Here is a 922,746-nt window from a genome sequence, read left to right as displayed (position 1 = left end):
GGCCTTGATAAGGGCAATGATGGGGTCGATATTGGCAAGGGCAACCGCCAGCGCTTCCAGAATGTGGGCGCGGTCGCGGGCCTTACGCAGTTCATACACGGTGCGGCGGGTAACCACTTCACGGCGGTGCAGAATAAAGGCTTCCAGCATCTCCTTGAGGTTAAACAGCTTTGGCTGACCATTGGCCAGTGCCACCATGTTGATACCGAAGGAAGACTGCATCTGGGTTTGGGCGTAGAGGTTGTTCAGAACCACTTCGCCTACTTCACCGCGCTTGATTTCCACCACGATACGCATGCCGTCCTTGTCGGACTCATCACGCAGACCGCTGATGCCTTCAATCTTCTTGTCTTTTACCAGCTCGGCGATTTTTTCAATCAAACGGGCCTTGTTCACCTGATACGGGATCTCGGTGACAATAATGCGCTCACGGCCGTTGTCTTCGGTTTCGACTTCGGCGCGGGCACGCATGATGGCCTTGCCGCGACCGGTACGATAGGCTTCTTCAATGCCTTTTTTGCCATTGATAATGGCGGCCGTCGGGAAGTCAGGGCCCGGGATGTACTCCATCAACTGCTCGATGGATAGTTCAGGCTCTTCAATCAGCGCCAAACAACCTTTAACCACTTCGGTCAGGTTGTGGGGCGGAATATTGGTGGCCATACCCACGGCGATACCGGATGAACCGTTCACCAGCAGGTTAGGAATCTTGGTAGGCAGAACGGCAGGAATTTGTTCGGTACCGTCGTAGTTGGGCACGAAATCTACCGTTTCTTTATCCAGATCAGCCAGCAGCTCGTGAGCCAGCTTTTCCATGCGGATTTCGGTGTAACGCATTGCTGCTGCGGCGTCGCCGTCGATAGAACCGAAGTTACCCTGACCGTCTACCAGGGTGTAACGCAACGAGAACGGCTGGGCCATACGCACTATGGTGTCGTACACAGCGCTATCGCCATGAGGGTGGTATTTACCGATAACGTCACCGACCACACGTGCCGACTTCTTATAAGGCTTGTTCCAGTCGTTTTTAAGTTCGTTCATCGCGAACAGCACACGGCGATGCACAGGCTTAAGGCCGTCACGCACATCCGGCAGTGCCCGTCCCACGATCACGCTCATGGCGTAATCCAGGTACGAATTCTTGAGTTCGTCTTCGATGTTAATTGGCGAAATAGATGAAGCCAAATCAGTCATAAACTGCTCGATCCCCTGAAAATTAGCTGACAAGTCGTTTTCCGTGTCATTGTCGAGCCTTCAAACGTGATTTGGCATTCTAACACAGTAATTTAATGTCGAAACCCCCTCGTCCAAATCTCCTTAAGACTGTGATCAATGCAGTTCTGCCGCCGAGACATTTCATCCGTATATTTCGCTATTTTTCATTGAGATAGAGGGTTTATACCTTCAAACTGATTGGTCAGTAGTTAGACAAGATCAGCACACGGCCTTTGGCCCTATTCCATGATTGGCTAATTTTTGGACCAAATGCAGCAACAAGGGTGCGAAAACTCAAAAATTTGCACGAAAAGCCTGCTCGATATTGCTTGCTACTTCGTTTACCGCCCGGAATAGATATAATGGCGCTACCTAATTGATTTATTCCGCCCAAACGCCTTTTGGTGGGTTGAGCTAAGGTTACCGGGGACGCTATGTCAGAAGCCTTGAACGTCGATATTCAGGAAATCGCCAAATTTGAGAAGATGGCCGCCAGTTGGTGGGATCCCGATGGCGAATTTAAACCCCTTCATCAACTTAACCCGCTGCGACTGAATTACATCGATCAAACTTCAGGCGGACTCTTCGGCAAAAAAGTGCTGGATGTAGGCTGCGGCGGAGGCATTCTCTCTGAAAGCATGGCCCGCCTCGGTGCAACGGTTACCGGCATCGATATGGGCAATGAACCGCTGGAAGTGGCAAGATTACATGCCCTCGAGACTGGTGTATCCCTCAATTATGAGCGCTGCACTGCAGAAGAGCACAGAGAGTCCAATAAGGAAGCCTATGATGTGGTCACTTGTATGGAAATGCTCGAGCACGTTCCGGATCCCCTGTCGGTGATAGCCGCCTGCTGTGACATGGTCAAACCGGGTGGGTATGTGTTCTTCTCCACCATTAACCGCAACCTGCGCTCTTATGTGGAAACCATTCTCGGCGCCGAATACCTGCTGAAAATGCTACCTGTGGGAACACACGATCACGGCAAGTTCATTCGCCCTTCTGAGCTTATCGCCATGGTCGACCAAACCGAACTTCTCTGTAAAGACGCCACCGGTGTGACCTACAACCCGATCACCGGCACTTTCCGCTATACCAACAGTGTTGAAGTCAATTACATGATTGCAACGGTAAAACCCCTTGAGTGAGCGTGTATCAGTGGGCGGAGTGTTGTTTGACCTTGATGGCACTCTGGTAGATACAGCGCCGGATTTGGTGGCGGCACTCAACCTTGCTCTGGATGACTTTGGGTTTTCCAAAGCGGAGCAGGACCGAATGCGCCCCATAGCATCCCACGGCAGCCTTGCCTTGGTAAAAGCCGCGCAGCCTGGTCTCGAAGATGCTGTAGCCACACAGGTACAGCAGGCGCTTTTAGCGCACTACGCTAAGGTGAGCGGCACTGAAGCCAAGCTGTTTCCCGGAATGACGCTGTTGCTTGACCATTTAAACAGTCGGCAAATTCCCTGGGGCATTGTCACCAATAAAGCCGCCCGATATGCAAGACCCTTATTGGACAGACTCGGTCTTGCTCAGCAATGCGCCACGCTTATCAGCGGCGATACTGTCACCCGGGGGAAACCCGATGCAGCCCCCATGTTACTTGGCGCATCACATCTGGGACGAAAAGCCGGACACCTCTTATATCTTGGGGATGCAAAACGCGACATGGAAGCGGCGCGCAATGCCGGCATGGTTTCAGTACTGGCTTCCTGGGGTTATCTGTCATCACTCGATGAAGCCGATGATTGGCCAATCGATATACATTTGAAGCAACCTCAGGATTTGATTGCTCACCTTTAAGGCGAGTTTGAAGCTCGTTACGCCGGCAGTGTGACTGTCAAGGGATCATGAATCGATCGCTTGCAAGATAAGCGATCGATTCGTTTCACTGACAGGGTCAAAAAAGTGTCATATTAACGACATGGCACACGGAAATTGAGCTGGGAAGTTAGTCGACACTAACGTTGGTTTTTTTCCTCAAGATATCCACAAGTTCTTCATCGAATTCTTACTTGCAAATGCCCTCTTACCTCACTATCTTGTATCTTAACTTTTAATAAGCACCATATCTTGTGTATTGGTAGCAATCAGACACACTAGAAGTGTCCACCCCGAAACGCTTGTTGTGCCAGTATAAAGCGCTGGTTCGGGGCGCATGGCACGATTGTTTACATGGATATGTAGGGCAATACCAATCTATAAAGGCCTATCTTCAATGAATAGCAACATGACAGTCACAAAACGCAGTGGCGAACGCGAGCAGATCGATCTCGACAAAATCCACCGCGTGGTTACCTGGGCAGCCAAGGGCTTAAAAAATGTTTCCGTTTCTGAAGTAGAACTGCGTTCACACCTGCAGTTTTTTGAAGGCATCCCTACCGAAGCCATCCACGAAACCATTATTAAAGCCGCTGCGGATCTGATCTCTCCCGAGTCTCCGGACTATCAGTTCCTGGCCGCCCGCTTGGCTGTGTTCCATCTTCGCAAAAAAGCATTCGGCCAGTTCGAGCCGCCAAAGCTGTATGACCATGTGGTCAAGCTGGTTGAGATGGGCAAGTACGACCGCCACATCCTCGAAGACTACACCAAAGAAGAGCTGGACGTTTTAGACAGCTACATCGACCACTGGCGTGATATGAACTTCTCATACGCCGCCGTGAAGCAGCTGGAAGGCAAATACCTGGTTCAAAACCGCGTCACCCACGAAGTGTACGAGAGCGCCCAGTTTCTCTACATCCTGGTTGCGGCCTGCCTGTTTGCCGGTTATCCAAAAGAGACCCGTCTGAAGTATGTAAAAGACTTCTATGATGCGGTATCTACCTTCAAGATTTCCCTGCCTACGCCGATTATGTCCGGCGTGCGCACCCCTACCCGTCAGTTCAGCTCTTGCGTACTGATTGAGTGCGGTGACAGCCTGGATTCTATCAACGCCACCGCGTCCTCCATCGTGAAGTACGTGAGCCAGCGCGCCGGTATCGGCGTGAATGCAGGCCGTATCCGTGCCCTGGGTAGCCCAATTCGTGGCGGTGAGGCCTTCCATACCGGCTGTCTGCCCTTCTACAAGTATTTCCAGACTGCGGTGAAGTCCTGCTCCCAGGGCGGTGTTCGCGGCGGCGCGGCGACGCTGTTCTACCCAATCTGGCACCTGGAAGTGGAGTCGCTGCTGGTACTGAAGAACAACCGCGGCGTGGAAGACAACCGTATCCGTCATCTGGACTATGGTGTGCAGCTGAACAAACTCATGTATCAGCGCCTGATCAAGGGTGAGAACATCACGCTGTTCAGTCCATCAGACGTGCCTGGTATGTACGATGCATTCTTTGAAGATCAGGACGAATTCGAGCGCCTGTATACCAAGTACGAGCAAGACACGAGTATCCGTAAGAAGTCGCTCAAGGCCGTTGAACTGTTTTCACTGATGATGCAGGAGCGTGCGTCTACCGGTCGTATCTATGTGCAGAACGTGGATCACTGCAACACCCACAGCCCATTTGACTCAAGCGTTGCGCCTATCCGCCAGTCAAACCTGTGTCTGGAAATTGCGCTGCCAACCAAACCACTGGACAGCGTCGATGATACCAATGGTGAAATTGCACTCTGTACGCTGTCGGCACTGAACCTGGGCGCCATCGATAACCTTGAAGAGCTGGAAGGTTTGTCAGACTTGGCGGTACGTGCCCTCGATAGCCTGCTGGACTATCAGGACTACCCCATCAAGGCAGCCAAGCTCGGTTCCATGAACCGTCGTACCCTGGGTATCGGTGTGATTAACTTTGCCAACTACCTGGCCAAGAACGGCAAAAAATACTCAGATGGCAGTGCCAACAACCTGACCCACAAGACCTTTGAAGCCATTCAGTTCAACCTGCTGAAAGCCTCGATGAATCTGGCCAAGGAAAAAGGTGCCTGCCCGGCGTTCCATGAGACCACTTACTCTCAGGGTATTCTGCCAATCGACACCTATAAGCGCGATCTGGACAAGATCTGCAATGAACCGCTGCATCTGGATTGGGAAGGACTGCGCGCCGATATCAAGCACTACGGCCTGCGTAACTCTACCCTGTCAGCGCTGATGCCATCAGAGACTTCGTCGCAGATCTCCAACGCCACCAATGGTATCGAGCCACCCCGTGGTCTGATTTCGGTGAAAGCCAGTAAAGACGGTCAGCTTAAGCAGGTTGTGCCTGACTTTGATGAACTGCGCAACGAATACGAGTTGCTGTGGCAAATGCCGTCCAACGACGGTTATCTGCAACTGGTTGGCATTATGCAGAAGTTTGTGGATCAGGCCATTTCTGCCAACACCAACTATGACCCCGCCAAGTTCGAGGGGCGTAAGGTGCCAATGCAACTGCTGCTGAAAGATCTGCTGACCGCCTACAAACTGGGCCTCAAGACCCTTTACTACCATAACACCCGTGATGGTGCGACCGATCAGCATGACGACATTGCTGTGGTTGAAAAAGAGGACGACGGCTGCGCCGGTGGTGCCTGTAAGATTTAACACAGGCAAATACAAGGAAATTAGGTGTTAACAGGGGGCTTTGCCCCCTTTTACCGGAATAAAGAAATCATGGCTTACACTACTTTTTGTCAAACTCCCAACGATGCAACCCGCGAACCTATGTTTTTCGGCCAGTCCGTTAACGTTGCCCGTTACGATCAACAGCGCTATGAAGTATTTGAAAAGCTGATTGAAAAGCAGCTGTCGTTCTTCTGGCGACCGGAGGAAGTAGACGTAAGCCGTGACAAAATTGATTTTGGAAAGCTGCCGGATCACGAAAGGCACATCTTTATTTCCAACTTAAAGTACCAAACCTTGCTAGACTCTATTCAGGGCCGCAGTCCAAACGTTGCCTTCCTGCCTTTGGTGTCGCTGCCAGAGCTGGAAACCTGGATTGAAACCTGGTCTTTCTCTGAAACCATCCACTCACGCTCATACACCCACATCATTCGCAACATTGTGAACGACCCTTCTGCGGTGTTTGACGACATTGTGGTAAATGAAGAGATCCTCAAGCGCGCAGGCGATATTTCGGCCTACTACGATGAGCTCATCAAGCTGACTCAGATTTACCATCTGCACGGTGAAGGCACCCACACTGTGGATGGCCATATAGTCGATGTGACTGTACGCACACTGAAAAAGGCTCTGTATCTGTGCATGATGTCGGTGAACGCCCTGGAAGCCATTCGCTTCTACGTCAGCTTTGCCTGTTCGTTCGCCTTCGCTGAGCGCAAGCTCATGGAGGGCAACGCCAAAATCATCCGCCTTATCGCCCGAGATGAAGCGCTGCACCTTAACTCGACCCAGCACATCCTCAATATCATGCAGGGTGGCAAGGACGATCCGGAAATGGCAGAAATCGCCATCGAGTGTCAGCAGGAAGCCTACGATCTCTTCCTGCGGGCTGCCGAGCAGGAAAAAGAATGGGCCAAATACCTCTTTAAAGATGGCTCCATGATTGGCCTGAACGAGCAGATTCTGTGTCAGTACGTTGAATACATCACCAACCAGCGCATGAAGTCAGTCAACCTGGCTCTGCCCTACCCAGAGTCTACCAACCCGCTGCCGTGGATGAAAAACTGGCTGGAGAGCGATGCCGTTCAGGTTGCACCACAGGAAGTGGAAGTCTCCTCTTATCTGGTCGGACAGATTGATGCCTCGGTCGATGAAAATGAGTTCTCCGACTTTGATCTTTAAAAAGGCGCCTATCGTCAGCCTTCAGGGACAACCCGTGCTGCTGTTCAATGGACAGCAGCAGTCTCTGCTGGAGGCTCTCGAAATCAAAAAAGTCCGCGTATTCTCTGAATGTCGAAGCGGATTTTGTGGTGCCTGTAAGACCAAGGTGCTCAGCGGATCTGTAACCTATTTTACCGAGCCACTGGCAGCGCTTTCTGCAGACGAATGCCTGCCCTGCTGCTGCGTACCTGAGTCTGATTTAAATTTGGCGCTCAGTCCCAAGGGCGCCGATACAGTGGTGCATTCCCAGGCACTCAATGCCAGAGCCAAGGCGGTTTTGGTAGACTGACTCAGATCGGTTTTTTGGCAAACTTCTCATGTAATTCAGGCAGCTGAGTAATGGCGGCCGAACCATACCAAGGCACCAGCTCCATCACCAGGCTACCCGCTTTTATGGCCGGATCGCTTTCTGTAAGCGCCCTGGCCTCTTCCACAGTCTTCACATCAAAAAGATAGATACCGCGCAGCTCACCATCGTTTAAAAATGGGCCGGCCAGCACCAGCTTTCCTTCTTTGGCCAAGCGGCCGATATTATCAAGATGTGCCCGTTGCAGCCTTGCCCGCTCTTCGTCGGTGCCGCTGCGGTTCGGACCTTTCTTTAAAAACGCCATCACATAAGATTTCATGCCGTATTCATCGGCGCCCACTTTAGCCGCGAGTGCTTCATCGTATTCCGCCAGCGAAGCTAGCGGTGTCGCCAGATTCATCGCAATAGCTACTGCCGCAGCAGATAAAAGGTATACGCTCGATTTTACAAGGCGTGTCTTTTGCAATCCCATGGGAAACTTCCTGTTTTGGTTGGATGATATGTACGTATCTTGGTAAAGCTAGCACCGACCGAAAAAGGCGCCACATTTTGCACCGCATCAGATCACATGGCTCGCCTAGTTCACTTAATTCGCCTAGTTCATAAAAGGAAAGCCCGCGTAATGCGGGCTTTCATGACTTAAACATCAAGTGTAGGCATATTGATGATCGGAGATTAAAAATTAACCCACCTTAATAAGGCGTTCGGGTCAATTCTCAATGCCGATGAGTTTACATTCGCATCGCAAGCTCTGCGCCCTGGCGAATGGCCCGTTTGGCATCGAGCTCTGCCGCGACATCCACGCCACCAATCAAATGCACAGGCTTACCTGTGGCTTCCATTTCGGCCACCAGACACCGATTGGACTCCTGACCAGCGCAGAGTACGACTGTATCCACATCGAGCACCTTGGCCTCGTCATTCACACGGATATGCAAGCCCTGCTCATCGAAGGACTCATAGCTTACGCCGTTCATCTGAATAACCCCGTGCATCTTGGCCACGGTGCGGTGGATCCAGCCCGTGGTTTTGCCAAGCCCCTTGCCCATGGGCGTAGTCTTGCGCTGAAGCAGGTAGATGGTACGCTCGGCGTGCTCTTTGACCGGCGCCTTAAGGCCACCGCGGGCTGCGTAGGCATCATCTATGCCCCATTGATCACGCCAACGTTTGGGATCGAGCGTACTGGAGTCCTTCTCACCAAGGTAATGGGCCATATCAAAGCCAATACCGCCGGCGCCAATCAAGGCCACCTTTTGCCCCACGCTTACTTCACCATTCAGCACCTGCTGATAGTTGACCACCCGGGGTGAATCAAACCCTGGCAGTTTCACTGCGCGGGGAACAACCCCTGATGCTATCACCACTTCATCGAAGTCTTCATCATTGAACACTGAGGCATCGAGGCGGGTGTTAAGCCTGAGTTCAACACCGGTTTGCTGCATCTGGTTATTAAAATAGCGGATGGTTTCGTCGAACTCTTCCTTACCGGGAATTTTACGGGCTAGGTTGAATTGACCACCCACTTCCCCTTTGGCTTCAAACAACACCACATTGTGTCCACGACTGGCCGCATAAATCGAAAATGCCATTCCCGCAGGCCCGGCACCCATCACGGCTATCTTTTTGGGCTGCGAAGATTTGGGGAAATTAATCTCGGTTTCGTAACAGGCCCTTGGGTTAACCAAACAGGTTGCACGCTTCATCTTGAAAGTATGATCGAGGCAGGCCTGATTACAGCCGATGCAGGTATTAATTAGCTCACTATGCCCTGCAGCCGCTTTATTGACAAAGTCAGGGTCCGCCAGGAAAGGTCTTGCCATAGACACCATATCAGCCTGGCCGGATGCCAGAATGTGCTCGGCAATTTCCGGGGTGTTAATCCTGTTGGTCGCAATAAGCGGAATTCGCACTTCTTGCTTCAAACGCTCAGTCACCCAGGCAAAGGCGCCTCTGGGGACACTGGTTGCAATGGTTGGGATCCGGGCTTCATGCCAGCCGATACCGGTATTGATAATGGAGACTCCCGCTTCTTCCAGCCCTTTGGCAAGCGCCACTACTTCATCCCAGCTGGAGCCTTCTTCCACCAAATCCAACATCGACAGTCTGAAAATAATAATAAAATCATTTCCTACTGCAGCGCGAATGGCACGCACTATCTCCAACGGGAAACGGCTGCGGTTTTCAAAACTGCCACCCCATTCGTCCTGACGCTTGTTGGTGCGTGAACAAATAAACTGATTGATGAGGTACCCTTCAGAGCCCATGACTTCCACACCATCGTAGCCGGCCTTACGTGCCAGTTTGGCACTGGTGGCGTAATCCTTGATGGTGCCGCGAACTTGCCGGGCCGACATGGCGCTGGGCTTAAAAGGCGTAATGGGGGCTTTGAGGGCACTGGGTGCCAGGGAAAACGGATGATAACCGTAGCGGCCCGCGTGCAAAATTTGCATACAGATTTTGCCACCCGCGCCATGTACGGCGTCTGTAACGATACGGTGGCGTTTCACCTGCCAGGGAAAACTGAGCGAAGAGGCATGGGGCGCTAATCTGCCACGTAAATTCGGGGAAATTCCCCCGGTCACTATCAGACCTACGCCACCGGCAGCACGCTCCCGATAAAATGCAGCCAGCTTTTCAAAGCCGCCCTTTTCTTCTTCGAGCCCCGTGTGCATAGAGCCCATGAGTACGCGGTTTTTAAGCTGGGTAAAGCCTAAATCCAATGGCTTCAACAAATGCGGAAACGACATTCAAACACCCTTTTAAAACATGTGATCTAAGTCAGCATATCCTGTGTCGAGTATAAGCTCAACCGTCCAGCCACCTGAATGTTAAAAACCTTTACAATTGCATTTCGCCGCAATGAGTTATTTGCGGTAGCATATGTCCAGCGTCAACTATTGGAGTGCTGAATGGCCAAAAAACCCCTGACAACAAAAAACACCCTGCTTCTTATCTGGAATACGATAAATTTCATCCGTAAGCTGATAATTAATATCGTATTTTTCCCAATACTTATTCTGGTGTTGATTGTTGCTATCGTCGCTTTAAGCACGGAAGATGAGCTGCGTATTGAATCCGGCAGCGCCCTGGTGTTGGACTTATCCGGCAATCTGGTCGATCAGGCTAGACGTGTCGATCCCTTTACCCAACTTATGCGTCAGGGCAATCAAAACAGTGAAGATACTGAAGTCCTGCTTTCAGACGTGCTTTATGTTATCGAAAACGCGACCCACGACGAGCGCATCGGCGCTATCGTGCTCGACCTTGGCAACATGCGCGCAGGGATAAGTAAGCTCACCGCCGTCGGCGAGGCCCTGAAAGGTTTTCGTGAGTCAGGTAAAAAGGTGGTGGCTATCGGCGATTGGTACGGCCGCAGTCAGTATTTCCTCGCAAGTTATGCCGATGAGATTTACCTCAATCCCCGTGGTGAAGTCTTTATCGACGGTTACGCCGCCTATAACCTCTATTTCAAATCGGCTTTGGAAAAACTCAAGGTTAACACCCACGTTTTCCGTGTAGGTACCTACAAGTCGGCGGTTGAACCTTATATTCGCGACGATATGTCACCGGCGGCCAGAGAAGCTACCCAACTCTTGATTGACGATCTCTGGGGTAGCTATGCCGACACGGTTGCGAAAAACCGCGGTATCGAAACCAGTGAGCTGGTGCTGGATGCAGACACTTATCTTGCGCGACTGGATGCCAACGACGGTGACAGTGCCGCACTTGCGGTAAAGCAGCGTTGGGTAGATGCCCTGATGAGTGACGAGGCTTTTCGCTCCGCCATGGTTGAACTCGTGGGGGAAGACAAGGAAGAGCACAGCTTCCGTCAGGTGGGTTTCCACGAATACCATAAGCTGGTGAAACCTCAGCCACAGTTTATGCCGGTAGACAGCGTGGGCGTTATCGTTGCCAAGGGCACCATTCTCAACGGTTTCCAGGCGCCCGGCGATATCGGCGGCAAGAGTACATCCCAGTTAATTCGTGATGCCCGTTTTGATGATTCCATCAAGGCCCTGGTTTTGCGTGTAGACAGCCCAGGCGGCAGTGCTTTTGCCTCAGAAGAAATTCGCCAGGAGCTTCTGGCACTCAAGGCTGCCGGTAAACCTGTGGTCGTGAGCATGGGCAGTATGGCGGCCTCCGGAGGTTACTGGATTTCAGCCAGTGCCGATTACATTTACGCGACGCCCACGACACTCACAGGCTCCATTGGCATCTTTGGCCTGATGACCACTTTTGAAGACTCATTGGCAGCCATTGGTGTGCATGCCGACGGCGTCGCCACCAGTGAATGGGCCGCACACTCACCCTTCCGCCCCTTGTCACCCAAGCTCGAATCTGCCATTCAGCGCAATATCGAGCGTGGTTACAAGGAGTTTATCACTCTGGTCGCCAATGAACGCGACATGACCCTGGAGCAGGTCGATGCCATCGCTCAGGGTCGCGTATGGAGCGGAAAGAAGGCATTGGAACTGGGCCTGGTAGACGAAATTGGTGATATGCCACAGGCACTGGCCAAAGCCGCCGAACTTGCCGGCATGGCGACCTTTGACATTCAGTTGATTGAGCAGCAGATGTCCCCTGAAGAGCTGTTTATACAGGAGATGTTTGCCTCTGCCTCGGCCTGGCTGCCACAGCAGACACAACAGAGTGATGTGGTGCAATCCCTGCTGCGTGTTTGGACCAGGACCTTGCAGGAAATCGCCCGCTTTGACGACCCCAAAGGTGTCTACCTCTACTGCGAATATTGCCAACTCCAATAAGTCAGCGCTGAACAGTAAAAACCCGGCCCATGCCGGGTTTTTCTTTGGTCGTCTTGTGTTACCACTGAATTTGTCACTGAATCTCTCACTGAATGTGCCCGTGAGGTTTCGTTTAGGCGCCGGGATCCTTATAATTCGGTCAAAATCAAACAGCAGTCACCTCACCCATGAAAAAGCCCTCCATCTATGTCGCCTATACCGGCGGTACCATCGGCATGCAGAAAACCGCCAATGGCTTTGCGCCAGTAGCCGGCTTTCTCACCCAGTGTGTTCAATCCATGCCGGAGTTTTATCACGAAGAAATGCCGGAGTTCGTGATCCACGAGTATGACCCGCTGATTGATTCATCCAACATGTCGCCGGCCCACTGGCAGATGATTGCCGATGATATCCGCGATAACTATGACAAGTACGATGGCTTTGTCATCCTCCATGGCACAGACACCATGGCCTACACGGCGTCGGCGCTGTCCTTTATGCTGCAGGGACTGAGTAAGCCAGTGATAGTGACAGGCTCGCAAATCCCCCTCGCCCAGCTTCGCTCCGACGGGCAAACCAATCTGCTGAATGCCCTGTATATTGCCGCCCGTTACCCGGTGGCCGAAGTATGTTTATTTTTCAATAACAAGCTGTTTCGCGGCAATCGCACCACCAAGGCACACGCCGATGGTTTTGATGCCTTTGCCTCGCCAAACTTCCCCTTGCTGCTTGAAGCCGGAATAACCATTAACCTGAAGGCTGGTAAAATCACCCGTGAAACCACAGGAAAATTGGAAGTAGCCTGTATTTCTCCGCAGCCTGTGGGTGTGGTTACTCTGTACCCCGGCATCTCCACCGATATTTTCATCAACGTACTGCAGCAGCCGGTAAAGGCGCTGATTTTACTGACCTTTGGCGTAGGCAACGCGCCTCAGGACCCGGCACTGCTTAATACACTCAAAGAAGCGGACGAACGGGGTGTGGTACTGGTGAACCTGACACAGTGTTTCCAGGGCAAAGTGAATATGGGCGGCTATGCAACCGGTAACGCCCTCGCCCGCGCAGGTGTTATCAGTGGCGCCGACATGACCATCGAGGCCTGCCTCGCCAAATTGCATTTCCTGCTGTCTAAAAATCTGCCTCCGGCAGACATAAAAGCCGCCATGCAAACCAATCTTGTGGGTGAACTCACCAGCGATTGAACAAAATAAAAGCCGGTCTGAGACCGGCTTTCTTATCTTTACTGCATACTGAGCAGATCAGATTTCATCGTTACTGAAGGTGGCGATGGTCTCACCACCGAAGTCCGAGGCCATACGACGTTTCAGCTCGCTTTTGGACAGCTCATTGATGCTGCCACCGCGGGCTATGGTGAAATGTTCGTCCTGGTCCAGCATGCGGGCCTGATACAGCATCACGACCTGCATGGCATTTTCGCGCTGGGCTTCGGTCAGCACGCTGCCGTCTTCCCACTTACCAAGCTCTACGGCCGAACGCATGCGCTCGTACACTTCCAATGGCATCTCATCAATCAGCTGATTCAAGTCTTTCATACGCTTTTCCGCTTATTTATTACCATCTGGACCCGGGTAACCAGATAACCCACAAACCCCAGGGTCAGGAGCACTGCACCGGCAGTCAGCCGCACACCCTCAGGCTCTTCGCCGCCCCAAAACAGCACCACAACACCACCGATAAACAGGGTCATGGTGATGAAACTCTGATTCATGAGGCGCTGTGACTTTTTAATCTGCGCAATTCTCAGCGCCGAGTCATTATCGCCTGCTGATGAGGTGTTGCAGTGTGGACACTGGGGCGCCTTACTGGAAATCCGCTTGTTGCAGATGGGACATTGCACTAACGCCATAGTGATTATCTCAGCTTGTCTACAACGGCCAACATGGCAATGAGTGACGCCTCACCCAATTGCTGGCTGCGCTCTGGCGACCAGCCCACAAAGGGGTCTTGCAGATTGGCGTTATCTTTAAACGGCATTTCCAGGGTGTTGGACAGACAATTAAATGTCTGGGCGACCCAGTTGGACGCCACCGTCAGGTTGGCTTTGCCCGGCTCGTCTTTGGCATAACCAAATTCAGTTTGGAAATCGGCACTGGCAAGGCACAGCACATCGGTGAATTGCTTTTGCAAATCGGCGAGGCGGGCATCCCAGCAAGGTACGCCTTCGGCGCCAGCCACAAAGACATAGGGCAGCCCTTCATCACCGTGGACGTCATAGAAAAGATCAACACCGGTTTCTTTCATGCGATTAACGACATAAAAGACTTCAGGGCTGCGCTCAAGGGATGGGGTCTGCCATTCACGGTTGAGGTTGACCCCTTTGGCATTGGTACGCAGATGGCCACGTACGCTGCCGTCCGGGTTCATGTTGGGCACAATGTAGAAATTGGCTTTGTCCAGCAGCGCCTTGGCGGTGGCATTTTCACGGTCGAGCAAGCGGTTGAGCAAGCCTTCCACCAACCACTCCGCCATGGTTTCGCCGGGGTGCTGACGGGCTGTTATCCAGATATTGCGCTTGTTGCTATCGCCGTCACCCACTTTGACCAGGGTCATGTCACGGCCATCCAGGGTGAGCCCCAGATGTTCAAGGTCGACCAAAGGATGCATTTGCACTGCGGCGAGCAAATCTAAATGACGCTCGTAGCTGTATGGGGCGAAATAGGCTATTTGGATACTGCTGCAATCCAGGGTGACATCGATGGAGAGCTTGCCGTCCTGAAACTGGGTGGGTAAACGAAACCAATTCTGGCGATCGTAGCTGCCCACTGCCTGATACTCGTCCCAACCTTTCGGGTAGGACGCCGCAGCGGCGTTAATGATATTCAGGCGAAAATGGTTTCCAACTTCCCCTTCCATACGAAAGTTAAACCACTGAAAGAACTCGCCACCTTCGTCTGGTCGAATCGCCAGTTGAATGTCGTTGTGATCGTCAAGGCTGACAACCTGAATGTTGCCGCCGTCAAAATTGGCGCTGATCCGCATCTGCTGTTCCTGCTCTGTGTGTAGGATACATGCCCGGCGATACCGGGCCTGAAAGATGCCCTAGAATACCCTAAAAGCAGTCGTTCTTGAATGCGTTGCGGCCAATTCTTATTAACAACAGGCGAAGCTGTAACCCTGACCGCGAACCGTATTTATCATGCTCCGTGGCAGCTTGGTTTGCGCAAGCTTACGGCGGGTATTGCTGATATGCATATCGAGGTTACGGTCAAAACGGCCAAACTCTTTTTGCAACACACTGCGTTGCAGCTCGGCCTTGGTCACGACCTGTCCCTTTCGCTCGAACAAGTAACGAAACAATTTGAACTCGGTTTGGGTAAGCATAACTTGCCTGTCGCCAATACCAATTGTGTAGCGTGTTTCATCAAAATGAATTTGTGTGTCTGCTTCATCGTGTGCCGGTACATCCTGGCGTTTGAGCCTTCTGGCCAGCGCCTGGATACGTACCAGCAGCTCTTTTACGCTGAATGGTTTGGTCAGAAAATCATCGGCGCCCAGCTGATAGCCACGAATACGCTCCTCTTCACTGTCGAGTGCGGAAATCACAATCACGGGTAACTGGTTTTTACGTTGCATCAACATGGAAAAACCGTCCATTCCCGGCATCATCAGGTCCAGGAGGATAAGTTCCGGCACATCCTTTTCCATCAGAGTGAGGGCTTCAAAGCCATCGGTGGCAGCAGATACACACAAACCTTCCCGCTCGAGAGCCTCGGTAAGCAGCTCCCGAAATCCATTATCGTCTTCGACCAAGAGTATTTTCTTCACGACTCATATCTAAATGCGAACGGTTGTTATTTACATTAGCATGATATAAAGGGCCAGCCAAGTAGATTTGGTTCTGTTATGTGACATTGGTTCGTTAAGTTAATAGTTTGTTATCTATTGATTTTTCTTTATAACAAAAAGGACCGCAATGCGGCCCTTCACCATGAAAAAGATGTTGATTAGTTCACCATTAGCTCTCGGATATATTTGACCGGAGCACTGCCAAAGCTCAGGAACCGCTCATGGAATGCCTTCAAATCAAAGCTCTCGGGGGCTTTGGCTTTGAGCTCTTCACGGAAATCGTAGATTTCCCGATAGCCAGCATAATAGCTGGTCAGCTGCACCTGGCTTAATGTCGCGCGGCGCCATTTGCCGGCCGCTTCTGCCTCTTGCTGGAAAGCCTCTTCCGTCATCAACTGCATGGCCTCTTCCTGTGTCATACCCTTGACCTGAATGCTGTAATCCAAAATGGTGTTGGCAATCACCCGCAGGTTCCACTTGTAGTACATCAGCCACATTTCCGGCTCAAAGCTGCCATAGCCTTCTTCCAGCATCATCCGCTCGGTGTAAACCGCCCAGCCTTCTACCATGGCGCCATTGCCAAACAGGCTCTTAATCAGACTTGGCGACTCGTTCGAGTACACCAATTGGGTGTAGTGGCCGGGAATGGCCTCGTGGATATTCAGTACCTGCAAAATCCAGTGGTTATATTCACGCAGATAAGATTCGGCCGATTCATCGGACATGCCGTCCAGTGGGGTCACGTTGTAGTAAGTGTTGCCGCCTTTATCGTAAGGGCCTGGGGCACTGATGGAGGCGCCTGCATAGCCGCGCATGTATTCCGGCGTCTCGCGCACCACCAGGGGTTTATTGGGATCGAGCGTAATAAGCTGTTTATCATTAACGAATTTAACCAGCTCTGGGATCTGCGCCCTCACCTCATCCACAAAGTCTTCACGCTTCACGTGCTTGGCCGACAGCTTATCAATCAGCATTCGCGTTGCGACCTTGGAGTCGTCAGGCATGGCTTCGGTGAAATACTTACCCCAAATCTCTTCGGTGATCCGGGCCATTTCTGCATGAACCCGTATCATGTCGGCGCTGGCTTTATCGTAAAGCGCCTTGGCAGTCATACCCGACTGTATATCCAGTGCAAATTTTTCTTCGTAGAGCGCTTCGCCAATACGAAAATCACGGGCGCCATTGGCCTTAAGGCGATTGCTCAGTGTTTCGAGCCAGGTGATATGCTCATTAATTGCGGCAATTGCGGCATCAAAACGCTGTTTGAACAGAGTTTTTTCGGCATCTGTCAGGCCGGAGCCCTCCACCTTGGCGACAAGTTCATCGTTAAAGACAGAGAACGCCCCCTGATTCTGCAGCAATGCAAGCTCGGTGTGCTCCAGCGTTGGATTGTCGATATTTTTTCTCGCCGCTTCATAGTAGGCAGGGACATTCTCAAGGCGAGACACCACAGAGCGCAAACGTTCATCCAGCGGCGCAAACTCTTCATTAATGATTTGAGCAAAACCGCCGGCCACATTGTAACCGGAAGGATCCCACTGCCAGGCACGAAAGCGGGTTTGTTCCCACTCGACGCTATTGAGAAGATTGTCAATCAGCCGGTAGTCAATCAACTCACTGGTTGAGAGTTTTTTTGTATCGAAGGCCTGTAGCATCTCACGCTGGGTATTTACAAACGCCAGGGTTTTGGCGCGCTGCGCCTCATCGGCAACTTCTAAAATACCATCGTATTTGTGATAACCGCTGTAGAGTGCCCAGGTTGGGGCCACTTCCCAGAGGGCATCAATAAAGGCGCCACTGAAGGATGCAAAAGATTGAGTTTGTTGGCTTGCAACAGCGTTGGCACTGGCATGTTGTTCAGGACCACCTGTGGTGGTGCCATCGGTGCAGGCGCCGAGGGACAGTGCAGCAATGGAAATGGCGAGGGCTAAGGTAGTTTTTTTCACAGCGCATTCCTTTCAGTCCTTCTAAGGGACTCTGATAAATAAAGTCCCTAAGTAAACCATTAAATTGCCGTGAATTTAAGTCAGTACATTTCTTGTTACGAATTTTGCGCTGGTATGATTGGATTACCAAATTCAGGATGAATACAAGCAGCCTAAAACCGTTGGTTTGATCCAAAAATGCCCCATAGCAAAACGGGGTTCGCAATTGCGAACCCCGTTTCAGAATGTGGCGGTGAGGGAGGGAGTCGAACCCTCGATACGTTTCCGTATACACACTTTCCAGGCGTGCTCCTTCGGCCACTCGGACACCTCACCAAATTGTTATCGTCAGTCAGCGCTTCGCTTTCCCCTGTCGACGGAGCGGTACTTTACGCAAATGCCCTTAAAGGGTCAAGCAAAAAGCCAATAAATTTTATCGTTTGCATACTTGCTGAGCAAAGCGGTGAGATAACGATCATTTTGGTTATTTATCAAAGTATCAAAGGCTTTTTACGGGCGATAAAATCTGTTTGGTTCTGTATGCCATATCCCCTTTCTTTGGTCCATTTCGGGGGAGCGGCTTATCATCAAATACACTCGCACCAGCAGTCGTAAACTCAAGACAACAAAAAAGCGGGCTGAAGCCCGCTTTTTACCAATTGAAACAAAGCAATTTTCTTTTACGCCACGCGAATCTATCAGCCGCGACTTAAGGAAAATTTGCTGACTTCCTTACCCATGGCATCCACTGCACTCAGCAAATCATCATTGATGCGGCCAAGCTCGTCGGCGACCTGGTGGGTATTCTGATAAATTTCACTGATCCTGAGCGCATTCCGATTCACTTCTTCAGCGACCGCGCTTTGCTCGTGGGTCGCCGCTGCGATCTGCTCATTCATGCTGTCAATCACACTCACATAATCCACGATGCGTCTTAGCTCTTCACCGGCATGATTGACTTCCTGGACACTGGCCTGCGCCTGGGTCTGGCCACGTGACATAGCGTCCACTGCTACCCTGGCACCTTCTTTTAGCCGCTCTGTCATGGTGCGAATATCCGTGGTGGAAGATTGAGCTCGCTGTGCAAGCGATCGCACTTCATCGGCTACCACAGCGAAACCGCGGCCCATTTCCCCTGCCCTTGCCGCTTCAATAGCAGCGTTAAGTGCCAGCAGATTGGTTTGCTCGGCGATCCCGCTTATCACCTCGAGCACACTCACAATACCCTGAATATCGGTATCAAGCTTGGTAATGGCGACCGCCGCGGCATCAATTTCCGATGCGAGTGCACTGATGGTTTTACCGGTGTTACCAACTTCTTTATTGCCGGTACGGGCTTCCTGACTGGCTTGGCCGGACGCGGATGCGGCTTCCACTGCGTTGGATGCAATCTGGCTCACAGTGGCGCTCATTTCGGTCATGGCCGATGCCACCTGCTCTGCTTCGGAATGTCCCTGAGCCACATCATGGCGCATCTGATTGGAGTGGGTTTCCATGCGTTTGACGGCATCGGTTACTTTCAGGCTGTTGGTTTTAACCTGATGTATAACAGCCTCAAAATCGGTCATCATGCCGTTAAATGCATCGCCAAGGCGGCCTAATTCATCGGCGCTGTCTACCTTGATGCGGGTTGCCAAATCAAATTCTTCACGGGCACGGCGCATCTGACTTTCAATATGCACCACCGCGCGATTGAGATATCCCATTACTGACAGTCCGGTCAGGGCGACCAAAGCGAGTACAGCTACCAACAAAATCATCATCAGCGTCATTTGCCAATTGGCGGCTTGTAAACGGGCATCTGTCAGGTCATCCAGACTCTTTGCCAGGACGTTTTCAAAACTGTAAAGCAAGTTAATCCGCGCGGTGGATGCCTTAAACCAGTCCTCGGGAGACGTTTTGGCGATGGCCTGATTATCCTGGCTTAAGGCCAGCTCCCGGTAACGGCTTACTTCTGCAATTTCAGGGCTTTGTAACGTGCGCTGCCAATCGCGGCGCCAATCGTCGGTTGCGAGCGCATCGAAACGCTCCGCATAGGTATCCTGCTCTGACATCAACCTTACTGCCCGGGTATATACACCGGGCTTAAAACCGTCATTGCCGAACGTGGAGGAAAGCACGGCTCTCTCTATGCCGGCGCGCTCCTTCATTTGCAGATAAGCACTGAAGGCAGCAGAAGCCACGGCGATTCTCTTATCACCGCCTTCATGAACTATGTCGTCGACTATGCCAAGCAGGCGTTTGTTAAGGCCTGTGTAATAAGCGACCTCGTCTGCAACTGAAATGCTCAGGCCGTCCACCTGACCACGAATGCTTGCCAGTCTGCCAAGTTCAGCCGCGGCCCCCTGCACTTCTTCCTGCACATGGCTGGCAAACTGCTTTCCCTTCACGTATTGGGTGAATGTACGCAGTTTTTCATCGGTCAAACTGCGTTGTGAAGGCAATTGAGCTTTGAAATTCTGGCCCCTGGAGCCCAAAAAACCTGCGCTCATGCCGCGCTCTTTTTGCAGCTCGTGCACCAAAGCACTATTGATGACAGCAAGCTCTGTTAATTGCTGTACTTTTTGGAGAGAGTTGGATTCGTCAATTTTATCGTTGAGAAGAATGCCACCAAAAATGACAAAGCCCAACAAAGGTGGCATGAACACCAACATAAGTTTAAGTTTCATACTGAGATTGGCAATCCATGGCATGTTCATATAGGTTCCCTTTAAACTAATAAAGACGCACCTGAAATAGGGGCTTTATGGATTCTAGAAGGCTAAGTGTAGTCGGCATATACCCAATTGGTCTTGGTTTGCTTATAAAAAAACCGCCGAAGCGGTTTTTGTGGAGTAGATCATATTTCAGGCTGACGCTGCGAGTATCAGGCGTTGCCCTTCACCTGCATATTGAGGGTTTTGGCAAAGTCCAGCATACGATCAAGCGGCAGTTTCGCCCTTTCGCGCAGTGCGTCATCAACAAAAATCTCGTGGGCACTGGCATCCTTGGCGCTGAGCGCTGCCTCAATAGCTTTAAGCCCATTCATCGCCATCCAGGGGCAGTGGGCACAGCTCTTACAGGTGGCGCCATTGCCGCCGGTTGGGGCTTCAATCAATGTCTTACCGGGCGCGGCCTGCTGCATCTTGTAGAAGATGCCCTTGTCGGTGGCCACGATAAAGGTGTCGTTTGGCAAGGTTTGCGCCGCTTTAATCAGCTGGCTGGTTGAGCCCACCGCATCGGCCATCTCCACCACACTGGCGGGTGACTCAGGGTGCACCAGTACGGCAGCATCCGGGTACTGGATTTTAAGCTCTCGCAGCGCCTTGGCTTTGAACTCATCGTGAACAATACACTCGCCCTGCCACAGGAGCATCTCGGCGCCGGTTTGTTTGGCGATGTAGCTGCCAAGGTGTCTGTCCGGGCCCCAGATGATTTTCTTGCCTTCGCTGTCCAGGTGCTCAACGATTTCGAGGGCAATGCTTGAGGTTACTACCCAGTCTGCACGGGCTTTTACCGCCGCCGAGGTGTTGGCGTACACCACCACAGTGTGGTCGGGGTGCGCATCACAGAACGCACTGAAGGTCTCGATGGGGCAACCCACATCCAACGAACAGGTGGCTTCCAGCGTCGGCATCAGCACGGTTTTTTCCGGGCTTAAGATTTTGGCGGTTTCACCCATGAACTTCACACCGGCGACGATAAGCGTCTTGGCGGCGTGATCGCGACCAAAGCGTGCCATTTCCAGAGAATCCGATACACAGCCGCCGGTTTCTTCTGCGAGAGCCTGGATTTCGGGATCTGTGTAATAGTGCGCAACAAGCACGGCATCCCGAGCTTTCAAAAGCGCCTTGATTTTTTCTTTGTATTCCAGCTTTTGCACATCCGAAAGCGGAATCGGCTTGGCTGGAAATGGATACTGAATGGGTTCCAGAATAGGGGCTTGCTGACTCATGGTAATTCCAACATCACACAACTTGGGCGCATTATACGAAAACCCGACCAAAAGATTAAGGTGTTTTCTCCGGGGGAGTTGAGTACGGGCCCATCAACCATACGAAAAAACAAAGGACGCCGCAGGCGTCCTTTGATGAAGCATAAGCAATTATCAGCGCATGGCCAACAGCATGTCTTCCGGTTGCTCCAGATACTGCTTCCACAGGTTGCAGAAACGGGCAATGGTGCCACCATCGATAACCCGGTGATCGCCGCTCCAGCTCACCTGCATTATCTTGCGGGCCTGCACGCTGCCATCGGCGGCAAAGCGCGGCAGTGTCTGCAACTTACCCAGCGCCACAATGGCCACCTCAGGCTTATTGATTATAGGCGTCGCCACAGTGCCGCCCAGGGCGCCAATGTTGGAGATGGAGATGGTGCCACCTTTAAGGTCCGCCGGACTCACACGACCACTGCGGGCAGCGTCAGTGAGACGGGTTATTTCGCGTGCCACATCCAGAATCGACTTGCTCTGCACGTCTTTCACGTTGGGCACCAACAGGCCAACTTTGGAGTCCACCGCCATGCCTATGTTGTGGCTTGCCTTGAAGGTCAGCTCAGTGCAATCGGCATTCACCTGACTGTTCACCACCGGAAACTCTGTGAGTGCCAGTGACAACGACTTCATGAAGAATGGCATCATGGTCAGCTTCACATCGTCACTGCTGTACTTGGCCTTCATGCGCTCGCGCAGAGCAACGAGTTCAGTAAGGTCAATTTCTTCACAGTAGGTAAAGTGCGGGATGCTGGACACTGAGTCCATCATCTGACGTGCCATCGCGGCTTTTACGCCGCGAATTGGTTCAACCCTGTCACCTGCCGCAGGCTGTACAGGGGCCGCCACTGCGGCTGCCTGAGGAGCAGCTGCTTGAACTGCCGGCGCTGCGCCGCCCTTCAGATACTGCTCAATATCTTCTTTATAGACTCGGCCATGCTTACCACTGCCGGGCACCTGCGACAAATCCACATCCAGGCTGCGGGCCATTCGGCGCACCGCAGGGCTTGCCAGCGCCTTGCCATTGCCGTTAACAGCAGCGGTGGCCGGAGCAGCACGCTCGACGTGGCTGGTTCCAGCAGCGGCAGCTGACACGGCAGGCGCTGCGGCAGCTGTAGCTACCGGATGCTCAGCTTCCACCTCGATGGCGTAAAGCGGCGCATGCACCTTGGCAAGCTGTCCCTTGCGATAATGCAGGGTGACAATTTTGCCGGCCTTAAGGGCGGGAATTTGTACCAGAGCTTTATCGGTCATCACGTCGGCAATGGGCTGATCTTCTTCAACCATATCGCCTTCGTTTACCAGCCACTCGACCAGCTCACATTCCACAATCCCCTCACCGATATCGGGCAGCAGGAAATCTTCCACCTGCTTGCCTGCGCTCACTGCTACGGGAGCGGCAGCAGGTGCAGCTTCAGGAGTCGCTTCAGCCGGAGCCGCTGCCGCATCGGCGCCCTCGCCTTCGATTTCAACCGCATACAAGGGAGCATGTACCTTGGCGATTTCACCCTTGGCGTAATAAAGCTTGCTGACCACACCGGCAAACGGCGCCGGAATTTGCACCAGGGCTTTATCGGTCATCACGTCGCAAATGGGCTGATCTTCGGCAATGAGGTCGCCTTCTTTCACCAGCCATTCAACCAGCTCACATTCTACGACGCCTTCACCGATGTCCGGCAAAATAAAATCTTTAATCATACCGGGCTCCTAGAAGTTGACGCTCGCCTTGATGGCTTCAAAGGTCTTGAGCGCATCCGGCATGTATTCTTTTTCGTGGATAAGTGGATACGGGGTATCCAAACCACACACCCGGGCAATGGGCGACTCCAGATACAGGAAGCACTCTTCCTGAATGGTCGCAGCGATTTCGCCGGCAAAGCCACCGGTGAGCGGCGCTTCGTGGTTAATCAGCAAACGGCCGGTCTTTTTTACCGACGCGGCTACTGTGTCCACATCCCAGGGGGACAGGGTGCGAAGGTCGATGATTTCACAGGAAATGCCTTCTTTTTCCGCCATTTCGGCGGCTTTTTCAACGATTTCCATCTGCGCGCCCCAGGCGAGCAGCGTGACGTCTTTACCTTCTTTCACCACTTCGGCCTTGCCCAGTGGCAGCTCATAATCACCTTCAGGCACTTCACCAACGCTGGCACGGTACAGGCGCTTGGGCTCGAAGAAGACCACAGGGTTTTTGTCTCGGATTGACGCCAACAGCAAACCCTTGGCCTGATGGGCGTTACGGGGCACAACCACCTTCAGACCCGGGGTCTGGGTGAAATAGGCCTCAGGCGACTGAGAGTGATAATGACCACCGGCAATACCGCCACCGTAAGGCGTGCGATACACCAGGCCGCCCACATTGAACTCGTTACCTGAGCGATAACGGAACTTGGCGCTCTCGTTTACAATCTGGTCGAACGCCGGGAAGATGTAATCGGCGAACTGAATTTCGGCCACGGCGGTGGTGCCATTGGAGGCCAAACCGTTGGCAAAACCGGCAATACCCTGCTCGGTCAGCGGGGTGTTAAAGCAACGGCCTCTGCCAAAGGTATCCTGCAGGCCGGAGGTCGCGCGAAACACGCCGCCAAAGTGGCCCACGTCTTCCCCGAATACCAACATGGTCGGGTCTTTTTCCATCGCAATGCGCAGGGCACTGTTGATGGCTTGCAACATATTCATTTCAGCCACGGCTTAGAGTCTCCCTGCAGTTTTTGGATAAGCTTGCGGATACTTCTTCACGTGAGCCTTCAGTGACTCCAGCTGCTTTTTCAGCAGTGGCGTGGGCTCATCGTAAACATCCTCAATGATCTCATCGATGCGGGGCGCCGGGATCTTCTCGGCCACTTTCACTGCAGCAAGGACTTCTTCGCGGTAACGCTCGTACATGGCTTCATCATCGGCTTCGGCGAGCCAACCTTTGTTAATCATCCACAGCTTGAAGCGTTTAACCGGATCGTGCTCACGCCACTTGGCTTCTTCTTCCTTGGAGCGATAACCGGAAGGGTCATCCGAAGTTGAGTGAGCGCCAAGACGGTAAGTCATGGCTTCAATCAGCACAGGGGCATTGTGCTCGAGCGCATAAGCTCTCGCCTGCTGGGTGGCGGCAAGCACCGCCAGCATGTCGTTGCCGTCTACGCGGATGGTATGCATGCCGTAGCCCACACCGCGGCTGGCAATGCCGTTACCGGCAAATTGCTCTTCTGTGGGGGTGGAAATGGCATAGCCGTTGTTGCGGCAGAAGAAAATCACCGGAGACTTGAGCACGGCAGCCATGTTCATGCCTGCGTGGAAATCGCCTTCAGACGCCGCGCCTTCACCAAAGTAGCAAATAGCCACATTGCGTTCGCCTTTCATCTTCAGGCTGTAACCCACACCAGTCGCCTGTGGGATTTGGGTACCCAGTGGCGATGAAATGGTTTGATAATGCAGCGCGGCCGTGCCGTAGTGGATGGGCATCTGGCGGCCTTTACCGAGGTCTTTTTCGTTGCTGAACATCTGGTTCATAAACTGCTCGGTGGTAAAACCGCGATAACGCAGGGCGGCGTGCTCACGGTATTGGGCCAGGATAACGTCTTTGTCATCCAGGGCCGCGGCGCTGCCGAGAATGGCCGCTTCTTCACCGGTACAGGTCATGTAAAAACTGATACGGCCCTGGCGCTGCGCACCCAGCATGCGCTCATCCAGCACACGGGTAAACACGCAGGCGTCGTAAATGCGCTTGGCGAGGGCTTCATCGATTTGCGGCAGAACGGCTTCCTCGTAGGGAGTACCGTCCGCCTGAAGGATCTTGAGAATGGGGATGTGCAGCGACTCCCTGTCGAGGAAGGAGACTTTGTGCACTGTCTCTTGGTTTGTTGATGCGTTGCTCATATTCTGCTCTTGTTATCATTGAGGCCCACCCACGGCAGACCTGTATGTAAAACGCGGGATGAACATTACGTTAACGTAAACTACCTGACAATCATTACACTATGACGGGGGACAAGTTTCCCCCGTTTGAATGTATTAATTGCTTTACAGCCTTATTCCACGCGAGGGTTCACCGCGGGAACCAGCATGATCACGGTGCGCTGGCCAACGGGCACCTTGGCGTTGGGGAACACCACCGCCTCGGCTTCCTGCTCGACAAAAATATCCTTGCCACCCTGACGTGCTATTACGTGCCCGCGTGGGAAAGAAGTAAAGTTCTCCACATCGGTGCTGAAGGTAAATTCAAAGTCATCGGCTTCCTTATTAATGACCCGGCAGACCTGATAGAGGTTCACCTGAGTTTCATCAAAAGGTGCAAGCTCCAGCGGCTCACCACAGATAAGGCGCTTAAACATTTCCCGGGTATTGGCGAACTTGCTCATGTCGTTCTGTCCCATGGGATATACCTTGCCCAGTTCAATGGTAAAGGCATCGGCGCGGAACAACTCAGATGAGAAATAACTGAAGGTGGTGGTCGGTTCGTGGTGGAAGAGCACGGTATCCACACCACTCGCCGCCAGGAACATGATTTGCTCTCCGCTGAAGGCACGGCCAGGGCGGTAGGGGTAGATGGCAAACTTTTCATGCCTGGAGCCACGGATGGCGGTGTGCAGATCGTAATGAATGCGCTGCCTGCCCTCTCCCTTTTCTGCACCTTCTTTAAAGAAACGGGTGACATAGGCTTCAAGCTTTTTAGCACGTATCCGCTCGGGGTTACTGAGTCCAGGTCCACGGCTGTGTTCACCGCTAAAAAGCCGGTTCATGTTTTCATCTACGATACGGGTGCCATTGTTGATGGCAGCGGGGTTACCAATAAGGAACAATACCCGCTCTTTTACCTGCAGCCGCCCTTCCAGCAGATCCTGAATAAGGCCGTTGCAAAGCTCTATGGGCGCCGTTTCATTGCCGTGCACCCCACTTGAAAGCACGATATCTTTTTGACTGTTGCCATCGGCAGGCTCAAACACCAGCGCACCTGTATCCCAGAGACTCACCTGGGTATGTCCGTACATCAGCTGTGGGGGAATGGGGTCTAAGTGTTCAGGATTGGACAGGGTAAGATGCAAAAAGTCTTTGCAGCCTTGCAGTAGGTTAAGCACTTGGGTCTCCTTTCTCTGAGGCTTTCTTGCGTTGGGCTATTGCGATGAACTGCCTGTGGGCCTGAGCCACGCCTTTGGCAGGCATTCCTTTAGCCTCGCAGCGTTTTGTGCCAATACTATCACAGCTATTTGCGCTCATTCTCAACCATTTACTCATGGAGTTGCCGATGGAGCAGACAAAGGTGTGAGGCCCTATTGCTTTTCTGAACCAATTTCATCACAATTTAGCCGTCCAGACATCCATAGAGGTTTCCATGTCACAATCCAGTTCATCATTTGCCACCTTTGGCGCCGGCTGCTTTTGGGGTGTAGAGTATTTTTTCCGGCAGATCCCGGGCGTGATCAACGCCACCTGCGGTTACATGGGCGGTAACGACAAATATTCCCGCTATGAAGAGGTAAAAAAAGGCATCACAGGCCATGCCGAAGTCGTGCAGGTGGAATTTGACCCAGGCCAGGTAAGCTTTGACGATTTGCTGCAGGTGTTTTGGAAAAACCATAACCCTACTAGTCTTAACCAACAGGGTGGCGACATAGGGACCCAGTACCGCAGTACCATCTTTTTCCACGACAAGGTGCAAAAAGAACAGGCCGAAGCCTCCAAACTCGCCCTCGCCCGCTCAGGCCGCTGGGGTACCCGCCATATAGTGACCGAGATAGTACCACTGCAAACCTTCCATGTAGCCGAAGAGTATCACCAGAATTATCTGGATAAAAACAACCTGCCAAGCTGCCATATCGAATATTGATACAGCAAACGACAAAATACTTATCCAACAAAAAACGCGCCCAAAGGCGCGTTTTTTAATATGGCTTAGCGGTGGTCTTTTACAGCTTGATGGCCTTGAGTGCCGTTCCCAGCAAATTCTGGGCGTCAGTAATTAGCTCGCCAAGATGCGCGTCGCTGACAAAGCTTTCGGCATAGAGCTTAAACAAGGGCTCAGTACCGGATGGACGCGCGGCGAACCAGCCTTTATCTGTGCACACCTTGATGCCACCAATGGCGGCCCCATTGCCGGGTGCCTTGGTCAACACGGCGGTAATGGTATCGCCTGCGACAGAGATGGCGCCCAGGGTTTCAGCATTCAGAGCCCCAAACTTGGCTTTCATTTTGGGGTTAAGTGGGCTGTCGATACGCTTATAGAAGCTGCGACCATGTTCGGCGACCAGCTCTTCATAGCGCTCTGCCGGAGTTTTACCGGTAACAGCCAGGATCTCAGCCGCCAGCAGGGCCAAAATAAAGCCGTCTTTGTCGGTACACCAGGTGCTGCCATCCAGTTTAAGGAACGCCGCCCCGGCACTTTCTTCACCGCCAAAACACACACTGCCATCGGCAAGGCCATCAACAAACCACTTAAAGCCCACGGGCACTTCCATCAGAGGCACCCCATGAGCCGTGCAGACCTTGTCTATCAAGGCGCTGGACACCAGGGTTTTACCCACCGACAGGGTCTTGGCCCAGAGTGGCCTGTGGCCCAGCAGATAATCGATAGCCACCGCCAGATAATGGTTCGGATCCATCAGGCCAGAGCCCGGGCAGACAATACCGTGGCGGTCATAATCCGGGTCGTTACCCACACAGATATCAAACTTATCCTTGTGCACCAGAAGCCCGGCCATGGCATAGGGTGATGAGCAGTCCATGCGGATTTTGCCGTCTTTATCCAATGGCATAAAACCGAAGGTTGGATCTATTGCGTCATTTACCAACTTGATATCAAGACCATAGTGCTCTGCGATAGGGCGCCAGTAATGGATGCCGCTGCCACCCAGAGGGTCAACACCTATACGTACACCGGCTTTGGCAATTGCGGCCATGTCAATCACCTCAGCAAGGCTTTCAACATAGGGCGAAATCAGGTCGACGTGGCTAAGCAGCGAAAGACCCGAGGCGATACCGTAATTGACCCGGCGAACACCATCCAGGCCGTGTGCCAGATAGTGGTTGGCACGTGTTTCAATCCAGGAAGTGATATCCCCTTCCGCCGGTCCACCGTGGGGTGGGTTGTACTTGATGCCGCCGTCCTGGGGTGGGTTGTGTGACGGTGTGATAATGATGCCGTCACTGAGCACTGCACCTTCACCCGTTTGATGGCGATTGGCGGCCACAATGGCCTGACTGACCACAGGGGTTGGCGTGTATGCATCATCACGCTGCGCCAACACCTGAACCTTGTTGGCAATCAGCACTTCTATAACAGACAAATAAGCCGCCTGAGACAGCGCATGGGTGTCGATGCCGAGATACAGGGGGCCGGTGATGTCAGCCTGGGCACGCCAGTCGACCACCGCCTGGGCAATGGCAAGAATATGCTGCTCGTTAAAACTTCGATGAAAAGCACAGCCGCGATGGCCGGAAGTACCGAAACTCACCTTCTGAGCGGGATCGCTCGCATCCGGCAAGAGTCGATAATAGTGGCTCATGAGTTTGGGAATATTAACCAAATCCCCTTGCTGTGCTTGCTTGCCTGCGCGGTCATGGATGGCCAAGGCTGAATTCCTTATCGTAGATGGCTAATGGTGTCGTTTCAGGCGAGCGCCAGCTCACCCAGGGATTTGGCACGAACCGGATCGCAACCCAACTGCACCAGGGCTTCTTCAAGTATGGTGCGTTTTTTAGCGGTATTGTTGTTTGTGGTTACCCAAAAACCGCTTGTACCGATTTCTTTAGGGTTGGCCGATTGGCTTGCCTTGAGCAGGGCTTCTTTGGATGTGGCAAAGTAGAGACGATCGCGTCCCTGAATTTGCAACACCTGTTCAAAACGTGAAGGTGCGGCCTGGTGCAAACATTCCAGCGCATAAAGAAAACGGCCTACGGCGCCTTTTTGCGCTGACAGACCCGCTTCACTGAGCAAGTCTGAAAAATCAATCTCGGTCTGGGCGGCAACGTCCGGCTCAGGCTCGACCTCGGGCACATGCACCGGCTCTTGTTCCATGCCAGGTTCACTGATATCGACAGGTGCCACTTCTGAGACTTCGGCGACAGAGAGTCCCAGCAAACGCCGTAAAATATCCGACGCACTCTCACCGATACGTTCAGTCTTGCCGGCTATGTAACGATAGAGCTCTTCGTCCACTTCGATATATTTCATCACCAATGCTTTCCTTTTGTCTTATCAGGCATGCAAGGCATGCCGCTTCGCCGAAGAAAGCCCAGTGTAAGCCAGTCCAACAGATTGATAAAGCGCTCTAAAATGAAAACCGTGGCCGAGATGATGATTACCAAGCCAGGGAGCGAACAAGCGGGCATTTTTTAATCGCACATCAATGGTGCAGGCCACTTTTCTTGCCTGCGCCCGTGCTTGAGGGCAAAATTGCCGCCTTTAAGTGTTAATCCCAATCAACAGGCAGGATTTACATGTCAGCGCAGCTTAACTATCAGACACAAGGCTCCGGGGAAGATGTCATTCTGGTTCATGGCCTTTTCGGTGATCTGGATAACCTCAAGACACTGGCGCAGACCCTGGAAACCGACTATCGCGTTACTCGCATAGATGTGCCCAATCACGGCCAAAGCCCCCACTGGAATAAGATGGACTACCAAAGTCTGGCCCAGAGTCTGGTGTCATTGCTGGATGAACTGGGCGCTACCAAAGCGCATCTGATTGGTCATTCCATGGGCGGTAAAATCGTGTTGGCAACGGCGCTTCTATATCCTGAACGAGTCGCTTCCGTGGTTGCCGCCGATATCGCCCCCGTGCCCTATGCCCCCCGCCATCAACGAGTGTTTGCGGCGCTTACCTCTTTGCCCCTGGATGGCAGCGTCGACAGGAAGGAGGCCTTGAATCACCTGCTGGCAAGGAGTGTGGATGACGCGACAGCACAGTTTTTGCTGAAAAGCTTTCGCCGGGCGGAGTCTGGTTTCAGTTGGCGGATGAATCTCGACGGGCTGATAGCCTCCTATGACGGCATTATCGGTTGGCCGTTCAGTAATGACTCTTACAATGGTCCGACACTCTTTATCCGCGGTGATGAGTCAGACTATGTTACCGCTGAACATAAAGACGCCATCCTCACCCAGTTTCCCAAGGTGCAACTTAAGTCCATTGGGGGAGCCGGCCACTGGTTACACGCACAGAAGCCCAGCATCTTTAACCGACTGGTGAAAAATTTTCTGGACAGCCAACGCCCTGAGTTACACGGGTAAAGGCTATAGCAGACGCTAATATGATGTGATATATTCGCGCCTCTTTTTCAAGGCCGGGTTTTACCCCTACGCCAAGCAACGCCGGAGTCAGCGCTGATGTTAGCCGAGTATATGCAGCAAATAGAAACCCTGGGATTAAACCTGTTTTTCGCTGCCATATTCTTCTTCATTGGCATGGCAATCCATGATGTGCTGAAACAGGGCAATGTGCCCAAGTTTGGCCGTTATATTGTGTGGTTGGTGCTGTTTTTAGGGTGTGCAGGCTTTATCGCCAAGGGCATTATTCAAATGACTTGGGAAGGCGCCGGTATAGGCTAATGACAAAATGGCAAAAGAAGCAGCAGACAGAACAACAATCGATCTCTTTGCCGATGAAAAACGCCGTGGACGTCCCAGAAGCAATCCCCTTCCCCGGGAAACGCAACTGAGGGTTAACAAGCGTAACCAGATCCAACGGGATAAGGCAAAGGGCCTCAAGCGAATAGAGTTAAAGGTGTCACAAGATTTGTACGACGCCTTGAACGAAAAGGCGCTGGCCAGTAACATCAGCCGCAGCCAATTAATCGAATGCATACTTAAGCAATCGTTTGACGACTGAGTCAAACTTTTGTGGATGCCGCGTAAACGCAACTGATATTTAAAGGAAAGACAATGGCTACTGTAGGTCTTTTTTTCGGCAGTGACACAGGCAACACCGAAGCTGTCGCCAAGATGATCCAGAAAAAACTGGGTAAGCAGATGGTGGATGTCAAAGACATCGCCAAGAGCACCAAGGAGCAGATCGCCGAATTCGACCTGCTGCTGTTCGGGATCCCAACCTGGTACTACGGTGAAGCGCAGTGCGATTGGGACGACTTTTTCCCTGAGCTTGAGCAAATCGACTTTACCGACAAGCTGGTAGCCATTTTCGGTTGCGGCGATCAGGAAGATTATGCCGAGTACTTCCTCGATGCCATGGGCATGGTACGCGACATCGTCGAAACCCGTGGTGGCATTATCGTCGGTCACTGGCCTACTGCCGGTTATAACTTCGAAGCCTCCAAGGCGCTGGTGGATGACGATCACTTCGTGGGTCTGGGTATCGATGAAGACCGTCAGCCAGAACTCACCGAAGAGCGCGTTGATCAGTGGGTAAAACAGATTTACGAAGAAATGTGCCTGGCCGAGTTGGCCGACTGATTTCTTTAACTTTGCAAAAGGCGGCGTTTACGCCGCTTTTTCATTTCAGCGCCAATTGAATTCGGGTCTCTCGCTTCTATGACCAGTCCTCATTCCAACCACTGGGACATCTTTTGTGCCGTCGTCGATAACTACGGCGATATTGGCGTTACCTGGCGTCTGTCAAAACAACTGGCATTGGAATATCAGCTTGCCATTGTGCTTTGGGTGGATGACCTCAAAAGCTTTGCCCATATATTGCCAACGCTTGACCCAACGCTGAGCTCGCAGACTCTGGAAGGCGTCACTATTAATCAGTGGAATACGCCGCTGAATGTCGATTACACGCCCGGCGCCGTGCTGATTGAAGCCTTTGCCTGTGAATTGCCTGAACCGGTCAAGGCCACTGCTAAATCTGCGCCTACACCCCCGCTTTGGCTCAATCTTGAATACCTGAGCGCAGAAGACTGGGTTGACGGTTGCCATGGATTGCCTTCCTTTCAGGGCGGCGGCATCAACAAGTACTTTTATATGCCCGGGTTTTCTGCCGCCAGTGGTGGCCTTATCTGCGAACGGACACTCTTTGATGAAAGGGATGCCTGGCAAGCCGACAGTGCCAACAAGCTCAATCTTTTTAAAAGCCTGGGGCTGAGTGGCATCGAAAAGGATGATAAGGTCGTCAGCCTCTTCAGCTATGAAACCCTGGCACTTGAGGGCCTCTGTGCCCTTTGGTCAGCTTCATCCAGTCCTGTGCATCTGTTGGTGCCAAAGGGACGCAGCCTCAGCAGTTTGGCGTCTTATCTGCCCAAGTCCCCGGCCGATGTCACACCAGGCGAGCGGTTTTGTCACGGCGCTCTTAGCATCCATATACTGCCAATGACCGATCAGGCCGGCTACGATCGCCTGCTTTGGAGCGCCGATTTTAATATCGTACGGGGCGAAGACTCCTTTTTACGGGCACAATGGGCAGGCCGACCTTTTATTTGGCACATTTACCAGCAGGAAGAAGACTACCACCTGGTAAAATTAGAAGCTTTTATGCGCCTTTACTGCGATAATCTGGCTCCTGAGATTGCAGATTGCTGGAAAAACTTGAACCTTGCGTTCAATCAGCAACAGGCGGATGCCGTGCAGCAGCACTGGCAAAATATCGAATCTTTCGCTTCGCCTTTGTTGGCACACGCCAAACAATGGCCAATCGATGCACTTAAGACGACAGATCTGGCAACCAGGCTAGTGCAATTCGTCAAAAAATCGTTAAGATAGCGCCTTAAAGTTAAACGTCCAAGATATAGGAAATTTAGTAATGAAAACTGCTCATGAAATCCGTCCCGGTAACGTGATCATGTTTAACGACAGCCCATGGGTTGTTCAGAAGACTGAAACCACCCGTTCAGGCCGTAACGCTGCCATCGTTAAGATGAAGCTGAAAAACCTGCTGATCGACTCTTCTACCGAGACCACCTTCAAGGGTGAAGACAAGATGGACGTTATCGTTCTGGAGCGTCTGGATTGCACCTACTCTTACTTCGCTGACCCAATGTACGTATTCATGGATGCCGAGTACAACCAGTACGACGTTGAAGCCGAGAACGTAGGCGACGCTGCCAAGTACATCGTTGATGGCATGGAAGAAACCTGTCAGGTAACCTTCTACGAAGGCAAGGCCATTTCTGTTGAAATGCCAACCACCATCATCCGTGAAGTTGGCTACACCGAGCCAGCTGCCCGTGGTGACACCTCCGGTAAAGTAATGAAGCCTGCCAAACTGGTTGGCAGCGATATCGAGCTGATGGTTGCTGACTTCGTTAAAGAAGGCGACAAAATCGAAATCGACACCCGTACCGGTGAATTCAAGAAGCGCGTAAACTAATCGCCCTTCAATGAGTTAAAAGCCAGCCCAGTGCTGGCTTTTTTGTTTGACATCCACATCCTCGATGAACCCAGGGTCTTCACCTGACCACCTATGCATCAACGCGCCTGCACAGCAGTCGCCGAGGTGAAGCGGATACCTCTCCCATTTACTCATGTGTACTCCCCTTAAGCGACCTTATCCTGCAAAGCTGACTGGTAAAGCCGAAGAACAGATGAATAGCGCCTACTGCAGTACATCAAGACACTCGACTGACAACGCATCCAATGTACGGTGGCAGCAGTCCGCGAGCCGGATATCAAGTCAGATAGTCAGGCATAAAAAAACACCCGGCAAGCCGGGTGTTTTTATGTGGATAGCAGCAGCAATCAGGCCAGCAGGATAAAGCCCACAAAGGCCAAGGCAGCAGCAATCAGCGCATAGGGAAGCTGAGTAACCGCGTGGCTGACCAGATTACAGCCTGAGCCCTGAGCGGCCAGTACGGTGGAATCTGAGTAGAAGCACGCCTGGCTACCGAATGAAGACGCTGACAGGAGCGCACCAATCACCAGCGCGGTATCGGCACCAACGGCATTGGCCAGTGGCATCACAATCGGAATGGTCACCGCAAAGATACCCCAGCTCGAGCCGGTGGCAAACGCCAGCACCGCCATTGCCAGGAACACAATCGCCGGCAGCATCTTGGCTGTCATATAAGGGCTCAAGGTATCAATCACGTACTGAGGCAGCAGCAACTGATCGCACACATCCTTAAAGATAAAGGCGGCAACCACGGTACCAATGGCAGGCAACATGCTCTTAAAGCCGTCAATCATCTGATCCATCATCTCAGACATTGGCATCAGCTTTTGTACGGCATAGTAAGGCAGAGTCACGGCCAGAGTGGCAAGCAAACCCTTCCAGACATCGATATCGAAATACACGGTAAAGGCAACCAGAAGACCCAGCGGCACCAAAAAGTTATGCAGCTTACCGTGCTGGTCGGCGTGCTCAAACTCGTCTTCGATAGCTTTTACGGCGTATTCGTCGGAGGTGTGCACTTCTTCCCAGTCTACCTGCGCTTTGGCAGGCTCACCCTGAGCAGCAGCCAGCTCGGCCTTTTTCATTGGGCCGATGGCAGGCACCACACCTACCACAACCAAAAGCACCATGATGACCGCAAGCCAGGCATACAGCATATAGGGAATGGCCGACATATAGACGCTGATGGCTTCACCGTCAGCAGCCACACCGTTGTCTACCAGAAGACCACCGAAGAACACTGCCCAGGTCGACAGCGGCACCAGCACACACACAGGGGCGGCGGTGGAGTCAACAACGTAAGCCAGCATCTCGCGGGATACTTTAAATTTGTCGGTCACACGCTTCATGGTTTCACCCACGGTAAGCGCATTCAGGTAATCGTCGATAAAGATCACCAGACCCAGCACAAAGGTCATAAACAGCGAAGATTTTCGGCCCTTGGCCATCAAAATCGCTTTACGACCAAATGCGAGAGCACCGCCGGTGCGAACCAGAAGCGCAATCAGGGCGCCGAAGCTGCCACACACCAGAATAAGCCAGCCAATGGTTTCATCCTGCATCACCTTCAAAGATGCATCGGCAAAGTTACCAAGCACGGAAGAAGGGTCCAGCAGGAGCAAACCGGCAACGGCGCCGATGATCAGGGCAAGGATTGGACGACGCAGCCAAATGGCCAACGCCAGCACCACAAAGGGTGGGATCAGACTTATCGCTGTCGGCTCAGACATGCAAACAGGTCCTCTATCAGGGCCCAACGAGGGCAAAAGTTTCTGGGTGCCGGCACCCTGAGGACCTCATTCTCTCCAGGGCACCGATTTTTCTGCTTTATTATGGGCATACCGCCAGTCGGTCAGGTTACAGCTGCCGCTATTGTTCGTGCCTGGGTAAAAACATCGGGCAGAAAATAATGTGCATCGTCCGACCAGTCAACCAGAAATTCCATTCAAAGCGGTTCTTTTTTGACCACACACTTTTTATTGGATTTTATTAATTAATTATCAGTAAGTTAAATTGGATCAGATCCACGCATGTTCGCCCTGAATTATCGAATAGACATGCGTATTTTTTGCAGGCTTTTTTGATTTCTGCGTAAGACTTTATCAATCAGCCGCCGAGTCCTGCCAAATGGCCACACGCTGGCAGTGTCTGCGCTGCGATACCTATACTCAGGTATGCAACACTTACAAACACGATCGGCGCAGCATGTTATGCTTTTCACGCTAATTTAAAGATGGCTTTTTCAGTGTTTATTACTGAATTTATTTTATATTTTTGATGTTTGTTCTCTTTTATGTTGTCTTGAACTTGGTTATTGTGAGCCTCTGGCGAGCACGCCATATTTTTCCAACAGACCAGGGCCCAGAGGTACAGGATGCGTCCCATCATTAAGTCCAATAAATTAGACACCGTTTGCTACGACATTCGTGGTCCGGTGCACAAGGAGGCCCGTCGTCTGGAAGACGAAGGCCACAGGATCCTCAAACTGAATATTGGCAACCCGGCCCCCTTTGGTTTTGAAGCACCGGAAGAAATCGTCCGTGATGTCATTTTGAATCTCCCCAGCGCCCAGGGCTATTGTGAATCCAAGGGTCTGTTTTCTGCCCGAAAAGCCATAGTGCAGCATTATCAATCCCAAGGCATTTTTGGCGTTGATATTGAAGACGTTTATATAGGAAACGGGGTTTCAGAGTTGATTGTGATGGCGCTGCAGGGGCTTCTGAACAGTGACGATGAAGTACTTATCCCCTCCCCCGATTACCCACTTTGGACAGCGGCAGCCAATCTGGCCGGTGGCAAGGCAGTACATTATCGCTGTGATGAAGAATCAGACTGGTTTCCGGACCTTGAAGATATCAAAGCAAAAATCAGCCCGCGCACCCGTGCGATTGTGATAATCAATCCCAACAATCCAACCGGCGCCGTATACAGCCGTGAGCTGCTACTGGAGATTATTGAGCTTTGTCGCCAGCATGCCCTTATCCTTTTTGCCGATGAGATTTACGATAAAATCCTCTATGACGACGCTGTGCACATACCCGCCGCCGGTTTGTCCGATGACATTCTTACCGTGACCTTTAATGGCCTGTCAAAAGCCTATCGCGCAGCTGGATTCCGAGTCGGTTGGATGATGCTTTCTGGCAATCTCAAGGCCGCGAAGAGTTACATCGAAGGCCTGGATATGCTTGCCTCTATGCGTCTGTGTGCCAACGTACCCAATCAGCATGCGGTGCAAACTGCGCTCGGTGGCTACCAGAGTATTAATGAGCTTATTCTGCCCACCGGCCGGTTAAGCGTGCAGCGCGACACCTGCTATGAGTACCTGAATGCCATCCCCGGGGTGAGCTGTAAAAAGCCCAAGGGTGCCCTGTATGCCTTCCCCAAATTAGATCCCAAGCGATTTAATCTGCGTGACGACGAGCGATTGGTGCTGGATTTGTTAAAGGAAAAGAAAATTCTGCTGGTCCAGGGCAGTGCCTTTAACTGGCCGGAACCTGATCATCTGCGGGTGGTATTTTTGCCCCATAAGGAAGATCTGGAAAAGGCGCTCAGCGCCTTTGGAGAGTTTTTGGAAAACTATCGCCAGTAACCCAGACAATCTATATTCCCCGGAAAGAAAACAGACGCCGACAGCAATGTCGGCGTCTGTGTTTATGCGGTTCGCTTGTTCATGTGACATTCTTCATTAAGTTGCTGTAAAGTGAGCTTATCCCAGTTCATTTCGCGCATCCTCCGCGCCACCTTTTGCACAGCAGGGAAACTAGTATGAGTCATCTTTTTGCCCATCTTGCTCGCCTCAAGCTTATTCAGCGCTGGCCACTCATGTTTAATGTTCGCTCCGAAAATGTGCAGGAGCACTCGTTGCAGGTGGCCATGGTGGCCCATGGCCTGGCTGTCATTGCCAATCGCCAGTTTGGTATGCAGGTGGATGCTTACAAGGCCGCCACGCTGGCGATATTTCACGATGCCTCAGAAGTGCTGACGGGCGATTTGCCCACACCGGTGAAGTACTTCAATAAAGACATCGAGTTTGAGTACAAAAAAATCGAGGCCATTGCCGAGGAAAGGCTGCTCGAGATGGTTCCGGAAGAGTTTAAAGACGACTATCGCCCTCTGCTGATAGCCGATGATGCGGATGATGAGATAAAACAGCTGGTGAAATCCGCCGACACCCTGTGTGCTTATCTTAAGTGTCTGGAGGAGCTCAAAGCCGGTAACCGCGAGTTCAACACAGCCCGCAGCCGATTGGAAGCCATGCTCCAGGCCAATCCCAATCCGGCGGTGAAGTATTTTATCGATTGTTATGTGCCCAGCTTCAAACTGGATCTGGACGAGATAAACCGTATGCTCTGAGGAGCCAAGATGTACAATCCATGGCATGAACGCCGCCACGGCGAAGAAAAACACAGACGCAACGACCACAGAAGTCCATTTCAGCGTGACCGCGCCCGCGTGCTGCACAGCGCCGCCTTCAGGCGCTTGCAGGCCAAAACCCAGGTGCTTGGCGTGGGAATGAACGACTTTTACCGCACCCGCCTCACCCACTCGTTGGAAGTGTCGCAAATCGGCACCGGCATTGCAGCCCAGCTAAAGCGAAAACATCCTGATAAGGAGTCCCTGATTGACTCCATGAGCCTGATTGAATCCCTGTGCCTCGCCCACGATATCGGCCATCCACCCTTCGGCCACGGCGGTGAGGTCGCGCTCAATTACATGATGCGCGACCATGGGGGCTTTGAAGGCAACGGTCAGACTTTTCGCATCCTTACCAAGCTTGAACCCTATACCCCCGGCTTTGGCATGAACCTGTGCCGCCGCACTCTGCTTGGCATTTTAAAGTATCCGCAACTTGCCGCCGAACTTAAATCCAGCGCGCCCCATGTGGAAGTCGCCCATTATCGCCAGCTACGCCCCGCCGACTGGCCGCCGGTAAAAGCGGTATTTGGCGAAGACGCCGATATGCTCAATTGGGTGCTTTCGCCCCTGTCGCAATCAGACAGGGCGCTGTTCTGCCAGTTTACTCCGCCAGAAGGACGTCGACACGGCCGCACACTTTTCAAATCTCTCGACGCCACCATTATGGAGCTCGCAGACGATATCGCCTATGCGGTACACGATCTGGAAGATGCCATAGTAATGGGTATTGTCAGCCGGGAGCAGTGGCTCGATGGCGTTGCGCCGCTGCTTAAAGAGAGCGGTGACAGCTGGATAAAGAGTGAACTCGGCGCCATCGATGAGCACCTTTTCTCCCCTGAGCACCATCTTCGTAAAGATGCCATTGGCACCCTGGTTAATGGCTTCGTCACCTCCATCACCATAGTGGAAGATGCGCGTTTTGATGAGCCGCTGCTTCGACATAACGCGGTGCTGGAAGAGGAGTTCGCCCTGGCCCTCAACGCACTTAAGCGGTTTGTCTGGCGTTATGTGGTAAGAAAACCCGAAGTACAAATGCTGGAATACAAGGGGCAGCAAATGGTGATGCAACTGTTTGAAGCCTTTGCGTCGGATCCAGAGCGGCTGCTGCCACTCAATACTCAGGGGCGCTGGCGCGAAACGTCCGACAAGGGTGAAAATGCCATGCGGGTGATTGCCGACTATATCTCAGGGATGACAGACGAATTCGCCATTCGCATGCACCATCAACTTTTCAGTCCCCGCCTTGGCGGCCTGAGCGATCTGGGTCAGGATTTCTAATCATCCAGATATCGCCAGGTTAAACCCAAAGCACAAAAAAGCCCCGCACGTGATGCGGGGCTTTTCACTACCGAATTTTCAAGCATTTTAATTTTGGTGATCGGGTTATTTATTAACCTAATAAGTTGGGAAACAATCCCTTGAAGCCTGCCGCCATCACCTCGATACCGATAGAAAGCATCAAAAGCCCCATTAGACGGGTGATAACGTTAATGCCGGTTTTACCCAATACCCGGTAGATGGCAGATGCCATGCGAAACAGGCCAAAGCTGAGCGCGCCAAAAATCAACACTGTGACAAACATACCAGCCAAATCAATCAGGCTATTGTGCTCAGCGGCAAACACTATCACCGAGCTGATAGCGCCCGGGCCTGCCATCAAGGGCAATGCCAGTGGTACCACGGCTACCGATTCCATCGCGGATGACTCTCTGTCTTCCTCCTGGTTACGCTTCACCTCACCCAGCTTACCCTGGAGCATCGACAAGGCGATGATGGCAATCAGGGTGCCACCGGCAATGCGAAACGCTGACAGCGAGATAGAAAACATATTGAGGATGTGCTGCCCCGCGACTATGGTCACCAGCAGAATAATCACAACCGCCAGGTTGGCGATTTTACCCGTGTGGTTACGCTCGGCCTCGGTCTGATGGCTTGTGAGGCTCACAAACACAGGCAGCAGACCTATGGGGTTGATGATGGCCACCAATCCCAGAAAAAATTTTATATAAACCGTTACGTCCACCCAGGGTTCTCCGCGGCCGGTGAGGCCATTTGCTGATAATTAACGCCATATTGAAGCAGTTGATTACTCTACCCTAACCCGCAAATACCGAAAAATGAGATTTTCTGCGTATTGTCACAAGTTCGCATAAAAATGGCTTATGAATATCCCTTAATTTCAATTCGTGCAATTTGTCATCAAAGTGTAGCCATTTCTGTTGTTTTATTTCAGATTAGCCCGGCTTTGTGTAACAGATCACGGTGGCTATACCTATATAGGTGTAATTTTCAGTCACAGGCAAGAGTCTTTAGCTAAATTCAGTTTTTGCTAAACATTCTTTTTACGGGAACTTCATCATGACAGTCACCAATACTCAGGAACTCAACGCGCTGGTAGAGCGCGTCGCCAAGGCCCAGGCCCAGTTTGCCTGTTACAGTCAGGAGCAAGTGGACAAGATTTTTCGCGCCGCCGCCCTCGCCGCTGCCGATGCGCGCATTCGTCTTGCCAAAATGGCCGCCGAAGAAACCCGCATGGGGGTTATTGAAGACAAGGTCATCAAAAACCATTTCGCCTCCGAGTACATTTACAACAAGTACAAAGACGAAAAGACCTGCGGCATTCTCGCCGAAGATGCCACCTTCGGCACCATTACCATTGCCGAGCCCGTTGGTATCATCTGCGGCATTGTGCCCACCACCAACCCAACCTCCACCGCTATCTTTAAAGCACTGATAAGCTTAAAGACCCGTAACGGCATCATCTTCTCACCTCACCCAAGGGCCAAGGTTTCTACCACTACCGCCGCCCGCATCGTTCTGGATGCCGCCATCGCTGCCGGTGCCCCGAAAGACATTATCGGCTGGATTGACCAGCCTTCGGTGGCGCTTTCCAACCAGCTGATGACCCACGAAAAGATTAACCTTATTCTCGCCACCGGCGGCCCCGGCATGGTGAAAGCCGCCTACTCCTCCGGTAAACCAGCCATTGGCGTTGGCGCGGGCAACACCCCAATCGTGATAGACGAAACCGCCGACATCAAACGCGCCGTGAGCTCGATTTTGATGTCCAAGACCTTCGATAACGGTGTGGTATGTGCCTCAGAGCAGGCGGTTGTTGTGGTAGACGCGGTATACGATGCGGTGAAGGAGCGCTTCGCCAGCCACGGCGGCTACCTGCTTAGCAAAAAAGAAAACGCCGCGCTGCAGAAAGTTATTCTCAAAGACGGTGGCCTTAATGCCGACATCGTCGGCCAAAGCGCCGCCACCATTGCGGCCATGGCCAATATCAAGGTGCCAACCCACACCAAGGTGCTGATTGGTGAAGTCAGTGACATCGATGAGAAAGAGGCTTTTGCCCACGAGAAACTGTCACCGCTGCTTGGCATGTACCGCGCTGCCAACTTTGAAGAGGCGCTGGACAAGGCCGAAGCTTTGGTTGCCCTCGGCGGCATTGGCCACACCTCCGGGCTCTATACCGATCAGGACACCCTGGATGAGCGGGTGAAAACCTTCGGTTACCGGATGAAGACTGCCCGTATTTTGATTAACACCCCAGCCTCACAGGGCGGCATCGGTGACTTGTATAACTTCAAGCTCGCGCCTTCGTTAACCCTGGGCTGCGGCTCCTGGGGCGGTAACTCCATTTCCGAAAACGTAGGTCCAAGCCATCTTATCAACAAGAAAACCGTCGCCAAGAGGGCCGAGAACATGCTGTGGCACAAGCTTCCATCGTCCATTTACTTCCGCCGTGGCAGCCTGCCGATTGCCCTGGAAGAACTGAGCGGCAAGAAGCGTGCGCTGATAGTCACCGACAAGTTTCTGTTCAATAACGGTTATTGCGACGAAACCATCCGCATTCTCAAGTCTCAGGGACTGGAAACCGAAGTCTTTTACGAAGTCGAAGCCGACCCAACCCTGGCCGTGGTGCGCGCCGGTGCCAAAGTGGCGACCAGCTTCCAACCCGATGTGATAGTGGCTCTGGGCGGTGGTTCTCCTATGGATGCGGCCAAAATCATTTGGGTGATGTACGAGCATCCCGACGTGGACTTTGCCGATCTCGCGCTGCGCTTTATGGATATCCGTAAGCGTATCTACAAGTTCCCCAAACTCGGCGCCAAGACGATGATGGTGGCGATTCCAACCACCTCAGGTACCGGCTCCGAAGTCACACCTTTTGCGGTGGTGACCGACGAGCAAACCGGCGCCAAATACCCTATTGCCGACTATGAGCTGACCCCCAACATGGCCATTGTCGATCCCAATCTGGTGATGGACATGCCCAAGTCGCTCACCGCTTTTGGCGGTATCGATGCCATTACCCACGCACTGGAAGCCTATGTCAGCGTGATGGCCAACGAATACAGTGACGGCCAGGCACTGCAGGCGCTGGATTTGCTCTTCAAGTACCTGCCGGACAGCTACGCCAGAGGCGCTCAGGCACCGCTGGCGCGTGAGAAAGTGCACAATGGCGCCACCATTGCCGGTATCGCCTTTGCCAATGCCTTCCTGGGGATTTGTCACTCTATGGCCCACAAACTGGGCGCCGAGTTCCACCTGCCCCATGGCCTTGCCAATGCGCTGCTTATCAGCAACGTGATTCGCTTCAATGCCACTGACCTGCCTACCAAGCAGGCGGCATTCAGCCAGTACGACAGACCCAAAGCCCTGTGCCGTTATGCCGCCATAGCAAGCCACTTGGGTCTTGCCGGCAAAAATGATGAAGCCAAGGTTGAGGCGCTTATCGCCAAGATTGAGGAGCTTAAAGCCACTATCGGCATTCCGGCGTCCATCAAGGATGCCGGGGTAAATGAAGCCGACTTCATGGCCAAACTCGATGAACTGGCCGAAGATGCCTTTGACGATCAGTGCACCGGCGCCAATCCGCGCTACCCACTGATTAGCGAGCTGAAACAGTTATTTATTGACAGCTTCCACGGACGTGCCTATCAGGACCGCAGCTGATGGGTAAGGAGTAAAACCTCCCCGTTAACAGCAACAAAAAAGCCCGGCAATCGCCGGGCTTTTTCATTTGGCCATTCACTTCTCAGCAGATAGTCACCAGATCGTCATCGGCATAGGCTTCAGGCAACTGTTGCATGTGTTTCATCAGCAAAGGATTACCCAGCACATAGCCAAGTTCCTGACGGCTTAAGAGCGCCAGCAGACTCGTTTGACACTGGGCTTCGTGCACCTTAACCCGGGCAATAGCCTCTAGAGGCTCGATGGGGCTGCCGGGCACATGGGTCGGCAACTTATCCATAATGCTCATGTGCAGCGCCATCATGTCGGCATTAGCCAGCAGCATGGGCACGTTCCAGCTCTCACCCAGGGCCTCGGCATAGTATTCACGCCTTGCCGATGCCGCCGCCACTATGGCCGGTTCATTCACCTCTTCCGGCGTGGCCAGAATTTTTCTGTCCTTAAACCATTGCCCGATGGGGCCGGACGCCGTGATGGCAGATAAGGGTACGGCAAGCCAAAGGCCAACCAGGGCCGGTGACATCCATGCCAGCAGGGTCAGGGAATCCAGAATGGCTGCATAACCCAGGAGCAAACCTGCAATCATGTGCCAGCGGTGGCGGTAGATCAGATCTTTCCACGGCAGGCTACCATCGTCACGACGCTGTGGCGACCAGCCACTGTCGCGGCCAAAGAGGATAGAGAGCACGGCGCCACAATGAATAAACATCATAATGGGCGCGATCATGGCCGAGAGTATCACTTCGGTGATGGTGCTCAGCGCTATTCTCAGTCTGCCGCCCAATGCCTTACAGGTTTTGTTGTCAAACACCAACAGCAACAACCCAAAGATCTTGGGACCAAACAGTACCCCCATGGTGATGTAGAAAAGGCGCAATGCCCTGTCGGAGTCCATCACGGGCCAGGTGGGATAAAGTGAGAACTGATCCGAGAAGTACTCAGGGCGTATGTAGTGCGCCTGCAGCGCCAGCAGCAAACCCGAGAGGATGAGCATCAGCCAGAAAGGCGATGACAGATAAGACATGATCCCCGTGACCAGATGCATACGGCTAACCCAGTGCAGGCCTTTGGCGGGCAGAACACGGGTATGTTGCAGGTTACCCTGACACCAGCGACGATCGCGTACCGCCATATCGATAATCGATGGCGGGCATTCCTCGTACGAACCATAGAGATCGGCAGCAATTTTCACGCTCCAACCGGCGCGGCGGATAAGCGCCGCTTCCACAAAATCATGGCTGAGGATGTGACCGCCAAAGGGAGGTTTACCGGACAAATGGGGCAAACCTGCCGCCTTCATAAAGGCTTCGGTGCGGATAATGGCATTGTGACCCCAGAAGTTACCTTCTTTTTGCACCCACCACGCCAGACCCGTACCAATCACAGGGCCATAGAAACGTGCCGCAAACTGCTGCACCCGCGCCATCAGGGTCGTGCCCTTGATAAGGGCGGGAATAGTCTGGATCAGGCCTGCGTCGGGATCGGCCTGCATCCGTCTTGCCAGCGACACTATGGTGGAAGTTTCCATCACACTGTCGGCATCCAGCACCAACAGATGGTCGTAACTGCTGCCCCAGCGCCGACAAAAATCTGCCACGTTACCGGCTTTTCGGGCAACGTTTTTGCGGCGGCGACGATAATACACCCGCGCCTTGCCTGCGGTGGCTTCACGAAGCAGCCAAAAGGCGTGTTCTTCGGCGAGTGCCACTTCAGGATCTGTGGTATCACTCAAGATAAACCAATCAAAGGCATGACCATCCGGCGTATCGGCAAGTGCCAGCGCCATTGTTTCCACCGCGGCGAACACCCTGTCTGGGGACTCGTTGTAGGTGGGCATCAGGATGGCGGTGCGGGTAGTGAGCTCCACCTCATCCACCGCGGATTTTTTACCGCGAATGATAGAAATCATCCCGGCGATACCGGCACAAAATGCCAGGGCAATCCAACAGAAGTTGATGGCAAAGAGTACCAACACCAGGTATTCCAATGGGGTCAGGCCACCGAGTAAAAACACCCCGCGCATTTCATAAATGGCAAATGCAGACAACAGGAGTGAAGAGCCCACTACTGACCAACGCTTCAGCGCACTGGACTTAACACCGGCGGGTGATACAGGTGTGCGGGGAAAGCCTTCGCTCAGGGACTTGAGCGACTGGGTGGGCATGTCCGCCGGACGCTCCGGCGGCATGGCTGTGTCTCCGGCCAGCGCCGGAGACGGAGTTTCAAGCAACTTGTGTGTCATACCTGTCTCAGAGCGTCCAACGGTACAGCCAGGTTTCTACGCTGCGGGGTTCGTCAAACTTAAGCTCGGCACGGAACTCGGCCAGTCTGGTTTCACCCGGGTCAAACTCAAAGGACAAACGATAGCCATTGGATTTGGGATTTTCGCGGATAACGACATTGCTGACAACACCCGCAGAGGTCTCCACCTTTGGCGTGGGCAACTTGCCGGGCTTTTCGCCTTTCACCTCGTAGTCCACCACGAACAAACGTTTTGGCGTTGGCTTGGCGATGTCGGCACGGCCACTGGCACTGCGGCTTACGATAATGCTGTTATCCACCGGCACAGGGTTGGCACCCCAGGACAGGTGATAGGAAAAGCGGTATTCACTGCCGGCAGCGAGTGGCTGACGAGGTTTCCAGAAGGCCACAATGTTGTCGTGAATTTCAGACTGAGTTGGGATTTCAGTCAGTACCACGGCACCTGCGCCCCAGTTACCCACGGGTTCAACCCAGAGGCTTGGACGACGCTCATAGTTGGCTTCCAAATCCTGATAGTTCACGTAGTTGCGCTCGCGCTGCAGCAAACCAAAGCCCTGTGGGGAGTTGTCCATAAAGGCACTCACCTGCAGATCTTTTGGATTTGCCAGCGGACGCCACAGGCGCTCACCACGGCCATTGATCATCAAAAGACCGTCGGAGTCATGCACTGCAGGACGAAAATCGTCTGTCAGATGGCGACCATTGGGAGAATGCATGTACATGCTGGTGCTGGGCGCAAGACCCACCTTGGCAAGCTCTACCCGCGGGAAGAGCACGGCTTCCACATCCATACGGGTGTTGTCACCGGGACGGATGGAGAAACGGTAAGCACCGGCCACGCTGGGGCTGTCCAGCAGTGCATGGACCACAATGAGATTGGTCTCGTTATTGGGCTTTTCTATCCAGAACGCGCGAAAGACCGGGAATTCTTCACCGGCCGGATCCGCAGTTTTTATGGCAAGGCCCCGGGCAGACAGGCCATAGGCGTTGCCTTTACCGAGGGCGCGGAAGTAACTGGCGCCCTGGAACACAAAGAGCTCGTCAAAATATTCACTGCTGTTCAGCGGATAATGTACCCGCAAACCGCTGTAACCAATGTCTTCATTGGGCAGCTTTTCACGAATAACTTCACCGGCACTGAACAGTGAGGGGTCGTAAGACAGGTGAGTCGACTTTTTGCCTTCAACAATGGCAATTTCAATCAAATCCTGGAAATAAAAGCCGCGGTGGAACAGTTGCATCTGATACGGCAACCCGTCCTGCTTCCAGATGGCCTGCTCTGGCTTGAAGCGAATATCGCGATATTCATCGTAGCTGATGTTAGCCAGACCCGGCGGGAGCGGATCGCTCAAAGCGACATAGGGTTTGGCTGCAAGCTGTCTTGCGATGCGCACAACGGTGTCCGCATCAAAATTACCGGTTTTGGCAAAACGCACCTGAGTTGGCTTGGTTGGCTTTGGCGGCATTTCCGCTTTAACGGCAGGTTTTACCGTTTGCAGCTGCTCTGGCTCAGCGCCAAAAAGATGCAAGGGGGAAAGAGCAGACATGCCAAGCAGCAAGGCTGCCACGGCCTTGGGTTTTATACTGGCGGTGCGAGGAGAACGAACCATAGGGAGAATGACCCGAAAAGTGTTGAAAACAAGAGTGTTTATAGCTTAGGCGACGATGTGTTTTATGCCAAAATTAATGGCAAAAATATCGTGGCCCGCTAAGCGCGAAAGATATCAGAACGGCAAAAAAAAGCACAAACAATGTTGAGCTTACCCTATTACCGCGAAGACTTTGTAATTATATGTTTATAACTTTTTGAAATAAACGATTCGGCGCAGGATTTCATGGCTAATCCTGCGCCCCTGTTCGGCTAAAGCCTTGTCAGCTAAGCGCAGTTCCACTCAGAAGGACAACTGCTGTTAAAGCGGGAAATCTCGGGCTCGCCTTCCCCTTTGAGCAGATAATAGTTGTCGCTATAAATTCGCCAGCGGCACAAATCAATGGGTGTCACTTCGCTGGCATTTACGCTACCGGAAAGCCCCGCCTCTTCGAATGCCGCAGCTACCAATTCTGAGCAAAAGAAACGACTGTAGTCACGCTCGTTGTAGCCAGGCCCCTTAATGCTGTCAAACATGTCGAAAGCCGACATCAGTGCCTGCGACAAATCGAACTGCTTGCGGGCCTTCGCCTGATTAAACAGAAAGTCGTAAAAGCGGGTTTGATTGAACCGGGATGCTCTTAGCTCGGGACACAATGGCAGCCACCAAATATCCCCTTCGTAACTCAAACGGTCGCTGAACCGGTTGATTTGCACCCCGGTAAATCCGTTCAGTTCGGTGGATTCGATAATTTGATTGAAGAAACGCCCGGAATCATCCTCTACCACCCGGGTTTGCAAAATGACCCCAACGTGGGACACGCTGGAGCGGGTCATAAACTTGGTCAACGTAGAAAAAGGCGCCCGGCCGCCAAAAGCAATGACGTCTCCGGGTTGCATCAGGGCTCTGGCGTCCTGATAGTTGATTGTCTTCATGGCCATAATGGCGCTCCTGACTAAATCCATTTAAAAGAAGAGAAGCGACACTATACTGAAGTTTTCTCAAAATAAAAGCCGGGCGATTGCCCGGCTTCTTCTTTGTATTACAAGGAGTTTGGATTACTTAGCGGTCCAACGGTCCATCCAGCCCAGCACCTTGGCATACCACTGCTGAAGGTTGTCAGGGTTCAGGATCCAGTGATTCTCCTCAGGGAAAATCAGCAGCTCCGATGGAATATCGTTACGCTGCATATAGCTGAACGCTGCCAGGCCCTGATCGTAGGGTACGCGGAAGTCTTTTTCACCGTGGATAACCAGCATGGGTGTTTTCCAGTTTTCAACATAGTTGACCGGGTTGAACTTCTCGTACAGCTCACGGTTCTTCTGGTAAGTGCCACCAAACTCGTACTCTGGGAACCACAGCTCTTCGGTCACATGGTACATGGAGCGCATGTCGAACAAACCTGCGTGGTTCACCAGACACTTGAAGCCGTCGTTCCAGTTACCCTGGATCCAGTTCATCATGTAGCCGCCATAGGAGCCGCCAAGGGCACAGGCGTTGTTTACATCAAGCCACTTCTGCTGACTGCCAACGGCTGCGAGACCTTTTTGCAGATCTTCCAGCGGCTTGCCGCCCCAATCCTGGGAAATGGAATCGGTAAAGGCCTGGCCATAACCGGTAGAGCCATGGAAGTCCACCATCACCACACCGTAACCGGCGCCGGCCCACAGCTGGGCATTCCAGCGGTGGCTGAAGCTGTTACCAAAGGAGCCCTGAGGACCGCCGTGCACCAGATAGGCCACAGGGTACTTTTTGCCTTCTTTGTAGTTAGCAGGCTTAATCCAGTAACCATGAACGGTTTCGTTGTTCCAGCCCTTGAAGGAGAACTGCTGGAACTCACCGAATTTGATTTTGGCCAGCTTGTCTTTGTTTACTTCGGTCAGACGGGTCAGACGATCGCCATCTTTGCCGATGGTGTAGAGATCGCCGGGCTCAACCAAACTGCGGTGATTAAGCACCAGTTTGTCACCGGCAATACCAACGAGGCTGTTGCTGCCATCGTTATAGATGGAACGCACATCGCCAAACTGGGTGTTCACTTCGAAAACCGACACCTGACCCACGTCCTGCGCGGTTACATACAGGGTGCGATTATCATCGGCAAACTGAATGGAAGATGGGCTTCTGTCCCACAGAGGGGCCACTTCTTTTTCCTGACCGGTTTTCAGATCACGCAGCATGATGGCGTAGCGATCGGCTTCAAAACCGGGACGCTTCATGGCGAGATAAGCCATGTAGGCACCGTCACTGCTGAACACAGGCTGGGCATCCCAGGCGATGTTGCTCTCGGTCAGGTTTTCTGCCTTGCCACCCTTCACGCTCACTTTCCACAAGTCGTAGTTGGTGGTCCAGGCCTGATCTTTGGAAGGCGCCTTGGCGCTGTATACCAGATGCTGGCTGTCAGCGGTGAAGGCGACTTCTTCCATGCCGGAAAATGGCTTGGGCGGCACTTCGGTATCCAGGCCCTGGGTCACATTCACCGGCGTACCCAGTGTCTTGCCATTGATATCGGCCACGAACAGGTGGTTGCGGGCATGGTCATGCCAGGTATCCCAGTGACGCACCATCAGCTGGCTGTACTCGCGGCCATTACTCTTGCGCTTGGCTTCGGCGTCAAACTTGTCTTTTGAACACTCCAGGGTGTCGCACTCAGGGAACACCCTTAAGGTCATGGCCAGCTTATTGCCGTCTGGCGACAGCTTGATGCCATTAATATCCAGTGGCAAATCAGATACTTTTACCGCTTCGCCGCCGTTTAACGGCAGACGGTAAAGCTGACTGGTGCCATCACGGCTTGCCAGAAACAGGATTGACTTGCCATCGGCGGCAAATACCACGTCATGCTCAGTGCCCTTGGCGCTGGTCAGCTGCAGTGGTGCCGCTTCGGGGTTGGTCAAATCCAGCAGGAACAGGTTGGACTCGCTGCTGCCATCCTCATTGATTTCTTTGAGGCCATACACCAGTTTGCTGCCATCGGGGGACAGGGTTTCTGAATGCATTTTATTGAGTTTCACCAGATGCTGAACCGAAAACGGCTCGGCGCCCGAGGCGAACGCGGCACCGGATACACCGGCCAGTGCCAGCGACAGGGCGATAGCGCTTAATTTCTTCATGGATGTTGTCCGAAATACTGTTTGTTATTGTTAGTGGCCATGGGCCAGATATGCCATCCCGGCAAAAAAGACACCTTAATCCAAAGACAAGGGCCCGGACAAGTGTGTCTGGGCCCTTTTCAATTATGGATTTGTATCAAAATAGTAGGGGCTGTTGACGTTACACGTTTAATTTTGCAGCAATTTGGCTAATGTTTACGCAAGGCAAAGTCCGTGCAGTGTAGTGACGCTACATTAACGGACGCTAACGCGGCAGAAACGTCAGCCAAATGCTGCCCAACGGGTTCGTTTGGAAAGCCCGTGCTTTTTGTCACTCGTCATTTGAGTAGAATAACTACACATCATTCCTCGTTTCGCGAGCACGGGCTTGCCAGAACGAACAAAATTTAATCTCGAAACGTCAACAGCCCCTAGGCTATTACGCCTTGGCGTTCTGGATGTTCACTTTCCAGATGGCCGGGCCTGTCTCGTGGGCGTTTACACCCTGAGTGTCCACCGCCACGGTCACTGGCATATCCTGCACATCGAACTCGTAGATGGCTTCCATACCCAGATCTTCAAAGGCCACCACACGGGCGTGTTTGATGGCTTTGGATACCAGATACGCGGCGCCGCCAACGGCCATCAGGTAGACGGCTTTGTGCTGCTTGATAGACTCAACGGTGGCAGGACCACGTTCGGCCTTACCAATCATGCCCATCAGGCCGGTCTTATCCAGCATCAGATCGGTAAACTTATCCATGCGGGTGGCTGTGGTTGGGCCGGCAGGACCCACGACTTCGTCACCAACCGGATCAACCGGGCCCACGTAGTAGATAAACTTGCCGGTGAAATCCACGCCTTCCGGCAGACCTTCACCCGACTCAATCAGGGTTTGGATGCGCTTGTGGGCCGCGTCCCGGCCGGTGAGCATCTTACCGGACAGCAGCAGGGTGTCGCCGCTCTTCCAGGTTTCGATGTCGGCCTGAGTTACTGTGTCCAAATTCACGCGGCGCACGCTCTCGCCCACTTCCCAGGTGATTTCAGGCCAGTCACTGAGGCTTGGCGGCGCCAGATCGGCAGGACCTGTGCCATCCAGATGGAAGTGCACGTGACGGGTAGCTGCGCAGTTGGGGATCATCACCACGGGCTTGGAGGCGGCGTGAGTTGGCGCAGATTTGATTTTTACATCCAGCACTGTGGTCAAACCGCCGAGGCCCTGGGCACCAATACCCAGACCGTTGGCGCGCTCGAAAATATCCAGACGCAGTTTTTCTTCTGCGGTTTCAGCGCCTTTGGCCATCAGCTCATGGATATCGATGCTTTCCATCAGGGCTTCTTTAGCCATCACTGCGGCTTTCTCGGCTGTGCCGCCGATACCTATGCCCAGCATGCCGGGAGGACACCAGCCAGCGCCCATGGTTGGCAGGGTCTTTTCAACCCAGGCGGCGATATCGTCGGATGGGTTAAGCATCACCATCTTTGATTTGTTCTCGCTGCCGCCGCCCTTGGCGGCAATGGCCACTTCCACATGGTTACCTGGCACCATGTCGATATGCACCACCGACGGCGTGTTGTCTTTGGTATTTTTACGGCCACCGGCAGGGTCGGCCACGATGGATGCGCGCAGTGGGTTATCCGGGTTGGTGTAAGCGTGGCGAACGCCTTCATCCACCATCTGCTGCACTGTCATGTCGGTTTTATCCCACTGCACACCCATGCCCACTTTCACAAAGCAGGTCACGATGCCGGTGTCCTGGCACAGAGGACGCTTGCCCTCGGCCGACATGCGGGAGTTAATCAGAATTTGAGCGATGGCGTCTTTGGCGGCGGCGCTCTGTTCGCGCTCGTAGGCCTCAGCCATGGCATCGATAAAATCTTTAGGGTGGTAGTAGGAGATGTATTGCAGTGCATCCGCAACACTTTCAATAAAATCGGCCTGCTTGATCACGACCGGCGAGTGATTCTCTGACACGTTATGCTCCGACTCTCTCAGCTTTGTTGACAGCTCTATTTATAGGGAAGACCACAGACCCTGTGGGACCAGGCCTTTTGTTTTGGTTAATCCTTTTTCGGCCAATATGATACTCTGTTGCAAATCTTTGGGCTACATCACAAGTTGAATAAGGTTAATCGATGTTTCCACCCCTGCCCACTCGTATAAATCATGCACAGCTCGCCATTAAAACCCTCGATTGGACCGCATCCAGCAACGACGTTTTTGCCCCATTGTCCAATCTACCCTGGTCCATGCTGCTTGACTCGGCCGATGCGCCGCACATGGACGCCCACTGTGATATTTTGGTGGCAGCCCCTGTTGCTACGTTGAAAGTGTACGAGAGCCACTCCGAACTCACCTATGGGGGCAATACACAGAGACTCGACACCTCTGAGTGCCCTTTTTCGCAGCTGCAGGCGGTGCAGCATGCGCTTTTCAGCGTTCAAAAAAATGCATCGCTACCTTTTGCCGGTGGTGCATTAGGCAGTTTTAGCTACAATTTAGGCAGGCGTATTGAGCGGCTACCTAACACGGCTCAGGACGACATCAAACTGCCATTGGCCTGTGTTGGCTTTTATGACTGGGCGCTTATTCGAAGCTATCAATCCAATTCATGGCAATTGGTGCATTATCTGGGGGAGGACGCATTAAACGACACACTGGCATGGCTTGAACAGCAGCGTATCTCTGCCCAAACCGTGGCGGAGTCCAACGCCAGTTTCTCGCTGCTGACCAAATTTACCCCTCAAATCACCCGCGACCAATACCAGCAGAAATTCAATCGGGTACAGTCGTATTTAGCGAGTGGTGACTGCTACCAGATAAACCTGACCCAAAGGTTCAGCGCCGATTATCGGGGCAGCGAGTGGCAGGCCTACCTTAAATTGCGCTCGGCCAATGGGGCGCCCTTCTCTGCCTTTATCCGGCTTGAAGAAGGCGCTATTTTGTCCATTTCGCCGGAGCGGTTTATCAAACTCGACGGCAGACAGGTGGAAACCAAGCCTATCAAGGGCACCTTGCCACGACTGGCCGACCCAGACGCTGATAAAGCCAATGCCATCGCGCTGAAAGCCTCGCCCAAAGACAGGGCTGAAAACCTGATGATTGTGGATTTGCTGAGAAACGATATCGGCCGGGTAGCAAGCCCGGGCAGCGTGCGGGTGCCCAAGCTCTTTGATGTGGAAAGTTTCCCGGCGGTGCACCACCTGGTCAGCACAGTGACCGCTGAGCTTGCCACAAACAAAGATGCCTTTGATTTATTGAGAGCAGCCTTCCCCGGCGGCTCTATTACAGGCGCCCCAAAAATCCGCGCCATGGAAATTATTGAAGAGCTTGAGCCCTCCCGGCGCTGCATTTACTGTGGCTCCATCGGTTATATCAGCCAGCACGGTAATATGGATACCAGCATTACCATTCGCACCCTGGCGGCTGTCGATGGCAAACTTCACTGCTGGGCCGGTGGCGGCGTGGTGGCCGACTCGAATGTCGACAGTGAGTATCAGGAAACCTTCGACAAGGTCAGCCGTATTTTGCCGATACTGGAACAGGAATAATTGTTTATGCGTTTTACAGGTGCGGACGCCATGACTGTTGACGAACTGAGGTTGCACTTTTCGTTGCAGCCACTTCGTCATGCCATAGTGTCGGCCCCCCTGAAAAACAGAGTAAGGGAAGCGGCCGTACTGATGGCGCTTGAGGAGTTGAACGGTGAGCTTCAGCTCATACTCACCACCCGCCCCACCCACCTTAAGGCCCACCCCGGCCAGGTGAGTTTTCCCGGTGGTAAGGTCGAGCCGAGCGATCTTAGCCCAACCCACACCGCGTTCAGGGAAGCCGAAGAAGAAATCGGCCTGCGAAGTGAGAATTTAGAGCTCCTGGGCCAGTTTCCCACCCACAGAACCTTCACCGGCTTTGAAATCACCCCTGTGCTGGCACTGGTGAAAAATCCATTTGAGACAAGAATCGATCCAGGTGAGGTGGCTGAGTGTTTTCGGGTGCCACTGCACTTTTTTATGCAGGACAAACACAGGCATATCCGGCAATTCCAGCGCCAGGGACATAGTTATCATGTGGTATTTATTCCCTGGGAAGGACGCCTGATCTGGGGCGCCACTGCAGCCATGATAGATTTGCTGTGCCGCCACCTTAAGGACGGCGGCGCTATCTAACATCGTTATCGTGTAATTAGGGGGAAGACGGCGATTGGCGTAAATCAGCTTGATAGCGAAATTAATCAGTGCCGGGCATGAAAAAGCCCTACACCCAAAAGCTCATATAGAGGCCGGCGGCCAAAGAAGAGAGCAATAACAAGGGAATGTTAAACCAGTACCCCATACGGCTGTGCTGCGCCACATAGACGTTAAACAGCAGACTCACCAGACTCACACCGCACACTATCCAGATGACCTGCTCCAATCGCAGGGTAAGAGAAGGCTCCCAGAATAACCTTACGGTTGCACCTTTTGACAGGAAATAACCCACCGCTCGATCGGGCCTCGCTTCGTGAAACAGCATCAAAGCCCATATCGCCAGCGCCCATCCCAAAATGGACAAACCTGCCAGCAGTAACTGGAAAATACGCAGTTTACTCATGGCTCACCTCCATTTGTGCAACCCGGCTCCACAAGATTGTGAATATATTCCGCAGCATACCTTTTTCAGCTTGAGAAAAGCCACCGGAAAGGTAATATAAACCTCCTTTTTGATTTTATATTACATGTTTCGTTGGAGATAAGCGCAGCAATGAGCATTGCATCTATCGCATCCGTATTTAAGGGTGATTTCGCCCCCGGTACCGAGATCACGGTACGCGGTTGGGTTCGTACCCGTCGGGATTCCAAGGCAGGGATCTCCTTCCTCGCCGTCTATGACGGCTCCTGTTTCGATGCCATTCAGGGCGTAGTGCCCAATGCTCTGTCTAATTACAATGACGAAGTGCTGAAGCTGACCGCTGGCTGCTCTGTGGAAATGACCGGTAATCTGGTGGAGTCTCCAGGCTCAGGCCAGGCGTTCGAACTGCAGGCGACTGCAGTGAAAGTTACCGGCTGGGTAGACGATCCGGACACTTACCCTATGGCTGCCAAGCGCCACTCTATCGAGCACCTGCGTGAAGTGGCTCACCTGCGTCCCCGTACTAACATCATAGGTGCCGTGGCCCGTGTACGTAACTGTCTGTCTCAGGCTATCCACCGTTTCTACCACGAGAACGGCTTTATTTGGGTTTCTACCCCCATCATCACCGCCTCCGACTGTGAAGGCGCCGGGGAAATGTTCCGCGTCTCCACTCTGGATATGGAAAACCTGCCTCGTACCGACGCTGGCAAGGTAGATTACGACCAGGACTTTTTCGGCAAAGAAGCTTTCCTGACCGTTTCGGGTCAGCTGAACGGCGAAACCTACGCCTGTGCCCTGTCGAAAATCTACACCTTCGGCCCGACCTTCCGCGCCGAAAACTCCAACACCAGCCGTCACCTGGCGGAATTCTGGATGGTTGAGCCGGAAGTGGCCTTTGCCGATCTGAACGATATTGCCGGTCTGGCCGAATCCATGCTCAAGTACTGCTTCAATGCCGTACTCGAAGAGCGTATGGATGACATGAAGTTTTTCGCCGAGCGCGTAGACAGCAGTGTTATCGATCGTCTGCAAAACTTTGTGAGCAGCGACTTTGCCCAGGTGGATTACACCGACGCCGTTGAGATTCTGCAAAACTGTGGCAAGACCTTCGAATACCCTGTTGAGTGGGGTATCGATCTGCAGTCTGAGCACGAGCGTTATCTGGCCGAAGAGCACTTCAAAGCCCCTGTGGTAGTGAAGAACTATCCGAAAGATATCAAAGCCTTCTACATGCGCCTCAACGAAGACGGCAAGACTGTAGCGGCCATGGACGTACTGGCGCCCGGCATCGGTGAAATCATCGGTGGATCTCAGCGTGAAGAGCGTCTGGACGTACTGGATGCCCGTCTCGAAGAGATGAACCTGTCTAAAGAAGACTACTGGTGGTACCGCGACCTGCGCCGTTATGGCACTGTGCCACACGCCGGTTTCGGTTTGGGCTTCGAGCGTCTGGTCTCTTACGTGACCGGTGTGGGCAACATCCGTGATGTGATCCCATTCCCACGTGCACCACGCAGCGCGAACTTCTAATCGAGAGAAGCGCCAAGGTCTAATCGCGTAAAAGCTATCACGCGATAACGAAAAAGCCGCCTTATGGGCGGCTTTTCTATTTGTGATGTCTTTTTGATTTCAGTGCGATTTACGCAATGCTCAGCGCTGCACCAAATGCACCAACCCTTCACCGCTAAGAAAGGCCTCCGCGCCCTCGCCCTTTAGCATGGCCATGGTCGACAGCATTCCCGCTGCAGAGGCGCTGGGGGCAAGTACTGTAACTGAGCGCGGCGCATCCGGCACCGGATAACCGGTTTTGGGTGACAGGATATGGCCGACGCGCTTACCGTCCACCAGCACAAAGCGTTTGGTATCACCGCTGGTTGCAAGACCGCCGCCGGGAAATTCAACAAGACCCGAGGCTTCCGCCTGCAACATCTCAGAGTCACTTTCAGCATGGACACCTTCAACCCCAATCCTCCAGGGATAGCGACTCGCGGCTATGTCACCGCCAAGGTTTACCAGCACAGCAACATCAAGCCCAAGGGCCCTGGCCTGCCGCTCTATCAAAACGAGCGCCCGGTCGGCGGCATATTCTTTGGCTATGCCACCAAAATCCAGACTCATACCTGCGGGTAAAAAGAGTCGCCAACAGCCTTGGTCTTTGTAAAAGCGCAGCCTGTCAAAGCCGATGTGTTCAAGGGTAGCTTGAACGTCAGTATTTGTGGGGAGCCACATTTCATTCAGGCCAAAGCCCCACAGGCGTTGTAGCGGCGCCACAGTAATGTCAAAAAGCCCACCTGATAGCCGGTAACAGTCGGCAGCAAACTGAAGCAGCCCCGCGGTTTCGGCATCGATACTGAGGTCATCGCCAGCACTGGCATTGATGCGGCTAAGCTCACTCTCTGGCAAAAAGCGGCTGAACTTGGCTTCAATACGCCTCACCTCGCTGATGGCGAGCTTCGCAAGAGTGTTAGCCTGCGGGTGACTAGCACCGATAAACAGCAGTTCACAGTCACTCGCCATGGCGCTGAAGCGTATCCGCCCTGCACTCAGCTTGGAGCCTGTCATCGGACTTAATTCCACGAGTAGTTGACCTGCAACATGGCGGCATTAAGCTCTGGGTACAGCTCCAGCCCCTTAAGGCCGTCGAGACTGGAAGCCTCCCCCCGAGGTTGCTGACGGTAATACTCGAGCCGCAGCGCAATCTCATCGCCATCTTTAAGGCGCCAGCCGGTTTTAAGGCCTATCGTCCAGGTGTCCATATCACCGATGCGGTAATCGGCGCTGATATGCTCAGCGACGGGCTCGCCACTGAGCAAATAGGGGGTGAAAAAATCCACGCCGTACTGCCGATACGCCCGCAGATGGAACTGGAGATAGGGCCCCGTCCTGGTGCTGAAATAATGGCGATAGCGGCCTTCCAGGGTATGGGATTCAAGGCCCCAGTCATCAATGGTAAAGCGATAAGAGTACTCGGCCACACCACGCTTGAATGCCGTTTTTCCGAGCACAAATGCGCTTTGCTTTAATCGGCTGTCAGGCCGGGATTCATAGAGGTAATGGCTGGCAGTGCCGCTGGTATCCAACACAGACACCAGCTTATAGGGGTCATTCAAATAGCCGCTGGAATAGCCAAGGCCGTAGTTGAACTGTACCAGGGTGGATTTGCTGAGGATTTGGGTCACGCCCAACATCAGCTCGCCTATGCGTTTATCACCGACACCGCGCTCACGGCTTGAATCAAATGCCTGCCAGAAAGCCTCTTCGTTGGCAAAGTCTTTACGGATGGCCATGGTGCTTAAGGGTACGGGTCTGCCACCCACGGCATCAATCAAATCGTAACCCAGGGCGCCGGATAAACTTAAGGTAGTGTTGTCTTTAAAAAAGCCCCACTCTATGCCGCCATTCACCCCGAGAGAGAGATAATCAAACTCTTTTGAACCATAAACACCGGCGTTGACCCTGGTGTCGGTATCCAGCGTTTTCTGCCAGCCACCGGTCAGCGACAGCCGGGTATCCTGAAAGGTGTCATCCAGCGGAGTTTCGCCTGCTGCAACCTGATATTCGCCCTTGCCTGAAGGGCGGGTAAAGGTCTGAGCGCGCTCCTGCGCTGCAGCGCCTGAGGCCGATGCGCCGGACAGGCTGTCGAGTACAATTTTGGCGTTAATGGATTCGCTGTCGGATAAGGCTTTTACGCCAGACAGCACACCTTCGATGGCCTGCACCCGTGAATCTTCACGGTACCACAAGAGTGCTGCATCGATTTCCCAGCCGTCGATTAACCGGGTAAGCAAGCTGTCATCTTCGCTTTTCGGCAGCTGTTTTACCGTATCAGCCGTGTCAACCGCCGGTGTTTCCGTCGCTGCCGCATCAAAGCCTATCATGGCAAGGCTAGAGAGGCAGACGGCGGCCGCAATGCCGGGTTGGCGAAGGCGCGTCTGTCCCGTTGGCTCAGTCTCTGAGCCATCAACTGGCGACGCCGACATTAATTGCATCCGCAGCCGCCTCCGCCAAAGCTTCTGCCACCACTGGCACCTTCTTTACTGAAATACACATGGTCATCCAAAGACAAATCCAGTGCCTCGGCGCCCAGCTGCATATCCTCGCGGGCAAATTCGCCCTTATCCCAGGGCTGCAGTGTGGTGCAGCCGCCTAGTACCATTAAAGGAAGCATCAAAGGCAGCGCAGCCGCGAAAGAGATTCTTGTTTTGAACTTCATTTTGGCTGCTCCAGTAAGTTCACGAGTTCGGCTTCATATTCAGCCGACTTCTCGGTGAAAAAGCCCACGTGGGTCGCGACGAGTTTACCCGACCGGTCAAAGACAAAACTTGAAGGCATCCCCAGTAAGTCAAACTGTCTGGCGACCTCGCCTTGGCTGTCATAGCCGATGATGAACTGAGGCTTAAGGTCATTCAGAAAAGGTTTGGCATCACCACTGTCGGTGTCCAGATTGATGGCTATCACGGCGAGCCCCTTATCCTGGTAGCGACTGTGCATCTCATTCATCCAGGGGAAAGACTTGCGGCATGGCCCGCACCAAGACGCCCAAAAATCCACGTACACGACCTTGCCGCGATAATCACTCAGGCTAAATGCCTTGCCACTCCCATCCACAATGCTGTGATCAAGAGTTGGTGTGGCATAGCTGCTTAACGGCAGGCCAAGAAACAAGACAGCGGCGCAGAGAAATGGACTCAGCTTGGTTGGCAATCGGTTGGCAGACTTTACAAAGTTCATAAACGGCTCGGATGTAGACGGCGGTGGGTAGGTAATTGTGTTTTCATTAGCTTAAGGATTTCGTAAGCATCCGGGAAGTCCCAGATGCTCACGAAATCCCGAGATATGGCGCGGCAAAATTCAGCCAAAGTGAGACATTTTGTCTCACAGAAAAATCAAAAGCATGACGCACCTCATGTTACCAAGATGTCAAAGCCCTGTGTCAGCACACGTTACGTAAAAGCTTGACGTGTATCAATATGATGACCAAGCCCCCTTCCTACACTTTTCCTGAAATGTCGTGCATGCGAAAAGCATGTTTACAACTTAAAAACAAAAAAAGGTCGTCACCATGGATACACATGCAGCCCTCTACGAGCAAGGAAAGCAGCGACTTGAAACGCTGCGCTCCCTGCCAAGGCGCCATGAAGAGACCATCTTTGACAAGATGGCTCAACATGGCATTACCCGTCGTGATTTTATGAAGTGGAGCGCCTCGGTTACCGCCATGCTGGCGCTGCCGTTGCCCTTCTCTACATTGGTGGCCGAAGCGGCCGAACTGGCTGACCGCGTGCCACTGATTTGGTTGCACATGGCCGAATGTACCGGCTGCTCTGAGTCGCTGGTACGGGCCGACACGCCAAATCTCGACTCCCTTATCTTCGACCATATCAGCCTCGAATACCACGAGACTCTGATGGCCGCTGCCGGTTGGCAAGCGGAGGAAAACCTCGAACACGCCCTGGAAACCTATAAAGGCAACTACCTGCTTGCAGTGGAAGGTGCTGTACCCACCGCCAATAACGGTGCGTTCCTGACCGTGGGTTGTAAAGGTCACACCGGCCTTGAAATCATCAAGCATGCGGCCGAAGGCGCGGCAGCCATTGTATCTGTGGGCACCTGCGCCTCCTTTGGTGGTGTTCAGGCCGCCTACCCCAACCCCACCGGGGCCAAAGGGGTACACGAAGTGGTCAGCAAGCCTGTGATTAACCTGGGCGGCTGCCCACCGAGTGAGAAAAATATCGTTGGTACCCTGATGTATTTCATCATGTTCGGCAAGCTGCCTGCGCTGGATATGTTCAATCGTCCCAAATGGGCCTATGGCGCCCGGGTACACGATAACTGTGAACGTCGCGGCCGCTTCGATGCCGGCGAGTTTGTTGAAGAGTTTGGTGATCATGGCGCCAAAGAAGGCTACTGCCTCTACAAGGTTGGCTGTAAAGGCCCTTACACCTACAACAACTGCCCCACAGAACGCTTCAATCATCATACCAGCTGGCCGGTGCTCGCTGGCCACGGCTGTATGGGCTGCTCTGAACCAAACTTCTGGGACGACATGGCCGACTTTGAGAAGCCACTTGGCCGGCAACTGCTGCATGGGCTTGATGCCACGGCCGACACCATAGGCGCCGTTATTCTCGGTGCCACCGTTGTCGGTATCGGCGCCCATGCCGTTGCCAGTGTATTTGCACAAGCCAAAGAGGACTAAATCATGAGCCAACGTGTTGTTATCGATCCCATCACCCGCATCGAGGGCCATTTGCGCGTCGAGGTCGAGGTAGATGAGAACAATGTGATTCAGAACGCCTGGTCCTCTTCCACCCTGTGGCGCGGCATTGAGGTTATCCTCAAGGGCCGTACTCCCATGGACGTGGGCCTGATTGTGCAGCGTATTTGCGGTGTGTGTACCTATTCCCACTACCGCTGTGGTACTGAAGCGGTGGAAAACGCCCTCGGGGTAAAAATTCCACTTAACGCCAAGTACCTGCGTTCACTGATGCAAACTTCGCTCTATATGCATGACCATATAGTGCACTTCTATCACCTCCATGGTCTCGATTGGGTGGATGTCGTGTCTGCACTCAGTGCCGACCCAGCCAAGGCCGCTCAGGTGGCGCTTAAGTATACCGACAAGCCTATCGCGGCCGGAGAAGGTGAACTTCGCGCTGTTCAAGAGCGGGTAAAAGGCTTTGTGGAAAAAGGTCAGCTCGGCCCCTTTGCCAATGCCTACTGGGGCAATGGCACTTATAAGTTTACCCCCGAGCAAAACCTGATTGCCCTGTCCCACTACCTCAAAGCGCTGGAAGTGCAGCGGGTGGCTGCCGAAATGCTGGCCATCTTTGGTGGTAAGCAGCCTCACCCTCAATCTCTGGTGGTGGGCGGTGTGACCTCGGTACGTGACATGTTAAGCCCTGCCCGTCTGCAGGAATGGAAACAGAAACATGCCTATGTAACCGACTTTATCAAACGTGCCTATCAGGCCGATATTGTTATGGCTGCTGAAGCCTTCGGTACTGAGCCTTCAGTGCTTGGCGGCGTGAACGTGAAAAATTTCCTGGCCACAGACGACTTTGTACTGGCCGATGGCGAGTACATGTTCAACGGCGGCGTGATCATGAACGGCGATCTGGCCGGTGTCAGCGACATCAATCCAGATTTGATTGCCGAAGACGTGACCCACGCCTGGTACAGTGCCGACAACGCCCAGCACCCCTATGATGGCACCACAGTGCCTAACTATACGGGCTTTGTAGAGCGCGACACTGTGTACGGCAAACTGCCTACCCTCGATGGTGACGGCAAGTACTCCTGGGTGAAATCGCCACGCTATAACGGTGAGCCTGTGGAAGTGGGACCGCTCTCCAGCCTGCTGGTCAGTTACGCCCGTGGCAACAAGGTGGTCGTGGATGCCGTTAATGCTCTGCTCGCCCGCACCGGTCTGCCGGTGGAGGCGCTCTTTACCACCCTGGGCCGCACCGCTGCACGCATGTTGCAAACCGTGATAGTGGCCGACGAAGGTCTGCGTACCTTCGATGCCCTGCTGACCAACATTCAGTCAGATGAAGCCACCTATGTGAAGCCTGAAATCGATGCCAACAAAGAGTACGTTGGTCACGCCATGATTGAAGCGCCTCGCGGTATGCTGAGTCACTGGATCCGCATCAAGGGCGGTAAAGTCGAAAACTATCAGGCTGTGGTGCCCACCACCTGGAACGCGGGTCCAAAGGATGCCAACGGCAAGATTGGTCCTTACGAGGCTTCACTGATTGGATTAAAGCTTGAGGATCCTACCAAACCGCTGGAGGTCATCCGTATCATCCACTCCTTCGACCCCTGCATGGCTTGCTCGGTACACGTAATGGACTTCAAGGGCGCGAGCCTGTCTGAGTTCAAGGTGTCACCAAACGGGCTCTAAGGAGGCAGTATGAACACCCAAGTTAATACGCCGCCTGCGGGCGGCAAGCATGACGCAAAGCACGAGGGGCATACCGGAGGGTACCAGCGGGAGTTTATCTTCACTGCCGCTATCCGACTCTTCCACTGGCTGAGGGCACTGGCGATTCTGGTCCTGGTTATCACAGGTTTCTATCTCGCCTGGCCATTTTTGGTTGCGCCCGACTCCAGCGATGTGTTGGTTCAGGGCTGGGTGCGGTTCGGTCATCTGGTGTTCGGCTTTGTGCTGTGCGCCGTGACGCTCGCCCGTGCGTATCTGTTCTTTTTCAGTAAGCACGATATCGAGCGGCGATCCATCCGCGACGTCCTCAGCATCAACAGCTGGATTACCCAACTTAAGTCCTACCTCTGGATGGGTAAGCTGAACAAAGCAGGTGTGTATGGACCACTGCAATTTGTGACCTACTTTGCGATTTCGGTGATTGCCGGCGCAATCTGTGTCACAGGGCTGATACTGTATGCCAATGTTTATCATGAAGGCATGGGTGGCATGCTCTGGGGCATGGCGAGCACCCTGACCGCCTGGATGGGTGGCCTTGCCGAAGTGCGGCTGTGGCATCATTACTTTACCTGGGTATTTATTGTATTCGTGGTAATCCACGTTTACATGGCTGTGTGGACTGGCATTCGCTTTAAGCACAACTCGGTAGACTCCATCGTCTCCGGCTATGACTACCACAAGCATTAATCCGCGTAATGATGACAGTGCGCCATACCACAAGGGAAACCGGTGGTATGGCGCAACTTACACCCCGCAGGCATTGCTATCCTGACTATTACCCAGCGCCTTGGTAACGATTTCGGCGCTGCCCTCGTTGCGAGGCAATTGGAGGACAAAGGATGAAAGTCCTGCTACTCGGCATTGGCAATATACTCTTCGCCGACGAAGGCGTAGGCGTACACTTTGTCAATTATATATCTGAAAATTATCGCTTTACCCATCCGCTACACTCCCTTGATATGCTCGATGGCGGCACTCTGGCCCAGGGCCTGACTCCCATCATTGCCAAATACGACCATCTGATTGTGTGTGATACGGTCAACGCCCCCGGGGTACTGCCCGGCGAAGTGTATTTCTTTGATTTTGATGCAGCGCCCGCTGAAATTGACTGGCAAGGCAGCGCCCACGAAGTCGAAATGCTGCAAACCCTCACCATGATGGAGATGCTGGGTGACAGGCCAAAAACCTTTGTGCTGGGTGTCACCCCTACCGTACTGGAGCCCATGCACCTGGGGCTTACTGAGGCACTTGGCAGCGCCATTCCTGTGATGGAGCAGGCGCTGTTAAACCACCTGAAGCAATTGGGGTTTCAGTCTGACCGTATTGCCGATAAACCCATTACCAGTTTTTACCAGGACGGGATCACCCGCGAGGTACCAGTGGATGAAAACCATTAGTTTTGAATTTGTCACATCCCGGGCCGTGCCCTTCTATCATCAAACTCTGGTTGCTCTGGTAAACCAGGGGGCGCCCCATGTTGAGCTTCGCGCACAGATCAGGGAGCCAGAGTCAACGCCCGGCCAACATGAGGCTAACCACTGGTGTTATCAGTTGTTGGCAAGCGGCCAGCAAGCCCACCTCGAAGCCTTTGCCGATGAACTTGCCGCCAAGTTTCCCCTGTCATGCTTTTTGCTGGACGCAAAAGTGAAGGCCTTAACACAAGAAGACATTGACTCGCTGTCTGAGTCCGATTCAGTGGGGAATGAAGCGCATTTTGACAACGCTGACTACGAATACAGTCTGCCATTTTGTGGCCACTGTTTTCCAAGACTCGGCGACAACCAAAGCCCGGAGTTTGGCTTGGTTTCGTTAAGCTGTCCCCATTGCCACGGAGAGCAGCAACTGCCAGCGGGTGCACCAACGCTGGATGAACTCAAACAGCTTGCCGCCAGCCTGATAGCCGATGGCAGCCTGGCCCTTGATGGCAAGACCTATCAGCTGTCGGGCTATACCGCCACCAGCAGTTTGTTATTCACCAATCCCAATACCCTGAGCAGCCATTTGGCGGTTTCCGATGCCGACGTTCTGGCACTGTCCAGCATCGAAAAGCCCCGATTACGGCTACTGCCCACCAGCGAGCATCCACGCCTTAAAGCCCCAAGTTACAGAGTCAGGTTTGCACAGAGTCGAGTGGAACTGGTGCTGTGCGAGCTTTTGCGGGTAAAAGGCATAGAGTGGCTCTATGTGAATAAAGACAACTCCACGGATATCTGCGCCGTGGATGGGCGCTGGCAGGTTATCAGCGAGTCTGGGGCCCGAACCCTGCGACTGTCCAATTCGCCGTTGCACCATCCGCCGTTGCACAATCAGGCCAGCGCTGCCGGTTATCAGGCCCATACCCACAAGGGCACAATTCGCCTGACTCCCACGGGTTTTGCCAGTGTGAAGTCACCTGCTCTACTCGCCTTGCGAGGTCAGCTGCAAGCCACTGACAAGCGACTCGCCCATCACGCCAGTTTGTATCTGGGGGGTAAAGGCGCGCTGGAAATTGCCACTGTTGACGGTAACGGAAAAGAGGAAATCTTCTTTACCCAAACGCCACTGCCGGAAAATGGCTACGAGATTTACCGCCTGCTGATGGAAAGCCCACAGCGCCAGGTGCTGGAAAAATTCAAGAGCCTCTTTCCACAGGAATGCCTGTGCATGCTTGACCTTATCCTGTCCCCCACCGCCGAGCGCGGTAACTTGCAGGGGATCTGGGCATTGGGCGCCTGCATACTGGGTCTGGGGCTCAATAAAGAAAAGCCCTCGGTGGAATACCTTGCCGATGCCCTGGTGGCCGAAGCACAAAAGTTTCGTGGTCAAAGCGCGCCCCGCATCGATTATCCGCTGATCCGGGGTGAGGCCGTTCGCTCCTTCAATTGGTGCAAAACCCTGGGAACCCTGATGAGCTTCCGCCTCGCCGGCGATACCGATGCACCCAAGCTGGCGTTTGCCATGATGGACTCCCTTGCCGACTATCTGGCCAATTGGATTGAACATCTGGACTTGAATGTGGGAGTAAAGCAGGTTTATCTCAGTGGCAGTGAGCTTGCCAATCCCGTGCTCGCCAAACGTATCTGGTTAAGGCTTGGGAAAAACTTCCCCCTGCTTACTGCACCGGAGCTGGATTTGGATGGCAGCCTTTTTGCCCTTGGCAGCCTCTATACTGAAACCCCAAGGCGTTTTGGCGCCCTTGGCCGGGAAGCACATTCGGTTAAAGACTGACATAGAAAAACAAGGCAATACAGTAACCCATGAGTGTAAAGATAAGCCTTCACATCACAGGTATCGTTCAGGGGGTTGGATTTCGGCCCCATGTGTTTCGCCTGGCCCATGAGCTCGGGCTTGGCGGCAGTATCCGCAACAATGCTGAAGGCGTCTTTATCCGATTGACTGGCCCGCAGTACAAGGTCGATGACTTTATTGAAACGCTACGAAGTGACCCGCCGCCACTGGCGCGGATAGACGGTTTCACCCTGATAGCCGATGACGGTCCCGACCTTGACGAATCCCGCTTTGTCATTGAAGAAAGCCAGGCAGGCGGTGAAGCTCAGGTCGTGGTATCCCCGGATAAAAGCATGTGTCCGGACTGCCTGGCGGATATCCGCAACCCCAACGACAGGCACTATCGCTATCCCTTTACCAACTGCACCAACTGCGGCCCCCGCTATACCCTGATAAAAGCCTTGCCCTACGACAGAAAGCACACCTCCATGGCGCACTTTGCCATGTGCCCGGAGTGCGAGGCCGAATATAAAAACCCGCTGGACAGACGCTATCACGCCCAGCCGGTCAGTTGCCCAAATTGCGGGCCACAACTCAGCCTCACCGGGCCGGACGGCAGCCATATCAGCAGCAATGCTGAATTCTGTCTGGATGAGTGTGCGCGATTGTTAAAACAGGGCGCCATCTTCGCCATCAAGGGTCTTGGCGGCTTTCATCTGGTGTGTGATGCCACCAACGAGGAGGCCGTGAGCAGCCTGCGGGCACGTAAGGTGCGTCCGGCAAAGCCCCTCGCCGTGATGGTCAAAGACCTTAATGTGGCCAAACACCTTGCCGATGGCGCAGAAGAAGAATGGCAATTGCTGTGCTCCCGGGAACGCCCCATCGTCATCTTAAAAAAAACCTCAGCCCGGCCCGGCAGCTCCCAAGCTCCTGTTCCGTGCAGTGAGCTTGCCGCTTCCGTGGCGCCCGGCATCGACCGCATAGGGCTTTTTTTACCCTACACGCCGCTGCATGCCTTGCTGCTGGACAGCGTTGACCGCCCGCTGGTTGCCACCAGCGCCAATCGCAGTGGTGAGCCCATCATCATAGATGCTGCGGATATTCACCAAAAACTCGCAGGGGTGGTGGACTATATTCTCGACCACGATCGCCCCATAGTATCCGGCTGTGACGACAGCGTGGTCCAATGGTGTGCCGGACAGCTGCAGGTTATCCGTCTCGCCAGGGGATATGCGCCGCTGGCAATGCTCAGCCCCAAACCCAGCCAATCCCATCTGATGGCCGTTGGGCCTCAGCAAAAAAACACCCTGGGCTTTGGCCTTGGCCATAACCTCTTTTTAAGCCCCCATATAGGCGATCTCTTCAGTATTGAGGCCGAAGATTACTTTATTCGAACACTGGAGAGTTTTAAGCGACTCTATCAGGTAGATCCCGGCTGCGTGGTAGCTGATCATCACCCGGATTATGCCCCAAGTCGTTTTGCCCGACGTTATGCACAAAACAGTGAACGCAACATCGAACTCCTCACAGTTCAGCACCACTTTGCCCACATATTGTCGGTCATGGCGGCCAACTCCCGCAGCGAGCCTGTGCTGGGATTCAGCTTTGATGGCACCGGCCTCGGTGATGATATGAGCCTGTGGGGCGGCGAAGTGCTGCTGTGCAGCGCAACCCATTTCGAGCGCCTCGGTGGACTCAGGCCCTTTGCCCTACCCGGCGGCGACAAAGCCAGCAGCGAACCCTGGCGGGTGCTCTTGAGTCTGCTCGCAGGTCATCTGCCTGTGTCACAGCTTCAGGGACTGCCTTGCTTTGCCCATTTGAGTCAGCCCATGCTGAACAATCACCTCAAAGTCATCAGTCTTCCCGGCACCTTGCAGAGCTCATCCATGGGACGCCTCTTTGATGCGGCGGCAGCCTTGCTGGGTATTTGCCAACGAGTCGAGTTTGAAGGCCAGGCTGGCATGTTACTGGAAGCCTTTGCAGCCCGGGCAACCGGCCCCATCCCCACCCTGGTGCTGGAAGAAAAAGGCGGCCAATGGGACGGCGCAGCGCTGCTGGTGTCCATGTTGGAGCAAATGGACACACTCGATACCTCACCTGAATGCCTGGCTAAGGCCTTTATCAATGCCATCGCCGATGCCATCGCCGAGAAAGCCCGTCATTATCCCAATCTACCCGTGGCACTGAGTGGCGGCGTATTCCAAAGCCGCACTCTCGCCAATGCAACTGCCAAGAAGCTTTCACAGCAAGGGCTTAAGCTTCTGCCTTGGGGTCAGGTCCCGGTAAACGATGGTGGTATCGCCCTTGGCCAACTTTGGTACGCAGTTCACAGTTTTGGCCAATAAGTGCGCCAGATTGTCCCGTCATTCCCAAATGCTGACCCATATCAAATCTTTCGTTAATCAGCTGTATCAGAATTGTGCCAAATAGCCCAAGGAGACTCCCTACATGTGCCAGGACTGTGGCTGCTCATTACCGCGATTCGGGATGCAAGACACCCATCAGCACGCTCATGAACACCATGAGCTCACCACCAATCCCCAACTGAACGACGCCAGAACACTGTCGGTTATCCATAAGATTCTGGATAAGAATGATGTGGAAGCGACCCACAACCGCAGCCACTTCGAAGCCCGTCAGATAAGTGCCTATAACCTGATGAGCAGTCCCGGCAGTGGTAAAACCACCTTGCTGGAATGCTTGCATGAATATCTGGGACTCACCTACGGCGTGATTGAGGGGGATCTGGAAACCTCAAAAGATGCCGATCGCCTGCTGGCGAAAGGTATCCAGGCAGTGCAAATTCAAACCGGCAGCGCCTGCCATCTGGATGCCTTTATGGTCCATGGTGCCCTGCACCGCCTTACCCTGGATGAAGGCAGCATTGCCTTTATCGAAAACGTGGGCAATCTGGTGTGCCCTGCGAGCTATGATGTGGGAACCCATCGCAATATCGTGCTCTTATCCGTGCCGGAGGGTGACGATAAAATTGCCAAATACCCGGTGATGTTCCGCCGGGCGGATCTGGTGCTCATTACCAAGTCCGATCTCACCCTTTACTTTGATTTCAGTATGGAGAGTGCCAAAGAGAGCCTGAGGGCGCTCAATCCCCAGTGCGAAGTGATTGAATTGTCCATCAAGGATGGTCGTGGCATGGACAGGCTCGCAGCTTGGCTCAAGCAGGATCACAGCGCCCGTTATCATGCCGATGTCGGGGGAAACTGAGCTATGTGCCTTTCTGTCCCTTCTGAAGTAGTGGCCTTGCATGACGATGAGCAGGCCATTACCGTCGATACCCTGGGGGTTCGGCGAAAAGTCAGTCGCCATTTACTCAGCGACGAAATCCAAATCGGTGACTACGTGTTGATCCACATCGGCTTTGCAATGAATAAAATTGACAAAGAAGATGCACTGGAAAGCCTTAAGCTATATAGGGAAATCGCAGAAAAGCTGGAGGCAGAAAGCCATGCCCAATCAAGCTATCAATGAACCTGATTCATCGCTGAAGTTAAAGTCCCTTTACGAAGGCTTTCGTGATGCAGGGACCATTCGGGCACTGGCCGACCGGATAAGCAGTGCGGCCATAAATCTCTCTGAGCCGCTGTACATCATGGAGGTGTGTGGTGGCCATACCCACACCATCATGAAGTACGGTCTGCTGGGGCTCATACCGGACAATGTGAAATTTATCCATGGTCCCGGCTGCCCCGTGTGTGTGATGCCCAAAGAACGTATCGATCAGGCCATTGCCCTGGCAAAGATGGATGACGTGATACTGCTGACGCTCGGCGACATGATTAGAGTTCCCGGCTCAAAAGGCAGCCTGGCACAGGCCAGGGCCAGTGGCGCCGATGTTCGCCCCCTGTACGATCCCCTGGATGCGCTTGCCATCGCCAGAGACAATCCCGACAAGACAGTGGTGTTTTTTGCCATTGGCTTTGAAACCTCCACTCCCATGACCGCAGTGCTGCTGCAGCAAGCCGAGCACGCCGCCCTGCCCAACCTGCTGTTTCATATCAATCATGTGCTTGTGCCGCCCGCCATCGATGCGGTGATGGCCGAGCCGGCCACCAAGGTGAATGCCTTTATCGGCCCTGCCCATGTGAGCGTGATAAGTGGCGCCAAAATCTATCGCCGAGCGGCAGAAGTGCACCATACCCCGGTAGTGGTCAGCGGTTTTGAACCCGTGGATGTAATGGAGTCCATTTTGCGATTGGTGGAGCTTAAAAATCACGCCGAATCCGTGGTTGAGGTGCAGTACAGCCGCGCAGTGACTGAAGAAGGTAACCTGACAGCCCAGGCGCTGGTGGATGAATACTTTGAAGTGCGTGACAGCTTCCGCTGGCGTGGATTGGGGCCCATTCCTCAGTCCGCCCTGAAACTCAAAGACAAGTACGCCCACAGGGATGCCGAAATCCATTTTGGCGGTCGTTTACCCGTAGCGGAAATCGACGATCACAAGGCCTGCCAGTGTGGAGACATTCTGCGTGGTCTTGCCAACCCCATGGACTGCAAAGTCTTTGGCCGTGGCTGCACACCCCAAACGCCCCTTGGCAGTTGCATGGTCAGCTCCGAAGGCGCCTGCAATGCCTATTACCGCTACCATGGAGTCCAGCATGTCGACTAACAGTATTCAGCTCGCCCACGGTGGCGGCGGCCTGGAAATGAATAAGCTCATTCGTAACCTGTTTTTCAAGGCCTTTGATAATTGCATCCTCAGAAATGAAGAAGATGCCGCGCTGCTGAACCTGCAGGGCCCCACCGCCTTTACCACAGACTCCTTTACCGTATCACCACTGTTTTTTGCCGGGGGCGACATAGGCAAGCTGGCCATTGCCGGTACGGTCAATGACTTGGCCATGATGGGCGCCGAGCCCCAGTATTTAAGCCTTGGGGTCATCATCGAAGAAGGCTTCCCCATGGCCTCCCTCGAAACCATAGTGGCTTCCATGGCCAGCGAGCTGAAAAAGTGCGGCGCCAAAATCGTCTGCGGCGACACCAAGGTGGTTCCCAAAGGCTGTGCCGATGGACTGTTTTTAAACACCACAGGGGTTGGCCGTATTGTGAAACCGGGATTGTCAGCCAAACACCTGGTACCCGGTGATGCGATTCTGGTGTCCGGTGACATAGGACGCCACGGCGCGGCCATCCTGATGGCCCGGGAAGGACTGGAGCTGGAATCCGGCCTTGTGAGCGACTGCGCCACCCTGTGGGGCGCGGTTGAGCAACTTTTGGTGCATCCTTTCGATATCCATGCCATGCGCGATGCCACCCGGGGCGGTCTTTCCGCCGTACTTAATGAGTGGGCCGCGGCCTCAGATGTGATGATAGAAGTCGATGAGGCTGCCGTCCCTGTGAGCGATGAGGTGAAGGGCCTGTGTGAACTCTACGGCTTTGAGGCCACAGATCTCGCCAATGAAGGCACCTTTGTCATGGCGTTGCCAGCCGGGCAGGCTGAAGGCGCACTGGAAGTCCTCAAGCGTTTTGGCCATTGTGAGAATGCAGCCATCATAGGCCGCGTGGGTGAGAGCCCTGCCGGGCGTGTGATACTTCACACCCCATGGGGCAGTAACAGATACCTCGACCTGCCCGCCGGTGAATTACTGCCAAGGATTTGCTGATGCATGAATTTTCCATTGTCCAGGCGCTGCTCGACAGCTGCGAGCAACATGCCCGCAGCGTCGGAGCAAGTGGTATCAGTCGGGTCAGCATTCGCATTGGAGCCTTGAGTGGTGTCGAGCCGGCCCTGCTGGCCACGGCTTTTGATACCTTTAAGTTGGATGGACCCTGCGCCAACGCCACTCTGGACATGGAAATTGAGCCCCTGAGGCTCGATTGCAATGAATGCGGTTATCAGGGCGAGGCCGATGGCCACAGGGTGCTGTGTCCAGAGTGTCAGAGTCCCTTCACCCGGGTAACCGGCGGTGAGGATATGTTGCTGTTGCAGCTTGAGCTCACAGACACAGCCAGTACAAATACCGACAGCCCAGAATCCAATGGCTCCGCCATCCAATAATGTGTGCGGGTAAATGTATCTGCTCCATGGGGCGACATTCGATGCGTTGCGCCGCCAGGTTGCGCTACTCTTTCCGCCCCCTTTCGCATCAAAGCACAGAGAGTTTCGCTGCATAGCAGAAACTCGTCAGCACAATACACTGCCGAACCAGGAAATCAGAAGCAATTTAGGTAGCGCTTTTGTATAGTATCCCGAATCAAGACGTCATTCGGGTAACTTAAGGTGCAACTGGTCTGGCAGGTTCCCAAACGTGCAGCGCTGCTGTTTCATCTCGTGGCCATGGCGACCCTGGTGCTTTACTGCGCCTACCGCCTATCCCTTGGTCACTGGCCCATGGTGTTTATTTACAGCCTGTCACTCATCCCGCTCACCCTGTCATTTGTTAAAGAACTCCGTGGTCAGTCAAGCCCGGTGAATCGCATGATCACCCTGCTGCTGGTGTCCATTGGTATCGCAGCCACCTGCCTTGAAATTGGCTACGCCGGGATGATTTTTATCTTCCCTGCCATCTTCATTTATTTTTTTCTGTTTAATATCCGCGCTGCGCTGATGCTCTCGAGTCTATTTACCGCCCTTTGCCTCATCTGCGGCGCGCAGGTGGAGGCCAGCGATGTGATAGCCCGCTTCGGGGTGGCGTCGGTGAATTGCATCATTTTTGGTGCGGTATTCGCCTTTATCCTTGCAAAGCAGCACGACTCTTTGGTGCAAATTGCCCAGCGCGATCCCCTTACGGGGTTGTTTAATCGAAGCAAGCTGGAGTTGGATCTGGCGGCCATCGCGCCGGCAACACCCGCCGTACTCATGCTGCTGGATGTAGACCACTTTAAAAGGATCAATGACGTACATGGTCATCAAACGGGCGATAAGGTGCTGACGTCGTTGGGAAAGCTATTGGATGCCCTTATGCCGGATGTGGCGACCGCTTACCGTTTTGGTGGGGAAGAGTTTCTGGTGCTGTTTAACCCGGCCGAACCCTCTGCTCAAAATGAGGCTGCGCTCAATCTTGCCAAGACAACCGCGGCCCGGTTTCAGGCGGCGCTGCGCTGTGTCGATGCGGTGCCCGGCAGCACCATTACCTGCTCCATCGGTATTGCCCAGCGGCACACGGGCGAACATCAGCAGCCCTGGTTTGCCCGGGCAGATGCTGCCCTCTATCGCGCCAAGCGTTCAGGAAGAGACCGGGTGTGTATATTCGAAGAGGCTTTTGACGGCGAACACATATCCATAAAAGACACAGGTGCCAGCACAGATACAGCGATAGAAGACATGGATACGGGTATGGGAAACAGATAATGCATAAGCGGTAGTCCTGCTGCGCCACGAAGCCTTTCGCAAGGTGGATTAAGGAAGTGTCTCTCCAATACCATCAGTCGCATCTTCCGTTCGCCATGTCACCCACAGAACCTCACTCACCATTTCTTTCCTGCCAAGCCAGCTCAGCCAATCCTTTTGATGATCGGCAAGGCGATCGCCGGGTCCTTTCACTTCGACAAAGGCAAGCTGCCCATCCCGAATCAACACCAAATCCGGAAAGCCGCTGCGTCTGGCACGAAGATCCGGCAATAATCTCTCCACCAGCGACGCCACAAAAGTGCCTGTGAGATAAGGCAGCAAAGAGGCAAAAAGGGTTTCGCTCCATAGCGTCCAATTCACCCAGTCATTGGCAATGCCGTGCTTACTGTGAAAATGACGGCTAAGCATGGAGATATCCCCCTGATTAAGCGCAAGCAAGCGCTCATCAAGCATGGCCTGACGCCGCGTACTGAACTCGGGCTGATACATGTCCGATGGCGCAGTTTGAAACGGATGATCAAAAGCCCCTTTTACCGGCGCAAACAGAATATCCCACAGTGCCAGCCCAAAGAGGCCACAGCTGAAGCTGTTTTCCAGGTGCCAACCCGCTATCCCCTGAGCCTCAAAGTGTTTGATAACGGCATACTCAGGCCCAACCTCCTCGGCCAACTCCAGTTTGAGTTCACACAGCTTCAAGGGGGCAGGGTTGCGCCATGATAAACCTGCTTTTTTGGCGAGTCTTGGCAACATACGCAGGCTGGCATGGTACTCCTCATCGGCCAGCGGCGATTCAAAGAGTGTCATCGCACAGTCAAAGGCTTCTTGGTATCGGCCAAGGGCTTCCAGACAGCGCACTCGCCGCTCACGGGCAGGCACGAGTTCCAGGCCTTGATACAGTCCCAAAGCCTGCTCCGTTAAGCCCCTGCGTTCATATTCTCTGGCGATCCGGCTTAGCAGATGACGTAGTTTGCGCCCTTGCCTGCCGGTATCGCTGACAAACTCAGCCTTTGGTTCAGGTGAAAATCCATGGCTTAAAGATGAAGAAAGCTGGGTTTTGAGCAGCTCAACCATGTCTTCCAGTACAGCCAGGGGAAGATGTCTTGTGTCTTCCAACGCTCTGGCAACATCAGCACACAGCAAGGCGAGTTCGACTTCAGGGCGGCTATCAAATCGTCGGTTGGCCTCATCCAGCCCATAGTTTTCGTAGCGGCGATAACCGAGTTCGGTGACAACAAACTCGTCCGATTGCTGCCAGGCATTGCCAAAATACAAAAGCCTTAAGGTGTCATGGGCAGAAGCAGCGTCTAGCCTGAGTACATCCTCTGTAAATTGCGCCGCTATACCTGGCCAAAGCCCCGTTCCATCCCCGTGGACGGCATCATCAGCAAAGGCAATAAGCTGCTGTTTGGTTGAAGTTTTTTGAGGTCGTGAGCCACGAGATTGTTCAGCGTTCGCCCTTGAATCCGCCCCCTTTTCTATACCGACACTCAGGAGCTTCGAAATGGCCGCAGCAAGCTCATCACGGGTAATAAGGGATGTAAGAATATCCTGCCCGGGTAAGGCCCCAAGGGTGACGAATCCGTGCTGCTTAAGCTCATGACAGGCCTGGGCCAAGTCAGGAATGTCTGCGTAACTCAGCTTACTGATACGAAAATAATCACCGCGTCGACTCAGTAGCCGCACCAGGAGCCTGAGCGCACCTTCTGACAGGGTGTCAGCGCAATTCAGGAGTTTAAGCTCGTCTTCGGACAAAAGATCCCGATAGCGTCCGAGGCCACTCAGCAAAAGTCTGAAGTGCCTGAGGTAATAATCGGGATCCTCGAGGGTGTTAGCCAAGTTCAGTTGCGGTAGATGGTTTGGATAAGATGGAAACCAAAACGGGTTTTAACCGGGCCATGGACTTCCAGTATCGGCTTTTTAAACACCACATCGTCAAAGGCTTTAACCATCTGCCCCGGACCAAACTCACCCAGATCGCCGCTGCGGCGCTTGGAGGGGCAAAGGGAATACTGCTTGGCCAGTTTGCCAAAGTCTTCTCCCTTGTCGATACGGGCTTTCAGTTTTTCTGCTTCTTCGCGGGTTTTGACCAAAATATGTCTGGCACAGGCTCTGGCCATGGGACTCTCCTCAATCTTGCAATGTGTCTATTCTACCCCAAAGCGCTTCCCAAGGCAGCGCTTGCATGACTAAGAGGGCTTTCATACACTGCGGGTTCAAAAATGGGAGATGCCTAATGTGGTTTCAAAAAAGCTTCAGCCTTGGTCCAAAGCGCCGCGGGTTTCATTTGGTCACAGAGGAAATAATCGCTCAATTGCCAGAGCTTGCCGATGTAACCGTGGGATTACTGCATTTGCAGCTGCTGCATACCTCTGCCTCGCTCAGCCTGAACGAAAATGCCGACCCCACGGTAAGGCAGGATTTTGAAAGCTTCTTCAATCGGACAGTAAGGGAAAATGAGCCCTGGTATTGCCACGACTACGAAGGCCCTGACGATATGCCGGCACACCTGAAATCCAGTTTGCTGGGGACCAGTCTTATCCTGCCCATCAGCAAAGGACGACTGGCACTTGGCACCTGGCAGGGTATTTACCTTGGCGAGCACCGTAACAGTGGCGCAGAGCGGCGTATTATCGCCACCTTGCAGGGGGAATAACGGCGCAGGGAGAATAGCAGCGCCGGGGGAATAGTCTTGGCTTAGTTTTGGGCGCGGAGCAGCGCCATCAGCGCCGCTTCATCCATGGGGCGATGCAGTAAAAAGCCCTGAGCCTTTAACACCTGATGGCGGCACAAAAATTCAAGCTGCTGAGGGTGTTCCACCCCTTCTGCCACCACACACAGCTCCATGGCGTGGCTCATTTTGATAATGGCCTCGGTGAGTGCCTCGCCTTTGCCGGGCTGGCCCACGGTCGCCATAAATGACTTATCAAGTTTGATGCAATCCATCGGAAAACTCATCAGATACGCCAGCGACGAATAGCCTGTGCCAAAGTCATCGATAGCAATCCAAATCCCCTGTTGCCGAAGCTGTTCGAGGGTCTTGATAAGACCCGAATTGGTTTCAAGCAGCAGCGACTCGGTAATTTCAAGGATAAGCCAGGAGAGATGCGTTGACTCTATGCTGTGCTTAAGCAGTGAGTCCAGAAAGCAGGCTTGCTGAGCATCTGACCAGAGCTCAAAACTCGATACATTCACCGACAGTTTAATCGGTGTATTGGCCCGGCAAAGCGTATCTATGAGCTTCAGGGCTCGGTGACGAACCAGCTCGCCAATGGCCGGAATTAGCCCGGCGCTCTCGGCCAAGGGAATAAATTCGACGGGCGAGATATCTTCCCCTTCATACCGCCAGCGCAGCAAAGCTTCGGCCGCAATAATTCGCTGGCTGTTAATGTCCACTATGGGCTGATATACCAGGGTCAGCTCGTCAGCGGCTATGGCTTCCTTCAGCGCCGATGTTAAGGTCGCCGTTCTTGCGGCGCTTTCCCGCATCTGGGGGGCGAAGTGACGCCAGGTACTGCGACCTGCGCTCTTGGCACAGTACATCGCCTGATCCGCCGCCTGAAACAAGTTATCGGGAGTGAGACCATCGTCAGGATATCGTGCAATTCCCAGACTGATGCCACTGTGCAGGCGCCTGCCTTCAATATCAAAGGGGTGCGACATGGATATCACCAACTGCTTGGCCAGCGCCTCAGGTTCAGCTCCATCGGCAGTCAAAAACAGGGCAAACTCATCTCCTCCAACCCGGGATAACAGGGCCGATAACCGGGCATTATCAGGCAATAACGACTGCAGCCGATTGGCAGCCATGCGTAAAAGTTCATCCCCCACATGGTGACCAAAGCTGTCGTTGATATATTTGAAGCGGTCTAAATCCATGACAAACAACCAAAATGGCTGGCTTTGAGCACAGGCACTGGCCATGGAGGACGATAGCAAAAAACGGTTGGCAAGACCGGTAAGCGAATCATAATTTGCTTGATACTCAATCAGTTTGGCCGCCTTTTGTCGTTCAGTGATGTCACTCATCAACCAACCGTACATGGCGCCATCACCCTGGGGATCGGCAATTGGCGTCACCAGGACTTCCACGCGCCTTTCCTGAACGTCATTCCCCCCAAGAGTGAACTCCCCACTGAAACTGCTGCCATTTTGCAATTGCAGCTCTAACTGACAAAGCATCTCAGCCGAGCATGCATCAAACATTTTTTCAGGCTCTAAAGCCTGTAACGTGGGATTAAACCAGTTTTTAAACGGAGGATTTTTATACAGCAGCTGCCACTTATCATCGGTAATGGCGAGTGCCATAGGCATTTTATTGAAGATCCGCGCCACCAATTGCTGATATCGCTGATCGCGGCTGCGTTCAATGGCAAGGGCTGCCAGCTTACCGCCCTCGGCGATAAACGTCAGCTCGCCGGTGGTGGGCGACTTGATAGTGTCATGATACAGCGCGAAGGTGCCAATCACCTTGCCGTGGCTGTCTTTGATTGGTTCTGACCAGCAGGATTTAAGCCCGGCCGCCAAAGGTAAGCTGTTATAAGGCTGCCAATATTCGTGGGTGGCGATATCACTTACCACCACCCTTTCACCCAAAAAGGCGGCACTGCCACAAGAGCCGACGCCGAGGCCGATTTCAGCGCCATGGACAATCCGATTGAATTCTTCCGGCAGCCCGGGAGCGGCGCCGGTGAGCAACCGACTGCCGTCTTCACTGAGTAGCAGGACAGAGGCCACAGTACCGCTGGTCTGAGATTCTATCAGCGCGGTCAGGGCGTGGAGGATCTCAGACAGGGGCCTATGTTCAAGCACCATAGCCAAAATGCCGCCATATCCGCGCACACCAAATTCTTGTGATTGTACATCCCTGCCCATGAAGGCCCCCGTCGGTAACCTCTTACATCTTGTATATTATTGGCCAAAGGCAAACACAAGGAGACTTTTGTCTTAACACTATGCCAGTACAGACTGGTAAATTGTGTTATTCGGCTATCCGCTCCAATTTTGCGAGGTAAAAACCATCGAAGCCCGATGTGGCCGGGGTAATATTTTCATCTTCCAGCAAACGGAAGTTGGGATTGGCCGCCAAAAACGCATCAACCTGGCCACGGTTTTCACAGGGCATGATTGAGCAGGTTGCATACACCAGAATGCCTCCTACCTTGACCATGCGGCTGTAGCTGCCAAGAATATGGGCCTGCAGCTCCATCAGCACCGGCAAACGCTCTTCGGTATCGCGCCACTTGGCATCGGGATTACGCTTTAGCACCCCAAGACCGGAGCAAGGCACGTCCAGCAGCAATCTGTCGGCGGACAGTTTCAAACGTTTAATGGTTTTACTGCCGGCAATAATGCGGGTCTCCACGTTGTGGGCACCTGCGCGGCGCGCCCGCTCTTTGAGGTTATCCAGCTTCCACTGCTCAACATCCATGGCAAGCAGCCTGCCCTTACCCGCCATGGCAGCGGCCAGATGCAGTGTTTTACCGCCGGCACCGGCACAGGCATCAATCACACGCATCCCGGGTTTCACATCCAGCGCTGCGGCAACCAACTGTGAACCGGCATCCTGCTGCTCAAACCAACCATCGGCAAAGGCCTTGGTACGAAAGAGTGCGGCATTGGAGGTCACTTCCAGTGCTGAATCGACGTTATCGACAGGGATTGTCTGCACCCCTTCAGCGGCCAGGCGCTGCGCCAGTTCATCCCGGGTACACTTAAGGCCATTGGTGCGCAAATAGCGCTTGGGAGCCAAAGACAGGGCCGCACGTTCTGCCGCCCAGCTATCACCCAGCTCGGCCTGTCCGAGTTTATCCAGCCAGTCAGGACATCCGTCCCACAACAGCGGCGCGGCCTTGGCACGCTCGAGGCGCTCTGCAAAAACCGCATCTTCAATATCCAGGGTGTATCTGAGACGCGGAATGGCCAAACCATGGAACCTGTGCCAGGCATTCAGTACCCTGCTGCCTTCACGCTCGATGCGCTCCGGGGTGGTGTCGGCGAGGAAACAGAAAAGATTCAAACGCCGGATAAGCTCCCCGGTTACCGTGGCAATTCTGGCCTGCTCTTCACTTTCCAGCTTAAGGCCCGAAAAATGGCGTGAGTAGGCCCTGTCCAGGGGCGAGCCTTCTATCAAAACCTGATTGAGGATCCCAAGGACCAATTCGGCAGAAGAAGGCGATAAAGGCGATGCGAGCATGGTGTCTATCCGGCATTGAAAAAACTGCGGGATCATAGGAGGTATTGAGTCCCTTCGCAAGGAAGAACACAAAGGCAATCGCGGTTTATGCAGGCTGGCTTTGACGTTGGCCATGGTATCGACAGTCTGTTGTGCCCTTTTCGTGTCCTTTTCATGTCCTCGGCGGGCTCTTTCACTCCCTCTTTAAAACCCAGTCAGTGACATCTTTATCGCGTCTGCTTACGCCTTCAGCTTATTCAAACAGAAAACTTGCGTTTACCCCTCTGGCTCCAGCCAATAAAAAAGCGCCTTTACGGCGCCTTTTTATCGAGTCCTCTGCCCAGGACCTTTTATTGACATCCTGGCAATGGCTCAGGCCTTTGCTGCCACAGGCTTACAGCCCTTCAGACCATAGAAAAGGATGTAGCCGTAGCACAGTACCGGCAGAATAAAGGAGGCTGACAGGCCAACAGAATCGGCCAGAAGCCCCTGCAGCAAAGGAACCAAAGCGCCACCTACAATCGCCAGGCATAGAATACCTGAGCCCTGAGCTGTCGCCGGACCCAGATTTTTCAGTGCCAGACTGAAGATGGTCGGGAACATGATGGAGTTAAACAGCCCCACTGCCAGAATCGCCCACATGGCAAGGGCGCCGCTGCTGTTCATGGCTACCAGTACCAAGAGCGCTGCCAGGGTGGCATTGAAGCCCAGCACCTTGCCGGCATCCACTTTTTGCATCACGGCCGCACCGATAAAGCGGCCCACCATGGCGCCGCCCCAGTAAAAGGCGATGTAGTGGGCCGCATCGGCCTCGGCCATGCCCGCCACATGGGATTCACCCAAAAAGTTCACCAAGAAGCTGCCAATGGCCACTTCACCGCCCACGTAAACGAATATCCCGATGGCGCCGAGCACCAGATGGCGATGGCTCAGGGCACTGTGACCGCTGCTTGTGACGTCATCTTCCTGGTCATGGATGTGGGGTAACTTCAGCAGCGCAAACACCACTGCCAGCACTATCAGCATGCCGCACAACAAAAGATAGGGCAGCTTGACCGCATCGGCTTCCGCTTCAGCAGAGGCGCCGACGGCCACCGACAGGATAAGCACAGAGCCAAAGGCCGGGGCTATGGTGGTGCCAAGGGAGTTAAATGCCTGGGTCAGGGTCAAACGACTCGAAGCGGTTTGCACAGGTCCCAGCGCCGTAACATAGGGATTGGCCGCCACCTGCAGCACGGTAATACCGCTGGCAAGCACAAACAAGGCGCCAAGAAAGAGTCCGTAGGTGGCGTAAGCGGCTGCAGGATAAAACAGGGCGCAGCCCAGCGCCGCGGTTAACAAGCCAACCACTATGCCCTTTTGATAACCGAGCCGCTTGACCAGCACCCCGGCCGGTACCGACACCAGGAAATAGGCGCCGAAGAAGCAAAACTGGATCAACATCGCCTGGGCATAGTTCAGGCTGAATACCGCTTTCAAATGCGGAATAAGGATGTCGTTAAGGCAGGTGATAAAGCCCCACATAAAAAACAGTGTGGTGAGTGAGGTCAGCGCAAAACCGTAACGCCCTCCCTCGGATGCGCCTTCATGCCGGGCGGTAACAGGTACGCCAGAAGCCATAGTCTTCTCCTTGATTATTATCGTTATTTCAATCTTTTTTGGTCGAGGTCTACAGCAAAGCTTACCCCATGTATTTCATGTCGGGCCAATTTGAAAAGCGCGGCTGGCCTTTACCTTTGGTATCCGCCGCACTTACCTGGCCCTGGGAGCGGAGACACAGCTTATCAGCTATTCCCTGCCCCAATGTACTGAAATCGGTTTGACTTAAAGCGACGTTGAACTCACTCAAATGAGACCGAATCCCAGGCTTTGCAGGCCAAATCCGCTCCCCGGGATTTAATTACCCAATAGCAGAGCCCCGTGGGGCGCAAGCTGAATACTGTCGGCGCCATCCAGGCTGCCGCCTTCAAGGCCATGGCCTTCAAGCAGCTCCCAGGACTCGATTCCAGGAATAGCCATTGCCTGCGGCTTATCAGATAAATTGAACACACAAAGCACTTTTTTATCGACACTCACGCGTTCAAACGCCAGAACGGGCTCTTTGCTATCAATAAATTTAATCTCACCACTCACCAAGGCGGGTTGAGTGCGACGCCACGCCATAAAGCGGCTGAACTGATTCAATATGGAATCCGGGTCGGCACTCTGGGCGGCGACGTTCAGCACCCGGTGTTCTTCCGGCAGTGGTAACCAGGGCTTGGTGCCGGAGGTCATCTCACCAAATCCCATAAAGTCGCCTTCTGCTTGCCAGGGCATGGGGGTGCGACAACCATCGCGGCCTTTAAAGTTGGGCCAGAACGCGATCCCGAAGGGGTCTTGCAGCGCATCAAAGGGAATGTCGGCTTCGGTAAGCCCCAGCTCTTCACCCTGGTACACGCACAGACTGCCACGCAGACATCCCAGCATGGCCGACAGCATCTTGGCCATTCGAGGGGTGCCCTTGCCCTGTCCCCAGCGACTGATAACCCGTTCCACATCGTGGTTGCCTATGGCCCAGCACGGCCAGCCATCACCGATGGCGCCTTCGAGAGCTTCCACTGTGCTGCGGATATAATCGGCGCTGTAGTCTTTGGTGAGAAGCTCAAAGCTGTAGGCCATATGCAGGCGTTTATCACCCTTGGTGTATTCGGCCATGGTGGCAAGAGAGTCTTCGCTTGAGACTTCGCCCAGGGTCACAGCCCCCGGATAGCGGTCAATCAGAGCACGCAAATCTTCAATGAAACCAATGGTTTCAGGACGCTCATTGTTGTACCAGTGATACTGATAGGCGTAAGGATTGTCTTCAGAGAAACCACGGCCCTGACGCTTATCCGCCGGTTTCGCCGGGTTATCACGAAGCGCCTTATCGTGGAAACAAAAGGTAATGGCATCGAGGCGGAAACCATCCACGCCCTTCTTCAGCCAGAACTCAACGTTATCGAGCACGGCGCGGCGTACGGCTTCACAATGGAAATTCAGATCCGGCTGACTCTTCAGGAAATTGTGCAGGTAATACTGCTGGCGTCTTGGCTCCCATTCCCAGGCGCATCCCCCGAATATGGCCAGCCAGTTGTTGGGGGGCGTACCGTCTTCACGGGGATCGGCCCATACATACCAATCGGCCTTGGGATTGTCACGGCTCTGGCGGCTCTCGGCAAACCAGGCATGTTCGTCTGAGGTGTGGCTGAGTACCTGATCGATAACCACCTTCAGTCCCAGTGCATGGGCTTTGGCAATAAGCTCGTCAAAGTCATCCATGGTGCCAAACATGGGATCCACATCCAGGTAGTCACTGATATCGTAACCAAAATCCTTCATCGGCGAACGGAAAAACGGCGAGATCCAAATCGCATCCACATTGAGGCTGGCAATATAGTCCAGACGCTCGATGATCCCTTGCAGATCGCCAATACCATCGCCGTTACTGTCTTTAAGACTGCGCGGGTAAATCTGGTAAATGGCAGCGCCGCGCCACCAGGGATGAATGCTCATTGTTGTCCCTCAATTCAGATCATTTAGGCCGGGTTTTCCGGCTTTATAACGCCCCTGGCTGTTGGCGTTTTGTTGCCAATGCGTAAGCGCAGCCAAGAAGCTGGATGTTGCATGGAGGATACGTGACAAGCAAAAGGGCCTTCAATAGAGCTGCATACGTATGCACAAAATGAGACACCGCCGCTTGCGCGCGCGTCATCCATATACTTATATTCTTTCATACACTTAAGCATCAAAAATTGGTCAACAATAGCCGCAACCCCCTCCTCATCGGAGGTCATTTTCGTCTCTGACACGGCTTTGAATACGTATGCACTTGGTTGAGCAGGAAGAAAGGGCGGGAGTAGTATCGTCACCGTTGTGCAACATGTTGGTCATAAAAGCAGCCTTATGCAGTAATTTAAGTGCATGAATGCCCAATAACATTAATAAGCAATGACTGTTGTCCCAACATCCAAGCAAGCTCGCGGGCATGACATGGGCCGCGACCAAAGGGGAAAGATGAATGATGCAATTTAAACCAAACCTGCTGACCGTGGCGTTACTCGCTGCCGGTTTCAGTATGCAGGTACTGGCAGCCGAGCCTTCTGAAGAAAAAGATGTAAACAAAGAAGAAGCTGCCAATATCGAAGTGATCACCGTAAAGGGTTTTCGCACCAGCGTGATCAAGTCGCTCAACGAAAAACGTTTTGGCGACACCGTCTCTGAATCCATCTCTGCAGACGATTTGGGCGCCCTGCCCGATCAGTCCATCGCCGACGCCCTCACCCGCTTGCCCGGCATCACTGCCGTGCGTACCGGCGGCCAGGCCAGCGGCCTGAACATCCGTGGCTTGGATGGCGACTTTGTGTTTGCCACCTTGAATGGCCGCGAGCAGGTCACCACCGGCAGCAAGCGTGCCATCGAGTTTGACCAGTATCCTTCCGAGCTCATCAGCCAGGCCGCAGTCTACAAGTCACCCAAAGCCTCTTTGATTGAAGGTGGCGTGGCCGGTACCGTTGAGCTGAAAACCGCTGACCCACTGCGCGCGGCAAAAGAGCAAAACTTCACCTTTAACGCCCGCGGTGCCTTTAACGATCGCGCCGATGAAGTTGCCGATGCCAACGAGTACGGCAATCGCTTGAGCTTCTCATATCAGGGCAAGTTCCTCGAAGAAACCCTGGGTGTTGCCCTGGGTTACGCGCACCTGTACCAGCCTTTTGTTGCCAGCCAATTTATTGGCCTGCGTTTCAACGATGCCAAGAAAGATGTCAACGGTGATGGCGTAGTTGAGTCCATCAGCGAAGGCTTTGAAATGCAACAAAAAGGTGGCGAAGACACTCGTGACGGTTACATGGCTGCCATTCACTGGCGCCCCAATGATAACTGGTCTTTCAAGGGTGATTTGTTCCACTCACAGTTCGATTCAGAAAACTTTGCCCGTGGTTTCCGGGTGAAATCGCTGCAAAACGGCACCATCACCAACGCCAACATTAAGAATGGCTCCATGATTGGCGGCACCGTGAGCACAGATGGCACAGACAACTTTGCCCTGTTTGTGGTAAACGATAACGACTCCAAGTATTCAGAGCTGACCTCAGGCTCTTTCAACGTAGAGTGGAACAACGGCGATGCCCTGACCGTTTCAGCCGACATCAGCTACTCCAAGGCCGATGGCGAGTTTGTGAACGGTGGTACCCGTGCAGTGGTATATCAGCATATCGACAACGAAATCCGCGCTGCCGAGTCCATCAGCTATCAGCTGAACGACCTGAACCCGGCCTCCATCTCGGTCACCAATGACTACACAGATCTGAGTACTCTGGGTCTGAAAGAAGTGGGCATGTGGCCCTACAACCAGCAAAACGACCTGATTGCGTACAAACTGGACTTCAACTATCAGCTGGATACCGCTTTTGTCTCGTCAGTCGAGTTTGGCGTACGTTACTCTGAGCGCGAATTCAACGCCCAGCGTTCTCAGGCAGGTTACGGTTTCGAGTTTGGCCACAATCCGGACAACCAACCCGTACTGCGTCTGACCGAAGACATGACCAGTGTGGTTAACTTTGGCGGCGAGCTCGCCGGTTACCCAAGCTTCCTTGCCATCGACTTCGACAAGGCCGTTGATCTGGTGAATGCCCAGCTCGCTGCCACAGGTCAGGATCCTTTCGCCCCTACCGCCAACTGGTCCAATAACTGGACCATGATCCAAAGCGGTGCGGTAAACGAAGATGTGTTGGCCGGTTATGTGCAGGCCAACCTGGAGTTTGATCTTGCCGACGTGAAGGTAACAGGTAACCTGGGTCTGCGCGTGGTGCATACCGATCAGTCCAGTACCGGTCTGCAGCAGGTTGGCTTTGGTCTGGGTGAAGCCATCACCGACGAAAAAGGCGTGGTAAGCACAGATTATATTCGCAACGAAGTGGGTAAAACTTACACCGATTACCTGCCCTCGCTGAACCTGAACTTCCACCTGACAGATAACGATCAGCTGCGTTTTGCTGCCGCCTCCGTGATGGCGCGTCCGCCCATCGACAAGCTGAAGTCAGGCATGGGCAGCTGGTATGACGATGCCTCCACTCCCGGCTATAAGAAGTACAACGCATGGGGCAACACCAGCCCGCTGCTGGATCCCTTCTACGCAGATCAGTTTGACCTGTCTTACGAGCACTACTTCGAAGACAGCGAAGGCGCCGTGGTCGTCGCTCTGTTCTACAAAGACATCAAGTCTTTCATCAACAACTTCACCATCCAGCCATTCGATTTCGAAGCAGCCGGTTTCCTGGTGCCCGATACCATTATCGACAACGGTGTTGAGTTCCCGGTGGTGAAAGACGAAGGTCAATACCAAACCGCCATCAACAACGACAAGGGTGGCTACATCCGCGGCGTTGAGCTGGCCTACACCCAGGTGTTTGACTTCCTGCCTGAACCTTTGAGTGGCCTTGGCTTCACCGGCAGCTACTCTTACTCCGACAGTGAAGTACAGTTCACCACTGACCTCAGCGGCTCTTCTCTGGATATTCCGCTGCCTGGATTGTCTGAGCACGTGGTTAACACCACCCTGTTCTACACCCTGGACGGTTTCGATACCCGTTTGAGCATGCGTTATCGCAGTGGTTATGTGTCTGAGCAAGTTGCGGTTGAAACTCAACTGGCCTTCTTCGATGCCGAAACCATCTTCGACTATCAGGCGTCTTACGCGCTGGATAACGGTCTTAAGTTCCTGTTCCAGATCAATAACCTGACAGACGAGCCCAACAAGACCTACTTCGGTGAGGAGTATCAGACAGGGACCATCCAGTCCTTCGGTCGCCAGTACTTCCTGGGTCTGAGCTACTCAATGTAAGCGGCTTTTTGAAAGCGGCACCCTGAAAAGACCTGCCCCAGGGCAGGTCTTTTTATTTGTTTACCAGTCAACAGGAGGTTGCAATGGGGCAACTCACATTAAGCGCGCAGTGCGCTGCCATCCACAATCGCGTCGCCCGGCGCCTGTGCCTGACGGTGTTTTTCGGCTTAAGTGCGGCCACATCCACTGCCACCCTCTGCGCGCCCATGCAGGGGCACGAAAGCGCCTTAAAAAGCAATACACTCAATCCCATCAGCCTCAGTCAGGTGCAGCATCCCGGCCATACGGTTACAGCGAAGTCAGTGAAAGTCGAGCCCCTGAATTGGTGGATTGGGATGCAAAACCCCCGGCTTGAATTGATGCTCACCGGCAAGAACATAGCCCGCGGGCAACTGCGTCTGGAAAATGCCCTTGGCGCAAAACTGCTGGAAACCATCCCCGGTGACAGCCCCAATTACCTGTTTGCGACACTCGACCTCTCGAGCGCCAGGTCCGGCACTCTCACCCTGGTACTTGGCCTCCCCAAAAGCGCACAAAATCCGACAACTGAGCTGACACTCCCGTACGAGCTTAAAGAAAGAGCACCCGGCAGCAGCGAGCGTCAGGGTTACAGCAACAGGGACGTGATGTACCTCATCACCCCCGACCGTTTTGCCAATGGCGATACGGCAAACGATGACCTGCCCGGTTTTGACGACGAGCCCAATAATCCGGTTTACAGCGAGCCTGGCAACAGCCATGACAACGCCCGCCACGGCGGCGATCTGGCCGGCATAGAGCACAGGCTCGATTATCTTAACGACCTTGGGGTCACCCAGCTTTGGATTAACCCGCTGCTTGAAAATCGTCAGCCGGCCTATTCCTATCATGGCTACGCCATCACAGATTTCTACCAAATCGATGCCCGCTTTGGCAGCAACAGCCAATATCAGGCACTGGTCAGCAAAGCGGCCAATAAGGGCCTTGGGGTCATCATGGACGTGGTGCTTAACCATATGGGGTCAGGCCACCCCTGGATGCAGGATTTACCCTTTAACGACTGGGTCAATCCTAAAGGGCAGCACACCAGCCACAGGCGTACGGCGGTTCAGGACCCTTATGCTGCGCCCAAAGATGCCGCCGCCTTTGCCGACGGCTGGTTTGTGGACAGCATGCCAGACCTCAATCAGCGTAATCCCCATCTCGCCACCTACCTGACTCAAAATAACCTCTGGTGGATTGAATACGCCGGGCTGTCGGGCCTGAGAATCGACACCTGGTCTTACTCAGACAAGGCCTTTCTCAAGACGTTTTCCGAGGCCATCATGGCGGAATACCCCCATTTCAACATGGTGGGCGAAGAATGGAGCGGCAATCCTGCGGTAGTGTCTTACTGGCAAAGCGGTAAACAAAACCCCGATGGCTATCAAACCTCGCTGCCGGGACTTATGGACTTTCCCCTCTATGACGTGCTGCTGCAAGCCGTCAATGAAGAGGAGCGCTGGGGCACAGGCTTTATCCGTCTCTATGAGGCGCTGGCCAACGACCTCCTCTATCCCAACGCCCAAAAGCTGGTGCTTTTTGAAGGCAACCACGATACCAATCGCCTCTACAGCCTGCTTGGGCGCGATATGAATAAATTCAAGCTGGCCCTCGCCTATGTGCTGCTGTCCAATCGGATACCACAGATTTTCTATGGCACCGAGTTTGCCATGGAAAGTCCGGTAGAGGGTCGCAACGACGGCGCCGTGCGTGCGGATATGCCGGGCTTTGGCAAGGTTGCATTTGGTCAATCAGACATAGACGCCATGGCGGCCGACTCAAAAGAAGCCTTTGAGTTCATCCGTACCCTGCTGCATTTTCGTAAAACCAGTGATGCGGTGCACCGGGGTAAACTGGTGCATTTTGTACCGCAATTCGAACAACAACCGGGCGTCTATGCGCAGCTGCGTTTGGCGCCAGTTGATAATCCTGCCGCCAAAAACCTGATGATTATCTTTAATAAAAATACGGATCCTGTGATTCTGGATATGGGGCGCTTCACCGATTTCCTTCCCCTGAACACGAATGTAAAGAGTGTGCTCGATAACAGGCGTTTTTCATTGCCGGGCACACTCAATCTGTCTTCCCCCGTTACCTTGCTGGAGTTTTAATCCCGATGGCATTTGTTTCTTTTCGCCGCGCTCCCCTGCTGGCCCTGACCAGCCTGACCGCCCTGCTCGGCTGCAGCCCGGTGCAAAACACTAAAACCAATACAGAGGCACTGCAGCTTAAATCCGCAGACGCAGTAACGCTCAATCAAAAGGTAGCCGAGCCGTCGCCTCTGGTGTATCAGCTCTTGCCCCGTGTCTTTGGTAATCAAAACCTCACCAACACCCCCTGGGGCAGTATCGAAGAAAACGGCAGCGGTAAATTTGCCGATATCGATGAGGTGGTACTGGCCGACCTTAAACACCTGGGGGTAAGTCATGTGTGGTACACGGGCGTGTTGCATCATGCCTCTGTTACCGACTACAGCGCCTATGGTATCGGCCGGGACGATGCCGATGTGGTCAAGGGGCTTGCGGGCTCCCCCTACGCCATCCGCGATTATTACAATGTAAATCCCGACTTGGCGCTCGCCCCGGAAAACCGACTGGCGGAATTCAAAGAACTGATAGCGCGCACCCACAAAGCCGGGCTTAAGGTCATTATCGATATAGTGCCAAACCATGTGGCGCGCCATTACCAATCCCTGTCTGCGCCAGAGGGCGTACAAAGCCTGGGTGCAGGGGACGATACCCGCCAGGCCTACGCCAGAAACAACAACTTTTACTATGTGCCCGGCGCCGACTTTGAGGTGCCCGACGAGACTAACCGGCCTCCTGCCGCGAGTCTTAATAAGCTGAACACGACACAGGACGGCCATTTTCACGAATCCCCGGCCAAATGGACCGGCAATGGTGCCACCAGCCCCAAACCCGATGCCTCTGACTGGTATGAAACCGTGAAGCTTAACTACGGGGTCACACCCGATGGCAAACATGATTTCCCCGAGGTGCCGGCGGCGCTGGCCTTTGCCCCAATAGAGCAGCATCAGGGCTTTTGGTCCACCCAGAAAAACCTGCCCGATACCTGGTACAAACTGCGGGATATCAGCCGTTTTTGGTTAAGCCTTGGCGTCGACGGCTTTCGCTTTGATATGGTCGAGATGGTACCCGTATCCTTTTGGAGTTTTCTTGCCAGCGATATCAAGGCCATCAATCCGGAAGCGTTGCTGATTGCCGAGGTCTACGAGCCCGCACGTTACCGGGACTTTATCGGCCGTGGCAAACTGGACTTGCTCTACGACAAGGTGGGGCTTTACGACACGCTGAAAGCCATCAGCCAGCAAGGCATAGCCAATCCAGATGCTGTGGATACGGCCCAAATCGGAAAGCGGTTAACCGAAATCCGCGACATCGCCCCTCAGATGCTGCACTTTTTGGAAAACCACGACGAGCAGCGTATCGCCAGCCCCGAGTTTTTGGGCAGTGCCAAGCGTGCCTTGCCGTCACTGGCGGTATCCCTCTATGCCACCGAAGGGCCTTTCCTGCTCTACTTCGGCCAGAGCCTCGGTGAGGATGGCAGCGAAACCGGCGGCTTTGGCAAACCCAGCCGCACCAGCATATTCGACTATGTAGCCGCACCTGCCATGGCCCGCTATCTGAAAAGGGCGGACACGAAAGAAGCCAGTAAAGGGGCAGCCAGCAACAAAGTAGCCGGACAGGGGCAACCACTGGGCGTTGCCAGTTTGCCCGAAGAGCTTGAACTCAGGCAGGCCTACAGTGACATGTTGGCACTTGCCGGCACCATCAAGTCGGCCGGAGAACTTAAGGTTTTGCCATCCACAGGGCCTGTGTTCGCTTTTCGCCGGGGGCCGTATCTGGTCACGGTAAACTTCTCCGATAAAGCCGCTGCCATTGAGACATTTAACGGAAAAGCGCCGAAGCCCATCCTCAGTATTCCCGCAAGTCAGCAAACTGAACTCGCCCCCTGGGGCGTGCGCGTCAGTCTTGTCCCATAACCGGGCAATCTGATACTGCTGTGGCAAAGACGCATCACAAACATCGGGGCCCGGGAGCTGACTGCCCCCGGGCCCCGACTTGAGCATATTGGGCAGACAATTCAAGGTTCAGTTGGCATCACCGTTCTGCTCCGGGCTTACTGGTCGGGCGCAGTGTCCGGCTCGATACCAAGCCCCAGTCCCATTCGCAGCATTTCACGGTACAAAGCCATGTCACCAAGCCGTTCGGAGGACTTGAGCGCCGCTGAAACGCCCTCTTGATCTCCCATCTTACGATGCTGACCCAGTTTGGCCTTGGCCTCAATGCGTTCTACCACAATCTCAAAGGCGACTATGGCCTTGCTCAATTTGCCGACATAATCTTTTGGCATCAGGGTCTCGTCCTGCCATAACTCGGGTTCAAATCGGGCTATGGTGTGCTTGAGCACTGCCTCAACACTTCCGTCATCTTCTTTATCATCAAGCAACTTAAAAGTGCCATACACATGGGCCGCACTGTAGTTCCAGGTAGGTACAGCGGGTTTCGCCTGATACCAACGGGGGCTGATGTAGGCATGGGGGCCTGAAAACACCGCCAGCACCGCCTGGCCATCCAGGGCTCGCCACTGGCCATTGGCCCTCGCCATATGCCCAATAATCCTGTGCCTGTCACTGTCAAACAGCAGCGGCAAATGACTTGCCACCAGGCCATCCTGGTTGGAGATAAGTAAGGCAAAGGGATGGTTATCAATTAAACTCACAGCCTCAGCATCGGTGAGACTCATGGCGGCGGGAATGTACAATGTTGGCTCCTTCAATCAACGCTAACAGCAGCTTAACACCCAGAGGTTTACACACAAGCCCAATAACAAAAATGGCAACTATTTCAGTCAGTAATGCATATTCGCCAAGGCAATAGCATGTTGCGCGCAGGTTATTCAACGGGGATGAATACGTATGTAAGTAGTTGTCACTTATCCTGTACGCCGTTTAGGATGAATGCGCTGATTATGAGCCCCTTCGGGGGCTGGGTCGTTACGGAAGAATGGACCTTCCGGCTTTGGAGTACCTCGCCCGACTTCGCTTCCACGAAGTGGGAACAGGTCTTGGGCGGCGAGCGTCTGAGGGAGGCTCTCGCCGCTGATTTTTTGTATCCGATAATAAAAGGGCTGCCGTGACTTCACTGCGGTAAAAGCACCCACAACAGGACACCTATGACTTCCCACACATCCCCACTCAGAGACAAGCCGCCACTGTCATTCTGGCAAATTTTCAACATGTGTTTCGGCTTCCTCGGTATCCAGTTTGGCTTTGCACTGCAAAACGCCAACGTCAGCCGTATTTTCCAGACCCTGGGTGCCAGCATCGATGATATCCCCATTCTGTGGATAGCGGGCCCCCTAACCGGCCTCCTGGTTCAGCCCATAGTGGGTTATCTGTCCGACAACACCTGGAACCGCTTTGGGCGTCGTCGTCCCTACTTCCTGATTGGCGCTGTGCTGACCACACTGGCGCTGTTCATCATGCCCCACTCGCCCTATCTGTGGGTAGCTGCTGGCATGCTGTGGATAATGGATGCCTCTATCAATATCGCCATGGAGCCATTTCGCGCCTTCGTGGGAGATAAGTTGCCGGAATCACAGCGGGCCAAGGGTTTTGCCATGCAAAGCTTTTTTATCGGCGTAGGCGCCGTAGTGGCATCCGCGCTTCCTTATTTGCTGTCTAACTTTGCCGGCGTATCCAATATCGCGCCCGAAGGACAGATTGCCGACACTGTGCGTTACTCCTTTTATCTTGGCGGTGTTGTGCTGCTCGCGGCCGTTGGCTGGACCATTGTCAGCAGCCGCGAATACAGCCCGGAAGAACTCAGCCGCTTTAAGGGACACGAGCAAACCGGATTTGAACGCGAACATGGCCGTACGCCTGAGGCGTATCGAAAAGGCGCCCTGGTATGGAGCACCCTGGGCCTTGCTATCACAGCCGCCACCTTTGTCGCCAATCTCGATAAGCAGCTGTATCTGCTTGGGCTTGGCGTGTTCGCCTTTGGCCCGCTGCAATGGTACTGCGCCCAGCGTTTAACCGCGGCAGGCAAGCGCAGCGGCAAGCTTGGAATGGTATTTGAAGTGGTAGATGACCTCTTCCACATGCCCCATGCCATGAAGCGTCTGGCGCTGGTGCAGTTTTTCTCCTGGTTTGCCCTGTTTGCCATGTGGATCTACACCACGGCAGCGGTGACCTCCTACCACTATCACAGCAGCGACGTACTCTCCAAAGCCTACAACGACGGCGCGGACTGGGTAGGAGTGCTCTTTGCCTCTTACAACGGTTTTGCGGCACTGGCCGCCATGGTGATCCCGCTGCAGTGCATGCTGCTGGGTCTTAAGGGCGCTCACATCATGAATTTGTGCCTCGGCGGCCTTGGGCTGATGAGCTTTTACCTGATTGCCGACCCGGCCATGTTGTGGATACCCATGATAGGCGTCGGCTTTGCATGGGCCTCTATTCTGTCTGTGCCCTATGCCATGCTTTCCACCAGCCTGCCGGGCAACAAGCTTGGTGTATACATGGGGATCTTCAACTTTTTCATCGTCATCCCCCAACTGGTGGCCGCCACTGTGCTTGGTTTTATTCTCAAGAGCCTGTTTGGCAATGAACCCATCTACGCTCTTATCCTCGGTGGCAGCGCCATGGTGCTGGCCGCCCTGTCAGTGCTTTTTGTCCCTGCCAGAGAGCAGGAACCCGGGCGCAGCAATGCCGATGCCCAGGTCTAATTATCAGGGAGACGCTTTCGTGCCAGTGACCAATTCTTCTTCGCTTCGAGCCCTCAGCCTTGCCATTGCGGCAGCACTGGGTGTTTCTGCCTGCCAACAGGCCCCCGCCCCCCAGGAAACCATTCAGGATAAGGCGGTTGTGAAAGTTGCCCCGGGCGCCCCCGGCACTACGCCCTTGTGGGCCTTCGCGGGTAAAACCGGGATCGGTACCAGTTATGAGCCCTATGTGGACGGCGCTTATGTGAGTACCGCCGAAAACCCGGTGAGCCGGGTGTGGTTTTCGGTGGCCAATGGCGTGCTGACCGAAACCATGTATGGCCTTATTCACAATGCCCAGTTGCGTGAACTGTCCTTTATTATTAAGGGCAAGGATTTTGTCGATTTTGAAGCCAAGGATGCCAACCACCAGCAGGACTATCTGCACCTGGATGAAAAAGGGCTTCCCGAGTCCCTCGCAATGCGGCTAACCAGTACGGATAAAGAGCAAAAATACCGTATCGAGAAGAAAATAGTCACAGATCCCCATCGGGATTCTCTTGTCATGCGGGTCACCATTGAGGCGCTTGAAGACGGTATCACCCCCTTCCTGTATGCCGATCCTCACATCGACAATGGTGGCGCCGACGACATGGCATACCTGTCTCACACGGGGTTTGTGATAACCGACAAGGCGCAGGACTCCAGCGCCTTGAGCCTGGAAATCAGCACGGATTTCGTGCGCCGACAGGTGGGTTTTGAAGGGGTATCCAGTGGCGTTGAGGCCATCATGGCGGGCGCTCCCCTGACCGGTTACAGCCAGACCTTTACCGATGCCGCCGCTCCCCAGGTGGGTAACGTGGCCCTCACCGGTGAGCTGAAAACCCTCGCCAGGGGCGAAACCCTCACCTTTGATGTGGTACTGGGCTTTGGTCTGGGCGCTGATGCGGCCACAGCCAACGCAAAGGCGTCGCTCACAGCAGGCTTTGATGCGCTGGCACAGGACTTCAGAGGTAACGACACAACACCTGGATGGCGGCAGTATTTGGCGTCCCTGCCTGCCCTCAGTGCCATGGGCAGTGCCACGGCAGACAATGGCCGCCTCCTTAACCTGAGTGCCATGGTGCTCAAGGCGCAGGAAGACAAAACCCATGCGGGTGCGCTGATTGCGTCCCTCTCCAACCCCTGGGGCGATACCATTCCAGCGGTTACGCCAAGCACGGGTTACAAGGCCGTTTGGCCAAGGGATTTCTATCAGTGCGCCATGGCGTTTTTGGCCATGGGTGATACCCAAACCCCCAAGGTCGCTTTTGAATACCTTAAACAGATTCAGGCAGGCCCTGCCCTCAAAGGCTACGAAGGGGCGCCCGGTTGGTTCCTGCAAAAGACCCATGTGGATGGGCAAATCGAATGGGTTGCCGTGCAGCTGGACCAAACCGCCATGCCCATCATGCTCGGCTGGAAGCTGTGGCAAGCCGGTGAGCTCAGCGATGATGAGGCGCGTCATTGGTATCAGGATATGCTCAGAAGCGCAGCCGACTTTTTGGTGAGCGGCGGTGACATCAAGCTCGACTGGAATGAGCGCACTATCACTCCACCGAGCACCCAACAGGAACGCTGGGAAGAGCAAGCAGGCTTTTCACCCTCCACCATGGCGGCAGTGATAACAGGATTACAGGCAGCCAGTGCCCTAGCCGAGCATGCAGGCGACAGCGAAGGGGCGCAGAAATACCTCGCAGCCGCTTCGCGCTACAGTGAGCAGCTCGAAGCGCGTACAGTAACAAACAAAGGGCTGCTGTCGGATAAACCCTATATTCTGCGGATTTCACCGGAAGGTGCGCCCGATACCGACGCCAAGCTCGCCGACAATAACGGTCGTCCCGGGCTGGATCAGCGTCAAATTCTCGATGGCGGCTTCCTGGAGTTGGTACGTTATGGTGTACGCGGCGCCGACAACCCACTGGTTGTGAATACCCTGGCTCTAGTGGATGACAAGACCCTGGAAGACAATCTGCGCATCCGCTACGACTTCACCACGGCGCAGGGACAGGCATTCCCGGGCTTCAGACGTTATGGTAACGACGGCTACGGCGAAGATACCGTTACCGGCGCCAACTATGCCGAAAATGGCAGCAACAGCGCCAATCAGCGTGGACGGGTGTGGCCCTTCTTTACCGGTGAGCGCGGTCATTACGAGCTGGCCAAGGCCACGCTGGGAGGCAAGCCCCTCAGTGATGCCGATAAGCAGCGGTTAATCGGCACCTACGTTGCGGGGATGGAAAGCCTTGCGAACAGCGGTGGAATGTTGCCGGAACAGGTGTGGGACGGTGTGGGCGATGCCACCCGCTTTGGCTATCGTCTGGGTGACGGTACCAACTCGGCTACGCCCCTCGCCTGGACCCACGCCGAATACGTGAAACTGGTACGCTCTGTCCATGATGCCAAAGTGTGGGATAACTACCCCTTCGGCAAGCAGACAGCCCCTGAGACAAAGTAAGTCCTGAGGCAAAGCAGCACCTGCTGCACTTGCCGCTGAGAATACAAAAGGAGCCATCGGGCTCCTTTTTTATTGCTCAAGTTTATTGCTGCGATCTATCGCTGTAATTTTTTGCCTTGCATCAGGCGGCAACTGTGACCGGGTTCATCTGCCCCGATAGTTGAGCGCCGTTAACTGTTAAGGTCAATGCCGCAGGATTTCCTCACCACCAGACTGGTTGGGATTAACCTTGGGGGCACGGTCTCGCCGTGAATGAGCTTCAGAAGGCTTTCCACCAGCATTTCGCCTGCCAGTTGGGTGTTTTGCTTAATGGTGGTCAGTGGTGGATTGGCAAAGCTTGCCACCGGAATATCATCGTAGCCCACCACAGCCACGTCTTCGGGTACCCGCAGTCCGGCCTCTTTCAGCGCTCTGATAGCCCCGATGGCAATCAAATCGCTGGCGGCAAAGATGGCGTCAAACTGGGCACCCTTGCGAATAAGCTTGTTGGCAGCATCAAAGCCGGCACTTTCAGTGCTGATGGCATCCACCTGGCAGCGCTTATCGACCACAAGACCTGCATCTTTGAGTGCCCGTACATGGCCAAGGTAGCGGTCGCGAAATTCTGGGCTGTGGCTTGAAGCATCCCCCAAAAATGCCACCGACTTGCGGCCAAGGGACAACAAGTGCTCGGTGGCTATCAAACCGCCCTGCTGATTGTCACAGCCGACGGAAGCGACCGTCGACTTGTTGTGCTCAGCACCCCAAATCACAAAGTGGGTATTTTGCGCCAGCAAGCGTTCCAGCTTGTGCTCGTAGTCAACAAAGTCACCGTAGCCCAGCAGAATAATGCCATCGGCCTTGTTACTGTCTTCATAGTCGGCGTGCCAGTCGCTGGAAAGCTGCTGGAAAGACACCAACAAATCATAGCCCTGCTTGGCAGTAGCCCGGGTAATCGAGCCCAGCATCGACAAAAAGAACGGATTAATCAACGAGTCGTCGTTGGTGGGGTCTTCGCAAAGGAGCAGTGCCAGGGTATGGCTGTTTTGGGTGCGCAGGTTACTGGCGTTTTTATCGACCTTGTAGTTGAGCTCGCGGGCAATGGCACGGATTTTTTCCTTGGTTTCCGGACTCACCAAGGGGCTGTCCCTCAGGGCACGGGACACCGTGGACTGGGACACACCCGCCCGATAGGCAATATCAATAGAGGTCGCTTTACTCGCCATAACAGGACTCTTGTTATATTTGCTCGGGCCACAGGCCACCGCCCCGACACAGAACGGTAAGCCCATGGTAAATCAAGTGCAATTCCTTGTATAGCAAGCGACTTTAGATCCCCAGCTCATCGAGCAAATCATCAGCATCATCGGCCACTATGCCCTTGCCGGCCATCTGAGACCAGGGGGACTTGGCATTGCCGTGTTGCTCAATCAGGAAATCCGGATCGAACTCTTCGTCCAACTCGAACTCCCGGGTTTTGACAAACTCTGTCTTGTCCATGGCAAATTCAAGATAAAAGATGTGATTGCTTTCGGTCATAAAAGACACGCGGCGGATCACAGGTTCATCCAGATTGGCATCGATAGAGATGGTAATTTCCTTGTTGATGGTCAGCATTTTCGGCTGACTTTGACTTATGGAGGTTTGCAGCTCCTTGGACACCTTACCGATAAAGTCTCCCAGGATCTGGTTCATCAGCTCCCCCATCACGTTACCCACTTCATCGGAGTTGTGGGAAAACGCCAGCTCGCTTTCAGGCATGCCCATGTTGAGCATGTAACGGCGATAGATTTCCACGGCGGAAGCGGCCGAGAAGTTAATCACCACCAATCCCGAAAACCCACCATCAAAAATGGAAAAACAGCCCAGATCCGGCTTTAAACGGGTGCTGGAGATATTCTGCACCATGGCCGCATGGGTGACCCTGCTGCCACTGGTGTGGGACAGCACATGGGATACCGAATGACAGAGTTTCAGTAATATGTCTTCTGAGGTAACTATCTGAGTAACACTCATCTTTATCCGCCTTTTGATTGAATTAGTTAATCTTGCGCATAAAATCACTTGAAATCAAAGTCAAAACAAACGATTAACCTGATAAGCGTCTATTTTATCGGCAACGGGTGCGTGCGCTGTTTATCTCCCACTATACACCTTCGTCCCGCGATGATGCCCGGTCTCTTTGAAACAGGGCAGCAACAGAGTCGGGCAAGGATCACGGATTTACACTTTTACCCTGGGATTTACACCAAGGTCGCACAGAATGACCATAGCTATCTGATAGACTCTTGCCTGCCCTACAGCTTACGGAGACGGCCATGATTGCCTTCCTCAGAAAATTCACCATCTTACAGCGTCTGATCATGATGTTGGCGCTGGCAGCCCTTGGCACCTTCTGCTTCGCGGCCTTTAATATCCAGGAACAGTACAACAACCTTGAGCAGCAAAAATGGCTTCAAAATGATGGCCAGCTGGATACCGTACTGTCTCTGATAGAGGTGCACAAACAGCAGGTGCAGCAGGGGCAAATCAGCGAAGCAGATGCCAAGGCTGAAGTGGCGAGTCTTATCAATGCCGCCCACTATGGCAATGGTGGCTACTTTATCGTAGTGGATGCTGAGGGTCAGATCCTCGCCGCCGGTGGTCAGTCGCAGAAAATTGGCACCCGGGTGAACGACAAATCCATCCAAAGCCTGGTCAGCGATGCCCGCAGCAAGGGAAAGGCCATTGCCGAAATAGAAACCCTGAATCCGGACACGGGTAAAACCGGCACCCAGCTAGCCGAGGCCCGTCAATTTGCCCCCTGGCAGTGGACTGTTATCACCGGGGCCTTTGTGTCCGATGTTAATGCCGCCATGGAAACCGCCATCTGGAATACGCTCATCATTATGATGCTGATTTCCACGCCGCTGTTTGCCCTCTTTATGGCACTCAATCATTCCATCACCTCTCCCCTCACCCGCGCCATTGAAGCGCTGGAAGACATCGCCGACGGCGAAGGGGATCTGGGCGCCAGGCTGAACACCGAGGGCAAAGATGAGGTGGCTCACCTCGCCAAGGCCTTTAATCGCTTTGCCGAAAAAATCGGTAAGTTAATTAAAGACATCAAGCCAATGGGCGATGAACTCACTGAAGATGCCCAGGCCCTGAGCCAGGCGGTGGAAACCGCCAATCGCAGCAGTGAACAAATCCATCGTGAGACCGAGAGCGTCGCCGCCGCCATTCATCAGATGCTGGCCACCAGCCAGGAAATGGCTCACAACACCCAGCAGGCAGCCGATTCAGCGGCACAGGTGAAGGGACAGGCCCAGGAAAGCCAGTCGCTGATGACCAGCACATTAAAACAGACAGAATCTCTGGTGGAAAAACTGAAGGCCGCAGAGCTGACCACGGCGCGACTTGGCGCCGCCTCCGGCCAGATTGGCAGCATTCTCGATGTTATCCGCGCCATTGCCGAGCAAACCAACCTGCTGGCGCTCAACGCCGCGATCGAAGCCGCCCGTGCCGGCGCCCATGGTCGAGGGTTTGCGGTTGTGGCCGATGAGGTGCGTGCCCTTGCGAACCGCACCCAGCAGTCCACCAATGAAATTCAGAAAATCATCAGTGAAATTCAGGCCGGTATCGGCGATGTCACCGCCTCCAACAGTGCCAACCAGACACTGTCCGAATCGCTGCAGGGTCAGGCCCGTCAGGCAGGAGCCTCCATGGATGCCATCCTGTCGCTGGTGGCCCACATTAACGACATCAATACCCAGCTTGCCAGTGCGACTGAAGAGCAGTCACTGGTCACCGAAGAAATCAATCGCAATATCAGCAATATTTCAGAGCAAATGCAGCTGGCGGTCGAGTCTAACGAAGGCAATCGACATGCCGCAGGTTCGCTGCAATCCATCAGCCGGGCACTGGCCAAGGCCCTCGGGCACTTCAAGGTTTGATGGTATTGAGTCCATGAAAAAGTAAAAAGGGGGGCCACAGTGTCCCCCCTTTTTATGCGTCCGAATTGTGCTAGGCTAGGCGTTAACCCATGCACAAAAGCTTGCACAAATTCTGCCGTTTCAGGCTCCTTCAGGAGGACCATTAGTGCGTTTAACCCTTGCTTTGCACGCCAGACTATACAGCATTCACAGCTTCAGCCCGGAGACTCCGGTGCCTGCCGAGGTGTTCGCGCAGGAGATGTTCTTCATCGGTAAAACCCGTGAAGAGCTCTCTGTGGTGGTGCCCTCAGAGCTGGAGCTGGACAGCCTGGAAGCCGAAACCAATTGGATATGCCTCGAAGTGCTCGGGCCACTGGGGTTTTCCATGACAGGGATTTTATCGCGCATCTCGGCCATTCTGGCCGAAAACCACATCAGCATTTTTGCCATTTCAACCTTTGACACCGACTACATTCTGGTCAAAAAGGAGAAACGGGAGCTGGCGGTGGCGGCACTGAAGAAAAACGGGTATCAGATCATCGACCATCCCCAAACTGCCGACTGAGTGCCTTGCTCCTTTCGCCACCTTGTTGGACAATAGCGCCATTCTTTGGAAGACAATTGAAGCCATGTACGAAAAAACTGTCACCATCACTGCGCCCCATGGGATCCACACCCGCCCTGCCGCCCTCTTGGTCAAAGAGGCCAAATCCTTTGAATGTGACGTGATAGTCGAATGTAATGGCAAGCAAGCCAGCGCCAAGAGCCTGTTTAAGTTACAGACCCTGGGCCTTTATCAGGGGGTTAATGTCCGGGTCTTTGCCCAGGGTCCCCAGGCCGAAGACGCCGTTGAAAGAGTCTCGGCGCTGCTGGTCACTTTAAGCTGAAAGCCGGAGGCATGATGCAGGTTAACGGAATAGCCATCAAACCCGGTGTCACCTTCGGTGAAGCCCTTCACTTCAATACCGGGCACAAGCCGCTTGACTACCGCATCCTGCCCATCAAGCGTATTCCCCAGCAGCTGAGCCGCCTCGACGGTGGCTTGGCCAGACTCAAGCAGCAGTTGACTGCCAGCCTGCAGGCGCTGGAAAGCCAAAGCGATGCCTATGCACTGGTGGAAGCAGACCTCCTGTATCTCGACGACCCGGATCTTCGCACGCACATTGCCGACACCATCACTCAACTGCAATTTTCGGCCTGTGTATCCATCGAACGTGTCTTTGCCCACCAGGCGAGCGAACTGGAAGCACTGGATGACCCTTACCTGGCCCAGCGCGCCGAAGATGTACGAAGCCTGGGCAAGCGCCTTATCCAGGCCGTTTTCGGTCAGCCGGGGCAAGAGCCCGGCAAGCTCAAGGTGCCTACCATACTGCTGGCGGACGATATCAGCCCGGCGGAGTTTGCCGTGTTGCCGCTGGACAACGTTGCCGGTATCGTGCTCAAGTCCGGTGGCTTAACCAGCCACACAGCCATTCTGGCCCGGGCGGCGGGCATTCCGGCACTCCTTAGCTGCCCTTACAGCGAGCTGGGAATTAACAACGGTGACAAACTTGCCATCGACGGTGATGCCGGTGCCCTCTATCGCAACCCTGAGGGTGAAGAGCTCGAATTGCTGCGCCAGCACGAAGCATCGGCACGCGTAGCAAGGGAGCAGCTCGACCAGTATCGCGACAAACCCGCCATGACGCTGGATGGTCATGAGATAAGTCTGCTCGCCAACGTCGGGAACCTGAACGACGTGCTCAAGGTGTCTGGCCTTGGCGCCGACGGCATAGGGCTGCTGCGTACCGAATTTATGTTGATGCACTCGGCCACCCTCCCCGACGAGCGCGCCCAGTACCAGCTATACTCCGACGCCATTCATGCACTTGAAGGACGGGTACTGACCATACGTACCCTGGATATAGGTGCCGACAAAGAGTTGCCCTGCCTGTGTCAGGTCAAAGAAGAAAATCCCGCGCTGGGCCTCAGAGGCATTCGCTATACACTCGCCAATCCGCAACTCCTCAAAACCCAGTTAAGAGCCGTGCTCAGAGCCGCGAATCACGGCCATGTGCGCCTGATGTTCCCCATGGTCAATCAGGTGGAAGAGCTGGATGCGGTGCTGGCGCTGCTGGAAACCTGTCGCCGAGAGCTGGACGATGAAGAAAAAGGTTTTGGCGATATCAGCCTTGGCATAGTGGTGGAAACGCCCGCCGCCGTGCTCAACCTGCCAGCCATGTTACCCGTGCTGGACTTTGTCAGCATAGGCACCAACGACCTTACCCAATACGCCATGGCGGCTGACAGGGGCAACCCTTGTCTTGCCAGGGATTATCCTGCGCTCTCGCCCGCCGTGCTGAGGCTTATCAGCATGACGCTGCAGAGTGCCCGCAGTCAGGATGTGAAGGTGTCGCTGTGCGGAGAAATGGGCAGCGATCCGCGCCTTGTTCCGCTGTTAATCGGCCTTGGCTTCGATGAGCTCAGTGTTAACGTGGGCGCCATGCTCGAAGTCAAAGCCGCCATTTGCCGTCAGGAGTTCATCCGCTGTACCCAGCTTGCCGGGCGCGCCCTGATGGCAGACAGATTATCCGAGCTCGATGCCTGTATAAGTAGCTATAAATAAGCTAAATGTTTCAGTATGATGTCTTTTTCGCTGACGCCAAGATCAGCCTATAAACCAAGGGGTACGCAGTCATGGGATTTTTCAGCCGAATTCGGCGACTGATTTCCGGGGCGCCAACCATTGAAGGTGGCATTGCCATACTCGCGCCGGTTTCCGGCGAGATTTATCCCATAGAGAAGGTGCCCGACGTGGTGTTTGCCGAGAAAATCGTCGGTGACGGCATAGCCATCGCCCCCGAGGGTGACACCATATATGCCCCCATTGATGGCACCATAGGCAAAATTTTCGAGACCAACCATGCCTTCAGTATCGAGTCTCCACAGGGGCTGGAACTGTTTGTGCACTTTGGTGTCGGCACCGTTGAACTCAGGGGCAACGGCTTTAAACGCCTCGCCGAAGAAGGCCAACAAGTGAAAGCCGGCGATCCCATACTGGCGTTTGATCTGGCATACCTTCGCGAACACGCCGATAGCCTGCTTACCCCAGTGGTACTGGCAAACATGGAAGACATCAAGTACCTGGAAAAATCCCAGGGCCGGGTCGAAGCCGGCAAAGACGTGATATTTACCGTCGAAATCTGAAATTCATTCACAGGGGGCGCGAGGCACTTGAGGGGCGTAATCCCCCATGCCACAATGCGGCCCTTTCCTTTTGCAGATGGAGCGCCCCAGTGACACTCTTTGGCATTAAAAACTGCGATACCGTGAAAAAGGCCCGTAAATGGCTCGAAGCCAATGGCCATAACGTCCCTTTCCATGATTTTCGTGTCGATGGTCTGGCTGCCGAGCAGTTGAATGACTGGGTTGCGCGCATCGGATTTGAGCCGCTGCTCAATAAAAAATCCACCAGTTTTCGCGCGCTTACCGACGAGCAAAAGCAAGATATAGACACCGATAAGGCCATCGCGCTGATGCTGGAATACCCCACGCTCATCAAAAGGCCGGTACTGGTAAAAGGCGACGCCGTTTACACCGGTTTTAACGACAAGCTGTATAGCGAGGTATTTGGCCAATGAGCAGCCCAGACACCCACAGTGATGTGATTGAACTGACCCGCGAGCTCATTTCACGCCCGTCTGTCACCCCACTCGATGAAGGCTGTCAGGACCTGATGGCCAGACGCCTTGCCCCCATCGGCTTTACCATAGAGCCCATGGTATTTGAAGACACCACTAACCTGTGGGCCCGCCGTGGCACCGAGGGGCCTGTGTTCTGCTTTGCCGGCCATACCGATGTGGTGCCGGTGGGCGATCTGAATCGCTGGCACACGCCCCCGTTTGATCCTGTGGTGATTGACGGTTATATCCATGGCCGCGGCGCCGCCGACATGAAAGGCTCCCTCGCCGCCATGGTGGTGGCCGCCGAGCGATTTGTGGCCGAGCACCCCAATCATCAGGGCTCCATCGCCTTTCTGATTACCTCCGATGAAGAAGGTCCTTTTATCAACGGCACTGTGCGGGTGGTAGAAACCCTCGAAGCACGCAATGAGAAAATAACCTGGGCACTGGTGGGCGAGCCATCCAGCACCCACTTGCTTGGGGACGTGGTGAAAAACGGCCGCAGGGGCAGCCTCACGGGTAACCTCATCGTCAAAGGCATTCAGGGCCATGTGGCCTACCCCCATTTGGCCGATAACCCCATCCACAAAGCGGCACCGGCCCTGGCTGAGCTGTCCCGTATCGAGTGGGACAAGGGTAATGAGTTCTTCCCGCCCACCAGTTTTCAGATTGCCAACATCAACGGCGGCACGGGCGCATCCAATGTCATCCCCGGTGAACTCAAGGTGATGTTCAACTTCCGTTACTCCACCGAAGTGACCGCCGAGACCCTGATTGCCCGCGTACTGGGTATTCTCGATGCCCATGGGCTCGATTACGACATCGACTGGGTGTTCAACGGTCTGCCCTTCCTCACCGGCGAAGGCCCGCTGCTGGATGCCACCCGTGAAGCCATTTTCGAAGTCACCGGCACCCACACCGACCCGCAAACCACCGGCGGCACCTCCGATGGCCGTTTTATCGCGCCCACCGGAGCGCAGGTCATTGAGCTTGGCCCGGTCAACGCCACCATCCACAAGGTGAATGAGTGCGTGAAGGCAAGCGATCTTGAGCTGCTCACCGGCTGCTACCAGCGCATTCTGGAAAAGCTGCTGTGCAACTGAGCTGGATTTACGGCGCCGCCGAGCCAAGGCTGGTAAGCCATGACGGGGTGATGATGCACCCCGCCGCGGCAGCGGCCTTTGCCGCCATGCAGCAGCAAGCCGCCAAGGCAGGCATTCAGCTTGCCGTGACCTCGGGTTATCGCAGCTTCGAACGCCAACTGGCTATCTGGAATGCCAAGGCAAGCGGTAAGCGCCCCTTACTGGATATCAATGGTCAGCCCGTTGATGCAACCGGGCTGGATGCAGACACCCTGATAGACACCATCTTGCTCTGGTCAGCGCTGCCGGGCTGCTCACGCCATCACTGGGGTAGCGATTTGGATGTATTTGATGCCACCCGGATAGCCAGGGATGCGCTCAAACTCGAAGCCTGGGAATATGCCCAGGATGGCCCCTGCCACGCAATGGCAAACTGGCTGGGGGATCACTGTCAGGAGTTTGGATTTTTCCTGCCCTATCAGGCAGGTAAGAGTGGTGTCAGCCCCGAACCCTGGCACATCAGCTTCGCCCCGGCGGCCCAATTTGCTATCAATCAGTTTGATGTTACTCAGCTTAGGGCTGTGATTACCGCCAGTGACATGGCGCTCAAAGACACAGTACTGCTGCGACTGGACGCCCTGGTATCTCGCTATGTAAAGCACTTTGCCCCACCTTCTTTTCCCTTTGACGAGCTGGATTTACGTCATGAATGAATTTGAACAATATCGCAAAACCTTCACCTTGCCGGACACGGTTTTAAGTTATCTCGACATGGGCACAGGCCCCGTGCTGCTGCTCGGTCACAGCTATCTGTGGGACAGCATGATGTGGCAGGAGCAACTGGCGCTGCTGGCCAAACATTTCAGGGTTATCGCGGTAGACCTGCATGGCCACGGTCAATCGGGCCCTGTGCCATCAAGACTGAACAGCCTCACCGGCGTTGCCGAAGATATGCTGGCGCTGATGGACAGCCTCAATGTGGACACCTTCTCCATTGTCGGCCTCAGTGTAGGCGCCATGTGGGGGGCCGAATTGGTGCTGATTGCCCCGGCGCGGGTTCAGGCATTTGTCATGATGGACAGCTTTATCGGCTTTGAACCGGAAGTCACCCGTGCCAAGTACTTTGGCATGTTGGATGTCATCAAGGCGGCCGGTAGCGTTCCTGCGCCCATGATAGCGGCCATAGTGCCGCTGTTTTTCTCACACAATCCGGATCCGCGCCTCACGGCCACTTTTGCCGCCCACCTTGCAACACTCAAAGGCGAGCGTATCGCCGACATCGAACGTATGGGCCGTCTGGTGTTCGGGCGCCGCGATACCATGGATGATGTTGAACAGCTGACTCTGCCCGTGCTGGTGATGGTGGGCGTGGAAGACAAGGCCCGCAGTGTGCTTGAAAGCTACCTGATGCACGAAGCCATAGATGGCAGCACCCTGGTACACATTCCAGCTGCCGGGCACATCTCCTGCCTCGAAAACCCACAGTTTGTGAACGAAAAACTGTTGAGTTTTTTAACGACTCAACTGAAGTGATTTTTTCGTTGAATTGATCTTCAGCAAACTTGCTGACAAATCAGGGCCTTCGGGGCCCTTTTTTGTTACAAATTCGTGAATTCTCATACTTATCTACTAGCTTTAATACTGTCTTTCCCTCATAAGGATCCTAAGTCATGAGAATAAGTACAGTCGCAGCGACCATTGCTGCCCTGATGGCAACTCCGGCCGCATGGGCAGAGATTCAAATCAATGGATTTGCCTCCATCGTTGCCGGCAGCAGCCTGGACGATGACGAATCCCTCTACGGGTATGACAGCGAAATCGACTTCAACCAAAATACCAAGTTCGCCGTTCAGGTGGCCGCCGATCTGGGTGGCGGCCTGCGGGCTACAGCACAACTGTTGTCCCGTGGCCGGGATGATTATGATGTCGAATTTGAATGGGCCTACCTGTCCTACGACCTCACAGATAACCTGATGTTGATGGCCGGCAGACAGCGCTTCAACCTCTACAAGTATTCGGACTACATCGATGTGGGCTTCGCCTATCACTGGATAATGCCGCCACAGGGGGTGTACTCACTGCCCTTCAGCAGCGGTGAAGGCGTGGGGCTGGTGTACTCTACCCTCTGGGGTGATACCGACGTGGGGGTTACCTACAAATACATCACCTCTTCCAAAGATGATTATGTGCCTTCGGGAACCGACATCACTCCTGCCCCCTTTTCTGCCAAAGGGCACATACTTAACCTCAATTTCACCACCGGAGACTTCGAATACGGCCTGAATCTGGGGTATGTGTCTGAACTCAGTTATGAGTACCCCGACCTGATAGTTCTGGCCGCGGCGGTGGATGCGACAGGTCTGTTTCCGGCACAGGCAGTGGACGACATACTCCCCTTAGACGATTCCGCTTCAATCATTGGTGTCCACGGCAAATACGATCCCGGAAACTGGTTTATTCTCGCCGAGTACACCAGCATTGACCTAGACCCCAGCGCCTTTGCCCTGCAGGATTCCGCCTTCGTATCCGGTGGCATTCGCTTTGGTGCTTTCACGCTGCACGCCACCTACGGCTGGGATGAAAACAAACCCCAGTACGAAGCGCTTGACGCCATGCTGCCTGTGTATAACGCGCTGCCCCCAGCGGCACAGGCACAGGTGGCGCCCCTCATCGGTCTTACACAAATGGCGCTCGAAACCCAACAGCAGGACAGCTACTACTACACCCTCGGTATGCGATGGGATTTTCACAGCTCAGCTGCCTTTAAGGTGGAATACACTGACTTTACCAACGATAAAGGCCCGGCCACCGATGGGCAGGTACTGTTAATGGGCGTAGACCTGGTCTTTTAAGGAGGCTCTATCATGAAAATACTCTCTGCATTATGCGCCTGTGCCAGCCTGATGTTGTCTGTTGGCGCCATGGCCGAGGTGGTGGTTGTGGTGCATCCCAGTAATGGCGTCACCATGGACTCCGGCGATATCTCACGGATTTACCTCGGTAAACTCAAGTCCTTCCCCGGCGGCGGCCCCGTAGTTCCCCTGGATTTGAAAGAAGGCAGCAGCACCAGAACAGCCTTTGTGGACAAGGTGCTCGGCAAATCTGAAAGCCAGCTCAAAGCCTATTGGTCCAAACTGGTATTTTCCGGTCAGGGCCAGCCACCAAAGTCCGTTGACGATGCCGAAATGCTGAGTCTGGTGGCGTCCAATCCCAACATGATTGGCTTCGTGGATGCCGCCAACGTCAACGACACAGTTAAGGTAATCGCCCGTTTCTGAGGTAAACGCGTGTCTAAAAAGCAGGCTCCGGATGGGGCCTGTTTTTTATCGGATGATCAGTATTTTCGTTTGGATCACAGCTTTTTAAGATGGATTGACCAGCCACGGGAAATTTTCCTGATACACTAGCGCCGAATTTCGCCAAATTACGACGACAAGATGAAACTACTCAAACCCTTGTTCGACAATAACCGTCGATGGGCACAACGCATCCAGCAGGAAAATCCGGGCTTTTTCGAAACCCTGGCCAAGCAGCAAAACCCCGAATACCTGTGGATTGGTTGCTCCGATAGCCGGGTCCCCTCCAATCAAATCATTGACTTGCTGCCGGGCGAAGTATTTGTTCACCGTAATATCGCCAATATGGTGATCCACACCGACCTCAACTGCCTGTCGGTGCTTCAATACGCTGTGGACGTGCTGCAGGTGAAACACATTATGGTGGTGGGCCATTACGGCTGCGGCGGCGTGCGTGCCGCCATGGGCAGCGCACGCCTTGGCCTTATCGATAACTGGCTTGGTCACCTTCGCGATATTCATCGCCTGCATAACGACGAGCTGGCAAATCTTGATGATCAGGCTCGCTTTGACCGCCTGTGCGAACTCAATGTGATTGAGCAGGTAGCCAATGTCAGCGAGTCCAACATAGTTCAGGAAGCCTGGGCCCGGGGGCAGGAAGTCGCCATCCACGGTTGGATATACGGCATCACCAACGGCCTGCTCACCGACCTGGATGTCACCGTCGACCGAGAGACATTTCTTGGCCTGAAAGGCTAAGTAAATCCACAGGCAGCCAGCGCGCTGCCTTTTTTGATTTTTTTCGCCCTCCCCATCGCTATCACCTTGCCAACACAGGTATAATCTTCGGGTTTTTTCATTGCGCCAAAGGCGCCATGTGTAGAATTTAGGAGAATCACTTCCATGCCCGGTTTTGAAATTTTTGGTCCTGAAGAAAAGCAGGAAGTCGCAGATGTTATGGAGCACGGCTTTACCTTCCGTTACAACTTCGATGGCATGCGCAATGACCGTTGGAAAAGCCGCGACTTCGAAGCGCTCTTATGTGAGAAGCTGAATGTCAAACACGCTCACCTGCTCTCCAGCGGTACCTGTGCCCTCACCACCGCGCTGATGGCGGCTGGCATTGGTGCCGGTGATGAAGTGATTGTGCCTCCCTTTACCTTCGTGGCCTCAGTTGAAGCCATCATGATGGCGGGCGCCGTACCAGTATTTGCCGAAATCGACGAGACCCTGTGTCTGTCACCCGAAGGCATCCGCGCCGCCATTACCCCTCGCACCAAGGCCGTTAACTTTGTGCACATGTGTGGTTCTATGGGCCACATGGCTGAAATCAAGGCCATCTGTGACGAACACGGCATTGTGCTGCTGGAAGATGCCTGTCAGGCCATCGGCGGCAGCTATCATGGCCAGGCACTGGGTACCATCGGTCAGGTAGGTTGTTATTCTTTCGACTCAGTGAAAACCATTTCCTGTGGTGAAGGCGGCGCCGTGGTAACCAACGACGAAACCATCTACAACCACAGCCACATGTTCTCTGATCACGGCCACGACCATATCGGTAACGACAGAGGCGCAGAGAAGCACCCAATCATGGGCCTGAACTTCCGCATCAGCGAAATGAACGCCGCCCTGGGCCTGGCGCAGCTGCGTAAACTCGACACCATCCTCGACATTCAGCGTAAAAACAAAAAGCTGATTAAAGATGCCATGGCCGAGATTGCCGACGTCAGCTTCCGCGTTATTCCTGACCCAGAGGGCGACAACGCGGGCTTCCTGTCGTTTATGCTGCCCACTGAAGCGCGCGCGCAGGAAATCAGCAAGGCCCTGGCGGCCAACGGCGTTGATGGCTGCTTCTACTGGTATGTGAACAACTGGCACTACCTGAAGAACTGGGACCACATTCAAAACCTGAGTGCCCCGGCTGCCCTGCCCATCACCCTGGTGGCCGACAAGCCTGACTACACCCAGATTTCGGTACCTAAATCTGACGCTATCATGAGCCGCACCATTTCCATGCTCATCAAGCTCAGCTGGACTGAAGAACAGATCCAGGAACGTATTGCCAACATCAAGAAGGCCTTTGCCCAATAATAGACGGGAGTCTTTTGCAATGAAGTTCAGAAATTTCAAAGCTGTACCTAAGATGATCTTCGGTCGCGGTGCATTTAACCAGCTCGACGAAGTACTGGCCGCCGAGCGTAAGAACGATGACGATTTCGTGGTGTTTCTGGTGGACGACGTGCACCAGGGCAAACCACTGGAAAGCCGTATCCCGGTCAAGCCACAAGACAAGCTGATTTGGGTAAACGTTGATGACGAGCCTTCTACCGAGCAGGTAGATGCCCTCACCGAAGAAGTGCAGGCCTTCAACAGCAAGCTGCCTGTGAGCGTCGTGGGCCTGGGCGGCGGTTCTACCATGGATTTGGCCAAGGCCGTATCCCTGATGCTGACCAACCCAGGTGGCTCTGCCATGTATCAGGGTTGGGATCTGATTAAGGTGGCTGCCGTACATCATATCGGTATTCCAACCATTTCCGGTACTGGCGCCGAGGCCTCCCGCACCGCCGTGCTGTGTGGCCCTGAGCGTAAGCTGGGTCTGAACTCAGACTTCACCGTATTCGACCAGATCATTATGGATCCTGAGCTTATCGCCGGTGTGCCTGTTGACCAGTGGTTCTACACTGGTATGGATTGCTATATCCACTGCATCGAGTCGCTGGAAGGCACTTACCTGAACGAATACTCCAAGGCCTTCGGTGAGAAATCACTGGAGCTGTGCCGTCAGGTGTACCTGGACGACCATCCGGAAAAAGACGACAAGCTGATGATGGCCTCTTACATGGGCGGCATGTCCATCGCTTACAGCCAGGTGGGTGCCTGTCACGCCCTGTCTTATGGCCTCGGTTACGTGCTGGGCTACCATCACGGTATCGGCAACTGTATCGCCTTTAACGTGCTGGAAGAGTTCTATCCAGAGGGCGTTGCCGAGTTCCGCACCATGATGGAAAAGCACAACATCACCCTGCCAAAAGACATCTGCAAAGATTTGCCAGATGAAACCATTGCTCGTATGGTTAAAGTGGCCAAGAGCCTCGGCCCACTGTGGCACAACGTGTACGGCGACGGTTGGGAAGAAAAAGTGACCGACGAGATGCTGACCAAGCTGTACCGTCGCATCTAGTCTTGTTTCCGGGCTCCTTCGGGAGCCCGCTTTGTTAGAGTCCAGGAATTTTTCGATGAACGTGACCCTGCTGATCCCTGCCCGCTACGGCTCCAGCCGTTTTCCCGGCAAGCCATTGGCTCCCATCAATGGTAAACCCATGATCCAGCACGTCTATGAGCGTGCGGCACTGGCGAAGGGATTGAATGCCATCTACGTGGCCACGGACGATGAACGTATTAAAGCTGCCGTTGAATCCTTTGGCGGCAAAGTGGTAATGACGGGTGCCGATGCTGCATCGGGTACCGACCGTATCGAAGACGCCATCACCCAGCTGGGTTTGGCCGACGATGATTTGGTGATTAACCTCCAGGGCGATCAGCCCCTGATTGACCCTATCTCCATCGAGCAGATTGTTGAGCTGTTCCGCCGTCATCCCGGCGAGTTTGAAATGGCCACCCTGGGTTACCAGATAAGCGACAAGGCCGAGCTCGACGATCCCAAGCACGTGAAGATGGTGTTCGACAACGACATGTATGCGCTCTACTTCTCCCGTGCCCGCATTCCTTTCGGCCGTGACGTAAGCGAATACCCTGTGTACAAGCATTTGGGTGTGTATGCCTACACCCGCCGTTTTGTACACACCTTCAACAGCCTGCCCCTGGGACGCCTGGAAGATCTTGAAAAGCTCGAGCAGCTGCGTGCCCTCGAGTACGGTCACCGGATTAAAGTCGCCATCAGCGCCTTCGACTCACCGGAAGTGGATACCCCAGAGGACATCCGCCGCTGTGAAAATCGTCTGAAGGTAGACTGATGAACGCGTCCGGCATGTCAAATCTGGAAGTCTGGCTCATCATCCTGTTGGTGATTGGGGTGATTTTTTCAAACATCGCCGTACTCAAATACAGCGCCAAGTTTAAAATGCCCCAGTTTGGCGCCCCCAAAAAACCAGCGGAAAACAAATCCAGGGTTACTGCAGATAGCACGGGTGATGATTCATCCGCATCTGGGGCTGATACCAAATCCGCCAAAGCTGCGACCAATGCTGCGGCCAATGCTGCGGCCAATGTTGCGACCAAAAGTACACCAAATGCCGACCGCCAAACGCCACCAGAGAGCAAACCCGATTAAGCTGGGTTTGCTGTGTGCCGTGCCAATATAAGGCCAATAAAAAGCCAATAAAAAACGCCCCGTTCATGGGGCGTTTTTGTTCTCTCTTACTCCAACCAATCCCACGTACAGCGCTGCTTGTTGCACCGGGTGATAACTGCACGGTAGAACAAGTGCGCAGCCAGATAAGCTTATAAAACCAAACATGGATAACGGGGCAAACGCTCATCACATAGGAACACCCCATCCCCAAGATAAGGCTGGCATATAAGTCCAAACACAGCGGCTATAACAGGATGAAGTGCCACAGCAATCATGAGGAAGTCTTTAGCGTGAGAATGATGCAACTCGAAGGTTACAAGACGTATTAGTCATGGGTGTACTTATATTCACAGGATACAACTGCAGCACACAACCCACTAATAACCAGAAGTAAGATGGTAACTGCCAGTGTGCCAAAGCTATAAAACAAAGAGGTTTGCCTGATGCCGGACTCAACAACAAAAATAGCGCCCCAAAGCAGAACGGTAAATAGAGAAAAAATGTAAGAAAGAATACCCAGTGCCCTAGCCGCAAATAAAAGAGTCGGTAAGTTAACAGTCTGAATTGTTTGATAAGGGTAAAACTTCATATAAATCCTCATAAATAAAAAATGTGCATATCACGACAGGTTAAAAAGCAGTGGCATACAGGTAAAGTGGACAAGCAATTTTGCGTTACTGACCCAGTGACCAAAGAAAACCTATCAAAACGCTTGGCCGTATATTAGGCCTCAGCAGCTATCGCGAACTGAGTAAAGACCACTTTCACAGATATTGCCAACGATAGAGGCCAAATACTGCGCTAAGGTCGAAGGCATTATTATTAGCACAACGAAAGCAGCAAATAGAAAACGAGTTAATTGTTTGTACATAACTCAAAAGAACAGTCACCCCAGGACGGGATTTTTTAAGCACAGCACACAATATTGGCACTACCGGGAGTTTTAGCTACCCCAATCTCCGTCCAAAATATCCTTTCTTTTGGCCAAATATTCTTCCCTTGACAACAACCCATCGTTATAAAGTTGTTCAACTTTTACGAGTCTGTCCGCATGGTCATTTTTTGGTCTACTGAGCGCAGATCCCGCTTCTCCTTTCAAAACCAAATTATGATCTGTCACTTTTTGATGAAGACTATTGTTTGAAAAAATAGAATTACGATATGCCTGATAACCCTGTGCTGCTACAACAAAGATCCATAAAATCATGAATACCTTGCCAAATGCAGGCATAGTAGAGAAATCAATTGCCATAAAAACAACAAGAAGCATACCGATGCTGACTATAAAGCCAATTGTCGCGTTGTATTTTGAGTCTTTTGTTTGAGATTTCCCTTCAATTTTCATTTCTTTATCCTTTATATGAAAACATTAGCAAACGCCGAGAGTATCGGCCGAGTGAAGCGAGGTTCTGCGGTCGCGGGGAGCGGCTCGGGGTGACCTGGTTAGGTGAAGAATACCCATTTCATATAAAATATCATCGGGTTACTTAGTAAAAAGGTCGTTCTGTAATCTTTCTCGAAACTGGTAAATTGCGTCATTTACGTCAACATGACTATGCAGTTCATATCTATTACCTCTTTCATAATAGAAAACTAGATAAATATTACCTTCTTGCAGAATACAATGACCTTCGCCAATAGGAGTTTTACCCACTGAATAAGTGCCTCTCCTATAACCTTTGCTGGCTAACTCTTTACGAAGTTCGGTCAAAGCTGGATTCATTGAAATCACCTAACGCTTTGCTAAGGGGCTGGCGCAACGCGCCAGTCCCACGGAGCCAGCCTTGGCTGGCGAAGTAAACTTGAGCAACTGGTTAGGCATTTGCGCGGAGCTTACTACGTAAGCGATTTTGCGTGATTTCATTACCGCCTTCCCATACTTCAAAAAGACCAAACCAATACAGACGTTCGTTTAATGTTAAGCCGCCAATATTGTCTATTGCGGCACTTTTAAAATTTTGAAATTCAGAGTGGAAGTTGTTTGATGAATCCGTATCTTGAAACCAAACATTTCCATGCCATTTTCCAATTAGATAAGCGAGCGCCTCAATATCTTTATCGTCTTGCTTCCACTCTCTGACCCAGTGCGAGAGATTTTCTCTCAGTTCGATTTCAGGCACAGAATTTACTAGTTCATCAAGGTTCATTGAGATGCCTAACGCCGCCAGCAGCGGCCGAGTGAAACGAGGTCCAGCGACCGCAGGGAGCGGTGCTGGCTGGCTTGGTTATACGACAAACTTGACCTCATAGTATTTTATGTCTGCAACAATATCCTCTAGCAATTCTCTATCTTCCTCTAAGCTAGATTCCTTTAATTGCATTACCCAACTCTCATACAGCCTTAACACAGATTCTCTTTCTCTCTGAGGCCACGTAGTCCAACGACCATACTCGAGCTTTGAGAGAAACAATCCAAAATCATATGGCGCGTTCCAATAATCCGTGATGTATAGCTCAAAGATGCGGGGTAAAAAGTGTTTGAAATCGTCTACGTCACCAAATGTTGTCATGGTCTTAGCAATGAAGAGCTGAAGATCATCCCATGCTAGCTGGGTCAAATCATTTTTGTGCAATAAATCTTCTGCACTTTGCAGCTCACAATGGGGACACTCTTCAATTTTTGATTTAAGAGGGTAACCACTGAATGCGCTGTATAAATCGCTGAATTGGATTTGAGTGTTCATCAAGTCGTATAACGCTTTACTAAGGGACTGGCGCCAACCTTGGCTGGCGAAATAAACTTGAGCAACTGGTTAAGTGTTGCGGTACCAAGCATCACTATTAAATTCCACTGGAATTTCTTGTTCGGAAGGTTCATCAAAACCAAGTTTTTCAAGTTCCTCGAACCATTCATCGCGTTTTGACTCTGGTAGCTTTTTACCGCACCAAGGGCAGTAGTTTATTTCAGTCGATGCACTACCGCCGTCATGAATAATCAAACCATATTCGTCGAACTTTGGAATGTAACTAACAAGTACATCCGGGCATGAATATATGTCTTTGTGTTGGGTGCAATCCAAAGTGATTGCTCTCTGCATATCTTGGCAACAACGCTTATTCATTTTGGACACTTAACGTTTGCCCGCAACGGCGAGCGTATGCGAGTCCAAAGCCCACTTTTGCGAAGCAAAAGGTCGTTGGGCTTGATGTTGCCGGGTCTTGTTAAGTGTTGGTGGCAATGCAGAATAATAGACTTACATTACTTACCTCCGGCTTTTCTTGCCACTCAGTGTGGGCTTGCATGATAGTGCTTTTTATTAGTGCTATTGCCGATGTATTTGGCATGGCTGATAGATCAGCTGTTCCCTGATATTTTTGGGAATGCCCAAACTTACCGTTTTCGTATTTGAGCCAACCTTCCCATCCAAGTACTTGAGTATTACTTTGCTCAAAGAGGGATAATAGCTCCATGGCATCGGTGTAACCGACAACAAACTCATCTTTTGACTCAGATCGACCCTTTATATCTTCGAGGCTATACATACTTGTGACACTTAACGCCTTTGTAAGGGGCGCGCGTTGTTTGCGCGTTCCAGCCCAACTTGTTGGGCGAACTTCACAAACTTGTTAGCAGTACTCACTAACAAGGCCGTACTGCTTAAGAAATATTTCCACTAGAAAATTTAGCTCTGCATTTCTGGGTTCAGGATTCATTAGCTCAATGCTTTGTAACTTGGCTTCGTCCATATATCGCAGAGTTAAACTGTAGTCGCCGTTACACCAAAGTGAGCTGTCAGAAGTGAAATTGTGATAATCCCAAGAACCGCCTACATCAGTAACTTTTAGAGTGTTCCAGATCAGCCTTTCTATTTCCTTGGTATCTTTAAAATCTGACCAATGGCATTTAGGGAATACGGAAATCTTCAAGTGCCCGCCTTGTCCTGCTAACGCTTCAATATGGGGCGCACGCTGTTTGCGCGTCCCAGCCCAACGTGTTGGGCGAACATAATTGACTTGTTATACATCGCTCTCAAACATAACAGATTTATCAATTGGTAACTCAGTGCAATTCAATTTTGCAGTGACATATGGCCAGTGAACTCTTTTTGCATGAATTACAAACCCTTGCTTCATTGTGTAGTTTGAAAGCTCCAATGAGCCTGGACAGATTTCAGCGGCTCTTCTTAATAATTTAAACCGTAACTCTGCGTAAGACTCATTGTCTCGGCCATCTACACGCAGCAAAAATGAGCCATCATCTAAAGATTGTTCGGAATATCCACTGGCTCCATTTTCAGGGTAACCATTAATGGCTTTGTATGAACTACAGCCAAACAGGGCTAAACATAATGTAGTTATAGCTATCCTGCTCAAATGAACTCCCAAGATGTATAACGATTAAGCTAAGGGGCGGCGGAACGCCGTTCCAGCGAACGAAGTGAGCGCGTTGAGCGACATGTTAGAGGTCACAGCTCGTAATTCGGATTGTAAACAACGAAGTGTGGTGAATTTTCAAAGCTCTTGTCTTGGTCTGATAAGTGCTCATGAGTCCAAGACTTTCCGCGTTCTTCGATTCCGGTTGCACAGTTCTCAAGAAATTTGGCAATGCGCCGCAGTTCATTGGGAGAGGCAACTAACGTGATTTCTGCTAATTCGGCCGGAATTAGACCCTCTGCGTCTTGCTCTTCCTTGGAGTATCCGTGAATTTCCACTGCGACCTCTAACGCCGAAAGCAGCGGCCGAGTGAAACGAGGTCCAGCGACCGCAGGGAGCTGTGCTGGCTGGCTTTGTTAGTTGGTTTCATCTTCTTCATCTACGGGATAGCTAGACATACTAATCGAAACCCCACATTTAACCGCTAACTCAAGGAACGGTAATGGCAAATCATATGTAGCGACGAACTGCTTTTCTTCTCCAACACCTAAGCCAATATCTATTTCAGCAGTCACACCATAATCTCTAAAATCAATTTCCTTAGCTGATAGCTCCAATAGTAGAGATGACAATATTTCTATCATGTCCTTTGGCGAGTTACCATCGGGAATCGATACCTTAAAACCCGATTCAGAGAACGTTTTAGTCTTAGATATAGGGTCACCCTTTTTCCACTGGCTATACACTTCGAACGTGTAGTCTTCCCTTAATCTTTCCAAATCCTCTAACTTTCCACAGACCCTAAGTATCGCGATATTCAATGACCAAAACTCCAATTTGCCAACTAACGCCCGCGTAATGGGCGCGAGCTTGCGAGCGTCCAAATTGATGCGCTTGTTAAGCGCATCAGAATAGACCGAACCTCTTCTTTGCGACATTTTTTCGATCTGTAACAATAATGTCACTAATCCCATGCTTATCAAATTTATCAAGTAGTAAGTCGGAGCCTTTATTGAGTTTCAACTTCATTTCCTCATCATATAGTGGAACAATGCTGTAGAACTCGATAACTTTATCATTATCTATTTCAAGGCTACTAAACCCTTCTGGTACATTAACAGAGGGAAGAATTATTGCTCCAGATAGTTTCGTATTATCAGCATAGGCTTCAGCTGGATCACCATTTGGTATTGTGTGCCCCCAAGCCAACCATGTATCAAACTTATGAGGAAAGCGCGCTAAAAACTTCAATTGCCTTACAGGCCAATACCACCGTTCATCCTTAAATGATTCGTCATCAATTTGCCAATACTCTGGTAGCGTTACCATCAATTCCATATAGTGCGTCGAATCAACATTCTCTGGAACGCTCATTTTAAGATCACTCATACCCGATGTTACTAAGGTATGGAACGGTCTTTCGGGCGTAGGCTTTACATGATGAACATCAATATGGACGGTATCTGAAATTAGCTCATGGAATACCATGCTAACCTCACCAATATATTGTTCTATATGGTTTGATATCTCTTCAATGCACTCTTCACCGGTTGGAGCCTCCCATTCTTTCTCTCCATCGGTATACCGAAATATCGGAGCTCCTGACATCGATACTAGGTTTTCTTCCTTACTCATTTATATCTCCGATGCTTATTTCGCTTAACGCCCACCTTTGGCGCAGGCAAAATAAGTGCAGCGTTTTTAGCTGTCCCAGCCCCGCAGGGGCGACAACAGGCGCTTGTTATGCGGGACTACAATAACCACATTGCTCCCCACCATAAAACCAATACAAGTGGAGGCAATCCAATTGATATTTGCGCATTCACAAGCTCAAATACTCTTTTGAATGCTGCAAAAGAAACCACGATCACCCAAACACTCGCTATCGAAAAGAATACCATGCCCGCAAAGCTGTTATATCGCTGCCACTCCGCAAGATTGCCGACACCCGACTTATCCATTGCTTGATCAGCTTGCCAACCTAGCAGCAAAAAACAAAAGATCAATGCTAGCTGAATTACCAAAGCTAAATTGAAGAAGTGCCTCATTTGCTCATTACCGCATAACGCCCCGCTAAGGGACAAATTGAGTGGGATATACTTGCGCGAAGCTCCAGCCCGCGAAAATTTGTCCCGCCCGCGCAGCGGGCTAACTCGAGGGGCTTGTTAGGTGCTGCGTTCATTAAAAGGAGACCTGCAACATTCTACAAATAGTCCTCTTTCAGCTATTTTATTCACGTCTCTTTCATCGACGAATGGAACGCCAATGTAAGAGTAAAAGTCGTAACCAAAGTGAACATAAGCTTCTTCAGATTCAAATATGCACCAGTATTCGGAACGAAGTACTGATTTGAAAGCTTCAGCAAATTTCTCGAAATCAATTAACTGACCTTCTTGAAATGGGCACTTTCCAAGATAGTTTTCTAATCTGACAATTTTAAAAGTGCCAATTTTGCTTGAACGAAGAAGCAATATCAGCGACTGGATATAGCTTGACTCAACTTCCTCATACTCTTCCAAAGTAACAAGTTCGCCAACATCTTGATACTCAGTCCATTCATCAAGTGTGTATGCACCCCTACTATCTCTATGAATGGGATTGTACTTTGTAATTCGAAATTGCCTCATAGACACCTAACGCTTTAAGCAGCGGAAAACTTGAGCGAAGCGAGTGATCTTCCGCTGCCTTAACTTGTTAATTTCACTTCAGCTCACGTTTAGCTTGTTGTTTGATCCTTGGCATTTGTGTTTTCATCCAAATATATACTGGTGCCAGCGGAATAAATGCTAACCAAGATTGCATTTGAAAAGCCCAAAAGTAGACAAACCAACCTTGAGCAGTAACCAAGCCCAATAGCTTTAACCAACGCGCAGAAGGCATTAAATCGCCCATTGCTGCTAAAGGTAGCCCAAAACAAAGCACACCCAATCCATACAGCCAGAGATTGAAGTTTACAGATGACTCAATCAGGCCAACATCAATGGCGATGCCAAAAAACAATGGAAGTAATACCAGGATCATGACAGTTGTAAGAAAGTTATCACTATGCCTGTGCTTTTCTTGGACTTTATTTTTCTCCGCTAGTTTCTCTAATGTATCCATGGTAATTAACGCCCGCCTATGGGAAAAATATTCTTAGCTTATACTTTGGAACTAAGTGACAAAAAGGAAAGCGTGTTTTTTCCAACGAGTTTACGAGCGACATGAGGCGTTTGCTAGGCATACTTAGCCACTCACAAAAATTAAATAGCAAACGACAATAAAGCTAAGCACCGACATGACAGAACTTAGCCAATATAAATATTTACCTAAAGTGACTGCTTTTTCACCCTTACACACTTCCCATGTGCTTAAAACATAAGTCCCGGGAGCCGGATACTGCTTAGTTGCGATTGATTTTTTACCGTTAATAGCACTCCAAGTACAGAAAATAAAAATCACTAACCAAAGAATTTTTGTCATCGCTGTCCAGAAGGCTTTTTGTTCTGGCATAAACAACATGGCCAATAGATATAGAATTCCAATGATACTCAAAGTTAAAAAGTATGCTTTTAATCCTATGACTTTGTACTCAGGAGGAGAAACTTTCATCGTGTACCTAACGCCGAAAGCAGCGGCGCGGGTTAGCGCGTCCAGCCCTCGGGGCGATGCTGCCTTTGCTTGTTATTGCGTTTTGCCACATGGTGGTTCAGCTCGTATTTGTTCCAAAGCGACTTTCGCATGCTCGTCAAATTGCGCGCCTCTTGCGAAGAACTGCTCTGTGATTTGACAGTCTTTATACAGTTCGTAATAAAGAACACCTGCATTATAGTGAGCGTATTTATGGCCAAGCATTGATGCTTCAGTAAACAACTTCAATGCTTTCTTTACATCTTTTTTTACATGCTTACCGGAGTAAAATTGATGTGCGAGATAATACTTGCCTTCTGAAGCGCCCAATGAAGCAACTTCTTTAAGCAAAGCAATGCCTTCCACAGGGGACTTATCGAAATAAGAACCCTCAATTTTAAAATTACCCAGAACTACTTTCGCTCTTAGATTGCCAGAGTTTGCTGCAGCTACTATGTACCTTTTCGCAAGCTCGATATGTTCCGAGCCACCGAATTTAAGTAGTCCAACACCCAAAAATGCACAAGCTTCATTTTCGGTTGAGCACTCATCGATACTGACAACTTCTATGGCTGATAAGATTTTTCCGGACTCGAGCAAAGCAGTTACTTCAACCGCTCTGTTATCAGCGGAACAAGCATTGATAGCGACGACACAAAGAAAAAGAGTTAGTTGTTTACGCATAACCTTAAAGAACAAAAACACCGCCAGCATGCACGGCTACGAAATGGAGGCAAAGCCGCAATGTAGTAGGCGTCGCCGTGCTTGGCATTGTTAGCCCACATCATCAACAGTGACACAAAAATAGGTCAAGGCACTAGTTGTAACAGCAAGACTAAATAACACCCATGGAACGAGGTAGTCAGGAGCTTCCTCTTTACAAAATAAAACGCAACGAAGCGGGCGGTTTTTAAATCGATCCAGCTGTGCCATATACAACAGCTCCATTCTTGAAGTCGTTACCTGGAACGCGAGAGCCACCATATTGAAGAAGACCACGCAGATTTATACCCATGTTCTGGGCCAGCATTATGCTGGGACTGTGAGTCCGTTGGACAGATTAAGCTGATGATGAAATAGGGTGGCCCGGACTCAGGAAGGCGCCAACCATATAGCGGTTCAGCACCTAATTGGCATGGCTACCGCAGGGGCGAAGTGAGTACATCGTCCATAATTACCCTCTGAGACATCCTGTTAAACCGCATCTTCTCAGAATCGACTCATGTTATGCAAGTGTTATAAATCAAGTCGTTAACCGTCCATCTATGCTCAAACTGCCTAGACACTCAGATGCTGTTTGGTGTTATCCGATGTTTTACGTTCAGTGCAGGCCCAATAAAAAACGCCCCGCAGGGCGTTTTTTATTCGATATGAGCGTGAGCTTGCCTGATAACCACTCAGCGCTCACTGTCGCGTGTGTGCTGCCGCCTCAACCAAGCTTAAAACTCAAGCCCATTGATGATGTCGTCATCGACGCGATTGGCCAGGGTCACCTTAAGCTTGGGCGTGCGGGCCATTTCCCGTTTGATGGCGAAGTTGGCTTCTTCGTTGCGGGCCCAGCTGCGACGGGCAATGCCGTTATTCACATCGAACAGCAGCATCGATTTTAAGCGGCGCTCGGCGGCCTCGCTGCCATCGAGCAGCATGCCGAAGCCACCGTTAATCACTTCGCCCCAACCTACCCCGCCGCCGTTGTGGATGGACACCCAGGTAGCGCCGCGGAAGCTGTCGCCAATCACGTTATGAATCGCCATATCGGCGGTAAAGCGACTGCCATCATAGATGTTGGAAGTTTCGCGGAACGGTGAATCGGTGCCGCTCACGTCGTGGTGGTCACGGCCAAGCACCACAGGGCCAATTTCGCCGCGGCTAATGGCATCGTTAAAGGCCTTGGCGATTTCCATCCGGCCTTCGGCGTCGGCATAGAGAATGCGCGCCTGTGAACCCACCACCAGCTTGTTTTCTTTGGCGTCTTTAATCCAGGTGATGTTGTCCTGCATCTGCTGCTGAATTTCTTCAGGTGACTGGGCCATCAGGCGTTCCAACACCTCGGCGGCAATGGCGTCGGTACGGTCGAGATCGGCACTGTTGCCCGAAGTACACACCCAGCGGAACGGGCCAAAGCCATAGTCGAAACACATGGGGCCCAGAATGTCCTGCACGTAGGATGGATACTTAAAGTCGATGCCATTGGCTGCCATCACATCGCCACCGGCGCGGGAGGCCTCCAGCAGGAAGGCGTTACCGTAATCGAAGAAGTAAGTGCCCTTGGCGGTATGGCGGTTAATGGCCTCGGCGTGGCGCTTGAGAGTGGCCTGCACCTTGGCTTTAAACAGCTCAGGCTCTTCCCGGATGAGGCGGTTGGACTCATCGAAGCTTACATCCACCGGGTAGTAGCCGCCGGACCAGGGATTGTGCAGCGAGGTTTGATCTGAGCCAAGGTGAACAAAAATATCATGCTCGTCAAAGGCTTCCCATACGTTTACCACGTTGCCGATAAAGGCAATGGATACCACTTCTTCATTGGCCTGAGCCTGCTTTACCCGCTCAACCAGCGCTGGCATGTTGTCGATAAGCTCATCCACCCAGCCTTGCTCGTGGCGCTTGGTGGCGGCCTTGGGATTCACCTCGGCGCACACTGTGATACAGCCGGCGATGTTCCCCGCCTTGGGCTGAGCACCGCTCATGCCGCCAAGACCGGCGGTAAGGAAAATCTTGCCCTTGGGGCTATCGCCCTTTTCCAGCACCTTACGGAAACCGTTCATTACCGTGATGGTGGTGCCGTGCACAATGCCCTGGGGGCCGATGTACATAAAGGAACCTGCGGTCATCTGGCCGTATTGGGTCACACCCAGCGCGTTGAAGCGCTCCCAGTCGTCGGGCTTGGAGTAGTTGGGGATCATCATACCGTTGGTTACCACCACCCGCGGCGCATCCACTGAGGAGGGGAACAGCCCCATGGGGTGACCCGAGTACAGGTGCAGGGTCTGATCCGCTTCCATCTCGCTTAAGTACTTCATGGTCAGGCGATACTGAGCCCAGTTCTGGAACACGGCGCCATTACCACCGTAGGTGATCAGCTCTTCAGGATGCTGGGCCACTGCCGGGTCTAGGTTGTTATCGACCATCAGCATGATGGCGGCAGCCTGTTCACATTTGGCCGGATAGTCGGAAATGGCGCGGGCCTTCATGGCGTATTCAGGCTTGAAGCGGTACATGTAGATACGGCCAAAGTCATTGAGTTCTTTGGCAAACTCTACCGCCAGTTCCTGATGCCACTCGGCAGGGAAATAGCGCAGCGCGTTTCGCACCGCCAGCTGTTTTTCGGCCGGGGTGAGAATGTCTTTGCGCTTGGGCGCACGGTTGGCCCCCGCAGGATAAGGCTTTGGCGCAGGCAGTTCGCTTGGGATCCCCTGCTGGATTTGTGCTTGAAAAGTCATCTGAGTATCCATTCTGTATTGCCTCCCTCAGTTCACGATAAAGGCCTGGGCTTTCACCAGGGCAATGATGGCGTCAATATCGGGCTTGAGCAGTCTGTCTTCTTCAAGCTTGGCCACTTTCTCGCGAATAAGGGCATGGTTTTGCTCAATAATGTCAGAGCAGCGGTTGGGGCGGCGGAAATCAATGGCCTGTGCGGCATACATCAGTTCGATGGCGAAGATTTTCTCAAGGTTACCCAAAATCTGGTTGAGCTTACGACCGGAGATGCTGCCCATGGACACATGGTCTTCCTGGCCCATGGAGGTAGGCACGCTGTCGGCCGATGGCGGGAAGCACAGGGATTTGTTTTCGGTAACCAGCGCTGCGGTTACGTACTGGGGGATCATCATTCCGGAGTTAAGGCCGCCGGAGGTGGTTAAAAGGCGCGGCAGACCGTGCAGACCTTCCAGCAGCAAGTAGCAGCGGCGATCGGCAATGTTACCGAGCTCAGCCGCAGCAATGGAGGTGTAATCCAGCACCATGGCCAGAGGCTGGCCGTGGAAACCGCCACCGGAAATGGCTTCTTCGCTGCTGATTACAATCGGGTTGTCGGTGACCGAGTTCATCTCGATTTCGGCCAGCTCCTTCAAATGATTGAAGGCATTGCGTGAGGCGCCGTGTACCTGGGGGATACAGCGCAGCGAGTATGGATCCTGCACCCGGTCGCAATCTTCGTGGGAAGCCATGTTCTCAGAGCCGGCAAAGAACTTGCGCATACGGGCGGCTACTTCGATATTGCCGGCAAAGGGGCGTATTTCATGCAGTTCGGCGCGAAACGGCGACTGACTGCCCTGCATGCCTTCAATGCTCATGGCGCCGGCCATATCCGCCAAATCAAGCAGATACGCCATCTTGGTCAGCGCGGTAATGGCATGGGACAAAATAAACTGGGTGCCGTTAATCAGCGCCAGGCCTTCTTTGGCGTGCAGCTCAAGTGGTGCAAGGCCATTGGCCTTCAGCGCTTCGGCGGCAGAAACTATGCTATCGCCCTGCCAGAACTCACCTTCGCCAATCAGCGGCAAAAAGAGGTGCGACAGCGGCGCGAGATCGCCCGAGGCGCCCACAGAGCCCTGCTCTGGCACCACAGGAATAAGATCAAGGGCGATAAAGGCCAGCATGCGCTCAACCACTTCCAGGCGAATGCCGGAGAAGCCCTGGCTCAGTGCGTGTACCTTGGTGATCAGCATCAGCTTGGAGATAGACTTGGCAATCGGCTCGCCCACGCCCACCGCATGGGTGATCAGCAGGTTTTTCTGCAAGAGGTGTGTTTCGGCGGGGGAGATTTGGGTGTCGCACAGGGGGCCAAAGCCGGTGTTGATGCCGTAAATGGCCTTGTCGGATGCGGCCATCACATCCACGTTATGGCGGCTGGCGTTGATCTTGTCGATGGCTTGCTGACACAGCTCGGCTTGAATACTGCCGTTGGCAATGCCGTTTACGGTTTCGAGAGTGAGATGGTCAACACCATATCTAAAACGCATCTTTGGCTCCTAACAATTTGTTTTATCGTTTTTATTTGTGGGTAAAGCCCATGGTTTACCCCTATTGCCATCATGCTAGCTTGCCGCTGAAGTTTTATAAATGCACAATAACCGTAATTCATTCCGGATTTATCGAACTATTGTCAGACATGTTTATTCGCAGCTGAGCAGCATTCGATAGACAGTCACCACAGGAAGGCATAAGTGCAGGTTCATGACGTCGATTTAAAGCTGCTGAGGATATTCGTGGCCATTGTGGAGTGCGGCGGCCTGTCGGCGGCAGAATCCCGGCTCAATATTGGCCGCTCCACCATCAGCGCACACCTGTCGGATTTGGAAGTGCGCCTCGGCATAAAACTGTGTAAGCGTGGCCGCAGCGGCTTTGAACTGACAGAGTCTGGCCGGGTAACCTATCAGGCATCGTTGGAGCTGCTGCAGCACTGCGACGCCTTTGCATCCACCGTGGCCAGTGCCAAGCAGGAACTTGCCGGCCGGGTCAGCATTGCGGTAATTGATACTTTGGTGAGCGACCCGCGTTGTGACATTGCCGGGGTGATTGCGGCGCTCAAAGCCAAAAGCAACCATATCCAGTTTGATATCAACGTGTGTGAAGCGCGGGAGGTGGAAACCTCTGTGGTCAACGGCCGCTCTTTGGTGGGAATTGGCGTAAGCCGTCATCATTTGCGCGGGCTGGATTACCACCCACTGCACAACGAAACCAACTACTTGTATTGCGGTGTCGGTCATCCACTGTTTGACTGCCAACCAGACAAGGTGCCTGCGCTGCTCCAAAACGCCGAGGTTATTACCAGTAACTATATGCGCGACAAAGAGATGCGTAACGACGACCTTAACTATCAAAACACCGCCACCGCCTACCACGATGAAGGCATTGCCCATCTTATCCTGTCGGGCAAATTTATCGGTTACCTGCCGGAGCACTACGCCAGCCACTGGGTCGATAAGGGGCTGTTTAAAGCGATTTTGCCGGAAAAATACTGCTACCAAATTCCTGTGGTGCTTATCACCTCAAAAAGCATCGCTACGACTCCGCTGGCAACGGCGCTGATTGATGAGATAAAGCGCCGCCATTAACCAAGCACGCCAAAGCTTAAACTGCTCGGTTTTTTCAGCTCAGTCATCAAGCTTCAGTCATCAAGCTATAGCCGCGCCATCAGCGCTTGAACTTGGTTTCCAGAATCACCGACGAAGTGGTGCGCTCTACCCCATCAAGGTTGCCAATATCATCCAGCAGGTGACTGAGCTGCTCCGTGGTTTGCGCCTGCACCACGGCAATCAGGTCGTACTCGCCGCTGATGGCGTACAACTCGCTGATCATGTGCATCTTCTTTAATTCCACATTGGTTTTGGTGGTGAATTTCTGCTTCACCTTAATTGCCACATGGGCCGATACCAGGTGGCTGGTGTAGGACTCGCCAAGCTCCACCCCATAACCTTTTATCACGCCGGTTTGCTCAAGCCGGGCAATGCGGGTCTGTACGGTCGAGCGGGATAAATCCAGTGCGCGGGCCAGATCCGATACGCTAATGCGGGCATTATTTTTAAGCAGTGCCAGTAACCGCTCGTCCTCTTTGCTTATCATTTTGATAAATCATTCCGTTATTTTGTAATTTACACCGAACATATTGTTAATAACGCTGCTGCAAATTGCAACTTCTGCTCAATATAATACAGGGATAACTAAAGAATGGGCCTTGAGCCCGACGATAAAACAATACAAAAACAGAGGCTTTGCATGCATATCAACAGAAGTTTATTCGATGAAGTGATGGTTCCCAACTACGCGCCATCCCCTATCATTCCGGTAAAGGGCCTGGGGTCACGCCTGTGGGATCAGCAAGGCCGCGAGTTTATCGATTTCGCCGGTGGTATTGCTGTGAACTGCCTGGGCCATTGCCACCCTGCACTGGTGTCGGCCCTCACTGAACAGGCACAAAAGCTGTGGCACCTGTCCAACACCATGACCAACGAGCCTGCGCTGATGCTGGCCAAGCAATTGGTGGATAACACCTTCGCCGAGAAGGTGTATTTTGCCAACTCTGGCGCCGAAGCCAACGAAGCGGCCCTCAAACTGGTACGCCGCGTGGCGCTGAACAAGTTTGGCGCTGATAAATCGCAGATCATCGCCTTCAAACAAGGCTTCCATGGCCGTACCCTGTTTACCGTATCCGTGGGCGGTCAGCCAGCCTACTCCGATGGCTTTGGCCCCAAGCCCGCCGATATCGACCATGCCGAATACAATAACCTTGAAAGCGTGAAGGCACTGATTTCCGATCGGACCTGCGCCGTGGTACTTGAGCCGCTGCAGGGTGAAGGCGGCATCATTAATCCAACCCCAGAATTCATCAAGGGCGTGCGCGAGCTGTGTGACCAGCACAATGCGCTGCTGGTATTCGATGAAGTACAAACCGGCGTTGGCCGCACCGGCGAGCTCTACGCCTATATGGGCCTGGGTGTTACCCCGGATGTACTGACCACAGCCAAAGCCCTTGGCGGCGGTTTCCCCATCGGCGCCATGCTGACCACCACTGAACTTGCCAAGCATCTGGTGGTGGGCACCCACGGCAGCACTTATGGCGGCAACCCACTGGCCTGTGCCGTGGGTCTGGCGGCCTTTAACACAGTGAACACCCCGGAAGTGCTGGATGGCGTAAAAGCCCGCGAGCAGCTGTTCCGCGATGGTCTCACTGCCATCAACGACAAGTATCAGGTCTTCACCGAAGTGCGTGGCAAGGGTCTGCTCTTGGGCGCGGCGCTCAATGCCGACTACGCCGGCAAGGCCCGCGACTTTATGCTGGCCGCCGCCGAAGAAGGTGTGCTCTTGCTGATGGCCGGTCAAAACGTGGTGCGTTTCGCCCCTTCTCTTATCATTCCTGAGGCAGATGTTCGGGAAGGCCTGGCGCGTTTCGACGCCGCCATCGCCAAATTGGTTGCCAGGCTTAACGCCGGTTAAGCCCCCAGGCACTTGTGCGAACAGGCGATTGGGCACTGAGCCCTTTCGCCTTCCACACAAACCAAGAGAACCGAATTATGTTACTTATCCGTCCTATACAGGGTTCGGACTTCCAGGCGCTGATGACCATGGCGCGGGAATCCGGAGCAGGTTTTACGTCCCTGCCCCTTTGCGAGCGAAAACTGACCCAGAAAATCGCCCATTCTGAAGCAAGCTTTGGCGCCGATATCGATGCGCCCGGCGAACAGGGCTATCTGTTTGTGCTCGAAGACACAGACACCGGCGAAATCCTTGGTGCTTCAGGTATCGAGGCCTCGGTTGGCCTTGGCAGCCCGCTGTATCATTTCCACAAAAGCACTGTGGTGCATCAGTGCAAAGAGCTGGATATTTTCAATCCGGTGGAAGTGCTGACGCTGGGCAACGATTACACCGGCGTGACCGAAATCTGCACCCTGTTTTTGCGCGAGCCTTACCGGGTGGGCCTCAATGGCCGCTTCCTGTCCAAGGTGCGCTTTATGTTTATGGCCGAGCACCCCAAGCGCTTCGCCAAGCTGGTGATTGCCGAGATGCGCGGCGCCGCCGATGCCGACGGCCAGCCTCCCTTCTGGGGCTGGCTGCGGGAAACCTTCTTCAATATGGAATTTTCCAAGGCCGATTACCTGATTGGCGTGGGCAACAAGGGCTTTATTGCGGACCTGATGCCCCGCTACCCCATCTATGTGGATCTGTTGCCAAAAGCCGCCCGGGATACCATAGGCCAGGTGCACGAAAACACAGTTCCTGCCCTTAAGCTGTTGGAAAATGAAGGCTTTATGCATCGTGGCTATGTAGACCTGTTCGATGCAGGCCCCACGGTGGAAGCCCAGCTTAAGCAAATCAAGTCGGTGCGCCAGAGTCACAGGGTCAAGGTGGTGATAAGCCACAATCCGGCCGAGTTAAAAGGTGAATTCCACCTCGCGGTGTGCAACTGCGACAGTAAGGAATTTCGCGCCACCGTCAGCGATGAATGTCGCCTCGATACCGAAACCCACAGCATTGTGATGAGCCCGGCCATGGCCGATGTGCTCAATGTCGCCGAGGGCGATTTGGTGCGCTACTTAAATCTCGACAAGGGGGCTAAATGAGCTCTTTAATCAATAACCCATCAAGCTGCCAATCAATTAATGGGCAGTTCATTGAAGGAAAGTGGCAGCCCGGCCACGGTAAGGGCTTCGAGTCCATCAATCCGGCCAATGGCGAGGTTATCTGGTGTGGCAATGGCGCAAGTGCCGAGCAGGTTGATGCCGCCGTTAAAGCCGCCCGTCAGGCATTTTATAATTGGTCAGCCGTGCCACTGGCCGAGCGTTTGGCCATAGTTGAAGCCTTTGGCGCGCAGCTCGTTGAAAACACCGAAGCTATGGCGCGCCTCATTGCCGAAGAAACCGGCAAGGCCCTGTGGGAGAGCCGCACCGAAGTGGCGGCCATGACAGGCAAAATTGCCATTTCCATTAAGGCCCACAGCGAGCGCACCGGTACAGTGGAAAACCCCATGCCGGGTGCCCGCGCCTTTATCCGCCATAAGCCACACGGCGTAGTGGCGGTATTTGGCCCCTATAACTTCCCGGGGCACCTGCCCAACGGCCATATAGTACCGGCGTTGATTGCCGGGAACACTGTGCTGTTCAAGCCGTCGGAGCTGACGCCCAAAGTGGCCCAATTTACGGTAGCGCTGTGGCAAAAAGCAGGCTTACCCGCAGGAGTGATTAACCTGCTGCAGGGCGAAGTGGAAACCGGTAAGGCGCTGGCGGGCCACCCCGGCATCGACGGCCTCTTCTTTACCGGCAGCTCAAACACCGGCCATTTGCTGCATCAGCAATACGCCGGTCAGCCGGGTAAAATTCTGGCGCTGGAAATGGGCGGCAATAACCCGCTTATCGTCAAAGACGTGGCCGATGTGAATGCTGCAGTACATGACATCATCCAATCGGCCTTTATCTCCAGTGGTCAGCGCTGCACCTGCGCCAGACGTCTTTTCATCAAGAAAGACGCCAACGGCGACGCCATCCTGGACAAGCTGATTGAGGCCAGTCGCCAAATTCGCGTGGATGAACCCTTTGCCGACAACCAACCCTTTTATGGCGCCATGATCAGCGCCAAAGCCGCTGCGGCCATGGTGAAGGCACAAACCGAAATCCAGTCTCTGGGCGGCATTTCGCTGCTTGAGCTCAAGCAACCTGACCTGAGCCTTGGTTTCGTCACGCCAGGTATTATTGATGTCACCCACGCCAAAGCCCTGCCGGATGAGGAACACTTTGGTCCGCTGCTCAAGGTCTACCGTTACGATGACTTTGATGCTGCCATTGACGAAGCCAACAACACTGCCTTTGGCCTGTCGGCCGGGCTGCTGGCCGACAACGAAGCGGATTATGAGCATTTCTACCACCGTATCCGCGCCGGCATAGTGAACTGGAATAAACCCATCACAGGTGCCTCCAGTGCCGCGCCCTTTGGCGGCATTGGCGCCAGCGGTAACCACAGAGCCAGCGCTTTCTACGCGGCCGATTACTGCGCCTACCCCGTCTCCTCGGTGGAAGCCAGCAGTGTCAGCCTGCCAGCCAGCCTGAGCCCGGGCCTCAGTATTTAACACACCCTACTTTGTATCAGGATTAGTAATATGCACACCCAGATTAATGAACTCTTCTCCAACCTTTGGCAGGACTATGTGTCGGTAACGCCTTCTGCACAGAAAATTCATGCCCTGCTTGGCTCGACCCAGCAGGATGATGTGCAAAACGACCACATCGCGCTGCGTACCTTCAATATCGAGAAGATTAACCTGGAAAAACTCGCTGCTCACTTTCTGGCCCTGGGCTATGTGGAGTGCGGCGAGTATCACTTCGAAACCAAAAAGCTTTATGCCAAACACTTCGAGCATCCCGACGCCACTCAGCCCAAGGTGTTTATCTCTGAGCTGCTGTTGGAAAAATGCTCTCCTGAGCTGCAGGCCACAGTGCACAAGCTGGTTGAGCAAATCGATGTGGCCGCCGTGACTGCCGATAACTTCCTGTATTCAGGTCGTCACTGGAGCATCGACCAGGCCACCTACGAAACCCTGCTCAAAGAAAGCGAATACGCCGCCTGGGTTTCTGTGTGGGGTTTCCGTGCCAACCATTTTACCGTATCGGTCAATGCGCTGAAAAACTACGAAACCCTGGCGTCTGTAAACGATGCCCTCAAGGCCGCCGGTTTTGCGCTGAACACATCCGGTGGTGAGATTAAAGGCAGCGAAGAGGTGAAGCTCAAGCAATCTTCAACGCTGGCTGACGAAGCCGTGGTGGAATTCACCGATGGCAAGCGCATGGTGCCAAGCTGTTTTTATGAGTTTGCCCGCCGCTTCCCCCTGGAAGATGGCCGCCTGTATCCAGGCTTTGTGGCGGCCTCCGCTGACAAGATTTTTGAGAGCACCAACGCCCGTTAAGTAAGACGCTTAATGACAAAAGCCCGGCCAATTGGCCGGGCTTTTTACTGTTCAGGCTGTCGATGGTGCGTTCAAAAGGGATAAAAAAACCGTGGCAAGCCACGGTTTTTTGGTTTACTGAGAGACTGTTACCAGCCTTTGACTCCGGACATGTCGGGCAGGTGGTGCGCAATCCCTTTGTGACAGTCGATACAGGTCTTTTCACCGCTCGCCAGTGAGGTGGAGTGCATTTGCGCTGCCCTCGGCGACTGGCGGGTAAAGTCCATGTAGTCGAAGTTGTGGCAGTTACGGCACTCCAGCGAATCGTTCGCCTTCAAACGTGCCCACTCGTGCTCTGCCAGCTCACGGCGCTTGGCCTCGAACTTCTCACGGGTGTTGATGGTCCCAAACACCTTACCCCACACCTCTTTCGAAGCCTGCATCTTACGGGCAATCTTATCGGTCCAGTTGTGGGGCACGTGGCAATCCGGACAGGTTGCACGCACACCGCTTCGGTTGGTGAAGTGGATGGTCGTCTTGAGCTCTTCATAGACGTTGTTTTCCATCTCGTGACAACCGATACAGAAGGCTTCCTGGTTGGTGGCTTCCAGGGCGGTGTTAAAGCCACCCCAGAAGATAATACCGGCCACAAAGCCCCCGAGGGTCAGGAAACCAAGGCTGTAATGCACACTGGGCTTCCTGAGGGTTCGCCATACTTTTTTAAGCTTTTCCCACATAGTGACTCCTAGTGTTTAGCCTTGACCTGATCCGCCTTGAGCAGGTGATCAATGTCAATAAACTCGTTGTCAACCAGTGGCTTGGCATCCAGCTGAGGCACATGGCACTGCACGCAGAAGTAACGGCGTGGTGACAGATCCGCCAGGAAGTTATTGTCCCTGTCCATGTAGTGAGTCACGCTGACCATGGGCGCCTGAGACTCACCGGTACGGGTACGGGCGTGGCACGACATACACTTGTTCACTTTCAGATCCAGCTGGTAGCCATCAATCTTGTGGGGAATGACGGGGGGCTGCATCGGATAGTTACGGGCCTGCTTTACGTCTTTGTTCATCACCTGCTGCATGGCTGGCGGTGTCACTTCCACATCCAGCGGCGCCTGACGCAGAGTGGCGATTTTCTCATCCGTGACTGTGCTGGCGTTGGCCAGACAGGCGAAGGCGACCAGAGCAAGCGCAGAGAGTGTTTTCATTGTTTTCATGGTTTGTCTCCTCAAGCCTTCAACACTTTGACAGCACACTTCTTGAAGTCGGTCTGTTTGGACAGGGGATCTGTCGCATCCAGGGTGACCTTGTTGATGAGCTGACTGGCATCGAACCAGGGAACAAACACCAGGCCTTTTGGCGGCTTGTTACGGCCACGGGTCTCAACCCGGGTGAGAATTTCACCGCGACGGGACACGACCTTGACCTCATCACCGCGGCGCAAGCCACGGGCCTTGGCATCGTCGGGGTGCATAAAGCACACCGCATCCGGGAAGGCTCGATAGAGCTCGGGTACACGCTGGGTCATGGAGCCTGAGTGCCAGTGTTCAAGCACACGGCCGGTTGAGAGCCACATGTCGTATTCGGCATCGGGGGACTCTGCAGGCGGCTCGTATGGCAGCGCAAAAATCACCGCTTTGCCATCTGGCTTACCGTAGAACTCAAAGCCCTTGCCTGGTTTGACATAAGGATCTGAGCCTTCGCGGTAGCGCCACAGGGTTTCTTTGCCGTCCACCACAGGCCAGCGCAGACCATGGGCTTCGTGGTACATATCAAAGGGCGCCAAATCGTGTCCGTGACCACGGCCAAACTCGGCATACTCTTCAAACAGGCCCTTCTGCACGTAGAAACCAAAGTACTCGGCTTCATCGTTGGCGTACTTGGCATCGCGATCCGCCAGCGGGAACTTGTCTACGTTTCCGTTTTTGTACAGCACGTCATACAGGGTCTTGCCCTTGTAGGCGGGGTTGGCATCCAGCACCTCTTTTGGCCAGACTTCGTCTGTGGTAAAGCGCTTGGAGAACTCCATCAGTTGCCACAAATCTGAACGTGATTCGCCCGGTGCTTTCACCAACTGATGCCAGAACTGGGTACGACGCTCGGCGTTACCGTAGGCACCCTCTTTCTCCACCCACATGGCAGTAGGCAGAATAAGGTCAGCCGCCTGGGTGGTCACAGTTGGGTAGGCATCCGACACCACGATGAAGTTGGTAGGGTTACGGTAACCGGGCAAGGTCTCTTCCATCATGTTGGGCGCAGCCTGCATGTTGTTGTTTACCTGTACCCAATAGACGTTGATGTCACCATCTTTGAGGCGGCGGTTTTGCTCAACCGCGTGGTAGCCGGGCTTGGGTGGAATAATGCCCGCGGGGATTTTCCAGATGCCCTCGGCAATGGCGCGGTGCTTGGGATTGGCAACCACCATGTCGGCAGGCAGGCGGTGGGCAAAGGTACCCACTTCACGGGCTGTACCACAGGCTGAGGGCTGGCCGGTCAGCGAGAATGGGCTGTTACCGGGAGTAGAGATCTTGCCCGTGAGCAGGTGGATGTTGTAAATCAGGTTGTTACACCACACGCCGCGGGTATGCTGGTTGACACCCATGGTCCAGAAGGAGGTGACCTTGGTGTTGGGATCGGCATACAACTTGGCAAGTTCCACCAGTTTGTCTTCGGCAACGCCGGACATCTGGGCCGTTTTCTCCAGTGTGTACTCAGACACAAAGGCCTTGAAGGCATCGAAATCGATGGGGGTCGAATCCCCTGCCGTGGCAACGTTTTTCGCCTTTTGCTGCAATGGGTGGGTCGGACGCAGACCGTAACCAATGTCAGTCACCCCCTGACGGAAGTTCACATGCTTCTTGATGAAGTCATGGTTCACCATGTCGTTTTGGATGATGTAGTTGGCGATAAAGTTGAGAATTGCCAGATCGGTTTGTGGTGTGAAGACCACAGGCAAGTCGGCAAGTTCAAAGGAGCGGTGCTCAAAGGTAGACAGCACGGCAACTTTAACGTGGGGCGCACTCAGGCGACGGTCGGTCACGCGGCTCCACAGAATGGGGTGCATTTCGGCCATGTTGGAGCCCCACAGCACGAAGGCGTCGGCGGCTTCCATATCGTTGTAACAGCCCATGGGCTCATCCATGCCGAAGGTGCGCATAAAGCCCACTACGGCAGAGGCCATACAGTGACGGGCATTGGGGTCGATGTTGTTGGAGCCGAAACCGGCTTTCATCAGCTTGGAGGCGGCATAGCCTTCCCATACTGTCCACTGGCCCGAACCGAACATACCAATGGCAGTTGGGCCCTTGGCCTTGATGGTGGCTTTCCACTTTTCGGCCATCACATCGAAGGCTTTATCCCAGCTGATGGGCGTGAATTCGCCATGCTTGTCGTATTGGCCATTGGTCATGCGCAGCATCGGCGTTTGCAGGCGGTCTTTACCGTACATGATTTTGGACAGGAAGTAGCCCTTGATGCAGTTGAGGCCACGGTTTACTTCGCTGTTGGCATCGCCGTGGGTTGCCACTACCCGACCGTCACGGGTAGCTACCATCACTGAGCAGCCGGTACCGCAGAAGCGGCAAGGCGCCTTATTCCAGTCCAGCTTGGTTTGCTCTGAGCTGGTGATGAGATTACTTGCCGAAGTCGGCAAGGCCAGCCCGGCCACACCGGCCGCTGCCAGCGCGGCATTGGCCTTCATAAATTCACGTCTGTTCATTTTCATTGCTCATCCTCTTCCAGCACTTCGCTCTGGTGATAAACCATGGTGGCCGACATCACACCCGGGAGGGCGTTAATGGCTTCAATTCCGGCCAGCAATTCTTTCTGGGAGTTGCCCTCCAGCACCACCACCAACTTGACCTCGTTATTCACCGACAACTCGGCACCGGGCATTTGCAGAATTTGCCCGCGGACTTCGGCCATTTTTTCCGGTAGCACCTGAACAATCAGGCTCGAAACGTGGAGTTCATTGCTCATAGGACATTCCAGTAATATTGAAAAATTCTGTTTGGACCCGGGTTCAACCCGCCCCCGGTGGGCCGGTGAATATCTGGCTTAACCAAATGGCGAACCCCAGAGCAGACACCAGGCCTACTGCCAGGAGCGGCGCCAAAAATACGGTCAGAAAGACAAAGATCTTCAGCTCCAGACGCTTTTCATCTTGTTTGGGATCGGAACTCATGTTTCCTCCATCGGCCTCGGGCATTGCCCAATGTTGGCTGCATCGTTAATTCAACTTCAGTCAGTTAGCGCAGCTTCTCTTTCGTTTTTGATCATACGCGTTCAATGTTAACGAGCTGTATACCCCGAAATCGGTAAACAGAATGCCACTTGATCCAGATCATCTATTTCCGTGTATTTTTAGGGGTGTCATGGTTTTCAAGCGCTTAGTTCGATTGTTTTTCATCTGATAAGCAGGATAACGCTATTCAGCCTTTGCTAAACCTAGGTCAAAAAAGCGCCAGATGACCACCGTGAAATGGCTGATTTTTGAAAAATATTTACAAAGAGGTAGACAGATAAAAAAACAGGCCGTGATAAAGATCACAGCCTGTTATTACTATGGGGGAAGTATAGCAACGGACACTGACTTTGACCGCCGACGGCGGTGCAGCCAAAACCTGTGCGTCAATGGCTATTGCTGAATGTGCAGCAGCACCCGTTTTTCTGAAATTGGCACCGAGGTACCCAGCACCTGAGCGAACAAAGACACCCTGAGCTCTTCAATCAGCCAGCGTGCCTCCAACAGATGTTCAGGTACGGGTTGGCTTTTAGGCACCTTGGCAAGCTGAGCCTCCAGCGCCTGCTCCACCTTGTGGATTGAAAGCAGCTGCAGTTTGTCACGCACCGGATCGACCGGCAGCTTCTCCAATCGATGCTCGATGGCCTTTAAAAAGCGGATAATGTCGCTCAGCCTGACATGACCACAGTCGGCAACAAAACCCTTGTATACCAATCGGTCGAGCTGGGTTTGGATGTCGCTCATGGCAAAGGCAATATCGAGGCTTATCTTGCCCTTGAGGCGCTTTTTGATTTGATTGTGCAGGGTGAGAATTTGCTCCACCTTGAGGGAGATTTGCTCTGCCACACTGTTTAAGTCGGCGCGCACCGCATCCCTTGCACTGTCAAACCCGGCCCTGGTGCGTACTTCAAGCTGCTGCTCATCGAGAATTTGCGCCACCGCGGCATCTATAATGTCGTCAATCAACAGTTGCACCTGCCCAAAGGGGTTAAAGTACATGGCCAGTTTGGCCTTGTTGGGCAGTGCCTGCTGGAGATGCTTAACCGGCGAAGGGATATTGATAAGCAACAAACGACGCACGCCCCGGGCATGGGCCTTTTTCGCCTGGTGCTCATCATCAAACAGTTTAACGGCCACTGAGTCTTTTTCATCCACCAGCGCGGGGAAGGCTTTGACTTCATAATTGCCCTTTTTGCGCTGAAACTGCGCGGGTAAATCTTCGATGCTCCACTCTGTCAGCCCGGCTTGCTCAATGCCTGACTTGGCCACCTGACGGATGGCCTTGGCCACAACGCCCTGCAAACTCGCCTTGAGGGCATCGAGATCCCGCCCCTCACCCACCAACTTGCCGTGGTCATCTTCAATTTTAAAGTGCATCAACAGGTGTTTGGGCAGCTCGGTCAACACGAAGTCTTCAGCGCTTACACGGGTGCCGGTCATACGCAGCAACTGTTTGGCAAGGGATTCCAGGAGCGGCAAATCCAGTGACATAGTCTGGACTGCCGCACGGGCGTAATCCGGCGCCGGCACAAAGTTACGCCTCAGTGACTTGGGCAGTGACTTAATCAGTGCGATGCATTTTTCTTCCCGAAGGCCGGGTACCAAAAAATCAAAACCGCTGTCTTCGACCTGATTGAGCAGCGCCACCGGAATGTGGACACTGACACCATCATCCTCTGCGCCCGGTTCAAAATGGTAACTCAGGGCAAAGCTTAAGTTGCCCTGATGCCACACATCGGGAAAGTCCAGTTTGGAGACGTGCCCTGTTTGACGGGCATAGAGCATCTCTTCATCGAAGTTCAAAAGCTCTGGTTGCTTACGTCTGGCTTCTTTCCACCAGCTGAATAGCTTGGGCGCGTTGTAAATGCCTTCCGGCAGTCGCTCATTGTAAAAGTCGAACAGCACCTGTTCGTCCACCAGAATATCGCGGCGACGGGACTTATGTTCGAGCGACTCCACTTCTTCCAGAAGCTTCTGGTTATGGAGGAAAAAGGCTTCGCGGGTTTTCAGCTGGCCTTCTGCCAGGGCGCTGCGGATGAAGATTTCCCGCGCTTCGATGGCATTGATGGGACCGTACTGCACCTTACGGCGATTCACCACGGTGAGGCCGTAGAGCACCTGGTTCTCAAACGCCACCACGGCGCCCTGATTGGCCTCGAAATGTGGCTCGTTGTGCTGCTTCTTGATGAGGTGCGATGCAAGTTCTTCCAGCCACTCGGGCTCGATTTTGGCACAGCCACGGGCAAAGAGCCGGCTGGTTTCGGTAAGCTCCGCCGCCACAATCCATTTGGGGCCCTTTTTTGCCAGGGGCGAGCCCGGGAACACGTAAAAACGGCGATTGCGGGCGCCCAGATACTCGTTATTATTGTCTTTAAAGCCAATATGGCTCAAAAGACCCGACAAGAGGGCCCGGTGCAGGCTATCGTAATCCGCCGGTACGCTGTTTAATTTGAGTTTGAGTTCATGGACGCTCTGGCGCACCTGGGTGTAGAGATCTTGCCATTCCCGCACCCTCAGATACGCGAGGTATTCCTGCTTGCACAATTTACGGAACTGACTGGCGGAGAGCGCCTTTTGCTGCTCCTTGATGTAGTTCCACAAATTCAGCAAAGAAACAAAGTCAGAGTCTTTGTCCGCAAAGCGGCTATGGGCCTCATCGGCGGCCTGCTTTTTCTCCAGTGGGCGCTCCCGTGGGTCCTGAATGGACAGCGCCGAGGTAACCACAAGGGCTTCGTGCAGGGCGCCCCGGTCAGCCGCCTCAATCACCATGCGGGCAAGACGGGGGTCCAGGGGCACATGGGCAAGCTTGCGCCCAAGGGGCGTCATCTGCGGCAAGCCCTTCTTGAGCTTGATGGCCTGCAACTCTTCCAGCAGCAAAAAGCCGTCTTTGATATGGCGCTCATCGGGGGGCTGAATAAAGGGGAAGCCCTTGATGTCACCCAGGCCGATAGCAAGCATCTGCAGGATAACGGACGCCAGATTGGTGCGCAGAATTTCCGGATCGGTAAATTCCGGCCGTGACAGAAAATCTGTCTCTTCATACAGACGGATACAGATACCCGGCCCTACCCGGCCACAGCGGCCCTGACGCTGGTTGGCACTGGCCTGACTGATGGGTTCAATGGGCAGGCGCTGCACCTTGGTGCGATAGCTGTAACGGCTGATGCGGGCCGTACCCGGGTCAATCACATAACGAATACCGGGCACGGTAAGCGAGGTTTCGGCCACGTTGGTGGCCAGCACGATTCGCCTGCCGGTGTGGGACTTGAACACCTTGGATTGCTCGCCATAGGACAGACGCGCGTATAGCGGCAACACCTCAGTGTCGCGGTACTGCCGGCGGGAGAGCTGCTCGGCGGTGTCACGGATTTCCCGCTCACCGTTCATAAAAATCAGGATATCGCCCGGGCCTTCAGCCATCAGCTCATCGACGGCCTCGAAAATCCCGTCCATCAAATCCAGATCCGGCTCATCATCCTTCACCAATGGCCGGTAACGGGTTTCCACCGGGTAGGTGCGCCCCGAGACTTCAATCACAGGAGCATTGTCAAAATGGCTTGAAAACCTGTCCACATCGATGGTGGCAGAGGTGATGATAACCTTGAGATCCGGGCGCCTCGGCAGCAGCTGCTTTAAGTAACCCAGGATAAAGTCGATGTTGAGACTGCGCTCGTGGGCCTCGTCGATGATAAGGGTATCGTATTGATTCAGATATTTATCTGACGACAGCTCCGCCAGCAGGATACCGTCGGTCATCAGCTTGATATAGCTGTTTTCATTGATGGCATCGGCAAAGCGCACCTTAAAGCCCACCGCTTCTCCCAACGGGCTTTGCAGCTCTTCCGCAACCCGGGTCGCCACACTGCGGGCGGCCAGACGACGGGGCTGGGTATGGCCAATCAGACCACGGCTGCCGCGGCCAAGCTCGAGGCAGATTTTCGGCAGCTGAGTTGTTTTACCCGAGCCGGTTTCACCGGCAACGATCACCACCTGATAGTTGGCGATGGCATCGGCGATGTCATCGCGCTTTTGCGAGACCGGCAGATTATCGGGATAGTGAATGCGTGGACGCGCGCTTAGCCTGGCGTCCACCTTGGCTTTGGCCGCCTCGGCACGCTCGGCCAGGCGTTCGAATGCGGCGGCCTTGGCGGCTTCGTCTTCGAGACGTTCTATGTCTCTGAGTTCACGGCGAATACGGGCCACATCCGATTGATAACATTGTTGTAAATATGCACGGGAGAGAGAGTGTCTTGCAGCGCTCAAAACCGGTTTCCATTGCCTGAAACAAAGACCAGGGATCCTAACAAGAAGCGCGGCATTTGGGTATGAAAAAAGCCCTGGCAGGCAGGGCTTTTTGCGCGGATGACATCCAACTGTCAGGCCGGTGCCAGGTAGCACTGCTGCATATAGACGTTCATGGCAGCCAGCACGTGGGTCCGGTTGATAATACCAATCACCTTGCCGTTATCCACCACGGGATAGATTTTGGGTTTGGCACCTGTCATTTGCTCGGCCAGTCGCAGCACACTGTCATCGGGCGATACCTGCAGCACATCGGTGCGCATTACATCCGCCACGATTGCCGTTAAATCACAGTGATAGCTGCTTTTGAGCATAGTGGCCAAACAATCCTGCTGCGATAAAAAACCCACCAGATGCTTGTCACTGTCGACCACGGGTGCGCCATTTTTTTTGTTTTCCAACAACAGCTCAACGGCCGTGGCAAGCGTCATCTCAGGTTTGAGCAATACGGCTTGCCTGTCCATATGCTCCCTGACTTTAATTGAATCCATTGCATTCCCCTGTCAGTTGTTACACTCCCAAGTGTAGGAAAAAACTGCGGTGATTGCCTGCCGATGGTTTCGATTGCATCAATCTGTTATTTATCACGCCAAATCATGATTAATGGCGCGTCTTTATTGACCCTGCTGGCACGGTACATACCTTCAGTATTGAAAGGAGTGGCCACATTACCCTGGGCATCGATGGCGATAATGCCGCCACTGCCACCGGCCTCCACCAGACGCTGGTTAATCACCTCATCAGATGCCTGGATGACATTCTTTTGCTGATACTTCATCCGCGCACAAATGTCGGCGGCCACATGGTAGCGAATGAAGTATTCGCCATGCCCGGTGGCAGACACTGCGCACACGCCATTCTCGGCATAGGTACCAGCCCCAATAACCGGCGAGTCACCAATACGGCCAAACCGCTTCGCGGTCATGCCGCCTGTCGAGGTCCCTGCTGCCAGGTTGCCGTTTTTATCCAGGGCGACGGCGCCGACGGTGCCAAATTTGTAATCCAGATCGAGACTCGTGGCAGAGGCATGAAAATCTTTGGCGGCGCTTTCGGCGGCATTGATTTTGGCTTTGGCGTCCAGGAGCTGCTGGTAGCGGCTGTCGGTATCGAAGGTGTTGGCCGGCACCAATGGCATTCCCTGGGTCAGGGCAAATTCTTCGGCGCCGACACCGGACAGCATTACGTGATCAGATTTATTCATCACCATTAATGCCAAATCGATAGGATTTTTAATGTGCTTAACACCGGCCACGGCACCGGCATTCATGGTGTTGCCATCCATGATGGAGGCATCCAGTTCATGGGTGCCGTCGAAGGTGTACACGGCGCCCATGCCCGCATTAAACAGGGGGCTGTCTTCAAGAATATTGATGGCTGCCTTGACCGCGTCCAGACTGTCGCCCCCCTTGGCCAGAATTTTGTGACCGGCGTTTACGGCTTCTTCCAGTTTGTCGCGATACGCCTGCTCCTGCTCATCGGTCAGCTTGGCCTTGGAAATGGTACCGGCTCCGCCATGAATGGCGATGCCAAAGGGATTCTCTTGTGCTGACGCCGGGGACATGGCTACTCCAAGACTAAAAAGGGCTGTGAATATCGCGGGATACTTGTTCATCTTATTCTGCTTTAGTGTGACAACTGTGTGTTCTTTTTAACGATTTCGCGCGCCAAACACAATCCCGCCTTGCCGGGCATGCAGGATACAGCGACAATAAAACCCAATGGAGCAACAACTGCAATCCGGGACTTTTGCGCCTTTGAAAGTGAAATTTTTATATCCACTGACAGCCGCCACCCTGTTCGGCGCCCTGCCTGTCAGCGCAGCCAGCGATCCTTTACTGCGGATTAACGTCAGCGGCGTGGATGAAGCGCTCGAAAAAAATATCCGTGCTCACCTGGGTTCCTTACCGGAATCAGAGGTACAAAGGCGCGCCTTTCTGTTTAATGTGCAGGACAGCGTCGAGGCTGCACTGCAATCGGTGGGCTATTACCACGGTGAACTCAACCAAAACCTCATTCGCCATGATAAAGGTCCGTGGGAACTCTCGCTGACTGTCGCGCCCGGCGAGCCTACCCGTATCGATTGGGTGGACATCCGCTTTGCCGGTGACATGCTTAATGATGCCGCCTTTGACACCTGGCTGGATGACGTCAGCCTGAAGCCGGGTCAGGTGCTCAATCACGGCAGCTATGAAAATCTTAAAGCCGAGCTTGGCGCCATCGCCCTGTCCCGTGGCTATTTTGATGGCAAGTACACCAAAGCTGAAATTCGGGTAAACCGCGATGAAAACCGCGCCACCATCAGCCTGCACTTTGATTCCAGCGCCCGTTACCGCCTGGGAGATGTCAGCTTTGAGGGCGACACCCTGGATGAGGGCTTTCTTGATAGACTCATTCCCTTTGAGCACCAGAGCCCCTATGCAACCCGGCGACTGTCAGCACTGAACAGCCGCCTGCAGGAGACCGGCTATTTCCGCTCAACCAAAGTATTGCCTCAGCTGGATAAGGCCGAGAATGGGGAAATTCCCATTAAAGTCGAACTGGACAATCGTCCGGATCATTCCATCGAGCTGGGTTTGGGTGGGGATATTGGCTCAAGCAGTGACAGCACCTTTGAGCCCAGAGTCAGGGTGACCTGGCGCACGCCACAAATCAACAGCCATGGCCATTCTCAGGAAACCAGTATCGAGTGGTCGCCAGACAGGCCCAAGTTTTTAACCACCTATACCATTCCCCTCACCCATCCGTTGGACGATCAGTTAAAACTGCGACTTGGTCTGCTGCGGGATAAGTACGGCGTGACCCAGGTATACGAACCCGAGGATCTGGATTTCAGAAACACAGGTCAGTTGGAGTCCAGCAAGCAATTACTGGGGGTGCTCAGGCAGCAGTCTCTTGGTGATGGCTGGTTGATGGGGTACTCGCTGGATTTTATCCGCGAGAGCTACACCCAGTTTGATACCGATTATTCACCATCTTTCCTGCTGGCAGGATTTAGTCTGTCCAATACCGTCAGGGGGGATGCGACTCTCGACCCCAAGTGGGGTTACCGTCAGTCTTACAGTGTGGATTATGCCGATCCCAGTCTGGGCTCCGCCACACGTCTGACCCGCTTTCAAGCCAAATTTAAATGGATAGACACTTTCTTTACCAAACATCGCCTGGTTGCCAGAGCCGATTTTGGCCTCAACCTGGTGAGCGATGGTGACCTGGCACTGGTGCCTCCGTCGCTGAGGTATTTCACCGGTGGCGATCAGAGTATTCGCGGCTATGCATTCCAGGAAATTGGCCCCTATATCGAATTCACCAATGATGATGGCCAAATCGCCCGGGAAGTCATAGGCGGTCGTTACCTCGCAGTCGGCAGCCTTGAATATCAATATTATCTGACGCCATCCTGGCGTTTGGGCTCTTTTGTCGATGCCGGTAACGCGTTTGATAAGGACCAGTTTGAACCCGTGGTATCCGTTGGCGGGGGCGTACACTGGATTTCCCCCATAGGCCCAATCAAACTCGATTTGGGCGTAGGTCTTACTGAGACAGATACCCTGGAGCGCTCGTGGCGTATTCACCTGACTATGGGAAGTGAACTATGAGCCAGGAGATGAATCAAACCACGCCGCCAATGGGCTCTGACTCCCCAAATACCCCCAAACAGGCAACAACGGCAATGCCCTGGTATCACCCCTGGCGGCTCTTCAAGCTTATTACCCGACTGGTCGTTTATGTCCCGCTGCTACTCCTTGTGCTGCTGGCCTTGTTGCTGGGCACACCATTTGGTGCCCGTATCGCGGTAGGTATTGCCACAAGTGTGGTGCCCAATTTCAGCGCCAGCTATGCAAGTGGCAGTATCAACCGTGATCTGGCTCTGAGCGATATCCATTGGTCCATGGATGGGATTTCCGTTGAAGGCAAATCGCTGCTGCTGGAATGGCAGCCTTCCTGCCTGCTTGCCAAAGGCCTGTGTGTGCAAAACCTGTCGCTCGAAGGCCTGGCTCTGGTAATAGAAACAGACAAACTCCCTAAAAGCGACAGCGAGCCCACACCCGCGCCTGAAAAGCTGGTATTGCCCTTCACTATCTCCCTGGATAAGGCGCAATTAACCGCTGTCGATGTGCGCGTCGATACTATGGAATTTGGGGCCGATTACCTGATGGCGGCCGCAAGCTGGCAGGCAGATGGGTTAAAAGTCAACGAGTTACAAAGCCGTGGCTTACAGGTGCTCATACCCAAACCGGACGAAGCCGATTCCGGGATTAAAGGCAGTCCCACCTCATCCGATAACACAGCCACAGACAGCGCAGCGCCAACAGACAAAAACTGGCCCCTTGCCAGCTTGCCGACCATCGCCCTGCCCATGAACCTGCAATTATTGAAAGCCGAGCTGACCGATACTCACCTTGCCATTCTTGGTGAGGAAGAAGTAATAAGTCGCCTGCAGCTGGGAGCGGATTTCGAAGGCAGTGCTCTTACGGTGCAAGAGCTTAAGCTCGAACACCCCGAAGCCGAATTGGAATTGAAAGGCACAGTGGATTTGTCTGCGGACTATCCCATGGCACTGAAACTCAATGCCAACACCCACTCGCCGTCTCGTTTTCCTGATATCGGCGAGCAACAATTACAACTCGACCTCAACGGCAGCCTGTCACAGCTGGTCCTGAAGATACAGGCTAACGGTACCCTCGGTTTTGAGCTGGATGCCGAGGCCGCCCTGTCAAACCCCGAGATACCCTTTACGCTGACCCTGAGTAAGGCAAATGTGGGATGGCCGCTGCAGACGCCCGATTACCAGACTCAGGAACTTACAGTAGCGGCAAGGGGTAACCTGAAGGCCCAACAGGCGAGTATCAATGGCAATATCATTACCCCGTTTCACAATCCGCTTTTGCTCAACGCCGAACTCAGTCATCAGGGGCAGTCCCTTGAAATAACTGAAGCCGCAGTGTCTGGTGAGCCGGGGAATATTCATCTCAGTGGTACGCTGAATTATGCCGACGGCCTTGTCTGGCAGGCGGGTGTCAGCTTTGACAAGCTCACGCCCTCTGCTCTTACGCTGCCGGAAGGCGTGACCTTACCCCAGGGCAGCCTTGATGGCGCCTTTGAAACAAGCGGTACCGTTAATAACCAGTGGCAAATCAGCCTGTCACAAGCCGATATTCACGGCGAGCTGGAGGGGTTCCCAGTCACCCTGACGGGCGATGTGACAGTTAACGACAAACTGCACCTCAGTGCACAAGACTTTTTATTGACCGCTATGGGCGCCAAGCTGACCCTTAACGGCAATGTTGAAGATGACTGGGATCTGCAAGGCCTTATCCAGGCTCCCGATTTATCGCTTCTGGCTGAAGGCCTGAGCGGCAAGTTGATGGCCAATCTTGATGTGAGCGGCAGCAACAAAGATCCTTTGGTCAACCTTCACGCCCAGGGCGAAGAGATAAAGTTTGGTACAACCCAATTGGCGTCGTTATCGATAAAGGGTTTGTACCAGCCATTCGCCAAACATGAATTTGCCCTGTCGGTAAAAGGGAATGCCTTACACCTGGGCAGTCGCAAACTCGAGTCGGTTACACTGGGCGCCAAGGGCGATATCAACAAACAAAAACTGCGGGCGGAAAGCTTTGGCGACATCCGCCTCGATGCCGTGGTGGAAAGCCTGTTCGATGAAAAAGCGCAGCAGGTCGCAGCGAGCATCACCCGCTTTGATCTCGGCAGCGAATTTGGTGACTGGGGCTTATCCCAGGATTTGCAGCTGAACTGGAAACTCGCCAGTAGCAGCGGGACCCTGAGCGAGGCCTGTTTTACCCAGGGTGACAACGCGCTTTGCCTACCGCGACCTGCCACACTGGGGAGTAGCGGTGATGTGGCCATCAGTTTCCGGGGAGAGCCCGGCGCCATCATAGACAAGCTGCTGCCAACAAACATGGACTGGAAAGGCAAAGCCAGCCTCGACGCCGCGGTAGACTGGAGCCCCAAACGCAAGCCGGCAGGCGAGTTGAGCCTGGTGTTCGAACCCGGCTCAGTCACACTGTTAAGACCCAAGGGCAAAATAGTCGAAGTGGGCTTTGAAGCGCTGTCAGCCAAAGCCAGTCTCAGCCCCGACACATTGACCGCAGATTTGAACCTGCGCTCCACCCGACTCGCAACGCTGGATAGCCGCGTCGAAATTGCGGTGACACCCGACCGGACGCTCGGCGGATATATTCATCTCGACCGGATACAGCTCGAAGCGCTGAGAGAGTTTTTACCCCAGCTGGATACCCTGGAAGGTGAGATAAGCAGCGAACTCACCCTTGCCGGTACCTTGATGTCGCCAGAAGTCAGTGGCAACCTTGCGCTGGCCAAGGGGGCATTTTCCGCCAGTGCCAACCCCACTCTGATAAGCGATGTTGAGATGCTGCTGGCTTTTGCGGGCCAACAGGCCAGGCTTAATGGCAGCTGGGTGATGGGTGAAGGTAAAGGGGGCATCGAGGGTACCCTCGCCTGGCCCGATGGCCAATTTAGCGGTGAATTGGCCGTGAAAGGCGACAAACTGGCGGTCATAGTGCCGCCCATGGCATTACTGGACGTATCCCCCGATGTGACTCTTACCTTTAATGCGGCCATGTTGGATCTTAAGGGCAGCGTCAATATTCCCACCGGCAACATCAAGATAGTGCAGCTTGCCGAAGGCGGGGTCGCCGTATCCTCTGATGTGGTATTTGATGACTCCATTGCCGAAGCCGAACAAAAGACCAGTCCTTATGGTGTGACGGCCGATCTCAATATTCGGGTGGGCGATCAGGTGAAAATCGAAGGCATGGGCCTTCAAGGCCGACTTGACGGGACCCTGCGATTGCAGCAACAAGCCTTCAAGCCGCCTTTACTGTTTGGTGACGTAAAGGTGCTCAGTGGCAGCTACAAATTTATGGGACAAACCCTGAAGATCCCCAAGGGCGAAGTGCAGTTTGTCGGCCCGCCGCAGCTGCCTAACCTCAACATTGAGGCCATCCGTGAAATAAAAGACGAAGACTTGATTGCCGGTGTCAGGATCACGGGAACCGGTATGGCGCCCGAAGTGACCCTGTTCTCCAATCCATCAAAAGAACAGGCAGAGATCCTGTCTTACATTCTCAAAGGCAAAGGCTTCGCCAGCAATGGCAGCGGCGACAACAACGCCTTGATGATGGGCGCGGCACTGTCACTGAGTTCATCGCTGTCGGGGGGCGCTATTGGCAGCATTGGCAGCACGGCGACCTCCCTGGTCGAAAAATTTGGCTTCTCCAACGTACAACTGGATACCAATGATGAAGGCCGGGTTGCCATCAGTGGCTACATAGGAGAAAACCTGATGGTGAAGTATGGCGTGGGTGTGTTTAACCCGGGCTACGAGATGACGGTCAGATACTACCTGCTGTCGCAGCTGTACCTGGAAACTGTGTCTGGTACCGTTGGCCAGTCGCTGGATATCTACTACAGCTTCGACCTCTAGCATTAGCCTGCGTGCCTTTGGCAAAAGGTGGCAACCGGAATGTTGCCGCCTGGACTTCTCTGTTGCCAACACAGAGGTTTTCGCTCCCCTCGACGGATAACTATCACTCAGTGCGATACCGACTGATAGCCTAACGCATCAGCTGCGGGCACAAAAAAAGCGCCCAATGGGCGCTTTTTCCGGCAAAGCTTAATGATTAAGCGTAAACGAAGTCTACGTGGTCAATCATTGGCTTGAATACGTGGCGCTGCATAGCCTGAGCGCGTACGTTTACTTCTTTGCCGTCCAGAACGATGGTCAGAACGCTGGTGTAAAAATCATCGTTGGCCTGGATGTTGATGATGTCCTTGTGTTCAAAAACGATGGATACTGGCTCTTTGCCAACACCGTAGATAACAGCAGGAACTTTACCCTCACGACGCAGGCGGCGGCTCGAACCTTTCCCGATCTCAGTGCGGGTTTGTGCAGGAATAGTGTAAGACATGTTTTTATCACTCATATCAGAAAGTTACAGCGTAAATTGATTTTCGACCAACCAAATCACACTGGCTCCGTCAAACACGAAGCGCGCGCATACTAACACAGCCACCCACACCGGGCAAGGCAAGACTGTACTTTGGCGCCACAGCAGACAAATTGCTAAACAAAGTTTGCAATTGTAACTGCATGGAAAATCTTATGGTTACCAAGAGTTGGGCTGTGATCTTGCTCACATTTCATCCATGGCACCGCTGTTACGCTGCAACGGATTGGCTTCTGGAGACTCACCATGGTCACAAATAATACTGGCGTCAACGAGTTAATGCGTCAGTGGCAAGGCAGCTTTTATTTGTTGGATGCCTTAATGAATCGATTGGAGTGCAAGTTCGATACTCTGGTGATAACCAATGACACCATGGACCTGCTGTTGGCAGAAGCCATCGCCTGCACAAGTGAATTGGACAGCCTGACCCGCCGTTTAGCGGGCAGAAACAGGCCCTCTTCGCTGCGCCAATTTTACTGCAGATTGGCGGCTACCTTATCCGACTGGCAAATGAACAGAGAGCAATCAGGCCTCAGGACCGGATGTTGCTCTCTCTTATCTGACTATGGCGTACTGCTGACTGAATTGGATGCCTGGTGTAAAACCGTTACCAACTGCGTACACGCCCCACATCCACATGCACAAACCCCGACTGTGGATAGTAACCAACCCCACCCAGCTTAAGCTCTTTGGCGGCGTCTCTCAGCCTGTCCAGGCGGATCCCGGGTATGGCGATGTCGATAGCCTTGCCTTCCATGTGCAGGCTTTTCTTGGCAACCCCACCACTTTTCTTCGCCAGCATGGCATTGGTTTGCGGTGAACGATAACCGGAAATAATGTGGATTGTATCCTTGGTTTTTAGGTTTTCCTGCAGATGAAACAGCAGGTCATACAATCGCTTATCCATTGGTGCTGCAATATTTGCTCGATGATCACGCAAAAGATGATCAAAGTCGGTCAAAATCTCTTTTTGATATTTACCATCAACCCAGTAAGCTCCCTTACCTTCTTCCTGGGTGTGGCGGTTAAACATACTCAGCATCCTGCTGCCTTGGGTAGAACGACTGGCCATCGCCGGCGATGAAATTACAGAAAACATTGCCATGCTTCCCAGCCCAAGCATTAACTGCCTGCGAGCAGGAGAGAATTTTGTCACTCAGTCACCTTTGTATTATTTTTGGTCAAAACAGCCAAAAAATATAACGAAAGGCTTATATGATCAAGCTTTCTGACGCATAAACCATGACCGGGATCAAAATCCAATCCAATTGAAAACGGCAGCTGTTTATTGGGGGGTTGAGGCTATTTGGCGGCAAGAATTTGATTATTTTGCGCAAATCCGTAGATGTCTTCCCTGAATTGGGCCTTTCCTTCTGCATCGACCCAACTGGTCCAGTAGACAAAATGAACCGGTAGCCGTTCTTTGAGGGTAAACCAGCGGGTGGTCTGTGGTGTTTGTAGGGTTTGTTGCCAGCGACGTGGGTCAGCAAGGCGTCCATTGGCAAGCCATGCCGACAATTCATTGATTTTTTCAACCCTGACACAACCCGACGACAATGCCCGCATCGGTTCATCAAACAAGTGCTTATCCGGGGTGTCGTGCAAATAGACATTATCGTCGTTGGCAAAGTGGAGCTTAAACCGTCCCAACGCGTTGTCCGGACCAGGACGTTGTTCCAACAAGTACGGGAACTTTCCCGCTGCCGCACTTTGGAAAAAGTCGTCCGTTTCCTTCACTTCTTCACCTTCCCTGCTCCAGACGATAAAGCCCTTACGGGAAAGATAACTGCCATCTTTACGTACCTTTGGCAGCACATCCAACCGCATCAACCGGCGGGGAACCCGCCAGGAGGGATTCACCACCACTGCGCTTATTTCACTCTGAATAAAGGGCGTTTTACGGCTGGGTTTACCAACTATTACCCGCGAGTGCATCAGTGCCTCACCATCATCGACCAGCTCCAAATCAAAGGCGGGAATATTGACCAACACATAGGTTGACGGCAGCGTTTGCCGCTCGCGGCTTTGAACCAGATAGTCCTTGGCTAACCGTGCCGCTCGCGTCTCGGGTGCAAGGTTCAACCAATAGAGGGTTTTGGGGCCAATCACCGCATCCTGTTTGAGCCCATGACGATGCTGAAATGCCTTCACCCCCTGTGCCAATTCATCATCATAGCGGGAAAGAGCATAACCAGACTCAACCTCCATATCCCCAAGCAACCATAGCCGCTTTGCAATTGCCGCGACCTCAGTATGCGAATCACCGGGCCTGAGCAAACCATTCAGCACTATGGGTGGCCAGGGCTGTTCGGCCAACCAGAGCAAGTGCCGCAATCGATTCATGGTATTGAGGAATCTGTCGTTTGGCTCGAGAGCAATCAATCTTGAGTTGAGATCCGGTGCAGCGGCTTGATGATGAGCCCATTCGGCGGTCTCACTGCTGTTGTCAATCGTATTGCCACTCCGGTCCAGATACCCCGGGTTTGACTGCATACCTAGCTGGCGCCAGGCATTTTTCAGCTTAAGATAATCCAGCTCCAGAGACTTGGTGTCCGTGTCGAAATTGCGAAGCAACGGGCTTAGCTCAACCTCCAGTGAGGGCTCAGCCAAAATAAGCAAGCTGGCCTGGTCACGCATTAACTGACGGCTATAAGCGTCCTCCGCGCCCAGTGCGGCCAAGTTGACCAGACACAGTAAACAAATCCAATAGACTCTTGCCATGATGACTCCTGCAGGCGTATTCCTTCATGCCTTGCCTTAATGATGGCATCTGGATTAGCCCCTGTCATACCACTGCTGACTGACTTCTCGCGCAGAAAGCCAGCAACCGGCCAAGGATCAAGGATTTGCACTTGAAGATCATTTTCAAGCTGTTATAACTGGCCGCTTTTTTACAGGCCATTCTTTGAGGTCCATGGAGCGCTCATGAACAAAGCCACACTGACCAAGTTCATCGCCAACACCACAGGCATCAGCCAACCCGAAGCCAAACGCCAGCTTGAGCAAATTCTGGCATCGATTCGTCAGGCACTGGAAGAAGGAGAAACTCTCTATCTGCCGCAATTTGGTACCTTCGAGCTGCGTTATCACCTGCCACGTCAGGTACGCAACCCCAAGACAGGGGAATTGATGGAAGTGTCCGGATTTAACCAACCCAGTTTTAAACCTGCGCCAGCCCTTAAGCAGCTAATCGCGGGCTGACTGGCCCATTTGCGATTTGTTACTGTCCAACGGCGCCCCATACACTGAGCGAACATAATCAATATGAGCACGCTGAGCGGCTTCGCCGGAGCTCAGCATAAGTTCTTCAGCAACGACAAGACAGCGTGCAACATCAGCCTGCGCAAGCGATGCTGGCTGCGCATCCAACATATCCAGGTATGCCAACATGCCCGGTAGCAAGATAACCCCGTGCGGCAAGGACGTTTTGAAGCTGGCATCTGCCCCAAACACCACCAGGGAGTGAACCCTATCAAGCTGCATTACCTTTTTCAGTGCTTCACAGTGACCGAAATTTTGATGTATTGGATTTGGAAATGAATAGTGCTTGCCATGCAATACCTGTCGCCAGCTGCGCGCCCGGCTACTGCCAAATATCCAACCACGATAGTGTTTACTTTCTATTGCCAAAACATGAGTTTGGGTGATTAACAGTAAATCCACTTCAGTGGAGCCTCCGTCAGCTAATGGCACTAACAGATTGGTAAACAGGCCATAACGCTCCCCGCGGTAATGTGACTTGATAAGCGCAGCGATGGCCTGTTCGCCTGCAGATCCCCTTACCCTGGCACTGTCTTTGGGAAAACGTGACAAGACATGTGCTATCAGCAGCATTGGCAATACCAGTAACAGCCACAAATATACCTGCGTCCCTGACGCCTGGTAGGCTTCCCTGAGCTGCGTTCCCAAGGTTTGATGGGCTACCAGCGACGACTGAGGTTTATCAGGAACGCGGGGCTGGATGAGCGTCATGGCATCCCGCACCTGCCTGGAAGAATGCACCGATGTATCGTTTGTACCGAGCGCTTGAATACCGCTGCCGGGAGGAACAGGCGGGTGCTTTGGCGGGATTGAACTAAGGTGTGACGGCTGCACTGATGCGCTGGGTAATCCTTGCTTTCTGGGCAGTTCAACAGGTAACTGACAGTGCCGACGGAAACTATCGTCAAGCTCAAGATATCTTTGACTTCCGGGTGCGAGACTATCCCGTTCACTGACAATCAGGATACAGGTTTCCTGCGTATATTGTGCGGCCGAAAACTCAGAAGGAGAAGCTAAAGTGAGCTCAAGGCTCCATCCTGGCCGCGTGAGCAACAGGCAAACACCCACCAAGCGCCAATGAAATATCCGCATCCGGTTAAAATTCCTTTTACACTCTGAATTGCCAAACTAAAACACGCGTCTGCCGCTTACAGCTTGCTCCCATGTAGGGAAGCGGTATTACTATACTTCCATTTCATGGTGCTATGCGGAATATACCTTATGAAGTTGAGATAGAGGCAGGATAAAACAAGAGAGTATGGATGCCAGTCAGCACAAAACCAGTCAACCAACCAGTGCGCTATAACAGAAGAGTGAAAGAAGTGCCGGTGGTTGTGGTTGGCGGCGACAATAACTGAATAATGATGCAGATCCACACAAAATAACTCAGGAGAAGATATTAGGCTAAGAGGATTTGCGTAATAAGCTGGGAGTGTAACTTCTTGATTTGAATGGTACCCGAGGACGGACTTGAACCGTCACGACGTTACCGTCGAGGGATTTTAAATCCCTTGTGTCTACCGATTCCACCACTCGGGCAAAGTGTCGATGCTTCGTTGGATGAAGTTATCGAAAAGTGGAGGCGCGACCCGGAGTCGAACCGAGATCGACGGATTTGCAATCCGCAGCATAGCCATTCTGCCATCGCGCCATCTTGTACCAAGCTTCCGGGGAGGAAGTTTGGAGCGACATATCGGGTTCGAACCGATGACCTATACCTTGGCAAGGTATCGCTCTACCAACTGAGCTAATGTCGCATTGTTGCTTTTAAGTTTCCGTGCGTCGCACCGAAGCTTTAAGCATCTGCACTCAAAGTTTCCCCTGACTGCGGATTGGCATTCTACCGATTTCACCCTCACTGTCAAATGCTTATTTTCAGTGAAGATATCGTATGCGCACTAAATAAACGACCTGTATTAAACACGCACAATCATGGCCGATTCTTTACTCAGAAGTCAGATCTTTCCAGGCTGCCAGGATATAACTCATCATTGACCAGAAGGTCAAAATGGCGGCGAGGTAGAAAAGTCCAAAGGCCAAATCCACCAAAAATTCATTGGGTTTCCATATAAGGCCAATGATTGCCACCATTTGCGCTGCCGTTTTGTACTTACCAATCCAGGAGACAGCAACAGCACCACGCTTGCCAATTTCGGCCATCCATTCACGCAGCGCTGAAATAACGATTTCCCGACCAATCATGAAAAGCGCCGGCAAGGTCATCCAGGGGCTATTGTAGTCGGCGACGAGGAGCACCAGTGCTGTCACCACCATTACCTTGTCAGCAACAGGGTCCAGGAAGGCGCCAAAACGCGTCAATTGTCCCAGTTTGCGGGCCGCATAACCATCAAGGGCATCAGTAATGGCCGCGAGCCAAAAGACGAAGGCTGCCGCAAAGGGTGTCCAGGAATAAGGAAGGTAAAAAATCACCACAAAGACCGGTAGCAAAAACAGTCGGAATAAGGTCAAGGCAATGGGTAGATTAAACGGCATGGGTAACCCTGGGAGTTCGAAAGCAGCGCCAATCTTGCCTGATTTTTGTCACCCCCGCAATGCGTCGTGGATAGTTTGCGCCATTTCTGCGCTGATCCCGGGCACCTTGGCAAGCTCGGCGACACTGGCATTTTTAACTTGCTGTAATCCGCCGAGATATTGCAGCAGTGCCTTGCGACGTTTAGGACCAATCCCGGGAATTGACTCGAGGGACGAGGTATTTCTGGTTTGCTGCCTTTTCGCCCTGTGGCCAGTAATGGCAAAACGGTGGGACTCATCTCGAATATGCTGAATGAGGTGCAGCGCCGGATTATCGGACTCCAGAGAAAATTCGGCTTCGCTGCCACCAAAAATGAGGGTCTCGAGCCCGGGTTTGCGGCTTTCCCCTTTGGCTACCCCAACAAGCAGCGGCTGCCGGTCAAGCTCGGCAAACTTGTCGTTGACTATCGCCATGGCTGCTCGCAGTTGCCCCAGGCCACCGTCGATAAAGAGCACGTCAGGCACCTTCCCGGTTCGTTCAATCTTATCAAACCGACGGGAAAGCGCCTGAGCCATGGCCGCGTAGTCGTCACCACCAGTGATGCCGCTGATGTTGTAGCGACGGTATTCACCCTTATTGGGGCCTTCACGGTTAAAGACCACGCAGGAAGCAACGGTGCTTTCTCCCATGGTGTGGCTGATATCAAAACACTCCATGCGTTGTATGGGCGCGCCAAGACCCAGCACTTCCTCCAGGAGCTCCATACGTTGCTCAACCGTGCTCTTGTGGGCCAGCTTGGTCACAACGGCATTGGCAGCATTGGTATTGGCCAGGCGCAAAAACGCAGCCCGCTCCGCCCTCACCTTGGTTTTGATTTCAAGCCGGTGACCCAGTGAATCCTGCATGGCGGCTTCGAGCTCATGCAAGTCTTCAAAGTCCTCCCCAAGCAAGACTTCCTTTGGAATGCTGCGGTGCGCCTCATTGCCCAAATAGAATTGCAGCATAAAGGCACGCAACACTTCTCCAAGCTCAGTGGCATCTGGCACCGCAGGAAAATAACTGCGGCTGCCAAAAATCTTGCCTTCACGGATAAACAGGATATGGAAACAGGCAATACCCGAGGCGTAATTCACCCCGATAACATCCATATCACCCTGCTGTCCTGAGACATTTTGCTGCTCGGCAACCTTGCGCAGCGCCTGAATTTGGTCGCGATAGCGCGCTGCTGCCTCGTATTCCATGGCCAGTGCAGCAGCTTCCATTTTGCTGACCAAACTGGCGATAACCTGTTGGTCTTTGCCTCTGAGGAACAGGGTTGCCAGCCTTACCTGCTCGTCGTAGTCCTCATCGGAAATTTTGCCGACACATGGCGCCGAGCAGCGGCCAATCTGATACTGCAGGCAGGGACGAGAGCGGGCGCGGTAGTAAGCATCTTCACACTGGCGGATGGGAAACAGCTTTTGCATCAGATTGAGGCTTTCACGCACCGCGCCGCCATTGGGGTACGGCCCAAAGTACTCGCCTTTCTCCCGCTGGGCACCTCTGTGGTAGGCCAGTCTGGGGTGCTTATGGCCACTGAGCAAAATATAGGGGTAGGATTTATCGTCGCGAAGCAGCACATTGTATTTGGGCATGTACTGCTTGATGTAATCATTTTCCAGGATTAGCGCTTCGGTCTCACTGTGGGTAACGGTGACATCGATGTTGGCGATGTTGGACACCAAAGCCTGGGTCTTAATATTGGGCAGATTCGTCCTGAAATAGGACGACAGCCGCTTTTTCAGATCTTTTGCCTTTCCTACATAGATAACCTCTGCCGAGGCGTCATACATGCGGTAGACGCCACTGGCACTGGAAACCGTTTTTAAAAAGGCTTTATGGTCAAACACGCTTAAAACTTGCCGGGATCGATAATCTTGTGTCGGATAGCCAGACGGGTCAGTTCAACGTCACTGCTGATACCTAATTTGGCAAATAAACGATAGCGGTAGCTGTTCACCGTCTTGGGGCTCAAATTCAATTGCTCTGCGATATCGTTCACCTTCATGCTGTTGATAATCATCATGGCGATTTGAAGTTCGCGCTCCGAAACCTGCTTGAATGGATTTTCGTCCGTCTGAGTCAGTTGGCTCAGGGCCATCTGCTGAGCAATTTCCGGCGAGAGATAACGCTGCCCGCAGGCGACCTGACGAATAGCTTGCAGCACTTCCGGCGGCTTGGCTCCCTTGGTGAGATAACCAAATGCGCCTGCCTGCATAACCTTGGTCGGGAAAGGGTCTTCGGTGTGCATGGATAACACAATAATGCGTGCATGGGGCTGATAACGCAGAATTTTGCGGGTCGCTTCGATACCGCCGATGCCGGGCATATTCATGTCCATCAGTACGACGTCAGCTTCATTCTGTTTGGACCAGCTGACAGCGGTTTCGCCATCCGGGGCCTCACCCACAACCTTGATACCCCGCTCATCTTCCAGGATCCTGCGGATCCCGGTACGAACCAACTCGTGATCGTCGACCAAATATACAGAAATCAAGTTGCACCACCCTGTTTATTTTTGTTTTTACGTAGCTGGCCACGCTCCTTGCGCCCAGCAGCGTTAATTTATCCCAAAGTATAGGTGGCTGGCAAAGCATTCCGGTGCATTTAATACAGGGAAATGACAGGATTATTGTGCAATAAATCAGATGCTTTGCCATAAGACTCAACAAACTGATAACGACATTGAAATCCAGTTGTTTATAACGCTGCTGCAGACAGGATTGCAGCTGGGCATTAGGGCCCCGGATCGCCAAAAGCAAAAAGGCGCTGTCCTGAGACAGCGCCTTTTCTTAATATGGCGGAGGAGCAGGGATTTGAACCCTGGGTGGGCTATAAACCCACGCCGGTTTTCAAGACCGGTGCATTAAACCACTCTGCCACCCCTCCGAACGAGACGCATAATATCCATGAGTCCCTAGGCTGTAAACCCCAATTTTGCAAATTTGTGTCGATTGCTCATTTCAGCAGCAAGAACAAGCGATTATGGTAAAGATTTCGCCAATAAGTTCATAAAGATACACATTTGGCAGAAAAGCTTGTAAGGCAATGCAGGCTGAATATTCCCCGATAACAAGCGAACCCTGCCAGGTCATCAATGAGCAAGTCCTAAAAGTCGCGAACGCCACACTTTTACGACAAGGCGAGCTCATGGACGATAGGGCGAGCTCATGGAGATAGGGCGAACTCATGGAGATAGGGCGAACTCATGGAGATAGGGCGAACTCATGGAGATAGGGCGAACTCATTGACGGTGAGGCGAACAAGCAGCATGTACAGGGTCAATGCTTGAGGTGCGACCACTAACGCGACCACTAAGTGGGAACTGTAAAAGCGAAAAGGCGCTGTCCAGAGACAGCGCCTTTTCTTAATATGGCGGAGGAGCAGGGATTTGAACCCTGGGTGGGCTATAAACCCACGCCGGTTTTCAAGACCGGTGCATTAAACCACTCTGCCACCCCTCCGAACGAGACGCATAATAGCCCTGAGACCGCGAGCTGTAAACCTCTTTTATCAAAAAAACAATCGATTGCTTAGGCTTTATCCAAATGGATCTGTTTTTGTACAGCAAAGCAGAAATAACCCACGTTTCGGGCTCACAAGAGACTGATAACAAGGAGCAAGGATATGCTAAAATCCGCCCAACGATGATTTTTCAATGACTTTGTATGCACCCATCCTTAATTGCCGCTGAGCGGCTGAGCCCTGCCTTTCATCTTCCAAGTGGTCTGTCAGACAATCCCGGTATCGGACAGTTGCTGCTGTGTCAGGACAGACTCCTCGATGCTTTTACCCTGGCAAGTCAAATTCCAGCGCAGCACTTATTTTTGGCTGATTTCCCCGGCGTGCACCGGGAGTCATTGTTCAGAGCGTTGGCACAATCCGCACCTGTCCCGCCAAGAGAGCTGGTTGTGCGTCGTAATGACACCGGCACTCAACTGGTTTGGGAGACGGCCCGCCAAGGAGAGCATGGCTCACTTGCCCGCGAGCTAGGACTTTTCGCTGTGCTGGGGCACCAGATAAAGCGCACTGATTTGTTGGGAGCCATGGTTGAAGACAGCAACGGCAAGGCGCAATACCGCCCCGGTGCCCTCGCCAGTTATCCCTATATTTTTATCTGCGTAGAAGCTCTCTATCGCCGGGAAGGCCTGTGGCAAGTCTTGTTGGACGTGCTCGACAAAGGCAGCTACCGCGTCGGCAAAGAGATGAACATTCCGCTGCAATCGACCATCATCCTGGTTGGCAGTGCCTTGCAGTATTCCGAATTGCGCGCCCATGACAGCAGCTTCAGCCGCCATTTTCCGCTTCTGGGAGAAATGGCCCACGAGCTCAATCTGACAGTGAAGTCCGAACAGGAGTATGGTCTTTGGTTAAAAGCCCTCGCACACGAAGGTGGCTACCAGCTTGACGACTCAGCCATGGCTCCCCTCTTCAACTTCGCAGCAAGAGAATGTGAACATCAACAGCGTTTGTCACTGTCTGGCCAGGACCTGGTACAGCTGTTCGCCCAGGCCGCAGTATATGGTCGCTCTGACAGACTGGATGCCAATGCCATCGACAAGGCCATTAAACAACTTACCCGGCGCCACAACAGCTCTGAACGCTTCTCTGCCCAGAGTTTCGATGACAGTTTTATCAACCTGCCCACCAGCGGGGAAATGATTGGCCAGATTAATGGCCTCACTGTTATCGACAGCGTAGATTATGCCTACGGTGAACCTGCCCGAATTACCGCAACAGTGCACTATGGTGATGGTGAAGTCGCCGATATTGAACGTAAATCTGAACTGGGTGGCAATATCCATGCGAAAGGCATGATGATCCTCTCAGCTTGCCTATATCGCATTTTTGGCCGCGATGCACCGCTTCATCTCAATGCCAACATAGTGTTCGAGCAGTCCTATCAGGAGATTGATGGCGATAGCGCCTCACTTGCCGAGTATTGCTGCTTGATGTCTGCAATTGCAGAGCAGCCAATAAAACAATCACTTGCCATAACAGGTGCGCTGGATCAGTTTGGCAATGTGCAGGCAATTGGTGGCGTTAACGAAAAAATCGAAGGCTTTTTCAATCTGTGTGAACGTCGCGGTCTGACGGGCGAGCAAGGGGTCATCATCCCAAAAGCCAACATGCTGCAGCTGAACCTAGATAGAAAAGTGATAGATGCCGCCTCCAAGGGACTGTTCCACATCTATCAGGTCGCACACATGGACGAAGCTGTGGAACTGCTGATGGCGCTGCCAGCTGGCAAGGCAGATGAAGAACATAACTTCCCTGAGAATACGCTCTATGGCCTGGTACAGGCCAGACTGGATAAACTGGCAGGAGATGAGCCACTGGATGAGCCCCAGGGGATCTTTGGATCTCTGCTCGCAAAATGGCCATTTTCCAGAGCTTAAAGCGGTGGTTGGACTTGTTTGGCGTACAGGTGTTCGCTAATCTTTGGCACTCTTAATGATGGAGTGGTAACTATTACAATGACTAAAGCAAACAGCTACACCAAAGAAGAACTGATCGCCTGTGGCCATGGCGAGCTTCTTGGCAAAAATTCTCCCCGTCTGCCCGTAGACAACATGCTGATGATCGATCGTGTCGTAACCATTAACGACAATGGCGGCGCCTTCGGCAAAGGGGAAATCGTAGCAGAGCTGGATATCAATCCGGATCTCTGGTTCTTTGGTTGCCATTTCGTTGAAGATCCCGTGATGCCAGGTTGCCTTGGCCTCGATGCCATGTGGCAGCTGGTTGGCTTCTTCCTTGCGTGGGAAGGTGCTCAGGGCAAAGGTCGTGCACTGGGTGTAGGTGAAGTAAAATTTACCGGTCAGGTACTGCCAGATGCCAAGAAAGTCACCTACAAGCTCAACATCAAGCGCACCATTCACCGCAAGCTGGTGATGGGTATTGCCGATGCAACCCTGGAAGTGGACGGCCGTGAAATTTATTCCGCCACCGATCTGAAAGTGGGTGTGTTTACCGACACCTCTACCTTCTGATAAACCCCATAATCAAAAACACCGGCTAAGGCCGGTGTTTTTGTTTATATCTGCACGGTATCCGCGTTAATCGGTTAAACACGTCTCTTGCTTAATAAACAGTACTGCAAACCGCCTGAAGCACTCAGCCCCCGCCTGATGGACACAAAAATGCCCTCTTTTCAGGGAGGGCAAGTAGCTGCATTAGGTGATTACTTGGTAAAGAGTCCGGTTATTCGGCCATCTACCCCCTCGCGCCAGCCTCCCAGCCATTGTGAGCGCGAATCAAGATTGGAATAGGGGCACATTTCCTTTGAACGACCACCCACTCCGGCCTGAAAGCCCTTAGCAAAAGCTCTGTCCAAGCGATCTCTTTTTTGTCTCTTCATGCAAGCGTCCTCTGTTCTACATAAACAAGAAGCAACAGCTTCACCTGTAGAAATAGAACTTTTCAGAGACGAGATCAATCAAAAAAACACTCGATTTTACCGAGTAAATATTAAGCTATTGAGACAGTGAAGAAAAAAAAGGGGCCTGGCGGCCCCTGATTTTTGATTAGTGGTTTTAGCGTACCCGGCGACGGAGCCAAACCAATGGCAGCAACAGCAAAGCGAACAGACTGGCCGCTCCCTGACGCTCATATTTCTCGCCACCGGTGTTTTCATCTACTTCCGTACAAGCTACGGCACCAGTCCCTGCTGGCTCAAGCACCACTGCACGGGGCAAGTAAGACGTCACGGGATTACCGTTACCGTCGAGTTCAAATACAAACTTGCCATTTTCAACCACGGGCAGACCGTTTTCGTCGACCTTATAAACCGGCTTGCGCACAAAGGCAGTGCCGACAATCACACCGGCTTCATTGATGCTGTTGGCTTCAACAACCTGAATATCCGCATTGTAGGTCAGGGTTTTGCCGCTGCCATCAACCACTTCAACCTGATGACGTTGCCAGTTGCCATCCGAGCCCTGTTCAAAGCCTTTGGACTCACAGGTCAGCAGGTTGTTGAGATTGGAGAACTCCCCGCCCTCTTTAGCATTCATATCAAACAGGAAACCGGCCTTGGGACGTGGCTTTTCTTTCTCGTGGGTGGTTTCTATGTAACCAACCACCTGGCCCTTGTTGTTGATGCTCTTGGCGCGGCTGGAAAGATCCGACAAGGTGCTGTAAAAATCGTTCGGCACAACCGGCTTGGCATCTGTCGCCTTGGTATCGAGATAGAAGAACTTGTCACGCAGATAACCCTGAATGTAACTGCGATATGAGCCCACCAAAAGACCGTTATCGTTGATATCGTAGGCCAGTGAGCTGTGCACGTCGTCTACGTTGATTACGGGTACCCAGTGGTAGTCATAAGTACCGTCCTGGTTACGAGTCCAGTAGGCGGCGTCCATGCGGAAATAATCTTCATCGCCGTTACGGTTCACATGGGAGCGACCCACCACAGTTCCCTCGGCGTTGATGCCAAGGCCCTGTGCTGTGTAAGTAAAGGTTGAGTCAGCAGCGGGAGTTAGCCCCAGTGGCAAGGCAGTACCTGTCACAGTGTCATTATCCAGCTGCCACACATAGGCGCGGGTCTGATACTGGACATTACGGGTACCGGTGGAGTTGGGGTACTGCTCAATCTGAACACATACGTCAACTGGCAGTGCGCCTTCTGTGCTGGCATTGTCCAGACAGGCCTGAACACGCTCACCGCCATAGCGACTGATATCGGTACTGGCATAGCCGGCAATCAGATTTCCCGATATAGCTGTGGCAGCAGACGATCCACCCACGTATACCTTTTTGTCAGACTCGCCTTCTTTGGTACTGGTGTATTCCACATAAGGCGGCGGCAGAGCCACATCGCCACTGGTCGTTTTGGCAACACCACGCAGCTCGAAGTCACGGTAGTACCAAAACTCCTGATCTTCGATGCTGCCGGAATATTCGAGGGTCTTCTGAGGAGCTGTGGTGGCACCCACTTTCACGCCTTCATCTGAAATACCGTAGTAGAAGGTGTCAATGGAGTTGATGGTTTCAGGAACACTGGTGTCAGTATCTTTGGGGTCTGTGGTGCCATTGATGCTTTCAAAGGTTGGCACCCAGGCGCCGGCGGCACCATTTGCCGCTGCGCTGAAGGTAAAGTTGTTGGCAACGATGGGCAGCAGTACTGAATAGGTGATCTGCTCTTCATCGGCAATCCCATCGTCACTGTCGATGATGCCACCTTCCACGTCGTCGGTGGACAGCTTTTTACGGCCCTTGGAGATCCCCACCAATTCGTTATTTTCGTTGACTCCCATGGCGTAACCGTTGCGGGTTCCTTCCAGGGTGCCTCGAAGATCGTAGCTTTCGAGGTTTTTAATTTCGTAAACCGGCGCGGCCTGAGCACTTCCAAGTACCCCGAGCACACCAACAGCCACCAGGGACAATGCCTTTTCCAACTGTAACTTCATTAATAACTTCCCATAATTATCATTGGTTTACTTCATTGACTCGAGTTCTTCCCAACGCTCGAAGTAAACGTCCAATTGCTGTTCTTTTTCGCCCAGCAATGCCAGCCGCGCGTTAACCGTATCCTGTGCCTGAGCATAAAACTCCGGCTGATTCACTTCCTGTTGCAGTGCCGCGATCTCGACCTCAAGGGCTTCCATCAGTTCTGGCAGGCTGTCCAGCTCCCGCTGCAACTTATAAGAGAGTTTCTTTTGTGCTTTTACATCAGCTTGCTGTTTTACCACAGGCGCCTGAGCTTGGACACTCTTTTGCCCTTCAGGTTCCGCCGCCCCTGTATAGAATCGTGCGCCCTGGTCGACCGCATCCTGATAACCGCCCACATATTCAGCCCAGCGGCCATTGCCGGTAAACCACCAGCTGCTGGTGACGGTATTGTCGATAAACGCCCTGTCGTGGCTGACGATAAGCAGAGTGCCATCGTATTCGGTCAACATGGACTCAAGCAGTTCCAGGGTTTCGATGTCCAGGTCGTTGGTGGGCTCATCGAGAATGATGAGGTTAGCAGGACGCAGCAGCAGCCTGGCCAGCAGCAGGCGGTTTTTCTCGCCACCGGAGAGGGCTTTCACCGGGGTGCGGGCCCGAGCGGGTGAAAACAAAAAGTCCTGCAGGTAGCTCAGTATATGGCGATCGCGGCCATTGACGGTTACCGTCTGCTTGCCATCCCCCACGTTTTCCTCAACGGTTTTCTCTTCGTCGAGGTTCTCGCGGTATTGGTCAAAATACGCAACTTCCAGTTTGGTACCGGTTTTGATGTTACCGGACTGAGGCTCGAGTTGGCCTATCAGCAGCTTGATGAGAGTCGACTTACCACAGCCGTTCGGACCAATCAGTGCAATACGGTCGCCGCGCATCACGCTCACCGAAAAATTCCGCACCAGATCTTTATCCGCCAGGTTGTAATTCAGCTCGCTGACATCAAACACCAGCTTGCCGCTGCGCTCGCCCTCGGCCACGTTCATGCGCACGTTCCCCTGGCGATTGAGTCGCTCAGAGCGCTCCATACGCAGCGCCTTGAGTGCCCTCACCCTGCCTTCGTTACGGGTGCGCCGCGCCTTAACACCCTGACGTATCCATACTTCTTCCTCTGCCAGTTTCTTATCAAACTGGGCATTGGCTTCGGCTTCGTGTCTAAGCCATTCGGCCTTGCCTTCAAGATACGCCTGATAAGTGCCGGGCCAGGAAGTCACGACGCCACGATCCAAATCCAGTATTCGGGTAGCCATGCGATTGATAAAGCCACGGTCGTGACTGATAAAGACGATAGCGCCCTTGTAGCTCAGCAAGAACTGCTCGAGCCACTCGATGGTGTCGATATCCAAATGGTTAGTTGGCTCATCGAGCAGCAAGAGTTCCGGCTCACTCACCAGGGCTCTGGCCAGGGCAACTTTGCGCTGCCAGCCGCCGGAAAGTTCACTGAGCGGCTTATCAGGGTCCAGGCCAAGGCGTACACAGTGAGCCTGAATTCGGGTATCCAGCTGCCAGCCATTCAAATGGTCAAGCTTCGCCTGCAAGGTTTCCATTTCCTTGAGCATTCGCGCTTGCATTGTGGCATCGGCGGTGGCGAGGTCGTGGGACAACTGATGGTAGCGCTCAAGCACTTCGCCGGCTTCTTTCAAGCCCTGGGAGATGTAGCTGTAGACACTGCCCGACTCCGCCTTTGGCGGGTCTTGCTGCAAACGGCTGATACGCACATCTGTTGCCAGGTTCAGCTCGCCATCGTCAAGATGCACTTCACCGTCGAGGATCTTAAGCAAGCTGGACTTACCGGCGCCATTACGGCCCACAATACACACACGCTCGCCGGCTTCGATGCTGAGATCGGCGTTTTTCAATAATGGAACATAGCCATAGGCCAAAGAGCCATTGGTGATACGAACAAGACTCACATCAGACTCCTGTAAAAGAGATTACATCGACAAGTTCAAACGGCCAGCCGAGCTCGGCGCCATCCCGCTTACGTAACAGTACGGGGATACGCACCCCATAACGCTCAGCAAGCGACTCATCATCACAAATATCCACCATCACGCAGGTCACGCCGGCCTCTTGCAGCAGCGCCTCGGCCAAATGGCAAAGATGACAACCATCGGTGTGGTACAACACAAACTCAGCCATGGGTCACAACCCAGCAGTTATGGATTTGCGGATTACGGGCGTAGTCCATTGGCAACACCTTATCGTCAATGTTTACCGCTTTAAGGCCAGCCGCCGCGAGGGCTTCCATATCCATTTTGAATTTGCGTTTATTGTTGGAGAACACAATCTCGCCGCCAGGACGCAACAGCTTTTTCAGGGATGCCAACAAATCCACGTGGTCACGCTGGACATCAAAAGAGTCTTCCATCCGTTTTGAGTTTGAGAAGGTGGGCGGGTCGATAAAAATCAGGTCAAATTGCCTTTCGCAATCGCGGATCCACTGCAGGCAGTCGGCCTGTTCAAACTGATACTGACGTCCAATCAGGCCGTTCAACATAAAGTTGTCTTTGGCCCAGTTGAGATAGGTATTTGACATATCCACCGTGGTGACAGACTTGGCACCGCCTTTTCCGGCGTGCACAGAGGCGCTGCCCGTATAGGCAAAGAGGTTGAGCACGTCTCTGTTTTTGGCCTTTTCGCCCACCAATTTACGGGTCAGTCGGTGGTCGAGGAACAGCCCGGTGTCCAGATAGTCTGTGAGGTTCAGCTTGAAGCTGCAGCCATACTCTGTGGTCACCAGCTCAAGCTTTTCACCATCCAGCTTTTGGTACTGATTGGTGCCCTTCTGACGTTCACGGGTTTTAAGTACTATCTTGTCCGGGTCTATACCAAGGGCACGTGGCAAGGCGAGCAGCACATCGGTGAGGCGTCTTTTGGTTACGGCTTCAGGAATGGCTGAAGGCGCCGCATATTCCTGCACCACCACATAATCCAGGTATCGGTCGACAGCGACGTTGTATTCGGGGATATCGGCGTCGTACAAACGGTAGCTGTCGATGCCTTCGCGCTTGGCCCATTTCTCCAACTGCTTGAGATTTTTCTTCAAGCGGTTGGCAAAAGGCGCGGCTATCTCGCCGCCCTGCCCCGTGGTATCCACAGGAATATCACGACGGGTACTGGTGGCATGCAGGGTATACAGATTAAAGGCGCATTCCAGAGCCCCGTTGTACATCTTCATCTGTTTGTCGGCTTTGAGTTTGAGCGAGGATACCAACTCCATATCGCTGCAAAGCAAACCGAGCTTCCAGCCGCCGTAGCTCTGCTTGAACTTTTCACCAAGCTGGAAGTAGAGCTGCAGCAAGCTGGTGACATTACCCAGACGCTCACCATAAGGGGGGTTGGTCAGTACCATACCCTCTGCCACCGGCGGCTCCATGTTAAGGGCATTGGCCACTTTAAAGTCGATAAAATCGAACACACCGGCGCTGTTGGCATTGCGTTTGGCAAGTGCAACGACCCGCGAGTCGATATCCGAGCCATAAAACTTAAGCTGACAACGGGTTTTACCGAGAGAAGCACGGGCCTTGGCTTCGTCCAGCACCTGTTGCCAAACGGCTTGGTCGTGTCTGCGCCAGTGTTCAAAGCCAAATCGTTCACGCATCAGACCCGGCGCTATATCACAGGCCATCAACGCAGCCTCGATAAGCACAGTGCCACTGCCACAGAAAGGGTCCAGCAGGGTCACGGGATTGTCGGCCCAACCACTGCGATACAGCATGTTGGCGGCGAGGTTTTCTTTCAACGGTGCTTCACCGGTATTGCCGCGATAGCCACGCTGGTGCAGCGCAGCGCCGGAAAAGTTAATCCCTATGGTGATCTTGCCACGGCCATAATGTGCATCGATACGCATGTCCGGATGGCCTTTTACCACATCCGGGCGACTCAATTCGTCATCACGGAATCTGTCGACTACGGCATCTTTGATTTTCAGTGCACCAAACTGGCTGTTATTGATAAAGCCGCCGGTACCGTGAAAATCGATACTGAAGGTACTGCGATTGCTGAAGTGCGATGGCCAATCAATGGTGTAGGCCGCATTGTAGAGTTGCTCAGCACTCTGGCACTCTCCGGTAAAAAGGATCAGTACGATACGGCTGGCCAAACGTGTCCACAGGGTAATCTGGTAGCCTTGCGCCAACGAGGCACTGAAATACACGCCGGCGACGCTTTCGCGCACGTTCTCTGCGCCAAGGGTTTCCAATTCTTTGGCAAGTGCATATTCAAAGCCCTTTGGGGCGGCTGCAAAAAAGTTAAACATGGGGAGTTACGCCTGCAGAAAAATCAAAGGGCATATTATACCCGCTCGATACTTTAAAAGATAAGCAATCTTGGGTTTGCGCCGCCTTTTTGACCATACGGCAACCGTTATTCCTCTTCAGAGCAAACATTGGGTCAATTTAACCCCACATCGCAGGATATTTGGGCAGTCAAACACAAAACCGGGAATTTCCCTTGTAATTGGATTACAGGATAGTTATAGTTCGCCCCGCTTCGACGCAGAGGGCTGAAACAGCCTTTCAATTGAAGTGAAAAATCGGACGCGGGATGGAGCAGCATGGTAGCTCGTCGGGCTCATAACCCGAAGGTCGTCGGTTCAAATCCGGCTCCCGCAACCAACTTTCTGGCTGGCAGAAAGACTCAAAACAAACAGCATACAAATCGGACGCGGGATGGAGCAGCATGGTAGCTCGTCGGGCTCACTCTTAATAATAAAAGAGTCGAAGGTCGTCGGTTCAAATATGGCCTAGCAACCAACTTTCTGGCTGACAAAAAGACTCAAAACAAACAGCATACAAATCGGACGCGGGATGGAGCAGCATGGTAGCTCGTCGGGCTCATAACCCGAAGGTCGTCGGTTCAAATCCGGCTCCCGCAACCAATTCCTCAATTACGAATTAAAACTGATTGCATCAAATCGGACGCGGGATGGAGCAGCATGGTAGCTCGTCGGGCTCATAACCCGAAGGTCGTCGGTTCAAATCCGGCTCCCGCAACCAATTTCTCAGTTAATACTCAATTCCAATTTCCCTTCGCTTAGTACGCCAGACAAACCAGCATGACAGCTCGTCAGGCTCACACTTAATAAAAGCATCGAAGGTCGTCGGCGGATGCCGCTAAGTACTGATCCGGCTCCCGCAACCAATTTCCTCAACGACAAATCAAAACTGATTGCACCGAATCGGATGCAAGATGTTAGCTCGTCAGGCTCACTCTCTAAAAAGAGTCGAAGGTCGTCGGCGGATGCGCCCAGTACTAATCTGGCGCCCACAATCAATGTTTATATACCTTCTTTTTCTCCCATTAAACTCAATCGACTAATCTGCCCTCCAACGATTAACCTCATTGAAAACGCCTAAAATTCAGTGCTGTTTCCTATTGTTACCCGCTAACAAAGCGTTGCTATTCCTTTTTTGATGCCTTAGACGATCCCGTATAAGCCGTTTTTATCATTGCGACAAAATAAAACACCGGCAAAAGCCGGTGTTTTATTTTGGTCAATCCTCAGAATGGATTCTGACTATACCCCTGCTGCGCGAGTATTGCATGGGCCGACATGGCAGACAGGGACATTTCAACCCCTGGGAGCAGCATGTTGTTGTCTACGCCCAAATAGGCAGCGGTTTGCCCACAAACCATAACCCGAACACCGTTATCCATAAGCGCCTTGAGCAGCTTTGCCTGGGCATTGCCCCGGGCAAGCTTTTTGAAATGTGCATCGTCAGAGAGGACGTCGAAAACCGCCTTGCCATGGACCACAAGAGCGAGCTGAATATTGTTGGGATCAACCCCTGCTGCAGCATGCATGTTGATAAAACGTGCCAGGCTATCAATGGTACGGTTTATCTTGCCCTCTTCACTTTGAGCCGCCAGGTCAAAGACCACTTTAAAATGTTGATCCTTGGGTATAGGGTAGGTTTGCTTAACCCGGTTGGCCACCTCGCCGTAGCCTTGAATAACCGGGCCACTGCGAAATTCATTGGCATTGGCACTGGCACTGGCACTCGGCAAAGCGATCCCCAATACTGCGGCGAGCGTAAGTGATGTTATCCATGATGATCCCGTCATCACCTTAGACACAGGCGTCATGTTGCCTCCCTATTCATGTTATGCATTTGTGAATCAAACTTGAGTCTGACACAGGCGAAGGGAGGACTCAAGTTTAGAACATGATTAACATCAATGAGATGGACTGATTACCACGGAATAATGTTTCCCTGATAATCAAAAAATCCACCGCTTTGGGCAGAGGTCAACCCTTCAATCACCCTGTATAAGCCCGCCGCAGAGGTGTGGGTATCAATCAGGGCATTTGGCCCACCCATGGCGGTTTTGACCCATCCAGGGTGCAAGGCCACCGCTTTTACACCGTAAGGCGCCAAATCAATGGCAAGTGACTTGGTGACGGCGTTTTGGGCGGCTTTGACCGAGCGATACAGATAAGCGCCGCCACTGCTGTTGTCTGCCATACTGCCCATTTTTGAACTCAGATTGGCGATAATACCCTGCCCTTGGCATAACCCCTCGGTTAAGGATTCAACCAACTTGAGCGGTCCGATGCAGTTTATGGAATACATCGCCTGCCATTCATCCTCCGGTGTATTACCGAGGCTGACTCCTCTTGGGCCATAATAACCGGCATTATTGATTAATCGGTGGATGGGACGACCTGCCAGCGCCTCGCCGAAGGATACAATCGCATCAATAGAAGCGATGTCGAGCTCAAACAGCTCCAATCCTTCATAGGTTGCCAGCAAGGTATGAAGCGCCGCGGCTTCATCCGGGTGTCGACAGCATGCCGCCACATCACAGCCTGCATCCAAATAGAGTTGGGTCAGCGCAAGCCCAATGCCGCGATTTGCCCCTGTGATGACGACCTGAGTCATTGTTCCTGCTCTCCGTGGTTATCTGAACTCTGGGGCCTTATCCTGCGCCAACGTTCCAGAAGTTCACGTACAAACTGCCTATCCTTTCTGGCCTCCTTGGCCGCAAACAGCAAAAAGTGACTGCCGTCATCCCGGTATACTGTGATGGTAGTCGTTAATTCATCACCTTTGGCGAAACTCACTTCGATATTTTTTACCGCGTCAAATGGCGCTGTTTCCTGATAAAACACGCCGTCTTCAAGCCAGTAAGAGAATATCCGGGCATCGGTAAAGCCATTACCATCACTCTGGTTACTGAGCCAGTCATCTGAATAGAAGAGAACCGGGTTTTCGTTGGCGGCGATGATGGCTTTGCGCTTCATAAATTTGATATCGCGCTGCCATAAATCGCTGCCTGCAATAACCCTGTCAGAGGCGGTAAACCCTGCATCCTGTGCCAACACGAACAGCAAAACGGGCAGAGTTGCCACCATTAGCAGCCAATGGCGCCAGCGCCAGCGACTATTGTAAACATAGGCCTCGTTATGGCCGTTGAGCCGATTGATATAAGTTACCAGCGGTAAAATGACCAGTGCCGGAACCAGCAGTGCCAGCACTGTCATGCCATGAAGCTTTTTGGTCGCAGAAACACCAATATAAAGCACCATCAAAAGCGCCGCTAACCAGCCAGGAATGAGCCAGCGTCGTTTATCTTCATCACCGTTATTCGCCAACGACAGGTACAGGTGGTAATACCAAAGTGGCGCAAAGATAGCCCTTGCCATGGGCCAGATCCCCGGCTCAAGCTGTTTCTGCACATATTCCCAGTTTTTGTAGGCCCAATAGCAGGGATACAGGCCAAAGGTAAGCAGCGACAGCAGCAGGGCTTTGAGTGGCGATACCGGATAGTAACGACTGCTTTCTTTATGGCCATCGTCAATCAGCCAACTCGCCATGGCAAAACCGATGGCACAGAGCACCACAAAGCCCGCACCCAGGAAAATCGCCGCCATATTCACATCGGCATCGGTTGCATCAGTTTCCTGAGTCGCCGAATCATTTGCTTCGCTGTTATAATCGATGATGCCGTAACTGTCGGTATCGGCGACTTTTTTCAGGGCAGCAATATACTCATCAACTTTGTCGGCAGGTACCCGGTCTGTTTTGCTTTGATAGCGATAGCCCAGGGTCAGAAGGTTGGCATTTTTATCAAAGGCCACACTGTAGTGGTAGTCAAAGAAGGGATTCGTCTCTTCCCTCACCGCAGCATCAAACTGCCATTCATTGGCCCGAAACTTTAGCCGGATTGTCCCTTCAATTTGCAGCGGATGTTTCAGGGCCAACGCCCGGTCTCCATGTCCCTGAGGTAAGGTCAGATAGGGTGAGATTTGCGATTCATACACATAGGCCGTATAGCCGCCATCGTCATCGGCCTGCCAGGGTGCAGGCAAATGGTAGGCCTCCTCAAGACGCACCTCGCCGGTGGTCTTGTCGTCCACCACCTCTAGGGGCTTTGCCGCTTCGAGTCCCTTAAATTGCTTGCCATAGTACCCCGCATATTGTTCAGTCAGTGCCTTTAATCCGTCTGAAGCAATGCGACCACGCATCCGCCGCGCTTCGTCCCCCTGATACAAGGTACTGATGTTGGCCTTCCCCACCCCGCTTATGCCTTCAGAAAAATCGTACTCCTCAGTAAAACGGATGCGGCTGCCACTGGCGGCAGACGCCATGGAAACCAGCTCCTGGCTGTCTTCGCTCAGCACCAGAGCAAAACCATAATCCGGCTGATATAAATGTTCCAGCGCATCGCCCTGATCCATCAATGTCGGATCCAGCCAATAGGTATTGCCATTGAGATTGGCACGCACTATGGCGTGGTTAAAGCGGTCTGCTGATGGCAACATGGCAGGCAACATTTTGCCTGTGTCGGTATTCACCAGCGCAGGAGATGCCTCAACACCGAGCTCTCCAAGCAGAGTGACCAGCAGCACTGCCTTATCTTTACAATCGCCATAACGGCGGCTGAGGGTGTCACCGGCGGCCGAAGGGAAGTGGCTGTTGCTACCCATCTCCAGTCCCAGATAGCGCACATTTTCTTGCACCAGGGACAGCGCAGCGACCAGTTGCTCTGCTTTCGAGTCGTGCTTGGCCGCTATCTCCCCGGCCAGATGCACTATGTCTTCATTTACTCGCTGCTGACGACTAAAAAGAGGCAAGGCCCAGTCAACCACCTGTTCCCAGGAATCCGTTTCAGAAAAATAGGCTTTGGCGAAGGGGTTATACCAGGGGGCGGCATCACTCGACCTTGTGATGGTCGGCATGTGCTCCACTTGTAAGCGGTAGTCTGTCTGAGTGCCAAGCCGCGTACTTGAAAACTGCAGTTCGCTGTTTTCTACCTTAATGTTCAGCGGCTTAGGTTTGCCCCACAATATGCGCAGTTGCTGGCGGGCAACAGGTACACTCCATTGTAAATTGCGGGCACCAAAAAAGCGCCCTTCAAACACGGGGTTGCTACCGTGCCGACTGTAGCTGTATTCCAGTATGTCGCCGACCCGAATGTCTTTAAGAACCCAGGTCGCAACCATACTGCCGTCGTACATCAGATCGTCTGCATTTTGACTTTGGGCAAGCTGAAAGTCGGCATCCAGAGTCTTATCGATAAGCTCACCAGCCCTGTGTACCCAGATAGAGTGCAGTTGTAGCTGCTGATAGTTGGGGTCAAATTCAATCTGAATTTGCGATACTGACTCGAGTCCCTTGGGCGCAGTCACCATGTCGGCATAATGGCTGAACTGCACTTTCTTACCGGCGGCATCCACCTTGTATTGGTTATCGACCACCAGATTATAGAGGCCGTCACGGATTTGGTCGTCAGGCAGGGCCGCAGGAACCATCAGCTCCAGGGGATCAACCCAGGATGCGGCGGGCGCATAATCCACGCCCTGGCTTTGATAGGCGCCGCTGCGCCATTCGCTGTCGAGACTTATCCGCGCCAGTGACGGACGGATTTCCTCTGCCTGTATGGCGCCGGCAAAACAACTTTGCAGCGCAATCAGGCAAAGGATGCCTGGCAATAAAATGATGTTGAGCTGACGCTTCACTGATGCCAACTGTGGGCATAGCGTCATGAAAATGGGGAGTGACATTAGCGCAATCCTTTGTCTTTTATTATTTTTGAGAAAACCTTGCCACTATCGGCGGTGGCTTGGCTTATCACAGCGCACTTTAACACGGCTTTGATAATGGCTGTCAAAGTCCTTTTCAGAGGGCTTTATATAACCCTCATCTTAGCGCGGTTCAGAGGAGCTTTTTGGCAAGGGCCCGGCCCAGCGGCCGGAAGTAGCCCGCCATCGCCTTCATAATAGCTTGCCTGTGTATTGGCGTGGGAAAAGCTCCCTGCGGCATAGCGCCCCAGGTGCCAAATTTGGTGGAAAATGCCCTCTTACTTTCGGTGTGAATGTCCTCAAGGGTTCCGGTGACCAGATAAGGATTAATCAGGGGCAGAAGATGAATTTCACCGCTGTCGGTATCTACCTGCTCAAAGTAGCCCTCAGACTCGATGGTCCCCTCAAAGGCACGCGCCATTAATTCTGACGGATGGGCAAAATAGAGGCGGCCATAGTTTTTATCCAATTGAATGGCCTGGCGTACATAGTCGCTCGGCCGCTCACCATCGCCACTGAGGAGGACACACTGGAACAGGGTCTCCAATCTGTCATTCAGCGGGTGGCAAAGGAGCGGTACATCCTTAAGCCAAAGCTCACTGGCAAAACGTGCCTTTTGATTGCGACCAACGTCCATGGCCGTGTCGGATAAATGATGGTCAAAGGCATGCCAGAATTCGTGGGCAACAGCGCCGGCACCTGCGTGTTTGGCAAGTGCCAGAGTGCGCTCCGAGGGCGAATAATGGGCCATTACCCCCTGCTGACCACCATGACCAAACGCAAGATTCAACCTCTCCCTGAGTCCCATGGCTGCCGGGGGCAATCCCAGCACCTGCGCCAGATCGGCCAGGGCATCAAACACCATATTGGCAGCAATCAGTGACTCTTCCGACGAAACCCAACTGCCGACCCTAACATGACCCAAGCCGAAAAACTGCTTAACATCAAGGAAAGTGACTTGCTCACCGTCGCGGTGGTCCGGCCCCTGACGAGTTTTCGTCTGGGCATGCCCCATTCGCTTAAGCTGCATTAGCGGTCCTGGATACTGAGTTGAATACTATTTGCCTTTCATACGGTTAATTTCGCGGCCAAGATCAAACCCCTCATCTGTTACCAACTGCTCCAGCACTTCAATCCGGCTTTTAAGCTGATTGATTTCACCGTGAAGTATGGCAAGTTCGGCCTTGTGTTCGCTGCCCAAGAGCTGCTGCCTTTCCCGCAACCGCATAAATTGCAGAACAAATCCGCAGGTAATGGCCAATATCGGGATAAATAACGCCAGCATAGGAATAGACATAGGATTCTCCTTGATGCATTTGCCCTATTATGGCGATAGCAACTTAAGGATACCAGTGACAAAGGTCATGTGATTTAAATATGGAATAAGCTGACATGAAAAAGGACGCCCATGGCGTCCTTTATCGATTTGGATGTGTCGATACAGATTTGCGCGGCTGGCTTTTAACCGCACTATTACGCCGCGACGGTTTGCCGATTAATTCTTGGTTCATGCAAGCGATTGTGCATCACTTTTATGGTGTCGAATTGGCCAAGACGTTTACCATCCCCCAAATCGCACTCTTTACCCAGCAGCATCACCAATGCGGCCTGCAGGCCATTTTCAACCACCATCACTAAATGGCGTTCACCGGCACATCTTAATTCAAAGATCTTACCCATGTCCGCGTATACGCATACATCACTGGCTTCAAAAAACCAGGATTTGGGCATTTGCGGCTTGAGCATAAAATGTGCGGCAGTGGCATTGAGCGTTATTTGCACTGCAGCAGCATCAGTTATTTTCAGGCGCTTTTGCACACGGTCGAGCAGGTCAATATAGAACTTGGCGTGTTCAACGCTAAATTCCATATTTCCCAATGCGTCCGGAATAAGGAGCTTGGCTTTGTAAGGAGTCAGAAATTCCATTTCCGAACCTAACGAAACGCTTAAAACACCGTAAGCATCGTTATATCTCCATTGCCAATCCGTATGTGGCATTAATAACATAACGTATACCTGTAAATAAGTTTATCAAGCGCATCATAGATGATTATTTACGCAATATCAAAAACTTTTTTTATTGATATGACTTACTTAACAACACGTTAGTTAGATCACTCAGATCAATTATCGATCGCTTTAGATCTATTAAAAGAAAAAAGGATCGCTTTCACGATCCTTTTGTTGTTATTTTGCGCTATAAGAAGCCACTATGTCTTTTATTAACTTTGGCCCCTGATAGATAAAGCCTGAATATATTTGAACAAGTGTGGCACCTGCATCAAATTTAGCCAGTGCATCCTGGGATGAATTGATCCCGCCCACACCAATAATTGGGATCTCACCTTTTAATTCAGTGGCTAATTTTTTGATCACCTTGGTCGATAATTCGGTTAATGGCTTACCGGATAGGCCGCCGGTTTCATTTGCATTGGCCAATCCAGAAACACCATCACGGCTCAAGGTTGTATTGGTGGCAATTGCCGCATCAAATTTGTTTTTAATTAAGGACTCCGCAATGCTGGCAATTTCTTCATCGGTCAGATCCGGGGCAATTTTAAGTGCAATGGGCACATATTTGCCATGCAACTGAGCCAGCTCAGTTTGCTTGGCTTTCAGTGACGACAGGAGATCATCCAATAGATCGCCATACTGCAGTGTACGCAAACCCGGCGTGTTGGGAGAGGATATATTCACGGCAATATAGGCCGCATGGGGATACACCTTATCCATACAGATAAGATAATCGTTTTTACCTTCTTCCACCGGCGTATCTTTGTTTTTCCCAATATTCACACCCACCAGAATATCGGTTTTCTTGGCTTTAAGGTTCGCGACCAGATTGTCCACGCCCTTATTGTTAAAGCCCATGCGGTTGATGATGCCCTTGGCCGGTTTTAACCGGAACAAACGCGGCAGATCGTTGCCAGGCTGTGGACGAGGTGTCACTGTCCCTACTTCCACATGTCCAAAACCCATGGCGTGGAAGGCATCAATGGCCTCACCATCTTTATCCAGACCTGCAGCAAGCCCAACAGGATTTGGAAAGGTGATCCCCATGCAAGTCACAGGTTTATGTGCAATGCACTGGGCATAAAACGCCGTCATAGGTGTGTTAGCGGTTCGCTTGAGGCTGCCAATGGCCAGGTTGTGGGCTCGCTCAGGATCCATTTGGAACATGATAGACTGCGCGATTTTGTAAAACATTGGATCTCCTTGGATTTTAATGTTTGATTGTTCTAAGGCCAGGCTGCCTGCAGGGTAAGGCGCACAGTGTACAGCAGCACCGTGTTTTTGGCCAAAAAAAGCCCCGGCGTTTGCCAGGGCTTGATGAGGCGTTCAGCGTTTAGCTGTGACCTTCGCAATGGAGGATCAACAGGTTCAGCTCACGCAGTGCCACCGAGAACTTGGCAAATTCATGGCTTTGCGTTGTCTTGAAGTCCGCCAGCATGTGGAACCAACGCTCCAGCAATACTCGGTTCGCTTCAATCCAGCCTTCGATAATGGCATCGGCGCTGCAAGTGTCAGTGCATGTGCGCAGTACAGCCGAGCTCAGGGCACGTTGCTGCCAATCCAGTTCTTCACGGAAGGCGGCCCGGGCCAGAGCCTGCCAGTGGTTGGCCACAGGCTGCGCGCTGATCTGCTCGAGGAACCAGTGCAGTTCTACCTTGGCACCCAACTTGAAGTAAGTCTCTGCCACAAGTGCTACCGGCTTATTCTCGTTCTGGGCAATCTGGGCAATATCCAGTGCCGAGAACAGCGTGCTCATGTTGGCAATAACGTTGGCCACTTCGCTGGATACCTGCTCTTTTTCAAGGGCATGGATTTCAGCATTGATGGCTTCAACCTCTTCGGCAACCATGTATTGGTTCACATTGGCCTTGAGCTCTTCGAATACCGGTTTGTAGAAGGCAACGGTTTGCTCGATGCCTACGGTACGGTTGCGATGACGCAGGAACCAACGACAGGCACGGCGAACGTTACGACGCAGCTGATGCAGCATTTCCATTTGCACTACCGCAGGCACTACCACGTTTTGAGAGGTAATGGCCTTGGTAAGCTCTGCCAAACCAAAGACTTCGCGGGCCATAGTGTAGCAAATGGCAACTTCGGCCACTGTGGCACCAGTCTCATCCTGCATACGCTGCACGAAGTTAAGACCCATGTCGTTCACCAGCTCGTTGGCCAGTGACGTCGCGATGATTTCACCACGCAGCGGGTGAGTATTCATCTTGTCTGCATACAGTTCCTGCAGTTTCTGCGGGAAGTAGCTCACCAGCAGTTTGGACAGGAAGCTGTCTTCGGTGATTTCCGGTTTGAGCAGCTGCTCCTTGAGCACCATCTTGGCATAGGCAACCAGGACTGACAGCTCTGGGCGGGTCAGTGGCTTGCCCGCGGCCAAACGCTCAGCCAGTTCATCGTCGGTTGGCAGGAATTCCAGCGCGCGATCGAGCTTGCCTTCTTTCTCAAGATAATGGATGAAGCGAATTTGCTCTTTGAGCTGCTCGGCACCACGAACCTGAGTCACAGAAATGGTACGGGTTTGGTCTTTACAGTCCTGCAGAACGATTTCGCTCACTTCGTCAGTCATCTCCTCCAGCAAACGGTTACGCTGCTTGAGGGTCATTTCGCCTTCCGCCACCATGGCATTGAGCAAAATCTTGATGTTGACTTCGTTGTCAGAACAGTCCACGCCGCCTACGTTATCCACGAAGTCGGTGTTCATGCGGCCACCGTTCATGGCGTATTCGATACGACCAAGCTGGGTACAACCCAGGTTACCGCCTTCACCGATGATTTTGGCGCGTACATCACGACCGTTTACACGCAGACCGTCGTTGGCGCGATCGCCCACTTCAGCATTAGTCTCGCGGGAAGACTTGACGTAGGTACCGATACCGCCGTTCCAAATCAGGTCCACTTCCATCTTGAGCAGCTCTTTAAGCAGCTCAGTTGGGTTCATGGAGGCCTTGTCTGTCCCCAGCATCTGCTTCATTTCAGGGCTCAGAGTGATGGACTTGGCGCTGCGCAGGAAGATACCGCCACCCTTGGAGATGAGCTCACGGTTATAGTCTTCCCAGCTGGAACGCGGCAGGTTGAACAGGCGCTCACGCTCTTTGAAAGAGGCAGCAGCGTCCGGAGTCGGGTCGATAAAGATGTGCATGTGGTTAAATGCAGCCACCAGACAGGTGTGCTCAGACAACAGCATGCCGTTACCGAATACGTCACCGGCCATGTCACCAATACCCAAACAGGTAAAGTCGGTGGTCTGGCAATCAATACCGATTTCACGGAAGTGACGCTTAACAGATTCCCAGCCACCCTTGGCGGTGATACCCATCTTCTTGTGGTCGTAACCGTTTGAACCGCCTGAGGCAAAGGCATCACCCAACCAGTGGTTGTACTCGATGGAGATGGCGTTGGCGATGTCAGAGAAGGTGGCAGTACCCTTGTCGGCAGCCACTACCAGGTAGGCATCGTCTTCATCGTGGCGTACCACATCAGCCGGCGGAACAATTTCACCGTTGATGATATTGTCAGTCACATCCAGCAGACCGCGGATAAAGATGCGGTAACATTCCTGACCTTCGGTGAAGATGGCTTCACGGCCACCGTCAACCGGCGACTGTTTACAAACGAAACCACCCTTCGCACCCACAGGTACGATTACCGTGTTTTTCACGTTTTGAGCTTTTACCAGACCCAATACTTCAGTACGGAAGTCTTCACGTCTGTCTGACCAGCGAAGACCACCACGGGCAACTTTGCCGCCACGCAGGTGAACACCTTCCACCCGTGGGCTGTACACGAAGATTTCAAACGCCGGCAGCGGCTTTGGCATCTCGGGGATCATCTTGGGGATGAACTTGAAGGACACATAGTCCTTATTCTCACCATCGGCCTTGGTCTGATAGAAGTTGGTCCGCACTGTGGCGTTAATCAGATCCAGGTAACGGCGGATAATACGGTCATCGTCCAGGCTTGCCACATCTTCCAGACGCAGGTTCAGTTGTTCCTTGAACTTGGTCAGGGTGCGGGTCTTGAGTTTTGGATTGAACTTGCGGATGAACATCTTCACCAGCAAATCGGCAATCTCTGGATAACGGGCAAAGGTTTGCTCGATATAGGCCTGACTGAAGGTGGCGTCAATCTGGCGCATGTACTTGGCATAGGCACGCAGGATAGACACTTCACGGCCAGCCAGACCGGTGGACAGCACCAGGCGGTTAAAGCCATCGTCTTCCAGTTTCTTGTTCCACACCTGAGACAGAGCCGTCTGGAATCGGTCCTGACTGTCGGCGAGGTTTTCGGTATTGCCACCGGTGACCATCATCAGGAAGTCGAGGATCCAGAAAGTGGCACCGTCCGGGGTCTTCACTTCGTATGGGCGTTCATTAATCACGCGCAGGCCGAAGTTTTCCAGCATTGGCAGCACATCAGACAGGTGGATGGGCTCATCCTTGTGGAACAGCTTCAGGCGCACCTTGTTGCTGTTTAGCGCAGCTTCCTGTGGTTGATAGAACAGCATGCCAAGCTTGTGCTCTTCATCCAGGGCTTCGAGCTGCTGGATATCCACCACGGCGGCGTTTGGCAGCACGTCTTCTTTATATGAGCGTGAGAACGCAGTCAGGTAACGCTTGGACAGACGGTTACCCTGCTCTTCACCCATGGCATGGTTCAGTGAGTTGTACAGCTTGTCTTCCCAGCTGCGGGCGGCTTCAATCAGGTTGTTTTCAATGGCGGCCACATCTACATCCATATTATTGTTATCGACTTTTACTATGTAGTGGGTTCTGGCGAGCGTTGACTCAGAGAAGTAGGTGGTAAATTCCACCTCTTCTTTACTTTGGAAGTGTTGCGCCAGAATACGCTGCGTGTCCTGACGCAGCTTGGTGTTGTATCTGTCTTTTGATACATACACCAGACAAGACAGGAAGCGACCGAAACCGTCTTTACGGACAAAGAGTTTCAGCTTATCGCGATCCTGCATCTCAAGCACACCATGGGCCACCTGAGACAGCTCCTGCTCGTTGGCCTGAATAATCTCGTCACGGGGCAGGTTTTCGAGGATGTTCACCAGCGCCTTGTAGTCGTGTGAGCGAGGCACCAGACCTGAATTATCCAGCACGCGCTGTACCTTTTGGGCCAGCAGTGGGATTTCACGTGGGCTGCGGTTATACAGGTTCGATGCGTACAGACCGATGAATCTGTCTTCGCCAACCACGTTGCCTTTTTTGTCGAAACGCTTGATACCAATGTAATCAACATAGGCCGGACGGTGTACACGGCTCTTGGTGCTGCTCTTGGTCAGGATGAGCAGGGACTCATCCAGCGCTTCTTTACGGGCTGAGTTTGACAGAGTGGACAGCATCAGCGCATCGGGCTTGTGCTTACCTGGCTTATTCATCAGGCCCAGACCTGACTCCAGGTTTGGCACCAGCTCCATATCACCTTCTACACGCTTAAGGTCGTACTGGCGGTAACCCAGCAGGGTGAAATGGTGGTTATTCAGGTAAGTGAGGAAGGCAACCGCTTCGTCCAGTTCTTCCTTGGTACCGGGGAAAGGTTGCTTTGGCAGCTCAGCAATGGTGGCGGTCAGCTTGTCTGACATGGCCTGCCAATCTTTCACGGCTGCGTGTACGTCAGTCAGCACCGACTGAACTTCACCCAGCAGGTTTTTCAAGTCGGCCTCTGAGCTCTGACGGTCAATTTCAATCAGGAATACGGCAACCTTGTCGGCACTCTCCGGGCTGTCTTTCACAAAACCCACACTGTCGATGCCCTTATCGCTGCGGCCAATGGCCAGCGGTGTATGCAGCATCATATGGGTAGTCACACCCAGACGGTTCAACGCCATACCGAGTGAATCGGTCAAAAATGGCATATCGGGCTGGATCACTTCGATGATGGTGTGAGAAGACTGCCAACCGTGCTTGGACTGGGTTGGATTGAATACGCGAACGTGGGTCTCACCGACCGGGGTCTTGCCAAGGGCGTTCCAGAGGCTTAATACGGCACCGTAGAGGTCGCTGTCGGTGCGGGCCTGCAGATCGTCCTTCGACATATGGGCGTAGAGGCAGGTAGCGAACTGTTCAACTTGCTTTGCTTGTGAATTGGGGACTTTGGAATGGATCAAACTGACTACGTTTTCGAGCAGTACTGAAGGCATTGCATCTTTCAAGGCCATGTTGCTGTTTCCTTAAGCGTCTATGGCAGCGCTTTATTCATTTTATGGATGCTTCCGACGTATGACCCCGGGCGGAATTTTGTGACCAAGGTCATGGCGCGCAGTTTATTACTAAAGCGGGCGATTTTCGAGGAAAATTTTAGTGGTAGATCCTGTGGAAATCCAGTAACGGCGGGACTTTAACGGAATGTTAAGAACAAGGATTCAGATAACCAGAGTAAGTATGCAGTTCAGTGTTTAAAACAATCGGGGAGCCAGGCTCCCCGAATTCAATGCTCATCGACGATTGGGCCAGAACACAGCCGTCAGCGCCGGTAAAATAATTATGGCGCCAAGCATATTTACCAGGAACATAAAGGTCAGCAAAATTCCCATGTCCATCTGGAACTTAAGTGCGGAGAAAAACCAGGTGCTCACCCCAATGGCCAGGGTCAGACCGGTAAAGATGACCGCACTGCCCCGCTCCTGTAATGCTTCAAGGTAAGCCTGCTGTACCGCCATGCCATCACGCAGTTTTACCGCCATGGTCGACAGAATATAAATGCCATAATCCACACCTATACCCACACCGAGCGCAATCACAGGCAGGGTACTGACCGCAAGGCCTATCTCCAGCTTGGTCATCAGAGCCTGTGCGAGAGTCGATACCACATACAGTGGCAAAATCACCGCGATAGTTGCCCTCAACGAGCGGAAACTCGCGAGACACAGCACAAATACGGCGCCGTAGACATACAGCATCATGGGCGTTTGTGCCTCGGCAACGGCCTCGTTGGTGGCTGCCATCACCCCCACCGGACCCGATGCCAGTTTAAACTGGATTTTATCGGTATTCAGCTCGCCCGAGACCGCCTTTACCTTGGCGACAACGGCTTCAATAGTTTCGGCTTTGTGGTCTTTTAAGAACAGATACACGGGCATCACAGAACAGTCGCCATTGAGCAAGCCGGAGGTCGTTGGGATTTGCCCCACCGCCTGTACAAGGCTTGAAGTGTTACGGGGCAACACTTCCCACTTGGGGTTACCCTCGTTGAAACCGGCATTCACCTTACGGGCGATGGAGGCAAGACTGGCAGTGGACTCCACCCCCGGCGTATTGCCCACCTGCCACTCAAACTCGCCGATGCGCTCCAGGGCATCGTGGTAGGTACAGGCCTCTGGATAGGCCTCGGTGATAATGGTCATCACGTCGGTGGTAATACTGAAATGGTCGGTAATGAAAAAGGTGTCCTGGTTGTAGCGGCTATCGGCATGGAGCGCCGGCGCCCCGCCCTGCAAATCACCTATTTTCATCTCACTGGCACCCTTCAGTCCCAGTGCATAAACACCAGCAGTGACCAGCAGGACCACTGCGGCTACCCGAATGTCGGCAAAACGTGAGAATGGCTGCCAGAAAGCCTTGCTGCGCTCAGCTCGACCGTTATCTTCTTTGGTTTTGATATCAAAGAAGGAAATGACTATTGGCAGCAAAATCAGGTTGGTGAAAATGATCACGGCAACACCAAGCGACGCCGAGATGGCCAGCTCACGGATAATGCCGATATCGATGGCAAGCAGGGTAATAAAGCCGACAGTGTCAGAGAGCAGCGCCACACCGCCCGGTACCAGCAGGCTGCGAAATGCCGATGCGGCGGCGGCCTTGGTTTGCTGGCCGTCCAGCACCCGCTGACGCACGGCGTTAATGATTTGCACTCCGTGGCTGACACCGATGGCAAACACCAAAAACGGCACCAGAATCGACATGGGATCCAGCCCAAAGCCCACAACGGTTAACAGTCCCAGCTGCCACACCACGGCTATCAAGCTGCAACTTAAGGGCAGCAGCGTGAGTACCAGAGAGCGGCTAAACAGGAATACCATCACCGCAGTAATGGCGATGGCTATCAAAAAGAACAGCAGTACACCCTTGGCACCGTCGGCCACATCACCTGCCATTTTGGCAAAACCGATAATGTGCACCTTGATGGTGTCGGTTTCATATTTACCACGGAGTTCATTTTCCAGCTTGGCTGCAAGGGCAATGGTATCCAGCGGCTCACCGGTTTGCGGGTCAAAGTCCATCAACTGGGCCGACACCATGGCCGCGCTGTAATCCTCGGCGATAAGACGGCCAACAATACCCGCCTTCTCAATGTTATCGCGCACCACCGCGAGACCCATGTCGTCGTTGACATAATCCGCCGGGATCACGGGACCACCGGCAAAACCGTCTTCCACTACTTCGGTAAAACGGGTTGACGGAGAAAACAGCGATTTCACCTGGGAGCGTTCGATACCGGGGATAAAAAAAAGCTGATCGTGCACATTTTTCAGTGCATCAAAAAAGACCGGATTGAAGATATTCCCACTGGTATCCTCAACGGCCACCATAATCGAGTTGGCACCGCCAAAATCCTTTTGGTGCTTGAGATAGGTTTGCATGTAACTGTGGTTGAGGGGAATGTTTTTGACAAAGGCCGCATCCATCTTCAGCTGGCTTGCCTGATAGCCCAAAAAGGCTGTCAGTAATACAAAGATACTGATTACCCATCCACGATGGCGAAAGAGGAAACTTTCAAACCCATTGACCAGTTTTTCCAACATCACTTAGGTCCTGTTGTTATCGTTATAGACACATTGATTAATGTTTCTGGGCATCTTCGAGCGCAAATACGCCCTTGGCCCCAACAAGCCACACTTTACCGCGGCTGTCTTTGGCCGCTGCCACGAGGTTCTCCCCCTGACGACGTGCCACCAGAGAGACCTCTTCACCTTCCGGCTTACTGAGTATGACACCTGCGTTACCGACAAAGTAAATCGTGCCTTTGTCATCCGCAAGGGCGCCATTGATACTGGACTCGACAGGTAATTCGAGCTGCTGCCAGTCATCCAATGCCAATCCGGCCTCAAACACATGGCCTCTGAGGCCCATTACATAAACACGTTCTCCCTGCTGAATGGCAGAGAACATTGAACCTTCATAGTCAAATGGCAGGCGGGTAAAGCTGTCGCCGTTATTGTCTGATACAGCGACCAGCCCCAGCTCACCCACCATCAGCAAGCGGCCGTCGTCGAGACGCAGCAAACGGTTAAAATGCGGCAGCAGAGAAGCCCGTTCAATGGCATAGGCCTCGGGATCTGTGTCCTTAAGTTCGTTCAAATAAGCCAGATCTTCTTCAAACAGAAGCTCCTGGTGGAAAACTTCCTGCCACTGCTTTCCGCCATCGTAGGTGGTAAAGAAAAGGCCGTAAGCGCCTACCGCGAAGCCGCGCTTGTCATCCACGAACAACACATCCATAAAGGGGCGTTCGCGCTCGGGGGCAGAGAATTGTTTGCTCCAGCTCTTTCCGCCATCCTGGGTATGAATAATAGTAGCATCGTGCCCTACTGCCCAACCCAACTGATTGTTAAGGAAAAAAGCCTTGGTGAGCTGCGCATCCGTGGGAGTTTCAACCTGCTGCCAGCTACCGTTTCCCAGCAAAACATGGCCTCGCTCACCCACAGCGACCAAATATTCACCGGCATTCACAACGTCCAGTAACAGACTCTTGACCGCATTGGGTTGAAGCTGGTGCCCCGGACTGTCTGCCGCCTGGGCAGACATCACGGCGAGGGAGAGTAAAGAGAGTGGCAACAAGGCTCGCAGCAACATAAAAACATCCTAATGCTGAAAATTAGGGGCGCAGAACGCGCCCCGGTTTACTGGCTGATAAAAATTAACGCACGCCTTCACGACGCAGTGCGTCTGGTGTGAAGTCTGAAGCAGACAACTTGGCATCGAAGTCGTACATGCTACCTTCATTATCCAAACCAATGGCCAGATAACGGCGTGATTGCAGGTCGTGGAACACTTCCAGCGTACTCCAGTGCGCGGGCACTTCGTAATAGTTCAAGCCATGGGCAAAGGCCACACGGTAGAGCTCATCACGGTTGTCGTACATGTCGGTGGCTGACACCTGCCAGGAATCTTCATCCAGGAAGAACACGCGGGTTTTGTATATGTGGCGCATGCCGTCTTTCAGGGTCGCTTTCACTTCCCACACGCGGTGCTTCTCCCAACGCACCAGATCAGGGTTGATGTGACCCGGAGTCAGGATGTCGTCGTACTTAACCTTATCTGAGTGCAACTTGTAGTCGTTGTACGGGATCAGGATTTCCTTCTTGCCGACCAGTTCCCAGTTATAGCGGCTTGGAGAGCCGTTAAACATATCGTAGTCGTCAGTGGTACGTAGACCGTCGGATACTGTACCCGGGGTATCAAAGGCCACGTTGGGCGCCTTGCGCACCCGGCGCTGCCCGGTGTTATAGGTCCATGCCTGACGAGGCAGAGCTTCCTGATCCAGAGTTTCTTTTACCAAAAGCGCGGTACCGGCCAAACGGGCTGGCTGGGTCACAACCTGCTTAAAGAGCGCAAGCGTGTTGTTTTCTTTAAGCTTTTCAGGTGTCATATCTGGCTGTGAATATTCAAAGCGCAGCTGCTCAGACAATTCAACCAGGGTATAGCCGCCGCCCTTGGCAGGTGCAGCCTGGTTACGCTGGGTTTCAATGTCAACGCCACGGAAACGCAGGATATGGTTCCAGATAGCCTCGAGACCATTTTGTGGAATGGGGAATGGAATACCGACAGCGGCACCCAAAACACCGTTACCACCCTGAACCAGTTCGGCGCGGGATGCGTTAGCCTTGGTGGCATCGTAAACCCACTGAGGAGCTGAAGCACTGCGCTGGGTTTTGTAGACGTTCATTTTGAAGGTATCGGGATACAGCTCAAACAGCTTGATTTGACCGGGGGTCAGCAAACTCTTGTACTGCTCCAGATTAGCCTTGGTCACAGTGTATTCAATCTTGTCGGCTGAATAAGGATCTGGATGGTGGTCGCCCTTTTTATAACCGGCAGGTGCGGCTGTGATGCCACCATTCCACGCTGGGATAGAGCCATCGGCATTGGCAGCCATTTCACCGCCCATGGGAGTCAGGCTGGTGCCCAACTTGGCCGCGTCGGCCTCGGAGACTTTCGCCACTGCAGCGCCGCCACTCAAGGCAAACATTACCGCTGCAGACAATATCGCAAGTTTCTTCATTGTTATTGTCCTTTAGATAGAATACTTGATATTGAACGACACATAATCGCGATCGCTCATGGCGTTGGTGGTACCTACACCACCGAAGAAGCTGTTGTAAGACAAATCCGCGCCCCAACGGCTCTGGTAGTCGAAGTTGATACCCACAGCCACTGACTTGCGTCCCTCGGTGAACAGGAACAATGGGTCTGGCGTGATACCGTCAACATCGTGTGACCAGATAACCCGTGGCGACACGTTGATACCGGCGAACAGGTTGTTATAGTCGGCCTTGGCCACAATACGGTAACCCCAGGCAAAATCGGTTGGGAAGGGGTTGGTTTCAGGGCCATTGTGCAGCACCTGAATAATGGCTTCGTACCCTTCTTTACCGCCGCTGCGGGCAGTGCCTGGACCATTGAGACGCAGCTCGTCAGGTGATGGCATGTCGTGGATCCAGATGCCGCCCACTTCCGCAAGCATGGTCAGGTTGTCAGTACCCAGAGTTGGGCCAAAGAGGTGTGTCAGGGTGAACTGAGCCTGAGTGGTATCCACTCGGATAAAGCCTTCGGCATAATCACCTGGATTCACGTCTTTATTGAAGTAAGAGGTGTACTGAGACAGACCATCAAGGTAGCTGTAATCACCACCGACCACGTTGGAGTTCGCCAGCTGCTGCGGCATGGCGGCAAACAGGAGTTCCACGTCATCGATTTGCAGTGGCTCGTCCTGACGGTGAGCAATTTCACCGGCAACCGAGGTATCGCCAATCAGGGTGTTAAAGCTGAACCCGTAGAGCTGGATGTCTTCTGGATACACAATCTGAGCCTTGGAGAAACTTTCGAGTCCGAGGATGAGGTTGCGATCGATATTACCGGCATTCATGCCCACAGTGGTCATGTCGGTGAGCAGAGGGACCAGGTCAAAGTTAGCCGCGGTACCACTGATAAGCGGACGACGACTGTGGTAGTTCATGTAGTAAAGACCAAACTCGGTCTCACCCAGCTCAGGGGCGTAGTACCCAAGCTTAAGACCATATTGACCATCATCGCTCGCCTCAGCTTCGTCCTGAATCAGGGTCACCTTGGTGGGATAGGCCAGCGCCGCACGGATGAGGCTTTGTGTGCCTTCAGGAGATGAAAACGCGCCGGCGACAATCATCTGTGCCAGCTTTTCATACTCGGCCTGAATAAAGTCCAGGTTGATATCCGGGTTGGCGTTAAAGCCAAGCTGGGCGTTTTGCTGATACCCGCCATAGCCTGCAAAGTCGTTGGTGGCAAAAATTGAACCCGGTGTTGGGACCCAAATTGGCTGCCAGTCATACTGATAAAAGGCTTCCAGACTGAGGTTTTCTGTTACCCCCAGAGACGCCCACACCATACCCTGTGGACGGAAAGCTTCTTTGAGCTCCGCACCGGGGGCGTTAAGGATGTTCAGGTCAACCGGGTTAATTACACCTATACCATGGGCAATCAGCGTACTTTCGCCCCATGAGACCACCTGATTACCGACCCGAACGGTCAGCGGATTTTGGCCATCATTAAAGTCAAAGTTGGCATAGACGAAGGCATCCAGCAGACGGATGTCCTTACACTGCAATTCCTTGGCGCGTTTGTCTGCACAGGGATCAAACTCTTGACCTGTGATGGGATCGGAAAAACCGAAGTCACCGTCGTTAAGCTTGCGGTCATAGAAATACATGCCACGGGCGAAGAGACCGAAGTTTTCGTATTTCAGCGACAGCTCATGCAAACCTTTGAAAATTTCAGAAGTGGTGTCGCCCTGGGAATAGAGTAAGTTGCTCAAGTCGTTGTTACTTGAGTATGAACCTGGTTGAGCCCAGATTTCTGCCGAGGTGTACTTGGTGTTGCCAAATGCAGAATAGTTGGACCAATCGAATCTGGGGTGATTTACCTTACCGATTTGGCCGTCCCAGTCGCGTTTTTCCACGCGCCAGCTGGCACCCAGGGTGAAGGTCGAGTCGAAAGACCCTTGCACTTCGCCCCAATCGAACGATACGGCCTGAGCAGGAATACTTCCCAGACTCAGGGCTGACGCAACCCCCAAAGAAAGCGCCGTCTTGTTAAAACCCTTTTTAACACTTTTCATGTTAGCTTCTCTCCGTAACCTGCTGGATTCTTTTTTATAGGTATTGCAACCAACATGTGGTTAGCCTACAGGTAACACCATTGTTACAGCAATTGCCCGTTCACGGCAAGGCGAGTATGGAGAAAATTTTCTAAAGAATTGAGCACTTAGGTGCTATTGGCAGCCAAACTGAAAGGTGTGAATTTGAATTTTTTTTAGTTGTCTGAAATGTATGCCACAACTGGTAGGATTAGTCAGTTTTTTTCAATAGCTTAGGCGCTTGCGGACGAGCTAATTCGCTAAAGACGAATAAATCAAACGTTTTAAGTTATTACTCTAATTTTTGTAACAACTGTAATTCACCCTGTTTATCGAGCTCCATGCGGAAAAGTCCCTGTATCCCGTCGCGGGTAACGTAGGGACGAAAATGCCTGGCGTTGATCCAAAGTACCCTGCCCTCAATGTCTTTAACTTCAACCATGGTTGCATCACCTTGATAGTATTTTAAAAAATCATTAAAGCCGACACTAAGCCGAAAAAAGAGTTCCAATTTCGCACTCCGAAAATGAAGGGGCGGCACCACGTCGGCACCACGCCCCAATCAACGCCAATGCCTTTATCCGGCGCACCTGTGCATCACATCCAAAAGAGGCAATAACACAGGCTCTGACCGTAGAAAGGTTAACAATTACTGCGACAATGCCCGCGATACCTTTTCGTACAAGTCACGGGACAACTCGGGCAAAGCGATCAGCTGCTCAAGACAGGCTTTCATGTTCTGCTTGCGGACCTCATCAAATTTGCCGAACTGAATGAGCGGTGTAATGATCCGCGCCGCCACCTGTGGGTTTACACCGTTAAGCTGCTTCAAGTAACGGGTCAAAAGACGATATCCCTCGCCGTCTTCGCGGTGGAATTGCACCGGATTGTTGGCGGCGAAGCAGCCAATCAACGAACGCACACGGTTGGGGTTATTGAGACTGAATGCCTTATGGCTAACCAGTGCATCGATACGGCCAAGAACAGCATCATCCTGGCGACTGGCTTGTAGCATAAACCACTTATCCATCACCAGAGGTGTATCGACCCAGCGCTGCTCGAACCGCTCTAGCAGGGTATCCAGGCAGTCGTGCTCACCGGCCATGGCTGCGCCAAGGGCTGCGAGTGAATCTGTCATGTTGCTGCTTTCATTAAACTGCTTTTCGACCAACTCTTCCGGGCACAAACCGCCCCGGGCAAGCATTGCAAGACATGCATTCTTGAGGGCCCGCGCTGGCGCTGTGTCGACGTTATAAAGTTCTCTGTAGCGGACCAACAGCTCGTCTTCCAGATTGGCCGACAACTCTTCCAGCACAAAGGCCCGGGCCGAGACCAGCGCATCGAAGTTGACACTGTCGACCTGCTCAATCAAGGCGTTGATAGACGGAAGATTGAGAATTTCGGCGGCAAGTTGAGTGTCGAGTTCCTCATCCAGCAGTACGGCGCGGAAGGCATCGGCCACACGGGTATCCAGCGCCATATCACCGCCGGCGATGAGAGTGTTCACGTTACCCCAAATGGCTCGGCTGATTAGGCTCACCGAGGCTTCCCAGCGGGCCACTTCCGAGCTTGCATGACGCATCAAACTGATAAGTTGCGCTGTGGTAAAGTCGTACTCCAACTTCACCGGCGCCGAAAAGTTTTGCAGCAGTGACGGCACCGGCCTGGCGCTGAGCCCCTCGAACACAAACTCGTTATGGGCTTCTTTAACGTCAAGCACCTTGTTTACAAGAGACTTGCCATCTTCACCGATAAGCTCCAAATCAAAAGGAATGTGCATGGGCTTGGCATCGTCACCCGCCTGTGGCGGCAACTGCTGCAGAACGACCAGGCGGTATTCTCCACTGTTAACATCAAAGCTGTCAGAGACCTTGAGCGTTGGCGTACCGGCCTGGTTATACCACAGACGGAACTGACTCAAATCCACGCCGCTTGCATCTTCCATGGCCGCGACAAAATCATCACAGGTTACCGCCTGACCATCGTGGCGCTGGAAATACAGCTTCATCCCGGCCTGAAAGCCAGCCTCCCCCAGCAGGGTATGCATCATACGAATGACTTCGGCGCCCTTGTTGTAGACGGTCACCGTGTAGAAGTTATTCATCTCAATCACACTTTTCGGGCGAATAGGATGCGCCATTGGGCCAGAGTCCTCAGCAAACTGCTGATTTTTAATAACCTTAATTGCCTGAATACGGTTTACCGCCCGGGAGCCAACATCGGAGCTGAACTCCTGATCGCGAAACACCGTCAACCCTTCTTTCAGGCTCAACTGAAACCAGTCACGGCAGGTCACCCGGTTACCGGTCCAGTTGTGAAAGTATTCATGCCCCACCACAGACTCAATACCGTGGAAGTCATCGTCGGTGGCGCTTTCGGTGTCGGCCAGAACATATTTGGTATTAAATATGTTGAGGCCCTTGTTTTCCATGGCACCCATGTTGAAAAAGTCAACAGCAACAATCATGTAGATATCGAGATCGTACTCAAGACCGAAGCGGCTTTCATCCCAGGCCATGGATTTTTTAAGGCTTTCCATCGCATGATGGGCCTTATGCAAGTTACCTTTATCGACGAAAACTTCGAGTGCCACATCACGGCCACTCTGGGTAACGAAGCTGTCTTGCAGCAAGTCAAAGTCACCGGCAACCAGGGCAAACAAATAGCTTGGTTTCGGGAATGGGTCTTCCCACACCACATAGTGGCGGTCGCCATCGAGCTCTCCTGCTTCGACCTTGTTACCGTTACTCAACAGGTAAGGGAACCCCTTCCTGGGTGCTTCAATTCGCACCCGGTATTTGGCAAGCACATCGGGGCGGTCGAGGAAATAGGTAACACGACGAAAACCTTCGGCCTCGCACTGGGTGCAGTAAGCCCCATCTGACATGTACAGCCCCTCGAGGCTGGTATTGCCCACAGGGTCTAGCTGGGTTTCAATCTCAAGCTCGAAGGTTGCTGGCAGCCCTTCCAGACGTAACTGACCCGCGACAATCTGATATGGATGTGCGTCGTTGTTTACCTTGACTGATTTGAGTTCCAGCCCTTCTCCATCAAGCAACAGGGCTTCATTTTCGCGGCAGCGGATCACTTGGCTCCGGGCTATAACCCGTGTCTCGGATGGGTACAAATCCACCAACATATCCAATTCAGATATGGTGAAAGCGGGAGACTGATAATCTTTTAAATGCTTGGCCTGTAATTCTGACATGTCAGGTCCTTTAAGAGTGTGTTCGACGAATTCTATGGGTAAGAGGATACGGCTTATCCTGAAAAAAAACGCGCCGGAGCGCGTTTTTTATATCAAAGCCTGAAATCAGTGCTTACTGGTTGCTGCAAGTTTGCCCGCATCGACCAGATCCAGCGTGATATAGGCAGTTTCATCCAGCAGTGGATCCGGTGCTTCGATATCTTTCTCGATATCATCCAGGCTCGCGACCTTATCCAGGCCAGCGCGGGTACGACGCTCATTGGTGCGATCTAGCTGTTTCTTATCATCAGCTTCACGCTCAGCGATGCGTTCACTTTCCACCAGGGAGACAGACTTTTCATCGTGGTGCTTTTTATATTCAGCAATGTCCTGATAAATATAGCCAAATTCCACATCTGACTTGATGCGTCCCTGATGCCTGGCATCCAGTTCAGCGATGAGGGGGGCACTGATAGCATCCACCGTGCTGTACTGGGCCACAGGTACCTTATCCCACGGCAGTGCGTTATCTTCTTCAGCCTCACCGTATTCCCCGGGCTCGAGGGCACTTGGGAATGGGATATCCGGTGTCACCCCCTTAAGCTGGGTGCTGCCACCGTTAATACGGTAAAACTTCTGAATGGTGTATTGCACGTGGCCAACGGGTTTTTCGTACAGATCGTATATGCGTGCCAGGCCCTTGTGCTGCTGAACTGTGCCCTTACCGAAGGTTGACTCACCGACAATCAGCGCACGTTGGTAGTCTTGCAAGGCGGCGGCAAAAATTTCAGACGCAGACGCACTGTAACGGTCCACCATCACTGTCAGAGGACCTGAATAAGTGACCTTGCCATCATTGTCTCTATGCTGGGAAACACGGCCGTTGGCATCCCGTACCTGCACCACTGGCCCCATATCGATAAAGAGTCCGGTCAGCAATACTGCTTCGGTCAAGGCACCACCACCATTGCCCCGCAGGTCAATAATCACCCCTTCGACTTTCGCCTCTTTCAGGGTTTGCAGCTCTTTAGCCACATCCTGAGACAGGTTCATGTAGAAGCCCGGGATCTGAATGACGCCTACTTTACGGTTGGCATACTGACCTTCGCTGGGCTCAACCACTTTGGAGGTGGCAGCGCGATCTTCAAGGCGTATCTTATCCCGGACCAGGGTCACTTCGACCGGTTTGGCGTTGGAACCACCTTTCTTGGGTAGAATTTGCAGTGTGACCTTGCTGCCTTTGGGGCCCTTGATAAGGTCGACCACATCATCGAGACGCCAGCCAATCACGTCCACCACGGCACCACCTTCCTGACCCACACCTATGATGCGGTCATCCGGCGACAGTTTTTCACTGCTGGCGGCAGGACCACCGGCGACCATGCTCTTGATAACGGTGTAATCGTCATCCATTTGCAACACAGCACCAATGCCTTCGAGGCTGAGGTTCATTTCCATTTGGAAACGCTCGGCATTGCGTGGGGAAAGATAGCTGGTGTGAGGCTCGATGCTGCGTGAAAACGCGTTCATCACGGTCTGGAAGACATCTTCGCTCTGGGTCTGGCCCAGGCGTTTGATGGCGTTGTTGTAGCGCTTTTGCAGCACATCAACGATTTCAGTCCAGTTTTTACCGGTAAGCTTGAGGTTCAGCGCATCATACTTAACGCGCTGACGCCATAACTCCTGAATTTCGGCTTCGTCCTTGGCCCATGGAGCGTCTTCACGATCGTACTGGTATTTATCACCCGCCTGGGAAAAATCCATTTCTTTATCAAGCAGACTCAGTGCATAGACAAAACCTTCATACCGGCGCTTTTGCGCCAGGTCGAACATGTCGTAGGCGCCTGTCATATCGCCATTTTTCAGCATGTCATCAAACTGATGGCGATACTTTTCGAAGTTCTGCACATCGGCTTGAGTCAGCACATTACGACGGTAATCCAACTGCTTAAGATAACGGTCGAAAATCTGCTCGGAGAAGGCATCATCCAGGCTGAACCTGTGGTAGTGCGAGCGGGTAAAAAGATCCGCTACCCGCTTAGAGGCCACCTTGTGCTGAGGCTCCTGCACCAGTTGGGGCAGCTCATCGATTTGAATGGCAGGCGCTATGGCCCACGCAGAAGATCCTACCAGGATCCCGGCAATGGATACCGCCAGAGATAATTTTCGCATCAACAAGCTACTCCTTAAACTTCAATGAATTACAGCAGTATATACTCGGCGCGGACTTTCACTGTCAAGCCTGAATCCAGCTGTACATGCACATCGCCCTTATTGATGTCCACGATTGAACCTGCCACGGGTGACATGCCCAGTTTCACGTTAACACGCTGGGCCACCTTGAGCTCTTCAAGCTTGGCAGGCACCAGATTGACGGGTGCCGCTGGCGCTTTAGGCGCAGCTTTGGGCTTGTCTTTGGCAGCGGGCTTGGCGTCACGACGTGCTTGAGGCTGGGGCTTACGCTTAGGCTTACGAGGCGCTTTATCGGCGGCGTCACCCTCATCCTTGCTGCGCTCGGCACGTTTGGCCTTTGCCTTGTCCTGACTTTCTTTCAGTGTAGCCTGTGCGTGGTCAATGTGTTCCTGCTCCAGCTCACCGCATGGGTTGCCGTCCAAATCAACGCGGACCGCACCGGCTTTGATGCACTTCAGATAGCGCCAGCTGCTGGTGTAGCGGCGCAGGGCAACACGCAATTGTGTTTTACTGACCTTAGAATCATCAGCCAACCTTTCAGCCAAATCTTGAAACAATCCAATTTTCAGTGGCTTGGTTTCACCCTCGGCCACAAAGCACAAAGGAAAGGTTTCATATAAATACGCGAGAATCGCATTGGTGTCGGTCAACTTTTCTGTTGATTCCATCTTTACTTCCACAGTTACTAGGTATGTATGCCCGGTTTATTGCAAGCGATTGCGGGACATAGGTTATTCTCTATACGTTAGCCCGAGGGCCAACACACAAATTAGCATCTTCCGGGCGCTTGCCAAAGCGTTAATAACTATTGCTAACAATTTTTACTATTCGCCGGGAAATGATCCCGAGGCAGACGCACAAGCAGCCTATTATAGTGACCGCTTGGGCGAATGCGACTGGGATTTGACGAAAACTGGCGACTTATTGACCGAACAAGGCCTTTTCCAGGGTTCTCACCAAGGTCTCGAGCCCTGCCTGATCTGTCTCATCGAAGCGGGAAAAACTGGGACTGTCGATATCGAGCACGGCAATTACCCTGCCCTGATGCCTTACCGGCACCACAATTTCGGAGTTAGACGCGGAGTCGCAGGCGATGTGACCATCAAACTGATGCACATCGGCGACTCGCTGTGTTGTGTCCGTTGCAGCGGCCGTACCACAGACGCCCTTGCCCCATGGAATACGGGTACAGGCAACCTTGCCCTGGAAGGGACCCAGCACCAAAGTGTCTTCACGGCGAATATAGAAACCGACCCAATTCAGGTCGTCCATATGTTCATTCAATAGCGCCGAGAAATTGGCCATGGCGGCGACCATGTCGTCTTCGCCTGAGAGCAATGCCTCAGCCTGGCGGTTTAAGGTGTCGTAAAACGCGTGTTTCATGCAATGTCCTGCCGATATTCAGTCATTCTCTGCAGCCTTACGGGCTGCTTTTTTTACCGGTGCCGTCGCCACGTTGGGAGACGCGCCCTTCAGCAGGGATGATAAATCATCTTTGTGGGTGGCAAAATAGAAGGCCAACTTTTCAGTTGTCGCCTCATCGAGTCCACATTCTGCATTGTCGATAAATGGGATCAGGCTGTCAGCGATATCCAGCATCTTGTCGTAGGCATCCGCCTCCTTTTTCGATGTAAATGTCATCTTCTCAACCCCATCTCTGACCACCACAAATTGAGTGATTACCGCCATGATAGCCCTCACACTGTTTATTTATACAGTGACAGAGTGTCACAGTTTTTTTCAGGGGATGCAAGTGTTTAACATGATCTGATACACTCGTACGCTGAAACCGCCTCCAGAGGAGGCAAAATCAGGCATCACCCCGGCTGGGGAACCTGTGTCATCCATGGATCTGCTATACGCTTCTATGCATCATGACGATATCGACAATTCGGTGATCCTCTGCCGTGCCTGTGATTTGGCCGTGCGACGCCGCGCCTTGCCCAGTGGCGTCAGGGCGCTATGCCCCCGTTGCCATACGGCGCTGTATGACACCCCCTTCTGCTCTATCAACGGGATGTTGGCGCTTTGCGTATCTGCACTGGCACTTTTTTTACCTGCCAATCTGTTTCCCGTTCTCGAATTGCATTTTTTAGGCTCGGTGCGCACCGCAACCGTTATCCAGGGTGCCATGGCTGTCATGGACCTCGGCTACTGGGTGGTGGGCATTGCCGTGCTTGTTGCCGCTGTCATAGGCCCGGGGTTATTGCTGCTGTCAATCTTGTCACAAGTCCTGCTGGTCAAAATGGGTCTTAATTACGGTTGGCAACGGGACCTGTATAAATGGTTATTGCGTCGCCATGGATTATTCAGCCAGCTCACCATGCTGGAAATTTATGTGATTAGTTTTTTGGTTTCAGCATTTCAATTATCCGACTTCTCGGATATTTACTTTGGTGTGGGTACGTTTTCCTTCACCATGCTGTTCCTGGTGACTCTGTTTTTGCAGCGGGAATACAATATCGAGCACATGTGGGGCCGCCTGAATGACTGACAATGTCCAGACCACCGGCAAACAAATGGGCCTGTGTCTTTGCCCGGTATGTAAGAAAACCAATCCGCAAAATGCACAGACTTGCAGCCGCTGTGGAGCAAATAACCAGGCCAGGGATTACGCCAGTGTGCAAAAAAGCTGGGCACTGCTTATCACAGCCGCCATTTTGCTTATTCCTGCCAACGTGTATCCCATTACTACCCTGGTGAATCAGGGCAAGGTGACCCACGACACCATATTCAGCGGTATCAAGCATTTGGTGCATTCAGACATGTTGCCTATCGCCATCATTGTCTTTACCGCGAGTATTCTGGTGCCCTGGCTGAAAATCATAGGGCTTGCCATCTACCTCACTGCCATCAGTTTTTCCTTGCCGGTGTCCAAACGCAGACTAATGGCGGGCTTTCACATTATTGAGTGGATCGGACGCTGGTCCATGCTGGACTTATTTGTAATTTCATTAACGGTTGCCCTGGTGAACATGGGGCAATTGCTGGATGCCAAACCCGCACCGGCAGCAACGGCATTTGCCCTGGTGATTCTGCTGACACAGCTTGCGGCCAAGGTATTGGATACGCGTTTACTCTGGGATCGACTGGACTTAGAAGATGACAAATATTGAAGCACCCAAGGTAGTCAAGAAGAAACTGTTCTCGCCGGTGTGGCTGCTGCCTCTGGTCGCACTTGCCCTTGCAGCCTGGCTTGGTATCAAGAGTATTCGCGAGTCCGGCGTCGAAATTTTTATTCATTTCCCCAGCGCTTCCGGAATCGATGTAGGCAAAACCCTGGTCAAATATCAGGGACTGACTGTCGGTAAGGTGACCGATATAGCCATGGACGAAGACCTTAAAGGCGTCAACGTCACCGTGATGATGGACTATCGCTCAACACCGTATCTTAAAGAAAACACCCAATTCTGGCTGGTATCACCCAAGGCCTCCATTACCGGGGTGTCCGGCCTCGATGCCCTCTTCTCCGGAAACTATATCGCGGTGCAGCCGGGGGATGGCGATAGCGTTACCCGTTTCGACGCCCTGAGAGAGGCACCGCCATTGGCCCCCGGCAACGAAGGCATATTGGTGGAACTCAGTACCGACAGACTCGGTTCACTGGATGTGGGCTCGGGTGTCTATTTTCGGCAAATTCCTGTGGGCAACGTGGTGAGTTATCGCCTCGAAGGCAATCAGAGAATCATCATAGGGGCCTTCATTCAGGACCAATACGCACATCTGGTGAAAAAAGACAGCCGTTTCTGGAACGTCTCCGGCATGAGCATCGATGCGTCGTTAAAAGGTATCAAGGTTGAAAGCGAAAGCCTCGCGACGCTGCTTGCAGGGGGGATCAGTTTCAGCAGCTCCGATGCCGGAATGAGCGCCAGCCACGGTGACAGCTTTGTGCTGCACAGCACAGAGGCTGATGCGCTTGGCGGACACTCACTGGAACTGACAACAACCAATGCCGATGGCCTCAATGTGGGCAGCGTGGTCGTGTATCGCGGCCTTGAAGTCGGCAAGGTTACCGACACCAGGCTAACTGATACAGGCGTCACTCTGACCGTTTTTATCAATAACGCCCACGGCGATTTAATAGGTCAGGACAGCCGCTTCTGGCGCGAAGGCGCTGAGGTGTCTCTTGGCGGAATAAAGCACGCGGCCAGGCTGATTACCGGCGATGTGATTGCCCTAATGCCCGGTGAAGGCAACATGCAGGGTAGCTATGTCCTCGAGGACAAGGCACCCGACTTTATGTATGCCGACAAGGCCCATCTCCTTATTCGCAGTGACAAAGGCCAGGGAGCGCAGGTTGGCGCCGAAATACGCTACCGCAATCTACCCATTGGTGAGGTAACCCAGGTAAAACTCGCTGAGGATTTGGGTTCTGTGGAGTATCAGGCCGAAATACAGCCTGAATTCAAACGTTTGCTGACCCGTGGCAGTTACCTGGTCACAGAGTCCCGGGTAAGCCTCGATGCATCCCTCAAAGGGGTGAAGTTTGCCGTGGGAGATACCTCCACCTTACTCAATGGCGCACTCAGACTGGTAAGTGGCAGCGGTGGTACCCTCTCAGATAAGGATGAACTGCGCCTCTACGCATCAGATGACGAAGCGCTGGCCGCCAAGGCGCCAACACAGCGAATCAAGGTAAAGCTGCAAAGTATTGAAGGCGCCGGTATTGAGGTCGCAAGCCCGGTTTATTACAAGAAGATGCACATAGGGGAAGTGACCCAGGTTAAGTGGCAGCCCGATGCGGATGTATTCAATATTGAGCTTGCCATCGACAGTACCTTTAACCGTCTGATTGGCCCCAATACGCTTTACTGGAAACACAGTGCCATTTCTGTGGATGCCAGTCTCAAGGGCCTGAAAGTAGACGTGGCTACCCTGCCCGGTCTTATCAGTGGCGGCATCGCCATTGGCCTGCTGCAACAGGGTGAGGCAAAAAATCCAGGCCATCTTTATGAGTCTGAGACGCTTGCACTGGCGCAGGCGAACCCGGTCGAACTGGTGATGAGCGCTGACTCCCGCCTGGCGGCCGGCGCACCTATCCGTTTTCAGGGGCATCAGATAGGCGAAGTCACCGAAGTTAAGCTGTCGTCGGATTTACGTGAGCTCATTGCACACGCCTACCTCTACGGCGAATACGCCGATAACTTTAGCCGTGAAGACAGCCGTTATCTGCTGGAAGATGTGCAGATTTCATTGCAGGGCATCAAGGCTCCGGAAGCCATACTCACCGGGCCCTTTATCTCCGTTTTGCCCGGTAACGCTGCGACCCGCCTGCAGCGCTTTAAGGTCACCACCCGAGCACCCCACTACGCCAATGTGGCAGAAGATGCGCTCAAGCTAACACTCGAGCGGCCATCCCTGGGTTCACTGAAAGCAGGCAGTCAAATCTTCTATCGCGGTGTTGCCATCGGCGCTATCGACGGCTATGCCCTCAACAGCAGTGGCAGCCAGGTTGAGCTTTTTGCCCACATCGACGCCGAGTACCGACATCTGGTCAACGCCAGCAGCGTGTTTTTTGATCTCTCAGGGGTGAGCGTCGAATTTGGCCTCTTCTCCGGCGCCAAGGTGCAAACCGGATCACTCGAAACCATTCTGGCCGGTGGAATTGGTGTCGCCACCCGCGCTGCGACTGCCGGCAATAACCAGCTTGGTAATGGCAGCCGCTTTGTGCTTTATCCCGAGGCCCACGAAGATTGGCTGTCATGGGCGCCTCAATAAGCCAGAGGTCAAATGAAATAGTATCCTCATTAGTAAAAAGGTCGCCAATGGCGACCTTTTTACTACTGCTACCTACTAACTGACACCGCTGCTATCTGTGCTCAAAGCCACCACATAGCAGCGATAATGATTCAGGACGTTTTATGGAAACGCCAGCTTAAGGCGCTACCGGAGCCAAGGCTGGCACCACCTTGGAGCCATGTTTGGCCACGATTTCCATAATGCCCAGATTCAGCTCGTGTGCCACCTGTTGGTAGGTGGGCAAACTCGTGGTGCCCACATAGGCAAACACATTGATTTCAAGACCGTGCAAGCCAAAACCGCTGAAGGTGACCCGCAGGGGCTTTTCGTTAACCTTATCGGTAGTCTCAAGCAAGGCTTTGATATCTTCCGTGATTTTTTTGATTTGCTCGGCACTGGTGTTGTAATCCAGGCGGATATCGGTTTTAAACCGGATTTTTTCCCGCTCTGAGATGTTTTCGATTTCCATTTCCGCGAGCTTGGCATTGGGAATATGGATCACAGACCGGTCGAGGGTGCGAATACGGGTACAGCGAAGGCCAATTTCTTCCACTGTGCCCCGCAAATTGCCAAGTTTACACAGGTTACCTACTTTGAGCGGTGCAGAGGAATACAGGGTCACAGTGCCGATAAAGTTTTCGATGGACTGTTTGGATGCCAATGCCAACGCGATACCGCCAATGCCCATACCCGCCAGAATTGCCCCCACATTGAACCCCAGGTGTTGCAACCAAATCAGCGACACCATTGCCAACATAAAAATGCGGAAAAAATTGGTCAATGGCCGCAGCAGGGAGGCAGCCTGCTTGCTGCCCTTTTCCGTCCAGCGTGCCTTGAGTACACTTTGCATGAGCCCCATCAGCGACCAGAGCAGCCACACCAATGTCAGCACTAAAAACACCCCGGTGTCGATAAGCTCTTTGGTCATTACCGGCAAGGTCGTTTGCAGAATTGCTGCCTTATTCAGTACCACTGCCACAAAAAAGCACAGTGGCCCAGTGACTATCCGGGCCGTTTCCTCACGGTGCTGCCATTGGGTCCTTAGCAGCAGCCATTTCACTATCCAGGCAACCGGGATCACCAACAGCAATGATGCCGCCAGGAATGTCAGCATAAAAGCCCATTCCCAAAGGTTAAGCCTGAATAGTCGCCCCTCTGGCACGTGAGCAATAAACCATTCAACCCAGGGGCCATAGCCCAGCTTTTCGTAGAGTGTTGGCACCTGAGCTATGGTGGCATTGGAGATCTTCCAGATACTGCCGATGTCGGCATCAGGCACTCTCTGCAGAAAAAACACCGCATCCTTGTTACCCACCTGAATACGGGCAAATACATCGCGATAGGCAGGCAGATTATCCTGCTCATTGCCCTGCGGGGTGTCATTCACTGTATCCAGGTCAATCCAGATGTTACGGTCCAGGATGGCTTGCAGATCCCGGGCATACTTTTCCCCTTGGGCCGGGCTCATTCGCCCCGGTAAAAATCGCAAGTCCAAATACTCCGAAGCCCGGGCGTAATCCTGATCCCAGGCAGCCTTCAAGAACCCCTGTAATGCACCTCTGGGGGTATCCCGCCACAAAAGGTCACGGTATGGGTATTGCTCGGGCGTCGGGGCTTGCACCTCCTCTATCTCATTGGACTTATCCAATGCCTGCATCAAGGTCAGGGATGAATTGGCCGCGCTCAAACTGGTGAACAATCCAAAACAAAACAGGATAAAAACCTGATAAATCCGTTTCATAGTACGATTCCATCACTCGGGTAACCTCTGGATATTATCACCGGCACAATATTTTCACAGTGTTGTAACCACAGGTTTTACGTCGGCAATTGCAGCCACAGGCACCCGAAGTGGCGGCTGGTGGCAATTCTGTGGATTAAGTTTCTTGTCATTGTCATCCCAGCGTCATCTGACTCTGCTCAAATGCACTGAATCGCCCCAAGCCAGGCGTTGTCGATTAACGTCATCGGGGCGGCTAACTTGCAAACCTGGCATCAATACGCTAGTCTCGGTGGTCCTCACAACCGTCTTTTGCATATTTTTGCTAAGGATATTTTATAGTTAGATTAATTTCGCCCTTAAATGGCGACAAAGAAACAAGGAGTGTGGCTTATGTCATACAAATTAGATGGCCATGAAATCAGCGTGGCATTTCCGGTAGATTCCATCTCCCTCAATAAAAGCTCAATCGCCTTTACCGACAAGCACGGTAAAAACAGGCGGACCTTCTCGAAGCGCACCGAAGCGCTGAGATTCATGAAGTGGCTGCTGAGCAGCAATAAGTAATCAATAGCCGTTCGCTGGGAATTTCCCTATTCCTCTCACTTTCCCAAGCGATACCCAACGCCTGCGCAGAGAGCACGATTTCACAGGTGCTTTCCGCTCAGGCGACATCTTATTCGAATAGCTGTGCAAACTTGCGCCGGTAGCGGGGCAACATGGACACATTCCCCCTGAGCCCTCCCTGGTGCAGGTACAGCCAGTTTCCCTCAGCATTGGCATCCAGCAATGACTTCAATACCAGCAGCCCGCAAGGGTCGTACAAAAGCTCAAATTCCAGCCCCTGGCGACGCATCGTCATCCATATCTCCAGCTCTTCACGCTTGAGTTTGGCGTAATGATGGGCGTCTCCAACCACCTCGGGGTAAACGTGATTGTCGGTACTTAATTCAGCGAACTGGGCAATAAGATAATTGCCATCCCCCACTACAGGACAAGTCACCACCCTGATATCGCTGTGCTGCTGATAAAAATACTCGCTCAGGTAAAGTGCCGTGGTGCCAGTGCCGGACGGTAGAAACACCTTGAGGTCAGCCGTGCCCCGGGCGGCGGCCCAATCGGCAATTTCTCGACCCAGAGCATGTACACCCGCGCGTGCGAGGGCACATCGGCCACCTTCCGGCACATAAAGACAAGCGTCAGCGTCCACCTGCTTTAAGCGAATTGACTCAATGTATTCACGGGGGGACATGTTTTGCTCTGGCACTGTAACTATCTGGGCGCCCAGGGCCAGTGCACCGCCGTAGTTGCCCTCTTCACCCTGATAGATGCTGGCGGCAATGTGATCGACGTAGAACTCCAGTTGCCAAGCACGCCTGCTTGCCAATGCCGCCAGCGAATAAAGCGAATTGGACTGCGCCGAACCATAACCAATCAGGGTTTGCACACCATCAAAGCGGTCGGTCAGCAAGCTGGCAAATTTACGTCCCTTATTGCCGCTGAAGGGTTCTGGCAACACATCGTCCCGCTTGAGCCACAAATTGTGGCCAAAAAACGAAAATGGCTCGACTGGGCTTGGGCTGGGCATGGGTAAGCGCTTCTCAGACAGGAATATGGTGACAAACAGGCGCCAAGTCTAACGCGACTTGCGCCGACTTTCAGCTTACAGCTGGTAATTTATGCCAACCGGATGGTGAAACACACCAACTCCCCAGCAAGTAAAAACCATATATCTTTGATATTATTACAATTAAACAGATGGCCTTGATTTTGCTTAGCATCTATCAATCGAAGATAGACGCATATTTTAGAGGAGAACCTATGGCCCTGCTCAGGCTTATATTTAATATCGCGTGGTTTGTACTTGGTGGCTTTGTTATGGGGCTGGCTTGGTGGCTTGCGGGTCTGCTGTGCTTTATCAGCATTATCGGTATTCCCTTTGGACGGGCCTGTTTCGTGATTGGCGAAATGGCATTCTGGCCCTTTGGACAGGACCATGTGTCCCGCCGCGAGCTTACCGGGCTGGAAGATTTGGGGACAGGCCCCCTTGGCATGGTGGGCAACGTTATTTGGTTTTTGCTGTTTGGGATCTGGCTTGCCATTGGTCACATCGGTCACGCACTGGCCTGTTTTATCACCATTATTGGTATTCCATTCGGCATCCAGCACCTTAAACTGGCGCTGCTCAGCCTGACCCCGATTGGGCGCACTGTCGTTGCTCGCGCGTGATGTGTTTCTTATTCAGGCAAGTGCTCTGCCATCACTTCTGCCGCATCAATTCGCTGCAGGCCTTCATTGAAAATGGCCTGCCAGCGAAGTCCTTCCGGCGTATTCTTAAAGGCTATATATAGGTTCTTGTTTGCCAATAATTGGCTGTTAATTTGCACTTTATCGGCCACGCCCTGCAGCCTGCTCTGTTTGAGCAAATAGCGCATGACGTAAACATCTATCACGGCCGCATCGATACGACCCGCTGCGACCTTTTTGATGTTGAACTCATCTGATGTCACCTGCTCAGCCGGCTGAAGATCGTCGGCAATGGCCCTGTCGAGCTCTTCAGTATTCACATAATCCTGTACAACCCCCAACCGGTAGTTGCGAAGATCCTTTACCGACACCCAACTGATAGGATGACTCTTGTGCTCAAGCAGTCCCAACGGACTCATGCCCATGGGGTGGGAAAACACAAATTGCACTGTGTCGAAATAGTACTCGGGAAAATAGCCCACATAGGGAGTATTACTTTGGTGGGCCAGTTTCACGGCACGGCTCCAGGGATAAAAGTCCACCTCGAGTTGATAACCCATGGCGGCAAAAGCGGCCTTTGCCACAGCCACAGCGGCGCCTTCGGATGGCAAACCTTGTCCCGAATAGGGTGGCCAGTGCAGTGATGTGAGCCTGACTACGGTGGCGTTTACTCTGTTGGCAACGCAAAATCCGACAAGTAACAGGATCAACACCAGCCACATTGGCCTGAAGAAGTGCATTGGACTCGATAGCAGTCGTCTTGGCAGCATAACCTTAGTCTTGGCGATATGGCCGGCCTCTGAATAAACTCAGAATAAAGTATAGCAATCTCGCCAGCCGGAGCTTCAGACTGATAGCCGAGGCGTGGGAAAGCTTGCCCACTTTGTATTCGGGGAGTTGCTGCCGCCCTTTGCAGCGCGCCCGGTAGGCCTTACACTGGCAACACTTGCAAATAAAAGTGGAAATGCAATGAACTACTGGTTGATGAAATCGGAACCTGATGAATTCAGCATCCGAGATCTGGCCGCCAGGCCACAGCAAACCGAAGGCTGGCATGGGATCCGCAATTATCAGGCCCGCAACTTTATGCGGGATGCGATGAAAGTTGGTGATAAGGTATTTTTCTACCATTCCAGCTGCAAGGTTCCCGCCGTTGTCGGCGTCGCCGAAGTAGCCAGTGAAGTCTACCCTGATAGCAGTGCCTGGGATCCTGAGTCGGATTATTTCGATCCCAAATCCAGTCCTGATGCGCCCCGCTGGCTCCAGCTGGATATACGGTTTGTGAAAGAATTTGCAAAACCTGTGACCCTGACAGCCATCAAGAGTCACCCTGGTCTGGCCGATATGTTTCTGGTACAAAAAGGCTCAAGGTTAAGCATACAACCAGTGGATGAAATCCATTGGCAACTCATCCACCAGATGGCTGGTGAATCCCTTTAAAGCGTACCTCAAATGAGGTTCAGGAGAGTCCGATGAAAAACAAATGGATGTTTTTGATGCTGGCGACAGCACTCAGTACAGGTGCGATGGCCAAAAACGACAAGGACCATAAAGAGCACAAGGACCATAAAGATAAGTCCTACAATGAGTACCGCTCAGATGGAAAAGACTTGCCTCCCGGTCTGCAAAAGAAGGTTGCCAAGGGCGAGCCACTGCCTCCCGGATGGCAGAAAAAGTATAATCGCGGCGATATTCTGGATCTGGACATCTACGACCGTGGCGTGCGGGTGGGCCCAATCGGTATCGATGGCGCCGTGACTATCCGCATCGACGATTCGCTTTTTAAGATCCACGACAAAACCCGCAAAATTATTGATATTATCAACGAGTAATATCGATAATCTGCCTGTCACGCCAACGTAAAAAGGGAGCCATCCGGCTCCCTTTTTATTTCTGCGCTCCAGCGTATCAATCCCCATCCAGCATGCGGCCAAGGCCGCCAAGCACCGAACCTTCACCCCTACTGGAACCACCCGCCGAAGGCGCATGGGCAATAATACGGTCGGCCATGCGCGAGAACGGCAGGCTTTGCAGCCATACAGTGCCATGACCTTGCAGCGTGGCCAGAAACAGGCCTTCACCGCCAAAGACCATGGATTTAAGCGAGCCTGCGCGCTGAATGTCGTAATCGATGCCGGGGGTAAAGCCCACTAAACAGCCGGTATCCACCCGCAGTGTCTCGCCTCTGAGTTCCTTCTTGATAAGGGTGCCACCGGCGTGCACAAAGGCCATGCCATCGCCCTTGAGCTTTTGCATGATAAAGCCTTCACCGCCAAAGAAGCCGGTACCCAGGCGCTTGTTAAAGGTCATGGTGATTTGGGTGCCAAGGGCAGCTGCCAGAAAGCTGTCTTTTTGCAGAATAAGCTCACCGCCGAGCTCAGCCATATCCAGCGCCAGCAAGGTACCCGGGTATGGCGCTGAAAACGCCACCCGACGCTTGCCGTGCCCCTGGTTGGTAAAGTGGGTCATAAACAGGCTCTCGCCGGTGAGCATACGCTTGCCCGCGCCCATCAGGGCACCGAAAAAGCCGGACTCAGGCTGCGAGCCATCGCCCATGCGTGCCTCAAACTGAATGCCCTCTTCCATGTAGGTCATAGCGCCTGCTTCGGCAATCACGGTTTCACCGGGATCCAGCTCCACTTCCACCAGCTGCATGCTTTCGCCGCGAATTTCATAGTCCACTTCGTGACAACGTCTCATCATCCTTTTCCCCATCTGACGTTTAACGGATGTGGCTCAACATACGACATAATATGTCACTTGTCAGAGCCGAAATGTAAACAACTGTGTCAACAGCTTAAGTAAGGTATTAACCCAGACCCTCAGGGATCCCCATGGGCTCCTTGGCAAATTCTTCCAAAATCAGTTCGGTAAAGAGCCTGCCGGCGCGGCCCAGGGGGCGCTCGAGGGTCGACACCAACTGCGGCACGAAGGTGTAACGGCTGCCGCCAACAAAATCAATTTCAGTAAGCAGTCCCGCTTTAAGCTCATCACGCACCAAAAAGTCCGGCATCCAACCAAAGCCCAGGCCTTTTAACAGCGCGTTCTTTTTCATAATAAAACCAGAGAGATAAAAGACTTTATCGCCACCAAACTGCAGCTCGTCACGGTAGGTTTTCACTGGCGATGAGTCTTCGATCGTCAGCTCTACGTGTTGCTGAAGCTCGGTGAGGGTGAGCGCTTTACGCCCCGCCAGCGGGTGATGGGGCGCCGCCAGCAACACGCTGGTGATGGCCGGCAGGGGTTTGGCGTAATAATAGGGGCCGGTGCGGTAGTCTTTTACCAGCATCAAATCGGCATTGTCGCGCTCGAATCTGTGCTGCACCCCGCCAAGGAACTCCATATTGAGCTGAATTTTGGTGGGAATTTGATGCTCGGCCATACGTTTGAGTGCCGTCATAATCGGCTCCATCGGCAAGGCGCCGTCAATCACAAGCTCAAGCTTGGGCTCCCAGCCTTCACTGAAACGGCTGGCCAGATGCTCGATATTGGCAAGGTGGGACAAAAGCCGCTGGCCTTCGGCCAAAATCACCCGCCCTTCCGCGGTCAGCTCGGCGCGGTACTGTTCCCTCGAGAGCAGACTCACGCCCAGGTGCTGCTCGAGTTTTTTAATCTGGTAGCTCACCGCCGACTGGGCCTTGTGCAGCCGCTCTGCCGCCTTGGCAAAGCTGCCCTCTTCCACCAGTACTTCCAATACCTTAAAGGCATCCACATCGATGCGCATCGGCCCTCTCCCGGCTCAGACAATGAACAAAAGCGTAACGCGACCTTTACCATCTATTTTTTAGATGGTGATTACCGATTAATTATTCTTTTTTTTGTACAAGTCGGCAACTAAATTGATACCCAGATCACATATAGCGCCAATTCGGCGGGTAAATGGGCCACAGGAGCCCAATAGAGGATAAAAACAAATGCCATTTTATGTGAAGCAAGGTCAGATCCCGCACAAGCGCCATATTGCGTTTGCCAAGGAAAATGGAGAGCTTTACCGCGAAGAGTTGTTCTCTACCCACGGGTTTTCGAACATCTATTCCAACAAGTACCACCACAATATGCCCACCAAGGCGCTGGAAGTGGCCCCCATGTCACTGACTCACGGCGACACCTGGGTCGATTCACTGGTACAAAACTATAAGCTGGACTCACGTCTGGCCGATGGTGAAGGCAATTTCTTCTCTGCCCGCAACAAGATTTTCTTTAACGCTGACGTCGCGCTCTATACCGCCAAGGTAACTGCTGATACGGATGAGTTTTACCGTAACGCCTATGCCGATGAAGTGGTGTTTGTCCATGAAGGCGACGGTGTCCTGCTGTCGGAATATGGCGAGCTTGAAGTGAAAAAGTGGGACTATCTGGTTATCCCGCGCGGCACTACTTATCAGCTCAAGTTCAACGATTACAGCAATGTACGCCTGTTCGTGATTGAATCTTTTACCATGGTGGAGATCCCCAAGCATTTCCGTAACGAATACGGTCAGTTGCTGGAATCTGCGCCATATTGCGAGCGCGATATCCGCGTGCCCGAGCTTAAGGACGTCGTGGTTGAGCGCGGAAACTTCCCGTTGGTGTGCAAGTTTGGCGATAAGTATCAGCTGACGCAGTTGGAGTGGCATCCCTTTGATCTGGTGGGCTGGGACGGTTTTGTGTATCCCTGGGCCTTCAACATCACCGAATACGCGCCCAAGGTGGGCAAAATCCACCTGCCGCCGTCGGATCACCTGCTGTTTGTGGCCAGAAACTTCGTTATCTGCAACTTTGTGCCGCGCCCCTACGATTTCCACCCGCAGGCAATTCCGGCCCCTTACTACCATAACAACATCGACAGCGACGAAGTGCTCTACTACGTCGACGGTGATTTTATGAGCCGCACCGGCATTGAAGCCGGTTACATCACCCTGCACCAGAAAGGCGTGGCCCACGGTCCGCAGCCTGGCCGCACCGAGGCGTCCATCGGTAAGAAGGACACCTACGAGTACGCCGTGATGGTAGACACCTTTGCGCCACTGCAGCTGACCGAACACGTGAAAAACTGCATGGCACCCGATTACAACCGCTCCTGGCTCGAAGACTAATCAGAACAATTCCAGGCAGCAATCCATTGAAAGAGGACAAAACAATGGCAAGCGAAACCAATCCACTGGGCCTGCTCGGCATCGAATTTACCGAGTTTGCAACGCCCGATAACGATTTCATGCACAAGGTGTTTCTGGACTTTGGTTTTTCCATGCTGAAAAAGCACAAGGAAAAAGACATCTACTACTACCAGCAAAACGACATCAACTTTTTGATGAACCGTGACCGCGCTGGTTTCTCTGCCGGTTTTGCCAAGTCACACGGCCCGGCCATCACCTCTATGGGCTGGCGTGTGGAAGATGCCGAGTACGCCTACAAGCACGCGGTTGAGCGTGGCGCCAAGGCCGCCCCGGATGAAGTGAAAGACCTGCCCTACCCAGCCATTTACGGCATCGGTGACAGCCTGATTTACTTCATCGACCGTTTCGGCGATGACAACATCTACGCCACCGACTTTGTCGATTTGGATGAGCCTGTGATTGTTCAGGAAAAAGGCTTTATGGAAGTCGACCACCTGACCAACAACGTCTACAAGGGCACCATGGAGCAGTGGTCAAACTTCTACAAAGACGTGTTTGGCTTTACCGAAGTGCGCTACTTCGACATCAAGGGCTCGCAGACTGCACTGATTTCTTACGCCCTGCGCTCACCTGATGGCAGCTTCTGTATCCCCATCAACGAAGGTAAAGGCGACGATCGTAACCAGATTGACGAATACCTGCGTGAATACAATGGCCCCGGCGTACAGCACCTGGCGTTCCGAAGCCGCGATATCGTGGCGTCGCTGGATGCGATGGAAGGCTCGTCCATTGCAACACTGGACATCATCCCTGAATACTACGACACCATCTTTGAAAAGCTGCCCCAGGTAACCGAAGACCGTGAGCGCATCAAGCATCACCAGATTCTGGTGGATGGCGATGAAAACGGCTACCTGCTGCAGATTTTCACCAAGAACCTGTTTGGCCCTATCTTTATCGAAATCATCCAGCGTAAGAACAACCTGGGCTTCGGTGAAGGTAACTTCAAGGCGCTGTTCGAGTCTATTGAGCGCGATCAGGTCCGCCGCGGCGTGCTCTAAGCCGCTTAAGCGCGAATTTGTGACAGGAAAAACGCCGCATATTGCGGCGTTTTTTTTATATCTTTCAAACCCGAGTGACCACCACACTTAACTGACTTTGCAGCGACTGAGTACGGTAGGCTGCTTTTGCATGTTCTTGTTTTATTGCGACGCAAATTCAACCTGATTTAGTGCTCTATTTCAGCACTATCTCACTGATAAAATTGGACTATGATTTAAATTGGCTAAATTATGGCTTGCATTACGACATGAGACACAGGACACCGCTTGCCACCCACTTTCGCGATAAGCATATCTGGCTGGATATGGGCCTGCTGGCGCTCTTGTGTGTGGTAGCCAGCTATATCCCGGTTTTAAAAATCGTGCCTCTGGTGGCTGGGCTGGAACTCTTCAGCTTCTTTTGTTTTCATCTGGTGCCGGTTCGCGGCCGTTTCCAACTGCAGGGCTTTTTAGGGGGCTTTATTTCCAGCACGGCGGTGTACTTACAGGTGCTGAATGACAAAAAATTTGCCGCCACCCGGGAGCGGGATTTACAACTGACGCTGCTGTTTGCGCTCTGTGCCATGCTGATTGAATGCCTGATGATTGTCTGGTTTCTGTCGGGCACTCTGGCCTGGACATACTACCTGCCTTTTTTGATTCAGCTGCTGCTGATTATCTGTGTCATTGTCTTTCTCTCTGGCCAAAAAGAGCAGAGTCCGCAGATTGAGGAACATGGCAACACCGGGATGGCGGAAATTGAACTGCTGAACGACCATCCGATACTGTGGAAAAATGTCATCAAGCTGTCGATGCTGATTTTCATCCTGGTGTATGGCATGCATGTTATTGGCAGCGAACTGCCCCTGTCCCGCAATGCCAGCATCTTGCTGATTTCCCTGTTTGAAGCCCACGCGGTGCTGGCCTCGGTAATGACGGAGCAGTCGCTGTATGTTAAGCAAACAGATCTGCTGACGCAGTTTTACCTGATCCTCTTTGGCAATGCCCTGAGCAAATCTTTTCTGATGTGTAAGGGTCGCAATCTCCGGAACAAAGCCTGGCTGATAGCCGTGCTGCTGATGAGTTTCGTGCTGAGTCTCGCAGCCAGTTTCGCCATCGGCGCCGCAGTGGGAAGCTGGTAGTTTGTCCAAGCGTGCTCTAAGCCATGCTTCCATTCTGAAATCGCGGCCAATGGCCATTTTGATGACCTGAGAATTGAAGTCCATGCCTTACAAGCCCCGGCCCTTATTGCGACTTGTGTCTTACACTTGGCTTCAATTACACTGCTTAGCCCGGTCATTTTTGCCTGAAACCAGAATCCGAATCCATGCCAGACTTCACCCTGTTAGCCGTATTTATTCCCACCTTTTTATTTGTTTCCATCACCCCCGGCATGTGTATGACCCTGGCCATGACTCTGGGCATGAGCATTGGCGTGCGCAAAAGCCTGTGGATGATGGCCGGGGAGCTGGTCGGAGTGGGCCTGGTGGCACTGGCGGCCGTCCTCGGGGTTGCCGCCATCATGCTCAACTACCCGTCGCTGTTTGCCGCACTCAAATACGTTGGCGGCGCTTATCTGGTCTACCTCGGTATTAACCTGTGGCGCTCTCGCGGCAAATTTGCCCTAACGAGTGAACCCGGCCCCAGTCCACATCCGATGGCGCTTATCAGTCAGGGGTTTTTGACCGCCGTGGCCAACCCAAAAGGCTGGGCCTTTATGGTATCGCTGCTGCCCCCCTTTATCAGTGTAGAGCGCCCAATGGCACCGCAGTTAATGGCGCTGCTGTCTATTATTCTTGTCACCGAATTTGCCTGTTTAATGCTGTATGCCAGCGGAGGCAAGAGTCTTAAAGCCCTACTGAGTCGCGGCGACAACTTAACACTGCTTAACCGAATTGCCGGCAGTCTGATGGCGTTTGTTGGTATTTGGCTTGCCTTTGGCGACTGATTGGACCGCATGCGCCACGGGAAAGGTGCCAAAACCGTTGCAAAGCCAAACCGCAGCAGGCACAGTGACAACTTCATAAAATGTAAAAAATACAACACAAAGAACACGTTTTTGGGGGAACCAACATGAAACCACGGCCCGGTGCCTTTACCTTAAAGGGGCTGACTCTCGCCCTTGCCATCGCCCTGCCCTTTGCGGCCACATTTACTGCGCAAGCCAAACTGCCCACCAAGCCGGCACTGGATGACAGTGCCATCTTCAGTGAAATGGCCACTGCCCAGCCTATTTTCGGTAAGTACGGCATGGTCTCAAGCCAGGAAGCGCTGGCCACCCGCATCGGCGTGGATATCCTTAAAAAAGGCGGTAACGCCGTGGATGCGGCCGTTGCCGTCGGTTTTGCCCTGGCGGTTACCCTGCCCCGCGCCGGAAACCTCGGCGGAGGCGGTTTTATGTTGGTGCATCTTGCCAAAGACAATAAAACCATCGCCATCGACTATCGCGAGACAGCCCCTAAAGCATCCAGGCGCGATATGTTCCTGGATGAAGCCGGCAATGCCGTGGATGAACTGAGCCGCAGCCATGGGCTCGCCGTGGGCGTACCCGGCACAGTAATGGGGATGGAACTGGCGCTGGAAAAATACGGCACCATGAGCCTCTCAGAGGTCATTGCCCCGGCGATAGAGCTCGCCGAAGACGGTGTGGAAGTGACCGCCGAGCTGGCAAGCTCCCTCGCCGGGCTGCATAACTGGATTGCCAGGTGGCCCACTTCTGCCGAGATTTTTTACCCCAACGAGGGGCAAAACCTCACCGTGGGCCAGCGTATGGTGCAAAAGGATCTGGCCGAGAGCCTAAAGCGCATCAGCAAGGCCGGCAGCAAGGGCTTTTATGAAGGCGAAACCGCCGAGAAATTGGTGGCTGCGGTACAGGAAGCCGGCGGCATCATGACCCTGGCCGACCTAAAAGCATACAAGGTAATGGAGCGTGAGCCGGTACGCGGCAATTATCGAGGGCTGGAGGTCGTTTCCATGCCGCCGCCAAGCTCAGGTGGCATTCACATCATTCAAATGCTCAATGTGCTTGAGCACTTCCCCATGGGCGAACTTGGCCACAACAGTGCCCAAAGCATTCACTTTATGGCCGAAACCATGAAGCGCGCCTATGCCGATCGCAGTGAGTATCTGGGCGACCCTGATTTTGTGACAGTGCCAGTCAAGGCACTGACCAGCAAGGCCTATGGCGATGCGATTGCCAAGACCATAGCGGCCAATAAGGCGACTCCCTCCGATGACATCAAACCCGGTAAACTGGCGCCCTACGAGAGCGACCAGACCACCCACTATTCGGTGGTCGATAAATGGGGCAATGCGGTGTCCAACACCTATACCCTGAACTTCAGTTACGGCTCGGGCATGGTGGCCAAGGGCACCGGTATCCTGCTCAATAACGAGATGGACGACTTCGCCGCCAAACCCGGCAGCCCCAACGGTTACGGTTTGCTCGGCGGTGATGCCAATGCAGTTGAGCCGCAAAAGCGGCCGCTGTCGTCCATGAGCCCCACCATAGTGATGAAGGACGGCAAGCCCTTTATTGTTACCGGCAGCCCCGGTGGTTCGCGCATCATCAATACTGTGCTGCAAATCATCATGAATGTGGTGGATCACGACTTGAACATTGCCGAGGCCAGTATTGCGCCGCGCATTCATCATCAGTGGTATCCCGATGAAATCCGCACCGAACGCAGCCTGAATGTGGATACCCGCCGTTTGCTGGAGTCCATGGGCCACAAGGTCAACGTCAAGCATGCCATGGGCTCGACCCAATCCATTGTGGTGACTGAAGAAGGCATCTACGGCGCATCCGATCCACGCCAAAGCGCCAGCGAAACCCTGGGTTACTGAAGGACGTTAAAACACGCAGAGGCGCGTTGATTCGCACCTATCGTAAAAAAGCGCCTCAAAGGCGCTTTTTTGTTTCCTCAAAACCCTGGCTGCATTACTCGCGCATCGCCAGTTCCACCAGCGCGGCTGTGTACATTTCCAGATTCAGCTTAAGCTGGTCTCTGGTGATAAATTCATATTCGCTGTGGCCTGTGTACTCCACCCCGGGCATGGCCGGGCCAAAGCTTAAGGCGTTGGGGAAGAGTTTGGCATTGGTTGAGCCACCAATGGCGATGGGCTTGGGGTCCGCTGTGTTGGTGTAGTGGCCAAACACCCCAAGCAGCGTCTCCAGATGGGGCGCATCGTCAATCAACATGGGCGTGCCCCAGTAAGTCTCTATATCAGCCACCTGGGTGCCCCTGGCTTGCTGCCAGCCTTGAATGGCATCCAAGGCAAGCTTATCCAGCGCTTCAGGAGTACGCCCCACCGGTCGGCGCAGATTGAGGGTCACGTCTGCGCCCTCCTTACCCTCGGTAATAAGGGTCGGCGCCAATGTCATTGGCCCCATAAACTCGTCGCTGTAGCCAAGCTTGCCAAAGCGCTCACCATAAAGCCCTGTGCCCACCAGCGTATGTAAAAAGTCCGCAGTGACGGCTGCCGTGGTCATGGGCCAGTCAGGAATGCTGCCATCGGCTGTGGGCGAGAGCAGATCAGCCAGATAGGCCAGCGCATTTATACCATCTTCCGGTGTGGACGAATGGGCCGCCTTGCCTGTGACATGGATTGTGAGCCCCAGCGGCTCATCAATGAAGTCAGTCTTGACTGGCAAGGCCTCTGCACGGGCTTTCAGAGCGGCTACCAATTCAGGGTTGGCGTTTTGAATCACAGCCCTCGCCTGCTGTGGTATTTGACTGGCAAAACTGCCACCGGTGAAATGTGTTAACACCGGCGTATCTGCGCCCACTTTCACCATGACGCGGGGCAGACTGAGCTTGATTTGGCTCCAGCCCTTCTCGCCGGTCACCACGGGATATTCAGCATCCAGAGTGATATTGATATCGGCGCTCTGGTAAGTTTTCAAAAACTCCTTCAAGGGCTCCCAGTCCGACTCTTCAGCCATATAAACCAGAAGCTCGATGCGCCTCTTAAGCACAATGCCGCTGTCTTTGATGGCTTTCATGGCATAAAGCGCAGTGGCGATGGGCCCCTTGTCATCCTCGGCGCCTCGGCCTACCAGCTTGCCATCGGCCGTTTCGGTCAATTCATAGGGGCTTTGGGGCCACAGGCTGGGGTCGGCAGGCTGCACGTCGCCGTGGGTGATCACCCCAACCTTTTTCACATCTGTCCCGGCCCCTTCGGGGGACAGGCTTATCAGCATCACGTAGCCGTTGTCCTCCACATCGAGCCCCAGCATCCGGGCTTTAACCCCGAGAGCCCGTTTGAAATCGGCAAACACAGGGTCGGTGTCCGGGGTCAGGCCCTCCCGGGCGCGGGTATCGTAGCCGACCAGGGTTTTCAGGGTCTCGATTTGAGCCTGCTGGAAATTCGACGCCGCATAGGAGGCCACCTTTTGGGCATCCGGTGAAGGCGCTGCGGCCAAGCCAGGCATAGCAAGCATCAAGGGGATAAGGGCGGACAGGCGGCTCAGGGTAAAGGGGTTCGCAGGTTTCTTTGTCATGTTCTTTGTCATGTTCTTTGTCATGTTCTTTGTCATGTTCTTTGTCATGTTCTTTGTCGGCATTGGTGGTTTTTGGTTTTTGTTTTTGGTTTGGGGTTTTACAAAAGCAACCTCGCGGGCGGCTTGTTCCGTCAACGGTGTTGATAGTTCAGTGTGCCACACCCAAGGCACAGGAATTAACCACTTACTCATGGTTTGTTACAACAAAATTTCCGAGGGTCTTGGCGACCAGTGGCTGACATGTTACACAAGGGGCTGACGCCCGATGGCGGCCGCCTGGGAAGGTAATTTGGTACTGCTTGGGCGCAAAATTCAAACATACATCACGCCGCCATCTCACACACACACTCGATACAGGAAACGAACCATGAAGGGACAAACCCTCAAGCCGCTTGTTGTGGCCATGACACTGTCACTGGGCCTCACGGCCTGCGGCAACGACGAAAACAAACAGACCAAGGTCGCCAACACGCCAGCTACCGCCGTTGAAACAGCTTCCGCCGGGATTTCTGAACAGGCCGCCGTTACCGCTGTAAACCCCTTCTTCGAACCCTACAATACGTATCAGGACATCCCGGCCTTCGACAAAATCGAAGAAGCCCACTATCTGCCTGCCTATAAAGAGGGCATCACGCGTCAACAGGCTGAAATTCAGGCAATTATCGACAATGCCGACGCGCCCTCTTTCGCCAACACCATCGAAGCCATGGAGCAGAGCGGCAAGCTCATCAAGCGCGTATCTGCGGTGTTTTATAACCTGACCTCCGCCGACACCACCCCTGGCCTGCAGGCGATTTCCAAGGAAGTCTCGCCCATGCTATCGACCGCCAGGGACGATATCTTCCTCAATGACAAGCTGTTTGCCCGGGTAAAGGCTGTGTATGAGCAGCGCGACAGCCTGGGGCTGAATACAGCCCAAAGCCGCCTTTTGGAAGACACCTACAAAGCCTTCAGCCGCGGCGGTGCCAACCTGGATGAGGCCGGCAAAGCCAAGCTGCGTGAGCTAAACGAAAAAATTGGCAAGTTGAGCCTGGAGTTTGGTGACAATGTGCTCGCCGAAACCAATGGTTTCGAACTGGTGGTGGAAAACAAAGACGATTTGTCCGGTCTGCCCCAAAGCGTGATTGATGTGGCCGCCGCTACCGCCAAGAGCCGCGGCAAAGAAGGCAAATGGGTGTTCACCACCTCCCGCCCGTCCATTACCCCATTTTTGACCTACGCCGACAACCGTGAACTGCGCCAGCAGCTGTACACCGCCTATGTTGAGCGCGCCAATCACAACGATGCCCGCGATAACAAGAAGGCGCTGGCCGAAATCGCCGCCCTGCGCGCCGAGCGCGCACAGCTTCTGGGCTATAAAACCCACGCCCACTATGTGCTGGAAGAAAACACGGCGAAAAACCCTGACAACGTATACGCCCTGCTGGACAAGGTATGGCCTGCTGCCATTAATCAAGCCAAGTCTGAAGTGGCCGAGATGCAGAAGCTGATTGATGCCGAAGGTGGCAACTTCAAGCTGGCGCCATGGGACTGGGATTACTACGCCGACAAAATTCGTGTCGCCAAGTACAGCTTTAACGAACAGGACACCCGTCCCTACTTCTCGCTGGATGCCACCATCGAAGGCGTGTTTTACACCGCCAACCGCTTGTTTGGCCTGACCTTTAAAGAACGTAATGACCTGCCCAAGTACCATGAAGATGTGCGTACCTGGGAAGTGTTCGATAAAGACGGCAAGCTGCTGGCCATCTTTTTAGGCGACTACTACGTCCGCGACTCAAAGCGTGGCGGCGCCTGGATGAACGCCTACCGCTCACAGAGCGGCCTGGGTGATGAGCGTGTCGTGCCCATTATCGTCAATGTGCTCAACTATCCGCGCCCAACCGCGACTGAGCCTTCGCTGCTGACCTTCGATGAAGCCAGTACCCTGTTCCACGAGTTTGGTCATGCCCTGCACGGTATGCTGTCGAACGTTGAGTACGAGGCCCAGTCAGGCACCTCAGTACCACGGGACTACGTTGAGTTCCCATCCCAGGTCACCGAAAACTGGATGACTCAGCCAGAAGTGCTGTCGCAGTTTGCCAAGCACTACAAAACCGGTGAAGTCATTCCAGAAGAGCTGGTCAAGAAAATCCAGGCCGCCAGCAAGTTCAATCAGGGCTTTGCCACGGTTGAATACCTTGCCGCCACCAAGCTGGATCTCGACTGGCACACCCTTGAGACCAGCGAAGTGCAGGATGCCGCTGCCTTTGAGGCCGCCAGCCTCAAGAAAATGGGCCTGATTGACGAGATTGCGCCGCGTTACCGCTCAACCTATTTCAGCCATATCTTCTCCGGTGGTTACTCAGCCGGTTACTATGGCTACATCTGGGCCGATATCCTCGGCGCCGATGCCTTTGAAGCCTTCCGCGAAAGAGGCATCTTCAACCAGGATACCGCCAAGGCGTTTCGTGCCACCGTGCTGTCTCAGGGTGGCAGCGAAGATCCGATGAAACTGTACCGCGAGTTCCGTGGTAAAGAAGCCAGCATCGAGCCACTGCTCAAGAGCCGCGGTCTGCTGTAATGAAGGTTGTTTGAATTGCATCCTAAAGGCGCCCTCCGGGGCGCTTTTTTATTAGCCGCTGATAACGCCAACCCCCATCGTTACATGTTCAGAAAACCAGCACCCGTGAGACAAGACACAATTTGATACGCCCTTTCTACGCTTCGGTCACATTTTTGCAAGCTCTGGAGCTGATACTCTTCCCGACCCCAACGCCGTCGCGCTGGGTTGGATGATGGAGCGTGCCCACAGAGGCGCGCCCGGGGTTAACATTTCAAGAGATATGGATATGAATCAAAAACATCTGTTAGCGGTAACCATTGCCGCTGCACTGGGCGTCAGCGCCTGCGGCTCTGATAATAACGACGTGGAAAAAGAGGTTCTGGTGGATCTGCGGGTGATGGAGACCACGGATCTTCACACCAACATCATGGACTTCAACTACTACAGCGGCAAAGAAGATCCAACCATAGGTCTGGCCCGCACCGCCAGCCTTATCAAGGCTGCCGCCAATGAAGCCCCCAACCATGTACTGGTGGATAACGGCGACCTGCTGCAGGGCAGCCCCATGGGCGACTATATGGCTAAAATCGGCATCGCCGATGGCGCCGTACACCCCGCCTACAAGGCCATGAATTTGCTGGGTTACAGTGTAGGCAACATAGGTAACCACGAATTCAACTATGGCCTTGAGTTCCTCGAAAAATCCCTGGCCGGTGCCGAGTTTCCTTACATCAACGCCAACGTCTACTGCGCCGACGATAACGGCTGCTGGAAAGGCATCAAAAAGGGCGAGCATTTGTTCACGCCTTACGTGATTGAGGACAAAGAGGTTATCGACCAAAACGGCGATAAGCATGTCCTCAAAATTGGCTATATCGGCTTTGTACCACCGCAAATTATGCTGTGGGACAAACAAAACCTGACCGGCAAGGTTGAGCCAGCAGACATCCTCGAAACCGCCCAAAAGTACGTGCCTGAAATGAAAGCCAAGGGCGCCGATATCATTATCGCCATTCCACACTCTGGCATTGGCTCGGTGGAAAACCCAGGCGATGCCATGGCTGAAAACGCTACCTATGCCCTCACCCGGGTTGAAGGCATCGATGCCATCATGTTTGGCCACAGCCATTCCATCTTCCCGGACGCGCGCTACAGCGACCTGCCAAATACCGATGTGGAAAAAGGCCTGTTGAACGGCGTTGCAGCCGTGATGCCCGGCCGCTGGGGTGACAACCTGGGCGTGGTTGACTTTGCGCTGGCCCGCAAGGACGGAAAGTGGACAGTGCTCGATGTTAAAACCGAAGCACGCCCCATCTACGATGGCGCCAACAAAGCGCCACTGGTGGAAGCCGACAAAGACATTCACGATGCCGTGGAGCTTGAACATCAGGGCACCCTCGCCTTTGTGGACGAACCCATAGGTGTGGCCGCAGCCGACATGTACAGCTTCCTCACCCTGGTGCAGGACGACCCAACGGTGCAAATCGTTTCTGACGCGCAAATCGCCAATGTCCGGGCCAAGCTGCCGCCATCACTCGCACACCTGCCGGTGATATCGGCTTCCGCTCCCTTCAAGGCCGGTGGCCGCCACGGCACCACCTCAGATGCGGATCAGTACGTGCAGGTAGACGCAGGCGAGCTGACCTTTAAAAACGCCGCCGACCTTTACCTCTACCCCAACACCATGGTGGCGGTAAAAGCCACGGGCGCCGAGCTTAAAGACTGGCTGGAATGCTCAGCCAATCAGTTCAACCAGATTGACCCCGCCAAGAGCGAGCCGCAGTTCCTCATCAACTGGGCTGGCCATCCAACCTATAACTTCGATGTGCTCGACGGCATGACCTACAAGATTGACGTAACCCAGCCAAGCAAGTTCGACCGTGACTGTAAGGTTGTGAATGAAAACGCCAACCGCATCGTGGATCTGGCCTTTAAAGACAGCGACGGCAAGGTTTACAGCGGCGAAGAGCTGCTGACCAAAGAGTTTATTGTCGCCTCCAACAACTACCGCGCCTTCGGCGGCAAGTTTGCCGGTACCGGCAGCGACCATGTGGTGCTGGAGCTACCGGACACCAACCGCGAAGCGCTGGCGGCTTACATCACCGCCGAGTCGAAGTACAACGACACCACAGGCCAGTACGAGGGCATGGTAAACCCCACCGCCGACTACAACTGGGACTTTGTGACCATTAACAGTGCCGTGGCGCTGGATGTGCGATTCGAGACCCAGGACAGCGCCAAGGCCGATGCCTTTATCGAGCAAAACAAGCAGCGCGCCATGACCAAGGTCGGCAAAGACGAGTTGGGTTATGCCGTGTATCGCATCGATTTGACCAAGTAATCACTTTCTGCAATTTCAGTGACCCGTTAAAAATGGCGCCCCCGGGCGCCTTTTTTATTACCCTTCAGCGGTTGGGCTGCAGATAAGCCTGCGTTTTACCAAAGAGTCCAATCCCCTGATGCAAAGCGGGTTTGCTTCTGTCATCCCACTTCCACTTAATGGGTTGAGTAAGCTGCATTTTCAGGAAACACGCCAAATCCATAGGCCGCATCAAAGTGATTATTTTTTGAGAAACTTTCAGTAAAAAACGCTGTAGTCAGGTACTCTGGCTCCGCACCTTATTTCCCCGCTGAGCCAAACCCGGCCCAGAACTCTGGCATGACACAGTACTCTTCCCCAGTGCCGGTACAGGTGCCCTGGCGGGAACCGAACCAAGACGATGAAAGCCAGCGTAACCCAATCAGAATCAGTCATACTAGGTCACAATCGATTCTCAGCCGGTTTTTATAGGGTGATTATCTTTATCCAATCAGGTAGTTAACATGACAATAGCGTTTGAGACTCAAAGACTGAGCGTGGTCGAAATAGTGGATGGCGTTGCTTTGTCTGAACGCTCTGACTTACTTGAGCGTGTGCCCGCGATGTTAACCCCGGCAGTAGTTGAACATCTTCCCCCCTACTTTCACGGCGTTAACTCCCGCGGTGCGGCAGACATCTGGCTTGAACGCATGTTGCGAGAAAGCCGGTTACTTCAGGTCAAATCAAAAACACACGAAATCATGGGTTTCCTGTTTATCTACGTAGAAAACGAGCACCATGCCCACATTGGCTATTTGCTTGCACAGGCGTATTGGGGCAAGGGCCTGGCCACTGAATTACTGCAGGGATTCATTGGCGCAGCTGCCAACACTGAGTCATGGTTAACCCTTGTTGGCGGCGTTGACCAGGCCAATACAGCATCAACTAAACTGCTTGAAAAGCTGGGCTTTACAGCCCAAAAACAGGATGGAAACAGCCCGGTGTTTTATGAGTATCGGCTCTCTCGAGCGATACCGGAACAAGTCAGTCAGAAGGGGGCTGTGCCTTAGCCCAGCGTTTAATGCATAGTAAAGGTGTCAAACCAGTGGAGAGCAGATTATGAGTAAAAAGCATTCTGGTTCTTGCCTTTGCGGCGAAGTGCGTTATGAGATTGATGGCGACTTTGAGCGTTTTTTTCTGTGTCACTGCCATTATTGTCAGAAAGATACCGGCTCTGCCCACGGGGCGAATCTTTTCAGCACCTCAGCGACGCTGAACTGGGTCTCAGGCGTTGATAAGGTAACCCTGTTCAACTTGCCTTCAACGCGCCACAGCAAAGCATTTTGTGCCGTTTGCGGCTCACCGGTGCCACAGCAATCGACCGATAATTTACTGGTCGTCCCGGCTGGCAGCCTCGACAGCGACCTCATCATTCCCCCCAACGCGCACCTGTATATGGCGAGCCGCGCCGCCTGGGAGCATGATTTGGAGAGTTTGCCGCGTTTTGATGGACTGCCGACATAGCTGGGCCGCCAGTCCACCAAATAGGCCTTTCGAGCGAGAGACAGACTGAGACACTTAAACCGAGCCAGCAATTGCCCACCAAATCATCATTTTGGTGAAAGCCAGCGCCCGGAACGGTGCAACTAATTGATACAGCTTCGACAATGTGGAAATAGCATGAGCCAGAGTATAGATACCGATATAGCCCCCGTGACCAAAGCGGATTTGGAGGCTGTTATGCAGCTGGTGCTGGAGGTTGCACAGCAAGATGTGTTACCTCTGTTTAGTCAGGAGGGGCAAGAGACCTTTTTAAATCGGGTACTGCCAGATGTTGAAACAACCTTCGACAGCAGTAAATTCATCGCCTTAAAAGCATGTCAGGGCAGTAAACTTGTCGGCTTTGCTGCACTTCGGGACGGCAACTTCCTTACTCACCTATTTGTCGATAAAAGCGTGCAAGGAAGTGGGCTTGGAAAGACGCTGCTGAGCACCCTGCTTGGCCGCACTGAGGCCAATGAGGTGAATCTGTGCTCCTCTGTCAATGCCGTGGGCTTTTACCAGCACCTGGGCTTTTCCCCCACTGGCCCGCAAGCGCAAAAGAATGGTGTTCGTTTTGTGCCCATGAGTATTAAACGCTGAAAAAAGCATTCACCAGAAACAAAAACACCGCAACTCATCTGCGGCGTTTTTTGTTGGACGCGCCATGACTTGCCAGCGCGGCAATTGGCTTACTGCTTGCTTGCCTTCGTGGCCGCTTTTGTGGCCAAAACCTCTTTCATGGGAGGCACCAGCGTAGCAGGGTCGAGGCGCATCTGATACCAGTTAAGGCGCCAATCCAGATGCGGCCCGTTGGCGCGGCCGGTGGCACCGACTTCGGCTATCTTGTCGCCCTGCTTTACCCTGTCACCCACCTTTAAATAGAGCTTGGATAAGTGCAGAAAGCTTGAGCTGACACCGTAGCCATGGTCAATAATCAGGGTGCCTCCGGAGTAGAACATATCCGGCACCGCCAGCGTTACCACACCATCGGCGGGCGCCACCACCACGGTGCCGGTTTTGGCCGCCACGTCCACACCAAAGTGCGGATTGCCGGGCACCCCGTTGTACACACGCTGACTGCCATACACCCCAGAGATACGGCCTGTTAAGGGCCAGACAAAAGGCTTGGCAAAGGCGGTAATATCCGAATCGGTTGCCCTTGCAGCCTTGGTCATAGCGCTGTCTTTGGCGGCACGCTCCTGCGCCGCCGGATCGGGCTTCATGATTTTTTGTGCGATACCATTGACCTCAGAAATCCGGTATTCCCGCTTGGCGAAGGTCAGGGGTTTGATTTCGGTGAGCCCATCGGCGTAGATCACTTCAAGAGTCTGCTCAAGCTCACCTTCTCGCTCCACCCCAAAGGCAAAGTTACCTTCCGGGGTGACCCTCAGTGGCTCGCCATTGAGGCTGACACTGCTGCCTGCAGGCACCTTGCCACGAATAAGCGAGCCCTGCTCCATCTTGCCACTGAGTTCAATCTGCGCCATCGCACCATGGGCGAATGTCAGTAACAGGGCGGCAATCCAGGGCTTTAACATTGGTGGTCTTCCTTAAGCAGCGTGATAGGTTCAGTCGGCAGCGATTTCGGCTGCCGCAATGGCGCCTTTGCCAATGCCTTCGTAGGCAATCACTTTAAAGTGGCTGCCGGGCACCTTTTCGGCGAGGGTCTTGGCCATAAAGTCCGCCAGCAGCTCTACCGTGGTGTCGTGGGGGATGATGTCGCAAATGGCCCTGGGCATGGCGAGCTGGAAATCCCCCTGGGGTGCCTGATAACGAAAGCCTATGTGGGAATTGTCATCGATGCGGCATTGGGCCGACAGCTCAAGCTCGGCTACGGGTACCACGTCTTCCTCGGTACCCAGGTAGATATCTTTCCAGCGCTTGGCCCAGTAGGCATCCCAGTCTGGCGCACTCTCCCCATTTTCGAATATCTGCACCGGGCTGCGATGGCCATGGGCGATACGCTGGCAGTTGCCATCGTGTTTTTTAAGCCCGTGACTGTAATGGTAAAAGGGGCCACTGAGAGACTCGGTTCTCAACGTCAAATGAATGCCATCGACATTGTCTGGCAGCGCTTCACGCAGGGCCTTACGCAGGAATGCGTTCACGGCTTCAAAATCGACTTGCTCGGCGGGAATAAGGGCAAACGCCTGACTTGGACAAGCCAGATGTATGTTGCCTACGTCACTTTGAAAGTCCATCCACACTCTGTCGCCCTGCTGCTGCCAGCGCACATTGGATGAGGCCGTTGGGATAAGCAGCCTGTGGTCGGCCACTCTGTCGATGGTGTCTTTAATGGTGCGCTTGACCTTGGCAAAGTCCAGCACCATGTTTTGACTGTCCAGTCCCCCTTCGAGGACCACATCCACTATCCAGCTCTCTCCCACCATGCCACGCTTGGCGCAAAGGTAGGAAAAATCGAGCACGGTTAAATCTTTAACAAAAAGTTGCATAACACTCCCGGGCAGAGAAACAGTCTGCCGTGATTAGCGGCCGGGCCGCAACACCGTCTGACGGGCAATAGCCGAAAGGCGGTCACTCAGATGTCAATTCTAAACAATTCACTCGCCCCCGGCGAGTCTCAATGGCGTGAACAGGGCTAAATTTACGCCCCTCACCAACGGCTTGTGCCTCTGCTGCACACTAAGGCTGCAGCTCGCACTATTCACCTATGCCACTTCTGCAAGGGTCGGCGTACAATTCCGATTGCTATCCCAGGCAGTCAAAGGAGATGACATGAAAAGTTTCGGCGCCAACATCTTTGTATTTGATGGTCCAGCGGTGTCCTTTTATGGCATGCCCTATACCACCCGCATGACCATAGTACAGCTTAAAAATGACAAACTCTGGGTGCACTCCCCCATTGAACTCAATGATGAGTTGATACGTCAGGTGAATGCTCTTGGTGAAGTCGCTTATCTGATTTCCCCCAACAAACTGCATCACCTCTACATTGCCGCCTGGCAGACACGCTGGCCAGAGGCCACGGCCTTTGCCGCCCCCGGTGTAGCCAATAAATGCCAACACCTGCACTTTGATGCGGACCTTACCGACAAGGCACCGGCAGAGTGGCGAAGCGAAATCGAGCAATGCATTTTTAAAGGATCGCCGGTGATGGAAGAAGCCGTGTTTTATCACAAAGGCTCGCGCACCCTCATTCTCACTGATTTGATTGAAAACTTCAGCCCGGGGCATTTCAATGCCTGGCAGCGACCACTTGCCCGGATAACAGGCATTCTGGCTCCCAACGGTAAAACGCCGCTGGATTGGCGCTTATCTTTTATGAATGGGCGGCACAAGGCAAAAGAGGCGGTGGCGCAGTTTCGTCGCTGGCAGCCTGAGCAGCTGATACTCGCCCACGGAGAATGCGTACATGAAAACGCCATGGACTTTGTGGAACGCTCGTTCAGCTGGGTCGGCCTTAAGCAAACAGAATCAGCACCTGCATAGGACCCAAAGGATACTTTCTACCGAAGCAAACCTGCATGGGCAGTACACAGACTTGCTGCCAAAGTGCAGGTATCGTGAGTTGAACTGAGCCTAAAGTGCCGGTAATACGCAGCTATTGAGACAAACTGTGAACCGGGTGAGATAAGAAAGGCGACCACCTGGGTCGCCTTTCTTTATGCTTTCCTTTATGTCTTTTGGAGCTTATTCGCCCTTTAAGCGGCGATGGAGCTGATCTTTCAGGTTGGCCGGTACGCCTTTAATCAGCAGGGTGTCGGAGATGGGGTCGTAAATCACCCGCTCGCCCAGATGATGACCATCGAAACTGATAGTGACACCGCCGCCGGTACCTGAGAATTTTTTCAGCTGCCTCAAAGTAGACTTGTCCACTGGGAACTCTTCTTCCAGATCGTAGTTGCCTGTCGTGGCAAAATCGTAGAAGGAGTCCATGCCCGAGTCCGCCAACTCATCGGCGAGATCTTTAATGTCTACTTCGGCACCTGCATCGAAACGCTCAGAGCAATATTCAAACACCTTGTCGCGACAGGCCTGACGTTCATCCTTGGTCAGCTCACTGCCAGCCACAAAGTCTTCCACCGCAATCATCAGACTCTTGTTTTGCGCCTTGGGGTTAATGCCCTCAACACAGCCCATAAAGTCGAGGAAGAAATCCGCTACCTTGCGGCCGGCGCGGCCACGGATAAAGGAGATGTACTTGCGGCTTTCTTTATCGGCCTGCCATTCGGTCAAATCGATACGGGCGGCAAGCTGGATGTTGTTCAGGTCCAGATGATTCACCTGGGTCAGCTCCATGTCATCCAACACCGTCATGGAAGACTTGGCACTGAGCAGTGCCACGAACAAGTAGTCACTGGCCATATGGCTGTAACAGGCCAGCAGTAAAAAGCCGCCCTGGCTGAAATCGTATTTGCCGAGTTCATCCTGCAGCAACTTACTGGCTTGGCCCGTAAATTCCACGAAGCCAAGGCCACCATCGAGGTAGTCCTTCAGGCCGTTTGCAAAGGCCGGATTGGCTTCGCCGTCATTGCCATGGGTGCCAAAAAAGCCGAATCCCTTGCCGGATTTGCTGGTGTAAGACTGATGCAGTTCTTCCAGCATCAGCTCAACCGCCTGACTGTTCAGCAGTGGCTGCGGGCGAAGACGGCAGCTGAGCTGGCCCTCATGGGTTTGGGCGATTTCATGGATGATTGCCTGTTCTACTTTAATCGTCATACGCCTTGATAGTGATAGCCGTGGAAATCCGGTATTATATGCCGCTAACCCAATCCTTTGTGAAACATTTTTTGACTATGGCTATTCAATCCAAATACACCAATACCCAAGTGGAAACCCTAATTGCAGAAGTACTGGCCGTGCTGGAAAAACACCAGGCCCCCACCGACCTTGGTCTGATGGTACTGGGCAACTGCGTCAGCCACCTGCTGGAAACCAAGGTGCCTGCTGCCAGCCGCGCCGCTGTGGCCGAGCAGTTTGCCAAAGCGCTTAATCAGTCGGTGACAAAAGCCTGATAAAGCTGGCACCCACACGGGAAAAGTGCTTAAGATACCAAGGTGTTAACCTGTCCCAAGGATAAGAGCGAGCGGAATGGTTGAGAGGAAACAACAACTGGAGCGTGACAAGGTGTCACGACTGGTTAACTGGGGCCACTGGTTTGCCCTGTTCAACGGCTTTCTGGCACTGATTGTTGGCAGCCGTTATCTGGAAACCGTTGGTCTTCCCGAGACCCTCACCGGCTGGGGCTATCTCGCATTGGCGAGCATTGGCCAGTTTTCCTTTCTCGCCTTCTTACTGTATCTGCTGCTGATTTTCCCCGTCACCCTGCTGCTGCCCTACTCAAAAATATTGAGGGGGCTGGCGGCAACGGTGGCCACCCTGGGCCTGTGTATTCTGCTCTACGACACCATAGTGTACGACGACTACGGCGTGCACCTGTCGCCCTTTGCCTTCGATGTGGCCTGGGCCGATTTACCTTCACTCCTGAGCGGCACCTCTTACATAGTAACGCCCATAGGGATTTTGGCACTGGAGCTGACGGCGGCCAATTTCCTGTGGAAACGCATTGTTAAAATTGAAAAATGGCGCATCGGTGGCAAGGTGGCGGCCGTGGTGGGCAGCTGTTTTATTGCCAGTCATCTGGTGCACATTTGGGCCGATGCCGCCAAGGTGAAGGACATCACCCGCTACGATGATGCTTATCCACTGTTTTATCCGGCCACGGCAAAAAGCTTTATGGAGTCACACGGGCTGGACTCCGCCGGAGGGCTTTCCAAACTCGGCGAGCAGCAGCAACTAGGCTACTCCCTTGACGCCTTAAGCTGCAAACCTCAAAGCAAGCCCAATGTACTGATTGTGGCCGTTGACGCCCTGCGGGCAGATATGCTTAATCCGCAAACCATGCCGTTTTTGAGCAGCTACGGCAGTGATAATCAATTCTTTGATAAACATTTAAGCGGTGGCAATCAGTTCCAAAGCGGCATGTTCTCCCTGTTTTATGGTCTGCAGGGCAGTTACATGGCAGCGGCCGACTTCCAAACCATATCGCCACTGTTAACCCAGGGATTTGCCGCTTCGGGCTATGCCCTCAAGCGCTTTGGTCCTGCGTCCAACGAAATCAATCCCCGTCCACTGGCGCTCTTTAATGACTTTGACGCCGCCCTGATGGATGACAGTGAATCCAGAGCACTGGCCGATATTCAAAGCCGCGAAGCCTTTGAAGACTGGCGCAGGCAACAAATATCGCCCTGGTTTGCTCTGGTGAATCTGGGCGCACCGGACACCTACGACACCCCGGTGGGCTTTGCCGGTATTGAAACTATCAAGGCTCCTCAGGGTATGGCACCGGCTCAGCGGGTGCTCTTCAGTCAATACCGTCAATCGCTGCATTTTATAGATAGCGAACTGAAAAGCCTTATCAGTCATCTCCCTGCCGATACACTGGTAATTATCACCGGAACCAGTGGCAAGGCCTTCACCAGCAATGAGACAGAAGCCAGGCGGGATTTGTCCCCCCAAAGCGTTCGCGTGCCCTTGATTATTCACTGGCCCGGCGGTGAGCAGGCACAGATTAACTACACCACCAGCCATCATGGTCTGGCCCCTACCCTGATGACACGGGTGCTGGGCTGCACCAATCCCATTACAGACTACAGCGCAGGACGCCAACTGTTGATGCCAAGCGAGCAGCCATGGGTGTATGTGGGTGATAACCGGTTCTTTGCCATTTATCAGGATGATGAAATCACAGTTATCGACCGCCATGGCAAATACGATATCTACAGCAGTGATTTTAAAACCCGATTAAACAAGAAATTAAGCGCCCCGGATCTTATCCAGGTCATGCGTGAAGGCAGGCGACTTTATCACCAGTGAAACCGCCGTGCGCTCGGCAATTGGTGACAAAACGACAGCTTAGGACACAAACTAAGCAATCAAACCAAATAGTTGTCATCAAGGCTTGCACTGCTTAGCGGCTCTTGATAAAGTTCGCCTCGTTGAGACGGCACTGAACTGCGCAAGCCGCTCAAAGTATTCGGTATGTAGCGCAGCCCGGTAGCGCACTGTCATGGGGTGTCAGGGGTCGGAGGTTCGAATCCTCTCATACCGACCAAATTCAACAAAAAAGCTCAGCAGCAATGCTGGGCTTTTTTGTTTTATTGATGTTCTCGACGTTACATTGAAACCAAAGCGGATGGGGTGTCAGGGGCCATCGGCCGAGTGTCGGACCATCGCCTCCTCTCATGCCGACCAAATTCAACAAAAAAGCTCAGCAGCAATGCTGGACCTTTTTAATTTTCGCTTTATCTCCCATCTAACCAGCATCCTATCTCACACTGATTTTCACATCACTTTCATCAGTTTACGCTGCCGAATATTGTGAACAACGCGTTAACGCTCTACAGTGAATAGCAGAAACCGGGTTGATCTTTTAGGGGAGCATTCTTGCGGTCTTTTTTTGCTGCATCGCCGCCACGCACTGCCATCATACTGGCGATTTTTGGCTTTTTACTGAACCTGTATCCGCTGCCACTGTTTGCCAACGTGCAGTTGATTTTGGGTAATGCTGCCTATGTGATTGCCGCCGTTATATTGGGTCCCCGCTACGCCGTTGCCGTGGCTCTGGTTTGCGCTGCCGGCCTCTTTTTGACTTGGGATACCAAGCATGTATTTGTCCTTTTCCCACTCGAGGCCCTGGTGTTGGCGCTTGCCAGGAGACGCGGCATTTACTCCCTCTATGCCGGTGTGGGGTTCTGGCTGCTGATTGGAACTCCCCTGTTCTACCTTTACGGCCTGACCTTAACTTCCCTGCCCGTAAGTCACCTGCCCTTTATCGCCTTTAAACAAGCTATTAATGGTCTGTTTTACATAGGTCTGGGGGCCGTCCTGCTTCTGATGATGCCTAAACTGGCACAAATCAATCCCGGTTACAGGAACGCGCCGGAACGCTTCAGTGATAAGCTGACCTACAGCTTTACGCTGTTTATCTCGCTGGCACTGCTGATTGCGGCCTTACTGTTCAACCAGTTTTTTATTGACCGCCAGCAGCTGCTTATTAAAAAGAATCTGCAGGACAATGCCGTACATTTGTCGCAATTAACCTTTGATTACCTGCGCGAACATCAAAGGGCCATCATTCAGGGTGCTGAATGGCTGTCGATGATGGGAGATGACTTTGAGAGGCAGGATTGGCTCACTCAGTTCAACCATGGCTACCCCGCCTTTTTAACCATGTTGATTGCCAATGACCGAGGCAACATAGTGGCCGCGAGCCCTGCGGCGCGCATGATGGATGATGCGATTAAAAACGGGGCTTACAGCGTTATCGACCGCCACTACTTTAAAGAAGCCTTTTATAATCAGACGCCCTTTATCTCGCCGGTATTCCTGGGAAGAGGTTTTGGCAGTGACCCCATAGTCGCTGTCAGCGCCCCGATATACAGCCCAGGCCGTTCGAGTCATCCCGCCGGTATCCTGGAAGGCTCGCTGGATTTAAAGCGTTTTGTGCTAATCGACAGGCAAAATCGGCATCATTCCGAGCAATATTTGCTGCTGACCGATGACAACAATCGGGTGATTTACGCCTCGGCGCCGCTGAATATCGCCTCACTCAGCGAGTTCGCATCAGCAGAGAGTGGCCTTGAGTATCGCACCAGTTTGCAGCTGATTAACCTGCACGATTTACACAATCCCAACCCCGAGTATATATACGCTGAAGAGCCACTGGCGAATGGTTGGCGTCTCATGGTCTTAACGCCCTTCGCACCACTGATGCAACTGGCCGAAACGCAGTTTTTACGCACCTGTATACTGCTGATTCTCAGCATGGGGTTCTGCTTCTATCTGGCCCGTTTGATAAGCCGGATGATGACAGGCTCACTCGAAACCATCGCCCATGAATTCAAGAGTCCCGGTGAGCAACCCAAGCCCCTGCCCGCCGATGCACCGGCCGAAGTACAGGCGCTCTATCAGAGCCTGAAAGCGAGTCAGCGGCAATTGCTGAGCTATCAGTTGGAGCTTGAAGAAAAGGTTGCCATCCGCACCCTCGAGCTTGAAACAGCCAATCAGAAGCTGCAGGCGCTGGCACAGCGCGACCCCCTCACGGGTTTATATAACAGGCGCCATGCAACCGCAGAATTTGCGCCTTTGCAGGCCATGTGTGAACGCAGCGGTGAAGCCATCGCTGTGGTTATCCTGGATCTCGACTTTTTTAAAGCCATCAACGATACCCACGGGCATTTGGCCGGGGATGAGTGTCTGCGTCAGGTGGCTATTCTGCTCACACAACACTTCAAGCGGGATTCTGATCTGGTTGCCCGTTATGGCGGGGAAGAATTTTTACTTATCCTGCCGATGACCAATGCACTGAAAATTGAGCATCACCTCAACCAGCTTCGCGAGGATCTGGCAAGGCATCCTGTGAATCATCCCTCCGGCGATGAGCCGATTAACCTGTCTGTTTCAATCGGTGCCATGGTGGCCAATGCCAACTTCTCTGACTCTCTGGAAGCCTGGCTCAAGGTCGCCGATGACAATCTCTATCAGGCCAAAGCCGAGGGCCGCAATCGGGTGGTCTGCACCTTAATCAGTGACGGCGTTCCCACACCATAGGTCATGTTCTGCAGGAGATAATCCTTGGTTCTGCTGATAACCCACAGCTCACAACGCATCACGCCGAGGCCTTTTTATACGCCATCGTTCACGTATTACCCCAGTGACGGCGTCTTTTGTCAGCAGTCAAAGCTACGGCGTCGGCTCTACTTCCTTTGCGTGCTGTGTATCAAATAAGTCCTTGATTACCGAGAGCTGAAATTCATAAAACGGGTTCCACTTCTGGCGCAGCATCTCATCGGCACTGACAGCAAAGATACCGCGCTCCCCCCGTGATGCTGCCGCACCAATCTGGATCCTGTCCTTGTGCGGTGCGACACCCTGACCATAAAGGCTGTCGGATTGTGAAAATGGCAGCGCCACATGGGATAGGGAATAGACATTCATCGGCCAACTCTGCGCCAAGATTATCGCCTCCCCTCGGGGCGCCACAGGGGTAAACTCGACTGCATGCGGGTGACTGCCATCGTCCAGCGTTCGGTTTTGAACCACACCGACTCTGGCCTTCATTTGGGGTGAGCGGTATAGCGGCTCAAGCTCAAGTCTCGGGTCCCTCTGAGTAAGCCGTTGATTAATTGGGCTACGGTTAACATCATATAGCACCAACTGATGCCTGGACTCATTCAAATTCAGATATAAGGACTCGACTACCGCGCGACTGGACACCGTATCATCAGCCATGGATTGGAAGGTCAGTAACGTTGGCAGCAACGCCTTTTGACCTGGGGTTAAGGATTGCAATTGCCGCTGATTCTCCTCCGCCAACTGATACACCATATCCCCTGCATTTACCGCAAACGACACGTACTTAAAGGGGTCGTATTCGCTTCCCAGGGCATTCCAGGCAAGCTTCTCCAGCCCAAGCCACTCACCCAGACGCGCCTGCCAATATGCGCCGCGCGCAACCGGCGCAAGCCCGATGGCAGGCGACAAAAAGACCATGGCCTGACTATCTGGTGTCTCGCCAGCCCCAATACGCTCAAGCTCATGGTGCAACGCCAACGCTGCGCCGGTTGAAAAACCCACGATATACAGTGGTCGTTCACCGAGTCCGGATTTAAGGTGGCGTATCGCCAGTGCAACCGCCGCACTCATGTCCTGCCACTGGAGTCGTACCAGCCCTGAAGGCAAGGTCCCATGCCCCGGCAATCGCAGGCCCAATACATGGGCGTTCCCCTTAAGATCCTTTGCCAGATTTGATAAGGCATAGGGCGAGTCAGACATGCCATGGAGCAATAACACCCCATAATCGGCGGCGGCATTGGGCCACTCGTAGCTCCAGTTCCAATCCTGCGACCAATGGCTGGGCGCCGATAAACTCCCCTTTACATAACGGTTCACCGGCGAGTCCAGACCTGCGGTTTTGGCATAGATACGCGTCTGGATTTCCTGCTTGAGCGCTTCCTCCAGAGCCAGATACCCGGCAAAATCCCTTACCTCAGACTGACGGATAAAACGATGCTGCAAGTCTGTGGTATGCCAAATATCCAAGTCAGGACGGCTATTCAGAAACCACACGCCAAATCCCAATGCCGTAATACACACGCCCAAGGTGCCGTACACCACGGCAATTAACAGGTGTTTTGACGTACTCAGCAGCAGGGTTTTCATGGGTGGATGTCCTTATGCCAGATAAAAAAAGCCGGCAAAAGCCGGCTTTTTTTCAATCGTAGATAGTAGGTATGGGCTGACGCTTGTGCTGGGTCGCTTTGTAAATACCCACCAGCTTGTCTTCAACCGACTTGGGCACCTCTTTACCTTCGAGAAAGTCATCAATCTGGTCGTAGGTCAGTCCCAGTGCTACTTCGTCTTCCAGACCCGGGCGATGGCATTCAAGATCAGCCGTTGGGGCCTTGATCACCAGCACTTCCGGGGCTCCCAGATGACTCGCTATCTGCCTTACCTGGCGCTTGTTGAGGCCAAAAAGTGGTGCCAGATCGCAGGCTCCATCGCCCCACTTGGTATAAAAACCGGTAATATTTTCGGCACTGTGGTCGGTTCCCACCACCAACCCACCGGTGAGACCGGCGATTTCGTACTGGGCAATCATGCGCATTCTGGCTTTCACGTTGCCTTTGACAAAATCCACCTTGCTGGTTTCAGGCAGTTCAAGACCTGCAGCTTTAAACCCGGTCAGGGTTTCAGTGTGTATGCCATCGCTGCCACTGCCCACGTTTACAGTCACCAGCTTGCTTGGCTGAATAAATTCACAGGCCATTTGCGCTTCGTGCTCGTCTTTTTGCACCAGATACGGCAAACGGACCGCGATAAAACGGTATTGTTGGCTGTCGGTTTCCTGGTTGAGCTCATTGACTGCCAGTTGGCACAAGCGTCCGGCTACTGAAGAGTCCACCCCGCCGCTAATCCCCAGTACCAGGGTTTTGCTGTGGGCTTCACGCAGCTTGGCCTTGATAAACGCTACCCGGCGCTGCACTTCAAAGTCTGGCGTAATGGCTTTGAGTACCCGCATTTCACGCAAAATTTGTCCTTTCACACTTCACTCCGCTGTCGCAAACAAAGCCCGAACCCGCTGCAATATTTTTCTAGCGCGCGGCCGGGACCGCCCCGTAAACTGGGGTAAATTGTTTCATATCAGGTGGCAGATGCAACAGGAAATTATTGATTTCAGGCAAAGTCAGTCGCTGGCAGGCGCAGAGCTCAGCCGCGCCTGTTATCAACATTTTGACTTTGGTCGCCATGTCCACGAAGACCTGCACTTTGGCGCCGTTGTCCGTGGGGCTCAGGCGTTCAATCATAAGGGGACCGGACATACCCTCAGCCGGGGCGATGTATCAACCTTAAGCCCCGATGAGTGCCACGATGGGGTTGCCGCTTCTGACGCGGGCTATGAGGTGCTGGTATTGTCGCTGCCTCAGTGGCATTTGGACAGGATAGCTGTAGAGCTGGGTGTTACCTTTGGGGGATTTTGCCAGCCTAAACGCGAGGATATGGCGCTTTACCAAGCCTTTGTGTCTCTGCACCGGCTGCTTTATCACGGCGAAAATCCCTTGCTTGAAGAAACCGCGCTGCTGGATTTCTTTCAGCGCCTGCTGGGTCACTCTACTGCATCTGAAAAAGTCAGTAACACAGGCACAACCAATGCCGGATTAAGCCGTGAAATTCGCCTGGCCAAAGCGCTGATGGCCGACAGCCCAGATCCCGTGACTCTTGAGCTTCTTGGCGAAATAACAGGGCTCGGTCGCTACCGGTTGCTGCGCCATTTCAGGGCACAAACGGGGCTCAGCCCCCACCAGTGGCAACTAAGGCTAAGGCTTGAACGGGCCAAAAAAAGCCTGATGCAAAATAATGGCACTTCGCTGACTGACATCGCCCATCAGCACGGTTTCAGCGATCTGAGCCACTTTAATCGCCACTTTCGGATGGCCTTTTTAACTTCACCCAGCGCTTATCGCCGCGCTATCAGGAATTAATAGATGTTGGACTTCACCCTCCTTGGCAGCATCGCCGTCATTCATGCCATAGCGCTGGCAAGTCCGGGGCCGGACTTTGCCATCATGCTGAAGGTATCTCGCTATCAAACCCGCGCTGTTGCCATGATGACTGCGTTGGGCATTGCTGCGGCCATTTTGGCCCATACCCTTGCCAGTCTCACAGGCCTTAGCCTGCTTATCCACACTACCCCCTGGCTGTTTGGGGCGGTGCAGGCGCTGGGCGCCGCTTATCTGGGGTATATGGGGATAGGCGCGTTGATATCGGTGCGAAAACAGTTTTTATTGCGAAGGGAGCTGCCATTGTCATCGCAGTCAACACCAACGGATGCGCCGCCAAACCCAGACTCCATGCTGAGCACAGCAAAGGGCTTTCGTTTGGGCCTCTACACCAACTTACTGAATCCCAAGGCTTTGGTGTTTTTCCTGACCTTGTTTTCTGCCATGGTGGGCCCCGAGGTAAATAGCGCTACCCGGATGGCGTTGCTGTTGCTGATGTTTACCCTGTCCTTCGCTTGGTTTGGACTGCTCGCCGTGCTGCTCACCAAAGGCAGCAGTCAGCGCGCGCTGGTGCGCATGGGGCCCATTATTGATCTGGTGACGGGTGTGCTCTTTTTGATGGTGAGTGTGGCCATACTTTTCGGGTTGGCCACCGAGTATGTGGGATAAGAAAGCTAAGCAACTGATCCTTTTCCAACGCTGGAAATAAAGCATCTTGAACAGGAAGCTAGGGGAGGTGCGCATAAGTCATGAGCTTGCTCTGCGTGAGGACTTGTTCGCACCTTCCTTAGCCCTGTGATACGCGAGACGGGTATAAACGATCCCGACTCGCGCATTCTCATCGGGAACTACACCAGACGGTGCTTTTCCAGGCGGTACAAAAACGCTTTATAACTCATGCCCAGCCATTTGGCCGCCTTGGTGCGGTTTCCATCGAAGCGGGCCATGGCCTGAGACAAACAGCGGGCCTCAAAGGCTTCCCACTCGATACCTTCATCTGGCAGCTGCAGGCCCTGCTCTTTGGACGAATGCTCGCTTTCCTGCATCAACTCGTCTTCATCGCCGAGCAGCACAAAGCGCTCGATACGATTGGACAGCTCACGCACATTCCCCGGCCAGCGATAGTCCAGCAAAAACCGCATGGCGGTGGAGCTGATTTTAGGTTGGTCAAATCCGTACTGACTGGCATGCAGTTTCAGGAAATGCTCCACCAGACGGCCTATGTCTTCCCGGCGCTCCCGAAGCGGCGGCATCAGCACAGGCACCACGTTCAAACGGTAAAATAAATCCTCCCGAAAACGACCCTCGGCCACTTCAAGACGCAAGTCCCTGTGGGTGGCGGCAATCACCCTCACATCGAGCTGCAACTCTTTTTGGGCCCCCACCCGGGTGATGGTACCTTCCTGTAAAAAACGCAGCAGCTTGGTTTGCTGCAGCAGCGGCAGCTCACCTATTTCATCCAGAAACACCGTGCCGCCATGGGCCGCCTCCAGCTTGCCAAGCTTCAGTGCCGTGGCGCCGGTAAAGGCCCCCTTCTCCGCTCCAAACAACTCGGCTTCGGCAATGTTTTCGGGGATAGCACCACAGTTGATGGCGATAAACGGCATGTGAGCGCGACGGGACAGTTGATGCAAGGCCCGGGCTGCCAGCTCCTTGCCGGTGCCACTCTCGCCGCCAATAAGCACAGTGGCATCTGTGCCGCTGATGCGGCTGATGCGGTCAAACACCCCTTGCATGCAGGGCGCCTTTCCCACCAGACCCACCAGGGATTGCTGCTCCGATAAGGCCATGCTCAGCGCTTTATTTTCTTTTCTCAGCGCCTGAGACCGCGCCACCTTGGAGATGGCCAGCAGCAGAGCCTGGCGCTGATAGGGCTTGGTGAGATAATCGTCCGCCCCGGCCTGAATGGCATCCACCGCATGGGTGATGGTGCCGTAAGCGGTGGCCATAATAAAGCCGACGTCGGGAAACTCGCGTTTGACGTAGTTGAGTAAATCCATACCGCTGAGCTGCCCCAGCTTCCAGTCTGAAAACACCAGATCCGGGGTATCCGCTTTAATGGATACGATGGCCGCCTCAACACAGTCGGCCTCACGCAGTCGATAGCCTTCCGTCCTGAGCATACCCACGATAAGCTCACGCTGGCCGGGCTCATCTTCCACTACCAAAATACTGAGCGCCATCAAGCCTCCTGCTGTTTAAAATGCACTACAACCCGGCTGCCGCCTTCGTCGAGACGGGTAAATGTCAGGCTGCCGCCATAATGGCTCGCCAGCAACCGGCTGGCGATGTAAAGCCCCATCCCCGTGCCCTCGGGTTTGGTGGTGACATGGGGCTGGCCGAGCCGTTCAATCAAGTGCTCGTCCATGCCGACCCCCTTGTCTGTTACGGTGACGAGTAACTCCCCCTGTACTGCCTCCACATCAATACCGAGCCAGGGCGTATTGCTGTCAGCCTGGGCTTCTACTGCATTGATGATAACCGCATGCAGGATACTGCGAATTTCCGACTCCATCCCGGGCAGCCAGTGCTCCCGGTCAAATCCGGTCAAGTTGAGTTGCGGCTTGAGTCCGGCCACCGACAGCTCAAGCAGTATATCCTGCACCACCGCATTGACCGGAATGGCACGGCTGCGGTCCACTTCGCTGGATGAGAGGGTCAGCAAGGATTGTATGTGCTTGTCCATCATCGCAATTTTTTGCTGTATTTGCCCGAGCTGCGCGGCTCTTGCCGCCGCATCGTCGGTGTGACTCTGGTTTTCGGCAAGCAGTCCCAGCGTATGCAGCGGATTACGCAGACTGTGGGCGATGCCGCGGGTGATTTCGCCAAGCTCCACCAGGTGCTGCTGACTGGCCATTTGCTGCTCACGGGCACTGAGCTGCGCGAGTTTTTCGCTCATGGCATTAAAACCTTCGAGCATGGTTTTGATTTCATCCACCCCCCGGGGGGTCACCTGATAGCCAAGCTGCCCCTCACCGAGCTTACGATGGCCCGTGGCGAGCTCGCTCAGCGGGCCGCTGACACGGCGACTCAGCCAATACACAAACACCAACCCAAACAAACTGCTGGTGAGGATAAGAGCGAACATCCACTCTCTGAAACGTGTCAGAGCCTCAGAGACATTACTTTGATTAAACTCGATATTTTTGCGCTCTACCCGGCCGCCATCCAGCTGACGTATGATGGTGACCTTGCCGTTATTTTGCACTGCCGGGCGAATTTCTATGGTGCTCAGAGACTTGTGCAGTGCCTGCTGATATTCCTTGGCGAGGCTTTCACGGGTGCGGGCCAGTTTCTCAAGCTCCCGACTCAATGACGCCAGTATTTGCTGGCGGTGCTGCTCGGCAGCCTCATTTTTTTCCTGCTCTGCCATCATGGCCTCAACCTCGGCCATGGCCCGTTCAAGCTCATGCTGGTGCATTTCAATGAGCTGTGCCTCGGAGGGCACGTGTCGGCGAATGTCTTCGATGGTCAACGCAAGCTCGGCTTCCTCAGGAATGGCGGCCACTTCAGCAATGGCGGCCACTTCAGGCGCTTTGGTGACGAACCGCAGGTTTTCGTCCAGATCCTCAACGACTATGTCCACCAACTGACGGGACAGCGCCACCGAGTCCTCACTCAAGTCCGACTCCAGTTGCCGTTTCAGGGCCTCACCAATCAGTAACTGGCTCAGTCCAAGCAGCAATATCAGGCCGCCGAACAGTAAAAATAAATAATGTCGAATCGACATTGACTAACCCCCGGGCAAATACGCCCCTTGTGATGACAGGAATCCAGGTTCCCAATTTATCAAACACAATTAAATTCAAATTCAATGCCAGCTTTTCCCGACTCTACCGCTCAACTGAGAAGAAATATTTTTCTATAGAAATCATGAGATAAGTTAATACAGCACGCCGGTAACGTCCAGCTATCGGCTCCGGGTCGATGGGATTTCCCGATATGGGTAAACCCAGCTCCCGATATCGGGGAACTGAAACAGCGATGAGTGAAGGCGCATCAGCAAAAACCCTTGATTTTAAGAGTTTTATCCAGGTTGGCACAACTTTCGCCGTAGTGAGGGAAGAATGGGCCACAACCGGAACGGGAACCTGCACAGCCATACCGTTCGAGCCCCTTTGGCAATCTCGTCTTGATAGCATCATAAGGAAATTTGCAATGAACAAACCTGTACTCCGCCCCCTGAGCCTGGCCGCTGCTGTCACTGCTGCCCTGTGTTTTACTGCCATTGCCGCACCGAGCAGCATTCCCGACGTACCGGAAACGGCCGCGCTGGCCAAAGCGCCTGAGGTAGTGCACCACAGAGTCGAAATCAAAAAGTCCCATCCGGATCAGGTTTTTGTCAGTGTCATGAAAGACGGCGATGAAACCAGCTTTACCCTCAAGGGCGATGAACTCAAGGATGAAGCCCTGATAGACAACAAGCTTGCCGCTCTGGATGACGATACCCGCGCTGACATCATCAAAACGCTGAAATCCCTGAACGATGGCAAAATCCGGGTGATAGACAATGAAGGGCGTGAGCGACTCAAAACACTCACGCTGGCACTCAAAAGCCGCGAGCATGAAATGACAGCACGCAGCCACGCATTGACAGAAATGGGTGACGATATCGCCAAAATGGGGGAAGAAATCGAGGCGTTGGTCATGTCCAGCGTGCAGCAGATTGAGCTTGATGGCGACGGTCACCGTACCATAGTGCTGCATCAGGCCGCTGGAGATGAGAACGCAGTGGAGCTGCGCCATTTCTCTGTGGACGAAGGCGCAATGCGCTTCAAGATGCTCAAAGACTTGCTGGAAGATGCCGAGCTGAGTCAGCCCCAAAAAGACGAGCTTAAGGCACTGCTCACAAACTAGCGGTAAACCAGCAGCAGTTTAAATCATGGATATGTGATGCAGCTTAAAGACGCCTTCCGGGGATGGGATTAAGCTTGCCTCACAATCCATACTGATTTGTTAAGGTGTCCCCATGTGGTGGCGTATCATACTGATTGTGCTGGCCTGTTTATTAACCGGGGCCCACTTTTTACGCTTTGGAAATCATTTGGCTGCAGTAGCTTTTGCCCTGGCACCACTACTTTGCTTTGGTCGGGTAATGGCGTTGAGGGCATTGCAACTGTTGCTGGCAGCGGCGCTGGTGTTGGTGTGGGGTGTGGCAACCTTTGATTATGTCAGTTTGCGTATCGCGGCAGACGCCCCCTGGCTGCGCCTCCTGGCCATTATGTCAACGGTTATGCTGTTTGTGGGTGTGGCATCTTGGAGCGTTGAGGGACTGATTGCCAAAAAACGACAGCGCACCTTGTATCGTTAGCCGTTTACGGCGGAATGACCGTCAGACTCTACCCAATTACGCAGGGACAAAGGTTCACCAGCAGGGTAAGTATCAATTCGGTAACGGGAATGACGATTTTCATTTCGCGTCATTCCCTTTACTTAATCCCAATCCCTTAATCCCTTAATCCCTTAGTCCCTTAATCCCTTATTCCCTTATGCCCTTAATCACTTCATCCCATATCCCTTTGCCAGCCTCAGCATCGCTCGGTTTTATGCATCCCCTGTCCCAGCGCCCGGCGGGCAGCGGCGTCCACAAACACATTCACCATGGCGGTTATTCCCATCAGCACCAAGGCACCGGCAAAACGAATTTCGGAAAAGTTACTGTCTATATAAAAACCAAGGGTCGCCACCCCTAACATGCCGAGAATGGCTGTTTCCCGCAGGATAACTTCAAAGCGATAAAACAGCAGGGCCATCATCCCGGGGTAAATGGCTGGCAATACGCGATAACCAAAGCCATCGAGTCCACCCTTATCTTCGTCGCGCACTGGCACGCGGTTTGCGCTTCTCGCAGTCAAAAATAAAATCAGCCCCGCATTGTGCAGCGCCAACGCCAGCATCGCAGGCAACATCGAAGGGCCAAGCAGCAGCATAAAGACAAAGGCGAGGATGTATTCCGGGATAGAGCGCATCAACAGCAGTGAAAGCGTACTGGTGCCAGACAAAAGTCGGCCGGACAGGGGCTTATATGCCAGTGGCAATAAAAAACACACCAGCAAGTGCGTCATCCCAAGCGCGCCCAATGCCAGCACCAGCGTCGCCATAATACCGGGCAGAGCCTGAGACAGGACTAAACCTTGAAGCCAGCCCAGGGTGTCGGCAAGTGCAGCCCCTAACCCCAGGTCACCCAGTTGCCACTGCCGCAAACCGTGGGGCCAGATATCTTCGCTGATAAAACGCCAGATGAGGCTGCCATCAAGCCCAGCGACCGGGGGTAAAAAATACACCGCGGCAACCACATAAAACGGCAGCAGCCATCGCTTACACCAATATGACAGTGTGCCTATCAGCAAAATAAACAACAGCAAAAGCGCGGCGCCTTCGGAGTAGTTCCCCTGTTTAAAGGCACTTTCCAGATGAAAGCCCAGGGTTGGCATACCCACGAATCCGAGCACCGCACTGCTTCTCAAGGCACACTCGAATCGATAGCGGGTATAAGCCAGAAGCTCTGGCAAAACATGGGCAACCTTGCCATAGAGCCACCGGCTCAGAACGTCGGTTCCACCGGGCAGGGTATCGGCCGTGTCTTTAGGGGCGCGGCAGAGAATATCGTGGAAGACCCGGGCAAAGGTGGTGCCGTAAGGCAGCGCCAACGCCAACACGCCCGTAACGGGCGACAGGCCAAACAGTTGCAGAAACAGCAGCGCCCAGAATATCTCGTGAATGGCGCGGATAAAGGCGCAGCCTGCGGCGACCAGAGGGTGGTGATACACCAGCGACAATGGCACCCCGATAACCAGACCAAGACTTATCCCCAGAAGCGCAAAGCTCACCGTTTGCCAAAGCGCATCAATCAAGTGCTCAGTGACAAAAAAATCCGGCGTCATAAAACCTGCAAGCATACGCCCCAGCTCATTCCAGGGTTCGAGGGCAATAACTTCGGTGTCTGCCAGCAAAAAGGCGCAAAAACACACCAGCCACAACCCCAGGGTCAACCGCTGCCAACGGCCGATAAATGCCAGGTTCAGCATTGTGCCTCTTCGTTTTTCATCCCCTCGCCATAGAAGGCATCGAGGTCGGCCAGGGTCAACGCCGAAGCCTGGGAATCCAACACCAGTTGACCATCTTTCAGCCCCAGAATACGGTCAAAATGGGTTAATGCCTGATGGCGATTGTGAAGCACCATCACAACAGCATCGTGACTGCCTATGATGTACTGGATGATTCGGTCAGCCATGGCGGGGTCGAGTGCCGATACCGGCTCATCGCCCAAAAATATTGGCTGGCGCTGGTAGAGTGCACGACCAATGGCAACCCGCTGCCGCTGCCCACCCGATAAGCGGCTCACCAGTGTCGATGGTGCCATGTCCAATTCGAGGGTATGGCACAGCGCGCTCACCTCAGCCAAAGGGGTCTTGAACGGGCTAAGCAGATTGGCAAGGTTATAGAGCCCGTTGTGGCGGGCCAAAGCGCCCATGTAGATGTTGTGATACAGGCTCAGGCTATCCACTAATCCCTGAGACTGGGCACAGAGGGCTGCCCTGTTTTTCAGCTGACGGTGAATGTGTGCCAGCAGCGTGGATTTACCGGCGCCGGAGGCACCGATAATGGCAACCTTTTGCCCGGAATGTAAAACGACCGAGAGGTCTTTAATGACCTCCCGGCCGCCGTAGTCCAGCGAAAGCCGGTCAATAACCAGCATGATCAGTCAATCAGACCAATGGCTTTGGCTACGTCTTCCACAGGTTGGAAGTCTTCATTATCGGCTGGGACGAATGACTGACGGGGGAAAGACGCCAGCAAATCGGGATCTTTCATCTCCAGCAGCGCCTGGGTTACCTTGGCCTTAAAACCTTCGCCAAAACGCGTGTCCAGGTCGCCACGTACGGTCCATTGATAGTCTGGGTAAACCGGGCTTTCCCAAACCACCTTCACCTTACTGGTGTCCACCTTGCCGGCTTCCACCATGGAATCCCACACCTTGTAGTTGACTGCGCCCACCTGATATACGCCAGCCTCGACCTGAGCCACGGTGCGGCTGTGATCGCCCGAGAAGCCAACACGCTTGAACAGGTCTTCCGGACGCTTGCCCAAATTACGCTCAAGGAAGAATTGCGGCATCAAACGGCCAGAGGTTGAGTCTTTGGAGCCGAAGGTAAAGGTGTAACCGCCGATGGCCGGAAAGTTTGCACTGCGCTCAAGGCCGGTGCTGTGGTGGGCAATAAAGTAGCTTTTGAAGAACTGGTCTTCATACCCCTGTGCGATAGCCTCAGAGCCCGGTACCAAACGGCGGGCCTGTACACCGGACAAGCCACCAAACCAGGCCAGTTGAACCTGATTATTTCGAAACGCCGTAACCGCTGCTGAGTAGGATTTTACCGGCACGTATTTCACCTCAACACCCAGCTGGGTTTCGAGATAATTGGCCACCTTTTCAAATCGGGTACGCAGCTGGCTTTCATCCTCATCTGGGATAGCAGTAAAGGTAAAGGTTTCTGCCATAGCGGCAGGGGCAAGGACAATAAGCAGCGGCGCTAAATATTTTCTCAGGAGTTTCATTTTCGTCTATCCGGGCAGTCAAAGTGCGCTGATTGTAACGTATCTGCAGGCACAGACAAAACAGTTGCGGTTACCGGTCAGCGTTCATTAAGAATATTCGTCATAGAATCGGGTAAAATTTTTACAGTCAATTCGTTAGCGCGTACACTGACCCAAATTTCTTCGGGAGTTATTCATGAGAATTCTGGTTGTCGAAGACGATCCTTTATTGTCGCATCACCTTAAGGTTCAACTGAGTGAACTGGGCAATCAGGTGCAGGTTGCCAACACTGCACAGGAAGGCTTTTATCAAGCCACCAATTACCCGATTGATGTTGCCATCATAGACTTGGGTTTACCGGATCAAGACGGCATTGCACTCATCACCCGTTTGCGGGATGCCGAACTCAAGGCACCCATCCTGATCCTGACCGCACGGGTGAACTGGCAAGACAAGGTCGAGGGCCTCAACGCCGGGGCCGATGACTATTTGGTCAAACCCTTCCAGAAAGAAGAGCTGGTCGCCCGTCTCGATGCCCTGGTACGCCGCAGTGCGGGCTTTGTTAAGCCACGCATTACTTCAGGCTCGCTGGAACTGGACCTGGCCGCCAAACAGGTGACACTCGACTCAGAAGTGCTTGAAATTACTGCATTTGAATATCTTATCCTGGAATATCTCATGCGACACAGTCATGAAGTCGTGGCCAAGCAAAGACTACTTGATGTGATATACGGTGACAAAGAAGGCGATCCGAACACCATCGAAGTCATGGTCAGCCGGCTGCGTAAAAAGCTGACTCGGGATGGCATGGATAATCCCATAGTCACCATTCGTGGCCAGGGTTATAAATTCAACCTGCCCTGTAGCTGATGATGCGCTTTAAGTTAAAACCCAAACGCCGCCTGCTGACAAGGATGTATCTGACATCCTTGTCAATTATTACCCTCGTGGGTTTTGGCCTGGCATGGATGGTGAACATTCTGCATGCCCAAAACTCGTATAACGAAGAAACGGCGCAGCTGATTGCCGAAATCCCTCAGGTGGCGGCAGAGCTTCGGGAGCATGATCTCATCCCTGACACCAGCGCCTGGCTTGAAGAGAACCGCAAAGGCGAACGCTATGTGATGGCAAGCTGTGACGACAGATTCAAGCAGGTGTGGACCTCGGCCATGGCCGTGGACAGAGGCCTGTTTGACACCTGCGAACGCTTTGCCGACATCAAAAACGACTCCCCTCCCTATTACCTGACCCTATCCGACAATCGTGGCTACTACATCTACATGCTGTCGGTGGAAATCGCCAAAATTCATTACAACCTGCTGGTGATGAAGGATGCCGAAAAACTGGAGCAGGAGTACGATAAATTCAGCCGCCGTACCTATATCCGCTTGGCCCTGGTGCTGGTGCTGGCCCTGATTTTGTTGGTCAGTGCGGCCTACTGGGGAATGCGCCCGCTGGTGCGAATGCGCGAAGAGCTCAAGTCCATTGCCGATGGCAAGGCCAAATCGCTATCTGAGGGTTATCCGGTAGAGCTCGAAGGGGTAACTCAGGCACTGAACCAATTGCTGCAGCAATCCTCCGCCCAGCAGGAGCGTTACCAGAATGCGATGAACGACCTGGCGCACAGCCTGAAAACCCGCCTCGCAGCGGTGCATGCCATTTTGGATGACAGGACATTGCATCAGCAGGAGGTGAGCGAGAAAGTGATGGAACAGGTAAGCCAGATGGATCATCTGGTGAAATATCAATTGAAACGGGCCATGCTGGGCCGTAAAGGCCTGAAACAGGAACAAACCCAGCTGCTGCCGCTGGTCAATCAACTGTCGCAGATGCTGTTCAAAATCTATCGCGATAAAGACGTCCAGTTTTCGACCCGGATCCTGCCGCTATTGCAATTCCCGGGAGATAAAGGGGATCTGATGGAGCTGTGTGGCAACCTGATGGAAAACGCCTTCCGCCTCTGTATTTCGACTGTACGTGTGAGCGCTGAAATTAACGACAAGGGCGAATTTGAACTCAGGGTTGAAGATGACGGCCCGGGCGTCGCGGAAAGCCTGCGACAAAAAATCCTTGAGCGGGGTGTGCGCGCCGATACCCATAGCCCTGGTCAGGGTATCGGACTTGCGGTATGTCACGAGATAGTACAAAGCTACAACGGCACCCTGACCATTGAAGAGTCTAACCTCGAAGGCGCCATGTTCAGGATCCGCATCCCACTTTAAACCGTGGTTTTGAATCCTGAGCCTGTTATCCCACGGCGTAGAGCTGCTCGGCGCGGTTGAACATGACCCACGAGGTGGCGATATATTTATCGCCACTGACGGGGACATTGCCTCTGTGGGTGTGCGTAAATCCGGCCGGCGCTATCACCATGGTGCCTTTCTGTGGCTTGAGCTTGCGCCCCTGATAGAAAAACTCTGTCTCGCCGCCCTCTTCCACATCATTGAGGTAAAACATGTAAAGCACCACCCTGTGCAGCGCTTCGTTATGTCCAGCCTGGGGGAATTGCTCCGAGTGCCAATGGGGATAGCCCCCTTTCCCTTTTGGGTATTTTTGCACATTGATGGTGCCACTGCGGTACAGGTACTTCACCAGCGCATCCGCCCTTGGGTGTCCAAGCTCGGCGTAATTATCAGGATTGAGCGTAACAGGCTGCCCCTGATTGTCTGCGACTTTGACCGCCACCGCCCCCATCAATGCCATGGAATACTTATCAAAATAATCGACTGTGCCCTTCAGGGCATGACTCAGCAGTTCATTGCGAAGGGGAATAAGGTCAGCAAAGGAGTCCAGGGTCAGATCCCGGCTCAGCTTTTTCTCAATATCCACACCATTGCCCGTACGACCATCCACCACGCCGGGATGTTGCTCCAAGGTGGAGATTAAACGGTCACACAGTTCGCCGGGTATCGCATTGGGGTAGACTTCAATAAAATCCATGTCACACTCAGAGTAATTTCTTGTGGTTTGCTATGCTGACATGCCAGTTAAGTAATTGTAAAGTATTACCATTGGGCTAGACTAACCCCACCCGGACTCTCACAGACCCACTATGAGTAAAAGTTGTAAGGTTCACGTCAACCAACTTCAGGTTGGAAATTTTGTTCGCCTGCCTGTTGCGTGGAAGGATCACCCTTTTTTATTCAACAGTTTCCGTGTCAAACAAGAAGCACAAATTCAATTGATCCGCAGCCTGGGCATAGAGCATGTCTTTGTCGATTTAGACCGTAGCGACGTGATGCCGCTGCAGGAGCAATCTGTCTCCGTGAGTGCGCCGTCAAAGGATCTTGCCCCGCTGATTGACGAGCTGGACAAGAAAAAACAGGAACAGATTGAACAACTGAAGAAAATGCGCCGGGAACTTGGTAAAACCGAACAGGAATTTGACCGCTCCCTGGCTAAAATGCGCAACCTCATCAATAAGCTCAGAAGCCGTCCGCTGAATGCCATCCAGGAAGCCGAAGAACTCATCCAGGACATCACCCGCCAGCTGCTCGCCAATGAGAACCTGGTGTTACATTTGATGGGCGATGCGAAAAAAGATGATGGCTTTTACTATCACTCTCTTAACGTGGCTGTACTTTGCATGTTGCTGGCCAAGGAGCTTGGCTGGGACAGAGCGGATATCGAGGCCATAGGGATGGGGGCGCTGTTTCATGATGTGGGTAAACTCAAGGTGCCCGCGCAAATCCTGAAAAAACATACGGGTTTGACCACCCCTGAAATTAACTTTATCAAACAGCATCCAAACTTCGGGGTGGAGTTTGTCAAATTGACCGACACCTTTCCCGAGGCGGCTCTTCCCGTTATTACCAATCATCACGAGTTTCTCGATGGCAGTGGCTACCCCAAAGGCCTTAAGGCCAACGATCTCTGCCCTCTGTCGCAGTTAGTCGCGGTGGTAAATGAATACGATACCCTGTGCCATCCTGACAATATCAGCAAGGCAAAAACCCCCTATTCAGCGCTGGGGTATTTATTTAAGAACTACAAGGGCAAACTCAACAATGATTTTGTTGGCCAGCTTATTCGTATGCTTGGGATCTACCCGCCAGGCTCTGTGGTGGAGCTGACAAGCGGCCAGTTTGGTATGGTGATGGCGGTAAACATCAGCAAGCTGCTGTTCCCGCGCATCATGGTTTACGATGCCCTGGTGCCCAAAGATCAAGCCCCCATCATCGATCTGGAAGCAGAAGGACTCAGCATAGTGCGCTGCCTACCACCGGCGGCCCTGCCCGAAAAAATCTTTAACTATTTGAATCCAAGGGAGCGCGTGACGTACTTCTTTGGTCATGAGAGTAAACGTTGATTGGCTTATAACCTGCGAGAGCCAAGGCTTTCGCATTTATACGCAAGTTGTCTTGCCCCTGCCCGCCCCTTTGTCTAGTGTGAAAGTGTATTCCTTTGCCGCAAATGCAAAAGGGGGGCACCATGACACCCTTACCCGATTTCGATACCTTGAGATGGATGGCGGACAACGAGCCGCAGGCCCTCGACGAGTTACGGGATAAGCTCAACCGGGAAGTCATAGACGGCTCTGAAACCAATAAAGCACAGCTTGAATGCCTTATCTACGACCTCGACCGTCAACTCTCCCGCTGCACCAACCCCTACCACAGATGTGTTATTGCCACGGGCATGATGCGAAATAAACTTCACACCCTGCAATGCGTCATCAATGAACCGGACTTTCTCGAACGCTCCTGCGCCGAGATTATTCCCCTGTTCAAGGCCTGAGGCTTACAACCAACGTTTGCGCTTAAAGAAGAAATAGGTGCCGGCGGCACTCGCCAGCATCATGGCGATGGCCATGGGATAACCATACTGCCACTCGAGTTCGGGCATGGTGGTAAAGTTCATACCGTAGCTGGATGCAATTAGCGTGGGAGGCAGAAACACCACAGCGGCAACCGAGAAGATCTTGATGATTTTGTTCTGCTGCAAACTGGTAAAGCCCATGGCCGCATCCAGCAGAAAGTTCAGCTTGTCGAAGATAAATTGGCTGTGGGGCATCAAAGACTCGATATCTGAGAGCATCTCCCGCAAGTCTTTCATATCGTCATCTGAGAGTTGTCCCCGGTAATAACGCTGCATATACCTCAGCGAACGCTGGGTATCGAGCAAACTCAAGCGGATTTTACCGTTGGCGTCTTCCTGAATCGTGATGAGCTTAAAGACATCATCCAGCTCCTGGCTCTCAAATACTTCTTCACCCACGTTTTCGAGCACTGTGTAAACGTCTTCAATCAAGTCGGAGAGGTAATCCACCTTGAGATTGAAAAGCTCGATAAACAATTCCTGAGGTGTACCTACTTCAAGGCGCCCAAGGCGCAGATAGTTTCGCAGGAGCCGAATAAGACCAACATCTTCTTCACGGATGGTCAGCAGGAATTTGGTGCGTAAGTTGAAGGAAACGTTCACCGCGCGAACGTCTTGCCCAACCCGCTGAGGGAACAGGGAGTTGATGTGCAAACCGTCGCTGTTTTGATAGAAACGGGCGGATGCCTCGATTTCGTTAATGTCTTCTTCGTCCGGTAATTCTTCTACCGAAAACCGGGCGAGCCACTCGCGCTCTTCATCTTCCGGCTTATAAAGGTCAAGCCACAGCGTCGATGGAGGAAGGCTGTCCTCAATGCCAAGTTCAAGAACAGTCAATTGACGATTTTCATAAACATAAGCAGTGATCATCGAGCCTTCCTTACCCGTTCACACGGGGAGTAACGTTAAACCGCGGCTAGTTTACCTGATAACCTTCGAATGAAAAGCATTATGGTCTGCTTTAAGGCATTGATTCAGTTCTGGTCGGAGCTGGAGATCATTATTCGCTCCTGAGAAGATAGCCTGATTTTAAGGCCATCCAGGGTTTCAAGTTCCGACTGGCCCAGGTTGCGCTTGCGAACCTTAAAGATACGTTCTTCACCCCGCTCAGGCGAAATGATAGTTACAGACAGCACGCGATTGCCATCATACCAGCGCCAACCGAGCCACATAGAGCTCAGAAGGACCGTGGTAAACAGAATGCCAAGGGCGAGATAGCGGACCAACAAACTATTGGCACTGACCGAGGGCATGACAGGCTTACGCTTATGAAACTTCATATAAGCCGCAACGATGACGGCCAGAGTCAGCAGTATTTTCAGCAACATGGCAAATTCCTCTCGGCAATGGCCATAGTCTACCCCAAGCATTCGGTCAGTTCTGTTAAGAAACTCTTATAAAGTCGGGGCGAAATCAAAAATCAGCCAGATACTGAAAAACACTTGTAAAGCAAAAAGGCCACCCTATTGGGTGGCCTTTTCGACTTATTAGGCGCTTGGCAATGACCTACTCTCACATGGGGAGACCCCACACTACCATCGGCGCTGCTCCGTTTCACTACTGAGTTCGGAATGGGATCAGGTGGGACCAGAGCGCTATTGTCACCAAGCAAATTCGTTATGTCCCCGCTTCTCAGCAAGAACATGCAATTTAGAAAGCTGTTTGAGTTATCACTTCAATCAAGTCTGGTCTCTTCAAGACTATCTACACCATCTGAAACCCATCTGGGTTGTATGGTTAAGCCGCACGAGTCATTAGTACAGGTTAGCTCAACGCCTCACAACGCTTACACACCCTGCCTATCAACGTCCTGGTCTCGGACGGCTCTTCAGTGGACTCAAGGTCCAAGGGAAGACTCATCTTGGGGCTCGCTTCCCGCTTAGATGCTTTCAGCGGTTATCGATTCCGAACGTAGCTACCGGGCAATGCCATTGGCATGACAACCCGAACACCAGCGGTTCGTTCACTCCGGTCCTCTCGTACTAGGAGCAACCCCCCTCAATCTTCCAACGCCCACGGCAGATAGGGACCGAACTGTCTCACGACGTTCTGAACCCAGCTCGCGTACCACTTTAAATGGCGAACAGCCATACCCTTGGGACCGACTTCAGCCCCAGGATGTGATGAGCCGACATCGAGGTGCCAAACACCGCCGTCGATATGAACTCTTGGGCGGTATCAGCCTGTTATCCCCGGAGTACCTTTTATCCGTTGAGCGATGGCCCTTCCATGCAGAACCACCGGATCACTATGACCTACTTTCGTACCTGCTCGACGTGTCTGTCTCGCAGTTAAGCTGGCTTGTGCCATTACACTAACCACACGATGTCCGACCGTGTTTAGCCAACCTTCGTGCTCCTCCGTTACTCTTTGGGAGGAGACCGCCCCAGTCAAACTACCCACCAGGCACTGTCCCTAGTCCAGATTCATGGACCGAGGTTAGAACACCAACACTACAAGGGTGGTATTTCAAGGTTGACTCCACGAGAACTGGCGTTCCCGCTTCAAAGTCTCCCACCTATCCTACACATGTAGGGTCAATGTTCAGTGCCAAGCTATAGTAAAGGTTCACGGGGTCTTTCCGTCTAGCCGCGGGTATACGGCATCTTCACCGCAATTTCAACTTCACTGAGTCTCGGCTGGAGACAGCGTGGCCATCATTACGCCATTCGTGCAGGTCGGAACTTACCCGACAAGGAATTTCGCTACCTTAGGACCGTTATAGTTACGGCCGCCGTTTACCGGGGCTTCGATCATGAGCTTCTCTTGCGATAACCCAATCAATTAACCTTCCGGCACCGGGCAGGCGTCACACCGTATACTTCCTCTTGCGAGTTTGCACAGTGCTGTGTTTTTGATAAACAGTTGCAGCCACCTGGTATCTGCGACTGCCGTCAGCTCGGGGAGCAAGTCCCGTCACCAACAGCAGCGTACCTTCTCCCGAAGTTACGGTACCATTTTGCCTAGTTCCTTCAGCCGAGTTCTCTCAAGCGCCTTGGTATTCTCTACCCGACCACCTGTGTCGGTTTGGGGTACGATTCCTGCTAACCTGAAGCTTAGAAGATTTTCCTGGAAGCATGGCATCAACCACTTCGTCACCGTAGTGACTCGTCATCAGCTCTCGGTATATATGTGCCCGGATTTGCCTAAGCACACTACCTACCACCTTAAACACGGACAACCAACGCCGTGCTGGCCTAGCCTTCTCCGTCTCTCCATCGCAGTTAGCAGAAGTACGGGAATATTAACCCGTTTCCCATCGACTACGCCTTTCGGCCTCGCCTTAGGGGTCGACTCACCCTGCCCCGATTAACGTTGGACAGGAACCCTTGGTCTTTCGGCGAGGGGGTTTTTCACCCCCTTTATCGTTACTCATGTCAGCATTCGCACTTCTGATACCTCCAGTGTGGGTTACCCCTTCACCTTCAACGGCTTACAGAACGCTCCTCTACCGCGTACACGTTATCGTGCACACCCGTAGCTTCGGTGAATTGCTTAGCCCCGTTACATCTTCCGCGCAGGCCGACTCGACTAGTGAGCTATTACGCTTTCTTTAAATGATGGCTGCTTCTAAGCCAACATCCTAGCTGTCTAAGCCTTCCCACATCGTTTCCCACTTAGCAATTACTTTGGGACCTTAGCTGACGGTCTGGGTTGTTTCCCTTTTGACGACGGACGTTAGCACCCGCCGTCTGTCTCCCGGATAGCACTCTTTGGTATTCGGAGTTTGCAAAGGGTTGGTAAGTCGGGATGACCCCCTAGCCTTAACAGTGCTCTACCCCCAAAGGTGTTCGTCCGAGGCGCTACCTAAATAGCTTTCGAGGAGAACCAGATATCTCCCGGTTTGATTGGCCTTTCACCCCCAGCCACAAGTCATCCGCTAATTTTTCAACATTAGTCGGTTCGGTCCTCCAGTTGATGTTACTCAACCTTCAACCTGCCCATGGCTAGATCACCGGGTTTCGGGTCTACGCCTTGCAACTAAACGCGCAGTTAACACTCGGTTTCCCTACGGCTCCGCTATTCGCTTAACCTCGCTACAAAACGTAAGTCGCTGACCCATTATACAAAAGGTACGCAGTCACGGTCTCAAGAACCGCTCCCACTGCTTGTACGTATACGGTTTCAGGTTCTATTTCACTCCCCTCACAGGGGTTCTTTTCGCCTTTCCCTCACGGTACTGGTTCACTATCGGTCAGTCAGGAGTATTTAGCCTTGGAGGATGGTCCCCCCATATTCAGACAACATATCACGTGTGCCGCCTTACTCGATTTCATCTTTGGTTAGTTGTCGTGTACGGGACTATCACCCTGTACCGTTGGACTTTCCAGACCATTCCACTAACACCCCGAAGACTTAAGGGCTAATCCCCGTTCGCTCGCCGCTACTGAGGGAATCTCGGTTGATTTCTTTTCCTGAGGGTACTTAGATGTTTCAGTTCCCCTCGTTCGCCTCACTAAGCTATGTATTCACTTAGTGATGACACCTTATGGTGCCGGGTTTCCCCATTCGGACATCGCTGGCTATAACGGTTGTTACTACCTCACCAACGCTTTTCGCAAGTTACTACGTCCTTCATCGCCTCTGACTGCCAAGGCATCCACCGTATACGCTTAGTCGCTTAACCATACAACCCGGATGAGTTTCCTCATCGTGCTGTATTGCAACCAGCTGGTTTTCGATAGTTCATTTTACTGAACTCGCCTTGAAGAATTTCCAAAACACTTGATTGAAGTGTTTGAGAACTCAATTTTTGTATTAACTGAACCGAAGTTCAGTTTCTACTATCAGCTTTCCAAATTGTTAAAGAGCGGGCTTAAAAAAGCCAAAGATAAATTCATCACTTATCTTTGGCGTCTCTATCCTTGGGACTTACGTCCTGAGACTCACATATTTACAGTGGTGGAGCTATGCGGGATCGAACCGCAGACCTCCTGCGTGCAAAGCAGGCGCTCTCCCAGCTGAGCTATAGCCCCGTTTCTGCAATATGCAGTCTGACACAAATGCGTTGATTAAAAATCTCATTCAGGCGAGGCGGAAGCGGAGGACGTTTACTGGTGTAAACGACGACGTTTCCAACGACGCATCAATGAGATTTGGTGGGTCTGAGTAGACTCGAACTACCGACCTTACGCTTATCAGGCGTACGCTCTAACCACCTGAGCTACAGACCCATCGCATTTGTCTCTATCGTCTATCAAGTAATCTGTGTGAACACTCAGCAGGATAATGTGTCGCTTAGGTAAGGAGGTGATCCAGCCCCAGGTTCCCCTAGGGCTACCTTGTTACGACTTCACCCCAGTCATGAACCACACCGTGGTAAACGCCCTCCCGAAGGTTAAGCTATCTACTTCTGGTGCAGCCCACTCCCATGGTGTGACGGGCGGTGTGTACAAGGCCCGGGAACGTATTCACCGTGGCATTCTGATCCACGATTACTAGCGATTCCGACTTCATGGAGTCGAGTTGCAGACTCCAATCCGGACTACGACCGGCTTTTTGGGATTAGCTTCACCTCGCGGCTTCGCAACCCTCTGTACCGACCATTGTAGCACGTGTGTAGCCCTACTCGTAAGGGCCATGATGACTTGACGTCGTCCCCACCTTCCTCCGGTTTATCACCGGCAGTCTCCCTAAAGTTCCCGGCATTACCCGCTGGCAAGTAAGGATAAGGGTTGCGCTCGTTGCGGGACTTAACCCAACATTTCACAACACGAGCTGACGACAGCCATGCAGCACCTGTCTCAGAGTTCCCGAAGGCACCAATCCATCTCTGGAAAGTTCTCTGGATGTCAAGAGTAGGTAAGGTTCTTCGCGTTGCATCGAATTAAACCACATGCTCCACCGCTTGTGCGGGCCCCCGTCAATTCATTTGAGTTTTAACCTTGCGGCCGTACTCCCCAGGCGGTCTACTTAATGCGTTAGCTTGAGAGCCCAGTGTTCAAGACACCAAACTCCGAGTAGACATCGTTTACGGCGTGGACTACCAGGGTATCTAATCCTGTTTGCTCCCCACGCTTTCGTGCCTGAGCGTCAGTCTTTGTCCAGGGGGCCGCCTTCGCCACCGGTATTCCTCCAGATCTCTACGCATTTCACCGCTACACCTGGAATTCTACCCCCCTCTACAAGACTCTAGTCTGCCAGTTCGAAATGCAGTTCCCAGGTTGAGCCCGGGGCTTTCACATCTCGCTTAACAGACCGCCTGCGCACGCTTTACGCCCAGTAATTCCGATTAACGCTTGCACCCTCCGTATTACCGCGGCTGCTGGCACGGAGTTAGCCGGTGCTTCTTCTGTGGGTAACGTCACAGCTAATGGGTATTAACCATCAACCTTTCCTCCCCACTGAAAGTGCTTTACAACCCGAAGGCCTTCTTCACACACGCGGCATGGCTGGATCAGGGTTTCCCCCATTGTCCAATATTCCCCACTGCTGCCTCCCGTAGGAGTCTGGGCCGTGTCTCAGTCCCAGTGTGGCTGTCCATCCTCTCAGAACAGCTAGGGATCGTCGCCTAGGTGAGCCATTACCTCACCTACTAGCTAATCCCGCCTGGGTTCATCCAATCGCGGAAGGTCCGAAGAGCCCCTCCTTTCCCCCGTAGGGCGTATGCGGTATTAGCAGTCGTTTCCAACTGTTATCCCCCTCGATTGGGCAGATCCCCAGGTATTACTCACCCGTCCGCCGCTCGCCGGCAAAGATAGCAAGCTATCTTCCCGCTGCCGCTCGACTTGCATGTGTTAGGCCTGCCGCCAGCGTTCAATCTGAGCCATGATCAAACTCTTCAATTAAAGTTTTGGTCTCAATGAATTTCTGCTGTCATGCTTCTGCATGAAAACTCTTTCATTGATAAAATCGTTTTGTCGACTTCATCAACCTGCGAGTATCCACACAGATTACTTGATAAATTTTTAAAGAGCGGAACCGTGTTCGGCATTTGCCGTCGGTCGATGGGGGCGCATTATAGGGGCTTGGTCAGCGAGCGCAAGCCCTTTTATTGAATCAATGCATCGAGTGGATATATTTTAGCCATCCGTGTATTTCTTGCCACTTTAATGCTCAACTTCACGCAAGCTTCGAAAACCATAGGTTCCATATAGAATGGAGCTCTATTGATGAGGACGCGTCGCTTCAGTGCCTCTCTCAGGGTTAAGGATTGGTTGAGGCTAACGACTAAGGTTAATGGGCAAGGCAAATCGCCAGTGACTTTTAGCTGAGCGACTTAAGATAAACCGGTACGTCAGCAATACTGTCCAATACTACGGTTGCCAACGTCTCGCCTTCGCTGTCGACCCGCTTACCGCTTCTCACCAGGATTTTCGTTTGAATCCCTGCGGCCTCGGCGGCGCGCATATCGTCAGCCTTATCGCCCACCATGACCGAATTGGCCAGATCCAATTTCAGGAATTTGGCTGCGGACTCCAGCATGCCGGGCTTGGGTTTGCGGCAGTCACAATCCTGCTTGTATTCACCGATACCTTTTTCCGGGTGATGTGGGCAGTAATAAATACCGTCGAGATCCACGCCCTTATCGGCAAAATTCCAGTCCATCCATTCGGTCAGGCTGTGGAAGTCGTCTTCTGTATACATGCCACGGGCAATGCCTGACTGATTGGTCACCACCACCAATTTAAACCCCATGTTTTTCAATGCGAGACAGGCTTCGAATACCCCTTCAATGTACTCAAAGTCATCCACGGTATGAACATAACCATGGTCTTTATTGATGACGCCATCCCTATCCAGAAACACTGCTCGTTTCACTTCTTTCACTCCGGTTTTGCAAGTGGCGCTATTATTTCATTCCTGTTTTGGAATTGCACCGCGAACTTGGCAACTGCACGCAAGTTTTTCACTTGTTTTGGATATTGCATACAAATATCCTGTTATCCATGTTTTCCCACTTCCCCCTAAGATCTGAAGAATATGGCCGACCCAACAGATAGCGGGCTTTATGCCGCCCGTCGCAGTGCACTTCTGGACCGCGTACCACCTGCAAGCCTGATAGTGCTGGCCGGATACCAGCAAAAAGTACGCAGTAAAAACATTAAGTACCATTTCCGTCAGGATAACGACTTTTTGTATTTAACCGGCTTTTCGGAACCTGACTCCCTGGCCCTCCTTTACCGGGCAGGCAATCGTGATTGCCTTACGCTTTTTTGTCGCCCCCGTGACCAGGCTGCCGAAGTCAGTTTTGGCCAGCGTGCAGGCCCAGAAGGCGCCGTTGTCGAATATGGAGCCGACCACGCTTTTGTTATCGACGAGTTTGAGACAAGGTTACTTGAGGCGCTCAAAGGCAAGACCCAGGTTTATGTCGGCGATGAGCTAAACCGCCTACCGACCCTTTGGCAGCTCATTAATCGAGAAAGATTTCACACTCCGTTTGACGTACCCAAGGCCTATCGGCAACTGTCGGCCTTGGGCGCTGTGCTGCATCCCATGCGGGTGATTAAGTCTGATCCGGAAATCGCACTTATCCGTCATGCGGTCAATGCCTCAATCGAAGGGCACAAGGCACTGATGCGAACCGTTGCCCCGGGCATTAATGAAGGGCTGCTCGCTGCCACCTTTATGCTGGAGATTGCCAAACATGGCAGTGTGGATGTGGGCTACCCCAACATAGTGGCCTCCGGCAACAACGCCTGCTGCCTGCATTACGAAGAAAATTGCTGTGAGGTTAAGGTGGGCGAACTGGTGCTGGTTGATGCCGGCGCCGAGTATGGCCACTACAGTGCTGACATTACCCGCACGTTCCCGGCAACTGGCCGCTTCAGCCCTGCACAGCGGCAGATCCACAACCTGGTATTGGCGGCGCTCGATGCCGCCATTGCCAGGGTGCGCCCCGGCACCCGCTGGAATCAGCTGTACGAGACCTGCATGGAGGTGATGGCCAAGGGACTGATTGAGCTTGGCTTACTTGAAGGCCCCTTTGATGAGGTGATGAAAAGCGAAAGCTACAAACGCTTTACGGTGCACAAAACCGGCCACTGGCTGGGGATGGACGTACACGATGTAGGGCCCTATCAGGATGAACGCGGTGATTGGCGAGTATTTGAACCCGGCATGGTGTTTACCATAGAGCCCGGCATTTATATTCCGGCCGACGCCATGGATGTGCCAAGCCAATATCGGGGTATGGGCGTTCGCATTGAGGACGATATTCTGGTTACCCATCAGGGCTGCGAAAATCTCTCTGCGGCCTGCCCCCGCGCCAGCGACGAAATAGAAGCCTTTATGGCCGCTGGCAGATAGCGCTGCCGGAGAGGGAATGGTGAAAAAGGCGGCCCATTGGCCGCCTTTTTTATGCCCTTGAACAGCTTAATCTGCAGGCTCAGTCAAACCGCTTTACACTGTAGGGGCTGATGTCGATGGCCGGCGTCTCACCACTTATCAATTGTCCCATCAGTTCTGCGGTGCTTGCGGCCCAGGTCAGTCCCAGATGCTGATGTCCGAAAGCAAAATAGACACCCGGACTTTGGCTTTCGCCCAAAACAGGCAGACTGTCCGGAAGTGATGGCCGGAATCCCATCCAGCGCTCGCCATCAGAGACCTTAACCCCATCAAACACTCTGGGCAAGAGCGCCCTGGCGTGGGGCAACAGGCAGTCGGCCCGGGCATTGGACATGGGGGCATCAAGCCCACCAAACTCAACGGTACCGGCAAGGCGGGTGCCGCCTTCCATAGGGGTGATGATGAATTTTCGCTCATAGGATGCGACAGGCCTTTTAAGGCCACTCTGTTGGGGCATCATCAGGTGATAACCCCGCTCTGTTTCCAGCGGCACCCTGTGACCGAGCTTCAAGGCCAATGGCCGTGACCAGGCGCCAGCGCATAGAAGTAACTTATCGGCTTTTGTGACCTTTCCACCCACAGTCATTACTGACGGCGTGTTTCCCCCCTGTAAAGAACTCACCGAGTTAATTTCAATCCGTCCACCCAAGGACTTCAGGGTATCAGCCAAGGCTTCGCAAATAGCTCGGGGATTGGGCGTATGCCCAACCTGAGTAAACCACAGAGCCCCGGTTATCGCATCCGATAAGCTGGGCTCGAGTGCCCTTGCTTCTTCGCCGCTCAGCAAGGTAACAGCAACCCCAGCGCCGCAGTAGAGTGCAAGCTCCCGCTCCATGACTCGGGTATCCCGGGTTTCAAATACCAGCAAGGAGCCATTTTCCACCAGCAAATCCGCCCTACCACAAAAGGTCAGCAGTTCTCTGGTAGAGGCCATCGACCGGGCATTGAGCGCTTTAATGGCATTGCCGTTGCGTTGACGCCTGGCCGGCAGCATATTGGCGACAAAACGCAAAAACCAGGGCAAGGCCCGATGAAAATACGCCGGCCGAATACGAAAAGGCCCCAGCGGGTCAAGCAGCATTTTGGGTAGCTTGGGCAGCAAAGCAGGATCGGCCAGGGGAAAAACCTGCTCTGTGGCAAAATGCCCGGCGTTACCAAAGGAGGCACCGGCGGCAACGCCCTCTTTATCCATTACCGTCACCTTAAAGCCCCGTCGGGCCAGCGTAACGGCATTGGCGAGCCCCACGACCCCCGCCCCTATCACGATCACCCGCTCGCTGACTGCATCTGGGCCATCCGGCGCACCAGCCCTTACTTTCATAGGATGAGTTTCCATACGCTTGCCCTCAACGCAGTAAAAAGCCGGTTGGAAAAATATCGTCCGGGTGAAGTAAAAACCTGTGCTCTCCGGTAATAAAGGCGCGGCCTGACACCCTTGGAATCAGCGCATCCTTGCCATGAAAATCCACCAGTTCAATGGCTTCTACGGTCATTTGCCCGCCCACGATACTCTCGATGGTCAGAGGCTCTGCCAGCCCCACTTCCCCCTTGGCACGCAGCAGAGCGATGCGTCCGGCCACACCTGTGCCCGTGGGGGAGCGATCCACTTCACCATCGGCAAAAACACACACATGGCGCGAATGCGCCCCCGGCACGGAGGTATGCCTGGAGGTAAAGATGGTGCCGTATAAAAAGCTCAGATCCTCATCAAGGGGGTGCGTTAGAGGAAACCATGCCATCACCGCCTGCTTGATTCGCCTTCCCCAGTGAATCAGCTGGCTTACATTGTCTGCGCTGCACTCCAGCCCCAGGGCATCAGCGTCCACGTACGCATAATAAGCGCCACCAAAGCCAATATCGCACGCCACTTTACCTATGCCCGGCACGTCGATGGATAAATCCAATGCTTCAGCCCAAGATGGTACGTTTAAAAAGCTCGCCTGAATGCAGCCATTTTGGTCTTTTTCAGCAAAGGCACGGATAAATCCTGCCGGCGCGTCTATCCCTATTTCGGCCCGGTTTCCGTCAAAGGCGATAGCGCCGGTTTGGCACAACACGGTGGCCAGCGCCAGCACAGCATGGCCACACATGCTGGAATACCCTTCGTTGTGCAAAAACAGTACGCCGAAATCGGCGCGTTCTGACACCGGCTCAGTGAGGAGCGCACCGTACATGTCTGCATGACCCCGGGGTTCAAACATCAACAGCTGGCGATACTCATCGAGGTGCGCGGCTAAAAACTGACGTTTTTCCAATATGGTGTTCCCGGGCACAGCGGGGTAACCCGAGGTAATGATCCTCAGAGGTTCTCCTTCCGTGTGGGCATCCAGGGTGGTTATTTGCCGAAATTGGCCAAGTAATTCAGGGCTTAACTGAACGGGTCCCATCTGGCGACTTCCTATTGTAATAATGTATGCAATATATAGTGACGAGCGACACAGATTCAAATAATCTGAAATCTGAGATTTTCTCGATTGCATTATTGTATACAATATACTATAACTTTACGCAATGCCGAGCGCATAGCCCTGTGTCCGAATTGACAAGGCGGACAGCGTTAGACAAAAACAAGACTATTTTGAGGTTTAAAAATGAAAGTTAACTGGCAAGGCGTATATCCAGCGATTTCTACCCAATTCAATGAAGATGGCTCTATCAACTTCGCCTCCAACACCCGTATGTTGGAACAACTTATCCAGGATGGCATCAACGGCATCATCGCCCTGGGAACCATAGGTGAAAACGCGTCTTTGAGCGCCGAAGAAAAACGTGCCTTTCTGAAACACACAGTCGAAACCGTTGCCGGACGTATTCCAGTAATTGCCGGTTGTACCGAAAACACTGCCCAGTTAGCCATCCAGTATGTCCAGGATGTGGAAGCCATAGGGGTTGACGGGGTCATGCTGCTGCCAGCCGTGGTTTACCGTGGCACCGACCGTGAAGTGCTGACCCACTACCAGATGGTTGCCCGTGCCACCAGTCTGCCTATCATGATCTATAACAACCCTGTGAGTTATGGCGTTGATATTAATTTGGAAATGACCGCAACTCTCGCCAACGAGCCCAACATAGTGGCGATCAAGGAGTCCACCACGGACACCCGCCGCCTCACCGAGTTGCAAAGCCGCTTTGGCGAACGTTTCACCCTGTTCTGCGGCGTTGACGATATCGCGCTGGAATCTCTGCTACTGGGTGCCACCGGTTGGATTTCCGGCCTGACCAACGTGTTCCCCCGTGAGTCGGTCACCCTTTATAAGCTCGCCCGCGCCGGTCGCATTGAAGAAGCCCGCGAAATCTATCGCTGGTTTATGCCGCTGCTGCGCCTCGATACCATTCCCACACTCGTGCAGTGCATCAAGTTCGCCGAGCAACTGGCCGGTCGTGGCAACGAGCAGGTGCGCATGCCCCGCATGACACTCATCGGCGATGAGCGGGCCTACGTTGAGAAAGTCGTGGGTGAAGCCATGGCCAATCGCATCGATTTGTCCAAATACAATCTGGACTGATAGCCAAGAGCGATAAAAACAAGACTACCGGAGCTCTACGACTATGATGAAAGGTACATTTTTCTGCGTTGACGCTCATACCTGCGGTAACCCAGTGCGGTTGGTCACCAGTGGCCATCCGCACCTTCAGGGCCGCACCATGAGTGAAAAACGCCAGGACTTCCTCGCCAACCACGACTGGATCCGTAAGGCATTGATGTTTGAGCCCCGTGGCCACGACATGATGTCGGGTTCGTTCCTGTACCCACCCTGCTCAGAGAATGCAGATGCCGCCATCCTGTTTATCGAAACCAGCGGCTGTTTGCCCATGTGCGGACACGGCACCATAGGCACCATCACGGCCGCCATCGAAACCGGGCTGCTGAAACCAAAAACACCCGGCAAGCTGGTGCTGGATGTGCCCGCAGGGCAAATCGAAATTGATTATCAGCAAACCGGTGCCAAAGTGGATTGGGTGCGCATCTATAATGTGCCTGCCTATCTGGCCCACAAAGACGCCATTCTCGATATCCCGGGCCTTGGCACCCTCAAGGTTGATGTGTCCTACGGCGGCAATTACTACGTGATTGTCGACCCACAGGAGAACTTTCCCGGCCTGCGTCATTGGAGCGCCGCAGACATTTTGCGCTGGAGCCCGATTGTGCGCCAGGTGGCCCACGACACCCTCAGCTGTATTCACCCCAACGACCCTACTGTGCGCGGTGTGTCCCACGTGCTGTGGACTGGCGACACCATCAGTGACGGATCCGACGGTGCCAATGCGGTGTTTTATGGCGATAAAGCCATCGACCGTTCTCCATGCGGCACAGGCACCAGCGCCCGCCTCGCTCAGCTTTACGCCCGCGGCAAGCTCAAGGTTGGTGACAGCTATACCCATGAGAGCATCATCGGCAGCCAATTTATCGGCCGCATCGAGTCTGCCACCAAGGTCGGCGACTATGATGCCATCCGCCCCAGTATCCAGGGCTGGGCCCGGGTATTTGGCCAAAACGCCATCACAGTGGATGACTCAGACCCCTATGCATTTGGGTTCCAGGTCGTGTAACCCGGTTATCCATTTAAGATATTTAAAGGAGTCATTATGACCACCGTTCTCTGTGGCCGGCATTTCATTGCCCATGAATGGCAACAAAGTGAATCGACCTTTACCCGTTTCAACCCCAAAACCAACGAGGTGTTGCCCGGCGAGTTCTCCCAGGGCACAGCTTCTGAGGTTGAAGCTGCGGCCATTGCGGCGGATGCCGCCTTCTGGGAATTCCAGCAAACGTCCGCCGACCAAAAGGCAAATCTGCTGGAAACCATGGCAAGCGAAATTGAGCGGGATGGCGACGCCATTGTTACCTGCGCTATGATGGAATCGGGCCTGCCCGAAGCGCGTCTGAAGGGCGAACTTGGCCGCACCACGGGCCAGCTGCGGCTCTTTGCCAGTGTTCTTCGTGAGCCCTATGCCCCGCTTTTGATGGACAAGGCCAACCCCGAGCGCCAGCCGCTGCCCAAGCCGGAGTTAAAATTGGGCCAACTGCCCCTTGGGGTGGTGGCCGTATTCGGCGCATCCAACTTTCCGCTGGCGTTCTCCACCGCCGGTGGCGATACCGCGTCTGCACTGGCGGCCGGCTGCGCTGTCATCGTCAAGGGCCATCCGTCCCATCCTGGCACCAGCGAGTTGGTAGCCCGGGCAATGGCAAGAGCCATCGAGCAATCCGGTATGCCGAAGGGGCTATTTTCACTTATCCAGGGCAATGAACCGTCGCTTTCAGTGGCGCTCGTTGAACATCCGCTGGTGAAAGCCGTTGGCTTTACCGGGTCTCTTAAGGTCGGACGCCTTCTTGCTGACCGCTGTGCTCAGCGCCCCGAACCCATTCCCTTTTACGGTGAGCTGGGTTCAGTGAATCCTCAGCTTCTGCTGCCCGGCAGACTCGCGAGAGATGCAGTAACCCTCGCCGAGGCGCAGGTCAATTCCATGATGATGGGCCATGGGCAGTTTTGCACAAGCCCGGGACTGGTTATTGCCATCAAAGGCCCGGGGCTTGAGAGCTATCTTGCGGCCTTATCGGACATTGCCAGCCGCCAAAGTGCCTCTGCCATGTTAAGCGCCGGGATCTGCCACGCTTTTAATCAGGCTGTCAGTGCCGTGGTGCCAAAAGTGAATGTGATTGCTCAGGGGCAAGCGGCCGAAGCGGCGCACCACAGCCGGCCGCTGGTTGCCAGCATCGGGGCAAGCGCCTTAATTCGGCAACCCGAACTGCTGGAAGAAATCTTTGGCCCCTTCGCCCTGGTGGCGCTATGTGAGTCAAAGGAGGAGATGTTTGAGCTGGTGAAACGCCTCCCCGGACAGCTGACCGGAAGCATCCACGGGCTGGAAACAGAAGTCACAGACTTCAGTGACATCATTGACCGACTGGCCTTTAAAGTGGGCCGCATCATGTTCAATCAAATGCCAACCGGAGTTGAAGTAGCCCGAGCCATGAACCACGGGGGCCCCTACCCCGCCAGTACCGACAGCCGCTCCACATCGGTGGGCGCCGAAGCCATGAAGCGCTTTATGCGACCCATTTGCTACCAAAATATGCCTGACGTGCTGTTGCCCAACGAGCTTAAAGCCTCGTCGAGGCGGTTGATGATGTTCTAAACTACCGAAAAATTGAACGAATTGATAAAGGGAAACCCATGGTTTCCCTTTATTTATGGCTGAGTTGGCGTTAATCTTAGGCGATCAAAAAGTCTTGGTATAAAGAATAAAAAATGAGTCGACACACGCCTATTGTCCATAAAACTCGTACTCAGGTCGTGGTAGAAGTACTCAGAGAGAAAATTCTCTCCGGGGAAATTGCTGCCGGAGAGCCCTTGCGTCAGAGCGCATTGGCCGAAGCGCTTAATGTAAGCCGTATTCCTGTCCGTGAAGCCCTGTTGCAACTTGAAGCCGAAGGTCTGGTGAAGTTTGAGGCCCACAAAGGTGCCACCGCCACCGAGCTGTCTGTCGCACAGGTAACCGAATTGTTTGAACTCAGGGCGCTGATTGAAACAGATCTGCTTGCAAAAGCCATCCCGAATCTGCAAGATGAAGACCTGATCCAGGCCGAGAAAGTGCTGGAACAACTGGAATCTGCTTTTAAACAAGAAGATGCAGTTGGAAGCTGGGCCGAGCTCAACACCAAATTCCATACTACGCTGTATCAGGCTGCCAACCGTCCACACACATTGGAAGTGGTTCACGGTTTAAATACCAATTGTGACCGTTATATTCGGCTGCAGTTGTTGCTGACCGGCGGTATCCCGCGGGCCGAGCAAGACCACAGAGATCTGCTGACTTATTGCAAGCAGAAACAAACCGACAAGGCTGTCGTCCTGCTGCGCGAGCACATACTGCACGCGGCAGAATCCATTCGCGATCTGGTTGCCGAACAGGTCAAATGATAAAAGACAACAGGCTGTTTTCCAAAGCCCTGTTGTCGGATATTCAAGGCAGTCCCAAGGCACTGCCTTTTTTGTTTGAGAGAATTATCAATGCAGTACGCCACCATTACCGGTTGGGGCAAATGTGTTCCCCCTGCCGTTCTGACCAACCATGATCTCGCCACCTTCATCGACACGTCCGATGAATGGATTAAGCCCAGAACCGGGATCAGTCAGCGCCATGTCAGCCATGTCAATACCTCAGAGCTGGCCAGCGTGGCCGCCCAGCGCGCCCTGGCAGCTGCCGGTATCGACGGCAGTGAACTGGACATGATTATTCTGGCCACCGCAAGCCCGGATACCCTGATCCCCAACATCGCCTCTACTGTACAGGCCAATGTGGGCGCGCGCTGCGCAGCCTTTGACATCAACGCCGCCTGCTCGGGTTTCCTGTATGGCCTCGGTCTTGCCAGCTCGCAAATCAAGAGCGGCCAGTGCAAAAAGGTGTTGGTGATTGGTGCCGAGCGTCTGACCTTCTATTTGGACTGGTCTCGCCGTGAAACGGCCGTGCTCTTTGGTGACGGCGCCGGTGCCGTGGTGGTGGAAGCCAGCGACGTTCCCGGCGGCGTATTGGGCTATGAGCTCAATAACGACCCCGATGGCCGCGATATCCTCAAGGCCGGTTTCGGCACTGCCATGGACAGATTCAGCGCAGAATCGCTGGACTTTTACATCCAGTTTGATGGCCAGGAAATCTTTAAGCGCGCCATTAATGGCATGGGTAAGTTGAGTGCCCAGGTGCTGGAAAAATGTGGCGTGGACAAGGATGCGGTGGATTTGGTGATCCCCCATCAGGCCAACGAGCGCATTATCGATACTCTGGTCAGCAAAATGCGCATTCCGAAAGAAAAAGCCTTCGTCAACATTGCCAACTACGGCAATACGTCGGCCGCGACTATCCCAATCGCCATTTGTGACGCGTTGGAAAAAGGCCTGATCAAGCCCAATGACACCATTCTGTCCTGTGCGTTTGGTGCCGGCCTGACGTCAGCAGCATTGCTGCTGAAATGGGGTGAGCGGGTAACACCTGTGAGTATCAGCGATGCCGAATTGCCGCCCTGCGATCAAACAGGCATTGAGCTGGTTAGCCGCGCCGTGAATTACTTCTGCAAGTAATATCGGTTTTAAAAAAGCCACCTTCGGGTGGCTTTTTTGCTTTCAGGGTACTGCATCGAGTGCAAATGAGCCTCATCCCCACAGTGGATGAAGCCATAGATAATTCAGCACGAGTTCACCCATCCTGGGCCTCGGCTGGATTGCGACCCGTCAATCTCAGACAACTCATTCCCGCGGATATGCCAGCCTGGCCTCGTCCCAATAGATGGCTTTGCCATAAAAAGCCGCCACCAATTCATTGAGCTCACCAAAGCCCTTGATTTCCCTGTCATCGCCACTGATGCAATGCCACACAAATCGATGACAGTTATTTTCCAATAAGTCGTAATCACGATACTGAAACAGTGCCATGGCCGCTCTTTCTGTGGCCATTTCGTGTGCCAGTGCCTGATGGTTGGCGTCTGCCGCCACAAAAATGCGGCTGCCGGTACGGCCATGGAGGAAGCGCTGCGCCGACACGGCGCGGATAAGACCACTGCCGTGCAGCTCAGCAATCAGACCATCACCAAGGTAAATACCAGTATGTTCAATCACACCAAACACATGACAACACATCAAAGCCCCTGGCAGCGGCGTACTTTGTTTGCCTCCGGTTTGCCAGGTGCTGGGCGACAGCACCACAGGTTTGTCAGCGTGCTCAACAGCCGTTTGGCCGCGGGCACGCTGATACTGCAAGCGGCGACGTGACTCCCGGGCATCCGCCATGGCCAGCGCGCCGAGTGCGGCGCCACCAATCCAGAGAAGGGGTAAAGGCATACGCGCTCCCAAAGGAATGAACATTCACTGAAGAGTAGAACCAAAGCGCCTGAAAACAGAATGAAAATCTGTAAATGAATATGACTAGTCGCAGAGGGTGACGAGCTCGTCAATACGGGTACGGACACCGCCGATAGCGGCAAGCTGTGCCAACAAGAGTTCAGCGCAGGACAGTGCGTCTGTCAGTGCATTGTGGGCATCGTAAACCGGCAAACCATATCTTTGCCGACTGGCGCCAAGTCTCAGACTCCCCTCTTGGATCACTTCATGTACCCGAAGCAGTCGCTGCCGCTCCAGCGCCAGGGTATCTATGGCCAGTATTGGCATGCTTATCCCGAGGCAGCGGCTCATGTTGGCGCGGATAAAGGCCAAATCCAGAGGTGCATGGTGAGCCACCAGGATTCTGCCGCGCATTTTTTGCATCAGCCAGTTCATGGCATCGGCCAAGGGCAGCGCATTGTGAAGCTCTCTATCAGTGATCCCATGAATAACCGCGCTCTGCCCCACACTGCCCTGAATTTCCACCAATACCGACTCGGCGCCCTGCAGCTGGATAACACCGCCGTCGATGGGCACTACGCCGATGGCCAGGATCTGATCTCGTCCGGGGTCCAGTCCTGTCATTTCAAGGTCCAGCGCCAGCATGGGCGCCATTTCTGCCGTCGCACTGAGCAGGACTCTTTGGCTATCGACGAAATTGCGCGCAAGACCATCGTCCAGTGCACGGCTGCGCCACCACAGGCGCGGGCGTAAAAATGCGCGGGAGACCATTAAAAGCTCCGCATAAATTTAAGCCTAAGCCCCGACTGGGCATCATGCACCACTTTGAAGGCGTCCCGTAATTGGTGACGAACCAGAGAAGACAACTGCTGCGGCTTGAGATAGTTACTGATTTCCTGTCCTTGCCGGTGTTGTACGCCCTGATTGGCGAGACGCATATGGGCGATAAATTCGTGGGCATCAGCGAGATTAAGCGCATCTTTGCGGCCAATCACGCCAAGTTCCATCAGGGCGCGAATACGCTTGGCGGTATTCACCTCCTTGATGCCCGCTGACAGGGCATATACACGGGCAATGTCATTAATCAGGGCGTTGCCTTTGTGTTTTAAATCAATACCTTTTACCTCGGAGCCATCCCGCTCGAGCACAAACTTGCGAAAGAACCCCAGGGGCGGCGCCTCGGTAAGGCTGTTGCCCGCCATGCCGGCGAGAAAAATGTCATTGTCCCTGGTTCCGGCAAGCACCTTGTCCTGCAGCGCATCGAACAGGCTTTGAGGACCAAACACGGGACGCATATCGAAAAATATCGAGGCGTGCATCAAGGCCTTGGGCTCGGGCGCCCTGACCCAGTTGTCGAAGACCTGTTGCCAGCGCTCCAGTGACATGCGCCATTTGGGGTTTTGCGCCATGATATCACCCGGACAAAAGCGGTATCCGCACTCATCAAGCCCACTGCAAACGGCGCGGCTCAGTGCCTCAAAATAGCCGGCGGCATGCTCGTCAGGCTCACCGGCAAGCAACAACCCATTATCCTGATCTGAGCAGGCGGCCTGATCCTGGCGCCCCTGGGAGCCAAAGGCGAGCCAGCAAAACGCCATGGGCGCCTGCCCCAAAATCTGCTGATTGAGCAGTATCAGCCTCCTGGTCAGGGCGTCTGTCACCGACGTCAACACCCGGCCAATTTCTTCGGCTCTGGCATCGGCACTGATAAGGCTTTGAAGTAGTTCGGGGATTTTTTTGCTGACTGAAATCAAACTGGCCACATCCTTTTGCCGCTCGATTTCACCAATCAGCATTAAAGGTTGCGAGCCCTGGCTTCGCAGAATATCAGTGCTGGATATCACCCCCACCGGGGTATCGCCGTCCAGCACCGGCAAATGATGGATATTGCGCTCGCTCATGGCGAGCATGGCCTCGAATACCAGGGCCCCAGCCCCAATAGTCACCGGATTTCGGGTCATGGCCTGATGTACCGGCAGTGCGCCGTCAAAACCTTCGGCGAGCACCCGGTTACGCAAGTCTCTATCGGTAAGAATGCCGCAGAGTTTGTGATGGTCTGTCACCAGCAATGATGACACCCGGGCATCGCGCATCATCACCGCCGCCTGGCGTATGCTGTGGTTGCAATCTATGGTGAGCGGCGAGCCCGTCATCAGTGAGCTTATACGGTTCGTAGTGGTCAGCTCCTTGGCCTTGAATCTACCCTGATGGCGCAACCTTTTGGCAAAGGCTCGGTTAAAAAAGCGGTCAAATTCACGGCTTTCCTGGCGTAAGCTGTTGAACATATCCGGGCTCAGTTGATACACCAGCCCATCTTCCAGAATCGCCACCTTATTGGAAATCGCCTCACCACTGAGCAACGACGGGAAGCCAAAGAAGTCCCCTTCCCCCAGGCGGTCAACCAGCTCTCCCTCTTCATCACGCACCTCAAAGGCGCCGCTGCGGACGATATAGAGCCTTGGATGGGATTCATCCAGGGGAACATGCCCCATGGACTTACTGTAGTAAGCCACACTCAGATGCCGTACACAGGCCAGCAAAGACGCATCCGACAGAGAGTCAAAAGGGACCAATTGCCTGAGAAACTGGGTTAGGGGCTGAATTTCGCTGGCATCCATACAAATCATCCGCTTAGTGCAAATATACGCCTTGTGCATCCACTATAAGGCAGCCGCATTCAATGTCACCATACGACCTAAGTAAAATCCTGCATCCATAAAGAAAAACGGCGCCGATGCGCCGTTTTTTATTAACCCTTATGGGCAGTATCAGTGATCCTGTGCGCCACCGGCACCTTTAGGGAAACGGATACCTTCAACCATTTCTTCCACATGGGCAGGTACGGCAGAAGTCAGCTTGGCTACAATAACCGCCACAGCAAAGTTAATCAGCATACCAATCATACCGATACCTTCAGGGGAGATGCCGAACAGCCAGTTGGCGGGTACGTTAGCCGCGGGGTTTACAAACTTGAAGTAAACGATGTAAGCCGCTGTAAAGCCCAGACCAACCACCATACCGGCGATAGCGCCTTCTTTGTTCATCTTCTTGGAGAAGATGCCCATTACAATGGCTGGGAACAGTGAAGATGCTGCCAGACCGAAGGCGAACGCCACTACTGCTGCCACAAATCCGGGTGGGTGGATACCAAAGTAACCGGCAATCACGATGCCCACGGCCGCAGCAATCCGGGCGTACAACAGCTCCTGTTTATCAGAGATATTGGGTGCAAAGCCTTTCTTCATTAGGTCGTGTGACACTGACGTTGAAATCACCAACAAGAGACCTGCAGAAGTCGACAAGGCCGCAGCCAGACCACCGGCAGCCACCAGAGCGATTACCCAGGCTGGCAGATTGGCAATTTCAGGGGTCGCCAACACCATGATGTCACGGTCGATGTTCATCTCATTGGCATCGCCCTTGGTGTAGTACATCTTGCCGTCACCGTTCTTGTCGTCCCACTTGATAAGACCGGTCTTTTCCCAGTTTTTGATCCAACCTGGTGCTGTCTCATAGGCCACACCAGTGGCATCTGGACCATTAATGGTTTCAATCATGTTTACACGGGAGAAGGCTGCAAGTGCTGGCACTGTGGTGTACATGATAGCGATGAACACCAGCGCCCAACCGGCACTGGAACGGGCATCTTTTACGCGAGGTACGGTGAAGAAGCGTACGATAACGTGTGGCAGACCGGCAGTACCCACCATCAGGGCTGCAGTGATTGCAAACACATCAATCATGCTCTTGGAACCTTCGGTGTACTGGGAGAAACCCAGCTCCGTAGACAGACCGTCGAGCTTATCCAACAGATACACACCTGTGCCGTTACCGGCAGCATCAATCAGCTCAGCACCGAAACCCAGCTGAGGAATGATGTGACCCGTCATCATCACGGAGATGAAAATGGCAGGCACCATAAAGGCGAAGATAAGTACGCAGTACTGGGCAACCTGGGTGTAGGTGATACCCTTCATACCGCCGAGTACGGCGTAGAAGAACACCACGGCCATACCAATGTATACGCCGGTATCCACGTCTACTTCAAGGAAGCGGGAGAACACCACGCCCACACCGCGCATCTGACCTGCAATATAGGTAAAGCAGATAAAGATGGCACAGACAACGGCAACAGTACGCGCCGCCTGAGAGTAGTAACGCTCACCGATAAAGTCAGGTACGGTAAACTTACCAAACTTACGAAGGTACGGTGCCATACACAGCGCCAGCAGCACATAACCGCCGGTCCAGCCCATCAGGTATACAGAGCCGTCATAGCCCACGAAGGACACGATACCGGCCAGAGAGATAAAAGACGCCGCGGACATCCAGTCGGCCGCAGTGGCCATACCGTTCATCACAGGGGGAACGCCGCCACCGGCTACGTAGAATTCTTTGGTCGAACCGGCACGGGACCAGATAGCGATACCTATATAGAGGGCAAACGAGAGCCCCACAATCAGGTATGTCAGAGTTTTCACATCCATTGCAATGCTCCTCAGTCTTCGTGAACGTTATATTTTTTATCGAGTGCATTCGCCTTGGACGCGTAGATAAAAATCAACGCCACGAACACGTACATGGAACCCTGCTGAGCAAACCAGAATCCCAGTTTGAAGCCCATAAAGGTAATTTGATTGAGCACATCCACCAACAGAATGCCAAAGCCGTAAGATACGACAAACCACACTGCCAGCAGGCTGATAACCAGGCGAAGATTCTCGCGCCAGTAACCTTGAGCCTTTTCGTTGCTTTCGAATGCCATTGTTGTGACTCCCCTGTGTTTGTAATAATTAAGTTAAGTCACGGTTAATCTAACAAGGCAGAGTGTGACCTCAATCACGACCTTAGTCTAAGTGATGATTGCTTATCGCATCTAAATTGTATATTTCTCTTTAATAACATCATCTTGAGCCATTCATGACGAATAGCCTTAATTCAAATTTATTACGCCCATTCCGACCTAGGTCTAACAAAGTAAAACGCCCGGCATAGCCGGGCGTTTTGTCTGAAGCCTATAGTCACTGCTTGATTAGGTATTGCACCAACTCGGCTATCTCACCACTGCTGCGGCCCTGAATGTGCAGCATATACTTGCCATTCACCAGCAGGCTTGGCACGCCACGTATGCCTGAGAGCTGCGCCTCGGTATCAAAGGTCATCATGGCCAGTTTACGGTCGGATGACGCAATTGCCTTATCCAGCTCGTCAGCCTTGAGCCCCTGGGACACGAAAAACTGCCGCACGTCTGCTTCTGACTGAAAAGGAGCGACTTCTTGTACCTGCTTGAAAATGGCACCGTGGGTCTGCTCGGTCACCTTGAACTTTTGCGCGAGATAATACGCTAGCTGGCTCATTTGCCAGGGTTTGCGGCCTGCGCCAACCGGCGTTCTTTCAAAACGCACCTCTTTGGCGACCAAACCCGCTGCTTCTTCGATGGTGTGATCCATGCGAAAACAATGTGGACAGTTATAAGAGAAAAACTCCCGCAGCACGGGGGTATGGCTCTCGCTGAAACCTTCCACCCTGACGTAGTCCTTACCTTCCACAAAAGTCGCTGCCATGGCAGACAAGGACATCAGCAGGCCCCCAAAGGCACCCAAGAGCTTTAACGATGTTTTCACGGACAAACTTCCTTTTATCAATGATTTTATGCTTTAAAACGCATCCGCAGCATTCAGCATCGCCACAGGATCGGGGTAAGAATACTTAAAGCCGTGCAGACGACAAATCAGGCTGCCGTCGACAAGCTTACCGTCGGTGTCGTCGCCGGCTAAAAACTCTGGTAACTCATAGCCGGCGGCCTGTGCAGCCGTGGTGTAAAACTCGGCCTTTGTGGGGTGCTGCGGCGCACACAGGTTGTAACAGGGGGCCAGGGTATCGGCGAAAATAAGCGCCACAACACCCTCAATGCAATCGGTGAGGTGCACCAGATTAACCGGCACGGCGCCACCCGCGATGTCTTTTTTACCGGCAAAAAAGCGCCCGGGGTGTCGCTCGGGCCCCACCAGTCCGGCAAAACGAACCACAGTGGTATTAAACGGGGCAAACAGGGCTTCAGCACCCAGCAAGATTGCCGCCGTGGGGGAATGAGCACTGCTGTCTTTTTCATCCACCAGTTTGGGAAGATCGGGATAAACTCCGGTGGAGCTGATAAAAATCAATCGTTTGGGAGGTGTTTTTATGGCATCACGCAATGTCGCGAGGCGCTCAAGATAGCTTGTGTCGCCGCGGCGAAGACCTGGAGGGAGATTGATTACCAACACATCGGCATCGAGCAGTCCTTCGGGCAGGGCTGCATCCTGGTCCAAATCCACACAATAGCCTTCAATGCCTGCTTGTGTGAGTACTTCCACGCCTGCAGGCGTACGTTTGCACCCTTTAACCCTGAGGCCCTTGCTTTTCAGCAGCCTGGCAAGGGGCAACCCGAACCAGCCACAGCCGACAATAGAAATGGTTTTAAAATCAGACATGAAGTAACAGCTTAATCCCAGTATGGATACAGGAGGGATTCAGAATACGCACCTGAGCAGAAAACTCAAGCTTCGAGCGCGGCAAAGTAATAGCTGATAGGCGCATCCGCCTGGAGCACCCGAATCGCGGCTTCGGAGAGTTCTTCAATTTTGATGACCCTGTCGATACTGACGTCTTCATTCATCAATATTCTGAGCCCGGGATCGCCTCCGGCAGCGCTGCAGGCCCACACCTGGGGCTGCTTGACTTCCCGGGTTGTCATCATCACCTTACCCAAAGAACCGTCGGTGAGATGCACCAGAGTGCCGGGTGGATAAATGCCCAATACCTTCACCAGGGTCGCAATCAGGGCTTCGTCGTGCTTACCTACCCTGTGTTTGAATAAATAACCCAGGGCGACCTGGGGTGAGACAATGCTGTGGCTGGTCATTTGATCTTCAAAATCATTGGCCAATGCGACGATTTGCGTGGTTCTGGGAATTTTTTTCCCGGTAAGGCCATCCGGAAAACCTGTGCCATCAATAAATTCGTGATGATGACGAATAATGTGCAGCACCTCTTCAGGAAACAAACCGCTGCGACTGAGCATCTCATGACCATAGTTGGGATGCTGGTTCATGAAGTTGATTTCCTGGGTGGTGAGCGGCCCGCGCTTTCGACGGATATTATCCGGCACCCTGAGCTTACCTATGTCATGCAGCAGCGCACCCAGCGCGATATCCCGCATGTCTTTTTTGGGCATATCCATGCTCTTGGCAATCATCAGCGACAACACGGCCACGCTGATCCCATGCTGGGTAACCGAGGTACCCTGCTCTCCTGCGCTCACCAGTGCAAGATAAGCGGCCTCCTGCTCAAACAAGTGTTCCAGCATCTGCTCAACCAAAGTGGCAGACAAACGGTAAGCCCCTTCGGGATCGCTGCCAAGTTTCCCCACCAGGCTGCGGCTGTCATTTACACAGTCCAAAAAACGCTTCTGGCTTTTGCGTATCGCGACTCTGGCCTCACGCTTTACATCCCGCTCAGGCATGTCCTCGTCAAAGCCATCATCTTCGATTGGCACCTCTTCCTTGGGCACGTCCTCATCCAGCAGCTCAGCGCCGGCGAGCACCAACACATGTTGCACCTTCAGGCCCCGGATCATTTCTATCTGCGCCTGTTCTTTGAGTTCAATACGATTGATAAGAAACGGGTGCTCCGTCCAGGACAGCGGCAGCTTTACTGTGAGTCCCAATCTGAGTTCTGAGACCGGAATGGAAATGGGGTTGCTTTTGGCCAATCAAAGCCTCCGAAGAGGGGTGTAAAAACCTCGATGACGGAATAGCGGTTGATAACACGCCAATCCTATGAATTAAAAGCGTAAATCCATATTCAGCATAAGGCAAATATTTATCTGACAAGTTTGGGGCCAGTGACGCATTTTTGACACGGCAGACCTGGGTTGAATTGTTTTCAGCTTAACACAATTGTATACATTATCCAGATTATGCATAATAGCTTTGTCACTGCGGCGCTTCGCACCCCGGGCCCGTGGTGGATTGTGTTGCTGTCAATTGTCCCGGGTAACAGGCTCACGCCTGTGACTCAGGTTACATTCCTTTTGTTGGTCAAGGGGCGAAGGTAAGTTTTTGGCTTATCAGCCCTCAGATGTTGGCGCTGCCCCGGCAGCGCTTTTTTTGCCCGGCACTTTATCCCAGCACATCAACAGTAAACAAAGTCCGAAACCTGAAAACACCAATCAGTCCTCCCATAACAGCGACGAACTCAGCAGGCGTTTGAGCAGGCGCTGCGCTACTTATTGATGGATAACAGGACGCTTCCAGTCCGCGAGGTAAAGCCGTAAATGGCTGGATTTCAGCAGATAAATGGCAAACCAGAAAATCAGCACCGCATCGGCGGCTGCGGTCCATGAAAACAAAAAGCCGCTGGAGAGCAAACGCGCTACAAGCATCACAGCATCCAGCACCAACAAGGGCCACAGCAGCCATTTCAAATGGCTGAAGAGACTCATCGCCCAATCCGGCCGCGCCTTACGCTCTAGGATAATCAGCCCATAACACAGCAAGGCGCCAAATCCCGTAGCAAGCGCCAGCAAAAAGCTTTCTTTATGGGGATAAAACAGCCTTACCAAGCCTGCCCTGTCGCTGAATTGGGTTAGCGAGGCCACAAATACTACCCAGCCGCGGGCAAGAAATGTCAGCAGTAAATAGAGCCCCAGCGGCGGTTTGATATGGCCCTTGTCATCGACCCAGCGAATGTGTTCAAACTTGAGCAAAGTGTGCTCCACGTCATGTCTTTCCCTTGAGTTGGGGGCAAGGTGGCCGGGATTCAAGGCCTGAGAAACACAAAGACCCGCTTCTGTGGGCCTTTATCATGAAGATTGGTCGTCCCAGGTGAAGGGACTATCGCCAGGGACTAGCGCTGCTTGCGCGCCTGGTGCTCGGCATGACGCAGCAGCATCTGCTCACGCTTGCTGTCCAGCGTCGTTGCCTTTTGCGGTGCAAGGCCATTCAGCCACTCGGCAAACTCGGCCTGATAGTTTGTCGCAAAGTTGCCAAGCGCCGCATCATAACTGGCGAACTGGTTATGTTTCAGATGCTCTGTCATGGCCAGCACTTCGGCTTCGTGGCGCTCAAACAGGAAGCGGATTGCCAGATAGCTCCAGCGGTAGACCCTGTCGGTGCCGTCCCGGTAACTGGTTGAAAAAATGGTCGCCAGTGTCGGACGACGATTGGCGCGGGTGTTGATTGCGAGGTTCACTGCCGTAGCGTTGTCGGTGCCAAGGGAGAGGTACTCTGCCAGGCCTTCTGCCCACCACACCATCTTGTCCGGGTAGAAATTAAAGCCGCCATAGCTGACAAAGCGCCCTTCCAGGTAATGGATATATTCGTGGCGCAGGTTCCAAATTTCAAACTCAGGGCGCAGCCAATCGGCTTCGTGGGCATAGAAACTCGCCTGGTTGTTCACATCCGCCGGATTGCCCTCAATATAGATGCCACCATTGTTGGTGTTGATATTGAAAAGCTCATAGCCGTATTTGTCGTACTGGTTGTAGTCATCGAATACCACCACCCGCAGGCTGTCGTTGTAATCGTTTGCCACCGGCTCACCAAAGGTTTGCATTCTCTGGTGGAAATCACTTTCCTGACTTGAGAGCTGCGCACAGGTATCGGCGATTTGCGGGTCTGTCATGTCCTGGGCCCACAAATTGATGGTGGCGCTGCAATCCACACGGATAGGCAAGACCACATTGGGGTCGGCAGGCTCGGTGGGGTTGGTACCTGGCCGACCCTTGGCGTGGGAAACCGCACTGATGAGTGCCAGCAGCAAACCGGCGGCGATAAGGGACTTGGGTGAGTGCATGTGTTATCTCCAGTTGTTATATTTTATGTTGCGGGATATTGTATATTTTATTTATCAAATGCAGGCAACAAAAAAACGCCAACCTGAAGTTGACGTTTTTTCAACTGGATAAGTTTTTAAATAATATCAGAGACCTACAAGCTCAATCAGACCAGCTTCATCCAAAACCGGGATACCCAGTTCCTGGGCCTTGGCAAGCTTGGAGCCCGCTGCTTCACCGGCAACCACGCAGTGGGTGTTCTTGGAGACACTGCCCGCCACCTTGGCGCCAAGGGCCTCAAGCTTGGCCTTGGCCTCGGTGCGGCCAAGACTGGTGAGGGTACCCGTGAGCACCCAGGTTTGGCCAAGCAGCGGCTGTGCATCGGCCGATGGCTTTTCGATGGCAGGCCAGTTCACGCCAGCATTGATCAGCGCATCTATTACCTCAAGGTTATGGGGCTGGGCAAAAAAGTGCGCCACGTGCTGAGCAACCACTGTGCCCACATCCTCCACCTGCATCAGGGCGTCCACATCGGCCACCCTTATAGCATCCAGGCTCAGGAAATGTTTCGCCAGGTTAGCGGCTGTGGCCTCCCCTACTTCCCGAATACCCAGTGCATACAAAAACTTGGGCAAGGTGGTGGTTTTGGCCTCTTCAATGGCCGCCATCAGATTGGTGGCCGACTTGGTGCCCATACGCTCAAGCATGGTCAGCTTGGACACATTGAGCTTGAACAGATCCGCCGGGCTTTCCACCAGCTCTTTATCGATAAGTTGCTCAACCACCTTGTCACCCATGCCATCGATATACATGGCCTTGCGGGAGGCAAAGTGCTTGATGGCCTCACGGCGCTGGGCTTCACAGAAAAGCCCGCCACTGCAGCGTGCCACAGCCTCGCCTTCAATCCGCTCCACCAAAGAGCCACACACGGGGCAAGTATCGGGGAACAGGATATCCTGCGCATTCTCGGGGCGGCGCTCCGCCACCACGGCCACAATTTGCGGGATCACATCTCCGGCGCGGCGAATAATCACGGTATCGCCAATCTTCACCCCAAGACGGGCAATTTCATCGCCATTGTGCAAAGTCGCGTTGGATACGGTCACGCCGCCCACAAAGACAGGTTTTAAGCGGGCGACAGGAGTGACGGCGCCAGTGCGGCCCACCTGAAAATCAACGCCTTCCAGCAAGGTCATTTCTTCCTGTGCCGGAAACTTAAAGGCAATGGCCCAACGCGGCGCTCGGGCCACAAACCCGAGCTGCTGCTGGGCTTCGATGTTGTTAACCTTGATAACCACGCCATCGATTTCAAAGGCAAGCTCGTCACGTCGCTTGAGGATGTCGGCGTAGTAGGCCATCACCTCGGCAAGGCCTTCACAGAGTTTCACTTCCTTGCTCACCGGCAAACCGAAGGCTGTAAGGCGCTCCAGCTGGCCTTTGTGGGTGGGCGCCAGCACCAAATCGGTACCGTTGTCGTCCTGCACTACGCCCAGGGCGTAGGCATAAAAGGCCAGTGAGCGCTCGGCGGTTATCTTGCTGTCCAGCTGACGCAGGCTGCCGGCGGCGGCATTGCGGGGATTGACGAACAGCTTGTCACCTCTTGCCCGGGCGCGGTCGTTCAGCGCTTCAAAGGCAGCCCTTGGCATAAAGACCTCGCCACGCACTTCAACCAATGCCGGTATATCATCGCCCTGCAGTCTCAAGGGCACCGACTTGATGGTGCGCATATTCACGCTGATATCTTCCCCGACGGCGCCATCGCCACGGGTAGCGGCACGCTCAAGCACGCCATGACGATAAATCAGGCTCACTGCGAGGCCATCGAGTTTGGGCTCGGCGCAGTACACCTGGGGACCCACCTTGTCGGTCAGGCGCTTATCAAAGGCAACAAAGTCTTCTTCATTGAAGGCGTTATCCAGGCTCAGCATGGGTTTGAGGTGGCTGACCTGCTCAAATTTATTCAGTGCCGCGCCGCCCACACGCTGGGTGGGCGAGTCTGGCTCGGCAAACTCCGGGTGCTCGGCTTCCAGCGCTTTGAGCTGGTTCATCAGCCGGTCGTATTCCGCATCGGGAATACTTGGCGCATCCTGCACATAGTAGGCAATGTTGTGACGATTGATTTCAGCGGTAAGACGTTGAATTTCGGCTTTAACTTGCATGATGGTACCTTGGAAATGCGCGGGGCCGCTCATGCGGCCCCACTTTGTAAATCAATAACTTGTTATGCGCTGGCGCGGATGCGGGCGAGATACTGCGCCTTGGTGGCATCGCTCCAGAGTTGGCGCTGACCGTCAAGCACCAGTGCATCGAGGTCGTCCGCCAGCTGACAGGCAGAGTTCAGCATCAGTGAGAAGTTCATCACCGCTTCACCGTGGCATGGCAGTGTCATAAAGAGCACTATGCCGTGGGTGTTGAACTGCTCCATGGTGTCGGGATCGAAGGTGCCAGGCTTAAGCATATTGGCGAGCGAAAACAGTACCTTGCCGTTACCGGCGTTATCTTCATGGCGATGGAATATTTCCATGTCACCGTATTTGAAATTCAGTTCAAGCAGACAGGGCAGCAGCTCGGCACCGGCCAGTACCTGGCCTTCCCGGGCCACCACGTGCAACACCAGCACATCGCGGGGATCCGGCAGCGGCTCTTCAGCCTTCACTTGGGGCTCAGTCTGCGTCGCCTGTGCATGAGTCGCTTGCCCCTGGGCAGTCTCTTGAGGATTTACGGACGCAGGCTGGTTTTCATAGGCGTCATACTCATCTTCGTAGTCGGCGCCCGAGGCGTTTACATCTTCATACAAGTCGCCTTGAGAAGGCTCCGGATCCAGGTCATCCAGAAGTCCCAGCTGTACCTGTCTGGCACTGGGTGAAGGCTCTTCATGGCGGCGAAGCTCATGACCTGTATGGCTTGGTGCCGTTTCAGGGCGCGACTCCAACACGGGTTCCTGACGCTCTTTAACACGGCGAACCTTGGGCTCGTCAGACAGGGAAAAGGCATCGTCCTGAGTCGCTTGCACAGGCTCTGGCTTTTTATCGTCAGGGGCCAGTTTACGCACCCTCACTTCACCGATGCCATCGGCATCAAAGCCTTCGGCGTCACGACGCCCGGGAGACATGGCGTAAGGGGTTCTGGGTTGTTCTTTAATGGTTCGGGGCTGCTGCTTTCTGATAGACCAAAACCCATGCACAAGCACCGCCACAATCGCGATGGCACCGAGCACAAACAAAACCAGTTGTAAATCTTCCATTGGATACCCTGTCTTTCCTGAATTCATTCCGTGTGTGCCATGGCCACGGCTTCTTCGATGTCCACCGCAACGATGCGGGATACGCCGGGCTCATGCATGGTCACACCTACCAACTGATCAGCCATTTCCATGGTTATCTTATTGTGGCTGATGTATATAAACTGCACGCTGGCCGACATTTCCTGCAGCAGTCTGCAGAATCGGTCAACGTTGGCATCATCCAGCGGTGCATCGACCTCGTCGAGCATACAAAAAGGGGCTGGATTCAACCTGAAAATTGCGAACACCAATGATAAAGCGGTCAGCGCCTTTTCACCACCCGAGAGCAGGTGAATTGTGGAGTTCTTTTTCCCGGGCGGCCTCGCCATGATGGTCACACCGGTTTCCAGTAAATCATTGTCTGTGAGCGCAAGATAAGCACTGCCGCCACCAAACACCTTGGGGAACAAGGTCCCCAGATCGGCATTGACCTGTTCAAAGGTCGCTTTGAAGCGGCTGCGGGTTTCCCTGTCTATCTTGCGGATAGCCTCTTCAAGGCTTTCCAGCGCCTGCTCGAGATCCCTGTCCTGCTCATCCAGATAATCTTTGCGCGCCTTGGCTTCATCGTACTCTTCAATCGCCGCCAAATTTATGGCGCCCAAGCGACTGATTTTACTTCGAAGCTTCTCCAATCTTTGCTGCCACTCCTCAACTGATGCGTGGGGAGGTACGCTTGGCAACACCTCATTGAGTCGAATATTAGCCTCGGCCAACTGCCCAAGTTGAGTGTCACCCTGACCCTTTAAACCTTCCCGTCGTAGCTTTAACGATTCGAGGGTATGAGTCAAGTGGTCTATCTTGCCAACTTCTTGTTTTTGCTTCAATAGTAAAGCATCAATCTGTTCCTGAACCTGAGCCTGCCGACTGCGGTTTTCCGCCAGTGCCGTTTGCCTTGTTTGCTGGGTGGCAAGCTGCTCACGCAATTTCATGGATAAGGCTTCGCGGTCGGCGTCACCACTGTGCTCAGACTGGGCTTTAAGTTCGGCATCCAGGGTCGCTTTTTGCGTCAATAATTTTGACAGTTGCTCCTTTCCCGACGCCATTTGCTGGCTGATCAGGGCCAGAGACGTGGCCATTTCGGCACGTGTCGCCTTAGCCGCTTCGACCGATTTATCAATATTTGCGACCGAGGCTCGCCGCTCTTCCGCCATGCGTCTGGCCGGAATGAGCTCCTCCCGTGCCTGTGCCAAGGCCTCTGCCGCCTGCTCCAATGCGTCTTCCTGCTGCATCAGGGCTTCGTCTGCCACTTCCAGCTCCAGCACCGACTGCTCGTACTGCTGGGTCAAACGCTGGATTTGTTCATCGATGAACGCTCGCTGTTTGGCGCGCTGGGCCTGGTGAGCGACGCTCGCCTCCCACAGGGTTTGCTGCCGATCCTGAAGTTGTTTGGCTTCAAACAGCTCTGCTTCAACGGCTTCCCGATGAATACGGGCCAGATTCAGCCCATCACGCTGCTCTGCCACTGCCCGCTCAAGTTGCGCAAGCTCAGCCTGTATCTGACCAATGCGGGCACCCAGTGCTTCAGCCTCTGCTTTAAGTGCCACCTTATCGGTGCCGGTACCCTGGTGTTGCAGCACCAATCCATGGCCGACCAGATAGCCGTCCCTGGTGGCGATGAGTGTGTTTTGTGCTGTACCAACCAGGCGCTCCTGTGCCACATTCAAGCTTTCGGCAAAGCCAACGTTATCCAGCCAGGGCGCAAGATTAACCGGCGCCTGCATAATGCCCCAGTCGCGCTTTTCCTGATAACTGAATCCCTGACCATCAAACGCGTCCTGACCAAAGGCGGTGTCTTCAAACAGGGGCTGCTCCAACAGATGCCCAAGCAGTAGCTCTGCGGTCTTCTCCCAGCCCGCTGCCACATCAAGACGCTGCCAGAGTTTGGTACGCGCAGGTCCGGCTGCATTGCCTGCATTGTCTTCAAGCAATCTGGACAGCACCGAATAGCGCCCCTGAGCTTCGCTCTGTTCGCCACGGCACTTTGCCAGTGCCTGTTCACACTCGGCGAGTGCCGTCTTTGCCTGGGCCTGTGCCGCTTTGGCGTTATCCAACCTTTCCATCAGCGGCGCCAGACTTTGCTGCGATGGCGGCGTAACAGAGTCAACGTCCTCATCCACATGGGACGCTTGCTGCTCCCGGTATCCCGACAGCGACTGCGCTTTTTCCTGGCTCACCTGTTTAAGATGGACGAGTCGCTGGGAAGTCAGCTCGCATCTTGCTTTCGTCTCAGCATGGCGGCGCTCTGCCTGGGTCACGGTATCCTTGAGCTGCTCCAACGCGTCTTCGGCGTCTTCCGCACTCTGACTCCAGGCGTCCTGAGTTTCTTCCAATCCCAGTAAGACTTCTTCCTGCCCGGCGAGCTTGTCGGCCGCGTCTTGCTGAGCTGCCTCGAGCGACTCCTGCCTTGCCATGAGCCCGGAAATCTCCTCTGCGAGGCTATCTCCCCGGCTTCGCAGACTGTGACTGCGCTCTTCCAAATGTGACAGTTGCTGCTCAAGGCGCGCCACTTCGGTGCCGGCCAGATAGTAGGCTTCGAGGGTGTCTTGCTCTTCATCCACCAAAGCCGCGAGCACGAGTTTTTGCTCATCGAGCCTGGCGGCGGTGGTATCAAGGGAGGTTTTGGCGCTCTGGTATAAAAATTCCTGCTGCGCGATTTCGCGGCCAAGGGCATCGGCCTGTTGACAGATTTCCTGATAGCGCATCACCAGCAGCTCGGCGTGGGTGGTACGCTCGGCCTGTTTGTATTCGCGGTAACGTTTAGCGGCCTCGGCCTGCACGGCGAGTTTGTCGAGCTGTTTACCCAGCTCGAGTCGAATATCCCCCAGGCGTTCCAGGTTTTCGCGGGTATGGCGGATACGGTTTTCGGTGTCGCGGCGACGCTCTTTATAGCGGGAAATACCGGCAGCTTCTTCGATAAAAACCCTGAGTTCCTGGGGTCGGGATTCAATCAGGCGCGAAATCATGCCCTGTTCGATAATGGCGTAGCTTCGCGGCCCAAGGCCGGTGCCCATAAAGAGATCTGTGATGTCCTTGCGGCGACATTTCTGGCCGTTGAGAAAATACAGCGACTCGCCATCGCGACTGACCTGACGCTTTACTGCAATTTCTTCATAGCTGGCGTACTGGCCGCCAAGACGCCCTTCTCTGTTATCAAATACCAGCTCTACCCCGGCAACAGACACTGGCCTGCGGGCACTGGAGCCATTGAAGATAACGTCGGTCATGGAATCGCCGCGAAGGTGCTTGGCGGAGCTTTCGCCCAGCACCCAGCGCACGGCATCAATCACGTTGGATTTACCACAGCCATTGGGGCCTATGATGGCCGTTAGGGGATTGGGGAATGGGATCCTGGTGGGATCGACAAACGACTTGAAGCCAGCAAGTTTTATTTGTTTCAGTCTCATAATGCCAGTCAAATCGCTTCAGTGGCCGCCAACGCAGCCGTCGCGCCGATGAAAAAATTGCCCCGCCGGTTGGCGAGAGCCTTCATTCCTGTTGTTTGCTGCCAACTTTACCAAAGCCCATTTGAATTTGTAACGTTTTTATCACCCTAAAAGAGGCCCCGGCCACACAAACAGGCGTCAAGGTGAATACGGCAAAGAGTGCCGGACGTATTTCGCCACAATTTCAACCTTGCAACCTTGGCGGACCTTGGCCGACAATGCCTGCAAACACAAACGTTTGGAGCAAAGCCCCTTATGTCACGACCGTCGCTTTCATCTACCCGGGAATCCGCCCGCCAGGCCAAGAGTGGTTTTAACTACTTTATGGAAGGCTTTCATCTTATTCGCCGCCCCGGCCTGCGTACTTTCGTCTTTATTCCACTGATGATTAACCTGCTGCTGTTTGCCGGTGCCTTTTACGTGGCGTTTGGCCAGCTTGAGCAGCTTTTTGCCTACATCAGCGGCCAGCTGCCCGAATACCTGTCCTGGCTTAACTTTTTGTTGTGGCCGCTGGCGGTCTTGACCATGTTGGTGGTGATGGCCTTTATTTTCAGCTCAGTAATGAATTGGCTCGCCGCCCCCTTCAATGGTTTGCTCGCGGAAAAGGTAGAGCAGCTGCTCACCGGCAAGCCTCTGTATACAGGAACGACTTCGGACTTAATCAAAGACTTGCCGCGGATCCTTGGCCGTGAATGGCTCAAGCTCAAGTACTACCTGCCCCGCGCAATCCTGTTTTTACTGCTGTTTTGGGTGCCGCTTGTTGGGCAAACCGCCGCCCCTGTGCTGTGGTTTTTGTTCAGCAGTTGGATGATGGCGATTCAGTACTGTGATTATCCCTTCGATAATCACAAGGTCCCGTTTAACGACATGCGTTTCGCCCTGCGGCAAACCAAGGGCACCAGCATGAGTTTTGGTGCCGCCGTCACCTTGTTTTCGATGATCCCTGTGGTGAATTTTATTGTGATGCCAGTGGCCATTTGCGGCGCCACCGCCATGTGGGTTGACCGTTATCGCGAAGCCTACCGCCACCCCAACATAGCGCCGGAATAATCGGCCTCAACTTTGCAATCAGCACCACAAAACGCCCGCTTCTATGCGGGCGTTTTATTTCCATTCAGAATTTGTAACAAATCCACCTACATAGCGACCTTCGGCTGGGTTACACTCGCCCACAAAATAATGACAAGAACACACTTAATGAAACCCTTTCGTTTCCCTTTAGCCCCCGCTGCGGCGCTGCTGTTTGCCTTAACCCCAGAGCTCAGCCTTGCCGGCAGTGCCAGCCAATTTGATATTCGCATTCCCTCACTTGCCACAGAGGCACAGATTGACGGCGATCTCAGCGACCCTGTTTGGCAGCAGGCATCCAGCACTTTTCTGACATTCGAAACCCGTCCGGCCGAAAATGCCCCCGCAACAGTGCAAACCCAGGCATGGGTATATGCCACAGACTCCACCCTGTATGTGGCATTCAAGGCTAACGATCCCAACCCGGGCGACGTCCGGGCCCACTTACGCCCCAGAGACGATATCTGGGGCGATGACATGGTCGGTATCAAGTTGGATACCTTTAACAATGCCCGTCTTGCCTATCAGTTTTTTATCAATCCACTGGGGGTTCAACTCGACTCCATCGAAAATGAGCTTAATAAGACTGAAAGTGCCGCCTGGGATGGCATCTGGCAGAGCGCGGGGAAAATCACAGACACAGGTTATCAGGTTGAAGTGGCTATCCCACTGTCGCAATTGAGTTTTGATGATAGCCCCGGTGACAAAACCTGGGGATTTGAGCTCATCCGCTTTCATCCCAGAGACGCCGAGCGCAGGCTATCGACCCACGCCATTTCCCGGCAAAACAGCTGCCAGTTGTGCCAGCTCGGTGTGGCGAGCGGTTTGGCCACGGTCAATCTTGGCAACGGGCTTCAGGTGACGCCCTCCCTCGTCGCCAAGGGCCACAGAGTTCGAGGACAAGCCCCCGGCAGTGAATGGCAGGATGAGCAGGATGTGGATGCGGGCGTGGACCTTCGCTGGGCGCTGAGCCCATCTTCCTTGCTCAATGCCACCCTGAATCCCGATTTTTCGCAGGTGGAAGCCGATGCAGGCCAGCTGGACGTCAACTCGAGTTTCGCTCTGTTTTTCGATGAAAAGCGCAGTTTTTTCCTTGATAACAAAGAGTATTTCGACTCTCAGGTCTCACTGCTGCATACCCGCAATCTGGTTGACCCGGACTATGGGGTAAAATTTACCCACAAGTCAGAGGCACACACCTTTGCATTTTTGGGTGCCAACGACAGCGCCAGCCACTTTCTGGTGCCCGGTAACCTGGGCTCTTCGGTTGCCACTATCGACAGCGAGAGCCACAACCTTGCCGGCCGCTATCTCTACACCAGCAGTGAGCGGCTTGCCGTAGGTGCAGTCATCACCGGCAAGCGCAGCAACGATTACCACAATCTGGTGTTGTCGGCGGATATCAAATACCAGCCAACGGCCCAGGACACCTTTATCGGCCAGTTTGCCAGTTCAGACACCCTGTATCCCGTCGATTTGTATCGGGACTTTTGTGGTTCTGATGATGACTGCCTGCCGGCAGACAGCTGCGTTCTCAACGATTGCCAACTCAATGAACAGGTACTCAGAACCCATAAAGACCGTGCGTTTCGGGGCGAGATGTACCGGCTTGGCTATAAGCACGCCACCAGAGACTACTACCTCAAAGCCGATTACGAGTCGGTGGGTGAGGATTTTCGCGCCGATCTGGGCTTTATCGAGAAAGTCGACCAACGTAAAGCCGTGCTGGGCGGCGGTTATATCTGGTACCCCACCGACAGTTGGTTCAACGAAGTGGAGCTTGGCGGCGACTGGGACATTACCCAAAACCAGAATGGCGAGAAAATCGAGCAGGAGCTGGAAGGCTGGCTCTCGGCTGAAGGTGGCTGGCAAAGCTGGGTAGGCGGTGGCTGGTTAACCCGCGAAAAGGTGGGGCGTCGACTCGATGCAAGCTCACTCGCCATTGACGGCAACACAACCCTGTTTGATGAAACCCGTTTCTGGGCTGAAGCCAGCGCGCATCCGCTGTCGTGGGTTGGCGGGGGTCTGGCCGCATCCTGGGGAGACGAAGTTGACTTGCAAAATAACCGCCTGGGAACCAGCCTGCGGGCCAGCGGCGAGCTTGAGCTCAAGCTGACCGACGGCCTGATGATTGAGGCAAGCCACGCTTACTATGCCCTCGATGTGGACGAAGGACGACTTATCACCGCCAATCTCACGGATGTGCGCATCAACTGGCAGCTGAATGTAGAAAGTTTCATTAGATTTTCAGGTATTTATACCCACATTCGCCGTGACCCCGGGCTTTACCTTTACCACAGGCCGGATAACCTCAGCAAAGATTTGGGCACAGAGCTGCTGTATGGCTATAAGCTCAACCCGCTCAGTGTGTTTTATCTGGGTTATGCCGATGGCATGCAGGCGGACGACCATTGGCCGGGCTTGACCCGTACCGAACAATCGCTGTTTATGAAGATGAGTTACGCGTTTATTTTGTAACTGACTGAAAGGTATTAAAAAGCGCAGCATGGTTCATCTGCTGCGCTTTCAGTACTCCTGCGACGCTTTCAAAACGAACTTACTCTGCCAACACGCAGCGATTACGCCCGCTTGTTTTGGCTTGGTAGAGTGCCACATCGGCACGTTTTATCAGGCTATCCAGAGTATCCCCGCTGCCTTGCCCAAGCTCAGCAATGCCTATGCTTGCGGTCAATCTCAGTTCCAGCTCACCAAACACAAATGGCTCCATCGCCAGGCGTTCACGAAAGCCTTCCATCAGTGCCAGCACACGCTTGCCGTCCAGCCCTTTCAAAGCCACTACAAATTCCTCGCCGCCAAAACGGGCCACGGTAAAATGCTGCCCGAGCGACTGCTTCAAGCGGGAAGCAAACTCAGTGAGTACAAAATCGCCGACATCATGGCCATGGTTATCATTGACGTCTTTAAAAAAATCGATATCCAGCACAGCGAGCGAAAAACTCGCGCCCTGCTGCCCCAGCACTGGCACCTGCTGACTGAAGCGATTGAAGAAAAAACGGCGGTTATATACTGAAGTCAGGTAATCCAGATTGGCCTGCTCCCAGAGCTGCCTGACCATCTCAAGGGGTTCCAGGGTGTTACTGACGCGACAGTGAAACTCTTCGTGTACAAAGGGCTTTTGCAAAAAATCATTGGCACCGTTTTTAATAAATCGCGCCGTGAGGGTTTCGTCTGTGTCGTTTGAAAGACCGATAATCGCCATTTCCTCACGGCTGAATTTTTCCCGGGCCTTCAAGATAAGTTCAAAACCATCGATACCCGGCATATTGTAATCGGCAATAAGCAGGCGAATGCCGGGCACGGCGTCAAGCAGCTCCAGGGCCCTGCTGCCGTTTTCGGCTTCAATCACTTCAAAAAGATGCAGCTCCAGCAGGTTACGGACAAACTTGCGGCTGAGGGCCGAGTCGTCGGCCACCAGCACCTTGGTGTGGCGGTTGCGGGCAAGGGTGGCGATGAGTTTGACGACGTACTCGTAACTGTAACGGTTTTCCTTGTAGACATAATCCACTATGCCCATTTGCAACAAGCGCCGTCGCTGCTGCGCATCCAGGCTGCCGGTCAGCACGATACAGGGCGTCTGACTGCCAAGCACCAGCTCGACACTCTCCCCGCCCGGTGCATCGGGCAGGTTGAGATCGCAGATGGCCACAAAATAGTCATGCTCGGCGAGCAGGGCCGCGGCGCTGGCTAAATCCGGCGCAACGTCAATGCTGCACTCGAGCTGATGAGTCAGCATATGCTTGAGGACGCGTGCTGCCACGCTGCTGTCTTCGACGACCAGAATCCGCACCCTGAGACTCCTTACACTGCCCGCAAAATAAAGCTGCCAATGGAATAACCCGCGCCGAAGGAGCACAGAAGTCCCAGGTCGCCACTGCCAAGCCCTGCTCTGTGCTGATGCAGCGCAATGACAGAGCCGGCCGATGCCGTGTTGGCATAACGGTCGAGCACCACCGGCGCCTTATCTGCACTCACATCATCCCCCAGCAGCTTCTTCACCACAAACTGGTTCATATTGATGTTGGCCTGATGCAGCCACAGCCGCTTCATGGCCTCAGGCGTGAGGCCTGCCTCAGCAAACTGACTGTCGAGATGACTGTAGATCATAGGCAAGAGTTCTTTGAACACTTTTCGGCCCTGCTGATGGAACAGCTTGTCGGCGTCGTAGGCGGTAGCCGGATCGCAGCGATTGAGAAAGCCAAAATTGCTGCGAATGTTGTTGGAATACTGGGTCACACAGCGATGCCCGAGGATTTCGAAGCTCTGGTGGCTGCGACTGCCGACCAAAGGCTCAACCACCATGGCTGTGGCCACATCACCAAAAATAAAATGGCTGTCGCGGTCTCGGTAGTTGACCTGCGCCGAGCAAATTTCGGGGCAAATTACCAGGGCGCGTCTGGCACTGCCCTGGGCAATCAACCCCTTGGCGGCAGCCAAACCAAAGGTCGCCGAGCTGCAGGCCACCTGCATATCAAACCCGAAGCCCGATGTACCCAGGGCCTGCTGAATCTCGATCGCCATGGCGGGATACGCCCTTTGGGTATAGGCGCAGGCGACTATGACCAGGTCGATATCTGATGGTTGCAGCCCGGCATTGGCCAGAGCCTCCTGAGCGGCCAACACCCCCATTTCACCCTGCAGTGACAGGGCATCCGCTGGCCGCTCCGGGATCAGCGGCATCATGATTTCAGGGTCGAGGATCCCGTCTTTCACCATCACATAGCGATGCTTAATCCCCGAGGCCTTTTCAATAAATTCGCTGGATGAGTAGGCAAGTGGCTCAATGTGGCCAAGGTCGATTTGGCCTTCATGCTCCCGGTTAAAGAGATCGACATAGGCATTAAAGCTGGCGACAAGGGCATCATTGTCTATCCCCTCCGGCGGCGTAAAAACGCCGGTGCCGGTAATGGCAATTGACTGAGTCATGTTTTGTTTCCTTCTGGATCTGGGGTCTGCCGTGGTTTGGTTAAATCAATCACCACGGTGGACGATATCTTGTCCTGAATGGCCTGGCGGTTTGCGTCCCAATACACCTGCAAAAAACCCAATAGTCCGGTCGCGAACCCGGCGCCATAGCCACCATAGCGGCCAAAAGCAGCCCAGAGTCCCAACTTGGAGCCGTCCAATGAAATCACCCGGATCCCAAGGAGTTTTTTGCCCAGTGTCTGACCATCAAACCAGGCGGTAAACACAGTAAAGTAGAAAGCGGCCCAGCCGAAACCGAGGCCAAGGTCGTTCAAAATGCCTTTTACCCACTGAATGAGGCTGTAGTTGCCGATGGGGGCGGCCTCAAAATCTTTAAACCCACTGCCAGACTGGATGTCTCTGTCATCATCCCCAGGGGACATCTTCACGGTTGTGGGCGTATTATCCTGAGACTGTGCAGCGTCCGGAGCCGAACCGGTCTGCAACACGGCTGAAGTGGCTTTATCTCCAGTCACGGCCGCACTGCCGCGTTCTGGCAACCCGGCCAAATGCACCTTTAGCCGCTCTTTCAGCGCCATACGCTCCGCATCCGTCAGCGAGACCTCATCCAGGGTGCCAAAAAGCAACGCCTCGGCTTCTTCCCGGGACAGTGATGAGGTCGACAGCTTTTGGGCAAGGGCATCTGCCTGTTCCTCGGCGCAGCGCTGGTTTTCGCAAAGCGCAAGTGCGGTTGTGTTTGGCGCCAATGCGATTAACTGGGTCACCGATATGCCATCGGACTGTTGCGCGCCGGCATTTTCTGCGCCGTCGCCACGCTGCGCCAGCGACTCAGATAACACATAGAGCATAATCAGGGTCATCAAGAGGTAGATAGCCAGCTTGGCATAGCGGCCAACACTGGTGAGGCGTTTATTCAGATAAGAGGCGAGCAATACCAGCAGCACAAACACCACACCTGCTTCCTCTGCGAGCACAGCAATCACCAAACCATCGATGGTGATGGCAAGGGCACGTTTCAGGGGGGATGCCAGCGGCGTGTAAAGCAGGCCTTCATTCACACTGAAGGCGTGGGGCGTAATGATGGTGCGGGGGTCCTTGCCACCGGGCAAGGCGCCTGTGTGATTGGCTTGAGGCTCTGTCATGCTTGTGTCCGGCGGTTGTACACCCGTGGATGACAACTCTCTTGTTATTGATTTGAGGTTATCACATTCAATTGCCGAACAAATCAGACATTATGAATAAAAGAGAATGCTTTAATAACTAAAAGAAATAACGAAGAACAAAGAATCACTTCTCAACGGCGTAACAGCGATTATGCTTAAATGCGATAAAGTCACAGGAGCTGCATTCCCATGAGCAAAATCTTTGAAGATAATTCATACACGATTGGCAATACCCCCCTGGTGCGTTTGAACCGCGTCAGCAACGGCAAGGTGCTGGCCAAGGTTGAAGCACGCAACCCCAGCTTCTCTGTAAAGTGCCGCATCGGCGCCAACATGATTTGGGATGCCGAAAAGCGTGGTGTGCTGACCAAAGACAAGGAACTCATCGAACCAACGTCCGGTAACACAGGTATTGCGCTGGCCTACGTGGCAGCGGCCCGTGGTTACAAACTGACCCTGACCATGCCCAACACCATGAGCCTGGAGCGCCGTAAGCTGCTCAAGGCACTGGGTGCCAACCTGGTGCTGACCGAAGGCGCCAAAGGCATGAAAGGAGCTATCGAAAAGGCCGAAGAAATCCGTCAATCTGCACCGGAAAAATACGTTCTGCTGCAGCAGTTTGACAACCCTGCCAACCCGGAAATCCACGAAAAAACCACAGGCCCCGAGATCTGGAATGATACCGACGGTGCCGTTGACGTGGTGGTGGCCGGCGTGGGTACCGGTGGTACCATCACAGGTGTGAGCCGCTACATCAAGAAGGCGCAGGGCAAGGCCATAGTGTCTGTGGCTGTTGAGCCTGTAGACTCACCGGTGATCAGCCAAACACTGGCCGGTCAGCCAGTACAGCCTGGTCCACACAAAATTCAGGGTATCGGTGCCGGTTTTATTCCTGGCAACCTTGACCTTGAGCTGATTGACCGTGTTGAAACCGTCAGCAACGAAGACGCCATCGAAATGGCCCACCGCCTGATGAAAGAAGAAGGCATTCTGGTGGGTATTTCTTCCGGCGCTGCCGTGGTTGCCGCCAACCGCATCGCTGCCCTGCCCGAGTTTGCCGACAAAAACATCGTGGTAGTGCTGCCGTCAGCTGCCGAGCGGTACCTGTCTTCTGTACTGTTCCAGGGTCAGTTTGGCGATCAGGAAAACGTGCAGTAACAAGCACCGGTAAATGTCTTACGATGGGTTGTTCATTTGGCAACCCACACAAAAAAGCCCGCCCCCAATAATTTGGGGGCGGGCTTTTCACATAAAGTCGTTATGCAGAAATCGCCGCAAATTGGGATTCGAGCAGGGACGTCACGGCGCTCTTGCACTCTTCTTCGTCCCATGGCCGAACTGTATAGCGATACTCCAGCAGCCTGATAAGTCCCAGCATCTGACACGCCAGCGCCCGCGGCGCACTGGCACCGATTTGACTGAAAAAGCCCATCATGGGGCCGAAAATGGCATCATCGAGTGCGACTATGGCCTGGGCCAGCGCTGGGTTACGCAGCGCCTCTTCATGGAAAGCCAACTCAAGTAACCGCCCTTCCCTGTCTTTGGCATGGCCCTTGATGTGTTCGCAAACAAAGCCGCCCAGCATGGCCACCAATTGCACCCGGCGACTGCGGTCTTTAAGCGAGGCCGCGTTAAACTCTCCCAGCGCCGCAAAACTCCGCTTTTCCAGGGCCAGATTGGCCGCCATGGTTTTTTCCACATGAAATGTCAGGGCATCGTGGATCAATTCTTTGATATCACTGAAGTAATACGTAGTTGAAGCCAGCGGAACCTGGGCCATTGAGGCCACCGCCCGGTGGCGTACTCCGCGGATCCCTTCGGCCACTATCAGCTTAAGGGTAGCCTCGAGAATGGCAACTCTGCGGGCCTGGCCATCACTGCGACTCGCTTGCCGGCCGATATAAAGTAAGGGTTGTAACATTCGCGCTTCCTGACGTTGGGCCTCACCGCCTTTGTTTTTAAAAGCTATCACCTTTACTGCCTGCATTAAATTCCTGTTTTGAATAATAAAGGGTGATTGCATCCCGGTGTGTATGGCTATTTCCGCGCAGTTCGGCTGCCACAATGGCCCACTGCCGAGGCTTATACCAATTTCCACAAGCCATCTTGTCGTTACACTAAAAACTGCTAATATAATCCATCAGAATTTCATATAACCAATAATTATAACAATTCAACACGAGCACAGAAAAAGCCATGAGCCAGTCAAAGCCGTTGATCTATCTCGACGCCAACGCCACCACTCCCGTATTACCCGCCGCTGCCAAAGCCGCCATGGATGCCATGGAGCATATCTACGGGAATCCCTCCAGCAGCCATATTACCGGTCTGCAGGCCAAAGCCCTGATGGAACAAACCCGCGCCGCCGCCCGCAAACAACTGGGTTCCGGCGCAGGTAAACTGGTGTTCACCAGCGGTGCAACCGAAGGCATCCAAACCGCGATTTTGTCGGCTCTGGTGGCAGCCAGGAACAAGGGCGTCACGGCAGGGGCCTGCTTATTGTATGGCGCCACCGAGCACAAGGCCGTTCCTGAATCCCTCAAACACTGGAACAAGGTCCTTGGCATCAATGCCGAGGTGCTGGCAATTCCGGTGGATACCCAAGGTCGTCTGGATATGGCGTTTATCCGCGACAAAGCCCCCAGCGCACTGCTTATCTGTACCATGGCGGTGAATAACGAAACCGGCGTGTATCAGGATCTGAATGCCCTTTCACACTGCATCAGACAGGCCAACCCCACGGTCTTCTGGATGGTCGACTGCGTGCAGGCACTGGGAAAACTCGCTATCGATTTGGCCAGCAGCGGCATTGACTACGCGCCCTTCAGTGGCCATAAACTCTATGCCCCCAAAGGCATTGGCATGCTCTATATCCGCGATGGCGCTCCCTTTACACCCTTTATCGCCGGTGGTGGTCAGGAAGGCGGATTGCGTTCAGGCACCGAAAACCTGCCGGCCATGGCGGCGCTTAAAGTAGTGCTGGATATGCTCAATGGTGATGCCCAGGAGCGCTTTGAGTCCAAGGAAACCCTCAAGGGCTATCGTCTCAAGTTACTTGCGGCACTTGAGCAAGCCTTCGGCGAAGTGACGCTGAACCACAGCCTGGATAACACAGTACCTACTACCCTGAACTTTGCTATCCCGGGCTTTTCCAGCAAGGAAATCATGGATCTCTTTGATGCCGCCGGGATCCGTGTCAGCTCAGGCTCTGCCTGCAGCTCTAAAGTCACCCGCAGCTTTGTGCTGGATGCCATGGGATTGCCCCGCTGGCAGAGTGAATCGGCTATTCGCCTGTCATTTGGCCCGGCCATGACAGCTGCCGAACTGGATGCCGCCTGCGAGCGTATCGTGACCGCCGCATCCTCCCTGACCCATTCCTGTTTGCTCACCCGCGACTCCCGCAGCAGCGAAGCAGACCGCGAGCCGCTGCAGGGCCTGGTGCAATTTAAAGACGATGGTGCCTGCTGCTGGGTGTACACCGATAAAGACAGCCGTGAGACCCTGATAGTTGACCCGCTGCCAGCCCTGAAACACCGTTTGCTCAATCTGGTTCGTTGTCAGGAACTCAAAGTGGTGGCCGTGCTGGATACCCATGGCCATGGCGACCATCAGAGCATACGTACCGAGCTGATCGGCGAGCTTGGTCTCACAGAAACGTGCGATCACCTGGGTTGGCCTTTGAGCAGTAAAGGCCAGATGTGGCGTGACGAACAGGTAAAGCGTCTGGTGCTTGGAAACCAGACCCTGATATCACTGCCAAGCCCCGGTCACACAGACGACAGCCACAGCTTTATCATGCTGGACGATGCTGACACACCTCAGTTTGCCTTTGTGGGCGATACCGTGTTGCCGGGCAGTATTGGCCGCAGCAACTTCCCATCCTCTTCCAGCGAGGCACTGTTCCATACCCTCAAGCGTCTGTACCGGGTGTTGGGAGACCAGAGCCTGCTGCTGTCTTCCCATGATTACCACAATGATTTCTTCACTAATTTTGGCGTCGAACTTAAACAGTCAGCGCTGCTAAAGGACGTTCTGACCGGCGCAATGGATGAAGCAACCTTTGTTGCCCGTAAAGACGCCATGGATGCAACTCTTCAGGATGTGCAGGGTGAAACCATCATGTGCGGTGCCTATGGTCAGTGCCAACAGGCTAAAGGGGTCGAAGAATACAGTGCCGATACCCTGGAGCAGTTGCTTCACAGCAATCCAGAGGCTTTGGTATTGGATATCCGTGAACCTCATGAGTACCAGCTATCCCATCGTGAGAGCCGCTGCGTTAATGTCCCCCTCACCCGCCTGGCCGGGTTTGTGGCGCGGGAGACTGATGCCCGCAGTCTCCCCCTGGTGTTGATTTGCCGCAGTGGCAGCCGCTCACTGGTGGCAGCAAGGGCTCTCGAGCGTTTTGGTTTCAGCGCAGTTGCCCACGTGGCAGGGGGTTATGCCTTAAGTCAGCGCTGATTGGGCTGATGGCATGAAAACAGCAAAAAAGCGCCTGTGGGCGCTTTTTTTAATTCTGGGACATGAGCTGCCGCCCACTGTTGTAATCAAGGACACCAAGGCCAGGGCTTTTTTACCCAAGCCTTGGCATAGATCATAAGCCAGGCCAGCAAAGCCTGATACAAATGGCCTTTTTGAATTCAGGGCCGAGCTATGCCTTTCTATTCCAAGCCAAAAGCGCTGCATGCATTCGATGCCAAATGTGAAGCGCAGAAAATCGCCTTTGCTCCTATCAGTTTCCAGGCCGCGCGCTGTCTGCTGCGCTTTGGTGTCCTTGATGCCATAGACCAGACCGGGGGCGCGAGCGTTGCGGAAATACACCAGAAGCTCCAGTTTGCCGGCGAGCCATTATCCCCGTATGCACTCGGTGTCTTGCTGGACATGGGACTCAGTATGGGTTTGTTGTGGCACGAAGACGGCAAATATCAACTGGACAAAACCGGCCATTTTTTACTCCACGATGGCATGAGCCGGACCAACCTCGAGTTTGTGCATCATATTTGTTATCAGGGCATGTTTAAGCTGGAAGAGTCATTACTGAGCGGCACCCCGGCCGGACTGAGTCAGTTTGGCGATTGGGACACCCTGTATCCTGCACTGTCATCCCTGCCCTTGGCGGCAAAAGAAAGCTGGTTCGCCTTCGACCACTTCTATTCAGACCATGCCTTCGACAGCCTGTTGCCTCTGGTATTGGCAGATAAGCCCGCGCATCTGGTCGATATCGGCGGTAACACCGGCAAGTGGGCCAGGGCCTGCTGTGGTTATCAGGCAGACCTCAAAGTCACCATCATGGACTTACCTCAGCAACTTGCGCTGGCTAGCGTGGCCTGTGCGGAGGCGGGCTTTGCCGAGCGCATCCATTATCACCCAGTGGACTTACTTACCGAGGCTCCGAGTTTTGTCCAAGGCGCAGATGTGTACTGGATGAGTCAGTTTCTCGATTGCTTCAGCGAGGCGCAAATCCGCGCCGTGCTCAGCCACACCCGCGAGGCCATGGGCAGGGACAGCCGTCTCTATATTCTGGAAACCTTCTGGGATAAGCAGCCCAATGAAGCATCCGCCTACTGTGTGAATGCCACCAGTCTCTACTTTACCGCCATCGCCAATGGCAACAGCCGTATGTACCACTCCAGTGTGTTTGAGCGCCTTATCGCTGAGACCGGGCTCGCTATCAGCTGGCAAAAGCACAATATTGGCCTGGGCCATACCCTGCTCTGCTGCGAGATTAAATAATACTTACCTTACGATTAACAACATTCAAATATGATTACCATAGCACCCACCTTAAACTGTTTTCACCCAGGGACCGATTCAGGTTCAGGAACTGACTGTTTATGAGGAGCGCTATATGAACCGGCAATCCATGCAAACCAACCCGACACAGGGCGTCTTTGAGACGGGGCTGCATAAACGCCTCCACGCAAGCGCGGCCAAATTGCCCAGTCCACTGGGGGGGCTGGCACTGGCCATTGCCAGCCTGGGCTGGACGCTGGAGAATGTCCTTCCCGCAGCAAACGGAATGGCCCAGCTTGCGGGCAGCCTGCTCGGTGCCATTTTGCTGATGGCCCTGACCATCAAGTTTATCCTTCACCCCAAAATCCTGGCCGAGGAGCTGGCCCATCCGGTGTTGGGCAGTGTTATCCCCACCTATGCTATGGGATGGATGGTGGTGTCCCGCTGCCTTGGCAATTATGTTGCCGGCGCAGGTGAGGTGCTGTGGTTATTGGCTGTGGCCGCACATCTGGGCTTTCTGACCGTCTTTTGTGTTCATCGCTGCCGTAGTTTTTCTCTGGATAGCATGGTACCCAGCTGGTTCGTGCCCCCCATTGGCATCATAGTGGCGGCGGTGGCCTTTCCTCCCCATGGCCCAAGAGTGCTGGCAGAGGCTCTGCTGTGGTTTGGAATGCTGGCCTACCTTGTGATGCTGCCAGTGATGCTGTACCGGCTTATTTTTCGCGCCGCAGTGCCCCAGGCCGCTCAGCCAACCCTGGCCATTCTCGCCGCCCCGGCAAGCCTGTCATTGGCGGGTTATCTGAGCCTTATCCCCGAACCTTCGGTGGTAATAATAGGTTTATTGCTGACCCTGGCAGTGCTGATGACCAGTATCATCTATCTTGCCTTCTTCCATTTGCTGCGGTTGCCCTTCAGCCCCGGGTTTGCCGCCTTTACGTTCCCCATGGTCATTGGCGCCACGGCTCTGTACAAAACCCACGATTGGCTGGCTGGCCAAGGGTATGTCAGCAAGCTGACTCAGGGGCTGTCACATCTGGCAAATCTTGAGCTGACTGTCGCTGCGGCAGTGGTACTTTTTGTGAGCGCAAAATATCTGGCTTTCTACTTCAAACAGCACAAAAGTTAATATTCGAGCAGATTAATTCAATCAAATTTATTAACAACTCCCCAAATGATATTTGTTAACAAATAGGAGTATTTAAAATATTCCGAGGTGGAGCCGACAAAATATACAGAATAGCGACCCTTATATACTTGAAAAAATCTCTCTTTTTGCAGATTTTTTGCTCTTACACATTTTTTTAATTATGACAATTTGTTACTTTTCATTGCGATTTAAAGGAATTTATATCTTCGCAAACACACCAAAAATACGATAATGAAACCTTTATTAAATAATAAAAAACCTTTTATTAACACCTGAAACCATTTAAACCAAAGCCAACGCTCACAAAACGTCACATTGTTTTATTTGTGTTATTTTTTGGTTTTATTTTTGGTTTATATTCATAAACTTCTAATACTTTAGCTCTGTGTTGCACATGTAAATTCGGTGTGGTTATATCTCCAGCCAGACGAATTTCGATCACGGATTTAATTAATTTGTATCGGGATATCGTCCTATAAAAAGCAAAACACATTTAAGTGTCAGGGAGATTATCATGCTCGTTAACAACACTCTGGCCAAAGCGGTACGCTTTGCGCTGATCGGTGGTGCTGCTTCTGTAGCTATCACCAGCGCTACCGCCTTTGCCGAAGAAGCCGATGGTGCAAAAGTAGAACGCATCGAAGTAACAGGTTCACGTATTAAGCGTACCGATCTGGAATCAGCAACGCCTGTTACCGTTCTTAGCTCTGAAGAAATGGCCAAGCAAGGTTTCACCACTATTCAGGACGCTCTGGAAAGCCTGACTTCTACCACAGGCGCCATGACCACTCAGTCTGTGCACGGCTTTACTCCAGCCGCTTCTTCTATCAGCCTGCGTGGCGCCGGTGCCAGCCGTACTCTGACGCTGATCAACGGTAAGCGTCTGAACCAGTATCCAAAGCCAGCCGGCGGTACTGACAACTTCGTTGACACGGCCAACCTGCCAATGGAAGCCGTAGCCCGTATCGAAGTACTGCAATCCGGTGCTTCTGCCGTATACGGTGCTGACGCCGTAGGTGGTGTGGTTAACATCATCCTGAAAGACGATTTCGAAGGCGTTGCCCTGAAATACCGTCACGGTGACACCACTGAAGGTGGTGGCGGTTCAGATCGTATCGCCCTGTCTCTGGGTGCCTCTTCTGACCGTGGTAACGTGTCTACCTTTATCGAATTCACCGATAACGAGCGTCTGAGAGCCTCTGACCGTGAAGTATTCGGTCTGCACACTGATAAAGTACCTTACAGCGAATACTCTGCCTACAGCTCTTACGGTGCCCGTATCGCCGGTGGTCCAAAAGGCAACACCTTTGCCGGCAGCATCCCAATGGAGCGCTGTATTGCTGAAGGTTACCTGTGGGTAGCCGAGAAGAACCTCTGTGGTTTCGACCGCTCTGCGTGGCGCGATCTGGCACCGGAAAGCAGCCGTTTCATCAGCTCAACCAACTTCACCTATGAGCTGTCTGACGACCTGTCTTTCGTTGGCCGTATGGATTATGCCAAGGCACAGTCCACTACCCGCATCGAACCAATGGGTATCGACAACTACACAGTGACTGTAGCCGGTGACCAAATCACTCTGGGTGTTGACCTGGATCCAAGCCTGACCAAGAGCTTCAACAAGACCACTGGTCTGGGCGGTGACTTTGCCGATGCTCCCGATGGCGAATACTACTATGTTCGTCGTCTGCACGAGTTCAGCAACCGCAGCGGTGAAACCAACACCCAAAACTTCTTCTTTACCGCTGGTCTGGAAGGTGTGATTGCCGACAGCTACAACTGGGATGCGTCTGTTAACTATGGTCGCACTGAACTGGATATCTTCAGCTCAGGTTACGCCAGTGTAGGCAGCATGTTCAGCTACCTGTCTCAGGGTGAGAACGGCGTTTCTGCCCTCAAGCCTATGACTGCCGCTGAAGTAGCCAGCGTGGCTTACTCTCCATTCGAGCGCGCTCAGTCTACCCAGAAAAACGTACAGGCCAACATCTCCGGTACTGCGTTTGAACTGCCAGCCGGTGACGCTGACTTCGCTTTCGGTGCTGAATACACCAAGCAAGACTACGAAACTGACACAGATTCTGAGTCCAAGAAAGGTAACATCCTGAGCCGCGGCGGTTCATCAGGTGCCGGTGAGCGTTCTTACTGGGCAACTTACCTGGAAATGCGTCTGCCAGTTCTGGAAGATCTGGTTGTTGATGCCGCTGTACGTTATGACCGTTACTCAGACTTTGGCGGCAACCTGACTCCACAGGTAGCTATCGAGTACCGTCCAATGGACGAGCTGCTGGTACGTGGTACCATCGGTAAGGTATTCCGCGCCCCAGACATGCACCGTGTATACGGTGATGCCACCAAGGGCTTCGCCACTGTAATCGACTTCAAGAAGTGTCAGGAACTGGGCGGTTCTCCAGGTAAGACACATCCTGATGCCACCATCAACACAGTGTGTAACGAACTGCACATCGACTCTACCACCGGTGCCAACAAGGACCTGAAGGCTGAAGAAGGCTACACTGCCAACATCGGCGCGGTATGGGGCGGTGAGAGCCTGAACGCCTCTATCGACGTGTGGGAATGGAAACTGGATGACATGGTGAGCGATATCAGCGCCAGCAAAGCTGCCCGCGAATACGAAACCTATGCCAACATGATCACCCGTGATGAGACCGGTACCATCACTCACATCAACGCCGTTGCCCAGAACCTGGCTTTCCAGAAAGTTCGCGGTATCGACGTGACTGCCGGTTACGGTTGGGATATCAACGAGTTCGGTGAACTGAAACTGAACTTCAACGGTTCTTACCTGCTGAAGTCTGAAGGCCAGACCGATCCTACCGCTGCGGTAGATGACGATCTGGACGATGGCGGCCTGCCACAGTACCGCGCCAACATGGTGCTGAGCTGGTTCATCGAAGACTTCGAAGCCACTGTGGGTGCCTACCACACTGCACGCATGCACGGTTCTTCTTACAAGTCATTCAAGTCTGACAGCCCTGAGTTCAACGAAAGCGATTATGAAGTTGCTTCTCAGACCAAGTGGAACCTGACTGCCGGTTATAACATCACCGACGGTATCAAGGTTAAGGCCGGTGTTGTGAACCTGTTCAACGTAGGTCCTAACTTCGACCCAACTGACACCTCTTGGCCACACTACCCACGTTCCGTGTACAACGCACGTGGTCGTGAGTGGTTCGTAGAAGGCGAAGTGAAGTTCTAATCGACGCTGAGTCCTGAATAAAAACGGCACCCGAGGGTGCCGTTTTTTTATGTGCTTTGATAGGTTCAATGCCTGAAAGCGCGCTATTCATGTTGCCTGGTCGTTAGCCATAGGCTTACAGGACTTCAGGAACAAGACCTGTAATCAGACGGCTGGCATTAGATAGCCAGCCGCGCTTAGACTGCAAACTGCGGCGCTTAAATCACCAGTCACCAGAGCGAAGCGGCATTTTTCCGTCAGTTGAAGCCGAGGTAATGTGCCCCAATTACCATCACACTGGCGGCAATCAGCAGTAACAGCATAAAACGCCAGATAAATTTCACCCAGGCGCTGAATTCAACCCGGCACACCCCCAGGGTTGCCATCAAAGAGGCCGATGTAGGCACCAACACATTGGTAAAACCATCACCCAATTGAAATGCCAGCACGGCCACCTGACGGCTCACGCCAACGATATCGGCGAGCGGCGCCATCAAGGGCATGGTCAGCGCCGCCTGACCAGAGCCTGAGGTCACAAAGAAGTTGAATACCGACTGAAACAGCAGCATAAACCAGGCCGACAGCGCATCGGGTAAATGCCCGATAAAGCCGCCTGCAGCCGAGAGAATGCTGTTGAGCACCGAAGGCTCTGTGGGGCCGCCCTTGCCGAGTAAAATCAAAATACCCGCGGCACTGCCCACCAACAAACAGGGCTCCAGCATGGTGGCTGCACCATCTTTAAAGGCCCTGGCCATGCCATTGAGGGTGAGGCCGTTTAAGTTAAAGATCACTGCAATCAAACCGGCAACCAGCCCCATGGTGAAAAATTGGCTGGCAATCTCAGGGATAAACCAGTGTTTGGCTACCACGCCCCAAATCACCCACACCATGGTGGCGATTATGGTGGCGAGCACCAAATAATCACCCAGATTAAATCGGCTGTTGCCAGCGTGGTTTTGGTCGTTACTGCCCTGCTGGGCCTGTCTGAAGTGGGCGTCGGTGGCATAGCTGTAGGACAACGCCGGCGCTGCCTTGATTTTACGGGCATAAATCATGGTAAAAGCGATGCCAAGCAGGGTAAAACCTATCCACATGGGAATACGCACCGCTGCGCCCGAGAGCACGGGAATACCGGCAATCCCCTGGGCAATGGCCACACTGAAAGGATTCATCCAACTGGCACCGAAGCCCACCTGGGTAGCCACATAGGTCACCATCACTGTGGTAATGCCATCATAGCCAAGACGTATCATCAACGGGCAGATGATGATGGCAAAAGCAATGGCCTCTTCCCCCATGCCGAACACGGCGCCGCCGAGGGAAAACAGGCTAAAGAGCACGGGAATAAACAAAAACTCCCGCCCCTGGGTGTGGTGAATAAGCCGCAATATGCCGTTATCTATGGTGCCTGTGGCCATCACAACCCCGAAGGAGCCGCCAATCACCAGCATAAACATGATTACGCCAACGGCACTGCCCCATTTGTCGCCTGATACCAGGCCTTCAAACATGTAGTTGAAGAAGCCTTTACCCTGAGGGTCAAAGGCAGGGACCGGTGCCAATTTCGGCTCACCCTGTTCATCGAGGTCGTAACGGAACGAATCCGGGTCGACCACCTGACGGGTTTTCTCCACCCCGTCCTGCACAAAGGTCACTGTCTGGGTATCAAAAGACCCCACTGGCACCAAATAGGTCATGAGTGCGGCAAAAAGCGCCACAAAAAATATGATCACCAGGGTGTCCGGCATCACCCAGGTACCCGTCCGGGGCGGCGGCGCAATGGCAGTGGCACTCGGTGAAGGGTCAGGTCTGGTCGTCATCGTCTGTACTTATCCAGTTAATCATCCACGAATACATTACATATCCATGAACACATTGAAACGAAAGGCGCTGACTATACCTCAAAAGCCTTTAACTGTCCTTAACACCGCCCACACCATCAAGGCTCAATAATTTTTTATGCGGTTGAATAAAAAGTAAAAATATAAATCCACATCACGATTTCCAGGCAGTAGATATCGGCGCCACAGTCTCTGGGCAGAAAGCCCACACCCAAAGTGTGCGCCGGGCAACAGAATTCAAAAACTCTGCGATGGGCCATTTAAGGCAAGGCCGCGCGCCTTATAGAATGACAGGCAACCATCAATTCCTCTGATAGCTGCTGTCATGAAATACACCCTCAAACAAATGTCGGTATTTGATGCTGTCGCCAGTCTCGAAAGTGTGTCCGGCGCAGCCCGTAAGCTGTCCATGACCCAGTCCGCCGTCAGCATGTCGCTGCAACAACTGGAAAGCTTGCTCGGCAGGCCGCTCTTTATCCGTCAGGGAAACCGGCTGATGTTGAGCCATTGGGGACACTGGCTCAGACCCCGAGCACGCAAGCTGTTGGCCGATGCTCAACAAATTGCCATGGGACTGCACGACCAGCACCTGCTATCCGGCAGTTTGTCCATGGGGGCCAGCCAAACGGCGGCTGAACACCTGCTTGGGGATCTCATCAGCCGTCTTGATAGCGACTTTCCACAAATCCATATTGAGCTGATGGTCGAAAACACCGAAAACGTTATCACGGCCGTGCAGGAGTATGAGGTGGACTTTGGCATCATCGAAGGGCGCAGCGACGATGCCCATTTGGTGTTGGAGCCCTGGCTTGACGATCATCTGGTGGTGATTGCCGCGCCCCACCATCCCTACGGCAAGTACGGAAATGTCAGCCTGTCACAGCTGGAGCAGGCCAAATGGGTACTGCGGGAGCAAGGCGCCGGAACCCGGCGAATTTTCGATGCTGCTATCCATGGCAATCTCGACAGATTAAACGTATGGCGGGAGTACGAGCAGGTACCTGTGCTGAAGGCGCTGGTAAAAAATGGCCCCTACCTCAGTGCACTGCCCTATTTGGATGTGGAGCGGGATGTGGCGGCCGGGCAACTCATTATCCTGTCAACGCCCAAACTGAACATGAAGCGCCAGTTGTCTTTCGTATGGCGCGCCGATGCCACCGAAAACCCGCTGCGTGACTGTGTAATATCCGAAGCAAAAAGGCTCGCGCGCCACAGGCACACGAGCCAGGAGAAAGTCTGAAGGAGTTATGCGGGGACTTTTTCTCTGACACTTTGCAGCAATCGCAGCAAGGCATCACGGTGAATGACGCCCTTTAGCACCCCGGCGTCCACCACCGGCAAGGTTGCGGGACTGGCTGCCACAGCGCCCCTCAGACGCTCTTCATAGGCCTGATATCCCGTTCCCAGCCAATGCCCTTCGCCGGTCACAGGAAAGAGCCGCTGCCTGTCGACCACCCAGTATTCCAGCACGGTCAAAAGCGGCTCATCGGCAGCGACTGTATGCAGCACTTTTTGCATCATGTCCCCTACCCGGTAACTGCCATCGGCGGCAAACTCCTCCGCCCACAGGCCCCGCATCGCGTCCTGGGGTGCGAGCATTCCCACAAGGCGGCCACCGTCGGCCACCACAGGACAGGACACGCCACCCGCACTTTCCATCAGTGCCAACGACTGCCACAGGTTCATATCCGGCGTTAAGGTGACAGCTGGCTCCAACAAGGCGGAAACGGTAAGGGTATTCAGGTGTTTATTCATCATGGTTTGCTCCAACGATAAGGGTGACGCTGCCGCAGGATGAAGCCCATCGGGCAGTGGTGTCAGACAAGGTGAACTGGGTGTGGGTTTAAAATGCGTGTTAGTGAACTGGCTTGGCTGCCCGGAATGGCGGAGGCCTGCCGGAGCACCATCGGCAACAGATACGCAGGCTTCGGTGGTAACCAAACTAAGCCCGGCCCCAATATTGGCAGGGGTAGCAGAGACAGAGTGCGCCGAGCGCTCTCCCAACCTGTGCACGCCCAGGAGCCCCATCCCCACCAGCACAGCGCCGCCAACGATGTTGCCGAGGGTGACGGGCAGCAGATTGAGTTGCAGCATGTTGGCGGGTGTCAGCTCAGCAAGCCGCGCCGGCTCAATACCATGGGTAAGCAATAACGTATCCGGGATGTGCTGAGCCAGCATGCCGGCAAGAGGCAGCAAAAACAGGTTGGCGATGCTGTGCTCAAAGCCGCTGCTCACAAAAAGCGCCACCGGCAGCATCAGGAGCAGCGCCCGGGTGCCCGGATTAGCACTGAGAAAACTAAGCCAAACCCCAAGGCAAACCAAAAAGTTACAAAGTACCCCCAGGAAAAACGCCTCCCACCAGCCGTGGTGCAGTTTGTGAAGTGCCGTGGATACCAGATTAACCCCCCACAGCCCTCCATCGAGTTGCCACACACCCGCAAGCAGCACCAATACGGCCAGACTCAGCGCCCCCAAGGCGTTGCCACAATAAACGCAAAGCCAGCTTTTTAGCAGGGTCGATAACCGGGCCGAGCCCTGAACCCAGGGGATGGCGGTCAGCACTGTGCCCGTAAAAAGCTCCATCCCCAGCAGTACCACCAACATCAGCCCCAAACTGAAGGCGAGCGCACCGGCGAGACGCACCATGCCCCATGGCGCGCCGGCGCTACCTGTGGTCACCGTCAGGTAAAAGACAAACCCCAGACCGATGAAAATCCCTGCATACACGGCCTCGGCAAACCGTTGCCGCTGTCCCTTTGCAAGCTTCTTTCGGCTTGCATAACAGATATCGGCCATCAGGCCGCCTTCGCGTGTCCCGGGCAGTGTCGTGCCCTTGGTTGAGCGCGGCGGCGCCAACGGCGTTTTACGCTGGTGGAGATGAGTTGGCATATCTGGCACCCATATCAATAAAAAGTTTCTGTACCAACAGCTTGGCTGCTGCATTGCGCCAAATGTAGCAAGCAGCAACCATTAGCAATATCGAATACTTTTGATGCTAGATATCAGTTTGTTTGATAGAAAAAGATTGAAAGCGACCTTTTGAACAAGACTGAGTGTCAGTCAGAACACTCGGTAGTCGCCACTGTCACAAAATTCACAGAAATAAAGCCAAGAATTTGAAAATAAATGAAAAGTGCGGAGTTTGGGCTTCCAATTACATCCGTGGCCTGCACGGGCTCGTGAGTGAACCCAGACATGTGAAGCACCTGGCAGTGAAACAAGCCGGTCATGCCGGGATGGCACCTCCGGAATAATCACTCCCAAACCAGTGAGCTGAGCCTTGAAGCAGGGTGCAGAGCTTTTAAGGTAAATAGGTGGCAATAAGCCAGACTAGCTGACGCGGGATAATTGATACTCAGGTAAAAAGCCGGTGTTCTTCCCTACGTCGGCCCTGCGCCGGCCCTGCGGCTGCGTCTGGTTGCGGGTGTTGCCCCCTAAAACCCCCTCCCCTACGCAATTATTGTGCCCCTGTGCAATAGACTGCATGGCCCAACATCCAGCTATGTTAGCTGTGTCGCAAATCCGTCATCAGGGTGCTTCAGAAAGATTGATAGTTGATGAGAGGCTATAACGGCTGTGGTAACATTTTTAACAGGTAAATTGGTATGACCAATTTGAGCAGATTTTAGGACCCCGGGTTTGGGATGGTAAAACAGACGCGTTTTCACCATCTAAACCGTTTCTGACAGGCTTTTTACGACAGTAACAGGCCAGAGCAACAAGGATGCTTTCAAAGCTGGTCAAACAGGCTCAACACGCTGTTGTTTTGGGGATTAACATGTCAGAAACAGCATATCAACCTGAGGCCATCGGCCTCACCGAGACCGACACGGCGACAAGTGATAACGCGGAAAAAAGCTACCGCGAGCTCCATCGTCCTGCGTCGGAGTTTTCATCCCGTGAAGCCTATCTGGATCATGAACTGAAAATCATGAATCCCAGACGCTGGGGCCTCAACCTGCCCGGTCGTGACTTTAACTTTGAATGGGAAGATTTGGTTCCCGCCATTGCCGGCACCATTGGCATTACCGTGATGTATTCTGCCGTGATGGCGGCCTGGGCCTCGGGTCTTACCGAGCGCTGGGATCACATTAACCTTGGTGCCGACTTTATCATCTCTGTGGTGCGGGTCGAAATGCTCATTCCCGCCCTGCTCTTCTGTATCATCAGCTCCGGCTTTATCAATCCCCGCGCCAACCTTGGCGGTAACCATGGCCCCATGATCCCGCTGATTGGTGCCATCGCGCTGGCCGGTGCTCACCCACTGGCACTGGCAATTCTGTTGGGGGTATTTGGTCTCTTGCTGTCCTTCTTTAAAGGGGGGTCGCGGCTGGTGAATCTTACCAGCAGCGGGGTCGCCGGGGGCCTATTGGTGTTCCTCGGCTTTATGGGGGCAAAGAGCCAGATTGAATCCTTGTTCAGCTGGGCTGGCGGCCTCGAAGCCAAGCACGCGCTGGATTACTCCTTAGGCTATGTCGCCTTCTTTATTCTGCTCGCCAACGTAGTGATTTACGCCCTGCTTGCCAAGTTCGGAAAGCGCTGGCTCGCCATTCCACTGTGCTCCATTGCCGCCATTGTGATGGCCTTTGCCCTGGGCGCCGGACTGGATCTTAAATTCACCACTGCCCCCGGTTTACCCAACCTGAACCCTGTGTACTGGTGGGGCTCAACCGAAACCGGCTGGCAGCTTGGCCTGCCCAATATGCAGCACTTTATCGCATCTCTGCCCTTTGCCATTCTGGCGGTTGCCATGTGGTCACCCGACTTCCTCGGCCACCGTATTTTCCAGGAGCTGAACTATCCCAAGGGCGCGGAAAAAGTACTGATGGACGTGGATGACACCATGACCACCTGCTCACTGCGTCAAATGGTGGGTACCGCCGTGGGCGGCGGTAACATCACATCGAGCTGGGGTACATATATGATCCCAGCCGCCATCGCCAAGCGTCCGATTCCTGCCGGTGCCATTTTGCTGGGCAGCCTGTGTATTATCGTGGCGATTGTAGGTTATCCGATGGATCTGACCACCTGGCGTCCAGTGATGTCCATCGCCCTGCTGGTAGGTGTATTCCTGCCGCTGCTGGAAGCCGGTCTGCAGATGGTGAAAGACAACCAGAGCAGCCAGGCCGCCGGGATCTGTATCTTCGGTTCGTTCGTGGCCAACCCTGTGCTGGCCTGGGCACTGACCATGCTTTTGGACAACAATGGCCTGATTGGTGACAAAGAGCGTGCCGCCAACCTGTCATTCGTTGACCGGGTCGTTATTCCCGGACTCGCCTTCGTTATCTGTCTCGCCGCCATGCTGGCTGTGGGCATGATTGAAGGCATTCCAGCGCTGCTGTAACACTCATGCATAAGATAAAAAAGGGGCAAATGTGCCCCTTTTTCTTATTGTGCTTTCATGGTCTTGAGCGCTATCTAATATGCTGGACAGGGTGAATTTCAGCGTTATCTGATGCCAACTTGTCATTGCCGGTTAAAAACTGCTAACTCGGTAACAATTTTCGCATTAATCGCCTTAATCTCGAACGCTTTTGGATGCGACCCTATGGGGCTTATGTTAATATGCATATGGACAATTGGTCTTACCAATTAAATTAGAGATTGGTAAGGCGTTCACGGAATCCACCGGAAAGTCTTCCGGGGTCCTGGCTTCATCAGGGGATGTTTCGCCGGGATGTAACAAGACTCACAAGGGGAAACATCCCCAACCCTTTTCTCAAATAGAAGGTGAAGTACGATGACCGATAAAACTGAGCTGTTCCAAACCGCGTGGGAAGGATTCGTTCCCGGTGATTGGAAGTCCGATGTCAATGTACGTGACTTTATTCAGACCAACTACACCCCCTATGAAGGTGACGACAGCTTCCTGGCCGGTCCCACCGCCGCTACCAACGCCCTGTGGGCCAAGGTAATGGAAGGTATCAAGGAAGAAAACCGCACCCACGCGCCGCTGGATTTTGATACCGACAAGGTATCTACCATCACCTCCCACGATGCCGGTTATATCGAAAAAGCACTGGAAACCATTGTTGGTCTGCAAACCGATGCGCCACTCAAGCGCGCCATGCTGCCAAACGGCGGTATCCGTATGGTGGAAAGCTCCTGCGCCGCCTACAACCGTGAACTGAATGCCGACATCAAGTATGTCTATTCTGAGCTGCGCAAGACCCACAACCAGGGCGTATTCGACATCTATACCCCGGAAATCCTTGCCTGCCGTAAATCCGGCGTACTGACCGGCCTGCCCGATGCCTATGGCCGTGGCCGTATCATCGGTGACTACCGCCGCGTGGCCCTGTACGGTATCGATTACCTGATGGCCGACAAACTGAAGCAATTCACTTCGCTGCAATCCCGTTTTGAAGAAGGTGAAGATCTGCAGGCCACCATGCAGCTGCGCGAAGAAATCGCCGAGCAGCACCGCGCCCTGGCTCAGATGAAGGAAATGGCCGCCAAATACGGCTACGACATCTCTGGCCCTGCCAAAAACGCCCAGGAAGCCATCCAGTGGACCTACTTCGGCTACCTCGCCGCGGTGAAGAGCCAAAACGGTGCCGCCATGTCACTTGGCCGTACTTCCAGCTTTATCGACATCTACATTGAGCGCGATCTGAAAAACGGTACTCTGACCGAAGAGCAGGCGCAGGAGATGATTGACCACTTCGTGATGAAGCTGCGTATGGTGCGCTTCCTGCGTACCCCTGAGTACGATGAGCTGTTCTCGGGCGACCCAATCTGGGCCACTGAATCAATCGGCGGCATGGGTCTCGATGGCCGTACTCTGGTCACCAAGTCCAGCTTCCGCTTCCTGCACACCCTGTACAACATGGGCCCAAGCCCTGAGCCAAACATCACTGTGCTCTGGTCTGAAAAGCTGCCAGAAAACTTCAAAACTTTCTGTGCCAAGGTGTCCATCGACACCAGCTCCATCCAGTACGAAAACGATGACCTTATGCGTCCGGACTTCGAGTCTGACGACTATGCCATCGCCTGCTGCGTGAGCCCCATGGTGGTGGGTAAGCACATGCAGTTCTTCGGTGCACGTGCCAACCTCGCCAAGACCATGCTGTATGCCATCAACGGCGGTGTGGACGAAAAGCTGAAAGTGCAGATAGGTCCTAAATCTGAGCCTATCACCAGCGAATATCTGGACTATGACGATGTAATGGGTCGTCTGGACAACCTGATGGAATGGCTGGCGACCCAGTATGTCTCCGCACTCAACGCCATTCACTTTATGCACGACAAGTATTCTTACGAAGCCGCGCTGATGGCACTGCACGACCGCGACGTGCGCCGCACCATGGCCTGTGGTATCGCCGGTCTGTCGATTGCAGCCGACTCCCTGTCTGCTATCAAGTACGCCAAGGTGAAGCCGGTACGCGACGAGCAAGGCATCGCCGTTGACTTCGAAATTGAGGGTGACTATCCCAAGTTCGGTAACAACGATGCCCGCGTGGATGATATCGCCTGTATGCTGGTTGAAGGCTTTATGGCCAAAATTCGCAACAAGAAGATGTACCGCAACGCCATCCCAACCCAGTCTATCCTGACCATCACCTCCAACGTGGTGTACGGCAAGAAGACAGGTAACACCCCCGATGGCCGCCGCGCCGGTGCACCTTTTGCCCCGGGTGCCAACCCAATGCACGGCCGTGATGAGAAAGGCGCCATCGCCTCACTCACTTCTGTTGCCAAGCTGCCCTTTGCCCACGCACAGGATGGTATTTCTTACACCTTCTCTATCGTACCCAATGCCCTGGGTAAAGATGAAAAGGCCCGTGAACGCAACCTGGCAGCCCTGATGGACGGTTATTTCCGCCACAGCGAAAGCCGTGAAGGTGGCCAGCACCTGAACGTGAACGTGATGAACCGTGAAATGCTTGAGGATGCCATTGCAAACCCTGACAAGTATCCACAGCTCACCATCCGTGTATCTGGTTATGCAGTGCGCTTTAACTCACTGACACCAGAGCAGCAGCAGGATGTGATCACCCGCACCTTTACTCAAGGTTTGTAATTCAGGCGCTGGTAATTCACCGGTCGCTAAAGGACAATTGTGGCTCGCCACAATTGTCCTCAGTTTCAGCCAATCCCAGGAGTTTCAATGACAGTCACAGGCAGGGTTCATTCAGTGGAATCCTTCGGCACAGTGGACGGTCCCGGCATCAGGTTTATCACCTTTATGCAGGGTTGTCTGATGCGCTGCCAATACTGCCATAACCGTGATACCTGGGATTTGGATGGTGGCAAGGAAATGCAGGTCGATGAGCTGATGAGTCAAATCCTCAGCTATCGACCTTTTTTGGATGCCAGTGGTGGCGGTGTCACAGCCAGTGGCGGTGAGGCCATACTGCAGGCCGGGTTTGTGGCCGAGCTCTTCAAGGCCTGCCGCGCCGAGGGCATTCATACCTGTCTGGATACCAATGGTTTCGTGCGCAAGTACACGCCCGCCATTGATGTACTCTTGGACAACACCGATCTGGTGCTCTTGGATATCAAACACATAGATGATGCCAAACATCAGGATTTAACCAAGGTCAGTAATCATCGCACCCTGCAGTTTGCCGAATACCTCGCCAAACGCGGCCAGAAAACCTGGATCCGTTACGTGGTCGTCGCCGGGTTCACCGAAGATGTTGAAAGTGCTGAAAAACTGGCCGATTTTATCGCCCCCATGGGCAATGTGGAAAAGGTGGAACTGCTGCCCTACCACGAGCTGGGCAAGCACAAGTGGGAGGCCATGGGTGAGGAGTATCCGCTCAAGGGTGTTCATCCGCCCACCGCCGATACCATGGAAGCCATCAAGGCCGTGTTTACCCGCCGCGGACTGACCGCGACTTATTAAGACTGTTACAGCGGAATACCCGCAGTTACCGAGGTGCTCGTTGAGCCTTAGCGAGGCTCAAAGCTCGTCCCAGTAACTTGCATCGAGTCGGTCGAAGGCTATCTTCAAGAGATTGGCCATATCGAGGTAGCAGGCCTTGGCGCCAAGGGGAATATAAGCCACGCCTATGGCTTGAAGTCGTTCCTGCACTTGGTTGCCAAAGCTTAGCAGAGACAATGGCAAAGGATGACGGGCACGCTGCCCAAGCCACAGCATGCCCTGGAGTGGCAGACTGAAGAAAAACAGGCCAATGGCAATCGCCTGAGGCAAAAATGCCCAGCCATGGAGATAAATTTGGCTGGCTGCCGCCAAGAGTGCGAAAGGCGGCATAAAACGTATGGCGAGGGACGTTGCCTTAACGACGCGATATTCCGGGAAAAAATACCCCAGAGGTTTCGCCATCGGCCAGGCCTTCATATAACGATGGCCATCGCGCAGGGTGGAAAACAGCTGAAATTTCATCAACCCGGGAACCTATGGACAACACAGACTGCTTTAACCTTAGCACAAAGGCAGTCGGCTTCCCAAGCGTGGCTCAGGGAAGCAGATGAGAAGTTTTAATGGCCTGCCCGCCAGGCAAAGTCGCCGGAACAAGACCCGGCCAACTATTTCATGACGCAAGAAGGTTTTATCATGTCCAATACTTTGGTTCTGGTACTCAACTGTGGCAGCTCTTCACTGAAGTTTGCCATTCTGGACGCCACCAATGGCGACGAAAAAATTTCAGGTCTCGCCGAGTGCTTCGGTCTGGAAAATGCCCGTATCAAATGGAAATTACGTGGCGAGAAACACGATGCCAGTTTGGGCGCCTTCAGCGCTCACCGCGAAGCGGTGGAATACATAGTCAACAAAATCCTGGTGAATGAGCCTGAACTGAAAGGCCAACTCATCGCCATTGGTCACCGTATCGTGCACGGCGGCGAAAAGTTTACCCACTCGGTCATTATCGATGATGCGGTACTCAAGGGCATTGAAGACTGTGCCTCGCTGGCGCCACTGCATAACCCGGCGCACCTTATCGGTATTCGTGCCGCTCAGGCCTCGTTCCCGGCGCTGCCTCAGGTGGCCGTGTTCGATACCGCTTTCCATCAGAGTATGCCGGACCGCGCCTATATCTACGCCCTGCCCTACAAGCTCTATCGTGAACACGGCATCCGCCGCTACGGTATGCACGGCACCAGCCACTTGTTTGTCAGCCGCGAGGCTGCCAAGGCCCTTGGCAAAGACGTGAGCGACACCAATGTAATTTGTGCCCACTTGGGCAACGGTGCCTCTGTAACGGCGGTGAAAGGCGGCAAGAGTGTAGACACCTCCATGGGTCTGACTCCGCTGGAAGGCCTGGTAATGGGGACGCGCTGTGGCGATCTGGACCCCTCCATCATCTACCACCTGGTGCATCAGCTGGGTTACACCCTGGATGAAGTGAACAACCTGATGAACAAGCAAAGTGGTTTGCTCGGTATTTCTGAGCTTACCAACGATTGCCGTGGTATCGAAGAAGGCTACGCAGAAGGCCACAAGGGTGCGACCCTGGCACTGGAAATTTTCTGCTATCGCCTCGCCAAGTACATCGCCTCCTACACAGTGCCACTTGGCCGTTTGGATGCTGTCGTCTTTACCGGCGGCATCGGCGAAAACTCCGATCTTATTCGTGAGAAAGTACTGAACCTGCTAGAAATCTTTAAGTTTGAAGTCGACAGCGAGCGCAACAAAGCCGCCCGGTTCGGCAACCAGGGCGTGATTACCAAAGATGGCAGCCCCATTGCCATGGTGATCCCCACCAACGAAGAGTGGGTCATTGCCGAAGACTCGCTGCGCCTGGTTAACAAATAAGGCGCCTGCCGCCCCGGGGACACCCGCGGGCGGTTTTGCATTAAAAGCATCTGATGGCCCGACCATCAAAGCAACACCACAAGAGGTACTTTATGTCCCGCAACATCATGTTGGTTCCCATAGGCACAGGCGTTGGCCTCACCTCTCTGAGCCTGGGTATGGTGCGCGCACTGGAACGCCACGGCGTGAAGGTGCAGTTCTTTAAGCCCATCAGCCAGCAGCGCCCTGCCGACTCAGGCCCGGAGCGCTCAACCACGATTCTGTCCAAGTCGCCCACGGTGAACCCGCTTGAGCCCTTCGACATGCAGCACGCCGAGTCGCTTATCCGTACCGACCAGACCGATGTGCTGATGGAGCAAATCATTGCCCGCGCCAGCGAAATTGCTGCCAACACCGAAACTCTTATCATCGAAGGTTTGGTGCCAACCCGCAGCCATTCTTTCTCCGATGACGTGAACTACGCCATCGCCAAAGCGTTGGATGCGGACGTGATTTTCATCGCCACCCCGGGTAACGACACCCCGAACGCGCTGATGAACCGTTTGGAAATCGCCTACAACAGCTGGGGCGGCGCCAAGAACAAACGTCTGATTGGCGCTGTGATCAACAAGATTGGGGCACCGGTGGACGATGAAGGCCGCACCCGCCCTGACCTGTCTGAAGTGTTCGACCATCAGGACATCCAGAAAGGTGATGCCACGGCCATGTTCCAGCTACCCGGCAAGAGCAAGCTGCGTATTCTCGGCAGCGTGCCTTACAACCTGGATCTGGTGTCACCCCGCGCTTCAGACCTTGCCAAGCACTTGCATGCCCGCATCCTGAACGCCGGTGAAATGAACACCCGTCGCCTGCGTAAAGTGACCTTCTGTGCCCGCTCCATTCCCAACATGCTGAGTCACTTCCGTACCGACTCGCTGCTGGTAACTTCAGGCGATCGCTCAGATGTGATTGTGGCGGCCTGCCTTGCAGCCATGAACGGCGTGAAGATTGGTGCCCTGCTGCTGACCGGCTCCTACGAGCCTGAGCCGGAAGTACTGAAGCTGTGTGAACAGGCATTCGAGACCGGCCTGCCGGTGTTTATGATAGACACCAACACCTGGCAAACCTCGCTCAATATTCAGCGCTTTAACCACGAAGTACCCGTGGACGATGCAGTACGAATTGAGCTGGTACAGGAATATGTGGCAAGCCACATCGACCAGAGCTGGATTGAAAGCGTGACCGAAAACTCGCCACGCGAACACCGCCTGTCTCCACCGGCCTTCCGCTACAAGCTGACTGAACTGGCCCGCGCCGCCAAAAAGTGCATTGTATTGCCGGAAGGCGACGAGCCGCGCACCATCAAGGCCGCCAGCATCTGCGCCGAGCGTGGTATCGCCCGCTGCGTACTGCTGGGTAAAAAAGACGATATTTTACGTATTGCCGCAGCACAGGATGTGGTGCTGGGTGAAGGCGTTGAGATCCTCGACCCTGAAGATATTCGCGAGCAGTATGTCGAGCCTATGCTGAACCTGCGCCGCCACAAGGGGCTTACCGAAGTGGTCGCCCGTGAGCAACTGGAAGACAACATGGTACTGGCCACCATGATGCTGGCCGAAGATGAAGTGGACGGCATAGTGTCAGGTGCGGTAAACACCACAGCCAATACCATTCGTCCACCGCTGCAGCTGATTAAAACTGCCCCCGGCTCAAGCCTGGTATCGTCAATCTTCTTTATGCTGATGCCGGATCAGGTACTGGTATACGGTGACTGCGCCATTAACCCGGATCCGAACGCCGAACAGCTGGCCGATATCGCCATTCAGTCCGCTGAGTCTGCCAAGGCCTTCGGCATCGAGCCCCGCGTCGCCATGATAAGCTACTCCACCGGTAACTCGGGCACTGGCTCCGATGTGGACAAGGTTCGCGAAGCCACCCGCATTGCCAAAGAGAAACGCCCCGATCTGGTTATCGATGGCCCGCTGCAGTATGACGCTGCCGTGATGCCAAACGTGGCACGCTCCAAAGCACCCGACAGTCCTGTTGCCGGTAAGGCTACCGTGTTTGTATTCCCCGACCTCAATACGGGTAACACCACATACAAGGCCGTACAGCGAAGCGCTGAGCTTATCAGCATTGGCCCTATGCTGCAGGGCATGAGAAAGCCAGTGAACGACCTGTCCCGCGGCGCCTTGGTAGACGATATCGTCTACACTATCGCCCTGACCGCCATTCAGGCGACGCAGCAGTAAGCCTGCAACCCATAATGAAAACGCCGTCAACTGACGGCGTTTTTTATGGCTCGCTCATTGACGGCTTTTACGATCCACCGGCGTTAAAGGGATCAGGCAAGGGATCTTCGGCGTGGGAAATCGGGAAATGAAGGCGTAGAAAAGTCGACCAAAAAACGTCGAACAAACAAGCGACAATTTTTTAGCCAACCGTCAAAATACTGCGGTAGCAACCACTTAAGATAAATATCCTCATTCTTCAACATACTTGTCCACAGATTCTGTGGATAAGATGCCAAGCACAGCTTTACAGATATGACAGTTTTCGTTGCAGATCGCAAGAGATCAAATCCATCCCTTGTACTGAAAGCTGAAATTTCTGATACTTAGGGTGTTAATCATCAGTCAGCAGGTACCCATGCGCGCATTTTTGTTGATAGTGTTTTTCATGCTTGCAGGTTGCAACGAGTCCGTTGAAAGCGCCACAAGCCCAAACCTGACGCCCGAGCAGGTTAGCCTCGGCTTTTTCAGTGCCATCTATGTCAACCGCGATGTGGCAGAGGCCAAACGCTTTGTGGATGCCCCGATGCAAGAAGTGCTCGGTCACTACCATATTGCCGCCTCGGTGCAGCGGCACATGTTGAATCTGTCAATGACGGATGTGGAGTTGGAAATCGAAGAAATCGATATCGACTTCTTTCGCAAATTCACCGACGACGTCACCGTAAAGGTGAAGCTCAAGGGTCTTAAAGGCGGCCAGCCCTGGCTGGATGACAGAACGGTAAGACTGAACAAGCGCGGAAAAAACTGGGTAATTGTTGAGATAATGACCGAAAAACGCGCCGCGAATGGCTGATACGCCACTGACCATGAAAAAGGCCACCCGAGGGTGGCCTTTTTGCTGATTATTATTTTTTTAGGTCTGCATGTCCCGGGACATGGAGGATTCTCAATCCAAAAACGCTTCTTCGTCCTTTTCCAGAGGCAAAGACTCAATCACTTCATCCTGCACCTGATAATACGCGTTTTCGTACTCATGAATTTCCATAACGGACTCCAGCTTTGGTTTGGGTCGGGTACTGAGGTTCTGTCTATTCTTCGCAGACATGAACTCGGTGTAATCCTTGTCTGAGGGCTGACAGCGCCAACTCTGTGCACATCCCGATGACGTTCCTTACAGTTGAAGGCATCTTGTCCAAGGGTATCGCGAGTGGCTCGATTACGGGGCGCAGTATACCAACTCAAAACCAAAAATTACAGTTTACTTTCACTTTTGTTTCCATTTTTTGGCTAAATGCCACAAAAAAGCGCTCAAAAAGTCACCAACCAGTAGCCTTGCATGAAAGTCTTTCAGAATTACGGGTATTTAAGCGCTCTTATCCTCCTTGCCAACAACAGCTGAATTTATTTGGTAGGGATTGATTTTTACAACGAAACAGTCTAGGCGCTGAGCCTACTGCAGTGCTATTAGTTAAAAGTCAACTGTTGGAGGCTGTCATATGAATGCGCTGATAGACTTTCAAGCCGGTAGGCTTGCGGCCCTTATAGGACGTGGGGACATGTTGGGGATGAGGATGTTTATGGAAAACATGCATATCCCGCTGGATGTACAAGACAGGTTATGTAATGAGATGCACAGTTTGAACGACCCAATGCGCGTCGCATCCTGGCTCGAAAATAACGGACAATCTCTGATCCCGGAACGTTTAACTTACTGACTCAACAGTCAAAAGGGCCAATCATGGCCCTTTTGTTTGCTACTGATTCGACTGCTGTAACCACACAAAACCACCCACACTGATAGCCTCGCCCTGCAAACATCAGGTATCAATAGCAGGTTTCAACAGCCAGCATCAGGCTTCAATGTCGGATGTGCGCTTTTGATAGTGCAACACCTTCAAAGACTTCTCCTCATCCACGTCGGCATACACGGCTGGATTGGCGATACGTGTTACAAACGCCAGAGATGGTGCCGTCTCTGCGACCTGCGCCATTAAAAAATCACTCCCAAGCTCAGGGGCGTTAAGGCAAAGCAAGAGGTCGCCACCTTCTTTTACCAGCTCAGGTAAGCGCCGCAGTAAACGCACGTAGTCCTTGGTGGCGATAAAACTGCCCTTTTGGTTGCTGGGAGGATCGGCAATCACCAGGTCGTAGGGGCCGTAGCGGGTCAGCTTGCCCCAGCTACTGAAAATATCGTGGCCCAGAAAGCGTGCGCCCCCCACCAGGCCATTGAGATCATGGTTTTGTTTGCCAATGGAAAGCGCGCCCTTTGCCATGTCGATATTCACCACCTCGGTTGCGCCGCCGGCAAGGGCTGCCACCGAAAAGGCGCAGGTGTAGCTGAAAAGATTAAGGACCTTCTTTCCCCTGGCATGCTCATGTACAAAACGGCGACCTTCACGCATATCGAGAAACAGCCCGTGATTCTGGCCACGCATCAAGTGCACCCGAAACTTAAGTCCCTGCTCTTCTATAACGTGATCGTTCGGCAATTCACCGCAGAGGCATTCAGTGCGGGTACCGGCGCCACTGCGATACTGATACACCAGCGTCAGGGGAGCGGCTTCTCCCACCCGCTGCCAAAACGTTTCCAAGGCAGCTTTTGCCGTCGCCAGCTCATCTGCGCTGAGTTCACAAAACGAGGTCAGCAGCAGCGCCGGTGCATACCAGTCAAGGCACAGGTGCTCTGCGCCGGGATAACGGCCACCGCGGCCGTGAAACATACGTCGGCAGTCATCCGGTAATTCGGCCGTCGCTAAAAAGTCGATAAAAGCCTGCATGAAAACCCGGTTCCTCTAAAAAATAGGCTTCTGAAAATACAATGGGCGGCCAGGCCGCCCATTACTGAAATAGGTTTGGCGTTCAGCCCTTGTCGACAGGTGCGTCATTGGCCGGTTTAAGCTCTGAGTCCACATCATCGGCGAGCAATATCGCCAGCCAGCGGCCACTGCTGCTACGCTCCAGGGCGATTTTTACAATCATGGTCAGGGGCACCGACAGGAGCATGCCCACAGAGCCAAGGAGCCATCCCCAGAATATCAAACTGAGGAACACCACCAGGGTCGACAATCCCAGTCCGCGCCCCATGAATTTGGGCTCTATCACGTTGCCCATCACCATGTTGGTGCCAAGGTAGAGCAGCGCTGTGCCCCCGGCAGCGGCGGGACCAAGCTGAATAAAGGCCAGCAGAATAGCGGGAATGGCAGCGATAATCGAGCCGATATTGGGGATATAGTTAAACAAAAAGGCAATCACGGCCCAAAGCAGTGCATAGTCAACGCCAATGGCCGCCAGGCCAATCCCCACCACGACACCGGTAGCCAGGCTCACCAGCGTCTTAATCACCATATATTGGTTAACCGAGTGCAGAAACTTATCGATTTGCTGCAAGCGCATCTCTGGGTCATCCAGCGCCAGGTGCACTTTTTTCGGCAGGGACTGGGCTTCGAACAACATAAAGACAATGGTGAGGATAATCAGGAACAGGTTCGCCATTACGTTCCCCACCCCCGACAGCATGTTGGTCGTCATCGACAGAGCCATGCCCGGGTCAAAATAAGCCAGCACCTGCTCTTTGGAAATGCGGATATTTAACGTCTGCAGCTTTTCCAATATCCAACCGAATTGCTGGATCAGCTGATCCCGATAGTGGGGCAACTGTTTGGAAAACTCGTTGACGGAACTGCCCACCAGGGTGGCGAGCCAAAGCCCCAACATCACAATAAAAAACATCAGCAGCATCACCGCGAGCCATTTGGGCACCCGAAAACGCATCATCCAACTGATAACCGGGTTACAGATCACCGCAATAAAGGCCGACAACACAAAAGGAACCACGATGGGACTGGCCGCTTTAATGCCGGCCAGGATGACCACCACGAAGGCCATGATGGCAAAACCACGGAAGGCTACCGAGGTCTGTTCAAAGGGGTTTGGCAAAATAAAATCCTTCTATTTCAAACAAAACTTGCTAACCTTGCCCTCAATTTCCATTGAAGACAGACAAGTGGACAGGGTTATGAAATCAGAGATCGCCACGATTCGCATCAAAAATCTGCGCCTGCGTACCCATATAGGTATCAAAGAGGACGAGATCCAGAATAAACAGGACGTTATCATCAATGTGGTCATCGCCTATCACGCCGGACGCGCTCAAATGAGCGACAACATGGACGATGCACTGAACTATCGCACCATCACCAAACGCATCATCTCCCTGGTGGAAGAAAACCGCTTTTCATTGCTTGAACACCTGACCACACGGGTACTGGATATCGCCTCTGAGCACGAAAGCGTTATCGACGCGCGGGTGGAAGTCGATAAGCCACACGCACTGCGTTTTGCCGATTCAGTTTCCATGGAGCTCAGTTACCACAAAGACGCCTGATCTCATTATGCCTTTGCAGAGTATATGCTTGTAAGAAGCGGTTTTTTCGGAGCAGCGTATGAACATATTACTGACAGGCGGCACAGGTTTTATTGGTCGGGCACTGGTCAGTGCCCTGTCTGATCACCAACTCACCATCCTCACCCGGGACACCGGCGCCGCAGCTGAGTTATTGGGCGAGCAGCACCATTACCTGCGCTCCCTCGACAAACTGGAAAACCTCAATGGTTTCGATGCCGTGATCAACCTCGCCGGAGAGCCCATTGTCGGCAAACGCTGGAGCGACGCCCAGAAAAAACAGCTCTGCCACAGTCGCTGGGACATGACCGCTTTGCTCACGGGCCTTATCCAGCAAAGCAGCGAGCCGCCAGCGGTGTTTATCAGTGGTTCGGCTATCGGCTATTACGGTGCCCAGGGTAGCCAACCACTCACCGAATCCTCAAGTCCTCACAGCGAATTTACCCACATGCTCTGCGAAAAATGGGAGCAATTGGCACTGGATGCCGCAAGTGACACCACCCGGGTGTGTATTCTGCGCACCGGTATTGTGCTTGGAAAACACGGCGGCGCCCTGGCCAAGATGTTGCCCCCCTTCAAACTCGGTTTGGGTGGCCCCATCGGCAGCGGTCAACAGGGTATGAGCTGGATCCATATGGCCGATATGATTGGCCTGATACGTTTCCTGCTAAATAACCCCAAATGCAGTGGCATCTTTAACGCAACTGCGCCGAATCCCGTGAGTAACCGAGTCTTTTCGCAAACATTGGGTGAAGTGCTTCACCGCCCAGCTCTGCTCCCGGCGCCCGCCTTTGCACTCCATGCCCTTTTGGGGGAAGCCGCCATCATGGTGCTCACCGGTCAGTACGTGCTCCCACAGAGGGCAATGGAGGCGGGGTTCGGCTTTCGTTTTCCCTATTTACGTCAGGCGCTGGAAGATCTGCTTTAACGCTCAGGTCTCGGTGCGAAGCAGCGACAGGCAGCTCTGGGACAACAGCTCTCTGCAGCGCCAGTAACCGAGCACAGCAACCAGTGCGGCCCCCAGCAGCGGGGCCTGCAGCCACCACTGCAGATGCCAGTTCACGCCAAGCTCGAACACCCAGGTTTTGAGCAGATAAAGCACGGCTTCTGTGACTACCACGGCCACAATCCCTGCCACGGCGCCAAGCACTGCAAACTCAAGCGTGGTTGCCAGCCGCAACAAGCGACCACCGGCGCCAAAGGTGCGCAGTACCGCAAGCTCACGTCTTCGCACCGACATGCCTGCTTCGGTCTGCGCCCACAGCACCAGGCTGCTGGATGCAATTACCAGCGCCAGCACAACCCCGAGTGCCAGCGACACCTGGGACACTATGCTTCTGAGCTGGGCCACCATGGCGCCTACGTCTATCACGGATACGGTGGGGAATTGCTTAATCAGCGACACGACCAGGGGCCGCTTGGCCTCTTCGAGGTGAAAACTCAGCATCGAGGTGTAGGCAAAGGGTGCCAGGGCTTCTTTTGAAAAAATCATAAAGAAATTGGGCTGCATGGTCTCCCAGCGTACTTCCCGCAAGCTGGTCACCCGCACATCCAGGGTCTGGTTATCGATAACAAAACTGAGACGATCCCCAAGCTTCAGCCCCAGCCGCTCGGCAACCTTGGTCTCCACCGACACCCCATCAGCGGCATTATCAAACTCGCCTGCAATCAGCCGGTTATTGGGTGGCAGACTGTCCCGCCAGGTCATGTTGAGCTCGCGGCCAATCCCTACCCGCCCGGAAGCACCTTCTTCGGCCTGGCGTTCACTGATGAGCGCCTCACCGTTGATGGCCGAAAGCCTGCCACGGATAACCGGATAAATATCAGTGCGTTCGATATGATTTTCAGCCAGGAAATCGGCCATGGGCGCTTCATCTTCCGGGCTGATGTTCACCAAAAAGAAGTTGGGCGCCCCCTCAGGGAGTTGCTGCTGCCAGTCTTCCAGGAGGTCCTGGCGCAACGCAAATATGGTCAGCAGCAACACCAACGCGGTGGAAAAGCCCACCAGCTGCACCGAATTTTGCGCCGCGCGGCGCCTCAGCCCCGCCAACGCCAATTGCAGCGGATTGGTGGTTTTAAGCCCGGCGCCATGGCCAAGGCGGATCATAACAAACCCCAACGCAAACAAAATCAATCCCAGCAGCAAAGCCCCAAGTACCACAGCGCCGGTAAGCTGCCATGAGCGGGAATAGGCATATCCCAGCAGCGCCATGGCACTGAGGCTCAGCGCCGCATGCAGCCAGACACCGGCACTTCGCCCGGTGAGTTCACGCTGAAGCACCCGAAGGGGCGGAATGGCGAGGAGGCGCAGCAGCGGATAGGCTGAAAACATCAGTGCACTGATGCTGCCTGTCAGTACGCCAAGCAGCACGGGTCTGAGCAGCGGCGCCTCATAGACCGTCAGCTCGTGCGGAAGGAAGCGGGCTATCACCGCATCCAGCCCAAGCCCCCCAAGAATACCCACCAATACGCCAAAAGCAGTCACCAAAGACAAATGCAGCGCAAACAGGGTGCGGATTTCCTTTGCCGAAGCGCCAAAGGTTTTGAACATGGCCACCACGTCGTAGTGACGCTGGCAGTATCGCTGCGCGGCGATACCTATGGCCGCGCAGGCAAGCGCAATGCCCAGCAAACTTGCCAATAACAGGAAGCGTTCGGCGCGGGCAACGGCGCTGGCGATGGGGGAATCACCGGACTTTACATCCCGAAGGCGCTGAGAGCTGGTGAGTTCGGCCTTGAGCAGCTCATCCAGTTCAGCCAAGCGCGCGCTGTCGCCGCTGAACTGATACAAATAGGTGACCCGGCTGCCGGGGCCAACAATGCCGGTGGAGGCCACATCATCCAAGCCCATCAACACCACGGGTGACGAAGCGAAGGGATTAAAGCCTGCATCGGGTAAACGTTTGATTTCTTTGGTTAGCTTAAACTGCCTGTCACCCAGCTCCAGCGACTCTGACTGGCCAATCAGGCCCGCCAGTCGTCCTTCGTACCAGAGGGTGCCGGCCTCAGGCAGCGTCTGCGTTGGACCATCCGCCAGCTCAATTTCGCCTTTGAGCGGGTAGCTGTTGCCCACGGCGCGCACCGTCACCAATTGAAAGGCATCCCCCGACCAGGCCATGGAGTTGAATAGCACGCTGTTCGCACGCTCAAGGCCGATAGCGTCTATCCTGGTCAGCAGCTCGGTACTGAGGGGTTGGGGTGAGTCCACTACCCTGTCGGCGGCGGTAAATTTGGCCGCTTCGCCGCTGATGGCAACCTGCAGCCTTTCACTCACCCGGGCAAGGCCTGTAACAGCCAGCACGGCCAGGGAAATGGCAAACAGGATAAGCAACAACTGCCCTTGTCTGAGCTCGCGCCAGAAGAGTCGCAATGCCAGAGACTTCAGCATGCGGCCTCCTTCATTTTGGTGTCGCCCTGTGCCACTGCATCCGGTCCAGAAGCTTCCTGCCCTGCGGTTGTCTCAGCAAGCTCGCCTTCGGTCATGGTGAACTGCCGCTGGCAGCGCAGCGCCAGTTGATTGTCGTGGGTTACCAGCACCAGAGTAGTACCAAGCTCAGCGTTGAGGGCAAACAGCATATCGGCCACCTTGTGGGCATTGCCGCCATCGAGATTGCCAGTGGGTTCGTCGGCAAAGAGGACCTTGGGTTCACAAATAAAGGCCCGTGCAATAGCCACCCGCTGCTGCTCGCCGCCGGACAGCTGTTTGGGCAAATGATTTACCCGGTGGGAAAGCCCTACCCGCTCGAGCATGGCTTCGGCCTTGGCTTTGGCATCTTTCATCCCGGCAAGCTCGGCCGGCAGCATCACGTTTTCCAGGGCGGTTAAGGTATCAACCAACATAAACGACTGGAAAATAAAGCTGATTTTTTTCTTTCGCAGGGCCGCTTTGGCTTCTTCACCAAGATTGGACAAGGCGCTGCCGTCCAGCCAGATCTCTCCTTCCGAGGGTGTATCCAGGGCCGCCAGCAGCCCCAGCAGCGTGGACTTGCCCGAGCCGGATGGCCCGATAATGGCCACACTTTCTCCCGGCTTGACTTCCATATCCACGCCTTTCAGGATAGTGAGCTCCCCTTCCTGGGTTTGAACCTTTTTCTTGAGGTGGACGACTTTGATGGCATGCATGTGTGACATATTTTCCTGTTTCCGTAAATCCCGTGGTGTGGCCGCTTTTCTGGCCTGCCTTGTCCTGGCGTTCCCCCTGAAGGCCGAAACTATATTAATCCTCGGTGACAGCCTGAGTGCAAGTTACGGTATGGAAGAAAACCAGGGCTGGATCAATTTGATGCGCCCTGAATTGCCATCCCATACCCTGATTAATGCCGCCGTAAGCGGCGAAACCAGCGCCGGTGGTCTGCGCCGATTGCCCGCCCTGCTTGAGTCTGCCAAACCCGAGCTGGTGTTTGTGATGCTGGGGGGTAATGACGGCCTGCGGGGTTTTTCACCCGCAGAGCTGAAAAAGAATCTTACAAAAATCATTGACCTGAGCATAGCGTCCGGCGCCAGGGTGCTCTTAAGCGAAGTCATGGTACCCACCAATTACGGTGGGCGCTACGCCAAAGCCTTTGCCGACGTCTATCAAGAGTTGGGGAGTCGTGAAGGGGTTACCCTGATGCCATTTTTCATGACAGACATTATTGTCGACCCGGCGCTGATGCAAAGGGATGGCATACATCCCAACGAAGCGGCTCAGCCAAAGATAGCCAAGATTATGCTGCCCTATTTCAGCGGCGCACTTACAGCCAAATGAGGGATTGACTTGAGGAGAGTGCCCGGCTCCTCTATAAGCTGTTAGGTAACAGTATTGAGTGATTGTTGAAGGACGCAATCCCGGTCGGATGACATTGCAAGGAGCATCAAAGTGAAATCATCCCCAATCGGCATCAGCACGGCCACGCAGGCCGCCAGTGTGCCCAAGGCCATCGCCAATCCCAATTTGGCCTGTCTGCTCGCCATTGCCACAATTTTTACGCTGCAAACGCCGCTGGCTCAGGCGGCGCCTCCGCCCTTTGAGGTTTCGGTCGACAGCCAATACGATTGGCTGCTTTTGTCTTCCAATGAATTGCTCAAAGGGGAAATCAAGCACCTCTACGACGACAGACTGGAGTTTGAAAGCGATAAACTCGACACCCTGATGATCGATTGGGAAGACATCAAGGCCCTGAAAAGTGCCGGTACCCTGTCGGTGGGCCTGGTGGACTTAAGCACACTCACCGGTCAGCTTGAAATCCGCAATCAATCGGCCTGGCTGGATGGAAAGCCCTTTGACCGCAGTCAAATCCTGACTATCATTCCCGGCGTACAGCGGGAAGCAAACTATTGGTCTGCCAAAGTATCCCTCGGAGCCAATCTGCGTTCGGGTAACACCAGTCAGGTGGATTACAGCGCCAGCGCCTCCATTAAGCGGCGCACAACCGAATCGCGTCTGAACAGCGACTACATTGGCAAATATTCGAAAAGCGAAGGCGAAAACACAGTAAACAACCACAGGCTGGCCGGTAACTTCGACTGGTTTATCTCAAAGCGTTTCTACCTGCGCCCGGTATTTGTGGAGTATTACCGCGACCCGTTTCTCAATATCGACACCAAACTGACCCTGGGTGCCGGTGCGGGGTACGATCTTATCGACACATCCAAAACCGAGTGGACCATAGGCGGCGGTCCGGCCTACAGCTATACCCGCTTCGTTGAAGTGGGTGCCGGTGAGCCTGAAGATGAAAGCTCAGCGGCACTGGTATTGGATACCCGCTTCGAGCACGAGCTGACCGACGATATCGACTTCAATGCCCGCTACCAGATGCTCTATGGCAGCGAGGCCTCAGGGGGATATTCCCACCATGCACTCACCGGTTTTTCCATCGATTTAACCGATATCTTTGATTTGGATGTGTCCCTTGTCTGGGACAGAACCAACAAACCCAAGGCGGATAACGACGGCGCAGTCCCCAAGAGTAACGACTATCAGCTGATTATTGGGTTTGGCATCGATTTTTGAGAATCAGCTCACACATATGCCAAACAGCAACGAAATCCCGCTCACAACCGAGCTTGAGCACCCGCTTTTTAAGCGAAAACTCATGCACCGGGAATAAAGTGAACGAAAGTGTGTGCCGGAACAACATTTCTGCAGCAATTCCCCGGTAGGATCCGCTGCAAAGAAACCAGTCAATGGTTATTGTACCCAAGGAGTGACTATGTCTTTTAACCATCAGCAAAAAGTCTATCTGCCCACGGACGCCCGTACTAACCAGTACATTACGGCAGAAATCAAACTCACGGACGCCCTGCTGAACCAATATCCTGATGTCATGAGCTGCTATCAGGCGCTGGCAAAACAGTTCTTCGAACTGGCCGAACGCCATGACTTGCGAAACGTTCATGTTATCGCCAACGATAAACTGCCTGTTGTTCGATTTCACACCGAGGCCTACTGTCTGGAAACTGATCAGCAGGTCATTTTCTTCTACAACCCCCGCTACCACGAAGCACAAAACCTGTTTGCCCGCGCCGATTACCGCACCCGCAAAATTCGTTTCCTGTTCCTGGCCGTGGGTGACGAGCTGCGCGCCAACTCCGCCAGTTTCCATACCCAGGTACAGGAGCTGCTCAAAGAGCTCGCGCCCCAGCTGGCTCTGGAGCAGCCCATTAAAATCCGCGACCACCAGCACCTGACCTACGATTTGTTCGCCCGCGCCAAGGGCAACAAGAAAACCTACGGTTACAAGCTGCGTGGGATCCCTCAGCGCTACAAGGCCCGCAAGTGCGAGCTGCCCGCGGATGTGAGCGCGCTGAGCTACGCCACTGTGACTCTGCCGCTGGGCCGTCGTCTCAAGCAGCGCCTGGGTGGTGAACATCCCAGCAACTACGGCGATATCTACGCAAAATTGCAGGACAGCTTCCAGAAGGCCGTACTGGATCATGGCTTTAAACGCGCTGCCATGGTCGCCAACGGTCTGCTGCCCCTGGTCAGAAACAGTAAGTTTGATCGCCTGGAATCCAATAAAGGCGTGCAGATGCTGGGCTTTGATCCCAACGCCAGCGAGCCCCAGTTTTTGGCCCACTGGCAGCCGGACAACCTGGTAGAAACCGCCTACTTTGTGATTGCAGCCGGCAGTGAAGATCACACAGATGCAGGGTTTGGCCGCTTTATGAATGAAGTGGAAGATGCACTGCGCCAGTTTGCCCGGGACATAGATCTCGATGGCGAACGTCAGGACCTGGTTATCCGCTTCCACCAACACATCAGCTACAAGCGTTGATGACATGTGTCACTGCCACATAATCATCTGCTTAAGATGATTAAAAGGAGCCTCCGGGCTCCTTTTTTGTTTCCTGTCAGTGTTGTTCTCCCATTCAGAATAAGCCAACGCCTTGGTGCTAACGTGCGCCATCACGCGGGGGCTATTGCCAAGCCCCTCTGGCAATGATAATAATCAACACCGCGTTCAATAAAACAAACAACAAGGAGCCATCACATGACCGCGAGCGGGATCAGTTCACATGCCGTAGAGACGTTTATGAGCCATGAGCGAGGCCACTTCATCGAGCGAAACCCCAAGTCCCGCAGTTTGGCCGAACGTGCACAAAAATCTCTCTATGGCGGCGTGCCCATGCACTGGATGGCCGACTGGTCAACGCCCTTTCCGCTGTTTGTTGAAAGCGCCAGCGGCGCACGTTTCCGGGATGTGGATGGCCACGAATATGTGGATTTTTGCCTCGGTGACACCGGCAGCATGTTCGGCCACTCGCCAGCACCTGTGGCCTCTGCGCTGGCACGCCAGTCGACCAAGGGCCTCACCACCATGCTGCCCGGCGAGGATGCCATTGTGTGCGGCGAGATTTTAAGCGAGCGCTTTGGTCTGCCTTACTGGCAGGTGACCGCCACCGCCACCGACGCCAACCGCTATGTGGTGCGCTGGGCCCGGGCCATTACCCAAAAGCCGGTTTTGCTGGTGTTTGACGGCTGTTACCACGGCACAGTTGATGATGTCATGGTGCGCACACAGGGTGACCAAACCGTGCATCGCCCGGGTCTGGTCGGCCAGGTGTATGACTTAAGTCAGTACAGCCGCGCTATTCCGTTCAATGACCTTGATGCGCTCGAGCAGGCACTGAAGCAAGGGGATGTGTGCGCCCTCCTGTGCGAACCGGCCATGACCAACATAGGGATGGTGATGCCGGATGAAGGCTTTATGCAAAAGTGCCGTGAATTGACCCGTCAATACGGCGCCCTGTTTGTGGTTGATGAAACCCACACCATTTCCACCGACATAGGTGGCTGTACGCGTCTGTGGCAACTCGACCCTGACTTCTTCGTCATGGGCAAACCCGTCGCCGGCGGCGTGCCCTGCGGCGTATTCGGTTGCAGCGAGGCCATGAGTCAGGCCATGCAGGCAGCCAAAGCCAGAATCAATCAGCAGTCCCACGGCCATGGTCACAGCGGCATGGGCACCACACTGTCGGCCAATGCGCTCGCCATGCACTGCATGCGTGCCAATCTGGAAGAGGTGATGAATCAAAGCGCATACGACCATATGCTGCCATTGGCAAAACGCCTCGCTGCAGGCTTTCGCGATGTTATCGCGAAGCACAGGCTGCACTGGTCTGTGACCGAGCTTGGCGCCCGCTGCGAATTTCAGTTCTGCCAGACACCGCCGCGCACCGGCGCCGAGGCCGAAGCCGCATTCCACGATGAGCTGCAAATGGCATTGCATTTGTACTTTATCAACCGCGGCATTCTGATAACCCCGTTCCACAACATGACGCTGTGCTGCCCCCACACCAGCGTTGCCGATGTCGACAAGCTGGTCAGCACACTCGATGAAGCCCTGACCAGCCTCCTTGCCATCGAGGGGGCCAGGTTGTAAGCCTCTGGAGAACTGTGGCAGCCAAACTGTCACAGTTCTCCCACGTTTGTGTTTTTACGGCTCAGTCTTTAGGCTGTAGCTACCGGGGCCCATCATGCTAAACTCGCGCCATAGATGGATTTTATGGTAACGGGACTTTGGCAAAACGCGCTGTTCGCCTGCTTGGGATCTTGCTCCTGTGCTTGCTGCTGCTCATCACGGGCACAGCGACGCTGCTGTGGTATCAGGGCAAAGACTGGCTGACCTCCCTTGCCCGGCAGGAGCTGGCCAAGTCTGGCGTCACCCTCAACAGCCTCGCCTGGCGACTCGAGCCCCAGGGCATCACGCTGGAAAACCTCAATCTGGACATCGAAGACAGCCGCTTGCAGCTCGCCGGACTGCGCATTACCTTCGACATGCCCCTCACCGAGCTCACCCAGAAACTCATCAACGACTATTTTAATGGCGAACTGAGCCTTCCCCTGCCCCAAAGTATCGCGCTCGAGCACAGCTACGTGTTTCTGGGAAGCCGCTCACTGATGGCCGCCGGCACCCATCAGGCCGACGACAGGCCCGCCATGGCCCTGAATTTGAACAAGCTGCCCCATATTGCACTGGGCCCTGTGGAGATAGACACCCAACAAGGTAAGCTGCTGCGACTGGACTACCTGTCACTCAGTGAAGACAGAAAGCTGTTCAGCCGCATCGCCAACCCGGATGGCCATAAAATACTGGATTTACAAGCAACATTGGGGAAAGACGCCTGGCAAACGGAGCTGGGGCTATCGCTGCCTGCCGCCCATGGGTTACTCAAACGACTGGCCGATACGGCCCTGCCCATCACACCGGACAACCCGCTGTTTGGTTTTTTGCAGCAGGTGCGTGTGCTTGAGACCCAACTTGGGCCCTCCCTCACAGGTGAGCTCGCAATCCAAAGCAGCCTCATTCTGAAAACGGCGGCGCTCAGGAGTGAGCTTACTCTTAAAGAGGCTGGCCTGACGCTGAATGCACTGGAGCAAGTCTATTTCAGCCTGAGCGACACCCAACTGACGGCAAATGTCGATGCGGGAATGGCCCGAGCCCAGTTAAGCCCGCTGCGGATTAACACCACATTGAGCCATTCCCAGCGCCAGGCGCTGCTGGCAGCGTTTGGCCCGGAGCCTGACGCTGACTCGGCAAGGCTTCCGATAGACCCGGACCCAGCGACAAACCCGGACCCAGCGACAATCCCGGGCCCAGCGACCAATGCCGCAGACACTAAAGCCCCCCAAGCCTGGCTGGCACGGCTCGACTCGGCGCTGCTTGAGGCAAATCCACTTGGCCTGAGCCTCGCTTTGCCAAAGGGCATTTCCGTCACAAGCGGTGAGCCCCTGACCGCCGATATCATTGCCGATGGCAGCGCGGGCCCATGGCAGCTGGCAGTGGCCGCAACCCCCACAATCAATGGCGATTTACAGCAGCCGCTTAATGACCTGCAAAGCCCCGTTGAAATAAAACTTGCCCATAACGGCGAGCTGATTCTCAGCGACCTGTTCTCCAGGCTCGGCCTGACACTGGTGTCAGATACAGCTCAGGCGACAGATACAGGCCATACGGTAAGCGTCAGCCTCGACAAGCCTCAATTAGCCCTGACGGCTCAATTAGCTTCACAGCTGGCTTCAAAACAAGCATCCCAGCCGATATCACAGAAAAGCGCTGGGGAGGCCACAGACGATAACGCAGGCAATTCGGGCAGCTCAAGCACGTCAACCCTCATTGGGCTTGAGCTTGATGCATTCAGGCTGGGCTTTGACAGCGGCGCACTGACTGCCACACACGCAGAAAATCAGTACCAGTTAAATCTGGGTGAAAGCCTGTTTCATCTGAATAAAGGCCCTGCAAGCCACATCAGTGCGAGCTACCGTCCTGCCACAGCATCCCATCCGGGGTCCCTTGATGTAGCGCTGGGCGTGAAAGGCGCAGAGCCGCAAAGGACAGCGCTTGAATTGAGATTGCGCGGCGTGTCCATCAGCCAACAACCCGCAACGCAGGCGGCTTTGGCGCAAGCACCAGCGCAAGCTCAGGCTCCAGCGCAAGCTCAGGCCCTGACCAAACTCGACGTGGGTGACATCACCTTAAGCTCCTCCGTACAAAAGCCCTGGGCATTCTCACTGCCACTGGACTCAGCGCCCACAAAGCGTGCACTGCTCGAACCGCTCTTGTCAGCCATGCCGGAACTCGCCTCAACTCTGCGCCTCAGTGACATCAGGGCGCAGCGACAGGTGCCGCGCAGTGCCGGCAGCAAGCGCCTTAAAACCACCCGCGTCGATGTGGACTGGGTAGAACTTACGCAGCGGCTCACCGCTAAGCCGGGACAGGTACAAACCCGCGAGCAGTGGCAATTTGGTCAGCATCAGCCGATACGGCTACGGAGCCAACACCGACTTGGCTTAACAGCAGGTGCCGTGCAAACGCTTAACGCCAGTTGGCAGGGCGATAACAGCCTTGGTAATTGGCGTGAGGCCCTCGCCGGCAGCCTGAATTTTTCAAGTGACGTCCCCCTCTCCGGCGATACCCACCTTAGCGCCGAGATTGCCTTGGATTTGGCAAAACACACCACAGATATTCGGCTGAAAACCGACTTATCAGAGCTTGAAGGCAGCGTGGGCAGCTATCCATTTCGGGGCGGCAACCTCAGTGCCACCTGCGGCCTGTTTCAGGACAAACGCCGTGACAGTGATTTTCGCCTGGGCTGCGACAACCTGAGCTGGTCCCTTGCCCATTTTCAGCCGGGTATCATTCTCAGCGATATCCGTGGTCAGGGTACACTTGCGCTGCAAAGTGCCGAGGATGGCACCTTATCCGAGTTTGATATCGACCTGACCAGCCGCGGCAAATTGCTGGAGGGCGAGTTTTTACTCCCCCTGTTCAAACTCAACCTCAAACACCCCTCCCACGCCTATCTGGTACTCACAGGCCTTAGCCTCAAGGAACTGCTGGCGCTGCAGCCGGTAGAAGGCATCCGCGCCGATGGTATTTTTGATGGTGTACTGCCGGTGGATGTGCGAGAACGCAAAGTCAGCGTCAGCGGGGGCCGCATTGCCGCCCGCGCTCCGGGTGGATTGATAGAAGTCTCCAACAACCCGGCGGTGGATGAACTGGTGGCGTCACAGCCCCATCTGGCGCTGGTATTTGATGCCCTTAAGCATCTTGATTATTCGAGCCTTGCCGGCAGCTTCGACATGGTAGAGAGCGGCGATGCCCTCATCAGTGTCGAAGTAAAGGGTAAGAGTGAGGGCATTGAACGCCCTATACACTTGAATTACTCTCATGAAGAGAACTTACTGCAGCTTATCCGAAGCCTGACTATAAGCGAAAAGCTGCAAAGTCATATTGAACAGAGTGTTAACTGAGGGACTCGCCCGTGAAATTAGTCGCACCCGGCCTTATCGCCATGATGGCGCTACTGATAACAGCCTGCTCGCCGACGGTCAAAATTGAGCCGCCCGACAAGCCAATTGTTATTAATCTAAACGTGAAAATTGAACACGAAATCCGCATCAAGGTGGACAAGGAGCTTGATGCCCTGCTCGCCGACGACCAGCTGTTCTGACCGGAGAATGCGATGAAAAGATGGATACTGATGACAGCCGCCGCCCTGCTTTCTTTCAATGTGTTTGCCATGGATCTGCAGCAGGCCAAATCGGAAGGTTTTTTGGGTGAGCAGCAAAATGGCTACCTGGGCCTGGTAAAAGACAACCCTGACGCCCGTGCGCTGATGGACGAAGTGAACACCAAGCGCCGCGCCCACTACGAAAAAATTGCAGCCAAAAACAAGATTGCCACCTCAGATGTGGCGAAACTCGCCGCCGAAAAGGCCATCAAAGCAGCCGACAAGGGACACTTTATTCAGGACCCTTCGGGGAAGTGGATAAAGAAATAGTTTTTCGCCATTAGCACAAACAGCGTTTCACGACCTGGCGGAGTACCCAAATCCCGGGTACTCCGCCATTGATTACTATCCTTGGGGTATTGGTCACTGGATCTAAGGCTCGGAGTGATTCAGCGTTAGCGCCATAGGCGTCAGGACGCACTCATAGACTTGGCGTAATGCCGCTTGAAGCGAAGGGCCAGGTTAACCAGCAGGATAAGCACAGGTACCTCCACCAGCGGACCTATCACACCGGCAAACGCCTGATCTGAACTCAAACCGAATACCGCAATCGAAACGGCAATGGCCAACTCAAAGTTATTTCCCGTGGCGGTAAAGGCTATGGAGGCGTTTTTATCGTAGGGAAGCCCAAGCTTTTTACCAATAAAGAAGCTGGAGAAAAACATCAGCACAAAGTAGAGCACCAGAGGAAGGGCCACCCGCAGCACATCCATGGGCAGCTGCACTATCATTTCCCCCTTGAGACTGAACATCAGCACTATGGTTGCCAGGAGCGCTATCAGCGTGATGGGTGAAATAGCCGGGATAAAGCGTTCTGTGTACCACTGCTCGCCCTTCGCCCTAATCAGGTATTTACGGCTCAGGAAACCAGCAATAAAGGGAATACCCAGATAAATCAGCACGCTCTTGGCAATATCCAGCATGGTGATATCCACGGCAAACCCCTGCAGCCCAAACAGTGGGGGCAGGACTGTAATAAACAGCCACGCCATAAAGCTGTAGGTCAGAATTTGAAACGCACTGTTTAAGGCCACCAGTCCTGCACCATATTCCTTGCTGCCGCCGGCAAGGTCATTCCATACCAGCACCATGGCGATACAGCGGGCAAGGCCAATCAAAATCAGGCCGACCATATAACCCGGGTAGTCCCGTAAAAACAGCAGCGCTATGGCAAACATCAATATCGGACCAATCAACCAGTTCATCAGCAGCGACAGGGTGATGGCACGGCGATCCCTTGCCATGGTGCCCATGGTGGCATAGTTCACCTTGGCAAGTGGTGGATACATCATCAGGATGAGGCCAATCGCCAGCGGCACGTTGGTAGAGCCAACGGACATTGCCTCATTAAGCTGCGCAATACCGGGAAACAGATAGCCCAGTGCCACCCCCAAGGCCATGGCGACAAAGATCCACAGGGTCAGATTGCGGTCGAGAAAACTCATCTTTTGGCTGATTGGCAAATCAGTACAACTATTGGTCGTCATCGAAAGACTCCACAAAATTCAGATAATTCATAATATCAATGACATGGTAAACCAATCGACATCAGGGCCACCATCAAGAATGCATACCTTCATAAGGCCAATGTACGCCCCAATACCCCGAAGAAAGCACGATTAAGTCGCAGATTTTCGTTTTTGTTCGACTCGCAAAACCATGAACAAAGCGCAGGATGAACCATCCCAGACCATCATACCGCCATGAATACCCAGCTCCCTTGGGCGGAGGTGTCAGTGGGGTGAGGGGCGAACTCAAATAAAAAACCGGCGCATGGCGCCGGCTTTTTCTGCCCTTACTTTTCAAAGGGCCAAGCGGTCAGCATCTCCTGAACAGCCAGTCAGCCAGAGTGCAGACCGTTTGCTGTGTGCTTAAAAGCTTAAGCTGGTGCTGTCGGTAGCCCCATCGTTGTCAGTCACTGTGAGGTTGACCTCAGTGGCACGGCCAGCGCGGCGCAGCACCACGGAGCTTGCGAAACGGACGCCGTCGTTAAACTGCCACAGCTGCTTGCGGATGCGACCATCGGTATCGTAGCTTGCTGAAACGAACACATGGAACAGACCAAAATCCAGATGTTCGATGGCAGCCACAGGCGCCTGATTGTCGGCGTTTACGCCAACCCCTACCTGCTGTGTCACCGTGGTGCTGCCACCCAGATTATCGGTCACGGTCAGGCTCACCTGATACACACCGCGCTTGGCAAACTTGTGCTCAACCGCATCCCCCATGGCCTCAGTACCATCACCAAAGTTCCAGTGAATGGCGACTATGTCACCATCGGCATCGGTGGCATTGGCCACGAACGCCGCCTTGCGACCACGCACCTCATAGCTGAAGTTGGCAACAGGCAGTTCATTGGCGCGTTCCAGCTGCAGTGAAATCACCACGGGGTCGTGATCCGATGAACGATAGGCATCCATGCTGTAGAGGGACTCCACCTGCCCTGCACTCTTGAACTCGACGTTGTAGTCAAGAATGCGTGGCTCGTCGGTGTTGATGTGCCATTCGGTCACATCCACCACCTTGTCCAGCAAGGCGGCGCTCGCCAGTGCATGGTCGAGCTGACCAGACTCACCGGAGAACACATAAGAGTAGGCCGCTTCTTTACCCAGATGAGCAAAGAGCTCGGTCAGCCCGGCCTCATTCAATGCCGTCAGTGGGTTTTCCATGGCGTAGGAGTTAAGGTCGCCAATCACCAGCACAGGGGCGTCAGCAAACTCAGTGTTCAGGAACTCTCCCACGGCTTTGGCGGCGCGGGTACGGGTCAGGTTGCAGTTGCCCTGGCCATCACCCAGATCCGGGTCATTTTCGGCCACACAGTCACTGCCCTTGGACTTGAAGTGGTTTACCGCAACCACCACAGACTCGTCAGTTTCCAGATGACGGAAGGCCTGAGCCAGCATGGGGCGGTTTTTCTGGTCGTTGAACAGTACCTTGCCTTCTTCATCCACAGCCGAGTTGCTGCTGTCGAGAATGGCGGCAGCGCCTTCTGGCGTCACCCGGTCAGCGCGATAGATGATACCCACGCTGATGGCATCTGTGCCTATGGCTGCCACACCCGGATTGATATAGCTGTAGCGACCCGCTTCGGTGGCGGCATTCAAACCGTTGACCAGATCGGCAATGGCCGACTCGCTGCCGAAGCCATCATTTTCGATTTCCATCAGGCCCAGTACATCGGCATCGATGGCCTTCATGGCACTGATGATTTTCGCGCGCTGGCGCTCAAATTCCACGGCGGTATTGGCACCGCGCGCGGTGGGGAAACCGCCGCCCAGGCCATCACCATTGAAGTAATTCAGCACGTTGAAGCTGGCGACCTTGAGGTTACCCGCATCCAGCGCCGGTGCATCGGCACGCGGATTGCTGGCAACAAAGTTGACTGTATCCACTGGCATCAGGCGGTACACACCAAAACCATAGTGCATGACGGCAGTCAGGTTGGTCACGGTATCACCTACACGCACAGTGTTGGTGGCACTGAGGCCGGGCGCAGGGTAAATCACGGGATCAGGATTCTGGCTGGTGCGGCCATCGTCCAGCAAAATGCTGTCACGCTGGTTGGCGGCGGTGACGGCAACGGCATCGGCGCCGGGGGCAGCAACCTGAGTACCGATAAAGTGACGACTGCCACCCAACATGATTTCGCCGTAGCGGCCCAGGTTATAAACCTCATTCACCACCAGATTCTGGCTGAAATTAACCAGCATGCCTTCAAAGGCTTCAAGCTCGGTCACATCGGTTACCGGCAGGCTAAGGGCGGCAGCAGTTGGCAGCGGCTGAGCCGTGGCGCAAAGCGTCTTGTCGGTGAGGTTAGTCAGCTCGGTCAGGCCCTGATATTCCACCACCTTGGCTTTGACGCGAACCCGGTCGCCCACCTGATAGCCAGTAGGTGCGTTGCCGGTATACAGGAACACACCTTCGGAGGTTTGTGCATCGCTATCCTGCTCGGCGTCCGCCATTTGCAGGAACACGCCCTTGAGGCCTGCCTCCTGATTACTGACGACCAGGGCTTCCACTTCTACAATTTGGCCAACCAGAGGGCTGGCTGCATCTGCGCCCTGAATGCTGTGGATGGCAGTGGCGGACGTACCGCACACCAGGCCCTCTGCCGGTGGGTCAGTTGGGTCAGTGGGGTCAGTTGGACCGCTGGAAAACTGGCCCAGGTTGGAGAAATCGTCCTGCTCAAACCCAATCCAGGTGCTTAAGGTCACAGCATCGAAGGGATCTGTGTCAGCAATCAGGTTGGCGGCATCACGGCGCAGGGTGTTGTCGGCAGTGGACAACAAACCGCTGCCCCACTGGCTGCCGGGGTCCACACCAATCTGGCCCAGGCTGTCGATAACACTGCCAAGGTGTTCAAGCACTATGGCATCATCACCGTTAAAGAAGCTGGCATTACTGGCAAGTTGGGTACGGCTTAAAATGTCAGCGCTGGCATCGTTGTCGGCAACCACAAAGGTGGCGCCGGGGGCCAGGATCCCGCTGAGAGCAATGTTGCTGCCTGCGGTGGTGTTGCCGTTAAAGTAGAACTTAAGCTGATATTGGCTCAGGTCTACCGCAGCCGCGGTTGGATTGTAGAGTTCAATGGCTTTGTTGTTACTGGAACCTTCGACATATTCGGAAATGACGAGGTTGTCGGCGGCAAAGACATTGGCAGAGACACCCGCCAACGCCAGAGCGACCAGGGACGCTTTGGTTTTCATGTGTTAACCCCTAAAAATTGTGGATGTGCTTTTTATATAATTATCCGCACAACATACTTTATCGTATTGATTTACCCAGACATTCTGTGAAAATCGGAACCGATTCTACATCAGAAATGTTACAGATGGGTGTCATATGTAAAGCAATTACCACTTTTGTATGGTTAACCTCAGAAAGTATCAAACCCGGCTAAGGACGGTGCGTTCCAGTAGCCTTCCAGACCCTGCTCCCATTACACAACCTGGCTAATTTTTATAGCTATAACACATTGAATTGCTCGTCCAGCAGGGCGCTGAGCAGCACTGTGCCATCATCGCCCAAGCGGAACTCACCGTACCTGGCGATATCGAAGCGCGCAGCACTGCCTTCTTCAAAAAACCAGGCGTTGCTGGCCAGCTTTATTTGTCCGTCCCGCAGCCGGAATTGTACGCGCTGCACATCGGCAGGCTTTGGCTCCCCTCGGTCAATGGCGACAAAGTGCGCCTGGGCATGCTCATCCAGGGTCACCCACACATAAGCATTCAGGCTGCCGGCACGCTCTTCCTCGGTCAGGGCGCCCAATATGGGCGTTTCGAGTGCATATGCGAGCGCCATATAGTCGCCCTGCATTAAAGATCTTGGGTCGACGGGAGCCAACGCAAACCGCACCACTGTGCCCTCGGCAAGCTGCCGCTCCTTTGAGGCAATGTCGACATTAATTACCGCCAACAACCCGAAAGTGGCGATGAGGGTTAACCAGAATGCGTGATGTCCTTTCATGATGCCTCCCTGCGAGAAAGAATAAATCCCACCGACAGTAACAGGATACCCAGCCCCATCAGCACGATGGATTTGTACAGGAGAGTCAGCGACAACTCATAGTAGTAAGCACTGAAATAGAGGAGCGCCCCCATAGAGGCCAGTAGCACATAGAGCCGCTCCCGGCGAAGCCAACCAAAGAGCCACAGTACCATGGCAAGGGCCAGCCCGGAAAACTGGCTGAAAAGCAGCGTTAAACCCAGTGTGCCCAATATCATGCCCAACACCGGCACCTTGAGCCGCCGGAGTATGGCGGCACAAAAGATGATGAACATCAGGTAACTGGCGGCCTTGGCGATGCTGAGCGCCCAACCGTCCTGCCCCGCGAGTGCCCAGCCAGTCCCCAGATACAGCAGCTGCTCATCCAGCACCAGGGGTAATGTCAGCACCAGCAGCACCATCCCATGGGATAATCGCCGCGCGAACGGGTGCAAACCCCAAAGGCGCAGGCGTATCCAGGGCTGCCAAAGGCCATTGACCAACCCCAGCCCCAGTATCAATACCGGTAACACCCACTGCGCGCACTTCACACTGTCGAAAGCCTGGGTCAGCAGCACCAGAGCACCAAATACCGACAGCTGCCCATCAGCGCCATAACGGCAAAACCAGCCGTTCAGCGCCAGCAGGCAAGCACCGGACAACCAATACACAACACCTGGATCGTCAAAGTAATGGGCAAGCCCCCACAGGGTCGCGAGCATGGCGGCAAGGTTAATGGCAAAACCAAGCTGAATGAGAAACTCCACTCCCTTGCTCTGGCTGTAAATGCCCCTGGCGATAACGGCGTAAATCAGCCCCACCACCAAGGCCATCTTGTCTTCAAACCGGGAAAACTCTTCCACCAGGACCACAGAAAACCCCAGAAAAAAGAAGGCGGCGACCCAACCGGACAAGCCGGTAAGCAGGGTTAACCACAGAGGTCCATGATGATGCTCGGGCAAGGTGTCCCGGGTTGTCAGGCCTTGCTCAACAAGCCCCTGCCAAAGCTTCGATTTATTCACCATGTTGCATCTCCTGCAGCTTGCCATCCCGAACCAGGCCCTTGAGATAAATAGCAAGGCCGCTGCTGCAACCAATCACATAGCAGCCCACCAGCAAAAAACTGCCCGCTGGCTCGCCTCCCTCAAACAGCAGCCTCGCCAGCAGCATGCTTGACTCGGCAATGATGGCAAAGCCCCAAATGCCCAGCGCCGTCACCCGCAGGCACCATCGCCGATACACAAGATACAGCAGTGGCACCAGGGCCAGCAGCGCGAAAAAGAGTGCCCCATGTTGCCAGCCAAGTCGGCTATCCAGGGTGTGATAGGCACCAAACCAGGCTAAACCTGCCACGCCCGTCGTCAGCGCCAGGTTATTGGCAAAGGGCTGGGTAAATAGGCGCAACCTGCGTCTTTGCCCGACTTCAAGGAGCCCATGCAGGCCCAGGTTACAGACAGCAATAATGAGTATCGCCCAACCGAAGTCAGCCACTATGCCCCAGAGGCTGCCAAGATCGGCAAAATGGAGCCACAGCGCCAGATTGCTCTGAGCCCAAAAGGCGCTCCAGAGCATATCGCTGCGATATGCGAGTGCGGGCAGCAAGGTAAATGCCGCCCAAATGGCAAAGAGCTGCCAGGGATCGGCGCCGGTTTGATAGACCTGTCCCACCAGCGCCAACAAGGCGCCCACCAGCAGGTCCAGCAGCAGTAACAGGGCACCCGTAAGCCAATAAGAGACCTGTCTTCCCGGCGCTAACCGACTCACGGTATACAGGCCCAGCACAGCGAATGCTATGGCCGCTTCCACCAGGGCGAATTTGGCAAAATGGTGCAGGCTCGCCCAGTTATAGGCAAAAAAGAAAATAATCCCGGCCCCCAGGGACAAGGCACCCAGGTACAGCATCATGGTGTAAAGGGGCTTTAACCAGTGTTGTGGATACCGGGACTCACAGGTTTCCACCAGCGCGGGCAATTGAGATAGGGCGCCCTTGCGTAAATATCCACCATCGAGCCAATGTGTCAACTGAGCACGAACAGAGGGAGACGCCGGCAAGAGTGGCGGCTCCATAGGACTGGGTTTATCGGGTGGCGCTGCGTTTCCCTGCATACTTGCTCCTGGTTGATTTTCTTCATAAGGCTCATCCCTGCCTGCTACCCATCCGTGCCTAATGCAGAGCGCTTAAAGGGACCTGCCTCGATGAATTTTACCGTCAATCATGCGTCAAAGGTCTATTTTAAACTTGAGTGTGCTCGGGTTATGCTTGCCCGTAGCTGAACCATTGTCTCAGGGCCTGTGAATTCATGACTCTCTTTCGCCGCTGCGTGACCCTATTGCTGCTGACACTCAGCTGTGCCATCACCGTCAGTGCCTGGGCCACGCCTAAAACCGTCACCGTTGGCGGCTACTCGTTTCCACCCTATGTGGTTGAAAACCATGGCGACTACTCTGGATTGGTGCCAGAGCTTATCGACACCCTGAACAGACTTCAGGGGGACTATGAATTCGTTTTTGTCCCCACCAGCATTGAGCGGCGATATGAAGCGTTTGAGCGCCGCCGCTTCGACGTCATTCTGTTTGAAAGCCCTGAATGGGGCTGGCAACAGATCCCAAAGGCGGTACTGCCTCTGGGGATCCTGGACAGTGAGGTGTTTGTGGGCCGAAGCCCCGAGGCCAACAGCGAGGGCTTCTTTACCGATTTAGCCCAGCGGCGGCTGCTTCTGGTGCGCGGGTATCATTACCGCTTTGCCGGATTCAACTCCGACGAACACTTTTTAAGGACTCAATTTCTGGCAGAGCTGGTGCCCGACACGCGCGCTGCCGTCGAGGGTTTGCTGCTGGGGCGGGCCGATGTAGCTCCCATCAGCCAGGCCTATATCAGCTACTTTCAGCGCAGCTTCCCGGACAAGGCGCAAAAACTGGTGGTGTCGACCATAGTGGACCAGCAGTACAAACATACCGCCCTGATACACCCACAGAGCCCGCTGGATTTAAACAATCTGCAGGCCTTGTTTGGGCTGCTGGAGAGTTCCGGTGAACTCGCCCGGCTATTGAGCGAGTATCACCTGTCCCGCGAGGCCCTCGTCAGTCACGCTGGAGTGCCACAATAGGGTCGAGCCTGGCGGCCTTTTTGGCCGGATACAGGCCAAAGCCTATCCCCACAGCCATACACACCAAGAGTGACAGGAGGATGGCGAACACCGACCAGGCCACAGGCCAACCGGCCGCCGCCGAAATCACCAGCGCCAGCAATAATCCCACGCCAATACCAATCAGGCCTCCGGTGGCCGAAATCACCATGCTCTCTATCAAAAACTGTCTGGCGATGTCCTTTTGAGTGGCGCCAAGCGCCCGCAGCAAACCGATTTCGGAGGTGCGCTCCAGTATGGTGGCCAGCATGATATTCATGATCCCTATACCGCCCACCAGCAGCGAAATTCCCGCCACACAGGCCATTACAATATTGAAAATTTGCTGGGTCCGCTGATGCTGAGCGAGCAGATCGGCGGGCACCACTATGTCGTAGTCCTGCTCATTGCCATGACGACGGGATAACAGATGATCCACGCTTTGCGCAGCAAGTGAGGGGTCTATTCCCTCTTTCAGGGCAAATTTGATGGTATCCAGCTCGTCTTCAAGGGGCTTGAACTGCATTTTTTTCAGCGCAGTCGCCAGCGGAATGAACACCTGATTACGCTCGCCGCCTACCTTGACACCTTCGATGGCCGACTTGCCCTTTTCACCTTCATCGAGCACCCCAACCACGGTAAACCATTGATGGTTGATTTTGATGCGCTGACCAACGGCGTCCCCCCGGGGGAACAGGCTGCGTGCCGCTTCAGGCCCCAGTACCGCCAACTGCCTGAAGTGCTGTTCATCTTCTGCGCTGAGGAGTCGGCCCTCGGCAAGCTTCAGGGCGCTCAAATCAAAATAGCTGGGGGTGACGCCCTGCACCAGCGCGTCACTGCGGCCCTGCACACTGAAAAGCCCAAACACCTTGACCTGCTTACCGGCGCTGTATGCCTCGATAAAAGGCAGGGTTTCCATGGCACTCTCGATGTCACGCACACTCAGGCCGATGCTGTGTTCGCGGACAGTTTTCAGGGCTTCCCCTTCCGATTGGCGTGCATTGACCACCAGGTTTTTAATCCCCATGGACTCAATCATTTTCAGGGCTTCGCGCTCGGCGCCTTCGCCCACGCTGAGCATGGCAATCACCGCCCCTACCCCAAAAATCATCCCCAGCAGCGTCAGTGCCGTGCGTAATTTGTGGTGCAGCATCTCACCCAGGGCTTGCACCACGCCCGCCCGATATTGACGAAAAGTATCCTGCATCATGCCTGTGTTCTCCTGCGCGGTACTGTCAGGGCGACCACATCCCCTTCTTTCAGGCCTTCAAGGATCACAGTTCGGTTCAGGCTGCGACTGCCGGGCGTAACCGTTTGTTCGATAAATCCGTCCGCTGATTTGACATACACCCAGTAGCGGCCTTCACGCTGAAAAATGGCCTGATTGGGTACGGCCAGCACCTGGTCTTCACTCAGCGCCGACACCCTTGCCTGCACCTGACGGCCGGGCAACATGATTTGGGTGTCGGTGTTATCCAGGGTGACCGTAAACTCAAAGTAATTAACCGGGCTGTCCCTGTCTTTGGGCTTGGCGAGGGCATCCACCTGGGTCACCTTGCCGGTAAAGGGCTTATCGGGGTACGCATCCAGTGTCAGCACCACGGGCTTGTCTACGGCAAGTCCCACCGCCTCGGACTCGAGCACCCAGAGCTTTGCCTGCATCACAGAGGTGTCCGGCAAGGTGCCCAGCGGGATCCCCGACCACACCATGTCACCGGCCATGGGCAAGGCGCCGCTCCAGCCGGGCTGCATGACAAACAGGCCGTCGTGGGGCGCCGTAATTTCCATCTGGGACAGGTTGTTTTGGTAGGTGGCGATTTTTGCCTGAATTCCTTTTTGCTTCAATCGGATAAGGTCGAGCTCGGCGGTTGCCTGGGCATCATGACTACCCTTACCCCAATCGAAATAGCCCAAACGCGCCTGCAGATAATCCTTGTTGCGCATCTGATCTATGATGTCGATTTTGGTGTAAACCCGCTCATCGTCGGTGAAAAAGCGCTCCGACAGGCTGAGCTCTTCTTCGGTTACATCCCTGCCTATCACCAGTTCCTGGGCCGTGGTGAGATTTTTTTCGGCCTGAATGTCACCATCCAGTGCCAGCTTGTTGAAATCGTATTTTTCAAGCTCAAGCTCCAGCGTCTCGCGGCGGCCATCGAGCCTGGCCACCACATCCCCGGCCTTCACCTCAGAAAAATTGTCCAGGATCCAGGCAAGTGACTGGGGACCTCTAAGCCCACCCGGCACAGACACTGGCGTGGCGCTTTTGGCCTCAAGCTCGCCACGGGCAGGTATTTCTACCTTGAAATCGCTGCGGCTTACTTTCATGGTGAGAACCGCTGTTTCCGTGGATTCCTGACAGCCCAGCAGCAGCGCCATTGGCAGCAGTGGTAATAACAGTAGCCGTTTCATTTCAGTATCACCTCATCCCCCGCAGCCAAGCCGGAAAGCACTACCACCCGGTCGCGCCCTGAGTCGCCCAGGGCCACATATTGGCGACTGTCACCAAAGAGTCCCGATTGCCACACAAAGGGACGTCCTTCTTCGTAATGCACCGCCTCCAGAGGCAACAGCAGTGCAGGCTTTTCCTGTACCACATCGATATTGATTTTGGCGGTCATCCCCGGGCGCATCAGCTCCTTGTCCACCTCATCAAAGCGGGCCACGGCGTCAAACACCACCAGCGGGATATCGTCATTTTTACTGCGAAACACGGCGCCGGTTTCCGACAAGGTGCCGTGAAACACCCGCTCCGGGTTGGCATCCAATCGAATCTTGACCCTGAGGCCTGCGCGGACCCGGTTGGCCTCTACTTCGGGTATGGCCATGGCTACCTGCATCCGGTCCAGATCCGGCATGGAAAACACCGCGTCCCCGGCAAACACCGATTGGCCTTCCTTGATTTTGTTGCCCTGGGGGTCAGTGCCATACACCACCATGCCATCGCGGGGCGCTTTGAGGCTCATGGCGGCGATGCCCTGCTTGAGGGCCTCCACTTCGGCCGCAAACTTTTGCCTGTCGCCATCGAGCATGGCCATGCGGCCCTTGATGCTCTCCTGCTCCAGAGTGAATTTACGCTCGATAAGGGCCACTTTCTCGGTGGCGATAATGGCATCGCGCTGGTACTTTTCTTTGTCGATGGCCGCCACTGTTTCGTCTGACAGTTCAAACTTGCGCAGCGCCTTTTCTTCTTCCATCCTGGCTTCGGCAAGCTCGAGTTTAAGCTCCTCAAGCTTTTTGGCGTTTCTCAGGCGCGAGGTTTCTATGTCCTGCACAGTCGCCTCAAGCTCGGCACTTTTTACCTGCAGCCGTTGATTCAGCTCCGAGGTATCAAGCCTTGCCACCACAGAGCCCTGTTTCACTTCCTTGCCCTCGGGGGCGAGGCTCTTGACCTGATACTGCCACACCCGGCGCATGGCCGGCGGCATCATCGACAGGGTGTCGGCAGAGGTTAATACCCCTGTCACCTCAACCTGCTGCACCAGTTGCCCTTCGGCGACGGCGACAGTCGCACTGTCGCCGCAGCCCCCCAGAAGCGCAGCACCAATGCACAGTGACACCGCCTTCAATCCGGTTTGCATCCGCTTGCTCATGGCTGCACCTCCACCATCACGCTCATTCCAGGCGACAGCTCAAGCCCTGCGGCATCACTCAAGGCCACTTCGACTCGGAACCATTTGCTTTGCCCCCAGGCGCTCTTGGTCACCGCCTGACGTCCAATACTGGCCACCTTGCCCTGCACCTGCAGGCCGGGCTTGGCATCCAGCGACAGGCATACCGGCTGACCCAGGCGAATTTTATCCACATCAACTTCGTTGGCCCATGCCGAGGCCTCAAGACCATCCAGCGCGGGAATGCTGGCAATCTGGCGACCAAACTGCACCGTGTCACCGGCCTGGTATTTCTTTTCGTTCCAGTCGCGGCCAATGATCACAGGCCCCGCGATGTCGGCCTTAAGCTCAAGCGCATCCAGCGCCGAGAGTGCGGCGCCGAGCTCGACTTCGGCCTTGCGCTTTTCTATCGCCAATTGTTCAAGGCTGGACTTGCGCTTTTCAACGGCTTCTTTCAGCGCCTGATTGGCCTTTTCAAGCTCGGTATTGGCCTGCATCAGTTTGAACTGGTTATCGGCATATTCCTTGGCAGCAATATATTCGGCGGGAATAGAGGCATCGAGACGGGCCTTTTCCACCGCCAGGGTGGCACGGCGCACCTCAAACTGGGCAGAGAGCAAGGCCGATTCAAGATCTATGCCCTGGCTTTGTTCCTGGGCTTTTACCCGAAGCAGACTGGCTTCGAGCTGCTCTATCTGATTGGCAATCTGGCTCTTGTCGAAAATCACTATGGTGTCCCCCACGCTGGCAAGTTTGCCTTCGGGAAACAGCCACTGAATTTGATGGCGCCAGGAGTCGCCGGCTTTGGGCACGGCAAAGGGCTGTGACTTGGCTGAACTGATACTGCCGGTGAGCAGCAGGCTTTGATCACCGCCGCCGCACTGGGCCTGTGCCCCGGCGACAGGGCTGAAAAAGGGTAACAAGGCCAGGGCAAAAACGAATGGCTTGGGATTAACCATTGCTCACCTCCCGGTTTTTTTGCTTGTCCTGTTGCACCACACCATCGCGCATGCGGATGATCCGCCCGGCGCACTCGGCCACTTCTTCTTCGTGGGTCACCAGTACTATGGTTTGGCCGCTTTGATGCAGCTCATCGAACAGCGCCATGATTTCCACCGAGGTTTTGGAGTCCAGCGCCCCCGTAGGTTCATCGGCAAGCAGCAAGGTGGGGCGATTGACCAGCGCCCTTGCAATGGCCACCCGTTGACGTTGACCGCCGGAGAGCTGATTGGGGCGATGGTCTAGCCGCTGCCCCAAACCCACCCGCTCCAGGAGTTCGATGGCGTGTTGCCTGTCGCCCCGGGGCGTTTCGGAAAACCGCAGCGGCAAGAGCACATTGTCCAGGGCAGATAGGCGGGGAAGCAGATGAAAACTTTGAAAAACAAAGCCAATTTCACGATTTCGCACCGCCGAAAGCGCATCGTCCGACAAGCCGCCCACGGCACTGCCATTAAGCAGATAATTGCCTGACGTGGGTCTGTCGAGACAGCCGATGATGTTCATGAGTGTGGATTTGCCAGAGCCTGAGGGGCCCATGATGGCAACAAATTCGTTTTGGCGGATATGAATGTCGACGCCCCGGAGAGCCTGAACTTCGGCGTCCCCCATCCTGAAGGACTTGGTCAATGCCTGTAGCGATATCATGACGGTTTGCTCTTACGTCCTATCCTGGACGTTTAAGTGATGGTATTCGATTTAGTGCCCCTGTTTTCTAATAAATTCCCCTGCTTTGCAATAGAGATTTACGTTTCATTACAAAGAGATTGAATCGAAGAAGCCGCAGGCGAGCAAACTGGCAAGGCAAAGCCCAGCGCTACCCAGCCACAGCCAACGACTCCCCATGGATTGGGGTAACTCCTCCAGCCAAGCGAGTCCGGCCAGCCACACCGCTTGCACACCGTAAAAGAGGGCAAACACGCAGCAGAGCACCATCGCCTGAGTTGGTGAAAAAAGATTCAGCGAGGCGCCAAACAGCATGAGATTCACGCAGGTCAGCAGCAGGACAAGGGCACTGGCGAGCCCCGAGTGTAACGAGCCCTGAGGCAAGGCGTGAGACTCCCGCCTGACACAGCGCCACAGCCAGGTAACATAGCCCATGGCAAGCACTACCACCCCAAGTAATCCCATGTTCATCCCTAACCTCCATTAACACCAAGGGTATTTTCCGGTCTTAAAGATATAGACAGTCCCGGCGCATTAAGGCTTTCGCTTAGCCATAAAAAAACGCCCTTACGGGCGTTTTGGAAAATGGATGATGGCCTTACATGGTCGCCATTTGCCAGTATTCAAGCCTGGCGTTGGGGTTTGCCAGCAAGGTCTTGCAACTTTCCTTGTACTTGGCCATCAGGTTACCAAGACTGGATGAACCGGCCATGGAGGCTATCTGCCGGTCGCGGGTATCTTTGAGCGCCGCATCCAGGTCGCCTTCACCATAGTATTTGCCTGCCAGAGCCAGACTTTCATCGGCAGAGGCCTTAAGACGCTCACCCACTGCCTGCATTTGCGGCGCATTCATGGCGGCAATGGCCTCTGAGCTGATTTGATAATAGGCCGCACATTCCAGCAGTTCACCTGCCAGGGCTTTTTCGGCTTCGCCTGCCAGCGCTGGCAAACTGATGGCCGCAGTCAGGCCCAGGGAGACTAAAAGATGGGAGAATGTAACGCGCATTGAAGCCATAACTGTGATTTCCTTCAAGGTTTTTGGCAAAACTACACGAAGCGGTGGACGACAATCAAGTATTGATTGCCCTAAGCCTTTGCCTGAGACCGCCTTTTGCCAGCGCTTTATCACGCACTGGCATGACGCGCCAGACGGAAGCGCAAGTGCGTGCGGGCCGCTGGCCACTCAGTGTTCAACAGCGAAAACACCACTGTGTCTCTCAAAGTGCCGTCTTTCATAATTTGGTGATTTCTCAGCACACCATCCTGTCTTGCCCCCAAACGGGCAATGGCCTCGCGGGACGCCTGATTGTGCCAGTGGGTTCGAAACTCTACGGCAATGCAATCGAGTTCATTAAAGCAGTAGTCGAGCAGCAGCAACTTGGTCTCTGTGTTGATGCCACTGCGCTGCGTACTCTTGCCATACCAGGTGTAGCCAATCTCTGCCCGTCTGTGCTCAAGCACCCGATTGCAAATGCGGGTACAGCCCACCACTTCACCGCTGTGACGCGCCCTGACGGCAAAGGGAATGGCACTGCCCTGCGCTTGCTGTGCCAACGCTTTTTCGACATAGGCCTTTACGCCATCGGGCTCAGGCACACTGGTATACCACAGCTCCCACAGTTTGCCGTCAGTCACGGCCAGTTGCAGCGCCGGAACATGATTCAGACTGAGGGGTTCGAGAACAACGAGTTCTCCAGACAATTGTGGCGCAGTGAGGTTAAACATCAGACTTCCCGGGAGTGTGAATGGCTTCCCCTGTTTTATCAGAAAAAATCGATAAAACCATAGCGACAGCGAAAGAAATACCCCTTACCTATCATACTTTATACCCTTGTAAATCATCCTTTCGCACGAGTCCAAAGCAGCAAAAAGCCGCCTACTCTTTTTTGAGTACCTCAAACCAGCCAAGCGACTGAATCGAGGCAAATTTCCATCAGCACTCGTTCAGCCACGCGGTTTTATTCCATTGACCGGAATGTAACGACAAGGATCCGCCATGAACGCACCTCGCATCACCCGTGTAGCCCACGCACTTAGTCCACTTTTTGTCGCCTTGCCCACCCTGGCACTCTTATCGGCCTGCGCCGCGTCGGCGCCCGAGGCAGAAAGTGCCGCGCCTGCAGAAAAGGCCATGGTCGCCAGCACGCGCACCCTGGCGTCTTTCAAGCTCCCCCCCGAGGAGCAGGCTTGTTACGATCGCGAGAAAGAGCCCTATACCTCGGTGGTGGATGCCCACTTTCACCCAAGGCCCTTTGGCGGCGCGGCCATCCCACCCGAGGAGCTGTTCGGTCTCTTTGATAAAACCAGCGTGCGTTTTGTGAACTATTTCGGTATTGGCCAGGTGCTTGACCTCAAGTCAGGCTGTACCTACTACCTCGACTGTCAGGGCGTACCCGCCTCGCCCAGTATCAAGAATGACTTTGTCAACGGTATGGAAGTGGTGGCGTATCCCCACGACAATCTGCATATCACGCTGTCGATGACCTTTATGGATCTTGCCCATCCGGAGAATATTGTCCAAATCATCGAGTTGTATGACAAAGAATACCCCGGCATGTTCAGCTGGAGCGGTGAGCTTAACGTGATGAAACAGGCTCTGGTCGGCAACCTGCATGAACCTGCCACCTTCGAGAGCATCGATGGCTGGGCACCTTTTATGGCGGTACTGCGTGAGCGCAATATTCCGGTGACCCTGCACTCGGATCTCGGAAAGGATGAAGACCCCACCAAGTATCTGCCGTTGATGGAATACCTGCTGGATAAGTATCCCGACAATAAAATTGTCTGGGCCCACATGGGACTGTCGAAAGAACTCACCACCATTCCGCCCAACCTGCACGTGTCCATCATGAAGGACTTGCTGGATAAGTATCCCAACCTGATGCTGGATATCTCCTGGGACGTGCTCTACAACGCCTACCACCAGTGGGGGCCGATATTTATCGACTTCTTCAACGCCTACCCCACCCGCATCTTGCCGGGCTCTGACTTTGTGGCCGCCAATACCAAGGCCAGAGACCAATACGCCAAGGAGCTTGATGTCACCGGCAGAGCCCATAAGTTCATGGATGACAACGCGTTTCGTCATATTGCCCTGGGGGAAAACTACTTCCGCCTCATGAACCTCGATTACCACGCCCCTCAAGTCTGCAAGAAGACCGGCAACTAAGGACGGACTATGGCCACGAAATCATTATGGCTCGTGGCCTGTGTGCTGACCCCGGCGGTGACTATGCCTGTCACTGCCCTGGCTCAGCAGCAGGTATCAGACGAGCGCGACCATGAACCGAACCAGCAAAGCGATGTAAACCCCATAGAAACCCCGGACACGGATAAGGCCGCCTTTTGGGAGGACACCAGCCTTATTCTCAAACCCCGAACCTATTATCTCGACAGAGACAGGGATACCAAGGCTGACAGCGTTGGCTGGGCATTGGGGGGGGCTCTGGAGTACAAATCGGGCTGGCTGGGAGACTGGCTCAGAGTCAATGCCACCCTGTACACCTCACAAAAGCTCTATGGGCCGGACGACAAGGACGGCACGGGTCTTTTCAAGCCGGGGCAGGAGAGTTTTACCGTGCTCGGCGAAGCCAACCTGACGGTGCGCTTTGCCGAAAACCACGGTATGCGCATAGGCCGTCAGCGCTTCGAGCTGCCCTATCTTGGCAGCCACGATATCCGTATGGTGCCCAACACCTTTGAGGGCATTGCCATCGGCAACACCTCCAAAAGTGGCTTTGGCTACATGGCAGGCTATGTGGACAAGATAAAGGGCAAAAGCGACGATGATTTTATCTCCATGTCGGAGGCCGCGGGCGCTGAAGACAGCGATGAGGGCACAGGTTTCGCCGGTGCCAGATACATAGCAGCGGGTGGCACGACTGTGGGCGCCATATATCAGCGCACCTTCGACACCTTCGACACCTTCTTTGCCAAGGTCGAACACCCCTTCGAAATCGTCAAGGGCAGTACCATCAGTGCCAACCTGCAGTACACAGCCCAACAGAGCAGCGGTGATGAACTCATTGGCGACTTTGACACCCAGATGTTGGCCGCCAAGGTCGAGCTGAAACATGGGCCATTCAGCTGGCGCTTTGGCGCCAGCACCACGGATGAAGACCACGGCATCATCAAGCCCTTTGGCAACCCGGCCAACTACCTGTCAGTGATTGTGGATGACTTTGACCGGGCCGGCGAAGATGCCTATATGTTGGGCTTTTCGCTGGATTTGGGCCGGGTGGGCCCGGGGGACATGAGCCTTTTCACCAATATCGTTCATGGCGATACCCCTGAGACGGGCCCGGCCGCCAGCGCCGATGAAACCGAATACGACCTGACTCTGGATTGGCGGCTCAAAGAGAGTTGGAGTGACCGCATTTGGCTGAGGATGCGTGCAGCCTATGTGGATCAGGACGACGACTTTGCCGGCGCTGACGATTTCCTCGACTTCAGAATCATCGTCAATTACGACTTCAACCTATTGTGATCCAACGAACGACAAGGAAAGCCACATGAAACCATCCTTAACAGGCATCCTGGTGACCGCAGCGCTGCTGGCCCCCGGGATGTCATTGGCAGAAATCAGCGACAAGCGCGCCGAGGAGATAGCTAAAGAGCTGGCAGCCCTCAAGGCCATGAAAGCTGAACTCGATGCCCAAAGCCGCGAGTTTGAACGCCGTATCGCATCACTTGAGTCTGAAGTGACTGAAGCCTCGCCGGAGTCGGCGGCCATCCTGAGTGCCGAGGCCAAGGGTGTTGACAGTCAGACTCCGGAAAAACGCCCGCCGCCAAAACCCCGGGTAGAACCCAAACGGGAAAGTGGTATTTTTGAGCCCGGCAAGGGCTTTGTTCTCGCCCGTGATGAGTGGGGCGAATTGGATATCAGCGCCTTTACCTATGCCCGCTATCTCAATCAAAAGGGGCTCGATGATAGCTACACAGACAGCTTTGGCCGTACCAGCAATCTGGATATCCGCAACGATCTGCAGTTTCAGAAAATCACCCTGAACTTTAAAGGCTGGTTGTTTGACCCCAGATTCCGCTACCTGCTGTATGCCTGGACCTCGAACACCAGTCAGGGCGATCCGGCGCAGGTGGTACTCGGCGGCAATATGGGTTTCCAATTTGATGAAGCCTTTAATCTTTACGCCGGCATCGGTGCCTTGCCATCCACCCGCTCCACCAACTACACCTTCCCCAATTGGCTCAAGAATGACCATCGCACCATAGCCGATGAGTTTTTCCGCGGCTCTTACACCACGGGGCTCTGGGCCAACGGTAAACTGGCCGAAGGGCTTGAATACCGCGCCATGATAGGGAACAACTTAAGCCAGCTCGGGGTGAATGCTGCCCAGCTCGACGGCGAGTTCAATACGATGTCCGGCGCGCTCTGGTGGATGCCCACCACGGGTGAATATGGCCCGGGACAGGGCCTCGGTGATTATGAATACCATGACGAATTTGCCACCCTCTTTGGGGTTCACTTCACCCACAGCCGCGAAGATGCCCAGGGCCAGCCCGGTACCGAAGGCTTTGAAAACAGCCAGTTGAGATTATCAGATGGGACGCTTATTTTCAGAACCGATCCCTTTATGACGGGTGGCGACATCCGTAAAGCGACCTATCAGATGGCGGCGGTGAACGGGGGCTTCAAGTACAAGGGATGGTCGCTGGAAGCCGAGGTGTACCAGCGCTGGCTGGACGACTTTGTGACCACGGGTCCCATTCCGGTGGACTCGGTGGACGATTCGGGCTTCCAAATCCAGGGCAGTGCCATGGTGATCCCCAATAAGCTGCAAGCCTATGCAGGCTATTCGCAAATATTTGGTGATTATGGCGATCCGTACGATATCACCGTAGGGGTGAATTATTTCCCGCTGGGAAGGCGTGAGCTGAGGTTAAACTTCCAGGGTCTGTACCTGAACGACTCACCCGTGGGTTACTCCAGCGTGCCATTCCAGGTGGGCGCCAATGGCTGGGTGTTCTCGAGCGACCTGATATTGGCGTTCTAATGCACTGCCATGCAAAAAAAGGATGCCGTTGGCATCCTTTTTTATTGGGGCAAACTCAGCCTCGTGTCAGTCAGCACTTAAAAGCCGTGCTGGCTGCCCGCGACCCTGAACCAACCCGCGATACTGGCTCTGTCGACTTTTGTGGGCATCACTTCGTGGGGAAAGCGCTCCGACAGGAAAATGACCAAGCGCCCCATCAAGGGCGCCAGCTCTTCAATCAGACTGTCGTCTTCTTCGTAGAGCTTGAGCACGCCGCCGTGCTCTGGCTGCCAATCCGGATTCATAAAAAAGACCGTCGTTAAAATACGATTCTGGCTGCCTTTTAAGGCATCAACGTGTTTTTTATAGAAAGCACCGGGACGGTAGAGCGCATAGTGGCTTTCGTAGTCGAACAGCCCCATAAACAGGCGGCGGTTAAGGCCATTTTTAAGCGACTCCATCAGCGACAAATAGCTATTGTCCACCGCGCAATGGGGCTCGAGCCAACGAATGCTGTCGCGGCGAATGTCGGTATTGCGGTGCTGTTCATGGCCCCTGCCAATACTGGCGGGTTTAAAGGTTTCGTCAGCCTCGGCAAAGACCTTATCTCTTAATCTGGCAACTACCCCGGGTTCGAACAAATCATCGATACAAATATAACCGCGATCGACAAGCGCATCTGCGATGCCATCGAGCACAGACTCACTGAACTCACAAACCATGATTGCAAGACTCAAACAAAAGCCACGCTTTCGCTGTACTCAAGGGTCCGGGCGGGAAAATGGACCATTATTTCGAGGTAGGGCGTCAATACGGCCTTCGCAAATCAGTCGCTGCAAAGGCCCCGGAAAACGCGCAAATTTTAGTGGAGAAACGACTCAGTGACAATCAAAATAGATTGTTATAAATCAGTCAGATAGAAGCTTGTAAAGTCGTACGTCCACAGCAGGTTCGCCAAAAGGGATGTGACCCGAGAACTGCAGACCCAATTTTTCCAACAACCGTTGGGACGGCAGGTTATCTTTCGCCACGATGGCGATCACCTGCGCCAAACCAAAATCCCGCCGCATTGCCATACAGGCTCTGGCAGCTTCGATGGCAAACCCCTGTCCGTAAAACTCGGGTAGCAGCGCATAACCTATGTCCACTGCCGGCAGAGTATCGCGCCGGATAAGGCCGCATGTACCGATAAAGCGGTCGTCCCCGGCAAGCCCAATGCGCCAAAGCCCAAAACCATGCTCGCGATAACTCTGCAGCGGGCCGTCTTTGAGGTAGCTGTGGGCACTTTCAAGGTCCTTGACTCCCCTGTCGCCAATATTGCGAATAAAGTCTGGTGTGGTGAGCAGCGCAAGAATGTCATCGGCATCTGCCAGAGTGAATTCGCGCAAAATTAAGCGCTCAGTGAAGATGGGCTCCAAGGTAACTCCTTCAGCAAGGCCGCAGGATTTTTCTTCGCGGCGCAAATTTATTAACCCTGACTATACTTTAGCTGTCATCGGGAAGGAAATTCATCATGCAGAATATTTCTCAGGGACGACGGCCCTATTATGTGACTGCGGCCATGGTCGCCGCAGAGCTTAACCACACACTCGCCAGCTGCAAGGAAATTAATCTCACCGCCAGCAATGCCCAGGCCGCCTCAAGCCGGATTGGCAGTGCCGCCCTTGGATTCAAGGCGCTAACTCACTATATCGATGAGCTGGCCGGTTACACCAAGCGTGCGGCCAACGAAATCAATCAGCTGGCAAAGGAAGCCAGCAAGCTGGCCACCCGCACCGCTCGCACCGCCACGGCCCTGCATTATTTTCACGCCGCCCGCGATAAAGCCAGCACAGCCATCTACGCCTACAGCATGGCTGGCGCCATCGAAACCACAGAAGAGCATTACGCCAAACTGGAGAGTGATTTCAATCAGGTGCTCAGCAAGATGCAGGTACAGTTGTTGGATTTAAAACAAAACCTGCGCAGCGCCAACGCCCTCGCCTCCATCTGCCGGGTAGAGGCTTGCCGGGTCGATGGACGATTTCAGACCATCTTCGTGGACGTGGCCAACAAGGTCGATACGGTTGCCGCTCAGATCCGCGAGCGGGTTGACACCGCCATACGCCTGTTCGATTCCCATTGACGTTAAGGATTAACCAATGAAGACACAATTACTGGTCGAGACCCCGACTCACAAGTGGCTGTATTTCGGCAGGGACCCCGAGAAGAACGACAAAATCATCGACACCAACCAATATCTGGTTCAAAGCGGTAATCAGTCGCTGTTAATGGACCCAGGCGGCATTGAACTCTTTGCCCCCATGCTGGCCAGTCTGGTTCGCCACATCCCCCTTGAACAGCTGACCTATCTTTTTGCCTCCCACCAGGATCCGGATATCATCTCATCCCTTGGCCTGTGGGATCAGACTCTGCCCAAGGCCAAGCTTTATGCTCCCTGGTTATGGGAGGGATTCATCCGTCATTTCGGTATGAATAACATCAGCTACGAACCCATTAAGGACAAGGGCGGCAAGTTACAGGTGGGCGACGTTGAGCTGCAGTTCATCCCTGCCCATTACCTGCATGCGTCCGGCAATTTTCACGTCTACGACCCGGTAGCTAAAGTACTGATGTCAGGGGATGTGGGCGCGGCCCTTGAGCCCGCCGAGGCCGACATCTTTGTGGATGATTTTGCGAGCCACATCGGCAAGATGGAATATTTCCACCGCCGCTGGATGCCCTCCAATCGCGCCAAGAGTAATTGGGTGGCGCGGATGCGGGATTTGGATATTCAGTATATGTGTCCCCAACACGGGCGTATCTTTAAAGGACCACAGGTCAAATCCTTTCTGGATTGGTTCGACAGCCTGGATGTGGGTATCGGTCTGGATTAACGCAAAAAGGCCCCAGTGGGGCCTTTTTGATTTACTGCACTCGTTCAGAGGTAGCGAGCGTACTGCATACCATCTCTGCCGGGCTTCGCCGGCGCATCAACGGCGGGCGTCCCCAGGTACAGAAATCCGACTATCTGGTCCATATCAGTCAAGCCAAGCGCCTGATGCACCGCCGGGTCAAAGGCGAAATCGCCAGTGCGCCAAATCCCCCCCAGGCCCAAGGCAAACGCCGCCTGCTGCATGGCCATGGCCGCACAGCCGGCCGCAATTTGCTGCTCCAGCACTGGTACCTTGGGGTGCGCCTGGCACTTGGCCACTATGGTAATGACCATGGGCGCACGTTTTGGCATAGACGCGGCTTTGGCAATAAAGGCCTCGTCCGCCCCCTGATTTCTGGCGGCGGACTCAAAAATGCCACCCAGTCGGTCCAGACCGTCGCCGGTGGCGATAATGAATTCGAAGGGACTCAGGGCGCCATGGTCCGGCACCCGCAGAGCGGCATCGAGTATGGTCTTCAGCTCGGCGTCATTTGGCGCTGGGTCGACCAAACGGGGACAGGATTGACGGGTAAGTAATAAGGTTAAAGCATCCAATGAGTTATCCTCTTATTCATTTATCCTGTGCAGGATAGCAAATCGTCGGGGCAATGAAAGCAGATTTACCCCGCTGCCCTGCCCTTTACAACTGAATCCGGATAACCCGCTGTGCCTAGTCCTTGTGCAGGCCGAAGCGTTTTGCCAGCCACCAATCCAGACTGGTCAACCGGCCGCCCCCCATGGCAAACAGCGCCAGCAACATCACAAAATAGGTGATGGCAAATTCAATACCGTTGTTGAGCACCACAAAATTGCCGCTGCCGGTGAGCCAGTCGTAATTACCGTGCTCCTGCAGCAAACTTTTGGCTTTGGCGAGCCGCTCGGCCGACGCAATAACCTGTTCGTTGGCAAGCCAGCTGGAAGGGTCTGCAATGGCAAGCCAACCATTTTGCCAGTGCACCGTGAAGGCGGCCACCAGCATGGTAATCATCAGCGGAATGGAGATAAGTCGGGTAAAGAGTCCCAATATCAGCAGGATGGCACCAAAAAACTCAGTGCCTGCCGCAAGTGCCGTCATCAGCTCAGGAAAGGGCAAGCCAAGACCCCAGTCCGGATTGCCAAACCAGGCAGCAGTGTCGTCAAAGTGGCTGAGTTTGTTATAGCCTGCCTGCATCAGCACGGGGGCCAGATACACCCTCAACGCCAGGGGGGCCACTGCCTCACCAAGATGCCGGGCTTGAAGGTTAAGAGAATGAATAAAGTGCGCCATAGGTCCTCGCCAAAATCAGATGCTGTGTGATTAAGACCTGTGACAACCCATCTTTATTGCAGGAGCCTGTTTATTGCTGAAGCCTGTTTAATAAAAAGGCCGCAGAACACCTTATCTGCGGCCAGCCACCTGTTGCCAGTTTAGTCGGGCTCGTTGGCAAGCTCTGCCAGGTCTTTTGTCAGAGCATCGTATTCATGCCAGAGCTTTTTGCTTTGCTTATCGGACAGGTCCCGATAGATGCTCATGACCAAACGACCAAAATTCTCGCTGTTTTCGCGCACCGCCTGCTGATGTTTCTCTGACTTCAGGGTTTGCGGGGCTGTCATCAGGAGTTGCAGCCTGCTGCGCAGCAAAGGGGTATCGGCTCTTTGATTGAGGGCGGTTTCAAACTGTCTGAGCCATTCGTGACGGTATTCAAGCCACATATCCAGAGTCGACAGCCTTGATGTGTTGGATGCATGGATCATGGCTTTTTGCTTGTCCGATAACTTGCCTATCCACTTTTCGGCCCGTTCGGTGAGCCGTTCATCTGAGTCGGCAATCAACTCTTCCTGTGTTTTACCGGCATATTCGGCCACCAGTTTGGCCTCTTCCTTACGAAGCTGTTCGATAATGCCGGATACCTGCTCGTCTGACAGACTCTGCACAATGGGCAAGATGCCTTCAAACACATGTTCAAACAGCCGAAACCAGTGAGACTGGGCATAGTTGACCTCTTCGGCCCAGGCGGCGGGTGTTAAGGTACCGGAAAGCATCTGTTGCTTGATGCTTTCCAGCTGAGCCACATAGCGGGGCAGCTCCTCACGGCGATGCCAGTCGATAAACTCGTCCAGCACCGCATCAAATTGCTTCTGCTGGTCGCGGTTTAAATCCACATAGTCATCCAACTCCCACTCAATGGCCCAATCGAGGAAGTAGTAACTCATCTTGGTCGAGCAACCCGCGAGTAAAAAAAGCGCCAGACCCATTACTGCCAGAGCACGTTTCATAGATGTCCTTTTCTGTTATGGCTTAGGGAAGGGTAACAAGGGCCAGCGGAAATGGACAAGGCGTCAACTCTTGGCCAATTGTAAGTATCTGTGAAACCAGCAAAGATAGTCTTCATCCCCCGACTCCCCTGCCATCAGCAGCGCCCAGATAGCGCCAAAATACCAATGCAGTGCCACCGCATCCACCACCCTCGCAGACATGGAGGACTCCAGCTGTGGATGGGCATAAAGGTAGGCGTTCATCAGTGCAGTACGCTCTGGCGCCGACAAATTGTGGCTTGCCAGCACGGCGGCAAGATCCCACAAGGGGTGTGAGGCGCAGGCATATTCAAAATCGATGCAAAACAATTTGCCCTGATGACGAAGCAAATTATGGGGCGTGAGATCCCGATGACTGTACTGGTAAGCAAGCCCCATGGCTTCGAGGCGCGCCATGGCAGCCTCAACATTGGCAAATTCTGCAGCCAGTGCCTCATAGGCCATACACCAGCGGGGATCCCGGGCCCATTGCGATTTGCTCGCTTCCAGCGCCAACTCATAATCCTGCCACTGGGTGGCAAAACCTTTTACATTGGTCGGCACCGGCAAGGCCTGCAGTCCCAGCAGCAAGTCGAGCAGCAGCCGGGCCGCGTCTGAAGGGCCTGTGCATTCCTGTGCAATTTTAGAGGCCGTGGTTGTATTTGGATGGCAAGTATCCGTTTGAGACGCTAAACCGGGGCGAAATTGACTCAGGGGGACTTCCTGATAGCGCTGCTGCCAGCCACCATCGTCCAGCAAGGGAGAGAGATAACAGCGGCCATCGGCGCTTTGGGCCATCAAGGTCGGCGCGAGTCCCGCTGTCGCCGCAAGGCGCCAGTTGTCTGCTTCAAAGGCCCGCTGACAAAAGGCGCTGCTCTCATCGCGGTTCACCCGCAGCACATAGGCACCTTCGCGGGCAAAGAGCGCCAGGTTATGGTTACTCAGCCCCCGGGTCAGCGGCTCGAGGCGATACCCATCGGCGAAAAAACCGGTATCGGCAATAAATGCGAGCACCTCGTCGGTAATACCCGGAAGCGATTGCGTCCGGGATTCCTCGCTTGGCTTGGTCGCCAGAGGCATTGTCATGACTTAAGCGCCAGCTCGGGGGGGCGCTGCTCGGCCGCCGCCGCACGCCACACGAAGTAACCGGCCACCGCCAGCCCCACGTAGAACACAAACAGCAGGGACGTCATCATCAATCCCTTACTGAGGTAGAGGTAGATGGACACCACATCTATCACCACCCAATAAAGCCAGTTCTCCAACACCTTTTTCGCCACCAGGAAGGTGGTCATCACCGCAAAGCAGGTGGTTGCCGCATCGAGATACGGGAATGAGGCCTCGGTAAAGGTGGCCATCAAATGCCCCACTGCAAGGGATGCGATAGAGGTCAGCGCTATGATGCCCAGATGCTGTTTAAGCGGCCAACGCTGGACTTTGAGTTCATCCTGGCCATCCTGACGCCACAGCCAATAGCCGTAAATGGCCATGCCCATGTAGTACACATTCAGCGCCGACTCCATCAGCAGCGCGACTTCATAAAAGAGCACCGTGTAAATGGCTGTGCTGGCAAAGGCCGCTGCCCAGCACCAGCGGCTGCGTTTCATCGCCAGCAGCAAGTAGGCCATGGCCAGTATCACGGCAACCCCTTCCCAGGCCGACAGCACCTGCATTTCACCAAAGGCGCTGTGAAAGGCTCCGCCAAGCCAGCCCCAAAAATCCGCCTGCATGGGTTACTCCGAGTGGGACAGGTCGAGTTCGCCGCCAATAAACTTGCAGACAAACACAGCCTTGCCGAATTTTTCGTGTGCCGCCTGCATTTCGCTGGCCAGCATAGCCATCACCTCGGCATAGTCGCCCTGCACCTGAGTTGCCATGGCGTTGGTGCGACGGACAATTTGCGGGTAACTGTCGAGCCTGCCGATAAACCAGCGGATGGGCTCGAGGTAATTATCATGCAGTGGATACATGCTGATTTCAGCGGTGAGTTTCATCATTAGGTTCCTCATCAAGCTTCGCGGGCGCGCTTACATGCGCGCCCGGATTCAATCATTTCAATTACAGAAAACGCACATCCAGGGTCACGCCAAAAGCGCGGGGATCGCCAAAGCGGATATATTGCTTGTCCGCCCAGCCATTATCCGGCTCATTGCCAAAATAGAATCCCCGGACACCATATTCTTCATCCAGCAGATTGCGTCCCCATACATAGACAGACCAGATATCGCCTTCATAGCCTGCGCGGGCATTGAGCACTGCATAGTCTTTGGAAACTGAGTCGTTGGAGTCTGAATAGTAGAACTTGCTCTTGCCATTGGCATTGAGGTTGGCAAAAAAGCCTGAGTCGGCACGCCAGGTGGTGCCCAGTGACCAGGTCCAATTGGGTGCATGTGCCAACTCGCGGCCAGAGAGGTCGACCAGGCTGCCATATTTGTCCTGATAGCTGTAGTCACCGTACTCAGCTTTGAGATAGCCCAGGCTGCCGTAGAAGTGCAGGTTATCGGTGGCATACCAGTTCAGGTCAAGCTCGGCCCCGTAATTGGTTGAGCTGCCGGCATTTTCGGTAAAGAGAACGAAACGCTGGGGTTTGGCAGGGTCCTGTTGGGATGCCGATACCTGCTGATCTTGTCTGTCCATAAAGAACAGTGCCAGATTGGTGTCGAAGTTGCCTTCTAGGAAGCTCGACTTAAGACCAATTTCGTAGTTGTAGAGGACTTCGGTATCGAACTCCTTCTTATCGGCAAACTCAGCAGGCAGCGACATGTTAAAGCCGCCCGCCTTGTAACCGCGGGCAATGCGGCCATAGAGATTATGCTGCTCATTCAGCTGCTTGCCGATGGCAATATGGCCTCCCCACATGGTCTCAGATGGGTCAAAGGCATCCCCTGCATCATCGCTGTAATCGGCATCACGACGCTCAAGACGCAGCCCCACGGACAGGTTTATCTCCTGCCCCAGGTCGCTGTCGAGCTGACCGAAGATGGCCAGGTTGGTCGCTTCATAGCTGGAGCGCAGGGCTTCATCTGGCCAACCGTTGTAAAAAGAAGCGAGGTCGTTGTCTTCTTTAAGCTGCATACCATACAGGCCAACGAGCCAGGCAGTGCTGTCACCCCAAATCTTGCCGGCCTCGTTACTGGCCAAACGGAACTCCTGGGACACAGTGCTGCGATCGCCGCGCTTATCCCAGGTGTAATCGTATTCGCATGGCAGGAGCTCAGCATAGTCACCATTACCGTTGACATCGTAATCATCGGTGCACTGGCGTGCGGCCCAATATTCGGGGTTCGCCCAGTCGCCATCGTAACCGTGATGATGGTCAGTTCCGGCAAAGCTGGTCAGCGAGGTTAACTCGGCCTTATCAAAGCCATCGTACAGCACCTTCAAGCCCACACCCGTGGTGCGCTGGGCATCTGTGCCCGGCATGTCGGTCAGGGTATCAAAGCCATTGTTATCCAGCGTCCAGGCATCGTAACCATTGTCAAAGTCGGCGTGCATCAGGGTGAAGTCTACCTGAGTATGGTCGTTGGCATACCAGCGCACCTTGGTTCTGAAACTCAGTTCATCACGCTCGTTGGTGTCTGAACGGCCAAGGTACAGGTTGTCACGAAAACCGTCCTGGCGGTGCTGTTCAATGGCAACACGGTACAGCAGTTCCCCAGAGTCCATCATGGGGCCGGAGCTGAAACCGGCGAAGGTTCTGAGATTGTCATTGCCGATGCTCAGCTGGGCGCCGTGTTCAAACTGCTCTGTGGGGTCGTTGCTCTTAAGGTAAATCAGCCCAGCCAGCGCATTGGCGCCATAGCGGGTACCCTGAGGACCACGAAGTACTTCGACTTGCTGCAGATCGTACATGCTGGACACCATGCCCAGGCCTGACAGGTCGATATCGTCAATCAAATAGCCAACGGATGAGTTGGGCGCGCCCTTGTAGTCTTCCTGCTCGCCTACACCGCGGATCTGAAAATAACGGGGCCTGGAGGTGCCACCGGACCAGTTGAAATTGGCCACCGAACCCAAAATATCTTCAAAGTGCTGAGCCCCTTCATCTTCTATCTTCTGGGCATCAATCACGGTCACGCTGGAGGGAATTTTTTCAACCGAGAGTCCCCGAAAATCGGCCGTCACCAGCATCACTTCCATGGGATTTTCTTCAGCGGTAGCCTTGCTGTCGGCGGCAAAGGCCAGCGACGAACATACGGCCAAAGACACGGGTGCCAGGGCAAACAGGGGAATACGGGATTTAGTAAACATTTGGACCTCAACAAAATTTGTATGAGATCCGGCAAGCTCGGAGTGGCAATCAATTTGCAGTATCAGCCCATTCCTACGCCGGTATCAGCCGGATCAGGTTCTAAGGGTTTGTCCGAAGACATCTCAGTCTGCATACAGCAGACACCCCTTGGCGCGGCCAATTATACGCCCATATTCCACCGGGATGATACTTTTGTTGCAAACCTCGGGTGGAAATTTTCACTCCCGTGACAGCAGCTCTGGGTAAGTCACCGGTGTGAGAAACAGCACACAAAGGTAAAGTACACACAATAAGCCCGCAGCAACAAAAACACCGGCAATGCCGGTGTTTAATCATGACCATCGAGCGCCAGCGCAGCTTAGTTGGAAAATGCCTTGCGCACATAGACCTCATAACGGCTGGCGGATGGATTGGGCGCCGCCGAGCTGACTTGCATCTGCTGCATGCCGTGGAGTTTAAGCGACTGCCAGCTCTGCCCTTCTCCGTCAATCACCAGTCCCTGGGTATCGTACCAGGTAAAGCGATACTGCAGCCTGAGATCGGTAGCCACCCGACTCTGAATGAGCGCATGGGCCGTGAGCAAGTCTCCGCTGCTGCTCATTTTAAGTTCCCCCACAGACACCTCTCGACCAAAGGTGCTGTTATCGACCCGGGTCTCCCCCGACGACGACGCCGAAATCCCTGCCGTATGCTTGGCGCAGCCACCGGCAAGCACCACAAGGGCCACCAGTAAAACCAGCTTTGCAATCTTCATAGAACCTCCTGTTTTGGAAACCATACGCAGCGCCTGTGCCGTCAGGCTTCAGACCAAATTAAGCATAAAAAACCTGTGTCATCCTCGCCAGCGTACCTGCGTCAGTGTAGTCGCACTTTGCTGAATACCCGCTGATTAGAGTGAAGCCTACAGTATTAACCAGACAGCTTAATCAATCAGGAAGTGCGCCCTGGCCGTGGCTATCAGCTGTTTGCGGTTGGTTTGCCAGCAACTGATGTTTACATTGGCAACCCGCCGCCCCTGCCGGGTAATAATACACTCGGCAAAGGTATCCTTATGCAGACCAGCCCTCAGATAATCAATTGAAAAGTCGACTACTTTTGGCACTCTCGAGGTTTGCATAAATACCATTAACTGCACAATTGCCGACATTTCCATAAAACCGGCAATCACACCGCCATGAATGGCGGGCAGCACGGGATTGCCAATATTGGCGTCCCGTGAGGGCAAGCGGCACACCAGCTCATCGCCAAATCGCTCCACTTCCATACCGATGAAACGGGCATAGGGCACTTGCTCCAGCAGATGACCAAAGTCATTGAGCTCGGCCACCCGGCGCACAATTTCCTTCACATCCATGGGTTTGGGACTTTTGCCCTCATCGGGACAATGGGCAAGTTCAGTCACCACAGGGCCAAGGATCACGTTGTCTTCCAAGAGCGCATTGCGGAAGGTTTCCCCCACCATCTCAGGGCTGATACGCATAAAGGAGCCAACCGCATGGGCAATGGGCTCATCTATGCTGTCCTGATAGGCGATGGCACGGGTAAAGGCGATGTTGGATGATAAGCGGTAGCATTCGGCAAAGGCATACACACTCTTGCCGGGTTCGGCCGGACGCATATAGTCGACCCGCAAATCCAGGGTGGGCGAAATTTCCAGGGTTTGGAATTTCTCCTGAATGGCGCAGACCACGGCCGTGCCGCTGGCTGTGTCTATCAGGGTGGTGATAACCCCGCCGTGGATAACCCCGGTATCAGGGTAGCCAATCAGCGCCTGACTATAGGGCAGCTCCAAAAGTACATGATGCTCACTGCCTTCATGCACCTTGATACCCAGACGCCGACACTGGGCCAGCTGGCTGACAAAGCGTTGTGCCAGCGGCGTGAGCTCAAAAAAATCCGGATTAACTTTCATAACACCGCCAATCAGCGCTGGGCAAGCATGGGGCCCAAAGGCTCGCCGCCCACCAGGTGCATGTGAATATGGTAAACCTCCTGGCCACCATGACTGTTACAGTTCATGATGAGTCGATAACCATCTTTGGCAATACCCGCTTCGTCCGCGAGCTTGGCGGCCACGGTAAACATACGGCCGAGTGCCAGCTCATCCGATGCCTTCACGTCATTGGCAGTGGGAATAAGATGATTGGGCACTATCAACACATGGGTCGGCGCCTTGGGGGCAATATCGCGAAACGCGGTCACCAGTTCATCCTGATACAGGATATCGGCAGGGATTTCGCGGCGGATAATTTTGCTGAAAATGGTTTCTTCGGCCATGGTGAACTCCATATGCTGTCAGGGTTGGCTATCCATTCCTGAGGAAAAAGTGGCTGTTTTCTGCCTTGAATTCAATGGGCTTATCATAGCAAGACCCAGCACATTTGGGTAAGAGAAAAGCCAACTCCCTTTGCCAACAGAGCTGGAATTTGGCAGCATGCCTGCATCATTGATTTCGGGAACCATTATGATCCGCTACCGCATTATTCCAAGTGATCCCAAGGCTCATCTGTTTGAGGTCAATCTGGAGATCCCAACCCCCGGTGTTCACCAAGTGCTTTCGTTGCCAGCCTGGATCCCGGGCTCGTATATGGTGCGTGACTTTGCCCGCAATCTGATTGGCATCAAAGCCTGGCAAGGGAATAATCCCGTCGCTCTCACTCAACTCGATAAACAACGTTGGCAAGTGGAAAACCGCTCTACAGAGCCGCTGGTACTGTCATATCAGGTGTACGCATTCGACCTGTCAGTGCGCAGTGCTCATCTGGATATGACCCATGGATTTTTCAACGGCTCCAGTGTGTTCCTGGCGGTAGAAGGTCAAACCGACAGGCCGCTGCGGGTTGAAATTCAGGCGCCGACCGAGATTGCCCTCAACCATTGGCGAGTGGCGACTACACTGCAAAGGCGCAGCGGTGATGCCTGGCGATTTGGCGCCTTTGAAGCCGAAAACTATGACGCCCTTATCGACCATCCGGTGGAAATGGGTGACTTTACCCAGGCAAGCTTTGAGGCCTGTGGTGTGCCCCACCACGTCGTGCTGACCGGCCGCCATCGCTGCGATATGGAGCGACTGTGCCAGGATTTAAAAGCCATCTGCGAAACCCAGATACAACTGTTTGGTACGCCTGCCCCCTTCGATGAATACCTGTTTATGACCATGGTATTGGACAACGGCTTTGGCGGATTGGAGCACCGCAGGTCCACGGCGCTGGTGTGCTCACGCAAAGATTTGCCGCTGTCCATGGATGACAAAGTCAACAAGGACTATCGCACCTATTTATCCCTGTGCAGCCATGAGTATTTCCACAGCTGGAACGTCAAACGGATCAAACCCGCCACCTTTATTCCCTATGCGCTGGACAGTGAAAGCTACACCCGGCAACTGTGGGCCTACGAAGGACTCACGTCCTACTATGACGACCTGCTGACGCTGAAAGCAGGCAAAGTTGATACCCAAACCTATTTGGACATGCTCAGTGAAACCATGACCCGGGTATACCGTGGGGTTGGCCGTTTCAAGCAAAGCCTCAGGGATTCGAGCTTCAATGCCTGGACCAAGTTCTACAAGCAGGATGAGAATGCCCAAAACGCCATCGTGAGTTACTACACCAAGGGGGCGCTCTTTGGCCTGTACCTGGACCTCGTTATCCGAAAGGAAACCGCAGGTAAAGAGAGCCTGGACTCCCTGATGCGCCTGTTATGGACGCGCTTCGGCCTGACCGGTAAAGGCACGGAGGAAGAGAGCCATCAGGCACTGGTGGCAGAGCTTCTTGGCCGGGATGTGAGCGATATTTTTGCCTACCTGGACAACACAGACGACTTACCCCTTGCTCCGCTTCTTGCCGAGTTTGGTGTTCGTATGGAGCTTAGGGCCGCCAGCGGTCAAAACGACACCGGAGGCGGTAAACCTTCACCACTGACACTGTCCCTTGGTGCCAAATTCAAGGCCGAGGCATTGGGGGTGAGAATTCAAACGGTGGCAGAGTCCGGCAGCGCGCATCTGGCCGGTTTATCGGCCGGTGACTTACTGATTGCCGTGGATGGGCTTCAGGCCACTGCCAATCTTGAAAACGTGCTTAACAGTTACAACGAAGGTGATGAGCTGGCACTGCATTTCTTCCGCCGCGACGAATTGATGACCTCAACCCTGACACTTAAGCCGGCACCGCTGGATACAGTGTCACTGCATCTGGAAGATGCCGGGGCTATCACCGCCTGGCTTGGTTAACGGCGTTTTTGCCAACAAAAAAGGCGTCCTGGACGCCTTTTTTACTGCTTATCTGCATTGCTCATCGCAGAATAACGTTACCGTCATACGTGGACTTCGTGCAAATGGGTTTGGGCCCAGGCGATGGCCTGACCACGGCTGGATACGCCAATCTTGCGAAATGCACGGTAAAGATGGGTTTTGATGGTACTTTCGCTGACGAAAAGTCGGTTGGCAATGTCGAGATTTGTGCTACCCGACAAGAGTGCCTGCAGCACTTCACGCTCACGAATGGTCAGTTTCTCACTGTCTTCTTCGTACTCTTCACCATTGCTGCTGCGCAGTAACTGTGCCGGAATTTGGCTGCGACCTTTCAGGATTTCACCAAGACCTTCACCAATATCTGCCAGACTGGCGTCAAAGAAAAATACGCCTGCAGTAACGGATTGATTAACGAGGAAACGCGCATCGGTTTGACGGGGAAAGTGGATAAACACCACCTTGATGGACGAATATTCCCTTTCGATATGCTTCTGCAGCTGATAGGCCTTTTGCAAGTCTACCGACGCCAGGTCAATCACCACCAGAGAAACCTGACTGAGGTGCAACTTGTTACACATCTCTTCTGGCGCCGCTTTGGTCAGCTTGACCAAAAACTCCTGTGGCCAACGGCAGTCCAGTAAATCACCCAACAAGTGTGAACGAGATACCACCATCCAATGTATTATCTTGAACATAACGCTCAACCTCCGTGTTAATTCTGGGTAAACCTGCTCTGCGCTAATCTCCAAGCAGAACACGCACAAGTTACACCAATTAAAAGGCAGTATCTACCCCTTACTTAGTAACATACCGTCAATTATTCTGCTGTCGTCCCCATGCTGCTGCCAAAGCTCTGCCCGAAGCAATCGTCTTATCGCTAAATAATATTAGTGTTAGCTGAAGTTGTTTTCCATAACGCTTGAGCCCATTAATGAAAGCAATCAACCGCCCAAAGGACAAGCCACGCCACTGACAGGAGCCACATCGCAATATTCTATGATCCTGAATTTTTTGCCGATTTTACTGATGTCGACTTGGCGTGATTGCCGCCATGGGCTATTCGAATAACGAGAGTTTAGCCTGATACCGACGCACGTCTTCGCTGCGTGACGAAAGTGCCAGCGCCTTTTCTAGTGCTTGTTTTGCTATATCAAACTTGCCCTGAACCGCCTGTGCTTTAGCAAGCTCAAACCATCCCGGATGAAAATAAGGCGCGTTTTTCAAAAGTTTGGAAAAGTACATTTCCGCTTCGTTGTAGTTACCCTGGCGAAGGGCTTCATGACCCAGTACATAAAAATCAAAGCCACGATAATCTTCAATTGAGCATCAAGGCGTCTGAGGCACTCAGGCTTTGGCCTTCATAGTGAAACTCCGTCAGGGTATCAAGTAAATAATGCCTCGCCTGAATAAAAGGCGCTAATGGGGCAATATGAGGCCGATGGATAAAGCGTTCGATGTCATCGTATTGGGATGGTGTTAGCGTAAACAGACTCGAGTAACTGATGACGTTTGCAGCCAATGAATCGGAGTAAAGTGACTTATTTATTGGGATTGGGATAGCGTCGGCACTGTGCAAATCCCTTGTTTGACTGCAACCGCTTAGCATGACAATCAGTGTCAGTACGACTGCACCTAATCCATTCTGTACCATGGCTACATCCCTGAAATATCCCGTCAGGTAAAACTACCCTATCCTGCAGCAGTCGCCAAGCACAAAAAAGCCGGCGATTGCCGGCTCCTTAAGGTCAAAAAGCTTACTTTTTCAGTACGCTGTCCGCGGTGCGGCCATCGTCATGGCAGGACTCACAGGTAGGCTTCTGGCCCACGTTATTGTCGTGTGGGGCGTGGCAGTCAGCACACACCAGATTGCCATCGTGTGGCTTGTGCACGTCGTCCATTTCAGCCAGAGTGCCGTGGCAGCTTTGGCATTGTTCGAACTCATAAGCACCGTCAGCCGAAGGAGACTCATCCTTGTGGCAAGAATCACAACCACCGTTTTCAACGTGGAACTCAGCCAGGGTCTGATCACCGGCAAAGGCCGCAGGAGACAGAGCCAGGGCTGCAAAGGCTGCGCCGAAAAGGGCGCTCAAGAGTGTTTTACTCACAATGGTATCCTCCATTAGGGACAGCGTTGTGGAAGTTCTTGTTTAAATCGACTTCCATCGTTCCGTCCAGGTCTTAGCACGACGTTCTCAATTTTGATGCCAAGGCCTGCACGGCCCAGCATCCACGTTGGCTCAGTGTAACAACTCAGGGGGCGACAAAATGTGCGCTGAATCATGTAACTGACTGCGAGAAATGGATTTTTACACGATAACAACATGCCATCCCGCTTTACTAACATAACGTAAAAAGCGTTTTCGTCAAATGCGACCTACCACTGATAATAAAAAAGAGGTCCGAAGACCTCTTTTTTATTTACTGCGCTTTGAGCGCCTGAATGCGTTTTTCCAGTGGCGGGTGGCTCATCAGCAACTCGCCGATTGAGCGTTTGCCATTGATACCGAATGCTGCCATTTGAGCTGGCATGGCGCCGGTTTCCGGACCGGTACGCAACCGCTCGAGTGCGGCAACCATCTTGTGACGACCCGCCAGCTTGGCACCGCCTTCATCGGCACGATACTCACGGATACGTGAGAAGTAAGCAACCACGATAGACGCCAGGATACCAAACAGCATTTCCAGTACAAACACCACCGCGATATAGGCAAAAGTACCCAGACCTTCACCCTCTTCATCGCTGGAGAGGAAGTTATTGATAAATCCAGCTACCACACGGGCGGCAAAGATAACAAAGGTGTTCACCACGCCCTGAATAAGGGTCAGGGTCACCATGTCGCCATTGGCCACGTGGCTGACTTCGTGTGCCAGTACGCCTTCTACTTCATCCTGAGTCATGCCGTAGAGCAGACCGGTACTCACGGCCACCAGCGAGTTGTTTTTGCTGGGGCCTGTGGCAAAGGCGTTCATTTCAGGTGAATTATAGATAGCCACTTCAGGCATCTTGATACCGGCTTGCTGCGCCTGGCGGGCAACCGTATCAATCAGCCATTTTTCGGTGGCATCCCGTGGGGTGGTGATAACTTCACAACCCATGGATTTTTTCGCCATCCACTTGGAAATGGCCAGCGAGAAAAAGGCGCCACCGAAACCAAAGATGGCCGCAAACACCAACAGACCACTCATAGAGCGGGTATCAACGCCCAGAATAGACATCACTATCGACGCAACCAGCAGCACTGCCAGGTTGGTCAACAGGAAAAGAAATACACGTTTCATTTCAGCTCCTTTATCGGGCAAATCGCCCATTCACACTCACAAGGGACATAATATGTCTTAAAATTCGATTTTCAAGGGTACACTGGTGAAAAAGCCCAAATCCCCTGTCGGAACATATGGCGGCAGTCTATGCGGGATTTCTTAAGCAAATCTTAAGATTAACAGTGTGCGCAAGCCCCCCTGACAATGGCTTGCCTTTTAGATGTTTATCACGATGAATCTTTGTTAACATTGGTCCACCCAAGCCCATTACGTCTTATTTTTACACGGGCATACAGATCTAATAACGACCTCTGAAAATCAGGAATTCCCATGACCATCCGCGCCCTGCTGCTCAGCGCTTCCCGCGTTGGCGATACCCCATATCTTGAACACACTCTGCCCTTTATCGCCCCTTTGACGGAGAATGCCCGCAATTGGGTGTTTATTCCCTATGCCGGGATCAGCCTGGGTTATGATGTGTACCTCGAGAAGGTTCGCCAGGGCCTGCGCAACCTGAATATCAACATCAGTGGCATCCACGAGCATGCCGATCCCCGTCAGGCGATTCGCGATGCCGACGGCATTTTTGTTGGCGGCGGCAACACCTTCCATCTACTGCACGAGCTGTACCGCTACGACTTGCTGTTTGTCATTCGCGAGCAGGTTGAAGCCGGTAAGCCCTATGTTGGCTGGTCCGCAGGTTCCAACATCGCTGGCTTGTCAATCCGTACCACCAACGACATGCCAATCATAGAGCCGCCGTCCTTCACCGCCCTGGGTTTGCTGCCGTTTCAGCTTAACCCCCATTACACCGATTATCAGGCCCCCGGCCATAACGGTGAGACCCGTGCCCAGCGCCTGCTGGAGTTCACCATGGTTGACCCTCTAACCCCGGTCGTGGGTATTCAGGAAGGCAGTGCCCTCTATCGCCAGGGCGACAAGCTAACCTTATTGGGCGATAAAGAAGCTTACTTCTTTAAGGGCAGCGTTCAAAAGTCCCCTATCGCAGCAGGCGCCGATCTCAGTGAGCTGCTGTAATCGACCGTAAATAATAAAGGTCGCCAATCGGCGACCTTTTTATTTCTGGCATACCTGTGTGATAAGGCTTGGCTTATCAAACACACCTTGGCGTCTGTCAGCGCTGTTCTGACAACAAGGGGCCTGGCTTAATAAAGGCAGCCGCATCGACCGGCCTCGCCGAAGGAATATAAGGCACAGCCCCCAAAAAGGGAGCGTCCATTACAGACATCAGCGTCGCCAGATTCTCTTCATAGCAGGCCATTTCGGGGTCAATCCGATTGGCGACCCAGCCGGCAATACGCAGGCCATCGGCCTTGATGGCCTCCTGGGTCAGCATGGCGTGGTTCAGACAGCCAAGCTTCATCCCCACCACCAGGACAACAGGTAACTGGAGTGCCTGCACCATTTCCGGCATAAACCGCCCATTGCCAAGCGGCAATCGCCAGCCACCGGCACCTTCGACCAAACAGAAATCGGCGGCTTTCATCCGGGCCAGGTCGAGTTTGGCCATAATGGCCTCAGGGCATATATCCACCCCCACATTCGCGGCAGCAATATGTGGAGCGATGGCGGGCTCAAAGGCGATGGGGTTAACGCTGTGATAATCCAGCTTGTGACTACTGTGGGCCATGAGCAGTTCAGCATCCGGGTTTCTAAGACCAGACTCGGTAACCCGGCAGCCCGACGCCACAGGTTTAATGCCCAGCGTGCCTGCATGGGGATTGTGTTTGGTCACCGCAGACAGCAAGGCAGCGGAGATAAAGGACTTTCCGCAGTCCGTATCGGTACCTGTCACAAAATACATCATGTGTTTGCTCCTCGCTTCTGCGCACTGACGTACAAAATCTGATAGCTCAGCGGCAAGCCCTTAGGCGTTCTCGTGCGTTCGGCGTTATCCACCCGCGCCAGCCAGTCCGCGCGACCACGAAGGGCCTTTGCCTGCCCCGCGCCATGTCGGGCACTGGCACCCACCCCTTTAATGGAATAAAGCAGTGTCCGCAAATCGTCGAAATGGAGGGTCTCTGTCGCCACCTCGGTGGATAACTCGCACCAGTCATGGTCGCTGAAGGCCGATGCCATTTGAGGGGCCGGGGCAAAATGATTCACACAAAACCCCAATATCTCAAGCTCAGGTAACGCGCCGTCACACACCATGGCAAAGTAACCACGGCCCCCGGGTTTAAGCACCCGATACGCCTCAGCAACTGCCACGGTAAAGTCGGAGCACCACTGCAGCGCGAGATTGGAATAGAGGCAGTCGAAGCGCCCGTCTGCAAACGGCAAGGCGGAAGCATCCGCGCAGACAGCCTCGTAGGATGGATGAAGACAGCGAAGCCGCTGGCACATGGCAAACGCAATATCCACCGTGGTCACCCGATTGACAGGGAACAGCGAAAAATCGGTGCCCGGACCTGCGCCAATATCCAGTAAATGCCCCCGAAGTCCTGCTTTGGTTTGCAGCTTATTTGCGGTCAGTCGTTGCAGCAGATTGTGGCAGTCGTACTGATGGGCACGGGAGAAGTGCCCAGCCACGTCGGATTGGCTTGTCATCATGGCGCGTCACAGCCTTTAACTGTGCCTTCGTTAACACCCTCGCCAAAGCCATTTTCGATGTCCGCCAGGGCGTGTACCAACGCCTCTATGCTTTGCATGCTTTGGGCAGCACTCAGGGTTATTCTGAGCCTTGGGACAGGTACCGTGGGAGGGCGAATTGCCCCAACCAAAAAGCCTCTGGCCTTGAGGGCATTCGCAGCCATCAGACAAACCTCTACATCAGGGACGGGTAGCAGTTGAATTGGGCTTTGAGAAGGCAGCAACTTAAGACCAGCTTCCTTGGCGCTGTTCAGGAAATGGCAGATATTCGCGGCCAGTGTTGCGTTTTGTTCGCCCTGCTGCACCAGTGAGAGCGAGAAGCGCGCCGCATAAGCCTGCGCCGGAGATAAGGCCGTAGAATAAATATAGTGCCTGGCACTCGCCACCAGACTCTCAATAAGCGCCTGGCTGCCGAGCAGTGCCGCGCCCTGACACCCCAGCGCCTTACCAAAGGTCACCAGCTGCAGCGAGATATTAACCCCTTCCAGGCGGCTGGCCCCCATCGCTTGTTCGCCGATCACACCAAAACCATGGGCGTCATCGACAATAAACAAACTGTTATGGGATTCACACAGATTTGAGAGCGCAGACAGGGGCGCCAAGTCCCCATCCATACTGAAAATACTCTCGGTGAGGAGCGCTGTGCCCGGGAACTTCGCTATCAGGCGCGCCGCGCCACTGAGATCGCAATGGGGGTAACGCTTGAGGCTGGCGCCACTGCCAAGAATACCGTCAATCATGGAGGCATGGATGAGCTTATCGGCCACCAGGGTATCAGTGCTGTCAAACAGGGCATGGCACAACGCCAGGTTGGCGGCAAAACCCGAGCAAAAAAGCAGCGCAGCTTCATGGCCGGTTGCGGCGCAGAGTGCCGCTTCCAGTTCGGCGTGGGCCTCGGAATAACCACTCACCAGTGGCGAAGCACCGCTGCCGACGCCATAGCGGCGTGCGCCTTCCGCCAGCGCCTCAACCAAACGCCTATCCCGGGCGAGCCCCAGATAATCGTTGGCAGAAAAGTCCATCAGGGCCGGGCTGTGGCGCTGACGTCGACGCCAAAGCCCCGCTGATTCGGCTTTCACTCTGGCGTCAGCCAGGCGATGCAGCAACCGATTCGTCACTGTTAAATCCGGCTCACTTGGCCGCGTCGTAGAAAAGCGGTTTGGTCTTGGCGACGCCGTCAGCCTTTTGCTCCCTGGCAGCGCGCGCCACCACGGCAGCGTCTTCTTCGACGATGGCTGCCTTGCCTTGTTCTGGCTTCAGGCCCAAACGGCGGAACAGGCTCATATCATCGTTTTCTTCGGGATTTGGTGTGGTCAGCAACTTGCAGCCGTAAAAAATCGAGTTGGCACCGGCAAAGAAACACATGGCCTGCAGCTCATCGCTCATGTTCTCGCGACCGGCCGACAGACGCACCCTTGAGAGCGGCATCAAAATTCGGGCCACGGCAATGGTGCGCACAAATTCCAGCGGATCCAAGTCATCCACGCTGTCCAGCGGCGTGCCCGTCACCTTCACCAACATATTGATTGGCACAGAGTCGGGATGCTGCTCAAGGTTTGCCAGTTGCTGCAGCAAACCGGCACGGTCGGTGGCCTGCTCACCCATGCCGACGATACCACCAGAGCACACCTTCATGCCGGCAGCACGCACGTTGGAGAGGGTATCAAGCCTGTCCTGATAGGTGCGGGTGGTGATGATATCGCCGTAAAACTCAGGAGAAGTATCCAGGTTGTGGTTGTAATAATCCAGTCCGGCTTCGGCAAGCTGATTGGCCTGATGGGCGGAGAGCATGCCCAGGGTCATGCAGGTTTCCAGCCCCATGGATTTTACTTCTTTCACCATATCAGTCAGATACGGCATATCGCGCTCATGGGGATTACGCCAGGCGGCGCCCATGCAAAATCGGGTGGCACCGGCATCTTTGGCGGCGCGGGCTTCGGTCAGCACCTTTTCAATTTCAAGCAGGCGCTCTTTTTCCAGACCGGTATCGTAACGGGCGCTCTGAGGGCAGTATTTGCAGTCCTCTGGGCAGGCGCCGGTTTTAATCGACAACAAGCGGCTTATCTGTACCTCATTGGGATCGAACACTTCGCGGTGTATGCTGTGGGCACGAAACAGCAGATCGTTCATTGGCAGTGCAAACAGCGCCTCGACTTCCTGACGGCTCCAGTCGTGGCGAACGGCAAAGGATGACATGGTAATACCCCAATTAATGTTTTCTGTTGGCTAGGATAACCTTGGCCCTTACACTGTCAACGCCAACCAGTTGGCAGGGTTTACTGATGATTAAATTTTGAGCGCACCAAATGAGCATAGATTTTGAGTTTGACCGTAACCACCTTTGGCACCCTTATACCTCAATGGCAGCACCTTTACCGGTACTGGGTGTGCAAAGTGCCGAAGGCTGCTGCCTGACGCTGGAGGACGGTCGCGAGCTGGTTGACGGCACCTCTTCCTGGTGGTCGGCGATTCATGGCTATGGCCACCCTGCACTGGTTGGCGCGGTGCAAGCTCAGGCCGCCAGACTCAGCCACGTGATGTTTGGCGGCCTCACCCATGAGCCTGCCACTGACCTCGGCAAGGCACTGCTTAAGCTGGTGCACCCAAAGCTGACCAAGGTGTTTTATGCCGACTCCGGTTCAGTGGCGGTGGAAGTGGCCCTTAAGATGGCCATGCAGTACTGGCAAGGCAGAAGTGAGCCGCAAAAGCACAAACTACTGACAGTACTTGGCGGCTATCATGGTGATACCTTTGCGGCCATGAGCGTCTGCGATCCCAACTCAGGCATGCACGGCATGTTCGGCCATCTGGTACCCAAACAGATTTTCGCCAAGGCACCGCCCGCAGGTTTTGGCCACTCGGTTGAAGAGTCAGACCTGGCCGAACTGCGCACTTTACTGCAAACCCATCACCATGAAATCGCCGCCCTGATTATTGAGCCCATCATGCAGGGCGCAGGTGGCCTCAGGTTTCACAGCCCGGATTATCTGAAGTCCATTCGCACCCTGTGCGATGAGTATAAGGTGCTGCTGATTTTGGATGAGATTGCCACCGGCTTTGGCCGCACCGGCAAGGCGTTTGCCTACGAGCATGCGGGTATAGCCCCGGATTTACTTTGCCTTGGCAAGGCGCTCACCGGCGGCATGCTGAGTCTTGCGGCAACCCTGTGCACTGATGAAGTCGCCGCAGGCATATCGAACTCACCCGCCGGCGTGTTTATGCACGGCCCCACCTTTATGGCTAATCCACTCGCCTGCGCCGCCGCGCTGGCAAGCCTTGCGCTTTTTGCTGAAAACCGCTGGCCATCGCAAGTCGCCAATATTGAAGCCAAGCTGAGTCAATCACTGGAAACCGCCAGAATGCTGCCGCAGGTAGCCGACGTACGAGTGCTTGGCGCGGTGGGTGTGATTGAAATGGTCCAAACCGTGGATACCGCCTTTGCACTTAAGGCCTTTGCCGAGCGCGGTGTGTGGGTTCGCCCCTTTGGCAGACTGATTTACGTGATGCCGCCCTACTGCATCAGTGATGACGAGCTTGGTATGCTGACCCATGCCATGGTGGAGGTCGCCGCTCTGGTCGGCATTTGCAAAACGGCCCACAATCCGGCCCACGGATAACGCGATATCAGGGCTGAAAAGTCCTGGCCATACGCCTGATGGCTGCAAGTGGCACGCCGTGGCTATTTCGCTCGGCGCAAAGCGCCTGATGGCGCCTGTCGCCCGGGGTGCCTATGAGCACCTTTTCCACCTCATATCCCAGGGCTTTGGCTGCAGTCTCGTAAGCCAAATATTCCCAGTGTGCCAGATTGGTGTTGTCGCAAATCACCACAGGAGTACCCTCTGCCAGCGCCTCGATAAATTCACAGAGGTTTCGCTGATGGTATTCGGGCAACTTTTTGGCATCGAAGCAATACACCCCCTCTTTGGTAAAAAACGCATCGGTGGAAAACACCCGGGCATTGGGTTTGCCCAAGTGAGCCCCTTCGGGCAACGAAGCCAGAAATGCTTTCACCCAATACGACTTTCCACTGCCGGGCAGCCCTCTGAGGATAATGGCTTTTTTCATTATTCAGTCGGTCTCTTGCAACACATCGGCCAGGCTACACAAGCTTTTCCCTTGAAGCACAGCGCGCACCAGTCGCGGCACAATGTCACCGGCTTTGCCGGTGAGGTGCCACTGGAACTGGCTATGCCTGTCGGGAGCAGCCAGATTCACTTCCACAGTCTGGGCACCATGATGATTGGCAATATCCACAAACCCGGCAGCCGGATAGACAGTGCCCGAGGTGCCTATGGCAATAAAGAGGTCGCAACGTTCCAATGCATCGTGGATACGGTCCATGCCAAAGGGCATTTCACCAAACCAGACGATATGGGGCCGCAGGCGCTGAGCAGGGATACAGCAGGTACAAACATTGTCCGGACCAAAGGGTTCGCGCAGTAAAAAGGTTTGACGTGAGCGGGGGCAACGGCCTTTATTAAGCTCGCCATGCATATGAATAAGCCGCTGGCTACCACCGCGCTCGTGCAAGTCGTCCACGTTCTGGGTTACCAGCAAAAACTCACCGTCAAATTCGGTTTCGAGCTGGGCAAGGGCCTCATGGGCCGGGTTAGCGCTAACCTCGGTCGACTTTAACTGCTCCCAGCGCAGATTGTAAAAACGCTCCACCAGCTGCGGATCACGCTCATAACCTTCTGGGGTCGCCACATCTTCTATATGGTGCTCTTCCCACAGGCCGTCCTGATCGCGAAAGGTACGGATCCCCGACTCTGCAGAAATGCCCGCGCCTGTGAGTACTACTATATGCCGGTACATGCTGATGCCTTCCTTATTATTTTGTTTCCAGCCTGCCATTTCCCGCAGGTCGCTGACAATTGTGCCTTGGTATAACCCTTGTCTGAATGTGCCTTTTTGACCCAATCATGGACGATTGTCTGATACACCAGCAAATATTGCCATATGAGTTCATTTAAGGGCTATCAAAGGTTTAAGTTTTGAATCCAGACACATATAATGAATTCCATTGTCCACAAAGAGCCCAATGGTTCTGCAATCAAGAGATTAACCATGACAGATGGAAATCAGGCGCTGAAAAAAGCGGGATTGAAAGTTACCCTGCCACGAGTAAAAATCCTGGAGCTGATGCAAGAACCAGACAATCAACACATCAGTGCCGAAGACCTGTATAAGAAGTTGCTTGAGATTGGTGAAGAGATTGGCCTGGCCACCGTGTACCGGGTACTGAACCAGTTTGACGATGCGGGCATTGTCTCCCGTCACCACTTCGAAAGCGGCAAGGCCGTGTTCGAGCTGTCCACTCAACATCACCACGATCACCTGGTCTGTTTGAGCTGTGGCAAAGTGATTGAGTTTTCTGATGACCTGATTGAACGTCGTCAGAATGAAATCGCCATGCGCCACAATATCAAGCTCACCAACCACAGCCTGTATCTGTACGGCGTGTGCACCAACGATACCTGTGATCACGGCGACGAGTAATCGCAATTTTCCTTAAAAAAACCAGCGCATTAGCGCTGGTTTTTTATTGTATTATCCTGAAACGCTGCTCAACAAGCGACCCGTTCAGCGGTGAAAGTCACCACTGCGTTCGGGCTGATAGGTCACTTCTTCGATTCTGACCCGGGTGGTACCGCCACCGGGACGGGGCCAGTCCATCTCATCCCCCTGGGCCAGTCCCAGCAAAGCACTGCCGACCGGCGCGAGAATGGAGACTGTGTCCCCCTTGGCCGACACATCTTTTGGGTATACCAGCCTGAGGCAAAACTCTTCCGATGACGATGACACTGTAAAGCGCACCTCGGAATTCATGGTTACCACATTGGCTGGCATTTCCTTCGACGGTCTGACCTCAGCGCGGCTGAGCTCAGCTTCCAGTGCCGCCTTGCCGACATCATTCCCCGGCAGGCTTTCCAATAATCGTTCAAGACGCTCCATATCAATTTCGGAGATCACAATCTTGGGTTGTTCAGTCACAGCAGTCCTCTACTTTCTTAAACAAGGCCACCCCATTGGACGGCGCCCAACAATCGCGTTATCCCTTCCCCCACGGAGGGTTTAGCGCACCAAATAGTCCAAACCCGCACCTTAAAAGATGCGGGTCAGAAATAATCCAATAAAAATGTCAGGATCAGGCGAAAGAGCGGTGAGCCTGAAGGCTCTTGGTGAGGTAACCCGAAGAAAAATCGAACCCTTGCTTTGGAGTCTGACCAAGGTTACCAAGGGAGACTCTACCCCGCCTTATCGCCAAATGCCAGCAATGAAGGCGGAATTTGTGGGAAATGCAGCGAGCTTAAAGCCACTTATGGAACACGGTCACGTCATGCTCCATAAATTTATCACGCTGCAGCGGCTCCATGCCGATGTGTCGGGCAACGCCCATGGAGCCCAAATTGCCATCAAGAATGAGCGCTATGGCTTCGTCTATGCCAAGTCTTGGCTTGAATTCGGCAATCGCGGCTGATGCAGCCTCACTGCCAATGCCCTGGCCCCAATATTCAGGCAGATAGCGGTAACCCAGCTCCACCTTGTCGTACTCTGGAATAAACTTGGGGCCACAAAAACCTATCACCTTGCCGCTGGCCTTGTGCTCTACTGCCCAGCGACCGAAACCGCGGCTGCGATAGTCTTCAAAAATCACCTTGTGCAGCAGCTTTTCAGCCTGGGCTACATCAGTGAGTGGCGCCATCGGAATATAAGTCAGTACCTCAGGAATACTGTTCATCAAAAACAGGGCTTCGATATCCCCTTCGTTGAAGTGCCTTAAAATCAGTCTGTCTGTTGTTGTAATTATCATAAAATGCGCTCCTGCACTGCCCTTCCCAGAGCTCCCCCAAAAGAGTCTTCAGCCAAAGACAAAGACAAAGAAGAGTCCTCAACGCAAAAAGAGTCTTCAACCCAAAAAGAGGCCTCACGTTAACACAGTTAACCAGAAGATCACAGTCAGGATACAAAGCATGGATGACAACACCACGGCGCCGGCGATGATGTCGCTATCTCGCTTAAGCTGAGCCGCAATCAGGTAGGCATTCACCCCAAGAGGCGATGCACCAAGCAGCACTGTTACCGCAAGCTCGAGCGACGTAAGCCCCAGCAGTTTACCCGCAATCAGAATAAGCAGCGGTAGTAGCAGAAGCTTAATTGCACTTAATACCGCCGTCAGGGCAAACGCGCTGGACAGGCGATATTGATTCAAATTGGCACCCAGCACAAAGAGTGCGCAGGCGATGGCAGGTTTGGCTAGCATCTCAAGACTGTTGCCAAGGGCTGTGGGCAGGCTCAGCCCGGCGACATTTCCGATAAGCCCAAGGCCAATACTCGCCACCACAGGGTTAAACAGCAGCCCTTTGATAAGCTGTGCACCCCTGCTGCCACCCTCAGCACCCGAATTACCAGACAGCGCAAAAGTGAGCCCAAACAGCACTGCGCTGTGAAAGGGAATAATTAAAAACACGCTTGCCATCTGCGCAGGGCCGAAGGCCGCCATGATCACCGGCAAGCCCACCAGCAAGGTATTGGAATAGCTGCCGCCGAGGGCCAGCACCGCACAGTCGCGGTATGAACGCTTAAGGGCCTGGCGCGAAAGCTGCAAGGTTAATGCAAAACTCAGTATCACAGGCACATAAAAGGCCACCAGCACCGGCAGGCGGATGCTGTCCTTAAGCGGCACCTTGAGCATGGCAGAAAACAGCAGCGCGGGGATGCACACATAAAAGGCGAACTTGCTGATGCCGGCGATGTGCTCGCGGCTAAACCAGCCACTGCGGCTGGCACCATAGCCAAGAGCAGCGATAAACAGCAGCGGGAAGACGATTTCGATTACGGACATGCCACGCCTTTCAATGGGTTAATACACATCTATACCTACTTCTATACATCTATACACACAAAAAAGGCGCCCGAAGGCGCCCTTTTTCTACCGGGTGGGATTACCAACCAGTCTTTTCACGCAGCGCCTTGCCGATATCGGCCAGAGAGCGAACGGTGGTTACACCGGCAGCTTCCAGGGCAGCGAATTTGTCTTCGGCAGTACCTTTACCACCGGCGATGATAGCACCGGCGTGGCCCATGCGCTTACCGGCAGGTGCAGTAACACCGGCGATGTAAGACACAACTGGCTTGGTCACGTTAGCCTTGATGTAAGCAGCAGCTTCTTCCTCGGCAGTACCACCGATTTCACCGATCATCACGATGGCTTCGGTCTGAGGATCGTTCTGGAACATTTCCAGTACGTCGATGAAGTTGGTACCTGGGATTGGGTCACCACCAATACCTACGCAAGTAGACTGGCCGAAACCTTCGTCAGTGGTCTGCTTAACGGCTTCGTAAGTCAGAGTGCCTGAACGGGAAACGATACCCACTTTGCCTGGCTTGTGGATGTGACCTGGCATGATACCAATCTTACATTCGCCTGGAGTGATAACGCCTGGGCAGTTAGGACCAATCATGCGAACGCCGGTTTCTTCCAGCTTCACTTTCACCTGCAGCATATCCAGAGTTGGGATACCTTCGGTGATACATACGATCAGCTGAATGCCACCGTCGATGGCTTCCAGGATGGCGTCTTTACAGAAAGGCGCAGGTACGTAGATAACAGAAGCAGTGGCGCCGGTGGCAGCAACGGCATCTTTCACAGTGTTGAACACTGGCAGACCCAGGTGAGTAGTACCGCCTTTACCAGGAGACACACCACCAACCATCTGAGTACCGTAAGCGATAGCCTGCTCAGAGTGGAAAGTGCCCTGACCACCGGTAAAACCTTGGCAGATTACCTTGGTATCTTTGTTGATCAATACAGACATTACTTGCCCTCCGCAGCTTTAACAACTTGCTGAGCAGCGTCGGTCAGGCTCTTGGCAGCAATGATGTCCAGACCAGATTCAGCCAGCACCTTGGCACCCAGTTCAGCGTTGGTACCTTCCAGACGCACAACTACAGGCACCTTCACGCCTACTTCTTTCACCGCACCGATGATACCTTCGGCGATCATGTCACAACGCACGATACCACCGAAGATGTTAACCAGAACGGCTTTCACATTGCTGTCAGACAGAATGATCTTGAAAGCTTCAGAAACGCGCTCTTTGGTCGCGCCGCCGCCTACGTCGAGGAAGTTGGCTGGCTTACCGCCGTGCAGGTTTACGATGTCCATGGTACCCATGGCCAGACCAGCACCATTCACCATGCAGCCTACGTTACCGTCCAGAGCTACGTAGTTCAGTTCGAACTTGGCAGCGTGGGCTTCACGGGCATCATCCTGAGAAGGATCGTGCATGTCTTTGATTTTTGGCTGACGGAACAGAGCGTTACCATCTACACCAATCTTGCCGTCCAGGCAGTGCAGGTTACCCTCGGTAGTGATTACCAGTGGGTTGATTTCCAGCAGAGCGAAATCGTGATCCAGGAACATCTGGGCCAGGCCCATGAAGATCTTGGTGAACTGCTTCATTTGAGTTGGGTTCAGACCCAGCTTGAAGCCAAGGTCACGAGCCTGGAAAGGCTGTGGACCGGCGATAGGATCGATGATGGCTTTGTGAATGAGCTCTGGAGTCTCTTCAGCCACTTTCTCGATTTCCACACCACCTTCGGTAGAAGCCATGAACACTACGCGACGGGTCGCGCGGTCAACTACGGCACCCAGGTACAGTTCGTTGGCGATGTCGGTGCAGCTTTCAACCAGGATCTTGGCAACTGGCTGACCGTTTTCGTCAGTCTGGTAAGTCACCAGGTTCTTGCCCAGCCACTTTTCAGCGAAGGCGCGGATTTCTTCTTTGTCGCCAGTCACTTTAACGCCACCAGCCTTACCGCGGCCGCCAGCGTGTACCTGACACTTGACTACCCACATATTTCCGCCAATACGACCAGCCGCTTCTACCGCTTCTTGAGGGGTATCGCAGGCATAGCCTTCTGACACTGGTAAACCATATTCGGCAAAGAGGGCTTTTGCCTGATACTCATGCAAGTTCATGATGATCTATCCGTATACTACGTTTTAAATCCAACTGGCCCCGAGGGGCCAGTCACGAGGTTTTTTGTCTGTACTGATTAGATGTCCAGCAGCAGACGGGTTGGGTCTTCCAGGAATTCCTTGATGGTTACCAGGAAGCCAACAGACTCACGGCCATCGATGATACGGTGGTCGTAAGAAAGAGCCAGGTACATCATGGGCAGGATTTCAACCTGACCATTGACTGCCATTGGGCGGTCCTTGATGGCGTGCATGCCGAGGATAGCGCTCTGTGGCAGGTTCAGAATTGGGGTAGACATCAGAGAGCCGAATACACCACCGTTGGTCACGGTGAAGTTACCGCCGGTCATGTCTTCCACAGTCAGCTTGCCGTCACGGCCCTTGATGGCCAGATCGCGTACTGCTTTCTCGATGTCAGCCAGGCTCATGGTGTCGGTGTCACGCAGAACTGGGGTAACCAGACCACGGGGAGTAGACACAGCGATGCTCACGTCGAAGTAGTTGTGGTAAACGATGTCATCGCCATCGATAGCCGCGTTCACTTCCGGGAAGCGCTTCAGGGCTTCGGTTACGGCTTTCACGTAGAAAGACATAAAGCCAAGACGGATACCGTGCTTCTTCTCGAAGATATCCTGATATTGCTTGCGGATATCCATGATGGGCTTCATGTTGACTTCGTTAAAGGTAGTCAGCATGGCGGTAGAGTTTTTGGCTTCCAGCAGACGGCTGGCAATGGTCTTGCGCAGACGGGTCATAGGGACGCGCTTGTCTGAGCGGTCACCAGACAGAGCCACCGGAGCAGCCGCTTTGGCCGCAGGGGCAGCAGCTTTACCGGCACCACTCTTCACGAAGGCGTCAACGTCTTCTTTGGTGATACGACCACCTACACCGGTGCCTTTGATTTTGCTGGCATCCAGGTTGTGTTCGGCAATCAGACGACGTACTGATGGGCTCAGGGCGTCGTTGCTCTCATCGCCAGCGGCCTCAGCAGCAGGGGCAGCAGCTTCGGCTTGCGCCTTGGTCACTTCCTGACCGGCAACGGCGCCGGCCACGAACTTGGCAATCACCTGCTCGGCCAGAACGGTGTCACCTTCCTGGAACAGGAGTTCACTGATGTGGCCATCTTCTGGCGCAACCACTTCCAATACAACCTTGTCGGTCTCGATATCAACCAGGTTCTGGTCACGAGATACAGCCTCACCAGGCTTAACGTGCCAGGTGGCGATAGTGGCATCAGCCACGGATTCTGGCAGAACGGGTACCTTAATTTCGATACTCATTGAAAGCTATCCTTTTTATAAATGTCTGTTACTTCAAGTTCAAAGCGTCTACCACCAGAGATTCCTGCTGGTGAGCGTGCAATTCTGGGTAGCCACAGGCCGGTGCAGCAGCAGCTTCACGGCCAGCGTAGGTCAGAGTGGCACCCTTGGGAATTGCGGCCCAGAAGTGGTGCTGACTGCAGTACCAGGCACCCTGGTTCTGCGGCTCTTCCTGACACCATACGAAGTCAGTCACGTGCTGATATTCGGCAAGTGCCGCTGCCATCTCTTCGGCAGGGAACGGATACAGCTGCTCGACACGAATAATAGCAACGTTGGTGAGGTTTTCCTTACGACGACGCTCCAGCAGCTCGAAGTACACCTTACCGCTACAGAAAACAACGCGGTTAACGGCTTTCGGATCCAGACTGTCGATTTCACCAATCACGTTCTGGAAGGTACCGTTTGCCAGTTCTTCCAGAGAAGACACTGCCAGAGGGTGACGCAGCAATGACTTGGGCGACATAACCACCAGAGGACGACGCAGTGGGCGAACCACCTGACGGCGCAGCATATGATAAACCTGAGCCGGGGTTGAAGGCACACACACTTGCATGTTGTGGTTGGCACACAGCTGCAGGAAACGCTCCAGACGGGCTGAAGAGTGCTCTGGACCCTGACCTTCGTAGCCATGGGGCAACAGCATGGTCAGACCGCACAGACGGCCCCACTTTTGCTCACCGGACGACAGGAACTGGTCAATCACTACCTGGGCACAGTTAACGAAGTCACCGAACTGAGCTTCCCAAATGGTCAGGCCGCCAGGCTCGGCAGTGGCGTAACCGTATTCGAAAGCCAGTACCGAGGCTTCAGACAGCACAGAGTCAGTGATATCAACCGGGCCCTGCTCCTCGGCGAGGTTACGCAGCGGCATATAGGTGGTGGCATCGTTCTGGTTGTGCAGCACAGCGTGACGATGGAAGAAGGTACCACGGCCAGAATCCTGACCTGTGATGCGCACGCGGTTGTTGTCTTCCAGGATGGTGGCATAAGCCAGTGTCTCGGCAAAACCCCAGTCCAGCAGCTTCTCGCCCTTGGCCATGGCCACGCGGTCGGCGTAAATCTTGGCTACGCGAGACTGCAGCGGGTGAGTTTCTGGCACATAAGCCAGTTTCTCAGCCAGTCGTTGCAGACGAGCCAGCGCAACGGTTGGCTCATAAGACACATCCCAGTCCTGACCAATAAACGGAGACCAGTCAACGGTACGCAGTGACATGGGACGCCATTCTTTCACGACACAGTCACCCTGATCCAAGGCATCGCGGTAGCCATTAATCATGGCAGTCACTTCGTCGGCGCTGACAGCGTTTTCGGCAATCAGACGGTCGGCGTAGATCTTACGTGGGGTTGGGTGCTTTTTAATCTTCTGGTACATCAGCGGCTGAGTAGCACTTGGCTCGTCAGCTTCGTTGTGACCATGACGACGGTAACACACCAGATCGATCACCACGTCACGCTTGAAGGCGTTACGGTAATCAACGGCAACCTGAGCCACAAAGGCCACGGCTTCAGGATCGTCGGCGTTCACATGGAAAATCGGTGCCTGAACCATCTTGGCGATGTCGGTACAGTACTCGGTAGAACGCACGTCTTGATGGTTAGAGGTGGTAAAGCCTACTTGGTTGTTCACCACGATACGGATAGAACCACCTACGCGGAAACCACGGGTCTGAGACATGTTGAATGTCTCCTGCACAATGCCCTGCCCTGCAATCGCCGAATCACCGTGAATGGTGATAGGCATAACAGACAGGCCATCTTTGCAGCCACGGCGGTCCTGACGGGCGCGGACTGAACCCATGACAACAGGGTTAACGATTTCCAGGTGCGACGGGTTAAATGCCAGCGCCAGGTGCACGTTGCCACCGGGGGTTTCGAAATCAGAGGAGAAGCCCTGGTGATACTTCACGTCACCGGAGCCTGAACTGTCGGCATGCTTACCGGCAAATTCGTCAAAGAGCTCTGCAGGACGCTTACCCAGCACGTTAACCAGAACGTTCAGACGGCCACGGTGGGCCATACCAACGACGATTTCCTTGGTGCCGGCTTCGCCTGCGCGGTAGATGATTTCGCGCATCATGGGCACCAGTGCATCGCCACCTTCCAAAGAGAAGCGCTTGGCACCGGGGAACTTGGCACCCAGGTACTTTTCCATACCTTCGGCGGCGTTCAGGCCTTCCAGAATACGGTTTTTCACACCTTTATCGAATGCGGCGCGACCCAGGGTTGGCTCGAGGCGTTGCTGGATCCAGCGTTTTTCGTCGGTGTCGGTAATGTGCATGTATTCGGCACCGATAGAACCACAGTAAGTGGCCTTCAATGCTTTTACCAGCTCACCCAGTTTCAGGGTCTCGCCGCCATAGGCGAACGAGCCGGTGTTGAATTCACGCTGCATATCATCGGCGGTCAGGCCGTGGAATGCCGGGTCGAGTTCAACTACTGCGTCACGCTTCCACAGCTCCAGCGGGTCCAGATTGGCGTTCTGGTGACCACGGAAACGGTAAGCGTTGATGAGCTGCAGTACCTTAACCTGTTTGGCATCCACTTCGGGGTCGGTTACACGACCGGCGCCTTTACGTTGGCCTTCCTGGGCCAGTGAGCGGAAATAATCACGGATCTTGGAGTGGGAAGCTTCAGGTACATCAGCAGAGGCACCGTTCACGGGAGGGAGATTGTCAAACACCGCACGCCAGTCATCGGACACTGAAGTGGGGTCTTCTTGATAGGCTTCGTACATCTCCTCCACATAGGTCGCGTTCGATCCGTACAGGTGAGATGACTCCAGCCAGGCTTTCATGCTGCCTTGGTGCATTTCTTATCCTTTCAAACTTTATACACGTGCTTAGCCATGGTTTGGCATACAAGGTATGCCGACAGCCGCCCCGAGGGTTCCAATATTACGGCTTCAAGTAGTTCCTTCACACAAAAGAGCCACCATCCCCCGAAAGGGACAGTGACTCTCGCTGAGCTATATCATTATTATCGTTAGCTCATTGTCTTGCATTTACACGGCCCGCTTCAGCAGCATGGACTTGATGTGTCCAATCGCCTTGGTCGGGTTCAGTCCTTTCGGACACACGTCTACGCAGTTCATGATGCCGTGGCAACGGAACACGCTGTAGGCGTCGTCAAGCTCGGCCAGACGCTCTTCAGTCGCAGTATCGCGGCTGTCGATAAGGAAGCGATAGGCATGCAGCAGACCACTTGGCCCCACGAACTTGTCAGGGTTCCACCAGAAAGATGGACAGGCAGTGGAGCAGCAGGCACACATGATACACTCATACAGGCCGTCGAGGTGCGCGCGCTCCTCTGGGCTCTGCAGGTGTTCACGGGCAGGCTTCTTCTCATCGTTGATGAGGTATGGCTTGATCTTCTCGTACTGCTTGTAGAACTGGGAAAGATCGACCACCAGGTCACGTACCACGGGCATACCGGGCAGTGGGCGGATTTCAATCTTCTTGCCCTTGAAGGTAGAGATAGGCGTGATACAAGCCAGGCCATTCTTACCGTTCATGTTCATACCGTCCGAACCACACACACCTTCACGGCATGAACGGCGGAACGACAGCGTCGGATCGATTTCTTTCAGCTTCAACAGCGCGTCAAGCACCATCATGTCTGAGCCATCAGGCACTTCGAAGCTGTAATCCTGCATACGTGGCTTGGTATCTACGTCAGGATTGTAACGATAAACTGAAAACTCCAACTTCATCTTCGCAACTCCTTAGTAGGTACGCTTCTTCGGTGGGAAGGCTTCACGGTGCTTGGGTGACATGTTCACTTCGCGCTTGGACATAGCCTCGGTCACGGGGTCGAACAGGCTGTGGCACAGCCAGTTGTCATCATCACGCTCGGTGAAGTCTTCACGGCTGTGAGCACCACGGCTCTCAGTACGGAAGTTTGCGGCGTAAGCAGTCGCGATGGCGGTGGCCATCAGGTTATCCAGCTCCAGACACTCAATACGCTGAGTGTTGAACTCTTTGGAGTTGTCAGACAGCTTGGCATTTTCCAGACGCTTGCGGATGGCTTGCAGCTGCTCGAGGCCTTCGGCCATGGCTTCACCGGTACGGAACACAGAGAAGTTAAGCTGCATACACATTTGCAGGTCTTTGCGGATTTGCGCTGGATCTTCGCCGTCTTTATTGCTTTCCCAACGGTTCAGACGAGCCAGTGACTGCTCAATATCTGCGTCGGTAGCAGCTTTAGGATCGGCTGTCTCGTCCAGGGCTTTACCCAGATGCTGACCAGCCGCACGGCCAAATACTACCAGATCGAGCAGCGAGTTACCGCCCAGACGGTTGGCACCGTGAACAGACACACAGGCGATTTCGCCCACAGCGAACAGACCAACGATATCGGTTTCACTGCCGTCTTCGTTCTTACGTATCACCTGACCGGATACCTTGGTAGGCAAACCACCCATCATATAGTGACAGGTTGGGATCACAGGGATTGGGCCATCGGCCGGATCGATGTGAGCAAAGGTACGGGACAGTTCACACACGCCTGGCAGGCGGGCTTCCAGGGTTTCTTTACCCAAGTGATCAAGCTTGAGCTTGATGTGTGGACCCATAGGACCATCACAGCCACGACCTTCACGGATTTCGGTCATCATAGAACGGGCCACTACGTCACGGGACGCGAGGTCCTTGGCGTTTGGCGCGTAACGCTCCATAAAGCGCTCACCGTCTTTGTTCAGCAGGTAACCACCTTCACCGCGGCAACCTTCGGTTACCAGTACACCGGCACCGGCAATACCGGTTGGGTGGAACTGCCACATTTCCATGTCCTGCAGCTGAACGCCGGCACGGTAAGCCATACCAACACCGTCACCAGTGTTGATGTGAGCGTTGGTGGTAGATGCGTAGATACGGCCAGCACCACCAGTAGCCAGAACAGTGGCCTTGGCTTTGAAGTAAACGATTTCACCGGATTCGATGTCGATGGCAGTACAGCCTACGATGGCGCCATCTTCGTTCTTCACCAGGTCAAGAGCGTACCACTCAGAGAAAACCTGAGTCTTGTTCTTCACGTTCTGCTGATACAGACAGTGCAGCAGGGCGTGACCGGTACGGTCGGCAGCGGCGGCAGTACGAGCAGCCTGCTCACCACCGAAGTTTTTGGACTGACCACCAAAAGGACGCTGGTAAATCTTGCCGTTTTCGAAACGGGAGAATGGCAGACCCATATGCTCCAGCTCGATAATGGCTTCAGGACCGGTTTGACACATGTATTCGATAGCGTCCTGGTCACCGATAAAGTCGGAACCTTTTACGGTATCGTACATGTGGTATTCCCAGTTATCTTCGTGAGCGTTGCCCAGCGCTACTGTAATACCACCCTGGGCAGATACAGTGTGAGAACGGGTTGGGAATACTTTAGACAGGAGCGCACAGCTCTTGCCTTCTTTGGAAATCTGCAGTGCAGCGCGCATACCGGCACCGCCGGCACCAATCACGACTGCATCAAACTCGCGAACTGGAATACTCACCTTAAACCCCCCACACAATCACAATGCCGGCGGCCAGATAAGCGAAGGCAGTCACGACAAAAGTAAACTGTAATACACCACGCAGCGCTGTTTGCTTGACGTAGTCAGTCAGCACTTGCCATATACCGATCCAGGCATGGATCAGCAGGGCAATCAGAGCCAGCAGGGTGAACACTTTCATCGGCAGGGTGCTGAACAGCCCGTGCCAGATTTCGAAAGTGAGAGGCGCACTCAGTGCAATAAAGCTCACCAAGAAGATGGTGTAGCAGGCCAGAATGACCGCACTGGCACGAAGAAGGATAAAGTCATGGACACCACTGCGTCCGAAACTTGCTGCATTGGTTACCATACCCAGATCCCCGCAATGATAGAAAAGGTAATCGCCAGCACGAATACAGCCTTGGCTGATGCGTTACCAGAGCCCAATTCTTCCCAGCGGCCGGTGTCCATCACCAGATGACGGATACCGCCAAGCAGGTGATAACCCAGTGCTGTCAGAATGCCCCAAATAACAAACTTCACCAGGAAGTTGTCAAACAGAGCCTGAACGCCTTGGAAGCTCTCGGCGGATGCCAGAGACGCATGGAGCAACCAAATCAGGATACCCATGGCGAACAGCATGATCACACCAGAGACGCGATGAAGAATGGACACTTTCGCTGTTGCAGGAAAGTGGATGGTTTGCAGATCTAAATGGACAGGTCTTTGCTTTTTCACGTTCTGCTCACTCAGCTCCATTGAGCATTTTATTGTTATGCGAACCGCTTCTGGTCAAACTTTGAACCATGATTTCGGTCACGGCGACAGTCGTCACAAAAGAAAAAGGTGTTATCTCCAGAGGGCTGTTTTGGCTGCCGTTTTTTCATGCAGAGAAAAGGTGCCTAAAGCCTTCTGTAATCAGCCCTTTCGAGCCGCAGCAAGTATACTCGCCGCAAAAGTCAAATACAAACGTCACATTATGCATATTTAGTTTTTTTGGCCTTTTTCTGGGATAAGTACTAGTCTTGACAGGGAAATTGGTCAGACCTATACCATGGTCTAAGGAATTTAAACGCTTATTTAAATTGAAATGTGATCTCGATTGCTTGTAAAGTAGTGGCCGTTTTGACATGCCGCACTCACCACAAGAATGAAGTAAGGAGAACGGGGTATGGCTGATTTGAAAGCCAAATTGGAATTACCGGGGAACGATTCAATTGAACTGCCGGTTAAACAGGGCACCGAAGGTTTCGATGTTATCGATATCAGCAAGCTGGGCAGCAAAGGTTATTTCACCTTTGATCCAGGGTTTCTGGCCACAGCTTCCTGTGAATCAGCAATTACCTATATCGACGGCGACAAGGGTATTTTGCTGCACCGTGGCTACCCCATCGAGCAGCTGGCAGTAGAATCCAACTATCTGGAACTCTGCTACGCCCTCCTGTACGGCGAACTGCCGTCTAAAGCGCAATACGAACAATTCGCTCACACTGTGAAGAGCCACACCATGGTTCACGAACAGTTGGCATTTTTCTTCCGCGGCTTCCGTCGCGATGCACACCCCATGGCCATGCTTTGCGGTGTGACCGGTGCCCTGTCTGCCTTCTACCAGGACTCTCTGGATGTGAACGACGCCCGTCACCGTGAAATTGCCGCCTATCGTCTGGTATCCAAGATGCCGACCCTGGCCGCCATGTGCTACAAGTATTCCATCGGCCAGCCATTCGTGTACCCACGTAATGACTTAAGTTATGCCGGTAACTTCCTGTCGATGATGTTTGCCGTACCTTGCGAAGAGTACAAGGTAAACCCAATCATCGAGCGCGCCATGGACCGCATCTTCATCCTGCACGCTGACCACGAACAGAATGCCTCTACTTCTACTGTGCGTCTGGCAGGTTCCTCCGGTGCCAACCCATTCGCCTGTATCGCAGCCGGTATCGCGTCTCTGTGGGGTCCTGCCCACGGTGGTGCCAACGAAGCCTGTCTGCGTATGCTGGAAGAAATCGGTACTGTTGACCGTATTCCTGAGTTTATCGAACGTGCCAAAGACAAGAATGATCCATTCCGTCTGATGGGCTTCGGTCACCGCGTGTACAAGAACTTTGATCCACGTGCCAAGGTAATGCGTGAAACCTGCCACGAGGTGCTGAGCGAGCTTAAAGTGAACGACCCTCTGCTGGACGTTGCCATGGAGCTTGAGCGTATCGCCCTGAATGATGAGTACTTTATCTCCAAGAAGCTCTACCCGAACGTAGACTTCTACTCTGGTATCATCATGAAGGCCATCGGCATTCCTACCAGCATGTTCACCGTGATCTTCGCTCTGGCCCGTACCGTTGGCTGGATCTCTCATTGGAAAGAAATGCTGGATCAGCCTGGTCACAAGATCAGCCGTCCACGTCAGCTGTACACCGGCGAACACAGCCGCGACTTTGTCAGCGTCGACAAGCGATAACGTCTGTTCCTGTTCAAAAAGGCGCCTTTGGCGCCTTTTTTGTTTCTGTATCGCCCTTCCCGCTTCATCTTTTGTTGCAATTACTGCCTTGAAGTTCACTTGTTAACAGTCTTTAGTATTTCTCACCAACGGATAAACAATTTCACCACTTTTTTACAGTTTGCATGGCGATAAACGCAGCCAATTTACCGCTATCTTATTGTAATAAATGAATTATCCAATTATGGCACGGAAGCTGCTTTTAAAGCGCAACACAGTTAACAGTACAGGTATAACAATGGAAGCCCGCAAATCATTCAAACTCGCCCTCCCCTTACTGCTTGTTGGTGTACTTGCCGCGTGTGGACAGGAAGAAGCCAAGAAGGAAGAAGAAAAATACGCCATACCTGTTGAAACCCAGTTAGTGGTTCAGGGCAACGTTTCCTCATTCTATTCCACTACCGCCACCCTCGAAGCGCCCGTTGAAGCCCATGTGGTCACCCGTATCGCCGGCCTGATAGAAGCCCTGCATGTGGAAGAGGGTGACAGGGTCAAGCAAGGACAATTACTGGCTGTTATCGACGCCAAGCGTCAACAGTATGAGCTCGACCGCTCCGAAGCCGAAGTACTCATTATCGAGCAGGAGCTTGCACGGGTAAAAAAGATGAAGAGCAAAGACTATGTCAGTGCAGACTCCATCGCCAAACTCGAATACAACCTGCAGGCCGCCAAGGCGCGCCTGGACCTGGCAAAGCTGCAGGTTAAAGAAAGCCAAATCGTGTCCCCCGTGGATGGCATCATCGCCAAGCGCTTCGTTAAAGCCGGCAACATGGCCAAAGAATTCGAAGAGATCTTCTATGTGGTCAATCAGGACGAGCTTCACGGGATAGTGCATCTGCCGGAGCAGCAGCTCTCCAGCCTGCGTCTTGGACAGCATGCCGATATCTACGCCAGCGGTCAGAAAAACCAGGCCGTGAATGCCGAAGTACTGCGCATCAGCCCGGTTGTCGATGCCCAAAGCGGCACCTTTAAGGTCACGCTCAAGGTGCCCAATCAAAATGGCGTCCTCAAATCGGGCATGTTTACCCGGGTTGAGCTCAAGTACGACACCCATGAAAACGTCATCACAGTGCCTTATAACGCCATCATCAACCAGGATAACAAGCAGACCCTGTATGTTATCCAGGACACCACGGCCGAGCGTCGCGAAGTAGAGCTGGGTTATCGTGAAGGCAACATGGTTGAAGTAGTCGCGGGTATTGCTCCCGGAGAGCATCTGGTGATCCGTGGGCAGCAAAACCTCAAAGACCAATCGCTGGTTGAAATCATCACCCCACTGGATGTGGCTTCGGTTAAAAAGTAAGGAGCACATCCCATGTCAATAATCACGACTTCCGTTAAACGGCCGGTCACCGTGTGGATGTTTATGCTCGCGGTGATCCTCTTCGGTATGGTGGGTTTCTCCCGTCTCGCAGTCATGCTGCTGCCGGACTTGAGCTACCCCACCGTCACCATACGTACTCTTTATGATGGCGCAGCCCCCGTTGAAGTGGAGCAACTGGTCTCCAAACCCATCGAAGAGTCAGTGGGTACTGTTAAAGGCCTGCGTAAAATCAGTTCAGTGTCCCGCTCTGGTATGTCCGATGTCATCCTCGAATTCGAATGGGGCACAGACATGGACATGGCAAACCTGGATGTCAGGGAAAAACTCGACATCATTGCCCTGCCGCTTGACGTGCAAAAGCCATTGCTGCTGCGCTTTAATCCCAACCTCGACCCCATCATGCGTGTTGCTCTCTCGCGGGAGGACGCCAGCGGCGATGAGCTGAAGCAACTGCGTACCTATGCCGACGAAGAGCTCAAACGCCAGCTCGAAGGCTTACCGGGCGTGGCCGCAGTGCGCCTGTCGGGAGGTCTGGAGCAGGAAGTGCAAATCCTGCTGAATCAGGAGCGTCTGGCACAGCTTGATTTGGATGCTGAGCAAATTCGCAGCCGTATCGCGGCCGAAAACCTCAACGTGTCTGCCGGTAAAGTGGTTCAAGGCGATAAAGAATATCTTGTACGCACCCTTAACCAGTTCAACTCCCTCGAGGAACTGGGCCAGGTGGTGGTGTACCGCAATGGTCAAAGCCTGGTGCGTTTGTTTGAAGTGGCCACCATCATCGACGGCCACAAAGAGCGCAGCGATATCACCCGCATAGGTCAGCGCGAGTCCATTGAGCTTGCCATCTATAAAGAAGGCGATGCCAATACTGTGACTGTGGCGAAAAAGCTGAAACAGGATATTGAACGCATCAACGGGAAAGATCCCCTCGCCAGGATGGAAATCATCTACGATCAGTCCGAGTTTATCGAAAGTGCCGTCAGCGAAGTGACCTCCTCGGCGTTGATTGGCTCTGTTCTGGCCATGCTGGTGATTTACCTGTTCCTGCGGGACATCATCCCCACCCTGATTATCTCCATCTCTATCCCCTTTTCGGTGATAGCCACCTTCAACATGATGTATTTCGCTGACATCAGCCTCAACATCATGTCCCTTGGCGGTATTGCACTGGCGGTGGGCCTGTTGGTGGATAATGCCATTGTGGTGCTGGAGAACATCGACAGATACAAGCAGCAGGGGCTCTCGCGCATGGACGCCGCCATCAAGGGAACCCGGGAAGTGAGCGGCGCCATATTTGCCTCGACCCTCACCACGCTTGCGGTATTTGTACCTCTGGTGTTCGTGGACGGTATTGCCGGTGCGCTCTTCTCCGATCAGGCGCTTACCGTGACCTTTGCCCTGCTCGCCTCTCTGCTGGTTGCCCTGACCTCTATTCCCATGCTGGCTTCACGGGAAGGCTTTAAGGCCCTTCCGCCTCTGCTGGAAAAAGAGTCCAAGGCCAAACCTGAAGGTAAAATGGGCAAGCTCAAGCATTACAGCGCTACTGTGTTCAGCTTCCCCTTTGTAGTGCTTTTCAAATGGTTACCTGCCGCGATATTGACGATGGCGCTGTCATTGAGCCGTCTGCTCTCCTGGCTGATGGGCATGTTGCTCAGGCCCTTCACCTGGTTGTTTAACCTGGGCTACCGCGCGCTGGAAGCCAGTTACCGTCCGCTGCTGGCCGCTGCCCTGAAGGCCAGAGTACTGACTGTCGTGGTTGCCCTTGGCATTACAGCCAGTGCAGGGCTTTTGCTGCCACGGCTCGGTATGGAGCTCATCCCCAACATGGATCAGGGTGAATTTTATGTGGAAATCCTGCTGCCGCCCGGCACCGAAGTTGGTGAAACCGATAGGGTTCTTCAACAGTTGGCTTTCGCCATCAAAGACATGCCAGCGGTTAAACACGCCTACAGCCAGGCCGGCAGCGGCGGCTTGATGACCTCGGATGTCAGCCGTGGCGGTGAAAACTGGGGCCGTTTGCAGGTGGTACTCGCCGATCATGACGCCTTTGACCAGGTCAGCGATGTGCTGCGCCATGAAATCCGCCGTATTCCTGAGCTCGAGGCCAAGGTCAAATATCCCGAACTCTTCAGCTTCCGTACCCCACTCGAAATCGAGCTGCGCGGCTATGAGTTGGATTTGCTCAAGCAAAGCGCCGACAGTCTGGTGCGTGCACTGGGCGAGTCAGAGCGTTTCGCCGATATCAATACCAGCCTGCGGGATGGACAGCCTGAGCTGGCCATTCACTTCGACAGTAACCGTTTGGCGGCGCTGGGCATGGAAGCCCCCACAGTGGCCAACCGTATCGCACAGCGTATCGGTGGCACTGTCGCCAGTAAGTACAGCCTGCGTGACCGCAAAATTGATATCCTGGTGCGCGCCGAAGAAACCGAGCGCGACCAAATCAGCGATATCGGCAACATGATAATTAACCCGGACGCGGCGACCCCAATCCCGCTGTCGGCAGTGGCCGATGTCAAACTCGAGCTGGGTCCATCTGCCATCAACCGTATCAGCCAACAGCGTGTTGCTTTGGTATCGGCTAACCTCGCCTATGGGGATCTGGCCGAGGCGGTCACGGAAGCCCGCAGTATTTTGGCCAAACAGCAGCTGCCAGCTTCCATTCAGGCCAGTTTTGGTGGTCAGAATGAAGAAATGGAGCACTCGTTCCAGTCGCTGCAAATCGCGCTGGTGCTGGCGGTATTCCTGGTCTATCTGGTGATGGCCAGCCAGTTCGAGTCTTTCCTGCATCCGCTGCTTATCCTCTTTGCCGTGCCCATGGCCGTCAGTGGCAGCGTGTTTGGCCTGTATCTCACCGGCACCCATGTGTCAGTGGTGGTGTTTATCGGCCTTATCATGTTGGCGGGGATTGTGGTGAACAATGCCATCGTCCTGATTGACCGTATCAATCAGCTGCGCAGCGAAGGCGTTGAAAAACTCGAGGCCATCAGCGAGGCCGCCAAGTCCCGTTTACGCCCGATTATGATGACCACACTGACCACTGTACTGGGCCTGTTGCCCATGGCACTTGGCCTGGGCGATGGCGCCGAGGTGCGTGCCCCCATGGCCATCACAGTGATTTTTGGTCTGGCGCTGTCTACCTTGCTGACGCTGGTGCTCATTCCTGTGCTCTACGCCCTGTTTGACCGCAAAGACTTTGCCACCAAAGCCCCTGAGACCGTGGAGGCTGGCGTATGAATATCACCAAACTTGCGGTCCGCCGCCCGGTCACCACCGTAATGTGTTTTGTCGCCATACTGCTGTTTGGTATGGCCTCTACCAGGTTGTTGCCACTGGAACTCTTTCCCGGAATCGACATTCCTCAGGTGATGGTGCAGGTCCCCTATAAGGGGTCCACACCCGCCGAGGTTGAGCGCGATATCACCCGGGTGCTGGAAGAGTCCCTCGCCACCATGAGTGGCATTGAGAGAATGACCTCAGAATCCAGCCAGGATGGCGCCTTTATCGAACTCAGTATGAAGTGGGGCGAAAACACCGCCACCAAAAGCCTGGAGGCCCGTGAAAAGGTCGATGCGGTAAGACACTTGCTGCCAAAAGATGTAGAGCGGGTATTCATCCAGCAGTTCTCCACATCAGACATGCCCATCTTTAACCTGCGTATTTCCAGTGAAAGGGAGCTTTCCGGCGCCTACGACTTGCTGGAAAAGCAGCTGCGTCAGCCCCTTGAGCGCGTGGAAGGAGTCTCTCAGGTTACCCTCTACGGGGTGGAGCAAAAACAAATCAGCATCCGGGTGGATGCCGACTTGCTGGCCGCTTCCGGGATATCTTCCGCCGAGCTTAACCGCCGTCTGCAGGCCGAAAACTTCGTGATAGCCGGTGGTACGCTGCGTCAGGACAAATCCGTCTATCAGGTTTCCCCCAAGGGTGAGTTTCGCTCCCTCAAGGAGATTGAAGACATAGTCCTCACGCAGGGCGTGCGTCTTGGCGACATCGCCAAGATTAACTATGAGCTGCCTGAGCGCATCGAAGGTCGTCATCTGGATCAGCGTTATGCCGTGGGTCTGGATGTATTTAAAGAGTCAGGTGCCAACCTGGTGGAAGTCTCCGCCCGGGTTATGCGGGTCATTGAAGAGGTAAAAGCCGATAAACAGTTCAACGGTATCAAGCTCTTTATCATGGAAGATCAGGCAGAAGGAGTAAAATCCTCCCTGTGGGATCTGATGATGGCCGGCCTTATAGGTGCCGCCCTCTCCTTTGCCGTGCTCTACCTGTTTTTGCGCAACATGGGAATGACGCTGATAGTGGTGTCTTCGGTGCCCATTTCAATCTGTATGACTCTGGCCGCCATGTATCTGCTTGGCTACAGCCTGAACATACTGTCGATGATGGGCTTGCTGCTCGCCGTGGGCATGCTCATTGATAACGCGGTGGTGGTCACCGAAAGCGTACTGCAGGAAAAACAGAAAGAGCCCCACGAGAGCAAGGACAAGGCCGTGCTGGCAGGGGTGGATAAGGTTGCGCTGGCAGTACTCGCCGGTACCCTGACCACGGCCATTGTATTTTTCCCCAATATTTTTGGCGCCAAGGTGCAGCTCACCATCTTCCTCGAGCACGTGGCCATTGCCATCTGTATTTCTCTGGGGGCCTCGCTGCTGGTTGCCAAGACACTTATTCCACTGATGCTGACCCGCATTCACATCCATCATGAGGACAAAACCCATAAATCCCGGGTGCAGCGTTTTTATGAAGTAAGCCTGAACTGGGTGCTGACCCACCCCAGATGGAGCACGCTGATAGCAGTGCTGATGCTGGCATCAACCGCGCTGCCCCTTGCGAATGTGAAGCAGGACCAGGAAGATGGCGCCAGCAAGCAGCGACTCTTTATCAATTATCAGATTGAAGGTCGCCATGCCCTTGCCGTTACCGAAGCCGTAGTCGCCGAGATGGAAAGCTACCTCTACGCCCACAAAGAGGAGTTTTTTATTGACTCGGTTTACAGCTACTACAACCCAGAGCGCGCCTCTTCAACCGTGCTGTTCACAAAAGGCGCTGAGTTTGACCTCGAAGCCCTGAAGAAAAACATGCGGGAAGGTTTTCCCAAGTTCTCCATCGCCAAGCCACAGTTCGGCTGGAGCAATGACCGTCAGGGCGTACGCGTCACACTGACAGGTCGCTCCACCAGCGAGCTGATGCGCTTAAGCGAGGAAGCCTTGCCTATGCTGAGCGCCATTGAGGGGCTTGAAGACGTCAATTCCGAGGTCAGTGGTGCACAGCAGGAAGTGCTTATCCGGGTTAACCGCGACATGGCAGCGCGCCTTGGCACCCAGGCCAGCGACGTTGCCCGCGCTATCGCTACGGCGCTGCGTGGCCAAATGCTCAGAAGTTTTCGTCATGACCCCAACGGTGAAATCCGCATCGAACTTGCCTACGAGAAAAGCTGGCAACAGTCCCTGGAAAAGCTCAAGCAGTTGCCGGTGCTGAAAATAGACGAGCGGGTGTACAGCCTGTCGTCACTGGCGGAGGTGGACATTGCGCCCCGCTTTGACACCATACGCCACTTTAATCGTAAGACGGCACTCTCCATCGGCGCCAACGTGGAAGGCATTACCACCGAAGAAGCCCAGGAGAAGATCAAGCAGGCCATGAGTCATCTTAATCTGCCCCATGGCTATGAATACTCGCTCAGGGGCGGTTTTGAGCGTCAGGATGAAGATCAGCAAATCATGGTGGTGAACATGCTGCTGGCCGTGGCAATGATTTATATCGTCATGGCAGCCCTGTTTGAATCCTTGCTGCTGCCGTCGGCCATTATTACCTCCATCCTGTTTTCCATCACAGGGGTATTCTGGGCACTGTGGCTTACCGGCACGCCCAACGGCGTGATGGCCATGATTGGCATACTCATTCTGATGGGGATTGTGGTGAACAACGGCATAGTACTGGTTGACCAAATCAACCAGATGACACCTTCTTTGGAAGAACTGTCTGCCACCATACATGCGGTGTGTATCACCCGTCTGCGGCCGGTGTTGATGACGGTGGGCACCACAGTGCTGGGTCTTGTGCCCCTTGCCATGGGCGACACGCAAATCGGCGGTGGCGGTCCCCCATACTACCCTATGGCCATTGCCATTATCGGTGGACTCAGCTTCTCCACTGTCACCAGTTTGTTTCTGGTTCCCTTGTGCTATCAAGCGCTTTATCGCTTAAGACACAGGGCCGCCCAGGGATTGTGGATGGCAAATAAACGTACAGACAAGATGCTGCCCTGGCTGGCAGGTAAAACAGACTGATCTGACAAGCATCAAGGGCCGCATTCTGCGGCCCTTTTTGTTGACAACTCTGGCCAAAAACATCACTCCGGATTCCTTGAGAGACCGCCAATTCTTGCATACACTCAGGATCCGGCGTTGTGATGGAAATGCAACCGACATGAACAAAGTGGTGCAAAAGGAAACCCGCGCTGCTGGCACAATGCCCCGCCATCTGTTGCTCCTGTCTAAATCCCAGGAAGCAACAGATGTAAGTCGTCGCCTCGCGGCATACGGCTGGCATTGTCTGACTGCCGCCAGCGGTCATGAAGCAATTTTAAAACTGAGCGGACAGCAGTTGGGTGTCGCCGTCGCCATGCTGTGCCCCCGTGCCGATACCCTGTCTTCAGACATCGCCCTCATTCAAAGCCACTTCCCTCACTTGCTCTGGATAGCCCTCACCGACGGAAAACTGGATAAAGCCTGCCAGTGGCTGCTCAGCGCCCGCTTTATCGACTATCACCATTCTCCCCTTGACTGGGACAGCGTCAACAAAGCCTTGGGCCACGCCGACGGCATGGCCAAATTACTGCCGGTAAAAACCCCAGGGGTTAAAATTACCGATATTTTGGGAACACATCCCTGTATCCTCCGGCTGAAACAGGATCTGAAAAAACTGGCCAGTACCGACGAAACAGTGCTGCTCAGTGGTGAAACCGGCACCGGCAAAGGTCTGTGCGCCAAATGGCTGCACCGCATGTCTGCCCGGTCCGATGGTCCTTTTATTGCCCTTAACTGCGGCGCCTTACCCAATGGCCTTATCCAATCCACCCTGTTTGGCCACGAGAAGGGAGCCTTTACCGGCGCCGACAGACAGTATCAGGGTCACATAGAACAAGCCAAAGACGGGGTCTTGTTTTTGGATGAAATTGCCGATCTGCCGCTGGAGCTGCAAGTTAACCTGCTCCATTTCCTGGATGACAGACAAATCACCCGTATCGGTGGCAAGAGCCCACTGAAGATAAACTGCCGCATCATTTTTGCGACGCATCAAAACCTTGAAAAAGCGGTCGATGAAGGTACTTTCCGGGAAGACCTCTACCACAGGATTAATGTGCTCCGATTGCATGTTCCCAGCCTGAGAGAGTACAGCACAGAAGTAAAGTTGATGGCCGAAGCCTTTCTTGCCCAGCTTTCCCCTCCAAACCGTTCCTTGAGTTTCAGTGACAGTGCCATTGCGACCATGCGCCATTACGACTGGCCGGGTAATGTCAGAGAGCTGCAAAACCGCATACGGCGAGCGGTGATTATGGCGGAAACACCGCTTATTACACCGGACGATTTAGGCCTAAGCGTTGCCATTCACGCCAAACACCGCGACCTGGTCAGTCAGCGCGATGAGCTGGACGTTGAAGCGGTTCTCAAAGCAATCAGCGACCATAAACATAATATTTCAGCCGCCGCGAGGGCGTTGAATATTTCCCGCTCCACCCTCTATCGCTTGCTGAAAAAAGAACCCAGTTAGGTGTGTCAGTGTCGCAGGTAAACGCGACAACCTGCTTCATATATGCAACAGTTCTACCCACCATAAAATAAATTTCCTCATATAAACATATAGATAACTTCAGGCTCAAGTCTTGCTAAGACTAAGCGTGACCACGCCCATTACGCCCCCTGTCCGCATAAGAAGACGTAACGGGTTACGCATGCATAGAAGGAGCTAAAAATGAAACTACTCTGTAAAGGAAAGATACTTCGTAGGTTCAGCGCACTGGCGCTGGGTTTCACGATGGGTATGGCCGCAACGCCAGCGTTTGCGGTTCATGATGACATATTCGAATTGGAGGGCAATGCCGTACAGGATGCCGTTGCACCACCCTATGACTGGGCAACCCTGTACAACAATGGCAGTAATAATGGTGGTGACCCACTGAGATTTACAGGCATAGTCGACGATACGCCAGATGCATCTGGAATCGACAGCAGTATTTTCACAGGTGGCCGTAAAGACATTCAGGACGTTAGCGACTGGGCTCACAAAATGGGTAGCTCACCGGATAAAGATGAAATTACCCACGCTTATGCGGCAGCCTATAACATCAATGATGACCTGGTGGTGTACTTTGGCGCTGACAGGATCTCCAACAAGGGTGATGCCTTCCTGGGATTCTGGTTCTTTAAACAGCATGTAGCAGCCTTGCCAAACGGCAGCTTCGAGGGCATGCACACAAACGGTGATGTACTGGTTCTGGCAAACTTCCCGCAATCAGTAAACGCGAGCCCCGAAATCCGTGTGGATGTGTGGGATTCAAGCTGTACCAAGGCCGCCAACAACAATCCCGCTGCCGGTGAGTGTGATGCCGCCAATCTGCGTCTGCTTTACAAAGGGGCAGCCATTTGCGGCTCTGGCCTGGGTAACGATTTGGTATGCGCCATTACCAATGATGAGAACGGGTCATACGACCCTACCCCGTCACCATGGCCATATCAGTCTAAAAACAGCAACAACGCCAATGAGTTCCCATATGAAACCTTCTTTGAAGGTGGTATTAACCTGACTCAGTTGGTGGGTGGTGACAGTTGCTTCAGCAGTTTTATGGCAGAAACCCGTTCTTCCAGCGAGTTTACCGCCACGCTGAAAGACTTTGTCATCCATGACTTTGAACTCTGCAGTGTTGATATTACCAAGACCTGTAGTCAGGCCCGGGTCAACGCAACAGAAACCGGCTATGAGTATGACTTTACTTATAAAGTCATCAACGACGGCGCAGGCACCCTGTACAACATAGTGGTAACCGATAACGTGGCCAATCAAACCTTTAATGTTGGCACCCTGGCAAAAGGTGCAATGGCTGAAGGTGGTGGCACCTTTGAAAGTAACCTCAACGGCCTGCAAAATACGGTTACAGTAACAGCAGCCGGCACACCAAGTGGGGATTCCACCATCTCCGATACCGGTGGTGCCGATTGTCAATCACTGAGCATTTCGCCCATGATTAATGTGACCAAAGACTGTAATTCCAACTTTGTCGAAACTGAAAATGGTGTGATTGCCAAGGTCAGCTTCTCTGGACAGGTTTGTAATACCACAGCCAATAACCTCACACTGATCAACGTAACAGTCACCGATGACTCAGGTACTCCATCCGATCCATCCGATGACGTGGATGTGCTTTCAGGTGTGACTTTGGGCGGCGGCGTATGTATGCCTTACTCAGGCGATTACGTACCTAAAGCCTTTACCTCTGCAGTAGACAAGACCTTCAGTGACACCGTCTTTGCAGTGGGACAACTGAAGATTGATGGTTCAAGTGCCTTCAGTGAAAACTCTGCCACCTGTCCTATTTGTCCAAGTAGCGACTAGCGGCTAATCAGGCAGTGGCTTGATCATGAGCCACAAGACCTGGTTCCAGAAAGTGCACAAACAAAAAGCCCGGTATCAATACCGGGCTTTTTTTATCGGGGCACTGTTAACGGTTCTTACCTTTGCCGCCGGTGCTGCCACCAGTGCTGGTGTCACCTGTGTCTGTGGTGGATGAGCTCAGCGTCACAGTCACGGTAGCGCTGGAGCTGCTGATGCCATCAAACAGGGTGTAGCTGAAGCTGTCACTGGTTTTGAACGCCTTGGCAGGAGTGTAACGTACGCTGCCATCACTCAGTACTTCCACGCTGCCTTTGGCGGCGGCAGAAACCTGCACAGTCACGTTGGCACCCTGGGCTATCACGTCATTGGCCTTCACTTCGATGGTAACCGCTTGCTTGCTGCTGATATTCACCTGGTCATTGTTGGCAACCAGCTCACTGGCAGCAGGGGCTGCGATTACCTGATAAGTCAGGTTGGTGCTGCCTTTCACGCTGGAGTCAGCCAGTGAAGTGGCTGTCACAGGCACGTTGTAGTTACCGTCGGCACTGTTGCCGGCAGAAGTAACGGCCAGAGTCACCTGCTGGCTGGCACCGGGAGCCAGAGTCACAGTGGCAGTGTTGGCCTGCCAACCACTCAACACGTTGGCTGCAACACGGTAATCGCTAGCTGCACAATCTGCAGAGTCACGGTTTTCAATTCTCACACTGTACTGCACAGTATCACCGGCATTCCCGGAGGCAACACTTTGGACCGCAGAAACAGTTGGTGAGGCTTTCAGACACTGGCCAGCGGCGCTGCCCAGCTGGACACTGATGTCAGCGGTGTTGCCGTTGGCAGACAAGAGGCTGAACGTCACACCTGAATCCGGATCGGTAAAGCTGTCACCTATGGCCATGGCAGGATCTTTCCAGTCGTTCATGCCATATCTTTGCTTGAAGTAAGCATCAGGCTTCATGTGCAGTACGCGGCTGCGTGGCTCACCTTCGGTCACCATACGAACCAATACCCCTTCTGTGACATCGCCGCGGTACATGGTGTAAGAACGGGCAGCCAGGAAGCTGTCATGGGCCAGAGACTGGCGATATTCGATGTAAAACCAACGCTGTTTGCCAGTGACTGGATCGGCGCCGCGTGGGATTTTCACCGCGATGGGTTGACCATTGCTCTGCTCATAGGCGCCCAGGGTGTAAACACCATCCTCTGCAGCCACAGCTACCGCACCAGACGCTGCGCTAACCCAACCCAGTTGTTCTTTTTGCTCTGCACCGAAATAACCCATATCTGAGTTGCCCATGGTGCTGTAGCTGTCACCGTATTCAATTACGCGACAGTTACCCGCCAGAGTACCGGCATCACAATCCCAGGCACCGGCGTGTTCCAGACCCAGATTGTGGCCAAATTCGTGTGCAACGACGCGGGCAGGTTGAGGACCATTAATTACGGCCCGTGATGGCAGACCGGTCAGGGTTGCAGAGCCTTCAGACTGACAGGCGTCCTTGGTGGTCAGATACACATAGCGGTCATACTGGTTCAGGGGCACACCGGCGGCAATCGCCTGCTCATTGATGGACTGCGCCAGGGTATTGGCGTTGTTGCAAACCTGATTGGACATGGGCGCAGTGAACACACCAGCCACAGTACCGGTCAACCACAGTTGGTTATCTGAGGCCGCACGGTAGAAATCATTGACAGTACCGAACACCATGGCATCGGCTTCGCTGACGCTCATGGGCAGATCGTTGGGGTTTTCCTGAAAGTTGACCAAAAACACCAGGGTTTTCTGCGCCCCGGTCACGGCGGCGTTTGCAGCCACAGGCGCCATGGCGGCCAATCCCAGTGCGGACATCACCATCATTGACGCGGCTGTCTTGCCAAACCCCTTTGATGAAAGGCGCTGAGACTGACGGATGTGGGTGGTGCTTGCAGTAACTTGGGTCAACTTTGTCATTTTGCTACTCTTTTGGGCTATTCAAATTCGGTGTTTTTCAGGTTCCAGATAACTGATAAAACTAGAATTTGTATGTGAATAACGATGGAAGCTTTTGCGTTTCAGGACATCCTTTTTACGATTTGAAACGCTTTCCTTCACTTTTTCACCCAAACCTCTATGGATCTGTTCGGCGGGGTCATTCTATAGAGAAATTCGTCGGCTTGTATATAGGCTAAAACCCAGTAAATTAGCGGGTTTCAGCCATTTTCTTTTAAAAACAACACATAAGATTGATTAAATTTTAATCTGGTCATACCAGACGAATTTTTGACTAATTTCCATCAAGTTAGCAATCTTAAAAATTTGATAATTGCATTTTTTACGAGAAACATGGCTTTAATCATCCAGTGTCAATAAAAAGTCAAATGTCTGAATTTTGACACCATAAAATGACGCTTTTCATTGCGCGCAATGAAAGCAACAACGCTCAGTCAATTCATCCGGAATTTCGGATTCAGGCGGGATAAATCACCATTAATAGGGGCAGCGATTTTTTTGACGCATCGATGGCGCGCCTAAGGACAAGGTTCGCGGGGATCTCTACTTGCGTTTAAGGTGAATTCTTGTAGCTTTAAACAGGTTTATAACAACAGGGATATACAGATGAACAAACTGCCACTGATTCTGCTGCTGTGCTGTAGCGCAGCCATGTCCGCCGACGATAAATTTGCTGCCGTGGAAATCAAAAGTACTCACCTCAATGGCAGTGCCTGGTTGTTTGAAGGCGCCGGTGGCAACATAGGCGTCAGTAGCGGCGAGGACGGCCTGCTGATCATTGATGACCAGTTCGCGCCCCTGGCAGACAAGATAACTGAGGCCCTCGCGCAAACTCCGGGTGCCAAAAAAGCCGCGATGCCCAGATACATCATCAACACCCATTATCATGGCGATCACACTGGAGGAAATGCACACTTCGCCGAACATGGCACTGTGATGGCCCATGATAACGTCCTGCAGAGACTGCAAAAGGACGACAAATTCCCCGGCGCAGGTTTGCCGGTGATTACCTACGACAAGGGCATCAATATTCGATTCAACGGTGACAACCTGAAAGTCACCCATCTGGGTCCAGGCCACACAGACGGCGACAGTGTCGTGCTTTGGCAAGCTGCCAACGTGATTCACATGGGCGACCTCTTTTTTAAAGACAGATTTCCCTACATTGACCTTAAGGGTGGTGGCGACGTGATAGGCTATCGCGACAATGTAGCGGCAGTGCTGCAGATGATCGGAGACGACACCAAAGTCATCCCGGGGCACGGCGGGCTTGCCACCAAGGCCGATCTGTTAACGTTCAAACATATGCTCGATCACAGTATCAATTGGGCCAAGGAAGCCCACCGCGAGGGCAAGAGTCTCGAACAGATGACATCCGAAGGCCTGGGCGAAAAATATCAGAGCTGGAGTTGGTCGTTTATCAACGAAGAAAAATGGATTGCCACGCTTTATGAAGGGCTGAAGTCCTCTTAAGATCATTGCGGCAGAATCTTGATGTCCTGCTGCTAAATCACCCGAGTACAAGGAACTGAGTACCATGAAAACCACTGTGCAAACCCTGATTGACGCCCCTATTGCCGTTGTGTGGCAAGCCTGGACAACCCCCAGCCATATTTGCCAATGGAATTTTGCCGACGACAGCTGGTGCTGCCCCGCCGCAGAAATCGATTTACGTGAAGGAGGCAGCTTCAGTTATCGGATGCAGGCGCGCGACGGCTCCATGGGCTTTGATTTTGGCGGCACCTTCACCCATCTTATTCCCGGCAGCGCTTTGGGTTATGTGATGGAGGATGGCCGCGAAGTCCAGGTGACCCTGCGCCAAACACCTGAAGGGGTGTTGCTGGAAGAAACCTTCGACAATGAAGATCAGCATACCGCTGAGCAGCAGCGTCAGGGCTGGCAGGCCATCCTCAACAACTTCAGGCATCATGTGGACTCCCTGGTAAGTTAATATGCATTACCGGCATCAACCCATGCCCTTAAAACCGGCGGGGCGAAATGGATAACTGCCAAGAAGCGCAGCGACACTTGCTGGCCGTGCTCGATTCACAGGAAGCCGCGAGTACGCAGGCCTTGATAAATCTGACAACGGCCTTTTCTACCTGTGCCTGCTGGCCAACGCTATTGCTGAACAGTGCAAACGATTCAGCAAACCACACCTCAGTGACCTGGTTATTAAAGGCCTGGCTTGAACAGGGCAACCGACTCGATGACCAGCAATCGGCAACCTGGCTGGCACTAACCCCGGCGTTAACGCAATGGCAGGCAAGACTTCATATACTGCAATGTCTGCCGGGGTTTAGTATCCCCGAGTCATTACGGTCGCTGACCGAACACATGGTTCGGGAGGCATTGGCTGACAGCAATAAATTTGTCCGGGCCTGGGCATACACGGGTTTGGATACTCTGGCCCGGCAATTTCCTCAGTACCGGGATGAGCGCAACACCTTGTTTCAGATGTCGCTGCAGGACGAAGCCCCTTCGGTAAAGGCGAGAATACGCCAGCTGATAAAGGCCCAGAAAGGAGAGCAAGTATGACAACAAAAGGTGGTTGCCACTGCGGCAACATTCGCTATCAACTCAGTGCTGACCCATTTGATGCGGACTATTGCCATTGTCTGGATTGCCAAAAGACCTCAGGCGCTCCGTTTGGCGCCTGGATGGACTTTAAAGCAGAGCAGGTCACCTGGCTTGCTGGTGAAGTAAAAGAATATGCGTCATCGGATAACATCCGTCGTGGCTTTTGCCCTGAGTGTGGCTGCACTCTGACTTACCGCAGCACCCAATACCCCGACTATCTGACCCTGAGCATCTGCTCACTGGACGATGCATCGCAGATCTCCCCCAAGTACCATATCCATACCCAAAGCCGGCAGCCCTGGCTGACGATTCAGGACAGTTTGCCGCGCTTTCTCAGGTCGCGCCCACAAGGCTAGAGAATTAGTCGCGTATTCAGAATAGAAACTACCAGGACAGAGGAATGGTCCTGCGGACATCGCCGCAGGGCCGGCGTAGGGGTTAAATGACGTTGCGATTAGCCGCTCAGGACTTTGACAAACCGGCAGTCAGGTTAAAACGCATGGCTTCTTCAAAGCTCCAGTCGACCTTGATAAGGTCTTCACGCTTAACCAGGGTAGTGACACCGGCCATTTGATAGGAAAGCTGAAACAGCACCGGCACCCAGTCGCCCTCCCCCAGCGCCTGCGATACAGGCTCAGGCGCCTTATCCGTCATGATAAAACCCACCACATATCCGCCGTTGGCCTGCTTGACCAGTACCACCTGCTGATCCTTGGGCTTGCCATCGCGATTCATCAAAGAGGCTATGTCTCTGATACTGCCGTACACAGACTTAAACAACGGGAAGCGCATCAGCGCGCGCTCAATCTTACCCCATATCCATTGGATGGGGCTCACGGAAAACAGCAAGCCGGCAGAGAATACCAGGGCTATCACCAGCAAGAAGCCCTCACCCACAAACAGTTTGGGTAAGCCCACCAGCTCCAGCAGCAAGACACCCAACTCGTCCAGCGACACGAACAGCGACCAGAAAAGCCAAAGGCTCAGTGCCATGGGCAATACATTCATCAGTCCACGGGTCAGGGTGGTTTTCATTGATTCCTCGATTAACGCAGCGGCTTTAGAGGGGCAAGTTGCCCCGGAAATTGTCCGCTATGGTATCACAGCCGTTTACTCTGGCTATCTGCGCCTCAAGCCTTTTCATTGCCTGTGGTAATACCAGGGGGGTTGCGGCGATAAGGGGTATCCCCAATCGGCCGTCAGTCAGGGATGCGGATGCAAACCACAGGTACAAAAAAGCCGGGAGAACCCGGCTTTTAATGTTGGCTACAGCTGAGACATCAGAGGTTAATATCCTTTTCCATGTCCTCATAGGAGGTATGGCGCACGTCTTTGCCCTTAACGTAGTAGATGATGTACTCGCAGATGTTCTTGCAGCGATCCCCTACTCTTTCCACCGCACGGGCAGCCCAAAGCACGTCCAGTACACCCGGGATAGAACGGGGGTCTTCCATCATGTAGGTCATCAACTGACGAATGATACCCTCGTATTCCTTGTCCAGACGCGCATCCTCGCGGTGCAGCTCCAGGGCCGACTCCACATCCATCCGCGCCAGCGCATCCAGCGTGGAATGCAGCATGCGGGTGGCATGGCGCCCCATAGACTCGATGCTCACCAGCAGAGGTTGCTGGTTGTTGTTACGCTTCTCCAGTGCCGCCTTGGCAATGCGCACCGACGCGTCGCCGATACGTTCTAGGTCGGCAATGGTCTTGGAGATGGCAATGATAAGGCGCAGATCGCTTGCCGCCGGCTGACGCTTGGCGATGATGCGGGTGCACTCTTCGTCGATGGACACTTCCATGCCGTTGACCTTGTGGTCACCATCAATCACGCGCTTGGCGAGCTCAGCGTCCAAACCGCCAAGGGCATCCAGGGCCTGCTCCAGCTGACGCTCTACCAGACCACCCATGGCCAGAACCCGGTTACGGATGTCGTCCAGCTCGGCATTGAACTGACCGGAAATGTGCTTATTGGTACTCAGTTTATCCATGTGAATTCAAACGCCTCTTGCTGTTAACCGTAACGGCCTGTGATGTAGTCTTCTGTCTTGCGCTGGGATGGCGTGGTGAAAATGGTGTTGGTATCCGCATATTCCACCAGCTCGCCCATGTACATAAAGGCCGTTTGATCCGATACCCGCGCCGCCTGCTGCATATTGTGGGTAACGATAACCACAGTGTACTTGGCCTTAAGCTCGGTGATGAGCTCCTCAATGGTCAGGGTCGAAATGGGGTCGAGGGCCGAGGTTGGCTCATCGAGCAGCAACACTTCGGGCTCAATGGCAATGGCACGGGCAATCACCAGACGCTGCTGCTGACCACCCGAAAGACCAAAGGCATTGTCATGCAGACGGTCTTTCACTTCATCCCAAATAGCAGCGCCGCGCAGCGAGCGCTCACAGGCTTCATCCAGCTCACGACGGTTGTTAATACCCTGCAGGCGCAGGCCATAGACCACGTTTTCGTAGATGGACTTGGGGAACGGATTGGGGCGCTGGAACACCATGCCCACGTTACGGCGCAGCGCCGCCACATCCACCGCCTTGTCGTAGATATTCTGCTCATGCAGGCGAATTTCACCCGTGATATTGCAGTTATCCACCAGGTCATTCATACGGTTGATGCAGCGCAGCAGTGTCGATTTACCGCAGCCACTGGGGCCGATAAAGGCAGTAACGCGCTTTTTCGGGATCTTCATCGACACATCAAACAGTGCCTGCTTGGTGCCATAGTGCAAATTAAGGTTTTGGATCTCCAGAGCCGTCTCCGACGCAGGCAGATTGGCCAAATCCAGGGTTTCGGTCTTCATTACAGTGCTGTCTATCGAAATCATATTCTGTACCAATTCTCAGGATAATCGTCGGATTATCAATGCTCAAGGGAGCGATATTTTTCACGCAGGTGGTTACGTACACTGATGGCGGTCAAATTGAGCGCCACAATCACGGACACCAGCAGGAAGGAGGTGGCATATACCAGCGGGCGGGCCGCCTCCACGTTGGGGCTCTGGAAGCCCACGTCGTAAATATGGAACCCGAGGTGCATGAACTTACGGTCAAGGTGCACAAAGGGGAAGTTCATGTCGATGGGCAGAGTTGGCGCAAGCTTCACCACACCCACCAGCATCAGCGGCGCCACTTCACCGGCGGCGCGGGCTACCGCCAAAATCAGCCCCGTCATAATCGCCGGGCTCGCCATGGGGATAACAATCCGCCACAGGGTCTCGGCCTTGGTGGCGCCCAGAGCCAAACTGCCCTGACGCACAGCACTTGGTATACGAGACAAGCCTTCCTCGGTGGACACAATCACCACCGGCAGGGTCAGAATGGCGAGCGTCAGCGCCGACCAAATCACGCCGGGAGAGCCAAAGGTGGGCGATGGCAGTGCTTCGGGGTAAAACAGCTGGTCGATGGAACCACCCAGCATGTATACGAAGAAGCCCAGACCGAACACGCCATACACAATCGACGGCACACCTGCGAGGTTAATTACGGCGATGCGGATAATCTTGGTGAGCGGGCCCTTTTTGGCATACTCGTGCAGGTAAATGGCGGCAATCACCCCAAATGGCGTCACGATAACAGCCATCAAAAGCACCATAAACACGGTACCGAAAATGGCCGGGAATACGCCGCCCTCGGTGTTGGCTTCGCGGGGGTCGGCGCTGACAAAGTTCGCCACACCGGCAAACCAGTGGCCAATTTTACCCACAAAGCCCAGACGGTTTGCGTAGGCTACATCCAGCACGCTATCGAGCTTGAGCACCACTTCCTCACCACGCATATCGCGGACAATCACGCTGTCGCGGGCCGCTTCGTCACGTAGGGCAAAGAGCTCTTTTTCCAGTACCAGATAGTCGGTTTCCAGCTTTTGACGGGCCGCTTCAAACTCCTGCTTTTTGCTGTCGTTGAGCTCACCATCGAGTTCGGCGCGGCGCTCCTTCAGACGCAGGCGTTCCAGCTCGTAGTTGATGGCGCCGATATCACGCTTTTGCAGCGTCATGGCCTTGTCGGCAATATCCACTGCCCGGGCAATGTGCTCTTCCAGTGAGTGCTGCACGTCGGTGAGGTCCAGGCGCTTGCCATCTTCAATCACCGCCAGCGGATAACCGTAGAAGTTACCGTTTTTGGTGCGCTCGATTTTGGCAATCCCCTCGGGGGTGCTGCGCGAGACGATGTCGGTCTCCAAAATCCAGCGGAAATCCAGCCCCACAAATTCACGGTTACCGGTTTTCACCAGATAACGGGTCACGAACTCGCCGGGATGCTCAGCAAACTCTACACCGGCGGTGATAAGACGCTCGGTGGGCACGGCTTCACTGTCGTAAATCTCACCAATCAGGGTGGACTCCACCCCTTTGGCATCACGCAGTTTCCACTCGTAGATATCGGCCGGCCAGAAGTACGACAGACCACGCCAGGCAATTAGGAGCAAGAGGCCCAGCACAGCAATAAGGCTGATGCTGACCGCGCCGCCGGTCATCCAAATCCAGGGGGAACCCGATTTAAACCACTTACCCATTGTGCTTTCCCCAATTCATTTCAATGCATTTCATCAGAACAATTCCTGCTTGCAACAGCGCCATTACAGCGAGCTGTAACGCTCGCGGAGGCGTTGACGAACAACCTCGGCAATCGTGTTGAAAATAAAGGTGAAGATAAAGAGCACAAAGGCCGCGAGGAACAGCACCCGATAGTGGCTGCTGCCAATGGCCGACTCCGGCATTTCCACGGCGATGTTGGCCGCGAGGGTTCGCATACCTTCAAATACACTCCACTCCATGATGGCGGTATTACCGGTTGCCATCAGCACAATCATGGTTTCACCCACGGCACGGCCAAGGCCCATCATGATGGCAGAGAAAATACCTGGGCTTGCGGTAAGCAAAACCACCCGGGTCAGGGTTTGCCAGGTAGTAGCCCCCAGCGCCAGACTGCCATTGGACAGATGACGAGGCACAGAGAAGATGGCGTCTTCAGCAATGGAGAAGATGGTTGGAATAACCGCAAAGCCCATGGCAATCCCCACCACCAGAGCGTTGCGCTGGTCGAAGGTGATACCAAGCTCGTTGGTGATGAACTGACGGGTATCCCCGTGGAAGAACATCACTTCGATGCTGGGGCTGATGGCGAAGGACAGATAGCCCACCGCACAGATAACGGGTACCAGCATCAGTTCCTGATAGGTTTCAGGCAGGCGCTGCTTCCAGCGGCCGGGCAACTTGCTCCAGCCATAGGCACTGGCCAGAATCGATACAGGTAACAGTATCAGCAGGGCCAGAATACCGGGCAAATGCTCTTCCACCAGGGGGGCCAGCCACAGACCAGCCAGGAAGCCCAGAATAACCGTAGGCAAAGCTTCCATGATTTCAATGGTGGGCTTGACGATACCGCGCACCTTGGGGGACATGAAATAGGCGGTGTAGATGGCACCGGCAATGGCAATGGGCACGGCAAACAGCATGGCGTAGAGTGCCGCCTTCATGGTGCCAAACGCCAGTGGCATCAGGCTCAGCTTGGCCTCAAAATCATCAGAACCCGAGGTAGACTGCCACACAAATTTGGGCTCTGGATAACCTTCGTACCACACCTTGTTCCACAGGGCACTCCAGCTCACCTCAGGATGCGAATTGCTCACATCAAACAGATGCAGCTTGTTGCCGGCATCCACCACCAAACCATTAGCACGGGGGCTGAAGCCCAGCGCCTGTGGCTTGGCGATATCAAAGGTCTCACTCAAAAGCTCGCGCTCACTGGTGGTATAAAGCAGTGCCAAACGGCCTTCGGCGGTGATGGTGGCAAAGCTCTTGCGATAAAACTCGCTGCCAATGGCCTGCACGTTGCCAAGGCCCTTGAAGTCGCGGATTTCACGGTAGAGGCGCCCCTTGTCGCTGCTGACCTGGAAATACTGCACCACATCGCCACTGTCGTAGGACAGCAGCAGCGAGCTGGCACCGGCAAGTAAAGACACGCTGGTAAGCTGCTGTTTGGCACGGCCTGCATCTATCACCTGCAGCAGTGACGGCGACTCGGCATCACGGATGTCGTACACAAAAATTTTGTTGCCGCCGCGCAGCATCAACTGACGCTGATCCGGGGTCATCAACTGTTGCTCAACCTTGGAAGGGGCATCCACAAGGGGCGCACTCACGCGGCTCCACTCCACCTCTTCGGTCATCATGTTCACTTCGCCTTCGAGGCGAGTGAGCTGCCAGCGGCCCTGGGCATCCTTATACGCCACACTCACCTGCTCGCTGCTGCGGGCATAGGCAAACTGGGCAATGGCATCACCGGACTCACTCACCAGGATTTCACCATCCTGGCTTAACTGACGCAGTTTAGGCGTAATAAGGCGGCGGTTGTCCGGATAGGTGACGCCAAACTCCACACGGTAAAGGCGAAGCTCACCGTTGGAGAGGCCAAGACCGAAGCTTTGTTCATAGGGCATGCCGGCATAAGCACCGCTGACACTGACACCTTCCGGGAGAGAAGGCGCAAAGGAATCGGCCAGCTCACCGCTTACACGATAAAAAGCGACACTGCCATCGGTTGCCACGCGGTAGAGAATTTCATTTTGCTCATCGCTGCCCACCATCAGGGCGGGAGCACTTTGCGCATCGTACGCGACAGAGACACGCTCAGTCACTTCGGCGCTGTCGAAAATGGGCTTCACCACATAAAGCAGATAAAAGAAGATCAGCAAAAGGGCGACAAACACCATCACGCCGCCTACGCTGACGCCGATGGCTGTCGCCTTGTCCTTGAGGGCGCGTCGCCCCGTGCCCCTGCCTGCCAGTATACTGCTGGCAGCCATTTCAGGCTTAGTGACCTGAATTTCCATTCATAACCTCTGATTGATTGGCCTGAGCTCTTTTCGCTGGGCAGCGCCGATTTGCTGTGCTAACAATTAATCATCGGAGCGACCCAACCTGGAATGGCCGCCATTATATGACGTCAATATGACAGTTGTGTTACGACCATAGACCCAAGCCGCCAAAAGATCATCTGCAACTCTGTCTTTATTTTGTAGCAAACACAAGGAGTAAGCGCGCAATGCTGAGATACCTCATCACACTGCAGGCCCCGGACAGAACCGGATTGGTTGAGCAGATTGCCCATGCCGTGAGCCGCCATGGCGGCAACTGGCTGGATTCAGAGCTGCGCCATATCGACGGTATTTTTGCCGCCATCATAATGCTGGAGATCCCGTCCGATAATTGGGACCCGCTGATAGAAAATCTCGAATGCATCGATGGCCTGACCCTGACCCACGCCAGTACCCGGGCGGGCAAACCACCAGCCTTTAAACGAAGCTACAGCCTAGTGGCCTACGACAGACCCGGACTGGTGCTGGATATTTCAAATAAAATCAATGCCCTTGGTATTAATATCGAGCAGTTTTCCAGTCAATTTGAGAGTGCCAGCCACACGGGTGTCGCCCTGTTTCGCGCGACCTTTGTGCTGGGGATGGATGACATCGCCAAACAGGAGCTGCTGACCGAATCCCTCTACCGCATCGGCGATGATGTGGTACTGGACCCTGTCAGCAACTGAGCAGGCCTAGGGCACCTTTTGGTGCCTTGATTTAACCAGATACCTTAAGGGTATCTGGCTGACCAGCATTCCAAAGAGCATCAGCCCGCAGCCAAACAGTGCTCGCGCTCCCAGGGTTTCATCGAGAAACAGCATCCCGCCGATGGCCGCAAACACGGTTTCGAGGCTCAAAATAATTGCCGCGTGGGCAGGATGGGCGTGTTTCTGCGCCAGCACCTGCAGGGTGTACGCCACGCCTACAGAGATAAGGCCTGCGTATGCCAGAGAGCCCCAGGCCGCCTGCACACCTTCCAGCGTGGTGGTTTCCATCATTAAGGACACCACAAAGCTCGCCAGCGCACACACCAGGAATTGGCCACAGGCCAGCACCACAGGCGCTATGCGGGTGGCGTAGTGATCCACTGCCAATATATGCATTGCCCAAAAGAGTGCGCCAACAAGCTGCAGGGCATCACCAAAGGAGATGGTAAAGTCATCACCCACGCTTAAAAAATACAACCCCACCACAGCAATGGCGCAGCCAAGCCAGGTATTGAGTCCCGTGCTGTGCTTAAGCATGATCCCCAGCACAGGCACCAGCACTATATATAGGCCGGTGATAAATCCGGCGTTGGCTGCGGTGGTGTGCAGCAGCCCCACCTGCTGAAATGATGCCGCGATAAATAAAATGCCACCACAGCCAAGGGAGCCCACCAGTGCCCGGCGCCAAAAACCAGTCTCCCCCGAGCCCTTTACCCGGCCTCGTGCCTTTAAAAACCAAATCAGCGGCAACAGACTTATCGCACCGATAATAAAACGCAACCCATTGAATGCAAAAGGCTCAAGGCTTTCCATTCCCAGTCGCTGCGCCACAAAGCCAAAGCCCCAAATGGCCGCCGCCAACAATAACATCAGATTGGCCAATTTTTCCCCCAAGGCACTCAATATCCAAAACCAACGAACAGATTCAGTAACATACAACCAATACTTAAGGCCAAATCGACTTGGCAGCAAGCGCGCTATTCTGACCGCATGCCAGCCGTTTTACAACGCCAACCAGGCATTTTCAAAAACACCCTGTGCAAAATAAAAAACGGCGCCCATGTCGGTCGTTACGACCGGGGCGCCCAACGGCATAAGCACATAAAAGCCCTCATCCATGAGGGATAAGCAACAAACCTCTTTCATTTGGCAGCACGAACACTGTCCACTTGTTCGGCGTGACCAGCCCCCTTATTTGCGTTCCAGCAAGCCCGGCAAGGCCGCCTGTTCACCGGGTGCCCACAACCAGGCCGCACCGCGTACCCCTGAGGAGGCACCGTGATGATTTTTGACCACTTTGGTGGCACACTCGCCGCCCAGCACGTACTTGGGCAGCAGGGCTGGCAGATACTCGTAAATCTCATCGATATTGGACACGCCGCCGCCAAGGACAATCACGTCCGGGTCAAGCAGGTTGATAACGTGGGCCAGCGCCCGTGCCAGACGGTCGATAAAGCGGCCGAACGCCGCTTCGGCGAGGGGGTCGCCCTTGCCCATCAGCGCCACGATTTCAATGCCGCTTGCGGCCTCTCCCCCGTGGGCGCGAAAATCACGCACAAAGCCTGTGCCGGAAACAAAGGTCTCGATGCAATCGGCATTGCCGCAGAAACAGCGGGTGGAGTTGAACTCATCTGCCGTCATCCACGGCAGCGGATTATGACCCCATTCACCGCCAATGCCGTTACCACCACCATGTACCTTGTGATTAATCGCAATACCTGCGCCGCAGCCGGTGCCAAGAATGGCACCAAATACCAACGTTTTACCGGCGCCGCCACCGTCCACTGACTCCGACACCGCAAAGCAATTGGCGTCGTTGGCAATACGCACTTCCCGGCCCAGCATGGCACCGAGGTCCTTATCCATCGGCTGTCCGTTCAGCCATACGGCATTGGAGTTCTTTACCCTGCCGGTAACTGCAGACACCACACCGGGAATGCCAATCCCCACACTGGAGACCTGTCCGGTTTCCATTTCAGAGTCATGCACCAAGCCAGCAACCGCTTCAAGGGTCGCTCGGTAGTCCTTGGGCGTAGGTACACGCTTGCGAAATACCTCCTCCCCCTTCCCATTCAAGGTCACCAATTCAATCTTGGTGCCGCCCAAATCAATCCCAGAGCGATACATCTCTTTCTCCATGTCGATGGTGTTTTTCATCTCAGCGCAGCTTGTCATGCCCCTGCCCCTGCCAATTCTCAGTGCTCATGCTCATGCTCAGTGCGGTCATTTGTCGCTGACCAGCGGCAGTCCACATTCCAGCGCCTTGGCAGGCTCATCCTGTTGGACAATCCCTTCGAGGCTGATATTCGCCAACGTCAGGGTACCGCCCTGGGGAAGCGAGAGGGTCATGGGGCTGAAAGTGCGTGCCAGCTCGTCGGCCGTTACCCCGAAACATGACAGAGGTACTTCCACTCGCTGCCACTGGCCATCGGTTTTTAACTGCCCGGACAAGTCCACGGCCTGACGACAGCCACCTTCACAAACCATCGACAGCTGCAATTTGCCGGGCAAGGCAGCCAAAGCAATATCGAAGGAAAGCATCGATGAGTCGGGCGCAAAGCGGCGCAAATCCAGGGTGAAATCATCACGGAAACTGAGGGTACCGGCGGCGCCGAACTCAAACCGGCGGGCATCTTCCTGCACAATGCGATTCACACTGCGCACGGCCCAGGGGCCCTGCTGCCAAAGACCGGCGCCGACGCGATGTAGCCCCTTATCGTCCCCCACGGCCAAATGCCAGGGCGCCTTGATGGCTTTATCGAAAATCGCCAGTCGGTTATCCGCCTCAGAGCTGCCGTTGTCCTCGCTGAGTCTGGCAAGTGTCCCATGAGTCTGATAATCAAAACCCTGCCAGAGGCTGAGCAGGGGCTTGGGCTGAATTTGCCCTGCACTACCGGCGTCAGACACGAAGCCATCGGCGGCCGGGGTGGCGGGCCATGGGAAGGGCATGCGCCCCTTGAAGTCGGTTCGCGGCTTTGCGTTTTTATCGCCAATCAGTACATCTGCCACACCCGCACCTTCGCTGCCGGGCAGCCAGGCGGCCACAAAGGCATCGGATACGTTGATTTCAGGGTTCATCCACAGCGGTCTGCCGGACAAGACCACGGACACCAGAGGTAATCCTGTTTCCTTCAGAGCATTAAGCATGGCCAATGAACGCTTGTCAGCGCGCTGATACTCGAGGTTATCCAAATCGCCGTTGCCTTCGGCGTAGGGTTGCTCACCATAAACGGCGATGACCACATCGGGCTTAAATCCCACGGGGATACTGCCATCTGAACTCAGGAGGGCATCACCGCCAGCGGCGTTCAGCGCCGCCTTGATACCGGCAAAAATGCTGGTGGCGCCGGGGAAATCGGCGTTGGTCACTTCAGTTCCCTGCCAGGTCATGCTCCAGCCACCTGACTGCTGGGGAATACTGTCAGCGCCCTCGCCCACCACCAATACTCTGGCATTGGCAGCAATGGGCAGCACAGGGCGCACCCCATTGGCTGGGCGATTGTTTTTCAGCAGCACCAGGGACTCGGCAACGGCCTGACGGGCAATGGCACGGTGCTCTGGATGCCCTATCCATTCCTGTTTACCGGCATAGGGGTTAGCTGACGGCGCTTTGTTGTCAAACAGACCAGCGCGCAGTTTTACCCGCAACACGCGCTTCACCGCATCATCAAGACGGGAAAGCGGCAAGACCCCGGATTTCACATCCTCGATGGTATTGGCATAGAGCGCTTTCCAGCTGTCCCCCGGCGCCATCAGTATGTCCACACCGGCATTCACGGCTTCAGCACAGCGCTCGTAACTGCAGCCCGGCACAAAGCCATGACCCAGCCAATCGCCAACCACTATCCCATCAAATCCCATGCGCTCTTTAAGCACATCGGTAAGCAGGTATTTACTGCCGTGGAGCTTTTCGCCGTTCCAGCTGTTAAAGGAGGCCATCACGGTTTGCACCCCATGACCCAGCGCACCCACGTAGCCCTGACCATGACGGGCAATCAGGGTGTTTTCATCTACCCTGGTATCACCGCGATCGTCACCATTCTCAGTGCCGCCATCGCCGATAAAGTGTTTGGCGGTGGCCAGGGTGTAATCTTCGCCAAGCCAGCTTTTACCCTCGCCCTGCATGCCATCCACAAAGGCTTCCGCGTAGCGTTCAATCAGCTCTGGATCCCGGGCGTAACCTTCATAAGTGCGACCCCAACGCAGGTTATCCACCAGGGCCACGGTGGGCGCGAACACCCAATCAATACCGGTTGCGCGCACTTCTTTGGCCGTGGCCGCGGCGATGGCCTTAATCAGCTGGGGGTTTTGCGTTGCACCCAGGCCAATGTTGTGGGGGAATAAGGTGGCGCCAAACACATTGCCATGACCGTGAACAGCATCTGTGCCCCACATGGGCGGGATGGCGATGCCATCGATACTGTCATCCATGGCAGCATGGTACATCTGGTCGGCCAGCGCCACCCAGTCGGCGGCCTTTGCCCTGTTGTTATTACCGGGGAATGAGCCGCCACCATTGAGAAAGGAGCCAAAGCCATAGCGGCGCATGTCCTCGACGCCAAAGTCGCGAATTTCCGGCTGGATAATTTGCGCTACTTTTTGCTCCAGTGTCATTGCAGCCAGCAACTTATTGACCTCTGCCTCTACATCCGCCTGTTTTGGGGCCTGATACACGGCCTTTGGCCAGCGATTAACGTCCCGCTCGGTCAGTGACGTCGGCTCTGCTGCGCTCACCTTGCCTGACATGACGCCGCCAAGAACACAGGCAAGGGCTACCGTGGTTTTGGATAATGCAAACTTCATTGACCCGCCTCCCTGGGTACAGAGCCCTTCAGACCATAGAAAAGGATGTAGCCGTAGCACAGCACCGGCAGGATAAAGGAGGCTGACAGGCCAACAGAATCCGCCAGAAGCCCCTGCAGCAAAGGCACCAAAGCGCCGCCTACAATCGCCAGACACAGAATGCCGGAACCCTGAGCGGTCGCCGGACCCAGATTTTTCAGTGCCAGACTGAAGATGGTCGGGAACATGATGGAGTTAAACAGCCCCACTGCCAGAATCGCCCACATGGCAAGGGCGCCGCTGCTGTTCATGGCAACCAGCACCAAGAGCGCCGCCATAGTGGCATTGAAGCCCAGCACCTTGCCGGCATCCACTTTTTGCATCACGGCCGCACCGATAAAGCGCCCTAACATGGCGCCGCCCCAGTAAAAGGCGATGTAATGGGCCGCATCGGCCTCGGCCATGCCCGCCACATGGGATTCACCCAAAAAGTTCACCAAAAAGCTGCCAATGGCCACTTCACCGCCCACGTAAACGAATATCCCGATGGCGCCGAGCACCAGATGGCGATGGCTCAGGGCACTGTGACCGCTGCTTGTGACTTCATCTTCCTGGTCATGAATATGGGGCAGTTTCAGCAGTGCAAACACCACTGCCAGCACTATCAGCATGCCGCACAGCAAAAGATAAGGCAGCTTGACCGCATCGGCTTCTGCCTCGGCAGAGGCGCCAACGGCAACCGACAGGATAAGCACAGAGCCAAAGGCCGGGGCTATGGTGGTGCCAAGGGAGTTAAAGGCCTGGGTCAAGGTCAAACGACTCGAAGCAGTTTGCACCGGTCCCAGCGCCGTAACATAGGGATTGGCCGCCACCTGCAGCACGGTAATACCGCTGGCAAGCACAAACAGCGCCCCCAGGAATACGCCGTAAGTGGCCGATACCGCCGCCGGATAAAACAGACCGCAGCCCAGCGCCGCGGTTAACAAGCCAACTACTATGCCCTTTTGATAACCGAGGCGTTTTACCAGGGCTCCGGCCGGCACCGACACCAGAAAATAGGCGCCGAAGAAGCAAAACTGGATCAACATCGCCTGGGCATAGTTCAGGCTGAATACCGCTTTCAAATGCGGAATAAGGATGTCGTTAAGACAGGTGATAAAGCCCCACATAAAAAACAATGTGGTGAGTGATCCGAGCGCAAAACGATAGTTCTCTGCGCCGGCCGCGTTTGCCTGATTGGTGTTGGCAATAGGTACAGTTGCCATGAGTTCTCCCCTTGTATTTTCGGGTTTGCTTCTTTCGGATTTACAGTGTCCACCGCTTTGGCGATTGACCTTTGGCTATTCTGCCACTAGATTAATGTAAGCGCTTTCATTTTTAACATTGCGGTAACCCTTGTCAACTTGTTTTACCGGTAAAACCCTGCGCTGAAACGCCGTCACAGGGAGCCAGGGTCAAGGGCGCAAGGCTGAGATCTGGAAAAAGGATAACGATGACAACACTCTCGCATTTCACCCTGCCGGGTGATTCAGCAATGATGCAAAAAGATTTTTTATTTGGCGTTGCCACCGCCTCGTTTCAAATTGAAGGCGACGCCGAACATCGTCAGCGCTGTATCTGGGACACCTTTTGCGACACCCCGGGCAAAATCGCCGATGGCTCGGATGGCCAGGTTGCCTGCGATCATGTCAAGCTCTGGCGTGATGATGTGAACCTGATTGCCTCCCTTGGGGTGGATGCCTACCGCCTGTCCATCAGTTGGGGAAGGGTGTTACATCCGGATGGCAGTGTGAACCAGCACGGCATGGACTTTTACATTAATCTCCTCGATGAGCTCGGCCGCCTGGGCATTAAAGTGTTCGTTACCCTCTACCACTGGGACTTACCTCAACATCTTGAGGATAAAGGTGGCTGGCTGAATCGGGACACCGCCGTGGCCTTTGCCAAGTATGCTGCCATTGTGGCCAAAGCCCTTGGCAATAGGGTGTATGCCTATTCAACCCTGAATGAGCCATTTTGCAGCGCTTTTCTGGGCTATGAGGCAGGTATTCACGCCCCCGGCCACAAGAGCCGTCAGCAGGGCCGCACTGCCGCCCACAATCTGCTGCTGGCCCACGGTATGGCAATGGCTGAGCTTCGCCGGGAAGCACCACAGGCCAAAGCGGGCATAGTGCTTAATTTCAGCCCAGCCTACCCATATACCTCCAGTACCGAAGATGCCAACGCCGCCAGGCTGGCCCATGAATATCACAACACCTGGTATTTGATGCCACTGATTCAGGGCCGCTATCCGGACATCATCAACCAGCTGGAGCCCCATGAGCGCCCGGTTGTGGCGCCCGGTGACATGGATATCATCAGTACACCAATCGACTACCTGGGTATCAACTACTATACCCGTAACGTCTACCGCGCAGGCGGCCCGCTCGGCTTTGAAGAAGTGCGCCTCGATAATGTGCCCCGTACTGCCATGGATTGGGAGATTTGTCCCCAGGCCTTTACCGACTTGCTGACAGGTCTGGCGCAGGAATTTAACCTGCCGCCCATTTACATCACCGAAAATGGCGCCGCCGAAGACGATGCGCCCCTTAACGGCACAGTGCACGACCCCATGCGACTGGACTATTTGCAGTCTCATCTGCTTGCCGTTCATCAGGCTATCGAACGGGGGGTGGATATCAAAGGCTACTTCGCCTGGAGCCTGATGGATAACTTTGAGTGGGCGGAAGGCTACCGCAAGCGCTTTGGCCTGGTTTATGTAGACTATGGGACCCAGCAGCGCATACTCAAATCCAGCGCCAAAGCCTATCAGGGAATGCTTGCCATACGCCAAGAGGCCAGCCAACAATAATAATAACGGAGGTCGCCATGCTGAGCGTCAGAGAAAAAATTGCTTATGGGCTGGGAGATACTGCCAGCAACATCGTTTTTCAAACCGTCATGCTGTTCCTGACGTTCTTCTACACCGATATCTTTGGTATATCGGCGGCCTATGTGGGCACCATGTTTTTGGCCGTACGCATCATGGATGCGGTCACGGATCCCCTGATGGGCTATCTGGCTGACCGCACCAACACCCGCTGGGGCCGCTACCGCCCGTACTTGCTGTGGTTTGCCTTTCCTTTTGCCGCCATCAGTGTGCTCGCCTTTACCACCCCGGATTTGAGTGAAAGTGGCAAGGAGTGGTATGCCTTTGCGACTTATGCACTCTTGATGCTGGCCTACACGGCTATCAATATTCCTTACTGTGCCCTTGGCGCTGCCTTGACCACCAACCCCGCCGAAAGGGTGTCGGTTCAATCTTATCGCTTCGTATTTGCCATGCTCGGCGGCGTGATGGTCAGTGCCCTTACCCTGCCCCTGGTGGATTTTTTTGGTCAGGGCGATAAAGCCAAAGGTTATCAGCTCACCATACTGGCGATGAGTATTGTCGGTGCTGTGATGTTTTTACTGTGCTTTATCGGTACCAAAGAGCGCGATTTCAGCACAGATGACAGCAGCGGCAACTTCAAGGCGGCCGCTGCCGCCCTGTGGGCCAATGACCAATGGCGGGTATTGTCGGCGGCAGCCATCTTTTTGCTGACCGGATTGGTGCTTAAATCCACCCTTGCCATCTACTACGTCAAATACTTCCTCGGGCGTGAAGACATGATAAGTGTGTTTGTCACCAGCGGTGTGGTTGGCAATATCTTTGGGGTAGCACTCGCCAAGAAACTCGCCGATAAAATGTGCAAGGTGAAAGCCTATATCCGGCTGCAACTGATTGCCGCCGCGCTCTGTATGGCAGCCTGGTTTGTACCGGCCGACCAGTACGTGCTGGCGCTGGTGTTTTACATCGCCTGGAACTTTACCATTAACATGGGCACCCCACTCCTGTGGGCGAAAATGGCCGATACCGTGGACTACGGCCAGTTTAAAACCGGCGTTCGCACCACAGGATTGGTCTACTCGTCGGTGATTTTCTTTATCAAGCTTGGGCTTGCCATTGGTGGCGCCCTGGGCGGCTGGTTGCTTGCCGCTTACGGCTATCGCCCCGATGTCGTGCAAACCGAAGAAACCCGGGCGGGCATTTTATTGTGCTTTACCCTCTACCCTGCTCTGGCATCAATCGCAGTTGCCTTTGTGATGCGACACTATAAACTGAACAGCCAACGCGTTGCCGAGATCAGTGTATCTTTGCAACAAAAGCATTCAGGCACATAGATGTAGTACAAGGAAAGCCCGCGCATATGGCCACTATTTATGATGTTTCCTTTCTGGCAGGCGTGTCACTGGCGACCGTTTCCAGGGTGGTGAACAACACCGGCAAGGTCAGTGACAAGACCCGTCAAAAGGTCCACGATGCCATGGCAAAGCTGGACTATCGCCCCAATACCATCGCCCAATCACTGGCCTCCAACCGCTCAAACAGCGTGGGAGTACTGGTGTCGCAGCTGGATGGTCCCTTCTACGGCCCCATGATGCGGGAGGTGGAATCGGCGCTGCGGGCTGCCAATAAGCACGTTATCATCGCAGCCGGTCACAGCGATGCGGCGCAGGAAAAAGACGGTGTGGAGTTTCTGCTCTCCCGGGGCTGTGACGCCCTGATTGTGGATGCCGAAATCCTCTCCAACGGCTATTTGGTTGAGCTGTGTCAGGGGAAAACCCCGGTGGTACTGATAAACCGGCATGTGGATGGCATCGATGAGCGCTGCGTGCACCTGAATAACCTTCAGGGTGGTCTGCTCGCCAGCCGCCATGTACTGGAAAAGGGCCACAAACAGATAGCCTATATCTCAGGGCCGCTGTTTAAGCTCGATGCCAGAGAACGTCTCGAAGGTCATCGCCAGGCATTGGCCGAGCAAGGCATTGCCTTTGATGAAAACCTCTTTTATGAAGGGGACTTTCGTGAAGAAGGTGGCTATGAGGCCATGGCTGAGTTGCTCTCCCGGGGACGGGACTTTACCGCTGTGGTGTGCGCAAACGATCAGATGGCATCGGGCGCCATCGCCCAGTGTTTGGAGCGGGGTCTGCGGGTGCCGGAAGATATCTCCTTTGTGGGATTCGATAATATCCCCTTCCCCCGTTATATCTCGCCCAAACTGACCACCGTGTGTAACCCCATTCAGGACATGGGACGCATGGCGGCCCATTGGGTACTGCGCGAGGTGTATGACCAAACCGACGTGACTTTTTGCCACCGCTTTGAGCCTGAGTTGGTGGTTCGCGATTCTGTTATCACACGTTAAGCATTTTTATCATAAAAAGGGTGAGCCAGCGTGCTCACCCTTTTTTCTGGCCGAATAAAATTCCTTTAAAAACAAAAGCAAAACACCAACTCCTGCATTCAAACAAAACATTTATTCAACATCCACCATCAGAGTGGTTGACATAAAACCTTACTCAACCTAACTTATGTAAGCGCTTACATTTGTGCTGACAAGGGAGAGTTGTATGCCAGCAAGTAAGCTTTACAACAATAATGTCCCGAACCCCTGATGCGGTTCCGGGTATAAAGGAGAGGAACTTGATGCGACCCTTACAATTCAAAAAATCCATGTTGGCTACCCAGGTTTCACTGATGATGGGCCTGTTGACTGCCGTGCCTGTTATGGCCGAAGAAGCCCCCATTGCCGAAGGCAATATCGAAGTCATTCAGGTGAAAGGTATCCGCGGCTCACAGGCCAAGTCGATGGAACTGAAACGTCAGTCTGCCGGTGTGGTAGACGCCATTTCTGCCGAAGATATCGGTAAATTCCCCGACACCAACCTCGCCGAATCACTGCAGCGTATTACCGGTGTGTCTATCGACCGTATTAACGGCGAAGGTAGTAAGGTGACTGTGCGCGGCCTTGGCCCGGATTTTAACCTGGTGCTGCTGAACAATCGCACCATGCCCACCGCCCAGGTGGCCGGTGAGTCCACCCGCTCTTTCGAATTCGCCAACCTGTCATCCGATGCAGTCAGTGGTGTCGAAGTTTACAAGACCAGCAAGTCGGACATCAGCTCAGGTGGTATGGGTTCTACCATCAATATCCGCACTGCCCGCCCCTTCGATACCCGTGGTTTGGTGGCCAGTTTCGGCGTTAAGGGTCATCACGACACCAATGTGGAAGATGGCAGCTCCATCACCCCCGAAATCTCCGGTATTTTCAGCAACACCTTCCTGGACGACACCCTGGGCTTCGGGCTGAATGCCTCTTATCAGGAACGTGACAGCAACCTCAAGAAAGCCACCATCGATGGCTGGCGCCAGAACATTCACGGCGAACTGAACCCCAATGCGGTTGTGGTAAACGAGAACAAAAACCCCTACGGCAACACCTTCTATGCCCGTAACATCGGCTATGCCAGTCAGGATACCGAGCGTGAGCGTACCAACGCCCAGCTGGTGTTCCAGTATGCGCCATCCGATACCATTGAAATGACCCTGGATTACACCTATTCCAAGCTGTCTGATGTATCAAATACAGATACCTGGGGTCTATGGTTCTCGGGTCCGGGCAACGCCACCTACGCCCATATCAATGAAAACGGCACTTTTGACTATGTGACCGAAGTGGGTGGTGATTACTCGGGCACCATGAATCAGAACGCCTCTGACAATATCAACAAGTCGCTGGGTTTCAATATCGAATGGCAGGCCACGGATAACCTGCTGCTGAGCTTCGATGCCCACGACTCCAACGCCACCGCCGAAGGGAAGTTGGGCAATTACGCCGACAATATCTTCTTTATCCTTGGTGCATTGAACGTGGCCGATAAAACCTACGATGCCACAGGTACCGAAATCCCATTACTTGGCGCCAACTATGGCACCCTGAACCCCAACGGCGAACCACATCTGCTGCCCGAGCATTACGCCTCTCTGTTTGCCGGTGTGCGCGCAGGCCGTAACGAGACCGATGTAAACCAGTATCAATTTGACGGTCGCTGGCTGAACGAAAACAGTGACGCCCTGTCCTCCATCGACTTTGGTGTGTCTTTCACCTCCATGGAAACCCACGCCCAGGGCTCTTACACAGGCCCTATCAGCGCCGGTTGGTATGGCAATATGGGGCTGTGGAAGGATGATGTGAGCTACGTTGGCCTGGGCAGTGACTTCCTGTCCGATTTCAGCGGCGGCGGCAGCGATCTGCTGATCCCTTACTACTATACCTACAATCAGCAAGCGGCCATGGACAAAGCCCAGGCCCTGTACGATGTGGAATACGTGTCCGCGCCATGGCAGGACGACCACCGGATCAAAGAAGACACCACAGCAGCCTATATACAGGTAAATATCGACAGCGAGTTCAATAACATGCCATTGAACATCGTTGCCGGCCTGCGCTATGAGCAAACCGATGTCATTGCCAGCTCCATGCAGCAGGAGGCCGAAAAACTGGTGTGGCTCAACCCCACCGAGTGGCAAACCGTCTTTGCCGACGATTTCACGTTCAGTGACGAAAGCCACGACTACAAAGAGTTCCTGCCGAATCTGGATATCAATCTGGAGCTGATGGAAAACGTGATGGCGCGTTTCTCCTACAGTCGCACCATGGCCCGTCCAAATCTGGGCGCTATGCGCGCTACCACCTCGCTGACGCCTATCCCCAAAGTGGGTTCGCGCACCGGCTTTGCGGGTAACCCCGGACTCAAGCCATACAGCTCCAACAACATCGATCTGTCGCTGGAGTACTACTACGACGACGCCAGCTATGTGTCTGTTGGTTACTTCAATAAAGAAGTCGATAACTTCCTCGCCGACGTCATCGAAGAAGTGAAGTACGACTGGCTGCGTGACCCATACCTGGGCGCTGCCGCCGAGCAGGCCCGTGCTGAGCTGATTGCCAATAACGAAACCCCAAGTGATGAAGCCGTGTTCCAGTGGCTGCTCGACAATGGTTACGGTAACGCTGACAACCGTGTTGAACAGGACGGCAGCGATCCGGTCGCCAGCTGGAACATCAAAAAGCCCAACAACGTGAACCAGATGAACATCAACGGCGTTGAGCTGGCCTGGCAACATTGGCTGTGGGATTCAGGCTTCGGCTTTGCCGTTAACTACACCCTGGTGAATGGTGACATTGATTACGACGTTGAGCGTGTGGATGAGCAGTTTGCCCTGCCCGGCATGTCAGACACCGCCAACTTCTCCGTGTTCTATGAGAAAGATGGCCTGCAGGGTCGTCTGGCCTACAACTGGCGTGACACCTTCCTGTCAGGCATGGGTCAGGCAGAAGCCGGTGGTCCTGCACCGCAGTTTACCGAAGCCTTTGGTCAGCTGGACATCAGCGTGAGCTATCAGCTCACCGATAACCTGTCCATCTTCGCAGAAGGCATCAACATTCTGGAACAGGAAAAACGCGTTTACGGCCGTTATGAGGAGCAGATGCTGCTGGCTCAGCAAAACTCCGCCCGTTACTCCATAGGCGCACGTTACAACTTCTGACACCTTTGCTTGTGTACTTAAGTGGGAAAGCCCGGGGCCAACACCGCCAGGTAGCGGCCCAAGGGTGAGGTCTTTGCCGCGGCATCTGCCGCGGCTTTTTTTATCTTCCAGGCCAAGACTGGTACACTCTGGGCAAATTCAAAAAGAGCCAGCGCCACCGCAGACGGCTCCAACGCAATTGAGAGTGTTATGCAAGGAACATTAAGAAAAATGCGCACCGGGCTCGATGAGCAGGGTCAGGCCAGTTATCGCCTGCCCATTGGTGAGCACGAAATCGCACTGAATCCGCTGATTGGAAAGCCAGTGAAGCTCATCTTCTCGGGCAATATCTATTGCTGTAATTGCGGCAAGAAGACCAAGAAAAGCTACTCCGAAGGCCACTGCTATGTGTGCATGCAAAAACTCGCCAGCTGCGACATGTGCATCCTGAAACCCGAAACCTGCCATTACGACCAGGGTACCTGCCGCGAGCCTGAGTGGGGCGACAGCCACTGCTTTGTGCCCCACTTTGTGTACCTGTCGAACACATCCGGGCTTAAGGTGGGCATTACCCGTCACACCCAGATCCCTACCCGCTGGATAGATCAGGGCGCAACACAGGGTCTGCCTATTCTCAAAGTGGCTTCCCGTAAAATATCGGGGCTGATTGAAGTGGAAATCGCCAAGCTCGTGGCCGATAAAACCCACTGGCAGGCCATGCTCAAGGGTAACAATGCCAATATGGATTTGGCCGCCGAAGCCGCGCGTTTACTCAGTGAAGTGGCGCCTGTGATTGCAGAGGTTCGCAATCAATATGGCGAGGATGCGGTGCAGGAACTGGTGAGCCAACCACAGCCCATTGCGTTCCCGGTGTCAGCGTTTCCCACCAAGGTGAAGTCATTCAACCTGGACAAGGAACCGCTTATCGATGCGGTGCTGACCGGCATCAAGGGCCAGTACCTGATTTTTGATACCGGTGTAATCAATATTCGCAAATACACGGGCTACGAAATCAGTTTTGAATGCTGAGTGATGAGTGCGGAGCCTGACTCACATTCCACCAGCCACATAAAAACGCCGGGCAATGCCCGGCGTTTTTCATCTATGCCTGTTTTACAGGAATAAGCTTAGAAGCGCACCCGGGCGCCGAGGGAGTAACGGCTGCCGTACTGCCGGGCAAACAGGAACTGCTCCTCGAATCGGCCATACCCTTCTTCGGTTTCGTTATTGAGGTTAATGCCCTCAAAAAACACCGTCAGATGCTCGTTCACATCGTAGTTGATGCTGGCATCGAGCTGGCCGAAGGTCTTGGCAAACTGTGGGGGTGCATCGGCAGAGCCCTGGGACTGACCCACACCAATCAGGTAGCTGTCTCGCCAGGCGTAAGTCAACTTCACCGACAAGCCATCTTTCTCATAAAAGGCCTGGAAGTTAGCCGAATCACCGATACCACTGAGCGGATTTTGCGGTGCCAGGCTATAGGGATCGTAGGTCACATCCCCTTCGACGAAGGTACCGTTAACACCCACACCAAAGCCGGTTTCGCCAAACACATGCTGCAGCGCCAGCTCTATCCCCTGGACTGTCTTGCTGTCACTGTTAAAGGGACTGGTGATATCCCATACAATCAGCGGGTCGCTGGCAAGGGGCACTATCTGGCCATCGGCATTGCCATGTCCATTGGCAATCATCTGGGCAAAGATGCTGTTTTCGCTGACCGGCGTACCTGCCGCTTCAAGCTGGCTGATAGCCTCCTGATAACGGGGGCTGTTATAGACGTCGTGTAACCCTTCGATGGTCAGCTGAGTGGTTTTTTGAGACACATAGTTATCGGCGTACTTTTTAAACAAGCCAACCGAGGCGTAGCTCGCATCGCCATAGTAGTACTCAAATGACAAATCCAGATTGACCGATTCCAGCGGCAACAGCCCGGGGTTACCAAGGCTGCCACGGCGGGCACCAATCTTGGGGCTGCCGCTCAGGTTTCTGCCGGCCACCATATCACCAAGCAAAGGCCTTGCGATGGTTTTACCGGCGGAGAAGCGCACGACGACATCTTCCAGCGGCTCGGCGCTGATATCCAGCATCGGCAGCCAGACATCGTAATCACCGCCCTGGGTGAAGTAGTTATCATCGCCACCGGGAGCATACTGCATGATCCACTCGGTGGGACTTGCCCACACCACCTGACTCTCCACCCGCTGTTTCACGGTGCTCGATGCATCGGTTTGCTCGTATCTGAGCCCCAGATTCACATTCACCGGCACATTGCCAATGTCAAAACCCCATTGGGTGGTGAGATAAAGCGCCAGAGTCTTTTCTTCCACCAGGGTGGCGCTGTCGATGCCATCAAAGTAAGGATCGATGGAGTAATAGTTGTCACCGGCTATCTCGGGGGTGATAAAGGCCAGCTGGCGGGCGACGGCCTCATCGAAATTGTAGGCGTAGTAGTAATCGGGCATGAGTGCACTGCCGCCACCGCCAAGGGCATCAAGCAAGCCGGAGGCATCCTGCAACACAAACATGGCATCGGGGAAAATTTCCGCATAGGACGGATTAAATCCGGGGCCGCCACGCAGGCCGCTCCAGGCACTGGTGCCCGACATGGTCTGCTTGGTGTAAGCCGCGCCAAAGTCCACCTTCACCAGATGCTCGCTGAACTCGGGGTACCAGTTGGTGTTGAATTGCACCTGCTCAATCTCACTCTCACCCGGTGAGTGGATGAACTGACTGAAGTTGGAGTCAATATCGCCGGCATCCAGCACATGGGTGCCATTGTTCCAGTTGATCAGAAAATGGGGCACCTCACCGGTACGATAGTCGTAGACCTTGGAAATCAGTTTATCCGAACCCAGGATCACCTGCCCGTCACTGCCCAGGCCTTTATCGGCACCATTGTCGATTTCGTTGGAGGAGTTGTGATAGTCCAGGGTAAAGCGCCAGGCTTCGTTGGGGCTCCAATCGATATTCAGGCCAACGGACTCGGCATTCACCTCTGTGGTATTGCGATTGGCGGTAAAGGAGCCATCACCACCACGGATGTCGGAATATAGCGCTGTGCCGTTGGCATCGAGTTCATAGCCAATCACCGGAGAACCATCTGTAGAGGAGTTCCAGATCCCCCAACCAAAACCGTTGGATGCGGTCAGCGCCCGGGTTGCCACATAGTCGGCAGTCAGTATCAAATTATCCGCTGCCACAAACTGCAGGGTGACCATGCCGTTGGTGCGTTCACGTTCCACATCATTGATACTGAAGTTCATATCACGGGGGAAGAAAAACGGGGCCACCGCATTGCCTTCGGCATCGCGAAAGCGGGCAATCGGATTGCCATCGGCATCGGTTTCGCGCCCGTCTATGCCTTTATCGCCAGCCAGTGTTGGCAAGCGGCCATTGTCAGTCTGGGCAATCCAGCCCTGACTGTTGGCAGTTTGCTGCTGGAAGTCCCGCTCCTGATGAGAAATAGATACCAGTACGCCAAAACGGTCATCAAACAGAGTGTTGCTGTAAATGGCCGCCAGCGCTGGTGTTACATCATCACCGTGCACATTGGACTCATCGTAAATACCCTTGCCAGAGAAGGTAAATGCCTGGCCGGGGTTATCCAGCGGCTTGTGGGTAACTATATTAACCGTTCCGCCGAGTCCACCGGTGGGCACATCGGCCCTGGCGGTTTTAACCACCTCAAGGGTCTTCACCCCCTCAGAGGAGAGGTTCTCCAGATTATAGGAACGGGTATAACCCGTGCCCGGCATCTGCCTGCCATTGAGCGTGATAAGGTTGAACTCGGGACCAAAACCCCGCACCGTGATCTGGCTGCCTTCGCCGTTGGCACGGCTGACGGTTACCCCGGTGATCCGCTGTAAGGATTCAGCGAGGTTGGTATCGGGAAATTTACCGAGCTCCTCGGCTGAAATCGCATCCACAACACCGTTGGCGCCGCGCTTTAAGTCCATGGAGCGGTACAAACTGCCCCGGATCCCACGAATTTCGATCACTTCGATGGTTTCTTCCAATTCGTTCTGGGCCGCCACAACGCCATCGGCTGCGGGGGTCGCGTCATCAGCAGCCCATGCCAGCGGGATGGCGCCAACGCCGAGGATAGCTGCCAGCGTGGCAGACAACCGGTTACGCTTAAATGCCTTATCTAACATAATTGCCTCTTATTCTTTCGCTGCGGCCACACCGGACAAATCACAAGCTCCGGCGGGCCATTCCCATTCATGCCAAAGGGTTAGGTGTATCAGGGCGTGCCTATCAGTGCGTTATCCAAACGGAACACCGCCCCCTCACCGGTCCCCCACGCAGGGAACACCATCACCACATCAATGGCACTGGCATCCAGCCCCATATCGGCCAGGGTCTTAAGCGGGAAAGTGTAGGTCTGCCACTGGCCTACAACAGGTGCACTGCCTTCGACACTGTCGGTCAGGTTCAGCTCAGCAGCGGTACTGGCATCACCGGATTCAATCTTGAATTTCCACACCGAGCCTGGGTCATTCGGTGCCGAAACCAGCTTCATCTCAAACCGCACCACACCAGTCTCCACAGCAGCGGACGCATCGTAATAGACTCCGTCATCGGCGAAGAAGCCCACTACAGTCGGCTGCGCGCCAATCACATACTCAGCGACGGCACCATGGGCTGCATCATCGGCCTCAACTGTGGGGGTTGAGCCGCCGCAGCAATCCCAGATTGACCAGGCATCGGCCACAGTGTCGGCAAACAGACTCAGGGCATTCATGGCGCCGCCGGAGCCGGGTTGATGGATTTTAACGTTATCAATGCGATAGACAGCGCCTTCACCCTGTCCCCAGGCGGGGAATACCATCAACACATCGATGGCGCTTAAATCCAATCCCGCATCGGCCAGAGTCGACAGGCGGAAGCTGAAGGTTTGCCACTGTGCAGATGGCGCCATGCCTTCAACGCTGCTGGTTAACGGCAGCTCCACCGCAGAGGCCGCATTGTTGGATTCAACCTTGAACAGCCAGGGCGCATCGGCGGTATTGGGCGCGGTGACGACCTTAAGATCAAATTGCACTACGCCATTGTCATACAGGGATGAGGCATCGAAGGGATTGCCACCGCCACCCAGCTCGGTGCGATTGATATACCCCATTACGGTAGGGCTGGCACCAATGGTGAACTCGGACACTATGCCGTGCTCTGCATCATCGGATACCACCTGCGGGGTCGAGCCACCACAGCAGTCCCACATGGGCCAATCGGGGTTCTCGTTGTCGGTAAAGATGGTCAGTGACGGCAGGCTGGTGTCGGGACGGGCAATCTTAACTTCATCCAACAGATACTCGGCGCCGCTGCCGGTGCCCCACGCAGGGAACACCATCACCACATCAATGGCAGACAAATCCAGGCCCTTGGCTGCAAGTTCAGACAGCGGGAAACTGAAGGTTTGCCACTGGCCCACTGCCGGTGCCACACCTTCACTGCTTGCGGTAAGCGGCAGTTCAACGGCGGTCGCACCTTCGTTGCTTTCAACCTTCATCATCCAGGTCGAGTCGGCATTTGACGGGGCACTCACCACCTTCATGGCAAAGCTTAATACGCCGCTTGTCTCAATGGGCGCGGCATCAAAAGGACTGGGCACACCAGCCGGATCGGTAATGAAGGCCGCGCGGCTGATAAAGCCGTTGACTGTGGGGCTGTCACCTACCACAAAGCGATACACGGCGCCCTTGTCGGCATCCTCCACCAAGCCTGGAGTAGAACCACCGCAGCAATCCCATGCAGCCCAGTTGGGGTTGGGGGTGCTGTCAAAAATCAGCAGATCTTTTGGCGTGCCATCAGAAGGCGGTACAGGCACAGGTGCCTTGCCTTCCACCAACGCATCGTCTGGCTTGTCATAGCCCGGACGCACAGTCTCACAGCCCTTGCCGGTATCAGGGTTGGCAGAACACTCATAAACCCTGACAAAGTCAATTTGATATCTGTTGTTCTCGTTAAAGGCGGTATCGTCGATACCGGTTTCGTTTACCGAGGCTGGCCAGTTGCCACCCACGGCGAAGTTAACGATGAGATGGAATTTTTCATCAAATGGCGCATCGGTCCAGCTGAGCTGCAGGTCGCCGCTGGACTGATCGTAATATTCCGTAAACCAGCCTTTGTGAGCCAGACCAACCGCCTGCCCCTTGGAGTTGTACCTCAGTTCAGAGCGCCGCTGGGTGGCAAAAAGATAGTCGTCCACGTACCAGCGGATTTCCCCCTGCTGCCACTCAATGGCATAGGTATGAAAATCATCGGCTGGATTGACGCCATTGGGCAGCAGATAGGCTTTGCCGGATTGCTCGTTCTTGGGCCACTCACGACCGTAGTGAAGGGTGCCGTGGACATAGGCTTCAGGAGTGCCCTCAGCAGTGGCGGCTTTAAGATTCACCGCTTCCACAATATCGATTTCGCCGCTTCTGGGCCAGATGCCGTAAACATTGTCCGTAGGCAGCATCCAGAAGGCAGGCCAGCTGCCCTGCCCCGACGGCAATTTCGCCCGCATTTCAATGCGGCCAAAGGTGAAATCCGCCTTGCCTTTGGTTGTCAGTCGTGCAGAGGTATAAGGCTTATCAGCACCTTCGGGCGCCTTCAGTGCCACTATGTTCAACATGCCATCGGCAACGAAGGAGTTAGCCTCATCTGCGGTATAGCATTGAGACTCCTGATTGCCGCCTCCGGCACAATCCACTTCATGCGCCCATTTGGCCGCGTCTATGCTGCTGCCGTCAAACTCGTCGCTCCACACCAGCTCCCAACCGGTTGACGGACCTTCAAGGTTGACCGAGCCCAAATCGGTGCCGGTATTGGTGTCTCCCCCGCACCCCTGCAGCGCCGCCGCAAGCAGTCCAAAGGAAAGATACTTGCTCGTTCCAGAATTCTTCATCATCATTGCAGCCCAACCCACTGTTTTTATGGATAAATTTAGCCATGCCAGCGCTAACTACTGCCGATGTTTCCTTCTGAAACCAAATGTAAGCGCTTACATTTGTATAAAATAAGTAAAGATAATGTAAAGATCAACCGGATTTTTAATTGGCTTCAGAAGAAAAGCATCGACAAGGGCCGCCGGGAGGGAGTCAGGAAAAATAGCGAGGGCAGCGGCATGCAAGGAAATCCAGCACAGTACAGGCAGAAACGCTCTACTTGCTAGACAGCAAAAACGTCCTGAGCACCAGGGTAAAGAAACATGAAGAAATGTGAAAATATCAATAATTACAGTTTTTTATAACGAGACCGAACAGGGTGTTCTGAAAAGCTGTATGCACTGCAACCCAACCGGGGCGTGAGAATGGATAGGTGTACTTGTGCCCCAGACAATGCACTCAAACACACGTTGGATTAAAGCCTCAGCCCACCAGGTGATGGGCTGAGAGTCGCAAGGCGATATTACAAGCGTAAACGCAGCATCCACAATTGGGCTTTAGTTTATTCCGATTTATCTTTGTCGTCATCCTTGCCCATCACATCCACATGGGCTTTTTTCGTCAGTCCAAGCAGTGCCATTTCCTTGCTGCCCACAGAGTCGTATTTAAGGGAGATTTTTTTCAGCGTGGCGTCCCCCTTGGGCACACTGATCACCCGGCTGGACATGCCATCGGTGAGCACGCCGAGGTTATCCACCTCTTTATCGGAACCATCACTCATGTGCAGCACTATTTTATGCAAATTAACCGTTCCCTGAGTGCAAACCAGCCTGATATGGGTAACGTTTTTCTTGTCAAATTTCGGGGTGACCTCGTCTGTTTCCGACTTATAGTCCACCACCTTATCGGCAATTTTAAACCAGTCATCGGCCAGCACAGCATTGGCAAATAGCGCAGCAGAAATCGCCAGTGTAGCAGCCAGTATTGACGAAACTTTAAAGTTCATGACCTATTTCCTCCTGAAATAACCAATCAAGACAGCCTGATGATGACATAAGCCTAAGCGCCGGTGCCCCAGAGGTTGCCTACAAAAGCTTATATTCCCCTCCGGGGATTACCAGTCTGCAAAAGTTTACTTTACCGGCGCCATTCTCGCCGCCATGGCGCAACAAAATTACAACATATGTAAATAATCTGAATTTGTTATTGATAGTAATTATCATTCCCAAAAAATAAAGTATCACCAAGGAATGAAAATGAAGCTATCCCCTATTGCCATTGCGCTCTCTCCCTTGATGGCCCTCACTGCTGCACCCGCCTTTGCCGAGGTGACAGAAGCCTTGTCCCCTGACACTATCGCCATTGAACGCATGATAGTGACCGGCAGCCGGGTGCCGGAGCGCCTCGATGAGGTGCCTTCCTCTGTCACCCTTATTGACAGCAAGACCCTGGCCACCGAAATGAGCATCAGCTCTGAACTGCAGAATATGCTGGCAACCCGGGTGCCGGGCATGTCGCCCGCCACCGGCACCTCCAGCAACGCAGGTCAAACCCTCCGCGGCCGTAAAGCTTTGATTTTGATTGACGGTGTGCCTCAATCCACTCCCCTGCGAAACGGCTCGCTGGACATTCGCTCCATCGACATGAACGCTATAGAGCGGGTGGAGGTCATCAAAGGTGCCACCTCCATTTATGGCAACGGCGCGGCCGGTGGCATTATCAATTACATCACCAAAAAGCCGGGGGCCGATGGCGCTATTGGCGGCACTTTGGGCGTTTCCACCCGTTTCAGTGCCGTGAAATTTGAAGACAGTGTTGGCAGCCGGGTTGAAGGTGCACTCAATGGCAGCGTGGGAGAGCTGGGCTACCTCATCAGCGCCAGCCGTGATGATTATGGACTGCAGCGGGATGCCGAAGGCGATGTCCCTGGCCTGGTATACGGACTGTCAGAGACCACCACGGACAACCTCTTTACCAAATTCCATTTCAATTTCGACGATGAAAAATCGCTGCAATTGACTTACAACTACTTCAGCTCCGCCCAGGATGCCCGCATGGTGGATGTCACCGGCAGCGTCAACACCGGTGAGAAAACCTACGCCATCGAAGCAGGACCCGACACCCTTATCCTCGGGGAGCCACAGGGTGTCGATGGAAACCACAACCTGATGGTGAAGTACGAAGACCTGGCGCTGTTCGACAATACCCGATTTGCCATCGATGCCTACGGTCAGAAAATCGAAAACGTGTTCTTTTACAGCCTGACCCTCGCCAATCCCGAGCAGGGCTTTGATGGCGGTCAGTCCATCATTCGCTCTGAAAAACGTGGTCTTCGGGCCAACTTTAACTCGGATTTCACCCTGGGCGATACCGAGCTGGATTTAATCTATGGCATTGATTACCTGCAGGATATTTCAAGCCAACCCTTGGTGGATGGTCGTATGTGGGTGCCTGAAATGGACATGCAGAATCTCGCCTTCTACCTGCAGGCCAAATGGCTGTTTGCCGAAGACTGGGTTCTCAAGGCCGGTGTGCGCCGGGATCAGATGGCCATCGAAGTGGACGACTACCAGACCCTGCGCCTTTGCCGCACAGCAACACAATGCTCTACACCCGTTGCGGTAAAAGGCGGTGAACTTGAGTTTGATGCCAACACTTACAATATCGGCCTGAGGTATAAGGGTTCATCCGTATTCAGTCCTTTTATCAGTTTTTCACAGGGCGCGGATGTATCGGATCTGGGCTTGCTGCTGCGTACCGCCACGGTGGACGACCTGGCAAAAATTCAGTCACAGGCGGCACTCATTGATAATTACGAAGCCGGTTTCGACGGCCATTGGGAGGCCTTCAGCTACTCTGCCGCGGTTTTCCTGAGTAAGTCAGAGCTCGGTACCCGTACCGTACTGAACCCCGCCAGCGGTATTTATGAACCTGTGCGTGCGCCTCAGGAAATCAAAGGGGTAGAGCTTGCGGCCAGCTATGACGTGAATGATGAGCTTACCCTCGGCGCGAATTACAGCTGGATGGAAGGCAAGGATACCGATCAGGATATTTATCTGGATGGCCAGGCCATCACCCCGCCCAAGTTTGCCGCCTATCTTGACTGGGCCACCACAGACAACAGCAGTGTGTCACTGACCTGGCTGCATGTGGGCGACCGCAAACGCTTCGAGCCGGTCAATGGTCAGTACACCGGCAGCCAGGGCCCCGTAGACAGCTATTCGCTGCTGAATCTGGCCGGTAATTATCGTATAGACCAGCTGCTCTTTACCCTCGGGGTAGAGAACCTGCTGAACGAAGACTACTACTCGGCGCGTTCTCAGGCCTTTACCTTCCCCGGTTATAACACCAAGGGGCTGGGTACCACGGTTAATCTTGGCATGAAGTGGACCTTCTGATCCTGGTCGGAGCCAAATGAAAAAAGCAGCCTCCGGGCTGCTTTTTTATTGCGTGTTGGCAACAGGGTTTCTACCATGTGCGACCAACGAGCAAAAGCGAGCCACCAAGAGGCCACCCGATATGTCCGAACAGCAGGAAATTCAGGCCATCACCGATGAGACCCGCGCCTGGGTCACCAAGGTGATCATGAAATACAATATTTGCCCTTTCGCCCGCCGCGAAGTGGAGCGAAACAGTATCCGCTATCAGGTGTGCAACGAAACCCGCATGGAATTGGTGCTGCAAGCCTTGCTGGATGAGTGTCAGTTTCTCGATACACACCCCGAGGTGGAAACCAGCCTCTTTATCCTGCCAAGGGGCTTTGAGGGCTTTTACCTCTATCTTGACCTACTCGGTATCGCCGAAGACTTACTGGTTGAAGAAGGCTATGAGGGCACTTATCAGCTGGCAAGCTTTCATCCTGACTATTGTTTTGACGGCGAGCCTCAGGATGATCCGGCCAATTTCACCAACCGCGCGCCCTATCCCACGCTGCATATCATCCGCGAAGAAGGCATGGCGGCGGCGCTGGCGAGCTACAACGAACCCGAAAGCATCCCCGAGCGCAATATCGCTTTTGCCCGTCGCAAGGGCAGCGAGTTCTTCGCGCGCCTCCTGCAAGAATGCAAAAAGCCGGACTGAGTCCGGCATTTTTGTGTTAAGGCCTGCTCATCAAAAGCCCAACCCAGATCACTCCTTTACTGCTTGAGGGCGCATGCTCTCCTCCTGTGAGGCCAGCTCCTTGTCATAGCCCTTGGGCGGCGGTGTCCAGCCGCTCAAACTGCGGCTGTGGCCATCCATCCTATCCTTGCCCATGTCTTCCTTGAGCGCCGCCTCCAGCTTGATAAAGAGCTTCAAATAGCGCTCGCGTCGGTCGAGATTATCCCGCACCTCGAGCCAGGCCTCATAGAGCTCGCTTGCATGGGCTTTTTCCCGCTCCACCATAGCCGTTTTACGCTGCTCGGCAGCAAAGGGATGCATACCAAGACGTATCAGCGCCTCTCCCCCCATGTTAAGCGCCGAGTAGAAGCTTTCACTCACCACCCAGTCGGCCCCGGCTTCAGTCAGTGCATAGAAGTGCCCCCTGTCAAAGGCCCGGGCCAGAATCGCCACCTGCGGATAGTGTTGGCGCACGTGGCGCACAAGCGCTGTGGCCCCTTCCACATCATCGATGGCCACCACCAGCATCTTGGCCGATTCAATGCCCGCAGTGTGTAAAAGCTCGGGGTTACTCACATCCCCGAAAAAGCTCTTCATCTCGATTTCACGCAGTCGTTCCACCTGGGCGTATTCCCGGTCGAGTACCACGGTCTTCACCCCGTTGGCCCTGAGCAGGCGGTTAACTATCTGCCCAAAGCGGCCTATGCCGGCAATGATCACCGGCCCCTGCTCGTCTATGGTATCGGCTTCACGTTCATTGGTACTGCGGGTCACCCTCGGCAGGATAACCCGCTCATACAGGATAAAGAGCCCCGGGGTTAAAAACATACTGAGCGCCACCACCATAGAGAGAAGCCCGCCAAGCTCGCTGCCAAAGATACCCTGTTGCTGGCTGTAGCCGAGCAGCACAAAGCCAAACTCCCCGGCCTGTGCCAGCGACAGCGCAAACAGCCACTTGTCAGAACCGGACAAACGGAAAATTTTTGCCAGCAGCAGGAGCACCAGCGCCTTTATCACCATCACACCGAGTGCCAGCCCCAGCACCAGCGCAAACTGAGACAGCAACATCTCAAAGTCGATACCCGCGCCTACAGTGATAAAAAAGAGCCCCAACAATAAGCCCTTGAAGGGCTCGATGGTGGACTCGAGTTCATGTCTGAATTCACTGCTGGCCAGCACTACACCGGCCAAAAAGGTCCCCAGTGCGGGCGACAGGCCCACCAGACTCATGAGCGCGGCGATGCCAATCACCATCATCAGCGCCGCCGCAGTAAACACTTCCCGAAGACCCGAACGCGCCACATAGCCAAAGAGTGGCCTTGTTAAAAAGCGCCCACCAAACACCACGGCGGCAATGGCGCCAAGCACCACCAGCGCATTTGCCCAGCCGGGCAAACCGGCCACCAGCGACATATCCTCATGGCCGGCGTCGACCTGGGGGGCGCCAAGGGCCAACAGCGGCAATATCGCCAGAATCGGGATCACAGCAATATCCTGAAACAAGAGCACCGAGAAGCCACCGCGACCACCTTCGGTTTTGGCCAGGCCCTTCTCGTTGAAGGATTGCAGCACTATGGCGGTGGATGACATGGCAAAGATCATCCCGAGGGCCAGCGCTACCTGCCATGGCTGGTTCAATATCAGCGCCAGGCCCGCCACCGCGCCTGTGGTCAGCAGCACCTGCAAACCGCCCAGCCCCAGTAGTCGCTGGCGCATCTGCCACAGCTGTTTTGCATCGAGCTCCAACCCCACCAGAAACAGCATCAGCACCACGCCGAATTCGGCAAAGTGCTGAATACTTTGCGTTTCCTGGCCAACCAGTCCCAACAAAGGCCCAATGGCAACGCCGGCGACCAGGTAGCCAAGCACCGAGCCAAGTCCCAAACGCTTGGCAAGGGGCACCGCGAGCACAGCGGCAAGCAGGTAAACAAAGGCCTGCAGAAAAATCCCGGTCATGACAAGGTCTCCCTCTTTTTCGGTGCCCCTTCCCCACAGCCGGTATCCGGTATTTCACCTGCCACCAGTGCTTCCAGCACCGCTTGCCAGCGTTTGAGGTGGGGTTCGAGCCGTCCCTCCTCCACCGCCGAACGGGCACCGAAAAGCGCAAAAGGTGGCAGGTAGTCCATGCCAATAAGGGAGGCGGTTTGCTCGATGGGTGACAACAGTTGCCTCAGGCCAAAATGATTGTAACCCTCTGCGCAATATGAACTTTCGCTGCCACCCGCGCTCAGGGCGCAAAGCAGGGATTTCCCGTGCAGTGCAGTACCGCCCTGCCCATAGGCAAAACCATACTCAAGCACCAGATCCTGCCATTCCTTGAGGATGGCAGGCGTGGAATACCAATAAAGAGGAAAAAGCCAGATAATTCGTTGATGGGCACTGAGGCGCTGCTGCTCTGTGGCGATATCGATGTTAAAGGTGGGGTAATCGGCATAGAGATCCACGCAGGTCACTCCGGGCACCGACTGGGCAACCCGGTACATGGGCATGCACACTTCCGATTTATGTTGCGATGGATGGGCAAACAGCAGCAGAACAGATGACATAGGTTCACAGCTCCCTGATGAACTCTCACACCCTGGGGTTATTGAGGATTAGGCAAAGACGGGTCTGAAGGAGCCTGGCAAACCATTTTGTATTTATGACGAAGTAACACAGCCCCCAGAAAGAACATAAACGACACCCCGGCCAGACTCAAGGACTGACCGGGGGTATTTCAGGGTAACTCAAACAGCAAGGCTCTCACCGGCTCTTTTCCGGCGTTGGTGACCTTGGGACTGTTGACCCGTTCCAGTTTGGCGCCATCGCCGGGGGACATCTCCATAGCCTCCAGAGATAAAGCCCCCTCAACCAGATGCAGATACCCTTTACGGGCGGCGCTCAGCGGCAGGACGATGGATTGCCCCGGCGCCAGCAGCAACTGATAGACACGGGCATCCTGGCGCACAGTAAAACTCCCGTCGCGCCCATCGGGGCTGGCAATCAGGGTGAGCCCCTCACGACTGCCAAAGTGCTTTTGCTGATAGCCCGGCTCACCGCCAAGGGTCGCCGGAATAATCCAAATCTGTAAAAACCTCAGCGCCTCGGTCCGGGAGCCGTTGTACTCGCTGTGACGTATGCCCTTACCCGCCGACATCAGCTGAAACTCGCCCGCCGGCAGGGTGGCAATGTTGCCCTCGCTGTCCTGATGACGGATGCTCCCTGACAGCACGTAGCTTAAAATCTCCATATCCCGGTGGCCGTGGGGCGCAAACCCAGCGCCCGGTGCCACTGTATCGTCGTTGATAACCCGCAGCGTCGAGAACCCCATGTGGTTGGGATCATAGTATTCGGCGAACGAGAAACTGTGAAAGCTGTCGAGCCAGCCGTGGCTGGCATGACCCCGTTCATTGGCAGGACGAAGCGTTATCATGCCCACTCCTCAGCCTCTTTGTTGCAGTAGTCTGTCGATACCGAAGCGGCCCGAACCGGACAACACCAGGGAGACGCTCATGGCCAGCAGCGCCAGGCCAAATTCGTAGCCATTGTTGGCCATAAAAAGACCATTACCCAGGTGCACTGTGACGATAGCCACCACCATGGTCACGGCAAGCACCAGCGCGGCTGGACGTGTCAGCAGACCAAGCAGAATAGCCAGACCACCGAAGAACTCGGCGCCGCCCGCCATGGCCGCCATCAGCCAGCCCGGCTCCAGTCCAATGGATGCCATCCACTGTCCGGTCCCTTCGATACCATAACCACCAAACCAGCCAAAGAGCTTCTGGGCGCCGTGGGCCATAAAGATAATGCCGGCGGGTACCCGCAGCGCCAGCGGGGCGATGCTGTCCTGGGTTTGTACAAGTTTTTTGATTGTGCTGTTCATAGTCTGTGCCTCATGTTTCAAATCGCTGTTATTGGTCTCAAGCTTTCGCTCAGCCTTGATTGAATTTTAGTTTATGGCGATAAAAGCACAGAAAAAATCGGAATGTTTCGATATAATTATTCAAAATTATTGAACAGTGAAAAATCATGGCGAACTCACTGGATTTGGACGGACTGAGAGCACTGGATGCGATTGATAAAAAGGGAAGTTTTGCAGCCGCTGCCGAATCGCTCCATAAGGTGCCATCGGCCCTCACTTACACAATTCAAAAGCTGGAGCAGGAATTTGGCACGCCTTTATTCGACAGGTCAAAACAAAGGGCCAGATTAACGGCCGCCGGCAGACTGGTGCTTGAGCAAGGGCGGGAAATTTTGCAGTCTACCCAGCGCCTGGCCGATGCGGTGGCCGCTTTAGAGTCAGGCTGGGAGCGAGAGCTGCGCATAGCAAGGGACACGGCCATGCCGCCGGGGCCGCTTCTGGATGCGCTCACCGCGTTTCTGGCCCTGTCGGTGCCAGTGGACATCAGCCTGGCGGAAGAGTCGCTGGGTGGCGGCTGGGACGCGCTGCACAGCCGCCGCGCCGATTTGGTGATTGGTGCCAACGGTGACCTGCCCCGGGGACTCTTTGAAACCCATTGTATTGGTCAGCTCGAGTTTGTGTTTGCCCTCGCCCCCTTTCACCCACTGGCAGCGGCTGAGGGTGTATTGCAGCTTGAACAGCTTATGCCCTTCCCTTCGGTGGTGGTGTCTGACAGCTCGCAGCTGTTACCCGCCCGAAGCAGCGGCCTATTCAGCAGTCGCCAGACCCTGAGAGTCGCGTCCATGGAAGCAAAAATTGAGTTGCAATGCCGCGGATTGGGCACTGGCTTTATTCCGCGCCATCTGGCGGCGCCGCTAATAGCCAGCGGCGCACTGGTGGAAAAAGCCTGCGCCCTGCCGCGGCCAAGCCAGCCGGTGTTTCTGGCCTGGCATAAGGGGCATCAGGGCAAGGCGCTAGCCTGGTTTGTGGAGCATTTATGCAAGGCCGATTGGGGCATATAAGCCCACTATCGGCCTTAAATACACATGGCTGGCGCCATTCGCAGCCTCAGTGAAGTGAGCCAGACCTGTCCCTGTCTGGGAAGCACGCCTTATTTCATGGAGTGCAGGCCAAGCATATTGCCTTCGGTGTCTATGGCCAGCGAGATATAGCCATACTGACCTATGGACATCTTTTCCCGCTGCACTGTGCCACCAGCGGCAGCAACGCGAGACTCTTCCAGCGCGCAGTCGTCACAGGCAAAGTACACAAGCGTACTGTTGCCGCCCGCTTCGAACCCCGGCATGTGCACCAGAGCACCACTGGCACCGTAGTTTTCCATATCCGCAGGAAAGGACCACATGGAGAAGCCCGGCTCTTCCGGCACCTGCAGCGCTTCGAGCTTGATATCCAGCACCGCCTCATAAAAGGCCTTGGCCCTGTCCATGTTGTTCACGTAGATTTCAAACCAGGCAATGGGGTTTTTGGCCATCAGCTTTCTCCTTGAGGATGGGGATAACAGTACAATTCCGGTGCCCTACTGCGATTGGACACAGGGTTCCAGTTAAGGCCAAAAATGTTAAAGAAACAAGCAACTTTTACGCAGGCAACTTTGCTTAAGGCACAAAAAAGCCGGCAAAGTGCCGGCTTTTAGCGCTGAAGCGTCTGTTAGTTTTCAATGCCTTTACTGCGCAGGAACTCGTCGTAAGTGCCCTTGAAGTCGGTCACGCCATTGGCGGTGATTTCGATGATGCGGTTGGCCAGGGAGCTTACAAAGGCGCGGTCGTGGGACACGAAGAACAGGGTGCCTTCGTACATTTCCAGCGCGTTGTTGAGTGACTCGATGGATTCCATGTCCAGGTGGTTGGTGGGTTCGTCCATCACCAGGATGTTGGGCTTTTGCATGATCATCTTGCCAAACAGCATGCGACCCTGCTCACCACCCGAAAGTACCTTAACCGATTTTCTGATATCGTCGGCGCCAAACAGCATACGGCCCAGAATACCGCGTACGGCCTGCTCATCGTCGCCTTCTTTCTTCCACTGGCTCATCCAGTCGAATACGGTCAGATCGTTTTCAAAATCACTGGCGTGATCCTGCGCGTAGTAACCGATAGAGGCATTTTCAGACCAGTGGATAGTGCCTTCATCCTGTGGCAATTCATGGATGAGGGTGCGCACCAGAGTGGTTTTACCGGCACCGTTCTCACCGAGGATGGCGATACGCTCACCCACTTCGGCAATCATATTGAAGTTCTGGAACAGCGGCTTGCCATCGAAGCCCTTGCTCAGGTTCTCTACCACCAGCGCGTTACGGAACAGTTTCTTTTCCTGCTCGAAACGGATGTAGGGGTTCACACGGCTGGAGGCCTTCACTTCGTCCAGCTTGATCTTGTCAATCTGGCGGGCACGTGAGGTGGCCTGTTTGGCCTTGGATGCGTTGGCAGAGAAGCGCGCCACGAAGGTTTGCAGCTCGGCAATCTGAGCCTTCTTCTTGGCGTTGTCCGCCAGGAGGCGCTCGCGGGCCTGGCTTGCGGCCATCATGTATTCATCGTAGTTACCCGGATACACGCGCAGCTCACCGTAGTCCAGATCCGCCATGTGGGTACACACAGAGTTCAGGAAGTAACGGTCGTGCGAGATGATAATCATGGTGCTGTTACGCTGGTTCAACATGTCCTGCAACCAACGGATGGTGTCGATGTCCAGGTTGTTGGTTGGTTCGTCGAGCAGCAGCACGTCCGGATCGGAAAACAGTGCCTGGGCCAGCAGCACACGCAGTTTCCAGCCGGGCGCGACTTCGCTCATGGGGCCGAAGTGTTGCTCAAGTGGAATACCCACGCCCAACAGCAGTTCACCGGCGCGGCTTTCGGCGGTGTAACCGTCCATTTCCGCGAACTCCATCTCAAGCTCGGCCACCTTGATGCCGTCTTCTTCACTCATTTCAGGCAAAGAATAGATACGATCACGTTCCTGCTTCACGGCCCACAGTTCTTTGTGGCCCATGATAACGGTATCGATTACGCTGAACTCTTCGTAGGCGAACTGATCCTGATTCAGCTTACCCAGACGCTCGTTGGGATCCAGATGAACGTTACCGCCGGACGGCTCAAGCTCACCGGCGAGGATCTTCATAAAGGTGGATTTACCGCAACCATTGGCACCGATAAGGCCGTAGCGGTTGCCGTCACCGAACTTGACGGAGATGTTTTCAAACAGCGGCTTGGCGCCGAACTGCATGGTGATATTGGCGGTTGTGATCACGGGCTGGTTTCCGTTTGTCTGTAGGCCGAGGCAGACGCCTGCGGCGAAAATCCCAAGGGCGAAGCTTAAGCCTACCCTCTGATAAAGCGCGGTACTATAACACCCCTGCGTGAATTATCAACCGACTTGCGGCCCCACGCCAAATGCCGCCAATATAGTCGGGTAAAAATAAAAAGCGACGCGTAGATAAGGAGAAGCGAATGATCCGGCTGGAAAAGATGACTGAATCCAATCGTACGCTCGCCGAAGCGTTGGAAGTCGCCCCTGAGCAATTACGCTTTGTGGGTACCATGGAGGAAATTCTCGCCACCGCTGGCGGCGCCATAGTGCCTGTATTGGTGTGGCATCAAACTGACATTGCCGACACGGATAGCGCCGAGGCCAATCACAGCGAAAACCTGGTGGGCTTTTTTCTGCTGGATAAGGCATACAGCCTGGAGCATGACTTCGCCGAGGCCACCGATTTAGGTTTCAGGGCATTTCTGATTGATGTGCGCCACCAGGGTAAAGGCCTTGCCAGAGGCGTGATGCAGGCACTGCCACAGTTTATTCAGACGCGCTATCCGCAGTTCCACCGCCTGGTGTTAACCGTCAATCTTAAAAATATCCCGGCGCGGGATCTCTATCTTAAAAACGGCTTTATCGACAGCGAAAGCCAATATTTGGGCGGCAGCGCCGGGCCCCAGCACATCCTTTATTTGCCGCTGGGTTAACCAAGGCGAGCACAAGGCACTTAGCACAAGGCACGTAGCACAAGGAATGTTTATGACAACAACTTCTTCCGAGCCGCAAACCGCGGTAACACAGGGCCATGGCCCCAGCCCCGATAACCCGTTTCCGATGGAAGGCTTTCCGCAGGTGTGCTTTATCAAAAACACCATCAGCAATCCCAATATTCAGGTGGGCGAATACAGCTATTATGACGACCCCGAGGACAGCGCCAATTTTGAGCGCAATGTGCTGTATCACTTCCCCTTTATTGGCGACAAACTCATTATCGGTAAATTCTGCGCCATCGCCCGTGGGGTCAAGTTCATTATGAATGGCGCCAATCACCCCATGGCTGGCGTGAGTACCTACCCGTTTTTCATTTTCGGCAACGGCTGGGAGCAAGCGGCACCTGAGCCGGGGGAATTGCCCTATAAAGGCGATACCGAAATCGGCAACGATGTGTGGATTGGTTATGACGCCCTGATTATGCCCGGGGTGAAAGTGGGCAATGGCGCCATTATCGCAAGCCGCGCTGTGGTGACATCAGACGTGCCCGCCTACGCCATTGTAGGCGGCAACCCGGCCAAAATCGTGAAGATGCGCTTTGATGACCGGGACATTGCCCGGCTTGAAGCCATCGCCTGGTGGCACTGGCCGGTTGAGAAAATCAGCGCCTATCTGCTGGATATTAAAAACGGTGACATAGCTGCACTCGAAGAAGCTACCCTCGAGAAAGCTGCCGGGCAATAAGGCTCCGCCATGCGTCTGCATGATGCATAAAAAAGCCGCCCAAGGGTGGCTTTATGTCAGCGAAGGACTGGCTCGGACCTTCCTTAGTCCTTCAGCGGCTTTCTTTTAAGCCGGTTGGCATTGGTCACCACTGTGAGCGAAGAGGCCGCCATCGCCGCCCCGGCCAGTACCGGGCTTAACAGCACCCCAAACGCCGGGTAAAGCACGCCCGCCGCCACCGGAATACCCAACACATTGTAAATAAAGGCGCCAAAGAGGTTCTGGCGAATATTGCCAAGGGTGGCGCGCGACAGGGCAAAGGCATCGGCAAGGGCTTCGAGCCTGGGTGACAGCAAGGTCAGAGACGCGCTCTCAATGGCGACATCCGTTCCCGTGCCCATAGCAATCCCCACATCGGCCTCGGCCAGCGCCGGGGCATCATTAATGCCATCCCCCACCATGGCCACCACTTCGCCAGCCGCCTTAAGACGGGCAATATGCTGATGCTTTTCATCTGGCATCACCCCGGCTATGACCTCATCGATACCCACTGCGCGGCCAACCGCTTCGGCGGTGTGCCGGTTATCCCCTGACAGCAGCACCAAGCGCTTGCCCTGGGCTTTAAGGCGCGCCATCGCGATTTTGGCATCGTCTCTGAGCGGGTCGCCCACACCGAGTATGGCAATAAGCTTGCGACTTTTAGCCACCAGCACAGGGGTGAGCGCCTCTTTGGCCAGGGCATCAAGCTCGCTCTCAAGCGCTTCAAGTTCTGATGCCAGGCCAAGGCGTGCCATCAAACGTGGATTGCCGATATGCCACTCATGGCGACCATCTGTGGCGGTGACCTTACCCATAAGGCCTTCGCCGGGCAGGTTTTGAAATTCGCTCACAGTAAGCGAAGGCGCATCCGACAGGGCCGCAAGCGCCTCCGACAGCGGGTGGCTGCTCTGGCGCTCAAGGCTGGCAATGGCATGCCGGGCCTCCGCTTCATCACCTTGAGGCCACAGCGTTTTTCGCACTGCAGGTTTACCCAGCGTCAGGGTGCCTGTTTTATCCAGCACCACTGTAGTGACCTTGCTGGCCCGCTCAAGTGCTTCACCGTTTTTAACCAAAATCCCCATGGAGGCGGCGCGCCCTACCCCGACCATAATCGACATGGGCGTGGCAAGCCCAAGGGCACAGGGGCAGGCAATAATCAGCACAGTGGTGAGCACCACCATGGCATGTGACAATGCGGGCGCCGGGCCAACAAAGTACCAGATCAGCGCAGCAATAATGGCAATGGCCACCACCACGGGCACAAATACCGCCGAAATCGCATCGGTCAGACGGCCTATGGGCAATTTGGAGGTTTGCGCCTCTTCCACCAGCGCGATGATTTTCGACAATCGACTGTCATCGGCCTCTGCGGTCACTTCAATGACCAGGCTTCCGTTGCCGTTTACCGTCCCGGCAAACACGCTCTCGCCAGCGGTTTTGGCCACCGGCAGCGGCTCACCGGATAGCATGGACTCATCAATCAGCGACTCACCTTCGATAACCTTGCCATCGAGGGCAATCCTGTCACCCGGCCGTACCCGAATCAGGTCGTTGCGGGCAATATCTTCCACCCTGACCCAGCGCTCAGTGCCGTTTTCCAGCCGCAGCGCCTCATCGGTTTTAAGCCCAAGGAGTTTATCCAGCGCCTCGCTGGTTTTACCCCTCGCCCGCGCCTCCAGCGCATGACCAAGGTTAATCAGACCCAAAATCATCACGCTCGCCTCGAAATACACATGGCGACTGCCTTCGGGAAACGCCTGTGGCAACAGCACCAACGCCATGGAATAGAGCCAGGCTGTGCCAGTCCCCAAGGCTATGAGGGTATCCATGGTGGCGCTTTTGGCCTTTAATGAGCGCCAAAGCCCTTGGTAGAAGTGCCCGCCGGTAAAGAGCATAACAATACCTGTTATCACCCCCACCAGTCCCCAACCAAGGCGGGTGGCATGGTTCACCATCATCTCGCCGCCCAAAAGCCCCCAGAGCATTAGGGGCACACCCAGCCCCAACCCCACGGCCGCCTGCCACAGTCTGGTTCGAAAATGCGGTCCTTCATCGCTGGCAGTCCTTGGCTGTGAGGTTAGGAGCTCTCCGGGGTAACCCACACCACTGAGCGCCGCCAACGCCGCATCGGCGGATAAGCCTTTTACCCGTACCACTTTACGGGACAAATCGACCCGGCCTTCACCTCCGGCTGAGCGCAGCGCCCCTTCAATCTTGGCCACACAACTGGCGCAGCTCATGGCAGGCACACTGAAACGCAATGTCGCCTGGGATGCATCCGCATCAGACGTTGGCTTACCTGATGCCGCGATCGCGTCCCCAAGCGGATTTTTACCGTCAGTAATCAGCTTGTGGTCACTGCCTGGGGGCAAAGCTGCCAAGACATTTCCTTCTGCAGCAGTTTCATCCATCAGGCTTGCGGGATACCCTCCGGCCTCGAGCCGCGCAAGCACGTCCGTCACATCGATTGCACAACTTGCGCTGATATCGAGGCGTTTAGTGGCGGGATCTGTGTGTATATCCCAGCCTTCGGTGGCGAGCAATGAGGTGATTTTTTTGCCGCAGCCACCACACTTCATAGCGGGGACTGTGAGATGGACGTTGTACATATGGACTCCTTGACTCTCTATTGAGTTTAGCCCATCGTAAAGTCTCCAGTAACTGGAGAGTCAAGCCGAAAAAACAGCCTGTGTTCTGCCTCGAAGCAGGAGAGAAATGGAATGAAAATTGGGGACGTGGCCCGCATCACAGGGCTCAGTATAAAAAGTATCCGCTACTACCACGATATCAAGCTGGTCAGTGCCAAACGTGGTGACAATGGTTACCGTGAATACGACGACAGGGCGCTGGAAAATCTGCACTTTGTCCATCAGTGCAGAGAGATGGGGTTCTCGGTGGAGGAGTGCAGAAGCCTGTTGTCTTTAAAACAAAACCCCAGCCGCGCTGCGGGAGAAGTCAAGGCCCTTGCAAAGGCACATCTGGACCTTATTGCTGCCAAAATCGTCCGGATGCAGGCATTGCAAAAACAGCTCGGCGCCTTGGTGGAACAATGCCAGGGAGGCAATCAACCCGATTGCCCCATCCTCAATTCCCTCAGTCAGCCTTGAGCGTACTGGACTGAGATACTTCGACGGGCGCCCGCAGATGGAGGTTCAGGGAAGGCACCTCATCCGCAACCTTAAAGCCGAACACCTGCCCATAGAAACCCAACTCATATTCCAGCGCCTTGACCAGGTTGGCATTTTTCCAATGGTTGTGGTTCTCATCGGCAAAGGTGAGCAAGGCAGCAGGGATCTGATTTTTCTCCAGCGCCTCGTAGATGGTCAGGGCCTGGTTGGGTAACACCACGGTATCCTGCAGTCCCTGCAGCAGCAGTAAAGGCTCTTTAAGTCGCTCCAGTTGATAAACCGGAGAACGTTCACGATAGAGCGCCCTGTGGCTAGCCAATGGACCAATCAACTGATCCAGATAGGTTTTTTCAAACTTATGGGTCTCACCTGCCAGCTGCTCTATATCGCTTATCCCGGCACGACTGACGGCGGCCTTAAAAGTATCATCATAGGCGAGTGCCGACAGCGCCGTTAAGCCACCGGCGCTGGCACCTGTGATAGCCATTTCATCGCCATTCACCCAGCCTTTTTTCACCAGAAAACGAGCCGCATTCACCGCATCCTCTACATCGGCCTTGCCCCAATTGCCATAAAGGGATTGACGGTAGGCACGGCCAAAACCACTGCTGCCGCGGAAATTCAAATCCAGCACCGCGAAGCCGCGGCTGGTCCAATATTGGATATCACCACGGTAAGCCAGGTTGGCCTTGGCAGTGGGGCCGCCATGCAACTTCACCAAAAGCGGTGGGCGTGTGTCAGACAAGCCTTTAAACGCCGGGTTGCGTGGCCAATAAAAATAACCCCAGGCGCGCATATTGTCGGCGGTGGCAAAACTGATGCTTTGGGCTCTGGAGATAAAGCGCGGGTCCAGCACCATGAGTCTGGGCGCATAGACCAGCTCCACGCCCCGGCCACTGACCCGGTAAATGCCTTTCTCTGTGGTTACCTTGCTGCCGATAAAATAGACGGCATCTTTGCCACCGGTGAGCTGCTTGATTTCACCAAAGTCCACGGCGATATCTTCGGCGTGACCGGTTTGTAAATCGAGGCGGATAAGCCCGGCTTCACCATTATGCACGTAGCTTGCGATAAGGCTGTTTTCACTTTCAAAAGCATAGGTGCGTTCACCAAGACGCCAGGCGGGGCCTGCAAAATCCGCATTCTTCTGATAAAGCCGTTCCGGTTTGCCATCGTCACCGAGGCGATACAGATTCCACCAATCGTCATAGTCGGCAATAAAGTACAGCCTGCCATCGGGGCCAAAACTGGGCTGGGTAACGGCCACATTGCCTCCCTCGCCTGCAACCACCCGTGACGAATGAAGCCGCCCCTTGCGGTCAAGCTCCCCGAGCCACAGACGAGTGTTGTCCCAGGGCATAGCCGGATGCTCCCAGGTGAGCCAGGCCAGCTGAGTATTGTCGCCGTTAATACTGGGCGAGCTGATGAAATCGTGCCCGGCGACGAAGGTGTCACCTTCACCGGCAAAATTCAGGTTAATGGTGACCAAACTGGCTGCCGGACTGCCCTGCTGCCGGTGATCTTCCCGCACACAAATAATGCGGGATCCCTTGGGGTAGGAAATGCAATCCCCATGGCGGGTGCCATTGGGCGTGAGCGCCAGTGGCGCTTGATTGGGGGCAAAACGGTAAAACAGCTGATCGCTCTTGCCGGTGGCAAACAGGCTTTGACCAATACCAAGAAAGTCGCCGCCGCCGTATTCATGCACCCGGCTGCCCACATTAAATTCGGCTGGTACTACCTGAGATACACTGCCATCGGCCTCGAGACGCTTAATGCCGGTGTTGCCGCTTTTGCCGTCAAACTCAGAAAAATACATCAGGTCGCCAACGGCCCTGAGTTCAATCAGTTCATCGGAACTGGCATAGACATCTTCGGCTGTGAGGGGGGAAATCCAGGTGCCATAGCGGGCGGCCATGGGTTCGCTGTCGCTCTCTTGGGGCAGCACAGATTCCTGCCTGGGCTCACACCCCAGCAGTGCCAGTGTCATTAAGCAAATCGCCGCAACGCGGTGCCCAATGCCAAGCCTCATGTCCTTGATTCCCCAAAACGCTTCGTATGCGAAGTTCTGTATACAAAAGGCAGGTTAACGTCTGAATTTATTGATAAACCAGCCGACTACCGCATGTTGCTGTGCAGAGGGCAAGCCAAAAAACACACAAACCCAGGGCGATAACAGGATATACCAAGGGAGTGCCCGGGTGTCCTGTCCGCTCAGCAACAGAAACAAAAATCCGCCGTAAATCACTACAACGCCCGCATAGCCTGTCCAGAGCATGAGCTTTTTTAAAACAAATTCCAGGCGTAGCATCTCGGGTCCTGCTAGGGCAAACGACTGACCGAGAGGCGGCTTTCGTGTTGCTTTTAAAGAGAATTTAACGGCAGTTTTCACTGCCGCATTGTTCAATCTGCGTCAGTTTCTGTCAACTTGATACGCAAAATAAAGGGTGACAAAAGTTAACAGCCCCAGCCAGACAAGGTTAGCCGGGGCTGGCGACTCAGAGTCTGATACCGCCGTCGATTTCAAACACACGGCCATTCACATAATCATTTTCCATGATAAAGCGAACGGTGGAAGCAATCTCTTCGGCTTGGCCCAGTCGACCTACGGGTACCATTTTTTCGAGACGCTCAAGGGCTTCCGGCTTCATGGCCGCAGTCATCTCGGTGGCAATCACACCGGGCGCCACTGCCGCAGCGCGGATGTTAAAGCGGGCCAGCTCTTTGGCCCAGCCCACCGCCATGGTGGCTACGCCAGCCTTGGACGCCGCGTAGTTGGTCTGGCCCATGTTACCGGCTCGTGCCAGGCTGGAAATATTGACAATCACCCCGCCCTGACCCGATTCAATCATGGCAGCAGCGGCTTCGCGACCACACAGGAAGGTGCCTGTCAGGTTTACATTTATAACTGACTGGAACTGATCCAGTGACATACGGTCAGTCACTACCCCGTCTTTGGACTTGACCAAAAGACCGTCGCGCAGAATACCGGCGTTGTTTACCAGACCGTGGATAACGCCGAAATCTTCGAGGATATAGCGAAATCCGGCTACCACATCTTCTTCGTCAGTAATATCCAGGGCATAACCCTGTACTTCGGTGGCGTCACCGATATCGGCACAGGCACGCTCGAGACGCTCCTGATCCACATCAATCAGCGCCAGTTTGGCGCCATGGGCGGCGAGGTCCTTGGCCATGGCCAGACCCAGACCACCGGCGCCGCCGGTAATGACAATTACCTTATCCTTCAATTCCATTGTGATTCCTTAGGCCTTATCGCCTTTGGCAAAATGTTCAAAAATACTGGAGAAGTCCCTCGGACCATTCCCGGCGCGGGCATGGGACACATACAGGCTGCGAGCCAGCGCGCCCATGGGGGTGCTCGACTGACTGCTCAGGGCCGCTTCCTGGGACAATCCCAAATCTTTCACCATCAGGTCGACCATAAAGCCACCCTGGTAGCCTTTGGAGGATGGAACATTCTCCATCACACCCGGGCAGGGATTGTACTTTTCCAGGGTCCAGTTACCGCCACTGGACACCTTCATGATGTCTGACAGCACCTTGGGGTCGAGCCCATGGTCAATCCCAAGCGACAACGCCTCGCTGGTACCCACCATGAGTACCGACAGCAGCATGTTATTGCAAATTTTGGCGACCTGACCGGCTCCCGGACCACCGGCATGGAAAATGTTCACGCCCATATTGGCCAGCACGGTACGCGCCTTCTCAAAGGCCGCGTCTGTGCCACCACAGATAAAGGTCAGGGTTCCGGCTGCGGCGCCGGCTGTGCCACCGGACACGGGCGAATCAATAAATTCCAGACCCTTTGCCGCAGCGGCTTCGGCCACAGCGCGGGCGCTGTCGGCATCTATGGTGGAGCAGTCTATCAAGAGACAACCTGCTTTCACCACCTCAATCAGTCCCTTGGCGGTATCAGTGCCTAAATAGAGACCGCGTACATGCTTACTGGCCGGCAGCATGCTCACCACAAAGTCCGCATCGGCGGCGATGGCCTGCGCCGTATCGCCACTGCCTGCTCCCTGGGCCTTGAGTGACTCAACCGCAGCCGGGTTGAGATCGAATACCGATACACTGTGCCCCGCCTTCAGCAGGTTGGCCGCCATTGGGCCACCCATGTTGCCAAGGCCAATAAACGCTATCTTCGCCATGATGTCGCTCCTTGCCAAGCCCGGCAAGCCGGGCCATAAATCGGATAAGCCCGGTAAGTGCCGGGCTGTGAATAGGGTATCCCTCAGAGGTCCTGCAGCGGATGCTGCTCGCCCTGCCAGGGTGAACTCAAAAGGCGGCCAATCACCTCGGCGGGTACCGAGGCCACATCGGCATACTGCCAGTTTGGATTTCTGTCTTTATCGATAAGCAGTGCCCGCACCCCTTCGACAAAATCGCCGTGGGCGCAGCAATTGATGCTGACGCCAAGCTCCCAGCGGAAGCAATCGTTCAGGGACAGCTCTTCCCCTATGATGGCCTGGTGCCATACCAGATGAGCACTGAGCGGACTGCCGGCCAGCAGGGTGTCGCGGGCTCTGAGCAGGGACTTGTGGCTGTCATCCGGCAGCGCTTTGAAACGCTCAATCACTGTCTCCAGAGAGCCGCTGCACAGCGCACTGATAAGCTCAGCATTGTCCTTAAGGAAGCTCGCCTGCTCAGGCACGGCTCTGGTGCCGAGCACGTCACTCAAACGCTGATGATTGGCTTCGCTGTTGTCATCCCAGGCCACCTCGGCCAGGGCATCGAGCAGCGGCTCCTTGTCATCACTTTCCAATAAGAAGTTGGCCGTGCCTGCGTACAGCGCGTCGGCACCGTTCATTTGAAACGCGGTTAACCCCAGGAATACGCCTGTTTTTTCCGGCATATGGGCCAAAAAGAAGGTACCACCCACGTCCGGGTACAAACCAATGGTGATTTCCGGCATGGCAATGCGGGAACGCTCGGTGGCAATGCGGTGGCTGGCACCGGCCATCAGCCCCAAACCGCCGCCCATCACAATGCCATCTCCCCACACCATAAAGGGTTTGCCGAATTCGTGGATAAAGTAATCGAGGCGATATTCTTCCTCGAAGAAGATCTTCGCCAGGGTCTCTGTACTGCCGGGGGCCTCTTTGCTGGCCTGATACAGGGCGCGCACATCGCCACCGGCGCAAAAGGCTTTGTCACCGGCGCCATCCAGCAGCACCATAGCGATATTGCTATCGGCCTGCCAGGCTTTCAGCTGGGCAGTTAAGGCCCGCACCATGTCCAGATCCAGGGCGTTAAGCGCGGCTTCCACATTGAGGGTGGCTACACCTATCTGTTTGCCCGAGGCGGTACCCAGGGTTTGAAATACAACTTTCTGTGTCATGCTCGCTCCTTGCTTGCTGTCTTGTCCAAGGCAAGGCCTCAGCGGTTTTTCCACTGGGCGGCACGCTTCTCGAGGAAGGCATTCACCCCTTCAGCCTGATCTTCGGTATCAAAAAGACCAACAAAGAGCTCACGCTCCAAAGGCAGTGCCTGGGTGCGCGGCATGGTGCGGCCACTCTGAATGAGCTGTTTGCACACGGCCACGGCAGAGGGGCTCTGCTTGGCGACCTTGGCGGCCAGGGCGATGGCGGCACTCAGGGACTCGCCCTTCTCCACCACTTCTTCCACCAGCCCAAGATTCAGCGCCTTGGTGGCATCAATACGCTCACCGCAGAGGATCATCCGCTTGGCCCAGCCCTCGCCCACCAGGGCGGTGAGGTTCTGAGTACCACCGGCGCAGGGCAGAAGGCCCACTGTGGCTTCCGGCAGTGCCATCACCGCCTGAATTTCGGCGATGCGGATATCACAGGCCAGCGCCACTTCGAGGCCGCCGCCCATGGCATAGCCATTGATGGCCGCGATGGACACGCCACGGAAGGCGCTTAAGGTTTCAAAGGCTTCACCGAAGGCCTTGGCCATGGTGGCGGCATTGCCTTTATCGCCGTCTGCAAAGAGTTTCAGGTCAGCGCCCGCAGAAAAGAACTTGTCCCCTTCCCCGGTCAGCACCAGCGCGTAAATCTCTTTGTTGTCATTCAGCTCAAGTACCTTTTCCTTCAGCTCATTCAGGCTCTCACGGGTCCAGGTATTGGCCGGAGGGTTGCTGATGGTGAGAATGGCGGTATTGCCTTCAATACGTTCAATCAAAAATGCCATGGCAGTTATTCCTTTTCTGTCGAAGTCTTTATTCAGTCGACGTTACTATTCAGTCAAAGTCACTGGCAAATCAGAGGATGTCGTTGGCGTTTTCGTCCAGCAGACGACGGGAAATGATGAGACGCATGATCTCATTGGTGCCTTCCAAAATCTGGTGTACCCGCACGTCACGGAAATGGCGCTCAAGCGGATATTCACGGATATAACCATAACCGCCGTGGATTTGCAGTGCTGCGTCGCACACGGCAAAGCCGATGTCGGTGGCAAAGCGTTTGGCCATGGCGCAGTAGGCGGTGGCTTCCGGGTCCTGGCTATCCAGTTTAAAGGCTGCAAGGCGCACCATCTGACGGGCAGCCACCAGCTCGGTAGCCATATCGGCGAGCTTGAATTGCAGCGCCTGGAAGGCCGCCAGCGGCTTGCCAAACTGCTTGCGCTCGTTCATGTAAGCGATTGAACGTTCAAGGGCCGCCTGGGCGGTACCCACGGAGCAGGTGGCGATATTGATACGGCCGCCATCGAGCCCCTTCATGGCGAAGGTAAAGCCCTGGCCTTCTTCACCCAGCAGGTTTTGCACAGGTACGCGCACGTTTTCAAAGGTGATAAGTCGGGTCGGCTGGGCGTTCCAGCCCATCTTGTCTTCGGCCTTGCCGTAAATGACACCGTCGGCATCGGCGGGGATGGCAATGGCCGAAATGCCCTTGGGACCGGCTTCACCGGTGCGGCACATCACCACCAAAAGTTCGGTGGCACCAGCGCCTGAAATAAACATCTTGCTGCCATTAATCACATACTCATCGCCTTCACGCACCGCCTTGGTGGTGAGAGATGCGGCATCACTGCCTGCACCGGGCTCGGTCAGGCAGTATGAGGCCAGCTTGGCACCCGTGGTCAGGGCCTCAGACCATTCGGCGCGAAACGCCTCTGTGCCCCAGGTGGTCACCATCCAGGTGGCCATGTTGTGAATGGTCAGCATGGCGGTGGTAGCGGTACAGCCCTTGGAAAGCTCTTCAAAAATAATCGAGGCATCCAGGCGCGACAGGCCCATGCCGCCTTCGGACTCAGGGGAATAGAGTGAACAGAAACCCAGCTCACCGGCCTTTTGAATGACATCTTTGGGGAAGTGGTGCTCTTCGTCCCACTTGGCGGCAAAGGGGGTCAGTTCATCTGCGGCAAACTGGCGTGCCAGTTCGGCAAACTGACGTTGATCTTCGTTGAAATTGAAATCCATCTTGACTGCTCCCGTGACTCTGGGGTCACTTCATGTGATGGCCGGCATAACGCCGGCCTTGAAGGTGGTTTTGGTTTACGGCCTCGCCAGATTAAGCACCCGAGAGTGATTAACGCAGGGCGATGGTCATGTTGGGACCATGGGGGATATCGTCTTCAAACCAGCGACAGGTGATGGTCTTGGTTTCGGTGAAGAAACGGATAGCCTGCTTGCCGTAGGCGTGCTGGTCGCCGTAGAAACTGCCCTTCCAACCGGTAAAGGAGAAGAATGGCAGAGGTACCGGGATAGGTACGTTAATACCCACCTGACCCACTTCAATTTCGTGCTGATATTTACGGGCAGCTGCGCCGCTGGCGGTGAAGATGGAGGTGCCGTTACCGTAGGGCGACTTGTTCACCAGCTCAATGGCGTCTTCCAGCTCATCCACTTCCATACAGCACAGCACTGGGCCAAAGATTTCTTCCTTGTAGATGCTCATGTCGGTGGTGACCTTGTCAAACATGGTCGGGCCAACCCAGTTGCCTGACTCGTAGCCGGGCACGGTAAAGTCGGAGCCATCCAGCAGACAGTCGGCGCCTTCGGCCTTACCCTGCTCAATCAGCTTGAGCACACGGGCCTTGGCGGCTGGGCTGATAAGCGGGCCGTAACCGGCGTCTTTATCGTCCCACAGGCCTGGGCGAACCTTGGCCAGCGCCTCTTTAAGCTCAGGGATCCACTCTTTGGCGGCGCCCACAAACACGGCCACCGAAATCGCCATACAACGCTGACCGGCCGCGCCCACAGAGGCTCCCACCAGGTTGTTGATCACCTGCTGCTTGTTGGCATCTGGCATGATCACACAGTGGTTTTTGGCGCCGGCAAACGCCTGCACCCGCTTGAGGTTGTCAGTGCCGGTCTTGTACACGTACTGGCCCACACCCACAGAGCCCACAAAAGAAATGGCCTTGATATCGGGATGGGTCAGCAGAATATCCACGGCGCTCTTGTCGCCGTGCACCAGCTGCAGCACGCCCTTGGGGGCTCCGGCCTGTTCAAACAGTTCGGCCAGACGCAGCGGTGTCATGGGGTCCTGCTCGGAAGGTTTGAGCACAAAGGTGTTACCACAGGCCACAGCCAGGGGGAACATCCACAGCGGGATCATCGCCGGGAAGTTGAAGGGGGTAATACCGGCGCACACGCCCAGGGGCTGGGTGTAAGAATAGGTATCGATTTTACGGGCCACGTTTTCAACGGTTTCGCCCATCAGCAGGGACGCGATATTACAGGCGTGCTCGGCCACTTCAATGCCGCGCCACACATCACCCTTGGCATCTTCGAAGGTTTTACCGGTTTCCTTGGCCAGAATGGTCGCCAGCTCGTCGTGGTGTTCTTTGAGCAGCGCCTGATAACGCAGCATTACGCGGGCGCGCTCGGATACAGGCACTTCTTTCCAGCTTTGGAACGCGGCCTTGGCACTGGCGATGGCGCCGTGCACTTCCTCGTCACTGGCACAGCGCACTTCGGCGATGGGCTGGTTGTTGGCCGGGTTGGTCACGGTAATGATGCGCTCACCCTGTCCTGTGGTGAACTCACCGTCGATGTAGTGCTTAACTTGTGTGATCATATCGCTTCCTTTTGAGGGTCAGAGGTAGCGGCGCAGCCTTGTAGGTATTGTGTATGGCCGCGCCCGCGTCTCCTGTCGAGTGTCTTGTTGATTGCAGCTTGCCGTGTCCTGGCAATTAAACTTCGATGGCCATGGCAGTGGCTTCACCGCCGCCGATGCACAGTGAGGCCACACCGCGCTTGAGGCCACGGGCCTTGAGCGCATGGATGAGAGTCACCAGCACACGGGCGCCTGAGCAGCCGATGGGGTGACCCAGGGCGCAGGCGCCGCCGTTCACGTTAACCTTGGCCGCATCCAGCTTAAGCTCACTGATGGCAAGCATGGTCACCATCGCAAAAGCTTCATTGATTTCAAAGAGATCGACCTCGTCCTTGCTCCAGCCCACGTTGGAGAGCAGCTTCTGCATGGCACCCACAGGGGCTGTGGTGAACATGGCGGGCTCCTGAGCATGGGTAGTGTGGCCCTTGATGGTGGCAAGCACCTTAAGACCCAGAGCATCAGCCTGCTCACGGCTCATCAGCATCAGCGCAGCAGCACCGTCGGAGATGGAGGATGAGTTGGCAGCAGTGATGGTGCCGTCTTTGGCAAAGGCCGGGCGCAGTGTCGGAATTTTTTCGGGACGGGCGTTTCCAGGCTGCTCGTCAATTTTCACTTCCACATCGCCTTTGCGGCTGGACACAGTCACTGGCACGATTTCGGCTTCGAAGGCGCCGGAGTTGATGGCGGCATTGGCTTTTTCCAGTGAGCTTAGGGCGAAAGCATCCATGGACTCGCGGGTCAGGCCGTAATCATCGGCGGTTTTCTGGGCGAAGGTACCCATGGCGCCGCCGGTATAAGCATCTTCAAGACCATCGAGGAACATATGGTCGAGCACCTTGCCGTGGCCCATGCGCATGCCGCCACGGGCTTTGTCCAGCAGGTATGGGGCCTGGCTCATGCTTTCCATGCCGCCGGCAATCACCACATTGGCGCTGCCTGCTTTGATGAGGTCATGGGCCAGCATCACGGTTTTCATACCTGAGCCACACACCTTGTTCACTGTGGTAGCTCCCACAGACAGTGGTAAACCGGCACCCAGTGCGGCCTGACGGGCAGGCGCCTGGCCAAGGCCTGCAGGCAGCACGCAGCCCATCAGGAGTTCGTCAACCTTGGCGCCATCCAGGCCGGTGTCATCCAGCAGAGCCTTGACTGCGGTCGCGGCCAGCTTGGGTGACGGCACCTCAGACAGGCTGCCCTGAAAACCACCCATGGCGGTGCGTTTTGCCGCAACAATGACGATATCCGATACGCTCATTTCTCACTCCAATTGCTTGTGATGCCCGGGCGCAAAACCCGGTGCAAATGTGATTGCAGTCGCAGTTTGCGACCCGATGCATTGAATGTGACGTTTACGCGAACGTAAAGCAAGTAGAAATTGGTCTAACAAGCCGCATTTTCTGGCCAAGGCTTGTCACTCTGGATTTACAGCGGCGGGAACTGAGATTGACACGGGCACCAACGCAGATTGTCAGCGCCTGCACACAAAATAAAAAGGCCGCATAAGCGCGGCCTTTTCACATTGATTTTCAAGATTTTGCACTATCTTCCCAGGGGGTGATGGCACTCATATCCGACAGATCGTAAGGGGTCAACTGGTACACATAATAGTTAAGCCAGTTACTGACCAGGAGGCTGCCATGGCTGTGCCAGCGCGCCACCGGCGCCTGGGCCGGATCATCGTTTCTGAAGTAATTTTTGGGGATGTCTGGGTCAATACCGGCTGCCAAATCCCGATGATATTCGTCACTCAGGGTGGATTTTTGATACTCGGGATGACCAATGACAAACAGGTTTCGGCTGTTTCGGCTCAGCACCAGATAGGCCCCTGCCTCGTCAGACTCCGCCAGTACCTGCAAAGCCGGGTGGGCATGAATTTGCGCCACCGGGATTTCGGCATAACGTGAATGAGGCGCGAAAAACTCCTCATCGAAACCCCGCAGCAGCGGATGATGGTCGCAGCTGCGACTGTGCACGAATACCCCGGAGCGTTTGGTCTTCAGCAGTTCACGCTTGAGGCCGTAGAGATGGTACAGACCGGCATGGGCAGCCCAGCACAAAAACAGTACCGAGGTCACATGGCTTTGCGACCAGTCGATGATTTCGCGGATATGGTCCCAATAGGTCACCTCTTCAAAATCAAGCTGCCCCAGTGGCGCTCCGGTGATAATCAGGCCGTCATAATTTTTATGACGCACATCCTCAAAGTCCCGGTAAAAGGCATTCATGTGGTCGAGCGAGGTGTGACGGGACTCCTTGTCGTGGATGCGCAGCAAATCCACATCCACCTGCAAGGGCGTATTGCCAAGGAGCCTCAGCAGCTGGGTCTCTGTTTCTATCTTGTTGGGCATCAGATTAAGGATAAGCACCTTCATCGGACGTATGTCCTGATGGGCCGCCCGGGTTTCTGACATCACAAAGATATTTTCTGCCGACAGTATCTCTGCCGCTGGCAGATTGTCGGGGATTTTTACCGGCATACTGCGCCTCTCCCTTGATTAACTCCGGGGCGATGCCGGTAAGTGTAAAACTTACCCCGGCTCAGCGCCCCACACTGTCCAGCCTTACCGACATGCCGGTAGGCTGTGTGAAATCCACTCTGTAGCTTTGGGTGTTGATAAACAGCAGTTTATCGCCCTGGGTGATACGTGCGCCCACCGCGTAGGTGTGGCCCTGCTTAAACGTGTCCGGCTTAAAACGCAGCGCAAAGTCCTTGGGCACGGCGGTGACAGGCACCTTCAACTCACCCAGCACCTCTGCCGCCACATCCATACGGGAAACGTCCTGCACCTGAACCGTCAACACTGCATCAACAGGCAAAGCGATGCGCTCCCGGAACCAGACGCTGCCGCTTATCTCCACATCGTCGGCACTGCTGGCACATCCACCCAGTCCAACCGCCCCCACCAATGCCGCCATCGGCAGGGCAACACTCAATAGCCATTTCTTCATGGTGATATTCTCCTAAATCATACATAAAGACTTCTGGATGTCTATACATCCAAGTTTGAATCTTGTTCAGCATGGGCTTTCACCCTATCATGGTAGCCCTGTACTTTTGCTGAATATCCTTATGACTCAAGCAACTGCAATAATTGTGGGCGCCAGCTCACACCTTGGCCGCGAATTAGTGACCCAGCTCACACAGGAAGGCACCCGAGTGGGCGTCCTGGTGCCCGATCCAGAACAGATGACGGAATTTATCCAGTCCCTCGGTGGCACTGTTGAGGTGGAAGCCTTACCCATCACAGACCCCGACGGCGCCATGGCAGCCTTTGAAAACCTGTGGCAGCGTATGGGCGGCGCGCATCTGGTGTTGGTCAATACCGGCCTCAATACCTACCACCCTGACCTGCCCTGGCAGATAGAAGCCGACATTATCAAGGTTAACGTGCAGGGCTTTGCGCTGATTTGCAACACGGCATTCAGATTACTGCGCCAGCAAGGGTACGGACAACTGGCTGCCATCAATTCCATCGCCGGTCAGCGCGGTGGCCCTGCCGTGGCCTACCACGCATCCAAAGCCTTTGCACAAAACTACCTCGAAGGTTTATCCATGCATGCCCAGCGGCTGAAGTTACCCATCACCATTACCGATCTGCAGCTGGGCTTGCTGGACAAGGCCGCCATGCAGCAGAGCCGCTTTTGGTTACAGCCGCTGCCAAAAGTCGCCGGGCAAATTTTACGGGCACTGAAAAAAGGTAAACGCCGCGCCTATATCACCCGCCGCTGGGCCTTGGTGGCCTGGCTGATACGTTTGCTGCCGGAATACATCTACAACACCCGCCACTGGAAGAAAAAAGGCAAGCATTAATACTGCTACCCCTTGAGTAATCCGCATAAAAAAGGCGCCCGGTGGGCGCCTTTTTTCATCCAAGGTTTGGCAGGGAAGGGACAACCTTAGAACTTGTAACCCACACTCACCATGTATACCCATGGGTCGATATCGGTTTCAACCACAACAGGGGCATCACCCAGGTTAAATTTCACGTCTGTGCTGATGTCGGCGTACCACACAGAGGCGTTCAGCATCCAGTTTTTGTTGAAGCTGTAGTCAAAGCCTACCTGTGCGGCCCAACCCACTGAAGTGGACAGACTCAGATCGGTCAGGGCACCGTCCAAATCGTTGGTGAATTCGGTGTCAAAAAAGTTGGTGTAGTTCACACCCACACCCACGTAAGGGCGGAAGGCAGAATTGGCGTTGCCAAAGTAGTATTGGGCAACCAGAGTCGGTGGCAGGTGCTTGGTTTCGGCAATCTTGCCCAGCACGCCCAGAGACACATCGTGGGTGAATGGAGTAGCAGCCAGCAGCTCGATAGCCCAGTTGTCAGTCAGCATGTAACCGAAGTTCAGGCCCAGCTGAGTATTGTTGCTCACGCCAAATTCCGCTACGTCGGCTACGACAGGGCTGGACTCATTGGGGGCAACAACAACAGCACCGGCGCGTACGATAATATCGCCGGCCTGGTGAGCAAGGGCAGAGGCAGAAACAACAGACAGCAGGGAGGCAGCGATCAGACCGGAAAGATAGGATTTCTTCATCATTTACTCCATTAACCACGTGGGCTTTGTTATTTTCTGTTACGTCCGTAACAATTGAGGCCTAGCCTGCCAGAGCAGGTCGTTAACTTTCTTGATCCAAATCAACACCGCCGTGTGATACCCACTTCGGGGTAACAAGAGCGCGATCGCGCTCACGCTTTTAGTGCATTTTGTCTTGTTGCTCAGCAAGATTGTGTTGTCATCGTCACAGGACCTTCAGCAAGATAAGCCTGATCACGCCCAATCGGGTTCACTAGGTTAGAGGTCTAAGCATTCACGGCTCGGCGAAGACAAAATGCCTGAAAGCCTGGTTTTGGGTTGAGAGCGAGCCTGATAGCTGTCCGGTTCAAACCCAGAGTTTGCCATCCGGTTTTGCGGGCAATTCATCGATTGAGCTGAGGGAGCGAGGTAAATCGCCAGGATGAGAACAGGGTATGGATCAGGAGTGCGTGTGCACGCCTGCTATAGCGCCAGCGGGAGAACATCACAGGGGCCGGCGCTATGTTTCCTGAGTGGAGAATGCCGGGCCGGTTTATGGTTTAACGAGTTGCAACCTTGGGTAATGCTCAAGCCAGCCTTTTGAGCGGACCCGTTGCCAGAACACATCAATCGGCCGCCGCGGGGATGGTGTGAGTTTAAGGGCATAGAGGGACTCGAGCCCCCAGGCTGATTCGATGTGAAATGTATCCTCATGGGTCAGCCTGACGCCAACGGCGGTTTCCTGCTCAGGCCAGGCGGCCATGGCGTCCACCAAATTACGGTAGGGAGCATCGCCGTGGCGCAAGTGCATACGGCGCTGATCTTTCACTTCCCAGGGGATTGCGGCAAGTCTGGCACCGAGTGCCTCAGTAAGCCGCTGCTCCAGCGCTCTCTCCCCTGCCCCCCAGTAAATCAGGTCAACGTCGGCAAGCTGACGGGTCTCCATACCATGGAGGCTATCCCACACCCGCTGGCGCACAAAACCGGCCGCCAGCAGATACTCCCCGATACCGGCCTCGGTCATCACCTCTCGGGCCGCTTTCAGGCAGGCCATTGCCGAATCATCGTCACGCAGCAGGCTGGCAAGCGCAGTGGACAGCCTCATGGCACAGGGATCCATGTCAGGGCAAGCAGCCTCTGATGACACCGATGATTACCTGCCAACAGGCTTCATCACCACTTCGGTGGTGAACTTGTTGTTATGGATCACCGGGAAGCGGTCGTAGGTCTGAAAAATCACCTGGTTATTGTGTTTGATAAGTGCCACCACGCCGTAGTTGACATTGCTGCTGATAGACTCGGCCGGCAATATAAACTTAAAGGGCACTGGCGCCCGCACCACATTAAAGGTTTTCTGGGCGATGATAATGCCGGGGGTGTCCAGATCTATCACAGCTATGGTGATAGAACTGTTTGGCGGCAGCACCACAGACTCCAGATAACCCGCCGCACCATTGATGATAATGGGTTTAGGTTCTTCCACCGTCACACAGGCACTCAGAGCGCCGAGCATACTCAGGGCGACCATGGCCCGGGCCGCTTTGGCAAATTTGTTCCACATCAGTTGCTGTCCTTCTTCATGCGCATCAATCCTTCCTGGGTTGCAGACGCCACCAGCTCACCCCGGCGATTGAAAAAATGTCCTTTTACAAAACCGCGGCCACCGCTGGCATTGGGGCTATCGATACTGTATAGCAGCCAATCATTCATATCCAAGTGGCGATGGAACCACATGGCATGGTCGATGGTGGCCATACGCATGCCCGGGGTCAAAAAGGATACCCCGTGTGGCTGAGCGGCCGTCACCAAAAAGTTGAAATCAGAGGCATAGGCGAGAAGCGCATCGTGCACATGGCTGTCGCCTTCCACCTTACCATTGGCACGCAGCCAAACGTGGCGCACCGGCTCCCGGGAGCGCGGCGCCACCGGACTGACAGGGTCAACGATGCGCATCTCGATGGGCGCATCGGCCATAAACTTCTCCAGCATTTTTTCGGGAATTTTGTCCCTTAGGGTCACTGCCAATTCCTGTTGGTTGAGCAGTCCCTCAGGCCCCGGTACATCCGGCATACTTATCTGATGGGAAAACCCGTCTTCTTCGCCCTGAAAGGAGCAGGTCATGTAAAAAATCGGCCGGCCTTTTTGCACGGCTTTTACCCGACGGGCACTGAAAGAACCACCGTCGCGCATGATTTCCACGTCATACACTATGGGGAGAGACTCATCGCCTGCGCGCAAAAAATAGCTGTGAAGTGAATGGACCTTGCGTGTTGGCTCAACGGTTTCCCTGGCGGCACTCAGGGCCTGCCCCATCACCTGGCCGCCGAAGACATGACCAAAGCCCAGATCCTGGCTCTGACCACGATAAAGTCCAATCTCCAGGGTTTCGAGGGTCAGCAGTGACAATAGATCGTTCAATACCTGACTCATGTTATCTCTCTGATTTAAGGTCAATTGCCAAGAGAGTAACAAAAAGCGCCATACTCTGGCGAGTCTCAGTCGAGTCGAATGCCCTGCTCGTGGGCGGCACGTCGGGCAAAGGCGAGGATCTGGTCTTCACCGTTGGCGTGTTTTTGAATGGGCCAGGCATTGTCGATATCCGGCCAGTGGGCAGCGAGCACTTCGGGGGTACGCAGCTCAGATTCGAAATAACGATACCTGTGTTCGGCAATACAAAGCTCACTGATACTGCCGCCACCGGCAAGCAGATGTCGGCCGCTGGGCGCCTGCCCGCTCAGTAAAAATAACATGGCAGCCGTCACTATTTCCTTGGAGAACAGCGGTTTGACCTGAGGCGCCAGATGAGCATCTGTCATGGCGGTATGGGCAAGGGGGCAGAGGCTGTTGACCATGATATTGCGGGGAAGCCCTTCGGCGGCCAAGCCATTAACCAGGCCGATGAGCGCCATTTTGCCACAGGCAAAGGCGCTTTGATGCAGATCACCATAGAGCCCACTGACCCCGGTGGACATCACAATACGGCCATACCCTCTGTTCATCATGCCCGGCCACAACACATGGGTCAGGGCAATGCTGCCCAGTAAATCCACCTGCAACTGGCGGCGAATATCTGCGATGGACTGATGCTCGAAGCTGCCATGGGTGTGCATACCGGCATTATTGATAAGCAAGTCCACATTGGCCCCGGTGGCGTCAAATTCCGCCCCCCAGGCCTCGATAGCATCGGGACTCCCCACATCAACGGACCAATAGCGGCAGGTCGCCCCCGTGGTGTCCAACGTTTGAAGCAGGCTTTGTACTTCTGCGGCCTCCTCTGGCAAGCAATCAATCAGCATGACACTGGCACCACGCTCGGCCAGCGCCAGCGCATAAGCGCGGCCCAAACCGGATGCGGCACCGGAGATCAGGGCAGACTGGTTATCGAATCGCATCTCGCTTTCCTTAGGCGCAAAAATCAAACAGCCGATTAAATAAAGCACAGCGTTAACGGTAAAACTTTGACCTTGACGGCAAATTTACCCGAAGGCGCCGATGCCGATGTGCGCCTTGTCCCAGTCTGCTAAATGCGTGTTTTCGATTGTGCTAACTTTCAACGAAATTCTTGTTATCCTATGGGCTGCAATCGTTTTTATCTTTTAAAGGCCCCCATGAATCCCTGGATCCTTGCCATCAGACCCCGCACGCTGCCAGCGGCCATCGGCCCACTCCTGGTGGGAAATACCCTCGCCCTTGGCCTGGAAAGCTTCAGCGTGACCATTGCCATCGCATCGATGATCTGTGCCCTGTTGCTGCAAATTGCCGTGAACCTGGCCAATGACTATTTTGATTTTAAGAGCGGCGTGGATACCGAAGAGCGCCTGGGCCCTGTGCGGGTAACCCAAAGCGGCCTGATAGCCCCGGCCAGAGTCAAGGCGGCCATGATAGGCTCCCTGCTTGCAGCACTGGCGGTCGGCTCCTATCTGATTTGGCACGGTGGTGCCCCCATTGCCGTGCTCGCCGCCGCCTCCATTTTGGGCGCACTCTGTTACAGCGGCGGCCCCTATCCCCTCGCCTCACACGGCCTCGGCGAAGTGGCAGCCTTCGTGTTTTTCGGCCTGGTGGCCGTTGTGGGCAGCTTTTATCTGCAGGCGGGCTACACCTCGATGGATGCCTGGATACTGGGTGCGGCAATCGGTCTTTTCAACGCCGCCATTATGTTGGTAAACAACACCCGTGACATACGCACCGACACCCGCGCCGGCAAGCGCACCCTGGCAGTACGTATTGGCGAAGCCCAGTCGCGGGTGCTGTATCAGGCATTGGTGTATTTGCCCTTTGGCTTAATCATCGGCAGTTTTCTGATGGGCATACTGCCGGGCTGGCCGGTACTGCTCTCAGGCGTGTCTCTGGTGATTGCCAGACGCCTGTCGCGGGAGTTCAGCGAGACCAGCGGCGGCGCCTTAAACCCTTTACTGGGCCGCACCGCAAGACTGACGCTGGTCTTCAGCGTACTCTTTTCCGTCGGGCTGCTCATTCCGGCTCAGGCCTGATGGCGGCATCGTAAGTCAAAGATGAAAAAGGCTTCCCGAGGGAAGCCTTTTCGTTTAATGGTGTGACGCGCGGCGCGTCAGCTGCTCAGAGCTTTTGCAGATTAGAGCTTTTGCAGATCACGGGCCGTGCTGCTCCAGTTGAGGTGATATTTTTCACCCGCTGGGGTGTCGATACGCTCAAAGCTGTGGGCTCCGAAGTAATCACGCTGCCCCTGCAGCAGGTTGGCGGGCAGGGTTTCACGGCGATAACCGTCGTAATACGCCAGGGCCGAGGTGATACAAGGGGCAGGTACACCCGCCAGTACAGCCTTGGACACCAGGTGGCGCCAGGACTGCTGGGCCTCGCTCAGCGCCTCGGCAAAACTTTTCGCCATCAGCAGATTGGCAAGCTTGGGCTCGGCCTCAAAGGCCTCTGTGATGGACTGCAGGAAGGTGGCACGAATGATACAACCGGCGCGCCAAATGCGGGCGATGGCGGCAAAGTCGAGCTCCCATCCCTGCTCGGCGGCGTTCATGGCCATCAGCTGGAAGCCTTGGGCATAACAGCAAATTTTGGCGCAAAAGAGCGCCTGCTCCAGCTCGTCGATAAAACCAGCCGCATCTATGTCCTGCAGTGGCAAAGCGCCGGCGAGACGGTCTGCCAGCTCAGTACGAAGCGCCTTTTGATTCGACAGTGCCCGGGCGTATACCGCTTCGGCGATAGTCGGTGCCGGCGTACCGATTTGCAGGCTGCTGACCGCAGTCCACAAACCCGTGCCCTTCTGACCGGCCTTGTCCAGAATCATTTCCACCAGCGGCTTGCCGGTGAGCGGATCTGTCTGGCGCAGCACTTCGGCGCTTATTCCCATCAGGTAGCTGTTGAGTTTGCCGCTGTTCCAGCGCTCAAAAATGGCGGCAATCTCCACCGCAGACAGCCCCAGCACATCAGAAAGTAACTGATACGCTTCACAAATCAGCTGCATATCGGCGTATTCGATGCCGTTGTGCACCATCTTCACGTAGTGACCACTGCCCGCAGGGCCTATGTAAGCGGTGCAGGGCTCGCCTTCCAGCACCGGATTACCCGGCTCGAAGCGCTCAATGGGCAAACCCGTGGTGTTATCTACCTTGGCAGCAATGGCGCGCCAGATGGGGGCGACACTGTCCCAGGCGTCTTTTTTGCCTGACGGCATCAGGGAAGGCCCAAAACGGGCGCCCACTTCGCCGCCGGAAACGGCAGAGGAGAAGAACACAAACTTGCCGGCGTATTCCTGCTCGCGCTTGACGGTATCGGTCCACAGACTGTTGCCGGTGTCGATAACTATGTCATCCGGCTTGATACCGGCATCAATAAGTGCCGAGCAAACGCCGTCTACAGGAGCACCGGCGGGTACTGACAACAACAGGAGTCTGGGCGAAGTCAAGGCGCACAACATGGACTTGAGACTGTCCACACCGGTCAGCTCTGTGGCCTTGCTGTGTGCAGGCTTGGCGGCAACTTCGGCCTGGGATTGACTGACGGCGGCGCGCACCTTGGCAACGTCCAGGTCAAAGGCGGCCACACGATAGCCATTATCTGCGATATTGAGGGCAAGGTTTTTGCCCATGACACCCAGGCCGATAACCCCGATGTCGTGTAATTGGGTGTGGTTTTGCATGCTTTTTATTCCACGGGTACAGGAAGAGCCAAATTTCGCGGCGGATTATAGCGATTTTGGTAACTGAATTACAGTAAGGCAAGATAATGCATAGGAATGCAGTGTAAAACTGTTGCTAAATGACGAGCTTAGGGATGAAAAAAGCCTCCGGTGAAATCGGAGGCTTATCGGCGCACTATGGGTCAGACCCGGGCGTCACCATAACCCATGCGGGTCAGGGTGTTACGTACCAGTTCCAGCGTCGCCGGATCTTCAATGGTGGCAGGTACGCTGTATTCCTGATTGTCGGCAATCTTGCGCATTGTGGCCCGCAGGATTTTGCCGGAGCGGGTCTTGGGCAATTTGGGAATGGCACTCACCAGCTTGAAGGCCGCCACCGGGCCAATTTCACTGCGAACCAGGGCCACCAGCTCTTTATTGAGCTGTTCATCGGTGATGTTCACTCCGTTCTTGAGTACCACCAAGCCAAGGGGCACCTGGCCTTTCAGCTTATCTTCCACCCCAATCACAGCCGCTTCGGCAACGGCCGGATGCTGACAGAGCACCTCTTCAAACCGGCCCGTGGACAGGCGATGACCGGCCACATTAATTACGTCGTCGATGCGGCTCATGATGTACAGGTAGCCGTCTTCATCCATGTAACCGGCATCGCCGGTAAGATAGCAATCCGGGTACATGGAGAGGTAACTGTCGATGTAGCGTTTGTCGTTTTGCCACAGAGTCGGCAGTGTACCCGGAGGCAATGGCAGGCGGATCACCACGTTGCCGTATTCACCGGCGCCCACGCTGTTACCGGCTTCATCCACCACATCCACCTGATAACCGGGCACGGGTCGGGCGGGAGAGCCCGGCTTAATGGGCATTTGTGCAATTCCCATCAAGTTGGAGGCCACAGGCCAACCGGTCTCGGTTTGCCACCAGTGGTCAATCACTGGCTTCCCAAGCATTTCCTGGGCCCACAGCAGGGTATCGGGATCGCAGCGCTCTCCGGCCAGGAACATCTGTTTCAGGCAATCGAGGTTGGTGTTGCGGCAGAAGAAGCCTTCGGGATCTTCCCGTTTGATAGCACGAATGGCGGTAGGCGCGGTAAAGAAGCTCTTCACGCCATACTTTTTAATGGTGCGCCAAAACGCTCCGGCATCCGGGGTGCCCACGGGCTTTCCTTCGTAAAGCACAGAGGTGGCACCGGCAATCAGAGGTCCGTACACAATGTACGAGTGACCTACCACCCAACCCACGTCAGAAGCGGCCCAGAAGGTATCACCGGGTTCGACATCGTAGAGGTAGCGCATGGACCAGGCCAGCGCCACCGCGTGGCCACCGTTGTCCCGCACCACCCCCTTGGGTTGGCCGGTTGTGCCTGAGGTATAGAGTACATAAAGCGGATCGGTTGCTTTAACCGGTACCCAATCGGCATCCGGCGCAGTTGCCACAGACTGCTGCCAGTCAAGGTCACGCCCGGATGTCATCTCGGCCTCAAATTGCGGGCGCTGTAGAATCAAACACTTGCTGACTTTATGGGTCGCCTGAGCCAGAGCGGCATCCAGCAGCGGCTTATAGGCCACCACACCCGACGGCTCTACCCCACAGGATGCTGAAAGTACCATCACAGGTTTGGCATCATTGATGCGACTGGCAAGCTCATTGGCCGCAAAGCCACCAAACACCACAGAATGAATCGCTCCGATGCGGGCACAGGCGAGCATGGCGTAGGCAGTTTCGGGCACCATGGGCATATAAATCACCACCCTGTCACCCTTGTTTACGCCCTGCGCCTGGAGCAGGCCCGCCAAGCGTTTCACCTGGGCCAGACACTCGCTGTAACTGATGGAATATTCAGTCTCAGTCACCGGGCTCACGTAATGAAACGCCGTCTGCTGGCCACGCCCGGCAGCCACCTGACGGTCGAGGGCGTTATAGCAGGTATTGATTTCGCCGTCTGTGTACCAGCGATATAAAGGCGCCTGTGACGAATCCAGAATAGTCTCCGGCGCCTTGTGCCAGTCCACCATGGTGGCGGCCTTTTGCCAGTATTGCTCGGGGTTGTCCCTGGCTTCCTGGCGCAGCGCCTCAGCAGGATCCGCTGGCATCATTGTGCTTGTGCTTATTGTTGTCATTGTAATGGTCCTCCGGGGTGGAGTGGCGACATCTGCGCCGGTAAGGTCCCTTCCTTATCTCCGGCATTATTGCGCGGAGTCGCCGCGCCCCCCATTAGACAAAAGCCTAGGAGGGTTTGTGTGTAACCGAAAGAAGCGCGGCCATCACGGCAGGAGCCACGGGTAAGTCATGAAATTGAATGATTGAGATAAGCAGATGCCCCGGCCCTGGATAGCACGCGAGCCCCTTGGAAACACCACCCGGCAGGGCTGTAAGCTAAGCCTGACACTGGTCACCATGAAAATGCCTTAGCCACGCGCACTCCAACTTTACCTTTACGTAAACTTCATATATCTTGCATCCAATTGAAACAAGAAAAATCCGGTGTCGAGATGAGTTCAACCAACAGTGCGCAAACCAGCTATTCAATCAGTGACTTGTCGAAAGAATTCGACATTACCACCCGCTCTATCCGCTTCTATGAGGATCAGGGGCTGCTCAAGCCCAAGCGTCGTGGCCAAACCCGTATCTACAGCCTGAAAGACAGGGTTCGCCTCAAGCTGATTTTGCGTGGTAAGCGCCTCGGGTTTTCGCTGGCCGAAACCCGCCGTTTGTTTGAGCTTTACGATGCCGACAAAACCAGCGTCACCCAGCTCAATACCATGCTGGCGCTGATTGAAGAGAAAAAAGCCGCACTGCAGCAACAGATGGACGACATCAAGGTGGTATTGATGGAACTCACCAGCGCCGAGGCCCAGTGCCGTGGTGCCCTGGATGGACAATCCAAGAGTTCCTGAGCTTGCGCCGGCGCCCAGACTGAATAAAGACCGACACAATAACAAAGATAACAAGACAACAAGCAGATTTAAGGACACAAGCACATGAGCCACCTGTACTCTACTCTCAACTTCGGACTCGGTGAAGACGTGGATATGCTGCGGGACGCGGTATACGAATTTGCCAAGGGTGAAATTGCGCCGCTGGCCGAAAAGGTTGACCGCGACAACGCCTTCCCCAACGAGCTGTGGGCAAAATTCGGTGACATGGGCCTGCTGGGCGTCACTGTGGCCGAAGAATACGGCGGCGTGAACATGGGTTACCTCGCCCACGTGGTGGCCATGGAAGAAATCAGCCGCGCCTCGGCCTCCATTGGCCTGTCTTACGGCGCCCATTCCAACCTGTGCGTCAACCAAATCTATCGCAACGGCAACGAGGCTCAGCGCGCCAAATACCTGCCCAAGCTCATCAGCGGTGAGCACATCGGCGCCTTGGCCATGAGCGAGCCAAATGCCGGCTCCGACGTGGTGTCCATGAAGCTGCACGCCCGCAAGGAAGGCGATCGCTATATCCTCAATGGCAACAAGATGTGGATCACCAATGGTCCCGACGCCCACACCTATGTGATTTACGCCAAGACCGACCTCGACAAGGGCCCACACGGCATCACCGCCTTTATCGTTGAGCGCGGCTTCAAGGGCTTCTCCCAGGCGCAAAAGCTCGACAAGCTGGGTATGCGCGGCTCCAACACCTGTGAGCTGGTATTTGAAGACTGCGAAGTACCGGAAGAAAACATCCTCGGCGGCCTCAACAACGGCGTCAAAGTGCTGATGAGTGGCCTGGATTACGAGCGCGTGGTGCTCTCCGGTGGCCCGCTGGGCATTATGACCGCCTGTATGGATATCGTGGTGCCTTACGTACACGAGCGGGTGCAGTTCGGTAAATCCATTGGTGAGTTCCAGCTGGTACAGGGCAAGCTTGCCGACATGTACACCGGCATGAACGCGGCCAAATCCTACGTGTACAACGTGGCCCGCGCCTGTGACCGCGGTGAAACCACCCGTAAAGATGCCGCCGGTGTGATTCTCTATGCCGCCGAATTGGCCACCAAGATGGCGCTGGATGCGATTCAGCTGCTCGGCGGTAACGGCTACGTGAATGAGTACGCCACCGGCCGCCTGTTGCGGGATGCCAAACTGTATGAAATCGGCGCCGGCACCTCGGAAATCCGCCGCATGCTGATTGGCCGTGAGCTGTTTAACGAGACTAAATAACTCTGTCTTATAAATCAGCCCGCTAAACCAAGCTGATAAGCCAATAAGCCAACTCTTCACATCCACTCCCCGGCAAAGCGCCGGGGTTTAAGGACACTGCGGCAGGCAACAGGCCTGCCCCTTGGAGGACACAAGACGTGACTCAACTTACCTCCCGCGTGAACCCACGCAGCGACGAATTCAAACAAAAACACGACGCCATGGCGGCCCTGGTGGCTGATCTCAAAGACAAGCTCGCCCATATCGAACAGGGCGGCGGCCCGGTGGCCATGGAGCGCCACTTGTCCCGTGGCAAACTCGCCCCCCGCGCCCGGGTGGAAAAACTCTTGGACCCCGGTTCGCCCTTTTTGGAGCTGAGCCAGTTTGCCGCCTTCGAGGTGTACGATGAAGACGTACCGGCGGCGGGCATCATCGCCGGTATCGGCCGGGTCAGCGGCGTCGAGTGCATGATTATTGCCAACGATGCCACCGTAAAGGGCGGCACCTATTACCCCATCACGGTGAAAAAACACCTGCGTGCCCAGGCCATTGCCGAGCGCTGCCACCTGCCCTGCATCTATCTGGTGGACTCGGGCGGCGCCAACCTGCCCCGTCAGGACGAAGTCTTCCCCGACCGTGACCACTTTGGCCGCATCTTCTTCAATCAGGCACGCATGTCCGCCAAAGGCATTCCGCAAATCGCAGTGGTGATGGGTCTGTGTACCGCGGGCGGCGCCTATGTGCCAGCCATGGCGGATGAATCCATTATCGTGCGTGAGCAGGGCACCATCTTTTTGGCAGGCCCGCCGCTGGTGAAAGCTGCCACCGGCGAAGAAGTGAGCGCCGAGGAGCTTGGCGGCGGCGACGTGCACACCAAAATCAGCGGCGTGGCCGACCATCTGGCGCAAAACGATGAGCATGCGCTGGAGCTCGCCCGCAAGGCGGTATCGCGCCTCAACCATCAAAAGCAGGTTGAGCTGCAACTCGCAAAAGTGAAACCGCCCAAGTACGACATCAACGAGCTTTACGGCATCGTTGGTACCGACCTTAAAAAGCCCTTCGATGTGAAAGAAGTGATTGCCCGCATCGTGGATGACTCCGACTTTGACGAGTTCAAGGCCAACTACGGCGCCACCCTGGTGTGCGGCTTTGCCCGCATCCACGGTTATCCGGTGGGTATAGTGGCCAACAACGGCATCCTGTTCTCTGAGTCGGCCCAGAAAGGCGCGCACTTTATTGAGCTGTGCTGCCAGCGCAAAATTCCACTGGTGTTTTTGCAAAACATCACCGGCTTTATGGTGGGTAAAAAATACGAGCACGAGGGCATTGCCAAGCACGGCGCCAAGATGGTGACCGCGGTTTCCTGCGCCACTGTGCCCAAGTTCACCGTGCTGATTGGCGGCAGCTACGGCGCCGGTAACTATGGCATGTGCGGCCGCGCCTTTGAGCCAACCCTGATGTGGATGTGGCCCAATGCCCGCATCTCAGTGATGGGCGGCGAGCAGGCCGCAGGCGTGCTGGCCACAGTGCGTAAAGATGGTCTGGCCCGCAAAGGCGAAACCATGAGCGCCGAAGAAGAAGCCAAATTCAAGGCCCCCATCATTGCCCAGTACGATAAAGAGGGGCATCCCTACCATGCCAGCGCCCGCCTGTGGGACGACGGCATTATCGACCCGGCACAAACCCGTGATGTACTGGGGCTGGCCATTTCCGCCGCCCTCAACGCCCCCATCGAAGAGACCCGCTTCGGCGTGTTCCGCATGTAAGGAGAAGCAGATGACAACCATGACTTCCATTGCCGAGCTGTCTGCCTCCTTCAGTGCCGTGCGCTGCGAGCTTAAGGGCAAGGTGGGTTATCTCATCTTGAATCGCCCCGAGGTGCACAACGCCTTCGATGAGGTGATGATAAGCGAAATGACCCAGGCCATTAATGCCTTCGCCCACGAGGGCGACTGCGCTGTGATGGTGCTTAAAAGCGACGGCAAGCACTTCTCCGCCGGCGCCGACTTGAACTGGATGCGCAAGCAGGCCGCCATGGACTTTGATGCCAATCTCAAAGATGCCCGCGAGCTTGCCAACCTGATGGATACCCTTGACCGCTTCCCCAAGCCGTCCATCGCCCTTGTTAACGGCGCGGCTTACGGCGGCGCCCTGGGGCTGATTTGCTGCTGCGATATTGCGATTTCGAGCCACAAAGCCAGTTTCTGCCTGTCTGAGGTCAAACTGGGACTTATTCCTGCGGTAATCAGCCCTTACGTGGTGCGCGCCATGGGGCCGCGTCAGAGCCGCCGCTATATGCTCACGGCTGAGCGCTTCGATGCCAGCATGGCACTGGCCTTAGGCGTAGTGCATGAAATTGCTGAAGATTTGGACGCAGCAGCAGCCCCCATTATCCAAAACCTGCTCAGCGGCAGCCCCCAGGCCCTCGGTTGGTGCAAGTCGCTTATCGCCCGGCTGCAAAGCGGCGTGATTGATGAGCACACCCGCGACTACACCAGCGAGCGTATCGCCCGTATTCGGGTGTCGGCCGAAGGACAGGAAGGCCTCAACGCCTTTTTTGATAAGCGCAGCCCAGCTTGGGTCAATGATACCGGCAGCAAGGACTAAGGGATTTTCCATGTTTAACAAACTCTTAATTGCTAACCGCGGTGAAATCGCCTGCCGCGTTATCCGCACCGCCCGTGATATGGGCATTAAAACCGTGGCCGTGTATTCCGACGCCGACCGCGACGCCCGCCATGTGGCGCTGGCGGATGAATCCTTTTATCTGGGCGAAAGCGCCCCGGCAAGCTCGTACCTGCGTGGTGAGCTGATTATCGACATCGCCAAAAAGTGCGGCGCCGAGGCTATTCATCCCGGCTACGGCTTTTTGTCGGAAAACGCCGAATTTGCCCGCGCCTGTGAGGCAAACGGCATCGCCTTTGTGGGCCCAGGCTCCGATGCCATCGACGCCATGGGCAGCAAAAGCGCCGCCAAGCTCATCATGGAAAAGGCCGGGGTGCCCTTGGTGCCCGGCTACCACGGCGACGATCAGAGCGATGCCACCCTGCTTGCCGAGGCAAAAAAGATTGGTTATCCGCTCCTTATCAAGGCCGCCTACGGTGGCGGCGGTAAGGGCATGCGTATTGTCGAGGGCGAGAGCGAGCTTAAAGCCGCCATCGACTCGGCCCGCCGCGAGGCAGCATCCAGCTTCGGTAACGACAAGCTCTTGATGGAGCGCTATCTGCGCCAGCCGCGTCACGTGGAAGTACAGGTATTTGCCGACTCTCACGGCAACTGCGTGTATCTGTCTGACCGCGACTGCTCCATTCAGCGCCGCCACCAAAAGGTGGTGGAAGAGGCCCCAGCCCCGGGTCTGCCGGACAGCCTGCGCAGGCAAATGGGCGAGGCCGCCGTGGCTGCGGCCAAGGCCATCGATTACCGCGGTGCCGGTACTGTGGAGTTCCTGCTCGATGCCCCTCAGCCAGGGAAAGAGCGCAGCTTCTTCTTTATGGAGATGAACACCCGTTTGCAGGTGGAGCACCCGGTAACCGAAATGGTCACGGGCCAGGATCTGGTGAAATGGCAGCTGTTGGTGGCATCGGGTTCGGTACTGCCCCTTGAGCAACACGAAATCCAAATCCACGGTCACTCCTTTGAGGTGCGGATTTACGCCGAAGACCCCAATAACGAGTTTCTGCCCGCCAGTGGCAAGCTCACCTTTTTGCGAGAGCCAGAGCCAAGCCGCCATGTGCGTATCGACTCAGGCGTGCGTGAAAACGATGTGATTTCAAACTACTACGACCCCATGATTGCCAAGCTGATTGTGTGGGACGAGTCGCGCCCCCGTGCACTGGCGCGTCTTAACCGCGCCCTTGGCGATTACCGTGTCGGTGGCCTTAAGCACAATATCGAGTTTCTCTCCAACATCGCCGAGCATCCGGCGTTTGCCGATGCCAACTTCTCCACCGACTTTATCGGCCGCTACGGCGATGCCCTGATTGGCGACAGTCGCGATGAGGCCGACACCGCCTTTGTGCTGGCGGTACTGACCCAGCTTAAGCTGCGGGAAGCCACCACTCAGGACGCTCCCGGCCACGATCCTTTCAGCCCCTGGTCGAGCCTGAAAGGCTTTCGCTTAAGCAGCCCAATGCGCCACAGCGTGACCCTTCTGGATGATGCTCACCAAAGCCGCAGCGCCGAACTCACTGAGGCTAATGGCCGCTATCAGTTCAGCCTTAACGACAAACTGATTGAGATCGGTGGCAGCATTGATGCCTCTGAGCTTAAGTGCGAAATCAACGGCCACAAGATGAAGGTGACGGTATCGCTGGAAGAAGGCGGTCTTACCGTGTTCCTATCAAGCGGCAGCTACCACTTCCGCGAAGTGCTCGGCCAGGTGTTGGAAGAGACAGCCAGCTCGGAAGATAAACTCAAGGCACCGATGAACGGCACCGTGGTGACCCATCTGGTCGCCGTTGGCGACAAGGTAGCCGCCGGTCAGGGTTTGCTTGTTATGGAAGCCATGAAGATGGAATACACCATAGAAGCCCCCTTCGATGGGGTGGTGAGCGAGTTCTTCTTCGCCCCCGGGGAGCTGGTGTCCGACGGCACCCTGCTGCTGGCGCTGGAGCCAGGCGACGGCGCTTGCGAAACCAGCGGCAAGGAGGCCTGAGATGGCACTGCCCTCATACATCAGCCTGTTTGAAGTCGGCCCCCGTGACGGCCTGCAAAATGAAAAGCAGGTCAGCACCGCCGATAAAATTCTGCTGGTCGAAAACCTTGCCACCGCTGGGGTTAAGCGCATCGAGGCGGCAAGTTTCGTCTCCCCCAAGTGGGTGCCACAAATGGCCGACTCGGGCGAGGTACTCAAGGGGATTTCCCGTGTAGCAGGTGTACGGTACAGCGCCCTCACCCCAAACTTGAAGGGGCTGGAACTCGCCCTTGACGCCGGGGCCTCTGAGGTAGCGGTATTTGCCGCCGCCTCCGAGGGCTTTAGTCAAAAGAACATCAACTGCTCGATTGAAGAGTCGATTGAGCGGTTTATCCCATTGATGGAAAAAGCAAAAGAGCACAATTTGCCGGTGCGCGGTTATGTGTCCTGCGTGCTCGGTTGCCCCTACGATGGCGAGATAGCCGTAAGCGAAGTGGCAAGGGTGTCTGAAATTCTGTACAAACTCGGCTGCTATGAAATTTCTTTGGGTGACACCATAGGCGTTGGCACGCCCGTAAAGGCCCGTAAAATGGTGGAAGCCGTGGCGGCCAGAGTACCGGCAGATAAGCTCGCGCTGCACTTTCACGACACCTACGGCCAGGCACTTGCCAATATCCTCGCCTGCCTTGAGACAGGCATCCGCACAGTGGATACCTCGGTGGCAGGCCTCGGCGGCTGCCCCTATGCCAAGGGTGCATCGGGCAATCTTGCCAGCGAAGATCTGGTGTATATGCTCCACGGTATGGGCATAGACACGGGTATCGACCTTGGCAAACTGATTGAGGCGGGCAACCGTATCAGCGCCGCCCTTGGCAGACAAAATGGCTCAAAAGTGGCGCGGGCGCTGAGCTAGCCACTGCAAGAAGATGGCACGGGCAGCCTGGCCACAGCAAGATAACTATAACTATCTCCTGCCCCGCTAGGGGCAGGAGAAAAAGCACAGCACACGACCTGACGTCACAGCAGGTTAAGAACAAAAGGAAGACAAGATGGCTGGACTCTACAAGGTCGTCGAGAGTTACGACCAGGCCCTGGCGGGCCTTAACGACAATATGACCATCATGGTGGGTGGTTTTGGCCTGTGCGGTATTCCGGAAGGCCTGATTAATCAGATGGTAAAACTTGGCACCAAGGGCCTGACTGCCATCTCCAACAACGCAGGCGTTGATGACTTTGGTCTGGGGCTTTTGCTGCAAAACAAGCAGATAAGCACCATGATCGCCTCCTACGTGGGTGAAAACGCCACCTTCGAGCGCCAGATGCTGAGCGGCGAGCTGAACGTTATCCTCACCCCACAGGGCACCCTGGCCGAAAAAATCCGTGCCGGTGGCGCAGGTATTCCTGCGTTCTTCACCGCCACTGGCTACGGCACCCCGGTAGCCGAGGGCAAAGAGACCCGCGAAATCAAGGGCCGCCATTATGTGCTGGAAGAGTCTCTGACCGCCGATTTCGCCCTTATCCGCGCCTGGAAGGCCGATACCATGGGTAACCTGGTGTTCCGCAAGACCGCCGCCAACTTCAACCCCATGATGGCTACCGCCGGTAAAATCACCGTGGTGGAAGTGGAAGAAATTGTTGAGCCGGGCGAACTTGACCCGGACCACATCCATACACCGGGGATTTATGTGGATCGCATCATCAAAGGCAACTTTGAGAAGCGCATCGAACAGCGCACCGTGAAGCAGGCATAAGGAGACACGCCATGGCACTTTCAAGAGAACAACTGGCCCAGCGCGTCGCCAAAGAGCTGAAAGACGGCTACTACGTTAACCTGGGTATTGGCATTCCAACCCTGGTAGCAAACTACATCCCCGAAGGCATGCAGGTAATGCTGCAGTCTGAAAACGGCCTGCTCGGCATGGGCGAGTTCCCCACCGAAGAGACCATTGACCCGGATCTGATCAACGCCGGTAAGCAAACCGTAACTGCGGTAAAAGGCGCGTCGTTTTTCTCCAGCGCCGAGAGCTTTGCCATGATCCGTGGCGGCCATGTGGATTTGACCGTACTGGGCGCCTTCGAAGTGGACGTTGAAGGCTCTATCGCCTCCTGGATGATCCCGGGCAAGCTGGTAAAAGGCATGGGCGGCGCCATGGATTTGGTGGCCGGTGCCGACAATATTATCGTCACCATGATGCACGCCGATAAGTACGGTAACTCCAAACTGCTGCCCAAGTGCGAGCTGCCACTCACCGGCTTTGGTTGCATCAAGCGCGTTCTCACCGATCTGGCCTTTATCGAAATCAAAGACGGCGCCTTCCATCTGTTGGAGCGCGCCCCGGGCGTGAGCGTTGAAGAAATCGTCGAGAAAACCGCAGGCAAGCTTATCGTGCCCGAGCACGTGCCTGAGATGCAGTTTTAACAGGCCCTGCTCTTTCAGGCCAGCCTACAAAAACACCCGCAGCTGCGGGTGTTTTTATTGGAATCAAGTCATTCAGATAGCAAGGTTTTTTTACTCTGCTGATAACGGGCATAACAGGCTTGTTAAGCCCCGGCGATTTGGGTATCTTCGACACTGTGCAAACAGTATTGCGGGTGAGCAACAGCTTGATGCAATCGACATTCAACCAATGGGCGATGCGTTTCAACACTCACCAGCACCATACCAGCAGGGAAGCGCGAAAAAGCACAGCGCAAAGGTCATCCTTACACTTCCCCCACTGTTATTTACTCTGCTTGCCGCCAGCACCCACAGCATTAGATGCGATTGAACTCCAATGGCGTCCTGCGGTAGCTATGACTTTCACAGCCACATCGATATCAAGCAGACCGCTTATGTCAGTCTATCCAGTGGGCTTACAGTCCCGGCATAGTGTTGACCCAGTACATGGGTATAAATTTGCGTCGTTTTCACATCGTTGTGACCAAGCAACTCCTGCACTGTGCGGATATCGTAGCCTGCCTGCAAAAGATGAGTGGCACAAATTCAGCGGGACTGAATTTGAACAGCTCCGCTGGCCCGAAGGGGAAAATACAGGGAAGTATTTTATAAATGAGTGACGAAAGGTATGGCAAGTCACCCGCTTGTTGACCCCAGATTTAGCAACGGCGACCGCCAGCGCTTTACGCACAACACTCTGATGCAGATGATGCCGACATAACACCCCGGTAATGGGATGATGGCAGATTGCATGTGATGGGATGACAAACATCCAGATAGATTTTCTGAACGCGTTGGGATATTTGCGCCCAAGTGCATAGGGCAGCGATGGCCCCAGGCCTTGTAGGTTATCTTTCTGCTGAAGGGCTATGGCGCTGGTTATGTATGATTGCAATGCCGTCGCACAATGTTGGCTGAGCATTGTTTTGCGATCTTTGCGGCCTTTACCGTCCCGCACTGTTAAAGACAGATGCTCAAGATCGACATCCTGGATCCTGAGTCTGAGGCATTCAGAGATCCGCAGGCCACTACCGTAAAGCATTTCGACAATCAGGCGGCTACGTCCTTCCAGACAATTCAGAATGCGCTTTACTTCATCAACGGTCAGTACCACAGGCAGGAATCGCTGTTTGCTGGCGTAATGAAAACCAAGGCTGCCAAGTTCCTGATGCAAGTGCTTATGATAAAGGTAGACCAGCGCATTTAACGCCGTCTTTTGGGTGTTTATTGCCACATTGCGTTGATTGGCGATAAAGGTCAGAAACTGTGCGGCCTCCGGTTGTCCCATCTCTGCCGGGTGCCTTTTATGGTGAAAACGGATAAAGGCCTTTATCCAATACAGATATGTCTTTTCTGTTCGAATGCTGTAACCACGCATCCGCATCTCTTCGCGAATGCCCTGCAGAAACGGACTTTGATAGGCCATGTCGAAAGCCCCGAAAACTGTACGTACATACAGCATTATTTTAAAATGGATGATTTTGCCAGCTCAAACGACAAAAAATGTGCGCACTATTTCTGAAACACTTTTTATAGCTTTAGAAAATTCATAGACTTAAAAATGGTGCGCGAAACAAAGCGAGCGCAAATCATGCGCATGCGCACTTTCCACCCAGGATGATTTTTGCTAAGTTAAAAATCGAATTTAAAAACAGCGTGTTGCGTGAGATTTCACCAAGTGGTCAGATGTGAGATTATGCGCATGCGCACTATACAAATGTTAGTTCACTTAGGTAACGAGTAATCTTCGAATGTCGGAAAGTAAAAAATTAACAACGGATGTTAAAAAGCAGCACACTGTACCAAGGTTTTTGCTTGATAACTTTAGTTTTGATAATGGTGGGAAAGCCAATAACCTATTCACATTTGATAAACTATCACAGCGCGTTTATCAGCAATCTGTTTATGATGCTTCAACTCGAAACACCTTTTACAATATTGAAGGGCATCCAGAACAACACAGCTTAGAACCAATACTTGGTGAAATAGAGGCTGAAGCTTCTACAGTAATTAGAAAAATAGTTGAAGAAGAAAGCTTAGCTACTTTAACAGATGAAGAAAAAGCTAAATTAGCTATTTTCGTTATTATACAAAAATCACGGACATTCCATGGATTACAATCAATAAAAGGAATGATAAATAGCCTAGGAGAAAAACTATTAGCTATAGGGGCAACGCAAGAGCAACTTCCAGAGCTAATAGGGAGTCAAGATGAGTCTGACTTAAAGAATTTCTTTCTTGAAACTGTGTTGAAGCATGTAAACCATGCTGAGCATATTCTAAATAAAAGTTGGCTGCTCTACAGAAACAATAGCGAAACTCCTTATTATATTTCAGACAATCCCGTAACGTTGCACAATGACATTGATATGGGGTTTTACGGTAATTTAGGACTTGCTGTAAAAGGAATTCAAATCCACCTACCTATATCTGACAAATTAACAGTTGCGTTTGTCTGCCCTTCACATGAAGAAAAAGCTTTATTAGCGAGAAAGCAATTGCAATTCATTGTTGATACTGTTCCAAGCCAACTAATTCATGTGAAAAGTCCTAAAATGATTTGTGATTATGCTAATGCATACACTAAAGGAACCCCTTTAGATTGTTCAGAAGAAAACACAAAGTTTCTTAATAGTCTTCAAGTTATATTTGCAGAACAATATGTTTATTGTGGTGAGAAAAAATTCGAGTTAATAGAAGAGATGTTAAGTAATGATAAAAGTCTGAAATCGGGTATTCGGCCAACCGTGAACTAACAAGTTACTCAAAAGGACGCAAAATGCTTGGCTTGTGCTCCTTCGTCGCTAATTTTAGCCAAGCATTTATGCGCCCATTAGTAAGGCGTTAAATGTACATCATGAATAAACTACTCCTGCAATTCGACAATTTAAAATTTTGGCATGTACTGCTTATTTTAGTTTTTAGTGTATTCACAACGTGGTTGGCCACGATTTACGCATTAACTCAGTATATTAGTAGTCAAGGAAAGGAGATTTCTGAGCTAGGAGGTATTTCTCAAATTGCATTAATCACATTTGACTTTAAGGTAATAACCTTTGGTGTTTTCGTATTCGTAGTGTCTGGTTTGGGTTGTCTAATTATACTGTCACTATTTCAAAGTCTCAGAAAACTACCAATTCCACAAATATTATGGATTTCATTGATTCTTTCAGGGGTTAGTCTTGCCAAATTATTTAGCTAAGACATTTAACAAGGCCAGCCAGCACTGCTCCCTTTGGTCGCTGGACCTCGTTTCACTCGGCCGCTGCTGGCGGCGTTAGGCAATTCAATGAACCTTGATGAACTAGTAAATTCTGTGCCTGAAATCAAACTGAGAGAAAATCTCTCGCGCTGGGTCAGAGAGTGGAAGCAAGACGATAAAGATATTGAGACGCTCGCTTATCTAATTGGAAAATGGCATGGAAATGTTTGGTTTCAAGATACGGATTCATCAAACAAGTTCCACTCTGAATTTCAAAATTTTAAAAGTGCCGCAATAGACAATATTGGCGGCTTAACATTAAACGAACGTCTGTATTGGTTTGGTCTTTTTGAAGTATGGGAAGGCGGTAATGAAATCACGCAAAATCGCTTACGTAGTAAGCTCCGCGCAAATGCCTAACCAGTTGCTCAAGTTTACTTCGCCAGCCAAGGCTGGCTCCGTGGGACTGGCGCGTGGCGCCAGCCCCTTAGCAAAGCGTTAGCTTTCAGAGTTAATTAAGTTCTTGTGTGTAAATAATAAAAATTTAAAGTCCTTTAATAGAAAAGAGCAATTTCACCTTGTTGGTCAATTACTGGCTTATTACACCTGGATACACCCACATCCTACTTTTCTGCTATGAACTATCACTTGGATTGGCTATACGCAAGTTTAGAACTGGCTCATAGTCATGAAAATAAACCCAGAATAATAGATCCTTCTTGCATTAAAGCAACCCAGGAAGATGTCGACTTTTTGTTGGCTTTCGTGGATGGTTCTGAAAACACGCACATTATTATGTTCGAAGCCAAAGGAGATACATCCTTTACTAACAAGCAGTGTTAGAGGGACTTAGTACGCGGAGCATTTTTATACGTTGATTTGGGTTTTGAAGTGCTGTGCCGCGGTTTAGTCATTGCCTTCTTCACCACTAAACCTGGCGTTATCTACTCATTCAACCAAGGAAATTTCAAATGGAATTAAACGCAACCATCTGGGGACTGGTCTTCTTTGTTTTGGCTGTTGTCGTCATCTTTTTCACCATCAGGTTCGCGCGCGGCAAGGCGAACAACATGCCCTTGGTCGGCTTTTATGCACTCTTACTCAACTTCTTGTTTCCGCCGGGTGGCTGGATTTACTGCGGCTATTGGTACCTTAAGAAGGGATAGTCACCCATCGCACCTTTAAGTTAACGCTTTCAGCACGAGAACGTCCCCAAACGAACGTGAAAAGTTGCTGGAACACACTCTGCCAGCCAGTATGTTGAGGGCCCAACCCAGGAAGAAGACCTCTACATACTCGTGGTCTGATTTGCCAAAGGTGCGGTATCGGTTGTCGAAAGTAAGGCCAAGCCCATTGTCTGCGCGAGGGAGATAAGCAGTTGATGAATTGCAATTGGTATTCAACATTGGAGCACGGCACATGCTGACTGATGAGCTGCCATCCGGCACAGTACACCCGCTTGCGGATGATATGGCCGCCCATATCGCCACATCGGGCGATGCCACCCAAAAGTGGCTTGCCATCACTCCGCTCGCCCGAAACGAATGGATTTGTTGGGTGAATGATGCGAAAAAAGAAGCGACCCGACTTAAACGCATTACCCGCGCAGTAGCGGATCTCTCCTCGGGCAAGTCCAGGCCCTGCTGCTGGCCAGGCTGTTCGCACCGGGCTAGAAATGGCCACGACTGAGCCCCTCTCCAGCCATAACCATAAGCCCCTCTTTATCAATTGAAAACTCATGCCGGTAAGCACTGATGATAAGAAACGCCATTCCAAACGATGCCGGGGCGATTGCCGACATCTACAACCATTACATCGAAAATACCTCCATCACCTTTGAAGAAACGCCGCTGCAAGGCGTTGAGATTGCAGGACGAATAACACTTGTGCACGACGCCGGGTTACCCTGGCTGGTTGCCATGGAGGGCGATGCCCTGATTGGCTATGCCTATGCGACCAGGTGGAAAGAGCGAAGTGCTTACCGATTTGCAGTCGAAACCACGGTTTATGTTGCTCCCGGCGCCCATGGGAAAGGGATAGGAACGGCTTTGTATGAGGCGCTTATCGACCGCCTGAAAGCCCTGAAGGTAAACAGCGTGATTGGCGGTATCACACTGCCAAACCCAGCCAGTATTGCCCTGCACGAAAAAATGGGCATGAAAAAAGTCGCTCATTTTCAGGCAATCGGTTTCAAATTTGATCAGTGGCAAGATGTGGGCTATTGGCAGCTGAATTTACTGACAGTGCCCAAACCGGACTGATTGCTCTCACAACCCCCACGCCGGGTTAGCGCGGTCGTTCAAACCTGGCTTTCGCGCCTTATGACTTAAGTATCCACGGCGTTATCTCATCGGGGCAGGTTGCACGCCCCTGCTTAACTCCTGACTGCAGCTCTGTGTTTCAGGTTCGTGTTGCAGTTCCGTGTTTCGACTCCGAGTTTCAACCTCCGTGTACCCCCTTGCGGTATCACGCCGTCTATGTCCCGCCGTCTATGCCCCGCCGTGTAAGACTCGCGGTCTAGGCCCCGCCGTGTAAGTCCCGCCGTGTAAGGCTCGCCGCCTAAGCTCCGCTTCAGTCCGCGGACTGGTATCCAAGCCTGTGCCCTCAGGCATCAACCGGAGCCCGTCTCTCCCCTTGTTGATACCCGCTAAACGCCAATGTTTGGCCCATGTCGAATTCGTACAATGTCGCCAGAGGATATAAGGCTATCTTGGCGGCATTAACAACGAAGGAGAAAGCACCATGGCATTACGCGCAAATTACTTTGGATTGGCCGCAAAGGGCATGCAGATACTCATGACGCAGGAAAGCTATTTACAGCAACAGTTCAGCACGTCAGCACGGCTGTCGCTGCCACTGTGGGAATTGGTCAAACTCAGGGTATCGCAAATCAATCAATGTGCTTTTTGTGTGGATATGCACAGCAAGGCCACGCTGCAACAGGGAGAAAGCCAGGAGCGTGTCATCGGCTTAAGCGCCTGGCGCGATATGCCTTTTTACAGCGACACTGAAATGATGGCCCTTGACTGGGCCGAACACCTGACTCAGGGGCTGCCGGTGAACGATGACAAGTACGCTCAGGTGGTGGAGGCCTTTGGCGAACAAGGCCTGGTGGATTTAACCATCGCCGTTAACGCCATCAACAGTTGGAACCGTATCGCCAAGACCTTTAAACCTGAGGTGGGCAGCTTCAAACCCGCTGCCCATGATTGATCACCCCTGGTTGTGAAAATGCCACATCACCCAGTACATGGGCTTAAGGTCCCTTCCACCGATACTGCGGAAGGGTTTCAGTAAGGGACGAAGCCACTGCCAGGGCGCGAGCTTTCGTCTTGCGGCCTGCCAGGTGGGTTCTCCCCCGGCCTCTCGGTAGGCCTGCATGGCACGGGTGATGGGCTCGTGCGCTGGCCCCAGGTAGCGATAGAGGCTGTGCAGATATACCAGCAAATCGCGTCGCTGCTGGGATGCCATGTCCTTTTGGCGTTGATTGGCTTCAAAGTCGATAAACTTTACCGCTCCGCCCTGCCAGCCGATGTCTCTGAGCGCCGGGCGGCCATGGGCAAGCTCAAGGGAATGCAGCTCAGCCAGCGCCGCCGCACTGTCAGTCAAAATTTTATCAAAGGGAACACTGCCGTCCTGATGAGATAAGTGCCACCAATCGCTGACCGTTTTACCGGCATCCTCAATCACAAAATAGCCCTCACCCGCCAGCACCACATTGGGTACAGGGGCGTGTTTTTCATTGAGGGTTTGCAGCGCCCGAATTTCGGTTTGCAGCGCCTGGTCGGGGCTGTGTTTGAGCAGTTTCATGGCGCCTTCCAGGCGCTCGGGCTGTTTCAGCCAGTAGCGGCGTCCTTCAAAGTCGAAGGGAACCACTCTGTGGCCCTGATGTGTAGCCAAAACCTCTGCAACCAAGGCCTTGAACGCCAAAGAAGAGGTTGCAGGCGTACTGATATCGTGTTCCATTCGTATCCCATCTCACAGATTGCGGCGGCATTATCCCCGCGCCCTACGGTAATTTCAATGAAACCTGAGTATGTTATAGCCGTCGGTTCAGCATTCAGACAGCAAAGCTACAAAGTTGTAACTGGCCCCATTCAACGGATCACAAAACGGCAAAATCAGCCCACTTGAACCTATCATCGAGAAATGACACTCGGGCACAGGAAGCAGCCACAATCGCCATAAAAAAAGCCTCCAGATGGGAGGCTTTTTTTTATGGCATTGAAACTCAGTCGGCAGTTTGCTCCTGCCAGGGCGTGGCACGGTTTTCCAGCAGAACCGGGATGCCCTCTGTGATGGGATAGGCCAAACGGTCGAACTTACAGATCAGCTGATCTGCTGCTTTGTCGTATTCCAGCTTGCCCTTGCACACGGGGCAAGCAACGATTTCCAGGAGTTTTTTATCAAAGGCCATGGGTGTTTCCTTGCTTGGCTGTGGCCGCCCGGTTCAGGGCATCGAGCAGCCTGGTTGAAAATGTTGGCGGTAGATTGGCATCAACAGCGAGATACCACCAGTGTTGTTTGGCGAATTCGCGACATTTAACCGAATCTTTTTCGGTCATCAGCAGTGGGCGACCATCATCGACCGCAGCGATATCCGCAGCGCTGAAGGCCATGTGGTCGGTAAATTCATGTGCCTTACCAAGCACAAAGCCCTGGGCCCTCAGGGTTGAGAAAAAACGCTCTGGGTTACCTATCCCCGCCATGGCGTTTACCGTATCCCCGGGGCGCGGCGCAGTATTATCCTGCTCATTGGTGTTGTTGTCTTTGGCCTTGCCACAGATTGCAGCGACGGGAGCCAGGCCAGCTGGCTCAAGGGTCATGGCGTATTCATCCGCTTCTGCGTTGGCGCCATTACAGAGCACAAAGTTCACCAAACTTTTGCGCCACTTACCTTCACGCAGTGGCCCCGCTGGCAACAGCCAACCATTACCAAAGCGGCGCTCACCATCGATCACCAATATTTCGACATCCCGCTCCAGGGCGTAATGCTGCAGGCCGTCATCACACAGAATGACGTTAACGTCGTGGCTTTGCAGCAGCTTATGGGCAGCCTTGATACGGTTTCGCCCCACCACCATAGGAACGCCGGTACGCATGGCTATCATGGCTGGCTCATCACCCACCTGGGCGGGAGACATGCCGGCCACTACGTCCAGCTCACCGTCAAAGGCGGCGCCATAGCCACGGCTTATGACGCCGGGGCGCCAGCCTTCCCGGCGCAGCAGCTCGATTAAATAGAGCACTGTGGGGGTTTTGCCGCTGCCACCGGCGGTGATGTTACCCACCACCACTACGGGCACAGGTATGCGCTCGCTGCGCTTAAGCCCCAGCCTGAAGGCCGCACGGCGCAAGCTGCTGATAAGCCAAAACAGCAGCGACAGGGGCAACAGCAGCCAAGCTGCCGGGTGCCCCTGATACCAGATTTTGTGCACAAAACTTTGCATAATCAGCCAGTAAACTGCATCTGATAGAGTTTGGCGTACATCCCATCCTGCGCCAACAGTGACTTGTGGTTGCCGCGCTCCACAATACGGCCCTGCTCTATTACCAAAATCTCATCGGCGCTTTCGATGGTCGACAGGCGGTGAGCAATCACGATAGAGGTGCGGTTCTGACGCAGGTTTTCAAGCCCTTCCTGGATGGCCTTCTCGGACTCTGTGTCCAGTGCCGAGGTGGCCTCATCGAGGATGAGCACGGGTGCGTTACGCAGCATGGCACGGGCGATGGCGATACGCTGGCGCTGACCGCCGGAGAGCAGCACGCCGTTTTCTCCCACCTGGGTATCCAGGCCGCTGGGCAGCTTACTGATAAATTCCATGGCATGGGCCAGGGTGGCCGCCTGCTCTATTTGCTCGCGGGTAACCTCCCAGGGGCAGGCATAGGCGATATTATTGGCGATGGTGTCGTTAAACAGGGTCACCTGCTGACTGACCAGTGCCACCTGGCTGCGCAGGTTTTTAAGGCGGTAGTCCTCAACATTGACGCCATCGAGTTCGATAGCCCCCTGCTCAAGCCCGCCATAAAAGCGATTGATAAGGCTGGCAATAGTTGATTTGCCCGAGCCGGAACGCCCCACCAGCGCCAGGGTTTTACCCGGCGGCACATCAAAGCTGATACCGTCGAGGGCTCTGCTCTCCTGGCCTTCGTAGCGAAACGCCACCTCGTCAAAACGTACATGCCCCTTGACCCTGTCGGTTTCAAATGTGCCCTTGTCATGTTCGGCGGGTGTATCGAGCAGCTCAAATACCGTGGTACAGGCAGCAATACCGCGCTGGAATTCGGCGTTGACGCGGGTCAGGTTTTTGATTGGCTGCAAGGTTGCCATCATGGCGGCAAGCACAGTGGCAAAGGTGCCCGCAGTCAACTCACTCTTTAAGGCATCAAAGCTTGCGGCATAAAGTACAAAGGCCAGCGCAAAAGAGCCGATGATCATGATGGTGGGCTGGCTGATGGCCTGGGCCACGGCAAGCTTCATGTTCTGGTGGCGATTGTGGTCGTTAACCTGGGCAAAGCGCTTGGCCTCGGTGTCCTGGCCGCCAAAGGCCAGCACGTTTTTATGGCCCTTAATCATCTGCTCGGTCACGGCGGTGACACCGCCCATGGCACTTTGAATTTGACGTGAAATCTTGCGGAAACGGCGGCTGACGGTGGCGATAACCAACCCTATGATGGGACCCACAATCAGGATGCAGAGTGACAGCTTCCAGGAGTTGTAAAACATCAGGCCCAGCATGCCGATGACGGTTACGCCATCACGGACAATGGAAATAAGCGCGCTACCGGATGCCCGGGCGATTTGTTCGGTATCGAAGGTGACACGGGAAATGAGGTTGCCCGAGTTTTCCTTGTCGATGTAGCTCACCGGCAGGGTGAGATAATGCTCAAATACCTGCTGGCGCATGTCCATGATGAGCTTGGCACTCATGTAGGAAATACCATAGGTAGACACAAAGTTGGCCAGGCCCCTGAGGGTAAAAAGCCCCACTACAACGAAGGGCGCCCAAAAGAGTACGCTGTTGTTGGAATCAAAGCCGGATGACGTGCCCATGTCGACACTTCCCGACATGCCAACGCCAGAAAAGCCTTTATCAATAAAGGGTTGGATAAAAGCGATAAAGGTTGCGTCTACTGCACCATAGACCAAAAGTGCAATAACCGAGACGATAAAGATGGACTTCATGGGTTTGAGGTATCCCATGAGGCGTTTGAACACCGTCCAAACTTCCTGATTATGAGCTGTAGTCATTGATTCATCTGAGAGTATGACAAAGTCCGCATTCTACTCTGTAATCGGCCTGCCACCAACTCCAAAGACCCGGTTATACCAAAAAGGGGCCAGAGAGCCCCGATAGGTTTTCACTGTGATTTCATCACCAAGGTGCAGACTTATCTGGCCGGTATCCGCCACAGTAAACGTCTCACTGCCCTGGGACAGGTATCTTTGCAGCACCGCATCTTTGGGAAATCCATATCTGTTGTTGGCACCGGCGGCAAAGAGGGTGATAGCCGGCGCGACGCCCGCGATAAAAGCCGGCGTGGATGATGTCAGGCTGCCATGGTGGGGTGCCACCAGCACCCTGGCCTTCAGCGCCGCACCGCTGCCAAGGAGTCGCGCCTCTCCTTCGGCTTCAATGTCCCCGGGCAACAACAACCGCGAATGACCATCGCCAAGTGCAACCACACAGGAAGCGTTGTTGCCCACTCTGCCAACGGGTGAGTCTCCGGGCGACAGGACCTCAACCCACAAACTGCCAAGGGCAAACGCCTGAGGTCGGCAAGGCGCATGCTCCATCGCCTTGGTATCCCGGGCTGCCCGGGTATCGCTTATGAGTAAATCGATTGGCATCGCCCTGGCCAGTGCAGCGGCGCCACCGGCATGATCCTTATCTTCATGGCTTATAACCAACACATCGATGTGATGACGTCCCTTGGCGCGCAAAAATGGCACCAGGGTTCGCTCACCGTGGGAGAAGGTCTCACCAAAGGCCAATCCTGTGTCGTACACCAGTGTTTTATCCCGGCTAAACACCACGACGGCCAGCCCCTGCCCTACATCAAGTAAATGCACCTGCCATTGGGGAGCGCCTTTTACAGTGAGGGTCAGCAGTAGCGGCACCAGTAAGGAGGCGCTCACCCACTTAACACCCCGCGCCAACGGCAGAAACAACAAGGTAGCCCCTGTAATGGCAAAACACAGGGGCGCAATCAGCTGTACAGGCACGCTTATCCAGGCGCCGGGTAAGTGGTCACTGAGCTTAAGAAGCCCATCCAGCGGTATCAATGCCATGAGTGCGGGAGTAAAGGCCCAGTCGGCCACTATTCCAAAAGGCAGCAGGAGAATAAAAAGCACAAGTCCTGCCAACGCCAGCGGAATGGTCACCAGCGAAAACCAGGGCACCATCAGCAAATTAATCCAAAGGCTATGGACACTGACACCGCCAAAGAGCACCAGCTGCAATACCCCCAATCCGATACTGAGTGCCAGCTGCAGTGTCACCAGTGATATCAGATAGTGTTTTAACCGACCAGGGACACCCTCAAGGTGAACGGACTGCCGGGTCAATAGCGTCAAGATAATCATGATGGCGCCAAAAGACAGCCAAAACCCCGCTGACAGAGGTGACAGGGGGTCCAGAAACAGCACTGCAGCGAGGGCGTACAACAAGCGCTCCCAGGGCGAGGCAAAACGGCGACTCAGAGTAAGCAGCACCACCAATGCCAGCATGATAAAGGCCCGGCGGGTAGGAATGCCCATGCCCGCCAGCAGACCATAGAGCAGACACCCCAGGGTGGCTACTATCATGGCAATGACCAGATTACGTCTGTCCTGGCGCGGCGCAAACGAGGTCAACAGCTCCCGGCACAGCAGCAACAACCAGGCACCGAGCACCGACATATGCAGTCCCGAAATGGCCATCAGGTGCCCAGTGCCGGTATGCCTGAGTTGCTGCCAGGTCTGGGTATCTATGCCCTGCTGCTCCCCCGTCAGCAGTGGATACAGAAGCGCCTGCCGGGGTTTATCCGATATAGCCTGGCCAATGTGTTCAAGTAATAACCCGCGAAGCCCTGACGCCGCCGACACCTTTCTTGCTTCCAGCACTCTGGCCTTGATGCCCACATGGCGTGACAACAGGTAGCGCTGACCGTTGAATGCGCCTTCGTTGAGGGGGGAGGTGATAGAACGGGGGGCGAGACGAAATTCCCACTGCTCCCCGGGGCGAATTTGTTCAGTTGTTCGCCAGTTGAGCCGGATTTTGCCCTCAACAGGCCAGATTAATTTTGGTTTAACAAGGCGTATATCTATACTCTGCCAGTCGCCGCTGTCAGACACAGGTGCTATTATCTCGCCACGCACCCAGGAATCACCGGCTTGATACAGGTGGCTGTAATCGAACAGCATATGGGTGTACACAGCAACCCACGCCACGGCAGTCAGGGCTCCACTGAGCACAGGCAACTTGCGGTAACACCCCAATGCCACAAGCAAAAGCAGGCAGGCGGGCCAGGGCGGCAGCACTGGCCAGAGCAGCGATGAGATGACAAGGGCACAAAAGCCCAGCAGAAATGGGTTCTTCACAGCAGTAAGTTAAGACAGCATTATCCGCCTATGCCAAAAAAGCTCATCAAAAGGTTTATGCCGCACCCGGATGCACTGAAAGATCACAAGCATCTGAAGATGTTTGGCACCCTGTTGCATAAACCCAATCTATGGCACCTGAATCGCCGGTCGGCGCCAGGTGCGTTTGCCGTTGGGCTTTTTATGGCCTGGATGCCCATGCCATTTCAGATGGTTGCCGCCGCGGCCATGGCGATTTTCTTCAATGTGAATCTGCCGGTGTCTGTAGCCCTGGTGTGGATAACCAACCCGGTGACCATGCCGTTTCTGTTTTATATCGCCTATCAGGTTGGGGCCAGACTACTTGGCCACACACCCCAGCCCTTTGCCTTTGAAGCGAGCTGGCAATGGCTGGAGTCATCTCTGGCTACCATAGGCCCACCATTTCTGCTCGGTTGTCTGGTGCTTGGGGTGATCAGCGCCATTGTGGGCTTCTTTGTGATAAGCAACCTGTGGAAGTATTCGGTGCTCTTTAAGTGGAAAAATCGCGCTACACGCTAGAGGGTTATGACCCTCTTCAATGGCAGCAGGTCCTGAGCCACAAACAATAAACAGCTACTACCCCGGCAATCAGGCATGGTGACATTCGGCAATGAATGCTCCGGAGAGAATTGCGATTTCCCAGTTTCCGAATATAAAAAAACGCGCCCTGAAGGCGCGTTTTTTTATGGGTACTGACTCTGGTTGCTTCCTCGGGTTGCTTCCTCGGGTTGCGTCAGCGCCCCGCCAGGGCCGGTGCAGGCTCGGTAAGGCTCGCCTTGTAAGCTGGATAGAGGGTCGCCAACAGACTCATCAGCAGTGCCATTACAGCAACCACGGCAACATCCTGGCCATGAAGCTCTGAGGGCAGAAAGTCGATAAAGTAAACGTCGGATGACAACAGCTGCACACCAAAGGCGCTTTCAGCCGCCTTGGCGAGCCCGGACAGGTTCAGCGCCACCAGCACACCGGCGCTGACGCCAAGCAGAGTGCCAAGGAGTCCACTGATGGCGCCATGCACCATAAATACCAGCACTATGGCGCTGCGTCTTAGCCCCATGGTCATCAGGATGGCAATTTCCGAGGTTTTGTCCCGTACCGCCATCACCAGGGTGGAAACAATGTTGAAGCAGGCCACGGCTATTACCAGCGCCAGTACCAGATACATCAGGGTGCGCACCAGCTGAATGTCCTGATAGAGGTGCCCCTGAGTACGGGTCCAGTCACTCATGTACAGATATTGACTCTGGGTAAAGCCCAGCTCACGGATAAGCTTGGGGGCCTTGAACACATCGTCCACGGCGATGCGCACTCCGCTGACATCCTCCCCCATTTCCAGCACCCGCGCCAAATGGGTCATGGAAGCATAGGCTGTGACCAGCTCAAGCTCGCCGCCCAGATGATAACTGCCACGCACCACAAATCGGTGGCTGCGGGTAGCACCAAGCTTCCCGCTTTGGCGACCACTTAAATCCGGCACGAACAGTACCAGTGCGTCGCCTTCATTCAAGCCAAGCTTTTCCATCAGTGACTGACCGAGCACGATGGCATTTTCATCCTGAGCAATGGCTTGCCAGGCATATGCGGGCATATAATGCTCGATTCCCGAGACCTGCCCTTCCAGTGACGTGTCTATGCCCACCAGGCTCAGTCCCTGAAAACCGCCCTGGCGCTGTGCCAATCCCTGTAAGCGAATAAAAGGGGCTGCCCCGCGAATACCCGGGATTTTCGATGCATCGGCCACCATGGCCTGCCAGCTGTGTACCGGCTCGTTCACACCCACCAGCTCGGCGTGGGGTACCACGTCCAAAAAGCGCTCCCTGAGTTCACGCTCAAAGCCGTTCATGGCAGACAGGACAATAATCAGTACTGCCACCCCGAGGGCGATGCCTGCGGTGGAGGCAAAGGAGATGAAGCTGATAAAGCTGTTGGACTGGCGGGCACGGTAAAACCGAAAACCCAGCCACAGTGACAATGCAGCACCTGCCCTTGAACTCATTGGCGGGCTCCGGCGGTTAATTTGCCACTTTTCATCGACAGTTGTCTGTCCATTCGCGCGGCCAGCGCGTTGTCATGGGTCACCACCACAAAAGCGGTGCCAAGCTGAGCTGCCAGTTCACGAATAAGGGCATACACGGCTTCGCCGCTGGCGGCATCCAGGTTACCTGTGGGTTCGTCTGCCAATACCAATTTGGGTTGATTGATCAGCGCCCTGGCGATGGCGACCCGCTGACGCTCGCCGCCGGACAATTCAGATGGCGCATGGGACAACCTGTGACTCAGACCGACCCGCTCCAACAGGGCTTCTGCGCGGCCAAAGGCAGCCTTTTTATCCACCCCGGCAATGCGAGCCGGCATGGCCACATTCTCGAGTGCGCTGAATTCGGGCAACAAATGATGAAACTGATAGATAAAGCCGAGGCTGGCGTTGCGGATTTGCGCCTGGCGAGCCGCGCTCAAGCTATACAAATCTTCGCCTTCCAGCAGCACCTTGCCACTGGTGGGTTTATCCAGAGAACCCATGATGTGCAAGAGCGTACTTTTACCCGAGCCTGAGCCGCCCACAATCGCCAATTGCTCGCCGCGGTATACCGAAAGATCCACCCCGCACAGCACCTGGGTTTCCAGTTTGCCTTCCCGATAGGTTTTGCTGACGTTTTCGACCTTAAGCAGTATGTCTTGCATCTGTATTCTCTCTCACCGGCGCCACGCGCCTGAATGCCTTGGGCATAAATTATTCGTATCTGAGCGCCGAAGCGGGTTCCACCCGGGACGCCCTGAGTGCCGGGTACAGGGTCGCCAGCAGGGTAATGACCACGGTTCCTGTGACTATCAGCCACAGCTGCTCGGCAGCGATTATCACTGGCAGAGGCTGCCCAGCCCCCAGCACGGCAATGCCCAGGCTGCTTAGCAGGGGATTAAGATTAAGTGCCAACAACAGCCCTGCAATCAGACCAAGCACCAGCCCCAGTAAGGCATTCAGGGAACCCTGGGTCACAAAAATCCCCATCACGGCGCTGCGGGTCAGCCCCTGGGTCATCAGCACAGCCACATCGGTGGTTTTATCCACCACCATCATCACCAGCGCCGATACTATGTTAAAAGCTGCCACAGCCACTATCAGACTGAGCATCAGCGACGTCATATTCTTTTCCATTTTGACTGCGCCGAACAGGTGGCCGTAGCTGTCGCGCCAGTCATGGACCTTGAGCGCCTCGCCTGCCAATACCTGCGGCACAGCCTTCCCTATGGCTTCGGCCTTGAAGGGGTCGTCCAGATACAACCTCAGGGCATCCACCTTGTCCGGGGCTTTTCGCATCAAACGGCGGGCATCGTCGTAGTGGATAAAGGCCAGCTGGGCATCCACCTGAGATCCCATTTGAAACAGACCTGAGACGACAAACTTACGCTGGCTGGGTACTGGCCCCAGCGGTGAAAACACCACGCCTTCGCCGCTCAGCACCCGGATGGTGTCGCCCACCGCCACATCCAGCTCAGATGCCAGCTGCACGCCAAGGATTATCCGGTATTCACCGCTGATAAGGCTGTCGAAGGCGGGGGAATAGACGGTGGTGGTTCGGCTCGCAAGAGTGGATTCCACCTCCGGCAGGATACCGGAGAGCTGCACGGCACTGATGTTGCTGCTCGATTGCAGCATGGCCTGGGTCCCTGTTGATGGGCTTACGCCCACAATGCCCGGCAAGTGCGCTTGCAGCTCATCGGCGGTTTGACGCCAGTCGGCAAAGCCATCGTTTTTTTCGACAACGACCTGGGGTACGGCGCCTAGAATGCGCGTTTTGAGTTGCCCTTCGAGGCCATTCATCACCGAGCTGACCACAATCAGGGCGGCGACACCGAGGAAAATGCCACTCACGGCAAACAGAGTGATAAAGGAGGCGAAGGCATTGGCCTTGCGGGCCCGCCAGTAGCGATATCCGATAAGAAAGGCAGAGGAAGAAAACATGTGCGCTGCTGATGCCTTGGCTGTGCTTGCGTATTTATTTGAGTGGGCACGATAATAGGGGTATCTCACCTATAAATAAAGAGGCATGTCCTTGTTAGCCGATCCCAACGCCTATTTCAGTGTGACGCACGATTTCAATGCCTATTTGCTGCCGTTTGACGGCCCCATGCCGAGTGATGCCGAGCTGCTGGCCATGCGAAGCGTCGGCCTGCAACTGCTCAGTGACGTTAAAACCCTCGAAGCCGGGTGCTTATTGCATTTAAGGCAGCTCGATAACGAAGCCAAAGCCGTGGTGGACTTTTTGAAATTGCAGTCCCGTAAGGTAGACATGGTGCTGCACTACGTGTTGGAAAACGAGCAGCGCGATGGCAAACGCTACCGGGGCGTGAGCTTTGGCGGCAGTAATATTCGGGTTGAATCCCAGGGGGCTTTGCGCCCCGGCGAACTCTACAAGACCACGGTATACATTCGTGACGAGCTGATTGCCCTGGTCTGTATCGCCCGTGTTAGCTCAGTTAGCCACGAAGAGGGGCGTGAGCTTGCCGAGCTCGTTTATGAAGGCATACTCGAAGCCGACGTGGAACATCTGGTTAAAGCCAGCCTCAGCGTACAACAAAAGCAGTTAAAAGCGCGCAAACAGCAAGCACCACATCCCCTGGAAAGGTGACAAGCCTTAGTGCTTGCCTCTACAATGAGCGCCTGATTTTTAGTAAAAAAACCGGCAATCCAATCCGAATGAGCTCATTTACGGTAGACCGTCTTCCCAAGACTCCGGCCAAAGGCCGGGTGTCTGCTGTCAGGCTGCCTGGCGGCGTTGCCCGCGCCCTGACACTGGCCGAAATGACCTGCAGTTACGCGGGTACCACCCTGATAGTGACCAGCGACACGCCCACAGCCCTGGTGCTGGAGGCTGAGCTTGGTTACTTGCTCAAGTCCCGTGGTATCGATATTTGCCTGTTTCCCGACCGGGAAACCCTGCCCTACGACAGCTTTTCGCCCCATCAGGATCTGATTTCCCAGCGCCTCGAAACCCTGTCCAATCTGGAGCGTGGCAAGGGGCGGCTGGTTATCGTGCCACTCACGACCCTGATGGTGCGCTTGCCCCCCAAGGCGTTTTTGGCCGCCAATGTGCTTATCCTTAAAAAAGGTGACCGCTATCAGCTGCAGCAGATGCGACAGCATCTGGTCGACACAGGCTATCACCTGGTTGAGCAAGTATATGAGCACGGTGAATTTGCCATCCGTGGATCGATTCTGGATATTTTTCCCAGCGGCGCCAGTGAGCCACTGAGGATTGAGCTATTCGACGATGAAGTGGAGTCGATTCGCCATTTCGACCCTGAGACTCAGCGCTCCAGCGGCGAAGTAGATAGTATTCGCATGTTGCCTGCACGGGAGTTTCCCACCGACAGCCAGGCCATCGAAGGCTTTCGTCAGCGCTACCGCCGCACCTTTGAGACAGTCAACAACGCGGCCGAGTCGGTATACCAGTTGGTCAGCCGCAATCTGATGCCAGCCGGCATCGAAAACTACCTGCCGCTGTTTTTTGATGACACCGCCACCCTGTTCGATTATCTGCCTGAAGAGCTGCAAATCATCACCACAGGGGCACTGCATCAGGCGGCGGAACATCACCTGACTGAAATCCACAGCCGCTACGAAGACCGCCGGGTTGACCCGCTGCGGCCCTTGCTGCCGCCCAAGGCACTGTACCAGACAACAGAAGAGCTGTTTGCCCGTTTTAAGCTGTATCCCAGGATAGATTTGTCCGGTGATGAAGGAGATAAAGCCCTCGAAGCCACTCCCCTGCCCGATATACGTGCCAATCACAAACTCAAGCAACCGCTCGAGTCGTTGGCCAACTGGGCCCAGGCAGGTCAGCGCATCGCCTTTGTGGCCGAATCGGAAGGCCGCAGGGAAGCGCTGCTGGAACTCCTTGGCAAGGCAGGCCTAAAGCCCAAACTCTATGGTCATTTGGATGAGTTTCTGGCCTCAGACAGCCGTCACGGCCTGGTCGTGGCGCCGCTGGCTATGGGCTGTCAGCTCAAAATTGGCAAATCCCAGGTGGCTGTGGTCTGTGAAACCGAGCTTTTTGGTGAGCGGGTTTCCCAGGAGAGGCGCCGGGACAAACAGCGTCAGCTGAGTCAGGATGTGCTCATCAAAAACCTGGCCGAACTCAAGGTGGGTCAGCCAGTGGTACACCTTGAGCACGGTGTGGGCCTGTATCAGGGATTGGAAACCCTCGACACCGGTGGCCTGGTGGCCGAGTACCTCAAGCTCGAATACGCCGGTGGCGACAAGCTCTATGTGCCTGTATCAGCGCTGCACCTTATCAGCCGTTTTGCGGTGGGTAACGATGAGTCGGCGCCGCTCAATCGCCTCGGTAACGAAAGCTGGAGCAAGGCCAAGCGCAAGGCCATTGAAAAAATCCGCGACGTGGCGGCGGAGCTGTTGGACGTTTATGCCCGCCGCGAGGCTCGCCCCGGTGAACCCTGTACCCTGGATGAAGCCGAGTACGCGCAGTTTGCCCAGGGCTTCCCCTTTGAGGAAACCGTGGATCAGGAAACTGCCATCAAGGCGGTTATCGACGATATGTGCCAGCCCAAGGCCATGGACCGACTGGTGTGTGGTGATGTGGGCTTTGGTAAAACCGAAGTGGCCATGCGCGCCGCCTTCCTTGCGGTATCCAGCGGAAAACAGGTGGTGGTATTGGTACCCACCACGCTGCTGGCACAGCAGCATTTTGAAAACTTTAAAGACCGCTTCGCCGATTGGCCGGTACGTATCGAAGTGATGTCGCGCTTCAGAACCGCCAAAGAGCAGCAGGCAGTGCTGTCGGCCATGGGCGAAGGCAAGGTCGATATCGTGATTGGCACCCATAAGCTTTTGAATACCGAGCTTAACTTTGAGTCGCTCGGTCTGCTTATCATCGACGAAGAGCACAGATTTGGGGTACGCCAGAAAGAGCGTATCAAGGCCATGCGCGCCAATGTGGATATCCTGACCCTGACCGCCACCCCCATTCCCCGCACCCTGAACATGGCCATGTCAGGCATGCGTGACCTGTCTATTATCGCCACGCCACCGGCCAAGCGTCTGGCGGTTAAAACCTTTGTGCGTGAATACGACAAGGCCACAGTGCGCGAGGCGATCCTGCGGGAAATCCTCCGTGGTGGTCAGGTGTATTATCTGCACAATCAGGTTGAAACCATCGAAAAGACCGCGCAGGACATTCGAGAGCTGCTGCCCGAGGCGAGGGTCGTGACTGCCCACGGACAGATGCGTGAACGCGATCTGGAGCGGGTGATGTCGGACTTCTACCACCAACGCTTTAACGTGTTGGTGTGTACCACCATCATAGAAACGGGTATCGATGTCCCCAGTGCCAACACCATATTGATAGACAGGGCCGACCATTTCGGTTTGGCGCAGCTGCACCAGTTGAGGGGCCGCGTTGGGCGCTCCCATCACCAGGCTTATGCCTACTTGATGACCCCCCATCCCAAATTGATGACGGTAGATGCCCGCAAACGGCTCGAGGCCATTGATGCGTTGGAGGATTTGGGTGCGGGCTTTATGCTCGCGACTCAGGATCTGGAGATCCGCGGCGCCGGTGAACTGCTTGGCGATGAGCAAAGTGGCCATATTTCCAGGATTGGCTTCAGCCTCTATATGGAAATGCTGGAGGGCGCCGTAAAGGCACTCAAGCAGGGTAAAGAGCCATCGCTCAGGCAAATGCTGGGCGCTCAGTGTGAAATCGACTTACGGATCCCGGCGCTGCTGCCCGACGATTACGTAAACGATGTGAATATGCGACTGTCGCTCTACAAGCGGATTGCGGGCTGTGACACCGAAAAAGCCGTGGACGAAATGAAGGTCGAACTTATCGACCGTTTCGGCCTCTTGCCCGATGCCACCCGTAACCTGTTAACCATGACAGTACAGAAGCACAGGGCCACCCGACTGGGTGCCAGTAAAATCGAGATGCACGCCCGTGGCGGCAGTATTGAGTTTGGTGAAGAGCACAGGGTAGACCCCGGCTTTATCATCGGCTTGCTTTCGTCTCAGCCCCAAGTCTATCGTATGGACGGCCCCAATAAACTCAGGTTCACCATGCCTTGCGAAACCGCCAAGGAACGATTGGAACTCCTGGAACTGCTGCTGGAGCAGCTCGAACAACACAGCGTTGGAGAAGGAAAATAATGATCCGCAAACTTGCGATGAGCGCAGCTTTTTGTTTGCTGCCCCTGAGTCAGGCCATGGCAGAGTCCTGGTTTGAGGTCGAAGTGTTCCTGTTTGAGCGCAATCAGCCCAGTGCCGAGGAGTGGCCAGAGCAAACCCGCTTGCCGGCTTTTGCCAAGGGACGGGATTTAATCAGCCCTGTGTTGGTACCAAGGGATGCTTCATTGGTTCCCTGCTCCGAGGAAGAACGCCTTGTTGATAGCCTGCGTTGCGATGCCATGGATATTCAAATAGCGAGCTTTGTCCCCAGTTACCCAACTCCCATGCCTGTTAAGGTGGTCGCGCCATCCCAGATGGTGGCAGAACCCGGTGCCGGCGCCCTTTTGATGGATAGCACCAAACTGCAATTCAATGAGGCAGTGCAACAGCTTTCCCGGGAGTCCGGCGTCACTCCCTTGCTTCACATGAGTTGGCAGCAGGCAATGCAACCCAGACACGCCTCAACACCGGTTCGCTTATTCGGTGGAGAGAACTTTGCGGACCGATTCACGGCAATGGGCACTTTGCGGCCGCCACAGGACCCGGTAATGGAAGTCGGAGCCAACACCAATGCCTTTGGTCTGACGATTACCTCGGACAGCGCGCAATCAGTTACCCAGGAGATGTCCGGCTCAAACAGCACCGATCCTCAGGTACTGATTGCATCTGACGATACTGGGGTATCAGGCCAACTGCTGCCAGAGAATGGTCTGAACGGCACCAGTATGCTCAGAAACCGTGCCCCGGAGCCGGTATGGCAACTCGACGGCCTGCTTAACATTTATCTGAGTCACTATCTCTACATTGAAACCGATCTGGTGTTAAGAACCCCGGGTACCCGTAAAGTAGCGGTTGAAGATGAAGCATTGCAGAGCCAGAGCGACAGCCAGGCAGCAGGCGCATCTGCGGCCAAAACTGACCGGCAAATTGCATTTGAAGAGCAGCCGTTCCTGTTTGCCATTCCACTGATGCAAAACCGTCGGGTACGCAGTGGACAGGTGCATTACTTCGATCACCCCAAACTCGGCATGGTGATCCAAATTCGCAAGATGGCGCAGCCCACTGGCGCCGTGGATGTGGAAGAACCCGCCACCGAACCCGAGGGTGATGACACCCCCGAGGCAGACGTGATAAATCAGCAGCAGAATCAGGATTGAGTGATTGAGAAGTCGAGGTAGATTTCATCTGCCTCGTCTTCATTGACTTCGACCGCATTGACACTGGCGGCGGGTGACCCCTCCCAGCACCAATCGATGAGTTTTTCCACCAAGGGCGCACTTCCCTGGGCCAGAATTTGCACTGAGCCATCATCCATATTGGTCACATAACCCGTAACCCCCAGCTCCCTCGCCCGCTCCAGGGCAAACCGCCTGAAACACACGCCCTGTACCTTGCCCTTCACCCGAATCAGCACACGCCTCATGTGGTTCTCCACCTAAGTGATTGTGTAATGAGCATACGACATCAACCGGAACAAGGAAAATTGAAGCGGAATTTTATGAGGGGCAAAAAAAACAGCTAACAAAACTGCTGTTAGCTGCATCGGGCGACATACGCAATCGGTAGGTCCGTTAAGACCAAAATGCTTTCATTGATACGATTTGTTACAAACCCTATCAGGAAAGGCCGACACTCTACCGCCTGACTGTGAATTTTCAATGCCGGGATTTAGCCCAAAGATAAAAATGCTTTCATTTGTGATCTGCATCACAAATGAAAGCGCTTTTATCAAGACCGCGTACTGTATTTAAATGGCGCGATATGGTACGGAAGTTCTATTTATCTCATGCGCTCCAGGCTTAGGTTCTACGCACCTGAAAGCGACCACTACACCGCCAGAGATCTGACTGTCACGAAAACGGGTTGAAGAGCAAACCCGAGCTCAAGAAGCCGTCATAAAGGCCTTTATGGTTGCCAGGTGGCTGCCAAGCTCAGGGAATTTATGGGGCTGCTCATCATCCCAAACGATGGAATAAAAAGGTGAAAGCGTGGCTGCCGCCACCTTGCTGTCGAGCACTTCATCATGGCGAGAGAGAATACTCAGACAGCGCCCCTGATTCTTCTTTCGAAACTCGGTAACACACTTGGCGGCGATATCGGCGTATTCCTCCGGCCTGTCGATGCGTCCTACCATATTGTGCTCCGGCGTGAGATTGGGATTGATAAGCACCGCACGAATGCCGTTCAAGAAACCAATTCGCTCAGCCCAAAACGCCCCCAAGCCGACACCAAGGGCAATGACCTGCTGCTTATCTACCTCAGCCAATTCACGGGCAACATCATTCAGCATCTGCTGCATGTCGTATCTGGGATGCTCGGTGGAATAGCTAATCAGGCGCACGTCAGCATCGATAAATCGCAACTGGCGCATTTTTTCGTGATTGCCGGGACTGGTAGAGTCAAAACCGTGGAAATAGAGGATCATCAGAGAAGCCCACTGTGCTGTGATAGCTAAACCCTAACAGGGCAAGGGGCAGAAAAGTTTGCGCATCATCAAATAATGCGCAAACTTTGCGAACTTGGACGGACAGAGTTAAGGCTGATAACCAATGGACAGAGCAAGCTCACGGGCTTTTTCCCAACGTTCGTGGTTATCCAATGCCTTAATGGCTTTGATGGGATCAGGCCTGAGTGTGGCGACATTACGGCGCGCCCTGCCATCAATCTCACTCAGTGACGCGTGAGCGGCCAATACCGCCAAGGCGCCTTCGCGGTTATTACAGACTAAAATCATGTCACACCCCGCCGCCAGGGCCGCATGGGCTCGGGATGGATAATCGCCTGCAAAGGCGGCACCTTCCATCCCCAGGTCATCGGAAAATATCACGCCCTCAAACCCGAGCTCACCTCTGAGCTTTTCCTGTAACCAGAAAGACGAAAATCCAGCAGGATTGGAACACAGCTTGTTGTACACCACGTGGGCAGGCATGACACCATCTAGGCGCTGGGCACCAATCAGCTGTTTGAACGGCTGCATGTCAAAGTTGAGGATCTCACTTGCCTCGCGGCTATCCACAGGCATGGCCACGTGGGAGTCAGCCTTAACGCTGCCGTGCCCGGGGAAGTGCTTACCCACCGCCTTCATGCCGGCGCTTTCCATCCCGCGGATAAAGGCATCAGCAAGCTCGGTAATCTCATCTGGATTGCTGCTGAATGCGCGCCTGCCAATCACGTCACTGACGCCATTCACATCCAGTACGGGGGCAAAGCTTAAATCGATGTCACTGGCAAGGAGCTCCACCGCCATCAGAAAGCCCAGCTCCGTGGCCCAACGCTTTGCCACCGCTATATCCTGGCCAGCGGCCGGCAATATGTCACCCATAGCAGGGATTTGGGTGAATCCCTCACGAAACCGCTGAACCCGGCCACCTTCATGGTCGACGGCAATAAGGAGGTCGGGGCGAACCTGTCTGACGGACGCAATAAGGGCATTTAGCTGGGCGCGATTTTCAAAGTTGCGGCTGAACAGAATAAGACCGCCGGTCATGGGGGAAGCCAATAAGGCTTCTTCTTCACGCTCAAGTTGGGTGCCTGCAATATCAAGCATCAAAAAGCCCATAGATTCTCCCTATAAAAATTCATCACATGTCAGGCCAGTTGAACAAAGCCAATACATGCTCAATAAAAATCCGTACTGCAATAACGCTGTCTTAACGGTAATCCCGGCTCAAACATCAGAGGTTAGTCAGACTAATCCGAACCTGACTGCATAAAAATAACTAATGAAACTATCTCAAAGGATTGTGGGATACTTATCGGCTGCGGAGACTCATATCCCGAATTCTGCTGCCCTCACTACAGAGGAGACCAGCCGAGGTTACCGCAAAGCACTCCGGTGAGCGAGCAAGCATCGGACAGACGACTAAAATAACAACTACATCCAAACAGGGCCCAAGTTATGATCAGTGTATTTGACATATTTAAAATTGGAATAGGTCCTTCCAGTTCTCACACCGTCGGCCCCATGAAGGCTGGCAAAGAATTCGTTGCCCGTGTGGAAAGGATGGGCATGCTGGCACAGGTTGATGAACTGCGTGCCGAGCTGTTTGGCTCATTAGGCCAAACCGGTAAGGGCCACGGTACCGGCAAGGCCGTGATACTGGGCCTCATGGGTGAAGATCCTGAAACCGTTGATACCGACGCTATCGATGGCATTCTGGCCCAGGTGTCGAGTCAGGAAACCCTGACTCTGGCACAGGGTAAAACCGTCAAGTTTACCCGTGAAGACGGCATCATCTACCACAGACGCAAGACGCTGCCCGCCCATGCCAACGCCATGACTCTCTATGCCTTTGCCGGTGGTGAGTGTCTGTACCAGCGTACCTATTACTCGGTAGGCGGTGGCTTTGTGCTGGATGAAGATCAAATCGAAAGTAAGAACCCTTCACCCGCCACGCCCATCAAGGCAGCACCTTACGACTTCAACAGTGCCCAGCAGTTGCTGGAAATGTGCACGGATAATGGCTTGTCGATTTCATCCCTGATGATGCAAAACGAACTGACATTGGCCAGCGAAGAAGACGTTAAAGCGCGGCTGTGGCATATCTGGCAGACCATGAAAACCTGTATCGAGAAAGGCTACAAGAAGGAAGGTATGCTTCCGGGCGGGCTCAAGCTGCGTCGTCGAGCCCCTGGCCTTTATCGTCGCCTGCAAGCCGAAGGCCGTAACAACGTGGACCCACTGAATGCAATGGATTGGGTGGACCTGTTTGCGCTGTCGGTGAATGAGCAAAATGCGGCGGGCGACCGTGTGGTCACAGCCCCTACCAATGGTGCTGCGGGTATTATCCCGGCGGTGCTCTGCTATTTCGATACCTTTGTGCAGCAAGTCGACGTGGATATTTGCGCACGTTATCTTCTGACTGCCGCTGCCATTGGCATTCTTTACAAGAAAAACGCCTCTATTTCCGGCGCTGAAGTGGGCTGTCAGGGCGAAGTGGGCGTTGCCTGCTCTATGGCGGCCGCTGCGCTGACTGAAATCATGGGTGGCACGGTTGAGCATGTTGAGAATGCAGCCGAGATTGGTATGGAGCATAACCTGGGCCTCACCTGTGACCCGGTAGGCGGTCTGGTACAGGTGCCCTGCATTGAGCGTAATGCCATGGGTGCGGTCAAGGCCATCAACGCCTCGCGTCTGGCACTTCGTGGCGATGGCAATCACAAGGTGTCGCTCGACAAAGTGATTAAGACCATGATGGACACCGGCCGTGATATGCGCAGTAAATACAAGGAAACCGCCAAGGGTGGCCTGGCAGTGAACATTGTTGAGTGTTAATTCTCACTCCATAAAAAATCCCGCTTAGTGCGGGATTTTTTATGGGTGTAAACCAACTCAGCGAATAGGCAGTTCTCTGTCGGCAAACATCTCTTCGATGAGTATAGGGTCACGCAGAGCCACGGCTTTTTCAACCACATCCCGGGTAAGATGGGGCGCAAAAAGCTCAATAAAGTCGTACATGTAGCTTCTGAGGAAACTGCCCTTTCGAAAGCCAATCTTGGTGGTGGAATGCGCAAACAAATGACTGGCATCGATGGCCACCAGGTCTCGGTCGATATTGGGGTCAATGGCCATTGACGCCAGCACCCCAACACCGAGTCCCAAGCGAACATAAGTCTTTAGCACATCGGCACTGGTGGCAGAAAACACCAGCCTTGGCTCCAGACCCGCGCGATTGAATGCCCGTTCAATCTCTGACGCACGGTCAAAACCGAACACATAGGTTACCAGTGGATAACGGGCCAACTCTTCGATACTGATTTGGCTGCGTCCGGCAAGGGGATGATCCCGGGTTACCACGATGGAGCGATTCCAGTGGTAGCAAGGAAGCATGATGAGATCTGAATAAAGATGCATAGCTTCTGTGGCAATGGCAAAGTCTGCTTCGCCACGGGCAGCCAGCTCACTGATCTGTGTGGGTGTACCCTGGTGCATATGCAGGTTCACCTTGGGATAGCGTTTGATAAAGCCCTTGATGATGTGAGGCAGCGCGTATCTTGCCTGGGTATCGGTAGTGGCAATATTCAGCTCGCCCTGATCCGGCTTTGTGTACTCTTCGGCGACTTTTTTGATACTTTCAACTTTACCCAGAATATCGTTGGCAATGGCTATCACCTGCTCACCCGCCGGTGTTACGTGTGTTAAATGCTTGCCACTGCGGCCAAAAATCTGGATCCCCAGCTCATCTTCGAGCATGCGTACCTGTTTACTGATCCCCGGCTGTGAGGTGTAGAGGTTTTCTGCCGTGGCGGACACGTTCAGGTTATGGTTAACCACTTCGGCAATGTATCTGAGTTGTTGAAGTTTCATCTCGCTTCCTTAGCCACTCCCAAGGGGCGGGAGGCCAATCTTCAGCTGGCTATCTATAATCATGGGTTATAGTACACCGATTAAATTAAATCAAACAGGAATAACAAAACCCAATCGCCCAATTTGAGCGACATGTCCCCCAAGCTGCGCTAAGATATCTATGCTAGTTTATTGATTTATTGTAGCATTGGCTGAATTGTAACAATAATGGACGACCTATGTTATTAATGATCCTGCTCGCCTGTGGGGCCTTGTTGCTGCTCATTATTGGAGTCAATGTCGTTCAGCAGCAAAAGGAACGTGCAGAGGCCGAGCGGCGTACAGAAGTTGCACGGCAACGGGCGATTATCGATGAGACCGAAGGCGTACTTTCCAACACAGGTATGTTTCCCTGCAGCACCCATGTGGTGATGGTGCTTTATCGACGCATCCAGGAAGCCCTGGCGGTGGCAGTCGATCTGAGTTCGGGGCAACCCAAGTCCGATTACCAACGTCGATTAATTGATGTGCAGAGCCAAATCGAAGGCATGAAAGGTGCCTTGAATGTACCGCCCGTAGAAAGCTTCCGCTTACCGGATAACGACAAGCAAATTCTGGTGATTGTGCAAACCCTCAAAAAACTCAAAGCCATACTGAGAGCAGAGCACAATAAAGGCAAAGTCGACCCCATGATATTTGCCGATGAAGAGGCCCGGGTAGACAGCCTGCAACTGCGTATCAACGTCGAATCCATGATTTCCCGCGCGAGAGCTGCCTGTTACATGAAACAGTACGGCTCTGCCAAGCAGATGGTGACCAAGGCGCTTTCAACCCTGCACGCGATTAAGGCGCAGACACCCAACGATCCTTTTATTGGTCGCAAAGTTGATGAAGCCAAACAGTTGCTTGATGAAATCATGGGAGCACAGAAACTGTCCCAGCCAAGTGCGCCCAGCTCCCGCAAAGAAGGCGACGATTTGGATATGCTGTTCCAACCCAAAAAGAAATGGTAACGCCTGCACTGATTAGATCTGTTCCATAAAAAATCCCCGCATTGCGGGGATTTTTTATGTGGCAACCTGATATTCGTTGCCCGGTAAAGCGCCTTACTTGGACTCAACCCATTTACCATCTTTGAAGTGAGCACTCCAACCTGTGGCTTTACCATTGACTTCAGTGGCCACATATTGCTCTTTGGTCTTACGGCTGAATTTCACCAGCGCCTTATTACCTTGGGCATCCTCAACAGGCGCATCCGCCAGATACTGATACTTGGGCCACAGGGCTTCACGGTACTTCTTCAGTTCTTCAACCAAAGGCGCGCGGGTTTCCCGTGAGCGCGGGAAAGTACTGGCCGCAAGGAAGATCCCTGCAGCGCCGTCTCTGAGCACAAAATAGGCGTCAGACTTGGTGCATTTCAGCTCCGGAAGATGGATAGGATCTTCCTTCGGTGGCGCAGCTTCCCCATTTTTAAGGAGCTTACGGGTATTTTTACAGCTCTCGTTGGTACAGCCAAAATACTTACCGAATCGGCCGTTTTTTAGCTCCATATCGCTGCCACAGCGGTCGCACTCGATGATGGGGCCTTCGTAGCCTTTAAGCTTAAATGCGCCTTTTTCAACCTCATAGCCGTCACACTCGGGATTATTACCGCACACGTGAAGCTTTCGGGTTTCATCCAGCAAGTAAGAGTCCATGGCCGTGCCGCACTTACTACAGCGATGCATAGCTCTAAGCGCATCGGTCTCGGCATCTTCACTGCTGTCGCTGATGGCTTCTTCACCCGGCGTCAGATTCAGGGTCGTCTTACAACGCTCTTTGGGGGGCAATGCATAACCCGAGCAGCCCAGGAACACACCTGTTGTGCCGGTACGGATCCCCATTTGGCGGCCACAGGTGGGACAGGGAATATCTGTCAGCACCATTTGATTGGGACGCATACCACCGGCATCGGGTTCAGCCTCGGCTTTCTCCAGCTTGGCGGTAAAGCCACTATAAAAACCATCCAGCACGCCTTTCCAGTCTTTGTCGCCCTTGGCAACATCGTCCAGAGTCTGTTCCATTCCCGCTGTAAAGTCGTAGTTCATCAGCTCACTGAAGCTTTCGACCAAACGCTCGGTGACAATCTCACCCATCTTTTCGGCGTAGAAACGGCGGTTTTCCACCTTCACGTAGCCACGGTCCTGAATGGTCGAGATGATGGCTGCGTAGGTTGATGGACGGCCAATGCCGCGCTTTTCGAGCTCTTTTACCAGCGAGGCTTCGCTGTAACGTGCAGGAGGCTTGGTAAAATGCTGCTTGGGATCCAGCGCCTTGAGCGAGAGCGTATCACCCACCTGAACATCCGGCAGGGTGTTGTCTTCTTCGTTCTTTTTCTTCAGCGCAGGCTGTACACGGGTCCAACCATCAAATTTGAGAATACGGCCGCTGGCCTTAAGCTCATAATCGCCAGCTTTGGCAGTTAAGCGGGTTGCATCGTAAACGGCAGGTGTCATCTGACAAGCCACAAATTGCCGCCAAATCAGCTCATAGAGGCGCTGTGCGTCCCTTTCCATATCGGTCAGGGTGGCAGATTCTACCTTAACGTTTGAAGGACGTATGGCTTCGTGAGCCTCTTGTGCACCTTCTTTGCTGCCGTAACGTATTGGAGACTCGGGTAGATACTTACTGCCAAATTCCTTTTCAATGTGCGCGCGCACATTTTCCAGCGCTTCCTGGCTCAAGTTGGTTGAATCGGTACGCATATAGGTGATGTGGCCGGCTTCGTAGAGCCTTTGGGCCAGCATCATGGTCTTCTTCACCCCAAAGCCCAAACGGGTGCTCGCCGCCTGTTGCAGGGTGGAGGTGATAAAGGGAGCGCTTGGCTTACTGGAGGTAGCCTTGTCCTCACGATCTGTGACGGTGAAAGCCGCTTTTTCGAGCGCATTAACCGCAGCCATGGCCTCTGACTGGGTAACAGGTTCAAAAGCTTCATTCCGACAGCGACTGACCTCCATCACTAACTCAGCTGCCGCTGGTGTACTCAGAGTGGCGTGAACGTCCCAAAACTCTTCCGGCACAAACGCCTTGATTTCGGCTTCACGCTCAACCACCAATCGCACAGCAACCGATTGTACGCGACCGGCCGATAAGCCCCGGGCCACCTTTTTCCACAGCAAAGGCGACACCATAAAGCCCACGACACGGTCGAGGAACCGTCTGGCCTGCTGGGCATTAACCATATTGGTATTCAAATCAGTGGGGCGGCTGAAGGCCTCCTGAATGGCGCCTTTGGTAATTTCGTTAAATACCACGCGCTTGTATCTGGATTCATCACCACCTATCACTTCCTGCAAATGCCACGCAATGGCCTCCCCTTCTCTATCCAAGTCGGTTGCGAGATAGATTTGGTCGGCGCTGCTGGCGAGAGATTGCAGTTCTTTGACCACCTTCTCTTTACCGGGGAGTACCTGATAGTTGGCTCGCCATCCATGTTCGGGGTCAACACCCATACGGGCAACCAAGGCTTGCTTATCCTTTTGTGCCTTGTATTTGGCCTTGTCTTCAGGATTCATCTTGCGAACTTCGGCAGCTGACTTGGTGCTGGCTTTGCCTTCGGCGGCAGACGAGGTTGGCAGATCACGAATGTGGCCAACACTCGATTTCACAATAAATTCTTTACCAAGATACTTGTTGATGGTCTTGGCTTTCGCCGGCGATTCGACAATAACGAGCGATTTACCCATAGCTTAATTTGCGCCAAAAGTCTCGAGAAGGTAGAAATTGGCACCATATATAGAGGGTTGAAACGGCAGTTTCAAGCGCTTCCCTCAGATATCTGGACCAGCGAGTCACTTTTTAATCAATAATGAAAAAAATGTTTAAAAATAACTTTGCGTAATTAAAAACTAATATTTCATATTCCGCCAGCAAGCAAGCAATAGTTATGCAAATCTGGCAATTGTCACGACTTTTGCTGTCTTTGGGCAACTTGTGAAGCAGGATTGTCCCAGTATACTGAGGCCTTCATCACAAAAAATCGATACAAGAACTAAGCTCGAGCCCTACTGAGGACAAGCAATGAAGCACTTTGAAGCAAACTTTGATGGACTGGTTGGCCCTACTCATAATTATGCCGGTCTGTCTTTTGGTAATGTCGCCTCCCAAAGCAATGCCGCCCAAGTTTCAAACCCCAAAGACGCTGCCAAGCAAGGCCTGAAAAAAGCCAAGGCATTAGCCGATATGGGCATGGTGCAAGGTATGTTGGCCCCCCAGGAGCGCCCGGATATTCATACACTGCGCAGAGTAGGTTTCACGGGCTCTGACGCCGATGTGCTCGCTCAGGCAGCCAAAGCCTCACCTGTGCTGCTGCAAGCCTGCGCCAGTGCGTCCAGCATGTGGACCGCCAACGCGGCGACCGTTTCTCCCAGTGCCGACAGTGACGACGGAAAGCTCCACTTCACACCGGCAAACCTGGTCGACAAGTTGCATCGCAGCATTGAGCCTGTCACCACAGGTAATATATTGAAAGCCATTTTTACCGATGAGCGGTACTTTGCTCATCACCAACATTTACCAGAGCACCCACATTTTGGTGATGAAGGTGCCGCAAACCATACCCGTCTTTGTCATGATTATGGCAAAGCCGGCGTGGAAGTCTTTGTCTATGGTCGCAGCGTTGCCGACCTGTCCCGTCCCGCACCGGTAAAATATCCGGCCAGGCAAACGCTGGAAGCCTCGCAGGCCGTTGCCAGATTACATCAGCTCAGCGATGACCGCACAGTCTACATGCAGCAGAATCCCGATGTTATCGACCAGGGCGTCTTTCACAACGATGTGATTGCGGTGGGTAACCAAAATGTGCTCTTTTATCATGAGCAGGCTTTTTTGGAGACCCAGGCAAAACTCGCTGAAATTGATAAAAAAATGCATGGCAACACGCATTTTATCGAAGTCCCCACCGCTAAGGTGAGTGTACAGGATGCGGTGAAGAGCTACCTTTTCAATACGCAGATAATTACCCTGAGTGACGGTAACATGGCTATCATTGCCCCCACCGATTGCCAGGAAAATCCAGCGGTCCACGCTTATCTTAATGAGCTCGTCACCCTGAATACCCCCATCAAGGCGGTACATTATTTTGATGTGAAGCAAAGCATGCAAAATGGCGGTGGCCCAGCCTGCCTGCGCCTGCGGGTCGCCATGAACGAGACCGAATTGGCCGCGGTGAACCCACAGGTGATGATGAACGATGCGCTCTTTGCCCGCCTTAACCAATGGGTCGATAAACATTATCGCGACCGCCTGAGCACCCAGGATTTGGCAGATCCGCAGCTACTGATGGAATCACGTACCGCGCTTGATGAGCTGACGCAAATCATGAAACTTGGCAGCGTGTATCAATTCCAGCGTTAATACAGATTTTGGCTGAATACCGGACAGAAGCCGCTGCAGAAGCGGCTTTTTATCACGTCTTTTTGTCATTTCTGAACTCTCACGAGCAGCTAATCAGTAAGACCGTCCGGAGCACGGTTTAGATTTGTGCTCAGTCCCCCCCTGAGCCTTCGCACGTGATTATGAATCAGTAAAAAGAAAGGCCACTCTTACAAGTGGCCTTTTCGTACTTATTTAGCTTGTAAACTTTAGATTAATAGATGTTTACGGGGACTGTCAGTACCTCGGTAGCCGTACCGCCTGGGGTGGTAACAGTCACAGAGAACACACCGCTTTCGGGTTGGTCTGCACCCTTCACTGTCACAGAGAATTGTCTCGCACCATTGTAGTTACTGCTGGGCCAGGTGTAACTGGCAGTGCTGGCGATAGAACCTGCGGAAGTAGTAAATCGAACAACAGTTCCCGCTGGCATCTGCTGATTGTGCAAATCAGAGATTGCAAAGACCACAGATGCTGTCGATTTACCGTTAATGTCGATGCTGCCACCGGTTGACACACCATCACGGTCGTCGATCACCACATCATCAGCTGCGGTGGCAAAAGCCTCACTGCCTGACATCACCATTACCAGACTGCGCCTTACAAAGAGTGACTGAGCATCACTGCTGGCACAACCTGCATGGGCAGGCTCAGAGCAAAGCACGCCATTATACTTGCCATCGGCAACATCAAATTGACCGTCTACGTCGAAGTCAACAAGCTCTTCATTCTCACCACCGGTTTGGCCACCCGCTTGCTGAGGGTTGAATACGCCATCTTCGTTATGGTCGACAAAGGCATCTGCCAAATCATAGCTGTCGCCGCTGACATCGGTTCCATTCAAGAAGGCATCCATTTCTGCAGCATCAAAGCGGCCGTTACCGTTGGTATCAGGGAAAGACTCTTCACCCACAGCCGTGGCTGTGATGGTTGCCCGGCCGCCGAACTTCTGGCCATAGAAGCCGTAGTAGCGACCGCCATCTTCCACCAACACAGGCGTTGGATTACGAGCCATGGCACCCGAACCGTCAGTAATCTTAACGCCGTCAGGTCTGGCATTTTGACTGCGCCATACTACAGTACAGCCACCATTTGCTGTGGTACAGGAAGGGTCGATTGAACCGCCTTCAGTGGTGAAATACACCGCTGTTCCATCCGGTACAGGGTTGTTAAAGGCATCTGCAAGACGCGCTGTCACCTTCACTTCTGTGCCATCGATATCCCAACCTTCAGCATTCAGGACTTCGGCGGACAAAGAGAAGCTGTCCTGATCGGGCTTACCGGTAGAAATAACCAGCACACTGGATTGGCTCGAAATTAGTGGGTTGGTACCGTCAATCGATGCTGTTACGCGCACGGTCGTTGCCACTGCACCGGAAGTTACCACTGTTTGGGCAATGCCCTGACTATTGGTAGTGGCTGTTGCAGGGCTCAACGTCAGGCCACCAACAGAGGTGTTTAACGTGAATGACACAGCCTTGTTGGCCACCGGATTGCCGTTGGTATCAAGTACCTTGAATTTCACCGTGGATGACTCATCACCACCGGTTCCCTTGATACTGATATTTTCGGGCGTTGCACTGACAAAAACGATACTTCCGGCATCCGCAGCAAGCACATTCAATGTGCCAGTCGCTGACAGATTCTTACCGCCAACATCTGCTGAGACACTGATATTGTCATCACCCACACAACCTTTCGCCAGATAGGTACTTGTCGCGATACCACCAACGGCTGTAATTGGGCTACTGAGTTCAGCCTGGCCCTTGGTAGCACAGGTTGACGAGAAACTGACACTGACAGGTTCGGTAAAGAGGATACCCTGATCATCTTGAAGCTTGATAGAGACCGTCGCAGTGCCACCGGCAGAAATGGTACTGGCGCTCACCGACGCCTTACCTGCAATAAAGTCGCCTTCGGCCGTTCCCATCAGCACGTTGCTCGCGCCAATAACAAACACTTTCTGGCCACTTTCACCGGTGGACAGGCTTGCTGTAGCTTCAGCAGCACCTGGCTGACTACCGGCATAAATATCGACACTGGCCTTACCGTTCGCATCCGTAATCGCGGTTTTAATCGGTAGATCGCCAAGGGATGAGTTGAATGTGACAATAACGGTCTTGGAAATACCAGACACAGTGGCGACCAACTTGCCGGGCTTAGTGCTCGAAATGGTATCGGTCGGCGCACCATCAGCATCGGTAAGCGTCAGGCTGACCTGAGCCTCACCACCGGTGGAGCTTCCACCGTCACCTTTCATGGTAAAGCCAACTGGCTCACTGGACTCACCGGTATCGACACTCGCAGTGACTGTTCCTGCCCCGGCGATATCAGCGGTACTCAGAGTAATAGTGGCGTTACCCTCTGCATCGGTGAGGGCGGTACCTGTGGATGGGGTAAAAGTGCCTAAAGATGCGTTATTCAGTTTAAAGGTGACCAATTTTCCAGCTTTTGCACCAGAAAGTGATCCTTTAACATTTGCAGTCACTGTGGCCGGTGTATCTATGCCAATTGTGCTGTTGGAAGAGCTAAATGTTATAGCTGCTGTGACCGTAATTGTGTCTGTTGGAGGCGTACCACCATCCCCTCCCCCTGTATCTGAAATCGAACCACCGCCCCCGCAGGCTATCAATAAAAACGAGAGGAAGGTGGCCAACCATAACTTAAACGCTGACTTCATTGTCAGACTCCCTGTTACTCTAGTTAAAATACCTAAGCATTCCGCTTCTTACTTATAGGCTAACAATACACAATTTTCATGTAACTTTTCTATTACCCGATTCTTTTATTTCGTGGTTTTACCAGAAAACTTTAGTTAATTGCCCGTTTCCTCGGCACCGCTTTCTTGCTAGGCTTTTGTGCGCCAAAACACAAAAGCACAAAAAATAAACAGGAAAATCTATGGCTGCTGCACAATCCAGTAAAATTGGCCTGACAGGCAAAATCTTAATCGGCATGGGCGCCGGTATTTTGATAGGTTTGCTCCTTCGTAACTTTTTCGGCGGCAGTGAATGGGTTCAGGACTACATCACTGAGGGTTTTTTCCATGTGATAGGCACTATTTTTATCAACAGCCTCAAGATGTTGGTGGTGCCTCTGGTGTTTATTTCACTGGTCTGTGGAACCTGTTCTCTGAGTGAACCTTCCAAGTTAGGCAGACTGGGCGGTAAAACCCTCGCGTTTTATCTGTTTACCACGGCTATCGCACTGGTCGTGGCCATCTCTGCTGCGGTACTTGTCCAGCCCGGCAATGCCTCTCTGGCCTCTGAAAGCATGCAGTATTCCGCCAAGGAAGCCCCCAGTCTGGCGGATGTGCTGATCAATATAGTGCCATCCAACCCAATGAAGGCTCTCAGCGAAGGAAACATGCTGCAAATCATTATTTTTGCGGTGATTTTTGGCTTTGCCATTTCACACATTGGTGAACGTGGACGCCGTGTGGCAGCCCTGTTTGATGATCTCAACGAAGTCATCATGCGTGTGGTAACCCTCATCATGCAGCTGGCTCCCTACGGTGTGTTTGCCCTGATGGGGAAACTCGCACTGACCCTGGGCATGGAAACCCTCGAGAGTGTGATTAAGTACTTTATGCTGGTCTTGGTGGTACTGCTGTTCCACGGGTTTGTGGTGTATCCGACCCTGCTTAAATTGTTCTCCGGCCTGAGCCCGCTGATGTTCATCCGTAAGATGCGTGACGTACAGCTGTTTGCCTTCAGTACAGCCAGCTCTAACGCTACCCTACCCGTAACCATGGAAGCGTCAGAGCATCGTCTGGGCGCCGATAACAAGGTCGCCTCTTTCACCCTGCCACTGGGTGCCACCATCAACATGGATGGCACTGCCATTATGCAGGGCGTAGCAACTGTGTTTATTGCCCAGGTGTTTGGTATCGACCTGACCATTACTGACTATGCCATGGTTGTGATGACAGCCACTCTGGCCTCAATCGGTACTGCCGGTGTGCCTGGCGTGGGCCTCGTGATGCTGGCCATGGTGCTCAACCAGGTTGGTTTGCCGGTGGAAGGCATTGCGCTCATTTTGGGTGTGGATCGTATGCTCGATATGGTGCGTACCGCAGTGAACGTTACCGGTGATACTGTGGCTACCGTGGTGATTGCCAAGTCTGAAGGCGCCCTCAATGAAGCCGTCTTTAACGACCCCAAAGCCGGTAAAACGGCTGGCAGCTTTGATGCCGAGGTCCATCGGGGCGAATAGCACATTCCGGGGAATGTATGTCGCGGGGGCTATGGTCCCTGCAATTCTCGGTTTACTGCTAAAACCCGGTAACAACAGAGATAAAAAAGGCGCCATCGGCGCCTTTTTTATCTCTGTCTATTTATCTGCCCCGCTACGTAAAATCTCTTTTACTTCAGGGCGCTGGGATTAACGCTCCCAGTACGACTCTTCCAGGCTGTCTTCACGCTCGGGCAAAGCTCTGGATAAACGTGGGCTATGCTGGGCCAGCACTTCATAGGCTACGCGATTGGCATACTTACAAATTTGCGAGAATGACGAATAGCACAGGCCTTCGTTTCTGTGTTTGCTGGATCCGGGAACATTAACCTTGTGGAAATTGTTCGCCGCCAAGTCATGAAGCAGTGCTGAAAGCGCCCCATCACCGGCCCCATTGGTGTTGCGGATTTGCTCCGGGCCGCCCATATAGGGCGAAATGTGCGCATACACCTTGATGGGCTCACGGCAATCACGCTTACGCATCGGACGGGAAAACTCAAAGCGGTTGAACTCGGGTATGGCGCCTGGCAGCAGCGTATGGCTGGTTTCACGCTTGTCACTCTCTTCGGTGTAACCTGCGGTGTAAAGACCAATGGGGCCCGCTGTTGTCAGCACCATATCACACCATTCCAGCGCTGCCTCACTGGCAAGCAGTGGGTCGGCAAAGCCTGTCAGGGCCTCACCTTCATCTTCGTTCATGGCCAAAATAGTGACGTTGTCGCGAATAAAGGCCTGCCACCATGCTGGGTCTTCCTGAATTAGGAAACGGGTACCCAGGGTCAGCACCACGGGGACATCAGCTGCCTTGGCGTATTCAATGGCCTTGAGCGCTGCCTGGCTCATGCCATCGCCCTCGGCGGCTCGCATCAGGTAGGCTGTCAGTACCAGCGCCGCACTGCCCTGTACCACATCCTTATCGATAAAGTCGGGCGTCAGCTTGTCCATGGCGCCCGTGCTGATGGCAAAGGTACGCTCACCACAATCAGAAATCAGGGTAAAACAGCGGCCAATGGGGCCATCTACCGGCTGCAGGTGATTCAGGTCGACCTTGGATGAGGTGTGGCACAGGTAGCGATAGGCATAACTGCCTACCTCGATGGACTTACTCATTACCCCAAACAGTACTGAGCGATCGTCAGCCAAAATGGAGTAGTTATGTACTGTATTGCCAATGGTGCCACCGGCAAACTCGTCACTGATAAGGTTATCGCGCTTGAGCTCTTCATAGAGTGCGTGGGCGGTAGCATCATCAATCAGGGTAGAATTGCCTTTGGGCAACTGATAGCGCACCAACAAGTCTTCAGCGACCTTGGCTTCAATGTCCACCAGGGTTTGGTCAATGCCACTGATATAGGTCTGCTTAGGCTGAGGTTGCTGAGTCAACTGCTCAAGCAGCGGATCTCGGGTATTCACGGGGAAGTAGTGTTTTGACTTGCGCTGGCCAGGAAACTTCATAACGGGATCTCTGTTCTTTGCCTATTTGCACTATTGCAGAGTTGCACTTGCCGCATCCATGCAGGTCAGGTCCGGTGCCATGCATGGCACCGGACTTAAACAAGTAAAGTTGATTTTAGGCCGGAGCGATATTCATCGCCAAAAGGCGGGGAGATCCACACAAAAGAAAGCTGCAAATACCGCCGCCTGGCTCAAAGGCGGCAGATTCTATCACATTTTAAGACGCTGACCAGTGATGAGAAAGCCGCATCAGCCAACTTGCCAGCCGAGGCTCTGCTCCCTGACGAGTTCAGCCAGCAATCGGATATGACCATCGTCATCGTTCAGGCAGGAAATGACTCGGTATTGCTCGCCACCGGCATGGATGAAGGACTCTTTACCCCCTTCGGCAATCTCTTCGAGCGTTTCCAGGCAATCTGCCGAAAAAGCAGGACACATAATGTCCACCTTCTTAACACCCTTGCCCGGCAGACTCTCGAGCAATTCGTCGGTATAAGGCGTCAGCCACTCTTCTTTGCCAAAGCGGGACTGAAAACAGACCTGCCATTCGTCATTGCCAAGGCCAAGCTCTTTGGCAACGAGCCTTGCGGTTTCCTGGCACTGGGCCTGATAGGGGTCGCCTTCGGTTATGTACCTCAGCGGCACACCGTGGAACGACATCAACAAGAGTTCAGCTTTGCCGTCAGCCTCCCACAGGCGACGAACAGAGTCAGCCAGAGCCCGGATATACAGCGGATGGCGGTAATACTCGCGCACCATGCGCCAGTCTGGCAAACGTCGCCATGACTTGAGCACCCCGGCAACCCCATCGAACACACTGGCTACCGTCGAGCAGGAATACTGCGGATACAGAGGCAACACCACCACACGGTCTATCCCCTGGGCCTTGAGGTTTTCGAGCCCCTGGCTCAGCGACGGGGAACCGTAGCTCATCCCAAGTTCAACCGGAACTTCATGGCCATAAAGACTGCTCAGTTCGGCGGCAAGCTTCTCCCGCTGACGCTGGCTGATAACCATCAGCGGCGAACCCTCATCCCACCAGATGCTTTGATACAGTTTGGCCACTTTGCCAGGGCGGGTATTGAGAATGATGCCATTCAGAATCGGCTTCCAAATCCAGGGGGATAAATCCACTACCCTGGGATCGCTCAAAAATTGCTTTAAAAAACGACGCACAGAAGGGGCGTCGGGGGCATCTGGGGTGCCCAGATTGACAAGGAGTACTCCAAACATTGGCTTTTCCTGGCTCACATCTCACCTCAAATTGGCAAACTTTGGCTTAGCCTATCATAGGCCAAAAAACAAAAAAGCCTGTTTTCACAGGCTTTTCTACAAAGTGCGATCTCTGGCTATCAGCTCAGGGCTGCCTGGATCAACTTGCTGACCTCGGCCACGCTCTGGGTACCATCGAACTTGGTGTACTTGGTGTTACCTTCAGCAGCAACCTTGCCATAGTAGTCAACCAATGGCTTGGTTTGCTCGTGGTAAATACCCAGACGCTTACGCACTGTGCTCTCTTCATCATCCGGACGGATAACCAGATCTTCACCGGTCACGTCGTCCTTGCCTTCCACCTTGGGGGGATTGAACACAACGTGATACACACGGCCTGAGCCAGGATGTACGCGGCGGCCGCTCATGCGGTTCACAATTTCTTCATCAGGCACGTCAATTTCAATCACATGATCGATGCTGATGCCATTGGCAGCCATGGCATCGGCCTGAGGAATGGTACGTGGAAAACCGTCCAGCAGGAAACCTTTGGCGCAGTCGTCCTGAGCAATGCGCTCCTTCACCAGACCGATGATCAGCTCATCAGAAACCAGCTGACCTGCGTCCATCACTTTCTTGGCTTCCAGACCCAGTGGTGTGCCGGCTTTTACGGCAGCACGCAGCATGTCGCCGGTAGAAATCTGGGGGATTCCGTAGTGTTCCATGATGAACTGAGCCTGGGTACCTTTACCGGCACCTGGGGCGCCCAATAGGATAATGCGCATCGGGGAGTCCTCTTAAATTCGCATCGATATTCTTCTTAGGGCGGCGATCTTCGCACATAAACCCGCGCTTTAGAAGGCCTGCGCTTTCGACTTTAGCCTCAGTTGGCATAAAAAAGTGTCTAAATTGGCGCAGACTTTTACTCAATAAAGCAGGCTGTAAAGTTTGCGCCTGAAGCCGTTGGCGATAGGGCTGCCCTGCCCCATGGCCGTTAAAATGCCCATAAACGCTTGTTTTACTTCACCGCCTTCGGCGCCCAGATCCCGTTTGAGCACGTCAAAAAGCAGCTCCAGCGCCTCTTCTTCACGTTTGGCCTGTGCCAACGCCCTGGCAAGCTCAATTCGTAGCGCGTGATTGTCGGGTGCGCTGGCGAACCGGCTTTGCAGCTCCCGAACCTCCGGGGTATCCGCCGCCTCTTTGGCAAGCACCAGCTTTGCCTTGAGGCTGTGGTAATACGCGTCCTGATCGGCAAGACCCACGGCAGCCAGACGCAGCTCGGCGCTGCTGAGCTCGCCTTGGGTAATTTCCGCTTCTGCCATCAGCAGCGCCCATTCGGCACCTATGGCTGCGGCATCCATTTCGATGCTTTTAAGCAGCGCTAAGGGATCCGCATCCTGGCCATCGGCCAGTGCTTGCTTCGCCTGCTGCAAGACTTGCTTCCAGGCCTGTGGCAGATGCTGAGCCAGCATGGCATCGAGCTCCGCATCGGTTTTATCGCCGGCAAAACCATCGACCGGCTGGCCTTGGCTAATCACCAACACGGTTGGCAGCGCCTGAATGCGAAAATAGGATGCGATTTCCATTTCGATTTCGCAGTTTACTGTGGCCAGCACACCGCGCCCATTGATGACCTGTGCCAGGCGAGTATTCATCGCCACACTGTCTGGGTGTGACGGCGCGAAAAAACTCAGGACTATGGGCGCTTCGAGCGATTTTTCCAACACAGACTGGATATTGTCCCGGGTCAGCGCCACGCCGGCCATGGCAGTATTTTCCTGTTGAGGTATCCCTTGGGTCATAGGTGCTTCCCCTGAATGTAAAAAAGCCATTATCAAAAAGACAAACGGGGGCATTCGCCCCCGCAATCAGTTTAGCCAACCGATTTAAGCAGCATCTGGTTCACCAGCTTGATGAAGGCTGATGGGTCTGCCAGGCTGCCACGCTCAGACAGGGTAGCCTGCGCCAGCAGCATCTCGGCCCACTCGGCAAACGCCGCTTCATCCTGCTCTTTATCCAAACGGGCCACCAGCGGGTGCGTTGGATTGAGTTCAAGCGTTGGATTGGATTCTGGTACTGGCTGACCTGCGGCCTGCATCAGCTTGATCATCTGGCTCGACATTTCTCCTTCCCCTGTGACCACACAGGCGGGCGTATCGGTCAGACGGGTGGTAATTTTCACGTCACTGACTTTGTCACCCAGAGCAGACTTGAATCGCTCTACCAAGGGCTCTGATTCCTGGGCCAGTTTCTCCTGCGCTGCCTTCTCGGCCTCGTCTTCCAGGGCGCCGAGATCCAGATCGCCGCGGGTCACAGAGTGCAGAGCCTTTTCTTTATAGTCGTGCAGATGGTTAATCAGCCACTCATCGATGCGCTCAGACAGCAGCAACACTTCGATGCCCTTCTTCTTCAACAGCTCCAGGTGTGGGCTGTTGGCTGCGGCCTCATGGCTGTCGGCCACTATGTAGTAAATCTTTTCCTGCCCTTCCTTCATGCGGCCGATGTAATCATCCAGCGACACTGACGGCGTGGCATCGCCCGTATGGGTTGAGGCAAAACGCAGCAAACCCGCAATACGCTCACGGTTGGCAAAATCTTCCGCCGGACCTTCTTTGAGCACGGTACCAAACTCGGCCCAGAACTGCTGATACTTATCAGTATCGTCTTTGGCCAGCTTTTCCAGCATCGACAGCACGCGTTTGGTCAATGCCTGACGCAGATTGCGGGTGACCTTGTTATCCTGCAGGATTTCACGGCTCACGTTCAGCGGCAAGTCGTTGGAGTCAATCAAGCCCTGCACGAAACGCAGGTAAGATGGCATAAATTGCTCAGCGTCATCCATGATGAACACCCGCTGCACAAAGAGCTTGAGGCCATGCTTGCGGTCACGGTTCCACAGGTCCCAAGGGGCCTTGGCCGGGATATACAGCAGGCTGGTATATTCCTGATTACCTTCAACCTTGTTGTGGCTCCAATCCAGAGGGTCAGCAAAGTCGTGGGAAATGTGCTTGTAGAATTCTTTGTATTCGTCGTCGCTTACCTCTGACTTGCTGCGGGTCCACAGCGCGGTGGCCTTGTTCATTGCCTTCCACTGACCTTCAGTGGCAGGCATTTTCTCACCATCGGGACCATCACGCTCAGGGGTGCCTTCCTGGTACATTTCAACCGGAATGGAGATATGGTCTGAGTACTTGGTGATGATGGAACGAAGACGCCAGTCATCGGCAAACTCTTTTTCTTCATCACGCAGGTGCAGCACGATTTTGGTGCCGCGCTCTGCTTTGGTGATGGTTTCAACGCTGAAGTTACCTTCGCCTTCCGACTCCCACTTCACGCCTTCGTCGGCGTTGTGGCCTGCAGCGCGGGTAAACACCTCAACCCGCTTGGCGACGATAAAGGCCGAGTAGAAACCCACCCCGAACTGACCAATCAGCTGTGAGTCTTTGGCGCTGTCGCCGGAGAGGTTTTTAAAGAACTCGGCAGTACCCGACTTGGCTATGGTGCCCAGGTGTTCAATAACGCCGTCGCGGGTCATACCAATGCCATTGTCTTCAATGGTCACTGTGCCCTTGTCTTTGTCGGCGCTTACGCGTACCCGCAGCTCACCGTCACCTTCATACAGGCTGTCGTTGGTCAGCGCCAGGTAACGCAGCTTGTCGGCGGCGTCGGCGGCGTTGGAGACCAATTCACGCAAAAAGATTTCTTTGTTGGAGTACAAAGAGTGGATCATCAAATGCAAAAGCTGTTTGACTTCTGTTTGAAAACCATGGGTTTCTTGATGCGACATCTCAGTTCCCTTTTCTTTCGTGTTACAAAAACATTCAGGTATTGGGGCGCGTTGCCCGGATAGAACTGAAATGGGGGCGATGACACACTTTTCAAGGGCAAGGGTGAAAGCGAGGTTTAAGCGAGCAAAAAAACAACAAAAACGCCCCGACAAAGCGGGGCGTTTTTCGTCTTTAACAGTTTTAAAGTGGCAAGCGGCCGTTAAAGCTCAGCGCCAGGGTGGTGCTGTCGACGTATTCAAGCTCACCACCCACAGGCACACCGTGGGCAATTCTACTCACGGCAACCCCGGCGCGGCGGGCGATATCGGCAATATAATGGGCCGTTGCATCCCCTTCAACCGTGGGATTAGTGGCCAAAATCAGTTCACTGATACCACCGCCGACCAATTGCCCTTCAAGGAGAGAGAGCCCAAGCTCCTCGGGCCCTATGCCGTCCAGGGGAGACAAGTGCCCCTGCAGCACAAAGTAGCGCCCCTGAAAATGGCCTCCGGACTCAATGGCCAGCACGTCCGCCGGGGTTTCCACCACACACAGGGTGTCGGCTTCGCCGCGCCTGCTACTGGAGCAAATCGGGCACAAAGGCTGCTCGGTGAAGGTACGACACTTTTGGCAGTGACCCACTTCGCTCATGGCCCGGGACAGGGTGTCGGCCAGGCGAATGCCCGCTTTACGATCGCTTTCCAGCAGGGCAAAGGCCATGCGCTGGGCCGATTTAGGCCCTACTCCCGGCAGGCAACGCAGGCTTTGAATAAGCTCATCCACCAGCGGACTGAATTTCATCGGAAACGTATCCTCAGAAAGGCATCTTCATGCCGGGAGGCAGTTGCATGCCGCCGGTCACTTCCGCCATCTTGGCTTTCTGGTTTTCTTCAACGCGACGGGCAGCATCGTTACAGGCTGCAGCCACCAGGTCTTCCAGCAGCTCTTTATCGTCTTCCAGCAGGCTTGGGTCAATTTCCACTTTGCGTACGTTGTGGGTACCTGTCATGGTGACTTTCACCAAGCCGGCACCAGACTCACCTGTGACTTCCATGCGGGCAATTTCTTCCTGCATCTTGGCCATTTTTTCCTGCATCATCTGGGCTTGCTTCATCAGGTTGCCCATTCCGCCTTTTCCAAACATACGCTTAATCTCTTTCGGTTGAGGCCCGCAGCCGTGCGGGCAAAATGAATTTGTGAACGGTGAAAATGAAGTTGGCTAATCTTACTGAAATCTCAGGCATTGGCAATTATCACGGTCACAGGGATGCCATTAAATGCGATTCAGACCACAGGCTCCTGAGCCAAAGCCGGTGGCGTTGGCAGGGCCCTGCCCCGCTGGGCCAGCAGTTCTGGCGGATAGCCAATGCTGTCGTCATCAAACCAGGCGCCGGCCTGCTCCATGAGTCTCAGCACAGCGGGATCGGTATTGAGCGCCGCTCTGGCATCACTCAGCAGCTCACGGTGAAAACGGGCACGGATATCCAGCGGGGTTTCCCGTCCCGGGACCTCACCCACCTCCAATGCGATTTCAGCCTCGTGACCTAGGGCTTTGGACAGCGCCTCATTGAGCTGCGCAATAGCCACAGGCGCAGCCAGATGCTTTTGGTCCTGTTTCAGCACAAGAGGGATGGGATTAGACCATTCCAGGCACACCGAATTGACCGCCAACTGGCGAACCCGTCCGCCAATCTCCAGCGCTCCCATCAGCTTGTACCAGCGAAGGTCAGTTTCGTCACCGCAAATGCGACTGGCTGCACCGACATTGGCAGTATGCTGCCCGTCGCTGGACGAGAGTTCGTCCTCGTGTGTTTCCACTTTAGCCTGCGGTGCTACTTGAGATTGTGCTGTGTGAGACTGTACAGCGAGAGACTCGGGTGTCTGCGTTTGCAGCGCAGCCGATGTGTCTTCCTCTGGGTGAACCTTACCTCGCGCCTCGGTCTCAATCGGCGCTGAGTCTCTGTTTGAACCCTCATGAAGGGCTGATCCCGGCGCTTTTGACCTGTCATCAGCAGCAAGTGCTACCGGGGTTTCCCAGGGCGGCCTGTCGTCATCGGCCGCCACATCAGCACGCGATACACTGACTTCGGCTTGGGTACGCGCAGCCGCTTGGGTGTTGGCTGACATGGCAGCGGGTGGAGTTTGGTCCTGCTCGCCCGTGTCTGCCGGCTCTGCAGTTACCGGGACGGCACTATTTTCCTGCGCCGCCATGCGGCGGCGCTCGAAACTGGATACCGGCTTTTTTGCCTCATCCTCTTTCGCCTCCGAGGTGATACCACTGAGTAAATCTTCTCTGGCAGCCAAAACGGCATCGAGCAGGTCATCACCAAACGCAGAAGCCGAGGCGTTATCAGGTTGTGCTGCCACGACCTTTGCCTCGGCCCCCCCAGCATCTGTTTGAGAATGAGCGCTGTGGGGCTGCACGCTTTGGGGCGAAGCATTGGAGAGCTGAACGTCAGCGCCATCTTCAAGCCCTCTGTCCACAGGGGGCGCAGAGATATCGGCCGAATAGCTTTGCGGATAGTCCGCATACGCCATTTCATCAAATAATGGTGGAGCATCATGTAACGGGAGGTCGTTGTTATCGGCGTTTACTGAGTCGTACCCGGGATTGAAACCCTGGCTCTCGGCCTGGGAAATCAGCACGTTTTGCTCAGCAAACAGGGCGGCAGACTCGGCCTCCTGTACATCGTCATCGCCGCTCAGTGCCGTTTCGGCGGCAACCGAACTGTCAGCCTTGGCTGTTGGCTCCGCAGTCGCCCTGACCGGGCTTTCGGCACCTGTCACCGGAGCTGTAATACCCGCACCCGGCACTGGAGCCACTGGAGCCACTGGAGCCACTGGAGCCACTGGAGCCACTGGAGCCTGCTCAGTGATAACAGCTTGCTTAGGCGCGTTGTCCGCTTGAGGTGCACTCTTTTCTTCTGTCGATGGCGCGACAGACTTGAGCGCCTCAGCAGCCGACAGGCCCTCACCTGACTGCCAACGGCTTACCGGCTTTTCGGGCACAAAGCCCACGGCGCGAAGCAGACTCATTTCCAGCCCGGACGCCGGGTCGGGAGCGTAAGGCAAATCTTTACGGCCGCTGAGCAATATTTGGTAATAAAGCTGCACCTGCTCAGGCTTCAATATTTTGGCCCAGGCAAGTACCGCGGCGCCGTTGTCACTGATGCTGGCTGTGGCCGGGGCAAATTGGGCGAGACTGATTTGATGCAGCAGCTCCAGTAACGCCCTCAATACCTCATCGGCATCGGCGCCAAAGCCCAGTGCGGTACGAGCCGTGGTGAGCAGTGTCTCGATGTCTCCCTGGCAGAGAGCGTCGAATAAACTCAGTATTTGGCCTTTATCTATGGCCCCAAGCATGGTTTGCACCTGGGTCAGGCGCACTTCTCCCCCACCAAAGGCAATTGCCTGGTCGGTTAGGCTCAGGGCATCACGCATACTGCCGGCCGCCGCCTTGGCGAGCAGCGATAAGGCATCCTCATCGAATCCCAAGCCCTCGCCGCTGAGAACCGCAGCCAACTGCGCCTGAATCTGGGGCTGTGTAAGCGCTTTGAGATTGAATTGCAAGCAGCGGGACAGCACGGTCACCGGCAGTTTTTGCGGGTCGGTGGTGGCGAGCAGAAATTTTACGTGCTCAGGCGGTTCCTCGAGGGTCTTCAGTAACGCGTTGAACGAGCTTTTGGAGAGCATGTGCACTTCGTCGATGAGGTACACCTTAAAACGGCCGCGACTGGGGCGATACTGTACGTTGTCGAGGATTTCCCGTGTGTCATCCACCTTGGTACGGGATGCAGCGTCCACTTCGATTAGGTCAACAAAGCGGCCTTCGGCAATCTCGCGGCAGGCACTGCATTGGCCACAGGGTGTGGCAGTGATCCCCTGCTCGCAATTCAGCCCCTTGGCAAAAAGCCTGGCCAAACTGGTTTTACCCACACCCCGGGTGCCGGTAAAAAGGTAAGCATGGTGTAATCTTTGCTGACCGAGGGCATTGGTCAAGGCATGAAGTACGTGGGATTGGCCCACGACCTCGGCAAAATTGGCAGGGCGCCATTTTCTGGCCAACACCTGATAGGACATGTCACTCCCCACTTACAAAATCGGTCGGGAGCCTGTGTCCCGTCATGGGGCAAACATACCACGCTGAGGGGGGCGATGCCATAACGCCATGACGGGGCAGGAAGTGTGAGGGTTCAAGCGTTGGATTAATCGCCTTCGAACTCACACAATTTACAGATTTCCAGGCCCATGGCCTGCAGACGCTTTTCACCACCCAGATCCGGCAGGGAAATAACAAAGGCCGCGTGGGCCACATCACCGCCCAGACGGCGAATGAGTTTAACCGTGGCTTCGATGGTACCGCCGGTGGCCAGCAGATCGTCTATCACCAACACCTTGTCATCAGCCTTGATTGCATCCACGTGGATTTCCAGGGTGTCGTGTCCGTATTCCAGTTCATAGCTTTCGCTGATGGTTTCACGGGGCAGTTTGCCAGGCTTGCGTACAGGCACAAAACCCACACCCAGTTCCAACGCCAGCGGTGCACCGAACAGGAAACCACGGGATTCAGTTCCCACGACTTTCGTGAAGCCGGAATCCTTGTAGCGTTCAACGAGCAGCTTCATGGCTGTTTGATAAGCGGTGTGATCCTCAAGCAGGCTGGTCACATCACGGAACATAATGCCGGCTTTGGGGTAATCAGGAATGGTTTTAATGCTTTGCTTGATAAGCGCTAAGCTATCTGTGTTCATAGGACATTCACGTTAGATTTGCCGGCTTCGCCGGACTTTGACAACAAAAAAGTCCACGAAATGTGGACTTCAAATTTAATCCGGCTAAAGCTTAAGCTCCTTTGCCTGTGGATGCAACCGCCTGAACACCCGGCTGCCAGTGTTGACGGTCACAAAATCGGCACTCAGGGTGTATCTTCAAGCTCAGGCACTGAGTACAGAAAAGCCAGCAAAGCCACCAGTAACGAAAACAGCATCAGTTTGACCCACAGCAGCGGCACGACAGCGATGCTGATGGCAAAGCTCAGGCTCGACAGCACCATGGCTTTCCGCTTGAGCCCACGTCTTATGGCCTTTTTTTGTTCCCAGTTATTGAGAGCATCGGCAAACCAGGGATGCGTCATCAACCAGCGGTGCAAGCGTTCGCTTGAGCGGGCAAAACAAAAGGCAGCCAGCAGCACAAAGGGCACAGTGGGCAGCAGGGGTAAAAACACGCCAGCCACTCCCAGCACCAGGCTTATCAAACCAATCACCAGCAACACACTGCGCTTTATCACGCCTTCGCCCCCTTGGGTTTCGTCCTTTTATGCAGGCCCAAAACAAAGGCCACTCAATTGAGTGGCCAAGTATACCCTTGTTCCGAACTTAGATTAAGCCGGCAAGTTTGAGCCATGACAGGCTGGCAGGCAGGGTTGGAACCAGAAGAACCAACAGAAAACCAATAAGATACCAAACGTTGAAGGGCTCTTTGAAATTAGCGTCCATGTGGACTCCTCTACAAAATGTACGACCACTGCCGTGATGCAGCTCACAAAATGGGCGCCATTCTAGCGGTTTGTCCTGAACGATAAAACCAACTAAGTGTAGGGTTATTACAACTTTTGCACTACCACACCCCGGACAGCCATTTGCCCAAGCACCTGAGCAATGCCCTCCCGGAGCTGCTGCCCGTCAAAGTTGGGGTAAAGTGCCTGCATTTTTTGCAGTAGCTCGGTGTACTCAATACCGGTACTGACTTCCAAAACTGCCAACAGCTGCGCCGTCATAGGGTTGAGTTTCAAAAAGCTCACCTCATCATCCCCATCCCGATAGAGACAAAAATAGCAAGGCGATGGCAGAGGGGAGTCCGGTTGATACTGGGGTGAAATTTTCTCGACCTCAAAATGGTACTGCGCCACCCGGGCATGGGATGCCAACCCCAGCCGAGCCTGAAGGTAGGCTTTTTGCGCCAATGCGCCGTCATCGAAAGCGGCTTCATCGCCCTGCTCCACCGCTGTGGCCACCACCAGCTCCAGCCATTCATAGTGCGCCAGCTCCAGCAAAAACGGCGGCTCGCCTGCCAGGGGCTCACGGGCACTTAAAAAAGCCAAAAACTCCCCGGCGATGCCAATAAACAGCGGATTTTGGCAGTCATGCTCGATAAAGAACTGCCGCAACAGCGCCTGCCACTGCGCGTCCCCATAGAGGCTCTTGAGCACCGGAAAAGCACTGTTTACAAAACCACTGACGTTGTTGAAAAAAAGTTCGCGATATACCCCCATCCTCTGGGGGGCTATCCCATAGGGACAGGGTAAATCCGGTCTGCGGATGGCCTCGATAAAATCGGCCTGGATATCCTTAAAACTCATCCGGCCCTCCTGCTGGTGCGAATTGCCGCAGCCTGACAATCCCGGATGCGATCAATTTCCTGAAGCAAGATCTCGGTCGGCGGAATATTGAAATCTCTTTCGAGCAAGGTGGGTAAAGGCCCGTGCAGCGCATAACAGTCGGCGAGCAGTTGCCATACCGGGTCCACTATGTCTGCCCCATGGGTATCCACTATCAGGTCGGGGGCTTCCACGTAGTGGCCTGCCACATGGAGATAACGTATGCGCTCGGTGGGCATGGCCGCCAGATAGGCAGCCGCATCATAATTGTGATTGATTGAATTCACATAGATGTTGTTCACGTCCAGCAGTAGCTGGCAATCTGCTTCCTCCAGCACCGCCAGCACAAACTCCTGCTCTGTCATCTGTGCGCCGGGCGCGGCGTAAAACGAGATGTTTTCCAGGATTAACGGCCGCTCAATGATGTCTTCCACCTGCTTAACCCGCCCGGCGATATGACGAACAGCCTCCGGGGTAAAAGGCATGGGCATTAAATCGTACAGGTGCCCCGAGCCAGAGCAGTAACTCAGGTGCTCTGAATAGACTGCGATTCCGTGCAAATCGAGAAAGGCTTTAATGCCCTTGATAAAGTCAACGTCCAGCGGCGCACTGCTGCCGATAGACAGGGACAAGCCGTGACAGAAAAATGCATGACGCTCGGTTAAGGCACGGAATTGTTTGCCGTATTTACCACCAAGCGCCATCCAGTTTTCCGGGGCAACTTCAAAAAAATCGATTTGTGCCGGAACCGATTGACTGAATTCAGCCAACATTTCGCGCCTTAGCCCCAGTCCGGCCAGCGAGGATACTGCCATGTGATCACCTCTGCCTGCGAATAAAATGCCACGCGGGTTATTTCCCGCGTGGCTGCCTGTTATCAGTGAGCGCCACCGCACTTGCCTTCTTTGGCTTTTTCAGTGCCTTTAGCTTCGCCACACTTACCTTCTTTGGCTTTTTCGGCAGCTTCATGGCCTTTCTTCATGCCTTCGCCACATTTGCCTTCACCGCACTTGCCTTCTTTGGCTTTTTCGGCAGTTTCATGGCCTTTTTTCATACCCTCACCACACTTACCTTCGCCGCACTTACCTTCTTTGGCCTTCATGCCTTCACCGCATTTACCCTCACCACACTTACCTTCTTTGGCCTTTTTGCCTTCGCCGCACTTACCTTCACCACATTTACCTTCGTCACCCACCAGCTGGTAACCGGCGTGCATTTCATCGAAGCCAAAAGGGTTGGCCTGCGCTTCGGCTGCAAACGCTGCGCCCACAACAACGCTTCCCAGTGCAACTGCAGCGGCGGTTTTCTTGATGCTGTTCATAGTCTTCTTCCTTCTGTGTGTTTCAGTGAGTTATGACGGCCGCCTTTTGCTGCCAGTCTGCTTAACCAGACCCATGGCGACCTGTTTTTATTTCAAATTTCCAATGCACTCACAGAAATTTTTTAAAAAGAGTGCAAGGCAGAGCCTTTAAGCTAGACACTTTTACCATGGGTATCAAGTTGTTGGCATTGGAGTTGTTCCAATCTTTTTCCACGCTTGGTAAAGCTGCGGGCGCGCGGTAAAATGCCGCGCTTATTTTTAATGGATGCGGGATATCAGCTTGCGAATTATTTTGGCCCCAATGGAGGGCGTGCTGGATCATTTGATGAGGGAGCTGCTCTCCTCCATCAACCCATACGATCTCCTGGTTACCGAGTTTGTGCGCGTGGTGGATCAGCTATTACCGGAAAAGGTCTACTATCGCCTCTGTCCTGAGCTGAAAAACAACGGCCTGACCAAGAGTGGTACCCCGGTGCGGGTTCAGATATTGGGCCAGGAACCCGGTTGGATGGCCGAAAACGCCCTGCGGGCGGTGACCCTTGGCTCCCGAGGTGTGGATGCCAACTTTGGCTGCCCGGCCAAAATGGTTAACCGCAGTAAGGGTGGTGCCGTGCTGCTGCAATATCCCGAATTAATTCACGACATTGTTAAAGCCATGCGTCAGGCAGTGCCCGGCGAGCAACCGGTCACCGCCAAAATTCGTCTGGGGTACGAAGACAAATCCCTGTTCATGGAAAACGCCCTGGCCGTATACGAAGCCGGCGCCACCGAGCTTGCCATTCATGCCCGCAGCAAGGTCGACGGTTATAAGCCGCCCGCCTATTGGGAGTACATCACCGAGGTGCGTGAGCGCTTGCCCATTCCCGTCATAGCCAACGGCGAAATCTGGAGCCGTGAGGACGCAGAGCGCTGCATGGAAGTAACAGGCTGCGACAGCATCATGATTGGTCGGGGAGCCTTGTCAATGCCAAACCTGGCTGCCAGCATCAAGGGTGATACCCCCTATGATTGGGCCACCACCCTGAGATTAATGATCCATTACTCGGAGCTGGAAACCTCAGGGCTCAAGGCCACCTATTACCCGGCACGCATCAAGCAGTGGTTCAGTTACCTGAGCAGGCAATATCCGGAAGCAGATGAGCTGTTCAGGGAAATCCGCATTCACAAAACCACCGAGGACATACTGGATGGCCTCAAACTGGCGGCATCCAGGCTGGCGCCAATGGAGTAAGAATGGGCGGCACTTAAACAGGGCCGCGCGCTTACAACTGTGGCAATCTTTGATCTGCAAAGGCTTTACACCCAGCTGAAATGAAAAATCGAACGGTGTTTTGATCCTTGTCATAGTCCCGCGCACCGGGGCTACTAGACTGAAATCCAATCCATGTTGAATTGGACTTATGTAACGACAGGGGATAACCGTGACTATAGCCAACACCAGACAAGCTTTATCACAGCTTGAAGCCACACTCAGGGAAGAGATAGCGGCACTCCCCTTCCCCGAGCTACAAGGCTCGGCCTTAAAAGCCTCGCTGAGCGAGCTTATCGATACCCTTACCCGACTGCACCTGGCGGATGATCCCATCTATGACAGACTAACCCGCCTGGATGCGGCGCAATGTCAGTTGGACTTGGGACTCTACGGCCTGTGTGCCGACTGCGAATCCGAAATAGAGCAGGAGAGGTTGATACGGGATCCGACCGTTCAGCGCTGCCTGGCCTGTGACGACCATTATCGCCATGAGCACAGACACGAGCTGCGGCTCAATCACTGAGGGCGGAGCACGCTAACACAGAGGATTCACTGTTAAGGCATGGCCATCATTTGCAGAAAACGGCATATGAGTCTGGCCACACCTTGGGCGATGGAAAATAAAAAAGGAGCCATTCGGCTCCTTTTTTATTATCGGCAACTGATTAGCGAGTGCGTGGGCACAGCTCGTCAGCAGCGAAGAAGTAAGCGATTTCGCGCTCGGCAGAAGCCAGAGCGTCAGAACCGTGTACAGCGTTTTCGTCGATGCTGGCAGCGTAGTCAGCACGCAGAGTACCGCGGGCAGCTTGAGCTGGGTTGGTAGCACCCATGATTTCGCGGTTGGCCAGAACGGCGTTTTCACCTTCCAGAACCTGAACCATGATAGGACCAGAAGTCATGAAAGATACCAAGGCGCCGAAGAAAGGACGCTCGCTGTGCTCAGCGTAGAAACCTTCAGCCTGCTCTTTGGTCAGGTGAACCATTTTAGCAGCGATGATTTTCAGACCAGCAGATTCAAAACGGTTGTAGATAGCACCGATGTGGTTCTTGGCAACAGCATCAGGCTTGATGATAGAAAAAGTGCGTTCGATCGCCATAACTAGCTTCCTTTGATGAGCAAGTTTGTAAAATTCGCGCGGATTATACGGGATTTATTTCACAAAGCCTATCTTTATCACATAGACAGGCACACCAAACCTTGCAAAGCCGGGGCTCTGCAAGGTTTGGTTCCGAAATATTTGATAGGGCTTATTTGCGGCCCTTGGCCCACCACCAGGTACCGGCAATGGCCACCAGCGCTATGGCAGGCAGCAGGTCCATCATATGGTGGAAGAGCCCCACTCCACCGTGCCCCTCATGGGCCATGGCAGCGGCGGGAACAAGCAGGAGCAGAGGCAGTACAGATTTCATGGCAGCGTCCTTTTATTTATAAGCATGAATGCCGCACCGGGCGGCCATGTGACAAGCTTACGCCCATGGACAATGCCGAGTTTGACGGCGATCAAAGTTCACATGGGCTTACAAAGACTTAACCTTAAAATCCATCCTGGATCACAAAATGGCCTTAACCACGGGCACCCGTTTGCTTGGGTTTCTTATGGGCGGCTTTCTCGATAAAGGCAATGATGGCGCCGGCAACATCCTTACCGGTGGCGCCTTCTATGCCTTCGAGTCCGGGAGATGAGTTGACTTCCATCACCAATGGGCCGTGGTTTGAGCGCAGCAAATCCACGCCAGCTACATTCAACCCCATGGTCTTGGCAGCGCGGACGGCGACAGAGCGCTCTTCCGGCGTCAGCTTAACGAGAGTAGCACTGCCACCGCGGTGCAAATTGGAGCGAAACTCACCGGGCGCAGCCTGACGCTTCATGGCTGCTACCACCTTGTCACCCAACACAAAACAGCGAATATCTGCGCCATTGGCCTCGCGGATATATTCCTGCACCATGATGTTGGCCTTAAGGCCCATAAAGGCTTCAATCACGCTCTCGGCCGCTTTACGGGTCTCGGCGAGCACGACACCTATGCCCTGGGTGCCTTCCAGCAATTTAATCACCAGCGGAGCACCACCTACCATCTCGATCAAGTCAGGAATATCCGACGGCTTATTGGCAAATCCGGTGATCGGCAGACCAATACCACGACGAGACATCAGCTGCATTGAACGCAGCTTATCCCGGGAACGGGTCACGGCGACAGATTCATTGAGGGTATACACCCCCATCATTTCAAATTGCCTCAACACGGCACAGCCGTAAAAGGTGATGGCCGAGCCTATGCGCGGGATCACGGCATCGAAAATAGGCAGCTCTTCCCCGGCAATGTGAATGCTGGACGCCCGCATATTGATGTTCATATAACACTCAAGGGGGTTAATGACCCTGACCTCATGACCCCGCTCTTTGGCGGCCTCCACCAAACGACGGGTGGAATAGAGTTCTGGCCCCTGAGATAAAACAGCGATCCGCATTCATGACTCCGATAATGAAAAACCCGCGCATCATACGCGCCTTTTGCATAAAAGCAATCTCGGCCAATTGCCGCTGTGGCCAGTGCCAATAACTATAGCGAGACGGCCGAAAAAAAAGCCAGTCATAAGACTGGCTTTCATTATCTAAAGGCGCTGATTAGCCTTCGCTGACCATGTTGATGGTGTACTTGGGAATGTCGACCACCAGGTCACAATCCACGACCTTAGCCTGGCAAGACAGACGGCTTTCCGGCTCCAGTCCCCAGGCTTTGTCGAGCATATCGTCTTCCAGTTCATCCGACGGTTCAAGCTCATCAAAGCCTTCACGTACCACCACGTGACAGGTGGTGCAGGCACAGGATTTTTCACAGGCGTGTTCGATGTGGATCCCGTTTCTTAAGGCCACATCCAAAATGGACTCACCCACCTTGGCCTCAACCACGGCACCATCCGGACAGAGTTCTTCGTGAGGCAAAAATACGATTTGCGGCATGTTGTTACCTATATAGTGTCGACCGACTGGCCCTTGAGGGCGTTGCGGATAGAATTGTCCATACGTTTGGCGGCGAACTCCTGGGTTTGGGTATCCAGTCGCTCAATGGCCGCCAAAATAGCATCGGCATCATCGCCTTTGGCCATCTCGGCAAGTTCGGCCATGGCCGCAGTAATATCGTTAAGCTCTGCCTCAGACAGCAGCTGCTTGTCTTTGGCAAGCGCCGAGTGCAAGGACTCCAGTACACGGGCTGCTTCTACCTGCTGCTCAGCCAGCATGCGGCGGCTGATGTCTTCCTTGGCATGCTTCATGGAGTCTTTGAGCATGGTGGCAATTTCAGTATCTGACAGGCCAAAGGAAGGCTTCACCTGAATGCTGGATTTCACTCCGGTGGACTTTTCCATGGCGGTGACGCTGAGCAATCCATCGGCGTCCACCTGAAAAGTGACCCGAATGTGGGCAGCGCCGGCAGCAAGCGGTGGAATCCCCTTCAGCGTAAAGCGCGCCAATGAGCGGCAATCCTGAACCAGCTCACGCTCGCCCTGCACCACGTGGAACGCCATGGCGGTTTGGCCGTCCTTAAAGGTGGTGAATTCCTGCGCACGGGCAACCGGAATGGTGGTATTGCGGGAAACGATTTTCTCCACCAAACCACCCATGGTCTCGATGCCCAGCGACAAAGGGATGACATCCAGCAGCAGCAAATCTGATTCTGGTTTGTTGCCCACCAGAATATCCGCCTGAATGGCCGCGCCAATGGCAACCACCCGGTCCGGGTCAATACTGGTCAGCGGCGCCTTGCCAAAGAAGGCTTCGACTTCGGAGCGCACCAATGGCACCCGGGTCGAGCCGCCTACCATCACGGTCTCCAGCACTTCATCGGCATTGATACCCGCATCACGCAGCACGCGGCGACAGGCGGCGATGGTCTTTTTCACCAAGGAGGCAATCAGGCCATCAAAAGTCCCGCGGTCGATGTCCAGCTGAAAACGCTGGGCCTGATAGTCAAGGGTCGCAGTGACTGTGTTGGTGTCCGTAAGGGCTTCTTTTACTCTGCGCGCTTCAATCATCAGCTTACGACCGAGGCTGGTATCGGCCAGATCCAGTCCCCATTGCTGGGCAAGATATCCGCCGAGCAGATGATCGAAATCATCGCCGCCAAGGGCCGAATCACCACCGGTGGCCAGTACTTCAAACACACCGCGGTTCAGACGCAAAATAGAAATATCAAAGGTACCACCGCCCAGGTCATACACGGCGATAACGCCTTCCTGACCGGAATCCAAGCCATAGGCGATGGCAGCGGCGGTGGGTTCATTGAGCAAACGCAGTACTTTCACACCCAGAAGCTGGGCGGCATCCTTGGTGCCTTGACGCTGAGCATCATCAAAGTAGGCAGGCACAGTAATCACGGCGCCTTCCAGGCTACCGCCAAGGGTATCTTCGGCGCGGGCGATAAGCGGGCGCAGAATTTCGGCCGAAACCTGTACCGGGTTCACCTGTCCCTGAGGGGTGTTAAACAGCGGCAAACCGTTTTCACTGGCACTGAACTGATAAGGGAAACGCTGACTGCCAGCCTCAATGTCTGCCAGGCTGCGCCCCATGAAACGTTTTACTGAGACTATGGTATTGGCGGCATCGGTGGCGCTGTGCAGTTCGGCATCCTGGCCAACAGAAATACCGTCTTTTGCATAACGCACGATAGAGGGCAGAGAATGGCGGCCCTGGGCATCGGCCAGGGTTTTGGCTTCACCGCTTCGCACCGCGGCCACCAAAGAGTTGGTGGTGCCAAGGTCGATACCGACTGCGAGTCTGTGTTGGTGAGGCGCGGCGCTTTGGCCGGGCTCGGCGATTTGCAATAAGGCCATAGGTGTCCAACTTAACTTACGCCGGCGAACGGCGCCGGCTTAAAAAGGGATGTGTCAGTCCAGCAGTGCGTCTTCCGCCCGCTCAAGTTCCAAATGCAATTTTGCCATAAACTTGAGCTTGCGTACCTGATCTGCCGCAGCTTGCCAGTCAGTGTTATCGTCGCTCACAAGCAACGGCTTGAGCTTGGCCGTCACCTGCTTTTGGAAGTCTCCGAAAGACTGGTACAGCTCAGCAATCAGGCTATGGGGGTCGTCTGCGTGGGTAATCTCTTCCAATGCCTCACGCCATTCCATTTGCTGCATCAGGAAAGCGGTGTCGCGCACGGTTTGGGTTTCATGACGAATATCGACCCCCTTGAGCGCGAGCATGTGCTCGGCACGACGAATGGGGTCTTTGAGGGTTTGGAAACCGTCGTTCACCATGGCAGTGCGACTGACTGCGAGCAGTTTTTCCTGCTCACTGGCGGCGGCAAACTTATCGGGATGCACGGTACGCTGAAGCTCGCGGTACTTGTCCGCGAGCTCACTGGTATTGACATCGAAAGCAACCGGAAGGTTAAACAGCTCGAAGTAATTCATAAAACCGGATTATACGGTGAAGCTCTCGCCGCAGCCGCATTCTCCCTTGGCATTGGGGTTATTGAATTTGAAGCCCTCATTGAGGCCTTCCTTGACGAAATCGAGCTCAATACCCTGCAGGTAGATGAAGCTCTTGGCATCGATGATGATATTGACACCGTCTATTTCGTAGACTTCGTCGTCATCGTTAAGATCGTCAACAAATTCCAGCACGTAGGCCATACCCGAGCAGCCAGACGTCTTGAGACCGAGACGAAGGCCTACGCCCTTGCCACGATTGGCAAGGAAGGCTTTGACTCGCTCATTGGCTGCGGGTGTCATAGAAATCGCCATACGAACTCCGAATTACTTGGCTTGCTTGTGCTTGTACTCTTCCAGAGCTGCCTTGATGGCATCTTCGGCCAGAATAGAACAGTGGATCTTCACCGGTGGCAGAGCCAGCTCTTCGGCGATGTCCGTGTTCTTAATGGCAGCCGCTTCTTCAATGCTCTTGCCTTTCACCCATTCGGTGACCAGGGAGCTTGAAGCAATGGCGCTGCCACAGCCGTAGGTTTTGAATTTGGCGTCTTCGATGATGCCGGCGTCGTTGATTTTCAACTGAAGTTTCATCACGTCACCGCAGGCAGGCGCGCCCACCATACCGGTCACTACGCTGGGATCGTTCTTGTCAAAAGAACCCACGTTACGGGGATTCTCGTAATGATCTATCACTTTTTCACTGTATGCCATGATACTGCTCCAAATCTCTCAAACCACCAATCAGTGGTGTACCCACTCAACCTTGCTCAAATCGACGCCATCTTTGAACATCTCCCAAAGTGGGGACATTTCTCTCAGCTTGCCGATAGAGCCCTGGATAATGCCGATGGCGTAATCCACTTCTTCCTCGGTGGTAAAACGACCGATGGAAAAACGGATTGAGCTGTGGGCCATTTCATCGCTCAGCCCCAGAGCGCGCAGCACATAGCTTGGCTCAAGGCTGGCAGACGTACAGGCAGAGCCTGATGACACGGCCAAATCTTTCAGGGCCATCATCAAGGACTCACCTTCAACAAAGTTAAAACTGACGTTCAGGTTACCGCAGTAGCGCTGCTCGAAGTCACCGTTAACATAGGTCTCTTCGATATCTTTAATGCCATTCCACAGGCGATCACGCAGGGCGTGAATACGGGCGTTATCGCTTTCCATATCCGCTTTGGCGATGGCAGCAGCCTCACCCAGACCAACAATCTGATGGGTTGGCAGAGTGCCGCTGCGCATGCCGCGCTCATGGCCACCGCCGTGCATCTGGCTTTCCAGACGGATACGTGGCTTACGGCGCACATACAAGGCACCAATACCTTTGGGACCGTACATCTTGTGACCGGAAATCGACATCAGGTCGACCTTGGTGTTTTGCACGTCAATCGGCAGTTTGCCGGCGCTCTGGGCAGCATCTACGTGGAAAATAATGCCCTTGCTGCGGCACAGCTCACCGATGGCATCGATATTATGTACCACGCCGATTTCGTTATTCACGTGCATCAGGCTCAGCAGAATGGTGTCGTCTCGCATGGCCGCCTCGAGGCGCTCCATGGGGATGATGCCGTTTACACCAGGCTCGAGGTAGGTCACTTCAAAACCTTCACGCTCCAGCTGGCGGCAAGTATCCAGCACCGCTTTGTGTTCGGTTTTGCTGGTGATGATGTGCTTGCCTTTCTTCTGATAGAAGTGGGCAACGCCTTTAATAGCCAGGTTATTTGACTCAGTTGCGCCGGACGTAAACACGATTTCGCGGTGGTCGGCATTAATCAGATCTGCCACCTGAGCACGGGCGACATCAACCGCTTCTTCAGCCTGCCAACCGTAACGATGGGAACGGGAAGCCGGGTTACCAAAGATGCCGTCCATTGTCATGTACTGCATCATTTTTTGAGCAACGCGCGGGTCAACCGGGGTCGTTGCGGCGTAATCGAAATAGATAGGAAGCTTCATCACACACTCCGTACTTCGCAGTCTCAACCGAGGCTACTTACAACGTACACGCTTAATTATTATGGATTCACAAGGACTTAAGCCGATGCCCTGTGCCCTTTCTGTATCTGATCCTGCTGCACAGAGATGTACTGAACATCCCGTTTCTGCATAAGTGCAGCGAGGCTGATACCGTTCAAAAAGTCAGAAATTTGTTTGCTGAGATCGCCCCACAGAGAGTGGGTCAGGCAGCGACTGCCGCTTTGACAGTTACCAGCGCCCTGACAGCGGGTGGCATCCACGGATTCGTCCACAGCATGGACAACCATACCGACAGAGATATCGTCAGCTTCGAGCCCGAGGCGATAACCGCCACCCGGACCGCGGACACTGGCGACCAGTCCATGTTTGCGCAACTTGGCAAAAAGTTGCTCGAGGTAAGAGAGTGAAATCCCCTGGCGCTCGGAAATATCAGCCAGCGGTACAGGCCCTTGGGCGGAATGAATCGCCACATCCAGCATAGCAGTTACGGCGTAGCGGCCTTTTGATGTCAGTTTCATAGCAACCGTGGTTCCCCTGTAATTCTGGGAGCAATTTCACCATACCTGAGTAATTTAGTCAACTATAAAACCAACTAATTTACTCAAGTATTGGATTGGTGTGCCTCAGAATACCCCCGCACAAAGCTGGGGTATTTAACCTTTTTTCAGTCTTTTTATCAATGTAAAAAGGCCAATTTTGCGGTCTTGGGATCAGATACTGGGATCAAACTCATCCAGCGCGTTCTGGCGTTTCTCTGCGGCGGCGGCTTCGGCCTCACTGAACTCACCAACATCGAGCTCAGGCAGGCGCTCGGTACACACGTTGCCGCCCAGACGCTGCAGCTCCTGGCAGAGGTCCTGCACCTTGGAGTCCATCAGATGCATATGGTCGAGCATCTGCCCGATGGCATTGGCGACGGGGTCCGGATTGTCGGGAGAAACCGCATACGCATCAAAGCCATACTTCTTGGCCATGGCGCTGCGGCGCTCTGAGGTTTCTTTGGACTGGCTTGATGGCTGCGCCACGGCCCGACCGGGGATCCCCACAACAGTGGTGTGTTCTGGTACATCTTTTACCACCACGGAGTTGGAGCCAACACGGCTGCCCTCTTTCATGGTGATGGGCCCGAGAATTTTGGCACCGGCACCCACGACCACGTTATTTTCAAGGGTCGGGTGACGCTTACCTGCATTCCAGCTGGTGCCACCCAGGGTCACACCGTGATACAGGGTGCAATCATCGCCAATCTCCGCGGTTTCACCAATCACAATCCCCATGCCGTGGTCGATAAAGAAACGACGACCAATGGTGGCTCCCGGGTGAATTTCCACGCCGGTCAGCCAACGGGAGAAAGTCGACAAACATCGGGCCAGAAAACGCCAATCCCGTTTCCACAATTTATGACTTATCCTGTGCAGCCAAATGGCATGCATACCGGGATAATTCAGCAGGATTTCAATGGCGCTGCGCGCCGCCGGATCCCGGTGATAAATGGAGGCAATGTCTTCTTTCAGCCTGGATATCACACCCATGTCGTTTCCTTGTCGTTGAGCCAAGGGCTCTGTTACTTCTTGCTGCCGACTGCCTTTTCGATGGAAGTCAGGATGCCACGCAGAATATTCATCTCATGACTTTCTATCCGGGCACGGGTAAACAGCCTTCTGAGCTTGGTCATCACCTGCCCCGGATGATTTTTAATAATAAACCCGGTTCCGGTCAGGGTTCTTTCGAGATGCTCAAAGAAACGCTCGTTTTCTTCCATCAAGGGATATTCGGTCACTTCGCCTGTCTGATTTTCCAGCGCCAAATGGGCAATGCGGGTCTCATAACAAATAATTTGCACCGCTTGCGCCAGATTAAGCGACATGTATTCGGGATTGGCCGGAATAAACACGTGATAATTGCAGGCCTGCAGCTCTTCGTTATAGAGGCCATGATTTTCGCGGCCAAACACGATAGCCACAGGGCCACTGACGGCTTCAGCTGCCAGTTTGCCACCTGCCTGACGGGGATCGAGCAAAGGCCAATCCAGGGTGCGGCTGCGGGCCGAGGTACCTATGACCAGAGCGCAATCCTTAATAGCCTCGTGCAAGGAATCTACCCGGGTAAGGTTTTTCAGAATATCGCAGGCACCGGCGGCCAAAGCTACCGATTGACCATCGGGCTCGCAGCGAGGTTCTGCCAGATAAAGATTTGATAAACCCATGGTTTTCATAGCCCGAGCGACGGAGCCTATGTTACCGGGATGGGAAGTACCTACCAAGACGACGCGGATATTACTGAGCATGAAACGACTTAATTTAATTGATAAAAATCCTGAGCGATGCAGTCTACCACAGCAGCGGTTAAATCCTTATATGAAAATCTGTAATTGATATACCCGGCAGATGCGGTATAATGCGCGCCGCTCATTTTTCGTTCTTTAACATCCAGGGGATTGCAATGCATCCGATGCTGACCATCGCTGTGCGCGCCGCTCGCGCCGCCGGCCAAACCATTATGCGTGCTTATACTGATCTCGACCGCGTCGAGGTGAGTACCAAAGGTATCAATGATTTTGTTACCAGCGTAGACAAGGAAGCCGAAGCAGCTATCGTTTACCAGATCCGCAAGTCTTATCCCGACCACACCATCGTTGGTGAAGAGCAGGGTGAAAACCGCGGTACCAACAAAGATTATATCTGGATCGTTGACCCCCTGGATGGCACCACCAACTTTATGCGTGGCATCCCCCATTTTGCCGTGTCCATCGCCCTGCAGTACAAAGGCAAAACTGAAGTTGCCGTAGTCTATGACCCAGTCCGTGACGAGCTTTTCAGCGCCGTTCGCGGCCAGGGTGCCAAGGTCAACGACTTCCGCGTCCGCGTGAGTAACGTTCAGGACCTCAACGGCACCATCATCGCCACAGGTTTCCCATTCAAGTCACGTCAGCACACCCAGACTTACATGAATGTGCTCAACGAAGTGTTTGCCCAGTGCGCTGACCTTCGCCGCGCCGGTGCAGCCTCTCTGGATCTGGCCTATGTGGCCGCCGGACGCATGGACGGTTATTTTGAGCTGGGTCTCAAGCCATGGGACATCGCCGCCGGTGACCTTATCGTGCGTGAAGCGGGTGGTACAGTGACTGACTTTACCGGTGGTCACAACTACCTGATGTCCGGCAACATAGTGGCTGGCTCACCCAAAGCGACTACCGCACTGGTGAAAGCCATGCGCCCGCTGCTGAACGAAGCCCTTAAGCGCTAAGATTCAGAAAAGATTGCCAAAATAAGAACCGCCTCACGGCGGTTTTTGTTTTTGTGCGCCACATCAATTTACATGCATATTTTAAGCATCTTATAATGACCAACAAAATTAGTCAGGTTTAGGTGCGCCATGCTCAATATCCATGATCCCCGCAAGACCGAATCCATCCCGCCATTACTCAGGCTGGGCTTTCGTCCCTTCTTTTTATTGGGTGCCGCCCTCAGCGTCCTGGGCGTAGTCCTTTGGGTGTTGGCACTATCCGGCGTAATCACCTTTGAGCCCCATGGCGGCGCTTACTGGTGGCACGGCCATGAGATGCTCTTTGGTTTTGTGACCGCCATCATCGCCGGCTTTCTACTTACCGCCGTCCAGAATTGGACCGGTGTCCCTGGGCTCAGTGGCAATAAGTTGTTGGCCCTGGTATTGCTGTGGCTTGCCCCCAGACTCACACTGCCCATCACCTCAATTCCGTTCGAGCTGGTAATGGTAATGGACCTTGCTTTTTTACCTGCTGTGGCATTCGCCCTGGGCCACAGCGTCGCCAAGGTAAAACAATGGCGTAATCTGGTGTTTGTGCCCATGCTGCTGTTGATGGCAAGCCTCAACGCCCTCTCCTACCTTGCACTGACCGACGGCAATGGGATGCTGGCACAAAAGGCGCTGCAGGGCGCGGCGTTGGTGGTAATCATGATAGTGGCGCTCCTTGGCGGTCGGGTTATACCCTTTTTCACGGAACGTGCCAGCAGTTATCAGCGCAAGACTAATCTTTGGTACCTCGATGCCGGAACCTTTATCTCGCTGTTGATGCTGATTTGGGCGCTGATTTTAGATTTGACCACACTGCTGCGCCCAATCGCCGCTCTCGCAGCCATCATTATTTTACTTCGCTGGCATCGCTGGGGCTGGCGCCATACCTTTTCAGTACCACTGCTTTGGTCTTTGCATTTAAGCTACCTGTGCATTCCGGTTGGGCTTGGGATCATTGCCCTTGGCCTGCCCTTTTCCGCCGGGTTTCACGCGCTGGCAGCCGGGGGCATGGGTGGAATGATCCTGGCAATGATGGCACGGGTTTCTCTTGGCCATACCGGCCGGATGCTTGAGCCCCCCAAAGCCATGGTGGCTGGTTTTGTGTTGGTACTGCTTGCGGTTGTACTCCGGGTGATGGCCGGTCTCATTCCTGCTGCGTATCTGCCGCTGCTTATCGCCTCCGCTGTCGCCTGGGGATTTGCGTTTGGCGTGTTTATCGTCAAATACGGCCCAATGCTGACCTCCTCCAGAGCTGATGGCCGTCCGGGTTAAGCTCATCCTTTCTCATTTGTGAAGCCAGTCACGGTGTGTAATGCACCGTGCCGGCAAAAGGCTGTTACTATCTTTCTAAACAATGCTAGGGAGATAGAGATGGATCTGTACCGTAAATATGGCTCAAAGCTGTTGAAGCTCACCGAGAATTTGGTGCTGGCAATCATTGCTGTCGCCACGGTCGCGGCCATTGGCCAGGAAATCGCACACATCCTCAACATGGGTAAAGTACAGCTGGCAGACTTGCTGCTGTTGTTCATCTATCTGGAAGTGCTGGCCATGGTGGCCAATTATGCCGAGTCAGGCAAATTACCGGTACGAATGCCACTTTACATTGCCATCGTTGCACTGGCGCGTTACCTCATCCTCGATATGAAGAGCATGGATGACTGGCGCATTTTAGCTATATCCCTCTCCACTGTGGTCCTGGCAGCAACCGTGATAGTCATTCGCTGGGGGCAATTGAAAATGCCCTATCCCAAAAATCAGGAATACGACAACTGAACCTGTATCCTCCTTTAAGCCGGTCAATTACCGGCTTTTTTTCATTCACTTTAATGGAGCATTGGTATTCTTAAGTAAAAGGAATTATGCTGATTTTTAAGCGCTTGTAATGTGCCAGAGGAGAAGGCCGTGATGGATGACAATCCAAAAGATTACGAAGAAAGACGCAGATCACTCAGGGTAGATTTGGAAGCCGAACGCGTGCTGCTCAGCTGGGTAGATAAAGACGGTATTGAGCAAAATGACGATGGTGTCTGTATCGACCTGTCAAGGCGTGGCTTGCTGTTTGAATATCGTCAGCCATTTGCGCTGGGTGAACTGGTCGAAGTGACCTTTAATCCGGGCACCGACAAACAGAATAGCGTTCAGGGTCAGGTTTGCCGCTGTAAAGAGAGTAAAGCGCAGAGTTATCATATTGCTATGCAATTGATTTAAGCGATGCTTTTCTATCGTTTCCAACACACTGTTCTATACTGATGTGAAAAGATTGGCTTTTACGGAGCGTCCATTATGATTTTGCTGGTTGGTGGTGAAAAAGGCGGTAGTGGCAAGAGTTGCCTGGCGCAGAATATTGCAGTGCATATCACCCAAAAATTCAATGCCAACGTGCTCATGGTGGACTGTGACCCCCAGCGAACAACCTCTGATTGGATCCAGGCCCGCAACAACGATCCCAGCCTGCCCCAAATCAATTGCATCCAGTTATACGGTAAAATCCGTAACGACCTCCTGAGCCTGAATGAACGTTTCGACTATGTGATTGTGGACTGTGGTGGTCAGGATAACCTCGCCATGCGCGCCGCCATGTCGGTAGCAACCTACGTGGTTGTGCCGCTGAGACCAAAACGGCGCGACCTCAAAACCTTGCCACACATGGAAGACATGCTCAGCACCTGTAAGATGGTCAACCCCAAGATGGTTGCTACTGTGGTGCTTACTCAGTGCCCGGCTTTGCCCACCCAAGCCAAACGCATCATTGAAGCCAAGGAAGTTGTCACATCCTTCGGTTTGCGGGTTCTGGATTCTGTCACCTTCAGCCGCAACATTTATGATGACAGTGAGGAAAAAGGATCTTCGGTCATCGAAATCGAGCCCGATGGCAAAGCGGCCGAAGAAATTCGTGCCATTGCCGATGAACTCTTGGCCATACCACCAGAAAATTCCTATGAGCTTAACTGACTTAAAGCGTAAAAAGCCCAAACTGGACCGCGGTAAAATTTCGGTGGAAGATTTCATCGATGATGCCAACAATTATGCACACGGACGGCCTACCCTTCTCGACGAGGAGCACAAGGCCGCGCGCGTTAAGTTAGGGCTGGATAAATCCACTGCCAAGGTCTACCGTCACGCCACTTTCAGTCTGACCACCAAAGCGATTAAGCAACTCGATGAGTTGGCAAAACAATCAGGCATCGCCAAATCCAAGCTGCTTCGTATCCTCATCAAAGAATTCCACGAAAAAAGCGCAGGTGAACAGGATCACATTCTTCGTCGCGGCGAAGAAGAGAATTAGTGCTCACAAATCAGGGCTTGTTGTGTGACCAGGCCCTGCTCAGTTTCAATAAATTTCCCCTTTTGCTTCAAAAACCTTATAAGCTCGCTGGCCGTTAGCCCTTGTGCACTGCAGGTGTGAAACCGGGCCACATCACCAAAAGTTTGCGCAATCAAGGACACAAGCGCATCTTGAGTCAGGGGTTTACCGTGGGCTAACATCAAGGCCATAACTTGATGGCCGTGAACAGATTGGGTCATTGGGAGCTCCGCTGTTTCGGGTACATGTGGGATTTAAGGCAAATCATTCGCATCTTATAACCCAGCCTACTCAGCATTTCCCTGCGCCAGCGCAAAGTTCAGGTAATACAGGCCCCACAGGAGTCTTCATGTCGCTTATCCTGCTACTGACCCAGCAAATGTGTCTCTACCTGGTGTTTGTTTACCTCGCCAGTAAAACACCTCTGTTTAAGGTGCTCACCGAAAACGCCCCCAGATTGCCGCACAAGGTCATCATCTATGTTATTTTTTCGGCCTTCTGCATCATGGCCACCTACTTTGGCGAGCAAACCCACGGCGCAATAGCCAATACTCGGGCCATGGGAGCGGTACTCGGTGGCCTGCTCGGTGGACCTGTGACCGGCTTTTTTGTTGGCCTTACCGGAGGCCTCCACAGGTATAGCATGGGGGGCTTTACCGATGTCGCCTGCGCACTCTCGACAACGCTCGAAGGGCTTTCTGCCGGACTTATCAGCCTGACTCTGCGACGGGCAGGAAAAACAGAGCTGATTTTCCACCCTTTGGTGGCTGGCTTTGTTACCTTCTATGCCGAAGTCATGCAAATGCTCATCATACTGCTGGTCGCCAAGCCCTATGACGAAGCCTGGGCACTGGTGAGGCAAATTGCCCCGCCCATGCTGATGGTGAACTCCATGGGCTCGGCCCTCTTTATGAGCATGCTCAAAGATCAAAAAGCGATGTTTGACAAGCTGTCTTCCGCGTTTTCCACCAAGGCACTGAAAATTGCCGAGCGCAGCGTTGGGCTCCTCTCTCAGGGATTCAACGAGAAAACCAGTGCCCAGGTCGCCCGAATTGTTATCGAAGAAACCAATGTGGGCGCGGTGGCCATCACCGACAGAGAAAAACTGCTCGCCTTTATCGGGATTGGCGCCGACCACCATATACCGGGAACGCCTATCGCCTCGACCATCACTCTCGAAGCTATCCGAGACAATAAGGTGATGTTTGCCGATGGGGTGGAAGTACCCTACGCCTGTTCTATTTCCTCCCAATGCCGTTTGGGTTCAAGTTTGGTGATCCCCCTTCGCAGCGATACCGAGGTGATAGGCACCATTAAGCTCTACGAACCCAAGAACAAACTCTTTTTAAACATCAACCGCACACTCGGCGAGGGGATTGCCAAACTCTTGTCCAACCAAATCCTCTATGGCCGGGTGGAACAACAAAAGAACCTGCTCACCCAAACCGAACTCAAACTGTTGCAGGCCCAGGTAAACCCTCACTTCCTGTTCAATGCCCTCAACACCATAGGCGCCATCATTCGCCGGGACCCGGATATGGCCCGGGGACTGCTGCAAAAACTGTCGCAGTTTTTACGCATTAATCTGAAACGCAGCCCGGAAATGGTCACCTTAGCCGACGAGCTTGAGCATATCGACGCCTACCTTGGTATCGAAAAAGCCCGTTTTATCGATCGCCTCAGTGTGAATATCGCCATTCCTCCCGAACTGATGCACCAAAAGTTGCCCGCTTTTACCCTGCAACCCATTATCGAAAACGCGGTAAAACACGGCACCTCACAGTTGCTGTCGCCGGGCGTAATTGAAGTGATTGGCAGACAGCAGGACGAGATGCTGGTGTTGGAAGTCGCTGACAACGCGGGTTTGTATCACCCCACCCCCAACAACGAAGGTCTGGGGATGAACCTGGTGCATAAACGCATTCAAAATCAGTTCGGTGAGCAGTACGGCGTGACGGTTGATTGTGAACCCGATACGCTCACCCGCGTCAGAATTTGCCTGCCAATCAACGTCGATACGCTCATCGACACCGACAATTCGGGAGACAATCCGAGATGATTTCATGCATTCTGGTGGATGATGAACCCTTTGCCCGGGAAGCCCTGTCCGAGCTTTTGGCCCGCCATCCAGATGTGAATATTGTGGCGCAGGCCAGTAACGCCATCGAAGCCATACAGGCGATAAACCAGCATAAACCGGCACTGATATTTCTGGATATTCAGATGCCACGCATAAGCGGTATGGAACTGCTGGCCATGCTCGACAAGGACACCTTGCCCCGGGTGGTGTTTGTCACGGCATTCGATGAATACGCCATCAAGGCGTTTGAACTCAATGCCTTTGATTACTTACTCAAACCCATCGATGATGCCCGGCTTGCAAGCACCATGGACAGGGTTCGAAAAGATCTGCGGCCGCAGGATATCTCTGCTTTGGCCCCCGAACGCCTAGCACACTTGCCCTGCTTCAGCGGTAATCGCCTGAAAGTGGTTCCGATAGAGGAGGTTGAGTTTGTATTCAGCGATGTCGGTGGCATCCATGTATCGACCGCCAATGGCAGGGTGCACACCCAAATGACCCTCAAGCTGCTGGAAGAAAAAACTCCGCTGATATTCTGCCATCGCCAATATCTGATAGCCCCGGCGGCCATCGCCGAAATCGTGCTGCTCGATGGCGGCGCCGAAGTGATTACCCGCAGCGGGGCCCGGGTGCCGGTTTCCCGCCGTTATCTTAAGGAACTGAAATCCCACTTCGGTTTCCTGTAAACCGCTCAAGTCTGATAACAACCGCTTAACCTGCCAATTCGACCGCTCACCCAAAAGGCTGAGACACTGGACATCCCCTTTCGTAGACTGGCACTACTCAAAAAAGGGGAGATCCTCAACATGACTTGGTTTTTACTCTGTGTCGGCCTGCTTCTCGTCGGCTACTTTGTTTACGGCGCCTTCGTTGAGAAGGTGTTTGGAATTAACGCCAAACGGCAAACCCCGGCGTTTGCCCAAACCGATGGCGTGGACTATGTGCCCATGTCCAAAGGCAAAGTCTATCTTATCCAACTGCTGAACATCGCCGGTGTCGGCCCCATCTTCGGTCCTATTCTCGGTGCCCTTTACGGCCCAGCCGCCATGTTGTGGATTGTGATTGGCTGTATTTTTGCCGGTGCAGTGCACGACTATTTCTCAGGTATGTTGTCGGTGCGAAACGGTGGCCAGTCTGTGCCTAACCTCGCCGGTAAATACCTGGGCAAGAGTGCAAAACACTTTATGAACGTGTTTGCCACCATTTTGCTGCTGCTCGTGGGTGTGGTGTTTATTTCTGCCCCTGCCGGCCTGCTTGGCAAACTCACTGGCCTTAGCGTCAGCCTGTTTGTGGGCGTCATTTTCGTTTACTACCTGATTGCCACCATTGTGCCGGTAGACAAGATTATCGGTCGTCTGTACCCCTTCTTCGGCGCCTTGTTGCTGTTCATGTCTGTGGGTCTGACCGTGGCACTCATTGTCTCTTCTGAGCACAGCTTGCTGCCCGGTGTTGAAGCCTCTGATTTCTTATCCAACCTCAACCCCAATGACATGCCACTGTGGCCTGCCCTCTTTATCACCATTGCCTGCGGCGCCGTATCTGGCTTCCACGCCACTCAGTCTCCCCTGATGGCTCGCTGCATGGAAAACGAAACCAATGGCCGCTTTGTGTTTTACGGCGCAATGATTGGTGAAGGCATCATCGCCCTTATCTGGTGTGCCATTGCCCTGTCGTTCTTCGGTGGTGTTGAAGGTCTGGCAACCGGTATGGCCGGTAACCCTGCCAACGTGGTGTACGAAGCGTCTACCGGCCTGCTGGGTGCTGTAGGTGGTTTTATGGCGGTGCTTGGGGTAATTATTCTGCCCATCACCTCTGGTGACACAGCGTTCCGCTCAGCGCGTCTTATCCTGGCTGAATTCTTCAACATGCCACAAACCCAACTGCCCAAGCGTTTGATGCTGGCCATCCCGCTGTTCGTGCTGGGCGGCATTCTGACCCAGGTCGATTTCGGCGTGATCTGGCGCTACTTTGGTGTGGCTAACCAGGCAACAGCCGTGCTGATGCTGTGGACTGCCTCTGCCTACCTGTTGCGCCACAACAAGCTGCACTGGATTTGTACCATTCCGGCGATGTTCATGACCTCAGTGGTGGTGACCTTCCTGCTGAACTCGGCAACCTTGGGTGCAGGACTGCCGATGACCGTCTCCACCGTGGTGGGTGTACTGGTTGCCTTCGCGGTGGCTACACTGCTGGTCATTAAAATCAAGGGTAAATCCGTGGAGCTGGCTGAAGAAGCCTGATCCCAAATCCCGGGTAACTCATACACACCAGAAGGCCGGCGTTCGCCGGCCTTTGTTTTTTATCCATCCGGCAGGTTACAATGCCTCCCCCAATCGCCCTGATTGCCACTCAAACGAGCCACTATGTCCCAACAAACTCCACCAACCCAGGCCAACAATCCACTCCATGGCCTGACACTGAAAGCCATTCTCGAACACCTGGTGGAAGAGCTCGGTTGGACAAAACTTGCCGACGAAATTCGCATCCGCTGCTTTGCCGTTGATCCCAGTCTGGATTCCAGCCTGAAGTTTTTGCGCCGCACATCCTGGGCCCGGGCAAAAGTGGAAGACCTGTACCTAAGCCATATGGGTTTTCCGGTGCCGGAGCGCCCGGTGCGACAACCTAAAGAAGGCGCTGCGGACAAGCCATCGAATAAAAGCGCGCCTAAGCCCAGGACAGCGAAACCTGATAGCCCTAACAGGCAGCCAGGCGGTGATAAGCCTTCCCCCTATGGCAAGAGAACCAACGGCCAGGCTGCCGATAAAGGCAAGAAACCCGGCGTTGGCAGCAAAGCTTCGGCAGACGGTAAAAATCGCGGGGGAGCAAGAGCCCATCAGGCAGGTTCAGGTGCAGACAAAGGCACCCAAGCGCCCAAACGTCAGCCCACGCTCAGCCTCAAGCGCACCGGCAAAACGGTTACCGCTGATACTCAATCACCGAGCAAGGGTTCGGCGAGCTCCGATCCAGCGACCACCAATGCCGACATTTGGAGTAAAAAATAACCCTGAAACAGCGCCGATATAAGGGTGAGACGTTAAAGCGGGTGGCTGAAAAACACCCGCCACAGGTCTTCGCCACCGGCGTGACTGTAGCTGAAGCCCACCCGCTCTAGTGATATCACTTCAAACTCCAGCGGCTTCTCAAACACCAGACTTAACCCCAGTTCGAGGGTGCTCTCGCCAAAGAGGGCACCGACAAACTCATCCGCCAGCTCTCCCCGGCCGAAATACCAGTGCATGGCAGCGAATAATCTGGGCTCCATCTGCCGCTCCCAAGCGCTAAAGCCCCACCCCAGGCCCGACTCCACACCCGAGGTAAGTGCAGAGTAATGCTCTTCACTGCCGCTCTGTATGCTGCGATAACCTGCCGAGTAGAAGCGACTGACCCACAAGGGTTGGTATGTTTCACTGCCAAAGGAATAGAGCGTTGAGATACCGGCCGACAGGATGCCCACATTGCTGCTGTCGGAAAAGTTGTGCCCAAACCCGATATCAAGATAGGTCTCCATCTTCAAATTTGGGCTTGCTTGCCAGTGGTATTCAATCCCGGGTGTCACTGTAACTGTGCCCACCGAGTCCGGGAAATCACCTTCCGGCAGCTCATCCCAGTTGTAGTTGAAAAAACCCAGCGACAGCGGCATACGCAGAAACAAACTGTGATCTGAAGATGACTCTATGTCGAAAGACAAGGGAATATTTACCACGGCCGCACTGTCACCGGCAGAGCTGTAGATACCACTGCCCAAGTAGTTGGCAAAGGCATAATGGCTGACATCGGGGGCTTGCTGGGCCACACAGGGGGAAGACAAAAGCAGGATGGCGAGAATTCTGGCAGGCTTCAAAGCAATCGGGGCATCCATCAATGAATGCCCCGACTATAAAAGGTTTCCCCACTAAACACCAGTTTGCACAATCAGTCCTGGTGCTGTGCCTTAAAGTGCTCTTCAGACATCATGTGTCCAAGCTCGTCTGATTTGGTTTTGAGGTAAGCCTCGTTGTAGCGATTTTTACCCACCTGCAACGGCACGCGCTCGACCACATCCATCCCCACGTCTTTCATGGCTTTGACTTTGCGGGGGTTATTGGTCATCAGCTTGACCCGGGAAATCCCCAGATGCGCCAACATGGGGGCAATCATATCGTACTTGCGCATATCGGCAGCAAAACCGAGCTGCTCGTTGGCTTCAACGGTATTGGCCCCTTTATCCTGCAATTCATAGGCGCGGATTTTGTTTAACAAACCAATGCCGCGTCCTTCCTGGCGCAGATACAAAATAAAGCCACGGCCGGTTTCAGCGATACGCTGCATGGCTGTTTGCAGCTGAAAACCACAGTCACAGCGCAGGCTGAACAGGGCATCACCGGTCAAACATTCAGAATGGATCCGTCCCAGCACAGGAGCGTCACCACTGAGATCGCCAAAGGTCAGTGCCACATGCTCCTTACCGGTTTCACTGTCTTCAAAACCGTGCATGGCAAAAACGCCCCAGGGCGTTGGCAACTTGGAGGTGGCGACATACTTTATCGACATGAAATTTTCCTAACGACTACGCTCAATCCCTGAGTCCAGCACTTTCCCTGACAGCTCAATAACCTTGGTAAGATAACCTCACCGGGTGGCCTATTCTATGCGCTTTTGTCGCCCGCAGGAATACCCAAGTGACTGACTGGGGTATCGGAGTCGGCATAAGATAGACAATTTGAGGCAAAGCACGGGACCAGACAGCGAGCATAATATCAACATCGGCAGACATAGCGCCAAGATACAGTCCTGTCCTGGGGGTTAGCTTTCTTCCCTCCAGGGTACAAAGCCATCGCCGCTGCGACAAAAAATACGCTGATTACTGCTGCCCCGAAACTTAAGCCGCCTGTCGGCAAGCCCCTGCTCAAAGGGGCCATCCACAATCACGTCCACACGGGAGGCCAGCGCCAGCTGCGCATCAGTCAAGGACTCCAGTCGATAACCCGTCCACAGCCAGATGTCCTTGCCCGGACACTGGGAGCGCACCCGCGCCACCAGCTCAGCAATACCGGCAAGATTTGCCGGCAGCAAGGGGTCGCCACCGGAGAGGCTAAGTCCGCGGCGGCGAATGCGCGGGTCGTTGAGATCATCGATTATCCGGCTTAGCATCGCCTCATCAAAAAGATGACCACTTCGCACATCCCAGGTGGATTGATTGTAGCAGCCCCGGCATTGGTGCTCGCAGCCGGACACGAAGAGCGTAGCCCTGGTGCCCGGCCCGTTAAGCACATCCAGCGGATAGTACTGATGGTAATTCACAAGATGATGCTCCCTGCGCTGCCACAATAAAGCTTTGCCATTAAAGATGCTTGACCCGGCGTTTTACCTCTTCCTGCTTACCATGGTTAAAGGGGCGCGCATCCGGGCTGCCAAGGTAGCCACATACCCTTCGGGTTACTGACACGCGGCTGGGCTCATGGTTACCGCACACCGGGCATACAAAGCCCTTGCTGGTACAGTCAAACTCGCCGGTAAAGCCACAGTCGTAGCACTCATCGATGGGAGTATTGGTGCCATAGTAAGGGACTCGGGTATAGCTGTAGTCCCACACGTCTTCAAGCGCGTCAATATTGTGCTGCATGTTGGGATATTCGCCGTAGCAAATAAAGCCACCACTGGCGAGCTCAGGGTATGGCATTTCAAAATCGATTTTGTCGAAGGGCGAGACTTTCTTTTCCACATCCAAATGGAAACTGTTGGTGTAATAGCCCTTGTCAGTCACCCCTTGTATCAGGCCAAAGGCCTTGATATCCAGCTTGGCAAAACGGCTGCACAGGCTTTCGCTGGGTGTACTGTAGAGGCTGAAGCCGTAGCCGGTTTCCTGCTTCCACTGCTCGGTGGCCTGCTTGAGGCGCGCTACTATGGCAACGGCCTTTTGCCGCAGCAGCTCTGAGTCGTACACATGCTCCTTCGTGCCATAAAGGGCATTGACGGTTTCATGCAGACCTATGTATCCAAGGGAGATGGACGCGCGGCCATTTTTGAAAATAGGCTCAATATCATCGTCCGGACGCAGGCGCACGCCGCATGCCCCTTCCATATACAAAATGGGTGCGACTCGGGCCTTAACCCCTTTCAGACGTTCGATACGGCTGTCCAGTGCCTGGCGTGCCACCTGCAAGCGCTCCCCGAGCAGGGCATAGAAGCGATTCTCATCGCCATCGGCTTCAATGGCGATACGTGGCAGGTTAAGACTGACCACACCCAGGTTATTTCGGCCTTCATGCTCCATTTCGCCGTCTTTTTCATACACCCCGAGGAAGCTGCGACAGCCCATGGGGGTTTTGAATGATCCGGTGACCCGTACCACTTGCTCGTAGTTGAGAATATCCGGATACATGCGCTCGGTGGCGCACTTGAGTGCCAAGCGCTTGATATCGTAGTTGCAGTCGCCTGCTTTGTGGTTGATGCCATCACGGATGGCAAATACCAGTTTGGGGAATACCGCTGTCTTGCGGTTTTTACCCAGTCCCGCCATCCGCACCTTGAGAATGGACTGCTGAATAAGCCGCGACTCCCAACTAGTGCCCAAACCAAAGCCAAAGGTAACAAAGGGGGTCTGTCCGTTGGCCGTATGCAGGGTGTTCACCTCGTATTCCAGCGACTGGAAGGCATCGTGACACTCTTTTTCCGTCAGGGCACGGGCATAGGCCACGGCATCGGTAATGCCCCAATGCAGCGCAGTTTGGTAGTGTTTGTCGTAGCTCTTGGCCACATAGGGCGACAGCACTTCATCGATGCGATTGATGGTGGTACCGCCATAGATGTGGCTGGCCACCTGGGCGATGATCTGCGCAGTAACCGCTGTAGCGGTGGAAATGGACTTGGGCGTCTCGATTTCGGCGTTGCCCATCTTAAAGCCCTTGGTCAACATGCCGGCAAGGTCAATCAGCATGCAGTTGAACATGGGGAAAAAGGGCGAGTAATCCAGATCGTGATAGTGGATCTCCCCCGCCTCATGGGCCGCCACCACCGCCTTGGGCAATATGTGGCGCTTGGCGTAGTGCCGCGCCACAATACCGGCGAGCAAGTCACGTTGGGTCGGGATCACCTTGGAATCTTTATTGGCGTTTTCATGTAGCAGCGCCGCATTGGTTTGCTCCACCAGCGAACGAATTTCCAGATTCAGTCGGCTGGTCGCTTCACGGCACACGTCTCTGTCGTGGCGATACTCTATATAGTGACGGGCAACCTCTTTATAGGGACCGGACATCAGGCAGTTTTCCACCGCATCCTGCAGCTCGTGGATAGCAACTTCGTCGCGCTGTGCCACCTCGGCTGCCACCACCGACGCCACCGTGGCCGCATAGTCTTTATCCTCGACACCGGCTGCGCCCTGGGCTGCAATAACAGCATCCCGCAACCGGGTTTCATCAAAGGCTGCGCGGCAACCATCCCGCTTGATAACCACTGGCATATACAGGTCCTCTCCGTTTACCCAATCACTATATATTGAGCTTATTTTTTATCCAGATACAAAATGTAGTGTATTAGGCGATAAATACCAGACCGATACCTTGATATGGATCATGTTTGGGAAAAAGATAAATTTCCCCTTTTTGAAAACCTGTGGCAGGTAACTCTTTCACGATTTAGCCCCTTGACCGGAAGAAAAATCACCATTAGGCAGGCATAAAAAAGCCGCCAGACTCATCGAATGAGTGGCGGCGTTTAGGCAGAAAAAATGGGATTATCCGAGGGCGGCTTCCAGCAAATGGGCCTGGGCCATCACTGCGCTGTAGCCCGCATCGATGGCCTCGGCAGCGCGGTGGAACTCCATGGTGCCTATATCGGCGACCTTGGGTACCAAACACACATCGGGCGGGTCGCCCATCAGGCGCGCCCTCTTATGCCGTTGCTGCACTATCTCCATGGACTGATTCATCACCGCCAGCATGCCGGGATCGTCCCGGGTGCCAAGAGCAAATTTGTCCGACAGGCTGGCAATATAGTCGCGGCCGCGGGCAAAGAGGTCCATAAAGCCACCCTCTTGCTCGGCAAGGGCTCGGGTTTCTTCCTGAGGACTGATGGCCTCACTGCGAAGGTCAACCGGCACCGCCTGAATACGGCTGCGGCGCTGTCCATCCAAATCGACTGCTATCACCAAATCCACATCAAGTGCACGACAGGCAGACACGGGTACAGGGTTCACCACGGCGCCGTCCACCAGCCATCTGTGCCCCTGACGTACCGGCGGCAGTATGCCGGGCATGGAGCAGGATGCCCTCACCGCATGGCGCAAATCCCCCTGGCGAAACCAGATCTCCTGGCCGCTGTACAAATCGGTCGCCACCGCAATAAAGGGCATGGACATGGATTCAATGTCCATACTGCCGATGCGACTTTGCATCACATCAAACACCTTTTCGCCCCGAATAAGCCCGCCGCGGCGCCAGCTTAAGTCCATCAGTCCGAGCACATCCCAGCTCGAAAAACTTCTGACCCAGGCTTCGAGGTCGCTAAGGCGACCGTTAACATAAGCTGCCCCAACCAAGGCCCCAATAGAACACCCGGCGACCCGTTCGGGTTTTATTCCCAGCTCATCGAGGGCATTGAATACCCCAATGTGGGCCCAACCTTTAGCGGCACCACTGCCCAGGGCAATTCCAATACGGGGTTGGCTCATCTACGACTCCTTTGCAAAGATGAAGGCAAGAATGACTCTGACTATAAACGACAAGCGCCGGCAGGTGCCAGCGCTTGGGAAGAAAGGAAACAATCTATTGTTGCCGGGCCTTGAACAGGTAACCCAGCCAGCCAAACCAGGACCCCACAGTGACTGCCAGTATCCACCAGCTCTTTTGGCGAGCAGTCACCACGTCAGATAAGCCGATGTGTAACACCGGGATCATCCAACCAAAAATCACGATGGCGAGTGCAATCCAAAAATCCATTTGCGCCTCCGGGGCGGCAGGGTCGTTGTGAGTGTTAATTTTTCAATTGCCCAAACATAAGGCAATTATTTCGCTGAATAAAGCGCCACTAACGGATTTTTGACGGTTATCACAGATATTGACGCATGACTTCGATAGGGAACGCATCGTTAAGCAGGCAGAAACACACTTGTCATGGCGCCAAGCCGCCGATGGCGCTATAATTCCCGGCTTGAATTTTTCCGGAGACCATCCTTTGCAATTTTCTGATTTTTCCCTCGATAAGCGCCTCATGCAAAGCCTGAAGCACATGGGCATAGAGACGCCTACCCCCATCCAGAGTCAGGCCATTCCCGTTGCCCTCGCCGGCAAGGATTTGATGGCCTCGTCCAAGACGGGATCGGGAAAGACGCTGGCATTTTTGTTGCCTGCCATGCAAAGGGTGATTTCCAGCAAGGCGCTGTCGAAAAAAGATCCGCGGGTACTGATTCTGCTGCCTACCAGAGAACTGGCGCAGCAGGTGTATGCCCAGCTTCGTCTACTGGTGGCCAACACCCAATACCGGGCCATCAGCGTACTGGGCGGCGAAAACTTCAACGACCAGGCCAAAGCCCTTGCCAGGGAGCCACATTTTATTGTGGCCACTCCCGGTCGCATCGCCGACCATCTGCAGCAGCGCCACCTGTTTTTGAACGGGCTTGAACTGCTCATTCTCGACGAAGCCGATCGCATGTTGGATTTGGGCTTTGCACCTCAGCTGAAAGCCATCAACGCCGCTGCCGACCATCGCCGCAGACAAACTCTGATGTTCTCGGCTACCCTGGAGCATGGTGAAGTGCACGAGCTGGCAGCAGAGCTGTTAAAAGAGCCTGAGCATGTCGCCATCGATGCTGTGCACCTGGGCCACGGTGATATCGAGCAACAAATTCTGCTTGCCGACCATCTGGAGCACAAGGAAGCCCTGCTCGAGCGCCTGCTCAGTGGCAATAACTTCCGTCAGGTGATGGTGTTTACCGCCACCCGTCAGGACACAGAGCGCCTGGCCACCCTGCTGGCCGAGAAAGGTTACAACACAGCAGCCTTATCCGGCGAGCTGCGTCAGGCACAACGCAATCAAATCATGGATAGTTTCAGCCGTGAACATCACCGCATTCTGGTTACTACCGATGTGGCTTCCCGCGGATTGGATATCTCCAACGTATCCCTGGTGGTGAACTTCGACATGCCGAAGTTTGCCGAGGAATATGTGCACCGTATTGGCCGTACGGGACGCGCCGGAAACAAAGGAACCGCCATTTCGCTGGTGGGACCAAAAGACTGGGACAACTTCCTCAAGGTGCAGATCCTGCTGCAAAAAACCTTTGACTTCAGCGTACTCGAAGGCCTGGAAGCCAAATTCACGGGACTGGCGCCCAAGCGTGAACGCAAAGACGCAGGCGCCAAGGCCAAGACTGCGGGCAAAACCAAACGACAGACCGCAGATGCACCCAAGGGCGAAAAGCGCAGCCGTGACAAACGCTTCCTCACCGGCGTGGATGTGGGCGATGCGCCAATGATCCGTAAGAAGCCCCTCCCGGCACCGATTGTGCCCGAGGACGATGACGCAGATGAACTGGGCGAAGACTGAGACTTTCAGATCAAGCCGCACGCTTTCGCTTGAGCGAAAACACCGAACCAATTAAGTGACAGAAAAAGATAAGGGAAAAAAATGAGAGTATGTGGCGTAGAGCTGAAAGGTGCAGAGGCCATTATCAGCCTCGTGGGCTACGATAAAGAAGCCTTCAATGTACCTGAGTGTCGCAAGCACTCGTTTGTGGTGACCGATGCCGATAATCAGGAAGCCATCCGTGAATTCCACTTCGCGTTTGCCAAGCTGATGGCCGACTACAAGGTGGAACACATCATCATCGTTGAGCGTGAACAAAAAGGTAAACTGGCTGGCAGTGCCATCGGCTTTAAACTGGAAGCCGCCATTCAGCTGGGTGAGTTACCTGTGACCCTGCTCAAGCCCACTGTTATCCGCGAGCTGTGCAAGCGCAATCCTCCACAGGTAGATTACGACGTGCTTGGGCTCAAGCGCTTCCAGCTGCCAGCCTTTGAAGCAGGCTATGCCTTCCTGAACGGCCGCATCTACGGCAAGCTGTGAGCCAATACCTGGCCCATTACCCCGAGCAGGTGCGCACTCAGGTAGCCGCCCTGCTCGAGGCTGGCACCCTGGGCACTGTGCTGGCCCGTCGCTACCAGGCCCAGCACGACATCCGCTCCGACAAGGCGCTGTTTGATTACACCATGGCGCTGAAAAATCGTTTCCTCAAGCGCAGCGAGCCCCTTTCCAAGGTGTGCTTTGACGATAAAATCAGTTTGCGTCAGCAGGCCCTCGGGCTGCATACCAGCATTTCCCGGGTTCAGGGTAATAAGCTTAAGGCCAAACGTGAAATTCGCATCGCATCCATGCTCAAGCAAGTGCCAGAGCCCTTGCTGCGTATGGTGGTGGTACACGAATTGGCCCACCTCAAAGAGCGTGACCACAACAAAGCCTTTTATCAGCTGTGCTGCCATATGGAAGGTGACTACCATCAATTGGAATTCGATTTACGGCTGCTGTTGACTGCAATAGATGCAGGTCAGTCCCCCTTCTGAGCCCCTCTTTTGAGTCAGGCCTTAACGGCACGCCAGTGCCCCCTCCCGAAAGCATTCAGCACAGGGCTTAGCCCACTTACAAAAAACTGGAACATCCGCGCCCTTGACCACTGTAATTAAACGCACCGGCAACAGCATTTAGTCAGCCCTATGCCGAGTCTCCTTCCTTTATCCTTGTAGATCGCTGCTGTGGCATGCTTCAACTGCAAGATCTCACCTCATTTCGACAACACGACTAGAGAGGAGCTCACAGGATGAGTATCACATTGCAGGGTTACGCAACTTGACTGAGAATAGTTTTCATTTAAAATCCATTCCAACACAACACCGCGCTGGAACATGTTAATGGCAAAGGTCGATAAAAAGCTCAACAAGCTATGCCGTAAGGTAGCGCGCAAGGCACTTGGTCTGAGCAAAAATGCTGTAAAAGACAAGGCAAATAAGTCTGAGGTAAAGGTCTTTGCCCGCCGCCTCAGACAGCAGTTGGCAGCCGACGGTAAATTGCCGGACACCAATAAAGCCGCATCTGAAGCAGCTAAATTCGACAAAAAAACAGTGGCGCAACAGCTTAAGCGTCTGGCCCTCTCTCAATCAGCCCAACGAAGCAGTGCAAATGACGACCAATTACCACAGGTGCGCAAGCTGCGCCCCGCCGTTGGCAGCATGGCTTTCGCCCTCAAGCCCCTTAAGCGTAAACCCTGTGGTGGCTGCCCCGCCAAACGCGGTGGACTGTGCGCCTGTGCCCTTAAGCTTGCCAAGCGTAAAGTGGGTTAACCCCTTCACAACATAAGAGAATGCGGTGATAATCCGATTTCAAAGCATTAAAAAAGCGACCTATTGGTCGCTTTTTTATTTTGCCGTTTCCGGTGCTCAAACGCTTTCTCAGCCGAGGTCCATCAACATCTGGCGGCTTCTCACCAGTGAAATGAACTCAGACAGCTCAGCCGAATTCAACTGGGTAGAGGTAGGCAGCGGCACCTTCATGGGGTCGACAGGACGGCCGTTAACATGGAATTCATAGTGCAGGTGTGGACCTGTGGAGCGTCCTGTGTTGCCGGACAGCGCAATGACCTGACCACGGCTGACACGGTCACCCTTTCTCACCAGTGACTTTGACAGGTGCAGATAGCGGGTACGGAACTTGTTGCCATGTTCAATCACTATGTATTTACCGGCAAACTTGTGATCGGTCACCATGGTCACCACGCCGTCACCGGGCGCAACCACCCTGGTGCCTATCGGTGTCGCGAAATCGGTACCGTTGTGGGGCGATACACGGCCCGTTACCGGATGCTTACGCACAGGGTTGAAGCGAGAGCTCATGCGGAATGATTTGTCCAACGGCACCCGTTGAAACGCCCGGGCAAGATTGTGTCCCTTGGCATCATAGAAGTTGCCGTCGGTATGCTGGAAAGCGGTGATTTCCCGTTTGCCACTTTTTATCTGAATTCCGAGGATTTGGCTGGTGCCCGTGGCCAGACCCTCTACGTACTGGTCGTTCACCAGTACAGAAAAAGTATCACCCGCCCGCAAATCACGGGCAAAATTCATTTTTTCTTTCAGCAAAGATTCGATTTTGGTGATTTCGGCGGCAGAGAGACCCACACGCTGGGCCGAAACATAAAAAGAGCCACGGATTTCACCGCTGGCGATACGGTTTTGCCAAAGGCCATCAACCACAATCTCATCGACGTTAAAACTGCCATCCTCGAACCGGTTGAACACTACCTGACGGGCTGGACCAAAATAGAGTTCGAGTTTTTGTAAATCACCCTTATCGTCGAGCCAGAATTTGATGCGGTTATCCGGCATCAGGGTATCCAGCGCCAGAATGTTCAAATCGGCTTCCAGCACCCGGTACATGGTCTGCTGGTCCACTCCGGCGCGGGAAAACAAACCGCTGAGCGTGTCGCCGGAAACGATTAAATGATCGAAATCTGCCACAGACTCGCTGGCAGCCAATGGCAATGGCGCCTCGGAAACCTGTGGCAGTAGAGATTCAATATCGAGCGCAATAGGAATGCGGCCAACAACCGGCTGCTGTGCCGTGGGCCACATAAAGGAGACACCTACCAGTAAACCGCCCACCAGCAACAGACGTTTGTGAAAGCTGGGCAAACTGGCAATATGCGAAAAAAACATATTGTTTTTATTATATATTTGATTAAGCAACCCTGAAGTTTCCCTTAATGCCAGTCGTTATTATTGGTATATTTCCCTGTCATTTTGCAGGGATTGGTTTCTTTTATACCAAAAAAGCCGCAGGACACAAGCCTTTTCAGGCGATACTGCGCCCTGCGATGGGCTTTAAACAACCGGACATTAGCAAAAGCCAGCATTGAAAAATGTGAGCTGGCATCTGCTTTCATGGAAAAATCCTGTCCCTATTCACCCTTGGTCAAGCCCTGTCCGCCCTTGCTCACGCGAATGTGAGGCGAATCTGACTGCCTACTGTGTCTTTATGGATGTCGACCCGGGTCTGAATTTGCTCTTTCATCTCGGTCACGTGGGATATCACCCCTATCATGCGTCCTGAAGATTGCAGGTCCACCAGGGTGCGCACCGCAAGCTCCAGCGAGTCCTGATCCAGGCTGCCAAAGCCTTCATCGATAAAGAGGGTGTCGAGCTTAATTCCGCCCGCATAGGCCTGAACCACATCCGATAAGCCCAGCGCCAGTGACAAAGCGGCCATGAAACTTTCGCCGCCACTTAGGGTTGCCACGGGGCGCAACTTGCCGGTGTAGGCATCCTCCACTTCCAAATCCAAACCGGACGCCCGGTTGCCCTTGGCCTTATCTTCGCGGCGAAGCAAGCGGTAACGGCCTTTGCTCATGCGATGCAGGCGCTCGCTCGCCTCGATGAGCACATCGTCCAGCAGTACACCCAGCACAAACCGCTGCAGGCTTATTCTCGCTCCTGTCATGCCACTGGCGGCATCCGACAAGGTACCCACTACGGCATATTCCGCATCGAGCCTGGCGGCGACCTCGGCTTCGGTGCCAAGCTGCGCCCTGGCGCGGCTATACATCACATGGGTATCGTTAAGCGCCTGCCATTGCTGGTTGCATTGGTTAAAGCCGTCCTGCACTGCCGCTTCAAGGGCAGCCAGCTCAGTCAGATCCGGTGGCAATGCATTACCAAGGGCCTCTTGCTGTGCAGCCAGGCGCTCTTTAAGCCCAGCCAACAGCTGCTGCCAGCCGGCGATACGGTTTTTAGCATCGCCCATGTCATCTGTGCTCATCCGCGCCTGATTGAAACTCACCACATCATCAAAGCCCTTGGCCCCAAGCTCAGTATCAAAGCGCGCCTTCGCTGCCGCTTCACGGCTGCGGGCTTCACTCAGGGTTTGCTGCAGCGCCTGACTTCGCTCATTGCATTGGGTTTGACGGATTTGAGCGTCATTCAGCTGGGTTTGCAGCTTTTCCATTTGCCCGCTTAAGGCATCAATTTCCTGGGAAAGCACCGCAAGGTGGGCAGCAAACGCCTGCTCATTTCCAAGTCGCTGACAAAGTTCCGGCATGGCACCGACGAGGCTTTCTTGCTCACCGCTGGCTTTTTGAAGCTCTCCAGATTGCTGCTCACGCTGGCGCTGCAGCCCATCGATATCCGCAAGTAGCTGCTTTTGCGTGTTATCGAGCTGCTCAAGCTCTCTCTCCAGCGCCTGCAGCGATTGTTGGGCGGCCTTCGCGTTATGGCACGCCTCGCGGCTTTGACCCAGGGCATGCTGCTTTTGCTCAAGACTGGTGGCAAGCGCGTCACCGAGCGTGGCAGCGTCATTGGCAAGCTCTTGCTGCATAACCTCGAGACGCTGCTTCTGCGCTTTGTATTCAGAGCGGGCGCGGCTCAGCATTTCCCTTGCCTGTTGCTCGGATTCTCTTGCCGCAGCAAGTTCATCATCGCTTGGCAGTGCCCCCCCATGGTGGGCTGGACTTGGGTGCTCCGCGCTGCCGCACACAGGGCATGGCGCGCCGGGTAAGAGTCTTGCCGCCAACATGGCTGCCTGCCCCTGATGCCAGGCGAGTTCCAGCAGTTCACGGGCACGGGTCAGATTATCCTGATTGGCCTTGGCCTGACGTCCATCGGCTTCGAGCCGAGAAAGCTCGGTGGCGAGCTTTTGCGCCTGACGCTCTTTCTCAATCAATTGCTGGTGCCGCTCAAACACCTGGGTTTGCTGCACCAGTGTGGCCTCAAGGCTGCCTGCCATGCTCGACAGCGCTGACAAGTCTCGTCGCTGCTGGGTAAGAGTTGCCATGCGCTCCTGGGTTTCACCAAGGCGGCCGCGAACCTGGGCAAGATTGGCGTCAATGGCGTTAAGCGCCTGCCCGAGTCCAGTGATAGCCTCGTTCAGCACCGACAGCCGGTGCATCCGCGGGCGCCATTCTGCCAGTCGCTCGGCTTCGTTTTTCAGTTGATGCCGCCTGGCGTCCAATTCTGGCAAAGCGGCGGCGGCGGCCTTTGCATTGGCAAAACTTAATTCTGCTTGTTTCGCGGCCTCTTCGGCCGTCGCTGCGGCAGTTTCAGCACTCTGGCGCTCTTTTTCACGCTCTTCCCACGCATGCCAGGTACCCGCCAGGGATTCGGCAAGTGCGGCACGCTCAAGCTGCGCGCCAAGCGCAGCCATAGACTCCGCTTTGGCGTTTTCCGCCTCCAACCGCAGCCTGGTGTCGTTAAGGGCACTAAACTCACGCAGCTTTGCCTCGGCAGCCTCACGCTGTGCTTTGGCGGCGGCAAGCTTTGCCTCGGCAGTCTGTTTCGCCTCGGTGGCACGGGCAAGCTCTGGCGCCAAGGCTGCCATGGCATCATTCAGCGCATCAACACTCTCGGCGCCTGCGGTTTCCAAAATGCCCGCTCTGCGGGCCTCGAGCTCCTTGGCCCTGGCTTTAAGCTCCAGCGCCTTTTGCTTGAGACTGTCTTCGATACGCTTGTAAATGCCGGTTTGAAACAGCTGGCCAAAAATAGCCTCACGCTCTTTTGAGTCGGCCAAAAGCAGTTTTCGAAACTGCCCCTGGGGCAACACCATGACCTGGCGGAACTGCTCCACTTCAAGCCCCAACAGGTCTTCAATCTGCGCAGTGACCTCAGTAACTTTGCCGGCCGCGAGCGGAGTGGCGCTATCGCCTTCAATACGCTCCAAGAGGGCGTCACTCTTTTGCACCGTAAAGCCCTCACCATTCTTTTTGGCGCGCTGCTGCTCGGGTACCCGTTTCACCCGGTACACCTTGTCACCCAGACCGAATTCAAAGGTGACTTCGGTCAGCACATCATCGGGGGCGGCATCGCAGCGCATCTGAGTGCCTTCGCGCTCATTGCCGGTGGTTTTGCCGTAAAGTGCAAAACAAATTGCATCGAGGATCGTGGTTTTCCCCGCTCCGGTCGGCCCGTTAATCAGGAACAAGGGCCACTCTCCAAGGGCACGAAAGTCCAGGATTTGGGTGTCCACGAAGGGACCAAAGGCGGTGATGCTGAGGGTTAAAGGTTTCATTGACCGCCCTCCCTGTGCAGCGAAGCTATCAATTCGGACATCAGCGCTTTTTGCGGCCCGGAAAGGGACTCGCCCTGAACCTGAGTGAAGAAGTCTTCAAACATGGTCAGCTCGCTTTTTTGCATGCGCTCGCGGCCTGGCCCCTCCAGTGCCCGTTCCTGCATCAGCCCGGTACGTTCAAGGTGCAGCACATTCGGGTAGATTGCCCGAAGCTTTGCCATGGGCTCTAGAATGGCATGGGTATCGAGCAATCGCACCATCAGGTAATCGTCGCGGCCAGGGTCGCTTGCCCCCTGTGCAAGGAGCGCGTCCAGATAGCCTTCGATAATGCGCACATCGCGCTGGGGTTTGATGGGCAGCAAACGGATATCCGGTGGCTGGCCGGGCAGCATGTCCACCAGGGTGACCGACTTGTTTTGATGCTGTTCGCTGAAGGAGTATTTCAAGGGAGAGCCGCTGTAGCGCACATGCTCCGCGCCCTTGTATTGTGGGCCATGCAGATGTCCGAGGGCGGCGTAATCAAATGGCGTGAACAGCGCCGGTGAAATCTTGTCGGCGCCGCCGATTGAGAGCGGGCGCTCTGAATCAGATTCGCTGCCACCGTCCAAAAAGCAGTGACTTATGACTATCTTGGGCAGCCCGTCACTCTTGTGGGCTGTAACCTTTGCCAGCAAGGCCGCCATGGCATCCTGATGGCTGTGAATATCCTCATCGTCCAGCAAATGACGAACGAGCGCGGGCTCCGCGTAGGGGATGGGGTAGAAAAATGCAGCGCCTTGCTTCCCATCAATGCGGACGGGATCAATACTGGCACTGACCGGCCCCTGAATATAAAGACCGGCACCGGCCATTTGCCGCGCACCAAAGGCCAATCGCTCCTGGCCATCGTGATTACCGCCAATGGCAATGACGCTCACCTTGAGGCGCTGAATCACCTTGTCGAGAAAATCATCCAGAAGACTCACTGCGGCTGCCGGTGGCACAGAGCGGTCGAAGATATCGCCTGCTATCACGAGGGCATCCACCTGGTGGGTCTCTATGAGTGTCAGCAGGGTCTCCAGCATCTGCGCCTGCTCGTCCAGTAATGACTGATTGTGCAGTGTGCGGCCCAGATGCCAGTCTGAGGTATGGATGAATCTCATGCAAAAGCCTTTTTGCTTTAAAATTGAGACTCATACTAGGGGATATCAAAGACGCTGTGAAGGCGCAAACCACCTCCGCAGCTCTGTGCGCTCAGCCAATCACCACCACTGAAACTGATCGCCAAGGAGCTTGGTACTCATCACCACCGACATCAGCACCACCAGGGGTTTGATAATGGCCGTTCCCTGGGTGACCACCAAACGCGAACCCAGGGTTGCCCCCATGGCCTGACCAAGCAACATCAAGCCGCCCAGCATCCACACCACCTTGCCGCCGAGTGCAAAGAAAATCAGCGACGAGATGTTGGTGGCAAAGTTAAGCACCTTGGCATGGGCCGTGGCCTTGGCAAGCCCAAATCCGGCCAGGCTCACAAAGGCCAGCGCGAAAAAGCTGCCGGTTCCCGGACCAAAGAAACCGTCGTAAAAACCAATCCCAAGCGCTGCAGTGAAGGCAAACAAAGTGGGAGTTAACACCCTGTGTCTGTCATTCTCACTGACTTTTTTGGAAAACAGAAAATACCCGCCAATGGCGAGCATCAAAAAAGGCAGCAGGGTTTTGAGCATGCTCGCATCAATCAACTGCACCGCAATGGTGCCGAGCGCAGCGCCCACAAAGGCACAGAAAATATCGAGCTTTATACTGGCCAAATCCACCATTTTTTTACGCACAAAATAGAGGCTGGCAAAAAAACTGCCGCCGCAAGCCTGCAGCTTATTGGTTGCCAGCGCCGCAGCAGGTGAAAGACCGGCCCACATCAGCGCAGGAATGGTCAGCAGGCCACCGCCCCCGGCGATGGCATCAATAAATCCGGCCAACATGGCCACGAAGAAGAGCAGCGCGGCAAGCTCAATCGAAAAGGCAAAGTCCATGAATACATCCATCGCTAAATCAAAGGCGGTAAAAATCGCCCCATCAGATAAGACGGGGCTGTGGCATTTAACGCCTTTTATCAACAAAAGGCAAAGGCACTGCGTAAGTTCATATCGGCCATTAACGTTGGAACCAAACGTCCGCTTAACAGCCCTAGAAGCCATGCTCCAGAATGACCACTGTGTTCTGTAGGCAGTTTACGCAATAAAAAACCACCGCTAGTGGTGGTTTTAATAAGAAACGACTGAATATCAGTGATTACAACCCGGACCACAGTGATGGTCATGGTCATCATCTTCGTCGTCCATAAACTCATCGTCGCCTTCCTGATGCTGCATAACGCCCCAGCCATCACTCTGGCCATCAAACTGGCCGGCAAAGGTATTGAGTTCGACTTCTTTGGCCACCAGTGCATCGTACTCCGGCAGCATATTGATGCACACAATCAGTTCCCACTTGTCGAGCTCTTCATTGAAATTGAGCTCCACTTCGCCTTCGGCAGCCTGAGCGGTCAAATCTTCAAGAGCTGACTCGGCGTCGCGCCTGTCGTCAAACACCAGGAAAAAGTCCACGTCCAATGGCTTGGTCAAATCGATACCCGATTCGTGCATGGCTTTGAGCATCTGGCCGTTATCATCTTCTGGAAAATGCATTATCTGTCTCCTTAACCCGCCAGGATCTGGACGGTTTCGCCATTGAAGGTGACCGAGTCACCGGCAACCAGTTTCTTACGCTTGCGGGTTTCCACTTCTCCGTTTACCAATACCATGCCTTCGGCAATGACACGCTTGGCTTCGGCGCCGTCTCCGGTCATGCCTTCTACCTTAAGTACTTTATAAAGCTCGATATAGTCTTCACCCGCATGCAGGGTGAGGCTGGATGCTGAACCGCTCAATGCCGCTCTCCACTGATTATAAACCGCTGCATTATACACATAACCGCTGCGCTAAGCGTGAAGTTGCGGTTAATTTACATCGCCGCGATCATCGGCCAACAGACCATAAACGCAGTCGTTGTGCCATTCATCGCCGATAAGGCTGTGTTTTTTGAGCATACCCTCGAGCTGAAATCCCAGTCGCTCAAGCACGGCACGTGAGCCAAGGTTCTGCTCGCTGCACCAGGCGACAAATTTATGAATATTAAAAAGGTGAACACCCCAATCGATAACGGCGCGGGTGGCCTCGGTGGCAAAACCCCTGCCGGACATCGCCGGACTCAACATATAGCCTACTTCGGCACGCCTCGACAGCGCGCAGTCCTGATGAAATCCGGTGTAACCAACAAAGTCGCCCTCAAGGGTTTCAATCACCAGAGTAAGCCACTCGCCGCTCTCAAACTCCCAGGGCAGCAACCGGGCTTCAAACTTGGCCTCCACCTGAGGCAGGCTCTCGCACACCCGCACAAATCGGTTTACGCCAGCATCGGTTTGCATGGCAACAAAATTGGCTTTGTCGTCGGGGACGAGGGTTCTGAGTTTCAGGCGGTTGGTGAAAAGCTCAATATGCACGGGGTATCCTTCCTGTTACGAACAAAAATGCCGGGCCAAAACAACGGGCAATAATGGCGGAACCAAAATATGAACGATAAAAACCAAGAGCAAAAGAAAACGGCTGCCGAGGCAGCCGTTTTTTAATCTATCATCCCCGACTGGTCACTTCCAACAGGTGATAGCCAAACTGGGTTTTTACCGGCCCCTGCACCACATGCAGCGGGGCAGAAAACACCACTTCATCGAATTCCCGCACCATCATCCCCGGGCCAAAAGAGCCCAACTCGCCACCCTGGCTACCTGAAGGACAGGCAGAATGCTCTCTGGCGATGTCGGCGAAATCCGCACCACCTTCGATGAGTTTTTTCAGTACTTCGCATTGTTCTTGCGAGCTAACCAGAAGATGTCTGGCGGTTGCACGAACCATAAAGTGCTCCTTGTCATTATCGGGTCAAAGCCCGGCGTTTTTTTACAACCTATGGCCTGCTAACCTCGGCAGGAATTCCAGTATAGGGACTTGCGTACGAATTAACAGCCGGGCTTGAGATTTTCCTTACAGCTGGCTTTTAACCCAACGGTCGACCTTTTGTTCCATCACTGCCATTGGCAGCGAACCTGAAGTGAGGATCTGATCGTGAAAAGCCGGCAGGCTGAACTTATCACCCAGGCGCTTTTCAGCATCGGCTCTCAGTTCCAGGATCTTAAGCTGACCGACCTTATAAGACAGCGCCTGGCCTGGGATGGCCATATAACGTTCTACTTCGGCAATGATGTCAGATTCGGCCATGGGCGAATTGTCTTTCATATATTGAATGGCCTGCTCGCGGCTCCAGCCCTTGGCGTGCAACCCTGTATCCACCACCAGGCGCATAGCGCGGAGCATCTCATCCGAAAGCTTACCAAAGTATTGGTAAGGGTCGCTGAAGAGCCCCATCTCGATACCCAAATACTCGGCATACAGTGCCCAGCCCTCTTCAAAGGCAGTATAACCACTGAAGCGCTGGAATTCGGGCACACCAGTCAGCTCTTGCTTGATGGCAATCTGGAAGTGGTGGCCTGGGGCCGCCTCGTGCAGTGACAGGGTGGTCATACCCCACTTTGGCTGGGCCTTCAGGTTATAGGTGTTGATATAGAACACCCCCGGACGGCTGCCATCCACCGCCGGCGATTCATAGGAGGCACCCGCTGCCGATTGCTCCCGGAAGGACTCAACGGGTTTGACGACGTAATCAGCCTTTGGCATGACGTTAAAATACTGAGGCAGCACCTGATTGATTGTGTCTTTGAGCGCCATATAGCCGTCAATTAACCCCTGACGCTCAGTAAAGAAATACTGAGGCTCGCTTGAAAGCGACGCAAAAAAGGCCTTAAGGTCGCCTTCGAAGCCGACCTGCTGCCGAACCTTATCCATTTCGGACAAAATGCGGGCGACTTCGTTAAGGCCAGTCTCATGAATTTCATCGACGGACTTATCGGTAGTGGTATGCAGGTTAGCCAGGTGTTGATACCAGGCCTTACCGTTAGGTAGCCCTGACCAACCGTCTGTCGCGCGGGCTGCAGGCAGATACGTGTTTTTCAGGAAGCCTTCCATTTTAGCCATTGCCGGCAGCAGGCGCTGGGCAATCATCGCCTGGTAACGCGCTTCAATGTCCGCTTTGTCCTGCTCAGTGAAGGACTCTGGCAGGGATTTTACCGGGGCATAAAAAATACTGTCTTTGGCATCTGCGGCCTGCTGGGCAGTGAACTGCGGGATCATCCGCTCTACCAGTATGCGTGGCAGAACTACCTTGCTGGCCATACCTTCATTCATGCGCGCCTGTGCACGGTCAAGCCAGGCGATAAAGCCGTCTACCCTTGACTCCCAGTTGAGGTAATCCTGTTTGGTCACAAACGGCTGCGCAGCCTCACCGCTGCCCAACTGGATCATGGTGATAACGGTACTGTAAAACTGATTCATGGGCAGGAAACGAGCGGGGAAAGTTTCATCGACCAGCGCCATGTTGCGGTCGTAAACAAACAAGTCATAGGAGAGCTGCAAATCCGCGGGTAACGCCGACTTGTCTATCTTTCTGGCCTGTGCCAGATAGTGGGTATTAAAGTCGTGGCGGGCTTTTAGGTAGTCGTCAGACAGATCGCCACCAAACTCGGCGTTATAATCGTTTACCCCAAAAAACGTGGCATAAATCGGCTCGAGCTTAAGGTAATCCTTAAAGTAACTGTCTACCATGGCCAAGTAGCGGCTCTGCGCTGTTTCCTCAGTGGGGACTGCAGCGCTGCCCTGTGCATCAACGTTTGCGCCCGGTAACGCGGCTGTATTTTCCTGAGAACAACCCGACAGCACGAATACCGAAGCCACTACCATTGCCAATAACGTTTTTTGCATAGTCTTTCATCTCCCTATGACGATGTAACCTGCGATGTTTTCTATACTGATAATTAAGTTAACGCAGGAGTTCGCCTTATGATTTATTCGTTTAGAAATTCCGGATTCAGGGATCCAGAAACGGGCGTCTACAATCAAACCTACTTTATGGAAGTCTTTAACCGGGAATGGCACAGACATATCCGCGACAATCAAAGTCTGGCCCTATTGTATCTATACCCCCACATTCGTGAAACAAGAAAACACCCAGGTCTGATGGAGCTTTTCAGTAAAGAGTTGGAGAAGGCTTTACTCCGTTCCAGCGATTTGATTGCCCGTATGAGTAATGAATGCTTTGCCCTTGGGCTCTTTAACATCGATATAGACGGCACGGCTGTCGTGGCAAACCGCATTGAAGAAAACATCAAGGGCTTTATTAAAGGGTTCGATAAAGACCCGAGTATCCAGATGAACTACAAGCTTGCCGCCTGTCTCTGTGCGCCTAACAGGGACAAACGCATAGAAAAGCTATTTATCAACACAGAAGCTATGGCCCAAACCTTGGCGCTGGAAAGAGACAAACACAGTGTCGTGGGAAACCTGCAATAAAAAAAAGCCACCCTAAGGTGGCTTTTTCAATTACATACAAGTGTTAGAGCGTCACGTTGTTGATACGTGCTTTCTCTTGAATATAAGAGATGTAGCTCTTGGCACTGCGCTCAGTTTTCTTGTCCTGAGCGGCCAGCTTAGCCCGTGAGTAAGCAGACTTGTACTGTTTCAGTTGCAGATGAATCAACGCCAGCTCGAAGTGCGCTTCGCCTGGGTTGGGAATACCGGCATCCAGAGATTTCTCCAGAGCTGGAACGGCTGCAGAATATTTCTCAGCCAGTGCCAACATGCGTCCCTGCTTGAGGAACAGCTTGCCGTCTTTCTTTTCTTCTGCCGCTTTACCGTAGTATTCAGCCGCTTTTTCGATCTCTTTGGAGTTCTGGAAGAAGCCTGCGAGCTGCTCATAGTGCTTGGCGTTGGACTCAATCACACCTGCCTTCATGAATTTTTCCATGATGGTGGCAGCGCGATAAGGTGAGCCCTGACTCGCCAACAGCTGAGAGTATCGAACCAAACTGCCTGCATCTTCCTTCAGGAAGCCATTGCGATAACTCAGGTCATAAGTCTGCAATGAGCGCGGGAAGTCTTCGGTCAGCAGGTAGAACTGCGCCAACTGGATCCACAAGCGTTTGTCGTCCTGGAACAAGGGGACCATGGTTTCCAGTACCTTGACAGCGTTCTTGTACTGCTTCTTCTCGAAGTAAGCAGTCAGCTTCATCTGGTACAGGTTTTTGTCCGGCTCCTTGGCGTGCGACAAACCTTGGTCTGCCACTTCCAATACCTTATCCCACTGCTTCAGTTCGCTGTAGGCAATACCGATACGGCGATACACCACAGGATCATCAGTCTTACAGGCAAAATCCATCCACTTGTAGTAAATGGCGATTGCCTCTTTCCACTTCTTCTCCTGGATGAGCAGATCGGCATACAACTTCATGGAAGCCGCATGGTCAGTACCACCCAGTACATCAGCCTCAACGGCCTGTTTCATGTACTTGATGGCAGTATCCATTTTGCCTTTCTCGGCATAAAAGTTACCCAACATACGGGCAACATATGCCTTGTCGAAGTCGCCTTTGGCATTGGCTTCGAGCAAAATGGCGATTGCCTCGTCGACTTGGCCATTGGTGTAGGCTTCAAAGGACTTTTGGACCTTTTTACCCACAGTCTCGCCAACCGCTCGTGACTGACGCTTTTCCATCGGACATTTTTCGGCGGCCTGTGCCACTGGCATTACCAGGGCACCGGCAGTCAAGGACAGCAGCAAAGCGCTGGCAAGTTTAACTTGACGCATCCTTATTTGCCTCCTTTATCCAGTTTAAAGTCCAGTTGTACAGTCATGCCGGGTTGCTTCTGGGCTTGGCCATCAACAACTTTAGGCTTGTACTTCCACTTTTTCAGCGCACGAATCGCTTCTTTATCGAATACGCGCTTGGGTTCTGCAGCGATAACTTCTACGTCATCCACACCACCAATCTCGTTGATGGTGAAGCGCAGTTGTACCCAACCTTCCTTACCGTCGCGAGCCGCAGCAATCGGGTATTGGGGTTCAATCCGCACGATAGGTGTTGCATCACCGTCACGTGTCATCATGTTGCCCAATTTAAGCCCTGTGCTGGCACCGCCTGACTCAAGCCCACCCATGTTAAAGGTCAGGCCAGTATCGATATTACTCGATGTGTCTGGTGGCGTTGTATCCGGCTTAGGCGGTTGCTCTGGTGGTGGGGGTGGCTTTGGGACCACCCTTGGTTTGTTCTGCGCTTTCGCATCCTGCCTGTCCATGGTGATTTCAATCACCGGGGTTTCGGAGGAGGTATCGGCGCGTTGAGCACCGCCCCCCACCAAGGCAGCCATGAACCAGAACAAACCAAATGTCACCAAAGCACCAATAATGATAGATACTAGTGCTCTCAACATAATTAGTCGTTCCCCGCAGATACTGCGATCTTGTCTATACCGGCAGCCTTCACCTGGTCCAGAACTTTAACAACGATGCCGTGTTGGGCTTCTTTGTCTGCCTGGATCAGAACAGAGGCTTCTGGTGCTTCCGCCAACATACGCTCAACGTTTGCAGTCACACGCTCGATGTCAACCTGACGGTTTTCCATCATGATGACGCCAGTCTTGCTCACACCAATAAAGATGTTTGCTGAAGGCTTTTTAGTCGCTTGTGCTGCCGGAGGCTTGTTGTAGTCCAAACCAGATGGCTTCACGAACGAAGTAGTTACGATGAAGAAGATCAGCATGATGAACACGATGTCGAGCATCGGGGTCATGTCGATTTGAGCTTCCTCGTCTACGCTGGAATGCTTTTTACGAGCCATGTTAAATCTCTCTTTAGTGGTGAGGCAGACTGTCTTTCAGTCGCTCAAGGCTAATTCTCATCTTGGCATCCAGACGGGTACTGAAGAATACCCCGGACAGTGCCGCAACCATCCCTGCCATCGTTGGCATGGTGGCCTGAGAAATACCAGCCGCCATCATACGAGCGTTACTGGTGCCCTGTACTGCCATCACATCGAACACTGTGATCATACCTGTTACGGTACCGAGCAGACCGATCATGGGACAAAGTGCCACGAGAGTCTTGATCATCAGCATACGTGCGTTCATATCTTGCTTCGCTTGGGATACCCAAGCTTCACGGATACGGTGTGCATACCAGGAAGTGGTTTCTTCCCTGGCTTCCCATGAGGCGATGATCGCCAGATGCTGCTTTGGTGCTATCCAGTTAAGGTACCAAAAGCGCTCCAACATCAACACCCACATGAGAAACAACACTACCGCTACAAGCCAGAGGACGTCGCCTCCGGTGGCCATGAAGCCCCTGACGGAATCCCATACATCCATCAGGAATAGCATCATTAGTTAGCCCTCTTCTCAGCGTGTTCAGCAATGATACCTGCACTCTGTTCTTCCAGAGTTTGAACGATGGTCTTGCTGCGAGCCACAACGATAGCGTGAACCAGCATCAGAGGCAGAGCAGCAACCAGACCTTGAACGGTAGTTACCAGTGCCATAGAGATACCGCCGGCCATCAGTTTTGGATCGCCAGTACCGAACAGCTGGATGCTCTGGAAGGTTGCAATCATACCGGTTACGGTACCCAGCAGACCCATCATAGGAGCGATAGCGGCCAGTACTTTGATGATAGAGATACGAGTCTCGATTGCTGGAGTTTCTTTCAGGATGGCTTCATCCAGTTTCAGTTCCAGAGTTTCAACGTCGGCATCTTTGTTATCCTGATACACTTTCAGGATACGGCCCAGCGCGTTGTTGCCTGGGTTAGCTACGTTCTTGGCCTGAGATTTAACTTTAGAACCAATCACGAACAGAGTCAGCAGACGCTCAAGACCAATCAGCAGACCCAGGGCCAGCAGACCGATGATGATGTAACCAATCACGCCACCGGCTTCGATACGATCTTGGAAAGAGGCTTTCTGGGTGAAGATGTTCAGCAGAGTACCGCGAGCAGGGTCGATGTACAGTTTGGCAGCACCGCTGGTAGTGGCTTCCCACTTAGCGATTGGCGCAACCTGGTAACCTTCAGGCTGAGCAGACAGCTGTTGGATCAGCCCCAGTTCTGGGTTGTAAACCACATACTTGCCATCGGCAGTCAGGTTGAAAGAACCGATACGGTGTACAGTGGTGTTAACTACGTTACCGTCGATGTCGGTTACAGCAGCTTCAAACTTAACCACTTTGCCAGACTCAGCCATTTCGAACAGCTGTTCTTGCCAGAACTTTTCCAGTTCTTCAATTTTTGGTAGCTGCTTGCGAGAACCCAGATCAGCTATGAACACGTCACGCTTAGGGTACTGAGCAGATACGTTAGAGCCTACCAGCTTACCAGCGAAGTCACCGGCTTCACCTTTAACCACACCGAACATTTCACCCAGGTCACCCTGAGCGGTTTTCAGGTCTTCTTCGAGCTGAGCAATTTTACGCTCGTTGTCGATAAAGGCCTGGTTCAGGTCTTGGCCACGCTGCTTTTCGGCAGCCAGGGCAGATTTTTCACGCTGCAGCAGAGAAGCTTTGTCGCCACGCTCAGCTTTGAACTCAGCTTCGCGCTTGGCATTTACTTTACCTTCAGCGGCACGCTCAGTTTTAACTTGCTGAAGCAGTTGATCAATAGTCTTTGGCGCGTCAGCAGCACTAACCATACCGGCAGTGAGTGACAGACTGGCCGCAACAACGGCGGTAGAAATTAACTTCTTCATTATTTTGCAGTCTCCGCAGCTGGGATTGGTAACGCAAAGAGGTCAAGAGCGCCTTGTTTACGGGCGATACGGATGCCTTTGGTCAGCTCACGCAGGTGGCTGTCTTCCAGCTTGTCCCAACCTTTGGTTTCTGAGTTGTACATCCAACCGGTTTTCTGGTCCAAGCTCTGAGCGTACAGAGCAACACGACCCAGGTTGAAGAAGTCAACCAGAACTTCCTTACCATCCAGGTTCAGCTTACCAGTAGTAACTGCAACGAAAGTACCGTACTCACGCTCGATGCTGTATGCATCAAGGATCAGACGATATTTTTCGGCCAAGGTAACTTCAGCAGTGCTGAGCAGGTTTTTCAGATTTTCAACACGCTCTTTACGAGCTTCAGTGTTGAATGGCAGGTCCAGAGCAACAAACTGCTCCAGTGACTCAACCATCTTAAACATCAAAGGCACTACGCCCTGACGCAGTTTATCAACACCGTTGATGTCATCTTGAATAGACTTCATGGTCTTTTCCTGGTCTGCAACCAGAGACGCCAGATAGTCATTGTAGGCTTTCAGAGCCTCACGCTCATCAGCGACAGAGCCGTATTCAAACAGCATGTCCTGAGCTTGATCAAAGTAGCTGTCTACTTTCTTCTGAGATGCAGCAGCATCGGCGTGGATCTGGGCGTCGGCGTTTTGAACCTCTTTCAGAGGGTCTGCAACCACCAGGTTGCTGCCGGCCAGAGCCAACGCGCCAACGAGTGCAGTAGCGATTTTGGTTCTATTGCTTACCTTGGACATAGTTCCCAACCAATTTGAAGTGAATAAAGGTTTAACTTACAGGTAACTTAGGCAGTTTGAGGTGTCAAACGCCCGTTTGTCACACATAAGTTGGTCTTTCTCTTGTGATTGTTAGAGTTTTCTTCCCTTTCCTATGCCCCGCAGGGCATAGACCCGCTCGCATCATTTCACAAAATGTTGACCTGTGTCAACATGGGAGAATGGGCTGTGGACTGGGTTTGTAGGCAACTGTAATGCTAAACCCGATGACCTGCCAACATCTGATTCAGTCTCTTGAAAAGCGCAGATCAAAAGCGATTGTCATCCGCTGTTTGTCACTCCGGAACGGGGTAGTTCCGTGCCACATATAAGAGGGAAATACTACCAAAAGCCCGGTGTCTGGCTTAACACAGTAGTCGGGGCTATCCTGCACCCAATCTCCCAGTCCCGCCTCCCCAAATTTTATCCAGCCTTCCCCCGGTCGGCTGTTCACCCCGGATACATCCAAATACAGGCAGGCACTGAGATCGCCGGCATTATGAAAATGATTAGCATGAAAGTGAGTGTCGTTGAGCAGGACTGACCAGGAATCTGTGATAATGAATTCATCCATTTTTAACGAACTCAACGGAGCGGATGAACTGAAATCTACACGTGAGAACAGCCCGGCCAACTGCTCCATCAACCTTTCTTTCAGATCTTGAACATCAGGGTCATAGCTTTCGAAAAAATGGCCAGTGGTCTGACTTCCTCCACGCAGGGATTGTTCAAAGGGTTGCCGATTGGCACTATGCATTCCAGTCAGTTTTTGCTTGAGCCGTTCATGGAGGTCATTCGATGCCAAGTCAATCTGAATACAGTTGATATGCTTATCGAAATCGTACAATCGTCGATATTCCTGTTCCCTACCACTCAATTTTAATACGCTGGCATAGAGCGCATACGTCCCCTGCTTAACATCCGGTAGTTTCAAACGGGCTTGCATCAGGGCAAAAGCCTCATCAGTCCTTTTCATCAACAGCAGTGTCTTAACCTTCTGTTCAATGAATTGTCCATCTTCGGGTTGCTGTGCGATGAGCTCATTAATCTCGGTCAGGGCTTCATTAAAATACCCTAACTCACAGACAATAAACGCTTTAAGAAATTGAAGGGCTGGACTCTTGAATTGCCCTTGATTTAACTCGGTTAGTTGTTGATAGGCAAAGTCGAAGCGGCCACATTTAATCAGCTTTCTTAGATAGTCTTCAAGAACATCTGCTGAAGGAGTACTTTTAAGTGCTGATTCATAATGGATAAAGGCAGAATCCTGCCCGCTTTCCCATTCAAGTCGAAACAGCAAATCAAGGGCTCTTCGCTTGATAGATGGGACGCTCAACATGCCGGAGATAAACTCCTTAGCGCCGTCGATGTTTTCGTGTTGCAATACAATCTTGAACAGCAGTCCCATCAAACCGTCATTAAAGCCCGCAACCGGAATTCGGAATCGCAGCAGATCGAAGGCCTGTTGATTGTGATTCAGGGAATGCAGCAAAAAAGCGATTTTATAGAGTTGATTAGGATTGATATCGGGTTTTTGAGCCAGACGCTTCAGCTCGGAAGTGGCTTGTTCAACCTCCCCCAATCTTCTGTAGCATTCTATCAGCGAAATAAGCGAGCTCACATCATTCGGGCGGAGAATAAGGGATTGCTGCAAAGCAACTTTTGCTTGTGGCCAATCTTCCAACATAAAGTAAAGCCTGCCGAGATTCACCCAGGCATCGAATGAAGGCTGTAGCTTAATCGCATCGCGCAGTTGTGTTTCTGCGTCAGTCCACGCCTGTTTTGCAATGTTTATATTCGCCAACGTTATCAGATACTCGGGATTTCTTCTGACTGACAGTAACCAGCGAAGTATTTTTTCGGCCCCCTCCAGGTCGTTCAGCTTTCGGCGGCACTGCGCCAGTAGGAAATGCGCATCCAAATGGTGCGGAGTCTGCTGCACGACCGTCGAAAAACACTGGCTAGCCCCAGAGAAATTTCCTGCCTGAAAGAGTTGCACTCCAGAGATAAACACCTGTTGCGTATTCATCACCATTACACCTGTAAATAAAAAGCCAGCCCGGAGGCTGGCTTGTTGCTACGATAAATATCAGTTCAATTAGAACTTAACATTTACGCGAGCGTACCAGTACTGACCGGCAGTGTCGTAAGACACTGGGATGGTGTTCATATCCTGGTTGTTGGAGATGTATGGAGCTTCTTCGTCAAACAGGTTACGCACACCCACAGTCAGAGACAGGTTGTCCATAGCGAAGTAAGTACCCTGTACATCGTGATACCAAATGGCATCAGCAATGTTGTCCAGGTTGTCTTCGCTGGCGAAGTAGTCTTCACCTTCTGACTGGTAGCGGGTCTGCCAGCTTACAGACCAGTTATCCATGGTGTAGTTCAAAGACAGGTTGGCACGCAGTCTTGGGAACACAGCCAAGGTGGTTTCCCACTGGTCGGCAGCCACTTTACCGGCGGCGGAAACAAGGTCAGCACCCTCGTATGGCAGGTAGTCATACTGCTCCAGGTAAGTACCGTTCAGCAGTGCAGAGAACTGGCCTTCACCGATGTCAGTCTTGTAAGACAGGTCAAAGTCATAACCTGAAGTCTCGAAGGTAGACAGGTTGGCGTTGGTCAGCAGGATACCTGCAACTGGACCGAGCGCGGTACGGTATGGAGAAGTTGGGTGTGGTGCATCACCAGTCAAGCTTGGGCCTTTGATCAGGTCACACAGTGGGCTTGAGAAGTTGGCTGAGTTCCAGCAAGCGCTAACCACGTTGTCAGTACCGGCAGTACCGATACCGTTGGTGATTTCAATGTTGAAGTAATCAACACTGGCGCTGAAACCGATATCGTGGCTGTATACGAAACCAGCAGTAAAGCTTTCAGACTCTTCTGGCTGCAGATCTGGGTTACCACCGATTACAGTAGAAGACTGGTTAGAAGACAGTTCGAAGTTTCCTGGCAGACCTTCAGCAGCACAGTTGGCTTTAACGGTCGGACTAGTCTTGCTATCAGGAGCGCCATAGTTCTTACAAGGCTCAGCATAAGCCAGGTTGGTTTCAGACTGAGGAGCAAACAGTTCGCTTACGCTTGGCGCGCGGAAACCGTCAGCCAGAGTAGAACGCAGCATCAAACCATCGAATGGAACCCACTCCAGACCGAACTTGGTGTTGGTAGAACCATCATCCAGGAAGTCGAAGTCAGAGTAACGTACCGCGGCAGTCAGACGTAAAGACTCGGCAAAAGGCAGACCTTCGAGGACTGGCATATCGAATTCAGCGTAAGCTTCGTTTACAGAGTAGTCACCGGCAGTAGGCTCACCGGCTACAGAGTAGATCTGGCCGATAGAAGCAGCACCATCAGGTACGCTCTGGTATTCGTCCCAACGCTTTTCAAAACCGGCAGCGAACATGACTTCACCACCAGGCAGTTCCAGACCGAACAGGCTACCGGAGATGTTACCCTGCAGCTGACGGGTCTCACCGCGAACCACTGGCGAGTTAGGTACGAAAGCGTAAGCCAGCATTTCTGGCGTCAGTGTACCTTCGGCCAGCGGGTTCCAGATACCTGGGCAATCTTTATCTTTTGCACACAGATCTGGATCGAGCAGCGCCTGGGCACGAGTTGGGTTTACACGGCCCAAATCCAGGCGTGAGTCCACGTAACGGGCGAAGTTGTATGACAGATCCCAGTAGTAATCGCCCAGAGAACCTTCCAGACCGAATACCATGCGGTAGTCAGAGAAGTCCTGAGTAAAACCACGACCGCCGGTCTCAGACAAACGACGAACCACAACCAAGTCTTCGCCCAGAGGGTTGTATGGGTTTGAGGCTGGCATGGTTGGACCCCAGAAGGTACCTTCTGGTGCCATCAACTGGTCAGACTGACGGTTGGTGAAACCACCTTCAACAAAACCGGTCAGGGTGTCGCTGATTTCGTAACGGCCAGCACCGTTGATGCTGAATACTTCCTGTGGGGTAACCATGTAGCTGGCAACGGCATAGTTATAACCATCAATCGCTTGGTCAAATGGACGAATTTCACCGGTTGATGGGTCAACTACGTGGCCACCTTCAAGGCTATCCGCAAAAAACTGACTGTAAGGGATGGTACCTGAACCACCGCAAACTTTCTCACCGTTACGTTCGAACAGTGGGCAAGCAGAGAAATCACGATCGCCCTGCCAAATCGCTTCACGCTTGGTGTATTGCAGAGACATAACCACGTTGCCGCGATCACTGGAGGTACCAGTGGTCACTGACAGCAGAGTCTTTTCACCGTCGCCTTCACTGGCGATATCGTACTGAGCACCGAACTCAATACCTTCAAAGTCTTTTTTGGTGATGAAGTTGATTACACCGGCGATAGCGTCAGAACCGTAAACGGTAGAAGCACCGTCACGCAGAACTTCGATACGCTCAACGTAAGCAGTAGGAATAGAGTTCAAATCGCCGGAAGCGAAACGACGACCGTTGATCAGAACCAGAGTACGGCCTGAACCCAGACCACGCAGAGAAGCAGTCGCAAAGCCGCGGCTACCGTTGTTTACAGAAGAACCTTCGGCGCCACCGTTGATGGCAGGAATGTTTTGTACGAAGTCTTCGAGGGTAGCTACACCTGAGTTCGCGATGTCTTCAGCAGAAAACATGGTGATCGGGCTGGCAGTTTCAAGGTCAGTACGCTTGATACGAGAGCCAGTTACTTCGATACGCTCGACTTTTTCGCCCTCGTCAGCTGCATATACAGTTGGCGCGGTAAACGCTGCAGTCGTCGCACCTGCTACTAAGGCAAAACGCACAGATTTTGCCAGCATGCTGTTCTTAAGCATCGTCTATCTCCCTGGATTTCAGTTTTTATAATTTGCCCTGTGGGCTTGTGTTAGAGGCGTTACACAAGTAAACACCTTGTCACTTTCAACTGTGGATGGAAACACATAAAAAACATTTTTTCAACATCCAAAAACAGGCTAAATACAATTTGTTCGATGCGAGTGCTTAAATAATCAGCATTTCTTCTGGTGTAATTTCGTGTTTGCCAACGAAACAAATAGCGGGACACTGCGATTCTCGGGCATGTTTGACAGAAAGCAAGTGTCTATAAGTCAATAGCAAACAGGTGGTTATTCATTTAATCAGGCATAAAAAAACCCGGATTAACCGGGTCTTTTTCAGTAACGTTTTTATTACAAGGTGTAACGAATACCTATTGCGATACCGTCATCTTCCGAAAGCGCCATTCTCGCTTCCTGTTCGGCATCGGCACTGCTGAAATCACTGAAGTCTTTACGTCCTTCTACATACAGCACAGTGTCTTTATCCCAAACATAATGTAAACCTGCTACCACAAATTGACGTTTGAACACGTCGTTGGGGTCGGCATTAAAGTTTGGTTGGATAACATAATCATTGCCGGCATCCAGCAAGTTATAAGAAACAAATGCACGGAAACCATTCTCAAATTTGTAGGAGAACAGTGACTCAATACCGTAGGCTTCTTTAATCAAGCGACCGATGTTGTCTGTGTCGTGGTTTTCGTTGTAGTTGTAGTTAACGGAGGCATAGAAACCATCTGTGTCGAAATCCCCCCAGGTCGCCCCCACACCCCAGATAAGATCGACCGCTGTAATTTGGTCGCCGTTACCATAGGTCACATCAAATTCACCGCGGTTTACACCCACCGCCAATGCCAGTTTGTCAGTTGCCTTCCAGGTAACTGCGCCGCCGTAGGTGTAGTTATATTCAACCTGCTGGGCCTCGCGTTTACCCTGTTGCCACAAGGCTTCGCAGTCGGCCTGGGTGATGTCGTCGAAATCGCAGGTGAAAAAAGTACTGTTTTTAAGCTGAGCCTGAATAGCGTAGCTAAAGTCACCCACGCTGTTACGATATTGAATGACCTTATCACCGCGGCCGGTGCCGTTTACAGCGCCATCATCCTTGTTGTAGGTATAAACGCCGGCGGCGTTTCCGTCCCATACAAAGCCATAGTTGGTGCCGTAGACCACGTCATACCAAGCGCCCCACTGTTTACCAATTGTGATGGTACCCCAGGTGTCATGGCTCAGACCGGCATAACCAAGACGGTTATAAAAAAACTCGTCCTGCACGGTTTCAAATTTGTTGTTGTAGACAATCTCACTGCTGCCGAAGGGATTGATACCCCACTCGAGCAGGGCAAAGGCTTTCCAGTCGTGGCTGAGGGCACGCTCGAAGCCAAAATTAATACGAGAGGCACCGTTTACCACTTCTGTGGTGTCCTGGGTATGAATTGCGCGGGCGTCAATGAATCCACCAATGGAGACGGCATTTTTGTCGTCTTTGTAAATTTCGATGGCAGATACGGTGGGAGCCACCAGCGAGGCCAATATTGCGCCGGCGATGAGAGTCTTGTTCATGGTGCCTAACCTTATTTATGGAGATCGAGTCACAGGATATTTTCCGTAATTTTATTTCCATCCTGGAACCGTCGAAGATTAGCAAACCACGAAGCTCTCGACAAAGAGATATTGCAGCAAACGTGTTAAAAATCACAACAACCACCAATTGAAACCACTATTCGATGAGGAGTTAACCGACTATTAACCTAAATCAACCAAGATAGCATGGTGATATACTAGATTAACAACAATTGCTCGGCGCCTGCTTTTTGGTAATTTACTTTCAAAACGGCGAGTATGGGTTCCAAGATGGGTAACAATTGGCGGTCGAAGTAGTAGTCATAATCAATTGGGTGAGACTGAAAACCCAAAGGCTCTGCCCCCGCTTTGGTAAAGATGTACTTGATAGCAGCACCACGCTTTCCCCGGTTGGCATCACCGGTGGCACTGACAAGCAAGGCAGCAGCTTTCACGTGAGGAGCCGATTTTGCCGTGTACTGGTTGATATCGCGCTTGAGACGTTTGTGGAACACCAGCTCATCGTCGTACTCGCCGGCAAATAACGCCCTCTCCACCTCCTGCACATACTCAATCAAGTCCTCCTGCTGGAATAACCGCCTGTACAGCTCGTATTGAACCCGGCGTGCCAACGGGCTCCAATCACTCCTGACCTGCTCCATTCCCTTGAACACCAGTACCTTGTCATTGCCATTGTCGCACTGCCCGACATAGCGTTTTTTGCTGCCTTCAGTGGAATGCCTGAGTGTGGGCATAAAAAATTGCTCGAAGTGCCGCTCAAACTCAAGCTCCAAAAAACACTCCAGGCCTTTATCCTCCCGCAGCTGCTGGCGCCAACGCTGATTTACCATGTCTACCAGCGCACGGCCCGTAGTATTTGCATCCTTGGCATCATCACCCAACCAAACAAACGTAGAGTCGGTGTCGCCATAAATGACCTGAAATCCTTCCGCTTCTATCCAGGCCTTGGTCGTGCGCATGATCTCGTGCCCCCGCAGGGTGATAGAGCTCGCCAAACGATAATCGTGAAACACACAGCCGCGGGAGCCCAGCACCCCATAGAGTGAATTCATGATGATTTTCACAGCCTGGGACATGGGGCCGTTGTGGTTGGCTTTGGCCTCTTCTCTGCGGCTTGCCAGAGTTGCAACAAGTCCAGGCAGAATGGGCGACTGTCGACTGAATCTTGCCCCGCGAAATCCTTCAACTGACATGGCCTCAGGTTCAGACAGCCCCAGCACCAGTCCCTTGGGGTCGATTAAAAAGGTTCGGATGATGGAGGGATAGAGGCTCTTGTAATCCAGCACCAACACGTTGCGATATAAACCCGGAACCGAATCCATCACATAGCCACCGGGGCTGTCGGGCCCTGGGACTTTTTGCATTGCGGGTGCCACAAAACCCGCCCGGTGCAAATGGGGCAGATAAAGGTGATTAAAGGCCGCAACACTGGCACCCACCCGACCAAATTCCAATCCGGTGAGGCGCGCCCGCTCGAGGGCAAAATGGATGAGATCGGTCTTTTGAAAAATATCCCATACCAGACGGCAGTCGGTGAGGTTATAAAAAGCCAGTGCCGCTTTGTCTTCGCTAAATAACCGGGTAATTTCTTCCCCGCGGTCATCAGGATTATGGATAGCCTTACCCTCACCCAGGAGTTCACCCGCCACCCGGTCCAGGGCAAAACTGTCAAACTGGTAAAATGCGGCCTTTAACCAATCAATGCCATCGAGAACGACCCGCCCGGGCAAGTCCAGGGTTTCAGGTCTGTGCTTGTCTTCTACTTTCCAACCGAGCGGTTTACCGAACCGCCCGATGCAAAGCCGCATACCATGGTGTTTAGCCCGCCGCCACAAAAGTGACAGGTCGAAGGTCACCACTGCCCAGCCCAGGAGGATGTCCGGGTCAACTTCCATAAACCAGCGCTGAAGCGACATCAGTAGGCCCACTTCATCACAGGCCCACTCCACGGCAACCCTATGTTCTATCCCATCCCGATGGCAAATGAGTTCAGTATCGCCTTCTCCGACCATGATGACTTTGGCTGCGCAGTCACCATATAAACCAATGGAATAGAGCTCACCCGACATACTGCATTCGATATCGAGGGATACGGCTTTTAGGGGAATGTGTTCACTGGTGGCCCTCACCCGGGTGGCGATAAACCGGGCTGGGTCACTCCCGTCGAAGTAGCCGTAGAATTCCGCATCCAGCGCTACAAAACGCTCAATCAGGAAACGTTGCTCTGGTTTGATATCGGCCTCATAAAGCGCAATATCCAGCTCCAGTGCCCGGGTGACGAGGCGCTTGAGTATAACGCCTGTGCGGCAATAGATTGCATGTACGGGCTGCCTGCTGAAACTCTGCAGTTTAAGGGGTGTAGACCAGGCTTCAGTGTTTGCGATGCCCGCAAGCAGCCGCTGTACCTCATCGCTGTGACAAAAAGCCATGGGCCTTTGATTATGCACTTCCACCTTCACCGGCCCATGGGCGGTTTTGATCAGATATTCAAGCACTGTGTCACCGCCGCGCTGCACACTGGCGCGCGTAAGCACCCGCCCCTTAAGCAGGGTCGGGGCCATTGAATCATTGGAGCCAGGGGAGCAAACGGATGACAATTCCATGGGCAAAGGAGTAAAAAACACACATAAGCAATGATTGCAGGGTTCTTAGCCTAAGCAATCACTGTTATTATGTACAGCATAATTGAGCCGCCGAGAGCCCCATGCTGCCAGACAAAGTCAAAACCCAAATCCGCGCAATCTACAAGGATATTGCCGCTGCGTTGCCAAACTTCCGGTCCCGCCGCGAGCAAAACTACATGGTGGCGGAGATCTCAAAGACTCTGGCAGGGGAATATGACAAGCACAGACGCATCATAGTCGTTGAGGCTGGCACAGGGATTGGTAAGTCACTGTCTTACATTCTGGGCACCATTCCGCTGGCGTTGGCTCAGAAAAAGAAAGTCTGTATCGCCACTGCAACCGTAGCACTGCAGGAGCAGCTGCTGCACAAGGATTTACCATTCTTTTTGGCGCAGTCAGGGCTGAACTTTCGGTTTGGGCTTGTCAAAGGCAGGCAAAGATATGTGTGCCTTGCCAAGCTGGAGATGCTCATCGGCGACAACAATGGTACTCAAATGGCCATGTGGCAGACCAAGCCCGATACGGCGCAGGTTGAAATGCTGCAAAAGCTGCACAGCGATTTTCATAAGGGCCTCTGGAACGGCGAAATAGATACCCTGGAGACGCCCATTCCCGATCACCTTTGGCAGCAAATTGCCTGCGATAAGCACTCCTGTCACCGGCAAAATGCCAGCCACCGCCAATGCCCGTTTCACAAGGCGCGGGAAGATGTGGATACCTGGGATGTACTGATTGCCAACCACAGTTTACTGTTCGCCGATCTCGAGCTCGGCGGCGGGGTAATACTGCCCGATCCCGAAGAGATGTTTTACGTGATTGACGAGGCCCATCACCTGCCAGTGGTGGCAAGGGACTTTTCCAGCGCGCAGGCCACACTGAGGGGCGCAGCCGACTGGCTCGAGAAAATTGGCAAAACCGCCGCCAAATTGCAAAACCAAATCAAGAGCAACAACATCATAGCACCTGCACAGGCCATGCAAGACCATGTTGCTGACATCGCCGGCATGCTTAACCAGGTGGCCCATTATTGCGATGGTGAAAAGGCCCGCTTCGATAACCCGGAAAACCGCTTGCGCTTTACCCATGGCGCCCTGCCCGAGGTACTTAAACGCCACGCCGAAAACCTGGCCACTGCCACCAGTGGTGCCTTGAAGCAATTCAGCAAGATGCAGCTGCTGCTTGGTGAAGCAATTAAGGATGGCGACATCCCACGCCATCAGGCCGATACCCTGCAAACCGAGACCGGCTTTATGCTGCAGCGGCTTGAGAATCTGCACAAGCTCTGGAAAATGATGGCAAAAGAGGACAGTAAAAAAGGGGCGCCCACCGCGCGCTGGATTGAACTCCTGCCGGCCACCAAACAAGTGGACTACCTGCTTTGCGCCTCCCCCATCGAAGTGGGCTTTATGCTGGAATCCATGCTGTGGGAAAAGGCGGCTGGGGTGGTGCTTTGCAGTGCAACCTTACGGGCACTCAACCAATTTGACTATTTCGCCCATCAGGTAGGGCTTTCACTGCACGATGGCAGTCGCTATCTCGCGCTCCAATCGCCTTTCGACTTTGAAAACAATGCCACCCTGTATTTGCCCAAAATGCGCACTGAGCCAACCGACGACAATTACACCGACGAACTGGCCGAGCATATTTTAAAACTTACTGAGCATGAAATGGCCAGCCTGGTGCTGTTTGCCTCTTATTGGCAGATGGAAAAAGTCGCCGATATCCTTGGCCCCAAACTGAAAATTCCGTTGCTTATCCAGGGTAACTCGCCGCGTCAACTGCTGCTGGACAGTCATAAAAAGCGTTGTGATGAAGGCAAGCCGTCGTTGCTCTTTGGCACCGGCAGTTTCTCAGAGGGCCTCGACTTGCCCGGTGAATACCTTACCAACCTGATTGTCACCAAACTGCCCTTTGCGGTGCCCACATCACCGGTAGAGCAGGCCCATGCGGAGTACATCAAGGAAAAAGGCGGCAATCCCTTTTTGCAACTGACCATCCCGGACGCCTCACGCAAGCTCATCCAAAGCTGCGGCCGTTTGCTGCGAAAAGAGCAGGACTATGGCAGGATCACCATATTGGACAGACGCCTTGTGAGTAAAAGATATGGCAAGTCTCTGCTGGACGCCCTGCCACCCTATCGCAGGGTTATTGAATAGGAACCCTCTGTGGAATTACTGCAAGACCCCGCCAGCCTGATACTGTTGGCGTTGGTCGGCCTGATTGCCGGCTTTATTGACGCAGTTGTGGGCGGTGGCGGCCTCTTATCGATTCCGGCGCTGCTGTCATTCGGGCTCCCTCCCCATCAGGCGCTGGGTACCAATAAATTGTCGGCCTGTTTTGGCTCGGCTACCGCCGCTTGGACCTACTACAGACAGCAACTGCTAACCCCTGCCTTTTGGCGCCACAGTGCCACGGCTACCCTGATTGGCGCCCTGCTGGGGACAATTGCCGTTTACCTTACCGACGCCGAGATTTTGCAAAAGCTACTGCCGCTCATCATCATGGCTATTGCCCTCTACACCCTGTTGAAACCCAGTGCCATAGAGCACCCCAAAGCACAGGAGCCACAGACACCGGCCAGTAGCAAACGTCAGTGGCTTCAGGGCCTGCCACTGGGATTTTACGATGGCTATGCAGGCCCAGGGATTGGTGCCTTCTGGACCTTGAGTTCCAGCCGCCTTTACCGTCTGCCGGTATTGCAAAACTGCGCCCTGGCAAGGGCCATGACCCTGATAAGCAATATCACCGCCCTGACGGTATTTCTGATCTTTGGCCAGGTTGAGGTTGCGGTGGGTCTCTTTCTGGGCGCATCCATGATGGCAGGGGCTTACCTCGGTGCCCGCAGCGCCATTCATTTTGGGCTTCCCTTTATTCGGCCAGTGTTTATTCTGATTGTGTTTGCCGCATCCACCCAACTCGCCTGGAGAGCCTGGTTTTGAAATACGACGGATTGCTGTCACGCCTGCGCAGCCAGCTGAAAACCCTGGAACAGGAGGTGCTTCAGCACGATGCGGCGCTGCCACCCCACAGCCGTAAGCTGATGCAGGACACTGAAAGGTTTAACGAAGAGCTGTTTATCCAGCATGGTGCCCAGCTTTATCCCTGCATCGGCCAGATTGAAAAAGACATCAAACAGCTGGAGCAGCGGCTTAAGCTCAATTTAAACGCGTCCACCATCATCGCCGCCTGTGAGCGTATCAACGACAGGTTCAGTGCCGTTAAACGGGCGCTTGCCACCACAGGGATAGGCGTCAAGGCCGCGGTTCAGGCAAAAGACAGTGCCAGAAAGCGCATGCTCGCCAGTCAGGAGCGGCGTCACGATAACAGTGGTTTTGCCTGGATTGCTGCCGGCGTCATGCAAAACAGCCATCAACTCTATGATGAGTTGAATAAACATTTGAACTGGGCCAGAAAAATCGAGTCAAAGATCGAGCAACTGGAAACAATACTTGAAAATTGTCACGGTACTGACAAAATCAAAACGCAAAATGAGATCCTTTTGATGCACCGCAGGCTCGGAAAGTGTCGCCAGGCAATCAGTTACATAGAAGATCGCATCCAGGCATTCGAGCGGCCGTATCAAAGTCACAATCGTTAAGGAGCAACAATGAAATCAGTTTTGCCTGTCGGCGCTCTGCTTGCGCTGGCCGCTTCATCCTCGGTGTTTGCCGGCAGTCTCACTATTCCTATGTCTTTTGAGTATTTGGCACTGGACGGCCAGGAAATTGCTACCAACAGTTTTTCCCACAAGGCCGAACTTGACCTTTCTCCGGGCACCCACAAGATTGCCATCCGTTATCACGATATGGTGGACGATGAGTTCAGTGACAGCCAGACCTTTGTTAAATCAGCCCCTTTCATTCTGACACTGAGGGTTGATGGGGATCACGATTACTTCCTCAAACCCGCCAGTGGTGAGGTTGTCAAACAACCCAAGCAGTTTGCCAAAGCGCCCCAGGTCGTGGTTAACCGTGCCGACAAGGGCGAGGTAAGCTACAAAATAGTCCAGACAGACTACAAAGAAGACAGCTTTGTCGGTCGTCTCTTTGGTGGTTCCAAAGGCGTGGATATTGACGAAGCCGCCGCTGCCGCCACCGCCGCTGGCACTGCAGCAGTGGTAAGCGCAACGCCCGCAGCGCCGGTAAGCCAAGCAACGGCCCCCGCAGTCGCTGACACTGTCGCACCCGCAGCAACCAGCCCGGTTCCTCCAGCTGTTGGCGGCGCTCACGCGCAGCAAATGCTGCAATACTGGTGGCTGCAAGCTGATGAAAAAACCCGCAAGGAGTTTATGAGCTGGGCAATCAAACAGCTCTGAAATGATCCCTCTGGTCTATCACACCAGCTATTCCAAGCTGGTGTTGCCCCCAAAGCATCAGTTCCCCATCACCAAGTACGCCCATCTCCGGCAGCATTTGCTGGAGTCTGGGCATGCTTTGGAAGCGCAGTTTGTCTCACCTGAACCGGTGGACGCAGCCTTAATCAAAGGTGTACACGACCCGGGCTACGTAAATGCCTTTCTCAGTGGCAATCTGTCACCGCAAGCCATTCGCCGGTTGGGGTTTCCCTGGAGCCACGCCCTGGTCGAACGCACCCTCCACTCTTTGGGCGGGTCCCTGCTTACGGCCGAGCTCGCCATGAGCCACGGCATTGCACTTCACCTTGCAGGCGGCTACCACCACGCCCACCGTGATTTTGGCAGCGGATATTGTGTATTTAACGATCTGGTATTGGCGGCAAGGCACCTTATCATCGAGGGGCATGCCGGCCGGGTGATGATCCTTGACTGTGACGTACATCAGGGCGATGGCACTGCAACCCTGTGCGCAGACATGGACGATATCATCAGTGTATCTGTGCACTGCGACAGTAATTTCCCCAGTCGCAAGCCCGCGTCAGACTATGATGTTCCGCTGCAAAAAGGGCTAGAGGACGACGGCTATCTCAATGCATTGGCGCAGGTATTTCAATACCTTCTGCATCTGGAAAAGCCGGATGTCATTCTCTATGATGCAGGAGTCGATGTTCATCATGGTGACAGGCTGGGACACCTTAATATCAGTACCCAAGGCCTCCTTCGCAGAGACAAATTGGTATTAACCATGGCCAGGGACGCCGGGTTACCGCTGGCCGCTGTGATTGGCGGCGGCTACTCTGTAAATCCACTACACTTGAGCGAAAGACACAGCCAATTATTTATTGCCGCCAATCAGGTATGGCAAGGGGATAATGAATAACGCGGAGCATCTTATGCAACTCGAAATCAGAAACTACTATGAAGTGCTGCTCATGGAAATATTGTCTGACGAAGGCTTGATGGATGAGCTTCCTGAAGATTATCTGGCCGACCTGTCCTGTATTACCCTCAATCAACTTCCCGTGCGTTATATCCGCCACCTGGTCGACACCTATTTTTTTGAGGACTATCAGGAGCTGAAGCAAATGCGCAACGAAATACAAACGGCACTGGAAAAGTCCCGGGCATTTTTGAAGAAACGTAATCTGGAGCGGCTTCGCGAACGCGATTAGATTGGTGACGTACCCAGAGCCACACCCCGGCACACGAGTCGCCTGCTGCGGTTGCTTCCTTCCGGACCTGGCCGAGTTCACAGGTTATCATTGCGGGGGGACCCTGGGTCCGCCATAGATTTCCATCAGCGATGGAACGGCGCCGATTATCCCCCAATGCCAAGCGGCAAATCAAGTTAAAACCGGAAATTAGCGCCTTTACCCTGCACAACAGCACAATAGATAAACAAAAGGCCTGCAAAGCAGGCCATTTGTCAGTTAGAGACTCAGAACGTCCCTGTTGTCGTCCAGCACCTTCTGACCGACGCCTGCCACCTTGGTGAGGTCTTCCACACTGGCAAAGCGGCCATATTGATTACGGTACTCAACTATCGCCTTGGCTTTTGCCTGCCCAATACCTTTGAGCAACTGCAGTTCGCTTTCAGTCGCGGTGTTGATGTTGATTTTGCTGGCCTGAGGCATCTGCGCCTCTGCCTTGGGGGCTGTGTCTGTTTTGGGGGCTTCGGCGGCCAGCAGCGGTAGATGCGTCACTGCGGCGCCAAGCAAAAGGGTAACAAGTAGTTTGTTCATAGGTTCACTCCATTGAGATTTTAACGTGGCCGGGGCTCCCTTTCCTTGCCACTTCAATAACTCTAGTTACCCTTTGTAAAAGCGCAAATCTCCCGTTAGATTTTTGCCAATGCCTGAGATAAATCCGCAATCAAATCATCCACATCTTCCAGTCCAACTGAAATTCTCAGCAGGGTATCGGTGATCCCGGCCTCAAGCCGTGCTTCCGGGGTGTAAGGTGAGTGCGTCATGGATGCCGGATGCTGAATAAGGGACTCGGCATCCCCCAGACTTACAGCGATGGTGAATACCTTGAGACTGTCTACAAAATTGATGGAGCCCTCGATATCAGACTTAAGCTCAAAGGCAATAACGCCCCCGGCACGGCGCATCTGCTTACCGAGGAATTGATTACCCTGATGGCTCTTTAGCCCGGGGTAATAAACACGCACCACCTTGGGATGAGCCTCAAGGAAATCCGCAATTTTTTCCGCATTATCACAGTGACGCTGAACCCGCACGTCCAGGGTTTTCATGCCCCTCAGGATGAGCCATGCATCGTGGGGCGACATCACGGCGCCTATATCTTTGATGATTTGATATTTAACTTTATCAATCTGTTCCTTGCTGCCTGCCACCATGCCGGCTATCACGTCGCCATGACCATTGAGGTATTTGGTGGCGCTGTGAATAACCATATCGATGCCGTGCTCCAGGGGACGCTGCAGCAGCGGGGTCATAAAGGTGTTATCGACTATGGTAAGCAAACCGTGGCGCTTGCCGATGGCGGCGATGGCATCGAGGTCGAACACATCAAGATGGGGATTCACCGGGGTTTCACAGAAAATCACCCGGGTATTGTCACGGATGGCACCTTCGATGGCGGCAGGCTCTTTAAAATCCACCAAGGTCACTTCAATCCCAAAACGGGCCATCAGCTCAGTCATCAGGGCAAAGGTACAGCCATACACGGCACGGCTCGCCACCAAATGATCGCCCTGGCTCAGATTGGCAAGCAGCGCCGCTGACACAGCACCCATACCGGACGCCGTGGCGGCTGCGGTCTCAGCCCCTTCGAGAATGGCCAGCTTACGCTCAAGCTCTGCTGTGGTGGGGTTTCCCAGGCGGGTGTAGATATAGCCAGCCTCATCACCGGCAAAACGGGCACCACCCTGACGGGCGTTGTCAAATACAAAGGTCGCACTCTGATAGAGGGGACTCACCAGCGCCCCCATGGCATCACGCTCGTGGCCACCATGAACAACGAGGGTGGCTAACTTGCTTTTCTCCTGCATAACTGCTCTCCCAAAAGCACCACCTTAAGAAATTATAGGTTGTGGCGGTGGTGTGGGCACTAACATGACGGCCCCGGACGCAAACGCCAAGGGCCGCAGCAGAATTAAGCGTCAGCTATTTGTAAAATCTTTGTTACGACGTAGACGGCTATCCACCTGGCCATTTAGAGCGCTACTAAACAAAGACTTAAGTTCGACAAGCAGTTGCTGATGGATACGGGAAAGCTTGGGTTTCTGCTCAGTTTTGAAGGTCAGCGGCCGGCAAAGCGCCATGGCCTGGTAGCCAAGCCGGGCAGTCAGTAGCCCGCCTCCGAGGCCCTGAGCCAAGCGGGCAGACAGCTTACCGGTCATCTCCACCGACAGCAGTTGACTGCCAAGGTCGGTCACAAGCTCTGTAGTGCCCGCATAGAAGATATTGACCAGAATGGCGCGGATAAGCCGGATGCGGCTCCAGTAACCCAGCTCCACACCGTAGCAGTCGGCCACGTCACGGATCATCTTTTGATTACGCCACAGGATGATACCCATATCGAGCACCGCCAACGGGCTTGCCGCCAACAGCGCGGCCGACTCCATGGCGTAGCGGCTGACTTTGCGTTTGGCTGCTTCATCCTGGGCTGTGAGTACACACTCCTCATAGAGAGTCAGCTTTTCCGCGTCGTTATGGTCATCCCGCACCAACCCCTTGAACTTGTTGAGAGCCTCTTGCGGCGCCTTGGCACTGAGGCCATCAATAAACGCGTCGGCCTCGCCGATTTGTACACTTTCACGAATTCGAGTCCCCTGCTCTCTCGCGTCATCTGTGGCTTTAAGACGCTTGAGCAGCCGGTATTCGCGCCAGGCTGCGCCAAGCCCCCAGGTGAGCACCAGGCCAAGCACCACACCATATAGTCCAAACAGCCAGGGGCTTTGACGATACGCATCCATCAATCCCAGTGCGGTTTCGGTGACCACAAGTACACCCAGGCCTGTGAGTGCCCACTTCGCCAGCGGCGACCAGCGGCGGCCCTTCAGCCCCTGCAGGGTGATATGGGCATCGAGGGGTGACAGCGCCTGTTCAAGTTCGGTTTCATCGAGGGTGCGCACCTCGGTCTCGACGGCGAAGCGTTGGGTGCCGGCAAGGGCATCATCGCTTGGCTGCTCGGATTCAAAGCGGCGCGCGGGCGCCAGCGGCGTCTCGTCTTTCATGATTTCAGTCATCTCCTGCTACAAACTGGTTCCCACTCAGGCGAGCTTATCGCCGAGCAGGTATTCCAGCAGATGATCGAGGCGGATATGGGCCATGGGGCTTTCGCCATTTCTGGCCATGGGCGCAAACTGCACAAATTCAAAGCCCTGATTTTGCCAGAAATCCGGCTTGGGCAAGCTTTGGGGCACTTCGCCGGGAAACAACGTAATGGGCTTGCCGGTGGCAAGCTCGGTGCCTGTGACCACTTCCACTTCGCCATTTTCGGTATTGACCATCCCAGGCCGGGTGGCGCGAATGGCACTGATGGCCATGGCCTCAACCTGACAACCTTCAAAGCGAGCGAAGTGCTCACTTCGCCCCAGCATTTGTTTGAGCAGCCCGAGCACCCTGCCCTGCTGATCCCGGGTCACGTGGTCAATTTTACTGGCGGCAAAGAGCAGCTTGTCGATACGGGGGGAAAACAACCTGCGGATCAGGCTGGACTGACCGAACCTGAAACTCTCGAGAATGCCATCCAGCGCCAGACTCATGTCTTCAAACTGGGCCCGGCCGCGATTAAGCGCACTGAAGCAGTCCACCAACACCAACTGCCTGTCAAAGCGAGCGAAATGACGTTTAAAGAAGGGCTCGACCACCGCATCCACATATTCGCGATAACGGCGACAAAGCTGTCCGTAGGCACTGTCTTTGCCCGCTTCTGCGGCCCGTTTGTGGGACGCATCATCCAGCGGCAGTGGGAAGAACGCCAGCAGCGGCGCGCCTTCAAGCTCCCCGGGCAGCAACATGCGTCCGGGCTGGGCGAAGTAATAACCCTGACTGTGCACAGACTCTTCAAGGTAGGCGCGATACAGGCCTGCGATACGTTCAAACTCTTCATCGCTTAAAGGCTCATCGAGGCGAACCCGGCTCGCTGCCTCAATAAAAGCCTTCAAAGACTCGGATGGCGCGCGCTTGTTGATGGCAGCAAACACACTCTGACTCCAGCTGGCATAGTCCTGCCGCAGCATGGGTAAGTCCAGCAGCCATTCACCGGGGTAATCCACCAAATCAAGATACAGGGTGGATACATCAGAGAGTTTTGATAACAAGCCGCCTTTGGGGCGATAGCGGATTTCGAGCCTGAGCTCAGACAAATTGCGGGTAGATGCAGGCCAGCTTGGCGGCGTCTGTGATAAGGCCGAGAGCGCCCCTTGGAGGTCAAAACTGGCAATGTTTAAATCAGGCTGACTGGCGCGGCGAACCCCAACCAGCCTTTCATCGCGGCTCACCTGCCATAGTGGCAGGTTTTTATCGTTTGCAGCGGTGGCACTCAGAAGCTGATGAACAAGGCCTGTGATAAAGGCGGTTTTCCCTGCACCCGAGAGGCCGGTTACCGCCAGTCTTAAATGCCGGTCTGTGCTCCTTGCCAGCAGATCGCGTGCCTTTTGTGTGAGTTTATCCACCGGGCTGCTCGCCATAGAATCTCCTGTGTCATTCCCTTAACGGCGTCTTTGTTTTATACACTGCCAACAAAGACAAAGGGCGACCGAGTCGCCCGTAGTTAACTTAAAGGTTATTGATTTGCCGCTTTAAGTCGTAGTTGTCTGATGTCACATAGCGCTCGAGTGAACGGAGCCTGGACTCCAGGGAGCGAAAGCGACTGTTCACATCGGCCAGTGCCTGTTTGGCGGGTTCTCCGGCCTGCCAGACCTTGCGTTTTACCTCAATCTCGCTGATGTCATCGTGGATTTTTGTCGATGCCGGCTTCACATCCAAAATCATCCACAGGGCCACATACAGAATGAAGATGATGCCTGAACCGCCAAGGAGGAAGATGGACACGGCCACCACTCGTACCAACCAGGTTTCGAAGCCGAAGTACTCGGCGACTCCGGCGCAGACCCCGGCGATTTTGCCTTGCTGGGGAATGCGATAGAGGGTCCTGCCATCACGCGTGCTCATGCTTGTTCCTCCACTCAGGAGACTCTGCATCCAAAATCGCTTCCAGAGTCTCGATACGCTGATCCATCTTGTCAGCCAGGGCGATGAGTTCGTTAAGCTGTTTGAACTCTTCGTCGGTGAGTCCCTGGCTCACCTGCCGCTTGCTGCGGTAATGCAGAACCAGCCATATGGGTGCCACTATCACCATGAAAATAATAATGGGCGCCATCAATACATCCATATCCATAACTCACCTCCCCCGAATAATTCGTTACTTGCCAGCTTTTTCTTTGGTCTTGCCCTTCATTTTAGCCTTTAGGGCTTCCAGCTCGGCATTCACTGAATCTTCGGCCTGCAGGGCGGCAAATTCGTCGTTCAGACTGGATTTGTTGGCCAGATCGTAAGACTCCACCTGAGCTTCCAGGCTTTCGACACGTTGTTCATACTGCTCGAACTTCAACATGGCATTGTCGATTTTGCTTGAATCCAGCTGCTTTTTTACCTCAAGGCGGCTGGAAGCAGTCTGCTTGCGCATGATGATGGTCTTCTGGCGTGCCTTGGCGTCGGCCAGTTTTTCCTGAAGCTGAGTCACTTCTTCTTTCAGACGCAGGATATGGTCTTCAACCACTTCCAGCTCACGCTGCAGGGTGTCGGCCAGGGTAGAGGCTTTTTGCTTTTCTACCAGGGCGGCACGGGCCAGATCTTCACGCTCTTTGGAGATGGCCAGCTCGGCTTTCTCTTCCCAATCCTGCACCTGGGCGTCAACCCGGGCGATGCGGCGAAGGATGTCTTTCTTCTCGGCCAGAACCTTGGCTGAGGTAGAACGCACTTCCACCAGAGTGTCTTCCATTTCCTGAATGATAAGGCGAACCATTTTTTCCGGATCTTCGGCCTTGTCCAGCAGGGCACTGATGTTGGAGTTAATGATGTCCGCGAAACGAGAGAAAATACCCATAATTCAATCCTCACATATAGTTGGTTGTCGCCATAAGTAATACACAGAGCGTGCCAACTTTGGTTTTTATATATTTTTCAATAACAAAGACGATATTTTAAGATTCGCTTTATTTTATAAGTGCAGACACCTATTATGAATTTCACCACTTGTTAGCGAATAAGACCAACAAAAAGTGCCCAACGCATTTAAACAGGATAACCTCATCGGACAGTCCAATGCACTACTGGAAGTGCTTGAACATGTCTCACGAATCGCTCCCCTCTCCAAGCCTGTGCTGATTATTGGAGAACGAGGTACCGGCAAGGAACTGATCGCCGAGCGTCTGCACTATCTGTCCCAGCGCTGGGATCAGAGTTTTCTTAAGCTAAATTGTTCATCTTTGAGTGAAAATCTACTCGAAAGTGAACTCTTTGGCCATGAGTCCGGCGCCTTTACCGGCGCCAAGGGGCGTCACGAAGGCCGCTTTGAGCGTGCCGATGGCGGCACCCTGTTTTTGGACGAGCTGGCCAACACCTCCGGACTTATTCAGGAAAAGCTGCTCAGGGTCATCGAATATGGGGAGTATGAGCGTGTGGGTGGCAGTAAAACGCTGCAAGCCGATGTGCGCCTTATCTGCGCCGCTAACGAAGACTTACCATCATTGGCCGAAGCCGGAGAGTTTCGCGCCGACCTGCTGGACAGACTCGCCTTTGACGTCATCACCCTGCCGCCGCTGAGAAGCCGTAAAGAAGATATCATGCCGCTGGCCGAGTATTTCGGTGTTGGCATGGCGCGGCAGCTGAAACTCGAATATTTTCCGGGATTTGCCCCCCACGCCATTGAGCAGCTGATGAATCATCAGTGGCCAGGTAACATCCGCGAGCTCAAAAACGTCATTGAACGCTCTGTGTATCGCAGCGGTGCCGATGGCGAGCCCATCGAACACATAGTGCTGGACCCCTTCGATTCCCCATGGCGGCCAAAAGGCCGGATTAAGACCCGGGAGCGCCAGGTTCAGCCCGCGCTGGCGTCGGAGCCCAAATCAGAGCCCCCATTGGTAACAACTGCTGCCGTCAGTGAAGGCGCGCCAACGCCAAGTTTTCCGCTGGATTTGAAAGAGCATCTGGAAGCCGTAGAAAAAGACCTCATCCAACAGGCGCTGGCAGCAAGTCAGTTCAATCAAAAGAAATCGGCGGATATGTTGGGGCTCAGCTATCACCAGCTGCGCGGGATCCTGAAGAAATACAATTTACTGGATAAGGCATAAGTGGATTGCCGGGGGCGGCGAGCGGCTGTTAGAATCAACCATTACCGCTTACATCAATAACGATTCTTTAATGAATGCGCTGACAACCCGGCTCTATCGGTTTGCTTTGCTGCCCCTTCTCGGTGGTTGGCTCGCGGCCTGTGGCCATCAGCAATTGCCACCTGGGGTGGTTTACTGCTCTGAAGGCAACCCTGAATCATTCAATCCCCAGACAGTGACCTCCGGCACCACTATCGATGCCACATCCCAACAGATATACAGTCGTTTGGTGGATTACGATGCCGAAGAAGGCAAGATAGTGCCTGCGCTGGCCGAGCGTTGGAGCATCAGCGACGACGGTTTGGAATATCGTTTCGTATTGCGTCAGGGCGTGCAATTTCATCATTCAGCCAAGTTCACCCCCAGTCGCCCAATGAATGCCGACGATGTGCTGTTTTCGTTCCAGCGCATTCTCGATGATGAGCATCCCTTCCACTGGGTTTCCCGCAGCGGCTATCCGTTTTTCCAAAGCATCGATTTCGCCAATCAGGTTGCCTCGGTTACCAAGGCCGGCGATAACGAAGTGGTGTTTAAACTCAATCACACCGATGCATCGTTTTTATCGAATCTTGCCACGGACTTTGCCGTTATCCTGTCGGCCGAATACGCAGCCCAGCAACTGAGGGCAGGTACCCCGGAACAGCTCGACATCCAGGCCATAGGCACTGGACCGTTCCACTTGGTGGAATACGTAAAGAACGAATATATTCGCTACCGTCGCCACGAAGACTATTGGGGCAAGGCCCCTGAAATAGACATGCTGGTGTACGACATCACCTCCAAGAGCACTGTGCGCTTGTCAAAGCTCATTACCGGCGACTGCAGCGTGTCGGCCCTGCCCAAGGCAGGTGAACTTGATTTAATAGAGGCCCATCCTGAGCTTACGTTGGAGTCAAAACCTGGCCTCAATGTGGCCTTTTGGGCATTCAATACCCAAAAAGCGCCATTCAATGATGTGCGGGTACGAAAAGCCCTGTCACTGGCCATCGATAAGCGCAATATTCTTGCAGCCGTATATCAGGACACCGCTGTCGAGGCGCAAAGCCTGCTGCCGCCCTCTTCCTGGGCGTATGCCAGGGATTATGAACTCGACATAGACTATTCGCCCTCCAGAGCCATGACCCTGCTGGCGGACGCCGGCGTTCGTAACCTCAACATTGATATCTGGGCCATGCCGGTTGCCAGGGCATACAACCCCAACGCCCTGAAAACGGCAGAACTCATTCAGGCGGATTTGGCCAATATCGGGGTAAAGGCCAATATCGTCAGTTATGACTGGTCGGTGTTTACCCAGAAATTGAATCAGAGCGATTATGACTCTGTGCTTATTGGCTGGAACGCCGACAACAGCGACCCTGACAACTTTTTCAGCCCGCTTTTGAGCTGCGCCTCCATGGCATCGGGAAGTAACCGCTCACGTTGGTGCAACCCCGCATTTGACCAGCTGCTGTCCAGAGCCCGCTCGACCACCGACAGATTGGAGCGCACCGCCCTCTATCAGGAGGCTCAGGCCACAGTTGCCAAAGAATTGCCACTGTTTGCCTTTGCACACGCCAAGCGCTCGCTGGTACACCGCACCAATATCCAGCATATGCCGGTAACACCTTTTGGCGGCATTGCCTTTGCCGACATCCAGCCCGCAACGGGGGAGGAGAACTGATGGGTATTTACCTTATCCGCAGACTGAACCTCTTTATCGCTACCTCCATATTGATGGTGAGCATTCTGTTTCTGGCAACCAGCCAGTTCCCAACGGACAGGGTGTATGCCCTGACAGGCATCGACAATCCTTCCGGCGAGCAGGCCCTTCAGATTATCGAAGATTATCAGCTGGATAAGTCAGAGTTCCGCCAGTATATCGCCTATGTTCAGCAGCGACTGACCGGTAATCTGGGTATTTCCACCACCTCTCAGCAGAGTGTGGCCAAAGAGCTGGCCACTGTGCTGCCGACATCCTTTGAGCTGGCGTGTTTTTCTGGCTTATTGGCGCTACTTCTTGGGATCCCACTCGGGGTTTTGGCTTCCCTCAACCAACATAAGCTGACCCAGCATGCCATTATGGCCATTACCCTCACCGGCTATTCAGTGCCGGTGTTTTGGCTTGGCTTATCGTTGTCGTTGTGGTTTGGCGTGCGTTTGGGTTGGTTACCAATCTCGGGCCAGATTAACCTGCTTTACGAAATCAAACCTGTCACCGGCTTTATGCTGATTGACACCCTGCTGTCAGATTCAAGTTACCGTATTTCGGCGTTCAAGGATGCGCTGGCTCACATCGTTTTGCCGGCAGTCACCTTAGCGGTGCTGCCCTTTACCGTGGTGGTGCGTATTACCCGCGCCGCCATGGTCAACGTGATGAACCAGACTTATATCCGTGCCGCCGAGGCGCGTGGACTGCACACGGGCATGATCATCCTGAAACATGCGCTGCCCAACGCCCTCATCCCTGTGCTGAAGCACCTGGGCCTGATGCTCGGTGCGTTCGCCAGCTATGCCATTGTGGTGGAAGTGATTTTCTCCTGGCCCGGTGTGGGCTCCTGGCTGGTGTCAGGTATCTATCAGCGTGATTACACTGTCATTCAGGGCGGGATTCTGGCGGTTGCCCTGCTCATTATCTTCCTGAGCATCCTGATTGAAGTGATACACACAGCCTCCAACCCGCTGAGCAGGAAAGAACTTTATGCCTCAAATTAAGATTTATCAGGAAGACGACATTCCGTCTCCCATGAGGCGGCTCTGGCAGGCATTTGCATCCAACCCCTTCGCCCTGGCGGGGCTTTGGGTCATCATAGGACTGCTGTTTTTCACCCTGTTGGGGCCCTGGCTTGCGCCCTTTAGTCCGGAAGCGCAAAACCCCAAAGCCTTGCTCTTGCCACCCTCCTGGGATCCCGCCGGTACGGTGGAACACTTTTTAGGCACCGATGACCTGGGCCGGGATATATTCAGCCGCATCCTGCATGGTGTACAGCTGACATTCGGCATGTCGCTGGCCGTGGTGATTACGGCGCTGCTGCTTGGCTTTGTCATAGGCGCCATCTCGGGCATGATGAAAGGGCTGAAATCCAGTATTCTCGGTCACCTCCTGGACGCGCTCCTGTCTATTCCATCACTCTTGATGGCCATTCTGGTCGTCGCGGTGCTGGGGCCTGGGCTTGGCAATGTATTTTGGGCCGTGGGTATTGCCCTCACCCCGCAGTTTGTGCGCGCCATTCATCAGGCCATCCACGAAGAACTGCAAAAAGAATATGTCACGGCCGCCCGCCTCGATGGCGCCAACAGTGCCCAGATTTTCTGGTATGTGATCATGCCCAACGTCTGGGAAGTGGTGATCATTCAAACCACGCTCGCCATTTCCACCGCGATTCTGGATATTGCCGCACTGGGCTTTCTGAATCTGGGGGCTCAGGCGCCCAGCCCCGAGTGGGGTGCCATGGTGTTTCAGGGGCTCGATAACCTGCTGACCGCCCCCTGGACCATGACCATTCCCGGGCTCGCGATACTCTTTACCGTGCTTGCCGTTAACCTGGTGGGCGATGGATTACGCTCGGCCCTCGCGCCGATAAAGAACTGATTATGCCGCTACTGGATATTCGCAATCTCACTATCGAACTCGACACCCCACACGGGCGGGTCAAGGCGCTGGAAAAAGTCAGCCTGACGCTCCATGCCGGTGAAATTCATGGCTTGGTGGGCGAGTCGGGCTCGGGTCGCAGCTTGCTTGCCCGGGCCGTTTTGGGGATCCCTGGGCCCAACTGGACCATTACCGCCGACCGCATGATGTGGGATGGCCGTAACCTCATGGAAATGAGCGATGTCGAACGCCGCAATCTGATGGGCAAAGACATGGCGATGATATTTCAGGACCCTTCCGGTAGCCTCGACCCAGTCATCACCATTGGTGCCCAGCTGATTGAAGCCATGCCCGCCGACAAGAATGTGCCCTTCTGGCGACGTGGTCGTGAGCGGCGGCTGACGGCACAAAAATGGCTGCACAAGGTGGGTATCAAGGATCCCAAGCGGGTCATGGCCTCCTATCCCTGGGAAACCTCCGAAGGCGAATGCCAAAAGGTGATGATTGCCATGGCGCTGGCCAATCAGCCAAGACTGCTGATTGCCGATGAACCGACCAACTCCATGGAACCCAGCACCCAGGCCCAGATTTTCCGCCTCCTGGCACAGCTCAATCAGCTGCAGGGGGTAACCATTATGATGATTAGCCATGAGCTTGAGACCCTGGCGGACTGGTGCAACAACCTCACCGTGCTTTATTGTGGTCAGGTGATGGAATCCGGTCCCATCGATGAGCTTATCCGTGAGCCACTGCACCCCTATACCAAGGCGCTGATGGATCACCTTCCCGATTACCGTGGCAACTTGCCCCACAAGAGCCTGATGCCGGTATTGCCGGGGTCAGCGCCGGCCTTACAGCATTTACCTATAGGTTGCCGCCTCGGACCACGCTGCCCGGAAGCCAGGCGCGAGTGTGTCCATCAGCCGCAGTTGCAGCACCAAAAAGACAGATACTATGCCTGTCATTTCCCTTATCGCACGGAGACGAATAATGACGACACCGCTGCTTAAGGTCACCGGTCTGTCAAAGCGCTACTTCACCGGTTATCACAGGTTTAAGCGCCAGTATAACGAGGCCTTGGCTCCCATTTCATTCGAGCTTGGCCGTGGCGAGACCCTTGCCATTGTCGGCGAGGCAGGCTCAGGCAAAAGTACCCTTGCACGAATATTGGTGGGCGCTGAGCAGCGCTCCAGCGGTGATATCCAGTTCGAAGGCGAATCGCTTGAGAGTCGCAACCTAAAACAGCGTTGCCGGCTTATCCGGATGATTTTTCAGGACCCCAATACCTCGCTAAACCCCCGTTTATCAATTGGCGAGTTGCTCGAAGAGCCGTTGAGGTTCAATACAGATATGTCAGCACATGAGCGCAGTGTTCAGGTCACTGAAACCCTGCGCAAAGTTGGACTCTTACCTGAGCATGCCGATTTTTATCCGCATATGATTTCTGAAGGTCAAAAACAGCGGGTGGCCGTGGCTCGGGCGCTGATGCTCAGCCCCAAGGTGATTATTGCCGACGAGGCGCTGACCGCGCTGGATCTTTCTGTTCGCTCACAAATTCTCAATCTGCTGTTACACCTGCAAAAGGAAATGGGCCTGTCTTACATCTTCGTATCCCATAACCTCAATCTGGTGCGCCATGTAAGCGACAAAATCATGGTGCTGCACAAGGGCCAGCTTGTAGAAAAAGGCCCGGTGCAAAAGGTATTCGAAAGCCCGGAGCATGAGTACACCGCCAGGCTGATTGCCGAGCAAACCCGTCAGGTGAGAAAGCGCTGAACTCATCCAACCACCGGGGTGAATTGTAAAAAAGGAGCTGCCTTCGGCCGCTCAAGTCATTATTCTATTGCCAGTGTTGACTGAAGAAGCATAAACATGATTATCAAACCAAAAATTCGTGGATTTATTTGTACCACCACTCATCCGGTAGGCTGTGAAGCCAATGTGCTGGAACAGATTAATCTGACCAAGGCCCGTGGCCCCGTCATCAATGGTCCCAAGCGCGTGCTGGTTGTTGGCTCCTCCAGTGGCTACGGTCTGTCTTCCCGCATCGCGGCAGCCTTTGGCAGCGGTGCAGCCACCATAGGCGTGTTCTTTGAAAAGCCAGGTACCGAGTCCAAACCAGGTACTGCAGGCTGGTACAACTCCGCTGCCTTTGACAAGTTTGCCAAAGCTGAAGGCCTGTACAGCAAGAGCATCAATGGCGATGCCTTCAGCCATGAAGCCAAAGCCAAGGCGATTGAGTTGATTAAAGCCGACCTGGGGCAAATCGACATGGTGGTTTACTCGCTGGCATCGCCCGTGCGTAAACTGCCTGACAGCGGCGAGCTGGTGCGCTCATCACTGAAGCCTATCGGTCAGCCATACAGCTCAACCGCAGTGGACACCAACAAAGACACCATCATCGAAGCCAGTGTTGAGCCCGCCACCGAGCAGGAAATTGCCGACACTGTCACCGTAATGGGTGGTCAGGATTGGGAACTGTGGCTCAACGCCCTGGATGAAGCCGGTGTTCTGGCCGATGGCTGCAAGACCGTGGCTTACTCCTACATTGGTACTGAGCTGACCTGGCCTATCTACTGGCACGGCGCGCTGGGCAAGGCCAAGATGGACCTCGACCGCGCCGCTCACGCCCTGAATGACAAGCTGGCAGCCAAAGGCGGCAGCGCCAACGTGGCCGTACTCAAGAGCGTGGTGACTCAGGCTTCTTCTGCCATTCCTGTGATGCCACTGTACATCGCCATGGTATTCAAGAAGATGCGCGCCGAAGGCCTACATGAAGGCTGTATGGAACAAATCCTGCGTATGTTCTCTGAGCGTCTGTACAAAGCCGATGGCAGCGCACCTGAAGTAGACGAAGACAACCGTCTGCGTTTGGATGACTGGGAACTGCGTGATGACATTCAGCAGCATTGCCGCGATCTTTGGCCTCAGATCACCACCGAAAACCTGCCTGAGCTGACCGACTACTTCGAGTACAAGGCCGAGTTCATCAAGCTGTTTGGTTTTGGTATCGAAGGCATCGACTACGAAGCGGACGTCAATCCTGAAGTTAACTTCGATGTGATTGAGCTGTAAGCACAAACGCTTTGCAAAGACGCCGCTATGCGGCGTTTTTTTATGGCTGAAAATCAGCATAATAGACACAATCAGCTAAAGATTGAGGATTCAAGGTGGACTGGCAACTACTTCTTGGTGATGAGAAACGCTCTCCCTACTTTCAAGACACCCTTAAGTACGTCAATGAGCGCATACGCGCCGGAGTGACCGTCTATCCCCCGAAGGCCGATATCTTCAATGCCTTTCGATTTACTCCCCTTGAGCAGGTAAAGGTGGTGATATTAGGGCAAGACCCTTACCACGGGCCCAATCAGGCGCACGGTCTGTGCTTTTCAGTAAAATCCCCCTGCCCACCCCCTCCCTCTTTACAGAACATCTTTATCGAGCTTACAAATTCGATCCCGGGCTTTATTGCGCCTTCCCATGGCGACTTGACTCATTGGGCGAATCAAGGCGTGTTGTTACTCAATACCGTATTGACAGTGGAGCGCGGACAGGCACATTGCCACGCCCATCTGGGATGGGAGCGGTTTACCGATGCGGTGATACGCGGTATCAGTACCCATTGTCATGGGGTTATATTTTTACTCTGGGGTAGCCATGCCAGCAAAAAAGCGGGATTGATTGACGGCAGCAGGCACCAGGTACTGCGAGCGCCGCACCCGTCACCATTGTCTGCACATAAAGGCTTTTTTGGCTGCAATCACTTTGCCAAGGTCAATGACATGCTGAGACATCAGGGTAAATCGCCCATAGACTGGCGACTGTGAAGCGGCTTAGCAAGCTTTCATAAAGCCCGCAAAACCCTGCCCTGATGACGAAACCTCTCGTGTTCGTAAACAAAAAAGCCAGCCCAAGGGCTGGCTTTTTATGCTGCAACTTATCGTTATTCCGCAGCAGCGTAACTGATTTCGGCTTTTGCCTTCAGCGAGTCGATAACGCCGCGATAGGCAAGCTCGGTATACTGGTTGCTCAGACGCTGAGCAAGGGCCTGCACCAGAGCGTCTTCAACGCCCTCTGCTGCGTTAACCTTGTCCAATACTACCAGCGCATAACCGGAAGCCATGCTGATGGTATCAGCGCCGCCTACGGCCAATTGGAAGCCCTTGTTCACGATGGAGGGATCCAGCTCACGGTCGAAACGGGCAACCTTGGCTTTGGCAGTCAGCTCCAGTGCTTCACCCGCCTTGAACTTGGCCAGCAATTCCTGCGCCTGCAACTTGGCCGCATCGTTGGCCTTGTCCTGGGTCAGGCGGGCAACGATACCGGCTTTGACTTCATCAAATGGTAAAGTACCGGCTTGCTTGTGCTCTTTAACGCGCACAACGGCCACATTGTTGTCACCAAGATCAATCACGTCGCTGTTCATGCCGCTCAGCAGTACCTGCTCAGAGAACGCCGCCTTGATGAGTGCTGGGTTGCTGATGTCAGCCGGTGGCATTTCACGGGCGAAAAGACCAGTGGTTTTCACTTCAAGCCCGGTGGCCTTGGCCGCTTCGGTCAGGCTGTCTGGGACTTCGTAACTGGTATCGGCCAGTTTTTGCTGCAGGCTGTAGAACTTGTCCAGCGCATCTTTTTCTTTGATCTGGGCGAAGATGCGGTCCTTCACTTCTTCGAAGCTGGCCTGTGCACCGCCCTGCAGGTCAAGCAACTTGATGATGTGGAAACCATAGGCGGTTTTCACCACCGCGGAATACTGATCTTTTTCGAGACCAAACAAGGCTTCGTCAAACGCAGGATCCATCACTCCCTGCTCAAACCAGTCAAGCTGACCACCCTGCTCACCACTGAAAGTGTCTTCGGAGTCGGTTTTGGCGAGCTCAGCAAAGTCTGCACCGGCCAGAAGCTTGGCATAAATCGCATCGGCTTTGGCTTTGGCGGCAGCTTCGTCGTCGCCCAGGTTCACCAGGATATGGGCAGCCAGACGTTTTTCAGGCGTCTTGTACTGGCTCATGTGCTCGTCGTAATAGGCTTTGGCCTGCTCGTCGGTCACGTTCACGTCATCGGCAAGTGACTTGGCAGACAGCGTAAGGTATTCAAGGCTCACCTGCTCAGGTTTTATAAACTGGTCGGGATTGGCATCGTAGAAGCTCTTGGCTTCATCGTCGGCCACTGTGATATCGGCTTCGAATGGCTGGGACTCAACCACCAAATAACGCAGGTCACGGGTCTGGCCTTGCAGATCGGCAACTGCCTTGCTCTCAGATGGCAGCACAAACTCACTGCCTATCAGGGCGTTCACCAGCTGGCGACGGGTCATGTCGACACGCATCATGTCGCGGAAGCTGTTGGTTTGGTAACCGAGCTGACGCAGGATAGCTAGGTAACGCTCGTTGTCAAACTTGCCTTCGGTTTGGAAGGCGGGCTCTTCCATGATGGCTTGTTTGATTTGCTCATCGGAGATGCGCAGCCCCATTTCACTGGCAGTTTGATCCAGCAATTTGTCGGCAATCATACGCTCGAGCACACCCTGTCTGATGGAGCGCAGGTAGTTATCGTCGGCGGCCAGGGTCTGGAACATCTCACCCAGTTGCTGCTCCATACGTGCCTTTTCGTTTTGGAAGGCTTGCTCCAGTGCTGAGACGGGAATTTCTTCGCCGTTCACTGTGGCAGCCGCAGGTTCGGTCGAGGAGCCCAGATAGCTGCTCACACCGGTAAAGGCAAAAGAAAGTATCACCAGCACCAGAATGCTCTTGGCAATGGTACCCTGGGCACCTTCACGGATCTTTTCTAACATCAGACGTCCCGCTTGTTACTCTTGTGATTGAAATAAAAAAGCGCATCTTTGTGAGGATGCGCCTTTATGTAACTTTTCAGGAATGACCTTGAATGCTTCGTCACTCCGGTGCTGCGCTTAGTTGCTCAACACCTTCAATTCGTAAAAAGCACTGCAGTGGCAGTGCTTGAAGAACGAAAGCCTACAAAGGCGAGTCAGTATTAGTTGACTGCGTCTTTCAGTGCTTTACCAGCTTTGAATGCTGGGATCTTGGCGGCAGGGATTTTGATCTCTTTGCCAGACTGTGGGTTACGGCCGGTACGCTCAGCACGCTCACGAACTTCAAAAGTACCAAAACCAACCAGGGAAATTTTACCGCCGTCCTTCAGACCTTCAGTCACAGCAGCGATGAAAGAGTCCAGTGCGCGACCGGCAGCAGCCTTGGAAATATCGGCACCAGAAGCAATTTTCTCGATCAGTTCAGATTTATTCATGTCATCCCCTTGAATGTAGTTTTTGCGCCGCAACCAAATCCTTCTCTAGAGCGGTCTGCGGAGGCTTTTATAACAAGCTTGAAACCAAAGTTCAAGCGTCAACGAAAAAGCAAAGAATTAAAGTTGGATACAGCTCAAAGCCAGCCCTGCCAAGGGTTTGGGAGGTACTGGCTCTCCACGAACCTAGGCTACCACAGGTCAAGGGTTTGTTAAGCCCCTTTTTTCACTTTTTTTAAGCCTGTAGCGCACTTTTTTGCCTTATCCGGCGTTTTTGACCACTTCGAAGCCTTCAACCGGGCGCTCCAGCGCCAATTTCAGCACTTCGTCCACCCAACGAACCGGGTGAATTTGCAGATCTGCCACCACGTTAGCGGGGATTTCTTCAAGGTCACGTTCGTTTTCTTTGGGGATAAGCACATGCTTAATACCACCACGGTGAGCCGCCAGCAGTTTCTCCTTAAGACCACCGATGGGCAGCACTTCACCGCGCAGGGTAATCTCACCTGTCATGGCTACATCCGCACGAACCGGATTACCAGTCAGGGTTGAAACCAGTGCGGTACACATGGCGGCACCGGCTGATGGACCATCCTTTGGCGTGGCACCTTCAGGCACGTGCACATGGATATCGCGCTTCTCATAGAAGTCAGGGTTGATACCCAGTTGCTCGGCACGGGCACGCACCACTGTCATGGCGGCCTGAATCGATTCCTGCATCACATCGCCCAGAGACCCCGTGTATGTAAGCTTGCCTTTACCCGCCACCGAAGTGGCTTCAATGGTCAAAAGGTCACCGCCAACCTGAGTCCAGGCAAGACCTGTTACCTGCCCTATCTGATTATTGGACTCAGCCTTACCATAGTCGTGACGCTGAACACCCAGGAATGACTTAAGGTTGTCACCGGTCACATCCACGTGTTTCACCGCTTTATCCAGCAAAATTTGCTTCACGACTTTACGGCAAATCTTCGACAGTTCACGCTCAAGGGCACGGACACCTGCCTCACGGGTGTAGTAACGGATAATGCCCAGAATCGCGCCATCATCGACGCTGATTTCCTGTGGCTTCAGCCCGTTACGCTCAACCTGCTTTGGCAGCAAGTGCTGCTTGGCGATGTTGAGCTTTTCGTCTTCGGTGTAACCCGACAGACGAATCACTTCCATACGGTCCAGCAGCGGGCCTGGAATATCCATGGAGTTACTGGTGGCCACAAACATCACATCGGACAAGTCATAATCGACTTCCAGATAGTGATCGTTAAAGGTAGCGTTCTGCTCGGGATCCAAAACTTCCAGCAGGGCTGAAGCCGGGTCGCCGCGCATGTCGGAACTCATCTTGTCGATTTCATCCAGCAGGAACAGCGGGTTTTTCACCCCGACCTTGGCCATCTTCTGGATGATTTTGCCTGGCATTGAGCCGATGTAGGTACGACGATGACCGCGGATTTCCGCTTCGTCACGGACGCCACCCAGCGCCACCCGCACGTATTTACGGCCGGTTGCCTTGGCAATGGACTGACCGAGCGAGGTTTTACCCACACCTGGTGGCCCCACCAGACACAGGATTGGGCCTTTAAGCTGTTTCACCCGGGTCTGTACCGCCAAATACTCAAGGATGCGCTCTTTGACTTTTTCCAGTCCATAGTGGTCTGCATTGAGCACCTGCTCGGCCTTGGAGAGGTCACGCTTGATTTTGGAGCGCTCAAACCAGGGCACTGAGGTCATCCAATCAACATAGGAGCGCACCACAGTGGCCTCGGCTGACATGGGGGACATCATACGCAACTTGTTCAGCTCTGCCTGGGCCTTGTCTTTGGCATCAGCCGGCATCTTGGCCTCTTCAATCTTGCGATTGAGGGTCTCAAATTCATCATGGCCTTCGTCGAGATCGCCAAGCTCCTTCTGAATGGCTTTCATTTGCTCATTCAGGTAGTACTCGCGCTGGCTCTTCTCCATTTGCTTTTTCACGCGGGAGCGGATGCGCTTCTCCACCTGCAGCAAATCGATTTCGCCTTCCATCATGGCCATCAGGTACTCGAGGCGCTCACCGACATTCACCATTTCGAGCACAGACTGTTTGTCTTCAAGCTTGAGTGGCATATGGGCGGCCATGGTGTCGGCAAGGCGAGCAGCCTCATCGATGCCGGACATGGAGGTCAGCACTTCGGGAGGAATTTTTTTATTGAGCTTGATGTAGCCTTCAAATTGGGCGATGGCACTGCGCACCAACACCTCTTCTTCCTTGTCTTCCAGTGGCGCTGAAGGCAGCTCTTCGATGCGGCCGATAAAGAAAGGCTCTTCCTGTGTGTAACGGGCCACACGGGCTCGGCGACCACCCTCAACCAGCACTTTAACTGTACCGTCAGGCAGTTTAAGCAGCTGCAGAATGGAGGCGATGGTCCCCACCTCAAAAATGTCGTCAGCACCGGGCTCATCCAGATCGGCATCTCGCTGAGCGACAAGCATGATCTGCTTATCTTGGGCCATGGCCGTTTCAAGGCAGCGAATAGACTTTTCACGACCCACAAATAACGGAATGACCATATGGGGGTACACCACCACATCTCGCAGGGGTAATACCGGCAATTCGAAATGCGCTTCACGCTCTTGGGACATAATTCGATTCCGTATCAGATGGACTATATTCGAGTATATTGGGGCTGTTTCGGCCCTTTCAATGGCATAAATGTAAAAAAGGAGCCCAATTGGACTCCTTTATTCGTGCTTTCAACGCGGATGGGCAATTATTGGTCGCCGCTGGCCGCCTGAGATTCGGTCTGCTCGTAAATCAGGATAGGCGCAGACTCGCCCTTTACCACAGACTCATCCACCACCGCCTTGCTCACACCCTGTTGGGACGGCAAGTCATACATGGTATCCAGCAGAATACCTTCCACAATCGAGCGCAGACCACGGGCGCCCGTTTTGCGTGACATCGCCTTTTGAGCAATGGCCTTAAGGGCGTCTTCACGGAACTCAAGCTCAACGTTTTCCATCTCAAACAGCGCTGCATATTGCTTGGTGAGCGCGTTCTTTGGCTCAGACAAAATTTGGATAAGTGCGTCTTCATCCAGCTCTGCCAGGGTAGCGACCACAGGCAAACGACCGATGAACTCAGGGATAAGGCCGTATTTGACCAGATCTTCCGGCTCAACCTGCGAGAGGATGTCAGACATGCTCTCTTTTTCTTCCTTGCCCTTTACCTGAGCACCGAAACCAATACCACTGCCGGTGTGGGTACGTTGCTCAATCACTTTCTCAAGGCCGGCAAAGGCGCCACCACAGATAAAGAGGATCTTGGAGGTATCAACCTGCAAAAACTCCTGCTGCGGATGTTTACGGCCGCCCTGAGGAGGCACGGCAGCAACGGTACCTTCGATGAGTTTCAGCAGCGCTTGCTGCACGCCTTCACCGCTCACATCACGGGTGATGGAGGGGTTATCGGACTTGCGGCTGATTTTATCGATTTCATCGATATAGACGATGCCACGCTGGGCCTTTTCCACATCGTAATCGCATTTCTGCAACAGCTTCTGAATGATGTTCTCAACGTCCTCACCCACATAACCGGCTTCGGTCAGGGTAGTGGCATCGGCCATGGTGAAAGGCACATTGAGGAAGCGCGCCAGGGTTTCGGCCAGCAGTGTCTTACCACTACCTGTGGGACCAATGAGCAGAATGTTGCTCTTACCCAGCTCTACCCCATCTTTGGGGCCTGCATTACGCAAGCGCTTATAGTGGTTGTATACCGCCACCGACAACACCTTCTTGGCCTTTTCCTGACCAATGACGTAGTCATCAAGGTGCGCTCTCAGTTCATGAGGCGTTGGCAGCTTGTCCTGATCCCGCTTTGGCGAAATCTCTTTAATCTCTTCGCGAATGATGTCGTTACACAGCTCAACACACTCGTCGCAGACGTACACGGATGGTCCGGCGATCAGCTTTCGCACTTCGTGCTGGCTCTTTCCGCAGAAGGAGCAATACAGCAGTTTGCCGCCATCACCAGTCTTGTTCTCACCCATTAGTTTACCCCGTTTGCGACCTGTCAGTCGCTTGTCTCTCTATCTCAACCTTTCAATCTGAGCTTAGCCCAGAGCGATGCAAAAATCAGCGGCTGGTCAGCACTGAATCTATCAGACCGTATTCTACGGCCTGGGTTGCACTCATGAAATTATCGCGGTCAGTGTCACGCTCAATCACTTCCATTGGCTGGCCTGTGTGGTGCGATAACATCTGGTTGAGTTTGTGTTTGATACCCAAAATTTCCTGCGCATGGATAGCGATATCCGATGCCTGTCCCTGGAAACCACCCAAAGGCTGGTGGATCATTACCCTGGAATTTGGCAAACAATGGCGCATGCCTTTTTCACCACCGGCAAGCAGGAACGCGCCCATACTGCAGGCCTGACCGATACAAACGGTACTGACCTTGGGCTTGATAAACTGCATGGTATCGTAAATCGCCATACCTGCAGTTACGCTGCCACCGGGTGAATTGATGTAGAGATAAATCTCTTTATCTGGGTTTTCGGATTCCAGAAACAGTAGCTGCGCAACAATCAGGTTAGCCATGTGCTCTTCAACCTGACCCACCAGGAAGATGACTCGCTCTTTCAGCAGACGTGAATAGATATCGTAGGAACGCTCACCTTTTGCGGTTTGTTCCACCACCATGGGCACGAGCGCATTGAATACTGATTCCGGTGCGTTATGCATTTATCCCTTCCCTAAATAAAAATGGCCCGCATGAGGAGCCTCATACGAGCCATTATAAATGGCTTAACGCCAATCAAGTCAAGCTGCGGTTAAGCGCGGCCGGTAGCCTTGTTCATAAATTCTTCAAAAGCAACTTCCTTCTCGATCACTTTTGCAGATTTCAGCAGAGCTTCAACGGCTTGCTCTTCCAGAGCCACGTTGCGCATGTTCTGCATCAGCTCTTTGTTACCGTTGTAGTACTCAATCACTTCGGCTGGGTCTTCATAGGCAGAAGCCATAGAAGCAATCAGCGCCTGAACGCGTTCTTCTTCTACTTTCAGCTCGGTAGACTTGATAACTTCGCCCAGCAGCAGGCCCACTTTTACGCGGCGCTCGGCTTGCTCAGCGAACAGCTCAGCTGGCAGCTCAGGCATGTTGGCAGCATTGCCACCGAAACGCTGAACGGCTTGACGACGCAGTACGTTGATTTCGCCATCGATAAGTGCCTTTGGCAGCTCGATGTCGTTGGCAGCCAGCAGACCGTTGATCACCTGCTCTTTCACGTTGGCTTTCAGGGCCTGATCCAGCTCACGGCTCATGTTCTTGCGAATTTCGGCCTTCAGAGCCTCAACGCCGCCATCGGTGATACCGAACAGCTTGGCAAACTCGTCATTTACTTCTGGCAGGTTAGCCGCTTTCACCTCAGTCAGGGTGATAGCGAACTTGGCCGCTTTGCCCTTCAGGTTTTCAGCGTGGTATTCCTCAGGGAAGGTCACGTCGATTTCGAATTCTTCACCGGCCTTGTGGCCTTTGATGCCTTCTTCGAAGCCAGGGATCATACGACCGCTGCCCAGTTGCAGCTCAAAGCCTTCGGCCTTGCCACCCTGGAACTCTTCACCATCTACGCTGCCAACAAAGTTGATAACTACTTTGTCGCCTTCTTCGGCGGCACGTTCGACTGCGTCGAAAGTAGCATGTTGCTTGCGCAGGGTTTCAATCATGCTGTCTACGTCAGCATCGGTCACGTCAGCTTTTGGCTGTTCAACTTCGATGGCATCCAGACCTTTGAGTTCTACTTCTGGATACACTTCAAAAGTGGCAACAAATTCAAACTTGTCGGCATCGCTTGCACCTGGCATGAAAGTAGGTGCGCCAGCTGGATTCAGCTTCTCGGCGATGATGGCTTCAACAAAATTGCGCTGCATGATTTCGCCAGTCACATCCTGACGGATAGCGGCGCCGTAGCGCTTGCTGACAACGCTCATTGGTACTTTACCAGGACGGAAACCAGGGATACGGGCACGCTTGGCTTCGCGCTTCAGGCTCTCGTTAACCAGTTTTTCGATCTGCTCGGCAGGTACAGAGATGGTCAGGCGACGCTCTAAGCCTTGAGTTGTTTCAACAGAAACTTGCATTGTTTTACCTCGAAATATGTCTAACGTCCTTTGTAAATAGCCGAGTGTTCAACTATTAAGGTGTTCGTTTCTTGATCTTTTAAATTGACTTTAATGCCTGTCACGACGGGCGCGTCGGCACTGGTCGCTCATGGTTGACAGTTATCAAGACGCGACATTATAGCCACCGATATTGCTTGAGTCGAGCCTGAAACCGGCGTTTAAGGCTAGAAAAAAAGCGGCCATTGGCCGCTTTTTAACCTTCTGAAGAAGTGGGGTGACTGATGGGGCTCGAACCCACGACAACCGGAATCACAATCCGGGACTCTACCAACTGAGCTACAGTCACCACTGAATTTTATGGCACGCCCGGCAGGATTCGAACCTGCGACCATCCGCTTAGAAGGCGGATGCTCTATCCAACTGAGCTACGGGCGCAAGGTATCAACAATCGTTGAAGCCTATCCGGGGAGTCGACGCATACCTGCATCGACTTATAATTTGGTCGGTGATAGAGGATTCGAACCTCTGACCCTCTGCTCCCAAAGCAGATGCGCTACCGGACTGCGCTAATCACCGAAATCGTTCTATTATCGACGCCTTGCGTCAGAACGGAGCGCATCTTATCCCCTCACCTGACACCCGTCAACGATTTTTTTAACGCTGAAATCTGCCTGGCGAATTATAGAACAATACAGAGTTATCGGGATTTGCCGCCAATGGGGACAATGACACTGTGGCCCTTGGCTGTTAGAATGTGCGCGCTAAAAACTTCAGGCTGGTTTAACACAGTCGAATACAGGAAGCCCTACACCCATGACAGCCCAAAATATCGATGGCAAGGCCATTGCCCGTGCCATTCGCACTACCCTCAGCGACAAGGTAAAAGCCCGTAAAGAGGCCGGCCAGCGCATTCCGGGTCTTGCCGTAATCCTGGTGGGGTTGGATCCCGCCTCTCAGGTCTATGTTGGTTCCAAGCGCAAGGCCTGCGAAGAGGTCGGATTCTTATCCCAGTCCTTTGACCTGCCCGACACCACCAGCGAGGACGATCTGCTGGCGCTGATTGACCGCTGCAATGAAGACCCGGCCATCGATGGCATTCTGGTGCAACTGCCGCTGCCTGCACACATTGACTCTTCCAAGGTGATTGAGCGTATTCGCCCCGATAAAGATGTCGATGGCTTCCACCCTTATAATGTGGGCCGATTGGCACAGCGCATTCCTGTGCTGCGCTCCTGTACCCCTATGGGCATCATGACCCTTATCCGCTCCACCGGCGTGGATACCTATGGTTTGGACGCCGTTGTTGTTGGCGCCTCCAATATCGTGGGCCGCCCCATGACGCTGGAACTACTGCTTGCCGGCTGCACCACTACTACCTGCCATCGCTTTACCAAAAACCTTGAAGATAAGGTGCGTCAGGCAGACTTGCTGGTGGTGGCTGTGGGTAAACCCAACTTCATTCCCGGTGACTGGATTAAGCCCGGCGCCATTGTGATTGACGTAGGTATCAACCGTCTCGATGATGGCCGCTTGGTAGGGGATGTTGAATTCGATGTGGCCGCCGAACGTGCAGCCTTTATTACCCCTGTGCCCGGTGGTGTGGGTCCAATGACCATTGCGAGTCTGTTGGAAAACACCCTCTATGCCGCTGAGAACTATCACGACTGAGTCAACAAGGTGATAGCGCCATAAAAAACGCCTGCAATTGCAGGCGTTTTTGTTTGTACTCAGAAGTAGTTTATTTCTTGCGCCAGGTAGTGCCTTCCGGACCATCTTCAAGTACCACGCCGAGGGCGTTCAAGCGGTCGCGGGCTACATCGGCAGCAGGCCAGTCTTTTTCGGCGCGGGCACGGTTACGCTCAACGATCAGAGCTTCAATCTCCGCCACTTCGTCGGCATTGCCATCACCCTGGAGGAAAGCCTCAGGCGTTGAAGACAAAATGCCCAGCACTTCGGCAAGCGCTTTGAGCGCTACACCCAATTGAGACGCCGCAGCCATATCGCTGGTTTTCAGACGGTTGATTTCGCGCACCATATCAAAGAGGACTGAGTAGGCCTCTGGGGTGTTGAAATCATCGTCCATGGCGGCCACAAAGCGGCTGACAAACTCGTCAGCACCGGCAGCTTCAACTGTCAGATCCAGACCTTTCAGTGCGGTGTACATACGCTCGAGGGACGCGCGAGCCTGCTTCAAGTTGTCTTCGCTGTAGTTCAGCTGGCTGCGATAGTGACCGGACAGCAGGAAATAGCGCACGGTCTGGGCATCGTAGTGTGCAAGCACATCCCGGATGGTGAAGAAGTTGCCAAGGGACTTGGACATCTTTTCACGGTCGACCATCACCATCCCTGTGTGCATCCAGGTGTTTACATATGGCGTGTCATGGGCGCAGCAGGACTGCGCAATTTCGTTTTCATGGTGCGGGAACTGCAAATCACTGCCACCGCCATGGATGTCGAAATGAAGCCCCAGGTGCTTGCTGTTCATGGCCGAGCACTCGATGTGCCAACCTGGACGACCCGGGCCCCATGGGGATTCCCAGGTAGGCTCGCCGGGCTTGGACATCTTCCACAGCACGAAATCCATCGGATTACGTTTGTTCTCATCCACTTCAACGCGGGCACCGGCTTGCAGCTGCTCCAGGTCCTGCCCTGACAGACGGCCGTATGCGGCATAAGAGGACACATCAAACAGCACATCGCCGTCGGCAGCGACATAAGCATGACCACGGTCAAGCAGACGGGTCACCATGTCGATGATTTCGTCGATGTGGAGAGTCGCACGGGGTTCGAAGCTTGGACGCACCATATTCAGCGCGTCGAAGTCGGCATGCATTTCACCAATCAAACGCTCGGTGAGGCTGTCACAGCTTTCGCCATTTTCATTGGCGCGCTTGATGATTTTGTCATCCACATCGGTGATATTGCGCTGATAATTTACCTCGTAACCGCGGTAACGCAGATAACGCACAATCATATCGAAACACACAAAAGTACGACCATGGCCAATGTGGCACAGGTCATAGATCGTCACACCACAAACATACATGCCGATTTTGCCTGGCTGTATGGGTTTAAACTCCTCTTTTTGACGACTGATACTATTGTATATCTTCAACATTCTTGCTCTCTTTCCGCTAAGCACTGGGTGTAAAATCAAGCCTGTGAGTCTATCATGCTCCAAAGCCCTTGAATACTGCACTTTCAGGGCCGTTCCAGATAAGTTAGAATCCGCCGACACTTTCAAATGAGTACCGCAACGATGATCACATTGCACACCAACTTTGGCGATATCAAAATCGCACTGAACCACGAAAAAGCACCGGTAACTGCCGAAAACTTCCAACGCTATGCCAGCGAGGGATTCTTCGATGGCACTATTTTCCACCGTGTTATCGATGGCTTTATGATCCAGGGCGGCGGTTTTACCGAAGATATGGTGCAAAAGCGCACCCATGAGCCAGTAAAAAACGAGGCCAACAACGGTCTGTCCAACAAGGTTGGCACCATCGCCATGGCCCGTACATCCGATCCGCATTCGGCAACGGCACAGTTCTTCATCAACGTAAATGACAACACCTTCCTGGACTTCAAATCCGAATCCATGCAGGGCTGGGGTTACTGCGTGTTCGGTGAAGTGGTTGAAGGTTTGGATGTAGTAAACGCCATCAAGGGCGTTAACACCGGCAACCGTGGCATGCACCAGGATGTGCCGCTCGAAGCCGTTGTAATTCAAAAGGTCAGCATCGAAGGCTAATTCAGGTCAGATGCGTACCCTTTTTATCGGCGATCTGCATTTAAGTGCAGATCGCCCCGATATTACCTCGGCCTTTCGTCGCTTTCTTTCCCAGTCCTTCGATGATGTGGATGCCCTGTATATTCTGGGCGATCTGTTTGAAGTGTGGGTGGGTGATGATATTGCCGAACCCTTTGCACTGGATATTGCCGCCGATATTGCTGCGCTCAGCCACAAGCTGCCAATTTATTTTATTCACGGAAACCGTGATTTTTTAATTGGAAAGCAATTTGCCGCTGTCAGTAAGATGCAGCTCCTTGATGAAGTGCATCAAATCGACCTCTACGGCATACCCACCCTGCTGCTTCACGGCGACAGTCTCTGTACGCTTGATAAGGGCTACCAGCGCTTTCGCTGGTTCAGAAACCAGCCTTGGGTGAAATGGATATACAGCAAGCTATCCCAAAGTAAACGACTGAGCATTGCCGCTAATCTCAGGGCCAAAAGCAAGGCCGGTAATCAGCTGAAGAGCCAGTACATCATGGATGCTGAACCCCATGCCGTTGCCGACCTCTTGCAAAAGCACGGCTGCACGCAGATGATCCACGGCCATACCCACAGACCAGCTATACACCATGAAAGTGCCGGTACCCGTATTGTGGTGGGTGACTGGTACAGCCAAAGCAGCGTACTGGAGGTGACCGCCGACGGACCCAACCTTCAGGCTAAGCCACTTAGCGGCAACTGAAAGCGCTCAGATAAGCGGTACACCGCTGTGAAAGCGGAACTCCTCATCGACACCTTGGATCAGCGCCGCTTCCACCCCGGCAAAATAAGCGATGCGCTGGTCGATATTTTCCCCCGCAATCATCTCGGCAAGGATCAAATAATCCTGATAGTGCCGGGCCTCTGAACGTAAAAGCGACACGTAAAAACGCTCAAGCTCTTCGTCCATAAAGGGGGCGAGTTTGGCGAAACGCTCACAGGATCGGGCCTCGATAAAGGCGCCTACGATAAGCTTATCGACCAGGGTAGCAGGCTCACTGGTACGCACATGACTCATCATGCCCTTGGCATAACGGCCTGCGTTTATATTGGTATAGGGAATATCTCTGGCATGCATGATTTCAAGCACCTGCTCGAAATGATGAAACTCTTCCTTAATCAAGCGAACCATTCTGGCAATCAGTTCGTCGCCAAACGCAAAGCCAGATTTGGGTTTAAGCTCAGTAGCCAGTTCGTTCTTTTTCCCGGTACGGGCCAGGAAGGCCGCCATATCCCGGTCTTTGTGATAGACAAATTCTTCATAAGGCTTCGCCCAGGCAAGTAGCGCCGAACCGCACTCTGGGTCTACCGCATATTTGCGGATTAAGAACAGGGCCGTTTGTGCGGCTTTAAGCTCACAGTTGCAATGGTCAACCAAAATCGACTGTAACACACTGGGGTCTTTGGCTTTCTCAATCCAGGCATCCGGGGTTTCGCAGGCAAGAAATGCTCTGACCGGCGCCAACAACTGCTCTATCACACAGCTTTCCTCATTCGATTAAAGCCCGCCATTCTACTGGCTTCGCCCGCGCGTTAACAGTAGCAAGATTTGCCCACCTTGACGGATGTCAATTTTTGTTCAATAAATAATCTCAGAGCTGTAACAGGCTCGTCTGCAGTTTGGCGAGCTCGGGGATCACTGCTGAACAAGGATAATTATAATGGTACTGAATCACTTATTGGGGTTATACACTCATCCAAAAGAAGAGTGGCACACAATTGAAAAGAACCACGAAGCACTGAAAAGCAGCATGAGCCATCTATTGCTCATCGCACTCATTCCACCCATTTGCAGTTACTTTGCCATGGCCCATATCGGCTGGAATCCGGGCGCAGGAGAGCCTTTGTTCCTGACCAGTCAAAGTGCAATTTATATGTCCGTTGGTATGTATTTTGGCTTGATAGCCGGTGTGTTTGGACTTGCCTACCTGGCGCATTGGATGGCCATTACCTTCGATGCCAAACCTGATTTTACTCAGGCGCTCGAATTGGCAACCTACACCGCCACTCCCCTCTTTATGGTGGGCCTGTCGGCACTCTACCCTGTGCTTTGGTTTATGATGGTGGTTGGCCTGATTGGTCTGGCTTACTCGGTTTACCTGCTTTACACCGGCGTGCCCATCATCATGAACATCCCTGAAGAAAAAGGCTTTATCTATGCCAGCTCTGTGGTTACCGCAGGTCTTGTATTGCTGGTTGCTCTGATGGCGGGCAGCGTGATTTTGTGGAGCCTCGGCTTTGGCCCCATGCTTCAGTAATCAATACTGCAAAAACTTACCAATAAAAAAGGCGCCATTGGCGCCTTTTTTATTATCTGCTCAATAATCAGAAGGATTCGCGCAGTGCAACTGTCAGGTTAAACACCAGTTTGCCCGGAGCTGAGTCTTTGCTGTCAGCACAGAAATAACCTTCACGCTCAAACTGATACGCTTGAGAGGCTTTAGCATTGGCCAGCGGCGCCTCGGCAAAACCATGCACCACCTCCAACGAGGCAGGGTTGAGTACTTCATCCACGGTTTCAGCGGCTGCCGGATTGGCATCGTTGAACAGACGCTCGTACAGGCGGAACTCAGCAGGCAGAGCGGTGGTCGCTTCAACCCAGTGGATCACACCTTTCACCTTACGGCCATCACTTGGGTTTTGGCCCAGAGTCTCAGGATCGTAGGTACAGTAAACGGTCGTTACATTGCCTTCGGCATCTTTTTCGCAGCGCTCAGCTCGAATTACATAGGCATTACGCAGACGCACTTCCTTGCCCAGTACCAAACGCTTGTACTGTTTATTGGCTTCTTCACGGAAGTCGGCGGCGTCGATGTAAATCTCACGGCCAAACGCCAGCTCACGCTCACCCATCTCTTCGATATTGGGGTGCACAGGCGCCTTCACATACTCAAGCTCAGGGGCTGTGAAGTTCTCGATGATCACCTTAATAGGGCGAATAACCGCCATGGCGCGAGGAGCGTTTTCATTGAGATCTTCACGAATACAGGCTTCGAGCATGCCCACTTCAACCAGGTTGTCCTGCTTGGTCACACCAATGCGCTGACAAAACTCGCGGATAGACGCTGGCGTGTAGCCACGGCGACGCAAACCGGCGATGGTTGGCATACGAGGGTCGTCCCAACCGGACACCAGGCCACGTACCACCAGGTCGTTCAGCTTGCGCTTGGACATCAGGGTGTATTCAAGATTCAGACGGGAAAACTCGTACTGACGGGTACGGTTTGGCGCCTGGAAGTCATTGAGGTTATCCAGCACCCAGTCATACAGACGACGGTTGTCCTGGAACTCCAGCGTACACAGCGAGTGAGTGATGTTTTCCAGCGCATCCGAGATACAGTGGGTAAAGTCGTACATCGGATAGATGCACCACTTGTCACCGGTCTGATGGTGATGGGCGAATTTAACGCGGTAAATCACGGGGTCGCGCATACACATAAAGGGCGACGCCATATCGATTTTGGCACGCAGCACGCACTCACCTTCTTTGAAGCCACCATCGCGCATCTTTTCAAATAGCGCCAGGTTTTCTTCGGGTGAGGTATCACGATATGGACTGTTACGACCCGGCTCTTTCAGAGTGCCACGGTACTCACGGGTTTCCTCGGCATTGAGAAAACACACATAGGCCAAGCCCTTGTTAATAAGCTCAACCGCATAACCGTAAAGCTCATCGAAATAGTTGGAGGAGTAGCGAACCTCTCCATCCCACTGGAACCCGAGCCACTTAACGTCTTCCTGAATCGAATTCACGTAGTCGATGTCTTCTTTTTCAGGGTTGGTATCATCAAAACGCAGGTTGCACTGGCCCTTGTAATCCTCTGCAATACCAAAGTTCAGGCAGATGGATTTGGCGTGGCCAATGTGCAGATAGCCGTTTGGCTCCGGCGGAAAACGTGTGTGCACACTGGTGTGCTTACCGCTGGCCAAATCTTCATCTATGATGTTGCGAATGAAGTTACTGGGACGTACTTCGTTGTCCACGTGACTCATGGAGTTCCTCTTGCAAACAGTGGCAAATTTTTCAAAACCTGCATGATCCTACAGAAACCTGCCGCTGACAATGCCTGCACATAAAAAACAGCCCGGTTCAGTGTCTTGATAGTAAAAAAGCAGCCCACAGGCTGCTTTTCGATTTCCCGTTGACGCTCATCACTCTGTGATGATGCGTATCCCGGGAATAATCTGCTGAGTCTTACGACCTTTCTGCTTCAGATAGATGAAGAAGGCTATCAGAGCACCAGCAATAACCGCAGTCCAGAGCACAGTTTGCAGCGGATGCACAGCCACGTTGCCCCACTGATACACCAGGGTTGCAGTGCCGTAGGCCAGGCCAAAGGTCCAGGTAGCCGCAAACACAGCCCAGCCCTTGCCAAACTCGTTTACCAGAGCGCCCATGGCGGCGACGCATGGGGTGTAAAGCAGCACAAACACCAGATAAGAGAAGGCTGCCAGCTGACCACTGAAACCGGACTGCAGTGCACTGAAGGTTGAGCGATCAACGCCCTGCTCTTCTGCTGCAGTATCCACACTGGATACATCACCCACCGACATGGACATAGGATCTTCAGGGGCAATCCCCAACAAGTTTGCAGGAATGGTGGCAAGCGCTTCACCGAAAGACTCAGACAGCGGCGTCAGTTCCTCTTCATCAGCACCTGGCGTGCTGTACAGGCTGTTCAGGGTGCCCACTACGGCTTCTTTGGCAAAAATCCCAGTGATGATACCCACTGTGGCAGGCCAGTTGCCTTCTTCAATTCCCATGGGTGAGAAAATGGGTGTTACCTTCTGGCTCACTACACTGAGCACAGACTCGCTGCTGTCTTCATGGCCAAAGGTGCCATCCACGCCCACGGCATTGATAAAGTTCAGCAGAGTCACCACCAGCACGATAGTTTTACCGGCGCCAAGGATAAAGCTCTTGGTACGCTTACCGGTACGGGATACCACAGCCTTGAATTTAGGCATCTCGTAGTTTGGCAATTCCATTACCACGGCGCTGCTTACCCCCGGCAGCAGGGTGCTTCGCAGCAACAGCCCGGTGCCGATGGCGGCGATAATACCTATGATATAAAGCAGGAACACCAGATTCTGACCTGAGTTCGGGAAGAATGCAGCCGCAAACAGCGCGTAAACCGGCAGACGGGCACCGCAGGACATGAAGGGCGCCATCATACCGGTGACGATACGTTCACGCTCACTGCCCAGAGTACGGGTAGCCATAATGGCCGGCACAGAGCAGCCAAAGCCAACAATCATGGGCACAAACGCCTTGCCGGGCAGCCCGATGCGGCGCATCAGCCCGTCCACTACAAAGGCGGCACGGGACATATAGCCAGAGCTTTCCAACACTGACAAGGCCAGAAACAGCGCCATAATCACCGGAATAAAGGTCGCCACGGTTTGAATGCCCTGACCAATACCACCAGCCAGCAGGGTAACCAGCCATTCTGGCGCGCCCCAATCGCCAAGCAGAGCGCCGAAGTGGTCCACAAACAAGGCGCCGGCGGTAATATCGAAGAAATCAATAAAGGCACTGCCCACGTTAATGGCGAACATGAACATCAGATACATGACCAGCAGGAACACGGGCACACCCAACACCGGATGCAACACCAGTCCGTCCAGACGGTCACTTAACGTAGGCGCATCATCATTGGCAACAGCCGCACGGTAAACACGCTCCACAAAATTAAAGCGGGTCGTGGCCACCATCAATTCGATGTCCAGCCCCTTGGCCTTAAGCCCATCGGCGCAGCGGCTTACTTCCGACTCGAACTCGCTGTTCTTGCACTGACCGCAGCCCAAACCGTTGCCCAGCATGGCAAGTGCACGGCCACGGCTAAGGCCGTTATCTTTTTCCAAAAGCTCAGAGACAGCGCGCTCAATGTCACCCTCATAACCGAGCATCAAAGGAGCTTCTGAGACCTTGCCTTCCAGCAGGGCAACAACCTGCTCCTGCACCTTAAGAACGTCTTTAGCTTCTCTGGCGCATACCGCAATCACAGGACAGCCCAGCTCCTGAGACATCTTTTGAATATCGACATGGACACCACGTTTCAGGGCGATGTCGATTTTATTGACCACCACCACCATGGGGATGCCAAGTTCGCGCAGTTGCACGGTGAGATACAGATGGCGCTCAATATTGGTGGCATCTATCAGATTGATGATGCCATCCATGTGCTGTTCTGCCAGATACTGCTGGGCAATCTGCTCATCGAGGGAGCAATCGCAGCTCTTGCCCGCAGGCAAAATATCATAAATGCCAGGTAGATCAGTGAGGTAAACATCGGCACCGCTCAGACTGAAATGGCCGGTTTTCTTTTCTACCGTTACCCCTGACCAGTTCCCCACCTGTTGGTTGGCACCGGTTAAGGCATTAAAGAGGGTGGACTTACCGGCATTGGGATTGCCAACGGTGACACAGTGAAATTGCTTAGCCATGAACGACTCCCGCCTCAATGGGATTGACCTCAATGATTTGAGCCAACTCCAGACGCATACAAAGCTTACTGCCGCGGATATCGAGTTCAATACCACTGCCCAGCGGCGCCTTACGGATAAATGTCAAACGGGTGTTGGGCGTTATCCCCATGGACAACAGTTTGCGATTAACTGTTTGAGGCAGGTCCAATTGCCCTACTTCGGCGATTACTGCTTTATCACCCGGGCGAAGGTCACTCAATTTCATTAACAAGGTCCACCCTGCTTAATCTCAATCATCAACTGCCTGGCATTCTAACCAAGTCCATCAGTCGATAATTGTACCTGGATCAACTTTTTGACTGGTAACGATAATAATTTTCAATCAGTCATCAATTATGCGGCAAAAGATACGCAGAATAAATGCCTCTGTTGAACTAAATCGGTACGTTGCCTAGACCAATCAGCAAATCCAGACGTGACCAGCATCACACTTCCACTATATTCCTTGAAAAATCAAACTAATTATTAATACCTGGATGCCGTGGTGTTAATGACTTGTCGCAAATTTAAACTACACTTTTGCATTAGTGTTTCGCTCAATTACTCATTTAGCGAACCATAAATAACTATAAACCCGAACGCGCCTCAGGAAGTGTGAGAATGAAGATGGAAATCCCCGTTCAATGCAGGATGCTGACCCTGTGTCTGCTGAGCCTGCTGTTTTCGTTTCAGGCAGCAGCAACGCCCTGGAAAGACATGCCGCCCTCAGAAGTTGAGGCAACGCTCGACAAAAAATTCGCCGAAGGCAAGTACTCCCCAAAGGGCGCTGACACCTGTCTGATGTGCCACAAGAAGAGCGCAACCGTCATGGCGCTGTTCGACAACGTCCACGGCAGTACCCACTCCAGCGCATCCCCCATGGCCGATCTCCAATGCGAAGCCTGCCACGGCCCCATGGGCAATCACAACAAGGGCGGCAAGGAGCCGATGATCACCTTCGGTAAAGACGCCCCGGTTGCCGCAGACAAGCAAAACAGCGTGTGTCTTTCCTGCCACCAGGACGACAAGCGTATGGCGTGGGAAGGCAGCCATCACAACAGTGCCGACATTCCCTGCGCAAGCTGCCACCTTATTCATGCCGCCAAAGACCCGGTTCAGCAAAGAACCACTGAAGTTGAGGTGTGTACCACCTGCCATCTCGAACAAAAAGCCGATATCCACAAGCGCTCCAGTCATCCGGTCGAAAACGGCCAGATGGTGTGCAGTGACTGCCACAATCCCCACGGCAGTCTGGGGGAGTCCAGCCTCAAACAGATGAGCATCAATGAAAATTGTTATGCCTGCCACGCCGAAAAACGCGGCCCCAAACTCTGGGAACACGCCCCGGTAACGGACAACTGCGCCAGTTGCCATCAGGTGCATGGCAGCGTTAACGAAGCCATGCTCACCATTAAGGCGCCGCAGCTGTGCCAGCAATGCCATGCCAGTGTTGGCCATACCGCCAATGCCCAGTTCGGCACGGCGCCCAGTGCCTTTACAGCCGGGCAGAGCTGTATGAACTGCCACAGTCAGGTTCATGGCTCAAATCATCCATCCGGCAAGCTGCTGCAGCGCTAAGGAGACTCAAATGAAACCCCATTTCTCCCCCACGCTGAGCCTGATTGCATCCGCCATACTCCTGGGGCTGTCCGGACAGGCCATGGCGGGTTACGGGCTGAAAGACGCCAACCGCACCTCAGTGAAGAAAGACGCCTGGGTTTGCAAAGGATGTGAAAGCAAATCTGAATCCACCTCAGCCATCACCGCCGGCATCGCCTGGCAGGACGGCGAAGACAGCCACTTTGCAAACACCACAGGCACAGACGCCGATGGTGCCACTGGCTATGTCAGTGCTGACATTCAACACCGCGGCGACAAGGATTACCGACTCGACTTCCAGGCCGACAAGCTGGGATTTGATGCATCCAGCGCCAGGCTCGCCATCAGAAAGCCCGGCCACTATCAGTTTTATCTCGACTATCGCGCACTTGCCCGATACGACACCAATCAAGGGGTAACGCCATACAGTGCCGAAGGTGACCTGCTGGAATTGCCGGATAACTGGCAAACCGCCGGCACCACCGCAGGCATGACAGGATTGCAGGATGCAACTGCCGTGAAACTGGAGAAAAAACGTCAGCGCTTTGAACTTGGCGGCGCCGTTACCGGTGACAGTTTTACCAGTGAACTCAACTTTCGGCACGAAACCCGCGAAGGCGCCCAGCGAAGCAGCGTTAACCTGCTGACCAACGCTGCCATGGTTGCCAAACCCATAGACGACAGCACAGACACCCTCGATGCCAAGGTATATTGGCGCGGTGACAGGTTTTTGGGTGGCATCAACGGCCAATTCAGCAAATACAGTAACGATCATCAGCGTCTTGCATTCGACAATGCCTTCTACCCAACCTTTGGTGCAGCCTATAACGGGCAAATGGCGGTTGATCCTGATAATCAGGCTTTTAGCCTGGGAACCGACCTGCAGTTTTTTGAAGGGGCGCAGCAGGCCATTATGCGGGCGCGCTTTAGCCGCCTGACCCAGGATGAGCCGCTGCTGAATGCCACAGTAACCGGCCCATCGCCTGCATTGCCCGTCATTAGCCCGGATACTCAGGTGGACCTGATGGAGCTGGGGCTCGCCTACAGCAACAGACTTAGCCGGGAATTTTCGGTGCGCGCCTCATATGATTTTCGCGACCGCGACAATAAAACCCCGGAGTACCTTTACCCTCTGGTCACAACCGACAGCATCTATCGTGGTGAGTACTACAACAAAGGCTACGACAGGACCCGCCAGCTGCTGAAACTGGGCGCAAAATACCGTTTCAGCCGCCAATGGGACCTGGACACCCTCTACCGTTACGACCACAACAGTTACAGCGAACTGAGCCGGGATTCAGTATTCGAAAACCACTTTGAGGCCACTGTCAGAGGGCAGATTATGGCAGGCTGGCGCGTCAGCCTGAAAGGCGAAGTCAGCGCACGCCGTGGCGACAGCTACCAGACCAGCAGCAACACCCAGGCACAGAATCAAAGCGCCATGCGCCAGTATTTTCTTGCCGACAGAGACAAGCGCGAAATCCGCTTGATGACAGACCATTACTTCGCGGATTTATCACTGCAATTCAATGTCCACTCGGGCAATGAAGATTTCAGTGAAAGTGAGCTTGGCCTCGGCGAAGTGCAGTACACAGGTTTTGGCATGAATGCCGGATATCCCTTGACTGAACACCTGCTATTGAACGGATTTTTGGGCATGGACTGGCGTGATACCACTCAGTTTGGCAGCAACTCTGGCGTCAGTCGCTGGACTGGTGAAAGCCGGGATGAGCACACATCCGCCAGCCTTGGGCTGAAATGGCAAAACCTCATGGACAACAAACTCAGCCTCGGGCTCGACTATGGGTACAGCGATGGCAGCAGCGACACCGAAGTCAGCCTGGGTCTGTCAAATATCTACGGTCCCTACAGCGCCACCCGCCATAACGTCAGTGCTTATGCCAATTACCAGCTCAGCGATGCCATGTCGCTTCGTCTCGATTGGCTCTATGAGAACTACAGCGACATGGACTGGGGCAACGAAGGTCTCACACCGGCCAGCATACCCAACCTGATCCTGCTTGGCTCACTGGGCCACGATTATCAGGCGCACTATCTCGGATTCAGTTTCAGTTATCAGTGGTAACAGGCACGCAAGGAAGGAACGCAACCATGAGTATTAGCAAAAGAATAAGCATCAAACGCCTTTGCCGCCTGACACTGGCGGGAGCAACCCTGCTGGCACTGGCCGCCTGTGGCGGCAGTGATGGCGATCCCGGGAAACCCGGCGATCCGGGCGGCGAACCGGCCATGACGATTCAAAGCCTGCATGTGGAGTTTATGGATGTCGGCTTCACCGATGGCATTGCCTCGGTAAAATATCGGGTAACCAACCAGGATGATGAGGTGGTGGTGGGCATACCATCCGCTACCTTTATCGCAGCCCAGTTGGTACCAGAAGGCTTCACCGGCGCAGGCAATGCCAGCACCTGGCAATACTTCGGCTCTGAAAACTGTGCCTCCACCTGCCCCGGCAGTTATACCGACCTGAAAACCGGTATTTACACCTACAGTTTCAGCGCCCCCTTTGAAGGCATGAATGGTCAAAGCCTGATAGAGGGTGCCACCCAGCGTTTGGTGATCAAGCTTGGGGGCGATAGCCTGCCCGACGGCACACCGCTGCCCATTACCAATGCCCACAAAGACTGGCAAAGCGCTGGCGAGCCCGCCTATACCCGTAATATTGTCAGTATCGATACCTGTAACAGTTGTCACAGCAATCTGGCCTTCCATGGCAGCAGATACAATCAGGTCGAAACCTGTGTTACCTGCCATAACGCCACCCGGGTATCCAACCCCGCGAATGTGTTCGCGCCCATGGTTCACAGCAAACACCTGGCAGGGTTTCCCCAGCCGCTGGCCGATTGCGAGACATGTCATAAGCCCGATGAGGCGCTCGCCGACAATCAGAATTGGCACAAAATCCCCACCATGGAGGCCTGTGGCAGCTGTCATACCAACATTAACTTCCCCGCTGGTGAAGGCCACCCTGCCCAGCCAACCAACGCCAATTGTGTAGCCTGTCACAATGCCGACTGGACTGCAGAGGTGCACTCCGATAAAGCAGCCGACGATGCACTGGCCGCCTTTGAGGTACAGCTAACATCAGCCAGCATGGCCGCTGGCACTGTCACGGTGGGCGTAAAACTCGTCAATCCGCAAAGTGGTGAAGTATACGGCGCCGCCGATAGCCTGGATTTCGTGTCGGATTTGCGGGTATACGCCAACTGGGGCGGCAGCATGGATTACACCACCCGCAGCGCCCGCTCAATACGGCTGCAAAGCACAGCGGCTGTGGCCTCTGAAAATGGGGTGAACAGCTATCAAATCACCGGATTGACGGTCCCAGCCGGCACTGAAGCGGACACCGGCACCCTTGCCGTTCAGGGGCGCATTTGCGCCGCCGATGGCAAACTGGTTGCCTGTGGTGACGGCGTAGATGTGCTGGTCATCAAATCGTCGCACCGCTTCTTTGATTCGTCCATGCTGACCACCGCTGGACGTCGCACCGTAGTGACCAATGAAACCTGTGGTAATTGCCATGGCGATCAGAAGCTTAACTTCCATGGCGCCCGCAACGATTTGGAAGGCCAATGCCAGCTGTGCCACAACCACAATATGCAGGCAGATGCTACTGCCGCCAATCCTGCCCATACAACGGCTGATTTCAAGCAGCTCATTCATGCGCTGCACAGGGGCAAGTTTGAAGGCTTCGAGACCCTCAACTATCCCGGCAACATTGGCAACTGCGCCCAGTGCCACACCAACAACACCGATGGTGTACTCAGCGTAGCGCTGCCGCTCTCCACAGCGGTGCAGCCTATGGCGCTCAGCGATGGCAGCTTTACCAGCCCCACCGCTGCCATTTGCAGTAACTGCCACGAGTCCGACAGCGCCAAAAACCACATGACCCAACAGGGTGGCGTGTTTGCCGGAACCAAGGCCGATGCCACCGCGGGCACTGAAAGCTGCAACACCTGTCACAGCCAGGGTGGCATGGCCGATGTGCTTAAGGTTCACCCAATTCATTGATGATTAAAAAGCCGCCCAGAGTGGGCGGCGATAATTAGGGGGCCAGCTGTCATCGGCCCCATTCGTGCAATAAACGCAATGCAGGGATACAAAGATGAACTTCCAAAGACAGGTGTACAGGACTACCCGCCTGGCATTGGCCGCCCTGATATCGCTGACACTATTTGCCTGTGGCAGCGACGGTGAGGACGGTAAAGATGGCGAGGACGGCGTTGTTGGCGTCAATATTGATTCTACCGCCACGCTTAAGGTGAACTTCACCGATGCCAGGGTCGAAGATGGCAAAGTCACTGCCGACTTTATGCTGACTAACGCCAATGGCGTTGCTGTGCTTGGGTTAACCAAGACGCATGACCTCCGACTTGGTATCGCTCAGTTAACGCAGGTCACCCAGACCATAGGGACGGGAGACGACGCCAGAGAAGCGGACCTGGGTTATCAGTGGCAGGCGTATATCAATAGTCTTCGCCAGCCGGGTACTGTGCCGGAGGGTGTGGATGGCCTTACTCCGTCCCCCCAATATCAGGCAGGCGTGGAAGCCGCCAACGGGTGTGACACCTGCTTGGTTGACCATGGCGATGGCAGCTACAGCTACAGTTTTCAGGTGAATATCGCCCAGGTCACAGAGCCATTGGCGGTAGTTTACAACGCGGATGCCACCCAAAGGATCACCATGGAGCTGAGGCTGCCTCAGGTGGTTGCAAACGGTCATTTCGATTGGCAGCCATCCACTGGCAACACTGAGGGTATCCAAACCCGAAACGTGGTCACCATCAACGCCTGTTATACCTGTCACCAACCTGACAGCCTCAAGCTGCACGGAGGAAGAAGGATTGACATTGAGAACTGTGTGGCTTGCCATACGGCGACCTCCGGGGATCCTGAATCAGGCAACAGTGTGGAATTCACTTATCTTATCCACGCCATCCACCGTGGTGCCGAGCGTCATACCTTTGATGCCGATGGCAATCAGGTAGATGCCCCTTACAAAATTGTTGGATTCGGCGGCAGTGTGCATGACTATGGTCTGGTGCACTTCCCGAGGAAACCCGCCTCTGACTGCAGTGTGTGTCACCAGGAAGGTCAAGGGGCACCGGCCGATGCTGCTCTCTTTAAAGCCGAAAAGAGCAACACCGCCTGCGTGGCCTGTCACTCCGAAAAACCCTCTGCCCACCATGCCAGCACTGACTGTATGGCGTGCCACAATACCGACAACACCTACCATGGTACCGGCAGCCCCACCAAACGCCATGGCGATGTGATGAAGGCATACACCCTGGCAAGCGAACTGAGCGTCAAAGTTCTCGATGTCAGTGCCAATGCGGGCAAAATGACCTTTAAGGTGCAGGTGCTGGACAAAAACGGCGCCCCAATGGATCAGACCTTTATCGACCAAGGCAGCCGCATGGTCGTCGCCTGGGATGTTGAGAAAGACTATCCCGCCTACAATGACGCCTCCTACAGCAATCGTCGCATCCGCCTGCGCGAGGGCACCTACGATGCCACTGAAAAGAGCTACACCTTGACGCCAAATGTGGCCCTGCCCGCTACGCCGGACGGAAAGAGCTTCGAGATCTGGTCAACATTGGAAGCCTGTTTTAACAACGGGGGTTATGGGGTCGACGATATCCAACTCACCGATTGCAGCACCGATGGCGTAAGAACTGTGGCCATCAAAGAAAGCCCATATCGCTTTGTCTGGGGAAATAATGGCATCGACAGCTCGCAGCAAGCGGCTATGCGCCGAGCCATTATCGACACTGCCAAGTGTCAGGCGTGCCATGGTCAGGAAATTCACCACTATGATAATGGCGTGAATTGTCAGACCTGCCATACCTCAGATAAGACCCTGAGCAACAGTTCGACTTATCCGGGTGGCCGCATACCCACCAGCTTTGCCTGGAAGGCACACGAGCGCGAAGGGCACTTCCTCAAATATGGTGGGCTGCAATCGGGAACCGTACTCAAGACAGATTGCGCCACCTGCCACACAGAGGCTGGCAACAACGTTACCGGTATCACCCTTGGCCGCGCTCCAGACCGGGTGTGGCGGTATGGCGATACCCAAAACAACGGCGCCGACATCTGGGTATCTTCCGATGCGGGCAGTTGCCTGAGCTGTCACCAGCAGTACTTAAGTGATGCCGCCAAGTCACACATCACGGCCAATGGCGGTATTCTGGATGGTATGAGTGAGGCCGATGTCCGCAATCGTGCCAAAGAGGCCTGTTCTACCTGCCATACACCGACACAACTGATGGAAGTGCACGGCAACTGAGGTGTTTCAGCAGCTTGAATACCTTTAAATGGTAAACACTCAAAAGGGAGGCAATAGCCTCCCTTTTTATTGTGTCTTTTTGTAATCCGCACTCGGTAAATCCGCTTTTATTGATCAAGATTATGTTTTGCTCCGACGCCCAATCTACCCCTAAAGAAATAGTCCGATCTCAATCACATAACCCGGCGAAAGTGACTGATTATTCTGCATCACTTGGTTAGCCTTAACCTTGGAAACATAAATCCACCCATTCGCTGTGGTTAATGAGATTTGTTTTGATTAACCGCAAGTTAATGGCGATGACAAATACACTTGCAGGGAAATATTATGATGAAACGGTTCAACTTCAATGCCGCGACAAAAGCGATATTGGGTGCCGGATTACTGTCTTTAACGCTCGTCGGTTGCGGCAGCGACGGCAAAGATGGTGAAGACGGCAAAGATGGTGTCATTGGCGTCAGCATTGACAAAACATCGACCCTCAAAGCCACCTTTACCAATGCCAGCATCGATGCCGGTGTACTGAACGTTGACTTCACCCTGGAAAACGCCAACGGCGTCGCCGTGTTGGGGCTGACCAAGGATCACGATCTGCGTTTTGGTATTGCCCAGCTCACCGAAGTGACAGAAACAGTGGGTGAAGGCGACCAGGCCACCGAAGCCAATCGCGGCTACCAGTGGCAGGCCTACATCAACGGCAAAAAAGAGCCCAATCCAGCCTGGGTGCCCGAGGGCGATGCCGACATCAACCCCTCAGCTCAGTATCAGGCCAACGTAGAAGCCGCCAATAAGTGCGATACCTGCCTGGTTGACCATGGTGACGGCAGCTACAGCTACACTTTCCAGATTAATATCGCCAACGTTACCGAGCCACTGCCGGTCGTGTTTGACGCCAATAACACCCAAAGGGCTACCCTGGAGCTGGAATTGCCCCAGGTCACCGCCAACGCCCACTATGACTGGCAGCCTGCCTCCGGCAAAACCGAAGGCATTCAAACCCGCGATGTGGTCAGTATTGAGACCTGTTACACCTGTCACCAGCCCGAGAGCCTCAAGCTCCACGGTGGCCGTCGTATCGACCTTGAAAACTGTGCGTCCTGCCACACTGCCACCTCCGGCGATCCTGAGTCAGGCAACAGCGTCGACTTTACCTACATGATCCACGCCATCCACAAAGGCGAACATCGCATGACCTACTCTCCTACCGAGGAGAAAATGGTACAGGCGCCTTACAAGGTGATTGGGTATGGTGGCGGTGTGCATGACTACAGCAAGGTCATGTACCCGCAGGGACCGGCCGCTGACTGCGCTGCCTGTCACGTCGAAGGCGCTGGCGCCCCGGCCAATGCGGATCTCTTTAAAGCCAACCTCAGTAATACAGCTTGTATTGCCTGTCACAGCGAACTGCCATCGGACACTCACTACAAGTACGGTGCGGGCACCGACTGTATGAGCTGTCACATCGAAGATGGTTACTCACGCAGCGGCGCCGAAGCCCACGGTGATGTGCTCAAGGCTTACGACACCACCAAGGACATGTCGGTCAAGTTCAGCAACATCGGCGTTGATATCAACGGTAAATTCACCTTCAAGGTGCAGGTGCTGGATAAAGACGGCAACGCTGTTGGCACCGAGTTCCTCGACACCAGCAGCCGCGTGGTCATGGCCTGGGACAGTGATAAAGACTTCCCCGGTTACTATGAGGGTTCTTACGGCAACCGTCGTATCGCTTTGAAAGAAGGCACTTACGATGCCACTGACAAGAGCTACACCCTGACAGCCAGCAAGATTGACCTGCCTGCGGACGCCAACGGCAAGACCTTCGAGCTGTGGTCAACATTGAAGGTGTGCTTCAACAACGGCGGTTACGGTCGTCCTGACGTGGTGATGACCGACTGTGCCACCGACGGCGTGCGTAAGATTGAAGTGAAGGAAGCACCATACCACTTCGTCTGGAAAGACGCAGGGGTGGATGATACCGCCAAACCTGCAATGCGCCGCGAAATAGTGGACGCCAACAAGTGTCAGGGTTGCCACAATCAGGAATACCATCACTACAGTAACGGTGTGAACTGTCAGACCTGCCACACCTCTGACAAGACCACCTCCAATGACAGCAGCTACCCCGGTGGCAAGAAGCCAACCAGCTTCGCCTATAAGGCTCACGGCGCCGCAGGTCACTACCTCAAGTATGCCGGTGCCCAGACTGGTACTGTGCTCAAGACCGACTGCAGCACCTGTCACACCGACAAGGGTATCAACCTGGGCCGAGCTCCAGAGCGTGTATGGCGCTATGGCGACAAAGACAACGGCGGCGTGGATATCTGGGTATCTTCCGATGCCGGTGCCTGCATGAGCTGTCACCAGAAGTACATGGGTGATGCGGCCAAGTCTCACATCGAAACCAACGGCGGTATTGTCGATGGTACCAGTGCTGAAGACGTGCGTAACCGTGCCAAGGAAAGCTGCTCTACCTGCCACACCCCAGAACAGATCCGTGGTTTGCACAACAAATAAGGCTTAGCCTTAATGTCGAAAAAAAGGGGGAGCTTGAGCTCCCCCCTTTTTGATGCAAGTTGATGCAAATTGTGCAATAAAATCACGCATTTTTTGATCTGAAACAGCTTTATTTCCCCGCCGCCCATACCCCTTTTGAAATAGCCGGATCCAGTTCACACATTGGACATGCCGGGACAGCTTTTCTACCCCCTATGAGGTAAATTTTCCCTGGGGAATGCTATTTCCAACATTGACTTAGATGGCCAACCCACTAGACGGCACCCCAGATGGTAAGCCGCCCGGTCACAGAGCAATGTCAACCTATGCAGGGAACACCATGATGAACACACAAAAAACCAAAATCGCACTGCTGATAGCAGCCAGCGCCCTGGGCTTAACCGCCTGTGGTGGCAGTGATGGCAGCGACGGCAACCCAGGTAACCCAGGCGGCGAGCCAGCAGGTGCCATTGCCGAACTTCATTTCACCTTCAACGATACCCGCATTAACGAGGGTATCACCAAGGTCGAATTCACCGTGACCAACGAAGAAGACAAACCCGTTGTTGGTCTGCAAAAAATGCGCTTCTATGCCGAGCAGTTGCTGCCTGAAGGTGCAACCGGCGCCGGTAACAGCTCCCAGTGGGAATACCTGCTGGACGAAACCTGTGACCTGCCTGCCGGCAAGTGTCCTGGCACTTTCGTGGACCACAAAAATGGTCGCTACAGCTATACCTTCGGTGCCAACCTGGCCGACTCTACCCGCTCAGAATACAAAGCCGAGCTGGCACAGCGCCTGGCAATCCGCAATTACAACGTGCCCCTGCCGGATGGCACCACAGTGCCAGGCACCACTGCTCTGGTCGACTTTATGGGCGATACCGGAGCTGAAGCCTTCTACAGCCGCAAAATCGTTGTCAGCGAGAGCTGTAACGCCTGTCACGGCGACGTACAGGAAGCTGGCCACATGACCGGTGATGTGAACTTCTGTGCCAGCTGCCACACCCCTGGCCGCGTGAGTGAAGGCAAAGAATTCAACGTCTTCATCCACGACATCCACTTCGACCTGGATGACGCCGACAACAAGATTAAACCTGCCTTTGGCGTTGCGGCACTGGAAAACTGCCAGAGCTGCCACGTTGAAACCGAAGTTGCCCCTGATTGGGCCAACTGGACCCGTATCCCTACCGCCCAAAGCTGTGGCAGCTGCCACACCAACATCGACTTTGCGGCCGGGAAAGGCCACTCCATGCAGGCCGATAACAGCAACTGCGTAGCCTGTCACAACAGCGACTGGACTGCAGAGCTGCACACCGCCCAGGGCAAGGCTGCAAAAGAGCTGGTCGCCAAGCTTGGCATGAGCACCACACTGGTGGGTAATGAGGACAATAGTGCCACTCTGACTCTGGTGATTACCGATGCCGCCGGTAACGCGGTGGATGCCAACAGCCTGATGAGCAAAATCCAGCGCATTGAAACCATCACCAACGTGGGCCCCAACTTCCCCATCATGGGCTACAACCCAAGCCCAGGAAATGGTCTGCATAAAGTGACCAAAGACTTGGTGAAGTCAGGCGCATTGCAAGCCGATGTGACTGTGGTTGACGGCAAGCTGGTATACACCACCCCCGCCCTGCCTTTCGGCGCCGGCGATACCAATACTGCCTTTACCTTCGTTGGTCTGGAAATGTGTGTCAGCGGCACCGAGTTTGTTGACTGTGCCCAAGGCGTTGCCACCCAGTCCATGAAAGCTCAGCTGGCCCACGGCACCAAAGCCGGCGAGACGGCAAACTTCCGCCATATCGACTCGGTGAACTTTGCCAGCTGTCAGGGTTGTCACGGTGAAACCTTCGACATTCACAAGGGCTACCATGCCGGCTTCATCATGAGCGAGCAGCTGGGCCGCGATGTGGATGGCAAACTGACAGTGGGTGTCGATGCCTGTGTGGCTTGTCACACCCCTGACGGTACTTACGCCGGTGGCGCCAATAAAGGTGCGTTCGAGATGAAGCTGCACGTGGTGCACGGTGAAGAAGGCGTCTTTAACGACTGCCGTCAGTGTCACAACGACTTCAATCTGGACGCCTTCAAGGTCAAGGGTGCGCTGGCAACCTCTGCCGGTAAATACACCACGCCCATCACGGCCACCTGTACCTCTTGCCACGCGCCTGAGAGCATTGGCCACGGTCTGACCAACATGGGTGCCATCGTCGACGGTGACTACGTGGAAGCCAATCAGGCGGCGCAGCAGGAAACCTGTTTCTTCTGTCACCAGCCAACCGTGACCGACCACACTGTGGTGAAAATGTAATTGACCGTATCCCGGGGAGAGTCTGCTCTCCCCTTCCCCTCTGGAGACTGGTCAAATAAGGAAACGAGATGATGAAAACACTAACCCTCAGCGCCATCCTTGGCTCGCTGCTTGTCTCGGGGTTGCTGATGCACAGCCCCGCACAGGCCGCAAAATGGGACGCCAAGATGACCCCCGACGAGGTTGAGGCCACACTGGACAAGAAGTTCGCCGAAGGCGACTACTCGCCCAAAGGGGCTGATTCCTGTTTGATGTGCCACAAGAAGTCTGAAAAAGTCATGGATCTCTTCAAGGGTGTCCATGGTGCAACCGACTCAAGCAAGAGCCCCATGGCCGGGCTGCAGTGCGAGTCCTGCCACGGCCCCATGGGCAAACACAACAAGGGTGGCAACGAGCCGATGATCACCTTCGGCAAGGATTCCACCCTAAGCGCCGAGAAGCAAAACAGCGTGTGTATGTCCTGTCACCAGGATGACAAGCGCATGGCCTGGAACGGTGGTCACCACGACAACGCCGATGTGGCCTGCGCCTCATGCCACAGTGTGCACACTGCCAAAGACCCTGTGCTGTCCAAGAGCACAGAGATGGAAGTCTGCACCAGCTGTCACACCAAGCAAAAGACTGAGTTGAACAAGCGCTCCAGCCATCCGCTCAAATGGGCTCAAATGGTGTGCAGCGACTGCCACAACCCCCATGGCAGCCTGGGCGATGCCGCACTGGTGAAACCGTCGGTAAACGAAACCTGCTATGCCTGTCACACGGAGAAGCGGGGCCCAAAACTGTGGGAGCATGCGCCCGTCACTGAGAATTGTGCCGCTTGCCACAATCCCCACGGCAGTGTGAATGACGCCATGCTCAAAGCCCGTGCCCCCATGCTGTGTCAGGAATGTCACGCCAGCGATGGCCACGCCAGCCGCGCCAATCTGGGCAACACCGGCTTTGGCAGCGAAGTGGGCGATAACGCCTTCACCGGCGGCAGAAGCTGCCTGAATTGTCACAGCCAGGTGCATGGTTCCAATCATCCATCCGGCAAGCTGCTGCAACGTTAAGGAGGCGCCATCATGAGATTTCAACTCAATATGATCACCCTGGCGCTGCTTGCGGCCTCGGCTCCGGCACTGGCCGGTGGCTACAGCCTGAACAATGCCAACACCGACAAGGTAAAATTCGATGCCTGGGCCTGTAAGGGCTGTACGCTGGAAACGGGCACTCAGGGTAACATCGGCGTAGGCGTCGGCTATCAGGACACAGACGATGTTCGCTCCGCCAACAGCTTTGGCAGCGACGAAGAAGTGCCTTACAAACTCGATGCGGACGTGCGCCACGTCACTGAGTCAGGCTATCGCACCGAGTTCAATGCCGAGAACCTTGGCATGGATAACGCCAGTGCCAACCTGAAAACCGGTCGCCCCGGCAGCTACAACCTGAGTCTGGACTATCGCAGCATCAAGACTTACGAGTCTGATACCCTGGTCAGCCCATTTGAGGGCATTGGCTCGGGTAGCCTTACCCTGCCCCGAGACTGGGTTTACTCAGGCTCCAGTGACGGTATGAGCGGCCTTGCTTCGGCCAATCCCTTTGAAATGTCACTCAAGCGCGAGCGGGCGGGTCTGGGCTTTGAATATCAGAGCGAGTCAGCTTTTGCCACCTATGTGCACTATCAGCGGGAAGAAAAGACGGGGCTGAAAACCGCCTCCGGCAGTTTCTTCAACCAGTCCATCATGCTGCCAGAGCCTGTGGATTACACCACGGATACAGTGGAAGCCGGTGTAAAGCTTAAAGGCGATAATGGCTTCCTGGCGCTGGTGTACAACGGCAGCCGTTTCTCCAATGGCTACAGTGAGCTGAGTTTTGATAATCCCTTCCACCCCACCTTTGGTGCGGCCAGAAGTGGTGCCATGGCGTTGGACCCTGATAATCAGGCCCACACAGTGTCACTGCAAGGTCTCTACAACGATGGAAAGAGTCAGCTTACCGGACGCCTGATGGCAGGCCAGATGAGCCAGGATGAGCCACTGGTCACCACGGGCTATGGTTATGCCCTGCCCGTTGAAGCACTGGATGCCAAAGTGGACATCATTGGCATGACCCTGAAAGCGTCCAGCCGCGTCAACAAGGACCTGCGCCTGTCAGGCAGTTACGATTACAGTGACCGTGACAACAAGACTCAGGTTGAAGAGTGGACCCAAATCAGCATCAACAATGTGTCCGGCAAGGTGGCGTACAACACCCCCTATGACCATACCAGCCACAGATTCAAGGCCGGTGCCGATTACCGTATCAGCCGCGGCATAAAGCTGGATGGCGGTGTGGATCACAGGGTCGATGAGCGTAACTACCAGGACAGAGAAACCACGGAAGAAACCACTGGCTGGGCAAGACTGCGCCTGGGTAACTTCGAACACTGGGATTTCTCACTCAAAGGCAGTTACGGCAGCCGCGGTGGCAGTGAATACCAGGCGAGCGAATGGACCTCGTCGGAAAACAATGCCCTGCTGCGCAAGTACTATCTGGCCGATCGCAATCGCACTCAGGCTGAGATGCGCGTGTCCCACACACCGCTCGATACCCTGAGTCTCGATTTCGGAGTGCGTTATGCCCTCGATGATTACGATGCGACACAGATTGGCCTGACCGAATCCAAAGACCTGGGTTACGATGCCAGCCTCAGTTGGCAGCTTACCGAACGTCTGCTTTTGAGCGGTTTTTACACCCACCAAACCATTGACTCGGCCCAGGCTGGCAGCAGCAACTTTGCCACCGCCAACTGGTTCTCCGATATCGAAGACAAGGTGGATGTGTACGGTCTGGGTCTCGCCTACAACCAATTGATGGATGGCAGGCTGAAACTCGGTGCCGATTACAGCTTCTCGGATTCACAGAGTACAACTCAGGTACGTCAGGGGATCACCGGCGACTACGGCGATTATTTTGCCAAGGTGCACAATCTGAACCTGTACGCTCAATTCCAGGCCAGTGAGCGCATGGCCGTGCGTCTGGACTACCGCATGGAAAACTACCGTGACAACGATGAAGCCCGGGATATTGCCGTGGATGGCATCTGGAATCTGGTGAGTTTTGGTCCCATGAACCATGACTACAATGCCCACCTGATCATGCTGAGCATGAGTTATCGTCTCTAACACCTCCCCCCGAAAAAGCCCGCTGCTGCGGGCTTTTTTATTGGTCAAATCCCCCTTTCCCACCTTCTGGCGTCTATGGGTTTCAGCAAGCCAGATCTGCCGCATACCGGATTGGGGCATTTGTGGTGCCCGGATGCATTACAGAATGACAACCCATAAAAATAACCGTTTGACAGCGAATTACGCCATAAGCCATCAAAAAGACAAAAATACCTGTTGCATCGCTAAAGACAAAAGTCTTACACTGCCAACGCTACATTTTTATAACATATATAACAATCACAGTTACAAACCTGATAACAAGCTAAAGGACTCGCAAACATGAAACACTCGACTCTGCTGACCGGCGCACTGCTGGGAGGAATGTTGTTTTCTACTTCAGCGCTGGCAGATGGGATACGTGCCAGCCTCGAAATGAGCAAGCAAAACTTCGCCGCCAATGAAGACGTGACCGTGCGCGTTACCCTGACCAACGATGAAAAAGTGCCTGTGAAGGTGCTCAAGTGGTACACAGCGGCAGACGGTGTGGAAGAGTCACTGTTTAAAGTGTCGGTTAACGGTGAAGAAAAACATTACCTCGGCGCCCATTTCAAGCGCCCGGCACCACAAAGCAAAGACTACATCAAGCTCAAGGCCGGTGAGAGCGTCAGCTATGACGTTGAGCTGTCTTCACTGTACGACATGACCGAACAGGGCAATTATGAAATCGCTTACCAGGTCAGCTCTCTGCAACTCTTCGCCCCGAATCCTGGCCAGCAAAACAAACTGGCACGTCTGGGTATTGAGGGTATTCAATCCGATGCAGTCAGTTTCTTCCACGAAGGGATTGAAGCCAAGAGCGGCGCGAACAAAGGCAGACCTGGTGGCGGTGATGGCGGTACCCCAACCGAAGGCGTGAGCTTCAGTGGCCGCTGTTCCAACAGCCAGATGAGTGACACTTTGGCAGGCTTAGCCGCCGCCAAATCCATGGCTGCCGATGCCAAAGGCTATCTGGCCAATAACAACAGCCCTGCCAGTTCAGTGCGCTACAACACCTGGTTTGGCAGCTACAACAGCAGCCGCTGGAACACCGTCAGCAACAATTTCAGCGCCATCGACTCGGCCCTGAATACCCAACCACTGACGTTCGATTGCAGCTGTAAGAAGAGCTACTACGCCTACGTGTATCCAAATCAGCCTTACAAGATTTATCTGTGCAGTGCCTTCTGGAGCGCGCCAGTGTCAGGCACCGACTCCAAAGGCGGAACCATCGTCCATGAGATGAGCCACTTTGATGTGGTCGCCGGTACCGACGATGTCGTATACGGCCAGAGTGGCGCCAAGAGCCTGGCCCAGAGCAATCCGGATCAAGCTATCCAGAACGCCGACAGCCACGAATACTTTGCTGAAAATACACCGTTCCAAAACTGATTTACCCGCCGGTCTGTGGACCGGCACTCCCTTTGGGAATTGCCAGTTACCTTGTGAATTTTGGGCAGAGGATCTGCCCTCTTTTTTTACGTTTTTACCGCCAAAGCGTGAGAAACACCCAAAAGCCATCATAAATCCCATCATCACCGTTGCATGCCGCGCCACTTTAGGAGAAGGTTAACCAAACTTATCTCCGGGGTTTGATGTCATGCCGTTGAGAACATTACTGTTATTACCTTATTTACTGACCGCATTGCCCGTGTATGCCTTTGACCCATCCGGAACAAGAGCCACTGCGTATTTACTGCTGGGCCTCGGGGGATTTACGGCACTGAATTTACTCGCTCAGTTGGCGTTTTTCGCCGCTGGCTTCTATCAGCAACCCGGATTTACCAAAAAGCACCTGTTGTTGTCTTTGCTGCCGGTTGCATTGGGTGCAGTGCTTACCCTTTGGGACACGCGGGGAGGCGCCGATCTGGTGATGAATGGCGGCTTGCTGCTGGTGTCACTCGCCTTTGCCCTGTTGCCCTGGCTGCTGGCTGAAAAATCCGTCACGGCGAGGCCACTCATCGCAGCCGTTCTGCCGGTGCTCTTTTTAGCCATGGGCTGTTTTATCGGCCCCGTTACGGCCTTTGCACTTATCACGGCCCATGCCGCCAGGCCCAAACAAACCCCGGTCGGTAAATATCTGTGTGTACTGGTACTCTGCCTTGGGTATCCACTGCTGGGCTACTACCTGTATCAATTGGCAGGCAAGCTCTGATGCAAACGCTGGCGGTACTGCTTGAAGAAGTGCGGGCCTGCCATATATGTGAGGGCCTGCCGCTTGGGCCCAAACCCATATTGCAAGCCGCAAGCGGCGCCAAAATCCTTATCGCCGGTCAGGCCCCTGGTGCCAAAACCCATGAGAAAGGCCGACCTTTCGATGATGCCAGCGGTGACAGGCTTCGCCATTGGCTTGGTGTAGATAAGGCGTCCTTCTACGATCCCGGGCGTTTTGCCATACTGCCGATGGGGTTCTGCTTCCCCGGCTCCATCATCCGGCAGGGACGACGTCAGGGAGACATGCCGCCCCGGCCCGAGTGTGCTGCTGCGTGGCGCGAACGCTTGCTCGCCCATCTTCCCCATGTCGAACTCACTCTGGTGCTTGGCACCTATGCGCTTGACTGGCATTTGCCAAAGCACAGGGGGCTCACGGTCGAAGCCACCGATTGGCAAGCCCACTGGCCCAAGCTCCTGGTGTTACCTCACCCCAGCCCCCGCAACGGCCTTTGGCTGAAGCGCCATCCTGAATTCGAAGCCAACGTCATCCCTAAGTTGCAACAACGGGTATCAGGCCTGCTCGGGCTGAACTAAACTTAATACTTGGGACAGACACACGGAGGTCACCGATGAGGGCCTACGGATATCATTCATTTCGTGACATACAGGTCAACGAAATCGACTGGCTGAGGTGGCAGCGGCTTGTGGACACGGTCGCAGAGATGTTCCACGCACCCGCAGCCTTTATCAATCAGGCCAACACCAAAGGGATTGAGGTGCTGATAGCCTCCGAGCTCCCCACCACGCGTTATTCCCCTGGCCATATCGCCACCATAGACCAGAACGTATATAGCCACTATGTGGTGCAAAAAAATCAGCTGCTGTATGTACCGGATGCAAGTCTGGATCCCCGTTGGCATGACAATCCCGAATTTCAGGACGACCACTACATATCCTATCTGGGCATGCCCATCATCTGGCCCGACGGCGATACCTTTGGCACCCTGTGCGTATTATCCGATGTCGTTACCCAGTACCCTGCCACCTACTTGAAGGTGCTCAATGTCATTCGTGATGTCATCAACGCCGATTTGGCCCACATGTACCGTGAAAATCAGCTGATTAATCAAAGCTATCTTGACCCTCTGACCAAAATCTACAATCGCCGTGGCTTTGAAGAGTTGTTTGAAAAAAATCAGCAACTGGCACTGCGTCTGGGCCGTAAAATGGTGTTGATCAGTTTTGATTTGGACGGGTTCAAACCCATCAATGATAATTACGGCCACATCACCGGAGACAAGATCCTGGCTTTTTTCGCAACCAGTCTGAAATCGAGCTGCCGCGGCAGTGATTTGGTTGCCCGCTGGGGTGGCGATGAGTTTTTGGTGCTGGCCCACTCAGAAACCGAGCTGCTTGAAAACTCGGTACTGGCAAGGCTGGATGAACATCTTGCCCACCAAACCCAGCTGCCTAAATTTGACTACTCCGTGGGTATGCTGCAACTGGACCCCGCCACCCATTACGAGCTGGACAGCTTACTGCCCAGCGTCGATGCCCGCATGTACCACCACAAGCGCACCAAACAGACAAAACAAAGCCAATAAAAAAGCCCGGAATCTCCGGGCTTTTTCGTGCGCTTTGGCTTACTGGCAGCTTACGCCAACAGAGGCGAAAGCAGAGCTCACGTCAGAAACTGAGTAGCCCTGATCCGCAGCAGCAGCCTGAACGCCGCAAGCACCCTGGTTATAATTGCTGGTCGCAGTCCAGTAGTGCTGGTTTGCCAGAACAAAGACCTCGAAGGCTTTACGGGTATCCCAGCCATTTTTCCTGGCCAGCAGGTAGAAGGCCTTGTTGTACACACCGGAAGAGTAGTGCACATCCATACCACTGGTGTAATCAGAGGCGTGACCAATTGAGCGGCCATCCTTGGTTGGGTCGTCCATGTAACGCAGGGCACCATTACCCTTGAAGATGTCATGACCCACCATCCAGTCGTTGCTGCCACGCATAAAGAACTCGGCAGCTTCACCAGCCATGTCAGAGAAGGCTTCGTTCATACCACCTGACTGGGCACTGTATTCCAGACCGGAATTTTGCTCAGTAAAGCCGTGGCTGACTTCGTGGGCCGACACATCCAGGCTCACCAGAGGATAGAAATAGCTGGCGCCATCACCGAAGGACATGGCACGGCCATCCCAGAAAGCGTTTTCATAGTTACGGCCATAGTGAACACGCATTTCCAGCTGGAAGGTCAGCGGGGCTGTGTTGTACCAGTCTTTGTACATGTTGAAAATCACGCCGCCGAAGTAATGGGCATCGTTCAGCGGAGAGTAAGCGCCATTGATGGCACGGTAGGTGTTTTCAGGACAGGTGAAAGAGTAAACAGTACCACGGCGAGTGCTGTTGGCCATGTCCACCGTCTTCACGTTGGCGTTGCTCATGGTACATACGCCGTTGGCCTCTTCCACCTTCAGCGGGCCGAAGTCACCGCCGTAGTAGTACTGACCGGTCTTGGCATTACCACCCGGGCCAGTGGCATCAAATGCGCTGCCCGGAGTCGTGCCGCCGCCACTGCCTGGCTTGCCGGCGCTGTTCTTGGCGGTCATCAACTCGTTCCAGTGACGCACCACTTCACCGGTCATGGCATCCACCAAACCAGCCGGACGGGAAATCTCGTTTACACCTTCACTGAGGAAAGACACGCGGTAAGCCAGACGAGGGGCCTCCCCTTCAGCCAGAATAACCAGCTCTACGTCTTTATGGCCAGATGCCAAGGCGCCGGGATACACTTTGTTCAGCGCGGCAATCGCCTGGCCGCGGGTCAAGGCTGGGGTGATGTTAAAGTCGGCGTCGATAGCAGCAGCCTGACCAAAGATATCGCCATCAGAAGACACGACCAGGTGGTGGCCGTATACCTTTACACCATTGAACATTTGCTGCTGCTTTACTTTTTGGTGACCAGCGGCAGTAGTGAAAGATTTACCGGCAGCAAAGCTGTTGCCATGGGCCAGGCCCATGCGGTGTTCCAGGGTATTGCCAGCCTGCAGTGCGCCGGAAACACACAGAGCCAGTGTTGCAGGGATTAAAGTGTATGCTTTCATGTCCTGATCCTTTTGTAGTTGTTTTGTCCAAGAGTTTCCCCTTGGTCGGGACAAACTGTCACAAAACAATCGGGTGCTCAAGAATGAATGCAACCTTAAATTAAAATTAAATTTACCACTGTGTAACACATTGGTTACATAATGATACAAGTGTTAGATTTAATTCGGGTTTTGCTATAACAGCCAATCCCACCACTTACAGAATGGCATCCCAAATAATTGATAATTATGAAATAAAAATGCCACAGAATATTTCGAACGCACTGAAATCTGTTAAGGAAAGCCCCTATGACTCACCAGTGGCAGAACCCCTTCGGCGCGGTCAAGCGGCTGGGGTTTGTGGAGCAAAGATAAGGTAAAGTCCACAGGCCCCCAGCGGCAAAGGCCGACATAAAATCCTTCCGCTGGCACTTGATGGTATGCTGGTGCGGCGCAAGGCAAGCCGCTTTTGGGCAGCTATCCCCAGCCCGGCGTTGCATACCCTTGATGCAAACCAGACCTTGCAGTAAAGTGAGCTCCCTTTTCGCCGCCATACATGCCACTGGCGGTGCACAAGACAGCCAGACGTGATGAGATGACAGAAAAACACCTGCGCAAAGCCACAGCCTCTGAAGACAACCTGATGCGGATCTTTACCGTACCCGAGGCGGCAGACTCAACCCTTGGCCGTATCGAGCAGCAGCTGTCTGCCGATCTTGCCGGTTTCTTGCAGGATAATATTGCCGCGCTGGAACAACCTCTGTCAGACATTGAAGATCACTTCTACAGTGTCGAAGTGCCACCACAGCCCCAATTTGTGTCCGATTACGTGGAAGACATCATGTCCCATTTGGTGGCGCAGTCGGTACACACTGCCGCACCATCCTTTATCGGCCATATGACGTCTGCCCTGCCCTATTTCCTGTTGCCGCTGTCGAAACTGATGGTGGGGCTGAATCAGAATCTGGTGAAAATCGAAACCTCCAAGGCCTTTACGCCCATGGAGCGCCAGGTGCTCGGCATGATGCACCACCTGATTTATGGCCGCGATAAGGATTTCTATCAGGGCTTCCTCCACAGTGCCAGCCATGCACTGGGGGCTTTTTGCTCCGGCGGAACCGTGGCCAACATTACAGCGCTGTGGATTGCCCGCAACCAGTTGCTGAAAGCCAGCGGTACCTTCAAAGGCGTGACCCGCGAAGGCTTGCACAAGGCGCTCAAACATTACGGTTGGGATGATTTGGCAATTCTGGTGTCGGAGCGTGGCCACTACTCCCTCGGTAAGGCCGCCGATCTGCTCGGCATCGGCCGGGACAATATCATCAGCGTGCCGGTGGATGCTCACAATAAGGTGGATGTTGAAGCCATGCGCGTTGCTGCAGCCCAATTGCAGGCGCGCAATATCCGGGTGATGGCCATAGTTGGCGTCGCCGGCACCACCGAAACCGGCAATGTGGATCCCCTGGCTGACATGGCAGCCCTTGCCAAAGAGATACACTGTCATTTCCATGTGGATGCGGCCTGGGGCGGCGCTACCCTGCTGTCCGAGAAGTATCGCCACCTGCTTGGCGGTATCGAACTTGCGGATTCAGTCACCATTGATGCCCACAAGCAAATGTATGTGCCCATGGGCGCAGGCATGGTGCTCTTTAAAGATCCAAGCTTCGCCTCTGCCATCGAACATCATGCCGAGTACATCCTCCGTCAGGGCTCCAAGGATCTGGGCAGCCAGACCCTGGAAGGTTCACGTCCCGGGATGGCCATGCTGGTTCATGCCTGTTTGAACATCATCGGTCGCCAAGGCTACGAAATCCTTATCAACGGCTCACTGGAACGCGCCCGATTCTTTGCCGGGCTCATTCAAGCCCAGGCGGATTTTGAGCTTATCAGCGAGCCAGAGCTGTGTCTGCTGACATACAGATACGTGCCTGCAAAGGTGCGCCAGGCACTGGCACAGGCCGTGGCACAGCAGGATAAAGCGAAACTGGACGCCATTGGCAGTCTGCTTGATGATCTCACCCGCGCTATCCAGAAAACCCAGCGCGAGCAGGGTAAATCCTTTGTCTCACGCACCCGTATCACGCCCAAAGTCTACGGCAACGACAAGCGCACCGTGTTCAGGGTTGTGCTTGCCAATCCCCTTACCACCGAAGCCATATTGGCCGCCGTGCTGGATGAGCAGCGTGTGCTGGCAAGCGGCGAAACTGACATACTGCAGGCCCTCGACGCTCTGTGTTGAGCGTGAAATACCAAGCGGCCGATACCGGTACTGAGTCTGGAGAAACGGCTAACAAACAACAAAGCCCGGCTGAGATGCCGGGCTTTGTTGTTAAGGCGTAAGCGAGTAACCTTATCAGGCCTGGCGCAGGCGGTGGCCCTTAACGGCATAGAAGAAAATCATGCCATAGCAGGGAAGCAGCAAAGCATAGCCGAGCTGATGGCTGAGGCCCGACTGTACCAGCGCACCGTAGGCCAGTGGCAGCAAAGCGCCACCGGCAATGCCCATAATCAGCAACGCCGAGGCGGTGGCGGTCAGGCGACCAAGACCCTGCAACGCCAAGGGCCAGACAGCGGGCCACACCAGCGCATTGGCAAACCCAAGCAGCGCCAGACACAGCACGGTATCGGGGACTGCGGCTATGCCAAAGGGTTGCAACAGCCAGGCGGCAAGGGTGGTGCCCTGCTCATCACCAAACATGATCCCAAGGGTAAACACCAGACCCGCAATGGCCGAGCCCGCCAGTGCTGTTTTCTGGCTGATAAATCTTGGGATTGTGGCGATGCCCACCAGATAACCCAGCACCATAAACGCCATGGTGTAGGAGGTCAGTACCCCGAAATTACTGAGCCCCAGGTGTTGTCCATAAAGGCCAATACTGTCACCGGCGATGACTTCGGCGCCCACATACAAAAACAGTGTCAGGGCCCCCAGCATTACCTGAGGATACTTGAGCAGCTCACGCCAGTGACTCTGTTGCGATGACTCATCGGCACTGATATTCGGCTCAGGCAGGGGTGAAAAGCGCACATAAAACAGCAGTGCTATCAGGACTGCCGCCATGGCAAGGTAGGGCTCCACCAATCTTGCCGACAGGGCCTGCAAAGCCTGGGTTTTATCGGCTTCAGACAGGGCCGCCAGCGCGGTTTCTGTGTAGGCCTCCATCCCGGTCAGCACCCAGGCACTGAAGATAAGGGGCACCAGAATACCTGCCCCCTTATTCACCACGCCCATACAGCTGATGCGCATGGCAGCGCTCTCGCTGGGGCCGATCACCACTATGTAAGGGTTGGCGGCGGTTTGCAGTATGGTCAGCCCGGTGCCGAGCACAAAAAGCGCCAGCAAAAACAGTCCGAAGGTGTGGCTGAACGCCGCAGGAATAAACAGCAAAGCCCCCAGTGCCATCACTCCCAAACCTATTTGCAGCCCGGCGCGGTAGCCAAACCGGCTGAGCAGCCCGGACATGGGCAGCGCCATCACAAAATAGGCGATGTAAAACACAAAGGTGACCATATAGGCCTGCAGCTCATTGAGTTCGCAGGCAATCTTCAAAAACGGGATCAGAGCGCCATTGAGCCAGGTGACAAACCCAAACACAAAAAACAGGATGCCTATCAGCACCATGGGTAACAGCGTGGAAGAGGTCTTGGTTGTTTTCATTATATTTTCCATAGGGTTATCCAGCTTCTATTCCATTCAGGTTGCTATTCTTTCTGTACTTTTATGCCAATGAGGACGCTTTCATTCCAATGAAGGCTCTTGGCCTGCCACCAGTTGACCGGCTTGCCAGCGGCCCTGTTGATAAAGGGCATTATTCAGGAGCACAAAATCGGCGCGACAGTTTGGTGCCAAACGGCCTCTGTCCTTTAGCCCCAAAAACGCTGCCGGTGTGGCCGTTGCCATCCACAACGCCTCGGCCGCGCTCACCCCGAGCATGGCGCAGGCCTGACGCACGGCCGCCGTCATGGTCAGCACAGAGCCAGCCAGTGAGCCATGTTCGTCCCTGAGCACCATGCGATCCCTGTGCACCTTGCCGCCAAAAAATTCAAAACTATCTTCCCGGGTACCCGTGGGCGACATGGCGTCTGTGACCAGCATAAGTCTGTCACTGCCTTTAAGTCGCCAGGCCAGGGTAGCCGAAGTCGCGTGTACATGCTCACCATCCAGAATAATGCCGCAATATGCATCCGGGCTGGCCAGCGCCGCGCCCACCATACCCGGCTCCCGGCCCTGCAGGCCCGACATGCCGTTAAAAAGGTGGGTAAATCCGCTGGCTCCGGCCGCGAGGCTTGCCTCGACCGTGGCAACATCGGCGTTGGAGTGGCCAAGGCTGACCCTGACGCCGAGCGCTACCAAACGCGCAATATCGTTAGGCGATACCGCTTCCGGTGCCAGTGTCACCATGCAGCACCCGAGGGCGGAGACGGCCTGGGTGTAGAGCGCAAATTCGGCCTCACCGATGGGGCGGATAAGCGCCGGGCTGTGACATCCCTTTTTGGCGAGCGATAGATGCGGCCCTTCAAAATGAATGCCCACCACAGCGTCATCGCCCCCTTGCCTTGCGGCAATGGCGCCATCGAGCGCCTGCCTCATCACAGTGATGTTATCGCTTATTACCGTGGGCAAGAGCGCGCCGGTTCCATACTGGCCGTGGGTTTGGGTAAGCCTGTTGATGCCCGCCACGGTGGGCTTATGATTGATAAGCACCCCGCCACCGCCATTGACCTGGGTATCCACCAGCGCCGGGGCCAGAATGCCCGGTAGCCTGTAATGGGGTAAATCAGCGTCCGGTTCGCGTGCTATGGCCTCGATGCGGCCTTGGCGTATTTTAAGCCAAAGTCCCGGCATCAAAGCGGCAGATACCAAAGCCGCAATGGTATCGCCGGTGGAGCAAAACTCAGGCGCATAGTCTGCACCAAGGAGCGCAAACTCCGGGCAAAGCCAGCAATCGTTGAGGCTTTCAGGCAAGTTGTTGCCGTCAAAATCAGCCATGGTGCCTCCTTTGAATGTCATCGGCAGCCGTCGCTATGCCGCTCGTGTCGGCAAGGCAATCTTCGCTGAGGGCCTTACCCAGCAGCGCCGCGCCGCGCACCCCACTGGCTGCGCCAAATTCCGCGACACGGAACTGCGGCAATTTGGCACTGGCAAAGAGGTGCCTTGCGGTTGCATCGGGCAGCGCCGCGATGATTTCATTGACCTCGGAAATACCACCACCGAACACCAGGCAGTCCGGATCCAGGCTGAGAATTTGCCCCGCAAGCACGCTGCCGAGGGCATCCATATAGGCTTCAAAGGTGCTGATGGCCGCAGCCTTGCCCGCGCGGTAGTCCGCAAGCCAGGTATAGGTATCGGCAGTGCCGCCAAAATGCTGGTACAGGCGCCCAAGGCCGGTGCCCGAGACATAGGTCTCGGCGCAGCCGGTTAAGCCGCAGCCACATTCGAACAGCGGCAGTTGATGTTTGATGATGACAGAGGCCGGCAGACCAATATGGCCAAACTCGCCGGCCAGACAATGGGCGCCTAAAATCAGTTTCTTACTGATACAGACGCCGCCGCCAAGGCCTGTGCCGAGGATAACCCCAAGCACTCGCTCAAAGCCCACACCGGCACCAAGCATGACTTCCGACAGGGCAAAGCAGCGGCAATCATTCCCAAGCGCAACCGGTCTGCCGAGCCGCGCCGTGAGCTCATTGGCCACCATGCGGCCATTGAGGCAAGGTACATTGCTTGAGAGTACCGTACCGTCGCTGAGAATAACCCCGGGAAGCGCAATGCCCACAGAGCCCTTGGAAACCGTGGCAGGCTGCACTGCAGCACCCAGGTGCTGCTGCGCCAGTTCATCGGCGCGCTCAACCTGGGCACAGACCTCATCCAGAAACTGACCATAATCGGCCACGGGGGTCGGAATTTGCCAGCGCTTCACACAGGCCATGCTGTCATCAAATAAGGCGAGCGCAATCTTGGTGCCGCCGATATCCAGTCCGTAATGCATCCGTTATACCCCGACTCCCGGCAACCGGTATTGGTTGAGGGGATGGATTTGGACCCCCTGGACCACGCGATTCACCTGGCCACCGGGGCAAGGGTTGTCGGCACTGATCCCAAGATTGAGGGCCTTGAAGTAAGCAAAAAGTTGACAATACAGGATATAGGGGAAGGTAAGCCAGACATCCTCGAGTAAGGTCTGACCATCTGCACCGATATTTTCTTCGCAAAGACGTACCACGGCACTGGCCGCGCCATCCCGCTCAAGCTCGGCAGCCATGTCCAAATCATAGGCGCGGGCATAGGGCTCGGATGAGCAAAGTACCACCACTAAAGAATCCCTATCGATAAGGGACTTTGGGCCATGGCGGAAGCCAAGGGGACTCTCATGTACCCCCATCACGGCGCCGGCACTGAGTTCCAGTAACTTGAGCGCGGCTTCCCGGGCGATGCCCTGCAGGGCGCCACCGCCCAAAAATACCGCCCGGGATAGCGGTGATGCGGCAAGCCGGGCAATCTCATCCACCCTGTCGCTGAGCAGGCGCTCTGCCAGGGTAATCGCCCTCGCCAGGGCACTGTAATTGCCAGCAAACAGAAGAAGCACGCCCAGGTACATGCAAGTAAAGCTGCTGGTCATGGCAAAGCTTCTGTCATGGCTGCCTTCCGGCATCAGCCACAGGCAGGCACGGTCGGCCTTTTGCTCACCGTACCTTGCCATGCTGCCCTGTGGATTACAGGTCAGCAGCAGGTGGTAACACTGGGGCAAGAGAGCATCGCACAGTTCGATGGCGGCCATGGATTCGGGACTGCTGCCGGAGCGGCCGAAAGAAATCACCAGTGTCGGCCTTGCCGGATGCAGGTAGAGATGCGGATGTGACACCAGGTCCGTGGTGGCAATGGCCTCCACCGTTTGCCCCACCAGCGGCATCTGGGTCGCCAGAAAGGGCGCCAGCGCCTCGCCGATATACGCCGACGTCCCCGCACCAGTGAGGATAACCCGCAAGTCAGGCAGGGCCAGTAAGGGCGCGGCGAAGTCGTGTAATCTGTCCTTCTCCTGCACAAACTGCTCCGCCATTTGCCGCCACAGTCCGGGCTGCTGACAAATTTCCTCTGCCGTCCAGTGACTGCCCTTCGGTGGCTGACGCAGCGCGTCTTCACCGAATTCCAGACAGATCTTGGTCTTTGATAGGTCGTTGACTTGCATAAATATTATCCTTTAATTGCGCTCAACTGGCAGGCGTCTTCGTAGCGTTCAAGCACCAGACTGATATGGTCGAGCACCAGCGACAGGGCCGTCGCCGGCAGGGCCTGACGCAATACTTTGGAGTATTGCAACGGCAGGTATTGGCTGATGAGTGGCAAAGGGATGGGGTCTTTGAGATTAAACAGCAGAGTATCTATGGCCTGAGACAATTCCGGCCAGTAATAGCGAATACGGTCGCTGTAGCTGAATCCCAGTTGCCAGTCCCGCGCCAGCGGATCTGTGTAAAAGTGCTGCCAGAATTTGGGGTCCGCCTGCATCTTGTCTTCGCACAGGGCTCTGAGTCCCGCGCGCTTCGCCTGGGGCACCAATAACGCCTCGATATGGTCAAGGGCAAACAGCGCTTCGCGCAGGGCGAAGGTCAGCTCAGGCCCGACCTTGAGAATGGCGAAATGGTCCGCCACCAGCGACTTATAGTGTTCCGGCAATTGGTAATCGGTGGAATGCGCCTCGTACACCAAGCCGGGCTGGCGGCGGATAAAACGGCGCTGTGCATCCAGCAAGCTGCTGTTGTACTGATGTATGTCACTGTGTCCGAATTCCACCCCGGGCTGAACCACAAGGGCAATCACCCGCTGCCATACCTCATCACTGAGCCCGGCGGCGTCAAACGCCATTCTGTGGGCCGCAACGGTTTGCTCGATGGCCGGCACCGGGGTGACTTCCAGCGCATGCAGGCTGGCAACACCGCCGGGGGGAGGCACTTCGGTGCCAATCACGTAGCAAAGTGGCCGCCCGCAGGCCGCCTCCTCCGCCGCCTTGCAAAGGCGGGCAGCCCGCGCGGCAATCAGGCTGTCGCCCAGAGGCTCTGCTTCACCCTGACAGCCCATGCTGGCATCGAGGTGGATTTTTTCAAAACCCGCTTTAACAAAGGCACGTACCATGGCCTCGGCATTATCCATGGCCTCATCGGCAGGCAGATGTTTCCAGGCCACGGGGCCCAAATGGTCGCCGCCAAAGAGCAGGCGTTCACGGGGCAGGCCTTCGGCCTCGGCAAGGGATTCGACAAAGCGGATAAAGTCGGCAGGCACCATGCCGGTGTATCCGCCAAATTGGTTAACCTGATTGGCCGTGGCCTCAATCAGCACGGGAGAGCCCGTCGCTACGCCGTGGCGCAGCGCGGCTCGCAGGACCAGCGGCTGTGCCGAGCAGACGGCAAAGATGCCCCGCTGCTCGCCACGCTTGTTGGCCTCAATAATGGATTTGAGTACCGACATCTGCTTACCCCACGATGCCCAGAGGCTTGGCACTCTGCCATACGCCACGGGTAAAGTCGGGGAAGTCGCGGGAATTACCGCGGTCAGCCACCGACTCGGCAGACAGAGGCTGCACCGCCGACCAGGCCGCACCATCGTATACGTCCTGATCCAATGGCTCGCCATTACGCAGGCAATAAATCATGCGCCAGCACATCAGGAAGTCCATGCCACCATGGCCGCCGTTCTGCTCGGCTTCGCGGCCCATACGGGTCCACAGTGGGTGATCGTATTTGCCGTACCAGTGTTCCATGTCCTGATCCCACTCGTGGAAACTGCCGCGGCCATTGTTTTCCAGGGCGATACGGTTGGGGAATCCGGCAAAGACGCCATTGGTGCCCTGGATCAGGTTATGGCGGCTGTAGGGGCGCGGCGTGGTGGTATCGTGCTGCACCATGATGGTCCGGCCCTTAATGGTTTTGATAAGGCTGGTGTTCATGTCGCCGCAAATGTAGTTGAGCTGATTGCGCTGGTGATCTTTTGGAAACTCGCGCTGGGCATAGGCTGCGCGGCCAAGGGCCGGAGAGCTCATGGACGAGAGGTAGTCGAAGCGATCGCCACGGTTGATGTTCATGTACTGGGCAACCGGGCCAAGGCCGTGGGTGGGATACAGGTTACCATTGATTTGGGCGTGGTAGCCGGTACGCCAGGAGCCGGTCTTGCGGTCCAGCTCTTTCATCTGCCAGCGAAGTTCATGGATGTACGCCGCCTCACCGTGGAGCAGCTCACCGAAGAGGCCCTGGCGCACCATATTCAGCACCATCAGTTCGTCGCGGCCGTAGCAGACGTTTTCCATCATCATGCAGTTGCGTTGGGTCAGCTCGGCGGTGTCCACCAGATCCCACAGCTCTTCGATGGTCATGCCCATGGGGACTTCCACAAAGGCGTGCTTACCGGCCAGCATGGCGGCTTTGGCCATGGGGTGATGCAGCGCCCAGGGCGTGGCAATGACCACTATGTCCACATCTTCGCGGGCCACCAGATCAAGATAGGCCTCTTGCCCCTTGCTGTAATAGGCAGGCTGACCACGGCCATAATCGGCCATGATTTTTTGGGCACGGGAGATAACCAGGGGATCCGTATCGCAGATGGCGGTAATGCGCGCGCCTTCGATGTTATTGAAGTGATGGATAAAACCCACACCACGCTCACCCACACCTATGAGGCCCACTCTCACTTCGGCCATCTTTGGCACCACCAGGCCCATCACGGACTTGCCCGCTGCCTTGGGTGTTACGCTGCCGCCCTGCTGATTGGCACAACCCGCCAGCGCCGCTGCAGCCACAGATGCCATAGAGGCCTTCAAAAATCCACGACGATCGATTCCCGCCATTGTTCTCCCCTTAAATCGCTATTGAGTGCGTTCTACCAGGTGCAATTGCACCCCTTGTTTTTCGAGTGCCTGGGCGTAACGCTCAGGAATGCCTGTGTCTGTGACCAGCCTGTGTATGCGAAGCAACGGGCAGATCACGTGAAAGGCCTGCTGATCAAACTTGGATGAGTCGGTCACCACTATGACCTCGGTGGCAATGTCCACCATCATCCGGTTCAGACAGGCTTCTTTCTCAAAATGGGTGGTCAGTCCGGCCTTCAAGTCGAAACCGTCCACACCGAGAATAAGTTTGTTGAAGTTGTAGTCACCCAGGCTCTTCTCGGCAGCGCTGCCATAAAAGGACATGGATTTTTTACGCAGCAGACCGCCGGTAAGCATCACGTCCACCGACTCGGACTTGGACAGCACAGAGGCAATGTTCAGCCCATTGGTCATCACGATAAGGTCATCGTGCTGCATCAGATGATGGGCGACCTGCTCTGTGGTGGTGCCCGAGTCCAGGAGCAACCTGTCACCGTTTTGCACCAGACTTGCCGCTGCCGCGCCCAACTCCCGTTTCAGTGCCGAGTAGCAACTGCCCTTTTCCTTGAGGGACAACTCGCGGCTGAGCTCGGTATTAACGATGGCGCCGCCGCGGGAGCGCACCAGCAACTGCTTCTGATCCAGGGTTGCCAGGTCGCTGCGAATGGTGACTTCTGACACCCCGAAGCGTGCCGACAGATCGCTCACCGACACCTTTCCCTGCTGTTGGGTCAGGCGCACGATTTCCTGTTGTCTCTCTATGGTGTTGAGAATGTTCATTTCGGTTATCCCATCATTTGCTCGAAAGCCTCAATGTATCACAGCGGACAAACTTTCAATAGGTTTCGATATCAGTCAAAGCGGCTTATTAATGCCATCAACCATTGAAATTCAGCGACTTAAGTTTAACTTTCGCGACCTTGCCGGCTTTCGATATCAATCAATATGCCTCCATTCGAAAGAAAATAAAAGCTATTTCACATTTTTTTGTTGATCAAAACACTTTTTTAACATTATATGTAAGCATTCGAAAGCCAATTAAGCCTTTTGTTATTTTCGAATAAGCCATAAGAACGAGTCACAAAAGCATCTGAATGGAGGGGAGAGCATGTCTTCTTTACGTACCCAAGTCGCCACTCTGGCGCTGGCGGTCAGCACCGCACTCTGGATAACACCTGTGTGCGCGGCCGAAGCCGAACAAACAACCAAAAACACCGAGGAAAAAGCCAAGCAAGCCGAAGAAGCCAAGGAAGAGGATGTTGAGCGTATTGCGGTTTACGGTATCCGCTCCAGCATCAAGGAGTCGATGTACCTCAAGCAAAACGCCACCAGCGTGGTGGATTTGGTGGTGGCCGATGACATAGGCAAATTCCCCGATGAAAACCTGGCCGAAGCCCTGCAGCGTATTCCCGGGATCACCATCACCCGCAACGGCGGTGAAGGACAAAACATTCTGGTGCGCGGTCTGGGCGCCGGTTATAACGTCACTACCCTCAACGGCCGTAAACTGGCGTCAGAATATGCGGGCCGTGACTTTAACTTTGATACCATCGCCTCTGAGCTGGTGAATGTGCTGGCGGTGTACAAGTCGCCCGAAGCCCGTCTCACCGAAGGTGGCATTGGCGCAATCGTCGACATTCAAACCCGTAAACCGCTGGATCTGGATGGCTTTACCCTGCAGGCCTCCGCCAAGGGGATCCACGAGTCACGCACCGGCGACATCCATCCCCACGCCTCTTTCATCATTGGCGATCAGAATGATGACGGCAGCCTGGGCGCGCTCTTCTCTGCCGTGTATTCGAAAAAGACCCTGAGGGCCGACACCTATTCCGCTGACGGTTTCTTCGATGAAGACGAAGGCTGGGGCGTGGACAGTGCCGGGGTGCCCGTGGATGCCAACAACAATGGCACCATAGATGAGGGCGAAATCTTCGCCTCCAAAATTCCCAGCTACATGTACTTTGCCAACGCCCAGGACGTCCGTGAGCGCATCGGCTCTACCCTTGCCCTGCAGTGGCGCCCGAGCGATGACCTGACCCTGAGCCTGGATGGCCTCTTTTCCCGCTACAACACCGACGGTAACCGCTATCAGATTGGTTTTGTGAACTACGACGAGTCCTGGACGCCGGGCACGCCACTGTTTACCGACGCCGAGTTCGACGATTTGGGCCGGGTGGTCAAGATGAAGCAGACCGGTGACAACACCATGGTGGAGCTGCTGAACATTTCAACCCCGCGCCAGACCGACACCTGGCAGCTGGGCCTGAATGCCGAGTGGCACCCCACTGACCAATGGTCTGTATACGCAGATGCGGCCTATTCCCAGGCCGAAAACAAAAACAAGGGCGATAACCGCTTCATCGTGGCCCGTGGCTTTGTAGACAGTATCGGCATCGACTACAGCACCGGCAATACCCTGCCGGATGTGGTGATAAGCCCGGCGCTGACCTCTGACCAAACCTACGGTGCCCACTACAGCTACAACAGCGGTACCGGGGTAAAAGACAAGGTTAATGACCTTAAACTCGAAGCCATCTATGAACCCGAAGACAGCCTGGTGAGCAAGGTTCACTTTGGGGTGAACTATGTCAAACAGTCCAAGACCCAGAACGCCTATGGTTCCCGTAACCCCAGTCAGTTCAGCCGCGGCGGCTTTTATCTGACCCGCGACGGTTACGACTTTGCCCCGGGCCAGGTATTTACCCAGGGCGAATTTGAGCTGTTCCGCATTCCGGAAAACGTGTTTGTACCTGCCAACTTCGATAACTTCCTCGACGGGGAAAACAGCGTATCGCCAGACCCCTGGCCAAGCTTTGACTATGATGCCCTGCTGGCCTTTTACCGCTCCATCAATGCCGAGGCCGCCGACGCCAGTATAGTCGCGACCCAGAGCAAGTCCGGCAGCTATGAGGTATCTGAAGCCGTGACCTCGGCCTTCGTGCAGGTCACCCTGGAAGATGAGCTGTGGGAACTTCCTTACATGCTGAACCTGGGCCTGCGTGCCAGCCACACCCAGGTCGACTCCAGCGGTTTTGGCTATGACCTGTCCAAAGTGGTACTCGACAGCGCCGGCAACCCCAGCAACAACGACTGGCGCGCAGTGTTGCCGGTGGGACATGAAGGCAGTTACAGCAACGTGCTGCCGAGCCTGAACTTCCGCCTGAACCTGCAGGACGACTTGCTGCTGCGTGTCTCTGCCGCCCAAACCCTGAGCCGCCCATCCCTGTACGCCCTGCGTACCTGGGCCAATCCCGACTTCGTCAACCGTAAGGAAGGATTGCCGACCCTGAGCCGTGGTAACCCCGGCGTGAGTGCTGAAGAAGCCTATCAGGGCGATGTGACGCTGGAGTGGTACTACGGTGACAGCAGCTCACTGGCGGCCGGCGTGTTTGTGAAGGATATTCAATCCTTTATCGAAAACGATGAAAACGCCATGGAGGTAGAAGGCAACCTGTATATGGTCAATCAGCCTGAGTCAGGGGAGTATGGCGCCCTGATCACAGGATACGAAGTGGCCTGGCAACAGTCACTGGAACAATGGCTGCCTTCACCCCTGGATGGTTTCGGCGTGCAGCTGAACTACACCTATGTGGACAGCGAATATGATGACCCGGCCCGCAAAGAGCAGAACCTGCCCTTCGCCGGTATGTCTGAAAACTCCTACAACGCGGTGCTCTACTACGAGAAGTACGGATTGCAGGGTCGTGTTGCCTACAACTGGCGCAGCAAATTCCTGGTTGACCCAGAAGCCTGGGGCGGTCCTGCCTGGATAAACGCATACGGCCAGCTGGATGCCAGCTTAAGCTATGCGCTGCTGGAAAACCTGACTGTGTTTGTTGAAGCCTCCAACCTCGGCAACGACCGTTACTCTGGCTATATCAAACGCCCCGATCAGGTGAACTACCTGGAGCGCTTCGGTACCCAGGTTGCCTTCGGTGTCAGGGGCAGCTTCTAACCCCCACAGCGTGAAAATGGCGGCCCCGGCCGCCATTTTTTATGCGCATCAATCGGCCTTTTGGGCCTTTTCGTACTCCCGGCTCGCCTCATCCATCCGCGCCACAAAATCCGCCAACTCCTGCCCCGGAGTATGGGCAAACTGCAAGGTTTCACACTCGAGGCTCACAATACGGTCGGCGCGAAAACTGCGAAAATCCCCCCGAAGCTCGCACCAACCCAGCAGAGTCCAGGTGCCACGCCAGAAATAAATCGCCAGAGGCCTGAGACGCCGCTCTGTCACCTCATCCTTGGCATCCCGATAGCAAATCTGACAATACCGCCGTTCTCTGGCTGCGATCCTGAGCGGGTCCAGAAATTGAAACTCGGCATCATCGAGATAAAAGTCCGGCGAAAACATAAGGGACTGCATGTCTTTCAGGCGATTTGGCAGCACGGCTTCAACCTTGATCAGCGCCTGGGTTGCCGCTTGCCCAAGGGCCTTGCCGCCCCAGGTTTGTACCATACGAATGCCCACCTGAATCGCTTCCAGCTCCACCTCGTTGAACATCAGCGGCGGCACATTCACTTCCTGGCGCAGCAGGTAGCCAACACCGGCCTCCCCTTCAATGGGGATGCCAGAAAGACACAGATCCTGAATATCCCGGTAGATGGTTCGTGGCGACACCGCCAGGCGCTCGGCAAGCTGCGCCGCCGTGGTCAGGCGTCTGTGCCTTAAGATTTGCACGATTTGAAACAGTCTGTCTGCGCGGCGCATACCCTATCCATGCAAGGGCCGGTACGCCAATGCGCCCGGCCCAAGGTCTTCTGTTATTGCTGGCTCAGTACCAAAATACCCATGCCTTTATGCCCAACATCGTCAGAGCGAGGGGCTCCACAGGCCGACTGTGTTGCCTTCGCTGTCGACAAACAGGGCTATGTAGCCACACTCGCCGCCCTTGATGCCCATGGGTGGCATAACGATTTGTACCTGGCTGTGCTCCAGTTTGCCCACCAGCGGGCCAAGATTATCTGTCAGATGCAGGTACAGACAGGCGCCGCCCTGACCTGGCTTAAACTCGGGGTGTTTCATCAGGCCTATGGTGGCGGCCTTCTCATCGCTGCATTCGAGGATGGCGTATTCCACCTCATCCATGTCTTCCCGGCGAAAACTCACGCCAAACTGGGTTTGGTAGAAGGCGATGGCTCTTGCCATGTCACTGACAGCGATTTCGCCCCACACCAGGGGTTGAGTTGCTTGCATATCCCTATCTCCTTGTTGAGTAAACTTTATATATCAATGCTTTGAAGTAGATATTACTTCGCGCTTCATCGATAGAGTCAGCTTAATCCCCCCCTGCTGACAACATGGTGTCAGCAGGGTTTATCAGGAGTCGGATTTTTTCGGTGTCAGCGGGGCAAACTCGCCTGATGACCATCCACCAGCGCAGCCATCAGGGCATCCCCTTCTCGCTGGGCATCGGCCATGGCAATCCCATCTGCCATGGGCAATACCAGCTCGTAGTAGCATTTTATCTTGGGTTCTGTGCCCGATGGCCTGACTATCACCCGGGCACTGGAGCCCGGCGTGGCGGCAGATGCCCCCAAATGGTAAATGAGTACATCGCTCGCAGGCAGAGCTATGACCTCTTCCCGGCCATCGGCATAGACTTTACGCAGGTGCTTTAAGTCTTCCCGGGCAACCACAGGCCGCCTGTCTATCTCGGTTGGCGGATTCTCCCTGAGCCAGGCACCTATGTCCGGCGTCCCTTCCCCAAGGGCAATGCTCACCTGTCGGTTTACATAAAGCCCATGGCGGCGATAGAGCCGCTCCAGCGCCGCCCACACATCCTTGCCTTCTGCCAGAAGCTCTGCCGCCAGATTGGCAAAACACAGCTGGGCACTGATGCCATCTTTATCCCACACCAGATTGCCCACGGTGTAACCCAGGGCCTCTTCATAGGCAAACAGAAACGGCTGCTGCGGGGTTTCCAGCTGCTGCGCCGTGTTCATCAGCCACTTAAAGCCGGTGAGTGTGGTGTAGCTGCGGGCACCATAATGGGCGGCAATGGCGTGCAGAAGCGCCGACGAGACTATGGTATTGCCCACCAGGGGCACGCCTGAACCTTGCCAATGGGACAGCAGATAGTCACACAATAAGGCGCCGGTTTGATCCCCGGACAGCATACGATACCCGCCATCGCTCTGGCGGACCGCCAGCGCGAACCGGTCGGCGTCCGGGTCGTTGGCACAGGCCAGCATGGCGCCCTTGTCACTGGCCTCATGGATAACCATATCCATGGCGCCCGGCTCCTCGGGATTGGGAAAGTTCACCGTGGGGAAATTTCCATCGGGCTCGCGCTGGGCCGCCACGCTGTATACCTGGCTGAAACCCGCATCCCTGAGCACCCGCTCGGCCATGGGCGCACCGACCCCATGCATCGCGGTATAGGCAATCCCCAGACTGGCACGCCCGGCCTGACTTTCACCGGCGGGATGCAGCAGTGGCGAATGTAATATGGCGCGGCGATAGCGCTCAAAAAAATCATCCTGCAAAAACGAAAGCCGCCCCTGTTTTACCGCTTCGGGCTCAGGCATCCAGGGCAGTTCGAGATTGGCAGCCCGGTCGATGCAGGCCGCGATGCCGGCGTCGTGGGGCGGAATAATCTGCGCGCCGTTTTCCCAATACACCTTATAGCCGTTGTATTTGGGCGGATTATGGCTGGCGGTGACCACAATCCCGGCGGCGGCTTCGAAGTGTTTTACGCCAAAGGCCACCAGCGGCGTGGGGGCAACATGGCTGGTCAGGCGCACTTTAAAGCCCATGGCGCTGAGCACGCAGGCCGCATCGTGGGCAAATACCCGTGAGTCATGGCGGCCATCAAAGCCAATAACCAATCCCCGGCGCTTGGCATCCTTGAGTTGTGCTTCGAGATAAGCGCCCAGACCGGCGCTGGTTTCGCGCACCAACAGGCGATTCATGCCCATGGGACCCGGACCGACAATGCCGCGAATTCCAGCGGTACCAAAGGCCAGTCTGCCATCGAAGGCGGCTTCGAGCGCCTTGTCATCCCCTGCCGCTACCAAAGCCTCCAGTGCGGTGCGACTTTTGGCATCGGGATCCCTTGCCAACCAGTTTTTTACCTTGAATGCGAGCTGGGTATCCATAACCTCTCCTTGTGCCACCCGGTGACCTTACCGTCACCCTAACCTGTGCCAAGCGCTCCAATACAAACCCGATAAACGGCAAAAAAACCGCCGTCAGGCTCAGCCTGATATCCGGATACGGGCGCTTCCTCTTGAAACCACAATAGGCACTCAGCCATGAGCACTCAAGCAAATTTGCAGTTTGCGCCGCGATACCAGACATAAAAAAACGCGGCCCCACAGGGAGACCGCGCTTTTAATGTCAAGCAGTTACAGCTTAAAGATGTTGTCTTTGCTGTCTCTGTCCACCAGCTTCACGAAGGGGTCAACGCCGACGTAGCTTGGGGCTTTATCCAGCTCAAAGGACAACTGATTGTCGCCGGATTTGAGTGGGTGTTTCTCCAGCAAAAGCACCTGCTCTTCCGAGTCAATGCTGTCAGGGTCGGCAGCAAAGAGCCCAATATCCACCCGCTCATTGAAGACCTCTTCCTGCTCCTTGCCTTCATTGTCGGCCTTGAGCAGCCCGGCATGGATATCCAGATCCACCCGCACCTTGCCGTTCTCAAGCTCGGTGATCCTGGCATCGGTCAGGCGCAAATCATAGAGCTTGATGTCTCTGAAAGCACTGTCCACAAACGCCAGCTCATCATCATCGAGGCCTTGCTTCAGGTACGAAAGCAAATCCAGGGTGGTTGGGAAGGGGTCGGCACGATAACGATAGCGCTCGAGGAAGGCGGCAAGATTGGCATTAAGCTTCTCTTCACCCACCATGTCCTTAATGGCCATCATCACCACAGACCCTTTCTGGTAATGGATGTACTGCTGATTTTCACTGCGTAGCAGCGGCATCTCGCCAATACGCTCACCGCCGCGGCCGCGCAGGTAGCGGTCAAGCTCGTAGCGCAGGAACTTCCTGAGCATATGGGCGCCGTATTTCTTCTCCATCACCATCAGGGCGGCATACTGCGACAGGCTTTCGGAAATCACCGCACTGCCCTGCACATCGGCGGCACCGACCTGATGACCCCACCACTGGTGAGCGACCTCGTGGGCGGTCACGTAGTACACAGGGTCAATCTTGTCGGGATCCCTGAGGTCGGTAATAAAGCCGATTCGCTCAGAGTAAGGCACTGTGTTGGCAAAGCTCTGGGCAAAGGAGCGGTATCCCGGAAACTCCATAATCCGCAGCTGACGATGCTGATAAGGACCAAAGGCCTCACTGAAATAGTCGATGGAATCCCGCACCGATTCCACCATGCGGTCAACGTTCCAGGGATGGTCGGGGTGATAATACACCTCGATGTTAATGCCCTTGTACTGCTCCTTTTTCACCTCAAAACGGCCAGATACGATGGCGAAGAAATTCACCATGGGGCTGTCCATTTTGTAGTGGAAGAAGTTGCGACCATTTTCCTGCCATGCCCTGGTCAGGTAACCCGGCACCAGCGCCGTTTGGTCACCCGCGGTGGACACTGTGGCTTCAAAGTCAACAAAGCTGCCCTGGGGACCAAAGAAGTTGACCTGATGGAAACGTTCGTCTTCGAGTTTGTTGGCTCTGTCCTTGGGAGGCAGACCACGCTTTTCGCGCTCGTGTCTGTCGAGCAGTTCGGCATCGCTCTGGTAGCCAAAGGCTGGCAACAATTCGAAGTTATTGATGAAGGTGCCGTTTTCCACCAGGGTGAGGTCGAAGTTGTTTTCGGCAATCCCGGTGTTTTCACGCACCAGGCTTATCTCACCCGCTACGTCGGCGCCATTGGCAATGGGTGTATCAAACACCAACCAGGCCACCGGCAGGGATTCATCCTCATCGGTCAAACGGGCCCCGGGAATATCAAACTTCAGCGACTCCCTGTTGGTATGCTCCGGCAGGCTCACCAACATGCGGGAGATCGGTTCGCCGCTGCGGTTTTGCCAACGCACCTCGACACGAGCCTTCAGGCGGCGCTCGCCGGGGTAGATATCGAAGTGACCCTTTACACTCACAGGTGACAACACGGGCGCATCGGCGTACTGACGATAGCGCTTTTCGTAATCGGCCTGGCTGTCGGTCATCTCGTCGGGAATACGATAGTCGTTGACCACTGTGGTTTGGTAAAAGAGATAAGCCCCCATCCCCGCAAATACCGCCACCGAGGCAAACGCCAGCACGCGACCGCCATTGCCGAGCTGATATTTCAGCAGACCCAAACGGTGCCTGAGCCCCACTTCCGGGCCTCGGCGATATAAGCCGAACGCGAGCAGGAACAGCAGCACGGAGAAAGCGCCCCAGTACAGCATATACAGGGCATGGCTTTGCAACGACCAGCCGTAACCGTTCATGTCGGAGTATGGCAAGGTGGGTGAGCTGGCAAAGTTATTCAGGCTGTGGCCAAAACCCCAGCTGGCCAGGATCAGGCTGAGGACGTAATAGCCCACGTACAGCCCCATACCGGCATACTTATTGGGTGCCAATACCTGGAAGAAAAATGCCAGCACCGCCGACATCATCAGGGGCAGCAAAATCATAAAGCCCAAACGGATGGCGTATTGCGACAGCTCCAGGTTCATCTGCCCCTTGATAAGCTGGAACACAATGGTGGTCAGCATGGCAATCAGATACAGAATCACCATCACCAGCGACAAGGCCACGAACTTGGAGCTCAGGAACACCCGATTGGACACCGGCAGGCTGTCGATGATGTCGCCCATGCCGGTGCTGCGCTCGCGCCAGACGATTTCACCGCAGTAAAACACCAGGATGATGACCATCAAAAGGCCAGTGGAACCCACAATCAGATCCACCATGTCCTGGGTCAGTGGCCAGTTGCTGGTGCCATACCAGTTCAGGTCCCCGGCAATCATGGGCCCAAGCAGGTTAAAGATACTCAGGGCACCCAGGATGTAGAAAGGCGCCGTAAAGAGTACCTGCTTGACCTCAAAACGCACTCGGGTCCAGAACTGGGCGCTGCCACTGATAGTGGGTGTGCGCACCAACGCCGACAATGGCGGCATCACAGGCACCTTGTAGGCGCGCTGCTTCTTCCCTTCGGTGCGACGGGTTAAGGATGGTTGGCGGTGCAAGCCACTGATAGCCAGAATAAAAGCGGTAATACTGAGCCAGAGAATCCGGTTTTGCAGCATCAGGCCCTCAAGCCCCATGCTGATGGTGTTTTTCTCGGCAATGGTCCAGTAGCGCGCCACCTGGCTGTAGGTGCGAAGCGCGAAAGGATCGAGTAAGGCCGCAATCTCACGGTACTGTGGCTGGCTTGCCAGTTGCCCGGCCAAACCATAGAGAATAAATACCGCCACCGCAGTCAGGTACAGGGCCATCATGGAGCGGAACTTCTGTGCCATGGCGTAGAAGAGTGCCGACAAAAACAGCAGACTTGGCATCACCAGCAGCAACATGGGCTTGAGGTAAAACCAGAGGGAGATGTCCCCAAAACGGCTGGAGTCCACCCAGGGCATCAAAGAACCCAGCAAATGCCCAAGTGGCGCCAGGGTAAACAGGGTCATAACCACAAGCGCGCTGCCCGCAAAGCGGCCAAGCTGATAGCCTATTGGCGACAGCGGCTTAACATAAAGCAGCTCTTCCATCAGGCATTGCTGGTTACGTACCGCCGTGCTGCCAACGAAATTCACCACAGCAAACATGGCGATCACCCCGGTGATGAGCAGGGTCTGGCCGATGGCGAAGGGACTGTTTTTTAAGACTTCACCGCCACTGCCGATTTGGACGTTATCGGTTGCGGTGGCAAAAAAGCACACCAGAAACAACAACATCCCAACCACGTAAAAGGACGGCTGACGCAAATAGTAGCGCCATTCAAAGGAGAGTGTGTGTAAAAACATGCTGCCCTCTCTTATGCGGCCTGATGGCTTCTGTGGCTGTGCAGGGTCGAGAAATACAAGTCCTCAAGCCCGGCATCCGTGCCTTCAAACCCTTCGGGACAGGCTTCCGACATGACATTCAGCACAGTGCGGCCGGCGAATAGGCGCTTGGAAATCACCGGCAGGCGCGCTTCAAGCTCTGCGGCTTCCTGCTGGGACACGGTACGGCGCCAAATTCTGCCATTCAGGGAATCCACCAGCTCTTGCGGGTTGCCTTCAAGCAATATGCTGCCCGATGCCAGTACAGCCATTTGTGGGCACAGTTCGGCCACATCTTCCACTATGTGGGTCGAGAGAATGACAACCCGCTCCTCACCCAGGCTCACCAGCAAATTGTGGAAACGGTTGCGCTCTTCGGGGTCGAGGCCCGCGGTGGGTTCATCCACAATCAACAATTTGGGGTCACCCAGCAAGGCCTGGGCAATACCAAAGCGCTGACGCATACCGCCGGAGTAGCCACTGACCGATTTGAATCTGTGTTGATAGAGGTTGGTGTGAGCCAGCAGACCTTCAACGATTTCCTTGCGCTCTTTGGCATTACCAATCCCTTTAAGCACCGCCAGGTGATCCAGCAAATCCAGCGCAGTCACCCGGGGGTAGACGTTAAAATCCTGAGGCAAATAGCCCAGCATGGTGCGTAGTTTCATGGGATCGGCCATCACATCTATGCCATCGAAATGAATGCTGCCACTGTCGGCCGATTGCAGGGTTGCAATGGTACGCATCAGGCTGGACTTCCCGGCTCCGTTGGGCCCTAACAGGCCAAACATACCCTTGGGGATTTCCAGATTGACATTGTTCAGGGCTTTCACCCCGTTATCGTAGGTTTTGGTGAGGTTTTTAATGCTTAGCATGGGTCCTTTCCGCTTATTCGAGTTCGCTAATCCGACCCGAACATACCAGAATGAACCTTAACGTCACCCTAATAATTGTAATAATTTTTCAATAATTTACAGCATGACATTCTACATATCTGCAACATTGTTATTTGTTTGCGGTCATACTGACGGCTTAACGCGCTTTTTTACCGGTAAGGGCTCCCGGCAAAAATATTTATTCAGCCCCCCGATGCCAAGGGGTAACAACAGGCGTATGATTTAGCGCTTTTCGCGCCGCAGGGCAGTCAGGGAGGGAATCATCATGGGAAAAACAATCTTTTTGAACGCTCTGCCTGCCAGCAGACAAGGCCGTATCAGGGCCTGGTTCTTGCTGCTGTTAAGTCTGTCAGTCCTCGCAGGCTGTCAGGTAAACACCCAGACACCCGATGCCTCCCGGGATACAGAGTTAAGCGCTCAGCCTGAAGCGATTGTCCCCGTCATTACAGAAGACACCAGCACACCGGAGTCACCGGCGCCGGAAGCAACACCGCAGCAAAACCTGTGGCAAAAAATCGCCGATGCACAGACCATTGCCGTGCCTTCGCACCCGGAAGTCGCTTATTTCCATGGACTTCACCGCAATAACGGCCTCTTCCCCATCAATGCGCCCGCTGCCGCCGAACCCTGGCTGTACGACATCATCAGTGAGCTGGAAGCACGGGATATGCCGCTGGAACTTGCCCTGCTGCCGCTGATAGAAAGTGGCTACCACCCAGGTATCAAGGGATTGGGGGGCGCCGGACTGTGGCAACTTGCCGCCCAGACAGGTCGTAATCACCATCTCAGGGTCAATCAAAGCTACGATGGCAGATTGGACCCGAACCCAGCCACCCGCGCCGCCCTGGATTACCTGCTATACCTGTACGAGATGTTCAATAACGACTGGCTGTCGGCGGTAGCAGCCTACAACATGGGTGAAGGCAAGCTGAAATCGGCCATTGAGCGCAATCGCCGCAAGGGCAAAGCCGAGGACTTTCTGGCGCTCGGACTGAGTCGTAATCAGGCACCCACCCTGTACAAATGGCTGGCGGCGCTGGCGGTTTTACGGGACCCACAAACTCAGTCGGCCAGTTTCCCCCCTATTGCCAACGCGCCCGTAATGGCAAGGGAAGCTGTGCCCAACGGTGTGGCACTGTCCAACATTGCCCAGGCGCTGGGCATGTCTGCCAAAGAACTCTCCAGACTGAATCCGGCCTTCAGGGACGGCATCGTGCCCTTCAGCGGCAAATATCAAATCAACCTGCCAAAGACCCAGCTGGCCGCCCTTAACACGGCGCTGGTGAACTTAACGCCATCTACCCCCGGTAAGGGCGGCAGCTATCAGGTAAAATCAGGCGATACCCTGAGTGGCATTGCCAAGCGCCATGGATTATCCCTGGACAAGCTGCTGACGCTGAATGGGCTCAATATGAAGAGCATTATCAAACCCGGGCAACAGCTGCGACTGGAATAATGATGGTGCCGGGGCTGGCGTAAGCCAGCTTTGCGCCTCATCTGGCGTGAAGTCTGTTTGAGGGGAGTTTGAATGGCTATAGCTTCAGCCCCGAGACAAATCGTCCTGGGGCTTATTTGGGGGGCTGATTTTTGGGGTTTGCTTTTAGAATCTATTGCTGCAGTGACGCCTTGAGCCGCGCCATGCCCTCATCCAGAGAAATCAGCGGCTCGTAGCCTAAAATCTCCCGCGCGGCACTGATATCGTAGTAGTGGCTGCAAGACAGCTGCCTTGCCACAAAGCGGGTCATCAGGGGTTCCTCCTGTTTGCCAAGAAGACCATACACACCTTCCAAAAACGCGCCCATGGCGTAAGCAAGCCACACGGGTACCCGGCGGGTCACGCCCGGCAAACCGGCACAGGCGAGAATTTTCGACAACATTGACGCCATGGTGACCGGCTCGCCGTTGCTGAGGAAAAATGCTCTGCCGCCACACTCGCCGGGCTTTTCGAGCAAAGCAAGCGCCGCCAGCACATGGGCATGGGCGGCGTTATCCACATAAATGGTATCCACCAGCTTATCTTCGGCCCCCAGGAGACGCAGACGACCGGCGCGGCCACGTTCCAGCACCCTGGGTACCAGATGGGGATCGTTTGGCCCCCAAATCAGATGGGGCCTCAATGCAGTAGTCACCAGTGACGGCGAGTTCGCCTTCAACATTATGTCCTCGGCCTCGGCCTTGGATGCGCCGTAATGATTCAAAAAGTGCGCTGCATAGGGCGCAGACTCATCGATACCCGATTCATCTTTACCATCAAAGGTCACACTGGGGGTGCTGGTGTAAACAATGGCTTTGATGCCCAGGTCCCGGGCCGCCTTCAGCACATTGCCAGCGCCGATGACATTGGGGCCATAGTAACTTTCACGGCTGCCCCACACCCCAGCCTTGGACGCCACATGAAACACCAGCTCGCAGCCTTTCATGGCCGCAGACAGGGCCTCAGGGTCGGTGATATCGCCACGGTGCATCTCTACACCCATGGCATCAAGGGCTGGATAGACCGAGCGGGCAATGCCGACGACCTCAATACCAGCACTCAGCAACTGCCGGCAAAGCGCCTCCCCCAAAAAGCCCCCTGCGCCTGTCACCAGTACGCGGCTGACGTGGCTTTTGAGTCGTTTGGCGGCATCCAGCTGCGCCGGATGTAAGGAAAAAGCCTGGGTCATTTGTTCAGACCACCTGAGAGTTGCTTTTCGGCCCACAGCGCCAGTTTTTCTCTGAAAATCTTGGCGTTGTGGCGAACATCCATGGGGAAGGACTCATGGATAAGGAAGAAATCTATTCCCTGGGTTATCTCGTGGGCCTCGGCCATTTCACGCAGCTCACGGTAGAGGCTGCTGGCATTGTTACAGGCCTGAGACCGCTCGAGTTCCAGGCAAACCAGCGGGATCTTATCCCCATGACGATGTACCCCAACCAGTGCCGAGCGGGCAACCAGTGGATGGATATTGAAAATTCGCTCACAGGGAATGGAGAAATAGTGTTTCCTGAAGGCGCCGCCTTCGGTGGCATCCACCCGATGGGCCTTGCGGCCACACATCCACAGACGCCCCAGCTCATCCAGATAGCCAAGGTCACCCATGCGATGCCACATCCCCTCGCCATCGGCAATTTTGGCCACACTGGTGGCTTCATCTCTGTGATAGTAGGCGCGGCTCACCATGGGGCCTTTCACCACTATCTCTCCGATTTCATAGGGTTGCAGTTTAAGCTCGTCCTGCCACTCGGCAATTGGCGCCTCATCGATGGCGATGATTTCAAGCGCGACGCCCTGCACGGGTTTACCCACCAGGATGCCACCACCTTTGGCCGTCACCTCACCGCTGGCAAGGAGCTCATCACTGGCGACAAAGCACAGTGGCAGGCCTTCAGTGGCGCCGTAAGAATTCAGCACTGGCGCATCCGGCGGCAGTATCTGGCGGAAGCGGCTGATGGCATCAATGGACGCAGGTGCCCCGGCAGAGATAACCCGCCTGACGCCATTCAGCGTCAATGCATTCGCCTCGCCGTAACGGCCAAGCTTATCCAGCAGCGCCGGATTCAAAAACAGGTTGGTGCACTGATAGTCAGCGATGGCTTTAAAGAGATATTCGGGTTTTGCCTTGATAGGCCGACTGGCATCCATACAGGGCACGATGGAAGCCATGCCAAGCGCAGGGCCAAAGAGGGCAAACAGCGGGAAAGTCGACAGATCCCGCTCGCCGTGGCGAATGCCATAATCCTGTTTAAGCGCTTGAATTTGCGCCTCAAACATCTGATGACTGTACTCGACACCTTTGGGGATACCAGTGCTGCCACTGGTAAACAGGATGGCGCAAAGCGCCTGCTCATCGAGCAGTGCCATGGGATAGGGTCCCATATCCTGGCCGCGTTTTTCTATCTGGGCCAGGGTATTGCCGCCCCAAAGTTTGAGCCCCCGGCCAACGGTGACCAACTGGGTAACCGTCTTTTTGCCCCATGAAAACAGCATCCGCGCCACATGGGCCTTGGGGATACCGATAAAGGCATCGGGCGCTGCTTCATCAAAGCACTGACCGAGATTTTTGATACCCATGCCGGGGTCAACCATCACAGGGATGATCCCGGCTTTAAACAGCGCGAAAGTCAGGGCGAAAAAATCCAGCCCGGGGGTCACCATGAGCACGGCCTTGTCACCGGCATTCAAACCTATGGCATTCAGCCCATGGGCGATGGCGTCACTGCGGCGATTAAGTTCACTCAGGGTCAGCTCATCGTAGCAAAGCTCACCAATTCCCCGCGGTGGCTTGCCGAATCTGTGCCTTTGTACCGCAACAGCCAAGCCCTGGGGCTGGGCCTGTGCAGCCGAAACCAAATGGCGGCACAGGTTGGCATTCATGATGCGAGGGCCTCGGCGGTCGCAGGGGCGGCCACGAAACGCTGAATGTGGGCTATCACTTCGTCGCTGGCATCTTCAAGGATGTAGTGACCACAGTCTTCGAAGGCGTGCACCTCGGCCTGGGGCAGCTTTTCTTGCCACACGGTAAGGAAATGCCTGTCGAACACAAAGTCTTTGAGTCCCCAGCAAATGAGTGTTGGCACACGGGTAAATTGCGCCAGGCTCTGCTCTATTCGGCTCACTTCATCCCAGGCGGTGTCGCCGGGCTTCAGGGGGATATCCTGTACAAAACGCAGGGTGGAAATACGATTGGCCCAGCTGTTAAAGGGCGCGACGTAAGCGCGACGCATCTGAGCACTCATAGGATTGCGCTTGCAGCCAATCACAGAGGCAAGCCCGGCAAAGGCATTAAAGCCACGCACCAGCAGGGTTCCAAGCCAGGTATCACGGCAAATTTTAAGCCTCAGCGGCAAGGGCTTGCTGGCAGGCAAGTGAAATGCTGCCGTATTTAAAATCACCAGCCTTTCAATGGCATCTGGGTATTTCGTCGCCCAGCCCATGCCAATCATGCCACCCCAGTCGTGTACCACCAGGGTGACTTTTTCGGTCACATTGAGGTGCGCGAGCAAGGCTTCGAGATCGCCAACACGGCTTGTCAGGGTGTAATGATAACGGCTGTCATCGGGTTTATCCGACAAGCCACAACCCACATTATCCATGGCAATGCAGCGATACTCGCCTTTGAGGGCGCCAATCAGATTGCGGTAATACAGGGTCCAGCTCGGGTTACCGTGCACCATGACGACAGTGCCTTTTGGCTCAATGTCGCCCTCTGGTCCCTCATCGACAAAGTGAATATTGTGGCCGCCGTGATTGAAAAAACGGCGACGAAAAGGCAGCAGGCTGTCCAGCATTTTATGATTATCCATTACCAGCGAAGCCCCAACATCATGCAGTTCAGCCCCGAACCAATACCGAGGAAGCTGACCTGATCCCCCGGGCGCAAAAAGCCCTGGTCGTGGGCAATGGCCGCCGATACCGGCAAGGACACTGTGCCCATATTGCCAAGCTCGGCAAAAGTGGGAAATTCTTTTTCTTCAGGAATTTGCAGTGCCGAGAGCACCTGCTTGCGGTTGGCCGCGCCCACCTGGTGACAAATCACCTTGTCCACCTGGCTTGCCAGCCACTCACGCTGACCGAGGAAGTGCTGCCAGGTTTGTTTGGCAAGCTCTACCCCTTCTTTCAGCAGCGCCACTGCGTCGGTGCGCATAAACTCACGGTACAGGCGATGACCTGTTTCCTGAAGCCCCCACTGACACAGCTCATGGTGTTCCGGAGCGGCCAATTGACTGGCACCCAGCAATTGATGATTGCGCGCCGTCGCCAAATTAAAGCTGCCATCGGTCAGCAATACCGCCACAGCGCCCGAGCCGCCAGTCAGGGTCGCCAGCGACTGGGCAAAATTCTGCATGGTGGGCTCTTCAAGCATCCGCTCTATGGTGGCATCCACTATGTCACGGGCCGATTCACAGGACACCACCAGCCCGGCGCGGATTTGGCCAAGCTCAATGCGGTTGGCGATATCCAGAATGCCTGACAGTACACCCAGGCAGGCATTGGAGATGTCATAGATGGCGCTGTCGCGGCCCACACCCAGTGCGGCCGCAATGCGGCAGGCGGTGGCGGGTTCGTGTTGGTCGCGGCATACCCCTGTGTACACAACGGCGCCCAAATCGGTCGCCTGCAGGCCTGTTTCATTCAGTGCCTTGTTGGCAGCGGCAATGGCGCCATCGGACAGTTTATGCCCGAGCGGCCACCAGCGGCGTTCACGAATACCGGTAAGGGCTGCCAATTGTCCCATGGGTATACGAAACTTCTGATACAGGGGAGCAAGACGTTGTTCAAGCTCTGAGCTTGACACCACAACAGGGGCCAATTCATAGGCCATGCTGTTGATAAAAACGCGGGAATATTTCATTCAGTTCTTGTTATCTAGGATGCAAAGCACGCCCGGCCGAATGCCGTTAAGGCCCGATAATAGAGGGCCATTATCCAGAGAAATGCCTCTGTCGCCAACCAAAATACTCAAGTTTAAGCCCTCGAAGTCGGCTCATCCGACCCCTTGAGCAAAGGTTTGAGCCTCAATCGGCCCGCTATTCAAACAGCCCTGGCTGAAACCAGCCTGAGAACGCCGCGGCTTTTCGCCCACTTTCAATCGGTGATAAAGGGTACGGCAAACGAAAAATGCCGCTGCCAATAAAGAGGGGTAAGTGACGCGGTTTCAATCACGACGGGCGTCAATCAGGGCATTACGGGGCGTCACCCCCGGAGGGCAGAACGCACTGAGGCTGACCCGGTAGCCCGACTCCAACAAAAATGCAGCCCTGTCGAGTAGCAGATACTGCTCAATCACAGGTCTGAACAGGTGCGCCACCAGATCCAATCGTCGGGTCAGGCGCTGGCGCTGGCATCCTTGCGCCAACCATTCATCACCACAAAAATCCGCAGGTAACGCCAGGCCTTTAAGCTCACAGGCCCAGCGACAAAAGGCATCAAAACTGCCGGAAAGCTGGCTTTGGCGCACCGAGGGCAAGGGTAAGTAACTGTCGTCCCGGCGCAGATGACGCTGCAGGCTGTCGAACCCCAGGCGCCACTGAACTTCCTTCAGCCGGTCCTGGTTTTCTTTGGCGCTGGCGACGACCGAGTGATTGAGGGGGAGCTGCAGGCCATGCTTGTCGAGCACCAGTCCGGTGGCTCTGGCGCTGTCGCTGAGCCCAGCGTACTGCTCCCCTTGAATAAGATGATAACAACAGGGTGACAGACTGATAGCCCGGGTTTGGGCCGCCGCGGCGCGCCTTAACAACACCAGATGCAGCTCACCGCAGGCGTGGAGCGCCAGCGCATGCTGCTCACCCTGTAGCAGCTCCGCCTCTTCGGAAAAGGCATCGGCACACACAAAGCGTTGGTTGACACCGCGCTTTTGCGCTTCTTTTTCCCCGTCAAGGCACAGCTGTTGCTGCCACTCAAGGCTTAGCACGGGCTTGTGGCTTACGGCGCCAACGAGTCTCCCAAGATGCCCCTTACCGGCGCACCACTCCAGCACGGGGTAAGGTGTGGGTGATTGCGAAAGCGCGGCTGCGAACCGGCTGATTTGCTCCCACTTGCGCCCCTTGATGCCTGCGGCAAAACGGCTGACTTGCCGCTCTGGCAGTAAGGCGGCAGAACGCTGCTCTGTGCCTTTAAGCTCGGTGAGTTGCCATGAAAACAACGCGCTGTTCCAGCTAAGACCCGCCTGGCTGAGGTCGGTTTCAAGCGCCTGTCTTAGGGTTTCGTATAATCTATCCTGACTCGCATCTAGCGCCTCGAGGGCCTCATCTTCCAGCGCCAATACAAAGGATGCCAGAGCCGGAAAAGACGCCTCCCACGGCAGGGTTTGGCAATTAAAAGTGCGTATGTCCCACAGTGAGCGGGCATCGATGAGTAAAGCGGCAAGCTCGCTCAGGGTGTGGCGAACCCTGGGCAACTGAAGCTCAAAGGCCGGATTCAGGGGTGCCGGAGATACACCGTTTTTTGCATCATGAAAGGAATGCGCAAAGGCTTCATGAGTATCTTTTGCAGGCTCACTGACATGGGTATTGTTCGGCGCTCTTTCTTCTGGGGACATGGATAACTCATCCGGGGCCACACCATAGCCGTGACCCAATTAAACAGGGCATCATTATAACCTCAGGCCCGGGTCCTTGACAGTGTGGGCCTCGGCAACGCCCTTTGCTGCCCTGGCTTCTGTGGGAATCCTGTCTTTGCGGTGGTAGACTCTGGCCTCCCACAACACCCGCTGCCAGTTTGGAGACCCCTATGATACAGTCGCCCTGCGTTGCCCGCTGCGGCTTGAATGATGATGACTACTGTATGGGCTGCCTGCGCCATATCGATGAAATCGTCGGTTGGTCTCAATCAAGTGATGAGCGCAAACTGGAGATCCTCGCCAGTCTGCCCGCCCGTAAAAAAGCCCTCGAAGGTGAAAATAATCAGCCACTCAGCAGGGCCAAGTGGCTGGAGTCAGAAGCACGGCTGGGACTCGATTAATCCGGGTAACATTAACCCACTTTATTGCGCCTTGAGCGCCGCCTCGGCCTGTACCCTGGTGTGCTCAAGCAAGCGTTTATCCCCCAGCGCGCCATGGCCCGGCACCACAGTGATGACATCAGGGAATTTCGCCATCACCCGCGACATGGAATCAGGCCAGGCCTGCAGCGACCCATCGCCATAAAATCCCATCGACCGCGTTGACGCCTCCCGCACCAGACAGCCGCCAAAGAGCAGCTTTTCGTGAGGCAGGTACACCACCAGATTATCCATCGCATGGCCAGCGCCCGGGTAAAACACCTGGGCCTTGTTGCCAAAGTACTGTATCTCGTCGCCACTGAAAGTTTGGGTCGCCAAGGTCTTTTGATGTTGCCTGAGAATGGCCTGGGTCGCCTCAGAGCTCAGGGTGGTGATACCGGCCTTCTCAAATACCCCAAAGCTGCCGGCCCTGTCTTCGTGCCAGTGGGTCGCGAGCACGGCTTTTACGGTTAAGCCTTTAGCCTTTGCCCATTGGAGCAAAGCCTCAGCATCGGCATCCGTCCAGGGCGTATCCACCACAAAGGCCTCTTTGCCCTCCACGAGTACCAGGCCATTGGCGGAGACCTTGCCAAAGCCTTCCACCTCTTTCTCACTCTGGTGCAGGAAAAGCTGCTCTGACAGGGGCGTGATTTCCAGTGCCTGGGCATTGGCAATGGCAATGGCAATGGCAATGGCAATGACCCCTATCATCAACGCAGCACACCCGCGTATCGCAATTCTCATGGACACTCCTTTATCAGAAAAACAGCGCCGCACGAGGCGGCGCTATTCAAACATCATTGGGTTAACAAGCGGTGTCGGCTCAAAACGTCTTATCAGGCGTCGACATGCTCACTGCCATTATGGCTATGGTGCGTCTGGGTTAAGCGTCGCATCAGCGGCAATACTGCCAGTGCAATCAGGGTGCAACCCAGGGCCGCAAATCCCAGCTTATTAAACAGGCTGGTGTAGATGGTAAGGGTTTCCAGCGGGTCAGTAATCCCTTGGGGCACGCTGGCAAAGTTGGCCACCACACCGCCCAGATACTGGCTGATGCCGGTTGCCACAAAGTAGGCACCCATCATAAAGCCGCCCATGCGCTCGGGCACATAGCGGGCAATCATGGCAAGGCCTAACCCACTCACCAACAGCTCGCCCAGAGAATAGGCGCCGTAGCCCCAAATCATCACCCAGCTGGAGGTCTTGCCTTTTACAGCGAACTCACCGGCCACACTATAGATAAAGAAACCCGCGGCCACCACGGCAAACCCGAGGGCAAACTTGGCCGCAATGGACAGGTCTTTGTTGTTTTTGCCGCCCCAGGCATACGCCCAGGCAAGGATGGGGCTTAACACCATGATCCAGATGGGATTAAGCGCCTGAAACTGTGCCGGAGACCAGGTCCACAAATGCTGCCCCATCACCACAAAGTCCCAGTCGACGTTTCGCAGCGCAAAGAGTGCCAGTGAGGTGGACATCTGCTGGTAAAAGATAAAAAAGAACACGGATTGCAGCGTCAGTACCAGCGCCGCCAAGAGCCCTGCCCGCTCGCTCTCTTCACTGGTGCGGATAAGGTGGATAAAGATGCCCAGCACAACAAGGCCCGCGCCGTACACAAATACCCGGGCGATATCTTCAAATTCGAGGATAACCGCCGACACAACCACCGCCAGCAATGATGCTCCCAGTACTGCCGCAAGCTTGCTTTTGTCCACCGGCAGCAAGTCTGGCTCAGAGCCGTAATCATCCAGGGTGTGGCGCATCATCATGTAGTTGCCGATACCCACAATCAGACCCACAAAACACACGGCAAAGGCGGCGTGCCAACCAAAGCCGTCGCCATAGTTGGCGTTGACGTAGTCTTTAATCCAGGGGGTGAGCAGCATGGAGAAGGTCGAACCTACGTTGACCGCCATGTAATAGATGGTGAAGGCACTGTCTATTTTGGAGTCATCGCCATCGTAAATTTTACGTACCAGGTTACCGGCATTGGGTTTGAACAGGCCGTTACCCACCACGATAACCCCGAGGGCAGAGAACAAAAACCAGGTATTATCCGTCGGCACGGCCATCAGGGCGTAACCCAGGGTGAGAATACCCGCACCCAGCAGCATGGTGCGCTTGGTGCCGAGCACCTTGTCCCCTACCCAACCACCGATGGCCGGCGCCACATAAATGAGTGCGGCGCAGGCGCTCCACACCAGATTGGCGCGCTCATCGGCAAAGCCAAGGCGCTGCACCATAAAGTAAACAATCAGTGCCTGCATACCGTAGAAGCCAAAACGCTCCCACAGTTCAATCAGCGACACCGTCATAAAGGAACGGGTCTTGGAGACCTGTATTTTCCCTGTTGTCATAGCCAAATTCCCATCTTGATTATTGTTGTGATCCAGCCCGAGTATAGGGGGAGCATGGCGGCAAACCAATCAGAATTTGTTCACTTGCACGGCAAACAAAGGTGACAAATGGCACACATAAAAAAAGCGCCAACCAGGCGCATTTTTATGGTGAAGAATTTTGTTACTTCTTATTCGTCATCAGGGATTTAAGATCGGCGAAGGGATTGTACGTTGCCGCCTCTTGTTTGGCCTCCTGAGTGCTGCCATAGCGAATAAGCTCTTCAAAGCGAGAGTGCTCATTATCGTGGCAGTAAAGGCACAGGAGTTCCCAGTTGGAACCGTCGGACGGGTTGTTGTCGTGGTTGTGATCCCTGTGATGCACTGTCAGTTCCGACAGGTTTTTATGGGTAAATTCACGCGCACAGCGGCCACACACCCAGGGATACAGCTTCAGCGCCTTTTCGCGATAGCCACCTTCACGTTTTTCACGGTATTCGCGCTCTGCGGCCAATACCTTATCGAGTTTACTTTGGGTCATAAAAGTCGGATTACAGCTTCTGATTGGCGCAGCATAACGCGCCAATCAGCCCGGTGCAATCGGTGTGCTTCAGCTATCCGGATTAACCGCTTCACTCACTGACAAATGCAGGTAATGCAGATACTTTTCATATTGAGTCACCGCATCGGCCTGCAACTGTTCAACCGTGTAGCCGAGCACGTCGTAGTGTTGGCCACCGTGCTCCAAAAACACTTCCACCCGGTAGAAATCTTCGTCCGTCTCTTCAACGCCATGGACCGGCACTTTGGAGTACTGCCTAAGCCGCAGACCATAAACAAAGTCGGGATGATTGTCGCTGACAATCAGCAACCTGACCCTGTCGTCCTGCTGAACCACCCGGGCGTCTATTCCTTCGTTCACAAAAGCCGAAGCCACTTGCTTGAGTGCCTGGCGCGCCGGGCCACGGATAAAGGCACGGGCATCCTTCGCCGATGGCTGATTAACAAGCACCTTTAGCCGCTCCCGCCACTCAACATTGGCACTGGCATATTGCACGCTGGTGTGGTGCAACTGCACACTGGAGAGCTTAAGCCAGTCATCCTGAAGTGCCTTGAAGAGCCCAAGGCAAATCAGCAGCATCACCAACAAAAACGGCATGGCACTGGCAATAGCTGCCGTTTGCAGCGCCTGCAATCCACCGGCCAGCAAGAGCACAGAAGCCACCACCCCCTGCATCAGCGCCCAAAACACTCGCTGCCACACAGGCGCCGACATATCGCCGCCGGAAGTAAGGTTATCAATCACCAGACTGCCGGAGTCGGAAGATGTCACAAAGAAGGTCACCACCAGACACAGGGCCACCGCCGAGAGCAAGGATGTGAGCGGCAGTTGCTGGAAGAACACAAACAGCGCCACAGATACATCACTGGAAACCGCCTCGGCCAACACGCTGTTACCCTGATGCAAAATCTGATCTATGGCCGAATTGCCAAATACCGTCATCCACAAGAAGGTAAAGCCGCTGGGCACAAAGAGCACCCCCAGCAGAAACTCACGAATAGTACGGCCACGGGATACCCGGGCGATAAAAGTGCCCACAAAGGGCGACCAGGAAATCCACCACCCCCAGTACAGCAGGGTCCAGCCACCCAGCCAGTCGTTTTTCTGCTGATAGGCGTATAGGTTAAATGTTTTCCCAACAATATCAGAGAAGTAGGCACCGGTGTTTTGTACAAAGGCCTGCAGCAGCGCCACAGTTGGCCCCACCAGGAGCACCACCAGCATCAGCAGCACCGCCAAGAAGAGATTCAGCTCGCTGAGCCGCTTAACCCCCTTATCGAGTCCGGAAAACACAGACACAGTGGCTATCAGGGTAATGACCACAATGAGGCCCACCTGCAGGGGCGCACTCACCGGGATTTGGTCGCCAAAGAGAAAATTAAGCCCGGCGTTTACCTGCAGCACCCCAAACCCCAGGGACGTAGCGACACCAAACATGGTGCCAAGTACCGCAAAAGCATCCACCGCATGGCCGATAGGGCCGTGAATACGTTCGCCAATCAAGGGATAAAGCGCGCTTCTTGGCAGCAGCGGCAATTTATGTCGATAGGCGAAGTACGCCAGACTCAGGGCCACCACAGCATAGATGGCCCAGGCATGGATACCCCAGTGGAAGAAGGTGATTTTCATCGCCTGCCTGGCGGCCTCGATAGACTCGGGCGCTGCATCCGGGGGGGCAATCAGGTGCATGACAGGCTCTGCCACCCCAAAAAACATCAGCCCTATGCCCATGCCCGCCGAAAACAGCATGGCAATCCAGCTCTTGTAGCTGTAGTCGGGCTCGGCATGATCAGGGCCAAGCTTGATATCACCGAAACGGCTGACCATCACGAAAACGATAAAAACCAGAAAGACGGCCACCGCGAGCACGTAAAGCCAGCCAGCTTTGACTTCAAGCCAGTGCTGCACTGCGCCAAACCATTGTTGCGCCTGTTCAGGCCAGATGGCACCAAGGGCCACCAACAGAGTGATAAGAAAGAGAGAGCCGAAAAAAACCGGCGGATTAATACTGTATTTGAGTGCCATTGTAGCTCCCTTGGCTAAGACAGAACGTCGTCCCTGGTAACACTGATAGAAACAGCTGAAATGTCGGGCCAGGTCCTGCACAAATTGCTGGAGAGGCGACGCAGGATACCACAAAAGCCCCTGAAAAGGCGGCCATAACCCGCTTTTAACGCCAACACAGGATATGAGTCACGCTCTTCCCGCCATCTAAAAAGGTAGTGCGTCAGCGATATTTTCGCTTGCTGCCCCCCATTGACTTTCCCTGACAAGGCAAGAAATACTGTCAAATAAATAAAACAACATGTTCAATATCAATCCAAGCTCGCCGGAGTTCTGTGGTATCCCCAAGCTGCGATTGCTCAATCCGAGGCCGCTATGCTCTTTGCCAATCCACAGGAAGCGATAGACTTTCTTGATAAACATCCCCAGGTTCAGCACGTCGAAGTGTTTATCATTGACCCCAACGGTATTCCCCGGGGCAAGCTCCTGCACCGTCAGGAAGTGCTGTCTATGTATCGTCACGGCCGTCCTCTGCCCAGCACTATTCTGGGACTGACGGTTCAGGGTGACGATGTGGAAGATACCGGGCTCGTGTGGGAAGTGGGTGACGCCGACTGTCTGGCATTTCCCATTGAAGGTGGTTTGCTGATGCAGCCATGGCGCAACCAGCCCACCGCTCAGGTGCATCTGGCTATGCATCCCGACGCCGGATTGCCGGCAGCGGTGGCCGATCCCCGCCTGGTGCTGTCCAGGGTAATGGCATCCCTGCAAGCGGATGGTTTTTATCCTGTAATGGCGGCGGAGTTGGAGTTTTTCCTGCTTGATCAGCGCTTTGATGCCAATGGCAAACCCCAGCCAGCAATGCAAAGCGATGGTCACAGACCAACCCAAACTCAGGTGTATGGCATTTTGGAGTTGGAGCGACTGCAACCCTTCCTGGATGACCTTTACCACGCCTGTGAGGTGCAGGGCATTCCTGCCCGCACCGCCATTTCAGAGTACGCTCCCGGTCAGGTGGAAATCACCCTTGAGCACAGATTCGATGCGCTGCAGGCCATGGATGAAGCGGTGCGCTACAAGAGATTGGTCAAGGGTGTGGCTGCGAAGCACGGCATGCAGGCCTGTTTTATGGCCAAACCCTTTGGCGAGCTGGCGGGCAGCGGCATGCACATGCACGTCAGCCTGGCCGATGCCGATGGCGATAACCTGTTTGCCAGCGACAACCCCGAAGGCACACCGGAGTTGACCCAATCCATTGCCGGTATGATGGCCACCCTGGAGGATGCACAGCTGCTGTTTTGCCCCAATGCCAATTCGTTCCGGCGTTTTCAGAGCGCAAGCTACGCCCCCATCGCCAAGACCTGGGGCGTGAACAATCGCACCGTGTCTTTCCGGGTCCCCGGCGGCCCGGCGGCAAGTCGCCATGTGGAGCACAGGATCTGCGGCGCAGACGCCAACCCTTATCTGGCGGCAGCGGCAATTTTGGCGGCATGCCACCATGGTATTCGCCATAGGTTATCCCCCGGCGAGGCCATTGTCGGAAATGGTTATCAGGGCGAGCACCAGACCCTGCCCACCGACTGGTTGTCGGCGCTGACCAATTTCGAGCGTTCCGGGTGGATGAAGTCTGTATTGGGTGGGGATTTTCACCGCATTTACGGAAAAATTAAACGCGCTGAGTATCAGCAGTTTATGGCAGAGGTTGGCCAGCAGGACTGGCAGTGGTACTTAACCCACGCCTAAGCTTTGGGTTATCGTCAGCCAATAAAAAAGCGCCCTCGGGCGCTTTTTTATTGGGGCTGTGTCAGTCCCACACCAGCTCGCTGAAGTGCTTGCGGCACATGGACTCGTAACTCTCGTTACCACCAATGGCCACCTGAGCACCATCGCGCACTGGATTCCCGGCACCATCGCGGCGCACCACCATATTGGCCTTGCGGCCACAAAAACAAATGGTTTTCAGCTCCACCAGCTTATCGGCCCAGGCCAGCAGATACTGACTGCCAATAAAAAGCTCGCCGCGAAAATCGCTGCGAAGGCCATAACAGAGCACGGGAATATCGAGTTTATCCACCACATCGGTAAGCTGACGCACCTGGGTTTTAGATAAAAACTGGCTCTCGTCCACCAGTACGCAGTGCAGCTGCTGCTGGCTGTGGTGGGTGGCAATCAAATCCATCAGGTTATCTTCACTGCCAAACGCAGTGGCATCGGCCTGAATACCAATACGCGAAGCCACCTTGCCCACGCCATATCTGTCGTCGATGGCAGCGGTCAGCACCAGGGTGTTCATGCCCCGCTCGCGGTAGTTATAGGAAGACTGAAGCAGCGAGGTGGATTTGCCGGCATTCATTGCCGAGTAATAAAAATAGAGCTGAGCCAACGCGAAGATCCCCTGAAAAAAATGCCGGGCTATCTTAGCGCAGCCCCAGCCCCAGTGCCAGTTCCGGCAACAATTCAGACTTATTTAAGGCCGCCTCGTTAGCCTAGCCAGTCATCAAAAAACCACAATCACAACAACAAGCAGGAAGAAACCATGCATAAAAGCCTTATCGCCCTTGCCGTAGGCGGCGCGCTCTTGTTGGGCGGCTGCGCCCTTGGTCCATCCCAAAGCGCCGTTAACAGTGGCGATGTAGCCACCGCTGTAGCAGGTATCAGTGCCGACAACCCCTTCTTCGCGCCAAGCACACTGCAATATCAGGCGCCCGATTTTACCGCCATAAAGGACAGCCACTTTGAGCCAGCACTGCTCCAGGGCATTGCCGAGCACAAGGCCGAGATCCTGGCCATTGCCAACAATCCTGAGCCTGCCAGCTTTGAAAACACCCTGGTGGCCATGGAAAAAAGCGGCGCCCTGCTGACCCGCACCTCCAAGGTGTTCTATAACCTGGCGGGCACCGACTCCAACCCCAGCCTGCAAGCACTCCAGGCCAAGATGGCACCACTGATGTCGGCTCACTCTGACGACATCAACCTGAACCCGACTCTGTTTGCCCGCATCGAGAGTCTGTACAACCAGCGCAATGACCTTGGACTGACCAAAGAAGAAGTGCGCCTGATTGAGGTGTACCATCAGCGCTTTGTGATGGCCGGCGCCAAGCTTACCGAAGCGCAGAAGACCCAAATCCGTGCCCTGAACGAAGAGCACTCCAAGCTGACCGATGAATTCCAGCAGCGCCTGCGTCGTCTGACCAAGGAAATTGCCGTAGTGGTTGACAGCGAAGCCGAGCTGGCCGGTCTGTCCGACAGTGCTATTCGTATGGCCGCCGCCGATGCCAAGGCCGCAGGCCATGACGGCAAGTTCCTGCTGTCTATCACCAACACCACCCGCCAGCCGGTGCTGGCACAGCTTGAAAACCGCGAGCTGCGTAAGCGGGTATTCGAAGCCTCTGCCAACCGTGGCCTTGAAGGCGAGAACGAAACAGCCTCTCTGGTTGCACGTCTGGCACAGCTTCGCGCCGAGCGCGCAGCCCTGCTGGGCTTTGACAACTGGGCCAGCTACCGTCTGGCGCCGCAAATGGCCGGCAGCCCTGAGGCCGTATATGAGCTCTTTGGCACCATGGTGCCAAAAGTCGTGGCCAACACCCGCAAAGAAGCTGCCGACATTCAGGCAATGATTGATAAAACCGGTGGCAATTTCGAGCTCAAGCCATGGGACTGGGCCTTCTACGCCGAAAAAGTGCGTCAGGAAAAATACGCCCTGGATGAAGAGAGCCTCAAGCCTTACTTCGAATTCAACCGTGTACTGGAAGATGGCGTGTTCTACACCATCAAAGAACTGTACGGCCTGACCATGAAGCCGCGCCCCGATCTGCCGGTGTACCACCCGGACGTGAAGGCCTATGAAATGTTTGATGAAGACGGCACCAGCCTCGCCATCTTCTACGCCGACTATTTTGCCCGCGACGGCAAGCGTGGCGGCGCCTGGAAGAGCTCCTTCGTGGACCAATCCGGCCTGCTGGGTAACAAGCCTGTGGTTGTGAACGTGATGAACATCAAGAAGGCACCGGACGGCGAGCCGACCTTTGTCAGCTACGATGAAGTGACCACTATGTTCCACGAAATGGGCCACGGCACCCACGGCATGCTGTCCAGGGTGAAATACCCAACACTGGCGGGCACCAAGGTTTCCCGCGACTTCGTTGAGTTCCCATCCACCTTCGAAGAAGACTGGGCTGCCCATCCCAAGGTGCTGGCCAACTACGCCCGTCACTACCAGACCGGTGAACCACTGCCCAAGCCATTGCTGGACAAGCTTCTGAAATCCCGCAGCTTCAACCAGGGCTTTGACACCCTGGAGTACATGGCCGCTGCCCTGGTGGATTTGGAATGGCACTCACTGAAAGCCGGTGACAGCCTCAAAGACGTTGCCAGCTTCGAAGCAGCAGCGCTCAAGAAGCACGGCGTGGACATTGAAGCCGTGCCGCCACGTTACCGCTCTACCTACTTCGCCCACGCCTTCCCGGGCGGCTACAGCGCCAGCTACTACGCCTATATGTGGTCTGAAATTCTGGCAGCCGACGCCTACGCCTACGTGCAAACCCAGGGCGGCCTGAACCGCGAGATAGGTATGAAGTACCGCAAGGCCATCCGTGAAGTGGGCAACAGCGTGCCGCCGATGGAAGCCTACATCAATTTCCGCGGTCAGGAACCGACCACCGACGGTCTGCTGGAGCGCCGCGGCCTGAAGTAAGCCGCAGCCTGAAATAAGCAACCTGAAATAAGCAGCGGCCTGATTTGGGCCGCGCTTTGGTAAGCGAAAGCTCAGCCACAAAAAAGCCGCTCAACTGAGCGGCTTTTTTATTGTTAAACGTCTTGCCAAATCACTGATACTCAGCCCTTACCGGCCTTGATTCTAAGACCTATCACTGCCAGCACAAAGAGGACTGAAGTCGTGCCAAATCCGGCCCACACCGACTCGGTAAAGCCCATCACCGTGTAACCCACCAAACTGATGACAGCCACAATCAGCGCGTAGGGCAGCTGAGTCACCACATGGTCGATATGATGGCAGCTGGCGCCGGTGGACGACAAAATCGTGGTATCCGAAATGGGCGAGCAGTGGTCACCAAATACAGCGCCAGCCAACACGGCGGCAAGCATTGGCAACATCATGGCGGTGTGGCTGCCCATGGCCATGTCGGCGGCAATCGGCAGCATAATGCCGAAGGTACCCCAGCTGGTACCGGTGGCAAAGGCGGTAAGCCCCGCGAGGATGAACATCGCCGCTGGCAGCAGCGCAAAAGGAATATTGCCGCTGGCAAGACTTGCCATAAACTTACCGGTTTCCAGCTCGCCGATAATGCCAGCAATGGTCCAGGCAAACAGCAGGATATAGATGGCAGGCACCATGGATCGGGCGCCCTGGGTGAGCGCTGTGATAATCAGCTTGCTCTCAACCTTTTGCATCATGGCCTGCACCAGCGTTACTCCCAGGCCCACCAGCGCACCGAAGAACAGCGAACCGCCCACATCGGTTTTCTCAAAAGCGCCAATCAGCGAAAACGGCAGCTTTTCGTCAGCGAGAGCCGAAGCGCCGCTTTGGATCATAAAAAACAGGGTGGCAAATACCAGGGTGCCGATGGGCACAAAGAGCCCCGCGATACGGCCGCTGTCAGCCTCCGGCAGATCGGCACTGGCGCCCGGTGGCGTGCCCTTGGATTCATCGTACAAATTACCGCGCATGGCGTTTTGCTCATGAGTCTTCATCGGGCCCACATCCAGCCCCATAAAGGCCACACACAGCAGCAGCAAGAGCGCGAAGATGGCGTAGAAGTTCATCGGGATCATCTGGATAAACACCGACAGATGGCCCGCATCAGCCATGCCGTGACTGGCGAGGATGCCGCCAATCAGCGCAATGATGTAGGCGCCCCAGCTGGAAACCGGTGAAATCACGCACACAGGCGCGGCGGTGGAGTCCAGCAGATAGGCGAGCTTGGCGCGGGAAATATAGTAACGGTCGGTCAGGGGACGGGAAATGGAGCCCACCACCAGACTGTTGAAGTAGTCGTCGATAAAGACCACGCAGCCCAAAAACATGGTCAGCAACTTGGCATCGCGCTTATTGCGGATGCGTTGTCTGGCCCAGTCGGCAAAGGCTCGGGCAGCACCGGATACGGTAATGAGGGCGGTGATCATCCCCAAAAGCAGCAAAAAGCCGAGAATATAGAGGTTCCAGCTATTGAGCGCGCCATCGCTCCACACCAGATTGGTAACCCGGTGGGCCAGAAATTCGCCACTGGCAAGGGGGGCAAAATCATTCAGCAGCAGCGCGCCGACCAGAATACCCAACCCAAGGGACAAGAGTACTTTGCGGGTCAGTACCGCCAGTACAATAGCCACAACCGGCGGCAGCAAGGAGAGCGCCGAGTCGGCATAACTTATCAATGTCATTGAAATATCTTCGCTTTAAACGAATGGAGGGCGACTGAACTGGTGGGAAACGGCAAAGATACCCAAAAACACCTGTCCTATCAGTAGCGCTCCATAGTAATTACTACCTCTGTCATCCCGACAGAAAATACTATGGCAGTGCCGTTTCTTTCGATAACGGCCCCAGCGGAAGGCGGTGATACACACATCCACTTCGGCGCCAATGCCCTTTCACAGCCCGTCAACGGCATCACCCTGTTGACTGTTACTGATGCTTGGCGCACCTCTACTCAGGACGCCTGTGTGCAGGCGTGCGGCACATAAAAACACAAGCGGCCCGGGGGAAGCTACCCCCAGGCCGCATATCGTGACCAAAATCACAAATTAAAGCAAGTCTATCAGCTTGGGCACGGCCTCAAACAGGTCTGCTTCCAGGGCATAATCCGCCACCTGGAAGATAGGCGCTTCGGGATCTTTGTTGATGGCGACAATCACCTTGGAGTCTTTCATACCCGCAAGATGCTGGATGGCACCTGAGATACCCACGGCAATGTACAGCTGAGGCGCCACAATCTTACCGGTTTGACCCACCTGCAGATCGTTGGGCACAAAACCTGCGTCAACCGCGGCGCGGGATGCACCCACGGCGGCGCCGAGTTTGTCGGCCAGTTTTTCCAGCAGGGCAAAGTTTTCACCGCTGCCCATGCCGCGGCCACCGGAAACGATAATACCGGCGTTACCCAGCTCAGGGCGCTCAGAAACAGTCAGCTCCTGGGATACAAAGGCACTCTTGGCAGTGAATACCTTGTCGATGGCTTCGATAGCAGCGCTGCCACCATTGCCGGCGGCATCGAAGGCACTTGGGCGAACCGTCATCACCTTCTTGTCATCGAGGCTCTCTACGGTTGCCATGGCGTTACCGGCATAGACAGGACGCACGAAGGTATTGGCATCAACCACGTTTACCACTTCAGACAACTGAGCCACATCGAGCAGTGCCGCAACCCGTGGCAGCGCATCTTTACCCGTGGAGCTGGCGGCAGCCAGAATATGGCTGTAGTTGCCAGCCAAATCCAGCATCAGTGCGGCCAGGTTTTCACCCAGATGCGCAGCATAGGCAGCATTGTCGGCAACCAGCACTTTGGCAACACCGTCGATGGCGGCAGCAGCGTCAGCAACAGCGCCACAGCTGTGACCGGCAACCAGCAGGTGAACCTCACCACCGATGGCCTTGGCGGCACTCACAACCTTGGCGGTATCCAGTTTCAGGCTGGCGTTATCATGTTCTGCAAGGACGAGAATGCTCATATCAGATCACCTTTGCTTCATTTTTCAGTTTTTCCACCAGCTCTTCGACAGAAGACACCTTGATACCAGCCTGACGGGTTGCAGGCGCAGCCACACTCAGCAGTTTTTGATGCTGTTTCAGGGTCACACCCAGATCGGCAGGGCTCACGGTATCCAGCGGTTTACGCTTGGCTTTCATGATATCGGGCAGTTTGGCGTAACGAGGCTCATTGAGGCGCAGGTCCGAGGTCACGATGGCTGGCATAGGCAGTTTGAGGGTTTGCAGGCCGCCGTCCACTTCGCGGGTCACCAGCAGCTCACCGCCTTCTACCACCACTTTGGAAGCAAATGTTGCCTGAGGGGCATCCATCAGCGCGGCCAACATCTGACCGGTTTGGTTGTTATCACCGTCGATGGACTGTTTACCCAGCAGCACCAGTTGTGCCTGCTCTTTGTCCTGTACGGCTTTTAAAATCTTGGCAATGGAAATGGCAGGCAGGTTGTCGTCGGTTTCGACATGAATGCCACGGTCAGCACCCAGGGCCATGGCAGTACGCATTTGCTCCTGTACTGCCTTGCTGCCCACGCTCACCACCACGATTTCGCTGGCATGACCCGCTTCTTTGAGGCGAACTGCTTCTTCAACGGCAATTTCACAAAAGGGGTTAATCGCCATCTTGAGGTTAGCCGTGTCCACGTCTGTGTTATCGGCCTTCACCCTCACTTTCACGTTGGCATCCACCACGCGCTTTACAGGCACCAGTATCTTCATAGGGTTTCCTTCCTGCACCTTCTTTGTTGGGGACGTAATGCTCGCCACTGTATGGGTGAGCATCACACAATAGCGCAACTTTAAGTGCTGTTAACGTAAACGTCAACCTGTCTCAAACGAGCGTTTGCGAGTTTGATTGGTTTATCACTGGCCAGATTTATGAACACACTCTATGTCGGCCTGCTCTTTGCGTGGCCGCGTTTGAAGGTAACGGTTGATGACAACAAGATATGACGGCCTGATGATGGAAGGCGGCGGTTTATCGGGCGTAATTCACTTGGGGCTTCACTTTTTACTTCTCTGTGTACTTAGCTCTACTTAACTCTGTACCTCACGGCTACCTCACAATGAGGCGCTGCAGCAAATGGTCCGGCCTCTTAAAAGGGACCACACGCGCACAAGCGAGGCAATATCGCTGGGTTGGGGAATTGAATTTTACAGCGGGGGTGTGCTCCCTCCCCCTGAAAACGGATATAAAGAAGCAATTCGCTCACAATTACTCGTGCGTTCTCGTGCATTCTCGTACGTGGTTCCCATACGACTTTAGGGATAGCGTACCTTATCTCATCCGGTAAACCCGTCGCCTTTATTATTGGCTGTATTGGCTGGACCAAGATGCCAGATACATTTGCAACGGACAGTTTTCACGCTTTACCACTGCTGCAAAATGGCAAAGAACACATTTCCCAGGATAAAAATAATCCTTTTGACAAACATCACTTAATAATTTCAGTTTTTTAATTGCAGATTGAATTATTTATTTCTATTATTTCATTCGATGTGAAAATTAACTTGTTATTTAAATTGGGAAGCGAGTTTACCATGAGCGAATTCCTCGAAATTTTGACCCACGGTCGTCGTCTGAAAGCAGCTGTTAAAGATTTGTCTTTGGATGAGCTGCGTGATCTTGGCGCCAAACTCGAAAAAATCATTGCTGAGCGCGAAGCCGAAGCCGAAGAAGATTTGAAAGCCAACGCCGAGCGTATTGCCAAAATTGAAGAAATCCGCAAGCAAATGGCCGAAATCGGTCTGTCTGTTGAAGATTTGGGTGTGACTGCTGCAAAACCTGCCGCGAAGAAACGTGCTCCCCGTCCACCAAAATATAAGATTGTGGTTGACGGTGAAGAAATCACGTGGACCGGTCAGGGCCGCATGCCAACGGTATTCAAGAACGCCGTTGAAGGCGGTGCATCCATGGATGACTTCCTTATCTAAGCTGTCATCCAAATTAAAGGCCGAACTCCATCGGCCTTTTTTATTACCTTAAGAAAACCTTTTTACATTTCTTCGCTGCCATTCTGCCGCGAATTCCGCTAACCTTTCAGCTACTTTTGCCTAAAATAACTGCGACGCTTTCATAATGATAAATAACAATAATTTGGCAGTGCTGCTGATAGGTTTGACGCTTGTCGCCACCGACAGTCACGCAAAAACATTACTCACCTCGGACCCTACTCCCCTCATTGCACTGCAAGGCGCCAAATTACATCTGGCTCCAGGGCAAATCCTGGAACAAGGCACACTGCTGATTGAAGGCAACCGTATTAAAGCAGTGCTGACAGGAAACGACATTCCTGCTGGTGCACGGGTAGTAGAAATGGCTGGCCTGGATATCTATCCTGGGTTTATCGATCCCTTTACCCAATATGGCATTAGTTTTGATTATCCCACTGAAACCAAAAGTACGCCGGTATATGAAATAAAACGCATCGGGGGTAATGCCGCCAACGGTGCGGTGCACGCAGAGAAACAATGGTCGCAGTATTTCGCCCCTGATAACGAGGCGGCATCAAGCTGGATAAATAGTGGTTTTACCAGTGTGCAATCGGCGAAATTGGACGGAATTTTCCGCGGTCAGGGTGTCCATGTTTCGCTTGCCGATAAAATTGCCAACGATTTGGTGTATCGCGCCCAGGGAAATCATTATCTCTCTTTCGATAAAGGCAGCTCAGCTCAGGACTACCCAAGCTCACTGATGGGCGCCATGGCCCTTATCCGCCAGACCTTTATGGATGCGGCCTGGTATAATGAAAATCGCAGTAAACTCTCAGCAGCGGCATCAGCGGGCCAGCTCGAATTTAACGCAGCCCTGCAGGGACTGGGCAACACTCAAGCACAATATTTTATTTTTGATACGCCCGATCTGAATAATCAGCAGCGCGCATCGGCGCTGATGCATGAATTCAAATTAACAGGTGCGTTATTGGGAAATGGCCGGGAATATGCCCGGATTGATGAAATAAAAGCAAAAGGTTATCCGCTTATATTGCCGCTGAATTTTCCAGCTGCACCGGATGTCAGCCAGCCCGGTCGGGAATATCAGTTAAAACTCGCAGATTTACGCCATTGGGAAAGAGCCGCCGGCAATGGCCAGGCTCTGGAGCAAGCCGGTATTGGTTTTGCGCTCACCCTTCATGGTATCGAAGACAAAAAGGATTTCTGGCCAAGATTACAAAAAGCAATCAAAGCGGGGCTGAGTGAACAAACCGCACTGGCGGCACTCACCACCCAGGCAGCCAGTATTGCCGGCATAGCCGATACTGCAGGCAAACTGAGCCCGGGCTTTGTGGCAGATCTCGCCATTTATCAGGGCAATCCCTTCAGCGACGGCAAGCTGGTGAGCGTGTTTTTGCAGGGGCAGGAAAAAGTCATTGTCCCGCGGGAGCAACTTGCAGTGACCGGCGACTACACGGTCACCATTAACGGCCAGACAGTGCCAGTTGAGGTGTCTTATGACCAAGGGCTGAAACTCAAGGTTGCGGATAAATCGGCGCTATTAACAGGCACAGGCTCGGCGTTCACTACCCGCATCGAACTGCCGGGACTCGATGGCAAGCCCAGACTGACTCTCGATTTTCACGCGCTTAAAGCAGTTGCCTACGCCAACGACGGCAGCCAAACGCCTCTGATGCTGGTCAAGATAGATAACAACAGTGACACCGACTCAGAGCCTGCTGTATCCGAGGCCAGAGCAAGCAGCTATGTGGGGAAACTCACCTTCCCCAACGTTGCCTTTGGCCGCGAGTCTTTGCCAGAGCAAGACAAGGTGCATATTCAGGGGGCAACAGTCTGGACCTCTGAGTCCCAGGGGATGCTCGAAAACGCCGACATCATCATCAGCAAAGGCAAAATTCTCTCCATCGGCACTGACTTGATGACGCCACCCGGCTACCAGCGCATCGATGGCACCGGCAAGCATGTGACTGCCGGTATCGTAGATGAACACTCACACATTGCCCTCAATGGCGGCACCAACGAAGGCACAGATGCGGTCACCTCAGAAGTCCGTATCGGAGATGTATTGGATCCGGAGGACGTGTCGCTGTATCGCTCCCTCGCTGGGGGCGTAACCACGGCGCAGCTCCTCCACGGCAGCGCCAATCCCATCGGCGGTCAGAGCCAGTTGATTAAACTGCGCTGGGGCGAAAACGCCGAGGATCTCAAGTACCAGGGGGCCCCGGCCAGTATCAAGTTTGCCCTGGGTGAAAACGTTAAACAGAGCAACTGGGGGGATGAATTCACCATACGTTTCCCCCAAAGTCGCATGGGTGTTGAGTCTGTAATGGCCGATGCCTTCGATGCGGCCCGTGAATATCAGCGTGACATCAAGGCCTTTAATGCCCTGGATAAACGCAGCCGGGCAGAACGTATCAGCCCCCGCCCCAACCTCAGACTCGAGGCTGTGGCAGAGGTGCTGGATAAAGGGCGAGACGTCCATATTCACTCCTATGTGCAATCAGAGATCCTGATGTTCCTTCGTCTCGCCGAAACCTACGGTTTCAAGGTGAAGGCCTTTACCCATGTGCTCGAAGGGTACAAGGTGGCCAAAGAACTCGCCGCCCATGGCGCAGGCGCATCCACCTTCTCCGATTGGTGGGCTTATAAGTTTGAGGTGTACGACGCCATAGTGCAGAACGCCTGTCTGATGCATCAGGCAGGGGTACTGACCAGCCTCAATTCCGACAGCTTTGAAATGCAGCGCCGTCTCAATCAGGAAGCGGCCAAGTCGATGATGTACTGCGACATGTCTGCAGAAGATGCCTGGAAGATGATCACCATCAACCCCGCCAAGCAGCTGGGTATCGATAAGGAAACCGGGTCGCTCAAGGAAGGCAAGGTGGCCGACCTGGTGCTCTGGGATGCCAATCCCCTGTCAGTCTATGCCCGCACCGAAGCCGTGTGGATTGATGGCAAACGCTTCTATGACAGGGAAACCGACAAACAAATGCAGGCAGCCCAGGCAAGCGAGCGCCAGGCATTGGTGGCAAAAATCCTGTCACTGGATGAATCTGAAAAAACCGGTGAAAAGTCAGAACAAAAACAAGAGCCTTTATGGCATTGCGATAGCCACTACATCGCCTTTGGTACCCGCGCCACTCATCTGGGTAACCAACATCAGCATCAAGGAGCACACTAATGAGAATCCTGACCCTATCCCTGCTCCTGACAAGCGTTTGCGCCCTGGCCCACGATATGGTGCCGGGCACGGCGCAGCAGCAAGCCATCCTGATTACCCATGCCACAGTGCATACCGCATCCAATGGGGTGCTTGAGAACACCAACGTCTTGGTTGAGAACGGCCGTATCACGGCCATGGGCGAGCAAATTGAGGCTGCCGATGCCAGAGTGATAGATGCCACTGGCAAGCACCTCTACCCCGGGCTGATTGCCCTGGATACCCAGGTGGGTATGGTAGAAATTGAGATGGTGCGCCCCACAGTGGACACCCAGGACGTAGGCCTTAACAATGCCGAGCTCAAGGCCTCGGCGGTGTTTAACCCTGACTCAGAGATTATCCCGACCCTGCGCAAAAACGGCATTACACACGCACAAATCGTGCCCCGTGGTGAGCTCCTTGCCGGGCAAAGCGCTCTGGTGAATCTTGACAGCTGGACAGTGGAAGATGCCCTAATCGACTCGCCCAGGGCGCTGCACCTCTACTGGCCCGAGCTTGGCAATCTGCCGGTAAAAGATGAGGAGCGCAGCAAGGCACTCACTGCCCACGGCGAGGCCCTGGCGAAAATCGATACCCTCTTTAGCGAGGCCAGTGCCTTTGTCGCCCGTAAAGCCGCAGAGCCCAGCCTTACCCACAGACGCTTTGAAGCCATGGCACCGCTCTTTCGTGGCGACGCGACCTTGTTCCTCCATGCCAATACCGCTGGCGCCATCGGCGAAGCCCTCGCCTTTATTGCAAAGTATCGACTCAAAGCCGTGTTGGTGGGTGGTTATGAAGCCTGGCACCTTGGCGATGCCATTAAGGCAGCGGGCATTGCCGTGGTATACCCTTCGGTATTCAGCCTGCCCAAATACCGGGACGACAATATCGACGAAGCCTTCAGCATTCCGGCCCGCCTGGCTGATGCCGGTATCGATTTTGCCATTGGCTACAGCGGCGATTGGGATGCACGCAACCTGCCCTATGCCGCAGGCTACGCCGCAGCCCATGGTTTAGGGAAAGAAGCGGCGCTCAAAGCGGTCACCCTCAATGCCGCCCGTATCCTGGGTGTCTCTGATATGGGTGCCATCGAAGTGGGCTACAGAGCCAACCTGGTGCTGTCGGCCGGTGATATTCTCGACCCCCTGAGCAGCCGTATTGAGCGGGTATTTATCGATGGCCGTGAGATAACCCTGAAAACCCGCGCCGATCAGCTTTATCAAAAGTATCTGAAGCGATAGAATTTTGGCATTCAAGGCGGGGCAGGAATGTCTCCGCCCCGCTCCCGAAAGGACCCCATCATGACCCCACACCCGTTGAAAGCCGCCGCAGCCATCGCGGTCGCCCTGGTAATGTCTGCCTGCGCTTCTGATTACCAGTTCTCCAGCAACCTGGACCCCAAAGCGTTCAATGAATATTTCAAGGCCGGTGAAGTGACGCTCTTTGAAGGTGAAAACCAACCCTCAGGACGTTATGAAATTCTGGGTCTGGTGGATGGTGAAGCCTGTCAGGCCACGCCTCAGGACATGCCCGCGACCCTGGCGGATGCCCGCACAGACGCCAGACGAAAAGCCGCCGATAAGGGCGCCAACGGTCTTATCATCAAAAACTGCACCCTCATCACCGAAGCAGGTGGTGGCTGCGAAACCCGCAGTCTGTGTGTGGGACAGGCCATTCGTCAGGCAGCGCCTGCCAACTAAGCCATGAAAGCCTTTGAAAATACCATTCAGGCCGTGGCAGTGTGCCATACCCCGTACCGGCAAAAATTCGGTATCCCACGGCAACCCGGGCTGGTAAATGCCCACGGGTTTGTGGAGCTGTTGCCCCCCTTTAACGACCCAGACACAGTGCGCGGGCTTGAGCAATACTCCCACCTGTGGCTGCTGTTTTGCTTTCACGAAAATCTGGCCCAGGGCTGGAAAAATACCGTGCGGCCACCGCGCCTTGGCGGCAATGAAAAGCTGGGTGTCTTTGCCACCCGCTCCACCTTTCGTCCCAATGGCATAGGCCAATCTGTGGTGCGTCTGCATGGCATAGTCAAACGCAAAGGGAAATTGTGCCTTGAAATCAGTGGGATGGATTTGCTTGATGGCACACCCATCATAGATATCAAGCCCTATATTCCCTTCTCGGATGCCATTGTGGATGCCCGTGGCGGCATGGCGCAGGACGCCCCGGTACTGATTGAAGTAAGCTACAGCGAGCTTGCCATCATACAAATCGCTACCCTCGGCCAAGGCGATGCCCGCCCGGATTTGGCGGCATTGATTGACGGGGTACTGGCACAGGACCCGCGCCCGGCTTACAAAAAGGCCAAAGACGATCCCAAGTTGTATCAGGTCGCCCTGTACGATCTGGACATCTTCTGGTGTATTCAGGACGGTAAGGCCCATGTGCTTGAGCTCAAACCCACCAAGGTTGGCCAATCCCATGACGGCTGATGATTTTCGAGAGCAACACAAAAAGCGGCTCTCCTGGATGCCCTGGCTGTATTTTTCACTGAAAGACAAACACAAAGCCTGGGCCCTGCCCTGGCAGACGGATATTCAGACAAGGCTGATGCAACTGGAAACCGTGCACATCGGCAGCCAGTGTTTTGTGGCCCCGGAGGCCGAGCTCTTCGCCGAGCCCGGCCGTGATATCCGCATCGGGAACCAATGTATGATTGCCGCGGGCGTGTTTATTCACGGTCCGGTTGAGATGGGTGATGAAGTGGCCATCAACCACGGCAGCTCGTTGGATGGTGGCCGTGTGGGCATCAAAATTGGCAGCAGAACCCGTATCGCCAATAACGTGACCATCTATGCCTTTAATCACGGCATGACCCCCGATGAGCCCATCTACACTCAAAAGGTCAGCTCCAAAGGCATTGTGATAGGCGAAGATGTGTGGATTGGCGCCCAGGCAGGCATTGTGGACGGCGTGACCATAGGCAATCATGCCGTCGTGGGTATGGGTGCTATAGTGACAAGAGACGTTGCGCCTTACAGCATAGTCGCAGGCAATCCCGCCAGGCCAATTGGCGACAGGCGCGACAAAAAGTGAACTAATCAAGGATGACGCAGTGAACAAGGATGAACAGCTTGCCCAAATCCCCTCCTCAAAACCTTTGCCCGCCATGCGCAGACGCTTGTGGCAGAGTTTTATGTGTATTGCCCTGCTTGGCATCCTCACAGGGATAGTTGCCCTCGGCGCCATCCATCAACAGGCAAGCGAATTTACCCAAAGCCAGCTCGGGTTAGCCCATTCACGTTATCTGGTACGCGATGCCTTAATGCAGCAGTTGGGGCTTGAAAATCTTGGCCGTGACTGGCACACCCTGCCGCCTTCTTCCCGGTCGCAATTACTCGGCGAAATGCGCGCCCGTCAGCAGGGACTGGTCGGCGCCCTCGCCAACACCCCCGGTACGGAGCGAGACATGGCCATCCGGGTATTGCAGGGGCTTACCAGCCTGCAACCCGAGGGGCAAAACACCCCCGTTATCGGCGGCCTTGCAGAGCTCAGCCGGGATTTAGCCATCAGAGTCAGCTCCCTGGATGTCGGTAAGGCACAACAAGTGCTGACGGACATAGAGCAGCGGCGCTGGCAGTTAACCATGACTGTGATGTTTTTATCACTTCTGTGTATCCTGCTCACCCAGTTTTTGGCCTGGCATCTGCTGGGCAGGCACTTTATCCGCCCGCTGATAGAGCTTGGCAGGCAGATAGACAACCTCTCGGCACATCGCAAAAACAATACTGCCCAGGTTGAGCCCGCCAATCAGGAAGTTAAAGATATCTCTGAAAACCTGCGTCACATCCATCGCCAGTTACAACACCAGCAACAGAACCCCAATGTAGACCAGCGCACAGGCCTCGCGTCTCGCAGTGCACTGAATCATCATTTGCAGCAGGAATGGTTGCGGGGCTTAAGACGCAACGAATCTGTGTCCATGTTGCTGCTGAGTGCCGATCCCGTGATGCTGCAAAACGGCCACGAACTGGCCGAGCTGCCGCCCAACAGTCTGACACAACTGGTAAGTATCGCGGTCGAACACACAGCAAGGGCGCAGGATTATCTGGCTCACTACGAAGGCCATAAACTCGCCATAGTGCTGTCCTGCACCGACCTTGAGCAGGCCATTAAACTTGCCCACCAGCTTTGTTATCGCGTTCATCAGACCCACATCCCTACCCCCATGCTGGCCACCCATCCCTGGGTGACTGTGTCAGTGGGCGTCGCCTCGCGCATCCCACGCTCCACCCATGGCTGGGATATATTGCTGCAGGAAGCGGAGGAAGCACTGCTGCAGGCAAGGGCTCAGGGGGGAAATCAGGCCCTGGTTGCGCCCTGTCTTTTACCCGACAGCAGTTGGCTGGCCACTGAGGCAATTTATTGAGGTAATACCGGCGTCAAACTCGCGTCTGGTCAGGGTTTTTGCTGCATGCTGAGCGTGACAACACAGATGCAGGTGATACAATGCAGGCCATTCTTTTCAACTATGGACACCGGGAATGCGAGTCAGCAAATACCTGCTATCGACACAGAAAGAAACCCCAGCCAATGCCGAGGTAGTCAGTCATCAACTCATGCTGCGTGCGGGCATGATCCGCCGCAATGCGTCAGGCCTTTACAGCTACCTGCCCACAGGTTTGCGTGTACTACGCAAAGTAGAAGCCATTGTTCGTGAAGAAATGAACAAGGCCGGCGCCATTGAGATCCTGATGCCCATGGTGCAGCCGGGTGACTTGTGGGTCGAAACAGGTCGTTGGGATCAGTTTGGTCCCGAGCTTTTGCGCTTTACCGACCGCCACAATCGCGACTTCGTGCTGGGCCCAACCCACGAAGAAGTGATAACCGACCTTATCCGTAAGGAAGTGAGCTCGTACAAGCAGCTGCCGCTGAACCTGTACCAAATCCAGACCAAGTTCCGTGACGAAGTACGCCCACGTTTCGGCGTGATGCGCTCACGTGAATTCCTGATGAAGGATGCCTACTCCTTCCACCTGACTCAGGAAACCCTGGACGAAACTTATCAGGCCATGTACACCGCCTACAGCAACATCTTCAGCCGCATGGGTCTGGCATTCCGCCCCGTGCTGGCCGATACCGGCTCCATCGGTGGCAGCGTATCCCACGAATTCCACGTACTGGCCCAGAGCGGTGAAGACCTGATTGCCTACTCTACCGGCAGCGACTACGCCGCCAACATCGAGAAGGCCGAAGCCCCGCTGCCAACCGAACCCCGCGCCGCCGCCACTGAGGCCCTGCGCACCGTGGACACCCCCAATGCCAAGACCATTGCCGAGCTTGTCGAGCAATTCGGCGTGGCCATTGAAAAGACCATCAAGACCCTGATTGTCAAAGGCGCCACCGAAGAAGCCCCACTGGTTGCCCTTCTGGTCCGTGGTGACCATGAGCTCAACGAAATCAAGGCCGACAAGCTGGAACTGGTTGCCTCTCCGCTGGAGTTTGCCGGTGAAGCGGAAATCCGCGCCGCCGTGGGTGCCGGTACAGGTTCTATCGGTCCAGTTAACCTCAAGATGCCCATCATCGCCGACCACAGTGTGCTGGTGATGAGTGACTTCGCTGCCGGTGCCAACGAAGATGGCAAGCACTTCTTCGGCATCAACTGGGAGCGCGATCTGCCGCTGGTTCAGGGCGCTGACATCCGCAACGTGGTTGAAGGCGAAGCCACTCCTGATGGCAAGGGCGTTTATGCCTTCGCCCGTGGTATCGAAGTGGGTCACATCTTCCAGCTGGGTAACAAGTATTCAGAAGCCATGAACGCCACAGTGCTGGACGAAAACGGCAAGTCACAGATCATGCTGATGGGCTGTTACGGTGTGGGCGTAAGCCGCATCGTCGCTGCTGCCATTGAGCAGAACAATGACGACCGCGGCATAGTATGGCCCGAAGCTATTGCACCGTTCACCGTAGGCATTCTGCCAATGAACATGCACAAGTCTCATCGGGTTACCGATACCGCCGAAGCCCTGTACAAAGAACTGACCGAAGCCGGTTTCGAAGTGCTGTTTGACGACCGTAAAGAGCGCCCTGGTGTGATGTTTGCCGATATGGAGCTGCTGGGCATCCCCCACACAGTGGTCATCGGCGATCGCAACATAGACACAGGTGTCTACGAGTACAAAAATCGCCGCACCGGTGAAAAGAGCGAAGTGCCATTTGCGGAGCTCGTGAGCTTCCTCAAAGCTCAGTTTCAGCAAGGCTAAGGCTTGAAACATGCAATAAAGGCACCCTGCGGGGTGCTTTTTTTTGCCTGCAGCATTGCCAACACTGTCGACGAACGGCTTTAATTAGCCTAAGGGAAAGAGTTAACTATCAAGCTATTGGAGAACGCCTTGCCGTCATCGACTGCGCTGGTTTTAGGGGGAGGTGGTGCCCGCGCCGCATATCAGGTGGGGGTACTGAAGGCTATCGTGCAGTTTTACCCGCGAAATCACGGCATTCCCTTTCGTATTGTCTGCGGCACCTCGGCTGGGGCCATCAATGGCACCTCCATTGCCACCCACGCATCCTGTTTTCATTTGGGTGTAAGAAAGCTTGAATGGGTCTGGCGTCACTTTGAAACTTCCAAAGTTTATACCAGTTCAATCCCCGGGGTGATGAAGCATCTGGGCCGTATGGCACTCAAGGGCCTGCAACACGATAAGGTCAATACCGACGCGGGCAGTCTGCTGGACAATGAACCCTTAAGGCGGCTGTTAAACGAGCTTATTGATTTTGGCCGCATCGACAGAAACATTCGCTCGGGGGCATTAACAGCCCTGTCGATAGACACGTCCTGCTACAACAACTCCCGCTCAGTGACCTTTTTTCAGGCATCCAGAGATCTGGACAATTGGTATCGCGCCAGACGCAGTGGAGAGCGCACCCGGCTCAATACCGAGCATCTGCTCGCAAGCTCCGCCATTCCCATGGTGTTCCCGTCCATTAAGCTCAAACAACATTACTATGGCGATGGCTCGGTGCACCAATTGGCGCCGTTGGCAAGCCCCATACATTTAGGGGCAGAACGTATTCTGGTGATAAACCTCGACAGTCCCCACAAGCAAGACACCCGCGAGCTTGAGCATCATCCGAAAACCGCCACCATCGCGGGCCACCTGCTGGACACCATCTTTTCGGACACACTCAACAGCGACCTTGAGCGTCTGGAAAGGATTAACAACACCCTGAAGCTGATTCCGGCAGAAAGCCGGGACAGATTACAGCTCAAACCCATACACACGCTGGTTATCAAGCCCAGTGAAGATCTCACCGTACTTGCTGCCCGCTATTATCGTGAAATGCCTTTCGCTGTCAGAACCCTGCTGGGGCTTATTGGCATCAACGAAGACTCAGACTCCAGTATCGTGTCCTATCTGTTGTTTGAGAAGGCCTATACCAGTGCCCTGATAGACCTCGGCTACCAGGATGCCATGTGCCAAATCGATGAAATAAAGGCATTTTTCAATATCAGCTGACCGCTGCCAATAAGCGCTGGCGAAGGGCGCTTAAGGCAGCACCCATAGCAGATTGACCTTCCTGTGGCGTGCCTCTCGCCTTCAACGCTGTGAGCCACTTGTTAAATAGAGCCATGCGGTAGCCTGAAGACAGAAATCCCCTGCTTGTGCCGATAATCGGCAAGCAGCGGGCTTAAAAAGCTGCCTATCCGCACCAATCATCAGCCCTGAAGCAGCAGCGCCTCGGCCTTTTCCACCCGCCTGGGTTTACCAAGTAAAATCAGCACGTCACCGGCACGAAGCTGCCAGTCCTCGCTCGGACTGTCGAACTCCTCTCCCCCACGGCGAATGGCTCTGAGTTCGACCCTGAGCTTGGCCCAGGGGATGTCACCGAGGCGCTGCCCCACCACACTGGCGCCCCTTGGCAGCGCGACGGCATGCAACAGCTCCAGGGTAAAGTCGGTTTCTGTGCCCGAGAAAAAGCCATGCAGGTACTGATAGTGATTGCGCCGCTCAAATTCGAGCCGCTTTAAAATCCGCGTTAGTGGAACACCACACTGATACAGCACCTGACTGACCAGCATCAGGCTGCCCTCCAGGGTCTCTGGTATCACCTGGCTGGCGCCGGCTTGTTCCAGGAGTTTGAGTTCACTGTCATCCCGGGTGCGAACCAGAATCTTCGCCGTAGGCGCCAAAGTGCGGCACAGGTGTATCACCTCATCCACAGCGCGGCTTTCACAGAAAGTGAGCACTATCATCTTTGCCTGACTGATGCCTGCCTGCTTTAAAATGGCACGCTTGCAGACATCACCAAAATACACAGGTTCGCCGGCACGCTTGGCTTCCTGCACCCGGGTGGGGTCAAGATCCAGCGCCAAAAATGGCACAGCTTCGGCCTTCAAAAAGCGGGCTATGGTTTGGCCAACCCGGCCATAACCCAGGATAAGTACCAGCTCTGTCCCCTCTTCCACCTTGGGAAGATGGGGATCATCTTTAACCGAAGGTTTTAACCCCTGCAGCCATTTGCTGATGTTCACCGCGTGTCGCACCAGGGTTGGCGCCAATGCCATGGAGATCACGGCGACCATCACCAGCACTGTGCTGACCTCGGGCTCCAGCAGCTGATAATTCACCGCCAGTGCCAGCACCACAAAAGAAAACTCCCCCACCTGCGCCAAAATAAGGGCCGACACCGAGGAGATACGGAATGGTTCACCGGCAAGCTTCAGAAGCCCATGAACCACCAGCGCCTTGCCACTTATCACTGCCAGCAGCACCAGCAGGATCTGCCACCAGTAAGCCATCACTAACCGGAAATCCAGCAACATGCCAATGGAGATAAAAAAGAGCCCCATCAGGAGATCGCGAAACGGCCGGATATCGGCTTCGAGCTGTCGCCGGTACTGACTCTCTCCCAGCAACATGCCCGCCATAAAGGCCCCCAGTGCCATGGAGAGCCCAAGCCATTGGGTAAAGGCACCTGTCAGCAGCGCCACCACCAGCGCTGAGAGCACAAAGAGCTCATTGGAGCGGGAACGCGCCACCTCATCAAATACCTTGGGGAGTGCCCACTTACCAAACGCCATCAGAGCAATAAAGGCCACTGTGCCTTTGAGCAAAGCAAACATCACATTATGAAGGGCAAGCGTGCCATCAGCCTCCCCAAGCAAGGGGAGCAGGATGAGTAATGGCACCACAGCCAAATCCTGAAACAGCAGCACACTCACGGATAACTCGCCATGGCGTCGCCGCAGCCATCCCTGCTCATTCAGGAGTTTAAGTACTATGGCCGTGGAAGACAGCGCTATGGTTGAGCCAATCACCAAGGCCTGTACCGGCTGCTGCCCGAGGGCCATGGCTATCAACATGGTGATAAGCGTGGTGACCAGCACCTGAGCGCTGCCAAGGCCAAATACGGTACGGCGCATGGCCCAGAGTTTAGGCACTGAAAATTCCAACCCCAGGGTAAACATCAGGAGCACGACCCCAAGCTCGGCCACCGAATGCATCTGGTGCTGGCTGAACCAATCAAATCCGCCGGGGCCGGCAACCACACCGGTGAGCAGGTAAGCAAGAATGGCGGGCAAACCCAAACGTCTCAAGAGCGCGATGGCTGCAATGGCGATAAGCAGCATCAACAAAATCTTGAGAAGTATGCCCTGTTCCATGAAGTTTCCTTGTCAAATTACCGGCACGGGAAAATTTGCACTGCCATAACAAAGATTAACTGAGTGACATACAAAGACAAATTTATTTAACAGCTTTTACGGCACAGATTTTGCTTTATTTAAATCAGATGAGTCCTGAACCGCCGGAGTAATAAATATGGACTTTGGTATTGCCGCACAAGTATATCCCGATGACTACCACTTTGGCCGCAGCGCCGCCGTGGCCGACATCCATGATGGCCCCGATCAGCTTGCTCTGGTCACCATAGTTCAGCAGCTTCATGCAAGCCTGGATCCACGGACCGTTTTTGCCTGTTTTGGCAAAGTCCTGGGCCAGTATTTGCCGCTTGCCGGCGTTCAGGCGCAATTTGCCGAGATGCAGCTCAGCTGGGGCAAACGCATTGGAGTGAGTTTGAAACGGCATCTCAACACTGAATCCTGCCGTGGTGCCGTGCTGGATTACCGTCTCGATACCCCGCTGACACCGGCACAAATTCGCGTTTTACAAACGCTGGAGTCGATGCTCATCCAACCGCTGCTCAATGCGATTCAATACCAAAAGATGTCTGAGCAGGCCATGTTTGATCCCCTGACAGGCCTTGGAAACCGTAACTTTTACGGCCAGGCCATCAAGCATGCGGTGGCAAGGGCAAGCCGTCATCAGGACAAGTTATCCCTGATCATTCTGGATCTGGACAACTTCAAACAGCTCAATGACACCCACGGCCACCAGTTTGGTGATGCCGTACTCAGGCAATTTGGCGCCCTTATCAAGTCCGCCATCCGCAATACCGATCAGGCCTTTCGTATCGGCGGCGATGAGTTTGTGGTGCTGGTGAGGGGCGAGCTGGACTCGGCGACTTTGCTGTGTGAGCGCATATTAAGCAAACTGGCCAAAGGCAGCTTCTTTTCCCGCAACCGGATACACACCAGCCTCGGTGCCGCAGAGATTCAGGCGGGAGAAAACCAGGATAACCTTTACGAACGGGCCGACAAGGCCTTGTATCAAGCCAAGGCCGCCGGCCGCAATTGCTATCGCCTCAGTCTTCAACACCCTGTCAAAGACTGACAATAAGTTGACAGTGGTCGCCCAGGGATGGGCAAGATTCTCCTTCCAAATGACTTAAAATCCCCGTAACTGAATACGCCGCAGAAATTCGGTCATCACCCTGTCGTAAAGCAAGTCTCCAAGGTATTTATCTTCCACGCCGTGATCAACGCTGGGATTGTCATTTACTTCAATTACATAGGCTTTGCCGTTCACTTCTTTCAGGTCGACGCCGTAAAAACCACTGCCAATTAAATTGGCCGCCTTTACTGCGGCATCCACCACTTGGCTGGGGACAGACTTCATGTCCAGGGCATCGAATCCGCCGCTGCTTACCCGTCCACTCTTGTGGTGCTGGTAAATTTGCCAGTGACCACGACTCATGTAGTAACGGCAGGCGTAGATAGGCTGACGGTTAAGCACCCCAATACGCCAATCAAACTCGGTCGGCAGGTATTCCTGGGCCAGGATCAAACTGCTGTGCTGGAAGATACGCAGCGCCTCTGCTTCCAGCTGTGCCCGCTCTTTCACCTTAACGACACCGAGGGAAAAGGCGCCATCGGGCACCTTAAGTACAGCAGGCAAGCCGATTTCTGCGATGAGCGCATCCTGCCAGCCTTCATCGGATGCTTTAAAAATCATGCTCTTTGGCGCAGGGACCTTGTGGCTTGCCAGCAGCTCAGATAAAAACACCTTGTTGGTACACTTCATGATGGACTCGGGGTCATCCATCACAATAAGCCCCAGCTGCTCGGCGCTTTTGGCGAAACGGTAGGTAAAGTTGCTGATATTCGTGGTCGAGCGAATAAAGAGGCCGTCAAACTCTCCCAGCCTTGTAAGTTCATGTGGCCCAATCAGCTCAAGCTCCATACCCAACCGGTTGGCGGCCTTGATAAAGCGGTTCAGTGCCCCCTTGTTGGAGGGCGGCATTTTTTCCCGCTCGTCCACCAGCATGGCCATCTCGTAGCGAAACTTGCGTGAACGCCGGGGCTTACGCCACACCTTCTGTGAAAACACCTCAAGAGAGTTGGCAAAAGCATCTTGCTCTGCATCGCTCAGCGCTTGGTAGGGAAATGGCTGAATACTGTCGACCTGCCACTTTTCCTGTAACTTCACCAGTTTCACTTCCAGCACAGGCACGGTAAAACGTTCAAAGATCTTGCGGCCTATGCGCTCGAGGGCGGGAATATCGCAGTAACCAAAAAACAGTTTGAAGCTGAGTTGGGTTAGCTCGGCACTCAGTTTTTCAAGCCCCCCCTGAGGCAGGCTGAAAAAACGGTCCTGAGACAAGTCATTGATGGTCATGACTCTGGGTAAGACCCTGTGGCCGCGGGCTTCGGCCAGCAGCGAGCAATAATAGCCGTTGGAGAGGTAGTCGTAGTTGCGGCACAGGTTCAATACCTGCACATTCTTGCTGTTGCCCCAGGCCCCCATGGCCAGATACTCATTCACCGTCACCATCTGCTCGCTGGGCAGATAGGGGCGCCAGTCCTCCTTGTTATCCGTCACTATCAACAGCTGCGCCATAATTGAACTTGCCTCCTGTCACTGAACTGGATTTAATGAGCCTATCCTATTGTGGATGGCCATCACCATGGAATATCGCCTCGCGAGCCTAGCCCAACTCGACGCCCTTAATGCCCTCGAAAACAGTGCTTTCGAAGGAGACCGCATTTCGCCAAGACAGATGCGCCGGTTCATTCAATCCCCCCATGCCTGCCTGATGTTGGCCCTCGATGGCAGCACACTGGCGGCCTACGCACTGGTGCTTTTTCATCGTGGCACTCACCTTGCCCGGCTGTATTCGCTGGCTGTCAGCCCCGATTATCGCGGCAGGGGATTGTCCCGGGAACTTCTTGGCCGGGTTGAGCAAATCACGGTGGAAAAAGGCTATATCACCTTACGCCTGGAGGTACGAAATGACAATCTGGCGGCCCGGAATCTGTATCAAAAAATGGGTTATAAGGTGCTGAAATCCTTGGTGCATTATTACGACGATCTCGCCGACGGTGTGAGAATGCACAAGCGATTGGAGCCGCCCGGCCCCAGCACTACTCTGTCCATGCCACTCTACGTACAAACCACTCCGTTCAGCTGCGGCCCCGCTTGTTTGCAAATGGCGTTTGCGGCACTGCGCCGCTCATTTCAGCCCAGCAGACTGTTGGAGCTGCAATTGTGGCGCGAGGCCACCACCATTTACATGACCAGCGGCCATGGGGGCTGCAGTGCCGAGGGCTTGGCATTGGCAGCGGTGAATCGGGGCTTTGACGTTACACTCTTCAGTCAGTCTCATACTATTCCTTTTATCGACAGTGTCAGGGATGAGAACAAAAAGGCCATTATCAGCCTGGTGCATGAGGATTTTGTTGGGCAGCTGGCACAAAAAGGCGTGAGCGCCTTGCCGCGGGCACCGACGCTGGAAGAGCTTGAGGGCTATTTGCAACTTGGGGCCGCAGTGCTTCTGCTTATCAGCACCTATCGTTTCAACGGTGAAAAGGGACCACACTGGATTGCCCTGAGTGGCTGCAACCCTGAGTATTTTTTCTTTCACGACCCCTTTGTCGAGCATCAAAAGGATGCTGTGTCCGCCGCCTATGTGCCCGTCAGCCGGGCAGAGCTGGCGAAAGTGATGGGATTTGGGCGCAAAAAACAAACCGCCTGCGTGGTGCTTTATCCAGACAAACAGCACTGAACACTGCTCGGTGTCAGAGTCTGAGGTTTCGGCGGGGAGATATTCGCTGTAGCAAGAACAGTCAGTTACGTAAAAGCCTGATGGTCAGCCAGTCTTCATTGTCTTGCGGCTGTGACTTCTCAAGGGCCGTCTTTTCAACCCATACCCCGGCAGCTGCCACCAGCGCCCCGTCGCAGCAAAGCATGGGGATGGATGTTCTGAGCCAGGGCGGTACGTCAAACTCCTGCCAGAGCTTCTTTAATTCCCGCTGCTTACCCCGGCCCACTGGCCAGGCCTTGGTGCTGCCGGGTAAAGCATATACCAGCGTCAGGTTGCCTGTGAGAGCCCCTTGAGGCACTCTGGCTTGCCAAAAACACCCGTCCAGCCCTTTAGTCTCTGCGCCTGTTGGCAGCAACTGCAGCTTACCCAAAGGGGTCGCAATACCCTCAGCCAACATCTGCTGCGTGACTGGGGCTTGCACGGCAGACGTTTGGGTGACAGACGTTTGAGTGACACAGGCTAGTGAATGACTGCCGTTATCAGCTTCAGTATCGGCGTAAAGCCAGCCCTGAAATCGTCTTAAGCGGGTGTGACCAAAACGCAGCGAGACAGCGGCATCCGCCTTGGCGGTAAAAAGCTGGGTTAGTGCCTCTTCCAGTTGAATTTTTGATGGTGGGGGAAGAGCCGCAGCCTCAAGGAAACCACGGACCAATTGCGCCTGCCAGGCTTTTGATAAGGCAGCCGCTGGCTCCAATGCCAACCTGTATACGTCAGTTAAAGGGCAGCGGCTGATAAGCGGTGTCAGACGCTCACTGACCTCTTCATCCAGGAGCATTTGGGTTTGGGCGCACAGCTCAGCGCTGCGACTTGCTGTGGCGCCTATGGCACTCCAGCGGGATTTGAGTCGCGGAATAATGTCCGCTCGCAAAAAATTGCGGTCGAAACGGGTGTCCTGATTGCTTTCATCTTCGATGTGGCTAAGGCCAAGCGCCGACGTAACTTCCTCAAGGAACTCACGGGATACCCCCAGAAAAGGCCTTACCTGAAATGCGCCGCCATCGAGGGACTGTTGTTGCCCCATGGCCGCAAGTCCCCTGGGGCCCAAACCCCGGGCCAGTGCCAGAAGCAGGGTTTCCAACTGGTCGTCCTGATGATGGGCGGTAAGGAGCACGTCGCCTTCGGCCAAATGGGACATTAAGGCAGCATATCTGGCGCTGCGTGCCTCGGCCTCCAGGCTTAAGCGGGCACCTTGCTTTACCCTGACCTTTTCCAGCACAAAATCCAGTCCATAGTGCGCGGCGCGACTATGGCAGTGACGGGCCCAGACATCGGCATTGGGGCTTAAGCCATGGTGCACATGCACCAGTAGGCACTGGGCGCCGGGATGGATTTTTGCGTAATGGGAAAGGGCGCACGCCATAAGCTCTGAGTCCAGCCCGCCGCTGTAACCCAGCACCAGTTTGGAAGGACTCAGGCCCGCAAGCGCGGCCTCGATTAACGAGACCAGCCAATCAAGCTTTGCAATTACTGGCAACGAGCTTTGCATGCCTTTCATCTTAGAACTGGATCCGAATTTTATCCGGGCCTATCAGGGTTTGCAGTGCCAGCACCAGGTCATCGGAGGGGTTAACCCGCCACTCCTCGCCCAGTTGCAAGCGGCCGCTGGCATCAGCGCGGCTGAAGTTCACAATCAGGGGCACGGCGCCGCCCTTCCAGGGCGTAATCACGTCAAAAAACTTGTCCAGCATGGGCTCAGTGGCCTGCTGTGACGTCAAATCGACCTCAAGCGCCTTGGCAAAATGGCTTCGGGCCTCGCTGATATCAATAATATTGCGGGCGGTCATGCGGTTGCCGCCGGAGAAGTCATCGAAGCTCACTTCCCCTTCGCAGATAAGAATGCGGTCTTTTTCCAGCAGATGACCAAACTTTTCAAAGGCTTCAGTAAAGAGCATCACCTCGAGGCGGGCGCTCTTGTCATCCAGAGTCAGAAGCCCCATTTTGGAGCCCCTTTTGGTGAGCATCACCCGGCTGGCCACCACCAAACCGGCGGCCTTGACGGTTTTGCCCCGCTCGGTGGGGTGAATATCTTTCAGCCTGCCCGAGGTGTAGTTTTTCAGCTCTTTCAGATACTGATTGATGGGGTGGCCCGTGAGATACAGCCCCAGGGTTTCCCGCTCACCTTCGAGCCAGATTTTGTCCGGCCAGGGGGTGCACTCAACAAATTGCTGCTTGGCGTCTTCCTGATGATCGTTCAGGAGACCAAACATATCGTGCTGACCTGTGGCCTGGGCCTTGGCGTGTTGATCCGCCGCCTGCATGGCATCTGGCAGTGTCGCCATCATGGAGGCCCGGTGCGGTCCCAGGCTATCCAGTGCCCCAGAGTAAATCAGCTTTTCAATCACCCGCTTGTTAAGTTTTTTCAAGTCGATACGGGCGCAGAAGTCGAACAGGTCGGTGAAGGGGCCGTCTTTGCGGGCCTCGAGAATGGCCTCCACCGGCCCCTCACCCACACCCTTGATGGCACCGATGCCATAAACGATGTTGAGGTCTTCATCCACGGTGAACTTGAACAGGCCCTTGTTCACATCCGGCGGAATGATTTTAAGCCCCATGCGATCGCATTCGTCCACCAGGGTTACAATCTTGTCGGTGTTGTCCATATCCGCCGACATCACCGCTGCCATAAACTCCGACGGGAAGTGGGTCTTGAGCCACAACGTCTGATAGGACACCAGAGCATAGGCGGCCGAGTGCGATTTGTTGAAGCCGTAACCGGCGAACTTTTCCACCAGGTCGAAGATCTTCATGGCGAGCTCGCCATCCACGCCATTTTGTACCGAGCCGGCTTCAAAGCCTGCTCGCTGCTTGGCCATCTCTTCAGGCTTTTTCTTACCCATAGCCCGGCGCAGCATGTCGGCGCCGCCCAGGGTATAGCCCGCCAGCGTTTGGGCAATCTGCATCACCTGCTCCTGATAGAGAATGATGCCGTAAGTGGGTTCAAGTATGGGTTTGAGGCTCTCGTGCTGCCAGGTGGCATCCGGGTATGAAATCTCTTCGTGGCCGTGCTTACGGTCAATAAAGTTATCTACCATGCCCGACTGCAGTGGGCCCGGACGGAACAGGGCCACCAATGCAATCATGTCTTCGAAGCAGTCGGGCTGCAGACGCTTGATAAGGTCTTTCATGCCGCGGGATTCAAGCTGGAATACCGCTGTGGTCTCATAGCGTTTGAGCACGCCAAATGATTTGCTGTCATCCAGCGGAATAGCGGCAATATCCACCGGCGGCTTACCAAGCTTAGCCAGTCTGGGGTTAATCATCCCCAGCGCCCAATCGATAATGGTGAGGGTTCTGAGCCCCAAAAAGTCGAACTTTACCAGTCCCGCGTATTCCACATCGTTCTTATCGAACTGGGTAACCGGGTTTTTGCCCTCGGAGTCACAATACAGCGGCGAGAAATCGGTGATCTTGGTGGGCGCAATTACCACGCCACCTGCGTGTTTACCGGCGTTTCGAGTCACGCCCTCAAGCTTACGCGCCATGTCGATAAGGTCTTTCACTTCCTCATCGGCGTCGTAGGCCTCCTGAAGGCCGGGCTCGACCTCGAAGGCCTTGGCCAGAGTCATGCCCGGCTCGGGCGGGATCATCTTGGAAATACGGTCAACAAAACCGTAGGAGTGCCCCAGCACCCGGCCTACGTCACGCACCACCGCCTTGGCGGCCATGGTACCGAAGGTAATGATCTGCGACACCGCCTCGCGGCCGTAAAGCTCGGCCACGTGGTCAATCACCTCGTCGCGTCTGTCCATGCAGAAGTCGACGTCGAAGTCGGGCATGGACACCCGCTCGGGGTTCAAAAAGCGCTCGAACAGCAGGTCGAATTCCAGCGGGTCAAGGTCAGTAATTTTCAGGGCATAGGCCACCAAAGAGCCCGCGCCCGAGCCCCGGCCCGGCCCCACCGGAATGCCGTTATCCTTACCCCACTGGATAAACTCCATCACGATAAGGAAGTAACCGGGAAATCCCATCTGGTTGATTACCTGAAGCTCGATATCGAGGCGCTCATCGTACTCCTTGCGCTTCTCGGCTCTAACCTCAGGGTCGGGGAACAGGAACTCCAGCCGCTCTTCAAGGCCCTCTTTGGAGCGCTCCACCAGAAAGTCTTCGGTACTTAAATCGCCGGTGGGGAAGTTCGGCAGGAAGTATTCACCGAGGCGCACGGTCGCGTTACAGCGCTTGGCGATCTCCACCGTGTTCTCTATGGCCTCGGGAATATCGGCAAACAGCTCGCACATTTCGTCTTCACTGCGAAGATACTGCTGCTCACTGTATTTTTTAGGGCGGCGATTGTCAGCCAGAGTAAAACCATCGTGAATGGCCACCCGGATTTCGTGGGCTTCAAAGTCTTCCGGACTCAAAAACACCACCTGATTGGTAGCCACCACGGGCAGTCCCACCTCGGCAGCATGCTTCACCGCCATGTGCAGATAGGTTTCTTCGTCGGCCCGGCCAGTGCGGATAAGCTCGATAAAATACCGGTCAGGAAAATGCTGCTGATAAAACTGCGTTAAGCTGGTGGCCTGGGCTGCATTGCCCTTGATAAGCGCCTTACCCAAGTCCCCTTCTTTGGCGCCGGAGAGCAACAAAATGCCACTGTTGTAGGTCAGCAGCCATTCCTGGTCGATTGCCACCCTGCCCTGAACCTGGCCCCGCAGATACGCCTGACTGATAAGCTGAGTCAGGTTTTGATAACCCTCGTTGTCCATCGCCAGCACTGTGACGGCACAAAACTCGTCTTCAAACCCAGGCACCAGCATCCAGAAGTCGGCACCAATAATGGGCTTAATCCCTTTGTCATGGCAGGTGCTGTAAAATTTCACCAGACCACAGAGGTTATTCTGATCCGTCAGCGCGATTGCCGCCATGCCTTCGGCCTCGGCCTTGCCTAAAATGGGCTTAACCTTTGCCAGACCATCGGTCATGGAAAAATCTGAGTGAACGCGCAGATGAACAAAACGGGGTTGTGACATGAATATTGGGCTTTGGGTTTGCTCTGAAATCAATAGGGAAAGATAACATGGCAGTTAAGGTCAACAAAAGGCTTAACTGGTGGTTTGAATTGACGATGGGGCCTTTTTATACGGGCTAATCAAGATCCACAGTCAATGACCATAGCCCATTTTGCCACTCCCACTGAAATGCCCACGGCGATACTTGAAACTCCTCCTGTTCACCCCAAAAATGCCAGCAACTGCTTCGCTGAACCTATGATACTCGCGTCCAATTGATGGATATCGGGCGCATCCTGAGTGACAAATATTTGCGTATGCCAGATTGAAAAATCCTCAACCAACGACAGTAAAATATCCAAGAGCATAGGATCAATAGCGCTTCCCTGACGTTGCATCAGTTTATTCGCCAGATGGCCCACGACAGTTGAAATATCGATGAATTCATCCATTAAGAACAAATGACTGGCAAGATCACTTAAATCCTGAACGACGTTTTGAAAAGATTGAGGATTTGATGTTCCAAGCTTTAGCAACTCAATGTTGATCTTACAGTCATTCAAAATTGCTGCGAGATCACGAATGTCATTCATTGAAATGCCATGCATCCCAGCAAAATCGCGGGCAGAGATGTGTTTGATGTCATGCCTTTTTGGCAATACACCTACATCCGAGTCAGAAAAATCGAATAAATCATCTTCCCCAAACAAGGCAATATCTTCGTCTTTTCGAAGCTCAGGACAAAACAGCGTCGCATTTTGGATGAGTTGTAGAGTCGCATCCTGGGAGGTTTTCTTGAGCCTTTGACGCTCGTCTTCTGACTGATCTTCCATCAATCCGGAGAAGACTTTAAGGAGACTTCTGAAACTCTCAGTGGTGTTTTCAAGCTGTCCCAACTTACTTCTCATCACTGACAAGTCACGCATGGTGACCATAAAGAACGAGACATGGCCTTCTTTCGCCATAACAGGATGAATCGTCCATACGACCTGAAATGTTGAGCCATCTTTACGATAAAAGGTGGTTGCACCTCTGCAGTATCTCGCCGTTGCAATGCACTGATTAATTCTGTCAACGAACTGCTGATTGGTACGCTCACCTACCAGCCGAATAGCCGGCATTCCCATTAACTCGCGAAACTCATAGCCCATTAAATTGCACGCAGAAGTATTGGCGTATACAAAGTGTAAATCTTCAGGGTCACCTGCCAACATACAAATCGCATCAAAACTTTGTTCGAAAAGCTGGTGTATCAAGCCCAGTGGGTCGACGTGACTGACCAAATTTTCAAGACTGACTTTTTGCATGACATAACTCCGAGGCGGTCATCATAATCTTCCAAGTATGGATGCTCCGGGTTATCTGTAAATTTAAGTACGGAATGAGATATGCCAATCTGGACAGTCTTGCTGGACAAGGGGATAAACAGCAGGCTAGTTTTCTTAAACGCACGTACCTGCCCAAGCACACAATTACCACCGCAACGTAAGGACACTCCATGGCAAATCAGGAAATCAGCAAGTTAAAACAGCTTTTTATCAGCCGCCTCCAGGTGCTTTCACACATACTGAATACGGCAGAAAAACACCTTGGAACCCTCGATGACGCTGTGAAACAGCGACTGGCGCCGGACATGCATCCATTGGCGGTGCAGGTAATCTTTGCCTGTAATCAACCGAGGGGATTTTCGCAGTGGTGCAAGGGACTGACCGTGGATAATCTGCCGGCAGGAGAGTACAGCCCGGCTGAGCTTAAGCGGCTGATTTCAGAAACTGCGGCCATGGTGGAGCAAATCCAGGTTGATGATGCCCGGCTGGACGAAATCAAGCGCATCGGGTTGGGCCCGGGTCGTTACTGTGAATTGCCGGGATGGGACTATGTAAGTGACTATCTGCTACCCAACTTCTACTTTCACATCACTACCAGCTACGCCATCCTGAGGCACCTTGGGGCGCCGCTGGGCAAAGCTGACTATATGGCGTTTTTGCTGCCCCATGTAAGGCAAGAATGACGCCCTCTTAAGGCAATCCGTTAAACCGAACGGGAAAGCTGAACGCTAAAGCAATGCCAGAGTGAAGTTCCACACCACTTGAGCCAAGCAGTAACAAAAAAGCAGCCCGGGCTGCTTTTTTGGTATGTCGGATTAGCTGTTGGCCTCAAGCCACTCCCGCACCGGGCGAAAACTGCGCCTGTGCTCGGGCAACACACCATGGGCACTGAGCGCCTCAAAGTGTGCCTTGGTCGGGTATCCCTTGTGCCCCGCGAAGCCGTACTGGGGATATCTGGCATCCAGCTCTTCCATCTCACGGTCACGGGTGACCTTGGCAATCACAGACGCGGCGCTGATAGCGGCTATCAGGCCATCGCCTTTTACCACCGCATGGGCCGGTAATCCAAAATCCGGAGTGCGGTTGCCATCCACCAAGACTGACTCGGGGACAATAGCCAATCCGGCAACGGCACGCTGCATGGCGAGCATGGTGGCATGGAGAATATTAAGCTCATCGATTTCCCTTGGACTGGCACGGCCCACCGACACCGCCAGCGCCTTATCCATAATTTCAAGATAAAGGGCATCGCGCTTCTTTTCCGACAGCTTTTTGGAGTCATTCAGGCCGGTAATGGGCTTGCTTGGATCCAGAATAACGGCGGCAGTCACCACATCGCCTACCAGCGGACCACGGCCCACTTCATCGACGCCGGCGACCCGTCCCTGTTGCAGCAGCAATGCCTGCTCAGCACTCAGGTTTTTATACACTGCCATCAGAGTACCTCTGAAGTGCTGCCCAGCGGCGCTTCGGACCCAATCAGCGCATCGACCGCATCCGCGGCCCGCTCGCTGGCGTTTTGCCTGAGGCTGCGATGCATGTCGGTAAATTCGGCTATCAGAGCCCTGTTATCCCGGTTCATCATGGCAACCACCTCAGAAGCAATCTTCTCTGGCGTGCAATCGACCTGAATAAGTTCCGGCACCAGATCTTTACCGGACAAGAGGTTGGGCAACGAATAACGTTTAATCAGCATCATGCGGCTGGCAATGCTGTAAGTCAGCGGCGCCACCCTATAGGCAACGACCATGGGGCGCTTAACCAACATGGCTTCCAGGGTGGCGGTGCCGGACGCCAGCAGTATGCCGTCACTGGCCGCCATAATTTCACGGCTGTGGCCATCAAAGAGCTGAATTTCGAGCCCGGGGGCATGGGCTTCGAGGGCGGCGAGGAACTGCTCGCGGCGCTTCTCATTCACCAGAGGGGTGATAAAACGCACATCGGGCAGCGCCTCCTTGATGGCAACGGCGGCTTTGATAAACGGTTCGCTGAGCATCTTGAGCTCACCGCCGCGGCTGCCGGGGAGTATCGCCAGATATTCGGCGTCCCTATCGAGCCCCAGGATGTCGCGGGCATCATCTTTATTCAGCTCAAGGGGAATATCATCCGCAAGAGTATGCCCCACGAAGGTACAGGGCACCTGATGTTTGTCGTAAAAGGCTTTCTCAAACGGCAGCAAAGACAACACCATGTTGGTGGCCTTGGCTATCTTGAAGATACGCTTGGGACGCCAGGCCCACACGGAGGGGCTGACGTAGTGCACAGTTTTAATACCCTTTTGCTTAAGCTTAAGCTCGACACCAATATTGAAATCCGGCGCGTCTATGCCAATAAAACAATCGGGTTTAAGTGCGAGGAGCTGAGAGACCAGAGAGGAGCGTACCTTCAGGAGTCTTGGCAAGCGGGATAGGACTTCGACTATCCCCATCACGGCCAGCTCTTCCATGGCGAACAGGGACTCGAATCCGAGTGCCTCCATACGGGGACCGCCGATACCGACAAAGCGGGCGTCGGGGTGTCTGGCCTTGAGTGCTTTAACTAAACCTGCACCTAAAATATCGCCGGAGAGTTCTCCGGCGACCATGGCAAATACAAGTGGCTTGGATTGGCTCATGTTTTCTCTTAACGACCCATAATCCGTTATCGAATAATGCCGCGGCTGGAGCTGGCAACGAAGTCCATCAGTTGCTTCACTTCCGGCACAGTTGCTATTTCGTCGGCCAGAGCCGCAGTGGCTTCTTCCACGGTCAGATTGCTGCGATACAAGGTCTTGTAGGCGCGGCGCACGGCAAGCTGGGCTTCTTTGGAGAAACCACGACGCTTCAGACCTTCGCTGTTCAAACCACGGGGAATCGCTGGCTGACCAGCCGCCATCACGAAAGGCGGCACATCCTGAAGCACCAGCGAGCAGCCTGCCGTAAAGGCATGGGCGCCTATGTGCACAAACTGATGTACACCGGTCATCCCACCCAGAATAACCCAATCACCCACGTGAACGTGTCCGGCGATAGACGCATTGTTGGCCATGATAACGTTGTTGCCCACCACGCAGTCATGGGCGATGTGAACATACGCCATGAACAGGTTATTGGAGCCGATGCGGGTTTCGCTGTTGTCCTGAATTGTGCCACGATGGATGGTCACGTTTTCACGGATGACATTGTTATCACCGATGATAAGCCTGGTGGGCTCGCCGGCGTATTTCTTGTCCTGACAGTCTTCACCGACAGAAGCAAACTGGAAAATCCGGTTGCCTTTGCCTATCACTGTCGGGCCTTTAATCACCACATGGGAGTGAATGATGTTGTCGTCACCGATTTCGACTCTGGGGCCAATATAGCTCCAGGGGCCAATGGCCACGTTGTTGCCAATTTTCGCGTCGGGATGGACGAAGGCTAATTCACTTATCACTTGCTAATCTCTCTGCGGGCACACATGATTTCTGCGCTGCAAACCAGCTCACCATCCACTTTGGCCTCACCATAGAACACACCAATCCCGCGGCGTTCTTTAATCATTTTCACTTCAAAGTGCAGCTGGTCGCCCGGCTCAACAACCCGTTTAAAACGGGCATTGTCGATACCGGCAAAATAATAAAGCACATCCGGCGATGGCTCGCTGCTCATGGTTTTGAATGCCAGAAGGCCAGTTGCCTGGGCCATGGCTTCAAGGATCAATACACCAGGCATCACGGGAGCGACAGGGAAATGCCCCACAAAAAATGGCTCGTTGATGGTGACGTTTTTGATGGCGTGCAAAGATTCACCAGCGGTGAAGTCCAGTACACGGTCAATGAGCAGAAACGGATATCTGTGAGGCAGATACTTAAGTATCTCTTTGATATCCATGGTGTTCATTTGATTAGACACGAATTTTGTTCCTCAGGATGCACTGGCTCGCAAGCGGCTGTGCGTTACTTATCTTCTTGCTGTTTGCCTTCCAGCACCTTCACGCGCTGGAATAGCTCATCCAGTTGTCTGAAGCGCACTGTATTACGGCGCCACAGCTTGTTTTCCATGGCTACAGTGGCGGAAGAATACACGCCAGGCTCACGGATAATACTGGTAACGTTGGTAGCGCCACTGACATGGGTGCCATCGACGATACTCAGGTGGCCGGCAACGGCACTGTTGCCACCAAGTATACAGTATTTGCCAATAGTCACACTGCCTGCGATGGTGGTGTTGCCAGCAATCGCAGTGTGGGCGCCAATCACATCGTTGTGTGCGATTTGCACCTGATTATCGATAATAACGCCATCGTGAATTTCAGTATGGGACAGGGCGCCCCGGTCAATGGTGGTGCTGGCGCCAATTTCTACATTGTTGCCAATGCGCACACCGCCGGTTTGGGGGATCTTAACCCAATTGCCCCGCTCGTTGGCGTAACCAAAACCATCTGAACCAATAACTGCACCCGAATGAACGATACAGTCCATGCCCAAATGTACATCGTGGTAAACGGTGACGTTAGCCCAAAGACGGGTTCCTGAGCCTATGATGGAATCCTGCCCCACCACGGTGCCGGGACCTATCTGCACCTTGTCACCCAAAATCACATTGGCACCAATGACGGCATTGGCACCAATGCTGACTCCCTCACCCAAACGGGCGCTGGGGTCAATCACAGCTGAAGCATGGATACCTTCAGCTGCATTTGGGGTTGTATCAAGCAATTGCGCGACCCGGGCAAAACCGACGTAGGGGTCTTTGAGAATGAGGGCATTGCCTTCATAGGTGTCAGCATCTTTCGGGGCCAAGAGTACAGCGCTCGCTTTGGTTCCTTCCAGCTGAGCACGGTATTTACTGTTGGCCAAAAAGCTGATTTGTCCGGCACCTGCATCTTCAAGGGTGGCCACTGAGGAGATCAGTAAACTGCCATCGCCCTTGAGTTCTGCTCCCAAATGTTCGGCCAATTGGCCCAGAGTCACTTGCTTCATTTATTACTTGGCCTTGCCCAGCGCTTCTACTACCTTGCTGGAGATATCAAGCTGAGGCTTGGCAAATACCACGGCACCGCTCTGCATCACTACATCGATTTGTTCCTTTTCGGCGATGTCTTTGATGACTTGCTGAACCTTAACCAGGATCTTGTTCTGCTCTTCGGCCTGACGACGACGCACGTCTTCCTGCAGGGCTTTGCCCTTCAGTTGCAGATCTGCCTGCAGCGCTTCCATCTTGCGCAGAGCCTCAGTTTTCTGAGTTTCGCTCATCAGCGCTGCATCACGCTGGTTTTTCTCCATCAGGCTGCGCAGATCACCCTGCAGCTTTTTCACTTCGGCTTCACGGTCGCCAAACTCTTTTTCCAGCGCCTTGCCAATCGCTTCACGCTGAGGCAGCTGTTCAAACACGGCACCCATATCAACGACAGCAATTTTCTCTGCGTTGGCAGCCAGTGGCGCGCCAATCAGCATCAGAGTCACGAGTGCACGGTTAAGCATCTTGTTCAAAATAAACTCCTTGTTGTGGTGTTTTGTCACAATCGTCGCCGAGTGTATGTGTTTTAGAAAGTTTTGCCAATATTGAAGGAGAAGATCTCGGTTTCGTCGTCTTCGTACTCTTTAATTGGCCACGCAAGGCTGAATACCATGGGTCCCATGGGTGACAACCACTGTACGCTCATACCCCATGAAGCCCGCAGGCGGCTTGGGTCACTGTAGTCTTCGAGCTTGGCAAATTCCTCAGCTGGCAAAGAGCGATACTTGTCGTAATCAAACTCGGTATCCCAGACGTTACCGGCATCCACAAAGAAGCTGGTACGTACTGAATTGGTGTAGGCCTCATCCAGGAATGGCGTTGGCACGATCAGTTCAAGACTGGCTGTGGCCACGGCGTTACCACCGATGGAGCGACCCTGGCTAACCTGAATTTGGTTAGGATCGCCCGGCAAGCCGCAGCCGTCGCCGCTTGGGTCTGGAGAGCATGGTTCACTGCCACGTACTACGTAGAATGAACGTGGACCCACTGAGTTGGACTTAAAGCCTCGCAGGCTGCTGGAACCACCCGAGTAGTAGTTTTCCCAGAATGGCAGGATCTGGTCATTACCGTTGAAGTCACCGTAACCGTTACCGTAACCGATGCGGGCACGGCTCAGCACCACAAAGCTGTGGCTTCGGGTCAGCGGGAAGTAGAAGTTGGTATCAAAGTCTGCCTTGAAGTACTGCAGATCCGAGCCCGGAGTCGACATCTTACCTGACAAGCGCTGGCTGGAGCCATCAGTCGGGAAGGTACCGCGGTTCAGGGTGCTTCTGTACCAACCGGCGTTCAGCTCAAAGTTATTGAAGCTGAGGTCGGAGTTAGGATCGTCTTCATCACGGTAAATGTTATAGAAGCGCAGCGCCTGTTCGTACGCCGAAATTTCCGAAATGGTGTTGTGACGGAAACCAATACCAAAGTTCAGTCGGTTGTACTCATTCACCGGGAAACCGCTGCTAAGGGCAACACCGTAAGAGCTATTTTTATAACGCTCAAGGTTGGCCTCGTTGGCATCGAATTCGTTCCAGTAAATGTTTCCACCCAAACTCACACCGTCTTTAGTGAAGTAAGGATCTGAGTACGACAGGCTGACGTTCTTGGAATACTTGTTGGTATTGATGTTGATACCGGCCTGGTTACCCGTGCCAAGGAAGTTGCTCTGCTGCACACCAAACTGCAGGCTGATTCCCGACTCGGTGCCATAACCAATACCGGCGTTAAAGGAGCCAGATGGCTGCTCTTTCACTTTAAAGGCCACGTCTACCAGATCATCAGTACCGGGAACCTGAACGGTTTCAGTATCGACGGTTTCAAAGAAGCCCAAACGGTTCAAACGGTTTTTCGACAGTTCAACGTTGGCGGAGTTGAGCCAGGCACCTTCCATCTGACGCAGCTCACGGCGCAGCACTTCATCCTTGGTCACAGTGTTACCGGTGAAGTTAACGGAGCGAACATACACACGCTTACCGGGGCGCACGTTCACATTGAGGGTCACCTCTTTGCTTTCGTCGTCAATTTCCGGATAGGTCTTCACTTCGGGATAGGCATAACCGAAACGCCCCAGATACTTGGAGTACATTTCTTCGGTAAAGGTCACGTCGGCGCCGTTGTACTGATCGCCCGCCTTGATAGGCAGAATGGCTCGCATCAGTTCTTCGCGGCCCATCAGATCGCCGGTGAGGTTAACTTCCTTGACCTTGTACTGCTCACCTTCATCCACGTTAATAGTGATGTACAAGCCCTTGCGATCGGGTGTCATCGCCACCTGAGTGGATGTCACATCAAAGCGGATATAGCCGTTGTTGTGGTAGTGGGTCTTGATGGTTTCAAGGTCCGCCTGCAGCTTTTGCTTCTGGTAGCGACGCTCACCGAAGAGATCCCACCAGGCCACATAGTCTTTGAGCTCCAGCATGCCAATCAACTCGGCGTCGGAGAACTTGCTGTTGCCCACGATATTGATCTGACGAATTTCGGCAGCCAGACCTTCGGTAAATTTGAATTTCAATTCGACGCGGTTACGGGGGAGGTTAATCACCTGTGCCTCAACCTTGGCACCGTATTTACCCACACCGTAGTAGAAGTCCTGCAGACCTTTTTCGATACCGGACAGCATGGTGCGATCGAGGGCTTCACCCACCTTCACACCACTGCTATCAAGGCTTTCCTGCAGCTGCTCGTCTTTGATGTCCTTGTTACCTTCAAACGTCACCTCACTGATGGTGGGACGCTCTTTGACGGTCACAACGAGGACGCCGTCATCATTGGCAACCGAGACAGTATCAAAGTTGGTAGTGGCATAAAGGCTCTTAATGGCCTGCTGCAGTTTCAGCTGGTCAACGGTATCACCTACCTTTATTGGCAGGCTGAGCAAGGCAGCACCCAGTGCAACACGTTGCAAACCTTCTACTTGAATGTCGGTGACTGTGAATGGCGCAAAGGTCTCAGCCAGACCTGTCCCTGAATATGATGCGCCTAGCAGCATCATAGAGGCAAAAAGCTTATTCAATCTCATAGAGCACTTCTGATTATTTGTCTGTCCTTGCTCAGAGTCGGGCAAAATCATTGAAAAGGGCGATACTCATCAACATTAGCAGCAAGGCTGCCCCAAATCTGAATCCTATTTCCTGAACCTTTTCGGGTACAGGCTTCCCGGTGATCACTTCCACAAAGTAATACAGCAAATGGCCCCCATCGAGCACGGGTAAAGGCAACAGGTTAATGATGCCCAGGTTCACGCTGATAAGAGCCAAAAATCCCAAAAAGTACACCAAGCCGTAGTTGGCGCTATTCCCGGCGCCCTGAGCGATTGAAATCGGACCGCTCAGATTCTTCACCGATACATCTCCGGTAAAGAGTTTACCTATCATCTTCACACTCACCACAGTCAACTGCCAGGTCTTGTCGGCAGCAACAGCCAGTGAGTCTAACACGCCATATTTCAACTGAATACGCATGGATTCAGGCAGTTCGCTGGCCTGGGGTGTAATGCCAATTAAGCCAACGTCCTTACCCTGGGCGTCTTTACCGAGTTTCGGCGTGGCGGTCAGCTGTTTTTGCTCGCCACCACGTTTGATAGTGACTTGCAACGGCTTGTTGGCAGAGGTCTGAATTGTGGCCACAAACCATTCCCACCCGCCATAGCTGACACCATTGATACCGACAATCTCATCTCCGGCTTTGATACCCGCTTCATCTGCGGCGCTGCCTGGCGTCACAGCCGCCACTAAGGGCAACACTTGAGGCCTCAGCATACCCAGTCCAAGAGTGCTGATAGCCGACTCTTTTTCCGGGTCAAATTTCCAGTTACGGGTATCCAGGGTGTAGGTACGCTCGTCACCGCTCTGCCCTTCCAGGCGAGTCAAAGGTGCCAGTGTCAGGCTCAGGCTGTCGTCCCCTATGTGGCCAACCAGCGCGAGGTTGACCTCTTCCCAGTTGCGCACCTTCTGTCCTGAGACCGCAAGGATTTGCATGGGTTCCGTGACTGTGATGACAGACGCCGAAGAATTTTGGTGGGTAGCATTAATCACCGGCTTTAAGGAGGGCACGCCAATCAGGTACATGATGTAGAGCGCAAACACGGCGAAAATGAAATTTGCCACCGGGCCAGCTGCCACAATAGCGATGCGCTGCCAAACGTTTTTGCGATTAAACGCCTGGGACTGGAGCGTTGCAGGCACGTCGTCAACGCGCTCATCCAGCATTTTGACATAGCCACCCAGTGGGATCATGGCGATGACATACTCGGTACCATCCTGGCCAACACGACGCCAGATGGGCTTACCAAAACCGATGGAGAAACGCTCCACCTTCACGCCACAGCGCCGGGCAATATAAAAGTGTCCGTATTCGTGCGCAGTGATCAGTAAACCCAGCGCAACGATGAAAGATGCGGCATTCCAGAGGATGTCGTACATGTCTCTCCTTCGAGTAAATTCCTATTAAACCCGGCTAATCAGTTGGTTCGCCAGTCGGCGCGCCTCCCAATCCAGCGCGAGTATGGCATCCAGTGAGTCCAGATGCGTCTTGGCTATCTTACCCAGACATTCGCCATTAATCACAGCGATATCAGTAAATCCAATCCGTCCGTCCAAAAACGCAGCCACAGCCACTTCGTTGGCGGCATTGAGCACAGTGGTCGCCTCCTGGCCTTGATGGCAGGCATCCATGGCAAGTTTCAGGCACGGGAAACGGCTGTAATCCGGCTCACAAAAGCTTAAGTGTCCGACTTTGAAAAAGTCCAAAGGTTCCACACCGGCTGAAATTCGCTGCGGATAGGCCATGGCATGGGCAATGGGAGTACGCATATCCGGGTTACCCATTTGTGCCAGCACGCTGCCGTCACGGTACTGGACCATGGAATGAATGACACTTTGCGGATGAATAACGACCTTGAGCTCATCTCTGGCGGTGTTGAACAGCCAACGGGCCTCAATAAACTCCAGCCCCTTGTTCATCATGGTGGCCGAGTCTACTGAGATTTTCGGGCCCATGGACCAATTGGGATGCTTACAGGCCTGAGCGGGCGTCATGGCGGCCAGCGTGTCCAGTGGCGATGTTAAAAACGGGCCACCGGAGCCGGTCAGTAAAATGTGGGAAATACCGGCAGCGGATAAATCACAGTAACCGATTTCTCGCTGTACCTGCTCTGGCAGGCACTGGAATATCGCATTATGTTCACTGTCCACCGGTAAGAGCTGGGCGCCGCTCTTCTTGGTTTCCTCGATAAAGAGTTCACCGGACATGACCAGTGCTTCTTTATTGGCAAGCAACACCCGTTTACCGGCACGAACCGCAGCGAGGGTTGGCAGAAGTCCCGCAGCGCCCACAATGGCGGCCATAACAGTATCTACCTCGGCGGCCGTCACCAGCTCAATCAGCGCATCATCACCGCTGGAAACCTCAATCCCAAGTCCCGTCGGCAAGGCTTCAGCCAGGCGTTTCGCAGCAGATTCATCCACCATGTGGGCGTAACGGGGGCGATGCTCGATACACAGCTCCCGCATCCGTTCCACACTGGTGGCCGCCACCAAGGCAAATGCCCGATAACGCTCCGGGTTACGTTTGATGACATCCAGAGTACTTTTACCGATAGAGCCTGTGGCCCCGAGGATCACCATATTTTGCATGATTACATCCAGAAGGCGATGTAGATAAGGGTAAAGACCGGCAGCGCCGCCGTCAGGCTATCGATGCGATCGAGTACCCCACCGTGACCGGGCAAAATGGTGCCTGAATCTTTAATGTTGGCCACCCGCTTGAACATGCTCTCGGTTAAATCACCAAGCGCCGAAGCCAGTGCGGTAAAGAGGGTCACGGCAATCACCAGTCCCAGCTCCTGCTGGGGTGACAGACTCATCACAATAGCCACCACTATCATGGTGGTAAGCAAGCCGCCCACCAGGCCTTCCACGGTTTTGGCGGGGCTAACATTGGGCGCAAGCTTGGTGCGCCCCAGTGCCTTACCAACAAAATAAGCCCCCGAGTCTGCAGCCCAGACTACCAACATCACCAAAAAGACCATCACACCACCGAAGTAGGGTGATGCGGCGGTACTCAGGGATTTAAGGGCAATGAGTGCGACAAAACAGGGCAACAGCGTCAACTGCCCAAACATGGATTTCAGCATATGGCTGCGCTGCCACAGGCGAGCGCTTTTGGGATAGGTCACGACCAGCGCCATGGCAATAACCCACCACAATCCGCCCAGCAGCGTCACCGCCAGAAAAATGGGGTGCAATTGCCCCGAATGCCACACCTCGGATGCGGGCACCAATATATTCAGGGCCACCAGCAAAATGCCCAGGGTCAGCGTAAAGCTCCACTGGGTCATCTGACAACCGGCATCAATAATTCGTCCCCACTCTTTTGCGGCAATTAAAAATACGCCCACCAGCGCCCAGGCAAAAATGGATGAAGGCAAATAGAAGATGGCGCCAAATACCAGTGGGATAAGCCAGATTGCTGTTATTATTCGTTGTTTTAGCAAAAAACGTCCCTCGTAAAAGATGACTTAAGCACGCAAGGCTTCGATTTGACTTCCGGTCAAACCAAAACGGCGCTGGCGGCTCGCAAATAAAGCGATAGCCTCTTTGAAACACTGCTCGTCGAAGTCCGGCCACAGGGTGTCAGTAAACACCAACTCAGCGTAGGCCGCCTGCCAGAGCACAAAATTGCTGATGCGGTAATCGCCACCAGTACGGATCATTAAATCAACTTCGCCCTGATTTTGCATGCATAAATGCTGACTTAATGCCTCTTCGGTAAACTGACTGCTGTCGATTTCACCAGATGCCAGCTTTTGTGCCAGCTGCTGTGCTGCCTGGAGTATGTCCCAGCGCCCGCCATAGTTAGCTGCAACGTTAAGGACAAGGCCAGTGTTCTTGGCTGTTTTCTCTTCGGCGTCGCGAATTTGCTGCTGCAGCCTGTCCGAGAAACGGCTGGTATCACCGATGATGTTCAACCTGACCCCATTTTTACTGAGCAGCTTGATTTCCCGTTTAAGCACAGTGAAAAACAGCTCCATCAGCAAGCTGACTTCCGCATCGGGGCGACGCCAGTTTTCGCTGGAGAAGGCAAACAGGGTTAACGACTTGATGCCCAATTGGCTTGCAGTACTCACAGCCCGGCGCACGGCCTTAACGCCCGCCTTATGCCCCATTACTCTGGGTTTGCCCTGTGCCTGTGCCCAACGGCCATTGCCATCCATAATGATGGCCACATGCTGGGGCAGAGACTGGTTGACCAACCCTGAGACATCACCGAGTTGAGCATCCAACGCCAAATCAGCGGCAATTTCCCTATTGGAAGACATCGATATACAACCCTATAAATAAACAAACGCCGTGTAGTATACCCCTACACGGCGTCTTAACTCTAGCTTGCTGACCGGAGGGTTAGACCTCCATCAACTCCGCTTCTTTGGCAGCCAGGATCTCGTCGATCTTCTTAATGTGCAGATCGGTGATTTTCTGAACTTCTTCTTCGGAGCGACGTACGTCGTCTTCGGTACACTCTTTCTCTTTTTCCAGCTGCTTGAAGCTGGAGTTGGCATCGCGACGTACGTTACGAATGGCTACACGGCCCTGCTCTGCTTCGGCGCGAACCACTTTAACCAGGTCACGACGACGCTCTTCAGTCAGTGGCGGCAGCGGAATGCGGATGGTCGCACCGGCAGACATGGGGTTCAGACCCAGGTCTGAGCTCATGATGGCTTTCTCTACCGCTTGAATGGCGCTGCGGTCAAACACGTTTACCGCCAGAGTGCGAGAGTCTTCAATGGTTACGTTACCCACTTGCTTCAGGGGCGTCATGGAACCGTAGTAGTTTACCTGAATGGTATCCAGCAGACTTGGGTGGGCACGGCCAGTACGGACCTTGGCCATTTGGGCCTTGGTGGCCTCTACACACTTGCCCATGCGATCCTGAGCATCTTTCTTGATATCTTCAATCACGTTAAATGTCCTTTTCGGTCATTAATGTTCGCAAACTTGTCGCTTATTTCTTGATGATGGTGCCTTCACCTTCACCCATGATAACACGGCGCAGGGCACCGGGCTTGTTCATGTTGAATACCAAAATAGGCATATCATGGTCACGTGCCATGGTAAAGGCAGATAAGTCCATCACTTTCAATTCTTTGTCGAGAACTTCGGCATAGGAGAGTTCATCGTATTTGACGGCTTCCGGGTCCTTCATAGGATCGGCGGAGTAAACGCCATCAACTTTGGTGCCTTTTAACACGACATCGGCTTCAATTTCAATGCCACGCAGACAGGCCGCCGAGTCGGTGGTGCAGAAAGGATTACCAGTACCGGAAGCGAATATCACCACACGTCCGGACTTGAGCAGGCTGATAGCCTCGGCCCAATTATAATCGTCACACACCCCTTTCAAGGGAATGGCAGACATCAGACGGGCATTCACATAGGCACGGTGCAAAGCATCGCGCATTGCCAGACCATTCATCACGGTCGCCAGCATACCCATGTGGTCACCCACCACGCGGTTCATACCTGCCTTGGCAAGACCTTCTCCACGGAACAGGTTACCACCACCAATCACTACCCCGACCTGGATCCCCAGTTCTACCAGTTCTTTGATTTCCTGAGCCATACGATCCAGTACGCTGGGATCAATACCGAAGCCCTCAGAGCCCATCAGGGCCTCACCACTTAACTTAAGAAGAATGCGTCGAAATGCTGGTTTTGGATTGGTGCTCATGATTTTTATCCTGATTATAACAAGACCGCAGCGGCTGCTGCGGTCTTGGGGTACTTACCTAGCGGCGATTAGGCCTTTTGAGAAGCAGCGATTTGCTTGGCCACTTCGGCCGCGAAATCTTCTTCTTTCTTCTCGATACCTTCACCCACTTCGAGGCGGATGAAGTTAGCAACAGTAGCGCCTTTCTCTTTCAGGAATTCGCCAACAGTCTTCTTAGGCTCCATGATGAATGGCTGACCGGTCAGAGAAACTTCACCGGTGAACTTCTTCATACGGCCTTCAACCATCTTCTCGGCGATTTCTTTTGGCTTGCCTTCGTTGATGGCGATTTCAACCTGAACTTCACGCTCTTTGGCAACCACTTCAGCAGGTACGTCTTCTGGGTTTACGTACTCTGGCTTGGATGCAGCAACGTGCATGGCCAGATGCTTCAGAGTTTCTTCGTCAGCGGTACCGGTAACAACTACACCGATACGGTCGCCGTGGCGGTAGGCAGCAACGTTTTCACCGTCGATGTACTCAACGCGACGTACGTTGATGTTTTCACCGATTTTGGCAACCAGTGCAACACGAGCTTCTTCAAACTGTGCTTTCAGGTCTTCAACGGATACTTTACCGGCAGCAGCCACTTCCAGAACCTGGTTAGCGAAAGCCAGGAAGTTAGAATCTTTGGCTACGAAGTCAGTTTGGCAGTTAACTTCCAGCAGAGCAGTGAAACCAGCACCTTGCTTGATCAGGATGGTACCTTCAGCAGCGATGTTACCGGCTTTCTTGGCAGCTTTGGCAGCGCCACTCTTACGCATGTTATCGATAGCAAGCTCGATATCACCGTTAGTCTCTTCCAGAGCCTTTTTACAATCCATCATGCCGGCGCCAGTGCGCTCACGCAGTTCTTTAACCAGGGCAGCAGAAATTGCCATTGTTAAATTCCTCTTTGAGTTTCGGCAATCATTTGCCGAGTAAGCAGGTATAAAACAGGGGCCCACGGGCCCCTGTTAACCAATCATAGATCTTGGTTAATAAGGGAGATGAAGCTCATCAACCTTATTATTCGGCTTCAACGAAACCGTCTTGCTCAGCTTGTACAGCCAGATCCTGACCACGGCCAGCTTTGGCAGCAGTGGCAGCAGCTTCGGTGTACAGGCGGATAGCACGCATAGCGTCGTCGTTACCTGGAACGATGTAGTTCACGCCGTCTGGAGAAGCGTTGGTATCAACCACAGCAACTACTGGGATACCCAGGTTGTTGGCTTCTTTGATGGCGATGTGCTCGTGGTCGGCACCGATCACGAACAGAGCATCAGGCAGACCGCCCATGTTCTTGATACCACCCAGAGACTTCTCGAGCTTTTCCAGCTCGCGAGTGCGCATCAGGGCTTCTTTCTTGGTCAGCTTGTCGAAAGTACCGTCAACAGACTGGGTTTCCAGCTCTTTCAGACGCTTGATAGACTGACGAACGGTTTTCCAGTTGGTCAGCATACCGCCGAGCCAGCGGTGATCAACATAGTACTGGTCGCAAGAAACAGCAGCTTCTTTGATAGCTTCGCTGGCAGCGCGCTTGGTACCAACAAACAGGATTTTACCTTTCTTGGAAGCTACGTTGCTGATGAAAGCCAGAGCTTCGTTGAACATTGGTACAGTGTGCTCGAGGTTGATGATGTGTACACCGTTGCGGGCACCGAAGATGAATGGCTTCATCTTTGGGTTCCAGTAACGGGTCTGGTGACCGAAGTGAACACCGGCCTGGAGCATGTCGCGCATTGAAACTGTAGTCATTTTGAATACCTTAAAAAGTAAAAGGGGTTTGACCTCCACGCGTCCCATGACCTCGACCCCCGGCCTTTGACCGGAAGCACCCCGAGGCATGTGCCGACACGTGTGCGATTTAGTATTTACAGATTAGCCATGTATAATGGCAGCCATATTTCACTCACCACTGCCCGGGTTCTCCCCACGCGGTGTTTTTGAGAGTCAAACATAACGGCGCGCTTTATACCATAAATCAGCCCGCAATACAAATTTTTGCGGGCTGATTTATGGCACGTCAGCGCCCCAATTCCCTGTGATACTAGGTGAGAAAACAACTGCATGAGTATAGTCATCAAGACCGCCGATGAGATAGAAAAAATGCGCGCCGCAGGTAAGCTGGCCGCAGATGTTCTTGAAATGATTGCCCCCTTTGTCAAGGCTGGCGTCACTACCAATGAACTCAACGATATTTGCGCCAAATACACCGAAGAACAGGGTGCCATTTCCGCGCCGCTCAACTATCACGGTTTTCCCAAGTCTATCTGCACCTCTGTCAATGAAGTGATCTGTCACGGCATTCCTTCTGACCAGCCACTGAAAGACGGCGATATCCTCAATATCGACATCACCGTCATTAAAGACGGCTACCACGGTGACACCTCCAAGATGTTTTTCATCGGTGACGTGTCTCCCAAAGACAAGCGTCTGTGCCGCATCGCTCAGGAAAGCCTGTATGCCGCCATTCGCAAGGTTCGCCCCGGCATGAAGCTGGGTGAAATCGGCGCCACCATCGAAAAAGTGGTCAAGGGTGCCAAAACCGGTCTGGAGAAGTACAGCATTGTCCGTGACTACTGTGGTCACGGTATTGGTGCCACGTTCCATGAAGAGCCTCAGGTGGTGCACTACAAAAACACCGACAATACCCTGCTGCGCCCTGGCATGTGCTTTACCATTGAACCCATGATTAACGCCGGTCGCCACCAAACAGTGCTCGACAAAGACGATGGCTGGACTGTGACCACCATCGATGGCAAAAACTCAGCCCAGTACGAACACACTCTATTGGTGACTGAAACGGGTGTAGAAGTGCTCACCCTGCGCAGTGAAGAAGATTTCCCCCGTATTATCAATCATAAATAAGGTAATCCATGACGACGGCTCAGCAGGCCAAAGCCTCTTTACAGGCGCTGAATCAGGAACTGGCGCTGGCCTTCGCGGCCCGTGAAGATGTAGTCGAACTGGTCAGGCGCCGATGCCGGGTCGTCGATGAATTACTGCAAACCGCCTGGAGCCAGCACGGCCTGGCCAACTTCCCCATCGCGCTGGTTGCGGTGGGGGGATATGGTCGTGGTGAGCTGCATCCCCACTCAGATATAGATTTGCTGATGTTGGTGGATGAGAAGCTCCCCAAGGAAGCCGAGTTTGTCCTCGGTTACTTTATTGCCTTTTTATGGGACGCGGGCCTGGAAATTGGCCACAGCGTCCGTACCATCAAAGATACCCTTACCCTCGGCCGGGACGATATCACCATCGCCACCAATTTGTTGGAGGCGCGCTTTCTCGCCGGCAAAGAGTCCCTGTTTGATGAGCTGTACGATGCCATCCGCACCCAGGACTTTTGGCCATCCAGCGATTTTTTTGTAGCCAAGCGGGATGAGCAGCATGCCCGGCACACCAAGGCGAGCGCGTTCGATTTGGAACCCAACGTCAAAAGTTGCCCGGGTGGCCTTCGCGACATCCAAACCGTGGCCTGGGTTGCCATGCGTCACTTCAATGCGTCGCGCCTCGAAGAACTGGTCGGTTACGGTTTTCTTGAGCCGATAGAACTTGAAGAGCTTCTGGAGTGTCAGCAATTTTTGTGGCAAATCCGCTTTGCCCTGCACATCGCCTCTGGACGGGACGAAAACCGCTTACTGTTTGACCTGCAGCGCCAGGTCGCAGAGCTCCTGGGCTACGAAGACAAGACCCAGCTTGCTGTCGAACAGATGATGAAGCTCTACTACCGCACGGTTCGGCGGGTGATGGAGCTCAATGAGATGCTGCTGCAGCTGTTCAAACGCGCAACATTGGGCCACACCAAAGCGTTGGAAATTGTGCCGATAAACGACAACTTTCAGCGCCGTGGCAGCTTTATTGAGGCCCTTTCGGCCAATCCGTTCGTGAAGCCGGAAGACATCATGGGGCTGTTTCTGCTGATAGCCCGCAACTCCAATATACGGGGTATCTACGCCCCTACCCTGCGCTCAATGCGCCAGGCACGAAAGGCGCTCACCCAGCCACTGATGGAATACCCAGAATGCCGCCAGGTGTTTATGGAAATCCTGCGCCATCCGCGGGGAATTTCGGCATTTTCCCTGATGCACAAGCACGGTATTCTGTCGGCCTATTTGCCTGCCTGGCGCGCCATCGAAGGCCAGATGCAGTTCGACCTCTTTCACGCCTACACCGTGGATGAACACACCCACAGGCTGCTGCTCAATATCGAACGCTTTTCGCAGCCGGAGCAAAAAGATGAGTTCCCCCTGGGTTCTGTGCTGATTAACCAGCTGCCGAAAAAAGGTCTGCTGGTGCTCGCGGCCATCTTCCATGATATCGCCAAGGGCCGCGGCGGCGATCACAGCAAGCTTGGCGCTGTGGATGCGCTGGCGTTTTGTAAGTCCCATGGCCTGAACGATCACGATGGGCGCTTGGTGAGCTGGCTGGTTGAAAACCACCTGGTGATGTCGGTGACAGCCCAAAGGCGGGATATTTCAGACCCCGATGTAGTGGCCGACTTTGCCGGCAAGGTGCGCGATGCGGTGCACTTGAGTTATCTCTATTGCCTGACGGTGGCGGATATCTGCGCCACCAACGAAAAAACCTGGAACAACTGGAAAGGCTCACTGCTGCGGGACCTGTACTTTTCGACTCAAAGGGTGCTGGCGCGGGGTAAAGAAAAACCGGTGGATATCCGCGCCCGGGTGCGGGAATACCAGGCCAAGGCCAAAAAAGAGCTGCTTCGCCGTGGTGTGAAGGAAAAAGAACTCGATGCCCTGTGGGCGAGATTCAAAGCCGATTACTTTTTGCGCCATCAGCCCAATCAAATCGCCTGGCATGCCGAGGGCATTCTCAAACACCGCCAGGATGAGCCGCTTGTGTTGATTTCCAAGCACACCACCCGGGGCGGCACTGAGTTATTTGTTTACTGCCGCGACAAACCCAAGCTGTTTGCCACAGTGATGGCAGTATTGGACAACAAGAACATCAATGTCCACGACGCGACGGTAATGACCTCCAAGGATAACTATGCCCTGGACAGCTTTGTTATCCTTGAGCAGGATGGCGAACCCCTGATGCAGTTGTCGCGCATTCAGAGTATCCGCAAGGGCCTAGAAAAGGCACTTGCCAGTGAAAACCCCAGACCGCCAAAGTTCCGTAAGCTTTCCCGCAAGATGAAACCTTTTAACGTACCAACACAGGTCAGTTTTCTGCCGGGTAGCCGTCATGGTACAAGTATGATGGAACTTATCGCTCTGGATATGCCCGGCCTGCTCGCAAGAGTGGGTGACATTTTCTACCGCTGTGAGATAACCTTGTTGGCAGCAAAAATCACCACTATCGGTGAGCGGGCTGAAGACTTTTTCGTACTGCAAACCAATGACGGTCAGGCCCTCAGTGAAGAGGAACAGCGACGGCTTAAAGAGGCACTGGTCAGTGCCCTGTCCCAGACAATTTTTTAACACCTTATCAAAACGGGAGAACCCACATGGAGGCTTTACGCCAGCGTATCGAGGCGGCTTTTGAAGCTCGCGCAACCATCACCCCAAGCAGTGTCGAGCCAGGCGTGCGTGCCGATGTTGAGACAGTCATCAACATGCTCGACAAGGGCGAAATGCGCGTGGCCGAGAAAATCGACGGCCAGTGGCATGTTAACCAATGGCTGAAAAAGGCCGTACTGCTGTCGTTCCGCATTTTTGACAATGGCGTTATCGAAGGCGGTGAAACCAAGTACTTCGATAAGGTACCCATGAAGTTTGCTGACTACGACGAAGCACGTTTCCGCGCCGAGGCCATCCGCGTTGTGCCCCCGGCTGCCGTTCGCAAGGGCTCGTTTATCGGCAAAAACACCGTGCTGATGCCATCTTACGTTAACCTCGGTGCCTATGTTGACGAAGGCACCATGGTTGATACCTGGGCGACCGTGGGCTCCTGTGCGCAAATTGGTAAAAACGTGCACCTGTCAGGTGGCGTAGGCATCGGCGGCGTACTCGAGCCGCTGCAGGCCGGTCCTACCATCATTGAGGACAACTGCTTCATCGGTGCCCGCTCTGAAATCGTGGAAGGCGTGGTGGTAGAAGAAGGCTCTGTGATCTCCATGGGCGTGTACATTGGCCAGAGCACCCGCATTTACGACCGTGAAACCGGTGAAATCCACTACGGCCGAGTTCCTGCCGGTTCAGTGGTGGTATCAGGTACCCTGCCCTCTTCCTGTGGGAAGTACAATCTGTACGCCGCCATCATAGTGAAGAAGGTAGATGAAAAGACCCGCGGTAAAGTCGGTATCAATGAACTGCTGCGTATTGTCGATTAAATAGTACACAATATAAAAAAGCAGACTCAGGTCTGCTTTTTTATTGTCTGAACTTATCCACCGCAATGTAATGGCGGTGCATTACGCCAGTCAATTTTCAAACACTTGCCAATCTGCATGCAAAAGTATCCCCCACCAGGCCCCATGGGGGATACAGCACGGTGGACAGTCACAAATTCATACAGAATGACATACTTTATGTGTCGATTTTGTGTAAGGAGAGAGCTGTAATCTAGGGGTGTCTGTACAACGAGGAGAGTACAAATGAAGATACAACACGCCTTTGCCGCACTGACTTTAGGATGTCTGAGTCTGGGTGCAACCGCCGCCATGAGCCCCGATGTGGAAAACAAGCTGATTGCAGTATGTAAAACCGGATTGAGTGACAGCCAGGTGCAATTCCATTCGACTATGAAAGAACACCGCATTAACGAAACCCGGGTGTTCCCCCGCCTGGTTTGCAACGGTGAAACCTTCTATGACTTCGCCGTATCCAACGGGTCAAACCGCACTGCCGAACGCATTGCCCGCTACCTGCCAGGTAAAGTCACCATCAAAGATTTGGCCATGAATCACGCCGATGAAATGCTTTATGTAGAGTTCGACAAGTAGCACAAAAAGGCGCCGAGGCGCCTTTTTGGTGGGTGCTGCGTTAAAACACCACGGTTTTGTTACCGTAAACCACGACCTTATCGGCCAGTACCAAACCCAGCGCCCGGCTCAACACCGATTTTTCCACATCCCGTCCTGCCCTTGCCATCTCCGCTGCACTGTAATTGTGATCAACGTGAATGACATCCTGCTTAATGATAGGACCTTCATCCAGACAATTATTCACAAAGTGAGCCGTAGCCCCGATTATCTTCACGCCGCGCTCCCAGGCCTGCCGGTAGGGATTGGCACCAATAAAGGCCGGCAAAAACGAGTGATGAATATTGATGATGCGATTGGGATATCGCGCAACAAATTCCGGCGTCAGAATACGCATAAACTTGGCAAGCACCAGATAATCCGGGGCGTAAGGCGCAATGACCTCAGCCAGCGCCGCTTCATGCTGGTGTCTGTCCAGCCCTTCGTGGCTGACATAATGAAAAGGAATATCAAATTTCTCTGTGAGCGGTTTGAGTTTGTCGTAATTACCCACCACGGCAGCAATATGTACGTCCAGAGCGCCATAATAGGCCTTCATCAATAAGTCACCCAGGCAGTGCGCCTCCTTGGTCACCAATACCACCACTCTTTTGCGCCCGGCCGGCTTCAGGCTGGTGTGATGGTGTGCCGGCAGCACCTCATCGAGCGCGCCAAGTAAGCCGGCTTCATCTACCAGGCCTTCCAGCTCGGTACGCATAAAAAAGCGCCCTTCGGTATTATCGACAAACTCGTCGTTTTTGATGATGTTGAGGCCATTTTCAAAACACACGCCCGTAATTTTGGCGATAAGCCCCTTGGCATCGGCACAATCGGTAATCAATACCCGGCGATCTGATGGTTGCAACACACACTTCCCCTATTCGTTGTATTTTGGGCAGCATGCCACAGGCACAGCATTAATAGCGAATTACGCTGATTTTTATCAGCTATCAGGCAAACACACGGGAGGAAACAGGGAAAAACGCAAAAAATTGGCAGTAAATTTCAAGATTTCACAACAGACGGCTTAGCTACGGGTATCCAGATAACGCTGCAGCAGCTTTCTTAAAGTCTCGGCCTTGGTGCCAAACACCAACTGAACGCCACTGCCCACCACAATGACACCTTTGGCTCCCAATGACATCAACCTTTGCCTGTCTACCTGGGTGGGATCGGCAACGCTGATCCTAAGACGGGTAAGGCACGCAGAGAGATCGGCAATGTTTCCGCCGCCGCCCAGTGCTGAAACGATGGCGAGCAAATTGCGCTGCTGGCCCGTATCGGCTTCAAAGCGGCCGGGAGTCTTCAGGTTAAAGGCCAGAATACAGGCCCGGAACAGGATGTAGTAAATCACAAATGTCAGCGGCCCCAGGAACCAAATCCAATGGGTATTACTCGATTGGGGAAACAGGAGTACGAAATCCACCAGACCATGGGAAAATACCACACTGTGGTGAATATCAAGCAAAATGGCGATGCTGTAAGCTAGGCCAGTCAGCAGGGCATGGCACAGGTACAGGAGTGGTGCCACAAACAAAAAGGCAAATTCTATCGGCTCGGTCACCCCGGTCAGCCAGCTGGCGGTCGCCGCCGATAACATCACCCCGGCCACCCGGTTGCGTTGATTCTTGTCGGCGCAGCGCCATATCGCCAGTGCGGCAGCGGGCAGTCCCCACATTTTAATCAGGTAGCCACCTGCAAGGTTACCCGCAGAGGGATCGCCGGCAAAATATCTCGCCATCTCCCCCCGTACAATGTCGCCATCATGGGCATACTGACCCACTTCCAGATAAAACGGCGCATTCCAGATATGGTGAAGCCCAAGTGGCAGCAATAACCGCTCAACCATGCCGTAAAATCCAAAAGCAATCGCAGGCTCCTGATACACGGCCCAGTCAGATAAACGCTCAATGGATAAGGCAAGTGGCGGCCAGATAAACGCCAGCATCACCGCGAGCAACATGACCAAGGGGATCATTATCAGCGGGGCACTGCGTCTGCCTTCAAAAAACGAAAACACGGCAGGCAGCCTGAGTTTTTCACTGAGTCGCACCGCAACGCAGGTGATCCCCCCCACCAACATGCCGCCGGCTATGCCGGTATCTATGGTGGGCGTACCCCAGACTATGTGGGAGGGCAAATGATAGACCTTGGCTGCCGCTGCCAGAGTAGACAGCAGCACACCATAGCCAAAGGCAGCAGAGAAGGCGGCAATACCCTGATCGCGGCAGAAACCAATGGCGACGGCAATGGCAAACAGCATGGGCATAATGTCGAAGATGAGCTTGCCTACACTCAACATCAACACATTGAACACATCCGGAATAAAGGGCAAGGGATTGGTTGCAATCCCTATCATGACGCCCGCTGCCGGCAGTATGGCGATGGGAATAAGCAGCGTTTGGGACAGCCGCTGGGCAAACCTGAACCAGTGACGGTTCAGGCGGGTTAGTCGTTCAGGCCGTGCTGAACTTGCTGGTGCCATTGCGTCAGCCACGTTTTGGCCTCTAATTCCGGTTCCATGGTTTCCATTGCATCTATGCGCAGCAGCGGCAGGACCTGTTTGGCCCCCAACTCTGCAAAGAGTGCATCCAACTTTTCGCCGGCACCACAAAACTCGCTGTAGCTGGAATCTCCCAGGCCAATGACGCTGTAATGAAGACCGGGTAGATAGGGCGCGGTGGATTGGATGCGGTAATACCAGGATTGGATGTCTTCCGGTAAATCACCGCTGCCAGTGGTGGACGACACCAGAATCAATAATCCTTCATTACTGGGAGTGAAGGCGTTCAGCTCATGGGATTGCCATAGCCGCACGCCATAACCCAGAACTGCGAGTTCGTCTGCCAGGGTTTCAGCCACAAACTGCGCGCTGCCATAAACAGTACCGAATGCCAGGTCAACGTGTTTCATTTCGGGGTAAATCTCCCGGTTTAATTTAAAATAATCAGTAATATGGACTCAAACATACGCGAAAGCACCAATCACAGGCAAGTTATCATATTCATTGGCGACATTTCCGTTATTCGTGCTACCTTGTTAAGGGTTCTGCTTCAAGCCCTTTTCGGGGAAGGACAGATTTGAAGCACAGATAACCATGGACGGATGCTCATTTACGGGAAGCACGCCATGCAACCGAGCTGCCGCAAGAAACAGCACAAAGCCTGTCAGCACAGACGAAGCCGTTACTTTCAAAGTCAAAAAATCTGGCCCGATGTTCCCCATACTCAAGTGGCAGGTTTTGTCAGCCTTGCCGAAATCAAAGCAAGGCTGAAACAAACAGGCTGATCAGGCAATAAGCATGGATGGTGATAATGCCAAGGTTGCCTCGTCCCATCCCAGCCCGGAAAACACATTAAGCCACTCAGGCTCCAATTCAGTTTCAATGGCGATAGGCCCCCCCGTAAGTGGGTGTGTCAGCTCCAATCGTTTCGCAATCAGCCACAAGCGATTGACCCCAAAGTGCTCGCGGAAAAAGCGGTTTTGCTTGCCATCACCATGGGTTGTATCACCCACGATAGGATGGCGCAGATGCGCCATATGCCTGCGTAGTTGATGTTTGCGTCCCGTTTGGGGCTGCAGATGCATCAGGGCAAAACGGCTGCTTGGATAACGTCCGGATGAATAGGGAATTTCACTGTTCAGCAGTGGCCGGTAAGCCGTAATCGCCTCCTGGGCAGGCTTATCGGGGTCAACGTCTTTATCGGCTAACTCATCAAGCTCTTCTTTGAGAGCGTAATCAAGTACGCCTGCGTCAAACATATTGCCGCGAACCAATGCCAGATAGTGTTTGCGGATGTTGTGGCTGGCAAACTGACCGCACAGGCTATTGGCCACCTCGCTGGATTTGGCAAAGAGCAATACACCCGATGTTGGCCGGTCAAGACGGTGAACCGGAAACACATGACAACCCACCAGATCCCTTGTCAGCTGCATCGCAAACCAATGTTCCTTTCGCGCTAGATATGTGCGATGCACAAGCAGCCCGGCAGGCTTATGAATGGCCACCATGGCTTCATCTTCGTAGAGGATTTCAATGGCAGGCGCCGTGTCGGCAAATGCCAACTCAAAAGTACCGGCCTGTACTGTTTCATTTTCCATTAACGGCATCATCCAGATTTGCAAGGATAATCAACAGGGTGTCTTTGTCTTCGTGAGTGCCCCAAACATGCTGGGCCATAGGCAATACGGACATCGCCGAGGGGAGTGGCTGTCCTGTCTCCAGAAGCGTGCGAAACCGTGGCAAAAAGATAAACTGCAGCCACTCTTCAAACGCCAATAAGTCACAACCGAATGGGGCCTGACTGGCCAGGGCTTGTGCTGTTGGCATCTCATCCCGCCACAGCAACGCGGCTTTAAGCGCATGTTCCAACTCGTCAAGCAGTGAAATCAGTTTAGTGTCGAACATGGGCAAACGGGCAGCGGACATGGGGAAAGACTCTGCTGAAAAGGGCAATTGTACCATCTTGCGCCACTTAACCCTATAATGGCGCCCCATCGGAACACTCTCTTTTACAGGCCGCTTTCAGATGGCAGAAATCACCAGCATCAGTCAATTTCTTTCCACCGCCAAGACCCAGTTTCAGGTGTACGATCTCGGGCGTCGGGTGCAACATATCGACGCCATGGCCTTTGCCCAAATTGAAGCATTGCAGGCCCCCTACCCTTACCCCATTCAGGGGCACGCCAAAATGGCACTGGTATTTTGGGATGCCAGCGAACAGCACTTTGTGTGGTTTATCAGTCTGCCGCTGGATGAGCGGGGCCTGCTGAGCCCCGCACCGCGCAGCCAGTTCATTCAAATGATTTTGGAGGCGCTTGGTCAGGATTTGACCCGAACGCTGAGCGAAGATGAGCAGCAGAAGATGGCCAATCATCCGTTCAGCTTTAAACCCACTCAGGAGAAACTGGCTATATTTAATGCGTTGGTGCGCCGTCATCTGGGACGTGCGGCCTCCAGTCAGTATGAATTTGCCGCTCAGTATCTGTCAGGCCAACTGCCGGCAGAGTCCTGGCCGAACGTGGGGTTTCAGGGGCTCGCCGACATCTGTGTCAGACTCGGTGAGTTGGACCATGCTACCATAGTGGCCCGTGCCCTGAACAATGCGCCTATGGAAGTTCAGATAGCCCTCTGTCAGTGCCTCGAACATGTGCTGGTATCTGATGAAGTAAAAGACGCGCTCTTGGCGGGCCTCGAAGAATACAGGGATGCACGTCTCATCTATTTTTTGCGCGCCCTTGGCAGCCAATCTGATGCCTCTGTGCAAGCCATCGCCACCCTGACCGAGAAGCGGCTGCTAACCGAAGAGGTGCTGATCTGCATCGCAGGACGGAATTGGTTGGCGCTGCGGGATGATGTGTGTCGCAAAAACTTCCTGGAAGCGCTGGCCTTGATGCCGCAAGACTTTTTCAATCAAGTCTTTGCTGATATTGTGGCTATCCCGGCACTGCGCACGTCCATGCTGATGGCTATCCGGGACCCGAATCGCAGCGATGCCCTGTCTCTGGCCATCGGCGGACTCTTCAAGGCGACCAAATCATGATGACCGACTTGCTTTTACTCCTTGGCGTTGCTTTGATTGCAGCGTTTTTCTGGCAATTGAGACAAATGGCAGAAATTGCCCGCATGTTCGCCGAAAAAGAAGCAAAGCGCCAAAACGTGCAATTACTGGCAATTGCCCAGCTCAGTGCCAAACCAACTTTGGGAGCCAGTACCGGAATAGGTTGGAAAGCAAGTTATCTGTTTGAGTTCTCGACCGATGGCATCAATCAATATCGGGGCCAAATTCATATGCTGGGCAAAAAGATTCAGAAAATTGAATGGCCGATTTTTCCCGAACCTGAATGGCATCAGGCGCCTACAGCAAGGGGTTCATTGGGTGGGGGCTGCGGCAGCAAAAGTAATTGTAGTTCCGGAAGCTGTCGCTGAGTGTAAGCCTTAAGCCGCGCGAATGCCGCTATTTCCATAGGGAAAACAACCCTCATCGGAATGTCAGTCAGGAGTTCGTTCGCAGGTTAAATCGAATAACGCATCGAAGAGCGGGCACCGGCCCGCTCTATTTTTAGTGCCAGGAATGGCGACTGACATAACACCGATGCAAGCAATCGATTCCGGATAAGAACGCGTTAACCAACACAAAGCGTTGCTCTTTACCAAGCTTTGCCTTCAATTGGCGACACAACTTGCCTCTAGCACTTAGCTTAGCCGCTCTCCCAGTGTAAGCCATTTCATCGTATTGTGAATCAGTGCGCTTGGTTAACATCAGCATAAGAGAGCGATAAGACGAGATTCTTAGATGCGGATAAGTTGAGACGTTGATGGAAAGCTGTCTCCAACCTGTCCGTACCTGATTAAACAGGCAAAACACAGAGGCTGAAAATAAGAAAGGGTGCGGCCCTTTCGGACCGCACCCATCTGTTTCCCTGTTAAGCCATCCAGCTATTATTGTGCTCCCTGCACCATCCATGCGTATGCGTTGCTTCCTGCGTCGTCCTTGGCTTTCCTTTGCTTGTCCCTGTACTTGCGTACTTTCCATCTCACTCGGTTATCCCTTGACCGAGCCTGCTCCATCCGTGAGCGTGTCCTGACTTCATCCCTGACGAGTTTCCATACTCAACCGTCCGTGTTTTGCGCCATCCGGGGCACTCAAACTTTCCTTCCTGGAGAGCTCTGGCGTCCTTTGCCGCTATTCCAACATCCTGTTGGCACATCCTGTGATTTACTTCCTTGTCCGATACATCCTGCATCGGTGCTCCGTTCCTGGAGACTTTCCTGTCATCGTCCTGATTTGGCATCCTTTGCCAGCATCATTCCCTCGACAATTTGAATTTTACTGATTGCAGCGAGTTTAGGGATGGGGTTTACACGATTGTGATCACTGACGCAAAAATGTCACAGGACAAAATCAAATCTATTTGCATGTTTTCATTCATTATTTAATTTCCATAAGGAAATTCATCCCATGCACAAACCCGCATATCTTACATAAGGTGTGAGAAATATCTCACACGGCATGTAGTCAGTTTGTCTTAACCCCCGGACAGTACTCAGCGGTCTGACTATCGACAGCGCCAATTAACGGGCAAATGGAAAACTGACGCAAAGAAAAAGGGCGCGTCTTAAAGGCGCGCCCCATTTTTACCTTGTTAGCCATCCCGCTAAGTTGTGCTCCCTGCACCATCCATGCGTCTCGTTGCATCCAGCATATCCCTGGCATCCTGGCCATGTTCCCTGTACTTTCGTACTCAATCCTTTGACCGGTCGCTTCCAGCTACCGTTCCTGCTGCATCCCTGAGCGCTATCCTTATCGCGTCCTGCTTACTGATCCTTTCAGCACTGATTCCATTAACCGCTAATCCTTAACGGTGCTGTTCATCCTGAACCTGTCCTGAATATCCTGCTGTCATCCTGACTCAGGCATCCTGCCTGTCCTTACGGCCACTGCGTCCCTGACCTGCCTGATACCCTGCGCATCCTGCCGGGCGCGGCACCTTCATTGGCACCGATGGAATTGGAACATCCTTATTCAGCGTGTGAGTCATTCCCTGACTGCAAATAAAGTCTAACAAATACGGGGGAGGAACACGGTGTCACACCCAGGCACTGGATGCTTAATGATGGGCTTAAAACACCTATACATCTGGTAACTTGATGTTTTTGAAGGAGGCAGCCCCAAGCGGGTAGTCTATGTCGGAGAGATTTAGCCATTTTGTCCTACGCCGCGTGTGAGATATGTCTCACACGGACAATAGAGATCTGTATCAGTCACATGTGTTGCGTTTTTTGCCGGAAATAAAATCCCACAGCATTACCCAATCACCCAGAAAGCTGTACCAGGGATGACGAAATGTCGCAGGCCGGTTTTTTTCAATAAAAAAATGACCTATCCAGGCAAAGCCATATCCCACTACCGGCAATAACCAGGCCCACTGCCACTCACCTGAAATTAACAGAATAAGCAGAAGTAACAGCACCAAGGATGATCCCAGGTAGTGTAAGGCGCGGCAAAGCGGATGGGCGTGTTCACTGAGATAATAGGGGTAAAACTCTCTGAAACTCTGAAACTTAGGCTTCATTGGATGGCCTGCGATAAAACATCAACTCACCTTCCACTTTATCAAAGTGAATGGGACCAAGGCTTTCAAAACCATTGGATTGGAAAAGATGCTTATGCGATGGATGGCTGACAAATACCCCTATGCCATCCAACTCAGGTTGATCGTCACACCAGGACTGCACTGCTTTGAGCAGTTGCTGGCCGTGCCCTTTACCCTGCTCTGTTGGCGCCAGCGCAATAAACTGCAAAATGCCACAGGCCTTACCGGGCAGATGCTCCAAAATTTGGGCCTCTTTTTTCAAGATCATCTGGGTGGACTGCCACCCTGTACCCAACAACATTTTCAGGCGCCAATGCCAATTTTTAGCTTCCCCCAAGGGCGCATGTTGGCTAACCACGCAGGCAATGCCTATCAGACGGTCTTCATCAAACCAACCCACCAGGGTTTGCTCCTGTTGCCACAGCTCGTTAAGCTCTTCACGGATGGCTGCCCTGAGCTTTTGCTCGTAGGATACCTTGTCTTCGTACCCAAGGGTTTGCATGAAAAACGGGTCATCATGGTATGCGTTATAAAGAATTGAGGCGGCAACTCTCAAATCTTCAGCGGTGAGATAAACAGCGCGAAACCTTTCCTGAGTCTGGTGTTCCACTCTTGTTATTCCTTGATCCAGATCACACACAAACCAATGTAACAAGCCTTAAAAAAAGTGCAATTATTAATCGAGTTTGCCTTTTTAACGCGAGCAATCAATTATTAACCCATGGTGTCAGCCGGAGGATTAAGATGGATACAACTCCCGTGGATCTCAGTCATTTATTTGAACAGTTGGGGCTGGACAGCAGTGATAAGGCCATCAGCCAATTCATTGATAATCACACAATAGGCGCCGACCTGGCCATCTGGCAGGCCGACTTCTGGACGCCGGCACAAGCCGGATTTTTAAAAGAATCGCTTGAAATGGATGCCAACTGGTCAGAACTCATTGACCTGTTGGACACCCGGCTACGTAAATAGATCAGCCCTTGCGATAGGCAGTTTCACCCCAGCCAACCAAACGGTTATCGTGCAGTACCACAGGTGTGCATTCTTCTTTGGTGGTGCTGCCATCACCGTGTAATCTGTGGGTGCGGTAAAAAAACACCTGCACTTCTTTACCATCGGCCTGCCAGGCTTCATGGAAATCCGCTTTACCCATCAATGTCAGTACCTGGGATTTATCCATCCCCAAGCTGAGCTGCGTCAGATGATCTCTGTTAACCTGCTGCGTTTTTTCCCAATCCTGATAACTGCTGACACCGTCACCCACATTAACCACGCAACCACCGAGCACCAAACTCCCGGCTAACATTAGCCCCAAATAAACTGCTTTCATTCCTTTTCTCCTTATGATGACCGCTGTGGTAAACTCACAGCCATAGCGGTCAAGGGTCAGCAAGAAACAAGCCAAAATATAAGCAATTGTTTTATAGATGATTTAATTTTTTGCTTGTGGATCTATTAAGGAATTTCACTAACTATGAGTCAAATTGAGCAGGTGCTGGCAGTTGCCCGTTCTTTGGAACAGAAAGGCCTGGAGCCCAGTGTGGCCCTCATCAAGGCCAATCTGGCGCAGGCCGTCCCTATGCCGGTCATCATCAAGGGCTTGACTCAGTACAAGCAACTCAGTCATGCCGACAAAGCAAAACTGGCAACACCCATCAGCGAAGAGCCCAGAACAACAGCACCGTCTGAGCTGGATGCACTGCGTCAGCGGGTAGCCATGCTTGAGACCTTATGCCAGAACCTGAATGAGCGCCTCAAATCGCTCGAAGAGGGTAAACACTGATGTTCGTTTGCGAAGTGCGTTTTGAGTGTTTTGCAGACACCACCATCAGTGCAGCTCAGCATGCCATCAATCACCTGCTCGAAGCCTGGCGAGCCAACGGACAAATTCTCGGTCGCGAGTTTGCGGTCAGCTTTAACGACGGCGAGTTTAAGGCGCGCCTGATGTTGCCGGCACAGGATAGTCTGGCTAACCGCCATAACAGCCCGTGGGCCAAAGCAGCCTTAAAAGGACTCACTGATGCCAAGATACTGCCTCCAAGGGAAAAACTCTTAGGGCAGGACATCAATGCCAATGAAAGCGCCACTCACACACCCGAGTGGCAACTGCTGTACACCAGCTATGTGCACATGTGTTCACCGGTGCGCAGCGGAGATAACCTGCTGCCAATCCCGCTCTACAAGCTGCCGGCAACCTTTAATGGCGATCACAAGCAATTGATCCGCTGGCAGACCGAGTGGCAGGCCTGCGACGAGTTGCAGATGGCCTCTGCTACCAAGGCGGAATTTGCAGCGCTGGATGAGCTTTGTAATGTCGGCAGCGATCTGTTTCGCCGCGGCTGGGATCTCCGTGGGCGCATCGAATACCTCACCAAAATCCCCACCTACTACTACTTGTATCGAGTAGGCGGCAGCAGTTTACAGGATGAGCTGGCGCGGCCCTGTCCCCGCTGTGGCAGTACAGACTGGCGTTTGGATGAGCCACTGCTCGACATGTTCCATTTCCGCTGCGAGCCCTGTCGTATTGTCTCCAATCTGTCCTGGGATTATCAGTAAACCGGATAGACATCAGGTAAATCTGCCAACCTTGACCAACAAAACGTGGCCAACAAAAAAGGCGCCAGAAGGCGCCTTTTTGATGCTTCGGATTTACTATTCAGCGGCCCGTCAGGTTTTGCCACATCCGCTTGAGACTGGCGAAAATGCCCGGATGCGAATTTACTGTAACCGCTGACTCCTGATGGCGCTGAGGCGGCGCTACCCTGGGGGTTAGCTGCAGCAAAAACGCTTCGAGACTCTCTGCCAATTGCTCATGGGGCTCCTGCCCTGCAACCTCACGCCAGACACTGCCATCGGCATTGTTTACCGAGACCATCTCATCCACGTCGCCAATCAAGCCGACAAACCAGGTCTGGGGCTGCTTGAGCTGCTTTTTCATCATCAGATGGCCGAGTATGTTTTGCTGCAACAACACAAAATCGTCTTCGTTCCAAATTTGAATGAGCTCCCCTTCGCCCCAGGGGGAATCGAACTGCAACGGACCGGCAAATACATGTCCATAAAAATCGTTGATATCGCGGTGTAATTCGATATCCATGGCATGGGATACGTTGTCGAATACCGCGACTTCTTGCCTTGAAACCATCTGCCAAGGCTGGGGCTCGTCGCTGACGGCAAGTGCGTCGTCAGCCAGGCAAGGAGAGGGCCTGCCGTGGGTAAAACAACGGGGCAGTTCACCCAATCGCTCCACGAAGGCGGCTTTATAGATTTCGTGAAATTTTGTCAGTGCAGCCAGACAAGACACTTAAGAACCGTCCAAACTAGGTTATAATGTGCCCCTATTTTGACACGGAAAGATGTTTGATGACACGAAATCACGATCCCTATAGTGGTGCCGCCGAGCTTGAGGGGCTGACCCTGGGTCAGACCACAGAGTATCAGGCCGAGTATGCGCCATCGCTGCTGCAAGGGGTTCCCAGAAAACTCAATCGGGATGCCATCGCCCTCACAGGCACGTTGCCTTTTCACGGAACCGATCTCTGGACCGGCTATGAGCTGTCCTGGCTGAATGCCAAGGGCAAGCCCATGGTGGCCATTCTGGATGTTCAACTGGATGTAAACAGCGAAAACCTGATCGAGTCCAAGTCCTTTAAACTGTACCTCAACAGCTTCAACCAGACCCGCTTTGACTCAGTTGACGATGTCAGCCGTACCCTGGAAAAAGACTTGGCCCAGTGCGCCAATGGCGAGGTCAAGGTCAAGGTGATTGAGCCCAAACACTTTGGTCTGGCCCGGATAGTAGAGCTGCCAGGTACCTGTATCGACGATCTGGACATCGAAGTCGATAACTACGACTTCAATCCGGACTATCTTGAAAACAGCACTGACGACAAGCAATTGGTGGCAGAGACACTGAACTCCAACCTGCTCAAGTCAAACTGCCTTATCACCTCGCAACCGGATTGGGGCAGTGTGATGATCCGTTATCAGGGTCCCAAGATAGACAGAGAGAAATTGCTGCGTTATCTCATCTCGTTCCGACAGCATAACGAGTTCCACGAGCAATGTGTTGAGCGTATCTTTACCGATCTTAAACACTATTGTGGTTGCAGTAAGCTGACGGTATTCGCTCGCTACACCCGCCGCGGTGGGCTGGACATCAATCCGTTTCGCAGTGACTTCGAGCACCTGCCGGAAAACAATCGTCTGGCACGCCAATAAGGCACGTAAGCGTTAAGGCAACAAATAAAGCAGCCATCGGGCTGCTTTATTTTTGGGAAACGATTGAAGCTACGGCTTGAGCTTGCGTTATAGCGGAACTCAAACATTAAAACGGAGCTTAAGCGTTAAAACGGAATGTGGGAATTGCACTCGCTCAGCAAGCTTTGCAATGAGCGCTGTGTCAGCGTCAGTTCTGTGCCAACGTCCCTAATGGCTCCTAGGGTAACGGCCACGCGATAATCACTGTCTATGTGTCCAAGCCAGGATTGCCACTTGATACCCCCCGTGTCCTGACCGATAAGTTTTGGCTCAAGGCCTTGATAAAAATGGGTAAAGCCTTCCATCTCCGTTAGAGCTGCCTGCTCAAGGTCGAAGGCAAAGCTTTGCAATCCCTCAGCGAGCCCCCTGCCGGTTGCCTTGATGTACGACTCCTTTAACGCCCACAAATCAAAAAAGGCATCCCGCTTACAGGCATTATCCAGTGACACCAGATAAGCCTGTTCTGGCGCCGAAAAATAGTGGCGGTAAATGGCGTTGATGTCGGTGTTGGTGCGTTTTCGCTCTATATCCACGCCAAGATACAAGTCATTGTCATATTCGCTTCCGTCATCTTGCCCACTCATCACCCCCAGCAGCAGCCGGTCACCACTGTGGCTGAGGTTAAAGGCAAAGGGTCTGCCTTGTGTCCGTCGTAATTCCGGCTTGCCCTGAGGGCCGTAATCGAAACGAAAGGCGTCGGGAGCCGTCTGGGTCTGGCGCGCAAGCTCGGCTCTGAGACAGAGCCTCACCAGGCGTTGTCGCAGTGACAAACCGGGCAAGGTCGCTCTGCCAATGCGTGCCAGCTCATCATCGCTGAGCCAGTGACTGCAACGATGCGCCAACTGCTCAATCTCCTCCCCCACATCCCTAAGCCCGGGCAATGTCACCAGGGTCAAGGTCAGGGTTAAACCGCGGTTGGGAACAGAATTGGGCATTGGCTACTCGCGTGGGTGATAAAAAGGCATAAAACGGCCGACAGAGTATAACCGACACCAACCGGGTTTCGGAGGCCTTTCACCTGTACCCACGGCCCTTGTGTCCCGGATGTTCACCACCTCGCGCCATTCAGGATGTTCTACCCCGTCCCTGGCGCGCAAACCCAAGACATAAAAAAGCGGCGCTGGGGGAGGTCCACAAAGCGCCGCAAAGGTTTGGGAGAGATGTCTGTAAACAGCTGCTGACAAACAGCAGACCTAGTCGTCTTTATCCTCTATGGTGCGCAGCAGGCTTTGCTGCACCCCAGGGGGAACGACCTCATAGCGGGCAAAGCTTAAGGTGAACTCCCCTTCGCCAGAGGTCATGGACTTAAGCCGGGTAGCATAGTCATCCACGGTGGACAGGGGTGCTTCGGCCAATACCTTTACCTTGCCATCACGGCGGGCTTCGGTGCCGCACACCATGGCTCTGCTGGAGCTGAGGTGCCCTGTAATGTCGCCCACATCCTCGGCGCCCACCAGAATTTCCATGGATACCAGAGGCTCCAAAATCACCGGATTTGCCTGCAAAAAGGCGTCATAGAAGGCTTTTTTACCAGCCATCACGAAGGCAATTTCCTTGGAGTCAACGCTGTGGTGCTTACCATCGAGCAGAGTAACCCGCACATCTTCCACCGGATATCCGCCAAGACGGCCCACCTTGAGTGCTTCCCGTACGCCTTTTTCCACCGCAGGAACAAACTGGGTGGGCACGGCGCCGCCAACTACTTTGGAAACAAATTCAAACCCTTGTCCCCGTGGCAGTGGCTCGACGGTCAGCTCCACTTCACCAAACTGCCCGGCGCCACCGGACTGCTTCTTGTGCCGATAGCGGGCCGTTGCCGCTTTACACACGGTTTCCCGGTACGCCACCGCCGGCTTACAGGTCTCCATATCGACCCTGAACACGCTCTGGGCTTTTTCCAGTGCAATCTGCAAATGCAGATCCCCTAAACCACTCAGCACCGTCTGGCCTTCCGCATCGTTTTGCGACACCGCCAGGCTGGGGTCTTCAGCAATCAGTTTGGCCAGCACCTCGGCAATTTTCTGCTCATCGCCCCGGCGTTTGGGCGATACCGCCAGACCAAAAATCGGCTGGGGCATTTTCAGCTCCCGCAGATGGAATTCATCTTCGTCGTGGCTGTCGTGCAGTACCGAACCCACTTCCAGCTCATCAATTTTGCAAAGCGCGCAGATATCGCCGGGAATGGCCTTTTCTACCTCAGTGGTTTCGGCGCCCTGAAGCTTGATAAGGTGAGCCACCTTCACCGGCTTGCGGTCGGCACCAATAAAGAGCCGCATACCCGCTTCCATCATCCCCTGATACAAACGGAACACGGCCACCCGGCCAAAATAGGGGTCTATACCCACCCTGAACACCTGTGCCAGCACATGATCGTCGGGGCTTTGGGTCACATCAACCGGCACGGCCTTGTCGCCGAAGCCTTTGATAAACTGGGGCGGATTGGCCTCCAGCGGACTGGGCATCAGCTTAACCATGATTTCAAGCAAAGAGCCGATACCGATATCAAGCTCTGCACTGGTAAAGCAAATAGGCACCAGATGCCCCATTCTGAGCGCCGTCTCCAAAGGCTCATGGAGCTGTTCGGCACTGAGCATTTCACCCTGCTCCAAATACAAGGTCATCAGGGCTTCATCTTCTTCAAGCACTGTGTCCACCAGCTCATCCCGTGCAGAAGCAGCCTGGGAAAACAGCGTGGGGCGGGTATCTTCGCAGTGCAAGTAGCAGTCAACCACGTCGTTTCCATCGGCAGACGGCAGATTAACGGGCAGACAACGGGGGCCGAAGGTGGTTTGCAGCTCTTCGATAATGGCGGGCAACTTATCCAAATGCCCATCGATGTGGTTCACACAGATACACACCACCTTGCCCTGTGCCCGTGCGGCTTCAAATGCTCTGGCGGTAACCGGCTCTATGCCAGTGGCGGCATTCACCACCAGCAACACAGATTCAACGGCGGGCAATGGCAGCAGGGCGCGTCCGAAAAAGTCGGGTAATCCGGGGGTATCAATAAGGTTGATGTGGTGTTCGTCGAAATCGAGATTGAGGAAGGATGGTTCGAGACTATGTTGGTGGGCTTTTTCCTGGGCAGTGAAATCGGCATGATTTGTGCCCTTATCCACCCTGCCCCGCTGGTTTATTACCCTGGCACCATAAAGCAGTGCCTCAAGCAGCGAGGACTTACCCGCTCCGGTATGCCCAAGCAAGGCAAAGTTGCGGATCCTCGCGGTCTGGTACTCAGCCATAACGGCCTCCTTGTGTCACATTCTACTTGGCTACAAAAGCAGTATAGTTCTGAGAATGAACACAGGATTTGACTGAGGTCACAAGACCAACCAGCAGGGTGGGAAGTTAAAGACTATTTTGTCTCTTCAGGAACCGTGCCGCGGATCACTTCATCGACATAAGATTGAGCGTTGTCTTTCTCCTGCTCACGCTGTTTGCGGGTAGTACAACGCTTGGACGGCAGGTTGGAGCCCGTCACTTTAACGGTATCGCATCTGTATCCGGCCTTACCCAGCGCTTCCTTACGCTGCTCAGCAAGCTGACGCTCTTCGTCAGTCAGATTGCTGTCTGAACTGGCGCAGCCCACCAAGGTGGCCGATGCCAACAAAAGCCCTGCAACAAATGCATTCCGTTTCTGTAAAAACATAATATCTCTCCCTAGAAAATGAATTTTGCATCAGTTCAGGACCGACGCGAACCCTAATAGCAACATACATAAAACACAAATACAACAAGCGGAACAATTAGAAACAATTAGACTTATGCCCGCACAATGAGTCCCGCCTGATTGTATCTTCTCTCTTCCTCAGGTAATCTGCTTCACCATTGAATTGCGCCAGCTGCGCGGACGGGGTTTGTGCCAATTACCTACACTGCATACCGGGTCATGCCTGTATCCGGTTCCGGTAGATTATGCACTGAATGCCAAGTCCGCTTTACCGTCAGCAAGCAGATAAACACCATCCAGGGACAGTCAAGAACACGATGGGAACCACAGCCGCATGAGTGCGGATAAATCAGCGCCGCCAATCAAAACCGGCGCCAGGCACCGCAATGCCACCACCACGGTGGAGATGCGCCGTTTTATTCAGGAGTCGCCGCTGCCGGTGGCCGAACTCGCACGTTTGCTCAATATCACCCCGGCCACGGTGCGCAAGTGGAAAAACCGCGCCACGGTCGCAGACAGTTCCAATCTGCCCCACCATCTCAACACTACCCTGACCCCGGTGCAGGAGTACGTGGTCGTGGGGCTCAGATACCAGCTCAAGCTCACCCTGGATAAACTGCTCGAAGTCACCCAGCAGCATATCAATCCCGGCGTGTCCCGCTCGGGGCTGGCCCGTTGCCTCAAGCGCCACGGTGTATCGCGCCTGGGTGATATCACCCCCGTCGATGCCCTGCCAGACAAGCACTTTGCCCTGTTACCCGTGTTTCGTGACAGCGGCACCGAAAACTATGCCCTGAATAGCCACACCCTGGCCCAAACCCTGGCACTGCCCGCCGAAGACGAGCATACCGTTGTGCAAGTAGAAGCCATGCATGTGCCCATCGAACAGGACGGCTCATATTCGGTGCTGATTGGCATGGCCACTGCCCATGACTGGGTGTACGTGGATATTTACCCGGACACAGAGGCCGACGCCGAATTCAAGGCGGCCGACCGTTACATGAGCCATGTGCTCAATCAGGGGCCATTCCAGCTGAAAAAGCTGCTCGCCCGCAATTATCAAACCTTCCTGGCGCGCTTTCCCGATGTCCGCGGCGCCAAGACCCGCAAAAAGACGCCGGAACGCCCGGCGCCAACAGGAGTTGCCCAATGAGCGAGTCCAAGACTCAGGACGCGCAGGATCTGCGCCTTAACAAGCGTCTCAAGGACACCCCCATTGCCATCGTCGGCATGGCGAGTCTCTTTGCCAACAGTCGTTATCTGAACGATTTTTGGGATCTTATCTGCGACAAAATCGACGCCATCACAGAGGTACCCGCCGATCGCTGGCAGATTGATGACTACTTCGACGCCGATAAACGCTCAGCGGACAAGAGCTACTGCAAACGCGGTGGCTTTATCCCACCAGTCAACTTCAACCCCATGGAGTTTGGCCTGCCGCCCAATATTCTGGAGCTCACCGATAGCGCCCAGCTGCTGTCGCTGATTGTGGCCAAAGAAGTACTGGAAGACGCGGGCGTCAGCGAAGCCTCCGGCCACGATCGCGATAAAATCGGCATTACCCTGGGCATTGGCGGCGGCCAGAAAATCAGCCAGAGCCTCAATGCCCGGCTGCAATATCCGGTGCTGAAAAAAGTCTTTCGCGAGAGCGGTATCAGCGATGCCGACAGCGAGATGCTGATTCGCAAGTTTCAGGACCAATACATCCACTGGGAAGAAAACTCCTTCCCGGGGAGTCTGGGCAACGTGATTGCCGGGCGCATTGCCAACCGTTTTGATTTGGGCGGCATGAACTGCGTGGTGGATGCTGCCTGCGCAGGCTCCCTCGCTGCTATCCGCATGGCCCTTACCGAGCTGACCGAGGGCCGCGCCGATATGATGCTCACCGGCGGCGCCTGTACCGACAACTCGGCTTACATGTACATGAGCTTCTCCAAAACCCCGGCCTTCACCGTGGATGAGCAAATCAAGCCCTTCGACGCCGACTCCAAGGGCATGATGATTGGCGAAGGTATCGGCATGGTGGCCCTAAAGCGCCTCGAAGATGCCGAGCGGGACGGCGATAAAATTTATGCCGTCATCAAAGGGGTTGGCGCCTCCAGCGACGGCAAGTTCAAGAGTATTTACGCCCCGCGGCCCGAGGGTCAGGCCAAGGCGCTGCGCCGCGCTTACGATGATGCCGGATTCCCGGCCCATACCCTGGGTCTGATGGAAGCCCACGGCACAGGCACGGCCGCCGGGGATGTGGCCGAGTTTTCCGGTCTGAGTCTCGTGATGGGCGAAAGCAGCGACGAAACCCAGCACATTGCCCTGGGCTCCATCAAGTCGCAGGTGGGCCACACCAAGTCAACAGCAGGCACCGCCGGGCTTATCAAGGCTGCACTGGCACTGCACCACAAGGTGTTGCCGCCCACCATCAATGTGAACAAGCCCAATCCCAAGCTCAATATCGAAGCTTCGCCCTTTTATCTCTCCACCGAAACCCGTCCCTGGCTGCCGCGCCCCGACGGTACGCCGCGCCGCGCAGCGGTAAGCTCCTTTGGCTTTGGTGGCACCAATTTCCATCTGGTGATGGAAGAATATCAGCGCGACCACGACCGCAAGCCCTATCGTTTGCGCGCCACCCAGGTGCCGCTGCTGTTTGCCGCCACCACCCGCGAGGCGCTCTGCGACGAGCTCAAGGCTCTCAGTGAGCGTCTTTCAACCAGCGAAGAAACCTTCGAAACCCTGACCGCCCCTTTCACCCTCAAGGGCGAAGCCCCCAAGGCCGAATGGCCGCGTCTGGGAGTTGTGGCCGCCGATGCAAAGGCCCTGAAAGCCTGTTTGGACGATGCCATAGCAAGGCTTGCCACCCCATCAGATGACTGGCACACCCCGGACATGAGCTTCCGCGCCCAGGCCATGGCGAAACAGGCCAAGGTCGCGGCCCTCTTTGCCGGTCAGGGCAGCCAGTATCTCGGAATGGGGGGCGAGCTTGCCATGCTCTACCCCGAGATGCGCGCCGAATTTATTGCCGCCGATGAGGTTTTCCACCAGCGCGGATATCCGGGCCGTCATGGCAGTGGCGAGCTTTCAAGCCGCGTGTTCCCCATTCCCAAGTTCGATGCCGATGCCCGCAAGCAAGACGAAGCGGCACTCACCAATACCCGCATAGCCCAAAGCGCCATTGGCGTTGTCAGCATGGGCCAGTTTGAAATCCTCAAGGCCGCCGGGTTAACCCCGGATGCGGTGGCAGGACACAGCTTTGGCGAGCTTTCTGCCCTGCGCGCCGCCGGTGTGATTGACCAGGCCAGTTACTATCGCCTTGCCTTTGCCAGAGGCGATGCCATGGCATCAGTCCCTGAAGGCAAGGACGCAGGCACCATGGCGGCGGTGATCCTGCCGGATGCCGGCCACAGAAGCACCCTGGACACATTGCTTGCCCAGCACGAATCCGTGGTAATTGCCAATCACAACAGTCCCACCCAGCTGGTGCTGGCAGGTCCCACAGACGCGGTTAAGCAGCTGGTGCAGGCACTTGCCGACAAGGGCATTCGCGCCATAGCACTGCCGGTGTCAGGCGCCTTCCACACCCCTTTGGTTGGCCATGCCCACGCACCTTTTGCCAAGGCCATCGACAAAGAAACCTTCAGCGTCGCCAGTGCCGTACTCTATGCCAATGCCTCTGGCGACAAACGTCCCACCGATGGCAAAAGCCTCAAGCAGAGCCTCAAGGCCCAGATGCTTGAGCAGGTGCAGTTTGAGTCGCAAATCGAAAGCCTCTACCGCGATGGTGTGCGGGTCTTTATTGAATTTGGCCCCAAGAACACCTTAAGCCGCCTGGTGGATGCCATCCTCGGCGAGCGGGCGAAGGAGTGCCTGATTCTGTCGCTGGATGCCCAGGCTGCTCTCAGTCAGGGCCGCGCCGACAGCAAGCTCAAGCTGGCGGCGGTTGAATTGGCCACCGCAGGATTTGCCATCACCAACCCTGACCCGTATCGCGAGCAGCTGTCACACAGAGCCATGCCGAAGTCGCCGCTTACGGTAAAACTCAGCGCCAGCAACTACCTGAGTCCGGCCACTGCCGCGCGCATGCAGGCCTCCCTCAAGGACGGCCAAGTCAGCAAACAAACCCAGATTGTCGAGAAAATCGTGGAAAAGACCCAATACATTCCCCAGGCCAATCCCGTCCAGCCCACTGCCGCTGCGCAGGCAAGCAATGAGAGCCACCCTGCCCAGGGTGCAGCCTCCCCGGTTGCCCCCACACAGCTTGCAGGAGCTTCGGTTACAGGAGCTTCGGTTACAGCAACCGGCACTCTGGAAGCACTGTTTGCCGCCCAGCAGCAACTGGCGGCCCTGCATCAGCAGTTTCTGACTATTCCTGCCCAATACGGCGAAGGGGTGCAGTCGCTGATGCAAAAGCAGTTGGAACTCGCCAGCGCCGGTCTGCCGGTCCCAGCCGCCACTGAGCGTGCACTGGAGCTCTTCCACCAGCATCAGGCCGACACCCTGAAGATCCACAGCGACTTTATGCGGGCTCAGGCCATCGGCAGTGAGCAGATGCTGAGCGCCCTCTCGGGGCAGACTCTCGTAAGCCAGACACCAACGGCCACTGTCACTCAGCCGGCTGCACCTGTGTATTCAGCTGCCTTTGCCGCACCTGTCACTGCCGCTGCGCCTGTCACTGCCGCTGCGCCTGTAACGGCCGCAACTGTGACTCCTGCACCTGTTGCCCAAGCACCTGTTGCCCAAGCTCCTGTAGCCCCTGCAGCAGTGGCCCCGGCGACAGAAACTGTGGCTGCCAAAGCTGCAACGACAGCGGCCTCACAAATTCAGGACATCATGCTGCAGGTGGTAGCCGCCAAGACAGGCTACCCCACTGAGATGCTGGATTTGTCCATGGATATGGAAGCGGACTTGGGTATCGACTCCATCAAGCGAGTGGAAATCTTAGGCACAGTGCAGGATGAATTGCCCTCGCTGCCTGAGCTGGATGCCGCGACGCTTGCCGAGTGCAGAACCCTGGCCGATATAGTCGCGTACATGCATGCAGTGGCGAATGCGCACAGCGTCGCGGGCACATCAGGCCCTGCAGCAGAAGCGGCTCCCGCAGTGCAAGCGGCGCCATCCGCCACTGCAGCCGCAACTGAAGTAGCAGGCAGCGATATCACCGCCGTGATGTTGCAGGTGGTGGCCGCCAAGACTGGCTACCCCACTGAAATGCTGGATTTGTCCATGGATATGGAAGCGGATTTGGGTATCGACTCCATCAAGCGGGTGGAAATCCTCGGCACTGTGCAGGATGAATTGCCCTCGCTGCCAGAGCTGGATGCCGCAACGCTTGCCGAGTGCCGCACCCTCGAAGATATAGTCGCCTACATGCACAGCGTGGCGGGCACCACAGCGCCTGCAGCAGAAGCTGCTCCCGCAGTGCACGCAGCGCAAGCGCCCGTGTCAGCAACTGCAAGCGGCGATATCACCGCCGTGATGCTGAAAGTAGTGGCCGACAAGACAGGTTATCCCGCCGAGATGCTGGATTTGGCCATGGACATGGAAGCAGATCTCGGTATCGACTCCATCAAGCGGGTGGAAATCCTCGGCACAGTGCAGGACGAGCTGCCTTCGCTGCCCGAGTTGGATGCCGCAACCCTCGCCGAGTGCCGCACCCTCGCCGATATAGTTGCCTACATGCACAGCATGACAGGCGCCGCCGAAGCCCCTGTGTCTCAGGCACCTGCGCAAGGGTCAAACCAGGCCATCCATAGCAGCCACGATATCACCGCTGTGATGCTGAACGTGGTCGCCGACAAAACAGGTTATCCCGCCGAGATGCTGGAACTTGCCATGGATATGGAAGCGGATCTGGGTATCGACTCCATCAAGCGGGTGGAAATTCTTGGCACAGTGCAGGATGCACTGCCAACCCTGCCGGAAATTGACCCCAGCACCCTCGCCGAATGCCGCACCCTGGGCGATATCATTGCCTGCTATTCACAGGACGGCGCAAAGGAAACCAGCCTCGACAGCAAGGTAGCAGTCCAGCAAACAGCGGCTGACGCGGACACGGGTACTGAAGTGGAAGTAGACATCGCCGTCTCCGCACTGGCGGCTGCCCAGGACATAGTTGCCACCGCTTCCGATGCAGCTTCCGATAGAGCCGCTGCCGTTCCTGCCGCAGCGGCTGGGGCAACACTGCCGGCCCCAACGCCACAACAAGTGCTGGACACCATGCTCACTGTGGTGGCCGAGAAAACCGGTTATCCGGTGGAGATGCTGGACCTGGCCATGGACATGGAAGCCGATCTGGGTATCGACTCCATCAAACGGGTAGAGATTTTAGGCACGGTGCAGGAGCGCCTGCCGGGTCTCGCCGAAGTGGATGCAGCCACCCTCGCCGAATGCCGCACCCTGGGGCAAATCGTCGAAAGCTTCTCCCTGCCAAATCAATTTGTGGGCACAGATGCCAGTGCAGCTACCGAGCTTGCCCCTCACACGGGGGTTGCCCTAAAAAAGCTGCCGGCGGCAGATAGACTCGAGGCCGCGTCGGCCGCAGAGCTGTTTGCCGCCAATGGTCGTGTCATCATCATCGATGATGGTCACAATGCCGGTGTACTGGCTGGCCGCCTCGATGCCAAAGGGCTGGCGGTCACTGTCGTTCGCAGCGACAGCCTGGGCCACCAGTCGGTATTGGATGCCAGCATAGACGCCCGTACGCTTTCCCAAGAGGGCGACATGGACACCGAAATCCAGTCGCTGCTCAAGGAGCTTGAGCCGGTGTCGGCCTTTATTCATCTGCAGCCTGTCATGGCCGCAGATGAAGGCGCTGCCAGCGGTAAGACGGTTGCCCGTTTCAGTGACGAGGCGTTTTCGCAGGTATCACTGGCGTTTTTGTTCGCCAAGCATCTGGCCGCGGACTTTGCCGCGAACGGCGCCCACAGACGCGCCTTTATCACAACTGCGCGCATGGACGGCAAACTGGGTCTGTCTGGTGCCGATGTGGAGCTGAATCAGGGTGCCCTCTTTGGCCTCACCAAAACCCTGGCCCAGGAGTGGCCCCATGCCCACTGCCGTGCGCTTGACGTCGCGGCACAGTTGGATGCCACCGCTCTGGCCGATGCCGTCATTGACGCCCTCTATGGCGCCGATGACCTGCTTGAATGGGGTATAGCTGCTGATGGTCGCTTCGGTGCTTTGGCAACCGATGCGCAGCAAATTTCAGCAAAAACAACGCTAATCAGCACAGATAAAATACTGGTGACCGGTGGTGCAAAAGGGGTAACCCTCGACTGCGCCCTGGCACTGGCCGCGCGTACCCAGGCCCACTTTATTCTGGCCGGACGCAGCAAGGCGCTCTGCCTCAATGAGTTCCCGGTTTGGGCAAGAGGGGTTGCGGCGACTGAGCTTAAGCAGGCTGCCATTCAGGAGCTGCTGGCCGGTGGCAAACGCCCCACGCCCAGGGAAGTGGATGCCCTGATTGCGCCCCTTGCCAGTGCCCTGGAAATCCAGCAGGCACTGCAAGCCTTCAGCGACCTGGGTGCCAGCGCCGAATACCTTTCCATGGACGTGTCATCGGCCGAGTCCATCGCCAACGCGCTTGGCCCCATACAGGCACTGGCGCCTGTTACAGGCCTTATCCACGGTGCAGGCGTACTCGCTGACAAGTTTATTCAGGACAAGACCCTGGATGAGCTCAAGCGGGTGGCAGGCACCAAGGTAGAGGGTCTTAAGGGCCTTCTGGCAAACCTTGATGAGCTGAAACTGGTGGCGCTCTTTTCCTCCGCCGCGGGTTTTTATGGCAACAGGGGCCAGAGCGACTACGCCATGGCCAATGAAATCCTCAACAAGGCCGCCCACCGTTTGGCCCACGCCAGGCCGGATTGCCGCGTGGTGGCCTTCGATTGGGGCCCATGGGATGGCGGCATGGTGACCGACAGCCTGAAAAAAATGTTCCAGGAGCGGGGCGTGTATGTCATCCCCCGGCCACTGGGTGCCGCCCTCTTTGCCGAGGCCGTGCTTGGCCGAGCCGAATCCCAGATTTTGGTGGGCTCCAGCATGCAGGGCAATGCAGACCAGGCAGGCGCCAACCTAAAAAAGCCTGATGGGCACAGCGGAATTACCCTCGGTCGCACCCTGCGCCGCCAACAACTGGCGATCCTTGAGGATCATCAGATTGGCGGTAACGCTGTGCTGCCCACCGTCTGTGCCCTGGAATGGATGCAAGCCGCTGCAACGCGCCACTTTGGTGGGCAGTGGCAGCCCCATGATTACCGACTGCTCAAGGGCGTGGTATTCGACAGCGATGAAAAAGCCCTGACCATGGTGCTGTCGGTGACAGACACAGGCCTGTCTGCGCTTATCAGCTGCGACGGCCGCCCCCAATACGAGGCAAGGCTTGAAGCCCCCAGCCCACTCTCATTGCCAGCCGAAGCCCTTGCTGCCGATATCGGGCAGTCGTCGGACAAGCCGGTTGCCACAGGGAAGCAGCTCTATCTGGATGGCGCCCTGTTTCATGGGCCTGCACTGCAGATGATGGGGGATGTGAGCTGGTTTGATGATAAAGGGCTTGGCTGCTCAGTGACGCTGCCTGCCAATACCCTGTCAACAAATGCCGAACCGGGACAGGCTGCCATTGTCCAGCAGGATGCCTTGCTGCAGGCGCTGCTGGTGTGGGCGCGGCTTAAATACGATGCCGCCAGCCTGCCGGCGAGCCTTGGGCGCGCGGTGCAACACCTCGAACTTGCCCCCGGTGAGCAGGGCCAGCTTCGCCTGTGGGTGAAGAGCCACTCATCGCGCCAGCTCTGTGCCGATGTCGCCCTCTATAATGCGCAGGGGCAGCTCGCCTCGGCGATGGAAGGGGTCAAAGTCACTATCAGCAAAAGCCTGAATCAGGCGTTTTTGTCGGCCAAAGGCCAGGAGAGTTAATGTCAGTGAAGACGCCCCCCCTGAGACTGGCGCTGTGCCGGGTGCAACGCTGCCCGGCCGATGCCTTGAGGGTTACCGCCAACGAACCCGATTGGCACGCCCTGATTGATAAGGCGCAAAAGGGTTCAACAATCGCTCTGGGTGTAGATGGCACCCTGCTGATGCTGCCGGCACTGGAGGCCGCCAAACAGCGCCTGCACCCGCTGGCACTGCTGCAGGCGCTGGGTTCGGGCAAAAATGCCATTCACACCGCCCTCGCCCAGGCCGGGCGCGCCCCGGCGGATGCAGAAATCCTCTTTGAACCCGTTACGCTGGAGTGCGTTATCCGCCACGCGGAGCAACTGGCCAGCCGCACCCATCCGGTATACGGCAGCTATTGGAGCCACCCACGTTATCAGGCGCGGGTGGTGGCGCTGGTGAACACCCCGGACCAGAGCAGTAACGACCAGTCCAGTGCAGACGAAGCAAGCAGCAAGTTGGCCAGCGGCGAAACCCTGGTACTTACCCAGGGCTCGGCGCGGCTGACGCTGGGTCTCAATGGCCCTGAAGCAGCCCCCACCAGCCCCAACACACAAGTGCAAAGTGCGCTGCCCTGGCTGCTGCCACTGGCGCTGCCCAGTGCCGACTGGTCCCATATTCAACGGCGCCTCACCCAGGTGCAGGCAAGCCTCAATGCCCTCAAGGATGACTCGGCCAAAGGCCGGGCGGCGCTGGCCAAACTCATTGCCGATGCCTTCGATGAAATGACCCCGGGCTGCCGGGCGCTGGTGCTGGTTGGCGACAGTGCCAAGGCCCTGGCCGCCGAGGCCGCCGCCCTCTCGTGGCGGATAGCCGAAAGCCTGCGGGACGACATTGAACTGGTCACCCCTGCAGGCAGTGTGTTTGCCCCAAGCCCGGCCACGGCCAACGGGCTCGCCTTCGTTTACCCCGGTGTGGGCGTGGCTTCGGCGTCCATGCTTTCAAGCCTGCACCTGCGCTTTGCCGACAGTTTTGATGCCCTGGATCAGGAAAGCCGCGAGCACGGACTCGACGGTCTCAATGCCCTGCTGCAGCCAAGAGAGCTGGAGGATAACCCCAGCCTCGCCGAACAGGCGGTGGCAGGTGTGGGCGCCAGCTATCTGATGGCAAGGGTGCTGATGACAGAGCTTGGTATCAAGCCCGCCCTCGCCCTTGGCTACTCCATGGGCGAAGCCGCCATGGTGGCGAGCCATGGTCTGTGGCAAGACCCCTTTGCCATGGCGCAGGACACCCTCAGCAGCGAGCTCTTCAATGAGCAGATCTCAGGGGAGCTCAAGGCAGTGCGTGCCCTGTGGCAGCTGGATGAGGAATCAGCGGACGACAACCCGGCCCCCAAGGCCACCAAATCCCGCTCCCGTAAAAAAGCCGCCAGCAGCGCGCTCAACTGGCAAAGTGCCGTGGTCAGGCTCAGCGCAGACGACATACGCCCCCATCTGGCAGACTTCCCCCGGGTCAGCATTGCCATCGCCCAGGGGCCAAGCACTGTGCTTGCCGGAGACGAAACCGAGCTTAAGCGCCTGTGCAAGACCCTTGGCAAACGGCCGCTCACCACGGGGCTGGTTACCGCCATGCACACCCCGGCCGCCGCCGCTATCAAGGCGCAGCTGCAGGCATTTTATCTGCGCCCACTGGCGGCACTGTCCAGCGAGGCCAGGGCAGCGTTGCCTATGATGCTGAGCGCAGGCGCCGATGCGCCGCTGCTGTTTGCTGATAAGCCCGAGACCGATACAGTCTCCGATGATGCCTCCGAGGCTGTTTCCGAGGCCATTGCCGAAGCCATCGCCACCACCTTCAGCGAGCCGCTGGACTTTACCGCCCTGGTGCTTCGCGCCGCCAAGGGCGGTGCCAGACTCTTTGTGGAAGTGGGTGCCGGGCGGCAAACCAGTGGCATCATTCAGGCCATTGCCGATGCCCGCCTGATGCGCCTCAGCGCCCACCCCTGCGATGGACAGGATGGCAAGGCGCTGCAAAAGACCCTGGCGCGCCTGATTGCCCACAGTATTCCCATGAATTTATCCCGCCTGCGCCCTGTCGAAGCAGATGCGCCGCGCTCCGCCCAAGAGACAACGCCTTGAGCCAACATACAAAAAAGCACACTCAGCCCCAACACGCACAAGCAAGCAAAGGCGCCTGCCCCATTGCCATCGTCTCCATGGCGGGGCGTTTTCCCGGTGCTGACGACCTGGATGCCTTCTGGTCGCTGATAACCGAGGGCAAAGATGCCCACAGCCCAATTTGCCGGGACAAACTCGGCGCGCCTGTGGCTGCCTATCTTGGTGAACAGGGTAAGAGCGACCGCTTTTACTGCGACAAGGGCGGCTATCTGAGAGACTTTCGTTTTTCACCTGAGGGTTACGCCAAGCCAGCGGCTGCCATGGTCGCCCTGGCATCCCAAGTGGACGAGCATCAGCTGTGGGCCCTGGATGTGGCGAAAATGGCACTGCAGAGTCTTGACTCCGGGGTGGATAAACGCCGCTGCGGCGTGGTGATGGGCACCCTGTCGTTTCCCACCAAGGCCTCCAACCGCGCCTTTTTGCCCCTGTACCACAAGGCGGTGGAAAATGGCCTCAAGGCCCGCTTGCCCGGCTTCCCGCCGCTGCTGCCCTTCGATGGTCAAAGCACCCTTGGGTCACAGCCCTGGTTACAGGATACGGCCGCCGATGCCTCAGCCCTTATCGGCGACTGCCTGGGGCTTGAGGGCGTGAGCCTGAGCTTGGATGCGGCCTGCGCCAGCTCCGTGTATGCCATCAAGCTTGCCTGCGACTATCTGGCCACCGGCAAGGCCGATGTCATGCTGGCCGGTGCGGTGAGCGGCGCCGATCCCTTTTTCATCAGCATGGGCTTTTCCATTTTCCATGCCTTCCCGGAGCATGGCCTCAGCGCCCCCCTCGACAAGCACTCCGGCGGCCTGTACGCCGGTGAAGGTGCCGGGGTACTGGTGCTCAAACGCCTGGATGACGCCAAACGCGATGGCGACACCATCCACGGCATTATCCGCGGTGTTGGCCTGTCCAACGATGGTCGCGGCCAGTTTGTTTTAAGCCCTGCCAGCAAGGGCCAAATCAAGGCCTTCGAGCGCGCCTACGAAGACACAGGCATAGCCCCCGGCGCAGTGGAAGTGGTGGAATGCCACGCCACAGGAACGCCCCTTGGCGACAAGGTGGAGCTGAGCTCACTGGAAAGCTTTTTTGAGTCGCGCCTCGATGGCAGCACGCCGCCCCTTATCGGCTCGGTAAAGTCCAACCTGACCCATCTTCTCACTGCAGCAGGTATGCCCGGCATCATCAAGCTGATGCTGGCGATGAAGCATAAACTTCTGCCGCCCACGGTGCGCCTAACCAGCCCAATCAGCTCCCCCAAGGGGCTCTTTGGCGACGACCAGATGGTCACCTCTGCCCGCCCCTGGCCTGCAAAACCGCAAAATAGCGCCGCCGTGGCCGGTTTGTCGGTATTCGGCTTTGGTGGCTGCAACGCCCACCTGGTGCTGGAATCCCCCGATGGAGCAGAAGCGCTTCAAGCATTGAGCAGTCCTGACGTCAGCCACTCAGCCAGCGACAGCTTTGGCATCGAAGGCCTCGCCGGACACTTCGGCGCGGCAACCCATGTGGGCGAGCTTGCGACCCTGATAACAGACAACAAACACGCCCTTGTGCCGCTGCCCGAGGGGCGCTGGAAGGGCCTCGAGCACCTGAGCGCCGGGTCCCATGACTCTGCGATACAGCATGTTGGCGGTGCTGTTGGCGGCGCTGTTGGCGGTTTTATAGACGGATTCGAGCTGGACTTTTTGCGCTTCAGGCTGCCGCCCCACCCCGGCGACAGACTGGTTGCCCAGCAGCTTTTGCTGATGAAGGTGGCCGACGAGGCTATCCGCGATGCGGGTCTTGCCCCCGGCAGCAAGGTGGCCGTGCTGGTTGCCATGGAAACCGAGCTTGAGCTGCATCAGTTCCGCGGCCGGGTTAACCTGCACACCCAGATTGCCGATAGTCTCACCCGGGCCGGCATAGTGCTCAGCGATGATGAATATCAGGCGCTGGAGCAACTTGCCATGGATGCGGTGCTGCCCTCGGCAAGCCTGAATCAGTACACCAGCTACATAGGCAATATCATGGCCTCCCGGGTGGCCTCCCAGTGGGACTTCAGCGGCCCGGCCTTTACCCTGTCGGCGGGCGAACTCTCGGTTGCCCGCGCGCTGGAGGTGGCCGACAACCTCTGCGCCACCCAGCAGCTAGACGCCGTGGTGGTGGCTGCGGTGGACTTGGCCGCCAGCGCCGAGAAGGTGTGGCACCATGGCAGCGCCCTTGGCGCCATGGGTCTTCCCCCCGGTGAAGGGGCAGGCGCCCTGGTATTGAAGGCAGGCAGCAACGGTCGTTATGGCGCGCTCACGCCGCCAACATTCAGCCGCCCCGAGCAGGCTAATGTAGAGGACATCACAGAGCACAGCCCCAGCTGCAAGCTTGGCCGCATGCTTAACGTCAGTGACCACAGCGCCAGTGCCCGCCTGGGCCACAGCTTTGCCGCCGCCAATATGGCGAGCCTGCAACATGCGCTCCTGTCTATGACACTGAAAGGCCATGGGGCAGAGTCGAAAGCAGCGGTACTGCTGGATGGCGCCATGCACAGCGCCCGGGTCGAGCTTCGCCAAACCAAGGCACAACAAACTGCCCTCAGTCAGCGCCTCACAGAAGGGCTGCCCGCCCCCGCAGGCAAGCAGCTGCTGCAGCGCATACAGCTCGGCGGCAAAGATATTCGCGGCCACATACTCAGCGGCGACCTGCCCTGTGAAGCTTCTATCCGCGCCAAGCTGGCACAAAACACTGCGCTTACAAGCAATGCCCTCGAAAGCGCGGCATCAAACACCACTGAACAGCCGCCTTCGCAGAACAATACTGAAGTACCAATGACACAAAATAGAACGCCCCAGTCGCCCGGCTATCAGCCATCGAGTGCCGACATCAGCGCCAATAACAGCCCCAATAGCGGCTCCAGTATCAACATCAGCCAGACCGGACCTGTGGTCCAGAATCGTCTGGCAGCCATGGCGGCCCATCAGGCATTTTTGCAAAGCCGCGAAGCTGGGCTCAAGCTTGCCCGCGCCCTGATGGCCGATATCACCGGCGACGCAGCCGATATCAGCAACGCCGCCATCGCCGCAGCGGTGAGCGAGCAGCAGCCGCTGCAACTCACCTTGCCGAAGGTGGAAATTAGTCTACCAAAGGTGGAAGTGAGCCTGCCCAAGGCCCAGCTGGCAACACCAGCCGCAGTTGCACTAAAGCCGCCTCGCCAAGCGGCACAAAAACCATTAAGCCAGGCGGTAAAAGATTGCATCTGGGATTACGCCGATTTGGTTGAGTACGCCGAGGGCAATATCGCCCCCGTATTTGGCCCCGATTACGCCATTATCGACAGCTACAAGCGCCGGGTGCGCCTGCCCACCACCGACTATCTGCTGGTGTCCCGGGTCACCAAACTTGATGCCAAACTTGGCGAGTACAAGCCAAGTACCATGACCACAGAATACGATATCCCGGTGGATGCCCCCTATCTGGTGGACGGGCAAATTCCCTGGGCAGTGGCGGTGGAATCGGGCCAGTGCGATCTCATGCTCATCTCCTTCCTCGGCATCGACCTTGAAAACAAGGGCGAGCGGGTCTATCGCCTGCTGGATTGTACCCTCACCTTCCTCGGTGACCTGCCCCGTGGCGGCGATACCCTAAGGTACGATATCTCCATCAACAACTACGCCCGCAATGGCGACACCCTGCTGTTTTTCTTCTCCTACGAGTGCTTCGTGGGCGATAGGCTTATCCTCAAGATGGACGGCGGCTGCGCCGGTTTCTTTACCGATGCCGAGCTTGCCGATGGCAAAGGGGTTATCCGCACCGAGGATGAAATCAAACAGCGCAGCGCCGCCATGGCTAATCCACGTAGCTTCACGCCCCTGATTGCCTGCGATACAACCGCCTTTGGCTACGATAAAGTCTCGCGCCTGCTCGCGGCCGATGTCGCGGGCTGCTTTGGCCCAAGCCACGACTTGGGCTTCCACCAGCCATCCATCTGTTTTGCTTCCGAAAAGTTTTTGATGATTGAAGAAGTGAGCAAGGTGGATGTCACCGGTGGCGCCTGGGGCCTTGGGCTTATCGAAGGCCATAAGCAGCTGGAGCCGGAACACTGGTATTTCCCCTGTCATTTCAAAGACGATCAGGTGATGGCAGGCTCGCTCATGGCCGAGGGCTGTGGTCAGCTGCTGCAGTTTTACATGCTGCATCTGGGGCTGCACAAGCTCACCAAAAACGGCCGCTTTCAGCCATTAAAGGATGCGCCGCAAAAGGTGCGCTGCCGTGGTCAGGTACTGCCCCAGTCAAACCGCTTAAGCTACCGCATGGAAGTCACCGACATAGGTCTCACCCCCTCACCCTGGGCCAAGGCCAATATCGAAATCATCCTCGACGGTAAAGTGGTGGTGGATTTTCAGAACCTGGGCGTAATGCTCAAGGAAGACGATGACTGCACCCGCTACGCTTCAGACACCGAAACTGCCGCTAATGTGAACAAGGCACTGCTGGAAGGCCGTCAGGCATCCATCCATGCGCCGCTGATGACCCACGAGCCAGACCTGAATGCCACCCCCATCAAGGGTGTGGTGCCGGTGAAGCATATCGAAGCGCCGGTGACGAAAGACTATTCGCCAAAATCGGCAAATCGCATCCCGGATTCAGTGCCTTTTACCCCCTGGCACCTGTTCGAGTTTGCCACCGGCAATATCGAAAACTGCTTCGGCCCCGAGTTTGCGGTGTACCGTGGCTTGATTCCGCCGCGCACCCCCTGCGGCGATTTGCAGCTCACCACCCGGGTGGTGGAGGTTAAGGGCAAGCGTGGCGATTTCAAATCCCCCGCATCCTGCATCGGCGAGTACGAAGTGCCGCCAAAGGCCTGGTATTTTGCCGAAAACAGCCATCCGGCGCGCATGCCCTACTCCATTTTGATGGAAATCGCCCTGCAGCCAAACGGCTTTATCTCGGGCTATATGGGCACCACTCTGGGCTTCCCGGGGCTTGAGCTCTTTTTCCGCAATCTCGACGGCGAAGGCACCCTGATTAAAGACATCGACCTTCGCGGCAAGACCATTAGCAACGACTCGCGCCTCTTAAGCACAGTCATGTCCGGCACCAATATCATCCAGACCTTCAGCTTTGCGCTGGCGGCAGATGGCGAGCCCTTCTATGAGGGCAAGGCGGTGTTTGGTTACTTCAAGGCCGAGGCGCTCACCCACCAGTTGGGGCTGGATAACGGCAAGGTCACCACGCCCTGGATTGAAGAAAAGAACCTCAGCCCCGACATCAGCTATAACCTGCGCGACAGCGCCTGCGCCCTGTATCGGGCCGCCCCCGGCAAGCCCCATCTGCGCCTGCCCGGCGGCCGCCTTAACTTTGTCGACAAGGTGGATATTGTCCGTGCCGGCGGCAAGGCAGGCCTTGGCTATGTGTACGGCGAGCGCACCATTGACCCAAGCGACTGGTTCTTCCGCTTCCACTTCCATCAGGACCCGGTGATGCCGGGCTCTTTGGGGGTTGAGGCCATTATCGAGCTGCTTTCAAGCTTCGCCCTGGATGCGGGTCTTGGGAATGAATTCCAAAATCCGCGCTTTAATCACTGCCTGAGTAAAGTGAAGTGGAAGTACCGTGGCCAAATCAGCCCGTTAAACAGGCAGATGTCGCTGGAGCTGCACATTACCGCCATCGAAAGGGAAATAGGCCGCGTCACCCTCAAGGCCGACGCCTGGCTTGCCAAAGATGGCCTGCGCATATACGAAATCAGCACACTGGCGCTGGCGATTGAAGAGGCCTGAGCGGCGATGAATACGCCGGGCCCTAGAATCTAGAATCTAGAACCTAAACGCTTTCCGCGCGGCCACGGCCGCCAACAAAACAAGAATGACCAGCGGTATAAACCGCCCAAACAGAGAATACAGATGAGCACACCTTTCAAGTGGCCCTGGGCCATAGACCCGGCCCTCAGCGTGAGCGGCGATGCAGACATCAAGGCGGCGCTGCTTGCACTGGATAAGCCTGTGTACATGGCGCGTCTGCCCGGCAGTGAGCTTGGCGTCAGCCACAAGGCAGCAGACCAAGGCAAAACAGGCTCCCTTGAGGTCGCCGCCTTTGCCGCGCCCTTTGCCGCCTTTGAACTTGGCAGTGCGGATTTTCGCCGCTGCCACGGGGTAAAATACGCCTACTACGCCGGTGCCATGGCCAACGGCATCGCCTCCGAAGAGCTGGTGATTGCGCTGGGTAAAGCAGGCATCCTCTGCTCCTTTGGCGCCGCAGGTCTCGTGCCCGCGCGGGTCGAAGCCGCCATCAAGCGCATTCAGGCCGAGCTGCCCCATGGCCCCTACGCCTTTAACCTCATCCACAGCCCCAGTGAGCCAGCGCTTGAGCAAGGGGCGGTGGAGCTCTATTTAAAGCACGGCGTTAACACGGTAGAGGCCTCGGCCTTTTTGGCGCTCACCCCGCACATAGTGCGCTACCGCGCCGCGGGCCTGAGCCGCGATAAAGATGGCAATATCGTCATCAAAAACAAGGTCATCGCCAAAATCAGCCGCACCGAGGTCGCCAGCCACTTTATGAAGAGTGCGCCGAAAAAAATGCTCGATGCCCTGGTCACCGATGGCCATATCAGCAGTGAGCAGGCCGAGCTTGCCTTGCTGGTGCCCATGGCCGATGACATCACCGCCGAAGCCGACTCCGGCGGCCATACCGACAACCGTCCGCTGGTGACTCTGCTGCCCACCATTCTGGCGCTCAGAGACGAGCTGCAAGCCCAGCACGCCTTTGCCACCCCAATCCGCGTGGGCGCAGGCGGCGGCATAGGCACCCCGGATGCGGCGCTGGCCGCCTTTAACATGGGCGCCGACTTTATCGTGACCGGCTCCATCAATCAGGCCTGTATCGAGGCCGGTGCCAGCGAGCACACCCGGAGGCTCCTGGCCACCACAGAGATGGCCGATGTGACCATGGCCCCTGCCGCCGACATGTTTGAGATGGGCGTGAAGCTGCAGGTGGTAAAGCGCGGCACCCTGTTCCCCATGCGCGCCAATAAGCTGTACGAGATTTACAGCCGCTACGACAGCATCGAAGCCATACCAGCCGACGAGCGCGCCAAGCTCGAAGCCCAGGTGTTTCGCGCCAGCCTCGATGATATCTGGCAAGGCACGGTGGAGCACTTTATGGCCCGCGACCCCAGCCAGATTGAACGCGCCCAGGGTAACCCCAAGCGCAAGATGGCGCTGATTTTCCGCTGGTATCTGGGGCTCTCCAGCCGCTGGTCGAATACCGGCGAGGCTGGCCGTGAGATGGATTATCAAATCTGGGCAGGACCCGCGCTCGGGGCCTTTAACGGCTGGTCGAAGGGGACGTATCTGGATGATTACCGCGAGCGCCGGGCGGTGGATTTGGCGTTGCACCTGTTGACTGGTGCGGCGTATTTACATCGGGTGAATACCTTGAAGGCTCAAGGGATGGTGTTGCCTTCGGCGGTGGCGAGGTATCGACCGTTGGAGGCTTTAGCCTAAGGCTGAGTCTTTTGGCACCTATGCTCGGTGCCAGCCACGCTTACATAAGAAAACCAGCCTAAGCGCTGGTTTTTTAATGTCGCTTTTCAAGCGACGGAAAGGTCGTGGAGCTTCGCCCCACACCCGACCAAGAGGGGATCTACAGCAATCCCCTCTTGCCGATTTATTAACGAGAGTCCCTGCCGCCCCGACGAAGCGGAAAGCCCCTTCGGGTTTATGCTGAAAATTGGCTAACGCGCCAGACGCTCATCCCTGATTCGACTGGCGCTGCTTCGGCATCCATGCCTCGCTACGCCATTTTCAGCAACACCCTCGGCCGCTTCGATGGGGGGTTAAAAACGGGTGCAATCTGAAAGCGAAGTGTTGTGCCTGTTCTCACTCTTTTTTGTTATGTGATATCTTCAATTTTTATTTCTGCCTCTGCTAGGCGAAGCTCTAACTCTGCAATGTTCTTGCGAAGTTCGCCAACTTCCATACCGATATTTGTAGATTCACTACTATGTAAGTTAGAAAAAAGAAGGTTAGCCTCTTGAGCATTGAGGTATTGCAGGCTTGAGATTGATTCAATAGAGAAGAATATGTAGCCTAAAACTACGTACAACCCATAATCAAAATGTTTAATGATTAAAAATGCTAAGACTAGTTTTATTGTTGCCCACATTATGGATAACAGAACTCTATTATTTCTGACGTATTCAATATTTTTCATTTTGCGTACTTAGTTAAATAATCATACCAATCACCATATAGATACAATTCCTCAGGTGCATGATTTGAAATAAAATCCATTATTTCATAAATTAGTGCTTGATCTATGCTTTTGTCTATGGCGGCGGATAGACCACCACAGGTAGTACAGTAAACCTTCTTACAGTTTATATCCCTAGACTTGAACCCCATTAATTTAATAATTAGTGGTTCTTTTGCTATATCAATGGCTGGTATTGTTAGCTGTGCGTGGAGCTTGGCAGCCTGTAACTTGGTATACGAATCAACTCTTGCAGATGACTTGATGAGTTTCAGAGATTCTATATGCTTATTTTCCCTAAAAATTCGCAGGGCATGGTTAACCCTTGACTTACATGAATTTTCAGTAAAGTCGTTTTGCTCTGACATCCACTCAATCAATTCATCTTTTGAGTACCTACCGGATTGAAATAAGTCAAAACTATTAACGAAACAAGACATGCCCACTGATTGCAGTGCCCGTCTTAACTGGGAGTCATTCATGAACTATCCTATTCACATAACGCCGCGCTCTGCGGCAAATTTGGATCGCGGCGGAAAATTTGTCCGACAGCCTCGCTTTGTTAAATGCTTGATATCAGGAGTTTGAGGTCAAGCCCATTAAGCTTATGATTTGGCCAATATTCTACAACCAAGGCGATTGTCTTATCCCCAACTTTCTCAGAATATGAGTAACAACCTGAAATAGCACTTTTCATATCATCGGATAAAGGTAGGTTTAAGCTAGAGATACTTAAAGCTTCTGCTATAGGCTCTAACTTTTCACATGCCTGATGGGTTCTGGAAGCATCATTCACGTTCACTTTAACCTTTAGCACTTTTGCAACATCTTCAGAACCTTCAACATAATAAGTGATATTGTCAGGGATAATACCATCGCTAATTTCTTCCATTGGGGATGATGCAAACCATTCTTCTTCGAAAGATCGATTATAGAACCCAGTTCTCAACCCTTTATTTACGAGAAATTCTTTGGCTTTATAAGGACTCCAACCTTGATCTTTTGGTACTTCCTTTGGGTTTTCCTCAGAATGTTTCACCTTAAATATATATTTAAAGGTGTCAATCAGATCCGAGTGTGACTCTATATTAGCTTTGGCGACTTGAAATGACCATCGCTCAAGTAGACTCAGCCGAACATTAAACAATATAAATGCATATAGTTTACCCGCATATCTAAGGAACCGGCTCCTTATTGAAAACCTTATACGAACAAAGACCTGCTCATATGTTGAATAAACCAACATAAAGAAAACGAAAGGTAGAAAACAGAGAGTCAGCAATGGTGGAATAAAGAAATCGTATGCAGTTTTTTCTTTCCCAAACTCACCAAAATTGGTCGTTAACATGTACAAAGTGTAAACAATTAAGACTACCCCGAAAGTAGAAAGGCAATATTCTAGCAAAAGCTTTACCTGATGATGTTTTCTGTCAGTTTCAGCAATAGCCAGCATAGCTCCCAATAATGCTAAAACAGGAACTAGTAAAACCTCTAGCCAAAGAGGGAATGTATATACACCAACGACAAATTGAAAAATCGCTAGTAGTTTCAAGTTATCTAAAACTGAGTGCTTGAAAAAATGCATATCTTGTTTGATTTTTTCAAGCTTAAATAGCGACATAAAACCAACAGAAACGCACCAAAAAACAGTATTTTTTAGCTGTTCAAAATTCCATAGTTCCAACTCGGAAAGCAAGTGGATGACAATTGCCATGTAAATAACCATCAAACAAAGGACGGACATTATTTGCCTAACAAAGAAAGCGGCTAGGACGCCTTTGAAGGCATTTCTGGCCTCAGCCATTTTGGAGGAAGAAAAGATGTAAATCGAAATTGCCAGAAGCCATAATACAATTGCAATTTCTCGATTATTTAGAATATCCACGAGCCTCCTTGGGTATTTAACATTTTATTCATACGACCTTGTAAGGTTATCCAAGCTTGTAAGCTTGTCCTACCTTGCAAGATACTCGTTTTTACCAACCACAACTCTGCTGCTGCGGTTAGCACCAATCCCGCTCGAAGCGGCCGAGGGCGTTGGTGAAAATGGCGTGGCGAGGCATGGATGCCGTAACAGCGACCGTTGAGCTTGGAGCGAATCGGTCGCGCCAGCCAATTTTCACCAAAAGCTCGACGGGGCTTTCCGCTTCGTTGCGGGCGCCCTTTGGTGTGCAGAGGGCTTTGGGCGCGCAAAGCCTTCTGCCCGGGTGAAGCCTGGAAGGCTTCGCTTTCAAGTCGCTTGCAAAGCGACCAATCACACAGCCAAACCAAACAACTAACCCGCAAGATGTAACCCTGCTGATAAAGCCAGAAGCGGCAGCTTCAAAAAATCCAGTTGTGGGGGAATGGGGAAGCGAAAAGCGAGGCAAATCCCTTTGAAAGCGTGTCGAATCGACGGCCATCATCCCTAATCAGCACCTTTGTCAGCATCAAAACGAAAACTCTGGTTACACACTTATATCAGCTATGCCTTAACCATTGTTTTCGCTTGATTATTCATCAATGGCATCCACTGTATAACATGCAGTAAAAAGCAGCAATACCAACCGTGCCAAAGTCCAGACAACTATACTTAACGGGATAGATGGTTGTAGGAGCACAGCAAAATGAACACCTCATCCCATGGCCTGCGGGCCGTTAAAGTGATCGCCATCGCCGTGAACGACATGGCACGGGCAACCCATTTTTACAGCGAGGTGCTGGCGCTGGAACCGGCAATGGAAAAAGGCCAGCTGAGGGGCTATCGCCTCGGGGAGCTGGTATTGATGTTAAAGGACGAGTGGTATGGCACCCCCACCAGCGAACCCAATCCGCGCATCACCATAGAGTGTGACCATGCGCCGGACACCGAGGCCTATTTACGGGCAAGGAGCGTGACCATAGCTGACCCCGTCACTGTGGTGGAAGAAGGCTATCTGGTGGGCAGTTTTCTTGACAGCGAAGGCAATAAGCTCTGGTTCTGCTCGGCCAATGGCTAAGCACAGTGGTTGAAGGCTGAATGCTGAATGCTGAATGCTGAATGATGATGGTTGAAGGTTGAATGCTGAATGCTGAATGCTGAATGATGATGGTTGAAGGTTGAATGCTGAAGGCTGAAGGCTGAAGAGTCAGGAAAGACCAGAAAGCACATCAGGGCGAGCCTTTGGCTGAGATGGCCGCAAGGCTCGCCGCTTTTCTCTATACTCTGGCGCCAACCTCAGGCGCCGAGCGCCGCTATAAACTCAGGCGCCGAGCGCGGCTATCCAGTCGTCGGGATTGGCCAGGATAAACTCATAGCTGTCGCCGCCAGTTAAGGTGATGCGCAGCGCATCCCGGGTCACGGGCAAAATGCCGCCGCCCTTGCCGAGGCACTTTTCCACCCTGGCGATATCCGTAACCGCCAGCTGATAAGGGCCCAAGCCAAACTGGCTGTTGTAGGGGGTAAAGGTCAGCATTGAGTCAGCCAGGCTGAGCTTGCCATCGGCGCGGGCCACACCCCGCTGCACGGCGGCGGTAGCCGATTTGGTGGGGCTGATTTGCTGAGAAGAGTGATTCCTTTCCGATTGGGGCATGTCTGTCTGAACCTCTGTGTGAATCTCTGACTGGATCATGGCGGCGGCCTCCTGATTGCCGGTGCTTTCGCTGTTCTACAAGAACACTGTTATACAAGCCCCTGTTATACAAGAGTTTGCTTTCCGTTTGGAGCCTTACGGCAAAAAACGCCTTTATTGGCGACTTTCGTTGGATGCCATTGCCCCTGCCCTTGTCCGGGCGTTTACGCCCAGCTTTATGCCCGCCTTTATTTCCTGCCCGGCTGCGGTTCCTGTCTCAGGGACTATCATTAAAGGATGCCTGAAAGCATGCTTATGAAAATGCCAGGAAGAAGTCATACAGGGTGCGCTGAACACTTTCGACTGTCAGGACCTGAGTCCTCTAACCGCCCGCGAAACTTGGTCGTTCGGGCACTTTACCTTACCCGCCGTTGCCAGGAGCACGGCTAAGGAACAAGCCATGTCATCCCTCTCTTCCGAGACCCTGAACACACTCAAAAGTAAGCTGCAAGGCCAACTGGTACTGCCGGACGACCCCGACTATGACGAGGTACGGGAAATCTGGAACGCCATGATAGACAGAAAGCCCGCGCTGATAGTCCGCTGCCAAAGCAGTCAGGATGCCGCCGAGGCCCTGGCGGTGGGCCGGGACCACAATATGCTCATCTCCATTCGCGGCGGCGGCCACAATATTGCAGGTAATGCGGTGTGCGATGGCGGCATGATGATTGATCTGTCGCTGATGAAAGACATTGTGATAGATACCGCCAAGGGCATTGCCCACGTAGGGCCGGGCTGCACCCTGGGCGACTTTGACGCCGAGGCGCAAAAACACGGTCTGGCCACGCCCCTTGGCATCAACTCCACCACGGGGGTGGCGGGGTTGACCCTGGGCGGCGGCTTTGGCTGGCTTAGCCGCAAGTACGGCATGACGGTGGATAATCTGCTGGCGGCCGAGGTGCTCTTGGCCGATGGCTGTTTGGTACGGGCCAGCGAAACCGAAAACGCCGATCTCTTTTGGGGCCTCAGGGGCGGTGGCGGCAATTTTGGCATAGTCACCCGCTTTGAGTTTCGCCTGCACCCGGTGGGGCCGGACTTGCTGAGCGGCCTGATGGTGTTCCCCTTCGAGCACGCCAAAACCGTGCTGACCCGCTTTGCCGCCTTTACCCAAACCATGCCTGACGAGCTCAGCGTATGGATGGTGACCCGCAAGGCGCCGCCGCTGCCGTTTTTACCCGAGTCTGCCCACGGTAAAGAGATGGTGGCACTGGCCATGTGTTACTGCGGCGATCCCGCCGAAGGCGAGCGATTAATAGCCCCGCTGCGGGAGTTTGCCCCCATGCTCGGTGAGCACATTGGGGTGCAGCCTTTCCAGGCCTGGCAACAGGCGTTCGACCCCTTGCTGACCCCGGGAGCCCGTAACTACTGGAAGTCCCACAATTTTACCTCGCTGGCCGAAGGCGCCATCGATTGCATTCTGGAATACGCCGCCTGCCTGCCCTCACCCCAGTGTGAAATCTTTATCGGTGTGATTGGTGCTCAAACCGGCCGGGTGGCGGCCGATGCCATGGCCTACTCCAGCCGCGATGCCAACTATGTGATGAACGTGCACGGCCGCTGGGACAGTGCCGATGACGACCAGCGCTGTATCGGCTGGGCAAGGGAGTTTTTTGCCAAGTCCAAACCCTTTGCAAGCGCCGGCGCCTATATCAACTTCCTCACCGAAGAAGAAGCAGGCCGGGTGGAGTTTGCCTACGGCGAAACCTACCAGCGCCTTGCCAAAATCAAGGGCAAGTACGACCCCCATAATCTCCTGCGGATGAATCAGAACATCAAACCGGCCTGATGCTCCCCTCCCCCACGGGCACAGGGTAAGCCCCCTGTGCCCGTTCAGGTCTATCCTCTCTCACCCAGGCTTATTAAGCCGCGCAAGTGGTTTGATGCAGCAAGCAAAATGCTATTGGACCGAACTGCAATTGCGACCCATTGGCAGCGCTTACCGCCCCTGAATACGTATGCAGCTTATGTCCCCCGGCGCAAGCCTCCGCTAAGGTGGTCACAAATAAAAATGACACCTTACAAGGAATGATGAATGCGCTATTCACTGCTGCTGTTGGCCATGGCCGCCAGCCTGCCATTGCAGGCCAAAACCTTAAGCCTCAAGTCCCCCAATGGCGAGATTGAAGTTAAGGTCAGCGACGATGACGCCCCCCACTATGCCGTGCTGTTTCAGGGTAAGCCTGTGATTGGCGCATCCAAGCTGGGGTTTGACTTTACCAATGCCGCCAACTTCCGGGGCGGTTTTGATATCTCAGACAGCCAAAGGGCCACAGTGGACAGCAGCTGGGAGCAGCCCTGGGGCGAGGCGCGCATCATTGAAGACAAGCACAACGAGCTTGTGGTGAGCTTTACTCACCCAGACAGCAAACAAGGCTATAAGGTGCGCTTTCGCGCCTTTAACGACGGTGTGGGCTTTCGCTACGAGGTGAATGCCGATACACCGCTGAACATCGGCCGCGAGCTCACCGAATTTGCCGTTGAGGAGGCCGACAAGGCTGAAGCCTGGTGGATCCCCGGCCGCGGCTGGAACCGCTACGAGTATCTCTATCAGCACAGCAAGCTTGCCGATGCCGCCCTGGTGCAAACTCCTTTTACCTTTAAAAACAAGGATGGGGTGCATATTGCCATCCACGAGGCGGCCCTGGTGGATTACGCCGCCATGACGTTGAATCAGCGCCGTCCCGGCACCTTTGTCTCAGAGCTGACGCCCTGGTCAGACGGGGTGGCAGTTAAAACCAACGGCAAATTCAACACCCCTTGGCGCACGCTGCAAATCGCGGCCAATGCCACAGGGCTGATTAACTCGCACCTTATTCTCAATCTTAACGAGCCCAACCAGCTTGGGGATGTCTCCTGGGTCGAGCCCGGTAAATACGTGGGCATTTGGTGGGGCATGCACATTAACCAAAACACCTGGGGCAGCGGCAGCAAGCATGGCGCCACCACAGATGAAACCAAAAAATACCTGCGCTTTGCCGCCGACAATGGCTTTGATGGTGTGCTGGTAGAAGGCTGGAATATCGGCTGGGACGGCGACTGGTTCCACAATGGCGATCTGTTCAGTTTTACCCAGCCCTTTGCCGATTTTGATATCCAGGCCATTGCCGATTATGGCCGCGAGGTGGGCGCCAGACTCATAGGCCACCACGAAACCTCCGGCAGCGTCAGCAACTACCGCAAGCAGTGGGATGGCGCCTTCGGTTTATACCAGAAAATGGGCGTCAGTCAGGTAAAAACCGGCTACGTGGCCGATGGCGGTAACATCAAACGCATCGATGAAAACGGCCTCGAGCGCTTCGAGTGGCACGATGGCCAGTTTATGGTGGGCGAATACCTGGATAACGTGAAAACCGCCGCCAAATACCAGATAAGCATCAATACCCACGAGCCCATCAAGGACACGGGGCTGCGCCGCACCTACCCCAACTGGCTCGCCCGCGAGGGTGCCCGTGGTCAGGAATACAATGCCTGGGGCAATCCGCCAAACCCACCCGAGCACGTTGCCATGCTGTCGTTCACCCGCATGCTGGCAGGCCCCATGGACTTTACCCCGGGTATCTTCGACATGGGCTTTAACGGCCTTGGTGACAACACCAATCGCCCACAAAGCACGCTCGCCAAGCAGCTGGCCCTGTATGTGGTGCTCTACAGCCCTATTCAGATGGCGGCCGACCTGCCTGAGAACTACTTAAAACGTCCCGACGCCTTTCAATTTATCAAGGACGTACCCACCGACTGGGAGCAGAGCATTGCCCTCGATGGCGAGGTAGGCGACTTTGTGGTGATGGCCCGTAAAGAGCGCAAGGCGCGCCAGTACAGCGGCAACGACTGGTACCTGGGCGCCGTGACCGACGAGCAGGCCCGGGATGTGACAGTGAAGCTGGATTTCCTCGAGCCCGGCAAAACCTTTGAGGCGCAGATTTATCAGGACGGCAAAGACGCCGAATGGAAATGGCGCCCCTACGAGATTGACATCAAAAAGCTCAAGGTACGCAAGGGCGATACCCTCAGCCTGCATCTGGCCGACGGTGGTGGCGCGGCGGTACGCTTAAAAGCGCTGTGAGCGACGGGCGCCTCGCGCTGAGCTGAACAAAAACGCCGCAGGCAAAACCTGCGGCGTTTTTTATTAAAGCGTTAACTCAGCCATTAAAAGCGGAAGCTCGCCCCCACATAAAAGCCGTCTTCCAGGTCGCGATTTCTGTGGTCATCGTACTGGATGCGGATTTGGCGATAGCCCGCCTCAAAGCCGAGGTTCGGGTTCAGCTCGTAGCCCACCGCCGTGCTCCACTGATAGTGGCCATCAACACCGGAAAAACTCAGCACCGAGGGGCTGACAAAGCCGGTGGCCTTGAGTGACAGGCCGTTACCGAGAGCCAGCTGATACTTGCCCCCCAGGGACAGCATGCTGCCATTGGGGCTGTTATCCAGCCATACCCGCGAGGCCATTGGGCCAAACTCAAACCGGTGCGAACCGGCGTTGTGGCTGAACAGCAGCGCACTCTGCAGCAGGTGATTATCACCGTCCACATACAGGTATTCGCCTTCGAGTCTGGCGCTGGGGGTAAGCTGGCCGCCAAGGGATACAGAGGCGCGATCGTCATTCAGCTCCACACCCATATCGATGGCATGGGCGGCACTGGAAAGCGCGCCGAGGCTCAGCAATAAAGGGGTGGCGATTGAAAAAGTACGTTTCAGGGTCATGGATGTCTCCTTTGCCTTGGGAAATACCCGGGCGCAGCCATGGCGCGGCGGGTTTGGCCCAAGTGTCGCGGCGACATCCTTAACAAAAGATGAATGAATGCCCTGTTTAATCTTTTATAAACAAGATATTACATTTAAGCTTCAGCTAATTAACCCCGACATTAACAGGGCGTTCGCAAAATGGGCATCCCCGGCAGCCGGAGGCGCGGCCCCCGAACCTGTGTCCCTGAAACTGTGTCCCTGAAGATCAGACCACGGCCAGATCCTGCTCAACAGCCTGCTCAACAGCCTGCTCAACAGCAACAGTGCAGTCGATGCGGGTCACCTTGCCATCTTCAATGATGAAAAAGGCATCCTGGGGCAGGTCCTGACGCCAGCAGTCTTCATAGCTTAAATCCAGCAGCATGCCCCGCAGCGCTATGCCGGTCAGGGCATGGCTGACCACCACTATGTCGCCCTCTGGCGGCAACTGCGCCAGCCAACTGGCAAGGCGACTCCTCACCTCATCAAAGCTTTCGGCCTCGGGGGCGTGCAGGTACCAGTCCCCTGCCCCATCAAGCTCGGGGTGCTGACTCCTGATGCTGGGCACGGTTCTTTGCTCCCACAGCCCCAGGGAGAACTCCATCAGCCGCGGCTCTTTGATGATGGGCGTTTCGGCGCTGCCAAGGGCGGCGCGCACAATCTCGGCGGTCTGCACCGCGCGGCCAAGGGAACTGGCATAGAAATGAAACTCTGGCCCCAGATAGGATTTCAGCGCCGTGCCCACCGCCCGGGCCTGGGCGCGGCCCTTGGGTGTCAGTGGCGAGTTGCAGTGGCCCTGCAATTTCTGCTCAACGTTAAAATGGGTTTCCCCGTGCCTTAATACAAAGAATCGTCTGCCCATGGTCGGCTCCTGCTACATCAACTGCTGCAAAAGTTAACCGAATCTGTGCAGCGGAACAAAAACCGGGTTTTGGGTCATTTCTGTCCCCACAGGGCGATTTCAATGCGCCTTGGGGAGGCATAGCTCATAGATTGGGATCAGGATAATCAGCTTTGCTGTACCAGATAGCCCTTGGTCTTAAGCTTGTGGCCAACCTCCACAATGGCATCCAGCGCCGGAATAAGCTCCCGTCCAAGCTCGGTCAGCTCGTATTCCACCGACGGCGGCGAGGTATCCCGTACATGACGGCTGACCACACCGCGCTCTGTAAGCTCGGTCAGCCGCGCCGACAGCACCTTGGCCGAGATGGGCGGTATGTCCACTCTTAGCTCATTAAAGCGCCTCGGGCCCATCCGCAAACACCAGATCACATTGGGTGCCCAGGCACCGGAAATCACCGCCATACACTCGGTAAGCATGCAGGGCGCCGGAGGCGATGGGCTTTTATTCAAACGTACTTTCAAAGACATACAAGTAACCAGGTTTCTTCGGGGTAACCCGATTCTACCCGCAAAACAAGGTTACTTCTAGTAATCTACTTTCCGATGGATATTATCAGAGAGCACTCAAACTGCCTTAAAGGATTAATTGCATATGAAGCTGTATTTCAAACCCGGCGCCTGCTCAATGGCGTCTCACATAGTGCTCAACGAACTGGGTCTGGCCTACACCCTGGAACAGGTGGATACCGCCAGGGGCGTTACCCAGACCGGTCAGCGATTTCGCGACATCAACCCCGGCGGCTATGTGCCGGCGCTGGCGCTTGCCAGCGGTGAAGTTATCACCGAAAACGCCGCCATCCTTGAGTTTCTGGCCGATTTGCCCGCCGCGCTTGGCAAAACTTCCCCCATCCAACTGGCGCCGCCTGTGGCAAGCCTTGAGCGCACCAGGCTCAGGGAATGGCTTGGCTTCCTGTCATCGGAGCTACACAAGGCCTTCAGCCCCTTTTTCAGCGGTGTTGAGCTTAGCCCTGCGGCGCGCAAGGAGGCCGAAGCCAAGCTGCGTAAGCGTTTGTCATTGTTTGAGAAAAAACTGAGCTGCTCTGGGGATTATCTGCTTGGCGACCGTCTCAGCGTGGCCGACATCTACGCCTTTGTCATTCTGAACTGGTGCCAGTTTATTGGGGTCTCCCTCACAGACTGGCCCGCAGCCTTCGCCCTGTGGCAAAAAATCGGCGCCAGACCCAATGCAATACTGGCCATGCAGCAGGAAGGCCTGCTGCCGGAAAAACAGCCTGAGGCTGCAGCCACAAACAGTGCCAGCCAGAGCCAGCCCCAGAACCAAGAGGAACCAGCCTGATGCCAAGCCCTTTTGACGAAGTGCAAACACTGTTATCAGACTACTTTGAGCTGCTGTATCACTGCGATTTGCGGCTGTTCGATACCGTGTTTCACCCCAACGCCCTTTACGCCAGTGCCGATGAAACGCCGTTTCTGCAGCGGGATATGCCCACTTACCGGGAGGTAATTGCCACCCGGCAGTCACCGGCGAGCCGCCGGGAGCCACGTCAGGATGTTATCGATGCCATTGAATTTGCCGGAGACAACACGGCCTTTGCCCGGGTGCGCTGCGCCATAGGGGCCCGCCAATTTGTGGATTTCCTGACCCTGGTGCGGGTAAACGACCGATGGCAAATTATCGCCAAGGTGTTTCAAATCATTGAGAAAAAGGACAACTAACATGCCCTACGTGAATATTAAGGTGACCCGCGAAGGGGTAACCGCCGAGCAAAAAGCGGCGCTTATCAGTGGCGTAACCGAGCTGTTGGTGCAGGTGCTGCAAAAGTCTCCGGCCACCACCATGGTGGTAATTGACGAAGTGGAATTGGACAATTGGGGCATAGGTGGGCTGCCGGTGGAAGCCTTCCGCCACAGTCAACAAGGCTGATCAGCACTCTCTCCCCTGCCGGGCAGACGCGACATTGGCATTCCAGGCCGCTTAAGCCACCGCCCGGCGTTTTTATCAGCTAATTCAGCACACTCAAAGTGAGAAGGGTGCTGCACCGAAAAGGTGCAGCCGCTCCCAATCGAGGTGCTTCATGGCGCCGGATTACGCCTAAAACTCTATATCTATCAACCCCCTGAATTCAGGCACAGCCTTTGCTTTGTCAATGCGGATGTCACTACTTATGGAGTATTAGGGATGAATATCAAGCTTGATGATTTAAGCCACCCGGCAGTTGCCAGATTGCTGCACGAACATCTGGAAGACATGTACGACAACTCCCCCGCAGACAGCGTACACGCGCTGGATCTGGCCCGTCTCAAGCAACGTGATATCCGTTTTTATACCCTGTGGCAGGGCAATACCCTCGCCGCCTGCGGCGCCGTGAAGCAGGTGGACTTTCACAGCGGCGAAATCAAATCCATGCGAGCCACCCGAGCGCTGCGCGGTCGCGGCTTTGGCCACGCCATGCTGATGCATCTGGAAAATGAGAGTCGCCGCCTCGGCTTCAAACGCCTGTATCTGGAAACCGGCACCGCCGATTACTTTCTGCCGGCCCAGCGCCTGTATCTGGCCCACGGCTTTGAGCAGTGCGCCCCCTTTGGTCATTACCGCGAAGACCCCCACAGCCTGTTTATGACCAAGGCCCTGTGAGCCAGATGAAAAGGTTCACCAGGCCCTGACACGAGTCAACAAGCCACTGAGGCTTGGTGAAACCTTATGCTATTCACTCAGTTAACCGGCCTTTTTGCCCGGCTTCAGAGGTAAAGGCTTTTCCCGCCTTCATTAACAAGATACCCTTGCCGTTAACAATAACGCGTCTCAACTCATTGGCTCAAAGAGAACCTCTGGTGATCCGGCAGATCAGAATGCGCTGCAACTCGCGGCCCACAGCATCGTTTTTCAGTCGCTCAATGAGCACCAGAGTACGCCATGGCTGGCATCTGTTGGCGGTGGCGCTTATCTTCACCTTCAGTTTGCACGCCCATGCCATTGAACCCTCGCTCTTTACCCCACCGCTGTTTCAGGTAGAAGCCAATCACAAGCTGCAAAGTAAAGAAATCCTTAAACTGGAAACCGACCCACAGGGCTTTATCTGGGTTGGGACACGCAGAGGCGTGTTCCGCTTTGATGGCTATGAATATCTGCCCCTTGAGAGTGCAAACAATCCGGCACTGTCGAAGCTGCATGTACGCTCCCTGCTGGCCGATGGCCAATTTTTGTGGATTGGCACCATGACTCAGGGGGTCTATCGGGTCGATTTAAGCACCCGGCAGACCACCCAATTTGCACGCAGCCCCGAGACGCCGGGCAGCATAGGCGGTAATCAGGTCAATGCCATAAAGAAAGACCGCAACGGCAGACTCTGGTTTGCCCATGACCGGGGCCTGGACAGCTGGAACGAGCAAAGCGCGCAATTCACCCCCTATCTTTCCCTCGATAAACCCGACGATCGTTATCACAACTACCTGCTGGATATCGAATTCGATGCCGAGGGTAAACTCTGGCTGTCTACCGCCATGGGACTGGCCTGGATGGACAAGGACGCCGCCGGTTTCGCGCTGTTTGCCAGTGAGGGCGAGTTGCTGCACAAGGTGGTGCTGCGAAGACTGTACCTTGCCAGCGACAACCGCCTGTGGCTCACCAGCCAGAATCAGGGCACGTACCTCTTAAGCCCGGCCACCCGGGAAGTGCTGCTGCTTAGCGAAGGCGATGGCGATGAGACCCGCAAGGTCATCAACACAGGCATTGCCGAAACGTTTGAAGCCGATGGCAGTCGCCGTATCTGGCTCAGTGGCACCAAGGGCGTCGAAATTCGCGATGGCGAATCCGGCAGGCTTATCAAACATCTGCAGGGGAATCTGCTTGACCCTCAGGGGCTTGCCGGCGATTTGATTTACTCCATCACCAACTCGCCCTCGGGCACCCTGTGGTTTGGGGTATTGGGTGTAGGGCTGCAATATCATCCGCCCCAGGCACGGGGATTCTCGTTGATTGACCGCTTTGCCCCAGCACTGAAAGACCTGTTTTCAACCAATATTCATCAGGTGCTTAACCTGGGTGAAGGTGAGTTACTGGTGCTGACTGAGCAGCAGGCGAGTCGAATTAGTCTCAGTAGCGGCCACACATCGCCGTTCAGCGACGATACGAAAGTTCAACAAAAACTGCTGGTTTCCGCCATCAAAGACAGCGAAGGCAACTTTTGGTTTGGGGGTGACAGCGGCAACCTGATAGCCACCACCGCCGATGGCCATTGGCTTAACGAACTGCAATTGCCGCTGACCAAAAACGACGGGGTGTTCGTGAAAAACCTCGCCCTTGGACCAGAGCCAGTACTCTGGGCCGGCAGCGACAGGGGGCTGGTCAGGGTGTCCCTCGACGATCTGACCATGTCGACGCTAAAAAATGCCGACGGCAGTCGCTTTATCAGCTTCGTTCGCTGCCTCTACCTGGATGGGCAAAATCGGCTCTGGGTCGGCACCCTGGGCGGGCTGGGGTTGGTGGCTCCGGGTTCTGATACCGTCAATATCTTCAGCAAGGAGCAGGCCACCGAAGGCAGTCTGCGCCACAATCAGATAAATCAAATCCTGAGTGACAGGCAGGGCAATCTGCTAATCACCCACCCCGAAGGCATAGACAGGCTGAGCAGCGACGAGCTGGAAAAACTCACAGCTACGCTTGCACGCATGCCAGCACCCGGCTTCGCCGAGGAAGCTTCTGGCCTTGACAAGGCGGCACCAGAAAAGGATGCCGCAGTACTGAGATTCAGTCCCTTTGCCATAGACATCACAGACCGGATGACAGTACCGGCCAGATTAGTCGCATTGCCGACGGGAAACCTTTGGCTGGGTAACACACATTTACTCGATAAAAATGGCCTGGCGCTGGCGCAATTTGGTGAGCGTGAGGGCGCGCTCGACCTGGGCTGGAGCCGCAGCACACCGCTTCTTGGCAACCACAGCTTCGTCTATGCCACCAATAACAGTATGCAGCTGATAAGCACTGAGGCCCGCCCACGACCAGGCCATGACGCAACTGTCGCCATTACCCAGATACAGCTTGGCAGTGTCGATATTCCGTTCGATCTCCAGGCGCCGGGGTTAGTGGTGGGCGCCGACGACCAACGCTTCTCGGTACGCTTTGCAAGCCCCGACGCCAGTAGCCTTGGTAAGGTGGATTATCGCTATCGCCTCGATGGCTATGACAACGACTGGCTGACAGCCCCGGAAGATATGCGGCTGGCGCGCTACACAGGCCTGCCCCCCGGGAATTATCGTTTGAGATTACAAGCGAGGGTGCAAGGCGCAGACTGGGGGCCAGAGCTGCAACTGAAGGTCAGTAAAGCGCCCAAATACTATCAAACCCTGTGGTTTCAGCTGCCGCTGGCTGCCCTGTTGATTGCCATGCTATATGGCTTGTTTCGTTGGCGTCTTGCCCATGCCAGAAGGCAGCAGCTGGCCCAGTTTGAGCATCGCGATGCCTTAAGAAAAGCCCAGATGCTGTCGGAGTTGATGGAGCAAAAAAACCGAATGCTGGCTGAAGTTGGCCACGACCTTCGCACGCCGCTGGCCATGATTAAAGTGCAGTTGGAGGCCATGCAGGACGGTTTGCTGCAAAGCACCGATGCCACCTTTGAGTCGATGGCAAATAGCCTGGGCAATCTCAATCGCATGGTGGGCGACATAGTGCAGCTGTCTGCAGAGGAAGTAACAAACCTTGCCATGAGTAAGGAGCACCTTAAGCTTTTGCCGCTGATTGAAGAGCAGATAACCAGCTTCCGCCCCCTGCTGGCACAAAAAGGGATCGGGGTTAGCTTCACCTGTGAGCCCGAGCTGCCCCCTGAGACGACCGTGTTTGCCGATAAGGCACGACTGGAGCAGGTTTTTGGTAACCTTCTGAAAAACAGTTATAAATACACAAATCAGGGTGGCCAGGTACAGCTGTCGTTGACAGTATCGCCGTCGCATTCCCCCCAAGAGGCACAGCCCGCTGACGCATCCCTTGATGCCTGGGTAACCCTTAGCATCCAGGATTCGGCCCCCGGCGTTGCCGCCGATGAATATTCCCGCCTGTTTGACCGCCTTTACCGGGCCAGCAACATTGGGGACGCCGATAGGGCAGAAACGGCCTCTGGTTCAGGGCTTGGACTGTGGATTTGCCAGTCGATTGTCCGCGCCCACGGCGGCACGATAACGGCTTCGCCCTCCTCTTTGGGTGGGGTCGCCATTGAAATACAATTGCCGCTCAGTATCCAATCATCGGCCAGGGTTCCCTCTTTGCCTGCCACACCGTCCAAACCCAATGCGTCTGAGCGCAGCGCTTAACACAGCTTACAGGTGACAAAAGACCGCCATGACCCACAAGGTGTTTATCGTAGAAGATGAGAAGAACATCGCCGAAGTGATGCAGATGTATTTGCAGGCTGAAGGTCTGCAAACCCGTGTATTTCATGATGGCAGCGCCGTGGTCGAGGCGGTGAAAGCAGACAAGCCCAGTCTGATGCTGCTCGATTTGATGCTGCCCGGTAAGGATGGCCTCAGCATTTGCCGTGAACTCAGAGCCTTTTCAGAGCTTTACGTCATTATGACCACCGCCAGGGTGGAAGAAGTGGACCGCCTGCTGGGGCTTGATACCGGCGCCGACGACTATGTGTGCAAACCCTACAGCGCCCGTGAGCTGACAGCCCGGGTACGGGCAGTGCTTCGCCGGCTCGACGGCAAACTCACTGCCGCAGGCCCCAGCCTCAAGGTGGATGAAGCCGGGTTGTCACTGAGCTTTGGCGGCCAGACTGTCGTCCTGACGGCGCTGGAATTCAGGCTGTTTAACCTGCTCTACAGCCAACCAAACCGCATTTATTCCCGCAGTCAGATTTTGGATATGCTCTACAGTGACTTCAGGGTATTGTCGGACCGAACTGTGGACAGCCATATTCGTAACCTGCGTAAAAAACTCGCAGGCCTTAATACAGAGCAGGAGATGATCCGCTCTATCTATGGTCTGGGTTATCGCTTCGAAGGCTAAAGCACCGTACAGCCATTAAGGCAGTACCAATCGCGACGCCCGGCGAAAACTGCATAATTGCTGCACAATCCTGTGCTCTTATGTGGCATAACGGCAGGGTCTCAGCCCTTAAAGGCCCGTGAGTAACCAAGGTGCGAAGCCGCAAAAGGTGTGGAGTCAGGGGTAAACATGTTCCAATTTTTACGCGATATCCGGTTATTCAGTGAGACCGAATCCTTAAATGGCATTGCCCTGAAACGTCGGCAACTGGTGCTCAATGGCCTGCTGCTGACCATTATTTTGCTGCTCAGTGTTTTCGCCATTTACAACCAGTTAAGGGGCATGTGGCAGATCGCCGCACTGGACTTATGCGCCCTGGCAGCCTGCCTGTTTGCCTACATTCGCCTGCGCCTGAGCAACCGTTCACCCCGCCAGACTGTTGATACCGATGATCGCCAAGCTGCGGCGCAGGACAAACAACATAAAGCGGCACAACTTCGCATCCTCAAGTCCACGTCGCTGCTGGTCAGCCTCATTCTGATGCTGTTTTTATGGGCCCTGGCATATCAGGGGCAAGCCGAAAACTTCAGCCTTATCTGGACCTTTTTCCTGCCGGTATTCGTGTTTATGCTCAACGGCCGACTGCTGGGCAGCGCCTTGGTGGCGGTGTTTTATCTGGTGCTTTTTACCCTGGCTTTCAGTCAATTGGGACAATGGCAGGATGGCGACTGGAATCTTGTGAGCCTGACGCGGTTTGTGCTGGCCTCGCTGGTGATGGTGTTTACCTGCTTTTTCAGTGAATTAACCTTAAGCCGCGCCTATATCGAGGTGCAAAAATCCCACTCGGAAACCGAGCAACTGTTGCAGGAGCGAAACCGCCTGATGCTCACCACCCTGGCAAAACAGGAAAAACTGCTCAGCGACGTGTCCCACGAATTGAGAACCCCACTCAGCGCCCTTCGCCTGCGTCTGGAAGCCATGAAAGATGGAATCATGGTGCCAAGAGGCGACAATATGGCGACGCTGCTGAAACAAGTGGATCAGCTGCAAACACTGATATCCGATATCACCACTGCCAGTAAGCTCAGCCAAATCACCCTCGATGCCAACGCTACCGAGGTGGCACTGGAGCGTTTCCTGCCGGGGGTGCTGGCCCCCTTTCAGCAGCGGGCCGCAGGGCTTGGGCTCACACTGACGTTTACCCATGCAACCACGCCAGCACCAAGGCATGGCGAAAACCGCTCCGAGCCACAACCCACCTTCAGGGCACGCCTCGATGAAGCAAGCTTTGCCATGGCGCTGGGGAAAGTACTTGAGAACTGCCTGCGTTATACCGAGGCACCGGGCAGCATCAGTGTGCGTCTAAGCACTGAGGATAAGCGGGTCTGCCTCAGCATTGAAGACAGTGCCCCGGGTGTGGAAGATGCAAGTCACCCCCTGCTGTTTGAGCCACTGTTCAGATTGGATAGCTCCCGCAGCCGGGATACCGGCGGCGCTGGCCTGGGGCTGTCTGTGACCAAGTCCATCATTGTCGCCCATCAAGGCAGTATTTGCGCCAGCCAGTCGCCCCTTGGTGGCCTGGGTATTCACATCTCTCTGCCCGCAATCTAAGTCCCCTCAGAGTGCGCTCATCTGCGGCGCCTAGGTGCTGCTCCAACGTCTGCACTTTTCAGTCAGTTCTGCATTTTTCCTGCACATTTGCCTGTTTTACTGCAGGGTAGATAATTCTATGCAAGGAAATGCAGCATGAAGCGCTTGTTAACCATGGCCCTGATCGTGGGCCTGTGCAGCTCTCACAGCCTGTTCGCCGCCAGCCTGACAAAACAATCAGTCAACTTTTCTGGTAATGCCAAAGATATCGGTGTGGTCAATGACGCCGATAATCTGGTGTTTTTGCAGGCGATAAATCCGTCCAAGCCGGGCTTTATAACCCAAGGCAGCGGTGAATGGGGCTTCGCCACCAATGACGGCTCCAACACACCAGATGTTGCTGCGATTGCTCTGCAGTTTAACGGTGCGCCTGCGCTGCTGGGGGTTCCGGCAGAGTCTGGCACCTTAACCATTGGCGCCAACAATGAGATTGCCGATCTCTGGACTCAGCGTATATATGCCCGCCCGGTGGTGTTTGTCAGCTTCGAGGACCCAAACCTCAACAACGGCGTCAGCATAGTACCAACGGCGCCCATCACTGCCGGTAATCAGTTTTTATTTGATGTACGCCAGACTGATGGTTTTGGCGCCGATTTAACCGGAGCCAAGCTGCATTACCTGGTGGCTGAAGAAGGCTGGCACCGGCTGGCCGATGGCCGCATGCTGCTGATTTCAAGCGCTGAAGTAAAACATACCGGTTTTACTGGCAAGACCATTGAACTGGGCGCCAGCTTTACCGATGCAGTGACAGTGGCGCAGTTGCAGCGCCCTATGCTGTTTAAAAACAGTTTAGGCTTTCGTCAATTATTCGATATGGCGGTGTATCAGGGCGCAACAGTCACCAGCGGTGTGGGCGACTTTGACAGTATTGGCCTGCGCTTAATGCAGCAAAATGGCGTGGAAGCCACGACAAGCGATACGGTTTATGCTGGCCGCATTGGTTTTATGGTGCTGGGACATATCAGCAATATTGCCAATAAATTTAAAACCGTCAGAGATACCAATACCAATATCCGCGGTGGCAGTTATTTAACCGTGCCACAAGCAAACTTTCAGTACTATCCGCATAGCGCGGCTGCCACGCCGCTGCTGAATAAAGCAGCCTGCGCCGAAGATGATGATGTGCAGAACTTCTGTACTTACTTATCTTTGCCAGTTGATGCCATGAGCCGCGGCACCTTCGATACCCCTCGTTTGCCCTACATGAACAGTGATTTTGAGCCACTGCAAATGCAGCGTACGCTCTACTCTGAAATTGAAGGCAGCTGGGAAGGTACTGCCGAAGCCGAATTGGCAACGCCTGTTACCGATGGCGATGGTAAGGCCATTGTGGGTACCCTGGCCAGAATGTACCCCAACTTGGTTGCAGCCAGAGGTTGGGACGCGGTGCTTATTGGCAGTAACAGCTATTGGCACTGGTTTGCCACCTACCATTACAACACCTGTGTGTTTGACAGTATGAATACCGCCTGTGTCGACTACACGCCCGGCGAAAGCATAGTTAAGAACAGCAGCATCCTGTGGGATGCCAGTACCGTTCGTTATGATCCCGACGATAACAAGTATATTGGTGCACACCCCAGTACCACTCGCGCTCAGGAGCTGTTTATTGCCACTGACACCGGGCGCAATGATCGTGGCACCTACGTCGAGAGACTAACCCCCAAGAGTTGGGAGGCCAGCGATACCTTCGACTACTTAAAATTCAAAGTGCCCGACAACAACAAGTTTATTAATCTCGACAACATACAGGCCGCCAGTCGGGAGCTGATTGAAACGGCTGCTGAACCCTGGCAGTTTGCCTTCATCCGCACCAGCGCCAGCGCATCCGAAAGCTGGTGTGCTACCTGCGAAGGTATTCCGACCTTTCAAACAGGTGCTTGGAAAAGCAGTGAAAGTAAAGTTTATCTCGTGGCAGTGCATTCCAACGCCTATTACTACGGCGAAGGTCACGCCAATGGCAGCTGGATAAGACCCAGAGTTGGCAAAGTCGGGAAAAGCTTGCGGGTTGGAGACTACTTATTTGCCAATATTCCGATAGGAGTTAACGTCCAGGACTTTTATTGGCTGCGATCTGCGACCGGAACCCGCAGTGATGCCGTACAAATTGCGTACGGCGAATTGGGGTATCAGGCCACGGCGGATGATGGCAATCACTATGTCACCCTCTGCATGGATTATGACAATTCAGAGCGCTGTGGTGACTGGTTCAAGGTGGGCAATATTCCATACGCCACAAACATAGGGGTTCGCACCATTGCCCCAACCGGCGTCGATTTAGTGGGTGACTATAGTTACATAGCGCCAGGTAGCGGCAATTATGATGTGGAGTCTCGTAGCCCGCATCGATGGCAGAAGCTAACCAACGGCGTATGGCAGGATATCAGCGGCGAAACAGAGCAGACTTATGTTGCACGTGGCTCACTGGGCTGGCAGGTACGTTTTTGCGTTATTCCCCGTTCGCTTGCGGGTATAACCGGCCCTGAAGTGTGTTCGGCCGGGATTGTTGTGCAAGGCGATAATGACTCGGATGGCATTGCCGATCACTGGGACAGTGATGATGATAACGACGGCATCTTTGACTGGTATGATGCCTTCCCGATGGATAGAAACGAATGGGTCGATACCGATCGCGATGGTATTGGTAACAACGCCGATCTGGACGATGATAACGACGGCCTGAGCGATGAAGTTGAAAACGCTGGCTTAACCGACCCATTAAAGTACGATACCGACGGCGACGGCACCAACGATGCCGACGACCCCTTCCCGACCAGCTATGGTAATTTTCCGGATTTTGATAACGATGGTTTAGACGATACCGTTGATGATGATATCGATGGCGATGGGGTCGTTGATTTTGTTGAAATTACCCACAATGGTCAATCTGTGATCCGCCGGGTTGATGATGACCCTTTCCGCGCCTGTGTCTCTAACCATATTACTGTCACCAGCAATGCCGACAGCGGCCCGGGCAGTTTGCGCCAGGCGCTGATTGATTTGTGTTCCGGAGAAATCTATTCCGATTTGAGCATCATTGATTTCAGCGATGCTATGACCATCACCTTACAAAGCCCATTGGTGATAAACAAAGGCATGGAGATCAATGGCAACCGTGAAGTCATTCTGGATGCACAGGGCCAGCATGAAGTGTTTCATGTTGCCATGAAGGAAGGACTTGCCAGCACCCAATTCCCGTATTTGGTGGGACTGACGCTACGAAACGGCATATCGACCCAACTCGAAGAAAATCAGATTGCAGCCGACAGGTCTTTTGGCAGTGCCATCAATGTGCAATCAAGCCCATACGTAATGCTACATACTGTTTTTATTGAGAATATGACGGCACCGGCCATCGCAGGTGACAGCCTTCAACTGTATTTGGAAAACAGTTTAGTTGCCAACGTGCAGGGCAATAACGCCGCACTGGTGGTCGAGGATGGCCATATCGCCCTGTTCTCCAGCACCATAGTTAACAGCGAAGGCGGCACCATAAGCTTAGTTGGCGAAGGCAAAGCTCAGCTGCGCAATAGCTTGCTCCTTAAAGGTGCCAATGGCTCAACCGTGTGTAACGTGGAAATCTGGGAGCAGCAAAGCGCCAGCTGGGTAGAAGACAGCGAATGTGGCGTTATTTCCTCTGGCTATGTAGAGCTGGCGGCCCCGGACAATGGCGATTACCGCCCGGTACCTGGCAGTGCCAATATCGATGCCGGTGAGAACGGCGAGCTGCCACCAGATGCGGTAGACTTGCTCGGTAATGCCCGCGTAATGGGGGAATACAATCCGGATTACCCACCAGAGCTTGGCGGGCCGCTTTATCCAAAAATGGATATTGGTGCCATCGAATATGTCTTTAATGGCGACTTCGACGGTGACGGCGTTGACGACAATACCGATGCCTTCCCCAGCGATCCGAGTGAAACGCTCGATAGTGACAGCGATGGTGTGGGTGATAACAGCGATGCCTTCCCGAACGATCCTAACGAGCAGTTTGATACCGACTCAGACGGTATAGGCAATAACACCGATGAGGATGATGACGGTGATCAGGTCGCGGATGCGGACGATGCGTTTCCGCTGGATGGCAGCGAGTGGCTTGATTCCGATGCCGATGGCATTGGTAATAACGCCGATACGGACGACGATAACGACAATGTCCCGGACAGTTCTGATGCCTTCCCGCTGAATGCCACCGAATCTGTTGATACCGACCTCGATGGCATTGGCAATAATGCCGATACCGACGATGACAACGATGGCGTGTTGGATGCCAGCGATGCCTTCCCGCTGGATGCCACCGAGGCAGTCGATACCGACCTTGATGGCATCGGCAACAATGCCGACACCGACGATGACAACGATGGCGTGTTGGATGGTGCCGATGCTTTCCCATTGAATCCAGCAGAGTCAATGGATACCGATCTCGATGGCATCGGCAACAACGCCGATGCCGACGACGACAACGACGGCGTGCTCGACGGCGACGATGCATTCCCGCTGGATGCCACAGAAAGCGTCGATACTGACCTCGATGGCATTGGTAACAATGCCGACACTGATGATGACAACGATGGCGTGTTGGATGCCAGCGATGCCTTCCCGCTGGATGCTGCGGAATCGCTCGATACTGACCTCGACGGCATCGGCAACTATGCCGACACCGATGACGACAACGACGGTGTGCTCGACAGTGACGATGCCTTCCCACTGGATGCGGCAGAAAGTGTCGATACCGACAAGGACGGCATCGGCAACAATGCCGATACCGATGATGACAACGACGGCGTGCTCGACAGTGACGATGCCTTCCCGCTGGATGCGGCAGAGTCTGTTGATACCGACAAGGACGGCATCGGCAACAACGCCGACACGGACGATGACAACGACGGCGTAGTCGACAGCGACGATGCCTTCCCGCTGGATGCTGCGGAATCGCTCGATACTGACCTCGATGGCATCGGCAACAACGCCGACACTGACGATGATAACGACGGCGTGCTCGACAGCGACGATGCCTTCCCGCTGGATGCTGCGGAATCGCTCGATACCGACCTCGACGGCATCGGCAACAACGCCGATACCGATGACGACAACGACGGCGTAGTGGACAGTGATGACGCCTTCCCGCTGGATGCTGCGGAATCGCTCGATACTGACCTCGATGGCATCGGCAACAACGCCGACACTGACGATGACAACGACGGCGTAGCTGACAGTGACGATGCCTTCCCGCTGGATGCGGCAGAGTCTGTCGATACCGACAAGGACGGCATCGGCAACAACGCCGACACTGACGATGATAACGACGGCGTGCTCGACAGCGACGATGCCTTCCCGCTGGATGCTGCGGAATCGCTCGATACTGACCTCGATGGCATTGGCAACAACGCCGACACCGACGATGACAACGACGGCGTAGTGGACACAGAAGATGCCTTCCCGCTGGATGCGGCAGAAAGTGTCGATACCGACCTCGATGGCATTGGTAACAATGCCGACACTGATGATGACAACGATGGCGTGTTGGATGCCAGCGATGCCTTCCCGCTGGATGCCACCGAGGCAGTCGATACCGACCTGGATGGCATTGGCAATAATGCCGACACCGACGATGACAACGACGGCGTGCTCGACAGCGACGATGCCTTCCCGCTGGATGCCAGCGAAACTGTCGATACAGACGGTGACGGCATCGGTAACAATGCCGACCCCGATGACGATAACGATGGTATTCCCGATGAAGAGGACGCGGCGCCGCTCGACCCCAACATTGGCGATACCCAAAAGCCGGTGTTTGCCGAGCTTGCAGCACTGACCTTCGAAGCCACGGGCGTAATGACTGCTGTTACGCTGCCCGAACCACAGGTCACCGACAACATCAGCCAAACCCTCACCATCAGCTCTGATTTGGCGAGCGAACTGGCCCTTGGTGAGCACAAAGTGGTCTGGACGGCGACGGATAGTGCCGGTAACTCGGCTACTGCCGAGCAGTGGGTCACGATTGTGGATACCACAGCGCCGGAGTTTGAGGAATTGAGTCCCTTGGTAATCAATGCCAGCGGCCGCTTAACCGATATCAGCCCACTGCTGAACTACAGCGCCTTTGACCTGGTCGATGGCGAGGTTAGTGCAGTCCACAGCGGCAGCAGCGAGCTTGTCAGCGGCGCCCATGAGCTTGAACTGAGTGCAACCGACAGCTCAGGCAACACGGCGACTGCCATGCTCCGCTTACACATTTTGCCCAGACTTAAATTGGCGAAAACCATGACGGTTGAAGCCGGTGGCAGCTATTCAGTGCCGGTGCAGCTAAGCGGCGAGGCGCCTGCCTATCCGGTGACCATGGCCTACTCGCTTGAAGTTAATGGCGTCACCCAGCCAGCTCAGAGCGCCAGCATAGCATCTGGCACCAGCGGCGAACTGATGGTTAGCATCCCGGCGGGACTGGCGCTCAATACTGAACTTTTGGTGCGGGTGAACAGCATCAGCAATGCCTTTGTCGCCGATGACCAGCAAACCGAACTGCAGCTGACTGAGCAAAACCTGGCACCGACCATTTCGGCTCAGGTGCTGCAACAAGGTCAGCCGCTCCGAGTGCTGGCCCCGGCGTCAGGCGAGGCACAAATACGGCTCAGTATCAGTGATGTGAACGTGAACGACACACACCAAATCAGCTGGCAAGTGGTCGACCAGGCCTTTAGCGGCGAGCTTTCTGCCGATGGGCTGAGCATGAGTTTTAACCCGAATGAGCTGAGCCTGGGTCGCTACGCAGTGGATGTAATTGTTACCGAAACGAATACCCCCGAGCAGCTCAGCAGCAAGCGCCGTATTCGCTTTAATGTGGCAGCACTGGCCGAGTTGAGTGCGACAACCGATACCGATGGCGATGGCATTGTCGATAGCATCGAAGGCTATGGCGACAGCGACAACGACGGCATTGCCGATTATCTGGATAACGATGTCGATGGCAGTCGCTTACCGGTCAATAGCACCACTGAGTCGATGCAAACCAGCGCCGGTGTGCAGCTTAGCCTTGGAAATATGACCAGCGCCCTCATCAGCAGCGGCGCCGGTATGACAATGACTGACTTGGCTGAGTCTGTTGCCGACAACAGCGGCGCTGCCAGTAGCGAAGATGATCACTTCAGCCAGGTAACCGCTGTACTGGACTTTACCCTGAGTGGTCAAATTCAGCCCGGTCAGTCAGTTGCTGTTGTATTCCCACTGCCCCACGGCGCTGCATTGCCGGTTGACGCGGTATACCGCAAATACAACACATCGCAGGGCTGGTTTAACTTCGCTGAAGATAGCCGCAACAGCTTAGGCTCTGCGCCACTGCTTGATGGCGAGTGCCCGCAGGTTGGCGCCGTAAGCTATGAGCCCGGTTTGGTCGAAGGCTATCAGTGCGTACAGCTGCTGCTGGAAGACGGCGGTCCCAACGATGCCGATGGCAATGCCAATGGCGTGATTGAAGATCCGGGCGTTATCGCGGTGCTGAGCCAAAACCAGCTGCCGGTTGCAAATCTGGACACAGCGTCCATTTTGGACACCCAGACGCTGGTGATTGACGTACTGGCAAACGACAGCGATGCCGATGGTGACAGCTTAAGCGTGATTGCTGCCAGTGCGGATAATGGCGCGGTGGAACTGCTCGCTGACAACACCCTGCGCTTCAGCCCAGGTTCGGGCTTCAGTGGCACGGCAATCATCCGCTATCAAGTCAGCGATGGCTTTGGTGGCAGCGCCCAGGGTGAAGTACATGTGACCGTGAGCCTTGCGCCAGTGGTGGAACCGGCCCCCCCTGCAACTGATACAGGCGGTGGCTCTATGCCTCTGTGGTCACTGCTGCTTTTGGGGCTGGCATTCACAAGAAATCGCCGAGCGGCCAAGCCACAGTAAGGCTTCCAGGTAAAACGTCGAAAACAGCATGAAAAAAGAGCGGCTAAGCCGCTCTTTTTATTTACACACTCTAAAGCTCAGCGGCCATCTTTGGCGCGGCGGGCTTTGAAATCAGACTCTTCCAGCCACTTGGGCCACTCACTGCCGTTGGCGAGGCGCGAAAGGATTTGCTCAATCAGCAAAAGGTCCTGCTGCACGCCGCCGAGTTTCCACTCGGGTGAGTAATCGTCGGCGCCTTTATGGTACTTGTGGGCAATGTAGTCAGGGTCGGTATCGCCAAGGCTCATAAACAGCAGCCCGGGTACGCCCTGCTGGGCCAGGGCAAAGTGGTCTGAGCGGAACATCAGGCCGTTTTGCGGACGGGGATCGGCTTTCACCTGCCTGCCCTGGGCCTTGGCGGCATCACTGAGCATGGCTTCCAGCTCAGATACCCCTTCGCCGTAGCGCAGTATGTAATCCACGCCCTCGCCCACATTCATGCCATCGATGTTCAAAAAGGCCACCAGCTTGGCGGTAGGCAGCGGCGGATTTTCAGCAAAATACTGGGCGCCAATCAGCCCGGTCTCTTCGGCGGTAAAAGCAGAAAAAATCATGCTGCGGCCGGGTTTATCAGCCTCTGGCAGCGCAGCATAGTGCCTTGCCAGCGCCAGCACCCCGGCCACGCCGGTAGCGTTATCCACTGCGCCATTGAGGATAATGGTTTTGCCCTCTTCCTCGATTTGGCCAAGGTGATCCCAATGGGCGTGCATCACCACGGCTTCGTCGGCCTGTTTGTTCCCGGGCAGCATGGCAGCCACATTATGGGACTCGGCGCGCTCGATATGGTTATTCAGGGTTAAATCGGCCTTCACCGTCAAAGGTACAGCTTTAAAGCCCAGCTTCATGGCGGCCGCTTTCAGCGCTTCAATATCCTGGCCCGATGCGGCAAGGATCTGCTTGGCTGCTGCATATTGCAGCCAACCCATCACCCCCACCTGACTTTGGTTGTTGTTGCCATCGACCAGGGTGAACTTGGTATTGGTGTTGGAGTTTTTCACCACCCCCCAGCCATAGGCGGCAGGGGCGTCTTCGTGAACGATAAACACGGCTTCGGCGCCCTGACGGGCCGCTTCTTCATACTTGTAGGTCCAGCGGCCATAGTAAGTCATGGCGTTGCCTTTAAAGACCTTGGGGTCCTGGGTGGCAAAGCCCGGATCGTTTACCAGCAGCACCACGGTTTTGCCGCGCACATCCACACCGGCATAGTCATTCCAGCCGTATTCGGGGGCGTTGATGCCATACCCCACGAACACCATATCGCTGCCACTTAGCTCTACCTTGGGAACCACCCGCTGGGTACGGGCAGTGAAATCCTCACCCGAGGTAAAGCTGAGCTCGCCAACCTTCAGCACCATGCTCTGATCGGCGGTGATCTTCGCCATGGGCACCGGCTGCAGATACTCGCCATTGAACGCCCCTTTCAGGCCCATCGACTTAAAGGCCTGGGTGAGGTAATCCAGGGTCTTTTGCTCTCCATCGGATAGGGGCGCGCGGCCGCCAAAGGCGTCGCTGGCAAGGGTTTTCACATCTTCGCGAAATGCGTTTTCATCAAAACTCAGGGGGGCGGCAAAGGCCTGGGCAGACAGGCACAGCCCAAGGCCCAAAAACAGGCGGTAGGTTGGGTTCACGGGGTATCCTTCTTATTGACTGCAAGCAGCCATTGTATCGCCGGACCACCTCATTGCAATGCCGCAACACCTCATTCGGCTTGCAGTTTTTTCACCATGTAAAAGCGCTGGCCACCGTCGAATGGATAGTCGGACTGACACCAAACGGTGTGATAACCGCGGCTTTTGTAAAACGCGGGCGCCTGAAACGCCAGGGTATCGAGCAGTAACCATCGACACCCTCTGGCAAGAGCTTCCTCTTCGGCCGTGGCCAGTAAGGCGCTGCCAATCCCCTGCCCCCGCAAACTGTCGCACACCCAAAAGTTATCAATCAGGCACCAGTTACCAAAGGTGCGCCCGGCGATACCGGCTGCAAGTTCACCGTTGTCATGGAGCTGTTTGAAGCCTATGGGCCGACGTTGGCTGGCATCCCAGTGCCCGGCATTGAAGGCGGCAATCTTACTTTTCACCACCTCGGCAAACGCCGGAGTTTCATCGGCAATAAAGGGCATCAGACTCGCTCTCCTGCAAAGCGGCGCAGCCGCGGTAAGCTGCCGGTACTGATGGCCGTACCAAGCAAAATGATGGCGGTGCCAAGGAGGGTGTGCCAGCCGATATGTTCACCCAGGAACAAGGCCCCCCACAGGATACCGAATACCGGAATAAGGAAGGTGACGGTTAATGCCGAGGTGGCGCCCACTTCATCGATTAGCCTGAAATACAAAAGATAGGCCACACCGCTGCACAGTACCCCCAGAGTCACCACAGCAGCCAGGGTGCCAGAGGAAGGCATGGATTCTGGGGGCGCGGCAAACAGCAAGGTGGGCAACAGCCAGGCGCTGGCGGCCCACATGCAGCCGTGGGCATTGCTGTAGGCATTGCCATGATTGGATGCCTTGGTGTAAATGCTGGCAAAGGCGTAACAGACAGCGGCGCCAAGCCCCGCAGCCAGGGCCCAAAGCCCCTCGGCAGAAAGCGATAAACTCTCCACGCCCGCCAGCAGCACCACGCCACAAAAACCTGTGATAAGTCCACCCAGGGCGGCGCCCCTTGGCATGGCCCTTTGCCAGATGGCAAGCAGCAACGTGCTCCACAGCGGCGCCGTGGCATTGAGCACGGACATCAGGGACGCAGCAAGCTCAGTGGCGGCAAAACCATAAAGCAGAAACGGCAGCGCGGTATTGATGCCGCCAAGAATGACGAAGTGCTTGAGGGGCGCCGAGCCTATAAGAGCCTTTTTCAGATAGATGGCGCCGCCGAGCAGGAATAAGGCAGCAAAGGTGACCCGCAGAAACATCAGCCACGCGGGCCCGAGCTCAGTCACCCCGATGCGGATAAATAAAAAAGACGCGCCCCAAATTGCCGACAGCAATAATAGTTTTAACCAAGCCCCCAAGGCCATGATTGGATCTCCCCCAACGAATGCGCAGCCAGTTTAGGGGTGGCCTGAAATACTGTAAAGGGATAGCCCCTGAGGCAATGGGAAGAAGCCCTGTCAGTCGAGCCTTTGCCAAACCTCTTCTTCTTTGAGAACACCATCTTCAAATCGCTTGGTATGCCACTGATTTCCAATCAATTCATAGTCAAAACTAAAGCCTTGTCCCTGAGGTACCTGAAAAGAATTAAAACTGGGGTATTCGGTGTAGCTCATCCCATCGATGCGATACTCACCGGCGCCGGCCGCCCAAAATTCCGGTTTGTTTTTCACTGTTTTCATGGTGGTAAAACTGAAGTGGCCGGCGGAAATAACCTTGATGGCGACCAGCCCGAGTGTGTTATAGGACACCCAGCGGCCTTCCCCATCCAGATAGCGCCCGGAAACCAGCTCCCAACTGCCAATCAGTGCCTGAGCGTCTGTTGCACCCATGGCCATCGAATCCGTGCCCGTAATTTCAGCGCCCCTGGCCGTATCGCTCGCGCCGTCGGGACGCTGAGAATCGATAAGCCCTGCAGCTTGCTGTGGCTCTGAACCTTGCTGCGGATCGGCTACTTTACTGGCCTCGGTGCTCAGGGCGGATTCCGAAGGGGCTGCGGTTAACCCAGTGGCCGTATCCGGCGCAGCTGACGCCATGGTGCTGATTGTCAGCAACAGGCTGAGGGCGGCCATTCGTGCAACACCGTTTGAATAACCAATTCCGGGGATTTGTTTCATCATCAATTCCTCCCTGATGTTATGGGGTAAGAACACTTTCCCGGGCGAGTTTCCATTTATTACCAGGTAAAAGCCCTAAACTTGCCTCAAGACCAGGATTTACGGGGCTTGACCAACAGGCTGTCACCGCCCTGCTCTTATGGCTATAATGGCCGGCAGTACCAACCCAAGCAGCATGCCATGACCGATTTCAGCACTATCAATAAATCCAGCAGCCAATCTTTTAATGCCCAGAAAAGACTCATCAAAGATTTGCTCGCCGGCAAAACCATCCCCTGCAGCCACTGCGGCAAGCCCCTGGCAGCCAGCTTACCGGCTGCCGGTGAAACCCACGTGTTGGGCCATATCCGCTGCCCCAAGGGCTGTACCGACATTGAGCTTGAGGTAGAGTAACCTCAGTCGAGCGCCATCAATTGCCCCTGAGGGCTTATCTCAAACCGGCGCAAATCCAACAAACCGGGTGTCTCGGCCATGGCCTGATTGGCATCCCGGACCAGAAGCTCGGTGGTCACTGTCAGGGGTAAAAACTGGCTGGCCGCCACACTTATCCCCCGAAGCTCGATTCTGTCGCCAAGGAACACCGAACTCAGATGGGTGACAGTGCCACTTTCGGCCTTAAGGCCAAATAATCCCAAATACCAGAAACTGCCTGAACCCTGATTGGTTACCACAAAGGGCGCCACCATCAGCTGTGCTCCCGCCAGCCTGGCATTGGTCATTTGCAAATCCCGATATCCCAATAATACCTGCCCCCGCACAGGGCCGTCGCTGTAATCACCGCTCGCCCAGGGAAGAGGCGTTTCAACAAAGGTGGATAAGCGGGCAACGGCTTCGCTCTCGGGTACCCGCAGCGTAAAACCCGCCAGGGTTTTAATGGAAAAAAGCCTTAGCATTACAGGATCGGCCTGGGCAAGGCTGATGTCTTTTGGCGGCTCTGTACTCTTACAGCCCACGAGGGCGATGGAGAGGACTGCCGTCAGCAGCGCACTTAAGACAAGTCTCATTGCATGTCTCCAATAGGTTGTGCAAGTGATTGAGATTATTAGCTACCATAGCATGAGCGCCCCCCGAATACCTATCCGGCACCCGGTTTTTGTCAAATGGCGACCATCGGCAAAAGACTTTCGGAGACACTGGTCAAACTCACCCATAAATCAGTCGCCCTTGGACTGGTATCGCCCCCTGAAGCCCCCTATTCTGGTCAGGATTGACCTATAACAGCCGCAACCATAAGCCACCTTCATCAAGGAGTTAAGATGCCCAAGCCCTACATCAGTCTGCCTGCCCTGTTAATCTGTGCCGCCATGGGTGGCTGTGATAATGCGCCGCCGGCCCCAAGCGCTGACACTGCCGCTCCCGAAACGGTAAAAACCGCCGTGGATGAGTCATCAAAGGTCAATAGTGCACAAGCCCCTACCTTGGCCAATCCTGCGGCTGAGTTTTGCGAAAAAATGGGCGGGCAATATGCATTGGCAGCCCCAGGCGAAGGAAGTCATGACGAAAAAGGGGAATGTCATCTGCCCAACGGCAAGGTAGTGGATGCCTGGACCCTATATCGCGCCCACGCAAAAGCCGTGACAGATTCGGCCAGTGCCGACGCGGGAAAACCGGTCAGCACAGCGCCTGTGTCCATGCCTAACCCCGCCGCCGAATATTGTGAAAAAATTGGTGGCCAATACCTTATCAAGCAGCAAGAGGAGGGTGAGGCAGGAATGTGTCAGCTTGCCGACGGCACCACAATGAATGCCTGGGATTTATTTAGATCCCACCACAAGGCACAGTGACATCAAGCTATTGGGCGCTGGCGGGCATGGCCTGCAGCGCCGACTCAAATAAGGATTGTTCAAAGGCCTCGGTAATCACCCGCCGCAGCCTTTGCTCATCGATGTCCAGGCGGTGCTGGCGGCTTAAGGCAAATTGGATAACCCTGTCCTCCTGATATCGGTACTCAGATGCCTGCACTGCCTGGGCAAAGTTTGAAAACTCGCGACTGAGGAATGGCAGGGCATTTTCGGGGGCTATCACCACGTCAACCCTGTCTGCCAGCAACATTCTCACCCCCGTGACCAGGTCGCCGACCACCTCTTTTTTCAAGCGGTTATCATTATCAAAATCATCAAAATACATGGTATTACGACTTACAGCGATGCTGTGGCCCAGTAGGTCATCATAGCGGCTTACGGTGACACCGCCGGGCCGGGTCAGAAACAGGTAGCGGCTGTCCCGGCGGTAAGGTAACAGGATCCATCGCTGTTGCCGCTCCGCACTGGCAATGACGCCAGCGACAATATCGGCATCCCCTGTATCGAGCATGCGCTGACAACGGGCAAAGTTCGGGCTGGGCAAGAACACGGGGTCATGGTCTATAAGCCTGGCGAGCAGCCTCAATGCGGCAATGTTATCGCCATGGGGCTCAGGTATCAGACTCTGATAGGGCGGAAACTCATCGATACAGGCTCGCAGCTCCCCTGCCGAGGCAAGGACGGCACAGAAAGGCAATGTCACAAAGAGAAAGAGCCTGACCATGGCAGCTCCGACCGAATACACTACTCGAAAGTATTACGTATTTTCGGGCGCCGCCCAAGTCATGTCAGGCTAAAAGATTGAAGGAGATAAGCTCAGTGTGCCGTCCAACTCACACTGGTCAACAGCTCATCACCACGGCGCAGCTCGGCGCGGTAGTGCCCTCCCGCCTGTAAGGGGCCAACACCCGCGGGGGTTCCCGTCATCAGAATGTCGCCATCTTCCAGCGTCATAAATGAAGCGACCTCCTCAAGCAGTTGCTCGGGTGAGAACAACATCAGCTCGCAGCCGCCCTGCTGCAACACGACGCCATCACAACTGAACACCAGACTAAGCCCTTCACTGCTCGAGCAGGGCACAAACTCACCAAAGAGTGCAGAGCCATCGAAGGCCTTTGCCCGCTCCCAGGGCAAGCCTTTGGTTTTCAGGCGGTTTTGGGTCGCTCGCTTGGTTAAGTCCAGGCCCACACTGGCGGCCACCAATTGGCCGCCGGCCACCATAAAGCAAATTTCAGCCTCATAGTGGAGCACTTCGTCCTGGATGCTGTGCAGCACATTACCAATGGCGCTGGCAGGCTTAACAAAAACAACGGGCTCGGTGGGCACTTCGTTGCCGAGCTCTTCTGCGTGGGCCACGTAGTTACGGCCAATACAGACCACCTTGGACGGCGATACCGCCCGGCCCGATAAAAACACCTGCTTCATCTTTGCTCCTTAGGCGTATTCCATCAAAAACTCATCCAGTTGTTCGTTAACGATTTCAATTTCGTCACCGGCAAACTGGGCAATATGGTAAAGCCCCTCCCCCTCATTGGTAACCGGGATATTGGTGATGCCTATGACGATACCGTCGCTGGGAGAGCGAATGGGCAGGGTGTCCTGGCTGTGGGGGCTGGCCAGATACGCCAGAATATTCCCCTTGTTCACCCGCTGCCCCAATTTTACTTTTTGCAGCACCAGGCCGTCGGCCTCGGAGCGTATCCAGTAGCTGCGGGCCGCCGCCACATCGGTGCCGCCTCGGGACAATCTGCCCTTCTGCATGCCCAGGTGGCGCAACAGGTTAACCGCGCCCTTGAGGCCCGTACGAATGGCCGCCTCGGAAAATCGCAGCGCTTCTCCTGCTTCATACAAAATACAGGGCACACCGGCTTTTGCTGCGTACCCACGCAGCGAGTTGCCCTTGGCATCGCTGTGCATAATCAGGGGCGCACCAAAGGCCCTTGCCATGCCCATCAGCACCTCATCATCGGTATTGCAGCGGATTTGCGGCAGGTTATCGCGGTGAATGGCACCTGTGTGCAAATCAAGAATATGGGTTGCACGGGATACCAGCTCCCGGGTGACCAGGTGAGCCAGACGACTGGTGAGTGCCCCCTTCTCTGAGCCGGGGAAACAGCGGTTAAGATCGCGCCTGTCGGGCAAATAACGGGACTTTTGAATAAAACCAAACACGTTGACCACGGGCACCATGAGCACGGTACCGCTGAGAGCCTTGGGATTGATACGCCCCTGCAGACGGCGACAAATTTCGATGCCGTTGAGCTCATCACCATGGATAGCGGCGCAGACCAAGAGCACGGGGCCTGCCTTGTTGCCATGAAACACCTCGACCTGAAGGTCGACCGGCGTATCGTTGTAGAGTCGTGCCACCGGCAGACGCACCGTGGCTTGAGTGCCGGCAGCCACCTGAGTGCCGCCGAGTTCGAAGGGTTCACGTTTTCTGGCCATCATAGCTTCCCGCTGGCATTTTTAGCCATTGTAACTCAGGCAATTAGCAAAGGAAGCGCCGCGAGCGCAATGGCGTTGCACTGACTTTAATGGCACGACAATCCTGGGGATTGTATTACAAGCCTGGAGTCCGGCATCCGGGCATAAGCCATAAAAAAAGGCCGCCCGACGGCAGCCTTTTAACTGAATGCTCAGTGAACCGGCACTCAGGATTTCTTAACGTAGCAGCTCAAAATAACGATGCGGGTACCGTTTACCCGGCCTTCGATATGCTCGGGATTGTTTGTCAGGGCAATGTTACGCACGGCGGTGCCGCGCTTGGCCACAAAACTGGTGCCCTTCACGTTCAGGTCTTTGATGATCACCACGGTATCACCGGCGGCGAGCTGAGCACCATTGCTGTCCAGTGTGGGGGCTGCGTCGGCATCCAGCGCAGCTTCGGCGTTGGCCGCGTCTACCCAGGCCTGGGTGTCTTCGTCCAGATACATCATATCCAGCAGATCCTGAGCCCAGGTTTCGCTGGAAAGTTCTTTGAGCATACGGGCGGCCATTACCTGCACGGCAGGCACTGTGCTCCACATGCTGTCGTTCAGACAGCGCCAGTGGTTTACATCCAGGGTGGCGGTGTCGGCGATTTGCGCCTGACAGGTACCGCACAGAGCGATATCGTTGTCAGTGCGATCGCCACTGGCTGGCACTTCAAACAGGGAAAGTTCGGTTTCTGCGCTGCAGAGTTCACATTTGCCGCAGGCACGGCTGATTGCATCGGTCATCTTGATCTGTCACTTTTACCAAAACCAAGGATTCTATCAAAAACCTTACTCGCCGTCAGTGATCTTCCCCAAAAAGCGAGCCCGGTTCATGGAGTACATCATGTTCACCCAAGCGACCTTCGACTTTCTTGCCGCACTCGAAGCCAATAACGAGCGCGACTGGTTCAAGGCCAATCAGCACACCTATGAAGACCAGGTGCGCACCCCTGCCCTTGAATTAATTGAAGCGGCCGCCCCCGGCATAGTGGCCTTATCACCCAGGCTCACGGCGGTGGCAAAGAAGGTGGGGGGCAGCCTGATGCGGCCCCAGCGGGACACCCGTTTTGGCCATGACAAACGCCCTTACAAGACCAATGTCGGTATTCAGTTCCGGCATTTTCAGGGCAAGGATGTGCATGCACCCGGGCTGTATCTGCATATCGCCAATGATGGCTGCTTTATTGGCGCCGGCATCTGGCACCCCGAGCCCAAGGCGCTCAATGCCATCCGAAGCTGTATCGATGAAAACCCCGCCGCCTATCAAAAAGCGCTTAAGGCCCTGACTGACGGCGGTTTTGCCATGGACGGCGACAGCCTGTCACGTCCGCCGCGCGGCTTTGACAAGGGGCACCCTTTAATTGATGAGCTGAAACGCAAAGACTTTATCGCCGTGAAATCCCTGGCAAATCACGAGGTGCTGCAACCCGGTTTTGCATCAAGGCTCACCGCCGAGTTTAAACACTGCCAACAGCTGATGCGCTATTTGTGCTTTGCGCTGGAGCTGGATTACTGAGTTGTTCTGACCAAAGGGCAAGATAGGCTCAGGCAGGCGTTTTCCAACGCTGGATTTCGCCTCTGAGCACCACCATGGCGGCATCGAGCAGGGCAAACTGCCCTGACTTGCCCAGCACCCGAATACCTTGTAGCTGCATCACCAGAAAGGCCGCCAGTTCGGCGGCGCGCGCTTTGGTCTGATAGCGTGCAATCACCTTACAAAATGCCTGCTCCAGCCCTTCAAACAGCTCATTGCCAAGACGCCTGACTTCGTCATCTTCCACACTGCGCTCCAAGAGCGCGTTTTGCATAAAGCAGCCAAACTGCTGATCTTTTTGCTTGGCGGCAAACTCTTCCACCAAATTCATCAGGGCGTCCATGTCGGCATCATCGGCTTGAAGTGGCCCCAGTCCGGTCAGGCCGCGGGTGTAGAGGTAACGGCGCAGCGCCTCACGGTACAACGTCAGCTTATCGCCAAAGCTGTTGTACAGGCTGAAACGGTTAATCCCCAAATGCTCGACCAGATCGGCCACCGAGGTCCCCTCATAGCCTTTTTGCCAAAACAGGTTCATGGCCTGTTCCAGCTTTTCCTCTTTGCAAAAATTACAGCTTCGCGCCATTGGGGAATATCTCGTCGCAAAAGTGAATATCAACTCACGATCTAATTATTGACCGTTCGTTCAGTTATGCAGTAGATTCTATCCTAACCGATCGTTCAGATAAAGAGAGACCTTATGAAAATCCTCGAGCTTGCCCCTACCCCCAGTGCCCGCCGTGTCGGCATTTTTCTGGCAGAACTCGGCATTGAGGTGCCAAGAGAGCAACTGGATTTGCGAGGTGGTGACAACCTGACCCCTGAATTTAAACGTAAAAGCGTCAATGGCCGTATTCCAGTGCTGGCGCTGGACGATGGCACCCATATCTGCGAATCAGTCGCCATCTGCCGCTATTTCGATGCCCTGCACCCAAGTGACCAAAGCCTGTTTGGCAACAGTCCACTGGAGCAGGCACAGGTGGAAATGTGGAACCGGGTGCTGGAGCTGAATGGCCTGATGGTGGCGTTTCAGGCGTTTCGTAACCTCACCGGCTTTTTCAAAGACCGTGAGCGCTTTGTTGAGGCCTGGGGCGCTGAATCCCGCGAGCGCATCATCGAGTTTCTGCCTACCCTGGAAGCACGCCTCGAGGGCCGAGACTTCGTTGCCATCGACCGCTTCAGCATTGCCGATATCACAGGTTTCGTACTGATAGGCTTCCTGCCACGGCTCGAGATTGAACTGACCGATGCCATGCCCAACATCCGCCGCTGGCACGCCGCCATTGCCGCACGTCCCACAGTGGCCGCCCTGCTGACAAGCCAGCAATAAAAGGAGCACACCATGATTGAGCTTTATACCGCCGCAACCCCCAACGGCCATAAAATTTCCATCGCCCTTGAAGAACTTGGGCTCGATTATCGGGTGCATGCCCTCGATCTCATGACCCTCGAGCAAAAGAAGCCAGAGTTTCTGGCCATCAACCCCAATGGCCGCATTCCGGCGATTGTCGATACCGATAACGACGACTTTGCAGTGTTTGAATCGGGCGCCATCTTGCTGTATCTGGCCGAGAAAACCGGCAAGTTACTGCCAACCGAGCCCAAGGCTCGCTCGCAGGTTATCCAATGGCTGATGTTCCAGATGGGCGGCGTTGGCCCCATGATGGGTCAGGCGAACGTGTTTTATCGCTACTTCCCGGAAAAAATTCCGGCCGCCATTGAGCGCTATCAAAAGGAAGGACGGCGCCTGTTTGAGGTGATGAATACCCAGCTTGAGAAGCATGCGTATCTTGCCGGTGACGAGTACAGCATTGCCGATATCGCCACCTTCCCCTGGGTGCGCATCCATGACTGGAGCGGCGTGGATATCGGTGGTTTGGATGCACTGCAAAACTGGCTCGAGCGCATCGCTGCACGGCCCGCCGTAGCCAGGGGCCTTGCGGTGCCACCACCAAGCGAGAAATCCGCCGAAGAGCGCGCCAAAGACATCGCCAGGATGGTAACCCGCTGAGACACCAGTCCCGGCAATTGAGTTTCAGCCTTCCCAGATGCGCCCTCGCGGCGCATCTGCTACAATCGGCGCCGGTTTTTTCACGCAGGCACGCCCATGTCACATCCAGCACCTCTCTCGTCGGCCGAGCGCCGCGCCATCAGTTATGCCAACACGCTGCATCTGCTGGTTTCGCATATTTTTAAGCAGCGCGAAGGTGCCGACCGGGTACTGGCCAACTATTTCCGTGAGCATAAAAAGCACGGTTCCAAAGACCGTAAGCTTATCCGTGAGACCCTGTTTGGCCTGTTCCGTTGGTGGGGCTGGCTGAAAAACCTGCCTGCCGTCGATGACGCAAATGCCAATATTGAAGGCTTGGGCGAGGCCCAGAGCCCGCGTTGGTTTACCCAGTTAAGCCTGGTGGCCGCCATTGAAAATCACCCCTGGCAGGATATCCAGAGCGGCTGGCTGTCACAGGCCAATCTGGCTAAGTTGGAAATACCTGCCTTTGGCGATTCGCCAGAGGGCCTTAACGCCCTTTGCGCCGCCTTAGGTAAGCAGTTTGGCGGTGAATTCGCCCCAACGGATCTGCTGCCGGAGTGGGCCTGGGAGCACATCAGCCTGGCCGAGGGTGACAAGCTCGCTTTTGTCGATGCGCTTTGCCGCCGCCCGCCCCTGTGGACCCGTGCCCAGGGCGAATCCCGCGAGCAGGTGATAAAGCAGCTTGAGGCCGATGACATCTGCGCCGTCCCAAGCACAGTATTTAATGATGCCATTGAGCTTGCCAGCCAAAGCATCAACCTGGATGCGGTGGCGGCCTATAAATCGGGCAAGCTTGAAGTGCAGGATTTGGCTTCTCAGGCCATTGGTGAAGTGGCAGCTCCCAAAGCGGGCGAGCGTTGGTGGGATGCCTGCGCTGGCGCCGGCGGCAAGAGCCTGCAGCTTTTCTCACTGATGCAAAAACGCGGCGGCGTGGGTGAACTCATCGCCTCCGACATTCGTCCCAAGGCACTGGAAGAGCTGCTGCGCCGCGCCGATAAAGCCGGTTTTGCGCCGATTCAAATCAGCCCCTGGCGCAGTGACAAACTGCCGGTCAAGGCAGACTATTTTGATGGCGTGCTCGTGGATGCGCCCTGCTCCTGCACCGGCACCTGGCGCCGCAACCCGGACATGCGCTGGATTGACGATGCCAGCACCATTTTGGATAAGCCAGCGCTGCAGCTGGATATTTTGCGCCGCGCCAGCACCGCGGTGCGCAGCGGCGGCGTGCTGGTGTACGCCACCTGCTCCCTGGCCCGTGCCGAAAACGAAACCGTGGTCGAGGCCTTTTTGGCCTCAGATGAAGATTTTGAGCTCGATGCCACCGTACATCCCTTCAGTGGTGAACAGAGCGCTATTCTGACCCTGTGGCCACAGCAGGCCAATGCCGACGGTATGTTTGTGGCCCGTATGCGTCGCCGCTGAAGCAGGTTTGTGGCCTTCATAAAACCGAACACAAACGAATCGCCCGGGGCTGGGATTTAAGGCTGGTTTCAGACTGTGACCGCCTCGCCGCTTCGGGCAATTTTTTTCACCATAAAACAATAAATTTTTCGCTTTAGCTTGTCATGACCATTGGGTAAAAAGATCCTGTGCCAGAGTGGCACAAGTGTTCAGCTGGAAAAGGTCATGTCACACTCCTACGAATTTGAAGACGAAGACTCGCCATGGGGCGATAACGTCAAAGGGAAGCAAAAGAACAAGCGGGTCAAACAGCGTAGACGCGATACCAAGCGCCGCTACTTTGACGAAAATGCCGAGGTGGAATATCTCCAAAGCAAGTGGCGCTGAAGCTCCCCAACCAAATACTCTCAGGCAAGCCGTTTGGCTTGCCTTTTTCTTATCCTGCTCCCGGTAAATGCGCTTTTGAATAGAGGTGGATACTGCGGCCTTGGCGAGCATACACAGTGCAAAATGCGTTAGCCCTTGGTCATCGCGTTGCCAAACCTGTGTCGGGCAATAAAAAAAGCGGCCTTCAGGCCGCCTTTTTATCCACTACGGGTAATCAAAGCAGATTGTCACCCACACGACCCAAGACTCATGCCTCCATGGCATCGACGGCCAGCTCGCGCCTTTTTTCGGCTTTAAAGGTGTACATACTGGTGTCAGCTGCCCTTAACCATTCGTGAGATTTTTGCACCTCGCTGTCCAGGGCATATCCGAAGCTGACACCGGCATCGGTAAAGCCCTGCCGGGCAAAGATGGTTTCTATATTCTCCAGTTTGTCGGTGACCAGAGATAAGAATGCCCCATCCAAAAAAAGCGCAAACTCATCCCCCCCTACCCGAAAGAGTTTAAGTTTGGGAATATCCAGCGACTTTAGCTCCTGCACCAGGACTCTCAGCAGTTCATCCCCCACCTGATGACCGAGGGTGTCATTGACTTTCTTAATGCCATCGACATCCAGCAGCACCAGAGCCGTGGGTTTTGTTACCGCCACACCAAAGGTATTGCAGGTTTGCAGATATTCATCGAAGGCGTAGCGATTGCCTATCTGGGTGAGGCTGTCGACCCGGGCCTTTTCCCAGGCGGAGCTGAGCTCTTCGATATAAGCCTTGCGCTCTTCAGACAGCAACTTGAGCTTATTGGCCAACGCCAGAGAGAGCAGCAGGGCGTCGGCCGTGCCACCTGCCAGGGTGGCAAACTCGGCGTATTCAATAATATCCGATGTCAGCCCCATGTTACCGGGCAGAATCAACATGGCAGGCAACAGCAGGCAGCTAAACGCCATGATGAAATAACGGGCCGGTGAGAAACCCTTCATCAGGCACACATTACCCGCCACAATGGCCAGCACTATCCAGGCACCAATCAATACCGAGGCAATAATGGCAGTGTAGGAAATCAGCAACCAACTGGTGGGCAGCGCCAGAATACAGGCCCAGAGCAGATACTGGCTGAGACGCCACAAACGGGGTGAGTAGCTGGGAAGCTGCAAAAAATGTTTATAGAACAGAATATTAAAAATTGGCAGTCCGATAAAAAACACATGATGCACACCAATCCCATGAATGCTCAAAAGATGTGCGGGGACATGGAAGGTAAAGGCCCAACCAAGCAAATACACGATGACATACAGCCCGTAATACAGGAACGCCTTGTCCCTGGTGGAGCCGTAAATCAGCAAGTTGTAGAAGGCAATAAACAGCAGCCCTCCCAGGCAAAGCAGCACGGCCACCGCCAGTCTATCGGTTAGCTGCCGATGCTCCGGCACAGGGTTGATTTCGAGTTTGGGAAAGGATGAGAAGTAGCGCGACTCCACCCGCACCAGCAGCCAATATTCCACCCCGTATCTCAGGGTGACATTACGGCCGTAATCGAAAAGATACTGATAAGGCGCGTAATAGCCGCTGCTCGAGAGCTGACGACTGCCATCGCGCCCAAGCACCAGATAATCCACCTTTTCAGCGATGGAGTTATGCAGATTGACCACCCAGTCGCTGCGGTTTTCATTCACCATAAAGGGCACGGCAAGATAAAACTGGCCACCACTTAAAGGGAGTCTTTTGATGTCTTTGTGCTTATCAAGCCAATCGGGCACGGCTTCAAAGGCCGTGGGCAATACATCATCGTCGGCAGCCACAAACTGGTAAGGCGCATCCAGAGCAACCGCGGCATTGGCCTTCACTGACCAGAACAGGGGAAGGAACAGAGTAATGCCTAATATCGCTGCAAGTATTCGAGCCATGATTTGTATTGTGATTCTCGGTTGCTCAGACGGGGCTACAGGTGCGCATTCCCTGATAACAGGACATCCCAATGAGGATGGGCAGGCAGCAAGCTGCAACTTTATTGCTACAAACACATTTTTTCAATTGTAGCGGCTCATTTTCAGCAAGACGGCTTATGTGTACGGTGGTATTTTAGGCGGCCTGACCTGTGATGTGTGGGTTTCAATGCAAGCTCTGCTGATGATACTGCTGGCCCAATGGCTGATTGCCACCGGCAGTCTGTTAATCAAACTTCTCGACCCGAACACGGGGGTATTTCAGCTGGTGCTCTATCGCCAGCTGTTTGCCACCCTGCTGGTGCTGCCGTTTGTCTGGCGGCTTCAGGGAGGGCTGCGCATCAGTCCCCTGTACCGGGTACACATGGTGCGGGCACTGCTGATTGGCCTTGGCAATGGGCTGTTTTTCATTGCCATTATGAACCTGCCACTGGCCTCAGTGACCGCCGTGCTTTACCTGTCACCGCTGATGCTGCTGGTGATGTCAGCCGCGTTTTTAAAAGAAACCATAGGTTACAGGCGCAGTGTTGCAGGCATTATCGGTTTCTGTGGCATCCTGATGATAAGCCAGCCAAGCAGCCTCAACCCTTACCTGCTGCTGGCGGTATTGGGCGCTCTTATCAGCGCCAGCAATAACCTCATTTTGAAGCGCTATTCCGCCGCTGAGCATCCCTTCAGCACCCTGTTCTGGTCCAATGCTTTTGCCATGGTGTTTTTGATCCCCGCCGCGGCATTTGAAGGAGCACCTCTGGTTTGGGATGCCTCCATCGTGGGTATGCTGCTGGCACTCTTCTATTTGGGCATGACCTATCTGGTGATCCATGCCTATCGACGAGCCGATGCCAGCCAGCTGGCCCCGGCGGAGTACACGGGACTGGTGTTCGCCACTTTGCTCGGATTATGGTTCTTGGATGAGGTGCCCAATTGGCTAAGCCTGGTGGGCATTGGGCTGGTGATGTGCTCGGCTGTGTTGCCTGTGTACCCGGAACTTAAAGGGCTGTGGCGCCAGCGTGTCAGTCGGGCTCCCCGCTCCCCTGAATGACGGGTGTCCTGTTGCCAATGGGGCCCGCCATTAAAGCCTGGATATCGAGTCCTTGCATGAGCGGCAACACATACCAGCCTATGGTATTGCCCGTGCCGCGGATACTGAGGTAATCCCCGTAAAATTGCCAACCGGCCTTGAGCAGATTCTCACGACTGGCCTGGTTTTCCGCTCTTACCGTCGCCCACAGGAGTTTTATCCCCTGTGCGCTGGCCCAGTCAATGCGGGCCTGGGTGAGCCTGGCACCAATGCCGAGGCGGCGATAACCCGAGGCCACCACCAGATAGCCTAATTCCGCCACCTCACCCTCGCCCGCCTTAATGGCACCGCAGCCCACCGGGGTATCATCGAGCCACGCCAACAGCAGCAATCTGGCCTTGGCCAGTGCTGCTCTGTCGAGGGGATGATGGTTATCATCCCGGCTGTCAATCAGATCCGCAGCGGCGGCGAAGTCTGCATCGCTGGTGGCTTGGCTGATGGTGAGGGTTGGCGTCATAGAAAGAGTATGGTCGCAAGGCCAAGGAAACTGAGAAAGCCAATCACATCCGTCACTGTGGTCAGAATCACCGACCCCGATAGCGCAGGGTCCTGATCCATTTTTTGCAGCACCATGGGCACCAATACCCCGGCACCGGCCGCCACCAGCATATTGATCAGAATGGCGCAGCCAATGGCTATACCAATGATTTCATTGTTAAACCACCAGCCAGACACAGCGCCTATGACAATGGCCCAGAGCACGCCATTTACTGCCCCTATGCCCAGTTCGTTTTTCATCAGTGACCAGAGGTTACCGGCCGAAATCTGCCCCATGGCCATGCCACGGATCATCAGCGTCAGCGACTGGCTGCCGGCAATACCGCCCATGGAGGCAACGATAGGCATCAATACCGCAAGGGCAACCACCTGCGACAGCACATCTTCAAACAAACCGATGGTGGCCGACGCGAGGAAGGCCGTGAGCAGGTTAATACCCAGCCAAACCGCGCGACGCCGCGCACCTTTCATAATGGGGGCAAACAAGTCGTCGGTTTCATTCATACCGGCGCTCGCCATCAGCTGGGCTTCGTAGTGCTCCCGAACCAACTCGGTAGCAGTTCTCAACGTCACCCGGCCAATCAGCCCACCTTCGTCGTCCACCACCGGCAGCTCGACATCACGGCTGTGTTCGAGCAGTTCAGCCGCTTCCATCAGGGTCGCATCGGCGCTGATGGCTCGACTGTCTTCGTCCATCAGACTCAGTAATGGCTCATCGGGATTACTGCGAAACACCTCGTAGCGACTCACGGCCCCCCGGAAGTGGTCTTCTTCGTCCACCAAAAACAGCGAGTCGTTACAGTCGAGCTCGATTCGGCGAAAAAAGCGCTGCGCCTGACCTATGGTTGCCTTGGTGGAAAGCACCAACATCTGGTGGTCGGCATAACGGCCTATCTCGTTTTCGGAATATTGATTATAGAGTTCGAAGTGCTGGCGCTGGCGCTCCCCCATTTGCGCCAATGCCCTGTCGGTAAAGCTCTCGGGGAGATAATCACTCCACTCAATCAGATCTTCAGGACTTAACTGGGCAAAGAGGAGGTCGACTTCGTCGTCTGGCATGCGCCGCAGGATGCCCATGCGCGGATCGGCGCGCATCAGGCTGAGCACTTCTACCCGATCAGCGAACTCCACTTGCTGCCACCGCTCGTAACGCTCATCCAGCGGCAAGGCTTCCAGCAACAGTGCGACAGTGCCTGGTTCGGCGTCTTCGAGAATTTCTGAGAACACCTCGGCCTGTGCCTGGCCCTCAGCGCCGGTTAACTGTTGTACGACCAGGCCCACTTCATTCTGTGGGGCCAGGTTGGGTTCCTGTTCTGGCAAATTTTCTGTCACGGCGGCGTCCGTTGGTTACATCTTGTGGCTGACTATATTGAGATTTTTGTGTCATATCAACCGAGCAATTAAATTGCACGCAATTTAATTGCTCACCTAAATAAATACATCTAGAATGTGTTTGTTCATTTTCTACCCGGAGCATTTTTATGACGGATCTTTATCAATTTGCCGCCACCACCATCAAGGGCGAGCAGCAGCCATTGGCCAACTATCGCGGTAAGGTCTTATTGATAGTCAATACCGCCAGCAAATGTGGCTTTACCCCGCAATATCAGGGGCTGGAAAGCCTCTATCGCAAATACCATGAGCAGGGTCTGGAAATACTCGGCTTTCCCTGCAATCAGTTTGGAGCCCAGGAACAAGGGAGTGAGTCAGACATTCAGAGTTTCTGTGAACTCAATTTTGGTGTGACCTTCCCGCTGTTTGCCAAAATCGATGTCAATGGCGACAAGGCCCACCCGCTGTTCACTCATCTTAAGCAGGAAGCGCCGGGCCTTCTGGGCAGTAAGGCCATCAAGTGGAACTTCACCAAGTTTTTGGTCGGCCGTGACGGCAAGGTGAGAGACAGGTTCGCCCCCACCACAGATCCCCAAAAACTGGCAAAGGATATCGAGGCACTGCTGAGCGAAGCCGCGAAATAAACAATTTTGGATCAGGGAGATAGTAAAAACTCAGCCGTTTTCGCTATTTTTTGTGCCCGGGCTTGGAACTTTTTACCGAACGCATGACTCAAACATAGTGAACATTGAAATGGGTTTTCGTGTTCATCATTCTCCCTGGGACTTACTAGCGCAGTCCCCTTGGTCCACTGAAGGATCACATGGCAACCTCCCCAGGTTGCCTTTTTTTATGCCTCCAATGCACAGCGACAGGCAATATTCGCCGCCGGGACGGCCACTGGGATAATTTGCTTTTGCACCGGAAAAAATTTTTTTGAATTTTTTACGCCGACGATGAACTTCTTGAAAAAGGCCCGGTCTGAATAAGTGAACCGAATTTTTGCAGTCGACATGAGTCGACAGCTGCATGGGTAAAGTTCATCATCATTCTCCCTTTCAGCATAGGCTTGTTGCTGGCGCATTGAACAAGCACTTGTGACTGACTTGAACATCTCTGGCAACCATTGGTTGCCTTTTTTTTATCCAGCCTCCAGACGCTCGCCCTCGTTTCTCGCAAGGCTATCTTAATTAAGCAGGGCAATCTCGATGGAGAAGGCCTTTGCCACAAGCGTGAATTTGCTTTGCCAATAAAAAAGGCGCCTTAATCAGGGCGCCTTTTTAGAAAGCTGAATCAAGTCAGGCCGCTGTTACCCGTTAAACAGCATACGGTCCAGTTGTACCCGCAGTGAAGGGTGGTAGCTCTCACGGGCCCTGTGGTAGATAGCTTCAAGCTCGCTTCGATAACCGGCTATCTGCAGCTCTAAAAACAGCGGGCGGACAAACTTGGCCCGACCAATTCGGCACAGAAACGCCTCGACCTGCTCAAGTACCGGGTCGTAATGGTTACGGATAGCGACCCTGAACCAATCGCAGGCAATTTCAGCGTTACCGGATGCACCCAAGGCAAAGCGCTCATCCAGCTCAAGCAGCTGCTCCTGGGATATCTGCTCAGGCAGATTATTCAAAAAGAACTGCCAATGCTGAACCCGCCAGCCAAACAGGCGCTCTGGTGTCAATGGGTGCCCTTCCAGCCACTCGGTCATGGATTCAACCACCCACCCCAAACTCTCAGACATGGGCGGCATAAAGGTCGCAGGCAAGCCTTCGCCATAAATCCATTCCCTGAGCTCTGCCTCAGTCACCTTATCTGCGTGGGTGTGCAGCAAGGTGCCTTTGGCATATTCGATAAAGTCTTCGGTAGTGATGGCCACAAAGGCATAGTGCTCGATATAGGACCGCAAAAAGGCGTCAAAGTCAGTTCTGCCGAGGCGTGCCTCGAGAAAGTGCACAAACATGGACGCTTTATCGTAGGTAAAGCGATTGAAGGCGGCGTTGGGATCGTCCTGCTGCAAATTGGCCGGCAGGGTTTGCCGTGGCAGCGGCATACCCGCCATTTCTTCTTTCAGCCTGCCGTACTCCAGCATGAGTTCAAGCTGAGCCTGCTCCCGGCCGTAAACGGCTTCCACAATCCGATTGGTAAAGTAGGTGGTAAAACCTTCGTTGAGCCAGAGATCGCGCCAGGTAGCGTTACTCACCAGGTTACCGGTCCAGGAATGGGCGAGTTCATGGGCCACGGTGGACACCAGACTCTTGTCGCCGGCGATAAGGGTCGGGGTCAAAAAGGCCAGACAGGGGTTTTCCATGCCACCGAACGGAAAGCTCGGCGGCAGAATTAACATGTCGTATCGCTCCCAGGCATAGGGCCCAAGAATCGACTCAGCCATCTGCATCATGGCTTCGATATCTTCAAACTCCCGGGCGGCCAGACCTGCCATGGCAGGCTCGGCAAATACGGCACTGCGCTCACTCACAGGCACCCTGTCTATCTGACCAGCGGCAATGGCAAGCAAATGGGTCGGCATGGGTTTATCCATCACAAACTCAAACACGCCGTCTGCGGGCATATCGGCCTGATTGAGCGCACTCATCACCACCCTGCAGGGCTCGCTGGCACGCACTCTGGCATCAAAGGTCACCCGGGCCTTGGGGGTATCCTGCAGCGGGATCCAGCTGCGGGCGTTGACGGGTTGTGATTGTGAAAACAGATAGGGTTTGCCGCTTTGAGTTTGAGGACCATCGAGCCACTGCAGGCCCTCGGCATCCTCCGTGGTGTGATAATGCACCAACACACTGGCAATGCCATTGGGCAGCATAATTTCGAGTGCCTGCCCAAGGATCTCACTGGCCTGCCCCAGCCCCCAGTCCAGCGGCTGCCCATGCAAATCGGTAATGGACTCAATGGCCAGTGCACGGGTATCCAACACCAACACATCGGCAGCGTCACCCTCAGTTCTGACAAAGTCCAGGCGCACACAGCCCTGCAGGCATCTGGTATCAAAGTCGATGGCGAGGTCGAGTGACAGGTGCGTCACCCTGATGCTGTCGGTATTGGCGAAAGAGTGATAGTCGTGCCGGTTGTCCCACTGGTGCATAACGAAGTCCATAGTGAAAAATCTACACTTTAAGTATGCAGTTACCAGGCGCTCCAACCAAGGGGCCAGGCGCTGAAAGATTGACAACACCTGTAAATCAATCAATATTGCATACAATATTCACAATAATGCTGAGAGATCGAATGCGCCAGTCACTCCTCGCCTTAAGCCTGCTATCCGCTGTAAGCCATGCCCAAAGCCTGCCCTCTGTCGAGACCATACTGTCCATAACCCACCAGTGCAGCCCTACCCTGATTATCCGCGCCCAGGCGATCACGCCATCACAAATCGACGAAGCCTGTACCCTGTTAAGCACTCAGGAACAGAGATTTCATACGCTCCTCGATACGCACAACAGGCCGGTAAGGGACGACAATAATGTGGCCATGAGAGCCAACATCTATGCCGATGCAGAAGCTTACCGAACCTATGTGACCGCCCATTTCGATGTGCCAAGTGACAATGGCGGCATGTATCTGGAAGGACATCCGGCGCGTCCCGGCAATCAGGCCGAGTTTGTGGCCTATCAAAAGCAGGGCAGAATCTGGAATCTGCGCCATGAATATGTGCATTATCTCGATGGCCGCTTTAACCTCTACGGCGACTTTTGTGCCTCATTGCACGACTCCCACAGCGCCCCCGAGTATTGCCCCAAGCCAGCGCCTTTGCTGCCCCATCTGGTGTGGTGGTCCGAGGGACTTGCCGAGTACCTGGCCTGGGGGGATGACAATGCTGCAGCCATTGAACTGGCCGCCAGAGGCAGCTATCGCCTCAGTGAAATCTTCGACACCAGTTATAAGCAGAACGGTGGCAGTGAACGGGTTTACCGCTGGGGCTATCTTGCGGTGCGGTTTATGATGGAGCACCACAGGGACAAACTGGAACAGATGCTCGGCTTCACCCGCAACGGCGATTATCCCCGCTATCAGGCGCTGGTGCGACAGTGGCATACCAGCATGGATGAGGAGTTTTCCCTGTGGCTGAAAAAAATTTCAAAAAATTTGCCAATGGCGGGAACCAATCCAAAAATGGCCGGTCTGAATAATTGAACCGAGTTATTCATCGTTCATCATCCTCCCTTTTTGATGGTTTCTAGCGCGACCATCCTTAGTTTGGAAAGACACTTGTTCGGCTCCCATTGGGAGCCGTTTTTTTTGCCTGTTTCGCAAAATCTGTTATCGCTTTAAAACAAAAACGCCTCCCGAAGGAGGCGTTTTGATTGGCGAGGACTGTTACAGGCGGATACCGGCCTTTTCCAGGTCCTTGGCAATTACGCTGGCTGGCAGCGGAATGTAGCCGTCTTTCTCAACAACCATCTGACCTTGCTTGGACAGCACGTAGCGGATGAACTCACGCTCCATTGGGGCCAGATCCTTGTTAGGATGCTTGTTCACGTATACGTAGAGGTAACGTGACAGTGGGTAAGTACCGTTGGCAGCGTTCTCTACGCTGGCATCGATAAACTCGTTACCTTTCTTGGCCAGAGCAACGGCTTTCACACCGGCAGTCTTGTAACCAATGCCTGAGTAACCGATGGCATTCAGTGACTGAGACACTGACTGCACTACAGAGGCAGAGCCAGGCTGTTCGTTCACGTTGGCCTTGAAGTCACCCTTACACAGACCTTTCTCTTTGAAGTAACCGTAGGTACCGGATACAGAGTTACGGCCGTAGAGCTGGATATCTTTGGCAGCCCAGCTGCTCTCCAGACCCAGGTCACCCCAACGTACTACGTCGTTGCCACCACACTTGTGGGTAGAAGAGAAGATGCCGTCCAGTTGCTCGATGGTCAGGCCCTTGATTGGGTTATCCTTGTGCACAAACACCGCCAGGGCGTCGATGGCAACACGGATTTCAGTTGGCTTGTAACCATAGTGCTTTTCGAAGGCTTCCACTTCGTTTGGCTTCATCTTACGGCTCATAGGGCCGAACTGAGAAGTGCCTTCAGTCAGCGCTGGTGGCGCAGTAGAAGAACCGGCAGCCTGAATTTGAATGTTCACGTTAGGGTAGATGGTTTTGAACTCTTCAGCCCACAGGGTCATCATGTTGGCCAGAGTATCAGAGCCTACAGACGACAGGTTACCAGACACACCACTGGTTTTTTCGTAGGTGTGCAGGGCTGGGTCCAGTGCAGCCGAGGCGGCGGCGGTGAATAAACCGGCGGCGGTCAGGGTCATGGCGCCGACAAGCTGTTTCAGTTTCATAATTGCTCCAGTGTTGAACCATTTTTTCTTAAGACGCAGCCAGTATCAACTGCCACAATGACAAGTCTATGACTCTGATGTGACACTTAGATGACACGACACATTTTTTTCAAAAAAGCTAAAACACAATATTTATCAAAAAGAAAAGACAGGCTTAAGCCTGTCTTTACGTGTCAGGAACCCATTTATGCGCCCTTTTGGGGCTCAAGAAGATGTGATGGGATGACAAACCCGAAGATGCTGCCCTTGCCCAGTTGGCTGCTGACATACAGCTCAGTATGGTGGTGAGCCAGTGCGTGCTTCACAATTGCCAGCCCCAAACCACTGCCTCCGGTCGCCCGGGAACGGGCACTGTCGACCCGGTAAAAGCGTTCGGTCAGGCGGCCAATATGCTGCGGCGCTATCCCCTCACCCGTGTCTTCCACCTGAAACCGGCCTCCGGTCGCTATCTGACGCCAGCTGACCTTGATGATGCCACCGGGCGGTGTATAGCGAATAGCATTGGACACCAGATTACTGCAGGCGCTTCTCAGCAGCACCTCATTACCATGGGCATTCAGCCCCTGCTGCACATCAAATTGCAAGGTGTATTCACCCTGTGCCAGGGCTTCAGCCTCGTCTTTGATCGCGGCCATCAGCAGTGCCATGTTGACGGTTTTTTCCAGATCCACATCGGCAGCATCTTCGATGCGCGACAGGGTAAGCAGCTGCTCCACCATGGACTGCATGCGCCGGGTCTGCTGCTGCATCAGTGCCAGCGGCTTGGCATTCATGTCATCCGGCTCTGTCATCCCCTGCATCATTTCCAGATACCCCTGCAGCACTGTCAGCGGTGTCTTGAGCTCGTGGGAGACGTTGGCAACAAACTCTTTGCGCATACCTTCGAGCTGACGGATACGGGTAATGTCACGGGCAATCAATAACATTTGCCTGTCGCCGTATTTCATCAGCCTGAGTTCAAGCAGGCGTTTGTCAGAAACCGGTGAAGGCAGCTCCAGTGGTTCTTTAAAATCGTGGGTTTTGAGGTAAGCCGAAAAATCCGGATGGCGTATAAGGTTGTCGATTCGCTGACCATTGTCCTGGGGCCATACCAGCCCAAGCATCAGCTGAGCGAGTTTATTGCACCAAAGGATATTTTTATCGGAATCGAGCACCACGGCCGCATCGGGCAGCGCTTCAGCGCCCTGCCTAAAACGGCCAAGCAACCCCGCCAGCTGAGATACCCGGCGACGATTTTTTCCCTGGAGGCGGTAGAGGCCGTTGAAAATCCCTTCCCAACTACCGCTGCCCTGGGGAGGAGTCAGACGTTTGTCATACCACAGCCAGTGGGTCAGCCTGCCAATTTGACGATAATGCCAAAACAGCAGCACCACACAAGCGGCCAACAGCGTCAGGCTAAGCTCACCAATGAGCAAACCGAAAGCCAGGGTGACAAGCAGGTAAATCATCAGCCTGGAGGCCAGGCGATACCCTGAATAGGAGTCAAACATAGCTATATCCAGCTGAGGGTTGTGTCTGGGGGCACAAGATAACCTATCCGGCTACCTGTGCCTATCCCGAACTAAACCCGAGTGGAGAAACGGTATCCTGCGCCGCGGACGGTTTGAATGAGGCGGTCATGCCCCGAAGGCTCAACGGCCTTGCGCAAACGACGAATGTGCACGTCTACGGTTCTGTCTTCTACGTACACATTGGTACCCCAGACATTGTCCAGCAGCTGTTCACGGCTGTAGACACGCTCAGGGTGCGTCATAAAGAAATGCAGCAGACGAAACTCGGTGGGGCCCATGTCCAGCACTGTATCACCGGCAGTAACACGGTGGCTGACAGGGTCCAGGGTCAATCCCTGCACATCGATGGTTTCTTCAAGACGGGTTGGCGCCGCACGGCGCAGTACGGCCTTGATACGGGCCACCAGCTCCTTGGGAGAGAAGGGTTTGGTGATGTAGTCGTCGGCACCCACTTCCAGCCCCTTGACCTTGTCTTCTTCTTCACCACGGGCGGTAAGCATGATGACCGGGATCTGGCGGGTAAACTCGTCTTGCTTGAGGCGTTTGGCAAGCTGGATGCCACTGCCGCCCGGAAACATCCAGTCCAACAGAATAAGGTCTGGGTAGGGTTCCTGAAGCTGTCCCAGTGCCGAGTCAAAATCTTCGGCAACCGAGGTAGTGAAACCGTGTTGTTCCATCACGAACGTCAGCATCTCGCGGATGGCCAACTCATCTTCAACAATCAAAATCCTTGCAGTCATAAGCGGTTTTCTATCAGTGAATGTCCACGATGGCCATTATTGGTCAGTTTTGTGACAAATTTATGATCGCCGGGGTAAATGATGGCACATTTCAGCAGAAATTGTCATATTCAGACGAATTAACTAGCTGTTTATAAATATGAAAAAAGGAGGCTAAGCCTCCTTTTTTCTGTCACAAAGTCCGATTAGAACTTGTGTTCGATACCCACACCGATGTAGTTGTCGGTGTCATCGGCAGATTCCATATCACGGCTGGTGTAGAAGGCGAAAATCTTGGTTGGCTTGCCCAGCTTGTAGTCGGCACCGATAGACCAGGAGTCACCCTTGTCTTCCATGTCCTGGAACTGACCTTTCAGGGTCACGTCAGCGATGTTGTAAGCGGCGCTTACCAGGTAACCTGTCTTGCTGTCACCATCAACTGACTTCTCTTCCTGCTGGTACATACCACCCAGTACCAGACCAGCCAGTTTGGCTTGCACAGTGGCACGCAGGATGTCGTAGCCTTTCACTTCGCTGTCATAGGCAACAGAAGCGTAGAAAGCGGTTTTCTTCAGGCTGGAATCACCGTACATGGCGGCCAGAGAGAAACCGTCTTCACCGGCCTGAGACTTGGCACCTTCAGCGGCGTAGGTAGCACCCACTTTGAAACCACCGAACTCTGGTGACAGGTAAGTCACGGTTTGCTCGATACGGTTTTCACCTTTAAACAGGCTCTTCAGGTCGCCTGACAGGTCGTTGAACTGGTCAACTTTACCCTGGGCGATTTTCAGCATGGTGTCGTTACGACCCACAGACAGCGCACCGAAATTGCCTTTCAGACCCACAAACTGGTTACGGGCCAGGAAGTTTTCCTTGGCATCACTGCCGGCATCCACTTCATACTCGATGGTGTAGAAGGCTTCGAGAGAAGAGCTCAGTTCGAAAGCACCTTTAACACCCAGACGAGAGGCGTTGCTCTGTACTACGGTTTCGGAATCACCGGCTTCGTCGTTAGACTGTACTGTTACGTTCAGTTTGCCGTAAACAGTTAAAGGTTCAGCCGCTTGGGCAGAAGCCAAAGAAGCAGCGGTCAGCGCGGAAACAAGCAGAGTTTTGTTAAAAGCGTTCATCATTTAATCCTTTGCGACGTTCAGTGCGTCTGGTTATTGGTTTGGAACGAGCGCAAGTTTGCTATCTGAGTGTTTCAGTTTTATTTCAGCATCCACTTAAGCGGTTACGAATCATTCACCCGCCATCCTTGAAATTCACATATCCATTTAAAATCAATCACTTTACACACATGCAGTGGCAGATGACACTTTTGTGAATTTGCAAAACCGCAATCTGACTGTCATGAATTTTCCGGTTTGCCCGCTCACCAGAGATGGCTTACACTCGGGCTTTTGTTTCTGGCCGAGTGCAATTATGTGGTTTAAAAATCTCACCCTGTATCGCTTCAACAAGCCTGTCACCATAGACGCAGATTCACTGGAAAAGGCCTTGGCCGATTTCTCCTTCAGCCCGTGCTCCAGTCAGGACATCAGTAAATTTGGTTTTTCCAAAGCCCTGGGCAAACACGGCAGCGCCCTGGTGCACAGTGCCAACAACCGACATTTGATTTGCGCCACCAAAGAAGAAAAAATTCTGCCCGGTCAAGTCATTAAAGAAGCGCTGGAAGAAAAGGTGGGGCAGCTTGAGGATGAAGAAAACCGCAAGCTGACCAAGAAAGAAAAAGATGCGTTAAAAGACGAAATCACCACCAGTCTGCTGCCACGGGCATTTTCCCGTCGCAGTCAGATCCATGCACTGATTTTACCTGAAATCGACATGATCCTGGTGGACAGCTCCAGTGCCACCAAGGCCGAAGAGCTGCTGGCGCTGCTGCGTAAAGCCATGGGTTCACTGCCGGTGATCCCCGTGTCTTTCAATGTCCCGGTTGAGCACACCATGACCGAATGGCTCAAGGCCGGTGAAGCTACTGCGCCCTTTATCATGCAGGATGAGGCTGAGCTTAAATCGGCCGCCGAAGAAGGTGGCATAGTACGCTTCAAGCAGCAGGTTCTCACCGAAGATGAAGTGCTGGCTCACCTGGAAACCGGCAAAGAAGTACACAAGCTGGCGCTGCATTTTGGCCAGTCCATCGCGCTCCTGCTCCAATCCGATGCCAGCCTCAAGCGTCTTAAGTTCTCTGAGGAGTTCCGTGCCGGCAACGATGATTTGGGCAACGATGACCCCATGGCCCGCCTCGATGCCGATTTCGCCCTCATGGGCAGCGAGCTCGTTGCCCTGATGCATGCGCTGGTTGAGGCGCTGGGCGGACTGCCCAAAGACGAGTAATTCAGTGCAATAAAAACAGGGTGCCACGGCGCCCTGTTTTTTTATCTGTCCTACACTGAAGCCAAACGATTTGAAATTGTTTGGATTATCAATGCAGGACGACAAGACAGACTCCTTTTCAGAGCAAACATCAGTGACAAGCGGGCAGTTCAGGCAGCGCCTGTATAGTAAATTGCCGCCCGCGCTGGCAGCAAGTTACAGCGATGAGCAATTGGAAGGGATCCGTATTCTCCTTGGCGACCGCACCTGGGGACAACACAGTATCGACAGCAGGGGCACCTTCTCACTGCCTTTTGTGCGCTGGCGCTTTTACTGGGTATTTTTGCTCGGCAAAAACCGCCGCGCCTATACCCGCACTGAAAAGCACCTGTCGCTGGCCTTGTTACTGGGCTGCGTCATACTCTTTGTGCTTATGTTGGCACTTCTTGGTTTACTGGTACTCTACTTGCTCAAATCCATGTGGGGTATCGATTTGTTTTCGCAGACCTCACTTGGTCTCTGGGACTGGTTTAAGGGTTGAAATCACTTGCAACTCTGCTAAAAACAGGGATATTAACCTTTTCCTGATATATAGATAGGCCAAAGGCATAGGTTGACACTGCATGTCCAAACTTTCACGGGATGAAAATCCAACGGACCTCGCCCATTGGCGTCAGATTATCTTCCGTCGCCTGTTCGGCGCCATGGCGATCATTTGTGTCCCTGTTTATATCACCAGTGTGTATTTGTGTATGAAACAGGGCCTCTGGTCCATGGTAGTTGTGGATACCCTCGCGTACCTGACACTGATTGCACTGCTGCTGTTTCCGGAGCTGGAAGATAAGCAGCGTTACCTGATGGGCAGCCTGCTGTGTTATGGCATAGGGTTAGCCTTTATTTGGTCTATAGGTCCCACGGGCGCGGGCTTTTTTTGGCTGTTTATGTTTCCGCTGATTGGGACCCTGCTGCTCGGACGACGGTTCGGTATCTATTGTCTGGTGCTCACTGCCGTAACGCTCACCATTATGGGATTGGGTTTTAAGGCCGGATGGGTACCCTGGCCGAAGCTGCCCGACTACAGCCTGGAAATATACTTGGTGGTGGTGCTTAATTTTTTGACCATTAACGTGATGTTATGCCTGGCGACAGGTTTTCTCACCGACAAACTCTCCGACTCACTTGAGCGAACCCACGCATCGCGCAGGGCAACAGTCCTCGGTCTTGCCCGGCTTTCCGGCTTTAAGGATGCCGACTCTGCCAGGCACCTGAATCGTATCGCCAAAGCCAGTGAACTTCTTACTCTGGCCCTGCTGCGTTCGCCCCATCGCCCAGACGAATTAACCCCGGAATTCGCGGAAAATATTGGCCTCAGTGCCACCTTGCATGACATAGGCATGATAGGTGTGGCCGAAAATCTGCAAAGTAAACAGCTCACCATGACACCGGCCATGGAAAGCGAGCGTTATAAACACACGCTTATCGGTGACCGTTTGCTCGGCGATTTGTTACGGGAAGCACCGGACTGTGTGCTACTGGCGATGGCAAGAGACATTGCAGCCTACCACCATGAGCGGTGGGATGGAGAAGGTTTCCCCGGTAAGCTCAAGGGAAAATCCATTCCACTTGCTGCAAGGGTTGTGGCACTCATAGACACTGTGGATGACTTGCTTTGTCATCCTGACCCCAGATTCCGGATGACCTATGAACAGGCTCTCACCCACATCAAAGGACTCAAAGGCAGCATTCTCGACCCCTTGTTGGTGGATGCCTTTCTCAGCGAGCCTGCCATGCGAGAAATATGGCACTGAGCACATATCGAGGATTAAACTCAGTCAGCCAAAATCCAAATAGGCTCATCCGAGCCTTTGGACTGTTGTGACACACCTTCAATGCGGCTTAACGATATTTGCTCCCACTTAAGGAGCAAGGTGGCAATTTCACCATCCTCGGCCGCACCGCGAATAGCATCATTGAAAGCCCTGACTTTGGCGTCGTCGAAAGTTAATCGGCTGAACATCAGGTGTATATCGCTTTCGGTCAGGCGAAGCGGATGGCGAAACAGATGGACTTTTTCCTGTTGGCTGGCAATGAAGGGCAATGAAAGTGCATCACCAATGGCGAGCTCTGCACGGCCCCTCGACAACATTTGTACGCTCTTGAGCAAGTCAGGGCTTTCAACCAGCTGATTGTGCATCGCCAAGCTGCGTTTTGAACTCTCATAGGCCTCTCCGTACCAGCCCGCCTGAGGCACCAGCAACTTGAGACTGCTGTCGAGCACCTGCTGCCAACTGCCCAGCGATACAACGCCGCCATCATCAATACTGAAAAGCCCCACCTGCTCCAGTCGATACGGTACTGAGAAATGCGCATATTCCTCCCGCTCCGCCGTTTTACTGGCCCCCATCATGATATCTACCTTCCCCAGGTGCATCAGCTGATGGGAACGACGCGCCGGCATTTTATCAAACTCGAGTGCACAACCTACGCGGCGGGCAAACGCTTTCAAAAGGTCAATATCCAGCCCCAGTGGCTCGCCACCTTCATCGGACCAGGAATAAGGAGGCCAATCGTTGTAGGCAACATGCAGCGGCGTTTGGCAAAGCGTCTGCGCCTGGACCACCGATGGGAGCCAGGAAAACAGTAACAGGACCAGTCCAAATTTTACTGCCTGCATACTTGCCCCCTTCACTGAAATTAAGGCTGTGACTGTGGCTCAGTCAGCCAACCGGGATTGAAGCTGGTCAAATCTCGCCCGCTGCTGCGCAGTCAATTCATACTCCCTGGCAATAAACGCCTCGATTACTTGCTGGGTCTGCTGGCTGTCTCCCCCGGCGAGCGTGTCTTCCAGGAATGCGAGCAGCAAGTCAACGTCGTCTGTATCCGCCAGACCATCTGGTCGTAATATCAGTGGCTCCGATGCCGATGTCTTCGCCGCTGATTTGAGTATGGCAGTTGTTGCCACATGAGGCTCGGCCGTCACGTCCGTGGACGTTGGCGGGGCAGACAATGCCGCCGGAGCGCTGCGTGTCTGTTCCCCAAGCATTTGACGCTGTTCACTCTGGGTAGGCTGCGCGCCTGATTCAGACTGGCTGACTGCCATTTGCGGCGCAAGGCCTGCGTCATAAACCGCGGTGGCATTCACCTCCATGCTCCCGACAACATCGCTTTCTGCCGTGGGCGCCATCAGCATATCCGTCTCAGGTAACACAGTGTCGGCATTGAAAAACACCTGCTGCGGGTTGAGCAGCACCAGACCAACCAATAACATCAGCGAAGCCGCGCTGGAAATGGCATAGGGAAAACGCCTGATCCCACGTCGCACCACGACCTCAGGCTTTGGGCTGGCAAGGTGGGCACCGGCCAGTGCCAATATTTCCGCATCCAGCGCTTCAGGCGGCTCTTCATTGGCCCCTTCTCGGTAAAGCGCGTCAAGCGTCTGCTTGAGCTCCGAGTCCACCAGTTGGCTATCTTTCATCGCTATCCTCCCCCAATCGCTTGGTCACGCAGGTTTTGAGGCTCTGATAGGCATAACGGATACGGCTTTTGGTCGCTTCCAATGATACCGAGGCAATCTCACTTATCATCAGCGCAGTAAACCCCATCTCGCTGGAGAGCAGGAAAGCTTCTTTCTGCACCTGGGGCAGAAGGCCAACGCAGTGTTTAAGCGCCTGTATCTTAAGCTCATGTTCATGGCTTCGCGCCGGCGTGAGGGAATCGGTCAGCCCCAATCCTTCCTCATCCAGTGTGTCGGCTTCGTTCAAAGGTTTCACGGCACGCACATGATCGATCAGCAGGTTATGGGCAATACGGTAAAGCCAGGTGGTAAACTTGGCACTGATTTCGTAAGCAGGCGCCGCCTTTATCACCCTGCCCCAGGTTTCCTGATAGAGATCTTCCGCCAGCTGGCTGTCGCCAATCTGGCGTAAAAAATAGCGGTATAACCCGCCTTTGTGGCGACGATAAAGGGTGTCGAAGGCCTGAATATCCCCGGCGGCGTAACGCTGCATCAGCAGTTCGTCGTCCTCACCACCCACCAATGAAATGGATTGCGTTGCTGTCATGATTGCCCTGATGGTTGAGACAAAACAGCGGCGTTCAGCCCGTATTTCCCAACCTTGATTGCACCTGTACTCAGTGTGCACAGCCACCGCCGCAAAGTCCATATTCCCTCCCAATCTGCCCCTATATCCCTATAAACGGAGAAAAAAGCAAAAAGGGTCAGGGCTTGCAAAAATTTGCCAAAGCTCACACATTGGTAACTGAGCGCTCACTAAAATACCCAGCTTTGGCCGCCCACGCGGCAGGACTCCAGGATGCCACATCGCCATCACCTGACTTCTCTTATTCCGGCCTTTGCCCTGCGTCAGAGTCTGCTGGGAGAACGCTATTCCAGTGCCGATTTATTGGCTGACTTACTCGCCGGTATTACCGTGGGAGTTATCGCTATTCCGCTTGCCATGGCGCTCGCCATCGCCAGTGGTGTCGCCCCCCAATACGGCCTCTATACGGCCATTATCGCCGGTATCATCATCGCCATCAGTGGTGGCTCGAAGCTGTCGGTGTCGGGGCCGACCGCCGCCTTTGTGGTACTGCTTGCCCCCATTTCGGCGCAGTATGGTCTCGGTGGCTTGCTGCTGGCGACCGTGATGTCCGGTGTCATCTTGTTGCTGATGTCACTGATGCGCCTGGGCAGACTTATTCAATATATTCCTGAGCCTGTGACCCTGGGTTTTACCGGCGGTATTGCCATCGTCATCGCCATGTTGCAGATAAAGGACATCTTTGCCCTACCTATCGCAGCACTCCCTGAGGATTTTTGGCACAAGGTCTCGACCCTGTTCCATGCCATGCCCCAGGCCCAGTGGCCCAGCATCCTGGTGGCCACAGTCACACTGTCTGTGTTGGTGTTCTGGCCCAAACTCACTCAAAAATTGCCGCCCCATTTACCGGCGATACTGGCAGGCACCCTCTGTGCCCTCGCGCTTGGCGGCGTTGGCTTTGATGTAGAGACCATTGGCTCACGTTTTTCATTCACCCTGGATGACGGCACCCTGATGGCAGGGATCCCTTCGGTACTGCCTTCTTTTCTGCTGCCATGGGAGCTGCCGGGCGTGGGAGGCGAGCCGCTGACACTCAATTGGCAACTCATCCAGAATCTGCTGCCCTCCGCCATGGCCATTGCCATGCTGGGCGCAATCGAATCATTACTCTGCGCCGTGGTGGTGGATGGCATGACGGGGAATCGTCACAGTGCCAACAGTGAGCTCTTTGGCCAGGGGCTTGGCAATCTTATTGCGCCCTTTTTCGGTGCTATCCCCGCCACCGCGGCCATCGCCCGCAGTGCCGCCAACGTGCGTGCCGGTGCCAAAAGTCCCTTGGCCGCCGTGTTCCACGCGCTTACCGTGCTGCTGGCGCTGGTGTTATTGGCGCCCGTGCTGGCCTATATCCCCATGGCGACCATGGCCGCGCTGCTGTTGGTGGTGGCATGGCACATGAGTGAAGCCAAAAAGAGTCTGCACCTTATCCGCCGCGCCCATGTGTCGGACGTGGCGGTACTGCTCACCTGCCTCATACTTACGGTTGCCTTCGATATGGTGATAGCCATTGGCGTTGGCATAGTGCTGGCGTCCTTGCTGCTGATGGGGCAACTTGCGGCGTCCACCCGACTGGTTGCACTGGACTGCGGCAGTGATACCGACAGCCCCGATATCGAAGCCTTTCGTATCGACGGCCCGCTGTTTTTTGCCGCCGCGGATAATCTCTTCAGCGAATTGATGCACCGCCAGAATGGCGCCCCCATATTGGTACTGGATTGGCAGAATGTGTCGCTGCTGGACGCAGGTGGCCTCAGTGCGCTGGAGCGCACCGTGGCCTGGGCACAAAAGCAGGGGCGGGAAATCCGCATCGTGTCTGTGCCCTTCCAGGCGCTGAGAGCCCTGGTCAAGGCGGGCGTTCAGGAGAAGCCGGGAGTCCTCTCCTTCTATCCAGATATGTCCGCCGCTTTGAAAGATACTGTCGCAAATACGGATTAACATTTTGATAGTTTTAGGGTTTGGGTCTTGCCAAAATGCATGACCCAAACTGAACTTCCCTGTAACATGTGCAACCTTCAGCTAAATCGCCTTTCAACGACAAGGACAAGACAAGGAAGCACCATGGAAGAGTCCACCATTTCCCGCGCACGCAAAGCCGTTTCCCCCAAAAGTATTTTTATCACCCTGGGCGCCATAGGTGCACTGGCGGTGCTGAAAAGCTCCATTTTGATGACGGATGCCGGTTACACCTACGTGCATCAAAACAACATCACCGGGGCACTGGATGTGTTTACCGAGCCGGGCATCCATGTGCGTATGCCATTTTTGTCCAAAATAACCCGCTACGATCAGGTGATTACTGTCTCCTTTGGCAATAATCAGGGCGAGGCCTTCTATCAGCGTTTGCCGTCGCTGCAGGTGCGCTTTGCCGATACCTACACGGGCCAGGTGCCAGCCACCTTCCGCTTCAAGTTGTCCCACTCCCCGGAGCAAATTATCCAGATGCACCGGGAGTTTCGCTCCAACGACAACCTGATTGAAACCATGCTGATTAAAAACGCCCGCAACGTTACCGTGATCACCGCCACCCAGTACACCGGCGAAGAGTTTTTCCAAGGCGGCCTGAACCAGTTTAAAGCCCAGCTGGCCGACCAGCTCAGCAACGGTATCTACACCACAGAGCGCCGTCAGGTGGAAGTGGAACAGGTTGATTTGGTGCCCGTCGGCTTCGACCAGGACGACTCCAACAAACTGCAGGCCACCAAGCAGCTGGTGTGGAAAACCATCCCAGTGACCGATAAGAGCGGCCAGCCGATACGCCAGGACAACCCCCTGAGCCAGTACGGTGTGACCGTAACCCAGGTGACCATTGGCGATCCTTCTCCTGAAGATCAGCTGGATAAACTGCTGACTGACAAAAAGAAATTGGTCGCAGAGCGCATCCGTACCATCCAGGAGCAGGAAACCTCCAAGGCCCAGGCCAAGACAGAGCAGCTGCGCAAAGAAATCCAGCGTACCCGCGAAGTGCAGGATGCCCAGCGCGCCAAAGAGCTAGCGGTAATCTCCCAGCAAAAAGAAGTGGAAATTGCCCGCCAGATTGCCGAGCGTGAACTGGTGGAAGAGCGCAAGAAGAAAGAAATTGCCGCACTTTCCAAGGCCAAAGAGTTGGAAATGGCACAGGCCAACCTGGAAATTCAAAAGGCCAACGCCGCTGCGGCCTCCTTTGAAGCCAAGGCAATCCGCGAAACGGGTATCGCCGAAGCCGAGGTATTGGCAGCCAAATACAAAGCCCTGGGTACCTACGAGAAAATTTATACCGCTGAGATGAACCGTGATGTGGCCAAGGTGTTGTATCAGAATCTGCCCAACTTCAAGGTGGAAATGCCGCAAAACTACATCGGTGGCAATGGGGGCATGACCTCAAATCTGGACGTGATAACGGGGTTCTCCGCGCTGGGGCTGATGGAAAAAAGTCAGGCGCTTGGCAATAACACCAAGCAATAGCCCGCAGGCAGGCCAGGAACCATTGCCACCAAACCAAACGTACGCGCCAAACGATGGGCCAAACGAGTAGCCACACAACAAACAGCGCCAGTCGGCGCTGTTTTTTTTCATCCTGCTTTGGCATGCTTGGGAGCAAGTTCACGAAAGTGCCCCACAGGAGGAGCCGATGACATCGGTCAAAAAAGGACATGCTACCCCACACCGCTCGCTCGTACTGGCGACCGCCTTAGCCACCGCGCTCTTCATCCCCTGGCAGGCAGTCGCCTACAGCGACGCCGAAAATCAGGCAGTGCTCGACCTTATCAAGCTGCCCGCAGGTTTTCAGATTGAGGTGCTGCACCATGGCTTTAAAAACTATCGCCAGATGGCCGTGACTGAGTCGGGTCTTTTGTATGTGGGTTCACGTAAAGAAGGCAAGGTGCACTATCTGCCACTGCCGGGCTCAGAGGCCGAAAAGGCCGGTGTGCGCGCCGGACAGCTTGCGATGAAATTCACCATGCCATCGGGCATTGCCTACCGGGATGGCAAACTCTATATCGCCGATGTGGGTAACCTGTACCGTGTGGATGAAGCTCAGAGCCCGGGCAAGGCCGCTCCTGCCCTGATTTACGACAAGTTACCCAAGGATTTACACCACGGCTGGAAATACCTGAAATTCGGCCCGGATGGCCGCCTTTACATCCCCATCGGCGCCCCCTGTAACATCTGTGATGCGGGCAAAGAGTACAGTAAAATCATCAGCCTGGATCTGGACACTCTGACCACAAGGGATGAAGCCCTCGGCGTGCGTAACAGCGTCGGTTTCGACTTTGCCCCCGCCACCGGCGAGCTTTGGTTTACCGACAATGGCCGCGACATGATGGGGGATGATATGCCCTCCGATGAGTTGAATCGGCTCACAAGCCCGGGCCAGCACTTCGGTTACCCCTATGTGCATCAGGGTGACACCCTGGACCCGGAGTTTGGCCAAGGCCACAACATCAAAGACTATGAAGCGCCCAAGGCCAGGCTTGGCGCCCATGTGGCCAGTCTTGGCATGACCTTCTATACCGGAAAACAGTTTCCACAAAAATATCAGGGTGGCATTTTTATCGCCGAGCATGGTTCCTGGAACCGCAGCGAGAAGGTCGGTTACCGGGTACGCTTCGCCAAGCTTAACGGCAATGACGTGGAACACCTCGAAACCTTTGCCGAAGGCTGGTTGCAGGGGGATGAGGTCCATGGCCGCCCCGCCGATGTGATGATGCTCCCCGACGGCAGTTTGCTGGTCAGCGACGATGGTCGCGACCGGCTTTATCGCATCCGATACACAGGCCAGGCGGGCGCTGATAAAGGCAACTGAAAAGGCAGCGAAACCACGTCCATCATGCTATCATTGCGCCCCATCTCGCCCTGGCAACGACTACCGAGGGGGCTCCCCCGCAGCCAGGGCTAAAAGTACCCTCGCCTGAAAACAGGCAAATATAATTAAAATCAGTCGTTAAGGAGTTATCATGCACGCCCTCGTTGCTGTCGTAATGGGTTCCAAGAGTGATTGGCCCACCATGGAAGCCGCCGCAGAGATCATGGATAAACTGCAGGTGCCTTACCATGTTGAGGTGGTTTCCGCCCACAGAACCCCGGACAAGTTAATGGACTTCGCCGCCACAGCAGCTGACAAAGGCTTTCAGGTGATCATTGGTGGTGCCGGTGGCGCCGCACACCTGCCAGGCATGCTGGCTTCCAAGACCCGTCTGCCGGTACTCGGCGTACCCGTGCAGAGCAAGGCTCTGAACGGCATGGACTCCTTGCTCTCTATCGTGCAAATGCCAAAGGGCATTGCGGTGGGGACCCTCGCCATAGGTACAGCCGGTGCCTTTAACGCTGGTCTGCTGGCTTGCCAAATCCTCGCCAACAACGACGCTGCTCTCGCCGAGCGCCTGGAAGCCTTCCGCGCCGAACAGACCCAGAGCGTACTGGAAAATCCGGATCCGAGGGACGCGTAATCATGGCAAACACAAAGCGCGTTTGGGTACTGGGCAATGGTCAGCTCGGTGCCATGCTGTCCCACGCCGGTCAGCCACTGGCGATTGAAGTGCTGCCGGTGGATATTATGGCCCCCAGCGATGAAAAACTGCCGCTGGCGGACGATGACATCATCACCGCCGAGCGTGAGCAGTGGCCAGAGTCGAGCCTGAGTCTGCAACTCTCTACCCACAAGAATTTCATCAACAGTCCTGTGTTTGGCCGCCTGGCCGACCGTTACACCCAGAAGTCGCTGCTCGATGAGCTGAATGTTGCCACCGCCCCCTGGGAGCTGGTGGATGAAAGCACCGACGTCAACGCCCTCTATGGCAAGTATGGCGAGCGGGTGCTGATGAAGCGCCGTACCGGTGGTTACGATGGCAAGGGCCAACATTGGCTCAAGCAGGCCGAGAATGGCCAGATCCCCGCCGACTGGCGCGGTGAAGCCATTGCCGAGCAAGCCATAAATTTTGATGAAGAAGTGTCTGTGGTTGGCGTACGCACCCACAGTGGTGAATGCTTCTTCTATCCGCTGACGTTGAACCTGCACCAGGATGGCATCCTGATGGCCTCCATTTCGCCGCTGCCGCGCCTGGCGCCGCTGCAGGCCGAAGCGGAAGCCATGCTGGGCACCATCATGAAAGGCCTCGAATATGTGGGTGTGATGGCGATGGAGTGTTTCCGCGTTGGCGACCACCTGCTGGTGAACGAGTTGGCTCCTCGGGTACATAACTCAGGCCACTGGACCCAGGCCGGAACCCATATGGATCAGTTCCAGCTGCACCTGCGCGCCCTGTGCGACCTGCCTATCCAGCAGCCTCAGGTGAACTTCCCCTGTGTGATGGTTAACCTTATCGGTATCGACAAGGACGATCGTTGGTTGAGTCTGCCCAACGCAGAGCTTTTCTGGTACGCCAAAGACGTGCGTCCGGGCCGCAAGGTGGGTCACTTGAACCTCTCTGTGCACAACCATGCCATGCTTGAAGGTAGCATCAGTCAGCTTAAAAACTGGATGCCGACACAATATCAGGCGCCACTTCAGTGGATCCTCGATAACGCCGACTTCTAAGCAACGTCATCATCAAAGCCCCGAAAATTCGGGGCTTTTTTATGGCCTCTGTCGCGCTTTTAGCCAGTGCAAGAGCTGGATTTCACCCGTATAATGGTCGGGCCAGAGATTCGATATGGATATTTTCAGTGAAGCAATGGGACAGTCTCAAACACAAGCGAATTGATACCCTCGGCCTGCGTTACCACCTGATGTTGCTGCTGACGCCTCTGTCAGTGTTCGTCGGGATTTTTTATCTGTTTTCCCCCGCAGGCTCTCTGCCGTGGATGATTTTGTTGCTGGTGTGCCTGGTGTATTTGATGGGATACAGCCTCAGCTATTACCTGCATCAGGGCCGGCTGCAACGCTTGTGGGATCACCTGGAGCAGGTGGTGTCCATCAACGAAGCCAGCATGGAGCTCATCCACCTCTCCAGCCAATACCAGAACGAACATGCCTTTTTGGATGCCTTGCTCAACAAGGCGGTTTCGGTCATCAACGGCGCCGAGATGGGCAGCATTATCCGCGTCGATCCCGATACCCATAAACTGATGTTTGAATCTGCTGTGGGCCTGGATCTGTCCCGGCTCAGAACCATCGATTTTTCCCTGGAGCAGTCTTTTGAATATCGAATGACCAAGGGGCGCTGCGATAAGGTGGTGGTAATCGATGATATGCAGCATATCAATGCCCAAAGCACCCTGACCCCGGCCGAGCAGCAAATTTTGCTCACCGCCGCCAAACAGCCCATCCGCTCTACCCTCTCAAGCCCCATTCATATCGACGGCAAACTCTACGCCATGCTCAATCTCGATAGCAGCCATCTGGCGGCTTTCAGCGATTACGACCGCAATCTCGTGGCGATTTTGACCCACGAAGCCGCCAGCGCCATCGCCTTGTATCAAAAGTCGCGGGAAATTCAGCGGCTGGCCACTTTCGACATCCTCACCGGACTCCACAACCGGCAGTATTTTGAATCGCAGGTCAGCCGGTGGCCCAAAAGCCGTATCGGCAGCTATCTGGTGGTACTGGATTTGGACAACCTCAAGGTACTCAACGACAGCCAAGGTCATCAGGCCGGTGACAAGGCCCTGGCGATACTGGCCGATGCGTTAAAGATGACCTGGTCGCAAAACTGCCTTATCAGCCGTTTTGGCGGTGATGAATTTGTTATCCTCACCCAGAGCAGTGAAGAACAACTGCTTGAGCGATTGGAGCAGCTGAAACACACCATGGCCCGCGCCGAGGCACCAGTGCTCTTCAGTGCCGGGTTCGCCCCATTCAATGGAGACTTTGCCGCCAGCTTCAAACTCGCCGATGAGCGTATGTATGCGCAAAAGCGTGGCAGACAAAAAGCAACCAGCAGCCAATCCGCCTGAACCTGAGTTACCCCTGGAATTACAACAAGGACGTGTAGATGTATCCAATCCTAAGGGCAAGCCTGCTTGCCAGCAGCCTGCTGTTTTCAATCTTCCCGACATTCGCCAAAGAACAGCTCTCCCAACAATTGGTGGATGTTCGCACCCGGGAGGGAGTGTCCCAGTATTTCAAACGCACCAATGGCCTGCCACTGCAGGGGGAGTTTGTGCTGGCCCGCGAAGATGGCAGCTTTACCCAGGCCGGGTTTGACACTGGCCTGCCCCACGGCCAATGGGAAACCTACTACGGTCCGTCCCAACCCATGACCAGGGGGCAATTTTTACAGGGTAAGCAGCAGGGGGAGTGGCAAACATTCAGCCGCAGCGGCGCCTTGGTGGAGACCCAGCACTTTGATAATGGCCTGGCGGAAGGCAACTGGCAGCAGTTTAACGTCACGGGTCAGACAGTAGAGCAGCGCCGTTACGCCGCCGGAGATCTGATACTCACGGAGCGATTTTTCAGCACGGGGCAATTGGCCGAAGTGGAGCGCTACCGGCAAAATTTTCGCCACGGCCAGTGGCAAAAATTCCATGAAAACGGCCAACTGGCGATGAATGCCCAGTTTGCCGACAACCTGCCAACGGGAGAGCTTACCCATTACTATGCGTCCGGTGAGCGTAAGCTGCAGGGGCAATACGATACCAGGGGGCAACGTACGGGCAAATGGCAGGAATGGGACAGTCAGGGGCGGCTTAGCCTGGACACCGAGTACAGCGAGGATAAGAAAAATGGCCTGGAGCAGCAGTTTTATCCCGACGGCCAGCCCGAAACCCAGTGCAACTTCCTCGGCGGGAAGCCCCATGGCGAATGCCTGAGCTTCAGCAGTGAAGGACTGCCCCGGGTAAAAGAGCAGTATTACAAAGGCAAGCTGGAAGGTGAGCAACTGTATTATGACGACGAAGGCAACCTGAGTGCCAAACTGCAGTATCAGGGCGGTAACGAGGCGGGCATTCAGCAGCGTTTTCACCCCAACGGCCAGTTGGCAGAGCTTGAGACACTGGCGATTGACCGCCCCGCCGACAATGGCCAGTATCCCCGCCATGGCAAGCAGGAAAGCTATAACAGTGAAGGGCTGCTGCAGCAATCCAGTGTCTACCAGCGCGGTCTGCGCGAGGGTGCATTTTTGCGCTATCAGGGCGATACCCTTATCGAATCGAGCCATTGGCTGCAAGGCGTTCGCCACGGCGATGTGCGTACCTTTTATCCTTCAGGTAAACCCAAAGCATTTGATCAATATGTAAATGGCACACTCGAGGGCACATCAGAGCGCTACTACGATGATGGCAAACTGCAAACCAAAGGCGAAATGCACGATGGGCTTTGGGTGGGCCGCTATGAGCGCTTCTATCGGGATGGCACACCTCAGGAGCTCAAACATTACGCCAAGGAAAAGCCAGCCAATGCCAATCAGTATCCCCTCGAAGGCGAATACAGCCGATGGTATGCCAATGGCGACCTGAACGAGACGGGCTACTACGACCAGGGCAAAAAAACCGGCCTGTGGCGCCTATACCAGAAAGGGCAAATAGGCAGCGAGCAGGAATATCTGGCCGGTAAACTGAACGGTAAGTACATCCAATATTATGAGGGCCGTCGCCGCACCAGTGGCGAGTACAGAGAGAACCAAAAAGAAGGGGAATGGGTCGAGTATCGCTACGAAGAGAAAGACCCCACTTTTGGCCCCATCCCTGAAGGCAATGTTTACAGTAAGACCCGATACCATGCCGGTAAGCGCCATGGCACAGAAGAGCTGTTCTCTTTCAGCGGTGTGCGTTATCGCCTGACCACCTTCGACATGGACGCCAAAACAGGCGACTATCACACCTTTTACGTCAGTAATGGCCAGATGGAACTGAGTGGCAAGCTCATCAAGGGCAATAAAACCGGACAGTGGCAATCCTGGTACGAAAGCGGCCTGACCAAATGGATTGCAACCTATGATGACGACAAACTGCATGGCCCCCGCAAGACCTTCTACGACGACGGTCAGCCCAAGTCGGAAGGGGATTACCAGCATGACGAGCCGAGCGGTAATCACAAAGAGTACTACCCAACAGGCATCCTCAAGGCCCAGGAGTCATGGCTGAACGGGCGCCGTGAAGGTCAAGCCCGTTATTTCCACCCCAATGGCAAACTCTCTGAGCAGGGCAGCTTTATCAAAGACAGGAAAGAAGGTCTGTGGCTGAGCTTTTGGTCTGGTGGCGAGAAGCGTATTGAAGGCAACTATATTGCCGACCGACAATCCGGTGACTGGCAGTTCTTCGATCAGTTCGGCAAGCTGATTAAAACCGAGCATCACAACTGATACCAGCCTGCGGGCAAAGGGCAAAAAAGCAAAGGGCATTCCACGTGAATGCCCTTGTTGTTATCCGCCAATAACGAGAGTCTTTACCCGCCAGGAACCGGACTCTTCAGTCGCAGATACCGGGTTTGCTCAACGACTAAAAATCGCGTCAGCGTATTGCTGCCTTTTCAAAAGAGGCCTCAGCCAAAGAAGAGGCGATACAGCCAGGAAGAATCCAGCTCTTCCTTGCAGCCCTTGTACTGAGCGGCGTAGCGACGGGAGCGCTCGTCCACCTTGGCCGCTACCTTGATAAGCCATTTCTTGGATTTATGGGTTCCGCGGCGATAGCCCCCCCAACCTTCGTGATAATTGAGATATTGGGCGCGGGCGTCCCACTTGGATACGCCATTGATCTTGTGGGTTTTGGTGATAAACCAACCCATAAAGTCCATGGCATCATCAAAATCACTGCGACTGGACCAGCTGTTGCCGGTTTCCCTGACATAATCATCCCAGGTCATGGTCTTGGCCTGGGCATAGCCGTAGGCATCACTGGCGCGGCCAATGGGGATAAAGCCCAGAAAATACTCCATGGGCGGCGCCGCATCATGCTTGAATGAGCTTTCCTGATACATCATCGCCAGCGGAACATGCACAGGAACGCCCCATTTCTCCTGCGTATCGATCGCGGCCTCATACCAGCTGCGATGCTCCCTGAAAATGGCGCAGATATTATCGGGATCTTTGGGCGGGGCGCTGGCACAGCCACCAAGAAGTGCCAGCAACAGCAGTGGCGTCAGGGCCTTGTACATATCAACTCCTACAACAACCAGTGGGTCGAGTTTCCCATGTCATTGATTAAGATGCAATTCGTACAAGGCTAAGGGTGACGGGCGTCGTCCTGGGTCGATAAAACGCTAGTTGGCAAAGGTGCACTCTGCCGCTTCGCTTTGCCAGATAACCGGTTCCCAAAAGTCGGGATTATTACCGAAGTAACGTCTGTCATCTTTATAACGGGCAGCAAAGTGATAGCGCATCCCTGCTGCGACCTCTATGGTCAGCGTTTTTCTTTGATGCGCATCCGGCGTCACTTTCAAATCCGGCGCGTCAATCAGCTCCACCAGCGAAAACTCATACCGCCCTGGGGCGAGCTGGTAGTTGGGGCGGGAAATCACTGGCGTGCCGTTCACATCGGTGACAACGGCACGATAGAGACGCTCTGCCTCCGGCGGGTCCTGATAGCCAGAGACCCAGCCGCATTGATTGACGTCTTCCACATTGCTGGCGCACGCCGTAAGTCCTGCACTGAGTGACAGGATCAGGAGAGCGCGCATGGCACACCTTTGAAGTAGCCCTTGAGATACTCATCAAAGCTTTCTTCATCACTGGCTTCAATCTCAGCCTGAGCGGCAAGAGAAGATGCAGCTTCGGCCTGGAAACCCGCTTCCACGCCGGGAGACAGCGGATACGACAGGAAGAAATCCTGATATTTGGCAGCCAGCCCCATCACGAAATCGCCATGATTCATGCCCTGCTCCACCACGGCGGTGTGTACCCTGCCTGAAAGTGTCAGGGCAGGGTCTTCAACTGCGAGGCGCCATTGGGCCAGCGCTTCGGCATAATCGCTGCTGTCTATGTCCAGCAAACTGGCGAGCTTATCAAACTCATCGAAGAGTTCCAGCAGCCAGGTTTTCAATGCCACAGGCTCGCCCTGACGACTGAGTTCCAGTCCGGGTTTGCGCCCTTCGTGGATAACCGCTCTGAGGTTGGTGGCGATTTCAGCTTCAGTGGCGGCATCGCTCTTTGGCGAATCGGACAGCAGGCAATAAAGCAGGAACAGGTCGAGGAAGCGCAATTGTGAGGCCTCAACCCCAACCGGGCTGAAGGGGTTTACGTCCAGCGCCCGCACTTCAATATACTCTACCCCGGCACGAGCCAGCGCCTCGGAGGGCTTTTCCCCCTTACGGGTAACCCGCTTGGCACGGATGGGGGCGTAAAACTCGTTTTCAATTTGCAGCACATTGGCATTGAGCTGGCGATATTCGCCATCCACCTTCACGCCAATTTCGGCAAACTTGGCCGATGGCAAGCAAATCGCCTCGCGGATCCCCTGCAAATAGTCATGGAGGGAGTCATAACTGATGTTGAGGCTGGCCTGCTCTTTGTTGGTGTAGCCAAGGTCACTCATCCGCAGTGACGTCGCGTAGGGCAGATACAGGGTACCACCGGCTGTTTTTTCAAACTCGAGGCTGGTTTTCTGCCCCTTGAGGAAAGAGCCGCAAATGGCCGGTGACGCGCCAAAGAGATACGGCAATACCCACACCAGACGGCGGTAATTGCGGATAAGGCCAAAGTAAGATTCAGAGATAAACTCATCCAGCGTCAGGCTGCTGCCAGAGAGCACATGCAGTCTTGGCCACAAGTCGCTGGAGAGCGAAAAGTTAAAATGCACCCCGGAAATAATCTGCATCAGGGCGCCGTATCTGTAGGTCAGCCCCTTGCGATAGAGGGTTTTCATCCTGCCGGTATTGGAGCTGCCATATTGGGCAATGGGAATGTCTTTCACATCGCCCACATAACAGGGCATGCTCACCGGCCACAGCTTCTGACCATCCAAATGCTTAAGCGTATAGGCATGGGTCTCAGTCAGGCCTTCCAGCAAGTCTTCAATGTTGCCACTGACCGGCGTAATAAACTCCAGCAAGGCTTCGCTGTAATCAGTGGTGATCCTGGAGTGGGTCAGCGCCGAGCCCAGCGCCTTGGGATGAGGGTCCATTGCCAGCTGGCAACAGCTGGTGATACGCAAAGCCTCACGCTCCAAACCCCGTCGCAGCCCGGCAAGTGCCTTGCGTCCTTCTGCATCGGAGAGAGCCCCGAGTCTGTCATTGAATGCTGTCAATTGATTCTTCTCTGGTTGCTATGGCGCGCTGCGCCGCCGTACACAGCAAGACCTGTGGCGACCCTCGGGTCTTTCGGCTTTTGTCCAAAATAATGCCATTTGCCTATGGCGGCAAGGGAGAAAGATAAGAAGGGTGGCTCAGTCGCCACCCTTGCTTGTCAACGATATGGGGATTGCACTGTGATATTACAATACCAAGTCTTTCACCGGATACCCGAGCGCCTTGAGTTCAGGCAATATGCTGGCCTTGTCACCCACGACAAAGATAACCATCTCGTTGATATTCAGATGTTTCTTGGCAAGAGCGTCGATTTCATCTTTTTGAATACCCGCGATGATTTTATCCTGTTCGGCGGTAAAGCCATCATTGAGATTGTAACGCTGGATCATCCGCATAAAGCCAGCCTTCTGGTATGGGGTTTCATAATCCAGTGCCTGGCCCTGGGAGATGGAGCTGCGCATGAAACTCAGCTCATCGTCACGGATACCTGTGGCGTTATAGGTGGTGATCTCTTTAATGAACTCAGATACGGCAGGTGCCGTCACATCACTGCGTACACTGGCGGTAGCCAGGAACTGACCCACTTCGCTTCCGCCGCTGAAACGACTTCGGGCGCCATAGGTGTATCCCTTGTCTTCACGCAGGTTCAGGTTAATACGGCTGTTGAAAGCACCACCCAGCGGGTAGTTCATCAAACCGGCTTTAAAGTACTCACCGGTGGCATCAAAGGGCAGCGCAAGCTTACCAATGGAAATAACTGACTGGGCCGCGCCGGGTTTATCCAGCACATAAATGGTGCCGCCGCTTAAGTCTGGCAGTTGTCCAAGCGCGGGTATGGCAGTGGCCTCACCCTGCCAGCTGTCGAGGGTCTTCAGTGAAGAGAGCAGTGCCGCTTTAGGTGCGCTGGACACAGCCACAACCTGGGCGTTGCTGGCTTTGTACTGTGTCTGGTAGAAGGCTTTGATGTCGTCCAGGGTCAGGGCGGCAACTGTGTCTACCGTGCCGCTGGCATCCACGCCCAGGGCATTTTTATCACCGTAAAGCAGCTTGGCAAAACCTGTGTTTGCCAGATAGTTGGGGTTAGACTGGGAATGTTTAAGCCCCTGCAGGGTTTGCTGTTTCACCCGCTCGAAGTCTTCCGCCTTAAAGCCCGGCATCAGCAGCTTCTCTTTCAAAACCGCAAGCGTGTCATCCAGCTTTTCGGTGAGAGCTGACAGCTTGATTTCGCTCTGATAGTCGCTGGCAGAAAACTGCACCGAAGCCCCCAGGAGTTCCAGCGCCTGGGTCAGTTCCTCACTGGAGCGTTGGCTGGTTGACTCGTTGAGCATGGCGGCGGTGAGCTGAGCCACACCGGCCTTGCTCACATCGGCCAGGCGATGACCGCCGGCAAGGTAAATCACGATTTCCGTGGTGGGGGTCTCGGCACTCTGGGTACCCAGCACTTCAATGCCATTGCCCAAATTGTCACGCCACAGCGTGGGTACCTTGAGGACTGGTGCTTTGCCACTTTGTGGCATCACACTGCGGTCAAAGGACGATTTGGCCTCACTTACGTTTAACTCACCGGCCACCGCATTGGCTGCCACCAGTGGCGCGGGTGCATTAAAGTTGTCGGCCGCAGCCACCAGTGCCCTGGCACCCTCAGGAACCACACTCATGATGACCATGGGCTTGTCTTTCACGTACCGGTTGAACACGCGAATAACATCCTCTTTGGTCACGCTGGCATAGCGCTGCAAATCGTTGGCAATCATATTGGGGTTGCCATAGAAGGTCTCGTTGGCAGCGAGCGCCGACACCTTGCCACGAACACTCTGCAGGCCAAAGATGGTATCGGCCTCGAATTGCACCTTGACCTTTTCCAAATCTTCATCAGTCACGCCACGGCGCTCGAACTCGGCGATGGATGCACGAAGTTTGCCTTCCAGCTCTTTGAGGCTGCCGCCCTTGGCGGGATTGGCCAGGGCAAAAAATGACATTTCACAGGACAGCTCGCGGCATGGATGGCTGGCACTGGCCTGCACCGCATAGCCTTCTTTAACCAGGTTTTTGTACACCAGCGAGGTTTTACCACCGCCAAGTATGTTGGCGAGCAAATCCAGTGCGGCTTCATCCTGATGGCTGGCATACACGGTTGGCAATGCCATACGAATAAGCGGCAAATGCACCTTGTCTTCCATGGACAGGTATCTGTCTTTATCCAGGGTTACCTGGGTTTTGGGCAGCGCCTCCACTTCCGGACCACGTGGGATATCACCAAAGTATTTGTTCACCCAGGCCAGGGTCTGCAACTCATCAAAATCGCCGCCAATGGTCAGGGTGGCATTGTTTGGGCCATACCAGCGCTGGAAGAATTGCTTCACATCCGCAAGCTCGGCGCGGTTCAAATCATCCGGCCAGCCAATCACAGGCCAGGAGTATGGGTGACCGGCAGGATACATGGCCTGGCTGAAGCGCTCGTACATACGGCCATAGGGCTGGTTATCGATACGCTGGGCACGCTCGTTTTTCACGGTTTCGCGCTGCACCTCAAATTTCTCGTCGGTAAGTGCAGGCAGGAAGAAGCCCATGCGGTCAGATTCGAGCCACAGCATTTTTTCCAGCTGGTTGCTGGGCACTGTCTCAAAATAATTGGTGCGGTCGGTATTGGTGGTGCCATTCAGGGTACCGCCTGACTCCGTGACCACTTTAAAGTGCTGCTCATCGGCAACGTTTTCAGACCCCTGAAACATCATGTGTTCAAACAGGTGGGCAAAACCGCTGCGACCGGGCAGCTCTCGGCCTGAGCCCACGTGATAGGTCACATCCACGTGCACCAGAGGATCTGAGCTGTCCTGGTGTAATATCACTGTCAGACCATTGGCCAACTGGAACTTCTTGTAAGGAATGCCGACGCCGGTGCTGTCCACGGCAACGGTCTCAACCAGGGTGACCCCTTCCGGCAGTGCCAGAGAGTCAGAAGAGTGCTGGGCGCAGCCCGCGAGCGCTGCCGAAATGGCGGCAGCCAGAATCCACTTTTTCATTAGCTATCCCTTGTTTTACTTCTAGTTTGTTAACCAATAACAACGCCCGACTATATCAGACTCAGAAACAGGCCCATCAGGCTTTTGCCAGGAGTGTTGTAATAAAAAATGTCAAAAGGCCTGCATCATCAATAAGAGCAAACCATAGCGGGCACCTTTTCCAATTAAAATCAGAACAATAGACATCAGTAACGGCAGTCGGAGCCAGCCTGCGAGCACACAAAGAATGTCACCGATAACGGGGGCCCATGACAGCAGCAGACTCCAGACACCGTATTTTTCCACCAAGGCCAGGGCACGGCGCTGAGAAAGGGACAAGTGTTCAGGCTCCCAGGCAACCCGGCCAAGGCGGCCCAGTCCAAGGCTTGTGAGTGCCCCGAGGGTATTTCCCAGGGTTGCCACCACAAACAGGGAAAACCACAGCTCCGGGTTGGAGTTCACCAGCGCCAGCAAAAGTACCTCAGAACCACCGGGCAACAGAGTGGCCGCCAGAAAGGCGCCGGAAAACATCAACCACAGGGGCTCCATCATTTGACTCCCAAAAACCAGGTTAATAAAAATAGATAACTTTAACGCTATAAAAACAAACCCAGATATCACAATAAGTTATATCAAAAACGGTTTGTTTTGCATCTCAATGTGTTTATACAATGCCTTTTCGGCTGTATTTTCCCACACTGCTGTTATGTACGGGCTACCGCGGTTTTGCCCCGTTGTCTTTTTTGGGCAAGGTAGCCTCGCTGTGGGCCACTGATTTAGTAAATTCGGAAACTCAATGATAATTCAAACATTAAGTAAAATTCCCTTCTGGCAGAAAGTGCTGGCTGGTTTTGCGCTGGGGATACTCACAGGGGTATTACTGGGGGAATCGGCGACCGTGCTCAAGCCCCTTGGCGATCTCTTTATTGCCGCCATCAAGATGCTGGTTGCACCTCTGGTACTGTGCGCCATTGTGGTCAGTATCACCTCCCTTGGCAGCTCAACCAACCTTAAACGCCTGAGTTTCAAGACGCTGGCGCTCTTTATGCTGACCGGCACCCTGGCCTCCTTGATTGGTCTGGCGGTGGGCAGCAGCTTCGATATGGGCGGCAGCATGCAGCTTGCCAGTACCGAAGTGCGCGAACGCGTCGTACCGGGCTTTTCCCAGGTGTTGCTGGATATGATCCCGGTCAATCCCTTCGCCTCTCTGACCAACGGTAAAGTGCTTCAAATTATTGTGTTTGCTGCCCTGGTGGGGATTGCCATCAACGCGGTTGGCGAAAAAGCCGAGCCACTGAAAAAAGTATTCGACGCCGGTGCCGAGGTCATGTTCCAACTGACCCGCATGGTGCTCAAGCTGACCCCTATCGGTGTATTTGGCCTGATGGCCTGGGTGGTGGGCGAGTATGGCCTCTCTACCCTACTGCCGCTGGGCAAATTTATCGTGGCCATCTACGTGGCTGCACTTATCCATATCCTGTTTGTTTACGGTGGTTTGGTGAAATTTGCCGCCCGCTTAAGCCCGGTACAGTTTTTCCGTAAGGCCATGCCGGCCCAGCTGGTTGCCTTCAGTACGGCTTCAAGCTTCGGAACGCTGCCAGTGACCACCAAGTGTGCCGAGTCCATGGGCGTCTCCAAGCGTTACAGTGCCTTTGTGCTGCCCATGGGCGCCACCATGAACATGGATGGCTGCGGTGGTATTTACCCCGCCATTGCCGCCATTTTCATTGCGCAAATCTATGGTATTCCGCTGGATATGACCGATTACATGCTGATTGCTGTGACGGCCACTGTGGCCTCAGTAGGCACCGCAGGTGTGCCCGGTAGCGCCATGGTAATGCTGACAGTCACCCTGGGCGTGGTGGGTTTGCCCCTGGAAGGCATTGCATTTATCGCCGCCATAGACCGCGTGATTGATATGATACGGACCTGCACCAACGTCACCGGCGATATGATGACCGCCGTGGTGGTTGGCAACTCCGAAGGTGAGCTGGACCGTGAGCGTTTTTATAAGGTAGAAGAAGATAAAATGGTCGAAGGCAACGCCTGAGCTGCTCATCGGTAACTGAGTTACCTGTTCTCTGAAAGGCCATTCCCAGGGGGATGGCCTTTTTTGTTTACTGTTGGCCCTTGTTTACCTTGGTTCGCAAAGCACCTACACTGACCCAAGTGATATCAATAATAACAAGCCGTTGCCATGACCAAGCTCTTTCTGTTTCCCATCATCCTTTGCCTGTTGTGGACAATTTTTTTACGCTTTAACGGTATTCCGCTGTCAAAAGGCAAAACCGGTTATATCTATATCATCGCCATCAGCGGCACCCTGATTGTCCTGATGACGCTGCTGCTGTGGCTGACCCGGGTCCAATAATCCCCCACAATAAAAAAAAGCGCCCTCAGGCGCTTTTTTTATTGGATTGACCGCTACCCCAATACCGCGAGCAAGATACCGGCAGCCACAGCACTGCCGAGCACCCCGGCCACATTGGGGCCCATGGCGTGCATCAAAAGATAATTGTGCGGATTGGCCTCAAGCCCGACCTTATTGGCCACCCGTGCCGCCATGGGCACGGCCGAGACACCTGCCGCGCCAATCAGCGGATTGACCTTGCCGCCACTGAGCTTGCAGAGCACCTTTGCCATCAGCACGCCGGCCGCTGTGCCGATAGAGAAGGCAACGGCGCCGAGCACTAGGATCCCCAGAGTCTCTACCCGCAGGAATTGCTCGGCCGAGAGCTTGGAGCCCACCGCCAGCCCCAGGAAGATGGTGACTATGTTGATAAGCTCGTTTTGCGCCGTGTTGGACAGACGGTCCACGACCCCGGACTCACGCATCAGGTTGCCAAGGCAGAACATACCAACAAGTGGTGTTGCTGCCGGCAAAAATAGAATGGTCAGCCCCAGTACCATTAACGGAAACAGCACCTTTTCTTTTTTGCTCACTTCCCGCAGCTGCTCCATCTTGATGGCGCGCTCTTCCTTGGTGGTAAGCGCGCGCATAATTGGCGGCTGGATAATGGGTACCAGTGCCATGTAGGAGTAAGCCGCCACCGCAATGGCGCCCAGAAGCTCTGGCGCCAGCTTGGTGGAGAGGAAAATAGCCGTGGGGCCGTCGGCGCCACCAATAATGGCAATGGCGGCGGCATCTTTCATGGAAAACTCAAACCCTGGCACCAGATTGAGCGCAATCGCTCCCAGCAAGGTGGCGAAAATACCAAACTGGGCCGCGGCCCCGAGCAGCAGGGTCTTGGGGTTGGCAATCAGGGCGCCAAAGTCGGTCAATGCCCCTACACCGAGGAAAATCAGCAGCGGAAAGATGCCGGTCTCGAGTCCCACGTGATAGAGGTAATAAAGTAAACCGCCTTCCTCGGTAAACCCGGCATTGGGGATATTGGCAAGCACGGCGCCAAAACCTATAGGCAACAGCAGCAGCGGCTCAAATCCCTTGGCAATGGCAAGATACAAGAGCACCAGGCCCACTGCCATCATCAGTAGCTGCCCCAGGGTAAAGTGGGCAATGCCCGTTTCGGCCCAAAAGGCCATCAATCCTTCCATCATGCCTCCTTAGGCCAACGACAACAGCTGAGCGCCAACGGCAACCGAGTCACCTTCTTTCACCCAAAGACGGGCAATGACACCGTCGGCCTGGGCACGGATTTCGGTTTCCATCTTCATGGCTTCGAGGATTATCACCACATCCCCCGCCTTCACCGTATCGCCGGGCGACACATGGATTTTGAAGATATTGCCAGACAGAGGCGCGCTCATTTCCAGTTTGATTTCGTGGCTTACAGGTGCAGCCGCTGCGGCGGCAGGGGCAACTGCGGCGCTGGACTGACTTGCTCCCTGTGGCTGGATTTGACTGATTTCACCGCCGGCGGCAACTTCAACCACGTAGGTTTGACCATCCACCTTCACTGTGTAGGTTTCTGGCCCCGAGTTCGCCCTGACTGGGGCTAACGAGGCCTGAGCCACGGCCACAGGCGCTGGCTCAAAGGCATCGGCATTGCCACGGTTTTTAAGGAACTGCAGGCCAATCTGCGGAAACAGTGCATAGGTGAGCACATCATCATCGAGATCTTCACTGAGCTTGATGTTCTCGGCTGTGGCCTTTTGGACCAGCTCGGTGCGAAGACGCTCCACCTCTGGAGTCAGCAAGTCGGCAGGGCGACAGGTGACAGGCTCAGCTCCCTTAAGTACCCGCTGCTGCAGCTCGCTGTTCACCGGCGCCGGGGTGGCACCGTATTCGCCCTTGAGTACTCCCTCGGTTTCCTTGGTGAGCGACTTGTAGCGCTCGCCGGTGAGCACGTTGATCACCGCCTGGGTACCCACAATCTGAGAGGTCGGTGTTACCAGCGGCAAGAAGCCCAGATCTTCGCGTACTCTGGGAATTTCATCGAGCACCAAATCGAGTTTATCGCTGGCGCCCTGCTCTTTAAGCTGGCTCTCCATGTTGGTGAGCATGCCACCTGGCACCTGGGCGCGCAGAATTCGGGAATCAATGCCCTGCAGCGCGCCTTCAAATTTGGCATACTTTTTACGCACCTCACGGAAATAGGCGGCAATCTCTTCCAGCAGCGCCATATCCAACCCCGTGGAACGCTCCGTGTCCTCCACCATGGCCACCAGTGTCTCGGTGGCGCTGTGGCCGTAGGTCTGGCTCATGGACGAAATCGCGGTATCCAGTACATCGATACCGGCCTCAATCGCCTTCTGGTAGGTGGCGGTAGAAAGCCCGGTGGTGGCATGGCTGTGCATGGCCACCATCAGCCCGGTTTGCGACTTAAGCCTGCTCACCAGCTCAAAGGCTTCCATGGGACGCAGCAGACCGGCCATATCTTTGATACAAAGCGAATCGCAGCCCAGATCCTCAAGACGCTTGGCCATGTCCACCCAGGTGTCCAGGTTATGCACCGGGCTGGTGGTGTAGGAAATGGTGCCCTGTGCATGGGCGCCCACCTGCTTGACCGCGCGCACCGCCTCTTGCAGGTTGCGCACGTCATTCATGGCATCAAACACCCGGAATACATCCATGCCGTTGTCGTGGGCGCGCTCAACGAATCTGTGCACCAAATCGTCGGCATAGTGGCGATAACCCAGCAGGTTCTGCCCCCGCAGCAGCATCTGCATCGGGGTCTTGGGCATGGCTTGCTTGAGCAGCCGCAGCCGCTCCCAGGGGTCTTCCCCCAAATAGCGGATACAGGCATCGAAGGTCGCGCCGCCCCAGGTCTCCAGCGACCAATAGCCCACCTGATCCAACTTGGCGGCGATGGGCAGCATGTCTTCGATGCGTAAACGGGTGGCAAGCAGGGATTGGTGCGCGTCGCGCAGCACCACATCGGTAAGGGCCAAGGCTTTGGTCATGAACGTCCCTCCTGGGCTCGGTATTGTTGTATGGCGGAGGTGATAGCGGCCACCAGACGAGGATCCAGCCCCTTGGACTGAGCGGAAGCCACGGATGTTTCTGGCCGTTTCTCATTGTCTTCGGCCTTGGGTGCATATCGATTGGCAATCAGCTTAAGTCCAAGGATCAAAATCCCCAGAAACGCATATACCAGCACCATGCCCAGTACCATGATCCACAGGGCCTCGCCCATTTGATCCATCACTGATGTCATGACTTTCCCTCAAAAGTTTGTTGGCTTGAGCCGCATAAAAATGCGAAAACTCGCTCACTTCACTCAACCCCATCGATACCAAAATGTAACAACAGGCAAAAATAGCACCCCGAAAGATAACCTTTTATTAACGATAAAGGCAACGACTTGTAAATTGGTCTTACCAATATTTATTGATTAAGTACGACTGATTTAAATAATTCTCAAAAATATAGCCGTGAAATTAAAGTAAGGAGAATCTGAGGCGGGAAAAATCACTGATATAAAATTGGCACATGGAAACGCAGACTATGCATTCGTAGTCACGGACAATATGCCAACGGCAGTTAAGGCGAACTGAAACTTATGCAGTGAGACAAACCGAAATGAGCGGGAAAAGAAAAAGCCCCTGAGTAATCAGGGGCTTTTAATATGGCGCGCATGGAAGGAGTCGAACCTCCGACCGCCTGGTTCGTAGCCAGGTACTCTATCCAGCTGAGCTACATGCGCAAATTTTGTGACTCTTAAGGGCAAGCTTAAAGAGTATAGTAAAGAATGGCGGAGAAGGAGGGATTCGAACCCTCGATGGGAGATAAAGCCCATACTCCCTTAGCAGGGGAGCGCCTTCGGCCACTCGGCCACCTCTCCGCGAATTTGGCGCGCATGGAAGGAGTCGAACCTCCGACCGCCTGGTTCGTAGCCAGGTACTCTATCCAGCTGAGCTACATGCGCATTGAATTCGTTCAATCTTTAAAGACTTTTGGCGCGCATGGAAGGAGTCGAACCTCCGACCGCCTGGTTCGTAGCCAGGTACTCTATCCAGCTGAGCTACATGCGCGTTTCAAAAAGTCTGCTGCAGTAATCTGATATCTGAGAGTGGCGCGCATGGAAGGAGTCGAACCTCCGACCGCCTGGTTCGTAGCCAGGTACTCTATCCAGCTGAGCTACATGCGCGTTGAAACTATCAGATAAACAGAAGAAAGAAGTGGCGCGCATGGAAGGAGTCGAACCTCCGACCGCCTGGTTCGTAGCCAGGTACTCTATCCAGCTGAGCTACATGCGCGAATTGTTTTCTTTACTGCTAAAAGCGATAAAAGCTGGCGCGCATGGAAGGAGTCGAACCTCCGACCGCCTGGTTCGTAGCCAGGTACTCTATCCAGCTGAGCTACATGCGCACACTTTTATCGCTTTAAGAAAATGGCGGAGAAGGAGGGATTCGAACCCTCGATGGGAGATAAAGCCCATACTCCCTTAGCAGGGGAGCGCCTTCGGCCACTCGGCCACCTCTCCGTCTTTTCTTGGCGCACATATTACTGTTTGAAGAAAATAAGTCAAACCCTTTTTCCCAAAGCAGATCTGATTGCCCTGTTTTTAATCACATGCTTGAAACCCAAGCACAATCAGCCTTTGCGCGCCGTCACAAGTTGTCGTCCTTAAGTTACAGGCAATAAAAAAGCCAGCCCTTGGCTGACTCTTCTACTGTCCGTCCTGGACGCCCCTGCTGGAGCCGTAAAACAGGCTCAGTAGTTACCGCCCTCGGGCGAACCTGTTTTTTCAGATTGAATACGCTGGTAGATCTCTTCGCGGTGAACAGACACTTCTTTAGGTGCATTCACACCGATGCGCACCTGATTTCCCTTTACACCCAGCACTGTCACCGTGACTTCGTCACCGATCATCAGTGTTTCGCCAACACGACGTGTCAAAATCAGCATTCGCTTGCTCCTTTAGTCCCATTCCATACGCCAGGACAGACACCTGGACGTCACATTATTATAAAGTCAGCTTAGTACAAATTATAGTATTGAATACCAAAACGCTTGGATATTCATACTTTATTGAGGTCGAACGCTCTGTGCAAACTTCTGACGGCATGCTGCAGATGCACCTCATCAATTACCACCGACAGTTTGATTTCTGATGTCGAGAGTAACTTAACACGAATGTTTTGTGCTTCCAAAAGCTCGGTGACACGCGCCCCCACCTCAGCCATGACAGCTTTACCTGTGCTGACGAGGGACACCTTGGCCAGTGGCGACTCATGACGGACTTCCGCCAGAGGCTGCTCAAGCGCCAACCTGTCTATCAGGGTCAGCACTCTATCGAGTGCACCCTGCGCCAGGGTAAATGCCAGCGCTTTTTCGTCCGCCAACTGCACCACAAGATCAGTATCCACCGAAGCGTTTGCAAGCGCCTGAAACAGTGCCACTTCCGCCTGCGGCTGATCCACCAGGCCAGCAACTGACACCAGGCCTTGTCCGCGGGTAACGGCAATGCCCACTATGCCCGAGCCGGAGTGTTCAGGCTCATCGAAGCGGATCAGGGTGCCACTGCCGGACTCGAAACTCGACAACACCCTCAACACAACACCATGACGGCGGGCACAGGCAACGCTGTCCGGGTGCAATACCTTGGCCCCCTGCCGTGCCATTTCATACATGGCTTCGAAACTGATGCTATCGAGTTTCTGGGCATCGGGGTCTATGTTGGGATCTGTGGTAAAGACACCGGTCACATCAGTAAATATTTGGCACTCAGCGGCATCAAGCGCGGCGGCAATGGCAACGGCAGTGGTATCTGAGCCGCCACGCCCAAGGGTTGTCACATCGCCCTGCTCGTTGACCCCCTGAAACCCGGCGATAACGGGTACAGCGCCGTCGTCCAGCAACTGCATCAACAACCCTGTATCAACGGACTCAATACTGGCTCTGCCAAACTGGCTGTTGGTGCGCACCTTGACCTGGCTACCCAGCAAAGATCTGGCATTAACGCCCCGTCTTGCCAGTGCTATGGACATTAAAGCAATACTGACCTGCTCACCGGCGCTCACCAGCATGTCCAATTCCCGGGCGGGTGCCAGAGGGTCTATGTTGGCGGCCATGGCATAAAGCCTGTTGGTTTCTCCGGCCATAGCTGAGAGCACCAACACCTGTCTCTCACCTTCAAAATGCGCCTTGGCGATGGCATCTGCCACCGCCTCAATGCGTTCGAAGGTACCCACAGAGGTGCCTCCGAACTTCTTTACATAAATTTTTGTCACAAACAGCCTGCTACTACTCAGACCCGTCCGTTGTTACAGACGCTCATTAAGCCAAGGCACAACACTGGCCAGGGCACCGTCGAGCTTGGCAGGTTCGCTGCCACCAGCCTGGGCCATATCAGGGCGACCACCGCCCTTCCCGCCCACCTGAGCAGCCACCATGGCAACCAGTTCACCGGCCTTCACTTTGCCGGTCAGATCCTGGGTCACACCGGCAATCAGGTTCACCTTGTCACCACTGCCAATGGCCAGTAACACAACGCCTGACTTGAGCTTCTGCTTGAGTTCATCCTGCAAACCGCGCAGTGCGCCGGCTTCCACGCCTTCAAGACGCTTAACCAGCACCTTAACGCCATTGATATCCAGGGCGTCACCGGCAAGGTCGGCACTGGCAGCCGCGGCCAGTTTGTCTTTCAACTGGGCGTTCTCTTTCTCAAGCTGACGGGCTTTGTCGAGTTGGGCCTTAAGCTTGGCGACCACAGAGGCAACGTCGCCTTTAAGCAGTGCGGCGGCTTCTTCAAGCTCGGCCTGCTGCTGAGCAACATAGGCCATGGCGGCTGCACCAGTCACGGCTTCGATACGACGGATACCTGCGGCGATACCGCCTTCAGAAGTGATCTTAAAGAGACCAATATCGCCGGTACGGCCCACGTGGGTACCACCGCAAAGCTCGATGGAGAAGTCCCCCATGGTCACAACGCGCACCTTGGAATCGTACTTTTCACCAAAGAGTGCCATGGCGCCTTTTGCCTTGGCTTCTTCGATATCCATCTCGGCGAAATTCAGTTCGTGGTTACGACGAATCTGGGTATTCACCAGATCTTCAACCGCCTTAAGCTCTTCGCGCTTAACGCCTTCGAAGTGGGAGAAATCGAAACGCAGACGCTCAGGGTCAACCAGAGAGCCTTTCTGGGTCACGTGAGTCCCCAGCACCTGACGCAGCGCAGCGTGCAGCAGGTGAGTTACTGAGTGGTTAAGTTCAGTGCGATGACGCAGCTTCTTATCCACCATGGCTTTGAGGCTGTCACCAACCTTGATGCTGCCGCTGGCGAGTTGGCCCTTATGACCAATGCCCTGACCGAACTTTTGGGTATCGGCAACGACGAATTCAACACCTTCGGCCAGCAGCTGACCTTTGTCACCAACCTGACCACCGGACTCGGCATAGAATGGGGTGTTGTCAAGTACGACAACCAGATCGGCGCCCGCTTCTGCCGCATCGACAGATTCACCATCACGGTAAAGCGCAACGACTTTACTCTCGCCAGCAAGCTCGGTGTAACCACAAAAATCGGTGGCCGTATCGATTTTCAGCGCGGCGTTATAGTCGGCACTGAACTGACCTGCGGCCTGGGCGCGGCTGCGCTGCTCGGCCATGGCGGCATTAAAGCCTTCTTCGTCGACTTTAAGGTTACGCTCACGGCACACGTCGGCGGTTAAATCTACCGGGAAGCCGTAGGTATCATAGAGTTTAAATACGGTTTCGCCGTCCAAGGTATCACCCTTGAGGTCGGCCAGCGCGGCATCAAGCATGCCAAGACCACGCTCCAGAGTCCGGGCGAACTGCTCTTCTTCGGCTTTGAGGGCCTTTTCCACAATGGTCTGGGTGGCCTTAAGTTCCTTGGCAGCATCCCCCATAGCCTCTATCAGTGTAGGCACCAGTTTGTAGAAGAAGGTGTCGGTAGCGCCCAGTTTGTTACCGTGGCGCACAGCGCGGCGGATAATGCGACGCAGCACATAGCCGCGGCCTTCGTTGGATGGCATCACGCCATCGGCAACCAGGAAGGCACAGGAGCGGATGTGGTCAGCGATAACGCGAAGGGATTTATTTTCCAAGTCGGTCACACCGATGATTTCGGCGGTCTTGGCTATCAGTTTCTGGAAAATATCGATTTCGTAGTTGGAGTGAACGCCCTGCATGATGGCAGAGATACGCTCAATACCCATACCTGTATCCACCGCAGGCTTGGGCAGCGGGTCCAGCGTACCGTCGGACTGACGGTTGTACTGCATAAATACGATGTTCCAGATCTCGATAAAGCGGTCACCGTCTTCTTCCGGACTGCCGGGACGGCCACCCCAAATGTGCTCGCCGTGATCGTAGAAGATTTCGGTACAAGGTCCGCAAGGACCGGTATCGCCCATCTGCCAGAAATTGTCTGATGCGAATGGCGCCCCCTTGTTATCACCGATGCGAATGATGTTTTCAGCAGGAACACCGATTTGCTTGTTCCAGATCTCAAAGGCTTCGTCGTCGGTGTGATACACAGTGACGCACAGCTTCTCTTTAGGCAGTTTCAGGGTACCGGTGAGGAATTCCCAGGCAAAGCGGATGGCATCTTCTTTGAAGTAATCGCCAAAGCTGAAGTTACCCAGCATTTCGAAGAAGGTGTGGTGACGGGCGGTGTAACCCACGTTGTCCAGGTCGTTATGCTTGCCACCGGCACGTACGCAGCGCTGCGCAGTCGCGGCCCGTACGTAGCTGCGCTTCTCCATACCGAGGAAACAGTCTTTGAACTGGTTCATACCGGCGTTGGTGAACAGCAGTGTTGGATCATTACCGGGAACCAGAGAGCTGCTGTCTACTACCTGGTGACCCTGCTGCCTGAAATACTCGAGAAAAGCACTGCGAAGCGCGGCTGTGGTTTGATACATGAAAACGTCCTGAGTTGGATAAGCCTGATACGACAAGCCGCAGCCACTTCCACGGGCTGCCGACAAAAATTTGGGGCTCATTATAACCTCAAGACTTTCGAAGAAGATAGCGCACAGGCCGCGAAATCCGAGGCAAACAAAGGACAGAGCCACTGTGAAAAATGGCCAGAGTGAAGCGAGAGGCAAATATAAAAAGACCGCAACAGTTGCGGTCTTCATTCCATATCGTAAGGGTCAAAATCCAGAGCGTGGGCAATCTCATCAAAACTGAATCCTTGTCCGGCGAGATAGCGTATGCGCTTTGCCCTGTCTTTGGCATCGGCAGGTTTGGTTGCGCCAAATTTTTTCAGCGCCTTCGCCCGTGCCTGGGCGTACCAATCCACTTCGCAGCCTTCCAGATTGCTTTGAATAACCTCTTTATCCAATCCCTTGGCTATCATGGCCTGACGCGCTCTGGCGGCGCCGTGGCCCTTCAGTACCGATGAGCGAACGACTGATTCTCCATAGCGACTGTCGTTCAGATAACCTTTGGCTTCACACTCATCCAGTACCCGCTCAATCTCAAGGGCATCGTGTCCCTTGGCGAGCAATTTAAGCTTGAGCTCATTGCGGCTGTGATCACGCCTGGCAAGTGATGCCAGCGCGTGATTCATCAGTTCCTGACTCAGAACACTTCTCCGGTTTCGAAGTCGATGTTTTCATCGCCTTCTACTTCATCGGCACTACCGGAAGATGAGCTGTGTGACAGCAGCATTTCACGCAGTGTTTTTTCAATTTCGGCTGCAATTTCAGTATTTTCAGCCAGGAACTTGGTGGCGTTGGCACGGCCCTGACCGATCTTGTCGCCCTTGTAGCTGTACCATGCACCGGACTTTTCAATCAGCTTGTGCAGTACACCCAGGTCTACCAACTCGCCGGTACGGTTAATGCCCTGACCATAGAGGATTTGGAAATCGGCCTGGCGGAAAGGCGCGGCAATCTTGTTTTTAACCACTTTCACGCGGGTTTCGTTACCCACCACTTCGTCGCCTTCTTTGATGGCGCCGGTGCGGCGGATATCCAAACGCACGGATGCGTAGAATTTCAGAGCGTTACCACCTGTGGTGGTTTCAGGGTTACCGAACATCACACCAATTTTCATACGGATTTGGTTGATGAAAATCAGCAAAGTATTGGACTGCTTGAGGTTACCAGCAAGCTTACGCATGGCCTGGCTCATCATTCGGGCCGCAAGACCTACGTGAGAGTCACCGATTTCACCTTCGATTTCGGCCTTGGGAACCAGCGCCGCTACCGAGTCCACAATGATTACGTCAACGGCGCCACTGCGGGTCAGAGCATCACAGATTTCCAGCGCCTGTTCACCGGTGTCTGGCTGAGAGCACAGCAGGTTATCAATATCTACACCCAGCTTACGGGCATATACAGGGTCGAGGGCGTGTTCGGCATCGATAAAGGCGCACACTTTGCCTTCACGCTGAGCCGCAGCAATCACTTCGAGGGTCAGAGTCGTTTTACCTGATGATTCAGGACCATAGATTTCTACGATACGGCCCATTGGCAGACCGCCTGCACCAAGAGCCACGTCCAGAGACAGCGAGCCGGTGGAGATGGTTTCCACGTCCATGGAGCGGTCTTCGCCCAGCTTCATGATGGAGCCTTTACCAAATTGTTTTTCAATTTGGCCAAGAACGGCGGCAAGTGCTTTCTCTTTATTTGGATCGATTTTCATTGTTCCCTCTCACACACAGCAAGCGCTGTGAAGACGCAACGGTTAATGCGGTTCAGGCAAAAGCCCTGTGTATTTGTACATATTGAAAGCTAGTATACTGTACAATCATACAGTATCAACCCCTGTATGAAATAATTTTCAACAGCATCGAAATAGGCTCTTTCATCGCCTTGAATTGAAAAGGATCACTTTGTCGAAAAACTTGGTAGACTGGGCGCCCATAGGCTCTACCCCGGTCCTGTACAGGCTTTGACCTGACAAGTCCCATCGCAATTACAGAGTGGCAATGAACAGCACAGACCTGCTTGATCTCGAAAAACACACTCCCATGATGCGTCAATACCTGACCATGAAGGCAGCACACCCGGATATGCTGCTGTTCTATCGCATGGGTGACTTTTATGAACTCTTTTATGACGATGCCAAGCGTGCCTCAGAAATGCTGGCCATCTCGCTGACCGCGCGTGGCAAGAGTGGCGGGGATCCTATTCCCATGGCGGGGATCCCTTATCATGCGGTAGAGGGGTATCTCGCCAAGCTGGTGCAACTTGGGCAATCGGTTGCCATTTGTGAGCAAATTGGCGATCCGGCCACCTCAAAAGGTCCGGTAGAGAGAAAAGTCGTTCGTGTAGTCACGCCGGGAACCCTTACCGATGAAGCCCTGCTGCAGGAACGGCAGGACAACCTGCTGGCGGCGGTTTATCAAGGCAAGGTGGGTTATGGTTTTGCCACTTTGGATGTGGCATCCGGCCGTTTTGTGATTGCAGAATTGCCAAGCCGTGAAGCGCTGGAGGCAGAGCTGCAGCGCACCAGTCCGGCAGAGCTGTTATATAGTGAAGACTTCGCCGATATGGGGATGATTAACCATATAAAGGGAAAGCGGCGCCGCCCCGAGTGGGAGTTTGACTACGATACCTGTATCAAGTTGCTGCTTGAGCAGTTCGGTACCCGCGATCTGCGTGGCTTTGGCATTGCCGATGCGCGTCTGTCGCTGCAGGCCGCAGGCTGTCTGATGCAATATGTGAAAGATACCCAGCGCACCGCCCTACCCCATATCAATTCCATCGTGCGCTTCAATCAGGGTGACAGCATCATTCTGGATGCCGCCACCCGTCGCAATCTGGAGCTCACTGTCAGCCTGTCGGGCTCCCGCGAAAACACCCTTGCCAGCGTGCTGGATAACACCGTCACCGCCATGGGTAGCCGTATGCTGCAGCGCTGGATACATCAGCCACTGCGCTGTCACGATACCATTCGCGGTCGCCAGCAGGCAGTGCAGGAATTGTTGGAGACAGGCCTTTACGAGGACCTTCGCGCAGAGCTTAAAGCCCTTGGCGATATAGAGCGTATTCTGGCGCGTCTGGCGCTACGAAGCGCCCGCCCAAGGGACTTTGCCCGGTTAAGGGATGCCCTCGGCATTCTGCCGCTTATCCGCGAGCGCGTACAACGCTGTGAGTCGCGCCATCTTAAGTCACTCAATATTCTTCTTGGTGACTTCCCCGAAGAGTATGAGCTGCTTTGCCGTGCCATAGTCGACAACCCACCAGTCCTTATTCGTGATGGCGGCGTCATACGCGAAGGCTACCACAGCGAGCTCGATGAATGGCGCAAGCTCAGCGATGGTGGCATCGATTATCTGGAGCAGATGGAGCAGCGTGAAAAAGAGCGCACCGGTATCGCCACACTCAAAGTCGGCTATAACCGGGTACATGGCTACTACATTGAGGTCAGCCGCGCTCAATCGGCATTGGTGCCCATTGCCTATCAGCGCCGTCAGACCCTTAAAAATACAGAGCGCTATATCACCCCTGAGCTTAAAGAATACGAAGAGAAAGTATTGTCCAGCCAGGGCAAGGCGCTGGCGCTTGAAAAGCAGCTGTGGGAAGATCTGTTTGATTTGATATTGCCCAAGCTTCAGGAATTGCAGGACTTTGCCCGCGCCGCCTCTGAACTCGACGTGCTGGCAAACTTTGCCGATAGGGCCGATCTCTTCAACTATCACTGCCCTGAGCTAAGCGACATTACGGGCATTTTAATTGAAGCAGGCCGTCACCCCGTGGTTGAGCGAGTCAGCCAAAGCCCCTTCATCCCTAACCCAGTGGAACTGTCCAATCAACGCCGTATGTTGATTGTGACTGGCCCAAACATGGGCGGTAAATCGACCTATATGCGGCAGGTTGCGCTTATTACACTGATGGCCCATATCGGCAGTTTTGTGCCCGCAGAGCGCGCCCTGATTGGCCCGGTTGACAGAATATTTACCCGCATCGGTGCCAGTGATGACCTCGCTTCCGGCCGCTCAACCTTTATGGTGGAAATGACCGAAACCGCCAACATTTTGCACAATGCGACAGCCAACAGCTTGGTGTTAATGGATGAAATTGGCCGTGGCACCTCGACCTACGATGGTATGTCACTGGCCTGGTCGGCGGCGGAATATCTGGCACAGAAACTCGGTGCCATGACCTTGTTTGCAACCCACTATTTTGAGCTGACCCAGCTGCCAGAAATGCTCCCCGGGGTTCACAATGTGCATCTGGATGCCATTGAGCATGATGATACTATTGCCTTTATGCACGCAGTACAGGAAGGCGCAGCCAGTAAGAGTTATGGTTTGCAGGTGGCCGCACTTGCAGGGGTTCCAGCCAACGTCATCAAGGCAGCCAAACACAAGCTGCATCAGCTGGAAAGTCGCGATCACGGGGTCGATATGAGCAAGCAGCAAGCGTTGCCATTGACTATGACACCTGAGCCTTCTGCTGCAGAGCTTCGTCTTAAGGCAATAGATCCAAACGATTTAAGTCCGCGTCAAGCGCTGGAACTCCTGTTCGAGTTAAAACGTTTAGTCTGAAAGCCAAGCATTAGCTGACGCGAGCTGAATATTTTCGACTGTGAGGCAAAGGGCAGTAATGCTCAGGACGCGAAACCATAAAACAAAAACGCCTCATTCATTGAGGCGTTTTTTATTGCCAGTATCTTTTAGGTTCTGAACAGGGCTTCCACCGACAGCCCCTGAGCACTCAAAATGTCTCTTAAACGCTTAAGCGCTTCTACCTGAATTTGCCTTACACGCTCACGGGTCAGACCGATTTCGGCACCCACATCTTCCAGAGTTGATGGCTCATAACCGAGCAGACCAAAACGACGTGCCAACACTTCCCGCTGCTTGGTGTTGAGCTCATTGAGCCAATTCACCACCGAATTTGAAATGTCCTCGTCCTGCACCTTATAGTCTGGGCCAACAGAGTCATCATCGGGTAATACATCCAACAGCGCCTTATCGTTGTCACCACCCAGGGGCACATCCACAGAAGTAATTTTTTCGTTGAGCTTGAGCATACGGCTCACTTCAACGCTGGGGAGGTTCAGTTTGGCCGCAATTTCCTCAGCGGTAGGCTCATGATCGAGCTTATGCGCCAATTCACGGGCGGTTCTCAGATACACATTGAGTTCTTTAACCACGTGAATGGGCAAACGAATGGTGCGGGTTTGATTCATGATGGCCCGTTCAATGGTCTGGCGTATCCACCAAGTGGCATAGGTCGAGAAACGGAATCCACGCTCAGGATCAAACTTTTCAACGGCCCGGATAAGGCCAAGGTTACCTTCTTCAATTAGGTCGAGCAGAGCAAGTCCACGATTGTTGTAGCGACGCGCTATTTTCACTACCAGCCGCAGGTTGCTTTCGATCATGCGATTACGTGACTTTTCACAGCCGCGCAATGCTTTGCGGGAATAATAAACTTCTTCTTCTGCAGTCAGCAGAGGGGAAAAACCAATTTCACTCAAATAGAGTTGAGTAGCATCAAGGTTACGTTGTAAATCGTCCTGAACCTGCTGTTCCAGCTCCAGGTCTTGAACCAGACTGACTTCTTCACCGTCCATATTGGTGTCGCAATCTGCTTCTTTTCCGGAAAAATCTACAAGCTTTTCGGCAACAAGCGTATTGTTTTTCAAGCTCATAATATTGTCTCCCAAACCCAAAATTTGTTTATGACTTTAAATCACTTTTTTATCCTCCAAATGCCAAAATTGGCGGCCGTAAATTATTTCTTCGGCAAATACTTAAGTGGATTGACTGATACACCATGATCACGGATCTCGAAGTGAAGCATCACGTGTTCAGCGTCAGTATTCCCCATGGTCGCAACTGTCTGTCCTGCACTGACCCGTTGCTTTTCTGTCACCAGGATCTTGTCCAGATGGGCATAAGCACTGAGGAAGTCCTCACTGTGCTTGATAATGACCAGGTTGCCGTAGCCTCTCAGTGCGTTGCCAGAATACACCACTCGCCCTTCGGCGGCGGCTCTGACCGGATCCCCGCGTCTTCCCGCTATTTTGATCCCTTTACTCCCCTGCTCTCTGGCAGAGAAAGTCCCAATCAAGCGTCCTTTTGCTGGCCAGAGCCAGCGTGCTACTTCACTCGGTAAACCGTCAGTGGCAGCCGCTACCAGGTTATCGCCTTGTTGTGAACTTGTTACAGCGTAATCAGCTTTATTTTTCGGATCAAGTGTTTTTTTCTGTGCTACTACGGATGATTGACCGCTGGACACAACTGGGCTAGCGCTTTGTTTTTTATCATTTTTGACTGTTACCGACTTGGTTTCCGGTTTCGAGGAAGCCGTTGTGGTTTGCTTTGTTGGCTTGGTGTTTTTAGCCGTCGATGACAGCTTTAAAACCTGCCCGGGAAAGATAGTGTACGGTTTATTTAGTTGATTAATCTTGGCTAATTCGTGGTAATCCGTGCCAGCTCCCCAGGCAATGGAGTAAAGGGTATCGCCCTTTTTTACTCTATAAGTTGAACTGGTCAGACTTCCCTTGGGGTGTGCGGGCTTTTTTTTGGAATTCAGGCTTTCGACTGGTGCAGGCGAGTGCGCCTGCATGCTGCAACCAGCCAACAGGAGCAAACAAAGGCAGCAAGTTGTCAATCTCAACATGAATGAACAGCTCCCGAAGTCAGCATGATTTACGCCAGGTTTCCATTGACCAAGGGCACAAACTTTACTGACTCAATGACCTCGGAAGCATAATCCTGCCCTGTGCGAGTGATGGCCAATAATTGCTGGGCATCCTCACCCACCGGGATAATGAGCCTCCCGCCTTCAGACAATTGCTCAAGTAAAGCGGCTGGCACGCTGGCAGCTGCAGCAGTCACCATGATGGCATCGAAGGGGCCACGGTTGGGCCAACCCTGCCAACCATCACCGTATTTAAAAGACACATTGTGCAAATCGAGGCGCTTAAGACGTTGCCTTGCCTGAATTTGCAGTGCCTTGATGCGCTCTATGGTGCAAAGCTCTGGTACCAGCTTCGCCAGGATAGCCGCCTGATAGCCAGAGCCCGTACCCACTTCCAGCACCCGTTGAGGCCGGTTTTGCATTACCAGCTCTGTCATGCGGGCAACAATATAGGGTTGGGAAATTGTCTGCCCCTGACCTATGGGCAGCGCGGTGTTCTCATAGGCTTTGTGTGCCAGTGCGGCATCAAGAAACATTTCCCGGGGCGTGTTGGCGATGGCCTGCAAAACGAGGTTGTCGCGGATCCCCGCGTCATACAACTTCTTTGCAAGGTTGATAGCCACCGTCGAGCCGGTCTGGTTCATATCTTTTCTATCCAGTTTGCCAGTGCGTTCAGTTGACTGTGTGCGGTCAGGTCGACGGTTAACGGCGTGATGGAAACATAGCCTTCGGCTACGGCGCCAAAATCGGTGCCTTCGCTGGCATCCAGCTCCTCACCCGGAGGACCAAGCCAGAAAATTTCCCGACCCGCCGGGTCGTTGGTTCTTACCACCCCTTCGGCCCTGTGACGCGCCCCAAGGCGAGTCACCTTGATGCCCTTGATTTGCTCAATAGGCAAATCGGGCACATTCACATTAAGAATTTGGTCCGCTGGCAATGGGTGAGCCTTCAATCCTTCAACGATACGCACTGCAATTTGCGCAGCCGCATCATAGTGCTCTGGATTTCTGGCTGACAGGGACACAGCAATGGCCGGCAGGCCCTGAAACCGCCCCTCCATGGCCGCAGCCACTGTGCCGGAATACAGGGTATCGTCCCCCATATTAGCCCCAGCGTTGATCCCCGAAACCACCAGCTCAGGCTCTTGGGTGCATATCTCGCGAATGGCGATGTGCACACAATCCGATGGTGTACCGTTAACCGCAATATATCCGTTGTCTAACCTATTAATTCTCAATGGATTAGTCAAGGTCAGCGAATTACTTGCAGCGGAGCAGTTTCTGTCTGGCGCCACCACATCCACATGGGCTATGGTCTTTAACGCCTCGGCGAGCGCCTTGATACCCGGGGCATGCACCCCGTCATCGTTACTCACCAACAGGCGCATTGGCTGCCTCCTGAGCCTGACGCTCGGCCACCGCCCGGCGCCACTCCAGCTCTTTCACGTCTGTGTATTCGCAAAGCTCTCTGAGCACACTGGTGGCAAAAGCACCGGCAGGCAGGCAGAAATCCAGGGTCAGGGTATCGCCATCCACTTTAAAGCTAAGCTGCTCAGGACGGAGCAGCAGTGCACGGCGCTCTTGGGTTAGGCCTTCTTTTTCAAGACCATCGCGCTCGAGTGCATACGGCGCCAGCACCTCAGACTCAAACTCGCCGGCCTCGCCCCTGGCGAGCATCTCACCGCGGCCCCACAGGGGCGCCGACAACTGGATGTCCTGCTCGGCGAGACGCTTATTCAGGGTGTCATCCCAGCTTTCAGCGGTAAAAAAGCTGCGTGAGCCAGAAAGCATTACACAATCACCCTCGATGGGCGCGGCGCCAAAACGCGCCAGACGCGCGCTGGCCACCTGATTGAAAAGCTCTGAGCGCACCGCTGAGAGATACAGGCTGCGCTTGTTTCTGTCTTTGACCTTGCGGCCTTCGAACATCTGCCGCGCCTTAACCAGATTGCCACCGTCATGGCCAAAACGTTGCTCGCCAAAATAATTGGGCACACCGCCAGAACGCACCTGCTCGAGCCTTGCAACCAGCGTCTCAGGGTCGGAAACATTGCGCAGTACCAGGGTAAAGCGGTTGCCTGAGAGCGCGCCGGTGCGCAGCTTCTTACCATGGCGGGCAAACGACAGCACCTGCATCTGCTCATTGCTCATGGCGGCCCAGTCAGGGGTTTCCTTACCGGGAATACGTACGCCAAACCACTGCTCGGTAATGGCGTTTTTGTCCTTTTGGCCGGCAAAGGTCACTTCTTTGGGATGGACCTTGGCAAATTTGGAAATCATCTCCGCCACCTGAGCTGTGTTTAACCCATCTTTACGGATATGGAGCAGGTGGTGCTCGCCCTCACCTTCGGGCAGGAACGGGAGGATTTCCTTTACCTGGAAATCGCTGTTGTGGGTGCGGATATCGGCGCTTACAGCCGGCTTGCCGTAGAGATAAGTCAGCTCAGTCATTTCACATTCTCCATCAACACCACAGCTTCCACGGCGATGCCTTCTTTGCGACCGGTGAAGCCAAGCTTCTCGGTAGTGGTCGCTTTTACGTTGATATTATTAAGCTCAGTTTGCAGATCGTCCGCCAACACAGCACGCATGGCCTCGATGTGGGGTAACATCTTTGGGGCCTGGGCGATGATGGTCACATCCAGGTTGCCAATGGCAAAGCCTCGCTCCTGGGCAAGCTTAAAGCAGTGACGTAACAGCACACGGCTGTCGGCCCCTTCATAGGCAGCATCGGTGTCGGGAAAGTGCTTGCCGATATCACCCTGTGCCATGGCACCCAGGATGGCATCGCTGATGGCATGCAGCACCACGTCGCCATCGGAATGGGCAATAAGTCCTGTGTCGTAAGGCACTTCGACGCCGCAGAGAATGAGTGGACGGTCTGCGCCAAACTTGTGCACATCAAAACCGTGGCCAATCCTGATTTTCATGGAAATTCCTTAAGTATTTTGCTGCTGGGCCTGAAGAACCTGCTGGGCTTCTAAAAATAGGGCCGCCAGCTGTAAATCATCCGGGTGGGTAACCTTGATGTTGTCGGCACGGCCACTGACCAGCCCCGGATGCACTCCGGCCCACTCCATCGCCGACGCCTCGTCGGTGATAGAAACACCGGCGGCCAGCGCCTGCTCCAGATTCTGTTTCAAGCTCGTTGCCGGAAACAGCTGCGGCGTTAATGCATGCCAGAGGGCTTCGCGGCAGACTGTGGCGTCTATGCTGCCATCCTTCGCCGCCCGCTTCATGGTATCCCGCACCGGCATGGCGAGTATCGCCCCTTGTGGGAAGTGCTGCCGACTCTCAAGCAGCGCATCTATGTCACCATGGGTCAAACAGGGCCTGGCGGCATCATGCACCAGCGCCCAGGCATCGCTGTTATCCGGCAATGCAGAAAGGGCTGCCAATACCGAATCGGCGCGCTCTTTTCCGCCCAGTACCCGGGTAAGCTTGGGGCTGTGCGCCTCAGCCAAACTGTCAAACCAGCTATCTTCGGCCGACAGGGCGACTATGACCTTATCGATGGCCGGGTGCGAGAGCAGCCTTTGCAGGGTATGAGCCAGAATAGGTTTATCCAATAACGGCAGGTATTGCTTGGGGATAGTGGCCCCCATACGACTGCCAATACCGGCCGCCGGAACTATGGCGACAATGCAGCCACTGGAGCCTGGTTGAGAATTCATTGATTATCCTGTGACTGTTCCTGTGAGCGGGTACTACGACTATCGTTACCCACAACCCGGAAGAAAGTTTCACCCTGTTCAATCAACCCAAGTTCATTACGGGCCCGCTCTTCCAGCGCCTCTGTACCACTTTTCAGGTCCTGAATTTCTTCTTTCAGTACCTCATTGCGTTCCAGCAACTCGGCATTACCGGATTGCTGATGGCTTATCCTGTCTTTCAGGGTGAAGTACTCGGTAAGGCTATTTTCGCCAAACCACAGCCGGTACTGGAGCAACGCCAGCAAGGCAAAGAGAACCAGAACGAATGGCTTCATGGAAGAATTGCAGTGATTGGGTGAATTTGGGGAGATATTACAACAAAAAAGGCCACCTTGGGGGTGGCCTTTTGCACATTCAATCAAATTTTATCAGGCGATTAGCCCTTGGCATTGATTTCGGTCAGACCGCGGTATGGCGCTTTCTCACCCAGTTGCTCTTCGATACGCAGCAGCTGGTTGTACTTGGCAACACGGTCAGAGCGGCACAGAGAACCTGTCTTGATTTGACCGGCAGCGGTGCCCACGGCCAGATCGGCAATGGTCGCATCTTCGGTTTCGCCTGAGCGGTGAGAGATAACGGCAGTATAACCGGCTTCTTTGGCCATGCGGATAGCGGCCAGAGTTTCGGTCAGAGAACCAATCTGGTTGAACTTGATGAGGATTGAGTTACCGATGCCCTGCTCAATACCGCGGCTCAGGATCTTGGTGTTGGTTACGAACAGGTCGTCACCTACCAGCTGTACCTTGTCGCCGAGGATTTTGGTCTGGTAAGCCCAGCCATCCCAATCAGACTCGTCCAGACCGTCTTCGATAGACACGATTGGGTACTGCTCGGTCAGTGACTTGAGGAAATCAGAGAAACCGTTTGAGCTGAATACCTTGCCTTCGCCAGACAGGTCGTACTGACCGTCTTTGTAGAATTCAGACGCAGCGCAGTCCAGCGCCAGGGTCACGTCGGTGCCCAGCTTATAACCGGCGGCTTCAACGGCTTCTTTGATTACAGCCAGCGCATCGGCGTTGGAAGCCAGGTTAGGGGCAAAACCACCTTCGTCACCCACGGCGGTGTTCAGACCCTTAGACTGCAGCACTTTCTTCAGGTTGTGGAAGATCTCGGCGCCCATACGCAGGGCTTCACGGAAGCTCTTGGCGCTCACTGGCTGCACCATGAACTCCTGGATGTCCACGTTGTTGTCAGCGTGCTCACCACCGTTAAGGATGTTCATCATAGGCACAGGCATGCTGTACTGGCCTGGGGTACCGTTCAGCTCAGCGATGTGGGCGTACAGCGGGATGCCTTTTGCAGCGGCAGCGGCCTTGGCAGCGGCCAGAGACACAGCCAGAATGGCGTTGGCGCCCAGCTTGTCTTTGTTCTCGGTACCGTCCAGAGCGATCATGATGCCGTCGAGCTCAGCCTGAGCGGTGGCGTCTTTACCCAGCAGGGCTTCACGGATAGGGCCATTTACGTTGTCAACGGCCTTCAGAACGCCTTTACCCAGGTAACGGGCCTTGTCGCCGTCACGCAGTTCCAGCGCTTCGCGGCTACCGGTAGAAGCACCTGATGGCGCAGCTGCCATGCCCACAAAGCCACCTTCCAGGTGTACTTCGGCTTCCACAGTTGGGTTGCCGCGTGAATCCATGATTTCACGACCGATCACTTTGATAATCTTAGCCATAATGTCCTCGATTTAGTCTTGAATTAAAGGTTAAGTTGAAAAGAAAAACCCATACCCATCTCAGCGCTACATGAGCTCATGAACCAAATTGAATGCACCCTGATATGGGTATCTGATTTTTCTGATGTTTTTGTGCCATCGCTTATTTAGTGACGGTGAATAATTAACCACAAGGAACAAAAAGGCCGGTACTGCCATCGCGGTACCGGCCTCTTGGCATTAGCTCAGGCTGCGCTTTTGATGCGCTCTGGCTGCAGCCACAAAACCTTCGAACAGCGGATGTCCGTCACGGGGTGTTGAAGTAAACTCCGGATGGAACTGACCAGCCACAAACCATGGGTGGTTTGGCAGTTCAATCATTTCCACCAGTTTGCGGTCAGAAGACAGGCCGCTGAATACCAGACCGGCTTTTTCCAACTGCTTCACATAGTGGTTGTTCACTTCGTAGCGGTGACGATGACGCTCAATACAGCTCTCGGAGCCGTACGCTTCGGCAGCCTTAGTACCGGCCTTGAGGTGACACAACTGTGCGCCAAGGCGCATGGTGCCGCCCAGATCGGACGCTTCGTCGCGCTGCTCAATATTACCTTCTTCGTCGATCCATTCTGTGATCAGACCCACAACCGGATGAGGAGTTTGCTTGTTGAACTCGGTAGAGTGCGCATCTGTGAGGCCTGCCACGTTACGGGCGAACTCGATAAGGGCTACCTGCATACCGAGGCAAATACCGAAGTAAGGCAGGTCGTTTTCACGGGCATACTTGGCGGCCAGGATTTTACCTTCCACGCCACGCTCACCGAAACCGCCGGGTACCAGAATACCATCGAGGCCCGCCAGGGCTTCTTCGCCTTTGGCCTCTACGCTTTGTGAATCGATGTACTTGATGTTCACAGTGACGCGGTTTTTCAGGCCAGCGTGCTTGAGCGCCTCGTTCACTGACTTATAGGCGTCTGGCAGCTCGATGTACTTGCCCACCATACCAATGGTGATTTCACCGTTGGGGTTGGCTTCCTGATAAATCACGTTTTCCCACTCAGACAGGTCGGCTTCTTTGCATTCCAGGTGGAAACGCTTGCAGACCAGGTCGTCCAGACCCTGAGAGGTCAGCAGTGCCGGGATCTTGTAGATGGAGTCAACGTCTTTCAAAGAGATAACAGCGCGCTCTTCCACGTTACAGAACAGGGAAATCTTGGCTCGCTCGTTGGCAGGAATGGCGCGGTCACCGCGGCAAACCAGAATATCCGGCGCAATACCGATAGAACGCAGTTCTTTTACTGAGTGCTGGGTTGGCTTGGTTTTCACTTCGCCGGCAGCACCGAGGAATGGCACCAGAGTCAGGTGCATGAACATGGAGCGGTCACGACCCAGTTCAACGCCCAGCTGACGGATAGACTCGAGGAACGGCAGCGATTCGATATCACCCACGGTACCGCCAATCTCAACGATGGCCACGTCATGGCCTTCGCCGCCTTCCAGCACCTTGGCCTTGATGGCGTTGGTGATGTGTGGAATAACCTGGATGGTGGCGCCCAGATAGTCACCGCGGCGCTCTTTACGCAGAACTTCTTCGTAAATACGGCCGGTGGTGAAGTTGTTACGGCGGTTCATCTTGGTACGGATGAAACGCTCATAGTGACCCAGGTCCAGATCCGTCTCTGCGCCGTCCTCAGTCACAAACACTTCACCGTGTTGTGTCGGGCTCATGGTACCTGGGTCAACGTTGATGTAAGGATCCAGCTTCATGATGGTCACGTTGAGGCCCCGTGCCTCGAGAATGGCTGCCAATGATGCTGCTGCAATGCCTTTGCCCAGCGACGAAACCACGCCGCCAGTCACGAAGATATACCTTGTCGTCATGCTGAACCTGAGAAAATATGAGTGTGAAAATATGTGCTTGTAAGAAAGCACCAGGACGGGGCGACAGTATATCAAAGCCCTGTGCTTTCGACAAACCTCAACGGGGAGATTTTTCCTGCTCTTTTACCTGATCCCAGAAGCCATCAAGCTCGGCAAGGGAATAATCAGTCAATTGTCTGCCTCCCAGGGATGCCAACTCCTCCACGCCGCGAAACCGGCGTTCAAACTTTTGATTCGCCCGGCGCAGCGCCTGCTCGGGCTCGACGCCCAGATGGCGCGCCATGTTCACCACTGCAAACAAAAGGTCGCCCATCTCGCTGGCAACCCGCTCTGGGTCGGGATTATCCACCTGCACTTCGGCCAGTACCTCGGCAATTTCTTCTTCCACCTTGGCCACCACCGGCGGCAGCTCGCCCCAGTCAAAGCCCACCCGGGCAACCCGTTTCTGGATTTTGGCAGCGCGGCTTAGGGCCGGCAGGCCAACCGGCACATCATCCAGCACCGAATGTTTGTCTTTTGCTTTGCGCTCAGAGGCCTTGATGGCTTCCCAGTTATCTTTGACCTCGTTGCTGGAGCTCACTTCAAGATCGCCAAACACGTGCGGATGGCGGGAGGTGAGTTTGGCGCAGATGCGTCTGACCACCTCATCGAAATCAAACAGTCCCTGCTCTTTGCCAAGCTGGCAATAAAACACCACCTGAAACAAGAGATCCCCAAGCTCGTCCGGCAGCTCATCAAGATCCATCCGCTCTATGGTGTCAGCCACTTCATAGGCCTCTTCCAGGGTAAAGGGCACTATGGTTTCGAAGCTCTGCGCCTTGTCCCAGGGGCAGCCATGCTCCGGGTCGCGCAATTTGGCCATAATGACCAGCAGCGGATTGATGTCAGCATTTGGCTGTTCATTTGCACTGATTTCGGTGCTCATTTGCATTCCCTTCTACTGTGCATTCTGCGCAGCTATGATTTAAAACACGTTAAAAACAAAGGCTGCGACGCAGCCTTGTTTGAAAGGTTTAGGATTCATCGACTCCGGCGTTAGAGGCGGCGTGCCTCAATCACGCCATCCACCTGACCGAGCTTCGACAGCACCCTCGAGAGGCCATCGACGTTGTAAAGCTCGAGTTCCAGCTCAATCGCGGCGGTCTGGTTTTTGATATCCGATGAGCTGCTCATGGCAAGCACGTTGGATTTCTCGGCCGCCAGCACCGAGGTTAAATCCCGCAGTAAACCGGTTCTGTCGTTGGCGAGTACCCGCAGGCGGATTTTGTAGCCACCTGAGTAGTTTTCTCCCCAAACCACGTCCACCACCCGCTCGGGATGGGCGCGCATCAGCTCTTTTACCTGCTCACAGTCGGCGCGGTGCACTGAAATACCGCGGCCCTTGGTGATAAAACCGAAAATTTCATCACCGGGCACCGGGCGACAGCACTGGGCAATATGGCTTAGGAGATTACCCACGCCGTTGACTTCAATCTGATCCCGGGTCTTGGCAATGGGTTTATGCTGGCCTTTCTTGACCAGATCTTCCACCGCCTCTTCGTCGGAAATCTCATGCACCCGCATCCGGCTTTGAATGTGGTTTACCACCTGATTGAGGCGCACATCACCGCCACCGATGGCCGCCAAGAGGTCGTCCATGTTGGTCATGTTAAAGCGCTCTATGGCGCTGGCAGCATCTTTTAACGTCAGGCCCACACGGCCAAGTTCAACCTCCAGCATCTCGCGGCCGGCGGCCAGGTTTTTGTCCCTGTCCTGTTGCTTGAACCAATGCTGGATTTTGCTGCGGGCACGGGATGTCCTGATATACCCCAGGTTGGGGTTGAGCCAATCGCGCTTGGGATTGGGGTGCTTGGAGGTGATGATTTCAATCCGCTCACCGGTTTCCACCTGATAAGTGAAGGGCACGATGCGGCCATCCACCTTGGCGCCAATACACTTGTGGCCAACCTGGGAGTGGATGTAATAGGCAAAGTCGAGCACGGTACTGCCTGCTGGCAAGTCCACCACTTCGCCGGAGGGGGTAAATACATACACCCTGTCTTCAAACACCTGGCTGCGAATTTCTTCCACCAGATTGCCGCTTTCCACCACGTCTTCCTGCCACTGCAGGATTTTACGCAGCCAGTTAATTTTCTCTTCGTAGCCGCTCTGTTTGCCCGCATGGCCTTCCTTGTATTTCCAGTGGGCAGCAACACCAAGCTCGGCGTCCTGATGCATGGCTTCGGTACGAATTTGAATTTCAACGGTTTTGCCTTCAGGCCCCACCACCACAGTGTGGATGGACTGATAGCCGTTGGGCTTGGGGTTGGCGACATAGTCGTCAAACTCCCGGGGAATATGATGGTAGAGGGTGTGCACCACACCCAGAGCGCCGTAGCAGTCCTGCAAACGGTCGGTAACGATACGCACGGCGCGCACATCAAACAGCTCATCGAACTTGAGGTGTTTGCCCTTCATCTTGCGCCAGATGGAGTAAATGTGTTTGGGACGGCCATAGACCTTGGCGCGAATGTGCTCTTCATCGAGCTTGGCCTGCAGGTCATTCACAAACTGCTCTATGTAGGTTTCACGATCGATGCGCTTACCGTCGAGCTGCTTGGCGATTTCCTTGTAGGTTTCTGGGTGCAGATAGCGGAAGGAAATATCTTCCAGCTCCCACTTGAGCTGGCCAATCCCCAAACGGTTTGCCAGCGGCGCGTAGATATCGGCGATTTCTCGGGCCAGCAGCACCCGGGTTTCTTCGTCGGCATTTTTTACCGCCCGCAGCAAACACACCCGCTCGGCAAGCTTAATCACCACGGCGCGTACATCTTCCACCATGGCCAGCAGCATCTTACGGATGTTGTCGATTTGCATTTCGGCCGAGCGCGACTGCTCACTCAGTTTCAGGCTGCCGATGGCATTCATGGTCACCACACTGGCCACCAGATTACCCAGCTTGTCACCAAACTTTTCGATGAGTTTTTCTTGGGGTAAGAGCCCCGCTTCCTGCACCGAAAACAGCACGGCCGCCTGCAGGGTCTCCAGATCCATATTGAGGGGAGCCAGGATTTCAATCATCTCTCTGGCGCGGGACATCAGGGCATCGTGGGCCTTGGCGTCCTTTACCGGCATCGCCTGAACAGTACGCAGCAGCTCAAGCAGCACCCTGGCGTCCTCGGCGTCGTCCACATAACGAACCACCCAGTCTTCCAGATTGAAATCGACATCGTTGAAATGTGCTTCGCGGACAGACACCATAGGCTTAAGGATCCCTCTTCCCACTCTGGGCCAAACAAGTTAAAGACTTTATCTTCAGGATTGGCACGCGCTTGTCAAACCCAAGCGGACCGATTGTCCATTAATTTTGCTACATCCAGCAAAATTCATCCGTTAATTGACCAATTCGAACAAGGCCATGCCTTCGCTGTGATGGGTCTGGGGGAACATGTCCACCAGACCAAGGCGGGTCAATTGATATCCGGCCTCGAACAGCAGCACTGAATCGCGGGCAAGGCTTGCCGGGTTACAGGAGACATAAAGCACCCTGGAAGGTTTCATTTTTTTAAGCCACTTCAGACTCTCGTATGCACCGGCTCGGGCCGGGTCCAGGAGCAGCTTATCGATTTTGCCAAGCCAGGGTTCGGCGGCCAAATCTTCACTGAGGTCGGCGCAGTAAAAACTGAGGTTATCCAGACCGTTAATGGCGGCGTTTTTCTTCGCCTGCGCCACCATTTCCGGCACACCTTCAACGCCAATCACTTCAGCGCCCTGCTGTGCAAGTGGCAAACTGAAGTTCCCCACGCCGCAAAAGAGGTCGAGCACCCGCTCACCGGCCTGCACGTCGAGCCAGTTTATGGCCTGTTTGACCATGGCCTGGTTGACCTCGCCATTGACCTGAATAAAGTTGCCCGGCGCGAAAGCAAGCTTAAGCTCATCCAATTGGTAATAAGGCAACTCATGGCCGCTGGAAAGAAACTCAAGCTCCCCTTCATTGCCCTGCAACAAGAAGGCAATTTGCCGCTCATCGGCGAAGGCCGAAAGCAGTTTTTTATCGCTTTGGGCCAATGGGGCCGTAACCCTCAGCACGGCAAAAAGCCCGTTGGCGGCCAGTGTCAGCTCAAGATGCCCCAAGCGCTGCTTGCCTTTGAGACGGTTAAGGAGCGTGGCAAAAGGCGATATAAGGTCAGAGAGAGGCCCGGCGAGCACAGCGCAGCTGTCGATACCCACTACCGATTTACTGCCCTCTTCCCGGAATCCCAGCGCAAGCTTGTTGGTGTCTTTATCCAGCAAGGTGGCTAACCTGGCCCGGCGACGGTAATGCCAGCTGTCACCGCTCAGGTCATCGCAGTTCACAGTCACAGGCTGGGCTGCCGCGCGGCTGACAATATCACCCAGTGCCTGGCGCTTGTATTCAAGCTGACGTGGCAGCGACAGATGCTGTAAGTCGCAGCCACCGCATTTGCCATACCAGGGGCAAGGCGGTGTTTGCCGGTCAGGGCTCGCCTCAGACACCCGCTGCAGCTTGGCATGGGCATAGTTTTTCTTTTGCTCAGTGAGCTGCACTTCTACGGTTTCGCCCGGCAAAGCGCCCGGAATAAACACCACCTTGCCCTGATGTTCGGCAATGCCGGCGCCCAAATGATCGAGTCTTTGCACTGTGAGTGCTATCTTTTGGGAGAGCTTTTTCGCTTGATTGGGTTTCGCTTTGAAAAACTGCGCCATTGTGGCCTCATACAAGAAAAATCTGTTAAGACAGCCGGGTTTCTGGCAGTCTTAGTACATTCAAACTCAAAGGAAATCAGGGACAACCCAGCACATGAATACCGCGCACAATATGACAAAATACAGTCTGCGGTCCTGGGTATTGGTGTTGGCGCTCGCGCCCACTATCCTCGTTGGTATCCTTTTGGGCAGTTACTTTACCATAAACCGCTTCTATGATCTTGAAGACACGCTCAAGGATATGGGCAGTAACATCATAGAACCTCTGGCCATTTCGGCTGAGCAGAGCCTGTCGACCAATAACCGCGAAATCACCAAAATCCTCTTGGCCCGCGCTCAACTCAACAAGTCGACACTGGTCAAATCCATTGCCATTTTTGACATTAACAATCAGTTATTTGTCACCTCGCACTATCACAAAGACTTTGAGGTGATGCGCTACAAAGAAGCGCTGGAAAGCCTCAAAGAAACCCAATTCGAACATGAAGGAGACACCCTGATTGTTCGCACCCCCATCTTTGCCATCAGCGACAAGCAGCCCATGGGCGACAGCAGCGATGAAGGCGGTGGCCGCTTCAGTGAAGCCGTTATCATGCCGGACAACTCCAACGCGACCCTGCTCGGCTACGTCTCCATGATGCTGAACAAGGAAAAGGCGCTGCTTGAGCAGCACAGGGCCGCCGTTGCCGCCTTTATCATTGTGCTGATAGGCGTGCAGTTAAACCTCCTGTTTACCTTCCGTCTGGTAAAAAACGTGACCCAGCCCATCACCGACATGGTGAAACTGGTGGGCAAAATCCGCGAAGGTAAACTGGATGCACGGCTTGAAGGCAATCTCATCGGAGAGCTGGACCTGCTCAATCGAGGTATTAACGCCATGGCGGCATCGCTGTCGGAATACCATGATGAGATGCAGCAAAACATCGACCAGGCCACATCTGATCTTCGCGAAACCCTGGAACAGATTGAAATCCAGAACATAGCACTGGATCGCGCCAAGAAAGATGCACAGGAAGCGAGCCGCATCAAGTCTGAGTTTTTGGCCAACATGTCCCATGAGCTCAGAACACCGCTCAACGGGGTGATTGGTTTTGCCCGACAGCTGCTGAAAACCCCGCTGCATTCCAGCCAGATGGAATACATCAAAACCATCGAGCGCAGTGCCACCAGTTTGCTTCAGATAATCAACGACATCCTCGACTTCTCCAAGCTTGAAGCCAACAAGATGGTGCTCGAAACCATGCCCTTTGGCCTGCGCGCATCACTGGAGGACACCATCAACCTGCTGGCAGGCAGCGCCCATGCCAAAGGGCTTGAGTTTGTGGTGGATGTGGATGCCAACGTACCGGAAAACCTCAGTGGCGATGTAATGCGCCTCGGGCAAGTGATGACCAACCTCCTGGGCAACGCCATCAAATTTACCGAGGAAGGCAGTGTCCATCTCAAAATCAGTCTTGCCAGCCTGGAAGACAACAACCTGACCCTGCGCTGTGAAGTGACTGACACAGGCATAGGTATTGACCCCGAACAGCAGGAACTCTTGTTCCAGGCCTTTGGTCAGGCCGACTCCTCCATTTCCCGTCGCTACGGCGGCACGGGTCTTGGGCTGGTTATCACCAAGCGTTTGGTGGTGCAAATGATGGGCGGCCGCATAGGCTTTAATTCCGAGGTCGGCAAAGGCTCCAGCTTCTGGTTTACCGTGCCGCTGCAGCTCAGCCCCTTCCCGGTACACGATACCCTGCCGCTGGAAAAACTCATCGGCCACTCAGTACTCTTGTTTGAGCCCCGCAAACTCACCCGCGAGTCCATTGCCCGTAAGCTAAAGGACTGGCACATGATGGTGACACTGGCGAGCAACGAAGATGAACTGGAGCGGCATTTGGACGACAGGCACTACGACGCCATCCTGTTATCCGGCCAAAGCTGCGAATCGTGCGAAGATCTCCAGCGGCACCTGTCGCAGGTGAAAGACCATACAGGCTCGCTGCTGCTGCTTAACGATTGCCTCGACCCTGAAGTGTACACCCAGGAGATGGAGCCCTTTGTGGATTTGGTGCTGCAGCTGCCTGTGAGTGAGCTGAAACTGGCGCAAAACCTGATTTTCCCACCGGTGAAGAAAAACGCCGCGCCCAAACCGGCGCTGGCCACCAAACCCAGCGCCCGCCATCCCCTCAATGTGTTGGCAGTGGACGATAACCTGGCCAACCTCAAGCTTATCGACACCTTGCTGAAAGAGCTGGTTGCCAACGTGGTGGCGGTCAGCAGTGGCGATCAGGCGGTGGCGCTGGCCAAGAGTCGCTCGTTCGACCTCATCTTTATGGATATTCAGATGCCGGGCACCGATGGGGTCACAGCCACCCGGCTTATCCGTCAGGACTCACTCAACCGCAATACCCCGATTATTGCCGTTACCGCCCACGCCATTAACGAAGAACGTGAGCGCATTCAGGCAAGCGGCATGGACGGTTATCTGCCCAAGCCCATCGATGAAGCCGCCCTTAAAGGGGTGATTTCGCGCTGGCTAACCCGGCCCAAATTCACCCATTTCGACAGTAACACTCTCAACTGGGAGCTGTGCCTGAGCCAGGCCAATCAGAAAGAGGATCTGGCCATCGACATGTTGAAGATGATGCTGGAGTCCTTGCCCGGTACGGTTAACGATATCGAGCTTGCCATGGCCCGCAGCGATAACGAGTCTATGCTGTATACGGTGCACAAACTTCACGGGGCCAGTTGCTATTGCGGCGTGCCCACCACCCAAAAACTCTGCCAGCAAATTGAGTCTGCGCTGAAGCGTGGCGCCGATGTGGCGGATGTTGAACCGGAAATCCTTGAGTTACTTGATGAGCTGACTAAGGTAGAATCGGCGGCAACCCAAGTAATTTCCCAGATGTCAGCGGAAGTACCCAATGAGTTCTAAACCCGGATTTTTCAAGCGTCTTAAAGCGCTGTCTTTGCCACAAAAGCAATTATTCGCCGTAGCCCTGTGCCAGCGCATGTATCCCAACTATCAGCTGTTTTCAGAGGTCTGTGAATATGGCGATCCCAAGGTGCTGGACACCGTGCTTAACCTGTTGTGGCAGTCGCTCTACGACAGAAAGCTGAAGTTAAACCTGGAGCTGCACACCAACAAACTCGAAGAGGTGATCCCTGAGCCGGAAAACTTTGATGTTTATGGCGTGTACCCTGCCATGGATGCCGTGGTCGCCCTGATAAGCCTGCTCAGCGGCATCGAGAGCAAAATCGAAGAAGACATCACCAATATCAGTAAGCTGTCTTCCGCTACCGTGGCCAACTATATTGAAGCCATCATCGATGTGGAGTTGGAAGACGAGGCGCTGGATGACTTTGTCTTTGCCCATGAAGCCATGGTCGCAGAGCGTGAGCTGCAAGGCACATTATTGGAGCTGATTGAAGACAATCCGGATATGTCGGCGGATTTTATCAAGGCACTGCGCAAAGAGCTGGTATCCAGCGGCGTTTCCAATATTGGTATCAGCCTGCAGGAAGCCTGAAACGGCTATTCAGAGGTGACATGTGAGAACCTTACTTTATCAAGGCTTTATACTCACTAATCTCGACGGAAAAACCGACAGCTGGCGTTTAACCATAGCCGATGAAGTGCGCATCGGCTCTTTGTTTGAACTTCGCCGTCAGGTGGCGTTTTATCAGGAGCTGGGCGTCCTTCCCCCGGTGAAGGACTATCCGGCTCCCACTTCCACATCCCCCAAGCGCAAACCGGGCCACCCATCCAAGGGACGCAAAAAACAGTTGGGTTAAGCGTCCATCGCAAATAACCCCGGCGCCCGCGACTTCATAAAATCGATAAAGGCTTTCACCTTGGCAGGTTGCTGCTGCCGCTGGTGACACAAAATGGAGATCCGCCGCGTTTCTCCCCGCCAATCCGGCAATACAGGCAGCAGCAACCCGCGTTGCAGCTCCTGCTTAAAGAAGAGCTCCGGCCCATACAAGATACCACCATCATCCACACAGGCGCTGATAGCCCCCTGCAGATCGGTCAGCGTCAGGCTTGCGGGTCCGTCATAGTAAAAGGCCTCTCCCTGAGGATGCCTCAGCGACCAGTTATATAAAGGCCACACCTTGATAATATCGTGAGCAGCAAGGCTGCTGGGATGAGTTGGCATGCTGCACCGCTGCAGATAGCCAGGTGATGCCACCAGGCGGTAATCCAGCGTCCCAAGCGGTACGGCTATCCAGGAGGAGTCCGGTTGAATACCGCCCACGATGGCGATATCGATGCCTTTGTCGATAAGGTCAACTACCTCGTTTTTTTGGGTGATATGCAGCCTGATACCCGGATATTCCCGCCGAAACTCGTTGATGGTTTTCATAAAAATCATCGAGATGATGGAGATGGGGGCGGCAATACGCAGCGTGCCTTCGAGCGGGTCTTCGCCATCACCATAAAGGGCGTCCACTGCGCTCACCAGGGATTTGTAGCGCTCGTAAAGCGCCATTCCTTCCTCGGTGAGGCGAATTTTGCGGGTACTTCGCATCAATAGCTGACGACCGCGGTTTTCTTCCAGGCGGGATAATTTGCGGCTGACGGTTGCCACAGGCATCGAGAGACGATCCGCCACCGCAGACAGGCTACCGGCGTCCACCAACTGCACAAAGAGGTAAATCAATTCAAGTTCGCTACCCGGATGCTCTCTCATGCCGTTTCCCGCCGTTAATCATTGATATGCCTGCGACCAAGGACCAATGGTCAGCTCGCATCATGATATGCTAATTTGCCTGCCAAGCCCCACTGCAAAGGGGGAAATTGTGATCTGCCGAGGCCCCTGCTGTGATGTTCAACCTCCTCATTCCGCTGCTCGCTGTTGTTGCCGTGATGATTGCGGGCGCTGCCAGCTCCAGACTCCTTCCGGGCTGGTTAGAGCGTTTTCTCAATCAATACGTGTACTACCTGGCATTTCCGGCCATCCTGTATGTGAGCCTGGCCAATACTCCCATTGAAGAAATTCTCAACCCCGGATTTGTGGGGGGTTATCTGCTTGCGATGGTGGTGACCTATGTATTGGTGCAGCTGTGGTCACTGAAACATGAAAAGGGACAAACCCGTCCAGCGAGCCTGCGAGCCCTGTCGGCCACCTTCGGCAACACCGCGTTCATCGGTATCCCCGTGCTGGCGATGCTGTTTCCGAACAATCCGCAGGCACTGATGGCTGCTGCGCTGGCAAGCCTTTTATCAGTCTTGATGTTTGCCGTTACCGTGGTGCAATTAAGACTCGCTACCCAACCTCTGACCGGCATGGCACGGTTAAGCCTTGCGCTGCGGGTGGTGACCAGAAATCCTGTGGGCATCGGCTGTGCCCTCGGGGTATTGGCCTCGGCGATGCAGTTTTCACTGCCTTCGATACCGGATACCCTGGTGACATGGATAGGTAAAAGCTCCAGTCCCTGCGCGCTCTTTGCCATTGGCATAGCGCTGGCCCGCTCCATGCGAGAGCCGGAACAAACTCAGACGGGCGTGCCCTTCTGGCACGTAAATCTGGCAAAACTGGCTTTGCAGCCACTCCTGGTATGGCTACTCTTCAGTTGGTTGGGGGTGGGTGCGCAGCTGACCGTGATGGGCGTGCTGCTTTCCGCCATGCCCACTGCCGCCAGCGTTTACCTGCTGGCCTATCAGGATAAAACCCTGGAAAAGCAAATCGCCCGGGGCATAGTGGCAGGTACGCTGCTGACGGTTTTCAGCTTGCCGCTGCTGACGATGGGATTAAACCTGATATCTCAGTAGCCAAAAATTTTTCACGTCGGGGTTGCGGGACGATTTACTGTACAAAAAATCAGTATATACTGTTTATCAATACAGTACTTTGATTGCTAATCACACAGGATTGCCGTCATGCTTTGTCAGCTCAGCATCAATAACTTTGCCATTGTTCGCTTTCTGGAATTGGACTTCCGTCCGGGTATGACCAGTATTACCGGTGAAACCGGTGCCGGTAAGTCCATCGCCATTGATGCTCTGGGGTTGTGCCTGGGTAACCGCGCAGATTCCGGTGCCGTGCGCCCCGGTGCCAGCAAAACCGAGGTCAGCGCCCGCTTCTCTCTGGATGATGTGCCCCTGGCCCGGCGCTGGCTGGAGGATAACGATCTTGAGCTGGACGACGAATGTATTCTCAGGCGCACCATCACTGCCGATGGCCGTTCGCGGGCCTACATCAATGGCAATCCTGTCCCCCTGTCACAGCTCAAATCCCTTGGGCAATATCTGGTGGGGATCCACGGCCAGCATGCACACCACGCCCTCTTAAAAAATGAACACCAACTGACACTGCTGGACAGCTACGCCAACCACCGCATGCTGCAGGAGTCAGTCGCCAGCGCCTACCAGCGCTGCCGTCAGGTCGAAGCTGAATTAAGGCAGCTCGAGCAAAGCCAGCAGGAACGCATTGCCCGCAAACAGCTGCTGCAATATCAGGTTGAAGAATTGGACGAATTTGCCTTGATGGAAGGAGAGTTCGAACAAATCGAGGCCGAACACAAACGCCTCGCCAATGGCACCGCCCTGATTGAAGACTGTCAGCACACCTTGTCGCTGCTCAGTGAATCCGATGAAGGCAATATTGAGTCGCTGCTAAACCGAGCCTTATCACTTGCTGCAACCCTGGAGTCGCTCGACCCAACCCTGGCCCCCATAGGAAATATGCTCAATGACGCCCTTATTCAGGTGCAGGAAAGCAGCAGCGAACTTGGCCGTTACCTGTCCAACCTGGAGCTGGACCCGGAACATTTTGCCTATCTCGAAGAGCGACTCTCCAAAGCCATGACCCTGGCACGAAAACACCATGTTGCTGCCGATAAACTGGCTGCACATCATCAAGAGCTTGCCAGGGAACTGACTGGATTGGACTCCGATGAGGCACAGCTGGATGAACTGAAGCAACAGGTGCAAACCAGCAGGGAAGCCTATCTCAGTCACGCGCAGAAGCTCAGTCAAAGCCGTCTTCGCTATGCCAGGGAGCTGGATAAACAGGTCACCGCCTCCATTCAGGAACTCAATATGCCAAAGGGTAAGTTCACCATTGAGGTGAGCTTCAACGACAAGCAAATGAGCGCAAATGGCAGTGACAGTGTAGAGTTTTTGGTGACCACCAACCCAGGCCAGCCTCTGTCTCCATTGGCCAAGGTTGCCTCGGGAGGTGAACTGAGCCGCATTGGACTAGGCATTCAGGTGATTACCGCGAAAAAGGTCTCAACCCCCACACTGATTTTTGACGAAGTGGATGTGGGTATTTCAGGCCCAACTGCGGCTGTGGTTGGCCGAATGCTCCGCTCCCTCGGTGAAGCGACACAGGTATTTTGTGTCACCCACTTGCCCCAGGTTGCCGGTAATGGCCATCAACATATGTTTGTGAACAAATCCAGTAAGGGCGGACAAACAGAAACCTCGATGAAGCCGCTGGATAAAGACGCACGGATACAGGAACTGGCGCGCTTGCTGGGTGGCGATACCATTACCGAGAATACTCTCGCCAATGCCCGCGAACTGCTGCAAGGAACGTAAGCAAGACTTTCCAATAAATATCACCAACTAATCAATTGGATAGCCTTTAAACTCACCATAGTGTCACGCCCGGATGACAGCGAGTTATCCGGGCAGATGCACCGCAAATGATCCACATCAACATCCGTAAGCCGTCTCGGTCATAAGCTGCGAGCATTTGTTGGGCAATCGCCTTGCCCCTTCGCGGCGGATAACTTATGACTTCTATTTCTCAAAATCTGGGCCAGGCATACAGTGAACAACTTCCCAGCCTGGGACAAAGCCTTTGCGACATCCTGTGTTTTTTTGGTTTGAAGCGCCTCTATGGGGTCGGCGGCGATTTTGTGGCAAACCTTATCAATGCCCTCGATGGTCCGCTGCAGGTACTGCCTTCCAGTAACGAAATGCACGCCGGATTCAGTGCCTGTGCACAGGCTGAGCTGACCGGTTTGGGCGCCTGTCTCACAACCTACACAGTGGGAAGCCTGCCCTGTGTCAGTGCCGCGGCTCTCGCCCGTACCGAGGGCCTGCCGGTGATTTTCTTATCTGGCGCCCCCGGTGAAAATGAAATACACGGCCATGCCCTGCACCATACTGTGCACCCGGGGTCTGGCTGGCATACCGACCTCAATGCGGCGCTCAATGCCTTTAAGGCACTGGGAATTCGAGCCGAGCGGCTGCAGGGACAGCGCCATCAGGGACAACCCAATGTGGCAGCCGCAAGGTTTTTTGAACTTGTGTGCGAGGCGGTGCAAACCCGCCAGCCCGTGTATATCGAAGTGCCGCGGGATCTCGTTAAACAGCCAACACAGAGCCTGCGACTTCCCCAGAATCTTGATGAGTTAAATGCCACGACCCGGCTGGATCTGGCAGGCGCAGGACTCATCGCCGACGATATTTGCAGTCGTCTGGTGAGAGCCAGGCATCCCTTGGTCTATCTGGGGGAGCGCCTGCGAATGAACACGGCCTTGCTTCAGCGTATTGTGCATTTTTGCCAGCGCCTGGGGCTGCCCTACGCCACCAGCTGGTTTGCCAAGGGCATGGTCGATGAGTCTCATCCCTTGTGCATGGGGGCATATAATGGGGTATTCAGCCAATGCCGTGGCCAGGCATATATCGAAGAAAACGTGGATTACGTGCTTGAGTTTGGCACCGCCATCTATGACTCAGACACCAACAATGCCTTCGCCAGCGGCACCCATGCCATCGACACACATCCAAATAAGACGCTGCTGAAAGGCACTGCCCGCTGGGAGTTGGATTTACAGGCGGTGATGGACGCACTGGAGATGGCTAACCTGCCGATACGTAACCTGGCTCTGTTCAATCAGGATAAAGACCTTTTCGAAGCACTGGCTCCTGATACCTCATCGCCCCTGGGATATGCCAACCTTGCAGAGGCCATCAACCAATTTCAGCGCGCAGCCGGGAAGGACTTTATTCTGGTACCTGAGGTGGGTAACGCTCTTTTCGCGGCCTTTGCTTTGGAAGCCAGGGGCTCAGATGTGGGCCGCAGTTTTCTCGCCAACCCCTGGTATGCAGCTATGGGCACCAGCCTGCCCTACGCCCGAGCCATCGCTGACGAACTCAATGGCAAAGGAAGCCCACAGCCGATACTCTTGCTCACCGGCGATGGGGGTTTTAATTTTCAGTGTAATGAGTTGATTAATCTTCAAAAACAGAATGCGAACCTCATCATTTTGTATATGCGCAACAATGTCTTTCACCTCGGTAAGTGCGGTGACGCCCCCATTTACGCCTGCAACGATCTCAGGTTTGATGTGGCAAAACTGATTGGCGCATACGGCGGCGAATATCATCAGTGCCAGTCTGTGGACCGCCTCTATGAGGCGCTGGAAGTAGCCACCCGGGGTGGGTTGCATCTCATAGAAGTGCCTACCTCCACGGAGCCCGAGCAGCAAAGCCCCATCGCCATCAAGTTGAATACCTATATCAGCGCCAAAAACGGCAATCCTGAGGCCCTGATCAGCTGGAATACACTCTGCGGCAATCTACCACCAACAGACGCTCAGTAGTTTATTGCGGCGTCTTTGACGATGTTAACCCGCTGAGATGATTGAGCAGTTCAATCGGCAGGGGGAAGAGTATGGTGGAGTTATTTTCGCCGGCGACTTCCGTCAGGGTTTGCAGATAACGCAGCAGTAAGGCGTTCGGCTCCTGGGATAACTTGGCCGCAGCGGCAACCAATTGCTCCGACGCTTCAAGCTCACCCAGGGCATGAATCACCTTGGCGCGCCGCTCCCGCTCGGCTTCGGCCTGGCGGGCGATGGCCCGGATCATGGTTTCATTGAGGTCGACATGTTTAATTTCCACATTGGCGACCTTAATCCCCCAGATGTCCGTATGCGAGTCCAATATCCGCTGGATATCGGCATTCAGCATGTCGCGGTTGGCCAGCATCTCATCCAGCTCATGCTGCCCCAAAACCGATCTCAGGGTGGTCTGGGCGAGCTGACTGGTCGCGCTCAAAAAGTCTTCCACGTTGATAATGGCCTTCTTGGGATCGACAACCCGGAAGTAGAGCACCGCATTCACCCTCACAGACACATTGTCGCGGCTGATGACATCCTGAGATGGCACATCCATCACCACGGTGCGTAAGTCGACCCGCACCATTTGCTGGATCACAGGGATAACTATGATAAGCCCGGGTCCTTTGACACGGTAAAAACGCCCCAGCATAAAAACCACAGCCCGCTCATATTCACGCAGGATGCGGAACATCGAAATAATTAACAGCACTAACAGCAACATCAGAAGGCTGAAAGAAACCTGCAGACTTGAGATAACCTCATTCATCTTGTTTCTCCTTAGATTCATCCAGCGGACCAAGCTCCAGCAAGAGCCCGGTGATTGACTCTACCCTGACCCAGGTTCCGGGCTTCAGCGCCTGCTCACTGTGGCCCTGCCAACGCTCTCCCATTAAGAGCACCTGGCCTTTACCGGGAAAACCCTCCAGCACCTGTGCCCTGGCACCCAGCATGGCCTCAGTCCCACTGACCACAGCACTGTGGCGCTGTTTAAAGAGCAGGGATAACAGCAAAGCAAAGAACAGCGCACTCGCCAGGGCCAGTGCCAGGATCACCGGCCAGGCTATGCGAAAAGCATCCAACTCACTGTCGATAAGAAGGACTGAACCGAGCACGAAAGCCACTACCCCACCAAACCCCAGGATGCCAAAACTTGGCACCAAAGATTCGGCCACCAACAAACCAATCCCCAATAACAGCAGTCCCGCTCCGGCATAATTTATTGGCAGCATTTGCAGGGCAAACATGGCAACCAGCAAACAGATAGCCCCCACCACACCCGAGATACCAATGCCCGGGCTGTAAAATTCCAGCAGCAAGCCATAGATACCCAGCATCATCAGCACATAGGCCACATTGGGATTGGTAATAGTGCTTAAAAAAGTCGCGCGCCAATCGGGCCTGGTATCCAGCACCTCAGCCGTGCTGGTATTCAATACATGGCGTGTGCCATTTACCATAAACTGGCGACCATCAATGACCTCAAGCAAGGCTTTGGGGTCGGTGGCAATCAAATCTATCACCCCCAACGCCAGCGCCTCAGACGCTGTGGCAGTAGCGGCCTCGCGCACCGCCAGCTCGCCCCACTCAGCGTTTCGCCCTCTCAGCTCTGCCAGCGTCTTGATATAAGCCACTGCATCGTTAAGCACCTTGCGCTCCATATCCGATGCTCCCGACTGTTCACCTTCCTTATTCTTCTCTTCGCCCCCCATTGGCGGCCCGAGTTGTACCGGAGTCGCGGCCCCCAAACTGGTGGTGGGCGCCATCGCTGCCAGATGACAGGCGTACAGCATATAGGTTCCTGCACTGGCTGCACGGGCACCGGCGGGATACACCAGGCAGGCTACCGGAATTTCAGAGGCGAGTATGGCCTGATTAATATCTCTGAGGCTTGCCACCAGCCCCCCGGGGGTATCCAGGGTGAGCAAGAGTAATTGGGGAGGTACGGCCTGCTTGTGCGCCTTGGTCAGGGTACGGATAAGATAGTCGGCGACCCCGGGCCCAATAGCCCCTTTTACCTCCAGCAGCCACACAGGCGCCACAGCCCCATTGAGGTCCTGGGCTCCCGCATTTGGGTATGAAGCAACTTGAGCGGCGGAGTCAGCAGAATGGTTTGAGTCGATGCCGCGACCTGATACAGGCGTGATACCTGCAATGTTGGCGATATTGGCGTCGCTTAAGATAAATCCGGAGGAAAAAGCAGCAGGAGGGCGTGCCGCCACAGCAGAGCTCAAACCGCCGAGCAGCAGAGGGAGCAATAATATAAACAGCCCGATTACCGAGGCCCCAAGCCGGACAATCGAGGTGACAGACCGGGCAATCGAGGCCTGAAACCGGAACACCGCGGGGCCGAACAACCTATTGAACATAAGCGACTCCCAAGGCTCAGTATCTGGAGTGCTTAAAATGTCAGTCCTTTAGAAGAGCCTGAGCCTGTTTGTCCACTGTCTTTAAAAACCAGTGCCCTTTAAGCATAGCCCCGATGGCATCAAAAAGAGAGAAAGGCGCGAGCCCGCAGAGCCGCGGTGCTCAACCTGCAGAGCCGCGGTGCTCAACCTGCAAACAAATAGGCAAGCCCCTGCAGGCAGCACAGGGCAAATAGTCCGGCGAGCACGTCGTCGGCCATGATACCCAAGCCGCCGTGCACCCTGGCATCCAGCACACGGATAGGCCAGGGTTTCAGAATGTCGAAGATGCGAAACAGGACGAAGCCTGCCACCAGCCAGACAATACCAGCGGGTGCCGCAATCATGGTGATAAGAAGACCCGCCACTTCATCCCAGACAATGGCGCCATGGTCATGCACGCCCATGTCTTTGGAGGCCCTGTCGCAGATGTAAATACCGGCAAACACCGCTATCAGGGTGGCAAGTAAGTACCAAATCAGCGGCAGAGGGCTTAACAGCAGATACAAAGGTATGGCGGCCAGGGTGCCAAAAGTGCCGGGGGCCTTTTTGGCCAAGCCACTGCCAAAGCCAAGGGCAAGAAAATGCCAGGGATTCTTTAATGACAGGCGCGACAGCGCCTCATCTTGACTGCGCCAACCCATCAGAAATGCTCAAAACCTTTGTTCATCGGTGTAAATGGCTCACCGTTGTGGGTCAGCTTGAGGTTGCTGCCCGCAGTGATTTGTCCGATGCGGAAAAACTTCACCCCGGCATTGGCCAGCGCAATTTCAAGTGCGCCGCGCTGCGCCTCTGGCACGGTAAAGAGCAGCTCATAGTCTTCGCCACCGGTGAGCGCATAGCCCAGCGCCTGCTCGAGCGGCACCGAGTCCTTCATCGCCTTTGATAACGGCAATTTTTCCACTTCAATGTAGGCACCCACGTTGGACGCCTTGAGCACATGACCAAGATCAGACATCAAGCCGTCAGACAGGTCGATGGCACTGGATGCCAGGCCACGCAAAGACTGGCCGGCAAGCACCCTGGGTGTTGGTCGGTAATGACGTTCAATCAGGTACTCACTGTACTCGGGGCGACTCTGCTGACGTCCTCTGAGGATATCCAAACCCAACGCCGAGTCACCAAGAGAACCTGTGACATAAATCCAGTCACCGCTGCGGGCACCATAGCGTGTCAGCGCCTTGCCTTCCGGCACCTGCCCATTAATGGTAACGGCAATGACCTTCACCGGGCTTTGGGTAGTATCGCCGCCAATCAGCGCGATGCCATAATATTCGGCGGCTTCAAACAGGCCTTCGCTGAAGGCAGCAAGCCAGCTTTCATCCACAGAGGGTAAACTGAGCCCCAGAGTAAACCAGGCCGGCTCGGCGCCCATGGCGGCCAGGTCTGACAGGTTCACGGCAAGGGCCTTGTAGCCCAGAGCCCAGGCAGGCATATCGTTGAAGAAATGCACCCCTTCAATCAGGGTGTCGCAGGAGATGGCAATCTGCTTGTGCTCAGCCGGTTGAACCAGGGCACAATCGTCGCCAATACCGTGTTTTACATCCCGACGCACCGGGCCACGGCCACAGAAATACTGATCGATAAGTTGGAATTCTTTCACTGTCACTCCGGCGTCGGCCTTTAAGTCGGCACGCCAGCCCATTGAAAAATGAACACCCGAAAATGAAAAACGGCACCCTCAGGCACCGTCTGTCATTTAGTTGCGTGCAACCAGCTTATCCAGAATACCGTTAACGAACTTGTGTCCGTCTTCGGCACCGAAGGATTTGGCCAGCTCGATGGCTTCGTTGATCACCACCTTGTAAGGCACGTCCTTGCGGAAAGTCAGCTCGTAGACAGCCAAGCGCAAAATGGCTTTTTCTACTGGCGACACTTCCTCGAGAGGACGGTCGAGCAGGGGGTTCAGCTTTTCATCCAGCTGTGCAGTTTTGGTTGCAGCGCCAGCAAACAATTCCCGGAAGTAAGCAACATCGACACCGTCCAGCTCTTGTTCGGTCAGGAACTCGTGCTCGACATCGGCAACGTTATTGCCGCTCAGTTGCCAGGAATAGATGGCTTGGACCGCCAGGCGACGGGCCTTACGGCGCTCTGAAGGCTTCATGATTTTTCCTACTAATTACAGCTCTTTATCAATAGCATTAAGTACATTGACCATTTCCAGCAGGCCCAGAGCAGCTTCACCGCCCTTGTTGCCGGCCTTGGTACCTGAGCGCTCAATGGCTTGCTCAATGGTATCTGTGGTCAATACACCGAAAGACACTGGAGTGTTGAATTCCAGAGAAACCTGGGCCAGTCCCTTGTTGCACTCACCGGCAACAAAGTCAAAGTGAGGAGTACCACCACGGATCACGGCGCCCAGCGCAATGATGCCGTCAAACTTGCCTGAGGCAGCAACTTTCTTGGCAGCGAGCGGCAATTCGAAGGCGCCCGGAACGCGCACTACAGTGATGTTGTCTTCGCTGACCTGACCAAAACGCTTGAGCGTATCGATGGCGCCTGACAGCAGGCTCTCAACCACAAAACTGTTGAAACGTGATACCACAATCGCCACCTTGGCAGATTTGGCTTCGATATGACCTTCTACTATGTGCATTCTCTCACCTGGTTTAACTTAAGGCACCCGGCTTGGTGCAATCCGCCCGGACGGACCGGGACAAAAAGTGGCGCTATCATACCACAGGCTTTTGCCCCAATCCCTATGCTATTTAACTGAAATCGTGAATTACTTACTCGCCCGCGACGTACTCGGTCACTTCCAGACCAAAGCCCGACAGTGAGTGGTACTTCTTGGGTGAACTCAGAAGGCGCATCTTGTGCACCCCGAGGGAGGCCAGAATCTGTGAGCCCACACCCACGCGTCGTGAGGTGCCCTGCCACTTGGCGGGCGCGGCGGCCTGACCCTGATCTTCCGCTTCAAAGGCTTTTACCTTGGCCAGAATGTCACTGTCGTGTTCGTGGTTACCGAGGATTACCAGCACACCACCTTCACTGCCGATACGGGCCATGGCCTTCTCGAGCGGCCAGGAGCGCTCCTGATCCCGCTCTGAGTGCAGGATATCGTTGAAGGTGTTGGTCAGGTGCACCCGCACCAGCAAGTTGTCATTCACGTCACCTTTGACCAGTGCATAGTGCAGCTGATTGTCGATGGTGTCGCGGAAGGTGTGCATCATAAACTCGCCGAAACGGGTTGGCAGTTTACAACTGGCTTCACGCACCACTGTGGTTTCTGTGTTGTTGCGATACTCAATCAAATCGGCGATGGTGCCAATCTTGATGCCGTGCTTCTCGGAGAATTTTTCCAGGTCCGGACGACGGGCCATGGTGCCGTCTTCATTGAGGATTTCCACAATAACGCCGGAAGGTTCAAGACCGGCCAAGCGCGCGAGGTCGCAGCCCGCTTCGGTGTGGCCGGCGCGGGTCAGCACGCCACCTTCCTGGGCCATCAAGGGGAAGATGTGGCCGGGCTGCACCAAATCAGCGGCCTTGGCATCTTTGGCCACGGCGGCCTGGATGGTCACGGCGCGGTCATGGGCGCTAATCCCTGTGGTCACGCCCTTGGCGGCCTCGATGGATACGGTAAAGTTGGTGGTGAACTGGGCGTTATTGTTACTGACCATCAGCGGCAAATTGAGCTGCTGGCAACGGGCACGGGTCATGGTCTGACAAATCAGGCCGCGGCCATAGGTGGCCATAAAGTTAATGGCTTCCGGGGTCACCAGTTCGGCGGCCATAATCAGGTCGCCTTCGTTTTCCCTGTCTTCATCGTCCATCAGAATAACCATTTTGCCCTGACGAATGTCTTCGATGATTTCTTCGATACTGTGTAGCGCCATTGTAAGACCTTTATTTTCTTTTAAGAGTGTTGTGAATTTTAGCGGCCTGCGAGCCAAAAAACAGGGCCGGACGCACAAAGCGGTGCTTTGACTGACCGGCGCATCAGCGCTCAGCGCATAAAACCGCTGCGGGCAAGCAAGTCCAGGGTTACACCGCCGGACGCGGTTTCTTCGCCGCGTTGCATCAAGCGCTCCAGGTAGCGGGCTATCTGGTCGACTTCGAGATTCACCTTATCGCCCACCGCCAAATCAATCAGGGTGGTTTCACCGGCTGTGTGGGGCACTATGGTGAGGCGAAAACGGCTGCCGTCCACCTCGTTTACGGTGAGGCTCACCCCATCGATGGTAATCGACCCCTTGTGGGCTATGTAGCGGGCAAGTTCGGCGGGGGCTTCGAGCCAAAACTCGATGGCTTTGCCCAGGTGGCTGCGACTGACGACAATCGCACGGCCATCCACGTGGCCGCTGACCAGGTGTCCACCAAGGCGGGTGGTTGGGGTAACCGCCTTTTCCAGGTTGACCGCCTGGCCGGGGCGATACTCGCCAAAACCGGTGAGCTTGACCGTTTCGGCTGAAACATCAGCCACATAACCATCGGCAAGGCATTCCACTACGGTCAGACACACGCCATTGGTGGCAATACTGTCGCCAAGGCGCACATCAGATAAATCCAGCTTGCCACTTGCTACCGTCAGGCGAATATCATCGCCCTTGCGATCGATTCGTCTTAAATGGCCTACGGCTTCAATGATCCCGGTAAACATAAATCCTCTTTAGGCTCGATGCAGCGGCTGCTGACGCTCAGGCCACAGTGAAGGTAAAGCGCCAATCCTGGCCCAGTTTGCGCTCATCAATAAGCTTAAGACCCGGCAACTCGGCCATGGTCTGATAATCAGGCAGCTGCAGCATATCGCGGCCATGGCTGCCAAGGAGCTTGGGTGCCTGATACAGCACCAGCTCATCACAAAGTCCTGCGGCGATAAAAGCGCCGGCGAGGGTACCGCCGGCTTCCACAAGCACCCGGTTGCAGTTTTCACCGAGGTGTTTAAGCAGCGCGGCAAGGTCAATACGGCCATCACCACCCGGCAGGGTCAAACAGGTGACAAAGTCCGGCAGTGAATGCAAAAAATGGGCATCGTAGGGCTCAGCGGATACCAGTAAAATCGGACCGGCAATACCAAAGAGTTTGGCATCGGCGCTCATGCGCCGCTGGCTGTCGAGCACTACCCGGATAGGTTGGATAAGCTCGGCTTCCGTCAGGCTTGCCGCCAGACTGCCAAGCTCACCATGGCGCACATTGAGGCTGGGGTCATCCAGCAGTACGGTATCAATGCCAGTAATCAGAGCGCAGGACATGGCGCGCAGCCTTTGCACGTCACGGCGCGCCTCGGGCCCGGTGATCCATTTGGACTCACCGCTGGAGAGCGCGGTTTTACCATCAAGGCTTGCCGCCACTTTTACGCTAACGAACGGGCAAGCGCGCTCCATTCGCGACAAAAAGCCCGGGTTCAGTGCCCGCGCTTCGGCTTCCATCAAGCCGTGGGCCACCTCGATACCGGCGTCCTGGAGCAGCTTAAGCCCCCTGCCCGCCACCTGCGGATTCGGGTCGGTCATGGCGACAACAACACGTCTTAAACCATTATCAATCAGCGCCTTGGCACAGGGCGGAGTGCGGCCATAATGGCTGCACGGCTCGAGGGTGACATAGGCTGTGGCGCCTTGGGCGCGGTCTCCGGCTTGTCTCAGTGCATGCACTTCGGCGTGGGGGCCACCGGCGCGGACATGCCAGCCTTCACCTACGATATCACCGGCGTCATTCACTATCACGCAGCCCACATTGGGATTGGGGCGGGTGGTGTACTGGCCACGTTTGGCCAGCATGATGGCGCGGGCCATCATGGCATGGTCATGTGGAGAAAACTGGCTGGTGACGGATGTGCTCATGGATGATTGCCGCGCTGCTGTCTTTTCTGAAACCCTGATTGTTGCTGATGTGCTTATTTCTGCAGTCTGGCGATGGCTTCACCAAACTCAGATACGTCTTCAAAGGCGCGGTAAACTGAGGCAAAGCGGATATAGGCCACTTTATCCAGCTCAATCAGGCTATCCATCATCAGGTTGCCAATCATCTCTGAGGGGATTTCCCGCTCGCCGGTGGCGCGCAGGGTCGACTTAATCTTGTTCATCGCCTGGTCAATCTGATCGATGGACACGGGGCGTTTTTCCACGGCTTTGAGCATGCCGCTGCGCAGCTTTTCATCATCGAATGGCTGACGGGTACCATCACGCTTAATCACCCTTGGCATCACCAGTTCAGCACCTTCAAAGGTGGTAAAACGCTCGTGGCATTCAGTGCACTCCCGCCGACGCCTGACCTGATGCCCTTCTCCCACCAGACGGGAGTCGATCACCTTGGTGTCGGTTGCGTTGCAAAATGGACAGTGCATGGGGCCTCCTGGCGTGCTGATTGAAGGGCAAAATGGAACCGCAATACAAATAAAAATGGCCGCTATTGCAGCGGCCATGAGTGTATCCTATTCAGGTTAAAAGGTTAACCGTAAACAGGGAAACGAGCACACAGTTCCAGTACCTGACCTTTCACGCGTGCAATCACGCTCTCATCTTTGGCATTGTCCAGTACATCACAGATCCAGTGAGTCAGCTCACGGGCTTCGGTTTCTTTGAAACCACGGCGGGTGATGGCTGGGGTACCGATACGGATACCGGAGGTGATGAAAGGAGAACGAGGATCGTTCGGCACTGAGTTTTTGTTCACTGTGATGTTGGCAGCGCCCAGAGCAGCGTCGGCTTCTTTACCTGTCAGGTCACGGCCAATAAGGTCAACCAGCATCAGGTGGTTGTCGGTACCGCCGGATACTATCTTATAACCGCGCTCGAGGAACACTTCCACCATGGCTTTGGCGTTGGTCACAACCTGCTGCTGGTACACCTTGAATTCAGGCTCCAGCGCTTCTTTGAAGGCTACCGCTTTACCGGCGATAACGTGCATCAATGGGCCGCCCTGACCACCTGGGAATACCGCTGAATTCAGCTTCTTGTACAGGTCTTCGTCATTGGCAGCAGACAGGATGATACCGCCACGTGGACCGGCCAGGGTCTTGTGAGTGGTAGAAGTCACAACGTGAGCGTGTGGAACCGGGTTTGGATACACACCGGCGGCCACGAGACCAGCCACGTGGGCCATGTCCACAAACAGGTAAGCGCCAATCTTGTCGGCGATTTCGCGCATGCGGGCCCAGTCAACGATGCCAGAGTAGGCAGAGAAACCGCCAATCATCATCTTTGGCTTGTGCTCAACGGCCAGACGCTCCATTTCGTCGTAGTCAATCTTGCCGGACTCATCAATGCCGTAAGGAATGATGTTGTACAGTTTGCCAGAGAAGTTTACCGGTGAGCCGTGGGTCAGGTGACCACCGTGGGCCAGGTTCATGCCCAGTACAGTGTCGCCTGGCTGCAGCAGGGTCATGTACACGGCGCTGTTGGCCTGTGAGCCGGAGTGTGGCTGGACGTTGGCGAAAGTGGCACCGAAGAGTTCTTTGGCGCGCTCGATGGCCAGGGTTTCCACGATGTCGACATACTCACAACCACCATAGTAACGCTTGCCAGGGTAACCTTCGGCGTACTTGTTGGTCAGCTGTGAACCCTGAGCCTGCATCACGCGGGGAGAGGTGTAGTTCTCAGAGGCAATCAGCTCGATATGCTCTTCCTGGCGAAGGGTTTCGTCTTCAATCGCCTTGAACAGCTCGGGATCATAGTCGGCAATATTCATGGTCTTCTTCAGCATTGGTCACTCCAGCTGGCAAATCTTATAGGTAGGGTTGCGCGGTATTCTACTCTGCAATTGATCACAATCCCAGCCGCAATATGATGAAAATCCCTCTCTGTGCCGATGACTGTGTTTCATCATCAAAACAACCCGTAACGGGATGGGATTTCACATCGCCATCTGGAGAATAGTGCCCCGACTTGGTAAACTTCGGCCAATTTTCAGCGCTTAATTCTATTTGTAAATCGCAGAGAGACGACATGGCTCAGTTTGTTTACAGCATGCTGCGGGTTGGCAAAATCGTGCCGCCCAAGAAGCAAATCCTTAAAGACATCTCCCTAAGCTTCTTCCCCGGCGCCAAGATTGGTGTTCTGGGTCTGAACGGCTCGGGTAAATCCACATTGCTGCGCATCATGGCCGGTATCGACACCGAAATCGAAGGTGAAGCCCGCCCCATGCCCGGTCTTAAGATTGGCTACCTGCCCCAGGAGCCACAGCTTGACCCGAACCAGACAGTGCGTGAAGCCATCGAAGAAGCCGTTGGCGAAGCCAAGCGCGCCCTGACCCGCCTCGATGAAGTGTACGCTGCCTATGCCGAGCCGGACGCCGACTTCGACGCCCTGGCCAAAGAGCAAGGTGAACTGGAAGCCATCATTCAGGCTCAGGATGCCCATAACCTGGACAACATCCTCGAACGCGCCGCCAACGCCCTGCGTCTGCCGGAGTGGGATGCCAAGATTGAAGTGCTGTCGGGTGGTGAGCGCCGCCGTGTGGCCATCTGCCGCCTGCTGCTCGAAAAGCCCGAGATGCTGCTGCTGGACGAACCCACCAACCACCTGGACGCCGAGTCTGTGGCCTGGCTTGAGCACTTCCTGCAGGAATACTCAGGCACAGTCGTGGCCATTACCCACGACCGTTACTTCCTTGATAACGCCGCCGGCTGGATTCTGGAACTCGACCGCGGCGAAGGTATCCCATGGCAGGGCAACTACTCCAGCTGGCTGGAGCAGAAAGATGCCCGTCTGAAGCAGGAAGCCGCCACCGAGAGCGCCCGTCAAAAGACTATCTCCAAGGAACTTGAGTGGGTGCGTCAGGGGGCCAAGGGCCGTCAGTCCAAGGGCAAGGCGCGTATGAACCGCTTCGAGGAGCTGAACAGCTCCGATTACCAGCGCCGCAACGAGACCAACGAGCTGTTTATTCCGCCCGGACCACGTCTCGGTGACAAGGTGATTGAGGTGCGTAACCTCACCAAGAGCTACGGCGATCGCATCCTTATCGACAACCTGTCGTTCAGTGTACCCAAGGGCGCCATTGTGGGCATTATCGGTGCCAACGGTGCCGGTAAATCGACCCTGTTCCGCATGCTGAGCGGCGCCGAGCAGCCAGACAGCGGCGAGATTGACATCGGTGAAACCGTGAAAATCGCCTCGGTTGAGCAGTTCCGTGATTCCATGAACAACAAGGCCACCATTTGGGAAGAAATTTCCGGCGGTCAGGACATCATGCGCATCAACAACATGGAAATCCCAAGCCGTGCCTACGTGGGCCGCTTTAACTTCCGTGGTGCGGATCAGCAAAAAATCATCGGTACCCTCTCCGGTGGTGAGCGCAACCGTGTGCACCTGGCCAAGCTGCTGCAAGCCGGCGGCAACGTGCTGCTGCTCGACGAACCTACCAACGATCTGGACGTGGAAACCCTGCGTGCCCTCGAAGAAGCCCTGCTGGAATTCCCCGGCTGCGCCATGGTGATTTCCCACGACCGTTGGTTCCTCGACCGTATCTGTACCCACATCCTCGACTACCGTGATGAGGGTCAGGTGAACTTCTACGAAGGTAACTACACCGAGTACTCTACCTGGCTGAAGAACACCTACGGCACCGATGTGGTTGAGCCGCATCGCCTCAAGTACAAGCGCATGACCAAATAAGTCCGGCATAAGCGCATGGCTTGAATCATCAAGGAGACCTTCGGGTCTCCTTTTTTATTTATTCATATTTATCATTAAGTTGCCAAAATTCTGGCCTTGTCGTTTTTAGCTCGTTTCTTTCTCTATTCGCTCCGATGGCTCCATTTTCGGAGTTATACTGCGGCCCATTGGCAGCAAAGGTGATGCTATTGGGGCATCGCTTGAATCCATTCCCGAGGTATCGAGTGAAGTCTGTACTGACCCGGTTTTTCTCCCACCAGAGCAGGAGCTCTCAGCGTGCCCACAGCTTTGGTGCAGGCTTAAGTAGCAGTGGCGCTGGCTCGATTAGTGCCGCCTTGATGGCCGTAACAATGTTGGTGCTGCCGATTGCATCTCAGGCGATGGCAAAAATGCCAGACCTTAGGCAGGCAGAAGTGGGCTCTGATGCCGACACAGACTTTCATGATGGCCCGTACGTCATCAATGATGCACACCAAAAGCAGGCCCATTGGATTTGTCACCGCCGACTGATAACGACAGAGGCTGGCACCAGGCTGCAGCGCCCCGAGCATTGCGGCGCCCTGCCCCAGCCCACTCTGTTTGGCCCCTATGCAATCGATGAGGATCAAGTCAACGGCGTAAAAACCCTGGTTGCCCTCAGTGATGTCCATGGCCAGTATCAGGTGCTGATAAACCTGCTTCGCGCCCACAGGGTCATCGATGAAAACAACCGCTGGGCGCTGGGGGATGGCCATCTGGTGATGACAGGAGACATGTTTGACCGGGGGCCTGAGGTCAACGAGGTGCTCTGGTTGATGTACGAGCTCGACCGGGCCGCACGCGCCGCCGGTGGCATGGTGCACCTCTTGATGGGTAACCACGAGCAAATGGTGCTGCAGGGCGACCTGCGCTACGTCAACGATCGCTACCGTGTCAGCAGCGCCCTTATCGGTCGCCCCTACGACGCCCTCTACGACAGGGATACCGAAATCGGCCAGTGGCTCAGAAGTAAAAACACCCTGGTAAAAATAAACGATATGCTGTTTATGCACGGCGGCATCAGCCCCGAGTGGCTGGAGCGTGGTCTTTCCATCGGCCAGGCCAACGACCTGTACCGCAAACATATCGACGATGAAAAATCCGCTCTCAAGACAGACCCGTTGCTGAACTTCTTGTTTTATAAGGGCGGGCCTACCTGGTATCGGGGTTACTTCAAGTCGGAGCTGGATGAATCGCAAATCGATGCCCTGCTTAAACACTTTGGTGTCAACCACATAGTGGTCGGCCATACCTCACAAACCAGGGTGCTGGGTCTTTATGACAACCGCATCATCGCCATCGATTCTTCCATCAAACTGGGTAACGCCGGGGAATTGCTCTGGGTGGAGGGGGAAACACTGCTTCGGGGCAAGTACGATGGCAGCAAATCACCGCTTATCAGTGACTAATCCAACTATTCCAATCTGTTTCTCAGACGCAGCCAGAGGCAGGAGAAACGCGGCGTACTATACTCAAAAACAACGCCGCCTTTCCCGCCGCTGGAACCCGCTTTATGTCGCCGAAGCGCTTAACCTTGCTGATATTTCTGCTACTGCCGCTCTGGGTTACAGCGCAGGAGCCCAAAACCCTGACACTGGTGGCTACCGACCTTCCCCCTTTTTATGCTGAGTCACTGGACCATTTCGGACCCGTAGCGGTTCTGGTGCAAGAGGCGCTGCAGCGCCGGGGCTATCAGGTAGAGCTTAAGTTCTATCCCTTTATTCGCGCCACAGCCCTCATTAAAGCCGGCAAAGCCGACGCCATTATCGGACTCTGGTATAGGGCCGAACGGGAAAGCTGGGCCTATTATTCGCGGCCTCTGCAGGGAACGGAAATTGCCTTTTTGGCCAGGAAGCAGGACCAGATTGGGTATCATAAGTTGTCAGAACTCCAGGGCAAACGGATTGGAATAAGCCGGGGCTATGCCAACCCGGCGGCCATTGCCAGCAGCAAATTACATACAGAAGAGGCCGACTCGGATGAAACGAATCTGCGCAAGCTGCTGATAGGCAGGGTGGATTTAATCGTAATAAGCCGCAATGTAGCTCAGTATCTTATCGCCCACGGCCCGGCGGAATATCAGGGGCAATTTGAGTTTGTGGGTGAACCTCTGGCAAAGGAGGTATTTCATCTTGGGGTGTCGAAAACGCGGGAGGGAAACCTTCAACTCCTTGACGATTTCAATCAGGCAATTGTGGGTATGGAAGAAGACGGCAGCATGAAGGCCATCCTCTCCCCTTTGAGTACAACGCTAAACTAAGCCAGGCGCAGCAATCCGCCTGGGCAACCAACACCAAAGTGCTGAAGCCCCCGTGCTTAGCGTGCCATTGCCTCATCCAGTGTCCGGGCCTTCTGCGCCGCAAAATCACGGTCCTGGGGCACACACTCGTGAACTTCACCGGCGTAAACCCGGATACCTTTGGCTCTCATGGCAGAGTTGGCCAACCGCTGCCCCACAAGCTCAGCCATGTTGCGCGCGGTATCGGCCGCGTACCAACTGAAGTCGTATACCCCATCACCCACGTTGGTGCTGATAAAGCACTTGAACGACTCGCGTTCGGCGTGCTCCGGAGCTTCTGTCGCGGCCGATGCCGTGGAAGATAAACTCAACGCCAATAAAAAGGCGACAACAGGGATGTCAGTTTGCATAGTAATAAATCTTCCTGGTATTCATGCCACCGCCGATGCATTTCTCGTCCCCCGGCGGACAGCCATCACAGTGTTCGTTGTTATCTTCACAGCGGGTTTTCACCATCAATTCAGGCGCCTTGCCTATACCAATCAAGTACATGGCTTTGCTGCTTGGCACCACAAGCTGCGGCGTATCAGGCACACTTTCGCCCATTTCCAGATAGGTTTGATTGTAAGATCGGGTCCCCTTATGCAAATCAAAGCCATAGAGATAGCCCTTACCAGGGATGAGGCATTGATTGGTACCCGGCGCACCGGCACTTCCGGGCACGTAGGAGGTAAAGAACACCCTTCCCCTGATAATGGAGCCCGCCGACAGGCTCTTTTCACCTTTTCGGGTGAAGTTGTAATACCAGCCACGCAGCTTTCCAAAACGCACTTCTTCCTCTTTGGTGGTTGGAGGTGCGCTGGTGACATCATATAGATCCGCCAGGGTCAGAGCCGATGGAGGCAGCCTGTCCTTGTTGCTGCCATCGAAGGACCTTATTCCAATATTGCGGTCCTGCAGGGTGAAAAACATGTCTTCCCGCTGGTCATCCTGAGGGGCCGGGCGAATACCGCTGCCCACCACCACAGCATCATAGGGAATGGTTTGGACAGTGGTGACTGTGGTGCTGCGGCCTTTCTCGTGGCTGGTGAATTCCAGGGTATTGTTCAGTGCGGTTTGGGCCACCACAGGTGCGGCAAAAAATCGCCTGTCGGAGCCTGTCGTCATGCCACCAAGGGAGGCGAACTTAAAGGCTGACCAACGCCTGTTGGCATCTTTTGGGGTGGCCCCAGGCATATCCATCCGCCACACATTACCGCCGGTATCTGTGGCGTAGATACGGTCTGTGAGACCATCGTTATTGGCATCGAGTACGGCCACTTCGTTGGGGATACTGTCTTTGATGCTCGGCATCACCGTCATGTTACCGGCGTTATTGGGGCCAAAGCTGTGCACCAGGGCGCCCGTGGCTGCATCAACAATAAACACTGCCGTACCCAAATTATCCGGCGTGCCCACGCCTGGGATATCTTTATTTGACGGGCTGTAGCCACCACCAAAAATCAGTACAGGGCTAGATTCCCTGCCTGGGATAAAAGTCACCACAGGTTTGGACCAGCTTTGGCCGAGCAAATCCATCCCCGGGCTGTTGCCATCAATGCGCCACATAAAACGTGGCGTGTCTGGGTTGGTGATATCCAGGGCGTAGTAGGCATCGCCACCACGGCGAAGCCCGAAAAACAGCCAGGCTTTTTGAATGCCGGAAGCGCCGCTTTTCACCCAGGCGACGGGTGAGCCATCAATGCCGTACACAGAGTGGCGCCCCGACGGCAGATTTTCCCGCAGTGCGGCCTGCTTTGGCAGCATTTCCCACGGCAGATAGGCCCAGGATTCAGACACACTTGCACCTTCATCCTTAAACATGTGCAGCACACCTTGGTTGGTGCCCACTATCACCCGAATGTCCGGTGAACCCTCGCTGCCGAAGTTAATGGCAAGGGGTTTGGAGTGCAGGGGGTCGCCCATGATATCGGCGCGCATCTCAGTGAGATTGCCGTTGTCATTGTCGTCATCCACATCCACACCACGGGCCCAGTCAATCAGGTTCGCCACCTCAGCCTCATCAACCCCGAGTAAGGTGGCAAGGGCTGCATTTCCACCGGCCTTGGTGCTGGCGGCACTCAATGTCAGTGGTTTAAGCCCGCCGACATCCGACAACAGATTGCGGTCCTTGGCCTGCATTCGCTGCAGCATACCGGCAGCGCCGCCACGGCGCACATCGTTGCCATCACCGGCACTGCAATCAGCGCTGCTGCTCCAATGGGAACAGGCGGTCTTGGCGATGTTGCCATCAGAGTCAATGACCTTGGCTTTGTTGGCATCTATGATGTCGCCACCGTCAGTGACCTTGAATTTTTTCAGGTTTCCGCTCCAACGGGGACCGCGGTTTGGCAAAAACATCGAGTAGTAGACAGAATCGAAGGTCTGGATACGGTTGAAGTTGTTGCTGGCAACGGCCGGGGCCGTAAAGCTGGCATTCTTCTCCAGGATGTTTTTAAACACCTGCATCAACGACTTTTGCAAGTCATCCACATTGGTAGCGTCATAATACTTGCCACCACCCTTCTCCGCGGTATGACGCAACAGGCCAGCCGCGGAAGCGGCTCCCTGACTGAAACCAATGGTGTAAGTAGACACACTCTGCTTCCCCGTCATATTAGGGTTAACATCATTGGTGTTCATCCATGAGGAAAGCGAGCTTAAGTAACTGGATGGTGAATCTGTGTACGCATCGACGCCACCTGTCAGCCCCAGTACCAGATCGTTGGCATTGGTATCTCGGGTGGGCTCGCCATCGGTGACATACACAACGTATGCGCGATTTTGGCAATCTTTAAAAGGCGATTTGTAGTTTTTGCCTTCGATGGCATCCTTGTCGCGATAGGGTTTAAGGGTGGAGTCATCATCACCAAACCAGACTTCACCGCCGGAAAAATAGCGATACGCCTCATAGAGGGTTTCGCACAGCGGCGTCCAGGTCGTCCCGTCAAGCAAATCGACAGCCTCAATCAAATCCTTTTTATAGCTGGCGGTGGCAGGTTTAATACGGGCGATAATACGTCCGCCATCATCATATCCTTCGTAAACGTTACTGTTAAAGATAGCCAAACCAAAATCCACACCGGGTGTGGTTAACAGCACGTTGGTTATTGCTTCTTTGGCAATGTCGATACGGGTACGATTGACCTGCTTTTTCTTACTGTGATACCAGGTGAGGTAGGTCTTGGTGTACAGAGTAACGACTCTACCGGTACCAAACCCGGTATTTTTCGCCTTGGACATCGCCAGCTCTTTGGTCGCCTCTTTGCTGCCACTGGAGACCCGATAAAAGGGTGAAGGGCTGCCCCGACGCCCCTCACCGTCTACCGGAAGACCATCTTTGGCCACGCTGCCGTTGTCGTAGTTTTTATCCTGAATGTCTTCAAAACACTCGACCATGCGAATGCTGGCGCCATCGCTGCGGGGAAATTCCTCCCAGCTGCCGGTTTGACCGCTGTAAACGTAGTGGCGCATAAAACCCGTGAAAACGCCCTGTTCTTTCAGGAATTCAAAAGAGCTGGCACAAGCGTTTCGCTTGTAGGTAAAGAAGCGCTTTTCCGCAGGATTACCCGGGTTCGGCGGGGTTTCTGCTGCATCAAGACTGTAATAAATCTGCTCACCGTCTGATAAATCTCCGCTTGTATTGGTAAACGACGGATTCACACCATATACGGTGGTGTCCATGCTGCCGGAGTTATCAAAGATGACGAGCACCTGGGGCCGTTCATCGGAGCGATTTGAGGACTCATAAACGTACAAAGACGTGTCATCGGCAGACAGGGGCGCCGACGAGAGGCAAGCCATCACACTGATAAGACCCGTCATTATCTGTCGGGCCGATGGCCGGAGTCGCGCGCAAGCCCTGAGGCCCGCCGCCAAGGTTGATGGTGGAAGTTCGTTACTCATAGTCAATCCAGGATAAAATTATCAAGCCACCCCTGACTGCACAGAGGTCTGATGTCAGCATTCAAACGGGAGGCTGTAATTATTTTTGAAAGACTGTACCAACCCGCGATGTGGCCTTACTATTTTTGACCACAAATGCAATACCTAACAGAGTGTCCTACATAAGTTTTATCAGGTAAAATTTTTAATATTGAAATTTATTAAATGAATACAAAACAAAAACTTAAACAAATTAAAAAATACTTTTATCGAACAACATCCAAAATACAATCCAAACCAACTAAAACGCACTTTTCAGTACGATAGACGGCAAAATCTTCATGACCATCCTGTCTGTTGCTTTACCATCACATAACGTACAATAGCCCGCAAAACAGGGAGTTCCATCAGAGGGAAGCGAATGAACCGGCCGTGTCTAAGTTCAGTCATTTTTGTCGTCTTTTTGCTGTTATCCACCATAGCCAGTAGCAACGAAACCAGCATCAGACTCGCCGCAGAAGATAGCTGGCCTCCTTTTGCCGATGCCGCCGGGGAAGGGTTATCTCACCGCCTGATAGCCAAAGCGTTTGCCCTCGAAGGTATCGATGTTGACACCCTGGTGGTACCGTACAATCGGGGCTTGATCCTGACCGAACAAGGCAAGGTGAATGCGGTGTTTAACGTGGCGATGCAACAGAACACCCGCGAGCGCTTTCTGTTCGGTGAAGAGCCCCTGTTTGTTGCCACAGCATCTTTCTATCAGCTAAGCCGCAAAGCGCCCGTGGCCGCAGACAAATGGTCGCTGCCCGAAGACACCCGTGTGGGCATAGTCAGGGGCTATGAATATGGCGATGAGTTCGATAGCCTGCCCAACATGGTGCTGAAAATCGTCGATAATCAATATCAGCTGATTAATCTGCTGCTGACCGACAAGGTCGATGCCGTAGTAATGTATGACAGAGTCGCAGCCCAGTTTCTCGATACCATGGGGGTTAACAGCGAGGTTCGTGCCGTGATTGCCAATCACAGCAGCGAGCTGTTCGTGGCATTTGATAAAAATAATCCGAACTCCCCGGCTCTGGCTGGCGCACTGGACAAGGGCCTAAAACAACTTAAGGCCAGCGGCGAATACCACAGCCTGATTGCCGGTGTCACATCCGCCCCGCAGGGTTTAAGAAAAACTGCCGGCGGGGTAAACTGAGCCGGATTTTCATACTGCGAGTCCTTCATGTCACAACCAGATTTCAGCCACGCCAAATGTCACAGTTATCCGGTGCAGATTTTTTACGAAGACACCGACTTCTCCGGCGTAGTCTATCATGCCAATTTCATCAAATACTTTGAGCGGGCCCGAGAACAGGTCATAGGCGCAAATGAACTTCGCCGACTGTGGCTCGAGCAGGGATTGGGGTTTGCCGTGTATCGCTGCGACATGGTGTGCAACGAAGGCGTGGAATTCGCCGACATCGTTGAGGTCAGAAGCCGGGTATTGATAGAAAGTAAGTACCGCACCCTGTGGCAACAGGAAATCTGGCGCGAAGGAAGTGCCCGCCCGGCTGTCAGCGGCTATATCGAAATGGTGTGCCTGAATCAGCAGCGCCAGCTCACGCCCATGCCGGCAAAGCTGATGACTGACTTACTGGAAGCTTAATCAGGCGCGTCTGGCGATGCCCAGACGCCGCAGATCCATTTCCAACTCCAACGCCCGCATCGGTCTGGCGAAATACTGCCCCTGAATATTATCGGCCCCCATGGCGGCCAACATCTTGCGCAGGGCGTCCGACTCCACGCCTTCGACAGTGACCTCAAAACCAAGGCGCTTGGCCAGCTGGATACTGGTGGTCATGATATTGCGGGCGCGTTCCTGTTCCATGATCCCATCGAGGAACGCCCGGTCGATTTTCACCTCATCGGCAGGCAAATCTTTGAGGTAGGCCAATGATGAGTGACCTGTGCCAAAGTCATCGATAGCAACTTTTACGCCCATGCCCCTCAGCTTGACGATATTGTCTGTGGCGCGGGCCAAATTGGACATCAGGGTACTTTCAGTGATTTCCAGCGCCAGCACCTCGCCGGGCAGATGGTAACGGGCCAGAGCCGCCTCCACCATCGATGGCAGATTGCCTTCCTGCATATCCTCCACCGACAGATTCACCGCCACCCGAATATGTATGCCTTCGGCGCGCCAGCGCACCTGCTGCATCAGCACTTGCTCCAGCGCCCAGGCACTAACCAAATCTATCATTCCCGCATATTCCGCCAGCGGAATAAACTCTGCGGGAGAAATCAGTCCCAGCTCTGGGTGCTCCCAACGGATAAGCGCCTCAACCTGCTCACAGCCGCCATGGTGCAGCGATTCTTTGGGCTGGTATACCAGATACAGTTGATTGTGCGCCAACGCCTTGGGCAAGTTATTGATGATAAATAGTTCACGGCGCTGACTGATATCATCATCCTGTTGATAAGCCGCCAACATATCTTTGTCGCTGCGGGCGCGTTTCAGTGCCAAATCGGCGCGCCTGAGCATTTGGCTGACATCGGCATGGTGCTCAGCCAGTTGTACATACCCCATTTGTAGTCTGACCGAGACGGGGGTGTCCTGAATGCTGAAAGGCTGCTGCAACAGTTGCTTGATTTCAAGCAGCCCCTTGGCATCCAGGCAGGTATCGAAGTAGAGCAAAAATTCATCACCATTCATGCGCGCCATCTGACGGGGCTTTTTCGGCATCAAACGTAAACGGTCGGCGAATAATTGCAGCAGGGTATCGCCAAAGGCGAAACCGAAGAGGTCATTAACGTAGCGGAAACGATAGAGATCGATTAATACCAGGGTGCCCGATGTGAGCGGCATGGCGTGGGTAATGGCCCGTTTGAAACCAACCCGATTGGGCAAGCCGGTAAGCTTGTCCTTGGTGGTGTGCAAAGGGGTATGCAGCAATACATGCTGAATGGCCTGAACCAGGGCTGAAAAAGACTCGGGGATATCGGTCAGCATCAGAGGCTGGCGCTGCTCTCCTTTACTGAGCAACTCCTGGGTAAGACTATGAAGAAACAGCTCTGAACGGCGTGACTGACGATACCAAAGCCAAACCAGCAAGCAGAGGCAGGCAGCCAGGAAGGCAATCAGATAAACCATGGGGTAGACCTTAACACTGAGCCTCCTTAGCGCGAGAAAAGAACGGGTCCTGTTCCATGGCAGGGTTGCCCCTGCCCCGGACCTTGATTACTCGTAACTTTCCTTGATGGAGTGATAGCTGTCAAGAAACGCGTCGCTGCCCAAATCTTCCGGACTTACCGGCAAGCCACGTTTAACGAACACATCCAGACGCTGTTCAAGCTCATTGCCCGCCCTGAGTTCACCCGTGTAGAAGGCTGCCGCACGGATAAAGTCGAGATAACTGACATGATCGCCCAGATAAGGCAAGTCCGCCCAGCGTTCGACCACTTCCATCACTTCAGGCGCAAAGTCCCAACTTTTAAGCACAGCACGGCCGATGGGGCCCTGCATCTTGCGCACCAGTGAGCGCAGGTGCTCTATGGTGGTAAACATCTCAGGATGGGCTTCCGCCTCGGTCAGCACCGGCAGGGCACCAATATTGTGCACCAACCCGGCCAGCGTCAGGGTATCGTAATTCAGACCACTGCCCGGATGCTTTTTGTTGTAAATCTGCAGCAGCGAACAGGCAGCAGCAGTTACATCGATGGAGGTGCGCCACACTTCATCCATCACTTCCCACACCATTTCATTGGTGGAGATAAACAATTGCTCCATGGCAACGGAAGTGGCAATGGCTTTGATTTGAGTCAGACCGATGCGGGTAACGGCTGAATTGATGTTTTCTGCCGGTACACCACGGCTGTAAAGGGCGCTGTTGGCCACTTTAATGATACGGGCAGATATGGCAGCATCCTGGCCAATAATTTCTGCAACCTGTTTAAGACTGGAATCGGGCCTTCCCACCACTTCCTGAACTCTCATGGCGACTTCAGGCAGGGTTGGCAAAATCAGGGCATCGTCCTTCAGCTTTTTCAGCAATCCGACCAAAAGCTGGTGCTCGTTCGACATCTTGGCTCCCATCAAAAGGTTATTCTATTTATTGGTGCAGTATACCAGCCCAAACTAACAGGCGAAGTGCAAAATAACATCATACGACGACAAACCCGCAACATTTTAGTCTAACCCACCCGGAATATCCGACCTATGCACTCAGATTTGCACTGAGGGGCTATGATTGAGTAAAATGCCGCCCCCGCGAGTCGCGTCCACTTTTATACTTTCTTCGGGAATGAATATGTTTAAACCTGAGCTTCTGTCGCCGGCAGGCACACTGAAAAACATGCGCTACGCCTTTGCCTATGGCGCAGATGCCGTGTATGCGGGTCAGCCCAGATACAGTCTGCGCGTACGCAACAACGACTTTAAACTGGAAAACCTGAAGACAGGTATCGAAGAAGCCCACAGCCTTGGCAAAAAACTGTACGTGGTGAGCAACATTGCTCCCCACAATGCCAAGCTGAAAACTTACCTGGATGACATGGCGCCCGTGGTTGCCATGAAGCCGGACGCCCTGATTATGTCAGACCCGGGTCTGATCATGATGGTGCGCGAAGCCTTCCCTGATCAGGTAGTGCACCTGTCGGTACAGGCCAACGCCATCAACTGGGCCTCGGTTAAGTTCTGGCAGTCTGTTGGCATCAAGCGGGTGATTCTGTCCCGCGAATTGTCGCTGGATGAAATCGAAGAAATCCGTCAGCGCTGCCCGGACATCGAGCTCGAAGTGTTCGTACACGGCGCCCTGTGCATGGCCTACTCTGGCCGCTGCCTGCTGTCTGGCTATATCAACAAGCGTGACCCCAACCAGGGCACCTGCACCAACGCCTGCCGCTGGAAGTATGACGCCCACGAAGCCACCGAGAACGAAGCCGGTGACGTGGTTGCCATCCACACCCCGGAGAGCGCCGTACAGCTGGAAACTCCAACCCTGGGCAATGGTCCTGCCACCGACAAAATTTTCCTGCTGCAGGAAGAAAACCGTCCCGGCGAATACATGCCTGCGTTTGAAGATGAGCACGGCACCTACATCATGAACTCCAAAGATCTGCGTGCCATCCAGCACGTGGAGCGCCTGGCCAAAATCGGCGTGGATTCATTGAAAATTGAAGGCCGTACCAAGTCCTTCTATTACGTGGCCCGTACCGCTCAGTTGTACCGTCAGGCCATTGAAGATGCCGTGGCCGGTCGTGGTTTCGACCCACACCTGATGACCCGCCTCGAAGGTCTGGCCCACCGAGGTTACACCGAAGGCTTCCTGCGCCGTCACGTACACGACGAGTACCAGAACTACGACTATGGCTACTCCATCAGCGACAGCCAGCAGTTTGTGGGTGAATTTACCGGTAAGCGCAACGAAGCGGGCCTCGCCGAAATCGATGTGAAAAACAAATTCATCGTGGGTGACAGCGTTGAGCTGATGACACCCCAGGGCAACATCAACCTGACCGTAGACACTCTCTACAACCGTAAGGGCGAGGCTGTTGAGGCCGGCCTGGGTTCAGGCCACATGGTGTACCTGCCGGTGCCGGCCGAAGTGGATGTGAATATGGGCGTACTGCTGCGCAATCTGCCAAACGGCAACAACACCCGTAACCCACACGGCGAAGCAGAAGTGATCCCCACCAAGGTGGAATAATCCCCGCCATGCAATAAAAAAGGCTGCGAAACTCGCAGCCTTTTTTATTGCATCAATCTCAATGGATAGATGAACTGGCAGCTCCCACAACCACCCCGGCGCTTTCATGGGAGCAGTAAAATGCGGCGTGCTGTAGCTGCCAATAGAGCAGCTAGAGTTCAAAGCGCTGTTTCAGCGACTGCAACAGGGTTGCCGACCCACAAAGGCGCCATTCGAGCCAGTTGTCCCACTCCAGTTTCAGGGTATCACCGGCTCTTACCAGCTCGTAGCTGTCATAATCGATGCCTTTATCAAAGGCAAAGGGGCTGTATTGGGCCTTTACCCGCCACCCCTCGGCCTTGAGGCTTTCAATGACCTGGTTTCCCTTATCTGTCGCTACCCATTCGAGCATCATGGCATTTCTCCTTTGCCTGCCAGCAAATCTGCTGCATCCAGAACACGTTCAGACTCACCCGGTTTGACTGCGTCCCCTTTCACTGGGCCTCAGGTAATAACCTTGGTCAGTACCTGTATAAAAAAGTAGCACAGCTCCATGACACTTTGTATGCAACTTTCGCCGATACAGTGACTTGAATGGTTTCACAATGGAGGAGACAGGCCTGAGCAAATCAGAACGACAAACCGGCCCATCTGATTCAGTATCCCATGATACCGGGTTAGGTTTTGCCACGCCCCCATGGTAGAATCGCGCCTCCCCGGTGGCCTGTAGTGCTAAAATAAGCAGTACAGGCACATCGTTAAAAATCGGGATTGGCCATAGGCCAGCAATGTTGAGTGACGCAGCCGTTTACGGCAGATAAATTTTGAGGTTTTTCAAGGCTATGGCCTTAATAATTGACGACAGCTGTATTAACTGCGATATGTGCGAACCCGAGTGTCCCAACCAGGCAATTGCCATGGGCGCTGAGATTTATGAAATCGATCCGGACCGCTGCACCGAATGTGTGGGCCATTACGACAAGCCTACCTGTGTGTCTGTTTGCCCTATCAACTGCATCGACCCCGACCCGGCGCACCCTGAGACTCAGGATGAGCTGCTGATTAAGTACGCCCGTCTCACCGGCAAGCTCTGACTCAATCCAAGCCCATTTTAGCGGGCTTGGTCGCACGACTGCCGGTGCGCATCACTCCAAGACCAGACAGCATCCCCAGCAACATCACCCCCAATAAAACGGCCAGTACCACGGCCCCCAATCGGGTCAGGGACGAAGTGAGGGAGCTGGAGCCATCGTGGCTGATGACCTGATAAACCAGCATCACAAAGCTGCTCATCAGCAGCTGATACTCTGCCATTGAAGCCTTGTGCTCCAGCGCCAGTGCGCTGCCCCACAAGGCCAGTGCAATGGCAAACAGCATCAACAGCCACCAGTGCATATCCAGCCAAAATGCCAGCAGTAAGGGGAGAGTCAACAGTACGCCCACCGCAGTGGTCCACAGTCTTTGCCGTCCATTGTGGGTCCCGGCCATGGGGTTGGGGTCTTTGACGAGATTGGCAAGGGTGATGGCAATCAGCAGACTCTGGCTGTTATCCGCATCAATCAGCAAAAATATCACCAACAATAAAAACAGTGACTTAACAAAAACCTTAAGCCAATGACTGGGAGTTAGCTCCCAGGCTGTGTCAGCTTCGGCGCCCAATTCTTCCCCTGGAAACAGCCAAAACACCAGATACACCATCACAATGGCGCCCACGAAATTGGCCGCGAGCACCAGCGGCAAATTGGATACTGTCATCGCAAATTGCCAGTGCAATATGGTGACCATGATACCCAGGATCATCATCATCAACCCAACGATATCCTTGGGGTTCAGGTGGATTCTCGACAGGCTGTAGAAGAGCACCGCAAATAAAAACAGCCAGGAGCCGGTGCCTGTTCCCGACAACAGAATGCCGGCAGCATGCTGCACCATGGCGGCGACCACCACCACCATGCTGAGTTTCGACAGCACCTGCAACGAAGGCCGTCCCGGCATCAAAGTGAGCATGATCACCGCAAATACCGACACCAACATGGGCAATGGATTTTCCAGATACTGGAGCACAAAGAGCGGCACCAGCGCGGCAACGGCAATTCTGAGTACTGGATTAGCCCTGCTGGAAAAGCCTTTGAAATACCAAAGGCGAACTCCCAATGCGCGCTTAGGAGACATAAGTCAGCTTACTCCAGCACCACAGCCACAGCTGAGCAAGAACTTCTCCCACGCTGCTTTCTCCTGTGTAAAAAGCCACTGTCACCTGGGAGCCAAAGCGCAACTCATTCGCCATTGGCGCCGTATCGAAGCGAATATGCACAGGGAATCGCTTGGCCTGCTGCTTGCCGGTTTGGGCGGTTTCAAAGCCCGTGGTTTGGTCGATGTTATTGGCCCCGCCACTGCCCCAGCCGATGCTGTCGACCACACCTTCAAATACCCGCCCCGGCAGGGCGTCAAACACCAGTCCAACCTTCACCCCTTTGCGGATATGCTCCAGTGAATTTTCCCGCATCATGGCTGAAATCCATACTTCACGGGGATCGATAAAGGTCAGCGCCGGTTGCCCGGGCGCCATGTATTGACCGGGCGATAGCTGCACATTGGTGACCACACCCCGGGACGGTGCCACTACACGGGTACGTTTGAGGTCCAGCTCTGCCTTCGCCAATGCTGCCATGGCCGCTTTAAGCTCAGGGTTATTCTCCCCTACAGGGCCAAGATTCTGTTTTGCCTGCAATAAAGACGCCTCGGCCGCCGCTAAACTGGCCTGGGCGCGCTGCTCAGCCTCCCTTGCGTTATCCAGCTCTGCCTGGCTGAGCACCCCTCGTTCGGCGAGGGTTTCGACCCGCGCGGCCTGCGCCTTGGCGTTATCCAGCGCGGCACGGGCATCGCCCACCTTGGCCTGTGCAACCTGCACCGCAGCGGTGCTTGCCCCGAGGCTTTGCCCTACCCGCTCCAAATCGGCCTGGGCCTTTTCACGGGCAATTTGATACTGGGATGCATCAATCTCAAACAGCAGCTCACCGGCTTCAACCCGCTTATCGTTACCCACGTTCACCTGCACTATATTGCCCGCTACTTCGGGGGTAATGCGTACCAGATAAGCGTGCACAAAGGCCTGGGTGGTCATGGGTGTCACCCGGTCGGCCCAGAGGCTGTATAGCCAGATGCCGAGCACGGTTAGAAAGAGGTAGGTACTGATTTTTTTGGACGCATTGACAGAATCGGGCATGACAGATTTACCTCCATTTCAATCACATCATGCTAGCGCGCTTCCCCCTGTTGCGCCAACAGCAAACGAGAGTAAGGTCTCAAAGACAAAAGAAAAACGCCCGGTAAAGACCGGGCGCTGACCGCATGCGTATCGACACACTCAGGCCCAGGCTGGCTCGGCCTTTTGCTCCAAAACCACCAGGGCATTGGCCAGCTGGATGAGGCTGGTCTGTACCGGCGCAGGCAAACGGCCCAGGTCGATGGCAAGCAGCATATTTTTTACCATCAACCCCAGCTCAGTATCCCCTTCAATGGAGAGCCTGCGCTGAAAAAACAGCGTATCCGGATCTTCTTTACCCGCGGCAATCAGCAAAAGCTCCCGGGAATTGGCACTGAACTGCACCTGCGGCGCGCCGGGCGGTTGTACTTTAATGGCGCCATCGAAGCTCACCTCAAAACACAGCCCCAAATCTTTTACCTCAATCCCCACCCACTTACCGGAGAGAAAATCCAGCTCACCGGCCTTGGCTTCGTCGGCCATAAGCAGCGACAGCAGGGGGTTAATCAGGGCGGCTTTGGCCGCAAAAGGTACCTTGGACAGTGGCAAACGCACCAATGCAGGCGCGGTTTCCAGCAAATCTTTGGCAAGGCGTGCCGCAAAAGGATAAGGCATGAAGGCTCCTCTATTTTCAGGCCAAACGGGTTCAGGGCATCATAAGCGGCTTTTAGTTTCAGCCTCTTGTCTTACATCAAGTCCCGGGCCGACAAACATGGGTACACTGCGGGCGTTTTTGGATATTTGAAGAGTGTCACACTATGGAGTTGTTGTGTCCGGCCGGCAATCTGGCCGCGCTCAAGGTCGCCCTCAATGCCGGGGCCGATGCGATTTATCTGGGGCTGAAAGATGATACCAATGCCCGCTCCTTTGCCGGGCTGAACTTTACCCCGGAACAGTTAACCGAGGCCAGACGGCTCACCGCGGCGGCGGGGAAGAAGCTCTACCTCACCCTGAATACCTTTCCCAAACCCGGTGAAGAGCAGCGTTGGTATCAGGCGGTGGATTTGGCGGCACGTCTGAAGGCCGATGCGCTGATCGTTGCCGATATCTCGCTGCTGGATTATGCCCACAATCGTTACCCCGACCTGCCGCTGCATCTGTCGGTGCAGGCAAGCGCCACCAACCTCGGGGCGCTTACCCTCTATAAGGACGCTTTCAACATCGAGCGCGTGGTGTTGCCTCGGGTGCTGTCGATGAAACAGGTTCGGGATCTCGCCGCCGACACCCCGGTGGACTTGGAGGTTTTTGCCTTTGGCAGCCTGTGCATCATGGCCGAGGGGCGCTGCCACCTGTCATCCTACGTTACGGGCCAGTCCCCAAATACCGGCGGTTCCTGCTCACCGGCCAAACACGTACGCTGGCAGCAAGAGGGCGATCAGAGCCTGACCCGCCTCAACGAAGTCCTGATTGATAAGGCCTCCCGGCATGAGCAAATGGGCTACCCGGTGGTATGCAAGGGGCGCTTTATCGCCGAAGACAGCGATACCCCGGATTACCTGCTCGAGTCCCCCACCAGCCTTAACACCCTGAGCCTGCTGCCAGAGCTGGCACGTGCCGGAGTGGTATCGCTCAAGATTGAAGGACGACAGCGCAGTCCGGCCTACGTAGAGCAGGTTACCCGGGTGTGGCGCGCCGCCATCGATACCTTTAAGCGCAATCCTGAGCAATATCAGGTTCAGGCCGACTGGGACAGGGCGCTGGGTAAGTTATCCGAAGGCCAAATCACCACCCTGGGCGCCTATGAGCGCCGCTGGCAGTAAGGAGCAAGCACATGAAAACCAGTCTGGGCCCCCTGCTCTATTGCTGGGACAAAACCAAAGTTTTTGAGTTTTACCGGGCAATAGCCGAAAGCGGAATCGAATTGGTGTATCTGGGTGAGGCCGTCTGCAGTCGCAGGCGCGAGCTCAAGACCAGCGACTACCTGACATTGGCCCGCGAGCTGCGGGATGCCGGTAAAGAGGTGGTGCTCACCAGCCTGGCATTGATTGAAGCCGCTGGAGAAGTGACCGAGCTTAAAAAACTGGTCAGTAATGGCGAGTTTATCATCGAAGCCAACGACATGGCCGCAGTTCACCATGCCCGCGAAGCCGCTGTGCCCTTTGTGTGTGGCCCCCATATCAACCTCTATAATGCCGCCAGCATCCGCAAACTGGCCGACTGGGGAATGCAGCGCTTTGTCATGCCGGTGGAGCTTTCCCGTGAATGGCTGGCCGAGGTGCTGAGCCAACTGGGTACGTCGCGGCCCGAAGTAGAGGTATTGGGCTACGGGCACATACCACTTGCCCACTCGGCCCGCTGTTTTACGGCCCGTCACCATGGTCTGGCCAAAGATGGTTGTCAGATAATCTGCAAGAGCCACAGCAAGGGGCTGTTGGTGCAAACCCAGGAATCTCAGCCGCTGCTCAGACTCAACGGCATCCAGACCCAGTCGGCGGCCTGCGTGAATCTGGCCAGCGAATGGCACAATATGGCCGCGATGGGTGTAGATTGGTTCAGGATTTCCCCGAGTGGCATGTCACTGCCGAACCTGGAAACCTCAACCCCACTGTCGGGGAATGAATGTAATGGATACTGGTTTGGGGAAGCGGGATTTAATCAGGCCGTCTGAAGAGCTCGGCTTGCCACAACAGCATGGTGACCAGACTTAACCATTGCAGTGTGGCGGGCCACCAAAACGCTGGCCTTGGATAGGGGGAATAGGCCTCTTCATAAAAGGGCCTGCTGAAGGGCAGGCTCTCCAGCGCCAGACTGGGCAACAGCAAAAAAGCGCTGTTTGCTACCAAGGCCATCAAACAAAGACTCAAAGCCCAAAAGCCGGTTACCGGCGCCTGACGCAGCGCAAGATAGATGCAGTAACACAGGCTTGCAGCTAGCCCCAGAATAAAAAACCATTTCAGGGCAAGGGTATGCAGATGATACACGTTCGATGGAAAGAGTCCTGTCAGGGCCAGAGACAGCCAGGTGAACGCCAGCAGCAGCCATGCCATCATGCCGCCACCGCGTTGAGTGCGCATCCCCTGCAGGCAGCCCAGACTCAGCAGCAAGCCACCGAAGAAGACACCGCCATTGGCGAGCACGGCAAGGGGCGACAGCCCATAGGTGCCAAGCTCTGAAAGGTTGTGATTGAAGGGGCTGAACAACCCCGGATTATCTGCCGAGCTGAAACCCAGCGCCCCCCCTAGTAAACACGCGCACAGCAACAGCATACCGACGGCAAACATTTGCCTGGCGAGCCGGAATATCTTGTGACACTTGTTGCCAGATCCCCTTGGGGTATCGCTAAAGCTCTGGGGCACCTTGTCTCCAATCCTTGGGCAGAATAGTAAAATCACTTTGTTTACCATACAGATAAAAACCGGCCTTTACAGCTAACCGTATGACATTTTTTTAGCTGTCTCACATCCGTATTTCGGTCTGCATGTCTGGAGAAAGTAAAACATATCCCCCTGCGCCCAGTTTCATGTCTGCCAAGGCGTTGGCATCAAACCACAACAACAAGTGACTAATACTTATACCTAAATCGGAGTAAAACCCTGATCAAATTATGGATTACTTATGCTACATTGATCGCCTTTTACCGAACCATAATAACCTCCAGAGCCGACGGCCGTACCTATGTCGAATATGTCGAAACATCGCCCCATAAACCAACGTGAAATTCGCCTCAAACAGGATGACGAGCTGATTTCCACCACGGATTTGCGTGGTGTCATCACTTACGCCAACCCACGCTTTATTCAAATCAGCGGTTATACCGAGCAGGAACTTGTGGGGCACTCCCACAATATCGTGCGCCACCCGGATATGCCAGCAGACGCCTTTGCTGAACTCTGGAGTAAGCTCAAAGCCGGACAGTCCTGGCGGGGCCTGGTGAAAAACCGCGCCAAAGACGGCAGCTTTTATTGGGTGGATGCCTTTGTGTCGCCCATCTTTGAGGCGGGCAAAATCGTCGGCTATCAGTCGGTGCGCCGCATGCCGCAGACACAGTGGATCAATCGCGCAACCCGTATTTATCAGCGTCTGCAGCAGGGTAAGGGCCTGCCACGCCACCTTTCCCTCGGGCAAAAGCGCATTATTTCCGCCCTGGTTGCCACCACGGGCTTAGCCATGTGCGGCTTGCTGTGGGGCCCCGGCGTGATGGTGGCCGGCGCACTCTTGATGGGGATTAATCTTGCCATTTTCTACGATGAGGCGTTTCGCATTCCTGCCCGCCTGATGGCGTTGCAACAGGAGTTCGACTCGGTCAGCCGCCACGTCTATTGCGGCTATGACACCTCCTCGATTCTGGACTTTCAGCTGTTGCTGCAGCAGGCACGCATGCAGGGCGTACTGGGTCGCAGTCAGGATCAGGCGCTGCAATTGCAGCGCATCGCCGAAAACCTGGTGGTCGCCAGCGGACAAACCGAGGCCAGCCTCGATATGCAGCATAGGCAGTTGGAGCAACTGGCCTGCGCCATGGAAGAAATGACAGCTACCATAGGCGAAGTGGCACTCAACAGTCGCCAAACTTCCGAAAAAATTCGTGGTGCCCAGCAGTTGTGTCAGCACAATGCCCATGCCATGTCTGAAAAACGTGTCCGGATTGCAAGCCTTGCCAATGCCGTGGCAGAGGCGGCCAGCAATGCCGAACGGCTTAATCGTGAAGCCGAGAAAGTCGCCAGCGCCATGTCCGAAATCGATGCCATCGCGGAGCAAACCAACCTGCTGGCATTGAATGCGGCCATTGAAGCCGCCAGAGCCGGCGAGCAGGGGCGCGGTTTTGCCGTGGTTGCCGATGAAGTGCGTGCCCTGTCGTCCCGCACCCAGCAGTCCACCATGAGCATTTCACGCAGTGTCGAGCAGATGTTCACCATGCTGGGGAACTGGGCCGAAGAGATGGGCCGCAGCCAGCAGGAAGCAGAAGCCTGTGCCCATGCCATTGCCCAAAGCGTTGATGACATTCAGGATATTCATGTGCAGATAAGCGAAATCCACGACTTCGCGGAACAAAACGCTGTAGCCTCGGCCCAGCAGGAAGCCGTGGTGGCCGACATAAACCAAAACCTGCAGCAGATTGCCCAAAGCGCCAGTGACAACCTCGCCGCCATGAGTCTGGTGGGCAAGGCCACTCTGGAACTGCAATCCAGCGCCGATAAGGCCAGCAGCCTTCGTCAAACCTTTGGCCACTGAGGCATTTGCCATCCAATGAGTGGCACACCCAAGGGTTCACGGGCAGGCGACAAACGCCTGCCCATTTTCAAGAAACCTGCGTTAAACATTTCAAAAACACATTGGCAACACGCTGATTAATATCGATTTAGTACGTGATGTTTCCAATACTCCAGAGTAAGCTATATCCAGTCATTCACCGTCAATAACTATGCTCAAGCTCAAACTTGAACAATATCGGCGGCGAATCGTTTTACAGCGCAGGTCTTAGAGAGTAATCTTGCCCCTCGCCAAATTCCGGCCTGCATGGACATGCACCGGCCGCAAAACAGTTAAACTGCGACTCGACCACGGAATGTGGGGAACAGAGCTTTATTCGCAACAGCTTAAGGTGCCAATACCGTGGCTTCAGAAAAACAAAATCACAACATCAAGACGATACTGACCTTTATCGTCCCCTCCCTGATAGGGCTACTGCTGTTTATGACGCCGGTCAGCTATCAGGATGCCATCACCATCCCCATCGCCATTATTTCAAAAGCCCTGCAACATGCGCTGAGTGATAAGGCGACGGCCATAGTGACGGCGGTGGTGGTTCTGACTACCCTGGTGTCGCTCATCACCAAGGTGGCAAAGCCCAAATTCATTACCGAAAACGGTTTTTTGAATGCGCTGTTCAACGTCAGCCCGATGTGGTTTTTCATCCGTATGCTGGGTGCAGCCTTTATCCTGATGACCTTTGCCGGTGTAGGCCCTGAAGCCATTACATCCGGCAATACCGGGGGGCTGGTACTCAACGACCTTTTGCCCGTGCTGCTCAGCGTGTTTATTTTTGCCGGTATGCTGCTGCCACTGCTGCTGAATTTTGGCCTGCTGGAGCTCTTTGGTGCACTGCTGACCAAAATTATGCGCCCTGTGTTCAACCTGCCAGGCCGCTGTGCCATCGACTGTATGGCCTCCTGGCTCGGTGATGGCAGCGTGGGGATTCTGCTCACCAGCAAACAGTACGAAGGCCGTTTTTACACCGCCCGCGAAGCGGCGGTGATTGGCACCACCTTCTCGGCGGTATCCATTACCTTTTCTCTGGTGGTAATCTCCCAGGTGAAGCTTGAGGCCCTGTTTGTGCCCTTCTACCTGACCGTGTGTCTGGCCGGTATTGTGGCCGCCATTGTAGTGCCCAAGCTGCCACCGCTTTGCTGGAAAAAAGACAACTACATCGACGGCACCCCAAGACATCCGGATGATGAAGTGGTTCCCGCCGGTCACAGTGTGTTTTCCTGGGGCTATGACATGGCACTCGCCAAGGCAGCCGCCAGTGGAGGCGTCAAGGAGACCTTTACCGAAGGCGTGAAAAACGTCGCCGATATGGTGCTGGGGATTTTGCCTGTGGTCATGGCCATCGGAACTGTGGCGCTGATGATTGCCGAATACACACCGATTTTTGATTACCTCGGCATGCCATTTATTCCGCTGCTTGAACTGCTGCAAATCCCGGAAGCCACCGCTGCCTCCAAAACTATCGTGGTGGGCTTTGCCGACATGTTTATCCCATCGATTCTGGCAGCCAGTATCGAATCGGATATGACCCGCTTTGTGATTGCAGCTCTGTCTGTGACTCAGCTGATTTACATGAGCGAAGTGGGCGCCCTGCTGATCGGTTCACGCATTCCGGTCAACCTGCCGGAGCTGTTCGTGATTTTCGTTCTGCGTACTCTGGTCACCCTGCCGGTCATCGCCGGTGTGGCTCACCTGATATTCTGAGCCCGAACCTGAGCATAACAAACCGGCGCCTGGCGCCGGTTTTTGTTTTCAGGCTCGCAACTTTGTTTTCAGGCTCGCATCTTTGTCTTCAGCTTCTACACTTTAACTACTTAATCAAAGGGTTTTGTAAGTGAAGCTGATTCTTTCCTCCCTCATTCTCCTGTGTTGCTCACTGCTTTGCGCCGGTGCATACGGCTATAAACCCGCCTTTCAAACCCTGGAAGCCGAACACGGCTTGTCCATGAATACCGTCAATGATCTGGTCACAGACTCCCGGGGATATCTGTGGATTGCCACCCAGGCAGGGCTCAACAGATACGACGGTAAACACTTTAAAATTTACACCCAAAGCGATGCACCTAGCGGACCATCGGCAAACGATATTTCCTTTTTACATCTCTCCGCCAAGGGGGAACTCTGGCTACTGACCGAAAACGCGGGGATTAACCTCTATCAGCCACTCACAGATACCTTCAAGGTGTTCGGCGCCGAGGCGGGTATTCCCAATGTCCGTTTCACCGGCATCAGCGAAGATACTTCGGGCGCGTTGTGGCTGGCCACAGATAAACTGGGTGTGCTGGAGTTTTCTCCGGATGCAGGCCGGGTGGTCAAGACCCATAAGATAGCGGGCAGCGGTAACGTATTGGGTATCACGGCCGATGGGCGGGGCGGATTTTGGCTTGCCATGTCTGGCGGTGTCTCCCACCTGAAACCGGATGGGCAAACCTGGAGCCCGGATAAGCTTAAAGGCTTAACGGTTTCTGCCATGACAACCGACCCCGCAGGAAACCTGTGGCTTGGCACAGAAAAAATGGAGCTGCTGCGATACCGTCAGGAGGATGACTCCCTGGAGGACTTCAGCAATCTCTTTCCATCAGACATCACCCGGGTTGCCATTGCCGATCTCTTACTGGATGAGCACAGCCACAGTAATCACCGCCACAGCGGGGAAACAGCAAACGCCCCCTCAACCACAGACACCCAGGGACACCTGTGGATTTCAACCGCAGGTGCAGGCCTCGCCGAGCTGGATATTGGCAACCGGCGGCTTGAGCGCTACGAACATTCCCCCGCAGATTACCGCAGCCTCAGCAACCAAACGCTCACCCGCCTGTGGCTGGATGAGGATCAACAATTGTGGATTGGCTCCCGCAGTGCCGGAATTGCCCGTTTGTCGTTACCATCAAGGCAACTCAGGCACATCCATGGCCAGAGCTTTGAGAAAGATAATCTGCAAAACAGCGACATCCGCAGCTTCTTTCGCGACAATCAGGGACAACTCTGGGTGGGCTCAACCGGGGGTCTACTGAGGGCAAAGGAGTCTGTCGAAGGCGAAATATTGGGGTTTCTTCCCCATGATTTGCCTCTGCCGGAGCTGACACAGGCCTTTATCAGTTTTATCAGGGAAGATGACGACGGCCAGCTGTGGATAGGCACCCGAGGCCTCGGTCTGGTGATTATCAGTAAAGACCGGCAGAGTTTCCGGCAATATCGCCACGCCCCCGGCAACAACGCCAGCCTGCCAAGCAACACCCTGTACAGCCTGTTTCGCGATGCTGACCAGCAATTTTGGATAACCACCCTGGATGGCGGCGTGGCGCGCATGGACGTAAACAGTGGCCAGTTCAGCGCCATCGACAGAAGCAACAATAATGTGCTGCCGGAAGATCAGGTGACAGGTATGGCCCAAAGCAAAGATGGCACGCTTTGGATAGCCACCTACGGCGGCGGCCTCGCTATGCTGGATACCCAAGGCCAATACCGGCACTTCAACACGGACTCAACCCCTGCTTTACCCAGTAACCATCTGTTTTCCATTTATATGGAGGATGATGGCAAGCTATGGCTGGCATCAGACAACGGAGTATTTTCCCTCGATACCCAAACCATGGCCGTAGACAGAATCGACAAATCCAGGGGGTTAATAGGCGATGTGGTCTATCTGATGATACTGGATAATCATCACAGGCTTTGGGCCGGTACCGCCAGTGGCTTGAGTGTTATCGACACCCGTACTGGCAAGGTACGCAGTTTTACCAAAGAAGATGGCCTGCAGGACAACGAATTCAACTTTGGTGCCGCCTTTCTCGACCGGGACAACAGCCTGTACCTTGGCGGGATTAACGGTTTCAACCATATACACCCGGAGGATCTGCCAAGACGAGCCCCTCCGAGGGCACCATCGATTCAGAGCCTGATGTTAATGAACCAACCGGCCGCCTTGCCCCAATCCCCCGCTGGCACGGGTAAACCGGCTTCACTGAGAGTCAGTCACACAGACAGCCTGTTTGCCCTTGGCTATCAATCGGCAGCGCTCACCGATGCCGACCAACTCAGCTACGAATACCGCATGCTCGGCCTGGATGACAACTGGTTTAATGACAACAACCTGCAACAGGCCACCTTTACCGGCCTGAGCCCCGGGCAGTACCAATTTGAAGTCAGGGCCAGGAATATCGACGGTGCCCAAAGCCCCATCACGGCCATGGGTATCACCATCGAAGCCGCGCCATGGCAAACCTGGTGGGCCTATGGTCTGTATTTACTTATGGCAACAGGTATTTTGGGGCTACTGCTGTACATGAAATTGTCCAAATACCGCGCCAAAATGGCACTCATGGACAAGATAGCCGTCAGTGAGCAGCGTTTGCAGCAGGCGCTCTCCAGCAGTGGCGATGAGTTCTGGGATTGGGAGATTGCCGCCCAGCGGCTCACCCGCTCCAATACGTATTTAAGCTACCCGCTCCAGGAACTGAATCTGGCCAACACCCTGTTGGCGGTTATTCATCCCGATGATGTCGCCAGCGCCAGAACTGTGATGGATGAGTGCCTCTACCACGGGTTGGATGAATTTGAAGTGAGCTACCGTGGCCGAACAAGTGAAGACCAGTGGCTGTGGGTGCTCAATCACGGCAAAGTCATTTCCCGCGACCAAACCGGCCGCCCCGAGCGGATTATGGGCACCATCAAAAACATTCAACGGCTCAAGGAAGCCGAAGAGGCACTACGACAGCTCAATGCCGGGCTGGAACAAAGGGTTACCGAGAGAACTCAGGAACTGCAGGCCAAAAATGAAGAGCTCAATACTTTGCTTGAGGAACTTCGCCAAACCCGTGACGAACTCTTGGATAAAGAAAAAATGGCCACCCTCGGCGGCCTCGTGGCCAGTATTACCCACGAAGTAAACACCCCCATCGGCATTTCGGTTACTGCGGCTTCCCACCTGCAGGACAGGGTGAGAGAATTTACCGCCGCCTTTGAAAAGGGGGAAGTGGATGAAGATGACTTCGTGCTGTACCAGAGTGAAGTGAATGACTGCTGCAAGCTGATGCTCACCAATCTGGAGCGGGCGGCCAAACTCATCAGCAGCTTCAAAAAGGTATCGGTCGACCAGTCCCATGAAGAGCTGCGGGAGTTCGACTTAAGCCAATACGTGGATGAGATATTTCTGTCCCTCAATCCCTTGTTATCCCGTACCCCTCACAAATACAGCTACGAGTGCGATCCTCAGTTGTTGGTGAACAGCAATCCCGGCATTTTCTATCAAATTATCAGCAACTTGTTTAACAACTCCATTGTCCACGCCTACCCGGATGGCCGCAGCGGTACCCTGCGGCTTACCATCAAGCGAACCCCTGAGGGCATAGTGCTGGATTACCGTGATGATGGCTGCGGTATGAGTCAGGAAATCCAGGACAATATCTTCACCCCCTTCTTCACCACCAAACGCGGCAAGGGCGGCAGCGGCCTTGGCATGAATATCGTTTACAACCTGGTTCATCAGGTGCTCGAAGGCGGCATCGAACTGATTACCGCCCCCAATCAGGGAGCCCATTTCATCATTCGCCTGCCCAAAAGCATGGAGCTGACCCGCCCTCACTAAGCTGTCAGCACATAGCCTGTCATCAGAAAGTCACAGGGCTGTCATTTGTCGGTCAAACCCTTTCCTTAGGCTGTAAGCATCCCAAGGGTTTGGAGCCGATATGGACACCAATAAAGCCGCTTCTGCCACACAGCGCCGCGGAGCACTGGGACACTTTCGCTGCCTGTGGATTTCGGATGTACACCTGGGTACGCCCGACTGCCAGGCCGGTCCCCTCCTTAGCCTGCTTTCATCCTACCATTACGACAAACTCATTCTCGCCGGCGATATCGTCGATCTTTGGGCCCTCAAACGCCGCAGTTTTTGGCCGGAAAGCCACAGACAATTGCTGGAGCTGCTGCTGTCACTGGCTGAGCAAGGCACAGATATCGTCTACGTGCCCGGAAATCATGACGAGTGGTTTCGCCGCTTTCATGGCATCAGCTTTCGTGGCATTCACATCGAGCGCAGTCACAGACACCACAGCCGCACCGGGCTGGACGTACTGACTATTCACGGCGACGATTTTGATGCCGAGATAGCCATAGGCCGTTTCCACGCCCGTCTCGGCGACAACCTCTATGACCTGCTGCTGTGGCTCAACCGGGCACTGCACCGCTGTCGCAAATTGCTGGGTTACCCCTATTGGTCCCTGGCCGGTTACATCAAAGCCAGGGTCAGCAAGGCACAGGCCGCCATCAGCAAGTACCGTGAAGTCGCCCTCAAGCACTGTGCCCGCCAGGGAGCAGACATGCTGGTGTGTGGCCATATCCACCAGCCTGCGCTTATCGAGCAGGGACCATTGATTTATGCCAACACAGGTGACTGGGTGGAAAACACCACCCTGATTGCCGAAACACCCCAGGGAAACTTCCAACTGCTCAGGTGGAACCACGCCGAACACCGGCTGGAGCTGGAGCAGGAAGTGCTGCTCAACAACACAAGCAAGGCCCGCGTAAGGGTTGCCTGAAACAGGACCAGATATGATTTTTACCGTAGATAATCTGATAGACACCCGCCTGCCCGGTATCTCGGCAAGCCGCTGGTTGAAACGCCCTGTGTCGGCGGCCCTCCGTTTTTTACTCCACGAAGAAGAATGCAACCGCATTGCCGCCGAATTTGCCTTTATGCAGGGTGTCGATTTTGCCGGTGCCGTGCTGGAAACCCTCAACTTCAGCTTTACCGTGCCCGACAGCGACCTGGATAATATTCCGGCCAAAGGCCGGGTGGTGATTTTTGCCAATCACCCCATCGGCTCACTGGACGCGCTGGCGATGATAAAGCTCGTTGGTGAAATTCGCCCCGACATCAAGGTGGTGGCCAACGAAATCCTGATGGCCATCGAGCCCCTCCATCCCATACTGTTGCCAGTGCGCAACATGGGCGGCGGCACCCCCAAACAGCATCTGGAAGCTATTCATCGCCACCTGCAAAACGATGGCGCCCTGCTTATCTTCCCCGCTGGCGAAGTCTCCCGACTGCGCCCCAATGGTGTCAGGGACACCCAGTGGCAAAGCGGATTTTTGAAAATCGCCCAGGCCTGTGATGCGCCGCTGCTTCCCATGTTTGCCGATGCCCGCAACTCGGCCACTTTCTACGGCACCTCCATGATTTACAAACCCCTTTCCACCCTGCTGCTGGTGAAAGAAATGTTCCGCCAAAAACAGCGCACCATGCCCATCCGCATTGGTGAACTCATCGCCCTGGACGCGCTCAAGGCAAAGGACTTTGACCTCAAAACCAAAGTCACCCTGCTGAAAAACCACCTGTATCGCATCGGTAAAAACCGTCCGCCGCTGTTCAAAACCCAAAGTCCCATTGCCCGCCCCGAGTGCCGCGCCGAGTTAAAAGCGGCGCTTGGCGCCTGCGAGCATTTGGGGACCACCCAGGATGGAAAAGCCATTTACCTGTACCAGCATCAGGGTTCAAACCCCATCATGCGCGAGATTGGCCGTTTGCGGGAGCAGGCCTTCAGGGCTGTGGGCGAAGGTACAGGCAAGCGCCGTGACATAGATGCCTTCGACAGCCACTACCTGCATCTGGTGCTGTGGGACAAAGAGGCGCTGGAAGTGGTGGGCGCGTACCGTTTTGCCAGTGCCGGCAAGCTGCATCAAGAGCTGGGCGTCAACAGCCTCTATAGCCAAAGCCTGTTTGATTACACGGATGCCTTTGCCCCCTGCTTTGCCGAGGGGTTGGAGCTGGGCCGCAGTTTCGTGCAGCCAAGGTACTGGGGCAAACGCAGTCTGGACTACCTCTGGTTTGGTATCGGCGCCTTCCTCGCCCGCAACCCGCAATATCGCTATTTGTTCGGCCCGGTGTCCATCAGTGGCCAGTTACCCCTGGCAGCCAGAGAAATGTTGGTGGATTTTTATGGCCGTTATTACGGTGCCAACACCCAACTGGCAACCCCAAAACAGGCATTCAGACTGTCTGATGAGCGTCGGCGCGAGCTTGACGAGCTGTATGAGGGACTGCCCATGGAGGATGCCTTTAAACGCCTGAAGCATACGCTGTCTGGCATGGGCGTAGCCGTGCCCACCCTCTACAAACAGTACACAGAACTCTGCCATGAGGGCGGCGTTTCCTTTGCCGCATTCGGTGTTGACCCGGACTTTGGTCACTGTGTCGATGGGCTGGTGACAGTGGATCTGACCCGCCTGAAAGATAAAAAACGCGAGCGATATTTGGGCGTACACAGGCCAGAAAATGCCCAGCCAGTGCTCGCAGAGGACGAAGGAGTCTGATATACCTAGAGAAACAGGATTTCTCTGGGGTAGGTTATGGAACTCTTGATTGCCGATATTATGATCACCCGCCTGGTGACCATCGAAATGGACGACCGTCTGGTGCTGGCAAAGGAAATCTTTGATCAGGCGAGTTTTCATCACCTGCCTGTGGTGGATGAAGATGGCAGCCTGAGCGGCATGCTGTCGGAGCGGGATCTGCTGCGGGCCATCAGCCCCCATCTCGGCGCTATTGGCGAAACCACCCGCGATCAGGAAACCCTGCAAAAGCGGGTGCATCAGGTC

757 protein-coding genes, 23 tRNA genes, 3 rRNA genes, 1 other RNA gene, 2 pseudogenes and 2 riboswitches (2 of these 788 only partly in view) are annotated in these 922,746 nt (G+C 54.1%); of the genes and pseudogenes, 319 read left to right on the top strand and 467 right to left on the bottom strand.

The genetic code is table 11. The annotated features are described in order from the left end of the window. Nucleotides 1–1,194, bottom strand: partial view of a DNA topoisomerase (ATP-hydrolyzing) subunit A gene (gyrA, locus tag K0H63_RS09300; RefSeq protein ID WP_220067869.1) — the beginning only. It extends 1,512 nt beyond the left edge of the window; 1,194 of the gene's 2,706 nt are visible here — the first part of the coding sequence; its start codon is at nt 1,192–1,194; the stop codon falls past the left edge of the window. Nucleotides 1,195–1,649: 455 nt separating this feature from the next. Between gyrA and ubiG the strand changes: the two genes are divergently transcribed. From ubiG to yfaE, 5 genes are all read left to right on the top strand, one after another. After that, nucleotides 1,650–2,363 (top strand): bifunctional 2-polyprenyl-6-hydroxyphenol methylase/3-demethylubiquinol 3-O-methyltransferase UbiG, encoded by a 714-nt coding sequence (gene ubiG / locus K0H63_RS09295; protein WP_220067690.1) that lies wholly within the window; start codon nt 1,650–1,652, stop codon nt 2,361–2,363. Next, entirely contained in the window at nt 2,356–3,015 is a 660-nt protein-coding gene (locus K0H63_RS09290; protein WP_258405690.1) for an HAD family hydrolase, read from the top strand. Before ubiG ends, K0H63_RS09290 begins: the two co-directional genes overlap by 8 nt. Nucleotides 3,016–3,430: 415 nt before the next feature. After that, nucleotides 3,431–5,719: a class 1a ribonucleoside-diphosphate reductase subunit alpha gene (gene nrdA / locus K0H63_RS09285; RefSeq protein WP_220067689.1), complete on the top strand. Its 2,289-nt coding sequence runs from the start codon at nt 3,431–3,433 to the stop codon at nt 5,717–5,719. Nucleotides 5,720–5,788: 69 nt separating this feature from the next. Next, nucleotides 5,789–6,919 carry a class Ia ribonucleoside-diphosphate reductase subunit beta gene (gene nrdB / locus K0H63_RS09280; RefSeq protein ID WP_220067688.1) on the top strand — a complete coding sequence of 377 codons (1,131 nt, stop codon included), beginning with the start codon at nt 5,789–5,791 and terminating at the stop codon, nt 6,917–6,919. Then, nucleotides 6,888–7,247: a class I ribonucleotide reductase maintenance protein YfaE gene (gene yfaE, locus K0H63_RS09275; protein WP_434086757.1), complete on the top strand. Its 360-nt coding sequence runs from the start codon at nt 6,888–6,890 to the stop codon at nt 7,245–7,247. Before nrdB ends, yfaE begins: the two co-directional genes overlap by 32 nt. Before the next feature lies 1 nt (nt 7,248). Here yfaE and K0H63_RS09270 read toward each other — a convergent pair whose 3' ends face one another. Both K0H63_RS09270 and K0H63_RS09265 read right to left on the bottom strand, forming a co-directional pair. Next, nucleotides 7,249–7,737, bottom strand: coding sequence for a YciI family protein (locus tag K0H63_RS09270; protein ID WP_220067686.1), 489 nt, complete (start codon nt 7,735–7,737; stop codon nt 7,249–7,251). A gap of 259 nt (nt 7,738–7,996) precedes the next feature. Then, entirely contained in the window at nt 7,997–10,012 is a 2,016-nt protein-coding gene (locus K0H63_RS09265; protein WP_220067685.1) for an NADPH-dependent 2,4-dienoyl-CoA reductase, read from the bottom strand. A gap of 162 nt (nt 10,013–10,174) precedes the next feature. On the opposite strand from K0H63_RS09265, the gene sppA reads away from it, so the two are divergent. Both sppA and ansA read left to right on the top strand, forming a co-directional pair. Further along, nucleotides 10,175–12,028, top strand: a complete 1,854-nt coding sequence (gene sppA / locus K0H63_RS09260) for a signal peptide peptidase SppA (protein ID WP_220067684.1) — start codon at nt 10,175–10,177, stop codon at nt 12,026–12,028. Nucleotides 12,029–12,195: 167 nt separating this feature from the next. After that, a complete protein-coding gene (ansA, locus tag K0H63_RS09255; protein WP_220067683.1) occupies nt 12,196–13,209 on the top strand; it encodes an asparaginase in 1,014 nt (337 codons plus the stop codon). A gap of 57 nt (nt 13,210–13,266) precedes the next feature. On the opposite strand, the gene K0H63_RS09250 is transcribed toward ansA, so the two are convergent. The 12 genes from K0H63_RS09250 to astE form a co-directional block, all read right to left on the bottom strand. Further along, nucleotides 13,267–13,560 carry a YeaC family protein gene (locus K0H63_RS09250; RefSeq protein WP_011759834.1) on the bottom strand — a complete coding sequence of 98 codons (294 nt, stop codon included), beginning with the start codon at nt 13,558–13,560 and terminating at the stop codon, nt 13,267–13,269. Next, nucleotides 13,557–13,874 carry a zinc ribbon domain-containing protein gene (locus tag K0H63_RS09245; protein WP_220067682.1) on the bottom strand — a complete coding sequence of 106 codons (318 nt, stop codon included), beginning with the start codon at nt 13,872–13,874 and terminating at the stop codon, nt 13,557–13,559. Before K0H63_RS09245 ends, K0H63_RS09250 begins: the two co-directional genes overlap by 4 nt. Nucleotides 13,875–13,879: 5 nt before the next feature. Next, entirely contained in the window at nt 13,880–15,007 is a 1,128-nt protein-coding gene (locus K0H63_RS09240) for a M14 family metallopeptidase (protein ID WP_220067681.1), read from the bottom strand. Between the two features lie 111 nt (nt 15,008–15,118). Continuing rightward, nucleotides 15,119–15,793 carry a response regulator transcription factor gene (locus tag K0H63_RS09235; protein ID WP_220067680.1) on the bottom strand — a complete coding sequence of 225 codons (675 nt, stop codon included), beginning with the start codon at nt 15,791–15,793 and terminating at the stop codon, nt 15,119–15,121. Between the two features lie 179 nt (nt 15,794–15,972). Next, the gene (locus tag K0H63_RS09230) at nt 15,973–17,760 is read right to left on the bottom strand and encodes a DUF885 domain-containing protein (protein ID WP_220067679.1); all 1,788 of its coding nucleotides are present in this window, start codon (nt 17,758–17,760) and stop codon (nt 15,973–15,975) included. 227 nt (nt 17,761–17,987) lie between these two features. After that, nucleotides 17,988–18,075, bottom strand: a tRNA-Ser gene (locus K0H63_RS09225). Between the two features lie 362 nt (nt 18,076–18,437). Continuing rightward, nucleotides 18,438–20,438 carry a methyl-accepting chemotaxis protein gene (locus tag K0H63_RS09220; RefSeq protein ID WP_220067678.1) on the bottom strand — a complete coding sequence of 667 codons (2,001 nt, stop codon included), beginning with the start codon at nt 20,436–20,438 and terminating at the stop codon, nt 18,438–18,440. A 167-nt stretch (nt 20,439–20,605) separates the two neighbouring features. Continuing rightward, the gene (gene nadA, locus K0H63_RS09215) at nt 20,606–21,673 is read right to left on the bottom strand and encodes a quinolinate synthase NadA (RefSeq protein WP_220067677.1); all 1,068 of its coding nucleotides are present in this window, start codon (nt 21,671–21,673) and stop codon (nt 20,606–20,608) included. 153 nt (nt 21,674–21,826) lie between these two features. After that, nucleotides 21,827–23,407 carry a dihydrolipoyllysine-residue acetyltransferase gene (locus tag K0H63_RS09210; protein ID WP_220067676.1) on the bottom strand — a complete coding sequence of 527 codons (1,581 nt, stop codon included), beginning with the start codon at nt 23,405–23,407 and terminating at the stop codon, nt 21,827–21,829. Between the two features lie 9 nt (nt 23,408–23,416). Continuing rightward, nucleotides 23,417–24,394, bottom strand: a complete 978-nt coding sequence (locus tag K0H63_RS09205; protein ID WP_220067675.1) for an alpha-ketoacid dehydrogenase subunit beta — start codon at nt 24,392–24,394, stop codon at nt 23,417–23,419. Nucleotides 24,395–24,397: 3 nt separating this feature from the next. After that, entirely contained in the window at nt 24,398–25,576 is a 1,179-nt protein-coding gene (locus K0H63_RS09200) for a thiamine pyrophosphate-dependent dehydrogenase E1 component subunit alpha (RefSeq protein ID WP_220067674.1), read from the bottom strand. Nucleotides 25,577–25,728: 152 nt separating this feature from the next. Next, the gene (gene astE / locus K0H63_RS09195) at nt 25,729–26,775 is read right to left on the bottom strand and encodes a succinylglutamate desuccinylase (protein WP_220067673.1); all 1,047 of its coding nucleotides are present in this window, start codon (nt 26,773–26,775) and stop codon (nt 25,729–25,731) included. Between the two features lie 254 nt (nt 26,776–27,029). On the opposite strand from astE, the gene msrA reads away from it, so the two are divergent. Further along, entirely contained in the window at nt 27,030–27,524 is a 495-nt protein-coding gene (gene msrA / locus K0H63_RS09190) for a peptide-methionine (S)-S-oxide reductase MsrA (RefSeq protein ID WP_220067672.1), read from the top strand. Between the two features lie 79 nt (nt 27,525–27,603). Here msrA and pgm read toward each other — a convergent pair whose 3' ends face one another. Continuing rightward, nucleotides 27,604–29,265: a phosphoglucomutase (alpha-D-glucose-1,6-bisphosphate-dependent) gene (gene pgm / locus K0H63_RS09185; protein WP_220067671.1), complete on the bottom strand. Its 1,662-nt coding sequence runs from the start codon at nt 29,263–29,265 to the stop codon at nt 27,604–27,606. Nucleotides 29,266–29,303: 38 nt separating this feature from the next. Further along, nucleotides 29,304–29,867 carry a replication initiation negative regulator SeqA gene (gene seqA / locus K0H63_RS09180; protein ID WP_220067867.1) on the bottom strand — a complete coding sequence of 188 codons (564 nt, stop codon included), beginning with the start codon at nt 29,865–29,867 and terminating at the stop codon, nt 29,304–29,306. 266 nt (nt 29,868–30,133) lie between these two features. Here seqA and K0H63_RS09175 point away from each other — a divergent pair, with 266 nt between their 5' ends. From K0H63_RS09175 to efp, 6 genes are all read left to right on the top strand, one after another. Further along, nucleotides 30,134–30,922, top strand: coding sequence for an alpha/beta fold hydrolase (locus K0H63_RS09175; RefSeq protein ID WP_220067670.1), 789 nt, complete (start codon nt 30,134–30,136; stop codon nt 30,920–30,922). A gap of 96 nt (nt 30,923–31,018) precedes the next feature. Further along, complete coding sequence (locus K0H63_RS09170) at nt 31,019–31,240, top strand: DUF2788 domain-containing protein (RefSeq protein ID WP_011759817.1); 222 nt, start codon at nt 31,019–31,021, stop codon at nt 31,238–31,240. A gap of 7 nt (nt 31,241–31,247) precedes the next feature. Further along, nucleotides 31,248–31,520 carry a LexA regulated protein gene (ybfE, locus tag K0H63_RS09165; protein WP_011759816.1) on the top strand — a complete coding sequence of 91 codons (273 nt, stop codon included), beginning with the start codon at nt 31,248–31,250 and terminating at the stop codon, nt 31,518–31,520. A gap of 53 nt (nt 31,521–31,573) precedes the next feature. Then, nucleotides 31,574–32,101, top strand: coding sequence for a flavodoxin FldA (gene fldA, locus K0H63_RS09160; protein WP_203326954.1), 528 nt, complete (start codon nt 31,574–31,576; stop codon nt 32,099–32,101). Between the two features lie 78 nt (nt 32,102–32,179). Beyond that, nucleotides 32,180–33,346 (top strand): elongation factor P maturation arginine rhamnosyltransferase EarP, encoded by a 1,167-nt coding sequence (gene earP, locus K0H63_RS09155; protein WP_220067669.1) that lies wholly within the window; start codon nt 32,180–32,182, stop codon nt 33,344–33,346. A gap of 40 nt (nt 33,347–33,386) precedes the next feature. Further along, nucleotides 33,387–33,953 (top strand): elongation factor P, encoded by a 567-nt coding sequence (gene efp / locus K0H63_RS09150; protein ID WP_203326952.1) that lies wholly within the window; start codon nt 33,387–33,389, stop codon nt 33,951–33,953. 368 nt (nt 33,954–34,321) lie between these two features. Here the strand turns inward: efp and K0H63_RS09145 are convergent, their stop codons facing one another. Beyond that, nucleotides 34,322–35,704 carry a Na+/H+ antiporter NhaC family protein gene (locus K0H63_RS09145; RefSeq protein ID WP_220067668.1) on the bottom strand — a complete coding sequence of 461 codons (1,383 nt, stop codon included), beginning with the start codon at nt 35,702–35,704 and terminating at the stop codon, nt 34,322–34,324. Nucleotides 35,705–36,348: 644 nt separating this feature from the next. Between K0H63_RS09145 and K0H63_RS09140 the strand changes: the two genes are divergently transcribed. The 3 genes from K0H63_RS09140 to K0H63_RS09130 all read left to right on the top strand — a co-directional run bounded on the left by K0H63_RS09140 (nt 36,349) and on the right by K0H63_RS09130 (nt 39,668). Then, nucleotides 36,349–37,563, top strand: a complete 1,215-nt coding sequence (locus K0H63_RS09140) for a pyridoxal phosphate-dependent aminotransferase (protein ID WP_220067667.1) — start codon at nt 36,349–36,351, stop codon at nt 37,561–37,563. Nucleotides 37,564–37,739: 176 nt separating this feature from the next. Then, complete coding sequence (yfbR, locus tag K0H63_RS09135) at nt 37,740–38,327, top strand: 5'-deoxynucleotidase (protein WP_220067666.1); 588 nt, start codon at nt 37,740–37,742, stop codon at nt 38,325–38,327. Nucleotides 38,328–38,336: 9 nt separating this feature from the next. Then, on the top strand, nt 38,337–39,668 hold the full coding sequence (locus K0H63_RS09130) for an anti-phage deoxyguanosine triphosphatase (RefSeq protein ID WP_220067665.1): 1,332 nt from the start codon (nt 38,337–38,339) through the stop codon (nt 39,666–39,668). A gap of 112 nt (nt 39,669–39,780) precedes the next feature. On the opposite strand, the gene K0H63_RS09125 is transcribed toward K0H63_RS09130, so the two are convergent. Next, on the bottom strand, nt 39,781–40,413 hold the full coding sequence (locus K0H63_RS09125; RefSeq protein WP_011759808.1) for a YchE family NAAT transporter: 633 nt from the start codon (nt 40,411–40,413) through the stop codon (nt 39,781–39,783). Between the two features lie 335 nt (nt 40,414–40,748). On the opposite strand from K0H63_RS09125, the gene adhE reads away from it, so the two are divergent. Further along, nucleotides 40,749–43,352, top strand: a complete 2,604-nt coding sequence (gene adhE / locus K0H63_RS09120) for a bifunctional acetaldehyde-CoA/alcohol dehydrogenase (protein ID WP_220067664.1) — start codon at nt 40,749–40,751, stop codon at nt 43,350–43,352. An 82-nt stretch (nt 43,353–43,434) separates the two neighbouring features. Here adhE and mdoH read toward each other — a convergent pair whose 3' ends face one another. From mdoH to K0H63_RS09095, 5 genes are all read right to left on the bottom strand, one after another. Then, a complete protein-coding gene (gene mdoH, locus K0H63_RS09115; RefSeq protein WP_220067663.1) occupies nt 43,435–45,612 on the bottom strand; it encodes a glucans biosynthesis glucosyltransferase MdoH in 2,178 nt (725 codons plus the stop codon). 7 nt (nt 45,613–45,619) lie between these two features. Beyond that, nucleotides 45,620–47,242: a glucan biosynthesis protein G gene (locus K0H63_RS09110; protein WP_220067662.1), complete on the bottom strand. Its 1,623-nt coding sequence runs from the start codon at nt 47,240–47,242 to the stop codon at nt 45,620–45,622. 266 nt (nt 47,243–47,508) lie between these two features. After that, nucleotides 47,509–48,162 carry a C40 family peptidase gene (locus tag K0H63_RS09105; RefSeq protein ID WP_258405689.1) on the bottom strand — a complete coding sequence of 218 codons (654 nt, stop codon included), beginning with the start codon at nt 48,160–48,162 and terminating at the stop codon, nt 47,509–47,511. 117 nt (nt 48,163–48,279) lie between these two features. After that, nucleotides 48,280–50,334, bottom strand: coding sequence for a dipeptidyl-peptidase 5 (locus tag K0H63_RS09100; protein WP_220067660.1), 2,055 nt, complete (start codon nt 50,332–50,334; stop codon nt 48,280–48,282). A gap of 418 nt (nt 50,335–50,752) precedes the next feature. Further along, entirely contained in the window at nt 50,753–52,288 is a 1,536-nt protein-coding gene (locus K0H63_RS09095; RefSeq protein WP_220067659.1) for a fumarate hydratase, read from the bottom strand. A gap of 161 nt (nt 52,289–52,449) precedes the next feature. Here K0H63_RS09095 and pabB point away from each other — a divergent pair, with 161 nt between their 5' ends. Both pabB and K0H63_RS09085 read left to right on the top strand, forming a co-directional pair. Continuing rightward, nucleotides 52,450–53,865 (top strand): aminodeoxychorismate synthase component I, encoded by a 1,416-nt coding sequence (gene pabB / locus K0H63_RS09090; RefSeq protein WP_220067658.1) that lies wholly within the window; start codon nt 52,450–52,452, stop codon nt 53,863–53,865. A gap of 30 nt (nt 53,866–53,895) precedes the next feature. After that, nucleotides 53,896–54,480, top strand: a complete 585-nt coding sequence (locus tag K0H63_RS09085) for an NUDIX hydrolase (protein ID WP_220067866.1) — start codon at nt 53,896–53,898, stop codon at nt 54,478–54,480. An 88-nt stretch (nt 54,481–54,568) separates the two neighbouring features. On the opposite strand, the gene K0H63_RS09080 is transcribed toward K0H63_RS09085, so the two are convergent. After that, nucleotides 54,569–54,904 (bottom strand): hypothetical protein, encoded by a 336-nt coding sequence (locus K0H63_RS09080; RefSeq protein WP_011759799.1) that lies wholly within the window; start codon nt 54,902–54,904, stop codon nt 54,569–54,571. A gap of 150 nt (nt 54,905–55,054) precedes the next feature. Between K0H63_RS09080 and asnS the strand changes: the two genes are divergently transcribed. Beyond that, the gene (asnS, locus tag K0H63_RS09075; RefSeq protein ID WP_220067657.1) at nt 55,055–56,455 is read left to right on the top strand and encodes an asparagine--tRNA ligase; all 1,401 of its coding nucleotides are present in this window, start codon (nt 55,055–55,057) and stop codon (nt 56,453–56,455) included. A 120-nt stretch (nt 56,456–56,575) separates the two neighbouring features. Here the strand turns inward: asnS and K0H63_RS09070 are convergent, their stop codons facing one another. From K0H63_RS09070 to K0H63_RS09055, 4 genes are read right to left on the bottom strand one after another with little or no spacing between them, the layout of a single operon-like run. Further along, the gene (locus tag K0H63_RS09070; RefSeq protein ID WP_220067656.1) at nt 56,576–57,487 is read right to left on the bottom strand and encodes an FAD:protein FMN transferase; all 912 of its coding nucleotides are present in this window, start codon (nt 57,485–57,487) and stop codon (nt 56,576–56,578) included. Nucleotides 57,488–57,492: 5 nt separating this feature from the next. After that, complete coding sequence (locus K0H63_RS09065; RefSeq protein ID WP_220067655.1) at nt 57,493–58,914, bottom strand: DUF3570 domain-containing protein; 1,422 nt, start codon at nt 58,912–58,914, stop codon at nt 57,493–57,495. Next, on the bottom strand, nt 58,905–59,093 hold the full coding sequence (locus K0H63_RS09060; RefSeq protein ID WP_220067865.1) for a DUF4266 domain-containing protein: 189 nt from the start codon (nt 59,091–59,093) through the stop codon (nt 58,905–58,907). Before K0H63_RS09060 ends, K0H63_RS09065 begins: the two co-directional genes overlap by 10 nt. 41 nt (nt 59,094–59,134) lie before the next feature. After that, the gene (locus K0H63_RS09055; protein WP_220067654.1) at nt 59,135–59,656 is read right to left on the bottom strand and encodes a TlpA disulfide reductase family protein; all 522 of its coding nucleotides are present in this window, start codon (nt 59,654–59,656) and stop codon (nt 59,135–59,137) included. A 331-nt stretch (nt 59,657–59,987) separates the two neighbouring features. Here K0H63_RS09055 and hyaA point away from each other — a divergent pair, with 331 nt between their 5' ends. From hyaA to K0H63_RS08995, 12 genes are all read left to right on the top strand, one after another. After that, on the top strand, nt 59,988–61,124 hold the full coding sequence (gene hyaA / locus K0H63_RS09050) for a nickel-dependent hydrogenase small subunit (protein WP_220067653.1): 1,137 nt from the start codon (nt 59,988–59,990) through the stop codon (nt 61,122–61,124). A 3-nt stretch (nt 61,125–61,127) separates the two neighbouring features. Next, nucleotides 61,128–62,831 (top strand): nickel-dependent hydrogenase large subunit, encoded by a 1,704-nt coding sequence (hyaB, locus tag K0H63_RS09045; RefSeq protein ID WP_220067652.1) that lies wholly within the window; start codon nt 61,128–61,130, stop codon nt 62,829–62,831. A gap of 9 nt (nt 62,832–62,840) precedes the next feature. Continuing rightward, nucleotides 62,841–63,557: a Ni/Fe-hydrogenase, b-type cytochrome subunit gene (cybH, locus tag K0H63_RS09040; RefSeq protein ID WP_258405688.1), complete on the top strand. Its 717-nt coding sequence runs from the start codon at nt 62,841–62,843 to the stop codon at nt 63,555–63,557. 152 nt (nt 63,558–63,709) lie between these two features. Then, nucleotides 63,710–64,267, top strand: a complete 558-nt coding sequence (locus K0H63_RS09035; RefSeq protein WP_220067651.1) for a HyaD/HybD family hydrogenase maturation endopeptidase — start codon at nt 63,710–63,712, stop codon at nt 64,265–64,267. Beyond that, the gene (locus K0H63_RS09030; protein WP_220067650.1) at nt 64,254–66,077 is read left to right on the top strand and encodes a NiFe hydrogenase; all 1,824 of its coding nucleotides are present in this window, start codon (nt 64,254–64,256) and stop codon (nt 66,075–66,077) included. The genes K0H63_RS09035 and K0H63_RS09030 overlap by 14 nt, the downstream gene beginning before the upstream one ends. 29 nt (nt 66,078–66,106) lie before the next feature. After that, on the top strand, nt 66,107–68,422 hold the full coding sequence (gene hypF, locus K0H63_RS09025; RefSeq protein ID WP_220067649.1) for a carbamoyltransferase HypF: 2,316 nt from the start codon (nt 66,107–66,109) through the stop codon (nt 68,420–68,422). Nucleotides 68,423–68,525: 103 nt separating this feature from the next. Further along, nucleotides 68,526–69,302 (top strand): hydrogenase nickel incorporation protein HypB, encoded by a 777-nt coding sequence (gene hypB, locus K0H63_RS09020; RefSeq protein WP_220067648.1) that lies wholly within the window; start codon nt 68,526–68,528, stop codon nt 69,300–69,302. 3 nt (nt 69,303–69,305) lie between these two features. After that, nucleotides 69,306–69,566 (top strand): HypC/HybG/HupF family hydrogenase formation chaperone, encoded by a 261-nt coding sequence (locus K0H63_RS09015; RefSeq protein WP_220067647.1) that lies wholly within the window; start codon nt 69,306–69,308, stop codon nt 69,564–69,566. After that, the gene (hypD, locus tag K0H63_RS09010) at nt 69,544–70,704 is read left to right on the top strand and encodes a hydrogenase formation protein HypD (RefSeq protein WP_220067646.1); all 1,161 of its coding nucleotides are present in this window, start codon (nt 69,544–69,546) and stop codon (nt 70,702–70,704) included. The genes K0H63_RS09015 and hypD overlap by 23 nt, the downstream gene beginning before the upstream one ends. Next, the gene (hypE, locus tag K0H63_RS09005; RefSeq protein ID WP_258405504.1) at nt 70,694–71,698 is read left to right on the top strand and encodes a hydrogenase expression/formation protein HypE; all 1,005 of its coding nucleotides are present in this window, start codon (nt 70,694–70,696) and stop codon (nt 71,696–71,698) included. The genes hypD and hypE overlap by 11 nt, the downstream gene beginning before the upstream one ends. Then, nucleotides 71,698–72,093: a hydrogenase maturation nickel metallochaperone HypA/HybF gene (locus K0H63_RS09000; protein ID WP_220067645.1), complete on the top strand. Its 396-nt coding sequence runs from the start codon at nt 71,698–71,700 to the stop codon at nt 72,091–72,093. Before hypE ends, K0H63_RS09000 begins: the two co-directional genes overlap by 1 nt. 222 nt (nt 72,094–72,315) lie before the next feature. Beyond that, the gene (locus K0H63_RS08995; RefSeq protein WP_220067644.1) at nt 72,316–73,386 is read left to right on the top strand and encodes a GGDEF domain-containing protein; all 1,071 of its coding nucleotides are present in this window, start codon (nt 72,316–72,318) and stop codon (nt 73,384–73,386) included. Nucleotides 73,387–73,434: 48 nt separating this feature from the next. On the opposite strand, the gene K0H63_RS08990 is transcribed toward K0H63_RS08995, so the two are convergent. After that, entirely contained in the window at nt 73,435–75,222 is a 1,788-nt protein-coding gene (locus K0H63_RS08990; RefSeq protein WP_220067643.1) for a VRR-NUC domain-containing protein, read from the bottom strand. 2 nt (nt 75,223–75,224) lie between these two features. Next, a complete protein-coding gene (locus K0H63_RS08985) occupies nt 75,225–75,503 on the bottom strand; it encodes a peptidylprolyl isomerase (protein WP_011759780.1) in 279 nt (92 codons plus the stop codon). A gap of 116 nt (nt 75,504–75,619) precedes the next feature. On the opposite strand from K0H63_RS08985, the gene K0H63_RS08980 reads away from it, so the two are divergent. After that, nucleotides 75,620–76,039: a secondary thiamine-phosphate synthase enzyme YjbQ gene (locus K0H63_RS08980; RefSeq protein ID WP_220067642.1), complete on the top strand. Its 420-nt coding sequence runs from the start codon at nt 75,620–75,622 to the stop codon at nt 76,037–76,039. A gap of 41 nt (nt 76,040–76,080) precedes the next feature. Here the strand turns inward: K0H63_RS08980 and K0H63_RS08975 are convergent, their stop codons facing one another. The 4 genes from K0H63_RS08975 to K0H63_RS08960 all read right to left on the bottom strand — a co-directional run bounded on the left by K0H63_RS08975 (nt 76,081) and on the right by K0H63_RS08960 (nt 83,089). Continuing rightward, a complete protein-coding gene (locus K0H63_RS08975; protein WP_220067641.1) occupies nt 76,081–78,258 on the bottom strand; it encodes a sensor domain-containing phosphodiesterase in 2,178 nt (725 codons plus the stop codon). Between the two features lie 106 nt (nt 78,259–78,364). After that, nucleotides 78,365–79,579, bottom strand: a complete 1,215-nt coding sequence (locus K0H63_RS08970) for an RsmB/NOP family class I SAM-dependent RNA methyltransferase (protein ID WP_220067862.1) — start codon at nt 79,577–79,579, stop codon at nt 78,365–78,367. A 351-nt stretch (nt 79,580–79,930) separates the two neighbouring features. Then, nucleotides 79,931–81,178 (bottom strand): sugar MFS transporter, encoded by a 1,248-nt coding sequence (locus tag K0H63_RS08965; RefSeq protein ID WP_220067640.1) that lies wholly within the window; start codon nt 81,176–81,178, stop codon nt 79,931–79,933. A 276-nt stretch (nt 81,179–81,454) separates the two neighbouring features. Then, nucleotides 81,455–83,089: an alpha-glucosidase family protein gene (locus K0H63_RS08960; protein ID WP_220067639.1), complete on the bottom strand. Its 1,635-nt coding sequence runs from the start codon at nt 83,087–83,089 to the stop codon at nt 81,455–81,457. Nucleotides 83,090–83,594: 505 nt separating this feature from the next. Between K0H63_RS08960 and K0H63_RS08955 the strand changes: the two genes are divergently transcribed. From K0H63_RS08955 to K0H63_RS08945, 3 genes are all read left to right on the top strand, one after another. Beyond that, on the top strand, nt 83,595–86,417 hold the full coding sequence (locus K0H63_RS08955; protein WP_220067638.1) for a TonB-dependent receptor: 2,823 nt from the start codon (nt 83,595–83,597) through the stop codon (nt 86,415–86,417). Nucleotides 86,418–86,500: 83 nt separating this feature from the next. Further along, nucleotides 86,501–88,549: a glycoside hydrolase family 13 protein gene (locus K0H63_RS08950; RefSeq protein WP_220067637.1), complete on the top strand. Its 2,049-nt coding sequence runs from the start codon at nt 86,501–86,503 to the stop codon at nt 88,547–88,549. Between the two features lie 5 nt (nt 88,550–88,554). After that, a complete protein-coding gene (locus K0H63_RS08945) occupies nt 88,555–90,441 on the top strand; it encodes an alpha-amylase family protein (protein ID WP_220067636.1) in 1,887 nt (628 codons plus the stop codon). Between the two features lie 137 nt (nt 90,442–90,578). Here the strand turns inward: K0H63_RS08945 and K0H63_RS08940 are convergent, their stop codons facing one another. After that, a complete protein-coding gene (locus K0H63_RS08940) occupies nt 90,579–91,223 on the bottom strand; it encodes an FMN-binding negative transcriptional regulator (RefSeq protein ID WP_220067635.1) in 645 nt (214 codons plus the stop codon). Nucleotides 91,224–91,634: 411 nt separating this feature from the next. On the opposite strand from K0H63_RS08940, the gene K0H63_RS08935 reads away from it, so the two are divergent. Together K0H63_RS08935 and K0H63_RS08930 are read left to right on the top strand one after the other, a co-directional pair. Beyond that, complete coding sequence (locus K0H63_RS08935; protein ID WP_220067634.1) at nt 91,635–93,191, top strand: MFS transporter; 1,557 nt, start codon at nt 91,635–91,637, stop codon at nt 93,189–93,191. Then, on the top strand, nt 93,178–95,664 hold the full coding sequence (locus K0H63_RS08930) for a glycoside hydrolase family 15 protein (protein WP_220067633.1): 2,487 nt from the start codon (nt 93,178–93,180) through the stop codon (nt 95,662–95,664). The genes K0H63_RS08935 and K0H63_RS08930 overlap by 14 nt, the downstream gene beginning before the upstream one ends. A 170-nt stretch (nt 95,665–95,834) precedes the next feature. On the opposite strand, the gene K0H63_RS08925 is transcribed toward K0H63_RS08930, so the two are convergent. Together K0H63_RS08925 and K0H63_RS08920 are read right to left on the bottom strand one after the other, a co-directional pair. Beyond that, the gene (locus K0H63_RS08925) at nt 95,835–96,869 is read right to left on the bottom strand and encodes a LacI family DNA-binding transcriptional regulator (RefSeq protein ID WP_220067632.1); all 1,035 of its coding nucleotides are present in this window, start codon (nt 96,867–96,869) and stop codon (nt 95,835–95,837) included. 103 nt (nt 96,870–96,972) lie between these two features. Beyond that, nucleotides 96,973–97,659 (bottom strand): DUF3334 family protein, encoded by a 687-nt coding sequence (locus K0H63_RS08920; protein WP_220067631.1) that lies wholly within the window; start codon nt 97,657–97,659, stop codon nt 96,973–96,975. 302 nt (nt 97,660–97,961) lie between these two features. Here K0H63_RS08920 and K0H63_RS08915 point away from each other — a divergent pair, with 302 nt between their 5' ends. The 16 genes from K0H63_RS08915 to K0H63_RS08840 all read left to right on the top strand — a co-directional run bounded on the left by K0H63_RS08915 (nt 97,962) and on the right by K0H63_RS08840 (nt 111,888). Further along, nucleotides 97,962–99,578, top strand: a complete 1,617-nt coding sequence (locus tag K0H63_RS08915; RefSeq protein WP_220067630.1) for a methyl-accepting chemotaxis protein — start codon at nt 97,962–97,964, stop codon at nt 99,576–99,578. Nucleotides 99,579–99,723: 145 nt separating this feature from the next. Continuing rightward, complete coding sequence (locus K0H63_RS08910; protein WP_220067629.1) at nt 99,724–100,122, top strand: ACT domain-containing protein; 399 nt, start codon at nt 99,724–99,726, stop codon at nt 100,120–100,122. Between the two features lie 64 nt (nt 100,123–100,186). Then, nucleotides 100,187–100,444 carry an HPr family phosphocarrier protein gene (locus K0H63_RS08905; protein ID WP_011759765.1) on the top strand — a complete coding sequence of 86 codons (258 nt, stop codon included), beginning with the start codon at nt 100,187–100,189 and terminating at the stop codon, nt 100,442–100,444. 14 nt (nt 100,445–100,458) lie between these two features. Continuing rightward, the gene (gene ptsP / locus K0H63_RS08900; protein WP_220067628.1) at nt 100,459–102,162 is read left to right on the top strand and encodes a phosphoenolpyruvate--protein phosphotransferase; all 1,704 of its coding nucleotides are present in this window, start codon (nt 100,459–100,461) and stop codon (nt 102,160–102,162) included. Between the two features lie 71 nt (nt 102,163–102,233). Continuing rightward, the gene (gene crr / locus K0H63_RS08895) at nt 102,234–102,743 is read left to right on the top strand and encodes a PTS glucose transporter subunit IIA (protein WP_220067627.1); all 510 of its coding nucleotides are present in this window, start codon (nt 102,234–102,236) and stop codon (nt 102,741–102,743) included. Between the two features lie 89 nt (nt 102,744–102,832). After that, nucleotides 102,833–103,177, top strand: a complete 345-nt coding sequence (locus K0H63_RS08890) for an ArsC family reductase (protein WP_220067626.1) — start codon at nt 102,833–102,835, stop codon at nt 103,175–103,177. Further along, nucleotides 103,174–104,322: a succinyl-diaminopimelate desuccinylase gene (dapE, locus tag K0H63_RS08885; protein ID WP_220067625.1), complete on the top strand. Its 1,149-nt coding sequence runs from the start codon at nt 103,174–103,176 to the stop codon at nt 104,320–104,322. Before K0H63_RS08890 ends, dapE begins: the two co-directional genes overlap by 4 nt. Continuing rightward, nucleotides 104,313–105,014 (top strand): M15 family metallopeptidase, encoded by a 702-nt coding sequence (locus tag K0H63_RS08880; RefSeq protein WP_258405686.1) that lies wholly within the window; start codon nt 104,313–104,315, stop codon nt 105,012–105,014. Before dapE ends, K0H63_RS08880 begins: the two co-directional genes overlap by 10 nt. Next, nucleotides 105,007–105,834 (top strand): alpha/beta fold hydrolase, encoded by an 828-nt coding sequence (locus K0H63_RS08875; protein ID WP_220067624.1) that lies wholly within the window; start codon nt 105,007–105,009, stop codon nt 105,832–105,834. Before K0H63_RS08880 ends, K0H63_RS08875 begins: the two co-directional genes overlap by 8 nt. 137 nt (nt 105,835–105,971) lie before the next feature. Continuing rightward, nucleotides 105,972–107,153 carry a porin gene (locus K0H63_RS08870; protein ID WP_220067623.1) on the top strand — a complete coding sequence of 394 codons (1,182 nt, stop codon included), beginning with the start codon at nt 105,972–105,974 and terminating at the stop codon, nt 107,151–107,153. Between the two features lie 12 nt (nt 107,154–107,165). Beyond that, a complete protein-coding gene (locus tag K0H63_RS08865; RefSeq protein ID WP_220067622.1) occupies nt 107,166–107,579 on the top strand; it encodes a type 2 periplasmic-binding domain-containing protein in 414 nt (137 codons plus the stop codon). Nucleotides 107,580–107,738: 159 nt separating this feature from the next. Next, nucleotides 107,739–108,356, top strand: coding sequence for a carbonate dehydratase (gene can / locus K0H63_RS08860; protein WP_220067621.1), 618 nt, complete (start codon nt 107,739–107,741; stop codon nt 108,354–108,356). 144 nt (nt 108,357–108,500) lie between these two features. After that, on the top strand, nt 108,501–109,688 hold the full coding sequence (gene kdnA / locus K0H63_RS08855) for an 8-amino-3,8-dideoxy-alpha-D-manno-octulosonate transaminase KdnA (RefSeq protein ID WP_220067620.1): 1,188 nt from the start codon (nt 108,501–108,503) through the stop codon (nt 109,686–109,688). Between the two features lie 19 nt (nt 109,689–109,707). Further along, the gene (gene kdnB, locus K0H63_RS08850; protein WP_011759754.1) at nt 109,708–110,778 is read left to right on the top strand and encodes a 3-deoxy-alpha-D-manno-octulosonate 8-oxidase KdnB; all 1,071 of its coding nucleotides are present in this window, start codon (nt 109,708–109,710) and stop codon (nt 110,776–110,778) included. Between the two features lie 55 nt (nt 110,779–110,833). Next, nucleotides 110,834–111,571, top strand: coding sequence for an 8-amino-3,8-dideoxy-manno-octulosonate cytidylyltransferase KdsB (gene kdsB / locus K0H63_RS08845; protein ID WP_220067619.1), 738 nt, complete (start codon nt 110,834–110,836; stop codon nt 111,569–111,571). 14 nt (nt 111,572–111,585) lie between these two features. Further along, nucleotides 111,586–111,888 (top strand): DUF2897 family protein, encoded by a 303-nt coding sequence (locus K0H63_RS08840; protein WP_258405711.1) that lies wholly within the window; start codon nt 111,586–111,588, stop codon nt 111,886–111,888. Nucleotides 111,889–112,852: 964 nt separating this feature from the next. Here the strand turns inward: K0H63_RS08840 and K0H63_RS08835 are convergent. The 17 genes from K0H63_RS08835 to hutH all read right to left on the bottom strand — a co-directional run bounded on the left by K0H63_RS08835 (nt 112,853) and on the right by hutH (nt 124,793). Beyond that, nucleotides 112,853–113,254, bottom strand: coding sequence for an SHOCT domain-containing protein (locus K0H63_RS08835; protein WP_220067618.1), 402 nt, complete (start codon nt 113,252–113,254; stop codon nt 112,853–112,855). A gap of 138 nt (nt 113,255–113,392) precedes the next feature. Continuing rightward, a complete protein-coding gene (locus K0H63_RS08830) occupies nt 113,393–113,632 on the bottom strand; it encodes a hypothetical protein (protein WP_220067617.1) in 240 nt (79 codons plus the stop codon). A 91-nt stretch (nt 113,633–113,723) separates the two neighbouring features. Then, on the bottom strand, nt 113,724–114,056 hold the full coding sequence (locus K0H63_RS08825; protein ID WP_220067616.1) for a hypothetical protein: 333 nt from the start codon (nt 114,054–114,056) through the stop codon (nt 113,724–113,726). A gap of 78 nt (nt 114,057–114,134) precedes the next feature. Next, nucleotides 114,135–114,593 (bottom strand): hypothetical protein, encoded by a 459-nt coding sequence (locus tag K0H63_RS08820; RefSeq protein WP_220067615.1) that lies wholly within the window; start codon nt 114,591–114,593, stop codon nt 114,135–114,137. Nucleotides 114,594–114,662: 69 nt separating this feature from the next. Then, nucleotides 114,663–114,971: a DUF6980 family protein gene (locus K0H63_RS08815; protein WP_220067614.1), complete on the bottom strand. Its 309-nt coding sequence runs from the start codon at nt 114,969–114,971 to the stop codon at nt 114,663–114,665. Nucleotides 114,972–115,071: 100 nt separating this feature from the next. Beyond that, the gene (locus K0H63_RS08810) at nt 115,072–115,392 is read right to left on the bottom strand and encodes a hypothetical protein (RefSeq protein WP_220067613.1); all 321 of its coding nucleotides are present in this window, start codon (nt 115,390–115,392) and stop codon (nt 115,072–115,074) included. Between the two features lie 474 nt (nt 115,393–115,866). Continuing rightward, nucleotides 115,867–116,223, bottom strand: a complete 357-nt coding sequence (locus tag K0H63_RS08805) for a hypothetical protein (protein ID WP_220067612.1) — start codon at nt 116,221–116,223, stop codon at nt 115,867–115,869. Between the two features lie 92 nt (nt 116,224–116,315). Next, entirely contained in the window at nt 116,316–116,561 is a 246-nt protein-coding gene (locus tag K0H63_RS08800; RefSeq protein WP_220067611.1) for an Imm32 family immunity protein, read from the bottom strand. A 78-nt stretch (nt 116,562–116,639) separates the two neighbouring features. Next, on the bottom strand, nt 116,640–117,044 hold the full coding sequence (locus K0H63_RS08795; protein WP_220067610.1) for a hypothetical protein: 405 nt from the start codon (nt 117,042–117,044) through the stop codon (nt 116,640–116,642). A gap of 85 nt (nt 117,045–117,129) precedes the next feature. Then, on the bottom strand, nt 117,130–117,858 hold the full coding sequence (locus tag K0H63_RS08790; protein ID WP_220067609.1) for a suppressor of fused domain protein: 729 nt from the start codon (nt 117,856–117,858) through the stop codon (nt 117,130–117,132). Nucleotides 117,859–117,974: 116 nt separating this feature from the next. Then, the gene (locus K0H63_RS08785; protein WP_220067608.1) at nt 117,975–118,271 is read right to left on the bottom strand and encodes a hypothetical protein; all 297 of its coding nucleotides are present in this window, start codon (nt 118,269–118,271) and stop codon (nt 117,975–117,977) included. Between the two features lie 117 nt (nt 118,272–118,388). Then, a complete protein-coding gene (locus K0H63_RS08780; RefSeq protein WP_220067607.1) occupies nt 118,389–118,850 on the bottom strand; it encodes a hypothetical protein in 462 nt (153 codons plus the stop codon). Between the two features lie 73 nt (nt 118,851–118,923). Continuing rightward, on the bottom strand, nt 118,924–119,325 hold the full coding sequence (locus tag K0H63_RS08775; protein ID WP_220067606.1) for a hypothetical protein: 402 nt from the start codon (nt 119,323–119,325) through the stop codon (nt 118,924–118,926). A 123-nt stretch (nt 119,326–119,448) separates the two neighbouring features. Continuing rightward, nucleotides 119,449–119,814 carry a hypothetical protein gene (locus K0H63_RS08770; RefSeq protein WP_220067605.1) on the bottom strand — a complete coding sequence of 122 codons (366 nt, stop codon included), beginning with the start codon at nt 119,812–119,814 and terminating at the stop codon, nt 119,449–119,451. A gap of 72 nt (nt 119,815–119,886) precedes the next feature. Next, nucleotides 119,887–120,546: a tetratricopeptide repeat protein gene (locus tag K0H63_RS08765; RefSeq protein ID WP_220067604.1), complete on the bottom strand. Its 660-nt coding sequence runs from the start codon at nt 120,544–120,546 to the stop codon at nt 119,887–119,889. A 725-nt stretch (nt 120,547–121,271) separates the two neighbouring features. Beyond that, a complete protein-coding gene (gene hutU / locus K0H63_RS08760) occupies nt 121,272–123,272 on the bottom strand; it encodes a urocanate hydratase (RefSeq protein WP_434086756.1) in 2,001 nt (666 codons plus the stop codon). Between the two features lie 27 nt (nt 123,273–123,299). Further along, the gene (hutH, locus tag K0H63_RS08755; protein WP_220067602.1) at nt 123,300–124,793 is read right to left on the bottom strand and encodes a histidine ammonia-lyase; all 1,494 of its coding nucleotides are present in this window, start codon (nt 124,791–124,793) and stop codon (nt 123,300–123,302) included. Between the two features lie 204 nt (nt 124,794–124,997). Between hutH and K0H63_RS08750 the strand changes: the two genes are divergently transcribed. Then, the gene (locus tag K0H63_RS08750; RefSeq protein ID WP_220067601.1) at nt 124,998–125,888 is read left to right on the top strand and encodes a LysR family transcriptional regulator; all 891 of its coding nucleotides are present in this window, start codon (nt 124,998–125,000) and stop codon (nt 125,886–125,888) included. Between the two features lie 79 nt (nt 125,889–125,967). Here K0H63_RS08750 and K0H63_RS08745 read toward each other — a convergent pair whose 3' ends face one another. Next, nucleotides 125,968–126,396, bottom strand: coding sequence for an Lrp/AsnC family transcriptional regulator (locus K0H63_RS08745; protein ID WP_220067600.1), 429 nt, complete (start codon nt 126,394–126,396; stop codon nt 125,968–125,970). A gap of 153 nt (nt 126,397–126,549) precedes the next feature. Here K0H63_RS08745 and K0H63_RS08740 point away from each other — a divergent pair, with 153 nt between their 5' ends. From K0H63_RS08740 to K0H63_RS08725, 4 genes are all read left to right on the top strand, one after another. Further along, entirely contained in the window at nt 126,550–127,767 is a 1,218-nt protein-coding gene (locus K0H63_RS08740; RefSeq protein ID WP_220067599.1) for an aspartate aminotransferase family protein, read from the top strand. A 77-nt stretch (nt 127,768–127,844) separates the two neighbouring features. Further along, complete coding sequence (astA, locus tag K0H63_RS08735) at nt 127,845–128,891, top strand: arginine N-succinyltransferase (RefSeq protein WP_220067598.1); 1,047 nt, start codon at nt 127,845–127,847, stop codon at nt 128,889–128,891. Continuing rightward, nucleotides 128,888–130,390, top strand: a complete 1,503-nt coding sequence (gene astD / locus K0H63_RS08730) for a succinylglutamate-semialdehyde dehydrogenase (RefSeq protein ID WP_258405685.1) — start codon at nt 128,888–128,890, stop codon at nt 130,388–130,390. Before astA ends, astD begins: the two co-directional genes overlap by 4 nt. 30 nt (nt 130,391–130,420) lie before the next feature. Further along, nucleotides 130,421–131,224 carry a DUF1338 domain-containing protein gene (locus K0H63_RS08725; RefSeq protein WP_220067597.1) on the top strand — a complete coding sequence of 268 codons (804 nt, stop codon included), beginning with the start codon at nt 130,421–130,423 and terminating at the stop codon, nt 131,222–131,224. Between the two features lie 128 nt (nt 131,225–131,352). Here the strand turns inward: K0H63_RS08725 and K0H63_RS08720 are convergent, their stop codons facing one another. The 8 genes from K0H63_RS08720 to K0H63_RS08685 form a co-directional block, all read right to left on the bottom strand. Further along, entirely contained in the window at nt 131,353–131,940 is a 588-nt protein-coding gene (locus tag K0H63_RS08720) for a cytochrome c3 family protein (RefSeq protein ID WP_220067596.1), read from the bottom strand. An 8-nt stretch (nt 131,941–131,948) separates the two neighbouring features. Beyond that, nucleotides 131,949–132,422: a nitrate reductase cytochrome c-type subunit gene (locus K0H63_RS08715; protein ID WP_220067595.1), complete on the bottom strand. Its 474-nt coding sequence runs from the start codon at nt 132,420–132,422 to the stop codon at nt 131,949–131,951. A gap of 11 nt (nt 132,423–132,433) precedes the next feature. Continuing rightward, a complete protein-coding gene (napA, locus tag K0H63_RS08710; protein ID WP_220067859.1) occupies nt 132,434–134,923 on the bottom strand; it encodes a nitrate reductase catalytic subunit NapA in 2,490 nt (829 codons plus the stop codon). Between the two features lie 2 nt (nt 134,924–134,925). Further along, entirely contained in the window at nt 134,926–135,183 is a 258-nt protein-coding gene (locus K0H63_RS08705) for a chaperone NapD (RefSeq protein ID WP_220067594.1), read from the bottom strand. Nucleotides 135,184–135,226: 43 nt separating this feature from the next. After that, nucleotides 135,227–135,388, bottom strand: a complete 162-nt coding sequence (locus tag K0H63_RS08700) for a periplasmic nitrate reductase, NapE protein (RefSeq protein WP_220067593.1) — start codon at nt 135,386–135,388, stop codon at nt 135,227–135,229. Nucleotides 135,389–135,841: 453 nt separating this feature from the next. Further along, nucleotides 135,842–139,711, bottom strand: coding sequence for an ATP-dependent RNA helicase HrpA (gene hrpA / locus K0H63_RS08695; protein WP_220067592.1), 3,870 nt, complete (start codon nt 139,709–139,711; stop codon nt 135,842–135,844). Nucleotides 139,712–139,824: 113 nt separating this feature from the next. Further along, complete coding sequence (locus K0H63_RS08690; RefSeq protein ID WP_220067591.1) at nt 139,825–140,241, bottom strand: CBS domain-containing protein; 417 nt, start codon at nt 140,239–140,241, stop codon at nt 139,825–139,827. Nucleotides 140,242–140,327: 86 nt separating this feature from the next. Then, entirely contained in the window at nt 140,328–141,311 is a 984-nt protein-coding gene (locus K0H63_RS08685; RefSeq protein WP_258405684.1) for an isoaspartyl peptidase/L-asparaginase family protein, read from the bottom strand. A 193-nt stretch (nt 141,312–141,504) separates the two neighbouring features. Between K0H63_RS08685 and K0H63_RS08680 the strand changes: the two genes are divergently transcribed. Together K0H63_RS08680 and tamB are read left to right on the top strand one after the other, a co-directional pair. After that, complete coding sequence (locus tag K0H63_RS08680) at nt 141,505–143,343, top strand: autotransporter assembly complex protein TamA (protein WP_434086755.1); 1,839 nt, start codon at nt 141,505–141,507, stop codon at nt 143,341–143,343. Then, nucleotides 143,340–147,215 (top strand): autotransporter assembly complex protein TamB, encoded by a 3,876-nt coding sequence (gene tamB / locus K0H63_RS08675; protein WP_220067589.1) that lies wholly within the window; start codon nt 143,340–143,342, stop codon nt 147,213–147,215. Before K0H63_RS08680 ends, tamB begins: the two co-directional genes overlap by 4 nt. Nucleotides 147,216–147,411: 196 nt before the next feature. Here tamB and rplY read toward each other — a convergent pair whose 3' ends face one another. The 3 genes from rplY to K0H63_RS08660 form a co-directional block, all read right to left on the bottom strand. Then, nucleotides 147,412–147,699 carry a 50S ribosomal protein L25 gene (gene rplY / locus K0H63_RS08670; RefSeq protein ID WP_220067588.1) on the bottom strand — a complete coding sequence of 96 codons (288 nt, stop codon included), beginning with the start codon at nt 147,697–147,699 and terminating at the stop codon, nt 147,412–147,414. A gap of 646 nt (nt 147,700–148,345) precedes the next feature. Then, nucleotides 148,346–148,894 carry a peptidoglycan L,D-endopeptidase MepK gene (mepK, locus tag K0H63_RS08665; protein WP_220067587.1) on the bottom strand — a complete coding sequence of 183 codons (549 nt, stop codon included), beginning with the start codon at nt 148,892–148,894 and terminating at the stop codon, nt 148,346–148,348. A gap of 146 nt (nt 148,895–149,040) precedes the next feature. Then, a complete protein-coding gene (locus K0H63_RS08660; protein WP_220067586.1) occupies nt 149,041–150,459 on the bottom strand; it encodes a L,D-transpeptidase family protein in 1,419 nt (472 codons plus the stop codon). A 204-nt stretch (nt 150,460–150,663) separates the two neighbouring features. Here K0H63_RS08660 and K0H63_RS08655 point away from each other — a divergent pair, with 204 nt between their 5' ends. Further along, a complete protein-coding gene (locus K0H63_RS08655) occupies nt 150,664–150,939 on the top strand; it encodes an HU family DNA-binding protein (RefSeq protein ID WP_220067585.1) in 276 nt (91 codons plus the stop codon). On the opposite strand, the gene K0H63_RS08650 is transcribed toward K0H63_RS08655, so the two are convergent. The 9 genes from K0H63_RS08650 to K0H63_RS08610 form a co-directional block, all read right to left on the bottom strand. Next, nucleotides 150,925–152,091: a nuclease-related domain-containing protein gene (locus K0H63_RS08650; RefSeq protein ID WP_220067584.1), complete on the bottom strand. Its 1,167-nt coding sequence runs from the start codon at nt 152,089–152,091 to the stop codon at nt 150,925–150,927. The two genes, K0H63_RS08655 and K0H63_RS08650, sit on opposite strands and share 15 nt — an antisense overlap. Nucleotides 152,092–152,451: 360 nt before the next feature. Then, nucleotides 152,452–152,538 (bottom strand) — tRNA-Leu (locus tag K0H63_RS08645). Nucleotides 152,539–152,576: 38 nt separating this feature from the next. Then, nucleotides 152,577–152,650, bottom strand: a tRNA-Cys gene (locus K0H63_RS08640). Between the two features lie 30 nt (nt 152,651–152,680). Then, nucleotides 152,681–152,756: transfer RNA gene (locus tag K0H63_RS08635), tRNA-Gly, on the bottom strand. 187 nt (nt 152,757–152,943) lie between these two features. After that, on the bottom strand, nt 152,944–153,492 hold the full coding sequence (pgsA, locus tag K0H63_RS08630) for a CDP-diacylglycerol--glycerol-3-phosphate 3-phosphatidyltransferase (RefSeq protein ID WP_220067583.1): 549 nt from the start codon (nt 153,490–153,492) through the stop codon (nt 152,944–152,946). Between the two features lie 48 nt (nt 153,493–153,540). Beyond that, nucleotides 153,541–155,304 carry an excinuclease ABC subunit UvrC gene (gene uvrC / locus K0H63_RS08625; protein WP_258405709.1) on the bottom strand — a complete coding sequence of 588 codons (1,764 nt, stop codon included), beginning with the start codon at nt 155,302–155,304 and terminating at the stop codon, nt 153,541–153,543. Nucleotides 155,305–155,363: 59 nt separating this feature from the next. Then, nucleotides 155,364–156,008 carry a UvrY/SirA/GacA family response regulator transcription factor gene (gene uvrY / locus K0H63_RS08620; protein WP_011759722.1) on the bottom strand — a complete coding sequence of 215 codons (645 nt, stop codon included), beginning with the start codon at nt 156,006–156,008 and terminating at the stop codon, nt 155,364–155,366. A 301-nt stretch (nt 156,009–156,309) separates the two neighbouring features. Next, nucleotides 156,310–156,400 (bottom strand) — tRNA-Ser (locus tag K0H63_RS08615). A gap of 484 nt (nt 156,401–156,884) precedes the next feature. After that, nucleotides 156,885–156,975, bottom strand: a tRNA-Ser gene (locus tag K0H63_RS08610). Nucleotides 156,976–157,179: 204 nt separating this feature from the next. Between K0H63_RS08610 and K0H63_RS08605 the strand changes: the two genes are divergently transcribed. Beyond that, entirely contained in the window at nt 157,180–158,910 is a 1,731-nt protein-coding gene (locus K0H63_RS08605; RefSeq protein WP_220067581.1) for a S16 family serine protease, read from the top strand. 78 nt (nt 158,911–158,988) lie between these two features. Next, nucleotides 158,989–159,504 (top strand): bifunctional 3-hydroxydecanoyl-ACP dehydratase/trans-2-decenoyl-ACP isomerase, encoded by a 516-nt coding sequence (gene fabA, locus K0H63_RS08600; RefSeq protein ID WP_220067580.1) that lies wholly within the window; start codon nt 158,989–158,991, stop codon nt 159,502–159,504. 191 nt (nt 159,505–159,695) lie between these two features. On the opposite strand, the gene rmf is transcribed toward fabA, so the two are convergent. The 5 genes from rmf to rlmKL all read right to left on the bottom strand — a co-directional run bounded on the left by rmf (nt 159,696) and on the right by rlmKL (nt 166,217). After that, on the bottom strand, nt 159,696–159,872 hold the full coding sequence (gene rmf / locus K0H63_RS08595) for a ribosome modulation factor (protein ID WP_011759719.1): 177 nt from the start codon (nt 159,870–159,872) through the stop codon (nt 159,696–159,698). A gap of 175 nt (nt 159,873–160,047) precedes the next feature. After that, nucleotides 160,048–161,925 (bottom strand): DUF3466 family protein, encoded by a 1,878-nt coding sequence (locus K0H63_RS08590; protein ID WP_220067579.1) that lies wholly within the window; start codon nt 161,923–161,925, stop codon nt 160,048–160,050. Nucleotides 161,926–161,952: 27 nt separating this feature from the next. Then, nucleotides 161,953–163,869: an ABC transporter ATP-binding protein gene (locus K0H63_RS08585; RefSeq protein ID WP_220067578.1), complete on the bottom strand. Its 1,917-nt coding sequence runs from the start codon at nt 163,867–163,869 to the stop codon at nt 161,953–161,955. Between the two features lies 1 nt (nt 163,870). Then, nucleotides 163,871–164,098: a glutaredoxin family protein gene (locus K0H63_RS08580; RefSeq protein ID WP_220067577.1), complete on the bottom strand. Its 228-nt coding sequence runs from the start codon at nt 164,096–164,098 to the stop codon at nt 163,871–163,873. Then, the gene (gene rlmKL / locus K0H63_RS08575; RefSeq protein WP_220067576.1) at nt 164,091–166,217 is read right to left on the bottom strand and encodes a bifunctional 23S rRNA (guanine(2069)-N(7))-methyltransferase RlmK/23S rRNA (guanine(2445)-N(2))-methyltransferase RlmL; all 2,127 of its coding nucleotides are present in this window, start codon (nt 166,215–166,217) and stop codon (nt 164,091–164,093) included. The genes K0H63_RS08580 and rlmKL overlap by 8 nt, the downstream gene beginning before the upstream one ends. Before the next feature lie 281 nt (nt 166,218–166,498). Between rlmKL and K0H63_RS08570 the strand changes: the two genes are divergently transcribed. The 3 genes from K0H63_RS08570 (at nt 166,499) to K0H63_RS08560 (ending at nt 166,956) form a co-directional block, all read left to right on the top strand. Beyond that, nucleotides 166,499–166,575 (top strand) — tRNA-Met (locus tag K0H63_RS08570). Between the two features lie 186 nt (nt 166,576–166,761). Further along, a tRNA-Met gene (locus tag K0H63_RS08565) sits at nt 166,762–166,838 on the top strand. 41 nt (nt 166,839–166,879) lie between these two features. Then, a tRNA-Met gene (locus tag K0H63_RS08560) sits at nt 166,880–166,956 on the top strand. Nucleotides 166,957–167,461: 505 nt separating this feature from the next. On the opposite strand, the gene K0H63_RS08555 is transcribed toward K0H63_RS08560, so the two are convergent. The 18 genes from K0H63_RS08555 to K0H63_RS08470 all read right to left on the bottom strand — a co-directional run bounded on the left by K0H63_RS08555 (nt 167,462) and on the right by K0H63_RS08470 (nt 194,409). After that, nucleotides 167,462–168,046 carry a DsrE family protein gene (locus K0H63_RS08555; RefSeq protein ID WP_258405683.1) on the bottom strand — a complete coding sequence of 195 codons (585 nt, stop codon included), beginning with the start codon at nt 168,044–168,046 and terminating at the stop codon, nt 167,462–167,464. Between the two features lie 107 nt (nt 168,047–168,153). Then, complete coding sequence (locus K0H63_RS08550) at nt 168,154–168,843, bottom strand: SDR family oxidoreductase (RefSeq protein WP_220067575.1); 690 nt, start codon at nt 168,841–168,843, stop codon at nt 168,154–168,156. Continuing rightward, on the bottom strand, nt 168,840–171,968 hold the full coding sequence (locus K0H63_RS08545; RefSeq protein ID WP_220067574.1) for a DUF3857 domain-containing transglutaminase family protein: 3,129 nt from the start codon (nt 171,966–171,968) through the stop codon (nt 168,840–168,842). The genes K0H63_RS08550 and K0H63_RS08545 overlap by 4 nt, the downstream gene beginning before the upstream one ends. 151 nt (nt 171,969–172,119) lie before the next feature. Continuing rightward, a complete protein-coding gene (locus K0H63_RS08540) occupies nt 172,120–173,001 on the bottom strand; it encodes a CLCA_X family protein (protein ID WP_434086763.1) in 882 nt (293 codons plus the stop codon). 42 nt (nt 173,002–173,043) lie between these two features. Further along, complete coding sequence (locus K0H63_RS08535) at nt 173,044–173,283, bottom strand: hypothetical protein (RefSeq protein ID WP_220067572.1); 240 nt, start codon at nt 173,281–173,283, stop codon at nt 173,044–173,046. Between the two features lie 176 nt (nt 173,284–173,459). Next, nucleotides 173,460–173,993: a cell division protein ZapC gene (locus K0H63_RS08530; RefSeq protein WP_220067571.1), complete on the bottom strand. Its 534-nt coding sequence runs from the start codon at nt 173,991–173,993 to the stop codon at nt 173,460–173,462. A 180-nt stretch (nt 173,994–174,173) separates the two neighbouring features. Further along, the gene (gene pyrD / locus K0H63_RS08525; protein WP_220067570.1) at nt 174,174–175,193 is read right to left on the bottom strand and encodes a quinone-dependent dihydroorotate dehydrogenase; all 1,020 of its coding nucleotides are present in this window, start codon (nt 175,191–175,193) and stop codon (nt 174,174–174,176) included. A 139-nt stretch (nt 175,194–175,332) separates the two neighbouring features. After that, nucleotides 175,333–180,174 carry an NAD-glutamate dehydrogenase gene (locus K0H63_RS08520; RefSeq protein WP_220067569.1) on the bottom strand — a complete coding sequence of 1,614 codons (4,842 nt, stop codon included), beginning with the start codon at nt 180,172–180,174 and terminating at the stop codon, nt 175,333–175,335. Nucleotides 180,175–180,450: 276 nt separating this feature from the next. Then, nucleotides 180,451–182,757, bottom strand: coding sequence for an efflux RND transporter permease subunit (locus tag K0H63_RS08515; protein ID WP_220067568.1), 2,307 nt, complete (start codon nt 182,755–182,757; stop codon nt 180,451–180,453). Between the two features lie 37 nt (nt 182,758–182,794). Next, on the bottom strand, nt 182,795–183,805 hold the full coding sequence (locus tag K0H63_RS08510) for a WD40/YVTN/BNR-like repeat-containing protein (protein WP_220067567.1): 1,011 nt from the start codon (nt 183,803–183,805) through the stop codon (nt 182,795–182,797). Between the two features lie 64 nt (nt 183,806–183,869). Then, the gene (locus tag K0H63_RS08505) at nt 183,870–185,234 is read right to left on the bottom strand and encodes a DUF1329 domain-containing protein (RefSeq protein ID WP_220067566.1); all 1,365 of its coding nucleotides are present in this window, start codon (nt 185,232–185,234) and stop codon (nt 183,870–183,872) included. Between the two features lie 12 nt (nt 185,235–185,246). Further along, nucleotides 185,247–187,322, bottom strand: a complete 2,076-nt coding sequence (locus K0H63_RS08500; protein WP_220067565.1) for a DUF1302 domain-containing protein — start codon at nt 187,320–187,322, stop codon at nt 185,247–185,249. A gap of 310 nt (nt 187,323–187,632) precedes the next feature. Further along, nucleotides 187,633–187,851 (bottom strand): DUF2835 domain-containing protein, encoded by a 219-nt coding sequence (locus K0H63_RS08495; protein ID WP_220067564.1) that lies wholly within the window; start codon nt 187,849–187,851, stop codon nt 187,633–187,635. A gap of 138 nt (nt 187,852–187,989) precedes the next feature. Beyond that, nucleotides 187,990–190,548, bottom strand: coding sequence for an aminopeptidase N (gene pepN, locus K0H63_RS08490; RefSeq protein ID WP_220067563.1), 2,559 nt, complete (start codon nt 190,546–190,548; stop codon nt 187,990–187,992). A gap of 105 nt (nt 190,549–190,653) precedes the next feature. After that, nucleotides 190,654–192,699 (bottom strand): carboxy terminal-processing peptidase, encoded by a 2,046-nt coding sequence (prc, locus tag K0H63_RS08485; RefSeq protein ID WP_220067562.1) that lies wholly within the window; start codon nt 192,697–192,699, stop codon nt 190,654–190,656. A 29-nt stretch (nt 192,700–192,728) separates the two neighbouring features. After that, nucleotides 192,729–193,388 carry an RNA chaperone ProQ gene (gene proQ, locus K0H63_RS08480; protein WP_220067561.1) on the bottom strand — a complete coding sequence of 220 codons (660 nt, stop codon included), beginning with the start codon at nt 193,386–193,388 and terminating at the stop codon, nt 192,729–192,731. A gap of 253 nt (nt 193,389–193,641) precedes the next feature. After that, nucleotides 193,642–194,103, bottom strand: coding sequence for a GAF domain-containing protein (locus K0H63_RS08475; protein ID WP_220067560.1), 462 nt, complete (start codon nt 194,101–194,103; stop codon nt 193,642–193,644). A gap of 18 nt (nt 194,104–194,121) precedes the next feature. Next, entirely contained in the window at nt 194,122–194,409 is a 288-nt protein-coding gene (locus tag K0H63_RS08470) for a YebG family protein (protein WP_220067559.1), read from the bottom strand. A 157-nt stretch (nt 194,410–194,566) separates the two neighbouring features. Between K0H63_RS08470 and K0H63_RS08465 the strand changes: the two genes are divergently transcribed. From K0H63_RS08465 to K0H63_RS08455, 3 genes are read left to right on the top strand one after another with little or no spacing between them, the layout of a single operon-like run. Next, the gene (locus K0H63_RS08465) at nt 194,567–195,214 is read left to right on the top strand and encodes a paraquat-inducible protein A (protein ID WP_434086754.1); all 648 of its coding nucleotides are present in this window, start codon (nt 194,567–194,569) and stop codon (nt 195,212–195,214) included. Beyond that, the gene (locus tag K0H63_RS08460; RefSeq protein WP_220067558.1) at nt 195,207–195,836 is read left to right on the top strand and encodes a paraquat-inducible protein A; all 630 of its coding nucleotides are present in this window, start codon (nt 195,207–195,209) and stop codon (nt 195,834–195,836) included. The genes K0H63_RS08465 and K0H63_RS08460 overlap by 8 nt, the downstream gene beginning before the upstream one ends. Continuing rightward, complete coding sequence (locus K0H63_RS08455) at nt 195,823–198,438, top strand: PqiB family protein (protein WP_220067557.1); 2,616 nt, start codon at nt 195,823–195,825, stop codon at nt 198,436–198,438. Before K0H63_RS08460 ends, K0H63_RS08455 begins: the two co-directional genes overlap by 14 nt. A 157-nt stretch (nt 198,439–198,595) precedes the next feature. Here the strand turns inward: K0H63_RS08455 and K0H63_RS08450 are convergent, their stop codons facing one another. Further along, complete coding sequence (locus K0H63_RS08450; RefSeq protein ID WP_220067556.1) at nt 198,596–200,200, bottom strand: mechanosensitive ion channel family protein; 1,605 nt, start codon at nt 200,198–200,200, stop codon at nt 198,596–198,598. A 372-nt stretch (nt 200,201–200,572) separates the two neighbouring features. Between K0H63_RS08450 and K0H63_RS08445 the strand changes: the two genes are divergently transcribed. Further along, nucleotides 200,573–200,746, top strand: a complete 174-nt coding sequence (locus K0H63_RS08445) for a hypothetical protein (RefSeq protein ID WP_086015245.1) — start codon at nt 200,573–200,575, stop codon at nt 200,744–200,746. A gap of 109 nt (nt 200,747–200,855) precedes the next feature. Here K0H63_RS08445 and K0H63_RS08440 read toward each other — a convergent pair whose 3' ends face one another. Beyond that, nucleotides 200,856–201,767, bottom strand: a complete 912-nt coding sequence (locus K0H63_RS08440; protein WP_220067555.1) for a pyridoxal-phosphate dependent enzyme — start codon at nt 201,765–201,767, stop codon at nt 200,856–200,858. Between the two features lie 233 nt (nt 201,768–202,000). Here K0H63_RS08440 and K0H63_RS08435 point away from each other — a divergent pair, with 233 nt between their 5' ends. Continuing rightward, nucleotides 202,001–202,408, top strand: coding sequence for a YccF domain-containing protein (locus K0H63_RS08435; RefSeq protein WP_220067554.1), 408 nt, complete (start codon nt 202,001–202,003; stop codon nt 202,406–202,408). An 8-nt stretch (nt 202,409–202,416) separates the two neighbouring features. Here the strand turns inward: K0H63_RS08435 and K0H63_RS08430 are convergent, their stop codons facing one another. Further along, on the bottom strand, nt 202,417–203,196 hold the full coding sequence (locus K0H63_RS08430; protein ID WP_220067553.1) for a substrate-binding periplasmic protein: 780 nt from the start codon (nt 203,194–203,196) through the stop codon (nt 202,417–202,419). Between the two features lie 199 nt (nt 203,197–203,395). Between K0H63_RS08430 and K0H63_RS08425 the strand changes: the two genes are divergently transcribed. Together K0H63_RS08425 and K0H63_RS08420 are read left to right on the top strand one after the other, a co-directional pair. Then, entirely contained in the window at nt 203,396–203,866 is a 471-nt protein-coding gene (locus K0H63_RS08425; RefSeq protein ID WP_220067552.1) for an EVE domain-containing protein, read from the top strand. Nucleotides 203,867–203,898: 32 nt separating this feature from the next. Next, nucleotides 203,899–204,258 carry a hypothetical protein gene (locus K0H63_RS08420; protein WP_220067551.1) on the top strand — a complete coding sequence of 120 codons (360 nt, stop codon included), beginning with the start codon at nt 203,899–203,901 and terminating at the stop codon, nt 204,256–204,258. A 76-nt stretch (nt 204,259–204,334) separates the two neighbouring features. Here the strand turns inward: K0H63_RS08420 and K0H63_RS08415 are convergent, their stop codons facing one another. Both K0H63_RS08415 and K0H63_RS08410 read right to left on the bottom strand, forming a co-directional pair. After that, a complete protein-coding gene (locus tag K0H63_RS08415) occupies nt 204,335–205,129 on the bottom strand; it encodes a TIGR00266 family protein (RefSeq protein WP_126166732.1) in 795 nt (264 codons plus the stop codon). Nucleotides 205,130–205,235: 106 nt separating this feature from the next. Next, nucleotides 205,236–206,150: a LysR family transcriptional regulator gene (locus K0H63_RS08410; RefSeq protein ID WP_011759685.1), complete on the bottom strand. Its 915-nt coding sequence runs from the start codon at nt 206,148–206,150 to the stop codon at nt 205,236–205,238. Between the two features lie 190 nt (nt 206,151–206,340). On the opposite strand from K0H63_RS08410, the gene K0H63_RS08405 reads away from it, so the two are divergent. From K0H63_RS08405 to ggt, 5 genes are all read left to right on the top strand, one after another. Continuing rightward, nucleotides 206,341–207,501, top strand: coding sequence for a homogentisate 1,2-dioxygenase (locus K0H63_RS08405; RefSeq protein WP_220067550.1), 1,161 nt, complete (start codon nt 206,341–206,343; stop codon nt 207,499–207,501). A gap of 44 nt (nt 207,502–207,545) precedes the next feature. Next, the gene (gene hppD / locus K0H63_RS08400) at nt 207,546–208,583 is read left to right on the top strand and encodes a 4-hydroxyphenylpyruvate dioxygenase (protein WP_220067549.1); all 1,038 of its coding nucleotides are present in this window, start codon (nt 207,546–207,548) and stop codon (nt 208,581–208,583) included. Between the two features lie 248 nt (nt 208,584–208,831). After that, a complete protein-coding gene (locus tag K0H63_RS08395) occupies nt 208,832–209,704 on the top strand; it encodes a DUF4010 domain-containing protein (RefSeq protein ID WP_220067548.1) in 873 nt (290 codons plus the stop codon). Nucleotides 209,705–209,889: 185 nt separating this feature from the next. Next, on the top strand, nt 209,890–210,510 hold the full coding sequence (locus K0H63_RS08390; protein WP_220067547.1) for a LysE family translocator: 621 nt from the start codon (nt 209,890–209,892) through the stop codon (nt 210,508–210,510). A gap of 125 nt (nt 210,511–210,635) precedes the next feature. Beyond that, the gene (gene ggt, locus K0H63_RS08385) at nt 210,636–212,408 is read left to right on the top strand and encodes a gamma-glutamyltransferase (RefSeq protein WP_220067546.1); all 1,773 of its coding nucleotides are present in this window, start codon (nt 210,636–210,638) and stop codon (nt 212,406–212,408) included. Nucleotides 212,409–212,502: 94 nt separating this feature from the next. Here the strand turns inward: ggt and K0H63_RS08380 are convergent, their stop codons facing one another. Then, the gene (locus tag K0H63_RS08380; RefSeq protein ID WP_258405682.1) at nt 212,503–214,065 is read right to left on the bottom strand and encodes a dipeptidase; all 1,563 of its coding nucleotides are present in this window, start codon (nt 214,063–214,065) and stop codon (nt 212,503–212,505) included. Between K0H63_RS08380 and K0H63_RS08375 the strand changes: the two genes are divergently transcribed. The 6 genes from K0H63_RS08375 to K0H63_RS08350 all read left to right on the top strand — a co-directional run bounded on the left by K0H63_RS08375 (nt 214,064) and on the right by K0H63_RS08350 (nt 221,051). Beyond that, nucleotides 214,064–214,324 (top strand): hypothetical protein, encoded by a 261-nt coding sequence (locus K0H63_RS08375; RefSeq protein ID WP_220067962.1) that lies wholly within the window; start codon nt 214,064–214,066, stop codon nt 214,322–214,324. The two genes, K0H63_RS08380 and K0H63_RS08375, sit on opposite strands and share 2 nt — an antisense overlap. Nucleotides 214,325–214,432: 108 nt before the next feature. Continuing rightward, nucleotides 214,433–216,628 (top strand): M3 family metallopeptidase, encoded by a 2,196-nt coding sequence (locus tag K0H63_RS08370; RefSeq protein WP_220067544.1) that lies wholly within the window; start codon nt 214,433–214,435, stop codon nt 216,626–216,628. A 268-nt stretch (nt 216,629–216,896) separates the two neighbouring features. After that, nucleotides 216,897–218,951: a bifunctional 2',3'-cyclic-nucleotide 2'-phosphodiesterase/3'-nucleotidase gene (locus K0H63_RS08365; RefSeq protein WP_220067543.1), complete on the top strand. Its 2,055-nt coding sequence runs from the start codon at nt 216,897–216,899 to the stop codon at nt 218,949–218,951. A gap of 482 nt (nt 218,952–219,433) precedes the next feature. Continuing rightward, nucleotides 219,434–219,979, top strand: coding sequence for a GNAT family N-acetyltransferase (locus K0H63_RS08360; protein ID WP_220067542.1), 546 nt, complete (start codon nt 219,434–219,436; stop codon nt 219,977–219,979). A 49-nt stretch (nt 219,980–220,028) separates the two neighbouring features. Continuing rightward, nucleotides 220,029–220,433: a GFA family protein gene (locus K0H63_RS08355; RefSeq protein WP_220067541.1), complete on the top strand. Its 405-nt coding sequence runs from the start codon at nt 220,029–220,031 to the stop codon at nt 220,431–220,433. 216 nt (nt 220,434–220,649) lie between these two features. Then, the gene (locus K0H63_RS08350; RefSeq protein WP_258405681.1) at nt 220,650–221,051 is read left to right on the top strand and encodes a GNAT family N-acetyltransferase; all 402 of its coding nucleotides are present in this window, start codon (nt 220,650–220,652) and stop codon (nt 221,049–221,051) included. 89 nt (nt 221,052–221,140) lie between these two features. Here the strand turns inward: K0H63_RS08350 and K0H63_RS08345 are convergent, their stop codons facing one another. Further along, nucleotides 221,141–221,938 carry a M23 family metallopeptidase gene (locus K0H63_RS08345; protein ID WP_434086762.1) on the bottom strand — a complete coding sequence of 266 codons (798 nt, stop codon included), beginning with the start codon at nt 221,936–221,938 and terminating at the stop codon, nt 221,141–221,143. 81 nt (nt 221,939–222,019) lie between these two features. Beyond that, nucleotides 222,020–222,904: a 6-carboxytetrahydropterin synthase gene (locus K0H63_RS08340; RefSeq protein ID WP_220067538.1), complete on the bottom strand. Its 885-nt coding sequence runs from the start codon at nt 222,902–222,904 to the stop codon at nt 222,020–222,022. 283 nt (nt 222,905–223,187) lie between these two features. On the opposite strand from K0H63_RS08340, the gene K0H63_RS08335 reads away from it, so the two are divergent. Then, nucleotides 223,188–223,901, top strand: a complete 714-nt coding sequence (locus K0H63_RS08335) for a DUF4336 domain-containing protein (protein ID WP_220067537.1) — start codon at nt 223,188–223,190, stop codon at nt 223,899–223,901. Between the two features lie 201 nt (nt 223,902–224,102). Here the strand turns inward: K0H63_RS08335 and yejK are convergent, their stop codons facing one another. Next, a complete protein-coding gene (yejK, locus tag K0H63_RS08330; protein ID WP_220067536.1) occupies nt 224,103–225,131 on the bottom strand; it encodes a nucleoid-associated protein YejK in 1,029 nt (342 codons plus the stop codon). A 77-nt stretch (nt 225,132–225,208) separates the two neighbouring features. On the opposite strand from yejK, the gene K0H63_RS08325 reads away from it, so the two are divergent. From K0H63_RS08325 to K0H63_RS08310, 4 genes are all read left to right on the top strand, one after another. Then, on the top strand, nt 225,209–225,427 hold the full coding sequence (locus tag K0H63_RS08325; protein ID WP_220067855.1) for a YejL family protein: 219 nt from the start codon (nt 225,209–225,211) through the stop codon (nt 225,425–225,427). A gap of 76 nt (nt 225,428–225,503) precedes the next feature. Next, a complete protein-coding gene (locus K0H63_RS08320; RefSeq protein ID WP_220067535.1) occupies nt 225,504–227,288 on the top strand; it encodes a DUF3413 domain-containing protein in 1,785 nt (594 codons plus the stop codon). Nucleotides 227,289–227,449: 161 nt separating this feature from the next. Continuing rightward, a tRNA-Pro gene (locus K0H63_RS08315) sits at nt 227,450–227,526 on the top strand. 332 nt (nt 227,527–227,858) lie between these two features. Then, nucleotides 227,859–230,024, top strand: a complete 2,166-nt coding sequence (locus K0H63_RS08310; protein ID WP_220067534.1) for a sensor domain-containing diguanylate cyclase — start codon at nt 227,859–227,861, stop codon at nt 230,022–230,024. 132 nt (nt 230,025–230,156) lie between these two features. Here K0H63_RS08310 and K0H63_RS08305 read toward each other — a convergent pair whose 3' ends face one another. Both K0H63_RS08305 and nadE read right to left on the bottom strand, forming a co-directional pair. Beyond that, nucleotides 230,157–231,635, bottom strand: a complete 1,479-nt coding sequence (locus K0H63_RS08305) for an alpha/beta hydrolase (protein WP_220067533.1) — start codon at nt 231,633–231,635, stop codon at nt 230,157–230,159. A 52-nt stretch (nt 231,636–231,687) separates the two neighbouring features. Next, nucleotides 231,688–232,518, bottom strand: a complete 831-nt coding sequence (gene nadE, locus K0H63_RS08300) for an NAD(+) synthase (RefSeq protein ID WP_220067532.1) — start codon at nt 232,516–232,518, stop codon at nt 231,688–231,690. 109 nt (nt 232,519–232,627) lie between these two features. Between nadE and K0H63_RS08295 the strand changes: the two genes are divergently transcribed. Both K0H63_RS08295 and K0H63_RS08290 read left to right on the top strand, forming a co-directional pair. Further along, the gene (locus K0H63_RS08295; protein WP_220067531.1) at nt 232,628–233,455 is read left to right on the top strand and encodes an AraC family transcriptional regulator; all 828 of its coding nucleotides are present in this window, start codon (nt 232,628–232,630) and stop codon (nt 233,453–233,455) included. Nucleotides 233,456–233,458: 3 nt separating this feature from the next. Then, nucleotides 233,459–234,142, top strand: coding sequence for a LysE family translocator (locus K0H63_RS08290; protein WP_434086753.1), 684 nt, complete (start codon nt 233,459–233,461; stop codon nt 234,140–234,142). 179 nt (nt 234,143–234,321) lie between these two features. Here the strand turns inward: K0H63_RS08290 and K0H63_RS08285 are convergent, their stop codons facing one another. Both K0H63_RS08285 and K0H63_RS08280 read right to left on the bottom strand, forming a co-directional pair. Then, nucleotides 234,322–235,656, bottom strand: coding sequence for a sigma-54-dependent transcriptional regulator (locus K0H63_RS08285; protein ID WP_220067530.1), 1,335 nt, complete (start codon nt 235,654–235,656; stop codon nt 234,322–234,324). Further along, complete coding sequence (locus K0H63_RS08280; RefSeq protein WP_220067529.1) at nt 235,656–237,203, bottom strand: sensor histidine kinase; 1,548 nt, start codon at nt 237,201–237,203, stop codon at nt 235,656–235,658. The genes K0H63_RS08285 and K0H63_RS08280 overlap by 1 nt, the downstream gene beginning before the upstream one ends. 428 nt (nt 237,204–237,631) lie before the next feature. Here K0H63_RS08280 and K0H63_RS08275 point away from each other — a divergent pair, with 428 nt between their 5' ends. Then, on the top strand, nt 237,632–238,330 hold the full coding sequence (locus K0H63_RS08275; protein ID WP_220067528.1) for a hypothetical protein: 699 nt from the start codon (nt 237,632–237,634) through the stop codon (nt 238,328–238,330). A 112-nt stretch (nt 238,331–238,442) separates the two neighbouring features. Then, on the top strand, nt 238,443–238,784 hold the full coding sequence (locus K0H63_RS08270) for a hypothetical protein (RefSeq protein WP_220067527.1): 342 nt from the start codon (nt 238,443–238,445) through the stop codon (nt 238,782–238,784). 217 nt (nt 238,785–239,001) lie between these two features. On the opposite strand, the gene K0H63_RS08265 is transcribed toward K0H63_RS08270, so the two are convergent. The 3 genes from K0H63_RS08265 to K0H63_RS08255 are packed head-to-tail and all read right to left on the bottom strand — an operon-like array spanning nt 239,002 to nt 242,029. Continuing rightward, nucleotides 239,002–240,501, bottom strand: a complete 1,500-nt coding sequence (locus K0H63_RS08265; RefSeq protein WP_220067526.1) for a PhnE/PtxC family ABC transporter permease — start codon at nt 240,499–240,501, stop codon at nt 239,002–239,004. Then, nucleotides 240,495–241,172, bottom strand: a complete 678-nt coding sequence (locus K0H63_RS08260) for an ATP-binding cassette domain-containing protein (protein ID WP_220067525.1) — start codon at nt 241,170–241,172, stop codon at nt 240,495–240,497. The genes K0H63_RS08265 and K0H63_RS08260 overlap by 7 nt, the downstream gene beginning before the upstream one ends. Nucleotides 241,173–241,174: 2 nt before the next feature. After that, entirely contained in the window at nt 241,175–242,029 is an 855-nt protein-coding gene (locus K0H63_RS08255) for a putative selenate ABC transporter substrate-binding protein (protein ID WP_220067524.1), read from the bottom strand. A gap of 175 nt (nt 242,030–242,204) precedes the next feature. Between K0H63_RS08255 and K0H63_RS08250 the strand changes: the two genes are divergently transcribed. Beyond that, nucleotides 242,205–242,879 (top strand): response regulator, encoded by a 675-nt coding sequence (locus K0H63_RS08250; protein ID WP_220067523.1) that lies wholly within the window; start codon nt 242,205–242,207, stop codon nt 242,877–242,879. 2 nt (nt 242,880–242,881) lie between these two features. Then, nucleotides 242,882–244,231, top strand: a complete 1,350-nt coding sequence (locus K0H63_RS08245; protein ID WP_220067522.1) for an ATP-binding protein — start codon at nt 242,882–242,884, stop codon at nt 244,229–244,231. Between the two features lie 25 nt (nt 244,232–244,256). Here the strand turns inward: K0H63_RS08245 and K0H63_RS08240 are convergent, their stop codons facing one another. Then, the gene (locus tag K0H63_RS08240; protein WP_220067521.1) at nt 244,257–244,949 is read right to left on the bottom strand and encodes a 2OG-Fe(II) oxygenase; all 693 of its coding nucleotides are present in this window, start codon (nt 244,947–244,949) and stop codon (nt 244,257–244,259) included. Between the two features lie 112 nt (nt 244,950–245,061). On the opposite strand from K0H63_RS08240, the gene K0H63_RS08235 reads away from it, so the two are divergent. Together K0H63_RS08235 and K0H63_RS08230 are read left to right on the top strand one after the other, a co-directional pair. Continuing rightward, entirely contained in the window at nt 245,062–246,318 is a 1,257-nt protein-coding gene (locus K0H63_RS08235; protein ID WP_220067520.1) for an HD-GYP domain-containing protein, read from the top strand. Nucleotides 246,319–246,440: 122 nt separating this feature from the next. Further along, nucleotides 246,441–246,746, top strand: coding sequence for a DUF3135 domain-containing protein (locus K0H63_RS08230; protein ID WP_220067519.1), 306 nt, complete (start codon nt 246,441–246,443; stop codon nt 246,744–246,746). A 3-nt stretch (nt 246,747–246,749) separates the two neighbouring features. Here K0H63_RS08230 and corA read toward each other — a convergent pair whose 3' ends face one another. From corA to gmhB, 8 genes are all read right to left on the bottom strand, one after another. Then, nucleotides 246,750–247,697: a magnesium/cobalt transporter CorA gene (corA, locus tag K0H63_RS08225; protein ID WP_220067518.1), complete on the bottom strand. Its 948-nt coding sequence runs from the start codon at nt 247,695–247,697 to the stop codon at nt 246,750–246,752. A gap of 104 nt (nt 247,698–247,801) precedes the next feature. Next, the gene (locus K0H63_RS08220; protein ID WP_220067517.1) at nt 247,802–248,155 is read right to left on the bottom strand and encodes a hypothetical protein; all 354 of its coding nucleotides are present in this window, start codon (nt 248,153–248,155) and stop codon (nt 247,802–247,804) included. A 165-nt stretch (nt 248,156–248,320) separates the two neighbouring features. Continuing rightward, nucleotides 248,321–248,436: ribosomal RNA gene (gene rrf / locus K0H63_RS08215) — 5S ribosomal RNA — on the bottom strand. Between the two features lie 124 nt (nt 248,437–248,560). Then, a 23S ribosomal RNA gene (locus K0H63_RS08210) occupies nt 248,561–251,454 on the bottom strand. A 273-nt stretch (nt 251,455–251,727) separates the two neighbouring features. After that, nucleotides 251,728–251,803 (bottom strand) — tRNA-Ala (locus K0H63_RS08205). A gap of 121 nt (nt 251,804–251,924) precedes the next feature. Next, nucleotides 251,925–252,001, bottom strand: a tRNA-Ile gene (locus tag K0H63_RS08200). A gap of 69 nt (nt 252,002–252,070) precedes the next feature. Continuing rightward, nucleotides 252,071–253,615 (bottom strand): 16S ribosomal RNA (locus tag K0H63_RS08195). The 16S, 23S and 5S rRNA genes sit together here with 2 tRNA genes alongside, the layout of an rRNA operon. A 418-nt stretch (nt 253,616–254,033) precedes the next feature. Beyond that, the gene (gmhB, locus tag K0H63_RS08190; RefSeq protein WP_220067516.1) at nt 254,034–254,588 is read right to left on the bottom strand and encodes a D-glycero-beta-D-manno-heptose 1,7-bisphosphate 7-phosphatase; all 555 of its coding nucleotides are present in this window, start codon (nt 254,586–254,588) and stop codon (nt 254,034–254,036) included. Between the two features lie 162 nt (nt 254,589–254,750). Between gmhB and K0H63_RS08185 the strand changes: the two genes are divergently transcribed. After that, the gene (locus tag K0H63_RS08185; RefSeq protein WP_220067515.1) at nt 254,751–256,076 is read left to right on the top strand and encodes an aminopeptidase P N-terminal domain-containing protein; all 1,326 of its coding nucleotides are present in this window, start codon (nt 254,751–254,753) and stop codon (nt 256,074–256,076) included. Nucleotides 256,077–256,155: 79 nt separating this feature from the next. On the opposite strand, the gene K0H63_RS08180 is transcribed toward K0H63_RS08185, so the two are convergent. Next, a complete protein-coding gene (locus tag K0H63_RS08180; protein ID WP_258405680.1) occupies nt 256,156–257,436 on the bottom strand; it encodes an NAD(P)/FAD-dependent oxidoreductase in 1,281 nt (426 codons plus the stop codon). Nucleotides 257,437–257,461: 25 nt separating this feature from the next. Then, the gene (locus K0H63_RS08175; protein WP_220067513.1) at nt 257,462–258,502 is read right to left on the bottom strand and encodes a proline racemase family protein; all 1,041 of its coding nucleotides are present in this window, start codon (nt 258,500–258,502) and stop codon (nt 257,462–257,464) included. Nucleotides 258,503–258,706: 204 nt separating this feature from the next. On the opposite strand from K0H63_RS08175, the gene dapA reads away from it, so the two are divergent. The 5 genes from dapA (at nt 258,707) to K0H63_RS08150 (ending at nt 264,190) form a co-directional block, all read left to right on the top strand. Beyond that, complete coding sequence (dapA, locus tag K0H63_RS08170; protein ID WP_220067512.1) at nt 258,707–259,621, top strand: 4-hydroxy-tetrahydrodipicolinate synthase; 915 nt, start codon at nt 258,707–258,709, stop codon at nt 259,619–259,621. Between the two features lie 43 nt (nt 259,622–259,664). Then, nucleotides 259,665–260,666, top strand: a complete 1,002-nt coding sequence (locus tag K0H63_RS08165; protein WP_220067511.1) for a 4-hydroxyproline epimerase — start codon at nt 259,665–259,667, stop codon at nt 260,664–260,666. A 36-nt stretch (nt 260,667–260,702) separates the two neighbouring features. Beyond that, the gene (locus K0H63_RS08160) at nt 260,703–262,250 is read left to right on the top strand and encodes an aldehyde dehydrogenase (NADP(+)) (RefSeq protein ID WP_220067510.1); all 1,548 of its coding nucleotides are present in this window, start codon (nt 260,703–260,705) and stop codon (nt 262,248–262,250) included. 113 nt (nt 262,251–262,363) lie between these two features. Then, nucleotides 262,364–263,035 (top strand): GntR family transcriptional regulator, encoded by a 672-nt coding sequence (locus K0H63_RS08155; protein ID WP_220067509.1) that lies wholly within the window; start codon nt 262,364–262,366, stop codon nt 263,033–263,035. Between the two features lie 90 nt (nt 263,036–263,125). Beyond that, nucleotides 263,126–264,190 (top strand): ketoacyl-ACP synthase III, encoded by a 1,065-nt coding sequence (locus K0H63_RS08150; protein WP_220067508.1) that lies wholly within the window; start codon nt 263,126–263,128, stop codon nt 264,188–264,190. Between the two features lie 165 nt (nt 264,191–264,355). Here K0H63_RS08150 and K0H63_RS08145 read toward each other — a convergent pair whose 3' ends face one another. The 13 genes from K0H63_RS08145 to K0H63_RS08085 all read right to left on the bottom strand — a co-directional run bounded on the left by K0H63_RS08145 (nt 264,356) and on the right by K0H63_RS08085 (nt 281,450). After that, nucleotides 264,356–264,946 carry a lecithin retinol acyltransferase family protein gene (locus tag K0H63_RS08145; RefSeq protein ID WP_220067507.1) on the bottom strand — a complete coding sequence of 197 codons (591 nt, stop codon included), beginning with the start codon at nt 264,944–264,946 and terminating at the stop codon, nt 264,356–264,358. A gap of 84 nt (nt 264,947–265,030) precedes the next feature. Beyond that, nucleotides 265,031–265,717, bottom strand: coding sequence for a 3'-5' exonuclease (locus tag K0H63_RS08140; protein WP_220067506.1), 687 nt, complete (start codon nt 265,715–265,717; stop codon nt 265,031–265,033). Beyond that, entirely contained in the window at nt 265,717–267,564 is a 1,848-nt protein-coding gene (locus tag K0H63_RS08135) for a DUF294 nucleotidyltransferase-like domain-containing protein (RefSeq protein WP_220067505.1), read from the bottom strand. Before K0H63_RS08135 ends, K0H63_RS08140 begins: the two co-directional genes overlap by 1 nt. A 150-nt stretch (nt 267,565–267,714) precedes the next feature. Next, nucleotides 267,715–269,433: a sodium:solute symporter family protein gene (locus K0H63_RS08130; RefSeq protein WP_220067504.1), complete on the bottom strand. Its 1,719-nt coding sequence runs from the start codon at nt 269,431–269,433 to the stop codon at nt 267,715–267,717. A gap of 11 nt (nt 269,434–269,444) precedes the next feature. Further along, nucleotides 269,445–269,711 carry a DUF4212 domain-containing protein gene (locus tag K0H63_RS08125; protein ID WP_220067503.1) on the bottom strand — a complete coding sequence of 89 codons (267 nt, stop codon included), beginning with the start codon at nt 269,709–269,711 and terminating at the stop codon, nt 269,445–269,447. 256 nt (nt 269,712–269,967) lie between these two features. Then, nucleotides 269,968–270,525, bottom strand: a complete 558-nt coding sequence (locus tag K0H63_RS08120) for a thiol:disulfide interchange protein DsbA/DsbL (protein ID WP_220067853.1) — start codon at nt 270,523–270,525, stop codon at nt 269,968–269,970. A 78-nt stretch (nt 270,526–270,603) separates the two neighbouring features. Then, entirely contained in the window at nt 270,604–271,419 is an 816-nt protein-coding gene (locus tag K0H63_RS08115; RefSeq protein WP_220067502.1) for an SDR family oxidoreductase, read from the bottom strand. Nucleotides 271,420–271,484: 65 nt separating this feature from the next. Then, entirely contained in the window at nt 271,485–272,699 is a 1,215-nt protein-coding gene (locus K0H63_RS08110; RefSeq protein ID WP_220067501.1) for an HD-GYP domain-containing protein, read from the bottom strand. Between the two features lie 516 nt (nt 272,700–273,215). Further along, the gene (locus K0H63_RS08105; RefSeq protein ID WP_220067500.1) at nt 273,216–273,707 is read right to left on the bottom strand and encodes a DUF2919 domain-containing protein; all 492 of its coding nucleotides are present in this window, start codon (nt 273,705–273,707) and stop codon (nt 273,216–273,218) included. Between the two features lie 128 nt (nt 273,708–273,835). Then, nucleotides 273,836–274,783 carry a collagenase gene (locus K0H63_RS08100; protein ID WP_220067499.1) on the bottom strand — a complete coding sequence of 316 codons (948 nt, stop codon included), beginning with the start codon at nt 274,781–274,783 and terminating at the stop codon, nt 273,836–273,838. Nucleotides 274,784–274,909: 126 nt separating this feature from the next. Further along, nucleotides 274,910–276,922, bottom strand: a complete 2,013-nt coding sequence (gene ligA / locus K0H63_RS08095) for an NAD-dependent DNA ligase LigA (protein ID WP_258405679.1) — start codon at nt 276,920–276,922, stop codon at nt 274,910–274,912. Nucleotides 276,923–276,984: 62 nt separating this feature from the next. Beyond that, nucleotides 276,985–278,007 carry a cell division protein ZipA gene (gene zipA, locus K0H63_RS08090; RefSeq protein ID WP_220067497.1) on the bottom strand — a complete coding sequence of 341 codons (1,023 nt, stop codon included), beginning with the start codon at nt 278,005–278,007 and terminating at the stop codon, nt 276,985–276,987. Nucleotides 278,008–278,030: 23 nt separating this feature from the next. Next, nucleotides 278,031–281,450 carry a chromosome segregation protein SMC gene (locus tag K0H63_RS08085; RefSeq protein ID WP_220067496.1) on the bottom strand — a complete coding sequence of 1,140 codons (3,420 nt, stop codon included), beginning with the start codon at nt 281,448–281,450 and terminating at the stop codon, nt 278,031–278,033. A 294-nt stretch (nt 281,451–281,744) separates the two neighbouring features. Between K0H63_RS08085 and cysZ the strand changes: the two genes are divergently transcribed. Then, complete coding sequence (gene cysZ / locus K0H63_RS08080; protein WP_220067495.1) at nt 281,745–282,539, top strand: sulfate transporter CysZ; 795 nt, start codon at nt 281,745–281,747, stop codon at nt 282,537–282,539. A gap of 147 nt (nt 282,540–282,686) precedes the next feature. After that, a complete protein-coding gene (locus tag K0H63_RS08075) occupies nt 282,687–285,035 on the top strand; it encodes a carbohydrate binding family 9 domain-containing protein (RefSeq protein ID WP_258405678.1) in 2,349 nt (782 codons plus the stop codon). Between the two features lie 79 nt (nt 285,036–285,114). On the opposite strand, the gene K0H63_RS08070 is transcribed toward K0H63_RS08075, so the two are convergent. The 3 genes from K0H63_RS08070 to K0H63_RS20075 are packed head-to-tail and all read right to left on the bottom strand — an operon-like array spanning nt 285,115 to nt 288,643. After that, nucleotides 285,115–286,365, bottom strand: coding sequence for a response regulator (locus tag K0H63_RS08070; RefSeq protein WP_220067493.1), 1,251 nt, complete (start codon nt 286,363–286,365; stop codon nt 285,115–285,117). Nucleotides 286,366–286,376: 11 nt separating this feature from the next. Further along, nucleotides 286,377–287,501 carry a beta-ketoacyl-ACP synthase III gene (locus K0H63_RS08065; RefSeq protein WP_220067492.1) on the bottom strand — a complete coding sequence of 375 codons (1,125 nt, stop codon included), beginning with the start codon at nt 287,499–287,501 and terminating at the stop codon, nt 286,377–286,379. Beyond that, nucleotides 287,498–288,643 (bottom strand): RDD family protein, encoded by a 1,146-nt coding sequence (locus K0H63_RS20075; RefSeq protein WP_258405677.1) that lies wholly within the window; start codon nt 288,641–288,643, stop codon nt 287,498–287,500. The genes K0H63_RS08065 and K0H63_RS20075 overlap by 4 nt, the downstream gene beginning before the upstream one ends. A gap of 210 nt (nt 288,644–288,853) precedes the next feature. Here K0H63_RS20075 and cysK point away from each other — a divergent pair, with 210 nt between their 5' ends. Further along, on the top strand, nt 288,854–289,822 hold the full coding sequence (gene cysK / locus K0H63_RS08055) for a cysteine synthase A (protein ID WP_220067491.1): 969 nt from the start codon (nt 288,854–288,856) through the stop codon (nt 289,820–289,822). A gap of 100 nt (nt 289,823–289,922) precedes the next feature. On the opposite strand, the gene K0H63_RS08050 is transcribed toward cysK, so the two are convergent. Next, the gene (locus K0H63_RS08050) at nt 289,923–290,585 is read right to left on the bottom strand and encodes a TetR/AcrR family transcriptional regulator (RefSeq protein WP_220067490.1); all 663 of its coding nucleotides are present in this window, start codon (nt 290,583–290,585) and stop codon (nt 289,923–289,925) included. Nucleotides 290,586–290,860: 275 nt separating this feature from the next. Between K0H63_RS08050 and K0H63_RS08045 the strand changes: the two genes are divergently transcribed. From K0H63_RS08045 to K0H63_RS08030, 4 genes are all read left to right on the top strand, one after another. After that, nucleotides 290,861–293,122 (top strand): aminotransferase class V-fold PLP-dependent enzyme, encoded by a 2,262-nt coding sequence (locus K0H63_RS08045; protein WP_220067489.1) that lies wholly within the window; start codon nt 290,861–290,863, stop codon nt 293,120–293,122. 192 nt (nt 293,123–293,314) lie between these two features. After that, nucleotides 293,315–294,394: a methyltransferase gene (locus K0H63_RS08040; protein WP_220067488.1), complete on the top strand. Its 1,080-nt coding sequence runs from the start codon at nt 293,315–293,317 to the stop codon at nt 294,392–294,394. Between the two features lie 115 nt (nt 294,395–294,509). Then, nucleotides 294,510–295,520: a TDT family transporter gene (locus tag K0H63_RS08035; protein ID WP_220067487.1), complete on the top strand. Its 1,011-nt coding sequence runs from the start codon at nt 294,510–294,512 to the stop codon at nt 295,518–295,520. Between the two features lie 535 nt (nt 295,521–296,055). Further along, complete coding sequence (locus K0H63_RS08030) at nt 296,056–298,755, top strand: TonB-dependent receptor plug domain-containing protein (protein ID WP_220067486.1); 2,700 nt, start codon at nt 296,056–296,058, stop codon at nt 298,753–298,755. A gap of 236 nt (nt 298,756–298,991) precedes the next feature. On the opposite strand, the gene yfcC is transcribed toward K0H63_RS08030, so the two are convergent. Then, nucleotides 298,992–300,554: a putative basic amino acid antiporter YfcC gene (yfcC, locus tag K0H63_RS08025; RefSeq protein WP_220067485.1), complete on the bottom strand. Its 1,563-nt coding sequence runs from the start codon at nt 300,552–300,554 to the stop codon at nt 298,992–298,994. 346 nt (nt 300,555–300,900) lie between these two features. On the opposite strand from yfcC, the gene K0H63_RS08020 reads away from it, so the two are divergent. Beyond that, a complete protein-coding gene (locus tag K0H63_RS08020) occupies nt 300,901–301,815 on the top strand; it encodes a LysR substrate-binding domain-containing protein (protein ID WP_220067484.1) in 915 nt (304 codons plus the stop codon). Nucleotides 301,816–301,820: 5 nt separating this feature from the next. On the opposite strand, the gene focA is transcribed toward K0H63_RS08020, so the two are convergent. Beyond that, nucleotides 301,821–303,464: a formate transporter FocA gene (gene focA, locus K0H63_RS08015; protein ID WP_220067483.1), complete on the bottom strand. Its 1,644-nt coding sequence runs from the start codon at nt 303,462–303,464 to the stop codon at nt 301,821–301,823. Between the two features lie 889 nt (nt 303,465–304,353). On the opposite strand from focA, the gene K0H63_RS08010 reads away from it, so the two are divergent. From K0H63_RS08010 to pflA, 3 genes are all read left to right on the top strand, one after another. Then, entirely contained in the window at nt 304,354–305,919 is a 1,566-nt protein-coding gene (locus tag K0H63_RS08010) for a DUF3360 family protein (RefSeq protein ID WP_258405493.1), read from the top strand. Between the two features lie 396 nt (nt 305,920–306,315). Continuing rightward, complete coding sequence (pflB, locus tag K0H63_RS08005; protein WP_220067482.1) at nt 306,316–308,598, top strand: formate C-acetyltransferase; 2,283 nt, start codon at nt 306,316–306,318, stop codon at nt 308,596–308,598. A gap of 87 nt (nt 308,599–308,685) precedes the next feature. Further along, the gene (pflA, locus tag K0H63_RS08000; RefSeq protein WP_220067481.1) at nt 308,686–309,426 is read left to right on the top strand and encodes a pyruvate formate lyase 1-activating protein; all 741 of its coding nucleotides are present in this window, start codon (nt 308,686–308,688) and stop codon (nt 309,424–309,426) included. A 57-nt stretch (nt 309,427–309,483) separates the two neighbouring features. Here the strand turns inward: pflA and yfbV are convergent, their stop codons facing one another. Continuing rightward, the gene (yfbV, locus tag K0H63_RS07995) at nt 309,484–309,927 is read right to left on the bottom strand and encodes a terminus macrodomain insulation protein YfbV (RefSeq protein ID WP_220067480.1); all 444 of its coding nucleotides are present in this window, start codon (nt 309,925–309,927) and stop codon (nt 309,484–309,486) included. A 171-nt stretch (nt 309,928–310,098) separates the two neighbouring features. Between yfbV and ackA the strand changes: the two genes are divergently transcribed. The 3 genes from ackA (at nt 310,099) to K0H63_RS07980 (ending at nt 314,364) form a co-directional block, all read left to right on the top strand. Continuing rightward, nucleotides 310,099–311,298, top strand: coding sequence for an acetate kinase (gene ackA / locus K0H63_RS07990; RefSeq protein ID WP_220067479.1), 1,200 nt, complete (start codon nt 310,099–310,101; stop codon nt 311,296–311,298). Nucleotides 311,299–311,390: 92 nt separating this feature from the next. After that, on the top strand, nt 311,391–313,529 hold the full coding sequence (pta, locus tag K0H63_RS07985) for a phosphate acetyltransferase (RefSeq protein ID WP_011759609.1): 2,139 nt from the start codon (nt 311,391–311,393) through the stop codon (nt 313,527–313,529). 397 nt (nt 313,530–313,926) lie between these two features. Continuing rightward, a complete protein-coding gene (locus K0H63_RS07980) occupies nt 313,927–314,364 on the top strand; it encodes a hypothetical protein (RefSeq protein WP_220067478.1) in 438 nt (145 codons plus the stop codon). A 997-nt stretch (nt 314,365–315,361) separates the two neighbouring features. Here the strand turns inward: K0H63_RS07980 and K0H63_RS07975 are convergent. Both K0H63_RS07975 and K0H63_RS07970 read right to left on the bottom strand, forming a co-directional pair. Then, nucleotides 315,362–316,288, bottom strand: a complete 927-nt coding sequence (locus K0H63_RS07975; protein ID WP_220067477.1) for a class I SAM-dependent methyltransferase — start codon at nt 316,286–316,288, stop codon at nt 315,362–315,364. 82 nt (nt 316,289–316,370) lie between these two features. Next, complete coding sequence (locus K0H63_RS07970; protein ID WP_220067851.1) at nt 316,371–317,396, bottom strand: AI-2E family transporter; 1,026 nt, start codon at nt 317,394–317,396, stop codon at nt 316,371–316,373. 130 nt (nt 317,397–317,526) lie between these two features. Between K0H63_RS07970 and folX the strand changes: the two genes are divergently transcribed. Together folX and K0H63_RS07960 are read left to right on the top strand one after the other, a co-directional pair. Beyond that, nucleotides 317,527–317,895, top strand: coding sequence for a dihydroneopterin triphosphate 2'-epimerase (folX, locus tag K0H63_RS07965; RefSeq protein WP_220067476.1), 369 nt, complete (start codon nt 317,527–317,529; stop codon nt 317,893–317,895). A gap of 58 nt (nt 317,896–317,953) precedes the next feature. After that, nucleotides 317,954–318,841, top strand: a complete 888-nt coding sequence (locus tag K0H63_RS07960) for a TIGR01777 family oxidoreductase (protein ID WP_220067475.1) — start codon at nt 317,954–317,956, stop codon at nt 318,839–318,841. A 3-nt stretch (nt 318,842–318,844) separates the two neighbouring features. On the opposite strand, the gene K0H63_RS07955 is transcribed toward K0H63_RS07960, so the two are convergent. Continuing rightward, the gene (locus tag K0H63_RS07955) at nt 318,845–321,301 is read right to left on the bottom strand and encodes an ABC transporter permease (RefSeq protein ID WP_220067474.1); all 2,457 of its coding nucleotides are present in this window, start codon (nt 321,299–321,301) and stop codon (nt 318,845–318,847) included. Continuing rightward, the gene (locus tag K0H63_RS07950; protein ID WP_220067473.1) at nt 321,295–322,044 is read right to left on the bottom strand and encodes an ABC transporter ATP-binding protein; all 750 of its coding nucleotides are present in this window, start codon (nt 322,042–322,044) and stop codon (nt 321,295–321,297) included. Before K0H63_RS07950 ends, K0H63_RS07955 begins: the two co-directional genes overlap by 7 nt. On the opposite strand from K0H63_RS07950, the gene K0H63_RS07945 reads away from it, so the two are divergent. From K0H63_RS07945 to K0H63_RS07915, 7 genes are all read left to right on the top strand, one after another. Further along, on the top strand, nt 322,034–322,660 hold the full coding sequence (locus K0H63_RS07945) for an arylesterase (RefSeq protein WP_258405676.1): 627 nt from the start codon (nt 322,034–322,036) through the stop codon (nt 322,658–322,660). The two genes, K0H63_RS07950 and K0H63_RS07945, sit on opposite strands and share 11 nt — an antisense overlap. Before the next feature lie 111 nt (nt 322,661–322,771). After that, nucleotides 322,772–323,905 carry a DUF481 domain-containing protein gene (locus tag K0H63_RS07940; RefSeq protein ID WP_220067472.1) on the top strand — a complete coding sequence of 378 codons (1,134 nt, stop codon included), beginning with the start codon at nt 322,772–322,774 and terminating at the stop codon, nt 323,903–323,905. 199 nt (nt 323,906–324,104) lie between these two features. Continuing rightward, nucleotides 324,105–325,169 (top strand): DUF3083 family protein, encoded by a 1,065-nt coding sequence (locus tag K0H63_RS07935; RefSeq protein WP_220067471.1) that lies wholly within the window; start codon nt 324,105–324,107, stop codon nt 325,167–325,169. Nucleotides 325,170–325,385: 216 nt separating this feature from the next. Then, the gene (locus tag K0H63_RS07930) at nt 325,386–326,777 is read left to right on the top strand and encodes an aspartate aminotransferase family protein (protein WP_220067470.1); all 1,392 of its coding nucleotides are present in this window, start codon (nt 325,386–325,388) and stop codon (nt 326,775–326,777) included. 137 nt (nt 326,778–326,914) lie between these two features. Beyond that, nucleotides 326,915–330,148, top strand: coding sequence for an intermembrane phospholipid transport YdbH family protein (locus K0H63_RS07925; RefSeq protein ID WP_220067469.1), 3,234 nt, complete (start codon nt 326,915–326,917; stop codon nt 330,146–330,148). A gap of 41 nt (nt 330,149–330,189) precedes the next feature. After that, entirely contained in the window at nt 330,190–330,348 is a 159-nt protein-coding gene (locus tag K0H63_RS07920; RefSeq protein ID WP_083766438.1) for a YnbE family lipoprotein, read from the top strand. Between the two features lie 12 nt (nt 330,349–330,360). Then, a complete protein-coding gene (locus K0H63_RS07915) occupies nt 330,361–330,678 on the top strand; it encodes a YdbL family probable chaperone protein (protein WP_220067468.1) in 318 nt (105 codons plus the stop codon). A 140-nt stretch (nt 330,679–330,818) separates the two neighbouring features. Here K0H63_RS07915 and arsB read toward each other — a convergent pair whose 3' ends face one another. The 5 genes from arsB to K0H63_RS07890 form a co-directional block, all read right to left on the bottom strand. Then, nucleotides 330,819–331,895 (bottom strand): ACR3 family arsenite efflux transporter, encoded by a 1,077-nt coding sequence (gene arsB, locus K0H63_RS07910; RefSeq protein ID WP_220067467.1) that lies wholly within the window; start codon nt 331,893–331,895, stop codon nt 330,819–330,821. A 384-nt stretch (nt 331,896–332,279) separates the two neighbouring features. Continuing rightward, on the bottom strand, nt 332,280–335,114 hold the full coding sequence (locus K0H63_RS07905; protein ID WP_220067466.1) for an ExeM/NucH family extracellular endonuclease: 2,835 nt from the start codon (nt 335,112–335,114) through the stop codon (nt 332,280–332,282). A gap of 259 nt (nt 335,115–335,373) precedes the next feature. Beyond that, a complete protein-coding gene (locus K0H63_RS07900) occupies nt 335,374–335,874 on the bottom strand; it encodes a GDYXXLXY domain-containing protein (RefSeq protein ID WP_220067465.1) in 501 nt (166 codons plus the stop codon). Then, the gene (locus K0H63_RS07895) at nt 335,871–336,917 is read right to left on the bottom strand and encodes a DUF4401 domain-containing protein (RefSeq protein ID WP_220067464.1); all 1,047 of its coding nucleotides are present in this window, start codon (nt 336,915–336,917) and stop codon (nt 335,871–335,873) included. The genes K0H63_RS07900 and K0H63_RS07895 overlap by 4 nt, the downstream gene beginning before the upstream one ends. After that, nucleotides 336,907–337,998 (bottom strand): DUF2157 domain-containing protein, encoded by a 1,092-nt coding sequence (locus tag K0H63_RS07890; RefSeq protein WP_220067463.1) that lies wholly within the window; start codon nt 337,996–337,998, stop codon nt 336,907–336,909. Before K0H63_RS07890 ends, K0H63_RS07895 begins: the two co-directional genes overlap by 11 nt. Nucleotides 337,999–338,192: 194 nt before the next feature. On the opposite strand from K0H63_RS07890, the gene K0H63_RS07885 reads away from it, so the two are divergent. Beyond that, complete coding sequence (locus tag K0H63_RS07885; protein WP_220067462.1) at nt 338,193–338,999, top strand: substrate-binding periplasmic protein; 807 nt, start codon at nt 338,193–338,195, stop codon at nt 338,997–338,999. Here K0H63_RS07885 and K0H63_RS07880 read toward each other — a convergent pair. The 8 genes from K0H63_RS07880 to K0H63_RS07845 all read right to left on the bottom strand — a co-directional run bounded on the left by K0H63_RS07880 (nt 338,974) and on the right by K0H63_RS07845 (nt 346,012). Then, nucleotides 338,974–340,227: an ABC transporter permease gene (locus K0H63_RS07880; protein WP_220067461.1), complete on the bottom strand. Its 1,254-nt coding sequence runs from the start codon at nt 340,225–340,227 to the stop codon at nt 338,974–338,976. The genes K0H63_RS07885 and K0H63_RS07880 overlap by 26 nt on opposite strands. Further along, nucleotides 340,224–341,426, bottom strand: coding sequence for an efflux RND transporter periplasmic adaptor subunit (locus K0H63_RS07875; RefSeq protein WP_220067460.1), 1,203 nt, complete (start codon nt 341,424–341,426; stop codon nt 340,224–340,226). Before K0H63_RS07875 ends, K0H63_RS07880 begins: the two co-directional genes overlap by 4 nt. Then, nucleotides 341,423–342,607, bottom strand: coding sequence for an efflux RND transporter periplasmic adaptor subunit (locus K0H63_RS07870; protein ID WP_220067459.1), 1,185 nt, complete (start codon nt 342,605–342,607; stop codon nt 341,423–341,425). Before K0H63_RS07870 ends, K0H63_RS07875 begins: the two co-directional genes overlap by 4 nt. Further along, nucleotides 342,604–343,584, bottom strand: a complete 981-nt coding sequence (locus tag K0H63_RS07865) for an HlyD family secretion protein (protein ID WP_220067458.1) — start codon at nt 343,582–343,584, stop codon at nt 342,604–342,606. Before K0H63_RS07865 ends, K0H63_RS07870 begins: the two co-directional genes overlap by 4 nt. After that, a complete protein-coding gene (locus tag K0H63_RS07860; RefSeq protein ID WP_220067457.1) occupies nt 343,577–344,269 on the bottom strand; it encodes an ABC transporter ATP-binding protein in 693 nt (230 codons plus the stop codon). The genes K0H63_RS07865 and K0H63_RS07860 overlap by 8 nt, the downstream gene beginning before the upstream one ends. A 108-nt stretch (nt 344,270–344,377) precedes the next feature. Then, nucleotides 344,378–344,758, bottom strand: a complete 381-nt coding sequence (locus K0H63_RS07855) for a hypothetical protein (protein WP_220067456.1) — start codon at nt 344,756–344,758, stop codon at nt 344,378–344,380. A gap of 127 nt (nt 344,759–344,885) precedes the next feature. Beyond that, nucleotides 344,886–345,302, bottom strand: a complete 417-nt coding sequence (locus tag K0H63_RS07850) for a hypothetical protein (RefSeq protein WP_258405675.1) — start codon at nt 345,300–345,302, stop codon at nt 344,886–344,888. A 110-nt stretch (nt 345,303–345,412) separates the two neighbouring features. Continuing rightward, nucleotides 345,413–346,012 (bottom strand): GNAT family N-acetyltransferase, encoded by a 600-nt coding sequence (locus K0H63_RS07845; RefSeq protein WP_220067455.1) that lies wholly within the window; start codon nt 346,010–346,012, stop codon nt 345,413–345,415. Nucleotides 346,013–346,283: 271 nt separating this feature from the next. On the opposite strand from K0H63_RS07845, the gene K0H63_RS07840 reads away from it, so the two are divergent. Genes K0H63_RS07840 through K0H63_RS07830 form a run of 3 tightly spaced genes read left to right on the top strand, consistent with a single transcriptional unit; the run spans nt 346,284 to nt 350,298 of the window. Further along, a complete protein-coding gene (locus K0H63_RS07840; RefSeq protein WP_220067454.1) occupies nt 346,284–347,456 on the top strand; it encodes an amidohydrolase family protein in 1,173 nt (390 codons plus the stop codon). Nucleotides 347,457–347,465: 9 nt separating this feature from the next. After that, nucleotides 347,466–348,773, top strand: a complete 1,308-nt coding sequence (locus K0H63_RS07835; RefSeq protein ID WP_220067453.1) for an OprD family outer membrane porin — start codon at nt 347,466–347,468, stop codon at nt 348,771–348,773. A gap of 25 nt (nt 348,774–348,798) precedes the next feature. Then, nucleotides 348,799–350,298: an ATP synthase subunit B family protein gene (locus tag K0H63_RS07830; RefSeq protein ID WP_220067452.1), complete on the top strand. Its 1,500-nt coding sequence runs from the start codon at nt 348,799–348,801 to the stop codon at nt 350,296–350,298. A 77-nt stretch (nt 350,299–350,375) separates the two neighbouring features. On the opposite strand, the gene K0H63_RS07825 is transcribed toward K0H63_RS07830, so the two are convergent. Both K0H63_RS07825 and K0H63_RS07820 read right to left on the bottom strand, forming a co-directional pair. Then, complete coding sequence (locus K0H63_RS07825; RefSeq protein ID WP_220067848.1) at nt 350,376–350,999, bottom strand: 2OG-Fe(II) oxygenase; 624 nt, start codon at nt 350,997–350,999, stop codon at nt 350,376–350,378. Between the two features lie 186 nt (nt 351,000–351,185). Beyond that, entirely contained in the window at nt 351,186–351,695 is a 510-nt protein-coding gene (locus tag K0H63_RS07820; RefSeq protein WP_220067451.1) for a GNAT family N-acetyltransferase, read from the bottom strand. Between the two features lie 95 nt (nt 351,696–351,790). On the opposite strand from K0H63_RS07820, the gene K0H63_RS07815 reads away from it, so the two are divergent. Beyond that, on the top strand, nt 351,791–352,402 hold the full coding sequence (locus K0H63_RS07815) for a chemotaxis protein (protein WP_220067450.1): 612 nt from the start codon (nt 351,791–351,793) through the stop codon (nt 352,400–352,402). 16 nt (nt 352,403–352,418) lie between these two features. Continuing rightward, nucleotides 352,419–353,153, top strand: coding sequence for an oxygen-binding di-iron domain-containing protein (locus K0H63_RS07810; protein WP_220067449.1), 735 nt, complete (start codon nt 352,419–352,421; stop codon nt 353,151–353,153). 44 nt (nt 353,154–353,197) lie between these two features. Here K0H63_RS07810 and K0H63_RS07805 read toward each other — a convergent pair whose 3' ends face one another. From K0H63_RS07805 to hinT, 10 genes are all read right to left on the bottom strand, one after another. Further along, nucleotides 353,198–353,746 carry an NAD(P)H nitroreductase gene (locus K0H63_RS07805; RefSeq protein ID WP_220067448.1) on the bottom strand — a complete coding sequence of 183 codons (549 nt, stop codon included), beginning with the start codon at nt 353,744–353,746 and terminating at the stop codon, nt 353,198–353,200. A gap of 115 nt (nt 353,747–353,861) precedes the next feature. Then, nucleotides 353,862–354,458 (bottom strand): HvfX family Cu-binding RiPP maturation protein, encoded by a 597-nt coding sequence (locus K0H63_RS07800; RefSeq protein ID WP_220067447.1) that lies wholly within the window; start codon nt 354,456–354,458, stop codon nt 353,862–353,864. A 140-nt stretch (nt 354,459–354,598) separates the two neighbouring features. Beyond that, a complete protein-coding gene (locus K0H63_RS07795; RefSeq protein ID WP_220067446.1) occupies nt 354,599–355,447 on the bottom strand; it encodes a DUF6279 family lipoprotein in 849 nt (282 codons plus the stop codon). Nucleotides 355,448–355,510: 63 nt separating this feature from the next. Further along, complete coding sequence (locus K0H63_RS07790) at nt 355,511–356,551, bottom strand: phosphotransferase (protein ID WP_220067445.1); 1,041 nt, start codon at nt 356,549–356,551, stop codon at nt 355,511–355,513. Then, on the bottom strand, nt 356,548–357,195 hold the full coding sequence (gene pnuC / locus K0H63_RS07785) for a nicotinamide riboside transporter PnuC (protein ID WP_220067444.1): 648 nt from the start codon (nt 357,193–357,195) through the stop codon (nt 356,548–356,550). The genes K0H63_RS07790 and pnuC overlap by 4 nt, the downstream gene beginning before the upstream one ends. A gap of 3 nt (nt 357,196–357,198) precedes the next feature. Continuing rightward, nucleotides 357,199–357,459, bottom strand: a complete 261-nt coding sequence (locus tag K0H63_RS07780; RefSeq protein ID WP_220067443.1) for a hypothetical protein — start codon at nt 357,457–357,459, stop codon at nt 357,199–357,201. Nucleotides 357,460–357,523: 64 nt separating this feature from the next. Further along, nucleotides 357,524–359,716 (bottom strand): TonB-dependent receptor, encoded by a 2,193-nt coding sequence (locus K0H63_RS07775; RefSeq protein WP_220067442.1) that lies wholly within the window; start codon nt 359,714–359,716, stop codon nt 357,524–357,526. 53 nt (nt 359,717–359,769) lie between these two features. Beyond that, nucleotides 359,770–359,875, bottom strand: a riboswitch (TPP riboswitch). A gap of 200 nt (nt 359,876–360,075) precedes the next feature. Next, nucleotides 360,076–360,471, bottom strand: a complete 396-nt coding sequence (locus K0H63_RS07770) for a YcfL family putative periplasmic lipoprotein (RefSeq protein ID WP_258405674.1) — start codon at nt 360,469–360,471, stop codon at nt 360,076–360,078. 168 nt (nt 360,472–360,639) lie between these two features. After that, nucleotides 360,640–361,629: a PaaI family thioesterase gene (locus tag K0H63_RS20260; RefSeq protein WP_220067440.1), complete on the bottom strand. Its 990-nt coding sequence runs from the start codon at nt 361,627–361,629 to the stop codon at nt 360,640–360,642. An 11-nt stretch (nt 361,630–361,640) separates the two neighbouring features. Continuing rightward, nucleotides 361,641–361,994: a purine nucleoside phosphoramidase gene (hinT, locus tag K0H63_RS07760; RefSeq protein ID WP_011759563.1), complete on the bottom strand. Its 354-nt coding sequence runs from the start codon at nt 361,992–361,994 to the stop codon at nt 361,641–361,643. Between the two features lie 187 nt (nt 361,995–362,181). On the opposite strand from hinT, the gene K0H63_RS07755 reads away from it, so the two are divergent. Next, nucleotides 362,182–363,945 carry a M61 family metallopeptidase gene (locus K0H63_RS07755; protein WP_220067847.1) on the top strand — a complete coding sequence of 588 codons (1,764 nt, stop codon included), beginning with the start codon at nt 362,182–362,184 and terminating at the stop codon, nt 363,943–363,945. Between the two features lie 83 nt (nt 363,946–364,028). Here K0H63_RS07755 and K0H63_RS07750 read toward each other — a convergent pair whose 3' ends face one another. From K0H63_RS07750 to htpX, 5 genes are all read right to left on the bottom strand, one after another. Continuing rightward, nucleotides 364,029–364,661 (bottom strand): LuxR C-terminal-related transcriptional regulator, encoded by a 633-nt coding sequence (locus K0H63_RS07750; protein ID WP_220067439.1) that lies wholly within the window; start codon nt 364,659–364,661, stop codon nt 364,029–364,031. Between the two features lie 361 nt (nt 364,662–365,022). Next, nucleotides 365,023–365,208 carry a tetratricopeptide repeat protein gene (locus K0H63_RS07745; RefSeq protein ID WP_220067438.1) on the bottom strand — a complete coding sequence of 62 codons (186 nt, stop codon included), beginning with the start codon at nt 365,206–365,208 and terminating at the stop codon, nt 365,023–365,025. Between the two features lie 73 nt (nt 365,209–365,281). Beyond that, nucleotides 365,282–365,617: a hypothetical protein gene (locus K0H63_RS07740; RefSeq protein WP_220067437.1), complete on the bottom strand. Its 336-nt coding sequence runs from the start codon at nt 365,615–365,617 to the stop codon at nt 365,282–365,284. Nucleotides 365,618–365,720: 103 nt separating this feature from the next. Continuing rightward, nucleotides 365,721–366,071 (bottom strand): tetraheme c-type cytochrome CctA, encoded by a 351-nt coding sequence (cctA, locus tag K0H63_RS07735; RefSeq protein ID WP_220067436.1) that lies wholly within the window; start codon nt 366,069–366,071, stop codon nt 365,721–365,723. Between the two features lie 313 nt (nt 366,072–366,384). Further along, entirely contained in the window at nt 366,385–367,245 is an 861-nt protein-coding gene (gene htpX / locus K0H63_RS07730) for a protease HtpX (protein ID WP_220067435.1), read from the bottom strand. A gap of 312 nt (nt 367,246–367,557) precedes the next feature. Between htpX and pepE the strand changes: the two genes are divergently transcribed. Then, complete coding sequence (gene pepE / locus K0H63_RS07725) at nt 367,558–368,265, top strand: dipeptidase PepE (RefSeq protein WP_220067434.1); 708 nt, start codon at nt 367,558–367,560, stop codon at nt 368,263–368,265. Nucleotides 368,266–368,362: 97 nt separating this feature from the next. Here pepE and bioD read toward each other — a convergent pair whose 3' ends face one another. From bioD to bioB, 4 genes are read right to left on the bottom strand one after another with little or no spacing between them, the layout of a single operon-like run. Beyond that, nucleotides 368,363–369,052: a dethiobiotin synthase gene (gene bioD / locus K0H63_RS07720; protein ID WP_258405708.1), complete on the bottom strand. Its 690-nt coding sequence runs from the start codon at nt 369,050–369,052 to the stop codon at nt 368,363–368,365. Continuing rightward, nucleotides 369,052–369,801 (bottom strand): methyltransferase domain-containing protein, encoded by a 750-nt coding sequence (locus K0H63_RS07715; RefSeq protein ID WP_220067432.1) that lies wholly within the window; start codon nt 369,799–369,801, stop codon nt 369,052–369,054. The genes bioD and K0H63_RS07715 overlap by 1 nt, the downstream gene beginning before the upstream one ends. Beyond that, complete coding sequence (locus K0H63_RS07710) at nt 369,798–370,958, bottom strand: 8-amino-7-oxononanoate synthase (RefSeq protein ID WP_220067431.1); 1,161 nt, start codon at nt 370,956–370,958, stop codon at nt 369,798–369,800. Before K0H63_RS07710 ends, K0H63_RS07715 begins: the two co-directional genes overlap by 4 nt. A gap of 13 nt (nt 370,959–370,971) precedes the next feature. Beyond that, complete coding sequence (bioB, locus tag K0H63_RS07705) at nt 370,972–372,036, bottom strand: biotin synthase BioB (protein WP_220067430.1); 1,065 nt, start codon at nt 372,034–372,036, stop codon at nt 370,972–370,974. Between the two features lie 110 nt (nt 372,037–372,146). On the opposite strand from bioB, the gene bioA reads away from it, so the two are divergent. Further along, on the top strand, nt 372,147–373,457 hold the full coding sequence (bioA, locus tag K0H63_RS07700; RefSeq protein ID WP_220067429.1) for an adenosylmethionine--8-amino-7-oxononanoate transaminase: 1,311 nt from the start codon (nt 372,147–372,149) through the stop codon (nt 373,455–373,457). A gap of 7 nt (nt 373,458–373,464) precedes the next feature. Here the strand turns inward: bioA and K0H63_RS07695 are convergent, their stop codons facing one another. Then, on the bottom strand, nt 373,465–373,905 hold the full coding sequence (locus K0H63_RS07695; protein WP_220067428.1) for an ATP-binding protein: 441 nt from the start codon (nt 373,903–373,905) through the stop codon (nt 373,465–373,467). A 3-nt stretch (nt 373,906–373,908) separates the two neighbouring features. After that, nucleotides 373,909–374,655, bottom strand: a complete 747-nt coding sequence (cobB, locus tag K0H63_RS07690) for a Sir2 family NAD+-dependent deacetylase (protein ID WP_220067427.1) — start codon at nt 374,653–374,655, stop codon at nt 373,909–373,911. A gap of 252 nt (nt 374,656–374,907) precedes the next feature. On the opposite strand from cobB, the gene fur reads away from it, so the two are divergent. Continuing rightward, nucleotides 374,908–375,339 (top strand): ferric iron uptake transcriptional regulator, encoded by a 432-nt coding sequence (fur, locus tag K0H63_RS07685; protein ID WP_203326716.1) that lies wholly within the window; start codon nt 374,908–374,910, stop codon nt 375,337–375,339. A gap of 84 nt (nt 375,340–375,423) precedes the next feature. Here the strand turns inward: fur and rnk are convergent, their stop codons facing one another. From rnk to sdhC, 11 genes are all read right to left on the bottom strand, one after another. Then, nucleotides 375,424–375,795 (bottom strand): nucleoside diphosphate kinase regulator, encoded by a 372-nt coding sequence (gene rnk, locus K0H63_RS07680; RefSeq protein ID WP_258405528.1) that lies wholly within the window; start codon nt 375,793–375,795, stop codon nt 375,424–375,426. A gap of 355 nt (nt 375,796–376,150) precedes the next feature. Beyond that, nucleotides 376,151–376,654 carry a GNAT family N-acetyltransferase gene (locus K0H63_RS07675; RefSeq protein WP_220067425.1) on the bottom strand — a complete coding sequence of 168 codons (504 nt, stop codon included), beginning with the start codon at nt 376,652–376,654 and terminating at the stop codon, nt 376,151–376,153. 114 nt (nt 376,655–376,768) lie between these two features. Continuing rightward, entirely contained in the window at nt 376,769–377,686 is a 918-nt protein-coding gene (locus K0H63_RS07670) for an AEC family transporter (RefSeq protein ID WP_220067424.1), read from the bottom strand. 100 nt (nt 377,687–377,786) lie between these two features. Continuing rightward, the gene (sucD, locus tag K0H63_RS07665) at nt 377,787–378,659 is read right to left on the bottom strand and encodes a succinate--CoA ligase subunit alpha (RefSeq protein WP_220067423.1); all 873 of its coding nucleotides are present in this window, start codon (nt 378,657–378,659) and stop codon (nt 377,787–377,789) included. Further along, complete coding sequence (gene sucC, locus K0H63_RS07660; RefSeq protein ID WP_011759544.1) at nt 378,659–379,825, bottom strand: ADP-forming succinate--CoA ligase subunit beta; 1,167 nt, start codon at nt 379,823–379,825, stop codon at nt 378,659–378,661. The genes sucD and sucC overlap by 1 nt, the downstream gene beginning before the upstream one ends. Nucleotides 379,826–379,902: 77 nt before the next feature. Continuing rightward, nucleotides 379,903–381,105 carry a 2-oxoglutarate dehydrogenase complex dihydrolipoyllysine-residue succinyltransferase gene (gene odhB, locus K0H63_RS07655; protein WP_220067422.1) on the bottom strand — a complete coding sequence of 401 codons (1,203 nt, stop codon included), beginning with the start codon at nt 381,103–381,105 and terminating at the stop codon, nt 379,903–379,905. 28 nt (nt 381,106–381,133) lie between these two features. Beyond that, a complete protein-coding gene (sucA, locus tag K0H63_RS07650; protein WP_220067421.1) occupies nt 381,134–383,956 on the bottom strand; it encodes a 2-oxoglutarate dehydrogenase E1 component in 2,823 nt (940 codons plus the stop codon). A gap of 192 nt (nt 383,957–384,148) precedes the next feature. Continuing rightward, the gene (locus tag K0H63_RS07645) at nt 384,149–384,856 is read right to left on the bottom strand and encodes a succinate dehydrogenase iron-sulfur subunit (RefSeq protein WP_126166581.1); all 708 of its coding nucleotides are present in this window, start codon (nt 384,854–384,856) and stop codon (nt 384,149–384,151) included. 12 nt (nt 384,857–384,868) lie between these two features. Next, nucleotides 384,869–386,635: a succinate dehydrogenase flavoprotein subunit gene (sdhA, locus tag K0H63_RS07640; protein ID WP_220067420.1), complete on the bottom strand. Its 1,767-nt coding sequence runs from the start codon at nt 386,633–386,635 to the stop codon at nt 384,869–384,871. A 1-nt stretch (nt 386,636) separates the two neighbouring features. After that, a complete protein-coding gene (gene sdhD, locus K0H63_RS07635) occupies nt 386,637–386,984 on the bottom strand; it encodes a succinate dehydrogenase, hydrophobic membrane anchor protein (RefSeq protein WP_011759539.1) in 348 nt (115 codons plus the stop codon). After that, entirely contained in the window at nt 386,978–387,373 is a 396-nt protein-coding gene (gene sdhC / locus K0H63_RS07630) for a succinate dehydrogenase, cytochrome b556 subunit (protein WP_011759538.1), read from the bottom strand. Before sdhC ends, sdhD begins: the two co-directional genes overlap by 7 nt. Nucleotides 387,374–387,785: 412 nt before the next feature. Between sdhC and K0H63_RS07625 the strand changes: the two genes are divergently transcribed. The 6 genes from K0H63_RS07625 to K0H63_RS07600 all read left to right on the top strand — a co-directional run bounded on the left by K0H63_RS07625 (nt 387,786) and on the right by K0H63_RS07600 (nt 400,050). Beyond that, nucleotides 387,786–389,072: a citrate synthase gene (locus K0H63_RS07625; RefSeq protein ID WP_220067419.1), complete on the top strand. Its 1,287-nt coding sequence runs from the start codon at nt 387,786–387,788 to the stop codon at nt 389,070–389,072. 277 nt (nt 389,073–389,349) lie between these two features. Beyond that, nucleotides 389,350–390,414, top strand: coding sequence for an efflux RND transporter periplasmic adaptor subunit (locus K0H63_RS07620; protein ID WP_220067418.1), 1,065 nt, complete (start codon nt 389,350–389,352; stop codon nt 390,412–390,414). 12 nt (nt 390,415–390,426) lie between these two features. Continuing rightward, nucleotides 390,427–393,672, top strand: a complete 3,246-nt coding sequence (locus tag K0H63_RS07615; RefSeq protein ID WP_220067417.1) for an efflux RND transporter permease subunit — start codon at nt 390,427–390,429, stop codon at nt 393,670–393,672. Beyond that, on the top strand, nt 393,669–396,728 hold the full coding sequence (locus K0H63_RS07610; protein ID WP_220067416.1) for an efflux RND transporter permease subunit: 3,060 nt from the start codon (nt 393,669–393,671) through the stop codon (nt 396,726–396,728). Before K0H63_RS07615 ends, K0H63_RS07610 begins: the two co-directional genes overlap by 4 nt. Before the next feature lie 139 nt (nt 396,729–396,867). Then, on the top strand, nt 396,868–398,211 hold the full coding sequence (locus tag K0H63_RS07605) for a sigma-54-dependent transcriptional regulator (protein WP_220067415.1): 1,344 nt from the start codon (nt 396,868–396,870) through the stop codon (nt 398,209–398,211). Nucleotides 398,212–398,412: 201 nt separating this feature from the next. After that, a complete protein-coding gene (locus tag K0H63_RS07600; RefSeq protein ID WP_220067414.1) occupies nt 398,413–400,050 on the top strand; it encodes a DUF11 domain-containing protein in 1,638 nt (545 codons plus the stop codon). A gap of 106 nt (nt 400,051–400,156) precedes the next feature. Here the strand turns inward: K0H63_RS07600 and K0H63_RS07595 are convergent, their stop codons facing one another. Further along, nucleotides 400,157–401,998 (bottom strand): Ig-like domain-containing protein, encoded by a 1,842-nt coding sequence (locus K0H63_RS07595; protein ID WP_220067413.1) that lies wholly within the window; start codon nt 401,996–401,998, stop codon nt 400,157–400,159. 645 nt (nt 401,999–402,643) lie between these two features. On the opposite strand from K0H63_RS07595, the gene K0H63_RS07590 reads away from it, so the two are divergent. The 4 genes from K0H63_RS07590 (at nt 402,644) to K0H63_RS07575 (ending at nt 404,973) form a co-directional block, all read left to right on the top strand. After that, on the top strand, nt 402,644–403,510 hold the full coding sequence (locus tag K0H63_RS07590; protein ID WP_220067412.1) for an MBL fold metallo-hydrolase: 867 nt from the start codon (nt 402,644–402,646) through the stop codon (nt 403,508–403,510). Nucleotides 403,511–403,574: 64 nt separating this feature from the next. Next, nucleotides 403,575–403,988: an SRPBCC family protein gene (locus K0H63_RS07585; protein ID WP_220067411.1), complete on the top strand. Its 414-nt coding sequence runs from the start codon at nt 403,575–403,577 to the stop codon at nt 403,986–403,988. 47 nt (nt 403,989–404,035) lie between these two features. Beyond that, nucleotides 404,036–404,575, top strand: coding sequence for a hypothetical protein (locus K0H63_RS07580; protein WP_220067410.1), 540 nt, complete (start codon nt 404,036–404,038; stop codon nt 404,573–404,575). Beyond that, entirely contained in the window at nt 404,572–404,973 is a 402-nt protein-coding gene (locus K0H63_RS07575) for a GFA family protein (protein WP_220067409.1), read from the top strand. Before K0H63_RS07580 ends, K0H63_RS07575 begins: the two co-directional genes overlap by 4 nt. Nucleotides 404,974–405,079: 106 nt before the next feature. On the opposite strand, the gene K0H63_RS07570 is transcribed toward K0H63_RS07575, so the two are convergent. The 5 genes from K0H63_RS07570 to K0H63_RS07550 all read right to left on the bottom strand — a co-directional run bounded on the left by K0H63_RS07570 (nt 405,080) and on the right by K0H63_RS07550 (nt 411,457). Continuing rightward, the gene (locus tag K0H63_RS07570) at nt 405,080–405,652 is read right to left on the bottom strand and encodes a DUF502 domain-containing protein (protein ID WP_220067408.1); all 573 of its coding nucleotides are present in this window, start codon (nt 405,650–405,652) and stop codon (nt 405,080–405,082) included. A 245-nt stretch (nt 405,653–405,897) separates the two neighbouring features. Next, the gene (phoU, locus tag K0H63_RS07565) at nt 405,898–406,608 is read right to left on the bottom strand and encodes a phosphate signaling complex protein PhoU (RefSeq protein ID WP_011759526.1); all 711 of its coding nucleotides are present in this window, start codon (nt 406,606–406,608) and stop codon (nt 405,898–405,900) included. Between the two features lie 23 nt (nt 406,609–406,631). Continuing rightward, entirely contained in the window at nt 406,632–407,450 is an 819-nt protein-coding gene (gene pstB, locus K0H63_RS07560) for a phosphate ABC transporter ATP-binding protein PstB (protein WP_011759525.1), read from the bottom strand. A 35-nt stretch (nt 407,451–407,485) separates the two neighbouring features. Further along, nucleotides 407,486–409,138: a phosphate ABC transporter permease PstA gene (pstA, locus tag K0H63_RS07555; RefSeq protein ID WP_220067407.1), complete on the bottom strand. Its 1,653-nt coding sequence runs from the start codon at nt 409,136–409,138 to the stop codon at nt 407,486–407,488. Between the two features lie 63 nt (nt 409,139–409,201). Further along, a complete protein-coding gene (locus tag K0H63_RS07550) occupies nt 409,202–411,457 on the bottom strand; it encodes an ABC transporter permease subunit (RefSeq protein ID WP_220067406.1) in 2,256 nt (751 codons plus the stop codon). Nucleotides 411,458–411,669: 212 nt separating this feature from the next. Between K0H63_RS07550 and K0H63_RS07545 the strand changes: the two genes are divergently transcribed. Further along, nucleotides 411,670–412,170, top strand: a complete 501-nt coding sequence (locus tag K0H63_RS07545; RefSeq protein ID WP_220067405.1) for a glycine cleavage system transcriptional repressor — start codon at nt 411,670–411,672, stop codon at nt 412,168–412,170. Between the two features lie 6 nt (nt 412,171–412,176). Here K0H63_RS07545 and K0H63_RS07540 read toward each other — a convergent pair whose 3' ends face one another. The 4 genes from K0H63_RS07540 to K0H63_RS07525 form a co-directional block, all read right to left on the bottom strand. Next, complete coding sequence (locus K0H63_RS07540) at nt 412,177–413,061, bottom strand: DMT family transporter (RefSeq protein ID WP_220067846.1); 885 nt, start codon at nt 413,059–413,061, stop codon at nt 412,177–412,179. Between the two features lie 321 nt (nt 413,062–413,382). Further along, the gene (gene mak, locus K0H63_RS07535) at nt 413,383–414,318 is read right to left on the bottom strand and encodes a fructokinase (protein ID WP_220067845.1); all 936 of its coding nucleotides are present in this window, start codon (nt 414,316–414,318) and stop codon (nt 413,383–413,385) included. Between the two features lie 96 nt (nt 414,319–414,414). Then, nucleotides 414,415–416,994, bottom strand: coding sequence for a glycoside hydrolase family 3 protein (locus K0H63_RS07530; RefSeq protein ID WP_220067404.1), 2,580 nt, complete (start codon nt 416,992–416,994; stop codon nt 414,415–414,417). Further along, nucleotides 416,991–418,238, bottom strand: a complete 1,248-nt coding sequence (locus K0H63_RS07525) for a sugar MFS transporter (RefSeq protein ID WP_220067403.1) — start codon at nt 418,236–418,238, stop codon at nt 416,991–416,993. The genes K0H63_RS07530 and K0H63_RS07525 overlap by 4 nt, the downstream gene beginning before the upstream one ends. Before the next feature lie 227 nt (nt 418,239–418,465). Between K0H63_RS07525 and K0H63_RS07520 the strand changes: the two genes are divergently transcribed. From K0H63_RS07520 to K0H63_RS07500, 5 genes are all read left to right on the top strand, one after another. After that, nucleotides 418,466–419,824, top strand: a complete 1,359-nt coding sequence (locus K0H63_RS07520) for a GH1 family beta-glucosidase (RefSeq protein WP_220067402.1) — start codon at nt 418,466–418,468, stop codon at nt 419,822–419,824. 17 nt (nt 419,825–419,841) lie between these two features. Next, nucleotides 419,842–421,176, top strand: coding sequence for a glycoside-pentoside-hexuronide (GPH):cation symporter (locus K0H63_RS07515; RefSeq protein WP_220067401.1), 1,335 nt, complete (start codon nt 419,842–419,844; stop codon nt 421,174–421,176). A gap of 26 nt (nt 421,177–421,202) precedes the next feature. Next, the gene (locus K0H63_RS07510; RefSeq protein ID WP_220067400.1) at nt 421,203–422,201 is read left to right on the top strand and encodes a LacI family DNA-binding transcriptional regulator; all 999 of its coding nucleotides are present in this window, start codon (nt 421,203–421,205) and stop codon (nt 422,199–422,201) included. A 281-nt stretch (nt 422,202–422,482) separates the two neighbouring features. Next, nucleotides 422,483–425,386, top strand: coding sequence for a TonB-dependent receptor (locus tag K0H63_RS07505; RefSeq protein WP_258405673.1), 2,904 nt, complete (start codon nt 422,483–422,485; stop codon nt 425,384–425,386). A gap of 189 nt (nt 425,387–425,575) precedes the next feature. Then, a complete protein-coding gene (locus tag K0H63_RS07500; protein ID WP_220067399.1) occupies nt 425,576–426,394 on the top strand; it encodes a DUF2797 domain-containing protein in 819 nt (272 codons plus the stop codon). Nucleotides 426,395–426,492: 98 nt separating this feature from the next. Here K0H63_RS07500 and K0H63_RS07495 read toward each other — a convergent pair whose 3' ends face one another. From K0H63_RS07495 to K0H63_RS07485, 3 genes are all read right to left on the bottom strand, one after another. After that, nucleotides 426,493–429,519 carry a TonB-dependent receptor gene (locus tag K0H63_RS07495; protein ID WP_220067398.1) on the bottom strand — a complete coding sequence of 1,009 codons (3,027 nt, stop codon included), beginning with the start codon at nt 429,517–429,519 and terminating at the stop codon, nt 426,493–426,495. A gap of 89 nt (nt 429,520–429,608) precedes the next feature. Continuing rightward, nucleotides 429,609–432,260, bottom strand: a complete 2,652-nt coding sequence (locus tag K0H63_RS07490) for a family 16 glycosylhydrolase (protein WP_434086752.1) — start codon at nt 432,258–432,260, stop codon at nt 429,609–429,611. A 539-nt stretch (nt 432,261–432,799) separates the two neighbouring features. Next, nucleotides 432,800–433,243 (bottom strand): DUF2541 family protein, encoded by a 444-nt coding sequence (locus K0H63_RS07485; RefSeq protein ID WP_220067396.1) that lies wholly within the window; start codon nt 433,241–433,243, stop codon nt 432,800–432,802. Between the two features lie 250 nt (nt 433,244–433,493). On the opposite strand from K0H63_RS07485, the gene K0H63_RS07480 reads away from it, so the two are divergent. Both K0H63_RS07480 and K0H63_RS07475 read left to right on the top strand, forming a co-directional pair. Next, nucleotides 433,494–435,635: a TonB-dependent receptor gene (locus K0H63_RS07480; protein ID WP_220067395.1), complete on the top strand. Its 2,142-nt coding sequence runs from the start codon at nt 433,494–433,496 to the stop codon at nt 435,633–435,635. Between the two features lie 121 nt (nt 435,636–435,756). Next, nucleotides 435,757–436,317: a DUF1415 domain-containing protein gene (locus tag K0H63_RS07475; RefSeq protein ID WP_220067394.1), complete on the top strand. Its 561-nt coding sequence runs from the start codon at nt 435,757–435,759 to the stop codon at nt 436,315–436,317. Between the two features lie 48 nt (nt 436,318–436,365). On the opposite strand, the gene K0H63_RS07470 is transcribed toward K0H63_RS07475, so the two are convergent. The 4 genes from K0H63_RS07470 to K0H63_RS07455 form a co-directional block, all read right to left on the bottom strand. Further along, on the bottom strand, nt 436,366–438,291 hold the full coding sequence (locus K0H63_RS07470; protein ID WP_220067393.1) for a monovalent cation:proton antiporter-2 (CPA2) family protein: 1,926 nt from the start codon (nt 438,289–438,291) through the stop codon (nt 436,366–436,368). Continuing rightward, nucleotides 438,288–438,881, bottom strand: coding sequence for an NAD(P)H-dependent oxidoreductase (locus K0H63_RS07465; RefSeq protein ID WP_220067392.1), 594 nt, complete (start codon nt 438,879–438,881; stop codon nt 438,288–438,290). Before K0H63_RS07465 ends, K0H63_RS07470 begins: the two co-directional genes overlap by 4 nt. A 170-nt stretch (nt 438,882–439,051) precedes the next feature. Further along, entirely contained in the window at nt 439,052–439,747 is a 696-nt protein-coding gene (locus tag K0H63_RS07460) for a pirin family protein (RefSeq protein ID WP_220067391.1), read from the bottom strand. Nucleotides 439,748–439,756: 9 nt separating this feature from the next. Next, entirely contained in the window at nt 439,757–440,197 is a 441-nt protein-coding gene (locus K0H63_RS07455) for a DoxX family protein (RefSeq protein ID WP_220067390.1), read from the bottom strand. Between the two features lie 146 nt (nt 440,198–440,343). Between K0H63_RS07455 and K0H63_RS07450 the strand changes: the two genes are divergently transcribed. Continuing rightward, nucleotides 440,344–441,237: a LysR family transcriptional regulator gene (locus K0H63_RS07450; protein WP_220067389.1), complete on the top strand. Its 894-nt coding sequence runs from the start codon at nt 440,344–440,346 to the stop codon at nt 441,235–441,237. An 89-nt stretch (nt 441,238–441,326) separates the two neighbouring features. On the opposite strand, the gene K0H63_RS07445 is transcribed toward K0H63_RS07450, so the two are convergent. Continuing rightward, nucleotides 441,327–441,707, bottom strand: a complete 381-nt coding sequence (locus tag K0H63_RS07445; RefSeq protein ID WP_220067388.1) for a VOC family protein — start codon at nt 441,705–441,707, stop codon at nt 441,327–441,329. Nucleotides 441,708–441,883: 176 nt separating this feature from the next. Further along, nucleotides 441,884–443,479, bottom strand: coding sequence for an ABC-F family ATPase (locus K0H63_RS07440; RefSeq protein ID WP_220067387.1), 1,596 nt, complete (start codon nt 443,477–443,479; stop codon nt 441,884–441,886). Between the two features lie 200 nt (nt 443,480–443,679). Between K0H63_RS07440 and K0H63_RS07435 the strand changes: the two genes are divergently transcribed. After that, nucleotides 443,680–444,192 (top strand): GNAT family N-acetyltransferase, encoded by a 513-nt coding sequence (locus K0H63_RS07435; protein ID WP_220067386.1) that lies wholly within the window; start codon nt 443,680–443,682, stop codon nt 444,190–444,192. 52 nt (nt 444,193–444,244) lie between these two features. Then, nucleotides 444,245–444,940, top strand: coding sequence for a Vat family streptogramin A O-acetyltransferase (locus K0H63_RS07430; protein WP_220067385.1), 696 nt, complete (start codon nt 444,245–444,247; stop codon nt 444,938–444,940). Between the two features lie 83 nt (nt 444,941–445,023). Here K0H63_RS07430 and K0H63_RS07425 read toward each other — a convergent pair whose 3' ends face one another. After that, complete coding sequence (locus K0H63_RS07425; RefSeq protein ID WP_220067843.1) at nt 445,024–447,198, bottom strand: heavy metal translocating P-type ATPase; 2,175 nt, start codon at nt 447,196–447,198, stop codon at nt 445,024–445,026. Between the two features lie 480 nt (nt 447,199–447,678). On the opposite strand from K0H63_RS07425, the gene K0H63_RS07420 reads away from it, so the two are divergent. After that, the gene (locus tag K0H63_RS07420) at nt 447,679–448,065 is read left to right on the top strand and encodes a MerR family DNA-binding protein (RefSeq protein WP_220067384.1); all 387 of its coding nucleotides are present in this window, start codon (nt 447,679–447,681) and stop codon (nt 448,063–448,065) included. Here the strand turns inward: K0H63_RS07420 and K0H63_RS07415 are convergent. The 11 genes from K0H63_RS07415 to K0H63_RS07365 form a co-directional block, all read right to left on the bottom strand. After that, nucleotides 448,052–450,118 carry a S9 family peptidase gene (locus tag K0H63_RS07415; protein ID WP_220067383.1) on the bottom strand — a complete coding sequence of 689 codons (2,067 nt, stop codon included), beginning with the start codon at nt 450,116–450,118 and terminating at the stop codon, nt 448,052–448,054. The two genes, K0H63_RS07420 and K0H63_RS07415, sit on opposite strands and share 14 nt — an antisense overlap. Before the next feature lie 54 nt (nt 450,119–450,172). Beyond that, the gene (locus K0H63_RS07410) at nt 450,173–450,478 is read right to left on the bottom strand and encodes a hypothetical protein (protein WP_258405672.1); all 306 of its coding nucleotides are present in this window, start codon (nt 450,476–450,478) and stop codon (nt 450,173–450,175) included. A 106-nt stretch (nt 450,479–450,584) separates the two neighbouring features. Further along, entirely contained in the window at nt 450,585–451,343 is a 759-nt protein-coding gene (locus tag K0H63_RS07405; protein WP_220067382.1) for an SDR family oxidoreductase, read from the bottom strand. A gap of 9 nt (nt 451,344–451,352) precedes the next feature. Beyond that, nucleotides 451,353–452,258 carry a 3-hydroxyisobutyrate dehydrogenase gene (gene mmsB, locus K0H63_RS07400; protein WP_220067381.1) on the bottom strand — a complete coding sequence of 302 codons (906 nt, stop codon included), beginning with the start codon at nt 452,256–452,258 and terminating at the stop codon, nt 451,353–451,355. 83 nt (nt 452,259–452,341) lie between these two features. After that, nucleotides 452,342–453,448 carry an enoyl-CoA hydratase/isomerase family protein gene (locus tag K0H63_RS07395; RefSeq protein ID WP_220067380.1) on the bottom strand — a complete coding sequence of 369 codons (1,107 nt, stop codon included), beginning with the start codon at nt 453,446–453,448 and terminating at the stop codon, nt 452,342–452,344. A 38-nt stretch (nt 453,449–453,486) separates the two neighbouring features. After that, the gene (locus K0H63_RS07390) at nt 453,487–454,260 is read right to left on the bottom strand and encodes an enoyl-CoA hydratase (protein ID WP_220067379.1); all 774 of its coding nucleotides are present in this window, start codon (nt 454,258–454,260) and stop codon (nt 453,487–453,489) included. A gap of 70 nt (nt 454,261–454,330) precedes the next feature. Further along, a complete protein-coding gene (locus K0H63_RS07385; RefSeq protein ID WP_220067378.1) occupies nt 454,331–455,488 on the bottom strand; it encodes an acyl-CoA dehydrogenase family protein in 1,158 nt (385 codons plus the stop codon). Nucleotides 455,489–455,597: 109 nt separating this feature from the next. Then, the gene (locus tag K0H63_RS07380) at nt 455,598–457,091 is read right to left on the bottom strand and encodes a CoA-acylating methylmalonate-semialdehyde dehydrogenase (RefSeq protein ID WP_220067377.1); all 1,494 of its coding nucleotides are present in this window, start codon (nt 457,089–457,091) and stop codon (nt 455,598–455,600) included. A gap of 115 nt (nt 457,092–457,206) precedes the next feature. Beyond that, the gene (locus K0H63_RS07375; RefSeq protein WP_220067376.1) at nt 457,207–458,385 is read right to left on the bottom strand and encodes a thiolase family protein; all 1,179 of its coding nucleotides are present in this window, start codon (nt 458,383–458,385) and stop codon (nt 457,207–457,209) included. A gap of 271 nt (nt 458,386–458,656) precedes the next feature. Next, the gene (metA, locus tag K0H63_RS07370) at nt 458,657–459,607 is read right to left on the bottom strand and encodes a homoserine O-acetyltransferase MetA (protein ID WP_220067375.1); all 951 of its coding nucleotides are present in this window, start codon (nt 459,605–459,607) and stop codon (nt 458,657–458,659) included. A 61-nt stretch (nt 459,608–459,668) separates the two neighbouring features. After that, complete coding sequence (locus tag K0H63_RS07365; protein ID WP_220067374.1) at nt 459,669–460,079, bottom strand: YbaY family lipoprotein; 411 nt, start codon at nt 460,077–460,079, stop codon at nt 459,669–459,671. Between the two features lie 121 nt (nt 460,080–460,200). On the opposite strand from K0H63_RS07365, the gene K0H63_RS07360 reads away from it, so the two are divergent. Continuing rightward, the gene (locus K0H63_RS07360) at nt 460,201–460,941 is read left to right on the top strand and encodes an SDR family NAD(P)-dependent oxidoreductase (protein ID WP_220067373.1); all 741 of its coding nucleotides are present in this window, start codon (nt 460,201–460,203) and stop codon (nt 460,939–460,941) included. An 86-nt stretch (nt 460,942–461,027) separates the two neighbouring features. Here the strand turns inward: K0H63_RS07360 and ompW are convergent, their stop codons facing one another. The 5 genes from ompW to K0H63_RS07335 form a co-directional block, all read right to left on the bottom strand. Beyond that, entirely contained in the window at nt 461,028–461,672 is a 645-nt protein-coding gene (gene ompW / locus K0H63_RS07355; protein ID WP_220067372.1) for an outer membrane protein OmpW, read from the bottom strand. 529 nt (nt 461,673–462,201) lie between these two features. Next, nucleotides 462,202–462,753 (bottom strand): nucleotidyltransferase family protein, encoded by a 552-nt coding sequence (locus tag K0H63_RS07350; RefSeq protein ID WP_220067371.1) that lies wholly within the window; start codon nt 462,751–462,753, stop codon nt 462,202–462,204. 48 nt (nt 462,754–462,801) lie between these two features. After that, nucleotides 462,802–463,209: a YbaY family lipoprotein gene (locus K0H63_RS07345; protein WP_220067370.1), complete on the bottom strand. Its 408-nt coding sequence runs from the start codon at nt 463,207–463,209 to the stop codon at nt 462,802–462,804. Further along, a complete protein-coding gene (gene tesB, locus K0H63_RS07340; RefSeq protein WP_220067369.1) occupies nt 463,209–464,078 on the bottom strand; it encodes an acyl-CoA thioesterase II in 870 nt (289 codons plus the stop codon). The genes K0H63_RS07345 and tesB overlap by 1 nt, the downstream gene beginning before the upstream one ends. 65 nt (nt 464,079–464,143) lie before the next feature. Beyond that, on the bottom strand, nt 464,144–465,040 hold the full coding sequence (locus K0H63_RS07335; RefSeq protein ID WP_220067368.1) for an SDR family NAD(P)-dependent oxidoreductase: 897 nt from the start codon (nt 465,038–465,040) through the stop codon (nt 464,144–464,146). A gap of 216 nt (nt 465,041–465,256) precedes the next feature. Between K0H63_RS07335 and K0H63_RS07330 the strand changes: the two genes are divergently transcribed. Next, nucleotides 465,257–466,138, top strand: a complete 882-nt coding sequence (locus K0H63_RS07330; protein WP_220067367.1) for a 1,4-dihydroxy-2-naphthoate polyprenyltransferase — start codon at nt 465,257–465,259, stop codon at nt 466,136–466,138. A gap of 101 nt (nt 466,139–466,239) precedes the next feature. On the opposite strand, the gene gnd is transcribed toward K0H63_RS07330, so the two are convergent. Both gnd and K0H63_RS07320 read right to left on the bottom strand, forming a co-directional pair. After that, entirely contained in the window at nt 466,240–467,775 is a 1,536-nt protein-coding gene (gnd, locus tag K0H63_RS07325; protein WP_220067366.1) for an NADP-dependent phosphogluconate dehydrogenase, read from the bottom strand. A 182-nt stretch (nt 467,776–467,957) separates the two neighbouring features. Then, nucleotides 467,958–469,865, bottom strand: coding sequence for a propionyl-CoA synthetase (locus tag K0H63_RS07320; RefSeq protein WP_258405706.1), 1,908 nt, complete (start codon nt 469,863–469,865; stop codon nt 467,958–467,960). A gap of 399 nt (nt 469,866–470,264) precedes the next feature. Here K0H63_RS07320 and K0H63_RS07315 point away from each other — a divergent pair, with 399 nt between their 5' ends. The 8 genes from K0H63_RS07315 to K0H63_RS07280 all read left to right on the top strand — a co-directional run bounded on the left by K0H63_RS07315 (nt 470,265) and on the right by K0H63_RS07280 (nt 478,954). Beyond that, nucleotides 470,265–470,669, top strand: coding sequence for a MerR family transcriptional regulator (locus K0H63_RS07315; protein WP_220067364.1), 405 nt, complete (start codon nt 470,265–470,267; stop codon nt 470,667–470,669). 84 nt (nt 470,670–470,753) lie between these two features. Then, entirely contained in the window at nt 470,754–471,923 is a 1,170-nt protein-coding gene (locus K0H63_RS07310) for an isovaleryl-CoA dehydrogenase (RefSeq protein WP_011759477.1), read from the top strand. Between the two features lie 137 nt (nt 471,924–472,060). After that, on the top strand, nt 472,061–473,668 hold the full coding sequence (locus K0H63_RS07305) for a carboxyl transferase domain-containing protein (RefSeq protein WP_214507146.1): 1,608 nt from the start codon (nt 472,061–472,063) through the stop codon (nt 473,666–473,668). A gap of 10 nt (nt 473,669–473,678) precedes the next feature. Continuing rightward, a complete protein-coding gene (locus tag K0H63_RS07300) occupies nt 473,679–474,509 on the top strand; it encodes an enoyl-CoA hydratase/isomerase family protein (RefSeq protein ID WP_220067363.1) in 831 nt (276 codons plus the stop codon). Between the two features lie 10 nt (nt 474,510–474,519). Further along, complete coding sequence (locus K0H63_RS07295) at nt 474,520–476,556, top strand: acetyl/propionyl/methylcrotonyl-CoA carboxylase subunit alpha (RefSeq protein WP_220067362.1); 2,037 nt, start codon at nt 474,520–474,522, stop codon at nt 476,554–476,556. A gap of 1 nt (nt 476,557) precedes the next feature. Next, entirely contained in the window at nt 476,558–477,448 is an 891-nt protein-coding gene (locus K0H63_RS07290; protein WP_220067361.1) for a hydroxymethylglutaryl-CoA lyase, read from the top strand. Nucleotides 477,449–477,584: 136 nt separating this feature from the next. Next, nucleotides 477,585–478,286, top strand: a complete 702-nt coding sequence (locus K0H63_RS07285) for a CoA transferase subunit A (protein WP_220067360.1) — start codon at nt 477,585–477,587, stop codon at nt 478,284–478,286. A gap of 11 nt (nt 478,287–478,297) precedes the next feature. Next, nucleotides 478,298–478,954 carry a CoA transferase subunit B gene (locus K0H63_RS07280; protein WP_220067359.1) on the top strand — a complete coding sequence of 219 codons (657 nt, stop codon included), beginning with the start codon at nt 478,298–478,300 and terminating at the stop codon, nt 478,952–478,954. Between the two features lie 411 nt (nt 478,955–479,365). Here the strand turns inward: K0H63_RS07280 and K0H63_RS07270 are convergent. Next, a pseudogene (locus K0H63_RS07270) lies at nt 479,366–480,398 on the bottom strand (integron integrase). A gap of 325 nt (nt 480,399–480,723) precedes the next feature. Here K0H63_RS07270 and K0H63_RS07265 point away from each other — a divergent pair. The 6 genes from K0H63_RS07265 to K0H63_RS07240 all read left to right on the top strand — a co-directional run bounded on the left by K0H63_RS07265 (nt 480,724) and on the right by K0H63_RS07240 (nt 485,387). Next, nucleotides 480,724–481,728 carry a DUF4238 domain-containing protein gene (locus K0H63_RS07265; protein WP_220067358.1) on the top strand — a complete coding sequence of 335 codons (1,005 nt, stop codon included), beginning with the start codon at nt 480,724–480,726 and terminating at the stop codon, nt 481,726–481,728. 533 nt (nt 481,729–482,261) lie between these two features. Then, nucleotides 482,262–482,594, top strand: a complete 333-nt coding sequence (locus K0H63_RS07260) for a hypothetical protein (RefSeq protein WP_220067357.1) — start codon at nt 482,262–482,264, stop codon at nt 482,592–482,594. A 551-nt stretch (nt 482,595–483,145) separates the two neighbouring features. After that, the gene (locus K0H63_RS07255) at nt 483,146–483,340 is read left to right on the top strand and encodes a hypothetical protein (protein WP_220067356.1); all 195 of its coding nucleotides are present in this window, start codon (nt 483,146–483,148) and stop codon (nt 483,338–483,340) included. A 253-nt stretch (nt 483,341–483,593) separates the two neighbouring features. Further along, entirely contained in the window at nt 483,594–483,863 is a 270-nt protein-coding gene (locus tag K0H63_RS07250) for a YdeI/OmpD-associated family protein (protein WP_220067355.1), read from the top strand. A 65-nt stretch (nt 483,864–483,928) separates the two neighbouring features. Further along, nucleotides 483,929–484,435: an arsinothricin resistance N-acetyltransferase ArsN1 family B gene (locus K0H63_RS07245; protein WP_220067354.1), complete on the top strand. Its 507-nt coding sequence runs from the start codon at nt 483,929–483,931 to the stop codon at nt 484,433–484,435. A 481-nt stretch (nt 484,436–484,916) separates the two neighbouring features. After that, nucleotides 484,917–485,387, top strand: coding sequence for a carboxymuconolactone decarboxylase family protein (locus tag K0H63_RS07240; protein ID WP_220067353.1), 471 nt, complete (start codon nt 484,917–484,919; stop codon nt 485,385–485,387). Here K0H63_RS07240 and K0H63_RS07235 read toward each other — a convergent pair whose 3' ends face one another. From K0H63_RS07235 to K0H63_RS07215, 5 genes are all read right to left on the bottom strand, one after another. Beyond that, complete coding sequence (locus K0H63_RS07235) at nt 485,388–486,140, bottom strand: phosphotransferase (RefSeq protein WP_220067352.1); 753 nt, start codon at nt 486,138–486,140, stop codon at nt 485,388–485,390. Between the two features lie 265 nt (nt 486,141–486,405). Continuing rightward, nucleotides 486,406–486,591 carry a Trm112 family protein gene (locus K0H63_RS07230; protein ID WP_220067351.1) on the bottom strand — a complete coding sequence of 62 codons (186 nt, stop codon included), beginning with the start codon at nt 486,589–486,591 and terminating at the stop codon, nt 486,406–486,408. Next, complete coding sequence (lpxK, locus tag K0H63_RS07225) at nt 486,581–487,624, bottom strand: tetraacyldisaccharide 4'-kinase (protein ID WP_220067350.1); 1,044 nt, start codon at nt 487,622–487,624, stop codon at nt 486,581–486,583. Before lpxK ends, K0H63_RS07230 begins: the two co-directional genes overlap by 11 nt. A 2-nt stretch (nt 487,625–487,626) precedes the next feature. Beyond that, nucleotides 487,627–489,426: a lipid A export permease/ATP-binding protein MsbA gene (gene msbA, locus K0H63_RS07220; protein ID WP_220067349.1), complete on the bottom strand. Its 1,800-nt coding sequence runs from the start codon at nt 489,424–489,426 to the stop codon at nt 487,627–487,629. 33 nt (nt 489,427–489,459) lie between these two features. Next, nucleotides 489,460–491,757 carry a DNA internalization-related competence protein ComEC/Rec2 gene (locus tag K0H63_RS07215; RefSeq protein WP_220067348.1) on the bottom strand — a complete coding sequence of 766 codons (2,298 nt, stop codon included), beginning with the start codon at nt 491,755–491,757 and terminating at the stop codon, nt 489,460–489,462. A gap of 30 nt (nt 491,758–491,787) precedes the next feature. Between K0H63_RS07215 and K0H63_RS07210 the strand changes: the two genes are divergently transcribed. Beyond that, nucleotides 491,788–492,297 carry a DUF2062 domain-containing protein gene (locus K0H63_RS07210; RefSeq protein ID WP_220067347.1) on the top strand — a complete coding sequence of 170 codons (510 nt, stop codon included), beginning with the start codon at nt 491,788–491,790 and terminating at the stop codon, nt 492,295–492,297. A 214-nt stretch (nt 492,298–492,511) separates the two neighbouring features. On the opposite strand, the gene lolE is transcribed toward K0H63_RS07210, so the two are convergent. From lolE to K0H63_RS07195, 3 genes are read right to left on the bottom strand one after another with little or no spacing between them, the layout of a single operon-like run. Further along, a complete protein-coding gene (lolE, locus tag K0H63_RS07205; RefSeq protein WP_220067346.1) occupies nt 492,512–493,774 on the bottom strand; it encodes a lipoprotein-releasing ABC transporter permease subunit LolE in 1,263 nt (420 codons plus the stop codon). Further along, on the bottom strand, nt 493,771–494,460 hold the full coding sequence (gene lolD / locus K0H63_RS07200; protein ID WP_220067345.1) for a lipoprotein-releasing ABC transporter ATP-binding protein LolD: 690 nt from the start codon (nt 494,458–494,460) through the stop codon (nt 493,771–493,773). The genes lolE and lolD overlap by 4 nt, the downstream gene beginning before the upstream one ends. 49 nt (nt 494,461–494,509) lie before the next feature. Beyond that, nucleotides 494,510–495,739, bottom strand: coding sequence for a lipoprotein-releasing ABC transporter permease subunit (locus K0H63_RS07195; RefSeq protein WP_220067344.1), 1,230 nt, complete (start codon nt 495,737–495,739; stop codon nt 494,510–494,512). A 91-nt stretch (nt 495,740–495,830) separates the two neighbouring features. Between K0H63_RS07195 and K0H63_RS07190 the strand changes: the two genes are divergently transcribed. From K0H63_RS07190 to K0H63_RS07180, 3 genes are all read left to right on the top strand, one after another. Continuing rightward, complete coding sequence (locus K0H63_RS07190; protein WP_220067343.1) at nt 495,831–496,406, top strand: hypothetical protein; 576 nt, start codon at nt 495,831–495,833, stop codon at nt 496,404–496,406. A 68-nt stretch (nt 496,407–496,474) separates the two neighbouring features. Continuing rightward, the gene (gene mfd, locus K0H63_RS07185; protein ID WP_220067342.1) at nt 496,475–499,942 is read left to right on the top strand and encodes a transcription-repair coupling factor; all 3,468 of its coding nucleotides are present in this window, start codon (nt 496,475–496,477) and stop codon (nt 499,940–499,942) included. Beyond that, nucleotides 499,942–501,117: a peptidoglycan binding protein CsiV gene (locus tag K0H63_RS07180; RefSeq protein ID WP_220067341.1), complete on the top strand. Its 1,176-nt coding sequence runs from the start codon at nt 499,942–499,944 to the stop codon at nt 501,115–501,117. Before mfd ends, K0H63_RS07180 begins: the two co-directional genes overlap by 1 nt. Here the strand turns inward: K0H63_RS07180 and K0H63_RS07175 are convergent. From K0H63_RS07175 to nagZ, 3 genes are all read right to left on the bottom strand, one after another. Next, nucleotides 501,108–501,383, bottom strand: coding sequence for an acylphosphatase (locus K0H63_RS07175; protein WP_011759443.1), 276 nt, complete (start codon nt 501,381–501,383; stop codon nt 501,108–501,110). The two genes, K0H63_RS07180 and K0H63_RS07175, sit on opposite strands and share 10 nt — an antisense overlap. A 459-nt stretch (nt 501,384–501,842) precedes the next feature. Further along, entirely contained in the window at nt 501,843–502,385 is a 543-nt protein-coding gene (gene ycfP, locus K0H63_RS07170; RefSeq protein ID WP_220067340.1) for an alpha/beta hydrolase YcfP, read from the bottom strand. Nucleotides 502,386–502,493: 108 nt separating this feature from the next. Continuing rightward, complete coding sequence (nagZ, locus tag K0H63_RS07165) at nt 502,494–503,519, bottom strand: beta-N-acetylhexosaminidase (protein ID WP_220067339.1); 1,026 nt, start codon at nt 503,517–503,519, stop codon at nt 502,494–502,496. 339 nt (nt 503,520–503,858) lie between these two features. On the opposite strand from nagZ, the gene K0H63_RS07160 reads away from it, so the two are divergent. Beyond that, nucleotides 503,859–505,235 (top strand): L-serine ammonia-lyase, encoded by a 1,377-nt coding sequence (locus K0H63_RS07160; protein ID WP_220067338.1) that lies wholly within the window; start codon nt 503,859–503,861, stop codon nt 505,233–505,235. Between the two features lie 57 nt (nt 505,236–505,292). Here the strand turns inward: K0H63_RS07160 and cysB are convergent, their stop codons facing one another. Continuing rightward, the gene (gene cysB / locus K0H63_RS07155) at nt 505,293–506,267 is read right to left on the bottom strand and encodes an HTH-type transcriptional regulator CysB (protein ID WP_011759439.1); all 975 of its coding nucleotides are present in this window, start codon (nt 506,265–506,267) and stop codon (nt 505,293–505,295) included. Nucleotides 506,268–506,485: 218 nt separating this feature from the next. On the opposite strand from cysB, the gene K0H63_RS07150 reads away from it, so the two are divergent. Then, nucleotides 506,486–507,259, top strand: a complete 774-nt coding sequence (locus K0H63_RS07150; RefSeq protein ID WP_220067337.1) for a hypothetical protein — start codon at nt 506,486–506,488, stop codon at nt 507,257–507,259. Between the two features lie 93 nt (nt 507,260–507,352). On the opposite strand, the gene topA is transcribed toward K0H63_RS07150, so the two are convergent. Continuing rightward, nucleotides 507,353–509,971: a type I DNA topoisomerase gene (gene topA / locus K0H63_RS07145; protein ID WP_220067336.1), complete on the bottom strand. Its 2,619-nt coding sequence runs from the start codon at nt 509,969–509,971 to the stop codon at nt 507,353–507,355. A 334-nt stretch (nt 509,972–510,305) separates the two neighbouring features. On the opposite strand from topA, the gene astB reads away from it, so the two are divergent. Further along, nucleotides 510,306–511,640 (top strand): N-succinylarginine dihydrolase, encoded by a 1,335-nt coding sequence (astB, locus tag K0H63_RS07140; RefSeq protein ID WP_220067335.1) that lies wholly within the window; start codon nt 510,306–510,308, stop codon nt 511,638–511,640. A 232-nt stretch (nt 511,641–511,872) separates the two neighbouring features. On the opposite strand, the gene K0H63_RS07135 is transcribed toward astB, so the two are convergent. Continuing rightward, complete coding sequence (locus K0H63_RS07135) at nt 511,873–514,338, bottom strand: Ig-like domain-containing protein (protein WP_220067334.1); 2,466 nt, start codon at nt 514,336–514,338, stop codon at nt 511,873–511,875. Nucleotides 514,339–514,559: 221 nt separating this feature from the next. Here K0H63_RS07135 and K0H63_RS07130 point away from each other — a divergent pair, with 221 nt between their 5' ends. Further along, complete coding sequence (locus K0H63_RS07130) at nt 514,560–515,873, top strand: dicarboxylate/amino acid:cation symporter (RefSeq protein WP_011759434.1); 1,314 nt, start codon at nt 514,560–514,562, stop codon at nt 515,871–515,873. A 168-nt stretch (nt 515,874–516,041) separates the two neighbouring features. On the opposite strand, the gene K0H63_RS07125 is transcribed toward K0H63_RS07130, so the two are convergent. The 13 genes from K0H63_RS07125 to K0H63_RS07065 all read right to left on the bottom strand — a co-directional run bounded on the left by K0H63_RS07125 (nt 516,042) and on the right by K0H63_RS07065 (nt 530,022). Beyond that, a complete protein-coding gene (locus tag K0H63_RS07125; protein ID WP_220067333.1) occupies nt 516,042–517,346 on the bottom strand; it encodes an inosine/guanosine kinase in 1,305 nt (434 codons plus the stop codon). 249 nt (nt 517,347–517,595) lie between these two features. Further along, nucleotides 517,596–518,579 (bottom strand): ferrochelatase, encoded by a 984-nt coding sequence (gene hemH / locus K0H63_RS07120; RefSeq protein ID WP_220067332.1) that lies wholly within the window; start codon nt 518,577–518,579, stop codon nt 517,596–517,598. Between the two features lie 119 nt (nt 518,580–518,698). Further along, the gene (gene adk, locus K0H63_RS07115; RefSeq protein WP_220067331.1) at nt 518,699–519,343 is read right to left on the bottom strand and encodes an adenylate kinase; all 645 of its coding nucleotides are present in this window, start codon (nt 519,341–519,343) and stop codon (nt 518,699–518,701) included. A gap of 141 nt (nt 519,344–519,484) precedes the next feature. Further along, complete coding sequence (locus K0H63_RS07110) at nt 519,485–520,360, bottom strand: tetratricopeptide repeat protein (protein ID WP_434086751.1); 876 nt, start codon at nt 520,358–520,360, stop codon at nt 519,485–519,487. 71 nt (nt 520,361–520,431) lie between these two features. Further along, nucleotides 520,432–522,345, bottom strand: a complete 1,914-nt coding sequence (gene htpG, locus K0H63_RS07105) for a molecular chaperone HtpG (RefSeq protein WP_220067330.1) — start codon at nt 522,343–522,345, stop codon at nt 520,432–520,434. 181 nt (nt 522,346–522,526) lie between these two features. Then, nucleotides 522,527–523,126 carry a recombination mediator RecR gene (gene recR / locus K0H63_RS07100; protein ID WP_220067329.1) on the bottom strand — a complete coding sequence of 200 codons (600 nt, stop codon included), beginning with the start codon at nt 523,124–523,126 and terminating at the stop codon, nt 522,527–522,529. Between the two features lie 13 nt (nt 523,127–523,139). Next, nucleotides 523,140–523,469, bottom strand: coding sequence for a YbaB/EbfC family nucleoid-associated protein (locus K0H63_RS07095; RefSeq protein ID WP_220067328.1), 330 nt, complete (start codon nt 523,467–523,469; stop codon nt 523,140–523,142). Between the two features lie 140 nt (nt 523,470–523,609). Continuing rightward, nucleotides 523,610–526,405 (bottom strand): DNA polymerase III subunit gamma/tau, encoded by a 2,796-nt coding sequence (gene dnaX / locus K0H63_RS07090; protein WP_220067327.1) that lies wholly within the window; start codon nt 526,403–526,405, stop codon nt 523,610–523,612. Nucleotides 526,406–526,530: 125 nt separating this feature from the next. After that, nucleotides 526,531–527,076 (bottom strand): adenine phosphoribosyltransferase, encoded by a 546-nt coding sequence (gene apt / locus K0H63_RS07085; protein WP_220067326.1) that lies wholly within the window; start codon nt 527,074–527,076, stop codon nt 526,531–526,533. Nucleotides 527,077–527,240: 164 nt separating this feature from the next. Next, entirely contained in the window at nt 527,241–527,612 is a 372-nt protein-coding gene (locus tag K0H63_RS07080; protein ID WP_220067325.1) for a YbaN family protein, read from the bottom strand. Between the two features lie 315 nt (nt 527,613–527,927). Then, nucleotides 527,928–528,683 (bottom strand): HvfC family RiPP maturation protein, encoded by a 756-nt coding sequence (locus K0H63_RS07075; RefSeq protein WP_220067324.1) that lies wholly within the window; start codon nt 528,681–528,683, stop codon nt 527,928–527,930. Further along, nucleotides 528,680–529,516: an HvfB family MNIO-type RiPP peptide maturase gene (locus K0H63_RS07070; RefSeq protein WP_220067323.1), complete on the bottom strand. Its 837-nt coding sequence runs from the start codon at nt 529,514–529,516 to the stop codon at nt 528,680–528,682. Before K0H63_RS07070 ends, K0H63_RS07075 begins: the two co-directional genes overlap by 4 nt. Before the next feature lie 62 nt (nt 529,517–529,578). After that, nucleotides 529,579–530,022 (bottom strand): HvfA family oxazolone/thioamide-modified RiPP metallophore, encoded by a 444-nt coding sequence (locus K0H63_RS07065; RefSeq protein WP_220067322.1) that lies wholly within the window; start codon nt 530,020–530,022, stop codon nt 529,579–529,581. A gap of 280 nt (nt 530,023–530,302) precedes the next feature. Between K0H63_RS07065 and dusC the strand changes: the two genes are divergently transcribed. Together dusC and K0H63_RS07055 are read left to right on the top strand one after the other, a co-directional pair. After that, entirely contained in the window at nt 530,303–531,253 is a 951-nt protein-coding gene (gene dusC, locus K0H63_RS07060) for a tRNA dihydrouridine(16) synthase DusC (RefSeq protein ID WP_220067321.1), read from the top strand. A gap of 190 nt (nt 531,254–531,443) precedes the next feature. Further along, nucleotides 531,444–531,797 (top strand): TraR/DksA C4-type zinc finger protein, encoded by a 354-nt coding sequence (locus tag K0H63_RS07055; protein WP_220067320.1) that lies wholly within the window; start codon nt 531,444–531,446, stop codon nt 531,795–531,797. A 142-nt stretch (nt 531,798–531,939) separates the two neighbouring features. Here K0H63_RS07055 and ndk read toward each other — a convergent pair whose 3' ends face one another. The 12 genes from ndk to trmJ all read right to left on the bottom strand — a co-directional run bounded on the left by ndk (nt 531,940) and on the right by trmJ (nt 540,966). Next, a complete protein-coding gene (gene ndk, locus K0H63_RS07050; protein WP_011759417.1) occupies nt 531,940–532,371 on the bottom strand; it encodes a nucleoside-diphosphate kinase in 432 nt (143 codons plus the stop codon). A gap of 151 nt (nt 532,372–532,522) precedes the next feature. Beyond that, nucleotides 532,523–532,684 (bottom strand): hypothetical protein, encoded by a 162-nt coding sequence (locus tag K0H63_RS07045; protein ID WP_011759416.1) that lies wholly within the window; start codon nt 532,682–532,684, stop codon nt 532,523–532,525. 154 nt (nt 532,685–532,838) lie between these two features. Continuing rightward, nucleotides 532,839–533,744: a 30S ribosomal protein S6--L-glutamate ligase gene (gene rimK / locus K0H63_RS07040; protein ID WP_011759415.1), complete on the bottom strand. Its 906-nt coding sequence runs from the start codon at nt 533,742–533,744 to the stop codon at nt 532,839–532,841. 157 nt (nt 533,745–533,901) lie between these two features. Further along, nucleotides 533,902–534,237, bottom strand: coding sequence for an ISC system 2Fe-2S type ferredoxin (gene fdx / locus K0H63_RS07035; protein ID WP_011759414.1), 336 nt, complete (start codon nt 534,235–534,237; stop codon nt 533,902–533,904). Between the two features lie 8 nt (nt 534,238–534,245). Beyond that, nucleotides 534,246–536,105, bottom strand: coding sequence for a Fe-S protein assembly chaperone HscA (hscA, locus tag K0H63_RS07030; protein WP_220067319.1), 1,860 nt, complete (start codon nt 536,103–536,105; stop codon nt 534,246–534,248). 54 nt (nt 536,106–536,159) lie between these two features. Then, the gene (gene hscB / locus K0H63_RS07025) at nt 536,160–536,684 is read right to left on the bottom strand and encodes a co-chaperone HscB (RefSeq protein WP_220067318.1); all 525 of its coding nucleotides are present in this window, start codon (nt 536,682–536,684) and stop codon (nt 536,160–536,162) included. 9 nt (nt 536,685–536,693) lie between these two features. After that, complete coding sequence (gene iscA, locus K0H63_RS07020; RefSeq protein WP_011759411.1) at nt 536,694–537,017, bottom strand: iron-sulfur cluster assembly protein IscA; 324 nt, start codon at nt 537,015–537,017, stop codon at nt 536,694–536,696. 12 nt (nt 537,018–537,029) lie between these two features. Further along, nucleotides 537,030–537,413, bottom strand: a complete 384-nt coding sequence (gene iscU / locus K0H63_RS07015; RefSeq protein ID WP_011759410.1) for a Fe-S cluster assembly scaffold IscU — start codon at nt 537,411–537,413, stop codon at nt 537,030–537,032. Nucleotides 537,414–537,443: 30 nt separating this feature from the next. Next, complete coding sequence (locus K0H63_RS07010; RefSeq protein WP_220067317.1) at nt 537,444–538,658, bottom strand: IscS subfamily cysteine desulfurase; 1,215 nt, start codon at nt 538,656–538,658, stop codon at nt 537,444–537,446. A gap of 77 nt (nt 538,659–538,735) precedes the next feature. Continuing rightward, nucleotides 538,736–539,197 (bottom strand): Fe-S cluster assembly transcriptional regulator IscR, encoded by a 462-nt coding sequence (gene iscR, locus K0H63_RS07005; RefSeq protein ID WP_011759408.1) that lies wholly within the window; start codon nt 539,195–539,197, stop codon nt 538,736–538,738. A 192-nt stretch (nt 539,198–539,389) separates the two neighbouring features. Continuing rightward, nucleotides 539,390–540,211 carry a serine O-acetyltransferase gene (gene cysE, locus K0H63_RS07000; protein ID WP_220067316.1) on the bottom strand — a complete coding sequence of 274 codons (822 nt, stop codon included), beginning with the start codon at nt 540,209–540,211 and terminating at the stop codon, nt 539,390–539,392. Nucleotides 540,212–540,243: 32 nt separating this feature from the next. Then, nucleotides 540,244–540,966 (bottom strand): tRNA (cytosine(32)/uridine(32)-2'-O)-methyltransferase TrmJ, encoded by a 723-nt coding sequence (trmJ, locus tag K0H63_RS06995; protein ID WP_220067315.1) that lies wholly within the window; start codon nt 540,964–540,966, stop codon nt 540,244–540,246. Nucleotides 540,967–541,121: 155 nt separating this feature from the next. On the opposite strand from trmJ, the gene suhB reads away from it, so the two are divergent. The 6 genes from suhB (at nt 541,122) to K0H63_RS06965 (ending at nt 545,241) form a co-directional block, all read left to right on the top strand. Further along, nucleotides 541,122–541,925, top strand: coding sequence for an inositol-1-monophosphatase (suhB, locus tag K0H63_RS06990; RefSeq protein ID WP_220067314.1), 804 nt, complete (start codon nt 541,122–541,124; stop codon nt 541,923–541,925). A gap of 129 nt (nt 541,926–542,054) precedes the next feature. Next, nucleotides 542,055–543,224 (top strand): NnrS family protein, encoded by a 1,170-nt coding sequence (locus tag K0H63_RS06985; protein ID WP_220067313.1) that lies wholly within the window; start codon nt 542,055–542,057, stop codon nt 543,222–543,224. Nucleotides 543,225–543,323: 99 nt separating this feature from the next. Next, a complete protein-coding gene (locus K0H63_RS06980; RefSeq protein ID WP_011759403.1) occupies nt 543,324–543,728 on the top strand; it encodes a phosphate-starvation-inducible protein PsiE in 405 nt (134 codons plus the stop codon). Nucleotides 543,729–543,860: 132 nt separating this feature from the next. After that, entirely contained in the window at nt 543,861–544,163 is a 303-nt protein-coding gene (locus tag K0H63_RS06975; protein ID WP_220067312.1) for a PilZ domain-containing protein, read from the top strand. A gap of 75 nt (nt 544,164–544,238) precedes the next feature. Then, entirely contained in the window at nt 544,239–544,907 is a 669-nt protein-coding gene (locus K0H63_RS06970; protein ID WP_011759401.1) for an AAA family ATPase, read from the top strand. Then, entirely contained in the window at nt 544,894–545,241 is a 348-nt protein-coding gene (locus tag K0H63_RS06965) for a ribbon-helix-helix protein, CopG family (protein WP_220067311.1), read from the top strand. The genes K0H63_RS06970 and K0H63_RS06965 overlap by 14 nt, the downstream gene beginning before the upstream one ends. Here K0H63_RS06965 and K0H63_RS06960 read toward each other — a convergent pair. Further along, nucleotides 545,238–545,480 (bottom strand): YecH family metal-binding protein, encoded by a 243-nt coding sequence (locus tag K0H63_RS06960; RefSeq protein ID WP_220067310.1) that lies wholly within the window; start codon nt 545,478–545,480, stop codon nt 545,238–545,240. The two genes, K0H63_RS06965 and K0H63_RS06960, sit on opposite strands and share 4 nt — an antisense overlap. A 128-nt stretch (nt 545,481–545,608) precedes the next feature. On the opposite strand from K0H63_RS06960, the gene K0H63_RS06955 reads away from it, so the two are divergent. The 4 genes from K0H63_RS06955 (at nt 545,609) to K0H63_RS06940 (ending at nt 550,341) form a co-directional block, all read left to right on the top strand. Next, complete coding sequence (locus K0H63_RS06955) at nt 545,609–547,318, top strand: sensor histidine kinase (RefSeq protein ID WP_220067309.1); 1,710 nt, start codon at nt 545,609–545,611, stop codon at nt 547,316–547,318. Continuing rightward, the gene (gene btsR / locus K0H63_RS06950) at nt 547,315–548,025 is read left to right on the top strand and encodes a two-component system response regulator BtsR (RefSeq protein ID WP_220067308.1); all 711 of its coding nucleotides are present in this window, start codon (nt 547,315–547,317) and stop codon (nt 548,023–548,025) included. The genes K0H63_RS06955 and btsR overlap by 4 nt, the downstream gene beginning before the upstream one ends. Before the next feature lie 120 nt (nt 548,026–548,145). After that, nucleotides 548,146–549,579 (top strand): carbon starvation CstA family protein, encoded by a 1,434-nt coding sequence (locus K0H63_RS06945; protein WP_220067307.1) that lies wholly within the window; start codon nt 548,146–548,148, stop codon nt 549,577–549,579. 123 nt (nt 549,580–549,702) lie between these two features. Beyond that, nucleotides 549,703–550,341, top strand: a complete 639-nt coding sequence (locus K0H63_RS06940; protein WP_220067306.1) for a VF530 family protein — start codon at nt 549,703–549,705, stop codon at nt 550,339–550,341. A gap of 32 nt (nt 550,342–550,373) precedes the next feature. On the opposite strand, the gene K0H63_RS06935 is transcribed toward K0H63_RS06940, so the two are convergent. The 6 genes from K0H63_RS06935 to K0H63_RS06910 all read right to left on the bottom strand — a co-directional run bounded on the left by K0H63_RS06935 (nt 550,374) and on the right by K0H63_RS06910 (nt 556,254). After that, complete coding sequence (locus K0H63_RS06935; RefSeq protein WP_220067305.1) at nt 550,374–551,198, bottom strand: hypothetical protein; 825 nt, start codon at nt 551,196–551,198, stop codon at nt 550,374–550,376. 53 nt (nt 551,199–551,251) lie between these two features. Beyond that, nucleotides 551,252–551,869, bottom strand: a complete 618-nt coding sequence (gene ribA / locus K0H63_RS06930) for a GTP cyclohydrolase II (RefSeq protein ID WP_220067304.1) — start codon at nt 551,867–551,869, stop codon at nt 551,252–551,254. Nucleotides 551,870–552,121: 252 nt separating this feature from the next. Beyond that, nucleotides 552,122–552,619 carry an anaerobic ribonucleoside-triphosphate reductase-activating protein gene (nrdG, locus tag K0H63_RS06925; protein WP_220067303.1) on the bottom strand — a complete coding sequence of 166 codons (498 nt, stop codon included), beginning with the start codon at nt 552,617–552,619 and terminating at the stop codon, nt 552,122–552,124. 40 nt (nt 552,620–552,659) lie between these two features. Beyond that, the gene (gene nrdD / locus K0H63_RS06920) at nt 552,660–554,777 is read right to left on the bottom strand and encodes an anaerobic ribonucleoside-triphosphate reductase (protein WP_220067302.1); all 2,118 of its coding nucleotides are present in this window, start codon (nt 554,775–554,777) and stop codon (nt 552,660–552,662) included. Nucleotides 554,778–555,050: 273 nt separating this feature from the next. Next, a complete protein-coding gene (gene rssA, locus K0H63_RS06915) occupies nt 555,051–555,986 on the bottom strand; it encodes a patatin-like phospholipase RssA (RefSeq protein WP_220067301.1) in 936 nt (311 codons plus the stop codon). A 94-nt stretch (nt 555,987–556,080) separates the two neighbouring features. Continuing rightward, nucleotides 556,081–556,254, bottom strand: a complete 174-nt coding sequence (locus K0H63_RS06910; RefSeq protein ID WP_198134305.1) for a hypothetical protein — start codon at nt 556,252–556,254, stop codon at nt 556,081–556,083. 235 nt (nt 556,255–556,489) lie between these two features. Between K0H63_RS06910 and K0H63_RS06905 the strand changes: the two genes are divergently transcribed. From K0H63_RS06905 to K0H63_RS06890, 4 genes are all read left to right on the top strand, one after another. Continuing rightward, a complete protein-coding gene (locus tag K0H63_RS06905; RefSeq protein ID WP_220067300.1) occupies nt 556,490–557,860 on the top strand; it encodes a DEAD/DEAH box helicase in 1,371 nt (456 codons plus the stop codon). An 81-nt stretch (nt 557,861–557,941) separates the two neighbouring features. Continuing rightward, on the top strand, nt 557,942–558,379 hold the full coding sequence (locus K0H63_RS06900; RefSeq protein WP_220067299.1) for a DUF3010 family protein: 438 nt from the start codon (nt 557,942–557,944) through the stop codon (nt 558,377–558,379). Next, entirely contained in the window at nt 558,376–558,873 is a 498-nt protein-coding gene (locus K0H63_RS06895; protein ID WP_220067298.1) for a M48 metallopeptidase family protein, read from the top strand. The genes K0H63_RS06900 and K0H63_RS06895 overlap by 4 nt, the downstream gene beginning before the upstream one ends. A gap of 345 nt (nt 558,874–559,218) precedes the next feature. After that, the gene (locus tag K0H63_RS06890; RefSeq protein ID WP_220067297.1) at nt 559,219–559,647 is read left to right on the top strand and encodes a hypothetical protein; all 429 of its coding nucleotides are present in this window, start codon (nt 559,219–559,221) and stop codon (nt 559,645–559,647) included. Between the two features lie 108 nt (nt 559,648–559,755). Here the strand turns inward: K0H63_RS06890 and K0H63_RS06885 are convergent, their stop codons facing one another. From K0H63_RS06885 to K0H63_RS06840, 10 genes are all read right to left on the bottom strand, one after another. After that, nucleotides 559,756–561,015: a peptidoglycan DD-metalloendopeptidase family protein gene (locus K0H63_RS06885; protein ID WP_220067296.1), complete on the bottom strand. Its 1,260-nt coding sequence runs from the start codon at nt 561,013–561,015 to the stop codon at nt 559,756–559,758. Between the two features lie 44 nt (nt 561,016–561,059). Next, nucleotides 561,060–561,242, bottom strand: a complete 183-nt coding sequence (locus tag K0H63_RS06880) for a hypothetical protein (RefSeq protein WP_220067295.1) — start codon at nt 561,240–561,242, stop codon at nt 561,060–561,062. A gap of 50 nt (nt 561,243–561,292) precedes the next feature. Next, the gene (locus K0H63_RS06875) at nt 561,293–564,355 is read right to left on the bottom strand and encodes an AAA family ATPase (protein ID WP_220067294.1); all 3,063 of its coding nucleotides are present in this window, start codon (nt 564,353–564,355) and stop codon (nt 561,293–561,295) included. After that, on the bottom strand, nt 564,352–565,497 hold the full coding sequence (locus tag K0H63_RS06870; RefSeq protein ID WP_220067293.1) for an exonuclease SbcCD subunit D: 1,146 nt from the start codon (nt 565,495–565,497) through the stop codon (nt 564,352–564,354). Before K0H63_RS06870 ends, K0H63_RS06875 begins: the two co-directional genes overlap by 4 nt. Before the next feature lie 99 nt (nt 565,498–565,596). Continuing rightward, nucleotides 565,597–566,367 carry a TSUP family transporter gene (locus K0H63_RS06865; RefSeq protein ID WP_220067292.1) on the bottom strand — a complete coding sequence of 257 codons (771 nt, stop codon included), beginning with the start codon at nt 566,365–566,367 and terminating at the stop codon, nt 565,597–565,599. Nucleotides 566,368–566,619: 252 nt separating this feature from the next. Beyond that, on the bottom strand, nt 566,620–567,021 hold the full coding sequence (locus K0H63_RS06860) for a ribonuclease E inhibitor RraB (RefSeq protein ID WP_220067291.1): 402 nt from the start codon (nt 567,019–567,021) through the stop codon (nt 566,620–566,622). Nucleotides 567,022–567,032: 11 nt separating this feature from the next. Next, entirely contained in the window at nt 567,033–567,263 is a 231-nt protein-coding gene (locus K0H63_RS06855; RefSeq protein ID WP_011759380.1) for an RNA-binding S4 domain-containing protein, read from the bottom strand. A 69-nt stretch (nt 567,264–567,332) separates the two neighbouring features. Further along, a complete protein-coding gene (locus K0H63_RS06850; RefSeq protein ID WP_220067290.1) occupies nt 567,333–567,875 on the bottom strand; it encodes a GNAT family N-acetyltransferase in 543 nt (180 codons plus the stop codon). Between the two features lie 130 nt (nt 567,876–568,005). Then, nucleotides 568,006–568,284, bottom strand: a complete 279-nt coding sequence (locus tag K0H63_RS06845; RefSeq protein ID WP_011759378.1) for a peptidylprolyl isomerase — start codon at nt 568,282–568,284, stop codon at nt 568,006–568,008. A 126-nt stretch (nt 568,285–568,410) separates the two neighbouring features. Continuing rightward, nucleotides 568,411–570,240 (bottom strand): DUF885 domain-containing protein, encoded by a 1,830-nt coding sequence (locus tag K0H63_RS06840; RefSeq protein ID WP_220067289.1) that lies wholly within the window; start codon nt 570,238–570,240, stop codon nt 568,411–568,413. A 78-nt stretch (nt 570,241–570,318) separates the two neighbouring features. Between K0H63_RS06840 and K0H63_RS06835 the strand changes: the two genes are divergently transcribed. After that, nucleotides 570,319–570,828 carry a GGDEF domain-containing protein gene (locus K0H63_RS06835; RefSeq protein WP_220067288.1) on the top strand — a complete coding sequence of 170 codons (510 nt, stop codon included), beginning with the start codon at nt 570,319–570,321 and terminating at the stop codon, nt 570,826–570,828. A 43-nt stretch (nt 570,829–570,871) separates the two neighbouring features. Here K0H63_RS06835 and K0H63_RS06830 read toward each other — a convergent pair whose 3' ends face one another. The 10 genes from K0H63_RS06830 to K0H63_RS06785 form a co-directional block, all read right to left on the bottom strand. After that, on the bottom strand, nt 570,872–572,122 hold the full coding sequence (locus K0H63_RS06830; RefSeq protein ID WP_220067287.1) for a tetratricopeptide repeat protein: 1,251 nt from the start codon (nt 572,120–572,122) through the stop codon (nt 570,872–570,874). A 2-nt stretch (nt 572,123–572,124) separates the two neighbouring features. Further along, nucleotides 572,125–572,745 carry an energy transducer TonB gene (locus K0H63_RS06825; RefSeq protein ID WP_011759374.1) on the bottom strand — a complete coding sequence of 207 codons (621 nt, stop codon included), beginning with the start codon at nt 572,743–572,745 and terminating at the stop codon, nt 572,125–572,127. A 2-nt stretch (nt 572,746–572,747) separates the two neighbouring features. Further along, nucleotides 572,748–573,152: an ExbD/TolR family protein gene (locus K0H63_RS06820; RefSeq protein WP_011759373.1), complete on the bottom strand. Its 405-nt coding sequence runs from the start codon at nt 573,150–573,152 to the stop codon at nt 572,748–572,750. A 13-nt stretch (nt 573,153–573,165) separates the two neighbouring features. Beyond that, complete coding sequence (locus K0H63_RS06815) at nt 573,166–573,693, bottom strand: MotA/TolQ/ExbB proton channel family protein (RefSeq protein WP_011759372.1); 528 nt, start codon at nt 573,691–573,693, stop codon at nt 573,166–573,168. Then, nucleotides 573,693–575,048 carry a MotA/TolQ/ExbB proton channel family protein gene (locus tag K0H63_RS06810; RefSeq protein WP_220067286.1) on the bottom strand — a complete coding sequence of 452 codons (1,356 nt, stop codon included), beginning with the start codon at nt 575,046–575,048 and terminating at the stop codon, nt 573,693–573,695. Before K0H63_RS06810 ends, K0H63_RS06815 begins: the two co-directional genes overlap by 1 nt. Then, entirely contained in the window at nt 575,048–575,830 is a 783-nt protein-coding gene (locus tag K0H63_RS06805; RefSeq protein ID WP_220067285.1) for a DUF3450 domain-containing protein, read from the bottom strand. The genes K0H63_RS06810 and K0H63_RS06805 overlap by 1 nt, the downstream gene beginning before the upstream one ends. A 265-nt stretch (nt 575,831–576,095) precedes the next feature. Next, nucleotides 576,096–577,877 (bottom strand): 2OG-Fe(II) oxygenase family protein, encoded by a 1,782-nt coding sequence (locus K0H63_RS06800; protein ID WP_220067284.1) that lies wholly within the window; start codon nt 577,875–577,877, stop codon nt 576,096–576,098. Between the two features lie 69 nt (nt 577,878–577,946). Beyond that, the gene (locus K0H63_RS06795) at nt 577,947–580,667 is read right to left on the bottom strand and encodes a TonB-dependent receptor plug domain-containing protein (protein WP_220067283.1); all 2,721 of its coding nucleotides are present in this window, start codon (nt 580,665–580,667) and stop codon (nt 577,947–577,949) included. Between the two features lie 354 nt (nt 580,668–581,021). After that, nucleotides 581,022–582,230, bottom strand: a complete 1,209-nt coding sequence (locus K0H63_RS06790) for a porin (RefSeq protein WP_220067282.1) — start codon at nt 582,228–582,230, stop codon at nt 581,022–581,024. 218 nt (nt 582,231–582,448) lie between these two features. Then, a complete protein-coding gene (locus K0H63_RS06785) occupies nt 582,449–584,812 on the bottom strand; it encodes a DNA polymerase II (protein ID WP_258405671.1) in 2,364 nt (787 codons plus the stop codon). 143 nt (nt 584,813–584,955) lie between these two features. On the opposite strand from K0H63_RS06785, the gene dinG reads away from it, so the two are divergent. Genes dinG through K0H63_RS06755 form a run of 6 tightly spaced genes read left to right on the top strand, consistent with a single transcriptional unit; the run spans nt 584,956 to nt 590,401 of the window. After that, on the top strand, nt 584,956–587,031 hold the full coding sequence (gene dinG / locus K0H63_RS06780) for an ATP-dependent DNA helicase DinG (protein WP_220067281.1): 2,076 nt from the start codon (nt 584,956–584,958) through the stop codon (nt 587,029–587,031). 9 nt (nt 587,032–587,040) lie between these two features. Continuing rightward, nucleotides 587,041–587,814, top strand: a complete 774-nt coding sequence (locus tag K0H63_RS06775; RefSeq protein ID WP_220067280.1) for a TSUP family transporter — start codon at nt 587,041–587,043, stop codon at nt 587,812–587,814. Beyond that, nucleotides 587,811–588,473, top strand: a complete 663-nt coding sequence (locus K0H63_RS06770) for a primosomal replication protein (protein WP_220067279.1) — start codon at nt 587,811–587,813, stop codon at nt 588,471–588,473. Before K0H63_RS06775 ends, K0H63_RS06770 begins: the two co-directional genes overlap by 4 nt. A gap of 9 nt (nt 588,474–588,482) precedes the next feature. Then, complete coding sequence (locus K0H63_RS06765; RefSeq protein WP_220067278.1) at nt 588,483–589,190, top strand: DUF2057 domain-containing protein; 708 nt, start codon at nt 588,483–588,485, stop codon at nt 589,188–589,190. Between the two features lies 1 nt (nt 589,191). After that, on the top strand, nt 589,192–590,109 hold the full coding sequence (locus K0H63_RS06760; RefSeq protein WP_220067277.1) for a histone deacetylase family protein: 918 nt from the start codon (nt 589,192–589,194) through the stop codon (nt 590,107–590,109). Nucleotides 590,110–590,122: 13 nt separating this feature from the next. Then, nucleotides 590,123–590,401, top strand: coding sequence for a late competence development ComFB family protein (locus K0H63_RS06755; protein WP_220067276.1), 279 nt, complete (start codon nt 590,123–590,125; stop codon nt 590,399–590,401). Nucleotides 590,402–590,411: 10 nt separating this feature from the next. Here the strand turns inward: K0H63_RS06755 and ffs are convergent. The 8 genes from ffs to pspA all read right to left on the bottom strand — a co-directional run bounded on the left by ffs (nt 590,412) and on the right by pspA (nt 596,309). After that, an RNA gene (gene ffs, locus K0H63_RS06750) (signal recognition particle sRNA small type) lies at nt 590,412–590,508 on the bottom strand. A 151-nt stretch (nt 590,509–590,659) separates the two neighbouring features. Beyond that, the gene (locus tag K0H63_RS06745; protein ID WP_220067275.1) at nt 590,660–590,971 is read right to left on the bottom strand and encodes a ComEA family DNA-binding protein; all 312 of its coding nucleotides are present in this window, start codon (nt 590,969–590,971) and stop codon (nt 590,660–590,662) included. A gap of 95 nt (nt 590,972–591,066) precedes the next feature. Beyond that, nucleotides 591,067–592,245 (bottom strand): trans-sulfuration enzyme family protein, encoded by a 1,179-nt coding sequence (locus K0H63_RS06740; protein ID WP_220067274.1) that lies wholly within the window; start codon nt 592,243–592,245, stop codon nt 591,067–591,069. Between the two features lie 111 nt (nt 592,246–592,356). Continuing rightward, the gene (locus K0H63_RS06735) at nt 592,357–593,433 is read right to left on the bottom strand and encodes a YcjF family protein (protein WP_258405670.1); all 1,077 of its coding nucleotides are present in this window, start codon (nt 593,431–593,433) and stop codon (nt 592,357–592,359) included. A gap of 36 nt (nt 593,434–593,469) precedes the next feature. After that, complete coding sequence (locus tag K0H63_RS06730; RefSeq protein ID WP_220067272.1) at nt 593,470–594,891, bottom strand: YcjX family GTP-binding protein; 1,422 nt, start codon at nt 594,889–594,891, stop codon at nt 593,470–593,472. Between the two features lie 88 nt (nt 594,892–594,979). Next, the gene (gene pspC, locus K0H63_RS06725) at nt 594,980–595,375 is read right to left on the bottom strand and encodes an envelope stress response membrane protein PspC (protein WP_220067271.1); all 396 of its coding nucleotides are present in this window, start codon (nt 595,373–595,375) and stop codon (nt 594,980–594,982) included. Beyond that, complete coding sequence (gene pspB / locus K0H63_RS06720; RefSeq protein WP_203326551.1) at nt 595,362–595,601, bottom strand: envelope stress response membrane protein PspB; 240 nt, start codon at nt 595,599–595,601, stop codon at nt 595,362–595,364. The genes pspC and pspB overlap by 14 nt, the downstream gene beginning before the upstream one ends. A 24-nt stretch (nt 595,602–595,625) precedes the next feature. Further along, nucleotides 595,626–596,309 carry a phage shock protein PspA gene (gene pspA / locus K0H63_RS06715; RefSeq protein WP_011759353.1) on the bottom strand — a complete coding sequence of 228 codons (684 nt, stop codon included), beginning with the start codon at nt 596,307–596,309 and terminating at the stop codon, nt 595,626–595,628. Nucleotides 596,310–596,484: 175 nt separating this feature from the next. On the opposite strand from pspA, the gene pspF reads away from it, so the two are divergent. The 8 genes from pspF (at nt 596,485) to ung (ending at nt 604,992) form a co-directional block, all read left to right on the top strand. Next, entirely contained in the window at nt 596,485–597,558 is a 1,074-nt protein-coding gene (pspF, locus tag K0H63_RS06710; protein WP_220067270.1) for a phage shock protein operon transcriptional activator, read from the top strand. Between the two features lie 70 nt (nt 597,559–597,628). Continuing rightward, on the top strand, nt 597,629–599,257 hold the full coding sequence (locus K0H63_RS06705; protein WP_220067269.1) for an ABC transporter substrate-binding protein: 1,629 nt from the start codon (nt 597,629–597,631) through the stop codon (nt 599,255–599,257). Further along, complete coding sequence (locus K0H63_RS06700) at nt 599,257–600,288, top strand: ABC transporter permease (protein WP_011759350.1); 1,032 nt, start codon at nt 599,257–599,259, stop codon at nt 600,286–600,288. The genes K0H63_RS06705 and K0H63_RS06700 overlap by 1 nt, the downstream gene beginning before the upstream one ends. After that, entirely contained in the window at nt 600,275–601,165 is an 891-nt protein-coding gene (locus tag K0H63_RS06695; protein ID WP_220067268.1) for an ABC transporter permease subunit, read from the top strand. The genes K0H63_RS06700 and K0H63_RS06695 overlap by 14 nt, the downstream gene beginning before the upstream one ends. 2 nt (nt 601,166–601,167) lie before the next feature. After that, nucleotides 601,168–602,175, top strand: coding sequence for a peptide ABC transporter ATP-binding protein (locus K0H63_RS06690; protein ID WP_220067267.1), 1,008 nt, complete (start codon nt 601,168–601,170; stop codon nt 602,173–602,175). Continuing rightward, nucleotides 602,156–602,941: a peptide ABC transporter ATP-binding protein gene (locus tag K0H63_RS06685; RefSeq protein ID WP_220067266.1), complete on the top strand. Its 786-nt coding sequence runs from the start codon at nt 602,156–602,158 to the stop codon at nt 602,939–602,941. The genes K0H63_RS06690 and K0H63_RS06685 overlap by 20 nt, the downstream gene beginning before the upstream one ends. 96 nt (nt 602,942–603,037) lie before the next feature. After that, entirely contained in the window at nt 603,038–604,240 is a 1,203-nt protein-coding gene (fabV, locus tag K0H63_RS06680; protein WP_220067265.1) for an enoyl-ACP reductase FabV, read from the top strand. Nucleotides 604,241–604,335: 95 nt separating this feature from the next. Then, a complete protein-coding gene (gene ung, locus K0H63_RS06675; protein ID WP_220067264.1) occupies nt 604,336–604,992 on the top strand; it encodes a uracil-DNA glycosylase in 657 nt (218 codons plus the stop codon). Nucleotides 604,993–605,108: 116 nt separating this feature from the next. Here ung and K0H63_RS06670 read toward each other — a convergent pair whose 3' ends face one another. The 9 genes from K0H63_RS06670 to K0H63_RS06630 all read right to left on the bottom strand — a co-directional run bounded on the left by K0H63_RS06670 (nt 605,109) and on the right by K0H63_RS06630 (nt 614,100). After that, on the bottom strand, nt 605,109–606,959 hold the full coding sequence (locus tag K0H63_RS06670; protein WP_220067263.1) for a SurA N-terminal domain-containing protein: 1,851 nt from the start codon (nt 606,957–606,959) through the stop codon (nt 605,109–605,111). A 200-nt stretch (nt 606,960–607,159) separates the two neighbouring features. Next, complete coding sequence (gene hupB, locus K0H63_RS06665) at nt 607,160–607,432, bottom strand: nucleoid-associated protein HU-beta (protein WP_011759343.1); 273 nt, start codon at nt 607,430–607,432, stop codon at nt 607,160–607,162. A gap of 258 nt (nt 607,433–607,690) precedes the next feature. After that, on the bottom strand, nt 607,691–610,048 hold the full coding sequence (lon, locus tag K0H63_RS06660; protein WP_220067262.1) for an endopeptidase La: 2,358 nt from the start codon (nt 610,046–610,048) through the stop codon (nt 607,691–607,693). Between the two features lie 128 nt (nt 610,049–610,176). Beyond that, the gene (gene clpX, locus K0H63_RS06655) at nt 610,177–611,454 is read right to left on the bottom strand and encodes an ATP-dependent protease ATP-binding subunit ClpX (protein WP_011759341.1); all 1,278 of its coding nucleotides are present in this window, start codon (nt 611,452–611,454) and stop codon (nt 610,177–610,179) included. Between the two features lie 85 nt (nt 611,455–611,539). Then, complete coding sequence (gene clpP / locus K0H63_RS06650; protein ID WP_011759340.1) at nt 611,540–612,148, bottom strand: ATP-dependent Clp endopeptidase proteolytic subunit ClpP; 609 nt, start codon at nt 612,146–612,148, stop codon at nt 611,540–611,542. Between the two features lie 89 nt (nt 612,149–612,237). Continuing rightward, nucleotides 612,238–613,542 (bottom strand): trigger factor, encoded by a 1,305-nt coding sequence (tig, locus tag K0H63_RS06645; RefSeq protein WP_220067261.1) that lies wholly within the window; start codon nt 613,540–613,542, stop codon nt 612,238–612,240. A gap of 252 nt (nt 613,543–613,794) precedes the next feature. After that, a tRNA-His gene (locus tag K0H63_RS06640) sits at nt 613,795–613,870 on the bottom strand. A gap of 12 nt (nt 613,871–613,882) precedes the next feature. Then, nucleotides 613,883–613,959: transfer RNA gene (locus K0H63_RS06635), tRNA-Arg, on the bottom strand. 64 nt (nt 613,960–614,023) lie between these two features. Beyond that, a tRNA-Pro gene (locus K0H63_RS06630) sits at nt 614,024–614,100 on the bottom strand. Between the two features lie 237 nt (nt 614,101–614,337). Between K0H63_RS06630 and folD the strand changes: the two genes are divergently transcribed. Next, nucleotides 614,338–615,192 (top strand): bifunctional methylenetetrahydrofolate dehydrogenase/methenyltetrahydrofolate cyclohydrolase FolD, encoded by an 855-nt coding sequence (gene folD, locus K0H63_RS06625; RefSeq protein ID WP_220067260.1) that lies wholly within the window; start codon nt 614,338–614,340, stop codon nt 615,190–615,192. 70 nt (nt 615,193–615,262) lie between these two features. Here the strand turns inward: folD and cysS are convergent, their stop codons facing one another. Further along, nucleotides 615,263–616,642: a cysteine--tRNA ligase gene (gene cysS / locus K0H63_RS06620; protein WP_220067259.1), complete on the bottom strand. Its 1,380-nt coding sequence runs from the start codon at nt 616,640–616,642 to the stop codon at nt 615,263–615,265. Between the two features lie 141 nt (nt 616,643–616,783). Between cysS and K0H63_RS06615 the strand changes: the two genes are divergently transcribed. Further along, on the top strand, nt 616,784–617,278 hold the full coding sequence (locus K0H63_RS06615; RefSeq protein WP_220067258.1) for a peptidylprolyl isomerase: 495 nt from the start codon (nt 616,784–616,786) through the stop codon (nt 617,276–617,278). 10 nt (nt 617,279–617,288) lie between these two features. After that, nucleotides 617,289–618,005 (top strand): UDP-2,3-diacylglucosamine diphosphatase, encoded by a 717-nt coding sequence (locus K0H63_RS06610; RefSeq protein WP_220067257.1) that lies wholly within the window; start codon nt 617,289–617,291, stop codon nt 618,003–618,005. Nucleotides 618,006–618,011: 6 nt separating this feature from the next. Here K0H63_RS06610 and miaE read toward each other — a convergent pair whose 3' ends face one another. After that, nucleotides 618,012–618,779 (bottom strand): tRNA isopentenyl-2-thiomethyl-A-37 hydroxylase MiaE, encoded by a 768-nt coding sequence (miaE, locus tag K0H63_RS06605; RefSeq protein ID WP_220067838.1) that lies wholly within the window; start codon nt 618,777–618,779, stop codon nt 618,012–618,014. Nucleotides 618,780–618,963: 184 nt separating this feature from the next. Here miaE and K0H63_RS06600 point away from each other — a divergent pair, with 184 nt between their 5' ends. Then, complete coding sequence (locus tag K0H63_RS06600; protein ID WP_011759333.1) at nt 618,964–619,560, top strand: Yip1 family protein; 597 nt, start codon at nt 618,964–618,966, stop codon at nt 619,558–619,560. Nucleotides 619,561–619,627: 67 nt separating this feature from the next. On the opposite strand, the gene glnS is transcribed toward K0H63_RS06600, so the two are convergent. The 3 genes from glnS to K0H63_RS06585 all read right to left on the bottom strand — a co-directional run bounded on the left by glnS (nt 619,628) and on the right by K0H63_RS06585 (nt 623,996). Beyond that, complete coding sequence (glnS, locus tag K0H63_RS06595) at nt 619,628–621,295, bottom strand: glutamine--tRNA ligase (RefSeq protein ID WP_220067256.1); 1,668 nt, start codon at nt 621,293–621,295, stop codon at nt 619,628–619,630. A gap of 159 nt (nt 621,296–621,454) precedes the next feature. Further along, nucleotides 621,455–623,749: a Fe(2+) transporter permease subunit FeoB gene (feoB, locus tag K0H63_RS06590; RefSeq protein ID WP_220067255.1), complete on the bottom strand. Its 2,295-nt coding sequence runs from the start codon at nt 623,747–623,749 to the stop codon at nt 621,455–621,457. After that, nucleotides 623,742–623,996 (bottom strand): FeoA family protein, encoded by a 255-nt coding sequence (locus tag K0H63_RS06585; protein ID WP_220067254.1) that lies wholly within the window; start codon nt 623,994–623,996, stop codon nt 623,742–623,744. The genes feoB and K0H63_RS06585 overlap by 8 nt, the downstream gene beginning before the upstream one ends. 401 nt (nt 623,997–624,397) lie before the next feature. Here K0H63_RS06585 and K0H63_RS06580 point away from each other — a divergent pair, with 401 nt between their 5' ends. The 12 genes from K0H63_RS06580 (at nt 624,398) to K0H63_RS06525 (ending at nt 643,405) form a co-directional block, all read left to right on the top strand. Next, the gene (locus K0H63_RS06580) at nt 624,398–625,348 is read left to right on the top strand and encodes a DmsE family decaheme c-type cytochrome (protein ID WP_408733384.1); all 951 of its coding nucleotides are present in this window, start codon (nt 624,398–624,400) and stop codon (nt 625,346–625,348) included. Nucleotides 625,349–625,358: 10 nt separating this feature from the next. Next, complete coding sequence (locus tag K0H63_RS06575; RefSeq protein ID WP_220067252.1) at nt 625,359–627,455, top strand: MtrB/PioB family decaheme-associated outer membrane protein; 2,097 nt, start codon at nt 625,359–625,361, stop codon at nt 627,453–627,455. 26 nt (nt 627,456–627,481) lie between these two features. After that, the gene (locus K0H63_RS06570) at nt 627,482–629,401 is read left to right on the top strand and encodes an OmcA/MtrC family decaheme c-type cytochrome (RefSeq protein WP_220067251.1); all 1,920 of its coding nucleotides are present in this window, start codon (nt 627,482–627,484) and stop codon (nt 629,399–629,401) included. A 94-nt stretch (nt 629,402–629,495) separates the two neighbouring features. After that, on the top strand, nt 629,496–631,679 hold the full coding sequence (locus K0H63_RS06565; protein WP_220067250.1) for an OmcA/MtrC family decaheme c-type cytochrome: 2,184 nt from the start codon (nt 629,496–629,498) through the stop codon (nt 631,677–631,679). Between the two features lie 327 nt (nt 631,680–632,006). Beyond that, entirely contained in the window at nt 632,007–634,196 is a 2,190-nt protein-coding gene (locus K0H63_RS06560) for an OmcA/MtrC family decaheme c-type cytochrome (RefSeq protein WP_220067249.1), read from the top strand. Nucleotides 634,197–634,515: 319 nt separating this feature from the next. Continuing rightward, nucleotides 634,516–636,486, top strand: a complete 1,971-nt coding sequence (locus K0H63_RS06555) for an OmcA/MtrC family decaheme c-type cytochrome (protein WP_220067248.1) — start codon at nt 634,516–634,518, stop codon at nt 636,484–636,486. A 128-nt stretch (nt 636,487–636,614) separates the two neighbouring features. Next, entirely contained in the window at nt 636,615–637,535 is a 921-nt protein-coding gene (locus tag K0H63_RS06550; RefSeq protein WP_258405526.1) for a DmsE family decaheme c-type cytochrome, read from the top strand. 12 nt (nt 637,536–637,547) lie between these two features. Then, entirely contained in the window at nt 637,548–639,629 is a 2,082-nt protein-coding gene (locus K0H63_RS06545) for an MtrB/PioB family decaheme-associated outer membrane protein (RefSeq protein ID WP_220067246.1), read from the top strand. A gap of 321 nt (nt 639,630–639,950) precedes the next feature. Then, complete coding sequence (locus tag K0H63_RS06540) at nt 639,951–641,039, top strand: M35 family metalloendopeptidase (protein ID WP_220067245.1); 1,089 nt, start codon at nt 639,951–639,953, stop codon at nt 641,037–641,039. A gap of 208 nt (nt 641,040–641,247) precedes the next feature. Continuing rightward, entirely contained in the window at nt 641,248–641,802 is a 555-nt protein-coding gene (locus tag K0H63_RS06535; protein WP_220067244.1) for a hypothetical protein, read from the top strand. Then, complete coding sequence (locus K0H63_RS06530) at nt 641,802–642,395, top strand: uracil-DNA glycosylase family protein (RefSeq protein ID WP_220067243.1); 594 nt, start codon at nt 641,802–641,804, stop codon at nt 642,393–642,395. The genes K0H63_RS06535 and K0H63_RS06530 overlap by 1 nt, the downstream gene beginning before the upstream one ends. Before the next feature lie 35 nt (nt 642,396–642,430). Next, on the top strand, nt 642,431–643,405 hold the full coding sequence (locus tag K0H63_RS06525) for a sensor domain-containing diguanylate cyclase (protein ID WP_220067242.1): 975 nt from the start codon (nt 642,431–642,433) through the stop codon (nt 643,403–643,405). Nucleotides 643,406–643,453: 48 nt separating this feature from the next. On the opposite strand, the pseudogene K0H63_RS06520 reads toward K0H63_RS06525, so the two are convergent. Then, nucleotides 643,454–644,812, bottom strand: a pseudogene (locus K0H63_RS06520) (M4 family metallopeptidase); the annotation flags it as partial. A gap of 664 nt (nt 644,813–645,476) precedes the next feature. Between K0H63_RS06520 and panP the strand changes: the two are divergent. After that, entirely contained in the window at nt 645,477–647,120 is a 1,644-nt protein-coding gene (gene panP, locus K0H63_RS06515) for a pyridoxal-dependent aspartate 1-decarboxylase PanP (protein ID WP_220067240.1), read from the top strand. A gap of 114 nt (nt 647,121–647,234) precedes the next feature. On the opposite strand, the gene K0H63_RS06510 is transcribed toward panP, so the two are convergent. The 7 genes from K0H63_RS06510 to agaR form a co-directional block, all read right to left on the bottom strand. After that, on the bottom strand, nt 647,235–648,551 hold the full coding sequence (locus K0H63_RS06510) for a sugar MFS transporter (RefSeq protein ID WP_220067239.1): 1,317 nt from the start codon (nt 648,549–648,551) through the stop codon (nt 647,235–647,237). Nucleotides 648,552–648,620: 69 nt separating this feature from the next. Then, nucleotides 648,621–649,871 carry an N-acetylglucosamine-6-phosphate deacetylase gene (gene nagA / locus K0H63_RS06505; RefSeq protein WP_220067238.1) on the bottom strand — a complete coding sequence of 417 codons (1,251 nt, stop codon included), beginning with the start codon at nt 649,869–649,871 and terminating at the stop codon, nt 648,621–648,623. Next, complete coding sequence (locus K0H63_RS06500) at nt 649,864–650,871, bottom strand: ROK family protein (protein ID WP_220067237.1); 1,008 nt, start codon at nt 650,869–650,871, stop codon at nt 649,864–649,866. The genes nagA and K0H63_RS06500 overlap by 8 nt, the downstream gene beginning before the upstream one ends. A 3-nt stretch (nt 650,872–650,874) precedes the next feature. Next, nucleotides 650,875–652,068 carry an SIS domain-containing protein gene (locus tag K0H63_RS06495; protein WP_220067236.1) on the bottom strand — a complete coding sequence of 398 codons (1,194 nt, stop codon included), beginning with the start codon at nt 652,066–652,068 and terminating at the stop codon, nt 650,875–650,877. A gap of 5 nt (nt 652,069–652,073) precedes the next feature. Next, nucleotides 652,074–653,342 (bottom strand): class II D-tagatose-bisphosphate aldolase, non-catalytic subunit, encoded by a 1,269-nt coding sequence (locus K0H63_RS06490; RefSeq protein WP_220067235.1) that lies wholly within the window; start codon nt 653,340–653,342, stop codon nt 652,074–652,076. A 4-nt stretch (nt 653,343–653,346) separates the two neighbouring features. After that, nucleotides 653,347–654,714: a Gfo/Idh/MocA family protein gene (locus K0H63_RS06485; RefSeq protein WP_220067234.1), complete on the bottom strand. Its 1,368-nt coding sequence runs from the start codon at nt 654,712–654,714 to the stop codon at nt 653,347–653,349. Between the two features lie 18 nt (nt 654,715–654,732). Continuing rightward, complete coding sequence (gene agaR / locus K0H63_RS06480; protein ID WP_220067233.1) at nt 654,733–655,515, bottom strand: transcriptional repressor AgaR; 783 nt, start codon at nt 655,513–655,515, stop codon at nt 654,733–654,735. 328 nt (nt 655,516–655,843) lie between these two features. Here agaR and K0H63_RS06475 point away from each other — a divergent pair, with 328 nt between their 5' ends. Further along, a complete protein-coding gene (locus K0H63_RS06475; RefSeq protein WP_220067232.1) occupies nt 655,844–658,690 on the top strand; it encodes a TonB-dependent receptor in 2,847 nt (948 codons plus the stop codon). A gap of 48 nt (nt 658,691–658,738) precedes the next feature. Here K0H63_RS06475 and K0H63_RS06470 read toward each other — a convergent pair whose 3' ends face one another. The 5 genes from K0H63_RS06470 to K0H63_RS06450 all read right to left on the bottom strand — a co-directional run bounded on the left by K0H63_RS06470 (nt 658,739) and on the right by K0H63_RS06450 (nt 666,539). Next, the gene (locus K0H63_RS06470; RefSeq protein WP_220067231.1) at nt 658,739–659,446 is read right to left on the bottom strand and encodes a helix-turn-helix transcriptional regulator; all 708 of its coding nucleotides are present in this window, start codon (nt 659,444–659,446) and stop codon (nt 658,739–658,741) included. Between the two features lie 102 nt (nt 659,447–659,548). Beyond that, nucleotides 659,549–659,932: a VOC family protein gene (locus K0H63_RS06465; RefSeq protein ID WP_220067230.1), complete on the bottom strand. Its 384-nt coding sequence runs from the start codon at nt 659,930–659,932 to the stop codon at nt 659,549–659,551. A gap of 146 nt (nt 659,933–660,078) precedes the next feature. Next, complete coding sequence (locus tag K0H63_RS06460) at nt 660,079–661,836, bottom strand: phospho-sugar mutase (protein WP_220067229.1); 1,758 nt, start codon at nt 661,834–661,836, stop codon at nt 660,079–660,081. Between the two features lie 249 nt (nt 661,837–662,085). Then, the gene (locus K0H63_RS06455) at nt 662,086–665,646 is read right to left on the bottom strand and encodes an ABC transporter permease/M1 family aminopeptidase (protein ID WP_220067228.1); all 3,561 of its coding nucleotides are present in this window, start codon (nt 665,644–665,646) and stop codon (nt 662,086–662,088) included. Nucleotides 665,647–665,657: 11 nt separating this feature from the next. Next, nucleotides 665,658–666,539 carry an ABC transporter ATP-binding protein gene (locus K0H63_RS06450; RefSeq protein WP_220067227.1) on the bottom strand — a complete coding sequence of 294 codons (882 nt, stop codon included), beginning with the start codon at nt 666,537–666,539 and terminating at the stop codon, nt 665,658–665,660. A 286-nt stretch (nt 666,540–666,825) separates the two neighbouring features. Between K0H63_RS06450 and K0H63_RS06445 the strand changes: the two genes are divergently transcribed. Further along, nucleotides 666,826–668,016, top strand: coding sequence for a transglycosylase SLT domain-containing protein (locus K0H63_RS06445; protein ID WP_220067226.1), 1,191 nt, complete (start codon nt 666,826–666,828; stop codon nt 668,014–668,016). A 151-nt stretch (nt 668,017–668,167) separates the two neighbouring features. Here K0H63_RS06445 and oleD read toward each other — a convergent pair whose 3' ends face one another. The 5 genes from oleD to K0H63_RS06420 form a co-directional block, all read right to left on the bottom strand. Then, a complete protein-coding gene (gene oleD, locus K0H63_RS06440) occupies nt 668,168–669,223 on the bottom strand; it encodes a 2-alkyl-3-oxoalkanoate reductase (RefSeq protein ID WP_220067225.1) in 1,056 nt (351 codons plus the stop codon). Then, nucleotides 669,220–670,914 carry an olefin beta-lactone synthetase gene (gene oleC, locus K0H63_RS06435; protein WP_220067224.1) on the bottom strand — a complete coding sequence of 565 codons (1,695 nt, stop codon included), beginning with the start codon at nt 670,912–670,914 and terminating at the stop codon, nt 669,220–669,222. Before oleC ends, oleD begins: the two co-directional genes overlap by 4 nt. Next, a complete protein-coding gene (locus K0H63_RS06430) occupies nt 670,911–671,828 on the bottom strand; it encodes an alpha/beta fold hydrolase (protein ID WP_220067837.1) in 918 nt (305 codons plus the stop codon). Before K0H63_RS06430 ends, oleC begins: the two co-directional genes overlap by 4 nt. Nucleotides 671,829–671,842: 14 nt before the next feature. Next, nucleotides 671,843–672,892: a 3-oxoacyl-ACP synthase III gene (locus K0H63_RS06425; protein WP_220067223.1), complete on the bottom strand. Its 1,050-nt coding sequence runs from the start codon at nt 672,890–672,892 to the stop codon at nt 671,843–671,845. A 303-nt stretch (nt 672,893–673,195) separates the two neighbouring features. Then, nucleotides 673,196–674,578 (bottom strand): methyltransferase, encoded by a 1,383-nt coding sequence (locus K0H63_RS06420; protein ID WP_220067222.1) that lies wholly within the window; start codon nt 674,576–674,578, stop codon nt 673,196–673,198. Between the two features lie 194 nt (nt 674,579–674,772). Here K0H63_RS06420 and K0H63_RS06415 point away from each other — a divergent pair, with 194 nt between their 5' ends. Beyond that, nucleotides 674,773–675,000 (top strand): DUF1289 domain-containing protein, encoded by a 228-nt coding sequence (locus K0H63_RS06415; protein ID WP_220067836.1) that lies wholly within the window; start codon nt 674,773–674,775, stop codon nt 674,998–675,000. A gap of 21 nt (nt 675,001–675,021) precedes the next feature. Here K0H63_RS06415 and bla read toward each other — a convergent pair whose 3' ends face one another. From bla to K0H63_RS06395, 4 genes are all read right to left on the bottom strand, one after another. After that, on the bottom strand, nt 675,022–675,762 hold the full coding sequence (bla, locus tag K0H63_RS06410; RefSeq protein ID WP_220067221.1) for a subclass B1 metallo-beta-lactamase: 741 nt from the start codon (nt 675,760–675,762) through the stop codon (nt 675,022–675,024). Between the two features lie 92 nt (nt 675,763–675,854). Continuing rightward, nucleotides 675,855–677,375 carry a peptide MFS transporter gene (locus K0H63_RS06405; protein ID WP_220067220.1) on the bottom strand — a complete coding sequence of 507 codons (1,521 nt, stop codon included), beginning with the start codon at nt 677,373–677,375 and terminating at the stop codon, nt 675,855–675,857. Between the two features lie 163 nt (nt 677,376–677,538). Further along, on the bottom strand, nt 677,539–677,895 hold the full coding sequence (locus tag K0H63_RS06400; protein ID WP_220067219.1) for a YajD family HNH nuclease: 357 nt from the start codon (nt 677,893–677,895) through the stop codon (nt 677,539–677,541). Between the two features lie 69 nt (nt 677,896–677,964). After that, complete coding sequence (locus K0H63_RS06395; protein ID WP_220067218.1) at nt 677,965–679,941, bottom strand: BCCT family transporter; 1,977 nt, start codon at nt 679,939–679,941, stop codon at nt 677,965–677,967. A 354-nt stretch (nt 679,942–680,295) separates the two neighbouring features. Here K0H63_RS06395 and K0H63_RS06390 point away from each other — a divergent pair, with 354 nt between their 5' ends. Next, nucleotides 680,296–681,663 carry a glutamine synthetase family protein gene (locus tag K0H63_RS06390; RefSeq protein WP_220067217.1) on the top strand — a complete coding sequence of 456 codons (1,368 nt, stop codon included), beginning with the start codon at nt 680,296–680,298 and terminating at the stop codon, nt 681,661–681,663. Between the two features lie 61 nt (nt 681,664–681,724). Here K0H63_RS06390 and K0H63_RS06385 read toward each other — a convergent pair whose 3' ends face one another. Beyond that, complete coding sequence (locus K0H63_RS06385; protein ID WP_220067216.1) at nt 681,725–682,303, bottom strand: thymidine kinase; 579 nt, start codon at nt 682,301–682,303, stop codon at nt 681,725–681,727. Nucleotides 682,304–682,456: 153 nt separating this feature from the next. On the opposite strand from K0H63_RS06385, the gene K0H63_RS06380 reads away from it, so the two are divergent. Next, complete coding sequence (locus tag K0H63_RS06380) at nt 682,457–684,613, top strand: M3 family metallopeptidase (RefSeq protein ID WP_220067215.1); 2,157 nt, start codon at nt 682,457–682,459, stop codon at nt 684,611–684,613. A 140-nt stretch (nt 684,614–684,753) separates the two neighbouring features. Here the strand turns inward: K0H63_RS06380 and K0H63_RS06375 are convergent, their stop codons facing one another. From K0H63_RS06375 to K0H63_RS06365, 3 genes are all read right to left on the bottom strand, one after another. Continuing rightward, complete coding sequence (locus K0H63_RS06375) at nt 684,754–686,316, bottom strand: Na+/H+ antiporter NhaC family protein (RefSeq protein WP_220067214.1); 1,563 nt, start codon at nt 686,314–686,316, stop codon at nt 684,754–684,756. 76 nt (nt 686,317–686,392) lie between these two features. Next, nucleotides 686,393–686,592: riboswitch (Lysine riboswitch) on the bottom strand. Nucleotides 686,593–686,679: 87 nt separating this feature from the next. Then, complete coding sequence (locus K0H63_RS06370) at nt 686,680–687,603, bottom strand: electron transfer flavoprotein subunit alpha/FixB family protein (RefSeq protein ID WP_220067213.1); 924 nt, start codon at nt 687,601–687,603, stop codon at nt 686,680–686,682. Between the two features lies 1 nt (nt 687,604). After that, entirely contained in the window at nt 687,605–688,354 is a 750-nt protein-coding gene (locus K0H63_RS06365; protein ID WP_220067212.1) for an electron transfer flavoprotein subunit beta/FixA family protein, read from the bottom strand. 822 nt (nt 688,355–689,176) lie between these two features. Here K0H63_RS06365 and K0H63_RS06360 point away from each other — a divergent pair. The 9 genes from K0H63_RS06360 to K0H63_RS06320 all read left to right on the top strand — a co-directional run bounded on the left by K0H63_RS06360 (nt 689,177) and on the right by K0H63_RS06320 (nt 700,255). Next, nucleotides 689,177–689,569: an H-NS histone family protein gene (locus tag K0H63_RS06360; RefSeq protein ID WP_220067211.1), complete on the top strand. Its 393-nt coding sequence runs from the start codon at nt 689,177–689,179 to the stop codon at nt 689,567–689,569. A gap of 145 nt (nt 689,570–689,714) precedes the next feature. Next, the gene (locus K0H63_RS06355) at nt 689,715–692,771 is read left to right on the top strand and encodes an amidohydrolase family protein (RefSeq protein WP_220067210.1); all 3,057 of its coding nucleotides are present in this window, start codon (nt 689,715–689,717) and stop codon (nt 692,769–692,771) included. Continuing rightward, nucleotides 692,771–694,030, top strand: a complete 1,260-nt coding sequence (locus K0H63_RS06350; RefSeq protein ID WP_220067209.1) for an amidohydrolase family protein — start codon at nt 692,771–692,773, stop codon at nt 694,028–694,030. The genes K0H63_RS06355 and K0H63_RS06350 overlap by 1 nt, the downstream gene beginning before the upstream one ends. 60 nt (nt 694,031–694,090) lie before the next feature. Beyond that, nucleotides 694,091–694,489 (top strand): Rcs stress response system protein RcsF, encoded by a 399-nt coding sequence (gene rcsF / locus K0H63_RS06345; RefSeq protein WP_434086750.1) that lies wholly within the window; start codon nt 694,091–694,093, stop codon nt 694,487–694,489. 3 nt (nt 694,490–694,492) lie between these two features. Next, on the top strand, nt 694,493–695,230 hold the full coding sequence (gene tsaA, locus K0H63_RS06340) for a tRNA (N6-threonylcarbamoyladenosine(37)-N6)-methyltransferase TrmO (protein ID WP_220067208.1): 738 nt from the start codon (nt 694,493–694,495) through the stop codon (nt 695,228–695,230). Beyond that, the gene (locus K0H63_RS06335; RefSeq protein ID WP_220067207.1) at nt 695,220–695,834 is read left to right on the top strand and encodes an acyltransferase; all 615 of its coding nucleotides are present in this window, start codon (nt 695,220–695,222) and stop codon (nt 695,832–695,834) included. The genes tsaA and K0H63_RS06335 overlap by 11 nt, the downstream gene beginning before the upstream one ends. A 19-nt stretch (nt 695,835–695,853) precedes the next feature. Beyond that, nucleotides 695,854–697,167 carry a GGDEF domain-containing protein gene (locus K0H63_RS06330; RefSeq protein ID WP_220067206.1) on the top strand — a complete coding sequence of 438 codons (1,314 nt, stop codon included), beginning with the start codon at nt 695,854–695,856 and terminating at the stop codon, nt 697,165–697,167. A gap of 115 nt (nt 697,168–697,282) precedes the next feature. Then, nucleotides 697,283–699,001: a proline--tRNA ligase gene (locus K0H63_RS06325; RefSeq protein ID WP_220067205.1), complete on the top strand. Its 1,719-nt coding sequence runs from the start codon at nt 697,283–697,285 to the stop codon at nt 698,999–699,001. A gap of 129 nt (nt 699,002–699,130) precedes the next feature. Next, nucleotides 699,131–700,255: a patatin-like phospholipase family protein gene (locus tag K0H63_RS06320; RefSeq protein ID WP_220067204.1), complete on the top strand. Its 1,125-nt coding sequence runs from the start codon at nt 699,131–699,133 to the stop codon at nt 700,253–700,255. A gap of 200 nt (nt 700,256–700,455) precedes the next feature. Here the strand turns inward: K0H63_RS06320 and K0H63_RS06315 are convergent, their stop codons facing one another. Beyond that, the gene (locus tag K0H63_RS06315) at nt 700,456–702,402 is read right to left on the bottom strand and encodes a monovalent cation:proton antiporter family protein (protein WP_220067203.1); all 1,947 of its coding nucleotides are present in this window, start codon (nt 702,400–702,402) and stop codon (nt 700,456–700,458) included. Nucleotides 702,403–702,559: 157 nt separating this feature from the next. On the opposite strand from K0H63_RS06315, the gene dgcS reads away from it, so the two are divergent. Continuing rightward, the gene (gene dgcS / locus K0H63_RS06310) at nt 702,560–703,471 is read left to right on the top strand and encodes a diguanylate cyclase DgcS (RefSeq protein WP_220067202.1); all 912 of its coding nucleotides are present in this window, start codon (nt 702,560–702,562) and stop codon (nt 703,469–703,471) included. A 54-nt stretch (nt 703,472–703,525) separates the two neighbouring features. Here the strand turns inward: dgcS and K0H63_RS06305 are convergent, their stop codons facing one another. Continuing rightward, nucleotides 703,526–704,977 (bottom strand): RimK family ATP-grasp domain-containing protein, encoded by a 1,452-nt coding sequence (locus K0H63_RS06305; protein WP_220067201.1) that lies wholly within the window; start codon nt 704,975–704,977, stop codon nt 703,526–703,528. Between the two features lie 67 nt (nt 704,978–705,044). On the opposite strand from K0H63_RS06305, the gene K0H63_RS06300 reads away from it, so the two are divergent. Next, entirely contained in the window at nt 705,045–706,142 is a 1,098-nt protein-coding gene (locus tag K0H63_RS06300) for a GNAT family N-acetyltransferase/peptidase C39 family protein (protein WP_258405668.1), read from the top strand. A 61-nt stretch (nt 706,143–706,203) separates the two neighbouring features. On the opposite strand, the gene tilS is transcribed toward K0H63_RS06300, so the two are convergent. The 3 genes from tilS to K0H63_RS06285 all read right to left on the bottom strand — a co-directional run bounded on the left by tilS (nt 706,204) and on the right by K0H63_RS06285 (nt 712,437). Beyond that, a complete protein-coding gene (gene tilS, locus K0H63_RS06295; RefSeq protein ID WP_258405667.1) occupies nt 706,204–707,676 on the bottom strand; it encodes a tRNA lysidine(34) synthetase TilS in 1,473 nt (490 codons plus the stop codon). 1 nt (nt 707,677) lies between these two features. After that, nucleotides 707,678–711,151 (bottom strand): DNA polymerase III subunit alpha, encoded by a 3,474-nt coding sequence (gene dnaE, locus K0H63_RS06290; RefSeq protein ID WP_220067199.1) that lies wholly within the window; start codon nt 711,149–711,151, stop codon nt 707,678–707,680. Between the two features lie 200 nt (nt 711,152–711,351). Further along, the gene (locus tag K0H63_RS06285) at nt 711,352–712,437 is read right to left on the bottom strand and encodes a PAS domain-containing protein (RefSeq protein WP_220067198.1); all 1,086 of its coding nucleotides are present in this window, start codon (nt 712,435–712,437) and stop codon (nt 711,352–711,354) included. Between the two features lie 191 nt (nt 712,438–712,628). On the opposite strand from K0H63_RS06285, the gene K0H63_RS06280 reads away from it, so the two are divergent. Continuing rightward, nucleotides 712,629–713,141 (top strand): DUF1993 domain-containing protein, encoded by a 513-nt coding sequence (locus K0H63_RS06280; RefSeq protein WP_220067197.1) that lies wholly within the window; start codon nt 712,629–712,631, stop codon nt 713,139–713,141. 132 nt (nt 713,142–713,273) lie between these two features. On the opposite strand, the gene rnhB is transcribed toward K0H63_RS06280, so the two are convergent. The 15 genes from rnhB to rpsB form a co-directional block, all read right to left on the bottom strand. Continuing rightward, the gene (rnhB, locus tag K0H63_RS06275) at nt 713,274–713,894 is read right to left on the bottom strand and encodes a ribonuclease HII (RefSeq protein WP_220067196.1); all 621 of its coding nucleotides are present in this window, start codon (nt 713,892–713,894) and stop codon (nt 713,274–713,276) included. Beyond that, complete coding sequence (lpxB, locus tag K0H63_RS06270; RefSeq protein ID WP_220067195.1) at nt 713,894–715,072, bottom strand: lipid-A-disaccharide synthase; 1,179 nt, start codon at nt 715,070–715,072, stop codon at nt 713,894–713,896. The genes rnhB and lpxB overlap by 1 nt, the downstream gene beginning before the upstream one ends. 26 nt (nt 715,073–715,098) lie before the next feature. Then, complete coding sequence (gene lpxA / locus K0H63_RS06265) at nt 715,099–715,869, bottom strand: acyl-ACP--UDP-N-acetylglucosamine O-acyltransferase (protein ID WP_220067194.1); 771 nt, start codon at nt 715,867–715,869, stop codon at nt 715,099–715,101. Then, on the bottom strand, nt 715,866–716,327 hold the full coding sequence (gene fabZ, locus K0H63_RS06260) for a 3-hydroxyacyl-ACP dehydratase FabZ (protein ID WP_011759266.1): 462 nt from the start codon (nt 716,325–716,327) through the stop codon (nt 715,866–715,868). Before fabZ ends, lpxA begins: the two co-directional genes overlap by 4 nt. A 44-nt stretch (nt 716,328–716,371) precedes the next feature. Further along, nucleotides 716,372–717,397: a UDP-3-O-(3-hydroxymyristoyl)glucosamine N-acyltransferase gene (lpxD, locus tag K0H63_RS06255; protein WP_220067193.1), complete on the bottom strand. Its 1,026-nt coding sequence runs from the start codon at nt 717,395–717,397 to the stop codon at nt 716,372–716,374. Nucleotides 717,398–717,400: 3 nt separating this feature from the next. Then, nucleotides 717,401–717,898 (bottom strand): OmpH/Skp family outer membrane protein, encoded by a 498-nt coding sequence (locus K0H63_RS06250; RefSeq protein ID WP_041410172.1) that lies wholly within the window; start codon nt 717,896–717,898, stop codon nt 717,401–717,403. Between the two features lie 62 nt (nt 717,899–717,960). Continuing rightward, nucleotides 717,961–720,444: an outer membrane protein assembly factor BamA gene (bamA, locus tag K0H63_RS06245; RefSeq protein WP_220067192.1), complete on the bottom strand. Its 2,484-nt coding sequence runs from the start codon at nt 720,442–720,444 to the stop codon at nt 717,961–717,963. Between the two features lie 31 nt (nt 720,445–720,475). After that, a complete protein-coding gene (gene rseP, locus K0H63_RS06240; RefSeq protein WP_220067191.1) occupies nt 720,476–721,846 on the bottom strand; it encodes a sigma E protease regulator RseP in 1,371 nt (456 codons plus the stop codon). 24 nt (nt 721,847–721,870) lie between these two features. Next, nucleotides 721,871–723,058 carry a 1-deoxy-D-xylulose-5-phosphate reductoisomerase gene (ispC, locus tag K0H63_RS06235; protein WP_220067190.1) on the bottom strand — a complete coding sequence of 396 codons (1,188 nt, stop codon included), beginning with the start codon at nt 723,056–723,058 and terminating at the stop codon, nt 721,871–721,873. A 2-nt stretch (nt 723,059–723,060) separates the two neighbouring features. Continuing rightward, nucleotides 723,061–723,918: a phosphatidate cytidylyltransferase gene (locus K0H63_RS06230; protein WP_220067189.1), complete on the bottom strand. Its 858-nt coding sequence runs from the start codon at nt 723,916–723,918 to the stop codon at nt 723,061–723,063. A gap of 24 nt (nt 723,919–723,942) precedes the next feature. Beyond that, entirely contained in the window at nt 723,943–724,743 is an 801-nt protein-coding gene (uppS, locus tag K0H63_RS06225) for an undecaprenyl pyrophosphate synthase (protein WP_220067188.1), read from the bottom strand. A gap of 82 nt (nt 724,744–724,825) precedes the next feature. Further along, on the bottom strand, nt 724,826–725,383 hold the full coding sequence (frr, locus tag K0H63_RS06220; protein ID WP_220067187.1) for a ribosome recycling factor: 558 nt from the start codon (nt 725,381–725,383) through the stop codon (nt 724,826–724,828). A gap of 43 nt (nt 725,384–725,426) precedes the next feature. Then, nucleotides 725,427–726,152 carry a UMP kinase gene (gene pyrH / locus K0H63_RS06215; protein ID WP_220067186.1) on the bottom strand — a complete coding sequence of 242 codons (726 nt, stop codon included), beginning with the start codon at nt 726,150–726,152 and terminating at the stop codon, nt 725,427–725,429. A gap of 68 nt (nt 726,153–726,220) precedes the next feature. Next, nucleotides 726,221–727,072 carry a translation elongation factor Ts gene (gene tsf / locus K0H63_RS06210; protein ID WP_011759256.1) on the bottom strand — a complete coding sequence of 284 codons (852 nt, stop codon included), beginning with the start codon at nt 727,070–727,072 and terminating at the stop codon, nt 726,221–726,223. 127 nt (nt 727,073–727,199) lie between these two features. Beyond that, nucleotides 727,200–727,928, bottom strand: a complete 729-nt coding sequence (rpsB, locus tag K0H63_RS06205; RefSeq protein WP_041410171.1) for a 30S ribosomal protein S2 — start codon at nt 727,926–727,928, stop codon at nt 727,200–727,202. Nucleotides 727,929–728,240: 312 nt separating this feature from the next. Here rpsB and map point away from each other — a divergent pair, with 312 nt between their 5' ends. The 4 genes from map to K0H63_RS06185 all read left to right on the top strand — a co-directional run bounded on the left by map (nt 728,241) and on the right by K0H63_RS06185 (nt 733,083). Further along, the gene (gene map / locus K0H63_RS06200) at nt 728,241–729,041 is read left to right on the top strand and encodes a type I methionyl aminopeptidase (RefSeq protein WP_203326461.1); all 801 of its coding nucleotides are present in this window, start codon (nt 728,241–728,243) and stop codon (nt 729,039–729,041) included. An 8-nt stretch (nt 729,042–729,049) separates the two neighbouring features. Further along, the gene (glnD, locus tag K0H63_RS06195) at nt 729,050–731,620 is read left to right on the top strand and encodes a bifunctional uridylyltransferase/uridylyl-removing protein GlnD (RefSeq protein ID WP_220067185.1); all 2,571 of its coding nucleotides are present in this window, start codon (nt 729,050–729,052) and stop codon (nt 731,618–731,620) included. Between the two features lie 26 nt (nt 731,621–731,646). Further along, the gene (dapD, locus tag K0H63_RS06190; protein WP_220067184.1) at nt 731,647–732,471 is read left to right on the top strand and encodes a 2,3,4,5-tetrahydropyridine-2,6-dicarboxylate N-succinyltransferase; all 825 of its coding nucleotides are present in this window, start codon (nt 731,647–731,649) and stop codon (nt 732,469–732,471) included. Nucleotides 732,472–732,735: 264 nt separating this feature from the next. Then, a complete protein-coding gene (locus K0H63_RS06185) occupies nt 732,736–733,083 on the top strand; it encodes a DUF3718 domain-containing protein (protein WP_220067183.1) in 348 nt (115 codons plus the stop codon). A gap of 40 nt (nt 733,084–733,123) precedes the next feature. On the opposite strand, the gene purU is transcribed toward K0H63_RS06185, so the two are convergent. The 5 genes from purU to K0H63_RS06160 all read right to left on the bottom strand — a co-directional run bounded on the left by purU (nt 733,124) and on the right by K0H63_RS06160 (nt 737,566). Then, a complete protein-coding gene (gene purU / locus K0H63_RS06180; protein WP_220067182.1) occupies nt 733,124–733,969 on the bottom strand; it encodes a formyltetrahydrofolate deformylase in 846 nt (281 codons plus the stop codon). 159 nt (nt 733,970–734,128) lie between these two features. Next, nucleotides 734,129–735,586: a PTS transporter subunit EIIC gene (locus K0H63_RS06175; RefSeq protein WP_220067181.1), complete on the bottom strand. Its 1,458-nt coding sequence runs from the start codon at nt 735,584–735,586 to the stop codon at nt 734,129–734,131. Continuing rightward, the gene (locus tag K0H63_RS06170) at nt 735,550–736,014 is read right to left on the bottom strand and encodes a flavodoxin (RefSeq protein ID WP_220067180.1); all 465 of its coding nucleotides are present in this window, start codon (nt 736,012–736,014) and stop codon (nt 735,550–735,552) included. The genes K0H63_RS06175 and K0H63_RS06170 overlap by 37 nt, the downstream gene beginning before the upstream one ends. 375 nt (nt 736,015–736,389) lie before the next feature. Then, complete coding sequence (gene truC, locus K0H63_RS06165) at nt 736,390–737,202, bottom strand: tRNA pseudouridine(65) synthase TruC (RefSeq protein ID WP_258405666.1); 813 nt, start codon at nt 737,200–737,202, stop codon at nt 736,390–736,392. Further along, the gene (locus tag K0H63_RS06160; RefSeq protein ID WP_258405665.1) at nt 737,192–737,566 is read right to left on the bottom strand and encodes a YqcC family protein; all 375 of its coding nucleotides are present in this window, start codon (nt 737,564–737,566) and stop codon (nt 737,192–737,194) included. The genes truC and K0H63_RS06160 overlap by 11 nt, the downstream gene beginning before the upstream one ends. A gap of 64 nt (nt 737,567–737,630) precedes the next feature. Between K0H63_RS06160 and K0H63_RS06155 the strand changes: the two genes are divergently transcribed. Together K0H63_RS06155 and K0H63_RS06150 are read left to right on the top strand one after the other, a co-directional pair. After that, nucleotides 737,631–738,644: a DUF3549 family protein gene (locus tag K0H63_RS06155; protein WP_220067179.1), complete on the top strand. Its 1,014-nt coding sequence runs from the start codon at nt 737,631–737,633 to the stop codon at nt 738,642–738,644. Next, the gene (locus tag K0H63_RS06150) at nt 738,641–739,030 is read left to right on the top strand and encodes a DUF3301 domain-containing protein (RefSeq protein WP_220067178.1); all 390 of its coding nucleotides are present in this window, start codon (nt 738,641–738,643) and stop codon (nt 739,028–739,030) included. The genes K0H63_RS06155 and K0H63_RS06150 overlap by 4 nt, the downstream gene beginning before the upstream one ends. Before the next feature lie 1,832 nt (nt 739,031–740,862). Here K0H63_RS06150 and K0H63_RS06145 read toward each other — a convergent pair. Both K0H63_RS06145 and K0H63_RS06140 read right to left on the bottom strand, forming a co-directional pair. Then, nucleotides 740,863–741,177, bottom strand: a complete 315-nt coding sequence (locus K0H63_RS06145) for an Mpo1-like protein (RefSeq protein ID WP_220067177.1) — start codon at nt 741,175–741,177, stop codon at nt 740,863–740,865. After that, nucleotides 741,167–741,808 (bottom strand): GNAT family N-acetyltransferase, encoded by a 642-nt coding sequence (locus tag K0H63_RS06140; protein WP_220067176.1) that lies wholly within the window; start codon nt 741,806–741,808, stop codon nt 741,167–741,169. The genes K0H63_RS06145 and K0H63_RS06140 overlap by 11 nt, the downstream gene beginning before the upstream one ends. Nucleotides 741,809–741,942: 134 nt before the next feature. Here K0H63_RS06140 and K0H63_RS06135 point away from each other — a divergent pair, with 134 nt between their 5' ends. Continuing rightward, entirely contained in the window at nt 741,943–742,173 is a 231-nt protein-coding gene (locus K0H63_RS06135; protein ID WP_220067175.1) for a DUF2789 domain-containing protein, read from the top strand. A gap of 1 nt (nt 742,174) precedes the next feature. Here K0H63_RS06135 and K0H63_RS06130 read toward each other — a convergent pair whose 3' ends face one another. Then, on the bottom strand, nt 742,175–742,531 hold the full coding sequence (locus tag K0H63_RS06130; RefSeq protein ID WP_220067174.1) for a DUF3192 domain-containing protein: 357 nt from the start codon (nt 742,529–742,531) through the stop codon (nt 742,175–742,177). Nucleotides 742,532–742,675: 144 nt separating this feature from the next. Between K0H63_RS06130 and K0H63_RS06125 the strand changes: the two genes are divergently transcribed. Both K0H63_RS06125 and K0H63_RS06120 read left to right on the top strand, forming a co-directional pair. After that, a complete protein-coding gene (locus K0H63_RS06125) occupies nt 742,676–742,984 on the top strand; it encodes a hypothetical protein (protein WP_220067173.1) in 309 nt (102 codons plus the stop codon). Continuing rightward, nucleotides 742,984–743,757: a Zn-ribbon-containing protein gene (locus K0H63_RS06120; protein ID WP_220067172.1), complete on the top strand. Its 774-nt coding sequence runs from the start codon at nt 742,984–742,986 to the stop codon at nt 743,755–743,757. Before K0H63_RS06125 ends, K0H63_RS06120 begins: the two co-directional genes overlap by 1 nt. A 100-nt stretch (nt 743,758–743,857) precedes the next feature. Here K0H63_RS06120 and syd read toward each other — a convergent pair whose 3' ends face one another. Next, nucleotides 743,858–744,505, bottom strand: coding sequence for a SecY-interacting protein (gene syd, locus K0H63_RS06115; protein ID WP_220067171.1), 648 nt, complete (start codon nt 744,503–744,505; stop codon nt 743,858–743,860). 59 nt (nt 744,506–744,564) lie between these two features. On the opposite strand from syd, the gene queF reads away from it, so the two are divergent. After that, a complete protein-coding gene (queF, locus tag K0H63_RS06110; RefSeq protein ID WP_220067170.1) occupies nt 744,565–745,422 on the top strand; it encodes an NADPH-dependent 7-cyano-7-deazaguanine reductase QueF in 858 nt (285 codons plus the stop codon). Between the two features lie 125 nt (nt 745,423–745,547). Here the strand turns inward: queF and K0H63_RS06105 are convergent, their stop codons facing one another. From K0H63_RS06105 to K0H63_RS06095, 3 genes are all read right to left on the bottom strand, one after another. Next, the gene (locus K0H63_RS06105) at nt 745,548–746,396 is read right to left on the bottom strand and encodes a 4'-phosphopantetheinyl transferase family protein (RefSeq protein WP_220067169.1); all 849 of its coding nucleotides are present in this window, start codon (nt 746,394–746,396) and stop codon (nt 745,548–745,550) included. A 258-nt stretch (nt 746,397–746,654) separates the two neighbouring features. Continuing rightward, complete coding sequence (gene fusA, locus K0H63_RS06100; protein WP_220067168.1) at nt 746,655–748,703, bottom strand: elongation factor G; 2,049 nt, start codon at nt 748,701–748,703, stop codon at nt 746,655–746,657. A 113-nt stretch (nt 748,704–748,816) separates the two neighbouring features. Continuing rightward, nucleotides 748,817–749,110 (bottom strand): hypothetical protein, encoded by a 294-nt coding sequence (locus K0H63_RS06095; protein ID WP_220067167.1) that lies wholly within the window; start codon nt 749,108–749,110, stop codon nt 748,817–748,819. A 355-nt stretch (nt 749,111–749,465) separates the two neighbouring features. Here K0H63_RS06095 and K0H63_RS06090 point away from each other — a divergent pair, with 355 nt between their 5' ends. The 5 genes from K0H63_RS06090 to K0H63_RS06070 all read left to right on the top strand — a co-directional run bounded on the left by K0H63_RS06090 (nt 749,466) and on the right by K0H63_RS06070 (nt 767,618). Beyond that, nucleotides 749,466–750,284 carry a transcriptional regulator gene (locus K0H63_RS06090; protein WP_220067166.1) on the top strand — a complete coding sequence of 273 codons (819 nt, stop codon included), beginning with the start codon at nt 749,466–749,468 and terminating at the stop codon, nt 750,282–750,284. Further along, on the top strand, nt 750,281–758,032 hold the full coding sequence (locus K0H63_RS06085) for a type I polyketide synthase (RefSeq protein WP_220067165.1): 7,752 nt from the start codon (nt 750,281–750,283) through the stop codon (nt 758,030–758,032). The genes K0H63_RS06090 and K0H63_RS06085 overlap by 4 nt, the downstream gene beginning before the upstream one ends. After that, nucleotides 758,032–760,125 carry a PfaB family protein gene (locus tag K0H63_RS06080; RefSeq protein ID WP_220067164.1) on the top strand — a complete coding sequence of 698 codons (2,094 nt, stop codon included), beginning with the start codon at nt 758,032–758,034 and terminating at the stop codon, nt 760,123–760,125. The genes K0H63_RS06085 and K0H63_RS06080 overlap by 1 nt, the downstream gene beginning before the upstream one ends. Nucleotides 760,126–760,202: 77 nt before the next feature. Next, nucleotides 760,203–765,896 (top strand): hotdog fold thioesterase, encoded by a 5,694-nt coding sequence (locus K0H63_RS06075; RefSeq protein WP_220067831.1) that lies wholly within the window; start codon nt 760,203–760,205, stop codon nt 765,894–765,896. Between the two features lie 123 nt (nt 765,897–766,019). Then, nucleotides 766,020–767,618, top strand: a complete 1,599-nt coding sequence (locus K0H63_RS06070) for a PfaD family polyunsaturated fatty acid/polyketide biosynthesis protein (protein ID WP_220067163.1) — start codon at nt 766,020–766,022, stop codon at nt 767,616–767,618. A 388-nt stretch (nt 767,619–768,006) separates the two neighbouring features. Here K0H63_RS06070 and K0H63_RS06065 read toward each other — a convergent pair whose 3' ends face one another. From K0H63_RS06065 to K0H63_RS06050, 4 genes are all read right to left on the bottom strand, one after another. Next, nucleotides 768,007–768,327, bottom strand: coding sequence for a hypothetical protein (locus K0H63_RS06065; protein ID WP_220067162.1), 321 nt, complete (start codon nt 768,325–768,327; stop codon nt 768,007–768,009). Beyond that, a complete protein-coding gene (locus tag K0H63_RS06060; protein WP_220067161.1) occupies nt 768,324–768,848 on the bottom strand; it encodes a hypothetical protein in 525 nt (174 codons plus the stop codon). Before K0H63_RS06060 ends, K0H63_RS06065 begins: the two co-directional genes overlap by 4 nt. A gap of 80 nt (nt 768,849–768,928) precedes the next feature. After that, nucleotides 768,929–770,251: a hypothetical protein gene (locus K0H63_RS06055; RefSeq protein WP_220067160.1), complete on the bottom strand. Its 1,323-nt coding sequence runs from the start codon at nt 770,249–770,251 to the stop codon at nt 768,929–768,931. Between the two features lie 118 nt (nt 770,252–770,369). Then, nucleotides 770,370–770,771, bottom strand: coding sequence for a hypothetical protein (locus K0H63_RS06050; RefSeq protein WP_220067159.1), 402 nt, complete (start codon nt 770,769–770,771; stop codon nt 770,370–770,372). 201 nt (nt 770,772–770,972) lie between these two features. Here K0H63_RS06050 and K0H63_RS06045 point away from each other — a divergent pair, with 201 nt between their 5' ends. Continuing rightward, on the top strand, nt 770,973–771,344 hold the full coding sequence (locus K0H63_RS06045; RefSeq protein ID WP_220067158.1) for a VOC family protein: 372 nt from the start codon (nt 770,973–770,975) through the stop codon (nt 771,342–771,344). Nucleotides 771,345–771,587: 243 nt separating this feature from the next. Here the strand turns inward: K0H63_RS06045 and K0H63_RS06040 are convergent, their stop codons facing one another. Then, complete coding sequence (locus K0H63_RS06040) at nt 771,588–771,956, bottom strand: hypothetical protein (RefSeq protein WP_434086749.1); 369 nt, start codon at nt 771,954–771,956, stop codon at nt 771,588–771,590. A gap of 400 nt (nt 771,957–772,356) precedes the next feature. Between K0H63_RS06040 and K0H63_RS06035 the strand changes: the two genes are divergently transcribed. Together K0H63_RS06035 and K0H63_RS06030 are read left to right on the top strand one after the other, a co-directional pair. Continuing rightward, nucleotides 772,357–773,742 (top strand): FAD-binding oxidoreductase, encoded by a 1,386-nt coding sequence (locus K0H63_RS06035; RefSeq protein WP_220067157.1) that lies wholly within the window; start codon nt 772,357–772,359, stop codon nt 773,740–773,742. A 246-nt stretch (nt 773,743–773,988) separates the two neighbouring features. Then, entirely contained in the window at nt 773,989–776,019 is a 2,031-nt protein-coding gene (locus tag K0H63_RS06030; RefSeq protein ID WP_220067156.1) for a glycoside hydrolase family 97 protein, read from the top strand. Nucleotides 776,020–776,102: 83 nt separating this feature from the next. On the opposite strand, the gene K0H63_RS06025 is transcribed toward K0H63_RS06030, so the two are convergent. The 3 genes from K0H63_RS06025 to K0H63_RS06015 all read right to left on the bottom strand — a co-directional run bounded on the left by K0H63_RS06025 (nt 776,103) and on the right by K0H63_RS06015 (nt 778,049). Next, the gene (locus tag K0H63_RS06025; RefSeq protein WP_220067155.1) at nt 776,103–776,657 is read right to left on the bottom strand and encodes a YfaZ family outer membrane protein; all 555 of its coding nucleotides are present in this window, start codon (nt 776,655–776,657) and stop codon (nt 776,103–776,105) included. A gap of 247 nt (nt 776,658–776,904) precedes the next feature. Continuing rightward, nucleotides 776,905–777,540 carry a histidine phosphatase family protein gene (locus tag K0H63_RS06020; protein ID WP_220067154.1) on the bottom strand — a complete coding sequence of 212 codons (636 nt, stop codon included), beginning with the start codon at nt 777,538–777,540 and terminating at the stop codon, nt 776,905–776,907. A gap of 146 nt (nt 777,541–777,686) precedes the next feature. Next, a complete protein-coding gene (locus K0H63_RS06015; protein WP_220067153.1) occupies nt 777,687–778,049 on the bottom strand; it encodes a winged helix-turn-helix transcriptional regulator in 363 nt (120 codons plus the stop codon). Between the two features lie 124 nt (nt 778,050–778,173). Here K0H63_RS06015 and K0H63_RS06010 point away from each other — a divergent pair, with 124 nt between their 5' ends. The 8 genes from K0H63_RS06010 to K0H63_RS05975 all read left to right on the top strand — a co-directional run bounded on the left by K0H63_RS06010 (nt 778,174) and on the right by K0H63_RS05975 (nt 794,070). Continuing rightward, nucleotides 778,174–778,878, top strand: coding sequence for a glutathione binding-like protein (locus K0H63_RS06010; RefSeq protein ID WP_220067152.1), 705 nt, complete (start codon nt 778,174–778,176; stop codon nt 778,876–778,878). Further along, on the top strand, nt 778,878–779,258 hold the full coding sequence (locus K0H63_RS06005; RefSeq protein ID WP_220067151.1) for a nuclear transport factor 2 family protein: 381 nt from the start codon (nt 778,878–778,880) through the stop codon (nt 779,256–779,258). Before K0H63_RS06010 ends, K0H63_RS06005 begins: the two co-directional genes overlap by 1 nt. A 1-nt stretch (nt 779,259) precedes the next feature. Then, on the top strand, nt 779,260–779,466 hold the full coding sequence (locus tag K0H63_RS06000; protein ID WP_220067150.1) for a tautomerase family protein: 207 nt from the start codon (nt 779,260–779,262) through the stop codon (nt 779,464–779,466). A 255-nt stretch (nt 779,467–779,721) separates the two neighbouring features. Further along, on the top strand, nt 779,722–780,177 hold the full coding sequence (locus tag K0H63_RS05995) for a GNAT family N-acetyltransferase (protein ID WP_220067149.1): 456 nt from the start codon (nt 779,722–779,724) through the stop codon (nt 780,175–780,177). Nucleotides 780,178–780,437: 260 nt separating this feature from the next. Beyond that, on the top strand, nt 780,438–783,848 hold the full coding sequence (locus K0H63_RS05990; protein WP_220067148.1) for a two-component regulator propeller domain-containing protein: 3,411 nt from the start codon (nt 780,438–780,440) through the stop codon (nt 783,846–783,848). Between the two features lie 28 nt (nt 783,849–783,876). Beyond that, nucleotides 783,877–784,545 (top strand): response regulator, encoded by a 669-nt coding sequence (locus K0H63_RS05985; RefSeq protein ID WP_220067147.1) that lies wholly within the window; start codon nt 783,877–783,879, stop codon nt 784,543–784,545. Nucleotides 784,546–784,713: 168 nt separating this feature from the next. Beyond that, nucleotides 784,714–786,135: a sensor histidine kinase gene (locus tag K0H63_RS05980; protein WP_220067146.1), complete on the top strand. Its 1,422-nt coding sequence runs from the start codon at nt 784,714–784,716 to the stop codon at nt 786,133–786,135. 135 nt (nt 786,136–786,270) lie between these two features. Beyond that, the gene (locus tag K0H63_RS05975; protein WP_220067145.1) at nt 786,271–794,070 is read left to right on the top strand and encodes an Ig-like domain-containing protein; all 7,800 of its coding nucleotides are present in this window, start codon (nt 786,271–786,273) and stop codon (nt 794,068–794,070) included. A gap of 77 nt (nt 794,071–794,147) precedes the next feature. On the opposite strand, the gene K0H63_RS05970 is transcribed toward K0H63_RS05975, so the two are convergent. The 4 genes from K0H63_RS05970 to K0H63_RS05955 form a co-directional block, all read right to left on the bottom strand. Next, entirely contained in the window at nt 794,148–795,719 is a 1,572-nt protein-coding gene (locus tag K0H63_RS05970) for a M28 family metallopeptidase (protein WP_434086761.1), read from the bottom strand. Nucleotides 795,720–795,808: 89 nt separating this feature from the next. Continuing rightward, complete coding sequence (locus tag K0H63_RS05965) at nt 795,809–796,228, bottom strand: GNAT family N-acetyltransferase (protein WP_220067143.1); 420 nt, start codon at nt 796,226–796,228, stop codon at nt 795,809–795,811. Beyond that, nucleotides 796,228–797,118: a DMT family transporter gene (locus K0H63_RS05960; RefSeq protein ID WP_220067142.1), complete on the bottom strand. Its 891-nt coding sequence runs from the start codon at nt 797,116–797,118 to the stop codon at nt 796,228–796,230. The genes K0H63_RS05965 and K0H63_RS05960 overlap by 1 nt, the downstream gene beginning before the upstream one ends. Before the next feature lie 93 nt (nt 797,119–797,211). Continuing rightward, complete coding sequence (locus K0H63_RS05955) at nt 797,212–797,871, bottom strand: hypothetical protein (RefSeq protein ID WP_220067141.1); 660 nt, start codon at nt 797,869–797,871, stop codon at nt 797,212–797,214. Between the two features lie 105 nt (nt 797,872–797,976). Between K0H63_RS05955 and K0H63_RS05950 the strand changes: the two genes are divergently transcribed. Then, the gene (locus K0H63_RS05950; protein ID WP_258405664.1) at nt 797,977–798,261 is read left to right on the top strand and encodes a hypothetical protein; all 285 of its coding nucleotides are present in this window, start codon (nt 797,977–797,979) and stop codon (nt 798,259–798,261) included. A 2-nt stretch (nt 798,262–798,263) separates the two neighbouring features. On the opposite strand, the gene K0H63_RS05945 is transcribed toward K0H63_RS05950, so the two are convergent. Continuing rightward, nucleotides 798,264–798,872, bottom strand: a complete 609-nt coding sequence (locus tag K0H63_RS05945) for a hypothetical protein (RefSeq protein WP_220067140.1) — start codon at nt 798,870–798,872, stop codon at nt 798,264–798,266. A 252-nt stretch (nt 798,873–799,124) separates the two neighbouring features. Between K0H63_RS05945 and K0H63_RS05940 the strand changes: the two genes are divergently transcribed. Next, a complete protein-coding gene (locus K0H63_RS05940; protein ID WP_220067139.1) occupies nt 799,125–799,652 on the top strand; it encodes a DUF333 domain-containing protein in 528 nt (175 codons plus the stop codon). A gap of 7 nt (nt 799,653–799,659) precedes the next feature. Here K0H63_RS05940 and K0H63_RS05935 read toward each other — a convergent pair whose 3' ends face one another. The 4 genes from K0H63_RS05935 to K0H63_RS05920 all read right to left on the bottom strand — a co-directional run bounded on the left by K0H63_RS05935 (nt 799,660) and on the right by K0H63_RS05920 (nt 802,891). Beyond that, the gene (locus K0H63_RS05935) at nt 799,660–800,394 is read right to left on the bottom strand and encodes a substrate-binding periplasmic protein (RefSeq protein WP_220067138.1); all 735 of its coding nucleotides are present in this window, start codon (nt 800,392–800,394) and stop codon (nt 799,660–799,662) included. Between the two features lie 92 nt (nt 800,395–800,486). Continuing rightward, nucleotides 800,487–801,095, bottom strand: coding sequence for a fumarylacetoacetate hydrolase family protein (locus K0H63_RS05930; protein ID WP_220067137.1), 609 nt, complete (start codon nt 801,093–801,095; stop codon nt 800,487–800,489). Nucleotides 801,096–801,104: 9 nt separating this feature from the next. Continuing rightward, nucleotides 801,105–802,118 (bottom strand): succinylglutamate desuccinylase/aspartoacylase family protein, encoded by a 1,014-nt coding sequence (locus K0H63_RS05925; protein ID WP_220067136.1) that lies wholly within the window; start codon nt 802,116–802,118, stop codon nt 801,105–801,107. 206 nt (nt 802,119–802,324) lie between these two features. Continuing rightward, complete coding sequence (locus tag K0H63_RS05920; protein WP_434086748.1) at nt 802,325–802,891, bottom strand: PhnA domain-containing protein; 567 nt, start codon at nt 802,889–802,891, stop codon at nt 802,325–802,327. 100 nt (nt 802,892–802,991) lie between these two features. Between K0H63_RS05920 and K0H63_RS05915 the strand changes: the two genes are divergently transcribed. Continuing rightward, nucleotides 802,992–803,663 (top strand): DUF2461 domain-containing protein, encoded by a 672-nt coding sequence (locus K0H63_RS05915; protein ID WP_220067135.1) that lies wholly within the window; start codon nt 802,992–802,994, stop codon nt 803,661–803,663. 28 nt (nt 803,664–803,691) lie between these two features. Here the strand turns inward: K0H63_RS05915 and K0H63_RS05910 are convergent, their stop codons facing one another. Continuing rightward, entirely contained in the window at nt 803,692–804,264 is a 573-nt protein-coding gene (locus K0H63_RS05910) for a TetR/AcrR family transcriptional regulator (RefSeq protein ID WP_220067134.1), read from the bottom strand. Nucleotides 804,265–804,378: 114 nt separating this feature from the next. Here K0H63_RS05910 and K0H63_RS05905 point away from each other — a divergent pair, with 114 nt between their 5' ends. From K0H63_RS05905 to K0H63_RS05890, 4 genes are all read left to right on the top strand, one after another. Continuing rightward, entirely contained in the window at nt 804,379–805,008 is a 630-nt protein-coding gene (locus K0H63_RS05905) for a glutathione S-transferase family protein (protein ID WP_220067133.1), read from the top strand. A 12-nt stretch (nt 805,009–805,020) separates the two neighbouring features. Then, nucleotides 805,021–805,689, top strand: coding sequence for a glutathione S-transferase family protein (locus K0H63_RS05900; protein WP_220067132.1), 669 nt, complete (start codon nt 805,021–805,023; stop codon nt 805,687–805,689). Nucleotides 805,690–805,785: 96 nt separating this feature from the next. Then, a complete protein-coding gene (locus K0H63_RS05895) occupies nt 805,786–807,132 on the top strand; it encodes an RsmB/NOP family class I SAM-dependent RNA methyltransferase (protein ID WP_220067131.1) in 1,347 nt (448 codons plus the stop codon). A gap of 204 nt (nt 807,133–807,336) precedes the next feature. Further along, on the top strand, nt 807,337–807,498 hold the full coding sequence (locus K0H63_RS05890; protein WP_011759201.1) for a hypothetical protein: 162 nt from the start codon (nt 807,337–807,339) through the stop codon (nt 807,496–807,498). 247 nt (nt 807,499–807,745) lie between these two features. Here the strand turns inward: K0H63_RS05890 and K0H63_RS05885 are convergent, their stop codons facing one another. Beyond that, entirely contained in the window at nt 807,746–809,395 is a 1,650-nt protein-coding gene (locus tag K0H63_RS05885) for a diguanylate cyclase (RefSeq protein ID WP_220067130.1), read from the bottom strand. Between the two features lie 208 nt (nt 809,396–809,603). On the opposite strand from K0H63_RS05885, the gene K0H63_RS05880 reads away from it, so the two are divergent. After that, entirely contained in the window at nt 809,604–810,476 is an 873-nt protein-coding gene (locus tag K0H63_RS05880; RefSeq protein ID WP_220067129.1) for a DMT family transporter, read from the top strand. Here the strand turns inward: K0H63_RS05880 and K0H63_RS05875 are convergent. Continuing rightward, nucleotides 810,448–810,972, bottom strand: coding sequence for a GNAT family N-acetyltransferase (locus K0H63_RS05875; RefSeq protein WP_220067128.1), 525 nt, complete (start codon nt 810,970–810,972; stop codon nt 810,448–810,450). The two genes, K0H63_RS05880 and K0H63_RS05875, sit on opposite strands and share 29 nt — an antisense overlap. Next, on the bottom strand, nt 810,969–812,345 hold the full coding sequence (locus K0H63_RS05870; RefSeq protein ID WP_220067127.1) for a magnesium transporter: 1,377 nt from the start codon (nt 812,343–812,345) through the stop codon (nt 810,969–810,971). The genes K0H63_RS05875 and K0H63_RS05870 overlap by 4 nt, the downstream gene beginning before the upstream one ends. 149 nt (nt 812,346–812,494) lie before the next feature. Here K0H63_RS05870 and K0H63_RS05865 point away from each other — a divergent pair, with 149 nt between their 5' ends. Next, on the top strand, nt 812,495–812,989 hold the full coding sequence (locus K0H63_RS05865; RefSeq protein WP_220067126.1) for a glutathione peroxidase: 495 nt from the start codon (nt 812,495–812,497) through the stop codon (nt 812,987–812,989). Between the two features lie 206 nt (nt 812,990–813,195). On the opposite strand, the gene K0H63_RS05860 is transcribed toward K0H63_RS05865, so the two are convergent. Together K0H63_RS05860 and K0H63_RS05855 are read right to left on the bottom strand one after the other, a co-directional pair. Then, complete coding sequence (locus tag K0H63_RS05860; RefSeq protein WP_220067125.1) at nt 813,196–813,429, bottom strand: hypothetical protein; 234 nt, start codon at nt 813,427–813,429, stop codon at nt 813,196–813,198. Nucleotides 813,430–813,654: 225 nt separating this feature from the next. Then, nucleotides 813,655–815,439 (bottom strand): M1 family metallopeptidase, encoded by a 1,785-nt coding sequence (locus K0H63_RS05855; protein ID WP_258405663.1) that lies wholly within the window; start codon nt 815,437–815,439, stop codon nt 813,655–813,657. Between the two features lie 143 nt (nt 815,440–815,582). Between K0H63_RS05855 and K0H63_RS05850 the strand changes: the two genes are divergently transcribed. Beyond that, nucleotides 815,583–816,488, top strand: coding sequence for a collagenase (locus tag K0H63_RS05850; RefSeq protein WP_220067123.1), 906 nt, complete (start codon nt 815,583–815,585; stop codon nt 816,486–816,488). 183 nt (nt 816,489–816,671) lie between these two features. Here K0H63_RS05850 and K0H63_RS05845 read toward each other — a convergent pair whose 3' ends face one another. The 4 genes from K0H63_RS05845 to K0H63_RS05830 all read right to left on the bottom strand — a co-directional run bounded on the left by K0H63_RS05845 (nt 816,672) and on the right by K0H63_RS05830 (nt 821,006). Continuing rightward, nucleotides 816,672–817,643, bottom strand: a complete 972-nt coding sequence (locus tag K0H63_RS05845; protein ID WP_220067122.1) for a PstS family phosphate ABC transporter substrate-binding protein — start codon at nt 817,641–817,643, stop codon at nt 816,672–816,674. Nucleotides 817,644–817,828: 185 nt separating this feature from the next. Next, entirely contained in the window at nt 817,829–819,133 is a 1,305-nt protein-coding gene (gene phoR / locus K0H63_RS05840) for a phosphate regulon sensor histidine kinase PhoR (RefSeq protein WP_220067121.1), read from the bottom strand. 71 nt (nt 819,134–819,204) lie between these two features. Beyond that, entirely contained in the window at nt 819,205–819,894 is a 690-nt protein-coding gene (phoB, locus tag K0H63_RS05835; RefSeq protein ID WP_011759190.1) for a phosphate regulon transcriptional regulator PhoB, read from the bottom strand. A gap of 185 nt (nt 819,895–820,079) precedes the next feature. Next, complete coding sequence (locus tag K0H63_RS05830) at nt 820,080–821,006, bottom strand: porin (protein ID WP_220067120.1); 927 nt, start codon at nt 821,004–821,006, stop codon at nt 820,080–820,082. Between the two features lie 292 nt (nt 821,007–821,298). Here K0H63_RS05830 and rdgC point away from each other — a divergent pair, with 292 nt between their 5' ends. From rdgC to K0H63_RS05815, 3 genes are all read left to right on the top strand, one after another. Beyond that, on the top strand, nt 821,299–822,210 hold the full coding sequence (gene rdgC, locus K0H63_RS05825) for a recombination-associated protein RdgC (RefSeq protein WP_220067119.1): 912 nt from the start codon (nt 821,299–821,301) through the stop codon (nt 822,208–822,210). Nucleotides 822,211–822,301: 91 nt separating this feature from the next. Further along, nucleotides 822,302–822,730 (top strand): hypothetical protein, encoded by a 429-nt coding sequence (locus K0H63_RS05820; protein WP_258405662.1) that lies wholly within the window; start codon nt 822,302–822,304, stop codon nt 822,728–822,730. 82 nt (nt 822,731–822,812) lie between these two features. Further along, entirely contained in the window at nt 822,813–823,997 is a 1,185-nt protein-coding gene (locus K0H63_RS05815; protein WP_220067118.1) for an HD-GYP domain-containing protein, read from the top strand. Between the two features lie 20 nt (nt 823,998–824,017). Here the strand turns inward: K0H63_RS05815 and K0H63_RS05810 are convergent, their stop codons facing one another. The 3 genes from K0H63_RS05810 to K0H63_RS05800 are packed head-to-tail and all read right to left on the bottom strand — an operon-like array spanning nt 824,018 to nt 826,250. Next, a complete protein-coding gene (locus K0H63_RS05810; RefSeq protein WP_220067117.1) occupies nt 824,018–824,863 on the bottom strand; it encodes a substrate-binding periplasmic protein in 846 nt (281 codons plus the stop codon). Nucleotides 824,864–824,902: 39 nt separating this feature from the next. Continuing rightward, nucleotides 824,903–825,664, bottom strand: coding sequence for a hypothetical protein (locus tag K0H63_RS05805; RefSeq protein ID WP_220067116.1), 762 nt, complete (start codon nt 825,662–825,664; stop codon nt 824,903–824,905). Further along, nucleotides 825,654–826,250, bottom strand: coding sequence for a sigma-70 family RNA polymerase sigma factor (locus K0H63_RS05800; RefSeq protein ID WP_220067115.1), 597 nt, complete (start codon nt 826,248–826,250; stop codon nt 825,654–825,656). Before K0H63_RS05800 ends, K0H63_RS05805 begins: the two co-directional genes overlap by 11 nt. Nucleotides 826,251–826,502: 252 nt before the next feature. On the opposite strand from K0H63_RS05800, the gene dauA reads away from it, so the two are divergent. The 7 genes from dauA (at nt 826,503) to K0H63_RS05765 (ending at nt 836,503) form a co-directional block, all read left to right on the top strand. Then, nucleotides 826,503–828,221 (top strand): C4-dicarboxylic acid transporter DauA, encoded by a 1,719-nt coding sequence (gene dauA, locus K0H63_RS05795; protein WP_220067114.1) that lies wholly within the window; start codon nt 826,503–826,505, stop codon nt 828,219–828,221. A gap of 123 nt (nt 828,222–828,344) precedes the next feature. Continuing rightward, entirely contained in the window at nt 828,345–829,727 is a 1,383-nt protein-coding gene (locus K0H63_RS05790; protein WP_220067113.1) for an SPFH domain-containing protein, read from the top strand. A gap of 166 nt (nt 829,728–829,893) precedes the next feature. Continuing rightward, nucleotides 829,894–831,069 carry a PQQ-dependent sugar dehydrogenase gene (locus K0H63_RS05785; RefSeq protein WP_258405661.1) on the top strand — a complete coding sequence of 392 codons (1,176 nt, stop codon included), beginning with the start codon at nt 829,894–829,896 and terminating at the stop codon, nt 831,067–831,069. A 151-nt stretch (nt 831,070–831,220) separates the two neighbouring features. Then, complete coding sequence (purE, locus tag K0H63_RS05780; protein WP_011759180.1) at nt 831,221–831,712, top strand: 5-(carboxyamino)imidazole ribonucleotide mutase; 492 nt, start codon at nt 831,221–831,223, stop codon at nt 831,710–831,712. A gap of 2 nt (nt 831,713–831,714) precedes the next feature. Continuing rightward, a complete protein-coding gene (purK, locus tag K0H63_RS05775) occupies nt 831,715–832,800 on the top strand; it encodes a 5-(carboxyamino)imidazole ribonucleotide synthase (protein WP_220067112.1) in 1,086 nt (361 codons plus the stop codon). 128 nt (nt 832,801–832,928) lie between these two features. Next, on the top strand, nt 832,929–834,158 hold the full coding sequence (locus tag K0H63_RS05770; RefSeq protein WP_220067111.1) for a GGDEF domain-containing protein: 1,230 nt from the start codon (nt 832,929–832,931) through the stop codon (nt 834,156–834,158). A 38-nt stretch (nt 834,159–834,196) separates the two neighbouring features. After that, nucleotides 834,197–836,503 (top strand): toxin-antitoxin system YwqK family antitoxin, encoded by a 2,307-nt coding sequence (locus tag K0H63_RS05765; RefSeq protein ID WP_220067110.1) that lies wholly within the window; start codon nt 834,197–834,199, stop codon nt 836,501–836,503. Nucleotides 836,504–836,682: 179 nt separating this feature from the next. Here K0H63_RS05765 and K0H63_RS05760 read toward each other — a convergent pair whose 3' ends face one another. The 5 genes from K0H63_RS05760 to K0H63_RS05740 all read right to left on the bottom strand — a co-directional run bounded on the left by K0H63_RS05760 (nt 836,683) and on the right by K0H63_RS05740 (nt 842,933). Beyond that, nucleotides 836,683–837,294 (bottom strand): transglycosylase SLT domain-containing protein, encoded by a 612-nt coding sequence (locus tag K0H63_RS05760; RefSeq protein WP_220067109.1) that lies wholly within the window; start codon nt 837,292–837,294, stop codon nt 836,683–836,685. Nucleotides 837,295–837,399: 105 nt separating this feature from the next. Beyond that, on the bottom strand, nt 837,400–837,816 hold the full coding sequence (locus K0H63_RS05755) for a hypothetical protein (protein WP_220067108.1): 417 nt from the start codon (nt 837,814–837,816) through the stop codon (nt 837,400–837,402). Beyond that, the gene (gene gshA, locus K0H63_RS05750) at nt 837,801–839,381 is read right to left on the bottom strand and encodes a glutamate--cysteine ligase (RefSeq protein ID WP_220067107.1); all 1,581 of its coding nucleotides are present in this window, start codon (nt 839,379–839,381) and stop codon (nt 837,801–837,803) included. Before gshA ends, K0H63_RS05755 begins: the two co-directional genes overlap by 16 nt. 186 nt (nt 839,382–839,567) lie before the next feature. Then, on the bottom strand, nt 839,568–842,405 hold the full coding sequence (locus tag K0H63_RS05745) for a M16 family metallopeptidase (RefSeq protein WP_220067106.1): 2,838 nt from the start codon (nt 842,403–842,405) through the stop codon (nt 839,568–839,570). Between the two features lie 111 nt (nt 842,406–842,516). Then, nucleotides 842,517–842,933: a YqaA family protein gene (locus K0H63_RS05740; protein WP_220067825.1), complete on the bottom strand. Its 417-nt coding sequence runs from the start codon at nt 842,931–842,933 to the stop codon at nt 842,517–842,519. A gap of 247 nt (nt 842,934–843,180) precedes the next feature. Between K0H63_RS05740 and K0H63_RS05735 the strand changes: the two genes are divergently transcribed. After that, nucleotides 843,181–844,434 (top strand): dicarboxylate/amino acid:cation symporter, encoded by a 1,254-nt coding sequence (locus K0H63_RS05735; protein ID WP_220067105.1) that lies wholly within the window; start codon nt 843,181–843,183, stop codon nt 844,432–844,434. Between the two features lie 147 nt (nt 844,435–844,581). Next, the gene (locus K0H63_RS05730; RefSeq protein WP_220067104.1) at nt 844,582–844,755 is read left to right on the top strand and encodes a hypothetical protein; all 174 of its coding nucleotides are present in this window, start codon (nt 844,582–844,584) and stop codon (nt 844,753–844,755) included. Between the two features lie 53 nt (nt 844,756–844,808). On the opposite strand, the gene K0H63_RS05725 is transcribed toward K0H63_RS05730, so the two are convergent. The 16 genes from K0H63_RS05725 to recA form a co-directional block, all read right to left on the bottom strand. Beyond that, complete coding sequence (locus K0H63_RS05725) at nt 844,809–845,939, bottom strand: sodium ion-translocating decarboxylase subunit beta (protein ID WP_220067103.1); 1,131 nt, start codon at nt 845,937–845,939, stop codon at nt 844,809–844,811. 9 nt (nt 845,940–845,948) lie between these two features. Beyond that, nucleotides 845,949–847,748: a sodium-extruding oxaloacetate decarboxylase subunit alpha gene (oadA, locus tag K0H63_RS05720; protein WP_220067102.1), complete on the bottom strand. Its 1,800-nt coding sequence runs from the start codon at nt 847,746–847,748 to the stop codon at nt 845,949–845,951. Next, on the bottom strand, nt 847,745–848,002 hold the full coding sequence (locus K0H63_RS05715) for an OadG family protein (protein WP_220067101.1): 258 nt from the start codon (nt 848,000–848,002) through the stop codon (nt 847,745–847,747). Before K0H63_RS05715 ends, oadA begins: the two co-directional genes overlap by 4 nt. A 412-nt stretch (nt 848,003–848,414) precedes the next feature. Further along, nucleotides 848,415–848,491 (bottom strand) — tRNA-Arg (locus tag K0H63_RS05710). 46 nt (nt 848,492–848,537) lie between these two features. After that, nucleotides 848,538–848,629, bottom strand: a tRNA-Ser gene (locus K0H63_RS05705). A gap of 7 nt (nt 848,630–848,636) precedes the next feature. After that, nucleotides 848,637–848,713 (bottom strand) — tRNA-Arg (locus tag K0H63_RS05700). A gap of 29 nt (nt 848,714–848,742) precedes the next feature. Continuing rightward, a tRNA-Arg gene (locus tag K0H63_RS05695) sits at nt 848,743–848,819 on the bottom strand. A gap of 39 nt (nt 848,820–848,858) precedes the next feature. Continuing rightward, nucleotides 848,859–848,935 (bottom strand) — tRNA-Arg (locus K0H63_RS05690). 32 nt (nt 848,936–848,967) lie between these two features. Beyond that, nucleotides 848,968–849,044 (bottom strand) — tRNA-Arg (locus K0H63_RS05685). A gap of 35 nt (nt 849,045–849,079) precedes the next feature. Beyond that, nucleotides 849,080–849,156 (bottom strand) — tRNA-Arg (locus K0H63_RS05680). Nucleotides 849,157–849,179: 23 nt separating this feature from the next. Then, a tRNA-Ser gene (locus tag K0H63_RS05675) sits at nt 849,180–849,271 on the bottom strand. Nucleotides 849,272–849,501: 230 nt separating this feature from the next. Continuing rightward, nucleotides 849,502–849,696 carry a carbon storage regulator CsrA gene (gene csrA, locus K0H63_RS05670; RefSeq protein WP_011759166.1) on the bottom strand — a complete coding sequence of 65 codons (195 nt, stop codon included), beginning with the start codon at nt 849,694–849,696 and terminating at the stop codon, nt 849,502–849,504. Nucleotides 849,697–849,809: 113 nt separating this feature from the next. Beyond that, nucleotides 849,810–851,021 (bottom strand): aspartate kinase, encoded by a 1,212-nt coding sequence (locus tag K0H63_RS05665; protein ID WP_220067100.1) that lies wholly within the window; start codon nt 851,019–851,021, stop codon nt 849,810–849,812. 33 nt (nt 851,022–851,054) lie between these two features. Further along, nucleotides 851,055–853,676 carry an alanine--tRNA ligase gene (gene alaS, locus K0H63_RS05660; protein ID WP_220067099.1) on the bottom strand — a complete coding sequence of 874 codons (2,622 nt, stop codon included), beginning with the start codon at nt 853,674–853,676 and terminating at the stop codon, nt 851,055–851,057. Nucleotides 853,677–853,891: 215 nt separating this feature from the next. Then, nucleotides 853,892–854,329, bottom strand: coding sequence for a regulatory protein RecX (locus tag K0H63_RS05655; RefSeq protein ID WP_220067098.1), 438 nt, complete (start codon nt 854,327–854,329; stop codon nt 853,892–853,894). 11 nt (nt 854,330–854,340) lie between these two features. Further along, a complete protein-coding gene (recA, locus tag K0H63_RS05650; protein WP_011759162.1) occupies nt 854,341–855,408 on the bottom strand; it encodes a recombinase RecA in 1,068 nt (355 codons plus the stop codon). 286 nt (nt 855,409–855,694) lie between these two features. Between recA and mutS the strand changes: the two genes are divergently transcribed. Beyond that, nucleotides 855,695–858,259, top strand: a complete 2,565-nt coding sequence (gene mutS, locus K0H63_RS05645) for a DNA mismatch repair protein MutS (protein ID WP_220067097.1) — start codon at nt 855,695–855,697, stop codon at nt 858,257–858,259. Nucleotides 858,260–858,387: 128 nt separating this feature from the next. On the opposite strand, the gene rpoS is transcribed toward mutS, so the two are convergent. From rpoS to rlmD, 13 genes are all read right to left on the bottom strand, one after another. Beyond that, nucleotides 858,388–859,371 (bottom strand): RNA polymerase sigma factor RpoS, encoded by a 984-nt coding sequence (rpoS, locus tag K0H63_RS05640; RefSeq protein ID WP_220067096.1) that lies wholly within the window; start codon nt 859,369–859,371, stop codon nt 858,388–858,390. 83 nt (nt 859,372–859,454) lie between these two features. Further along, entirely contained in the window at nt 859,455–860,345 is an 891-nt protein-coding gene (locus tag K0H63_RS05635; protein ID WP_220067095.1) for a peptidoglycan DD-metalloendopeptidase family protein, read from the bottom strand. 29 nt (nt 860,346–860,374) lie between these two features. Then, entirely contained in the window at nt 860,375–861,010 is a 636-nt protein-coding gene (locus tag K0H63_RS05630; RefSeq protein ID WP_220067094.1) for a protein-L-isoaspartate(D-aspartate) O-methyltransferase, read from the bottom strand. Next, nucleotides 861,007–861,753, bottom strand: a complete 747-nt coding sequence (surE, locus tag K0H63_RS05625; RefSeq protein ID WP_220067093.1) for a 5'/3'-nucleotidase SurE — start codon at nt 861,751–861,753, stop codon at nt 861,007–861,009. The genes K0H63_RS05630 and surE overlap by 4 nt, the downstream gene beginning before the upstream one ends. Next, nucleotides 861,734–862,816: a tRNA pseudouridine(13) synthase TruD gene (gene truD, locus K0H63_RS05620; RefSeq protein WP_220067092.1), complete on the bottom strand. Its 1,083-nt coding sequence runs from the start codon at nt 862,814–862,816 to the stop codon at nt 861,734–861,736. Before truD ends, surE begins: the two co-directional genes overlap by 20 nt. Continuing rightward, nucleotides 862,813–863,295, bottom strand: a complete 483-nt coding sequence (gene ispF / locus K0H63_RS05615) for a 2-C-methyl-D-erythritol 2,4-cyclodiphosphate synthase (protein WP_220067091.1) — start codon at nt 863,293–863,295, stop codon at nt 862,813–862,815. The genes truD and ispF overlap by 4 nt, the downstream gene beginning before the upstream one ends. Before the next feature lie 9 nt (nt 863,296–863,304). Continuing rightward, nucleotides 863,305–864,039, bottom strand: a complete 735-nt coding sequence (gene ispD, locus K0H63_RS05610; RefSeq protein ID WP_220067090.1) for a 2-C-methyl-D-erythritol 4-phosphate cytidylyltransferase — start codon at nt 864,037–864,039, stop codon at nt 863,305–863,307. Further along, nucleotides 864,036–864,353, bottom strand: coding sequence for a cell division protein FtsB (gene ftsB, locus K0H63_RS05605; RefSeq protein WP_220067089.1), 318 nt, complete (start codon nt 864,351–864,353; stop codon nt 864,036–864,038). The genes ispD and ftsB overlap by 4 nt, the downstream gene beginning before the upstream one ends. 101 nt (nt 864,354–864,454) lie before the next feature. Then, entirely contained in the window at nt 864,455–865,750 is a 1,296-nt protein-coding gene (eno, locus tag K0H63_RS05600) for a phosphopyruvate hydratase (RefSeq protein ID WP_220067088.1), read from the bottom strand. Nucleotides 865,751–865,969: 219 nt separating this feature from the next. Beyond that, entirely contained in the window at nt 865,970–867,607 is a 1,638-nt protein-coding gene (gene pyrG, locus K0H63_RS05595; protein WP_220067087.1) for a CTP synthase, read from the bottom strand. 97 nt (nt 867,608–867,704) lie between these two features. After that, nucleotides 867,705–868,532 (bottom strand): nucleoside triphosphate pyrophosphohydrolase, encoded by an 828-nt coding sequence (gene mazG, locus K0H63_RS05590; RefSeq protein WP_220067086.1) that lies wholly within the window; start codon nt 868,530–868,532, stop codon nt 867,705–867,707. Between the two features lie 110 nt (nt 868,533–868,642). After that, nucleotides 868,643–870,847, bottom strand: coding sequence for a GTP diphosphokinase (relA, locus tag K0H63_RS05585; protein WP_220067085.1), 2,205 nt, complete (start codon nt 870,845–870,847; stop codon nt 868,643–868,645). A gap of 132 nt (nt 870,848–870,979) precedes the next feature. After that, a complete protein-coding gene (gene rlmD / locus K0H63_RS05580) occupies nt 870,980–872,311 on the bottom strand; it encodes a 23S rRNA (uracil(1939)-C(5))-methyltransferase RlmD (protein ID WP_220067084.1) in 1,332 nt (443 codons plus the stop codon). 112 nt (nt 872,312–872,423) lie between these two features. Here rlmD and barA point away from each other — a divergent pair, with 112 nt between their 5' ends. From barA to K0H63_RS05565, 3 genes are read left to right on the top strand one after another with little or no spacing between them, the layout of a single operon-like run. After that, nucleotides 872,424–875,231 (top strand): two-component sensor histidine kinase BarA, encoded by a 2,808-nt coding sequence (barA, locus tag K0H63_RS05575; RefSeq protein ID WP_434086747.1) that lies wholly within the window; start codon nt 872,424–872,426, stop codon nt 875,229–875,231. Continuing rightward, nucleotides 875,221–875,826, top strand: a complete 606-nt coding sequence (locus K0H63_RS05570; RefSeq protein WP_220067082.1) for a YjaG family protein — start codon at nt 875,221–875,223, stop codon at nt 875,824–875,826. The genes barA and K0H63_RS05570 overlap by 11 nt, the downstream gene beginning before the upstream one ends. 22 nt (nt 875,827–875,848) lie before the next feature. Beyond that, nucleotides 875,849–876,091 carry a DUF3319 domain-containing protein gene (locus K0H63_RS05565; protein ID WP_220067081.1) on the top strand — a complete coding sequence of 81 codons (243 nt, stop codon included), beginning with the start codon at nt 875,849–875,851 and terminating at the stop codon, nt 876,089–876,091. Here K0H63_RS05565 and K0H63_RS05560 read toward each other — a convergent pair. Continuing rightward, nucleotides 876,088–876,990, bottom strand: coding sequence for a LysR family transcriptional regulator (locus tag K0H63_RS05560; RefSeq protein WP_220067080.1), 903 nt, complete (start codon nt 876,988–876,990; stop codon nt 876,088–876,090). The two genes, K0H63_RS05565 and K0H63_RS05560, sit on opposite strands and share 4 nt — an antisense overlap. A 134-nt stretch (nt 876,991–877,124) precedes the next feature. Here K0H63_RS05560 and K0H63_RS05555 point away from each other — a divergent pair, with 134 nt between their 5' ends. From K0H63_RS05555 to K0H63_RS05545, 3 genes are all read left to right on the top strand, one after another. Beyond that, nucleotides 877,125–878,072, top strand: a complete 948-nt coding sequence (locus tag K0H63_RS05555) for an AEC family transporter (RefSeq protein ID WP_220067824.1) — start codon at nt 877,125–877,127, stop codon at nt 878,070–878,072. A gap of 108 nt (nt 878,073–878,180) precedes the next feature. Beyond that, nucleotides 878,181–879,845: a DNA repair protein RecN gene (gene recN / locus K0H63_RS05550; RefSeq protein WP_220067079.1), complete on the top strand. Its 1,665-nt coding sequence runs from the start codon at nt 878,181–878,183 to the stop codon at nt 879,843–879,845. Between the two features lie 197 nt (nt 879,846–880,042). Continuing rightward, complete coding sequence (locus tag K0H63_RS05545) at nt 880,043–881,860, top strand: thiamine pyrophosphate-binding protein (RefSeq protein WP_220067078.1); 1,818 nt, start codon at nt 880,043–880,045, stop codon at nt 881,858–881,860. Nucleotide 881,861: 1 nt separating this feature from the next. Here K0H63_RS05545 and K0H63_RS05540 read toward each other — a convergent pair whose 3' ends face one another. From K0H63_RS05540 to glyA, 11 genes are all read right to left on the bottom strand, one after another. Further along, the gene (locus K0H63_RS05540) at nt 881,862–882,644 is read right to left on the bottom strand and encodes a slipin family protein (RefSeq protein ID WP_220067077.1); all 783 of its coding nucleotides are present in this window, start codon (nt 882,642–882,644) and stop codon (nt 881,862–881,864) included. Next, nucleotides 882,637–884,244: an NfeD family protein gene (locus tag K0H63_RS05535; RefSeq protein ID WP_220067076.1), complete on the bottom strand. Its 1,608-nt coding sequence runs from the start codon at nt 884,242–884,244 to the stop codon at nt 882,637–882,639. The genes K0H63_RS05540 and K0H63_RS05535 overlap by 8 nt, the downstream gene beginning before the upstream one ends. A 182-nt stretch (nt 884,245–884,426) precedes the next feature. Then, nucleotides 884,427–884,924 (bottom strand): phosphatidylglycerophosphatase A family protein, encoded by a 498-nt coding sequence (locus K0H63_RS05530; protein ID WP_220067075.1) that lies wholly within the window; start codon nt 884,922–884,924, stop codon nt 884,427–884,429. Beyond that, on the bottom strand, nt 884,924–885,883 hold the full coding sequence (thiL, locus tag K0H63_RS05525) for a thiamine-phosphate kinase (RefSeq protein WP_220067074.1): 960 nt from the start codon (nt 885,881–885,883) through the stop codon (nt 884,924–884,926). The genes K0H63_RS05530 and thiL overlap by 1 nt, the downstream gene beginning before the upstream one ends. 96 nt (nt 885,884–885,979) lie before the next feature. Further along, complete coding sequence (gene nusB / locus K0H63_RS05520; protein WP_220067073.1) at nt 885,980–886,384, bottom strand: transcription antitermination factor NusB; 405 nt, start codon at nt 886,382–886,384, stop codon at nt 885,980–885,982. Between the two features lie 15 nt (nt 886,385–886,399). Then, the gene (gene ribH / locus K0H63_RS05515; protein WP_011759135.1) at nt 886,400–886,876 is read right to left on the bottom strand and encodes a 6,7-dimethyl-8-ribityllumazine synthase; all 477 of its coding nucleotides are present in this window, start codon (nt 886,874–886,876) and stop codon (nt 886,400–886,402) included. A 133-nt stretch (nt 886,877–887,009) separates the two neighbouring features. Further along, nucleotides 887,010–888,116: a bifunctional 3,4-dihydroxy-2-butanone-4-phosphate synthase/GTP cyclohydrolase II gene (gene ribBA / locus K0H63_RS05510; protein ID WP_220067072.1), complete on the bottom strand. Its 1,107-nt coding sequence runs from the start codon at nt 888,114–888,116 to the stop codon at nt 887,010–887,012. 110 nt (nt 888,117–888,226) lie between these two features. Beyond that, entirely contained in the window at nt 888,227–888,880 is a 654-nt protein-coding gene (locus K0H63_RS05505; RefSeq protein ID WP_220067071.1) for a riboflavin synthase, read from the bottom strand. A 37-nt stretch (nt 888,881–888,917) separates the two neighbouring features. After that, nucleotides 888,918–890,060, bottom strand: coding sequence for a bifunctional diaminohydroxyphosphoribosylaminopyrimidine deaminase/5-amino-6-(5-phosphoribosylamino)uracil reductase RibD (ribD, locus tag K0H63_RS05500; RefSeq protein WP_220067070.1), 1,143 nt, complete (start codon nt 890,058–890,060; stop codon nt 888,918–888,920). Nucleotides 890,061–890,113: 53 nt separating this feature from the next. Beyond that, complete coding sequence (nrdR, locus tag K0H63_RS05495) at nt 890,114–890,563, bottom strand: transcriptional regulator NrdR (RefSeq protein ID WP_126166148.1); 450 nt, start codon at nt 890,561–890,563, stop codon at nt 890,114–890,116. 104 nt (nt 890,564–890,667) lie between these two features. Then, nucleotides 890,668–891,921, bottom strand: coding sequence for a serine hydroxymethyltransferase (gene glyA, locus K0H63_RS05490; RefSeq protein ID WP_220067069.1), 1,254 nt, complete (start codon nt 891,919–891,921; stop codon nt 890,668–890,670). Between the two features lie 242 nt (nt 891,922–892,163). Between glyA and ettA the strand changes: the two genes are divergently transcribed. From ettA to K0H63_RS05475, 3 genes are all read left to right on the top strand, one after another. Further along, complete coding sequence (gene ettA, locus K0H63_RS05485; RefSeq protein ID WP_220067068.1) at nt 892,164–893,831, top strand: energy-dependent translational throttle protein EttA; 1,668 nt, start codon at nt 892,164–892,166, stop codon at nt 893,829–893,831. Nucleotides 893,832–894,220: 389 nt separating this feature from the next. Beyond that, nucleotides 894,221–895,258 (top strand): metallophosphoesterase, encoded by a 1,038-nt coding sequence (locus K0H63_RS05480; protein WP_220067823.1) that lies wholly within the window; start codon nt 894,221–894,223, stop codon nt 895,256–895,258. A gap of 104 nt (nt 895,259–895,362) precedes the next feature. Further along, nucleotides 895,363–896,109, top strand: coding sequence for a substrate-binding periplasmic protein (locus tag K0H63_RS05475; protein WP_220067067.1), 747 nt, complete (start codon nt 895,363–895,365; stop codon nt 896,107–896,109). 56 nt (nt 896,110–896,165) lie between these two features. Here K0H63_RS05475 and K0H63_RS05470 read toward each other — a convergent pair whose 3' ends face one another. After that, on the bottom strand, nt 896,166–896,498 hold the full coding sequence (locus tag K0H63_RS05470; protein WP_220067066.1) for a TapY2 family type IVa secretion system protein: 333 nt from the start codon (nt 896,496–896,498) through the stop codon (nt 896,166–896,168). Then, nucleotides 896,488–900,033: a pilus assembly protein gene (locus K0H63_RS05465; RefSeq protein WP_258405660.1), complete on the bottom strand. Its 3,546-nt coding sequence runs from the start codon at nt 900,031–900,033 to the stop codon at nt 896,488–896,490. The genes K0H63_RS05470 and K0H63_RS05465 overlap by 11 nt, the downstream gene beginning before the upstream one ends. A gap of 400 nt (nt 900,034–900,433) precedes the next feature. Between K0H63_RS05465 and K0H63_RS05460 the strand changes: the two genes are divergently transcribed. Both K0H63_RS05460 and K0H63_RS05455 read left to right on the top strand, forming a co-directional pair. Beyond that, a complete protein-coding gene (locus K0H63_RS05460) occupies nt 900,434–901,213 on the top strand; it encodes a substrate-binding periplasmic protein (RefSeq protein WP_220067065.1) in 780 nt (259 codons plus the stop codon). A 27-nt stretch (nt 901,214–901,240) separates the two neighbouring features. After that, complete coding sequence (locus K0H63_RS05455; protein WP_220067064.1) at nt 901,241–901,663, top strand: thioesterase family protein; 423 nt, start codon at nt 901,241–901,243, stop codon at nt 901,661–901,663. On the opposite strand, the gene K0H63_RS05450 is transcribed toward K0H63_RS05455, so the two are convergent. Both K0H63_RS05450 and K0H63_RS05445 read right to left on the bottom strand, forming a co-directional pair. Further along, entirely contained in the window at nt 901,664–903,148 is a 1,485-nt protein-coding gene (locus K0H63_RS05450; RefSeq protein ID WP_220067063.1) for a putative bifunctional diguanylate cyclase/phosphodiesterase, read from the bottom strand. It lies immediately after the preceding gene. Nucleotides 903,149–903,235: 87 nt separating this feature from the next. Continuing rightward, nucleotides 903,236–904,078: an HDOD domain-containing protein gene (locus K0H63_RS05445; protein ID WP_220067062.1), complete on the bottom strand. Its 843-nt coding sequence runs from the start codon at nt 904,076–904,078 to the stop codon at nt 903,236–903,238. A gap of 226 nt (nt 904,079–904,304) precedes the next feature. Here K0H63_RS05445 and trhP point away from each other — a divergent pair, with 226 nt between their 5' ends. Further along, on the top strand, nt 904,305–905,702 hold the full coding sequence (gene trhP, locus K0H63_RS05440) for a prephenate-dependent tRNA uridine(34) hydroxylase TrhP (RefSeq protein WP_220067061.1): 1,398 nt from the start codon (nt 904,305–904,307) through the stop codon (nt 905,700–905,702). A gap of 151 nt (nt 905,703–905,853) precedes the next feature. Here trhP and K0H63_RS05435 read toward each other — a convergent pair whose 3' ends face one another. Beyond that, nucleotides 905,854–906,096: a hypothetical protein gene (locus tag K0H63_RS05435; RefSeq protein ID WP_011759119.1), complete on the bottom strand. Its 243-nt coding sequence runs from the start codon at nt 906,094–906,096 to the stop codon at nt 905,854–905,856. A 427-nt stretch (nt 906,097–906,523) separates the two neighbouring features. Between K0H63_RS05435 and K0H63_RS05430 the strand changes: the two genes are divergently transcribed. Beyond that, nucleotides 906,524–906,775: a YfhL family 4Fe-4S dicluster ferredoxin gene (locus K0H63_RS05430; RefSeq protein ID WP_203326332.1), complete on the top strand. Its 252-nt coding sequence runs from the start codon at nt 906,524–906,526 to the stop codon at nt 906,773–906,775. Between the two features lies 1 nt (nt 906,776). Here K0H63_RS05430 and K0H63_RS05425 read toward each other — a convergent pair whose 3' ends face one another. The 3 genes from K0H63_RS05425 to ubiT all read right to left on the bottom strand — a co-directional run bounded on the left by K0H63_RS05425 (nt 906,777) and on the right by ubiT (nt 909,561). Further along, nucleotides 906,777–907,853 carry a DUF2955 domain-containing protein gene (locus K0H63_RS05425; protein WP_220067060.1) on the bottom strand — a complete coding sequence of 359 codons (1,077 nt, stop codon included), beginning with the start codon at nt 907,851–907,853 and terminating at the stop codon, nt 906,777–906,779. Continuing rightward, entirely contained in the window at nt 907,843–908,907 is a 1,065-nt protein-coding gene (locus K0H63_RS05420; RefSeq protein ID WP_220067059.1) for an HlyD family secretion protein, read from the bottom strand. Before K0H63_RS05420 ends, K0H63_RS05425 begins: the two co-directional genes overlap by 11 nt. Before the next feature lie 141 nt (nt 908,908–909,048). Beyond that, entirely contained in the window at nt 909,049–909,561 is a 513-nt protein-coding gene (gene ubiT / locus K0H63_RS05415; protein WP_220067058.1) for a ubiquinone anaerobic biosynthesis accessory factor UbiT, read from the bottom strand. Nucleotides 909,562–909,704: 143 nt separating this feature from the next. Here ubiT and ubiU point away from each other — a divergent pair, with 143 nt between their 5' ends. Together ubiU and K0H63_RS05405 are read left to right on the top strand one after the other, a co-directional pair. Continuing rightward, the gene (gene ubiU, locus K0H63_RS05410) at nt 909,705–910,706 is read left to right on the top strand and encodes a ubiquinone anaerobic biosynthesis protein UbiU (RefSeq protein WP_220067057.1); all 1,002 of its coding nucleotides are present in this window, start codon (nt 909,705–909,707) and stop codon (nt 910,704–910,706) included. Nucleotides 910,707–910,717: 11 nt separating this feature from the next. Beyond that, on the top strand, nt 910,718–911,554 hold the full coding sequence (locus K0H63_RS05405) for a U32 family peptidase (protein ID WP_220067056.1): 837 nt from the start codon (nt 910,718–910,720) through the stop codon (nt 911,552–911,554). Here the strand turns inward: K0H63_RS05405 and K0H63_RS05400 are convergent. Beyond that, nucleotides 911,538–912,242, bottom strand: a complete 705-nt coding sequence (locus K0H63_RS05400; protein ID WP_220067055.1) for a DUF998 domain-containing protein — start codon at nt 912,240–912,242, stop codon at nt 911,538–911,540. The genes K0H63_RS05405 and K0H63_RS05400 overlap by 17 nt on opposite strands. A 319-nt stretch (nt 912,243–912,561) precedes the next feature. Here K0H63_RS05400 and K0H63_RS05395 point away from each other — a divergent pair, with 319 nt between their 5' ends. From K0H63_RS05395 to K0H63_RS05370, 6 genes are all read left to right on the top strand, one after another. Next, on the top strand, nt 912,562–914,115 hold the full coding sequence (locus K0H63_RS05395; protein ID WP_220067054.1) for a methyl-accepting chemotaxis protein: 1,554 nt from the start codon (nt 912,562–912,564) through the stop codon (nt 914,113–914,115). Between the two features lie 381 nt (nt 914,116–914,496). Further along, nucleotides 914,497–915,855 carry a YjiH family protein gene (locus tag K0H63_RS05390; protein ID WP_011759110.1) on the top strand — a complete coding sequence of 453 codons (1,359 nt, stop codon included), beginning with the start codon at nt 914,497–914,499 and terminating at the stop codon, nt 915,853–915,855. Nucleotides 915,856–915,985: 130 nt separating this feature from the next. After that, entirely contained in the window at nt 915,986–919,738 is a 3,753-nt protein-coding gene (locus K0H63_RS05385) for a sensor histidine kinase (RefSeq protein WP_220067053.1), read from the top strand. Between the two features lie 100 nt (nt 919,739–919,838). Further along, the gene (locus tag K0H63_RS05380) at nt 919,839–920,687 is read left to right on the top strand and encodes a UDP-2,3-diacylglucosamine diphosphatase (protein WP_220067052.1); all 849 of its coding nucleotides are present in this window, start codon (nt 919,839–919,841) and stop codon (nt 920,685–920,687) included. A gap of 13 nt (nt 920,688–920,700) precedes the next feature. Continuing rightward, nucleotides 920,701–922,461 carry a bifunctional ornithine lipid synthase OlsF gene (olsF, locus tag K0H63_RS05375; RefSeq protein ID WP_220067051.1) on the top strand — a complete coding sequence of 587 codons (1,761 nt, stop codon included), beginning with the start codon at nt 920,701–920,703 and terminating at the stop codon, nt 922,459–922,461. Nucleotides 922,462–922,497: 36 nt separating this feature from the next. Next, nucleotides 922,498–922,746 carry the 5' portion of a CBS domain-containing protein gene (locus tag K0H63_RS05370; protein WP_220067050.1) on the top strand. It continues 174 nt past the right edge of the window, so 249 of the gene's 423 nt are visible here — the first part of the coding sequence; the start codon lies at nt 922,498–922,500; its stop codon lies beyond the right edge, outside the window.

Source organism: Shewanella zhangzhouensis (genome assembly GCF_019457615.1).
Lineage (GTDB): Bacteria > Pseudomonadota > Gammaproteobacteria > Enterobacterales > Shewanellaceae > Shewanella > Shewanella zhangzhouensis.
This window is presented reverse-complemented; position numbering and strand designations above follow the sequence as displayed.

Bases quoted from the DNA above. Each gene is read 5' to 3' on its own strand.
- ubiG (WP_220067690.1), top strand. From the start codon at position 1,650: ATGTCAGAAGCCTTGAACGTCGATATTCAGGAAATCGCCAAATTTGAG.
- nrdA (WP_220067689.1), top strand. From the start codon at position 3,431: ATGAATAGCAACATGACAGTCACAAAACGCAGTGGCGAACGCGAGCAG.
- nrdB (WP_220067688.1), top strand. From the start codon at position 5,789: ATGGCTTACACTACTTTTTGTCAAACTCCCAACGATGCAACCCGCGAA.
- yfaE (WP_434086757.1), top strand. From the start codon at position 6,888: ATGAAAATGAGTTCTCCGACTTTGATCTTTAAAAAGGCGCCTATCGTC.
- K0H63_RS09270 (WP_220067686.1), bottom strand. From the start codon at position 7,737: ATGGGATTGCAAAAGACACGCCTTGTAAAATCGAGCGTATACCTTTTA.
- K0H63_RS09265 (WP_220067685.1), bottom strand. From the start codon at position 10,012: ATGTCGTTTCCGCATTTGTTGAAGCCATTGGATTTAGGCTTTACCCAG.
- sppA (WP_220067684.1), top strand. From the start codon at position 10,175: ATGGCCAAAAAACCCCTGACAACAAAAAACACCCTGCTTCTTATCTGG.
- ansA (WP_220067683.1), top strand. From the start codon at position 12,196: ATGAAAAAGCCCTCCATCTATGTCGCCTATACCGGCGGTACCATCGGC.
- K0H63_RS09250 (WP_011759834.1), bottom strand. From the start codon at position 13,560: ATGAAAGACTTGAATCAGCTGATTGATGAGATGCCATTGGAAGTGTAC.
- K0H63_RS09245 (WP_220067682.1), bottom strand. From the start codon at position 13,874: ATGGCGTTAGTGCAATGTCCCATCTGCAACAAGCGGATTTCCAGTAAG.
- K0H63_RS09240 (WP_220067681.1), bottom strand. From the start codon at position 15,007: ATGCGGATCAGCGCCAATTTTGACGGCGGCAACATTCAGGTTGTCAGC.
- K0H63_RS09220 (WP_220067678.1), bottom strand. From the start codon at position 20,438: ATGAACATGCCATGGATTGCCAATCTCAGTATGAAACTTAAACTTATG.
- nadA (WP_220067677.1), bottom strand. From the start codon at position 21,673: ATGAGTCAGCAAGCCCCTATTCTGGAACCCATTCAGTATCCATTTCCA.
- K0H63_RS09210 (WP_220067676.1), bottom strand. From the start codon at position 23,407: ATGATTAAAGATTTTATTTTGCCGGACATCGGTGAAGGCGTCGTAGAA.
- K0H63_RS09200 (WP_220067674.1), bottom strand. From the start codon at position 25,576: ATGAGCAACGCATCAACAAACCAAGAGACAGTGCACAAAGTCTCCTTC.
- msrA (WP_220067672.1), top strand. From the start codon at position 27,030: ATGTCACAATCCAGTTCATCATTTGCCACCTTTGGCGCCGGCTGCTTT.
- seqA (WP_220067867.1), bottom strand. From the start codon at position 29,867: ATGAAATATATCGAAGTGGACGAAGAGCTCTATCGTTACATAGCCGGC.
- K0H63_RS09175 (WP_220067670.1), top strand. From the start codon at position 30,134: ATGTCAGCGCAGCTTAACTATCAGACACAAGGCTCCGGGGAAGATGTC.
- K0H63_RS09170 (WP_011759817.1), top strand. From the start codon at position 31,019: ATGTTAGCCGAGTATATGCAGCAAATAGAAACCCTGGGATTAAACCTG.
- ybfE (WP_011759816.1), top strand. From the start codon at position 31,248: ATGGCAAAAGAAGCAGCAGACAGAACAACAATCGATCTCTTTGCCGAT.
- fldA (WP_203326954.1), top strand. From the start codon at position 31,574: ATGGCTACTGTAGGTCTTTTTTTCGGCAGTGACACAGGCAACACCGAA.
- earP (WP_220067669.1), top strand. From the start codon at position 32,180: ATGACCAGTCCTCATTCCAACCACTGGGACATCTTTTGTGCCGTCGTC.
- efp (WP_203326952.1), top strand. From the start codon at position 33,387: ATGAAAACTGCTCATGAAATCCGTCCCGGTAACGTGATCATGTTTAAC.
- K0H63_RS09145 (WP_220067668.1), bottom strand. From the start codon at position 35,704: ATGTCTGAGCCGACAGCGATAAGTCTGATCCCACCCTTTGTGGTGCTG.
- K0H63_RS09140 (WP_220067667.1), top strand. From the start codon at position 36,349: ATGCGTCCCATCATTAAGTCCAATAAATTAGACACCGTTTGCTACGAC.
- yfbR (WP_220067666.1), top strand. From the start codon at position 37,740: ATGAGTCATCTTTTTGCCCATCTTGCTCGCCTCAAGCTTATTCAGCGC.
- K0H63_RS09130 (WP_220067665.1), top strand. From the start codon at position 38,337: ATGTACAATCCATGGCATGAACGCCGCCACGGCGAAGAAAAACACAGA.
- adhE (WP_220067664.1), top strand. From the start codon at position 40,749: ATGACAGTCACCAATACTCAGGAACTCAACGCGCTGGTAGAGCGCGTC.
- mdoH (WP_220067663.1), bottom strand. From the start codon at position 45,612: ATGACACACAAGTTGCTTGAAACTCCGTCTCCGGCGCTGGCCGGAGAC.
- K0H63_RS09110 (WP_220067662.1), bottom strand. From the start codon at position 47,242: ATGGTTCGTTCTCCTCGCACCGCCAGTATAAAACCCAAGGCCGTGGCA.
- K0H63_RS09105 (WP_258405689.1), bottom strand. From the start codon at position 48,162: ATGGCCATGAAGACAATCAACTATCAGGACGCCAGAGCCCTGATGCAA.
- K0H63_RS09100 (WP_220067660.1), bottom strand. From the start codon at position 50,334: ATGAAGAAATTAAGCGCTATCGCCCTGTCGCTGGCACTGGCCGGTGTA.
- pabB (WP_220067658.1), top strand. From the start codon at position 52,450: ATGTTTCCACCCCTGCCCACTCGTATAAATCATGCACAGCTCGCCATT.
- K0H63_RS09085 (WP_220067866.1), top strand. From the start codon at position 53,896: ATGACTGTTGACGAACTGAGGTTGCACTTTTCGTTGCAGCCACTTCGT.
- K0H63_RS09080 (WP_011759799.1), bottom strand. From the start codon at position 54,904: ATGAGTAAACTGCGTATTTTCCAGTTACTGCTGGCAGGTTTGTCCATT.
- asnS (WP_220067657.1), top strand. From the start codon at position 55,055: ATGAGCATTGCATCTATCGCATCCGTATTTAAGGGTGATTTCGCCCCC.
- K0H63_RS09070 (WP_220067656.1), bottom strand. From the start codon at position 57,487: ATGACAGGCTCCAAGCTGAGTGCAGGGCGGATACGCTTCAGCGCCATG.
- K0H63_RS09065 (WP_220067655.1), bottom strand. From the start codon at position 58,914: ATGCAATTAATGTCGGCGTCGCCAGTTGATGGCTCAGAGACTGAGCCA.
- K0H63_RS09060 (WP_220067865.1), bottom strand. From the start codon at position 59,093: ATGCTTCCTTTAATGGTACTAGGCGGCTGCACCACACTGCAGCCCTGG.
- K0H63_RS09055 (WP_220067654.1), bottom strand. From the start codon at position 59,656: ATGAACTTTGTAAAGTCTGCCAACCGATTGCCAACCAAGCTGAGTCCA.
- hyaA (WP_220067653.1), top strand. From the start codon at position 59,988: ATGGATACACATGCAGCCCTCTACGAGCAAGGAAAGCAGCGACTTGAA.
- hyaB (WP_220067652.1), top strand. From the start codon at position 61,128: ATGAGCCAACGTGTTGTTATCGATCCCATCACCCGCATCGAGGGCCAT.
- cybH (WP_258405688.1), top strand. From the start codon at position 62,841: ATGAACACCCAAGTTAATACGCCGCCTGCGGGCGGCAAGCATGACGCA.
- K0H63_RS09035 (WP_220067651.1), top strand. From the start codon at position 63,710: ATGAAAGTCCTGCTACTCGGCATTGGCAATATACTCTTCGCCGACGAA.
- K0H63_RS09030 (WP_220067650.1), top strand. From the start codon at position 64,254: ATGAAAACCATTAGTTTTGAATTTGTCACATCCCGGGCCGTGCCCTTC.
- hypF (WP_220067649.1), top strand. From the start codon at position 66,107: ATGAGTGTAAAGATAAGCCTTCACATCACAGGTATCGTTCAGGGGGTT.
- hypB (WP_220067648.1), top strand. From the start codon at position 68,526: ATGTGCCAGGACTGTGGCTGCTCATTACCGCGATTCGGGATGCAAGAC.
- K0H63_RS09015 (WP_220067647.1), top strand. From the start codon at position 69,306: ATGTGCCTTTCTGTCCCTTCTGAAGTAGTGGCCTTGCATGACGATGAG.
- hypD (WP_220067646.1), top strand. From the start codon at position 69,544: ATGCCCAATCAAGCTATCAATGAACCTGATTCATCGCTGAAGTTAAAG.
- hypE (WP_258405504.1), top strand. From the start codon at position 70,694: ATGTCGACTAACAGTATTCAGCTCGCCCACGGTGGCGGCGGCCTGGAA.
- K0H63_RS09000 (WP_220067645.1), top strand. From the start codon at position 71,698: ATGCATGAATTTTCCATTGTCCAGGCGCTGCTCGACAGCTGCGAGCAA.
- K0H63_RS08985 (WP_011759780.1), bottom strand. From the start codon at position 75,503: ATGGCCAGAGCCTGTGCCAGACATATTTTGGTCAAAACCCGCGAAGAA.
- K0H63_RS08980 (WP_220067642.1), top strand. From the start codon at position 75,620: ATGTGGTTTCAAAAAAGCTTCAGCCTTGGTCCAAAGCGCCGCGGGTTT.
- K0H63_RS08975 (WP_220067641.1), bottom strand. From the start codon at position 78,258: ATGGGCAGGGATGTACAATCACAAGAATTTGGTGTGCGCGGATATGGC.
- K0H63_RS08970 (WP_220067862.1), bottom strand. From the start codon at position 79,579: ATGCTCGCATCGCCTTTATCGCCTTCTTCTGCCGAATTGGTCCTTGGG.
- K0H63_RS08965 (WP_220067640.1), bottom strand. From the start codon at position 81,178: ATGGCTTCTGGCGTACCTGTTACCGCCCGGCATGAAGGCGCATCCGAG.
- K0H63_RS08960 (WP_220067639.1), bottom strand. From the start codon at position 83,089: ATGAGCATTCATCCCTGGTGGCGCGGCGCTGCCATTTACCAGATTTAC.
- K0H63_RS08955 (WP_220067638.1), top strand. From the start codon at position 83,595: ATGATGCAATTTAAACCAAACCTGCTGACCGTGGCGTTACTCGCTGCC.
- K0H63_RS08950 (WP_220067637.1), top strand. From the start codon at position 86,501: ATGGGGCAACTCACATTAAGCGCGCAGTGCGCTGCCATCCACAATCGC.
- K0H63_RS08945 (WP_220067636.1), top strand. From the start codon at position 88,555: ATGGCATTTGTTTCTTTTCGCCGCGCTCCCCTGCTGGCCCTGACCAGC.
- K0H63_RS08935 (WP_220067634.1), top strand. From the start codon at position 91,635: ATGACTTCCCACACATCCCCACTCAGAGACAAGCCGCCACTGTCATTC.
- K0H63_RS08930 (WP_220067633.1), top strand. From the start codon at position 93,178: ATGCCCAGGTCTAATTATCAGGGAGACGCTTTCGTGCCAGTGACCAAT.
- K0H63_RS08925 (WP_220067632.1), bottom strand. From the start codon at position 96,869: ATGGCGAGTAAAGCGACCTCTATTGATATTGCCTATCGGGCGGGTGTG.
- K0H63_RS08920 (WP_220067631.1), bottom strand. From the start codon at position 97,659: ATGAGTGTTACTCAGATAGTTACCTCAGAAGACATATTACTGAAACTC.
- K0H63_RS08915 (WP_220067630.1), top strand. From the start codon at position 97,962: ATGATTGCCTTCCTCAGAAAATTCACCATCTTACAGCGTCTGATCATG.
- K0H63_RS08905 (WP_011759765.1), top strand. From the start codon at position 100,187: ATGTACGAAAAAACTGTCACCATCACTGCGCCCCATGGGATCCACACC.
- ptsP (WP_220067628.1), top strand. From the start codon at position 100,459: ATGCAGGTTAACGGAATAGCCATCAAACCCGGTGTCACCTTCGGTGAA.
- crr (WP_220067627.1), top strand. From the start codon at position 102,234: ATGGGATTTTTCAGCCGAATTCGGCGACTGATTTCCGGGGCGCCAACC.
- dapE (WP_220067625.1), top strand. From the start codon at position 103,174: ATGAGCAGCCCAGACACCCACAGTGATGTGATTGAACTGACCCGCGAG.
- K0H63_RS08875 (WP_220067624.1), top strand. From the start codon at position 105,007: ATGAATGAATTTGAACAATATCGCAAAACCTTCACCTTGCCGGACACG.
- K0H63_RS08870 (WP_220067623.1), top strand. From the start codon at position 105,972: ATGAGAATAAGTACAGTCGCAGCGACCATTGCTGCCCTGATGGCAACT.
- K0H63_RS08865 (WP_220067622.1), top strand. From the start codon at position 107,166: ATGAAAATACTCTCTGCATTATGCGCCTGTGCCAGCCTGATGTTGTCT.
- can (WP_220067621.1), top strand. From the start codon at position 107,739: ATGAAACTACTCAAACCCTTGTTCGACAATAACCGTCGATGGGCACAA.
- kdnA (WP_220067620.1), top strand. From the start codon at position 108,501: ATGCCCGGTTTTGAAATTTTTGGTCCTGAAGAAAAGCAGGAAGTCGCA.
- kdnB (WP_011759754.1), top strand. From the start codon at position 109,708: ATGAAGTTCAGAAATTTCAAAGCTGTACCTAAGATGATCTTCGGTCGC.
- kdsB (WP_220067619.1), top strand. From the start codon at position 110,834: ATGAACGTGACCCTGCTGATCCCTGCCCGCTACGGCTCCAGCCGTTTT.
- K0H63_RS08840 (WP_258405711.1), top strand. From the start codon at position 111,586: ATGTCAAATCTGGAAGTCTGGCTCATCATCCTGTTGGTGATTGGGGTG.
- K0H63_RS08835 (WP_220067618.1), bottom strand. From the start codon at position 113,254: ATGAAAATTGAAGGGAAATCTCAAACAAAAGACTCAAAATACAACGCG.
- K0H63_RS08830 (WP_220067617.1), bottom strand. From the start codon at position 113,632: ATGAATCCAGCTTTGACCGAACTTCGTAAAGAGTTAGCCAGCAAAGGT.
- K0H63_RS08825 (WP_220067616.1), bottom strand. From the start codon at position 114,056: ATGAACCTTGATGAACTAGTAAATTCTGTGCCTGAAATCGAACTGAGA.
- K0H63_RS08820 (WP_220067615.1), bottom strand. From the start codon at position 114,593: ATGAACACTCAAATCCAATTCAGCGATTTATACAGCGCATTCAGTGGT.
- K0H63_RS08815 (WP_220067614.1), bottom strand. From the start codon at position 114,971: ATGAATAAGCGTTGTTGCCAAGATATGCAGAGAGCAATCACTTTGGAT.
- K0H63_RS08810 (WP_220067613.1), bottom strand. From the start codon at position 115,392: ATGTATAGCCTCGAAGATATAAAGGGTCGATCTGAGTCAAAAGATGAG.
- K0H63_RS08790 (WP_220067609.1), bottom strand. From the start codon at position 117,858: ATGAGTAAGGAAGAAAACCTAGTATCGATGTCAGGAGCTCCGATATTT.
- K0H63_RS08785 (WP_220067608.1), bottom strand. From the start codon at position 118,271: ATGAGGCACTTCTTCAATTTAGCTTTGGTAATTCAGCTAGCATTGATC.
- K0H63_RS08780 (WP_220067607.1), bottom strand. From the start codon at position 118,850: ATGAGGCAATTTCGAATTACAAAGTACAATCCCATTCATAGAGATAGT.
- K0H63_RS08775 (WP_220067606.1), bottom strand. From the start codon at position 119,325: ATGGATACATTAGAGAAACTAGCGGAGAAAAATAAAGTCCAAGAAAAG.
- K0H63_RS08770 (WP_220067605.1), bottom strand. From the start codon at position 119,814: ATGAAAGTTTCTCCTCCTGAGTACAAAGTCATAGGATTAAAAGCATAC.
- K0H63_RS08765 (WP_220067604.1), bottom strand. From the start codon at position 120,546: ATGCTGGCGGTGTTTTTGTTCTTTAAGGTTATGCGTAAACAACTAACT.
- hutU (WP_434086756.1), bottom strand. From the start codon at position 123,272: ATGACTTTTCAAGCACAAATCCAGCAGGGGATCCCAAGCGAACTGCCT.
- hutH (WP_220067602.1), bottom strand. From the start codon at position 124,793: ATGCGTTTTAGATATGGTGTTGACCATCTCACTCTCGAAACCGTAAAC.
- K0H63_RS08745 (WP_220067600.1), bottom strand. From the start codon at position 126,396: ATGATAAGCAAAGAGGACGAGCGGTTACTGGCACTGCTTAAAAATAAT.
- K0H63_RS08740 (WP_220067599.1), top strand. From the start codon at position 126,550: ATGCATATCAACAGAAGTTTATTCGATGAAGTGATGGTTCCCAACTAC.
- astA (WP_220067598.1), top strand. From the start codon at position 127,845: ATGTTACTTATCCGTCCTATACAGGGTTCGGACTTCCAGGCGCTGATG.
- astD (WP_258405685.1), top strand. From the start codon at position 128,888: ATGAGCTCTTTAATCAATAACCCATCAAGCTGCCAATCAATTAATGGG.
- K0H63_RS08725 (WP_220067597.1), top strand. From the start codon at position 130,421: ATGCACACCCAGATTAATGAACTCTTCTCCAACCTTTGGCAGGACTAT.
- K0H63_RS08720 (WP_220067596.1), bottom strand. From the start codon at position 131,940: ATGTGGGAAAAGCTTAAAAAAGTATGGCGAACCCTCAGGAAGCCCAGT.
- K0H63_RS08715 (WP_220067595.1), bottom strand. From the start codon at position 132,422: ATGAAAACAATGAAAACACTCTCTGCGCTTGCTCTGGTCGCCTTCGCC.
- napA (WP_220067859.1), bottom strand. From the start codon at position 134,923: ATGAACAGACGTGAATTTATGAAGGCCAATGCCGCGCTGGCAGCGGCC.
- K0H63_RS08705 (WP_220067594.1), bottom strand. From the start codon at position 135,183: ATGAGCAATGAACTCCACGTTTCGAGCCTGATTGTTCAGGTGCTACCG.
- K0H63_RS08700 (WP_220067593.1), bottom strand. From the start codon at position 135,388: ATGAGTTCCGATCCCAAACAAGATGAAAAGCGTCTGGAGCTGAAGATC.
- K0H63_RS08690 (WP_220067591.1), bottom strand. From the start codon at position 140,241: ATGGATTCAATTAAAGTCAGGGAGCATATGGACAGGCAAGCCGTATTG.
- K0H63_RS08685 (WP_258405684.1), bottom strand. From the start codon at position 141,311: ATGTCCCCGGCGTCAGCACAAGAGAATCCCTTTGGCATCGCCATTCAT.
- tamB (WP_220067589.1), top strand. From the start codon at position 143,340: ATGAGCCAGGAGATGAATCAAACCACGCCGCCAATGGGCTCTGACTCC.
- rplY (WP_220067588.1), bottom strand. From the start codon at position 147,699: ATGTCTTACACTATTCCTGCACAAACCCGCACTGAGATCGGGAAAGGT.
- K0H63_RS08660 (WP_220067586.1), bottom strand. From the start codon at position 150,459: ATGGCAAGAGTCTATTGGATTTGTTTACTGTGTCTGGTCAACTTGGCC.
- K0H63_RS08655 (WP_220067585.1), top strand. From the start codon at position 150,664: ATGAACAAAGCCACACTGACCAAGTTCATCGCCAACACCACAGGCATC.
- K0H63_RS08650 (WP_220067584.1), bottom strand. From the start codon at position 152,091: ATGCGGATATTTCATTGGCGCTTGGTGGGTGTTTGCCTGTTGCTCACG.
- pgsA (WP_220067583.1), bottom strand. From the start codon at position 153,492: ATGCCGTTTAATCTACCCATTGCCTTGACCTTATTCCGACTGTTTTTG.
- uvrC (WP_258405709.1), bottom strand. From the start codon at position 155,304: ATGTATGACGCCTCGGCAGAGGTTATCTATGTAGGAAAGGCAAAAGAT.
- K0H63_RS08605 (WP_220067581.1), top strand. From the start codon at position 157,180: ATGCACCCATCCTTAATTGCCGCTGAGCGGCTGAGCCCTGCCTTTCAT.
- fabA (WP_220067580.1), top strand. From the start codon at position 158,989: ATGACTAAAGCAAACAGCTACACCAAAGAAGAACTGATCGCCTGTGGC.
- rmf (WP_011759719.1), bottom strand. From the start codon at position 159,872: ATGAAGAGACAAAAAAGAGATCGCTTGGACAGAGCTTTTGCTAAGGGC.
- K0H63_RS08590 (WP_220067579.1), bottom strand. From the start codon at position 161,925: ATGAAGTTACAGTTGGAAAAGGCATTGTCCCTGGTGGCTGTTGGTGTG.
- K0H63_RS08580 (WP_220067577.1), bottom strand. From the start codon at position 164,098: ATGGCTGAGTTTGTGTTGTACCACACCGATGGTTGTCATCTTTGCCAT.
- rlmKL (WP_220067576.1), bottom strand. From the start codon at position 166,217: ATGTTTAACTTTTTTGCAGCCGCCCCAAAGGGCTTTGAATATGCACTT.
- K0H63_RS08555 (WP_258405683.1), bottom strand. From the start codon at position 168,046: ATGACGCCTGTGTCTAAGGTGATGACGGGATCATCATGGATAACATCA.
- K0H63_RS08550 (WP_220067575.1), bottom strand. From the start codon at position 168,843: ATGACTCAGGTCGTCATCACAGGGGCAAATCGCGGCATTGGGCTTGCG.
- K0H63_RS08545 (WP_220067574.1), bottom strand. From the start codon at position 171,968: ATGTCACTCCCCATTTTCATGACGCTATGCCCACAGTTGGCATCAGTG.
- K0H63_RS08540 (WP_434086763.1), bottom strand. From the start codon at position 173,001: ATGGGGCATGCCCAGACGAAAACTCGTCAGGGGCCGGACCACCGCGAC.
- K0H63_RS08535 (WP_220067572.1), bottom strand. From the start codon at position 173,283: ATGTCTATTCCTATGCTGGCGTTATTTATCCCGATATTGGCCATTACC.
- K0H63_RS08530 (WP_220067571.1), bottom strand. From the start codon at position 173,993: ATGTTATTAATGCCACATACGGATTGGCAATGGAGATATAACGATGCT.
- pyrD (WP_220067570.1), bottom strand. From the start codon at position 175,193: ATGTTTTACAAAATCGCGCAGTCTATCATGTTCCAAATGGATCCTGAG.
- K0H63_RS08520 (WP_220067569.1), bottom strand. From the start codon at position 180,174: ATGGCCTTGAAAGATGCAATGCCTTCAGTACTGCTCGAAAACGTAGTC.
- K0H63_RS08515 (WP_220067568.1), bottom strand. From the start codon at position 182,757: ATGTTGGAAAAACTGGTCAATGGGTTTGAAAGTTTCCTCTTTCGCCAT.
- K0H63_RS08510 (WP_220067567.1), bottom strand. From the start codon at position 183,805: ATGTTGCTGCGAGCCTTGTTGCCACTCTCTTTACTCTCCCTCGCCGTG.
- K0H63_RS08505 (WP_220067566.1), bottom strand. From the start codon at position 185,234: ATGAAGAAACTTGCGATATTGTCTGCAGCGGTAATGTTTGCCTTGAGT.
- K0H63_RS08500 (WP_220067565.1), bottom strand. From the start codon at position 187,322: ATGAAAAGTGTTAAAAAGGGTTTTAACAAGACGGCGCTTTCTTTGGGG.
- pepN (WP_220067563.1), bottom strand. From the start codon at position 190,548: ATGTCAGAATTACAGGCCAAGCATTTAAAAGATTATCAGTCTCCCGCT.
- prc (WP_220067562.1), bottom strand. From the start codon at position 192,699: ATGCGAAAATTATCTCTGGCGGTATCCATTGCCGGGATCCTGGTAGGA.
- proQ (WP_220067561.1), bottom strand. From the start codon at position 193,388: ATGGAATCAACAGAAAAGTTGACCGACACCAATGCGATTCTCGCGTAT.
- K0H63_RS08475 (WP_220067560.1), bottom strand. From the start codon at position 194,103: ATGAAACACGCGTTTTACGACACCTTAAACCGCCAGGCTGAGGCATTG.
- K0H63_RS08470 (WP_220067559.1), bottom strand. From the start codon at position 194,409: ATGGCGGTAATCACTCAATTTGTGGTGGTCAGAGATGGGGTTGAGAAG.
- K0H63_RS08465 (WP_434086754.1), top strand. From the start codon at position 194,567: ATGGATCTGCTATACGCTTCTATGCATCATGACGATATCGACAATTCG.
- K0H63_RS08460 (WP_220067558.1), top strand. From the start codon at position 195,207: ATGACTGACAATGTCCAGACCACCGGCAAACAAATGGGCCTGTGTCTT.
- K0H63_RS08455 (WP_220067557.1), top strand. From the start codon at position 195,823: ATGACAAATATTGAAGCACCCAAGGTAGTCAAGAAGAAACTGTTCTCG.
- K0H63_RS08450 (WP_220067556.1), bottom strand. From the start codon at position 200,200: ATGAAACGGATTTATCAGGTTTTTATCCTGTTTTGTTTTGGATTGTTC.
- K0H63_RS08445 (WP_086015245.1), top strand. From the start codon at position 200,573: ATGTCATACAAATTAGATGGCCATGAAATCAGCGTGGCATTTCCGGTA.
- K0H63_RS08440 (WP_220067555.1), bottom strand. From the start codon at position 201,767: ATGCCCAGCCCAAGCCCAGTCGAGCCATTTTCGTTTTTTGGCCACAAT.
- K0H63_RS08435 (WP_220067554.1), top strand. From the start codon at position 202,001: ATGGCCCTGCTCAGGCTTATATTTAATATCGCGTGGTTTGTACTTGGT.
- K0H63_RS08430 (WP_220067553.1), bottom strand. From the start codon at position 203,196: ATGCTGCCAAGACGACTGCTATCGAGTCCAATGCACTTCTTCAGGCCA.
- K0H63_RS08425 (WP_220067552.1), top strand. From the start codon at position 203,396: ATGAACTACTGGTTGATGAAATCGGAACCTGATGAATTCAGCATCCGA.
- K0H63_RS08420 (WP_220067551.1), top strand. From the start codon at position 203,899: ATGAAAAACAAATGGATGTTTTTGATGCTGGCGACAGCACTCAGTACA.
- K0H63_RS08415 (WP_126166732.1), bottom strand. From the start codon at position 205,129: ATGATGAGACGTTGTCACGAAGTGGACTATGAAATTCGCGGCGAAAGC.
- K0H63_RS08410 (WP_011759685.1), bottom strand. From the start codon at position 206,150: ATGCGCATCGATGTGGATGCCTTTAAGGTATTGGAAGTACTGGTGGAA.
- K0H63_RS08405 (WP_220067550.1), top strand. From the start codon at position 206,341: ATGCCATTTTATGTGAAGCAAGGTCAGATCCCGCACAAGCGCCATATT.
- hppD (WP_220067549.1), top strand. From the start codon at position 207,546: ATGGCAAGCGAAACCAATCCACTGGGCCTGCTCGGCATCGAATTTACC.
- K0H63_RS08395 (WP_220067548.1), top strand. From the start codon at position 208,832: ATGAGACACAGGACACCGCTTGCCACCCACTTTCGCGATAAGCATATC.
- K0H63_RS08390 (WP_220067547.1), top strand. From the start codon at position 209,890: ATGCCAGACTTCACCCTGTTAGCCGTATTTATTCCCACCTTTTTATTT.
- ggt (WP_220067546.1), top strand. From the start codon at position 210,636: ATGAAACCACGGCCCGGTGCCTTTACCTTAAAGGGGCTGACTCTCGCC.
- K0H63_RS08375 (WP_220067962.1), top strand. From the start codon at position 214,064: ATGTTCTTTGTCATGTTCTTTGTCATGTTCTTTGTCATGTTCTTTGTC.
- K0H63_RS08380 (WP_258405682.1), bottom strand. From the start codon at position 214,065: ATGACAAAGAAACCTGCGAACCCCTTTACCCTGAGCCGCCTGTCCGCC.
- K0H63_RS08370 (WP_220067544.1), top strand. From the start codon at position 214,433: ATGAAGGGACAAACCCTCAAGCCGCTTGTTGTGGCCATGACACTGTCA.
- K0H63_RS08365 (WP_220067543.1), top strand. From the start codon at position 216,897: ATGAATCAAAAACATCTGTTAGCGGTAACCATTGCCGCTGCACTGGGC.
- K0H63_RS08360 (WP_220067542.1), top strand. From the start codon at position 219,434: ATGACAATAGCGTTTGAGACTCAAAGACTGAGCGTGGTCGAAATAGTG.
- K0H63_RS08355 (WP_220067541.1), top strand. From the start codon at position 220,029: ATGAGTAAAAAGCATTCTGGTTCTTGCCTTTGCGGCGAAGTGCGTTAT.
- K0H63_RS08350 (WP_258405681.1), top strand. From the start codon at position 220,650: ATGCAGCTGGTGCTGGAGGTTGCACAGCAAGATGTGTTACCTCTGTTT.
- K0H63_RS08345 (WP_434086762.1), bottom strand. From the start codon at position 221,938: ATGGCGCAGATTGAACTCAGTGGCAAGATGGAGCAGGGCTCGCTTATT.
- K0H63_RS08340 (WP_220067538.1), bottom strand. From the start codon at position 222,904: ATGCAACTTTTTGTTAAAGATTTAACCGTGCTCGATTTTTCCTACCTT.
- K0H63_RS08335 (WP_220067537.1), top strand. From the start codon at position 223,188: ATGAAAAGTTTCGGCGCCAACATCTTTGTATTTGATGGTCCAGCGGTG.
- yejK (WP_220067536.1), bottom strand. From the start codon at position 225,131: ATGACGATTAAAGTAGAACAGGCAATCATCCATGAAATCGCCCAAACC.
- K0H63_RS08325 (WP_220067855.1), top strand. From the start codon at position 225,209: ATGGCTATTCAATCCAAATACACCAATACCCAAGTGGAAACCCTAATT.
- K0H63_RS08320 (WP_220067535.1), top strand. From the start codon at position 225,504: ATGGTTGAGAGGAAACAACAACTGGAGCGTGACAAGGTGTCACGACTG.
- K0H63_RS08305 (WP_220067533.1), bottom strand. From the start codon at position 231,635: ATGAAAACCCTGCTGCTGAGTACGTCAAAACACCTGTTAATTGCCGTG.
- K0H63_RS08295 (WP_220067531.1), top strand. From the start codon at position 232,628: ATGCAACAGGAAATTATTGATTTCAGGCAAAGTCAGTCGCTGGCAGGC.
- K0H63_RS08290 (WP_434086753.1), top strand. From the start codon at position 233,459: ATGTTGGACTTCACCCTCCTTGGCAGCATCGCCGTCATTCATGCCATA.
- K0H63_RS08285 (WP_220067530.1), bottom strand. From the start codon at position 235,656: ATGGCGCTCAGTATTTTGGTAGTGGAAGATGAGCCCGGCCAGCGTGAG.
- K0H63_RS08280 (WP_220067529.1), bottom strand. From the start codon at position 237,203: ATGTCGATTCGACATTATTTATTTTTACTGTTCGGCGGCCTGATATTG.
- K0H63_RS08275 (WP_220067528.1), top strand. From the start codon at position 237,632: ATGAACAAACCTGTACTCCGCCCCCTGAGCCTGGCCGCTGCTGTCACT.
- K0H63_RS08270 (WP_220067527.1), top strand. From the start codon at position 238,443: ATGTGGTGGCGTATCATACTGATTGTGCTGGCCTGTTTATTAACCGGG.
- K0H63_RS08265 (WP_220067526.1), bottom strand. From the start codon at position 240,501: ATGCTGAACCTGGCATTTATCGGCCGTTGGCAGCGGTTGACCCTGGGG.
- K0H63_RS08260 (WP_220067525.1), bottom strand. From the start codon at position 241,172: ATGCTGGTTATTGACCGGCTTTCGCTGGACTACGGCGGCCGGGAGGTC.
- K0H63_RS08255 (WP_220067524.1), bottom strand. From the start codon at position 242,029: ATGAAACTCCTGAGAAAATATTTAGCGCCGCTGCTTATTGTCCTTGCC.
- K0H63_RS08250 (WP_220067523.1), top strand. From the start codon at position 242,205: ATGAGAATTCTGGTTGTCGAAGACGATCCTTTATTGTCGCATCACCTT.
- K0H63_RS08245 (WP_220067522.1), top strand. From the start codon at position 242,882: ATGCGCTTTAAGTTAAAACCCAAACGCCGCCTGCTGACAAGGATGTAT.
- K0H63_RS08240 (WP_220067521.1), bottom strand. From the start codon at position 244,949: ATGGATTTTATTGAAGTCTACCCCAATGCGATACCCGGCGAACTGTGT.
- K0H63_RS08235 (WP_220067520.1), top strand. From the start codon at position 245,062: ATGAGTAAAAGTTGTAAGGTTCACGTCAACCAACTTCAGGTTGGAAAT.
- K0H63_RS08230 (WP_220067519.1), top strand. From the start codon at position 246,441: ATGACACCCTTACCCGATTTCGATACCTTGAGATGGATGGCGGACAAC.
- corA (WP_220067518.1), bottom strand. From the start codon at position 247,697: ATGATCACTGCTTATGTTTATGAAAATCGTCAATTGACTGTTCTTGAA.
- K0H63_RS08220 (WP_220067517.1), bottom strand. From the start codon at position 248,155: ATGTTGCTGAAAATACTGCTGACTCTGGCCGTCATCGTTGCGGCTTAT.
- K0H63_RS08185 (WP_220067515.1), top strand. From the start codon at position 254,751: ATGGCCGACCCAACAGATAGCGGGCTTTATGCCGCCCGTCGCAGTGCA.
- K0H63_RS08180 (WP_258405680.1), bottom strand. From the start codon at position 257,436: ATGAAAGTAAGGGCTGGTGCGCCGGATGGCCCAGATGCAGTCAGCGAG.
- K0H63_RS08175 (WP_220067513.1), bottom strand. From the start codon at position 258,502: ATGGGACCCGTTCAGTTAAGCCCTGAATTACTTGGCCAATTTCGGCAA.
- dapA (WP_220067512.1), top strand. From the start codon at position 258,707: ATGAAAGTTAACTGGCAAGGCGTATATCCAGCGATTTCTACCCAATTC.
- K0H63_RS08165 (WP_220067511.1), top strand. From the start codon at position 259,665: ATGATGAAAGGTACATTTTTCTGCGTTGACGCTCATACCTGCGGTAAC.
- K0H63_RS08160 (WP_220067510.1), top strand. From the start codon at position 260,703: ATGACCACCGTTCTCTGTGGCCGGCATTTCATTGCCCATGAATGGCAA.
- K0H63_RS08155 (WP_220067509.1), top strand. From the start codon at position 262,364: ATGAGTCGACACACGCCTATTGTCCATAAAACTCGTACTCAGGTCGTG.
- K0H63_RS08150 (WP_220067508.1), top strand. From the start codon at position 263,126: ATGCAGTACGCCACCATTACCGGTTGGGGCAAATGTGTTCCCCCTGCC.
- K0H63_RS08145 (WP_220067507.1), bottom strand. From the start codon at position 264,946: ATGCCTTTACCCCTTCTCTGGATTGGTGGCGCCGCACTCGGCGCGCTG.
- K0H63_RS08140 (WP_220067506.1), bottom strand. From the start codon at position 265,717: ATGGTCTCCCGCGCATTTTTACGCCCGCGCCTGTGGTGGCGCAGCCGT.
- K0H63_RS08135 (WP_220067505.1), bottom strand. From the start codon at position 267,564: ATGGATGCCAGCGAAATTCAGCCCCTAACCCAGTTTCTCAGGCAATTG.
- K0H63_RS08130 (WP_220067504.1), bottom strand. From the start codon at position 269,433: ATGGATGTGAAAACTCTGACATACCTGATTGTGGGGCTCTCGTTTGCC.
- K0H63_RS08125 (WP_220067503.1), bottom strand. From the start codon at position 269,711: ATGGCATTCGAAAGCAACGAAAAGGCTCAAGGTTACTGGCGCGAGAAT.
- K0H63_RS08120 (WP_220067853.1), bottom strand. From the start codon at position 270,525: ATGTCCTTGTCTGCCATGGCAGCGACTTTTGTGGAAGGTAAGGACTAC.
- K0H63_RS08115 (WP_220067502.1), bottom strand. From the start codon at position 271,419: ATGTCTGATTTTAAAACCATTTCTATTGTCGGCTGTGGCTGGTTCGGG.
- K0H63_RS08100 (WP_220067499.1), bottom strand. From the start codon at position 274,783: ATGCACTCACCCAAGTCCCTTATCGCCGCCGGTTTGCTGCTGGCACTC.
- ligA (WP_258405679.1), bottom strand. From the start codon at position 276,922: ATGCAAGTTAAAGCCGAAATTCAACGTCTTACCGCTGAAATCAATCGT.
- zipA (WP_220067497.1), bottom strand. From the start codon at position 278,007: ATGGAAGATTTACAACTGGTTTTGTTTGTGCTCGGTGCCATCGCGATT.
- K0H63_RS08085 (WP_220067496.1), bottom strand. From the start codon at position 281,450: ATGAGACTGAAACAAATAAAACTTGCTGGCTTCAAGTCGTTTGTCGAT.
- cysZ (WP_220067495.1), top strand. From the start codon at position 281,745: ATGTCACGACCGTCGCTTTCATCTACCCGGGAATCCGCCCGCCAGGCC.
- K0H63_RS08075 (WP_258405678.1), top strand. From the start codon at position 282,687: ATGAAACCCTTTCGTTTCCCTTTAGCCCCCGCTGCGGCGCTGCTGTTT.
- K0H63_RS08065 (WP_220067492.1), bottom strand. From the start codon at position 287,501: ATGACTCAGTCAATTGCCATTACCGGCACCGGCGTTTTTACGCCGCCG.
- K0H63_RS20075 (WP_258405677.1), bottom strand. From the start codon at position 288,643: ATGACAGAGCCTCAAGCCAATCACACAGGCGCCTTGCCCGGTGGCAAG.
- cysK (WP_220067491.1), top strand. From the start codon at position 288,854: ATGAGCAAAATCTTTGAAGATAATTCATACACGATTGGCAATACCCCC.
- K0H63_RS08050 (WP_220067490.1), bottom strand. From the start codon at position 290,585: ATGTTACAACCCTTACTTTATATCGGCCGGCAAGCGAGTCGCAGTGAT.
- K0H63_RS08045 (WP_220067489.1), top strand. From the start codon at position 290,861: ATGAGCCAGTCAAAGCCGTTGATCTATCTCGACGCCAACGCCACCACT.
- K0H63_RS08040 (WP_220067488.1), top strand. From the start codon at position 293,315: ATGCCTTTCTATTCCAAGCCAAAAGCGCTGCATGCATTCGATGCCAAA.
- K0H63_RS08035 (WP_220067487.1), top strand. From the start codon at position 294,510: ATGAACCGGCAATCCATGCAAACCAACCCGACACAGGGCGTCTTTGAG.
- K0H63_RS08030 (WP_220067486.1), top strand. From the start codon at position 296,056: ATGCTCGTTAACAACACTCTGGCCAAAGCGGTACGCTTTGCGCTGATC.
- yfcC (WP_220067485.1), bottom strand. From the start codon at position 300,554: ATGACGACCAGACCTGACCCTTCACCGAGTGCCACTGCCATTGCGCCG.
- K0H63_RS08020 (WP_220067484.1), top strand. From the start codon at position 300,901: ATGAAATACACCCTCAAACAAATGTCGGTATTTGATGCTGTCGCCAGT.
- focA (WP_220067483.1), bottom strand. From the start codon at position 303,464: ATGCCAACTCATCTCCACCAGCGTAAAACGCCGTTGGCGCCGCCGCGC.
- K0H63_RS08010 (WP_258405493.1), top strand. From the start codon at position 304,354: ATGTCAGAAACAGCATATCAACCTGAGGCCATCGGCCTCACCGAGACC.
- pflB (WP_220067482.1), top strand. From the start codon at position 306,316: ATGACCGATAAAACTGAGCTGTTCCAAACCGCGTGGGAAGGATTCGTT.
- pflA (WP_220067481.1), top strand. From the start codon at position 308,686: ATGACAGTCACAGGCAGGGTTCATTCAGTGGAATCCTTCGGCACAGTG.
- yfbV (WP_220067480.1), bottom strand. From the start codon at position 309,927: ATGAAATTTCAGCTGTTTTCCACCCTGCGCGATGGCCATCGTTATATG.
- ackA (WP_220067479.1), top strand. From the start codon at position 310,099: ATGTCCAATACTTTGGTTCTGGTACTCAACTGTGGCAGCTCTTCACTG.
- pta (WP_011759609.1), top strand. From the start codon at position 311,391: ATGTCCCGCAACATCATGTTGGTTCCCATAGGCACAGGCGTTGGCCTC.
- K0H63_RS07980 (WP_220067478.1), top strand. From the start codon at position 313,927: ATGCGCGCATTTTTGTTGATAGTGTTTTTCATGCTTGCAGGTTGCAAC.
- K0H63_RS07975 (WP_220067477.1), bottom strand. From the start codon at position 316,288: ATGCAGGCTTTTATCGACTTTTTAGCGACGGCCGAATTACCGGATGAC.
- K0H63_RS07970 (WP_220067851.1), bottom strand. From the start codon at position 317,396: ATGGCCTTCGTGGTGGTCATCCTGGCCGGCATTAAAGCGGCCAGTCCC.
- folX (WP_220067476.1), top strand. From the start codon at position 317,527: ATGAAATCAGAGATCGCCACGATTCGCATCAAAAATCTGCGCCTGCGT.
- K0H63_RS07960 (WP_220067475.1), top strand. From the start codon at position 317,954: ATGAACATATTACTGACAGGCGGCACAGGTTTTATTGGTCGGGCACTG.
- K0H63_RS07955 (WP_220067474.1), bottom strand. From the start codon at position 321,301: ATGCTGAAGTCTCTGGCATTGCGACTCTTCTGGCGCGAGCTCAGACAA.
- K0H63_RS07945 (WP_258405676.1), top strand. From the start codon at position 322,034: ATGTGTGACATATTTTCCTGTTTCCGTAAATCCCGTGGTGTGGCCGCT.
- K0H63_RS07950 (WP_220067473.1), bottom strand. From the start codon at position 322,044: ATGTCACACATGCATGCCATCAAAGTCGTCCACCTCAAGAAAAAGGTT.
- K0H63_RS07935 (WP_220067471.1), top strand. From the start codon at position 324,105: ATGTCTTTTAACCATCAGCAAAAAGTCTATCTGCCCACGGACGCCCGT.
- K0H63_RS07930 (WP_220067470.1), top strand. From the start codon at position 325,386: ATGACCGCGAGCGGGATCAGTTCACATGCCGTAGAGACGTTTATGAGC.
- K0H63_RS07920 (WP_083766438.1), top strand. From the start codon at position 330,190: ATGATGGCGCTACTGATAACAGCCTGCTCGCCGACGGTCAAAATTGAG.
- K0H63_RS07915 (WP_220067468.1), top strand. From the start codon at position 330,361: ATGAAAAGATGGATACTGATGACAGCCGCCGCCCTGCTTTCTTTCAAT.
- arsB (WP_220067467.1), bottom strand. From the start codon at position 331,895: ATGACGACCAATAGTTGTACTGATTTGCCAATCAGCCAAAAGATGAGT.
- K0H63_RS07905 (WP_220067466.1), bottom strand. From the start codon at position 335,114: ATGAAAACCAAAGCGTCCCTGGTCGCTCTGGCGTTGGCGGGTGTCTCT.
- K0H63_RS07900 (WP_220067465.1), bottom strand. From the start codon at position 335,874: ATGAAAGGACATCACGCATTCTGGTTAACCCTCATCGCCACTTTCGGG.
- K0H63_RS07895 (WP_220067464.1), bottom strand. From the start codon at position 336,917: ATGGTGAATAAATCGAAGCTTTGGCAGGGGCTTGTTGAGCAAGGCCTG.
- K0H63_RS07890 (WP_220067463.1), bottom strand. From the start codon at position 337,998: ATGCAGGGAAACGCAGCGCCACCCGATAAACCCAGTCCTATGGAGCCG.
- K0H63_RS07885 (WP_220067462.1), top strand. From the start codon at position 338,193: ATGACTCTCTTTCGCCGCTGCGTGACCCTATTGCTGCTGACACTCAGC.
- K0H63_RS07880 (WP_220067461.1), bottom strand. From the start codon at position 340,227: ATGATGCAGGATACTTTTCGTCAATATCGGGCGGGCGTGGTGCAAGCC.
- K0H63_RS07875 (WP_220067460.1), bottom strand. From the start codon at position 341,426: ATGAAACGGCTACTGTTATTACCACTGCTGCCAATGGCGCTGCTGCTG.
- K0H63_RS07870 (WP_220067459.1), bottom strand. From the start codon at position 342,607: ATGAGCAAGCGGATGCAAACCGGATTGAAGGCGGTGTCACTGTGCATT.
- K0H63_RS07865 (WP_220067458.1), bottom strand. From the start codon at position 343,584: ATGGTTAATCCCAAGCCATTCGTTTTTGCCCTGGCCTTGTTACCCTTT.
- K0H63_RS07860 (WP_220067457.1), bottom strand. From the start codon at position 344,269: ATGATATCGCTACAGGCATTGACCAAGTCCTTCAGGATGGGGGACGCC.
- K0H63_RS07855 (WP_220067456.1), bottom strand. From the start codon at position 344,758: ATGAACATGGGATTACTTGGGGTGGTAGTGCTTGCCATGGGCTATGTT.
- K0H63_RS07850 (WP_258405675.1), bottom strand. From the start codon at position 345,302: ATGGCTTCAATGCGCGTTACATTCTCCCATCTTTTAGTCTCCCTGGGC.
- K0H63_RS07845 (WP_220067455.1), bottom strand. From the start codon at position 346,012: ATGTTTAACCTCACTGCGCCACAATTGTCTGGAGAACTCGTTGTTCTC.
- K0H63_RS07840 (WP_220067454.1), top strand. From the start codon at position 346,284: ATGAACGCACCTCGCATCACCCGTGTAGCCCACGCACTTAGTCCACTT.
- K0H63_RS07835 (WP_220067453.1), top strand. From the start codon at position 347,466: ATGGCCACGAAATCATTATGGCTCGTGGCCTGTGTGCTGACCCCGGCG.
- K0H63_RS07830 (WP_220067452.1), top strand. From the start codon at position 348,799: ATGAAACCATCCTTAACAGGCATCCTGGTGACCGCAGCGCTGCTGGCC.
- K0H63_RS07825 (WP_220067848.1), bottom strand. From the start codon at position 350,999: ATGGTTTGTGAGTTCAGTGAGTCTGTGCTCGATGGCATCGCAGATGCG.
- K0H63_RS07815 (WP_220067450.1), top strand. From the start codon at position 351,791: ATGCAGAATATTTCTCAGGGACGACGGCCCTATTATGTGACTGCGGCC.
- K0H63_RS07810 (WP_220067449.1), top strand. From the start codon at position 352,419: ATGAAGACACAATTACTGGTCGAGACCCCGACTCACAAGTGGCTGTAT.
- K0H63_RS07800 (WP_220067447.1), bottom strand. From the start codon at position 354,458: ATGGCGCACTTTATTCATTCTCTTAACCTTCAAGCCCGGCATCTTGGT.
- K0H63_RS07795 (WP_220067446.1), bottom strand. From the start codon at position 355,447: ATGAAACGTGCTCTGGCAGTAATGGGTCTGGCGCTTTTTTTACTCGCG.
- K0H63_RS07790 (WP_220067445.1), bottom strand. From the start codon at position 356,551: ATGACAATGCCTCTGGCGACCAAGCCAAGCGAGGAATCCCGGACGCAA.
- pnuC (WP_220067444.1), bottom strand. From the start codon at position 357,195: ATGCAGGCGGATTTTTGGGGCTGGCTTGGCGGAGCCTTTCACAGCGCC.
- K0H63_RS07780 (WP_220067443.1), bottom strand. From the start codon at position 357,459: ATGAAACTCACCGCTGAAATCAGCATGTATCCACTGCATGATAATTAC.
- K0H63_RS07775 (WP_220067442.1), bottom strand. From the start codon at position 359,716: ATGTTTACTAAATCCCGTATTCCCCTGTTTGCCCTGGCACCCGTGTCT.
- K0H63_RS07770 (WP_258405674.1), bottom strand. From the start codon at position 360,471: ATGAAGATTGCAAAGCTGGTTTTACTGGTGGCCCTTGTGGTGCTTGCC.
- K0H63_RS20260 (WP_220067440.1), bottom strand. From the start codon at position 361,629: ATGAAAGTTAATCCGGATTTTTTTGAGCTCACGCCGCTGGCACAACGC.
- hinT (WP_011759563.1), bottom strand. From the start codon at position 361,994: ATGGCCGAAGAAACCATTTTCAGCAAAATTATCCGCCGCGAAATCCCT.
- K0H63_RS07755 (WP_220067847.1), top strand. From the start codon at position 362,182: ATGATCCGCTACCGCATTATTCCAAGTGATCCCAAGGCTCATCTGTTT.
- K0H63_RS07750 (WP_220067439.1), bottom strand. From the start codon at position 364,661: ATGTTCAAGATAATACATTGGATGGTGGTATCTCGTTCACACTTGTTG.
- K0H63_RS07745 (WP_220067438.1), bottom strand. From the start codon at position 365,208: ATGTACTTTTCCAAACTTTTGAAAAACGCGCCTTATTTTCATCCGGGA.
- K0H63_RS07740 (WP_220067437.1), bottom strand. From the start codon at position 365,617: ATGGTACAGAATGGATTAGGTGCAGTCGTACTGACACTGATTGTCATG.
- htpX (WP_220067435.1), bottom strand. From the start codon at position 367,245: ATGAAACGTGTATTTCTTTTCCTGTTGACCAACCTGGCAGTGCTGCTG.
- pepE (WP_220067434.1), top strand. From the start codon at position 367,558: ATGACCATCCGCGCCCTGCTGCTCAGCGCTTCCCGCGTTGGCGATACC.
- bioD (WP_258405708.1), bottom strand. From the start codon at position 369,052: ATGTATTTTGTGACAGGTACCGATACGGACTGCGGAAAGTCCTTTATC.
- K0H63_RS07715 (WP_220067432.1), bottom strand. From the start codon at position 369,801: ATGATGACAAGCCAATCCGACGTGGCTGGGCACTTCTCCCGTGCCCAT.
- bioB (WP_220067430.1), bottom strand. From the start codon at position 372,036: ATGTCATCCTTTGCCGTTCGCCACGACTGGAGCCGTCAGGAAGTCGAG.
- bioA (WP_220067429.1), top strand. From the start codon at position 372,147: ATGAGCATAGATTTTGAGTTTGACCGTAACCACCTTTGGCACCCTTAT.
- K0H63_RS07695 (WP_220067428.1), bottom strand. From the start codon at position 373,905: ATGAAAAAAGCCATTATCCTCAGAGGGCTGCCCGGCAGTGGAAAGTCG.
- cobB (WP_220067427.1), bottom strand. From the start codon at position 374,655: ATGTACCGGCATATAGTAGTACTCACAGGCGCGGGCATTTCTGCAGAG.
- fur (WP_203326716.1), top strand. From the start codon at position 374,908: ATGACAGATGGAAATCAGGCGCTGAAAAAAGCGGGATTGAAAGTTACC.
- rnk (WP_258405528.1), bottom strand. From the start codon at position 375,795: ATGGAGCGTCTTGAACGATTATTGGAAAGCCTGCCGGGGAATGATGTC.
- K0H63_RS07675 (WP_220067425.1), bottom strand. From the start codon at position 376,654: ATGATAATTACAACAACAGACAGACTGATTTTAAGGCACTTCAACGAA.
- K0H63_RS07670 (WP_220067424.1), bottom strand. From the start codon at position 377,686: ATGTCCGTAATCGAAATCGTCTTCCCGCTGCTGTTTATCGCTGCTCTT.
- sucD (WP_220067423.1), bottom strand. From the start codon at position 378,659: ATGTCTGTATTGATCAACAAAGATACCAAGGTAATCTGCCAAGGTTTT.
- sucC (WP_011759544.1), bottom strand. From the start codon at position 379,825: ATGAACTTGCATGAGTATCAGGCAAAAGCCCTCTTTGCCGAATATGGT.
- odhB (WP_220067422.1), bottom strand. From the start codon at position 381,105: ATGAGTATCGAAATTAAGGTACCCGTTCTGCCAGAATCCGTGGCTGAT.
- sucA (WP_220067421.1), bottom strand. From the start codon at position 383,956: ATGCACCAAGGCAGCATGAAAGCCTGGCTGGAGTCATCTCACCTGTAC.
- K0H63_RS07645 (WP_126166581.1), bottom strand. From the start codon at position 384,856: ATGAAGTTGGAGTTTTCAGTTTATCGTTACAATCCTGACGTAGATACC.
- sdhD (WP_011759539.1), bottom strand. From the start codon at position 386,984: ATGGTAACCAATGCAGCAAGTTTCGGACGCAGTGGTGTCCATGACTTT.
- sdhC (WP_011759538.1), bottom strand. From the start codon at position 387,373: ATGGAGCTGAGTGAGCAGAACGTGAAAAAGCAAAGACCTGTCCATTTA.
- K0H63_RS07625 (WP_220067419.1), top strand. From the start codon at position 387,786: ATGGCTGATTTGAAAGCCAAATTGGAATTACCGGGGAACGATTCAATT.
- K0H63_RS07620 (WP_220067418.1), top strand. From the start codon at position 389,350: ATGGAAGCCCGCAAATCATTCAAACTCGCCCTCCCCTTACTGCTTGTT.
- K0H63_RS07615 (WP_220067417.1), top strand. From the start codon at position 390,427: ATGTCAATAATCACGACTTCCGTTAAACGGCCGGTCACCGTGTGGATG.
- K0H63_RS07610 (WP_220067416.1), top strand. From the start codon at position 393,669: ATGAATATCACCAAACTTGCGGTCCGCCGCCCGGTCACCACCGTAATG.
- K0H63_RS07605 (WP_220067415.1), top strand. From the start codon at position 396,868: ATGAACAAAGTGGTGCAAAAGGAAACCCGCGCTGCTGGCACAATGCCC.
- K0H63_RS07600 (WP_220067414.1), top strand. From the start codon at position 398,413: ATGAAACTACTCTGTAAAGGAAAGATACTTCGTAGGTTCAGCGCACTG.
- K0H63_RS07595 (WP_220067413.1), bottom strand. From the start codon at position 401,998: ATGACAAAGTTGACCCAAGTTACTGCAAGCACCACCCACATCCGTCAG.
- K0H63_RS07590 (WP_220067412.1), top strand. From the start codon at position 402,644: ATGAACAAACTGCCACTGATTCTGCTGCTGTGCTGTAGCGCAGCCATG.
- K0H63_RS07585 (WP_220067411.1), top strand. From the start codon at position 403,575: ATGAAAACCACTGTGCAAACCCTGATTGACGCCCCTATTGCCGTTGTG.
- K0H63_RS07580 (WP_220067410.1), top strand. From the start codon at position 404,036: ATGGATAACTGCCAAGAAGCGCAGCGACACTTGCTGGCCGTGCTCGAT.
- K0H63_RS07575 (WP_220067409.1), top strand. From the start codon at position 404,572: ATGACAACAAAAGGTGGTTGCCACTGCGGCAACATTCGCTATCAACTC.
- K0H63_RS07570 (WP_220067408.1), bottom strand. From the start codon at position 405,652: ATGAAAACCACCCTGACCCGTGGACTGATGAATGTATTGCCCATGGCA.
- phoU (WP_011759526.1), bottom strand. From the start codon at position 406,608: ATGGATAAACTGAGTACCAATAAGCACATTTCCGGTCAGTTCAATGCC.
- pstB (WP_011759525.1), bottom strand. From the start codon at position 407,450: ATGATTTCGATAGACAGCACTGTAATGAAGACCGAAACCCTGGATTTG.
- pstA (WP_220067407.1), bottom strand. From the start codon at position 409,138: ATGGGTAAGTGGTTTAAATCGGGTTCCCCCTGGATTTGGATGACCGGC.
- K0H63_RS07550 (WP_220067406.1), bottom strand. From the start codon at position 411,457: ATGGAAATTCAGGTCACTAAGCCTGAAATGGCTGCCAGCAGTATACTG.
- K0H63_RS07545 (WP_220067405.1), top strand. From the start codon at position 411,670: ATGCTGAGATACCTCATCACACTGCAGGCCCCGGACAGAACCGGATTG.
- K0H63_RS07540 (WP_220067846.1), bottom strand. From the start codon at position 413,061: ATGTTATTGTTGGCGGCGGCCATTTGGGGCTTTGGCTTTGTGGCGCAG.
- mak (WP_220067845.1), bottom strand. From the start codon at position 414,318: ATGTATCGCTCTGGGATTGATTTGGGCGGCACCAAGATTGAATTGGTG.
- K0H63_RS07530 (WP_220067404.1), bottom strand. From the start codon at position 416,994: ATGAAGTTTGCATTATCCAAAACCACGGTAGCCCTTGCCTGTGTTCTT.
- K0H63_RS07525 (WP_220067403.1), bottom strand. From the start codon at position 418,238: ATGGCAACTGTACCTATTGCCAACACCAATCAGGCAAACGCGGCCGGC.
- K0H63_RS07520 (WP_220067402.1), top strand. From the start codon at position 418,466: ATGACAACACTCTCGCATTTCACCCTGCCGGGTGATTCAGCAATGATG.
- K0H63_RS07515 (WP_220067401.1), top strand. From the start codon at position 419,842: ATGCTGAGCGTCAGAGAAAAAATTGCTTATGGGCTGGGAGATACTGCC.
- K0H63_RS07510 (WP_220067400.1), top strand. From the start codon at position 421,203: ATGGCCACTATTTATGATGTTTCCTTTCTGGCAGGCGTGTCACTGGCG.
- K0H63_RS07505 (WP_258405673.1), top strand. From the start codon at position 422,483: ATGCGACCCTTACAATTCAAAAAATCCATGTTGGCTACCCAGGTTTCA.
- K0H63_RS07500 (WP_220067399.1), top strand. From the start codon at position 425,576: ATGCAAGGAACATTAAGAAAAATGCGCACCGGGCTCGATGAGCAGGGT.
- K0H63_RS07495 (WP_220067398.1), bottom strand. From the start codon at position 429,519: ATGTTAGATAAGGCATTTAAGCGTAACCGGTTGTCTGCCACGCTGGCA.
- K0H63_RS07490 (WP_434086752.1), bottom strand. From the start codon at position 432,260: ATGATGAAGAATTCTGGAACGAGCAAGTATCTTTCCTTTGGACTGCTT.
- K0H63_RS07485 (WP_220067396.1), bottom strand. From the start codon at position 433,243: ATGAACTTTAAAGTTTCGTCAATACTGGCTGCTACACTGGCGATTTCT.
- K0H63_RS07480 (WP_220067395.1), top strand. From the start codon at position 433,494: ATGAAGCTATCCCCTATTGCCATTGCGCTCTCTCCCTTGATGGCCCTC.
- K0H63_RS07475 (WP_220067394.1), top strand. From the start codon at position 435,757: ATGTCCGAACAGCAGGAAATTCAGGCCATCACCGATGAGACCCGCGCC.
- K0H63_RS07470 (WP_220067393.1), bottom strand. From the start codon at position 438,291: ATGACCGGGATTTTTCTGCAGGCCTTTGTTTACCTGCTTGCCGCTGTG.
- K0H63_RS07465 (WP_220067392.1), bottom strand. From the start codon at position 438,881: ATGTCATCTGTTCTGCTGCTGTTTGCCCATCCATCGCAACATAAATCG.
- K0H63_RS07460 (WP_220067391.1), bottom strand. From the start codon at position 439,747: ATGATAACGCTTCGTCCTGCCAATGAACGGGGTCATGCCAGCCACGGC.
- K0H63_RS07455 (WP_220067390.1), bottom strand. From the start codon at position 440,197: ATGAACAGCACAATCAAAAAACTTGTACAAACCCAGGACAGCATCGCC.
- K0H63_RS07450 (WP_220067389.1), top strand. From the start codon at position 440,344: ATGGCGAACTCACTGGATTTGGACGGACTGAGAGCACTGGATGCGATT.
- K0H63_RS07445 (WP_220067388.1), bottom strand. From the start codon at position 441,707: ATGGCCAAAAACCCCATTGCCTGGTTTGAAATCTACGTGAACAACATG.
- K0H63_RS07435 (WP_220067386.1), top strand. From the start codon at position 443,680: ATGATCCGGCTGGAAAAGATGACTGAATCCAATCGTACGCTCGCCGAA.
- K0H63_RS07430 (WP_220067385.1), top strand. From the start codon at position 444,245: ATGACAACAACTTCTTCCGAGCCGCAAACCGCGGTAACACAGGGCCAT.
- K0H63_RS07425 (WP_220067843.1), bottom strand. From the start codon at position 447,198: ATGAGCTGCGCCAGTTGTGTGGCCAAGATTGAAGGGGCGCTGCGCTCA.
- K0H63_RS07420 (WP_220067384.1), top strand. From the start codon at position 447,679: ATGAAAATTGGGGACGTGGCCCGCATCACAGGGCTCAGTATAAAAAGT.
- K0H63_RS07415 (WP_220067383.1), bottom strand. From the start codon at position 450,118: ATGAGGCTTGGCATTGGGCACCGCGTTGCGGCGATTTGCTTAATGACA.
- K0H63_RS07405 (WP_220067382.1), bottom strand. From the start codon at position 451,343: ATGGAATTGAAGGATAAGGTAATTGTCATTACCGGCGGCGCCGGTGGT.
- mmsB (WP_220067381.1), bottom strand. From the start codon at position 452,258: ATGGCGAAGATAGCGTTTATTGGCCTTGGCAACATGGGTGGCCCAATG.
- K0H63_RS07395 (WP_220067380.1), bottom strand. From the start codon at position 453,448: ATGACACAGAAAGTTGTATTTCAAACCCTGGGTACCGCCTCGGGCAAA.
- K0H63_RS07390 (WP_220067379.1), bottom strand. From the start codon at position 454,260: ATGGCATTTTTGATTGAACGTATTGAAGGCAATACCGCCATTCTCACC.
- K0H63_RS07385 (WP_220067378.1), bottom strand. From the start codon at position 455,488: ATGGATTTCAATTTCAACGAAGATCAACGTCAGTTTGCCGAACTGGCA.
- K0H63_RS07380 (WP_220067377.1), bottom strand. From the start codon at position 457,091: ATGATCACACAAGTTAAGCACTACATCGACGGTGAGTTCACCACAGGA.
- K0H63_RS07375 (WP_220067376.1), bottom strand. From the start codon at position 458,385: ATGAGCGTATCGGATATCGTCATTGTTGCGGCAAAACGCACCGCCATG.
- metA (WP_220067375.1), bottom strand. From the start codon at position 459,607: ATGCCGGTAAAAATCCCCGACAATCTGCCAGCGGCAGAGATACTGTCG.
- K0H63_RS07365 (WP_220067374.1), bottom strand. From the start codon at position 460,079: ATGAAGAAATGGCTATTGAGTGTTGCCCTGCCGATGGCGGCATTGGTG.
- K0H63_RS07360 (WP_220067373.1), top strand. From the start codon at position 460,201: ATGACTCAAGCAACTGCAATAATTGTGGGCGCCAGCTCACACCTTGGC.
- ompW (WP_220067372.1), bottom strand. From the start codon at position 461,672: ATGATGAAGAAATCCTATCTTTCCGGTCTGATCGCTGCCTCCCTGCTG.
- K0H63_RS07350 (WP_220067371.1), bottom strand. From the start codon at position 462,753: ATGAGGCTGTCCACTGCGCTTGCCAGCCTGCTGCGTGACGATGATTCG.
- K0H63_RS07345 (WP_220067370.1), bottom strand. From the start codon at position 463,209: ATGTGGAACAAATTTGCCAAAGCGGCCCGGGCCATGGTCGCCCTGAGT.
- tesB (WP_220067369.1), bottom strand. From the start codon at position 464,078: ATGAGTCAGGTATTGAACGATCTATTGTCACTGCTGACCCTCGAAACC.
- K0H63_RS07335 (WP_220067368.1), bottom strand. From the start codon at position 465,040: ATGCGATTCGATAACCAGTCTGCCCTGATCTCCGGTGCCGCATCCGGT.
- K0H63_RS07330 (WP_220067367.1), top strand. From the start codon at position 465,257: ATGAATCCCTGGATCCTTGCCATCAGACCCCGCACGCTGCCAGCGGCC.
- gnd (WP_220067366.1), bottom strand. From the start codon at position 467,775: ATGCAAAACCACACCCAATTACACGACATCGGGGTTATCGGCCTGGGT.
- K0H63_RS07320 (WP_258405706.1), bottom strand. From the start codon at position 469,865: ATGCCAGCGGATCCTGCTGAGGCGCTGCGCCAGGAAGCCAGGGACAAC.
- K0H63_RS07315 (WP_220067364.1), top strand. From the start codon at position 470,265: ATGAGTTCAACCAACAGTGCGCAAACCAGCTATTCAATCAGTGACTTG.
- K0H63_RS07310 (WP_011759477.1), top strand. From the start codon at position 470,754: ATGAGCCACCTGTACTCTACTCTCAACTTCGGACTCGGTGAAGACGTG.
- K0H63_RS07300 (WP_220067363.1), top strand. From the start codon at position 473,679: ATGACAACCATGACTTCCATTGCCGAGCTGTCTGCCTCCTTCAGTGCC.
- K0H63_RS07295 (WP_220067362.1), top strand. From the start codon at position 474,520: ATGTTTAACAAACTCTTAATTGCTAACCGCGGTGAAATCGCCTGCCGC.
- K0H63_RS07290 (WP_220067361.1), top strand. From the start codon at position 476,558: ATGGCACTGCCCTCATACATCAGCCTGTTTGAAGTCGGCCCCCGTGAC.
- K0H63_RS07285 (WP_220067360.1), top strand. From the start codon at position 477,585: ATGGCTGGACTCTACAAGGTCGTCGAGAGTTACGACCAGGCCCTGGCG.
- K0H63_RS07280 (WP_220067359.1), top strand. From the start codon at position 478,298: ATGGCACTTTCAAGAGAACAACTGGCCCAGCGCGTCGCCAAAGAGCTG.
- K0H63_RS07265 (WP_220067358.1), top strand. From the start codon at position 480,724: ATGTCGGAAAGTAAAAAATTAACAACGGATGTTAAAAAGCAGCACACT.
- K0H63_RS07260 (WP_220067357.1), top strand. From the start codon at position 482,262: ATGAACCTTGATGAACTAGTAAATTCTGTGCCTGAAATCAAACTGAGA.
- K0H63_RS07255 (WP_220067356.1), top strand. From the start codon at position 483,146: ATGGAATTAAACGCAACCATCTGGGGACTGGTCTTCTTTGTTTTGGCT.
- K0H63_RS07250 (WP_220067355.1), top strand. From the start codon at position 483,594: ATGCTGACTGATGAGCTGCCATCCGGCACAGTACACCCGCTTGCGGAT.
- K0H63_RS07245 (WP_220067354.1), top strand. From the start codon at position 483,929: ATGATAAGAAACGCCATTCCAAACGATGCCGGGGCGATTGCCGACATC.
- K0H63_RS07240 (WP_220067353.1), top strand. From the start codon at position 484,917: ATGGCATTACGCGCAAATTACTTTGGATTGGCCGCAAAGGGCATGCAG.
- K0H63_RS07235 (WP_220067352.1), bottom strand. From the start codon at position 486,140: ATGGAACACGATATCAGTACGCCTGCAACCTCTTCTTTGGCGTTCAAG.
- K0H63_RS07230 (WP_220067351.1), bottom strand. From the start codon at position 486,591: ATGGCCTTTGATAAAAAACTCCTGGAAATCGTTGCTTGCCCCGTGTGC.
- lpxK (WP_220067350.1), bottom strand. From the start codon at position 487,624: ATGCAAAGTTTTGTGCACAAAATCTGGTATCAGGGGCACCCGGCAGCT.
- msbA (WP_220067349.1), bottom strand. From the start codon at position 489,426: ATGACTACAGCTCATAATCAGGAAGTTTGGACGGTGTTCAAACGCCTC.
- K0H63_RS07210 (WP_220067347.1), top strand. From the start codon at position 491,788: ATGCCAAAAAAGCTCATCAAAAGGTTTATGCCGCACCCGGATGCACTG.
- lolE (WP_220067346.1), bottom strand. From the start codon at position 493,774: ATGAGTTCAAGGGCAGGTGCTGCATTGTCACTGTGGCTGGGTTTTCGG.
- lolD (WP_220067345.1), bottom strand. From the start codon at position 494,460: ATGCAAGACATACTGCTTAAGGTCGAAAACGTCAGCAAAACCTATCGG.
- K0H63_RS07195 (WP_220067344.1), bottom strand. From the start codon at position 495,739: ATGTTTTCTTCCTCTGCCTTTCTTATCGGATATCGCTACTGGCGGGCC.
- mfd (WP_220067342.1), top strand. From the start codon at position 496,475: ATGAGCTCATTTACGGTAGACCGTCTTCCCAAGACTCCGGCCAAAGGC.
- K0H63_RS07180 (WP_220067341.1), top strand. From the start codon at position 499,942: ATGATCCGCAAACTTGCGATGAGCGCAGCTTTTTGTTTGCTGCCCCTG.
- K0H63_RS07175 (WP_011759443.1), bottom strand. From the start codon at position 501,383: ATGAGGCGTGTGCTGATTCGGGTGAAGGGCAAGGTACAGGGCGTGTGT.
- ycfP (WP_220067340.1), bottom strand. From the start codon at position 502,385: ATGATCCTCTATTTCCACGGTTTTGACTCTACCAGTCCCGGCAATCAC.
- nagZ (WP_220067339.1), bottom strand. From the start codon at position 503,519: ATGGGCTTTTTGATGCTTGATATTGCAGGCACCCAACTTGAGCGTGAA.
- K0H63_RS07160 (WP_220067338.1), top strand. From the start codon at position 503,859: ATGATCAGTGTATTTGACATATTTAAAATTGGAATAGGTCCTTCCAGT.
- cysB (WP_011759439.1), bottom strand. From the start codon at position 506,267: ATGAAACTTCAACAACTCAGATACATTGCCGAAGTGGTTAACCATAAC.
- K0H63_RS07150 (WP_220067337.1), top strand. From the start codon at position 506,486: ATGTTATTAATGATCCTGCTCGCCTGTGGGGCCTTGTTGCTGCTCATT.
- topA (WP_220067336.1), bottom strand. From the start codon at position 509,971: ATGGGTAAATCGCTCGTTATTGTCGAATCGCCGGCGAAAGCCAAGACC.
- astB (WP_220067335.1), top strand. From the start codon at position 510,306: ATGAAGCACTTTGAAGCAAACTTTGATGGACTGGTTGGCCCTACTCAT.
- K0H63_RS07135 (WP_220067334.1), bottom strand. From the start codon at position 514,338: ATGAAGTCAGCGTTTAAGTTATGGTTGGCCACCTTCCTCTCGTTTTTA.
- K0H63_RS07130 (WP_011759434.1), top strand. From the start codon at position 514,560: ATGGCTGCTGCACAATCCAGTAAAATTGGCCTGACAGGCAAAATCTTA.
- K0H63_RS07125 (WP_220067333.1), bottom strand. From the start codon at position 517,346: ATGAAGTTTCCTGGCCAGCGCAAGTCAAAACACTACTTCCCCGTGAAT.
- hemH (WP_220067332.1), bottom strand. From the start codon at position 518,579: ATGTTTGGAGTACTCCTTGTCAATCTGGGCACCCCAGATGCCCCCGAC.
- adk (WP_220067331.1), bottom strand. From the start codon at position 519,343: ATGCGCATTATCCTATTGGGCGCCCCAGGTGCCGGTAAAGGTACCCAG.
- K0H63_RS07110 (WP_434086751.1), bottom strand. From the start codon at position 520,360: ATGACCCAAGGGATACCTCAACAGGAAAATACTGCCATGGCCGGCGTG.
- htpG (WP_220067330.1), bottom strand. From the start codon at position 522,345: ATGTCGCATCAAGAAACCCATGGTTTTCAAACAGAAGTCAAACAGCTT.
- recR (WP_220067329.1), bottom strand. From the start codon at position 523,126: ATGAAATTCAGTCCGCTGGTGGATGAGCTTATTCAAAGCCTGCGTTGC.
- K0H63_RS07095 (WP_220067328.1), bottom strand. From the start codon at position 523,469: ATGTTTGGAAAAGGCGGAATGGGCAACCTGATGAAGCAAGCCCAGATG.
- dnaX (WP_220067327.1), bottom strand. From the start codon at position 526,405: ATGTCCTATCAGGTGTTGGCCAGAAAATGGCGCCCTGCCAATTTTGCC.
- apt (WP_220067326.1), bottom strand. From the start codon at position 527,076: ATGAACACAGATAGCTTAGCGCTTATCAAGCAAAGCATTAAAACCATT.
- K0H63_RS07075 (WP_220067324.1), bottom strand. From the start codon at position 528,683: ATGAGTTTTAAGGATATCCAGGCCGATTTTATCGAGGCCATCCGCAGA.
- K0H63_RS07070 (WP_220067323.1), bottom strand. From the start codon at position 529,516: ATGGCAGTATCCTCGCTGGCCGGACTGGGGCTAAGGCGCGAAATGTTG.
- K0H63_RS07065 (WP_220067322.1), bottom strand. From the start codon at position 530,022: ATGAACAGCATCAAGAAAACCGCCGCTGCAGTTGCACTGGGAAGCGTT.
- ndk (WP_011759417.1), bottom strand. From the start codon at position 532,371: ATGGCGATCGAACGCACTTTTTCTATCATCAAGCCTGATGCTGTTGCC.
- K0H63_RS07045 (WP_011759416.1), bottom strand. From the start codon at position 532,684: ATGAAATCTGTACTGCCTCTGCTCCTGCTTGTTCCCGCCGCTGCCATG.
- rimK (WP_011759415.1), bottom strand. From the start codon at position 533,744: ATGCGGATCGCTGTTTTATCTCAGGGGCCAGAACTCTATTCCACCCGT.
- fdx (WP_011759414.1), bottom strand. From the start codon at position 534,237: ATGCCGCAAATCGTATTTTTGCCTCACGAAGAACTCTGTCCGGATGGT.
- hscA (WP_220067319.1), bottom strand. From the start codon at position 536,105: ATGGCCTTATTGCAAATCGCCGAGCCCGGCCAAAGCGCCGCGCCTCAC.
- hscB (WP_220067318.1), bottom strand. From the start codon at position 536,684: ATGAATTACTTCGAGCTGTTTAACCTTCCGGTTGCTTTCGATGTCAAT.
- iscA (WP_011759411.1), bottom strand. From the start codon at position 537,017: ATGGCGATTTCTATGACACCCGCAGCCAATGAGCGAGTCAAAGCCTTC.
- iscU (WP_011759410.1), bottom strand. From the start codon at position 537,413: ATGGCATACAGTGAAAAAGTGATAGATCATTACGAGAATCCCCGTAAC.
- K0H63_RS07010 (WP_220067317.1), bottom strand. From the start codon at position 538,658: ATGAAGCTTCCTATCTATTTCGATTACGCCGCAACGACCCCGGTTGAC.
- iscR (WP_011759408.1), bottom strand. From the start codon at position 539,197: ATGAAACTGACATCAAAAGGCCGCTACGCCGTAACTGCTATGCTGGAT.
- cysE (WP_220067316.1), bottom strand. From the start codon at position 540,211: ATGGGTGTGATATCCAGGCTGAAAGAAGACATTGCCTCCATTTATCAC.
- trmJ (WP_220067315.1), bottom strand. From the start codon at position 540,966: ATGCTCAGTAATATCCGCGTCGTCTTGGTAGGTACTTCCCATCCCGGT.
- suhB (WP_220067314.1), top strand. From the start codon at position 541,122: ATGCATCCGATGCTGACCATCGCTGTGCGCGCCGCTCGCGCCGCCGGC.
- K0H63_RS06985 (WP_220067313.1), top strand. From the start codon at position 542,055: ATGCTCAATATCCATGATCCCCGCAAGACCGAATCCATCCCGCCATTA.
- K0H63_RS06980 (WP_011759403.1), top strand. From the start codon at position 543,324: ATGGATCTGTACCGTAAATATGGCTCAAAGCTGTTGAAGCTCACCGAG.
- K0H63_RS06975 (WP_220067312.1), top strand. From the start codon at position 543,861: ATGGATGACAATCCAAAAGATTACGAAGAAAGACGCAGATCACTCAGG.
- K0H63_RS06970 (WP_011759401.1), top strand. From the start codon at position 544,239: ATGATTTTGCTGGTTGGTGGTGAAAAAGGCGGTAGTGGCAAGAGTTGC.
- K0H63_RS06965 (WP_220067311.1), top strand. From the start codon at position 544,894: ATGAGCTTAACTGACTTAAAGCGTAAAAAGCCCAAACTGGACCGCGGT.
- K0H63_RS06960 (WP_220067310.1), bottom strand. From the start codon at position 545,480: ATGACCCAATCTGTTCACGGCCATCAAGTTATGGCCTTGATGTTAGCC.
- K0H63_RS06955 (WP_220067309.1), top strand. From the start codon at position 545,609: ATGTCGCTTATCCTGCTACTGACCCAGCAAATGTGTCTCTACCTGGTG.
- btsR (WP_220067308.1), top strand. From the start codon at position 547,315: ATGATTTCATGCATTCTGGTGGATGATGAACCCTTTGCCCGGGAAGCC.
- K0H63_RS06945 (WP_220067307.1), top strand. From the start codon at position 548,146: ATGACTTGGTTTTTACTCTGTGTCGGCCTGCTTCTCGTCGGCTACTTT.
- K0H63_RS06940 (WP_220067306.1), top strand. From the start codon at position 549,703: ATGTCCCAACAAACTCCACCAACCCAGGCCAACAATCCACTCCATGGC.
- K0H63_RS06935 (WP_220067305.1), bottom strand. From the start codon at position 551,198: ATGGATGCCCCGATTGCTTTGAAGCCTGCCAGAATTCTCGCCATCCTG.
- ribA (WP_220067304.1), bottom strand. From the start codon at position 551,869: ATGTCGATAAAGTATGTCGCCACCTCCAAGTTGCCAACGCCCTGGGGC.
- nrdD (WP_220067302.1), bottom strand. From the start codon at position 554,777: ATGCCAGTGGTTATCAAGCGGGATGGTTGCCGCGCAGCCTTTGATGAA.
- rssA (WP_220067301.1), bottom strand. From the start codon at position 555,986: ATGAGCCAACCCCGTATTGGAATTGCCCTGGGCAGTGGTGCCGCTAAA.
- K0H63_RS06910 (WP_198134305.1), bottom strand. From the start codon at position 556,254: ATGGATTTTTGGATTGCACTCGCCATCGTGATTTTTGGTTGGATGATC.
- K0H63_RS06900 (WP_220067299.1), top strand. From the start codon at position 557,942: ATGAGAGTATGTGGCGTAGAGCTGAAAGGTGCAGAGGCCATTATCAGC.
- K0H63_RS06890 (WP_220067297.1), top strand. From the start codon at position 559,219: ATGGCAAAGGTCGATAAAAAGCTCAACAAGCTATGCCGTAAGGTAGCG.
- K0H63_RS06885 (WP_220067296.1), bottom strand. From the start codon at position 561,015: ATGTTTTTTTCGCATATTGCCAGTTTGCCCAGCTTTCACAAACGTCTG.
- K0H63_RS06880 (WP_220067295.1), bottom strand. From the start codon at position 561,242: ATGAAAGCAGATGCCAGCTCACATTTTTCAATGCTGGCTTTTGCTAAT.
- K0H63_RS06875 (WP_220067294.1), bottom strand. From the start codon at position 564,355: ATGAAACCTTTAACCCTCAGCATCACCGCCTTTGGTCCCTTCGTGGAC.
- K0H63_RS06870 (WP_220067293.1), bottom strand. From the start codon at position 565,497: ATGAGATTCATCCATACCTCAGACTGGCATCTGGGCCGCACACTGCAC.
- K0H63_RS06865 (WP_220067292.1), bottom strand. From the start codon at position 566,367: ATGGACTTTGCCTTTTCGATTGAGCTTGCCGCGCTGCTCTTCTTCGTG.
- K0H63_RS06860 (WP_220067291.1), bottom strand. From the start codon at position 567,021: ATGCATTTTCCAGAAGATGATAACGGCCAGATGCTCAAAGCCATGCAC.
- K0H63_RS06845 (WP_011759378.1), bottom strand. From the start codon at position 568,284: ATGGTTCGTGCAACCGCCAGACATCTTCTGGTTAGCTCGCAAGAACAA.
- K0H63_RS06840 (WP_220067289.1), bottom strand. From the start codon at position 570,240: ATGCAAAAAACGTTATTGGCAATGGTAGTGGCTTCGGTATTCGTGCTG.
- K0H63_RS06835 (WP_220067288.1), top strand. From the start codon at position 570,319: ATGATTTATTCGTTTAGAAATTCCGGATTCAGGGATCCAGAAACGGGC.
- K0H63_RS06830 (WP_220067287.1), bottom strand. From the start codon at position 572,122: ATGCGTCAAGTTAAACTTGCCAGCGCTTTGCTGCTGTCCTTGACTGCC.
- K0H63_RS06825 (WP_011759374.1), bottom strand. From the start codon at position 572,745: ATGTTGAGAGCACTAGTATCTATCATTATTGGTGCTTTGGTGACATTT.
- K0H63_RS06820 (WP_011759373.1), bottom strand. From the start codon at position 573,152: ATGGCTCGTAAAAAGCATTCCAGCGTAGACGAGGAAGCTCAAATCGAC.
- K0H63_RS06815 (WP_011759372.1), bottom strand. From the start codon at position 573,693: ATGATGCTATTCCTGATGGATGTATGGGATTCCGTCAGGGGCTTCATG.
- K0H63_RS06810 (WP_220067286.1), bottom strand. From the start codon at position 575,048: ATGAAGAAGTTAATTTCTACCGCCGTTGTTGCGGCCAGTCTGTCACTC.
- K0H63_RS06805 (WP_220067285.1), bottom strand. From the start codon at position 575,830: ATGTCCAAGGTAAGCAATAGAACCAAAATCGCTACTGCACTCGTTGGC.
- K0H63_RS06800 (WP_220067284.1), bottom strand. From the start codon at position 577,877: ATGAATACGCAACAGGTGTTTATCTCTGGAGTGCAACTCTTTCAGGCA.
- K0H63_RS06795 (WP_220067283.1), bottom strand. From the start codon at position 580,667: ATGCTTAAGAACAGCATGCTGGCAAAATCTGTGCGTTTTGCCTTAGTA.
- K0H63_RS06790 (WP_220067282.1), bottom strand. From the start codon at position 582,230: ATGAACAAGACTCTCATCGCCGGCGCAATATTGGCCTCGCTGGTGGCT.
- K0H63_RS06785 (WP_258405671.1), bottom strand. From the start codon at position 584,812: ATGGCCCCGACCCTGCTTAAGGGGCGGGTGCTTACGCGCGCCAGTGTG.
- dinG (WP_220067281.1), top strand. From the start codon at position 584,956: ATGCTGCCAGACAAAGTCAAAACCCAAATCCGCGCAATCTACAAGGAT.
- K0H63_RS06765 (WP_220067278.1), top strand. From the start codon at position 588,483: ATGAAATCAGTTTTGCCTGTCGGCGCTCTGCTTGCGCTGGCCGCTTCA.
- K0H63_RS06760 (WP_220067277.1), top strand. From the start codon at position 589,192: ATGATCCCTCTGGTCTATCACACCAGCTATTCCAAGCTGGTGTTGCCC.
- K0H63_RS06755 (WP_220067276.1), top strand. From the start codon at position 590,123: ATGCAACTCGAAATCAGAAACTACTATGAAGTGCTGCTCATGGAAATA.
- K0H63_RS06745 (WP_220067275.1), bottom strand. From the start codon at position 590,971: ATGAACAAACTACTTGTTACCCTTTTGCTTGGCGCCGCAGTGACGCAT.
- K0H63_RS06740 (WP_220067274.1), bottom strand. From the start codon at position 592,245: ATGCAGGAGAAAAGCAAGTTAGCCACCCTCGTTGTTCATGGTGGCCAC.
- K0H63_RS06735 (WP_258405670.1), bottom strand. From the start codon at position 593,433: ATGAAAGACGAGACGCCGCTGGCGCCCGCGCGCCGCTTTGAATCCGAG.
- K0H63_RS06730 (WP_220067272.1), bottom strand. From the start codon at position 594,891: ATGGCGAGCAGCCCGGTGGATAAACTCACACAAAAGGCACGCGATCTG.
- pspC (WP_220067271.1), bottom strand. From the start codon at position 595,375: ATGAGCACGCGTGATGGCAGGACCCTCTATCGCATTCCCCAGCAAGGC.
- pspB (WP_203326551.1), bottom strand. From the start codon at position 595,601: ATGGATATGGATGTATTGATGGCGCCCATTATTATTTTCATGGTGATA.
- pspA (WP_011759353.1), bottom strand. From the start codon at position 596,309: ATGGGTATTTTCTCTCGTTTCGCGGACATCATTAACTCCAACATCAGT.
- K0H63_RS06705 (WP_220067269.1), top strand. From the start codon at position 597,629: ATGAATGCGCTGACAACCCGGCTCTATCGGTTTGCTTTGCTGCCCCTT.
- K0H63_RS06700 (WP_011759350.1), top strand. From the start codon at position 599,257: ATGGGTATTTACCTTATCCGCAGACTGAACCTCTTTATCGCTACCTCC.
- K0H63_RS06695 (WP_220067268.1), top strand. From the start codon at position 600,275: ATGCCTCAAATTAAGATTTATCAGGAAGACGACATTCCGTCTCCCATG.
- K0H63_RS06690 (WP_220067267.1), top strand. From the start codon at position 601,168: ATGCCGCTACTGGATATTCGCAATCTCACTATCGAACTCGACACCCCA.
- K0H63_RS06685 (WP_220067266.1), top strand. From the start codon at position 602,156: ATGACGACACCGCTGCTTAAGGTCACCGGTCTGTCAAAGCGCTACTTC.
- fabV (WP_220067265.1), top strand. From the start codon at position 603,038: ATGATTATCAAACCAAAAATTCGTGGATTTATTTGTACCACCACTCAT.
- K0H63_RS06670 (WP_220067263.1), bottom strand. From the start codon at position 606,959: ATGTTAGAAAAGATCCGTGAAGGTGCCCAGGGTACCATTGCCAAGAGC.
- hupB (WP_011759343.1), bottom strand. From the start codon at position 607,432: ATGAATAAATCTGAACTGATCGAGAAAATTGCTTCTGGTGCCGATATT.
- lon (WP_220067262.1), bottom strand. From the start codon at position 610,048: ATGTCCCAAGAGCGTGAAGCGCATTTCGAATTGCCGGTATTACCCCTG.
- clpX (WP_011759341.1), bottom strand. From the start codon at position 611,454: ATGGGTGAGAACAAGACTGGTGATGGCGGCAAACTGCTGTATTGCTCC.
- clpP (WP_011759340.1), bottom strand. From the start codon at position 612,148: ATGCATAACGCACCGGAATCAGTATTCAATGCGCTCGTGCCCATGGTG.
- tig (WP_220067261.1), bottom strand. From the start codon at position 613,542: ATGCAAGTTTCTGTTGAAACAACTCAAGGCTTAGAGCGTCGCCTGACC.
- folD (WP_220067260.1), top strand. From the start codon at position 614,338: ATGACAGCCCAAAATATCGATGGCAAGGCCATTGCCCGTGCCATTCGC.
- cysS (WP_220067259.1), bottom strand. From the start codon at position 616,642: ATGTTGAAGATATACAATAGTATCAGTCGTCAAAAAGAGGAGTTTAAA.
- K0H63_RS06615 (WP_220067258.1), top strand. From the start codon at position 616,784: ATGATCACATTGCACACCAACTTTGGCGATATCAAAATCGCACTGAAC.
- K0H63_RS06610 (WP_220067257.1), top strand. From the start codon at position 617,289: ATGCGTACCCTTTTTATCGGCGATCTGCATTTAAGTGCAGATCGCCCC.
- K0H63_RS06600 (WP_011759333.1), top strand. From the start codon at position 618,964: ATGGTACTGAATCACTTATTGGGGTTATACACTCATCCAAAAGAAGAG.
- glnS (WP_220067256.1), bottom strand. From the start codon at position 621,295: ATGAGTCACGTGGACAACGAAGTACGTCCCAGTAACTTCATTCGCAAC.
- feoB (WP_220067255.1), bottom strand. From the start codon at position 623,749: ATGGCTAAGCAATTTCACTGTGTCACCGTTGGCAATCCCAATGCCGGT.
- K0H63_RS06585 (WP_220067254.1), bottom strand. From the start codon at position 623,996: ATGAAATTGAGTGACCTTCGCCCGGGTGATAAAGCAGTAATCGCCGAA.
- K0H63_RS06580 (WP_408733384.1), top strand. From the start codon at position 624,398: ATGGAAATCCCCGTTCAATGCAGGATGCTGACCCTGTGTCTGCTGAGC.
- K0H63_RS06575 (WP_220067252.1), top strand. From the start codon at position 625,359: ATGAAACCCCATTTCTCCCCCACGCTGAGCCTGATTGCATCCGCCATA.
- K0H63_RS06570 (WP_220067251.1), top strand. From the start codon at position 627,482: ATGAGTATTAGCAAAAGAATAAGCATCAAACGCCTTTGCCGCCTGACA.
- K0H63_RS06565 (WP_220067250.1), top strand. From the start codon at position 629,496: ATGAACTTCCAAAGACAGGTGTACAGGACTACCCGCCTGGCATTGGCC.
- K0H63_RS06560 (WP_220067249.1), top strand. From the start codon at position 632,007: ATGATGAAACGGTTCAACTTCAATGCCGCGACAAAAGCGATATTGGGT.
- K0H63_RS06555 (WP_220067248.1), top strand. From the start codon at position 634,516: ATGATGAACACACAAAAAACCAAAATCGCACTGCTGATAGCAGCCAGC.
- K0H63_RS06550 (WP_258405526.1), top strand. From the start codon at position 636,615: ATGCACAGCCCCGCACAGGCCGCAAAATGGGACGCCAAGATGACCCCC.
- K0H63_RS06545 (WP_220067246.1), top strand. From the start codon at position 637,548: ATGAGATTTCAACTCAATATGATCACCCTGGCGCTGCTTGCGGCCTCG.
- K0H63_RS06540 (WP_220067245.1), top strand. From the start codon at position 639,951: ATGAAACACTCGACTCTGCTGACCGGCGCACTGCTGGGAGGAATGTTG.
- K0H63_RS06535 (WP_220067244.1), top strand. From the start codon at position 641,248: ATGCCGTTGAGAACATTACTGTTATTACCTTATTTACTGACCGCATTG.
- K0H63_RS06530 (WP_220067243.1), top strand. From the start codon at position 641,802: ATGCAAACGCTGGCGGTACTGCTTGAAGAAGTGCGGGCCTGCCATATA.
- K0H63_RS06525 (WP_220067242.1), top strand. From the start codon at position 642,431: ATGAGGGCCTACGGATATCATTCATTTCGTGACATACAGGTCAACGAA.
- panP (WP_220067240.1), top strand. From the start codon at position 645,477: ATGACAGAAAAACACCTGCGCAAAGCCACAGCCTCTGAAGACAACCTG.
- K0H63_RS06510 (WP_220067239.1), bottom strand. From the start codon at position 648,551: ATGGAAAATATAATGAAAACAACCAAGACCTCTTCCACGCTGTTACCC.
- nagA (WP_220067238.1), bottom strand. From the start codon at position 649,871: ATGGCTGATTTTGACGGCAACAACTTGCCTGAAAGCCTCAACGATTGC.
- K0H63_RS06500 (WP_220067237.1), bottom strand. From the start codon at position 650,871: ATGCATTACGGACTGGATATCGGCGGCACCAAGATTGCGCTCGCCTTA.
- K0H63_RS06495 (WP_220067236.1), bottom strand. From the start codon at position 652,068: ATGCAAGTCAACGACCTATCAAAGACCAAGATCTGTCTGGAATTCGGT.
- K0H63_RS06490 (WP_220067235.1), bottom strand. From the start codon at position 653,342: ATGTCGGTACTCAAATCCATTATTGAGGCCAACAAGCGTGGCGAGCAG.
- K0H63_RS06485 (WP_220067234.1), bottom strand. From the start codon at position 654,714: ATGGCGGGAATCGATCGTCGTGGATTTTTGAAGGCCTCTATGGCATCT.
- agaR (WP_220067233.1), bottom strand. From the start codon at position 655,515: ATGAACATTCTCAACACCATAGAGAGACAACAGGAAATCGTGCGCCTG.
- K0H63_RS06475 (WP_220067232.1), top strand. From the start codon at position 655,844: ATGTCTTCTTTACGTACCCAAGTCGCCACTCTGGCGCTGGCGGTCAGC.
- K0H63_RS06470 (WP_220067231.1), bottom strand. From the start codon at position 659,446: ATGCGCCGCGCAGACAGACTGTTTCAAATCGTGCAAATCTTAAGGCAC.
- K0H63_RS06465 (WP_220067230.1), bottom strand. From the start codon at position 659,932: ATGCAAGCAACTCAACCCCTGGTGTGGGGCGAAATCGCTGTCAGTGAC.
- K0H63_RS06460 (WP_220067229.1), bottom strand. From the start codon at position 661,836: ATGGATACCCAGCTCGCATTCAAGGTAAAAAACTGGTTGGCAAGGGAT.
- K0H63_RS06455 (WP_220067228.1), bottom strand. From the start codon at position 665,646: ATGTTTTTACACACACTCTCCTTTGAATGGCGCTACTATTTGCGTCAG.
- K0H63_RS06450 (WP_220067227.1), bottom strand. From the start codon at position 666,539: ATGCTAAGCATTAAAAACCTCACCAAAACCTACGATAACGGGGTGAAA.
- K0H63_RS06445 (WP_220067226.1), top strand. From the start codon at position 666,826: ATGGGAAAAACAATCTTTTTGAACGCTCTGCCTGCCAGCAGACAAGGC.
- oleD (WP_220067225.1), bottom strand. From the start codon at position 669,223: ATGACCCAGGCTTTTTCCTTACATCCGGCGCAGCTGGATGCCGCCAAA.
- oleC (WP_220067224.1), bottom strand. From the start codon at position 670,914: ATGAATGCCAACCTGTGCCGCCATTTGGTTTCGGCTGCACAGGCCCAG.
- K0H63_RS06430 (WP_220067837.1), bottom strand. From the start codon at position 671,828: ATGCTGGACAGCCTGCTGCCTTTTCGTCGCCGTTTTTTCAATCACGGC.
- K0H63_RS06425 (WP_220067223.1), bottom strand. From the start codon at position 672,892: ATGAAATATTCCCGCGTTTTTATCAACAGCATGGCCTATGAATTGGCC.
- K0H63_RS06420 (WP_220067222.1), bottom strand. From the start codon at position 674,578: ATGTCCCCAGAAGAAAGAGCGCCGAACAATACCCATGTCAGTGAGCCT.
- bla (WP_220067221.1), bottom strand. From the start codon at position 675,762: ATGAGAATTGCGATACGCGGGTGTGCTGCGTTGATGATAGGGGTCATT.
- K0H63_RS06405 (WP_220067220.1), bottom strand. From the start codon at position 677,375: ATGACAACAGGGAAAATACAGGTCTCCAAGACCCGTTCCTTTATGACG.
- K0H63_RS06400 (WP_220067219.1), bottom strand. From the start codon at position 677,895: ATGACCCAAAGTAAACTCGATAAGGTATTGGCCGCAGAGCGCGAATAC.
- K0H63_RS06395 (WP_220067218.1), bottom strand. From the start codon at position 679,941: ATGGCACTCAAATACAGTATTAATCCGCCGGTTTTTTTCGGCTCTCTC.
- K0H63_RS06390 (WP_220067217.1), top strand. From the start codon at position 680,296: ATGCTCTTTGCCAATCCACAGGAAGCGATAGACTTTCTTGATAAACAT.
- K0H63_RS06380 (WP_220067215.1), top strand. From the start codon at position 682,457: ATGCATAAAAGCCTTATCGCCCTTGCCGTAGGCGGCGCGCTCTTGTTG.
- K0H63_RS06375 (WP_220067214.1), bottom strand. From the start codon at position 686,316: ATGACATTGATAAGTTATGCCGACTCGGCGCTCTCCTTGCTGCCGCCG.
- K0H63_RS06370 (WP_220067213.1), bottom strand. From the start codon at position 687,603: ATGAGCATTCTCGTCCTTGCAGAACATGATAACGCCAGCCTGAAACTG.
- K0H63_RS06365 (WP_220067212.1), bottom strand. From the start codon at position 688,354: ATGAAGATACTGGTGCCTGTAAAGCGCGTGGTGGATGCCAACGTGAAA.
- K0H63_RS06360 (WP_220067211.1), top strand. From the start codon at position 689,177: ATGAGCGAATTCCTCGAAATTTTGACCCACGGTCGTCGTCTGAAAGCA.
- K0H63_RS06355 (WP_220067210.1), top strand. From the start codon at position 689,715: ATGATAAATAACAATAATTTGGCAGTGCTGCTGATAGGTTTGACGCTT.
- K0H63_RS06350 (WP_220067209.1), top strand. From the start codon at position 692,771: ATGAGAATCCTGACCCTATCCCTGCTCCTGACAAGCGTTTGCGCCCTG.
- rcsF (WP_434086750.1), top strand. From the start codon at position 694,091: ATGACCCCACACCCGTTGAAAGCCGCCGCAGCCATCGCGGTCGCCCTG.
- tsaA (WP_220067208.1), top strand. From the start codon at position 694,493: ATGAAAGCCTTTGAAAATACCATTCAGGCCGTGGCAGTGTGCCATACC.
- K0H63_RS06335 (WP_220067207.1), top strand. From the start codon at position 695,220: ATGACGGCTGATGATTTTCGAGAGCAACACAAAAAGCGGCTCTCCTGG.
- K0H63_RS06325 (WP_220067205.1), top strand. From the start codon at position 697,283: ATGCGAGTCAGCAAATACCTGCTATCGACACAGAAAGAAACCCCAGCC.
- K0H63_RS06315 (WP_220067203.1), bottom strand. From the start codon at position 702,402: ATGGAACAGGGCATACTTCTCAAGATTTTGTTGATGCTGCTTATCGCC.
- dgcS (WP_220067202.1), top strand. From the start codon at position 702,560: ATGGACTTTGGTATTGCCGCACAAGTATATCCCGATGACTACCACTTT.
- K0H63_RS06305 (WP_220067201.1), bottom strand. From the start codon at position 704,977: ATGGCGCAGCTGTTGATAGTGACGGATAACAAGGAGGACTGGCGCCCC.
- K0H63_RS06300 (WP_258405668.1), top strand. From the start codon at position 705,045: ATGGAATATCGCCTCGCGAGCCTAGCCCAACTCGACGCCCTTAATGCC.
- tilS (WP_258405667.1), bottom strand. From the start codon at position 707,676: ATGAAAGGCATGCAAAGCTCGTTGCCAGTAATTGCAAAGCTTGATTGG.
- dnaE (WP_220067199.1), bottom strand. From the start codon at position 711,151: ATGTCACAACCCCGTTTTGTTCATCTGCGCGTTCACTCAGATTTTTCC.
- K0H63_RS06285 (WP_220067198.1), bottom strand. From the start codon at position 712,437: ATGCAAAAAGTCAGTCTTGAAAATTTGGTCAGTCACGTCGACCCACTG.
- K0H63_RS06280 (WP_220067197.1), top strand. From the start codon at position 712,629: ATGGCAAATCAGGAAATCAGCAAGTTAAAACAGCTTTTTATCAGCCGC.
- rnhB (WP_220067196.1), bottom strand. From the start codon at position 713,894: ATGGCAGTGTATAAAAACCTGAGTGCTGAGCAGGCATTGCTGCTGCAA.
- lpxB (WP_220067195.1), bottom strand. From the start codon at position 715,072: ATGAGCCAATCCAAGCCACTTGTATTTGCCATGGTCGCCGGAGAACTC.
- lpxD (WP_220067193.1), bottom strand. From the start codon at position 717,397: ATGAAGCAAGTGACTCTGGGCCAATTGGCCGAACATTTGGGAGCAGAA.
- K0H63_RS06250 (WP_041410172.1), bottom strand. From the start codon at position 717,898: ATGCTTAACCGTGCACTCGTGACTCTGATGCTGATTGGCGCGCCACTG.
- bamA (WP_220067192.1), bottom strand. From the start codon at position 720,444: ATGAGATTGAATAAGCTTTTTGCCTCTATGATGCTGCTAGGCGCATCA.
- rseP (WP_220067191.1), bottom strand. From the start codon at position 721,846: ATGTACGACATCCTCTGGAATGCCGCATCTTTCATCGTTGCGCTGGGT.
- ispC (WP_220067190.1), bottom strand. From the start codon at position 723,058: ATGCAAAATATGGTGATCCTCGGGGCCACAGGCTCTATCGGTAAAAGT.
- uppS (WP_220067188.1), bottom strand. From the start codon at position 724,743: ATGTCTTCCAATAGGGAAATTGCCGCTGATTTGGCGTTGGATGCTCAA.
- pyrH (WP_220067186.1), bottom strand. From the start codon at position 726,152: ATGAGCACCAATCCAAAACCAGCATTTCGACGCATTCTTCTTAAGTTA.
- tsf (WP_011759256.1), bottom strand. From the start codon at position 727,072: ATGGCAATTTCTGCTGCCCTGGTTAAAGAACTGCGTGAGCGCACTGGC.
- rpsB (WP_041410171.1), bottom strand. From the start codon at position 727,928: ATGACTACAGTTTCAATGCGCGACATGCTCCAGGCCGGTGTTCACTTC.
- map (WP_203326461.1), top strand. From the start codon at position 728,241: ATGAGTATAGTCATCAAGACCGCCGATGAGATAGAAAAAATGCGCGCC.
- glnD (WP_220067185.1), top strand. From the start codon at position 729,050: ATGACGACGGCTCAGCAGGCCAAAGCCTCTTTACAGGCGCTGAATCAG.
- dapD (WP_220067184.1), top strand. From the start codon at position 731,647: ATGGAGGCTTTACGCCAGCGTATCGAGGCGGCTTTTGAAGCTCGCGCA.
- K0H63_RS06185 (WP_220067183.1), top strand. From the start codon at position 732,736: ATGAAGATACAACACGCCTTTGCCGCACTGACTTTAGGATGTCTGAGT.
- K0H63_RS06175 (WP_220067181.1), bottom strand. From the start codon at position 735,586: ATGGCACCAGCAAGTTCAGCACGGCCTGAACGACTAACCCGCCTGAAC.
- K0H63_RS06170 (WP_220067180.1), bottom strand. From the start codon at position 736,014: ATGAAACACGTTGACCTGGCATTCGGTACTGTTTATGGCAGCGCGCAG.
- truC (WP_258405666.1), bottom strand. From the start codon at position 737,202: ATGGAAAATGAAACAGTACAGGCCGGTACTTTTGAGTTGGCATTTGCC.
- K0H63_RS06160 (WP_258405665.1), bottom strand. From the start codon at position 737,566: ATGGTACAATTGCCCTTTTCAGCAGAGTCTTTCCCCATGTCCGCTGCC.
- K0H63_RS06155 (WP_220067179.1), top strand. From the start codon at position 737,631: ATGGCAGAAATCACCAGCATCAGTCAATTTCTTTCCACCGCCAAGACC.
- K0H63_RS06150 (WP_220067178.1), top strand. From the start codon at position 738,641: ATGATGACCGACTTGCTTTTACTCCTTGGCGTTGCTTTGATTGCAGCG.
- K0H63_RS06145 (WP_220067177.1), bottom strand. From the start codon at position 741,177: ATGAAGCCTAAGTTTCAGAGTTTCAGAGAGTTTTACCCCTATTATCTC.
- K0H63_RS06135 (WP_220067175.1), top strand. From the start codon at position 741,943: ATGGATACAACTCCCGTGGATCTCAGTCATTTATTTGAACAGTTGGGG.
- K0H63_RS06130 (WP_220067174.1), bottom strand. From the start codon at position 742,531: ATGAAAGCAGTTTATTTGGGGCTAATGTTAGCCGGGAGTTTGGTGCTC.
- K0H63_RS06125 (WP_220067173.1), top strand. From the start codon at position 742,676: ATGAGTCAAATTGAGCAGGTGCTGGCAGTTGCCCGTTCTTTGGAACAG.
- K0H63_RS06120 (WP_220067172.1), top strand. From the start codon at position 742,984: ATGTTCGTTTGCGAAGTGCGTTTTGAGTGTTTTGCAGACACCACCATC.
- queF (WP_220067170.1), top strand. From the start codon at position 744,565: ATGACACGAAATCACGATCCCTATAGTGGTGCCGCCGAGCTTGAGGGG.
- K0H63_RS06105 (WP_220067169.1), bottom strand. From the start codon at position 746,396: ATGCCCAATTCTGTTCCCAACCGCGGTTTAACCCTGACCTTGACCCTG.
- fusA (WP_220067168.1), bottom strand. From the start codon at position 748,703: ATGGCTGAGTACCAGACCGCGAGGATCCGCAACTTTGCCTTGCTTGGG.
- K0H63_RS06095 (WP_220067167.1), bottom strand. From the start codon at position 749,110: ATGTTTTTACAGAAACGGAATGCATTTGTTGCAGGGCTTTTGTTGGCA.
- K0H63_RS06090 (WP_220067166.1), top strand. From the start codon at position 749,466: ATGAGTGCGGATAAATCAGCGCCGCCAATCAAAACCGGCGCCAGGCAC.
- K0H63_RS06085 (WP_220067165.1), top strand. From the start codon at position 750,281: ATGAGCGAGTCCAAGACTCAGGACGCGCAGGATCTGCGCCTTAACAAG.
- K0H63_RS06080 (WP_220067164.1), top strand. From the start codon at position 758,032: ATGTCAGTGAAGACGCCCCCCCTGAGACTGGCGCTGTGCCGGGTGCAA.
- K0H63_RS06075 (WP_220067831.1), top strand. From the start codon at position 760,203: ATGGCGGGGCGTTTTCCCGGTGCTGACGACCTGGATGCCTTCTGGTCG.
- K0H63_RS06070 (WP_220067163.1), top strand. From the start codon at position 766,020: ATGAGCACACCTTTCAAGTGGCCCTGGGCCATAGACCCGGCCCTCAGC.
- K0H63_RS06065 (WP_220067162.1), bottom strand. From the start codon at position 768,327: ATGAAAAATATTGAATACGTCAGAAATAATAGAGTTCTGTTATCCATA.
- K0H63_RS06060 (WP_220067161.1), bottom strand. From the start codon at position 768,848: ATGAATGACTCCCAGTTAAGACGGGCACTGCAATCAGTGGGCATGTCT.
- K0H63_RS06050 (WP_220067159.1), bottom strand. From the start codon at position 770,771: ATGATGGCCGTCGATTCGACACGCTTTCAAAGGGATTTGCCTCGCTTT.
- K0H63_RS06045 (WP_220067158.1), top strand. From the start codon at position 770,973: ATGAACACCTCATCCCATGGCCTGCGGGCCGTTAAAGTGATCGCCATC.
- K0H63_RS06040 (WP_434086749.1), bottom strand. From the start codon at position 771,956: ATGATCCAGTCAGAGATTCACACAGAGGTTCAGACAGACATGCCCCAA.
- K0H63_RS06035 (WP_220067157.1), top strand. From the start codon at position 772,357: ATGTCATCCCTCTCTTCCGAGACCCTGAACACACTCAAAAGTAAGCTG.
- K0H63_RS06030 (WP_220067156.1), top strand. From the start codon at position 773,989: ATGCGCTATTCACTGCTGCTGTTGGCCATGGCCGCCAGCCTGCCATTG.
- K0H63_RS06025 (WP_220067155.1), bottom strand. From the start codon at position 776,657: ATGACCCTGAAACGTACTTTTTCAATCGCCACCCCTTTATTGCTGAGC.
- K0H63_RS06020 (WP_220067154.1), bottom strand. From the start codon at position 777,540: ATGGGCAGACGATTCTTTGTATTAAGGCACGGGGAAACCCATTTTAAC.
- K0H63_RS06015 (WP_220067153.1), bottom strand. From the start codon at position 778,049: ATGTCTTTGAAAGTACGTTTGAATAAAAGCCCATCGCCTCCGGCGCCC.
- K0H63_RS06010 (WP_220067152.1), top strand. From the start codon at position 778,174: ATGAAGCTGTATTTCAAACCCGGCGCCTGCTCAATGGCGTCTCACATA.
- K0H63_RS06005 (WP_220067151.1), top strand. From the start codon at position 778,878: ATGCCAAGCCCTTTTGACGAAGTGCAAACACTGTTATCAGACTACTTT.
- K0H63_RS06000 (WP_220067150.1), top strand. From the start codon at position 779,260: ATGCCCTACGTGAATATTAAGGTGACCCGCGAAGGGGTAACCGCCGAG.
- K0H63_RS05995 (WP_220067149.1), top strand. From the start codon at position 779,722: ATGAATATCAAGCTTGATGATTTAAGCCACCCGGCAGTTGCCAGATTG.
- K0H63_RS05990 (WP_220067148.1), top strand. From the start codon at position 780,438: ATGAGCACCAGAGTACGCCATGGCTGGCATCTGTTGGCGGTGGCGCTT.
- K0H63_RS05985 (WP_220067147.1), top strand. From the start codon at position 783,877: ATGACCCACAAGGTGTTTATCGTAGAAGATGAGAAGAACATCGCCGAA.
- K0H63_RS05980 (WP_220067146.1), top strand. From the start codon at position 784,714: ATGTTCCAATTTTTACGCGATATCCGGTTATTCAGTGAGACCGAATCC.
- K0H63_RS05975 (WP_220067145.1), top strand. From the start codon at position 786,271: ATGAAGCGCTTGTTAACCATGGCCCTGATCGTGGGCCTGTGCAGCTCT.
- K0H63_RS05965 (WP_220067143.1), bottom strand. From the start codon at position 796,228: ATGCCCTTTATTGCCGATGAAACTCCGGCGTTTGCCGAGGTGGTGAAA.
- K0H63_RS05960 (WP_220067142.1), bottom strand. From the start codon at position 797,118: ATGGCCTTGGGGGCTTGGTTAAAACTATTATTGCTGTCGGCAATTTGG.
- K0H63_RS05955 (WP_220067141.1), bottom strand. From the start codon at position 797,871: ATGATGAAACAAATCCCCGGAATTGGTTATTCAAACGGTGTTGCACGA.
- K0H63_RS05945 (WP_220067140.1), bottom strand. From the start codon at position 798,872: ATGAGACTTGTCTTAAGTGCGCTGCTGACGGCAGTCCTCTCCATCGCC.
- K0H63_RS05940 (WP_220067139.1), top strand. From the start codon at position 799,125: ATGCCCAAGCCCTACATCAGTCTGCCTGCCCTGTTAATCTGTGCCGCC.
- K0H63_RS05935 (WP_220067138.1), bottom strand. From the start codon at position 800,394: ATGGTCAGGCTCTTTCTCTTTGTGACATTGCCTTTCTGTGCCGTCCTT.
- K0H63_RS05930 (WP_220067137.1), bottom strand. From the start codon at position 801,095: ATGAAGCAGGTGTTTTTATCGGGCCGGGCGGTATCGCCGTCCAAGGTG.
- K0H63_RS05925 (WP_220067136.1), bottom strand. From the start codon at position 802,118: ATGGCCAGAAAACGTGAACCCTTCGAACTCGGCGGCACTCAGGTGGCT.
- K0H63_RS05920 (WP_434086748.1), bottom strand. From the start codon at position 802,891: ATGACCGATGCAATCAGCCGTGCCTGCGGCAAATGTGAACTCTGCAGC.
- K0H63_RS05915 (WP_220067135.1), top strand. From the start codon at position 802,992: ATGTTCACCCAAGCGACCTTCGACTTTCTTGCCGCACTCGAAGCCAAT.
- K0H63_RS05910 (WP_220067134.1), bottom strand. From the start codon at position 804,264: ATGGCGCGAAGCTGTAATTTTTGCAAAGAGGAAAAGCTGGAACAGGCC.
- K0H63_RS05905 (WP_220067133.1), top strand. From the start codon at position 804,379: ATGAAAATCCTCGAGCTTGCCCCTACCCCCAGTGCCCGCCGTGTCGGC.
- K0H63_RS05900 (WP_220067132.1), top strand. From the start codon at position 805,021: ATGATTGAGCTTTATACCGCCGCAACCCCCAACGGCCATAAAATTTCC.
- K0H63_RS05895 (WP_220067131.1), top strand. From the start codon at position 805,786: ATGTCACATCCAGCACCTCTCTCGTCGGCCGAGCGCCGCGCCATCAGT.
- K0H63_RS05890 (WP_011759201.1), top strand. From the start codon at position 807,337: ATGTCACACTCCTACGAATTTGAAGACGAAGACTCGCCATGGGGCGAT.
- K0H63_RS05885 (WP_220067130.1), bottom strand. From the start codon at position 809,395: ATGGCTCGAATACTTGCAGCGATATTAGGCATTACTCTGTTCCTTCCC.
- K0H63_RS05880 (WP_220067129.1), top strand. From the start codon at position 809,604: ATGCAAGCTCTGCTGATGATACTGCTGGCCCAATGGCTGATTGCCACC.
- K0H63_RS05875 (WP_220067128.1), bottom strand. From the start codon at position 810,972: ATGACGCCAACCCTCACCATCAGCCAAGCCACCAGCGATGCAGACTTC.
- K0H63_RS05865 (WP_220067126.1), top strand. From the start codon at position 812,495: ATGACGGATCTTTATCAATTTGCCGCCACCACCATCAAGGGCGAGCAG.
- K0H63_RS05860 (WP_220067125.1), bottom strand. From the start codon at position 813,429: ATGCGCCAGCAACAAGCCTATGCTGAAAGGGAGAATGATGATGAACTT.
- K0H63_RS05855 (WP_258405663.1), bottom strand. From the start codon at position 815,439: ATGCACCAGTGGGACAACCGGCACGACTATCACTCTTTCGCCAATACC.
- K0H63_RS05850 (WP_220067123.1), top strand. From the start codon at position 815,583: ATGCGCCAGTCACTCCTCGCCTTAAGCCTGCTATCCGCTGTAAGCCAT.
- K0H63_RS05845 (WP_220067122.1), bottom strand. From the start codon at position 817,643: ATGAAACTGAAACAGCTTGTCGGCGCCATGACCCTGACCGCCGCCGGT.
- phoR (WP_220067121.1), bottom strand. From the start codon at position 819,133: ATGTTTGACTCCTATTCAGGGTATCGCCTGGCCTCCAGGCTGATGATT.
- phoB (WP_011759190.1), bottom strand. From the start codon at position 819,894: ATGACTGCAAGGATTTTGATTGTTGAAGATGAGTTGGCCATCCGCGAG.
- K0H63_RS05830 (WP_220067120.1), bottom strand. From the start codon at position 821,006: ATGATGAACGCTTTTAACAAAACTCTGCTTGTTTCCGCGCTGACCGCT.
- rdgC (WP_220067119.1), top strand. From the start codon at position 821,299: ATGTGGTTTAAAAATCTCACCCTGTATCGCTTCAACAAGCCTGTCACC.
- K0H63_RS05820 (WP_258405662.1), top strand. From the start codon at position 822,302: ATGCAGGACGACAAGACAGACTCCTTTTCAGAGCAAACATCAGTGACA.
- K0H63_RS05815 (WP_220067118.1), top strand. From the start codon at position 822,813: ATGTCCAAACTTTCACGGGATGAAAATCCAACGGACCTCGCCCATTGG.
- K0H63_RS05810 (WP_220067117.1), bottom strand. From the start codon at position 824,863: ATGCAGGCAGTAAAATTTGGACTGGTCCTGTTACTGTTTTCCTGGCTC.
- K0H63_RS05805 (WP_220067116.1), bottom strand. From the start codon at position 825,664: ATGAAAGATAGCCAACTGGTGGACTCGGAGCTCAAGCAGACGCTTGAC.
- K0H63_RS05800 (WP_220067115.1), bottom strand. From the start codon at position 826,250: ATGACAGCAACGCAATCCATTTCATTGGTGGGTGGTGAGGACGACGAA.
- dauA (WP_220067114.1), top strand. From the start codon at position 826,503: ATGCCACATCGCCATCACCTGACTTCTCTTATTCCGGCCTTTGCCCTG.
- K0H63_RS05790 (WP_220067113.1), top strand. From the start codon at position 828,345: ATGGAAGAGTCCACCATTTCCCGCGCACGCAAAGCCGTTTCCCCCAAA.
- K0H63_RS05785 (WP_258405661.1), top strand. From the start codon at position 829,894: ATGACATCGGTCAAAAAAGGACATGCTACCCCACACCGCTCGCTCGTA.
- purE (WP_011759180.1), top strand. From the start codon at position 831,221: ATGCACGCCCTCGTTGCTGTCGTAATGGGTTCCAAGAGTGATTGGCCC.
- purK (WP_220067112.1), top strand. From the start codon at position 831,715: ATGGCAAACACAAAGCGCGTTTGGGTACTGGGCAATGGTCAGCTCGGT.
- K0H63_RS05765 (WP_220067110.1), top strand. From the start codon at position 834,197: ATGTATCCAATCCTAAGGGCAAGCCTGCTTGCCAGCAGCCTGCTGTTT.
- K0H63_RS05760 (WP_220067109.1), bottom strand. From the start codon at position 837,294: ATGTACAAGGCCCTGACGCCACTGCTGTTGCTGGCACTTCTTGGTGGC.
- K0H63_RS05755 (WP_220067108.1), bottom strand. From the start codon at position 837,816: ATGCGCGCTCTCCTGATCCTGTCACTCAGTGCAGGACTTACGGCGTGC.
- K0H63_RS05745 (WP_220067106.1), bottom strand. From the start codon at position 842,405: ATGAAAAAGTGGATTCTGGCTGCCGCCATTTCGGCAGCGCTCGCGGGC.
- K0H63_RS05740 (WP_220067825.1), bottom strand. From the start codon at position 842,933: ATGGAGCCCCTGTGGTTGATGTTTTCCGGCGCCTTTCTGGCGGCCACT.
- K0H63_RS05735 (WP_220067105.1), top strand. From the start codon at position 843,181: ATGATAATTCAAACATTAAGTAAAATTCCCTTCTGGCAGAAAGTGCTG.
- K0H63_RS05730 (WP_220067104.1), top strand. From the start codon at position 844,582: ATGACCAAGCTCTTTCTGTTTCCCATCATCCTTTGCCTGTTGTGGACA.
- K0H63_RS05725 (WP_220067103.1), bottom strand. From the start codon at position 845,939: ATGGAAGGATTGATGGCCTTTTGGGCCGAAACGGGCATTGCCCACTTT.
- oadA (WP_220067102.1), bottom strand. From the start codon at position 847,748: ATGACCAAAGCCTTGGCCCTTACCGATGTGGTGCTGCGCGACGCGCAC.
- K0H63_RS05715 (WP_220067101.1), bottom strand. From the start codon at position 848,002: ATGACATCAGTGATGGATCAAATGGGCGAGGCCCTGTGGATCATGGTA.
- csrA (WP_011759166.1), bottom strand. From the start codon at position 849,696: ATGCTGATTTTGACACGTCGTGTTGGCGAAACACTGATGATCGGTGAC.
- alaS (WP_220067099.1), bottom strand. From the start codon at position 853,676: ATGTATCAAACCACAGCCGCGCTTCGCAGTGCTTTTCTCGAGTATTTC.
- K0H63_RS05655 (WP_220067098.1), bottom strand. From the start codon at position 854,329: ATGAATCACGCGCTGGCATCACTTGCCAGGCGTGATCACAGCCGCAAT.
- recA (WP_011759162.1), bottom strand. From the start codon at position 855,408: ATGAAAATCGATCCAAATAAAGAGAAAGCACTTGCCGCCGTTCTTGGC.
- mutS (WP_220067097.1), top strand. From the start codon at position 855,695: ATGAACAGCACAGACCTGCTTGATCTCGAAAAACACACTCCCATGATG.
- rpoS (WP_220067096.1), bottom strand. From the start codon at position 859,371: ATGAGCTTGAAAAACAATACGCTTGTTGCCGAAAAGCTTGTAGATTTT.
- K0H63_RS05635 (WP_220067095.1), bottom strand. From the start codon at position 860,345: ATGTTGAGATTGACAACTTGCTGCCTTTGTTTGCTCCTGTTGGCTGGT.
- K0H63_RS05630 (WP_220067094.1), bottom strand. From the start codon at position 861,010: ATGAACCAGACCGGCTCGACGGTGGCTATCAACCTTGCAAAGAAGTTG.
- surE (WP_220067093.1), bottom strand. From the start codon at position 861,753: ATGCGCCTGTTGGTGAGTAACGATGACGGGGTGCATGCCCCGGGTATC.
- truD (WP_220067092.1), bottom strand. From the start codon at position 862,816: ATGACTGAGCTGACTTATCTCTACGGCAAGCCGGCTGTAAGCGCCGAT.
- ispF (WP_220067091.1), bottom strand. From the start codon at position 863,295: ATGAAAATCAGGATTGGCCACGGTTTTGATGTGCACAAGTTTGGCGCA.
- ispD (WP_220067090.1), bottom strand. From the start codon at position 864,039: ATGAATTCTCAACCAGGCTCCAGTGGCTGCATTGTCGCCATAGTTCCG.
- ftsB (WP_220067089.1), bottom strand. From the start codon at position 864,353: ATGAAGCCATTCGTTCTGGTTCTCTTTGCCTTGCTGGCGTTGCTCCAG.
- eno (WP_220067088.1), bottom strand. From the start codon at position 865,750: ATGGCTAAGATTATCAAAGTGATCGGTCGTGAAATCATGGATTCACGC.
- pyrG (WP_220067087.1), bottom strand. From the start codon at position 867,607: ATGACGACAAGGTATATCTTCGTGACTGGCGGCGTGGTTTCGTCGCTG.
- mazG (WP_220067086.1), bottom strand. From the start codon at position 868,532: ATGAGCACCGAAATCAGTGCAAATGAACAGCCAAATGCTGACATCAAT.
- relA (WP_220067085.1), bottom strand. From the start codon at position 870,847: ATGGTGTCTGTCCGCGAAGCACATTTCAACGATGTCGATTTCAATCTG.
- rlmD (WP_220067084.1), bottom strand. From the start codon at position 872,311: ATGGCGCAGTTTTTCAAAGCGAAACCCAATCAAGCGAAAAAGCTCTCC.
- barA (WP_434086747.1), top strand. From the start codon at position 872,424: ATGACAAAATACAGTCTGCGGTCCTGGGTATTGGTGTTGGCGCTCGCG.
- K0H63_RS05570 (WP_220067082.1), top strand. From the start codon at position 875,221: ATGAGTTCTAAACCCGGATTTTTCAAGCGTCTTAAAGCGCTGTCTTTG.
- K0H63_RS05560 (WP_220067080.1), bottom strand. From the start codon at position 876,990: ATGAGAGAGCATCCGGGTAGCGAACTTGAATTGATTTACCTCTTTGTG.
- K0H63_RS05555 (WP_220067824.1), top strand. From the start codon at position 877,125: ATGTTCAACCTCCTCATTCCGCTGCTCGCTGTTGTTGCCGTGATGATT.
- recN (WP_220067079.1), top strand. From the start codon at position 878,181: ATGCTTTGTCAGCTCAGCATCAATAACTTTGCCATTGTTCGCTTTCTG.
- K0H63_RS05545 (WP_220067078.1), top strand. From the start codon at position 880,043: ATGACTTCTATTTCTCAAAATCTGGGCCAGGCATACAGTGAACAACTT.
- K0H63_RS05540 (WP_220067077.1), bottom strand. From the start codon at position 882,644: ATGAATGAGGTTATCTCAAGTCTGCAGGTTTCTTTCAGCCTTCTGATG.
- K0H63_RS05535 (WP_220067076.1), bottom strand. From the start codon at position 884,244: ATGTTCAATAGGTTGTTCGGCCCCGCGGTGTTCCGGTTTCAGGCCTCG.
- K0H63_RS05530 (WP_220067075.1), bottom strand. From the start codon at position 884,924: ATGGGTTGGCGCAGTCAAGATGAGGCGCTGTCGCGCCTGTCATTAAAG.
- nusB (WP_220067073.1), bottom strand. From the start codon at position 886,384: ATGAAGCCTTCAGAGCGCCGTAAGGCCCGTCGCCTGGCGGTCCAAGCC.
- ribH (WP_011759135.1), bottom strand. From the start codon at position 886,876: ATGCACATAGTAGAAGGTCATATCGAAGCCAAATCTGCCAAGGTGGCG.
- ribBA (WP_220067072.1), bottom strand. From the start codon at position 888,116: ATGGCGCTACACAGTATCGAAGAAATCATCGAAGACATTCGTCAGGGC.
- K0H63_RS05505 (WP_220067071.1), bottom strand. From the start codon at position 888,880: ATGTTTACCGGGATCATTGAAGCCGTAGGCCATTTAAGACGAATCGAT.
- ribD (WP_220067070.1), bottom strand. From the start codon at position 890,060: ATGAGCACATCCGTCACCAGCCAGTTTTCTCCACATGACCATGCCATG.
- nrdR (WP_126166148.1), bottom strand. From the start codon at position 890,563: ATGCACTGTCCATTTTGCAACGCAACCGACACCAAGGTGATCGACTCC.
- glyA (WP_220067069.1), bottom strand. From the start codon at position 891,921: ATGCTGAAGAAGACCATGAATATTGCCGACTATGATCCCGAGCTGTTC.
- ettA (WP_220067068.1), top strand. From the start codon at position 892,164: ATGGCTCAGTTTGTTTACAGCATGCTGCGGGTTGGCAAAATCGTGCCG.
- K0H63_RS05480 (WP_220067823.1), top strand. From the start codon at position 894,221: ATGCCAGACCTTAGGCAGGCAGAAGTGGGCTCTGATGCCGACACAGAC.
- K0H63_RS05475 (WP_220067067.1), top strand. From the start codon at position 895,363: ATGTCGCCGAAGCGCTTAACCTTGCTGATATTTCTGCTACTGCCGCTC.
- K0H63_RS05470 (WP_220067066.1), bottom strand. From the start codon at position 896,498: ATGCAAACTGACATCCCTGTTGTCGCCTTTTTATTGGCGTTGAGTTTA.
- K0H63_RS05465 (WP_258405660.1), bottom strand. From the start codon at position 900,033: ATGAGTAACGAACTTCCACCATCAACCTTGGCGGCGGGCCTCAGGGCT.
- K0H63_RS05460 (WP_220067065.1), top strand. From the start codon at position 900,434: ATGAACCGGCCGTGTCTAAGTTCAGTCATTTTTGTCGTCTTTTTGCTG.
- K0H63_RS05455 (WP_220067064.1), top strand. From the start codon at position 901,241: ATGTCACAACCAGATTTCAGCCACGCCAAATGTCACAGTTATCCGGTG.
- K0H63_RS05450 (WP_220067063.1), bottom strand. From the start codon at position 903,148: ATGGTTTATCTGATTGCCTTCCTGGCTGCCTGCCTCTGCTTGCTGGTT.
- K0H63_RS05445 (WP_220067062.1), bottom strand. From the start codon at position 904,078: ATGTCGAACGAGCACCAGCTTTTGGTCGGATTGCTGAAAAAGCTGAAG.
- trhP (WP_220067061.1), top strand. From the start codon at position 904,305: ATGTTTAAACCTGAGCTTCTGTCGCCGGCAGGCACACTGAAAAACATG.
- K0H63_RS05435 (WP_011759119.1), bottom strand. From the start codon at position 906,096: ATGATGCTCGAATGGGTAGCGACAGATAAGGGAAACCAGGTCATTGAA.
- K0H63_RS05430 (WP_203326332.1), top strand. From the start codon at position 906,524: ATGGCCTTAATAATTGACGACAGCTGTATTAACTGCGATATGTGCGAA.
- K0H63_RS05425 (WP_220067060.1), bottom strand. From the start codon at position 907,853: ATGTCTCCTAAGCGCGCATTGGGAGTTCGCCTTTGGTATTTCAAAGGC.
- K0H63_RS05420 (WP_220067059.1), bottom strand. From the start codon at position 908,907: ATGCCCGATTCTGTCAATGCGTCCAAAAAAATCAGTACCTACCTCTTT.
- ubiT (WP_220067058.1), bottom strand. From the start codon at position 909,561: ATGCCTTATCCTTTTGCGGCACGCCTTGCCAAAGATTTGCTGGAAACC.
- ubiU (WP_220067057.1), top strand. From the start codon at position 909,705: ATGGAGTTGTTGTGTCCGGCCGGCAATCTGGCCGCGCTCAAGGTCGCC.
- K0H63_RS05405 (WP_220067056.1), top strand. From the start codon at position 910,718: ATGAAAACCAGTCTGGGCCCCCTGCTCTATTGCTGGGACAAAACCAAA.
- K0H63_RS05395 (WP_220067054.1), top strand. From the start codon at position 912,562: ATGTCGAATATGTCGAAACATCGCCCCATAAACCAACGTGAAATTCGC.
- K0H63_RS05380 (WP_220067052.1), top strand. From the start codon at position 919,839: ATGGACACCAATAAAGCCGCTTCTGCCACACAGCGCCGCGGAGCACTG.
- olsF (WP_220067051.1), top strand. From the start codon at position 920,701: ATGATTTTTACCGTAGATAATCTGATAGACACCCGCCTGCCCGGTATC.